The sequence below is a fragment of the Enterobacter sp. MG-EB028 genome (assembly GCF_056673305.1).
Map to the genome: position 1 here is coordinate 2,504,067 of NZ_CP195079.1, position 922,746 is coordinate 3,426,812.

The 922,746-nt window shown below is 55.3% G+C and carries 833 protein-coding genes, 11 tRNA genes, 11 pseudogenes, 1 riboswitch and 2 other annotated features (2 of these 858 running past the window's edge); of the genes and pseudogenes, 338 read left to right on the forward strand and 517 right to left on the reverse strand.

What is annotated here, in order from left to right; all coding sequences use genetic code 11:
• From ACR42C_RS11920 to ACR42C_RS11970, 11 genes are all read left to right on the forward strand, one after another.
• Positions 1-726, forward strand: partial view of an NAD-dependent malic enzyme gene (locus tag ACR42C_RS11920; RefSeq protein WP_028013235.1) — the 3' end only. It extends 972 nt beyond the left edge of the window; only the last 726 of its 1,698 coding nucleotides appear in the window; its start codon lies beyond the left edge, outside the window; its stop codon occupies positions 724-726.
• Positions 727-974: 248 nt separating this feature from the next.
• Entirely contained in the window at positions 975-1,460 is a 486-nt protein-coding gene (locus tag ACR42C_RS11925; protein WP_182945432.1) for an Hcp family type VI secretion system effector, read from the forward strand.
• Positions 1,457-1,939 (forward strand): DUF2778 domain-containing protein, encoded by a 483-nt coding sequence (locus ACR42C_RS11930; RefSeq protein ID WP_479984130.1) that lies wholly within the window; start codon positions 1,457-1,459, stop codon positions 1,937-1,939. The genes ACR42C_RS11925 and ACR42C_RS11930 overlap by 4 nt, the downstream gene beginning before the upstream one ends.
• A gap of 523 nt (positions 1,940-2,462) precedes the next feature.
• Complete coding sequence (locus tag ACR42C_RS11935; protein WP_479984131.1) at positions 2,463-4,178, forward strand: ABC-F family ATP-binding cassette domain-containing protein; 1,716 nt, start codon at positions 2,463-2,465, stop codon at positions 4,176-4,178.
• A gap of 197 nt (positions 4,179-4,375) precedes the next feature.
• A complete protein-coding gene (gene adhP / locus ACR42C_RS11940; RefSeq protein ID WP_266153367.1) occupies positions 4,376-5,386 on the forward strand; it encodes an alcohol dehydrogenase AdhP in 1,011 nt (336 codons plus the stop codon).
• A 149-nt stretch (positions 5,387-5,535) separates the two neighbouring features.
• Positions 5,536-7,155, forward strand: coding sequence for a TIGR04028 family ABC transporter substrate-binding protein (locus ACR42C_RS11945; protein WP_316379194.1), 1,620 nt, complete (start codon positions 5,536-5,538; stop codon positions 7,153-7,155).
• A gap of 10 nt (positions 7,156-7,165) precedes the next feature.
• Complete coding sequence (locus tag ACR42C_RS11950; protein WP_116339748.1) at positions 7,166-8,110, forward strand: ABC transporter permease; 945 nt, start codon at positions 7,166-7,168, stop codon at positions 8,108-8,110.
• Positions 8,107-8,955 carry an ABC transporter permease gene (locus tag ACR42C_RS11955; RefSeq protein ID WP_163329503.1) on the forward strand — a complete coding sequence of 283 codons (849 nt, stop codon included), beginning with the start codon at positions 8,107-8,109 and terminating at the stop codon, positions 8,953-8,955. Before ACR42C_RS11950 ends, ACR42C_RS11955 begins: the two co-directional genes overlap by 4 nt.
• Positions 8,955-10,562, forward strand: a complete 1,608-nt coding sequence (locus ACR42C_RS11960) for an ABC transporter ATP-binding protein (protein WP_320720539.1) — start codon at positions 8,955-8,957, stop codon at positions 10,560-10,562. Before ACR42C_RS11955 ends, ACR42C_RS11960 begins: the two co-directional genes overlap by 1 nt.
• Entirely contained in the window at positions 10,559-11,548 is a 990-nt protein-coding gene (locus ACR42C_RS11965; RefSeq protein ID WP_479984132.1) for a putative FMN-dependent luciferase-like monooxygenase, read from the forward strand. Before ACR42C_RS11960 ends, ACR42C_RS11965 begins: the two co-directional genes overlap by 4 nt.
• A 10-nt stretch (positions 11,549-11,558) precedes the next feature.
• Positions 11,559-12,650, forward strand: a complete 1,092-nt coding sequence (locus tag ACR42C_RS11970) for an alkylhydroperoxidase domain protein (protein WP_320720541.1) — start codon at positions 11,559-11,561, stop codon at positions 12,648-12,650.
• Between the two features lie 6 nt (positions 12,651-12,656).
• Here ACR42C_RS11970 and araJ read toward each other — a convergent pair whose 3' ends face one another.
• Positions 12,657-13,832, reverse strand: coding sequence for an MFS transporter AraJ (araJ, locus tag ACR42C_RS11975; protein ID WP_116339739.1), 1,176 nt, complete (start codon positions 13,830-13,832; stop codon positions 12,657-12,659).
• A gap of 165 nt (positions 13,833-13,997) precedes the next feature.
• Here araJ and ppk2 point away from each other — a divergent pair, with 165 nt between their 5' ends.
• The gene (gene ppk2 / locus ACR42C_RS11980) at positions 13,998-14,816 is read left to right on the forward strand and encodes a polyphosphate kinase 2 (protein WP_080329185.1); all 819 of its coding nucleotides are present in this window, start codon (positions 13,998-14,000) and stop codon (positions 14,814-14,816) included.
• Positions 14,817-14,876: 60 nt separating this feature from the next.
• Here ppk2 and fdnI read toward each other — a convergent pair whose 3' ends face one another.
• The 3 genes from fdnI to fdnG are packed head-to-tail and all read right to left on the reverse strand — an operon-like array spanning position 14,877 to position 19,469.
• The gene (gene fdnI / locus ACR42C_RS11985) at positions 14,877-15,533 is read right to left on the reverse strand and encodes a formate dehydrogenase-N subunit gamma (protein WP_111963627.1); all 657 of its coding nucleotides are present in this window, start codon (positions 15,531-15,533) and stop codon (positions 14,877-14,879) included.
• Positions 15,526-16,410, reverse strand: coding sequence for a formate dehydrogenase subunit beta (gene fdxH, locus ACR42C_RS11990; RefSeq protein WP_479984133.1), 885 nt, complete (start codon positions 16,408-16,410; stop codon positions 15,526-15,528). Before fdxH ends, fdnI begins: the two co-directional genes overlap by 8 nt.
• Positions 16,411-16,421: 11 nt before the next feature.
• Positions 16,422-19,469, reverse strand: a complete 3,048-nt coding sequence (gene fdnG, locus ACR42C_RS11995; protein ID WP_166711267.1) for a formate dehydrogenase-N subunit alpha — start codon at positions 19,467-19,469, stop codon at positions 16,422-16,424.
• 220 nt (positions 19,470-19,689) lie between these two features.
• On the opposite strand from fdnG, the gene yddG reads away from it, so the two are divergent.
• Both yddG and ACR42C_RS12005 read left to right on the forward strand, forming a co-directional pair.
• Complete coding sequence (yddG, locus tag ACR42C_RS12000) at positions 19,690-20,568, forward strand: aromatic amino acid DMT transporter YddG (protein ID WP_479984134.1); 879 nt, start codon at positions 19,690-19,692, stop codon at positions 20,566-20,568.
• A gap of 476 nt (positions 20,569-21,044) precedes the next feature.
• Positions 21,045-22,154: a porin OmpC gene (locus tag ACR42C_RS12005; RefSeq protein ID WP_061098128.1), complete on the forward strand. Its 1,110-nt coding sequence runs from the start codon at positions 21,045-21,047 to the stop codon at positions 22,152-22,154.
• A 49-nt stretch (positions 22,155-22,203) separates the two neighbouring features.
• On the opposite strand, the gene ACR42C_RS12010 is transcribed toward ACR42C_RS12005, so the two are convergent.
• Complete coding sequence (locus ACR42C_RS12010) at positions 22,204-23,148, reverse strand: LysR substrate-binding domain-containing protein (protein ID WP_116339731.1); 945 nt, start codon at positions 23,146-23,148, stop codon at positions 22,204-22,206.
• Between the two features lie 170 nt (positions 23,149-23,318).
• Here ACR42C_RS12010 and ACR42C_RS12015 point away from each other — a divergent pair, with 170 nt between their 5' ends.
• From ACR42C_RS12015 to ACR42C_RS12045, 7 genes are read left to right on the forward strand one after another with little or no spacing between them, the layout of a single operon-like run.
• Positions 23,319-24,269: a branched-chain amino acid ABC transporter permease gene (locus tag ACR42C_RS12015; protein ID WP_192982180.1), complete on the forward strand. Its 951-nt coding sequence runs from the start codon at positions 23,319-23,321 to the stop codon at positions 24,267-24,269.
• Positions 24,270-24,277: 8 nt separating this feature from the next.
• Positions 24,278-25,384: a branched-chain amino acid ABC transporter permease gene (locus tag ACR42C_RS12020; protein WP_320720545.1), complete on the forward strand. Its 1,107-nt coding sequence runs from the start codon at positions 24,278-24,280 to the stop codon at positions 25,382-25,384.
• Positions 25,381-26,148, forward strand: a complete 768-nt coding sequence (locus tag ACR42C_RS12025; RefSeq protein ID WP_320720546.1) for an ABC transporter ATP-binding protein — start codon at positions 25,381-25,383, stop codon at positions 26,146-26,148. Before ACR42C_RS12020 ends, ACR42C_RS12025 begins: the two co-directional genes overlap by 4 nt.
• A complete protein-coding gene (locus ACR42C_RS12030) occupies positions 26,141-26,860 on the forward strand; it encodes an ABC transporter ATP-binding protein (protein WP_320720547.1) in 720 nt (239 codons plus the stop codon). Before ACR42C_RS12025 ends, ACR42C_RS12030 begins: the two co-directional genes overlap by 8 nt.
• A gap of 28 nt (positions 26,861-26,888) precedes the next feature.
• A complete protein-coding gene (locus tag ACR42C_RS12035; RefSeq protein WP_479984135.1) occupies positions 26,889-28,046 on the forward strand; it encodes a branched-chain amino acid ABC transporter substrate-binding protein in 1,158 nt (385 codons plus the stop codon).
• Positions 28,047-28,064: 18 nt separating this feature from the next.
• Positions 28,065-28,547 (forward strand): L-2-amino-thiazoline-4-carboxylic acid hydrolase, encoded by a 483-nt coding sequence (locus tag ACR42C_RS12040; protein ID WP_116339718.1) that lies wholly within the window; start codon positions 28,065-28,067, stop codon positions 28,545-28,547.
• A complete protein-coding gene (locus ACR42C_RS12045; protein WP_479984136.1) occupies positions 28,544-29,770 on the forward strand; it encodes a Zn-dependent hydrolase in 1,227 nt (408 codons plus the stop codon). Before ACR42C_RS12040 ends, ACR42C_RS12045 begins: the two co-directional genes overlap by 4 nt.
• A 61-nt stretch (positions 29,771-29,831) precedes the next feature.
• Here the strand turns inward: ACR42C_RS12045 and ACR42C_RS12050 are convergent, their stop codons facing one another.
• Positions 29,832-31,319: a SmvA family efflux MFS transporter gene (locus tag ACR42C_RS12050; RefSeq protein ID WP_479984137.1), complete on the reverse strand. Its 1,488-nt coding sequence runs from the start codon at positions 31,317-31,319 to the stop codon at positions 29,832-29,834.
• Between the two features lie 115 nt (positions 31,320-31,434).
• Between ACR42C_RS12050 and ACR42C_RS12055 the strand changes: the two genes are divergently transcribed.
• The 8 genes from ACR42C_RS12055 (at position 31,435) to ACR42C_RS12090 (ending at position 42,291) form a co-directional block, all read left to right on the forward strand.
• Positions 31,435-32,010 carry a TetR family transcriptional regulator gene (locus ACR42C_RS12055; RefSeq protein ID WP_479984138.1) on the forward strand — a complete coding sequence of 192 codons (576 nt, stop codon included), beginning with the start codon at positions 31,435-31,437 and terminating at the stop codon, positions 32,008-32,010.
• Between the two features lie 209 nt (positions 32,011-32,219).
• On the forward strand, positions 32,220-33,605 hold the full coding sequence (locus ACR42C_RS12060; RefSeq protein WP_479984139.1) for a NarK family nitrate/nitrite MFS transporter: 1,386 nt from the start codon (positions 32,220-32,222) through the stop codon (positions 33,603-33,605).
• Positions 33,606-33,672: 67 nt separating this feature from the next.
• Entirely contained in the window at positions 33,673-37,413 is a 3,741-nt protein-coding gene (locus tag ACR42C_RS12065) for a nitrate reductase subunit alpha (protein WP_479984140.1), read from the forward strand.
• The gene (narH, locus tag ACR42C_RS12070; protein WP_008501747.1) at positions 37,410-38,954 is read left to right on the forward strand and encodes a nitrate reductase subunit beta; all 1,545 of its coding nucleotides are present in this window, start codon (positions 37,410-37,412) and stop codon (positions 38,952-38,954) included. The genes ACR42C_RS12065 and narH (ACR42C_RS12070) overlap by 4 nt, the downstream gene beginning before the upstream one ends.
• Positions 38,954-39,649: a nitrate reductase molybdenum cofactor assembly chaperone gene (gene narW, locus ACR42C_RS12075; RefSeq protein ID WP_479984141.1), complete on the forward strand. Its 696-nt coding sequence runs from the start codon at positions 38,954-38,956 to the stop codon at positions 39,647-39,649. The genes narH (ACR42C_RS12070) and narW overlap by 1 nt, the downstream gene beginning before the upstream one ends.
• Positions 39,646-40,326 (forward strand): respiratory nitrate reductase subunit gamma, encoded by a 681-nt coding sequence (gene narI, locus ACR42C_RS12080; protein ID WP_061098122.1) that lies wholly within the window; start codon positions 39,646-39,648, stop codon positions 40,324-40,326. Before narW ends, narI (ACR42C_RS12080) begins: the two co-directional genes overlap by 4 nt.
• A 236-nt stretch (positions 40,327-40,562) precedes the next feature.
• On the forward strand, positions 40,563-41,276 hold the full coding sequence (locus tag ACR42C_RS12085) for an isochorismatase family protein (RefSeq protein WP_320720553.1): 714 nt from the start codon (positions 40,563-40,565) through the stop codon (positions 41,274-41,276).
• A 61-nt stretch (positions 41,277-41,337) separates the two neighbouring features.
• A complete protein-coding gene (locus ACR42C_RS12090) occupies positions 41,338-42,291 on the forward strand; it encodes a GlxA family transcriptional regulator (RefSeq protein WP_320720554.1) in 954 nt (317 codons plus the stop codon).
• Positions 42,292-42,299: 8 nt separating this feature from the next.
• On the opposite strand, the gene nhoA is transcribed toward ACR42C_RS12090, so the two are convergent.
• Positions 42,300-43,136, reverse strand: a complete 837-nt coding sequence (gene nhoA, locus ACR42C_RS12095) for an N-hydroxyarylamine O-acetyltransferase (RefSeq protein ID WP_320720555.1) — start codon at positions 43,134-43,136, stop codon at positions 42,300-42,302.
• 108 nt (positions 43,137-43,244) lie between these two features.
• Between nhoA and ACR42C_RS12100 the strand changes: the two genes are divergently transcribed.
• From ACR42C_RS12100 to ACR42C_RS12110, 3 genes are all read left to right on the forward strand, one after another.
• Positions 43,245-43,817 carry a flavin reductase family protein gene (locus tag ACR42C_RS12100; RefSeq protein ID WP_316379215.1) on the forward strand — a complete coding sequence of 191 codons (573 nt, stop codon included), beginning with the start codon at positions 43,245-43,247 and terminating at the stop codon, positions 43,815-43,817.
• Positions 43,818-43,943: 126 nt separating this feature from the next.
• Complete coding sequence (locus ACR42C_RS12105; RefSeq protein ID WP_316379216.1) at positions 43,944-44,306, forward strand: CHAP domain-containing protein; 363 nt, start codon at positions 43,944-43,946, stop codon at positions 44,304-44,306.
• Positions 44,306-44,731 carry a DUF3828 domain-containing protein gene (locus tag ACR42C_RS12110; RefSeq protein ID WP_316379217.1) on the forward strand — a complete coding sequence of 142 codons (426 nt, stop codon included), beginning with the start codon at positions 44,306-44,308 and terminating at the stop codon, positions 44,729-44,731. The genes ACR42C_RS12105 and ACR42C_RS12110 overlap by 1 nt, the downstream gene beginning before the upstream one ends.
• A 72-nt stretch (positions 44,732-44,803) precedes the next feature.
• Here ACR42C_RS12110 and fusA read toward each other — a convergent pair whose 3' ends face one another.
• Positions 44,804-46,906, reverse strand: a complete 2,103-nt coding sequence (fusA, locus tag ACR42C_RS12115; RefSeq protein ID WP_320720556.1) for an elongation factor G — start codon at positions 46,904-46,906, stop codon at positions 44,804-44,806.
• Between the two features lie 160 nt (positions 46,907-47,066).
• Here fusA and ACR42C_RS12120 point away from each other — a divergent pair, with 160 nt between their 5' ends.
• A complete protein-coding gene (locus ACR42C_RS12120) occupies positions 47,067-47,366 on the forward strand; it encodes an ArsR/SmtB family transcription factor (protein WP_479984142.1) in 300 nt (99 codons plus the stop codon).
• Between the two features lie 40 nt (positions 47,367-47,406).
• On the opposite strand, the gene ACR42C_RS12125 is transcribed toward ACR42C_RS12120, so the two are convergent.
• Positions 47,407-47,643 (reverse strand): tautomerase family protein, encoded by a 237-nt coding sequence (locus ACR42C_RS12125; protein ID WP_316379220.1) that lies wholly within the window; start codon positions 47,641-47,643, stop codon positions 47,407-47,409.
• A 60-nt stretch (positions 47,644-47,703) separates the two neighbouring features.
• Between ACR42C_RS12125 and ACR42C_RS12130 the strand changes: the two genes are divergently transcribed.
• Positions 47,704-48,165 carry a winged helix-turn-helix transcriptional regulator gene (locus ACR42C_RS12130; protein WP_320720557.1) on the forward strand — a complete coding sequence of 154 codons (462 nt, stop codon included), beginning with the start codon at positions 47,704-47,706 and terminating at the stop codon, positions 48,163-48,165.
• 86 nt (positions 48,166-48,251) lie between these two features.
• On the opposite strand, the gene ACR42C_RS12135 is transcribed toward ACR42C_RS12130, so the two are convergent.
• The 11 genes and pseudogenes from ACR42C_RS12135 to ACR42C_RS12185 all read right to left on the reverse strand — a co-directional run bounded on the left by ACR42C_RS12135 (position 48,252) and on the right by ACR42C_RS12185 (position 58,655).
• A complete protein-coding gene (locus ACR42C_RS12135) occupies positions 48,252-49,253 on the reverse strand; it encodes a Kdo(2)-lipid IV(A) acyltransferase (protein ID WP_320720558.1) in 1,002 nt (333 codons plus the stop codon).
• A 191-nt stretch (positions 49,254-49,444) separates the two neighbouring features.
• Positions 49,445-49,675, reverse strand: a complete 231-nt coding sequence (pptA, locus tag ACR42C_RS12140) for a tautomerase PptA (RefSeq protein WP_316379223.1) — start codon at positions 49,673-49,675, stop codon at positions 49,445-49,447.
• A gap of 37 nt (positions 49,676-49,712) precedes the next feature.
• Positions 49,713-50,330 (reverse strand): glutathione S-transferase family protein, encoded by a 618-nt coding sequence (locus ACR42C_RS12145; RefSeq protein ID WP_320720559.1) that lies wholly within the window; start codon positions 50,328-50,330, stop codon positions 49,713-49,715.
• Positions 50,331-50,496: 166 nt separating this feature from the next.
• Positions 50,497-51,384 carry an ABC transporter substrate-binding protein gene (locus ACR42C_RS12150; RefSeq protein WP_479984143.1) on the reverse strand — a complete coding sequence of 296 codons (888 nt, stop codon included), beginning with the start codon at positions 51,382-51,384 and terminating at the stop codon, positions 50,497-50,499.
• Positions 51,385-51,393: 9 nt separating this feature from the next.
• Positions 51,394-52,167: an amino acid ABC transporter ATP-binding protein gene (locus ACR42C_RS12155; RefSeq protein WP_163329568.1), complete on the reverse strand. Its 774-nt coding sequence runs from the start codon at positions 52,165-52,167 to the stop codon at positions 51,394-51,396.
• On the reverse strand, positions 52,151-53,077 hold the full coding sequence (locus tag ACR42C_RS12160; RefSeq protein WP_479984144.1) for an amino acid ABC transporter permease: 927 nt from the start codon (positions 53,075-53,077) through the stop codon (positions 52,151-52,153). The genes ACR42C_RS12155 and ACR42C_RS12160 overlap by 17 nt, the downstream gene beginning before the upstream one ends.
• Positions 53,078-53,086: 9 nt before the next feature.
• Entirely contained in the window at positions 53,087-53,596 is a 510-nt protein-coding gene (locus ACR42C_RS12165) for a GNAT family N-acetyltransferase (RefSeq protein WP_439209807.1), read from the reverse strand.
• Between the two features lie 9 nt (positions 53,597-53,605).
• Positions 53,606-55,869, reverse strand: a pseudogene (locus ACR42C_RS12170) (NtaA/DmoA family FMN-dependent monooxygenase).
• A 16-nt stretch (positions 55,870-55,885) separates the two neighbouring features.
• The gene (locus tag ACR42C_RS12175) at positions 55,886-57,007 is read right to left on the reverse strand and encodes an amidohydrolase (protein ID WP_116339649.1); all 1,122 of its coding nucleotides are present in this window, start codon (positions 57,005-57,007) and stop codon (positions 55,886-55,888) included.
• Positions 57,004-58,005 (reverse strand): LLM class flavin-dependent oxidoreductase, encoded by a 1,002-nt coding sequence (locus ACR42C_RS12180; RefSeq protein WP_479984145.1) that lies wholly within the window; start codon positions 58,003-58,005, stop codon positions 57,004-57,006. The genes ACR42C_RS12175 and ACR42C_RS12180 overlap by 4 nt, the downstream gene beginning before the upstream one ends.
• Before the next feature lie 110 nt (positions 58,006-58,115).
• Positions 58,116-58,655, reverse strand: a complete 540-nt coding sequence (locus ACR42C_RS12185) for an AAA family ATPase (RefSeq protein WP_116339645.1) — start codon at positions 58,653-58,655, stop codon at positions 58,116-58,118.
• 417 nt (positions 58,656-59,072) lie between these two features.
• On the opposite strand from ACR42C_RS12185, the gene ansP reads away from it, so the two are divergent.
• A complete protein-coding gene (ansP, locus tag ACR42C_RS12190) occupies positions 59,073-60,569 on the forward strand; it encodes an L-asparagine permease (protein WP_479984146.1) in 1,497 nt (498 codons plus the stop codon).
• Positions 60,570-60,619: 50 nt separating this feature from the next.
• Here the strand turns inward: ansP and yncE are convergent, their stop codons facing one another.
• Complete coding sequence (yncE, locus tag ACR42C_RS12195) at positions 60,620-61,681, reverse strand: 7-bladed beta-propeller protein YncE (RefSeq protein WP_163329574.1); 1,062 nt, start codon at positions 61,679-61,681, stop codon at positions 60,620-60,622.
• A 242-nt stretch (positions 61,682-61,923) separates the two neighbouring features.
• On the opposite strand from yncE, the gene pqqU reads away from it, so the two are divergent.
• The gene (pqqU, locus tag ACR42C_RS12200) at positions 61,924-64,038 is read left to right on the forward strand and encodes a TonB-dependent receptor PqqU (protein ID WP_316379227.1); all 2,115 of its coding nucleotides are present in this window, start codon (positions 61,924-61,926) and stop codon (positions 64,036-64,038) included.
• A gap of 119 nt (positions 64,039-64,157) precedes the next feature.
• On the opposite strand, the gene ACR42C_RS12205 is transcribed toward pqqU, so the two are convergent.
• The 3 genes from ACR42C_RS12205 to ACR42C_RS12215 form a co-directional block, all read right to left on the reverse strand.
• Positions 64,158-64,826, reverse strand: coding sequence for a GntR family transcriptional regulator (locus ACR42C_RS12205; RefSeq protein ID WP_116339639.1), 669 nt, complete (start codon positions 64,824-64,826; stop codon positions 64,158-64,160).
• Between the two features lie 254 nt (positions 64,827-65,080).
• Positions 65,081-66,121 carry an NADP-dependent oxidoreductase gene (locus tag ACR42C_RS12210; protein ID WP_479984147.1) on the reverse strand — a complete coding sequence of 347 codons (1,041 nt, stop codon included), beginning with the start codon at positions 66,119-66,121 and terminating at the stop codon, positions 65,081-65,083.
• A gap of 65 nt (positions 66,122-66,186) precedes the next feature.
• Entirely contained in the window at positions 66,187-66,762 is a 576-nt protein-coding gene (locus ACR42C_RS12215; RefSeq protein ID WP_320720564.1) for a helix-turn-helix domain-containing protein, read from the reverse strand.
• Positions 66,763-66,910: 148 nt separating this feature from the next.
• Between ACR42C_RS12215 and ACR42C_RS12220 the strand changes: the two genes are divergently transcribed.
• A complete protein-coding gene (locus ACR42C_RS12220; RefSeq protein ID WP_163329577.1) occupies positions 66,911-67,429 on the forward strand; it encodes a GNAT family N-acetyltransferase in 519 nt (172 codons plus the stop codon).
• Complete coding sequence (locus tag ACR42C_RS12225; protein WP_166711329.1) at positions 67,426-67,875, forward strand: DMT family transporter; 450 nt, start codon at positions 67,426-67,428, stop codon at positions 67,873-67,875. Before ACR42C_RS12220 ends, ACR42C_RS12225 begins: the two co-directional genes overlap by 4 nt.
• Before the next feature lie 3 nt (positions 67,876-67,878).
• Here the strand turns inward: ACR42C_RS12225 and ACR42C_RS12230 are convergent, their stop codons facing one another.
• Both ACR42C_RS12230 and ACR42C_RS12235 read right to left on the reverse strand, forming a co-directional pair.
• Positions 67,879-68,112 (reverse strand): YdcY family protein, encoded by a 234-nt coding sequence (locus ACR42C_RS12230; RefSeq protein WP_116339629.1) that lies wholly within the window; start codon positions 68,110-68,112, stop codon positions 67,879-67,881.
• A 95-nt stretch (positions 68,113-68,207) separates the two neighbouring features.
• A complete protein-coding gene (locus ACR42C_RS12235; RefSeq protein WP_479984148.1) occupies positions 68,208-69,806 on the reverse strand; it encodes an ABC transporter substrate-binding protein in 1,599 nt (532 codons plus the stop codon).
• Between the two features lie 283 nt (positions 69,807-70,089).
• Between ACR42C_RS12235 and ACR42C_RS12240 the strand changes: the two genes are divergently transcribed.
• From ACR42C_RS12240 to ACR42C_RS12250, 3 genes are read left to right on the forward strand one after another with little or no spacing between them, the layout of a single operon-like run.
• On the forward strand, positions 70,090-71,430 hold the full coding sequence (locus tag ACR42C_RS12240; RefSeq protein ID WP_479984149.1) for an SrfA family protein: 1,341 nt from the start codon (positions 70,090-70,092) through the stop codon (positions 71,428-71,430).
• Positions 71,431-71,434: 4 nt separating this feature from the next.
• Complete coding sequence (locus tag ACR42C_RS12245) at positions 71,435-74,416, forward strand: virulence factor SrfB (protein ID WP_479984150.1); 2,982 nt, start codon at positions 71,435-71,437, stop codon at positions 74,414-74,416.
• Entirely contained in the window at positions 74,413-76,587 is a 2,175-nt protein-coding gene (locus ACR42C_RS12250; RefSeq protein ID WP_479984151.1) for a virulence factor SrfC family protein, read from the forward strand. The genes ACR42C_RS12245 and ACR42C_RS12250 overlap by 4 nt, the downstream gene beginning before the upstream one ends.
• Positions 76,588-76,658: 71 nt before the next feature.
• Here the strand turns inward: ACR42C_RS12250 and ACR42C_RS12255 are convergent, their stop codons facing one another.
• The 10 genes from ACR42C_RS12255 to ymcF all read right to left on the reverse strand — a co-directional run bounded on the left by ACR42C_RS12255 (position 76,659) and on the right by ymcF (position 89,063).
• Entirely contained in the window at positions 76,659-77,414 is a 756-nt protein-coding gene (locus ACR42C_RS12255) for an alpha/beta fold hydrolase (RefSeq protein WP_474482410.1), read from the reverse strand.
• Positions 77,415-77,500: 86 nt separating this feature from the next.
• Positions 77,501-77,674, reverse strand: a complete 174-nt coding sequence (locus tag ACR42C_RS12260; protein ID WP_013096478.1) for a GhoT/OrtT family toxin — start codon at positions 77,672-77,674, stop codon at positions 77,501-77,503.
• 197 nt (positions 77,675-77,871) lie between these two features.
• Positions 77,872-81,558, reverse strand: a complete 3,687-nt coding sequence (locus tag ACR42C_RS12265; RefSeq protein WP_479984152.1) for an autotransporter domain-containing protein — start codon at positions 81,556-81,558, stop codon at positions 77,872-77,874.
• Between the two features lie 185 nt (positions 81,559-81,743).
• Positions 81,744-83,168, reverse strand: a complete 1,425-nt coding sequence (gene patD, locus ACR42C_RS12270) for an aminobutyraldehyde dehydrogenase (RefSeq protein ID WP_192982077.1) — start codon at positions 83,166-83,168, stop codon at positions 81,744-81,746.
• A 24-nt stretch (positions 83,169-83,192) separates the two neighbouring features.
• Positions 83,193-83,999, reverse strand: a complete 807-nt coding sequence (locus ACR42C_RS12275) for an ABC transporter permease (protein ID WP_166711343.1) — start codon at positions 83,997-83,999, stop codon at positions 83,193-83,195.
• The gene (locus tag ACR42C_RS12280) at positions 83,989-84,927 is read right to left on the reverse strand and encodes an ABC transporter permease (protein WP_438532429.1); all 939 of its coding nucleotides are present in this window, start codon (positions 84,925-84,927) and stop codon (positions 83,989-83,991) included. The genes ACR42C_RS12275 and ACR42C_RS12280 overlap by 11 nt, the downstream gene beginning before the upstream one ends.
• A 7-nt stretch (positions 84,928-84,934) precedes the next feature.
• Entirely contained in the window at positions 84,935-85,948 is a 1,014-nt protein-coding gene (locus ACR42C_RS12285) for an ABC transporter ATP-binding protein (protein WP_302218218.1), read from the reverse strand.
• A 17-nt stretch (positions 85,949-85,965) separates the two neighbouring features.
• Positions 85,966-87,111 (reverse strand): putative ABC transporter substrate-binding protein YdcS, encoded by a 1,146-nt coding sequence (gene ydcS / locus ACR42C_RS12290; RefSeq protein ID WP_479984153.1) that lies wholly within the window; start codon positions 87,109-87,111, stop codon positions 85,966-85,968.
• A gap of 271 nt (positions 87,112-87,382) precedes the next feature.
• Entirely contained in the window at positions 87,383-88,792 is a 1,410-nt protein-coding gene (locus ACR42C_RS12295) for an aminotransferase-like domain-containing protein (RefSeq protein ID WP_316379240.1), read from the reverse strand.
• Positions 88,793-88,874: 82 nt separating this feature from the next.
• On the reverse strand, positions 88,875-89,063 hold the full coding sequence (gene ymcF / locus ACR42C_RS12300) for a cold shock small protein YmcF (protein WP_058654517.1): 189 nt from the start codon (positions 89,061-89,063) through the stop codon (positions 88,875-88,877).
• A gap of 430 nt (positions 89,064-89,493) precedes the next feature.
• Between ymcF and ACR42C_RS12305 the strand changes: the two genes are divergently transcribed.
• From ACR42C_RS12305 to hslJ, 7 genes are all read left to right on the forward strand, one after another.
• The gene (locus ACR42C_RS12305) at positions 89,494-89,976 is read left to right on the forward strand and encodes an Hcp family type VI secretion system effector (RefSeq protein WP_316379241.1); all 483 of its coding nucleotides are present in this window, start codon (positions 89,494-89,496) and stop codon (positions 89,974-89,976) included.
• Positions 89,973-90,452 carry a DUF2778 domain-containing protein gene (locus ACR42C_RS12310; RefSeq protein WP_479984154.1) on the forward strand — a complete coding sequence of 160 codons (480 nt, stop codon included), beginning with the start codon at positions 89,973-89,975 and terminating at the stop codon, positions 90,450-90,452. The genes ACR42C_RS12305 and ACR42C_RS12310 overlap by 4 nt, the downstream gene beginning before the upstream one ends.
• Positions 90,452-90,682 (forward strand): hypothetical protein, encoded by a 231-nt coding sequence (locus tag ACR42C_RS12315; protein WP_316379243.1) that lies wholly within the window; start codon positions 90,452-90,454, stop codon positions 90,680-90,682. Before ACR42C_RS12310 ends, ACR42C_RS12315 begins: the two co-directional genes overlap by 1 nt.
• 151 nt (positions 90,683-90,833) lie before the next feature.
• Complete coding sequence (locus ACR42C_RS12320; protein WP_116339604.1) at positions 90,834-92,234, forward strand: cytochrome ubiquinol oxidase subunit I; 1,401 nt, start codon at positions 90,834-90,836, stop codon at positions 92,232-92,234.
• Positions 92,234-93,244, forward strand: a complete 1,011-nt coding sequence (cydB, locus tag ACR42C_RS12325) for a cytochrome d ubiquinol oxidase subunit II (protein ID WP_479984155.1) — start codon at positions 92,234-92,236, stop codon at positions 93,242-93,244. Before ACR42C_RS12320 ends, cydB begins: the two co-directional genes overlap by 1 nt.
• Positions 93,244-93,372 (forward strand): DUF2474 domain-containing protein, encoded by a 129-nt coding sequence (locus ACR42C_RS12330; protein WP_008501283.1) that lies wholly within the window; start codon positions 93,244-93,246, stop codon positions 93,370-93,372. Before cydB ends, ACR42C_RS12330 begins: the two co-directional genes overlap by 1 nt.
• A gap of 126 nt (positions 93,373-93,498) precedes the next feature.
• Positions 93,499-93,936, forward strand: a complete 438-nt coding sequence (hslJ, locus tag ACR42C_RS12335) for a heat shock protein HslJ (RefSeq protein ID WP_116339600.1) — start codon at positions 93,499-93,501, stop codon at positions 93,934-93,936.
• Here hslJ and ACR42C_RS12340 read toward each other — a convergent pair whose 3' ends face one another.
• Positions 93,937-94,203, reverse strand: a complete 267-nt coding sequence (locus ACR42C_RS12340) for a putative hemolysin (protein ID WP_028013313.1) — start codon at positions 94,201-94,203, stop codon at positions 93,937-93,939.
• Between the two features lie 271 nt (positions 94,204-94,474).
• Here ACR42C_RS12340 and nifJ point away from each other — a divergent pair, with 271 nt between their 5' ends.
• Complete coding sequence (nifJ, locus tag ACR42C_RS12345) at positions 94,475-97,999, forward strand: pyruvate:ferredoxin (flavodoxin) oxidoreductase (RefSeq protein ID WP_479984156.1); 3,525 nt, start codon at positions 94,475-94,477, stop codon at positions 97,997-97,999.
• A 388-nt stretch (positions 98,000-98,387) separates the two neighbouring features.
• The gene (gene ompC, locus ACR42C_RS12350) at positions 98,388-99,497 is read left to right on the forward strand and encodes a porin OmpC (protein ID WP_479984157.1); all 1,110 of its coding nucleotides are present in this window, start codon (positions 98,388-98,390) and stop codon (positions 99,495-99,497) included.
• A gap of 332 nt (positions 99,498-99,829) precedes the next feature.
• On the opposite strand, the gene ACR42C_RS12355 is transcribed toward ompC (ACR42C_RS12350), so the two are convergent.
• The 7 genes and pseudogenes from ACR42C_RS12355 to ACR42C_RS12385 all read right to left on the reverse strand — a co-directional run.
• Entirely contained in the window at positions 99,830-99,907 is a 78-nt protein-coding gene (locus tag ACR42C_RS12355) for a hypothetical protein (protein ID WP_223239581.1), read from the reverse strand.
• Positions 99,908-99,975: 68 nt separating this feature from the next.
• Positions 99,976-100,398, reverse strand: a complete 423-nt coding sequence (locus tag ACR42C_RS12360; RefSeq protein WP_163329593.1) for a GFA family protein — start codon at positions 100,396-100,398, stop codon at positions 99,976-99,978.
• Positions 100,399-100,401: 3 nt separating this feature from the next.
• Positions 100,402-100,599, reverse strand: a complete 198-nt coding sequence (locus ACR42C_RS12365) for a hypothetical protein (protein ID WP_116339592.1) — start codon at positions 100,597-100,599, stop codon at positions 100,402-100,404.
• 65 nt (positions 100,600-100,664) lie between these two features.
• Entirely contained in the window at positions 100,665-101,087 is a 423-nt protein-coding gene (locus ACR42C_RS12370) for a VOC family protein (protein ID WP_116339591.1), read from the reverse strand.
• A gap of 95 nt (positions 101,088-101,182) precedes the next feature.
• Entirely contained in the window at positions 101,183-101,527 is a 345-nt protein-coding gene (locus tag ACR42C_RS12375) for a DUF1294 domain-containing protein (protein ID WP_479985197.1), read from the reverse strand.
• A gap of 134 nt (positions 101,528-101,661) precedes the next feature.
• Positions 101,662-103,287, reverse strand: a complete 1,626-nt coding sequence (locus ACR42C_RS12380; protein WP_479984158.1) for a mechanosensitive ion channel domain-containing protein — start codon at positions 103,285-103,287, stop codon at positions 101,662-101,664.
• A gap of 466 nt (positions 103,288-103,753) precedes the next feature.
• Positions 103,754-104,548, reverse strand: a pseudogene (locus ACR42C_RS12385) (terminase small subunit); the annotation flags it as partial.
• Positions 104,549-104,563: 15 nt separating this feature from the next.
• Here ACR42C_RS12385 and ACR42C_RS12390 point away from each other — a divergent pair.
• Entirely contained in the window at positions 104,564-105,529 is a 966-nt protein-coding gene (locus ACR42C_RS12390; protein ID WP_479984159.1) for a S1 family peptidase, read from the forward strand.
• A gap of 223 nt (positions 105,530-105,752) precedes the next feature.
• On the opposite strand, the gene ACR42C_RS12395 is transcribed toward ACR42C_RS12390, so the two are convergent.
• From ACR42C_RS12395 to ACR42C_RS12415, 5 genes are all read right to left on the reverse strand, one after another.
• Positions 105,753-106,121: a hypothetical protein gene (locus tag ACR42C_RS12395; RefSeq protein ID WP_316379249.1), complete on the reverse strand. Its 369-nt coding sequence runs from the start codon at positions 106,119-106,121 to the stop codon at positions 105,753-105,755.
• An 81-nt stretch (positions 106,122-106,202) separates the two neighbouring features.
• Entirely contained in the window at positions 106,203-106,382 is a 180-nt protein-coding gene (gene lysC / locus ACR42C_RS12400) for an Rz1-like lysis system protein LysC (RefSeq protein WP_420291326.1), read from the reverse strand.
• A complete protein-coding gene (locus ACR42C_RS12405) occupies positions 106,366-106,743 on the reverse strand; it encodes a DUF2570 domain-containing protein (RefSeq protein ID WP_316379250.1) in 378 nt (125 codons plus the stop codon). Before ACR42C_RS12405 ends, lysC begins: the two co-directional genes overlap by 17 nt.
• Positions 106,740-107,234 (reverse strand): lysozyme, encoded by a 495-nt coding sequence (locus ACR42C_RS12410; RefSeq protein ID WP_479984160.1) that lies wholly within the window; start codon positions 107,232-107,234, stop codon positions 106,740-106,742. Before ACR42C_RS12410 ends, ACR42C_RS12405 begins: the two co-directional genes overlap by 4 nt.
• A complete protein-coding gene (locus tag ACR42C_RS12415; RefSeq protein ID WP_248229714.1) occupies positions 107,212-107,436 on the reverse strand; it encodes a class II holin family protein in 225 nt (74 codons plus the stop codon). The genes ACR42C_RS12410 and ACR42C_RS12415 overlap by 23 nt, the downstream gene beginning before the upstream one ends.
• A 115-nt stretch (positions 107,437-107,551) precedes the next feature.
• Here ACR42C_RS12415 and ACR42C_RS12420 point away from each other — a divergent pair, with 115 nt between their 5' ends.
• On the forward strand, positions 107,552-107,923 hold the full coding sequence (locus tag ACR42C_RS12420; protein WP_196352171.1) for a hypothetical protein: 372 nt from the start codon (positions 107,552-107,554) through the stop codon (positions 107,921-107,923).
• Between the two features lie 158 nt (positions 107,924-108,081).
• Here ACR42C_RS12420 and ACR42C_RS12425 read toward each other — a convergent pair.
• From ACR42C_RS12425 to ACR42C_RS12440, 4 genes and pseudogenes are all read right to left on the reverse strand, one after another.
• Positions 108,082-108,915: pseudogene (locus ACR42C_RS12425) on the reverse strand (antitermination protein).
• Positions 108,912-109,274: a crossover junction endodeoxyribonuclease RusA gene (rusA, locus tag ACR42C_RS12430; RefSeq protein WP_248039431.1), complete on the reverse strand. Its 363-nt coding sequence runs from the start codon at positions 109,272-109,274 to the stop codon at positions 108,912-108,914. The pseudogene ACR42C_RS12425 and the gene rusA overlap by 4 nt, the downstream one beginning before the upstream one ends.
• A 2-nt stretch (positions 109,275-109,276) precedes the next feature.
• Positions 109,277-109,477, reverse strand: a complete 201-nt coding sequence (locus ACR42C_RS12435) for a hypothetical protein (protein ID WP_316379254.1) — start codon at positions 109,475-109,477, stop codon at positions 109,277-109,279.
• A 5-nt stretch (positions 109,478-109,482) separates the two neighbouring features.
• On the reverse strand, positions 109,483-110,085 hold the full coding sequence (locus ACR42C_RS12440; protein WP_316379255.1) for a DUF1367 family protein: 603 nt from the start codon (positions 110,083-110,085) through the stop codon (positions 109,483-109,485).
• A 1,229-nt stretch (positions 110,086-111,314) separates the two neighbouring features.
• On the opposite strand from ACR42C_RS12440, the gene ACR42C_RS12445 reads away from it, so the two are divergent.
• From ACR42C_RS12445 to ACR42C_RS12460, 4 genes are all read left to right on the forward strand, one after another.
• Positions 111,315-113,447, forward strand: a complete 2,133-nt coding sequence (locus tag ACR42C_RS12445) for a YadA C-terminal domain-containing protein (protein WP_479984161.1) — start codon at positions 111,315-111,317, stop codon at positions 113,445-113,447.
• A 137-nt stretch (positions 113,448-113,584) separates the two neighbouring features.
• Positions 113,585-114,265 (forward strand): hypothetical protein, encoded by a 681-nt coding sequence (locus tag ACR42C_RS12450; protein WP_316379257.1) that lies wholly within the window; start codon positions 113,585-113,587, stop codon positions 114,263-114,265.
• A 253-nt stretch (positions 114,266-114,518) separates the two neighbouring features.
• Entirely contained in the window at positions 114,519-114,758 is a 240-nt protein-coding gene (locus ACR42C_RS12455) for a hypothetical protein (RefSeq protein ID WP_237766822.1), read from the forward strand.
• 3 nt (positions 114,759-114,761) lie between these two features.
• Positions 114,762-115,130, forward strand: a complete 369-nt coding sequence (locus ACR42C_RS12460; protein WP_316379258.1) for a hypothetical protein — start codon at positions 114,762-114,764, stop codon at positions 115,128-115,130.
• 239 nt (positions 115,131-115,369) lie between these two features.
• Here the strand turns inward: ACR42C_RS12460 and ACR42C_RS12465 are convergent, their stop codons facing one another.
• The 3 genes from ACR42C_RS12465 to ACR42C_RS12475 form a co-directional block, all read right to left on the reverse strand.
• Positions 115,370-115,678 (reverse strand): hypothetical protein, encoded by a 309-nt coding sequence (locus ACR42C_RS12465; RefSeq protein WP_074171915.1) that lies wholly within the window; start codon positions 115,676-115,678, stop codon positions 115,370-115,372.
• A 345-nt stretch (positions 115,679-116,023) separates the two neighbouring features.
• Positions 116,024-116,434 (reverse strand): ASCH domain-containing protein, encoded by a 411-nt coding sequence (locus ACR42C_RS12470; protein WP_479984162.1) that lies wholly within the window; start codon positions 116,432-116,434, stop codon positions 116,024-116,026.
• Positions 116,435-116,818: 384 nt separating this feature from the next.
• Positions 116,819-117,883, reverse strand: a complete 1,065-nt coding sequence (locus ACR42C_RS12475) for a GlxA family transcriptional regulator (RefSeq protein ID WP_316379311.1) — start codon at positions 117,881-117,883, stop codon at positions 116,819-116,821.
• Positions 117,884-117,955: 72 nt separating this feature from the next.
• Between ACR42C_RS12475 and ACR42C_RS12480 the strand changes: the two genes are divergently transcribed.
• From ACR42C_RS12480 to ACR42C_RS12490, 3 genes are read left to right on the forward strand one after another with little or no spacing between them, the layout of a single operon-like run.
• Entirely contained in the window at positions 117,956-118,735 is a 780-nt protein-coding gene (locus ACR42C_RS12480) for an alpha/beta hydrolase (protein WP_214597747.1), read from the forward strand.
• A gap of 25 nt (positions 118,736-118,760) precedes the next feature.
• Positions 118,761-119,396 (forward strand): FMN-dependent NADH-azoreductase, encoded by a 636-nt coding sequence (locus ACR42C_RS12485; protein WP_214597746.1) that lies wholly within the window; start codon positions 118,761-118,763, stop codon positions 119,394-119,396.
• 3 nt (positions 119,397-119,399) lie between these two features.
• On the forward strand, positions 119,400-119,708 hold the full coding sequence (locus ACR42C_RS12490; RefSeq protein ID WP_214597745.1) for a YciI family protein: 309 nt from the start codon (positions 119,400-119,402) through the stop codon (positions 119,706-119,708).
• 113 nt (positions 119,709-119,821) lie between these two features.
• Here the strand turns inward: ACR42C_RS12490 and ACR42C_RS12495 are convergent.
• Positions 119,822-120,367 (reverse strand): annotated as a pseudogene (locus ACR42C_RS12495) (replication protein P); the annotation flags it as partial.
• Positions 120,368-120,822: 455 nt separating this feature from the next.
• Between ACR42C_RS12495 and ACR42C_RS12500 the strand changes: the two are divergent.
• Both ACR42C_RS12500 and ttcA read left to right on the forward strand, forming a co-directional pair.
• Complete coding sequence (locus ACR42C_RS12500; protein WP_479985198.1) at positions 120,823-122,004, forward strand: tyrosine-type recombinase/integrase; 1,182 nt, start codon at positions 120,823-120,825, stop codon at positions 122,002-122,004.
• A 49-nt stretch (positions 122,005-122,053) separates the two neighbouring features.
• The gene (ttcA, locus tag ACR42C_RS12505) at positions 122,054-122,989 is read left to right on the forward strand and encodes a tRNA 2-thiocytidine(32) synthetase TtcA (RefSeq protein WP_045260636.1); all 936 of its coding nucleotides are present in this window, start codon (positions 122,054-122,056) and stop codon (positions 122,987-122,989) included.
• Positions 122,990-123,031: 42 nt separating this feature from the next.
• On the opposite strand, the gene dbpA is transcribed toward ttcA, so the two are convergent.
• From dbpA to ACR42C_RS12525, 4 genes are all read right to left on the reverse strand, one after another.
• On the reverse strand, positions 123,032-124,405 hold the full coding sequence (gene dbpA, locus ACR42C_RS12510) for an ATP-dependent RNA helicase DbpA (protein ID WP_479984163.1): 1,374 nt from the start codon (positions 124,403-124,405) through the stop codon (positions 123,032-123,034).
• 27 nt (positions 124,406-124,432) lie between these two features.
• On the reverse strand, positions 124,433-124,615 hold the full coding sequence (ynaL, locus tag ACR42C_RS12515) for a proline-rich small protein YnaL (RefSeq protein WP_071888254.1): 183 nt from the start codon (positions 124,613-124,615) through the stop codon (positions 124,433-124,435).
• A gap of 273 nt (positions 124,616-124,888) precedes the next feature.
• Positions 124,889-125,872 (reverse strand): zinc transporter ZntB, encoded by a 984-nt coding sequence (gene zntB, locus ACR42C_RS12520; protein WP_116339581.1) that lies wholly within the window; start codon positions 125,870-125,872, stop codon positions 124,889-124,891.
• 154 nt (positions 125,873-126,026) lie between these two features.
• A complete protein-coding gene (locus tag ACR42C_RS12525) occupies positions 126,027-127,169 on the reverse strand; it encodes a methyl-accepting chemotaxis protein (protein ID WP_320720654.1) in 1,143 nt (380 codons plus the stop codon).
• A gap of 454 nt (positions 127,170-127,623) precedes the next feature.
• Here ACR42C_RS12525 and ACR42C_RS12530 point away from each other — a divergent pair, with 454 nt between their 5' ends.
• From ACR42C_RS12530 to ACR42C_RS12540, 3 genes are all read left to right on the forward strand, one after another.
• On the forward strand, positions 127,624-129,753 hold the full coding sequence (locus ACR42C_RS12530; RefSeq protein ID WP_479984164.1) for a putative bifunctional diguanylate cyclase/phosphodiesterase: 2,130 nt from the start codon (positions 127,624-127,626) through the stop codon (positions 129,751-129,753).
• A 92-nt stretch (positions 129,754-129,845) separates the two neighbouring features.
• A complete protein-coding gene (locus tag ACR42C_RS12535; protein ID WP_479984165.1) occupies positions 129,846-131,078 on the forward strand; it encodes a diguanylate cyclase domain-containing protein in 1,233 nt (410 codons plus the stop codon).
• Between the two features lie 74 nt (positions 131,079-131,152).
• Positions 131,153-131,293, forward strand: coding sequence for an Ecr family regulatory small membrane protein (locus ACR42C_RS12540; RefSeq protein WP_162874963.1), 141 nt, complete (start codon positions 131,153-131,155; stop codon positions 131,291-131,293).
• Positions 131,294-131,483: 190 nt separating this feature from the next.
• On the opposite strand, the gene ACR42C_RS12545 is transcribed toward ACR42C_RS12540, so the two are convergent.
• Complete coding sequence (locus tag ACR42C_RS12545) at positions 131,484-132,383, reverse strand: LysR family transcriptional regulator (protein WP_479984166.1); 900 nt, start codon at positions 132,381-132,383, stop codon at positions 131,484-131,486.
• 142 nt (positions 132,384-132,525) lie between these two features.
• On the opposite strand from ACR42C_RS12545, the gene ACR42C_RS12550 reads away from it, so the two are divergent.
• Positions 132,526-133,455: an aromatic alcohol reductase gene (locus ACR42C_RS12550; RefSeq protein ID WP_479984167.1), complete on the forward strand. Its 930-nt coding sequence runs from the start codon at positions 132,526-132,528 to the stop codon at positions 133,453-133,455.
• On the opposite strand, the gene ACR42C_RS12555 is transcribed toward ACR42C_RS12550, so the two are convergent.
• A complete protein-coding gene (locus tag ACR42C_RS12555) occupies positions 133,448-134,317 on the reverse strand; it encodes an AraC family transcriptional regulator (protein ID WP_116339568.1) in 870 nt (289 codons plus the stop codon). The genes ACR42C_RS12550 and ACR42C_RS12555 overlap by 8 nt on opposite strands.
• Positions 134,318-134,474: 157 nt before the next feature.
• Between ACR42C_RS12555 and ACR42C_RS12560 the strand changes: the two genes are divergently transcribed.
• A complete protein-coding gene (locus tag ACR42C_RS12560) occupies positions 134,475-135,230 on the forward strand; it encodes an SDR family NAD(P)-dependent oxidoreductase (protein WP_479984168.1) in 756 nt (251 codons plus the stop codon).
• A gap of 96 nt (positions 135,231-135,326) precedes the next feature.
• Here the strand turns inward: ACR42C_RS12560 and ACR42C_RS12565 are convergent, their stop codons facing one another.
• Positions 135,327-136,943: a peptide ABC transporter substrate-binding protein gene (locus tag ACR42C_RS12565; protein WP_479984169.1), complete on the reverse strand. Its 1,617-nt coding sequence runs from the start codon at positions 136,941-136,943 to the stop codon at positions 135,327-135,329.
• Positions 136,944-137,128: 185 nt separating this feature from the next.
• On the opposite strand from ACR42C_RS12565, the gene mpaA reads away from it, so the two are divergent.
• The gene (mpaA, locus tag ACR42C_RS12570) at positions 137,129-137,842 is read left to right on the forward strand and encodes a murein tripeptide amidase MpaA (protein ID WP_116339562.1); all 714 of its coding nucleotides are present in this window, start codon (positions 137,129-137,131) and stop codon (positions 137,840-137,842) included.
• Here the strand turns inward: mpaA and ycjG are convergent.
• Positions 137,833-138,798: an L-Ala-D/L-Glu epimerase gene (gene ycjG, locus ACR42C_RS12575; protein WP_116339560.1), complete on the reverse strand. Its 966-nt coding sequence runs from the start codon at positions 138,796-138,798 to the stop codon at positions 137,833-137,835. The genes mpaA and ycjG overlap by 10 nt on opposite strands.
• 107 nt (positions 138,799-138,905) lie before the next feature.
• On the opposite strand from ycjG, the gene tpx reads away from it, so the two are divergent.
• Both tpx and ACR42C_RS12585 read left to right on the forward strand, forming a co-directional pair.
• Complete coding sequence (gene tpx, locus ACR42C_RS12580) at positions 138,906-139,412, forward strand: thiol peroxidase (protein ID WP_116339558.1); 507 nt, start codon at positions 138,906-138,908, stop codon at positions 139,410-139,412.
• A gap of 275 nt (positions 139,413-139,687) precedes the next feature.
• Positions 139,688-140,896, forward strand: a complete 1,209-nt coding sequence (locus ACR42C_RS12585) for an aldose 1-epimerase family protein (RefSeq protein ID WP_479984170.1) — start codon at positions 139,688-139,690, stop codon at positions 140,894-140,896.
• A 33-nt stretch (positions 140,897-140,929) separates the two neighbouring features.
• Here the strand turns inward: ACR42C_RS12585 and tyrR are convergent, their stop codons facing one another.
• The 3 genes from tyrR to ACR42C_RS12600 form a co-directional block, all read right to left on the reverse strand.
• On the reverse strand, positions 140,930-142,471 hold the full coding sequence (tyrR, locus tag ACR42C_RS12590; RefSeq protein WP_163330870.1) for a transcriptional regulator TyrR: 1,542 nt from the start codon (positions 142,469-142,471) through the stop codon (positions 140,930-140,932).
• Positions 142,472-142,583: 112 nt separating this feature from the next.
• Positions 142,584-143,636, reverse strand: a complete 1,053-nt coding sequence (locus tag ACR42C_RS12595; RefSeq protein WP_166711388.1) for a YcjF family protein — start codon at positions 143,634-143,636, stop codon at positions 142,584-142,586.
• Entirely contained in the window at positions 143,633-145,030 is a 1,398-nt protein-coding gene (locus ACR42C_RS12600; protein WP_116339550.1) for a YcjX family GTP-binding protein, read from the reverse strand. The genes ACR42C_RS12595 and ACR42C_RS12600 overlap by 4 nt, the downstream gene beginning before the upstream one ends.
• A 155-nt stretch (positions 145,031-145,185) precedes the next feature.
• On the opposite strand from ACR42C_RS12600, the gene ACR42C_RS12605 reads away from it, so the two are divergent.
• Positions 145,186-146,196: a LacI family DNA-binding transcriptional regulator gene (locus tag ACR42C_RS12605; protein WP_479984171.1), complete on the forward strand. Its 1,011-nt coding sequence runs from the start codon at positions 145,186-145,188 to the stop codon at positions 146,194-146,196.
• Between the two features lie 33 nt (positions 146,197-146,229).
• On the opposite strand, the gene ACR42C_RS12610 is transcribed toward ACR42C_RS12605, so the two are convergent.
• The 15 genes from ACR42C_RS12610 to pspA form a co-directional block, all read right to left on the reverse strand.
• Positions 146,230-147,144, reverse strand: coding sequence for an OmpG family monomeric porin (locus ACR42C_RS12610; protein WP_479984172.1), 915 nt, complete (start codon positions 147,142-147,144; stop codon positions 146,230-146,232).
• A 66-nt stretch (positions 147,145-147,210) separates the two neighbouring features.
• Entirely contained in the window at positions 147,211-148,293 is a 1,083-nt protein-coding gene (locus tag ACR42C_RS12615) for an ABC transporter ATP-binding protein (RefSeq protein WP_061098026.1), read from the reverse strand.
• A gap of 13 nt (positions 148,294-148,306) precedes the next feature.
• Positions 148,307-148,972, reverse strand: a complete 666-nt coding sequence (gene pgmB, locus ACR42C_RS12620; protein ID WP_479984173.1) for a beta-phosphoglucomutase — start codon at positions 148,970-148,972, stop codon at positions 148,307-148,309.
• Positions 148,962-151,241, reverse strand: a complete 2,280-nt coding sequence (locus tag ACR42C_RS12625) for a glycoside hydrolase family 65 protein (RefSeq protein ID WP_479984174.1) — start codon at positions 151,239-151,241, stop codon at positions 148,962-148,964. Before ACR42C_RS12625 ends, pgmB begins: the two co-directional genes overlap by 11 nt.
• Positions 151,235-152,293 carry a D-glucoside 3-dehydrogenase gene (ycjS, locus tag ACR42C_RS12630; RefSeq protein ID WP_316379276.1) on the reverse strand — a complete coding sequence of 353 codons (1,059 nt, stop codon included), beginning with the start codon at positions 152,291-152,293 and terminating at the stop codon, positions 151,235-151,237. The genes ACR42C_RS12625 and ycjS overlap by 7 nt, the downstream gene beginning before the upstream one ends.
• An 11-nt stretch (positions 152,294-152,304) precedes the next feature.
• Entirely contained in the window at positions 152,305-153,093 is a 789-nt protein-coding gene (ycjR, locus tag ACR42C_RS12635; protein ID WP_166711400.1) for a 3-dehydro-D-guloside 4-epimerase, read from the reverse strand.
• A gap of 17 nt (positions 153,094-153,110) precedes the next feature.
• On the reverse strand, positions 153,111-154,163 hold the full coding sequence (gene ycjQ / locus ACR42C_RS12640) for a D-guloside 3-dehydrogenase (RefSeq protein ID WP_116339535.1): 1,053 nt from the start codon (positions 154,161-154,163) through the stop codon (positions 153,111-153,113).
• 30 nt (positions 154,164-154,193) lie between these two features.
• Positions 154,194-155,036 (reverse strand): carbohydrate ABC transporter permease, encoded by an 843-nt coding sequence (locus tag ACR42C_RS12645; protein ID WP_151413656.1) that lies wholly within the window; start codon positions 155,034-155,036, stop codon positions 154,194-154,196.
• On the reverse strand, positions 155,023-155,904 hold the full coding sequence (locus tag ACR42C_RS12650; RefSeq protein WP_028013373.1) for a carbohydrate ABC transporter permease: 882 nt from the start codon (positions 155,902-155,904) through the stop codon (positions 155,023-155,025). The genes ACR42C_RS12645 and ACR42C_RS12650 overlap by 14 nt, the downstream gene beginning before the upstream one ends.
• Before the next feature lie 22 nt (positions 155,905-155,926).
• Positions 155,927-157,219: an ABC transporter substrate-binding protein gene (locus ACR42C_RS12655; protein ID WP_479984175.1), complete on the reverse strand. Its 1,293-nt coding sequence runs from the start codon at positions 157,217-157,219 to the stop codon at positions 155,927-155,929.
• Between the two features lie 13 nt (positions 157,220-157,232).
• Positions 157,233-158,930 (reverse strand): sugar phosphorylase, encoded by a 1,698-nt coding sequence (locus tag ACR42C_RS12660; RefSeq protein ID WP_226857656.1) that lies wholly within the window; start codon positions 158,928-158,930, stop codon positions 157,233-157,235.
• Between the two features lie 183 nt (positions 158,931-159,113).
• A complete protein-coding gene (gene pspD, locus ACR42C_RS12665; RefSeq protein WP_320720645.1) occupies positions 159,114-159,338 on the reverse strand; it encodes a phage shock protein PspD in 225 nt (74 codons plus the stop codon).
• A 12-nt stretch (positions 159,339-159,350) separates the two neighbouring features.
• A complete protein-coding gene (gene pspC / locus ACR42C_RS12670; protein ID WP_116339527.1) occupies positions 159,351-159,710 on the reverse strand; it encodes an envelope stress response membrane protein PspC in 360 nt (119 codons plus the stop codon).
• A complete protein-coding gene (gene pspB / locus ACR42C_RS12675) occupies positions 159,710-159,934 on the reverse strand; it encodes an envelope stress response membrane protein PspB (protein WP_116339525.1) in 225 nt (74 codons plus the stop codon). The genes pspC and pspB overlap by 1 nt, the downstream gene beginning before the upstream one ends.
• A gap of 53 nt (positions 159,935-159,987) precedes the next feature.
• A complete protein-coding gene (gene pspA, locus ACR42C_RS12680) occupies positions 159,988-160,656 on the reverse strand; it encodes a phage shock protein PspA (RefSeq protein ID WP_116339523.1) in 669 nt (222 codons plus the stop codon).
• A gap of 151 nt (positions 160,657-160,807) precedes the next feature.
• Here pspA and pspF point away from each other — a divergent pair, with 151 nt between their 5' ends.
• From pspF to ACR42C_RS12715, 7 genes are all read left to right on the forward strand, one after another.
• On the forward strand, positions 160,808-161,800 hold the full coding sequence (gene pspF / locus ACR42C_RS12685) for a phage shock protein operon transcriptional activator (protein WP_479984176.1): 993 nt from the start codon (positions 160,808-160,810) through the stop codon (positions 161,798-161,800).
• Between the two features lie 88 nt (positions 161,801-161,888).
• Positions 161,889-163,529 (forward strand): ABC transporter substrate-binding protein SapA, encoded by a 1,641-nt coding sequence (sapA, locus tag ACR42C_RS12690; RefSeq protein WP_116339519.1) that lies wholly within the window; start codon positions 161,889-161,891, stop codon positions 163,527-163,529.
• On the forward strand, positions 163,526-164,491 hold the full coding sequence (sapB, locus tag ACR42C_RS12695; protein ID WP_479984177.1) for a putrescine export ABC transporter permease SapB: 966 nt from the start codon (positions 163,526-163,528) through the stop codon (positions 164,489-164,491). The genes sapA and sapB overlap by 4 nt, the downstream gene beginning before the upstream one ends.
• Entirely contained in the window at positions 164,478-165,368 is an 891-nt protein-coding gene (gene sapC, locus ACR42C_RS12700; RefSeq protein WP_061098012.1) for a putrescine export ABC transporter permease SapC, read from the forward strand. Before sapB ends, sapC begins: the two co-directional genes overlap by 14 nt.
• Positions 165,368-166,360, forward strand: coding sequence for a putrescine export ABC transporter ATP-binding protein SapD (gene sapD / locus ACR42C_RS12705; RefSeq protein WP_047958816.1), 993 nt, complete (start codon positions 165,368-165,370; stop codon positions 166,358-166,360). The genes sapC and sapD overlap by 1 nt, the downstream gene beginning before the upstream one ends.
• 1 nt (position 166,361) lies before the next feature.
• A complete protein-coding gene (gene sapF / locus ACR42C_RS12710; RefSeq protein ID WP_028013385.1) occupies positions 166,362-167,168 on the forward strand; it encodes a putrescine export ABC transporter ATP-binding protein SapF in 807 nt (268 codons plus the stop codon).
• A 161-nt stretch (positions 167,169-167,329) separates the two neighbouring features.
• Entirely contained in the window at positions 167,330-168,244 is a 915-nt protein-coding gene (locus ACR42C_RS12715; RefSeq protein ID WP_316379280.1) for an ATP-grasp fold amidoligase family protein, read from the forward strand.
• Between the two features lie 14 nt (positions 168,245-168,258).
• Here ACR42C_RS12715 and ACR42C_RS12720 read toward each other — a convergent pair whose 3' ends face one another.
• Both ACR42C_RS12720 and ACR42C_RS12725 read right to left on the reverse strand, forming a co-directional pair.
• Positions 168,259-169,323, reverse strand: a complete 1,065-nt coding sequence (locus tag ACR42C_RS12720) for an ATP-binding protein (protein WP_479984178.1) — start codon at positions 169,321-169,323, stop codon at positions 168,259-168,261.
• Complete coding sequence (locus ACR42C_RS12725; RefSeq protein ID WP_116339513.1) at positions 169,320-170,024, reverse strand: response regulator; 705 nt, start codon at positions 170,022-170,024, stop codon at positions 169,320-169,322. The genes ACR42C_RS12720 and ACR42C_RS12725 overlap by 4 nt, the downstream gene beginning before the upstream one ends.
• A gap of 271 nt (positions 170,025-170,295) precedes the next feature.
• Between ACR42C_RS12725 and crrC the strand changes: the two genes are divergently transcribed.
• The 9 genes from crrC (at position 170,296) to osmB (ending at position 182,108) form a co-directional block, all read left to right on the forward strand.
• Positions 170,296-170,682 carry a colistin resistant protein CrrC gene (gene crrC, locus ACR42C_RS12730; protein ID WP_166711410.1) on the forward strand — a complete coding sequence of 129 codons (387 nt, stop codon included), beginning with the start codon at positions 170,296-170,298 and terminating at the stop codon, positions 170,680-170,682.
• Positions 170,683-170,910: 228 nt separating this feature from the next.
• Positions 170,911-174,006 (forward strand): multidrug efflux RND transporter permease subunit, encoded by a 3,096-nt coding sequence (locus tag ACR42C_RS12735; RefSeq protein ID WP_479984179.1) that lies wholly within the window; start codon positions 170,911-170,913, stop codon positions 174,004-174,006.
• A 253-nt stretch (positions 174,007-174,259) separates the two neighbouring features.
• The gene (gene fabI / locus ACR42C_RS12740; protein ID WP_003856831.1) at positions 174,260-175,048 is read left to right on the forward strand and encodes an enoyl-ACP reductase FabI; all 789 of its coding nucleotides are present in this window, start codon (positions 174,260-174,262) and stop codon (positions 175,046-175,048) included.
• A gap of 156 nt (positions 175,049-175,204) precedes the next feature.
• Complete coding sequence (locus tag ACR42C_RS12745; RefSeq protein ID WP_479984180.1) at positions 175,205-176,191, forward strand: CMD domain-containing protein; 987 nt, start codon at positions 175,205-175,207, stop codon at positions 176,189-176,191.
• Positions 176,192-176,279: 88 nt separating this feature from the next.
• Positions 176,280-178,214 (forward strand): exoribonuclease II, encoded by a 1,935-nt coding sequence (locus tag ACR42C_RS12750; protein WP_116339505.1) that lies wholly within the window; start codon positions 176,280-176,282, stop codon positions 178,212-178,214.
• Positions 178,215-178,538: 324 nt separating this feature from the next.
• A complete protein-coding gene (gene pdeR, locus ACR42C_RS12755) occupies positions 178,539-180,530 on the forward strand; it encodes a cyclic di-GMP phosphodiesterase (protein ID WP_479984181.1) in 1,992 nt (663 codons plus the stop codon).
• Positions 180,531-180,648: 118 nt separating this feature from the next.
• On the forward strand, positions 180,649-180,831 hold the full coding sequence (locus ACR42C_RS12760) for a YciZ family protein (protein WP_041909652.1): 183 nt from the start codon (positions 180,649-180,651) through the stop codon (positions 180,829-180,831).
• A 43-nt stretch (positions 180,832-180,874) separates the two neighbouring features.
• The gene (gene yciT, locus ACR42C_RS12765) at positions 180,875-181,627 is read left to right on the forward strand and encodes a DNA-binding transcriptional regulator YciT (RefSeq protein WP_316379285.1); all 753 of its coding nucleotides are present in this window, start codon (positions 180,875-180,877) and stop codon (positions 181,625-181,627) included.
• 262 nt (positions 181,628-181,889) lie between these two features.
• Positions 181,890-182,108, forward strand: a complete 219-nt coding sequence (gene osmB / locus ACR42C_RS12770) for an osmotically-inducible lipoprotein OsmB (protein ID WP_008501216.1) — start codon at positions 181,890-181,892, stop codon at positions 182,106-182,108.
• Between the two features lie 104 nt (positions 182,109-182,212).
• Here osmB and yciH read toward each other — a convergent pair whose 3' ends face one another.
• From yciH to pgpB, 5 genes are all read right to left on the reverse strand, one after another.
• On the reverse strand, positions 182,213-182,539 hold the full coding sequence (gene yciH, locus ACR42C_RS12775) for a stress response translation initiation inhibitor YciH (protein ID WP_045630534.1): 327 nt from the start codon (positions 182,537-182,539) through the stop codon (positions 182,213-182,215).
• Positions 182,539-183,276 (reverse strand): orotidine-5'-phosphate decarboxylase, encoded by a 738-nt coding sequence (gene pyrF, locus ACR42C_RS12780; protein ID WP_479985199.1) that lies wholly within the window; start codon positions 183,274-183,276, stop codon positions 182,539-182,541. The genes yciH and pyrF overlap by 1 nt, the downstream gene beginning before the upstream one ends.
• 184 nt (positions 183,277-183,460) lie before the next feature.
• Positions 183,461-184,630: a lipopolysaccharide assembly protein LapB gene (gene lapB, locus ACR42C_RS12785; protein WP_151413139.1), complete on the reverse strand. Its 1,170-nt coding sequence runs from the start codon at positions 184,628-184,630 to the stop codon at positions 183,461-183,463.
• 6 nt (positions 184,631-184,636) lie between these two features.
• Positions 184,637-184,945, reverse strand: a complete 309-nt coding sequence (locus ACR42C_RS12790) for a LapA family protein (RefSeq protein ID WP_014884085.1) — start codon at positions 184,943-184,945, stop codon at positions 184,637-184,639.
• A 148-nt stretch (positions 184,946-185,093) separates the two neighbouring features.
• Positions 185,094-185,861 (reverse strand): phosphatidylglycerophosphatase B, encoded by a 768-nt coding sequence (gene pgpB / locus ACR42C_RS12795; protein WP_116339495.1) that lies wholly within the window; start codon positions 185,859-185,861, stop codon positions 185,094-185,096.
• 197 nt (positions 185,862-186,058) lie between these two features.
• On the opposite strand from pgpB, the gene ribA reads away from it, so the two are divergent.
• The gene (ribA, locus tag ACR42C_RS12800; protein WP_028013401.1) at positions 186,059-186,649 is read left to right on the forward strand and encodes a GTP cyclohydrolase II; all 591 of its coding nucleotides are present in this window, start codon (positions 186,059-186,061) and stop codon (positions 186,647-186,649) included.
• 37 nt (positions 186,650-186,686) lie between these two features.
• Here ribA and acnA read toward each other — a convergent pair whose 3' ends face one another.
• From acnA to topA, 6 genes are all read right to left on the reverse strand, one after another.
• Positions 186,687-189,362: an aconitate hydratase AcnA gene (gene acnA, locus ACR42C_RS12805; RefSeq protein WP_479984182.1), complete on the reverse strand. Its 2,676-nt coding sequence runs from the start codon at positions 189,360-189,362 to the stop codon at positions 186,687-186,689.
• 163 nt (positions 189,363-189,525) lie between these two features.
• Positions 189,526-189,624, reverse strand: a complete 99-nt coding sequence (ymiC, locus tag ACR42C_RS12810; RefSeq protein ID WP_226857662.1) for a small membrane protein YmiC — start codon at positions 189,622-189,624, stop codon at positions 189,526-189,528.
• Positions 189,625-189,761: 137 nt separating this feature from the next.
• Positions 189,762-189,932 carry a hypothetical protein gene (locus tag ACR42C_RS12815; protein ID WP_032644881.1) on the reverse strand — a complete coding sequence of 57 codons (171 nt, stop codon included), beginning with the start codon at positions 189,930-189,932 and terminating at the stop codon, positions 189,762-189,764.
• A 2-nt stretch (positions 189,933-189,934) separates the two neighbouring features.
• Positions 189,935-190,075 (reverse strand): YmiA family putative membrane protein, encoded by a 141-nt coding sequence (locus ACR42C_RS12820; RefSeq protein WP_213743510.1) that lies wholly within the window; start codon positions 190,073-190,075, stop codon positions 189,935-189,937.
• A 338-nt stretch (positions 190,076-190,413) separates the two neighbouring features.
• Entirely contained in the window at positions 190,414-191,388 is a 975-nt protein-coding gene (gene cysB, locus ACR42C_RS12825) for an HTH-type transcriptional regulator CysB (protein WP_061097998.1), read from the reverse strand.
• 187 nt (positions 191,389-191,575) lie between these two features.
• The gene (gene topA, locus ACR42C_RS12830; protein WP_163330854.1) at positions 191,576-194,173 is read right to left on the reverse strand and encodes a type I DNA topoisomerase; all 2,598 of its coding nucleotides are present in this window, start codon (positions 194,171-194,173) and stop codon (positions 191,576-191,578) included.
• 399 nt (positions 194,174-194,572) lie between these two features.
• On the opposite strand from topA, the gene ACR42C_RS12835 reads away from it, so the two are divergent.
• On the forward strand, positions 194,573-194,824 hold the full coding sequence (locus tag ACR42C_RS12835; protein WP_003856804.1) for a YciN family protein: 252 nt from the start codon (positions 194,573-194,575) through the stop codon (positions 194,822-194,824).
• Positions 194,825-194,858: 34 nt separating this feature from the next.
• Here the strand turns inward: ACR42C_RS12835 and sohB are convergent, their stop codons facing one another.
• The gene (gene sohB, locus ACR42C_RS12840) at positions 194,859-195,905 is read right to left on the reverse strand and encodes a protease SohB (protein ID WP_116339489.1); all 1,047 of its coding nucleotides are present in this window, start codon (positions 195,903-195,905) and stop codon (positions 194,859-194,861) included.
• Between the two features lie 251 nt (positions 195,906-196,156).
• On the opposite strand from sohB, the gene ACR42C_RS12845 reads away from it, so the two are divergent.
• Together ACR42C_RS12845 and cobO are read left to right on the forward strand one after the other, a co-directional pair.
• Positions 196,157-196,918: a YciK family oxidoreductase gene (locus ACR42C_RS12845; protein WP_163330852.1), complete on the forward strand. Its 762-nt coding sequence runs from the start codon at positions 196,157-196,159 to the stop codon at positions 196,916-196,918.
• Positions 196,915-197,505 (forward strand): cob(I)yrinic acid a,c-diamide adenosyltransferase, encoded by a 591-nt coding sequence (gene cobO, locus ACR42C_RS12850; RefSeq protein WP_316379288.1) that lies wholly within the window; start codon positions 196,915-196,917, stop codon positions 197,503-197,505. Before ACR42C_RS12845 ends, cobO begins: the two co-directional genes overlap by 4 nt.
• A gap of 38 nt (positions 197,506-197,543) precedes the next feature.
• Here cobO and rluB read toward each other — a convergent pair whose 3' ends face one another.
• Positions 197,544-198,419, reverse strand: coding sequence for a 23S rRNA pseudouridine(2605) synthase RluB (rluB, locus tag ACR42C_RS12855; RefSeq protein ID WP_028013408.1), 876 nt, complete (start codon positions 198,417-198,419; stop codon positions 197,544-197,546).
• A gap of 253 nt (positions 198,420-198,672) precedes the next feature.
• On the opposite strand from rluB, the gene ACR42C_RS12860 reads away from it, so the two are divergent.
• Positions 198,673-200,205: a tyrosine-type recombinase/integrase gene (locus ACR42C_RS12860; protein WP_080345976.1), complete on the forward strand. Its 1,533-nt coding sequence runs from the start codon at positions 198,673-198,675 to the stop codon at positions 200,203-200,205.
• A 55-nt stretch (positions 200,206-200,260) separates the two neighbouring features.
• Here ACR42C_RS12860 and ACR42C_RS12865 read toward each other — a convergent pair whose 3' ends face one another.
• The 4 genes from ACR42C_RS12865 to ACR42C_RS12880 form a co-directional block, all read right to left on the reverse strand.
• Positions 200,261-200,389, reverse strand: coding sequence for a hypothetical protein (locus ACR42C_RS12865; RefSeq protein WP_023294885.1), 129 nt, complete (start codon positions 200,387-200,389; stop codon positions 200,261-200,263).
• 396 nt (positions 200,390-200,785) lie between these two features.
• Positions 200,786-202,246, reverse strand: coding sequence for a DEAD/DEAH box helicase family protein (locus tag ACR42C_RS12870; RefSeq protein ID WP_063865697.1), 1,461 nt, complete (start codon positions 202,244-202,246; stop codon positions 200,786-200,788).
• Between the two features lie 120 nt (positions 202,247-202,366).
• The gene (locus ACR42C_RS12875) at positions 202,367-202,603 is read right to left on the reverse strand and encodes a hypothetical protein (RefSeq protein WP_479984183.1); all 237 of its coding nucleotides are present in this window, start codon (positions 202,601-202,603) and stop codon (positions 202,367-202,369) included.
• A gap of 984 nt (positions 202,604-203,587) precedes the next feature.
• Positions 203,588-203,794 (reverse strand): hypothetical protein, encoded by a 207-nt coding sequence (locus ACR42C_RS12880; RefSeq protein WP_063149427.1) that lies wholly within the window; start codon positions 203,792-203,794, stop codon positions 203,588-203,590.
• A gap of 183 nt (positions 203,795-203,977) precedes the next feature.
• Here ACR42C_RS12880 and ACR42C_RS12885 point away from each other — a divergent pair, with 183 nt between their 5' ends.
• Positions 203,978-204,322 carry a hypothetical protein gene (locus tag ACR42C_RS12885; RefSeq protein WP_479984184.1) on the forward strand — a complete coding sequence of 115 codons (345 nt, stop codon included), beginning with the start codon at positions 203,978-203,980 and terminating at the stop codon, positions 204,320-204,322.
• Positions 204,323-204,608: 286 nt separating this feature from the next.
• Positions 204,609-205,166: a recombinase family protein gene (locus tag ACR42C_RS12890; RefSeq protein ID WP_063149426.1), complete on the forward strand. Its 558-nt coding sequence runs from the start codon at positions 204,609-204,611 to the stop codon at positions 205,164-205,166.
• 181 nt (positions 205,167-205,347) lie between these two features.
• On the opposite strand, the gene ACR42C_RS12895 is transcribed toward ACR42C_RS12890, so the two are convergent.
• The 7 genes from ACR42C_RS12895 to rnm form a co-directional block, all read right to left on the reverse strand.
• The gene (locus ACR42C_RS12895; RefSeq protein ID WP_479984185.1) at positions 205,348-205,698 is read right to left on the reverse strand and encodes a putative T6SS immunity periplasmic lipoprotein; all 351 of its coding nucleotides are present in this window, start codon (positions 205,696-205,698) and stop codon (positions 205,348-205,350) included.
• A 2-nt stretch (positions 205,699-205,700) separates the two neighbouring features.
• Complete coding sequence (locus tag ACR42C_RS12900; RefSeq protein WP_063149424.1) at positions 205,701-206,243, reverse strand: hypothetical protein; 543 nt, start codon at positions 206,241-206,243, stop codon at positions 205,701-205,703.
• A 388-nt stretch (positions 206,244-206,631) separates the two neighbouring features.
• Positions 206,632-207,012 (reverse strand): hypothetical protein, encoded by a 381-nt coding sequence (locus ACR42C_RS12905; RefSeq protein ID WP_046889832.1) that lies wholly within the window; start codon positions 207,010-207,012, stop codon positions 206,632-206,634.
• A gap of 314 nt (positions 207,013-207,326) precedes the next feature.
• Positions 207,327-207,824, reverse strand: coding sequence for a hypothetical protein (locus tag ACR42C_RS12910; RefSeq protein WP_479984186.1), 498 nt, complete (start codon positions 207,822-207,824; stop codon positions 207,327-207,329).
• Between the two features lie 23 nt (positions 207,825-207,847).
• Positions 207,848-208,414: a hypothetical protein gene (locus ACR42C_RS12915; RefSeq protein ID WP_080346013.1), complete on the reverse strand. Its 567-nt coding sequence runs from the start codon at positions 208,412-208,414 to the stop codon at positions 207,848-207,850.
• A gap of 327 nt (positions 208,415-208,741) precedes the next feature.
• The gene (locus ACR42C_RS12920) at positions 208,742-209,362 is read right to left on the reverse strand and encodes an L-threonylcarbamoyladenylate synthase (RefSeq protein ID WP_003856793.1); all 621 of its coding nucleotides are present in this window, start codon (positions 209,360-209,362) and stop codon (positions 208,742-208,744) included.
• Complete coding sequence (rnm, locus tag ACR42C_RS12925) at positions 209,359-210,240, reverse strand: RNase RNM (RefSeq protein ID WP_479984187.1); 882 nt, start codon at positions 210,238-210,240, stop codon at positions 209,359-209,361. The genes ACR42C_RS12920 and rnm overlap by 4 nt, the downstream gene beginning before the upstream one ends.
• Positions 210,241-210,379: 139 nt before the next feature.
• Between rnm and trpL the strand changes: the two genes are divergently transcribed.
• From trpL to yedF, 8 genes are all read left to right on the forward strand, one after another.
• Positions 210,380-210,424 (forward strand): trp operon leader peptide, encoded by a 45-nt coding sequence (gene trpL / locus ACR42C_RS12930; RefSeq protein WP_116341108.1) that lies wholly within the window; start codon positions 210,380-210,382, stop codon positions 210,422-210,424.
• Positions 210,401-210,494: a sequence feature (Trp leader region), on the forward strand. (Overlaps the previous gene by 24 nt.)
• A 25-nt stretch (positions 210,495-210,519) precedes the next feature.
• Entirely contained in the window at positions 210,520-212,082 is a 1,563-nt protein-coding gene (locus ACR42C_RS12935) for an anthranilate synthase component 1 (RefSeq protein ID WP_166711424.1), read from the forward strand.
• On the forward strand, positions 212,082-213,677 hold the full coding sequence (gene trpD, locus ACR42C_RS12940; RefSeq protein ID WP_028013411.1) for a bifunctional anthranilate synthase glutamate amidotransferase component TrpG/anthranilate phosphoribosyltransferase TrpD: 1,596 nt from the start codon (positions 212,082-212,084) through the stop codon (positions 213,675-213,677). The genes ACR42C_RS12935 and trpD overlap by 1 nt, the downstream gene beginning before the upstream one ends.
• A gap of 3 nt (positions 213,678-213,680) precedes the next feature.
• On the forward strand, positions 213,681-215,039 hold the full coding sequence (trpCF, locus tag ACR42C_RS12945) for a bifunctional indole-3-glycerol-phosphate synthase TrpC/phosphoribosylanthranilate isomerase TrpF (protein ID WP_479984188.1): 1,359 nt from the start codon (positions 213,681-213,683) through the stop codon (positions 215,037-215,039).
• A 10-nt stretch (positions 215,040-215,049) separates the two neighbouring features.
• The gene (gene trpB, locus ACR42C_RS12950) at positions 215,050-216,243 is read left to right on the forward strand and encodes a tryptophan synthase subunit beta (RefSeq protein ID WP_479984189.1); all 1,194 of its coding nucleotides are present in this window, start codon (positions 215,050-215,052) and stop codon (positions 216,241-216,243) included.
• Positions 216,243-217,052, forward strand: a complete 810-nt coding sequence (gene trpA, locus ACR42C_RS12955; RefSeq protein WP_116339476.1) for a tryptophan synthase subunit alpha — start codon at positions 216,243-216,245, stop codon at positions 217,050-217,052. The genes trpB and trpA overlap by 1 nt, the downstream gene beginning before the upstream one ends.
• 181 nt (positions 217,053-217,233) lie before the next feature.
• Entirely contained in the window at positions 217,234-218,445 is a 1,212-nt protein-coding gene (gene yedE / locus ACR42C_RS12960; protein WP_479984190.1) for a selenium metabolism membrane protein YedE/FdhT, read from the forward strand.
• The gene (gene yedF, locus ACR42C_RS12965; protein ID WP_003856774.1) at positions 218,442-218,675 is read left to right on the forward strand and encodes a sulfurtransferase-like selenium metabolism protein YedF; all 234 of its coding nucleotides are present in this window, start codon (positions 218,442-218,444) and stop codon (positions 218,673-218,675) included. The genes yedE and yedF overlap by 4 nt, the downstream gene beginning before the upstream one ends.
• A 43-nt stretch (positions 218,676-218,718) precedes the next feature.
• On the opposite strand, the gene ompW is transcribed toward yedF, so the two are convergent.
• On the reverse strand, positions 218,719-219,351 hold the full coding sequence (gene ompW / locus ACR42C_RS12970) for an outer membrane protein OmpW (RefSeq protein WP_116339472.1): 633 nt from the start codon (positions 219,349-219,351) through the stop codon (positions 218,719-218,721).
• A 282-nt stretch (positions 219,352-219,633) separates the two neighbouring features.
• On the opposite strand from ompW, the gene ACR42C_RS12975 reads away from it, so the two are divergent.
• The 4 genes from ACR42C_RS12975 (at position 219,634) to yciA (ending at position 221,903) form a co-directional block, all read left to right on the forward strand.
• Positions 219,634-220,038 (forward strand): YkgJ family cysteine cluster protein, encoded by a 405-nt coding sequence (locus ACR42C_RS12975; protein WP_316379293.1) that lies wholly within the window; start codon positions 219,634-219,636, stop codon positions 220,036-220,038.
• A 25-nt stretch (positions 220,039-220,063) separates the two neighbouring features.
• The gene (locus tag ACR42C_RS12980; RefSeq protein ID WP_023292236.1) at positions 220,064-220,807 is read left to right on the forward strand and encodes a YciC family protein; all 744 of its coding nucleotides are present in this window, start codon (positions 220,064-220,066) and stop codon (positions 220,805-220,807) included.
• A gap of 56 nt (positions 220,808-220,863) precedes the next feature.
• The gene (locus ACR42C_RS12985) at positions 220,864-221,403 is read left to right on the forward strand and encodes a septation protein A (RefSeq protein ID WP_061097985.1); all 540 of its coding nucleotides are present in this window, start codon (positions 220,864-220,866) and stop codon (positions 221,401-221,403) included.
• Between the two features lie 104 nt (positions 221,404-221,507).
• A complete protein-coding gene (yciA, locus tag ACR42C_RS12990) occupies positions 221,508-221,903 on the forward strand; it encodes an acyl-CoA thioester hydrolase YciA (RefSeq protein WP_028013420.1) in 396 nt (131 codons plus the stop codon).
• Positions 221,904-221,941: 38 nt separating this feature from the next.
• Here yciA and tonB read toward each other — a convergent pair whose 3' ends face one another.
• On the reverse strand, positions 221,942-222,664 hold the full coding sequence (gene tonB, locus ACR42C_RS12995) for a TonB system transport protein TonB (RefSeq protein ID WP_193532760.1): 723 nt from the start codon (positions 222,662-222,664) through the stop codon (positions 221,942-221,944).
• Positions 222,665-222,886: 222 nt separating this feature from the next.
• Here tonB and ACR42C_RS13000 point away from each other — a divergent pair, with 222 nt between their 5' ends.
• Complete coding sequence (locus ACR42C_RS13000) at positions 222,887-223,183, forward strand: YciI family protein (protein WP_049006872.1); 297 nt, start codon at positions 222,887-222,889, stop codon at positions 223,181-223,183.
• A 34-nt stretch (positions 223,184-223,217) separates the two neighbouring features.
• Here the strand turns inward: ACR42C_RS13000 and leuE are convergent, their stop codons facing one another.
• Both leuE and ACR42C_RS13010 read right to left on the reverse strand, forming a co-directional pair.
• Positions 223,218-223,853 carry a leucine efflux protein LeuE gene (gene leuE / locus ACR42C_RS13005; protein WP_028013423.1) on the reverse strand — a complete coding sequence of 212 codons (636 nt, stop codon included), beginning with the start codon at positions 223,851-223,853 and terminating at the stop codon, positions 223,218-223,220.
• A 106-nt stretch (positions 223,854-223,959) separates the two neighbouring features.
• Positions 223,960-224,133, reverse strand: a complete 174-nt coding sequence (locus ACR42C_RS13010) for a YciY family protein (protein WP_086379783.1) — start codon at positions 224,131-224,133, stop codon at positions 223,960-223,962.
• Positions 224,134-224,277: 144 nt separating this feature from the next.
• Between ACR42C_RS13010 and cls the strand changes: the two genes are divergently transcribed.
• Together cls and ACR42C_RS13020 are read left to right on the forward strand one after the other, a co-directional pair.
• Positions 224,278-225,738, forward strand: a complete 1,461-nt coding sequence (gene cls / locus ACR42C_RS13015; RefSeq protein ID WP_028013424.1) for a cardiolipin synthase — start codon at positions 224,278-224,280, stop codon at positions 225,736-225,738.
• Between the two features lie 33 nt (positions 225,739-225,771).
• Positions 225,772-226,101 carry an HI1450 family dsDNA-mimic protein gene (locus ACR42C_RS13020; protein ID WP_006810881.1) on the forward strand — a complete coding sequence of 110 codons (330 nt, stop codon included), beginning with the start codon at positions 225,772-225,774 and terminating at the stop codon, positions 226,099-226,101.
• 31 nt (positions 226,102-226,132) lie between these two features.
• On the opposite strand, the gene ACR42C_RS13025 is transcribed toward ACR42C_RS13020, so the two are convergent.
• The 7 genes from ACR42C_RS13025 to ACR42C_RS13055 form a co-directional block, all read right to left on the reverse strand.
• Positions 226,133-227,002 (reverse strand): ion transporter, encoded by an 870-nt coding sequence (locus tag ACR42C_RS13025; RefSeq protein ID WP_479984191.1) that lies wholly within the window; start codon positions 227,000-227,002, stop codon positions 226,133-226,135.
• A 14-nt stretch (positions 227,003-227,016) separates the two neighbouring features.
• A complete protein-coding gene (gene oppF / locus ACR42C_RS13030; RefSeq protein WP_116339415.1) occupies positions 227,017-228,021 on the reverse strand; it encodes a murein tripeptide/oligopeptide ABC transporter ATP-binding protein OppF in 1,005 nt (334 codons plus the stop codon).
• Positions 228,018-229,031 carry an oligopeptide ABC transporter ATP-binding protein OppD gene (gene oppD / locus ACR42C_RS13035; protein WP_479984192.1) on the reverse strand — a complete coding sequence of 338 codons (1,014 nt, stop codon included), beginning with the start codon at positions 229,029-229,031 and terminating at the stop codon, positions 228,018-228,020. The genes oppF and oppD overlap by 4 nt, the downstream gene beginning before the upstream one ends.
• Before the next feature lie 11 nt (positions 229,032-229,042).
• On the reverse strand, positions 229,043-229,951 hold the full coding sequence (gene oppC / locus ACR42C_RS13040) for an oligopeptide ABC transporter permease OppC (protein ID WP_116339411.1): 909 nt from the start codon (positions 229,949-229,951) through the stop codon (positions 229,043-229,045).
• 14 nt (positions 229,952-229,965) lie between these two features.
• A complete protein-coding gene (gene oppB, locus ACR42C_RS13045; RefSeq protein ID WP_028013429.1) occupies positions 229,966-230,886 on the reverse strand; it encodes an oligopeptide ABC transporter permease OppB in 921 nt (306 codons plus the stop codon).
• Between the two features lie 83 nt (positions 230,887-230,969).
• Entirely contained in the window at positions 230,970-232,601 is a 1,632-nt protein-coding gene (oppA, locus tag ACR42C_RS13050) for an oligopeptide ABC transporter substrate-binding protein OppA (RefSeq protein WP_028013430.1), read from the reverse strand.
• A 771-nt stretch (positions 232,602-233,372) separates the two neighbouring features.
• Positions 233,373-234,020 (reverse strand): YchE family NAAT transporter, encoded by a 648-nt coding sequence (locus ACR42C_RS13055; RefSeq protein ID WP_316379678.1) that lies wholly within the window; start codon positions 234,018-234,020, stop codon positions 233,373-233,375.
• 478 nt (positions 234,021-234,498) lie between these two features.
• On the opposite strand from ACR42C_RS13055, the gene adhE reads away from it, so the two are divergent.
• Positions 234,499-237,177 carry a bifunctional acetaldehyde-CoA/alcohol dehydrogenase gene (adhE, locus tag ACR42C_RS13060; RefSeq protein ID WP_028013432.1) on the forward strand — a complete coding sequence of 893 codons (2,679 nt, stop codon included), beginning with the start codon at positions 234,499-234,501 and terminating at the stop codon, positions 237,175-237,177.
• A gap of 65 nt (positions 237,178-237,242) precedes the next feature.
• Here the strand turns inward: adhE and tdk are convergent, their stop codons facing one another.
• Complete coding sequence (tdk, locus tag ACR42C_RS13065; protein ID WP_028013433.1) at positions 237,243-237,857, reverse strand: thymidine kinase; 615 nt, start codon at positions 237,855-237,857, stop codon at positions 237,243-237,245.
• A 548-nt stretch (positions 237,858-238,405) separates the two neighbouring features.
• Between tdk and hns the strand changes: the two genes are divergently transcribed.
• Positions 238,406-238,819: a histone-like nucleoid-structuring protein H-NS gene (hns, locus tag ACR42C_RS13070; protein WP_008502781.1), complete on the forward strand. Its 414-nt coding sequence runs from the start codon at positions 238,406-238,408 to the stop codon at positions 238,817-238,819.
• Positions 238,820-239,017: 198 nt separating this feature from the next.
• Here the strand turns inward: hns and galU are convergent, their stop codons facing one another.
• The 3 genes from galU to rssA form a co-directional block, all read right to left on the reverse strand.
• On the reverse strand, positions 239,018-239,926 hold the full coding sequence (gene galU / locus ACR42C_RS13075; RefSeq protein ID WP_479984193.1) for a UTP--glucose-1-phosphate uridylyltransferase GalU: 909 nt from the start codon (positions 239,924-239,926) through the stop codon (positions 239,018-239,020).
• Between the two features lie 200 nt (positions 239,927-240,126).
• On the reverse strand, positions 240,127-241,140 hold the full coding sequence (gene rssB, locus ACR42C_RS13080; protein ID WP_116339408.1) for a two-component system response regulator RssB: 1,014 nt from the start codon (positions 241,138-241,140) through the stop codon (positions 240,127-240,129).
• Positions 241,141-241,231: 91 nt separating this feature from the next.
• Positions 241,232-242,134, reverse strand: a complete 903-nt coding sequence (gene rssA / locus ACR42C_RS13085) for a patatin-like phospholipase RssA (RefSeq protein WP_479984194.1) — start codon at positions 242,132-242,134, stop codon at positions 241,232-241,234.
• Between the two features lie 112 nt (positions 242,135-242,246).
• On the opposite strand from rssA, the gene ACR42C_RS13090 reads away from it, so the two are divergent.
• The 4 genes from ACR42C_RS13090 (at position 242,247) to ACR42C_RS13105 (ending at position 243,956) form a co-directional block, all read left to right on the forward strand.
• On the forward strand, positions 242,247-242,705 hold the full coding sequence (locus ACR42C_RS13090) for a YchJ family protein (RefSeq protein ID WP_116339404.1): 459 nt from the start codon (positions 242,247-242,249) through the stop codon (positions 242,703-242,705).
• Positions 242,706-242,751: 46 nt separating this feature from the next.
• Positions 242,752-243,594: a formyltetrahydrofolate deformylase gene (purU, locus tag ACR42C_RS13095; RefSeq protein WP_003856715.1), complete on the forward strand. Its 843-nt coding sequence runs from the start codon at positions 242,752-242,754 to the stop codon at positions 243,592-243,594.
• A 157-nt stretch (positions 243,595-243,751) separates the two neighbouring features.
• A tRNA-Tyr gene (locus ACR42C_RS13100) sits at positions 243,752-243,836 on the forward strand.
• A gap of 35 nt (positions 243,837-243,871) precedes the next feature.
• Positions 243,872-243,956, forward strand: a tRNA-Tyr gene (locus tag ACR42C_RS13105).
• Positions 243,957-244,051: 95 nt separating this feature from the next.
• Here the strand turns inward: ACR42C_RS13105 and ACR42C_RS13110 are convergent.
• Entirely contained in the window at positions 244,052-244,495 is a 444-nt protein-coding gene (locus ACR42C_RS13110) for an Lrp/AsnC family transcriptional regulator (RefSeq protein WP_028013440.1), read from the reverse strand.
• Positions 244,496-244,603: 108 nt separating this feature from the next.
• On the opposite strand from ACR42C_RS13110, the gene ACR42C_RS13115 reads away from it, so the two are divergent.
• Positions 244,604-245,500, forward strand: a complete 897-nt coding sequence (locus tag ACR42C_RS13115) for a DMT family transporter (RefSeq protein ID WP_479985200.1) — start codon at positions 244,604-244,606, stop codon at positions 245,498-245,500.
• Here the strand turns inward: ACR42C_RS13115 and narI (ACR42C_RS13120) are convergent.
• The 5 genes from narI (ACR42C_RS13120) to ACR42C_RS13140 form a co-directional block, all read right to left on the reverse strand.
• Positions 245,497-246,174: a respiratory nitrate reductase subunit gamma gene (gene narI / locus ACR42C_RS13120; protein WP_021240339.1), complete on the reverse strand. Its 678-nt coding sequence runs from the start codon at positions 246,172-246,174 to the stop codon at positions 245,497-245,499. The genes ACR42C_RS13115 and narI (ACR42C_RS13120) overlap by 4 nt on opposite strands.
• Complete coding sequence (gene narJ / locus ACR42C_RS13125) at positions 246,174-246,884, reverse strand: nitrate reductase molybdenum cofactor assembly chaperone (protein ID WP_479984195.1); 711 nt, start codon at positions 246,882-246,884, stop codon at positions 246,174-246,176. The genes narI (ACR42C_RS13120) and narJ overlap by 1 nt, the downstream gene beginning before the upstream one ends.
• On the reverse strand, positions 246,881-248,416 hold the full coding sequence (gene narH, locus ACR42C_RS13130; RefSeq protein WP_119915826.1) for a nitrate reductase subunit beta: 1,536 nt from the start codon (positions 248,414-248,416) through the stop codon (positions 246,881-246,883). Before narH (ACR42C_RS13130) ends, narJ begins: the two co-directional genes overlap by 4 nt.
• On the reverse strand, positions 248,413-252,156 hold the full coding sequence (locus ACR42C_RS13135; protein WP_320721054.1) for a nitrate reductase subunit alpha: 3,744 nt from the start codon (positions 252,154-252,156) through the stop codon (positions 248,413-248,415). The genes narH (ACR42C_RS13130) and ACR42C_RS13135 overlap by 4 nt, the downstream gene beginning before the upstream one ends.
• Before the next feature lie 381 nt (positions 252,157-252,537).
• Entirely contained in the window at positions 252,538-253,935 is a 1,398-nt protein-coding gene (locus tag ACR42C_RS13140) for a NarK family nitrate/nitrite MFS transporter (RefSeq protein WP_479984196.1), read from the reverse strand.
• 309 nt (positions 253,936-254,244) lie between these two features.
• On the opposite strand from ACR42C_RS13140, the gene narX reads away from it, so the two are divergent.
• Entirely contained in the window at positions 254,245-256,041 is a 1,797-nt protein-coding gene (narX, locus tag ACR42C_RS13145; protein WP_320721056.1) for a nitrate/nitrite two-component system sensor histidine kinase NarX, read from the forward strand.
• Complete coding sequence (gene narL, locus ACR42C_RS13150; RefSeq protein WP_003856701.1) at positions 256,034-256,684, forward strand: two-component system response regulator NarL; 651 nt, start codon at positions 256,034-256,036, stop codon at positions 256,682-256,684. Before narX ends, narL begins: the two co-directional genes overlap by 8 nt.
• Before the next feature lie 3 nt (positions 256,685-256,687).
• On the opposite strand, the gene ACR42C_RS13155 is transcribed toward narL, so the two are convergent.
• The 7 genes from ACR42C_RS13155 to nasR all read right to left on the reverse strand — a co-directional run bounded on the left by ACR42C_RS13155 (position 256,688) and on the right by nasR (position 269,003).
• Entirely contained in the window at positions 256,688-258,094 is a 1,407-nt protein-coding gene (locus tag ACR42C_RS13155) for a YchO/YchP family invasin (protein ID WP_479984197.1), read from the reverse strand.
• A 75-nt stretch (positions 258,095-258,169) separates the two neighbouring features.
• The gene (locus ACR42C_RS13160; protein ID WP_479984198.1) at positions 258,170-260,668 is read right to left on the reverse strand and encodes a nitrate reductase; all 2,499 of its coding nucleotides are present in this window, start codon (positions 260,666-260,668) and stop codon (positions 258,170-258,172) included.
• A complete protein-coding gene (gene nirB / locus ACR42C_RS13165) occupies positions 260,665-264,651 on the reverse strand; it encodes a nitrite reductase large subunit NirB (RefSeq protein ID WP_479984199.1) in 3,987 nt (1,328 codons plus the stop codon). Before nirB ends, ACR42C_RS13160 begins: the two co-directional genes overlap by 4 nt.
• Positions 264,652-264,664: 13 nt before the next feature.
• Positions 264,665-265,453, reverse strand: coding sequence for an ABC transporter ATP-binding protein (locus ACR42C_RS13170; protein WP_015570359.1), 789 nt, complete (start codon positions 265,451-265,453; stop codon positions 264,665-264,667).
• 9 nt (positions 265,454-265,462) lie between these two features.
• Positions 265,463-266,341 carry a nitrate ABC transporter permease gene (gene ntrB / locus ACR42C_RS13175; protein ID WP_163329943.1) on the reverse strand — a complete coding sequence of 293 codons (879 nt, stop codon included), beginning with the start codon at positions 266,339-266,341 and terminating at the stop codon, positions 265,463-265,465.
• Positions 266,342-266,343: 2 nt separating this feature from the next.
• Positions 266,344-267,591 carry a CmpA/NrtA family ABC transporter substrate-binding protein gene (locus tag ACR42C_RS13180; RefSeq protein WP_320721062.1) on the reverse strand — a complete coding sequence of 416 codons (1,248 nt, stop codon included), beginning with the start codon at positions 267,589-267,591 and terminating at the stop codon, positions 266,344-266,346.
• Between the two features lie 227 nt (positions 267,592-267,818).
• Positions 267,819-269,003: a nitrate regulatory protein NasR gene (gene nasR, locus ACR42C_RS13185; protein ID WP_192985093.1), complete on the reverse strand. Its 1,185-nt coding sequence runs from the start codon at positions 269,001-269,003 to the stop codon at positions 267,819-267,821.
• Between the two features lie 72 nt (positions 269,004-269,075).
• Here nasR and ACR42C_RS13190 point away from each other — a divergent pair, with 72 nt between their 5' ends.
• The 3 genes from ACR42C_RS13190 (at position 269,076) to ACR42C_RS13200 (ending at position 271,755) form a co-directional block, all read left to right on the forward strand.
• The gene (locus ACR42C_RS13190; protein WP_116339382.1) at positions 269,076-269,429 is read left to right on the forward strand and encodes a DsrE/DsrF/TusD sulfur relay family protein; all 354 of its coding nucleotides are present in this window, start codon (positions 269,076-269,078) and stop codon (positions 269,427-269,429) included.
• 106 nt (positions 269,430-269,535) lie between these two features.
• Positions 269,536-271,320, forward strand: coding sequence for a methyl-accepting chemotaxis protein (locus ACR42C_RS13195; protein ID WP_479984200.1), 1,785 nt, complete (start codon positions 269,536-269,538; stop codon positions 271,318-271,320).
• A gap of 195 nt (positions 271,321-271,515) precedes the next feature.
• Positions 271,516-271,755 carry a DUF1883 domain-containing protein gene (locus tag ACR42C_RS13200; RefSeq protein WP_013096243.1) on the forward strand — a complete coding sequence of 80 codons (240 nt, stop codon included), beginning with the start codon at positions 271,516-271,518 and terminating at the stop codon, positions 271,753-271,755.
• 29 nt (positions 271,756-271,784) lie between these two features.
• Here ACR42C_RS13200 and ACR42C_RS13205 read toward each other — a convergent pair whose 3' ends face one another.
• The gene (locus tag ACR42C_RS13205) at positions 271,785-272,480 is read right to left on the reverse strand and encodes a gamma-glutamylcyclotransferase (RefSeq protein ID WP_227441613.1); all 696 of its coding nucleotides are present in this window, start codon (positions 272,478-272,480) and stop codon (positions 271,785-271,787) included.
• Positions 272,481-272,657: 177 nt separating this feature from the next.
• On the reverse strand, positions 272,658-272,888 hold the full coding sequence (gene chaB, locus ACR42C_RS13210; protein WP_014884191.1) for a putative cation transport regulator ChaB: 231 nt from the start codon (positions 272,886-272,888) through the stop codon (positions 272,658-272,660).
• A gap of 268 nt (positions 272,889-273,156) precedes the next feature.
• Here chaB and chaA point away from each other — a divergent pair, with 268 nt between their 5' ends.
• On the forward strand, positions 273,157-274,257 hold the full coding sequence (gene chaA / locus ACR42C_RS13215; protein ID WP_316379643.1) for a sodium-potassium/proton antiporter ChaA: 1,101 nt from the start codon (positions 273,157-273,159) through the stop codon (positions 274,255-274,257).
• Between the two features lie 115 nt (positions 274,258-274,372).
• Here the strand turns inward: chaA and kdsA are convergent, their stop codons facing one another.
• The 6 genes and pseudogenes from kdsA to hemA form a co-directional block, all read right to left on the reverse strand.
• Positions 274,373-275,227 carry a 3-deoxy-8-phosphooctulonate synthase gene (kdsA, locus tag ACR42C_RS13220; RefSeq protein WP_116339376.1) on the reverse strand — a complete coding sequence of 285 codons (855 nt, stop codon included), beginning with the start codon at positions 275,225-275,227 and terminating at the stop codon, positions 274,373-274,375.
• Between the two features lie 36 nt (positions 275,228-275,263).
• Positions 275,264-276,073 carry an invasion regulator SirB1 gene (gene sirB1 / locus ACR42C_RS13225; protein ID WP_479984201.1) on the reverse strand — a complete coding sequence of 270 codons (810 nt, stop codon included), beginning with the start codon at positions 276,071-276,073 and terminating at the stop codon, positions 275,264-275,266.
• Between the two features lie 41 nt (positions 276,074-276,114).
• Positions 276,115-276,198 (reverse strand): annotated as a pseudogene (locus ACR42C_RS13230) (siroheme synthase); the annotation flags it as partial.
• Between the two features lie 8 nt (positions 276,199-276,206).
• Positions 276,207-277,037, reverse strand: a complete 831-nt coding sequence (gene prmC / locus ACR42C_RS13235; protein WP_316379641.1) for a peptide chain release factor N(5)-glutamine methyltransferase — start codon at positions 277,035-277,037, stop codon at positions 276,207-276,209.
• A complete protein-coding gene (prfA, locus tag ACR42C_RS13240; protein ID WP_479984202.1) occupies positions 277,037-278,119 on the reverse strand; it encodes a peptide chain release factor 1 in 1,083 nt (360 codons plus the stop codon). The genes prmC and prfA overlap by 1 nt, the downstream gene beginning before the upstream one ends.
• A 41-nt stretch (positions 278,120-278,160) precedes the next feature.
• The gene (gene hemA / locus ACR42C_RS13245; RefSeq protein ID WP_021240361.1) at positions 278,161-279,417 is read right to left on the reverse strand and encodes a glutamyl-tRNA reductase; all 1,257 of its coding nucleotides are present in this window, start codon (positions 279,415-279,417) and stop codon (positions 278,161-278,163) included.
• Between the two features lie 201 nt (positions 279,418-279,618).
• On the opposite strand from hemA, the gene lolB reads away from it, so the two are divergent.
• The 4 genes from lolB to dauA all read left to right on the forward strand — a co-directional run bounded on the left by lolB (position 279,619) and on the right by dauA (position 283,973).
• A complete protein-coding gene (lolB, locus tag ACR42C_RS13250) occupies positions 279,619-280,230 on the forward strand; it encodes a lipoprotein insertase outer membrane protein LolB (RefSeq protein WP_028013462.1) in 612 nt (203 codons plus the stop codon).
• A complete protein-coding gene (ispE, locus tag ACR42C_RS13255; protein ID WP_479984203.1) occupies positions 280,227-281,096 on the forward strand; it encodes a 4-(cytidine 5'-diphospho)-2-C-methyl-D-erythritol kinase in 870 nt (289 codons plus the stop codon). Before lolB ends, ispE begins: the two co-directional genes overlap by 4 nt.
• A gap of 125 nt (positions 281,097-281,221) precedes the next feature.
• Positions 281,222-282,169, forward strand: a complete 948-nt coding sequence (gene prs, locus ACR42C_RS13260) for a ribose-phosphate diphosphokinase (protein WP_003856663.1) — start codon at positions 281,222-281,224, stop codon at positions 282,167-282,169.
• 124 nt (positions 282,170-282,293) lie between these two features.
• Positions 282,294-283,973: a C4-dicarboxylic acid transporter DauA gene (gene dauA / locus ACR42C_RS13265; RefSeq protein ID WP_116339368.1), complete on the forward strand. Its 1,680-nt coding sequence runs from the start codon at positions 282,294-282,296 to the stop codon at positions 283,971-283,973.
• Here the strand turns inward: dauA and ACR42C_RS13270 are convergent.
• Both ACR42C_RS13270 and ychH read right to left on the reverse strand, forming a co-directional pair.
• Complete coding sequence (locus ACR42C_RS13270) at positions 283,959-285,017, reverse strand: MerR family transcriptional regulator (RefSeq protein ID WP_479984204.1); 1,059 nt, start codon at positions 285,015-285,017, stop codon at positions 283,959-283,961. The genes dauA and ACR42C_RS13270 overlap by 15 nt on opposite strands.
• A gap of 121 nt (positions 285,018-285,138) precedes the next feature.
• On the reverse strand, positions 285,139-285,414 hold the full coding sequence (ychH, locus tag ACR42C_RS13275; protein ID WP_008499505.1) for a stress-induced protein YchH: 276 nt from the start codon (positions 285,412-285,414) through the stop codon (positions 285,139-285,141).
• A 274-nt stretch (positions 285,415-285,688) separates the two neighbouring features.
• Between ychH and pth the strand changes: the two genes are divergently transcribed.
• A complete protein-coding gene (pth, locus tag ACR42C_RS13280) occupies positions 285,689-286,273 on the forward strand; it encodes an aminoacyl-tRNA hydrolase (RefSeq protein WP_479984205.1) in 585 nt (194 codons plus the stop codon).
• A 126-nt stretch (positions 286,274-286,399) separates the two neighbouring features.
• Positions 286,400-287,494, forward strand: a complete 1,095-nt coding sequence (gene ychF / locus ACR42C_RS13285) for a redox-regulated ATPase YchF (protein ID WP_010432886.1) — start codon at positions 286,400-286,402, stop codon at positions 287,492-287,494.
• A 53-nt stretch (positions 287,495-287,547) separates the two neighbouring features.
• Here the strand turns inward: ychF and ACR42C_RS13290 are convergent.
• The 20 genes and pseudogenes from ACR42C_RS13290 to ACR42C_RS13385 all read right to left on the reverse strand — a co-directional run bounded on the left by ACR42C_RS13290 (position 287,548) and on the right by ACR42C_RS13385 (position 311,993).
• Positions 287,548-287,840 (reverse strand): annotated as a pseudogene (locus tag ACR42C_RS13290) (YciI family protein).
• Between the two features lie 392 nt (positions 287,841-288,232).
• On the reverse strand, positions 288,233-288,751 hold the full coding sequence (locus tag ACR42C_RS13295; protein WP_395312982.1) for a hypothetical protein: 519 nt from the start codon (positions 288,749-288,751) through the stop codon (positions 288,233-288,235).
• Between the two features lie 8 nt (positions 288,752-288,759).
• Entirely contained in the window at positions 288,760-293,151 is a 4,392-nt protein-coding gene (locus tag ACR42C_RS13300; RefSeq protein ID WP_479984206.1) for an RHS repeat-associated core domain-containing protein, read from the reverse strand.
• A gap of 3 nt (positions 293,152-293,154) precedes the next feature.
• Positions 293,155-293,595 (reverse strand): DcrB-related protein, encoded by a 441-nt coding sequence (locus ACR42C_RS13305; protein WP_116339361.1) that lies wholly within the window; start codon positions 293,593-293,595, stop codon positions 293,155-293,157.
• A gap of 76 nt (positions 293,596-293,671) precedes the next feature.
• Positions 293,672-294,748 carry a hypothetical protein gene (locus ACR42C_RS13310; protein WP_479984207.1) on the reverse strand — a complete coding sequence of 359 codons (1,077 nt, stop codon included), beginning with the start codon at positions 294,746-294,748 and terminating at the stop codon, positions 293,672-293,674.
• Between the two features lie 3 nt (positions 294,749-294,751).
• Complete coding sequence (locus ACR42C_RS13315; protein ID WP_479984208.1) at positions 294,752-295,306, reverse strand: hypothetical protein; 555 nt, start codon at positions 295,304-295,306, stop codon at positions 294,752-294,754.
• Between the two features lie 94 nt (positions 295,307-295,400).
• Complete coding sequence (locus ACR42C_RS13320; RefSeq protein WP_479984209.1) at positions 295,401-295,907, reverse strand: hypothetical protein; 507 nt, start codon at positions 295,905-295,907, stop codon at positions 295,401-295,403.
• 1 nt (position 295,908) lies between these two features.
• Entirely contained in the window at positions 295,909-298,494 is a 2,586-nt protein-coding gene (locus tag ACR42C_RS13325) for a type VI secretion system Vgr family protein (protein WP_479984210.1), read from the reverse strand.
• Positions 298,495-298,559: 65 nt separating this feature from the next.
• Complete coding sequence (locus ACR42C_RS13330) at positions 298,560-299,990, reverse strand: serine/threonine protein kinase (RefSeq protein ID WP_479984211.1); 1,431 nt, start codon at positions 299,988-299,990, stop codon at positions 298,560-298,562.
• A gap of 24 nt (positions 299,991-300,014) precedes the next feature.
• Entirely contained in the window at positions 300,015-302,630 is a 2,616-nt protein-coding gene (tssH, locus tag ACR42C_RS13335) for a type VI secretion system ATPase TssH (protein WP_320720270.1), read from the reverse strand.
• Positions 302,631-302,668: 38 nt separating this feature from the next.
• Positions 302,669-303,712, reverse strand: a complete 1,044-nt coding sequence (tssG, locus tag ACR42C_RS13340; protein WP_116339350.1) for a type VI secretion system baseplate subunit TssG — start codon at positions 303,710-303,712, stop codon at positions 302,669-302,671.
• Positions 303,709-305,580: a type VI secretion system baseplate subunit TssF gene (gene tssF / locus ACR42C_RS13345; protein WP_316379624.1), complete on the reverse strand. Its 1,872-nt coding sequence runs from the start codon at positions 305,578-305,580 to the stop codon at positions 303,709-303,711. Before tssF (ACR42C_RS13345) ends, tssG (ACR42C_RS13340) begins: the two co-directional genes overlap by 4 nt.
• A 2-nt stretch (positions 305,581-305,582) precedes the next feature.
• Positions 305,583-306,146 (reverse strand): type VI secretion system baseplate subunit TssE, encoded by a 564-nt coding sequence (gene tssE / locus ACR42C_RS13350; RefSeq protein WP_116339346.1) that lies wholly within the window; start codon positions 306,144-306,146, stop codon positions 305,583-305,585.
• Entirely contained in the window at positions 306,139-306,951 is an 813-nt protein-coding gene (locus ACR42C_RS13355; protein ID WP_316379623.1) for a type VI secretion system accessory protein TagJ, read from the reverse strand. Before ACR42C_RS13355 ends, tssE (ACR42C_RS13350) begins: the two co-directional genes overlap by 8 nt.
• Before the next feature lie 9 nt (positions 306,952-306,960).
• Positions 306,961-307,953 (reverse strand): hypothetical protein, encoded by a 993-nt coding sequence (locus ACR42C_RS13360; protein WP_302218064.1) that lies wholly within the window; start codon positions 307,951-307,953, stop codon positions 306,961-306,963.
• Positions 307,954-307,969: 16 nt separating this feature from the next.
• Complete coding sequence (locus ACR42C_RS13365; protein ID WP_023336024.1) at positions 307,970-308,767, reverse strand: PP2C family protein-serine/threonine phosphatase; 798 nt, start codon at positions 308,765-308,767, stop codon at positions 307,970-307,972.
• Positions 308,764-310,524 (reverse strand): type VI secretion system-associated FHA domain protein TagH, encoded by a 1,761-nt coding sequence (gene tagH, locus ACR42C_RS13370; RefSeq protein WP_320720274.1) that lies wholly within the window; start codon positions 310,522-310,524, stop codon positions 308,764-308,766. Before tagH ends, ACR42C_RS13365 begins: the two co-directional genes overlap by 4 nt.
• A gap of 86 nt (positions 310,525-310,610) precedes the next feature.
• Positions 310,611-310,964, reverse strand: coding sequence for a T6SS amidase immunity protein Tai4 family protein (locus ACR42C_RS13375; RefSeq protein ID WP_479984212.1), 354 nt, complete (start codon positions 310,962-310,964; stop codon positions 310,611-310,613).
• Entirely contained in the window at positions 310,961-311,452 is a 492-nt protein-coding gene (locus ACR42C_RS13380; RefSeq protein WP_121424099.1) for a type VI secretion system amidase effector protein Tae4, read from the reverse strand. The genes ACR42C_RS13375 and ACR42C_RS13380 overlap by 4 nt, the downstream gene beginning before the upstream one ends.
• 58 nt (positions 311,453-311,510) lie before the next feature.
• Positions 311,511-311,993 (reverse strand): Hcp family type VI secretion system effector, encoded by a 483-nt coding sequence (locus ACR42C_RS13385; protein ID WP_008502640.1) that lies wholly within the window; start codon positions 311,991-311,993, stop codon positions 311,511-311,513.
• A 273-nt stretch (positions 311,994-312,266) separates the two neighbouring features.
• Between ACR42C_RS13385 and ACR42C_RS13390 the strand changes: the two genes are divergently transcribed.
• Positions 312,267-312,482, forward strand: a complete 216-nt coding sequence (locus ACR42C_RS13390; protein WP_320720276.1) for a hypothetical protein — start codon at positions 312,267-312,269, stop codon at positions 312,480-312,482.
• Here ACR42C_RS13390 and ACR42C_RS13395 read toward each other — a convergent pair.
• The 11 genes from ACR42C_RS13395 to ACR42C_RS13445 all read right to left on the reverse strand — a co-directional run bounded on the left by ACR42C_RS13395 (position 312,471) and on the right by ACR42C_RS13445 (position 324,576).
• Positions 312,471-312,683 (reverse strand): hypothetical protein, encoded by a 213-nt coding sequence (locus tag ACR42C_RS13395; protein ID WP_320720277.1) that lies wholly within the window; start codon positions 312,681-312,683, stop codon positions 312,471-312,473. The two genes, ACR42C_RS13390 and ACR42C_RS13395, sit on opposite strands and share 12 nt — an antisense overlap.
• Positions 312,676-313,341 carry a hypothetical protein gene (locus ACR42C_RS13400; protein ID WP_320720278.1) on the reverse strand — a complete coding sequence of 222 codons (666 nt, stop codon included), beginning with the start codon at positions 313,339-313,341 and terminating at the stop codon, positions 312,676-312,678. The genes ACR42C_RS13395 and ACR42C_RS13400 overlap by 8 nt, the downstream gene beginning before the upstream one ends.
• 97 nt (positions 313,342-313,438) lie before the next feature.
• Positions 313,439-314,938 (reverse strand): type VI secretion system contractile sheath large subunit, encoded by a 1,500-nt coding sequence (gene tssC / locus ACR42C_RS13405; RefSeq protein ID WP_014884232.1) that lies wholly within the window; start codon positions 314,936-314,938, stop codon positions 313,439-313,441.
• A gap of 3 nt (positions 314,939-314,941) precedes the next feature.
• Positions 314,942-315,466, reverse strand: coding sequence for a type VI secretion system contractile sheath small subunit (gene tssB / locus ACR42C_RS13410; RefSeq protein WP_008502644.1), 525 nt, complete (start codon positions 315,464-315,466; stop codon positions 314,942-314,944).
• A gap of 75 nt (positions 315,467-315,541) precedes the next feature.
• Positions 315,542-316,558, reverse strand: a complete 1,017-nt coding sequence (gene tssA, locus ACR42C_RS13415; protein WP_479984213.1) for a type VI secretion system protein TssA — start codon at positions 316,556-316,558, stop codon at positions 315,542-315,544.
• An 11-nt stretch (positions 316,559-316,569) separates the two neighbouring features.
• A complete protein-coding gene (gene tagF, locus ACR42C_RS13420; protein WP_116339326.1) occupies positions 316,570-317,286 on the reverse strand; it encodes a type VI secretion system-associated protein TagF in 717 nt (238 codons plus the stop codon).
• A 16-nt stretch (positions 317,287-317,302) separates the two neighbouring features.
• A complete protein-coding gene (tssM, locus tag ACR42C_RS13425) occupies positions 317,303-320,923 on the reverse strand; it encodes a type VI secretion system membrane subunit TssM (protein WP_479984214.1) in 3,621 nt (1,206 codons plus the stop codon).
• Between the two features lie 3 nt (positions 320,924-320,926).
• Positions 320,927-322,165: a DotU family type VI secretion system protein gene (locus ACR42C_RS13430; RefSeq protein ID WP_166711502.1), complete on the reverse strand. Its 1,239-nt coding sequence runs from the start codon at positions 322,163-322,165 to the stop codon at positions 320,927-320,929.
• A 17-nt stretch (positions 322,166-322,182) separates the two neighbouring features.
• Complete coding sequence (gene tssK, locus ACR42C_RS13435; RefSeq protein WP_316379617.1) at positions 322,183-323,526, reverse strand: type VI secretion system baseplate subunit TssK; 1,344 nt, start codon at positions 323,524-323,526, stop codon at positions 322,183-322,185.
• Between the two features lie 28 nt (positions 323,527-323,554).
• Positions 323,555-324,058, reverse strand: a complete 504-nt coding sequence (tssJ, locus tag ACR42C_RS13440; protein ID WP_116339318.1) for a type VI secretion system lipoprotein TssJ — start codon at positions 324,056-324,058, stop codon at positions 323,555-323,557.
• A 23-nt stretch (positions 324,059-324,081) separates the two neighbouring features.
• Complete coding sequence (locus tag ACR42C_RS13445; RefSeq protein ID WP_163329910.1) at positions 324,082-324,576, reverse strand: SH3 domain-containing protein; 495 nt, start codon at positions 324,574-324,576, stop codon at positions 324,082-324,084.
• Between the two features lie 979 nt (positions 324,577-325,555).
• Here ACR42C_RS13445 and ACR42C_RS13450 point away from each other — a divergent pair.
• The gene (locus ACR42C_RS13450) at positions 325,556-327,844 is read left to right on the forward strand and encodes an FdhF/YdeP family oxidoreductase (protein WP_479984215.1); all 2,289 of its coding nucleotides are present in this window, start codon (positions 325,556-325,558) and stop codon (positions 327,842-327,844) included.
• Positions 327,845-327,867: 23 nt separating this feature from the next.
• Positions 327,868-328,764: a LysR family transcriptional regulator gene (locus ACR42C_RS13455; RefSeq protein WP_116339312.1), complete on the forward strand. Its 897-nt coding sequence runs from the start codon at positions 327,868-327,870 to the stop codon at positions 328,762-328,764.
• On the opposite strand, the gene ACR42C_RS13460 is transcribed toward ACR42C_RS13455, so the two are convergent.
• Together ACR42C_RS13460 and ACR42C_RS13465 are read right to left on the reverse strand one after the other, a co-directional pair.
• Positions 328,743-329,501, reverse strand: a complete 759-nt coding sequence (locus ACR42C_RS13460) for a phosphate/phosphite/phosphonate ABC transporter substrate-binding protein (protein WP_116339310.1) — start codon at positions 329,499-329,501, stop codon at positions 328,743-328,745. The genes ACR42C_RS13455 and ACR42C_RS13460 overlap by 22 nt on opposite strands.
• Positions 329,494-330,465: a fatty acid desaturase gene (locus ACR42C_RS13465; RefSeq protein WP_479984216.1), complete on the reverse strand. Its 972-nt coding sequence runs from the start codon at positions 330,463-330,465 to the stop codon at positions 329,494-329,496. Before ACR42C_RS13465 ends, ACR42C_RS13460 begins: the two co-directional genes overlap by 8 nt.
• Before the next feature lie 148 nt (positions 330,466-330,613).
• Between ACR42C_RS13465 and ACR42C_RS13470 the strand changes: the two genes are divergently transcribed.
• Both ACR42C_RS13470 and gap read left to right on the forward strand, forming a co-directional pair.
• A complete protein-coding gene (locus ACR42C_RS13470) occupies positions 330,614-331,594 on the forward strand; it encodes a GlxA family transcriptional regulator (RefSeq protein ID WP_163329905.1) in 981 nt (326 codons plus the stop codon).
• Between the two features lie 78 nt (positions 331,595-331,672).
• Positions 331,673-332,683, forward strand: a complete 1,011-nt coding sequence (gap, locus tag ACR42C_RS13475; RefSeq protein ID WP_116339304.1) for a type I glyceraldehyde-3-phosphate dehydrogenase — start codon at positions 331,673-331,675, stop codon at positions 332,681-332,683.
• Positions 332,684-332,724: 41 nt separating this feature from the next.
• On the opposite strand, the gene ACR42C_RS13480 is transcribed toward gap, so the two are convergent.
• A complete protein-coding gene (locus tag ACR42C_RS13480) occupies positions 332,725-333,912 on the reverse strand; it encodes an MFS transporter (RefSeq protein ID WP_116339302.1) in 1,188 nt (395 codons plus the stop codon).
• A 115-nt stretch (positions 333,913-334,027) separates the two neighbouring features.
• Here ACR42C_RS13480 and ACR42C_RS13485 point away from each other — a divergent pair, with 115 nt between their 5' ends.
• A complete protein-coding gene (locus ACR42C_RS13485) occupies positions 334,028-334,984 on the forward strand; it encodes an AraC family transcriptional regulator (protein ID WP_116339300.1) in 957 nt (318 codons plus the stop codon).
• A 14-nt stretch (positions 334,985-334,998) separates the two neighbouring features.
• On the opposite strand, the gene ACR42C_RS13490 is transcribed toward ACR42C_RS13485, so the two are convergent.
• Positions 334,999-336,339 (reverse strand): carbohydrate porin, encoded by a 1,341-nt coding sequence (locus ACR42C_RS13490; RefSeq protein WP_479984217.1) that lies wholly within the window; start codon positions 336,337-336,339, stop codon positions 334,999-335,001.
• A 414-nt stretch (positions 336,340-336,753) separates the two neighbouring features.
• Between ACR42C_RS13490 and ACR42C_RS13495 the strand changes: the two genes are divergently transcribed.
• On the forward strand, positions 336,754-338,439 hold the full coding sequence (locus tag ACR42C_RS13495; protein WP_192984512.1) for an alpha,alpha-trehalase: 1,686 nt from the start codon (positions 336,754-336,756) through the stop codon (positions 338,437-338,439).
• A 62-nt stretch (positions 338,440-338,501) separates the two neighbouring features.
• On the opposite strand, the gene ACR42C_RS13500 is transcribed toward ACR42C_RS13495, so the two are convergent.
• Both ACR42C_RS13500 and ACR42C_RS13505 read right to left on the reverse strand, forming a co-directional pair.
• Positions 338,502-340,604 carry a TonB-dependent siderophore receptor gene (locus ACR42C_RS13500; protein ID WP_320720293.1) on the reverse strand — a complete coding sequence of 701 codons (2,103 nt, stop codon included), beginning with the start codon at positions 340,602-340,604 and terminating at the stop codon, positions 338,502-338,504.
• Positions 340,605-340,716: 112 nt separating this feature from the next.
• Entirely contained in the window at positions 340,717-340,971 is a 255-nt protein-coding gene (locus ACR42C_RS13505) for a GlsB/YeaQ/YmgE family stress response membrane protein (RefSeq protein WP_008502662.1), read from the reverse strand.
• A 207-nt stretch (positions 340,972-341,178) separates the two neighbouring features.
• On the opposite strand from ACR42C_RS13505, the gene ycgR reads away from it, so the two are divergent.
• Positions 341,179-341,910 carry a flagellar brake protein YcgR gene (gene ycgR, locus ACR42C_RS13510; RefSeq protein WP_479984218.1) on the forward strand — a complete coding sequence of 244 codons (732 nt, stop codon included), beginning with the start codon at positions 341,179-341,181 and terminating at the stop codon, positions 341,908-341,910.
• A gap of 36 nt (positions 341,911-341,946) precedes the next feature.
• Here the strand turns inward: ycgR and emtA are convergent, their stop codons facing one another.
• A complete protein-coding gene (gene emtA, locus ACR42C_RS13515) occupies positions 341,947-342,558 on the reverse strand; it encodes a membrane-bound lytic murein transglycosylase EmtA (RefSeq protein ID WP_116339290.1) in 612 nt (203 codons plus the stop codon).
• Positions 342,559-342,664: 106 nt separating this feature from the next.
• On the opposite strand from emtA, the gene ldcA reads away from it, so the two are divergent.
• Positions 342,665-343,579, forward strand: coding sequence for a muramoyltetrapeptide carboxypeptidase (gene ldcA, locus ACR42C_RS13520; protein ID WP_163329897.1), 915 nt, complete (start codon positions 342,665-342,667; stop codon positions 343,577-343,579).
• 121 nt (positions 343,580-343,700) lie between these two features.
• Positions 343,701-345,335: pseudogene (locus ACR42C_RS13525) on the forward strand (potassium/proton antiporter); the annotation flags it as partial.
• Here the strand turns inward: ACR42C_RS13525 and ACR42C_RS13530 are convergent.
• From ACR42C_RS13530 to ACR42C_RS13540, 3 genes and pseudogenes are all read right to left on the reverse strand, one after another.
• A pseudogene (locus ACR42C_RS13530) lies at positions 345,336-345,440 on the reverse strand (hypothetical protein); the annotation flags it as partial.
• Positions 345,441-345,449: 9 nt separating this feature from the next.
• Complete coding sequence (dadX, locus tag ACR42C_RS13535; protein WP_479984219.1) at positions 345,450-346,520, reverse strand: catabolic alanine racemase DadX; 1,071 nt, start codon at positions 346,518-346,520, stop codon at positions 345,450-345,452.
• 9 nt (positions 346,521-346,529) lie between these two features.
• On the reverse strand, positions 346,530-347,828 hold the full coding sequence (locus ACR42C_RS13540) for a D-amino acid dehydrogenase (protein ID WP_479984220.1): 1,299 nt from the start codon (positions 347,826-347,828) through the stop codon (positions 346,530-346,532).
• 321 nt (positions 347,829-348,149) lie between these two features.
• Here ACR42C_RS13540 and ACR42C_RS13545 point away from each other — a divergent pair, with 321 nt between their 5' ends.
• A complete protein-coding gene (locus tag ACR42C_RS13545) occupies positions 348,150-349,682 on the forward strand; it encodes a SpoVR family protein (protein WP_100170101.1) in 1,533 nt (510 codons plus the stop codon).
• A 113-nt stretch (positions 349,683-349,795) separates the two neighbouring features.
• Here ACR42C_RS13545 and fadR read toward each other — a convergent pair whose 3' ends face one another.
• Positions 349,796-350,515, reverse strand: a complete 720-nt coding sequence (gene fadR / locus ACR42C_RS13550; RefSeq protein WP_023336056.1) for a fatty acid metabolism transcriptional regulator FadR — start codon at positions 350,513-350,515, stop codon at positions 349,796-349,798.
• Positions 350,516-350,714: 199 nt separating this feature from the next.
• Here fadR and nhaB point away from each other — a divergent pair, with 199 nt between their 5' ends.
• Together nhaB and dsbB are read left to right on the forward strand one after the other, a co-directional pair.
• Complete coding sequence (gene nhaB, locus ACR42C_RS13555; protein ID WP_320720298.1) at positions 350,715-352,253, forward strand: sodium/proton antiporter NhaB; 1,539 nt, start codon at positions 350,715-350,717, stop codon at positions 352,251-352,253.
• Between the two features lie 46 nt (positions 352,254-352,299).
• Positions 352,300-352,830 (forward strand): disulfide bond formation protein DsbB, encoded by a 531-nt coding sequence (gene dsbB / locus ACR42C_RS13560; protein ID WP_320720299.1) that lies wholly within the window; start codon positions 352,300-352,302, stop codon positions 352,828-352,830.
• A 33-nt stretch (positions 352,831-352,863) separates the two neighbouring features.
• Here the strand turns inward: dsbB and ACR42C_RS13565 are convergent, their stop codons facing one another.
• From ACR42C_RS13565 to ACR42C_RS13575, 3 genes are all read right to left on the reverse strand, one after another.
• Positions 352,864-353,304 carry a YcgN family cysteine cluster protein gene (locus tag ACR42C_RS13565; RefSeq protein ID WP_023336059.1) on the reverse strand — a complete coding sequence of 147 codons (441 nt, stop codon included), beginning with the start codon at positions 353,302-353,304 and terminating at the stop codon, positions 352,864-352,866.
• Positions 353,305-353,397: 93 nt separating this feature from the next.
• Positions 353,398-354,057, reverse strand: coding sequence for a fumarylacetoacetate hydrolase family protein (locus tag ACR42C_RS13570; RefSeq protein WP_116339277.1), 660 nt, complete (start codon positions 354,055-354,057; stop codon positions 353,398-353,400).
• A 47-nt stretch (positions 354,058-354,104) separates the two neighbouring features.
• A complete protein-coding gene (locus ACR42C_RS13575) occupies positions 354,105-354,380 on the reverse strand; it encodes a YcgL domain-containing protein (RefSeq protein ID WP_024909870.1) in 276 nt (91 codons plus the stop codon).
• A 123-nt stretch (positions 354,381-354,503) separates the two neighbouring features.
• Here ACR42C_RS13575 and minC point away from each other — a divergent pair, with 123 nt between their 5' ends.
• From minC to minE, 3 genes are read left to right on the forward strand one after another with little or no spacing between them, the layout of a single operon-like run.
• Positions 354,504-355,211 carry a septum site-determining protein MinC gene (gene minC / locus ACR42C_RS13580; protein WP_233003056.1) on the forward strand — a complete coding sequence of 236 codons (708 nt, stop codon included), beginning with the start codon at positions 354,504-354,506 and terminating at the stop codon, positions 355,209-355,211.
• 23 nt (positions 355,212-355,234) lie between these two features.
• Positions 355,235-356,047, forward strand: coding sequence for a septum site-determining protein MinD (gene minD, locus ACR42C_RS13585; protein ID WP_008500505.1), 813 nt, complete (start codon positions 355,235-355,237; stop codon positions 356,045-356,047).
• A gap of 3 nt (positions 356,048-356,050) precedes the next feature.
• Positions 356,051-356,317, forward strand: coding sequence for a cell division topological specificity factor MinE (minE, locus tag ACR42C_RS13590; RefSeq protein WP_024909868.1), 267 nt, complete (start codon positions 356,051-356,053; stop codon positions 356,315-356,317).
• A gap of 86 nt (positions 356,318-356,403) precedes the next feature.
• Here minE and rnd read toward each other — a convergent pair whose 3' ends face one another.
• The 5 genes from rnd to yoaA all read right to left on the reverse strand — a co-directional run bounded on the left by rnd (position 356,404) and on the right by yoaA (position 362,783).
• Positions 356,404-357,519 carry a ribonuclease D gene (rnd, locus tag ACR42C_RS13595; protein WP_163329956.1) on the reverse strand — a complete coding sequence of 372 codons (1,116 nt, stop codon included), beginning with the start codon at positions 357,517-357,519 and terminating at the stop codon, positions 356,404-356,406.
• Between the two features lie 83 nt (positions 357,520-357,602).
• Positions 357,603-359,288, reverse strand: a complete 1,686-nt coding sequence (fadD, locus tag ACR42C_RS13600) for a long-chain-fatty-acid--CoA ligase FadD (RefSeq protein ID WP_479984221.1) — start codon at positions 359,286-359,288, stop codon at positions 357,603-357,605.
• A gap of 203 nt (positions 359,289-359,491) precedes the next feature.
• Positions 359,492-360,073, reverse strand: a complete 582-nt coding sequence (locus tag ACR42C_RS13605; RefSeq protein ID WP_479984222.1) for a Slp family lipoprotein — start codon at positions 360,071-360,073, stop codon at positions 359,492-359,494.
• A gap of 37 nt (positions 360,074-360,110) precedes the next feature.
• Positions 360,111-360,806 (reverse strand): tRNA (adenosine(37)-N6)-threonylcarbamoyltransferase complex dimerization subunit type 1 TsaB, encoded by a 696-nt coding sequence (gene tsaB, locus ACR42C_RS13610; RefSeq protein WP_320720304.1) that lies wholly within the window; start codon positions 360,804-360,806, stop codon positions 360,111-360,113.
• Positions 360,807-360,872: 66 nt separating this feature from the next.
• Positions 360,873-362,783 (reverse strand): DNA repair helicase YoaA, encoded by a 1,911-nt coding sequence (gene yoaA, locus ACR42C_RS13615; RefSeq protein ID WP_479984223.1) that lies wholly within the window; start codon positions 362,781-362,783, stop codon positions 360,873-360,875.
• Between the two features lie 133 nt (positions 362,784-362,916).
• On the opposite strand from yoaA, the gene ACR42C_RS13620 reads away from it, so the two are divergent.
• Positions 362,917-363,261: a RidA family protein gene (locus ACR42C_RS13620; RefSeq protein WP_252030264.1), complete on the forward strand. Its 345-nt coding sequence runs from the start codon at positions 362,917-362,919 to the stop codon at positions 363,259-363,261.
• A 6-nt stretch (positions 363,262-363,267) separates the two neighbouring features.
• Here the strand turns inward: ACR42C_RS13620 and ACR42C_RS13625 are convergent, their stop codons facing one another.
• Positions 363,268-363,450: a YoaH family protein gene (locus ACR42C_RS13625; RefSeq protein WP_008500497.1), complete on the reverse strand. Its 183-nt coding sequence runs from the start codon at positions 363,448-363,450 to the stop codon at positions 363,268-363,270.
• 61 nt (positions 363,451-363,511) lie between these two features.
• Here ACR42C_RS13625 and pabB point away from each other — a divergent pair, with 61 nt between their 5' ends.
• From pabB to sdaA, 3 genes are all read left to right on the forward strand, one after another.
• Complete coding sequence (pabB, locus tag ACR42C_RS13630) at positions 363,512-364,840, forward strand: aminodeoxychorismate synthase component 1 (RefSeq protein WP_479984224.1); 1,329 nt, start codon at positions 363,512-363,514, stop codon at positions 364,838-364,840.
• Between the two features lie 2 nt (positions 364,841-364,842).
• Positions 364,843-365,421, forward strand: coding sequence for a CoA pyrophosphatase (locus ACR42C_RS13635; RefSeq protein WP_116339264.1), 579 nt, complete (start codon positions 364,843-364,845; stop codon positions 365,419-365,421).
• Positions 365,422-365,605: 184 nt separating this feature from the next.
• On the forward strand, positions 365,606-366,970 hold the full coding sequence (gene sdaA / locus ACR42C_RS13640; protein ID WP_028013531.1) for an L-serine ammonia-lyase: 1,365 nt from the start codon (positions 365,606-365,608) through the stop codon (positions 366,968-366,970).
• A gap of 250 nt (positions 366,971-367,220) precedes the next feature.
• On the opposite strand, the gene yoaE is transcribed toward sdaA, so the two are convergent.
• A complete protein-coding gene (gene yoaE, locus ACR42C_RS13645; protein ID WP_116339262.1) occupies positions 367,221-368,780 on the reverse strand; it encodes a CNNM family cation transport protein YoaE in 1,560 nt (519 codons plus the stop codon).
• Positions 368,781-369,241: 461 nt separating this feature from the next.
• Here yoaE and manX point away from each other — a divergent pair, with 461 nt between their 5' ends.
• The 5 genes from manX to mntP all read left to right on the forward strand — a co-directional run bounded on the left by manX (position 369,242) and on the right by mntP (position 373,401).
• Entirely contained in the window at positions 369,242-370,210 is a 969-nt protein-coding gene (gene manX, locus ACR42C_RS13650; protein ID WP_163329887.1) for a PTS mannose transporter subunit IIAB, read from the forward strand.
• Positions 370,211-370,257: 47 nt separating this feature from the next.
• Positions 370,258-371,058, forward strand: coding sequence for a PTS mannose transporter subunit IIC (gene manY, locus ACR42C_RS13655; protein ID WP_003859914.1), 801 nt, complete (start codon positions 370,258-370,260; stop codon positions 371,056-371,058).
• Between the two features lie 12 nt (positions 371,059-371,070).
• Positions 371,071-371,922, forward strand: coding sequence for a PTS mannose transporter subunit IID (locus tag ACR42C_RS13660; protein WP_006810994.1), 852 nt, complete (start codon positions 371,071-371,073; stop codon positions 371,920-371,922).
• Between the two features lie 54 nt (positions 371,923-371,976).
• Positions 371,977-372,435 carry a DUF986 family protein gene (locus ACR42C_RS13665; protein ID WP_479984225.1) on the forward strand — a complete coding sequence of 153 codons (459 nt, stop codon included), beginning with the start codon at positions 371,977-371,979 and terminating at the stop codon, positions 372,433-372,435.
• A 399-nt stretch (positions 372,436-372,834) separates the two neighbouring features.
• Complete coding sequence (gene mntP / locus ACR42C_RS13670; protein WP_061099650.1) at positions 372,835-373,401, forward strand: manganese efflux pump MntP; 567 nt, start codon at positions 372,835-372,837, stop codon at positions 373,399-373,401.
• On the opposite strand, the gene rlmA is transcribed toward mntP, so the two are convergent.
• The 7 genes and pseudogenes from rlmA to mgrB all read right to left on the reverse strand — a co-directional run bounded on the left by rlmA (position 373,398) and on the right by mgrB (position 378,630).
• Positions 373,398-374,213 carry a 23S rRNA (guanine(745)-N(1))-methyltransferase gene (rlmA, locus tag ACR42C_RS13675; RefSeq protein WP_116339256.1) on the reverse strand — a complete coding sequence of 272 codons (816 nt, stop codon included), beginning with the start codon at positions 374,211-374,213 and terminating at the stop codon, positions 373,398-373,400. The genes mntP and rlmA overlap by 4 nt on opposite strands.
• 67 nt (positions 374,214-374,280) lie before the next feature.
• Positions 374,281-375,999, reverse strand: a complete 1,719-nt coding sequence (gene ftsI, locus ACR42C_RS13680; protein WP_479984226.1) for a peptidoglycan glycosyltransferase FtsI — start codon at positions 375,997-375,999, stop codon at positions 374,281-374,283.
• A gap of 217 nt (positions 376,000-376,216) precedes the next feature.
• Positions 376,217-376,426: a transcription antiterminator/RNA stability regulator CspE gene (gene cspE / locus ACR42C_RS13685; protein WP_001062678.1), complete on the reverse strand. Its 210-nt coding sequence runs from the start codon at positions 376,424-376,426 to the stop codon at positions 376,217-376,219.
• A 13-nt stretch (positions 376,427-376,439) separates the two neighbouring features.
• Positions 376,440-376,584, reverse strand: a pseudogene (locus ACR42C_RS13690) (DUF2627 domain-containing protein).
• Positions 376,585-377,108: 524 nt separating this feature from the next.
• Complete coding sequence (locus ACR42C_RS13695; protein ID WP_320720311.1) at positions 377,109-378,098, reverse strand: MBL fold metallo-hydrolase; 990 nt, start codon at positions 378,096-378,098, stop codon at positions 377,109-377,111.
• Between the two features lie 23 nt (positions 378,099-378,121).
• On the reverse strand, positions 378,122-378,412 hold the full coding sequence (locus ACR42C_RS13700; protein ID WP_163329882.1) for a YebO family protein: 291 nt from the start codon (positions 378,410-378,412) through the stop codon (positions 378,122-378,124).
• A 74-nt stretch (positions 378,413-378,486) separates the two neighbouring features.
• The gene (mgrB, locus tag ACR42C_RS13705; RefSeq protein WP_006175995.1) at positions 378,487-378,630 is read right to left on the reverse strand and encodes a PhoP/PhoQ regulatory lipoprotein MgrB; all 144 of its coding nucleotides are present in this window, start codon (positions 378,628-378,630) and stop codon (positions 378,487-378,489) included.
• Between the two features lie 159 nt (positions 378,631-378,789).
• On the opposite strand from mgrB, the gene ACR42C_RS13710 reads away from it, so the two are divergent.
• Positions 378,790-379,029 (forward strand): YobH family protein, encoded by a 240-nt coding sequence (locus tag ACR42C_RS13710; protein ID WP_163329881.1) that lies wholly within the window; start codon positions 378,790-378,792, stop codon positions 379,027-379,029.
• A gap of 65 nt (positions 379,030-379,094) precedes the next feature.
• Here ACR42C_RS13710 and kdgR read toward each other — a convergent pair whose 3' ends face one another.
• Entirely contained in the window at positions 379,095-379,886 is a 792-nt protein-coding gene (kdgR, locus tag ACR42C_RS13715; RefSeq protein ID WP_116339246.1) for a DNA-binding transcriptional regulator KdgR, read from the reverse strand.
• Between the two features lie 178 nt (positions 379,887-380,064).
• Between kdgR and ACR42C_RS13720 the strand changes: the two genes are divergently transcribed.
• A complete protein-coding gene (locus ACR42C_RS13720) occupies positions 380,065-381,438 on the forward strand; it encodes an MFS transporter (protein WP_479984227.1) in 1,374 nt (457 codons plus the stop codon).
• Positions 381,439-381,488: 50 nt separating this feature from the next.
• On the opposite strand, the gene htpX is transcribed toward ACR42C_RS13720, so the two are convergent.
• From htpX to ACR42C_RS13740, 4 genes are all read right to left on the reverse strand, one after another.
• Positions 381,489-382,370 carry a protease HtpX gene (gene htpX / locus ACR42C_RS13725; protein ID WP_010432647.1) on the reverse strand — a complete coding sequence of 294 codons (882 nt, stop codon included), beginning with the start codon at positions 382,368-382,370 and terminating at the stop codon, positions 381,489-381,491.
• A gap of 193 nt (positions 382,371-382,563) precedes the next feature.
• Positions 382,564-384,612 carry a carboxy terminal-processing peptidase gene (gene prc / locus ACR42C_RS13730; RefSeq protein ID WP_479984228.1) on the reverse strand — a complete coding sequence of 683 codons (2,049 nt, stop codon included), beginning with the start codon at positions 384,610-384,612 and terminating at the stop codon, positions 382,564-382,566.
• Between the two features lie 19 nt (positions 384,613-384,631).
• Entirely contained in the window at positions 384,632-385,318 is a 687-nt protein-coding gene (gene proQ / locus ACR42C_RS13735; RefSeq protein ID WP_014884292.1) for an RNA chaperone ProQ, read from the reverse strand.
• Between the two features lie 96 nt (positions 385,319-385,414).
• Positions 385,415-385,912, reverse strand: coding sequence for a GAF domain-containing protein (locus ACR42C_RS13740; RefSeq protein ID WP_116339238.1), 498 nt, complete (start codon positions 385,910-385,912; stop codon positions 385,415-385,417).
• A gap of 132 nt (positions 385,913-386,044) precedes the next feature.
• On the opposite strand from ACR42C_RS13740, the gene yebS reads away from it, so the two are divergent.
• From yebS to ACR42C_RS13760, 4 genes are all read left to right on the forward strand, one after another.
• Positions 386,045-387,328: a membrane integrity lipid transport subunit YebS gene (gene yebS / locus ACR42C_RS13745; protein WP_116339236.1), complete on the forward strand. Its 1,284-nt coding sequence runs from the start codon at positions 386,045-386,047 to the stop codon at positions 387,326-387,328.
• Positions 387,297-389,930 carry a PqiB family protein gene (locus ACR42C_RS13750; RefSeq protein WP_163329877.1) on the forward strand — a complete coding sequence of 878 codons (2,634 nt, stop codon included), beginning with the start codon at positions 387,297-387,299 and terminating at the stop codon, positions 389,928-389,930. The genes yebS and ACR42C_RS13750 overlap by 32 nt, the downstream gene beginning before the upstream one ends.
• 71 nt (positions 389,931-390,001) lie before the next feature.
• Positions 390,002-391,450: a 16S rRNA (cytosine(1407)-C(5))-methyltransferase RsmF gene (rsmF, locus tag ACR42C_RS13755; RefSeq protein WP_479984229.1), complete on the forward strand. Its 1,449-nt coding sequence runs from the start codon at positions 390,002-390,004 to the stop codon at positions 391,448-391,450.
• Positions 391,451-391,555: 105 nt separating this feature from the next.
• The gene (locus ACR42C_RS13760; RefSeq protein ID WP_008500472.1) at positions 391,556-391,795 is read left to right on the forward strand and encodes a YebV family protein; all 240 of its coding nucleotides are present in this window, start codon (positions 391,556-391,558) and stop codon (positions 391,793-391,795) included.
• A gap of 33 nt (positions 391,796-391,828) precedes the next feature.
• On the opposite strand, the gene pphA is transcribed toward ACR42C_RS13760, so the two are convergent.
• Entirely contained in the window at positions 391,829-392,473 is a 645-nt protein-coding gene (gene pphA, locus ACR42C_RS13765; protein ID WP_116339230.1) for a protein-serine/threonine phosphatase, read from the reverse strand.
• A 167-nt stretch (positions 392,474-392,640) separates the two neighbouring features.
• Between pphA and ACR42C_RS13770 the strand changes: the two genes are divergently transcribed.
• The gene (locus ACR42C_RS13770; RefSeq protein ID WP_479984230.1) at positions 392,641-393,582 is read left to right on the forward strand and encodes a VirK/YbjX family protein; all 942 of its coding nucleotides are present in this window, start codon (positions 392,641-392,643) and stop codon (positions 393,580-393,582) included.
• A gap of 405 nt (positions 393,583-393,987) precedes the next feature.
• On the opposite strand, the gene ACR42C_RS13775 is transcribed toward ACR42C_RS13770, so the two are convergent.
• From ACR42C_RS13775 to yobA, 3 genes are read right to left on the reverse strand one after another with little or no spacing between them, the layout of a single operon-like run.
• A complete protein-coding gene (locus ACR42C_RS13775) occupies positions 393,988-394,326 on the reverse strand; it encodes a YebY family protein (RefSeq protein ID WP_320720320.1) in 339 nt (112 codons plus the stop codon).
• A 16-nt stretch (positions 394,327-394,342) separates the two neighbouring features.
• On the reverse strand, positions 394,343-395,212 hold the full coding sequence (gene copD / locus ACR42C_RS13780) for a copper homeostasis membrane protein CopD (RefSeq protein ID WP_479984231.1): 870 nt from the start codon (positions 395,210-395,212) through the stop codon (positions 394,343-394,345).
• Position 395,213: 1 nt separating this feature from the next.
• Positions 395,214-395,585 (reverse strand): CopC domain-containing protein YobA, encoded by a 372-nt coding sequence (gene yobA / locus ACR42C_RS13785; RefSeq protein ID WP_116339110.1) that lies wholly within the window; start codon positions 395,583-395,585, stop codon positions 395,214-395,216.
• 136 nt (positions 395,586-395,721) lie between these two features.
• Here yobA and ACR42C_RS13790 point away from each other — a divergent pair, with 136 nt between their 5' ends.
• The 3 genes from ACR42C_RS13790 (at position 395,722) to exoX (ending at position 397,400) form a co-directional block, all read left to right on the forward strand.
• On the forward strand, positions 395,722-395,952 hold the full coding sequence (locus ACR42C_RS13790) for a DNA polymerase III subunit theta (RefSeq protein WP_013096102.1): 231 nt from the start codon (positions 395,722-395,724) through the stop codon (positions 395,950-395,952).
• A gap of 110 nt (positions 395,953-396,062) precedes the next feature.
• Positions 396,063-396,713, forward strand: coding sequence for a nitrilase-related carbon-nitrogen hydrolase (locus tag ACR42C_RS13795; RefSeq protein WP_116339109.1), 651 nt, complete (start codon positions 396,063-396,065; stop codon positions 396,711-396,713).
• 24 nt (positions 396,714-396,737) lie between these two features.
• Entirely contained in the window at positions 396,738-397,400 is a 663-nt protein-coding gene (exoX, locus tag ACR42C_RS13800) for an exodeoxyribonuclease X (RefSeq protein WP_025756911.1), read from the forward strand.
• Here exoX and ptrB read toward each other — a convergent pair.
• Complete coding sequence (ptrB, locus tag ACR42C_RS13805; RefSeq protein WP_116339105.1) at positions 397,397-399,457, reverse strand: oligopeptidase B; 2,061 nt, start codon at positions 399,455-399,457, stop codon at positions 397,397-397,399. The genes exoX and ptrB overlap by 4 nt on opposite strands.
• A gap of 85 nt (positions 399,458-399,542) precedes the next feature.
• Entirely contained in the window at positions 399,543-400,193 is a 651-nt protein-coding gene (locus tag ACR42C_RS13810; RefSeq protein WP_116339104.1) for a tellurite resistance TerB family protein, read from the reverse strand.
• 170 nt (positions 400,194-400,363) lie between these two features.
• Here ACR42C_RS13810 and purT point away from each other — a divergent pair, with 170 nt between their 5' ends.
• Positions 400,364-401,542 (forward strand): formate-dependent phosphoribosylglycinamide formyltransferase, encoded by a 1,179-nt coding sequence (gene purT, locus ACR42C_RS13815; protein ID WP_479984232.1) that lies wholly within the window; start codon positions 400,364-400,366, stop codon positions 401,540-401,542.
• A gap of 42 nt (positions 401,543-401,584) precedes the next feature.
• Here purT and kdgA read toward each other — a convergent pair whose 3' ends face one another.
• The 3 genes from kdgA to zwf all read right to left on the reverse strand — a co-directional run bounded on the left by kdgA (position 401,585) and on the right by zwf (position 405,787).
• Complete coding sequence (gene kdgA, locus ACR42C_RS13820; RefSeq protein WP_014884307.1) at positions 401,585-402,226, reverse strand: bifunctional 4-hydroxy-2-oxoglutarate aldolase/2-dehydro-3-deoxy-phosphogluconate aldolase; 642 nt, start codon at positions 402,224-402,226, stop codon at positions 401,585-401,587.
• Positions 402,227-402,265: 39 nt separating this feature from the next.
• Positions 402,266-404,077 carry a phosphogluconate dehydratase gene (edd, locus tag ACR42C_RS13825; RefSeq protein WP_479984233.1) on the reverse strand — a complete coding sequence of 604 codons (1,812 nt, stop codon included), beginning with the start codon at positions 404,075-404,077 and terminating at the stop codon, positions 402,266-402,268.
• Positions 404,078-404,311: 234 nt separating this feature from the next.
• The gene (gene zwf / locus ACR42C_RS13830; protein WP_116339100.1) at positions 404,312-405,787 is read right to left on the reverse strand and encodes a glucose-6-phosphate dehydrogenase; all 1,476 of its coding nucleotides are present in this window, start codon (positions 405,785-405,787) and stop codon (positions 404,312-404,314) included.
• 358 nt (positions 405,788-406,145) lie between these two features.
• On the opposite strand from zwf, the gene ACR42C_RS13835 reads away from it, so the two are divergent.
• Positions 406,146-407,015, forward strand: a complete 870-nt coding sequence (locus tag ACR42C_RS13835) for a MurR/RpiR family transcriptional regulator (protein WP_028013615.1) — start codon at positions 406,146-406,148, stop codon at positions 407,013-407,015.
• 139 nt (positions 407,016-407,154) lie between these two features.
• Positions 407,155-408,597, forward strand: coding sequence for a pyruvate kinase (gene pyk / locus ACR42C_RS13840; protein WP_116339098.1), 1,443 nt, complete (start codon positions 407,155-407,157; stop codon positions 408,595-408,597).
• 43 nt (positions 408,598-408,640) lie between these two features.
• Here the strand turns inward: pyk and lpxM are convergent, their stop codons facing one another.
• From lpxM to znuA, 3 genes are all read right to left on the reverse strand, one after another.
• Entirely contained in the window at positions 408,641-409,612 is a 972-nt protein-coding gene (gene lpxM / locus ACR42C_RS13845; RefSeq protein ID WP_479984234.1) for a lauroyl-Kdo(2)-lipid IV(A) myristoyltransferase, read from the reverse strand.
• A 119-nt stretch (positions 409,613-409,731) separates the two neighbouring features.
• Positions 409,732-411,051: a murein DD-endopeptidase MepM gene (gene mepM, locus ACR42C_RS13850; RefSeq protein WP_316379510.1), complete on the reverse strand. Its 1,320-nt coding sequence runs from the start codon at positions 411,049-411,051 to the stop codon at positions 409,732-409,734.
• Positions 411,052-411,066: 15 nt separating this feature from the next.
• On the reverse strand, positions 411,067-412,011 hold the full coding sequence (gene znuA, locus ACR42C_RS13855; RefSeq protein WP_162874936.1) for a zinc ABC transporter substrate-binding protein ZnuA: 945 nt from the start codon (positions 412,009-412,011) through the stop codon (positions 411,067-411,069).
• A gap of 77 nt (positions 412,012-412,088) precedes the next feature.
• On the opposite strand from znuA, the gene znuC reads away from it, so the two are divergent.
• Together znuC and znuB are read left to right on the forward strand one after the other, a co-directional pair.
• Positions 412,089-412,844, forward strand: a complete 756-nt coding sequence (gene znuC, locus ACR42C_RS13860; protein ID WP_014884314.1) for a zinc ABC transporter ATP-binding protein ZnuC — start codon at positions 412,089-412,091, stop codon at positions 412,842-412,844.
• A complete protein-coding gene (gene znuB, locus ACR42C_RS13865; RefSeq protein ID WP_116339092.1) occupies positions 412,841-413,629 on the forward strand; it encodes a zinc ABC transporter permease subunit ZnuB in 789 nt (262 codons plus the stop codon). Before znuC ends, znuB begins: the two co-directional genes overlap by 4 nt.
• Before the next feature lie 141 nt (positions 413,630-413,770).
• Here znuB and ACR42C_RS13870 read toward each other — a convergent pair whose 3' ends face one another.
• The 7 genes from ACR42C_RS13870 to aspS form a co-directional block, all read right to left on the reverse strand.
• Positions 413,771-414,226, reverse strand: coding sequence for a hypothetical protein (locus tag ACR42C_RS13870; protein WP_316379509.1), 456 nt, complete (start codon positions 414,224-414,226; stop codon positions 413,771-413,773).
• A gap of 197 nt (positions 414,227-414,423) precedes the next feature.
• Entirely contained in the window at positions 414,424-415,434 is a 1,011-nt protein-coding gene (gene ruvB / locus ACR42C_RS13875; protein WP_025756924.1) for a Holliday junction branch migration DNA helicase RuvB, read from the reverse strand.
• An 8-nt stretch (positions 415,435-415,442) separates the two neighbouring features.
• Positions 415,443-416,057 carry a Holliday junction branch migration protein RuvA gene (gene ruvA, locus ACR42C_RS13880; RefSeq protein WP_163329867.1) on the reverse strand — a complete coding sequence of 205 codons (615 nt, stop codon included), beginning with the start codon at positions 416,055-416,057 and terminating at the stop codon, positions 415,443-415,445.
• Between the two features lie 80 nt (positions 416,058-416,137).
• Positions 416,138-416,659, reverse strand: a complete 522-nt coding sequence (gene ruvC, locus ACR42C_RS13885; RefSeq protein WP_003859749.1) for a crossover junction endodeoxyribonuclease RuvC — start codon at positions 416,657-416,659, stop codon at positions 416,138-416,140.
• A 34-nt stretch (positions 416,660-416,693) separates the two neighbouring features.
• A complete protein-coding gene (locus tag ACR42C_RS13890; protein WP_003859747.1) occupies positions 416,694-417,434 on the reverse strand; it encodes a YebC/PmpR family DNA-binding transcriptional regulator in 741 nt (246 codons plus the stop codon).
• Between the two features lie 27 nt (positions 417,435-417,461).
• Positions 417,462-417,905 (reverse strand): dihydroneopterin triphosphate diphosphatase, encoded by a 444-nt coding sequence (gene nudB, locus ACR42C_RS13895; protein WP_061097872.1) that lies wholly within the window; start codon positions 417,903-417,905, stop codon positions 417,462-417,464.
• 1 nt (position 417,906) lies between these two features.
• Positions 417,907-419,679: an aspartate--tRNA ligase gene (gene aspS, locus ACR42C_RS13900; protein WP_061097871.1), complete on the reverse strand. Its 1,773-nt coding sequence runs from the start codon at positions 419,677-419,679 to the stop codon at positions 417,907-417,909.
• 264 nt (positions 419,680-419,943) lie between these two features.
• Between aspS and ACR42C_RS13905 the strand changes: the two genes are divergently transcribed.
• From ACR42C_RS13905 to cmoB, 5 genes are read left to right on the forward strand one after another with little or no spacing between them, the layout of a single operon-like run.
• A complete protein-coding gene (locus ACR42C_RS13905) occupies positions 419,944-420,510 on the forward strand; it encodes a hydrolase (protein WP_166711571.1) in 567 nt (188 codons plus the stop codon).
• Positions 420,507-421,325, forward strand: a complete 819-nt coding sequence (locus tag ACR42C_RS13910) for a DUF72 domain-containing protein (RefSeq protein WP_192984913.1) — start codon at positions 420,507-420,509, stop codon at positions 421,323-421,325. The genes ACR42C_RS13905 and ACR42C_RS13910 overlap by 4 nt, the downstream gene beginning before the upstream one ends.
• A 51-nt stretch (positions 421,326-421,376) precedes the next feature.
• On the forward strand, positions 421,377-421,772 hold the full coding sequence (locus ACR42C_RS13915) for an MAPEG family protein (protein WP_116339083.1): 396 nt from the start codon (positions 421,377-421,379) through the stop codon (positions 421,770-421,772).
• A 40-nt stretch (positions 421,773-421,812) separates the two neighbouring features.
• Positions 421,813-422,556 carry a carboxy-S-adenosyl-L-methionine synthase CmoA gene (gene cmoA, locus ACR42C_RS13920; RefSeq protein WP_163329865.1) on the forward strand — a complete coding sequence of 248 codons (744 nt, stop codon included), beginning with the start codon at positions 421,813-421,815 and terminating at the stop codon, positions 422,554-422,556.
• Positions 422,553-423,524, forward strand: a complete 972-nt coding sequence (cmoB, locus tag ACR42C_RS13925) for a tRNA 5-methoxyuridine(34)/uridine 5-oxyacetic acid(34) synthase CmoB (protein ID WP_116339079.1) — start codon at positions 422,553-422,555, stop codon at positions 423,522-423,524. Before cmoA ends, cmoB begins: the two co-directional genes overlap by 4 nt.
• Before the next feature lie 189 nt (positions 423,525-423,713).
• Here the strand turns inward: cmoB and cutC are convergent, their stop codons facing one another.
• Positions 423,714-424,457 (reverse strand): copper homeostasis protein CutC, encoded by a 744-nt coding sequence (cutC, locus tag ACR42C_RS13930; RefSeq protein ID WP_233003071.1) that lies wholly within the window; start codon positions 424,455-424,457, stop codon positions 423,714-423,716.
• A gap of 77 nt (positions 424,458-424,534) precedes the next feature.
• Positions 424,535-425,095, reverse strand: coding sequence for a VOC family protein (locus tag ACR42C_RS13935; protein WP_316379504.1), 561 nt, complete (start codon positions 425,093-425,095; stop codon positions 424,535-424,537).
• A 239-nt stretch (positions 425,096-425,334) separates the two neighbouring features.
• Here ACR42C_RS13935 and argS point away from each other — a divergent pair, with 239 nt between their 5' ends.
• Positions 425,335-427,068, forward strand: coding sequence for an arginine--tRNA ligase (argS, locus tag ACR42C_RS13940; RefSeq protein ID WP_116339071.1), 1,734 nt, complete (start codon positions 425,335-425,337; stop codon positions 427,066-427,068).
• Between the two features lie 35 nt (positions 427,069-427,103).
• Here the strand turns inward: argS and bglB are convergent, their stop codons facing one another.
• The 5 genes from bglB to flhB all read right to left on the reverse strand — a co-directional run bounded on the left by bglB (position 427,104) and on the right by flhB (position 433,705).
• Positions 427,104-428,243 carry a beta-galactosidase BglB gene (gene bglB / locus ACR42C_RS13945; RefSeq protein ID WP_479984235.1) on the reverse strand — a complete coding sequence of 380 codons (1,140 nt, stop codon included), beginning with the start codon at positions 428,241-428,243 and terminating at the stop codon, positions 427,104-427,106.
• Between the two features lie 4 nt (positions 428,244-428,247).
• Positions 428,248-429,831: an MFS transporter gene (locus ACR42C_RS13950; protein ID WP_116339067.1), complete on the reverse strand. Its 1,584-nt coding sequence runs from the start codon at positions 429,829-429,831 to the stop codon at positions 428,248-428,250.
• A 262-nt stretch (positions 429,832-430,093) separates the two neighbouring features.
• Positions 430,094-430,486, reverse strand: coding sequence for a flagellar protein FlhE (flhE, locus tag ACR42C_RS13955; protein ID WP_316379502.1), 393 nt, complete (start codon positions 430,484-430,486; stop codon positions 430,094-430,096).
• Complete coding sequence (gene flhA, locus ACR42C_RS13960; protein ID WP_316379501.1) at positions 430,486-432,564, reverse strand: flagellar biosynthesis protein FlhA; 2,079 nt, start codon at positions 432,562-432,564, stop codon at positions 430,486-430,488. Before flhA ends, flhE begins: the two co-directional genes overlap by 1 nt.
• Positions 432,557-433,705 (reverse strand): flagellar biosynthesis protein FlhB, encoded by a 1,149-nt coding sequence (flhB, locus tag ACR42C_RS13965; RefSeq protein ID WP_041909432.1) that lies wholly within the window; start codon positions 433,703-433,705, stop codon positions 432,557-432,559. Before flhB ends, flhA begins: the two co-directional genes overlap by 8 nt.
• A 502-nt stretch (positions 433,706-434,207) precedes the next feature.
• Here flhB and ACR42C_RS13970 point away from each other — a divergent pair.
• From ACR42C_RS13970 to ACR42C_RS13985, 4 genes are all read left to right on the forward strand, one after another.
• A complete protein-coding gene (locus ACR42C_RS13970; RefSeq protein ID WP_233003076.1) occupies positions 434,208-434,783 on the forward strand; it encodes a fimbrial protein in 576 nt (191 codons plus the stop codon).
• A 127-nt stretch (positions 434,784-434,910) separates the two neighbouring features.
• On the forward strand, positions 434,911-435,603 hold the full coding sequence (locus ACR42C_RS13975; protein WP_233003077.1) for a fimbrial biogenesis chaperone: 693 nt from the start codon (positions 434,911-434,913) through the stop codon (positions 435,601-435,603).
• Positions 435,604-435,612: 9 nt separating this feature from the next.
• Entirely contained in the window at positions 435,613-438,168 is a 2,556-nt protein-coding gene (locus ACR42C_RS13980) for a fimbria/pilus outer membrane usher protein (RefSeq protein WP_479984236.1), read from the forward strand.
• Positions 438,158-439,321, forward strand: a complete 1,164-nt coding sequence (locus tag ACR42C_RS13985; RefSeq protein WP_316379496.1) for a fimbrial protein — start codon at positions 438,158-438,160, stop codon at positions 439,319-439,321. Before ACR42C_RS13980 ends, ACR42C_RS13985 begins: the two co-directional genes overlap by 11 nt.
• A 46-nt stretch (positions 439,322-439,367) precedes the next feature.
• Here ACR42C_RS13985 and cheZ read toward each other — a convergent pair whose 3' ends face one another.
• The 11 genes from cheZ to ACR42C_RS14040 all read right to left on the reverse strand — a co-directional run bounded on the left by cheZ (position 439,368) and on the right by ACR42C_RS14040 (position 450,984).
• The gene (gene cheZ / locus ACR42C_RS13990; protein WP_047345948.1) at positions 439,368-440,012 is read right to left on the reverse strand and encodes a protein phosphatase CheZ; all 645 of its coding nucleotides are present in this window, start codon (positions 440,010-440,012) and stop codon (positions 439,368-439,370) included.
• A gap of 10 nt (positions 440,013-440,022) precedes the next feature.
• Complete coding sequence (gene cheY, locus ACR42C_RS13995) at positions 440,023-440,412, reverse strand: chemotaxis response regulator CheY (RefSeq protein WP_008500431.1); 390 nt, start codon at positions 440,410-440,412, stop codon at positions 440,023-440,025.
• Positions 440,413-440,429: 17 nt separating this feature from the next.
• On the reverse strand, positions 440,430-441,479 hold the full coding sequence (locus ACR42C_RS14000) for a protein-glutamate methylesterase/protein-glutamine glutaminase (RefSeq protein ID WP_014884341.1): 1,050 nt from the start codon (positions 441,477-441,479) through the stop codon (positions 440,430-440,432).
• Positions 441,476-442,342, reverse strand: a complete 867-nt coding sequence (gene cheR / locus ACR42C_RS14005) for a protein-glutamate O-methyltransferase CheR (protein ID WP_166711581.1) — start codon at positions 442,340-442,342, stop codon at positions 441,476-441,478. The genes ACR42C_RS14000 and cheR overlap by 4 nt, the downstream gene beginning before the upstream one ends.
• Before the next feature lie 19 nt (positions 442,343-442,361).
• Complete coding sequence (gene tap, locus ACR42C_RS14010; protein ID WP_479984237.1) at positions 442,362-443,963, reverse strand: methyl-accepting chemotaxis protein IV; 1,602 nt, start codon at positions 443,961-443,963, stop codon at positions 442,362-442,364.
• 44 nt (positions 443,964-444,007) lie between these two features.
• A complete protein-coding gene (tar, locus tag ACR42C_RS14015; RefSeq protein ID WP_479984238.1) occupies positions 444,008-445,675 on the reverse strand; it encodes a methyl-accepting chemotaxis protein II in 1,668 nt (555 codons plus the stop codon).
• Positions 445,676-445,759: 84 nt separating this feature from the next.
• Positions 445,760-446,719: a Csu type fimbrial protein gene (locus ACR42C_RS14020; RefSeq protein ID WP_479984239.1), complete on the reverse strand. Its 960-nt coding sequence runs from the start codon at positions 446,717-446,719 to the stop codon at positions 445,760-445,762.
• The gene (locus ACR42C_RS14025; RefSeq protein WP_479984240.1) at positions 446,716-449,100 is read right to left on the reverse strand and encodes a fimbria/pilus outer membrane usher protein; all 2,385 of its coding nucleotides are present in this window, start codon (positions 449,098-449,100) and stop codon (positions 446,716-446,718) included. Before ACR42C_RS14025 ends, ACR42C_RS14020 begins: the two co-directional genes overlap by 4 nt.
• Positions 449,076-449,834, reverse strand: a complete 759-nt coding sequence (locus tag ACR42C_RS14030) for a fimbrial biogenesis chaperone (protein ID WP_166711587.1) — start codon at positions 449,832-449,834, stop codon at positions 449,076-449,078. Before ACR42C_RS14030 ends, ACR42C_RS14025 begins: the two co-directional genes overlap by 25 nt.
• Before the next feature lie 16 nt (positions 449,835-449,850).
• Positions 449,851-450,399 (reverse strand): Csu type fimbrial protein, encoded by a 549-nt coding sequence (locus tag ACR42C_RS14035; RefSeq protein ID WP_320720347.1) that lies wholly within the window; start codon positions 450,397-450,399, stop codon positions 449,851-449,853.
• Positions 450,400-450,411: 12 nt separating this feature from the next.
• Positions 450,412-450,984: a Csu type fimbrial protein gene (locus ACR42C_RS14040; protein ID WP_116339047.1), complete on the reverse strand. Its 573-nt coding sequence runs from the start codon at positions 450,982-450,984 to the stop codon at positions 450,412-450,414.
• Positions 450,985-451,413: 429 nt separating this feature from the next.
• Between ACR42C_RS14040 and ACR42C_RS14045 the strand changes: the two genes are divergently transcribed.
• Complete coding sequence (locus tag ACR42C_RS14045) at positions 451,414-452,673, forward strand: dicarboxylate/amino acid:cation symporter (protein ID WP_163329853.1); 1,260 nt, start codon at positions 451,414-451,416, stop codon at positions 452,671-452,673.
• Positions 452,674-452,777: 104 nt separating this feature from the next.
• Here the strand turns inward: ACR42C_RS14045 and cheW are convergent, their stop codons facing one another.
• From cheW to flhD, 6 genes are all read right to left on the reverse strand, one after another.
• Complete coding sequence (gene cheW, locus ACR42C_RS14050; protein WP_014884351.1) at positions 452,778-453,281, reverse strand: chemotaxis protein CheW; 504 nt, start codon at positions 453,279-453,281, stop codon at positions 452,778-452,780.
• A gap of 19 nt (positions 453,282-453,300) precedes the next feature.
• Entirely contained in the window at positions 453,301-455,337 is a 2,037-nt protein-coding gene (gene cheA / locus ACR42C_RS14055) for a chemotaxis protein CheA (protein WP_479984241.1), read from the reverse strand.
• Between the two features lie 4 nt (positions 455,338-455,341).
• Positions 455,342-456,271 carry a flagellar motor protein MotB gene (motB, locus tag ACR42C_RS14060; protein WP_061097847.1) on the reverse strand — a complete coding sequence of 310 codons (930 nt, stop codon included), beginning with the start codon at positions 456,269-456,271 and terminating at the stop codon, positions 455,342-455,344.
• Positions 456,268-457,155: a flagellar motor stator protein MotA gene (motA, locus tag ACR42C_RS14065; protein ID WP_008500417.1), complete on the reverse strand. Its 888-nt coding sequence runs from the start codon at positions 457,153-457,155 to the stop codon at positions 456,268-456,270. The genes motB and motA overlap by 4 nt, the downstream gene beginning before the upstream one ends.
• Before the next feature lie 123 nt (positions 457,156-457,278).
• A complete protein-coding gene (gene flhC, locus ACR42C_RS14070; protein WP_013096051.1) occupies positions 457,279-457,857 on the reverse strand; it encodes a flagellar transcriptional regulator FlhC in 579 nt (192 codons plus the stop codon).
• Between the two features lie 2 nt (positions 457,858-457,859).
• Positions 457,860-458,210: a flagellar transcriptional regulator FlhD gene (gene flhD, locus ACR42C_RS14075; RefSeq protein ID WP_028013654.1), complete on the reverse strand. Its 351-nt coding sequence runs from the start codon at positions 458,208-458,210 to the stop codon at positions 457,860-457,862.
• Positions 458,211-459,006: 796 nt separating this feature from the next.
• On the opposite strand from flhD, the gene uspC reads away from it, so the two are divergent.
• Entirely contained in the window at positions 459,007-459,435 is a 429-nt protein-coding gene (gene uspC / locus ACR42C_RS14080) for a universal stress protein UspC (protein WP_116339041.1), read from the forward strand.
• A 16-nt stretch (positions 459,436-459,451) separates the two neighbouring features.
• Here the strand turns inward: uspC and otsA are convergent, their stop codons facing one another.
• The 5 genes from otsA to araF all read right to left on the reverse strand — a co-directional run bounded on the left by otsA (position 459,452) and on the right by araF (position 465,401).
• Positions 459,452-460,876: an alpha,alpha-trehalose-phosphate synthase gene (otsA, locus tag ACR42C_RS14085; protein WP_116339039.1), complete on the reverse strand. Its 1,425-nt coding sequence runs from the start codon at positions 460,874-460,876 to the stop codon at positions 459,452-459,454.
• A complete protein-coding gene (gene otsB / locus ACR42C_RS14090) occupies positions 460,851-461,654 on the reverse strand; it encodes a trehalose-phosphatase (protein ID WP_116339037.1) in 804 nt (267 codons plus the stop codon). Before otsB ends, otsA begins: the two co-directional genes overlap by 26 nt.
• A 176-nt stretch (positions 461,655-461,830) precedes the next feature.
• Positions 461,831-462,811 carry an arabinose ABC transporter permease AraH gene (araH, locus tag ACR42C_RS14095; protein ID WP_032644894.1) on the reverse strand — a complete coding sequence of 327 codons (981 nt, stop codon included), beginning with the start codon at positions 462,809-462,811 and terminating at the stop codon, positions 461,831-461,833.
• Between the two features lie 14 nt (positions 462,812-462,825).
• Positions 462,826-464,340, reverse strand: coding sequence for an L-arabinose ABC transporter ATP-binding protein AraG (gene araG / locus ACR42C_RS14100; protein WP_316379488.1), 1,515 nt, complete (start codon positions 464,338-464,340; stop codon positions 462,826-462,828).
• A gap of 71 nt (positions 464,341-464,411) precedes the next feature.
• Positions 464,412-465,401 (reverse strand): arabinose ABC transporter substrate-binding protein AraF, encoded by a 990-nt coding sequence (gene araF / locus ACR42C_RS14105; RefSeq protein ID WP_008500409.1) that lies wholly within the window; start codon positions 465,399-465,401, stop codon positions 464,412-464,414.
• Positions 465,402-466,188: 787 nt separating this feature from the next.
• Between araF and ACR42C_RS14110 the strand changes: the two genes are divergently transcribed.
• Together ACR42C_RS14110 and ACR42C_RS14115 are read left to right on the forward strand one after the other, a co-directional pair.
• A complete protein-coding gene (locus tag ACR42C_RS14110; protein WP_233002679.1) occupies positions 466,189-466,692 on the forward strand; it encodes a non-heme ferritin-like protein in 504 nt (167 codons plus the stop codon).
• Between the two features lie 165 nt (positions 466,693-466,857).
• Entirely contained in the window at positions 466,858-468,201 is a 1,344-nt protein-coding gene (locus ACR42C_RS14115) for an anaerobic C4-dicarboxylate transporter (protein WP_316379487.1), read from the forward strand.
• A gap of 41 nt (positions 468,202-468,242) precedes the next feature.
• Here ACR42C_RS14115 and ACR42C_RS14120 read toward each other — a convergent pair whose 3' ends face one another.
• The 3 genes from ACR42C_RS14120 to ACR42C_RS14130 form a co-directional block, all read right to left on the reverse strand.
• Positions 468,243-468,494 carry a DUF2766 family protein gene (locus ACR42C_RS14120; RefSeq protein ID WP_008500405.1) on the reverse strand — a complete coding sequence of 84 codons (252 nt, stop codon included), beginning with the start codon at positions 468,492-468,494 and terminating at the stop codon, positions 468,243-468,245.
• Between the two features lie 108 nt (positions 468,495-468,602).
• Positions 468,603-468,686 carry a stress response protein AzuC gene (gene azuC, locus ACR42C_RS14125; protein WP_014884364.1) on the reverse strand — a complete coding sequence of 28 codons (84 nt, stop codon included), beginning with the start codon at positions 468,684-468,686 and terminating at the stop codon, positions 468,603-468,605.
• Positions 468,687-468,804: 118 nt separating this feature from the next.
• Positions 468,805-469,443 (reverse strand): RpiB/LacA/LacB family sugar-phosphate isomerase, encoded by a 639-nt coding sequence (locus ACR42C_RS14130; RefSeq protein WP_479984242.1) that lies wholly within the window; start codon positions 469,441-469,443, stop codon positions 468,805-468,807.
• 257 nt (positions 469,444-469,700) lie between these two features.
• On the opposite strand from ACR42C_RS14130, the gene yecR reads away from it, so the two are divergent.
• Positions 469,701-470,039: a YecR family lipoprotein gene (gene yecR, locus ACR42C_RS14135; protein WP_479984243.1), complete on the forward strand. Its 339-nt coding sequence runs from the start codon at positions 469,701-469,703 to the stop codon at positions 470,037-470,039.
• 203 nt (positions 470,040-470,242) lie between these two features.
• The gene (ftnA, locus tag ACR42C_RS14140; protein ID WP_028013664.1) at positions 470,243-470,740 is read left to right on the forward strand and encodes a non-heme ferritin; all 498 of its coding nucleotides are present in this window, start codon (positions 470,243-470,245) and stop codon (positions 470,738-470,740) included.
• Positions 470,741-470,776: 36 nt separating this feature from the next.
• On the opposite strand, the gene ACR42C_RS14145 is transcribed toward ftnA, so the two are convergent.
• Positions 470,777-471,118, reverse strand: coding sequence for a hypothetical protein (locus tag ACR42C_RS14145; RefSeq protein WP_163329848.1), 342 nt, complete (start codon positions 471,116-471,118; stop codon positions 470,777-470,779).
• A 230-nt stretch (positions 471,119-471,348) separates the two neighbouring features.
• Between ACR42C_RS14145 and tyrP the strand changes: the two genes are divergently transcribed.
• Positions 471,349-472,560, forward strand: a complete 1,212-nt coding sequence (gene tyrP / locus ACR42C_RS14150; RefSeq protein WP_116339021.1) for a tyrosine transporter TyrP — start codon at positions 471,349-471,351, stop codon at positions 472,558-472,560.
• 33 nt (positions 472,561-472,593) lie between these two features.
• Here the strand turns inward: tyrP and ACR42C_RS14155 are convergent, their stop codons facing one another.
• Complete coding sequence (locus tag ACR42C_RS14155; RefSeq protein ID WP_163329846.1) at positions 472,594-473,262, reverse strand: YecA/YgfB family protein; 669 nt, start codon at positions 473,260-473,262, stop codon at positions 472,594-472,596.
• A 414-nt stretch (positions 473,263-473,676) separates the two neighbouring features.
• On the opposite strand from ACR42C_RS14155, the gene ACR42C_RS14160 reads away from it, so the two are divergent.
• The 5 genes from ACR42C_RS14160 to ACR42C_RS14180 all read left to right on the forward strand — a co-directional run bounded on the left by ACR42C_RS14160 (position 473,677) and on the right by ACR42C_RS14180 (position 478,683).
• Positions 473,677-474,798, forward strand: coding sequence for a branched-chain amino acid ABC transporter substrate-binding protein (locus ACR42C_RS14160; protein ID WP_116339017.1), 1,122 nt, complete (start codon positions 473,677-473,679; stop codon positions 474,796-474,798).
• Positions 474,799-474,897: 99 nt separating this feature from the next.
• Positions 474,898-475,812: an ABC transporter permease subunit gene (locus ACR42C_RS14165; RefSeq protein ID WP_320721015.1), complete on the forward strand. Its 915-nt coding sequence runs from the start codon at positions 474,898-474,900 to the stop codon at positions 475,810-475,812.
• Positions 475,813-475,823: 11 nt separating this feature from the next.
• Entirely contained in the window at positions 475,824-477,098 is a 1,275-nt protein-coding gene (livM, locus tag ACR42C_RS14170; protein WP_320721028.1) for a high-affinity branched-chain amino acid ABC transporter permease LivM, read from the forward strand.
• A complete protein-coding gene (locus ACR42C_RS14175; RefSeq protein WP_316379482.1) occupies positions 477,095-477,970 on the forward strand; it encodes an ATP-binding cassette domain-containing protein in 876 nt (291 codons plus the stop codon). Before livM ends, ACR42C_RS14175 begins: the two co-directional genes overlap by 4 nt.
• Positions 477,967-478,683 (forward strand): ABC transporter ATP-binding protein, encoded by a 717-nt coding sequence (locus ACR42C_RS14180; protein ID WP_316379481.1) that lies wholly within the window; start codon positions 477,967-477,969, stop codon positions 478,681-478,683. Before ACR42C_RS14175 ends, ACR42C_RS14180 begins: the two co-directional genes overlap by 4 nt.
• 82 nt (positions 478,684-478,765) lie before the next feature.
• Here ACR42C_RS14180 and ACR42C_RS14185 read toward each other — a convergent pair.
• From ACR42C_RS14185 to uvrY, 6 genes are all read right to left on the reverse strand, one after another.
• Positions 478,766-478,852, reverse strand: a tRNA-Leu gene (locus ACR42C_RS14185).
• Between the two features lie 12 nt (positions 478,853-478,864).
• Positions 478,865-478,938, reverse strand: a tRNA-Cys gene (locus ACR42C_RS14190).
• A gap of 46 nt (positions 478,939-478,984) precedes the next feature.
• Positions 478,985-479,060: transfer RNA gene (locus ACR42C_RS14195), tRNA-Gly, on the reverse strand.
• Between the two features lie 152 nt (positions 479,061-479,212).
• Positions 479,213-479,761 carry a CDP-diacylglycerol--glycerol-3-phosphate 3-phosphatidyltransferase gene (gene pgsA / locus ACR42C_RS14200; RefSeq protein WP_116339001.1) on the reverse strand — a complete coding sequence of 183 codons (549 nt, stop codon included), beginning with the start codon at positions 479,759-479,761 and terminating at the stop codon, positions 479,213-479,215.
• A gap of 56 nt (positions 479,762-479,817) precedes the next feature.
• Positions 479,818-481,650 (reverse strand): excinuclease ABC subunit UvrC, encoded by a 1,833-nt coding sequence (gene uvrC / locus ACR42C_RS14205; protein WP_116338999.1) that lies wholly within the window; start codon positions 481,648-481,650, stop codon positions 479,818-479,820.
• Complete coding sequence (gene uvrY, locus ACR42C_RS14210; RefSeq protein WP_013096026.1) at positions 481,647-482,303, reverse strand: UvrY/SirA/GacA family response regulator transcription factor; 657 nt, start codon at positions 482,301-482,303, stop codon at positions 481,647-481,649. Before uvrY ends, uvrC begins: the two co-directional genes overlap by 4 nt.
• 464 nt (positions 482,304-482,767) lie before the next feature.
• On the opposite strand from uvrY, the gene ACR42C_RS14215 reads away from it, so the two are divergent.
• Complete coding sequence (locus ACR42C_RS14215; RefSeq protein ID WP_014832453.1) at positions 482,768-482,992, forward strand: DUF2594 family protein; 225 nt, start codon at positions 482,768-482,770, stop codon at positions 482,990-482,992.
• 66 nt (positions 482,993-483,058) lie between these two features.
• Here ACR42C_RS14215 and sdiA read toward each other — a convergent pair whose 3' ends face one another.
• The 9 genes from sdiA to ACR42C_RS14260 all read right to left on the reverse strand — a co-directional run bounded on the left by sdiA (position 483,059) and on the right by ACR42C_RS14260 (position 490,966).
• The gene (sdiA, locus tag ACR42C_RS14220; protein WP_116338997.1) at positions 483,059-483,781 is read right to left on the reverse strand and encodes a quorum-sensing transcriptional regulator SdiA; all 723 of its coding nucleotides are present in this window, start codon (positions 483,779-483,781) and stop codon (positions 483,059-483,061) included.
• A gap of 217 nt (positions 483,782-483,998) precedes the next feature.
• A complete protein-coding gene (gene tcyN, locus ACR42C_RS14225) occupies positions 483,999-484,751 on the reverse strand; it encodes an L-cystine ABC transporter ATP-binding protein TcyN (protein ID WP_041909387.1) in 753 nt (250 codons plus the stop codon).
• Complete coding sequence (tcyL, locus tag ACR42C_RS14230; protein ID WP_163329837.1) at positions 484,748-485,416, reverse strand: cystine ABC transporter permease; 669 nt, start codon at positions 485,414-485,416, stop codon at positions 484,748-484,750. The genes tcyN and tcyL overlap by 4 nt, the downstream gene beginning before the upstream one ends.
• Before the next feature lie 21 nt (positions 485,417-485,437).
• Positions 485,438-486,424, reverse strand: a complete 987-nt coding sequence (dcyD, locus tag ACR42C_RS14235) for a D-cysteine desulfhydrase (RefSeq protein ID WP_163329836.1) — start codon at positions 486,422-486,424, stop codon at positions 485,438-485,440.
• A 107-nt stretch (positions 486,425-486,531) separates the two neighbouring features.
• On the reverse strand, positions 486,532-487,332 hold the full coding sequence (tcyJ, locus tag ACR42C_RS14240) for a cystine ABC transporter substrate-binding protein (RefSeq protein WP_047652374.1): 801 nt from the start codon (positions 487,330-487,332) through the stop codon (positions 486,532-486,534).
• An 86-nt stretch (positions 487,333-487,418) separates the two neighbouring features.
• The gene (gene fliZ, locus ACR42C_RS14245; protein WP_061097767.1) at positions 487,419-487,970 is read right to left on the reverse strand and encodes a flagella biosynthesis regulatory protein FliZ; all 552 of its coding nucleotides are present in this window, start codon (positions 487,968-487,970) and stop codon (positions 487,419-487,421) included.
• A 54-nt stretch (positions 487,971-488,024) separates the two neighbouring features.
• Positions 488,025-488,744 (reverse strand): RNA polymerase sigma factor FliA, encoded by a 720-nt coding sequence (locus ACR42C_RS14250; RefSeq protein ID WP_014170714.1) that lies wholly within the window; start codon positions 488,742-488,744, stop codon positions 488,025-488,027.
• Between the two features lie 129 nt (positions 488,745-488,873).
• The gene (fliB, locus tag ACR42C_RS14255) at positions 488,874-490,079 is read right to left on the reverse strand and encodes a flagellin lysine-N-methylase (RefSeq protein ID WP_479984244.1); all 1,206 of its coding nucleotides are present in this window, start codon (positions 490,077-490,079) and stop codon (positions 488,874-488,876) included.
• A 62-nt stretch (positions 490,080-490,141) separates the two neighbouring features.
• The gene (locus tag ACR42C_RS14260; RefSeq protein ID WP_047362882.1) at positions 490,142-490,966 is read right to left on the reverse strand and encodes a flagellin N-terminal helical domain-containing protein; all 825 of its coding nucleotides are present in this window, start codon (positions 490,964-490,966) and stop codon (positions 490,142-490,144) included.
• Positions 490,967-491,366: 400 nt separating this feature from the next.
• Here ACR42C_RS14260 and fliD point away from each other — a divergent pair, with 400 nt between their 5' ends.
• Genes fliD through amyA form a run of 4 tightly spaced genes read left to right on the forward strand, consistent with a single transcriptional unit; the run spans position 491,367 to position 495,137 of the window.
• Positions 491,367-492,791 carry a flagellar filament capping protein FliD gene (gene fliD / locus ACR42C_RS14265; protein WP_479984245.1) on the forward strand — a complete coding sequence of 475 codons (1,425 nt, stop codon included), beginning with the start codon at positions 491,367-491,369 and terminating at the stop codon, positions 492,789-492,791.
• 21 nt (positions 492,792-492,812) lie between these two features.
• The gene (gene fliS / locus ACR42C_RS14270) at positions 492,813-493,217 is read left to right on the forward strand and encodes a flagellar export chaperone FliS (RefSeq protein ID WP_320721021.1); all 405 of its coding nucleotides are present in this window, start codon (positions 492,813-492,815) and stop codon (positions 493,215-493,217) included.
• A gap of 5 nt (positions 493,218-493,222) precedes the next feature.
• A complete protein-coding gene (gene fliT, locus ACR42C_RS14275) occupies positions 493,223-493,597 on the forward strand; it encodes a flagella biosynthesis regulatory protein FliT (protein ID WP_116338981.1) in 375 nt (124 codons plus the stop codon).
• A 52-nt stretch (positions 493,598-493,649) separates the two neighbouring features.
• Positions 493,650-495,137: an alpha-amylase gene (gene amyA / locus ACR42C_RS14280; RefSeq protein WP_163329833.1), complete on the forward strand. Its 1,488-nt coding sequence runs from the start codon at positions 493,650-493,652 to the stop codon at positions 495,135-495,137.
• A gap of 102 nt (positions 495,138-495,239) precedes the next feature.
• On the opposite strand, the gene yedD is transcribed toward amyA, so the two are convergent.
• On the reverse strand, positions 495,240-495,653 hold the full coding sequence (yedD, locus tag ACR42C_RS14285) for a lipoprotein YedD (RefSeq protein ID WP_479985201.1): 414 nt from the start codon (positions 495,651-495,653) through the stop codon (positions 495,240-495,242).
• A gap of 74 nt (positions 495,654-495,727) precedes the next feature.
• Positions 495,728-496,042, reverse strand: a complete 315-nt coding sequence (gene fliE, locus ACR42C_RS14290; protein ID WP_028013699.1) for a flagellar hook-basal body complex protein FliE — start codon at positions 496,040-496,042, stop codon at positions 495,728-495,730.
• Positions 496,043-496,270: 228 nt separating this feature from the next.
• Here fliE and fliF point away from each other — a divergent pair, with 228 nt between their 5' ends.
• The 14 genes and pseudogenes from fliF to rcsA all read left to right on the forward strand — a co-directional run bounded on the left by fliF (position 496,271) and on the right by rcsA (position 507,802).
• On the forward strand, positions 496,271-497,950 hold the full coding sequence (fliF, locus tag ACR42C_RS14295) for a flagellar basal-body MS-ring/collar protein FliF (protein ID WP_116338975.1): 1,680 nt from the start codon (positions 496,271-496,273) through the stop codon (positions 497,948-497,950).
• Entirely contained in the window at positions 497,943-498,941 is a 999-nt protein-coding gene (gene fliG, locus ACR42C_RS14300) for a flagellar motor switch protein FliG (protein WP_008500327.1), read from the forward strand. Before fliF ends, fliG begins: the two co-directional genes overlap by 8 nt.
• Positions 498,934-499,641 (forward strand): flagellar assembly protein FliH, encoded by a 708-nt coding sequence (fliH, locus tag ACR42C_RS14305; protein ID WP_163329831.1) that lies wholly within the window; start codon positions 498,934-498,936, stop codon positions 499,639-499,641. The genes fliG and fliH overlap by 8 nt, the downstream gene beginning before the upstream one ends.
• The gene (gene fliI, locus ACR42C_RS14310; protein ID WP_023330814.1) at positions 499,641-501,011 is read left to right on the forward strand and encodes a flagellar protein export ATPase FliI; all 1,371 of its coding nucleotides are present in this window, start codon (positions 499,641-499,643) and stop codon (positions 501,009-501,011) included. Before fliH ends, fliI begins: the two co-directional genes overlap by 1 nt.
• A gap of 21 nt (positions 501,012-501,032) precedes the next feature.
• Complete coding sequence (gene fliJ / locus ACR42C_RS14315; protein WP_006811155.1) at positions 501,033-501,476, forward strand: flagellar export protein FliJ; 444 nt, start codon at positions 501,033-501,035, stop codon at positions 501,474-501,476.
• Positions 501,473-502,702: a flagellar hook length control protein FliK gene (fliK, locus tag ACR42C_RS14320; protein ID WP_479984246.1), complete on the forward strand. Its 1,230-nt coding sequence runs from the start codon at positions 501,473-501,475 to the stop codon at positions 502,700-502,702. The genes fliJ and fliK overlap by 4 nt, the downstream gene beginning before the upstream one ends.
• Before the next feature lie 106 nt (positions 502,703-502,808).
• Positions 502,809-503,279, forward strand: a complete 471-nt coding sequence (gene fliL, locus ACR42C_RS14325) for a flagellar basal body-associated protein FliL (protein WP_021241388.1) — start codon at positions 502,809-502,811, stop codon at positions 503,277-503,279.
• 4 nt (positions 503,280-503,283) lie between these two features.
• Positions 503,284-504,288, forward strand: coding sequence for a flagellar motor switch protein FliM (fliM, locus tag ACR42C_RS14330; protein WP_028013703.1), 1,005 nt, complete (start codon positions 503,284-503,286; stop codon positions 504,286-504,288).
• The gene (gene fliN / locus ACR42C_RS14335) at positions 504,285-504,698 is read left to right on the forward strand and encodes a flagellar motor switch protein FliN (protein ID WP_003859592.1); all 414 of its coding nucleotides are present in this window, start codon (positions 504,285-504,287) and stop codon (positions 504,696-504,698) included. The genes fliM and fliN overlap by 4 nt, the downstream gene beginning before the upstream one ends.
• A 2-nt stretch (positions 504,699-504,700) precedes the next feature.
• Entirely contained in the window at positions 504,701-505,075 is a 375-nt protein-coding gene (gene fliO / locus ACR42C_RS14340) for a flagellar biosynthetic protein FliO (protein ID WP_316379473.1), read from the forward strand.
• A complete protein-coding gene (fliP, locus tag ACR42C_RS14345; protein ID WP_028013705.1) occupies positions 505,075-505,812 on the forward strand; it encodes a flagellar type III secretion system pore protein FliP in 738 nt (245 codons plus the stop codon). The genes fliO and fliP overlap by 1 nt, the downstream gene beginning before the upstream one ends.
• A gap of 9 nt (positions 505,813-505,821) precedes the next feature.
• On the forward strand, positions 505,822-506,091 hold the full coding sequence (fliQ, locus tag ACR42C_RS14350) for a flagellar biosynthesis protein FliQ (protein WP_008500315.1): 270 nt from the start codon (positions 505,822-505,824) through the stop codon (positions 506,089-506,091).
• Positions 506,092-506,098: 7 nt separating this feature from the next.
• Positions 506,099-506,891, forward strand: a pseudogene (gene fliR, locus ACR42C_RS14355) (flagellar biosynthetic protein FliR); the annotation flags it as partial.
• Positions 506,892-507,178: 287 nt separating this feature from the next.
• The gene (rcsA, locus tag ACR42C_RS14360; RefSeq protein ID WP_013097740.1) at positions 507,179-507,802 is read left to right on the forward strand and encodes a transcriptional regulator RcsA; all 624 of its coding nucleotides are present in this window, start codon (positions 507,179-507,181) and stop codon (positions 507,800-507,802) included.
• Positions 507,803-507,904: 102 nt separating this feature from the next.
• Here rcsA and dsrB read toward each other — a convergent pair whose 3' ends face one another.
• Positions 507,905-508,093 carry a protein DsrB gene (dsrB, locus tag ACR42C_RS14365; protein WP_013097741.1) on the reverse strand — a complete coding sequence of 63 codons (189 nt, stop codon included), beginning with the start codon at positions 508,091-508,093 and terminating at the stop codon, positions 507,905-507,907.
• 129 nt (positions 508,094-508,222) lie between these two features.
• On the opposite strand from dsrB, the gene yodD reads away from it, so the two are divergent.
• On the forward strand, positions 508,223-508,450 hold the full coding sequence (yodD, locus tag ACR42C_RS14370) for a YodD family peroxide/acid resistance protein (protein WP_048959254.1): 228 nt from the start codon (positions 508,223-508,225) through the stop codon (positions 508,448-508,450).
• A 301-nt stretch (positions 508,451-508,751) separates the two neighbouring features.
• Positions 508,752-509,552, forward strand: coding sequence for a mannosyl-3-phosphoglycerate phosphatase-related protein (locus ACR42C_RS14375; RefSeq protein WP_316379472.1), 801 nt, complete (start codon positions 508,752-508,754; stop codon positions 509,550-509,552).
• Here the strand turns inward: ACR42C_RS14375 and dgcQ are convergent.
• The 3 genes from dgcQ to ACR42C_RS14390 all read right to left on the reverse strand — a co-directional run bounded on the left by dgcQ (position 509,537) and on the right by ACR42C_RS14390 (position 512,485).
• Positions 509,537-511,237 (reverse strand): cellulose biosynthesis regulator diguanylate cyclase DgcQ, encoded by a 1,701-nt coding sequence (dgcQ, locus tag ACR42C_RS14380; RefSeq protein WP_479984247.1) that lies wholly within the window; start codon positions 511,235-511,237, stop codon positions 509,537-509,539. The genes ACR42C_RS14375 and dgcQ overlap by 16 nt on opposite strands.
• 72 nt (positions 511,238-511,309) lie before the next feature.
• Positions 511,310-511,492 carry a YodC family protein gene (locus tag ACR42C_RS14385; protein WP_116338958.1) on the reverse strand — a complete coding sequence of 61 codons (183 nt, stop codon included), beginning with the start codon at positions 511,490-511,492 and terminating at the stop codon, positions 511,310-511,312.
• A gap of 78 nt (positions 511,493-511,570) precedes the next feature.
• Positions 511,571-512,485 carry a DUF808 domain-containing protein gene (locus ACR42C_RS14390; RefSeq protein WP_192984988.1) on the reverse strand — a complete coding sequence of 305 codons (915 nt, stop codon included), beginning with the start codon at positions 512,483-512,485 and terminating at the stop codon, positions 511,571-511,573.
• Between the two features lie 175 nt (positions 512,486-512,660).
• Here ACR42C_RS14390 and yedA point away from each other — a divergent pair, with 175 nt between their 5' ends.
• Positions 512,661-513,575 (forward strand): drug/metabolite exporter YedA, encoded by a 915-nt coding sequence (gene yedA / locus ACR42C_RS14395; protein ID WP_028013712.1) that lies wholly within the window; start codon positions 512,661-512,663, stop codon positions 513,573-513,575.
• On the opposite strand, the gene ACR42C_RS14400 is transcribed toward yedA, so the two are convergent.
• The 3 genes from ACR42C_RS14400 to ACR42C_RS14410 all read right to left on the reverse strand — a co-directional run bounded on the left by ACR42C_RS14400 (position 513,547) and on the right by ACR42C_RS14410 (position 516,197).
• Entirely contained in the window at positions 513,547-514,038 is a 492-nt protein-coding gene (locus tag ACR42C_RS14400) for a very short patch repair endonuclease (protein ID WP_316379470.1), read from the reverse strand. The two genes, yedA and ACR42C_RS14400, sit on opposite strands and share 29 nt — an antisense overlap.
• Positions 514,019-515,434 carry a DNA cytosine methyltransferase gene (locus ACR42C_RS14405; RefSeq protein WP_479984248.1) on the reverse strand — a complete coding sequence of 472 codons (1,416 nt, stop codon included), beginning with the start codon at positions 515,432-515,434 and terminating at the stop codon, positions 514,019-514,021. Before ACR42C_RS14405 ends, ACR42C_RS14400 begins: the two co-directional genes overlap by 20 nt.
• Before the next feature lie 61 nt (positions 515,435-515,495).
• Entirely contained in the window at positions 515,496-516,197 is a 702-nt protein-coding gene (locus tag ACR42C_RS14410) for a phosphohydrolase (protein ID WP_316379668.1), read from the reverse strand.
• 285 nt (positions 516,198-516,482) lie between these two features.
• Here ACR42C_RS14410 and ompC (ACR42C_RS14415) point away from each other — a divergent pair, with 285 nt between their 5' ends.
• On the forward strand, positions 516,483-517,589 hold the full coding sequence (gene ompC / locus ACR42C_RS14415; protein WP_233002662.1) for a porin OmpC: 1,107 nt from the start codon (positions 516,483-516,485) through the stop codon (positions 517,587-517,589).
• A 59-nt stretch (positions 517,590-517,648) separates the two neighbouring features.
• On the opposite strand, the gene ACR42C_RS14420 is transcribed toward ompC (ACR42C_RS14415), so the two are convergent.
• Positions 517,649-518,512: an N-acetylmuramic acid 6-phosphate etherase gene (locus tag ACR42C_RS14420; RefSeq protein ID WP_166711619.1), complete on the reverse strand. Its 864-nt coding sequence runs from the start codon at positions 518,510-518,512 to the stop codon at positions 517,649-517,651.
• Positions 518,513-518,677: 165 nt separating this feature from the next.
• Here ACR42C_RS14420 and ACR42C_RS14425 point away from each other — a divergent pair, with 165 nt between their 5' ends.
• Both ACR42C_RS14425 and dcuR read left to right on the forward strand, forming a co-directional pair.
• Positions 518,678-520,294 (forward strand): sensor histidine kinase, encoded by a 1,617-nt coding sequence (locus ACR42C_RS14425; protein WP_163329824.1) that lies wholly within the window; start codon positions 518,678-518,680, stop codon positions 520,292-520,294.
• Positions 520,291-521,010, forward strand: coding sequence for a two-component system response regulator DcuR (gene dcuR / locus ACR42C_RS14430; RefSeq protein WP_116338943.1), 720 nt, complete (start codon positions 520,291-520,293; stop codon positions 521,008-521,010). Before ACR42C_RS14425 ends, dcuR begins: the two co-directional genes overlap by 4 nt.
• Here the strand turns inward: dcuR and ACR42C_RS14435 are convergent.
• The gene (locus tag ACR42C_RS14435; protein WP_479984249.1) at positions 520,991-521,953 is read right to left on the reverse strand and encodes an FAD:protein FMN transferase; all 963 of its coding nucleotides are present in this window, start codon (positions 521,951-521,953) and stop codon (positions 520,991-520,993) included. The genes dcuR and ACR42C_RS14435 overlap by 20 nt on opposite strands.
• 58 nt (positions 521,954-522,011) lie before the next feature.
• Positions 522,012-524,792, reverse strand: coding sequence for a flavocytochrome c (locus tag ACR42C_RS14440; RefSeq protein WP_163329823.1), 2,781 nt, complete (start codon positions 524,790-524,792; stop codon positions 522,012-522,014).
• A 610-nt stretch (positions 524,793-525,402) separates the two neighbouring features.
• Between ACR42C_RS14440 and ACR42C_RS14445 the strand changes: the two genes are divergently transcribed.
• Both ACR42C_RS14445 and fumA read left to right on the forward strand, forming a co-directional pair.
• Positions 525,403-526,911, forward strand: coding sequence for an anion permease (locus tag ACR42C_RS14445; protein ID WP_023325580.1), 1,509 nt, complete (start codon positions 525,403-525,405; stop codon positions 526,909-526,911).
• 53 nt (positions 526,912-526,964) lie between these two features.
• Positions 526,965-528,614: a class I fumarate hydratase FumA gene (gene fumA / locus ACR42C_RS14450; RefSeq protein WP_320720821.1), complete on the forward strand. Its 1,650-nt coding sequence runs from the start codon at positions 526,965-526,967 to the stop codon at positions 528,612-528,614.
• Here fumA and ACR42C_RS14455 read toward each other — a convergent pair.
• Positions 528,603-529,496, reverse strand: a complete 894-nt coding sequence (locus tag ACR42C_RS14455) for a LysR family transcriptional regulator (protein ID WP_320720819.1) — start codon at positions 529,494-529,496, stop codon at positions 528,603-528,605. The genes fumA and ACR42C_RS14455 overlap by 12 nt on opposite strands.
• 106 nt (positions 529,497-529,602) lie before the next feature.
• Here ACR42C_RS14455 and ACR42C_RS14460 point away from each other — a divergent pair, with 106 nt between their 5' ends.
• From ACR42C_RS14460 to ACR42C_RS14470, 3 genes are all read left to right on the forward strand, one after another.
• Positions 529,603-530,901, forward strand: coding sequence for a serine hydrolase domain-containing protein (locus tag ACR42C_RS14460; RefSeq protein WP_192984804.1), 1,299 nt, complete (start codon positions 529,603-529,605; stop codon positions 530,899-530,901).
• A gap of 282 nt (positions 530,902-531,183) precedes the next feature.
• The gene (tcuC, locus tag ACR42C_RS14465) at positions 531,184-532,497 is read left to right on the forward strand and encodes an MFS transporter (RefSeq protein WP_116338931.1); all 1,314 of its coding nucleotides are present in this window, start codon (positions 531,184-531,186) and stop codon (positions 532,495-532,497) included.
• Positions 532,494-533,282, forward strand: coding sequence for a substrate-binding domain-containing protein (locus ACR42C_RS14470; protein WP_479984250.1), 789 nt, complete (start codon positions 532,494-532,496; stop codon positions 533,280-533,282). Before tcuC ends, ACR42C_RS14470 begins: the two co-directional genes overlap by 4 nt.
• On the opposite strand, the gene psrA is transcribed toward ACR42C_RS14470, so the two are convergent.
• Complete coding sequence (gene psrA, locus ACR42C_RS14475) at positions 533,257-534,156, reverse strand: L-proline-binding transcription factor PsrA (protein ID WP_316379458.1); 900 nt, start codon at positions 534,154-534,156, stop codon at positions 533,257-533,259. The two genes, ACR42C_RS14470 and psrA, sit on opposite strands and share 26 nt — an antisense overlap.
• 419 nt (positions 534,157-534,575) lie before the next feature.
• Between psrA and mtfA the strand changes: the two genes are divergently transcribed.
• A complete protein-coding gene (gene mtfA, locus ACR42C_RS14480; protein WP_163329820.1) occupies positions 534,576-535,367 on the forward strand; it encodes a DgsA anti-repressor MtfA in 792 nt (263 codons plus the stop codon).
• On the opposite strand, the gene ACR42C_RS14485 is transcribed toward mtfA, so the two are convergent.
• The gene (locus tag ACR42C_RS14485; protein ID WP_479984251.1) at positions 535,364-536,575 is read right to left on the reverse strand and encodes an MFS transporter; all 1,212 of its coding nucleotides are present in this window, start codon (positions 536,573-536,575) and stop codon (positions 535,364-535,366) included. The genes mtfA and ACR42C_RS14485 overlap by 4 nt on opposite strands.
• A 138-nt stretch (positions 536,576-536,713) precedes the next feature.
• Here ACR42C_RS14485 and ACR42C_RS14490 point away from each other — a divergent pair, with 138 nt between their 5' ends.
• The 6 genes from ACR42C_RS14490 (at position 536,714) to ACR42C_RS14515 (ending at position 544,920) form a co-directional block, all read left to right on the forward strand.
• Positions 536,714-538,456, forward strand: coding sequence for an IucA/IucC family protein (locus tag ACR42C_RS14490; RefSeq protein ID WP_479984252.1), 1,743 nt, complete (start codon positions 536,714-536,716; stop codon positions 538,454-538,456).
• Positions 538,456-539,403 (forward strand): GNAT family N-acetyltransferase, encoded by a 948-nt coding sequence (locus tag ACR42C_RS14495; protein ID WP_479984253.1) that lies wholly within the window; start codon positions 538,456-538,458, stop codon positions 539,401-539,403. The genes ACR42C_RS14490 and ACR42C_RS14495 overlap by 1 nt, the downstream gene beginning before the upstream one ends.
• A complete protein-coding gene (iucC, locus tag ACR42C_RS14500) occupies positions 539,400-541,142 on the forward strand; it encodes an aerobactin synthase IucC (RefSeq protein ID WP_479984254.1) in 1,743 nt (580 codons plus the stop codon). The genes ACR42C_RS14495 and iucC overlap by 4 nt, the downstream gene beginning before the upstream one ends.
• Positions 541,139-542,464, forward strand: coding sequence for a lysine N(6)-hydroxylase/L-ornithine N(5)-oxygenase family protein (locus tag ACR42C_RS14505; protein ID WP_479984255.1), 1,326 nt, complete (start codon positions 541,139-541,141; stop codon positions 542,462-542,464). The genes iucC and ACR42C_RS14505 overlap by 4 nt, the downstream gene beginning before the upstream one ends.
• 26 nt (positions 542,465-542,490) lie before the next feature.
• Positions 542,491-544,680 carry a TonB-dependent siderophore receptor gene (locus ACR42C_RS14510; protein ID WP_320720809.1) on the forward strand — a complete coding sequence of 730 codons (2,190 nt, stop codon included), beginning with the start codon at positions 542,491-542,493 and terminating at the stop codon, positions 544,678-544,680.
• 164 nt (positions 544,681-544,844) lie between these two features.
• Positions 544,845-544,920: transfer RNA gene (locus ACR42C_RS14515), tRNA-Asn, on the forward strand.
• Positions 544,921-544,974: 54 nt separating this feature from the next.
• Here ACR42C_RS14515 and ACR42C_RS14520 read toward each other — a convergent pair.
• From ACR42C_RS14520 to ACR42C_RS14535, 4 genes are all read right to left on the reverse strand, one after another.
• Positions 544,975-545,307 (reverse strand): type II toxin-antitoxin system PemK/MazF family toxin, encoded by a 333-nt coding sequence (locus tag ACR42C_RS14520; RefSeq protein WP_213327933.1) that lies wholly within the window; start codon positions 545,305-545,307, stop codon positions 544,975-544,977.
• Entirely contained in the window at positions 545,308-545,565 is a 258-nt protein-coding gene (locus tag ACR42C_RS14525; protein ID WP_320720808.1) for an AbrB/MazE/SpoVT family DNA-binding domain-containing protein, read from the reverse strand. It abuts the gene before it with no gap.
• 274 nt (positions 545,566-545,839) lie between these two features.
• Positions 545,840-546,799, reverse strand: coding sequence for a quinone oxidoreductase family protein (locus ACR42C_RS14530; protein WP_320720807.1), 960 nt, complete (start codon positions 546,797-546,799; stop codon positions 545,840-545,842).
• 48 nt (positions 546,800-546,847) lie between these two features.
• Entirely contained in the window at positions 546,848-547,237 is a 390-nt protein-coding gene (locus ACR42C_RS14535) for a RidA family protein (RefSeq protein ID WP_479984256.1), read from the reverse strand.
• A 140-nt stretch (positions 547,238-547,377) separates the two neighbouring features.
• On the opposite strand from ACR42C_RS14535, the gene ACR42C_RS14540 reads away from it, so the two are divergent.
• Positions 547,378-548,298: a LysR family transcriptional regulator gene (locus ACR42C_RS14540; protein WP_479984257.1), complete on the forward strand. Its 921-nt coding sequence runs from the start codon at positions 547,378-547,380 to the stop codon at positions 548,296-548,298.
• 54 nt (positions 548,299-548,352) lie between these two features.
• Here ACR42C_RS14540 and cbl read toward each other — a convergent pair whose 3' ends face one another.
• Both cbl and nac read right to left on the reverse strand, forming a co-directional pair.
• The gene (cbl, locus tag ACR42C_RS14545) at positions 548,353-549,303 is read right to left on the reverse strand and encodes an HTH-type transcriptional regulator Cbl (RefSeq protein WP_023336219.1); all 951 of its coding nucleotides are present in this window, start codon (positions 549,301-549,303) and stop codon (positions 548,353-548,355) included.
• A 96-nt stretch (positions 549,304-549,399) separates the two neighbouring features.
• Complete coding sequence (gene nac, locus ACR42C_RS14550; RefSeq protein WP_316379448.1) at positions 549,400-550,317, reverse strand: nitrogen assimilation transcriptional regulator NAC; 918 nt, start codon at positions 550,315-550,317, stop codon at positions 549,400-549,402.
• A 320-nt stretch (positions 550,318-550,637) separates the two neighbouring features.
• On the opposite strand from nac, the gene ACR42C_RS14555 reads away from it, so the two are divergent.
• Positions 550,638-550,713, forward strand: a tRNA-Asn gene (locus ACR42C_RS14555).
• A 144-nt stretch (positions 550,714-550,857) separates the two neighbouring features.
• Here the strand turns inward: ACR42C_RS14555 and ldtA are convergent.
• Positions 550,858-551,754: a L,D-transpeptidase gene (gene ldtA, locus ACR42C_RS14560; RefSeq protein ID WP_320720803.1), complete on the reverse strand. Its 897-nt coding sequence runs from the start codon at positions 551,752-551,754 to the stop codon at positions 550,858-550,860.
• A gap of 164 nt (positions 551,755-551,918) precedes the next feature.
• On the opposite strand from ldtA, the gene ACR42C_RS14565 reads away from it, so the two are divergent.
• Positions 551,919-552,812 (forward strand): LysR family transcriptional regulator, encoded by an 894-nt coding sequence (locus ACR42C_RS14565; protein WP_316379447.1) that lies wholly within the window; start codon positions 551,919-551,921, stop codon positions 552,810-552,812.
• On the opposite strand, the gene ACR42C_RS14570 is transcribed toward ACR42C_RS14565, so the two are convergent.
• The 8 genes from ACR42C_RS14570 to ACR42C_RS14605 form a co-directional block, all read right to left on the reverse strand.
• The gene (locus tag ACR42C_RS14570) at positions 552,778-553,671 is read right to left on the reverse strand and encodes a DUF6282 family protein (protein WP_479984258.1); all 894 of its coding nucleotides are present in this window, start codon (positions 553,669-553,671) and stop codon (positions 552,778-552,780) included. The genes ACR42C_RS14565 and ACR42C_RS14570 overlap by 35 nt on opposite strands.
• Positions 553,668-554,336, reverse strand: a complete 669-nt coding sequence (locus ACR42C_RS14575) for an RraA family protein (protein ID WP_479984259.1) — start codon at positions 554,334-554,336, stop codon at positions 553,668-553,670. Before ACR42C_RS14575 ends, ACR42C_RS14570 begins: the two co-directional genes overlap by 4 nt.
• Before the next feature lie 7 nt (positions 554,337-554,343).
• Positions 554,344-556,506 (reverse strand): isocitrate/isopropylmalate family dehydrogenase, encoded by a 2,163-nt coding sequence (locus tag ACR42C_RS14580; RefSeq protein WP_479984260.1) that lies wholly within the window; start codon positions 556,504-556,506, stop codon positions 554,344-554,346.
• On the reverse strand, positions 556,503-557,219 hold the full coding sequence (locus tag ACR42C_RS14585; RefSeq protein ID WP_320720798.1) for an alpha/beta hydrolase: 717 nt from the start codon (positions 557,217-557,219) through the stop codon (positions 556,503-556,505). The genes ACR42C_RS14580 and ACR42C_RS14585 overlap by 4 nt, the downstream gene beginning before the upstream one ends.
• Positions 557,216-558,214 (reverse strand): beta/alpha barrel domain-containing protein, encoded by a 999-nt coding sequence (locus tag ACR42C_RS14590; protein WP_240326270.1) that lies wholly within the window; start codon positions 558,212-558,214, stop codon positions 557,216-557,218. Before ACR42C_RS14590 ends, ACR42C_RS14585 begins: the two co-directional genes overlap by 4 nt.
• Positions 558,150-559,367: a multidrug effflux MFS transporter gene (locus tag ACR42C_RS14595; RefSeq protein ID WP_163329808.1), complete on the reverse strand. Its 1,218-nt coding sequence runs from the start codon at positions 559,365-559,367 to the stop codon at positions 558,150-558,152. Before ACR42C_RS14595 ends, ACR42C_RS14590 begins: the two co-directional genes overlap by 65 nt.
• Positions 559,368-559,570: 203 nt before the next feature.
• Positions 559,571-562,258, reverse strand: a complete 2,688-nt coding sequence (locus tag ACR42C_RS14600; RefSeq protein ID WP_320720797.1) for a cation-transporting P-type ATPase — start codon at positions 562,256-562,258, stop codon at positions 559,571-559,573.
• 47 nt (positions 562,259-562,305) lie between these two features.
• Positions 562,306-562,737, reverse strand: coding sequence for a universal stress protein (locus ACR42C_RS14605; protein ID WP_116338886.1), 432 nt, complete (start codon positions 562,735-562,737; stop codon positions 562,306-562,308).
• A 398-nt stretch (positions 562,738-563,135) separates the two neighbouring features.
• Here ACR42C_RS14605 and ACR42C_RS14610 point away from each other — a divergent pair, with 398 nt between their 5' ends.
• From ACR42C_RS14610 to ACR42C_RS14620, 3 genes are read left to right on the forward strand one after another with little or no spacing between them, the layout of a single operon-like run.
• Positions 563,136-564,221 carry an efflux RND transporter periplasmic adaptor subunit gene (locus tag ACR42C_RS14610; RefSeq protein ID WP_316379443.1) on the forward strand — a complete coding sequence of 362 codons (1,086 nt, stop codon included), beginning with the start codon at positions 563,136-563,138 and terminating at the stop codon, positions 564,219-564,221.
• Positions 564,221-567,283, forward strand: a complete 3,063-nt coding sequence (locus ACR42C_RS14615; RefSeq protein ID WP_479984261.1) for an efflux RND transporter permease subunit — start codon at positions 564,221-564,223, stop codon at positions 567,281-567,283. Before ACR42C_RS14610 ends, ACR42C_RS14615 begins: the two co-directional genes overlap by 1 nt.
• Positions 567,280-568,245 carry an acyltransferase gene (locus ACR42C_RS14620; protein ID WP_116338881.1) on the forward strand — a complete coding sequence of 322 codons (966 nt, stop codon included), beginning with the start codon at positions 567,280-567,282 and terminating at the stop codon, positions 568,243-568,245. The genes ACR42C_RS14615 and ACR42C_RS14620 overlap by 4 nt, the downstream gene beginning before the upstream one ends.
• Here ACR42C_RS14620 and pagP read toward each other — a convergent pair.
• Positions 568,242-568,817, reverse strand: coding sequence for a lipid IV(A) palmitoyltransferase PagP (gene pagP / locus ACR42C_RS14625; RefSeq protein ID WP_479984262.1), 576 nt, complete (start codon positions 568,815-568,817; stop codon positions 568,242-568,244). The genes ACR42C_RS14620 and pagP overlap by 4 nt on opposite strands.
• Positions 568,818-569,073: 256 nt before the next feature.
• On the opposite strand from pagP, the gene shiA reads away from it, so the two are divergent.
• From shiA to ACR42C_RS14640, 3 genes are all read left to right on the forward strand, one after another.
• Positions 569,074-570,390 carry a shikimate transporter gene (shiA, locus tag ACR42C_RS14630; RefSeq protein WP_320720794.1) on the forward strand — a complete coding sequence of 439 codons (1,317 nt, stop codon included), beginning with the start codon at positions 569,074-569,076 and terminating at the stop codon, positions 570,388-570,390.
• 73 nt (positions 570,391-570,463) lie between these two features.
• Positions 570,464-571,918 carry an AMP nucleosidase gene (locus ACR42C_RS14635; protein ID WP_320720793.1) on the forward strand — a complete coding sequence of 485 codons (1,455 nt, stop codon included), beginning with the start codon at positions 570,464-570,466 and terminating at the stop codon, positions 571,916-571,918.
• 18 nt (positions 571,919-571,936) lie between these two features.
• Complete coding sequence (locus ACR42C_RS14640) at positions 571,937-573,703, forward strand: aminopeptidase P family protein (RefSeq protein ID WP_479984263.1); 1,767 nt, start codon at positions 571,937-571,939, stop codon at positions 573,701-573,703.
• Between the two features lie 142 nt (positions 573,704-573,845).
• On the opposite strand, the gene ACR42C_RS14645 is transcribed toward ACR42C_RS14640, so the two are convergent.
• A tRNA-Asn gene (locus ACR42C_RS14645) sits at positions 573,846-573,921 on the reverse strand.
• A 103-nt stretch (positions 573,922-574,024) separates the two neighbouring features.
• Positions 574,025-575,479: a multidrug efflux MATE transporter EmmdR gene (gene emmdR, locus ACR42C_RS14650; protein WP_162874933.1), complete on the reverse strand. Its 1,455-nt coding sequence runs from the start codon at positions 575,477-575,479 to the stop codon at positions 574,025-574,027.
• 162 nt (positions 575,480-575,641) lie between these two features.
• On the opposite strand from emmdR, the gene ACR42C_RS14655 reads away from it, so the two are divergent.
• Together ACR42C_RS14655 and ACR42C_RS14660 are read left to right on the forward strand one after the other, a co-directional pair.
• A tRNA-Asn gene (locus ACR42C_RS14655) sits at positions 575,642-575,717 on the forward strand.
• A gap of 53 nt (positions 575,718-575,770) precedes the next feature.
• On the forward strand, positions 575,771-576,106 hold the full coding sequence (locus tag ACR42C_RS14660; RefSeq protein WP_163329805.1) for a gamma-glutamylcyclotransferase family protein: 336 nt from the start codon (positions 575,771-575,773) through the stop codon (positions 576,104-576,106).
• Between the two features lie 47 nt (positions 576,107-576,153).
• Here ACR42C_RS14660 and ACR42C_RS14665 read toward each other — a convergent pair whose 3' ends face one another.
• The 4 genes from ACR42C_RS14665 to dacD form a co-directional block, all read right to left on the reverse strand.
• Positions 576,154-576,489 (reverse strand): DUF496 family protein, encoded by a 336-nt coding sequence (locus tag ACR42C_RS14665; RefSeq protein WP_010432067.1) that lies wholly within the window; start codon positions 576,487-576,489, stop codon positions 576,154-576,156.
• Between the two features lie 158 nt (positions 576,490-576,647).
• A complete protein-coding gene (locus ACR42C_RS14670) occupies positions 576,648-577,706 on the reverse strand; it encodes an FUSC family protein (protein WP_316379439.1) in 1,059 nt (352 codons plus the stop codon).
• Positions 577,707-577,798: 92 nt separating this feature from the next.
• Positions 577,799-578,272 carry a DNA gyrase inhibitor SbmC gene (sbmC, locus tag ACR42C_RS14675; RefSeq protein WP_116338867.1) on the reverse strand — a complete coding sequence of 158 codons (474 nt, stop codon included), beginning with the start codon at positions 578,270-578,272 and terminating at the stop codon, positions 577,799-577,801.
• A 119-nt stretch (positions 578,273-578,391) separates the two neighbouring features.
• Positions 578,392-579,558 (reverse strand): serine-type D-Ala-D-Ala carboxypeptidase DacD, encoded by a 1,167-nt coding sequence (gene dacD / locus ACR42C_RS14680; RefSeq protein WP_479984264.1) that lies wholly within the window; start codon positions 579,556-579,558, stop codon positions 578,392-578,394.
• Between the two features lie 198 nt (positions 579,559-579,756).
• On the opposite strand from dacD, the gene sbcB reads away from it, so the two are divergent.
• Positions 579,757-581,193 (forward strand): exodeoxyribonuclease I, encoded by a 1,437-nt coding sequence (gene sbcB, locus ACR42C_RS14685; RefSeq protein WP_407065514.1) that lies wholly within the window; start codon positions 579,757-579,759, stop codon positions 581,191-581,193.
• A gap of 64 nt (positions 581,194-581,257) precedes the next feature.
• Here sbcB and plaP read toward each other — a convergent pair whose 3' ends face one another.
• From plaP to ACR42C_RS14705, 4 genes are all read right to left on the reverse strand, one after another.
• Positions 581,258-582,616, reverse strand: a complete 1,359-nt coding sequence (plaP, locus tag ACR42C_RS14690) for a putrescine/proton symporter PlaP (RefSeq protein ID WP_008499462.1) — start codon at positions 582,614-582,616, stop codon at positions 581,258-581,260.
• Complete coding sequence (gene yoeI / locus ACR42C_RS14695; RefSeq protein ID WP_099458931.1) at positions 582,606-582,668, reverse strand: membrane protein YoeI; 63 nt, start codon at positions 582,666-582,668, stop codon at positions 582,606-582,608. Before yoeI ends, plaP begins: the two co-directional genes overlap by 11 nt.
• Positions 582,669-582,887: 219 nt before the next feature.
• A complete protein-coding gene (locus tag ACR42C_RS14700) occupies positions 582,888-583,817 on the reverse strand; it encodes a LysR substrate-binding domain-containing protein (protein ID WP_479984265.1) in 930 nt (309 codons plus the stop codon).
• Between the two features lie 41 nt (positions 583,818-583,858).
• Positions 583,859-584,683, reverse strand: coding sequence for an SDR family oxidoreductase (locus ACR42C_RS14705; RefSeq protein ID WP_028013761.1), 825 nt, complete (start codon positions 584,681-584,683; stop codon positions 583,859-583,861).
• 175 nt (positions 584,684-584,858) lie between these two features.
• Here ACR42C_RS14705 and hisL point away from each other — a divergent pair, with 175 nt between their 5' ends.
• The 9 genes from hisL (at position 584,859) to hisIE (ending at position 592,075) form a co-directional block, all read left to right on the forward strand.
• Positions 584,859-584,909, forward strand: coding sequence for a his operon leader peptide (gene hisL / locus ACR42C_RS14710; RefSeq protein ID WP_001364200.1), 51 nt, complete (start codon positions 584,859-584,861; stop codon positions 584,907-584,909).
• Positions 584,885-585,008: a sequence feature (His leader region), on the forward strand. Its footprint overlaps the gene before it by 25 nt.
• A 45-nt stretch (positions 585,009-585,053) precedes the next feature.
• Positions 585,054-585,953 carry an ATP phosphoribosyltransferase gene (gene hisG, locus ACR42C_RS14715; protein WP_000886595.1) on the forward strand — a complete coding sequence of 300 codons (900 nt, stop codon included), beginning with the start codon at positions 585,054-585,056 and terminating at the stop codon, positions 585,951-585,953.
• Positions 585,954-585,958: 5 nt separating this feature from the next.
• Positions 585,959-587,263: a histidinol dehydrogenase gene (hisD, locus tag ACR42C_RS14720; protein ID WP_194385647.1), complete on the forward strand. Its 1,305-nt coding sequence runs from the start codon at positions 585,959-585,961 to the stop codon at positions 587,261-587,263.
• Complete coding sequence (hisC, locus tag ACR42C_RS14725; protein ID WP_320720788.1) at positions 587,260-588,321, forward strand: histidinol-phosphate transaminase; 1,062 nt, start codon at positions 587,260-587,262, stop codon at positions 588,319-588,321. Before hisD ends, hisC begins: the two co-directional genes overlap by 4 nt.
• On the forward strand, positions 588,318-589,385 hold the full coding sequence (gene hisB / locus ACR42C_RS14730) for a bifunctional histidinol-phosphatase/imidazoleglycerol-phosphate dehydratase HisB (protein WP_047647361.1): 1,068 nt from the start codon (positions 588,318-588,320) through the stop codon (positions 589,383-589,385). The genes hisC and hisB overlap by 4 nt, the downstream gene beginning before the upstream one ends.
• Positions 589,385-589,975, forward strand: a complete 591-nt coding sequence (hisH, locus tag ACR42C_RS14735; RefSeq protein ID WP_479984266.1) for an imidazole glycerol phosphate synthase subunit HisH — start codon at positions 589,385-589,387, stop codon at positions 589,973-589,975. The genes hisB and hisH overlap by 1 nt, the downstream gene beginning before the upstream one ends.
• Positions 589,975-590,712 (forward strand): 1-(5-phosphoribosyl)-5-[(5-phosphoribosylamino)methylideneamino]imidazole-4-carboxamide isomerase, encoded by a 738-nt coding sequence (gene hisA, locus ACR42C_RS14740; RefSeq protein WP_320720786.1) that lies wholly within the window; start codon positions 589,975-589,977, stop codon positions 590,710-590,712. Before hisH ends, hisA begins: the two co-directional genes overlap by 1 nt.
• Positions 590,694-591,470: an imidazole glycerol phosphate synthase subunit HisF gene (hisF, locus tag ACR42C_RS14745; protein WP_116338849.1), complete on the forward strand. Its 777-nt coding sequence runs from the start codon at positions 590,694-590,696 to the stop codon at positions 591,468-591,470. Before hisA ends, hisF begins: the two co-directional genes overlap by 19 nt.
• Positions 591,464-592,075 carry a bifunctional phosphoribosyl-AMP cyclohydrolase/phosphoribosyl-ATP diphosphatase HisIE gene (gene hisIE / locus ACR42C_RS14750; RefSeq protein WP_163329797.1) on the forward strand — a complete coding sequence of 204 codons (612 nt, stop codon included), beginning with the start codon at positions 591,464-591,466 and terminating at the stop codon, positions 592,073-592,075. The genes hisF and hisIE overlap by 7 nt, the downstream gene beginning before the upstream one ends.
• A 44-nt stretch (positions 592,076-592,119) precedes the next feature.
• Here hisIE and wzzB read toward each other — a convergent pair whose 3' ends face one another.
• Positions 592,120-593,100, reverse strand: coding sequence for an LPS O-antigen chain length determinant protein WzzB (gene wzzB / locus ACR42C_RS14755; RefSeq protein WP_316379433.1), 981 nt, complete (start codon positions 593,098-593,100; stop codon positions 592,120-592,122).
• Positions 593,101-593,294: 194 nt separating this feature from the next.
• Between wzzB and ACR42C_RS14760 the strand changes: the two genes are divergently transcribed.
• The gene (locus ACR42C_RS14760) at positions 593,295-594,299 is read left to right on the forward strand and encodes an NAD-dependent epimerase (RefSeq protein ID WP_316379432.1); all 1,005 of its coding nucleotides are present in this window, start codon (positions 593,295-593,297) and stop codon (positions 594,297-594,299) included.
• A gap of 49 nt (positions 594,300-594,348) precedes the next feature.
• Here the strand turns inward: ACR42C_RS14760 and ugd are convergent, their stop codons facing one another.
• From ugd to ACR42C_RS14950, 38 genes are all read right to left on the reverse strand, one after another.
• Positions 594,349-595,515 (reverse strand): UDP-glucose 6-dehydrogenase, encoded by a 1,167-nt coding sequence (ugd, locus tag ACR42C_RS14765; RefSeq protein WP_063409310.1) that lies wholly within the window; start codon positions 595,513-595,515, stop codon positions 594,349-594,351.
• 226 nt (positions 595,516-595,741) lie between these two features.
• Positions 595,742-597,148: an NADP-dependent phosphogluconate dehydrogenase gene (gene gndA, locus ACR42C_RS14770; RefSeq protein ID WP_028013772.1), complete on the reverse strand. Its 1,407-nt coding sequence runs from the start codon at positions 597,146-597,148 to the stop codon at positions 595,742-595,744.
• A 151-nt stretch (positions 597,149-597,299) separates the two neighbouring features.
• Positions 597,300-598,730 carry an undecaprenyl-phosphate galactose phosphotransferase gene (locus ACR42C_RS14775; protein WP_479984267.1) on the reverse strand — a complete coding sequence of 477 codons (1,431 nt, stop codon included), beginning with the start codon at positions 598,728-598,730 and terminating at the stop codon, positions 597,300-597,302.
• A gap of 86 nt (positions 598,731-598,816) precedes the next feature.
• Positions 598,817-600,247: a phosphomannomutase gene (locus tag ACR42C_RS14780; RefSeq protein ID WP_320720782.1), complete on the reverse strand. Its 1,431-nt coding sequence runs from the start codon at positions 600,245-600,247 to the stop codon at positions 598,817-598,819.
• Between the two features lie 7 nt (positions 600,248-600,254).
• Positions 600,255-601,676: a mannose-1-phosphate guanylyltransferase/mannose-6-phosphate isomerase gene (locus ACR42C_RS14785; RefSeq protein ID WP_479984268.1), complete on the reverse strand. Its 1,422-nt coding sequence runs from the start codon at positions 601,674-601,676 to the stop codon at positions 600,255-600,257.
• A gap of 14 nt (positions 601,677-601,690) precedes the next feature.
• Positions 601,691-602,848 (reverse strand): glycosyltransferase family 4 protein, encoded by a 1,158-nt coding sequence (locus tag ACR42C_RS14790; protein ID WP_316379427.1) that lies wholly within the window; start codon positions 602,846-602,848, stop codon positions 601,691-601,693.
• On the reverse strand, positions 602,835-603,845 hold the full coding sequence (locus ACR42C_RS14795; RefSeq protein WP_233002621.1) for a glycosyltransferase family 4 protein: 1,011 nt from the start codon (positions 603,843-603,845) through the stop codon (positions 602,835-602,837). The genes ACR42C_RS14790 and ACR42C_RS14795 overlap by 14 nt, the downstream gene beginning before the upstream one ends.
• Entirely contained in the window at positions 603,838-605,115 is a 1,278-nt protein-coding gene (locus ACR42C_RS14800; protein WP_316379426.1) for an O-antigen ligase family protein, read from the reverse strand. The genes ACR42C_RS14795 and ACR42C_RS14800 overlap by 8 nt, the downstream gene beginning before the upstream one ends.
• A 26-nt stretch (positions 605,116-605,141) precedes the next feature.
• Positions 605,142-606,185 (reverse strand): glycosyltransferase family 2 protein, encoded by a 1,044-nt coding sequence (locus ACR42C_RS14805; protein ID WP_233002620.1) that lies wholly within the window; start codon positions 606,183-606,185, stop codon positions 605,142-605,144.
• Position 606,186: 1 nt separating this feature from the next.
• Positions 606,187-606,801 (reverse strand): acyltransferase, encoded by a 615-nt coding sequence (locus ACR42C_RS14810; protein ID WP_316379425.1) that lies wholly within the window; start codon positions 606,799-606,801, stop codon positions 606,187-606,189.
• A gap of 63 nt (positions 606,802-606,864) precedes the next feature.
• A complete protein-coding gene (locus ACR42C_RS14815; protein WP_233002618.1) occupies positions 606,865-608,127 on the reverse strand; it encodes a glycosyltransferase in 1,263 nt (420 codons plus the stop codon).
• Between the two features lie 16 nt (positions 608,128-608,143).
• Positions 608,144-609,667 carry a lipopolysaccharide biosynthesis protein gene (locus ACR42C_RS14820; protein ID WP_479984269.1) on the reverse strand — a complete coding sequence of 508 codons (1,524 nt, stop codon included), beginning with the start codon at positions 609,665-609,667 and terminating at the stop codon, positions 608,144-608,146.
• A 34-nt stretch (positions 609,668-609,701) separates the two neighbouring features.
• Positions 609,702-610,826 (reverse strand): dTDP-4-amino-4,6-dideoxygalactose transaminase, encoded by a 1,125-nt coding sequence (gene rffA, locus ACR42C_RS14825; protein ID WP_233002616.1) that lies wholly within the window; start codon positions 610,824-610,826, stop codon positions 609,702-609,704.
• A gap of 10 nt (positions 610,827-610,836) precedes the next feature.
• Positions 610,837-611,379 carry a dTDP-4-dehydrorhamnose 3,5-epimerase gene (gene rfbC / locus ACR42C_RS14830; RefSeq protein WP_233002615.1) on the reverse strand — a complete coding sequence of 181 codons (543 nt, stop codon included), beginning with the start codon at positions 611,377-611,379 and terminating at the stop codon, positions 610,837-610,839.
• A 2-nt stretch (positions 611,380-611,381) separates the two neighbouring features.
• Complete coding sequence (rfbA, locus tag ACR42C_RS14835; RefSeq protein WP_233002614.1) at positions 611,382-612,260, reverse strand: glucose-1-phosphate thymidylyltransferase RfbA; 879 nt, start codon at positions 612,258-612,260, stop codon at positions 611,382-611,384.
• A gap of 53 nt (positions 612,261-612,313) precedes the next feature.
• Complete coding sequence (gene rfbD, locus ACR42C_RS14840) at positions 612,314-613,213, reverse strand: dTDP-4-dehydrorhamnose reductase (protein ID WP_233002613.1); 900 nt, start codon at positions 613,211-613,213, stop codon at positions 612,314-612,316.
• Positions 613,213-614,298 (reverse strand): dTDP-glucose 4,6-dehydratase, encoded by a 1,086-nt coding sequence (rfbB, locus tag ACR42C_RS14845; RefSeq protein ID WP_479984270.1) that lies wholly within the window; start codon positions 614,296-614,298, stop codon positions 613,213-613,215. Before rfbB ends, rfbD begins: the two co-directional genes overlap by 1 nt.
• Positions 614,299-614,651: 353 nt before the next feature.
• Positions 614,652-615,548, reverse strand: a complete 897-nt coding sequence (gene galF / locus ACR42C_RS14850) for a GalU regulator GalF (protein WP_048957548.1) — start codon at positions 615,546-615,548, stop codon at positions 614,652-614,654.
• Positions 615,549-615,724: 176 nt separating this feature from the next.
• Positions 615,725-617,116, reverse strand: coding sequence for a colanic acid biosynthesis protein WcaM (gene wcaM / locus ACR42C_RS14855; protein ID WP_116338812.1), 1,392 nt, complete (start codon positions 617,114-617,116; stop codon positions 615,725-615,727).
• 12 nt (positions 617,117-617,128) lie between these two features.
• Complete coding sequence (gene wcaL / locus ACR42C_RS14860) at positions 617,129-618,349, reverse strand: colanic acid biosynthesis glycosyltransferase WcaL (RefSeq protein ID WP_316379417.1); 1,221 nt, start codon at positions 618,347-618,349, stop codon at positions 617,129-617,131.
• The gene (gene wcaK, locus ACR42C_RS14865) at positions 618,346-619,626 is read right to left on the reverse strand and encodes a colanic acid biosynthesis pyruvyl transferase WcaK (protein ID WP_479984271.1); all 1,281 of its coding nucleotides are present in this window, start codon (positions 619,624-619,626) and stop codon (positions 618,346-618,348) included. Before wcaK ends, wcaL begins: the two co-directional genes overlap by 4 nt.
• Positions 619,627-619,643: 17 nt before the next feature.
• The gene (wzxC, locus tag ACR42C_RS14870) at positions 619,644-621,122 is read right to left on the reverse strand and encodes a colanic acid undecaprenyl disphosphate flippase WzxC (protein ID WP_316379416.1); all 1,479 of its coding nucleotides are present in this window, start codon (positions 621,120-621,122) and stop codon (positions 619,644-619,646) included.
• A gap of 1 nt (position 621,123) precedes the next feature.
• Positions 621,124-622,518: an undecaprenyl-phosphate glucose phosphotransferase gene (gene wcaJ / locus ACR42C_RS14875; protein WP_061097677.1), complete on the reverse strand. Its 1,395-nt coding sequence runs from the start codon at positions 622,516-622,518 to the stop codon at positions 621,124-621,126.
• 88 nt (positions 622,519-622,606) lie between these two features.
• Entirely contained in the window at positions 622,607-623,977 is a 1,371-nt protein-coding gene (cpsG, locus tag ACR42C_RS14880) for a colanic acid biosynthesis phosphomannomutase CpsG (RefSeq protein WP_316379415.1), read from the reverse strand.
• A gap of 109 nt (positions 623,978-624,086) precedes the next feature.
• On the reverse strand, positions 624,087-625,523 hold the full coding sequence (gene cpsB / locus ACR42C_RS14885) for a mannose-1-phosphate guanyltransferase (RefSeq protein ID WP_316379414.1): 1,437 nt from the start codon (positions 625,521-625,523) through the stop codon (positions 624,087-624,089).
• 3 nt (positions 625,524-625,526) lie between these two features.
• Positions 625,527-626,750: a colanic acid biosynthesis fucosyltransferase WcaI gene (gene wcaI / locus ACR42C_RS14890; protein ID WP_316379413.1), complete on the reverse strand. Its 1,224-nt coding sequence runs from the start codon at positions 626,748-626,750 to the stop codon at positions 625,527-625,529.
• Positions 626,747-627,226, reverse strand: coding sequence for a GDP-mannose mannosyl hydrolase (locus ACR42C_RS14895; protein WP_233002609.1), 480 nt, complete (start codon positions 627,224-627,226; stop codon positions 626,747-626,749). Before ACR42C_RS14895 ends, wcaI begins: the two co-directional genes overlap by 4 nt.
• Before the next feature lie 2 nt (positions 627,227-627,228).
• Entirely contained in the window at positions 627,229-628,194 is a 966-nt protein-coding gene (gene fcl / locus ACR42C_RS14900; RefSeq protein WP_024908102.1) for a GDP-L-fucose synthase, read from the reverse strand.
• 2 nt (positions 628,195-628,196) lie between these two features.
• Positions 628,197-629,318: a GDP-mannose 4,6-dehydratase gene (gene gmd / locus ACR42C_RS14905; RefSeq protein WP_003863514.1), complete on the reverse strand. Its 1,122-nt coding sequence runs from the start codon at positions 629,316-629,318 to the stop codon at positions 628,197-628,199.
• Positions 629,319-629,473: 155 nt separating this feature from the next.
• Positions 629,474-630,034: a colanic acid biosynthesis acetyltransferase WcaF gene (wcaF, locus tag ACR42C_RS14910; RefSeq protein WP_192984960.1), complete on the reverse strand. Its 561-nt coding sequence runs from the start codon at positions 630,032-630,034 to the stop codon at positions 629,474-629,476.
• Between the two features lie 15 nt (positions 630,035-630,049).
• A complete protein-coding gene (gene wcaE / locus ACR42C_RS14915) occupies positions 630,050-630,796 on the reverse strand; it encodes a colanic acid biosynthesis glycosyltransferase WcaE (RefSeq protein WP_116338796.1) in 747 nt (248 codons plus the stop codon).
• Positions 630,797-630,812: 16 nt separating this feature from the next.
• Positions 630,813-632,033: a colanic acid polymerase WcaD gene (gene wcaD, locus ACR42C_RS14920; protein ID WP_029742034.1), complete on the reverse strand. Its 1,221-nt coding sequence runs from the start codon at positions 632,031-632,033 to the stop codon at positions 630,813-630,815.
• Entirely contained in the window at positions 632,008-633,225 is a 1,218-nt protein-coding gene (gene wcaC / locus ACR42C_RS14925) for a colanic acid biosynthesis glycosyltransferase WcaC (RefSeq protein WP_192984956.1), read from the reverse strand. Before wcaC ends, wcaD begins: the two co-directional genes overlap by 26 nt.
• Positions 633,222-633,713: a colanic acid biosynthesis acetyltransferase WcaB gene (gene wcaB / locus ACR42C_RS14930; RefSeq protein ID WP_116338792.1), complete on the reverse strand. Its 492-nt coding sequence runs from the start codon at positions 633,711-633,713 to the stop codon at positions 633,222-633,224. Before wcaB ends, wcaC begins: the two co-directional genes overlap by 4 nt.
• Positions 633,713-634,555, reverse strand: coding sequence for a colanic acid biosynthesis glycosyltransferase WcaA (gene wcaA, locus ACR42C_RS14935; protein ID WP_116338790.1), 843 nt, complete (start codon positions 634,553-634,555; stop codon positions 633,713-633,715). Before wcaA ends, wcaB begins: the two co-directional genes overlap by 1 nt.
• Before the next feature lie 152 nt (positions 634,556-634,707).
• Positions 634,708-636,870, reverse strand: a complete 2,163-nt coding sequence (wzc, locus tag ACR42C_RS14940) for a tyrosine-protein kinase Wzc (RefSeq protein ID WP_163330201.1) — start codon at positions 636,868-636,870, stop codon at positions 634,708-634,710.
• Positions 636,871-636,872: 2 nt separating this feature from the next.
• On the reverse strand, positions 636,873-637,316 hold the full coding sequence (gene wzb / locus ACR42C_RS14945; protein WP_116338786.1) for a low molecular weight protein-tyrosine-phosphatase Wzb: 444 nt from the start codon (positions 637,314-637,316) through the stop codon (positions 636,873-636,875).
• A gap of 6 nt (positions 637,317-637,322) precedes the next feature.
• A complete protein-coding gene (locus tag ACR42C_RS14950) occupies positions 637,323-638,462 on the reverse strand; it encodes a polysaccharide export protein (RefSeq protein ID WP_014170829.1) in 1,140 nt (379 codons plus the stop codon).
• A 692-nt stretch (positions 638,463-639,154) separates the two neighbouring features.
• Between ACR42C_RS14950 and ACR42C_RS14955 the strand changes: the two genes are divergently transcribed.
• On the forward strand, positions 639,155-640,738 hold the full coding sequence (locus ACR42C_RS14955; protein ID WP_116338784.1) for a TerC family protein: 1,584 nt from the start codon (positions 639,155-639,157) through the stop codon (positions 640,736-640,738).
• A gap of 130 nt (positions 640,739-640,868) precedes the next feature.
• Here the strand turns inward: ACR42C_RS14955 and asmA are convergent, their stop codons facing one another.
• The 3 genes from asmA to udk form a co-directional block, all read right to left on the reverse strand.
• The gene (gene asmA, locus ACR42C_RS14960; RefSeq protein WP_116338782.1) at positions 640,869-642,719 is read right to left on the reverse strand and encodes an outer membrane assembly protein AsmA; all 1,851 of its coding nucleotides are present in this window, start codon (positions 642,717-642,719) and stop codon (positions 640,869-640,871) included.
• Between the two features lie 22 nt (positions 642,720-642,741).
• Positions 642,742-643,323: a dCTP deaminase gene (dcd, locus tag ACR42C_RS14965; protein ID WP_479985202.1), complete on the reverse strand. Its 582-nt coding sequence runs from the start codon at positions 643,321-643,323 to the stop codon at positions 642,742-642,744.
• 91 nt (positions 643,324-643,414) lie between these two features.
• Positions 643,415-644,056: a uridine kinase gene (gene udk / locus ACR42C_RS14970; protein WP_008500855.1), complete on the reverse strand. Its 642-nt coding sequence runs from the start codon at positions 644,054-644,056 to the stop codon at positions 643,415-643,417.
• Between the two features lie 343 nt (positions 644,057-644,399).
• Between udk and ACR42C_RS14975 the strand changes: the two genes are divergently transcribed.
• Positions 644,400-647,729 (forward strand): diguanylate cyclase, encoded by a 3,330-nt coding sequence (locus ACR42C_RS14975; protein ID WP_233002606.1) that lies wholly within the window; start codon positions 644,400-644,402, stop codon positions 647,727-647,729.
• Here the strand turns inward: ACR42C_RS14975 and alkA are convergent.
• Positions 647,694-648,566: a DNA-3-methyladenine glycosylase 2 gene (gene alkA, locus ACR42C_RS14980; RefSeq protein WP_320721160.1), complete on the reverse strand. Its 873-nt coding sequence runs from the start codon at positions 648,564-648,566 to the stop codon at positions 647,694-647,696. The two genes, ACR42C_RS14975 and alkA, sit on opposite strands and share 36 nt — an antisense overlap.
• A 130-nt stretch (positions 648,567-648,696) precedes the next feature.
• On the opposite strand from alkA, the gene yegD reads away from it, so the two are divergent.
• From yegD to trhP, 8 genes are all read left to right on the forward strand, one after another.
• Complete coding sequence (gene yegD, locus ACR42C_RS14985; protein ID WP_116338777.1) at positions 648,697-650,049, forward strand: molecular chaperone; 1,353 nt, start codon at positions 648,697-648,699, stop codon at positions 650,047-650,049.
• Positions 650,050-650,316: 267 nt separating this feature from the next.
• The gene (locus ACR42C_RS14990) at positions 650,317-651,519 is read left to right on the forward strand and encodes an MdtA/MuxA family multidrug efflux RND transporter periplasmic adaptor subunit (protein WP_479984272.1); all 1,203 of its coding nucleotides are present in this window, start codon (positions 650,317-650,319) and stop codon (positions 651,517-651,519) included.
• Positions 651,519-654,641 (forward strand): MdtB/MuxB family multidrug efflux RND transporter permease subunit, encoded by a 3,123-nt coding sequence (locus ACR42C_RS14995; RefSeq protein WP_479984273.1) that lies wholly within the window; start codon positions 651,519-651,521, stop codon positions 654,639-654,641. Before ACR42C_RS14990 ends, ACR42C_RS14995 begins: the two co-directional genes overlap by 1 nt.
• Positions 654,642-657,719 carry a multidrug efflux RND transporter permease subunit MdtC gene (gene mdtC / locus ACR42C_RS15000; protein ID WP_233002603.1) on the forward strand — a complete coding sequence of 1,026 codons (3,078 nt, stop codon included), beginning with the start codon at positions 654,642-654,644 and terminating at the stop codon, positions 657,717-657,719.
• Positions 657,720-659,135 carry a multidrug transporter subunit MdtD gene (gene mdtD / locus ACR42C_RS15005; RefSeq protein ID WP_479984274.1) on the forward strand — a complete coding sequence of 472 codons (1,416 nt, stop codon included), beginning with the start codon at positions 657,720-657,722 and terminating at the stop codon, positions 659,133-659,135.
• The gene (gene baeS, locus ACR42C_RS15010) at positions 659,132-660,535 is read left to right on the forward strand and encodes an envelope stress sensor histidine kinase BaeS (protein ID WP_116338768.1); all 1,404 of its coding nucleotides are present in this window, start codon (positions 659,132-659,134) and stop codon (positions 660,533-660,535) included. Before mdtD ends, baeS begins: the two co-directional genes overlap by 4 nt.
• The gene (baeR, locus tag ACR42C_RS15015; RefSeq protein WP_163330208.1) at positions 660,532-661,254 is read left to right on the forward strand and encodes an envelope stress response regulator BaeR; all 723 of its coding nucleotides are present in this window, start codon (positions 660,532-660,534) and stop codon (positions 661,252-661,254) included. The genes baeS and baeR overlap by 4 nt, the downstream gene beginning before the upstream one ends.
• Positions 661,255-661,461: 207 nt before the next feature.
• Positions 661,462-662,823, forward strand: coding sequence for a prephenate-dependent tRNA uridine(34) hydroxylase TrhP (trhP, locus tag ACR42C_RS15020; protein ID WP_032652696.1), 1,362 nt, complete (start codon positions 661,462-661,464; stop codon positions 662,821-662,823).
• Between the two features lie 161 nt (positions 662,824-662,984).
• On the opposite strand, the gene ACR42C_RS15025 is transcribed toward trhP, so the two are convergent.
• Complete coding sequence (locus ACR42C_RS15025) at positions 662,985-663,485, reverse strand: 2-thiouracil desulfurase family protein (protein ID WP_163330209.1); 501 nt, start codon at positions 663,483-663,485, stop codon at positions 662,985-662,987.
• A gap of 141 nt (positions 663,486-663,626) precedes the next feature.
• Here ACR42C_RS15025 and yegS point away from each other — a divergent pair, with 141 nt between their 5' ends.
• Positions 663,627-664,526 (forward strand): lipid kinase YegS, encoded by a 900-nt coding sequence (yegS, locus tag ACR42C_RS15030; RefSeq protein ID WP_479984275.1) that lies wholly within the window; start codon positions 663,627-663,629, stop codon positions 664,524-664,526.
• A gap of 503 nt (positions 664,527-665,029) precedes the next feature.
• On the opposite strand, the gene fbaB is transcribed toward yegS, so the two are convergent.
• The gene (gene fbaB, locus ACR42C_RS15035; RefSeq protein WP_008500869.1) at positions 665,030-666,082 is read right to left on the reverse strand and encodes a class I fructose-bisphosphate aldolase; all 1,053 of its coding nucleotides are present in this window, start codon (positions 666,080-666,082) and stop codon (positions 665,030-665,032) included.
• Between the two features lie 250 nt (positions 666,083-666,332).
• Between fbaB and ACR42C_RS15040 the strand changes: the two genes are divergently transcribed.
• From ACR42C_RS15040 to ACR42C_RS15050, 3 genes are read left to right on the forward strand one after another with little or no spacing between them, the layout of a single operon-like run.
• Entirely contained in the window at positions 666,333-667,610 is a 1,278-nt protein-coding gene (locus ACR42C_RS15040) for a nucleoside permease (protein WP_163330212.1), read from the forward strand.
• On the forward strand, positions 667,607-668,611 hold the full coding sequence (locus tag ACR42C_RS15045; protein ID WP_479984276.1) for an ADP-ribosylglycohydrolase family protein: 1,005 nt from the start codon (positions 667,607-667,609) through the stop codon (positions 668,609-668,611). The genes ACR42C_RS15040 and ACR42C_RS15045 overlap by 4 nt, the downstream gene beginning before the upstream one ends.
• Positions 668,608-669,561: a PfkB family carbohydrate kinase gene (locus ACR42C_RS15050; RefSeq protein ID WP_233002598.1), complete on the forward strand. Its 954-nt coding sequence runs from the start codon at positions 668,608-668,610 to the stop codon at positions 669,559-669,561. The genes ACR42C_RS15045 and ACR42C_RS15050 overlap by 4 nt, the downstream gene beginning before the upstream one ends.
• Here ACR42C_RS15050 and ACR42C_RS15055 read toward each other — a convergent pair.
• The 10 genes from ACR42C_RS15055 to ACR42C_RS15100 all read right to left on the reverse strand — a co-directional run bounded on the left by ACR42C_RS15055 (position 669,535) and on the right by ACR42C_RS15100 (position 678,369).
• Positions 669,535-670,281, reverse strand: a complete 747-nt coding sequence (locus ACR42C_RS15055) for a GntR family transcriptional regulator (protein WP_302217788.1) — start codon at positions 670,279-670,281, stop codon at positions 669,535-669,537. The two genes, ACR42C_RS15050 and ACR42C_RS15055, sit on opposite strands and share 27 nt — an antisense overlap.
• Positions 670,282-670,323: 42 nt before the next feature.
• Positions 670,324-671,124: a bifunctional hydroxymethylpyrimidine kinase/phosphomethylpyrimidine kinase gene (gene thiD, locus ACR42C_RS15060; RefSeq protein ID WP_320720934.1), complete on the reverse strand. Its 801-nt coding sequence runs from the start codon at positions 671,122-671,124 to the stop codon at positions 670,324-670,326.
• Positions 671,121-671,891: a hydroxyethylthiazole kinase gene (thiM, locus tag ACR42C_RS15065; protein ID WP_479984277.1), complete on the reverse strand. Its 771-nt coding sequence runs from the start codon at positions 671,889-671,891 to the stop codon at positions 671,121-671,123. Before thiM ends, thiD begins: the two co-directional genes overlap by 4 nt.
• Positions 671,892-671,926: 35 nt before the next feature.
• A riboswitch (TPP riboswitch) is annotated at positions 671,927-672,023 on the reverse strand.
• A gap of 1,520 nt (positions 672,024-673,543) precedes the next feature.
• Entirely contained in the window at positions 673,544-675,655 is a 2,112-nt protein-coding gene (locus ACR42C_RS15070; protein ID WP_479984278.1) for a tape measure protein, read from the reverse strand.
• Positions 675,655-676,029 (reverse strand): hypothetical protein, encoded by a 375-nt coding sequence (locus tag ACR42C_RS15075; protein WP_479984279.1) that lies wholly within the window; start codon positions 676,027-676,029, stop codon positions 675,655-675,657. The genes ACR42C_RS15070 and ACR42C_RS15075 overlap by 1 nt, the downstream gene beginning before the upstream one ends.
• Before the next feature lie 171 nt (positions 676,030-676,200).
• On the reverse strand, positions 676,201-676,767 hold the full coding sequence (locus ACR42C_RS15080) for a hypothetical protein (protein ID WP_479984280.1): 567 nt from the start codon (positions 676,765-676,767) through the stop codon (positions 676,201-676,203).
• A gap of 76 nt (positions 676,768-676,843) precedes the next feature.
• On the reverse strand, positions 676,844-677,509 hold the full coding sequence (locus ACR42C_RS15085; protein WP_479984281.1) for a helix-turn-helix domain-containing protein: 666 nt from the start codon (positions 677,507-677,509) through the stop codon (positions 676,844-676,846).
• The gene (locus tag ACR42C_RS15090) at positions 677,484-677,663 is read right to left on the reverse strand and encodes a hypothetical protein (protein WP_262770828.1); all 180 of its coding nucleotides are present in this window, start codon (positions 677,661-677,663) and stop codon (positions 677,484-677,486) included. The genes ACR42C_RS15085 and ACR42C_RS15090 overlap by 26 nt, the downstream gene beginning before the upstream one ends.
• The gene (locus ACR42C_RS15095; RefSeq protein WP_262770826.1) at positions 677,663-677,914 is read right to left on the reverse strand and encodes a hypothetical protein; all 252 of its coding nucleotides are present in this window, start codon (positions 677,912-677,914) and stop codon (positions 677,663-677,665) included. Before ACR42C_RS15095 ends, ACR42C_RS15090 begins: the two co-directional genes overlap by 1 nt.
• A 29-nt stretch (positions 677,915-677,943) precedes the next feature.
• A complete protein-coding gene (locus ACR42C_RS15100; RefSeq protein ID WP_479984282.1) occupies positions 677,944-678,369 on the reverse strand; it encodes a hypothetical protein in 426 nt (141 codons plus the stop codon).
• A gap of 1,864 nt (positions 678,370-680,233) precedes the next feature.
• On the opposite strand from ACR42C_RS15100, the gene ACR42C_RS15105 reads away from it, so the two are divergent.
• The 4 genes from ACR42C_RS15105 to ACR42C_RS15120 all read left to right on the forward strand — a co-directional run bounded on the left by ACR42C_RS15105 (position 680,234) and on the right by ACR42C_RS15120 (position 683,059).
• Positions 680,234-680,605 (forward strand): hypothetical protein, encoded by a 372-nt coding sequence (locus ACR42C_RS15105; RefSeq protein WP_039274134.1) that lies wholly within the window; start codon positions 680,234-680,236, stop codon positions 680,603-680,605.
• A gap of 12 nt (positions 680,606-680,617) precedes the next feature.
• On the forward strand, positions 680,618-681,637 hold the full coding sequence (locus ACR42C_RS15110; protein WP_449508068.1) for a major capsid protein: 1,020 nt from the start codon (positions 680,618-680,620) through the stop codon (positions 681,635-681,637).
• 90 nt (positions 681,638-681,727) lie between these two features.
• A complete protein-coding gene (locus ACR42C_RS15115) occupies positions 681,728-681,916 on the forward strand; it encodes a hypothetical protein (RefSeq protein ID WP_063859108.1) in 189 nt (62 codons plus the stop codon).
• A gap of 354 nt (positions 681,917-682,270) precedes the next feature.
• Entirely contained in the window at positions 682,271-683,059 is a 789-nt protein-coding gene (locus ACR42C_RS15120; protein WP_458667119.1) for a hypothetical protein, read from the forward strand.
• A gap of 73 nt (positions 683,060-683,132) precedes the next feature.
• Here ACR42C_RS15120 and ACR42C_RS15125 read toward each other — a convergent pair whose 3' ends face one another.
• The 4 genes from ACR42C_RS15125 to ACR42C_RS15140 all read right to left on the reverse strand — a co-directional run bounded on the left by ACR42C_RS15125 (position 683,133) and on the right by ACR42C_RS15140 (position 686,694).
• Positions 683,133-683,867, reverse strand: a complete 735-nt coding sequence (locus ACR42C_RS15125; protein WP_449508070.1) for a hypothetical protein — start codon at positions 683,865-683,867, stop codon at positions 683,133-683,135.
• 125 nt (positions 683,868-683,992) lie between these two features.
• Positions 683,993-685,348: a site-specific integrase gene (locus ACR42C_RS15130; RefSeq protein ID WP_449508071.1), complete on the reverse strand. Its 1,356-nt coding sequence runs from the start codon at positions 685,346-685,348 to the stop codon at positions 683,993-683,995.
• Between the two features lie 440 nt (positions 685,349-685,788).
• Positions 685,789-686,229 (reverse strand): helix-turn-helix transcriptional regulator, encoded by a 441-nt coding sequence (locus tag ACR42C_RS15135; RefSeq protein ID WP_320720932.1) that lies wholly within the window; start codon positions 686,227-686,229, stop codon positions 685,789-685,791.
• Positions 686,230-686,694: a hypothetical protein gene (locus tag ACR42C_RS15140; RefSeq protein ID WP_320720931.1), complete on the reverse strand. Its 465-nt coding sequence runs from the start codon at positions 686,692-686,694 to the stop codon at positions 686,230-686,232.
• Positions 686,695-686,795: 101 nt separating this feature from the next.
• Between ACR42C_RS15140 and ACR42C_RS15145 the strand changes: the two are divergent.
• A pseudogene (locus tag ACR42C_RS15145) lies at positions 686,796-687,307 on the forward strand (transposase); the annotation flags it as partial.
• Positions 687,308-687,678: 371 nt separating this feature from the next.
• Positions 687,679-689,391, forward strand: a complete 1,713-nt coding sequence (locus ACR42C_RS15150) for an AIPR family protein (RefSeq protein ID WP_320720930.1) — start codon at positions 687,679-687,681, stop codon at positions 689,389-689,391.
• Between the two features lie 184 nt (positions 689,392-689,575).
• On the opposite strand, the gene ACR42C_RS15155 is transcribed toward ACR42C_RS15150, so the two are convergent.
• Together ACR42C_RS15155 and ACR42C_RS15160 are read right to left on the reverse strand one after the other, a co-directional pair.
• The gene (locus tag ACR42C_RS15155) at positions 689,576-689,995 is read right to left on the reverse strand and encodes a hypothetical protein (RefSeq protein WP_320720929.1); all 420 of its coding nucleotides are present in this window, start codon (positions 689,993-689,995) and stop codon (positions 689,576-689,578) included.
• 107 nt (positions 689,996-690,102) lie between these two features.
• The gene (locus tag ACR42C_RS15160; RefSeq protein ID WP_320720928.1) at positions 690,103-690,513 is read right to left on the reverse strand and encodes a hypothetical protein; all 411 of its coding nucleotides are present in this window, start codon (positions 690,511-690,513) and stop codon (positions 690,103-690,105) included.
• Positions 690,514-691,534: 1,021 nt separating this feature from the next.
• Between ACR42C_RS15160 and ACR42C_RS15165 the strand changes: the two genes are divergently transcribed.
• Both ACR42C_RS15165 and ACR42C_RS15170 read left to right on the forward strand, forming a co-directional pair.
• Positions 691,535-692,623: a YadA C-terminal domain-containing protein gene (locus tag ACR42C_RS15165; RefSeq protein WP_320720927.1), complete on the forward strand. Its 1,089-nt coding sequence runs from the start codon at positions 691,535-691,537 to the stop codon at positions 692,621-692,623.
• Between the two features lie 149 nt (positions 692,624-692,772).
• The gene (locus ACR42C_RS15170; RefSeq protein ID WP_166711769.1) at positions 692,773-693,243 is read left to right on the forward strand and encodes a hypothetical protein; all 471 of its coding nucleotides are present in this window, start codon (positions 692,773-692,775) and stop codon (positions 693,241-693,243) included.
• A 67-nt stretch (positions 693,244-693,310) separates the two neighbouring features.
• Here ACR42C_RS15170 and ACR42C_RS15175 read toward each other — a convergent pair whose 3' ends face one another.
• Together ACR42C_RS15175 and ACR42C_RS15180 are read right to left on the reverse strand one after the other, a co-directional pair.
• Positions 693,311-694,744 carry a glycoside hydrolase family 32 protein gene (locus tag ACR42C_RS15175; RefSeq protein WP_479984283.1) on the reverse strand — a complete coding sequence of 478 codons (1,434 nt, stop codon included), beginning with the start codon at positions 694,742-694,744 and terminating at the stop codon, positions 693,311-693,313.
• A gap of 16 nt (positions 694,745-694,760) precedes the next feature.
• Positions 694,761-696,002, reverse strand: a complete 1,242-nt coding sequence (locus ACR42C_RS15180) for an oligosaccharide MFS transporter (protein WP_479984284.1) — start codon at positions 696,000-696,002, stop codon at positions 694,761-694,763.
• 238 nt (positions 696,003-696,240) lie between these two features.
• Between ACR42C_RS15180 and ACR42C_RS15185 the strand changes: the two genes are divergently transcribed.
• The 3 genes from ACR42C_RS15185 (at position 696,241) to ACR42C_RS15195 (ending at position 700,454) form a co-directional block, all read left to right on the forward strand.
• Positions 696,241-697,248, forward strand: coding sequence for a LacI family DNA-binding transcriptional regulator (locus ACR42C_RS15185; RefSeq protein WP_116338745.1), 1,008 nt, complete (start codon positions 696,241-696,243; stop codon positions 697,246-697,248).
• 344 nt (positions 697,249-697,592) lie between these two features.
• Positions 697,593-698,969 carry a diaminobutyrate--2-oxoglutarate transaminase gene (locus ACR42C_RS15190; RefSeq protein WP_014884533.1) on the forward strand — a complete coding sequence of 459 codons (1,377 nt, stop codon included), beginning with the start codon at positions 697,593-697,595 and terminating at the stop codon, positions 698,967-698,969.
• Positions 698,970-698,987: 18 nt separating this feature from the next.
• Positions 698,988-700,454: a pyridoxal phosphate-dependent decarboxylase family protein gene (locus tag ACR42C_RS15195; RefSeq protein ID WP_479984285.1), complete on the forward strand. Its 1,467-nt coding sequence runs from the start codon at positions 698,988-698,990 to the stop codon at positions 700,452-700,454.
• A 36-nt stretch (positions 700,455-700,490) separates the two neighbouring features.
• Here the strand turns inward: ACR42C_RS15195 and ACR42C_RS15200 are convergent, their stop codons facing one another.
• From ACR42C_RS15200 to ACR42C_RS15215, 4 genes are all read right to left on the reverse strand, one after another.
• A complete protein-coding gene (locus ACR42C_RS15200) occupies positions 700,491-701,006 on the reverse strand; it encodes a protein disulfide oxidoreductase (protein ID WP_166711775.1) in 516 nt (171 codons plus the stop codon).
• Positions 701,007-701,082: 76 nt separating this feature from the next.
• The gene (locus tag ACR42C_RS15205) at positions 701,083-703,260 is read right to left on the reverse strand and encodes a polysaccharide biosynthesis tyrosine autokinase (protein ID WP_479984286.1); all 2,178 of its coding nucleotides are present in this window, start codon (positions 703,258-703,260) and stop codon (positions 701,083-701,085) included.
• The gene (locus ACR42C_RS15210; protein WP_479984287.1) at positions 703,260-703,709 is read right to left on the reverse strand and encodes an arsenate reductase/protein-tyrosine-phosphatase family protein; all 450 of its coding nucleotides are present in this window, start codon (positions 703,707-703,709) and stop codon (positions 703,260-703,262) included. Before ACR42C_RS15210 ends, ACR42C_RS15205 begins: the two co-directional genes overlap by 1 nt.
• On the reverse strand, positions 703,709-704,848 hold the full coding sequence (locus tag ACR42C_RS15215) for a polysaccharide export protein (protein ID WP_479984288.1): 1,140 nt from the start codon (positions 704,846-704,848) through the stop codon (positions 703,709-703,711). Before ACR42C_RS15215 ends, ACR42C_RS15210 begins: the two co-directional genes overlap by 1 nt.
• Before the next feature lie 476 nt (positions 704,849-705,324).
• Between ACR42C_RS15215 and ACR42C_RS15220 the strand changes: the two genes are divergently transcribed.
• Positions 705,325-705,657 carry an RcnB family protein gene (locus tag ACR42C_RS15220; RefSeq protein ID WP_008500887.1) on the forward strand — a complete coding sequence of 111 codons (333 nt, stop codon included), beginning with the start codon at positions 705,325-705,327 and terminating at the stop codon, positions 705,655-705,657.
• The gene (locus ACR42C_RS15225; RefSeq protein ID WP_479984289.1) at positions 705,608-706,087 is read left to right on the forward strand and encodes a GNAT family N-acetyltransferase; all 480 of its coding nucleotides are present in this window, start codon (positions 705,608-705,610) and stop codon (positions 706,085-706,087) included. Before ACR42C_RS15220 ends, ACR42C_RS15225 begins: the two co-directional genes overlap by 50 nt.
• Positions 706,088-706,176: 89 nt before the next feature.
• Here the strand turns inward: ACR42C_RS15225 and apbC are convergent, their stop codons facing one another.
• Complete coding sequence (gene apbC / locus ACR42C_RS15230; protein WP_316379387.1) at positions 706,177-707,286, reverse strand: iron-sulfur cluster carrier protein ApbC; 1,110 nt, start codon at positions 707,284-707,286, stop codon at positions 706,177-706,179.
• A gap of 137 nt (positions 707,287-707,423) precedes the next feature.
• Between apbC and metG the strand changes: the two genes are divergently transcribed.
• Positions 707,424-709,457 (forward strand): methionine--tRNA ligase, encoded by a 2,034-nt coding sequence (gene metG / locus ACR42C_RS15235; RefSeq protein ID WP_320720916.1) that lies wholly within the window; start codon positions 707,424-707,426, stop codon positions 709,455-709,457.
• Positions 709,458-709,488: 31 nt separating this feature from the next.
• On the opposite strand, the gene ACR42C_RS15240 is transcribed toward metG, so the two are convergent.
• From ACR42C_RS15240 to ACR42C_RS15250, 3 genes are read right to left on the reverse strand one after another with little or no spacing between them, the layout of a single operon-like run.
• On the reverse strand, positions 709,489-709,959 hold the full coding sequence (locus tag ACR42C_RS15240; RefSeq protein ID WP_045888720.1) for a YehS family protein: 471 nt from the start codon (positions 709,957-709,959) through the stop codon (positions 709,489-709,491).
• 46 nt (positions 709,960-710,005) lie between these two features.
• The gene (gene btsR / locus ACR42C_RS15245; protein WP_116338738.1) at positions 710,006-710,725 is read right to left on the reverse strand and encodes a two-component system response regulator BtsR; all 720 of its coding nucleotides are present in this window, start codon (positions 710,723-710,725) and stop codon (positions 710,006-710,008) included.
• Positions 710,719-712,404, reverse strand: a complete 1,686-nt coding sequence (locus tag ACR42C_RS15250) for a sensor histidine kinase (protein ID WP_192983104.1) — start codon at positions 712,402-712,404, stop codon at positions 710,719-710,721. The genes btsR and ACR42C_RS15250 overlap by 7 nt, the downstream gene beginning before the upstream one ends.
• 218 nt (positions 712,405-712,622) lie before the next feature.
• Between ACR42C_RS15250 and mlrA the strand changes: the two genes are divergently transcribed.
• Both mlrA and ACR42C_RS15260 read left to right on the forward strand, forming a co-directional pair.
• Entirely contained in the window at positions 712,623-713,363 is a 741-nt protein-coding gene (mlrA, locus tag ACR42C_RS15255) for an HTH-type transcriptional regulator MlrA (protein WP_116338734.1), read from the forward strand.
• A 69-nt stretch (positions 713,364-713,432) separates the two neighbouring features.
• The gene (locus tag ACR42C_RS15260) at positions 713,433-713,546 is read left to right on the forward strand and encodes a protein YohO (protein WP_008500895.1); all 114 of its coding nucleotides are present in this window, start codon (positions 713,433-713,435) and stop codon (positions 713,544-713,546) included.
• On the opposite strand, the gene ACR42C_RS15265 is transcribed toward ACR42C_RS15260, so the two are convergent.
• From ACR42C_RS15265 to bglX, 5 genes are all read right to left on the reverse strand, one after another.
• Positions 713,521-714,258 carry an ABC transporter permease gene (locus ACR42C_RS15265; protein ID WP_163330229.1) on the reverse strand — a complete coding sequence of 246 codons (738 nt, stop codon included), beginning with the start codon at positions 714,256-714,258 and terminating at the stop codon, positions 713,521-713,523. The genes ACR42C_RS15260 and ACR42C_RS15265 overlap by 26 nt on opposite strands.
• The gene (locus tag ACR42C_RS15270) at positions 714,242-715,192 is read right to left on the reverse strand and encodes an ABC transporter ATP-binding protein (RefSeq protein WP_479984290.1); all 951 of its coding nucleotides are present in this window, start codon (positions 715,190-715,192) and stop codon (positions 714,242-714,244) included. Before ACR42C_RS15270 ends, ACR42C_RS15265 begins: the two co-directional genes overlap by 17 nt.
• On the reverse strand, positions 715,185-716,342 hold the full coding sequence (locus ACR42C_RS15275) for an ABC transporter permease (RefSeq protein ID WP_479984291.1): 1,158 nt from the start codon (positions 716,340-716,342) through the stop codon (positions 715,185-715,187). The genes ACR42C_RS15270 and ACR42C_RS15275 overlap by 8 nt, the downstream gene beginning before the upstream one ends.
• A 12-nt stretch (positions 716,343-716,354) precedes the next feature.
• A complete protein-coding gene (osmF, locus tag ACR42C_RS15280; protein WP_479984292.1) occupies positions 716,355-717,272 on the reverse strand; it encodes a glycine betaine ABC transporter substrate-binding protein OsmF in 918 nt (305 codons plus the stop codon).
• Between the two features lie 147 nt (positions 717,273-717,419).
• A complete protein-coding gene (bglX, locus tag ACR42C_RS15285) occupies positions 717,420-719,717 on the reverse strand; it encodes a beta-glucosidase BglX (protein ID WP_320720914.1) in 2,298 nt (765 codons plus the stop codon).
• Positions 719,718-719,906: 189 nt separating this feature from the next.
• On the opposite strand from bglX, the gene dld reads away from it, so the two are divergent.
• On the forward strand, positions 719,907-721,655 hold the full coding sequence (gene dld / locus ACR42C_RS15290) for a D-lactate dehydrogenase (RefSeq protein WP_166711787.1): 1,749 nt from the start codon (positions 719,907-719,909) through the stop codon (positions 721,653-721,655).
• A 112-nt stretch (positions 721,656-721,767) separates the two neighbouring features.
• A complete protein-coding gene (locus tag ACR42C_RS15295; RefSeq protein ID WP_166711789.1) occupies positions 721,768-722,322 on the forward strand; it encodes a GNAT family N-acetyltransferase in 555 nt (184 codons plus the stop codon).
• 96 nt (positions 722,323-722,418) lie between these two features.
• On the opposite strand, the gene pbpG is transcribed toward ACR42C_RS15295, so the two are convergent.
• Positions 722,419-723,342, reverse strand: a complete 924-nt coding sequence (gene pbpG, locus ACR42C_RS15300) for a D-alanyl-D-alanine endopeptidase (RefSeq protein WP_116338718.1) — start codon at positions 723,340-723,342, stop codon at positions 722,419-722,421.
• A 167-nt stretch (positions 723,343-723,509) separates the two neighbouring features.
• Complete coding sequence (locus tag ACR42C_RS15305; protein WP_116338716.1) at positions 723,510-724,097, reverse strand: Yip1 family protein; 588 nt, start codon at positions 724,095-724,097, stop codon at positions 723,510-723,512.
• A gap of 157 nt (positions 724,098-724,254) precedes the next feature.
• Between ACR42C_RS15305 and ACR42C_RS15310 the strand changes: the two genes are divergently transcribed.
• Complete coding sequence (locus tag ACR42C_RS15310; protein ID WP_116338714.1) at positions 724,255-724,827, forward strand: DedA family protein; 573 nt, start codon at positions 724,255-724,257, stop codon at positions 724,825-724,827.
• Between the two features lie 104 nt (positions 724,828-724,931).
• Here the strand turns inward: ACR42C_RS15310 and ACR42C_RS15315 are convergent, their stop codons facing one another.
• The 4 genes from ACR42C_RS15315 to ACR42C_RS15330 form a co-directional block, all read right to left on the reverse strand.
• Complete coding sequence (locus tag ACR42C_RS15315; RefSeq protein ID WP_116338712.1) at positions 724,932-725,696, reverse strand: SDR family oxidoreductase; 765 nt, start codon at positions 725,694-725,696, stop codon at positions 724,932-724,934.
• A gap of 50 nt (positions 725,697-725,746) precedes the next feature.
• On the reverse strand, positions 725,747-727,165 hold the full coding sequence (mdtQ, locus tag ACR42C_RS15320; RefSeq protein WP_479984293.1) for a multidrug resistance outer membrane protein MdtQ: 1,419 nt from the start codon (positions 727,163-727,165) through the stop codon (positions 725,747-725,749).
• Between the two features lie 152 nt (positions 727,166-727,317).
• Complete coding sequence (gene dusC / locus ACR42C_RS15325; protein WP_116338708.1) at positions 727,318-728,250, reverse strand: tRNA dihydrouridine(16) synthase DusC; 933 nt, start codon at positions 728,248-728,250, stop codon at positions 727,318-727,320.
• Between the two features lie 41 nt (positions 728,251-728,291).
• Positions 728,292-729,089, reverse strand: a complete 798-nt coding sequence (locus ACR42C_RS15330) for an AraC family transcriptional regulator (RefSeq protein WP_316379377.1) — start codon at positions 729,087-729,089, stop codon at positions 728,292-728,294.
• A 59-nt stretch (positions 729,090-729,148) separates the two neighbouring features.
• Here ACR42C_RS15330 and ACR42C_RS15335 point away from each other — a divergent pair, with 59 nt between their 5' ends.
• The 6 genes from ACR42C_RS15335 (at position 729,149) to ACR42C_RS15360 (ending at position 734,501) form a co-directional block, all read left to right on the forward strand.
• A complete protein-coding gene (locus tag ACR42C_RS15335) occupies positions 729,149-729,859 on the forward strand; it encodes a type 1 glutamine amidotransferase (RefSeq protein WP_192983122.1) in 711 nt (236 codons plus the stop codon).
• Positions 729,860-730,043: 184 nt separating this feature from the next.
• The gene (locus ACR42C_RS15340; RefSeq protein ID WP_014884558.1) at positions 730,044-730,439 is read left to right on the forward strand and encodes a CidA/LrgA family protein; all 396 of its coding nucleotides are present in this window, start codon (positions 730,044-730,046) and stop codon (positions 730,437-730,439) included.
• On the forward strand, positions 730,436-731,131 hold the full coding sequence (locus tag ACR42C_RS15345; RefSeq protein ID WP_316379376.1) for a CidB/LrgB family autolysis modulator: 696 nt from the start codon (positions 730,436-730,438) through the stop codon (positions 731,129-731,131). The genes ACR42C_RS15340 and ACR42C_RS15345 overlap by 4 nt, the downstream gene beginning before the upstream one ends.
• A 129-nt stretch (positions 731,132-731,260) precedes the next feature.
• On the forward strand, positions 731,261-732,145 hold the full coding sequence (gene cdd, locus ACR42C_RS15350; protein ID WP_116338702.1) for a cytidine deaminase: 885 nt from the start codon (positions 731,261-731,263) through the stop codon (positions 732,143-732,145).
• Positions 732,146-732,271: 126 nt separating this feature from the next.
• Entirely contained in the window at positions 732,272-732,991 is a 720-nt protein-coding gene (gene sanA, locus ACR42C_RS15355; protein ID WP_028013857.1) for an outer membrane permeability protein SanA, read from the forward strand.
• Positions 732,992-733,112: 121 nt separating this feature from the next.
• Complete coding sequence (locus ACR42C_RS15360) at positions 733,113-734,501, forward strand: glutamine synthetase family protein (RefSeq protein ID WP_316379666.1); 1,389 nt, start codon at positions 733,113-733,115, stop codon at positions 734,499-734,501.
• A gap of 49 nt (positions 734,502-734,550) precedes the next feature.
• Here the strand turns inward: ACR42C_RS15360 and mglC are convergent, their stop codons facing one another.
• The 7 genes from mglC to ACR42C_RS15395 all read right to left on the reverse strand — a co-directional run bounded on the left by mglC (position 734,551) and on the right by ACR42C_RS15395 (position 742,744).
• Positions 734,551-735,561, reverse strand: coding sequence for a galactose/methyl galactoside ABC transporter permease MglC (gene mglC / locus ACR42C_RS15365; protein ID WP_013097952.1), 1,011 nt, complete (start codon positions 735,559-735,561; stop codon positions 734,551-734,553).
• A 15-nt stretch (positions 735,562-735,576) separates the two neighbouring features.
• On the reverse strand, positions 735,577-737,097 hold the full coding sequence (gene mglA, locus ACR42C_RS15370; protein WP_163330238.1) for a galactose/methyl galactoside ABC transporter ATP-binding protein MglA: 1,521 nt from the start codon (positions 737,095-737,097) through the stop codon (positions 735,577-735,579).
• 79 nt (positions 737,098-737,176) lie between these two features.
• Positions 737,177-738,175, reverse strand: a complete 999-nt coding sequence (gene mglB / locus ACR42C_RS15375; protein WP_116338698.1) for a galactose/glucose ABC transporter substrate-binding protein MglB — start codon at positions 738,173-738,175, stop codon at positions 737,177-737,179.
• Between the two features lie 295 nt (positions 738,176-738,470).
• Positions 738,471-739,493: an HTH-type transcriptional regulator GalS gene (gene galS, locus ACR42C_RS15380; RefSeq protein ID WP_061097619.1), complete on the reverse strand. Its 1,023-nt coding sequence runs from the start codon at positions 739,491-739,493 to the stop codon at positions 738,471-738,473.
• 155 nt (positions 739,494-739,648) lie between these two features.
• Entirely contained in the window at positions 739,649-740,806 is a 1,158-nt protein-coding gene (gene yeiB / locus ACR42C_RS15385) for a DUF418 domain-containing protein YeiB (RefSeq protein WP_479984294.1), read from the reverse strand.
• An 18-nt stretch (positions 740,807-740,824) separates the two neighbouring features.
• Positions 740,825-741,493 carry a GTP cyclohydrolase I FolE gene (gene folE, locus ACR42C_RS15390; RefSeq protein WP_116338692.1) on the reverse strand — a complete coding sequence of 223 codons (669 nt, stop codon included), beginning with the start codon at positions 741,491-741,493 and terminating at the stop codon, positions 740,825-740,827.
• Between the two features lie 102 nt (positions 741,494-741,595).
• Positions 741,596-742,744, reverse strand: coding sequence for a YbfB/YjiJ family MFS transporter (locus ACR42C_RS15395; protein WP_479984295.1), 1,149 nt, complete (start codon positions 742,742-742,744; stop codon positions 741,596-741,598).
• 138 nt (positions 742,745-742,882) lie between these two features.
• Here ACR42C_RS15395 and fghA point away from each other — a divergent pair, with 138 nt between their 5' ends.
• On the forward strand, positions 742,883-743,710 hold the full coding sequence (fghA, locus tag ACR42C_RS15400) for an S-formylglutathione hydrolase (RefSeq protein ID WP_479984296.1): 828 nt from the start codon (positions 742,883-742,885) through the stop codon (positions 743,708-743,710).
• A gap of 66 nt (positions 743,711-743,776) precedes the next feature.
• Here the strand turns inward: fghA and cirA are convergent, their stop codons facing one another.
• From cirA to yieE, 3 genes are all read right to left on the reverse strand, one after another.
• A complete protein-coding gene (gene cirA, locus ACR42C_RS15405) occupies positions 743,777-745,747 on the reverse strand; it encodes a catecholate siderophore receptor CirA (RefSeq protein ID WP_479984297.1) in 1,971 nt (656 codons plus the stop codon).
• Between the two features lie 223 nt (positions 745,748-745,970).
• Positions 745,971-747,440 carry an amino acid permease gene (locus ACR42C_RS15410; protein WP_061097614.1) on the reverse strand — a complete coding sequence of 490 codons (1,470 nt, stop codon included), beginning with the start codon at positions 747,438-747,440 and terminating at the stop codon, positions 745,971-745,973.
• Between the two features lie 158 nt (positions 747,441-747,598).
• A complete protein-coding gene (gene yieE / locus ACR42C_RS15415) occupies positions 747,599-748,465 on the reverse strand; it encodes a DNA-binding transcriptional regulator YeiE (RefSeq protein ID WP_116338684.1) in 867 nt (288 codons plus the stop codon).
• A gap of 97 nt (positions 748,466-748,562) precedes the next feature.
• Here yieE and ACR42C_RS15420 point away from each other — a divergent pair, with 97 nt between their 5' ends.
• Positions 748,563-749,609: a YeiH family protein gene (locus ACR42C_RS15420; protein ID WP_479984298.1), complete on the forward strand. Its 1,047-nt coding sequence runs from the start codon at positions 748,563-748,565 to the stop codon at positions 749,607-749,609.
• Positions 749,610-749,673: 64 nt separating this feature from the next.
• A complete protein-coding gene (gene nfo, locus ACR42C_RS15425; protein WP_479984299.1) occupies positions 749,674-750,531 on the forward strand; it encodes a deoxyribonuclease IV in 858 nt (285 codons plus the stop codon).
• Between the two features lie 46 nt (positions 750,532-750,577).
• Here nfo and fruA read toward each other — a convergent pair whose 3' ends face one another.
• Genes fruA through fruB form a run of 3 tightly spaced genes read right to left on the reverse strand, consistent with a single transcriptional unit; the run spans position 750,578 to position 754,348 of the window.
• Positions 750,578-752,263, reverse strand: coding sequence for a PTS fructose transporter subunit IIBC (gene fruA / locus ACR42C_RS15430; protein ID WP_316379369.1), 1,686 nt, complete (start codon positions 752,261-752,263; stop codon positions 750,578-750,580).
• Positions 752,264-752,279: 16 nt separating this feature from the next.
• Entirely contained in the window at positions 752,280-753,218 is a 939-nt protein-coding gene (gene fruK, locus ACR42C_RS15435; protein WP_116338677.1) for a 1-phosphofructokinase, read from the reverse strand.
• On the reverse strand, positions 753,218-754,348 hold the full coding sequence (gene fruB, locus ACR42C_RS15440; protein WP_116338675.1) for a fused PTS fructose transporter subunit IIA/HPr protein: 1,131 nt from the start codon (positions 754,346-754,348) through the stop codon (positions 753,218-753,220). Before fruB ends, fruK begins: the two co-directional genes overlap by 1 nt.
• 361 nt (positions 754,349-754,709) lie before the next feature.
• On the opposite strand from fruB, the gene setB reads away from it, so the two are divergent.
• Positions 754,710-755,891, forward strand: coding sequence for a sugar efflux transporter SetB (setB, locus tag ACR42C_RS15445; RefSeq protein WP_320720905.1), 1,182 nt, complete (start codon positions 754,710-754,712; stop codon positions 755,889-755,891).
• Here setB and ACR42C_RS15450 read toward each other — a convergent pair.
• Complete coding sequence (locus ACR42C_RS15450; RefSeq protein ID WP_163330244.1) at positions 755,888-756,142, reverse strand: YkgJ family cysteine cluster protein; 255 nt, start codon at positions 756,140-756,142, stop codon at positions 755,888-755,890. The genes setB and ACR42C_RS15450 overlap by 4 nt on opposite strands.
• Before the next feature lie 162 nt (positions 756,143-756,304).
• On the opposite strand from ACR42C_RS15450, the gene yeiP reads away from it, so the two are divergent.
• Complete coding sequence (gene yeiP / locus ACR42C_RS15455) at positions 756,305-756,877, forward strand: elongation factor P-like protein YeiP (protein WP_014884579.1); 573 nt, start codon at positions 756,305-756,307, stop codon at positions 756,875-756,877.
• A 45-nt stretch (positions 756,878-756,922) separates the two neighbouring features.
• Here yeiP and uxuA read toward each other — a convergent pair whose 3' ends face one another.
• Positions 756,923-758,113 carry a mannonate dehydratase gene (gene uxuA / locus ACR42C_RS15460; RefSeq protein WP_163330245.1) on the reverse strand — a complete coding sequence of 397 codons (1,191 nt, stop codon included), beginning with the start codon at positions 758,111-758,113 and terminating at the stop codon, positions 756,923-756,925.
• Positions 758,114-758,318: 205 nt separating this feature from the next.
• Here uxuA and ACR42C_RS15465 point away from each other — a divergent pair, with 205 nt between their 5' ends.
• The 9 genes from ACR42C_RS15465 to yejF all read left to right on the forward strand — a co-directional run bounded on the left by ACR42C_RS15465 (position 758,319) and on the right by yejF (position 769,912).
• On the forward strand, positions 758,319-759,785 hold the full coding sequence (locus ACR42C_RS15465; protein ID WP_479984300.1) for a mannitol dehydrogenase family protein: 1,467 nt from the start codon (positions 758,319-758,321) through the stop codon (positions 759,783-759,785).
• A 124-nt stretch (positions 759,786-759,909) separates the two neighbouring features.
• Entirely contained in the window at positions 759,910-760,896 is a 987-nt protein-coding gene (locus tag ACR42C_RS15470; protein WP_479984301.1) for a CobW family GTP-binding protein, read from the forward strand.
• A gap of 33 nt (positions 760,897-760,929) precedes the next feature.
• Positions 760,930-761,643 carry a phosphatase PAP2 family protein gene (locus ACR42C_RS15475; protein WP_479984302.1) on the forward strand — a complete coding sequence of 238 codons (714 nt, stop codon included), beginning with the start codon at positions 760,930-760,932 and terminating at the stop codon, positions 761,641-761,643.
• 415 nt (positions 761,644-762,058) lie between these two features.
• Complete coding sequence (gene mepS, locus ACR42C_RS15480) at positions 762,059-762,628, forward strand: bifunctional murein DD-endopeptidase/murein LD-carboxypeptidase (RefSeq protein WP_116338663.1); 570 nt, start codon at positions 762,059-762,061, stop codon at positions 762,626-762,628.
• A gap of 127 nt (positions 762,629-762,755) precedes the next feature.
• On the forward strand, positions 762,756-764,312 hold the full coding sequence (locus ACR42C_RS15485; protein WP_163330249.1) for a cyclic di-GMP phosphodiesterase: 1,557 nt from the start codon (positions 762,756-762,758) through the stop codon (positions 764,310-764,312).
• 74 nt (positions 764,313-764,386) lie between these two features.
• Positions 764,387-766,192, forward strand: coding sequence for an extracellular solute-binding protein (locus ACR42C_RS15490; RefSeq protein ID WP_116338659.1), 1,806 nt, complete (start codon positions 764,387-764,389; stop codon positions 766,190-766,192).
• A 9-nt stretch (positions 766,193-766,201) separates the two neighbouring features.
• Entirely contained in the window at positions 766,202-767,296 is a 1,095-nt protein-coding gene (locus tag ACR42C_RS15495; protein ID WP_116338657.1) for a microcin C ABC transporter permease YejB, read from the forward strand.
• Positions 767,296-768,321: an ABC transporter permease gene (locus tag ACR42C_RS15500; RefSeq protein ID WP_116338655.1), complete on the forward strand. Its 1,026-nt coding sequence runs from the start codon at positions 767,296-767,298 to the stop codon at positions 768,319-768,321. The genes ACR42C_RS15495 and ACR42C_RS15500 overlap by 1 nt, the downstream gene beginning before the upstream one ends.
• Before the next feature lies 1 nt (position 768,322).
• On the forward strand, positions 768,323-769,912 hold the full coding sequence (yejF, locus tag ACR42C_RS15505) for a microcin C ABC transporter ATP-binding protein YejF (protein WP_479984303.1): 1,590 nt from the start codon (positions 768,323-768,325) through the stop codon (positions 769,910-769,912).
• A gap of 3 nt (positions 769,913-769,915) precedes the next feature.
• On the opposite strand, the gene ACR42C_RS15510 is transcribed toward yejF, so the two are convergent.
• The 3 genes from ACR42C_RS15510 to rsuA all read right to left on the reverse strand — a co-directional run bounded on the left by ACR42C_RS15510 (position 769,916) and on the right by rsuA (position 772,458).
• Complete coding sequence (locus ACR42C_RS15510; protein WP_028013883.1) at positions 769,916-770,260, reverse strand: YejG family protein; 345 nt, start codon at positions 770,258-770,260, stop codon at positions 769,916-769,918.
• A gap of 278 nt (positions 770,261-770,538) precedes the next feature.
• On the reverse strand, positions 770,539-771,735 hold the full coding sequence (locus ACR42C_RS15515; RefSeq protein ID WP_163330252.1) for a Bcr/CflA family multidrug efflux MFS transporter: 1,197 nt from the start codon (positions 771,733-771,735) through the stop codon (positions 770,539-770,541).
• Between the two features lie 15 nt (positions 771,736-771,750).
• Positions 771,751-772,458 carry a 16S rRNA pseudouridine(516) synthase RsuA gene (gene rsuA / locus ACR42C_RS15520; RefSeq protein ID WP_116338649.1) on the reverse strand — a complete coding sequence of 236 codons (708 nt, stop codon included), beginning with the start codon at positions 772,456-772,458 and terminating at the stop codon, positions 771,751-771,753.
• Positions 772,459-772,609: 151 nt separating this feature from the next.
• Between rsuA and radD the strand changes: the two genes are divergently transcribed.
• Complete coding sequence (radD, locus tag ACR42C_RS15525; protein ID WP_316379361.1) at positions 772,610-774,370, forward strand: DNA repair helicase RadD; 1,761 nt, start codon at positions 772,610-772,612, stop codon at positions 774,368-774,370.
• A gap of 124 nt (positions 774,371-774,494) precedes the next feature.
• Entirely contained in the window at positions 774,495-774,779 is a 285-nt protein-coding gene (rplY, locus tag ACR42C_RS15530; protein WP_061097582.1) for a 50S ribosomal protein L25, read from the forward strand.
• 51 nt (positions 774,780-774,830) lie between these two features.
• On the opposite strand, the gene yejK is transcribed toward rplY, so the two are convergent.
• A complete protein-coding gene (yejK, locus tag ACR42C_RS15535; protein WP_116338645.1) occupies positions 774,831-775,838 on the reverse strand; it encodes a nucleoid-associated protein YejK in 1,008 nt (335 codons plus the stop codon).
• A gap of 134 nt (positions 775,839-775,972) precedes the next feature.
• Between yejK and ACR42C_RS15540 the strand changes: the two genes are divergently transcribed.
• The 3 genes from ACR42C_RS15540 to ACR42C_RS15550 all read left to right on the forward strand — a co-directional run bounded on the left by ACR42C_RS15540 (position 775,973) and on the right by ACR42C_RS15550 (position 778,128).
• Entirely contained in the window at positions 775,973-776,200 is a 228-nt protein-coding gene (locus ACR42C_RS15540) for a YejL family protein (RefSeq protein WP_163330254.1), read from the forward strand.
• A gap of 19 nt (positions 776,201-776,219) precedes the next feature.
• Positions 776,220-777,980 (forward strand): LPS biosynthesis-modulating metalloenzyme YejM, encoded by a 1,761-nt coding sequence (gene yejM / locus ACR42C_RS15545; RefSeq protein WP_316379360.1) that lies wholly within the window; start codon positions 776,220-776,222, stop codon positions 777,978-777,980.
• A gap of 71 nt (positions 777,981-778,051) precedes the next feature.
• Positions 778,052-778,128 (forward strand) — tRNA-Pro (locus ACR42C_RS15550).
• 37 nt (positions 778,129-778,165) lie between these two features.
• On the opposite strand, the gene ACR42C_RS15555 is transcribed toward ACR42C_RS15550, so the two are convergent.
• A complete protein-coding gene (locus ACR42C_RS15555; RefSeq protein WP_479984304.1) occupies positions 778,166-779,353 on the reverse strand; it encodes an MFS transporter in 1,188 nt (395 codons plus the stop codon).
• A gap of 124 nt (positions 779,354-779,477) precedes the next feature.
• Positions 779,478-779,738 carry a DUF2534 family protein gene (locus ACR42C_RS15560; protein WP_010433451.1) on the reverse strand — a complete coding sequence of 87 codons (261 nt, stop codon included), beginning with the start codon at positions 779,736-779,738 and terminating at the stop codon, positions 779,478-779,480.
• A 209-nt stretch (positions 779,739-779,947) separates the two neighbouring features.
• Between ACR42C_RS15560 and eco the strand changes: the two genes are divergently transcribed.
• Positions 779,948-780,451: a serine protease inhibitor ecotin gene (gene eco, locus ACR42C_RS15565; RefSeq protein ID WP_479984305.1), complete on the forward strand. Its 504-nt coding sequence runs from the start codon at positions 779,948-779,950 to the stop codon at positions 780,449-780,451.
• Positions 780,452-780,552: 101 nt separating this feature from the next.
• On the opposite strand, the gene mqo is transcribed toward eco, so the two are convergent.
• On the reverse strand, positions 780,553-782,202 hold the full coding sequence (mqo, locus tag ACR42C_RS15570) for a malate dehydrogenase (quinone) (protein ID WP_116338636.1): 1,650 nt from the start codon (positions 782,200-782,202) through the stop codon (positions 780,553-780,555).
• Positions 782,203-782,390: 188 nt separating this feature from the next.
• Here mqo and ACR42C_RS15575 point away from each other — a divergent pair, with 188 nt between their 5' ends.
• Positions 782,391-783,680 (forward strand): SulP family inorganic anion transporter, encoded by a 1,290-nt coding sequence (locus tag ACR42C_RS15575; RefSeq protein ID WP_316379664.1) that lies wholly within the window; start codon positions 782,391-782,393, stop codon positions 783,678-783,680.
• Here ACR42C_RS15575 and mgtE read toward each other — a convergent pair.
• The 6 genes from mgtE to ACR42C_RS15605 all read right to left on the reverse strand — a co-directional run bounded on the left by mgtE (position 783,643) and on the right by ACR42C_RS15605 (position 791,011).
• On the reverse strand, positions 783,643-785,079 hold the full coding sequence (gene mgtE / locus ACR42C_RS15580; protein ID WP_116338632.1) for a magnesium transporter: 1,437 nt from the start codon (positions 785,077-785,079) through the stop codon (positions 783,643-783,645). The genes ACR42C_RS15575 and mgtE overlap by 38 nt on opposite strands.
• Before the next feature lie 148 nt (positions 785,080-785,227).
• The gene (locus ACR42C_RS15585) at positions 785,228-786,871 is read right to left on the reverse strand and encodes a multidrug ABC transporter permease/ATP-binding protein (RefSeq protein ID WP_316379357.1); all 1,644 of its coding nucleotides are present in this window, start codon (positions 786,869-786,871) and stop codon (positions 785,228-785,230) included.
• A 69-nt stretch (positions 786,872-786,940) separates the two neighbouring features.
• A complete protein-coding gene (alkB, locus tag ACR42C_RS15590; RefSeq protein ID WP_302218999.1) occupies positions 786,941-787,597 on the reverse strand; it encodes a DNA oxidative demethylase AlkB in 657 nt (218 codons plus the stop codon).
• Positions 787,597-788,655 (reverse strand): bifunctional DNA-binding transcriptional regulator/O6-methylguanine-DNA methyltransferase Ada, encoded by a 1,059-nt coding sequence (gene ada, locus ACR42C_RS15595; RefSeq protein ID WP_479985203.1) that lies wholly within the window; start codon positions 788,653-788,655, stop codon positions 787,597-787,599. Before ada ends, alkB begins: the two co-directional genes overlap by 1 nt.
• Before the next feature lie 72 nt (positions 788,656-788,727).
• Positions 788,728-789,783: an FAD:protein FMN transferase ApbE gene (apbE, locus tag ACR42C_RS15600; protein ID WP_316379355.1), complete on the reverse strand. Its 1,056-nt coding sequence runs from the start codon at positions 789,781-789,783 to the stop codon at positions 788,728-788,730.
• Between the two features lie 115 nt (positions 789,784-789,898).
• On the reverse strand, positions 789,899-791,011 hold the full coding sequence (locus ACR42C_RS15605; RefSeq protein WP_080328581.1) for a porin OmpC: 1,113 nt from the start codon (positions 791,009-791,011) through the stop codon (positions 789,899-789,901).
• Positions 791,012-791,754: 743 nt separating this feature from the next.
• Between ACR42C_RS15605 and rcsD the strand changes: the two genes are divergently transcribed.
• Positions 791,755-794,427 carry a phosphotransferase RcsD gene (gene rcsD / locus ACR42C_RS15610; RefSeq protein ID WP_479984306.1) on the forward strand — a complete coding sequence of 891 codons (2,673 nt, stop codon included), beginning with the start codon at positions 791,755-791,757 and terminating at the stop codon, positions 794,425-794,427.
• A 16-nt stretch (positions 794,428-794,443) separates the two neighbouring features.
• Positions 794,444-795,094, forward strand: a complete 651-nt coding sequence (gene rcsB, locus ACR42C_RS15615; protein ID WP_006176468.1) for a response regulator transcription factor RcsB — start codon at positions 794,444-794,446, stop codon at positions 795,092-795,094.
• Positions 795,095-795,184: 90 nt separating this feature from the next.
• On the opposite strand, the gene rcsC is transcribed toward rcsB, so the two are convergent.
• Together rcsC and gyrA are read right to left on the reverse strand one after the other, a co-directional pair.
• Complete coding sequence (rcsC, locus tag ACR42C_RS15620) at positions 795,185-798,031, reverse strand: two-component system sensor histidine kinase RcsC (RefSeq protein WP_320720770.1); 2,847 nt, start codon at positions 798,029-798,031, stop codon at positions 795,185-795,187.
• Positions 798,032-798,165: 134 nt separating this feature from the next.
• A complete protein-coding gene (gene gyrA / locus ACR42C_RS15625; protein ID WP_116338618.1) occupies positions 798,166-800,802 on the reverse strand; it encodes a DNA topoisomerase (ATP-hydrolyzing) subunit A in 2,637 nt (878 codons plus the stop codon).
• A 146-nt stretch (positions 800,803-800,948) separates the two neighbouring features.
• Between gyrA and ubiG the strand changes: the two genes are divergently transcribed.
• From ubiG to yfaE, 4 genes are all read left to right on the forward strand, one after another.
• Positions 800,949-801,677 carry a bifunctional 2-polyprenyl-6-hydroxyphenol methylase/3-demethylubiquinol 3-O-methyltransferase UbiG gene (gene ubiG / locus ACR42C_RS15630; RefSeq protein WP_116338616.1) on the forward strand — a complete coding sequence of 243 codons (729 nt, stop codon included), beginning with the start codon at positions 800,949-800,951 and terminating at the stop codon, positions 801,675-801,677.
• Between the two features lie 347 nt (positions 801,678-802,024).
• Entirely contained in the window at positions 802,025-804,310 is a 2,286-nt protein-coding gene (nrdA, locus tag ACR42C_RS15635) for a class 1a ribonucleoside-diphosphate reductase subunit alpha (RefSeq protein WP_163330258.1), read from the forward strand.
• Between the two features lie 49 nt (positions 804,311-804,359).
• Positions 804,360-805,490, forward strand: coding sequence for a class Ia ribonucleoside-diphosphate reductase subunit beta (gene nrdB, locus ACR42C_RS15640; RefSeq protein WP_045327964.1), 1,131 nt, complete (start codon positions 804,360-804,362; stop codon positions 805,488-805,490).
• Positions 805,490-805,744, forward strand: coding sequence for a class I ribonucleotide reductase maintenance protein YfaE (gene yfaE, locus ACR42C_RS15645; protein ID WP_003859419.1), 255 nt, complete (start codon positions 805,490-805,492; stop codon positions 805,742-805,744). The genes nrdB and yfaE overlap by 1 nt, the downstream gene beginning before the upstream one ends.
• A 23-nt stretch (positions 805,745-805,767) precedes the next feature.
• Here the strand turns inward: yfaE and glpQ are convergent, their stop codons facing one another.
• Both glpQ and glpT read right to left on the reverse strand, forming a co-directional pair.
• Positions 805,768-806,820 carry a glycerophosphodiester phosphodiesterase gene (glpQ, locus tag ACR42C_RS15650; RefSeq protein WP_163330259.1) on the reverse strand — a complete coding sequence of 351 codons (1,053 nt, stop codon included), beginning with the start codon at positions 806,818-806,820 and terminating at the stop codon, positions 805,768-805,770.
• A gap of 11 nt (positions 806,821-806,831) precedes the next feature.
• Positions 806,832-808,184 (reverse strand): glycerol-3-phosphate transporter, encoded by a 1,353-nt coding sequence (glpT, locus tag ACR42C_RS15655; RefSeq protein ID WP_116338610.1) that lies wholly within the window; start codon positions 808,182-808,184, stop codon positions 806,832-806,834.
• 250 nt (positions 808,185-808,434) lie between these two features.
• Here glpT and glpA point away from each other — a divergent pair, with 250 nt between their 5' ends.
• Genes glpA through glpC form a run of 3 tightly spaced genes read left to right on the forward strand, consistent with a single transcriptional unit; the run spans position 808,435 to position 812,457 of the window.
• Positions 808,435-810,063, forward strand: a complete 1,629-nt coding sequence (gene glpA / locus ACR42C_RS15660; RefSeq protein WP_479984307.1) for an anaerobic glycerol-3-phosphate dehydrogenase subunit A — start codon at positions 808,435-808,437, stop codon at positions 810,061-810,063.
• Positions 810,053-811,270 (forward strand): glycerol-3-phosphate dehydrogenase subunit GlpB, encoded by a 1,218-nt coding sequence (gene glpB / locus ACR42C_RS15665; protein WP_316379349.1) that lies wholly within the window; start codon positions 810,053-810,055, stop codon positions 811,268-811,270. Before glpA ends, glpB begins: the two co-directional genes overlap by 11 nt.
• The gene (gene glpC / locus ACR42C_RS15670; protein WP_192983167.1) at positions 811,267-812,457 is read left to right on the forward strand and encodes an anaerobic glycerol-3-phosphate dehydrogenase subunit GlpC; all 1,191 of its coding nucleotides are present in this window, start codon (positions 811,267-811,269) and stop codon (positions 812,455-812,457) included. The genes glpB and glpC overlap by 4 nt, the downstream gene beginning before the upstream one ends.
• A gap of 33 nt (positions 812,458-812,490) precedes the next feature.
• Here glpC and ACR42C_RS15675 read toward each other — a convergent pair whose 3' ends face one another.
• From ACR42C_RS15675 to tctD, 4 genes are all read right to left on the reverse strand, one after another.
• Positions 812,491-813,690, reverse strand: coding sequence for a nicotinamide mononucleotide deamidase-related protein YfaY (locus ACR42C_RS15675; RefSeq protein ID WP_479984308.1), 1,200 nt, complete (start codon positions 813,688-813,690; stop codon positions 812,491-812,493).
• Positions 813,691-813,783: 93 nt separating this feature from the next.
• Positions 813,784-814,323: a YfaZ family outer membrane protein gene (locus ACR42C_RS15680; RefSeq protein WP_116338600.1), complete on the reverse strand. Its 540-nt coding sequence runs from the start codon at positions 814,321-814,323 to the stop codon at positions 813,784-813,786.
• Between the two features lie 130 nt (positions 814,324-814,453).
• Positions 814,454-815,863 carry a sensor histidine kinase gene (locus ACR42C_RS15685; RefSeq protein WP_479984309.1) on the reverse strand — a complete coding sequence of 470 codons (1,410 nt, stop codon included), beginning with the start codon at positions 815,861-815,863 and terminating at the stop codon, positions 814,454-814,456.
• The gene (tctD, locus tag ACR42C_RS15690; protein WP_028013915.1) at positions 815,850-816,524 is read right to left on the reverse strand and encodes a transcriptional regulator TctD; all 675 of its coding nucleotides are present in this window, start codon (positions 816,522-816,524) and stop codon (positions 815,850-815,852) included. Before tctD ends, ACR42C_RS15685 begins: the two co-directional genes overlap by 14 nt.
• Positions 816,525-816,665: 141 nt before the next feature.
• Between tctD and ACR42C_RS15695 the strand changes: the two genes are divergently transcribed.
• Genes ACR42C_RS15695 through ACR42C_RS15705 form a run of 3 tightly spaced genes read left to right on the forward strand, consistent with a single transcriptional unit; the run spans position 816,666 to position 819,615 of the window.
• Positions 816,666-817,646 (forward strand): Bug family tripartite tricarboxylate transporter substrate binding protein, encoded by a 981-nt coding sequence (locus ACR42C_RS15695; RefSeq protein ID WP_047363034.1) that lies wholly within the window; start codon positions 816,666-816,668, stop codon positions 817,644-817,646.
• A gap of 11 nt (positions 817,647-817,657) precedes the next feature.
• Positions 817,658-818,089 (forward strand): tripartite tricarboxylate transporter TctB family protein, encoded by a 432-nt coding sequence (locus ACR42C_RS15700; protein ID WP_014884622.1) that lies wholly within the window; start codon positions 817,658-817,660, stop codon positions 818,087-818,089.
• Between the two features lie 11 nt (positions 818,090-818,100).
• The gene (locus ACR42C_RS15705) at positions 818,101-819,615 is read left to right on the forward strand and encodes a tripartite tricarboxylate transporter permease (RefSeq protein ID WP_116338595.1); all 1,515 of its coding nucleotides are present in this window, start codon (positions 818,101-818,103) and stop codon (positions 819,613-819,615) included.
• Here ACR42C_RS15705 and menE read toward each other — a convergent pair whose 3' ends face one another.
• From menE to ACR42C_RS15745, 8 genes are all read right to left on the reverse strand, one after another.
• A complete protein-coding gene (menE, locus tag ACR42C_RS15710; protein ID WP_479984310.1) occupies positions 819,616-820,977 on the reverse strand; it encodes an o-succinylbenzoate--CoA ligase in 1,362 nt (453 codons plus the stop codon).
• The gene (gene menC / locus ACR42C_RS15715; protein WP_302219002.1) at positions 820,974-821,939 is read right to left on the reverse strand and encodes an o-succinylbenzoate synthase; all 966 of its coding nucleotides are present in this window, start codon (positions 821,937-821,939) and stop codon (positions 820,974-820,976) included. Before menC ends, menE begins: the two co-directional genes overlap by 4 nt.
• A complete protein-coding gene (menB, locus tag ACR42C_RS15720) occupies positions 821,939-822,796 on the reverse strand; it encodes a 1,4-dihydroxy-2-naphthoyl-CoA synthase (RefSeq protein ID WP_479984311.1) in 858 nt (285 codons plus the stop codon). The genes menC and menB overlap by 1 nt, the downstream gene beginning before the upstream one ends.
• Complete coding sequence (menH, locus tag ACR42C_RS15725; RefSeq protein WP_479984312.1) at positions 822,793-823,569, reverse strand: 2-succinyl-6-hydroxy-2,4-cyclohexadiene-1-carboxylate synthase; 777 nt, start codon at positions 823,567-823,569, stop codon at positions 822,793-822,795. Before menH ends, menB begins: the two co-directional genes overlap by 4 nt.
• The gene (menD, locus tag ACR42C_RS15730) at positions 823,566-825,236 is read right to left on the reverse strand and encodes a 2-succinyl-5-enolpyruvyl-6-hydroxy-3-cyclohexene-1-carboxylic-acid synthase (RefSeq protein WP_320720759.1); all 1,671 of its coding nucleotides are present in this window, start codon (positions 825,234-825,236) and stop codon (positions 823,566-823,568) included. Before menD ends, menH begins: the two co-directional genes overlap by 4 nt.
• 88 nt (positions 825,237-825,324) lie before the next feature.
• Positions 825,325-826,620, reverse strand: coding sequence for an isochorismate synthase MenF (gene menF / locus ACR42C_RS15735; RefSeq protein WP_192983192.1), 1,296 nt, complete (start codon positions 826,618-826,620; stop codon positions 825,325-825,327).
• An 85-nt stretch (positions 826,621-826,705) separates the two neighbouring features.
• The gene (gene elaB / locus ACR42C_RS15740; RefSeq protein WP_028013924.1) at positions 826,706-827,011 is read right to left on the reverse strand and encodes a stress response protein ElaB; all 306 of its coding nucleotides are present in this window, start codon (positions 827,009-827,011) and stop codon (positions 826,706-826,708) included.
• 53 nt (positions 827,012-827,064) lie between these two features.
• On the reverse strand, positions 827,065-827,526 hold the full coding sequence (locus ACR42C_RS15745; RefSeq protein ID WP_320720758.1) for a GNAT family N-acetyltransferase: 462 nt from the start codon (positions 827,524-827,526) through the stop codon (positions 827,065-827,067).
• Between the two features lie 71 nt (positions 827,527-827,597).
• Between ACR42C_RS15745 and rbn the strand changes: the two genes are divergently transcribed.
• A complete protein-coding gene (rbn, locus tag ACR42C_RS15750; protein ID WP_479984313.1) occupies positions 827,598-828,515 on the forward strand; it encodes a ribonuclease BN in 918 nt (305 codons plus the stop codon).
• Between the two features lie 64 nt (positions 828,516-828,579).
• Positions 828,580-829,584: a chemotaxis protein gene (locus tag ACR42C_RS15755; protein ID WP_116338576.1), complete on the forward strand. Its 1,005-nt coding sequence runs from the start codon at positions 828,580-828,582 to the stop codon at positions 829,582-829,584.
• A gap of 91 nt (positions 829,585-829,675) precedes the next feature.
• On the opposite strand, the gene nuoN is transcribed toward ACR42C_RS15755, so the two are convergent.
• From nuoN to lrhA, 14 genes are all read right to left on the reverse strand, one after another.
• Positions 829,676-831,133, reverse strand: a complete 1,458-nt coding sequence (gene nuoN, locus ACR42C_RS15760; protein WP_061097547.1) for an NADH-quinone oxidoreductase subunit NuoN — start codon at positions 831,131-831,133, stop codon at positions 829,676-829,678.
• Positions 831,134-831,139: 6 nt separating this feature from the next.
• Entirely contained in the window at positions 831,140-832,669 is a 1,530-nt protein-coding gene (gene nuoM / locus ACR42C_RS15765) for an NADH-quinone oxidoreductase subunit M (protein ID WP_023312532.1), read from the reverse strand.
• 76 nt (positions 832,670-832,745) lie between these two features.
• Positions 832,746-834,587: an NADH-quinone oxidoreductase subunit L gene (nuoL, locus tag ACR42C_RS15770; RefSeq protein ID WP_061097545.1), complete on the reverse strand. Its 1,842-nt coding sequence runs from the start codon at positions 834,585-834,587 to the stop codon at positions 832,746-832,748.
• A complete protein-coding gene (gene nuoK, locus ACR42C_RS15775) occupies positions 834,584-834,886 on the reverse strand; it encodes an NADH-quinone oxidoreductase subunit NuoK (protein ID WP_003861496.1) in 303 nt (100 codons plus the stop codon). The genes nuoL and nuoK overlap by 4 nt, the downstream gene beginning before the upstream one ends.
• Positions 834,883-835,437, reverse strand: a complete 555-nt coding sequence (nuoJ, locus tag ACR42C_RS15780; RefSeq protein WP_008500212.1) for an NADH-quinone oxidoreductase subunit J — start codon at positions 835,435-835,437, stop codon at positions 834,883-834,885. The genes nuoK and nuoJ overlap by 4 nt, the downstream gene beginning before the upstream one ends.
• A 10-nt stretch (positions 835,438-835,447) precedes the next feature.
• The gene (nuoI, locus tag ACR42C_RS15785; protein ID WP_003861491.1) at positions 835,448-835,990 is read right to left on the reverse strand and encodes an NADH-quinone oxidoreductase subunit NuoI; all 543 of its coding nucleotides are present in this window, start codon (positions 835,988-835,990) and stop codon (positions 835,448-835,450) included.
• A gap of 13 nt (positions 835,991-836,003) precedes the next feature.
• On the reverse strand, positions 836,004-836,981 hold the full coding sequence (gene nuoH, locus ACR42C_RS15790; RefSeq protein WP_008500211.1) for an NADH-quinone oxidoreductase subunit NuoH: 978 nt from the start codon (positions 836,979-836,981) through the stop codon (positions 836,004-836,006).
• On the reverse strand, positions 836,978-839,701 hold the full coding sequence (nuoG, locus tag ACR42C_RS15795; RefSeq protein WP_163330272.1) for an NADH-quinone oxidoreductase subunit NuoG: 2,724 nt from the start codon (positions 839,699-839,701) through the stop codon (positions 836,978-836,980). Before nuoG ends, nuoH begins: the two co-directional genes overlap by 4 nt.
• 54 nt (positions 839,702-839,755) lie before the next feature.
• Positions 839,756-841,093, reverse strand: a complete 1,338-nt coding sequence (nuoF, locus tag ACR42C_RS15800) for an NADH-quinone oxidoreductase subunit NuoF (RefSeq protein ID WP_479984314.1) — start codon at positions 841,091-841,093, stop codon at positions 839,756-839,758.
• Entirely contained in the window at positions 841,090-841,590 is a 501-nt protein-coding gene (gene nuoE, locus ACR42C_RS15805) for an NADH-quinone oxidoreductase subunit NuoE (protein WP_006176513.1), read from the reverse strand. The genes nuoF and nuoE overlap by 4 nt, the downstream gene beginning before the upstream one ends.
• 2 nt (positions 841,591-841,592) lie before the next feature.
• The gene (gene nuoC, locus ACR42C_RS15810) at positions 841,593-843,395 is read right to left on the reverse strand and encodes an NADH-quinone oxidoreductase subunit C/D (RefSeq protein ID WP_028013933.1); all 1,803 of its coding nucleotides are present in this window, start codon (positions 843,393-843,395) and stop codon (positions 841,593-841,595) included.
• Positions 843,396-843,484: 89 nt separating this feature from the next.
• Positions 843,485-844,159, reverse strand: coding sequence for an NADH-quinone oxidoreductase subunit NuoB (gene nuoB, locus ACR42C_RS15815; protein ID WP_003861482.1), 675 nt, complete (start codon positions 844,157-844,159; stop codon positions 843,485-843,487).
• A gap of 15 nt (positions 844,160-844,174) precedes the next feature.
• On the reverse strand, positions 844,175-844,615 hold the full coding sequence (nuoA, locus tag ACR42C_RS15820; protein WP_014171000.1) for an NADH-quinone oxidoreductase subunit NuoA: 441 nt from the start codon (positions 844,613-844,615) through the stop codon (positions 844,175-844,177).
• A gap of 630 nt (positions 844,616-845,245) precedes the next feature.
• On the reverse strand, positions 845,246-846,184 hold the full coding sequence (lrhA, locus tag ACR42C_RS15825) for a transcriptional regulator LrhA (protein ID WP_192983197.1): 939 nt from the start codon (positions 846,182-846,184) through the stop codon (positions 845,246-845,248).
• Positions 846,185-847,122: 938 nt separating this feature from the next.
• Between lrhA and alaA the strand changes: the two genes are divergently transcribed.
• Positions 847,123-848,337, forward strand: coding sequence for an alanine transaminase AlaA (gene alaA, locus ACR42C_RS15830; protein ID WP_111962578.1), 1,215 nt, complete (start codon positions 847,123-847,125; stop codon positions 848,335-848,337).
• Positions 848,338-848,431: 94 nt separating this feature from the next.
• On the forward strand, positions 848,432-849,031 hold the full coding sequence (gene yfbR / locus ACR42C_RS15835) for a 5'-deoxynucleotidase (protein ID WP_116338568.1): 600 nt from the start codon (positions 848,432-848,434) through the stop codon (positions 849,029-849,031).
• A gap of 82 nt (positions 849,032-849,113) precedes the next feature.
• Here the strand turns inward: yfbR and ACR42C_RS15840 are convergent, their stop codons facing one another.
• From ACR42C_RS15840 to yfbV, 4 genes are all read right to left on the reverse strand, one after another.
• Positions 849,114-850,946, reverse strand: a complete 1,833-nt coding sequence (locus ACR42C_RS15840) for an SLC13 family permease (protein ID WP_116338566.1) — start codon at positions 850,944-850,946, stop codon at positions 849,114-849,116.
• 75 nt (positions 850,947-851,021) lie between these two features.
• The gene (locus ACR42C_RS15845; RefSeq protein WP_116338564.1) at positions 851,022-851,681 is read right to left on the reverse strand and encodes a sugar phosphatase; all 660 of its coding nucleotides are present in this window, start codon (positions 851,679-851,681) and stop codon (positions 851,022-851,024) included.
• An 11-nt stretch (positions 851,682-851,692) separates the two neighbouring features.
• A complete protein-coding gene (locus tag ACR42C_RS15850) occupies positions 851,693-852,187 on the reverse strand; it encodes a YfbU family protein (protein ID WP_163330273.1) in 495 nt (164 codons plus the stop codon).
• Between the two features lie 92 nt (positions 852,188-852,279).
• On the reverse strand, positions 852,280-852,735 hold the full coding sequence (yfbV, locus tag ACR42C_RS15855) for a terminus macrodomain insulation protein YfbV (RefSeq protein ID WP_061097539.1): 456 nt from the start codon (positions 852,733-852,735) through the stop codon (positions 852,280-852,282).
• A gap of 337 nt (positions 852,736-853,072) precedes the next feature.
• Between yfbV and ackA the strand changes: the two genes are divergently transcribed.
• Entirely contained in the window at positions 853,073-854,275 is a 1,203-nt protein-coding gene (ackA, locus tag ACR42C_RS15860) for an acetate kinase (protein ID WP_116338560.1), read from the forward strand.
• 76 nt (positions 854,276-854,351) lie between these two features.
• Positions 854,352-856,493, forward strand: coding sequence for a phosphate acetyltransferase (pta, locus tag ACR42C_RS15865; RefSeq protein ID WP_116338558.1), 2,142 nt, complete (start codon positions 854,352-854,354; stop codon positions 856,491-856,493).
• Positions 856,494-856,603: 110 nt separating this feature from the next.
• Here pta and ACR42C_RS15870 read toward each other — a convergent pair whose 3' ends face one another.
• The 5 genes from ACR42C_RS15870 to ACR42C_RS15890 form a co-directional block, all read right to left on the reverse strand.
• Positions 856,604-857,557, reverse strand: coding sequence for a transketolase family protein (locus tag ACR42C_RS15870; protein ID WP_045259691.1), 954 nt, complete (start codon positions 857,555-857,557; stop codon positions 856,604-856,606).
• Positions 857,550-858,380: a transketolase gene (locus tag ACR42C_RS15875; RefSeq protein WP_116338554.1), complete on the reverse strand. Its 831-nt coding sequence runs from the start codon at positions 858,378-858,380 to the stop codon at positions 857,550-857,552. Before ACR42C_RS15875 ends, ACR42C_RS15870 begins: the two co-directional genes overlap by 8 nt.
• The gene (locus ACR42C_RS15880) at positions 858,377-859,768 is read right to left on the reverse strand and encodes a PTS ascorbate transporter subunit IIC (RefSeq protein ID WP_116338552.1); all 1,392 of its coding nucleotides are present in this window, start codon (positions 859,766-859,768) and stop codon (positions 858,377-858,379) included. Before ACR42C_RS15880 ends, ACR42C_RS15875 begins: the two co-directional genes overlap by 4 nt.
• A 21-nt stretch (positions 859,769-859,789) precedes the next feature.
• The gene (locus ACR42C_RS15885; protein ID WP_116338550.1) at positions 859,790-860,062 is read right to left on the reverse strand and encodes a PTS sugar transporter subunit IIB; all 273 of its coding nucleotides are present in this window, start codon (positions 860,060-860,062) and stop codon (positions 859,790-859,792) included.
• An 80-nt stretch (positions 860,063-860,142) separates the two neighbouring features.
• Positions 860,143-860,586, reverse strand: a complete 444-nt coding sequence (locus ACR42C_RS15890) for a PTS sugar transporter subunit IIA (RefSeq protein ID WP_316379329.1) — start codon at positions 860,584-860,586, stop codon at positions 860,143-860,145.
• Positions 860,587-860,818: 232 nt separating this feature from the next.
• Here ACR42C_RS15890 and ACR42C_RS15895 point away from each other — a divergent pair, with 232 nt between their 5' ends.
• Positions 860,819-861,838, forward strand: coding sequence for a LacI family DNA-binding transcriptional regulator (locus ACR42C_RS15895; protein WP_479984315.1), 1,020 nt, complete (start codon positions 860,819-860,821; stop codon positions 861,836-861,838).
• Between the two features lie 3 nt (positions 861,839-861,841).
• Here the strand turns inward: ACR42C_RS15895 and yfcD are convergent, their stop codons facing one another.
• From yfcD to yfcF, 3 genes are read right to left on the reverse strand one after another with little or no spacing between them, the layout of a single operon-like run.
• Positions 861,842-862,408, reverse strand: coding sequence for an NUDIX hydrolase YfcD (yfcD, locus tag ACR42C_RS15900; RefSeq protein WP_006811396.1), 567 nt, complete (start codon positions 862,406-862,408; stop codon positions 861,842-861,844).
• A 55-nt stretch (positions 862,409-862,463) separates the two neighbouring features.
• Positions 862,464-863,015, reverse strand: coding sequence for a phosphodiesterase (yfcE, locus tag ACR42C_RS15905; RefSeq protein ID WP_320720992.1), 552 nt, complete (start codon positions 863,013-863,015; stop codon positions 862,464-862,466).
• Positions 863,016-863,070: 55 nt separating this feature from the next.
• Positions 863,071-863,715 (reverse strand): glutathione transferase, encoded by a 645-nt coding sequence (gene yfcF, locus ACR42C_RS15910; RefSeq protein ID WP_116338544.1) that lies wholly within the window; start codon positions 863,713-863,715, stop codon positions 863,071-863,073.
• Between the two features lie 139 nt (positions 863,716-863,854).
• Between yfcF and yfcG the strand changes: the two genes are divergently transcribed.
• From yfcG to ACR42C_RS15930, 4 genes are all read left to right on the forward strand, one after another.
• On the forward strand, positions 863,855-864,484 hold the full coding sequence (gene yfcG, locus ACR42C_RS15915; RefSeq protein WP_116338542.1) for a GSH-dependent disulfide bond oxidoreductase: 630 nt from the start codon (positions 863,855-863,857) through the stop codon (positions 864,482-864,484).
• 74 nt (positions 864,485-864,558) lie between these two features.
• A complete protein-coding gene (gene folX, locus ACR42C_RS15920; RefSeq protein WP_116338540.1) occupies positions 864,559-864,927 on the forward strand; it encodes a dihydroneopterin triphosphate 2'-epimerase in 369 nt (122 codons plus the stop codon).
• Between the two features lie 13 nt (positions 864,928-864,940).
• The gene (locus ACR42C_RS15925; RefSeq protein WP_479984316.1) at positions 864,941-865,834 is read left to right on the forward strand and encodes a TIGR01777 family oxidoreductase; all 894 of its coding nucleotides are present in this window, start codon (positions 864,941-864,943) and stop codon (positions 865,832-865,834) included.
• 44 nt (positions 865,835-865,878) lie between these two features.
• Positions 865,879-866,388 carry a GNAT family N-acetyltransferase gene (locus tag ACR42C_RS15930; RefSeq protein WP_116338536.1) on the forward strand — a complete coding sequence of 170 codons (510 nt, stop codon included), beginning with the start codon at positions 865,879-865,881 and terminating at the stop codon, positions 866,386-866,388.
• Between the two features lie 531 nt (positions 866,389-866,919).
• Here ACR42C_RS15930 and hisP read toward each other — a convergent pair.
• The 15 genes from hisP to pdxB all read right to left on the reverse strand — a co-directional run bounded on the left by hisP (position 866,920) and on the right by pdxB (position 881,024).
• Entirely contained in the window at positions 866,920-867,693 is a 774-nt protein-coding gene (gene hisP / locus ACR42C_RS15935; protein ID WP_116338533.1) for a histidine ABC transporter ATP-binding protein HisP, read from the reverse strand.
• 8 nt (positions 867,694-867,701) lie between these two features.
• A complete protein-coding gene (locus ACR42C_RS15940; RefSeq protein ID WP_028013953.1) occupies positions 867,702-868,418 on the reverse strand; it encodes an ABC transporter permease in 717 nt (238 codons plus the stop codon).
• Positions 868,415-869,101, reverse strand: a complete 687-nt coding sequence (locus tag ACR42C_RS15945) for a histidine ABC transporter permease HisQ (protein ID WP_048961437.1) — start codon at positions 869,099-869,101, stop codon at positions 868,415-868,417. The genes ACR42C_RS15940 and ACR42C_RS15945 overlap by 4 nt, the downstream gene beginning before the upstream one ends.
• Before the next feature lie 87 nt (positions 869,102-869,188).
• On the reverse strand, positions 869,189-869,971 hold the full coding sequence (gene hisJ / locus ACR42C_RS15950; RefSeq protein WP_008502592.1) for a histidine ABC transporter substrate-binding protein HisJ: 783 nt from the start codon (positions 869,969-869,971) through the stop codon (positions 869,189-869,191).
• A 226-nt stretch (positions 869,972-870,197) separates the two neighbouring features.
• Entirely contained in the window at positions 870,198-870,980 is a 783-nt protein-coding gene (argT, locus tag ACR42C_RS15955) for a lysine/arginine/ornithine ABC transporter substrate-binding protein ArgT (RefSeq protein ID WP_116338531.1), read from the reverse strand.
• A 290-nt stretch (positions 870,981-871,270) separates the two neighbouring features.
• Entirely contained in the window at positions 871,271-871,840 is a 570-nt protein-coding gene (locus ACR42C_RS15960) for a UbiX family flavin prenyltransferase (protein WP_116338529.1), read from the reverse strand.
• 88 nt (positions 871,841-871,928) lie between these two features.
• A complete protein-coding gene (gene purF / locus ACR42C_RS15965) occupies positions 871,929-873,446 on the reverse strand; it encodes an amidophosphoribosyltransferase (protein WP_116338528.1) in 1,518 nt (505 codons plus the stop codon).
• A 33-nt stretch (positions 873,447-873,479) separates the two neighbouring features.
• A complete protein-coding gene (cvpA, locus tag ACR42C_RS15970; protein ID WP_000262116.1) occupies positions 873,480-873,968 on the reverse strand; it encodes a colicin V production protein in 489 nt (162 codons plus the stop codon).
• 251 nt (positions 873,969-874,219) lie between these two features.
• Positions 874,220-874,918 carry a cell division protein DedD gene (gene dedD / locus ACR42C_RS15975; RefSeq protein ID WP_163330278.1) on the reverse strand — a complete coding sequence of 233 codons (699 nt, stop codon included), beginning with the start codon at positions 874,916-874,918 and terminating at the stop codon, positions 874,220-874,222.
• Entirely contained in the window at positions 874,908-876,176 is a 1,269-nt protein-coding gene (gene folC, locus ACR42C_RS15980; RefSeq protein ID WP_116338524.1) for a bifunctional tetrahydrofolate synthase/dihydrofolate synthase, read from the reverse strand. The genes dedD and folC overlap by 11 nt, the downstream gene beginning before the upstream one ends.
• A gap of 70 nt (positions 876,177-876,246) precedes the next feature.
• Positions 876,247-877,152: an acetyl-CoA carboxylase, carboxyltransferase subunit beta gene (accD, locus tag ACR42C_RS15985; RefSeq protein WP_003861408.1), complete on the reverse strand. Its 906-nt coding sequence runs from the start codon at positions 877,150-877,152 to the stop codon at positions 876,247-876,249.
• Positions 877,153-877,306: 154 nt separating this feature from the next.
• Complete coding sequence (locus ACR42C_RS15990; RefSeq protein ID WP_116338522.1) at positions 877,307-877,966, reverse strand: DedA family protein; 660 nt, start codon at positions 877,964-877,966, stop codon at positions 877,307-877,309.
• Between the two features lie 28 nt (positions 877,967-877,994).
• Positions 877,995-878,807, reverse strand: a complete 813-nt coding sequence (gene truA, locus ACR42C_RS15995; protein ID WP_008502600.1) for a tRNA pseudouridine(38-40) synthase TruA — start codon at positions 878,805-878,807, stop codon at positions 877,995-877,997.
• Positions 878,807-879,820: an aspartate-semialdehyde dehydrogenase gene (locus tag ACR42C_RS16000; RefSeq protein ID WP_233002547.1), complete on the reverse strand. Its 1,014-nt coding sequence runs from the start codon at positions 879,818-879,820 to the stop codon at positions 878,807-878,809. The genes truA and ACR42C_RS16000 overlap by 1 nt, the downstream gene beginning before the upstream one ends.
• Positions 879,821-879,887: 67 nt before the next feature.
• The gene (gene pdxB / locus ACR42C_RS16005; protein WP_192983218.1) at positions 879,888-881,024 is read right to left on the reverse strand and encodes a 4-phosphoerythronate dehydrogenase PdxB; all 1,137 of its coding nucleotides are present in this window, start codon (positions 881,022-881,024) and stop codon (positions 879,888-879,890) included.
• Between the two features lie 113 nt (positions 881,025-881,137).
• Between pdxB and flk the strand changes: the two genes are divergently transcribed.
• Positions 881,138-882,142 (forward strand): flagella biosynthesis regulator Flk, encoded by a 1,005-nt coding sequence (gene flk / locus ACR42C_RS16010; RefSeq protein WP_116338516.1) that lies wholly within the window; start codon positions 881,138-881,140, stop codon positions 882,140-882,142.
• 89 nt (positions 882,143-882,231) lie between these two features.
• On the opposite strand, the gene ACR42C_RS16015 is transcribed toward flk, so the two are convergent.
• Together ACR42C_RS16015 and fabB are read right to left on the reverse strand one after the other, a co-directional pair.
• Positions 882,232-883,410, reverse strand: a complete 1,179-nt coding sequence (locus ACR42C_RS16015) for an MFS transporter (RefSeq protein WP_116338514.1) — start codon at positions 883,408-883,410, stop codon at positions 882,232-882,234.
• Positions 883,411-883,477: 67 nt separating this feature from the next.
• Positions 883,478-884,695 (reverse strand): beta-ketoacyl-ACP synthase I, encoded by a 1,218-nt coding sequence (gene fabB / locus ACR42C_RS16020; protein WP_014832795.1) that lies wholly within the window; start codon positions 884,693-884,695, stop codon positions 883,478-883,480.
• 158 nt (positions 884,696-884,853) lie between these two features.
• On the opposite strand from fabB, the gene mnmC reads away from it, so the two are divergent.
• Entirely contained in the window at positions 884,854-886,851 is a 1,998-nt protein-coding gene (gene mnmC / locus ACR42C_RS16025) for a bifunctional tRNA (5-methylaminomethyl-2-thiouridine)(34)-methyltransferase MnmC2/FAD-dependent 5-carboxymethylaminomethyl-2-thiouridine(34) oxidoreductase MnmC1 (RefSeq protein ID WP_479984317.1), read from the forward strand.
• Positions 886,852-886,915: 64 nt separating this feature from the next.
• On the opposite strand, the gene ACR42C_RS16030 is transcribed toward mnmC, so the two are convergent.
• Genes ACR42C_RS16030 through prmB form a run of 6 tightly spaced genes read right to left on the reverse strand, consistent with a single transcriptional unit; the run spans position 886,916 to position 891,464 of the window.
• Positions 886,916-887,191, reverse strand: coding sequence for a YfcL family protein (locus ACR42C_RS16030; protein WP_028013966.1), 276 nt, complete (start codon positions 887,189-887,191; stop codon positions 886,916-886,918).
• 13 nt (positions 887,192-887,204) lie between these two features.
• Positions 887,205-887,750, reverse strand: a complete 546-nt coding sequence (locus ACR42C_RS16035; protein ID WP_192983222.1) for an elongation factor P hydroxylase — start codon at positions 887,748-887,750, stop codon at positions 887,205-887,207.
• On the reverse strand, positions 887,750-888,559 hold the full coding sequence (locus ACR42C_RS16040; RefSeq protein ID WP_008502609.1) for a sulfite exporter TauE/SafE family protein: 810 nt from the start codon (positions 888,557-888,559) through the stop codon (positions 887,750-887,752). The genes ACR42C_RS16035 and ACR42C_RS16040 overlap by 1 nt, the downstream gene beginning before the upstream one ends.
• Positions 888,559-889,383 carry a penicillin-insensitive murein endopeptidase gene (gene mepA / locus ACR42C_RS16045; protein WP_166711890.1) on the reverse strand — a complete coding sequence of 275 codons (825 nt, stop codon included), beginning with the start codon at positions 889,381-889,383 and terminating at the stop codon, positions 888,559-888,561. Before mepA ends, ACR42C_RS16040 begins: the two co-directional genes overlap by 1 nt.
• Before the next feature lie 2 nt (positions 889,384-889,385).
• Positions 889,386-890,471: a chorismate synthase gene (gene aroC / locus ACR42C_RS16050; RefSeq protein ID WP_116338504.1), complete on the reverse strand. Its 1,086-nt coding sequence runs from the start codon at positions 890,469-890,471 to the stop codon at positions 889,386-889,388.
• A 60-nt stretch (positions 890,472-890,531) separates the two neighbouring features.
• Positions 890,532-891,464: a 50S ribosomal protein L3 N(5)-glutamine methyltransferase gene (gene prmB / locus ACR42C_RS16055; protein ID WP_039023972.1), complete on the reverse strand. Its 933-nt coding sequence runs from the start codon at positions 891,462-891,464 to the stop codon at positions 890,532-890,534.
• A 145-nt stretch (positions 891,465-891,609) separates the two neighbouring features.
• Between prmB and smrB the strand changes: the two genes are divergently transcribed.
• Positions 891,610-892,161, forward strand: a complete 552-nt coding sequence (smrB, locus tag ACR42C_RS16060; protein WP_479984318.1) for an endonuclease SmrB — start codon at positions 891,610-891,612, stop codon at positions 892,159-892,161.
• A gap of 46 nt (positions 892,162-892,207) precedes the next feature.
• On the opposite strand, the gene sixA is transcribed toward smrB, so the two are convergent.
• The 4 genes from sixA to ACR42C_RS16080 all read right to left on the reverse strand — a co-directional run bounded on the left by sixA (position 892,208) and on the right by ACR42C_RS16080 (position 896,870).
• Positions 892,208-892,693: a phosphohistidine phosphatase SixA gene (gene sixA, locus ACR42C_RS16065; RefSeq protein ID WP_003861375.1), complete on the reverse strand. Its 486-nt coding sequence runs from the start codon at positions 892,691-892,693 to the stop codon at positions 892,208-892,210.
• 209 nt (positions 892,694-892,902) lie between these two features.
• Positions 892,903-895,050: a fatty acid oxidation complex subunit alpha FadJ gene (gene fadJ, locus ACR42C_RS16070; protein WP_479984319.1), complete on the reverse strand. Its 2,148-nt coding sequence runs from the start codon at positions 895,048-895,050 to the stop codon at positions 892,903-892,905.
• Positions 895,050-896,360 (reverse strand): acetyl-CoA C-acyltransferase FadI, encoded by a 1,311-nt coding sequence (gene fadI, locus ACR42C_RS16075; protein WP_479984320.1) that lies wholly within the window; start codon positions 896,358-896,360, stop codon positions 895,050-895,052. Before fadI ends, fadJ begins: the two co-directional genes overlap by 1 nt.
• A 225-nt stretch (positions 896,361-896,585) precedes the next feature.
• Positions 896,586-896,870 carry a YfcZ/YiiS family protein gene (locus ACR42C_RS16080; RefSeq protein ID WP_023294142.1) on the reverse strand — a complete coding sequence of 95 codons (285 nt, stop codon included), beginning with the start codon at positions 896,868-896,870 and terminating at the stop codon, positions 896,586-896,588.
• Positions 896,871-897,242: 372 nt separating this feature from the next.
• On the opposite strand from ACR42C_RS16080, the gene fadL reads away from it, so the two are divergent.
• Together fadL and ACR42C_RS16090 are read left to right on the forward strand one after the other, a co-directional pair.
• Entirely contained in the window at positions 897,243-898,523 is a 1,281-nt protein-coding gene (fadL, locus tag ACR42C_RS16085; protein WP_116338498.1) for a long-chain fatty acid transporter FadL, read from the forward strand.
• 117 nt (positions 898,524-898,640) lie between these two features.
• Positions 898,641-899,969, forward strand: a complete 1,329-nt coding sequence (locus tag ACR42C_RS16090; RefSeq protein WP_479984321.1) for an IS4 family transposase — start codon at positions 898,641-898,643, stop codon at positions 899,967-899,969.
• Positions 899,970-900,004: 35 nt separating this feature from the next.
• On the opposite strand, the gene mlaA is transcribed toward ACR42C_RS16090, so the two are convergent.
• Positions 900,005-900,757, reverse strand: a complete 753-nt coding sequence (mlaA, locus tag ACR42C_RS16095) for a phospholipid-binding lipoprotein MlaA (protein WP_061097503.1) — start codon at positions 900,755-900,757, stop codon at positions 900,005-900,007.
• Positions 900,758-901,072: 315 nt separating this feature from the next.
• Between mlaA and ACR42C_RS16100 the strand changes: the two genes are divergently transcribed.
• Together ACR42C_RS16100 and ACR42C_RS16105 are read left to right on the forward strand one after the other, a co-directional pair.
• The gene (locus ACR42C_RS16100) at positions 901,073-902,002 is read left to right on the forward strand and encodes a formate/nitrite transporter family protein (protein ID WP_479984322.1); all 930 of its coding nucleotides are present in this window, start codon (positions 901,073-901,075) and stop codon (positions 902,000-902,002) included.
• Positions 902,003-902,077: 75 nt separating this feature from the next.
• A tRNA-Arg gene (locus ACR42C_RS16105) sits at positions 902,078-902,149 on the forward strand.
• A gap of 50 nt (positions 902,150-902,199) precedes the next feature.
• Here ACR42C_RS16105 and ACR42C_RS16110 read toward each other — a convergent pair.
• The 17 genes from ACR42C_RS16110 to tssH (ACR42C_RS16190) all read right to left on the reverse strand — a co-directional run.
• On the reverse strand, positions 902,200-903,531 hold the full coding sequence (locus ACR42C_RS16110) for a VasL domain-containing protein (RefSeq protein ID WP_479984323.1): 1,332 nt from the start codon (positions 903,529-903,531) through the stop codon (positions 902,200-902,202).
• A gap of 104 nt (positions 903,532-903,635) precedes the next feature.
• On the reverse strand, positions 903,636-904,106 hold the full coding sequence (locus tag ACR42C_RS16115; RefSeq protein WP_479984324.1) for a hypothetical protein: 471 nt from the start codon (positions 904,104-904,106) through the stop codon (positions 903,636-903,638).
• 14 nt (positions 904,107-904,120) lie between these two features.
• Complete coding sequence (tssE, locus tag ACR42C_RS16120; protein WP_479984325.1) at positions 904,121-904,576, reverse strand: type VI secretion system baseplate subunit TssE; 456 nt, start codon at positions 904,574-904,576, stop codon at positions 904,121-904,123.
• Positions 904,576-905,121, reverse strand: a complete 546-nt coding sequence (gene tssJ / locus ACR42C_RS16125; RefSeq protein ID WP_163330955.1) for a type VI secretion system lipoprotein TssJ — start codon at positions 905,119-905,121, stop codon at positions 904,576-904,578. Before tssJ (ACR42C_RS16125) ends, tssE (ACR42C_RS16120) begins: the two co-directional genes overlap by 1 nt.
• Positions 905,099-906,184 (reverse strand): type VI secretion system baseplate subunit TssG, encoded by a 1,086-nt coding sequence (gene tssG, locus ACR42C_RS16130; protein WP_479984326.1) that lies wholly within the window; start codon positions 906,182-906,184, stop codon positions 905,099-905,101. The genes tssJ (ACR42C_RS16125) and tssG (ACR42C_RS16130) overlap by 23 nt, the downstream gene beginning before the upstream one ends.
• Entirely contained in the window at positions 906,148-907,902 is a 1,755-nt protein-coding gene (gene tssF, locus ACR42C_RS16135) for a type VI secretion system baseplate subunit TssF (protein ID WP_479984327.1), read from the reverse strand. The genes tssG (ACR42C_RS16130) and tssF (ACR42C_RS16135) overlap by 37 nt, the downstream gene beginning before the upstream one ends.
• A gap of 41 nt (positions 907,903-907,943) precedes the next feature.
• A complete protein-coding gene (tssA, locus tag ACR42C_RS16140) occupies positions 907,944-909,545 on the reverse strand; it encodes a type VI secretion system protein TssA (protein ID WP_479984328.1) in 1,602 nt (533 codons plus the stop codon).
• Positions 909,545-912,997: an ImcF-related family protein gene (locus ACR42C_RS16145; protein WP_479984329.1), complete on the reverse strand. Its 3,453-nt coding sequence runs from the start codon at positions 912,995-912,997 to the stop codon at positions 909,545-909,547. The genes tssA (ACR42C_RS16140) and ACR42C_RS16145 overlap by 1 nt, the downstream gene beginning before the upstream one ends.
• Positions 912,981-914,120, reverse strand: coding sequence for a hypothetical protein (locus ACR42C_RS16150; protein WP_479984330.1), 1,140 nt, complete (start codon positions 914,118-914,120; stop codon positions 912,981-912,983). Before ACR42C_RS16150 ends, ACR42C_RS16145 begins: the two co-directional genes overlap by 17 nt.
• Positions 914,117-914,374, reverse strand: coding sequence for a PAAR domain-containing protein (locus tag ACR42C_RS16155; protein WP_109241453.1), 258 nt, complete (start codon positions 914,372-914,374; stop codon positions 914,117-914,119). Before ACR42C_RS16155 ends, ACR42C_RS16150 begins: the two co-directional genes overlap by 4 nt.
• A gap of 19 nt (positions 914,375-914,393) precedes the next feature.
• The gene (locus tag ACR42C_RS16160; RefSeq protein ID WP_479984331.1) at positions 914,394-916,835 is read right to left on the reverse strand and encodes a T6SS phospholipase effector Tle1-like catalytic domain-containing protein; all 2,442 of its coding nucleotides are present in this window, start codon (positions 916,833-916,835) and stop codon (positions 914,394-914,396) included.
• Positions 916,823-917,353, reverse strand: coding sequence for a T6SS immunity phospholipase A1-binding lipoprotein Tli1-KP (gene tli1 / locus ACR42C_RS16165; RefSeq protein WP_479984332.1), 531 nt, complete (start codon positions 917,351-917,353; stop codon positions 916,823-916,825). The genes ACR42C_RS16160 and tli1 (ACR42C_RS16165) overlap by 13 nt, the downstream gene beginning before the upstream one ends.
• Positions 917,354-917,421: 68 nt before the next feature.
• Complete coding sequence (gene tli1a / locus ACR42C_RS16170; RefSeq protein ID WP_479984333.1) at positions 917,422-917,952, reverse strand: Tli1a family immunity protein; 531 nt, start codon at positions 917,950-917,952, stop codon at positions 917,422-917,424.
• 68 nt (positions 917,953-918,020) lie between these two features.
• Positions 918,021-918,551: a T6SS immunity phospholipase A1-binding lipoprotein Tli1-KP gene (gene tli1 / locus ACR42C_RS16175; protein ID WP_479984334.1), complete on the reverse strand. Its 531-nt coding sequence runs from the start codon at positions 918,549-918,551 to the stop codon at positions 918,021-918,023.
• A 72-nt stretch (positions 918,552-918,623) separates the two neighbouring features.
• On the reverse strand, positions 918,624-919,388 hold the full coding sequence (gene tla1, locus ACR42C_RS16180; protein ID WP_479984335.1) for a toxin Tle1 chaperone Tla1: 765 nt from the start codon (positions 919,386-919,388) through the stop codon (positions 918,624-918,626).
• The gene (locus ACR42C_RS16185; RefSeq protein ID WP_479984336.1) at positions 919,389-921,767 is read right to left on the reverse strand and encodes a type VI secretion system Vgr family protein; all 2,379 of its coding nucleotides are present in this window, start codon (positions 921,765-921,767) and stop codon (positions 919,389-919,391) included.
• On the reverse strand, positions 921,764-922,746 hold the 3' portion of the coding sequence (gene tssH / locus ACR42C_RS16190) for a type VI secretion system ATPase TssH (protein WP_479984337.1). 1,672 nt of this gene lie beyond the right edge of the window; 983 of the gene's 2,655 nt are visible here — the last part of the coding sequence; the start codon falls outside the window, past its right edge — the gene reads right to left on this strand; its stop codon occupies positions 921,764-921,766. Before tssH (ACR42C_RS16190) ends, ACR42C_RS16185 begins: the two co-directional genes overlap by 4 nt.

Sequence of the window (922,746 nt, forward strand, 5' to 3'; positions counted from 1 at the left end):
GAAGAGCTGGCCCGCTCCCGCGTCTTTATGGTAGACCGATTCGGCCTGCTGACCGACGGCATGCCGAACCTGCTGCCGTTCCAGACCAAGCTGGTGCAGAAGCGCGAGAACCTGAAAAACTGGGATACCGACAACGAAGTCCTATCCCTGCTGGACGTGGTGCGCAACGTGAAGCCGGATATTCTGATCGGTGTTTCCGGGCAAACCGGTCTCTTCACCGAAGAGATTATTCGCGAGATGCACAAGCACTGCGAGCGCCCTATCGTGATGCCGCTTTCCAACCCAACCTCCCGCGTGGAGGCGACGCCACAGGACATCATCGCGTGGACTGAAGGTAACGCGCTGGTCGCCACCGGCAGCCCGTTCGATCCGGTGGTGTGGAAGGATAAAACCTATCCGATTGCCCAGTGCAACAACTCCTATATCTTCCCGGGCATTGGTCTGGGCGTGATCGCCTCCGGCGCGTCCCGCATTACCGATGAGATGCTGATGTCGGCGAGCGAAACCCTTGCGGGCTACTCGCCGCTGGTCAACAACGGTGAAGGGCTGGTGCTGCCGGAGCTGAAAGACATTCACAAGGTGTCGCGCGCTATCGCGTTTGCGGTCGGTAAAATGGCGCAGCAGCAGGGCGTGGCGGTGAAAACCTCTGCCGACGCGCTGCAGCAGGCTATTGACGATAACTTCTGGATGCCTGAATACCGCAGCTATCGCCGGACCTCGATTTAATCCGCTCCGACCGTTTCCTCTCCTCAAAAGGGAGAGGGAACGTGAATCCCCTCCTTCCTTTATTTTCTTTGCCTCTACTACAGCATTTCATTGAACATTATTTAAAAAATCAATATTTCAACAATAATGCATATCTCGTTGAAATATAAATATTTAGCATAACATTTTTTGCCTAATAAACAGTTTCTTTTAAAGGTTTAGTAACGTTCCGCATCACTAAATTCATTAATTGAAAAAGGAGTTTTGAAATGGCAATTCCGGCATACCTTTGGCTTAAAGATGACGGTGGCGCAGATATCAAAGGGGCTGTTGATGTACAAGATCGCGAGGGAAGTATCGAGATATTAGGGTTCGGTCATGGACTGCATCTGCCCACAGATAACATGACAGGAAAAATAACGGGTACGCGCGTTCATAGTGCCCTGGTATTTGAAAAGGAGTTTGACAGTTCTAGCCCTTACTTATACAAGGCTGTGGCAAAAGGCCAAACGCTGAAAAGTGCCGAGTTTAAGTGGTATAAGATCAATGATGCTGGTCAGGAGGTCGAGTACTTCAACATGTATCTGGAGAACGTTAAAGTTGTCTCAATATGCCCGGTAATGCATGACGTAAAAAATCCAGCGATGGAAAAACATAACCATCTTGAAAATATTTCCCTACGTTATGAGAAAATCACGTGGCGGCATTGTGACGGTAACATCATCTTTGCTGATTCATGGAATGATCGTTCATGAATCTCCTGCAGTGTTATTTCCACCTTAACGGCGGTAAGTATGCAACATTGTCTGTGCCCGGTGTAGGTTTTTTCCCTGCATTTTCTGGGAATGGTAATGCAACAAATCGTCCCGAAAGCGCGTCTCTACCCGATATAGGCCCTCTCCCTCCGGGCCGATATTACATACTATTACGTGGAATAGGTGGTTGGTATACTCAAACAAAGGACAGTTTAAATGCATTTTTCACGGGTTCGAATCGCAGCGAGTGGTTTGCTTTGTATCGCGATGATGGATTGATGAACGATGAGACTTTTGTGGATGGGGTAAGGCGAGGAGAGTTCAGACTGCACCATATCGGACCATCGGGATTAAGTAAGGGATGTATCACGCTTTACAGTCAGAGTGATTTTAAGGTCCTGGCATCCGCCTTACTTCGTACGGGAGGGCAGCAACTGGGAAACTATATGATAGCTCATGGCGTTGTGCAGGTTTATTAATGAAGATGGTACTCCTGGCACTGCTATGGTGTACGGTCGTGTTTCTGTCACTACTCACACTATATAAATTTGTTCCACCTGAAACGCAGTACTCTTTTGCGGAGCATTTTGAAATATATGGCGACGAATTGATCATGGATTTTGTTCTTTACCTTTTTTTAGGTATTGCCATATTGATTGCGTCAGTGTCCACGCTGGTTCTTTATTTGCTCTTACGGAAAAGATAATCCTGGGCAGCAATGCTGCCCTTCTTCTAGGTTTATCCTGAAAAAAGTTATATAGTGATAGCTACCTGCAAACTCAAAACATATAAGGAGGCCAATTATGCTGTATCGTGAAATTTTCAATGTTTCACATACATTTGGTGATCGCACCGGCTCAAGCGTTATCGGTATCGTGCTGCGATAACTTCTGCTTGAGCGAAGACACCAACCCCTGAAATCCCTTCTCTCGGGCTTACTGAGTTATCGTCAGCGATGTTTGACGAGGCATAAACATGCCTGTAACTCTTGGGTAAGCAACAATGAGCACTTTACTCACTGCACAATCTTTACGCGTTGATACGGCGTTTGGCACGCTCTTCGACTCTCTCTCCTTTACGCTGAAAAAAGGCGACCGCATTGGCCTGCTGGGCGACAACGGCTGCGGCAAAAGTACGTTGCTGAAGGTGCTGGACGGCACAGATTCCCCTGCCGCCGGAACGGTCGCGCTGGCCGGGCACTGCCTGATGGCACGCGTGGAGCAACATCTCCCGGACGTCATTTTCCCGCTGACCATGCTGGATGCGGTACTCGCACAGCTGCCTTTAGCTGAGCGCGATAGCCTGCGCTGGAAAGCCGAAACCCTGCTGACCAGCTTGGGCTTCACGCCGCAGGATATGATGCTGCAATCCGCCACGCTGAGCGGCGGGCAACACACCCGCCTGCTGCTGGCGCGGGCGCTGATTCACGAGCCGGATCTGCTCCTGCTTGATGAACCCAGCAACCACCTGGACCTGCCGACCATGCTCTGGCTGGAACACTTCCTACAGAACTGGTCAGGCAGCTTCGTGCTGGTTTCGCATGACAGACAGCTGCTGGATGCCGTCACCAACGGCAGCTGGATCCTGCGCGATAAAACGCTGCACTACTTCGCCCTTCCCTGCACGGCCGCGCGCAGGGCGCTTGCAGCAAAAGATGAAAGCGACGCGCAGCGCCACAAGGCGGAGCAAAAGGAGATCGACCGCGTAACCGCCAGCGCGAAGCGGCTGGCGACCTGGGGCAAGGTTTACGACAACGAAGACCTGGCCCGCAAAGCCAAACAGATGGAAAAACAGGTCGAACGGCTGAAGGAGAGCCAGACGGAAGTAACGGCAGGCAGCCAGTGGACGTTAACCCTGCGCGGTGACGCGCTGCGGGCAGACCGTCTGCTGGAGATGGAAAACCTCGACGTTCCGCCTGCTCCGGGGCTCCCGCCGCTGTTTAACATCGACGTTGCGCGGCTAAAAAGCGGCGACCGCGTGGCGATTGTCGGTCGTAACGGCTGCGGTAAATCGTCGCTGATGAGGCTTATCTGGCAACAATTTGCCGATATGCCCGCAGACAGCGGGTTGAAAATCCATCCGCGCGTGTCGCCAGGCTATTACGACCAGACGCTGAATCAGTTGCCGGATGACGCCACGCTGCTCGACGCGCTGGATCCTTTCGCGCCGGATCCGCAGAACCGCAAAATGGCACTGATAAGCGCGGGATTCCCATGGGCGCGTCACGGGCAAAAAGTCAGTACGCTCAGCGGTGGCGAGCGCTCTCGTCTGCTGTTTGTCGGCCTGACGCTTGCCCGCTATAGCCTGCTGATGCTGGATGAACCCACCAACCATCTCGACATGGAAGGCAAAGAGGCGCTGGCGGAAACGCTGCAACAGTTCGAAGGGGGCGTGCTGCTGGTCAGCCATGACCGACAGTTAATCAGCCAAAGCTGCAACCGCTTCTGGCTGATTGAAGAGGGAAAGCTGAGCGAGTGGCACGATGCAGAAGCGGTGTTTGAGCGCCTGCGTGAAAGCGCGGGGCTGGTGACATCCACCGCGCCCGTCATCGCCGCTGGTGAGGTTCAACCCTCCTCCCCGTACGACGATCTGCTTGAACGGCTGGTCGCGCTGGAAACGCTGCTGGAAGACGATCTGGCGCGTAAGCCGAAGCATCAAAAGCCGCAGCTGCAGGCGCAATGGCGTAAAGAGATTGAGGAGATAGAAGCACTGCTGTAAATCTGCGCCCGGCGAGTCTCTCTCGTCGGGCCAGTATTTTCCCCCTTAATTATTAGAGGAACGCCGTATTCTTAATCTGAAATCGGCTTAAATGATGACATTATGTTGCTGCAGCCTTGCATTACCAGGCTAATGTATTAATCCTTAAGAGGTATTACCCTGCTATGCAGATACTTATCATGAACAAGGAGATACACATGAAGGCTGCTGTTGTTACTCAGGATCATCAGGTTAACGTCACCGAAAAAACCTTACGCCCGCTAAAGCACGGGGAAGCCCTGCTGAAGATGGAGTGCTGTGGCGTATGCCATACCGACCTTCACGTGAAGAACGGTGATTTTGGCGATAAAACCGGGGTGATCCTGGGCCATGAAGGGATTGGCATCGTGAAGGAAATCGGCCCCGGCGTGAAATCACTGAAAGTTGGCGATCGTGCCAGCGTGGCGTGGTTTTTCGAAGGTTGCGGCCACTGCGAATACTGTAATACCGGCAACGAAACTCTGTGCCGCGACGTGAAAAACGCCGGTTACTCCGTTGACGGCGGGATGGCTGAAGAGTGCATCGTCACCGCGGATTATGCGGTAAAAGTGCCGGACGGCCTGGATTCGGCGGCGGCCAGCAGCATCACCTGCGCCGGCGTTACCACCTACAAAGCGGTGAAGGTCTCGGGTATCAAACCGGGCCAGTGGATCGCCATTTACGGTCTTGGCGGGCTGGGTAACCTCGCGCTGCAGTATGCTAAAAACGTCTTTAACGCCAAAGTCATCGCCCTTGACGTTAACGACGAACAGCTGAAGCTGGCGGCCAGCATGGGTGCGGATTTAACCATTAACTCCCGCAGCGAAGATGCCGCGAAAATTGTGCAGGAGAAAACCGGCGGTGCCCATGCCGCAGTCGTCACTGCCGTCGCCAAAGCGGCATTCAACTCCGCCGTTGATGCCGTGCGTGCCGGTGGCCGCGTGGTGGCGGTTGGCCTGCCGCCGGAAGCGATGAGCCTCGATATTCCGCGTCTGGTGCTGGACGGCATTCAGGTGGTGGGTTCGCTGGTCGGTACCCGTCAGGATCTGCAGGAAGCCTTCCAGTTTGCGGCCGAGGGCAAAGTGGTGCCGAAAGTGACGATGCGTCCGATCGAAGACATCAACGCCATCTTTAAAGAGATGGAACAGGGCCAGATCCGTGGCCGTATGGTGATTGACCTGCGTTCGTAATCACCCACCGTACATCACCGCTCCTTACCGGGGCGGTTTTTTTATAGCCATTTTCCGGCAATCCTTATCTTAATTCCTTTGTTCACTTGTTTTCCCGCGCGCCCGATGATGAATCCGACGCTAACAAGAAGATAACAAAGGAATTCACCATGCAAACCCCATTTCGTCTGCCGCTGCTGACGGCGCTGATTCTGACGACCACCGCAGCCTGGTCCGCGGATGCGCCTGTTAAAGGCGGCACGCTGATTTATCTGGAGCAACAGGCGCACACCAACCTCTATCCGCCTGCCGGCGGCTTCTACCCGAACGGCGGCATTCTGAACCAGATCACCGACAAACTGACGTGGCAGAACCCAAAGACGCTGCAGGTGGAACCCTGGGTGGCAGAAAGCTGGACCACCAACGCCGATAAAACCGAATACACCTTTAAACTGCGTCCCGGTATTACCTTCTCCGACGGCACGCCGCTGGATGCTAACGCCGTGGCGAAAAACTTTGATACCTACGGCTTAGGTAACAAGGCGCAGCGCCTGCCGGTGTCAGAAGTGATCAATAACTATGATCGTAGCGAAGTCATCGACCCGCTGACCGTGAAGTTCTACTTCAAAAAACCGTCGCCGGGGTTCCTGCAGGGCACCGCCACCATTGGCTCGGGTCTGGTCTCGCTCAGCACGCTGAAGCGCAACTTTGAAGAACTGGGTGACGCCCGCCACATCATTGGCTCCGGGCCGTTTGTGGTGAAGGACGAGAAGTTGGGGCGTGAAGTGACGCTCGAAGCCCGTAAAGACTACCAGTGGGGGCCCAAAAACCTGCCGCAGCAGGGGCCAGCCAATCTGGACGGCATCAAGTTTATCGTCACTCAGGAAGACAGCGTGCGCATCGGCGCCCTGCTGGCCGGCCAGGCCGACTTTATTCGCCAGGTGCAGGCGTATGACGAAAAGCAGGCGACCGACCAGGGCTATAAAATCTACGCTGCCCCAACGCGTGGGGTGAACGACAGCATCAGCTTCCGTCCGGATAACCCGCTGGTCTCCGATATTCGCGTACGCCAGGCGCTGCTGCATGCCACCAACGCAAAACAGGTGGTCGAGACCCTCTTCTCGGCCAACTATCCGCAGGCGAAGTCGGTGATTGCCGATTCCGCAGCAGGCTTTGTCGATCTCAGCGACAAATTGACCTTTGACCCGGTAAAAGCCAACAAGCTGCTGGACGACGCGGGCTGGAAAGCGGGCAGCGACGGGGTCCGCGCCAAAGACGGCCAACGACTGGCGCTAACGGTGTATGAATCCCTGCCGCAGCCGCAAAACAAAGAGGTGCTGCAGCTGGTTGCCCAGCAGTGGCGACAGGTGGGCGTGGCGCTGAGCGTCAAAGCCGGTGACGCAGGCAGCCGCACGCTGGATAACCTTGACCCGCAGAAAACCCCGTTAACCGTCTCCGAAGTAGGCCGCGCCGATCCTGACGTGGTGAAAAGCATGTTCTACCCGGCTAACCGCGACGCGCTGCTGCAAAAAGGCGGATCCAGCGACAAGGTCAAAAACTTCCGTGACGACAAGCTGAATGAGCTGCTGGTGAACATTTCGGCTGAGGTCGATCCGCAAAAACGCCTGCAGCTGACGGGCGACGCCCAGCGCTACCTGCTGGATAACGCCTACGTTATCCCGATTTTCGAGGAGCCGCAGGTCTTTGCCGGTGCGCCGTGGCTGAAAGGCGTCAATTTTGAAGCGGTAGGCCGCCCGTCGTTCTACGGCGCGTGGATTGAGAAACACTGAGGAGCTGACGATGCGCCACGCACTTCTTCAACGCTTTGGGCACGGGCTGCTGGTACTGTGGGCCGCCTTTACCCTCTCGTTCGTGTTGCTCCAGGTGCTGCCGGGCGACGCGGTGCTGATTAAATTTCAGAACCCGGACCTGGGCCTAAGCCCGGCGCAAATCGAGGAGATGCGCGTGGCCTACGGCGCAGACAGCCCGCTGTGGCAGCAATACGGCCACACGCTGCTGGCGATGCTGCGCGGGGATTTCGGCTATTCGTTACAGGCAGGGGTGCCGGTCAGCGAGCTGATTGCCAGCAATCTGCCGGATACCCTGAGTCTTGCCCTGCCCGCGTTTGTGCTCGCGGTCCTGCTGGCGTTTGCGCTGGCTTTTGCATCGCGTCTGCCGGGTCTGCGCTGGCTGAGCAATACCCTCCAGTCGCTGCCGGTCCTGTTTATCTCCTTACCCACTTTCTGGCTGGGGATTGCCCTCATCCAGCTCTTCTCATTTCAGCTGCGGCTGATCCCGGTGATTAACCCGACGCCACTGCAGGGGTTGATCCTGCCAATCGTTACCGTCGCGATCCCGATCTCCGCCCCGCTGGCGCAAATCCTGATGCGCAGCCTGGACCAGGTGGCAACGCAGCCGTTTGTCGCCGTTGCCCGGGCCAAAGGGCTGAGTGAAACCGCCGTTCTGTGGCGTCACGTCACCCGCAACGCCCTGCTACCGGTCCTGAACATTGCCGGGCTGCTGCTGGGCGAGCTGATTGCCGGGGCGCTGATCACCGAAACCGTTTTTGGCCGCAGCGGGCTCGGCCAGCTGACCCAGCAGGCGGTGAATAACCAGGATATCGCCGTGCTTCAGGCGGTAGTGATGATTTCCGCCCTCGGTTTTGTCCTGATTAATCTGCTGGTGGATCTGCTGATGCCGCTGCTGGATCCCCGTCTGCAAACCGTTACCGGAGGTGCTTCATGAGCCTGGTCGATTACGCCGCCGCCGCGCGAAAGCGCGTTCCAGCGTGGCAGGAAGTGGAATGGCAACCGGGACTGTGGCTGGCATGGGGGGTGATTATTCTCGCCGCTTTTGCCGCCGTGGCGCCTGGCCTGTTAACCCACTACAGCCCGATTGAGGGCATCGCCGGGGCACAACGCCTGGCGCCGCAGGCGGGACACTGGCTCGGCACCGATCAGCTTGGCCGCGATGTTTACACGCGCATCGTGTACGGTGCCTCACACTCCCTGAGCGCAGCGCTGGCCGCCGTGACGATGGGTCTGGTGGTGGGTACCGGCTTAGGGGTGGTTGCCGGGGCGTTCGCCGGACGCGTCGAGTCTTTCCTGATGCGTTTTGTCGACGTGCTGCTGTCCATCCCGTCTCTGCTGCTCTCACTGACGGTCATTATTCTGCTCGGGTTTGGCACCGTTAACGCCGCGATTGCCGTAGGCGTTGCCTCCATTGCCAGCTTCGCCCGCCTCGCGCGCGGTGAAGTGGTGCGCATCCGGCACACGGATTACGTCGAGGCGGCGTTTGGCAGCGGCGGGACGTTTTTCGCCGTGCTGTGGCGACACATCCTGCCCAACGCGTTAACCGCCGTCCTCGCCTTTGCCACACTGCAGTTTGGTCAGGCCATCCTGGCGCTCTCCACGCTGAGCTTTCTCGGCTACGGCACCCCGCCCCCCGTGCCGGAATGGGGCTTATTGATCGCCGAAGGCCGTAACTATCTCTCTACCGCCTGGTGGTTAACCACCTTCCCCGGCGTCGTCGTCATCGCCGTGGTGCTGGCCACCAACCGTATCAGCCAACAGTTCAGCGGAGGTCGCTAATGACCGTTCTCTCAGTGGAAAATTTGACGATCAGCTACCGTACCGCGCGTCAGTGGCGAGAGGTGGTGCATAACGTCAGCTTCACGCTCGGGCGAGGGGAAATGCTGGCGTTTGTCGGTGAATCCGGATCCGGCAAAACGACCACGGCACAGGCGATCATTGGTCTGCTGGCCGACAACGCCCGGCGCGATGCGGGAAAAATATCGCTCAACGGCGAGGAGATTAGCCTATGGTCCGCCAGGCGTCTCGATACTCTTCGCGGGGCGCGAATTAGCCTGGTTCCGCAGGATCCGGGTAATTCGCTCAACCCGGTGAAAACCATCGGCGCGCAGGTCGGAGAAATCATTCAGCTACACCAGAAAGTGACCCGCGCCCGGCGCGACGAACAGGTGCTCGACCTGCTGACAAAGGTCGGCCTGAGCCACCCCGAGCAGCGCATGACGCAGTATCCCCATCAGCTCTCCGGCGGGATGAAACAGCGCGTGCTGATTGCCATCGCCATTGCCCTGCGCCCGGACGTCATCATTGCCGATGAGTCCACCAGCGCGCTGGATGTGACGGTGCAAAAGCGTATTCTCGATCTGCTGGATATCCTGCGCCGGGAATCGGGTACCGCCGTTCTGTTTGTCACCCACGATCTTGCGCTGGCCGCGCAGCGCGCGGACAGGCTGCTGGTTTTTCGCGATGGCGAGGTTCAGGAGCAAGGCAACACCGCCGATATCGTACGCACGCCTCAGCACGCCTACACCCGCCAGCTGCTGAGCGATCTCCAGGGCCAGCGCCTGACCATCGCCCCGGTGGCCGGCCGCCCGCTCGCGTCTCCGGCCATTCGCGCCCGCGCCATCAGCAAACAATTCTCCCTGGGCAAAGGTCATCAGCTTCAGGCGCTGGATCGGGTGACGTTTGACGTCAGGCGCGGTAGCACGCACGCGCTGGTCGGGGAATCCGGCTCCGGGAAAACCACCCTCGCCCGTATTTTGCTGGGTTTTGAACAGGCCGACAGCGGGCAGGTCATCATTGACGATATTGATGCCACCGCGCTCAGCCGCGAGGCCCGCCGCCAGCTGCGCCAGAAGATCCAGTTTGTTTACCAGAACCCGTTTGCCTCTCTCGACCCGCGTCAGACGCTGTTTGACATCATCGAAGAGCCCCTGAAGAACTTTTTTCGCCTCGGTAAGGCGGAGCGCAAAGTCCGGGTCGAGACCGTGGCACAGCGGGTTGCCCTGCCGGTCGATATATTGAGCCGCACCGCCCGGGAGCTTTCAGGCGGACAGCGTCAGCGCGTTGCCATCGCCCGGGCACTGATCCTGGAGCCGACCATTCTGGTGCTGGACGAAGCCACCTCCGCGCTGGACGTCACCGTGCAGGCGCAGATTCTGGCTCTGCTTCAGCAGTTGCAGCAGCAGCTGGGACTGACCTACCTCTTCATCACGCATGATTTGTCCACCGTCCGCCGGATCGCCCATAGCGTCACGGTGCTGCGCAGCGGTCAGGTTGTCGAACAGGGCGATGTCGGAACCTTATTCGCGTCACCGCAGAACGACTATACCCGGGAGCTGATTGACGCCATTCCCCATTTTTCACCCGCTACGGAGGAGCTCGCATGACGCGAAAACGCCTGGGATTTTTCACCCGCCTGCTTGACGACGCCACGCCGAAGGAGCGCTATTGTCTAGCAACCGAACAGATCCGCCACGCCGAACGCCACGGCTTTGACAGCGCCTGGATCGCGCAGCACCACTTCCACGAAAGTGAAGGCGGCCTGCCGTCGCCGCTGCTGTTTCTGGCGCACGTGGCCGCCCATACCGAAACCATCCGGCTGGGCACGGCCATCATTACCCTGCCGATGGAAAACGCGCTGCGCGTGGCGGAAGATGCCGCCGTGCTCGATTTACTCGCCGATGGCCGTCTTGAAGTCGGTTTTGGATCGGGCGGCACACCGACCTCCTTTCTGCCGTTCGGCCTGACGTTTGAGGAGCGCAGCGCGGCCTTTGCGGACCATTTGCATGTGATTCAAAGCGCCTGGCGCGGGGATTCACTGACCCATCCGGATAACCACCTTTATCCGCCGGCGCCACAGCTTGCCGACCGTATCTGGATTGCCACCTTCTCCGTTGACGGTGCCGTTCGCGCCGCCCGGGCTGGACACGGTTTAATGCTCTCCCGCACGCAGCCTCGCCCGGCAGACCGCCCGGATTTAACGCTCGACGCGATCCAGAACCCGATTGTGGATGCCTACCTCGATGCGCTGCCTGCGGGCATCGCGCCGCGTATTCTGGCCTCCCGTACGGCGTTCGTCGCCGACAGCGATGACTATGCACTCAGGGTCGCAACGCCGGGCCTCACGAAACAGGCCCGGCAGCATCGCGCTGCCGGGTACGCAGTTAAAGGTGACGCCGTCACCGATTATATCCGCCAGTTTGACGCGCATATCGGTTCCCCCGATACGGTCCTGCATTCGCTGAATGCTGACTCCGTTCTCAGGCGCGCCACGGATATTTCATTCCAGGTCCATTCGGTCGAACCCACGCACCGCGACACGCTGCGCTCCGTTGAGCTGCTCGCAGAAAAGATTGCCCCCCACATCCTTTGAGGAGACACCTATGTCATTAAGTCAGGACATTCTCGCCGAGCTGGCGGAAATTAAACCCGGTTCCCCTCTGGCAGAGGCGCGCGCTACGCGAGATGCCGCCACACGCCACGCCCAGGGCAGCTACGAAATTCTGTTTAGCCAGCAGGATAATGATTTTGCACTCGACGAGCGCTTCGCCGTGGCGGCCAAAGTCGCCAGGTGGCACAGCGCGGAGGCGCTGGCCGCGCACTATGCGGGGTTTGGCCTGGCCGACCCCACCTCGGAACGCCTGACCCCGGCGCTGAACTTCGCGCGCCTGCTGACGTTTTCACCCGTCGAAGCCACGCCGGCCGCGTTAACGGCGCTGACCCAGGCCGGGTGGAGCAAGGAAGGCATCGTTACCCTGGCGCAGCTCGTCGCGTTTGTGAGCTTCCAGAGCCGACTCGTCGCCGGGCTGCGTCTGCTGAACGACAGGCCCGTCGCGGCAAGCGAAACGCCGGTGGCGGCAGGCGTCTGGCACACGACCGCAACCACGGTCACCGGGAAGGCGGCACCCGTCGCGTTCACCCAGCAGGAGCTGGGATGGGAACCGTGGATAGCGGCCAAACCGCTGGCGGACTTCCGTGACGATGAGGTTGCCATCCTGGCGAAATTTGGCCATACCGATTCCGACTACTTCCGCCTGCTGGGGCGCAACCTGCCGGTACTTGAACAGCGCACGCTAACGGATAAAGGAATTTTTTATACGCCGGGGGGATTGCCGCGCGCCGAGCGCGAGCTGGCCGCAACGGTCGCCAGTAAAATTAACGGCTGCATCTACTGCGCATCTGTCCATGCGCGTAAAGCCAGCCAGCTGTCAAAGGATGACGCTGCGGTAGAGGCCCTGCTGGCCGTGCGGCCGGGGCAGTCCCTCAGCGAGGGGCAGTCTGCACGCTGGCAGGCGGAAATTAACTTTGCGGGGGCGCTGTCTGTCACGCCGCCTGCCGCCACGCCGCTACACCTCGCCGCGCTGGAAAAAGAGGGGCTGGATACCCTGGCGCAGCTTGACCTGGTGCAGTCTGCCGCGTTCTTCGCCTGGGCCAACCGCCTGATGCTGACCCTGGGTGAACCCTGGCTTGCGTGAACCCCATCAGGCTAGCGCGCGAGCGTTAGCCTGAGCCCGTCTCGCCCGCAGGTAACCGTAAATCAGCAGCGCGCTCATGGCCGAGAAAGAGAGTATTGCCGCTGGCAGCGTGACGTAACGCCAGCTAAAGCCGAGGGTAATCATCATCCCGCCGAAGTACGCACCGATCGCACTGCCGAGATTAAACGCCATCTGCCCTCCTGCCGCCCCCAGCATCTCACCGCCCTTCGCATTTTGCAGCAGCAGGATCTGCAGCGGCGCGGAGAGTGCAAACAGCCCGGCACAGCAGATAAAGCCCATGACCAGCGAGGCCGCTTGCAGTTCGCCAAAGGCAAAAAGCAGCAGCAGTGAGGCGACAATCACCATGTCGGTAGCCGCCGCAATGCGCAGCGGGCTAAACCGGCCAGAGAGCTTACCGCTCAGCAGATTACCTAACACCATGCCAAGCCCCATCAGCATCATGATGACCGTCATCAGCCCTTCCGAAAAACCGGAAACATTGACCATAAAGGGCTTAACGAAGCTAAACCACGCGAACACCCCGGCATTACCAAACATCGTGGCGGCAAAAATCAGCCAGGGTTCAGGTTTCCTCAGAAATTTGAACTGCTCGGTCAATTTGATTTCTGACGTGTCGCGGATGTCCGGCACCCAGAGCAGAACTGAGAGGATCACCAGCGCGTCGAACACCGCAATCAGGAAAAAGGTATAGCGCCAGTTAAAGGCGTGCCCCAGCCAGGTCCCCAGCGGCACGCCCACCAGGTTGGCTACGGTCATACCGGCGATCATCCCGGCCACCGCGACCGTCACCTTACCCGGTGGTGCAATTTTGGAGAGGATTATCGCCCCGACGCCAAAAATGGCCCCATGCGGAAAACCGGAAATCAGCCGCCCCAGCGCCAGCCAGAAATACGACGTAGAAAACGTAAACAGGGCATTGCCAACAGCGCACATCGCCACCAGAAACAGCAGCGTGGTTTTTAAGGAGAACTTGCCTGAAAACAGCGCCACAATCGGGGCGCCAACCACCACACCGAAAGCATAAAACGAGATCATATTCCCGGCGGAGGGAATCGAAATGCCGGTGTCATGCGCCAGCTCGGTTAGCACGCCCATAATGCCAAATTCAGCCATTCCCAGGCCAAACGTGCCAAGCGCCAGCGAAAAAATTGTCTTTTTCATACCGCAACCACAGGTTAAAAACTCGCGACGGGCATTATTGAACAATCTTGTATGGTGAGCCAGTTCAAATCAGCTGGCTGACACATTAATCCATTAATTCAGGTGGATTACACTTTGTAGTGCGGCCTCGTTTTTCCCGTGCCGGACAACCAGAGGATGACAATTATGGGAAGTAAAAAGAAAGCCCCTGTCGCTGTTGAAGTCGTAAAGAGTGCTCCGCTAAAGACTAAAGAATATGAAAAAGAGCTGCGCCGCCTGCACGTTGAACTGGTCAAGCTCCAGCAGTGGGTTGTCGCCAAAGGACTGAAGGTGTGTATCGTTTTTGAGGGGCGCGACGGCGCCGGTAAAGGCGGCACCATCAAAGCGATTACCGAGCGCGTCAGCCCGCGCGTCTTTCGCGTCGTCGCGCTTCCCGCGCCTACCGATAAAGAAAAAAGCCAGCTCTACTTCCAGCGTTACGTGCCGCATCTGCCCTCAGCGGGCGAAATCGTCATCTTCGACCGCAGCTGGTATAACCGCGCGGGCGTCGAGCGCGTGATGGGATTCTGTACCGAAGAACAGGTGGAGAAATTTCTGGACGGCACGCCGGTCATGGAAAAAGCGATGGTCGATGCCGGCATTATCCTGCTGAAATACTGGCTGGAGGTGACGCCAAAAGAGCAGGAGCGCCGCCTGCGCGACCGCATCAACGATGGGCGCAAAATCTGGAAGCTGTCCCCCATGGACATTAAATCTTTTAACCTGTGGGACGAGTATACCCTCGCCCGCGACGCCATGTTTGAAGCCACCGATACAGCCTGGGCGCCGTGGTTTGTGGCCCGTTCAGAAGATAAAAAACGCGTGCGCCTGAATATTATTTCGCACCTGCTGACGCAAATCCCCTATAAAGAAATACACGTAGACAAGGTGGATTTACCGAAACGTAAAATTGGTAAAGTTAAACCCACAAAATATCCGTTCCGGTATGTGGAAGAGCGGTTCTGATATAGCAGGGGTAGGCCCGTGCAAGCGCAGCGCCGCCGGGCAAAGCCGACGGCGCAGGTCTTACTTGATCCCTTCCGTACTTTCCTGTTTCGCTTCCAGACGTTCCACATCACGATACCAGCGCGGATGGTGTTTCTGCGCCCAGCGGCGGCTCACCTTCCCTTCAATCATGCCTTTAATCGACCCTTTTACCCAGAACGCCATATACATATGGATCAGGATAGCGTGGATCAGAATAATGGCCGACGTCGCGTGGATAAGCAGCGCGTAGCGAATCACCTGGATCGGGAAATAGTGCGCAAAATACGGACGCCAGATAATCACCCCGGTCACCAGCAGCACAAAAATCATGCTCATGATGGTCCAGAACATCATCTTCTGCCCGGCGTTATATTTGCCCACCTTCGCGACTTTATGCTCGTTGCCCTTCAGGACTTCGACGATCCCTTTCACCCACGGGATATCCTGCTTGTCCGGGATGTTATGGTGGACAAAACGCACGAACATAAACATCAGCACCACAAAAATCAGCACGCCGAAGAACGGGTGCAGAATGCGCCCCATCTGCGGCGTACCGAAGGTTTCGGTCAGCCACTGTAGCGTTGGGAAGAAGAACGAAATTCCGGAGACCGCCACCAGGAAGAAGCAGATCACTACCGTCCAGTGACAGGCGCGATCGACAAACTTCGTGCGCACAATCATTTTCGACTTACTCATGATGCTCCTCCTCGTCGTCATCCATCTCTTTGTTTGGCCCGATACCGATGTAGTGATAAATCAGCCCCGCAAAGGTGGCGATAAAGCCCGCCGCGGAGAGCGGTTTAAGCGCCCCTTTCCACAGGTTGATGGAGGTATCGATCGCCGGATCTTTCGGCAGATTATGATACAGTTCCGGCTGATCGTTATGGTGGAGCACGTACATTACGTGCGTGCCGCCCACGCCCTGCGGGTTGTAAATGCCCGCCTTGTCGTAGCCGCGCGCTTTCAGCTTGTCCACCCGCTCTTGCGCCACGTCCAGCATCTCTTTTTTGGTGCCGAAGTGGATAGCACCAGTGGGACAAGTCTTGACGCAGGCAGGCTCCTGCCCGACGCTGACGCGGTCCACGCACAGGGTGCATTTATATACCCGGTTATCCTCTTTATTGAGGCGCGGGACATTAAACGGACAGCCCGCGATGCAGTACCCGCAGCCGATGCAGTTGTCCTGCTGGAAGTCGACGATCCCGTTGGCGTACTGAATAATCGCGCCGGCAGACGGGCACGCCTTCAGGCAGCCCGGATCTTCACAGTGCATGCAGCCGTCTTTGCGGATGAGCCACTCCAGCCTGCCGTTCTGGTCGGTTTCGCTAAAGCGCATCACCGTCCAGGATTTGGCGCTCAGATCCGCCGGATTATCGTAGACCCCGACGCAGTGCCCCACCTCGTCGCGGATATCGTTCCACTCCGAACAGGCCACCTGGCAGGCTTTACAGCCCACGCAGGAGGAGACATCGATAAGCTTGGCGACCTCTGCCTTATAGTCCCGCGCGCGGGGCGCGGGGGTGATCGGGTTGGTCGCGGAGCGTTTAATAATGTCTTGTGTTTCCATCGCCATTTAATCGCTCCTTACGCTTTCTCGATGTTGACCAGAAACGCTTTGTACTCCGGCGTTTGCGAGTTGGAATCGCCGACGTTTGGCGTCAGGGTGTTGGCGATGTAGCCTTTTTGCGCAACGCCCTCAAAGCCCCAGTGCAGCGGGATACCGACAGTTTCTACCTGCTGGCCGTGCACGTTCAGACTTTGCAAACGACGGGTGACCACCGCCACCGCGCGAATAAAGCCGCGCTTGCTGCTCACCTTCACGCGGTCGCCGTTGGCAATGCCTTTCGCTTTCGCCAGCGTTTCGCTTATCTCCACAAACTGTTCCGGCTGCGCGATGGCGTTAAGCCGCGCATGCTTGGTCCAGGTATGGAAATGCTCGGTCAGGCGATAGGTCGTTCCGACATACGGGAATTTGTCCTTTTTACCTAAGCGCAGCACGTCCTCTTCGTAGATCCGCACCACCGGGCTGGAGACCACGTTCGGGTGCAGCGGGTTAGTGCCGAGCGGCGTTTCCATCGGCTCGTAGTGTTCCGGGAACGGCCCTTCCGCCAGCTTGTTGAGGGCGAACAGGCGTCCCAGCCCTTCCGGCTGCATGATAAACGGCCCGGTGTTGCTGCCCGGCGCGGCGGTGTTGTAGTCCGGGATGTCGTTCCCCGTCCACTTCGTCCCGTTCCACTGGATCAGCATCCGTTTCGGATCCCACGGCTTGCCGTTCACGTCGGCGGACGCACGGTTGTACAGCACGCGACGGTTCAGCGGCCATGCCCAAGCCCAGCCCAGCGTGTTGCCCAGGCCTGACGGGTCAGCGTTGTCGCGGTTCGCCATCTGGTTACCCTGCTCCGTCCAGCTGCCGGTGTAGATCCAGCAGGATGATGCCGTGGTACCGTCGTCACGCAGCAGCGCGAAGCTGTTCAGCAACTGGCCTTTCTTCGCCACCAGGTTGCCGTTGGCGTCGTAGAGATCTGCCAGCGCCACGCCGTTGTTCTCTTTCGCGACTTCCTCAGACTCAGGACGATCCGGCTGCTTGTAGTGCCAGCTCATCTTCAGCAGCGGCTCAGCGCCTTTGCCGCCTTCAGTGCGGTACATTTCGCGCAGGCGATGGTAAATGCCGGCCAGGATTTCGCCGTCGTTACGTGCTTCGCCCGGCGCGTCCTGCCCTTTCCAGTGCCACTGCAGCCAGCGGCCGGAGTTGGCAATAGAGCCATCTTCTTCCGCAAAGCAGGTAGATGGCAGGCGGAACACTTCGGTCTGAATCGACGCCGGATCGACATCGTTTGACTCCCCGTGGTTCTGCCAGAAGGTGGAGGTCTCGGTCACCAGCGGATCGATAACCACCATGTACTTCAGCTTGCTCAGGCTGCGAACGACTTTGTTCTTGTCCGGGAAGGAGGCCACCGGGTTGAAGCCCTGGCAGATATAGCCCGTGACGTTGCCCTTATCCATCATGTTGAAATACTTGATGACGTCGTAAGCCTGGTCCCACTTCGGCAACCACTCAAAGCCCCAGTCGTTCTCCTTCTGCGCTGCGTCGCCGTAGAAGGATTTCATCAGGCTGACGTAGAACTTCGGATAGTTGCTCCAGTAGTTCACCTGATCCGGCAGCGTCGCTTTTGGCGTATTGGCCTCAAGATACGCTTGCAGATCGGCCTGCTTTTCAGACGGCAGCGTCAGGTAGCCCGGCAGGCTGGTGGAGAGCAGACCGAGATCGGTTAAGCCCTGAATGTTAGAGTGGCCGCGCAGCGCGTTCACGCCGCCGCCTGCCATCCCCATGTTGCCGAGCAGCAGTTGGATCATCGCCATGGTGCGGATGTTCTGCGCGCCCACGGTGTGCTGTGTCCAGCCCAGCGCATACAGGAACGTGGTGGTTCTGTCGGCGGCGCTGGTGGAGGCCAGCACTTCACACACCTTCAGGAAGTCCGCTTTCGGTGTGCCGCAGATGTTCTCCACGACGTCCGGCGTATAGCGGGAGACGTGCTGCTTCAGCAGGTTCCACACGCAGCGCGGATGCGTCAGGGTTTCATCCCGCATCGCATAGCCGTTTTCGTCGAACTGATAGTTCCACGAGGACTTGTCGTACTGGCGTTTTTCAGCGTCATAGCCGCTGAACAGCCCGTCATCGAAGGCAAAATCATCCCGCACCAGCAGGTTCGCGTTGGTGTAGTGCTTAACGTATTCCGCGTTGATTTTGTTGTTTTCGATCAGGTACAGCAGGACCCCGGACAGGAACGTAATGTCCGTACCGGAGCGAATCGGCGCATAGATATCGGCCACCGATGCTGTACGCGTAAAGCGCGGATCGACGACGATAAGCGTCGCATCGTTGTTGTTTTTCGCTTCCATCGCCCAGCGGAACCCCACCGGATGGGCTTCAGCGGCGTTACCGCCCATCACCACCACGACGTTAGCGTTTTTGATATCAACCCAGTGGTTGGTCATCGCACCGCGACCAAATGTTGGAGCAAGACTTGCTACCGTTGGTCCGTGTCAGACGCGCGCCTGGTTGTCTACCGCCAGCATGCCGAGAGAGCGCACAAATTTTTGTGTCAGCATGCCGGTTTCATTGCTTGCCGCAGATGCGCACAGCATCCCGGTAGAGAGCCAGCGGTTGACCGTTACGCCCTGCTCGTTCTTTTCAATAAAGTTGGCGTCACGGTCGGCTTTCATCAGTTTTGCAATACGGGAGAAAGCCTCATCCCAGGAGATACGCTGCCATTTGTCGGAGCCCGGCGCGCGGTATTCCGGGTAGCGCAGGCGGTTTTCGCTGTGGACATAGTCCAGCAGGCCCGCCCCTTTCGGGCAGAGTGCCCCGCGGCTCACCGGATGATCCGGATCCCCTTCAATATGGTAAATCGCTTCTCTGGCGTTCTTCGCGCCATCGCCCAGGCTATACATCAATAGCCCACAACCCACGGAGCAGTATGTGCAGGTGTTACGGATCTCTTTCGCACGCAGCAGCTTATAGTTGCGTGCCTGAGCCAGCGCCATTTTGGGAGCAAATCCCAGCATTGCGGCTGTGGTTCCGGCCATACCGCCCGCGCAGATTTTGAAAAATTGTCTGCGGCTGACGTCCATTGTTGTCCTCGTTATCTGATAAGACTTCGCGCCGCAAACTAACAGCAAAGTCCCTGTTTTTTTTGCGTCAAATCAAGGTCGCCTGACTTCGCCCCCTTAATAGTCACCGCTGCCGCGTTTGAATAATCCTTTAGGGTTAAACGCCTGAGAGAATAATTCGCGACAGGGTCAGGATTAATGCGATACATTTTTCCTTTGTTTTTTTAGCGATGAAGACGTAATGGACAGAAAGAGAGCAACGCTCACAGGACTGGCGGCAATACTGTTGTGGAGCACCATGGTGGGCCTGATTCGCAGCGTGAGTGAAGGGCTTGGGCCGGTCGGCGGCGCGGCGATGATATATACCCTCAGCGGATTGCTTTGCCTGGTGACGGTAGGATTTCCTGATATTAAACGTTTTTCTCCCGGGTATCTTATTGCAGGCAGCGTACTGTTTGTCAGTTACGAAATTTGCCTGGCGCTGTCGTTAGGCTATGCCGCCACGCGAGCGCAGGCCATTGAAGTCGGTATGGTAAATTATCTCTGGCCGAGCCTGACGATCGTCTTTGCTATTTTATTCAACGGACAGAAATCAACGCTGTGGGTCATTCCCGGGTTAGCTATCGCGCTGCTCGGCGTGTGTTGGGTATTAGGCGGTGAGCAAGGGCTACATATTGATGAAATAACCCGCAATATCGTCTCGAACCCGCTCAGCTATGCGCTGGCCTTTGCGGGGGCATTTATCTGGGCCGCTTACTGCACGGTAACCGCTAAATTTGCCAGAGGCCAAAACGGTATTACCCTCTTTGTTTTGTTAACTGCGCTCAGCCTTTGGGTGAAATATTCTCTGAACGATCAGCCGGAAATGGTGTTCAGTTTTCCGGTTATCGTGAAGCTCGTTATGTGCGGTATCGCGCTTGGGTTTGGCTATGCCGCATGGAATATTGGCATTCTGCACGGTAACGTTACGGTGCTGGCTGCCGTGTCCTATTTTACTCCCGTTCTCTCTGCCGCGCTTGCTGCCGTGCTGCTGAGTTCTCCCCTCTCTTTCTCGTTCTGGCAGGGTGCGCTGATGGTCTGCGCCGGGTCATTGCTCTGCTGGTACGCCACACGGAAATAGCGTCCGGATTTCTGCCGGGTGTGATTAAACCCGGCAGAAAATTAACATAAATTTAATATGTGATCGCACCAGAAAATATTAATCTGAACATTAGTGAGATCGTTTAGGTTCTGTTTATATTATCATCCTTTCGTAAATGCCACACACCTTAAATTGACATAACCTGACACCTGCGCGTAACTACTTCCCTGCGAATATTACCGTCCTTAATAGTAAGAAATGCAATGGTCCACGCCTCCGGAACCGTTTAAAAATAAATCCACGCCGATTAAATATTCGCCACCTCAAATTATCATGGCGTCATTAACCCGATCTCGATCACACTAAATGAAATTATTACTCATATTTTGAAACTTATTATTGAAAGGCAGCGACAAGATTTTTAAAAATAGCACGCCGTTGTCGAACAGCCTCGTATAGAAATTGCTCGCAATGGTTCAGGAAATACTGAAAAAAAATTATAAGGAATATTTAAGATGAAACTTAAATTAGTTGCAGTGGCAGTCACTTCCATGTTGGCAGCAGGCGTTGTAAACGCAGCTGAAATTTATAACAAAGACGGTAACAAGCTGGATCTGTACGGTAAAGTGACAGGTCTGCACTATTTCTCTGATGACGCTGGCGCAGACGGTGATAAAACCTACATGCGTATCGGCTTCAAGGGTGAAACCCAGGTTAACGACCAGCTGTCCGGTTACGGCCAGTGGGAATACCAGATTCAGGGTAACAAAGACGAAGGCGACAACCAGTCCTGGACCCGTGTGGCCTTCGCAGGTCTGAAGTTCGCTGAAGCCGGTTCATTCGATTACGGTCGTAACTACGGCGTGATTTACGACGTGACCTCCTGGACCGACGTTCTGCCAGAATTCGGCGGAGACACCTACGGCGCAGACAACTTCCTGCAGTCTCGTGCAAACGGCGTAGCAACTTACCGTAACCAGGACTTCTTCGGTCTGGTTGACGGCCTGAACTTTGCCCTGCAGTACCAGGGTAAAAACGGCAGCGTAAGCGGTGAAAACACCAACGGCCGCAGCCTGCTGAACCAGAACGGCGACGGCTACGGCGCATCCCTGACTTACGATCTGGGTGAAGGCTTCAGCGTTGGGGGGGCAATGTCCTCCTCCAAACGTACCGCTGACCAGAATGCGGCTGGCGTATACGGTGAAGGCGACCGCGCTGAAGTGTACAGCGGCGGCGTGAAGTACGACGCGAACAATATCTACCTTGCCGCGCAGTACTCTCAGACCTACAACGCGACCCGCTTCGGTACCTCTAACGGCAACCGCAGCGACATTTACGGTTTCGCAAACAAGGCGCAAAACTTCGAAGTTGTGGCTCAGTACCAGTTCGACTTTGGCCTGCGTCCATCCATTGCTTACCTGCAGTCTAAAGGTAAAGACATCGAGAACTTCGGCGACCAGGATCTGGTTAAATACATCGATGTTGGCACGACCTACTATTTTAACAAAAACATGTCCACCTACGTGGATTACAAAATCAACCTGCTGGACGATAACCAGTTCACTCGCCAGGCAGGTATCGGTACCGACAACATCGTTGCGCTGGGTCTGACCTACCAGTTCTAAACCTTGTTTGTACAAAAGCCAGCTGAATAAGCTGGCTTTTTTCTTCTCTTTACCCCGCAGACGACTCCCCGCCCGCAGCCCTGCGAAGCCAGTTTTGCAGCAGCTTACCGTCCTCGGTCATCTCTGAATCTGTACGTACGCAGAGGTGATAGTCGCGCCCGTCATCGATGGGTAGGTCAAATATCTTCACCAGCTCACCGCTCTCCAGGTAAGGTGCGATCAGCGGCTCGCGCATTAACGCGCAGCCCAGCCCGGCCTGCACACCTGCCAGCGTCAACAGCCCGTCTTCAAACAGAGGGCCGCTGCGCCGGAGAGGACGTTTTACCCCCTGCAACAGAAACCACTGCGCCCACGTGGTGCGCTCTTCATCATGCAGCAGCGGCATTTGCAGCAGCTGCTCAGGCGTGTCGATATGGCCATGAATACGCAAAAACGTGCGGCTGCACACCGGCACCATCTGTCCGGAAATTAGCTTTTCACTTTGATAGCCCGCCCACTGACCGTTACCAAAACGAATCGACATATCCGACGCATCGCTCAGATAGTTACGATGGTTGGCATACACTACGTTGATCTCGGTCTGCGGATTCGCGCGCATAAAAGCAGGCAGACGCGGGATAAACCACCCCATGCCAAAGAGCGGGATCAGGCTGATGGTGACCTGACGCGTTTGCGCCTGCTCAGCCAGATGTTCCGTTGCCTGGCGCAGCACGTTAAACGCCGCACGGATCGAGCGGTAGTATTCACGTCCGTGCTGGCTCAGCACCAGCCTTCGCCCCTGACGCTCCGTCAGTGGCATTTGCAGATAGCCTTCGAGCACCTTGAGCTGATGGCTGACAGCCGACGGTGAGATCTCAAGTTCCTGCGCGGCCAGCGTGACGCTGCCCAGCCGGGCAATGGCCTCAAAGGCACGTACGGCCCGAAGCGGTGGATCGTTTGCCAGGCGACTGTCTGCATAAGCAGACGCATCCGCTAATTGTTCTGTTTTATTCATATATTGATTTCTTTAGGCTTATCCGCCAAAAACAGGCTTACACTATCTTTATATAAATCATCAAGATAAAGCAATATCGGTTTATCATAAGAAATAATATATGTGTATTTTACAATTTAATTCATTTATCGGATGGTAGCCGCAGAAGAAGCTCTTTGCGGGTACAAACGTTGGATACACTCATACAACAACTGATCAACGGCGTGATGCTGGGAAGCATTTACGCGCTGATCGCGCTGGGCTATACCATGGTGTATGGCATCTTGCGCATTATTAACTTCGCTCACGGCGATATTCTGATGGTCGGGGCGCTCACCACGCTTTCCGCCATTAACGCCCTGAACGCCACCTTTCCGCACATGCCGCTGCTGTTGCAGCTTGGTGTTGCCCTTGTGATTGCGATGGCCGTCTGCGCCCTGCTGGCCATGGCCGTTGAGCGCTTTGCCTACCGCCGGCTGCGCAACGCCCCGCGCCTGGCGCCGCTGATCTCGGGTATCGGCGTCTCCGTCCTGCTGCAAACCCTGGCGATGATTATCTGGACGCGCAACCCGCTGATGTTCCCGCAGATCCTGCCGATGGACCCTATCGCCGTCACATCCGGCAGCGAAGCGCATCCTCCCGCCATCATCACCGTCACCGGTATCGTCACCGTTGTCCTGGCGCTGGCGGTAATGACTGGGCTGTGGCTGCTGGTGGAATACACCCGCCTGGGGCGCGGCATGCGCGCCGTTGCGGAAAACCCACGCGTGGCAATGCTGATGGGGGTTAACCCAAACGCCATTATTACCCTGACGTTTGCCATTGGTGGCGTATTTGCCGCGCTGGCAGGCGTGATGATGGCGAGCAACTACGGCAACGCCAGCTTCTCAATGGGCTTTTTGCCCGGGATTAAAGCCTTTACCGCCGCCGTACTGGGGGGCATTGGCAACATTCGTGGCGCAATGGTTGGCGGCATCCTGCTCGGCATTATCGAAGCGCTGGGCGCAGGTTACCTTGGTGAACTAACCGATGGCGTATTTGGCAGCAACTATCAGGACGTCTTTGCCTTTATGGTGCTGATCCTGGTGCTGGTCTTCCGTCCGGCTGGCCTGCTGGGCGAGCGCGTGGCGCACAGAGCGTAAGGAATACCATGACAACACTTCAACTCCAGACCCCGGCAACAACGCGCAAATTCTGGTCAGGCATGAGCCTGTTCTGCCTTGCGCTGCTGGTTGCCCCCATGGTAGCCACGCAGCTGGGCGGCAACTACTGGGTGCGCGTTATCGACTTCGCCCTGCTCTACATCATGCTGGCGCTGGGGCTCAATATTGTGGTGGGCTATACCGGCCTGCTGGATATGGGGTTTATCGCCTTTTACGCGGTCGGGGCTTACCTCGCTGCGCTAATGGCCTCGCCACATTTGCTGGAGGTATTTCCTCTCCTCGGCGTCTGGTTCCCGGACGGGCTGCACACATCATATCTGCTGATTATTCCGCTGGCTGCGCTTGTTGCCGCAGTCTGCGGCATTTTACTGGGTGCTCCCACGCTGAAGCTGCGTGGCGACTACCTGGCGATAGTGACCCTCGGATTTGGGGAAATTATCCGCATCCTGATGCGTAACCTCGACCGTCCGGTGAACATCACCAATGGTGCAAAGGGCATCACTGGGGTAGATACGCTGAATCTGTTCGGCCTGAAGTTCAGCGGCGTCTATCACTGGTTCGGCGTTAAAGTGCCTGCCCTGTGGCTGTGGTACTACCTGCTGATGCTGGTCATTGTGGCGATTATTGTTGTCTGCCTGCGCCTGCAGCATTCCCGTATTGGTCGTGCCTGGCACGCCATCCGTGAAGACGAGGATGTGGCCCGCGCGATGGGCATCAACGTGCGTAACTACAAGCTGCTGGCCTTTGCGATGGGCGCCTCTTTTGGTGGCGTGGCGGGCGCCCTGTTCGGCGCGTTTCAGGGCTTTGTCTCCCCGGAATCCTTCACTTTACAGGAATCCATTGCCGTGCTGGCGATGGTGGTGCTGGGCGGTATGGGGCACATTCCCGGCGTGATCCTCGGCGCGGTACTGCTTACCGCCCTGCCGGAACTGCTGCGCAGCCAGGCAGCCCCGATACAGCAGGCGCTGTTCGGCACGGTACTGATTGACCCGGAAGTGTTGCGTCAGCTTTTCTACGGCCTGGCGCTGGTACTGGTCATGCTGGTGCGCCCCTCTGGGATCTGGCCGGTACGCCACAAAGAGGTGAATACATGAGTCTGTTAACCGTGCGTAATATGTCAAAACGCTTCGGCGGCCTTACCGCCGTGGACGACGTTTCGCTCTGCGTAAATAAGGGTGAGATCTACGGACTCATCGGCCCTAACGGGGCGGGAAAAACCACCTGCTTTAACCTGATCACCGGGCTTTATCCGGCGGACAGCGGTGAGTTTTCTATTGCCGATAAGCCCTATTTCCCGAAGCACATTGAGAACGTTACCGCCGCCGGGATTGCGCGCACCTTTCAGAACGTGCGCCTCTTTAACGACATGTCGGTGCTGGAAAACGTGATGGTGGGCCGCCACGTGCGCACCCGTAACGGTCTGTGGGCCGCGCTGAGCCGCCACAGACGTGCACGCGAGGAAGAGAGGCAGACCCGGGAGCTGGCCTGGCACTGGCTGGAGTACACCGGTATTGCGAAGTTCGCCCACTACCGCGCCCGCGATCTGGCCTATGGTCACCAGCGCCGTCTCGAAATTGCCCGCGCGCTGGCAACGGAACCGCTGCTGCTGGCGCTGGACGAACCCGCCGCCGGGATGAACGCGGCGGAAAAAGTGGCGCTTGGCGAACTACTTACCCGTATCCGGGATGACGGTAAAACCCTGCTGATGATTGAGCATGACGTCAAGCTGGTGATGGGCATCTGCGACCGCCTGACGGTGCTCGATTACGGCAAAACGCTCGCCACCGGCACGCCGGAAAGCGTGCGTCGCGACCCGGCGGTGATCGCCGCCTGGCTTGGAGGCAACCCCCATGTCTGAATTACTGAAGGTAGAACGTCTGGACGTGCATTACGGCGGCATTCAGGCCGTACGCGATGTCTCCTTTACCCTTCACGAGGGCGAACAGGCTACGCTGATCGGCGCTAACGGCGCGGGGAAAAGCTCCACCGTGCGCGCCGTTACCGGGCTGGAAAGCTTTAGCGGCAGCATTGAATTCAGCGGTAAAGCGGTACGTAAACACAGCCCCGAAGCCCTGCTCCGCGACGGGCTGGTCATGGTCCCGGAGGGACGCGGGATCTTCTCCCGCATGACGGTACTGGAAAATCTGCAGATGGGCGCCTGGCTCAGGCGTGACACTGTCACCGTTAAGCGCGAGATGAACGATATTTTCGGGCGCTTCCCGCGTCTGGGCGAACGCCAGCATCAGCTTGCCGGCCTGCTGTCCGGCGGTGAGCAACAGCTGCTGGCCCTTAACCGTGCCCTGCTCAGTCACCCGCGGCTGTTGATCCTCGACGAACCCTCGATGGGCCTTGCGCCGAAGATGGTAGAAAACATTTTTTCCGTCATCGCCGACCTGCGCGAGCGCGGCGTTGCCCTGCTTCTCATCGAACAAAACGCCCGTCTCGCGCTGGAAGTCACCGACAGCGCGTGGGTCATGGACAGCGGCAGCATTGTTCATCATGGCGAATCGAAAGCGCTGCTCAATGACGACCAGATTGCACAGATTTATTTGGGCGAAATGCCTGTTTAACAACACCAGCCAACATCAGGGAAATACAATGAAAACAGTAAAAATCAGTGCGCTCAGCGCCGCTATTCTGCTCGGTAGTTTTGCCTCTACCGGTGCCTGGGCCGCCGAAGGGGAAACCGTAGTTATCGGTCTGGCAGGCCCGCTCACCGGCCCGTCTGCCCGTATCGGTAAAGATCTGGAAAACGGCGCGCAGCTGGCTATCGATGACATCAACAAGCAGCACCCGACCATCGGCGGCAAAGCGGTAACCTTCAAACTGCAGTCCGAAGACGATCAGTCAGACCCGCGCACTGCCGTAGCCGTCGCGCAGCGCCTTGTCGACAGCGGCGTGGCAGGTGTGGTCGGCCACTGGAACACCGGCACCAGCATTCCTGCGGCCCGCATTTACCACGATGCGGGCATCGCCCAGGTGGCACCGGTCGCAACCGGCCATGCCTATACCAAACAGGGTTTTGACACCAGCTTCCGCGTGATGGGCCACGACGATGACGGCGGCCAGCTCGCCGGCCAGTACGCGGTCAACGCGCTGAAAGCCAAACGCATTGCGGTGATCGACGACCGTACCGCCTTTGGTCAGGGTCTGGCGGACCAGTTTATTAAATCGCTTGAAGCGCAGGGCGTGAAGGTTGTCGATCGTCAGTATGTGGATGACAAAACGGTGGACTTCAGCGCCGTGCTGACCGCTATCCGGAGTAAAAACGCCGATCTGATCTTCTTCGGCGGCGTCGACAGCCAGGCCGCACCGCTGGCGCGTCGTATCAAACAGCTGGGCATGAACGCCACCCTGATGGGCGCAGGCGGATTTGTCAGCCAGACGTTCCTGCAGCTGGCGCAGAAAGAAGGCGAAGGCGTGGTCGCGCTGGAGCCGGGTCTGCCGGTAGACCAGATGCCGGGCGGTAAAGCGTTCGAACAGGCGTACCAGTCACGCTACCACACCCATATCGAACTGCACGCCCCGTTCGCCTATGACGCTACCCGCGTGCTGGTTGCGGCGATGGAAAAAGCAGACTCCGTTGAGCCGTCCGACTATCTGCCCGCCCTGCGCGCCATCAGCTACGCCGGCGTCACCGGACAGATCGCGTTTGATAAAGAAGGTAACCTGAAATCGCCGTCTTTCACCGTTTACAAAGTTGTCGATGGCAAATGGCAGCCGCAGACCGTGCTGGGTGGCGCAAAAGCGAAGTAACGCAGTGAGGGCAATGTGATGAGTGATAATAACGAGCTGGGCATTCTCGCCCGCCGCAAAATTGAAGCAGAAATTATTAAGCCAATTTATGAAATCCTGGTGCGCGAGATAGGAAAAGCTCGCGCACAGGCGGTCATTGGCGAGGCTATCGAGCAGGCCGCGATTGACGCAGGCAAAGCGTTTGCCAGCAAAGAACCCAACGGCGCGGACGTCAAGAGTTTCATCGCTCTGCAGTATCTGTGGGAAAAAGATAACGCGCTTGACGTGAAGGTGATCGACGCCGACGACCAGCAGTACAACTACAACGTGACCCGCTGCCGCTACGCGGAGATGTATCACGAAATGGGGCTGGGCGAGATTGGTCATCTGCTCTCCTGCGCGCGCGATGAAAAATTCATCGTTGGCTATGCGCCTGACGTAAAGCTGACCCGCACGACCACCATCATGCAGGGCGGTTCGTGCTGTGATTTCCGCTACCGCAGCAGTAAGGACAAGACATGATCCGCGTTAACGCCGAACGGCTGTGGTCAACCCTTGAGATGATGGCGCAGATCGGAGGCACGCCCGCCGGTGGCGTGACCCGTCTGGCACTGAGCGAGGAAGATCGCATTGCGCGTAACCTGCTGCGCGACTGGGCGCTGGACGCGGGTTTCACCTGCGACATCGACAGCATGGGCACTATGTTTATCCGCCGCGCCGGGAAAAACCCGCAGCTTGCTCCGGTCATGACAGGTTCACATGTGGATACCCAGCCGCTGGGCGGTAACTACGACGGGGTGTACGGCGTGCTGGCCGGGCTGGAGCTGCTGCGAACCCTTAACGATTATCACGTTGAGACTGAACGTGACGTTGTGCTGGTGAACTGGACTAACGAAGAAGGCGCGCGCTTTGCACCGGCCATGCTCGCTTCAGGGGTCTGGGCGGGACAGTTTAGCGAAGCGTACGCGCATTCCCGCGCGGATAACGAAGGCATCACCGTGGGGGAAGCGCTGGATAACATCTGCTACCGGGGGGAAGCCCCTGCCCGCGCGTTTCCGGTTCACGCCTGCTACGAACTGCACATCGAACAGGGCCCGATCCTGGAAGATGAAGCCGTCGATATCGGGTTAGTCCGTGCGGCTATGGGCCAGCGCTGGTTTACCCTCACGCTGGATGGATTCGCCGCCCATGCAGGCACCACGCCGATGCACAGCCGCCGCGATGCGTTAACCGCATTTGCCGATCTGGCGCTGAAGGTGGAAGAGATTGGCTATCGGCATGCACCGGACGGACGCGCGACGATCGGTATGGCGCAGGTTACGCCAAACTCGCGCAACGTGGTGCCGTCTCGCGTGGTGTGCAGCGTGGAGTTCAGACATCCTGCCCGGGAGGCGCTGGAAGCGATGGAGACAGCGCTGCATCTGGCGGCGCAAAGCCTGAGCGCGCGGGGCGTAACGGCTGATGTGGAACGGATTTTTGACTACGCGCCGATTGCGTTTGATGCCGTATGCCTGGCCCGCACGGAGAAAGCAGTAGCGGAACTAGGCTATTCGTCGAAATCCATGGTCTCTGGCGCGGGACACGACGCCTGCTACGTCAGCAAAGTCGCGCCTGCCAGCATTATCTTCATTCCCTGCGTGAAGGGTATCAGCCACAACGAAGCCGAGAAGATCCTGCCGGAGTGGGCAGAGAAAGGGGCAAACGTGCTGCTGCACAGCGTGCTTGCCGCCGCGCAGGACACATAAGCCGCCTTACCGGGCCTGCAAAAACGCTCCCGCAGGCCCGGTAAGCTCAACCTGGCACATTTTACGGCTTCGGCACCTTCGCCAGGCTAAACCAGATCCCGACGGCCAGCAGCAACAGCATTCCTCCTGCGCTGCCCAGCGCCACGCTGTGCGAGGTGATAAACGCGCTTTTCGCCGCCTCAATCACCGGCTCCGCCAGCGTTGGCGTCAGATCCTGCGCTACCTTCATTGCCTCACCTATGGATGACGAAGCCTGGTCGACGAGCGATGCATTGAGCCCCTGCGGCAGATTAATTGACGCGGAGAAGCTGCGGGTCAACAGCAGACCAAAGATGGCGATCCCCAGCCCGGCGCCCAGTTCATAGGACATGGTTTCAATGGCCCCTGCGGCGGCAGCTTTCTCTTTCGGCGCGGCCGCCATAATGGCCGAGGTCGAGGCCAGAAGCGCGCTGGCGGCGCTAAAGCCCAGCAGCACCATCAGGCCCCACGCCGGCCACTGCTGCGTGCTGAAATCAAGCATCGACAGACCGATAAAGCTGACCGCACTGAGGCCCATACCACCCGCAGCGACAATGCGCAGCCCCAGACGGCCCACCAGCACACCGGCGATCGGCCCGCTGAATCCGCTAGCCACCATCACCGGGAGCATGAACATGCCCGCCTCGAAGGGCGTAAAGCCGTGGACAAACTGCAGCTCTTGCGCCATCAGCAGTTCAAAGCCCACCAGCGCGATCATCGCCGTCATCGCCATCACCACGCCGCTTAAAATGATGCGGTGACAGAACAGGCGCATGTCGATCATCGGCACGCGGGCGCGCAGCTGGATACGCACGAAAATAAACAGCATCACGGCCCCCGTGAGCAAGGTACACGCCACAAGCCACGGCGACAGAACGCCTTTTAACGCAGTTTTGGCGCTGTAGACCAGCAGTAGAATGGCCACAATCAGCATGATCGCATGGCTGATATTTAACGGCTGCTCAGGGCGCCCTTCCTGCTGCGGGACAAAGCGCGCGGCAAGGGTAACGACGATAAGCACGATCGGCACGTTGATCAAAAATACCGAGCCCCAGTAGAAGTGCTCCAGCAGCATACCGCCAATCAGCGGACCAAACGCCGCCCCGCCTGAACCCACCGCCGCCCAGACGCCGAGCGCGATGTTGCGATCTTTCGCGTCGGTAAAGAGCGTGCGGATCCCCGCAAGCGTAGCCGGGATGATCATTGCCGCACCGATCGCCAGCGAGGCGCGCGCCGCTATCAGCCACCCTGCAGAGGGGGCAAACGCGGCCGCCAACGACGACAGGCCAAACAGCGTGCTGCCGATCATCAATAGCCGTTTAAAACCGATGCGGTCACCCAGGGCGCCCATCGGCAGCACCATTCCCGCCATTACCAGCGAGTAAATATCGATGATCCACAGCAATTCATTGCCGCTGGCGCCCAGCGTCATGCTCAATGTCGGCGCCGCCACGTGCAGCACCGTCGCGTCAATCGCCACCGGGATATACACCAGCACGATAATCACTAACGCTAACCACTGACGAAACATAAATTTCCTTTTTATTCAAACATGGACACATGTCCAGGATGCGATCCTACGTAAAGTTGAACGCATGTCCAGCTTTTTGTTACACTCGTTTCGGTCCTATTGAGGGTAGAAAAAAATGCGGTATTTGAACAAGGAAGAGAGACGGGAAGCAATCCTCCAGGCCGCGATGCGTGTGGCCCTGAGCGAGGGGCTGGCCGCTATGACGGTACGGCGCATTGCCGCAGAAGCGGGCGTCGCGACCGGACAGGTCCACCACCACTTTGCCTCCGGCGGCGAGTTAAAATCGCTGGCGTTTGTGCGCGTGATCCGCGAGCTGCTGGATGCCGACGTGGTGGGCGAAAACGCCAGCTGGCGGGAACGGCTGCACAGCATGCTCGGCAGTGACGACGGTGGCCTTGAACCTTACATTCGCCTCTGGCGGGAAGCCCAAATTCTCGCCAGCCGGGATCCCGAGATCAAAGCGGCTTATGTCCTGACCATGGAGATGTGGCATCAGGAGACCGTGGCGATTATCCGTGCCGGGGCGGCTGCCTGCGCGTTCACGCTTAGCGATCGGGCGGAAAATATCGCCTGGCGTTTAATAGGGCTGGTTTGTGGCCTGGATGGGATCGCCGTATTAAATATGCCTGAAATGGACGATACGGCGTTTAATAAGCATCTCGACAAACTTATCACGCTGGAATTGTTTTAATACTCCTTCAGGAGTATTAATTTACGCGACATTTACAATTAGTAACACATTAAGCGAACCCTTATTTCCATTCTAATCTCGGGGGTTCGCTTTTTTATCTATCCTTTCAGATGTATCCCAAAACATCCTAAAAACCCAATAATACATAACCACCCATCTTTTTGTTTTTACTTCATTTTTCTCTCCGTCAAGGTAAGCAAGAGGGCGATATGTCGCAACAAAGTGAAAAGAATAATCAGCATCTGTTGAGTAACTGGAAACCTGAAAACGCGCAATTTTGGGAGAATAAAGGAAAACATATCGCACGAAGAAACCTATGGATTTCTGTGGTTTGTCTGCTCCTTGCGTTTTGCGTGTGGATGCTATTTAGCGCCGTTGCGGTCAACCTCAATAAAGTCGGATTTAATTTCTCCACCGATGAGCTTTTTATGCTAACGGCATTACCTTCGCTCTCCGGCGCGATATTACGCGTGCCCTACTCGTTTATGGTGCCAATATTTGGCGGACGTTACTGGACGGTATTGAGTACCGTTATCCTGATTATTCCCTGCGTCTGGCTGGGGATTGCCGTTCAAAATACGGCCACCCCGTACTGGGTTTTTATCATCATCGCGCTGCTCTGCGGTTTTGCCGGAGCCAACTTCGCATCCAGCATGGGTAACATCAGCTTCTTCTTCCCGAAAGCCAGACAGGGCAGCGCGCTGGGCATCAACGGCGGGCTGGGCAACCTGGGCGTCAGCGTGATGCAGCTGGTGGCGCCATTGGTGATTTTCCTGCCGATGTTTACCTTCCTCGGCGTGCACGGCGTGCCGCAGGAGGACGGCTCGACGATGTGGCTGGCCAATGCGGCCTGGATCTGGGCGCCGCTGCTGCTGCTGGCAACCCTTGCGGCATTTTTCGGCATGAACGATATTGCCAGTTCAAAAGCCTCCATCGCCAGCCAGCTGCCGGTGCTGAAGCGCTTTCACCTCTGGCTGCTAAGCCTGCTCTATCTGGCGACCTTCGGCTCCTTTATCGGCTTCTCGGCGGGCTTTGCCATGCTGTCAAAAACCCAGTTCCCGGACGTGAACATCCTGCACCTCGCCTTCTTTGGCCCACTTATCGGCGCGCTGGCGCGTTCAGCGGGCGGGATGATCTCTGACAAGCTGGGCGGCGTGCGGGTCACGCTGATTAACTTCGTCTTTATGGCCCTCTTTAGCGCCCTGATCTTCCTGACCCTGCCCGGCTCTGGCTCCGGCAGCTTTGTCGCCTTCTATCTGGTGTTTATGGGCCTGTTCCTTACCGCCGGGCTGGGCAGCGGTTCGACCTTCCAGATGATCGCGATTATTTTCCGCCAAATCACCCTCGACCGCGTCAAAAAGCAGGGCGGCACGGACGAACAGGCGCAGCACGAAGCGGTGACGGAGACCGCCGCCGCGCTGGGCTTTATCTCCGCCATCGGCGCCGTTGGCGGGTTCTTTATTCCCAAAGCCTTTGGCACCTCGCTGGCGATGACCGGGTCGCCGGTCGGTGCCATGAAGGTCTTCCTCGCGTTTTACATCGTCTGCGTGCTTGTCACCTGGCTGGTGTACGGCCGCAAATCCTCACAAAAATAAAAATTACATCTTCGCCGGAGCGTGATGCAGCACTCTCCGGCCATGCTATCGAAGCAGGAGAAATGTCATGAGCAAACTGCTGGACCGCTTCCGTTACTTCAAAACAAAAGGTGACAGTTTCGCCGATGGGCACGGGCAGGTGTATCACACCAACCGCGACTGGGAGGACAGCTACCGTCAGCGCTGGCAGTTCGACAAGATTGTGCGTTCCACCCACGGCGTGAACTGCACCGGCTCCTGCAGCTGGAAGATTTACGTCAAAAACGGCCTGGTGACCTGGGAAACCCAGCAGACCGATTACCCCCGCACCCGCCCTGACCTGCCCAACCACGAGCCGCGCGGCTGCCCGCGTGGCGCAAGCTACTCGTGGTATCTCTACAGCGCCAACCGTCTCAAATACCCGCTGGTGCGCCGCCGGCTGATTGAACTCTGGCGCGAGGCGCTGGAGCAGCATACCGATCCGGTGCTCGCCTGGGATGCCATTCAAAACGATCCGCAAAAGGCGCAGAGCTACAGGAAGGCGCGCGGTAAAGGCGGGTTTATCCGCTCGAACTGGAAAGAGCTAAACCAGCTGATTGCCGCCGCCAACGTCTGGACCATCAAACACTACGGCCCGGATCGCGTGGCCGGTTTCTCGCCTATTCCGGCGATGTCGATGGTCTCCTACGCCGCCGGCACGCGCTATCTCTCCCTGCTGGGCGGCACCTGCCTGAGCTTCTACGACTGGTACTGTGACCTGCCGCCTGCATCGCCGATGACCTGGGGCGAGCAGACCGACGTGCCGGAGTCCGCCGACTGGTACAACTCCAGCTATATCATTGCCTGGGGCTCGAACGTGCCGCAAACGCGTACTCCGGACGCCCACTTCTTTACCGAGGTGCGCTACAAAGGCACCAAGACCGTCGCCATTACGCCGGACTTCTCGGAGGTCGCCAAGCTCAGCGACCAGTGGCTGGCCCCCAAACAGGGCACCGACAGCGCCCTCGCCATGGCGATGGGCCACGTGATCCTCAAAGAGTTCCACCTCGATAACCCGAGCGATTACTTCCTTAACTACTGCCGCCGCTATACCGACATGCCGATGCTGGTCCTGCTGGATGAGCAGTCAGACGGTCGCGTGGTGCCGGGCCGGATGCTGCGCGCCTCGGACCTTGTCGACGGGCTGGGGGAAACTAATAACCCAGAGTGGAAGACCGTCGCCTTCAATATTGCCGGGGATCTGGTGGTGCCAAACGGATCTATCGGTTTCCGCTGGGGAGAAAAAGGCAAATGGAACCTGGAATCGCTTGCCGCAGGCCAGGAAACCGAACTGACGCTTTCGCTGCTCATTACCCACGATAGCGTTGCGGACGTTGCCTTCCCCTACTTTGGCGGCAACGAAAACCCGCACTTCCGCAGCGTGAAGCAGGAGCCGGTGCTGACGCGCCGCGTGCCGAGCAAAACCCTGACGCTCGCCGACGGCAGCGAGAAACGCGTGGTCAGCGTTTACGATCTGGTGCTGGCTAACTACGGTCTCGATCGCGGCCTGGAAGACAGTAACGCCGCAGAAGGCTATGACCAGATCAAAGCTTATACCCCCGCCTGGGGCGAGCAGATCACCGGCGTGCCCGCCTGGCTGATTGAAAAAATCGCCCGCGAGTTTGCCGACACGGCGCACAAAACGCACGGTCGCTCAATGATCATCCTCGGTGCCGGGGTGAACCACTGGTACCACATGGACATGAACTACCGCGGGATGATCAACATGCTGGTCTTCTGCGGCTGCGTCGGGCAGAGCGGCGGCGGCTGGTCCCACTATGTGGGCCAGGAGAAGCTACGCCCGCAAACCGGCTGGCTGCCGCTGGCCTTCGCGCTGGACTGGAACCGCCCGCCGCGCCAGATGAACAGTACCTCCTTCTTCTACAACCACGCCAGCCAGTGGCGCTACGAGAAGCTGACTGCGCAGGAACTGCTCTCCCCGCTGGCAGATACGTCGAAATTCACCGGACACTTGATCGACTTCAACGTCCGCGCCGAGCGCATGGGCTGGCTGCCGTCGGCGCCGCAGCTCAGCCTGAATCCGCTGCACATAAAAGCCCGCGCGGATGCGGCAGGCATGACGCCGCAGGAGTACACCGTTCAGGCGTTAAAATCCGGCGATATCCGCTTCGCCTGCGAGCAGCCGGACAACGGTAAGAACCATCCACGCAACCTGTTCGTCTGGCGCTCTAACCTGCTCGGCTCGTCCGGGAAAGGCCACGAGTACATGCTGAAATACCTGCTCGGCACCGAGAGCGGCATTCAGGGCGAGGATTTAGGCTCAACGGACGACGTGAAGCCTGAGGAAGTGGAGTGGCAAACCGCCGCCATCGAGGGCAAGCTGGACCTGCTGGTAACGCTCGACTTCCGTATGTCCAGCACCTGCCTGTTCTCGGATATCGTTCTGCCGACCGCCACCTGGTATGAAAAAGACGATATGAATACCTCGGACATGCACCCGTTTATTCACCCGCTCTCGGCCGCCGTCGACCCGGCGTGGGAATCGCGCAGCGACTGGGAGATCTACAAAGGCATCGCCAAAGTTTTCTCCGAGGTCTGCGTCGGCCACCTGGGCACTGAAACTGACGTGGTGTTGCAGCCGTTACAGCACGACTCCCCGGCGGAACTGTCGCAGCCGTTTGATATTCAGGACTGGCGCAAAGGGGAATGCGATCTGATCCCCGGTAAAACGGCTCCGAACATCGCCGTGGTCGAACGTAACTACCCGGAAACCTGGGAGCGCTTCACCTCCCTCGGCCCGCTGATGGACACGCTCGGCAACGGCGGAAAAGGCATATCGTGGAACACCCAGAACGAGGTGGATTTCCTCGGCAAGCTCAACTACGTCAAGCTCGACGGCCCGGCGAAAGGCCGACCGCGTATTGAAACCGCCATTGATGCCTCCGAGGTGATCCTCGCCCTCGCGCCGGAAACCAACGGCCAGGTGGCGGTGAAGGCCTGGGAAGCGCTCGGGGAACTGACCGGGCGCGATCACACCCACCTGGCGCTGAATAAGGAAGACGAGAAGATCCGCTTCCGCGATATCCAGGCGCAGCCGCGTAAAATCATCTCCAGCCCGACCTGGTCCGGCCTGGAAAGCGAGCATGTCTCCTACAACGCGGGCTATACCAACGTCCACGAGCTGATCCCGTGGCGTACCCTCTCTGGTCGGCAGCAGCTGTATCAGGATCATCCCTGGATGCGCGCCTTCGGTGAGAGCCTGGTGGCCTATCGTCCACCGATTGACACCCGCAGCGTCACCCATATGCGCGAGATCCCACCGAACGGCTTCCCGGAAAAAGCGCTCAACTTCCTGACGCCGCACCAGAAATGGGGCATTCACTCCACCTACAGCGAAAACCTGCTGATGCAGACCCTGTCGCGCGGCGGCCCCATCGTCTGGATCAGCGAAACCGACGCGCGCGAGCTGGGCATTGAGGACAACGACTGGATCGAAGCCTTCAACGCCAACGGCGCCCTCACCGCCCGCGCGGTGGTCAGCCAGCGCGTGCCGCCGGGAATGACCATGATGTACCACGCCCAGGAGCGCATCCTGAACATTCCGGGGTCAGAAGTGACCGGACGGCGCGGCGGGATCCACAACTCGGTCACCCGCGTCTGCCCGAAACCGACGCACATGATCGGCGGCTATGCCCAGCTGGCGTACAGCTTTAACTATTACGGCACCGTCGGCTCCAACCGCGACGAGTTCATCATGATCCGCAAAATGAAAAACATTAACTGGCTGGACGGCGAAGGTCGGGATCAGGTACAGGAGGCGAAAAAATGAAGATACGCTCACAGGTTGGCATGGTTCTGAATCTCGATAAATGCATTGGCTGCCACACCTGCTCGGTCACCTGCAAGAACGTCTGGACCGGGCGCGAAGGGATGGAGTATGCGTGGTTTAACAACGTCGAAACCAAACCGGGCATCGGCTACCCGAAAAACTGGGAAGATCAGGAGGAGTGGCAAGGGGGCTGGATCCGCGGCATACACGGCAAGCTGACGCCGCGCCTCGGCGGCAAAATGGGCGTGCTGTCGAAAATTTTCGCCAACCCCGTCCTGCCGCAGATAGACGATTATTACGAGCCCTTCACCTTTGACTATCAGGATCTGCACCGCGCGCCGGAAGGGGATCACCTCCCTACCGCTCGCCCGCGCTCGCTGATTGACGGCAAGCGGATGGACAAAATCGTCTGGGGCCCCAACTGGGAGGAGCTGCTGGGCGGCGAGTTTGAAAAACGCGCCCGCGACCGCAACTTCCAGAAGATCCAGAAGGAGATGTACGGCCAGTTCGAAAACACCTTCATGATGTACCTGCCGCGCCTGTGCGAGCACTGTCTGAACCCGAGCTGCGTTGCCACCTGCCCGAGCGGCGCAATTTACAAGCGCGAAGAGGACGGCATCGTGCTGATCGACCAGGACAAATGCCGCGGCTGGCGCCTGTGCATCAGCGGCTGTCCGTACAAGAAAATCTACTTCAACTGGAAGAGCGGCAAGTCAGAAAAATGCATCTTCTGCTACCCGCGCATTGAGTCCGGCCAGCCGACCGTCTGCTCGGAAACCTGCGTCGGGCGCATCCGCTATCTCGGCGTGCTGCTGTACGACGCGGACCGCATTGAAGAGGCGGCAAGCACCGAGCATGAAACCGATCTGTACGAACGCCAGTGTGACGTATTCCTCAACCCGAACGATCCGGCGGTGATTGAGGAAGCGCTGAAACAGGGTATTCCGCAGAACGTGATTGACGCCGCCCAGCGTTCGCCGGTCTACAAAATGGCGATGGACTGGAAGCTCGCCCTGCCGCTGCATCCGGAATACCGCACCCTGCCGATGGTCTGGTACGTGCCGCCGCTGTCGCCGATTCAGTCCTACGCGGACGCCGGCGGCCTGCCGCAGAGTGACGGCGTCCTGCCTGCCGTGGAAAGCCTGCGTATTCCAGTGCAGTACCTGGCAAACATGCTCAGCGCGGGCGATACCGGCCCGGTGCTGCGTGCCCTGAAGCGCATGATGGCGATGCGTCACTACAAACGCTCCCAGACCGTGGAAGGCGTAACCGATACCCGCGCCATCGAAGAGGTCGGCCTGACCGAAGCGCAGGTTGAGGAGATGTACCGCTATCTGGCCATCGCCAACTACGAAGACCGCTTCGTGATCCCGACCAGCCACCGCGAAATGGCGCGCGACGCCTTCCCGGAGAAAAACGGCTGCGGCTTCACCTTTGGCGACGGCTGCCACGGCTCCGACACCAAATTCAACCTCTTCAACAGCAGCCGCATCGACGCGATCAACATCACCGAGGTGCGCGAACACGGGGAGGGAGAATAATGCAGATCCTTAAAATCATCGCGCTGCTGATTGAGTATCCCGATGAGCTGCTGTGGGAAAACCGCGATGAGGCGCTTTCCCTGGTTGAGCAGGACGCGCCCATGCTGCTGCCGTTTGCGCAGCAGCACCTGAGCGCCCCGCTGCTGGATAAGCAGGCCGAATGGTGCGAGGTGTTTGAACGCGGGCGCGCAACGTCCCTGCTGCTGTTCGAGCACGTTCACGCCGAGTCCCGCGATCGCGGTCAGGCGATGGTCGACCTGATGAGCCAGTACGAGAAAGCCGGGCTACAGCTGGACTGCCGCGAATTGCCGGACTATCTGCCGCTCTACCTGGAGTACCTCAGCATCGTTACTGATGAAGAGGCGCGCGAAGGATTGCAGAACGTCGCGCCGATCCTGGCGCTGATTGGCGGCCGCCTGAAGCAGCGCGGCGTGGCGCACTATCAGCTGTTTGATGCCCTGCTGACGCTGGCGGGCACGCGGCTCTCCAGCGACAGCGTGGCGAAACAGGTATCCGGTGAAAAACGGGATGATACCCACCAGGCGCTGGACGCCGTGTGGGAAGAGGAACAGGTGAAGTTTATCGAAGACAACGCCACATCGTGCGACAGCTCGCCGATGCAGCAATATCAACGACGCTTTAGCCAGGACGTCGCTCCGCAGTACGTGGACGTCAGCGCCGGAGGCCCAAAATGATCCATTACCTGAACGTGTTTTTCTATGACATTTATCCGTACATCTGCGCCACCGTGTTTTTCCTCGGCAGTTGGCTGCGCTACGACTACGGGCAGTACACCTGGCGCGCCTCGTCGAGCCAGATGCTCAGCAAGCGCGGTATGAACTGGGCCTCTAACCTGTTTCATATCGGGATTCTGGGGATCTTCTTCGGGCACCTGTTCGGCATGTTAACCCCGCACTGGATGTACGCCTGGTTTTTACCCGTCGCGGTTAAGCAGCAGCTAGCCATGATTGCGGGCGGGATTTGCGGCGTGCTGACGCTGATTGGCGGGTCAATGCTGCTTTACCGCCGCCTGTTCAACCAGCGGGTGCGCGCCACGTCCACTACGCCGGATATCATTATCATGAGTATCCTGCTGATCCAGTGCATCCTCGGGCTTTCAACCATTCCTTTCTCCGCCCAGTACCCTGACGGAAGCGAGATGATGAAGCTGGTCGGCTGGGCGCAGGGGATCGTGACGTTTAAGGGGGGCTCATCGGAGATGCTGAGCGGCGTTGCGCCGATCTTCCGCGTTCATCTGGTGCTGGGGATGACGATCTTCCTTATCTTCCCGTTCACCCGCCTGGTGCACGTGTGGAGCGCGCCGTTTGAGTACTTTACCCGGCGGTATCAGGTGGTGAGATCGCGCCGTTGATTTTGTCGGGTGGCGGCTTCGCCTTACCCGACCTGCGTTCAAGCTAGTGTAGGCCCGGGAAGGCGATGCCGACCGATAAAAACCACGTTCTGGTCAATCGTCCGCTGATTGAACCCGTTAGATATGCCGTCTCATAATGGCCCAAAAGTATCGTTATTGGTTCTCCAGGTGACTCATACCGTTAGCGACAGTGAGAAATAATGGCTCCCGAACACAACACAGAAGGAGTTCGCGTGATGAAACCATTTTTTCGTACAGCATTGCTAATCGGCATGATGAGCGCATTTTCCACTGAGGCTACCGCACAGGAGACAACCCGCATGAATACCAAAACCATTCGTGCAATGACGGGCGCAACGGCGACTTCGTCTTTATCCGCCTCACAAACTGCGTTAATCGTGGTGGATATCCAAAACGAATATTACGCAGGTAAAGATTTTCGTGGTCAGATGGTGATCCCTGATGGTGATAAGGTACTGAAGAATAGTCAAAAGCTGGTTAGCTATGCCCACCAAAAGGGGATGCCGGTCTACTTCGTTCGTCATATGGGGCCGAAAGACAGTCCACTGTTTGCCGAGGGATCTATCTATGCGCAGTTCCATAAAGATCTGCAGCCTTCTGCGCAAGACGCCATTATCACCAAAGCGACCCCGAGCTCTTTTGTTGGCACCGATCTGGATGCGCAATTAAAGAAAAAAGGGATTAAAAAGGTGATTGTGATTGGCCTGATGACGCATATGTGCATTTCGTCCACCGCGCGTGATGCTGTACCGCTGGGTTACAGCGTGATTATTCCTGACGATGCAACGGCAACACGCGATCTGGATGACGGTCAGGGTGGCGTGGTGGATCACAAAACGCTTCAGCGGGCGGCATTAGCCGGTGTGTCCGATGTATTTGCTGAGGTAATGACTACCAAAGACGTTATGGCATTGCCGGTCACAAAATAAGACCGGACTTGCTCCCTGTCACCAGCCAGGCTTCTATACTGGCTGGCACATGGAGGCTTTTATGACGCTTAAAATTGGTATTGTGGTATTTGATGGCATTATCCCTTTTCACCTTTCGGTGCCCTATGCCGTATTTGAGAAAGCGCTAACGCCACAAGGCGAGCCCCTTTGTCAGTTGGTCGTTTGCGCCACCATGCCCGGCGCGCTTAAAACCAATGCCGGATTCTCTATCGTTGTCGAGCGTGGGCTTGATGAGCTGGCCGGAATGGATATGGTGATCGTCCCAAGCTGGGACAGTCCCGAGCATGCCCCGGCCCCCGATCTCCTGCAAGCCCTGCAAAAAGCACATGCCGCGGGTTCGCGTATTGTGGGTTTGTGTATGGGCGCGTTTGTGGTTGCCGCCGCCGGGTTACTGGAACATCGCCCTGCGACGACGCACTGGCGATGGGCGGCTGATTTTCAGCGTCTCTATCCCTCTGTGCAAATGGATAAAGACGTTCTTTATATCGATAATGGTGACGTTGTCACTTCTGCGGGCACGGCGGCCAGTATCGACTGTTGCCTGCATCTGGTGCGTAAGGCCTGGGGTGCGGAAGTGGCAAATAGCGTAGCGCGGTTGCTGGTGGTGCCGCCCCATCGCCAGGGTGGACAACGTCAATACGTAGAACTGCCGGTTCAGAACACGCGTTGTGGAGATAACTTTACCGACGCGCTAGCCTGGGCGACGAAAAACCTCCAGCTTGCGCTCACGCTGGACTGCGTGGCGGAAAAGGCCTGCATGAGCCGTCGCAGCTTTACCCGGCGTTTTCAGCAAACCACCGGTGAGAGTTTTTCGCGCTGGCTGCTAAACCAGCGCATTATCGTCGCACAACGCTATCTCGAAAAAACCGACCAGCCTGTGGATGACATTGCCGAGCGTGTCGGTTTTCCCTCAACAACGTCCTTACGCCGTCACTTTCACAAGCTGCTTAACACCTCGCCATCTCGCTATCGGCGCGAGTTTCGCGGCCGATAGCGAGGAGGCTATTTCCCGTGAGTTTCGAACCCTGCCATCACCGCCGTTAACTCCGCCAGTGAAAAACCGTGCTTCGGATCGTCAACGCCCAGCCCGAAGCGCTCCTGCATCAGCTGATACAGCGCCCCGGCATCCGGTAAATGGATCTGCTCCTCCACGTGCCCGTTCTGCCAGTGGGTGAAGTTGAAGTTGGTCAGCGTCAGCTTGCCGCCGTCCGGCAGGTGGCGACACATCAACAGATGATGACGGAAATGGGACTGCGGCCAGTGCGCCGACCAGAAGTTTCCCATCACGTAATCGCTGAAATATTGCATCGTCAGGTCAAAATGGTACATCGACTGCCAGTGTTCGTGGTGGCGGAACTGCAGCACCCAGTCGTTGCCCTCGCTCAGCAGACGGTACAGCCCGTGCGGGGTCTCCTGCTCCTCGTTGGCAAGCAGACGAATCGGCGCCGTCAGCGTCTGTCCGCCAAACCCCACGTCGGCAATCCAGCGCTCGCCGTTCAGCTCGACCAGCAGCAGGCGATGCGTGCGCGGCGGCATTTGCGGCGGATTTGCCAGCACGACCCGCCCCAGCACGCTGCGCACGGTAAACCCGACTTCACGCAAGACGCGCTCAAAAAGACCGTTTTGCTCAAAGCAATATCCCCCGCGTCGCGCCGTCACCAGCTTGTCCACCAGACATTGATCTTCAAGGTGGATTTCGCGCGGCAGAACAACATCAATATTCTCAAAAGGGATTGCACAGTTGTGGTGTAAATGCAGCGCGCGCAGGGTATCGATATCCACCCGTGTCGGTTGCGCCCAGCCGATGCGGTCGAAATAGGCGGTTAGAAATGGGGACATACATCAGTTTCCTTTGATTGTGATGTTCTGTTTATAAACTAATTTTACACAGTCACTTTGATTTACGTGCTTTTTCGCCATACTCATCGGTGTAGATGAGGAGACCCTATGAGCCATTTTCGCCCTGTTGAATTACGCCATGCCAGCCGTCTGCTCAACCACGGCCCCACCGTGCTTATCACCAGTCGGGATGAAACCCTCGACAGACGCAACGTGATGGCCGCCGCATGGTCAATGCCCGTTGAGTTTGAACCGCCGCGCATCGCGATAGTCGTGGATAAAAGCACCTGGTCACGCGAGCTGATCGAGCGCAGCGGAAAGTTTGGCATCGTCATCCCCGGCGTGGCGGCGGCCAACTGGACATACGCGGTCGGTAGCGTCAGCGGGCGCGACGAGGACAAATTCAACTGCTACGGGATCCCGGTCGTGAACGGTCCTGAACTTGGCCTGCCGGTCATTGAAGAAAAATGTCTGGCGTGGATGGAGTGCCGGTTATTACCCGCCACTTCCGCGGCAGAGAAATACGATACGCTGTTTGGCGAAGTGGTTTCCGCGGCGGCCGATGACCGCGCGTTTGTCGCCGGGCGCTGGCAGTTTGACGGGGATAAGCTGAATACCCTGCACCATCTTGGGGCGGGGACGTTTGTGGCGAGCGGGAAAATGGTGAAGGCGCTGGATTGATTTCCTAAATTATATCCTACTGAATTATAGTAAATTTCTATGGCATTTTATGTTTACTATTGCGTTGTAAAACGGAGGATATTTCCAGAGTTGCTGCATTAGCACTCTCGCGTTAAGGAAATATCAATGACATGGAATAAAGATGGCGCAATCTTATATGCTAAATCACACGCCCAACCGAAGAGCACGGGGTATTGTGCTCACTACGTCACCGAAGCGATCAGAACGGGTGGAAGATTAAAAATCCCCAATACGCGTCTGGCAAAAGACATGGGGCGCACATTGGTCAATGCTGGCTTCCGCCTGATATACGATCAACCTCATGCAGGGGACGTGGCGGTTATTCAGAATATAGTGGGTCATGATAGCGGTCACGTTTGCATATACGATGGTCAGCAGTGGATTAGCGATTTTGTTCAACGCACCATGTACCCAGGGCAGGCTTACCGCAACATACAACCTCATTACGAACTGTTCAGGCATGACTAATGAAGCCACTCTTCTTTTTACTTTTCACCCTGTCTCCATTCGCGATAGCAGATAGCATCTCTTCACCGGGCCAGACGGCGCTTAAATTCAATCAATGGTATATCGCGCAGTTAGAGCAGAACAAACCGCCCGTACTCAATCCAGACATTATGAATGAATACGTTGCCTCAGGGACAATTGCAGCAATAAAAGAATTGTATTCAGGCGACAGTAACGAAAAAGATATGCCCGACGCGGATATGTTCATCAAATCGCAGGATTGGGATGAGGACTGGAATCAGATAACCGTCCTGCACTCTGATTTTGACGCCGTTTGTACAAACGTCTATGTCGCGTTTGGAAAGAAACACGATCACGTGGTAGCAGATTGTCTCGTTCAGGAAAAAGGGAAATGGAAAGTTCGCTCGGCGACGCTGATTAAGTAACAAGCTGATATTAAAAAACTTTATACAATGAAAAAAACACATGGTAGCCAAACGACTACCATGTGCAATTAATTAACTCTTCGCACGCCGCGAAATAATCTCATCCGCAACATTCCGCGGAGCTTCCGCAAAATGATGGAACTCCATCGTATACGTCGCGCGCCCCTGGGACATCGAGCGCAATGTCGTGGCATATCCAAACATCTCCGCCAGCGGTACGTCAGCGCGAATAATCTGGCTTCCGTACTGCTCGGCCATCCCCTGCACCATGCCACGGCGGGAAGAGAGATCGCCCATGATGTTACCGGCGTACTCTTCCGGTGTTTCCACCTCCACGTGCATGATCGGCTCAAGGATCACCGGATCCGCTCTGCGGGCGCCCTCTTTAAAGCCGAGGATTGCCGCCATGCGAAACGCCATCTCCGAGGAGTCGACGTCGTGGTACGAGCCAAACGTCAGCGTCGCTTTGACGTCGACAACCGGATAGCCCGCCAGCACGCCGCTGTTCATCGCCTCACGCAGTCCTTTCTCAACGGACGGGATATACTCGCGCGGCACCACACCGCCCTTGGTGGCATCTTCAAATTTAAAACCACTTCCGGGCTCCAGCGGCTCCAGGCTCAGGACCACATGGCCGTACTGCCCTTTACCACCGGACTGCCGGACAAATTTGCCTTCGATATCCTTCACCGCCTTGCGCAGGGTTTCGCGGTACGTCACCTGCGGACGACCAATATTCGCCTCGACGCCAAACTCACGCTTCATGCGGTCGACGATGATCTCAAGGTGTAACTCGCCCATCCCGGAGATAATCGTCTGACCGGACTCTTCGTCAGTGTGCAGGCGAAACGACGGATCTTCCGCCGCCAGACGCTGGAGCGCGATCCCCATTTTCTCCTGATCGCCCTTGGTTTTCGGCTCGATCGCCAGCGAGATAACCGGGTCCGGGAACTCCATGCGCTCAAGCGTGATGACGGCGTTCGGATCGGTGAGCGTATCTCCGGTGGTCACGTCCTTCAGCCCAACGCATGCTGCGATATCGCCCGCGCGCAGTTCGTCCACCTCATGGCGATCGTTGGCATGCATCAGCACGATACGACCGATGCGCTCTTTCTTCCCTTTCACCGGGTTATACACCGCGTCGCCTTTGCGTAGCACGCCAGAATACACGCGGATAAAGGTCAGTTGCCCGACGTACGGGTCGCTCATCAGCTTGAACGCCAGGGCCGAGAACGGCTCATCATCGCTCGGGTGACGCTCCGCGTGCTGCCCTTTTTCATCCACGCCGTCAATGGCAGGCACGTCCAGCGGCGACGGCATCAGCTCAATCACCGCATCGAGCATGCGCTGTACGCCTTTATTCTTGAATGCGCTGCCGCACAGCATCGGCTGGATTTCGCCCGAGATGGTGCGAATACGCAGTCCCCTGATGATTTCCGCTTCATCGAGATCGCCCGTCTCCAGGTATTTATCCATCAGATCGTCGCTGGCTTCCGCCGCAGCAGAGACCATTTTCTCCCGCCATTCTCTGGCGGTGCTGACTAAATCATCCGGCACGGGCGCATAGGTAAATACCATGCCCTGCGTCGCATCGTCCCACAGAATGGTGCGCATCTTGATGAGGTCCACCACGCCTGTGAAATGGTCTTCGGCACCCACCGGAATGACAATCGGCACCGGATTGGCCTTCAGGCGTTCCTGCATCATCTGCACGACGCGGAAGAAATCGGCGCCCGGACGGTCCATTTTGTTGACGAAGGCCAGTCGCGGAACGTGATATTTATTGGCCTGACGCCAGACGGTTTCCGACTGCGGCTGCACGCCGCCCACGGAGTCATACACCATCACGGCACCGTCGAGCACGCGCATAGAACGCTCCACTTCAATGGTGAAGTCCACGTGTCCCGGGGTGTCGATGATGTTGATCCGGTGCGGTTCAAACCCTCTGTCCATACCCGGCCAGAAGCAGCTGACCGCCGCGGAGGTAATCGTGATCCCGCGCTCCTGCTCCTGCGCCATCCAGTCAGTGGTTGCCGCGCCATCGTGTACTTCACCCAGCTTGTGGCTCATCCCGGTATAAAACAGAATGCGCTCAGTGGTGGTGGTTTTACCGGCATCGATATGCGCGGAGATACCGATGTTGCGATAACGTTCGAGAGGGATGGGTCGGGGCATGATATTTCCTTAAGTCTCATGACTTGTCTGTGACGACCGGGATGGTCGTGCATTCGTTCGTTTGCTATAATAGTCCTATTGTACGAGTATTATCGAACTATTTTTTAACGGTTGACCTATTGTTGATATAGCTCAATCTGACGCCAAACGCAGGAAAACGATGATCCCAAACCACCCTGAAACTGTACAAATACTGCTGGAAAATGTGCTGTTTGCCCTCGGCAACCCGCTCCGGCTGTCGATTATCCGCCGGCTGGCCGATGGCAGTGAACTCAGCTGTAACGCGCTGCGCCCGGACGACGTGGTGAAGTCCACGATGACCCATCACTGGCGCGTTCTACGCGACAGCGGGGTCATCTGGCAGCGTCCGCAGGGACGAGAAAATATGATTTCATTGCGAAGAGAGGATCTGGATGCCCGCTTTCCGGGGCTGATGGACATCCTTTTACGTGCTCATTAAACCTCTTATCGCCGGGAGGAATATGTGCCTCCCGAACGTATCAGGACGACTGCGTCGACGCGAATTTCTTCGCAATCATTTCAGCAGTAGGCTGTAATCCCCCCAGGCTCCATTGCTCCGGCTCGTGTTCATCAATACGGATCCAGACCGAATTCCGGAATGCCGGATCCCCTTTCCCCTCGATTTCCACCATTAAGTCCGTCATTCGGCGCAGCAATTCACTTTTTTGCTCGGCGTTCATGATCCCTTTAATCGTTTGTACATTCACAAATGGCATTGTATTCTCCCTATAATCAAGGTCTAAAAATCATACTCAGATTAGAAGGGAAAACACCCTGTGTCAAAAGATAAATCATTGCCTTACCTCTCACCCGAACTGTGCGGGCTCGCAGAAGGGGCAAAAATCATTGGCGATCAATGGATTTTGCTGATTTTGAGGGAGGCTTTTTACGGCATCACTCGCTTCGAGACCATGCGCAACCATACCGGCATCACTAAGCAGACGTTAGCAACGCGCTTAAAGTTGATGACGGAGCTGGGGTTGCTTTCCCGAAGACCTTACCGGGAAGAAGGAGCGCGGGAACGGTATGAATACCAGCTTACCGACAAAAGCCGCGCTCTTGCCCCGGTGCTGCTATCTCTGATGGAGTGGGGACACCTGCATGTTTTACACACCGCACCGCATATCACGCTGGTGGATAAAGCGAGTGGTGAACCGGTGCGCATTGGGTATGTGAATGCGCAGGGTCATGAGGTCATGCGAAGCCAGGTTCAGATTGTGCCGTCAACAGAGGGGTAAGCCGGGCGGTGTGCCCCCTGCTTCCCCTGTCAGGTTACCTAATCCAAACCTTCTGCAGCGTGGCGCTCTGCGCAAACGGCACGCTTTTAGTGCTGAACGCCCGAGTGGTCAGAAAAATCGCTGGCGGAGAGAAGATCACCACGTGTTGCCGTCTGTTTCCGGCGGGCATACCGGTCAGGTACGCCTTCAGGACGCGTTTTGAAGCGACGGTGCAGCCACATATATTGTTCAGGTGCCATCAGCACGGCGCGCTCAATCGCCCTGTTCATCTGCGTCGCCACGGCGACTTTGTCGCTGCCCTGTAACGCCTCGCTGATATCCTCCAGAATAATCAGCTCGTATCCTGTACCGTCCGCCCTGCGGCGCGGCACGAACGGAATCACGGCAGGTTTCGCGCTTTTGACCAGCATATAGCTTCCAGCGGTCGTGGCGGCATCCGGAACCGCAAAAAACGGCGCAAACACGCTGTTGGCTTTGCCATAGTCATGATCCGGGGCGTACCACAAAATCTCATTCTGTTTCAGCGAGCGGATCATGCCCTTTAAATCATGGCGATCGAGCATGGTTTTATTGGCGCGCAAACGCCCGCGCGTCTGTAGCCAGTCCAGGAGCGCATTATTGTTAGGGCGATACACCCCAATACCGGGGTTGAGCATGCCAAATATCCGCGCGCCCAGCTCAAGCGTCAGAAAATGCATCCCGACCAGCACCACGCCCTTTCCCTGCGCCCTGGCTTTTTCCATGTGCTCGTAACCCGTCACGGTAAAGCATTTCCGCACCCGCCATGCAGGCCAGAACCACGCCATGCCGGTTTCGATTACCCCCATCCCCACGGATTCAAAATTACGCTGCAGCAAAGATTCACGCTCTTCTGCTTTCATCTGCGGAAAGCAAAGCTCCAGGTTTCGGCGGGCAATCTCGACGCGGCGAGGAAGTAAGCGCATCGCCAGCCGACCAAGGCCATGACCGATTCTGAACAGTAGCGGATAAGGGAGCAGCATGATGAGCCACAGCGCGGCGATGCCTGTCCAGCTTAGCCAGTATCGAGGGTGGAAAAAGGCAGGTGAAAACCGGGGTAATTTTGTCATGAGAAAATTATCCTTTAACGTTGCTGTCCTTAATTGATTCTGTTGTCGATCTTTCCTAAGGATTTATTAAATGTCAGTCAGAAACGTTAAGTGTAACGGATCGGATAAAACTCACGTTTATCGTTTTTTGCGAAATGAGGGTGTGAGAGTCAGGAGAAGCCGGGTAAGACGACGCTACCCGGCCCCAAAAATTACATTGAATACCCAGGCTTCTTAATTAACTCGTCCAGCTTCGGCCCTATTTCGGTATCCCAGACCTGGGCTTTCCAGTCTTCCTGGTTCACCTGGTTCAACGCCACCGATACCGAACTGTCTTTGCTGTTGAAATGGCGAATAATCACCTCGGCGATATCTGCCGCCAGCGCGGTTTTTTGCTCGTCGTTAAAATCGCGGGGAAAACATTTGATATCTACGTGTGGCATATGCAGGCTTCCTGTTATGTGTGAGCCTTCCACGTTATCAGATTATGTTGTTGGCCTTTAACACCTTGTGCAGTTCCGGCAGTTGACACACCGTATCCGCAATCGCCGTAAACCTGGGTGTGTTTGCCGCAAACCAGTCATGCCGAGGCCCCCAGGTGCGCGCCACCGCAATATATACGTCCAGCAGCGTCAGCCGTTCCCCCAGCGCAAACGGGGTAGCCTTAAGCTGGCTTTCAAACCACAAGTAGAGGGATTTCCGGTATTCGATGCAGTTTTTCTGCAGCTGTTCCGGCGCATCCGGCACCCAGCGTTCGGGATAGTCTGCATACGTAAACGTGGGATAGACGTTGGCCACAAACCAGATGAGCAGACGCTGAAACTGCTGACGTTCGGCCTGCCCCACGGGTGGAGAAAGATCGGGACATCTGTCGAGCACCATCAGGGCAATTGCCGCAGTTTCGGTCATGATGGCGCCATTTTCCAGCGCCAGCGTTGGCACCTGACACAGCGGGTTGAGCTTTTGCAGCAGCTCGCGCTGCGGGCCGGGCTGGTCAAACCCGTCCACGTTCACAAACTGATAAGGGATATCAGCCAGGGTGAGCATCGCTTCACCGATCGCCGAGCCCCAGCCGGGTACGCCATAGAGTTTAATCATGTTGCCCCCTGCGGGATGAAAACCCTAAGTGTATACCCGTTATACTTCAAGTTGCAGGTGCGTTGGCTGCACTCACTCACCCCAGTCACGTACTTATGTACGCTCCCGGGGATTCGTTCCCTTGCCGCCTTCCTGCAACTCGAATTATTTTGGGTATAGAGCACCATTAGTAGGTTATCCCAGGCGGGTTGACCTCCGACTGCGTCACCGCTTCCCCCTGTTCGCCCCAGCGCGCCAGCACCTTCTGGTAATCTCCCCGCTTAATCGCGCCGTCAAGCGCGGCCTGCAGCGCGTACACCAGCTCATTACCTTTTTTGGTGGTGGTCGCAACATAGGCTTTTTTTGGCCCTAAACCGACCACGCGGGTTTTGCCCGTAAGCGCTGCTTTGTAAGCTGAAACCGACTGAGGGCCAAAGAACACATCCGCTCTGCCGGACTGGATATAGAGATTGCCCGAGGCATCGTCGTGGAGATAAACCGGCAGCGCGGGCGTCCGCCCCGCCTTTTTGTTCTCTTCGTTCCAGCCCAGCAGAATGCGCTCCTGATTCGTGCCGGAGCCGACAATCACCTTTTTCCCGGCCAGATCTTCCGCGCTTTTGATTGACTGGATCTCGCTGGTGGATTTCACCGAAAACGCCAGAGAATCGACGCGGTAGGTCGCAAAATCAAACTTCTCTTTACGCTGCTCGGTCACCGCAATGTTCACCAGCGCCACGTCGTAGCGCCCGGAGGCGATCCCCAGCGGCCAGTCTTCCCACGCCGTCGGCACCAGCTTCAGCTTTAGCCCCAGGCTACCCGCCAACAGGCGGGCCATATCCGGATCGCTGCCGATGCGCGTACGGTTATCGCTGGCCAGCAGCGCCAGCGGCGGAGAATTCAGCATCGAGATGGCGACCGTCAGCGTACCCGGCTCAACGAATTTGTAATTGGCGGGGATCTTCGCCACGGCCTGCGGATCCACCGTCACCGGCATCGGCTGCTCGTTGGCTTTCAGATCAATGCTGGCGTGGCTCGCCGTTGTGAAGATCAGCCCCGCCAGAAGCCCATATTTCATTGGCACTCCTTATAAGACTTTCGAGAGGAACTGGCGCGTTCGCGGGTGCGATGGGCGGTTCAACACCTCGTCGCTGCTCCCCTGCTCAACGATTTTCCCGTCAACCATAAACACCACCTGATCCGCCACTTCACGGGCAAAGCCGATCTCATGGGTGACCACCACCAGCGTGGTGCCGGAACGGGCGAGCTTTTTGATCACGTCCAGCACTTCGCCGACCAGTTCAGGGTCGAGCGCCGAGGTGGGCTCGTCAAACAGCATCACGCGGGGACGCAGCGCCAGCGCGCGGGCAATGGCGATACGCTGCTGCTGACCGCCGGAAAGATGGCGTGACCAGGCATCGGCTTTATCCCGCAGCCCAACCACGTCCAGCAGGCTGTACGCCCTTTCCACCGCCTCTTTTTTGCCGAGCTTTTTATGCGCGATGGGCGCCTCTATCAGGTTTTCCAGCACCGTAAGATGCGGGAAGAGATTGAAGTTCTGGAACACGTAGCCCACGTTAACGCGCTGCCTGAGGATCTCCTTCTCCTTCAGCTCATAAAGCTTATCACCCTGACGACGGTAGCCGATGTAATCCCCGTCTATCTGGATAAAACCTTCGTCGACGCGCTCCAGGTGGTTAATAGTACGCAGCAGCGTCGATTTGCCCGACCCGGACGGCCCGAGGATCACCGTTACTGACCCGGGAGGGATCTCAAGCGAAACGTTGTCGAGCGCCTTATGGCGGCCAAAAAACTTGCTGACGCCGGTGATCGAGATGTGTCCTTCAGGAGAGGCTTGCATGGACGGGCTCCTGTGCTGGCGTGGTGGTCACGGAACGGGCGCGGCGGGTGTCGCGGTTCTGATTCACGGCGGAGCGGCGTTCGCTGCGTGCCAGACCGCGCTCGACAACATACTGAATTGCGGACAAGACGGTGGTAATGACCAGGTACCAGGCAGCCCCGACCATCAGCAGCGGGATCACCTCCTGCGTGCGGTTGTAGATCATCTGGATGGTATAGAACAGCTCCGGCATCGCCAGGACGTACACCATCGCCGTGCCCTTGGCGAGGCTGATGATTTCATTGAATCCCGACGGCAGGATTGTGCGCAGCGCCTGAGGCAAAATGATCCGCACCGTGCGGCGCCAGGCCGGGAGACCCAGCGCGGCGGCGGCTTCATACTGGCCGTGATCGACCCCGAGGAATCCCCCGCGAATGATCTCGGCGGTATAGGCGCTCTGCACCAGCGTCAGCCCCACCACGGCGGTGGAGAACTGCCCCAGCACGTTAATGGTCTCAAACCTGCCCCAGGTGATGCCGGTGAACGGCACGCCGAGAGAGAGCGTGTCGTAGAGATAGGAAAAGTTGTACAGGATGATCAGCACCACGATCAGCGGCAGCGAGCGAAACAGCCAGATGTAGGCCCACGCCAGGCTGCTCAGCAGCCATGACGAGGACAGTCTCGCCAGAGCCAGCATGCCGCCAATCACCACGCTCAGCGCGGTGCCGATCAGCATCAGGAGCAGGGTCTGCCCTACGCCTTCGAGGATCACCGGGTCAAAGAACCAGCGGGCGAACACCGCCCACTCCCAGCGCGGGTTAAAGGCCACGGACTGAATCACGACGGCCAGGACAAACAGCGCCACCGCGGCGCCGACGGCCCGCAGCGGATAACGCGCCGGGACCACCTTAATGGTTTCAACGTTGCTCATCGTCGTTCCTCATGCGGTTTTACTGAACGCTTCGCGTACCAGCGTTTTAGTGAAGCGCAGCCGACCGTCAAAGGGCGGCTGGCTGTACTCTTCCGGATCCCGGTTCAGATCGAACTGCGGCTGATAGCCCTGGCTAAGATAAAGCCTGACCGCTTCCGGCTGGCGAAAACCGGTTGTCAGATAGATCTGGCTGTACCCTGCCAGCACCGCCCTGCGCTCCAGCTCCTGCACCACGCGCCCGGCAAGCCCCTGCTGGCGCAGGGTTTTGTCCGTCCAGATGCGTTTGATTTCCGCGGTGCGTTCGTCGAAGGGCTTGTACGCGCCGGTGGCGATAATCTTCCCGTCGCGCTCCAGGACGATAAACACCCCCTGCGGTGCTAAGTACCACTCGGTGAGTTCCACTTCCGCGTCTTTAGAGAAGTAGTCCCCGTAGCGGGCGGCATATTCACCGAACAGCCCCTCGATGATGGGCTGAAGCTCGGCATCTTCCGGCGACACGTCACGAAATCGTTCACTCATAGCGCCTCCTTAATCGCCCAGGCCAGCCGGGTTGACTTCTGACTGAGGAATGCGCTCAACGCCTTCCCCCCAGCGGTTGAGCACTTTGTCGTAATCGCCGTTTTTGATTACGCCGTTCAGCGCGGTTTGCACCGGCTCAACCAGCCCGCTGCCTTTTTTCAGCGTCACCGCGATGTGCGCCGCCTTCGGCCAGCCGCCGTCGACGCTACCTACCAGCCTGGTTTTCCCGTTCAGCGCCGCTTTCCAGGCACCAATCACGTTCGGGCCAAAGTAGGCATCCGCGCGCCCGGACTGCAACGCCAGCGTTTGTGCCGCGTCGTCTTTGGTGTAGATCGGGGTAAAGGGCTTCAGTCCCTTCTTCAGGTTTTCGGCATTCCACGCCAGCAGGATGGCCTCCTGGTTGGTGCCGGAACCGACGATAATCCGCAGCCCGGCAATGTCCTCCGCTTTCTGAAGCGATTTGATCGGGCTGGTCGATTTCACGTAGAAACCGAGGGAGTCCTTACGGTAGGTGGCAAAATCAAACTTCTCTTTGCGCGCTTTGGTGACGGTAATGTTGCTGATGGCCGCATCGTATTTCCCCGATGCCACCCCCAGCGGCCAATCTTCCCACGAGGTCGGCACCACGTTCAGCTCCAGCCCGAGGCTGTCGGCCACCAGACGGGCGACGTCAACCTCACTGCCGAGCAGCGTTTTGTTGTCGTCGGAAAATACCGTCAGCGGCGGTTGATTAAGGCCCGCCACCGCCACGGTAAATTTCCCCGGCACGGCAAAGCGATAATCTTTCGGGAGCTGCGCCACCGCCTCGCTGTTTTTGGCGGTGTTGATCGGCGTTTTGTTGGCCTCGATGCTCACGCCGGTGCCGTTAATATTCACATTCTCTGCCCAGACGGCAGGGGTAAAGGCCAGCGCGAGCGCCAGAATAAGCGATGTTTTCTGCATAGCGGTGTTCTCTTTTATTGTTGTGTGAACTGGTTTTTTGGTTGGTCTAAGCCGAGGCTCTCGCGCAGCGTGGTGCCCGGATAGTCGGTGCGGAACAAGCCACGGGCCTGTAAAACGGGCACCACCTGGTCAACAAAGCGCGGGAAGGTGTCCGGCGTACCGCCCTGAATAATGAAGCCGTCTGCGGCATAACCTTCAAACCAGGCCTGCAAACCATCAGCCACCTCCTCCGGCGTGCCGGAAAAGCGTGGGCGCGGCGAAGCGGCTTCAAGCGCCACCTGACGCAGGGTTAAGCTGCGCTCGCGGGCATTACGCTTAATTTCATCGGTAGTGCTGCGGAAGCTGTTTTTGCCTAAGTCGCCGATATCCGGGAACGGCTCGTCGAGCGGATACTGGCTGAAATCGTGATGTTCAAAATAACGGCCGAGGTAGTTGAGGGCATCGTTAATCGATACCAGCGCCGCCGTGGTTTGATACTGTTTTTCCACGTCATCGGCATCTTTCCCCACTATCACGCTGACGCCCTGGAAAATATGTAGATCTGACGCGCGGCGGCCGTTCGTTTCCAGCTGCTGCTTCACGTCGCGATAAAACGCTTTCGCTTCTTCTAAGGTTTCGTGATGGGTAAAAATGGCATCAGCATGTTTCGCCGCCAGTTTTTTACCGTCGTCCGACGCGCCCGCCTGAAAGACAATCGGTCGCCCTTGTGGCGTACGACCAATATTCAGCGGCCCGGCGACCTGGAAGAAATCCCCGTGGTGATCCAGGGTATGCAATTTTGCCGAATCAAAGAATTGACCGCTCTCTTTATTGCGCACAAAGGCGTCGCCCTCCCAGGAATCCCACAGCCCTTTCACCACGTCGAGATACTCATCGGCAATGCGGTAGCGCAGCGCATGCTCGGGGTGTTTTTCGCGGGAAAAGTTCTTTGCTGACCCTTCCAGCGGGGAAGTCACCACGTTCCAGCCCGCTCGGCCGTTGCTCAGGTGATCGAGGCTGGCGAACTGGCGCGCCGTGGTAAAGGGTTCGCTGTAGGATGTGGATAAGGTTCCCACCAGCCCCAGGCGTGAAGTGATGCTTGCCAGCGCGGAGAGTACCGTTAACGGTTCAAAGCGGTTTAAAAAGTGCGGAATAGATTTCTCATTTATATAGAGGCCGTCGGCAACGAACAAAAAATCGAGTTTGCCCTCCTCCGCTTTTAATGCCGTTTCTTTTACGAAATTAAAATTAATACTGGCATCGGCGACGGCCTCAGGGTGACGCCAGGCAGACATATTTCCGGACGCACCATGCAAAATGGTCCCGAGCCGCAGTTGACGATGTGCAGACATATTTACCTCTCCAGAATTAAACGTGTTGCAGCGCTTTTTCCGCAAGCTGTGCAAAATAGCGGGCAGCGGGCTCAATTAATGCTTCGTCCGGATTAAATGCCGGATGGTGTAAACCAAACGGGCTATTACTGCCGATGCTGACAAACGCCCCGGGAATAGACTGCAGATAAACCGCGAAATCTTCTCCGCCCATATGCAGTTCCGCGTGCCGGGTTTCGTACCCCGCCTCGCGGGCAACCGAGGTGGCAAAATCGGCCCAGCGCTCGTCGTTCACCAGCGCGGTGGGTCCGGCATACCAGGTAATATCAATCTGCGCGCTGAAGGCGCTGGCAAACCCTGCGGCGATTTCGCCCACGCGGGCCTTCACGTTCTGCTGCACCTCCGTGCGGTGGGTGCGCAGCGTGCCTTCAAGCTCGACGCTTTCCGGCAGCACGTTCCAGGTATTTCCGCCAGCAATGCGCGTCACGCTCAGCACCACTGAATCCAGCGTATTGACGTTGCGGCTGGCGACGCTCTGCAGCGCCGTCACCAGCTGGCTCGCCAGCACAATGGCGTCGTTGCCTTCGTGCGGGCGCGCGGCGTGCGCGCCTTTGCCGGTGATGCGAATCACGAAGCGGTCGACGTTGGCATAAAACGGTCCGCCGCGGGTGGCGAACTCACCGACCGGCAGGCCGGGCTCATTGTGCATGCCGAAAATCGCGCTGACGTCACGCAGGGCACCGGCCCGCACCATGCTCTTCGCCCCGCCAAAGTTCTCTTCGGCAGGCTGGAAGAGGATACGCACCCGGCCGTTGAGCGAGGCTTCACGCTCTTTTAGCTTTAACGCGGCGCCGAGGATCACGCTGGTATGGATATCGTGTCCGCAGGCGTGCATCACGCCTGCACGCTGCGAGCTAAACGGCACGCCGCTGCGCTCCTCAATCGGCAGAGCATCAATATCTGCCCGCAGCGCAATCAGTTTGTTGCCCGAGCCGATTTCCGCCACCAGCCCGGTCGACAGGTCGTAAGGTTGTGGGGTAATCCCGGCATTCGTCAGCCACTGGCGCAGGCGTGCCGTGGTTTCCACTTCCTGACCGGACAGCTCAGGGTTCTGGTGCAGCTCGCGGCGCCAGGCTATCAGCTGTTCGCTAAAGCTCATACGGTGACCTCCCTGTTAAGACGCGCCTCGGCAAGCAGACGCAGCGACGCGACGCGCGTTGCCCCCTCCGCGACAGGCGTGTCGATGATGAATTCGTCAATGCCCCACTGCTGGTGCAGCGCGTTGAGCTGCTCCAGCACCGACTCAGCCGTGCCCGCCAGCAGCGACTGGGCCCGACGGGCAATGCGAACCGGCTCGCTTCCCGCCTGACGCGCAAAGGCGTAGGCCTGCTCTTCGCTGGCCACGGTGACACGCTGGCCGTTTGCCAGCTCAACGCCCCACACTTCGACCTTTTGCGCCAGCGCGTCTGCCTCGGCCTGCGTCGGCGCGACAATCGCCTGTACCGCCACAATTACGTCCCGCGTGCTGCTCTTACGCCAGGTCGTTACCACGTCTCGCAGCAGTTCCGGGTCACCGTTGAGATGTGCGGCAAAGACGAAGTGCCAGTTGAGCGAGGCGGCAAGCAGCGCGCTTTCGATGCTGGCGCCCAGCAAAAAGCCCTGAGCAGGAACCGGCGGCAGCGGCGTGGCGCGAACGGCTTCATCCGCAGACTGACGTTCAGGACGGATCCAGCGATCGAGCTGGGCCAGCTGTTCGGCAAAGCTGCCTTTTTCCTGTTGATGCAGACCCTGCTGCAGCGCGCGGGTCGAGAGCGGTAGCCCGCCGGGGGCTTTTCCGACGCCGAGATCCACGCGACCGGGCGCCAGCGCGGCCAGCAGGTTGAAATTCTCGGCTACCTTATAGGGGCTGTAGTGCTGGAGCATCACGCCGCCGGAACCGACGCGGATGCGCGTGGTTTGCCCAAGGATCCAGGCAATCAGCAGTTCCGGCGAGGGGCTGGCAAGGTGTGGCGTGTTGTGATGCTCGGCAATCCAGAAGCGGTGATAGCCCAGACTTTCTGCCTGCTGCGCCAGCGTCAGGGTGCGCGCCAGTGCATCGGCTGCCGTTTCGTTTTCAGCGATGGGGCTTTTGTCAAGAATGCTGATTCGCCATGACATGTTGCGTTCTCGTTTGACTTAACATGTCGACATTATTAAAGGCGTATTTCACCACAGAGAAACAATTAATTTACATTTGGTTTGCCGGAAATCAGATATACATGACCCTGCTAAGGGTGTGATTTCAGCGATGAAATCAGCGCATCCGCCTCCTGACGACGGGTGATTCGGACAAACTTGATATGGCTGTACTGCGGGTTTTTCATGTCGGCTTCGTAGCGTTCGCGGTTGCTGCGCCAGGTTTTAATTGTCCAGATGATGATGGACTCCCGGCTGAAAAATGAGCGGCGAAAGCTTTCACGGTTTCCGGTGCCGGGCCAAAGCTCCTGCTGGTGCCATGCGCGTGTGAACGCGCGCGTGACCGCCTGCCAGAGCGTACGGGTAAACCCGATGTCCACCCACACGACCACATCTACATCACGCCACTTCACCGGGCGCGTGCGATTGTAGTTGCCGTCAAGCACCCAGCCGGGCGTGGCAGCGAGCGTATCCGCCAGCGTATTTAGCAGCACTTCATCCGGTGTGCCCTGCCAGTCAGGGCGCCAGTACAACCTGTCCATCTCAATATACGGGAGCGACAGCTCCGTCGCGATGCGTCTGGCAAGCGTACTTTTTCCACTTCCGCTGGTACCGATAATATTGATTTTCACCGTTTCGCCCGATCGTGCTGAAGAAAAGGGATCGCATCATATCGTTTTAGTTTTGTTAATGAAACGCCAGTGAAGCGCCGCCTCCTGGCGCTCTACCTCAACGTAATTATTAAGGGTTTCTGATGATTAAAGCAGCACTTCACTGTTTGTTTTGTCTAAAAACTCACCACGATTCAGCGCGTTGTAATCCTTGTCTGCTCTGACCACACGATTTCCTTCGACGCGCATCACTTTCGGCACGGTTATATTTTGCGTCGCTTATGAATTGCAGGTAGGATGCCTCGCCATGTTTCGCCTTATCCATACGCAGAATGACTGGGAAGGCGGCATGTGTTTGCGCAGAAGCAATCGTTTGTATTGCTTTCTGCCAGGCAGGACTATCACGATAATGGTTCAGACAGGCAAACAGGTAACTCAATGAAAACAAGCAATAAAAGCGCAGCCGATCATCATGCTGCGAAACGTCGCTGGTTAAACTCCCACGAAGAGGGCTACCACAAAGCGATGGGCAACCGTCAGGTTCAAATGATCGCCATCGGCGGCGCTATCGGTACGGGTCTGTTTTTAGGTGCTGGCGCACGTCTGCAGATGGCGGGCCCGGCTCTCGCACTGGTTTATCTGGTGTGCGGGATCTTCTCCTTCTTCATTCTTCGCGCGCTGGGTGAACTGGTATTGCATCGCCCCTCCAGCGGAAGCTTCGTCTCTTACGCCCGAGAATTCCTCGGTGAAAAAGCGGCCTACGTTGCCGGCTGGATGTACTTCGTCAACTGGGCGATGACCGGTATTGTTGATATCACCGCTGTTGCGCTGTATATGCACTACTGGGGCGCGTTCGGTGACGTGCCGCAGTGGGTCTTTGCCCTTGGCGCGCTGGCCATTGTCGGCACCATGAACATGATCGGCGTGAAGTGGTTCGCCGAGATGGAGTTCTGGTTTGCGCTGGTAAAAGTGCTCGCCATTGTGATTTTCCTGGTGGTCGGTACGGTCTTCCTCGGCAGCGGCAAGCCGCTGGATGGCAATGCCACCGGTTTCCACCTGATAACCGATAACGGCGGATTCTTCCCGCACGGCCTGCTGCCTGCGCTGGTTCTGGTTCAGGGCGTGGTGTTTGCCTTTGCGTCTATCGAGCTGGTCGGTACCGCAGCGGGTGAATGTAAAGACCCGCAAACCATGGTGCCAAAAGCCATTAACAGCGTGATCTGGCGTATCGGTCTGTTCTACGTCGGTTCCGTGGTGCTGCTAGTTCTGCTGCTGCCGTGGAACGCCTATCAGGCCGGTCAGAGCCCGTTTGTGACCTTCTTCTCTAAGCTCGGCGTGCCTTACGTGGGCAGCATCATGAACATCGTTGTGCTGACGGCGGCGCTCTCCAGCCTGAACTCCGGCCTTTACTCTACAGGACGTATCCTGCGCTCCATGTCCATGGGCGGTTCCGCGCCGAAGTTCATGTCGAAAATGAGCAAGCAGCACGTACCGTACGCCGGCATTCTGGCTACGCTGGTGGTGTACGTCTTCGGGGTGTTCCTGAACTACCTGGTGCCGTCTCAGGTCTTCGAGATCGTGCTGAACGTGGCCGCACTCGGGATTATCGCCTCCTGGGGCTTCATCGTGGTCTGCCAGATGCGTCTGCGTAAAGCCATTAAAGAAGGCAAAGCCGCTGACGTCAGCTTTAAGCTGCCGGGCGCCCCGGTGACCTCCTGGCTCGCCCTGCTCTTCCTGTTCAGCGTGCTGGTTCTGATGGCGTTCGACTACCCGAACGGTACCTACACCATCGCCACCATCCCGCTGCTGGCCGTGCTGCTGATCGCTGGCTGGTTTGGCGTGCGTAAGCGCGTTCACGAAATTCACAGCACCGCGCCGGTTCATCCAGATGATGAAAAACACGACGCGCCGCTGGTGGAAGAGACCTCGCGTTAAGCACCAATTAAGCATTAAAAAGGGAAGGCATCTGCCTTCCCTTTTTTATATCACAGCGCGATACGCACCACGTCGTCAGGCTGGGTCGCTTCCTGCTGACGGGTAGATTTCTGCTTCACCGTCACGTAGAGCGTTTTGCCATCCGCCGATAGCGCCAGGCTGTTCGGGTAGACCGGCGTATCGAACGTTTTCGTTACTTTGTAGGTTTTCGCGTCAATCACGCTCACCTTACCGGCCTCACGATGCGTCACGTAGGCTTCATTGCGAGCCGGGTTAAACAGGACCGCCAGGGACTCCGGCGCGGCGATTTTCTCGATCACACTGCCGTCTTTCAGGCTCACCACCAGCACTTCCGGTTGTTTTGAATCGGTCAGGAACGCGCGCTGGCCGGCGGTGTCGAGGCTCAGGTTCAGGTAGAAGTGCTCTTTACCGTCGTCCTGCACTTTTTTACGGCTCAGGATTTTATTGGTGGCGGTATCAATGGTGACGAGTTCGCCGTCAGCATTGGTGGTATACAGGCGTTTCGCTTTAGCATCCAGCGCCAGACCGGTGCTGTATGTGCCGGTATTGGCAATGGTCTCTTTCAGCTTCAGCGTTGCGCCATCCACGACCCAAATCACGCTCTCTTTGCCGACACCGGTGATGTAAATCGTGTTGCTCGCATCATCTGCCACCAACTGGCGCGGCTGCAGCGGCTTGACGGTTTCACTGCGCTGACGGCTATCAAGCACCAAACGCCCTTTCACGTCGCCCGTTTTCGCATCAATGGCCGTCACCGCGCCGTTGATCGTGTTACCCAGCCACAGGGTTTGCGTCGCGCCGTCGAGGGTGGCGCCAAACGGTTTGAGATCGCTGTGAATGGCCTGCGTCACCTCCAGCGTGGCAGGATCGAGGCGGTAGATAACGCCACCCTTGTCGAGTTTACGGCTTTGCGACGTCGCAACCCACAGGGCGTTCTCCTGCTGGCTGACCGCCATTTCATAGGCACCTTTACCCACCGCTTTACGCAGCATCTCTTCGGCGGCATGCGCCTGGAAGGTTCCGGCAAACAGTAAAGCGGCAGACAGCAGAGACGTACTCAGGCGTGGCGAGCACAGATGGCGTAAAGACATAACAATTCCTTTTTTGAAAAGAGGGGTTTCCGCTGACATCACTTCCGGCAGGCAACGTCATGGCATCGCCTTTTGATAATGAGAATAGTAATCATTAATGAGCTGAATGTGGAGTTTTTCTTTTCCGTATTGCCTTTCATTAACGCAATGTGCGGTTATAGTTTTCAAAACATTTACAAAACCTTTAACATGTATGGACATGTTCCATTTGGTTCGTTTATACATCACAACCGGTTTTACTCATGAAAATCATATCTGCCCGTAAGGCATCTCTCCCGCTGCTGCTGGTTCCCGTTGTTTTTGCACCTCTGAGTGCAATGAGCGCCGAGGAACAGACCATGATCGTCAGCGCCGCGCCGCAAACCGTATCAGAGCTTGATACCCCGGCGGCGGTCAGCGTCGTGAATGGCGATGATATGCGCCACGCCGCGCCACGCATTAATCTCTCCGAATCGCTTGGCAGCGTTCCGGGACTACAGATTCAGAACCGTCAGAACTATGCTCAGGATCTCCAGCTTTCGATGCGCGGGTTTGGCGCCCGCTCAACGTTTGGCGTGCGTGGCATCCGCATGTATGTCGACGGTATTCCTGCCACCATGCCGGACGGACAGGGCCAGACCTCCAACATCGATCTCTCCAGCATTGACAGCGTTGAGGTGCTGCGCGGCCCCTTCTCTGCCCTGTACGGCAACGCCTCTGGCGGCGTGATTAACATCAACACCCAGACCGGACAGCAGCCGCCAACCATTGAAGCCAGCAGCTATTACGGCAGTTACGGGACATGGCGCTACGGCATGAAAGCCACCGGCGCGATGGGTGACGGCACCCACGCGGGGGATGTGGATTACACCGTATCCACCACCCGCTTCACCACCAAAGGCTACCGCGACCACAGCGGCGCGCGGAAGAATCTCGCTAACGCCAAACTGGGCGTACGCATTGACGACGCCAGCAAGCTGACGCTGGTTTTCAACAGCGTGGATATGAAGGCCAACGATCCGGGCGGGCTGAGCTATCAGGAGTGGCAGGATAACCCGCGTCAGTCCCCGCGCGGCGATCAGTACAACACGCGCAAGACCATCAAGCAGACCCAGGCGGGGCTGCGCTATGACCGACAGCTTAGTGCTCAGGACGATCTCAGCGTGATGATGTACGCCGGCGAGCGTGAAATGACGCAGTACCAGTCGATTCCCTACCAGCCGCAGCTGAGGCCTTCTCACTCCGGCGGCGTGATCGATATGCAGCGTCACTATCAGGGGGTTGATACCCGCTGGACGCACCGCGGCGAGCTGCTGGTGCCGGTCACCTTCACCACCGGTCTGAACTATGAAAACATGAGTGAAGACCGCCGTGGGTACGAGAACTTCGTGATGAACAACGGGGTGCCGGACTACGGCGTGAAAGGTGATAAACGCCGGAACGAACGTAACCTGATGTGGAACGTTGACCCTTACCTGCAGACCCGCTGGCAGCTGACGCAGAAACTCTCCGTCGATGCGGGCGTGCGTTACAGCTCGGTCTGGTTTGATTCCAACGACCATTACGTTACACCGGGCAACGGCGACGACAGCGGTGATGCGAGCTATCACAAGTGGCTCCCGGCGGGCGCCGTGAAGTATGCGGTGACGGACGCATGGAACCTCTACGCTGCCGCAGGACGTGGATTCGAAACGCCAACCATCAACGAGCTCTCCTATCGCGCCGATAACCAGGGCGGCCTGAACATTGGCCTGAAGCCGTCCACCAACAACACGTATGAGGTGGGCAGCAAAACCCGCATCGGCAATGGCCTGCTGACGGCAGCGCTGTTCCGCACCGATACGGATGACGAGATCGTGGTGGATGCCAGCGCTGGCGGCCGGACAAGCTATAAAAATGCCGGGAAAACCCGTCGTCAGGGAGTCGAAGTGTCTCTCGATCAGCAGTTTGCTGAAAACTGGAAGCTGAAAATGGCGTGGACCTATCTGGACGCCACCTACCGCACCAACGTCTGCGGCGACGCAGACTGTAACGGCAACCGCATGCCGGGCATTGCCCGCAATATGGGCTACGCGTCATTTGGCTGGCAGCCTGAAGAAGGCTGGTACGCGGGCTCGGACGTGCGCTACATGAGCGATATCATGGCCGACGACGAGAACACGGCGAAAGCGCCGTCGTACACGGTGGTCGGGCTGAATACCGGGTACAAATTCAACTATGGTAACTGGGGGATGGACGTCTTTGGCCGCGTAGATAACCTGTTCGACAAAGAGTACGTCGGCTCAGTTATTGTAAATGAATCCAACGGGCGGTATTACGAGCCCGCGCCGGGCCGCAACTACGGCGTAGGGCTGTCTGTCTCTTATCGATTCGAGTAAGAAATAAGTAAAGTTTATTTTATAAAGAAAATAACGCTCCTGATGGCAATATGCCATCAGGAGTTATTCACCATATAAATAATTGGATAGCGTATATAGTCGCTCTGTTAAATAATCTCTCAGTTAAAATATTGTCGCTGTAAAAGCGTATTCGCTTCATCAATCAACTTTTCTATTGCCTTCTGGCTGGCGTCGACATCCCGGCGTTCCAGGGCTGAAAGCAACTCGTCATAGTGATACGTCGCTTCTTTAATGTCATTAAGCTCCTGGTGCAGATAGTTAATGCACGGCCCGATGCGCACCCAAAGCTGTTCAATTAAGGCATTAAGCGTGGGCATTTCCGCGTACTGGTAAAGCGTAAAGCGGAAAACGCGATTCGCATGCAGTGCCTGCTGTACGTTTCCGTTGCGCATGGCCTCATGAAACGCTTCCGACAATTTGCGCAACGTCTCCAGCTTTTGTTCAGACATATTCTGGCAGGCTGCGGCAACCGCCATGGGCTCAAGCTGCTTGCGAATAGCGTTGATTTCGTTATAACGGTCCAGCGTGACCTCCGGCACCAGAAATGCCTGTGCTGGCGTGGCATGTAATGCCCCTGCTGACACCAGACGCAGCAGCGCCTCGCGTACTGGGGTAATGCTGGTTCCTAATTTATCGGCGATCTCTTTCGTAATCAGTCGTGCACCAGGTTTAAGGGAGCCCGTAATTAACGCTCCTTTCAAACTGAGTTCAACTTGCATGGTAAGACTGATCCTTTGGGCTTTTTCTAAGTGATCCAAATCAAGCATGTTCAATTCCTGTAGCTAAAACTTAATGCTATTTATAAACGTCAGTTTTAATAAAACGACGCTGGTCCGATATATCCTGTATCGTCATGCCTGGTGGTGGGAAGTACGTAAAACAGCCAAAAATGCAAAATGTATTTTTTTATCGGTTTCGGGCTCATCCGGGATGATGGCGCGAAAAGCCATGTCCGTTAATTAAAGACAATATATCGTATCTTCACAAATAAATATGGCGGGAAACCCCGCCATAATGCTGTTTATTTATTGTCACCCGCGACGTGAATCACGACTTTGCCGAAGTTTTTTCCTTCCAGCAGGCCAATCAACGCCTCAGGCGCGTTCTCCAGCCCCTCCGTCACCTGTTCACGATAGTGAATTTTGCCCTCCTGCACCCAGCGCCCCATCTCTTCCTGAAACTCATGAATGCGGTGACCGTAGTCCTGGGCGATGATAAAGCCCTGCATCCGAATGCGTTTCTTCAGAATGGTGCCCATCAGAAGCGGCAAACGGTCCGGCCCATCAGGCAGGCCCGTTGCATTGTAACCGCTCACCAGGCCACACACCGGCACGCGCGCGGAGGTATTCAGCAGCGGCAGCACGGCGTCAAACACTTTCCCACCGACGTTTTCAAAATAGACATCAATGCCTTTCGGGCAGGCGCGTTTCAGCTGCTCAGCGAAATCCGCCGCGTGGTGATCCAGACACTCGTCAAACCCGAGAACCTCTACGGCGTGGCGGCACTTTTCTGCCCCACCGGCTACGCCAACCACCCGGCAGCCTTTAATTTTGCCAATCTGCCCAACGGTCGCGCCCACAGGGCCCGTCGCCGCGGCCACCACCAGCGTTTCGCCCGCTTTAGGCTGCCCGATATCCAGCAATCCCATATAGGCGGTAAAGCCCGGCATCCCAAGAATGCCCAGCGCCCAGGAAGGATGTGACGGATTTTCGCCCAGCTTCACCAGGCCGCTGCCGTCTGACAGTTCATACTCCTGCCAGCCGCTGTAGCCCAGCACCCACTCCCCGGCTTTGAAGTCGGGATGATTTGACTGCTCAACGCGGCTAACCGTTCCCCCCACCATCACCGCACCAATCTCCACCGGCGGAGAATAGGATGGCGCATCGCTCATGCGCCCCCGCATGTAAGGATCCAACGACAGCCAGACGGTGCGAAGCACCAGCTGCCCCGCCTGAGGTGCAGGAACAGGCTGCTCTTCCAGACGAAAATTCTCCACCACCGGCGCACCCTGTGGACGAGAGGCCAGCACCCAGCGGCGATTTTGCGAAACAGATTGATTCATCAGGAACTCCTTCTGGTACAAATGTCATTACAGCCTGGCTCACGATCGGCATTATCGCCTTAACATTACGAGGCAGACTGGTTAAGCCGGACCACAAGATAGATACAGGTTTCATTGGTTTCATTGATGAAACGGCAGTCGTTTGGCGGCCCCAGCTCCAGACAGTCTCCGGCCTTCATCTCGTGGCGGGTATCGCCCTCCTGAAATACCAGCTCGCCGGACTGCAGCCAGATCAACTGACGCGCCAGCGCGTAGGACGACGCCGGCATCGGGACGTCGCTCCCCGCTGGCAGTTCAATCTGGACGAGGTCGATAGGCAGATCGGTACGCGGGGAAACGTGGCGACGAAGATAGTGCGTTTGGGGATCGCGCCAGAGGGGCTGGTTTGCCAGTCGCAGGAGTTTTCCCTCCTGCATCTCGGCTCTGGCAATCAACGTTGACATGCTGATCCCAAACGCGCCGGACAGGCGTGCCAGAAGGGTTGCCGTCGGGCTACTGTCTCCACGCTCTATTTTGTGGATCATGGCGCGAGAAACGCCTGCCCGCTCAGCCAGCTCGCTCAGAGACCATCCGCGAGACTCGCGTTCAAGGCGAATTCTGGCGCTAATGCGTTGATTCATTGTGTCTGTTATTGTGCTCATGACGTCATACTATAGTGTATGGACGGCATTTCAATGGGGTTCTAATAACAAAAAAACAGGCTTTATGACGTAGCGCTCTTAGGAAACAGTTGTGTAATATCGTATCTATAACGTAATACTATAGTGAACAACACACAGAGGGTTAATCATGATCGTTCGTCATGCCTGCAAGGAAGATTGCGCCGCGATAGGAGAGATCTACAACCACGCGGTACTGCATACTGCCGCAATCTGGAACGATAAAACCGTCGATACCGATAACCGAATCGCGTGGTTTGAGGCCCGCACGCTCGCGGGTTACCCGGTTCTGGTCAGTGAAGAAGACGGTGTTATCACCGGCTACGCCTCTTTTGGCGACTGGCGCGCCTTCGACGGCTTCCGTCATACGGTTGAGCACTCGGTCTACGTCCACCCGGCCCATCAGGGCAAAGGGATTGGCCGCACGCTGATGAAGGCGCTGATTAACGAGGCTCGCATCATCGGCAAACACGTGATGGTGGCCGGCATTGAGGCGCAAAATAAGGCCTCAATTCACCTCCACGAAACGCTCGGTTTTGTCACCACGGGGCAGATGCCTCAGGTGGGCACCAAGTTTGGCCGCTGGCTGGACTTAACCTTTATGCAGCTTCAGCTGGACGAGCGCAGCGATCCGGACGCTATCCCATGAATCAGTCACTGACGCTGGCGTTTCTGGTGGCGGCGGGGATCGGTCTGGTGGTGCAAAACACCTTAATGGTGCGTATCACCCAGTCCTCCTCCACCATTCTTATCGCGATGCTGCTGAACTCCCTGGTCGGCATTGTGCTGTTTGTCAGTATTCTGCTACTGAAGCAGGGCGTCGCCGGATTCAGCGAGCTGGCCGCAACGGTGCGCTGGTGGACGCTGATCCCGGGGCTGTTGGGGTCGTTTTTTGTATTTGCCAGCATTAGCGGCTACCAGAACGTGGGCGCGGCGACGACCATCGCCGTGCTGGTGGCAAGCCAGCTCATAGGCGGGCTGGTTCTGGACGTACTGAGGAGCCACGGCGTTCCGCTGCGCGCCCTGGTAGGCCCGGCGTGCGGCGCGGTGATGCTGGTCGTGGGGGCCTGGCTGGTGGCGCGACGCCAGTTTTGACTATTACAGTATGGTACCGCCTTTGGTCAGCTGTTCTTCACGCGCGTCCATCTCCTCCTTATGCTGCTTGCCGTGGTGTGAAATCGCGGTACGCAGACGCTGCTGCTGGGTATAGCGATCTTCACGGCTGAGATCGGCATCATCGCTCAGTTCAATCAGCAGTTCATTCATGTGGGTAATCACGCTCTCTTCAATGGCGGCATCCACACGGGCGGTAACTTCATTTAAATGTGACATTGTCACTCCTTGTTAATTGCCGGGTGGCGGCTACGCCTTATCCGGCCTAAAGGGGAACCGTAGGCCCGGTAAGCGCAGCGCCACCGGGCAACAAACTAGTTCAGTTTCGCTTTGGAGAAGTCGCTGCCCATCAGGCTCACGCTGTATCCGGTCACGTTGCTGCGGGTCGCGTAAAACGTTTTGCCGTTTGCCAGTGCGATCCACGGCGCCTGCTGGTAGAAGATCTCCTGCGCCTGGCCGTACAGTTTCGCACGCTCGGCCGGATCGCTGGTCAGCTTCGCTTTTTGCACCAGAGCATCATAACCCTTATCGCACCAGCGCGCGGCGTTTGATCCGGTTTTAATGCTGTTGCAGCCCAGCAGCACGTCGGCGAAGTTATCCGGGTCGCCGTTATCGGACATCCAGCCAAACAGCGCGGAGTCATGTTCGCCTTTACGCATTCCGGAGAGATATTCCCCCCACTCGTAAGAGACGATTTTGGCCTTCACGCCGACTTTCGCCCAGTCGCTCTGGATCATCTCCGCGATACGACGCGAGTTAGGGTTATACGGACGCTGAACCGGCATTGACCACAGCGTGACTTCCGCCCCCTTCTCCAGACCCGCCTGCTTCAGCAGCGCTTTCGCTTTTTCAGGATCGTAGCCGTAGTCCTTCAGGTCTTTATTAAAGCCCAGCATATTTGGCGGGATCGGCGATTTTGCCACCGTGCCAGATCCCATAAAGACCGCATTAACGATGGCCTTCTTGTCGGTCGCGTAGTTCAGCGCCTGGCGCACCAGCACGTTATCGAACGGCTTTTTCTCGGTGTTAAACGCCAGATAGCCGACGTTCAGCGCATCGACCGAGTGCAGCGTCAGGTCTTTGTTCTTTTTAATCACGTCAAACTGGACCGGAGACGGCGCAGGAATAATCTGGCATTCGTTGGTCTGCAATTTCGCCAGGCGGGTTTCCACGTTTGGCGTGATGGAGAAGATAAGATGTTTGGTCGGCACCTCGCCATCCCAGTAGTTCGGATTAGCGACGTAGCGGATCAGCGAGTCTACCTTGTACTGCTGCAGCACATACGGCCCGGTACCAATTGGCCAGGTGTCCACATTCTCCGGCGTGCCTTTTTTCAGCATCGCATCGGCGTATTCGGCGGAAAGAATCGAGGCGAAATCCATCCCCCAGTCGGCCAGAAATGCGGCGTTTGGTTCACTCAGGGTGAACTGGACGTGGTAATCATCAACCTTTTTAACGTCCTGAATCAGCTTATCGAGCCCAACGTCGTTAAAGTATTCGTAGTTGCCCTGCGAGACATTGTGGTACGGATGCTTAGGGTCTTTCTGACGCATCACCGAGAAAATAACGTCATCGGCGTTAAAGTCGCGGGTTGGCTTGAAGTATTTGTTGCTGTTGAACTTCACCCCTTTGCGCAGGGTAAACGTATAGGTCTTGCCGTCCGGTGAAATTGTCCAGGATTCCGCCAGAGACGGGACCGGGGTATTTTTCACCGGGTCGAAATTGATCAGGCGGTTGTACAGCACCTGAGAGCTGGCGACAAAAGACGGGCCGGAGCTGGCGATTTGCGGGTTGAACGACTCGGGGGAGGCTTCCGAGCAGTAGATGAGGGTGTCATTGCTTGCCGCCCATGCGGCACCGGCTGGTAAAAGAGCGCTCAGCGCAAGGGCGAGCAGTGTTTTCCCTGTAGACATGGTTATAACCCTGACAGTTTTATTATATAGGTCAGTAATAACAGCACAGCCGTTATGACCTGGCAAATAACGAAACACTATCAGGTTATTCTAAAGCCGCGTTTTTTGCTGATTTAACCGTCAGCGCCCAAAACCGTGATTTGCCTTAAGGGCCATTATTCGTCAAGCACAACCGTCATTTTCTATGCCGCAAGAAATCGGCGCTTTTAGCGTCTCTTCCTCCGTTTGGTTGCTTCCTCATTTCGTTAAAGTAACGGTGTGAAGAAGTATATGGGATCAAATCGTGGCAAAAACTCTTTTACGCAGCGGTAACCTGGATGACTTTCAGGCCGTTGGCGGCGGCGGACAGGCCGTTTTTGAATCAGCGTTACAAATCCGGGAAGCGCTCCGGTTGCGCAAACAGCAGGCCATTGTGGACTGTCTGGCTATTCCTCAGGTCAACGACAGCGGTGACCGCGTGGACTGGTACTCTCCTGTTGAAGGGAGCGTAACCAGCTGGAAAGCGGCCGATGAAGATGACCGCTATCGCGCCCTGCGCTATCTGGAAAATACGCTCGCCAGCGTGGAGTCGTTAAGTAAGAAATGCCTACAGTCGCCTAAAACCGCGCAGCAGCTTTTTGGTTCTCTGCTGTCGAAGGCGTTTCAGTTCCCGGGTGAAAACTTCCTCTTCCTGGTAGACGGAAAGCCGGTCATCAGCTTCTGGGGGTTTGTAAACCTGAACGAAAATGCGCGCGACGATGTCCTCGACTGCCTGCGCGAATCGCTGATCCCCGAGCCCGCGCCCGTTGTGATTGAAGATCCCGAGCCGGAGCCCGAGCCGCAACCCGTTATTACCTTTGAAAAAGCAGACGAGCCGCTGGTAGCACCTGTCGCCGCCGTGCGTATTACGCCGGAAGAACTGTATGAGCCGGAGCCCGCGCCGGTTGTTGCGCAACCTGCTCAGGAACCTGCGCCTGTTGCCGTCACGAAAAAGCGCCGCGTCCCCTTGTGGACGCTGCCGGTTGCCGCCGTGATTGTGGCAGCCGTTGCCGCGCCGCTGCTGTGGCCAAAACAGGGCCCTTCGGCAGAGCCCGTCCCTGCACCGGCTCCAGAGCCCGTGGCTATTGCACCACAGCCGATTAAAGCGGTGGAGCCGCTGGCCATGAATTTACCGCTGCATCAGGCTGAGGTCGTAGCAAGTAAAGAAAAAGAACCCGCTCCTGCGCCTGAAGCCGCGCCGGTGGTGATTGTTCCAATCCCGAAAGATGCCATGGTGATGGAAGCCCGTCAGGTGAAAGCCGGGTCAACGCGCTTCCTGAACGGTACCTGGCGAGCGGTTCTCGACGTGAAAGATCCGGTCACCGGCAAGCCGCCGTCCATGCGCTATCAAATCCAGAACAATAAAGGTTTCGCCCGCGTCGTACACGGCGACAACGTTGTCTGCCGTGCGGAGATCTTCTCCGGGCTGCACAGCAATGGAGAGCTGATGATTAAGAGTCGCGGCACCGCCCGCTGCACCGACGGTTCCCGCTACCCGATGCCGGAAGTCGCCTGTAAAGCCGGGGCCAGCGATATCGCAGAATGTCGCGCGCGTTATGATGCCAACACCGTCGTTCCACTGACGTTCAAGAAAGCAGGTGCCTGACCCTATGCTGGTAAATCTTTGCGACTATAAACAAAGCGTCACGCTTATTGCCAACAGCGGCGTGCAGTTCCTGGATTTCGGTCTGACGCCACAGGACACCGCCAGCAACGGACGCTTCGTACGTAAAACCGCGAACGGCCCCCTTTTGCGACTCGATTTCGACCTGGTGAACGGGCGCTATACCCTGCCGGGGACGAACGGCGGGCAGCCTGAAGTGGTTAAACCGGAAACGACGATCCCGCTGCATCAGTCCCTTGCCGTGCTTGACGGCGTCTGGCTTCCCGTTCCCTTCCTGCGCTTTAACCCGCCGCGGACCTTTGTGGAAGGACCGGATAACTGGGCGCGCGTTCAGGTGCGCAAGCTCGATAAGCCCGACACGGCAGGCAACACGCACCGCGTCACCCTCGCGCTCGACAGCCAGATCGCGGAACATGCCACCTCCGCCCTCTCCCCGGTTGAAAACGATATTCTGAACGGAACCCGCTTTGCGCTGGCCTGGCGGGATAATGAGGTTGAAAGCTTCCTCGACCAGACCTGGATTGACGGCTGGCTGCGCGAGGCGTTTACCCAGTATGCCGACGGCGTTGAAAACCGCTCTGAACGAGACCTGCATCAGGCAATGCGCAGTTTTGAATATCAGGCCCACTGGCTCAACCTGCTGACCATGCTCGGTGAACAGCTCACCGTGCCAGAAGTGAAATTTGTCACCCATACGCTCAGCACGCCTGCCATTCCGGTCGACCTGATCCTCGACGTGGGCAACACCCATACCTGCGGCGTGATTATTGAAGACCACGGTGATGCAAACGATGGGCTTCGGCAGACCGCCGAGCTGCAGGTTCGTTCGTTAAGCGAGCCGCAGTTCCTCAACGAGCCCCTGTTCACCAGCCGTCTTGAGTTCTCCGAAGCGCGCTTTGGCAAACAGCACTTCTCGGTGGAAAGCGGTCGCGAAGATGCGTTTGTCTGGCCGTCGATTGTTCGCGTGGGTGATGAAGCCCGCAAGCTGGCGATGCAGCGTCTGGGAACCGAAGGTAACAGCGGCATCTCCAGCCCGCGTCGCTACCTGTGGGATGAAACACCGGTCGTGCAGGACTGGCGCTTTAGCCAGATGAACGGCAAAACCCAGCGTGAACCGCTCGCCACGGCGTTTCCGCTGATGAACCTGATGAACGATGACGGTGAACCGCTGTTTACGCTACCGCAGGACGAACGGCTGCCGGTCTTTTCGCCGCAGTACAGCCGCAGCACGCTGATGACGCACATGCTGTGCGAGCTGCTGGCGCAGGCGCTGGGTCAGATCAACAGCGTCGCCACGCGCCTGCGGCTGGGCTTCCCGGCCTCGCCGCGCCAGCTGCGCACGCTGATACTGACCCTGCCCTCGGCTATGCCGAAGCAGGAGCGCGAGATTTTCCGTCGCCGCATGTTTGAAGCCATTGCCATCGTCTGGAAAGCGATGGGCTGGCACCCGCAGGATGAAGATTTTGCCACCCGCAAGCAGCAGGAAAAAAGCGTGGTGCCGGTCCCTGAGATCCAGATGGAGTGGGATGAAGCCAGCTGCGGTCAGCTGGTCTGGCTGTATAACGAAGCGATCTCCCGTTTTGGCGGCCAGACGGAAGCCTTTTTCGCCTCCCTCGCCCGCACGGATCGTGAACCCGAGCCGGGGGTGCAGCCGGGCCGCGCATTACGCGTCGCCTCTATCGACATCGGCGGGGGCACCACGGATATGGCGATCACCCACTACCAGCTTGATGACGGCTCCGGTAATAACGTCAAAATTACCCCGCAGCTGCTGTTCCGCGAAGGGTTTAAAGTGGCGGGCGACGATACCCTGCTGGACGTGATTCAGCGCTATGTCCTGCCCGCCCTGCAAACGCAGCTGCAGAAATCCGGCATTGCGGACGCCTCGCTGCTGATGGCGTCGCTGTTCGGCGACTCCGGACGTATTGATACCCAGGCGGTATTGCGCCAGCAAACGGCGCTTCAGCTCTTTATGCCAATTGGCCACGCCATTCTTTCTGCGTGGGAAGCCAGCGACGTTGACGATCCGCTGGCGGGCCTGCATGCCACCTTCGGCGATCTGTTGCCGCAGAAGCCGACCCGCAACGTGATGAATTATCTCCAGCAGGCGATCGATCATGCCCTGCCGGCGGGCTCAGAAGCCTTCGACCTGTTCGCTGTGCCGCTGCACGTGAATTTCCGCGAAATGCAGGATGCAATGCTGGCCGGTCAGTTTACGCTGACCTCGCCGCTCCACGCTGTGTGTGAAGCGATTTCCCATTACAGCTGCGATATTCTGCTGATCACCGGGCGTCCAGGCTGCCTGCCGGGCGTTCAGGCGCTGATTCGTCACCTGCAGCCGGTGCCGGTTAATCGCATCGTCTGGCTGGATAAATACCAGGTGCACGAGTGGTATCCGTTCAGCCAGCAGGGGCGCATAGGCAACCCGAAATCGACCGCCGCGGTGGGGGCCATGCTCTGCAGTCTGGCGCTCGATTTGCGTCTGCCGCGCTTCAACTTCAAAGCCGCTGACATTGGCGCGTATTCCACCGTTCGTTATCTCGGCGTGCTGGATAATACCGTCAATACCCTGCGCGAGGAAAACGTCTGGTATCAGGATATCGACCTGGATAAGCCGGGCGCGAAGCTCGACGCGTGTCTGCACTTCCCGCTGCGCGGCAACGTCACCCTCGGCTTCCGCCAGCTGGCAAACGCGCGCTGGCCCGCTACGCCGCTTTATACGCTCAGCATCAACTCGGCTGAGCTGGCAAAAGCGATTGCCGGCGACGGCGTGTTGAACGTGCGGCTTAAGCTCTGCGGCGGCAGCAAGCAGGAGGGCCCGGAGGCCTTCGAGCTGAGCGATGCCTGGCTACAGGACGGCACGCCGGTAGCGCCTGACGCGTTAACCTTCAAACTGAATACTCTGGCCGATCGCCGACACAGCGGCAGCCACTATTGGATCGACAGCGGGAGCGTATACCTGAAATGACAGCGACGACGACCACCACTCAGGCCTTAATTGGGTGGATTAACGAGACGCGCCTGAACGCCCCTGTGCTGGATAACGATGCTGACGCCCTGCTTGCTCGCATCAACGCGGCGCAGGCGCGGGAGCAGGCCATTGAACGCGCCCTGACCCGCCGTAGCAGCATTGGGCTTTACGGTCATTCTCAGAGCGCCAAAGCACACCTGCTGCTGTCGCTGTGCGGCAGCGGTAACGGGCGCCTGAACGTGACGCCGGGCCAGCGCACCTTTGACTATTTTTCGCATATCAATCCGGGTCATGCCCTGACCAACATGGCCGTGCGCTTCACCCGCGACATCCCGGAGGTAGCGGATGAGGCGTTTCCGCTACGTCTGAGCCTCGTCACCGAGGCCGAACTGGTACAGCTGTTTATTGCCCGCACGACGCTGCACCCGCAGATGCGCGCGGTGGATAAAGCGGTCATTGAGACGCGTCTGGAGAAATGGCGCGGCCTGCGCCAGCCGCAGGGCGTGCCCGGCATCACCGCTCAGGAAGTGGGTGCGATTGCCCGCTTCTGGCAAAGCACCGTACCCGCCGCAAAACAGCAAATTGACGATGCCCTGTGGCATGAATTTGCCCAACTGGTGCCATCGCTCGATCTCAGCACCCGCGCCAGCGTCTGGTCGCTGCTGTGGGGCGAGCAACAGGAGTTAACCCAGCAGTGGCTGAAGCTTGCCCACGTGCTGCATCAGACCAGCCATGCCAGCGAGCTGGCTGCGCCGCTGAGCCTGCTGGTGGACAGCTTTGGTCTGCCCGGCGAAGGCTTCCTGACGCACGGCACCTTAACCCAGCAGGAGTCTCAGGAGACGCTGCTGCATCCGCTGAACAACGGTGAAATGCTCAACGCCATCAGCATCCCGGTCGACGTGCTTGCTTTCCTGACCCGCGAGCTGGCCTTGCCGGTTGAGAACGGTGCGCTGGATAATGTTGATATCATTGATATTCCGGTCTTTGAAGACCACAGTGCCGATCCTTTAGTACAGGCTAAATGCCAGTGGTTGCTTGAACATTACCGCCAGCAGCTCCAGCCGGATGTGTTGGTGATCTGCAATGCGACGGCGCAGCACGAGCAGACTGCCCAAAAAGCAAAAGTGTTAACTAACTGGGTAAAAGAGACCCAGCCTGCCGAGGAGTCTGCCCTGCCGGGTCTGGTGTGGGCGATCACCCCGCATGACGCTCGCTTCACCACCCGACAGAATCTCGATGAAGCCGTACAGCATCTGCTTGGCAAGCCTGGCCTGCGCTGGGGAACACTGCAGGCGCTGGACAGCCACAGCATGCAGCGCGTCATTGAGTGGTTGTCTCAGGCTACGCTACCCGCACAGCGGCAGAAGCGTCTCGGCACGCTGAAAAACCTGCTGCGGCAGGAGATCGCGTCGCTGATGCAAAGCTACCTGACGCCGCTGGTTGAGGAACCGGGTACGCGACGCGCTCAGGCCGAAAACATGGTGCGCACGCTGCAAAGCAGCGCTGCCCGTCACGGCGAGCTGCTTGAGGGCCTGCTCCCGCCGCTGAAAGCCTTTGAAACGCTGCTCGCCGTTCAGCAGCCGCGCGAAGAGCAGGTGAACGGACTGTTTACGGACACCATCGATCTGTTCGCCGATAACGCCCAGGAAAGCGCAGGACGGTTCCAGACAAAAGACAACGCACGTCTGGCGCACAAAGTATGGATAAATCATCTGCGCCAGTGGAGCCGCAATGAAGCTACGGCCGCCCGTCTTGGGCTGGAGCCTGCGGTACTGCAGCAAATCGCGGATGTGCTGGTGGTAACCAGCTATCGGCTTAATCTGCCGCAACAGCTTCAGCGAATTGTCGAAGCGGATAAAAGCAGCGCGGCGCAGCTGCACGCCGTGATGGGGAATTTCGTTGGCTGGCTGGGTTACGACCAGTCACCTGCAGCAGAGCGCCCCGCAAGCCGCATCCGCAAAGGTCAGGCAATCTTTGTTACGCCCGTCGTCAGCAGTGACGCACCGCGCCTGACGCGCCTGGGGGAACAGCCGGTCCATGCGGCCACCGCGTACGTTTACGACTGGCTGGTCGCACTCTATAGCCGGGCAATAGAGAATATTGATTATCAGCATCCGCATGATGTTCAGCCTGACGCACGTCGGGCACTACGGACTTTAATCATGTAGCCGCCTTTTTTGCCGGGTGGCGCTGCGCTTACCCGGCCAACATTCCGCAACGATAATAAACTGCACAATAATCACGCCGCCATACACTCGGCTAACGTCTGCGCCAGTGCGGACGGGTTTTCCCACGACATGGAATGCCCCGCCGCAGGGATAATTTTTACCTCAACGCCCTTCTGCTTCAGATTGTCTACATCATCATCCGGCAGTGAGAGCTCACCGAAAATCAACGTTACCGGGCAAGGCAGCGACAAAAATTGGGTTTCCCAGTCCGGCTCAACGCCCGCCACCAGGCTCGATGCGCCCCGCCAGACGGCATATGACGCGTTACTCTTCAGGCACCCTGCCCACGCGGTGGTTTCTGCGCCGAGCATGGTGTTATAGCCCTGCTCCAGAAACTGTTGTTCAGTTTGCGCTGCAATAGATCGGCTGAACATGCCCCCGCCCGCATGAAAATTGGGCTCTGACACCATCAATCCCTTTATGCGTGCTGCCAGCAGCCCCGCCGTTTCGATAGCAATACTGCCGCCCATGCTGTGGCCATATAGCCAAAAGGCATCCAGCTGAAGATGGTCAATCAGTTCCGCCACAACGCGTGCCTGGTCGGTGGTTTTATAGCTGTAATGGTCAGGTTTATCGCTGTAACCGCTGCCGGGCAAATCGATGAGAATCGCTCTGCGCGCGCCAAACAGCGGGTCACAAACGACGCGGGGATATTCATAGGAAGAGGCGCAGCCCAATCCGTGGATGAAGACTACGGGATCGCCAGAGCCGGGCAAATCATGCCAGCGCACGATGCAACCCGCATGCTGCGAGTAAAAACTGTTCATAAGCACTCCTTTTACGATGCACTGTTTATTTATACAGTCATCATAACTGGAATGCCATATTCATCGTTTAAAAATGGAAGGATGCTTCAGAAAAGCGAGACCAGCAGCGCAACGGGGAAACTCATCGGCCAGGTCGACCCTACCAGAAACGCGCTAAGCAGGCGAATGCGCTTGCGATCTTTAGAAAGGAACCAGGTAATTAATGCGCAGATGGAAGCCATGATTGCGTAAAAAACCAACATCTTTTGATACAACGTCATTCTGTATACCAGAGCCGAAAAAATAACCGCACGCAATATGCGTCATATGTTGACACAGATCAAGTTTTTTCGTTACAGAATAACCACTTAAATATTATGGCTAATAACAATTGAGTATATTTCGCTACAACTTATGAAAATGCCCATGAGGATCGTTCATGGGCATGCGTAAAATAATGAGAGCGGCAGCCGTCAGGTTACCAGGTCCCTCTCACGCCTATCGAGGCTCCCAGACTGTACTCTGTATTATCAAAGCGCGGCGTCCAGTTCGCAGAAGTATAGACAGCAAGCGTTTTGTTGAGATCGAGGCTGCCCCCGACCTTCACATCAGCAAAGCCGCCACGCGTCCGGGTGGTAATCGTTTCGGTTTTCTCCGTCATCACAAACTCCGTCTTCGATTTACCCATAAATTCTTGGCCGGCACCGGCATCCAGCCAGACAGAATATTTGAGATTGTTCACCAATCCGATATTGCTGACCCGAATCCCTGCGGAACCCTGCAGTGACTGGAAATTATTGAAACGGATCTCGGTCAGGCCATCATTGGCATCATTCAGGTTTTCATACTGATAGGTTACTCTCGCATGCGGCTCTACTTTTATGCTCCCTGTCTCGTACACCGGGAATCCACCTTCAAGAGATGTCGCAAGAGCGAACCCTTCTGTATCGTAACGGGTATTGTCTTCGGCCTGGTTACGTGCTTTTAACCATGAACCCTGGAATACCATATCCGTCCAGGCATCATTATGATGAACATGGGTAAAATAGGAGCCGAGGGTGTAAGCATCCAGGCGGCTTAGCCCCGCCTCGCTATCGTCATAATCCGTCACGTGACTTCTGCTGTTGCCGATCGTGGCATACAGACCGGCGTAATTGCGGTTACCCGTATCATCAACATTGCGCCAGATATCATTCCCGAACTGAATGGCGTTAATGTGTTGATCATACTTTGCCCCGGCATCGCCGTAGATACCCTTCCCATCACCTTTATGCGTAATGTTATCGTTGATATAACGTCCCCAGGCCCGTGATTCTCTGGCACACCACAGCGTAAGATCCTCCTCACAGGGCATAGATGCTGTCGGTGTTACATCACTGTTGTTCAGACCATAAAAACCGGTACGTTCATAAAAGTTACTCATCATCGCCATATTAGTCCCTGCGACAATCAGCGGCGTGGCTGCCGCCACCGAGACACCCGGACGCCATACCGGCGTACCGGGATTTGGCGAACCAGGGTTTTGCGAATCCGGGTTTGGCGAACCGGGTTGATCAGAGGTGAGATACCAGTTATCAGCCGCACTGCCATCACTGGCGCCACGCAGCAGGGAGTAGCGATATGCCCCGCCATAAACAGGGCTGCTCAGCCGGAAAGCATCGGCAGCAGTCGTTCCGTTATTGGTGGTCTCCACCAGCAGAATACCGTTCCCTTGCGTTGGTGCCCCCGTATTGCTGACATTATTAACCGCCAGGTTAGTACTCCCGGTTGCAGCGCCACCGTTTACAATAATGCGATCCGCTGTTCCGTTGCTGAGATCGGCATTCAGGCCGACCGTCCCGTTCTGCCCATTGAGATTTTTTACCGTGAGGGTGTTAGGCGTGAAAGTGCCACCTGTCGCGCCCGGGAAATTAATATTTCCGGCAAGCGTCAGCGTATCCAGAACGTTCTGTCCCGCGGTACCGGTGACATTCCAGGTCGAGCCGCTTTCAATATTCATATCCAGTGGATCAACCCAACCCGTGAGGGTGGCATTGTTCTTCAGGTTCAGTATCGAGCCACTCTGGCCTGTCACATTGGTCGTTGCCGTGTTGCCCGAAAATGTCAGCGTCCCGGCATCAATATAGGTTCCGCCCGTCAGGCTGTATAAGCCGGAAAGTATCAGCTCCCCGCTTCCCTGTTTTCTCAACGTTCCTGAACCGCCGATCGCGCCATCTAGCGTGAGAGCATCACTACGGTTCACCACCAGCGCACTGTTATTCGTCACATCACCTTTGATGCTCCCTTGCGTTCCACCATCACCCAGTTGCACTGTCCCATGGTTAATCAGGGTTCCCCCCGTCCAGGTGTTATCACCCGTCAGGATGGTAGTGCCTGCGCCTTCATTGCGGAATTGCCCCGTGCCAGTAATGACATTGTTTAGCTGCTGGACAGCGTTATTATTCAGCGTGAGCGTACCGTTATTGATGATATTACCGGCAATCGTTCCCGGGTTATCACCATTGCCAAGTTGCAACGTACCTTCGCTGATCGCTGTACCACCGGTATAGGAATGTGTACCCGTCAGGGTGAGTATTCCGCTGCCGGTCTTTGTTAAACCGCCATCGCCCGTCAGGACAGATGAAATAAGGATTGCATTGCCGCTGGTATCAATGGTGCCACCACCGCCACTCAGGGTTATGCCATCGGTCGCGGTAAGTGCCGCCGCGCCAGCATAGCGCAGGGTACCGTTATCCAGCGTCAGGTTGCTGAGCCTGGAATCCTCCGTGACGTTCCAGGAAGAGCCACTGCCGAGCGTCAGATTTGTCGTGCCGCCTTCTGCCGTCTGCACTCGCCCGGTTAACTGTGAATTATTGTCCGCCACCACGCGGGTTGTGCCCGTGCCAGCGGCGTTAATCACTGCCCCATTATCAGCGCTGAGACGGGTGTTTATCAGCGTAATGGTCGCATCCCCGGCGGTAACCAGCACACCATCTTTATTGCTGCTCAGGACTGAATCGACAAAGGAAAAGCGGTTTTCTCCAGCGGCAGCGCTGTTATCAGCGCGAATAACGGCGGCGGCATCTGTACCCTCCACCGCGAGCTGGCTTTGATTCAGTGACAGATTTCCAAGCCCCGCCCCCCAGACACCCCATGCAGTATCTGCCGTGAGTGTGCCGATTGAGGCCCCTGAAAGGGTAACCGTCCCGTTTCTGTCGGCCCTGACGAGATAGCCGGAAGCGGCCTGCGCATTCAGGTCTGCATTCCCGATGATGTTAATTGTCCCGGATTGGGTTGCCCAGAGACCGTTTGCCGCCCCACCGTCAGAGCGGATCTGTAAATTCATATCGTTTAATTGTACCCGGGCAGCATCCTCGCCCGACAGACTGGCACCGGCTACCACGCCAAAAAAGTTTCCGCTTCCGTCGTAATTTAAATTCGTCGTTCCGCTGCCCGTAATGCTGCTGCTGAATTGCGAGACAATACCGAAGGAGGTGCCCGATGCCGGGTTTTCACCCGTACCCGCATTCAGTTCAGCATTTTCCATCGTTATATGGGCGCCAGCGTTAGCCGATAACAGGGCACCACTGTTAGCCCCGGCATTAGTGACCCGGTAATCCCCCGTTAATTCCACATCGCTATGCCAGTTAGCACTAATACCCGGGCTATCTATTCCCCCAAGAACCATATCGCTTGTATTTATGGACAAATCTCTGGCCTTAAACTGCGGGCGAGGGTCATTCGCGTCTGTCGATCCATTTAGCAGGATCCCAAGAGCTTTACCGGAAGCGCTGATGGTGGTTCCGGTTCCAAGATTTACGTCCGAGCCACTGTTTATAATAATCACATTATTATTTAATCCATCAGCCGTACCGGTGCCAGTCACGGTAATGGCGACTCCACCATCCGGTACCGAAACGCCCCCTCCATTTTCGGCGCGAATCGCGGACGCATCGCTGTCCGTCACGGTGATGGTGTCTCCGCTCAGGAACACTCTTGGTATATCCGGATCGTCGCTGATAACGGTATCCGTATAGTCCTCTGCCCGAACGTGGCTTGTCAGAGAAGCGGAAATAAGTAATGCAAGCAAACTCACTTTTATATGTAAACGAGGATTATATGTATTAGGTGCAGCAGAATGCGGGAACGTCTGAACAGGCGTTGCAGGACATATTAATGTATCCATGGTTTCACCGATAAGAGATATGATTCAATCTAATTTTTACCGAAGATTTCTGGATTTCAAGGAGAGTAAAATTATATTTTTAAATATACCTATAAAGCCCAGGGAAATTAACCTCCGTATTATTGACTGGTTTTCAAACGTGGCCGGAATAAATATAACGATTAACCCAGCCACGCCGTTATAAATTAATGTTTGATCATGACATGCCGCACGACCGTATAATCCTCAAGCCCGTACACCGACATATCTTTGCCGTAGCCGGATAACTTCATGCCGCCGTGCGGCATTTCGCTCACCAGCATAAAGTGGGTATTCACCCAGGTGCAGCCGTACTGCAGGCGCGCGCTCAGGCGATGGGCGCGGCCCACGTCTTTGGTCCAGACCGATGACGCAAGGCCGTACTGCGAATCGTTCGCCCAGGCCAGCACCTGCGCCTCGTCGTCAAATTCAGTAACGCTCACTACCGGGCCAAACACCTCTCGCTGAACAATGGCGTCGTCCTGCTTTGCCCCCGCCAGCAGGGTTGGCTGGAAGTAGTAGCCCGCCCCCTCTTTTTTGCTCCCGCCCGTGACGACGCGAATATGGCCGAGCGCTTTCGCCTCATCGACGGCCTGACAGACGCGTGAAAGATGGGCAGCCGAGCTGAGCGGTCCCAGTTCGGTAGAGGCATCGTCCGGGACACCCATTTTAAGGCTGGCAACCGCTGCGCCCAGCTTTTCCACCAGTTGGGCATAGATGCCCTTCTGAGCATAAATACGACAGGCCGCCGTACAGTCCTGCCCGGCATTGTAGAAACCAAACGTCCGCACCCCTTCGACAACCGCATCCAGGTCGGCATCATCAAACACGATAACCGGCGCTTTACCACCCAGCTCCATATGGGTGCGTTTAATGGAGGACGCGGTATGGCCGATGATATGTTCCCCGGTAGCAATTGACCCGGTCAGTGAGACCATACGAACTTTCTCATGGCCGGTAAGCGGGTCGCCCACCGTTTTACCGCGACCAAACAGGACGTTCAGAACGCCTGCCGGGAAGATATCTTTTGCCATCTCTCCCAGCTTCAGCGCAGTCAGCGGTGTGATTTCTGAGGGCTTAATCACCACGCAGTTCCCTGCCGCCAGCGCGGGGGCCAGCTTCCAGGCCGCCATCATCAGCGGGTAGTTCCAGGGGGCAATAGAGGCAACCACGCCCACCGGATCGCGGCGGATCATAGACGTGTGCCCGTCAAGATACTCTCCGGCTGCCAGCCCGTTCAGACAGCGGGCGGCCCCGGCAAAGAAACGGAAAACGTCGACCACTGCCGGAATTTCATCGCCCAGCACGCAGTGCAGCGGCTTGCCGCAGTTGAGGGATTCGAGCCGTGCAAAGTCCTCCCCATGCGCTTCAATCGCATCCGCCAGCTTCAGCAGGCACTCGGCGCGGGTTTTCGGCGTGGTTTGCCCCCATGCCGCAAATGCACGGTCGGCCGCCTGAACCGCCGCGTCGACCTGCGCCGCAGACGCTTCAGCAATCTCCAGCAGCACCTCTCCGGTAGCCGGGTTATACACCGGCTGTTTTTCTCCCTCTCCGGTTACCAGCTTTCCCTCTATCAGCAGTTGTGTTTGCATAGCATTGTCCTGTTGAAATCACTGTTATTTCCCGCTGCCGGCGATGTTCTCGCCGTCGCGGGTTAGCCACCAGGCTCCCAGAATGGGGATAGTTGTCACCAGCATCACCAGCAGTGCTACGACGTTGGTGACTGGCACGTCGCGCGGACGCCCAAGCTGATTGAGCAACCACAGCGGTAACGTGCGCTCGTGTCCCGCCGTAAACGTTGTGACGATTATCTCGTCAAACGACAGGGCAAACGCCAGCATTCCCCCGGCCAGCAGCGCGGAACCCAGATTGGGCAGCACCACATAGCGGAAGGTTTGCCATCCGTCGGCCCCGAGATCCATCGACGCTTCCACCAGGCTCCAGGAGGTGCGTCTGAACCGGGCAATCACGTTGTTAAACACCACCACCACGCAGAAGGTGGCGTGCCCAACCACGATGGTAAAGAATCCCGGCTCCAGGTTGATTGTTTTGAAGGCCGTCAGCAGCGCCAGGCCGGTGATGATCCCCGGTAACGCAATCGGCAGCAGCAGCAACAGCGAGATCGCGTTCTTACCAAAAAACTCGCTTCGCCACAGCGCCGCTGCAGCAAGCGTGCCAAGCACGAGGGCTATCGCGGTGGATAGCGCTGCAATCTGAAGTGACAACGTCACGGATTCAATAATATCGCCGCGACCCGCCGCCGCGCTAAACCACTTCAGCGTCAGCCCCTGCGGCGGAAAGCTGAAGGCCGCGTCTTCGGTATTAAAGGCATAGGTCGCGATAATCAGCAGCGGGAAGTGCAGGAAGATAACCCCTCCCCAGGCGGCCACTTTCAGGAACAGCGGTGCGCGTTCAGAGTGCATCGAATGCTCCCAGACGCTTCACGAACGCCAGATAGAGTGAAATCAGCACGATGGGCACCAGCGTGAACGCGGCGGCCATGGGCATATTGCCAATGGCACCCTGCTGCGAGTAGACCATGTTACCGATGAAATAGCCCGGCGGGCCTACCAGCTGCGGAACGATGAAATCCCCCAGCGTCAGGGAAAAAGTGAATATTGAACCTGCCGCAATACCCGGGATCGCCAGCGGCAGAACGACGTAGCGAAAGGTCTGGCGCGGGCGCGCGCCGAGGTCGGCTGAGGCCTGCAGCAGCGAGGCAGGCAGACGTTCCAGCGCCGCCTGAACCGGCAGGATCATAAACGGCAGCCAGATATAGACGAAGACCAGAAACCGTCCCAGCCCGGAGGTGGACAAGGTGTTGCCGCCAATCGCGGGTAGCGTAAGGATCGAGGTCAGGATCGGCTCCAGCCCCATATGATTAAGAAACCACTGCGCCACCCCGTCCTTCGCCAGCAGCAGCGTCCAGGCGTAGGCTTTGACGATGTAGCTTGCCCACATCGGCAGCATCACGGCGATATAGAAGAATGCTTTCCACCTGCCGCGGGTGTATCGCGCCATGTACCAGGCCATCGGGAATGCCAGGATGGCGCTGGCAATCGTCACCGCAATCGCCATCGTCAACGTGCGCAGGATAATGTCGTAGTTTGCCGGGTTGAAGAGCGCCTGAATGTTCGCCAGGGTCAGATCCGGCGTGACGGCCATGGTGAAATCGTCAAAGGTGTAAAACCCCTGCCACAGCAGGGTAAGAAGCGATCCCAGATAGACGATGCCAAACCACATTAGCGGCGCGAGCAGGAGCAGGAACAGGCCGAGCGACGGTTTACGCCAGAACAGAGCCGTCACGCGGCTTACGCGGCTGCAGGAGGCGGGAGGATGCGCAACGCTCATAGCCATTTCACCTCTCCTCCTGCAGGCGAATCATCGCCTCGCGTGACCACGACGCCGTGACCGCCTGCCCCGGCGCAATGCCGCTCAGCGGCGAGGTTTCACTGAGGTTGGCCTGGCTTACCAGCAGTTTGGCACCGTCGGCGAGCTTCAGCTCCAGCCGCGTGGCGGCCCCCTGATACTGAACGGCCTGCACGACGCCCTGAACCTGAACGTCTCCGCCCTCATTAAGGCGAATATGTTCCGGACGCAGGGAATAGCTGCCTTCCATGCCGCATATTTTCTGCGCCAGACCCGCATCGAAGACGTTAGAGGTGCCGACAAAACCGGCGACAAACGGCGTGCGCGGACGCATGTAGAGATCGCGCGGGGTGTCCACCTGCTCGATGCGCCCGTTATTGAACACCGCGACCCTATCTGACATGGAAAGGGCCTCGCCCTGATCGTGGGTGACAAAAATAAAGGTGATACCGAGTTCCTGTTGAAGCTTCTTCAGCTCGAACTGCATCTGTTCCCGCAGCTTGAGATCGAGCGCGCCTAACGGCTCGTCGAGTAGCAGGACGCGCGGTTCATTCACCAGCGCCCGGGCAATGGCAACACGCTGGCGCTGGCCGCCGGAAAGCTGCGAAGGCTTGCGGGCGACGGCAAAGCTCAGGCCCACTTTTTCCAACGCATCACGGGCCTGCGCATGGCGTTTTTTCTTGTCGATGCCTTTGACCATCAGCCCGTAGGCGACGTTATCGAGGATCGACATATGTGGGAACAGCGCGTAGTCCTGAAAGACGGTGTTCACATCCCGCTCCCAGGGAGGCAGTTCGCTCGCCTCTTTACCGAAGATAGAAATCGTGCCGCCTGACAGCTGCTCAAAGCCGGCAATCAGACGCAGGCAGGTGGTTTTGCCGGAGCCAGAAGGCCCCAGCATGGAGAAAAATTCCCCGTCATGAATCGCAATGGTGACCCCATCCACCGCCCGCACGTCGCCGTACAGCCGGGAAACATTGTTAAACTCTACTGCGTACGTCATGTTCAGCTCCCGGACGATTAACGGCCGCCCATAATGGCGATGTAATCCTGCGTCCAGCGGCTGTAAGGTACATATTTACCGCCTTCAGCGATAGGGGTTTTCCAGAACATGATTTTGTCAAAATAGTTATAGCCATTGGTTTCGCAGCCCTTGTCGCCCAGCAGCGTGCTGGCCTTACATCCTTCAGCCACGACGGGCAGCGAGCCAAACCATGCCGCCAGATCGCCCTGCACTTTCGGCGTGAGCGACCAGTTCATCCATTTGTAGGCGCACATAGGGTGTTTTGCCTGCGCGTGCAGCATGGTGGTATCCGCCCAGCCGGTTACCCCCTCTTTCGGGAAGACGGTGGCAACGGGCTGGTTTTCAGCCTTTAGGGCATTCGCCTGATACGGCCAGGCGCTGGAGGCTACGACGCCTTCGTTTTTGAAGTCGCTCATCTGGACGGTGGTGTCATGCCAGTAGCGGTGGATCAGCGCATGCTGGTCGCGAAGCACCTTGAGCACGGCGGCATACTGTTGTTCAGTGAGCTGGTACGGGTCGTTAATACCCAGCTGCGGCTGCGTGGCTTTAACGAACAGCGCGGCATCGGCGATATAAATCGGGCCGTCGTACGCCTGCACGCGTCCCTGATTGGTTTTACCGTCCGGCAGATCCTGTTTGGTAAAGACTACGCTCCAGCTGTCCGGCGGCGTCGGGAAGGTTTTGGTGTTGTACATCAGCAGGTTTGGCCCCCACTGATACGGCGTGCCGTAGACCTTGCCGCCTACGTTAAACCACTCGCCCTTCACGATGCGCGGGTCGAGGGTTTTCCAGTTAGGGATAAGCTCGGGGTTAATCGGCTGAACGCGTTTGCCCATGATCAGGCGCAGGGAGGCGTCACCTGAGGCGGTGACCAGGTCATATCCGCCTTTTGCCATCAGGCTGACCATTTCATCGGACGTGGCCGCCGTTTTGACGTTGACCGCGCAGCCGGTCTCTTTTTCAAACTGGGTGACCCAGTCATAATTTTTATCCGTCTGTCCGCGTTCGATGTATCCCGGCCAGGCGATAATATCCAGTCGACCTTCCCCGTCTCCGATGGCCTTTGGGGGTTCTGCGGCTTGCGCGGTCATGATAGTCATGCCGAGCGCGCACAGGCTGCTGCGGGCAAATTTTTTGCTCATAAGGGTTACTCCTGTCGCAATGAAATTTAGCGGCAGCCGTGCCGTAAAAATATCTCCCTTATTAAACGTAGACCGCACGTATGCGCCGCACCGTTCGGCTTAAGGAAATTTCATCAAGGTGTGACCGAGGACGCATTCCCCGTTAACTGGATTATAGACAAGGAGTTAGACGCGAAGGCCGGTATGCAGATTTCATATGATATGGCACCGAAAAATATTCGCCTTGCCGTCATCAGGATAAGAAATGATTATTTAAATAACGAGGGAAGGATTATTCCAGCATCGTGCTAATTAATTTACCTAACTGAATGACCGCCTGCTCTTCCCGCTCGCCCCATGCCCAGGACGTATTAAAGCGGAAGAACGGCGTCCACGCGTCAGAGGTGGAAAACATCTTTCCAGGCGCAATGCTGATGTGGTGCGTTAAGGCCTTTTCGCTGAGCAGGCCCGCGTCCAGCTGCGCCGGAAGTTCCAGCCATAAAAAGTAGCCGCTGTCGTTGTGGTGAATTTTGACGCCGGCAGGCATATGGCGCAGAAGTGACTGCCAGGCCTGCTGTTTCCGCTCGGCGAGCGTGCGTCGCAGGCGGCGCAGATGGGCGTCGTAGCGCTTGGTCGCCAGGTAGTCCACCAGCGCCAGCTGCATGGGAGAACTGGTTGATAAGGTGCTCATCAGCTGCAGCTGCTGAATGCGTCGCGCGTGTTTTCCTGCCGCCACCCAGCCGATGCGAAAACCGGCCACCAGGCATTTTGAAAAGGACGAGCAGTGCAGCGTCATCTCCTCCCGGTCCCAGGCTTTCGCCGGAAGGGGTTTTTCCCGGCCAAAATAGAGCTCGCTGTAGACATCGTCCTCGATCAGGGTGACGTTGTTCTTCGTCAGGAGCGCGACCAGACGCGCTTTTTTCTCTGCGCTCAGCGTAAAGCCAAGCGGGTTTTGGCCGTTAGTCATGAGCCAGCAGGCTTTTACCGGGTAATCGTTCAGCGCCTGTTCCAGCGCATTCAGGTCGATACCCTCCCGCACGTCTGTGGCGACCGACAACGCTTTTAGCTTAAGGCGCTCCAGCGCCTGCAGCGCGCCGTAGAAACAGGGGTTTTCGACAATCACCCAGTCTCCTGGCTCTGTCACCGCCTGCAAACTCAGGTTCAGGGCTTCAAGGGCGCCTGCGGTAATGACAATTTCGTCCGGCGAGATGTTCATCCCCTGTTGCGCGTAGCGGCGCGCAATGGCGTGACGGAGTTCAGCGTTACCGGGCGGCAGGTTCTCAATCACGCTCATTGCGGTAGCGGTTTTACTGACGTTTGCCAGCGAGCGGTTGAGCTGCTGAAGCGGGAAAAGTCGGGGATCGGGAAAGGCGGAAGCGAAAGGAACAACGGACGGATCGCGGCTGGCCTGTAAGACCTCGAAAATATAGGTGTTGATATCTACCGCTTCATCACGCATTACCTGGGCAGGCGGCGCAGGCTGTTGTGCGGTCGGGCGCGAGGCAACGTAATAGCCCGACTGCGGCCTGGCGACAATGCGCCCCTGGCTTTCCAGCATCTGATACGCGTGGCCAACGGTCATAAAGCTCATGCCGCTGCTTGCCACCTGTTCTCGCAGGGAAGGCAGCTTATCGCCCGGCAGCCATACGCCAAGCTCAATCTGCGAGATAATTTGTTGCGCCAGACGCTGGTATTTTTTCATCAGATTCTCCTTATTGCCGACAGTGTATATCAGCAGGAGAAAAAGAGAAGATTTTGCTAACTGTTATAGTCTGGAAGATGAATTACTTACGGTATTCGGTCACGTGGCTCTGAGCGGAGCGTGCGGCGGCCAGGTGGTCGAGCGTAATCATCGGCGATTTGCAAAAAATGCATTTCGCGCCAAACGGGTTTTTCTCAGACACGTCAAAGGCTGAGGTACGGTACTGCGAACCATGGCAGCATGGGCAGCGAAAATGGATATAAGAAGTCATAGGATTCTCCTGAAACGTAAAAACGTAAAAACGTAAATTACTAATGGGCCGATTGGGCATAATGGTTTTAAACAAAACTAATCGGAATGTAGATAAAGACCCAAGAGAGGCTGCGGAGAGGCACAACGTGATGAGAACTGCTTTATAAAACTACGTCAGATATTTATTTGGACTCAAAACCAGAAGACCATTAACGCACGGCGCAGACGACAAGGCAAGCGGTTTTATGCGTAAAAATCATAAAAATACAGTTTTTATTCAGAAACACTAAGGCTGGCACTAACTATAGGTTCAGTCAATCGCAAGTAAAACACTTATAAATCAATGAAATATAAATATTTTACATGACACTTTTTGCCTAATAACCTTCACTCACAGGGAGTATTAACATTCGTTAAACATGAATTGTTAATGAAAAAAGAAGTTTGATATGGCCATTCCAGCATACCTTTGGCTGAAAGATGATGGCGGCGCAGATATCAAAGGCGCTGTTGATGTACAAGATCGGGAAGGAAGTATTGAGGTGTTGGGATTCGGTCATGGACTGCATCTACCGACAGATAACATGACGGGGAAAATTACTGGTACCCGTATTCATACAGCTCTCGTTTTTGAGAAGGAATTCGACAGTTCAAGTCCCTATCTCTACAAAGCCGTTGCAAAAGGTCAGACGCTGAAAGGGGCTGAATTTAAATGGTATAAGATCAACGATTCCGGGCAGGAAGTTGAATACTTCAATATGCAGCTAGAAAATGTCAAAGTCGTCTCTATATGTCCACTCATGCATGATATTAAAAACCCGGCAACGGAGAAGCATAACCATCTGGAAAGTATCGCCCTGCGTTACGAAAAAATAACATGGAAACACTGCGACGGTAATATTATTTTTTCTGACGAGTGGAAAGACAGATGATTCGGTGCACTTTTCATTTGAATGGCTATCAGCTTTCCACTTTGAGTTGCCCCGGCTTAGGCTTTTTCCCCGCGTATTCTGGAAATTCGGGGCATAACAGAAATAATCCTAATGCCGTTGCGACTCCTGAGGTGGGCCCCTTACCCCCAGGACTCTATTATATCGTGAAACGTCCACGAGGCGGTTTTGTTACTCACTGGCATGACGCAATTAAAGCGTTAGAAAGCGGATCAAACCGTGACTTTTGGTTTGCTCTTTACCGCCACGATACTCACATTGACGACAGAACTTTTATCAATAATGTTGAGCGTGGTTCTTTCCGGTTACACCCGGCGGGACAGTCTGGGATTAGCAATGGATGTATTACGTTGCCAAATCACTCCCATTACAGAATTCTGATGCATGGTCTACTGGCATCCGGCACGTTTAAAGTTACTGCTGGGTTAGATGCACTTGGAACAATACAGGTATATTGATGAATGCAAAAAAGCATACCCTGACCTGGGTTGTTGAAACATTGATGCTGTTTGTTATTTACTCACTTGTATGTTACTTCATGCCTGATGTATTACTTTATCATCTCTTCACCAGCCATTTTGGCTTTATGACTGAACTTGAATGGAGTGAAAGCTATACACTGTTGCTTTTCATCCTCTCATTTTTGCTCAATACCATGTTGATTTACCTCTGGGCATTACGAAAATGAACCTCCCTTGGGCGGAAATATTGCCGCCCGGCAATATAAAGCAAAGGCAGGCAAGAAAACTGTTATAGATAAATAACCCAGGTCTGTCTCTGCAACCCAGCGCTGGCGCGGCTTAGAATGGCATCGACATAATTACATCGCGGAGTTTTGCATGTTTGGTTTAGATGCTTTTCACCTTGCACGGATACAGTTTGCCTTCACCGTATCCTTTCACATTATTTTCCCGGCCATCACCATCGGCCTGGCAAGTTATCTTGCCGTGCTCGAAGGGCTGTGGCTGAAAACAAAAAATCCGGTCTGGCGCTCGCTGTACCATTTCTGGTCGAAGATTTTCGCCGTCAACTTTGGCATGGGCGTGGTCTCCGGGCTGGTGATGGCCTACCAGTTTGGCACCAACTGGAGCGGCTTTTCACAGTTTGCGGGCAGCATTACCGGCCCGCTGCTGACCTATGAAGTGCTTACTGCCTTCTTCCTCGAAGCCGGGTTCCTCGGCGTGATGCTGTTCGGCTGGAATAAAGTGGGGCCAGGTCTGCACTTCTTCTCCACCTGCATGGTGGCGCTGGGCACCATTATCTCCACCTTCTGGATCCTCTCCTCGAACAGCTGGATGCAGACCCCGCAGGGCTACGAGATCGTCAATGGTCAGGTCGTGCCGGTGGACTGGTTCGCTGTGGTATTTAACCCCTCCTTCCCCTACCGCCTGCTGCATATGTCGATTGCGGCATTCCTGAGTAGCGCCCTGTTTGTCGGTGCATCTGCGGCATGGCACCTGCTGCGCGGGAATAATACCCCCGCCATCCGGGCGATGTTTTCGATGGCGCTATGGATGACGCTGGTTGTCGCCCCCCTCCAGGCCCTGGTTGGCGATATGCACGGGTTGAACACCTTAAAGCACCAGCCCGCCAAGATTGCCGCCATTGAAGGCCATTGGGAAAACCCGCCGGGCGAGCCTACCCCCCTGCTGCTGTTTGGCTGGCCGGATATGGAGCAGGAGCGCACTCGCTTTGGACTGGCGATCCCGGCGCTGGGTAGTCTTATCCTGACGCACAGCCTGGATAAACAGGTCCCTGCGCTCAAAGAGTTTCCAAAGGAGGATCGTCCTAATTCCACCATCGTTTTCTGGTCGTTCCGCATTATGGCGGGCTTAGGGATGCTGATGCTGCTGCTTGGGGTAGCGGCGCTCTGGCTGCGTTATAAAAAGCGGGTTTATTCTTCACGTCCGTTCCTGTGGTTTGCGCTGCTGATGGGACCGTCCGGGCTGATTGCCATTCTGGCCGGATGGGTCACCACCGAAGTGGGCCGCCAGCCGTGGGTGGTTTATGGGCTTCAGCGAACGAAGGATGCGGTTTCTGCCCATGGCGATCTGCATATGAGCGTGAGCCTGCTGGCCTTCTTCGTCGTCTACACCTCGGTATTCGGCGTGGGCTACAGCTATATGGTGCGCCTCATCCGAAAAGGGCCACAGCCGTATGAATCATTCGCCACCGAGGCCGACGGACGCCCGACGCGCCCGCTTTCTGCCGTCACAACTGAACAGAAGGAGCAGCCATAATGGGTATCGATCTTTCCATTATCTGGTTTGTCATCATCGTCTTTGCCACGTTGATGTATATCGTCATGGACGGGTTTGATCTGGGGATCGGTATTCTGTTCCCGGCAACGCAAAACGCCGACGATCGCGACGTGATGGTCAACAGCGTCGCGCCGGTCTGGGACGGCAATGAGACTTGGCTGGTGCTAGGCGGTGCTGCCCTGTTCGGCGCGTTTCCGCTGGCCTATGCGGTGATCGTTGATGCCCTCACTATTCCGCTGACGTTAATGCTGATCGGACTTATTTTTCGCGGTGTGGCATTTGAGTTTCGCTTTAAAGCCACGCCGGCCCACCGTCCTTTCTGGGATAAGGCGTTTATTGGCGGTTCCGTTCTGGCGACCTTTACCCAGGGCGTGACGGTGGGTGCCGTCATTAACGGCTTTACCGTGACTGGCAGGGCCTATACCGGCGGCCCCTTTGACTGGTTTACCGCGTTCAGCCTGTTTTGCGGCGCGGGTCTGGTGGTGGCCTACGCGCTGTTAGGCTCGACCTGGCTGGTGATGAAAAGCGAAAACGCACTACAGCAGCGGATGCGTGAGGTGTCGAAAACGCTGTTAATCGTGCTGCTGGCGTTTATCGCGGCGATCAGCCTCTGGACGCCTCTGGCGCACCCGGTCATCGCGGCGCGCTGGTTTACGCTGCCGAATCTGTTTTATCTGCTGCCGGTCCCTGCCCTGGTCGTCATGTTTAGCCTCTACCAGTGGCGCTGCCTGAGTAATCCTGATAGCCATACTCGTCCGTTTATTCTGACGCTGGGGCTGATTTTCCTCGGCTTTAGCGGGCTTGGGATCAGCATCTGGCCGCATATTATACCGCCGTCAATCACCCTGTGGCAGGCCGCCGCCCCGACGCAAAGCCAGGGCTTTATGCTGGTGGGCGCTCTGTTGATCATTCCCGTCATTCTGGTCTACACCTTCTGGAGCTACTACGTCTTTCGCGGCAAAGTTCAGCCTGGGGAGGGTTATCACTGATGCAACAACCTGTCTGGAAAAGATTGCTGTGGCTGGCCATTATCTGGGGCGGCAGCGTACTGGCGCTGGCAGCGGTCAGTATGCTCTTCCGTATGCTGATGACGGCTGCCGGGTTTAAATCTCATTAAACTTCATTCCGGGCAGCCCTGCGTTGCCCGGCACCACCCCGCACTTTCAGATAAACCCCATTAACGCACCGCAGAGTATCGTTACACTGGTAAAAGATTCACAGAATTTATAATTTGAGAAGAAAAATGAAAAAGCTCATCGCGTTAAGTGTTATCAGCCTTGTCCTTAGCGGCTGCGTTAATCCTGGCAAAGCATCCGTTCAGCCGGATCAGCTGAAGAGCCACCGTTTTGTACTGGAAAACGTGGACGGCAAAGCCGTGAAGGGGATGACCGCGCAGCCTGAGATCGCTTTTAACGCGCTTCCCGATATTAGCCTCGTTGATAACATTAGCGTTTCCGGCCAGATGTGTAACCGCTTCAACGGGCAGGGAAAGCTGTCCGAAGGTGAGCTAAAAGTTAAAACGCTGGCGATGACTCGCAAACTTTGTACCGAACCGCAGCTTAACGAGCTGGATCAGGCCATCGGCGACATGCTGCGCAAAGGGGCGCAGGTCGACCTGACTGAAGACCAACTGACGCTGGCGACGGCCGATAAGACGCTGATGTTTAAGCGCGCGGAGTAATCAGTAGCTACCGCAGCTTCCAACGGCAAGCGACTGTTCACTGCAGCGTTTGCCGTTTGGCAAGGCGCACATCCCGATAGCCGAACCGTCAAGCTGGCGGGCAACGGACAGCGAGCCGCCAATCATGGCACAGTTGGCCTGGCCTGAACTGGACATTGCCGCTTTCATTCCCGGCGCCACGTGGGCCGCCGTGGCCTGCTGAACAGGTTCACTACTGCATGCCGACAACAATAACGCGGCACACCCTACCCAAAATGCTGAACGCATGCTCTTTTCCCCGTAAATAGTGCGAAACCTAAGCATAATAGGCATCACATCCCGTGTCGTCGAGAGCGGAAGTGCGTATTTATGCGCTACTGAAACAATTCCTCGCAATTTTTTCGCCCTAAGTTTGATCTAACCATTGATGGTGAGAATACCGAGGACACAAAAGCGAAAATCGTAAAACCCCCTGTTTGCTAGACTACAGAGATAATATTCAGGGCTGGTCGCCTTATGACAGCCTCTCTGTTTTTGCGCAATGTAAGGGTGTCGTCCTATGCAAACTATTGACGGTAATGGTGCAGTTGCCTCAGTCGCGTTTCGCACCAGTGAAGTTATCGCCATCTATCCGATCACGCCAAGCTCTACCATGGCCGAGCAGGCGGATGCCTGGGCGGGGAACGGGTTAAAAAACGTCTGGGGCGATGTCCCGAGAGTGGTTGAAATGCAGTCCGAAGCGGGAGCAATTGCCACGGTCCATGGTGCACTGCAAACCGGCGCGCTCTCCACGTCGTTTACCTCCTCTCAGGGATTGTTGTTAATGATCCCAACGCTGTACAAACTCGCCGGTCAACTGGCCCCCTTCGTCCTGCACGTCGCGGCGCGTACTGTGGCCACCCACGCACTCTCTATTTTTGGCGATCACTCCGACGTGATGGCCGTGCGTCAGACCGGCTGCGCGATGCTGTGCGCCAGCAGCGTTCAGGAAGCCCAGGACTTTGCTTTAATTTCGCATATCGCCACGCTTAAAAGCCGCGTTCCGTTTATTCACTTCTTTGATGGTTTCCGTACGTCTCACGAGATCAACAAAATCGTCCCGCTGGCGGACGAGACTATCCTGGATCTGCTGCCGCAAGCGGAAATCGACGCGCATCGCGCCCGCGCTCTGAATCCGGAGCACCCGGTTATCCGCGGGACTTCGGCAAATCCGGATACTTATTTTCAGTCCCGCGAGGCCACAAACCCGTGGTACAACGCGGTTTATGACCATGTCGAGCAGGCAATGAACGACTTTGCCGCGGCAACCGGACGCGAGTACAAACCGTTCGAATACTACGGCCACCCGCAGGCCGAGCGCGTGGTTGTGCTGATGGGTTCCGCTATCGGCACCTGTGAAGAGGTCATTGACGAGCTGCTGGCCCGCGGCGAAAAGGTCGGCGTGCTTAAAGTGCGTCTCTACCGTCCGTTCTCGGCTAAACATCTGCTCGCTGCGCTGCCGGAAAGCGCGCGTACTGTGGCGGTGCTCGATCGAACCAAAGAGCCGGGCGCACACGCGGAACCGCTCTATCTGGACGTGATGGCCGCCCTCGCTGAAGCCTTTAATAACGGCGAACGTGAAACGCTACCGCGCGTTATCGGCGGTCGTTATGGCCTGTCTTCCAAAGAGTTTGGGCCGGACTGCGTGCTGGCCGTGTTTAACGAGCTAAGGGAAGCAAAACCCAAGCCGCGCTTTACGGTGGGTATTTATGATGACGTAACGAATCTTTCCCTGCCCTTGCCGGAAAACACCCTGCCCTCGACCGCCAAACTTGAGGCGCTGTTCTACGGTCTGGGCAGCGACGGCAGCGTCTCGGCGACCAAAAACAACATCAAGATCATCGGCAATTCAACGCCGTGGTACGCGCAGGGTTACTTCGTCTACGACTCCAAGAAAGCCGGCGGTCTGACCGTTTCTCACCTGCGCGTCAGCGAGCAGCCTATCCGCTCTGCCTACCTTATTTCTCAGGCCGACTTTGTTGGCTGCCATCAGCTGCAGTTTATCGACAAGTACCAGATGGCTGAGCGCCTGAAGCCCGGCGGTATCTTCCTGCTCAACACGCCTTACAGCGCCGATGAGGTCTGGGCGCGCCTGCCGCAGGAAGTACAGACGGTGCTGAACCAGAAAAAAGCCCGTTTCTATGTAGTTAACGCGGCGAAAATTGCCCGCGAATGTGGCCTGGCCGCGCGTATCAATACCGTGATGCAGATGGCCTTCTTCCATCTGACCAATATCCTGCCGGGCGACAGCGCGCTAGTGGAACTGCAGGGGGCCATCGCCAAAAGCTACAGCAGCAAGGGCCAGGAGCTGGTAGAGCGTAACTGGCAGGCGCTGGCGCTGGCGCGCGAGTCACTGTTCGAGGTGCCGCTGCAGCCGGTAAATGACGCCAGCCCGAATCGCCCTCCGGTGGTCTCGGATGCGGCACCTGATTTCGTGAAAACCGTGACGGCCGCGATGCTGGCCGGGCTGGGTGACGCCCTGCCCGTCTCTGCGCTGCCGCCGGACGGAACCTGGCCGATGGGCACCACGCGCTGGGAAAAACGCAACATCGCCGAAGCGATCCCCATCTGGAAAGAAGAGCTCTGTACCCAGTGCAACCACTGCGTCGCGGCCTGCCCGCACTCGGCCATTCGGGCCAAAGTGGTGTCACCGGAAGCGATGGAAGATGCCCCGTCCAGCCTGCACTCGCTGGATGTAAAATCCCGCGACATGCGCGGCCAGAAATACGTTCTGCAGGTCGCACCGGAGGACTGCACCGGGTGTAACCTGTGCGTTGAGGTCTGCCCGGCGAAAGACAGGCAGAACCCGGACATCAAGGCCATCAATATGATGTCGCGTCTTGAGCACGTTGAAGAAGAAAAAGTGAACTATGACTTCTTCCTGAACCTGCCGGAAATCGACCGCAGCAAGCTGGAGCGCATTGATATTCGTACGTCGCAGCTGATTACGCCGCTGTTCGAGTACTCCGGTGCCTGCTCCGGCTGCGGTGAAACGCCGTATATTAAGCTGCTTACCCAGCTGTACGGCGACCGGATGTTGATTGCCAATGCAACCGGCTGCTCATCGATCTACGGCGGTAATTTACCGTCCACGCCTTACACCACCGATGCGAATGGGCGCGGTCCGGCATGGGCAAACTCTCTGTTCGAAGATAACGCCGAGTTTGGCCTGGGCTTCCGCCTGACGGTTGACCAGCACCGCGCGCGCGTGATGCGCCTGCTGGAGCAGTTTGCCGGGCAGATCCCTGCCGAACTCAATGCCGCACTACACGCTGACGCCACGCCCGAGGTGCGCCGCGAGCAGGTGGCCGAGCTGCGTCACGCCCTCCAGGGGGTTGCCGGGGCTGAACAGCTTCTGACCGACGCTGATGCCCTGGTCGAAAAATCGATCTGGCTGATTGGCGGCGACGGCTGGGCTTACGACATCGGCTTTGGCGGGCTGGATCACGTATTGAGCCTGACCGAAAACGTCAACATTCTGGTCCTGGATACGCAGTGTTATTCCAATACCGGTGGTCAGGCGTCGAAAGCCACGCCGCTGGGCGCCGTCACGAAATTCGGTGAGCACGGTAAACGCAAGGCGCGTAAGGATCTGGGCGTGAGCATGATGATGTACGGCCACGTTTACGTCGCGCAAATCTCGCTGGGCGCGCAGCTTAACCAGACGGTGAAAGCGATCCAGGAAGCGGAAGCGTATCCGGGTCCGTCGCTGATCATTGCCTACAGCCCGTGCGAAGAGCATGGCTACGACCTGGCCCTCAGCCACGATCAGATGCGTCAACTGACGGCCACCGGCTTCTGGCCGCTCTACCGGTTCGATCCGCGTCGTGCAGATGAGGGGAAATTACCGCTGGCGCTGGATTCACGTCCGCCGTCCGATGCCCTGGCAGAGACGCTAATGCAGGAGCAGCGCTTCCGCCGCCTGAATGCGCAGCAGCCTGAGGTGGCAGAGCAGCTCTGGCAAGACGCCGCCGCGGATCTGCAAAAACGGTATGACTTCCTGGCGCAGCTGGCAGGAAAAGCCGAAAAATCCACCAGCGACTAAACCCTATGCCCGGCTCGTCCGGGCATTTTTTTCCATAAAAAAAGCCCGATGTTTTCACATCGGGCTAATCCAGATAATTAATGAATCTCTCTTTAGTTTCCCAAAAGACATTCACGATAATTATGGATAAATAATCTTAAAGGCATATAACGGAGCAGAGATTACCTGATTTAACCGCTAATTAATAATTTTTATTTAATATGGTTTATTTTAACTCATTCATCAAGCAAATGACCATTTCCGCAGTTTTATCTGGTTTAGATTTTACTTAATTCGTAACAATTCTATTTTATTACTATTCCACAGGAGTGATTTAGCATGAGACAACTTTCTTATTCGGGAAGTTCAACAGGTAATCAAATAAAAACAACTGCAAAGGAATATCACTATGCAAAGAAAAGTACTGGCTCTGATGATTCCGGCTCTGTTAATGGCTGGCGCCGCGCATGCGGCAGAAATATATAATAAAGACGGCAACAAACTGGATCTGTACGGAAAAGTGGATGGTCTGCACTATTTCTCCGATGATGCCTCTAAAGACGGCGATCAAACCTACATGCGTCTGGGTTTCAAAGGTGAAACGCAGATTAACGACATGATGACCGGCTACGCGCAGTGGGAATATAACATTCAGGCAAATAATACCGAAGGGTCTGATAACCAGTCCTGGACGCGTCTGGCCTTCGCGGGGGTCAAAGTGGGTGACTACGGTTCCTTCGATTATGGCCGTAACTACGGCGTACTGTACGACGTGGAAGGCTGGACCGATATGCTGCCTGAATTCGGCGGCGACTCTTACACCTATGCCGATAACTTTATGACCGGCCGCGCTAACGGCGTGGCAACCTACCGTAACACTGATTTCTATGGTCTGGTGCAGGGCCTGAACTTCGCGCTGCAGTATCAGGGTAACAATGAAGATGCCAGCAACAATCAGGAAAGCACCAACAACGGCCGCGACACGCGTCATGAGAATGGCGACGGCTTCGGTATTTCTACAACCTATGATTTCGGTATGGGGATCAGCGCCGGTGCCGCCTACGCCTCATCTGACCGTACCAACGACCAGGTTACGCATACCACTGCGGGCGGTGACAAAGCAGATGCCTGGACAGCTGGCCTGAAATATGACGCCAATAATATCTATCTGGCCGCCATGTATTCTGAAACCCGTAACATGACGCCTTATGGTGATAACACCGACGCCGTGGCGAATAAAACTCAGAACGTCGAAGTGACCGCGCAATACCAGTTCGATTTCGGTATGCGTCCGGCAATTTCTTATCTGCAGTCAAAAGGTAAAGACCTGGGTAAAGGTCAGGGCGACCAGGACCTGGTGAAATATGCAGATGTAGGCGCAACCTACTATTTCAACAAAAACATGTCCACCTATGTTGATTATAAAATCAACCTGCTGGATGAAGATGACAGCTTCTACAAAAACAACGGCATCAGCACCGACGATGTCGTTGCATTAGGCCTGGTTTACCAGTTCTGATGGTCAGAGCCCGCAGCGTTACGCGGGCTCATTCTTTTTTGATTTTCGTCTCAAAAGAGCGCTTTATTTCGGTATTGTTGAGGATAAGTTGAAAGAAAACGGGTTAGACTGCGCGCATATCCCCTTCTTCACTAAGGATGATAGCGTTGTTTGGCCGCATATCCGTTACCATACTGACTCTTCTGGCGTGTTTATGGATGGCGTTGATCTTTGATTTTCGCGATATTGTCGGGCATCTCGGCACGCTGTTAAACCATCTGGATCGCCATTAACAGTTATTCCCAGAAAAAAGCCACCAGCTTTGCCGGTGGCGGTCATACGCATTTCGAGCGTTACTTTTTCACGGGTTGAGGTTTTTTATCCCCTGATTCGGGGGCCTCGCGCGGATCGTCTTTTTCAACACAGAGCATAATGTCTCCTGTTTCAGTTAACCACTTCCCACTATAGCCAGTGTGAACAGATCCTGGCCAGGCGGTAATCAACCTATATTGCTCTCTTTTTTGCGAAACGAGAGGTAACCAAAAACGCCGCTTTCACCATCGCTCGGATGGTTCACGCCGTCCATCACCGTCACTTCGGGGAAATCAAACGGCGACACATTTTCAAAACAGGCCACATTGACGCCGTATTCATTTGGGTTAGAGCGACGCTGATGGAACGTGTATATCCCACAGACCGAGCAAAAGAAATGCCGCGCAGTCCCCGTGTTGAACCGGTACTCCGTCAGCTTATCCTCACCTCTGGTTACGGTAATACCCGACAACGGTGCAGAGACCACAACTGCGCCCCGCATGCGGCAAAAAGAGCAACTGCAGCGCCGCGCAGTATTAAAACCGTCCGTGAGTTCGACGGTAAATGCCACCGCGCCACAATGGCACTGTGCATGACGAATATCTGTCATCGGTTAGACCCCTTTTCTCACCAACTCGGCGGCCTTAACGAAAACCTCATCTTCTACACCATCGCCTTTCTGCCTGCCGAGCCTGACCAGCTCTTCAACAATGCTGTCGCGATCGATCGGTCTCTGGGCGGAAACCAGCCCAATAACGGCGGCACCGATCGCCAGCCCCACTAATCCTGTTTGTTCGTCTTTGTTCTTCATACTCATGCTCCTGATACAACAAACAAGCGTAGCAGGATTTTTAAAAACTCAGCGTCAGGCAGTATTCACTGAATCGCTGTCAGCCCGACGCGCTGGCCGTACGAGAGCTCTAAGGTATTTCCATCGGGATCGGCAAAGAATACATAATACCCAACGGGATCGCCCAGATCTTCCGGTGCTTTCCGTAACGCTCCTTCTTCGATGGCCATCGCGGTTTTTCTGTCAATTTCTTCACGCGTGGCGCAGGCAATCCCAAGGTGGCCAAAATGCCCCAGCGGCGTATCGGTCACGTTGTCAGACTGCACCAGAACCAGCGCAAAAGGACGCGTATGGTCAGTCAGCCACGCCACTTTGCGGACATCGGGAAGATCGGGCTCACGCGAGTGAATGACCTCCATCCCGGCATATCGGCGGTAGAAAGCAACGCTCTTCTCCAGATCCCGGACCATAAACGCAACATGAGTGAATCCTACGTCAATGTCTTTCATTTTAAGATGTTACTCCTCTATTAACGTGTCGAAGCCATCTTAAAAGCTCAAGTTAACTTGAGGTCAACGGTGAATTTGTGCGGTCCTGCTGATGCTCAATTGGGGATGAAGGGATAAAAATAATACAGCCCCGCCGTAGCCGAGACGCTTACGATGACGCTCAGTAAAAACCAGGTTTTGAATGGCTGCTTCTGCGTTTTATTGCGAAAGAGCTGTTGGCCCACAATAGCGCCAGGCCACCCGCCTACAATACCAAATACCAGTAACGTCCTCTCCGGTACCCTGCGCATCCCTTTCCGCGCAGCGGTTTTATCGGCGCCGTAAATCGCTATCGTCAGAACGTTAATCAGCAAGAACCACATGGCGCAGGGATACGCGGTAAAAACGCTGCCAGCTGCAGCGATGAACAGGAGCAAAAAGCAAAAACGATTCAAAGTCATAGTGACAGCCACTGGACAGGTATGCGGATTTCGAAAGGCATTATACGCTTTCTTACGCATGTATCAGCCTGAGGCCATCTTTCGTCAAACATACCCATTCAGCAACTCTATTGTCCTGCGCCGTCCTCACGCCCTCACTTGTCAGCGTTATGCGTCCCGCTCGGTGCGACGGCAGGAGCGGAATACCAGTTTTCTTTGGCGACCATGACGCTTCCTTCAGGCTGCATGACAAAGTTGGGCGACATGATTTGCACGTTATATTCGTTAAAGACATCCTGAATGTTGCTGAACAGCGCATTGCGCGCGACGGCCAGAGGCTGCCCGGGTAGCAGCCTGACCTGAAGCTCATAGGCGATATACCAGTCCATTAGCGACAGCTGACGCACCAGCGGCGGCGTCGAAGGATCCACGCACGCTGTCCGCCTGGCGGCCAGCTCAAGCATGGCATGCACCTGCCGCCAGGGGGTGTCATACCCAATGGTGACGCTTACGGTTAAGTTGACGCTGCCGTCATTGTTTTGGGCGCTGAGGTTCGTTATCTTGCCGCTCACCACGACGGCGTTGGGCACGGTGACCACATAGTTTTCGCGGGTGATAATTTTGGTGGCGAGCATACCAATTTCGCTCACCTTCCCTTCGTTATCAGCGACCCGAATGACGTCGCCCTTGCGCAACGCGCGCGAATAAATCAGTACTAGACCGCTCATCGCATGATTCATCACCCCAGCAGAACCCAGCGTCAGCATCAGACCAAAGAAGACGCTTATGCCCTTAAAGGCCAGCGAATTGGCCCCGGGAAGAAACGGGTATGCGGCGGAGAGCGCGAACAACCACACCACAACTGAGAGAAGTTTTCTGGTCGCCCCGACGGTTTCAGGGTGCAGCCCTGGAAACTGTAAACGCCCCACTTCTACCTGGTTGAGTACCACCTTTAACACTTTGAGGATTACCGCAGTGATCGTGAAGATGATGAAAACAATTGCCAGTCCTGGCAGCGCAGAGGCAACGGCTAAGGCAATCTGCCGTATGACATGCAACGTCCAGTCACCCAACGATGTTGCCCAGACTCGCGTCCAGGGAAACAGGCTGAACGACCAGCTAAGCCAGCCGTAAAAAGCCAAAATCATCACAACCAACATCAACAGGCCGTACAGACGCGCTTCGATGAGGCCGATGAAACGGCGCCAGCGTTGGGGTACCCAGCTCCGCTTCTCCGCGACCTTTCGACGATAGTGCCCTCTTACCCATTTCCAGGAGCGCAACGCAACATAGCCAAGCAGGAACCAAATCAAAATACCGGTCGCAGTCTTAGCGGTGGAAAGCAGCAGCCATCGGGTATCATATTGATCGCGAAGTGAGTTACGCTGCGCTTCCAGACGTGCCAGCACGCGCTGAGCGGCCTGATCCAGGGTAAGATCGTCCCCTTCATCCAGATCTGATTCTGTCAGCAGCATGACCGGCTTACCATTCATCACGAACAGTCTTCCCTGCTGGTTATACCGGGTGACAGGGATAATTGTCAGAGGTTTGCTAACATCTTCCTGCGAGAAATTACGTAACGTATTTCGAATCCGTAATACACGCTCTTCTGGCGTGGTGAAACCGAACTTTGCCTGCAGCATGACGATCGGTTGATGGAAGATATATAGCGTGCGTGCCCGCTCACTTTCAGTCGGTTCCTGTCGGGGTTCGGCAGCCAAAACGGGATGAGCAGGGAAATAGATAATAAATAACAACAGAGCGAGCACTATCCTGTTCATATCTACCTGTATTTTATGAATTATGCATTTTCACCAGGCATTGTATTAACACCATGCCGACCGACAACCGTGGAAATCGTCCCTGCGAGAAATACCGTTCGCAGGGCAAAGCTCTTGGCTATCATGTTGAATTTCTTAAAACCTCTCAACGTTCTGCTACATCACATAGAGGTTTTTGTTATTAAGCGCTTAATGAAAGGAAGCATGAATAAATATAAGTGGTGATACACAATCAGCAAGTTACTTGCCGAAAATTAACGCGTTGTATTTGTAATGAAAGGCACTACTCTTAGCTGTAAATCGGCTATGACAATTCGAAGATTGCGCAAGGGGGTTACCTTGATTCCTCAGCGTCTCCCCTCACGCTCACGTTTACTCTTTTGGCTTCCATAGCGATTACCCTCGTTGATTTTGACGCTCAGCCCCCAGTCGAAGGCCACCTCTTCAATCGTCGGGTAGAAGATGTCACGGATCTGCGGGTACGTCGGCGCGAAATGATGGCTGTAATTTCGACGCCGTTCTTGCCGACCTTTACGCCTGAATAGGCGAGTCTGGAAGCAGCCGGGAGTTTCCTTGTGTCAGCGAAGTAAGGCTGGCCAATGCCATCGCGGTTGCAGCGCGGGCATTCAGGATTTGGCTCTTTGTTGTGGTCGTAACCGTAACCACCAGAATCCTCTGGTTCACGTCTGTCACGTTCAATAGCCTCGAGTCTTTTCTCTTCGAACTCCACGGCATCACGCCACTGGTAGTGGTGACCGAAACCCCAGCAGTAACGACACGCACCGCGGCGATACTGCGAAAGCTGATTTGCATCGAAGGTGGCGAGCTGCCACATCTGCGCGAGGACTTCATCGGCACTGCCAAGCGTGCGCATAATGGAGGCTTTCTGCTGCTGCGCAATGGCCTGCGCAACGTTAGGATTCGCTATGAGCTGACGACCGTAGTTTGGGTCACTATAGCCAGCACGCGCAGCGGCAGCGGTGGCGTTGTTGTCTTTCAGGTATTCCGCGACAAATAAGCGCTGCTGAGCAGTAAGTCCATCATCATCCACCAGCTCATTTGCGCTTTTATCTTTCTGCGCAGTGCGCATTTTTTTCTGCGCAGGTTTTTGCGCAGTTTGCGCAGACGGTTTTTTGATATATCGACGGGCGGTAGCGTAATTCAGTCCCTGCGCTTCACACCATTACTTTGGTGATACGCCGGTTGCGGCATGTTCGGACAGGAACCGTTGCTGAAGCTCGCCCCAGTCTGGTTTTGCCATTGTAAGAACCTATTGATGAACATGTTCCGCTTAGTGTTAGTCTTGCAACAATGTATACTGCTGAGCCGAAAAATATCTCAGCTAACAGATTATGAGGATGTTATGGGAATTTCGAAAATCTCCCTTTTCTCTTTGAATTTATGCTTATTTAAAAATGGAATAGTCATTGGATCAGGCACAGGTTTTTTCTATGAGCATGAGAAGGATTACTTCCTTATTACAAATTATCATGTATTTACAGGTAGAGAGCCCAAAAATCCAGAGTGCTTGCTAGAGGGTTATCCAGACTCACCTGATCGCATTTCTTTTGACATCCCTTACTTTGATGGGCAAGAGCATGGGGTTGCAGCCAACATTCATATAAGCATCGATGAAGATTCTGTTTTCATTGAACACAAGGATAGAAATAAAGGCATTGACTTAGTTGCCCTAAAAATAGATATTCGCGAGAGTCAGCGGTGTGCCATCACAACTCAAAAAGATATTGAATTAGTGGATGACATTGCAGTAGATGTCACATCAAACTTATTCATTGTCGGATACCCGTGGGGGCAAAGTGTCTCACCAAATCTGCCAATATGGAAAAAGGGTACTATTGCAAGCGAGCCTCAGCTTATTTCTGAAGGAATTCAAAAAATTTACATCGATACATTCACCAACCCAGGCATGTCTGGCTCTCCTGTATTCGCAAGCGAAGATCGTGATGGTTATATTTACAATCCAAAATATGAGTCTTTATATAAAAAAAGTCTAACTGGTGACAAGGAAGCGATAACAAAAATTTCAGGCATTGAACCTGATTATATTAAACAGATAAGAAAATTTAAATATTTCAGATTGATGGGGATATACTCCGGTAGAATAACTTTTGCTTCAAAAGACCCTCAAATTGGTATTGTATGGCCATTACCTTTGTTAGAAGATTTATTAAGAAATGGGATTAAAACCCATCATCCTTACCCTCCAATTAAAACCACTTAATTGCGTGGATTTTATTATAACAAACTAAAACATCCTAACTGCTCGTGGTAGAAGGCTCATTCCTTTTGAATGGTTAGGGTAATTTAGTAGAAACTGTGTATCATTACCTTTTTTATGATTTTTTTGGAAGTTTACGTAGTCATTTACTAATAGTATTATCGCCATGCCTAGCATGGCTATTCATTGTGATGGCAATAAAAAACCGCCCGTAGGCGGTAATAGTTTACTTCTTTGCAATGAAACGATGAATTTTGTCGTTCATGAATAGGGCAAGCTGAGACTCGTCGAGTTTATATCCCTTGGATGATAATTTATGTGCAAGCATGATTATTTTCTCATCCCTCAAATCTTCTGTTCCTTCAAGTAAGTTTTCTTCTCCTGAGGGCATATATTTTTTGGTTGTTTTATATACAACCCTTTCCTTTTCGGTATCTGAGTACGATATCTCAAGGAAATATTCACTCTTTTGCATACCAGTGCACCCATTTGTGAGTGCGCCATAAATCACTTTTATTGATTCGTAAAGAGATAGTGACTTACTAGCAACCTCTTCTTTTACGACTTTATCCAAAACGATTACTAAGGATGACATGTCTAGCCCTCTTTTGCGGTCATCCTACTTGTATCGGATCAAAATTAGAAAAATTTAGGTTACACAGTCTATTGAAACAAATTATTTAGTTACTCTTTCAGTGCGTAGCAACTCAAAACGTCTTATCGCCGCCTTATCCAGATTGCACTGCCCCAGCGCCGTATAGAGCTGAGCGTTTAACTCCAGACTTGCCTGCCAAGTGAATGGCACGGCCATTCCTGGGATCGGAGTATCTGCAGTCAGGTCAGCGCTTATCGGCACTACCGGAGCCGGGACGTAGACTGTCTGCGTATTCCCGCAGGCTGTCAGCAGCGGCAGAAGGAACAAGTTGGTTAGCGCACGGATCGCCTTCAAGCGCCTGCCTGATGTAGACAATGCGAGTCTCGCCCTTTTGAGCCAGTTCGTTCTTTGCATTCTGGGTAGCCTGTGAGATGTCACGAATGAGGTTCATCGTGGTGATCACGTTGCTGGTGATCGCCTCCGATGTTTCTGCACGGACCGTCGCCTTATCGCGCTGGTCTTTGTAGATGATGGCGTTGCCACGGTAGTGGTTAATTGACCAAGCCATGGAACCCAGCAGACAAATTACGACAGCGCAAATGATTGGGGTTAATCGGCTCATTTCTGGCCCCACTCGCAAACTTCACGCTCAATCTCTCGGCGGGTTACCAGTCCCTTCCACTGCTTTCCACCGGCATACGTCCAGCGCTTCAGTTCTTTGCATGCACCCGGAACGTCGCCGGAATTTAATTTTTTCAGCAGCGTCGATCTGCTAAATGCTCCCGTTCCCACGTTATAGGTGAAGGAGTAAAGCGCGGCCCGAGTGGTTTCGGGAATATGGACTTTAATCAGCGGGTCGATAGCTGCAGCTACCTTGCGCAGGTCGGATTGAAGCAAAGCGTCACATTCTTTATCGGTGTATCTGTGACCGCGGCGAATGTCAGCGCCGGTGTGCCCATCGCAAACAGTCCAGACACCGACGACATCCTGATAAGCGTAATAACGACGCCCTTCAAGACCATCTGCATTACCCAGCATGACTGCTGCAATAGTTATTGCGCTGGATCCACCAACAATGACGCCCACCAGCTTATTTCTGAGTGTCGGGTTCATCTCGGCTCCTGCTGCGGCGGTTGTCTTCGCGGATTTTGAAATAGAGGTTTGTCAGGTACGTCATCACTGCAATGATGATACCCACCAGCACGCCGATAGCGTTCCACTGCTCGGGGCTATAGGCATTCAGCATACCGTTTAGGATGCTACCGGCTGAAGCGCCATATGCAGCACCTGTGGTTATTTTGTCCATGCGATACATGCTCTCACCTCGCGATGCTGCGGGTGTTGAATGTTTGAAGATGATTAGCCGTAATGACTAAAGCTGAGAGTGTGTTCTACCGATAATGATATGAACATTTAATCTGGGAAATTTTATGCAGACAGTATCTACTTACAAAGATCTTGCAAAAGCAATAGCCTGTGATTCAAACAAAATTGAAGTCACTGGTGATATCACCAAGGGAACGGTAAAAATCGTGGCCAGTGGCGCGGTTTCCTGGGCAATTGCTATCGGCGCAATCAGCATCGCATACGCTGCATTTGTTATGACGCCTGCGACGGGGGGAACTAGCTCAACTTTATCATTAATGTTTGCACCGGCAGCTGTTGCCAGCATTGGATTACCAGCAACTACCGCAGCAATTGCAATTGTAACTGGCGCAGGATCCTTAACGGCGATTAAAAACTTAAGGAAATATAAGGTTGAATCTCTTGAAGATGGTAAAGCTATTTTAGTTAAAAAATAGTTTCATGAGTTCCTAGCTGGTGTACAGAGTTGTTTTGAAGGTATAAAAAAAGCCCCACGGGGTTAACCGCAGGGCTTTAAACGAAGGCAATAACCCATCGTTAGAGCAAAATTACCACACATTCGGGAAAAGTAAATAGCTCACGATAAATTCACACCCTATTTTGTTATCTGCTTCAGCTGCGCATCAGCCCACGCCTCTTCGATATCAAACTTGGTGATGAGCTGGTCGTAGAATGGCTTAACAGACTTCTTCCAGGTATCGAGGGTGATTGCATCCGTTATCTGGCACATCGCGGCGTAAGCCTCAGTTGATGGAATTCGCTCAAACCCCCGCCCACTGCAGCGCTTGCAATCAGCCAGAACCGGCACACCCTGCTGTTCAGTAAGAACCTGATTAACGGTTTTCCCGCGTCCATGGCAATCTTTACAGGCACAACTTACAACCTTCTTACCCTTGCACTGAGGGCAGAGAACGCGCGCTACCTCCATGACCTACCTACGCACCTCATACTCAGAAGGTCGAATATCCTCCGCGCCCATGTGCAAAGACATCTTCACGAACTTCTTCTCTTTTGCCGGAGTGTGAGACTTCATGCTGAAAACCTCAGCGTCAATAAACCCTTCCCCATTGCAGCCATCGCACTGCTTCACGCTGGCGGCGCTGCGGGAATAGTCCTCGAACGCGAAGGTGGCCAGTTGATGCATCACCAGTGGCTTAACCCCGGCATCCAGTTTGCGCAGTGCAGCCACCCGATCGCACCTGGTCAGCGCATACTGGGCCAGCAATTCGATCGCCCTCTCCCGGTCATTCTTGCTGATACCCATCTTCCCGAGAAAAGCGCTGTAACCCAAGGCTGCCCGTTCCTGCGTCATCCCCATGGCAGCCATGATATCCGTCCCGGTTAATGAGTCTGACGCAGTAGCACGCGGAGAGTCGCTAATCATTGTCGATTTGGCGAAGTGATATTTGAGAGTGCTTTCAAGATTCATGCGGTCTCCAGCTCGGTAATAGTGAGTTCTAATTTCCCGCCCTTAATGACAGGCATTTTCATAACGCGATAGTCGACAACCTGGCAGTCATCCAGCCAGAATCCCGCCTTTGTTAAAGCGTCAAATGCAGCTTTCTGCAGATTATCCAGATCGCGGCGACGGCGGTCGGGCATGTGACATTCAATTCGGATTTTGAGTGGTGCGGCCGTGCGAATATTAAGCCGGGCGCTTCGAATGACACTGGCGACCGCATAGCGATACGCTACGCCATCAGCGCTAATGTGAGTGCGCCCGCGGTTGTGCCGGTAATACCGGTTATTGCTCGGCGGCCAGGGCAAAGTGATTTGATATGTCTTCACGTTCACCCCCACATCCGGTTTCGCCAGCGGCTGTCAGGGCGCGCTGGTGTATTTGAGGTCGGAAGGAATGCACTGACAGTCCATGTCACGTAATCCGGGTTAAGGCTACGCTCAACACGGACGCCGCGCGCTTTGTAACGCTTAACCAGATCGTCGGCCTGTTCGGTGCTGCAATCGGTGTGGTGGAACCAGGTCTTCTTCATTCCCGTCACCCCGCAAAGCTCATGAGTTGCGCAGCGGCATTCTCCGCCTCGCGCTGGTCCCTGAATGCTTTGGATAATATCCAGCGCCAGAGGACATCAAGCGCGGCCTTGTACAGCTGCTGGAACTCAATTTCGTCCATGTTGGCGAATGAAATACTGCGTGGGTGCTTCTGAAGTGTGCCATCCGGAAGTTTGATAGCGTCGTAATGCCCGGCCTGAATAATCACCCAGGCGCGGTAAGCATCGAAGGATTTGCACAGGCTAATGCCATTCGTGACGCGCCGGTAAGCAACCTGCTCAAGATACTGCTCAGCAGCATCGATCAGCGCACCCTCATTCCCGCCATATGAAGCAAGGAACTTGGCGTAGCCGGTGATCAGCTTCCGCTCGTTGCTAGATATAGCCCCGCCGGTTAGTTCCCAGTATTCAAAACCGAGATTGAGAAGCGCGAAAAAGCGCCGGTGAAATGCCGGGTTTCGTACCCGCCTGAACTCTGCAACAAGAACATCGCCGAGCCGGTTTTTTGATTGCAGGATATCGCTGGTCTCGGGCGTAGCCGGGATCAGTATTCCTGAGTGGTGTTTGATAAGTTGTAATTCTAGCGCCATGGTTCTCTCCGTGGCGCATCAGGTCAACGGGTGTTCAGTCCGTCGGATTTATGATATCAGAGGGCTCCGTGATTCGGTAGCCAAGGCGGCGAAGAAAGCGGGTTCCGGAGGATATATTGAAAATCCCTTCATCCTCCAACAACGGTCGGCAAGAAACAATTCCATTTCGAGTATAAAGAAGACAACGACTTTGGAGTGGAACTGAGCCAATAAGCATGCCATCCGATCTTCTTACTATATCGTACCAGTCGCCCTGTTCTTGAAGTTTGTTCACAACCTCCTCCCTTCTTTGTTCACTGTGAAACCAACCTTCCGGCAGTGTTAAACCCTCATATAGCGTCAAGATATTGATGCCAAAAAATGCAAATGAGAATGCCGAAAAGAAGCTACGTCTATGTTGTAGAGTCTAAACATACAACAAAATACTGTATATATAAACAGCGCCTTGCAAGATGGAAGGGCTTGGTTAAGAGATTACATCATTCAAACTAGTTGGTTTTTTATTCATCTGATGGTAGTGAGTCATCAATAAGGAGCTTAAGTTTGGAAGGAGGATATGGGTGACAGTTTCGAAGAGTAACTATTTAAATCTGTAAAAAGACTTAAGGCGAAGACATGCCTTACGTATTAAGCATACTGGCACTTGTCAAATATTACTGACTTTTATGTCACTTACGAGTGAAAGAATTGCCTTGCAATAGACAACAAGAGTCATGAAATTAATTAATTTAACTCCTAATAATAACACCCATTATTTTATCTATTTATAGCTCATCAGTAATAAGTATGTTTAATCATTAAATATTCAAACAAATTAAATTAAACTATCAACTCATAAAATTCACATTTTATATCAAAAATTAACATAAAATCGCAATAAACTCCCTTATATCAAGAATATATTTATGTTAATCAAATCCTGAGGATGAGAGAGAGAACGGAAGTTAATTTGCAATGAAAAAAAATAAATAGAAATACTCGGCAATTGGATTTAATATCCAAGCCGACATTGTAATGGAATACTTGCTTGAGTCTTTTAGATCTCCCTGCAAGGAGAGAAGTAAAGCGGAAGTCTCAGCCAAGTCTATCAACTTTAAGTGTCTTTATCGAGGCTGCAACCCCGATAAAGACTATGTAAAGCATGCTTTTAGTAAGGCTGCAACCTTCTAAAGGCTTGATCAAACTCATTTAACTAACTGTTTACAGCGTTTGGAATTCTACCAATCATCATGAAAAAATCAATTCTTTCATTCGTAATTGCAAGCGTGATCGCACCGATTGCAACTAGTACTAATGCGGACACGGGCTCTTACATCACTACACCCGTTAATGTAAGCAATGCCCAGAGCAATTCACACAAAGCCATCGCAGAAATGAATCACTGGCGGAATGTCTATAATTCTGCGCCGGAAAGCGAACGTTCATATGCGGCATCTAAGCTTGATGCTGCCACCAGAGCAGCACAAACGGCAGTGATGGCTGAGAAGATTGCAATTAAAGATTGGCTGCATCCTCAGGCAGGATCGGAATCCGCATCTATTCATGATGATTCTTGGAAATACGCAGGGGAAATTCCAGCTAAATTTCAGAATGAAAATCCTGAACATAAAGCACCTTCAAATACCGTTGTAGCCTCTGTTCCTAAAGTACAAATTAATATAACTAGCCAGACGCCTGAGCAGAAATCACCTACTTCAATTACTCCAGAGATTTCTCCATCGGCTTCCCCTTCCCCGATGCCCAGCGCAGTACCAACACAACGTGCACCACATGCTAAGCCCGTTGCAGTGCCAGCACCTGTTGTAAAAATTGATACAGGCGCACCCTCAAATTACGCACCTTACGCAATTCCACAAGCCATCCCCACAGCAGGAGCTTACCAGGTTTCTCCGACTGAAATCACCGCTGTAGCTAAACCTGCAGCTATACCGTCGAAAGTCGAAGAAGAACAGATTCCATCTCAGATTAAGCCATTAGCGACTCCTGCAGCGGTACCTTCTAAACCTGCAGAACAGGCGGTGCCGGTTGCCGCACCTCAGGCCATCCCGGCTGCAGTTCCAAACGCGCCAGTTGTGACCGCTACTGTCACACCAAACCGCGCGCCGATCGCGACTCCTGCAGCGGTACCTTCTAAACCTGCAGAACAGGCGGTGCCGGTAGATTCAGTTAATGCGCATACGGATAACTGGAAATATAACAATGAAACGCCAGCAAAGTTTCATAATGAAGTAGCGGCAAAATATCAGAATGAAGTTGCTGCAACTAACCGCATGGCTAACACTTCAGGCCGCGCTAAATATGCAGTCCCGGTAATCGTTGATGCTAGCGTGACAGGCAATAACGGCACCTTCATTGTTGAAGGACAAAATGGGGTAACTTACGATCTCGACGGACTCAAAGTGCAGTCAGAACATGCTTATACAAACACTTTGACGTTGAGTAACCAACTTACTCAAGAAAAACAAGATCGCACCGACGCTGAATCTCAAATCACTTCTGATTTGCAAGATGAAGGAAAAACTCGCGCTGATGCAGATGTCCAACTTCAGAAAGAAATTGATGTTAAGGCTGACGCAGCACAAGTTAATCAACTTGCAATCACATCTCATGCTTACGACTTGGCAGTTGAAGGCAAAGCAGATGCAAACACAAAAGACATTGCAGTGAACAGAGCAGCGATAGCTCAGAAAGCAGATACTTCCACCGTATCTGCCATAGAGACAAAAGTAGCTACTAACGCCAAGGACCTCTCTACCGAATCTCAGCGTGCAACAAAGGCTGAAACGGCTAACGAAGCAAACATATCTTTAAACGCTGGAGCTATAAGTAATAACACCGCAAAAATTGATAATGTTTCAAACGACGTAAATCGTAACGCTCTGTTAGAAGATACGCACTTCAAGACACTGCAAACAGCTGTCAGCCAGAAAGTCGATACAGGTACATACCAGCAACGGGCTGCAGATGTAGATCAACGCATCGCGGAACGGAAAGCAGCACAGGAAAAAACCGATAAAGTAGTTGCCAGCCATACCGCTGAACTCTCTGACCACGAAGCGCGAATTAGCGATCTCGAGTCGAAGAATCAAACTAACTTCGGTAAGTTGAAAAACCAAGTCGAGAGCAACCGTAAACGCGCCTCCGCAGGCATTGCTGGCGTTGCAGCAATAGCAACTATCCCGCAGGTCTTAGAGTCACAGAGTTTCAACCTTGGCGCTGGTGTTGGTAACACAGACAATGAAAGTGCACTGGCAGTTGGTTTTTCTGCTCGAGTTTCGCGATCAACCGTTATTAAGGCAGCCGTTTCAAACGATACTCAGCATAACTTTGTAATAGGTGCTGGTGTAGCTTATGGTTGGTAACCGAGACAAACTTATATTATCTAATGGTATCCATAAGTCGTGAATATCTCCCCCCTTTCTAAAGGGGGGTACTTATGTACATCAGTCAGGTTCTTCTTGTTCAGAATTATCATTGACTTACAGTTAAAGGGTATATTATGAATGATGCTCAGCCTTTTCCTGGTGTCCCATGTATTACCTATGGCATGCAAAATATGCTGCATACAGATGCAATGTTCGACAACAATAATGTGTTGATACCTCGCCCAGCTTCATTTTGGCTTGAATATTCAAATGCCGAAAAGATGCTCTTCGGACAAACCCACAACATATACTTATTTCCTACTAATGAGTTGATAACGGAACTTGAACAAATCATCGATGGACGATCAGCTATAGAGATTTGCGCTGGTAACGGAGGAATTTCAGGAGCACTTGGAATACCTGGAACTGATAGTAAAAACCTAAACGATACCAATGAAAATTGCTCAAGTTTCGCTTTTGGCTCGCATGTTGAAAAATGTGAGGCTTCATTAGCCGTGGCAAAATATAAACCTAAGGTTGTAATTGGTGCGTGGGTAGACCATCTATATGACCCTAAGCGTCATGATTTAGGAGGTAATACTGTGGGTGTAGACGAACATCATATAATCTCAGAAGTCGATGAATATATATTAATAGGGAACACGTCAGTTCACCGCAAATCACCTCTTCTGGAGGATCTGCATAGCTGTCAAATTAAAACGCACCGAATCATGACCTACTTTGTAGGAACCGAAATGCTTCAGAGTCGTTCCCGCTGCGGTCTTAACTTTATGTTGCGATTGACCCGAAAATGAATCATAAACTTGAAAATTATCTCAAGGTGGCAGTATGTGTAGTAACTACATTAATGTTTATGGCTCTTTTAGCATCACTGGCGTGTGTATATGCGACCCCATAAACACAATTTTAAAAATCACAGTCCTAATATCTATAGAAGTCACAACTAGCATTCAGCGACGCATTAAAAAATTCTTTAGCTATTACATAGTGATTTAAGCTCTTAAAATTGAAATGCCTACTTAGTTTATTAAATTTAAGGAATTATAAGTGAAATCGGCAACCAAAATTGCACTAGCAACATTTGCTCTTACAGTCGTTGGATGTAAATCCACCACAGAAAGAATTTACGAATGTGAAGCTCAGGGCATAAGCCGTGACGCTTGCTACACCGCAGAACAAAATCGTCAAGCTACCTTGAATGCTGCGGCACAGAAACAGGCTTACGAAAATGCAAGTGCCGCTGTAAACACCGATACAACACATAAACATCATCAAAGAGGTTATTAATAAATGAAGAAGATTTTAATTGTTACTTTTCTCTTAACGACAACCATCACGCAAGCACATGCTATATCTGAAGCCTACCGACGACAGTTGCAAAAAGAACATAAAACACAACTGAGTGATATTGCTGCACCTCAGAATGTTGAGGCGTATAAGCCTGGCAAATTAAAACCAATACATGTAAATAAAAATGGAATTGACTTCAAACGTTCAGCTGATGGTTTTGCATATCTCGATGGTGTTTTAATGGCTAAGGATGAAGATAACTCTGACGCTACTGCCTATAGCTCTGGTCTTTACACTGTGATTGTATATAAAAAGAGTGGGAAAATTAACGCTATTGAGGATGGAAAAAATATAATAAAATTAAAATAGCGTAATTCTATCAAAAATAACATTAACACTCTTAAACTCTTTAAATCAACATTCACCAGTATTACTTTACAATCATTGCAAGATTTAGCGCCAGTCAGTTTGTATATAACTTACTGGCTGGCGCTAAGGCCATATGGGTCTTCAATGATTGAATGAAAAAACTCATTAAAATGTACTGAGTAAAAAAAAAGAATATAACTTAAAAGCACACTATTTTAAAACAACACTTCTTCTAAGATTTAAAAAGTAGTACAGCTCATTCCACCATTTATTGTAGGTGTACAGTTAGTGGTAACCGGGCGATTTGCTGCGTCTATGGCAGCTTGCTGAGCTTGTTGTTGTTGTATTGTTTGGTTTGCTTGATTCAATCCAACCTGCATAGCCCCCATGTCGCGAGCTGCATAACATGCGTCATAGTCCCCATCATCACACATTGCAGCTACTTGACCGACTGTTTTGAAAGCATAACGACTATGCCACATCGAGCGGGTATCACTAGTACAACCAGCCAGAAAAGTGACAGCTACCACCATCATTAAGATTTTCACTTTATGTTTGCCTCATTGAAATTAAACACTTAAGAATACGTTTTAAAATATAATTGATTTTGACGTTATGTTTTATGATGCAAAACATGATTAATAAAGTTTCGCATTAGGATATGTACCAATTTTATGAGTACCACTCATCCTCCTCTGAATAGTTAAAATCTTATGCATTGACAAAGCACGCTGCAATTTCTTGCTCTATAAAAACCCTAGAGTGGGTAGTGTTATGATTGCTCGAGGTAGTGCCTACCAAAGCTATGGTACTGGTGTCGATCAAGCTAGCAACATAATCTCTCATTTAATCAGCCTCAACATTTACGCTAACTTCAGCCCGTTTACTTTGACCTATAGGATCTCAACCACTTCAAACTCTTCTGCGATCAACTCCATCTCTTGAGAAAAATGACCTTCGCGGGTGAAAAATCTCTGATGCTCTTTCTGCCGGTATTCAAGGCTTAAATCCCCTTCACCTTCTTTGCGGGCGAACGCCTCAGTCACATCACAAAAACGCACCAGTCGCAATGAAACCAGTCTGATCACGCAGACCGGAACATTCTGGCCATCAAGAATAATGTTATAACTCCCAATCCTCAGGGGAGAATCCTCTTCCTGGAAAGAGGCAAAAGATCCGGAAGAGGCCGTTTTGATCCCTTTTTTGACCAGGTCCGCAAGCTCGCTAGCGAGTTCCGGGCTGTCACCCATTTGCCAGGCATCTGCAACTGGATACTTCATTTTTAATTCCTCAACCTCAACCATTGAAATCCCTTCTTTATCGTCGATGAAAAACAAAATTTATACATTTTTTTAGCATGACTGTATCGACATTTTCAGTGATGCCTTCCTTTAGATAGTGTGATCCGCTTATCGCTCAAAGCGGACCATTTCATCCCTGTGCCCTTCCACCAGCCTTCATGCGCTCATATCTTGCTTTCAAAAGCTCCACTAGTGTCGGCCCCTTTGGCGATACTGGCGCCCCCCAGCGCCCGACAAGCAAGCGTGTTTGAACGCTCAGTGCCAGTAGAGGACAGTCGCAAAGTAAAGGTATGTTGCTCTGAATACTAGCCAGAAATGAAACCCGTTAAGATTGGCAAATGAGCAGACGACCATCCTGAAGTTAACAGAGGTGAAAGTTCAGCGCGTTCATTCGCAACTCGAATGTGAAGGGCGTTTTATCGAAAGACGCTTTCTGAAACTTCCAGGGGACATCCCCATTATGGTGCTAAAGGCGCGCCTGAACGCTGTTTCATCGCCGTACCCGCATGCACTTGCGATCTGAGAAATAGTTTTCCCCGGGCTTTCCAGTAGCACGGATGCCGTTTCAATACGAACCCGGGTAATGAAGTCTTTCGGGCTTTCCTGGACGAGCATTTTCATTTTACGGTTCAGTGTCCGGGTCGTCATATTCAGAGCTGCAGCAAGTTGCTCAACCGTCATGGCAGGATTCTGATAACGAAGCAGGTTTTCTGCTTTAGTCAAAAGAGGATGTCTTGAATTGAGAAAACCTGCGGGCGCATAAATTTGCTGTGACAGAGGCTGGCTGTCAGCAACGGCCATGTCAGCTGTTAACTTTGCCAGCTCATTACCTGCATGTTTGCGAACGAGGTATATGACCAGATCGACCCATGAGAGTGGTCCGCCTGCAGTGACCACATTGTCCTGTTCGGCCAGGTTTTTTCCCCATACAGGTTTTGCCAGTGGATAGCGTTCAGCGAAAGTGGGATATAACCACCACGTTGTGGTACAGACCCGTCCGTTGAGTAAACCCGCTTCTCCCAGTACAAAACCGCCTGCACAGGCTGAGGCAATACAGCTTCCCTCTGAATACTTCACTTTCAGCCACTCGGCCGCATTTGATACAGCGGCTCTTTCAGCGGGAAATCTATGCTCATCCAGCTGCATACCGCTGGCAATAATCACCTCAAAGGTATCAGGTTCACTAAATGCGCCATCACTTTCAATACTGCGTCCCTGAACATCCCTGACCGGCTGACCATCAGCGGTAATCGTCCTGACGTCGAATAAAGGAACATCTCTGGATATCTCAGGATTTACCATAGGGTTCATCCTGACCACCTGATTCGCCAGCCAGAACATATCAGCCAGCCCCGCAAGCGCCGAACGCATGCTGCCCGGAAGAGCAAGTAACGCAACGCGCATGTTTAACCCCGTCATGAAGAATGTCTGATTTCGCATGTTACCTGTCATTAATGACACTTCATACCCTTTGTCTGGGTGATTACACTGCCTGAAATTGAACACCGCAGGAACAATACAGGCATGTGGATGAGAAATGTTATGTCACGCGCGCTGATAAAAGGAGCATTTGCCTTGTGTCTTTTATTCATGAATAGCCCGTTGCTTATGGCACAGGAAGGGGGGATAAAAAATATCGTGCTGGTTCACGGTGCCTTTGCTGACGGCTCGTGCTGGTCAGCCGTCATCTCCCTGTTGCAGGAGAGGGGATTCCACGTTACGGCTGTTCAGAATCCTCTGACGTCATTACGAGACGATGTAACTGCAACTGAGCGTGTGCTTGAGCGTCAGAAGGGTAACGTTCTGCTCGTGGGGCATTCATGGGCAGGAGCCGTGATCACTCAGGCTGGCAATGCGAGCAACGTCAGGGGGCTGGTCTATTTATCCGCTCTGGTTCCTGACAGCAATCAATCCGTATCTGACGCACTGGCGCGATTTCATGCCCCCATGACAGGGATGGAAGCCGATAAGAACGGCCTTATCTGGCTTGATGAGCCAGAGTTGTTTCACCAGGTTATGGCCAATGAGATAAGCATCAAAAAGAGCCTGCGACTCGCTGCTGTGCAGCAGCCTATCGCCGCTACCGCCTTTCAGGAAAAAGTGAAGGAAGCCGCCTGGCGAAAGAAACCTTCCTGGTATCTCCTCACAGGAAACGACAACGCGCTGAATCCGTCAGTACAGGCCGGTTTTGCCCATGAGGCCGGGGCGCACATCACGCGGATTCACTCAGACCATATGTCCATGATTTCTCATCCCGAAGAGGTTGCCGCATTGATTGTAAAGGCGGCGCAGAGCATCCACTGATCCGTACATACCAGGAAAATAGGCAATGAAAATTCTCCATCTTGATTCCAGCATCAACCATGAGTTTTCAGTAACCCGCCAGTTGTCGGCTGAAATAGTGAGGCAACTGGTAGCAACCGGTCAGGAGCATCAACTGACTTATCGGGATCTTGTGAAAGACGAAATCAGTCATCTGACCGGGGAGATTGCTTCAGGATTCAGGTCTGTTTCGGGACGGCCGATTGCTACAGCCCTTCTGGCGTCTGAGCAGCAAGTATCAGACGCTCTGGTCTCGGAGTTTCTGGAAAGCGAGATGATTGTTCTCGGCGCGCCAATGTACAACTTTTCTGTGTCCAGCCAGTTGAAGGCCTGGATGGACAGAATTGCTCAGCCAGGGAAAACCTTCAGCTATACCCCAACGGGGCCCGTGGGCCTTGCGGGGGGCAAAAAAGTCATCATCGCCTCAGCGCGGGGCGGTTTTTATGCCGGTACGGGGCTGGAAGATATGGACTTTCAGGAGAAGTTCTTGCGCAAGTTTCTGGGCTTCCTAGGCATCTCGTGTGTTGAATTTGTCCGTGCTGAAGGCGTGTCGAAAGGTGAGGACGTAAAGCTGAGAGAAATTTCCCGTGCTTTGTCCTTAATTCCACAAGTCATTAATGCGATTTCTGCCGCTAAGGAATGAACCATGCTTTACGCCGTAACGCTGACTTACCTGACACAACCCGATGCAATTTCTGCTCATCTTGACGCACATAAGCAATGGCTGGTCAGGGGTTTTGAAGAAGGCAAAATCCTTTTTGCAGGCCCCCTCAGCAATCATGCCGGCGGCTACATACTTTTTAAAGGAGACAATACAAGTGAAATTCAACACTGTCTTCAGGATGACCCCTTCATCATACATAACATTGCCGATGCAGAAATAATGGGCATTGAACCAGTGCTATGTGCGCAGGGATTCCCTGAGAAATGGGCTGAGAAAGCCCGTTTCATTTGACTATAAATCGCTGTAAAGCGCCCTGCATCCTGTGAAATGACTCCATTACAGTTATTTAGTGGGCGCTTTCACTTATTATTTTAATGTCTGCTTCTCGCTCAAAGCGGACCATTTCATCCCTCTGCCCTTCCACCAGCCTTCATGCGCTCATATTTTGCTTTCAAAAGCTCCACTGGTGTCGGCCCCTTTGGCGATACAGGCGCCCCCAACGCCCGTCGAACGGGCGGAATCGGCTTCCCGGCCAGGACCCGCTTCTCCCACATATCGAGAATGTCACTGGCCTCACGCTCAAGCTCTTTATGGCTCAGTTGGCCATCAGTTCCGCGGCGGCGCAGCTCAATGCAGATGTGGTAAAAAACCGGTTTTGGCCACGGATACTGCTCACTACTCGGATACCGGAACACCAGTTTGCGCCACTTCCAGTATTCAGCCATCACGTTAGCGGTGGTGATCCCCAGTACGCTGCGCCCTTCCCTGCACCACTTGATGAACTGGCCTGGCGAAGACAGGAACGGGCGATCCTGGCGACGCACCATGCGCATGCCGGCTTCAACCTGCTCCAAGGTGGTGATCCCGTTTTCTTTGAAGGCCAGCACCCACTGGCGGCGGATCTCATTCACCTCTTCCTGGCTGCGATTAACCAGGCTTGCCGGGAACGACCGTTAAAGTCGAAACTACCGTTGACAATGTCCCGCTTGAAAACCGCACTCCAGCGGTCCGTTTTGCCGTCCACCTGACCAGCGACAAATACCAATCACATATCACTAAAGAGCAGCAGCTGGCTGCAAGCGAAATGTCACTGGATGAAGGCAACACCTATCTCCAAAACCAGCTGCTGGCGAAGAACGACATCCCTGAAGTTGCCGAACTAAGCCTGAACGCTGAGTGGAAACTGGTTCAGGCTATTAAGCAGGTCTGCGCGCCAGATGAAACGCACGAAGCTGAAGTGATCGCTGCATTCATGGCTGACTGGGCGAGAGCAGATGCCGGCGACCGCAATCAGGTAGTCGAGGACTGGAGAGGAGGAAAACTAACTCTTCTCAAATCAGAAAGCACCAGCGACGCCGACGTTACAACCAATCAGGCGCTAGAACCTGATAACGGTATCTGGTTTATGTACCGGGGAAAGCGTTGCCGAGAAATTCTAAAAGGTTGGATCAACACCCCGGCGAACATCAAAAAAGCCGGAAATCTTCGGGCTGTGATCGTTAGCGAGATCAACCTTGGAGAGTTTGATTACAACCAGCGCTTTCCTTCATCATCAAGAGCAAAAAAAACCGTAACCACTGTTTCAGTTCAAACCTTTTCAGAGCTGTGTGAACTGTGGACGAGCATTAAAGAAACCGAAATTAGCGCGAATACGATGCGTAAGACGCGCTCACAACTCGGTACGTTAATGCACATCATTAACGGAGATACGCCTGTTTCAACTATACGCCACAGCGACATTCTTAAATACAGGAAGGAGTTGTTGAACGGTGAGACACTTTACCTGACAAATCCCAGAAGCAACAAACAGGGACGCACTGTGCGTACCGTGAACAACTATATATCGCTTCTGTGCTCCCTGCTTCGGTTTGCACACAAATCTGGCTTTATCAGTGGCAAGCCCTTTGAAGGGATCAAGAAACTACACAAAGGGAAGGTAAAACCGGATCCTTTAACGAAGCAGGAGTTTAGTTTGCTTGCGGAATCCGAGCGTGGCCAAAGCCTCAATATGTGGACGTTCGCAGTTTATACTGGTGTCCGTCATGGGGAGCTTGCAGCTCTTGCCTGGGAAGATATCGACTGGGAAAAAGGTACGGCTCATATACAGCGCAACCTTAATGCGCTAGGAATGTTCGTCCCACCAAAAAACGATGCAGGTGATCGAGTTATCACGCTATTAGAGCCAGCACTAGAGGCCTTGAAGGCACAGCGTACGCTATCTTCGTTACAGCCCAAAACCGAGATTGTTTTTCATCACCGTGAGTATGGTTCGATGGAATATCAAAACCTGCGATTCGTTTTCATACCCCGGATGCGCAAGGGAGAACAGAAAGCCTACTACTCTTTATCGAGCATAGGTGCGAGATTCAACGCAGCTGTAAAACGTGCTGGTATTCGCCGCCGGAATCCGTACCATACGCGGCATACTTTTGCCTGCTGGCTTTTATCTGCCGGCGCTAACCCGTCTTTCATAGCCAGCCAGATGGGGCATGAAAACGCGCAAATGGTCTATGAAGTCTACGGTGCGTGGATTGAAGAAATGAATGGCGAACAGGTGCTGATGCTTAACGATAAGCTCGCACGCTGAAAAACTTTTGCCCCTATTATGCCCCTATTGGCTCCGAAGGTAGTAATAAATGCAAGAAAATCAATCAAATACAAAGAAAGAGCAATACAACCTGAACAAACTGCAAAAGCGCCTGCGCCGTAACGTGGGCGAAGCCATTGCAGACTTCAACATGATTGAAGAAGGCGACCGCATCATGGTTTGCCTGTCAGGGGGTAAAGACAGCTACACCATGCTGGAGATCCTGCGTAATCTTCAGCAAAGCGCGCCGGTGAATTTTTCTCTGGTAGCGGTCAACCTTGACCAGAAACAGCCGGGCTTCCCGGAGCACATTCTGCCGGAGTACCTGGAACAGCTGGGCGTTGAGTACAAAATCGTCGAAGAAAATACCTACGGCATCGTGAAAGAGAAGATCCCGGAAGGGAAAACCACCTGCTCGCTTTGCTCCCGTCTGCGCCGCGGCATTCTCTATCGTACCGCGACGGAGCTGGGCGCGACCAAAATCGCGCTGGGCCATCACCGCGACGATATCCTGCAAACGCTGTTCCTGAACATGTTCTACGGCGGCAAGATGAAAGGCATGCCGCCTAAGCTGATGAGCGATGACGGCAAGCACATTGTGATCCGCCCTCTGGCCTACTGCCGTGAAAAAGACATTGAGCGTTTTTCTCAGGCGAAAGGGTTCCCGATCATTCCATGCAACCTGTGCGGCTCTCAGCCGAACCTGCAGCGTCAGGTGATTGGCGACATGCTGCGCGACTGGGATAAGCGTTATCCGGGGCGCATCGAAACCATGTTCAGCGCGATGCAGAACGTGGTTCCTTCCCACCTCGCGGATGTAGAGCTGTTCGACTTCAAAGGTATCAACCACGGATCGGAGGTGGTGAATGGCGGCGATCTGGCGTTTGACCGGGAAGAGATCCCCATGCAGCCTGCGGGCTGGCAGCCGGAAGACGATGACAATCAGTTCGAAGAGTTACGTCTGAACGTGCTAGAAGTGAAATAAGCGACTAGCGTCTCAGAAAGGTCTTCTGAGACGCTTTATGCCTTATTTCAGCAGACGCACGCGGCAGGTTTTACCTTTAATCTTGCCGTTTTGCAGTTGCTTCCACGCCTTATGGGCCACCGCCTGGCGAACAGCCACATAAACATGTGCCGGATGCACGGCAATCTTCCCGATGTCCGCCCCGTCCAGACCCACATCGCCGGTCAGCGCACCTAACACATCTCCCGGACGCATCTTGGCCTTTTTGCCGCCATCAATGCACAGCGTCGCCATTTCGGCCTCCAGCGGCACGAGCCTGACGCTGCCCGGCGCGTTCACCCAGTTCAGCTTGATCTGGAGCATTTCAGCAAGAATATTGGCGCGCTGCGCCTCTTCCGGAGCGCAGAAGCTGATGGCCAGGCCGCTGTTCCCGGCGCGTGCCGTACGGCCAATACGGTGGACGTGCACTTCGGGATCCCACGCCAGCTCATAGTTCACCACCATCTCAAGGGATTTGATATCCAGGCCGCGCGCAGCCACGTCGGTCGCCACCAGAACACGGGCGCTACCGTTGGCGAAACGCACCAGCGTCTGATCGCGATCGCGCTGTTCCAGATCGCCGTGCAGCGACAGCGCACTCTGCCCCGCCGCATTCAGGGCGTCACAGACGGCCTGACAGTCTTTTTTGGTATTACAGAACACCACGCATGACGCAGGCTGGTGCTGGCTCAGCAGTTTTTGCAGGAGCGGGATTTTCCCCTGCTGCGACGTTTCAAAGAACTGCTGTTCGATGGCTGGCAGGGCATCGACGCTGTCGATCTCGATGGTGAGCGGGTTTTTCTGCACGCGACCGCTAATCGCGGCGATGGCATCCGGCCAGGTCGCAGAGAACAGCAGCGTCTGACGATCGGCTGGTGCGAAGCGGATCACCTCATCAATGGCATCGCTGAAGCCCATATCCAGCATTCTATCCGCCTCGTCCATCACCAGTGTGCTTAAGGCATCCAGCGAGACGGTGCCTTTTTGCAGGTGATCCAGCAGGCGGCCTGGCGTCGCGACAATAATGTGCGGCGCGTGCTGGAGCGAATCGCGCTGCGCGCCGAACGGCTGCCCACCGCAGAGGGTTAATATCTTGGTATTGGGCATAAAGCGTGCCAGGCGGCGCAGTTCACCCGCGACCTGGTCTGCCAGCTCTCGCGTCGGGCACAGGATCAGTGACTGGGTCTGAAACAGCGACGCGTCAATATGCTGCAGCAGGCCAAGACCGAAAGCGGCCGTTTTCCCACTGCCCGTTTTCGCCTGCACGCGCACGTCACGGCCTTCGAGGATAGCGGGCAGCGCGGCCGCCTGAACAGGCGTCATCGTGAGGTATCCCAACTCGTTGAGGTTGTCGAGCTGGGCGGCAGGCAGAACATTCAGGGTAGAAAAAGCGGTCACAATAGTCTCTCGTGGTCATCTTTACGGTCAGATGGCGCGTATCCTCGCAGATCTCGGGGTTCGATGCGACAATTTAATCGGTTCTTCGTCCGGCGGCGGATCTGGCATCGGCTGCGGACGTGGAATGGGATCGGGCATCGGCACGGGATCGGTGGGGACAGGATCGGACTGACGCGAGTGTTGCAGTAGCAGAGCGAGTAAAATGCTCATCTTTCCCTCCAGGATTTGCTGTCGTCCCTTTTAGGGTAGACGCTGAGAAACAGGAGGCAAAAAAAAGCCGACTATAAAGTCGGCGTCGTACGAATCAATTGTGCTATGCAGTAATTCAAAAAAGGAAGTAAGACAATATGGAGCGCAACGCCCATCGCTTGACGTTGCATTCACCTGCGGGAGTAATATTGCACCTTACGGGGTAAATGTTTATTGACTTCGCTCAATTAAAAGAGCGTTTTAATCCCCGTAAAAGGTGAAAAAAACGTAAATTTACAGCCATTTACTACGATGCAACCACCATGCAACACCTCCAATCAAAACAACTAACATGACGCAAAACGCGGTGAAGCCGTACCGATATTCCCCGCCGGGTATACCGCCCAAATTGACGCCAAAAAGCCCTGTCAGAAATGTGCTCGGTAAAAAGACCATCGCCATCAGGGACATCGTATAGGTCCTTCTCGCCAGCGACTCCTGCATCACCTGGGCGATTTCATCCGCCATCACCGCCGTTCGGGCGATGCAGGAATCGATCTCATCCAGCCCGCGTCCCAGCCTGTCAGCAATGTCCTGCATTCGGCGGCGCTGATCGTCATTCATCCAGCCAAGTCTTTCACTGGCCAGACGAGCATATACATCCCGTTGTGGCGTCATATATCGACGCATCACGATCAGCTGCTTGCGCAATAGCGCCAGAAAGCCGCGCGGGGGGATCTGCTGATCGAGCAGGTTATCTTCCAGGTCGATGATTTTATCGTGCAGCTCTTCAATAAATTCGCTCGCATGATCGGTCAGAGCGTCACAAACATCCACCAGCCAGCTGCCGCAGTCGACCGGTCCGGTCCCCTCTTTGAGGTCGTTCACAATGTCGTCCAGCGCCAGAACTTTACGCTGGCGGGTGGAAACAATCAGCCCGTCGTCCATATAGACGCGCATCGCAACCAGCTGATCGGGACGTTCATCCGTGCTGCCGTTTATACAGCGCAGGGTGATAAGCGTCCCGTCCCCCATCCTGCTCACGCGGGGCCGCAGGCTTTCACCCGCCAGCGCATCACGTACGTTGTTAGGCAGTAGCGGAGTCGAGGCCAGCCAGTCAGCGCTGTCCGGGTGGGTATAGTTCAGATGTAGCCAGCAGGGATGCTCTTTATCAATGACATCATCATCTTCCAGCGGTCGCGCACCGCCGCGACCGTCCAGCACCCACGCAAAAACTGCGTCAGGAACGTTAAGTTCAGATCCTTTAATGCTCTCCACAGTGCCTCCCCTGTTTGGCTCTTTCGATGTCAGTCTAGCTTCCATCAGGGGTTAAGCAACAACTATGTCTCGCATCGCGCTGAAATCGCTCAGGAATTGTACATGCTGTATTTCGAGAATAGAAAAGCCCGGCATGCCAGGCTTCGGAAAGCTGTCAGAGTGAGTGCCCGGGGCGCTGAAGGAACGAGACAGAATCGGTCACGGGTGACGAGGAGTGCCCCTGGTCCAGCCTGAAATTTCGTGTCCGCGTCTGCAGTTCGATCACCTGATTACGCAGCACATCAGAGGAACCGTTGAGCTCCTCCGCCATCGCAACGTTGCTCTGCGTGACCCGCTCCAGTTCGGACAGCGCCAGCGTGATCTGGGAAATGCCCTTCTCCTGCTCTGCGGTCGAGGTAGAAATCTCATCCATTAACCGGCTGACGTTGCTGGATCCGGTCACGATGTCATGCATATTCTTCTCCGCTTCCGACACAACGCTGGCACCCTGGGTGACATTACTGCTGGTAACGTCAATCAGCGTTTTGATATTTTTCGCCGCCTCCGCACTGCGGTGCGCCAGATTTCGTACTTCCTCTGCAACAACGGAGAACCCTTTACCGTGATCGCCTGCCCGCGCAGCCTCGACGGCCGCGTTAAGCGCCAGAATATTCGTCTGGAATGCAATGCCGTCGATCAGCGAGATAATTTCCGTCATCTGCTGCGCGCATTCGGTAATGGATTGCATATTGCTGGCAACCTGTTCCATCAGCTCTCCTCCCTTGCGCGCCTGCACCGTCGCGGCATTCGCCTGCTCGCTCGCCAGCCTGGTGTTATCGGCATTATTTCGGGTACTTGCTGCCATCTGCTCCATACTTGCCGCAGTTTGCACCAGAGATGCAGACTGCTGCTCTGTTTTCACCGAGAGCTGAGCACTGCGGGAAGAGAGCTGATCCGACAAGGTCATGGCGTTTTGTGATGAAGCCCTGATCTCACGCACCAGCGTAGCAATGTTGCTGGAAAGACTATTAATCCCGGGAATTAACCGCCCCGCGCAGTTATTGCCAAACTCGGGGATAGAGACGCCTAAGTTGCCTGCGGTCACTTCTTCAATACTTTTTTTCACAGTATTGATCGGCGTCACAAGAAACTTCGTCATATAACTCCAGAGCAAAAATAACGCAACGAAATTGACCACATTAATCGAAACGAAAAGAGAAAGATTGCTGGAAAATAGAACAACGATACCTGCATTCACAAAAAAAAGGCACAGCAGGAACCAGGCAATGAAGGTCCTGACACTAATATTTCTTAGCATGATTTTACCCACAACTTATATTTTGGTCGGCATTAAGACTTATAGCATTCACTTTTGCGTTTGTCCTCACAAAATACGCTGACTTCTCGTTTCGCCGTTACCCACCCAGTATTTAACTTAAGTCAGACAAAAAAGGCGTTTTAGCAGAAATGTTCTGTTCCGCATGCTGTATTGCTGGTCCAGAGCACCCTGAGGCGATACCATCACCTGCGGTAAAACCGGCCATTTGCACACATATTTAAGACGCTTTGCTACAATTGTTCGACTATGTTTAGCAGTGCTTAATGCTCAATAAAAAAGAATATATTTTATATTACGAGTAAGTTTGGCATTTTATATGACTGGTCATTTTTCACGATAAATAACTAATATGGTTTGAATGCGCATGTTCGTTGCCAGATAAAGACGTGCCGGCAGACGAAATCGGTAACCCTCTCAGGCGTGGGATTGCATAATGCTCAATATATCGTGGGACCCTGTGTTGATCGCTGTCTCCTGTCTGGTGGCGTTTATCGCCTCCTTTGTGGCCCTGGATAGCGCCGGGAAAATTCCCCTTTCCAGCCGAAAAACGGCTTTGTTCTGGCGGATTGCCGGCGGAGTCACGCTGGGTATCGGGATTTGGTCAATGCACTTCATCGGCATGCTGTCCATGCAAATGCCGATGATGATGAGCTATGACCTATGGCTAACCCTTGCGTCTCTCGGCGTGGCGGTTGTTGCGTCCACAATAGCAATTAACATTGCCGTTACGGGCAAACACCTCTCGCTCTTTCGGCTGTTCTTCGCTACGGTCATCCTCAGCGCTGGCGTGGTCTCCATGCACTATATCGGTATGGCCGCCCTGATGCTGGAAGGAAGCATCCTCTGGGATCGGCGCACTGTGGGTTTGTCCGTGGTCATTGCCATTGTCGCCTCCGGCGTGGCGTTGTGGCTGGCTTTCCGCCTTAGGGATAAGCACAAAGGGGGCTTTGTTACTCGCATTCTTGCCGCGTTAGTCATGGGTGCCGCCATTTGTGCAATGCACTATACAGGCATGAGCGCCGCGCATTTCCATGAGATGGCGCGTACGCTCCCCGGCGGGGTCAGCGAACTGGGATTATCCATCTGGGTTTCCGTCACCACGCTCTCCCTGCTCGGCATGATGTTAATTATTTCGCTTATTGATTCGCACTGGCGGACCAGTCGGCTGACGGACAATTTGCGCCAGCTCAACCGTCAGCTTGAGCTACAGGTCCGCTTTGACGCTCTCACCGGCCTCGCAAACCGCCACCAGATGGATATCCGAATGCAGGATTGTCTGCACAGCGCCTTGTTGAGTAACAAACAATTTGCCGTGATCTTCCTGAATGTCGATCGCTTCAGACGCGTGAATGATACCTGGGGCCACAGCGTCGGCGATGAGTTATTAATCACCATTGCCCAACGCATCACGTCCCGGCTTACCCGCGAGATGACGCTGGCCAGGCTGGGGGGGGATGCCTTTATCCTGCTGGTTCCCGAATGTGACGAAGAAAAGCTCACTACCCTGCTCACGACGCTGCTCGCGGATATGCGCCGTCCGTTTTCGCTTTGCGGACATACGCTGAGTACGACACTGAGCGCGGGTGTTAGCCTCTATCCTCAGGACGGAGAAACGCTGCATGAACTGAAGTTTAAGGCGGATGCCGCCTTACAACACGTTAAGCAAGACGGTCGTAACGGCTGGGCGATTTACTGCCCTGAGATGTCAACGGCAGTTCCGGCGCAGCCGGGTTTTCTGCAGGAACTTTCTCAGGCGCTGGAACGCGATCGGTTTGAACTCTGGTATCAGCCAACCTGGCATGCTGAAGATAAGACGATCCACGGTTTTGAGGCCCTTCTGCGCTGGCGGCATCCGGAGCAAGGCGTTTTGCTGCCAGGTCTTTTTTTGCCCACGCTGGAACAAACGGGTTTGATTATTCCGGTTGGCAACTGGGCCATTGAGGCCGCGTGTCGGCAGCTTCATTTCTGGACTGAACAAGGCTTCAGCCAGTGGACATTGTCGCTCAACTTATCCCCCGTTCAGTTCGAACAGCCGGATATCTTTCACATCGTGTCCTCAATGCTGGAAAAATATAATCTGTCGCCTTCAAGGCTGATCCTGGAGGTAACGGAGAGTACCGCGCTAAAAAATCTCGATCGCAGCATCGAGTTGCTCAATGCCTTTAACCATGCGGGGATCACCGTCTCTATTGACGATTTTGGTACGGGCTATTCCAACCTGCTGATGCTGAGCGTTCTTCCGGCAAAAGAGCTAAAAATCGACAAGAGCTTTGTGGCCTCTATGCTGGAAAATGAAAAAAGCCGCAAGCTGGTGGAAACCATTATTAATATTGCCCGCACCATGGAGATGCGTGTCGTTGCCGAGGGAATTGAAACGGACGAGCAGCAGGCAATACTGACCAGCCTCGGCTGTGATTATCTCCAGGGCTACCTTTTCTCCCGCCCTCTGCCCGCTGAACAGGTTCCATGGCTACTGCTACAGAAAAACTCAGATAAACAAATTATACCCATGAATAAAATTCAAACGGACAACGCATTTATTTCACAAAAAAATCATGCCTGACGGGATTGAGTAGAGTATGTTTCAAGGGAGTACATGCGAGTCAATTCCGCCATGATTGTCAGGCATATCGTGCCGATGAACAGGAAAATACTATGTCGCAAAATAGTTTTGATGCGCTTAATGCAATTAAAACGCCCGTGTGGCTCATTTCTCCTGTTTCGGAACAGATTGTTTTTGCAAATGTGGCCGCAATACAGCTGACGGGTAATAAAACGCTGACCGACCTGCGCAAAGGTTCCTGTTCTGCCAGTGCGCAAACCGTACTGTCGTTGTACGTTCCCGAACTGAAAAATCATCACGATATTGTCGAGATCTGGACAATTAGCCGGGGCGGGCAGGACGCCCCCTTAAGCTGTCGCCTCTCACTCACCCACGCCACGCCGTATGGTGATGTTATCGTTTTCGAAGGGATCTCTTCCCACGCCCCCTCAGGCCTGAAAGCCAGCCGTTCCGCAACCTATCAGCGCAAAAAACAGGGATTCTACGCACGCTTTTTCCTGACCAACAGCGCGCCGATGCTGCTCATCGATCCTGCCCGTGACGGGCAAGTTGTCGATGCAAACCTGGCCGCGCTCAGCTTTTACGGTTATTCGCATGATGAGATGTGCTGCAAGCATACCTGGGAAATTAACACGCTTGGCAGAGGCGTCATGCCCATCATGACGGAGATCGCCGCACTGCCCGGCGGACATAAGCCGCTCAATTTTATTCACCGCCTTGCCGATGGCACCACCCGCCATGTCCAGACCTATGCGGGACCCATCGAGATCTACGGTGACAAACTGATGCTGTGCATAATCCATGATATTACGGAGCAAAAGAGGCTTGAGCAGGAGCTGGAAAATGCTGCATTACGTGACTCGATGACGGGGTTACTCAACCGACGTCAGTTTTACAATGTTATCGACCAAACCAGCCTGAGCCACCTTTCTGCACAGCAGCAGTTTAGCCTGCTGCTGGTGGATACCGATCATTTTAAAAACATCAATGATCTTTTCGGTCACCTGAAAGGTGATGAAGTGCTTATCGCCCTATCCCGAACGCTGGAAGCCTGCTGCAGACAAGATGACCTGGTGTTTCGCTGGGGCGGTGAAGAGTTTGTCATCCTGTTGCCGCGCACGTCTCTTGAAACGGCTCTGAAGATTGCCGAATCCGTCCGTGCGGCGGTCGCCCATATCACCCTTCCTGGCTTACCACGGTTTACCGTCAGCATTGGCGTGGCGCGGCATGACCCGGAAGAGAGTATCGACGCGCTGTTTAAACGTGTCGACGATGCGCTCTATCGCGCCAAAAACGATGGGCGTAATAAAGTCCTTGCGGCATGAAACTGGAGTATCGGGAAAAGCCCCGCTACAATGCCCAGCTTAAGTAAATTAACGACGGGTGGGTTGTGGCGACAATGGGAAAGACAGAATTAATACTCACCTTAATTATTTTCTTGCTTATTATATTTGGCTTATGGTTTATTTTCAGCGGCGAGATTTGGTATTTCGTTGAATATCTGGAAAACAGTCTCTACCCCACTTTTGACGCACTGTAGTGCACTTTTAATTTATTGTTTCACCTACCGAATTTGTCAGGTATCTGCATTGCCCTTAGCCACGTAAGATACGTGGCGTTATCCTCCAACAATGTTGATAACGAATCACTAAATCATTTGCTTATTTCGCCCGTTCTCTGACGGGCTTTTTTTATTTCCGGCTATTAAGCAAAACAACGATTCTTGTCCATCAGTCGCCATGTTTGTGCAGCACCGTTCTGCTCCAGTCATAAAAGGCACGCACCGAAGGCGGAAGATAGCGGTTTTGTGGATAGACAAGTGAAAGCGGTAAATCGTAAGAGAGGTTCTCCATACAGCGAACCAACGCCCCGCTCTTCAGATGCGGCTCAGCCAGATAGCTGGCCACGCGAATTAATCCGAGCCCTTGAATTCCAGCCTGGATATAGGCGTCGGTATCATCGACGATCAGCGACTCTTTCATGTGGATTACACAGTCGCCGTCATCACGCGTAAAAAACCAGTCGATGGTGCGCCCGGTACGGTGGTTCAGGTAGCCGACGGCGCAATGCTTTTCCAGTTGGCCGAGATTTTCGGGCTTACCACAGGCGTCTATATAGCCCGGAGAAGCCAGAACAACCCATCTGAAGTTCGCCAGAGGGCGCGCGACCAGCGTCGTTGAATCTTCGATCCTCCCGGTGCGGATCACGCAGTCATACCCTTCCTGAATGATGTCCTCCACGCTATCGCTCGAACAGAGTACCAACTCCAGCCCGGGATACTGGCGCAGAAATTCCGGGAGACAGGGAAGAATGCAGTGTCGGGCAAGAGACTGCGGCATCCCGACTTTTAAACGGCCTCTGGGTTGTGCGGATCTGGCGGGAAAGGAAGACTCCACTGTCGCAATATCCGCCAGCAGCCGTTTGCTCTCGTCATAGTAACGCCGGCCCTCTGCGGTCACGCTGAGCTTCCGGGTGGTGCGTTGTAAAAGTTGAATACCCAGGTATGTCTCCAGTTCCTTAACGACCCGCGATACGGTTGAACGCGGTAGCCCCAGCGCTTCTGCCGCCCTGGCGAAGCTATGGGTGTCGACCACGCAAACATATACCCGCATTGATTCCAGTTTATCCATGTTCCCACCGCGCCTGAAAAGATCGATTATCCCATTATTACGAACAGTCTAACTTATGCCTGTCGTCTTATCGAATGCAGCTATCTGACATAACCTTGCTCAAGTTGCAGTAGAAAGGCGATTTAACAAAGAGAGGCTCAGCATGAAAGAACGTGATATCAAGACAGGTGAAAAAGTATTAGTGCTTGGTGCAGGACAATTGGGTGCTGCCGTACTGGAGCATCTGGTTCCGGCAGTCACGCAGCGCGATGGCGCTGTTACCGTTATCGTATCGCCCGGTTCCTGGGACAGCCGGGGTAAACTTCAGTCCGAAATTCATCAAAAACTGGCTGATGCAGGGGCAGAATTCATCGCGGTCGATGTCGCCGTCAGCTCCACTGAAACGTTAAAAACCCGTTTTGTGGGTTTTGACACCGTGATCAACTGCATGGGGTTTGTCGCCGGAGCGGGTACACAGCTCAAAATTACCCGCGCGGTACTGGAAGCCGGCGTAAACCGCTATTTCCCCTGGCAGTTCGGCGTGAATTACGATGTGGTCGGCAAAGGGAGCGGCCAGCCCGTCTGGGACGAGCAGTATGATGTCAGGACGCTCTTGCGGGAACAGAACGCGACGGAATGGGTGATTGTTTCAACCGGTATGTTTACCAGCTTTCTCTTCGAACCGGCATTTAATGTGGTGAATTTATCCGAAAAAACCATTAATGCGCTCGGAGGATGGGACACGCAGGTCACGGTCACGTCTCCCGCGGATATTGGTCGGCTGACCACCGAAATTTATTTGCATCATCCGCGGATCGTAAATGAAGTGATATTTGTCGCAGGTGAAACCACTTCTTATGGAAAACTGGCCGAAACGGTTGAACGCACGACAAGACAAGCCTTTGCCAAAAACGTATTAACGCTCCCGGATCTGCTGGATGCACTGCATTTAAATCCGGATGACCAGATGCTCGGCTATCGCGCGGCCTTCGCCCGAGGAGACGGCATGTGGTGGCCGATGAGTAACACCTGGAATGTACAGAATAATATACCGACTCAAGATATTGAATCATGGCTTAAAACCGTTATGTAGCCATGCGTTTATCCCGCCCCGGTGGCGCGCCAAACATACGGGCATATTCACGGGTAAACTGCGAAACACTGGCATAACCGACCGTATACGCCGCCTGTGCGATCCCTGCGCCATCGACAAGCATCAGGCGGCGGGCATGGATAAGGCGTAGCTGTTTCTGAAATTGCAGGGGCGAAATCGTGGTTATCGCGCGAAAATGCTGATGGAATACGGACACGCTCATGCCCGCCACGTCAGCAAGTTCCTCAACGCTTATCGTACGTGTAAACTCCTTACGCAACATTGCGACCACACGGCTAATTCGTCCGGAGTGGCTATCCGCCGCGCCCAGGGCGCGAATAGCAGGACCATGGACACTGCGAAGCAACCAGTAATGCAGCTCTCGCCGTAGCCCATCCCCAAGAACCGCCATCGCCTCCGGTTGTTCAAATAACCTGGCCAGCCGGTAAGCCGCATCCGTCACGTCAGCATTCATTGGCTCAACCCCAACGCAAGGCGCGTCCCTCTGCTCTGCTTGCACAGCATCCTGCAACTCACGCAGGATGGCGATATCCAGTTCCAGCACCAGGGAATAGTAGGGATGGCGAAGGCTGGCCTGGGTAATCTGACTGAGGGTCGGCACATCGGCGGCAATCACCATCGCCTCGCCGGGGCCATATTCAAAACTTTCCGTCCCCGTAGCGACGCGTTTGCGACCCTGCAACAGCATCGCCATCAGCGGTCTGTTGATCGCCGCCTGCAGGTCGCCCGGATGCAAAGCCCGGATAATCGTCAACCCTGGAACCGGCGTTACGGCAACCCCGCTACGGTCGACGTGAGCATCGGCATACCGGCGGCAGAGATCGAACAGGAGATCGCGCATAGACACTCTTTCAGGCAAGTTTTTAAGCCATAGTATGCGGTCATTCTCAACGGAACAAACAATGAAAAGAGAAACAGGCAAAAGATAACCAGAATCAGGCAAAGTGGATGAGTGGCCTTCTCCTACTGTAAAAGCTCCACCAAACAGAGGATACACCATGAGTAAAATTGCACTTATCACCGGCGCCAATCGTGGTCTTGGCCGTAACACCGCCCTCTCTATCGCGCGTCAGGGGGGCGATATTATCGTCGCTTACAGAGGAAATACCCCTCAGGCTGAAGCGGTTGTCGCGGAAATCCGCACCCTTGGTCGTAAGGCGATTGCGATTCAACTGGATGTGGCGCAGACGACGAGTTTCCCGGCATTTGCCGAAACTCTGCGTCAACAACTCGCCGAGGTCTGGCAGCGCGACACCTTCGACCACCTGATAAATAACGCAGGTCATGGCGAGTTTGCCGGGGTGGGCGAGACCACCGAAGCGCAGTTCGACGGGCTGTTCAGTGTCCATGTCAAAGGGGTATTTTTCCTGATCCAGACCCTTTTACCCCTGATGGCGGACAGCGGGCGCATCATCAACTTCTCGTCAGGCCTGACCCGGGTATCGTACCCTGGGTTCTCCGCTTACGCGGCGGCAAAAGCGGCGGTGGAAATGCTCAGCGTTTATCTGGCACGCGAGCTGGGCCCGCGCGGCATCACCGTCAATACCATCGCGCCAGGCGCCATTGAAACCGATTTTGGCGGCGGCCTGGTTCGCGACAACGCAGATGTCAACGCGCAGTTTGCCGCCATGACCGCGCTCGGGCGGGTCGGCGTTCCCGACGATATCGGGCCGATGGTCGCCAGCCTGCTGCGTGATGATAACCGTTGGGTAACCGCACAGCGCATTGAAGTGTCGGGCGGGCAAACCATCTGAATAGGCCAAAAATACCGTCAGAGAAGTGATGCTTTCAGCTGTGACGGGTGATGGCCAGAAGGAGGAACTGGCGCCGCAAGCCGCGCCAGTACTTGATTAGTGCTTTTCAATATACATCGTCCGGCTATACGCCACGTCTTCCGGGTTGTTGATGGGGTAACCCTTCACCCAGGGCTTAATCAGGCGGCCGTTGGTATACTGGTAAATTGGCGCGATGGGCGCCTTCTCCATAAGAATTTTCTCCGCCATGTTGTAGTCGGCATTACGCGCTTTAGCCGTGGTTTCCAGCGTCGCCTGGTGGATAATCTTATCGTAGGCCGGGTCACTGAAACGGGAGATATTGCCGCTGTGGGTTGAGGTCAGCAGCGACAAAAAGGTTGATGGCTCGTTGTAATCGCCTACCCATGAGGCGCGGATCACGTCAAAGTTGCCGGTATTACGGCTATCAATGTAGGTTTTCCACTCCTGGTTTTGCAGTTTGACATCCACTCCGAGATTTTTCTTCCACATGGAGGCCACCGCAATGGCGATTTTCTGGTGGTTTTCGGATGTGTTGTACAGCAGGTTCAGCTTCAGGGGGCGCTGAGGACCGTAGCCTGCGGCCTGCAGCAAGGTTTTGGCCTGGGCGTTCAGCTCCTGCTGCGACATCTGCTCAAACGGCGAGGCGTCCGGGGTAAACCCTGCCGTCACGTCAGGCGTAAAGTGCCAGGCGGGTTTCTCTCCCGTGCCTAATACCTTTTCCGCCATAATGCGACGGTCGATAGTCATGCTCAGCGCAAGACGGACGCGGGCATCTGCCGTTGGGCCCTTTTGCGTGTTAAACGCATAGTAATACGTGCCCAACTGAGGCGGCGTATACACCTGCCCCGGAATATCCTTCAGCAGCTTCTGATACATGTTTTTCGGGAACGATTCGGTAATATCAATATCCCCTGCCAGGTAGCGTTTGGTGGCCGACGATTCCTGATTAATCGGCACGAAGGTGACTTTTTGCAGTACCGTTTTGGCATTGTCCCAGTAGTGCGTATTGGGCACCACAACCAGCTTTTCATTCACCACGCGGTCCTTCAGAACGTAAGCGCCGTTCCCCACTAGCGCGCCCGGCCGCGTCCACTCTTTACCGCTTTCTACGTTAGCTTTTTGTACTGGATAGAAGGCAAAGTTCGCCGTCAGGTTGCTGAACCACGGCAGCGGTTTGTCCAGCTGGACGCGTAACGTCCTGGCATCCACCGCCGTCACCCCCAGCGTATCGGGCGCGGCTTTACCGTCAATAATGGCCTGCGCGTTATTGATTCCCGCCAGCGCGGCAAACCAGGCAAACGGAGAGGTGGTTTTCGGGTCAACCAGACGCTGCCAGCTGTAGACGAAATCCTGGGCGGTGACAGGGGAACCGTCGGACCATTTCGCGTCATCGCGTAAGGTAAACGTCCAGATACGGTTATCATTACTCTGCCAGCGCGTCGCCACGCCCGGCACCAGCTCCCCTTTCTCATTCTGATTAACCAGACCTTCGAAGAGATCGCGAATCACCTGAATCTCTGGCAACCCCACGGCTTTCGCCGGGTCCAGCGAAGCCGGTTCGTCTTTAATATGCCTGACCAGCTCCTGCTTTTGCGCCAGCGCAGTGCCCTGCGGCACATCAGCAGCAAAAGTAAGTGAAGAGAGTCCGCACAGGCACAGTGCGGCAAAAACACGCGAAACAGGATGCTTCATAAGATCCCCTTTAATAAATTCAGGTAATAAGCAGATGCGTAATTATTTGTTTCGACAAAGAGAAATGCAAATAACTTACTCCTGAATAGTGATTTAAGGCAATTCTCAGCCGTTACGGAAACTATTTGATTAACAGCGTGTTTTGCACAACACTGCCAGTAGTGCTTTCTTTATCAGGATTTCGTATGGCAACCACCCGACCGAGAGCGGAACGCGGCGCCTTTCCGCCGGGCGCTGAGCAATATGGCCGCTCGTTTTTAGGCGCATCGCTGATTTGGTTCCCCGCCCCTGACGCAGACCGCGACAGCGGCTTGATTCTTGCCGGCACACACGGGGACGAGAACTCCTCCATCGTGACGCTTTCCTGCGCGCTGCGGACGCTGACGCCTTCATTGCGACGTCATCATGTGATTCTGGCGGTAAATCCGGACGGCTGTCAGTTGGGGCTTCGCGCCAATGCGCGAGGCGTTGACTTAAACCGTAATTTTCCGGCAGCAAACTGGCGCGCCGGGGAAACGGTGTATCGCTGGAACAGCTCCGCCGAGGAGCGTGATGTGGTTCTGCTGACGGGTGATAAGCCGGGCTCAGAGCCGGAAACCCAGGCGCTGTGCCAGCTAATCCACAAGATCCACCCCGCGTGGGTGGTCTCGTTCCACGATCCGCTGGCCTGCATTGAAGATCCGCGCCACTCTGAGCTCGGCGCGTGGCTGGCAGACGCGTTCGCCCTGCCGCTCGTGACCAGCGTGGGCTATGAAACGCCAGGCTCGTTCGGTAGCTGGTGCGCCGATTTGAGCCTGCCCTGTATTACCGCTGAATTCCCGGCAATCTCGTCCGACGAAGCCAGCGAAAAATACTTAAAAGCCATGGTGGAGCTTTTGCGCTGGCAGCCTCAGAGATGAAGCACGCCGCTGGTAAAATGGAGCGCGGGTGATACGTCAACCGCCAGCCACGTCGGGCCGTCCAGATCGGCGAAACGGACCTGATTGACCAGCGGTAGCGCCGCGCCGATCGCCCGGGACGTACAGAGCATACAGCCCAGCATCAGCGAAAAACCCTGCGCCCGGGCTTCTTCCGCCAGGGCCAGTGCCTCTGTCAGCCCGCCGGTCTTGTCGAGCTTAATATTGACCATCTCGTAGCGGCCCTGCAGCTCGCTTAAACTCGCGCGGGTGTGGCAGCTTTCATCCGCACAAACGGGCAACGGATGGATAAAATTCTTCAGCGCCGCATCCTCTTTTGCTGGCAGAGGCTGCTCCAGCATGGCCACCCCCAGGTCGGCCAGCAGCTGACAGCGGGCAGCCAGCCCTTCCGGGTGCCATGATTCATTAGCATCAACAATCAGCGTGGCTGCGGGTACCGCCGCGCGAATGGCGACCATTCGCTCGCTAATCAGACGATCGTCGAGCTTCACCTTCAGAAGCCGGGCCCCTGCGTCATAAAGCGCTTTTGCGCTGGCGGCCATCTGTTCCGGCTCGCCAATCACTACCGTTTGTGCGGTAGCCACCGATTCCGGCAGCGCCACGCCCAGCAATGCTGTCAGCGGTTGCTGCTGCTTCGCCGCCTCCAGGCTCCAGAGCGCGCTATCAATAGCGTTGCGTGCGGCACCGGCGGGCAAACGCTGCTGTAATGCCTCGCGCGTGAGCCCGGTTTGCAGGTCCGGCACCAGCGTCATGATATGCGCCATCACCGACGCGAGGCTTTCTCCATAGCGTGGGTAAGGCGTGCACTCCCCTACGCCTTTAAAACCGTCCTCTTCGATTTCAACGACCACCACGCTGGCTTCGCTACGGCTGCCGCGAGAGATCACAAACGGGGTATGCAATGGCCAGGCTTCTTCATAGACCTTAACGCTTCTCATCACTGACTCCTTGCGGCCCGAAAAGGCGAAAAATTTGGTTTGCCGTGTTATCCGCGGATGGCATACACTAGCCCCGACGTTAACTATATGTAAACAGGAAGATATCTATGTCACAACTCGTTCATTTCCAGGGCAACCCGGTTGCTGTTGCAGGTTCCATTCCGCAGGCTGGCAGCAAAGCGCAGGCTTTTACTCTGGTGGCTAAAGATCTGTCTGACGTCACACTGGCTCAGTTTGCGGGTAAACGCAAAGTGCTGAACATTTTCCCGAGCATTGATACCGGGGTTTGCGCCGCCTCCGTGCGTAAGTTCAACCAGCTGGCAACTGAAATGGACAACACCGTTGTGCTGTGCATTTCTGCTGACCTGCCGTTCGCCCAGTCTCGCTTCTGCGGCGCTGAAGGCCTGAGCAACGTTATCACTCTCTCCACCCTGCGCAGCCCGGATTTCCTCGAAAATTACGGCGTCAGCATCGCCGAAGGCCCTCTGAAAGGTCTGGCAGCACGCGCGGTACTGGTTCTTGATGAAAACGACACTGTCGTCTTCAGCGAACTGGTTAATGAAATCACTACCGAGCCGGATTACACCGCCGCGCTGGACAAGCTGAAAGCATAATCATTACTTAGCATTTTATACCGCTTTTTCAAAACCTCGCTATGGCGGGGTTTTTTATTAATCGCCCGCTGAATCGTTAAAGCAACAATCAATTTGGATCACAATATTTATGCAAAATAGCGTTGAAAATTCAGCGATAAAGCGATCACACCCGCAAATCAATCGTTAAATATCCCTGTATTTACTCTCAGTGAGGCACATCACATTTCCCTCATCGCCAAAACATTAGATTTGCTTACGATGTTAAATAATCGTTTCAGCAAAAAGGGATAAATATGAAAATAAAACTGGCTTTAACGCTCCTTTCGGTACTGCTTTCGGGCCATGCCGCAGCTAAAACCTGGGTGCTGACAAGCTCTGAAAGCAGCGTGGAAAAAGGAAACTGGAAGATTTCCAGCGATGAGCTGAAAATTAACGATCGAACGTTCAGCATTGAGCAAAAAGTGTTGCACGGCGGCAGGCAGGAAGGCAGTAAAGTTATCGTCATCAGCAGTAAAAATGGCCTGACCATCACCTTAAGCCCGACGCGCGGGATGAACCTTCTGCATGTGGAAGGATTTGGCACCAGACTGGGCTGGAACTCGCCCGTTAAGGAGGTCGTTAACCCGGCGTATATTAATCTGGAAAGCCGAAACGGGCTTGGCTGGCTGGAAGGTTTCAACGAAATGATGGTCCGCTGTGGCTACGAATGGACTGGACACCCGGTCACCGCTGACGGCCAGATTTACACCCTGCACGGTAAGGCAGGCAACACCCCGGCCTCTCAGGTGGAGGTAGAAATTGCGGATGCTGCCCCGCATGAAATTCGTATTCGCGGTCTCATCAAAGAAAGCACGTTTAAAAAAGCGGATCTGCAAACTATGACCGAACTGCGTTACGTTCCGGGAACCAACCAGTTCAGCCTGCATGACGTTCTGACAAACCATGCCGATTACCCTCATGATTACCAAATCATCTATCACAGCAACTTCGGGGCGCCAGTCCTCGAAGAAGGCGCGCGCTTCCTTGCCCCCGCGGCAAGCGTAAGCCCGTTCAATGATTACGCGAAAGCGGGCGTTAACGACTGGCAAACCTACGCCGGGCCGACAAAAGGTTTTGATGAGATGGTCTTTAACATCAAACCGCTCGCCGACAGCAACCACGAAACCCTCGCTGCGGTGGTGAATAAAGCCGGTGACAAAGGCGCGTCGATTCAGTTTGATACCCGCCAGCTCCCGGTGCTTACCCTGTGGAAAAATACCGATACGCCAAAACAGGGCTATGTCACGGGGATTGAGCCGGGCACCAGCTACGCCTACCCCGTCACCATTGAACGCGAGCAGAAGCGGGTTAAGCAGCTGTCGCCAGGGGCCAGCGCTCAGTTTGATCTGACCTATACCCTGCTACACAGCTCGCAGCAGGTGAAGGATGTCGAAAGCAGGATTGCGTCGATTCAGGGAGAGACAAAAACAGAAATCGTAACCACCCCGCTGGCAAAGGAATAATCATCAAAAAAGCCTCTTTACAGAGGCTTTTTGTTATTCGTCACCTTTCTTATGATTCAACCCATACTCACGTAGCTTATTTGCAATCGCGGTATGCGAGACGCCAAGACGTTTTGCCAGCTTTCGGGTGCTGGGATAGCTGCGGTACAGCTGCGTAAGCACGGAGCGCTCAAAGCGGCTGGTGATATCATCCAGCGAGCCTTCCATCGCCTCTTCGCCTACCGACACCGTCCCGGCGTCGTAATCCGGCAACAGGATATCCTGGGGGCGCAGTTCATAGCCTTCCAGCTGGGTCAGCGCACGATAAACGGCGTTTTTAAGCTGACGGATGTTGCCCGGCCAGCCGTAGCGCATGAGCACCGTGCCGAGATCGGCAGACAGCTTCGGACGCGGTACCCCCTGCTCGTCGGCAAAGCGGGCCACAAACAGCTCCGTTAGCGGCATGATGTCCTGCGGACAGTCACGCAACGGCGGAATGTTCAGCGTCAGGACGTTAAGGCGGTAATAGAGATCCTCACGGAAGATCCCCTTTTGCACCAGCTCCACCAGGTTTTTCTGGGTGGCGCAGATAACGCGCACGTCCACATGAACTTCGTGATCCTCTCCGACGCGGCGGAAGGTCCCGTCGTTCAGGAAGCGCAGCAGTTTGGCCTGCATACGCGGCGACATTTCGCCGATTTCATCCAGCAGCACGGAGCCGCCGTTGGCCTGCTCGAAGAACCCTTTCTTGCCTTCCGGCGCGTGACCAAACAGCTCGCTTTCAACAGCATCTTCCGGAATCGAGGCACAGTTAAGTGCCAGATACGGTTTTGCCGCACGCGGGCTTGCCAGGTGCACGGCGTGCGCCAGCAAATCTTTCCCGGTACCGGTATCGCCGGTAATCAGCAGCGGCGCGGTCAGGCTGGCAAGCTTGCGCGCCTGGTCAACCACATGGCGCATTTTCGGGCTGACGGCAATAATCTGGCTGAACGCGCCGACATCCTGGCTGGAGAGGTTTTGCAGCTGGCGACCCATGCGCAGCGTCGAGCGCAGCATGATCACCGAACCGGTCAATACGCGGGTGTCTCCTTCCCCTTTCAGATAGACCGGGGTGATCTCCATCAGGAAATTCTGCCCGTTTATCACCACGTGCTCGCTATGCGTATTCTGCGGATTGCTGTCCAGCCAGCGCTGGAAGTTAAAACCGGGGATCAGCTGCGCGGCGTGGTGGTTGCTGAGCTTCTCCTGGCTCTGCGCGAAAAGCTGGCAGCTCGCGTGGTTAACGCGCTCGACTTTACTTTTCAGATCCAGAGAGAGGAACGGCTCAGGCATCGCTTCAAGCAGCGCGCTCAGGGCGAGGTGCTCACGTTCGGAGGGCATCCAGGGGATGGTGCGTACATCCGTAACGCCAGCGATACGGCGGATTTCCGCCATCAGGCTGCTGAAGGTGTTAAATTCAATTTCGGCAAAATTGAGGTAAATTCGCCCGACAGGATCGATCTCAATGCCACGTAAATCAATGCTACGTAAAACAAGAAGATCGAGTAACTCGCGGGTCAGACCGAGACGGTCTTCACAGAAGACTTCAAGACGCATGGGAAATTCACCGTTTTAAGCCAATAACCTTAAAATGATATGTCAGAACACGGTGAACCGGAAGATGGCTGTCAACAAATATTGACAGCCAGCACGATTAATGAACAACGCCTCACGGAGCCGGCTTTTTATTGAGCGTATCTTTCAGCTGACCGATCAGCTCTCGCCTGAAATCCCCCAGCCGCGGCTTATCGCCATCAATCCACGGCAGCGGTCGGCACACCTCCATCGCTTTGATACCCAAACGCGCCGTCAGTAAGCCCGCGCCAATGCCCTGAGCGGCACGGGCGGAGAGACGCGCCGCCAGATCCTGCGACATCCAGTCCATTCCCACTTCGCGCACCAGCTCGCTCGCGCCCGCAAAGGCGATATTGAGCAGGACCAGTTTGAACAGCCTGAGCCGGCTGTAGTAACCCAGCTCTATGCCGTAAAGGTTCGCGATACGGTTGATGAGGCGCAGGTTACGCCAGGCGATAAAGGCCATATCCACCAGCGCCAGCGGGCTGACGGCAATCATCAGCGTAGACTCCGCCGCCGAGCGGCTAATCTCGCGTCGCGCCTGCGCATCCAGTACCGGCTGAACCATATGGGAATAGAGCGTGACCACCTCCCGGTCATTCTGGGTTTCATGGATGGCGGCATACCAGCGCTGAAGCGCCGGATGTGACTGATCGATACCGGCCTGGCTGGCCAGTTTTTCGCAGAAGGCGCGGCCTTTGCCGGTGCCGTGGCTGTGGAGAAGATCCCGCGCTTCATCACGCTCGTGCGCGCGCTGTCGCAAACGCCAGAGGCGGCGCCACTCGGTGGCAACCGACCCGATACCCGCCCCCACGATGAGCGCACCCGCGGCACAACCGCCCAGCGCGACCCAATCCTGGGTTTGCCAGGCGTTCATCGCCCACTGCACGCCCTGCCCGACCACGCTGACGCCAAACAGCGCAAGACCGGCGGTGACCATCTTGCGCCACAGGCTGCGTTTCGGGCGCAGAGCGGCTTCCACGACCGCCTCCGCCGGACCTTCCTCAACGGCGGTATCGTCCGGCAGCGCCGGGGCAAAGTTCTCCGCCTGCGCGCCGCTGAACGTCTGCGCCGTTTTAAAGGCGTCCTGACGATCAGGTTCAAGCGTTCCGGTAAAGTCTATGCGCGGTTTTAACGGTTCCGTCATCGCAATTTATCTCCAATCAAAAACTCCAGCGCCGCATCCAGACGGATGTGCGGTAACGGCCGATCGACGCTCATGGTCTGAGGGCGGAAGGCTTCAAACTGGAAGCCCTGGCTCTGCCAGAAGGCCTGGCCCGGCAGCCGCGCGGGGACTTCGCCGGGATAGACCGTAAGCGGCTCGCCGTCACTGAGCCGATTCCCGCGTAATGCCGGTATTTTCTCGCCGTTAAGGTCAATCAGGCCGCTTTGCGTCGCCTGCACCGATGCGAGCCCGAGGCAATCCATACTGATGCCTTCAAACGCGGCGTTTTGCCAGGCGTCCTGCACCAGTTGCTGCAGCAGAGAAACCATGTTGGCGTGCTGATCGACCGTAACGTGATCGGCTTTTGTGGCTGCAAACAGCAGCTTGTCGATCACCGGTGAGAACAGACGACGGAACAGCGTCCGCTGCCCGTAGTGGAAACTCTGCATCAGCTGCGTCAGCGCGAGGCGCATATCGTTAAATGCCTGCGGCCCGCTGTTGAGCGGCTGCAGGCAATCCACCAGCACAATCTGGCGGTCGAAACGTAAAAAGTGGTTTTTATAAAAACCTTTGACCACCTTTTCACAGTAGTAATTGTAACGCTCGCGTAGCATTCCGGCGTTCGTGTGTTTGTCTGCCTGCGCCAGCTTCGACTCGCCTGCGCCGTCCACGTCCGGCCACGGGAAGAACTGCAGCGCGGGCGCGCCTGCTAAATCACCCGGCAAGACAAAACGGCCCGGCTGGATAAAGTGCAGCCCTTCCTGTTTGCACTGATGCAGATAGGCCGTCCAGGCTTCAGCAATGGTCGCCAGACGGTTTTCATCCGCAGGCGCCAGCGGATCCAGGCCTTCGCACAGCTGTCGCCACTTCGTCGACCACTCTGCGCGTTGCCCCTGCAACAAGCCTGTCATCTGACGAGACCAGCTGAGGTAGTCCTGCCCCAGCATCGGCAGGTCGAGCAGCCATTCGCCAGGATAATCGACAATTTCCAGATACAGGGTGGAGGTATCCTTAAAGTGACGTATCAGCGATTCATTAGAGCGAAAGCGCAGCGCAAGGCGAATTTCACTGACGCCTCGCGTCGGCGTCGGCCACGCGGGCGGATCGCCGTAAAGCTGCGCCAGCCCTTCGTCATAGGTAAAACGCGGTATGCCAAAATCACGCTGAGGGACGCGCTTAACGCCCAGCAGACGCTCTTCCCGCACGGCGCTGAGCAACGGCAGGCGCGCGCCGGCGTGCAGGTTCAGCAACTGGTTTACCATCGCGGTGATGAACGCCGTCTTACCGCTGCGGCTCAGGCCGGTGACGGCCAGACGCAAATGTCGATCAACGCCGCGGTTCACCAGTGAGTTGAATTCGTTCTTAAATCGCTTCATCGCCATCCTTCATTGCCCGGAAGCCTGGAATGTATGGCTTCAGAATACAATAAATGGGGGCAGATCGTTGATTATCAATTCTTATTTATTGCTATTGCCGTTTTCTCTCCAGTAAGATGAACCACATTGCTGTCAGTCCGGAGTGAGTAAGGTGTATGTCACCCACCATCTATGATATCGCACGGGTTGCGGGCGTATCGAAATCAACCGTTTCCCGAGTTCTGAATAAACAAACGAATATTTCCCCTGAAGCGCGAGACAAAGTGCTGAAGGCGATAGACGAATTAAATTATCAGCCCAACAAACTGGCCCGCGCCCTGACCTCTTCTGGCTTCGATGCCATTATGGTTATTTCGACCCGCTCGACCAAAACCACAGCCGGTAACCCTTTTTTCTCCGACGTTCTTCATGCCATTACGGCAAAAGCGGAAGAAGAAGGATTCGACGTTATTTTACAAACCTCGAAAAGCAGCGAGGACGATCTGCAGAAGTGCGTGGGAAAAATAAAGCAGAAGATGATCAAAGGGATCATCATGCTGAGTTCACCGGCAAACGAATCTTTTTTCACCACGCTGGACGAATACGGTGTGCCCGTAGTGGTTATTGGGAAAGTAGAAGGTAAGTTCCAGAATATTTATTCTGTTGATACGGACAATTTCCACGACAGCGCTATTTTGGTCGATTCGTTTATTAAACATGGACGAACAAAAATTGCCTGTCTGCATGCCCCGCTCGATTATCACGTTTCTATCGATCGCCTTGCTGGCTATAAATCCAGCCTTGAGAAGCAGGGTATCACCATTAACCCGGATTGGATCATTGATGGGGGATATACCCATGAAAGCGCGCTTCAGGCAGCCTGCAAATTACTCTCGTCCGATAACCCGCCCAATGCCGTTTTTGCCACAGACAGCATGAAATTGCTGGGTCTTTATCGGGCAGCGGATGAGTTAAATCTGATGGTTCCCGAGCAGGTTGCCATGGCAGGATACAGCGACCCGATGCTGTCTCTCGTATTAACTCCTGCTCCCGGTGGGTTTGATATCCCGACGAGAAAGCTCGGCGAAGAGAGCTGCAACGTGTTATTTAAGCGTATTGCAGGTAAACCTGCGCCGCATAAGGTATTGGTTGAAACGCATTTTTCGGATGCAGCGTCCTTGCGCTAAAAACCAGGGGCAATCGCCCCTGGTAAAACGTTATCAGAACGCGTAGTTCACGCCGACACCCGCATAGTGGAAGCGATCGCTCTCACCTTCATCGTGGTTTTCCCATTCGTAGGCATATTCCAGCGTCATGGATAAACCGTTGTTAAAATCATAGGCGTACAGCATACCCAGACGGTTGAAATCATGCCCTTCACGCGTTGGATCGTCCTGCCAGTCCCAGTTTGACCAGCGATCGAGACCCAGTCGGGTATAAGGCGTTAACGTCGTCTGGCCTAATGAGATCGGCAGATAGGCACGAATTTCCTGGGTCGAAAACTCGCCGTTATTGCGCGAGCTGTCCATATTGAAGCCGCGCTCTAAATAGTAATTCACCTTGGCGGAGAAGGTTTCATTGATAGTCCAGGTAAAGCCCGTTTCGGTCTCGACGCGGCTGTCAGAATAACCGGTTTTTTCCAGATCGTTGGCAAACTGGTACATGGCAAACCAGCCGCCAAAGCGCCAGTCGTCGGTTAATTTAATATCCCAGTCAGGCTGAACTTTGTAGCGCTGCATATTAGCGCTGCCGTCTTTGGCACCGTGCTCATCTTTAAAGTGATAACCATAATTGCGGAAGCCACCGGTCAGACCGAAAGTAAAATCATCGGTGCCGATAAAGCGATAGCGTAATTCAAATTCCGGGCGATCGAAATAGGTACCACGCGTCATGCTGCTATAATCAACCGGTCCTTCCTGATACATTGCCAGAGAGATCGTCCAGGCATCCCATGTTGCATTAAACCACACGGAAGGTTCATATAATCCATCTTTATCGTCGCCCTGACCTTCGACGTTTTCAATTTCATACATGGCACCGATATTAAACGCCCACTGCTTTGCGGATTCTGTTGCTTGCGCGCAGCTAACCCCTGCGCACAGAACGAGCGCAGCACTTCTTAGTAGAGTACTCATTAAATATTCCCTTTATAATTAACAAACAAAAAAACCGGAAATTTGCATTTCCGGCAAACACCTTTCTTATCTAATAGCCGCTTCGGTATCGGCGTCGAAGAAATGGCACTTATTCATATCGAATTGAATGCCGATAGTATCTCCGGCTACGTAGTCATTGGCCGCGCCCGCACGGACAACCAGTTCATGGCCGCCCACGGTGGCATAAAGCATAAATTCGGCTCCGGTAAGCTCGGCGACGCTGACTTTCGCCGTGATATCTTCTCCGCTGCTCTGCAGGGTGAGAATATCTTCCGGACGGATCCCGAAGACGACGGCTTTACGCTGGTAACCTTGCGCATTCAGCTCGGCCAGCTTGTCCTCAGGGATCTCCAGACGCAGCGTTTCCGTTACGAAATAGCGATCGTCGATAGCGCCACGAATGAAGTTCATCGCCGGAGAGCCAATGAACCCTGCGACAAACATATTTGCCGGCTCGTTGTATACCTGCTTAGGCGCACCCACCTGCTGAATGATGCCGTCTTTTAGGATCACGATGCGGGTCGCCATCGTCATGGCTTCCGTCTGGTCGTGCGTTACATAGATCATGGTGGTGTTAAGCTTCTGGTGCAGCTTGCTGATTTCGGCACGCATCTGCACACGAAGCTTGGCATCGAGGTTTGATAACGGCTCATCCATCAGGAAGACGCCCGCTTCACGCACGATCGCCCTGCCCAGCGCCACGCGCTGGCGCTGACCGCCCGATAAAGCACCGGGTTTACGCTTCAGATATTCACGTAACCCCAAAATCTGCGCCGCCCAGTTAACGCGCTCTTCAATCACCGCGGGCGCTATTTTTTGCATTTTCAGGCCAAACGCCATGTTGTCGTAGACCGTCATATGCGGATAAAGCGCGTAGTTCTGGAATACCATCGCAATATCGCGCGACTTGGCGGGCACGTCATTCATGCAAACGCCGTCGATAATCAGTTCACCCGCGCTGATCTCCTCAAGACCGGCAATCATTCGCAGCGTGGTGGATTTACCGCATCCCGACGGACCGACGAAAACAATAAACTCTTTGTCTTCAATTTCGAGGTTGAAATCCTTAACCACGTGGACCTGGTTATCATAGATTTTCTGAATATGTTTCAGAGACAGTTGAGCCATAATTTATTCCTTATCAATACGCCCGGGACGCCCAGAAATCTGTCAGGCATTTCCAGGTCAGTTCCCGCGTTGAATGAAGTTGTAATCCCGCATGGTTAAGGCCAGGCCCAATCCCGACCGACAGCATTCCTGCGGCGTTGATTGCTTCAACACCCGCAGCGGCATCTTCAATGCCGATGGCCTCTTCAGGACGCACATTCAGCCCCGCACAGGCTGCAAGAAAGATCTCCGGGTCCGGCTTTGAGCGGCGAATGCGGGAAGCATCAGCGCAAAAATCGAAGGCCCCATCGATGCCCAGCGCGTGCAAAATCCCTGGGGCATTGAGCGATACGGATGCCAGCCCAATTTTGACCTTCGCGGCACGGATCTCCGCCAGCACGTCGCGGATCCCCGGCAGCAGAGAATCCTGCGTTAGTGATGCCAGCGACTGGACGTAAAGCGCGTTTTTTTTCGTCGCAAGCGCCAGGCACTGCTCCTCGCTAAACATCCCCGTTTTATCGCCATGCTTGAGAATGCGCTGGAGGGAATCCATGCGGCTTATCCCCTTCAGCTGTTCGTTAAAGACTTCATCAAAGGTGATGCCAATGTCTTCCGCCACGGCGCGCCACGCCAGAAAGTGGAGATGTGCGGTATCGGTGATCACACCGTCCAGATCGAATACGACAGCCTTAAGCGTCATGGTGCCCCTCCGTGGTAGCGGTCCCAACAGCGGATGCAGAAAAGTCCTTACAGACGCAAACTTTTCGCTCCGATACGTGCAGCGTTTTGCCCCACAGCGTCAGCGTGGCAGGTGCCGTGGTTTCAATGGTTAACACCTCGTTTTCATAGGTGAAGTGCATGGTTGCGTTCCGCCACCGCAGAGGGAAGGCAAGTTTCTGCCAGTGAGCAGGCAGTTTCGGCGCGAGATGCAGTTCCCCTTCAATGATTTGCAGGCCAGCAAACCCCTGAATTGCGCCAGACCAGATCGCACCGGTGGCCGCGGCATGAATGCCCTCATCGCTGCTGTGCGGATCGTCGCCCAAATCAATGGCGATGCCGTCGCGCCAGAAGGCATAGGCCCCCTGAGTGTCACCGCAGCGCGCGAGGACAATCCCGTGAATGGCCTTGCTCAGGGATGAGTCATGGATCGTGCGTGGCTCATAAAACGCCAGATTGGTGGCGCATTGCTGTGGCGTAAACCGCTCCGGCAACAGGTAGTTAAGCATCACCACATCGGCCTGCTTAAGGATCTGCATCTCGTTCACTTCCGCGCGGGAATAATCGAGCAGAATCGTCTGTTTACCCGCTTTGGCTTTGTAGCGGCTCAGATCGATGGCAGGTTTAGACATGAAGGTATCATCCTGCGGGATCACACCGTCTGCATCAGCCTCTGGCAGCCATAAGCGCGCCAGGAACTGCGTGGCATTCTCCGTAAAACGCGTATCCTCACGCTCAAACATCGCCATAAACTGGCGCGCGCAGGCCACGTTGTGCCAGGCCAGATAGTTGGTGTAGGCGTTGTTGTTCACGTGTTCGGTGTATTCGTCCGGTCCGATCACGTCATGGATTTCCAGACGACCATTGATTTCAGTGGCGCGTCCCATCCAGAACAAGGCCGTTTCCATCAGCAGCGTCAGGCCTTCATTACGCATAAAGGCATCATCGTGCGTTGCCTGCCAGTAAGCGACGACGGCCCAGGCGATATCTGCCACGATGTGATGTTCAGCAAGTGCGGACGCCACCTTCTGGCGTACCCCGGTGCGGATGTTAATCGCCGCGAACTCTGGCGTCTCTTCCTCTCCGCTTGCGGCGCTTTCCCATGGGAACAGCGCGCCAGGCCAGCCGTTACGACGGGCTTTTTCCCGGGCACCTGAGAGATTAAGCCAGCGATAGCGCAGAAGGCTACGGGCAATCTGCGGGCGGGTAAACAGATGGAAAGGCAGCAGGAAAATTTCGGTATCCCAGAAAACGTGGCCTTTATAACCCTCTCCCGTCAGCCCTTTTGCAGCAATACTGCTTCGCTCGTCATGGGCAGGCGTCATCGTGGTCAGATGCCAGACAGCATAATCCAGCGCCATCTGATCCTGATGTTCAGCGGAAGCCACCTCCACCCGAGCGTCACGCCAGACGTCTTTCCAGGCATACGCTGAGCTTTCAAGCAACGCGTCGTAACCTCTTGCCGCAGAGACTTTGAGATCGGCCAGTGCGTTGCGCGCGAAAGACTCCTGCGACAGCGCTTTATCACTGCGATGCGTCAGCCAGACGATTTTCTCAAGCGTGACAGTGTCACCCTGAGCAATCGTCAGCGAATGGTGAACGCTGAGACGTCGATTTTTGGCGGTGAAGCAGCTGTCGCTCTTCGCTGAGAGCTGACAAAACGCCGAAACAACAACCTCTGACGCCCGATCCTGCGTTTCATACACGCCCTGCATGTAGTGCTGGTCAAAAACCCTGACCGAGACTTCATCCAGATGCTGTCTGCCGCTGTTCGTTTGCGTTGCGTCGATGCCGGTTTTCAGCACCGCCTGCGTGGCGCCATCAAGAGGCGTGATCGAGAGCTGCATAGCCACTAAAGGCAACTGGTCCAGCGACACAAAACGACGGCTCTCCAGCCTATAGCGCTTCCCGTTGGGTGAACGCCAGACCACGTTACGATGCAGCTCGCCGTTCGCAAAGGTCAGCTCGCGCTGCCACTCAAGGATTTCCCCTGAAAGGAGGGTGAAATTGATGCCATCCAGCTCAACATCAATCCCGGTGATATCCGGCAGATTGACCAGCTCAGTGGTCTCATTGCGCCCCGCACGGTGATACAGCCCCGCGAGATACATGCCTCTGGTCTGCTGGGTGTAATCTTCTTCGTGCACAGCGCGAATGCCCATGTAGCCATTGCCGGTGGCCATGACAGAGGCATATTTATTCAGGCTGTGAGGACAAAAGCCCGGATCGGTTAATACAGACACGTTCAGCATAATGTCACGCTTTCCCCTGTTTCTGCTGATTCATACAGCGCGGCGACAAGCTGCTGAATAACCAGTCCCTGTTCTGCATCGGCAATCATGACGGGCTCTCCCTGCACATGGCGCACAAAGGCATCCATGCTGCGCAGATGGCGCTGATCGTCCGCCTCTTCGCGCTGGGTAACGGTTTCTAAAACACCGGCTTCGTCGTTGTAGATGTGCGCCGGGAACAGCGTTGCACCCGCCTTTTCTCCGCAGAAAGAGACGTTCATGATGGACTGATCGCGAATGTTAAGCGCAAAGGAGGTATCCAGACGCAGAATGCCGCCGTTGCAGAATTCAATCGTGCCAAACAGGGCATCTTCCACGGTAAATTGCGCAGGATCCCACTCGCCAAACTGACCGGCGCTTTTACGGTTTCCCAGCCTCTGGAAGCTGTGCGCAGTCACCCGTTTTACCGCCGGGAAACCCAGAACATACATTGCGGCGTCAAGCATATGAATACCGATATCAATCAGCGGTCCGCCACCCTGTAACGATTTGTTGGTAAAAACGCCCCATCCCGGTACGCCGCAGCGGCGCAGCGCCTGCGCCGAGGTAAAGTAAACTTCACCGAGCGTCCCGTTCATTACCGCATCACGCAGCAGTTGGGTATCCAGGGCAAAGCGATGGTGGAAATCGTACGCCAGGACTTTTCCTGCCTTGCGCGCCGCGATGCGCATCTGGTCGGCCTGTTCCGGCGTCATCGCCGGGGGCTTTTCACACATAACGTGGCAACCTGCTGCAAGGGCCGCCATCACGTGTTCAAAATGGAACCGGTTGGGCGAACAGACGCTCACCACATCCGGTTTTACTGCCTGCAACATCTCGTGAGCGTCCTGCCATGCCGATGGAATAGCATAACGTTCCGCGAACGCCTGTGCCTGCTCAAGGCGGCTGTCCATGACAGCCACCATTTGAACATCACTGCGCGTGGCGTAATACGAGGCATGCACTTTGTCCGCGACCTGCCCGGCGCCAATAATGGCGACGCGCAGAGGCGAAGGTGTAGAAGCACTCATCACGCTCGTCATCCTTAGCATTCACGCAAATAAGTGAGAGAGTCCTGATAAGCCTTAGCCGGATCCTCGGCGCGAACACGGCATTCATATACCACGTATCCCTGATAGTTATCGGCACGCAGCTGGTCGAACAGGCTGGCAAAATCAAGGCTGCCGCTGCCCGGCTGATAGCGATGATTATCTGCAATGTGCACATGACCCAGCAGATCGCGGTTCTGATGCAGCGCGTCCGTCAGCGAGTCTTCTTCAATGTTCATATGATAGAAGTCGCCGATGATCTGCACGTGCTTCAGGCCGTTCTCTTCGATATAACGACGCGCGTCTGCCAGGGTGTTGATCATATGATCCTGATAGCGGTTCAGCGGTTCCAGGTAGACGGTAGTACCGGTGCGCGCCGCCACTTCATCCAGCCAGCGCAGCGAGGCGCTAACCGCTTTGCGGTCACCGTCGAGGCTGCGTGGGGAGGTCATTGGCGGCAGACGGAAGGTAAACATCCCCCAGGCAGCAGGCACGATAATGCCCTTTCCGCCGACTTCCGCCAGCGCTTCCAGAATGCGTTCGATCTGCTGTAACCCGTTCAGACGGCGTTCTTCGATGAAATCACCGATCCAGCCATCGTATCCGCCACATGCTGTCGTCACCGGCAGGCCAGTGGCTTTGATAGCGGCTTTCACTTCGTCGAGGTTTTCAACCAGCAGGCGGCCGTCAATTTCGTAGCCATCAAAACCCATTGCTTTGATGTACTCGAATTTTTCCATAATGCTGGACGGGAAAAATGCCTGGTTTTGTGTTGCGATCTTCATGATTTGCTGTCCTTAGCTTAAAAAGTGACGCCCATTTTGATACTGAGTTCCGGGTGCTGATCGACATACTTCATATAGCTTTCCGGGCTGGTGGCGAAGGTCACGACCGGGTCGATCAGATCTTCACAATTCAGATAACCGTTCATCAGCAATTCCCAGCAGGTCTCTTCGATACGCTTGCGGCTCCAGCGCGGATAGTCCGGGTTGGGTTCACTGCAGGCGCGGGAGAAGACAATCTTCGCGTTGTTGAAATGCGCTTCGCGGCCGAGGTTGAAACCCGCGGCAAACGGCTTGGCGAACGCCACGTAGGAGATGGTTCCGCCATAGGCGAGTCCGCGCAGCGCCGACTGCAGTGCATCCGCAAACCCGCTGGTTTCGATGATCACGTCTGCGCCCTGCTTGCCGGTCAGCTTTTTGATTTCCAGACCCACATCGGTACCGATTGGATTCAGGCAGTGGTCCGCACCGTGACGACGAGCGATCTCACAGCGGTGTTCAATCGGATCAACGCCGATAACCACTGACGCACCGGCTTTTTTCGCCAGCTGAATCGCAATCTGCCCGATGGCTCCCAGACCGACCACGACAACAAAGTCGCCCACGCGGACGTTGGCATCACGTACGCCGCTCATGGCGAACTGCGCCGGATCGTAGCAAACGGCATTCTTCCAGGACGCGCCCTGCGGCATTTTACGCAGCTTATAGTTGTTCACCGCGTTAACGATGACCGTCTCCTGCAGCGGGCCGTAGCAGCAGACGCTGTCGCCGACCTGGTATTCCGTCACGTCTGCACCGCATTCAATAATGTCGCCAACGATCATGTTGCCCAGCTGGAACTTACCGAATTCGATACCGCGCGCAGCGCCCTCTTCACGCGGCGTGAACATCTGCCACTCTGCGTTGAACTCTTCATCAATAAACGGGCTTGCCGCGCGGAAATCCACGACTTCCGTTCCGTGCTTCGGGGCGCCAAAGCGGGCGCGAATTTTCACTTCATGTGCTTCCACAGCACGGTCTTCATATTCCACCAGCGCCGCCACGCGTGGCGCTGTCGCAACTAACTTCTTCATAACTTGCTCCTGATAAAAAAATTGGCCGCCTTAGCCCTTGACGCCACCGGCGGTCAAACCACTTTTAATAAAACGTTCAGAGAGTGCGTACATGATGACCACCGGAAGCGCCGTCACCAGCGATGCCGCCATCATGCGACCCCAGATATAATCTGGCGTACTAAAGAGCGTGTTCAGCCCGACCGGCAGGGTAAAGTTGCTGGCACTGGACAGGAAAATGGAGGCAAACAGGTAGTCGTTCCATGCCACCATGAAGCAGTAAACAAACACCGACACGAGACCGGAAATGGCCAGCGGCACGGTAATGCGGAAGATGATTTGCAGTCGGTTCAGACCATCCATCATCGCGGCCTCTTCTATTTCGTCCGGAATGGTGTCGAAATAGCTGCGCAGCATGAATACCGCCGTAGGCAATGTCTGGGTCACCATGGTGATGATCAGCGCCAGTTCAGTGTCATAAATGCCGAGCGCGGTAATGATTTTGAACAGCGGCACCACCAGCAATATCCCGGAGAACATATAGACGGTGTAGAAGCTCGCATTGATCGTCGTGCGTCCTTTAAAACGCAGTTTGGACAAGGCGTAAGCGCCCAGTGTGCCGAGAAACACCGCAATTACCGACGACGTCAGCGACACCACCATGCTGTTGCGGAAGTAATCCACAAACGGGAAGATCAGCGGGTTAAAGATGTCGACATAATGCTGAAGCGTCCACGCCTGCGGCAGAATAGTCGGATTCAGCGATATGGCCTCTTTCGCGCTTTTGAATGACGTCATCAGCATCACGAAGAACGGGAACAGCGTGATAATCAGAAATACCGCCAGCCCCAGATAGAAACCAATACGGCCCAGTATGCGTTTATTTGTTGCCATTGAGGTTTACCCTTTTTCTGGTCAGCAGAATGACGGCGAAGATGATCACAAACAGCACAACGGAAATGGCGGCTGCTTTACCCAGATCGTTGAATGCAAAGGCGGTTTTATAGAGATACACGCCCAGAATATCGACCTTCGTGGTCAGCAGATAAACATCCGCAAACATGTAGAACATCCAGATAGTTCGCAGCGTGACCACCGTTGCCAGCACAGGCATGATGGCGGGCAACGTGACGATACGGAAACGCTGCCAGGCGTTTGCTCCATCCATCTCTGCCGCTTCGTACAACGATTTATCAATGGTCTGCAAAATTGCCAGGAATGAGATAAAGGCATACGGGAAGTAACGCCAGATGGCGAACAGCACCACCAGCACAAAGCTGCTGCCAGGGTTGTCGAACCAGAGCGGCGCCTGGTCATACAGATGCAGCAGATCGACGCCCAAATAGTTCACAATGCCGTAGCCGTTGTTGAACATGTATTTCCAGGCAAACACCAGGGAAATAGACGGCGTCACGTAGGATAAAATCACCAGCGAACGCGCCGTCTTACGCAGACGAAACTCACGGTTAAAGAAGATGGCGACGGCAAGCCCCAGCCCGGTGCTGCCGAGCACGACCAGCGCCGTATACCAGAACGTCATCCACAGTGAATGCCAGAACGCAGCATCCCCCAGAATGCGGATGTAGTTATCCAGGCCGACGAACACCGCATCAATACGCGGGTTAAGCGGCAGACGTAAAAAACTGATTTCAATATTGGAAATCATTGGCCAGGCCACCAGGCCCCCCAGCAAAATCAGGCTGGGGGCCAACAGCAGCATGGCGAAAGGCATATCTGAACGACCAGAAAACAACGTCTTCATAATTTCCTTCCGCAGAGCGCTCCTATCGTTGTGAAATCAGGTCAGTCAGTCGCTTTTGGCTCTTGCTAAGCGTTGCGCTGAGATCTTGTTTACCCACAGTGACGTTATGCACCATGGAGCTGATAATGCCGGAGCCTGTCACATCGCCCATGCGCGTGAAGTTTTTGTCGCCGACAGCGCCAAATACCTGCACGTTCGGGAACTGGGCGATCAGCTCATAAGGCAGTTGCCCAAACGCTTTAATCACGTCGTTGTTTTTCCAGGTGTCCGTGCCAACCACCAGCGTGTTCACCGGCAGCGCCGCGCCCGGCGACATCATGACCCAGTCGGTTGCGTTTTGAGCCTGCTCCATCCACGTCACAAACTTTTCAGCCGCTTGCGTTTCTTCTTCGGTTTGGCCGGTGGTGATCGTCAGCGACGTGACCATGCCGTAAACGGCAGAGGACTTTTCTGTAGGCACGACGAAGCCAAGGTTGGCAGGGTTACCATCCTGGAATACTGCCGGCAGGATGTAGGTGGAATAGACGGCCATCGGTGCAGAACCGTTCATGAAGGCATCTTTGATCTCCATGACGTCGTTCGAGCCCGGCATGGTGGTCGCGGCCAGCGCTTTATAGAACGCCAGTGCTTTCGCCATTTCAGGGGTATCAATTTCAACGTTTCCGTTGGCATCAAAAACGTTCGCGCCGCCGGACAGCGCAAACTGAGAGAACGCCTGCTCGGTCATGACGCTTTCCGCTGTGGGCAGCGCAATGCCGTAATGTTTCCTGGCCGGGTCGTTAAGTTTCTGGCTGGCGTTCAGCAGCTGTTCCCAGTTATGCGGCTCCTGGATACCCGCGGCAGCAAGCACATCTTTGTGATACCAGACGCCGGACAGCCAGGCACTCATCGGCACGCCCGTCCAGGCTGTACCGTCTTCGGTACGTACAACGCGCAGGATCCCGTCATAGAAGGTCTTTTCGCCTACCGCTTTAATGACGTCGCCGACAGCCTTGCGATCCAGCAGCTGTTCCTTATCCATGACTTTCGCGTAATCATGGCTGACTTCAATCACTTCAGGCAGCGCGCCCGTTCTGGCGAGCGTAATCACCTTGGTGTTGTAGGCGTCTTCTTCCACCGGTACCTGCTTCACCGTAATGCCAGGGTTTTCTTTCTCGAATTTTTTGATCAGTTTCGTAATAACCGCCTGACGCTCCTGCTCTACTGACGAGTGCATGAACTCAATGGTCACAGCAGACGCTTTATCATCCTTACAGCCTGATAACAGGGCGCACGAAACCAGCGCTGATAACAGCACAATTTTGGGCATTTTCATTTTAGGGTCCTTTTTAGTTTTCTTTAATCCACATAACCTGCCATGGATTGAGGGTCAGTTCTTTACCGCTAACAGCTTGTCCTGATAGTAATTCCATACCAGTAAGCGTGTCCCCATAAACGGTATGAACGTTATTACTAAAATTAAACAGCGCTGTAATTCTCTCACCATTTTCAGCCACGCGAACAATTTTAAGAATTTGTTCATCCAGTGATTCAAAAATTGCCTGTGCATCAGGGTGAAACGCACTTTCCCCACGTCGGATCGCAATATATTCGCTTAAACGGGAATAAATCTTATGCCGAATGCTATTTTTATTATTAAGTTCAAGATCAACCTGACCCGCGGTATATTTCTTGCGGTTTATCGCGCGGTTATAGCCGAGGCGCTCGACCCCTTCATAATCGTTACGGGAGCCAAGAATGCTTTGAATATACACGGCAGGTACGCCTGGGAAACTTAACAGCACCGCATGCGCCAGAATAAAGCGCGCAATGCGTTCATCATCGGAACTGTTTTGCGCACTTAACGCGTCAAGATAGGTCACATTGATTTCGTAAGGACTGCGCGTTCCGTCAGGATTATTTTTCCAGTTGACCAGTGCCCCTTCCTGCTGAAGTTTTTCAACCAGTGCGAGGATTTCTGATTCCGGCAAAATGCCGCGCAGCGGGTTCAGACCGATACCGTCATGAGACGCCAGGAAGTTGAACCAGGTTGTTTTTGTTGAAGGCAGCGCCAGCGATCCCGCCCACTGACAGAGGGCTTTAACATCCTGACGGTGCACTGCATGCAGCACCAGCGGTGGCAAGGAGAACTGATAGACCATCTGGGCTTCATTTTCACCGTCGCCGAAGTAAGAGATATTGTCCTTATGAGGAACGTTAGTCTCAGTAATGATCACCGTTCCTGGCGCCACGGCCTCGGTAATGGCACGGAAAAGCTGGATAAGACAGTGGGTCTGTTCCAGGTGGATGCAGCTTGTTCCAGGGATTTTCCACATAAACCCGACGGCATCCAGACGGATATAACGCGCCCCTTCCGCCAGGTAATGGAGCAGCACGTCAACCATCGCAATCAGCACCTGAGGCGAGGCGAAGTTGAGATCGATCTGGTCATCACTGAAGGTGGTCCAAAGATGACGCACGCTGCCATCATGCAGCGTAAATGGCGTCAGCAACGGTAATGCGCGAGGACGCGTTACCGCAGATAAATCGGTTTCAGGATCGACAGCAATAAAGAAATCTTCGTAGCCAGGTTTCTGCGCAAGATAATTAGCAAACCATTCACTTTTTGCTGACATATGGTTGCACACGAAATCAAACATTAAACTGGCGGACTGTTTTAAATCAGCAACGTCTTGCCAGGTTCCGGTTTCAGGCGCAACGTTGTGGTAATCAATAACGGAAAACCCGTCATCAGAGGACCACGGATAAAAAGGTAAAAGGTGGACATGGGAAAACGTGCGAGCAAGCCACTCATTATAAAAGCGGGTAAATACCGGCAACGCTTTCTCCCCTTTCGCGGAGAACTGATCGGCGTAGGTAATCAGAACAACGTCTTTTTCATCCCAGCCTGATTTACGCTTTTCTGTAATATCAACAGCAGCTTGTTCAAGCTTTGTTAATAACATTTTAAAATGTGCTTCAGAAAATGATTCACCGTAAATATGATTGATAAGATTTTTAATTTTTGCGTTCACATTATTTTCCATGGTAGCGGTCCCACGAAGGGCAATCTACTCCCCTGAAAAATATCTGTCAACGAACCGGGAGGCTGAAAAACGCAATTACAAAGCAGCTCTGTGCAGTAATGTGAGCTGCCGCAAAGAAAGTGAGGGGAAAGGATGAAATGTCGTTGCCCTTCCAGGGAGAGAAAGGGCTAACGCGAGCGTAAATTATCGGGATAAGTAGCGGCGTGACAGGCGCTTTGCCGCTTTTTGCAACAGGGGTTCAAGGGCTAAGGCCAGCAACATTCTGACCGGCTTGCGGGCAACAGATTTGATCGCCCAGCCCGCCACACCTGCCGGGCCGTAACGTAACGCCGTCATCAGAACCAGTTTACCTGCGATTTTCAGGCCGGGTTTTACCTTCTGACCGGCCTGTTGCCAGTTTTTCTTCATGTATGTTCTCTCTTAAAGCTGACGAAAACGACTTCTCAGCGTAAAGGTATCGGATGTGACATAACGCTCCATCTCACGCAACCGCTTCTCACCGGCTGCCAATTGATCGTCAACCGCATTGAGAAGATCGTTACTGGTAGGCGCGCCTTCGGCAGCCAGCTCTCCTTCCGGCATCGGGTCAAGTACAAACGACAGAACGATGTATGCCACGAAAGTGATAAACGCCAGGCCAAAAAATATCGACAGCACCGTGACCACGCGAACCAGTTTGACCGGAACGTCAAGATAATGGGCCAGCCCGGCGCAAACGCCGCGCACCATGCCCTGCTGTGGAATTCGCCACAATTTTTTATTCAGATTCAGTCCTGACATTAACGGTCCCTCCAGTTAGGATGTTCTGCATCCAGGATAGCTTCCAGCGCCTGAATGCGATCGCGCATCTTATTCGCCTGCTCGGTAAGCTGCGCCAGACGTTGTTGTTCACTCTGGGATAAATCGTCCCGCGATGACCGGTTGCTGTAGTGCAGCCATAACCAAATCGGCAAAACAAACAGCACGAAAATCGTCAGGGGAATGGCCAGGAAAAGCGCGCTCATGTGTACTCCTTGTCGTAGGATGCTTAGCGGCACGCTCAGGTGCCGCAACATTATTATTGGTTATCTTGCTTCATTTTGGCTTTCAATGCCGCCAGCTGCTCGCTGATTTCATCGTCTGCTTTCAGGTCGGCAAACTGTTGATCCAGCGACTTTTGCTTACCCATGCTGTGGCTCTCTGCTTCCGCTTCCATCTGGTCGATACGACGCTCAAATGACTCAAAACGCGCCATGGCCTCATCCAGCTTGCCGCTGTCCAGCTGACGACGCACGTCGCGGGACGAACTAGCCGCCTGATGACGCAGGGTCAGCGCCTGCTGACGCGCCCGGGTTTCGCTCAGTTTATTTTCCAGCTCACCAATCTCTTTCTTCATGCGGGTGAGCGTGTCGTCCACCAGCGTTACTTCATGCTCAAGCGTAGCGATCATCTCCGCCAGCTTCTGCTTTTCAATTAACGCCGCGCGTGCCAGATCTTCTTTATCTTTGCGCAGGGCGAGTTCCGCTTTTTCCTGCCATTCATTGAGCTGAGCGGTGGCCTGCTCAATACGGCGCGTTAACTGTTTTTTCTCAGCCAACGCACGGGCAGAGGTAGAACGCACTTCAACCAGCGTGTCTTCCATCTCCTGAATCATCAGGCGCACCAGCTTCTGCGGATCTTCCGCTTTCTCCAGCAGCGAGTTGATGTTGGCGTTCACGATGTCGGCAAAACGAGAAAAAATACCCATAATCAAATCCTCATAGTTCTGTTATCGGGCTATGCCCTGCTGTACTGATAATACAATTCCCGTGCCAATTTTTTATCTTATTGATTTATCAGAGAGTGATTGATTTTTATTCATTGCAGAACTATGCTGACCTGGTGAATATCGCTAAGGAGTGGTTAATTTCATCATGGCTCAATATAAAGATAACTTACTCGGCGAAGCCAACAGTTTTCTTGAGGTGCTGGAACAGGTTTCTCGCCTTGCGCCGCTCAACAAACCGGTACTGATTATCGGCGAGCGCGGCACGGGTAAGGAACTGATTGCCAACCGTCTGCACTACTTATCCGGACGCTGGGACGGCCCCTTCATTTCTCTTAACTGTGCGGCGCTGAATGAAAACCTGCTCGACACCGAGCTGTTCGGCCACGAGGCGGGGGCATTTACCGGCGCTCAGAAGCGTCATCCGGGGCGTTTTGAGCGCGCCGACGGCGGCACCCTGTTCCTTGATGAACTCGCCACCGCGCCGATGCTGGTGCAGGAAAAACTGCTGCGCGTCATTGAGTATGGCGAACTGGAGCGCGTCGGCGGCAGCCAACCGCTGCACGTTAACGTGCGCCTGGTCTGCGCCACCAACGCCAATCTGCCGGAGATGGTTGCGGAGGAGAAATTCCGTGCCGATCTGCTTGACCGTCTGGCCTTTGACGTCGTTCAGCTTCCGCCCCTGCGCGATCGGAGAAGCGACATCATGCTGCTGGCTGAACAATTTGCGATCCAGATGTGCCGCGAGCTCGGCCTCCCCCTGTTCCCCGGCTTCAGCGATTATGCGCGGGAGACGCTACTGGCCTACCGCTGGCCGGGAAATATCCGCGAGCTGAAGAACGTTGTGGAGCGTTCTGTATACCGCCACGGCAGCAGCGAGACGGAGCTGGACAATATCATTATCGATCCTTTTCAGCGCAATGCGCCATCTCTACCCATGCCATCGTCTTCAGGCGACGCCCCAACTCTCCCGCTGGATTTACGCCAGTTCCAGCACGACCAGGAGCAACAGCTACTGGAGCAAAGCCTGAAGGCGGCGAAATATAACCAGAAACGGGCGGCTGAACTTCTGGGCCTGACCTACCATCAGTTACGGGCATTGCTCAAAAAGCATCAAATGCGCTGACAATATCGGCACTTGCCCGCAGACATTTTTACGAATCAGGCGTAAGTGCGATACACTTTGCAGATCGAACCTAAAAACCTTAAAAATTATGCGTCTGGTTTTATCGTCCTTTTTTGCACTCGGTCTGTTCAGCGGCCTGGCGTTTGCTGCGCCCGGGCAAACTACGCAGCCTGACATCCGTGACAGCGGCTTCGTTTATTGCGTGAGCGGCCAGGTAGATACCTTTAACCCGCAAAAAGCGGGCAGCGGCCTGATTGTGGATACGCTCGCCGCGCAGCTGTATGACCGCCTGCTTGATGTCGACCCGTACACCTACCGCCTGGTGCCTGAACTTGCGGAAAGCTGGGAAGTCCTGGACAACGGTGCAACCTACCGTTTTCGCCTGCGCGACGATGTCGCGTTTCAGCGCACGCCGTGGTTTACCCCCACGCGCAAGCTGAACGCGGATGACGTTGTCTTCACCTTCCAGCGCATCTTTAATCGTAACCACCCGTGGCATAACGTTAACGGGGATAATTTCCCCTATTTCGACAGTCTGCAGTTTGCAGACACCGTTAAAAGCGTGCGCAAGCTGGACAGCCGGACGGTTGAATTTACGCTGGCGCGCCCGGATGCCTCCTTCCTCTGGCACCTGGCGACCCACTATGCATCCGTCATGTCCGCCGAATACGCGGCGAAGCTGACGAAAAAAGATCGCCAGGAGCTGCTCGACCGCCAGCCGGTCGGTACCGGGCCGTTCCAGCTGGCCGAATACCGCGCGGGGCAATATATTCGCCTGCAGCGTCACGAACATTTCTGGCGCGGCACGCCGCTGATGCCGCAGGTGGTGGTCGATCTCGGTTCTGGCGGAACGGGACGGCTCTCGAAACTACTCACCGGGGAGTGTGACGTGCTCGCCTGGCCTGCCGCCAGCCAGCTCACGATTTTACGCGACGATCCGCGTCTGCGTCTTACGTTACGCCCGGGTATGAACATCGCTTATCTGGCCTTTAACACAGATAAGCCGCCGTTGAACAACCCTGCCGTTCGCCACGCGCTGGCGCTGGCAATTAACAATCAGCGCCTGATGCAGTCGATCTACTACGGCACGGCAGAAACCGCAGCATCAATTTTACCGCGCGCCTCGTGGGCCTACGACGGTGAGGCTAAAATTACGGAATACAATCCGGCAAAAGCGCGTGAACAGCTGAAGGCGCTGGGCGCAGAAAACCTGACGCTCCAGCTTTGGGTGCCAACCAGTTCCCAGGCGTGGAACCCGAGCCCGCTGAAAACCGCCGAGCTGCTGCAGGCGGATATGGCGCAGGTGGGCGTCAAAGTGATCATTGTACCGGTTGAGGGCCGTTTTCAGGAGGCGCGCCTGATGGACATGAATCACGATCTCACCCTGACAGGCTGGGCCACCGACAGTAACGACCCGGACAGCTTCTTCCGGCCGCTGCTGAGCTGTGCGGCGATAAATTCGCAGACCAACTACGCTCACTGGTGTAACCGGGAGTTTGACGCCGTGCTGCAAAAAGCGCTCTCTTCCCAGCAACTGGCCTCGCGCATTGACGCCTATGATGAAGCGCAGAAGATCCTCGCTCAGGAACTGCCCGTGCTACCGCTGGCCTCTTCCCTGCGTCTTCAGGCCTATCGCTACGATATTAAAGGTCTGGTGCTGAGTCCGTTCGGCAACGCCTCGTTCGCCGGCGTATCGCGCGAAAAAGAACAAGAGGTGAAAAAACCATGATTATTTTTACCTTACGTCGACTCCTGCTGCTGCTGGTGACGCTCTTTCTGCTGACCTTTGTCGGCTTCAGCCTGAGCTATTTTACGCCGCACGCCCCGCTTCAGGGCTCATCGCTGTGGGATGCCTGGCTGTTCTGGTTTAACGGTCTGCTGCACTGGGATTTCGGCGTGTCGAGCATAAATGGGCAGCTTATCTCCGAGCAGTTGAAAGAGGTGTTCCCGGCCACGATGGAGCTGTGCATTCTGGCCTTCGGCTTTGCCCTGATGGTGGGTATCCCCGTGGGCATGCTGGCCGGGATCTACCGCAACAAATGGCAGGATAAGTTTATCAGCGCCATCGCCCTGCTCGGCTTCTCTATCCCGGTATTCTGGCTGGCGCTGCTGCTGACGCTATTCTTCTCGCTGACGATGGGCTGGCTGCCGGTCTCTGGCCGTTTTGACCTGCTCTATACGGTTAAAACGGTGACGGGTTTTGCCATCATTGACGCGTGGCTTTCCGATTCGGTGTGGCGCCATGAGATGATCGTCAGCGCCCTGCGCCATATGGTATTGCCGGTGCTGACGCTGGCGGTTGCGCCGACGACCGAGGTGATCCGCCTGATGCGCCTGAGCACCATCGAGGTGTTTGAGCAGAACTATGTCAAAGCTGCTGCCACGCGCGGATTATCGCGCCTGACCATACTGCGCCGCAACGTCCTGCACAACGCTTTGCCGCCGGTGATTCCGCGTCTTGGGCTGCAGTTCTCCACCATGCTTACGCTGGCCATGATCACCGAGATGGTCTTTAGCTGGCCAGGGCTGGGACGCTGGCTGATTAACGCCATCCGCCAGCAGGATTACGCCGCTATCTCAGCGGGTGTGATGGTGATTGGTTCGCTGGTCATTATTGTTAACGTGTTGTCCGATATTTTGGGTGCGATGGCTAACCCATTGAAGCATAAGGAATGGTATGCCTTACGATAACGTATACAGTGAAAAGCGCACGCCCGGTGCGCTGCGTACCGTGTGGCGTAAGTTCTATGGTGACACCACGGCAATGATTGGTCTTTATGGCTGTGCCGGTCTGGTATTGCTTTGCCTCTTTGGCTCGTGGTTTGCGCCTTATGGCATCGATCAGCAGTTCCTTGGCTATCAGCTGCTGCCGCCTTCCTGGTCTCGCTACGGCGAAGTCTCTTTCTTCCTCGGCACTGACGACCTCGGACGCGACGTGTTAAGCCGTCTGTTAAGCGGGGCCGCCCCGACGGTGGGCGGCGCGTTTGTCGTGACGCTCGCGGCGACGATCTGTGGACTGGCGCTCGGTATTTTCGCGGGCTCCACGCATGGCCTTCGCTCGGCGGTGCTGAACCACATTCTGGACACGCTGCTGTCGATTCCTTCTCTGCTGCTGGCAATCATCGTGGTTGCCTTTGCCGGCCCGCATCTGTCACATGCCATGTTCGCCGTCTGGCTGGCTATCCTGCCCCGCATCGTGCGCTCGGTTTACAGCATGGTGCATGACGAGCTGGAAAAAGAGTATGTCGTTGCGGCCCGTCTGGACGGTGCGACGACCTTCAACATTCTGTGGTTTGCCGTTCTGCCAAACATCGCTGCCGGGCTGGTCACCGAAATCACCCGGGCGCTGTCGATGGCGATCCTGGACATCGCTGCGCTCGGCTTCCTCGACCTCGGCGCGCAGCTGCCGTCCCCTGAATGGGGGGCGATGCTCGGTGACGCGCTGGAATTGATCTACGTGGCACCGTGGACGGTTATGCTGCCGGGGGCGGCGATTATGGTAAGCGTGTTGCTGATCAACCTGCTGGGCGACGGTATTCGCCGTGCAATTAACGCGGGGGTGCAATAATGCCGCTTCTTGATATTCGCAACCTCACCATTGAATTCAAAACCGGTGAAGGCTGGGTAAAAGCCGTCGATCGCATCAGCATCACCCTCGCCGAGGGCGAGATTCGCGGGCTGGTGGGGGAATCCGGCTCGGGCAAAAGCCTGATCGCCAAAGCTATCTGCGGCGTGGCGAAAGATAACTGGCGCGTGACCGCCGACCGTATGCGGTTTGACGATATCGACCTGCTGCGCCTCTCCCCGCGCGAGCGGCGTAAGCTGGTCGGCCATAACGTCTCGATGATTTTCCAGGAGCCACAGTCCTGCCTCGATCCGTCCGAGCGCGTAGGCAAACAGCTGATGCAGAACATTCCCGGCTGGACCTATAAAGGCCGCTGGTGGCAGCGTTTCGGCTGGCGCAAACGCCGCGCCATTGAGCTGTTGCACCGCGTCGGGATCAAAGATCATAAAGACGCGATGCGCAGCTTCCCGTACGAGCTTACCGACGGCGAGTGCCAGAAAGTGATGATTGCCATCGCGCTGGCTAATCAGCCACGTTTGCTGATTGCGGATGAGCCGACGAACGCAATGGAGCCAACCACGCAGGCGCAAATTTTCCGCCTGCTGTCGCGCCTGAACCAGAACAACAACACCACCATATTGCTGATCAGCCATGACCTGCAAATGCTCAGCAAGTGGGCGGATAAAATTGACGTGATGTACTGCGGACAAACGGTCGAAACTGCCCCCAGTGAAGACCTGATCACCGCGCCGCACCATCCGTACACGCAGGCGCTTATCCGCGCCATTCCGGATTTTGGCAGCGCCATGCCGCACAAGAGCCGTCTGAATACCCTGCCCGGGGCGATTCCGCTGCTGGAATCATTGCCAATAGGCTGTCGTCTGGGGCCGCGTTGTCCGTATGCTCAGCGTAAATGTATCGAAACACCGCGCCTGACCGGCGCCAAAAATCATCTTTACGCCTGTCATTTCCCGCTGAACATGGAGAGAGAGTGAAATGGTCGAAACCTTGCTGGAAGTCCGCAATCTGAGTAAGACCTTTCGCTACCGCACGGGGCTGTTTCATCGTCAGACTGTCGAAGCAGTGAAGCCGCTGAGTTTTACCCTGCGTGAAAAACAGACGCTGGCGATCATTGGCGAAAACGGCTCCGGCAAATCCACGCTGGCGAAGATGCTTGCCGGCATGGTCGAGCCCACCGCTGGCGAAGTATTGATTGACGATCATCCTCTGCAGTTTGGCGATTACTCTTTCCGCAGCCAGCGCATCCGCATGATCTTCCAGGATCCGTCAACCTCGCTTAATCCACGCCAGCGCATTTCGCAGATCCTTGATTTCCCTCTGCGTCTGAATACCGAACTGGAGCCAGAGGCGCGCCGCAAGCGTATCTTCGAAACCCTGCGTATGGTTGGGCTGTTACCGGATCATGAAAGCTACTACCCGCATATGCTGGCCCCGGGTCAGAAACAGCGTCTGGGCCTGGCGCGCGCGTTGATTCTGCGCCCGAAAGTGATCGTTGCTGACGAAGCGCTTGCCTCGCTGGATATGTCGATGCGTTCGCAGCTGATTAACCTGATGCTGGAATTGCAGGAAAAACAGGGGATCTCGTATATCTACGTCACCCAGCATCTGGGAATGATGAAGCACATCAGCGACCAGGTGATGGTTATGCACCAGGGGGAAGTCGTCGAGCGCGGCAGCACGGCGGATGTGATGGCCTCCCCGCTTCATGAGCTGACGAAAAGGCTGATTGCCGGTCATTTCGGTGAAGCATTGACCGCCGATGCGTGGAGAAAGGACCGTTAAGTGCCGCGGTAAACACAGATTGCTCCGCTTAAATAAGGATTAAATAGTCTGCACGCGCTATTTAATCCTTTAATTTTTTGTCTCCATCCCTGCTCCATAGTTTAAGCACTATCCATCAACAGTTCTTCTCCAGAATATCCGGATATTACGGAGGAGAAGAAATGAACACCGCCACTTATGTTCTGAAATACGCAGAGTATCTCATCAGAAAATGCCGTTCATATTTAATGACGGACCTTAATTTTCATACTGCAAGGCTCGAAAAGACATCAGGGAAAACCCCTGACATTAAATCACCCACTACGTTGAGTGAAAAAATATGCCATCGACTGGTCTATGACCATAATAATCTCTACACAATGCTTGCCGATAAACTCGCCGTCCGCGAATACGTTGCGTCCAGAACAACGCGAGTAAAAGCGGTGCCTCTGATTGGAGTATACCGCAGGTTTTCGCATATTGATTTTTCAACACTGCCCGATCAATTCGTCCTTAAGTGTAATCATGATAGTGGTAGCACAATAATCTGTACAAACAAAGACCAGTTCAATTACCGGCAGGCCCGAAAAAAGCTCAATCTTGCATTAAAGAAGAATTTGTATTACACCACGCGCGAGTGGCAGTACAAAAATATTATACCCGTTATACTATGTGAGCCTTATGTCGATCTTTTCAATAATGCGGACAGGAACAGCACGCCGGAAATGCTGCGAATTCACTGTTTTCACGGCATCGCACACTATGTTGAGGCCGATTTTACGGATGACCGCGGCAGAGAGTTTATCAACGTTTACGACCGATACTGGAATTTACAGCCTTTCCGGATGGAATACCCGAATACGCCGGTAGCGCCCGGCGAGCCGGGGTTGTTCCGTGAGGCTTTGCTGGCCGCTCAGGAGCTGGCGAATGGCCTTGACTACTGCCGCGTTGACCTCATGCTAAAAAGCAATGAAATTTACTTCAGTGAAATAACCTTAAGCCCAAAACGGGGCAAACTGCGTATTACCCCGCTGGAGTGGGATACAAAATTAGGCGCTATATGGCAGTTGCCGCTATCGGCGGACAGGCCAGGCTGACCTCCCGCCAGGGCTCAGGCATCGGGCCAGGTCAGCTTGAACAGGGAGTGGTTTTGCTTCGATAAGGTATACGTTACGTCGCCACCATGAGCCAGCATGATGGCTTTTACCACCGATAAGCCTAAACCACATCCTTCAGGATTCAACTCTCTGGCACCATTATCCCGCTGGAAGGGTTGAAATAAGAAATCATGAAATTCTCTGGGGATGCCCGGCCCGCCATCCTGAATAAGAATAAAATTGCCTTTATCAGAGACGCCATTTTTTACGATGAGTTTCCGCGAAGTTGAATAATGTAATGCGTTGTCAAACAGAACGGCCAGACACTGATTGATGCGCAAGGGGTCGAACACGCATCGCTGTTCTCTCAGCTCAGTCTTAAGCGTAAATTGGTTGCGTTTGAACTCGGGCATGAAAGTATCAAGCGCATCCTGGATTGTGCCTTTGAGGTCTGTTCTGAATTTATACAATGTATAACCCGCCCCGCCGTCCGAGCTGATCACCCGGAGATCTTCAATCAAACGGGTCAACCCCTCAGTCTGCCTGAGAAGGTTATTAAAGAGTTGCGGATCTGGCTCAAAGACGCCGTCAACCAGCCCCTGAAGCCGACCGCGTAAAATCGTAACCGGGGTTCTCAGCTCATGGGCAATGGCGGCATTCCAGGATTTCCTCTGAATATCCAGCGTCTGGAGTTTTTCCGCCATTTCATTGAAATCCGTGACCAGATGATTGACCTCTCCGAGCCGGGAGCTGGCACAATAAGCCCGGGCGTCCAGTTGACCGTGAGAAATTTTTCTCAGGCTGGACGCTACCGCGTTTAACGGGGTGAGTATTCGCGAAGAAAGTTTGATCGTTAAAAATATCGCGATTATCAGACTGATTGTTGTGGCGGTCCCGATCCACACCCAGTCCCACATCGTCATCTGCTCATCATCACCCGCAACGGCGCCGCCGGGGAGGTGATCGAGAATAAAAGAGTAAAAAAACCAGGAGCCCAGTACCGCAATGGCAATTATCGTAAACGTCAGCAGCAGCATATACGTTAAGATCTGCCGACTCAGGACAGAATCTCTGCTCATTTTTTCTCCCCAAGCCGATAGCCCATCCCCCTGATACTTTCAGGAATGCCATAAAGGCCCGCAAGCTCCAGCTTTTTACGCAGCTTGCTCATATGGCTGTCTACCGTTCTGTCGAGCGTATCGCCCTCCGGCAGACATGCGTTGAGTAACTCTTCCCTGGAACAGACCTTACGCGGGTATCTCACCAGATAAGTAAGAAGTTTAAATTCCGTCGTCGTTAATACCGGCGAGACCACCTCTTCGCCAGCGGTGACCTCAACGTAGAAATCGTCCGGATAGACCGTAATAAAAGGCGTCCTGAGAGGCACGGCCCCCGCCTGCTGGAGAGCCGGTTTGGTTCTGCGCAGCACCGCTTCAACCCGCGCGACCACTTCGGATGGGTTGAAAGGTTTGATGACGTAATCATCCGCGCCAAGCCGCAGCCCCATAAGCTTATCCACGTCCTGATCGAGAGCGGACACCATAATAACAGGCACGGTACTTTCCTGGCGGAGCGTCGTGAGTACGCTCCAGCCATCGCACAGGGGCAAATGGATGTCCAGCAAGATAAGATCCGGTTTATGGAGTCGATTGAGCGCTATCGCCTGTTCGCCCTGCCGGGCTCTCAGCGTTTTCATCCCTGAACGCTCTAAGTAACTCATCAGTATATCGGCAATTTCGTCTTCATCTTCAACAACAAGGATTAGAGTATTTTTGTTCATTTTATCTCCGCGGGTGAAATCCCTTTGAGCACGCTATCAGATATCTTTAGCACAATAAGACACAGGCTCCGGGAAAAAGTGCCGTGGCCGCGAAAATTTCCTGGGTTAATTTAAGTGTCCGGCAATTTCTCCATACAGCCTACACATTCAGTCAATAAAGGCTCGACAATAACAGTCCAGAATAGTTATTCGGAGTTAAACCGTCTTCCGTTTAACGTAGTAAATACCCCTGTCGCTTAAAGGCTTTCTGAATTTGGTTGAGATAATGAACATGGAACTTTCGAAATACCTCTCTCCTAAAAAAATCGGCATATTTTCCCTGTTCCTGCTGCTAACGTGGGGATTACTTTATACGTGGCTGATACTGATGCATAAAATGGATGAAAAAGTCGCCGCAACGCTGCCCTCTTCCCCCATTATCTATGGCTGCATTGCCTTGTCGGTTGTCTCTCTGATAATACAAAACAAAGCAGGTGCGTTCACAGAATTACTTCTCATCGCCTTCTGGCTGATGGTGATTTTTGTTTATCTCATTATTACGTTCACTGTTCTGCTGAACGCTACGCCAGATTTTAACGATCTGGTGTTTTACTACGAGTGTTATTTAATTCTGTTTTTTGGCGGTGCACCGCTTTACCTCATCATGAGAATGATTTAAACAACCGCGCTGTTTCGCTCCACACTCTCTCCATAAACCGCCCATGTCCGCTAAACAGGCGAGCTGTAGAGTTTCCATCACACCATTTGAACAAAAATAACTCACTGAAATAGCCATATACCTGTTACCCATAATGATAAACCTCACTAATAACCGTCGTTCTCCTCAGGGATACCGGCTAGCGCGTGTCAACCGACGACGAAATTCACGTATCTGGAAGTTAAATTAATGCCTCATTTTTTTATTGAACGTCCAATTTTCGCCTGGGTAGTGGCGCTTTTTATCGTCCTGGCAGGTGTTTTGTCTATCCCCCGGCTGCCGGTTGCGCAGTATCCGGCGGTGGCACCGCCTGGGATCATTATTTCTGTCACCTACCCGGGTGCCAGCCCCGATATTATGAATACTTCAGTGGTGTCGTTAATTGAGCGCGAAATATCTGGCGTCGATAATTTGCTCTACTTCGAATCATCCAGTGACACAACCGGTTCTGCGTCTATTACCGTGACGTTTAAGCCCGGCACGGACATCAAGCTGGCGCAGATGGACCTTCAGAACCAGATCAAAATTGTGGAGCCGCGTTTGCCACAGGCGGTCAGGCAAAATGGTATCAACGTCGAGGCGGCCAATTCCGGATTTTTAATGATGGTGGGATTGAAATCTCCAACCGGTAAATTTGAGGAGGCCGATTTAAGCGATTATTTCGCCCGGCATGTCAGCGACGAACTTCGCCGCGTACCTGGAGTAGGGAAAATTCAGCTTTTTGGTGGCGAAAAAGCGCTACGCATCTGGCTGGACCCAATGAAGCTTCATAGCTACGGACTTTCTGTGAGCGATGTGCTTGCCGCTGTTGGCCAGCAAAATGCCCTGGTTTCACCCGGCAAGACGGGAGATGAACCGGCATCTGAAGGGCAAGGCGTAACGTATCCGATCGCCGTCAAGGGGCAGCTCGCTTCCGTAGAGGCTTTCAGGAATATTACACTGAAATCAGAGGCGTCCGGCGCAAGGCTGAAGCTGTCCGACGTCGCACGCATTGAGTCCGGCCTGCAAAGCTACGCTTTCGGCATCCGCGAAAATGGGGTACCCGCAACGGCTGCGGCAGTCCAGTTATCGCCCGGCGCCAATGCGATGAGTACGGCTGCAGGCGTACGCGCGCGCATCGACGAACTTTCTCAGGTGTTGCCGGAAGGAATGATGTTTACGGTTCCCTTCGATACCGCGCCTTTTGTGAAGCTTTCCATCATGAAGGTGGTGCAGACATTTGTAGAAGCGATGGTCCTGGTCTTCCTCGTGATGCTGCTGTTTCTGCACAAGATACGCTGTACGCTTATCCCGGCGATTGTTGCCCCCGTCGCACTTCTTGGCACCTTCACGGTGATGCTACTGAGTGGATACTCCATCAATATTCTGACCATGTTCGGCATGGTTCTGGCGATAGGGATTATCGTAGATGACGCTATTGTGGTCGTGGAGAACGTTGAGCGTCTGATGGAAGAAAAAAAACGCTCTCCGCGCGACGCGACCCGGGAGGCCATGAATGAAATCACGCCGGCAATTATCGGGATCACGCTGGTGCTTACCGCCGTCTTTATTCCCATGGGTTTCGCCGAAGGATCCGTCGGTATTATTTATCGACAATTTTGTATCTCCATGGCGGTATCGATACTGTTGTCGGCATTTCTTGCCCTCACGTTGACTCCCGCGCTTTGCGCGACGCTACTTAAGCCTCACAGCGCAGAGAAGCACGGTGGTGGCAGGTTCGCGGCAGGGTTTAACGCCCGCTTTCGTACGCTCACGAGGTGGTACGAATCCGGGCTGGGCGCGGTGCTGAGACGAACCGGGCGTATGCTGCTGCTGTACGTTGCGCTTTGCGCTGCGCTGTTTTTGGGGCTTTCTTCGCTGCCCTCGTCCTTTCTGCCGGATGAAGATCAGGGCTATTTTATGTCCTCAATTCAGCTGCCTTCCGATGCCACCATGCAGCGCACCCTGAACGTGGTTAAAAAATTTGAAGAGGAAATTGCGGCCCGGCCGGATATTGAAAGCAACATTATGATCCTGGGGTTTGGTTTTTCAGGATCGGGCCCGAATTCGGCCATGGGCTTCACCACGCTGAAAGACTGGAAAGATCGGCAGGGTTCGACGGCACAAAATGAAGCTGACCATATACAGGCCAGCATGGCGAGCGTCTCTGATGCCGTCACGATGAGCCTGCTCCCGCCGGCCATTTCGGATATGGGCACCTCCTCGGGCTTCACCTGGTACGTGCAGGACAGGGCGGGACTGGGCTACGAGGCGTTAAAGAGTGCGGCCGATGCGCTGGTTGTGAAGGCTAATCAGCGTCCTGAACTGAGTGACGTGTATATAGACGGTCTGCCGGAAGGAACAAGCCTGGCCCTTCACATTGACCGGGAAAAAGCGGAAGCACTGGGCGTTTCATTTGATGAAATCAACCAGACGCTCTCGGTCACCATGGGGTCGAACTACGTTAATGACTACCCGAACAATGGCCGCGTTCAGCAGGTCATTATTCAGGCCGATGCCCCTTACCGCATGCAGCCTGAGCAGATCCTGAAATTATCGGTAAAAAACCGTATGGGGCAGATGGTGCCAGTATCTACGTTTGCGACGCTTTCCTGGAACGTTGCGCCGCAGCAGTTGACGCGTTATCAGGGATATTCTGCTATCCGCATTACCGGCAGTGCGGCCCCGGGTACATCCAGCGGTACCGCAATGAAGGCCATGGAGACGTTGTCACGAGATTTACCGCAGGGGATGGCCGGCGAGTGGGCCGGGAGTTCATTGCAGGAGAGAAAATCCGAATCTCAACTCCCGGGTCTGATCGTTCTGTCGATACTGGTCGTGTTCATGGTGCTCGCCGCCCTGTATGAGAGCTGGTCAATTCCCTTTGCGGTGATGCTGGTCGTTCCCCTGGGGCTTATCGGTGCGGTGGCTGCCGTTTCCGTTGCGGGCATGACGAATGATGTTTTCTTTAAGGTCGGTCTTATTACCCTGATAGGCCTCTCCGCCAAGAACGCCATTCTGATTGTCGAGTTTGCAAGGCAGCTCCACCGGGAAGGACAATCCCTGCTGGCGGCAACGATACAGGCCGCAAGCCAGCGTCTGCGCCCTATTCTGATGACATCGTTAGCCTTTACGTTAGGGGTGGTGCCACTGATGCTGGCGCGTGGCGCGAGTGACAGCACGCAGCACGCTATCGGCACCGGGGTGTTTGGCGGCATGATTAGCGGCACGCTTCTCGCGATCTTCTTCGTCCCGGTATTCTTTATTGTCGTTGCGCGTTTCGTTGAAGACGCCAGGGACGGATAGCGGATCCTTGCTGGTTGGATGAGGCGAAGCTGCTGCCGGGTGATATACTGGACGAATGCTGAAATTTTGAGCCCCCGCCAGCCCGCGCCTCACCTTTTAGGGCATTCGTCTTCAGAGATCGGCGAGAAATATCGTGACACAAGGGGCCGTGAGTGGGCTATAATTTCGAGCTAATTTCGAATGATTTTGAAATACTGCCTGTAACGCTATGAATTACAAGGCAAAATAAGCAATGAATATAAGGATTAAAGCTATGGGTTTTCTTTCCGGTAAGCGCATTCTGGTGACTGGCGTTGCCAGCAAACTGTCCATCGCATACGGCATCGCACAGGCAATGCATCGCGAAGGCGCTGAGCTGGCGTTCACCTACCAGAACGACAAGCTGAAAGGCCGTGTTGAAGAGTTTGCCGCGCAGCTGGGTTCCAGCATTGTTCTGGAATGTGACGTTGCACAAGACGAAAGCATCGACGGCATGTTTGCTGAACTGGCAAAAGCATGGCCGAAATTCGACGGTTTCGTTCACTCCATTGGCTTCGCTCCTGGCGACCAACTGGACGGCGACTACGTGAACGCGGTTACCCGTGATGGCTTCAAAATCGCTCACGACATCAGCTCCTACAGCTTCGTAGCGATGGCAAAATCCTGCCGCGCGATGCTGAACCCGGGCGCAGCCCTGCTGACCCTGTCCTACCTGGGCGCTGAACGTGCTATCCCTAACTACAACGTTATGGGTCTGGCGAAAGCGTCTCTGGAAGCCAACGTACGCTACATGGCAAACGCAATGGGTCCAGAAGGCGTGCGTGTTAACGCCATCTCTGCGGGTCCTATCCGTACCCTGGCGGCGTCCGGCATCAAAGATTTCCGTAAAATGCTGGCACACTGCGAAGCGGTTACCCCGATTCGTCGTACCGTTACCATTGAAGATGTGGGTAACTCTGCTGCATTCCTGTGCTCTGATCTTTCCGCAGGTATCTCCGGCGAAGTGGTTCACGTTGACGGCGGCTTCAACATCGCTGCAATGAACGAGCTGGAAATTAAATAAGCTGTGGCTCTCTTCCCGCACGGGAAGAGAGCTTTCCCCCTCCGCACTCCCCCCTTCGTTATTCCGTTCTGCTATTTGTTATCACCTAACAATATTTTTCCCTTTATCTGCCTTACGCCAGGATATTGATCGCCATTTTGAGATCAAGGAACGCACATGGAACAACGCCGTTTTTCCGGCAAAGGCCACTGGTATCACGAAACCCAGTCAAACCACGCGCAGCCGGATGTGCTGCCTCTGGTGCCCGAAGCCGCTAACGTCGACGATCGTTTTTTGCTCGATTTAGCCCTGCCAGATGAGATTGCCGCCGCCTGTACCGGCTGGCTTGCTCCAGCCAGATCCTTATGCCACCAGCTGTTCCCACTCTCACTTCCCGTAAACCGCCTGCGAACGCTCAGCGCCTACGATCGGTTAAGTACCGCGTTGACGGTGGCGCAGGCCTGCGGCGTTCAGCGGCTGTGCAACCACTACGCCGCCCTCCTCGCCCCGCTGCCGGGTCCCGACTCCTCCCGCGAAAGTAACCGACGGCTGGCGCAAATCACCCAGTACGCCCGCCAGCTCGCCAGCTCGCCTGACGTCATTGATGATAAGGCGCGAAACGAGCTTGATGAGGTAGGTCTGTCTATCTATGACATAGTGGTGATTAACCAGATAATCGGCTTTATCGGTTTTCAGGCGCGCGTGGTCGCCGTCTTTCAGGCGCTGCTTGGCCATCCCGTTCGCTGGTTGCCGGGCCATCATATTCAGCCACACAGCCTGCCGGCGTGCTCCGACGCGTGGATAGTGCTTCTGCCCGTGGTCGAGCTTCGCTATGCCAGTGCGCATCAACTTGAGTCCCTCTCCCGCTGGCAGGCAGAGCCCGCGCTTGAGGCGCTGACGCCGGTACTGTGTCATGAACCGACCTTGCTCGACCTGACGGGTGAGATCCTGATAAACAGCCGGGAAACGATTTCGCATCCTCCTCCGGCGCTTACGGCAGCAGCCGAATTGCTGACACGCTCACCGGACCGCTTCAGTGCCGCACAATTTACCCCGCTAACGGAAGAAGGACTTACTGCCGTTCAGACGATCAACCTGCTGAGCCAATGCGCGCTGGAGGGCTGGCTCAATCGGCTAAAAGTCGCTTCCGGCAAAGCGGAATAACCACACTCTTTCCCCAAAGAGCGCTTGCTGTAGCAGTGAGAATCGCGTAAAACTGTCAGCCGCTCAATGGCTACGAAAATAGAACATTATGTTTCAGGACAACCCGCTGCTAGCGCAGCTTAAACAGCAACTGCATTCCCAGACGCCGCGTGCAGAAGGGGTCGTGAAAGCCACGGAAAAGGGCTTTGGCTTCCTTGAGGTTGACGCGCAGAAAAGCTACTTCATTCCGCCACCGCAGATGAAGAAAGTGATGCATGGCGATCGCGTCATGGCCGTCATCCATACCGAGAAAGAACGTGAATCCGCCGAGCCGGAAGAACTGATCGAGCCGTTCCTGACCCGCTTTGTGGGCAAAGTGCAGAGAAAGGACGATCGTCTTTCTGTCGTGCCGGATCACCCCCTGCTGAAAGATGCCATTCCGTGCCGCGCCGCCCGCGGCGTTGAGCATGATTTTAAAGAAGGTGACTGGGCCGTAGCAGAAATGCGCCGTCATCCTCTGAAAGGCGACCGCGGTTTCTATGCTGAACTGACCCAGTTCATCACCTTTGGCGACGACCATTTCGTCCCGTGGTGGGTCACGCTGGCGCGCCATAATCTTGAAAAAGAAGCGCCGAACGGCGTGGCAACCGAGATGCAGGATGAAGGTCTGACGCGCCGCGATCTCACCGCGCTGGAGTTTGTCACCATCGACAGCGCCAGCACCGAAGATATGGACGATGCGCTCTACGCTGAAGAGAGCGCCGATGGCAAACTGCATTTGACCGTCGCCATTGCCGATCCCACCGCCTGGATCGTAGAAGGCAGCAAGCTGGACGAAACGGCGAAAATCCGCGCGTTCACGAACTACCTGCCGGGCTTTAACATCCCGATGCTGCCGCGCGAACTGTCTGACGACCTCTGCTCGCTGCGCCCAAATGAGGTGCGTCCGGTTCTTGCCTGCCGCATGACCATTGCCGCCGATGGCGCGATTGAAGACGATATCGAGTTCTTTGCTGCCACCATCGAATCCAAAGCCAAGCTGGCCTACGATAACGTCTCCGACTGGCTGGAAAATACCGGTAGCTGGAAACCAGAATCAGACGCCATAGCCGCGCAGCTCCGTCTGCTGCACCGCATCTGTCTGAACCGCGGCGAGTGGCGTAAAACCCACGCGCTGGTGTTCAAAGACCGACCGGATTATCGCTTTGTTCTGGGCGAGAAAGGTGAAGTGCTGGACATCGTGGCCGAACCGCGACGCATTGCAAACCGCATCGTTGAAGAGGCAATGATTTCCGCCAACATCTGTGCCGCACGCGTGCTGCGCGACAGGCTGGGCTTTGGTATTTACAACGTTCACACCGGATTCGATCCGGCCAATACCGAAGCGCTGGCGGCTCTGCTGAAGAATCACGATGTGCATGTTGATCCGGAAGAAGTGCTGACGCTGCCAGGCTTCTGCAAGCTTCGCCGCGAGCTGGACGCTCAGCCGTCCGGTTTCCTGGATAGCCGTATTCGCCGCTTCCAGTCCTTCGCGGAAATCAGCACCGAGCCAGGCCCGCACTTCGGCCTCGGTCTGGAGGCCTACGCCACCTGGACATCCCCAATCCGCAAGTATGGCGATATGGTTAACCACCGCCTGCTGAAAGCGATTATCAAGGGTGAAACCATTGCCCGTCCTCAGGACGACACGACCCTACAGATGGCCGAGCGTCGCCGTCTGAACCGCATGGCGGAACGTGACGTAGGAGACTGGCTTTATGCGCGCTTCCTGCAGGATAAAGCCGGTACCGATACCCGCTTCGCGGCGGAGATCGTTGATATCAGCCGTGGCGGAATGCGCGTACGCCTGGTGGATAACGGTGCGGTAGCCTTTATCCCTGCTCCGTTCCTGCACGCCGTTCGTGACGAACTGATCTGCAGTCAGGAAAGCGGCACCGTGCAAATTAAAGGCGAGACGGTTTACAAAGTCACTGACGTGATTGACGTGACTATCGCTGAAGTTCGCATGGAAACCCGCAGTATTATTGCGCGCCCTGTCGCCTGATAACCTCTGCTAAATTGTCGGTCATTTCCGTTCGGAAAGGCCGACAATTTTTTCTCCCGTCTTTCCCCCCGCAAAAGCATCATTTTTCTTACTTTTTTCAGTCCCGGCTCGCCCAAAATGGCCATAATTATCTACAGTAAAAGAGTGCTGTCCTGTTCGGGCACGTGGATTTTATACGCTCAGCATTTTTATATGCCTGATGCGTTTTATTATAAAAAAGCTCAGAAAAACAATACTTTCACTGCGGCTTTGCCGCAATTTTCAACGGAAAAGTCGACGGCAAATGAATAATTTGTGCGCTAATACGTCGCGGCGGGAGAAATCATGATCGACGAACTTGTGCAGAATTTGCTGTTTCGTTACACGGGTACTCACAGCCCGTGGTGGCGATTGTCGGCTGATAGCAACGCTCTGCACCTTGCTGCCAGCGAAAATGCAGACGTCACTCAGGTGGTCACGCTGGCCGACGATCAGGCCGCACTGATCCGCCAGCTAACGGTGATTACCTCCAGCCTTTCTATGAACCTTTCTCTTTATGGCGAAGAAGTTCCCGTCCATCTTGTCGGACGAAAAATAACCCGCAACGAGTGGGCCGGCACGGCCTCCGCCTGGAACGATACACCCTCCGTGGCACGCGATCTGGCTCAGGGGCTCTCCTTTGCAGAACAGGTTGTTTCTGAAGCGAATTCCGTCATTGTTATTCTCGATCAAAACGGCAATATCCAGCGTTTTAACCGCCTGAGTGAAGAGTACACCGGTCTGAAAGAACACGAAGTCATTGGCCAGAACGTGTTTGAACTGTTCATGAGCCGCAGTGAAGCGGCAGCTTCGAAGCGCAACATTGCGGGTATCTTTCGCAACAGCAGCTCCTACGAAGTCGAACGCTGGATCAAAACGCGGAAAGGGCAACGCTTGTTTCTGTTCAGAAATAAATTCGTTCACAGCGGCAGCGGTAAAAATGAAATTTTTCTTATCTGTTCAGGGACCGACATTACCGAAGAACGGCGGGCGCAGGAGCGCCTGCGCGTGTTGGCCAATACTGATACCATCACCGGCTTGCCAAACCGCAACGCGATCCACGAGCTGATTTCAGGCGCCATAGCCAACCGCGGCGATACGCAGGTTGGCGTGGTGTACCTCGACCTGGATAACTTCAAAAAGGTCAACGATGCCTACGGACATATGTTCGGCGATCAGCTGCTGCAGGCGGTTGCACTTGCCCTTCTGAGTTGCCTGGATGATGGGCAAGTTTTAGCGCGGCTCGGTGGCGATGAGTTTATCGTAATGGCCACCCATACCTCTCAGGGCTCTCTGGAAGCGATGGCGTCGCGCATTTTGACCCGCCTGCGTCAGCCGTTCAGAATCGGTCTGATTGAGGTTTACACCGGTTGCTCCCTGGGAATCGCCCTCGCGCCGCAACACGGGAACGATCGGGAAAGCGTGATTCGCAATGCCGACACCGCTATGTACACCGCCAAGGAAAACGGCCGTGGCAAGTTCTGCGTCTTCTCCCCCGAGATGAACCAGCGCGTGTTTGAGTATCTGTGGCTGGACACCAACCTGCGTAAAGCACTGGATAACGATCAGCTCCTGATCCACTACCAGCCAAAAATCACCTGGCGCGGCGAGGTCAGAAGCCTTGAAGCGCTGGTCCGCTGGCAGTCGCCCGAGCGCGGGCTGATCCCTCCTCTGGAATTTATCTCTTATGCCGAGGAGTCCGGTTTGATTGTCCCGCTGGGTCGCTGGGTGATGCTTGATGTGGTACGGCAGGTGGCAAAATGGCGAGACAAGGGAATTAACCTGCGCGTGGCGGTGAACGTCTCAGCACGTCAGCTCGCCGACCAGACAATTTTCAGTGAGTTAAAGCAGGCGCTTAAGGATCTGCATTTTGAGTACTGCCCTATCGATGTCGAGTTGACCGAAAGCTGTCTTATCGAAAACGAAGAGCTGGCGCTCTCTGTGATCCAGCAATTCAGCCGGCTCGGGGCACAAATTCATCTGGACGATTTCGGTACCGGCTACTCTTCTCTCTCCCAACTGGCGCGTTTTCCTATTGACGCTATTAAGCTCGATCAGGCTTTTGTCAGAGATATTCATAAGCAGTCTGTCTCCCAGTCTCTGGTGCGCGCCATTGTCGCAGTGGCGCAGGCGCTAAACCTGCAGGTGATTGCCGAAGGGGTGGAGAACGCAAAAGAGGACGCCTTTCTGACCAAGAACGGCGTCAACGAACGGCAGGGCTTTCTTTTCGCTAAGCCGATGCCCGCTGCCGCATTCGAGCGCTGGCTAAAACGATATCAAGCGCGACAACAGCGTTAAGGCCATAAAGAGGTTCACTTTCGTTTATGTAATTTCGTTATGGCGTTTTTTCCCTTCTCTTTTGACCCTATTTTCTGCATCATTGAAATTATTAACTTTTCGTTCCTGGGGAGAGATTATGTCTACTATTGATCCACAAGCTGTAGCACAACGTATTGATACCGTGCTGGATATCCTGGTGGCGGGTGATTATCACTCTGCGATCCGTAATCTCGAGATCCTGAAGTCTGAACTCCTCGCTCAGGATGGCGCTGACAATGCCCCCGAAAACCGACAGCCTAAAGCGCCGTGGGAAGTCTAATCCCACTGTCCCAGACCTCGTTTCGCTTTATTAATTGGATGCTATGAATTCCCGACAACAACTCATTTTGCAGATGGTCATCGATCAGGGGCGCGTAAGCGTAGTCGAACTCGCGAAAACCACCGGCGTTTCCGAAGTCACCATCCGTCAGGATCTTAATCTGCTGGAAAAACAGAGCTACCTGCGCCGTGCGCATGGCTATGCCGTGCCGCTGGACAGCGACGACGTTGAGACGCGCATGATGAATAACTACGCGCTTAAACGAGAACTGGCAGAATTTGCCGCATCGCTGGTAAACCCAGGCGAGACGGTGTTTATTGAAAACGGCAGCAGCAACGCCCTGCTGGCACGTACGCTCGCCGAACAAAAAGACGTTACCATCATCACCGTCAGCAGCTATATCGCCCATTTGCTCAAAGAGACGCGCTGCGAGGTGATTTTACTGGGCGGCATTTACCAGAAAAAGAGTGAAAGCATGGTAGGCCCGCTGACCCGGCAGTATGTCCAGCAGGTTCATTTCAGTAAGGCGTTTATCGGGATTGACGGCTGGCAGCCGGAGACAGGCTTCACCGGCCGGGATATGATGCGATCTGACGTGGTTAATGCCGTCCTGGAAAAAGAATGTGAAGCCATTGTGTTGACCGACAGTTCCAAATTTGGTGTCGTTCATCCTTACACCATGGGTCCAGCCGCGCGCTTCAGCCGCGTAATTACCGACGAAAGGTTAAGCGACGAACATCGTATTAAACTGGAAGAAGACGGTCTCATTGTCGATATTATTAAAACCTCCGCCTGACTCCTTTTTGCGCCCGTATGCCGGGCGCATATGTCCCCTTCGTCTGAGAGGATTCCTAACCTTCCTTTAAGAGTTTTTACCTGTTTAACCTGCCGTAAAGTCGTAAAATTAATGTTAGCGATATAACAGGAAGTGACTATCACTTGCGTGATTACGTAACGCCTGCGCGACCAGCTTTCACGGGAAAAAGAATTAAGTATTCATTTTGACTATACTTAACGTGTACATCTTTCCGTGAATCGATAATTCAGGAGAAAGTATTATGACCTTAACCAGCAAAAAATTAGCCGCCGCTGTTCTGGCAATCACTGTAGCAATGTCCCTGAGCGCGTGCTCTAACTGGTCTAAACGTGACCGTAACACCGCTATTGGCGCCGGCGCTGGTGCGCTCGGTGGTGCAGTATTAACGGATGGTAGTACGCTGGGTACATTAGGCGGCGCTGCTGTCGGTGGTATTATCGGTCACCAGGTCGGCAAATAATTATTCTATAAGCCTTCCCGTTATGGCGATTTAGCATCGCATTTCAGGTCTGACTAACGCACGTATATAACACGAGCCACGGCATTTGCCGTGGCTTATTTATTTTAACCACCTGCCAGTTTAACTTTCATGCCTTTGGCTTCAAGCAGCGATTTAATTAAATCGCGTTTATCGCCCTGGATTTCGATAATGCCGTCCTTAACGGCACCGCCGCAGCCACATTTCTTTTTCAGTTCGGCTGCCAGCTTGTTCAGTTCCGCATCATCCAGATCAATCCCGGAGATCAGGCAGACCCCCTTTCCTTTTCGTCCGCTGGTCTGACGCTGGATACGGACAATACCGTCACCTTTCGGACGCTCCGCTTTCGTTTTCGGTTCGTCTATGCGCCCGCTCTCCGTTGAGTAGACCAGACGACTGTTGGAATCGGTCATTACGCCCCCTTTTTCAGTGATGCGTTGATAGCCTTAAGCGTCTCTGCCGGGTGGGCAGACTGCGTCACCGGACGCCCGATAACCATGTAATCAACGCCTGTGGCCAACGCCTGCTCAGGCGTCATAATTCGGCGCTGATCGCCCACGTCGCTGCCTGCCGGACGAATACCCGGCGTAACCAGCTTAAATGCGTTGCCCAGCTCTGACTTGAAGCGCACCACTTCCTGAGCGGAGCAGACGACGCCATCAAGGCCGCAGTTCTGCGTCAGACGCGCCAGGCGTTCAGCGTGCTCGGCTGGTGACAACGTCACGCCAAGGTCACGCAAATCGCTTTCGTCCATGCTGGTCAGCACGGTGACCGCAATCAGTAATGGCGCATCGTTGCCGAACGGCAGGAGCGCTTCGCGAGCGGCTGTCATCATTCTCGCCCCGCCCGACGCGTGCACGTTGACCATCCACACACCCAGTTCCGCAGCGGCGGCAACGGCGTGCGCCGTGGTGTTCGGGATATCATGGAATTTAAGATCGAGGAAGACATCGAAACCGCGCTGCTGCAGATCGCGGACGATTTGCGGTCCAAACAGCGTGAACATCTCTTTACCAACTTTCAGACGACAATCGCGGGGATCGATACCGTCGACAAAGGCCAGTGCAGCATCGCGCTTATTGTAATCAAGCGCGACAACAACAGGAGAATCCGTAATAACGCGGGAAGTGGAAGAAGTAACAGACGTCATGACCAGCCCTTTTCGTCTATGGGCGCGCAGCGGCGCGGAACAGATAAACGGCCAGCATTCTACCTGCCGCCGCCCTAAATTGACAGAATCCATTTACGTGCCTGCCGGACCGGTAAACCGCACGGTGCTGAGAAAGCGGTAAACCCTTTAGTATGTTGTAACTAAAATGAGGGGTTTTAAAAAATTACTGCCCGTCAAGGCCACGAATAGGCTTGATGGTAGACCAGGCACGGCAGGAAGGACAGTGCCAGTAGAGCGTATACGCGGTAAAACCACACTTCTGACAACGGTAACGCGGTTTGCTGCGCACCTGCTCGCCAACCATGTCGCGCAGCACCATCAGGCTCTCTTTGGCGCGCCCTTCTTCCGCATCGTTAAGATGGTAATCCATCAGCTTATGGAATACGCGCATCGTGGGATGACGCTGCAGCTGACGGGTAATATAAACCTGTGCGGTGTCGCTCCCCTCATATTGCTCAACCACGTCTGAGAGCATCAGCTCAGCGGTCGCGCCGGTATTCTCTTCCACGCAACGGCGCAGAAATGCCACCCACTCTTCCTGCTTGTCCAACTGCTGATAGCAGGTTTGCAGCATTTCAAGCGTTTCGCTGACCAGCTCTTTGTCCTGGTCAATAACCCGCAGCAGGCTTTCAACGGCTTTAGCGTAGTCGCCGCTGGCCATAAAAACACGCCCCATCATGATAGAGATACGCGCGCTATTGCGGTCCGCGGCGGCGCCTTTCTTCAGTAACGCCATGGCTTTATCCATGTCGTCGTTGCCCATCTGCTGTAGGGCAAGCTCGCAGTAGAAATGCGCAATTTCAACGCGCTGCTTGTCTTTACCCAGCTTCACCAGACGCTCGGCCGTATCAATGGCTTTCTGCCAGTCGCTGGTGGCCTGGTAAATCTGCAGCAACTGCTGCAGCGCGCCAATGCGGAAATCCGTTTCATCTACCAGCTGGGTGAACATATCTTCAGCGCGATCGTACAGCCCCGCGGCCATATAGTCTCGGCCCAGCTGTTGTACCGCCAGGAGACGCTGTTCGTAAGTCAGGGACGCGCTTTCCATCAGGGTCTGGTGGATACGGATGGCGCGGTCAACCTCGCCGCGAGAGCGGAACAGGTTACCGAGAGTGAGATGGGCTTCTACGGTCCCCGTATCCTCTTTCAGCATATCGAGGAACAGGTCTACCGCTTTGTCCTGCTGATTGCTCAGGAGGAAGTTCACCCCCGCAACGTAGTCGCGGGAGAGTCGGTTAGCCTCATCCTGTTTTGTTTGTTGCGCACTTCTGCGGCCCATATACCAGCCATAGGCTGCGGCTACAGGCAAAAGCAGAAACAACAACTCCAGCATAGTCGATTATTCCTTCACGACCGGCACACCTGAGCTTTCCGGAATGTCGGACGCAGGCGCAATATTATGCTCAAGTCGTTTAATTTTACGTTCAGCGCGCGCAAGAGAAACACGAACCTTCAACCAAAACAGGCCGCAAACCAGCCAGCCTATGGCAAAGCCTGCAGCAAACAGGACCGCCAGCAGACTTGATACGCGATACTCGCCCTGCGCAAGCAGATAGTTAAACGTCACCTGCTGATCGTTTTGTGCACCCAATGTGACTGAAATGACAAAAATCGCCAATACCAGTAAGAAAATGAGTAAATATTTCACATTACTTCCCGTTATGTGGTTCAAGCGAATAAAGTGTGTTCAACCCACCGCAATCAGCCTTATAAACTACCATTTTAGCGACGGGCGCGAAACGGAAAAAGTAACGCGCACGTCATGGATTTATGGGCGAAATGCACAATATCAACCGTCAGGCGTCGCTTTGTTCCCTTTCGGCGATCTCTTCTTTCTCTTCAGGCGGTGGCGTGAGCGGGCCGCAGAACCGTTCTGCAAGCCAGGTTGCCAGCGTTACCAGCATCCAGGAGATCAGCGTAGCAACCACCAGATCCCGCGGCCAGTGCATCCCCAGCAGCAAGCGGCTGCCCATAACCCCTGTCGCCCAAACCAGTAAAATCGCGATTGTCATCGTGCGACGTCGAGGCCAAAGCAGCCCAACGCCCAGCAACGCCCAGCTGGCCGCAAACATCGTATGGCCGGAAGGAAACGCGAAACCCGTCTCTTTTTGCCAGTGCTTACGCAGGAATTTGGGAATATCTTCCTGTTCCGCAAGCTGTTCTTTCACCAGCGCACCGCGATCTTTACGCTTTAAATTGTAGAACTCATCCACCGGAACATGGTGTGCTTTTTCCAGCCAGACGACAAAAGGTCTTGGCTCCTGAACATGATCCTTTACCCAGGACTTCACACCCTGTCCAATAACGATCGCGCCGCCGAGGATAGCAAAGAGCATTAGCGCCGCGCGCAATCGAAAGCGCAAGCACCACAAGAACCAGCCGCAAAGGATGACGTGGGTAATAATTCCCCACGGTTGCGTGACCGTTTCCGTTACCCAGTATAACGTTTTCAGCCACGTGGCATTCTGCCCCGGCTGCCACATCCAGCCGGAGACCCACACGGCCAAAGGCATAATCAGTAAAATGGCCGCGCCTGCTGCCGTACGTCTGGCGATTGAAAGCATGTCTTCTCCTTTTTCGCTAAGCCTCACAATCATAACTGAAATTCATTCGATGGGTGGATATGTCGGATCGTGCGTTTAACGTTCATATAGCATGGTGCCCATTAGGCGAACGTGCTGAGCTTGTGGCAAAATGAACAAATACAGAAAGCAAAACGGGCGTAAGGCACGAAACGTGTCAGCCTACTCTGGAGAATCACATGCAGCTTAAACGTGTGGCAGAAGCCAAACTGCCAACCCCATGGGGCGATTTCCTGATGGTGGGGTTTGAAGAACTGGCAACCGGACAGGATCATGTCGCGCTGGTCTACGGCGACATTTCAGGGCAGACGCCGGTACTGTCCCGCGTCCATTCGGAGTGTCTGACCGGCGACGCGTTGTTCAGCCTGCGCTGTGATTGCGGTTTCCAGCTCGAAGCAGCCCTTACCCATATCGCCGAAGAAGGCCGCGGCGTGCTGCTCTATCACCGTCAGGAAGGGCGTAACATTGGTCTGCTGAATAAAATCCGCGCTTACGCACTGCAGGACCAGGGCTACGATACGGTGGAAGCCAACCACCAGCTCGGTTTTGCCGCCGATGAACGCGACTTTACGCTGTGCGCCGATATGTTCAAGCTGCTGGGCGTGGACGAGGTTCGCCTGCTAACCAATAATCCGAAAAAAGTTGAGATCCTCACCGAAGCGGGGATCAACATCGTCGAGCGCGTGCCGCTGATTGTCGGCCGCAACCCGAAAAACGCCCACTATCTCGATACCAAAGCGGCCAAAATGGGCCATCTGCTGAAAGAGTGAGAGTAAAAAGCCCGGCACAAATGCCGGGCTTTTTTTATCAATCCAGCATCTTACGGATCACATAATGTAAAATACCGTCGTTCTGGTAGTAGGTCAGTTCGGTTGCGGTATCAATACGACAGCGGCATTCCAGTACCTCGGTTTTCCCGTCTGCCCGCGTTAATTTCACCGGCACCGTTTTGCCCGGCTGCAGGTTTTGCAGGCCGCTAATTTCAATCTGCTCTTCCCCGGTCAGGCCCAGCGTTTTGCGCGTGACGCCCTGCGGGAACTCAAGCGGCAGGATCCCCATGCCAATTAGATTCGAGCGGTGAATACGTTCAAATGACTCGGCAATGACCACGCGAACGCCAAGCAGACGTGGACCTTTCGCCGCCCAGTCACGGCTGGAGCCGGAACCATACTCTTTCCCGGCGATAACCGCCAGCGGCGTACCTTCCTGCTGATATTTGACGGCTGCGTCATAAATCGACACGACTTCAGTCCCCGGCAGATGGCGCGTCATCCCCCCTTCCACACCCGGAACCATTTCGTTACGAATGCGGATGTTGGCAAAGGTTCCGCGCATCATCACTTCATGGTTACCGCGGCGCGAGCCGTAAGAGTTAAAATCGCGGCGCTCCACTCCCCGGCTTTGCAGATAACGGCCTGCCGGGCTGTCGGCTTTGATACTCCCCGCCGGAGAGATGTGGTCAGTGGTGACGGAGTCCCCCAGCATCGCCAGTATGCGCGCGCCATGGATATCCTTAAGCGGTGCAGGCTCGGCCAGCATCTCATCAAAGAACGGCGACAGACGAATATAGGTAGAGTCGTCCTGCCAGTCATAGGTGTCCGAGCCCACAACGTTGATGGCTTTCCATTCCGGCGTACCTTCAAACACTTCCGCATACTCTTTGCGGAACATCTCGGTAGAAACCTTTTCAACGGCCATCGCAATTTCACGCGAGGACGGCCAGATATCTTTCAGGTAGACAGGCTCATTCTTACGGTCGTGACCAATGGGATCGGTCGCCAGGTTAATATTCATGTTCCCGGCCAGCGCGTAGGCCACCACCAGCGGCGGCGAAGCGAGCCAGTTGGTTTTCACCAGCGGGTGAATACGCCCTTCAAAGTTACGGTTGCCGGAAAGGACTGCGCCAACCGTCAGATCGCCCTGCCTGATTGCCGTTTCAATAGGTTCAGGAAGCGGGCCGGAGTTACCTATACAGGTGGTACAGCCGTAGCCCACGAGGTTAAAGCCCAGCTCGTCAAGATACGGCGTTAACCTGGCCTGTGCCAGGTAATCCGAAACCACTTTCGAGCCCGGTGCCAGCGAGGCCTTGACCCACGGCTGGGGTTTCAGCCCCAGCTCAACCGCTTTTTTAGCCAGCAGACCGGCCGCCATCAACACGCTGGGGTTCGAGGTGTTGGTGCAGGAGGTAATAGCGGCAATGACAACCGCGCCGTCCGGGAGCTGATACTGATGTCCGTTCAGAACATAGTCGATTGGGCGATGGTCCTTTTTCGCCACGTTGACTTGCAGCTCATTGCTGGCGGCAAACGCTTTTGGCACGTCGCTTAACGCCACGCGATCCTGCGGACGCTTCGGACCGGCGAGGCTCGCCTCAACGCTTCCCATGTCGAGCGCGAGCGTGCTGGTAAATACCGGCTCATCGCCCGGATTACGCCACATGCCCTGCGCTTTGGTATACGCCTCCACCAGCGCCACCTGCTCTTCGCTGCGACCGCTCAGGCGCATGTACTCCAGCGTGACGTCATCAATGGGGAAAAAGCCGCAGGTTGCGCCATATTCTGGCGCCATGTTGGCGATGGTCGCACGGTCAGCCAGCGGCAGCGAATCCAGCCCGTCACCGTAAAATTCAACAAATTTGCCCACTACGCCATGCTTACGCAGCATCTGGGTAACGGTGAGCACCAGATCGGTGGCGGTAATGCCCTCAGACAGCTTCCCGGTGAGCTTAAAGCCCACAACATCAGGGATAAGCATGGAGACCGGCTGACCAAGCATGGCGGCTTCCGCTTCGATACCGCCGACACCCCAGCCCAGCACACCGAGGCCGTTAATCATAGTGGTATGGGAATCTGTGCCCACCAGCGTGTCCGGATAAGCCACCCACTCTTTGTCCTGCAATTCACTCCAGACGGCTTTACCGAGATATTCAAGGTTAACCTGGTGACAGATACCGGTGCCGGGTGGAACTACGCTAAAGCGGCTGAACGCCTGCTGGCCCCACTTCAGGAAGACATAACGCTCGTGGTTACGCTCCATCTCAAGACGCACATTCTCGCCAAAGGCATCGTCATCACCGAAGTGGTCAACGGTTACGGAGTGGTCAATCACGAGGTCGACGGGGGAAAGCGGGTTCACTTTAGCCGTGTCGCCACCGAGGCGTTTAACCGCCTCACGCATGGCGGCGAGATCCACCACGGCAGGCACGCCGGTGAAGTCCTGCATCAGGACCCTTGCCGGGCGGTAGGCAATTTCTCTGTCGGCATGGGCATTCTTAAGCCACCCCGCCAGCGCCTGAATATCGTCGAGAGTGACGGAATCACCGTCCTGCCAGCGCAATAGGTTTTCCAGCAAAACTTTCAATGACTTGGGTAAACGCGAAATGTCCCCAAGCGTTCTGGCAGCCAGCGGCAGGCTATAGTAGTGCCAGGTTTTATTTTCTGCCTGTAATGTGTCCTTACTGGCTTCGCGTAGGGTTAACGACATAAGCTCCTCCTTAATTACAGAGATGTCCTGACAATCATCAGGGCCGTAATTAAAGATAACACAAAGATGTCGTAACGTTTTGATAACAACCCGAATTGATAAATTTAGGAATGGTCCAGAGGAGGGCAAAACAAAAAACCCCGCCGCAGCGAGGTTTTATCATTTAGTGGATGGCCAGCCAGATGAGCTGACTCCAGAACAGAATCGACAGGGTAAAAACGCCGATCCATGACCAGTATTTTTGAGACATCATGTTATTCATCATAGGGACACCAGGCATTATTTATTAAACATTCCGAGGCAGGTCCTCGTGCTATATTGCTGATGTGTATTTATTAAAGAGTACAAAGGTGCACAATCATTATTCAGACTAGCTGCATCATTACGCAATAAACTAAATTATTGTTTTTTGGGTTCGTCTTCCGCGAACACATCAATAAAAGCCTGCTGCTGCGGCGTCAGTTTCCAGGACGCTGGCACAGCTGTCGCAGGGGCTTTGCGTCCTTTGTGAACAGTGTCATGATGCTGACACATCCGTTTTGCCGTTTCTGTACGTACCGTCACTGCCATATTCAACCCCAATATTTCCAGGCCAGGAGAGCAACCATCACCCAGAACAGGGCGGAAACGAGAAAGACCGCCAGCCAGGCTTTACGCTTGAGCGCAGGATCCCTTTGCGGTTCTTCACTTCCTGAAGGCATTGCTAACCTCATACAATCGATATCGCTTATCATTTAGGACCAAACAATTGGTACAATTAATCATCTGTTGAGATAAATCCTAAAGAAACTTTAGCCGAAAAGCCAGTGAATTTACGCATCAGGAGGCATGAAATATTCAATCTTTTGACCAGAAATAAATATTTGAAAAGAAAAATTTGCGTAGCCGTTAATTAGTTTCTATTTTTGTCGCCAATTCACGACATTAAAACCACACAAATTAAAAGGATAATGGCAATATATGGCAGGGAAAGTGCAGATGATGATAATTCTAATTTAGCTTTAAGCCGATATTTCGGTATCTTTCCCTCAGGGAAAGATACCGGGTGTGATTATTTTTCGGGGAGTTTGATATCTTTAAACATCTCTTCAATATCTTCATTTGAGCGTAATGCCACGGCGGTATCCACCACGTCACGCGTTAAATGCGGGGCAAAGCGCTGAATAAAATCATACATATAGCTTCGCAGGAAGGTACTACGACGGAAGCCAATTTTTGTCGTGCTATGGCTGAAAATATCATGCGCATCAAGACGCACCAGGTCGGGGTCTGATACCGGGTCGACCGCCATGCTGGCGATTACCCCTACCCCCAGGCCAAGCCGTACATAAGTCTTAATGACGTCGGCATCGGTTGCGGTAAAGACAATCCGCGGCGTTAACCCGGCCCGGTTGAAGGCGGTATCAAGCTCAGAACGTCCGGTGAAGCCAAACGTGTAGGTGACTAAAGGATATTGCGCCAGCTCTTCGATTGTCACCGACCCTTTGCCCGCCAGCGGGTGATCGGGAGTCACCACAATGGAGCGGTTCCAGTGATAGCACGGAAGCATGACCAGATCGTCATACAAATGAAGTGCTTCCGTCGCGATGGCAAAATCTGCATTGCCCTTCGACACCGCCTCAGCAATTTGCGTCGGCGAACCCTGGTGCATATGCAGAGAGACGCGCGGATAGCGCTCGATAAAGCCCTTAATAACACCCGGTAACGCATAGCGCGCCTGGGTGTGCGTCGTGGCAATATACAGCGAGCCTTTATCCGGCCAGGTGTGTTCCCCCGCCACAGACTTAATCGCATCGACTTTGGAGAGGACTTCCCGCGCAATACGGATGATTTCCTGCCCTGCTGGCGTCACCTGGGTAAGGTGCTTACCGCTGCGGGCGAAAATCTGAATACCTAATTCGTCCTCCAGCATGCGAACCTGCTTGCTGATGCCCGGTTGCGAGGTATAGAGCCCCTCGGCGGTAGAAGAGACATTAAGGTTGTGATTCACCACCTCAACGATATAACGAAGCTGCTGTAATTTCATGCCAGACCATCCGATTTAGCGCACGCGGTCAATCGCTTAAGACGATTTGATAATAAGAAAAGGGTTAACTATAACCACTATATCATTTATAGCCCGACTGTATAGTACGGAACAAAAAATAATAATAAGGTAATAAAAAAGGGCCGGATGTCCGGCCCTTTTACAGGTAAGTTACGGTTAAGGAAGATTATTTCTTGCCTTCAACCCATTTACCATCGACATAGAAGGCGGACCATCCGGTCGCTTTGCCCTCTTTCTCTGCCGCCACGTACTGCTGCTTCGTTTTACGGCTAAAACGGACCACCGTCTTATTGCCTTCAGGATCCTGCTGTGGCGCATCGGCCAGATAACGCAGTTTTTCAGGCAGGCGATCGCGGAAGCGATACAGCTCTTCCACCAACGGCGCACGCGTTTCACGCGATTTCGGGAAGGTGTTCGCGGCCAGGAAGACTCCTGCAGCGCCATCACGCAGCACGAAGTACGCGTCGGATTTCTCACACGGCAGTTCTGGCAGCGGAACCGGATCTTCCTTCGGCGGAGCCACTTCACCGTTACGCAGAATTTTGCGCGTGTTTTTACATTCGTCGTTGGTGCAGGCCATGTACTTACCGAAACGCCCCATTTTCAGGTGCATTTCAGAGCCACACTTCTCGCACTCCACGATCGGGCCGTCATAGCCTTTAATGCGGAACTCGCCCTCTTCGATCTCATACCCATCACAGGTTGGGTTATTACCGCAAACGTGCAGTTTGCGTTTAGGATCGATCAGGTAGCTGTCCATCGCCGTGCCGCATTTTTTGCAGCGGCGCTTGGCGCGCAGGGCGTTAGTCTCCGCATCATCACCCTCCAGCACGTTGAGAACTTCGTTCTCCGGCACCAGGTTGATGGTGGTTTTGCAGCGCTCTTTTGGCGGCAGCGCGTAGCCTGAACAGCCCAGGAAGACGCCTGTTGTCGCGGTACGAATACCCATCTTACGGCCACAGGTCGGGCAGTCGATGCTGGTAAGAACCATCTGGTTAGGCAGCATGCCGCCCTCTTCAGGATCTTTCTCCGCTTTCTCAAGCTGGTTGGTAAAGTCGCTGAAGAAACTGTCGAGAACCTTCTTCCACTCAGCCTTGTGGCTGGCCACCTCGTCGAGGCTGTCTTCCATCTGCGCGGTGAAGTCATAGTTCATCAACTCGCGGAAGTTAGCTTCCAGACGGTCAGTGACAATCTCCCCCATTTTTTCGGCATAGAAACGGCGGTTTTCTACGCGAACGTAACCGCGGTCCTGGATGGTTGAGATGATTGACGCGTAGGTTGACGGACGGCCAATTCCGCGTTTTTCCAGCTCTTTAACCAACGACGCTTCACTAAAGCGCGCAGGCGGCTTGGTGAAGTGCTGGGCCGGAACCAGATCGACAAGCGACAACTCGTCGCCTTTGTTTACCGCAGGCAGCGTACGGTCTTCATCACCTTTACGCAGCGCAGGCATCACTTTCGTCCAGCCGTCGAAGCGCAGGATACGGCCGCGCGCTTTCAGACGGAAATCGCCCGCGCCAACGGTCAGCGTAGTGGAGTCGTACTTCGCCGGCGTCATCTGACACGCGACGAACTGACGCCAGATCAGCTGATACAGCTTCTGGGCGTCGGCTTCCATATCTTTCAGCGACTCGGCAAGCACAGAGACATCAGAAGGACGAATCGCTTCGTGCGCTTCCTGAGAATTCTCTTTGCTGGCGAACTGGTTGGCGCTCTCCGGCAGGTATTTTTTACCAAAGTTGTCGCTGATATAGCCGCGCACCATGTTCACCGCGTCCTGGCTCAGGTTCGTTGAGTCAGTACGCATGTAGGTAATGTAACCCGCTTCATACAAACGCTGGGCCATCATCATGGTTTTCTTCACGCCGTAACCCAGACGGGTGCTCGCCGCCTGTTGCAGTGTTGACGTGATAAACGGCGCGCCAGGCTTGCTGCTGGTCGGCTTATCTTCGCGTTCCAGCACCTGATATCGCGCTTTTTCCAGCAGCGCCACGGCGGCCATGGTCTGGTCGCGGTTTTCAGGGCGGAAAGGCTTATCGTTGTGATGGCTGACCTGCAGCGGCAGCGCGTCACCGCCCGGGGTGGTGACGTTGGCGTCAACTTCCCAGAACTCTTCCGGCACGAAAGCTTTAATTTCGCGTTCACGCTCAACGACAAGACGCACGGCTACCGACTGCACGCGTCCCGCAGACAGGCCGCGGGCAATCTTTTTCCACAACAGTGGAGAAACCATGTAACCCACAACGCGGTCCATAAAGCGACGCGCCTGCTGGGCGTTTACACGGTCGATATTCAGCTCGCCCGGCTTCTCAAACGCCTGACGAATCGCATTCTTTGTAATTTCGTTAAACACTACACGGCTGTAGCGTTTGTCATCTCCCCCGATCACTTCCCGCAGGTGCCACGCAATGGCTTCCCCTTCGCGGTCAAGGTCGGTTGCGAGATAGATGTGGTCTGCTTTTTCAGCAAGCTGCTTCAGCTCGTTAACGACTTTTTCTTTCCCGGGCAGCACTTCATATTGTGCATCCCAGTTGTGCCATGGGTTAACACCCATGCGGTTGACAAGCGCGCTACGTTCATCCTTTTTAGGCTTTTTAGCCCCTTTGGTGGAGGTAGAGTCTGCGCTCTTTTTGCTGGCTGAGCCACTGGTCGGCAAATCGCGGATGTGACCAACGCTGGACTTAACCACGTAGTCATTACCCAGATACTTATTGATCGTTTTGGCTTTTGCCGGGGACTCAACGATGACGAGAGCTTTACCCATATTCACCTTTACCTAATTTAATTCTTCCAGGAATACGCCGCACGTTGATTTCCCTTCCGCTGACGACGAGCCAATGATATTGCGACTGCGTCAGGGGATATCAACCCCTATGTCTTACCGAACGTCAGAATGGCGACATCCAGGTCATTGAGTTATCGGGTATTTTTCTCACATCTCGTATAATTCGTGACGAATTCCCGGTCGAATGTCAAGCAATTCTGTTGCCAGAATGACGAAAGCGCACACTCTACCTGATAAAATTCGTTACGCAACTTTATTAGCATGCAAAAGCAAATCCCGCCAACCTGCCCTCTGCACCTTATCCCCTCACATTACAGGGAAAATTTGCCCCCAAAGCGCCCCCGGCGTAGACTATTGTCACTGTTTAAGGAGTGGATTATGCAGAATACGACCCAACCTATTGACCGAGCCTCTCTGCTTATCGAAGCAAACAAGCTTATTCGTGACCATGAAGATACGCTCGCAGGCATTGAAGCCACCGGCGTTGAGCAGCGTAATGGCGTGCTGGTTTTCAGCGGCGAATACTTCCTTGACGAGCAGGGGTTACCGACCCCGAAAAGCACCGCCGTGTTTAATATGTTCAAATACCTGGCGCATACGCTTTCAGAGAAATATCACCTGGTCGATTAATGCAAAACGCGAGGCAGATGCCTCGCGTTTTTGTTTACAGCAGCGGTTTTTGTCCGCGCTGTAGCCAGCGAAGCAGCAGGCGGTCCGCGCTTTCCGCCGCACTGTTGGTAAAGCGGTCCATCAGTCGTTTGCGCTGGGTAAAGCGCACGCCTACCAGTTCACGGCCTTCCATCAGGTTGAGCAGCAGGTCATCGCTGGTACCCACTTCATCCACCAGCCCTTTTTCCTGCGCCTGAATGCCGTACCAGTGCTCACCGGTCGCCACCTGTTCAATATCCAGCGTTGGGCGCATGCGGTGTACGAAGTCTTTGAACAGATGGTGGGTTTCATTCAGATCTTCACGGAATTTTTGACGCCCCTCTTCCGTGTTTTCACCCAGCAGCGTCAGGGTGCGTTTGTACTGACCCGCCGTGTGGAGTTCGATATCAATCTCTTTATTTTTCAGGAAGCGGTTAAAGTTAGGGATCTGTGCGACCACGCCAATTGAACCAATGATGGAAAACGGCGCCGCAACAATTTTGTCCGCCACGCAGGCCATCATATAGCCACCGCTCGCCGCGACTTTATCCACCGCCACGGTAAGCGGGATCTGCTTCTCTCGCAGGCGCTGCAGCTGTGAGGCGGCCAGCCCGTAACCGTGAACCACCCCGCCCGGGCTCTCAAGACGCACCACGACCTGATCCTGAGGCGTTGCCACAGCCAGCACAGCAGTCACCTCTTCGCGCAGCGAGGCGACTTCATGCGCATCCATGCTGCCTTTAAAATCGAGCACATAGACGCGAGGTTTTGCGTCAGACTGTGGCGTCGCGAGCTTCGCTTTCGCCTTCGCGGCTTTGGCTTCCTGCTTATGTTTTTTCTTCTGGGCTTTAAGCCACAGCTTTTGTTGATGACTATCAAGCAGCGAGAGGGACATCTCTTCCTGCATCTCTTTATACTGTTCGCTCAGGCGGGTAATGCGTAACTCCCCACGCTGACGCTTGCGCTGCGTCAGGTTAACAATCAGAACGGCAACCACCGCAATGGCAATTACCACCGTCGCGATTTTGGCCAAAAACAACCCATATTGAGAAAGTAATTCCACGCGTTCCACCTTGATTTAACCACGAATCTTTCACGGCAGTGTACAACAGCCCTGCCTCTGCGTCTCGCCCGTGACATTACCTATGCGAGCCGTCTTCAGGAACCCCCGCGCTGCGGTTTAAATATTTGCAAATTGTTAATTTTACAGTAATACGTCCTGTAGACTGATTGAATTCTCACGCTAATTCGGGCATAAAGCCGAAAAGTCATTATGAAGGCGTGATTGAGATACCGTGCGCCTGAGGAGTCACCGTGCATTATCAACCGCAAAAAAACCTGCTGCAGAACCGGATCATTCTTGTCACCGGCGCCAGCGATGGTATTGGTCGCGAAGCGGCCCTGACGTATGCTGAGTATGGCGCGAGCATCATTCTGATTGGGCGCAACGAAGAAAAGCTCAAAGGGGTCGCAAAGGAAATTGAAGCCGCAGGCGGCACGCCGGCCCCCTGGTACACGCTCGATTTGCTGACATGCACGCCAGCGGAGTGCCAGGAACTTGCCCGCCGAATCAGTACCCACTACCCACGTCTGGACGGCGTGCTGCATAATGCCGGTTTGTTAGGCGAAGTGCGTCCGATGGATGAACAGGATCCGGATATCTGGCAGCAGGTCATGCAGGTTAACGTCAACGGCACCTTTTTCCTCACGCAGGCCTTGCTCCCTTTATTACTCAAATCCGAGTCCGGGTCTCTGGTCTTCACCTCTTCCAGCGTAGGCAGAGAGGGACGCGCAAACTGGGGGGCTTATGCTGTCTCAAAATTCGCGACCGAGGGCATGATGCAGGTGCTGGCGGAGGAGTATCAGAACCGCCATCTGCGCGTAAACTGCATTAACCCGGGCGGTACGCGCACCAGCATGCGTGCCAGCGCGTTCCCGACAGAAGATCCGCTGAAGCTGAAAACCCCGGCAGACATAATGCCGCTCTATCTCTGGCTGATGGGTGACGACAGCCGCCGCAAAACCGGAATGACCTTTGATGCACAGCCGGGCCGCAAACCGGGGATTTCGCAATGAGCGAAGAGCGTCATCAGCAGCGCCAGCAGCGCCTGAAGGAACAGGTTGACGCCCGCGTCGCGGCAGCCCAGGACGAGCGTGGGATCGTCATCGTTTTTACCGGGAACGGCAAAGGCAAAACCACTGCCGCGTTTGGCACCGCTACCCGCGCCGTCGGCCACGGGCAAAAAGTGGGGGTCATCCAGTTTATCAAAGGGGAATGGCCCAACGGTGAGCGTAATTTGCTTGAACCTCACGGCGTTGAGTTTCAGGTGATGGCGACCGGGTTTACGTGGGATACGCAGAACCGGGAAACCGATACCGCAGCCTGCCTTGCCGTCTGGGAGCACGCCAAAAGAATGCTGGCTGACCCGGCGTTAAATATGGTGCTGCTGGATGAGATCACCTATATGATCGCCTACGACTACCTGCCGCTGGAGGACGTATTGGATGCACTGAAGAACCGACCTGCGCATCAGACGGTTATCGTGACAGGTCGCGGGTGTCATCGGGAGATTCTGGAGCTAGCAGATACCGTGAGCGAACTGCGTCCGGTCAAGCATGCGTTTGATGCAGGCATCAAAGCACAAATTGGCATTGATTACTAAAGAAAAAAGCCCGGTACGTTCACCGGGCTTTTTTTAAATTATCCGTTGTTATTCCGGCTGCCAGAGCGACGATTGCTGTTCACCTGGCTGTGTCGTTTCACCGCACGACGGATCTGATTCGCCTTCATGCGACGACGATCTTTCTCCACCGCCACTTTAGAAGTGGTTTCCGGAGTCAGGCCAACCAGCTCGCGCAGGTAGTTAGTCTGAGTAAGATCCAGCTCGGTATACCCCCCGCGCGGCAGGCCTTTCGGCAGCAGAATGTCGCCGTAGCGAACGCGGATCAGGCGGCTCACCTGCACGCCAACCGCTTCCCACAGACGACGCACCTCGCGGTTACGTCCCTCGGTCAGGGTGACGTTGTACCACTGGTTAATCCCTTCACCACCGGTAAATTTGATGGTTTTGAACGCCGCAGGGCCATCTTCCAGCTGCACGCCGCGCGACAGATCGCGCAGTTTATTCTCATCGACCTGGCCAAACACGCGCACCGCGTATTCACGTTCCACTTCGCGGCTTGGGTGCATCAAACGGTTTGCCAGTTCACCATCGGTGGTAAACAGCAGCAGACCGCAAGTGTTCACGTCCAGACGACCTACGGCAATCCAGCGAGCGCCGCGCAGTTTTGGCAGACGGTCAAACACCGTCGGACGACCTTCCGGATCGTTGCGGGTACACAGCTCGCCTTCCGGCTTGTAGTACGCCAGCACGCGGCAGATTTGTTCTGCGGACTCTTTTACGGAGATAAGATGGCCGTCGATGCGGATCTTCAGCCCCGGTACGATTTCAACGCGGTCACCCAGCGTGGCGATTTTACCGTCCACACTCACGCGGCCCGCTTCAATAATGGCTTCGATTTCACGGCGTGAACCGTGGCCGGCGCGCGCCAGCACTTTCTGTAACTTCTCGCTCATTGAGCTTCCTCAGGTGTCGCCTTCACAGGCGTCTGGTATACTTTCTAAAACAACGAGTTAGCTAATAAATCGACTTAACTCACTGATCTGTAACTATTTCATGGTACACAGCATGGCAAACAACGTGTCACACAAGCTGTCACACACAATGATTCGTGGGCGCACATACTACACTAACTTTAGACTAAATGATTCAACAAGTTTTGTGCGTCTGAGTCTCGGTACTGATAGCCGAAAGCAAGCAGAAGTGATCATGAATCAGATCCGCCCTTTCATTCCCCTTGTTCAGAATGGAACGATGAGCCTCGACGAGTTCAAACGCAAAATGCAAGGCTACCGAGCCGCCACTAAACAGGACTTTGACAACTATCTTCTACATGCACTCGAAAGAGATATTGCAGAGGTGGAGCGTCTGCCGGAGTTAGGACAGTGGCACAGAAACATAAATCCTGATTCTCCATTATCTGCTTCTGATACGGTTGAAGCCGCACAAGGCTATTCGGAAGCTCACTTCCAACGCATGGTTAATGGTAGCGATCAGACAGCAAACGAAGTGCTTGCAAGTTTTCACATGAAGAAACTTGAACTTTCCAAGGGTGATTTGCCCCTTGCGAATCAAGTAGGTGCTGCACTTGATATGAGCCGCGCGACCGTCGCGCAAGCCTATGAAGCATTCTATTCGAAAGATTTGCTGCGATATCGCCAACTCATTGCAACACTGCAAAATCAGTTAGAAAAGCAGAAACTGAAATCTTCACCCCAAAGTAGTGTTGAAACAAACCAGGCTTTTTCAACGGAAGTTAAAGATACCGCAAGCCAGGCAATCAAACTTTCCGAAGCATGGACGCAGTATGTTGAAGAAAAAGGTCAAAAATGGCGTGCAAGCATCGCTAACGAGAACCAGCGTTTCTTTGATGTGCTGATTTACGTTATTGGTGATAAACCGATTGATCGGGTTACTAAGCAAGATATTCGTGAAGCGCTGAAAGTGACCGAAAACTTACCGACTCGGACTAAGCTGCCATACAAGCGCCTATCTTTGCCTGAATGCATTGATTATGACGTACCAGAGGAAGATCTGATCAGTAGTCAGCATGTTGAAAAACATCTCAAAATCTGGCGCTCGCTTTTTAAAACTTACCTCGTTGACACCAAAGACCAGTTAGAGAAATCCCCTACCGATGGAATCACATATGAGGTGAAGCCCAATCGGAGAGGTCATTTCAGCAACGCTGAGTTGAGTAAGCTTAAAACCAAGCTGTTCTCACTGGAAGATAACGATTGGCGCAAATGGTACTTCCTCACCCTCATTTATACTGGTGCTCGACGTGGCGAGATTGCCTCTATTAGAAAGCGGGACATCCGTTTAGATGAAGAAACTTCACGCTGGTACATTTATATAGAAGACGGGAAAACCGAACATGCCCAACGCCAGATACCACTCAATAAGGTTTTAGAGTCAGGTTTACTCAGTCTTGCCGATGCTCTTAACGATGGTGATCTGATTTTCAGTGACTTACCTAACTACACCACAGCAACAGCCGAATGGGCTAAATTGATGAATGAAACAGGTGTCCCTGATTATGATGAGTTTGGGCTAAAAAGGCGCATACATAGTCTTCGTCACACCTTCGTAAGTCATTGCCTTGCATCTGGTGGCGTCTCTTTACCTTTGATGCAGTTTGTAGTCGGACACTCTCGAACTCAAAGTTTAGGTGTAACGTCCATTTACACGCACCGCCCACCGCTTAAAGACCTGTTATGTGTCGTTGACTTTCAGAAATGAGAAAAGGGGCGTAAGCCCCTTTCTTCCAATATCGCTGTAATGTTTCGAGATGTTTTTACTTTTTCCCTTTTTTAGGGGGGATTTTTACAGTTTCCGTAACAGTTGTCCCTGGACGTTTCTTAGCCTCTTCCGGCTTAACAAACTGACCAGTACCCGCATCACGAACTACCTTTTGTTTAGGCATGAAAACACCTCATCTTAAATGAAGGATAGAACTACTTAACCTTTTTAAGAGTAGGTAATAAGCGAAGCGGAGTCAAAGAAAAAGCACAATATATGCACGCTGGTCACGAAATACTATACAACCTATAGCGGAATAGTAATCTCTTACATCACCCTGCAGATGACTATATACTACTCACTTGAAGCATTAACTCTGCGCAAAGCTTGTCTGACTTGCATGGTGTTAACTCAATCTACAAAGACTAAACGAGCAAAGGGGCATTAGCCCCTTTGCTGTGTCAATCACCACCTCAGACATCCCGAGATTCGGTTTTGCGTTCTGATTTTCTACGTCGTTCAAAGGTGCGGATTACATCCCAGATAAACAGGAACAGCAGATACCAGTAAAGTGCGGTGATCATACGCAAACCTCTTGGTTCCAATAGCTTCGAACTGTTCTCAGAGACACACCCATCGCTTCAACCGTTTCCTTCGGTGTTAGCCCTTGCGCCTTGTATTCCAGAACCTTCAAACGCGTTTCATGCTGCTTTCCAGCTTTCTTGATTCCAAGGCATTCGATGGTTGAGCCAGGGAAGTAATGGGTTTTGAGGTATTCCGCTGCCGCCATGTCGGGAACGACAAACACGAGAGAGTGATCGGTATCAGTGTTGCGAATGGATGTTCGGCTAAGAAACTGGTAGCACCGTTCAAAATACATTGCCTGGCGCTTCTTCTCCATCACAGTTTCAAAATCCCAACCGATACGTTCGCAATAGTCAGCCCATCGCTTACGGTCTTTATCGCCCAGATTTGCACATCCGAGGAACACGGCACAATGAATGCTCTGATAGCTGTTCATCCCGTAGCTGGACATTGAAACGTCAACACCACCCATGCGATCACCAAGCTCAGTGAGTCCGATGGTCTGGAAGTCGCAGATGGTTTTGTCCTTGTTAGTGGCGAAGATAAAATCCTTCCCAACTATCTGCTTTATCTCGTTCAGATGATTGTTAAAGACATTAGCAAGCTCTGACTGTCCCGCTCTTTTGATATCTTCTGAGAGGACAACCACCATCTTGATAGGCACGTTCTTATGCTTGCGTCTCTCGGGTTCTGGCTGAAGGTGTTCCCCGGCTTCCAGTACTGCGATTTGAGCAACGTTCTCAGCCATCCATACAAACCCACTGCGATCTACACCAGCGCCAAGCACAGTGAAGTTCTTCGCCCACGTTGCGGCCTTCAGTATCGGATTAAAAGTGTACCCAAAGAAGCTGAATGAAGAATCACACTCGGTATGCATCACGCCACCGCCGTCGAGGGCCACGTATAGCACTTTCTTAAGATTGTCACTGTTAGCGTGCTTCTCATGGTAATACTTGTACAGATTGTCGTAGTGCTCTTCGCGCAGGTACAGCAGCCCGTTTCGCTCTTCCAGCCATTCCAGGAATGGGAAGTTTTCTGCCGTCCTGTCAGCATGGCGGATCGTCGCTTCTGCTCCAAACCAACCATCAGGTATCTCATCTACCACCACATTGTGTTCTGCCAGTAGAGAGCGCATCTCAGGATTGAACGTAGCGAGGTGGCAGTAGTTGGTGAAACATTCGTGGGTGGTTATCACCACATTTGTCTGGAAGTTATCAGCCAGGGTGCTTTTCAGGTTGAGAGTCGCCCCTTCAACGAAAATGTGATGGTTTGGGATTCTCAAGAGATTCAGATCTTGCTTGAACTGCTCGGCTAAAGCGTGGGTTGGTACTACGATTAAGAACTTTTCTGGGACAGCTTCGAGATTGAAGCTGAGAATGTACTCTTTCAGACGGTGGCTCTTTCCTGAGCCGCAAATCGCATTAACAAAGTTTACTACTGGTTTCTTTTGGGTCATTCGGTTCCTCTCGGTTTAGGACTGCTGTTATTAACTCACTCACCAGCGCGGCGGCTGATTTGTCTTCACGGTTGGCACGTTCAATCAGCGCCTTGTGGATGTCATCAGTGAATCGGATATTCATTTTGTTTTTTCCTTTCGGTATTCATCAAATCGAGCGAGTGCATCAGCAAACAGTTTTTCACGTTCCGCGTATTTGCGTTTTCTGGCTACGTTCATAGATGCATAGATCACTTCACGAGTGACTTCGCCATTGACCAGTTCATTAAAAACCTGGTCACTACTAAAATATTTCAAAGCAATGTTCCTCCTGCTTAGCAACTCATCGAGAATGAATATTGTGTATATTCCAGACATGACAAAACCCCCACACCGTTTACCCGGAGGAGGCATGAAGATAAAGTCATCAGAGTGGGCATTTGTTAGAGAAGTGAAGATATCCCTCACTTAATACCACCTTACCATGAAACGAACGTTTTGTCAAGTTATTTATTAACTTTCAACAAGATACTATCAAGGAGTCTATGGAAAAGTTGCTCTCCCCACATACATCATGGTTGTCCGGTAGCTTCACTGACTCGGCTACCATCTTATCTATATTATTAACAATGAAATTTCCGGCTTAATATGCAAGTAAGCCGATCTTATGGCTACGCCATTTGCACAAGTAACCTGACACAGAGGATGCAGAAAAGTCTAAAGGTACTTTAGAGTTATTTGCATCTTCGGTAAAAGTGGAGGCTTACAATGGAACACTGAAAGTGTGTAATGGTGCATAAACTCATTTTCACAAGAGTAACTTGCACAATGGATTCATGGACGAGGTGTACGAGTACATAACACAGTAAATAATCAATATTTACTATTTAAATAGTAGTTAATGGTTTTTTAGGTATTAATGTTCGTTATGTGAGTACTGCGAGCATAGCAGATTTTCTTTACAGGAAAATAGCTTCTGAGTAATAACATCAGGTACAAAGGTTACTTTCCTGTAATCGATATCTTCCATGCTCCGCATTACATGCTACTCATGCAGCATACTTTTCATGGTCGCAGTGCTCTGCATGAAACAACACTCCAGAAAGCCGGAAAACTCCTCATGACTAACAGGATGTAAATAACCTATAAACAACCACATTTGATAGATATAACCTATCATAATTCCTCCCTTATTATTCATCTTCTAACGCCTTTACGAAACTTTTATCCTTCCATCAACTTTCAACAAAGCCTTATTCTATGCGGCTTACAGCTAAATCAATGACGAATCATTAAGTGCTAATACTAAGCAACCGTTCTTTCTTGCGTTGTTAAAATAAGCAGCGCTTTTTATTCCCACTTTTACTCTGAACTACTGGTGTTGAAAGTCTTTACATACGGGCACTGCTCTTTAGTGACGTAGGTGAAAACATACTGGCTGTTCTCATAGGTGCAAAGCGTCTTGCCATTCTCCGTTTTTTCCTGCTGCGGATCTGTCATTGTGATTTGTCCTGCCATCACCAACTGTGAAATCAGCAGTCCCGATATCACCAATATTGATTTCTTCATAAACCCACTCCAGGTGACTGTTATCGCGAATGTTACAGTGCTCAGTATTTGTACAATAGCATTGTATCACCCAAATCGATCGATTTTACTGATCTATAAGATCGATTTAATTAATTAAAGTGGTAAGATAAGGTAATGCGCTAACAGCGCCTTGCCACCAAATCAAACAAGAAAAGGAAGACCATGAAAAGATTGATTCTCGCGTCACTGATCGTTCTCCCCTTCGCCTCAAGTGCAACCACATTCACCTGTAAGGCGATCCAGGAAGGGCAGATCGATTCTGGTAGCCAAAAATCTTCAGTCGAAACTCGCCTTGATGTGCAGGACAAAAGTATGAAGGTGAGCATGGGTGGTAAAACCTGGCGGCTCGGTTTCTTGGGTGAGAAAAGTATTGCGAAGATGTACGCTACGCCAGACGGAGGGATTGCCGTCACATACATCGACAATGGGAGTGAGCCTATTTTCGTTATGCGCCCCACAAACAATGATGGACAGACTGCTGTCTACACGCTCAGCCTGTGCTCTTAGATGTAAACAAAGGCGTGAGTAATCACGCCCTATATATTTGCTCGACCCCAACAATCAAACTGCAACGAGCATTTGAGCCAATCACCAGCCTCGTGATTATCATTTCCACATACATTTGCTCTCTGTCGCGAGTCCTAAACCTCTATTATCCAGTCTCAAAACGATCTCCTTTTAAGACCACACCGACGCAATAACAGAATGCGGCTTCGCCTTGTCTCAAAAGGTTGATCTTTTATTTTGAGACAGCTATCATTTTGATACTATCTTTTGAGACTTCGGGAACATCATGACAACTGTGATCGGATATGTGCGAGTTTCCACCAGCGACCAGAACGTTGAAAACCAGAAGCAGCGGATAACCGAAGCTGGATATAGTGTTAACCGCTGGTTCAGTGATGAAGCTGTGAGTGGTGCAGTAAAGGCATCAGATCGTCCAGGGTTCGGTGAGTTACTCAGCTATGTACGAGAAGGCGATACGCTGATTGTGATTGCTATAGACCGCCTGGGACGTAACACCATTGATGTACTTTCCACAGTTGAAATGTTGCAAACGAAGGGCGTGAAGATTGTCAGCTTGCGAGAAGGATTTGACCTATCAACACCAGTTGGCAAAGCAATGCTTACCATGATGGCAGGACTTGCCAGCCTGGAAAAAGACCTGATAGCAGAGCGCAGAACGGCAGGTATCAAGCGTGCTCAGTCTGAAGGAAAACATTGCGGCAGACCGATTAAAGCAACCGCTGAACAGGTGAGAGAGTTATTAGTTCAAGGGTGCTCTCCTGCAATGGTTCAAGATAGGCTGGCTATCAGCAAAGCCACCTTCTACCGACTAAAGACCTTCTGACCCATCTTACTGATATTTGAGGATTCTGCCAGTTACAAGCGGGAGCCTTCGATCAGGTTGTTAAGCGGCTTCAGCAAGCGTGATAGACTATATGCATTAAGAGATATATACGCGCATTAACGCTTACTTGATCACGTACGTGCGTTGAAATGAATATAAAGGGGCAGCTTGCCCCCTATTCTTAAGGGTAAGAAAGTTCAGCGGTGACTAAATGTGATTCTAACTTATCAGATTGGACGTCATACGCGAAGTTATACCGCTCCCCAGACGTAAACTTAAATCCAAATACAGGAAGACACTCCCCCTTCGGTACATAAACAGGCTTGTCATCGAAAATCTTGTGAAGAGAGTCGCTATTATCGCTTTTGATTTGAATAGCAGTGATCCGTTCCTGCGGCTCCAGTGGTGACAACACACAAACTTGATTATCTTTGATCAATGCCGTTGTAGATTCACGATCTACCATTCGATCACCTGGCCCAGGGCATCCCGTTAAGAGGAATACAACACCCAGCAACATTTTGTTTTTCATGTTTAACGCCCCTTCCCTGTTACGATTTTCTGGTAAAGCGAAGGGACATCCTGCAACAAATCTACGCCTCTGTACATCCCTATGCGCCCTGGTCTCTGATAGTATGACCACTTACTGATCCCATAAACCAGCAGTAACCAGTAATCAGCTAAAATAGAGGCTTGCTGTTCAAGAGAGTAATCAGTGAGCTTTTCTTTATCCAGCCTGTAGGTATATTCAGCAGCCCAGCTAAAAGCTCCCCGCATTCTCACCCATTGCCCGTGTTGGTGTTGCCAGACATGCCCCAGCTCATGGATGAAAACATATTTATCTTCGATGAAAACCGAGTTTGCGGAAAAATCTTCCCTGTACATCGACTTTCTGTACCATAACTCCCCGTTTGGAGTCATCGCGTAGTTCTGTTTTTGTAGTCCGAATGGTAAATAGCTGTCGCAATGAATCCAGACACGGCTATACACTATCGAATCACCGAACACTCTACGAGCCATTGCTATCTCGCCTAAAGTCATCCGGCGTAATGTTCCTTCTTCTGCCTGTGCGCTCATAAACCGTCCTCCTTGTATGATTTATCTAAATCGTAAAATCATAAGTCGAAATAGTCTATACACGAACATTAGCCATTCATCAAATACAGTGACGGTGCAAGCGTTACTCCCCATTGGTACTATCCCCGTCCTCTTGTAGCATGGACTCAATAAACTCTCGTTGCTCATGCGTCAGTGCAAGTTCTTCCAGCAAGCGCTCTAACTCTTCCTCAGGTGATTCATCTTGAATCTGTCTGTTCCCGATAACCATACTCACCCTTGAGTTATTAGGATTAATCGCAGAGTATTCAGGGTGTAGAAAATGCGCAACTAACAGATTTTGGACAATAAAGCCTTATTGCCCATTGATGATATGACAATGGGTGGTGCAACAGCATCAGCGTTTTGCCTACTGGCAATGCTTGTCAAACCACTGGCGGACTTTATCAGTGCTGATGCTTTCATCATGTCTGGCCACAGCCCAAGAAGCAAAGTTACTCTGGTACTTATCGTAAAAACCGCCGACAGGGTATTCGATCCTTTTATTCAAGAAAGCCGTTACAAATTTTTGCTCAGCTACTTCCTTCTGACGGTTTGAAAAATCCACAGAGTAGCGAGGCGCGTTAGCAATAAAATGGCAATAAACCGCGCTAAGTATGTCAGTATCATTTAGCATTGGGGGAGTCTGACAAGCCCAAACTTCTTGAATAGTGGATGTGTTGCCAGCAGTCGTCTTATAGAGAGTCGCCTCCTTCCCTTTGCTCCTGCAAAAGTCTCCAACCAGTGACATAACGATTTCTGCATTTTCTGAATCCCGGTAACGAGCAGTCACTAACCACCCAAGGGCTTGATCGTAGCTCTCCGAGTAGGTAGGCACATCTAAGTGCACTTGCCGCTGCGAGTATCCACTACAACCAACGCAAACGGCACAGAAGAACAGAGATAATCCCTTAATACACATGATCCACCGACAATAGTTTGTTTTTCAAGCTATCTTAGCGGTCAGATTGTTCCTGGACAAGGGTAGTTAACTATCGGCGCTCTCGTATTGGCTGGGCTGGTTATATGGAAACAATCTCACATCCGCTAAAAAAGAATCTTTGGCTAAAGGTTTGAAGTATCGCTTGCCACCCTACTGTTTGGAATGTACCGAACGATTGTCTGTGCCATAACCCCAGAAATGACCATCTGACTTAACTCAACCGTTGTGTCAGGAAGTTTCCAGGTTACTTTACTTGGATCAGAAAACTCAGGCTTTCCATACTTCTGAGTTAGTAATTGATTTAATGTGCCAAATTGATGTGCAGAGATGCCTTCATTTTTCTTTTCATTGCTGGCTACGTTCGTTTGAACAAGCCGATCAGCGCCGTCGAACAAAAATGTCACTGTATACAGACCGCTACCAATCGATACATTATCAATCCGCACTTTTCCAAAGTTATCCTTATACTTTTCTGGTGAGATGAGATGTGCACCATTGCCCTGAGCAGCAACAACTTCTGACGGATTCATGCCCCATGTAGTATTTCCATACCCTATGCCCTTGGCGAATGAGAGCAGAGGTAAAGTTAGAATCACGAAAGCCATTAGTAATTTTTTCATTACATCCCCACGAATTGAGTTTATTAATTGTGAACCAGTTTACAATGATCCCATTGCTCAGTGCTTCTTGCGATGCGGTCACTAATTGCAAAGTTTCCCAGCGACGGATCATAGGCGTACACTTTGCTTTTATCATCTGCCATCATCAACTTACCGTTAGTTTTCAGCTTTGGCGAGAGCAGGTATGTACCGTTTAAACGGTTAGCTTTGAAGCTATCGACATACAATGTTACCTCGGCACTACCCAACACACGTAAAGCACCGATTCTTCCATTCTGTATCGCTGCAATAGCATACTCACAGAGATACGTTTTAGCAGTTGAAGACGTATTTTTTCCGTCAACCTTAGCTGATGAGGAAGGGGGAGAGGATTTAGGGATTGAACTATGAAGAGAAGATGACGGGTAAGAGTATGAATAATTTTTATACGTAGATGATGTGCCTGATCCAATCCGGCACGTTTTTCCAACCGCAATGCACGAATTACCGCATGGAATACCTTTCTTGCAGTTCTTAGCGTGTGCAGAGAATGACAACCCAGCCAATAGAAATGCACCAATGGTTATCCTAACCAACGAAGACCAGCCCATAAACTACCCTTCTTTTAAGATTTTCTCTACATGATACCATACCTAAATTAAGGGAATAGTAGCCAATAAGCCCGTTGGTGGTAATACCGAATATGGGACTACACCAAGGAAGACATTAACAGCAGGGAAAGGTGTACATACATGATGAGAGTCGCGATGTGGCTAATGGCTGTCACACAAGTTAGTAACAACCATTAACCGAAAAACGTTAAATCATTGATTATAAATGATTTAATATTTATCTTGTGCGCCTTCACAGGCGTCGAATCAGGTCAAAACAGGGCCGAGCCCTGCTTTGATGGCCGCGTAGTATATCTGCTTACACCTCTACAAGAAAGGCTTAACATCACCCACGCCTTCACGAATCACTTCCGGCGCATCTTCAGTGAGATCCACAACGGTGGTCGGCTGCTGGCCGAGATAACCGCCGTGAATAATCAGCTCCACCACTTTCTCCAGGCGATCTTTGATCTCTTCCGGATCGGACTCGGTAAACTCGCTTCCCGGAAGCATCAGCGAGGTAGAGAGCATCGGTTCGCCGAGGGTCTCCAGCAGCGCCTGGGCAATCGGGTTCGACGGCACGCGCATCCCGATGGTTTTACGCTTCTCCTGCAACAGACGGCGCGGCACCTCTTTCGTCCCTTTCAGGATGAAGGTGTAGTTCCCCGGCGTGTTGTTCTTAATCAGGCGAAACGCCACGTTATCCACATAAGCATAGGTCGACAGCTCAGAGAGATCGCGGCACATCAGAGTAAAGTTATGGCCGTCCGGTAGCTGACGGATGCGACAGATACGCTCCATCGCCCCTTTATCTTCAATTTTGCAGCCCAGCGCGTAGCCAGAATCGGTTGGGTAGACTATCACGCCCCCTTTGCGGACGATCTCCACGGCCTGGTTAATCAGACGTGGCTGCGGGTTATCCGGATGGATATAGAAAAACTGACTCATACTTCCCTCTCTTCAATTTGCTGCGGCTGCTCCCAGAGCTGCCAGACCGGCTCAACGCCAGCGGGTAGCCAGAGCTTGCGCCCGAGTTCGATCCACGCGCAGGGCTGATGGAAATCAGAGCCCTGTGACCCAAGCAGGCCAAACTGGCGGGCGTAAGTCGCGAGCTGCGCGCGCTCGTTGGGCGCCTGCTGACACTGGGCGACTTCCATCGCCTCGCCACCGCATTCGGCAAAGTGCGCCAGCAGTCTTTTCAGCCATTTAGCAGAAAGATTATACCGTCCCGGATGGGCCAGCACGGCCTTACCGCCAGAGTGATGAATCACATCAATAGCTTGTTTTATTGTACACCACTGTGGCGGAACGTATCCGGTTTTCCCGCGCGCCAGATATTTTTTAAAGACATCCGCCATGGTCGTCGCTTTACCCACTTCAACCAGAAAACGGGCGAAATGTCCGCGGGTGACCGCCCCGCCGTTCGCCAGCTTTCGCGCTCCTTCCAGCGCCCCCGGAATATGCGCCTTTTCCAGGCGCTCGCCGATCATCTCCGCGCGCTGGTTGCGACGCGTTTTTTGTTCTTGCAAAAAGGCAAGAAGTGCCGGATGTTCTATATCAATGTTCAGGCCAACGATATGAATCTCATGGTTTTCCCAGACGGTCGATATCTCGACGCCGGGCACCAGATTCAGCGCCAGCCCGCTGCGGGCAATCTCGGCGCGCGCTGCCGGAATGGCGTCGGTGGTGTCGTGATCGGTTATCGCCAGCGTGCCGACACGCATTTCAACCGCGCGATGAACCAGGGCTTCGGGTGTCAGCAGGCCATCAGAAGCCTGAGTATGGCTGTGTAAATCATAAATAATCGCGTAGGTGGTATCGCTCAAAGCACTTCCCATATCAGGTTGGAGACATCCGAAACCGCCATGATACCGACTTAACGTGAAATTCTGAAATCAAGGGTTGACAACACGCCACCGAACTAGTTAACTAGTACGCAAGTTCACACGATAAAGGTATCTGAAAATGACGGCACATTTCACTCTGCACGGTTGGTGGCGCACTACCTGATCTTCGGGCAGTGTCACGCGTCTGCGAAATGCAAACAGATACCCGCCCGCTAACCAGCGGGCTTTTTTTTGAACAGAATAAATGAGAACAACAACATGCAAACAGCCAAACCCCATCTTGAACTGTTGACCTGCGAGGCGGCCTATCGTCACAACCCGACCGCGCTGTTTCATCAGGTGTGCGGCGCGCGTCCGGCGACGCTGCTGCTGGAGTCTGCGGATATCGACAGCAAGGACGATCTGAAAAGCCTGCTGCTGGTCGACAGCGCGCTGCGCATTACCGCATTAGGTGACACCGTCACCATTAAGGCGCTTTCTGACAATGGCGCATCGCTGCTGCCGCTGTTAGATGAGGCTCTGCCTGCGGGCATCGACAATGAACGTCACCCTGACCTGCGAATTTTGCATTTCCCGCCGGTAAGCCAGCTGCTGGACGAAGACGCGCGCCTCTGCTCGCTGTCCGTATTCGATGCCTTCCGACTGCTGCAAAATCTGGTGACCGTGCCGGAAGATGAGCGTGAAGCCATGTTCTTCGGCGGGCTGTTTGCTTACGACCTGGTTGCCGGTTTTGAAGATTTGCCAGAAACCGAGCAGGGCAACCGCTGCCCGGACTACTGTTTCTATCTGGCCGAAACCCTGCTGGTGATCGACCATCAGAAACAATACACCCGCATTCAGGCCAGCCTGTTCACGCCTTCTGGCGCTGAGAAAAATCGTCTGGAGCACCGCATTGCCCAACTGCAGCAGCAAATGACGGAAGCGCCGCCTGCGCTACCGGTGCAGCGCGTCGAGAAGATGACCTGTGAGGTTAACCAGACCGACGATCAATACGGTGCCGTGGTTCGCCAGATGCAAAAGGCGATTCGCGCCGGGGAGATATTCCAGGTGGTGCCTTCCCGCCGTTTCTCTCTGCCCTGCCCGTCGCCGCTTGCAGCTTACGACGTGCTGAAGAAGAGCAACCCGAGCCCGTACATGTTCTTTATGCAGGACAACGATTTCACACTGTTCGGCGCCTCGCCGGAAAGCTCGCTGAAATATGACGCCACCAGCCGCCAGATTGAGATCTACCCGATTGCAGGTACCCGTCCGCGCGGCCGTCGTGCCGATGGCTCGCTGGACCGCGATCTGGACAGTCGCATCGAACTGGAAATGCGTACCGACCATAAGGAGCTCTCCGAGCACCTGATGCTGGTTGACCTGGCGCGTAACGACCTGGCGCGTATTTGCACGCCGGGCAGCCGCTACGTGGCGGACCTGACCAAAGTCGACCGCTACTCCTTCGTGATGCACCTGGTCTCCCGCGTGGTGGGTGAGCTGCGAAGCGACCTCGACGTGCTGCACGCCTACCGCGCATGTATGAACATGGGCACCCTGAGCGGCGCGCCGAAGGTGCGTGCCATGCAGCTTATCGCCGAAGCGGAAGGACGTCGGCGCGGGAGCTACGGCGGCGCGGTGGGTTACTTCACCGCCCACGGCGACCTCGATACCTGCATCGTGATCCGTTCCGCCTACGTAGAGGACGGTATTGCTACCGTTCAGGCCGGCGCCGGGATTGTTCTCGACTCTGTTCCGCAGTCTGAAGCTGACGAAACCCGCAGTAAAGCGCGCGCGGTATTGCGCGCCATCGCTACCGCACACCACGCACAGGAGATTTTCTGATGGCTGACATTCTGCTGCTCGATAATATCGACTCCTTTACCTATAACCTGGCAGATCAGCTGCGTGCAAATGGCCACAACGTCGTTATCTACCGTAACCACGTTCCGGCTCAGACCCTGATTGACCGTCTGGCGACCATGCAAAACCCGGTGCTGATGCTCTCCCCGGGGCCGGGCGCGCCGAGCGAAGCGGGCTGTATGCCCGAGCTGCTGACCCGCATGCGCGGCAAGCTGCCAATTATCGGTATCTGCCTGGGTCACCAGGCGATCGTGGAAGCCTACGGCGGCTACGTCGGCCAGGCGGGAGAGATCCTGCACGGTAAAGCCTCCAGCATTGAACATGACGGCCAGGCAATGTTTGCCGGGCTGCCGAATCCGCTCCCGGTCGCGCGCTACCATTCGCTGGTCGGCAGCAACATTCCGGCCGGGCTGACCATCAACGCCTCGTTCGAAGGGATGGTGATGGCGGTACGCCACGATGCGGATCGCGTCTGCGGGATGCAGTTCCACCCGGAATCTATTTTGACCTCCAATGGCGCACGCCTGCTGGAGCAGACCCTTGACTGGGCATTACAGAAGCTGGAGCAGACCAACACCCTTCAGCCGATTCTGGAAAAACTATATCAGGCGCAGACCCTGAGCCAGCAAGAGAGCCACCAGCTCTTCTCCGCCGTGGTGCGCGGTGAGCTGAAGCCTGAACAACTGGCGGCAGCGCTGGTCAGCATGAAGGTGCGCGGCGAAAGCCCGCAGGAGATCGCCGGCGCGGCCACTGCCCTGCTGGAAAATGCCGCCCCGTTCCCGCGCCCTGACTATCAGTTTGCCGATATCGTCGGAACCGGTGGTGACGGCAGCAACAGTATTAACATCTCCACCGCCAGCGCGTTCGTGGCGGCGGCGTGTGGTTTGAAGGTAGCGAAACACGGTAACCGCAGCGTCTCCAGTCGTTCAGGCTCGTCCGATCTGCTGGCCGCTTTTGGCATCAACCTGGAGATGAATGCCGAGCGTTCACGCGAAGCGCTGGACGATCTGGGCGTTTGCTTCCTGTTTGCGCCGAAATATCACACCGGTTTCCGCCACGCCATGCCGGTTCGCCAGCAGCTTAAAACCCGCACGCTGTTTAACGTGCTCGGCCCGCTGATCAACCCGGCCCATCCGCCACTGGCATTAATTGGCGTTTACAGCCCTGAGCTGGTCCTGCCGATTGCCGAAACGCTGCGCGTGCTGGGTTACAAACGCGCCGCCGTGGTGCACAGCGGCGGAATGGATGAAGTTTCGCTGCATGCACCGACGCTGGTGGCCGAGCTTAACGATGGCGAAGTGCTCAGCTATCAGCTTGAAGCGTCTGATTTCGGCTTAACGCCGTACCATCAGGAAGCGCTGGCAGGCGGTACGCCGGAAGAAAACCGTGACATTCTGACGCGCTTACTACAAGGTAAAGGTGAGGCCGCTCATGAGGCCGCCGTGGCTGCCAACGTCGCCATGCTGATGCGTTTGCACGGTGAGGAAGACCTGAAGGCCAATGCTCAAAAAGTTCTGGATGTACTGCGCTCCGGTGCAGCTTACGATCGCGTTACCGCACTTGCGGCAAGAGGGTAAAGAATGCAGACCGTTTTAGCGAAAATCGTTGCCGATAAGGCCATCTGGGTGGAAGCACGCAAAGCAGAGCAGCCGCTTGCCAGTTTCCAGAATGACGTCGTCCCAAGCAGCCGTCGTTTCTATGACGCCCTGCAGGGTGCACGCACCGCCTTTATTCTGGAGTGCAAAAAGGCGTCTCCCTCAAAAGGCGTTATTCGTGACGATTTTGACCCGGCGCGTATCGCCGGTATTTATAAGCATCATGCGTCGGCTATCTCCGTGCTGACGGATGAGAAATATTTCCAGGGCAGCTTCGATTTTCTGCCGATCGTCAGCGGTATCGCGCCGCAGCCGATCCTGTGCAAAGACTTTATTATCGACCCATATCAGATCTGGCTGGCGCGTTTCTACCAGGCCGATGCCTGCCTTCTGATGCTCTCGGTACTGGACGACGAGCAGTATCGCCAGCTTGCTGCCGTGGCGCACAGCCTGAAAATGGGCGTGCTGACCGAAGTAAGCAATGAAGAAGAGCTCGAGCGCGCCATTGCGCTGGAAGCCAAAGTGGTCGGCATCAACAACCGCGATCTTCGCGACCTGTCGATTGACCTGAACCGCACGCGCCAGCTGGCTCCGCGTCTGGGTTCTGGCGTCACGGTGATCAGCGAATCCGGCATTAACAGCTACGCCCAGGTGCGCGAGCTGAGCCACTTCGCCAACGGTTTCCTGATTGGCTCCGCCATGATGGAGCATGACGATCTCAACGCGGCGGTGCGTCGCGTGCTGCTGGGTGAAAACAAAGTCTGCGGCTTAACCCGTGAACAGGATGCACTGGCCGCGTATGAGGCTGGGGCGATCTATGGCGGTTTGATCTTCGTTGACGCTTCTCCTCGCACAGTCAATGAGGAACAGGCCCGCAAGGTAATCGCAGCGGCCCCGCTGAGCTATGTTGGCGTATTCCGCAATGCGGATATCGCGGACGTTGTGGCAAAAGCCGCGACGTTATCCCTGAGTGCCGTTCAGCTCCATGGCGAAGAAGATCAGGCGTATATCAATGCCCTGCGCGATGCGCTGGCACCGCAGGTTCAGATCTGGAAAGCGCAAAGCGTGGGCAGCACCCTGCCCGCACGTAATCTTAACCACGTTGACAAATTCGTGCTCGATAACGGCCAGGGCGGCACCGGACAGCGTTTTGACTGGTCGCTGCTGAACGGCGAAAAGCTGGACAACGTCCTGCTGGCGGGCGGACTAAGTCCGGATAACTGTGTGGAAGCCGCGAAAACCGGCTGTGCAGGCCTCGATTTCAATTCAGGCGTAGAGTCCCAACCGGGTATAAAAGATGCCAGCAAGCTGGCCTCAGTGTTTAAAACTCTGCGTGCATATTAAGGAAGAGAAGATGACGACATTACTTAACCCGTATTTTGGTGAGTTCGGCGGGATGTACGTTCCGCAAATCCTGATGCCCGCGCTGCGCCAGCTGGAAGAAGCGTTCGTGAGCGCGCAGAAAGATCCGGCGTTTCAGGCGGAGTTTACCGATCTGCTGAAAAACTATGCCGGCCGTCCAACCGCGCTGACCAAATGCCGCAACCTGACCGAAGGCACCAAAACCACGCTTTATCTTAAGCGTGAAGACCTGCTGCACGGCGGCGCGCATAAAACTAACCAGGTGCTGGGCCAGGCGCTGCTCGCAAAGCGTATGGGTAAAACCGAAATCATCGCCGAAACCGGCGCGGGACAGCACGGCGTGGCTTCTGCGCTCGCCAGCGCCCTGCTCGGCCTGAAGTGCCGCATCTACATGGGTGCGAAAGACGTTGAGCGTCAGTCGCCGAACGTGTTCCGTATGCGCCTGATGGGTGCGGAAGTGATCCCGGTGCACAGCGGCTCCGCGACGCTGAAAGATGCCTGTAACGAAGCGCTGCGCGACTGGTCGGGCAGCTACGAAACCTCGCACTATATGCTCGGTACCGCGGCGGGCCCGCACCCGTTCCCGACCATCGTGCGCGAATTCCAGCGCATGATCGGTGAAGAAACCAAAGCGCAAATCCTTGAAAAAGAGGGTCGTCTGCCGGATGCGGTAATTGCCTGCGTCGGCGGCGGATCTAACGCCATCGGCATGTTTGCCGATTTTATCGACGAAACCCGCGTAGGGCTGATTGGCGTCGAGCCTGCCGGTCACGGGATTGAAACCGGCGAGCACGGCGCGCCGCTGAAGCATGGCCGCGTGGGGATTTACTTCGGCATGAAAGCCCCGATGATGCAGACCGATGAAGGGCAGATTGAAGAGTCTTACTCGATTTCTGCCGGACTGGATTTCCCGTCCGTTGGGCCACAGCACGCGTTTCTGAACAGCACGGGGCGCGCGGATTATGTCTCCATTACCGATGATGAAGCGCTGGAAGCCTTCAAAACGCTGTGCCGCAGCGAAGGTATCATCCCGGCACTTGAGTCTTCACACGCGCTGGCGCACGCGCTGAAAATGATGAAAGAGAACCCGGAAAAAGAGCAGCTGCTGGTCGTTAACCTTTCCGGTCGCGGTGACAAAGATATCTTCACCGTTCACGATATTCTGAAAGCACGAGGGGAAATCTGATGGAACGCTACGATAATGCATTTGCTGAACTGAAATCCCGCCAGGAAGGCGCGTTCGTTCCCTTCGTTACCCTGGGCGACCCTGGCCCGGAGCAGTCTCTGAAGATTATCGACGCCCTGATCGAAGCCGGTGCCGACGCGCTGGAGCTGGGCATTCCATTCTCCGATCCGCTGGCGGATGGCCCGACCATCCAGAACGCCACCCTGCGCGCGTTTGCCGCAGGCGTAACCCCAACCCAGTGCTTTGAGATGCTGGCGGCGATCCGCCAGAAGCACCCGACCATTCCGATTGGCCTGCTGATGTACGCCAACCTGGTGTTTAACCGTGGTGTTGACGAGTTCTACGCCGAGTGCGCGCGCGTGGGTGTTGACTCGGTGCTGGTAGCAGACGTGCCCGTTGAAGAGTCTGCGCCGTTCCGCCAGGCGGCAATGCGCCATAATGTCGCCCCGATTTTCATCTGCCCACCAAACGCTGATGACGAACTGCTGCGCCAGATTGCCTCTTACGGACGCGGATATACCTATCTGCTCTCCCGCGCAGGCGTGACCGGTGCCGAGAATAAAGCCGCACTGCCGCTGCATCATCTGGTGGAGAAGCTGGCCGAATACCATGCCGCGCCTCCGCTGCAGGGCTTCGGGATTTCCTCTCCGGATCAGGTCACTGCGGCAATTGAAGCGAAGGCGGCTGGCGCCATCTCCGGCTCCGCGATAGTGAAGATCATCGAGAAGAACGTGGACAAGCCCGAGCAGATGCTGAACGAATTGAAAGCGTTCGTGACCGCAATGAAAGCAGCGACGCGGAAAGCATAATCCCTCCACCGTCTGGCATCTCTGCCAGACGGTTACGCCTCCTTCTCCATCCACTACAAAGGATCACGTCAAAATTGATCCCTTCGATATTTTCGGTGTGAATAGCTTCCCATTCTTGCCTGCAGGCGTATGATCTGGACTCTTTTTTATCTTTAATCCTTCTGAGTTCAGAGGCTTATTCATGTCATGGCAATACTTCAAGCAGACTTACCTGGTTAAGTTCTGGTCACCTGTTCCGGCCGTCATCGCGGCAGGCATTCTCTCTACTTATTATTTCGGCATTACCGGCACCTTCTGGGCCGTCACCGGCGAGTTCACCCGCTGGGGTGGTCAGTTGCTGCAACTTGCAGGCGTGCATACCGAAGAGTGGGGCTACTTCAAACTGATTCACCTGGAAGGCACACCGCTTACCCGCATCGACGGGATGATGATTGTCGGCATGTTTGGCGGCTGCTTCGCCGCGGCGCTGTGGGCAAACAACGTTAAGCTGCGCATGCCCAAAAGCCGTATTCGCATTCTGCAGGCGGTAGTCGGGGGTATGATTGCCGGGTTTGGTGCCCGCCTGGCGATGGGCTGCAACCTGGCCGCTTTCTTTACGGGGATTCCGCAGTTCTCGCTTCATGCCTGGTTTTTTGCTGTCGCCACGGCCATCGGCTCTTACTTTGGGGCAAAATTCACCCTGCTGCCGCTGTTCCGCATCCCGGTGAAAATAACAAAAGTCAGCGCGGCGTCCCCGCTAACCCAGAAGCCGGACCAGGCAAAGCGTCGTTTCCGCCTGGGTATGCTGGTCTTTTTTGCCATGATCGCGTGGGCCATTTGCACGGCGATGAATCAGCCGAAGCTTGGCCTGGCGATGTTGTTCGGCGTCGGCTTTGGTCTGCTGATCGAACGCGCGCAGATCTGCTTTACCTCCGCGTTTCGCGATATGTGGATCACCGGACGGACGATGATGGCGAAGGCAATCATTGCCGGTATGGCGGTGAGCGCTATCGGCATCTTCAGCTACGTTCAGTTAGGCGTGGAACCGAAAATCATGTGGGCTGGCCCAAACGCGGTGATTGGCGGCCTGTTGTTTGGCTTCGGGATTGTGCTGGCGGGCGGGTGTGAAACCGGCTGGATGTATCGCGCGGTAGAGGGACAGGTGCACTACTGGTGGGTCGGGCTGGGTAACGTCATCGGCTCAACCATTCTGGCGTACTACTGGGACGACGTCTCTCCGGTACTTGCAACGAACTGGGACAAGGTCAACCTGCTGAGCACCTTCGGCCCCCTTGGCGGTCTGCTGGTTACCTATGCCCTGCTGCTGGTCGCTTTTTTATTGGTTGTTGCGCAGGAGAAACGTTTCTTCAGACGCGCCACCGTTAAAACTGAAACGCAGGAGAACGCTGCATGAAAGAGATCGTCCCCGATTATCGACTGGATATGGTCGGTGAACCCTGCCCGTATCCGGCGGTTGCCACGCTTGAGGCGCTACCGCAGCTCAAAAAAGGTGAAATTCTGGAGGTGGTCAGTGATTGTCCGCAGTCCATCAACAACATTCCGCTGGATGCGAAAAACCACGGTTATACGGTGCTGGATATCCAGCAGGACGGGCCAACCATTCGCTATTTGATTCAGAAGTAATATACGAAATGCGCCCCTTCAGGGGCGCATCGAACAGCCTGAATTAGAAACGATAACCCGCAGAGAACATAAACACCCACGGATCCAGACGCGTATTGATGCTTTGCTGCTCACCGCCCGCCTTGAAGCGCACGTCCGTATCAATGTCCATGTACCAGACCGAGGCGTTGATCAGCCAGTCGCGGTTAATCAGATAGTCCAGACCAACCTGCCCCGCCATGCCCCACGAGTCTTTCAGGCTGAGATCGGAGAGACCTGCCTCTTTCCCGGTATCGTTGAATTTCTCATCGAAGAAGGTGGTGTAGTTGACACCTGCGCCAATATACGGACGCACCTTGCTGCTTGCATCGCCAAAGTACCATTGCGCCATCAGCGTTGGCGGCAAATGGTGAACCGTTGCGATATCACCGGTTGCCCCAAGACCGACCCGGTGACGGAACGGCGTTGCCGCCAGAAGCTCAACGCCAACATTATCCGTCGCCATATAGGTGAACGTTAACCCCAACTGGGTGTTGTTACTGACGTTAAAACCGCCCATCCCCAGCACGTTATCCGAACCTTCAGTTGGGCGAACCGTGGCCGAACCGGCACGAATAAAGAACTCGCCTGCTTCATGCGCGTACGCGCCGCCAGAGAGACTGCTTAATACAAGGGCTGCCACCGCTAATTTTTTCATATCCGCTCCATCGTTGTGGTTTTAATCGCGGATGAGAATATACTCACAAAAGAGTAATAAGTGATCTGCCACAGATCACATTAAAACCAGTAAGTTAACATTCATTGATCTGGGTTAATTTTTTGTGGCGCCCTGAAAAGCAATAAGTTGTTTCTATGTCAATTTTTAGCATTTCACAGTTACAAAATTTTCTCTTTTCTCCCTCTTGCTCTTCCTCTGGCGGCTGGATAATTTATCGTTCTCACAAGTTGATTTGATGCGTTCTTCTTTTGCAGGTGTGCCATGAGTGAAGTTAACCCGTGCATGACGTGCGGAGCCTGTTGTGCGTATTTTCGAGTCTCTTTCTACTGGGCCGAAGCCAGCGATGGCGGCGGTACCGTTCCGGTTCATCTCACTGAGCCTGTCACTCCTTTTCTGCGGTGTATGCGCGGCACAAACCAAAAGCAGAGCCGCTGCGCGGCCTTACAGGGGGAGCCGGGTATCTCTACCCGGTGCGCTATCTATGAAGATCGCCCCAGCCCGTGCCGGGAATTTGCCATGTCCGGCGAAGATGGGCAGGTTAATGAAGCCTGTAATCGTGCCCGGGCACGCTTTGGATTACCGCCGCTTTACAAAGATATGCTTTTCCATACAAGCCTTGATGCTGCCACAGCAGGTACATCCGGTGTACAATTGCCGGCTAATTAACACCTGCAATACTCAAGGAGAGTGCATGTCTATCACGGCGAAGTCTGTCTACCGTGACACGGGAAATTTTTTCCGCAATCAGTTCATTACCTTTTTACTGATCGCGTTGCTTTGCGCCTTTATCACTGTGGTGCTGGGTCATGCGTTCTCACCGAGTGAAGAACAGATTGCCAGCCTGAGCCAGGGCGACCATCTGGCAGGAAGCGTGGGGCTGTTTGAACTGGTGCAAAACATGACGCCGGAGCAGCAACAGATTCTGCTGCGGGCTTCTGCCGCATCGACTTTCTCCGGGCTCATTGGTAATGCGATTCTGGCAGGTGGCGTTCTGCTGATGATTCAGCTGGTGTCGGCGGGCCACCGGGTCAGCGCCTTACGGGCGATTGGAGCCAGCGCGCCGGTCTTACCTAAGCTGTTTATCCTGATCTTTTTAACCACCATGCTGGTGCAGATGGGGATTATGCTGGTCGTGGTGCCGGGTGTGTTACTGGCTATCGTGCTTGCTTTTGCTCCCGTGATGGTCGTGCAGGATAAAATGGGGATTTTTACCGCGATGCGCAGCAGCATCAGGCTGGCATGGGCGAACATGCGTCTGGTAGCGCCCGCCGTGATCGGCTGGCTGCTGGCAAAAACGCTCCTGCTCCTGTTTGCACCCAATTTTGCGGTATTAACCCCGAATGTTGGCGCGGTGGTCGCGAATACGCTGAGCAACCTGATTTCAGCGGTACTGCTGGTCTATCTGTTCCGCCTGTATATGTTAATTCGTCAGTAATCCTGATGCCGGGAGGATGATCTTTCCCGGCTCAACAGAGAAGATGGAATCACAGAATGAAGCAGTTTCTTGATTTTTTACCGCTGGTTGTCTTTTTCGCATTTTATAAGCTGTATGACATTTATGCTGCGACCACGGCGCTGATTATTGCGACTGCGGTTGTGCTGATCTACAGCTGGGTGCGCTACCGTAAAGTTGAAAAAATGGCGCTGGTGACGTTCGTCCTGGTCGCCGTATTCGGTGGACTAACCCTTTTCTTCCACAATGATGAATTCATTAAGTGGAAAGTTACGGTGATCTATGCGCTGTTTGCGGGTGCCTTACTGATCAGCCAGTGGGTGATGAAAAAACCTCTGATTCAGCGCATGCTCGGCAAAGAGCTGACGCTGCCTCAGGAGGTCTGGTCTCGCCTGAATATCGCCTGGGCGGTGTTCTTTATCCTTTGCGGTCTTGCCAATATCTATATTGCCTTCTGGCTGCCGCAAAACATTTGGGTCAACTTTAAGGTCTTCGGCCTGACGGCCCTGACGCTGATTTTCACCCTGCTAAGCGGCGTTTATATTTATCGCCACATGCCGCAGGACGATAAGCACTGATTGCTGACTGACCAGAACGTGTTCGACAGGCGTTCTGGTCTATTCTCTCCGCTGTGAAATCATAGTAGCATCCCGCCTGAAGTCTTCCGTTATGAGTTAAAACAATGACAACAAATAACGCCCCTCAGGGCGAACTGGTTTTACGCACACTGGCAATGCCCGCTGACACTAATGCCAATGGCGATATTTTTGGCGGCTGGCTGATGTCGCAGATGGATATGGGCGGCGCAATTCTGGCAAAAGAGATTGCTCATGGGCGCGTGGTGACCGTGCGGGTGGATGGAATGACCTTCCTGCGCCCGGTTGCGGTAGGTGATGTGGTTTGCTGTTACGCCCGCTGCGTAAAACGCGGCAATACCTCCATCTCCATCAACATTGAAGTCTGGGTGAAGAAAGTTTCTTCTGAACCGATTGGGCAGCGCTATAAAGCAACTGAAGCGCTGTTTATTTATGTAGCTGTCGATAGCGAGGGTAAACCTCGTCAGCTTCCGCCAGCCTGAACGACAGGCAAAAAAAAGCCTCCTTCCGGAGGCTTTTCTTATTCCATCTGCGCCCCGCCATTAAGGCGGAAAACAATGTTCACGATCAGTCCACTACCCGGTTTACCGGGTTCGTAGCGCCATCTGCGCATTGCCGATTTCACTTCGCGCTCAAACATATTTGAAGGTTGAGCAGACAGGATTTCCACGTTATCAACGCGGCCATCCGCAGTGACGTCAAATTTCACCCGTACGCGGCCTTCAATGCGTAAGGCCTGAGCTCGCGCCGGGTACTGAGGCTGATTACGGCTCAACGCACGTGGGCCTGCCGGTGCGGCAACCGTCGGCTTCGCGGCCGGCGCGCTGTTATTCATAACCGGACGCGAAGGCGCCGTATTCTCGACCGGCTGGGTCGCGCGCGGTTCAATCGGGCGTTCTTCACGTTTTGGACGCTCTTCAACCTTCTTAACCGGCTTTGGCTTCGGCTTAGGTTTTGGCTTTGGTTCAGGTTTATGGATCACCACCGGTGCTTCCTTCGGTGGTTCCGGGACAGGCTCGGGTTCCGGCTCAGGCTCAGCAACAGGCTGTGGCGGGGGCGGCGCAACCTGCGGCGGTTCGAGATCCGCTGGCGAGACCATGGTCACCGAGATCGGCTGGGCGGGTGCGGGCATTTCAATAACCTGATGAACCGAAGTGTAGAGCAAACCCGCGACGACGGCACCGTGAATCACTACGGACAGCAGCGTCGGCCAGGGAAAGCGGCGAGGTAAATCAAGGGTCATCGAAATCATAATCATCAACGTTAAAAAACCGAACTTCGATTTTAAATGCAAATAGCAATCATATTCAATAAGACACTTTGTTCTGGCGCAATTTAAGCGCTGGAGTGGTCAAAAAAGGGGCACTCAGATCGGGGGATTAACGTTGCTTTTATCTTTACATTGCAGTTAATTGCCCTTTCACATAACGTAACTGACACTTTATTACGCTTAAGGAGCTTCACCGTGCTTTACGTGATCTACTCTGAAGATGTCGCTGATTCCCTCGAAAAACGTCTCTCGGTTCGCCCTGCCCATCTGGCTCGCCTGCAGTTGCTCCAGGACGAAGGCCGTTTGTTGACCGCAGGTCCAATGCCTGCTGTTGACAGCAATGACCCTGGCGCCGCCGGTTTCTCTGGCTCCACGGTCATTGCGGAGTTTGAGTCTCAGGAAGCGGCGCAGGCCTGGGCTGACGCAGACCCATACGTTGCGGCGGGTGTGTATGCGAAAGTGACGGTGCGGCCATATAAGAAAGTGTTCTGATGTAAAAAGGCTCCAGCAGGAGCCTCTTTTCACATCAATGCAGCGACGCTAACCGCGCCGCAAATCCAACAAACAGCAGCCCTATCAGCCCGTTCCCCAACTTTGCCAGCTTCTTTTTGGTTTTCAGATAACGCGTGACAAACGCCCCGGAGAAGATCAGGAAGCTCATGTACATAAAGCTAATCAGCTCAAGCGTGGTGGCGAGGATCAGGAAAGAGGTCCCGGTATTTTGCGCATTCACGTCGATAAACTGCACAAAGAACGAAACGTAGAACAGAATCGCTTTTGGATTGGTCAGGCTCAGGACGAGGGAGCGTTTCATGATCGTGCTGGCCGGCTCGGTTCCGCTCTCTTGAGCGTTATTCTGACGGGTAATTACCGACCAGAGCATTTTGCCCCCCAGCCACAGCAGATAGAAGGCCCCAAGATAGCGCACGATATTAAAGAGTACGGGGGTCGTCTGGATCAATGCCGCAACACCCGCCCAGGCCAGAAACATCAATACCGCATCACCGATAAACACACCGGTCGCGGCAAGATACCCTTTTTTCACTCCGTGACCAATCCCGGTTTTCAGCACAAACAGGGTGTTTGGCCCGGGAACCAGCACGATAAAAAATGCGCCAACAACATACGTCCAGAAATTCAGTACACCAAACTCCGCAAACACCTCTCTCTCCTTTTGCTAAAAATAACCGGAATATCGCCGCAATAACGATATTCGCAAAATCAGACACTATAAAATCAGCGGGCACCTTGCGGTGCCCTCATGGGTTTCAGATATCCTGGACTGCGAACAGCAACGCATTGCGGTGCCGGGTCAATCCACATTTTCTGATGGCGTGGATACGCATATTGCGGCGGGATTGTGCCTCCAGCCAACGAGCCTTACGACGACTCACCTGTCGCAACATGCGCCAGCGCCCTACTTCTGTTCTACTGCGCTTCATGTCTACAACTCTTTCTCAAACAGAGTCGCCATTATAAACCCAACCCGGCAGCAAACCAGCGCTTTTACCTGGCGTTTTTATTTGCCAGATGAATCCTGATGCGTACACTCATAACAATACGCTTTCAAAAGGATTTTTTTAACTATGACAACCTTCTACACCGTGGTGAGTTGGCTGGTCATTCTGGGATACTGGCTGTTAATCGCGGGTGTGACGTTACGCATCCTGATGAAGCGCAGAGCCGTACCCTCTGCCATGGCCTGGCTTCTGATCATTTATATCCTCCCACTGGTGGGAATTATTGCCTATCTCTCTTTCGGTGAGCTTCATTTGGGTAAACGCCGGGCCGAGCGGGCGCGTGCCATGTGGCCTTCCACTGCGAAGTGGCTTAACGATCTCAAAGCCTGCAAGCATATCTTTGCCGAGGAGAACAGCAGCGTCGCCTCCTCGCTGTTTAAGCTCTGCGAGCGCCGCCAGGGGATTGGCGGCGTGAAGGGCAATCAGCTCCAGCTACTGACGTCGTCCGATGATGTCATGCAGGCATTGATTCGCGATATTCAGCTGGCTCGCCATAATATTGAGATGGTGTTTTATATCTGGCAGCCCGGCGGCATGGCTGACCAGGTCGCTGAATCCCTGATGGCGGCCGCGCGCCGGGGGATCCACTGCCGTCTGATGCTGGACTCCGCGGGCAGCGTGGCATTTTTCCGTAGCCCCTGGGCGGGCATGATGCGTAACGCCGGTATCGAGGTGGTTGAGGCGCTGAAGGTTAATCTCCTGCGCGTGTTTCTGCGCCGGATGGACCTTCGCCAGCACCGTAAAATGGTCATGATAGATAACTATATTGCCTACACAGGCAGTATGAACATGGTTGACCCGCGCTTCTTTAAACAGGATTCCGGCGTCGGGCAATGGGTGGATCTGATGGCGCGAATGGAGGGGCCGATTGCCACCTCGATGGGCATCGTGTACTCCTGCGACTGGGAGATAGAGACCGGCAAGCGTATCCTGCCGCCGCCGCCGGATGGCAATATCATGCCGTTTGAAGAGGCCAGCGGCCATACAATTCATACCATCGCCTCCGGACCAGGCTTCCCGGAGGACTTGATTCATCAGGCGCTGCTGACGGCAACCTACTCCGCGCGTGAATATCTGATCATGACGACGCCCTACTTTGTCCCCAGCGATGACCTGCTGCACGCGATTTGTACCGCAGCGCAGCGCGGTGTCGATGTGAGTATCATTCTGCCGCGCAAAAATGACTCCCTTCTGGTGGGCTGGGCCAGCCGTGCCTTCTTTAGCGAACTGTTGGCTGCCGGGGTGAAAATTTATCAGTTTGAAGGCGGGCTATTGCACACCAAGAGCGTGCTGGTTGACGGCGAGTTAAGCCTGGTGGGCACGGTTAACCTTGATATGCGCAGCCTGTGGCTAAACTTTGAAATCACCCTGGTGATTGATGACGCCGGCTTTGGCGGTGACCTGGCGGCGGTTCAGGATGACTATATCTCCCGCTCGCGGCTGCTGGATGCCAGGCTCTGGGTAAAACGTCCGCTATGGCAGCGAATAGCTGAACGACTGTTTTACTTCTTTAGTCCGTTGCTGTAAAACGTGCCCAACGATGTTAAACAGGTAGTCATCATGGAAATGGATCTGAACAATCGCCTGACCGAAGACGAAACGCTCGAGCAGGCCTATGACATTTTTCTCGAACTGGCGGTTGATAACCTCGATCCCGCAGACGTGATCCTCTTTAATCTGCAGTTCGAAGAGCGCGGCGGTGCCGAATTATTCGACCCTTCAGAGGACTGGGCCGAACATGTGGATTTCGACCTGAATCCTGACTTCTTTGCCGAAGTGGTAATTGGGCTGGCTGATGAAGACGGAGGGGAAATTAACGACATCTTCGCCCGCGTCCTGCTGTGTCGCGAGAAAGACCACAAGCTGTGCCATATACTCTGGCGCGAATAATAAAAAAGGCTGCGATGGCAGCCTTTTTTATTTAATCCGGTAACGCACTTCCGCAGCGGTTGCAAAACCGCGCGCTATGTTCATGATCGGCCTGGTGGCAGTTCGGACATTTGCGCCGCTGTTTATGGTTCTGAAACGCACTGCTCATGTGCGTGGTGATAAGCCCCGTCGGGATGGCAATAACCGAGTACCCAATCAGAATCAGCACGGATGCCACTATCCGCCCCAGCGGCGTATGGGGCGTGATATCGCCATACCCCACGGTCGTAACGGTCACTATCGCCCAGTAGACGGACGCATTGAGCGTCGCGAAGCCATATTTCGGCCCTTCTATCAAATACATCAGCGCGCCGAAAACAATCATGACGATGGCAATAAACGAATAGAAAAGAATAAGCTGGTGTCGTGCGCTGACGATCGCGCTCCAGAATACCCGCAGCGACGGCATAAAGCGCAGCAATTTCAGGATACGTAATACCCGAATAACACGCATCGCTCGCCAGGCGAAAACATAGTTGAGGCTGATCTCCGGCCACAACCACATCACATAGAGCGGCAGGATAGTGGCTAAATCAATAAAGCCCCAGAAGCTGAAGACGTATTTCGCCGGATTGGACCAGCAAATTACCCGCAAAATATACTCAGCGGTAAAAACCAGGGTGATGATCAGCTCCAGCCAGACAAAGGCATGCCATTCCTCAAATGTCAGGTGATACTGCGTACCAACACCCGATTCAATAAATATGACCACTACGCTGAGTAGCGCAAAGAGCGCGCAGAGACCTTCAAAACGGCGTCCCGATACCGTTTCAGGATCGAATAAAAGATGATAGAGCCGACGACGGGCTGAGGTGAATAAACGCGACACGATAACCTCGCAAAAAATAAGGGCTGACATCATGTCAGCCCTTACGATTATAACGGGTCTACTTTCAGGCAGGAAACCGCATGTCGGAAACTGCCTTCCAGAACCGGTCGCGTTTTCGCACATTCCGGCCCCGCCATCGGGCATCGCGTGCGGAACACGCAGCCCGACGGCGGGTTAATTGGCGACGGCAATTCCCCTTCCAGAAGCTGAATCGTTTTATTCTTTTCCAGATCGGGGTCGGGGATCGGCACCGCCGACATCAGCGCTCTGGTGTAAGGGTGCAGCGGGTTGTGGTACACCTCATCGTAGGTACCTAACTCCACGGCATGGCCGAGATACATCACCAGCACGCGGTCTGAGATGTGTTTTACCACCGCCAGGTCGTGCGCGATAAAGATCAGCGACAGCCCCATTTCGCGTTGCAGCTTCTGAAGCAGGTTCACCACCTGCGCCTGAATAGACACATCCAGCGCGGAAACCGGCTCATCACAGATTATCAGCTTAGGTTCGAGGATCAGCGCACGGGCAATACCAATACGCTGGCACTGGCCGCCGGAGAATTCGTGCGGATAACGGTTGATGAGGTTAGGCAACAGGCCGACTTTCAGCATCATCGCCTTCACGCGGTCGCGCACTTCCTGACGCGACATCTTAGGATGATAGGTGCGCAGCGGCTCGGCGATAATCTCACCGATGGTCATGCGCGGGTTTAATGACGCCAGCGGATCCTGGAAAATCATCTGGATATCGCTGCGCACGTCGCGCCACTCGTCGGGCTTCATGCCCAGCAGATCTTTACCCAGCCAGGCTACTTTGCCGCCGGTGGCTTTCACCAGTCCGATAATCGCACGCGCAAAGGTGGATTTACCGCAGCCAGACTCTCCCACCACACCCAGGGTCTCCCCTTCGTACAGGCGCAGCGTGACGCCATCCACCGCTTTCAGGGTCTTCGGAGGCTGCCAGAACCACTGCTTGCCGTCTTTGATGTCGAAATGCACCTTAAGGTCAGCGATTTCGAGAAGCACGTTGCGTTTTTCATCTACTGCGTTCATACCAGCTCCTCCTGCGGCTTAAAGCAGGCGCGCAGACGGCCTGGGGCAAATTCTTCCAGCGGCGGCGCGCTGTTGCAGATTTCCATTGCGTGCGGGCAGCGCGGCTGGAATGGACAGCCTTTCGGCAGACGCAGCAGGTTTGGCGGGTTGCCAGGAATGGTGAGCAGGGATTCCCCTTCCGCATCAAGACGCGGCACCGCGTTCAGCAGGCCAATGGAGTAAGGATGGGCAGGCTGATAGAACACGTCACGCGCTTTGCCGTATTCCATGGTGCGCCCGGCATACATCACCAGCACTTTGTCACAGATACCTGCCACGACACCGAGATCGTGGGTGATCATGATAATCGCCGTGTTGAACTCACGCTTAAGCTCGTTCAACAGGGTCATGATTTGCGCCTGAACGGTCACGTCCAGCGCGGTAGTCGGTTCATCGGCAATCAGCAGCTTCGGCCGACACAGCAACGCCATCGCAATCATCACGCGCTGACGCATACCGCCGGAAAACTCGTGCGGGAACATGCGCATGCGCTTGCGCGCTTCCGGCATTTTCACCGCATCCAGCATTTTCACGGATTCCTCAAAGGCTTCCGCTTTGCCCAGGCCTTTGTGCAGCATCAGAACTTCCATAAGCTGCTCGCCGACGCGCATATACGGGTTCAGCGAAGTCATCGGATCCTGGAAAATCATTGAGATCTGCTCGGCGCGAAGCTTGTTCAGCTCGTGCTCCGGTAAGTTGAGGATTTCACGGCCGTTGAATTTTGCCGAACCGCCAATCACGCCGTTCGCGGCCAGCAGGCCCATCAGCGCAAAGGCGGTCTGGGATTTTCCGGAACCGGATTCCCCCACGATCCCCAGCGTTTCACCTTTGCTCAGGTTAAAGTTGAGATCGTTGACTGCGGTCACATCCCCGTCCGGCGTTTTAAAGGTCACGCGGAGGTCTTTCACATCCAGCAGAAGGTTGCTCTGCTGTTGCGCCTGAGGCACGGTGGCCGTTTCAATTATTGTCATGACGGCGCTCCTTAACGGTCTTTCGGGTCGAGGGCATCACGCAGGCCATCGCCGATAAAGTTAAAACAAAACAGGGTGACGACCAGGAAACCCGCCGGATAAAGCAACAGCCACGGTGAAACTTCCATCGAGTTTGCGCCGTCGCTCAGCAGCGCGCCCCAGCTGCTCAGTGGCTCCTGCGTACCCAGCCCCAGGAAGCTGAGGAAGGATTCAAACAGGATCATGCTTGGCACCAGCAGTGATGCATAGACCACCACCACGCCCAGCACGTTAGGCACGATATGACGAACCACGATATTACTGGTTGATACGCCCCCTACCTGCGCCGCTTCGATAAACTCTTTGCGTTTGAGGCTCAGCGTCTGGCCGCGCACGATACGCGCCATATCCAGCCAGGAAACCATCCCGATAGCCACGAAAATCAACAGGATGTTCTGGCCAAAGAAGGTCACCAGCAAAATCACGAAGAACATAAACGGGAAGGAGTTCAGGATTTCCAGCAAACGCATCATCACTGAGTCTACTTTGCCGCCAAGGTAGCCGGAGAGCGCACCGTAAAGCGTCCCCACAATCACCGCCACCAGCGCAGCGGCGATACCGACCATCAGGGAAATACGACCACCAATCGCCACGCGCACCAGCAAATCACGGCCGGATGAATCGGTACCAAAATAGTGGCCAGACTCCATATCCGGCGCGCTGGACATCATGCCCCAGTCCGTATCGAAATAGGTAAATTGCGACAGCATAGGTGCCAGGGTCACAAAAAGCGCGATGATCACCAGAACCACCAGGCTGGCGACCGCGGCACGGTTGTGCATAAAGCGACGGCGCGCGTCCTGCCAGAGGCTACGACCTTCTACTTCCAGTTTTTCACTGAAGTTTTCCAGCACCTCGCTGTTTTTCTTACTCAACATCATGGCGTGCTCCAGCGTTAGTAACGGATTTTCGGGTCGATAACGGCATACAGCACATCGACAACGGCGTTAAAGAGAATGGTCAGCGCGCCCACGAGGATCGTGAGGCTCAGAACGAGCGAGTAGTCACGGTTAAGCGCCCCGTTAACGAACAGCTGACCAATGCCCGGCAGGCCATAGATCGTTTCGATAACCATTGAACCCGTAATGATGCCGACGAATGCCGGTCCCATATAGGAAAGCACTGGCAGCAGCGCCGGCTTGAGCGCGTGGCGGAAGATGATCCGGCGCATCGGCAGCCCTTTCGCGCGTGCGGTACGGATGAAGTTTGAGTGCAGCACTTCGATCATAGAACCACGGGTGATACGCGCAATACTGGCGATGTATGCCAGCGATAATGCCACCATCGGTAAAATCATGAACTTCAATGCCCCGCCGTTCCAGCCGCCCCCGGGCAGCCATTTCAGCGTGATGGCAAATATCATCACCAGCAATGGCGCGACAACGAAACTGGGTATCACTACCCCGGTCATTGCCACCCCCATTACGGCATAATCCCATTTGGTATTTTGTCTGAGCGCGGCGATAACGCCTGCGGTGACCCCGAGAACGACGGCCAGAATGAATGCTGCAGCACCCAGTTTTGCCGACACCGGGAAGCTGGAGGCCACCAGGTCGTTAACGGAATAGTCTTTATATTTAAATGACGGTCCAAAATCACCGTGCGCCAGCTGCTTCAGATAGTTGAAGTATTGGGTGGTGATGGGATCGTTTAAGTGATACTTCGCCTCGATGTTCGCCATAACTTCCGGCGGCAGCGTGCGTTCACCGGTAAATGGACTCCCCGGCGCGAGACGCATCATAAAGAAGGAAATCGTAATTAGAATAAATAACGTTGGTATCGCTTCTAAACAGCGACGCAGGATAAATTTCAACATTGCCCGTACCTTCTGGCGTGTGCCTGATGAATGTTACAAAGTAGACACAGTGGGGCAAGCCAGGCTCGCCCCACGTATTGCCATTAATGCTTGATAATATAGAGATTCTTAACGGAAATATTATCCAACGGGTCTTTACCGGTATAACCCCCTACCCACGGTTTCACCAGACGGGCGTTAACGTAGTAGTAAACCGGTACAATTGCAGAGTCTTTATCGAGCTGCTCTTCTGATTTCGCGTACAGCTCTGCGCGCTGCGCATCGTCAGACACTTTCAGCGTTTCGGCGATGATCTTGTCGAACGCCGGGCTCTTATAGTGCGCCGTGTTGTTGGAACTGTCGCTGAGCATGGTGTTCAGGAATGAGGTCGGTTCGTTATAGTCCGCACACCAGCCCGCACGCGCCACGTCGAAGGTCCCCTGATGACGCGTATCGAGGAAGGTTTTCCACTCCTGGTTTTCCAGCTTAACGTTCACGCCCAGGTTTTTCTTCCAGATAGACGCGACCGCAATCGCCAGTTTCTTATGCAGATCTGATGTGTTGTACAGCAGGTTAAACGTCAGCGGTTTATCTGCGGTGTATCCTGCTTCAGCCAGCAGTTTTTTCGCCTCTTCGTTTCGTTTTTCCTGTGACCACTTGAACCACTCAGGCTCAACCAGCTTCATCCCATCGGTATACGGAGGCGTGTAGCTGTACGCTGGCAGATCGCCCTGGTTTTTCACTTTGTTCACGATAATATCGCGATCCAGTGCCAGCTTCAGCGCAGTACGAACGCGCACGTCGGTGAACGGTGCTTTCTGGTTGTTGATTTCGTAGTAATAGGTGCACAGATACGGATCGACGTGAACTTCTTTCGGGATCTCTTTCTTCAGCTTCTGGAACAGTTCAATCGGCATGTTGTTATAGGTCATGTCGATTTCGCCGCTGCGGTAGCGGTTAACGTCGGTCACTTCGGAAGAGATTGGCAGGTAGGTGACCTGATTAATCACGGTCTTCGCGTTGTCCCAGTATTGCGGGTTACGCTCCAGTACCATACGTTCGTTGACCACCCAGTCTTTGAGCTTATAGGCACCGTTGGTCACGATATTGGCAGGCTGTGTCCATTTTTCACCAAATTTTTCGACAGCGGATTTTGGTACAGGCGATACGGACGGGTGAACCAGCAGCTTATAGAAGTACGGAACAGGTTCACTCAACGTCACTTCAAAGGTATTAGCATCGATCGCCTTCACGCCCAGGTCGGTGACCGGCTTTTTACCAGCGATGATGTCATCGATATTGGCGATGTGGCCATACTGCAGATAGCTCGCATACGGAGAAGCGGTGTTTGGATTCGCCAGACGCTGCCAGCTATACACGAAATCTTCGGCGGTAACCGGTGTACCGTCGGACCATTTGGCATCTTTACGCAGATGGAAGGTCCAGACTTTGAAATCTTTGTTTTCCCACTTTTCTGCCACACCCGGTGCCGGGTGGCCGTCTACGTCAGTCACCAGCAGGCCTTCGAACAGGTCGCGGTTAACGTTCGACTCAGGAACGCCTTCAATTTTGTGCGGGTCGAGAGATTGCACTTCCGCACCATTGTTACGAACCAGCGTCTGTTTCTCCGCCAGTTGAACACCTGCCGGAACGTCCGCAGCCATTGCAGCGTTGCCCGCGATTAGCGCAGTTAAAATCCCCGCCGCTACCAGATTTTTTTTTGTGATGATGGACATTGTGTTGGTACTCCACTCATTATAATTACTGGCTTTCGCCAGCTGTTTAATCCCCTGTTGGGGCCTGTACAGCGCAGGAGTTTTTTTTGCTGCTGTCAGGTTCTTTTTTTACTTCTTGCTATCACCGACTTTTTTATTACTGACCGCTCGTATGGCCGTCTTGCGTCGATTCTTGCCAGGCCTCCCCTGTTTGAGACCTGTGCCGGATATCTGAGAAGAGGACTATATGAAAATAATTCTCATCTGGTTGTTTTATGCTGCAAAATATTAGGCCGGAAAGTATCAAATGGCGTAAACACGCGCCAATACATTTTGCAAATTTGTTAAGCAATTCTCTTTTACGGTGAGTGCCGTATCTTTGGTGGCGGCCCTGCCAGACGTTGAACATTAAGAAAAACCAATAACATTCAAAATGATAGAGAAAGCTTTCTCTACAAGCGCGTCGCTGCGCTATCGTCGCGTGATTTTGTACAAAAATTTAACAACTGGTTATTATTTAGCACATTCATCTACATGAATGTTGAAATTACTAATATCATTTCGGTTATCACTCAGCAAGCCCCAGACTATCGTGTGAGTAAAATAACAGAGCGTTCGAAGATTTTCTGCGCAGGCGGACTGGAGGGGAATTCATAACTCTATGAAATACAAGCAATGAACATTATTAGTAGAATTTATTATGATATGTGAGCATTTCAACTTTATTTATATGATTTGCTGATAATTACATAAAAAAATCGGCGCCGCAGCGCCGTTCTTTCATATGAAATATCAATGCAACAAGCCGGGGAAAATGCTTTTAATACCCGTTACAATGAACTCGATCCCGAGTGCCATCAACAGCAGCCCCATGATACGCGTAATAACGTTAATGCCCGTCTGCCCCAGCAAGCGCACCAGCCACGGCGCCATGCGGAATACACCCCAGCAACAGAGCGCGAAAACGGCAATTGCGACAGAAAAGCCAATCAGGTGCATGAGGCTATGGTAACGCGTACCCCAGACAATCGTCGAACTGATGGCACCCGGCCCGGCCATCAGGGGTAACGCCAGCGGAACCACGCCGATACTTTCGCGAATGGCGGTTTCTGACTTTTCCTGCTTGTTCTGCTTATCCTCACCCAGCTTACCGCTGATCATGGACATGGCAATGGTCACCACCAGGATCCCGCCCGCAATGCGGAAGGAGTCAATCGAGATGCCAAAGATCTGGAGAATGGCATCTCCCAGGAAAAGCGAGGTGAGCAAAATGATCGCCACAGACAGGTTAGCGGTGAGATTGGTTTTGTTCCGGGCCGCCGCCGTCTGGTAACTGGTCATACTAATGAAGACAGGAATGATCCCCACCGGGTTGACCAGGGCAAACAAACCAATAAAAAATTTGAAATACGTAGGAAAATCAAAGAGCGATTGGATCACGTTTTGCTCCGCTTTTGCGCATGCCCGGGACTGGTACGTTGTCATGAAAAATCGCGCTGAAGATACGCTTTTTATTAGCATACTTCACCAGAAATCTGTGCCAAAACGTTAGCATTTCAGAATGTTAAACATATGTTGAGACAATGATAGCGCCACTTCAAATAGTTACTTAATTAATTAACAGTGGAAATATATCCATTAAATAACCCTGCTGAAAGGTATCAGCTTAGTGGAAAATTGACGCAGATCATGATTTCCGTACTCAGAAGTGAGTAATCTTGATTACGCCCCTAGGGAGGTCACCTGGCAAAAAGGGATGATGCTAAGGTAAGGCTCTTTTAGTAAATTAGTGTACTGGAGCATAAAGTAACCCTTTGTTTTACTTTATGTAACGCAAGTCGTATTGGCACTGTCTATACTGTCTGACGTATCGAGCGCTGGTTTACTAAAAGAGTTTAAACATTATCAGGAGAGCATTATGGCTGTTACTAATATCGCTGAACTGAACGCCCTCGTCGAGCGCGTTAAAAAAGCCCAGCGTGAATATGCCAATTTCACCCAAGAACAGGTTGATAAAATCTTCCGCGCGGCCGCTCTGGCTGCTGCAGATGCTCGAATCCCTCTCGCTAAAATGGCCGTTGCCGAATCTGGCATGGGTATCGTTGAAGATAAAGTGATCAAAAACCACTTTGCTTCTGAGTATATCTACAACGCCTATAAAGATGAGAAAACCTGTGGCGTTCTGTCTGAAGACGACACCTTCGGGACGATCACCATCGCCGAACCTATCGGTATCATTTGCGGTATTGTTCCAACCACTAACCCAACTTCAACGGCTATCTTCAAATCACTGATCAGCCTGAAGACCCGTAACGCAATCATCTTCTCTCCGCATCCACGTGCAAAAGACGCGACAAATAAAGCAGCAGACATCGTTCTGCAGGCTGCAATTGCCGCTGGCGCGCCAAAAGATCTGATTGGCTGGATCGACCAACCTTCTGTTGAGCTGTCCAACGCGCTGATGCATCACCCGGACATTAACCTGATTCTGGCGACCGGTGGTCCTGGCATGGTTAAAGCGGCATATAGCTCCGGTAAACCAGCTATCGGTGTGGGTGCAGGTAACACCCCAGTTGTTATCGATGAAACCGCTGACATCAAACGTGCTGTGGCATCTGTTCTGATGTCTAAAACCTTCGATAACGGCGTTATCTGTGCATCTGAACAGTCTGTTGTTGTTGTCGATTCCGTGTACGACGCAGTACGTGAGCGTTTCGCCAGCCACGGCGGCTACCTGCTGCAGGGTAAAGAGCTGAAAGCAGTTCAGGACATTATCCTGAAAAATGGCGCGCTCAACGCCGCTATCGTGGGTCAGCCAGCCTATAAGATCGCTGAACTCGCAGGCTTTACCGTTCCGGCAACCACCAAAATCCTGATCGGTGAAGTTAAAGTTGTCGACGAAAGCGAGCCGTTTGCTCACGAAAAACTGTCTCCAACGCTTGCTATGTACCGTGCGAAAGATTTCGAAGACGCGGTAGAGAAAGCCGAGAAGCTGGTTGCCATGGGCGGTATCGGTCATACCTCATGTCTGTACACTGACCAGGATAACCAGCCAGAGCGTGTTGCCCACTTCGGTCAGATGATGAAAACAGCCCGTATCCTGATTAACACCCCTGCTTCTCAGGGTGGTATTGGCGACCTGTATAACTTTAAACTCGCACCTTCCCTGACTCTGGGTTGTGGTTCCTGGGGTGGTAACTCCATCTCTGAAAACGTTGGTCCAAAACACCTGATCAACAAGAAAACCGTTGCTAAGCGAGCTGAAAACATGTTGTGGCACAAACTTCCGAAATCTATCTACTTCCGCCGTGGCTCTCTGCCAATCGCGCTGGATGAAGTGATTACTGATGGCCACAAACGTGCGCTCATCGTGACTGACCGTTTCCTGTTCAACAACGGCTACGCTGACCAGATCACCTCTGTACTGAAAGCGGCTGGCGTCGAAACTGAAGTGTTCTTCGAAGTTGAAGCTGACCCGACCCTGAGCGTTGTCCGCAAAGGTGCTGAGCTGGCGAATTCATTCAAACCAGATGTGATTATCGCACTGGGTGGTGGTTCCCCAATGGACGCCGCGAAAATCATGTGGGTTATGTACGAGCATCCGGAAACCCACTTCGAAGAACTGGCGCTGCGCTTTATGGACATCCGTAAACGTATCTACAAGTTCCCGAAAATGGGCGTGAAAGCGAAAATGATCGCCGTCACTACCACTTCCGGTACCGGTTCAGAAGTGACACCATTTGCGGTGGTAACGGATGACGCAACAGGTCAGAAATATCCACTGGCTGACTACGCGCTGACCCCAGATATGGCTATCGTTGATGCCAACCTGGTTATGGAGATGCCGAAATCTCTGTGTGCATTCGGTGGTCTGGATGCGGTCACTCACGCCCTGGAAGCCTACGTTTCTGTACTGGCGTCTGAGTTCTCTGACGGTCAGGCTCTGCAGGCTCTGAAACTGCTGAAAGAAAACCTGCCAGCATCCTACAACGAAGGTTCTAAAAACCCTGTAGCACGTGAACGTGTCCACAGTGCAGCAACCATCGCTGGTATCGCGTTTGCGAACGCCTTCCTGGGTGTTTGCCACTCTATGGCGCACAAGCTGGGTTCACAGTTCCACATTCCTCACGGTCTGGCGAACGCCCTGTTGATCAGCAACGTTATCCGTTATAACGCTAACGACAACCCAACCAAGCAGACTGCTTTCAGCCAGTACGACCGTCCGCAAGCGCGTCGTCGTTATGCTGAAATCGCTGACCACCTTGGTCTGAGCGCACCGGGCGACCGTACTGCTGCGAAGATTGAGAAACTGCTGGCATGGCTGGAAAGCCTGAAAGCTGAACTGGGTATTCCTAAATCTATCCGTGAAGCAGGCGTTCAGGAAGCTGACTTCCTCGCTCACGTAGACAAGCTGTCTGAAGATGCCTTCGATGACCAGTGTACTGGTGCTAACCCGCGCTACCCACTGATCTCCGAGCTGAAACAGATCCTGCTGGATACCTACTATGGTCGTGAGTTCAAGGAAGGTGACGTTGCTGCTGTGAAAACAGAAGCTCCGGTCATTAAAGCTGACAAGAAAGCGAAGAAAAGTGCTTAACTGACAGCCTGATGAAAAAACCCGCCTTCGTGGCGGGTTTTTTTATGTCTGAACAACAGCAGATATTATTTTCTGTTGTCGTGCTGGATCGCCGTGAGCGAGCCTACGGACAATGCTTCCTTATAATGCTTACGACAGACCGACACATAGCGTTCATTGCCGCCAATCACCACCTGCTCACCGTCCGCATAAGGTTTTCCGGCCTGGTCGAGACGAAGCACCATGCTGGCCTTGCGTCCGCAGAAGCAGATAGTTTTCAGTTCAACCAGCTTATCTGACCAGGCAAGCAGATACTGGCTTCCGGCAAACAGTTCCCCGCGGAAGTCCGTACGCAATCCGTAGCACAGGACGGGAATATCGAGCTCATCAACCACTTCAGAGAGCGCGTGCACCTGTTCACGCGTCAGGAACTGGCTCTCATCAACCAGAACGCAGTGAATGGGCTCTGACGCATGCGCAGCGCGGATATCCTCCAGCAGGTCAGTTTGCGGGTTAAAAAGCCTGGCTGGCGAAGAGAGGCCTATTCTGGAACTCACCTTCCCTGCACCGAAGCGATCGTCGATTTCAGCAGTATAAACAACGGTACGCATTCCTCGTTCCTGGTAATTGTATGAGGATTGCAGCAGCGCGGTGGATTTACCGGCATTCATTGCCGAATAGTAGAAATAAAGTTGTGCCATTGGCCGTCAAACCCTAATCAATGTGTAATATTCCCGATGATTCATTGTACCATATTTTGTCTGGTCATCAGCGACACGCCGCACAAACGATGCCGTGCTGAAAGGTGTAAAACACCTTCTTTTCGCAAAAATAATCCGTTAAAACAGAGAGTAATGGAGGTCATGCTGATGAATAGGTTATATGGTTAGCCAAACATAACACTTCTTTTTATAGTGGAATCCGCGTTCATTAAAATTCACTATTTATTAACTATTCCTGCCTTAGCGCCGTAGCCTGGAACTAATACAAAAGGCTGATATTTATCCGCCGAAACTATAATTCCTGCGGTAAATGTCACAAAAAAAAGATGCAAGCGACGGGGTTAAGCAGGTTATCGTGATAACAAGCGAGACTGTCGAAGAGGAAATTTAAGTTAGCGTAATTAATAATAGCGGCTTTATTTAGTATTTTTTGAATTCCTTACATTCCTGGCTATTGCACATCTGAATTTATGGCTCTATTATTAGGTCAACAAACCACCCCCCATTATAAGTTTGAGATTACTACAATGAGCGAAGCACTTAAAATTCTGAACAACATCCGTACTCTTCGTGCGCAGGCAAGAGAATGTACCCTTGAAACGCTCGAAGAAATGCTGGAAAAATTAGAAGTTGTAGTTAATGAACGTCGCGAAGAAGAAAGCGCTGCTGCTGCTGAAATCGAAGAGCGTACGCGTAAACTGCAGCAATATCGTGAAATGCTGATTGCTGATGGTATCGATCCAAATGAATTGCTGAACAGCATGGCTGCTGCAAAAACCGGTACCAAAGCAAAACGCGCTGCCCGTCCTGCTAAATATAGCTATGTTGATGAGAACGGCGAAACTAAAACCTGGACCGGCCAGGGCCGTACTCCTGCTGTAATCAAGAAAGCCATGGATGAGCAAGGTAAACAGCTGGATGACTTCCTGATCAAGGATTAATCACGCCGAATTCAGAAAAATCCCGCCTCTGGCGGGATTTTTTTTGCCCGCAATTTATCACAAACATCCTCTTACACTCCGTCATAAAGCGTTATTCGGCTATTTAGTTTTGCTTACAAACAGGCTCGTGATGGCGTTTTATGGGCATAAAAAAACCGGTGGGCAGCGCCACACCGGTTTCAGAGATTTACGCCCGGGTTATTTCTTAATACCCATACTCTCTTTGAGCCAGCCTTTAAATTCTTCACCCAGCGTATTATGGCGAATGCCATATTCAACGAACGCCTGCATATAACCGAGCTTATTACCGCAGTCATGGCTCTTACCTTTCATGTGGTAAGCCTCAACGGTCTCTTTCTCGATCAGCATATCAATGGCATCCGTCAGCTGGATTTCATCCCCTGCTCCTGGAGGCGTTTTCGCCAGCAGAGGCCAGATTTCAGCGCTCAGGACATAGCGACCCACCACCGCCAGATTAGACGGCGCTACGTCGGCTTTAGGCTTCTCTACGACACCAACCATTGGCACGCTTTCGCCAGGCTCAAGGCTCACACCCTTGCAGTCAACAACACCGTAAGCGGTCACATCTTCAACAGGCTCAACCATGATCTGGCTGCAGCCCGTTTCGTCGAAGCGGTGGATCATCTCAGCCAGGTTATCCTGGGAAAGATCGGATTCGTATTCATCCAGAATAACGTCAGGCAGAATAACCGCGACAGGCTCATCACCCACAACCGGGTGTGCGCACATAACCGCGTGGCCCAGACCTTTAGCCAGCCCCTGACGGACCTGCATGATGGTAACGTGCGGAGGGCAAATAGACTGAACTTCTTCTAACAGCTGACGCTTAACGCGTTTTTCCAGCATGGCTTCGAGTTCAAAACTTGTATCGAAGTGGTTTTCGATAGAGTTTTTAGATGAATGCGTAACCAGCACAATTTCAGTGATGCCGGCCGCGATACACTCATTAACGACATACTGGATTAATGGCTTATCAACCAGAGGCAGCATCTCTTTAGGAATCGCCTTAGTTGCTGGTAACATCCTGGTCCCCAATCCCGCTACCGGGATGACGGCCTTTCTGACTTTCGAATTTAGGGCAGCCATTCAAATTCTCCTGAGCTGTTCAAGTTTTGAACTTTTATGCAATAAATAACGCGTTGAGTATATCAGCCTCGCCCCGCAGTCCGGGTCTGAAAAGAACGCGTTGCCGATCAATTAGGACAAATACGCATGAATCTGGGCAGCGATAGTAGCACTCCCGAGAAAACACAGGTAAAGCAATCTTAAAATTAAGATCCAATTGCTTATTCCGTGGACAACATTAAGCGTAGCCTTCCCCCGGCACCCCAAATTTGGCACTGCCAGGAAGAACAGCGATGGCTAATTTGATTGAGATACGCCGTTCCCAGTGTTCCAAGCGGCACACCGTTACTCACCTGAATATGGTGCTCCCCGGTATTCAATGACGCGTTGAGACCTGCTGAAACGAGGATAAGATTCTTTAAACCGCTATGGTAATAACCAACCAGCAGCGGGAACTGTCCGGGTAAATTAGCCTGACGAAAAAGCTGGTTTACCTGTTTGAGTAAACTGCCTAACTCAGGGAGCCGTTGTCCCTGATGTGATAACTGTTCCTGCAATAATCCATTAAAGAGCGCACGAAGTAACAACGCAGCTAATACGCCATTATCCCCTGCCCGGGTTACGTCCAGAGAATAAAATGCGAGGTCAGAATCAGACAGAGGTGCAATATCCAGCACCAGCCCAGGCTGATCGGCCGCCACCAGCTGGCGATAATTTACGCGGCAGTGGGAAATAGTTTGCTGAACGGGAGGCTGAAGCTCTTGCAGCAATTTCGCCGCCGCTGGCGGATTACTCACCAGCGCGTCCCAGTCCTGAAAAAGGCGTTCCTCTTCCTCAACACGGGAATTAAACATATTCGGATAAAGGCACGCTAATACCGTTTCACGTAGCCGGCTCAGATCTTTGACGGGTTTAAGCAGAATATCCTGAACGCCAAGACGTAATGCTTTGGCAATATCCGCCATATTCTCAGTCGCGGAGATCACCAGAATGGGCATCTGGTCACCCTCGTTGCGCAGATGTTCAACCAGTTTCAGCCCATTCATTCGCGGCATCGCGATGTCGCAAATCATCAGATCGGGCGTCATACCGGTCATTTTTTCCAGCGCGTCGACACCATCTTCGGCCAGTAAAGTGTTTGCTCCCAGCGAGGATAACCACGAATCCAGTAGAGATCGGAAAACGGGCTCGTCTTCAACAATCAAAATGTGTTTTCCGGCCAATGGCTGCGTCATGGTTCCTCCCCTGGCTGACAGTTACTAAATAGTGGCATGCTATCGGCACTATCGCCTGTCAGATTTTGCTGAAGTAGTCAAAAAAAGGTGCTTAACGTGCTGTTCGCACAAACGGCAGCAACTCGTCTATTTTCTTTTCGACGGCTAGCGAGCCCGCTGCGATGGCGGCCTCAGCCCGATGGAAATCAAGGGTAGAGATTTGCGGACAGTAAGGCTGAATAAGAATATCCGGTGGATCGCCGGCCATACGGTTACGTTTGAGGCGATTTTCAAGAACCTGAATTGAGGTGGTCATGATTTCCATGGCCGTCGGCGCGGCAACCGATCGCCGTGCGGTCATACGCCCGATTCTTCCGCGCAGGCGCTCATGCCAGGCAAGCTTTTCGACTTCGGCACTTTCGCCCTGGAGATTGACCGGCATAAGGTCTTGCTGCATCAGATGAGCATCGTGCTGCAAATCCACGGCGATGACGATGTCGGCCCCCATGGCACGCGTCAGAGAGATGGGAACCGGGTTCACGACGCCACCATCGACAAGCCAGTAGCCGTTATGGGGCACAGGCGCCATAAGCCCTGGAATACTGCATGAAGCACGCACCGCAAGGTGAATATCCCCTTCGGTCAGCCAGAGTTCACGGCCTGTGCTGAGATTCGTCGCGACGGCGCCAAAAGGCATCCGGCAGTCAGTAAAATCTTCGAGAGGCATCACCCGGCGGAACTGGTTAAAGACGCGTTCACCGCGCAACAGCCCACCGCGCTGCCAGGAGAGATCCATCAGACGTAGCACGTCCCAGTAACTAAAGGAGCGTACCCAGGTTTCGAGTTCAGGGAGTTTGCCGCACGCGTAAGCGGAGCCGACCAGCGATCCTATTGAACATCCTGCAACGATATCAACGTCAACACCCATTTTGTTTAAGGCATTAATCACGCCGATATGAGACCATCCGCGGGCTGCACCTGAGCCCAGCGCCAGTCCAATTTTAACCTTTCTCATTAGCCCTGTTTTACTTCCCCTGGATTCCTGACATAGCGTCAACGCAACTGCTCAGTTAACATAGTGCTACCCGAAGCGTTTTACGCCCTTATTTTTTTCCAGGAAGAGAATCGTGTCTCAACTCTGCCCTTGTGGTAGCGCTCTGGAGTATAGCCTATGTTGCCAGCGATATCTTTCTGGCAATCAGGTTGCACCGGACCCGTCACACCTCATGCGTTCACGGTATACTGCTTTTGTGATCAAAGACGCAGACTACCTGATAAAAACCTGGCACCCGTCCTGCCACGCCGCCGATTTCAGACAGGAGATCGAAACCGGGTTCGCCAACACCCACTGGCTTGGGCTTACCGTGTTTGAATCGTCACCAGGCAGCCACGACGACGAAGGCTTTGTCAGCTTTGTTGCCCGTTTTACCGAGAACGCCAGGCCTGGCGCCATTATCGAGCGTTCCCGGTTCTTAAAGGAAAGCGGGCAATGGTATTATATTGACGGTACGCGCCCACAGTTTGGTCGTAACGATCCCTGCCCTTGTGGTTCAGGAAAAAAATTCAAAAAGTGTTGCGGGCAGTAACGCCTGACAACCCAGACTTCGCAAATACAAACAGGATTTCCCGGCGATGCAATCATTACAACGTAAAGTTCTGCGCACTATCTGTCCCGATCAAAAAGGGCTGATCGCACGAATTACCAACATTTGCTACAAGCATGAACTGAATATCGTGCAGAACAACGAGTTCGTTGACCACCGTACCGGTCGCTTCTTCATGCGCACCGAGCTGGAAGGCATTTTCAACGACACCACCCTGCTGGCCGATCTGGACAGCGCGCTGCCGGAAGGTTCCGTGCGTGAGCTGAATCCAGCGGGCCGTCGTCGCATTGTGATTCTGGTGACAAAAGAGGCTCACTGCCTGGGCGATCTATTGATGAAGGCCAATTACGGCGGTCTGGACGTGGAAATCGCCGCTGTTATCGGTAACCACGAAACCCTGCGCACGCTGGTTGAGCGTTTTGATATTCCGTTTGAGCTGGTGAGCCATGAAGGCCATACACGTGAAGAACACGACAACCTGATGGCTGCTGCCATTGAAGCGCATAACCCGGACTACGTGGTGCTGGCGAAATATATGCGCGTGCTGACGCCTTCCTTCGTGGCGCGTTTCCCGAACAAGATTATCAACATCCACCACTCGTTCCTGCCGGCCTTCATTGGCGCCCGCCCATACCATCAGGCGTACGAGCGAGGCGTGAAGATCATTGGCGCTACCGCACACTACGTGAATGATAATCTGGACGAAGGCCCAATCATCATGCAGGACGTGATTCACGTGGATCACACTTATACCGCGGAAGATATGATGCGCGCCGGACGTGACGTTGAAAAGAACGTACTAAGTCGTGCCCTGTATCAGGTGCTGGCGCAGCGTGTCTTTGTCTACGGTAACAGAACCATCATTCTTTAATCTTTCGGAAAATGAATTGATTAGCTTTGCGCCTTTACGGATAAAAAGCAGGCAAACAACTTCATTTCCCTAAAGGAATGCTTTACAGGGGCGTCTCATTTGATATGATGCGCCCCGCTTCCAGCAGGAAGCAGGCCAGTTAAAAGCATTACCCCGTGGTGGGGTTCCCGAGCGGCCAAAGGGAGCAGACTGTAAATCTGCCGTCATCGACTTCGAAGGTTCGAATCCTTCCCCCACCACCATTTCTCAGCACGACCTCAAAATTTGAATTACCCCTGGTGGGGTTCCCGAGCGGCCAAAGGGAGCAGACTGTAAATCTGCCGTCATCGACTTCGAAGGTTCGAATCCTTCCCCCACCACCATCATTTCCCGAATAACCTTAAAAATCATTTTAAAACTAAACCGCGTCCGCCTTCGCAGGCCGGGTAAGGCGCAGCCGCCACCCGGCAACAGAAATCTACATCGGCGGCAACCGGCGCTTCACCGGCGAACTCTTCACAATCGACGTATTACACTGGGCATGCTCCGCCAGCCCGTCCAGCAGCGCATCCAGTTGCTCTATCGATCGCACCACCAGCCTAATCACAAAGCAGTCTTCCCCGGTCACCTTGTCGCTCTCAATACACTCCGGCATCGCCTGAATGTATTTATCCACCTTATGCAACAGCCCCGGCAGAGGCCGCACGCGCACCAGCGCCTGCAGCGTATACCCCAGCGCGGCCAGGTTCACCCGCGCACCATATCCCTGAATCACGCCCCGCTCTTCCAGCCGCTTCAGACGTTCTGCCGTGCTGGGGGAGGTCAGGCCGATGCGGCCACTGAGCACCTTCAAAGACATGCGCGCATCTTCTACCAGGCAGGATAAAATTTGCCGGTCGATATCATCAATAAGGTATTCCACTCGTTTCACCTAATTTTAAAAAGCAGTTAACACTTTCAACCTTATATCACCCCTGTAAAACCCGACAGCATTTTTCGACAATAGCGTCATTCAATCAGGAGGTGGATGATGCGCGATTTCCATAAAGGCGTCTGGCAAATGAGCCTGGCGATGTTAATTTCCGGCTCTATCGGGGCGTTTGTTTTGCTCAGCGGTCTGCCGGTAACGGAAGTGGTGTTCTGGCGCTGCCTTATTGGGGCAATGGCGCTTTTTATTTTTATCCGGGTAAGTCAAAAGCCCTTTAGTCCCCTTACCCGCACCACGCTGCTGCTGGCGATTCTCGGCGGTGTGGCTTTAGTAGTGAACTGGCTGCTGCTCTTCGCAGCCTATGAACGCATCTCTATTGGCCTCTCTACCGTGGTCTATAACACACAGCCGTTTATGCTGGTCCTGATGGGGATGTTTTTAGGCGAGCGCGTCAGCCTGGCGAAATGGGGCTGGTTGTTCCTCGCCTTTGGCGGTGTGGTAATACTGCTCTCCAGCGAACTGACCGGTGCCCACGGCACTGAATGGCTCACCGGTATCGGTCTGGCCATGGCCGCGGCCTTCTTCTACGCGCTGACGGCAATCATTGCGCGCAAACTGAAAACCATCGCACCGCAGCATATTGCCTTTATTCAGGTGCTGACGGGCGTCGTGATGCTTCTGCCGTTTGCCAGCCTGCCGACTTTTTCCGGTGATTTCCCCTGGCCGATCCTGCTTACGCTCGGCATCGTCCATACCGGCATAATGTACCAGCTGCTGTATAGCGCGATTCAGAAGCTGCCTACCCCCATAACCGGTTCCCTGTCGTTTATCTATCCGGTGGTGGCGATTGTTGTCGATAACCTGGTGTTCGGACACTCGCTGAACCTGACGCAGCTGGCGGGCGGCGCGTTGATCCTGTTTGCTGCGGCGGGCAATAACCTGGGCTGGGGCGAAAAAAAACCCCGCGAATGCGGGGTGAGTATCAAAACGCTGAATTAGCGGCGGGCACGCACAATCTGGTATTTGCGCGTCAGGTACTCCACCGGCGCGCTCCAGATGTGCACCAGGCGGGAGAACGGGAACAGCACAAACAGCGTCATCCCCAGCACCAGGTGAACGCGGAAGATAAACGCCACGCCGTCCAGGTGCTCAGACGCTCCGCCGTGGAAGGTCACCACGGACTGCGCCCAGCCCACCAGCTTCATCATCTCACTGCCGTCCATATGCTGCGCCGAGAACGGAATGGTCAGCAGGCCCAGCGCGCACTGCACCATCAGCAGGGAGAGGATCAGGATGTCCGCTGCGGTAGTGGTCGCACGCACGCGCGGGCTGAACAGACGACGCTTCAGCAGCAGCAGGCCACCTACAAGGGTCATCACGCCGCAGGCACCGCCGGCGATCATCGCCATCTTCTGCTTCACCTCAATCGGCAGCCACGCTTCGTACATCCAGTGCGGCGTAAGCATCCCCAGAAAGTGACCAGCAAAAATCCCCAGGATCCCGATGTGGAACAGGTTAGACGCGACGTGCATCCCCTTACGATCCAGCATCTGGCTGGAGGCAGCACGCCAGGTGTACTGGCCGTAGTCATAACGCAGCCAGCTTCCCACCAGGAACACGGTGCCCGCGATATACGGGTAAATGTCAAAGAAGAACATATTCAGGAAGTGCATTAGTGCCGTCCTCCGTTAGAGATATTCAAATATTGCGGGGCAACCGCGCCGGCAAAACGACGCTGGTGAGCCGAGATTTCAGACTCCCCGCAGTTCTGGTCAGCAAAGAATTTCACCTGCTCTTCTTCCCAGACCGCATCCAGCGCCTGCGGGGTATCGTCGCGGGCTTCATCCGCGATTTTCTCCGCCACTTTTTCACTGTCTACAGAGGCGTTAGCCAGCTTCACCAGCAGGTCGAACAGTACCGCATAGCGGCTCTCGCGCTGCTGAAGACGCGCGCCGAGCAGCGCCAGAATCGGTGCGATGTCCTGCAGACCGCCGAGCGCCTCTTCTTTCGGCAGCTGTGCCAGATACTCAAGGTACAGCGGCAAGTGATCCGGCAGCTCGCGGCTGTCGAGCTGCAGGCCGTGCTGCTCGTACTGGGCCATCAGGTCCACCATCGCCTGACCGCGGTCGCGGGATTCCCCGTGAACGTGTTCAAACAGCAGCAGCGATGTCGCGCGCCCGCGGTCAAACAGCTGGCTATAGTCCGCCTGGGCATCCAGAAGGTCGCGCGCCAGCATATCGCGGAGGAAAACGCCAAGCCGCTGGGCGTCCTCTTTGTCCAGGTTTTCAGATGACGCGAGTGCATCAAAGAGTTCCTGCTGATGCTGCGCAAGCGCAGCATCCGGGTACTCGAGCAGACGCGAAACAATGACGAGTTCAATCATTGGTGCGGCTCCGTTTTGCTGGTCACATCCATAGCGTCGATGCGGCGGCTGTTGAACAGGTTGAATTTGCTGTCAGACCCGTGGCAACCGTCACCGAAGGTAAAGCCGCAGCCATTTTTCTCCGGGAAGGCCTCGCGGGCCAGCTCGCGGTGGCTGCTCGGCACCACGAAACGGTCTTCGTAGTTGGCAATCGCGAGGTAGCGGTACATCTCCTGCGCCTGCGCTTCGGTCAGGCCCACCTCTTCCAGCGCGCGGGTATCGTTAACGCCGTCAACGGTTTCCGCACGTTTGAAGTGACGCATCGCCAGCATACGTTTCAGCGCCAGCAGTACCGGCTGGGTATCCCCCGCGGTCAGCAGGTTAGCCAGGTACTGAACCGGGATACGCAGGCTTTCCACGTCCGGCAGAATGCCGTTGCTGCCCAGTTCGCCCGCGTCAGCGGCAGACTGAATCGGTGACAGCGGCGGCACGTACCAGACCATCGGCAGGGTGCGGTATTCCGGGTGCAGCGGCAGGGCCAGCTTCCAGTCCATCGCCATTTTGTACACCGGAGACTGCTGCGCCGCGTCGATGACGCTCTGCGGAATGCCGTCTTTCAGCGCCTGCTCAATCACCTTCGGATCGTTCGGATCGAGGAACACGTCCAGCTGACGCTGGTACAGATCTTTCTCGTTCTCGGTGCTCGCGGCATTTTCAATCGCGTCCGCGTCGTACAGCAGCACGCCGAGGTAGCGAATACGGCCCACGCAGCTCTCAGAGCAAACGGTCGGCATACCGGCTTCGATACGCGGGTAGCAGAAGATGCACTTCTCTGATTTACCGCTCTTCCAGTTGAAGTAGATTTTTTTGTACGGGCAGCCGGTGATGCACATGCGCCAGCCGCGGCACTTGTCCTGGTCGATCAGCACGATGCCGTCTTCTTCACGCTTGTAGATGGCGCCGCTTGGGCAGGTCGCCACGCACGCCGGGTTGAGGCAGTGCTCGCACAGGCGCGGCAGATACATCATGAAGGTATTTTCGAACTGGCCGTACATCGCCTTCTGCATGTTCTCGAAGTTCTGGTCTTTGGCGCGTTTCTCGAACTCGCCGCCCAGAATCTCTTCCCAGTTTGGACCGCTGGTAATCTTATCCATGCGCTGACCGGTGATAAGCGAGCGAGGACGGGCGATCGGCTGGTGTTTGCTTTCCGGCGCGTTGTGCAGGTTCTGGTAGTCGTAATCAAACGGCTCGTAGTAATCCTCGATGCCCGGCAGGTGCGGGTTAGCGAAGATTTTACCCAGCAGCATCGCGCGGTTGCCCATGCGCGGCTGCAGCTTGCCGTTAATTTTACGGATCCAGCCGCCCTTCCACTTCTCCTGGTTTTCCCAGTCGGTCGGGAAGCCGGTGCCCGGCTTGCTCTCCACGTTGTTGAACCAGGCGTACTCCATACCTTCACGGCTGGTCCAGACGTTTTTACAGGTGACCGAGCAGGTGTGGCAGCCGATGCATTTATCCAGATTCAGCACCATGCCGACTTGTGAACGAATTTTCATTTTACGCTCTCCTGTACCTGGTCATTACCTTCGCCGTCTAACCAGTTAATGTTCTTCATCTTACGTACCACCACGAACTCATCGCGGTTCGATCCTACGGTGCCGTAGTAGTTAAAGCCGTAGGCCAGCTGCGCATAGCCACCGATCATGTGGGTCGGCTTCGGCGTAATACGCGTCACGGAGTTGTGAATACCGCCGCGCTGCTCAGTAATTTCTGACCCCGGCAGGTTAACGATACGCTCCTGCGCGTGGTACATCATGGTCATCCCGGCCGGTACACGCTGGCTCACCACCGCACGCGCCGTCAGGGCGCCGTTGCTGTTGAACACTTCGATCCAGTCGTTATCTTCAATACCCAGATCTTTGGCGTCCGTTTCGCTCATCCAGACAATCGGACCGCCGCGAGACAGGGTCAGCATCAGCAGGTTGTCGCTGTAGGTGGAGTGGATACCCCACTTCTGGTGCGGCGTCAGGAAGTTCAGCGCCTTCTCCGGGTTACCGTTGGATTTCGCGCCCATCACCGCTTTCACGGAGCGGGTGTCGATTGGCGGACGATACACCAGCAGGCTTTCGCCGAAGTCGCGCATCCACTGGTGATCCTGATACAGCGACTGACGGCCGGACAGGGTGCGCCACGGGATAAGCTCGTGAACGTTGGTGTAGCCCGCGTTATAGGACACATGCTCATCTTCCAGACCTGACCAGGTCGGGCTGGAGATGATCTTGCGCGGCTGCGCCTGAATATCGCGGAAGCGGATTTTCTCTTCCTCTTTATTCGTCGCCAGGTGCGTATGGTCGCGGCCGGTGAACTCGCTCAGTGCCGCCCAGGCTTTCACCGCCACGTGGCCGTTGGTTTCCGGGGCCAGGGTCAGGATCATCTCTGCCGCATCAATCGCCGTGTTTAGCATTGGCTGGCCTTTCGCCGGGCCGTCCGCTTTGGTGTAATTGAGCTTGCGCAGCAGGTCCATTTCGCTCTGGGTGTTCCAGGCGATCCCTTTCCCGCCGTTACCGATTTTCTCCATCAGCGGGCCGATAGAGGTAAAGCGCTCGTAGGTCGCCGGGTAGTCGCGTTCAACCGGAATGATGTGCGGCGCGGTTACGCCCGGGATCAGGTCGCATTCGCCTTTTTTCCAGTCCTTCACGTCCAGCGGCTGCGCCAGCTCGGCGGCGGAGTCGTGCTGGATTGGCAGCGTCACCACGTCGGTCTCTTTGCCCAGGTGCCCCACACAGACTTCGGAGAATTTCTTCGCGATGTCTTTGTAGATATCCCAGTCGCTTTTCGATTCCCACGCCGGGTCAACGGCGGCAGACAGCGGATGAATAAACGGATGCATATCCGAGGTATTCATATCGTCTTTTTCGTACCAGGTCGCAGTTGGCAGCACAATGTCGGAGTACAGGCAGGTGCTGGACAGACGGAAGTCGAGGGTCACCACCAGATCCAGCTTGCCGTCGAGACCGTTATCTTTCCACTCCACCTCTTCCGGCTTCACGCCGCCCTGCTTGCCGAGATCTTTCCCCTGAATACCGTTTTCGGTACCGAGCAGGTATTTCAGCATGTACTCGTGACCTTTACCGGACGAGCCCAGCAGGTTGGAGCGCCAGATGAACAGGTTACGCGGATGGTTTTTACCGTTTTCAGGCTGTTCTGCCGCGAAGCGGATTGAGCCATCCTTCAGTGATTTCACGGTGTAATCCACCGGGGACATCCCTGCCTGCTTCGCCTCTTGTGCAATGCGCAGCGGGTTAGTGCCCAGCTGCGGCGCAGAAGGCAGCCAGCCCATACGCTCAGCGCGCACGTTGAAGTCAATCAGGTGGCCGCTGTAGCGGGATTTATCCGCCATCGGCGACAGCAGCTCCTGCGCGGTGACCGTTTCGTAGCGCCACTGGCTGGAGTGGTTATAGAAGTAGGAGGTGCTGTTCATGTGGCGTGCCGGACGCTGCCAGTCGAGGGCAAACGCCAGCGGCTGCCAGCCGGTCTGCGGGCGCAGTTTTTCCTGGCCCACGTAGTGCGCCCAGCCGCCGCCGCTCTGACCAACGCAGCCGCAGAAGATCAGCATGTTGATCAGACCGCGATAGTTCATATCGAGGTGATACCAGTGGTTCAGACCAGCGCCGACGATGATCATGGAGCGACCGTGGGTCTTGTCGGCGTTTTCCGCAAACTCGCGGGCAATACGAACGATCTGCGCGCGCGGTACGCCGGTGATCTGCTCGGCCCAGGCCGGGGTGTACGCCTTCACGTCGTCATAGCCGGTTGCGCAGTTTTCATCGTTCAGACCGCGCTCCAGGCCGTAGTTCGCCATGGTCAGGTCATAAACGGTGGTGACGAGTGCAGTTGAGCCGTCGGCCAGCTGCAGGCGCTTAACCGGCAGCTTGTGCATCAGAACGTTTTTCAGTTCGACCTTGTTAAAGTGCTCGGAACCTTCACCGCCAAAGTACGGGAAGCCGACCTCGGCAATCTCGTCCTGGCTGCCCAGCATGCTCAGACGCAGCTCCGTCTCTTCGCCGGTGGTGCCGTTGCGTTGCTCAAGATTCCACTTGCCCTTCTCGCCCCAGCGGAAGCCGATAGAGCCGTTTGGCGCTACCAGCTCGCCGTTGCTGTTGTACGCAACGGTTTTCCACTCAGGGTTATTTTCCTGGCCCAGCGAATCCACCAGATCGGCAGCGCGCAGCGTGCGGCCCGCGGCATAGTAGCCCTCACGCTCTTCCAGCATCACCAGCATCGGCATGTCGGTGTAGCGACGCACGTAGTCGGTAAAGTACTGGCTTGGCTTGTCGAGATGGAATTCACGCAGCATGACGTGGCCCATCGCCATCGCCATCGCGGCGTCGGTACCCTGTTTCGGCGCCAGCCACAGGTCGCAAAGCTTGGCGATTTCGGCGTAGTCCGGGGTGACCGCAACGGTTTTGGTCCCTTTGTAACGAACTTCGGTAAAGAAGTGCGCGTCCGGGGTACGGGTCTGCGGTACGTTAGAGCCCCAGGCGATGATGTAGCTTGAGTTGTACCAGTCCGCGGATTCCGGCACATCGGTCTGCTCGCCCCAGGTCTGCGGAGACGCAGGCGGCAGGTCACAGTACCAGTCGTAGAAGCTCAGGCAGGTACCGCCGATAAGTGACAGATAGCGAGCCCCGGAGGCGTAAGAGACCATCGACATCGCCGGGATTGGCGAGAAGCCCGCCACGCGGTCAGGACCGTAGGTTTTGACGGTGTAGACGTTGGAGGCGGCAATCAGCTCGTTCACCTCTTTCCAGGAAGAGCGAACGAAGCCACCGCGACCGCGAGCCTGCTTGAAGCTTTTCGCTTTGTCGGCGTCCTCAATGATGGACGCCCAGGCATCCACCGGATCGCTGTGCTGCACTTTCGCTTCACGCCACATTTTCATCAGGCGCTTACGCATCAGCGGGTATTTCAGACGGTTAGCGCTGTAGAGATACCAGGAGTAGCTGGCGCCACGCGGGCAGCCGCGCGGTTCGTGGTTTGGCATATCCGGGCGGGTACGCGGATAGTCGGTCTGCTGCATTTCCCAGGTCACCAGACCGTTTTTAACGAAAATCTTCCAGCTACATGAGCCAGTGCAGTTTACGCCGTGGGTAGAACGGACGACTTTGTCATGCTGCCAGCGCTGGCGGTAACCGTCTTCCCAGTCCCGGTTGGTATCCAGAACCTGGCCGTGCCCATCGGCAAACGTTTCACCCTTCTGTTTGAAGTAGCGAAACCGGTCCAAAAATTTGCTCATCGGGTATCTCCTGTATGGAGCCTGTGGCTCTCTAAATCGACATTGCTGATTTGCAGCGAAGGTAACGCCCTGAAAGAGGAGGAGAATTGATAACGATCAAGACGAAGAGGGACTTTAAAAGGAGGGGTTAGACTAAATACCACCAAAGCGGTATATTTTTAAAATGAATAAATAAATGATTTATAAAGACATTTTCCATTCATCGTACAATAACCCGGGCAAAATTTAACATCTCAGGTATTAAGGGGTAGACCTGCCTGCAACGCGATGGCGATCACAATGTTACCCGCAGACGACTGCTGTAAAAGCTTTCAGTATGTTGTAACTATTATTCGATCAAAAAAAACGCGGCCCGAAGGCCGCGCAAACGGATAATCACACTTACTTATTTTTCTTGGTATTACGGCCATATACCAGCCACGTAATCACAACGCAGGCGATATAGAAGACGAGGAAGACTTTCATGGCGCCTGCCGGAGAGCCGGTCAGGTCCAGCGAGATACCGAACGCTTTCGGGATAAAGAAGCCGCCAATGGCGCCAATCGCAGAGATAAAGCCCAGCGCCGCAGCCGTATCTGTCGCCGCTTCACGCATGGCCTGCTCTTCGCTTCCACCCTGCGCTTTCACGCGATCCATCGTCAGCTTGCGGAAGATCACGGAGATCATCTGGAAGGTGGAAGCACTCCCCAGTCCGGCGGTCAGGAACAGCACCATAAACACGGCGAAGAAGGCGATGAAGCTACCGCCCAGCCCGTCAGCAGGCAGCGTCAGGAACAGCAGCGCGCAGAAGACCGCCATCACAATAAAGTTCACCAGCGTCACGCGGGTACCGCCCAGACGGTCAGAGATCATACCGCCCAGCGAGCGCGCCAGTGCGCCAATGAACGGGCCGAAGAAGGCGAACTGCAGGATCTGCACGTCCGGGAACTGGGTTTTCGACAGCATCGCAAAGCCTGCTGAGAAGCCGATAAACGAACCGAAGGTAGCCAGATACAGCAGCGCCATCACCCAGAGGTGTCCACGCTTCAGCACCGGCAGCTGCTCGCTCAAAGAGGCCTTCGACGCGCTCAGATCGTTCATAAAGAACCAGGCTGCCAGGGTGAAGACCACCAGGAACGGAACCCAAATCCAGGCCGCGTTCTGCAGGTAGAGGGAAGAACCATCCGCCTGCTCGACGCCACCGCCGCCGAAGGCGGCAAAAATAGAAACAGAGATCGCCAGCGGCGCAATCAGCTGCATCACGCTCACGCCCATGTTGCCCAGACCGCCGTTAATGCCCAGCGCGCCGCCCTGCTTCGCTTTCGGGAAGAAGAAGCTGATGTTCGCCATGCTGGAGGCAAAGTTAGCCCCCGCAAAACCGCACAGCAGGGAGATAATCACGAACACGCTGAACGGGGTGGAGGTATCCTGCACCGCGAAGCCAAGCCACACGCAAGGGACGATCATGATGCCCGTACTGAACGCCGTCCAGCGGCGGCCGCCGAAAACCGGCACCATAAACGCGTATGGAACACGCAGCAGCGCGCCAGACAGCGACGGCAATGCGGTCAACATAAACAGCTGATCGGTCGTAAACGTAAACCCAACTTTCGGCAGGTTTACCGCGACCGCGCTAAACAACATCCATACGCAAAACGCTAACAGCAGACACGGAACGGAAATCCACAGATTCCGGCTTGCTACACGATGGCCGCGCTGTTGCCAGAACGCCGGATCCTCTGGACGCCAGTCTGTAATAACGGCACCATTTTCCCTTTCGGGAGCGGATGAGTGACTCATAGACACCTCTGATTCTCGAATGATGCTGCAAACATTAGGGTTTTAGGGCGGCGGTAAGTTGATATAAATCAAAGGAAAAGTTCGGGGATTTGCGGCGCAAAAAAAGGGCTTATCCTTAGTGAGTAGAATAATTCGGTAAAAAAGACGTGGTTTTTCACTGTACTGACGGTTCCTTGCTACCACCGCTTCTTCGCCTATACTCCGTTGGCAATTTAGGGGTAATCCTTTATTGGTATGGGTATACTCCAGGGTATGCACCAGAATAACGCCATTCCTGCAAGCAGGCCACGTCAGGAGCCCGGCAACTCTATGTTAAAAAGATGTTTATCACCGCTGACTCTCGTGAATCAGTTAGCCCTGATTGTTTTGCTGTCTACCGCCCTTGGCGTGACTGGCATGGCGATTTCCGGCTGGCTGGTACAGGGAGTACAGGGTAATGCACATGCCATCAACGAGGCAGGCTCGCTACGCATGCAGAGTTATCGTCTGCTGGCGTCGGTCCCCCTGACGCAGGACGATCGGCCCTTGATTGATGAAATGGAGCGCACGGCCTTCAGCCCTGAACTGGAAAACGCCGCCATCCGCGCCGGCCAGCAATCTCAGCTTAAAGCCCTGCAGGGCTACTGGCACACCCAGCTGGAACCCGGCCTGAAACAGGCGCGCAGCGCCGAAACCGTTGCGCAGGACGTAGCGGGTTTCGTATCCCGCATTGACGCGCTGGTCTCCTCTTTCGACCAAACCACCGAATTACGCATCGACCGGGTGGTGATGGTACACCGTGCCATGGCGCTGTTTATGGGCCTGCTGCTGATCTTCACCATTATCTGGCTCCGGGCGCGGCTGCTGAATCCGTGGAAACAGCTGCTGGCGATGGCGCGCGCCGTGACGAACAGAGATTTTACCCAGCGTACGCACATCAGCGGTCGCAACGAGATGGCCATGCTCGGCCAGGCACTGAACACCATGTCGGCGGAGCTCTCTGAAAGCTATGCGGTGCTGGAGCAGCGCGTGCAGGAAAAAACGGCCGGGCTGGAGCAGAAAAACGAAATCCTCTCCTTCCTGTGGCAGGCCAACCGTCGGCTGCACATGCAGGTGCCGTTATGTGAACGCCTTTCGCCGGTGCTGAACGGCCTGCAAAATCTGACCCTGCTGCATGATCTGGAGCTGCGGGTTTACGATGTGGAAGATGAAGATAATCATCAGGAGTTTACCTGTCAGTCCGACATGTCCTGCGATGATAAAGGCTGTCACCTGTGCCCGCGCGGCCTGCCGCTGCAGACGTCTGGCGGAACTACCCTGAAGTGGCGGCTGACGGACAGCCATACCCAGTACGGTATTCTGCTGGCAACGCTGCCAGCCGGGCGCCATCTGAGCCATGACCAGCAGCAGCTGGTTGATACGTTGGTTGAACAGCTAACGGCCACGCTGGCGCTTGACCGACATCAGGAAAAGCAGCAGCAGCTGATCGTCATGGAAGAGCGTGCGACCATTGCCCGCGAGCTCCACGATTCTATCGCCCAGTCGCTCTCCTGTATGAAAATGCAGGTGAGCTGCCTGCAGATGCAGGACGCGGAGATGCCGGAAAGCAATAAACAGCTGCTGAGCCAGATCCGCAACGAGCTGAACACCTCCTGGGTACAGCTGCGCGAGCTGCTGACCACCTTCCGCCTGCAGCTGACCGAGCCGGGCCTGCGCCCGGCGCTGGAATCCAGCTGCCAGGAATTTAGCGCCCGGCTGGGCTTCCCGGTGAAGCTGGATTACCAGCTCCCCCCGCGGTTTGTCCCTTCCCATCAGGCGATTCATCTGCTGCAGATCGCCCGCGAAGCACTGAGCAACGTGCTTAAACACGCTGAAGCGACTGCGGTTACGGTTACCGTCAGCCAGCACGCTAACCAGGTCAGGTTGACGGTTTACGACAACGGCCGCGGCGTGCCGGAAAACGCCGAACGCACTAACCACTACGGTTTAATCATTATGCGAGACCGCGCCCAAAGCCTGCGCGGTGATTGCCAGGTTCGCCGGAGAGAGACGGGGGGCACGGAAGTCGTGGTCACCTTCATTCCCGAAAAACCGCTTACAACTGCTCAAGGAGAAACCCATGACTAATCAGGAACCGGCATCCATCCTGTTGATCGACGACCATCCGATGCTGCGTACTGGCGTAAAACAGCTGGTCAGCATGGCACCCGATATTACCGTGGTTGGCGAAGCCAGTAACGGTGAACAGGGCATTGAGCTTGCCGAATCCCTCGATCCCGATCTGATCCTGCTCGATCTCAACATGCCCGGCATGAACGGTCTGGAAACGCTCGACAAGCTGCGCGAGAAATCCCTTTCCGGTCGCGTGGTGGTCTTTAGCGTCTCCAATCACGAAGAGGATGTGGTCACGGCGCTGAAGCGCGGCGCGGATGGCTATCTGCTGAAGGATATGGAGCCGGAAGACCTGCTGAAGGCGCTGCAGCAGGCGGCCGCAGGCGAGATGGTGCTGAGCGAGGCCCTGACGCCGGTGCTGGCCGCCAGCCTGCGGGCGAACCGCGCCACGTCTGACCGTGACGTCAGCCAGTTAACGCCGCGCGAACGCGATATTCTTAAACTGATCGCTCAGGGCCTGCCGAACAAAATGATCGCCCGCCGTCTGGATATCACCGAAAGCACGGTCAAAGTGCACGTGAAGCATATGCTGAAGAAAATGAAGCTAAAATCCCGCGTTGAAGCCGCGGTGTGGGTCCATCAGGAACGCATTTTTTAAGCATTACTCATCCGGCAGCAGCTTCCAGCGCGGGTCGTCGTCAGGTAATGCGGCCAGCGGCTGCACCACAGCAAGCGTGATCTCATTGGACGAGACGCGCTGGCCCTTCTCATCTTCCACCACCGCCGAAAGATGCCAACGGTTTGTCGACCCCTCGCCGTCATTCCAGGCCGGCATAATCACGCTCCAGCCGTCGGTGCTGTTACTTTTCCCCGGTGACGTCAGGCTTAAGGCCTGGGTATCACCCTGCCAGTGGATCTGGCGGATGCCGTGGGTGCTGCGCACCTGTAGCTTCAGCATAACGGTTTCGCCCCCCTTCAGGTCCCACGGCGGGGTTGCCAGCCAGACGGAGAGCGTTTTTCGCTGGCGAAATTCCATCACCGGCAGGCTGTTGCGCTCGGGGGAGTCATAGCGGCTACCGCGCAGGGAACGCGTGGCGGCGACTTCCCCGGCGGAGAGCTGCTTCACCAGCGGCACGCCGAAGCGGTAGTTAAGCTTCAGCCCGAGGTTATTCTGGCTCTCACCACTTTCGCCCTGCTTATGCCCGGCGGTCAGCGTCACCAGCGGCACGGGGGTATAGTTAAGCCCGAGATTGACCGCTACCGGGTTGTGATAGCCAGTTCCGCTGTTGAAGAGGTCGACGTTTTCGCCAAAATACTGCTCGACGCTGACGCTGGTGTTCAGGTGATGAAACCACGGCAGCCAGGCTTTGGCGGTAACGTCATATCCCCGCGCCATGCGCTGCTCCTGGACGTCAGAGCTGTCGCGCCAGCTGGCAAAAGGCTGATAGTAGTTAGCCGACAGCCGCAGATTTTCTCCCCACACCTCCGCACCCAGCCCGGCACGCTGCAGGTTCTCATCCAGCAGGTTGTCGTAAAAGGTGTTGTAGCCCAGCAGCCATTTCCCGGCCACCCAGCGCTGGCCGATTCCGGCGTTACTGACCAGGCCATCCGTCTGCTGCGTCAGGCCTAGCTGGCTCCAGCTCAGATAACGGTTGTTATCGTTCCAGGAGATAAACCAGCTCCCGCTGCTGCCGTTGAATTTGCCCTCGTTATCCACGAGCAAATTGACGCTGGCATTCCCCCACGGTGACAGCCAGGATTCAATCTGCTGGTTCACCTCGCCGCTCACCGCGTCGCGCACCTGACCAAAGGCAAACTGCCGCGCCTGCTCGCCCGTTGTCAGGCCGTTGTCGGTCATACTGGCTTCACCAAAGGCTTTCGCCATTTCGGCCAGATGCTTTTCCCCTTCCCCGGTTGGGGCGGCCATGCCGAGATCGGGCAGACTGTCCCCGTTATTATCAAAGGGATTTTGTGCCTGCTGGATAAAGGAATTCGGAGCACCATGAACGGCTCCGACAGTAACAAGGGAGAGTAAAACAAGCGTTCGGAAAGGGGGAGAAACAGTCATCAATGTCGTAAGAATTACCCGGTGCTTACGTAAGAACACCAGTTACCTTAACGCGATTTCTCCCCATTTGCAGCTTTAAGGGGAATTTTCCGGAATTTCCTGAAACATTGTTTTGAGCTCAGGCACGCACGAACCGCAGTTCGTTCCGCAGCGTAACCGCGCCCCCAGCATGGTTACGGAATCACACCCTCCGGCAATCGCTTCCCGTATCGCGTTTTCTCCCACGCTGAAACAGCTGCAGATGATGCGCCCCGGATCGGCACTCTTCCCCGCGCCCTGCCCGTTCAGCAGCGCATGCCGCGCTGCGGGCGTCGAGGGTGGCGACTGAAATGCGGCGTCAATCACCGGGTGCGCCAGCTCGGGCAACGCGGTGCCTTCCCAGAAGCCGAGCATCAGATGGCCTTCGTGCCAGGCCAGCACGCTGCTGCGTTCCCCGGTTTGCGCAACCTGCAGCTGCCAGCCGCGCCCGCTGGCATAATCCATGACCCACGGGAGCAGCGGCTTATCACCTGCTATCGTCATTCGCGAGGGTTTACGCCACCAGTGAACCGAAGAGGGTATTTCCGGCCATTCCCGGGCATAGAGCTCCCCCTGCCAGCCGGGCTGCCAGGGCATGATTCTGACGGCGGTTTGTTTACTCTCCGGCTGGCCCGAAGCCGGATCGCAGCGCCCTTCCACCAGCGCGTTCACCTTACCCTGGCGGGCAAACTCAGCGTTCCAGTGCATCGGGGCAAATGCTTCGCCTTCCCGTATTCCATCGTTGATTCGCACTCTGGCAACCATGACGCCGCGCGGGGAATTGATGCGCGCCAGCTGGCCGTCACACAGGGCAAATCGGATCGCGTCTGCGGCGCAGACCTCAACAAACGGCTCCGCGATATGCTGCATCAGCCGGGGTACGTATCCTGTCCGGGTCATGGTGTGCCACTGGTCGCGGATGCGCCCGGAGTTAAGGATCAGCGGGTAGAGCGCGGTGGTCGTTGCGCCGTGCGGCAGCGGCTCGACCGGCACCAGGTTTCGGCGCGGGAAATCCCCCGTTCGCCATTGATAAGGTTCAAGTCGCTCCCACGCTTCACGGGTTAGCCCGGCCAGCTCATGCAGGTTCAATGCCCGCGCGCCGTCGTTTTCAAAGGCCGTCAGCGCCGCATGCTCGCAAAAAATCTCGTGCGGATGCTCCCAGGCAAAAGCCTCGCCGTAGCCCAGCCGTTTTGCAATCTGAGCCACGATCCACCAGTCAGGCTTCGCTTCGCCCGGCGCGGGCAGAAACGCGCGCTGGCGCGAAATGCGCCGCTCGGAATTGGTCACCGTGCCGTCCTTCTCCCCCCAGCCCAGCGCCGGAAAACGGATATGGGCAAACCGGCTGGTGTCGGTATCTTTCATCACTTCAGAAACCATCACCAGCGGGCACATTGCCAGCGCCTGACACACCGCGTGGCTGTCCGGCAGCGACACGGCAGGGTTGGTGCCCATGATCCACACAGCCTTCACCTCGCCGCGGGCGATGGCGTCAAACAGCTCCACCGCCATCAGGCCCGGCGTCTGCGCCAGCCGTTCCGTTCCCCAGAAACGCGCCACCCGAGAGAGATCGTCCGGCTCGAAGTTCATATGCGCCGCCAGCTGGTTCGCCAGCCCGCCCACTTCCCGGCCGCCCATGGCGTTTGGCTGTCCGGTCAGCGAAAACGGGCCGCAGCCCGGACGATTAAATTTCCCGCTGGCAAGATGAACGTTAATGATGGCGCTGCACTTGTCGCTGCCGCTGATGGACTGGTTGATCCCCATGGTGTAGAGCGTTATCGCCCGCGGTGCGGTGACAAACCAGTCATAAAAAGTCCCCACCTTCTCTGAAGGAAGGTCGCAAAACGCCGCCACGCGGGCAACCGGCCACTCATCGGTGCCCTGAATCAGATTGAGCAACCCCACAAACAGCCCGGCGTCGCTGCCGGGTTTAAGCGCCAGATGCAGGTCGGCAATATCGCAGGTAGCGGTTTTACGCGGGTCAATCACCACCACCTTCATCTGCGGGTTGTTATGCTTTGCCTGCACCAGGCGCTGATAGAGCACCGGATGCGTCCAAGCCGCGTTCGAGCCAGCCAGCACCACCAGATCGCTGTTTTCCACATCCTCATAGCTGCATGGCACCACGTCTTCGCCGAAGGCACGCTTGTAGCCCACCACCGCCGAGGACATGCAGAGCCGGGAGTTGGTATCAATGTTCGCCGCGCCGATAAACCCTTTCATCAGCTTGTTGGCGGCATAGTAATCCTCGGTTAACAGTTGGCCGGAGGCGTAAAACGCCACCGCCTGCGGCCCCCATGTGTCGACGATCTCCCGCAGCCGCTCACCCGCCGCGTTCAGCGCCTGCGCCCAGTCAACCTCAATTCCGTCGACAACGGGGCGCAAAAGCCGCCCCTGCAAACCCATCGTCTCCCCCAGGGCTGATCCTTTCACGCACAGGCGGCCAAAGTTCGCAGGATGGGTTTCATCCCCACGAACGCTGACCGCGCCATCCTCCACGCTGGCGACCACGCCGCAGCCTACCCCGCAGTAGGGGCACGTTGTCCGGGTATCCGTCATGAGGCCTCCGCACGCATTACCAGCTCTTCGTTTCCGACCCACACCTGGCCGTTTTCAATTTTTACCGGCCAGGCGCGCACCGCGGGTTCACCGTTCTCCACCTGACAACCGTCGCGCAGACGAATGCGCTGCTTGTAGAGCGGGGAAATTACCACCGGCTCGCCCGCCGCATCGCCAAGGATGCCGCGCGAAAGCACGTTCGCGCTGCTGCCCGGCTCCAGATCGTCCAGGGCATAAACGGACGTTCCAAAGCGGAACAGCGCAATCGGTTTTCGGCCAAGCCGCGCGCCGATGCCCGCCTGCTCCGGGATATCGTCAATGCCGCAGATCTCCTGCCAGCGCTTGCTTTCGTCCGACGGTGCGTGGTTCACCGCGGTGCGGAACAGCGCCAGGCGATCAGGATCGTTGAGCGTGGTTTGCCACTCGCACTGGTACGTCTCTACTACCCGGGCCATCTCCTGCTCCAGCTCGTGGGCGATGCCGAGACTGTCGTTGAGGATCACCTCACGAAGATAGTCGAGGCCGCCCTCCAGGTTGTCCATCCAGGTGCTGGTGCGCTGCAGGCGATCCGCCGTGCGAATATAAAACATCAGGAAACGGTCGACGGTGCGGATCAGCGTTTCGTCGTCCAGATCGCTGGCGAAGAGATCCGCATGGCGGGGCTTCATGCCGCCGTTGCCGCACAGATAAAGGTTCCAGCCTTTGTCCGTGGCAATCACCCCCACGTCTTTGCTCTGCGCCTCCGCGCACTCGCGGGTGCAGCCGGAAACCGCCATTTTGATTTTGTGCGGCGCACGCAGCCCCTTGTAGCGGTGTTCCAGCCGGACCGCGAGGCCGGTGGAGTCCTGCACGCCGTAGCGGCACCAGGTCGACCCAACGCAGGATTTCACCGTGCGCAGGGATTTCCCGTAGGCGTGCCCGGTTTCAAACCCGGCCTCCACCAGCGCCTGCCAGATTTCCGGCAGCTGTTCCAGAGTGGCGCCAAACAGGTCGATACGCTGCCCGCCGGTGATTTTGCTGTACAGGCCGTAGCGTTTGGCAATCTGACCGATAGCGATCAGCCCGTCTGCCGTCACTTCCCCTGCGGGCATGCGCGGCACGATGGAATACGTTCCGTCTTTCTGGATGTTGGCGAAGTAGCGGTCGTTAGTGTCCTGCAGCGGCAGATGCGCCGGCTTGAGCAGGTACTCGTTCCAGCAGGAGGCCAGCACCGACCCCACCAGCGGCTTACAGATTTCGCACCCGTGGCCCTGACCGTAGCGGCTGATGAGCTGGTCGAAGGTGTGGATATGGTTGACGCGCACGAGGTGGTAAATCTCCTGACGCGAGTATGGGAAGTGTTCGCAGATATCCTTTTTCACCTCCACGCCCTGCTCGGCAAGCTGGAACTCCATCACCTGCTTCACCAGCGCGCTGCATCCGCCACAGCCGGTCGCCGCTTTGGTGCACTGCTTAACGGCGCCGATATCCGCTGCGCCCGCGCTCACCGCCCGGCAGATATCGCCTTTACTGACGTTATGACACGAACAGATCTGCGCGCTTTCCGGCAGCGCCGCCACGCCCAGCGCTTTCGGCGCGCTGCCTGACAACGCGGGTAAAATCAGTGATTCCGGCTCTTTCGGCAGGCTGATGCCGTTAAGCATCATCTGCACCAGCGTGGCGTATTCGCTGGCATCACCCACCAGCACGCCGCCCAGCAGCGTTTTGCCGTCGTGGCTGACCACAATTTTCTTGTAAATTTGCTGCGGGCCGTGCGTCCACTGGTAGCTTAGCGCTCCCGGCGTGCGCCCGTGGGCATCGCCAAAGGACGCCACGTCCACGCCGAGCAGCTTGAGCTTAGTGCTCATATCTGCCCCGGTGAAGGTTTTATCTTCGCCCGCGAGCGCGGCGGCGGCCACGCGCGCCATCTGGTAGCCCGGCGCCACCAGGCCGAAGATTTTCCCTTCCCACAGCGCGCACTCGCCGATGGCCAGCACGTCCGGATCGGAGGTCCGGCAGCCGTCATCAATGCAGATCCCACCGCGCTCGCCGACAGCCAGCCCGCCGCTGCGCGCCAGTGCGTCCTGCGGACGAATGCCGGCAGAAAAGACCACCATGTCCGTTTCCAGCTGTTCACCATCGGCAAAGCGCAGCGTCAGCCCGTCGACCGTCGAGACAATTTCCGTGGTGGCTTTACTGGTGTGAACGCCGACGCCCAGCGCCTCGATTTTCCTGCGCAGCATCGCCGCGCCGTCATTATCAAGCTGCACCGCCATCAGGTTGGGCGCAAACTCCACCACATGGGTTTCCAGCCCGAGCTGCCTGAGGGCATTCGCCGCCTCCAGCCCGAGCAGGCCGCCGCCAATCACCACGCCGCGGCGCGAGCCCGCGGCGTGGGCCGCAATGTTGTCCAGGTCGTCAAGGGTGCGGTAGACAAAGCAGCCCGGCAGATCATTGCCCGGCACGGGCGGGACGAACGGGTATGAGCCGGTCGCCAGCACCAGTTTATCCCAGTGCGTTTCATGCCCGCTGGCGGTACGTACCACGCGCGCGTCGCGGTCGATAGCGACGATCTGCTGCGACAGGCGCAGCTCAATGCCGTTGTTGGCAAAGAAATCCCCTTCCACCAGCGAGAGCGACGCCGCGCTGCGTCCGCCAAAATATTCCGAGAGATGCACGCGATCGTAGGCGGCATAGCGCTCCTCGCCAAAGACAACGATCTGATACTGCTGATGCAGATTGCGGTTAACGCAGTCTTCGAGGAAATGATGGCCGACCATACCGTGTCCAACCACCACCAGAGTAGGTTTTGTCATAGCGTTCTGTCCTGCAACCTGCGGTTGCGTAGTGAAACGATCGAACAGCCAGTCCGCGTGGGCGGGCGCAGCCGTTGCCAGTAAATCGGTAAATGTTGCCGCGCTGCGGCAGTCGCCCATCAGCAGCACGCCAGCCAGCGCCCCCTGATGGATCAGTAAACGCCGATAGTGACGGGTCAGCGGATCCCATGAACTCCAGACCACATCGCTCTCCAGCGCTTCCGCACGCCCGAGGCTGAACAGCTCCACGCCGGTCACCTTGAGGCGCATGCCGTTGTCGGTCAGGGCAAACGGCGCGGTAACGTCCCCGCCCAGCCGCGCGGCGAGAATATCCGCCTGCGCCAGGCAGGGGGCGACCAGGCCAAACGTCTGGCCGTCAATCTCACAGCACTCGCCAATGGCGTAGACGTTCGGCCTGGAAGTCCGCATCTGGTGATCCACCACGATGCCGCGCGCGCAGCGAATGCCGCTGGCCTGCGCCAGCGCGACGTTGGGCTGCACACCGGTCGCCAGCACCACGCGCGCGGCGGTGACGAGGCGTCCGTTCAGCAGCGTCACGCTATTCCCGTCAATCGCCGCGATACCGGAGGCGAGTTCACAACTAACGCCCCGCGCCGCCAGCGCCTCTTCCAGCAGCATTCCCGCCTGCTGGTCCAGCTGCTGCTCCATCAGCCACGGACCGCGATGAACGAGCGTGACGTTGTCACCTGAACGCGCCAACGCTGCCGCTGTCTCTACGCCGAGCACGCCGCCCCCCAGCACCACCGCCGGACCGGCGATCGCCTGAATGGCCCGGATATCCTCCAGGGTACGGAACGTGAAGACATGCGGTGCATCACCGCCAGGGATCGGCGGCACAAAGGGCGTTGACCCGGTGGCAAATACCAGCGCATCCCAGCCCAGCGTGCGGGCGGTGGTTTGCACTTCCCGCGTGTCCATGTCCACAGCGAGCGCCTTTTCACCCCGCAGCACCGTTACGCCCCGCTCCTGGTACCAGCGATCATCCTGAAGGCAGATGCCCGCAGCCGTTTTTTCACCGCCCAGCACCGGCGAAAGCTGGATGCGGTTATAGGCATGCTCCGACTCATCACCGATGACGGTGATAGCGAACCGACCGGAAGCACGCCCGGTGAGCGAAGCAATCAGCCGGGTTGCCGCCATGCCATTCCCGATAATGACCAGTCGCATCAAAGCCCCCTCGCTACGCCGCTTTCGGCTGTTTTTCGTAGAGGAAATGAAGGATCTGCTGACGCATGTGGTGATAGCGGCTATCGTCCGCCAGCTGAACCCGGTTGCGCGGACGCGGCAGGTCTACGCGGAGGATCTCCCCGACGGTTGCCGCCGGGCCATTGGTCATCATCAGCACGCGATCGGAGAGCAACACCGCCTCGTCCACATCGTGGGTAATGAGCACGATGGTGGTGTTCAGCGCCTGCTGGATCTGCATCACCGAGTCCTGCAGGTGGGCGCGCGTCAGCGCATCCAGCGCGCCGAACGGCTCATCCATCAGCAACACTTTCGGCTTCATCGCCAGCGCGCGGGCAATGCCGACGCGCTGCTTCATGCCGCCGGAGATCTCCCCCGGACGCTTATGCAACGCGTGGCCCATCTGCACGCGGTCAAGGTTGTGCTCTATCCACGCTTTGCGCTCGGCCTTGCTCATGGTGTGGCGGAACACCTGATCCACCGCCAGCGCCACGTTGTCGAAACAGGTCAGCCACGGCAGCAGCGAATGGTTCTGGAACACCACCGCGCGCTCGGGCCCCGGCCCGGCGATTTCGCGGTTGTCGCAAATCAGCCCGCCTTCCGTCGGCAGCGTAATGCCGGCGATGAGATTCAGCAGCGTCGATTTGCCGCAGCCGGAGTGGCCGATCAGGCTGACGGTTTCGCCCTCGTGGATATCAAAAGAGACGTTTTGCAGCGCCAGAAACTCGCCGCTGGCGGTGGAAAAACGCTGGCTCACGGCCTGGACCTGAATTAATGGTTTCATGTTCGCTCCTTATTTTTCCTGCCAGCTAAAGCGACGGGCGATCAGCATCAGCCCCTGCTCCAGCAGCAGCCCGACCACGCCAATGATGACGATGGCGATGAGAATGTTTTCGACGTTGAGGTTGTTCCACTCGTTCCAGATCCAGAAGCCGATGCCTAGGCCTCCGGTGAGCATCTCGGCGGCGACAATAACCAGCCAGGCGATGCCGATGGAGAGGCGCACCCCGGTCAGTACAGCGGGCAGCACCGCCGGAAAAAGAATGCGGCGCATGATGGTCCACTCGGAAAGCTGCAATACGCGGGCGACGTTGAGGTAATCCTGCGGAATGCGGCGCACGCCTTCGGCGGTGTTGATGACCATCGGCCAGATGGAGCAGATAAAAATGGTCCAGCTCGACGCGGGCTCCGCCTTCTGGAACAGCAGCAGGCCGATGGGCAGCCAGGCCAGCGGGCTGACCGGGCGCAGAAGCGCAATCAGCGGGTTAAACATGCGCGCGAAAAAGGTGAAGCGGCCAATCAAAAAACCCAGCGGTATGCCCGCCAGCGCCGCCAGGCCAAAGCCGATGGCGACGCGCTGCAGTGAAGCAAGCACGTTCCAGCCAATGCCCATATCGTTAGGACCGTCACGATAAAACGGATCGGCGAAAAGGGTAATAGCGGAATCAAGCGTGCTGAGCGGCGTCGGGAAACCTTTGCTGTTTATCGCTGCCAGCTGCCAGAGCACCACCAGCAGCCCGAGACCGAGCAGCGCCGGAATCACGCGCTGTAAAAAATCGTTCATCCGGCGCGCAAATGCGGGCGTGCGGCGGCGAACCTGTACCGGAGGCAGGACAATCACTTCCCCGCTCTCTGACGTCTGTTGTGGTTTCGTATTTTGCAGATGCGGCATAATCAGGCCCCTTTACGGTGAATGGCGAAACGGCTGGCGTACCCTTCCGGATCGGTGCCGTTCCAGACGGTGCCGTCCATCAGCGTGCTGCTGCGGTACGGTGATGACGGTGCGGACATGCCGCCGACCGCGGCGGCGGCATCCTGCCATACCGCAGTCTGGTTAATGCGCTGCGCGATGCCCGCATAGTCCGGCGCGGCTTTGAGCAAGCCCCAGCGGCGGAACTGGGTTAAGAACCACATACCGTCGGAGTGGTACGGGTAGCTGACGGCCCCCTCGTTGAAAAAGCGGATCGGGTGCGCGTCCTGCCAGCGCTGGCCCAGGCCGTTGTCGTATTCGCCGAGCATGCGCCCGGTAAGATACTGTTCTTTGCAGTTGAGCCACGCCCGGCGGGAGAGGATCTGCGCGGTTTCGCGTTTGTTTTCCGGGGATGCCTCGATCCAGCGCGCGGCCTCCAGCACCGCGCTCACCAGCGCCCGCGCGGTGTGCGGATTTTTCTCCACCCAGTCACGGCGCGTACCGAGGATTTTTTCCGGATGATCGGCCCAGATAGACTGCGACGTGGCGGCGGTAAACCCGATGCGGTCGTTAATCGCCCGCGCGTTCCACGGCTCGCCGACGCAGAAGCCCACCATGTTGCCAATGCGCATGTTCATCACCATCTGCGGCGGCGGCACTACTACCGTGCGCACGTCGTCAAAGGGGTTAATGCCCGCGCTGGCCAGCCAGTAGTAGAGCCACATGGCGTGCGTCCCGGTCGGGAAGGTGTGCGCGAAGGTATAGGTTCCCGGCGCTTGCTGCCCGATCAGCGTTTTCAGCCCATCGAGGTCGCGAACGCCCTTCTCTGCCAGATCGCTGGAGAGCGTAATGGCCTGACCGTTCTGGTTGAGGGTCATCAGGTTCGCCATCTGCTGTGGCTTGCCGGCGATGCCCAGTTCCAGGCCGTACAGCAGGCCGTAAAGAATGTGTGCGGCATCAAGTTCCCCCGCCACTAGCTTGTCGCGCACCGCCGCCCAGCTCGCCTCTTTGGTGGGAACAAGGGTGATACCGTATTTTTTATCAAAGCCTTTCAGGGCTGCGATAACCACCGGCGCGCAGTCGGTCAGCGGGATAAACCCGACGCGCACCGTCTCCTGTTCCGGTTTATCCGAGCCTGCCGCCCAGGCGGCCTGCATTACACCCGGTAACAGCACTGCGCCACTCGCCAGCATGCTGGCCTGCAAAAATCGCCGTCTCGACAAATCCGCCATAACCGCTCCCGAAAAAAAGCCAAAAAAAAGCGCCCGCCGTGCCGAAGCACCGCTGGACGCCTTTATCCCGAAGACTGATGCACCGCCGTTGGCGCACCGTCAAAAATGGTTAATTGAATAATGCAAAGCTAATGCCAGGTCTGAAGACTCTGTTTCAGGGCCTGAAGCCGGGTTTTGCCCGCGTTCACGCACCTCAATCAGGCATAAAATGCCCGCTGATTGTGCAGCTACTCCTTAGGTGTTACCTGCCACACGCTCTTCACCGTAAGCAGCGCGCGGGCGATATCCACCATGCGCTGGTTCTTGTCCATCGCCATTTTGCGCAGCGTCGTCCAGGCCTGCTCTTCACTCATATGCTGATGGGTCATAAGCACGCTTTTGGCTTTATCAATGGTTTTGCGCTCCTCAAGCGTATCGCGCAGCGACGCGAGCTGGCGGGACAGCTGCTCTATTTCACGCGCCTGCTGGCGAACCAGGGTCAGCAGCGGTTTATCCGGGTAGTGAGCAAGCGGATCGTCCTCTTCATCCCCAGGAAGCGGGTACGCCTCGTCGCGCTGAATACGCTCATCCACCGCGACCATCAGATCGGCGATGATCGTCTCTTCCAGCGCGCGCAGATGCTCCAGCCGCGCCGTTTGCAGCGCAAACCAGGCGAGCGCGGTATGGCCATTGTCTGCGGCAGGCTGGCGGGTACAGGCCACGCGCCGGAGTTGCTCCGTCTCACGATCGGGCTGGCAGTTGAGTGAGAATATAGTCTGCACGTCAGCCTGGCTGTGGGAGAGAAAGATCTCAAAGCAGGCCTGCTGCCCGTCAATGCGGTCAACCAGCCGCTGGCGCGTCACATCGTCGAAAAAGCCCTGCGTAAAGCCAATCGCCCCCAGGGCCCGCTCCTGTCCTGCCAGCTCTTTCCCCTGCATCAGGCTATAAAGCGCGACGAAACGGCCCGCGATTTGCGGGTCGTCAATGCTGTCATTAAGCTGAGGCACGATACTGAGCAGGTGGCGCAGCATACGGGAGTAGTGCTCCATTGCCTGCGGAGCCGTCAGCGTTTGCCGACTTACACCGTCGCGCAGCGCGGGAAGCGTCTCCAGCGTGAGCAGCGCATTGCCGATACGTTCGCAAACGGCGCTTCCCGGGAAGGCGGAGTGTTTTCCAAGAATGTCATTCAGTGCAGCAAGGTTTTCGTCCACCAGCGCCCGGCTGGCTTTGCATTCAGGCGCGTAGAGCTTACCCTGTGAGCAGAGCCAGACGTTGGACGCCCCGCGCTCGCACTGGAGCATATGCACCAGTTGGCTAATGCCGTGCACCAGCACGTTCAGCTGCGCCAGCCTGCTGAGCTGCTCCCGGCGCATACGCCTTGCGCGCTGGAGCCATTCGGTTGCACCTGGCGAAATGCCGGCCATTAATGTCATGCTTACTCTCCCGGACAGCGAAACTCCGGGTAATTAAGCAATATTCGTGCCTTTTAAAGAACAGGAGTCAACATGCAGAAGATTGTGATCGTCGCCAACGGTGCGGCCTACGGCAGCGAATCCCTTTTCAACAGCCTGCGCCTGGCGATCGCGCTACGCGAAAAAGAGAGCGACCTGGCGTTACGGCTTTTTTTAATGTCGGACGCCGTCACTGCCGGGCTGAAGGGGCAGAAACCAGCAGAGGGCTATAACATTCAGCAGATGCTGGAGATCCTGACCGCGCAAAATGTACCGGTGAAACTGTGCAAGACCTGCACCGACGGGCGAGGCATTACCGGGCTGCCGCTGATCGATGGCGTGGAAATCGGTACGCTGGTGGAACTGGCCGAATGGACGCTGACCGCGGATAAAGTATTAACTTTTTAATAATAAACCCGTAAAAATATTATTTTCTTATGGACGCGGTTTCAGCATCAAGTTTACCTGCGGGGTTGCCGATAGGCATGGAAACAACACAGCAGGTATTTCACTTATGTTCAGATCCATTCGCGCACGCATTATCGCCGCGACGACAGGCTGCCTTGTCGTCGCCCTTCTTCTCAATACCGTTATTAACTTCCAGGTGACGCGCCAGGATAACCAGCAGTCCCAGCGCGATATTCTGACCAGCACCAGCGCCAGCCACAACATGGCGATTGCCGACTGGGTCAAAAGCAAAATGACGGTGATTGCCTCCGCGCAGAGCATCGCACTGGCTGACGATCCCGTTCCGGTATTTAAGCAGCTTGCCCAGGCTGGCGGCTTCACCAACGTCTACGTGGGCTACGCCAGCAAGACGGCGAAATTCTCCGACCCGGCGGGCGTCCCGGCGGATTATGACCCGACCATACGCCCCTGGTACCAGCAGGTGGTGAGCACGGACGGCCCGGTTGTGACGGCGCCCTACGTTGATGCCGGGACCGGGAAGCTGGTGGTGACATTTGCCGTGCCGGTGAAGGAGAATGGCACTCTGAAAGCGGTGGTGGCGGGCGATGTCGCCATGGATAGCGTGGTGGCGAACGTGCGCGGTATCCACCCCACGCCTGCCAGCAGCGGGTTACTCCTGAACACCGACGGCACGGTGATTGCCGCCAACGAGCCGGCCCTGACGCTGAAGCCGTTTGCCGAGACGATCAAAGGCATCGACCTTGCAGCGCTGAAAAGTGGTAACCCGGTCGACGGAACGCTGAATAACGAGGAAAAAACCTTTATCGCCTCAGCCGTGCCGGGCACGAACTGGCTGCTGGTGGTCGCCCTCGATAGCAGCGACGCCACCTCCGGCATGCGTTCCCTGCTGAAAGCGTCGGCGATTTCGCTGGTGATCCTGGCACTCCTGAGCGGCGCTATTGTTCACGTCCTGATTGCACGCCTGCTTAAGCGCCTGTCCGACATTCGCGACGCGATGCACAGCATTGCCAACGGCACCAACGATCTTTCCCAGCGCCTGCCGGACAGCGGCGATGACGAAGTGGCGCAAATTGCGCAGGCGTTTAACGCCTTCAGCGATAAGCTCTCGGTGGTGATGGTCCAGCTTCGCGACGCCAGCGCCTCGGTGAAAAACGCCGCGCAGGAGATTGCGGCAGGCAACCAGGATCTCTCCGGACGTACCGAGCAGGCCGCGTCCAGCCTTCGCGAAACCGCCAGCGCCGTGGAAGAGATAACCGCCTCCGTCACCCAGTCGAATGAATCGGCAGCAGAAGCCAACGACCAGGCAAGCCGGGCCTCTGCGGCCGCAGCGCGCGGCGGTGAAGTGGTCTCGCAGGCCATCAGCACCATGCAGTCCATCGAAGTGGCTTCTGCAAAAATTGGCGATATCACCAGTGTGATCGACGGCATCGCCTTCCAGACCAACATTCTGGCGCTGAACGCCTCCGTCGAGGCGGCGCGTGCCGGTGAGCAGGGGCGCGGGTTCGCTGTGGTGGCCGGCGAAGTGCGGAACCTCGCCAGCCGCAGCGCCCAGGCGGCGAAAGAGATCAAATCGCTTATCGACTCTACCACCGACAGCGTGGCCACCGGCTCGCGCTACGTGCATCTGGCCGGGGAAAGCATGGATGAGATCCGATCCAGCATCGGCAGCGTCTCCGGCATCATGCGCGAAATATCTATTGCGACCAGCGAACAGATGAAAGGCATTCACGAGATCAACCACGCGGTAACCCATCTCGACCGGATGGTGCAGCAGAACGCCGAGCTGGTGGTGCAGTCCGCCGCGGCCGCCAGCGCATTGCAAAGCCAGGCGGGCGACCTTGCTGAAACTGCCGGCCATTTCCGCATTTAATTTTATTTCCGCGCGGGTTTACCGGGTAAAACCCGCGCCAGCTGAATGCTTTCAGGCATTTTGTCATTTTTGTTTAAACGTTATGCCATTTTTTGATCAAAATCAGCATCCCTCGCCTCCCTCTTTGGTGTTATGCAATGAGTATTTTGTGAACAATATCACGCTCGGGATGGGCAAAATCGACGGGGTAAATAAATGGCACTGGTGAAAACAAGTTTGAAACTCTTTGGCGGGGATACGGTGGTGGTGCGTTGCTCAGAGCGCTGTCGTATTCATCTGATGAGTGCGAAAGCACAGAAGCAGTCCCAGGCGGATATTCTGACCGTTCAGGATGATAAGGCCTGGCTAACCGTGCCGTATACCGGCACGTGGGATGTTCTGATCGACAGCCACAGCCAGTCGCTGGAACATTCGGTCAGTTACGTGGCAGCGTAATTTAAACGCCCGGCGAGCCGGGCGTATTCTCAGGCAAAACCCGGTCGCAGCGTGCTGCTGAGCGGGTTCCCTTCCAGCAACGCCTTCACCTTTACCACCAGCTCATTCAGACAATCGTCCTGCATGCCGAGGCGGGTCAGCTCCTGATCGAGGGAGAAGAGATACTGCGCGTTGGTGCCGAGCGGCCCGCTGGCGGCGGCAATTAACGGGGCAATCACCTGCGTGCGGGTGTCCGCTTCATACAGCGGATGGCGCGGATCCATAATAAACACCAGCGCGTTTACGGTGCGTCCGTCGTCAAGCTCCAGCTTGCACCAGCTCGGCATATAGCAGCCGGTGATCATCTCGCGCTTCCAGAGCAGCGTCAGCTCCTCTTCGAGCGTGGCATCCGGCAGGCGATACGCCACGCCCGTGGTGCGCCCGCCCTCTTTCAGTGCAAGCATGCGCCCTGGCTGACAGGCGCTGCCGCGTCCGGCCGTCAGGCGCAGGCAAAATGCGCGGTGCCAGCCGGGCAACGTACCCGTTGCCGATTCAACAAATTCGAGAGCCGGGTTCCACATCAGTGAACCGTAGCCAAAAATCCATACCGGGCCATCATCCGGGCGGCAGGCAAGCGTGGCAGCGAGCGACGCCGCACGTTGTTCAGCTGACCAGAGAAGCGATTCCTCAATAGCACCAAATGCCGTCTTACAATCTGCCTTCATTAAGAAATCACGCGTTAACACTTTACACCTCCGCCACTGCATGCTTCCTTGCGACATCTGTAATTCGCCTTCCCGACATTCTGTGCTGGTCATTTTGCCAGCAGTCAAATAACGATAAGCAATTAGCGGACCAGTTGCAATACAACGGAAGTTCAACCGCCTGAAAAGTCAAAATGAAGGCAGCGAATAATTTCACGGCTATTTCTTTTTATGCCATTTATCATCGTCTCCTTTCTCATAGTCATGTTTTACTGCGGCCCAGGCGACTTTGTGCGCCGTCTCTTCCCGGCTGGCATCATCCCGCCGATCGTCCTTATCTTTGTACTGATCCCATGCGCTGTTAAACGCTTCTTTATAGATATCCTGTGCGTGTTCGGGCAGGACGTTTTTCACGTTATCGGGTAATTCCCGTTTCGTTTTATATGGCATCACTAACCTCTCTTTTGGCTAAAGAGTAATTGTGGACGACGATACGCCATGGTGCCACCCGGCAATAGATACTGATTAAACTAAATTCATAATCCATTGTTATTTAATTACTATTTAAATTAAATATCTTATTACAGGCATCAAGCATGAAAACTATGGCAAAGGGTAAAATTAAGTAAAAAATAAAGGGTGTTTAACAGATTTCTGTTAGTTTAATGCCCTCAAAATCTATCTATAATTACAAGCACCTGCATTGATGGAGAAGCACATGACAGCAACACACGAGGCGGTAAAGACCCGCCACAAGGAGACGTCACTCATTTTCCCGGTTCTGGCACTGGCTGTGCTGCTCTTCTGGGGAAGCAGTCAGTCACTGCCAGTGGTGGTTGGTATCAATATTCTTGCTCTGGTCGGCATCTTAACCAGCGCATTTAGCGTCGTTCGCCATGCGGACGTCCTGGCCCACCGTCTGGGTGAGCCGTACGGCTCGTTAATTCTCAGCCTTTCTGTCGTTATTCTCGAAGTCAGCCTGATTTCCGCGCTCATGGCGACCGGCGATGCCGCCCCAACGCTGATGCGCGACACGCTCTACTCCATCATTATGATTGTGACGGGCGGCCTGGTGGGCTTTTCCCTTCTGCTGGGCGGAGGCAAATTTGCGACCCAGTATATGAACCTGTTCGGTATTAAACAGTATCTGATTGCCCTCTTCCCGCTGGCCATTATCGTGCTGGTCTTTCCGATGGCGCTGCCGGGCGCGAATTTTTCTACCGGTCAGGCACTGCTGGTCGCGCTGATTTCCGCCGCCATGTACGGCGTGTTTCTGTTGATTCAAACCAAAACGCACCAGAGCCTGTTTGTGTACGAGCATGAAGATGACGGCGACGATGATGACCCGCACCACGGTAAGCCGTCGGCCCACAGCAGCGCGTGGCATACGGTTTGGCTGATCGTGCATCTGATCGCGGTTATCGCGGTCACCAAGATGAACGCCAACCCGCTGGAGACGCTGTTAACCGAGCTGAACGCCCCGGTGGCCTTTACCGGTTTCCTGGTGGCGCTGCTGATCCTGTCTCCTGAGGGGCTGGGCGCACTCAAGGCGGTGCTGAACAATCAGGTGCAGCGCGCAATGAACCTGTTCTTCGGCTCCGTGCTGGCCACCATTTCCCTCACCGTACCGGTGGTGACGCTGATTGCCTTTATGACGGGTAACGATCTGCAGTTTGCGCTGGGCGCGCCGGAGATGATTGTGATGGTGGCCTCGCTGCTGCTGTGCCAGATTTCATTCTCCACTGGCCGCACCAATGTGCTGAACGGCGCTGCGCATATGGCGCTGTTTGTAGCGTATTTGATGACGATTTTTGCGTAGCCTTTTTGCCCAGCGGCGCTTCGCTTGCAGGGCCTACGGGTTTTGTAGGCCGGGTAAGCGCAGCGCCACCCGGCAATATGCCCCATAAAAAAACCCGCCGAAGCGGGTTTTTTTATTAGTTGCTGGTATCCAGCTCGTCGAAGCTCTTCACCAGATCGTCAATCGCCTTGATCTGCTTCAGGAATGGCTCCAGCTTATCCAACGGCAGCGCGGAAGGACCATCGCATTTCGCGTTAGCCGGATCCGGGTGCGCTTCAATGAACAGACCCGCCAGGCCGGTCGCCATACCGGCACGCGCCAGCTCGGTCACCTGGGCACGACGACCGCCGGACGCGGCGCCAAACGGGTCGCGGCACTGCAGCGCGTGGGTCACGTCGAAGATCACCGGGGACTGGTTAGAGACGTTTTTCATCACGCTGAAGCCCAGCATGTCCACAACCAGGTTGTCGTAACCGAAGTTAGCGCCACGATCGCACAGAATAATTTTGTCGTTACCGCCTTCGATAAACTTATCAACGATATTGCCCATCTGGCCTGGGCTCACAAACTGCGGTTTTTTCACGTTGATCACGGCACCGGTTTTCGCCATTGCGGCAACCAGATCGGTCTGGCGAGCCAGGAACGCCGGAAGCTGAATCACGTCTACCACGTCTGCCACAGGCTGCGCCTGCCAGGACTCATGCACGTCGGTGATCACTTTCACGCCAAACGTCTGCTTCAGCTCCTGGAAAATTTTCATCCCCTCTTCCAGGCCCGGGCCGCGGTAAGAGTTGATGGAGGAGCGGTTGGCTTTGTCAAAAGAGGCTTTAAACACGTACGGAATGCCCAGCTTCTGGGTCACGGTCACGTAGTGCTCGCAGATACGCATGGCGAGATCGCGGGATTCCAGCACGTTCATACCGCCAAACAGCACGAACGGCAGGTCGTTTGCCACGTTGATATCACCAATGCTAACCACTTTTTGTTTCATAGGATCGCCTTATTCAGGTGTGAATCGGAATTAAGATTAATGCAGTGTAATTTGTTTGTGCGAGATCACGTTGATCTGCGCGCGAATCATTTCGCTAATCGGATCTTCCGGGCACTGCTCGACGAAATAGCTCAGATCGTTCAGCGCCACGTGCTCGCAGTCGAGCTGGGCATAGATAAGCCCGCGGTCGCGTATCTCGTACGGATCTTCCGGATTAAACTGCAGCAGCACTTCGCTGGCACGCAAGGCCAGCTCCATCTGACGCTCTTCCATCAACGCTGACTTCAGCGTATCCAGCAGCTTGCGGATGACTTCGGCGTTGTCGGCTTCGTCGAGATCTTCGTTAAAGAGCTCGGCCACCGGGCTGATGTTGCCCTTCAGCCAGACGTCCAGCGTATGCTCATCCAGCGTGTCGCCATTAAACGGATTAATGAGCCACATCTCACCGTCCAGCCACTCCGCACGCAGGATCATCTGCGTCGGAAAAATGACCGGCACCAGCGGAATATCCAGCCGGTGCGCAACCCACAGCAAAATAGAGCCCAGCGCAACAGCGCTGCCCTGACGATTTTTTAAGACCTGGTCCAGCCATAATGCGTCAGACAGGCGATACACGCCACGCGTGTCGCAGAAACCCCATTCGCCGTAGAAAAGTTCCAGAAGCTTCTCTAATTGCCAGTCCTGCGGGCGCGCCTGATTGATCTCTTCACGCGCCAGGCTGACCAGATTCTCCAGCTCATCGTAGACGTACTGCGACGTAAAATCGTCGCGTATCATCTCCGAAATCAGGATCATGCCATCGCAAAGCGGCACTTTATTAAATTCGAAATCGGCTAAGGACTTCATGACTTACCCCAGTTACGACTGAGCGAACAAGGACGCTCAGGCGCGATAAAACTCAAAACGATGTAGATGATAACGCCAAACTGCCTTTCAGTCAGCCTTACGCCTTTATCAGTAAATGGCAGATACCCGGCATTCAAGCCCACTGCCCCAGCGTCAGGCGTTCGTTGCCGCCGTAGTCGCGGCAGGTTTCGACTGCGGCGTAGCCTGCTTGCGTAAACAGTGACCGCACGGCTTCTCCCTGCGTCCAGCCATGCTCCACGAGCAGCCAGCCGCCAGGAAGTAAATGTTTCCGTGACATTGTCACAATGTGATCAAGATCGGCTAATCCCGCGTTGGCGGCAACGAGCGCCGTCAGCGGTTCGAAGCGAACATCTCCCTGCGCAAGGTGTGGGTCATGTTCGTCGATGTAAGGAGGATTGCTGACAATCATCGCAAATGAGCGATTCTCCAGCGCGGCAAACCAGCTGCTTTGCAGCACCGTCACGTTGCGGAGACCGAGACGTTCCACGTTACGCTGCGCCAGTGCCACCGCGTCGGGCATCACATCCACCGCCGTCACATCGCAATCGGGGCGCTCGCTGGCGAGCGCCAGCGCGATAGCACCTGTTCCCGTCCCGAGATCGAGAATGCTGCAGGGAGCTGTTGGTAAACGCGCCAGCGCCTGCTCCACCAGACATTCAGTGTCCGGACGCGGGATCAGCGTTGCCGCCGAGACGTAAAGCGGTAGCGACCAGAACTCGCGCTCACCGACCAGGTGCGCCACCGGCTCGCCCGTTTTACGGCGGGCAAGCAGCGCGGCGAGCCGTACTTCCTGCTCAGCGGTCAGCAGCGTCTCACCGAATGCCAGCAGGTACGGGCGGGCTTTACCCGTCACATGCTCAAGCAAAATTTCGGCATCACGCTTCGGGCTTTCGCTTTCTGAAAGCTCACCGGCCGCCTCGCGTAACCAGCGCTGAAAATCCATTATTCCTGCTCGGACAGCGCCGCCAGCTGGTCGGCCTGGTATTCCTGCACGATAGGCTCAATCAGCATATCCAGCTTCCCTTCCATCACCTCGTCCAGACGGTACAGGGTCAGGTTGATGCGGTGGTCGGTCACGCGGCCCTGCGGGAAGTTGTAGGTGCGGTTACGGTCGCTGCGATCGCCGCTGCCCAGCAGGTTACGACGCGTAGAGGCTTCCGCCTGCTGACGCTTCGCCATTTCAGCCGCGTGGATGCGCGCACCCAGCACGGACAACGCTTTGGCTTTGTTTTTGTGCTGCGAACGTTCGTCCTGGCACTCCACCACGATGCCGGTCGGCAGGTGGGTAATACGGATGGCGGAATCGGTGGTGTTAACGTGTTGTCCACCCGCGCCGGAGGAACGGAAGGTGTCGATGCGCAGATCCGCCGGGTTGATGTCCGGCAGTTCCGCTTCCGGCAGCTCCGGCATCACCGCCACCGTACAGGCGGAGGTGTGAATGCGGCCCTGAGATTCCGTGGCCGGCACGCGCTGCACGCGGTGACCGCCGGATTCAAACTTCAGACGGCCGTACACGCCGTCGCCGCTGATCTTAGCGATAACCTCTTTGTAGCCACCGTGTTCGCCTTCGTTGGCGCTCATGATCTCGACGCGCCAGCGGCGCGATTCGGCGTAGCGGCTGTACATGCGGAACAGATCCCCGGCAAACAGCGCCGCTTCGTCACCGCCGGTACCGGCGCGCACTTCCACAAACGCGTTACGCTCGTCGTCCGGATCTTTCGGCAGCAGCAGCACCTGAAGCTGCTGCTCCATCTCTTCGGAACGCGCTTTTGCATCCTGCAGCTCTTCCTGCGCCATCTCGCGCATCTCAGGATCGTCGAGCATCATCTGCGCGGTTTCAATATCTTCCTGAACCTGTCGCCAGTCGGTAAAGCATCTAGACACATCACTCAACTGCGCATATTCACGCGAAAGCGCGCGAAAACGTTCCTGGTCCGCGATGGTCCCGGCATCGCCGAGCAGCGCCTGTACTTCTTCATGGCGCTCGTGCAGAGCTTCCAGTTTAGCGACGATAGAAGGCTTCATAGGCGTAAGTGCACCTTGTCTTAGAAAATGGGTATAGGGCGCTATTCCAGCCCGAGGCTGTTGCGCAGAATAGTCAGGCGTTCATCATCCCCGTCACGGGCAGCCTGTTGAAGAGATTTGGTTGGGGCATGGATCAGGCGGTTGGTCAGCTTCCACGCCAGATCCTGCATAATCGCCTGCGCGTCGCCGCCCTGTTCCAGGGCCGCTAACGCTTTGGCAGTCAGGTCATCACGCACCTGCTCCGCCTGCCCGCGGTACTCGCGGATGGTCTCGCTGACGCTTTGCGCGCGCAGCCAGGCCATAAACTCGCTGGTTTCCTGCTCAACGATAGTTTCCGCCTGCACCGCCGCCGCTTTACGCTGGGCGAGGTTGTGCGAAATGATGCTTTGCAGGTCATCCACGCTGTAGAGGTAGGCGTTCGCCAGCTTGCCGACTTCTGGCTCAACATCGCGCGGAACGGCGATATCCACCAGCAGCATAGGCTGATTACGACGCGACTTCAGCGCGCGCTCTACCATCCCTTTACCGATGATCGGCAGCGGGCTGGCGGTAGAGCTGATAATAATGTCCGCCTCCTTCAGGCGTTCATCGATGTCGCTCAGCGCAACCACCTCTGCACCCACTTCATCCGCCAGCACCTGCGCACGTTCGCGGGTTCGGTTCGCGATAATCATCTTTTTCACCTTATGCTCGCGCAGATGGCGCGCCACAAGCTCGATGGTTTCGCCCGCGCCTACCAGCATCACGGTGACGGTGGAAAGGGATTCGAAGATTTGGCGTGCAAGGGTACAGGCCGCGAAAGCAACAGAAACCGCACTGGCACCAATGTCGGTTTCTGTTCGCACACGCTTCGCCACGGAGAAGGACTTCTGGAACATGCGCTCCAGCTCGCTGGCCTTCAGATGCCCTTTTTGCGAATCCGCAAACGCTTTTTTCACCTGCCCCAGAATCTGCGGCTCACCGAGCACCAGCGAATCCAGCCCGCTGGCGACGCGCATCAGATGGCTGACCGCATCATTATCCTGATGCCAGTACAGGCTGTTACGCAGTTCGTCTTCGTTAAGATTGTGGTAGTCGCATAGCCAGCGGATCAGCGCGTCGTGCAGGTTATCCTGCTCTTCCACGCTTAAATACAGCTCGGTACGGTTGCACGTCGAGAGCACCACGCCACCCTGCACCATCGGCTGTGCAAGCAGGCTGTCCAGCGCCAGGTCAAGCGTATCCGGCGAAAACGTAACGCGTTCTCGCAGCGAAACCGGGGCCGTTTTGTGGTTGATGCCGAGTGCTAATAGGGTCATGTTGAGCGGGAGTAGTACCAGCGTTAATAAGGTTAGCAGGACGCATCATACAGGATGCGCGAGATCAATAAAAGAGACCGCCTCCTTTCGGAGTAATAGGTTACTCAACGCTTTGAGATAATTTGAACGTAGACGGTAGCACTGCGGGGCGCTAGCATTAACAGTTATAACTGCAACGTATCTCAAGGATTTGTCCTCATTATGACCCGACTGATTCGCCTGCTGCCGCTGGCGGCACTGGTTCTGACCGCCTGTACTGTCACCCAACCAAAAGGCCCGGGCAAAAGCCCTGATTCACCGCAGTGGCGTCAGCACCAGCAGGACGTCCTTAATTTGAAGCAGTACCAGACGCGGGGCGCCTTCGCCTATCTCTCTGACGAACAAAAGGTTTATGCCCGCTTCTTCTGGCAGCAAACGGGGCAGGACAACTATCGCCTGCTGCTGCTGAACCCACTGGGCAGCACCGAGCTGGAGCTTATCGCCAAACCGGGCGAAGCGCAGATCACCGATAACAAAGGCCAGCACTACACCGCGACCGATGCCGAAGAGATGATTGGCAAGCTGACCGGGATGCCTATTCCGCTGAACAGCCTGCGCCAGTGGATCCTCGGCCTGCCGGGAGAAGCAACCGACTATACGCTCGACGATCAGTATCGTCTGAGCCAGGTCAACTACACCCAGAACGGCAAAACCTGGAAAGTGGTGTACAGCGCCTATGACAGCAAGAGTAAACCGTCGCTGCCATCGAACATGGAACTGACCCAGGGCAGCCAGCGCATCAAGCTGAAGATGGACAACTGGATCGTTAAATGATGACCCACTGGCCTTCTCCGGCGAAGCTGAACCTGTTTTTATACATCACCGGCCAGCGTGCTGACGGGTATCACACCCTGCAGACGCTGTTTCAGTTTATTGACTATGGCGACACGATCTCCATTGAACTGCGCCAGGACGGGCAGATTTGCCTGCTAACGCCGGTCGACGGCGTGGCGCATGAAGACAACCTGATCGTGCGCGCCGCGCGTTTGCTGATGAACGCCGCCGCGGAATCGGGGCGTCTGCCGGCGGGAAGCGGTGCGGATATCCGCATCGATAAGCGTCTGCCAATGGGTGGCGGTCTCGGCGGGGGCTCATCCAACGCCGCCACCGTGCTTGTTGCGCTGAACCACCTCTGGGGCTGCGGGCTGTCGACGGATGAACTGGCTGCTTTGGGCCTAACGCTGGGCGCAGATGTCCCGGTGTTTGTTCGCGGTCACGCGGCCTTTGCCGAGGGCGTGGGCGAGATCCTCTCCCCGGTTAACCCGCCGGAAAAATGGTATCTCGTTGCCCACCCCGGCGTGAGCATTCCGACCCCGGTCATCTTTAAAGATCCTGACCTGAAAAGAAATACCCCGGTACGGTCAATAGAAACGTTATTAAATTGTGAATTCAGCAACGATTGCGAGGATATCGCAAGAAAACGTTTTCGCGAGGTTGATGCGGTGCTTTCCTGGCTGTTAGAATACGCGCCGTCGCGCCTGACTGGTACAGGGGCCTGTGTCTTTGCTGAATTTGACACCGAATCCGCCGCTCGTCAGGTGCTTGAGCAAGCGCCGGATTGGCTGCATGGTTTCGTAGCGCGCGGGATGAACACTTCCCCGCTACAGCAGGCAATTCTGGCGCAGACTGAGTTTCGGTGACAACGTCACCCTGTTCCAGACGTTGCATCGCGCTCTTTAATACACCGCCTGGATAGCCTTTGCCTGGCCCGCACAGTTTACGGCGAACGCTATCCACCACTGGACGCATGCCTGAGGTTCTTCTCGTGCCTGATATGAAGCTTTTTGCTGGTAACGCCACCCCGGAACTAGCACAACGTATTGCCAACCGCCTGTACACTTCCCTCGGCGACGCCGCTGTAGGTCGCTTTAGCGACGGCGAAGTCAGCGTACAAATTAACGAAAATGTACGCGGTGGTGATATTTTCATCATCCAGTCCACCTGTGCTCCAACGAACGACAACCTGATGGAACTGGTTGTTATGGTCGACGCCCTGCGTCGCGCTTCCGCAGGCCGTATCACTGCTGTAATCCCTTACTTCGGCTATGCTCGTCAGGACCGTCGCGTCCGTTCCGCGCGTGTGCCAATTACCGCTAAAGTTGTCGCTGACTTCCTGTCCAGCGTCGGCGTTGACCGCGTACTGACCGTTGACCTGCACGCAGAGCAGATCCAGGGCTTCTTCGACGTCCCGGTTGATAACGTATTCGGCAGCCCAATCCTGCTGGAAGACATGCTGCAGCTGAACCTGGACAACCCAATCGTGGTTTCTCCGGACATCGGCGGTGTGGTACGTGCCCGTGCTATCGCTAAGCTGCTGAACGATACCGACATGGCGATCATCGACAAACGCCGTCCGCGCGCTAACGTTTCTCAGGTGATGCACATCATCGGTGACGTTGCTGGCCGCGACTGCGTGCTGGTTGACGACATGATCGATACCGGCGGCACGCTCTGTAAAGCCGCCGAAGCGCTGAAAGAGCGTGGTGCCAAGCGCGTATTTGCTTACGCGACTCACCCGATCTTCTCCGGTAACGCGGTGAACAACCTGCGCAACTCCGTCATTGACGAAGTTGTGGTATGCGATACCATCCCACTGAGCGACGAGATCAAGGCACTGCCAAACGTGCGTACCCTGACCCTGTCCGGGATGCTGGCCGAAGCGATTCGTCGTATCAGCAACGAAGAATCCATCTCTGCAATGTTCGAACACTAATCGAACACGGCCCAAAAACCCGCTGCGGCGGGTTTTTTTGTCTCTGGGTTTTATTTGTATGATTAATGCCTCCTTCACCTGCCATTCACATGACAGATGATGCGCATACGGATGATAGATAATTGTGAAAAACGTAGCCTCCTCACATGTTCTGCCCTTTCGCGCCCTCATCGACGCCTGCTGGAAAGAAAAGTACACCTCGTCACGTTTTGTCCGTGACCTGATTGCCGGGATCACCGTCGGCATTATTGCCATCCCGCTGGCGATGGCGCTGGCGATTGGCAGCGGCGTTGCGCCGCAGTACGGTCTGTACACCTCGGCCGTTGCCGGGATCGTTATTGCTCTGACGGGCGGCTCGCGCTTCAGCGTCTCCGGCCCGACCGCCGCCTTCGTGGTGATCCTCTACCCGGTTTCGCAACAGTTTGGTCTGGCGGGCCTGCTGGTTGCCACCCTGATGTCCGGCCTTTTTTTAATTCTGTTTGGCCTGGCCCGCTTTGGTCGGTTGATTGAGTACATCCCCCTTTCCGTCACGCTCGGGTTCACCTCGGGGATTGGGATCACCATCGGAACCATGCAGATCAAAGATTTCCTCGGCCTGCAGATGCCCCACGTACCGGAGCACTACCTGCAAAAAGTGGGGGCGCTGTTTATGGCGCTGCCGACCGCCAACCTGGGCGACGCCGCCATCGGGATTGTGACGCTCGGAACGCTGATCGTCTGGCCTCGCCTCGGTATTCGCCTGCCGGGCCATCTGCCCGCGCTGCTGCTGGGCTGCGCGGTGATGGCCATCGTCAATATGTTCGGTGGCCATGTCGCGACTATCGGCTCGCAGTTCCACTATGTTCTGGCCGACGGCTCGCAGGGTAGCGGTATTCCGCAACTGTTACCTCAGCTGGTGTTGCCGTGGGACATGCCGGGCTCCACTTTCACACTGAGCTGGGATTCTCTGCGCGCATTGCTGCCCGCCGCGTTCTCGATGGCGATGCTGGGGGCGATTGAATCTCTGCTCTGCGCCGTCGTGCTCGACGGTATGACCGGTACCAAACACAAAGCCAACAGCGAACTGGTCGGTCAGGGGTTAGGCAACCTCATCGCACCGTTCTTTGGCGGTATTACCGCAACGGCAGCCATCGCCCGTTCTGCGGCAAACGTGCGCGCGGGGGCGACCTCCCCCGTTTCGGCGGTTATCCACTCCGTGCTGGTGATCCTCGCCCTGCTGATCCTCGCCCCGCTGCTCTCCTGGCTGCCGCTTTCCGCCATGGCCGCCCTTCTGCTGATGGTGGCCTGGAATATGAGTGAGGCGCACAAGGTGGTTAACCTGCTGCGTCGCGCGCCGAAAGACGACATCATCGTGATGCTGATCTGCATGTCGCTGACCGTGCTGTTTGATATGGTTATCGCCATCAGCGTCGGGATCGTACTCGCTTCCCTGCTGTTTATGCGCCGCATCGCGCAGATGACGCGCCTTTCCCCGGTTAACGTAGAGGTGCCTGACGATGTGCTGGTGCTGCGCGTGATTGGCCCGCTGTTCTTCGCCGCGGCGGAAGGTCTGTTCAGCGATCTGGAGTCCCGCATCATGGGCAAACGGGTTGTGGTGCTAAAATGGGATGCCGTACCGGTGCTGGATGCTGGCGGCCTGGATGCCTTCCAGCGCTTTGTGAAACGTCTGCCGGAAGGCTGCGAGCTGCGGGTGAGTAACCTCGAATTCCAGCCCCTGCGCACCATGGCGCGCGCGGGCGTGCAGCCAATCCCTGGCCGCTTATCCTTCTACCCTAACCGGGAAGCCGCGTTAGCGGATCTGTGAGTTACCCGATGCAGAGAAACGTCTCTGCATCATCACCCCGATCGCCTGCTGGAGCCATGCAAGCACGGCAGGCGTCATCCACGTCCCTTTCATCAGATGCGGTTCCTGCTGCATGGCAGCGCGAAACTTTTGCTGGGTCTCCGGGTTCGTCCCTGCGTACGACTGGAATAACGTCAGCCAGTTTTCCGCCAGCTCTTGCGCCTCCTCCGCAGCAGGATCGAGATTTTCCCGCTGTGCCTGATGCAGCTTCGCCACCAGTGGTGGCCACTCCATCATGCGGTCAAAGTAGTGCGCCCGGGTAAAGGCCATCTCTTCGGTAGTGAGGTATTTCTCCCATATGCTGAGCTTAGATTCCGCAAACGCGCGCGTGATGTAATCGGTCATCTCCGGCGTGATGCCGGTCTGCTCGCGCATTTGAGGCTCCACGCTGTGCATCTCGTTCAGGCGGGTGAGAAACTCCGGCCTGCCCGCCGTGTCCTGCTCCAGGCGTTCCATCCAGCGGGTCGCCAGATCCATCGCCCGCGTGTCAGCAACGGGTATATCCTGTTCCAGCAGCGCGTTGGCCTCTGCCACCAGCCCTGACCAGATAGCCGACAGCGCGTCCTTCTGCACCGCAAACGGCAGCTGCTGTAACTCTTCTTTGCTAAACCAGCGATCGTACATATTCATCAACTCCAGAGTCTGTAGCCAGGATTCCAGATCCGGCGTCGCATCATCGGTAAGCCCGGTACGCAGCTCCACCAGCCGGTCTCGCAGCGTGTGTATGCTGCGCAGCTGTTTATCCAGCAGCGTGATTTGCGCATCGAGTAGCTCGGTTAACGACAGCGACTCCTTTTCCAGAAAGTCCCTGATTTCAGCAAGTTCCAGCCCCGCTTTTGCCAGCGCCTGGATCATGTGCAGTCGCTGCACATCCGCCAGGTTGTAAAGCCGGTAACCTGCCGCGCTTCTGGCAGAAGGCAGCAGCAGCCCTGTTTGCTCGTAGTGATGCAATGTCCGCACGGTGATACCGGCTCGTTTCGCCAGTTCACCCACCTGAATCAACATAACTGCTCCTTTTTTCGTTGCCAGTGCCGCCACTCTGGAGCCTTACGTTACGTGAGGGTCAATATGCTATGCAAAAAAAAACGACTCCAGATGGAGTCGTTTCGGTATTCTGTATCGGGCACTAGCTGTGCTTATGCTGGTCACGGCGGCAGCGTTTATCGTAATGGCGCACCCACCAGTATTTATCGCAGACTTCCTCATGTCCGCTCACACGCGCCCCGGCAAGCCACAACACCGCACCGAGGAAGATGCTCAGTACCGCGCCATGCGCGAAGTATTGCGGGAGATCAAGCTGCGGCAGCTGGTTTAAAATGGAATAACCCACGCCGACTACCATCACGAAGAGCCCCAACCCCATCAGCACGTTACCGAGTAACGAAGCGTTTTTGCGTTTCATGTGTCACCTCCGGAACTTTGGGTTGTCAGGGGAAAAGCCCCTAATCCTTGTGTGTAAAGTATAGACAACGCCCCTTTTATGAGTTGCGTGAATGATCACAATTACAGATAACTCCCAGACAAAAATTTACAAATAACATGTTGAACAGCTTGAAATTCTAATTGTTCAGATAAGTAATTATTTGTATTTCGCTGTTACGATCGCAGAATTTTGTCAAGCGGCGCGCCAGACAGTAAACTACGCGCCAGATCTGGAACCCATTAGGAATTGAATCGTGACGATTAAACTGATTGTCGGCCTCGCCAACCCGGGCGCAGAATATGCGGCCACCCGCCACAATGCCGGGGCATGGTACGTCGATCTGCTGGCCGAACGGTTACGTGCTCCCCTGCGTGAAGAACCAAAATTCTTCGGCTATACCTCACGTGTCAACCTTGCTGGCGCGGATGTTCGCCTGCTGGTGCCCACCACCTTTATGAACCTGAGCGGCAAAGCCGTGGCGGCGATGGCAACGTTTTATCGCATCAATCCGGATGAAATTCTGGTGGCTCACGATGAGCTGGATCTCCCGCCCGGCGTGGCAAAATTCAAACTGGGCGGCGGGCACGGCGGCCATAACGGTCTTAAAGATATCATCAGCAAGCTGGGTAATAACCCGAATTTCCACCGTTTGCGCGTGGGAATCGGTCATCCGGGCGATAAAAACAAAGTTGTCGGTTTCGTACTCGGTAAGCCCCCGGTTTCTGAGCAGAAACTGATTGACGAAGCGGTAGACGAAGCGACGCGCTGCACCGAAATCTGGCTGAAAGACGGGTTAACGAAAGCGACAAACCGCTTACACGCTTTCAAAGCGCAATAATCCGCCCGATACGGCTTTTTTACCGCGCGTCATGCGGGTTACGTGTATAATAGGCGTAGTTATTTACTTTTCATCAATCGGTTATCGTTAACGGATTGATTATCAAGATATTAAGGTGATTTAGAAATGGGATTCAAATGCGGTATCGTCGGTCTGCCAAACGTGGGCAAATCCACCCTGTTTAACGCGCTTACTAAAGCGGGTATCGAAGCGGCGAACTTCCCGTTCTGTACCATCGAACCGAACACCGGCGTGGTGCCAATGCCGGACCCGCGTCTGGACCAGCTTGCGGAAATCGTGAAGCCGCAGCGCATTCTGCCAACCACCATGGAGTTCGTGGACATCGCGGGCCTGGTAAAAGGTGCCTCCAAAGGCGAAGGTCTGGGTAACCAGTTCCTGACCAACATTCGTGAAACCGAAGCGATCGGCCACGTTGTGCGCTGCTTCGAGAACGACAACATCATCCACGTAAACAACAAAGTGGATCCGGCTGACGACATCGACGTCATCAACACCGAGCTGGCGCTCTCTGACCTCGACACCTGCGAACGCGCGATTCACCGCGTGCAGAAGAAAGCCAAAGGCGGCGACAAAGACGCGAAAGCGGAACTGGCTGCGCTGGAAAAATGTCTGCCACAGCTGGAAAACGCGGGCATGCTGCGCGCGCTGAAAAACCTGACTGAAGAAGACAAGGCGGCGATCAAATACCTGAGCTTCCTGACCCTGAAGCCAACCATGTACATTGCCAACGTTAACGAAGACGGTTTCGAGAACAACCCGTACCTGGACAAAGTGCGTGAAATCGCAGCGGCGGAAGGTTCTGTGGTTGTGGCGGTTTGCGCTGCCGTTGAATCCGACATCGCCGAGCTGGACGACGCCGACCGTGAAGAGTTCATGGCCGAGCTGGGTCTCGAAGAGCCGGGCCTGAACCGCGTGATCCGCGCGGGCTACGAGCTGCTGAACCTGCAGACCTACTTCACCGCTGGCGTGAAAGAAGTGCGTGCGTGGACGATTCCTGTGGGTGCGACTGCACCTCAGGCGGCTGGTAAGATCCACACCGACTTTGAGAAAGGCTTTATTCGCGCGCAGACTATCGCGTTTGAAGACTTTATCACCTACAAGGGTGAGCAAGGTGCGAAAGAGGCAGGCAAGATGCGTGCGGAAGGGAAAGATTACATCGTTAAAGATGGCGATGTGATGAACTTCTTGTTTAACGTTTGATTTGTTTTGAATGAAAAAAATCCACGCTTTGGCGTGGATTTTTTATTGCGGGGTTAAAACACATTTTCCAATAGTTCTGTTTTCATGCTGGGTTCAAAAGAAATGATCTCAACAGTCGCAAGCTTTAACCTCTGAAAAGGATCCTCGCGTAAGCGCTCCTCAAGAGAGGCAAGACTCTCACACTTAGCGAGAATGACACCGCCGTTTCTTGGGATCCGTCTACCGGACGCCAGGAAAATCCCATCTGCATACACTTTTTTAGCCACTCAACATGAGCAGGTATCGCTGCATCGATTTCTTCGAATGGTTTTATATAGGTCATAATGACAATGTAAACCGTGCTCATCTTTTGCCTATCAGTTTTTTTTAGTCGTTTGTTGGAACCGCTTATGCAGCTCCTCTTTTGCCCCCCGGTATTGTTATAACGTTTATGTGTATTTTAATCTTAATACGCGGGTCAGGATTGGGACAACACGTTATGCATCGTAGGAAAAAACCAATCATGCCAGCCGTTTTTTACCGCATAGCTACAAACAATGACGACTTCCCTTGGAAGAGTGAGTTTTAAGCAATAAAAAAAGTCCCTTGGGGAGGTGCAGACAAATATACTTTTTCACAGAGTTCATTGAAGTTTGTCAAAACGGCTGGTAACGGCTTTTGTTCATTTAATACAAGGACTAATTAACGTGTTGAATCTAACATTACATAGTCTAAAATTGACATGCCGAAAGTATATTTTTACCCTTTGGCGATCACGACGCTCCTATAATCTGTTTCATTTTTTATCCAGAACATTTCATCTTGAGGTAACGATCCATCACTGCAGAAATCAACAAGTTCGCCGAACCAACCATCAGGAACATATTTGTGATAATGCATACTCTCAACATATTCAGAATATAGTCGCTTACTTTCAAAGTCTATAAATAAATCCGGCATTAGATCATATATATCCCACCAGGTTGTTTTTTCTGAAAGCCTATTGTAAAACGCCTCAGCTATATCATCCTTATCGTGTAAATAACCATCTTTAATTAAGTTATCAATGAATGTCTGCGCGTTTTTTTCATTTACTACTGGTATGTCATATCTTTCCTTATGGATATCCTGTAGGTTTATTTCTACCCCGTTTTTCACAAAATCGTCTACCCATTTAACTCTGTCCAAAACCCACATTTCTTTAAAGGCAACGAACCAATAAAATCTTCCTTCGTTCTTTACTATTACAAGGAGTTCATCATCTTTATTAACATTCATATAGTAACCTATTTTACATTCCCCGAGCCTGGAATCGCTACTTCTTCAAGCCATTCTGCCCATATTGATGGTAATTCATACGATCTACCTGGCGTTGTCGGATCGACACGCTTAGGAGCTAACCCACCTTGATTTAACGGATTAGTACGATAACCGGCCTGAGGTATTGCACTTTCTTCTATGAAATCCGCCATCCACTTAGGAACTTTAAAGGAGACAATTTCTGCATTACCACCTCTAATATCAAGGAAATGCTGAGCATGCGAGCTATCTCCAATACTGATATTTAAGGTTCCACGCTGAATTTTTGGGTTATTAGCAGAATCTAATTTGATTCTGACCCGACTTGCATTTGGTGGCGTTCCCCCTTGAACCCTAAATATAGACTCAGTTGCATTGGGATCCCCTCTCTTACATAGACCCAGCGGATCTATCCAACCTAATGGGTTAGGAGCATAGCTGTAAAGATTTAACCCACCATATAGCCCTATCGGGTCCTGCTGCGTAAACCTTCCGCAGTCCGGGTCATAATACCGGAACAGATTGTAGTGCAGCCCTGTCTCACGGTCCAGGTATTGCCCCTGCATACGCAGGTTCTGAGAATATCCTGATACCTGCGTCTCGCTTTCCCGCAGCAGCTTGCCCCAGGCGCTGTTCACCCCTTCCCAGCGCACCTGCCCTTCGATATCCGTCATCCGCTCCGGCGTGCCGTTCGGCTGGCAGTGGAACCAGAAAATCTCCGGGGCATCAACGCCGTCAATACGCGCCAGCGGGTCATAGCTGTCCTGATCGCTGTAGACGTAGGTGAGCGGCACATCTCCGTGCACCTCCTGCAGCAGGCGAAATCCTTCCCAGACAAACCGGGTGGTGACCGGCTTGCCGGCTGGCTGTCCGCCCAGCATCTGGCGTCGCGTTTTGCTGATGCGTCGCCCGAGCGGGTCGTAGCGGAAGCTGACCTGCGTCTGCGGCCTGTTGCGGTCCCGCGGCTGGCTGATGACCTCCGTCAGGCGATGCTCGCCGTCATAGCGGTAGTGCCAGCGGGTCTGGCCGTTATCCTTCTCCACGGTACGGCCGTGGATGTCATAGCGCCAGCGAATGCCGTTCAGCTGCGTCAGGCGGTTGTGCGTGACCTTCTCAGCAGAGCCTTCAAGCGGGTTACCGGCAGCATCCCAGCGCCATTGTTCCTGGCCTGGCAGCGTACCGTCCTGAACCAGCAGACGCCCGGCGCTGTCGTACTGCCAGCGGTACCAGCTGAACGGGTTATCGTCCCGCTCTTCCCGCACCAGGTTATTGCGGTAGTCATAATCCCAGCGGCGGGACCAGCGGCGCGGCGACGGGCGCTGGGCATTGCCGGTAAAAACGTCCCGGCGATGCAGGCGTCCAAGACGGTCGTATTCGCTGCGGGTGGTCAGCAGACCCTGGGTGCGGCTGGTCTCGCGGTGAAGTTCGTCGCGGGTAAAATCGGAAACCGAGAGCTTATCCAGAGCAATGCTGAGCAGATGCCCGCTGCCGTAGTAGAACTGCTTCAGCTCGCGACCATCGGGCAGCGTGACGGAGGTGCGGTTGCCCAGCGCATCATACTCCCACGCCAGCTCGCCGTGCTCGCCCGCTTCGCGGGTGACGCGACCGAGTGCGTCATACTCAAAGGCAAGCTCCTGCTCTGCCTCGGTGGTCCACGCGTCGGCTGAAAGCGCAGGATGCAGCCCAATCCGGCTTAACAGCCCGGACGGAGTGTAGTGATAGCGGGTCTGCCCTTCCGGCGTGGTGCGGGCGACCAGCTGGCCGCTCGCGCTCCAGGCGAAGGCGTGGGTGATGGCCTCCGGATGACCGGCGGCAAACGTGCGTGCTATTGTGCGCCCGCAGGCGTCATAGCGATACTGCGAGGCTACGCCATCCAGCCCCACCTCTTCCAGCAGCAGCGAGTCCGCGCCCCAGTGGAACTGATACGCTTCGCCGTTTTCGTTTTCAAGGGCAATCAGACGCCCGCGGCTGTCCCAGCGGCGACGGACCTCTTCACCCTGGGTATTACGGGTGGCGGTTAAGCGCCCGGCCTCATCGTATCTGAACTCACTTTCTTTCCCGTCGGCGGCAGCATGCTTCACCGGCAGGCCACGTTCGTTCCATTTGAGCGACTCCGTCCAGCCTTCCGGTCGGTCGAGCTGCACCGGACGCCCTGCGGCGTCGTAGCGGTAACGCGTCTCTTCACCATCGGCGCTAATCTCAGCTACCAGCCAGCCCAGCGGGTGATAGCGATAGCGGGTAATACGCCCGGAACAGTCCGTCGAACGTACGATCTGCCCGGCCTCGTTGTACTCCTGATAGCGGCTGTTGCCTGCGGCATCGACCTCTTCTACAACCAGGCCAAACTCATCCCGTCGCAGCAGCGTCGTCTGCCCCATCGGATCCACCACGCGCTTCAGCCCGTGGTGTTCGTCGTACCAGAACCGGGTGGCGCTGCCGTCGGCTTCAATAATGGCCGCAGGAAGCGCGCGGTGTTCCAGCCAGGTGGTGGTGCGGGTGTTGCCGTCGGCGTCGCTCTCCTGAACCCGGTTGCCCATTTCGTCGTAGACGAAGGTGACGGCGTTTCCGAGCGGATCGATGCGACGCGTCAGAAGTTCATTCTCATCCCACTCGTAGCACCAGTTTTCACCGCGCTCGTCAACGTAGCGGACAATCAGATTTTGCGCGTTCCAGTAGTGGCGGCGCGTCTGACCGTCGTAGTGTTCGACGGTCGTCAGCCCGGCTGCTAAATCATAGCTAAAGCGGCAGCCGTCACCGGTGCTGGTGCGGTTTTCCACCACGCGCCAGTGATCGAATTTTTTCCAGCGGTATTCGCTCTCCAGACCGCCCGGCATCCGGTGCCAGACCATCAGGCCGTGGTCGTTATAGCGGTATTCACGCGTCACCACGCCGGATGCGTCCGTCGCGCTCGCCAGCTGGCCGCGCGCGTCGTAGCCCCACTGCATCAGTGGCCAGGTTTGGTTGCCGTCGAAATGGCTGGCTGCGGTAACCCGCTGCGGGAAACGTTCATCCTCATAGCGCAGGGTGACGTCGATAGCCCGCGGCTCGTCGTGAAGACCGATCAGCCTGCCGTGCTCGTCCCACGCCGTCAGCAGCGCGTTGCCGTATTCATCGCTGAGGGAGGCCAGACGCAGGATGGAGGGGTTCGCCCGGGTTGGTTTATACAGACGCCACACCGCGCCGTCATCGTCGGCAATCGCCACGTCGCCGCTCTCATTACGGCGGATAATGATGCCTTCGCTGATGCTGTAAAAAGCCTGGTCGACAGGCGGCAGTTCAAAGCTCAGCTCGCGCCCGGTTTCATCGAACCAGGTCGCATTGTTATCTTCCAGCGTCAGATAGCTGTCAAAGGTTGTAGCCCAGCCCAGACCGAATAGCCCTTCGCGGGTGGTCAGGCTGTTATAGCTGCGCTGCCAGCGCAGCGGGAAGCGCCCCGGCAGCGAGAAATCGAGCTCGTCGTCGTCATTCAGCACCTTCACGCCGGTGGCGGCGTGAACCGGGTGCGAGGATCCGAACACGGCATTCACCGCCATATCGGCCAGCATCCCACCGCCAGCCGCTGCCAGCGCGCAGGGCATGTTTTTGAGGATCTTGCCCGGGCGCCCGCGCAGCAGGGAGAGCGCAATCATCCCCAGCGCCAGGCCCGGCGTTTTACCGCTTTTAATATCGCGGACCGTGAGCGTGTCCCCGCCGATGATCACGTTCGGGGAGACATCGTCAGAAACGGTGCCTTCGCAGGTGGTGCGATCTTTTGCACGCACCGCGGGCTGCCCGTTGATAAAGACGCTTTTAGAGCCTTCCGCCAGGTACTGCGGCCCGGAGTGTTTTTCACACGCCACCTTATCTTCTTCCAGCGGCGAGGTTCCCGCGGCGGCAGAGGCCACGCTCGGCTGCCACATTTCGCTACCAAACTGTCCGGCGGCGGAAAGCAGCATGCCCGCGTAATCGGCAAAGCTGCCCGGCGACTGCGGCTCAGGGGAAGGGGTATCGGCGGGCGTGAGCGTTCCTGCCGCGCGTGCGGCGGGGATAGCATTGGTGAGAACGTTATTTGAACCGGTGGTGATTTTACCCGCAGGTGACGGCGGGAAAAGCGCATTGCCTAATCCTTCCGCGGCGTTGCTGATATCGTCGGTAATACCCGCCACGTTCGCCAGCACGCCACCGATAATCCCGCTTAACAAACAGCTGGATCCAATTGCCGCCACGCCTGCGGCGGCAGCACCCGCACCGAGTAGAGGCGCGGCAGCCGTTGCCGCCAGCCCTACCGCCGCGCCAATCACCGCATAGGCGGCACCTTCCGCCACAATGCTGGTGATGTCAGCAAAAATGCTGGAGTGAATAATCTCGTCGCCCTTACGAGCCGCGTTGTTATCGCTCATGCCTTACACATTCCGGTTGTCGTTTAGCGTCAGACTCTGCTTAAGCGCGCTCCAGCGCACCTCGTCCTCTTCGGTGAATGTTCTTAATGCCGAGAGGGTAAAAATCATCAATACCGGTTTGCCCGGCGTCTGAACGGCAAGCTGTTTTTGCCACAGGCGCTGTCCGTTACGGTCAAAGGTGGTCTCGACTTCCAGTCCGCTAATTTTTCCATCAGGACCGGCTTTTACGTTCCGGAATTCGCTCTGGGCTATCTCACCCATCTGAGGACGCAGCACGTCCCACTGGCGATGAAACTCTTGTTCGTAGTCGCTGCCGTCCGGGATAACGCCGCGGCTGACCACCACGGACAGCCCGCTTTCGTCATCGCGAATAATGTTCATGCTGTTATCCTGCCAGGCAGCAGGAAAAAGGGAAAACGAACCTTCCTGAAGGGTGTATTTCATAAGTGAACTCGGGATGATTAATATGATGAGAAACAAAAGAGGCCAATCCATGCTGGCCCTTTGGCTGGCTGTATAGTTATTTAAGCCACTGGCCTGACTGTTCAACTAAAACATGGTTGCCTTTGCTGACAACCAATTTCACGGGTGCGTACGTCACGATGTAAGCGACTTCGCCATTTTTGTATGTTGAACCAATTATTTTACCTGCTGGATCGTGCAGCGTTTTTCCCTTTAATGAGATGGTACTGTTATCGCTTTTGCGCACGCCGAGATAAACCATCTCGTCACATTCGCTATCAAAATGACCGCACGTGTTTATAAGAGAAATAGCGAATTTTTCGGTGTCCAGTTTTCTGGTTTCAGCGCTATAAACCGATGCGGCTTTACGTAACGTATAACGCAGCGGTGCATAATAATTTCCTTTTTGAGGAGGAGTGACTAAACGCCATTCCATTTCACTCCCTTTTATTTCCAGAACAGCTCGTCCGCCCACGCCGCCAAACGATGAGTTGAACTCAACGCTGGCACGATTGCCAGCGATCGTACCGCTAAGATTTTGCTCATCATCTTCCGGGCAATCTATGCGGTTTCCTCTCTGGGAAATATAGCAATAGGAGCCTGTGATACGGTTACCTGATTCAGCTAAACGCAGGGTTAACGTTGAGTCGTTCTCGAATTCGCCGGCCCAAGCTCCGTCAAACGCGAGGTCTGATTGGCTGTTCGTTGCAAAATGCTTCGCATTGAATCTGGCGGCCCACTGCAGAATATCGGCATGAATAACCGGGCTATTATCAGAAGACTGGTAATGAATAACGTCCGACTCCGGAATCACCCAGGCCGCAAAGATTTTGCCGTCAGGATTGATGACCAGCGCGGACGCGTTCTCCTGATAGAGATCCTTTAGCCAACCTTCAACAAACAATCCGCCACCTGGGGTGGTATGCGGTTCCCCGAAGACATCAAAGTTATCAATAAAGGTCTGGTAATGATTTCCCAGCGTCTTCCTGAGATTGTCTGTCACTTCGCTATCATTAACGATGCGACTAACCGTATTGAGCTTATTGTATTGCGATAATTCAAGCGCCGATGACGTTTCAACGCCCCCTGTCAATAAAGCGGTGAACAAGACGACTGCCAAATATTTCTTGGTCATAAATTACTCTGAAGAGCCATTGTTGTAATTCATGCTTATTTTCAAAACGTTGCCGTCTTTCATCTCAAACGAGAGCGCTTTTTTACCCAACTCGTAGGTAATCCACTGTTCCCCCGAATCATTGTCGACCTGACCGGTACCGTATGCGCTGTTCAGTTCCTCTCTCGTTGAACCCACATGGATACCACGCGGCGTTGCGAAGCCTTGGTCAGTCAGCGTAATTTGAGACACGATATAATCATCAACGCTTCTTTCCGCTTTATCCCACCAGAGATTGGAACTGAATATTTCTAACCCAGCCCTTTGATGCTGGAAGAATTTATAGTTCATTCCGTCAAAAGGAACCTCACCGGTAAAACTGCCTTCCACTGGCATTTCAATTTTACAGGCAATATCAGGAGTCCATCTGTCGCCCAGGGCGATGGACTGGTCTTTGACCTTCACGGAAAAATCCTGTTTTGTCAGAACAGGCGGCATAGCCTCTGCCAAAACCACATTGCCACTCAGACAACTTAACATCAGGGAAAAACAAAGAAATATGGGCGTGTGTTTTTTCACGTTAAACGTCACTGACTTGATGTAAATTACGCTTTTCACGGATGCAGCAAACCGGTAACGAAATACCCGTGCCGGCATGAAAACACAACACTTATTAACGATCGTAACGCGACATAACGACTCTATTTAGGCATTCCTGGTTCATCACCGGAAAACTAAATGCCCATGCAAGTCCTCTCTCATCAGTAACGGTTCGGTATCCAACAGATTGTCCTGCGGTATTCCCACGAGGAATGTTAGAAATTTTCACATCAGGGAAATGCGTTTTGACTTGTTCGAGCGTAATGCAAGGCTGTTCGATTACAAACGAGACAAGTGAAACGCTATTATCTCCGTTTCCCCATAAACGAACATCTAAATCACTGATACGCGTTCCATCAGATAATGTGAATGGAACTGACGTATAACGGTCTTTCACTTCTGGATTTTTTTGGACCAGTGGTTGATGGAAAAGTTTACTGACATCCTCGGTCTGTTTTCCCCAGACTGTTTTGAGTTCTTTAACAATATGCCATAAAGAATCTTGGTTCATGTTTGTTTGTCCTGCGTAAGAAAAAGTTGAAAATAGTGGGAGCAAAAAGAGGATGGTAATTTTTGTCATTCTACTTACCATAGAAACCCCCGTAATAATCGCTGTAATTGAGATCAGTACCCGAAGCTATTTCGCCTTTACCGTAGACTTTACCTATAGCTTTTGCAGCGTCAACCCGCGACAGCTCTCCACTTACCATTTTATCATAGGCTGCATTGTAAGCTTTGAGATTTTCCGGGCTTCCTGCTATATCAATATCAATACCGCCATTCCCCAGAATTTCACGCTGTATTTTGATATTATTCAAGGTTGCACCACCTTCATCCATTAGCTGGCTGTTAATGAAGTTTTCTTTACTCGAATAATCTGCAGCAACAGGATATGTGGCATGTCCTGCTTCATGAGCTAAAGTTTGTACCGTCGTGGCCGTGTCTTCCATGTGTTCAGGATCCATAACGATCAATTTATTATCCGCCTCAGCATAACTTCCCCCACCAGCCGCTCCTGGTTGAATCGCCCATCCCTTGTCTTTCAAATCTTTTAGCTGAGTTTGAAGGGTCGGTGACTTGTTGATTTGTTTAACAACATCATCATTGAAAGGCATAACGTCTGAGCTATTCGGATTATTTTTATAAACATAATTCCCTTTCAAAGGCGGGGCTGTTGTTGACGCCGAAGCTGGAGCAGGTTTCGATTGGCCTGCTGCTGGAGCCGCAGCAGGGGCAGGACGACTGGCGCTCTCTTGCGGTGAAAACTTCGCCTGCACCGCCGCATCAATATCCCCTTTATGCCCCGATCCCGGTGCCGTTGTGCCCGGCTTGGTTCCCGAGGTATTCAGATGCAGCTTACCGCCCGTGGTGATATAACCATCCCCTTCCACGAAGAAGTTAAACTCTTTGCCGATCAGGTTAATCTTGCCGTTAGCGTTCAGCTCAATAGCGCTCTCACCCGAGACCAGTCGCAGCTTCGTCCCGGAAGCAATAACATACTGCTCGACCGCCGCATCCAGCTTGCCTTTCCCCGTCAGGATCTCGGTTCCGCCTTTCACCGCCTGAGTTTGGTTCGCTTCCACACGATGCAGCTCATTTTTCTTCACATAATGGCTGCGCGCCCCGCCGACGCTGTGCGTTTCATCATTTTTAACGCTTGTGTCCATGTTGCGCTCGGCCTGGATCCACACCTGCTCTGCGCCCGCTTTATCCTCAAAGCGCAGGGCGTTGGCGTTGTCCACGGAGCCACCCTTAGAGCGGCTCATAAAACCCATCTGCGTCGCCGCAGCCGGCAGCGCCCACGGTGGCATGCTCGCGTCGTTATACACGCGGCCGGTAATAATCGGACGGTCCGGGTCGCCGTTGATAAAGTCCACCACCACCTCGTCGCCGACGCGCGGGATCTGCACCCCGCCGTAGCCCTGGCCTGCCCACGCGCTCGACACGCGCACCCAGCAGGAGCTGGTGTCATCGCCTTTCGCCAGACGGTCCCAGTGGAACTTCACCTTCACGCGACCGTATTTGTCCGTCCAGATACTCTCGCCCTTCGGCCCGACCACTTTCGCCGTCTGCGGGCCGTAGGTGCGCGGCCACGCCGTGGACTGCGCCGGGCGGTACACCACCGCCGACGGAATGACTGTGAAATCGGTGCGGTGAATGGTCTCCCCCTCGCCGCTGGCATAGCGGTTCTCTTCAAAGTGGTAGCCCGCCGCCGTCACCAGATACTCCCCGTTGTCGCTGAAGAACGGCGCGTTGGTTAACGTGAAGGTGTGCCCCGGCGCTATCCCCGCCGCCGTGGCGGTGGCCTGAATCTGCTGGTGCTCAACCTGCCAGCGCTCCTGACGAATACGGGCATAGAACTCCCCGTGCCCTTTGTCGACAAAGCGACCCGGCCAGTCGTACACGTCGATGCTGCCCGGCTTCGGCGACGCCGGGTTCTGCTGGGCCTGGAACAGCCACGCGTTCGGCTTGCGGAAGTCATAGTCGTCGAGGCTGTAAATCCCCGGCGTCACGCTGTCCTCCAGCGCCCACTGGCTGATGCCCTCTTCGTCCGTACTGCCGCCGGACGGCGTCTGGTGGTAAGGAATAACCTCATAGCCGCTGAACGGCTGATGCTGCGTGGCGGCGTCGGTAAGCACCAGCGTGTGCTTGTCCGCCTCATGGCGGAAGTGATACGCAATCCCCTCCAGCTCCATCAGGCGGCTGATGAAGTCCAGGCTCGACTCCTGATACTGCACGCAGTAGTCCCACACCCGGTAGCTGCCGGTGAGTTTATCCTCAACGTTAACCTGATGCTCGCCCAGCAGGGTTTTCACAATCTGCGGCACCGTCTGGCCCTGGAAAATACGCAGATTGCGGTCGCGCTTCATCGGCCACAGGTCCGGCTCCACCGTCAGCTGGTACACCGCATAGCGCGTGCCCGTCAGCTCAACGGCGCTGACCGCCACGCGGGTAATCTTGCCGTTAATATAGCGGGAGGTCAGCAGGTTCTGCGTCGGGATGGTCACCGTGACCGGCTGGCCCAGCAGCTTGCTGCGGTCGATGCGCGCGTCCGTGCCGAGCACGGTCAGCGTCAGCGCGAACGACTCGGACATCGCCTCGCGGCCCGTCAGTTTCCAGAACAGAAGCCCCTCCACCGGGAGCTGAACGGTAATTCGGTTGAGCATAATCTTTATTCCATATAGCTTATGCGATTCAGAAAAGAGGTTCGCATCTTTGACTGAGCGTAATACTACGGATTCACCAGCCAGGTGCCCGGCTTACCGATATCCAGCGTCTGGCTGCGCGTTCTCCCGTTGCCCTGCAGTTCAATCTTCGCCTCACCGGCTGGCAGCTTGAGCGAGGCATAGCCGTTCGCCGCCGGACGCAGCGCTTTTGGCTCGCCGTTCACTTTCAGGGTTTCGCCGTCGAGAATGCGGATATAGACCAGCGCAACAGGGCTCGCGACAGGCGGTGGCGTTTGTTGCGCTGTCTCCGGCGCAGTCGTCTGCTCGCCAGCCTTCGCGGCTTCTGGCTTCACGTCAGGCGTGTTCGCGGCGGTCTCAGTCGGACGCGTCTCTGCCGGTGCCTGTGCAGCCTGCTCAGGTGCATCATTACCGCCGCTGAACAGCATCGCTCCGGCGACAACGCCCACCAGCACGCCCGCGGCAACCATGCCCGGGATCTTGTAGCGACGCCAGTCGAGCAGCGACGCCGGCTGTTCCTCCTCCACCGGTACCAGCATCGTGCCGGGCTTTTTCGCCGTCAGCACGTCGTTAATTCCGGCGACCGGCATCTCAATCAGCGCGGCAAATTCGTCGATAGACTGCGGACGATCCTCCATGTGCAGCGCCAGCGCGCGGTCGATGGCCTGCAGCATCGGGATGGAGTAGCCCTGCGGCATGATTTCCACCAGCGGTTTGCAGGTGTCCTGGATGGAGCGCACCACGCTGACCGGCGGCGGAGAACCCACAATCAGGGTACGCAGCACCGCGCCGAGGGCGTAAATATCCGTCCACGGCCCCTGCTCGCTCTCGTTGTCGTCGGTGTACTGCTCAATCGGCGCAAAGCCGGGGCGCAGCATGGTTTCCGTTTCGTCGGAAAGGTTACCGATGGTGCGGCGCGCGGAGCCGAAATCGAGCAGCACCGGCAGGCCGTTATCCTGGATCTGAATATTATCCAGCGAGATGTCACGGTGCAGATAGCCTTCGTCGTGGATGGTCTTGATCGCGCCGAACAGCATCGGCAGCGTGCGGCGGATCCAGGCCTCGTTGATCAGCTCCGGTTTTTCTTCGCGCAGGCGTGAAAGCGTGGTGCCGCTATAAAACAGCGTCCCCATGTAAGCCGTGTCGTTTTGCACCCAGAAACGCAGGACGTGCAGCAGGTTCGGGTGGTTAAAACGCGCCAGCAGACGCGCTTCCTGAATAAAGCTGTTCAGGCCCGCGGAAAACGCTTTGCCAAAGCGTTCGCTGCGCAGCACCAGGGTCATGTCGTCGCCGCGCACGGCGAGCGAGGCAGGCATAAATTCTTTGATAGCGATAGTGCGTTCGAGCTGGTGATCCCACGCGCGATAGACAATGCCAAAACCGCCGCCGCCGATCACCTCTTTGATTTCAAACTCGTTGAAGCGGTACCCGACCGGGAGCGCGTTTGGGACAGTCCGATTGTTATCATTATCCGTCATCTTTTACAGTTCTCTTGATGATTATTACGCGGCAAACTGACAGTGAAACTCGCCCTGCTCGCAGGTGACGTGCAGACGTCGGTACTGCTCGTCGCTGCGGCTGGCGGTAAGTAAGATCTGGCTCATCTGAGGCAGCAAGGTGTTAGTCAGGATAGCATCCACCATGCGGCCGCCGGACTCCACCTCGGTGCAGCGCTGAACAATCTGTTCCACCACGCTGTCGTCAAACTCAGAAATGATGCTGTGATTCTCCTCCAGACGACGCTGAATACGCTTAAGCTGCAGGCGAACAATCTGCCCCAGCATCTCGTCGCTGAGCGGGTAGTACGGCACCACCAGCAGGCGGCCCAGCAGCGCCGGCGGAAATACCTCCAGCAGCGGCTGGCGCAGCGCGCCGCTCAAGGCGTCCGGCTCAGGCATCAGCTCCGGATCGGCGCACATGGCGCTAATCAGCTCGGTGCCCACGTTGGACGTCAGAATAATGATGGTGTTGCGGAAATCAATGTGGCGCCCCTCGCCGTCTTCCATCCAGCCTTTGTCGAAGACCTGGAAGAAAATCTCATGGACGTCCGGGTGCGCTTTTTCAATTTCGTCCAGCAGCACCACGCTGTAAGGGCGGCGGCGCACGGCCTCGGTTAACACGCCGCCTTCACCATACCCTACGTACCCCGGAGGCGCACCTTTTAAGGTGGAAACGGTGTGCGCTTCCTGGAACTCGCTCATGTTGATGGTGATAACGTTCTGCTCGCCGCCGTACAGGGATTCCGCCAGCGCCAGCGCGGTTTCGGTTTTCCCGACGCCGGACGGGCCGCACAGCATAAATACGCCCACCGGTTTGTTCGGATCGTCGAGCTTCGCCCGGGAGGTTTTCACGCGGCGGGCAATCAGGTCCAGACCGTGACGCTGGCCGATAACGCGCTGGTTTAGCGTGTCGGCAAGGTTGAGTACCGCGTCGATCTCGTTTTTCACCATCCGGCCCAGCGGGATCCCGGTCCAGTCAGAGACGACCGCGGCGACCACGTTTTCATCCACTGCGGCAAACAGCAGCGGCTCGTCACCCTGTAAGGCGTTCAGCGCCTGATGCTGTTCCGCCAGCTGGCCGCGCAGCTCGGCGGTATCTTCTTCGCCCGCCACGAACAGCGCGGCGCGCAGGCGGATAATCTCCTGCACCAGGCTGCGCTCTTCTTCCCAGCGCCGGGCCAGGGCTTCGCGTTTTGTTTCGAACGCGTCGCGTTCGGCGCGTAATGCCGTGACGCGCTCGGCATCACCGGCCCCCATGCGCGCTTCGCGTTCTGCGATCTCAATTTCCACGTCAAGCGCAGCAAGGTGGCGCAAGCAGTCTTCCAGCTGCGCAGGCGGCGCGCTCTGGCTCACCGCGACGCGGGCGCAGGCGGTGTCGAGCAGGGCCACGGCTTTATCCGGCAGCTGACGCGCCGGGATGTAGCGGTGGGACAGCTTCACCGCCGCGCTGACCGCTTCGTCGAGCAGCAACACCTGGTGGTGCGTCTCCAGCGGCGACACGGTGCTGCGCAGCATCAGAATGGCTTTCGCTTCGTCCGGCTCGTGAACCTGCACCGTCTGGAAACGACGGGTCAGCGCCGGATCTTTCTCAATGTACTTTTTGTATTCTGCCCAGGTGGTGGCGCCGATGGTGCGCAGCTGGCCGCGCGCCAGCGCGGGCTTCAGCAGGTTCGCTGCATCGCCGGTCCCCTGCTGGCCGCCTGCGCCAATCAGGGTGTGGATCTCATCGATAAACAGAATGATCGGCGTGGCGCTGGACTGGACTTCGTTAATGAGCGCCTGCAGACGGGCTTCAAACTCACCTTTCATGCCCGCGCCGGCCTGCAACATGCCGATATCCAGCAGCCACAGCTGAATATTTTGCAGCGGCTCCGGGACGTCGCCGTCAGCGATACGCAACGCCAGCCCTTCCACCACCGCCGTTTTCCCAACCCCGGCTTCCCCGGTCAGCAGCGGGTTGTTCTGGCGGCGACGCATCAGGATATCGACCATCTGGCGGATCTCCTCGTCGCGCCCGACAACCGGGTCAATCTTCCCGTCGCGTGCGCGGGCGGTCAGGTCCTGGCCGTACTGGGCCAGCGTACCCTGAGCCGCCGGGACCGCACCCGCGGGCGCGTCGACGGCGGCAGCGGCCTGCTGCGTCTCTTTGCTGTTGGCGCAGATGGCGTCGAACTGCTCAATCAGCACCTCAACGTTAAGGCGGGTGAACTGCGCCGAGATGCTTTTCAGCACGTTGGCCAGATTCCAGGTTTTGAGGATACCGATCAGCAAATGGCCGCCGCGAATGCGGCTGACGCCAAACTTCAGCGAGCCGAAGACCCAGGCGCGCTCCACGGCGCTGTCAATATGTTCAGAGAGATCGGAAACGGAACTTGCGCCGCGCGGCAGAGCGTCCAGCGCCGCCACGATATCGCGCGCCAGCTGCTGTTCATCAAGGGCAAAATGGCGGATGACCTGCTGCAGATCGCCATCCTGCTGCTGCATCAGCTGATGCAGCCAGTGCACCAGCTCAACGTAGGGGTTGCCGCGCAGCTTGCAGAAGGCAGTCGCGCTTTCCAGAGAGGTAAATAACAGCGTATCCAGTTTGCCGAAAAGCACGGCACGGCTAATTTCTGACATGTTAGTTTCCATTAACAATGATTCGGTATACGGAAGGATTACCGCTCTGCGCGATACACCAGATCGCCACGCGGGACAGGCTGCGGCTGCAGGCCCAGCCAGGTGTTATAGCCTAATCGCCCATTGCTGCCGAGCGTGGTGCCCTGCACCGCGTCTTCACGCAGGATCACCCGCGTTTCCCATTCAAATTCAATCCCGGCGTACTGGCGCACCCAGTCGCGCAGCTCGGTGACCCACGCTTCACCCGGCAGAAAGCGGTTGTACTCCTCCGCGCTCAGCGGGCCAATCTCAATGCGAAACTTATGCTGCACGTCGCGGACGGCCACGCCAAGAAAGGCGGATTCACCCATACGCGGCATGCGGCGACCTTCCCCCAGCTGCGCCTGCTCGCGCGTGGAAAGCGGCATCCACTGCGGCACGTTGCTGACCAGTTTGACCGGCGCTTTAAAGTAGCTGCGCAGGATCTTCTCCAGCCCCTCCGGATCCCGCCCGTGACGGGTCAGGTGTCCGGCGTGGGTAAAGCGGGCATGAGAGCTCAGGCTGCCTTTGTTCATCTGCCCCGGCTGCCCCATGCCAATCAGCGACGCCAGGTAGCCCTCAAAGCGCCTGTTATCGGCGCGATCCAGAGAGACAGCCGGTTGCGCATCCGCCCACGCGCGGTAAAACAGCAGCGCCAGACGATGATGAAACAGATCGGCAAACGCGCTGAGGCTGGTGTCCTGATGATGATGAATACGCTCGCGGGCGTATTCGGTCATATGGACCGGCAGCGGACCGTTCGGGCCAAACAGGCCGAAGCTTAAAATTGATACTTCATGAATCCCGCTTTCCTCACGCAGGCCGACCTGAGCCAGCGTCGACGGCGCAAAGCTCATCGACGGTTGCTGGCCAATGCGCAGCGGCTCAAACTTCGGCAGCGGCGCGCGTCCCAGCGGGTAGCGCTCGCCGCCCTGGGCATCAATGCGCCTTAACAGCTGAAACAGATCGTAGCGCCAGGGCGCCTCACGGACCCCGTGCCAGAACGCATCCGGCAGCTTCGTCAGGCGATGTACGCGCAGCGGTGCAGTAGCGGCGTCACTCATACCAGCGCCCTTTTACCCATGCGAGGCGCCCAGTAGCCAATCTCGCCGCGCTGCTGGCTCTTCAGGGTGAACTCGGTGAAGCTGTTGATAGAGACCAGACGGGCAAAGAGGCGCTCCATCACGCTGCCGAAAAGCCACGGGCTGGCGCCGGAAAACGCCCGCTCGTCTACGGTCAGGCTGATGCCAATTCCACGGGCGAAAACGACCGGGCCGGGTTCAGGCACGCGGCGGTGAACCGGCTCCAGCACGCAGTGGCGAACGCCCTCTACCTGACGCGCCACCGGCGTCTCGGCCAGGTTGGCGTACAGCCCTAACAGCTGGCGCAGCGCGGCTGCCCCCTCTTCATTCTCGCTGTCCATCAGGCTGAGGTAGTTCATCTGCAGCTGGCTGATGAGCCGCCAGGTGCTGAACCCTTCAGCCAGCGCCGGACGCGGTGGCGTCGGCCCTTTACGCAGGGTGAGTGATTTCACCGGCATAGAGTCGGCCATAATGAACTGCCCGAGCTCCTGCTGCAGCATCAGCGGCAGGTCGCGGCTGGTGCAGAGCACCTCGGCAGAGATATAGCGCAGGTTTTCCTGCCACGGCGCATGCTGCTCGTCCACCAGCGAAACAAACACCTCTGAACCGATATAGCCGGTACGGGTGCCGTAGCGCAGGGCATGCTCAGAGAGCACGCGCTGTTCCCGGCGCAGGGAAAAATAGGCCCCGTAGTTGCCCGCGTCGCCGCTCCAGGTGCTCCAGAATGGACGAAACGTCTGGTCGTCGCGCTGACCATCGGCGCTGCCAAAAATTTTATTTACCGCGTAAATTTCATAGTCCAGCGGCCGGATGTTATCGACCACCAGATGGTATTCATGCTGCCCTTCATTCAGCTTCTGCCGGGCCGCCACTTTCGGGAACAGGTTGATGACCGGCGTACAGTGCAGCGCCAGATGGCTGGCGTCTACCACGCGCTCCAGCTGCTCATCCGACTTATCCAGCAGAATAAAAATGTCGAAGGCTTTTTCACCCTCACAGCGCTGGATCAGCGTGCTCAGACCGCTCAGGCTGATGAAGCGGAAGCGGGCCGGAAACGCAAAATACTCCTGCAGCAGACGGTAGCCGTCAAAGTTGCGCAGATCGTCCGGAAGGAGCGCCTGGTCAGACTCAAAGCCCTCCTGGCGAAGCGCGTCCGACGCCAGCAGCTGTCGCTGCGGCTGCGGGCTGACCGTCTGGCAGACGATCCCGGCGTGATGCTCCATGACCAGCTCCAGCAGCTTCAGCGCCTCAATGTCCGGGCCGCTCAGGAAAAACTCCAGCCGGTCGAAATCCAGGTGCCCGAGGTTTTGCGGGCCATCGCAGGCGATGCGGATCCGCAGGGCGCTGTTGATCCCCCGCTGGCTCAACCCCAGCTGCGCGAGCGGCAGATCGGCGGGCACGCCGCCCAGCTCGACCTTGTCGATTTTCAGCGGCAGCAGGTTGACCTCGTGCGCCGTGGTATAGCTGCAGGTCACGCCGGTTTTTTTCAGCGCCAGGCTGTCCATCATGGTGCCGCGCGGCACAATGAAGCCCTTGCTCAGGTCGCCCCGGCTGCTGTCGGGCTCAATCTCCGCGATCGCCATCGACGGCGTGGGTGCGAGGTAGTTCGGCGCGATCATCTCCAGCAGACGCTGGGAGAAGCGCGGAAACTCCGCGTCCATTTTCATCTGCACGCGGGAGGTCAGGAAGGCGAAGCCCTCCATCAGACGCTCGGTATACGGATCCGCCACGTCGATGCCGCGCATGCCCAGCCGTCCGGCGACTTTTGGGTAACGTTCGGCAAACTCGGCCCCCATTTCGCGCAGGTAGGCCAGCTCGCGGTTGTAATATTCGAGCAGTTTACTTTCCATGATTACCCCGCATCTTTCAGTTCAAAATGGCCGTTTTCCAGATCGACATCGGTGCGAAACAGAAACTCCAGCGGGTACGGCACGCACCATAAACGCCCTTTGATCTCGATGGAGAGCACGTTGTGCAGATCCAGCGAGGAGGTATCCGACACGCAGCGGACCTGCAGCCCCTGCGGCAAAATGCGCGGTTCAAAATTGATGATGGCCTCGGTAAGCTTGCGCTGAATATCGTGCCATTCGATATCCGACATTCTTTTCCCGGCGAGCGGCGCGACGCCAAAGTTAATCACCGAGCGGCTCACGTGCGGCAAGGCGCTCAAATCGCCGGAGGCATCGTGGTTGATGGTGTTAAACAACCACTGCAGATCCCGCAGCACGTTGCGGCGCAGGGCGGCGTGGGTGATCAGATTGCTGTTAGCCGGCTCGCGCTTTTTTTCCGGGTCGTTATCGGTGAGACGATCCAGCAGCGAGGGCTGCATTTTGTCGCGCGCCCCCACCTTCTCCTGCCTGCTGCGAGCTTGCCAGCCGCTGCGCAGCAGATCGCCTTCGCCAGCGGGATTACTCATCGGCTCCATCCGTCGCAAACGTCACGAGGCTTAACGACAGCAGCGGGCTTTCGCTTTGCTCGCTGAGCCAGGCTTTCTGGCCCATCCCTTCGTAGAGGGTGCCGTCCTCGTCGAGCGGCCGCCATTCGGTGGTGCGGCCCAGTTTGATCGCATCCGAAGCCTCGGCAGCAAACGGGTAACGCGCCGGGATCTGACACACCTGCTCCGTACCGTCGGTCAGGCGCACCAGCGCATGACGCCAGACCAGGTCGGTCACGCTGGCGGGGGCCTGGAAACGGATCTCCGCGATAGCGTTAAACGGCAGCCAGAAATAACGGCCGTTCACGAGGGTTTCGCACACCGGGCCAAGCCGGGCATCGCCGTCCATCAGCCACTCGAACGCCTGCGTCTCCTCATTTTCGAGGGTGATGAGACCGGCAGTGGCCTGCGCCTGTTCGAGGGCCTCCAGCCGCAGCGCATGCGCACGCTCGCCGTCCTCGCTAAGCGCCATAGCCAGGGTGGTCAGCCAAGGCCACTGGGTTTCAGGCATGGCCGGACGCGCCTGCCCCGCCATCACCTGCGCGCGCTGCAGCTCGCCCTGAATAGACTGCTCCAGCAGCGTGACGGTCGGCTTCGCCTGCGGCTTCAGCGCCAGCCAGCTTTTCAGCTGGGCCAGCGCACGCGTCCAGTTGCCGCTGAGGGTTAAAAACTGCACGAACGCGGCGCGGAGGTCGGCATCTGCCGGACGGGCTTTGATCTGTGCTTCGAGGCGCGCCAGCGCGTCGTTGAGCGTTTCACCCGCCAGTTGTTGATAGAGCGTATTCATAGCCATTCCTTAATTCGCCGCGCGCCAGGCGCCCACTGCCGGATCGCGCAGCTGAGGGCGCAGGGTATCAATCAGAACGATATTCAGCGGCGTGCCCGGTGCGACCCAGGCGCTCCAGGTTTTCTTCACCGCCGCAATACGCGCCTGCAGCTTTGCATCGTCGCTGGCAATCTCACGGGAAATCTCCACCGCCACCGTGCCGTTGCTCTTCCAGCTGTTCAGGGCGCTATCGTAAGGCAGGATCATCCAGCTCTGGTCGCTGTTCGGGGTGCTGAATACCATGCGCTCTTTGTTAACGGAGGTGATCAGTGCGTTTTCCGGATCGGCGCTCTGATTCAGCCCCATCACCGGGAAGCCGTGAATGTACGTCACCGCCATCTCTTTCTGTCCGCCGTTGCGGGACTGAGAGACAACGGTGTGACCGCTCAGCCAGCTGCCGTTACCGCAGCGGGTGGTGTCAGAATCCGGGATAAAGAGCGCCGGTGCGGATGCGCCCCCTTCCCAGAAGGTGCGCAGGTGGCAGCCGTCCTGCAGGGTAAATTCCTGCCACGGCGTGCGGTCCGCGGCGACTGTATGGGCGGCAACGTTCTGATCCGGTGGCAGTAACGCGCCGCTGGACGTGGCCGTGGTGACGGCAGGCGCAGCCTGCTGCTGTTTCACCACCAGCGCCCACTCCTGCGCTTTGGCGGCCGTACCCTGCGCCAGCGTCGTCCCCTCCGGATCGTTGAGCGTCCAGCTCAGCTTATTCACTTTGCTGCACTGGTGCTCCAGCAGCGAGCCAAGGCGCGGCACAAAGTTTTCCAGCACCGAGACGTCTTTCTTGCCGTTCGCCACGATACGCAGCGCCACCTCAGGCTTACACCAGCTCTGCGGCGTGTTGTCTTTGATGTTGTCGATCCAGATATCCAGCTTCTGCGCAGGAGACTGCACGATGCGGAAATTCTCAGCCTGCGCGGTGGAGGTCACCGCCAGAAGTGCCAAACCCGATAGCCAAAGTTTCATATCGTTCCTTGTGTGTCTAATCAGTTCCGCAGGGAAGAAATTGTGCTGCGTCAGAGAGGGTGTGCAGCAAAGTAGTGTCCTGAGGATTGCCCATCCATACCGCCAGGGCAGTATAGTTATCCTGAGCATTCCCTTCCTGTTCGCCATTCTTTTGAATGATTTGGTTCATTAAGGTCAGCCACTCCTGCGGCGTATTGACCATGTGAAGTGACTGCTTCATTTGCTCTTCACTGACGCCGTGCCAGAACCCGTCGGTGCAGAGTAAAAAGGCATCGCCGTCTTCCACCTGCACCACGTCGCTGTAGCTCGCCTCCGGCCCGCCGTTTTCAATCCCCAGCGCCAGATAAAGCAGGTTGCTGTTGAGATCGTCCGTCTGATGCCCGGCATCTTTCATCTGCTGCACCAGGCTGTGGTCGGTGGTCACGTGCCACAGCCATCCCCGGCGAAACAGGTACAGGCGGCTATCGCCGGCATGCGCCCAGTACGCCAGCCCGTAGTCCCGGTCAATGAACAGACTGACCAGCGTTGTGCCCATCCGGCGATAGTCCTGAACGGCCTGCTGTTCGCTCAGAATGGTGCGGTTCGCCGTCTGTACATAATCTCGGATATGCTGCGCGTTCAGGTGCTTGTCGCCATCGAAGCGGGAGATAATGCTGTTGCGGGCCAGTTCCGCGGCGACCTCACCGCCCGGCAGCCCCGCGATGCCGTCACAGACGACAAAGCAGGCCGAGCGTTCCCCTATGGTTTCTCCCGTCTGATCCTGGTTGCTGGCGCGCGTCCCCTGGCGGGAGAGAGAAGCGGTTGCGATATTCATTTGTCTTCCGATCCGCTCTGTGAGTCTTTGTACTGATTCACCTCCATGTCGTACGCATGAAGGAAGGCTTCGCCGAACAGGGTGTGGAAGTCATCCTCGATCTCGCCCGCCGTCTCGCCATAGCTGCGAACAAAATAGTCCCACAGGGCGGCTTTGCGGCTGCCCGGCAGCGCCAGACGAGAGGTCATGCCGTTCTGCTTCGCCTGCTCCTCCAGCTGTTCCGGGTTAAAGGACTGCAGCATCGCGGCGATGATGGCGCGAATACCGGAGATCATCCCCAGCTGGTGCGCCTGAAGGTCGATCAGCGCGTCGCGCACGGATTTGGTCGGCGGCATAAAGCCCGGCATCGGCGTGCCAAACATCTGGATCAGTACGGTTTTGCCGGTCGGCAACAGCTTGAACGGGTTGTTGGCATCGTCCAGCACCATGGTCATATCGGCTTTCACGCCGCGCTTGAGGATAGAGCGCGACGAGAGCAGCGCCACGGTGCCTTGCGAGAACATGCCCAGAATCTGCCCCAGCTGACGCATATTTTCACGGTCAAACTGCGGAACGGGCTGCATTTCGCTCAGGCCCATGCCTTCGAGCAGCGCCTGCAGCAGTTCGCCCTGCAGCACTTCGCCCTTCTCGCCGTTATTCGCGGTTGCGGTTGGGGTTGCCGCGTTGTTGACCGGGTCGATGCGCAGACGCCCCTTCGGTGCCTGAGCACTGCTACGCGCAACGGCCTGCGGCGTTGGCATGGTGAAGCCCGCGTAATCCGGTCGCGCCTGCTCTTCTTCACGCGCCGTTTCCTGCGGCTCAGGAGCGAACAGCGGAGAATCGGCCAGCACATCCTCTTCCTGCTCTGATTCAGGCGCTGGTGCTGGCTTGTCGTCAGCAATGTCATCCGGATGGGTTAAAGGTGCCCCGCCCATCAGCCCGAGCGGATCATCATTGCGCGCGGCTGGCGCGCTGGCCTTTCCACCAAACAGCGCCAGCGGGTCGAGCTCGTCCGACGCTTCTTCTTTAGCGGTGGGTTGCCCCTCAACCGGCGGCACCAGCGTGGAAGGCGTCACGTCGTCAAAAATGCTCTCTTTTTTGAACAGCGCTTCGTCGCTGAACAGCGTGTCCGGGTCGACGTTCTTACGCTCAAGCGATGGATCGCTGTCGTTGAACATCGCGAGCGGATCTTCGGCATTACGCTCCGGGGCCGCAGGCTGGGAGAACGGATCGTGCGATGTCGCAGGCTGAGGTTTTGCGCGGTTGCTGGAGATGCTGTCGGAGATGGAGAACTCCTGCATCAGGCTGTCCCAGATTTCCGACGGCACGGCGGTCGGTTCCGATTTACCGCGTGGCGCAGGGTTAGCAGGCTTCGCCTGCGCTGCGGGTGCAGTTGGCGCGGCTGTCGGACGTGGCGGCTGCTGCATGCTGGCCGCCATACGGCTTACCGGCTGCGTATCGTGGATAAGCTCAGTAACTTCAATGCGGTAGTCATCAATACCGAGAATGTCGCCATCCTGGAGTTCAACCTGACGCCCCCGCTCCAGCGGAATGTCATTTAATACCACGCGGGTGACGCTGCCACGGTTGGTGACGCGGCATTCGCCCTGGGCATCAACGTGGACAATGGCCTGCAGACGCGAGATGGTGCGGTCATTGTCCGGCAATACCAGATTGTTATCCGTACCGCGCCCAATGGTGCCGCCCGGGGCGTAAAAATCACAGCTGCTCTGCGGCGGCTGATGACCGGGTTTCGTAGAAATAATCGTGAATCGCATGGCGTATTCCTGCTGGTATGATTAGCGCTCAAACGCTGCCGCTCTCGGGGCGAGAACGGCGGCGTTTGGGGCCGCTTCCACTGCTTCTATTTTGCGGTTTTGAGCGGACGAATCTCGTCGCTGTTGGCGATTAAGCTGCACTTTAAAACCTGATATTGACCCGACTGAGTACCGCCCACGTTCTCTTTCAGTAAAGTTGCAATCACCTTGTTAGCTTTTTCAAAATTTTCAGCAGGCAGATCGCTTGCTTCCAGCCAGGCGGCCGCGCTGGCCTCTGCATCATCTTTCAGACTTTTACTGTCTGCGATCTTGCTGATGCACCGATTTTGCACCCAATTTTCAAAGATTTGTTGCTGAGAAAAAGCGCTGACGGCAGGCAGATTTTGGGCATAAACAGCAGAGGCATTGATAGCCAATACCAGCAGTAATAAACGTTTCATTTCAGGCTCCAGAAGGTGGCGTTGGTCGGAATAAACGAACCATTACCCGGTGAGCCGAGGAAATGGCAATCATCAGAGCAAATATTTCCATTCCAGAGTGTTACATGACCGGTTGCGTCGCTCCAGCCGTGCCCGGTAAAAATGATGATGCCTTGCTTGCCTGCAAATTGCGCAGGCGTTGGGGAAGAAACCGACATATCTGCATTGCCCAGTACCGTGGGTAGAAATGCAATCATATCTTTAACGCGGAACATATAGCGCTTTTTGTCGTTCCCGGTCACTGTCGCATATTTACTGTTAGAAGGAATCGGAATGCCACAGTAATTTAAAACGTAACTCATACGAATTGGGCAGGCATTTTTAAAAATACCGGCGTCGATATTATGCTGAACTTTTCCACCCAATAATTTGCCAACCTGTTCTACGTTTACGTTAACTTCTCTGAATCTGTTCCAGGCGGCACCAAAAGCAGGACGCATTTGAGACATCTAATTTCTCCTTGATAAGAAGCTCAGGGTAAAGTGAGCCCTTTCGGGCCCACTATTATTATGCTTCTTTGTTTTCTTTGATATTCCAGCCAGCGCTGCTTTCAGCACCTTTACCACCAGACGTGGTCTGCTCCCAGTACTGCTGTTTCACTTTCGCAGCCTGGAATGCGTAGGTCACACCAACGGTATCGCCGTTGTCTGCACCAGTGTACTGAACGGAAGTCACCAGCACATCTTCCAGCGTAATGCGGGAATATTCCACCTGCTGGCCACCCGCTTTACATACGGACAGCTCAACTTTGGTCAGGTGTTTACCGCTGGCGCAGTGTTTCAGGATAGCGGTGGTGGATTTGTCGATCAGCGCGTTAACGTGCAGGTCGTTAAAGTTGACTTTACCGGCACCGCCGCCACCGCCAACGCTCATATTACCAGGCTGGGAAGCGCCCCAGGAGAAGGAGGTAATATCAGTCCAGCCGGTGTGGTTAGAATCTTTAGATTCGCCCGTAACACCCTCGACCTTCAGAAACATATCAATAGCCATAATATCTACTCTTCGTGGATGAACAATATTGCTTTCGAAAAAGCACTTATATGGCAAACAGGAAAGCATGGGGCTGAATAAAACCGTCCATATTTTACCTCTGCCTCTAGCCTGACGAATTCGTACTTCGTACAGACTCTTCAGAGTGCCTGCAATTGCAACCACCCTAAATGATGGTTAGTCACACTTCATGGTAACTAAGCGCTAGACAATCATTCACTGCATCATCTAGAATATTTTCAACCGTGTATCATTCATATAAGGCAACATAAAATGAAGAAAATAATGTTATTAATACTGACAGTCGTATTTTTAGTTATCGCAATTTTCACAACTGTAGATCTTTTCCAATCAGCCTGGTATGTATTTTCATTAGAAAAAATCACTACAACTTCTGCAGGCTTACTTTTTGGGAAATTAGTTTTCCTGCTGGTTATTCTTTTGGCACTTTACTTCTCGCTAAAGTTTTTACGCAAATCAAAGGCTTGACTTTAGTTTTTCCGCAAAATAGTAAATAGCGATAGATGCAACTACAAGAATGATTAATAGAGCTGCATTTATCGTTATTTCTAAGGTTGTTACCGACCAATCAAAAACAAAAATATAATAGCCAAGAGTTGAGAAGAAAAGCATAAATGAAACAATAAGCATGAGATAGACTATAGCGTACTTTGATGCTCTTTCAAACACGATTAGCTCCTGCTAAAAATCGGCTAAAAATCTCTTTATCTATAGCACCATGACTCTGTTGGAAATTTATAGCCTCAATAAATGGCTTAACATTATCTTCAACGAGAAAATATAATAAATCTAAATCACCCGCACCACGCAGCTCATAGTAAACATTTTTATTTAATTTTAACAGATCGTATGAGGTATAAACGGAGCGAGAAATTGAAGCCCCTACACTTAACACACCAGTAAGTCCTGCAGAGACAAGAAATCGCGGAACAATTTTTGAAACGAATAGCGTAATTAATTCATTTACGAAAACCATTTTAAAGGCTATACCACCTACTTGCGACCCACCTACTTTTAGGAGGAGTTCCTTAGATTGCTCTTCAGATAAACCAGACAGATAACGTTTGACCACTGTATTGATTAAGCGACGCACATCTTCTGATGTAAGCCCTTTTTTGATTAGCGTTAACAACCTAATTTTATCTGTTTCATTTCGCCACCGATGGTCTGTATCCAGAAAATCTTTGGTTAACATCCATAAGTCTTCTGGGATTGACATAAAACCATCGACCGCGCTGCGAGCGAAAATTTCTGGACCACTCTGTTTACGCGTATCAAAAATCTTCAACATGCCATCTGCAATTTCTTTTGGTGAACTCGTTCCCAATGTTGATTCCTCCTGAAGTTAATGAATGTCGATGGTTTTCTATATGAATTATGCCAATGTGGTTAACTTTGCCGGCCCTCCAGGGCCGACACCATCATCACGCGTCTTTCGTCTTCAGCGACGGCAGCTTAGATACCAGACGCAGAGAAACGGTCAGACCTTCCAGCTGGTAGTGCGGACGCAGGAAGAACTTCGCGGCGTAGTAGCCCGGGTTGTCTTCAATCTCCTGCACCTGCACTTCCGCAGCCGCCAGCGGTTTGCGGGACTTGGTTTCCTGGGAGGAATTAGCCGGGTCACCGTCCACGTAGTTCATCACCCAGTCGTTCAGCCAGCGCTCCATCTCTTCGCGCTCGCGGAAGGAGCCGATTTTGTCGCGCACGATGCACTTCAGGTAGTGGGCAAAGCGGCAGCAGGCGAACAGGTACGGCAGACGAGACGCCAGGCGCGCGTTGGCGGTGGCATCCGGGTCGTGGTACTCGGCCGGTTTCTGCAGAGACTGCGCGCCGATGAAGGCGGCAAAGTCGGAGTTTTTACGGTGAACCAGCGGCATAAAGCCGTTTTTCGCCAGCTCGGCTTCACGACGGTCGCTGATGGCAATCTCGGTCGGGCACTTCATGTCCACGCCGCCGTCATCACTCGGGAAGGTGTGGCACGGCAGGTTTTCCACCGCCCCGCCGGACTCCACGCCACGAATCGAGGTGCACCAGCCGTACTCTTTGAAGGAGCGGTTGATGTTAGCCGCCATCGCATAGGCGGCGTTCGCCCAGGAGTAGCTGTTGTGGTTCGCGCCGTCGGTTTGCTCTTCAAAGTCAAAGCTGTCGACCGGGTTGGTGCGAATGCCGTACGGCAGGCGCGACAGGAAGCGCGGCATCACCAGGCCCAGATAGCGGGCATCTTCGGATTCACGCAGTGAACGCCAGGCCGCGTATTCGGTGTTCTGGAAGATCTTGGTCAGGTCGCGCGGGTTAGCCAGCTCCTGCCAGGACTCCATCTGCATCACACCCGGTGCAGTACCGGTGATAAACGGACAGTGCGCCGCAGAGCCGATGCGCGCCATTTCGCCCAGCAGCTCCACGTCCTGCGGGCTGTGGTCGAAGTAGTAGTCGCCCACGATGCAGCCAAACGGCTCGCCGCCGAACTGACCGTACTCCTGCTCGTAGATTTTCTTGAAGATCGGGCTCTGGTCCCAGCCCACGCCCTTGAAGCGCTTCAGGGTGCGGCCCAGCTCCTGCTTGGAGATGCTCATAAAGCGGATCTTCAGCATCTCGTCAGTTTCAGTGTTGTTCACCAGATAGCTCAGGCCGCGCCAGGCGCTCTCCAGCTTCTGAAACTCTTCGTGGTGAATGATCTGGTTCACCTGCTGCGACAGCTGCTCGTCGATACCGGCAATCAGGTTCTGAATGGTGCGATAGGTGTCGTTCGAGAAGGTAACGGTATTTTCCAGCGCCTGCTGCGCCAGGGTTTTGACCGCGCTTTCTACGGCGGAACGGGCCTGATCGGTTTTCGGGCGGAACTCTTTGTTCAGCAGCGCGCTGAACTCATCCTGGCTGAACGCCTGCCCCGCCTGCTGCTCGTGTTGTTGAGTCTGGTTGCTCATCGATTATTCCTCGCTACCTTTCGCGCTTTCGTCATTTTTCGGCAACTGGCTCAGGGATTTGAGCAGCGTCGGATCCTGCAGAATTTTAGCGATCAGCTCTTCCGCACCGTTTTTGCCGTCCATGTAGGTCAGCAGGTTAGAGAGCTGGGTACGCGCTTCCAGCAGCTTGTTCAGCGGCTCTACCTTGCGGGCCACCGCATCCGGCAGGAAGTCGTCCATGCTGTCGAAGGTCAGATCCACGTTGAGCTTACCTTCGCCAGTCAGGGTGTTATCCACCTGGAACGCCACGCGCGGCTTCAGCGCCTTCATGCGTTCGTCAAAGTTGTCGATGTCGATTTCGAGGAATTTACGCTCGTCGACGGCCGGCAGATTTTCAACCGGTTTGCCGACCAGATCGGCCATGACGCCCATCACAAACGGCAGCTGAATCTTACGTTCTGCACCGTAGATCTCTACGTCGTACTCGATCTGCACGCGGGGGGCACGGTTACGTGCGATGAATTTCTGCCCACTGTTACTCATTGCCATGATGTTCTCCATCAAAGATGCGCGGTGAAGGTGAAACGGCAGGCTCCATGCCTGTCGTCATAATGCCTGGACGCGTTATTCGCGGCGTCCAAAGATGTTTTCCAGTTGGTTAACGCCGTCTGGCGCCAGGTCGCGAATAATGTCCATGAAGTTAAGTTCTGACAGCCGCTGCACCCGTTCAATCATCAGCGGTGCGGGGTGGCTCGGTTCGTACTGCGCAAAATACTGCTTCGCTTTTTCCAGCATCAGCTGCGCGTCGGCGCGGCTGGTGACCTGCACGCTGCGCCAGTCGGTCACCTGCTGAATCGGCTGCGTTGCCGCCGATTGCTGTTCAGCCTGTGGCTCTGCCTGCGCTTCACGGTTCGGCAGCAGCTTGCTGATGTCGGTCACCTGACACGCGCTGGCGACCAGCCCCACGGTTTTCAGCAGCTGTTCCATCTCCGGCACGCCGCTTTCACCGAGATGCCCGGTGAGCAGCTCACGGATGGCCAGCAGCCGTTCGTTAATGACGATAACCGCTGCGGTTCCCGGCTGGTCGCCGCGGGCCAGCTCGTCAATCAGCCGCGGACGGCCGCCGGGATAGTCCGGACATTCCGTCTTGCTGCCGTCCAGCAGCGCCTGGGCGTCACGCAGCGAAATTTCATCGCCGTTAGAACGCAGCAGCGAGGCGTTGCGTACCGCGACGGTGAGGTCGGATTTATCGCTCAGCCCGGCCAGGGCGTTAATGCGGTAGAACGGGTCGTTTTCGCCATACTCTTCCAGCAGCGGGTAGAGCGGCTCCCAGTAGCGCGCGATCGCCTCCTGCACCAGCAATAATCCGTCCGCGTAGCCCGCAAGCCCGCGGCGGCGGGTCCAGGCATGGGTTAACGCCAGCATCACGCGAAGATCTTTGGTGCGGGTCAGCAGGCTGGTGGCGAATTTTTCAACCGTGTTCCAGTCAGCAGGCTCTGCCGGGATAATGGTGTCGCCAAACTGCTGTTCCGCTTTCCCAAGACTTGCCTGATTCATGATCTGGAAGTCGGCGTCGTACTCCAGGTTTTCGCCGCAGGGCTTTTCGGGGCTTATTGGCGCGAGAAATTCTTCGATATTCATGAGATCCCTGCTTATTCAAACATGGGCGGATAGAGACCGTGACGCCCCGGACGGGCGCCCCCTGCCGGGTCGAACAGCAGGGTGAAAAGCTGCCCGGTGAAATTGCCGCTGTGAACGTGGGTGTACAGCGGGTAACCGTCGCAGCGGTTGGTCCACCAGTAGCTGGTCTGACGCAGCGGGTCAAAACACTCTGCCGCCTGCGGCCAGCCCAGCGTGCTCTGGCCGTCCTCGTCATAGCCAATGACGTCAAGGATGTCGGAACGCTTTTGCGGCTCGACGGGCTGCGGCGCCGGAATGGACATCAGCATCTCATCCAGCTGCGAGGCGGAAAAGCTGTTGCGCACCGCGTGCAGCCCCAGACGACCAATCTGCTGATACCAGCTCTCCGCCTGGCTGAGCAGGCTGGTCGACCACTCTGACGGGGCAAAGCTCAGCTGAATGCAAACCGGGTACTGTCGGCCAACGCTGTCGCGGCCGGGCAGCAGGCAGCCCATCTGGATCATCTGGCTGCCCAGCATCGGCGGGACGACGAAATTCCAGACCGGTGCTTTGGTGAACTGGCGTTCGCCACCGCGCTGCTCTTCCTGCTGCCAGGCGAGCAGGCCAACCTGAAACCAGTGCGACCACTGGCGCTGTAAGGTGTCAGGAAAGCGACGCTGCAGAAAATCTCCGGCGCTGGGTAATTTGCCATACCAGCTGTAGCGGTTCATCGCAGGGGTATTCGTCATACGGCTGTCCTTGCGGTTATGGGCATGAAAAACGGGGAAGCTGGAACGGGTTGCGAATGCTGTTTGGCGCAAACTCCAGCGTGACCTGATGTCTGTCGACGTTGAAGGTAGCCTGACGGCTCAGGCTACCCGCGCCAGGGCTGGTGCTCGCTTTGTCGAAAAAGCGGTTGAGCGCCCAGGAACCGTTGGTTACCAGCGTCGCCGTGCTGCCGTTAACGAGCCCCAGCTGCATGCGTACCTGATTGGTGCCGCCCGGCCCCGGCCAGTTCATGATCTGCACGGCCTGCGGGCCGTGGCTGTAGCGCAGGAGCTGGCCGTCGACGTCCAGCGTCAGGTTCAGAATGGTGTTATCCATTCTCACAGTGCGTACCGTTACCTTGAAAGACGGCGTGGTGGCGCCGTTAGCAAAGAAAGCGTCGCGAATCGACTGGGCCTGCTGGAACGGTCTCAACAGCCCTTCGCTGCCCGGCAGGGTTTTACCGTCGATGCCCGGCATAAAGCGCCAGTTTGCCTGCGTGGTATCGACTTTGCTGGTCAGGTTGTCGCGAAAGAAGGTATCCATCAGCCCGGTACCGGGGGCAAACATGCGGGCAAGATCGTCCGGGGTGACCTCGGTGCTGGCGCTACGCACCAGCGGGTAGCGGCCGGCGATTGCCTGACGGCAGAACCCGCCGACTTCAACGTTAATCCGCTTACGCACGTTTTCCAGGTCGCGGCGCTGGGTATCGCTGCTGGCCCCCACCGCCATGTTGCTGAACATGGTTTGCAGTCCGCCCGGCAAACGACCAGCGCTGGCCTGCAGACGGCTGATCGCCTCACCGCCGGGTGCTGGCATACCGCTGTTGGCCGCATCCTGAACCGCGGTCAGGTAACGATAAAGCTCATCCACCTGCCTGAGAAAATCATCAAATACAATCGTCTTCCCGCCCTTCTCCAGCGGCTGCGCCAGCTCAATCATCGGCGCATAATGGTCGGTCACCAGTTGCTCCGGCGCCTGAGTAATTGCGGCGGCCTGCGTCGGGGCATTGTCATTATTGCTGAACAGCGCTTCCAGCGTGCGGGTGGCGCGGTTGCTCTGCGCCTGCGCTTTACCGGCATCTTCCGGCGCCGGGGTATCGCGGGAGAGCGTCAGCACCTGGCTCAGGTTCTGGACCAGACGACGCAGGGGCGAGTTTGCGCCAGAGAGCAGGCGCGCGGTGTTGATGCGCTGGGAGAGATCGGCGCTGTTATTAAGCTGAATGTCGGCGAGAAAGCGATCCCAGTTCGCGATAAAGTCGCGCATGTAGAGCTGGCGCACGGCGTTATCGATCTGCTGTTTATCTTCCTGCGCGGTTGCGGCACCCAGCACCCAGGCGTCGTCCTCATGCAGGGCGGTGGTTACGCTGTCAATCTGGCTGTTAAAGCTTTTCCAGTAACCGTCCGGCGTATAGAGCCCCGGCACGCCTTCGCTTACCGGCTTGCCGCTTTTGCGGGAAAACACCAGCTCGCTCTGCGGGCCGCCCAGATCGGAAAGGGAGACCGGCTTGAGGTTTTCGTCATGTTCCAGCAGGCGCTTCAGGCGACCGTAGACGCGGGTTGAAAGTGGCTGCTGGTTGATCAAAGCCCTTTCGCGCGCCACCAGGGATTCGTCCTGAGCGTACGGCGAGGCCTGAATTTTCGGCTCCAGCAGTTGGGTGAGATGCCATTCGAGCTGCTGCAGCTGCGCCTTCGTGACGTTTTGCGGCAGGTTACGCTGCAGGTTGAGCATCACCCACGAATGCAGGAATTTGCCGTCGTAGTGTTTCGGCTGATACAGCATCTGATAGGCTTTCAGCGCCTCGTAGCTGTACTCCACGTCGCTGCCGTTGTCATTGCGCAGCCAGGTGGTGATGTGCATAGCAACGGCGGGCAACAGCAGCTGATCCAGCGCCTTCTGGTACAGGGACTGAGAGGCATCGCTGACGTCATCCCCACGATAAAGCCCCATGCGGCGGGAGACTGGCGGATCGTTCACATCAAAGGCGTCGCTTTTCGGCAGGTCCACCAGGCCATTCAGCAGCGGAAGCAGATCGAACAGGTCACGCTGCGGCTGGTTCTGCAACGCTTTGCTCTGCTGGTCCAGCAGCGGCACCTTCGCATCCACCTCTTCCAGATAGGCCTTGTTTTTTGCATAGCTGGTCAGCCACAGCCCGCCGAGGATCGCCAGCAGGGCCAGCAGCGCCGCGTAGCCGGACCAGATCACTGCCCGGTTGCGCAGTTCCCACCAGCGGTTTTCGCCGGCAATCCCGGCTTCCTGGAAGATGACGTTTTGCAGCAGGTTCTTGATGAAGAAGCTCTGGCCCTTCGCGCCGGGGATAGGCGCTTCTTTGCTTACCGAATCCCAGTTATCGTTCTCTCCCCCTTCCGGCAGGGAGAGCGCGCGGTTCAGCTCGCCCATTACGCGGTCGAACGGCATGCCTTCCTGGGTACCGCTGGCGAAGTAGATCCCGCGCGGCGAGAACTCGGTTTCGAAGTTGGAGCGGGCGAAGACCGTGCTGAGGTAATCCGCCAGCAGCGGACGCAGCGCGGCGAACTCCTGCGGGAAGAGATACGCTTCGGCACGGGTTTTCGCATCATGCTCTTTGAGCATGGTTTCCGGCAGCCCCGCATCAAGGCGCTGCTGTAACAAAGAAAACTCCTGCTGGAAGTTACCCATCAGGTCGTAATCGGCGTGTTTGGTTTGCTCCCACGGCAGCGTGAAGCCCCAGATCTGGTCTCGCTGCGCTTTGTCGTAGTCGGCAAACCACGCGCGGAAGCCTTTGAGCAGGTCGGCCTTGGTCACCATCACGTACACCGGGAAACGGATACCCAGCTGCTCATGCAGTTCAGAAAGGCGCTGGCGCAGGTTCACCGCCTGCTGGCGGGACGCCTCGGCGGACTGGGTCAGCAGGTCCGAAATACTGATCGTGACGATGACGCCGTTGATCGGCTGGCGGCGACGGTACTTGCGCAGTAGCCCCATGAACTGCAGCCATTCACCGGCGTCCTGCACCTGTTCGCTTTCCTGAGTGGTATAGCGACCCGCGGTATCCAGCAGCACGGCCTCGTTGGTGAACCACCAGTCGCAGTTGCGCGTGCCGCCGATGCCCCGCAGCGCGGTTTTACCGAAGCGGTCGGCCAGCGGGAACTGCAGCCCGGAATTAACCAGCGCCGTGGTTTTACCGGAACCCGGCGCGCCGATAATGACGTACCACGGCAGCTGGTAGAGATATTGCGTGCTGAAGCGCTGCGTCCACTGGGCACCCTGTCCCGCTTTGCTGAAGTGCGCTTTTTTCAGCATCTGCGCGGCTTCATCAAAACGGCTGGCGAGGATCTGCTCCTCGCTGTTCAGGCGCTGCTGCGGATCCGCCGCCTCCGGGCTGGTGGTGTTCTCGTTGAGCTTGTCCATCAGCTTGCGGTTCAGCCAGGCGTTATAAAGACGCGGCAGAATATGGCCCTGAGCCCACAGCAGGTAGACCACGGCAATACTGATGATGCGGTTCTGCTCGGATTCGAGCGGTCGGGTGTCCACGATGGACAACAGCGGACCTATCATCCAGATCACCGCCGCCAGCGCCGTGACGCCGAGGAAGCTCCACAGAATGCGGTTAGTCAGTATGGAAAGAAGAGTCGTCAGCATTCCTTAGTTTCCTTGCGGCAATCCGTTCAGCTCGGCCTGAGTGTTTTCAGGCGACACCAGCAGAGTAATTTCCACACGGCGGTTACGGGCGCGGTTTTCCGGGGTCGTGTTCGGCGCCACCGGGTTAATCTCGCCCCGCCCTTCCGCCTTCACGCGGCCAGGCTGAGAGAGGCTTCCCTGCAGCATTTTCTGTACGGAGCGCGCGCGTTCCAGTGAGAGCTCGTAGTTAGAGGCAAAGCGTGCGCTGCGGATCGGCACGTTATCGCTGTAGCCCACCACCAGAATTTTGCCGCTGACGTTATTCATCGCCTGCGCAATGCGGTTGATGACCGGTTCATAGCGGTCGCGCACGACGGTAGAGGCGGAGGCAAACAGCCCGTCGCCCTTCAGGATCACGACGCTGCGATCCGCTTCGTCTTTCACCGCCACCAGGCCCGCCTCAATTTCAGGCTTCAGGAAGCCGCGCAGGTTCAGCACAGCGGGCAGCTGACGCGCCGGCTGCTGGATGGTGGTTTCCGGCAGCTGGGACTGGTAAATCTTCGCCAGCACCGGGTTGGTGCTGTCGCCAAGACGCCAGTTAAGCACGATATAAAACAGGCAGGCGATAAACCCGGCCAGCGCCACGCAGGCCCACAGGGGAACCATCGGCCGCCACAGCTTGCGCAGCACCGGACGATCTTCCGGATGAGGAGAAAGCGGCGGCGGATAGCTGCCGCGTACGCCTCGGATCATTTGCCACAGCCGCTGCTTGATGGTTTCAAGCTGGGTGCGACCATTGTCCAGTACCCGGTAGCGCCCCTCGAAGCCCAGCAGCAGACAGTAGTTGATCATCTCCAGCAGCAGAATATGCTCGCGCGGGTTCTGCGACAGGCGCGCCAGCAGCTGGAAGAACTTCTCCCCGCCCCAGGTTTCGTTATGGAACGTCACCAGCAGGCCATTGCTGGACCAGACGCCGCTGCTGCCCCAGGGGGTAAGCGCGGCGGCCTCGTCCAGCGCCGTACACAGGCAGTAGCGCGCCCCGACGATCACTTCGTAGGGCAGCCCCGCCTGCTGGCAGCGGACTTCAAAACGGCGAATCTCATCGATCAGGCGCTGGCGTAACGCCACCTGATCGTCATGTGATACCGAATGACGGATCTGCGGAATCGCGTTGAGCAGCGGATTGGCGGCCGCCACCAGCTGATTGTTGCTACTGGCTCCGGTAAACGCGGCATCACTGCCGCTATCCTGTCGTTCCTGCATATTAAGCGCTCGCTTTATTATTCTGTCGGGCTACGGATGGCCCAAAACTCCATATCCAGCCCCGGGAACTCCCCTGCAAGGTGCAGGGCGAATGCGCCGGACTTATCCATCTCGTGCCACAGCTCGCTGCCCTTCTCCAGCTCAAAGTAGCTGTAGCCGGCATGCCACGGGATCTGCGGTGGCGCGACCGGCATGGCGCGCAGCATAATGCCCGGCAGCTGTAGCTGAACCAGATCGCGAATTTTCGAGACCGGTGCGACCTTCATCTGCGCCGGGAAATGGGTCTGCAGGTGTTCGCCCGGCACGTTGGCTTTTACCGCCAGCACGAAGCCAAACTCACGCACCATGCTGGTTTCAGGCACCGTGGCAATGTTCAGGCCATGGGAGCGCTCGTTAAGCGGCAGCTGAATCGCGTGGTCTTCCATTACCAGCGACAGCCCCTGACGCAGCATCAGCATCAGCTTGCTGAAGCAGTTCGCCAGATCGTCGTGATCGTAAATCGGCAGCACGCTCTCGGTTGTACGCTGCGACGTCCAGGTGGCGAGCTCGGTGGCAAACGGCAGCCAGCTGCGCCAGAGCGTTTCCGGGTGCAGCAGCGGCAGCGTTTTCAAATGTGAAATCTCGCCCAGATGACGGTTCACCAGCGACAGCAGCGTAAATTCAATCAGTTCAGAGGTGTTAAAGCGGCCAGGCTGGCGCAGGCGGCCGCCAATCTGCTGGCTGCGCTGCACCAGCAAGCCGTGCAGATCGTTAATCATGCTGTAGATCTGCGGGCTGTTGTTGGCGTTCAGCATCGGCGGGATGTAGCTGTTATCGAGCCGCACGTGGTTGTCGTTGCGTTTTTCAGTCACAAACGCCACGCCGATGGCGGTCCATTCTGCCGTGAGGTCTTTTTCCAGCATCAGGGTCAGACGCAGGCGGCCAAACTGTACGGTAGCATCCCCTACCGACATGGCGTTATCGTCTTCCACCTCCTGCTCGAACGCGACGAAGCGCGCCAGCGAGGCCGGCTCTTCGCTGAAGATCACCTCTTCCCGCTCGCCACGACGAACCGGCAGCGCAAGCACCACCTTTTCGTTGGTGAGGTTGTCAGGAATTTTTAGCGGCGCGGGACCGTTGCGTCCGTTGCGCACCTGGAAAAAGGTGCCGTCCGGCAGTAACCCGCTGCAGTAGCTCAGGGCAATGCAGCCCTGGCGAAGCATTGCTTCGTCCAGCTCTACGTCGAGAAAGCCCCAGAGATAAGAACGCTGCAGCGCACCCCACTCACGAACATGGTTGAGCAGATAACTTTCAGTCCGCTGAAAATGGTGTGGACGCAGGAACATGCCTTCGGTCCAGACGACCTTTTCTGCTTTGGTCATGATGATGTGTTTCCTGTTGTGAAGCGCGTTACTGGCTGATGACCCGAATGCCGTTTACGTCGAGAAAAACGTTGGCCTGGAGTTCATCCGCGGACCATTTCCAGAACTGGTAGATATGATTTTCGCCTGGCACAGGCAGCGGGAGTGAAACGCGCCATTTTTTCCCGTCCAGCTTCTGATATTCCGCCATCACGCCGATATAGCGCGCCTCGGGATCGCTCTGACCGCTGAGGGTTTTGGACAGCTGTCCCGGCATCAGGAAGAAAACATCGCTGTTCAGCAGATTCGCGCCAAGCGTTGCTGACGCGTTGTTCTGCAGGGAATAGAAGTCGCTGGACATGAAATCCGCATCGGATTTCAACAACAGCACCCGGACTTTAAGTGGCGCAGAATCATTGATTTGTGGATGAGCCTGAAACTGCAGATTGTAGCGGGAAGGGTCGCTGTGTGAAGACGACGTACAACCACTGACAAGGGCGAAAAACGCCGCGTAAAAGACTAACCACAGCCGATGAAACTTTTTATTATTCATAAAAATACGCCCACGAAAGCCGTTTAATTCAGGATCCAGGTACCGTTAGCGCTGTCTTTGCAGGCTTTGCTGTTGCCATCCACATCGACGCAGGTCGCCTTTTTACGCGCCTTAGGACGAATGGCCTGTTTACGAACGGTCGCTTCGTACTGGTCGGCTTTGATAACGGCACGCATCGGGACGTAGCCAATCAGCTGGTCGTTCCCCTCATCGGCGAGCGCCATCCAGTAGTGTTCAACCTGCCCCAGCACCACATAAGTTTTGCCGGTATCCAGCGTACGGATAACCTTTCCGCCAAAATCAGGACGGCTCATCAGGGAGGCCGGGTACATGGCGCGATAAGGCTCGTTAAGCGGGGTGAATTCCGTTGGCGGCACCACGGCGTGACGGTGAGTCAGGGTGACGCCGTTGACCTGGCTGGTCACAATCGTGTCGTCGGTGATTGCCGGTTTCTGTGGCGCTTTACAGCCCGCCACCGCCATTACAAACAGAAGTGAAAACAGTACGCGCATTTTCATATGCTTTTCCGTAGCGATATTTTGATGATGGAGATAAGGGGATGAAATTTGACTTAGGTGCTATTGTTAAAATAGTCAGGATAATTTCGGGGTGTTACTAATTTTAAGGCATAGCTACCGCACGAGCCCTTCAGAATAAGGCCCAGCGTCTTCCTGACATATTTTGACAAACGGTAAACAAGTTTACATGAGCTTGCCTGCAATTCAATATTTCCTGCCTGACAAGTGGTGCTTAAAGAAGCACATGAATGATTATAGGATTAATCTGAGAAAAAAATATGATTTAAGCGCGACCCTCTATTTCACCCGCCAGACAACCAGTTATCCAATTGATATTTAAAGATTAACCCCAAAAAAGAATTACTTTCATTACCGCAGTCACTCTATTATTACTACTACCATAACTAGTAGATTTTGGCTTTTTGTGAGGTGAAGAAAATATATCCAGTATGAATTATTTGTTGCATTAGCCATGTAACATTAATTACTGGAAGGGGTAAGATGAATATATGAAGCTTATTCAGCAGGGTTGAAAAAAGTTAATTTTGCACTTCAAAATAAGTTTCTCTTTTAGCCATTACTTTTTCCCCGTTATTATCACCTGGATATTATAACAATTAAGCGTTGCTACACCATTTATGACGTTTCCCTCGATGAAATTGTGAAGCATTCCCTTTTCTGTTCGGATTCGCTTTGCTGCAAACCACGCAACCTTCATTTGAAATTTCACCCTGACTACATTATCGCCCCGCTACCGCCATCGCTCAGACTGAACACATGATAGATATAATTTATTATTAAAATGATAAAATTTCGTTATAATTTCTTTAAATAGTTACACATACACCGATTTAACCCATTGTTATAAATATGATTACAGGCAAGAGCTATAACTCGATCGCATGGGTTCCCCTTTATGCCAGTCATTGCTTTTGCTTATTACCCAGCCGTTGCGCGATCAAACACGTCAGGAGTATGTATGAACACGAAAAGACGATCAGTTCCCGGTATCAGACACTATGATGGTCCTGCCGGCGGCTGGGGCGCGTTAAAAGCGACGGCCATTGCGGTACGTACTCAAATGGATACCTTTGAAGCCCCCGCTACGCTGCTGCGCACCAACCAGCCTGACGGTTTTGACTGCCCGGGCTGCGCGTGGCCCGATAAAGAACACAAATCAACGTTCCAGTTCTGTGAAAACGGCGCCAAGGCGGTGACATGGGAAGCGACCAGCAAGCGCGTGACGCCCGCGTTTCTGGCGGAAAACAGCGTCTCCTCGCTGCTGGTAAAATCGGACTTTGAGCTGGAAGGTTACGGGCGTCTGACGCATCCCCTGCGCTATGACCGGACTAGCGATACCTTCCGGCCCGTCGACTGGGACGAGGCGTTTCAACGCATTGGGGAAATCTTGCGCGGGCTCGAACCGGACCAGGTCGAGTTCTATACCTCCGGACGTGCCTCCAACGAAGCGGCGTATCTGTTCCAGCTGTTCGCCCGGGAGTACGGCACCAATAACTTCCCGGACTGCTCGAATATGTGTCACGAGGCCACAAGCGTCGGCTTGCCTCGCTCCATCGGGATTGGGAAAGGTACCGTCTCGCTGGACGACTTCGACAAGACCGAGCTGGTGATCTCCATCGGTCATAACCCCGGCACGAACCATCCGCGAATGATGGGGACCCTTCATGAGCTGGCTCGTCGCAACGTGCCGATTATCGTCTTCAACCCGCTTCGCGAGCGCGCCCTCGAACGTTTTGCGGATCCGCAAAGCGTGATTGAAATGGCAACCTATAGCTCTACGGATATCGCCTCAACCTACTTCCAGGTGAAGGCCGGGGGCGATGCTGCCGCGCTGAAAGGTATTGCTAAACATCTTCTTGAAATGGAGGCCGAACGCGGTAACGTGCTCGATCGTACCTTTATAGCAGAACACACCCAGGGCCTTGACGACTTTGCTGCCGATATCACGCAGACCCGCTGGGATGACATCGAGCGCGAATCCGGGCTCAGCCAGGCAGCACTCAAAAAGGTGGCCGAGGCCTATGCAAAATCAAACGCCACCATCATTACTTATGGAATGGGGATTACCCAGCACAATAAAGGCACGGCCAACGTCCGCCTGATTGCTGACGTGCTGCTCCTGCGCGGGAATATCGGCAAGCCCGGCGCGGGGATCTGCCCCCTGCGCGGCCACTCAAACGTTCAGGGGAACCGCACCGTCGGGATTAGCGAGAAGCCCACCCCCGCCTTCCTGACGCGTTTGAAAGAGGTGTTTGGCTTTGAGCCCCCTTCCCGTCACGGGCATGATGCGGTGCAGGCGACGCAGGCCATGATCGACGGTCGCGCAAAAGCGCTCATTTGCCTCGGCGGGAACTTTGCCGTTGCGATGCCCGATCACGAACGGGGTTTTCCGGCGATGGGTAACCTGGATTTGAGCGTGCACGTTGGCACCAAGCTCAACCGTACCCATCTGCTGGTGGGCAAAGAGACCTTTATTTTCCCGTGCCTCGGCCGCACCGAGCTGGATATGCAGGCCACCGGCCGTCAGTCCATTACCGTTGAAGACTCCATGTCGATGGTGCACGCCTCCTCCGGCAAGCTAAAACCCGCCTCGCCGTTACTCCGCTCGGAGCCCGCCATCGTGGCAGGCCTTGCGAAAGCCACGCTGTCGGATACCCGTGTAGACTGGACGACGCTGGTCGAGGATTACGACCGCATCCGCGATCTGATTGAGCAGACCATCCCGGGCTTCGAGAACTACAATGCGCGGATCCGCGTTCCCGGCGGCTTCCGCATGCCGCTGCCGCCGACGCAGCGTATCTGGCCGACCGCGACGGGCAAAGCGATGTTTTCGGTATTCGACGGCGTACACGAGAACGCCAGCGGCGAAGGCGAGCATGTTCTGCGCCTGATTACGCTGCGCAGCCACGATCAGTACAACACCACCATTTACGCCCTGGACGACCGCTACCGCGGCGTGTTTGGGCGCCGCGACGTGCTGTTTATGAACGAAGAGGATATGGCGCAGTCGGGGCTGGAACACGGCGATCGCGTGGATATTGAAACCGCCCTGCCCGGCAGCGCTCAGCGTCTGGAGGATATTACCGTGGTGGCGTACAACATCGCCCAGGGCTCCGTCGGGGCCTATTACCCGGAGGCCAACGTGCTGGTGCCGCTCGATTATCTCGATAAGGACAGCGGTACGCCGTCGTATAAATCGGTTCCGGTTCGCATTACCCTGCGCTCGAAAGAGATCCGCATGCTGTAAGGCTTCACGCGCAGAGAAGAGTGATGGACATAAAACAGTTAAAATATTTACTCGCGCTCGACGAAACCCGCCATTTTGGTAAAGCGGCCTCGCGGTGCAATATCACCCAGCCGACCCTCTCCATGCGCATCCGCAGCCTGGAAGAGGAGCTCGGGCTGGTGCTGATTGTGCGCGGACAGCGCTTTGAAGGGTTTACACCGGAGGGTGAACGTATTCTGGCGTGGGCGCGCGCACTGCTCGCCGCGCACGACGGATTGCAGGCGGAAGCCGCGCTGTGCAAAGGTCAGGTGGTGGGGGAATTACGTCTGGGGATGGTGCCGTTGGCGAGCGTGGATCCGATGATCTTTATCCGCCAGCTGACGCAAAAGTACCCGGAGCTGACCTACAGCCTCTATTCTATGTCTTCGGCGCAGATTGCGGACGGCGTCAGCCGCAACCAGCTGGAACTGGGGATTTGCTATCTCAACAGCATCGACACCAGCCTGTTTGATATTATCCAGCTTCCTAAAACGAAGATGGGCCTGCTGCACGATACCCGTCATTTCCAGTTGGACCAGACACCGCTCACCTGGCGCGATCTGACGGATTTTCCGCTGGGGTTCCTGACCAAAGGGATGCACTACCGGGCGCATATGGAGGCCAGCTTTAAATCAGCCGGCATCGAACCCAGGTCCGTTTTCGAGAGCGACTCCACATACCAGATCATTCAGGCGGTTCAGAGCGGCGTGTGCTGCGCCGTGATGCCGCTGAACAACGGGCTTGAGGAACTGAACAACAATTTCAGGATCGTCCCCATCGCCGATGCGAACGTTGAGGCCCCCGTCGGCCTGATTATGCGCAGGCAGAAGCCCGTCTCCTCGCTGGCGCTGCGCTGTTTTACCGACGCACAGGCGATTTTTCACACGGTCAATGCGGCGTAAGCCTGGCGCGTCACCACGCTAAAACCGCCGATCAGAACCGCGACACAAACCTCCCGGTATTCCGGCGCGCTCACCAGCTCGCGTAGCGCATCGCGAATGGCACTGAGTGTTTCGGGGGACGTGCGTTGCGACGTGATTAATGGCAGCCCAGGCGTAAGCGGGGTACGATCGATCGCCGCCAGCCCCGCAAGCCGTTCCGGCTCATGACGTTCCAGCAGCGCCCAGGTCACGCAGTCGATGGCGGCGATATCGCTTTTCCCGCGCTGGACGTCAATCAGGGACTGACGGTGACTGCCGCTGAATGACGTTTGTGAGAAAAATGGCCCGTCAACAATCAGGGGAGCCACCTTTTTTCGCAGTGCGTTATAGCCGGACTGCGAGTCTACCGAATTACAGACCGCCCGACGTCCGCGAAAATCCGCCAGCGTCAGGTGCCGATCCTCCTCGCGCGCCACCAGAAAGCTGCGGTACTGGAACCCTTCGCAGCCCTCCGCGGTGTAGTGAAAACAGCCCACCACCTGCACGTCCGGGAGCTGCGTGACCAGCGGGTAGCCGCACGTCTGGCTGAGGATAAGCTCAGGCTGCCGCCAGTGGGTCAGCAGGTCAGACTCCGGCCAGCCGGGAACAGGATCGACGGGCACATCCCGTGCGGCCAGCAGACGCTGCACCGCCAGCCAGAGCGCGCGGGTGTCGGCGCGATCCACGGCGTACATGGGAAGCGCCAGCAGGTTACTCATACCTCTCCTCCTGTTGTTTTCCGGGATGAACGGTGACCTCCACAGGCCGGGTCCAGAACTGGCGTAGCCAGTCACCGTAGCCCCTGACCACAAAGCCGTGGTTACGCTGCCGGTACGCCTCCCGATTTTGCCGGTAGATCGTCGGTAACCCGTACCAGGGAACGCCCGGTAAATCGTGGTGAATGGAATGGTAGTTGAGATTCAAAAACAGCACCCGCCAGAACAGCCCGGCCTCGTTAATGACCGATCGCGCGAGCGGATCGTCCGCCGCCCGATGTTCGTAAAACGACCGGACCTTGGTCAGCGCCAGCGCCGGATAGCTTACCGCCAGCACAAACCAGACGGGTGAAAAGCCGTGATGCGCCATCCACGCGAAAAGCGCCGCCAGCAGCAGAGCGTGAACCAGCCACATCGCCATTGCCCGCGGCTGACGATGACGAAACGCCGTCACGGCGCTGCCCAGCGACTGAAGGATATCCAGTAGCGGCGCCAGTGCCAGCCGCCCGAAAAAGGTATTCCGGGCGCGGATCGCGCGTTTCTGCCACGGCGAAAAACGTGCCCAGCTCTCGTCGGTAAAATAGTACGACTCCGGGTCATCCACCGGATCGGTCAGGCTATGGTGCCGATGATGCGCAAGATGGGAATCCCGGTACAGGCCGTACGGATACCAGACCGCCAGCGGGAGCGTGCCCAGCAGCTGGTTAAGCCAGGCGAAACGGGTGGGATGTCCGTGGATCAGCTCATGCTGCAGCGACATGTACCAGGCGGTAAACCCGATGAGCAGCAGCGTGGCGGGCAGCAGGCCCAGCGTTTGCCAGAACGCCAGCGTGGCAAACCAGCCGGCATAAATAGTGACGATCAACAGCCACGTGGGCAGTTCGCTTCGCCATATAAAACCCGATGCGAGATGGCGGATTTGTTCGCGCTGTTGCGGATGTAAATAGAGGGAGTTTCGTTGACTCATTCCTTCAGACGCCGTTTCGCCAGAGACAGTGCCCTGACGATCCGGGATAACGCCTGAAATAACAAAGAACTTAAATCGCTTTGCTTTGCCAGAAATGTGGGGGCACGCGCCGCTTGACTTATTTTGTGGTAAAGGTACTTTTCAGGACATGAAGAAAATTTTAATTATCGTTCCCGACGGTGGCATGCTGTTTGAAGCCGCCGGTATCGCCGACATTCTGATGCAGGCCAACCGGCTGCATCCGGAAGGGCTTTCCCGGCCCCGCTACCGTATTATCATCGCCACCACGCAGCCTCACCAGGTGATCCACGGCCAGTCCGGTCTGAACCTGCTGGCGGACTATCGTCTGCCGGAGCTGGATCCGCGCGAACCGCTGGACACCATTATCATCACCGGACGCGGGATGAACGAGCAGGAAAGCACGGCGGTGGTGGACTGGCTGCACCTCGCTGCGCCGCATGCCCGGCGGGTAGCCTCTATCTGCGGCGGCGCGATGCTGCTGGCCCAGACCGGCCTTCTGGACGGTCGTCGCGCCACCACCCACTGGCGGCTGCTGGAGACAATGCAAGCCCGGTATCCGTCTATCCATGTCGAAGCGGGCCCGCTGTACATTCAGGATGGCCCCATCTGGACCTCCGGCGGCGTCAGTTCCGGGTTCGACCTGACCCTCGCGCTGGTGGAGGACGACTACGGATTTACCCTCGCCCGCGACGTGGCGCAGGATATGGTGATGTACCTGCGACGTCCCGGCGGACAGCTGCAGTTTAGCCGCTATAGCCTGCAGCAGCCTGGCACATCGGGGCCCATAAGCGAGCTGCAAACCTGGATCCTGCAGAACCTCACCGCCGACCTGTGCGTGGAAAATCTGGCCGAAAAGGTGGCGATGAGCCCGCGCAATTTTACCCGGGTATTTACCCGCGACGCGGGCGTCTCGCCTGCCCGCTACGTGACCGAAGCGCGCCTGGCCGCCGCCCGGCAGCTGCTTGAGCAGACCCATGATCCCCTTGATCGCGTTGCCGAGCAAAGCGGGTTTGGCACCAGCATTAATTTGCGCCGCATCTTTGAGAAGCAGCTTCACCTCACGCCCGGCGAGTACCGCCAGCGATTCCACTGCCGCAAGATGGCGTAATCTGATCCTTTTTTGTCATTTACGCCAACCAGCCCGACGCCTACAGTGACTCCAGACAACAGAGATAAGGAGTGCACCATGGTTAAGGTCGGTATTAACGGTTTCGGCCGTATCGGACGTAATTTCCTGCGCGCGGCGCTGGGTAACCCGGCTCTTCAGATTGTGGCCATTAACGATCTGACGGACAGTAAAACCCTCGCCCATCTGCTGAAACATGATTCCCTTCTGGGCAAACTGCCCGCGCCCGTTGAAGCGGCTGACGGCGCGCTGCAGGTGGACGGTCAGCGGATCACGGTGTTTAGCGAGCGCGATCCGGCAAATATCCCGTGGCGCGATGTCGGCGTTGACGTGGTGATAGAGGCCACCGGCTTCTTTACCGAGCGGGAAAAAGCAGCGGTGCACGTCACGCACGGTGGTGCAAAGCGCGTCATCATCTCCGCGCCCGGCAAGAATGACGATCTGACGGTTGTGATGGGGGTGAACCACGATCGCTACGACCCGGCTCAGCATTTGGTCGTCAGTAACGGGAGCTGCACCACGAACGGCCTGGCGCCGGCGGCTCAGGTGCTGCATCAACAGTTCGGGATTGAGCATGGTCTGATGAACACGACGCACGCCTACACCAACAGCCAGGCGCTGCACGACCAGCCGGAGAAAGATCTGCGCGGCGCGCGCGCGGCGGCGCTGTCGATTGTGCCTTACTCCAGCGGCGCGGCGAAAGCGCTGGGCAAAGTCATTCCCTCACTGGACGGCAAACTCACCGGGTACTCTCTGCGCGTGCCGGTTCCGGTGGTGTCGATTGTGGATCTAACGGTAACGCTCAGCCGGAACGTAACCGCCGAAGAGGTGAATGACGCGTTCCGTAACGCGGCAGCCAGCGGGCCGCTGAAAGACATTCTGGGCTATAGCGATGAACCGCTGGTCTCCAGCGACTATCAGGGCGACCCGCGTTCCTCCATTATCGACGGGCTTTCCACGCTGGTGATTGGCGGGAACATGGTGAAGATCCTGGCGTGGTATGACAACGAGTGGGGCTTCTCTAACCGCCTGGTGGATCTGGCGGTGTGGATGGATAAGAAAGGGCTGTAAGCCTGGGGCCGGGTGGCGCAAGCGCTCACCCGGCAAATAAATTACTCCGCTTTGACCTTCACGCCCATCAACACAACCACCATCGCCGTCACCAGCAGCAACCCGCTTCCGGCGAATACTCCGCTGGCACCGTTAAGGTCAAATACCGCTCCGCCCACGGCCGCACCGGCACTGATTGCCAGCTGAATTGAGGCCACCAGCAGCCCTCCTGCACTTTCGGCTTCATCCGGAACGGTGGTAGCAAGCCAGGTTGACCAGCCTACCGGAACCAGACCAAACGCAAAGCCCCACAGCGCCACCAGGAACCCGTCCAGCATCGCCAGATGGCCAAACGCCACCATCGCCAGCGCCAGTATGCCCATGGCGAACGGCACCAGCGCCAGCGTCAGGCGCAGATTACGTGCCAGCAGGTGCCCGGCAACGGAAGTACCGACAAAGTTCGCCAGCCCAAAGCCCAGCAGGATCAGTGAAATGGTCTCAACGTTCGCCTGCCCCACCGTTTCCAGGAATGGGCGCAGGTAGGTAAAGAAGGCGAAATGGCCGCTGAAGATCAGAATAGTGGCCAGCATGCCGCCGATCATCCCCGGACGACGCAGCACGCGGAACAACGTGCTCAGGCTACCGCTGCTCTCCGGCTTCATGGACGGCAGTACCCAGATCTGCCACAGCAGCGCCAGCATGCTCGGCAGAATGCAGAGCACAAAGACGTTGCGCCAGCCAATCAGGCTGCCCAGATAGCTCCCCAGCGGGGCCGCAACCACGGTGGCAATCGACACGCTGGAGAAGATCACCGCCAGCGCTTTCGGCACCTTATCCGCCGGAACCAGACGCATCGTCGTGGCCGTCGACATCGCCCAGAACCCACCGATGGCGACCCCTAACAGCAGGCGCCCCATCAGAAGGACGTGCAGCGTGGGCGCAAAGGCCACCAGCAGGCTGGAGATGATTTGCAGCACAGAGAAAAACATCAATACCCAGCGACGGTCGATATTTTTGGTCGCCGGGGCGATCAACAGGCCGGTCACCAGCGCCACCAGCGCGGTGGCGGTGACGGCCTGCCCGGCCATGCCCTCACTGACGCCCAGGCTCGCGGCCATCGGCGTCAGCAAACTGGCCGGCAGGAACTCTGCCGTTATCAAACCAAACACGCCCAGCCCCAGTGAATAGACGGCCCGCCAGGCGGGTCTGGCAGGCGCAACGGCCTCTCTCGCCGCGACACATGAATTCATCTGTTATTCTCCCGTTATAAAAATGTGACAACTGTCGCAAAAGCATAGAGGGTTCACCGTGGACGATCTATGACATATAATCTCCACTTATTGATTATTCGTCCGGAGTTGCGCCATGACCGTACAGTCCCCCGATTTGATCAGCGAACTTTTACGCGGCATGCGCCTGTCGGGCGTGAAATACCGGCGGATTGAAGCCAGCGCGCCGTTTGGCGTGGCGTTCCACCAGGCACCCGGTAAGGCGCAGTTCCATTTTGTGAGCCACGGAAGCGCCCTGCTCCGAATGGACAGCGGCGCAACGTTTGAACTGAGCAGCGGCGACGCGCTGTTTATTCCTGGCGGTAATTCTCATGCCCTGCTCTCTGACGCGCAGGCAGCCATTACCCCGGTGAATGCCTTTCCCAGCGAGCCTATCTGCGGCTCGGTCTGTGCGATTACCTGCGAGCCCTGTCCGGAGAACGAGAACACCATCATCTTTAGCGGGTGTATGGATTTTGAGCTCGGCGGGATGCAGCCGCTGATTAAAGCGATGCCGGAAGTGATGATGGTCAGCCGACTGATGTCCACCTGGCCGGAAATCCATCCGCTGCTGGCGGCCATGGAGCGCGAGTCAATGACGCGACAGGTCGGGTTTGCCGGGATCCTCGCCCGGCTGGCTGACGTGGTGGCGGCGCTGATCGTCCGCGGCTGGGTTGAGGCTGGCTGCGGGAAAGCCACCGGCTGGGTGCAGGTCTTACGCGACCCGCGGCTGAGCAGGGCCATTTATGCCATGCACCAGCAGCCTGGCCTGAACTGGAGCGTGGCGGAACTGGCAAAAGAAGCGGGCACCTCCCGCTCCGTGTTTGCCGAACGGTTTCTGGCCGCGACGGGAACCACCCCGGCAAAGTATCTCAGCGAACTGAGAATGCGGCTGGCGATTCAGTACATTCGTCACGAAAACCAGCCGATTGAAACGGTTGCACTCAGGCTGGGTTACGGATCGCTGGCAGCGTTTAGCCGGGCCTTTAAGCGCATCATTGGCCATGCGCCGGGCACGCTGCGGGAAGCCAGCCAGACCCCGGAAGAGATCTGACCGGCAGGCTGGCATCAGAAATAGTATTTAAAGCGCACGCGGCCACCGTAGCGGTCGTCGTTTTTATTATCACCCTCTTTCGGAGAAGCGTTGACCCAGGACGCATACGCGCCCAGATAGACGTTGAAGTTTTTCATCTTCATGACGTTCGGGATCAGGTACGACGTATGGATGGTATGAATGTCATACTCGCCCGGGTCAGAGATCCAGCAGTCGTTCTCACACTCTGCGTCAAATGTCGAGGTATTGAATTCGTCGATTTCGTTATGGGCGTAGATATAACCCAGCTCAAAATTATGCCAGAGGGCATTGATGCCTGAGGTAAAGTCGGTTTCGCCCGTCGCGTCCAGGTAAGCCGTGTTGAGGTTTATAACCACCCCGTCCTGCGGATCGGTTTTGAGCCCGTCCCAGGTCATAGTAAACCCGTAGCCGGTACGGTCGGATTGATCGACCCAGCGCCCTGCGTCGTCGCGATAGCCGTATGCGTTGTTCACCAGGTTGGTCTCCATGGCGACCGCGGTGGAAAACGGCCCGTCCTGCCACGAGATGACCGGGCGCACGTAGGCCACATTTTTATCGTTCTCAAGTTCTGCGCCGTGATAACGCTGGTCGACGTACAAATCGCTGCCGTCTTTAAACAGGGTATTAAGCTCAAAATACCAGTTATCCAGCGTCTTGCTCATCAGGAAGTTGCCCCCGCTGTCGGTTCGCCCGCGGCCCTCTTTCAGCATATAGATATAACCGTAGCCATCGCTGTAGAGATCGTCTGCGGTATTTCCTGAGTATTCCACAAAGGTATCCTGATTGAGCGGGAACATATCGTACGCTTCGAAGCGTCCGACTTTAATTTCCCAGTCGTTCTCAGAACCAAAGAAGAATACCGCATCATCGAGGTACATTTTTCCGACGAGATCGCCGAGGGGCTGTACGGAAAATCCGGCAAAATTGCCGTTATCCATTTTACGATAACCATCAAAGCCTAATAAAATACGTCCGTTAATATCCCAGCGTTCTTTATCTCCTGGTGCCCAGTCGCTATTAGCGCTTTGCCTAACAGAAGTCAGACTGCCGGTCTTACTCGCGGCATCCATATTAAACTCGACGTCGCCATAAAATTTAATATCACCATACCCTGAAAGCGTCAGCTTTGGAGGTTCGGCTTTGCTCACCGGCTCTTCCGACCGCACAACAACGGCGGATGCTGCCTGCGCGGCGGCCGCCTGCTGCTGTTTAAGCTCCTGAATTTGCGCTTCCAGTTGCGCCAGCTTTTCTTCCACGTTCGTCGAGGGTTGTGCCGCGAAAAGCGCGCCGGAATAGAATGCACTTATCAGTATTACCGTTTTTTTTAATTTCATAGAATCCATCCTGATTATAAAAGTGAATACGCAAATATTGAGCATCGCCATTTCGACCAAATACTCATTGGGGTGCTATTATGTTTTTTGATAAGTGAATTATGAATTTTAACTTGTGTGATCGGCGCAGAGAAAACATCTCACGATGAACAAAAGAAATACTATTTACTTCACACTCTTATTCCATTAATCACATCAATATTTTAATGCGTAATGTATATAATTATTTAAAGGCATAATTGTTCTAACACCATTTACACAACAAATCCTTCCGGACAGGGCGTGCGAAGCGGTAAATTGTCTGGTTCTGCGCAAAATGGGATATTCAACACGCGAAGCGGGCGATATTCGTCTAAGGTTTTCAGGTGATTGATAACAGCGGTCACGCTGCTCAGGAATACAGGAGACGAACCGATGATAAGACCTCGTACTTTACGCCCTGCCCTTTTGCACCTCGCGCTAGGAGGCGCGCTACTCGGTGTGGCAACGATGGGCTATGCCGACGAAAAGCCAGCCTATCAGAAAAATTCACCCGATATTTTGCTTGGCCCTCTGTTTAATGACGTGCAGAGTGCCAAACTGTTTCCCGATCAGAAAACCTTCGCTGATGCCGTTCCCAAAAGCGACCCGCTGATGATTCTGGCGGATTATCGGATGCAGCACACCCAGACAAGTTTTGACCTGCGCCACTTTGTGGAGATGAACTTCACGCTGCCTGAGGAAGGTGAAAAATATGTGCCGCCTGCGGGACAAAGTTTACGTGAACACATTGACGACCTCTGGCCTGTACTGACGCGCACCACGGATAAAGCCAGCAACAAATGGGATTCCCTGCTGCCGTTACCGAAGCCTTACGTGGTGCCCGGCGGGCGCTTTCGCGAGGTCTACTACTGGGACAGCTATTTCACCATGCTGGGCCTGGCGGAGAGCGGCCACTGGGACAAAATCAGCGATATGGTGGATAACTTCGCCTGGGAAATTGATACCTTTGGCCATATCCCCAACGGCAACCGCAGCTACTACCTGAGCCGCTCCCAGCCGCCGTTCTTCTCATTGATGGTTGAACTGCTGGCGACCCACGACGACGATGCACTGAAGAAATACCGTCCGCAGATGGAGAAAGAGTACGCCTACTGGATGGAGGGCGTAGAGAGCCTTCAGCCTGGGCAAGCTAACCAGCGCGTGGTGAAGCTGGATGACGGTTCGGTCCTCAACCGCTACTGGGACGATCGCGATACCCCGCGCCCGGAGTCCTGGCTTGACGATATCACCACGGCGAAGAGTAATCCTAACCGCCCCGCCACGGAGATCTACCGCGATTTGCGCTCCGCAGCCGCCTCTGGCTGGGACTTTAGCTCCCGCTGGATGGACGATCCGCAAAAGCTCGGCACCATCCGCACCACCAGCATTGTGCCCGTCGATCTCAACGCCCTGATGTTTAAAATGGAAAAATTGCTTGCGCGAGCGAGCCAGGAGGCAGGGGACAGCGCGGCGGCGAGTAAATATGAAGCACTGGCAACCGCACGTCAGAAAGCCATTGAGCGCCATCTGTGGAATGATAAAGAGGGCTGGTACGCCGATTACGATCTCAAGAGCAAGAAGGTGCGCAACCAGCTCACGGCAGCTGCCCTCTTCCCACTTTACGTGAAGGCGGCGGCGCAGGATCGTGCCGATAAAGTCGCCGCGGCCACCTCCGCGCGCCTGTTGAAACCGGGCGGTATTACCACCACTACCATCAACAGCGGCCAGCAGTGGGATGCGCCAAACGGCTGGGCGCCGCTGCAGTGGGTGGCAACGGAAGGGTTGCAGAACTATGGGCAGAACAAGGTGGCGATGGACGTAACCTGGCGCTTCCTGAAGAACGTTCAGCATACTTACGACCGCGAGAAGAAGCTGGTGGAAAAGTATGATGTCTCTTCTACCGGTACCGGCGGTGGCGGCGGAGAGTACCCGCTGCAGGATGGGTTCGGCTGGAGCAACGGCGTGACGCTGAAAATGCTGGATCTGGTTTGTCCTAAAGAGAAACCGTGCGACAGCGTGCCGGAAAATCAGCCTGCGGCGAACGATGAGGCTGCGCCGGTGAAAGCTGCGGCGCAGTAAGGGTATTGCCGGGTGGAGGCTTCGCCTTACCCGGCCTACATTTTGAACTCACAGGGAGTTACTTAGAAACTGTAACTCGCCCCTAGCTGATACGTCCTGTCACGCCCAATCCAGCAGTTGGTCGCGTCATAGCAGGTCAACGTCTCTTTATTGGTGATGTTCTGCGCGCTGGCTTTAAGCGTTAGCCCTGCCAGCGAAGGCAGAATTTCGCCCATCCGGTACGAGGCCGCCAGATCGTACTGCGTAGTGCCCCCGAGTTTACCCGCATCGTTTGCCGGAGAGATTTCCATCGGCCCGGTGTAGCGTGCGCCCGCTCCCAGCATCAGTCCTTTCAGCGGCGTGTTCTCAAAGGTGTAATCACCCCAGAGGTTGAAGGCATTCTCCGGGACCTGCGTTGGACGTTTACCTTTGTACTTGTCATCCTCCCGGTTGATCGCGTGGGTGTACGCATAGTTGGCAATCAGCGTCAGGTTATCCGTCGGACGGCTGATGGCGGAGAGCTCCGCGCCTTTGGATTCCACTTCACCGGTCTGACGGTAGTTCAGGAAGCCCGGATCGGAGGTGACAACGTTTTTCTGCCGGATGTTAAACACCGAGGCGGTAAACGTCGTGGCGTACTCGGCCAGCAGATATTTTACCCCGCCTTCCACCTGCTTGCTGGTGGTTGGCTTGACGTCTTTCGCCACGAGCGTTCCCTGCGGCGACACCGGTGCAAAACCTTCTGAATAGCTGATAAACGGCGAAATACCGTTATCGAATGCGTAAAGCGCACCCAGGCGTTTGGTGACGCGATCCTGCGATACCCAGGCCTTATCGCCGTTTTGCAGGTAATCGGTGGTGACGGAGCGGTAATCGTCGTAGCGCAGGCTGCCCAGCAGATTTAAGCCGCCAAATTCCACCTGATCCTGCAGGTAGTACCCGTTCTGCTGATAGCTGAGGCGGTTTTTCTGGGCGGTGTAGAGTCCCAGCGCGCTTTCATGGATTTGCGAATAGTCAGGATTACGCATATCCATGCCCGGCGTGGCGGACGCGTAACGGTAGTGGAAATGGGAATTCAGCCTTTGATAGTCAAACCCGGCCAGCAGATGGTGTTTCCAGTCGCCCAGCGCAACGGTTTTGGTCACCTGGTTATCAATGTTGAAGCTCTTAAGATCTTCATCGGTGGTATAGGCAAAGCGGTTAAGCTGATAGACCTCACTCCCCGTTCCCGTCGCGTAGACGCTGTTCTGGTGGGTATCGACGTCGAAATAGCGCGCTTTCTGGCTAAAGCCCCAGCCGCTGTCGAACTCGTGTTCGAAGCTGTAGCCCAGCATCCACTGGCGCTGCTTAAACCCGCTCCACTCATCGCCGGCGTAATCCCGGCGATCGGCATATTTCGAGCGCAAATAAGCGAACGGCAGCGGGTTCGACGGCGTCAGGCTCGGGGAATTTTGCGCCAGCGCATCCAGCGTGAGGCGGGTTTTGCTGTCGGGTTGCCAGGTGACGGACGGGGCGACCAGGTAATTTTCATAGCGGCTGGTGTGCGGCTGATCGTCATTCTCCGTCGCCTTACCCAGCAGACGGTAATTCCAGTCGCTGTCGGCTATTTGTCCGGTCGAATCGAGGTAGCCTTCTTTCAGATTACGGTTCCCGGTATTAAAACCGACCTCGGTTCGGGCTTCCCGCTGCGGCTTTTTACTTTGAATATTTACCAGCCCGCCCGGCGAAGCGCCGCCGTAAAGCACCGATGAAGGCCCTTTCAGGATATCGACGCTGTCTATTAACAGCGGATCGATGCGCGCCTTGGTGTTGCCGGTGACGTTATAGGGCAACTGCAGCCCGTTGTAGAACTCCTGGTCAACGGTAAAGCCACGAATTTTGTATTCGCTCATATAGGAGGTGTTACCCCGCACCTCGGTCGAGACGCCCGGAGCATAGCGCAGAATTTCATTCACGGAGTTCGCGTGACGCTTTTCAATTTCAGGCGCCGAGAGCGTGTTGATGACCTGCGGCGTTTTACTTTCGGCAACGGCCGACTTTGTGGCGCTGTTCGTCCAGGCCGGCAGTGCGCTGCCCTGCTCTGAGCCCGTGACGACAATGGTGGATTCTTCGGCGAAAGCCTGGACCTGCAGTGCCAGCGTGACGGCACCCGCCAGGGCGCATAACGTAAAACGTGAGGAGTTCATAATGTCGTCTTGTTGTTAGATGCAATACGGAACGACAATTATTATCATTTAGATTAACAAATCAATACTCAGGCAAAAAAACGGCCCTCCGCAGAGAGCCATTTACGTCAGTTTATGCTCGTCGCAGTAACCTGAATATGCCCAGCACCACAATGGCACCCACGACAGCGACCAGAAAACTGTGCAGGTCGAAACCACTTATGTTGCCTCCAAAACCAAACATCGTCGCCAGCCAGCCGCCTACAACCGCACCAACGACCCCGAGTACGCAGGTCAAAATAAAGCCGCCGCCATCGTTTCCCGGCATGATCAGTTTAGCGATAGCGCCAGCAATAAGGCCAAAGATAATCCAGGCGATGATACCCATAGCAATGCCCTCTTGCAGATTAAACGCATGTGCAGAAAACCTTCTGCACAGCTAGCTTAAGTATAGGTCATCGCCGAAAAACCATTTTCAGCTCACCGACTTATCTTTGCTTAAACAGGCAAAAAAACTCACCGGTTTGTATTAAGTTTGAGGGTGGATTGCCGATAACGCTAAGACAGTCCGTCATCAATCAAGGAGCCACCCGGCGTGAGTCATTACAGTGAGCAGTTCCTCAAGCAAAATCCGCTGGCTGTGTTAGGGGTATTACGCGACCTGCAAAAAGGCGAAGTGCCGCTGCGCATCAGCTGGTCGAATAATCAGTTTATCAGCAAGATCCTTGACGTCTCGCAGGAGCGGCTGGTTATTGACCTGGGCAGCCAGGAGTATGAAAACCGCGCGGCGCTGAAAGCAGAGAATATCGTCGTCATGGCCGAAACCCATGGGGCCAAAGTGGAGTTTGTCCTCCTGCGACTTGAAATGAGTGAATACCAGGGGCTCCCGGCTTTTGTTACCCCCCTTCCTGGCAACCTCTGGTTTGTCCAGCGTCGTGAATATTTCCGCATCAGCGCCCCGCTTCATCCTGCCTATTTTTGTAAGGCTAAAATGCCGGACAAAAAAGAGATCCGCTTCCGTCTCTTTGACCTGTCGCTGGGCGGAATGGGCGCGCTGATGGATACCCCTAAACCGGAGGGCCTGGTAGAAGGCATGCGGTTTACGCAAATTGAACTGGATATGGCGGGCTGGGGCCGTTTTTATTTCGATGCACAGCTGATTGCCATCAGCGAGCGCACGGTGGTGGACAGCAAAAATGAAACGATTACCTCGCCGCGGCTGAGCTTCCGTTTTCTGAACGTCGGTCCGGGCGCCGAGCGCGAGCTGCAGCGCATTATCTATTCGCTGGAGCGGGAAGTACGGGAACGTGCGAATAAGGTACTTTGAGAGAAGTCGGGCAGCGAGCGCCGCCCGTTTGCGGCATTACATGGCATCCATCGCTTTCTGTACTTTCCAGATATAGCGAGGCGCCTGCGGTGCCGGATGATTTTTCGCCACATGCTCGACGAATTCATCTTTGTCCATGTCGTTGATCTCCTCGATCGCCTCTTTACGGTCAGAGGAGAAGGTTCTGAGCAGCGCCCCTGCGCCGTTCACGTACGAGACCACCAGCGCGTATTGCATCACTTCCGGATCCTCGATGCCCTTCAGCACGCCATGTTCCAGAATGCTCAGGTAAGCGGTCCCCATGGAGATGTTACGTTCCGGGTTCTTCAGCTCGCTGGTCGACGGCTGGCCGCTCCAGCCCATATAGCGGTAAACCTCTCTCCCCGCCGTTGAGGCTTTCAGCTGCATCAGACCCACCGCGTTGGATTTGCTGACAAGCGTGGGATTGCCGCCGGACTCCACCGCAATAATGGCGGTGATCAGACGCGGGCTGACGCCCCAGGCCTTTCCGGCTTGTTCACTGATCGGCATCCACTGCATGGCCCGTTTCACCGGCACTTCCGGGTTCCAGGGCGGGTTTTGATAATCACGTTTTGAACTACAGCCAGCCAGCAAAACAATCAAAAAAGCAAACCATCTCAATTTCACGTCATCTATCCTTATAGCCGGTCATCGCGGTGCGCCGCCCTTGAAGCAGGCAGCGTATACGCGGCATGATATAGACAATTAGTTTCTCATTCAGCAAGGAATTGCCATGTCTCAGTTTCATCTCATCGCGCCGTCGGGCTACTGCATTAACCAGGACGCGGCGCAGCGGGGCGTTCAGCGCTTACTGGAATCCGGCCACCAGGTAGAAAATCAGACAATTATCCCGCGCCGCCAGCAGCGTTTTGCCGGAACAGAAGCGCAGAGGCTGAATGATATCAATAGTCTGGTGAACCTGAAGGGTGAAAACCGAATAGTCCTTGCGGTGCGCGGCGGCTACGGTGCGAGCAGGCTGCTGGAGAGCATCGACTGGCAGGGCCTGGCGCAGCGCCAGCAGCAGGATCCGCTGCTGATATGCGGCCACAGCGATTTCACCGCCATCCAGCTTGGTCTGCTGGCGCAGCATAACGTCATTACGTTTAGCGGCCCGATGCTGGCCGGTAACTTCGGCGCGCCGGAACTGGACGCGTTCACCGTGGAGCATTTCTGGCGCGCGCTGCGCAATCCCACCTACAGCGTCGAGTGGCAGGGGAATGGGCCGCACTGGGAATGTGAGGGCCAGCTGTGGGGCGGTAACCTGGCGATGCTGGTCTCGCTCATCGGCACGCCGTGGATGCCTCAAATCGAGGACGGCATTCTGGTGCTGGAAGATATCAACGAACATCCGTTCCGCGTCGAGCGCATGTTATTGCAGCTTTATCATGCCGGTATTCTCGATCGCCAGTCCGCGATTGTGCTGGGCAGCTTCAGCGGCTCGGCCCCGAATGACTATGACGCGGGCTACTCCCTGGAAACGATGGTCGACTTCATCCGCTCGCGGCTGGATATTCCGGTTATCACCGGTCTGGATTTCGGCCATGAGCAGAAGACCGTTACCCTTGCGCTGGGCGCGCAGGCCACGCTTACACATGATGTTTCGGGCAGTCGGTTAACGATCGGCGGTCATCCGGTCATAAAAGCATAAAAAACCCCCTTAATAAAACGCTGTTACCGTTGTTAATATGTTAGGGTTTTAGTAACAGCGTTAACATTGAGGTGGGAGTAAGAGAACATTGGATGCCGCAGCGATAATCAGCCTTTTCATTTTGGGTTCTGTACTTGTAACCAGCAGTATTTTATTAAGTTCATTTTCATCGCGTCTCGGCATACCCATTCTTGTTATTTTCCTTGCCATCGGCATGCTGGCCGGCGTTGACGGCATCGGCGGTATCCCCTTCGATAACTATCCCTTCGCCTACATGGTGAGTAACCTCGCACTGGCGGTGATCCTGCTCGACGGCGGGATGCGCACTCAGGCAAGCTCCTTCCGCGTGGCCCTGGGGCCTGCGCTGTCGCTGGCGACCGTCGGCGTGTTGATCACCTCCGGCCTCACCGGGATGATGGCCGCATGGCTTTTCCATCTCAATCTGATGGAAGGCTTGCTGATTGGCGCAATCGTTGGCTCTACCGATGCGGCGGCGGTCTTTTCCCTGCTTGGCGGTAAAGGGCTTAACGAACGCGTTGGCTCAACGCTTGAGATTGAATCCGGCAGTAACGATCCGATGGCGGTGTTCCTGACCATCACGCTGATAGAGATGATTCAGCAGCACGAGACGGGCCTGAGCTGGATGTTTGCCTTACATATCCTGCAGCAGTTCGGGCTGGGGATTGTCATCGGCCTGGCGGGGGGATACCTGTTACAGCAGACCATTAACCGCATCTCGCTGCCCTCGGGACTTTACCCTCTGCTGGCGCTGAGCGGTGGGATCCTGATTTTTGCCGTCACCACCGCGCTGGACGGCAGCGGTATTCTTGCGGTTTACCTCTGCGGGTTCCTGATGGGCAACCGCCCTATTCGTAACCGTCACGCCATTTTGCAGAACTTCGACGGGCTGGCCTGGCTGGCGCAAATCGGCATGTTCCTGGTGCTGGGCCTGCTGGTGACGCCATCTGACCTGCTGCCGATTGCCGTTCCGGCGCTTCTGCTGTCGGCGTGGATGATCTTCTTCGCCCGTCCGCTGTCCGTGTTTGCGGGTCTGCTGCCGTTTCGCGGCTTTAACCTGCGCGAGCGCGTCTTTATCAGCTGGGTTGGCCTGCGCGGCGCGGTGCCGATTATTCTTGCGGTCTTCCCGATGATGGCCGGTCTGGATAACGCGCGGCTGTTTTTCAACGTGGCGTTCTTCGTGGTACTGATTTCCCTGCTGTTCCAGGGAACCTCGCTCGGGTGGGCGGCAAAAAAAGCCAAAGTGGTGGTGCCCCCCGTGGGCTGGCCGGTTTCGCGCGTGGGGCTGGATATTCACCCGGAAAACCCGTGGGAACAGTTCGTCTACCAGCTGAGCGCTGATAAATGGTGCGTGGGGGCCTCGCTGCGCGATCTGCATATGCCGGCCGAAACGCGCATTGCCGCCCTGTTCCGCGATAATGTCCTGCTGCACCCTACCGGCAGCACCCGCCTGCGCGAAGGGGATATTCTCTGCGTGATTGGCCGCGAGCGCGACCTGCCCGCGCTGGGCAAGCTGTTCAGCCAGTCGCCTCCCGTGGCGCTGGATCAGCGCTTCTTCGGCGACTTTATTCTGGAAGCCAGCGCAAAATTTGCAGATGTGGCGCTGATTTATGGCCTGGATGAAGGAGCTGAAGAGGGTGATAACCCGCAAACGCTGGGCGAAATCATCCAGCAGCGGCTTGGCGCTGCCCCGGTCGTGGGCGATCAGGTTGAGTTTGCCGGGATGATCTGGACGGTTGCCGAAAAAGAAGATAACGCGGTGCGGAAGGTCGGTTTGAGGCCGATGGAAGAGGACGCGGAGTAGCGTTTTTTTACCGGGTGGCGGCTTCGCGTCACCCGGCACACGTACAAGTTACACCGTCACAACCGGCACTCTCGGTGCCAGCGCACACAACAGTTCATAGCCAACCGTTCCCGCCGCGGCCGCCACGTCATCAATTTTGATTTCGTTGCCCCACAGCTCGACCGGAGAACCGATCCCTGCCTGCGGGCATGGCGTGAGGTCAACCGCCAGCATATCCATTGAGACCGTCCCTACCGTGCCCGTGCGAACGCCATCCACCCAGACCGGCGTACCGGTCGGCGCGATGCGCGGGTAGCCGTCGGCATAACCGCCCGCGACGATGCCGATACGCTGCTCGCCCTTCGCCCGGTAGCGGCTGCCGTAGCCTACCGTGTCGCCCGTCTTCAGCGTCTGCACGCCGATGATCTCGCTGCGCAGGGTCATAACCGGCTTCAGGCCGCTGTTGGCGATATCCTGCCACTGCCCTGAAGGAGACGCACCGTACAGAACGATCCCCGGACGTACCCAGTTATAGTGAGCTTCAGGATGCCACAGCGTGGCCGCCGAGTTTGACAGCGAGCGCGGGCAATCGAGCCCTTCTGCCGCCTGCTCAATGCGGACCATGGCATCCGCAATGCCGTCCGGTTTTTCCGCATCGGCAAAGTGCGCCATCAGCGTCATTTCGCCGACGTTTTTCAGAGCGCGCAGCTGCTGCCAGACCGTATGAACCCGCTCGGGCTGGAAGCCCAGGCGGTTCATGCCGCTGTTTACCTTGAGATAAATATCCAGCGGAGCGTGGAGCTTCGCATCCTGAATGGCTTTAATCTGCCAGTTGCTGTGCACGCTGGTGGTCAATCGGTACTTATCCAGCAGCGGCAGATCGTCCGCGTGGAAGAACCCCTCCAGCAGCAGAACAGGCCCTTTCCAGCCGCGCTCGCGCAGCAGGATGGCCTCTTCGATATTGAGTAACGCAAAGCCGTCGGTCGCGCCGAGCGCGCTCCAGATACGATCGATACCGTGGCCGTAGGCGTTCGCCTTGACGACCGACCAGACGCGCGAACCAGGTGCTGCCCGGCGAACAATTTGCAGGTTTTCCTTCAGGGCCTGCAGATCCAGCTGAGCCAGAACAGGACGGGACATGACAACTCCTTAGTTATGCGCGCCGTGCAGGTGCTGAGGACGCGCTGGCGTGAATCCTGATTGATAGCGCGCAGCACTTAAATCGTCAAACGGAATTGCCGGCGTGCGCCCGGAAATCAGGTCGCTCAGCAGCTGGCCCGATCCGCAGGCCATCGTCCAGCCGAGCGTACCGTGTCCGGTATTGGTCCACAGATTTTTGAACGGCGTGCGCCCGACAATCGGGGTGCCGTCCGGAGTCATCGGACGCAGGCCGGTCCAGAACGTCGCTTGCTCAACAAAACCGCCGCGCGGGAAGAGATCGCCCACCACCATCTCCAGCGTTTCACGACGCGGCTGCAGCAGTTCGGTGTTAAAGCCGACAATCTCCGCCATGCCACCGACGCGAATACGGTTATCAAAGCGGGTAATGGCGATTTTGTAGGTTTCATCCAGGATGGTCGACACGGGCGCCCCGCTCTCCTCTTTCACCGGGATGGTCAGCGAGTAGCCCTTCAGGGGGTAGACCGGAATATCAAGAATGCCTTTCAGCATGGCGGTAGAGTAGGAACCAAACGCCATCACATAGGCGTCCGCCTTGATCACCTCGTCCCCACACTTCACGCCGTAAATTTTTTCGCCCTCGGACAGCAGCTTGTCGACAGAGGTGTTAAAGCGGAATTTCACCCCTGCCTGCTCGCACATCTGCGCCAGACGCTGGGTAAAGAGCTGACAGTCGCCGGTTTCGTCGTTCGGCAGACGCAGACCGCCGGTCAGCTTGTGGGCCACTTCGGCCAGCGCGGGTTCAACCTGACCCAGCTGGCTGGCCTCCAGCAGTTGGTAAGGAACACCGGCATCTTCCAGCACGGCGATATCGCGGGTGGCGTTTTCATACTGTTGTTCGGTGCGGAACAGCTGCAGCGTGCCGCCCTGACGGCCTTCGTACTCGATACCCGTCGAGGCGCGCAGGGCTTTGAGGCAGTCGCGGCTGTATTCCGCCAGACGCACCATGCGCCCTTTGTTTTCCATGTAGTGGCGGGTGTCGCAGTTGCGCAGCATCTGCCACATCCACTTCAGCTGGAACTGCGTGCCGTCAAGGCTGATGGCCAGCGGCGCGTGGCGCTGGAACATCCATTTGATCGCCTTCAGCGGCACGCCCGGTGCCGCCCACGGGGCCGCATAGCCGGGAGAGATTTGACCGGCGTTTGCCGCACTGGTTTCAAGCGCCGGGCCGGATTCACGATCGATAACGGTAACCTCATGTCCCGCCTGACTTAAATACCAGGCGCTGGTTACGCCAACGACACCACTTCCCAGTATGACAACACGCATAGCCACTCCATTATGAGCAAAAGAACAATCATCTAATTACAGATTGATAACCTAGTTGAAAATATTATTCAACATATGACTTTTTTATGGTGACTTACCTCACACATCCCCCAGCATCAGGGGACAGGGATAATTTGGGATCTCCTGCTGAGCTTTATTTTTAACCAGCATAAAATGCTGATGCGCACCCTTTTTTTGCCGTATCAAAAACGAGAAATCGCAAAGAAAAAATTTCTGCGCCAGCACGCTTTTTAACACGTTGATCTATGCTTGAAAGGAGGCTCTCCAGACAGAGAGAGCACCCACAACGAGGGCGCGCTAATGGCTACTATTGATTCCCTGAACAAGGACAACACACGTCTGAGCGATGGACCCGACTGGACCTTCGAGCTGCTGGATGTCTACCTCGCCGAAATCGACCGGGTGGCAAAGCTGTATCGCCTGGATACCTATCCCCATCAGATTGAGGTGATTACCTCCGAACAGATGATGGACGCTTACTCCAGCGTCGGGATGCCGATCAACTATCCGCACTGGTCGTTTGGTAAAAAATTCATTGAAACGGAGCGGCTGTATAAGCACGGCCAGCAGGGGCTGGCGTATGAGATCGTCATTAACTCCAATCCGTGTATCGCCTATCTGATGGAAGAGAACACCATTACCATGCAGGCGCTGGTGATGGCGCACGCCTGCTACGGGCATAATTCCTTCTTTAAAAATAACTACCTGTTCCGCAGCTGGACGGACGCCAGCTCCATCGTTGATTACCTGATCTTCGCGCGTAAATACATTACCGACTGCGAAGAGCGCTACGGCGTGGACGAGGTGGAGAAGCTGCTCGACTCCTGCCACGCGCTAATGAACTACGGCGTGGACCGCTATAAGCGCCCGCAGAAAATCTCTCTGCAGGAGGAGAAAGCCCGGCAGAAAAGCCGCGAGGAGTATCTGCAGAGCCAGGTGAACATGCTATGGCGTACCCTGCCGAAGCGTGAGGAGGAAAAAACGATCGCCGAAGCGCGTCGTTATCCGTCCGAGCCGCAGGAAAACCTGCTCTATTTTATGGAGAAGAACGCCCCACTGCTGGAGCCATGGCAGCGTGAGATATTGCGCATCGTGCGCAAGGTGAGCCAGTATTTCTATCCGCAGAAACAGACCCAGGTGATGAATGAAGGCTGGGCGACATTCTGGCACTACACCATTCTCAACCACCTGTATGACGAAGGGAAAGTCACCGAGCGTTTCATGATGGAATTTCTCCACAGCCATACTAACGTGGTGTTCCAGCCGCCCTACAACAGCCCGTGGTACAGCGGGATTAACCCGTATGCGCTGGGCTTTGCGATGTTCCAGGATATTAAACGCATCTGCCAGTCGCCGACGGAAGAGGACAAGTACTGGTTCCCGGATATCGCCGGCTCTGACTGGCTGGAAACGCTGCATTTTGCGATGCGCGACTTTAAGGATGAGAGCTTTATCAGCCAGTTTATGTCACCGAAGATCATGCGTGATTTCCGCTTCTTCACCGTGCTGGACGATGACCGTAACAACTATCTGGAGATCTCGGCGATCCACAACGAGGAAGGCTACCGTGAGATCCGCTCTCGCCTCTCTTCCCAGTACAACCTGAGCAACCTTGAACCCAATATTCAGGTGTGGAACGTGGACCTGCGCGGCGACCGTTCCCTGACGCTGCGCTATATCCCGCACAACCGTGCGCCGCTCGATAAAGGACGTAAAGAGGTGCTGAAGCACGTGCACCGCCTGTGGGGCTTTGACGTGCAGCTGGAGCAGCAGAATGAGGACGGCAGCGTGGAGCTGCTGGATCGCTGCCCGGCGCGGTTGAATACCCTGTAGTGCAGCTTTTTTGCCCGGTGGCGCTGCGCTTACCGGGCCTGCAAACCCCGTAGGTCGGGTAAGGCGTAGCCGCCACCCGACGAAAAAAACCTCTCGTATGAGAGGTTTTTCTTTTAGCGGGTCTGAATCGCTAAATCGCCCGGCAGCGTTTTCTGCATACGGTGCCAGATTTCGCCGGAGTCGTGGCCGTAGCGGCGCACGGTTTCATAAACCTGATCGTGCAGGCCTTCGGTGCAGAGTTTGCTCAGCTTATGGTAGAAGCCCAGCGCCAGGCTGCGGGCTTCAGGATTGGCAAAATAGTGGCGACCAATGCGGGTATAGAGCCCTTTCATGCCGTTGAGGATCAGGCCGTAAACCGGGTTGCCGGAGGCAAACGCCAGGCCGCGGAACACGTTGTAATCGAGGGTGGCAAAGGCATCGGCGTGATCTTCAACTTCATTCGCGCTGGCCAGCACCGCAAGCGCATCCTCCGGATGCTGACGGAAAGCGGTACGAATAAAGATAGTCGCGATGTTGGTGCGCACGGAGAGCAGATTATCAATCAGCTGCGGCACGCTTTCGTGGTCGAGGCGCGCCAGCGTTTCAAGAATGTTCAGCCCCGAGGTTTCCCAGAAGTTATTTACCTTTGTTGGCTTGCCGTGCTGGATCGTCAACCATCCATCACGCGCCAGTCGCTGAAGCACTTCACGCAGCGTGGTGCGAGTGACGCCAATCAGTTCAGAGAGTTCGCGTTCAGCCGGAAGAATGGACCCCGCAGGGAAACGATTATTCCAGATGCTTTCAATGATGTACTCTTCCGCGAAACCCGCCGGGCTCTGCGCCTTAATGACCATAGTGAGATTTCCATTACACAGCTTTTGCAAATTGGACTCATCATACCAGAGGCGCGCAGCGGCAGGTAGCGCGGCAAAGTGAGAAAAGGGGATCGCCGTTTCATTTTTGTGAAATTTACAATGCGGGCTTATCCGCCTCCGGGCCGCGATTTTTGCGTATACTGATGTTTTGTATTACTTGACGGGAAGGACGTCTGTTGTGGAAATTTCTTTTGGGCGCGCGCTGTGGCGCAATTTTTTAGGTCATTCTCCTGACTGGTACAAACTGATACTGCTGGTTTTCCTGGTCGTTAATCCCCTCATTTTTAGTGTGGATCCGTTTATCGCCGGATGGCTGCTTGTGGCGGAGTTTATCTTCACCCTGGCCATGGCGCTGAAGTGCTATCCCCTGCTGCCAGGCGGTTTGCTGGCGTTTGAGGCCGTGGTCATCGGCATGACGTCAGCAGAGCATGTCAAAGCAGAGCTGGCCTCCAATCTTGAAGTGCTCCTGCTGCTCATTTTTATGGTGGCCGGTATCTACTTTATGAAACAGCTGCTGCTGTTTATCTTCACCCGCCTGCTGCTGAGCATTCCGTCAAAAACCATCCTCTCGCTGGCGTTTTGTCTTGCCGCCGCCTTTCTGTCGGCCTTCCTGGATGCGCTCACCGTCGTCGCGGTGGTGATCAGCGTCGCCGTTGGATTTTACGGCATTTATCACCGCGTGGCCTCCTCTCGCCCGAGTGATGATTTGCAGGACGATAGCCACGTCGAGGCGCATAACCGCGACGTGCTGGAACAGTTCCGCGCATTTCTGCGCAGCCTGATGATGCACGCGGGGGTCGGTACGGCGCTGGGCGGCGTGATGACCATGGTGGGCGAGCCGCAAAACCTGATCATCGCGAAAGCGGCAGAATGGCATTTTGGCGAATTTTTCCTGCGCATGGCCCCCGTCAGCGTGCCTGTGCTGGTCTGCGGGTTAGCAACCTGCATTCTGGTCGAAAAATTCAGACTGTTCGGCTACGGCGCACAGCTGCCTGAGCCGGTCCGCAATGAACTGCATAAATTTGACGAGCAGAGCCGCAAACAGCGCACGCGCCAGGAGATGCTGCGTCTGATTGCCCAAGGGATCATCGGCATCTGGCTTATCGCCGCGCTGGCGTTGCATCTTGCCGAAGTCGGGTTGATTGGCCTCTCCGTCATTATTCTTGCGACCACCTTTAGCGGGGTAACGGACGAACATGCTATCGGCAAAGCCTTTACCGAAGCCCTGCCTTTTACCGCGCTGCTGGCAGTCTTCTTTGCGGTCGTGGCGGTGATTATTGACCAACACCTGTTCGCACCGATTATCGCATTTGTGCTCCAGGCCTCGCCGGACTCGCAGCTTACGCTGTTCTATTTATTTAACGGTCTGCTATCCTCTATTTCCGATAACGTCTTTGTCGGGACGGTGTACATCAATGAGGCCAAAGCGGCGATGGAGCAAGGGATTGTCAGCACCGGGCAATTTGAACTGCTGGCGGTGGCCATCAACACCGGAACAAACCTGCCCTCAGTTGCGACACCGAACGGCCAGGCGGCATTTCTCTTCCTGCTGACCTCGGCGCTGGCGCCGCTCATACGACTTTCTTATGGGAGAATGGTCTGGATGGCGCTGCCGTACACGCTGGTGCTTACCGCTGTTGGTTTGCTGTGCATCAAAATTACTCTCGTTCCCTGTACGCAATGGCTGTTACAAGCGGGTATACTTGCGGCGCATTAAAATTCGTTTACACTGCGCTTTCTAAGCATGTTCCAGGGAAATGATTATGTTGAGATTTTTAAACCAGTGCTCCCGCGGTCGCGGAGCGTGGTTGTTGATGGCCCTGACCGCCTTTGCGCTGGAAATGGTTGCGCTGTGGTTCCAGCACGTAATGGGACTCAAGCCCTGCGTGCTTTGCATCTACGAGCGCTGCGCACTGTTCGGCATTATGGGTGCTGGCCTGGTGGGTGCGATTGCCCCGAAAACGCCGCTGCGCTATGTGGGTATTGCAATCTGGCTGTACAGCGCCTGGAAAGGGATTGAGCTTTCCTGGCAGCACACCATGATGCAGCTGCATCCATCACCGTTTATGACCTGTGATTTCGCCGCCCGCTTCCCGAGCTGGCTGCCGCTGGATAAGTGGCTGCCGCAGGTGTTTGTCGCATCCGGTGACTGTTCTGTACGTCAGTGGGAATTCCTGACGCTGGAGATGCCGCAGTGGCTGGTGGGGATTTTTGTGGCCTACTTCGTGGTGGCGCTGCTGGTGCTGATTGCTCAGCTGTTCAAACCGAAGAAACGCGATTTGTTTGGAAGGTAAAAGCAAAAACCCGCCTCGGCGGGTTTTTTATTCTCACCGATTCGGGTGATTCATAATGTGGTCTTCCCAGTCCCGCACCTCAGACTCTTTCACCGCAATGTGGCGCACAGAGATACGCTCGCCGTGCATCGCCGCTTTTGAACCGGTCAGTAGCGGATGCCATTTCGGCAGATCTTTTCCTTCCGCCAGCAGACGATACGCGCAGGTATGCGGTAACCACTCAAAAGTCGGCAGATTTTCACGGGTTAACTTGATGCAGTCCGGCTCGTACTCGAAGCGGCGTTCGTAATTGCGGCACTGGCAGGTTTTAATGTTCAACTGCTTGCAGGCAACGTTGGTGAAATAGATCTCGTCGGAGTCCTCATCCATCAGCTTATGCAGGCAGCACTGACCGCAGCCGTCGCACAGGGATTCCCATTCCGCGTCGGTCATGTCGTCAAGAGTTTTGCTTTGCCAGAAAGGGATGTCGTTCATCAGGATGTCCACACGTCAAAAGAAAGCGCACCTTATAACGAGTCTGGCACGTTGTTGCAAGTTTTGCCGCCCTCTTCAGGCGGCAAGCTTCGGTTACAGCACGCGGGTTTTTAGCGACAGGCCGTTAAAACCGACCTCAAGCTCATCCCCGCTGGCGAGCGGGCCCACGCCTTCCGGCGTGCCGGTGAGGATCACATCGCCCGGCTTCAGGGTAAAGAAACGGCTCATGTAGGCGATCAGCGGCACAATCTTGTGGATCATGTCCGCCGTAGTGCCCTGCTGGCGAACCTCGCCATTCACCTTCAGGCTGAGCGGGGTATCCTGCGGATCGTTAGTAAATTCACTCACCGGAACGAATCCTGAAATCGGACATGCGTTATCAAAGCCTTTGGCTTTTTCCCACGGCTGCCCCGCTTTCTTCATTTTGCCCTGCACGTCACGCAGGGTCAGATCCAGCGCCACGCCGTAACCGGCAATCGCTTTCTCGACATGCTCTTCGGAAGCCTGGCGCAGCGTCGCGCCGATCAGCACCGCGAGCTCCACTTCGTGATGCACCGACCCCAGCCCCTGCGGCAGCGCCAGCGGCTGGCGGATGTCGCACAGTGCCGTCTCGGGCTTAATAAACAGGACCGGCTCTTCTGGCGTTGCGCTGCCCATCTCCTGAATATGCTTAGCATAGTTGCTGCCCACGCAGACCACTTTGCTGACGGGATAATCCAGTAATGCACCTTGCCAGTTATGATGTTGATACATGCTCGACCCCTAATCGGTTGATGTGTTATGCCCGAAAACAGCTGAGGCTATTTTTTCCCGTTCGCCTCGAGGTGCTGTTTTAATAAATTCTCAGGCGGCGGTGGAAGCTGTAAATAATAGCCCTGCTCGGCTAATGCCGTTTTCACTTTTTCCAGATCGGCATTCACCAGTTTCTTACGGCCGTCCAGCGGCAGCAGCATCGCCAGCTGTGGTCGGCCAAAGTTCTTCATTAATTCTTCCGGCACGCGTGAAAAATCGTCTTTCTTTTCGACATAAAGATAGGTCTGGTCACGGCTTGTACTTCTGTAGATCACACAAAACATGTTTTTACTCTGAATTAATGGGTGGTTGCTTGCCTCAATATACTCCTGACTATAACATGCCTGATACTCTTCGGAATATCGCAGCGAATGGCTGCGGTTAATAGCAAATTGAGTAAGGCCAGGATGTCAAACACGCCCATCGAGCTTAAAGGCAGTAGCTTCACCTTATCAGTGGTACATTTGCATGATGCAAAACCCGAGGTTATTCGTCAGGCGTTAGAAGACAAAATCGCCCAGGCTCCCGCCTTTCTGAAGCACGCCCCTGTTGTTATCAACGTCAGCGGTCTTGAGGCGCCGGTGAACTGGAAACTTCTCCAGCAGGCGGTCTCCTCAACCGGGCTGCGTATTGTCGGCATCAGCGGCTGCAAAGATACCGAGCTGAAAGCAGAAATTGAGCGCGCGGGGCTACCTCTTCTGAATGAGGGCAAAGAAAAAGCCCCACGTGTAGCGCCAGCTGCCGTGCAAACGCCCCCTCCTGCGGCGCAAAACGTTACCGCTCTCACAAAAACGCGAATGATTGATGTGCCGGTTCGTTCCGGTCAGCGCATTTATGCACCAAACTGTGATCTGATTGTTACAAGCCACGTCAGCGCTGGCGCAGAGCTGATTGCAGATGGCAATATTCACGTATACGGTATGATGCGTGGACGTGCGCTCGCAGGCGCAAGTGGCGATCGGGACGCGCAAATATTTTGTACTCACCTGACGGCGGAACTGGTGTCCATCGCAGGTGAATATTGGCTGAGCGACAAGATCCCAGCCGAATTTTATGGCAAAGCGGCTCGCCTGCTTCTGGCAGACGACGCGTTGACCGTTCAACCGTTGAATTGATCCCTTTTTAACAAGGAATTTCTATGGCACGCATTATTGTTGTTACTTCGGGTAAAGGAGGCGTTGGCAAGACCACCTCCAGCGCGGCCATCGCTACTGGTTTGGCCCAGAAGGGAAAGAAAACCGTCGTTATCGACTTCGATATCGGTCTGCGTAACCTCGACCTCATCATGGGATGCGAGCGTCGCGTCGTGTATGACTTCGTGAACGTCATTCAGGGCGATGCCACGCTGAACCAGGCGCTGATTAAAGACAAGCGCACCGAGAACCTCTATATCCTCCCGGCCTCTCAGACGCGTGACAAAGACGCCCTGACCCGTGAAGGGGTGGAAAAGGTGCTCGACGAGCTGAAAAAAATGGAGTTCGACTTCATTGTCTGCGACTCCCCTGCTGGCATCGAGACCGGTGCCCTGATGGCGCTCTACTTCGCTGATGAAGCGATTATCACCACCAACCCTGAAGTCTCCTCCGTGCGTGACTCAGACCGTATTCTCGGCATCCTCGCCTCCAAATCCCGTCGTGCGGAAAATGGCGAAGATCCGATTAAAGAGCACCTGCTGCTGACCCGCTATAACCCGGGTCGCGTAAACAAAGGTGACATGCTGAGCATGGAAGACGTGCTGGAGATCCTGCGCATTAAACTGGTTGGCGTCATCCCGGAAGATCAGTCCGTGCTGCGCGCGTCTAACCAGGGCGAGCCCGTGATCCTTGATACAATGGCAGATGCAGGTAAAGCGTATGCGGATACCGTTGACCGTCTGCTGGGAGAAGAACGTCCTTTCCGCTTCATTGAAGAAGAGAAGAAAGGTTTCCTCAAACGCCTGTTCGGAGGATAAGTTATGGCATTACTGGACTTTTTTCTCTCGCGGAAAAAGAACACCGCCAACATCGCAAAAGAACGTCTGCAAATTATCGTTGCGGAGCGTCGTCGTAGCGACGCCGAGCCTCACTACCTGCCGCAGCTGCGCAAGGACATCCTGGAAGTGATCTGTAAGTATGTACAGATTGACCCGGAGATGGTGACGGTGCAGCTGGAGCAAAAAGACGGGGATATTTCGATACTGGAGCTGAACGTGACGCTACCGGAAGCGGAAGAGTCTCGTTAAACCGTTTGTGGTTTTGTAGGCCGGGCAAGCGTAGCGCCGCCCGGCAATCTCCCCGGTGGCGCTACGCTTACCGGGGCTACAATTCTTTAGCGTGGGTATGCTTCCAGCAGCGTATTCAGGCGATCGGCCATCAATTCCCCGCGCCAGCCCGCCATCAGTTCCGGCACGCCATTCTGCGGTTTTAGCTTCCAGTGCCAGTTCAGCAGCTGGTTAATCTGCCTGCGTGACGCCAGCAGTTCTGCACTCAGTTTGCTTTCCGTTGCGGCATCCTGCACCAGCGCTTTGATATCCTTAAACGCTTTGCGGTAGCCCGGCATATCCATCAGATTCAGCAACGGCTCAGGCAGCGCCTCTTCCGGAAGCTCCTGCGCTTTGGCGACGAGGGCCAGCAGGGTTTTACCGTGGAAGCGGATCTCGCTCCCCGAAAGCCCGATGCTGTCCAGTTCTCCCAGGCTGCCCGGCATATAGCGTGCGACCGCCCAGAGATGCTCTTCGCGAACCACGAAGTTAACAGCCAAATCGCGTTCGCGCGCTTTGCGTAAGCGCCAGTCGGCTAACAGTTGGAGGCACGCCAGCTGACGCGTACGCAGCTGCCAGGCGTTGCTGATGTCGCGCCAGGCTTCTTTCGGATCAACCACTTCCTGACGACGCTGCTGTGTCATACGGCACTCGTCCAGCGCGGCTGACAGCCAGCCGGAGGCTTCCGCCTCTTTCATCAGCTGTCCGGCAATCGGCAGCAGGTAAAACACGTCTGCCGCCGCATATTCCAGCTGGCGCTCGGTAAGCGGACGCGCCAGCCAGTCGGTACGGGATTCACTTTTATCCAGCGTCAGGCCCGTGTACTCCTCCACCATGGCGGCAAATCCCCACGACAGCGGACGACCGCTGAACGCCGCAAGGATCTGCGTATCAATCAGCGGCTGAGGCATGATGCCAAAGGTATTCAGAAAGACTTCCAGATCTTCACTGCCCGCATGCAGGTATTTCGTTACCGCAGTATCCAGCAGCAGGTCACGCATCGGCGCCCAGTCGGTAATGCCGAGAGGGTCGATCAGCGAGACGTGCTTACCGTCGTACATCTGAATCAAACCCAGCTGTGGATAATAGGTGCGAGTACGGACAAACTCGGTATCCAGAGCGATGGCAGGAAAGTCGCGCGTTACTTCGCAGAGCGAAGCCAGCTCGTCGTTGGTCGTGATCATCTGGTAATTCAAATCGGATTCTCTTTTGTTTGCGCCCATAAAAAACGCCGGCTTAACCGGCGTCTGGGCGATTAACGTGAAGCTCAGGCCTTATTGTCTACTTTGGCACGGGCTTCGTCACGTAATTCTCGTCGTAATATCTTCCCGACGTTGGATTTCGGCAGCTCATCGCGGAATTCCACCAGCTTCGGTACTTTATAGCCCGTCAGCTGACGACGACAAAACGTTATCAGCGCTTCCTCGGTAAGAGAAGGATCTTTCTTGACCACAAAAATCTTCACCGCTTCACCGCTGCTGCCGGAAGGGACGCCGACTGCCGCCACTTCCAGCACGCCGCTGTGCTGCATCACCACGTCTTCGATTTCGTTCGGGTAGACGTTGAAGCCGGAGACCAGGATCATATCTTTTTTGCGATCGACGATGCGCAGGAAGCCTTCGTCATCCATCACCGCAATATCGCCGGTGTGCAGCCAGCCGTCTTTGAGGATCTCGTCGGTCGCATCAGGACGCTGCCAGTAACCCAGCATCACCTGAGGCCCTCTGACGCACAGCTCGCCTGGCTCACCGTGCGGCACTTCGTTACCCTCATCATCCACCAGCTTTGCTTCCGTGGACGGCACCGGCAGGCCGATGCTGCCGCTGTGGTAGTCGATATCGTGCGGGTTGACGCTCACCAGCGGCGCGCACTCCGTCAGGCCGTAGCCTTCCAGCAGATATTGCCCGGTTAACTTCACCCAGCGCTCGGCCACCGCCTGCTGAACCGGCATGCCGCCGCCCGCAGAGAGATGCAGCGTGGAGAAATCGAGCTGCTGGAACTCTTTGTTGTTGAGCAGCGCGTTGAACAGGGTGTTCACTCCGGTCATGGCGGTGAACGGATATTTCGCCAGCTCCTTCACCAGTCCCGGGATATCGCGCGGGTTGGTGATAAGTACGTTTTGCCCACCCAGTTCGATAAACAGCAGGCAGTTCATGGTCAGCGCGAAAATGTGATACAGCGGCAGCGCGGTGATCACCAGCTCTTTGCCCGGATGGAGCAGCGGCCCGTAGGTGGCATTGACCTGCTCAAGGTTCGCCAGCATGTTGCGGTGTGTAAGCATCGCCCCTTTGGCCACGCCGGTTGTGCCGCCCGTGTATTGCAGGAAGGCCAGGTCTTCTGAGACCACTTCCGGCTTGACGTACTGCATGCGATAGCCCGCATGCAGCGCGCGGCGGAAGGAGATGGCATCTGGCAGATGGTATTTCGGTACCAGACGTTTAATGTATTTGACGACAAAGTTAACAAGCGTCCCTTTGGCGGTGGAAAGCTGATCGCCCATGCGCGTCAGGATGACGTGCTTCACCTGGGTTTTGTCGACCACTTTTTCCAGGGTATGGGCAAAGTTAGAAACAATCACAATCGCCACCGCCCCGCTGTCGTTCAGCTGGTGTTCCAGCTCGCGCGGCGTATAAAGCGGGTTGACGTTGACGACAATCATCCCGGCACGCAGGATGCCGAACAGCGCCACCGGGTATTGCAGCAGGTTCGGCATCATCAGCGCGACGCGATCCCCTTTTTGCAGCCCAAGCCCTTCCTGCAGATAAGCCGCAAACGCCCGGCTACGCTCCTCAAGCTTACGGAACGTCATCACCTCGCCCATATTCACAAACGCGGGCTGGTCTGCGTAACGTCTTACCGAGTGCTCAAATAATTCAACCAGGGATTGATAACGGTCAGGATTGATCTCCGCAGGCACATCTGCGGGATAACGGTTAAGCCAAACCTTTTTCAATGCATCACCTCTGAAATGAGTGTTCGTCGTCATCACAGCCCCGATAATAAACAGTTTGTTAACATTATATTAACTCAGCGTACCAGTTTATTAATTGTTCAGATTGCAGGTTGCGAAGCGCGTCACTCTTTTTTTTCGTTTTATCCGTAAAAAAACAGAGACAGCGGCTGAGCCGCTGTCTCTTTCCTAATAATAACAGTAAGTTACTCAGTTACGATCGTTTGCACCTGTGCAGGGCCCGGGTTATACCATCCCCATCCCGGATAACCGTAACGATAAGGATGTGGACCCCACATCCACGGATCGATTGGCTGAGGCGGCATCACCACCTGCTGTGCGAGCCGCCAGCGCTTATAGCCGTTCACCTGCAGGGTCATAAATTTGTACGGCGTGTTGCCGATTTTGCCCTGCACCGAACCGGTAATCGGTCCGACGACGGTCACCAGCTGTCCGCGAAAATCGACCGGATCGAGGAAGCCATTCACGTCAGCATAGATACGCCCGCGAGAGGCTTCACCGAGGACGGGCCGCGCGCCGCTATCGAGCGGTACGGTGGCGATTTCCAGACGGGTTTTCCCCTGCTGGTTCTGCACGTCGATCACTTTCCCGCCAAAGCGGGCTTCCTGGCCGACGTAAAGCTCGGGCGCATTCATCACCCGAACCAGATCCTGCTGTGGCGTCGGGCTGCTGCCCTTGATCGCATCAGGTACGGTTACGCAACCGCTCAGTGCTATGGCAACCGCGCCTGCCATAAAAAGGCGTACTACTTTAGTCTGAACCGCCATGATGCGACTCCTTTTTCTCAGTTCCTGTTACTGAGATTCACTCGCGGCCCGGAAGTTTCTTCCACGCGACGGTGTTTCGCAAATAAACCGGTTCCGCATGTTCAACGGCAACGGTTTTTCCTTCCGCAAGCATCTGACGGGCAATCGGGAGCATATCTTCTGCCGCCGGCAGGAGCATGTTGCCGTCCACCAGCGTCACGCCTGTGCCGCTCGCCATCTCCGGCCACGCCGGCCAGCCCGTGCCGACCGTCGCCCACTCGCCGGACAGCTGCTTCAGGCGTTCAGTCACGGCTTCAGGCTTAAGCACCGCTTCCGTCTCTTCGCCGTGCCAGACGCCGTTTTCATCGCGGGTATATTCCGCCCAGTAAACTTCGCCCATGCGGGCATCAATAGCGGCGAGCACGCGGGTCGCGCCCGTCATGCGCCAGGCCCCCTGCGCCATCGTGGCGAGCGTAGAGACGCCGATCATCGGCAGATCAGCGCCGAGCGCGAGCCCCTGCGCAATACCAATGCCAATACGTACGCCCGTAAAGCTGCCGGGACCGCGGCCAAAGGCCAGGGCATCGAGGTCGGTTAAGGCGGTATTGCCCTGGGTTAAAATGGCTTTTACCAGGGGCAGAATACGCTGGGTGTGTTCCCGGGGACACTCTTCGAAATGGGCAGAAACAGCACCGTCGTTCAACAGAGCAACAGAGCAAGCCTCTGTCGCGGTATCAATAGCCAGAATTCGCATCAGTCGTCGCGCTCTCGCAAGGGTCAGTCACAAAATGGCGCGCATCTTAGCACACTCCGGGGCGAATTACTCCGCCGTTGGGTTTGCCAGAAAGCGCACCGCGCGTTTAATGTCCCGCGTACGCGGGGCGGGCGGCAGGCTGGCGAGGAAGGTCGCACCGTAAGGACGCATAACCAGCCGGTTATCACAAATGACCAGCACGCCGCGATCGGTGACGTCGCGGATCAGACGCCCTACCCCTTGCTTCAGGGTAATGACCGCATCCGGTAGCTGAACCTCGTCAAACGGATCGCCCCCGCGCAGGCGGCAGTCCTCCATCCGCGCTTTAAGCAGCGGATCGTCCGGCGACGTGAACGGCAGCTTATCGATGATCACCAGCGAGAGCGTGTCGCCGCGCACGTCCACCCCTTCCCAGAAGCTGCTGGTCGCCACCAGCAGGGCGTTACCGGCGCTGACAAACTGCTGGAGCAGCTGCCCTTTGCTGGTTTCCCCCTGCAGCAGCACCGGCAGGGTCATGGTGGCGCGAAACTGCTCGGCGAGGTCGCGCATCATGGCGTGTGAGGTGCAGAGCATAAAGCAGCGCCCGTTGTTGGCCTCAATCATCGGCTTGAGCATCGCCGCGAGAAGCCGCGCCGCACCCGGCTGGTTCGGCAGCGGCAGATTGCGCGGCACGCACAGCAGCGCCTGCTTTTCGTAATCAAACGGGCTGGGCAGCAGCAGTGATTCCGCCTGCTCAATGCCGAGGCGCTCGGTGAAGTGGTGCAGATCGTCATTGACCGACAGGGTGGCGGAGGTGAAGATCCAGCTTCCCGGCTTCTGCGCCATCACCTCTTTGAATTTATCGGCCACCGCCAGCGGCGTGAGCGCCAGGGTAAAGTGGCGCGAGGTACATTCGTACCAGTAGCTGTACCCAGGCTGATTGATCTCTTTCAGCCGTTTCAACCGACCGCGATACAGCGTGGCGCGCTCGAAGGCGGCGTCAAGCAGCGCCGAGCGTCCGAGGGACAGCTTCGCCACGTCGTAGCATAGTTCCAGGGCATCATCGAGCAGCAGCAGCGCACGCTGGATATTTTTGTCCGCCAGCAGCTCGCGCAGGTTGCCGCGATAGCCCGGCTCGCCTAGCTGTAAGCGGAAATCCTGAGCGCTTTGCGCCAGGCGGTCGGCGCACTTCTGCAGCTGCTGGGTATCTTTGAGTTCGGTCCGGTAGGCAATGGTGAAATCTTTTGCCAGATCCTGAAGCTGGCGGCTGGAAAGCGACTGGCCGAAATACTGGCTGGCGATATCCGGAAGCTGATGGGCTTCATCGAAGATCATCACATCCGCCTCCGGGATCAGCTCGCCAAAACCGCTGTCCTTAACCACCATGTCCGCGAGGAACAGGTGGTGGTTCACCACCACAACGTCTGCATCCATCGCGGTTTTACGCGCTTTCACCACAAAGCAGTCTTTATACAGCGGGCAGTCGCTGCCGAGGCAGTTGTCGTTGGTGCTGGTTACCAGCGGCCAGGCCGGGGAATCTTCCGGCACGCTCGCGCAGGTGCTGATATCGCCCTCTTCGGTCTGGTTCGCCCAGGCGCGCAGAATAATGACGTCGCTCAGGGTTTGTACCGGCAGATCGCCACCCGCCAGCGCCTGCTGTTCAAGTCGCTCCAGGCAAAGGTAGTTTGAGCGCCCTTTCAGCAGCGCCAGGCGTCCTTTGTATTTCAGCTCTTTTGCTACGGTAGGCAGATCGCGGCTGTAGAGCTGATCCTGCAGCGCTTTCGATCCGGTGGAAATAATCACCTTCTTTTTCGCGCGCAGCGCAGGCGCAAGGTAAGCATAGGTTTTACCCGTGCCGGTTCCGGCCTCGACCACCAGCGGCTGAGCCTTATCGATGGCGCGTGCAACGGCGTGCGCCATCTGACGCTGAGGCTCACGGGGCTTGAAGCCGGGGATCGCCTGCGCTAATTGACCTTCAGGGGAAAAATCGTCTGCCACGTTGCTCTCTCACTGTATTTTTGCACAGGGATTATGTCAGCCCATTCTCTCCTGTGCCACCCCAAATAGTGACGACAGTGGAACAATATGGCAGTCTTGCCGCCTGACGACGAAAAATAACGAGGAAACGTTTATGACAATTGTGCGCATTGATGCCGAAGCCCGCTGGTCTGATGTGGTGATCCATAACCAGACGCTCTACTACACCGGAGTACCCGCTAACCTGGACGCGGACGCGTTCGAACAAACGGCTAATACCCTGGCGCAGATTGATGCCGTGCTGGAAAAACAGGGCAGCCACAAATCCCGGATTCTGGATGCGACCATTTTCCTGGCCAATAAAGATGATTTCGCGGCGATGAACAAAGCCTGGGATGCATGGGTAGTGGCGGGGCACGCCCCCGTACGCTGCACCGTACAGGCCACATTGATGAAACCGGAATATAAGGTTGAGATTAAGATTATCGCGGCAGTTTAAGCCCGATTACTCTTCATCTTCATCCTCGAAACGCGCCACGATCCGCTCGCCGGTATGCGTGGCGCGCAGTTCTTCCGCCACCTGGGAAATCGCCTGTCCGCTGCTCATCCCCTGGGACATCAGTTCCTGGATTCGCTCAACCGCTTTCTGCTGCTGTTCATGGCTCAGAGAAGGTAAACCTGCAAACATCGTCAACTCCTGCTAAATTATTCGCGCTAATTATTTCACGCTGCCCGGTAGTATGCCACACATGAACATGCGCTTCCCCACTGTTATTACCTTGCCCTGGCGTGCAGACGCCGCTGAATTCTGGTTTGCCCGCCTGAGCCATCGTCCGTTTGCGATGCTGCTGCATTCCGGTCATGCGGACCACCCCTATAGCCGCTTCGATATTCTGGTGGCCGATCCGGTGAAGACGCTGACAACCGATGACCTGTCGTTAACGGACGATCCGCTGGTGCAGCTTCAGCAAGCCATTAACGCACTGGGCTTATCTGCCACACCGAATCCGGACCTCCCCTTTCAGGGGGGCGCGCTGGGCCTGTTTGGTTACGATCTGGGTCGCCGTTTCGAAACGCTGCCGGAGCATGCGCAGGCTGATATTTCCCTGCCGGACATGGCCGTGGGGCTGTATGACTGGGCGTTAATTGTCGATCACCAGAAACGAACGGTTTCCCTTCTGAGCCATCAAGACGTGCAGGCGCGTCTGGCCTGGCTTGAGGCGCAGCAGCCTGCCCCGGCGCGGACGTTTACGCTCACCTCCGGCTGGCGCTCGAACATGACCTCAGCGGAATACGCCGAAAAATTCGCGCGCGTTCAGTCGTATCTGCAAAGCGGCGACTGCTATCAGGTTAACCTCGCCCAGCGTTTTCAGGCGACGTATCAGGGGGACGAGTGGCAGGCCTTTATCCGTCTCAATGCCAGCAACAGGGCACCGTTCAGCGCGTTCGTACGCCTGGAACAGGGGGCGGTCCTTAGCCTGTCGCCGGAGCGCTTTATTCATCTCGCGGAGGGCATGATTCAAACCCGCCCGATTAAAGGCACGCTACCGCGTCTTGCGGACCCTGATGCCGATCGCCGGCAGGCGGAAAAACTCGCCGCATCACCGAAAGATCGTGCCGAAAACCTGATGATTGTCGACCTGATGCGTAACGATATTGGCCGGGTCGCCGCACCAGGCAGCGTGCGCGTGCCGGAACTGTTCGTCGTCGAGCCTTTCCCGGCGGTGCATCATCTGGTCAGTACCATTACCGCGCGTCTGCCCGCCTCTCGCACCGCCTGCGATCTGCTCCGCGCCGCGTTTCCGGGCGGCTCCATCACCGGCGCGCCAAAAATTCGCGCCATGGAAATCATCGACGAGCTGGAACCGCACCGCCGCAACGCCTGGTGCGGCAGCATCGGCTATATCAGCCTGTGCGGCACCATGGATACCAGCATTACCATTCGCACGCTGACGGCCTGCGGCGGCAATCTATACTGCTCTGCGGGCGGCGGCATTGTGGCGGACAGCCAGGTCGAGGCGGAATATCAGGAAACCTTTGATAAGGTGAACCGTATCCTGAAACAACTGGAGAACTAACGGTGGAGAAAGAGAACCTGACGCTGGATGATTTTCTGTCGCGCTTTCAGCTATTGCGGCCGCAGGTCAACCGCGAGGCGCTGAATCAGCGCCAGGCGGCGGTGCTGATCCCGGTGGTGCGTCGGGAACAGCCGGGCCTGCTGCTTACGCAGCGCTCGCCGCATATGCGCAAACACGCCGGTCAGGTGGCCTTCCCGGGAGGCGCGGTGGACAGCACCGATGCGTCGCTGATTGCCGCCGCGCTGCGGGAAGCGCAGGAAGAGGTGGCTATTCCTCCTGAAAAGGTCGAGGTCATCGGCGTGCTGCCGCCGGTCGACAGCGTCACCGGCTTTCAGGTCACACCCGTGGTCGGCATTATCCCGCCTGGCCTGCAGTATCACGCCAGCGTCGACGAAGTCTCTGCGGTGTTTGAAATGCCGCTTGAAGAGGCGCTCCGGCTAAGTCGCTATCATCCGCTGGATATCCATCGCCGGGGGCATGACCATCGGGTCTGGTTGTCCTGGTATCAGCATTATTTTGTCTGGGGCATGACGGCGGGCATTATTCGTGAACTGGCGCTGCAAATCGGCCTGAAGCCTTGACTATACTTTACATTCCATGCTTTTTTGCAGGTTTGCGATCCGCGTCGCGCTATTAGCAAAACCCATCGTCAACCATTAGTTTAATTCATGTGAATAGTTAAGCCGAGGTCGGTGTTCCCTCTTACACTATGCGCAGTTATAACATCGTTACTGGAACCCCGGTAACCCTGTCAGGAGTGTGAAAGTGATTAGTATATTCGACATGTTCAAAGTGGGGATTGGTCCTTCTTCTTCCCACACTGTAGGGCCGATGAAGGCCGGTAAACAGTTCGTCGATGATCTGGTCGAAAAAGGATTACTGGAAAGCGTTACCCGTGTCGCCGTAGACGTTTACGGTTCACTGTCATTAACGGGTAAAGGCCACCACACCGATATCGCCATTATTATGGGTCTGGCGGGCAATATGCCGGACACTGTTGATATTGATGCCATCCCGGCATTCATCCGCGACGTGGAAGCGCGCGGCCGCCTGCTGCTGGCTAACGGTCAGCACGAAGTGGATTTCCCACAGGATGACGGCATGCGTTTTCGCAGCGACAACCTGCCGCTGCATGAAAACGGCATGACTATCCACGCCTGGAGCGGCGAAAAAGAGATCTACAGCAAAACCTACTACTCCATCGGCGGTGGCTTCATCGTTGACGAAGAGCATTTTGGTAAAGAGAGCGCGGGCGACGTGAACGTGCCCTATCCGTTCAAATCGGCCACCGAAATGCTGGGCTACTGCAAAGAAACCGGTCTGTCGCTGTCCGGCATGGTGATGCAGAACGAACTGGCGCTGCACAGCAAAAAAGAGATCGAGGACTATTTTGCCAACGTGTGGCAAACCATGCGCGCCTGTATTGACCGCGGGATGAACACCGAAGGCGTCCTGCCTGGGCCACTGCGCGTGCCGCGTCGTGCCTCTGCCCTGCGCCGTATGCTGGTGACCACCGACAAGTTCTCTAACGACCCGATGAACGTGGTCGACTGGGTTAACATGTTTGCCCTCGCGGTAAACGAAGAGAATGCTGCGGGTGGTCGCGTCGTGACTGCGCCAACCAACGGTGCGTGCGGGATCGTCCCGGCTGTGCTGGCCTACTACGATCACTTTATTGAGCCCGTGACGCCGGATATCTATATCCGTTATTTCCTCGCGGCAGGCGCTATTGGCGCGCTGTACAAGATGAATGCGTCCATTTCAGGCGCTGAAGTGGGCTGTCAGGGTGAAGTGGGCGTAGCCTGCTCCATGGCGGCGGCCGGTCTGGCCGAGCTGCTGGGTGCAAGCCCTGAACAGGTTTGCGTGGCGGCGGAAATTGGCATGGAGCATAACCTCGGTCTGACCTGTGACCCGGTCGCGGGCCAGGTGCAGGTGCCGTGCATTGAGCGTAACGCGATTGCTTCCGTCAAAGCGATTAACGCCTCGCGCATGGCGATGCGCCGTACCAGCGAACCACGCGTGTCGCTGGATAAGGTAATCGAAACCATGTACGAAACCGGCAAAGACATGAACGCGAAGTACCGTGAGACGTCGCGCGGCGGTCTGGCCATTAAGGTGCAGTGCGACTAATCCTCTCTTTCGCCCATCCGCAACGGATGGGCGAATTTCTCCCTTCATTCTCGTCTCTTCCTTCTTTCCCCACTACACTTTTACGGTCGCGGCTGCTCGCGCACTGCCTGATATCAGGCAGCGGCTAAGTATTGGACTCGTTGCGAAAGGGGTTGAGAGAAGCGGAGGCGGTATTAACGCCACAATGGCAGGCGGGAAACTCCTCCCCGCCAGCACATCATAACGGGCACATCGTACCCGTTAAGCAGACTTATTCATCTTCGTCGTGTGCAGACTGTTCTTTAACAATGCGGACCAGATCGACGCGGTAGTCGTTGGCTTCCACGATAGTGATGTGCAACGGAGGAAGCTCGATTACATCTCCGACGCGCGGGATCTGACCGTTTACGGCGATAACCAGACCCGCCACGGTTGCGATGTCTTCTTCGTCGTTAACCACGTTTTCCAGCCCCAGCGTGTGCGAAAGCGCGTGCAGGTCGGTCGCACCTTTGACCAGCCAGCCTTCGCCGTCGGCCACAATCTCAGGCGTTTCGTCTTCATCCGGGAATTCACCGGCAATCGCTTCGAGCACGTCCAGCGGCGTCACCAGCCCCTGTACCACACCAAACTCGTTGGTGACGATAACAAAGCTACCGCGCGCGCGACGCAATACGCCCAGCAGGTTGATCGGATCCAGCGTTTCCGGCACGACAATCGCCGGCGACGAAGCTGCAATCGCCTCTACGTTGACGCCCTCTTCCAGCGCCACCAGCATCTCTTTTGCCCGCACGACGCCGATGATCTCATCCAGCTCACCGCGGCATACCGGGAACAGGCTGTGCGGTGAAGAGAGCAATTGCTGACGAATTTCATCTACGCTCAGGTTCGCATCCACCCAGCTAATTTCCCCGCGCGGCGTCATGATGCCGCGCAGCGAGCGGGAGGCAAGGGAGAGCACGCCGTTAATCATGTAGCGCTCCTCTTCCACAAACGCCCCTTCCGGGACCGGCACCGGGTTACGGTTTTCGGAATCAGACTGGACGTTCACCTGGCGACGCCCTCCCATCAGGCGCAGAATGGCGTCCGCCGTACGGGCGCGCAGCGGCTGATTTGACTGCTGCTTAATAAAGTTACGGCGCGCAATCTGGTTGAACAGTTCGATCAGAATCGAGAAGCCAATCGCGGCGTACAGGTAGCCTTTCGGAATATGGAAGCCAAAACCTTCCGCCACCAGGCTCAGACCAATCATCAGCAGGAAGCTCAGACAGAGCACGACCACCGTCGGATGCTGGTTGACGAAGCGCGTCAACGGTTTCGAGGCCAGCAGCATTACCGCCATAGCAATGACCACAGCCGCCATCATCACCGGCAGATGGTTCACCATACCGACTGCAGTAATAACCGCATCCAGCGAGAAGACCGCATCCAGCACCACAATTTGCAGTACCACGACCCAGAAGCTGGCATAGCCTTTACCGTGCCCATCATCGTGCTGACGGTTTTCCAGCCGTTCATGTAGCTCCGTCGTCGCTTTGAACAGCAGGAATATCCCCCCGATCAGCATGATCAAATCACGCCCGGAGAAGGTGTAATCCATGACGGAGAACAGCGGTTTGGTCAACGTGACCATCCAGGAGATGACGGAGAGCAGCCCCAGTCGCATGACCAGCGCCAGCGACAGACCAATCAGACGCGCTTTATCACGCTGTTTTGGCGGCAGTTTGTCCGCAAGGATGGCGATAAACACCAGGTTATCAATACCGAGAACGATCTCCAGTACGACCAGCGTGAGCAGTCCCACCCAGATTGACGGGTCCATTAAGAATTCCATGACAAGCTCCTGCTAAAGGAATGACAAAACGGTGCCCCACTCAACGTGGGCAAATATAAGGCAGACAGAGTCGATACGTGGCGTGGTTCGCCGGTGAAAAAGGCGCGGAATGGCCTGGTAGATGACTGACGTCGGTGACGGTCCATATAGTGGGCTGTGGCCCTATACTCCTGAACAATTAAACGGAGGCTAAACATATCAGACACAATGCATTTTTAGCAAAGATTTACGTTCCTTTGCAAAGATCTGTAACACAGTGGCTGTACCCTTAAGATAAATCTGTCGTGTGTAGCTAAATTACGGATCTTCATCACATAAATTATTTTTTCACTATCTAAAATAATTCGCGGAAGTCTTAGTTTTTGAACTCTAACCCTTATCTGAATCGATTCGGTTCGCCAATACGATTCTCAGTACGTCTGCCCGGCAGGCGTATTAATGATAATAAAAGGAGGTAGCAAGTGACCATTGCTATTGTCATAGGCACACATGGTTGGGCTGCTGAGCAGCTACTCAAAACGGCAGAGATGCTGTTGGGCGAGCAGGAAAACGTCGGCTGGATCGATTTCGTTCCCGGTGAAAATGCCGAGACGCTTATTGAGAAGTACAACGCTCAACTCGCGAAGCTGGATACCAGCAAAGGCGTGCTGTTTCTCGTCGATACATGGGGCGGCAGTCCGTTTAACGCTGCCAGCCGCATTGTCGTCGATAAAGAGCATTATGAAGTCGTCGCCGGGGTTAACATTCCCATGCTGGTGGAAACCTTTATGGCGCGCGACGACAACCCGAGCTTCGATGAGCTGGTCGCGCTGGCCGTTGAAACCGGTCGTGAAGGCGTGAAAGCCCTGAAGGCTCAGCCGGTTGAAAAACCTGCCCCTGCCCCGGCTGCGGCGGCACCGAAAGCGGCGGCACCGGCAAAACCGATGGGACCGAACGATTACATGGTTATCGGCCTTGCGCGTATTGATGACCGCTTAATCCACGGGCAGGTGGCGACACGCTGGACCAAAGAGACCAACGTTCGCCGCATCATCGTCGTCAGCGACGAAGTGGCCGCTGATACCGTCCGTAAAACCCTTCTGACTCAGGTTGCACCACCGGGCGTTACCGCGCACGTGGTGGATGTCGCCAAGATGATCCGCGTTTACAACAACCCGAAATATGCGGGCGAGCGCGTGATGCTCCTGTTTACTAACCCGACAGACGTCGAGCGCATTGTTGAAGGCGGCGTGAAAATTACCTCCGTGAACATCGGCGGTATGGCTTTCCGTCAGGGCAAAACGCAGGTCAACAACGCGATTTCAGTCGATGCGAAAGATATCGAGGCGTTCAACAAGCTGAATGCCCGCGGTATTGAGCTGGAAGCCCGTAAAGTTTCCACTGACCCGAAACTGAAAATGATGGATTTGATCGGTAAAGTTGGGAAATAAGCCCGCGCCGGTTTTTCACATAAAGCTTATGTCATAGGAGAAGTACAATGGAGATTACCACTCTTCAGATTGTGCTGGTGTTCATCGTCGCGTGTATTGCGGGTATGGAATCCGTACTTGATGAATTTCAGTTCCACCGCCCTCTGGTGGCCTGTACGTTGATTGGTGCCGTTTTGGGTGATATGAAAACCGGTATCATCATCGGCGGTACGCTGGAAATGATCGCCCTCGGCTGGATGAACATCGGTGCTGCCGTTGCGCCCGATGCCGCGCTGGCCTCTATCATCTCGACCGTTCTGGTTATTGCCGGTCATCAGAGTATCGGTGCAGGTATCGCCCTGGCCATTCCTCTTGCCGCAGCGGGCCAGGTGCTGACTATTATCGTGCGTACCATCACCGTTGCGTTCCAGCATGCGGCGGATAAGGCGGCCGAAAATGGCAACCTCACGGCACTCTCCTGGATCCACGTTTCGTCTCTGTTCCTGCAGGCGATGCGTATCGCGATCCCGGCGGTTATCGTTGCGATTTCTGTCGGCACCAGCGAAGTTCAGGGCATGCTGAATGCGATCCCTGAAGTGGTCACCAGCGGTCTGAACATCGCGGGTGGTATGATCGTCGTGGTGGGTTACGCAATGGTCATCAACATGATGCGCGCAGGCTACCTGATGCCGTTCTTCTACCTCGGCTTCGTCACCGCCGCCTTCACCAACTTCAACCTGGTTGCACTGGGTGTGATTGGTGCCGTGATGGCGATTCTCTACATCCAGCTCAGCCCGAAATATAACCGCGTTGCGGGTGCCCCAGCGCAGGCTGCTGGTAACAACGATCTCGATAACGAACTGGACTAACAGGTGAGCGAAATGGTTGATATGACAAAAACTACCACCGAGAAAAAACTCACTCCGGGTGATATTCGTGGCGTGTTCATCCGTTCTAACCTGTTTCAGGGTTCATGGAACTTCGAACGTATGCAGGCGCTGGGCTTCTGCTTCTCCATGGTACCGGCGATCAAACGCCTGTATCCGGAAAACAACGAAGCGCGTCGTCAGGCGATTAAGCGTCACCTGGAATTCTTCAACACCCATCCTTACGTCGCGGCTCCTGTTCTGGGCGTGACGCTGGCAATGGAAGAGCAGCGTGCGAACGGCGCGGAGATTGACGATGGTGCCATCAACGGTATCAAAGTCGGTCTGATGGGTCCGCTGGCCGGCGTGGGCGACCCTATCTTCTGGGGTACCGTTCGCCCGGTCTTCGCGGCGCTGGGTGCCGGGATCGCGATGAGCGGCAGCCTGCTCGGTCCTCTGCTGTTCTTCATCCTGTTCAACGCGGTGCGTCTGCTGACCCGTTACTACGGCGTGGCGTACGGCTACCGTAAGGGCGTGGACATCGTTAAGGATATGGGCGGCGGCTTCCTGCAGAAACTGACCGAGGGGGCGTCAATTCTCGGCCTGTTTGTGATGGGGGCGCTGGTTAACAAATGGACGCATGTGAACATCCCGCTGGTGGTTTCGACCATCACCGGTCAGGATGGTCAGACCCGCGTCACCACCGTGCAGACGATTCTGGACCAGCTGATGCCTGGCCTGGTGCCGCTGCTGTTGACCTTCGCCTGTATGTGGCTGCTGCGTAAGAAAGTGAACCCGCTGTGGATCATCGTTGGCTTCTTCGTCATCGGTATCGCGGGCTACGCTGTCGGCCTGCTGGGCCTGTAAGACATTGCGTTATCGACCGGGGGCTTGCCCCCGGTCTTTTTATCTGGAGGATGAATGACTGTTACGGACATCGTACTGGTTTTATTTATTGTTGCCCTTCTGGCTTACGCGATCTATGACGAGTTCATAATGCCTCGCCGCCACGGCGAGACGCTGCTGGCCCTTCCCCTCTTGCGCCGAGGACGCATTGATGCGTTTATCTTCGCGGGCCTGGTGGTCATTCTGATATACAATAACGTGACCAGCCACGGTGCAATATTAACCACATGGTTATTATGTGCGCTGGCATTAATGGCGATTTACCTTTTCTGGATCCGCTCGCCAAAACTCATTTTTAAAAAACACGGATTCTTCTTCGCCAACATATGGATAGAATATAACCGTATTAAAGAGATGAATTTATCCGAAGACGGCGTGTTAGTGATGCAATTAGAACAACGCCGCCTGCTCATCCGGGTCAAAAATATTGATGACCTTGAAAAAATCTACAACTTACTCGTTAAAACTCAATGAGTTATTATTATAACCTCGGCTATATATTGTGATATTCTTTCGCAAAGAATATAGCCGTTGCTATATCTTCCCTCCTCATTGACTTATATTTATTAACGATATTTTCACGCATAAATCTAAATGAAAATCGTTATCAAAAAGGCGAATAAATTAAGCCTTTATCATTGTTGTTTTATATTCTCAAAATATGTTAAGGTTGCGCCCGTCGTTGGGGAGTAGCCGATTTCCTGCACGCAGGAAATGTACGTGTCAACATACTCGTTGAAAAACGTGGCGCGTACGGATCGCTTTCAGCACACTTACCGTGCAAAAGGGATCAGGCGAGACCATAGATACATCAACTGCTGTTTACTGGGGGCAGTGATGTGTCATATGGATATCCCCGGTCTGGACGCTCTTATGAACATCTCCGCTACGATCCTTCTCGCTTTTGGCATGTCCATGGACGCATTTGCGGCTTCCATCGGCAAAGGCGCCACGCTTCACAAACCTAAATTCTCAGAAGCTCTGCGCACCGGTCTGATCTTTGGTGCCATCGAAACGCTGACGCCGCTCATTGGCTGGGGTTTGGGCATGCTCGCCAGCCAGTTCGTGCTGGAGTGGAACCACTGGATTGCGTTCGTCCTGCTGGTATTTCTCGGTGGCCGAATGGTGATTGAAGGTTTTCGCGGGAATGATGATGAAGATGAAGCACCGCTGCACCGCCACGGTTTCTGGCTGCTGGTCACTACGGCAATTGCCACCAGCCTGGACGCCATGGCCGTCGGGGTGGGTCTGGCGTTCCTGCAGGTCAATATTATCGCCACCGCGCTGGCCATCGGCTGTGCAACGTTGATTATGTCCACGCTGGGCATGATGGTTGGACGGTTTATCGGCCCGCTGCTGGGTAAACGCGCCGAGATCTTAGGCGGTATTGTGCTGATCGGCATTGGTGCCCAGATCCTCTGGGCACACTTCGCGCCTTAAGCGTCGCGCTGCCAGACGTGGATACTGAAATCCGTCTGGCAGCCAAACGTCGTTCGAGCCGCTAACGCATCCCATACTTCCGGTTTTGCCCGCCACGCGAACGGCGTCATTTGCAGCAGGGCTACCGCCTCTTCACCGTTTAAATTCATTTCATACGCCACTGACTGCTCCTGCTTCAGCGTAAAGCCTGTCAGCTGTTCAGAGTGCGGGGCATGCAGACGCACCTCGTCGTAAATGAGCCCTTTCAGCTCCATCAGGTGACGCGGGCCCGGCGTGACGGTTATCACCCACCCTCCGGGCTTCACCACGCGCGCCAGCTCTTCTGCTTTACACGGCGCGTAAATGCGGATAACGGCGTCCATACTGACATCCTCAAACGGCAGCCGGTGGCTGGATGCCACGCAGAACGTCACGCCAGCGTAACGTTTAGCCGCCGCGCGGATCGCCACTTTCGACACGTCGAGACCGAATGTCACGGCCCCCTTTTCACGCACCACATCCGCAAACCGTGCGGTGTAGTACCCTTCCCCGCAGCCGATATCAAGCATGGCGGACGCCGAATCAGGCAACATGTCATTCAGCATCTGCGCTACCGTTTCCCGCAGCGGCAGATAGTGTCCGGCATCGAGAAACGCCCTGCGCGCCTGCATCATCTCTGCGCTATCGCCCGGATCGCGGGAGCGCTTGTGCTGCACCGGAAGAAGATTCACATACCCTTCTTTCGCCATATCAAACTGGTGTCCCTGCGGACAGGCATAACTTTTATCTGAGCGCGTCAGGGACGCGTGGCAAAGGGGACAGCTGAAGGACATGACAACTCCGGGAGATAAACCAAAGGGCGAAGTGTACCGCTATTCGCCCCGCTATAAAACGGCTGGATTACCGCATCACGATAAGGTGGTCAGAACCGGCAGGCAGCCCGTCAGGCTTCACGTTCTCCAGGCGCAGAACGTTGCCCATAATTTCGCTGAAGACCGGTGCGGAAACTGCCCCGCCATAGTAGGCCCCGTTTTGAGGATCGTTAATCACCACCACCAGGGCAAAACGCGGGTCGCTGGCAGGCGCAACCCCCGCGGTATAGGCGACGTATTTATCGACATATTTGCCGCTATCATCAATTTTCTTCGCCGTCCCGGTTTTCACCGCCACGCGATAGTCGCGAACGGCGGCCTTAACGCCCCCGCCGCCGGGCAGCGCAACGCTCTCCATCATGTGCTCCACCTCGTGCGCGATCTCTTCCGGCATGACGCGGTGTCCGATAACGGGGGGATCGATGCGGGTGATGGAGAGTGGACGCTCAAGACCGAAGCCGCCAATCGTCGCGTAGACGTGGGCCAGCTGGAGCGGCGTGACCATAAGGCCGTAGCCAAAGGCAAAGGTCGCGCGGTCGAGCTGGCTCCAGTATTTACGCTGTGGCAGCAGCCCCGCGCTCTCACCCGTTAGGCCAAGCCCCGTGTTGGTACCAAAACCAAAGTTTCGATAGGTATCAATCAGATGCTGTACAGGCATCGCCAGCGAGAGTCGGGATACGCCGGTGTCGCTCGATTTTTGCAGGATCCCGGTCATGGTCAGCTCGGGATAATAACCCACGTCGCGGATACGATGCCCGTCAAGGGTATACGGGTGGGTATCAATAACGCTGTCCGGCTGGACCAGCCCCTGCTGCAGGGCCGTCATCAGCACCAGCGGCTTGACGGTCGAACCGGGCTCGAACGTATCGCTGATTGCGCGGTTGCGAAAATCGTTTATCGTCGCGCCTTCCCGGTTATTGGGGTTGAAATCAGGATAGCTCGCCATGGCGAGTATTTCCCCGGTGGGGATGTTGATTAACACGGAGGCCCCTGACTCGGCCTTATTCCAGGCGACGGCATTATCCAGCGCGTCTTCGGTAATGGTTTGCAGCCGCTCGTCAATGCTCAACTGGATGTTATGCGCCGGCGTGGGCGCCACTTCCGTCAGGTTTTCAACCACGCGCCCGTAGCGATCCTCCCTTACCTGTCGGATACCCACTTTACCCGTTAGCTGCGTATTGAAGCTTTTTTCCACCCCTTCAATGCCCTGTCCGTCAATATTGGTGAAGCCAATCAGATTTGCCGCCACGTGGCCTGCCGGGTAAAAACGGCGGGATTCATCGCGTAAATTAATGCCGGGCAAATTAAGTTTATCAATCCACTTTGCCTGTGCTGGATCGACCTGACGCGCCAGGTAGATGAAGCGGCCCTGGGGATTAGCGTTAATTCGCGAAGCAAGCGTGTTCAGTGAAAGATGCAGCGCATTTGCCAGCGCCTGCCAGCGTTCATCAAAACCGACGCCCCCTTTCGCCCGCACGGTTTTAGGATCGGCCCAAACGGCCCGGACAGGCACGCTGACCGCCAGCGGGCGGCCTTCGCGATCCATAATCATCCCACGCGGCGCATCAATCGCCAGCTGACGGAGGGATCGCATATCTTCCTGCTTCACCAGATTGTCGGGTTTAATGATTTGTAGCCAGGCAACGCGGCCAAGTAAGAAGGCCAGACTGCAGAAAATAGCGAAACAGAGCAGCGCAAAACGCGCCGGCGTGAAATTGCCAGCGGTTATTATCAATTTCTTCTTCACCTGAACCCCGGGACTGTTAAACAACGCCATGATTTAACGAGAAAAGATGCGCTTTGGGAGGCGAAACTGTGCAACTAACCTCGCAGCTTTGCAACAAGTTGCTAACAAGGCCGGAGATTGCAATATTCTGAAAGAAAGGGAATAAAAAAGCCCCGCATGATGCGAGGCTTTATGTCTGAGATTGAAGCGCTATGCGCCCCAGTCAGCAGCGGTTCGATCAGATAGCAGTTACGTTAACTGCAGCTGGGCCTTTCTGGCCGTCCTGAATTTCGAACTCAACGTTCTGGCCTTCAGCCAGAGTTTTGAAGCCGTTACCCTGGATTGCAGAGAAGTGTACGAACACGTCTTTGCTGCCGTCAGCAGGAGTAATGAAACCAAAACCTTTAGACTCGTTGAACCACTTAACTTGACCTTTAATCTTTGCCATTTTGCAAAATTCCTTAGAGTGTTTTCTTAGCCCGCAGGCATTAACTGAGATAAAACTGAGACATTACTGCATGAGGCACTAATATAAGGTTCGGCAGAGAAGCGGTATTCAACGACAACGTGTTTACTCAGGACTTCTTTACTGAAAATGCCACACATAAACAGAACTGTACCTCGTTTGACCCAAAACGTGTTATCACACACTATGTTTAATATGGCAAGCCATTTTTAAACATGTCTCGATCCGCCGCACAAATTCGAACACTGTCTGTAAGGATTTGCACAATTATGCGCTTCACAAACAGACGGCTTTACTCCCTTACACAGACTCAACGCTGCTTGCGCAACCGCTGTAATCTAAGACTTTTTTAACATAGCTCAATCATTACAATGCGTCCAGCAGACGGGAAAAGAAATCTTCGGCGTTGATTGAGTTAGAACAAATTGTGAAAACTTATGCTTAAATCATTGTAACGTGACCGTATTGTTTCAGGCAAAAACGATGTTAATAAACCACGACCCGCTGTATTAAAATGCACCAGATAATAAACAGGATTATGCACCAAAATAATGAAATTTTTATGACTCTGCATCAAAACAAGGCAAGCAAAACGTTTCGATAAAAATAAAACATTCCTGACAACGAATACATACACAATATATGCAACAATGCATCGCTTCGTTTATAAGGGTAAATATTCGCCAATTTTCAGTATCCTGAAAGGATTATTAACTGACGCTACATTATCCAGCGCGTCAGTTAATTCTTTTATCGGGTCATCCAGCGCTTCATCTGCCAGTTCAAACACGCCCCAGTGAACAGGGAACGCCAGAGGGCAACCTAGCTGCTGCCACAGCGCAACGGCAGACTGGGGATCCATATGGTGTACGGCCATAAACCATCGCGGGGCATAGGCACCAACGGGCAATGCTGCCACATCAATCTGCCCCAGACGTTCCGGTATCAACAGCAGCTCAGGCGAATAGCCGGTATCGCCGCTAAACCAGAACCGGTGATGTCGCCCTTCAAAGACCCAGCCGCACCATAATGAGCGATTGCGGTTCCAGAGCGTGCGCATACTCCAGTGCTGCGCCGGTACGGCTGACAATGTCATCCCCTGCCAGGTAAAACTCTGCCACCAGTCGAGCTCAACCACCTGTTTTGCACCCCGGCGACGAAACCAGCCGCCCAGACCTAAAGGAACAAATATACTAACGTCGGGAAAGCGTTTGAGAATGTGGCGAATGGTGAGTTCATCAAGATGATCGTAATGATTATGCGAGATGACGACTGCGTCAAGTTGGTGCAGTTGATCGACAGACAGTGCCGGAGGCGTTTTACGCTGCGGCCCTAAGAAAGGGAGCGGAGAAGCGCGCCGTGAAAAAACGGGATCGGTAAGAAGGATATTGCCGTCCAGCTGCAGCAGTATGCTCGCATGTCCGAGCCACCACGCCCCATCCCCCTGTGGTTGCTGAAGATTGGCCGGTTGCCACCACTGCCGGATAAAGTCATCGTAACCGAGGGCGGGCGGCTTCGGCAGGCCGGCTTCTTTACGTTCTTTGCGCCAGCGGTCAAGGTCGCCGGGCTGGTGTCCTGCAGAAGTCGTATTACGAAAACCGTTTGGGGTGTGATGTTTCAGGGAGGGGTCATACCAGGGATTTTTCCAGACCACAGCCACCTCCCGGAATGATACGATTAGCGCTCAGCAACCAGGCGGATAAAATCGTCTTGGTCGTTGTTCTCTTCAGCGACCGCCTCTTTTGGCACGTCTTTCTCTTCCGGCTCGTTAGCCTCGCACAGACGACGCAACAGCGCATTCTGTCGCTTTTGCTGCTCAAGCAGCGCTTCCAGCAGTTCGATCTGCTCATTAGTACGTGAACTGGCACGGTTTACGAAAAACCAAATGACCAGCCCCACCAGCAGAACAACCAAAGAGATCGTCAGGGATGCCATATTTAGCAGCCCTGAATTCAGTAACTCACCCATTTCACCACCTCAATAAAAGCGTCTATTTTACCACTGGCGCGAAGGAAGGAAATCACCTGAAGAAAAAATGCGTGCTACCACGGAATAAACTTATTGATTGCGCAAACGCCGCTAAAAAACTGTACATCCTGATCGCACATCACGTTGATAGTCTGCGTCCATAACACCACGCACGCTATCAGCACGATAATCAGAATCACCCAGCGTATTTTTTTCACTCCACACTCCGTTTAAAGACCTGATGCAACCAGGTTATCACGGTTATCTTAAACAAGGACTAACTGTAGCGCCATCAGGCTCTTTTCAGAATCCTGCACTTGTTTCATTACGTAAACCGTTTAGTCTGGCATTATGATAACAATGAAAAAGAGGTAATAATGCGCTTAATTATTCGAACAATTGTTGCACTGGCGATACTCTGGATAGGCCTTCTGTTAACGGGTTATGGCGTGCTGGTGGGAAGCACCGAAAATGCAGCAGGGCTGGGCATACAATGTAAATATTTAACAGCACAGGGAGTCAGCACCGCGCAGTATCTCCATTCGGACAGCGGGATCGTTGGTTTAACCAACTGCCCGGTACTGCGTAAGACTTCCGTCGTGATTGATAATGGCTGATCCACAGCGTGAATGCCGAATAAAAAAACGCCGCAAAGATGCGGCGTTTTTTATGCTAACCAGGCTTAAAACGGATAGTCGTGGTAACCCATCTGTTCTGAAATCTTGCGCGCGGCGGTATGCAGAATAGCCACATACTCGTGCAGGCGCTCTTCCGAGAAGCGCAGCGTTGGGAAAGAGATGCTCAACCCCGCAATCACGACGCCAAAGCGGTCAAACACCGGAACGCCAATACAGCGCAGCCCTTCTTCCTGCTCTTCGTTATCCTCGCCATACCCTTGTTCACGCACCTTGTCGAGCACCGTTAATAACTCTTCGGTGCTGGTTATGGTGCGTTCAGTACTGCGTTTGTACTCCACGCCATCGAGGATCTGTTTTACCTCTTCACGATCGCGCCACGCCAGCAGAACCTTACCAATTGCTGTGCTATAAAGCGGGTTGCGACGACCAATGCGCGAATACATACGCAGGTTATACATGGAGTCGATTTTATGGATGTAAACAATACTGTCTTCATCCAGCGCACCCAGGTGGATAGTCTCTTTGGTCAGGCGGGAAATCTCACGCATCTGAATATCCGCGCTACGGATCAGATCCACGTTTTGTAATGCCCTGGCACCCAGTTCAAACAGTTTCAGCGTCAGAGAGTATTTTTCAGACTCCCCTTCCTGTGCAACGTAACCCAGTGATTTCATGGTTTGCAAAAAGCGATAAACGGTGCTTTTCGACATCATCACGCGCTGTGACAACTCTGTGATACCAATTTCACGCTCTTCCCCGAGCGCCTGTAAGATGCCAAACACCTTCAGCACGGAAGAAACAGAATCTGGCTGTTTATCCAAATCCGCAATTGCCATTTACCACCTCATAGAGAGTGTTTTATAAAAATCAGAACCGGTTTTTATTATAAATTCCCGTCATGTTACCTGCAATCAATCCGCGTTTACTTCGTTACAAATCTGCGACATAAAACGGTGTTGACGATGCTAAAATAGTTACCCTGAGAATAATTTCACTCTGAGCTATTTACCCCCGATGGAAAAGAACCTTTCCGATGGCCTGCCTTTGCCCCAGCGGTATGGCGCTATCGCTACGATAATTATTGGTATCTCAATGGCCGTCCTTGACGGCGCGATTGCGAACGTTGCCCTTCCCACCATTGCCACCGATCTGCATGCTTCCCCGGCCAGTTCGATATGGATTGTTAACGCCTATCAGATTGCGATTGTGGTTTCCCTGCTCTCCTTCTCTTTTCTGGGCGATATGTTCGGCTACCGTCGGGTATATCAGTGCGGGCTGGTGGTGTTTACTTTCACATCACTGCTGTGCGCCCTTTCGGACTCTCTGCATACGCTGACGCTGGCGCGCATCGCGCAAGGTTTTGGCGGCGCGGCGCTGATGAGCGTCAATACGGCGCTAATCCGCCTAATCTATCCGCAGCGTCATCTGGGGCGCGGCATGGGGATAAACTCGTTTATTGTCGCGGTCTCATCTGCCGCCGGGCCAACCATTGCGGCCGCCATACTTTCTGTCGCCTCCTGGCAATGGCTGTTCGCCATAAACGTGCCGCTGGGTATCGTGGCCATCTTCTTTGCCCTGCGTTATCTCCCCGCTAACGGCCCGAAAAGCACCATGCCGCGCTTTGACGTGGCAAGTGCAGTGATGAATGCGCTCACCTTTGGTCTGCTGATTACCGCCCTGAGCGGCTTTGCGCAGGGTCAATCTCTTCTGCTTACCGCCGCGGAGCTTGTTGCCCTGCTGGTGACGGGCTTCTTCTTTGTTCGCCGCCAGCTTGCCCTGCCGGTACCTTTACTGCCGGTCGATCTGCTGCGTATCCCCCTCTTTTCGCTCTCCATCTGCACCTCCGTCTGCTCGTTCTGCGCCCAGATGCTGGCTCTGGTTTCTCTGCCCTTCTTCCTGCAAAGCGTGATAGGACGTTCCGAAGTGGAGACCGGGCTGCTGTTAACCCCCTGGCCGCTGGCAACGATGGTGATGGCACCGCTTGCCGGTTATTTAATAGAACGTGTACATGCCGGTTTGTTGGGTGCGGTGGGGCTGGCAGTGATGGCCACCGGTCTTTTTGCGCTGGCGCTGCTTCCGTCATCGCCAGGTGATCTGGACATTATCTGGCGCATGGTTCTGTGCGGTGCCGGGTTTGGCCTGTTCCAGTCCCCCAACAACCACACCATTATTACCGCGGCGCCGCGACATCGCAGCGGAGGTGCCAGCGGCATGCTGGGGACCGCGCGTCTGCTGGGACAAAGCACCGGTGCGGCACTGGTTGCCCTGATGTTTAACCTTGCCGGGCAAAACGGTAATCACGTTGCGCTTCTCACCGCAGGCGCCCTTGCCACCCTGGCAGCCATCGTCAGCGGTCTGCGCGTGACCCAACCCGGCATTCAGGCATAAAAAAAGCCGGGCGGAGTCTTCTCCTGCCCGGCTTATTTACGCTCTTAGCGTTACTTCAGGTATTCCCCACTGCGCAGCGCTTCAATACGTTTATCCAGCGGCGGGTGAGACATAAACAGCTCGCTCAGCGACTTTGATTTGCCGTTGATGCAGAAGGCCATCATGCTGTTCGCTTCCTGCGGCTCGTAGCTGGTTTTCAGACGCTGCAGGGCTGCAATCATCTTCTCACGCCCCACCAGCTTCGCAGAGCCAGCATCCGCATGGAACTCACGGTGACGAGAGAACCACATGGTGATAATGCTCGCCAGGATACCGAACACCAGTTCCAGCACCATGGATACGGCGAAGTAGATCAGCGGGTTACCGTTGCTCTCCTCACCTTCATCGCGGTTGCCGCCCATGAAGCCAGCCGCAATCTGCGCCAGGATACGGGAGATAAAGATAACGAAGGTGTTCACCACGCCCTGAATCAGCGTCATGGTTACCATGTCACCGTTGGCAATATGGCTGATTTCATGCGCGATAACCGCTTCGGCTTCGTCACGGCTCATGTTCTGCAACAATCCGGTGCTCACGGCAACCAGTGACGCATCACGACGGGCACCCGTGGCAAACGCGTTAATATCCGGGGCATGGTAAATAGCAACCTGCGGCATCGCAATGCCTGCCTGCTTAGACTGCTGTGCCACCGTATTCATCAGCCACTGTTCCATATCGTTACGCGGCTGTTCAATCACCTCACCGCCTACGGATTTCAGCGCCATCCATTTTGACATCAGCAGGGAAATGAAAGAGCCACCAAAACCAAACAGCAGCGCCATAATCAACAGACCCTGAACGCTGCTCGACTGAATTCCTGTCAGGCTTAGCACGAGCCCGAAAACCACCATCACCGCCAGGTTGGTGAGCAGGAAGAGCGCGATTCGCATCATAATTTTCTTTTAACCTCAGTTTAACAAAACGCACTATGCGATTACCCACATCGTATGGGTATTACGGCTATTTTCAAGCATCCGGTAGGCGTAAGTCACCAGAAAGACACAACTTTACACAATTGGAAATCAGCCTGACGGAAGGATGCAGAACAAAAAGAAACAGGCACAATTTCTTGTGCCTGTTGGGAGATTATTTTGCCGGAGCGGGCTGTACGGCAGGCTTCTCTTTTTCCAGATTCGCCAGGTCGAGCGCGATATGCACCGTCTCGTCCAGGTACGGATCCGGCTCCTGGTAATCTTTTGGCAGATCGTCCAGTTTTTTGAGCAGAGGTTTACCTTCTCGCTTGAAGCGATCGTTGATACGCGCCAGACGCGTTGCATCGTCCTCGTTGTTCTCTTTTTCACGCTGAGCGTAGTTCAGAGAAACAATATTCCGCTTATCTTTCAGGGCATTGAAACGCGCAATGTCCTTCATGATGTACTGGAATTCCGGATCTTTCGCGATGCGGTCATTATGCGCTTTCAGCAGCTCAGGACCAAACTGCGTCATATCACCGGCTTTAACGAACGTCGCAGCGTTGATGCTGTCCCACGGCAACGCGTTATCTTCAAACTTCTCGCCGGTTTCGGTCTCTTCCGTGCCGGTCGGCATCATGATATCCGGCGTTACGCCTTTACGCTGCGTACTGCCGCCGTTAACGCGGTAGAACTTCTGAATGGTGTACTGAACGGAGCCCAGCGCAGGCCATTCCGGACGCAGCATCTGATCGTAAATACGGTTCAGCGAGCGATACTGCTGAACGGTACCTTTACCGAAGGTGGGTTCACCCACGATCAGCGCGCGGCCATAGTCCTGCATTGCAGCGGCAAAGATTTCAGATGCGGACGCGCTGAAGCGGTCAACCAGGACCACCAGCGGGCCTTTGTAATAGACCACACCGTCGTTATCGGCATCTTCACGAACTTTACCGTTGTTATCACGCACCTGTACCACCGGGCCAGACGGGATAAACAGGCCAGAGAGCGACACCGCTTCAGTCAGCGCACCGCCACCGTTCGTACGCAGGTCGATGATAACGCTGCTCACGTTCTGCTTCTCAAGTTTCTGCAGCTGAACTTTTACATCGTCGGTCAGCCCCACGTAGAAGCCAGGAATATCCAGGACCCCCACCTTCTCTTTACCCACGGTTTTCACCGACATTTTCACCGCGCGGTCTTCCAGACGGATCCGCTCACGGGTCAGGGTCACGATACGAGTTTTGGTGCCTTTACCGACCGGCAGAATTTCGAGGCGAACTTTGCTCCCTTTCGGACCTTTGATCAGCGCAACCACATCGTCCAGACGCCAGCCAATAACGTCAACCATGCTCTGACCGGTTTGTCCTACGCCCACAATGCGATCGCCTACGCTAATCGCTTTGCTTTTGGATGCCGGGCCGCCTGCAACCATGGAGTTGATCACCGTGTAGTCATCGTCCATCTGCAGCACCGCGCCAATACCTTCCAGAGACAGGCTCATCTCGGTATTGAACTGTTCGGTGTTGCGTGGAGAAAGATAGTTGGTGTGCGGATCGATTTCGTGCGCAAAGGCGGTCATCGCCAGTGAGAAAACATCCTCACTGTTGGTCTGCGCCAGACGACGAATGGCAAATTTGTAACGACGCGTCAGCGTGTCGCGGATCTCTTTCTCATCTTTACCGGTCAGCTTGAGGCTCAGTTCGTCGTATTTGACCTTGCCATCCCACAGCGCGTTCAGCTCGGCTTCGTCTTTCGGCCAGGGCGCTTTGCTGCGATCGAGATTAAAGGTGTCGTTGCCGGTGAAGTCCATCGGACGTTCCAGCACTTTCAGCGCGTACTGATAGCGCTCAAAGCGGCGCTTTTGCGACAGGTTGTAGAGATCGTAGAACAGATCCAGCTTGCCTGACCGCAACTCATCACCCACCTCGGATTTGCGCTTAGCGAACTGCTCGACATCGCTGGCGAGCAAAACGTTATGGCTGTAATCCAGCAAGTTCAGATAGCGGTCAAAGATTTTGGCCGAAAAGGCCTGATCGAGATCGAACTGACGATAGTGCGAGCGGGTAAAGCGAGAGGTTACACGCTCGCTTACCGTCGCGTGCTGCGTCTCTTCCTTGAGTACCGGAATTTGATCAACACGTGTGATATCGTCCACTGCGAAAGCATGGCCTGTTATGGCAAACAGGCCCGCCAGCGCGGTGAGCTTAAAAAAAGTGTTCATGCCAGGCTTGGCCTCCGTTTCAGAACAACAAGTGTTCTGCGCGTACAATCATTGACATACCAGAAGTCAGCTGTACACGAACGCCATCTTTGGTGATTTCCAGTACGGTGGCGTCCATAGCGTTGTTGCCCGCTTTTACCTTCAGAGCCTGACCCACGCTCAGGGCGTTAATGTCAGAAACCGGAGTATGACGCGGCTCTTCACGAGGCGCGCGAGGGGCTTTCGCTGCTGGTTTGTCTGCACGCGGTTTGCGATCGTTATTGTCGTGACGACGCGGCGCTGGGCGTGGTTTACGCTCACGACGAGGCGCTTCTTCCTGGCCGTTTGCCGCTGCGGCTTCGCGTTTTTTCGCTTGCTGTTCTGCACGTTGTGCCTGAACGCGTGCTTTGGCTTCTTCCAGCTGCTTGCGCGCGTGCTCAACATGCTGCTCGTCCAGCTCACCGCAAGGGTTGCCGTCGAGATCCACGCGGGTTGCGCCCGGTTTGATACCGTACAGGTAACGCCAGCTCGAAGTATAAAGACGTAAGGCAGAACGCAGCTGAGTTTTGCTGAGGTTCATTTCCCCTTCAACACGCGCCACCAGATCCTGAAAAATACCGACTTTCAGGGGACGAGCTTCACCTTCCGCGCTGAAGCACTGCGGGAAACGCTCGGCCAGAAATGCGATAACTTCTTTACTGCTATTCAACTTAGGTTGATTTTCCATGAAATTTCCTGATTACAACGGACGTTGCCAACAAGCGCAGGCATGAACAGGCGTCATTATAATGACGCTATCAGTAAATGCTACGTTATCCGTTGATTATCCTGCGACGCTCGCAAAGAATTTTTGATAATCGGTTGCAGCGAGGACGTTTTCCAGATTCGCTGCCAACTCGCGCAGCCCCTGTTCGTCCTCGCTTGTAAAGCGACTGAAGACCGTACTGTCGATATCCAGAACGCCAATAATCTGATTTTTTACCACCAGCGGCAGAACGATTTCTGAATTGCTGGCAGCATCACAGGCAATATGCCCGTCAAACGCATGCACGTCTTCCACGCGCTGAACCTGATTCTCGGCCACCGCGGTACCGCATACGCCGCGCCCTACCGGAATGCGCACGCAGGCCAGTTTGCCCTGAAACGGGCCCAGCACCAGCGTTTCACCTTCCAGGAGATAAAAGCCAGCCCAGTTCACATCGGATAGCCGTTCGAACAGCAATGCGCTAGTATTTGCCAGAGTGGCTAAGAAGCTGGTTTCACCTGCCATCAATGCCTTAAAATCGCGGTTCAGATCCGCGTAGAATTCTGTTTTGTTCATTATTCAATCACTTAGTTGTCTTACAAAATTACCGCATAGCCTATTAAAATAAGCAATAAATGCGCTCATGCTCAAGATGAATCCGTTCATGAGTTAATATAACGTTCAACAATACTTATTTGCGCGCAGCTGATGGCCTTAAAAACAACCAAAATTACGCCGACAAAAAAGATAACTGTCCATACGGTAAGCGAAGCTTTGCCTCGTGCACATTATCAGCGTTGCCCCCAGTGCGATACGCTTTTTATGTTGCCGAAGATGAAATCGCACCAAAGCGCCTTTTGTCCCCGCTGCGACGCTAAAATTCGTGACGGCCGCGACTGGTCGTTAACGCGCCTCGCCGCCATGGCCGTCACCATGCTGCTGCTGATGCCCTTCGCGTGGAGCGAACCGCTGCTGAAACTCTACCTGCTTGGTGTGCGCATTGACGCCAACGTGCTGCAGGGTATCTGGCAGATGACGAGCCAGGGCGATCCTCTCACCGCTGCCATGGTGCTGTTCTGCGTTGTCGGCGCGCCGCTGGTGCTGGTTGCCGCCATTGCTTACCTGTGGTTTGGCAACATTCTGGGGATGAACCTGCGTCCGGTATTGCTGATGCTGGAAAAGCTCAAAGAGTGGGTCATGCTGGATATCTATCTGGTGGGCGTGGGCGTGGCATCCATCAAGGTGCAGGACTATGCCTTTCTGCAGCCGGGCGTCGGGCTTTTTGCTTTTATCTGCCTGGTATTGCTCAGTATCCTGACGCTGATCCATCTGAACGTTGAGCAGCTTTGGGAGCGTTTTTACCCTCAGCGCCCTGCCACCCGCCCGGATGAGAACCTTCGCGTCTGTCTGGGATGCCATTACACCGGGCTGCCCGACAAGCGTGGACGCTGCCCGCGCTGCCATATACCGTTGAGGCTACGGCGCAACAACAGCCTGCAAAAATGCTGGGCGGCGCTGATTGCCTCACTGGTGTTTCTGATCCCGGCCAATATGCTGCCGATTTCCATTATCTACGTGAACGGTGGCCGTCAGGAAGATACTATCCTCTCCGGTATTATCTCCCTTGCGCACAGCAACGTTGGGGTGGCGGCCATCGTGTTTATTGCCAGTATCCTGGTTCCCTTTACCAAAGTGGTGGTGATGTTTACCCTGCTGGTCAGCATTCACTTTAAGTGTGAACAAGGTTTACGTACCCGTATTCTGCTTCTGCGATTCGTCACCTGGATTGGCCGCTGGTCAATGCTGGATCTGTTTGTGATTTCGCTGATGATGTCGCTGATCAATCGCGACCAGCTTCTTGCTTTTACTATGGGACCCGCGGCTTTTTATTTCGGCTCTGCGGTGATATTGACTATTCTTGCTGTGGAATGGCTGGATAGCCGCTTACTTTGGGATGCACATGAGTCAGGAAACCCCCGCTTCGCCGACTGAAGCGAGAATTAAAACTAAACGCCGCATTTCGCCATTCTGGTTGCTGCCCGTCATCGCGCTGATGATTGCAGGCTGGCTTATCTGGACGAGCTATGAAGATCGCGGCAGTACCGTCACCATTGATTTTCAGACCGCCGACGGCATCGTCGCCGGGCGAACCCCCGTTCGTTTTCAGGGGGTAGAAGTCGGTACGGTTCAGGACATCTCCCTTGGCAAAGGGCTTAACAAGATTCAGGTGCGGGTCAGTATCAAATCTGACATGCAGGATGCTCTTCGCAGCGAAACGCAGTTCTGGCTGGTGACGCCGAAAGCCTCTCTGGCCGGCGTCTCCGGGCTGGATGCGCTGGTTGGCGGTAACTACATTGGTATGATGCCGGGTAAAGGTGAACCGCAGGATCACTTTGTCGCGCTGGATACGCAGCCGAAATACCGCCTCAATAACGGCGATCTGATGATCCATCTTCAGGCACCGGATTTGGGCTCGCTGAACAGCGGCTCGCTGGTTTACTTCCGCAAGATTCCGGTTGGCCGCGTGTATGATTACACCATCAACCCGAACAAACAGGGCGTAACCATTGATGTGCTGATCGAACGTCGGTTCACCAATCTGGTGAAAAAAGGCAGCCGCTTCTGGAATGTCTCCGGCGTGGACGCCGACCTCAGCCTGAGCGGTGCAAAAGTGAAGCTTGAGAGCCTGGCCGCGCTGGTGAATGGTGCCATTGCCTTTGACTCCCCGGAAAATTCAAGCCCTGCCACGGCCGATGACACGTTCGGTTTATACCCGGACCTGGCGCACAGCCAGCGTGGCGTGATCGTTAAGCTTGTTCTGCCTGATGCTAAAGGACTGAAAGCGGGTTCCACGCCGCTGATGTACCAGGGACTGCAGGTCGGCCAGCTCACCAAAATGACGCTTAATCCGGGCGGTTCGGTGACCGGCGAAATGACGGTCGACCCGAGCGTGGTCGATCTCCTGCGCGAGAAAACGCGCATCGAAATGCGCAGTCCGAAGCTCTCCCTGAACGATGCCAGCCTCAGCGCACTGCTTACCGGAAATACCTTTGAACTGATCCCTGGTGAAGGTGAGCCAAGCAACAGCTTCGTCATTGCCCCGGCGGATAAAGCGCTGCTGCAAAAACCGGGCGTCGTGACGGTTACGCTGAATGCGCCTGAAAGTTACGGTATCGAGGCCGGTCAGCCGCTGATTCTGCACGGCGTACAGGTGGGTCAGGTGCTGGAGCGAACGCTCTCCGAAAATGGCGTGAGCTTCTCGGTTGCTATCGATCCGCAATACAGCAACCTCGTCCATGGCGACAGTAAATTCGTGGTGAACAGCCGCGTCGATGTGAAGGTGGGCCTGGACGGCGTGGAGTTCCTCGGTGCGAGCGCCAGCGAATGGGTTAACGGCGGCATTCGCATTTTGCCGGGCAATAAAGGCCCCGTTCGCGACAGCTACCCGCTCTACGCCAACCTGGACAAAGCGATTGAAAACAGCCTGAGCGATTTGCCAACTACTACCCTGACCTTAAGCGCCGAGACGCTGCCGGACGTTCAGGCGGGCTCCGTGGTGCTCTACCGCAAGTTTGAGGTCGGGGAGGTGATCGCCGTTCGCCCTCGTGCGGACGCGTTTGATATCGAACTGCATATCAAACCCGAATACCGTAAGCTGCTGACGCCAAACAGCGTCTTCTGGGCCGAGGGCGGCGCGAAGGTGCAGCTTAACGGTAACGGGCTGACCGTGCAGGCCTCCCCGCTCTCTCGCGCGCTGCGCGGGGCAATCAGCTTCGATAACCTCAGCGGCGCAGGCGCGAACCTGCGCAAAGGCGATAAGCGAATTCTCTTCCCGTCCGAAACCGCCGCACGTGCCGTGGGTGGACAGATTACCCTGCATGCGTTCGATGCCGGCAAGCTGGCAGAAGGCATGCCAATTCGCTACCTGGGCATTGATATCGGGCAGATCCAGAAGCTGACGCTGATCACCTCGCGCAACGAGGTGCAGGCCACCGCAGTGCTTTATCCGGAATATGTGCAGACCTTCGCCCGAACGGGTTCACGCTTCTCGGTGGTAACCCCGCAGATTTCAGCCGCAGGCGTTGAGCATCTCGACACCATTCTGCAGCCATACATCAACGTCGAGCCCGGCCAAGGTAAAGCCCGTCGTGATTTCGAGCTGCAGGAAGCCACCATCACCGACTCACGCTACCTTGGCGGCCTGAGCATTGTGGTCGAAGTACCGGAAGCAGGCTCGCTTGGCATCGGTACGCCGGTACTGTTCCGCGGCATTGAGGTGGGTACGGTAACGGGTCTCACGCTCGGCACGCTCTCCGACCGCGTGATGGTGGCGTTACGCATCAGCGAGCGTTACCAGCACCTGGTCCGTAATAACTCGGTGTTCTGGCTGGCGTCTGGCTATTCGCTCGACTTCGGCCTGACGGGTGGCGTGGTGAAAACCGGTACCTTCAACCAGTTCATCCGCGGCGGTATTGCGTTTGCCACCCCGCCGGGAACGCCGCTGGCGCCGAAAGCGCAGCCGGGTAAACACTTCCTGCTGCTGGAAAGCGAACCGAAAGAGTGGCGCGAATGGGGCACTGCCCTGCCGCGTTAATCTGACAGGCTCCGGTGTCAACGCGCCGGAGCCTTTATGTTACACTGCGCACCTGAACTTTTCCCTGTGGTGTGCTCGTGGCTCAAAACTCCGTATTTCTTCCTGAACAATTCCTGGCGCAGATGCGCGAGGCGCTTCCCTCTCATCTGTCGCTGGACGATTTTATCGCCGCCTGCCAACGTCCGTTACGTCGGAGCATTCGCGTTAACACGCTGAAAATCAGCGTCGAGGATTTTTTGGCGCTGGTTTCTCCGTACAACTGGCAGCTTACGCCTGTTCCGTGGTGTGACGAGGGATTCTGGATCGATCGCGATGACGAAGACGCCGTGCCGCTGGGAAGTACTGCAGAACATCTGAGCGGTCTTTTTTATATTCAGGAAGCGAGCTCAATGCTGCCGGTTGCCGCCCTGTTCGCCGATGGCAACGCGCCTGAACGCGTGATGGATGTCGCCGCCGCGCCCGGCTCGAAAACTACGCAGATTGCCGCACGCATGGGTAACCGCGGGGCGATCCTCGCCAATGAGTTTTCCGCCAGCCGCGTGAAGGTGTTGCATGCCAATATCAGCCGCTGCGGTATTCACAATGTCGCTTTGACGCATTTCGACGGACGCGTCTTTGGCGCTGCCCTGCCGGAAATGTTTGATGCCATCCTGCTGGACGCCCCCTGCTCAGGAGAAGGGGTGGTGCGTAAAGATCCCGATGCGTTAAAGAACTGGTCGGTGGAGAGCAATCTTGAGATCGCCGCCACGCAGCGCGAGCTGATCGACAGCGCGTTCCACGCCCTGCGCCCCGGCGGCACGCTGGTGTATTCAACGTGTACTTTAAACCGGGATGAAAACGAAGACGTCTGCCTGTGGCTGAAAGCGCAATACCCGGATGCCGTTGAGTTCATGCCGCTTAACGATCTGTTCGCCTCGGCACAGAAGGCGGTCACGCCGGAAGGTTTCCTGCACGTATTCCCGCAGATTTACGACTGCGAAGGGTTCTTCGTGGCCCGCCTGCGTAAAACTCAGGCGGTAGCTCCCCTCCCCGCCCCTAAATTCAAGGTCGGCAATTTCCCGTTTGCACCGCTCAAAGGCCGCGATGCCGCGCAGCTTGAAGCCGCTGCCCGCAAGGTTGGGCTGGACTGGGATGAGAGTCAGCGCCTCTGGACGCGAGACAAAGAGATATGGCTGTTCCCGGCGAATATCGAGCCGCTGATTGGCAAAGTGCGTTTTTCCCGTATCGGGATTCGCCTGGCGGAAGTGCACAATAAGGGCTATCGCTGGCAGCACGAGGCGGTCATCGCGCTTGCCGGGCATGCAAATACTTTCGCCCTGACGCACCAGGAAGCTGAAGAGTGGTACCGTGGACGCGACGTTTATCCTGACGGCACGCCTTCCGCTGATGAAGTGGTGGTGACCTATCAGGGATACCCGCTGGGGCTGGCAAAAAAGGTTGGCTCAAGGCTTAAAAATAGCTATCCACGCGAGCTGGTCCGCGATGGCCGTCTGTTTACCGGTAACGATCGCACTGCCTGAAAAAAGCGCATTTTTTTACTGGCGATTTTGCTCTCCTTGTCTACGATCAAAAATGGATGCCCATACTGGTCATACCAGATTTTGACAACCGACCCGGAGAGCACTATGACGAAAACCAGCGTGCGTATTGGCGCTTTTGAGATCGACGACGCAGAGCTGCGCGGCGAAGCACAAGGCGATCGAACGTTAAGTATTCCCTGCAAATCCGACCCGGATTTGTGCATGCAGCTCGATGCATGGGATGCAGACACCAGCGTCCCGGCAATACTTGATGGCGAACACTCTGTTCTTTACCGTGAGCATTACGATAGTAAAACCGATGCCTGGGTCATGCGTCTTGCCTGACCTAAGAGAACCCGCCCGAAGGCGGGTTATTTATTACTGTAGCTGCGCCAGCGTAAAGTAACCGTCGAATACCGCACCGGTATCAATATAGTGCAGGTTAGAAAAATCATACCGTCTGTCGACGGGCGTATGGCCGAACCAGAAATGATCCGCGCCGCTAATCCCCTGCCCTTTGCCCACCATAAATCCCATCAGGCGGTCGCGATCCCATAACACGCGCTGGGCGCTTACCGGTTTTTCCCAGCGGTATTCCTCCGCCGGATAATCCGCGTGAGCGATAACATTAAGGCCATTTGCGCAGGTTATCTCAATAATATGCGGCAGCTCCCGACAGGCGTTAAGTAACGTTCTCGCCAGCGCCTGCTGCTCATGCTCAAGGCGCGTAAACCACATTCCGCCATTCATCGTCCAGACCGAAAAATCATTATTATCCAGGCTATCTATTGCCATTTGCTCATGGTTACCCCGCACGGCTCGAAACCATTTCTCGTTAATGAGCTGTAATGATTTCACGCTGTCCGGACCGCGATCGATCAGATCGCCAACGGAAATAAGTAAATCCTCATAAGGATTAAAATGACGGCGTTTCAGTTCCTCCATGAGCCTCTGGTAACAACCGTGTATGTCACTGACAACCCAGACGTGACGCCACTCTCCACTTTCGATTCGCTGATACATAAGGCCTCCCTTAAACAGTATAGCCGCGTCAGTAAATGAAAAAGACGGGAGCGGTCCTCACCAAGTCAAACAAACGGTAAACCAAAGAGAAATAAAGATCCTCACGCTATTAATCCCTTTTTATAGGCTCCGTAGAATAAGGGTAGAAAAAAACGAGAGGTCTTCACGTGTCTAATACACAGCTACATAACGATGTGTTCTATCCGCATCGCACGAATATTATTTCCGAGCTGGTGAACGGCAAACGCGTTCCGGGGCCAATCTGGCGGAAGCGCGATTACCGACTGAAGTTCCTTTTACGTTCGCTGCTGTTCTGGTCTTCCACCCACCGTATGCTGGAAGCCCTCTCTGGTCGTGACGATTTCGACAAATTGCTGACAGCGCAAATTACGTTGCCCAGCAAGACCCATCGGCAGTACCTGATGCGCGGTCTGACGGCAAACGATCGCGCTGACGCTATCGTTAACCACTATTACTGGATTGACAGCCTGAAAGAGAGCAGTCTCGCCCAGGCGCTGACCGGCCCGCAGGAACAACCCATTGCGCACTTCCATGCAAAAGACGGCGTGACCTACACGGTTAATGCGTCCTCAGCCGGCAAAGCCGAGCGTGAAGGTGAGAGCACACTCTGGCTGCGCGACAACGAGGATACGCTGCTGGCCAGCCTGACCTTTAGCGTCGCCCGCAGCAATGCTCAGCCCGTTATGGTCATTGGCGGACTTCAGGGACCCCGTCGCTGCGTATCACGGGATGCCATTAAACTGGCAACTCGCGCCTGCCATGGCCTGTTCCCCAAGCGCGTGCTGATGGAAGTTCTTTTCCATCTGGCAGCACAGTCATCTGTCCGGGCCATTTTTGCCGTCAGCGATGAGGGGCACGTTTTCCGGGCGCTGCGCTATCGCCTCAGCAAAGGTCGTCATTTCCACGCCAGCTATGACGAATTCTGGGATTCTCTGGGCGGAAAAAAAATCTCCTCCTTCTGCTGGCAGCTTCCGCTGCAGGTGGAGCGCAAATCCCTCGACGAGATAGCGAGTAAAAAACGCGCTGAATACCGTCGTCGCTTTGAACTGCTTGATGAAATTGAAGCGTCCGTTAAGTCCCGCTTTTAAGCACAGCGCTGACTTTCGCTGACTACTCACAAAAATTTAACAAAACAGGCAAAAAGGGCTGGACTTCCGCATGCTGTGTTGTGTTATGTTTTACGAAGTCGCACAGGACGCATGCGCTGTATAAAGAAGATAACGGAGTTAACTTATTCACTTTTATACAGATAAAAAGAGACCGAATACGATTCCTGTATTCGGTCCAGGGAAATGGCTCTTGGGAGAGAGCCGTGCGCTAAAAGTTGGCATTAATGCAGGCTAAGTCGCCTTGCCTTTTAAGAATAGATGACGACGCCAGGTTTTCCAGTCCACAGCAAAAGTGGACTGAAAAAAAGCGTTAGAGCATCATTAAAAGTGAAAAACCGCAGTGCTTTCGCGAGCATCTGCGGTTTTTTATTGGAAACCTGAACGTCAGCAGAGCTTGTCAGCGCGCTCGATAAACGGTGCCAGGCTCATCTTCTGCCCCGGGTGGGCCGGGTCATCAATCTGAATCACGCTGATTGGCTGGCCGCTGCTCTTGCCGCTGGCAACCTGCTGCTCTGCGGTATCATTTAACGGATATTGCACCAGCGTACTCGGGTTGATTGCGTATAACGCATGCCCCGGACGGCAGGTCAGCATCACCTCTTCGCGATTGAAGGCCCATTTGTCTTTGCCCACCTCAAAACGGCTGACGGTGATAACCTGCGGTGCCGCCAGAGCGCTTCCCGCGCAGGTCAGCAATATGAGTGAAAGTACTGTCTTTTTCATTTAATAGTTAACCTTGTCAGAAGGGTTCCCAGGTAGCAAACAGACTGACCGTTGCCAGAACCAGCGCACCCAGCACCACCTCTGCCTGTGTCATCCTGATAAAAAGCCGTTGTGCACGCCCGGAATCCGGACGGAACCGTGGCACCAGAAAATACCGATTTGCCAGCGCAATTGCCACCATCAACGCCACGAGAGCACATTTGAACAACAAAAACTGCACGTAGCCAGACTGCCAGGGAATATGGATGCCCAGAATCAACAGCGCGTTCACCGCGCCGGTGAGCAGCACGCCCGCGACGGCATAATGCCCCACGCGCGAGAAACGCATCATGGTATAGATGGCCGCGTTCTGCCAGCGCCCTTTAGCCAGACGCATGCAGAACAGCAGCGGCAACAATCCACCCACCCAGGTTGCGGCACACAGCAGGTGAACCGCATGATTGAGACGCTGTATCGCCCCCACCGGACCGTCGTTCATCGCCGCGTGCCCTACCCCTGCCAGAAGGATAAGCTGGCCCATAGCGAGCAGCAGCAGCCGCGAGCCTTTCAGCGGCGCGAGCCACGCGGCGGCAACGGTGATGGCGCCGAGGACGATTTGCCACAGCCAGACGCCGCCAAACCGAGTCCCCAGCACGCTGTGCCATATTTGCGGGTTAAGTACATCGCCCCAGCCGTTGCCCATTAAGCCACCCTGAAGCATGAACATCAGGATCGCAGCGGCCAGGCTGACAATGGACGCCACCCTCTGCTGGAGCTGGAAACGCCGGGCCATCAGGCGGTGCAGCCCGGAAGGCGCAAACCAGACGCTGTAAAGCGCGTTGCCAAAAACGAGCATCAGCGCCGCAAAATGGATAAAGCGCAACCCCACGTATAACAGTGCCAGCATGCTATTTCACGCTGAAGTGATAGCTGCCTGTGGTTTTATGTCCGTCGACGGAGACCACATGCCAGTCCACCCGGTAAGCCCCCGGCGCCAGCGTCTGTTCCAGCGGAACGGTCAGCTGTGCCTTGTTCTTTTCGTCTCGCGTTGCGGTACCGGTTTTGATCACCTGCTTGTGTGCATCCGTCACCACGACGCCGCTAAATCCGGGCTCAATGCCTTCGGAGAAATTCAGCGTAAGCACCTGCGGTGCCGCCACCTGGCTGTCTGCTGCCGGGCTTTGCTGCTTAAGATGCGCATGCGCCAGTACAGAGGGCGAAAGTATCGTTGAGGCCAGAAAAACCAGCGTACATACCGCGCGGGAAGAGGAAAAACCCATCACAATCATTCCTTTTTGTTATGCCTGTATGCTAAAGAATAACGCTGTATAATAAACGAGTCGAGGATCATCCCGCTCTGCTTGTCATCGTCACGCAATCGCGGTAACGTTGCCGCCGCAAAATAAGGAGAAGGTAATGAAGATCAATCTGGCCGCCCTTCCTCAGGACGAGATGGATAAAGTGAATGTCGATCTCGCTGCCGCTGGCGTCGCCTTTAAAGAGCGTTACAACATGCCCATCGTGGCTGAAGTGGTCGAACGGGAACAACCCGCCCACCTGCGTGACTGGTTTCGCGAAAGGTTAATCGCCCACCGTCTCGCCTCGGTCAACCTCTCCCGCTTACCATACGAGCCGAAAGTTAAATAAGCTTAACGACTCGTTACACTTCCTTACGCGGAATCTGGCAGGATAAGAAAACCCTGGTTAAATTAGGATTATTCTTTAATCCCTGCGACTCAGTGTATAAGGAAGTCACGATGTCACATTGGAATATAGCGGCAGCACAGTATGGCGGGCAGCACCATAGCGTAGATGACCACGTTGCGCACCATCTCCACTTCATTGCCGAAGCGGCACAACATCGGTGCGATTTGCTGGTCTTCCCGGAACTCTCGTTAACGGGCCCGGGCACCACGGCACTACCGCCCCCGCCCGGAGACGCTCAGCTACTGCCATTGCTAAACGCCGCCCATTTTTACCGCATTACCCTCATTGCAGGGCTTCCCGTTGAACGAAACGGTCGGCGCCAGAAAGGCCTCGCGCTGTTTGCCCCCTCTCGCGATTGCATTCTGCGTTACCCTCAGGGGAGCGGCGCCAGCCTGGTGCCGGGGGATAAACAGCTCACTATCATGGACGAGCAAGGCGATTCCCCGAATCTTGATCCGCAGGCAACGCTCTTCACCAGCTGCCAGTCGGTGAGGGATTACCGCTGGCGACAGTCTATCAACACCCTGCAGCGCTTTGCGCACAGGTATGCCATCGCGGTATTAATGGCGAATGCCAGCGCGGGCAGCGCGTTATGGGATGAAAAAGGCCAGCTGATCGTTCGGGCGGATAAAGGTGAGCTTCTGTTGACCGGCACGCGCAACGGACAGGGTTGGCAAGGCGATATCATTCCTTTAGGCTAAGCGTTTTAAGCTCAGGAGATTTTCATGCTGCGCGTCATTGATACCGAAACTTGCGATCTTCAGGGCGGAATTGTGGAAGTGGCCTCGGTCGACGTGGTTGATGGAAAAATAGTCAACCCGATGAGCCATCTGGTGCGTCCCGATCGCCCTATTAGCCCACAGGCCATGGCTATCCATCGCATTACAGAATCAATGGTGGCGGATAAACCCTGGATAGAGGACGTTATCCCGCACTACTACGGCAGCCCGTGGTACGTTGCCCACAACGCCAGCTTTGACCGCCGGGTACTCCCCGAAATGCCCGGGGAGTGGATTTGCACCATGAAGCTGGCGCGTCGCCTCTGGCCGGGGATCAAATACAGCAATATGGCGCTGTATAAATCCCGCAAGCTCAGCGTCAGAACCCCTGAAGGGCTGCATCATCACCGCGCCCTGTATGACTGCTATATCACCGCCGCGCTGCTCATCGACATTATGAATACCTCCGGCTGGACGCCGGATGATATGGCAACCATCACCGGCCGCCCTGCGCTGCTGACGACGTTTACCTTCGGCAAATACCGTGGGAGAGCGGTATCGGATATTGCGGATAAAGATCCGGGCTATCTGCGCTGGCTGTACAACAACCTCGACAAAATGAGCCCGGAACTGCGCTTAACCCTGAAACATTATCTGGGCGAAGCTTAACGCTGCGCGCGGCCTGGCAGCGTATCCTGCGCCAGGCCAATCAAAAAGGCATACTCCAGGGCCACCCCTTCGTAAGATTTGAATCGCCCCGATTTCCCCCCGTGCCCGGAGTCCATATCGGTACAGAGCAACAGCAGGTTGTCATCGGTTTTCAGTTCCCTCAGCTTTGCCACCCATTTTGCCGGTTCCCAGTATTGCACCTGTGAATCGTGCAAACCGGTCGTCACCAGCATGTGCGGGTACGCTTTCGCTTCCACGTTATCGTACGGGCTGTACTCTTTCATATAGCGATAATAGGCTTCATCCTGCGGGTTACCCCACTCCTCAAACTCCCCGGTCGTCAGCGGAATGGACTCATCGAGCATGGTTGTCACCACATCAACAAACGGAACCTGCGCAACAATGCCCTTAAAGCGATCGGGGCGCTGATTGATGACGGCACCCATCAACATTCCGCCCGCGCTGCCGCCCATGCCGAAGCAGAGCTGCGGATCGCCATAACCTTGTTCAATTAACGCATCGCAGACGTCGAGATAGTCGTTGAAGGTGTTTTTCTTTTTCAGGAATTTCCCGTCTTCATACCAGTGCTGCCCCAGCTCGCCGCCGCCGCGAATGTGGGCAATAGCGAAAACAAAGCCGCGATCGAGCAGGCTTAATCTGCTGCTGCTAAAGTCGGCATCCATGCTGGAGCCATAGGAGCCGTAGCCGTAGACCAGGATCGGATTTTTACCTTTCTGAAAATGCGCCTTGTGATAAACGAGCGAAACCGGGACCTCAACGCCGTCGCGCGCGGTGACCCACAGGTGTTCGCTGCGATAATTGTCGGAATCAAAGCCCTTCACTTCGGTTTGCTTAAGCACCTGGCGCTGTCCGGTATCCATATCCAGCTCGAAGAGCGTATCCGGAGTGGTCATGGATGAGTAGCCGTAGCGCAGCCGCGACGATTCGGGTTCAGGGTTGAAGCCGATCCACGTGACGTAGGCCGGATCGTCGAACGCAATCCCAATCACCTCACGCGTTTTACGGTTGATCTGCCGGATGCTGGTCAGCCCCCGCTGACGCTCTTCCACCACCAGCCAGTCGGTAAACAGCGTGAACCCTTCCAGCATCACCTGATCCCGCGCGGGGATAAGCACCTCCCACTTGCGCTCGTCGCGCACCTTGGTTTTGTACAGACCAAAGTTTTTGCCCTCGCGATTCGAACGCAGATAAAAGCTGTGCTGGAAGTGATCCAGGCTGTACTCGTGATCCTTGCGGCGCGGCAGGAAGCAGAGCGGCTGGGCATCAGGCAGTTCGGCATCCAGGAGCAGTACTTCCGAGGTGGTGGCGCTGGCCAGGAAGATAATCACATAGTGGCGCGAGGAGGTTTTATGCAGGCTGACATAAAACGTTTCGTCTTTCTCTTCATAGACCAGCTCGTCATCGGCTGAGTCCGTGCCTACGGTATGGCGCCACACCTGATAAGGCAGCAGCGTGGAAGCATGCTTTTTGACGTAGTAGACCGTCTCGGAATCGTTCGCCCAGACAAAATCCGGGGAGACATTTTCCAGCATTTCCGGATACCAGTTGCCGGTTTCCAGATTGCGAAAACGCAGGCCGTACTGGCGACGGGAGAGATAATCCTCCGCCAGCGCCATTATGGTGTTGTCCGGGGAGATGGACATGCCGCCCAGGGTATAAAACTCGCTGTGGGCGGCTCGCTGGTTCGCATCCAGCAGAATGTCCCATTCATCCCACTCGGCGCTTAATACCGACTGTCGCTGATAGATGGGATACTCGTTGCCGGGCTCGTAAATATGGCGATAGCGATAGCCGTTTTTGGTCCACGGCGCGGAGATATCGCGCTGGGGAATGCGCTGCACCATTTCGTTCAGCAGCTGGTCCTGAAGCGCCTGCTGGCTGGACATGACCTTGCGACCATAGTCGTTTTCTTCGTGCAGGTAGTCGAGCACCTCTGGCCGGGAACGCGAATCATCCCGGAGCCAGTAGTAATTATCTATACGCGTATCGCCATGCGTGACGATCGCATAAGGAGTACGTCGGGCTTTCGGTGGCATGTCATCATTCTTTTGAGTTTTACACCCTATAAGGTTGGCAAAACCCGCGCATGATGCAAGCGAAACATGACCACCGGGGCGAGAGTTAGCCCTGTAGCGTCTGTTTTTGCTCCCGGATATCTTTTTCTATCCCTTCGCGTACGTCCTGAGGGATTTTCAGCGCATCGCCGAGGGCGTTGAGATAGCTGCGTTCCATAAAGTGATCGATATCGATGGCGGCACAGCTGAGGAAATAAAGTTCCAGCGCTTCTTCCTCATTTTTCACGTTCAGCGCCAGACGCTGCGGATCGAGCGGCTGCTCAATGGCCTGAGCCACCAGCGTTCTGCCCTGCTCTTCAACCCCGGCTTCGCGCAACTGCTGTTCGATAGCCGCTCTCTCTTTATCATCAATGTGCCCGTCGCTTTTGGCGGCAAACACCAGCGCGAGAATAAGCCGCTCCGTGCGCAAATCCAGCGGAGAAGTATGCTCGCCATAGTGAGGTTCATCGCGGTGCGCCGCCCGCACTTTATCCTTGTATTTGTTCCACAGCACGGTGCCAGCGATGGCACCACCACCGGCCAGCAGCGCGCCGGTACCGTACTTCGCCAGCAGCTTACGTGAGGATTTATTGGCAACCAGCAGTCCTGCCAGCCCGCCGAGTGCCCCCGGTACCAGCAGCTTGCTCAGCCCCTGCTCGCCGGAACCTGACGTTTTCTGTCCTAACATGGATTGCAGTTGATTTAACCAGCCTGACATGGATTCCCTCGCTTAACGGTTAACATTTTCCACAGCGTATGCGAGCAGGCGTCAGGAAATGTCCGCTAAGGCTAAAGAAGCGCAAATTTCTCATCTGCCTTTTTGCCCTGCGCAAGACAGACGCAAACGTTTTCGTTTATACTGCGCGCATCTTTTTCAGGGGGAATATTATGACTCGTTTAGGAACCGCGCTGCGGCCTGCGGCGACGCGCGTGATGCTGTTGGGATCGGGTGAACTGGGTAAAGAAGTCGCCATTGAGTGTCAGCGCTTAGGGGTGGAAGTGATTGCCGTAGACCGCTACGCTGACGCGCCCGCCATGCACGTCGCCCATCGTTCTTATGTGATTAACATGCTGGACGGCGATGCCCTGCGTACGCTCATCATGCAGGAGAAACCGGATTACGTCGTGCCGGAAATTGAAGCTATCGCAACCGATACGCTGATCGCGCTTGAGCAGGATGGCCAGCGCGTGGTGCCCTGCGCCAGAGCGGCAAAACTGACCATGAACCGTGAAGGCATTCGCCGCCTGGCGGCGGAGGAGCTGGGGCTGCCGACCTCACGCTACCGTTTTGCGGGCGACAAAACCGCATTCCTGCAGGCCGTCGAGGAGATTGGCTACCCGTGCATCATTAAGCCGGTGATGAGCTCTTCCGGTAAAGGTCAGAGCTTTATTCGCGACAGCAGCGCGCTGGATAGTGCGTGGGATTATGCGCAACAGGGTGGCCGTGCCGGTGCCGGTCGCGTCATTGTCGAAGGCGTGGTGAAGTTTGATTTCGAAATCACTCTGCTCACCGTCAGCGCCGTGGACGGCGTCCATTTCTGCGACCCGATAGGTCACCGTCAGGAAGATGGCGATTACCGCGAATCCTGGCAACCGCAGCAGATGAGCCCCCTGGCGCTGGAGCGTGCCCGGGAGATTGCCCGTAAAACCGTTCTGGCCCTGGGCGGCTACGGCCTGTTCGGCGTGGAACTGTTCGTTTGCGGTGACGAGGTGATTTTCAGCGAAGTCTCCCCTCGCCCGCATGACACCGGGATGGTCACGCTCATTTCGCAGGATCTCTCAGAGTTCGCCCTGCACGTGCGCGCCTTCCTCGACCTGCCGGTTGGCGGCATCCGTCAGTACGGCCCGGCGGCCTCGGCGGTGATCCTGCCACAGTTGACCAGCCAGAATGTGACGTTTGATAACGTCGAAGGTGCGGTTGGCGCAGGCCTGCAGGTCCGTCTGTTCGGCAAGCCGGAGATCGACGGCACGCGTCGTCTGGGCGTGGCGTTAGCCACCGGGGATAAGGTTGACGAGGCCGTAGCAAGAGCAAAAGCGGCGGCAGCGAACGTTAAGATAGCAGGATAGAAAAAACGGGCCGAAAGGCCCGTTTTTCATGCTGCGAATAAGTTACTGCTTCGCGCCTTCAACCGCTTCGCGAGCCAGTTTCGTGATGCGATCCCAGTCGCCCGCTTCCAGCGCATCCGCCGGTACCAGCCATGAGCCACCGATGCACAGCACGCTTTTCAGCGCCAGGTAGTCGCGGTAGTTCGCCGGAGAGATACCCCCAGTCGGGCAGAAACGTACCTGAGAGAAGGGACCCGCAATCGCCTGCAGCGCTTTAGTACCGCCATTAGCTTCTGCCGGGAAGAATTTGAACTCTTTCAGACCGTAGTCCATGCCCAGCATCAGTTCTGAAACGGTGCTGATGCCCGGGATCAAAGGAATCGTGCCTTCTGTCGCGGCCTTCAGCAGCGGCTCGGTCAGGCCCGGGCTGATGGCAAACTGTGCGCCAGCTTCGGTTACTTCCGCCAACTGCTGCGCGTTGAGAACGGTACCCGCACCGATGATGGCATCCGGCACTTCTTTAGCAATGGCGCGAATGGCATCCATCGCGCAGGCGGTACGCAGGGTCACTTCCAGAACGCGAACGCCGCCCGCAACCAGCGCTTTCGCCATCGGTACAGCGTGCTCCAGCTTGTTTACCACGATAACCGGCACGACAGGGCCAGTGGTCAGGATTGCTTCTGCACTTGTTTTCCAGTTTTTCATCAGAGTTCTCTCTCGCCAGATCGTTAAAATCAAGTCGTCTTAAAACGTAATACAGGTTGCGCCCTGCTCTGCACCGGAGAGTTTCTCACGCAGCGCGCTGAACATTTCGCGTCCGGTCCCCACGCGCGATGCGCTCAGGTCAGGAATATGGGGCTGACGTGCCGCCAGCTCGGCGTCATCCACCAGCAGGGTTAACTCGCCTGTCTGGCCGTTCACGCGGATCATGTCGCCGTCGCGCACTTTCGCCAGCAAGCCGCCGTCGTAGGCTTCAGGCGTGACGTGGATGGCGGAAGGCACTTTGCCGGATGCGCCTGAGAGGCGGCCATCGGTCACTAACGCAATTTTGAAACGGCGGTCCAATAATACACCAAGTGGTGGCATAAGTTTATGTAATTCTGGCATGCCGTTCGCTTTAGGCCCCTGGTGACGCACCACCACCACGCAGTCTTTATCAAGCAGACCGGCGTCAAAGGCAGGCAACACGTCGTGCTGGCTTTCAAACACCACCGCCGGGGCCTCGATAATCTGGTTCTCTTCCGGCACGGCAGACGTTTTCATCACCGCACGACCGAGGTTACCGCTCAGTACCTTGGTACCGCCGTGGTGGGAGAAAGGTTTGTCGATAGTGGCAATTACCTGCGGATCCAGAGACGCAGTTGCCCCGTCGCGCCAGTCCAGCTCGCCGTTGTTCAGCCACGGCTCCTGGGTGTAGCGCTGCAGGCCAAATCCGGCTACGGTGTTCACGTCTTCATGCAGCAGACCGCCTTTCAGTAGCTCGCGCATCAGCAGCGGGACGCCGCCAGCGGCCTGGAAGTGGTTGATGTCCGCCGGGCCGTTCGGGTACAGGCGAGCCATCAGCGGCACCACGGAGGAAATGTCGGAGAAGTCATCCCAGTTAATCAGAATGCCCGCCGCGCGCGCCATGGCCACGAGGTGCATGGTGTGGTTGGTCGAACCGCCGGTAGCCAGCAGGGCGACGATACCGTTGACGATGACTTTTTCGTCGACCATTTTTCCCATCGGCATCCATTCATTGCCGTTTCCGGTCAGACGCGTCACCTGACGGGCCGCGGCCTCGGTCAGCGCCTGACGCAGCGGCGCATCCGGCTGGATGAAGGACGAACCCGGAAGCTGCATCCCCATAAACTCCACCACCATCTGGTTGGTATTGGCTGTGCCGTAGAACGTACAGGTTCCCGGCGCATGGTAGGAGGCCGCTTCGGCCTCCAGCAGCGCCTGACGATCCGCTTTCCCTTCCGCATACAGCTGGCGGATGCGCACTTTTTCTTTGTTCGGCAGACCGCTCGCCATCGGGCCGGACGGCACAAAGATGGCGGGCAGGTGACCAAATGACAGCGCCGCCATCACCAGGCCCGGGACGATTTTGTCGCAGACGCCGAGATAGAGCGCGCCATCAAACATGTTGTGTGACAGACCCACCGCCGCGGACATTGCAATCACTTCGCGGCTCAGCAGTGACAGCTCCATACCGTCCTGCCCCTGCGTCACACCGTCGCACATCGCCGGCACGCCGCCCGCGACCTGACCCACCGCGTTTACGCTGTGCAGCGCCTTGCGAATGATGTTGGGATAGACCTCATAGGGCTGGTGTGCGGAGAGCATATCGTTATAGGAAGTAATAATAGCGATATTGTTACGCAACATGCTTTTCAGGGAGGCTTTGTCATCGGGCTGGCAGGCGGCAAAGCCGTGCGCCAGGTTACCGCAGGCCAGCTGGGAGCGGTGAACGGTGTTGCTCTTCGCCTGTTCAATCCGGGCGAGGTAGGCCGAACGGGTCTCTTTCGAGCGCTCTATAATGCGTTGTGTTACGCGTAACAATACAGGATTCATAAAATCTCCTTTAATTTATCTGTCCGGGCCCGGGAGTTTACAAAGTCGCTGGCAGTTGTTAACAACGCTGAAACGCTTGCTGTCCGGAGCTCAGGGGCAAAATCACTTCCGGCAGTGTAATAAAAAAAGCTCCGCGGGTGAATCCACGCGGAGCTTAAAAGTATAAAAATTGTGCCACGAGCTGTGTTAGATCATGTTACCGGTAAAATAACACTTTTGGGCTAGTGAATAATCCTACTCAAACTCGTTCCAGGAGCGACCATCGCGGGTGATCATCGCCACCGACGCGACCGGCCCCCAGGTACCCGCCTGATACGGTTTTGGTGCATCCTGATCGGCAGCCCAGGCTTCGGTGATGGAGTCGACCCATTTCCACGCCTCTTCCACTTCGTCGCGACGTACGAACAGCGCCTGGATACCGCGCATGGTTTCCAGCAGCAGACGCTCGTAAGCATCCGCCAGGTGCGTCTGGTTGAACGTTTCGGAGTAGCTAAGATCCAGCTTGGTGGTCTGCAGGTTGTGCTTATGATCCAGGCCCGGCACTTTGTTGAGGATCTGGATATCCACCCCTTCGTCCGGCTGCAGGCGAATGGTCAGCTTATTCTGGGGCAGCTCCTGCCAGGATTCTTTGAACAGGTTCAGCTCAGGGTTTTTGAAGTAGACGACAACTTCGGAACATTTTGTCGGCAGACGTTTACCGGTACGCAGGTAGAACGGAACGCCCGCCCAGCGCCAGTCGTCGATATCCACGCGGATCGCCACAAAGGTCTCAGTGTTGCTGGTCTTGTTCGCGCCCTCTTCTTCCAGATAGCCCGGCACTTTTTTGCCTTGCGCAAACCCGGCGGTGTACTGGCCGCGCACGGTCTTCTCGCGCACGTTGGAACGATCGATGCGGCGCAGCGACTTCAGCACTTTAACTTTGGCGTCGCGGATGCTGTCAGCCGTCAGGTCAGACGGTGGAGACATGGCAATCATGCACAGAATTTGCAGCAGGTGGTTCTGGATCATGTCGCGCATCTGGCCGGCCTGGTCAAAGTAACCCCAGCGACCTTCAATCCCCACCTCTTCCGCCACGGTAATCTCCACGTGGTCGATGGTGCGGTTGTCCCAGTTGTTCACAAAGAGGGAGTTAGCGAAGCGCAGCGCCAGCAGGTTCAGTACCGTCTCTTTACCAAGATAGTGGTCGATACGGTAGACCTGGCACTCTTCAAAGAACTCGCCTACCTGGTCGTTGATTTCACGCGAGGTCGCCAGCGACGTACCCAGCGGCTTCTCCATCACCACGCGCGCCGGCTTGGCGTTCAGCTTCGCTTCACCCAAACCTTTGCAGATGGCGCCAAAGGTGCTTGGCGGCATGGCGAAATAGTTAATGGTGACACGGTTTTTCTGATCCAGCATGGCACCCAGACGGGAAAACGCGCTAACGTCATTGACGTCCAGGTTGCAGAAATCGAGACGACCGCTCAGGGTATCCCACAAACTTTCATCAATTTTTTCCTTCATGAAAGTTTCGAGCGCCTCGCGGACGACTTTGGTATAAGCGTCCTTGTCCCAGTCGGCGCGCCCTACACCCAGGATACGCGTATCCGGATGAATTTGGCCCGCTTTCTCCAGTTGATACAGGGAAGGCAGCAATTTTCGGCGTGCAAGATCGCCTTTCGCGCCGAAAATGACCAGGTCACATGCCTGGGCTGTTTGCGTTACCGCCATGTCATTCTCCTCAGTTGGATCACCTGGTGCTTCTGCCAGGTATCGTTGTAATTTTATTACAATGCACTGTACTGCTTTTACGTCATTCCCGAAACCATTAGCGCTTATCGTCTCGTGCGATACGGCGATTTTTCGCCATTCAGCCAATTACGGCGACGTAATGACGCAACAGCCGTCGATAATTTGCGCAACAGGGTCATAGCAAAACCCGACATCGATCAAGTAATGAAAAAAAACAACAACATTATCTTGTCGACTGTTACCCTTTATGGAAGCCACAGGGGTAATATCGGCTAATCGAATCAAGATTTCATCAATGCGTGAAATCGTTTCCACCCCCACGAGCGCCTTGTTAACAATGAACATGCTTGAAAAAATCCAGTATCAACTGGAACACCTTAGCAAATCCGAGCGAAAAGTGGCTGAAGTCATTCTGGCCGCGCCCGCTCAGGCAATTCATTCAAGCATCGCCGCTCTGGCTCAGGAAGCTGGCGTCAGTGAACCGACGGTCAACCGCTTCTGCCGTAGTCTGGAAACGCGCGGCTTTCCTGATTTTAAACTGCATCTGGCACAAAGTCTGGCGAACGGCACACCCTATGTTAATCGTAATGTGGATGAAGACGACAGCGTAGATGCCTACACGGCGAAAATATTTGAGTCGGCCATGGCCACGCTCGATCACGTTCGCCAAAGTCTGGATATGAGTTCAGTGAACCGCGCGGTGGATTTACTCACCCAGGCCAAGCGAATTGCGTTCTTCGGACTTGGCTCGTCAGCCGCCGTGGCGCACGACGCCATGAATAAATTCTTCCGCTTTAACGTACCGGTTATTTATTCCGATGACATTGTGCTGCAACGCATGAGCTGTATGAATTGCAGTGAGGATGACGTCGTGGTACTGATTTCGCACACTGGCCGCACCAAAAGCCAGGTTGAGCTAGCGCAGCTGGCCCGTGAAAACGATGCCATGGTGATCGCCCTCACCACCGCCGGCACGCCGCTGGCGCGCGAGGCGACGCTCGCCATTACGCTGGATGTCCCTGAGGATACCGACATGTATATGCCGATGGTGTCCCGTCTGGCGCAGCTCACGGTAATCGACGTGCTGGCGACCGGTTTTACCTTACGCCGGGGCGCAAAATTCCGGGATAACTTGAAGCGAGTCAAGGAAGCGCTGAAGGAATCGCGTTTTGATAAAGAATTGCTTATAAAGAGCGATGTTCCCTGAAGTAGATAACGAAGACGTAACCAATAATTACGATGTAATGATTTTCGGCATTCGGTCCCCTCTTTGCTGCCTTGCGGCAGATGAAGGCCGATTCTATGTTCACGCAACACCAAAGTTGTTTCAGTCAACGGAGTATTACATGTCCAGAAGGCTTCGCAGAACCAAGATCGTAACCACCTTAGGCCCGGCCACCGATCGCGATAATAATCTCGAAAAAATTATCGCCGCTGGCGCCAACGTGGTGCGTATGAACTTTTCTCACGGTACACCAGAAGACCATAAATTGCGTGCCGATAAAGTGCGTGAGATCGCCGCTAAGCTGGGCCGCCACGTCGCAATCCTCGGCGACCTGCAGGGTCCAAAAATTCGCGTATCAACCTTTAAAGAAGGTAAAGTTTTCCTCAATATCGGCGACAAATTCCTGCTGGATGCCAACCTCGGCAAAGGCGAAGGCGATAAAGAGAGAGTCGGGATCGACTATAAAGGCCTGCCGGCTGACGTGGTGCCTGGCGATATCCTGCTGCTCGACGACGGTCGCGTCCAGCTGAAGGTTCTGGAAGTTCAGGGGATGAAGGTGTTCACCGAAGTCACCGTCGGCGGCCCGCTCTCCAACAATAAAGGCATCAACAAACTGGGCGGCGGCCTCTCAGCGGAAGCCCTGACCGAGAAAGACAAAGCGGACATCGTAACCGCGGCCCAGATCGGCGTTGACTACCTGGCGGTCTCTTTCCCACGCTGTGGTGAAGATCTGAACTATGCGCGCCGCCTGGCCCGCGACGCGGGCTGTGATGCCAAAATCGTCGCTAAGGTTGAACGCGCGGAAGCCGTGTGCGATCAGGATGCCATGGACGATGTGATCCTTGCCTCTGACGTGGTGATGGTTGCCCGTGGCGATCTGGGCGTGGAAATCGGCGACCCTGAGCTGGTCGGTATCCAGAAAGCGCTGATTCGTCGCGCACGTCAGCTGAACCGCGCGGTGATCACCGCCACCCAGATGATGGAATCCATGATCACCAACCCAATGCCAACCCGTGCGGAAGTCATGGACGTGGCTAACGCCGTGCTGGACGGTACCGATGCGGTCATGCTCTCAGCGGAAACCGCGGCGGGCCAGTATCCGGCAGAAACCGTGGCCGCAATGGCGCGCGTCTGCCTGGGCGCGGAGAAGATCCCAAGCATTAACGTCTCCAAGCACCGTCTGGATATCCAGTTCGACAATGTGGAAGAAGCGATTGCAATGTCCGCCATGTACGCGGCCAACCATCTTAAAGGCGTTACGGCGATCATCACCATGACCGAATCTGGCCGCACCGCGCTGATGACCTCTCGCATCAGCTCCGGCCTGCCGATCTTCGCCATGTCACGCCACGAGCGTACGCTGAACCTGACAGCGCTCTACCGCGGTGTGACGCCGGTACACTTCGACAGCACCAATGACGGCGTAGCTGCCGCGCACGATGCCGTGAACCTGCTGCGCGATAAAGGTTACCTGGTGTCCGGTGATATCGTCATCGTGACCCAGGGTGACGTGATGAGCACCATCGGCTCAACCAACACCACTCGCGTACTGACCGTAGAGTAAGATCCGATCCCCTCTCCCCTATGGGGAGAGGGGTGACGGTATTTTATTTCCTCGGGTACAGCTCTTTACGCTTATAGGGTTCCGTCTCTCCCGGCTTACGCGTTTTCAGCAGCTTCAGTATCCACGTGTACTGTTCGGTATGCGGCCCCACCAGCAGTTCCACCTCTTCATTCATACGACGTGCGATGGTGCGATCGTCCGCAGTCAGCAAATCGTCCATCGGCGGACGGACTTCAATGCTCAGACGATGCGTTTTACCGTCGTAAACCGGGAAGAGCGGGATCACGCGAGCGCGACAGACCTTCATCAGGCGGCCAATCGCGGGGAGCGTTGCTTTGTAGGTAGCGAAGAAGTCGACAAACTCGCTATGCTCGGGTCCGTGGTCCTGATCCGGCAGATAGTAGCCCCAGTACCCCTGACGTACGGACTGAATAAACGGCTTAATACCATCGTTTCGCGCATGCAAACGTCCGCCAAAACGACGGCGTACGGTATTCCAGACAAAATCGTAGATTTTATTGCCCTGGTTATGGAACATGGCCGCCATCTTTTGGCCCTGAGAGGCCATCAGCATCGCCGGAATGTCGACGCCCCAACCGTGAGGAACGAGGAAAATCACCTTTTCGTCATTGCGACGCATTTCGTCGATGATTTCCAGCCCTTTCCAGTCAACGCGCTCGATGATTTTTTCCGGACCTTTCAGAGCCAGCTCCGCCATCATCGCCATGGCCTGCGGTGCGGTGGTGTACATCGCATCGATGATGGCCTCGCGCTCGGCATCGCTTTTTTCAGGAAAACAGTAATAGAGGTTGATCTGCGCACGACGACGCGCGCTTTTACCCATACGTCCGGCCAGACGGCCAATTTTCCCCAGAACAGGATCGCGCAGTGCGGCAGGCAGCATAGCGATGCCCGCAAAGGTGTAAACCCCCAGCCAGGCGCCCCAGTTGCGCGGGTGGCGAAAGGATTTTTCAAACTCAGGAATGTATTCAATATTATTTTTTTTTGTTTCCATGCTGGTTCCAGGGTCTGGTGACGCAAAAAATTATTCAGATAGTGTAGCGAGGCAGTCGCCCACGCACAAAACAAAAAGCCGGTGCATACTGACACCGGCTTTTTTCACACAACAAAGGCTTAGTTTAAGCTCAGCTGCGGTATCACCTCTTTCGCCTGCGCCAGGTAATCGGAGCGATCTTTACCTGTCAGGCCTTCGGTGCGCGGCAGTTTCGCCGTCAGCGGGTTCACGGCTTGCTGGTTGATCCACACTTCATAGTGCAGGTGTGGGCCGGTAGAGCGTCCGGTGTTGCCGGAAAGCGCGATACGGTCGCCGCGTTTCACTTTCTGGCCCGGTTTGACCAGAAGCTTACGCAGGTGCATATAGCGGGTGGTATAGGTACGACCGTGACGGATAGCCACGTAGTAACCCGCTGCACCGCTGCGTTTTGCCATTACCACTTCGCCATCTCCCACCGACAGCACGGGCGTACCCTGCGGCATCGCGAAGTCTACCCCGCGGTGTGGCGCAACGCGCCCGGTAACCGGGTTCAGACGACGCGGGTTGAAGTTAGAGGAGACACGGAACTGTTTCGCCGTCGGGAAACGCAGGAAGCCCTTCGCAAGGCCCGTACCGCTGCGGTCATAGAACTTGCCGTCGTCAGCGCGAATAGCGTAGTAATCTTTGCCTTCAGAGCGCAAACGCACGCCCAGCAGCTGGCTTTGCTCGCGCTTGCCGTCCAGCATTTCGCGGGACATCAGGACGGAGAACTCATCGCCTTTCTTCAGCTTGCGGAAGTCCATCTGCCACTGCATGGCTTTGATCACCGCGCTGATTTCAGCGCTGGTCAGGCCGGCATCACGGGCGCTGGAAACAAAGCTTCCGCCCACAGTGCCTTTCATCACGCTGTTCACCCAGTCGCCCTTCTGCAGTTCACTGGTCATTTTGAAACCGTTTGCAGTGCGATCGTAGGTGCGGGTTTCGCGGCGGGACATTTCCCAGGTCAAACGCTGGAGATCGCCATCCGCCGTTAAGGTCCAGGAGAGCTGTTGCCCGATTTTCAGGTTACGCAGGTCTTTATCCGCAGCCGCCAGCTGGCTGATATTGCCCATGTCGATACCGTACTGGTTGAGCACGCTGCTCAGCGTGTCACCGGTAGAGACAACGTATTCGTGGATCCCCGCTTCGTTCTCGGTTTTATCGTCCAGCTCATCCTGCGGGATGGCTTCATCTTCCTGAGCGGCCTGGTCGATAGGCTCGCTGGCTTCAGGCAGCAAAGAACGAATTTCGCTCTTTTCTAGCTCGATGGTTTTAATGATAGGGGCAGAACTCGGGTGGTAAACATAGGGCCGCCAGACGGCGACCGCTAAAGTGAGAACTGTAAGCGACCCCAGCATAACGCGGTGGGGTCGAGGCAGATTGTTAAATGCCAGGGCGACAGAGCGGGCTATCTGTTGCACGTATTCACTTCCTCGTTAATCTCCTTTCAGGCAGCTCGCATACTGGTTCGCCAGTTGGCTGAGGAACTGCGAATAGCTCGCTTTGCTCAACTGGATGTTCGTACCTAGCGGGTCAAGGGTTCCCATGCGCACGGATGTTCCCCTGGCCACGGCTTCTACGACCGCTGGCCTGAACTGTGGCTCAGCAAAAACGCACGTTGCTTTTTGCTCAACCAGCTGTGTTCTGATTTCATGTAAACGCTGCGCACCAGGTTGAATTTCAGGGTTGACGGTAAAGTGCCCAAGCGGGGTCAAACCATAGTGTTTTTCGTAGTAGCCGTAGGCGTCATGAAAAACGAAATACCCTTTTCCTTTCAACGGTGCGAGCTCATTACCCACCTGCTTATCGGTTGCGGCTAATTGTGCCTCAAAATCCTTCAGGTTGGCGTCTAGTTTGGCTCGACTTTGCGGCATAAGTTCCACTAATTTGTCATGGATTGCAACCGCTGAAAGCCGCGCTATCTCTGGGGAAAGCCAGAGATGCATGTTGTACTCGCCGTGATGGTGATCGCCATCACCTTTTTCACCCTCTGCAGCGTGATGATCGTGTTCGTCACCGTCGTCATCCGCCCCTTTCATGAGCAGCGGTTTCACGCCGGAAAGCCCGGCAATCGCGACCTGTTTTTCGCCTGGAATCTGTTTGGCCGATTTCTGCATAAACGCTTCCATCTCCGGACCAATCCAGACAACTAAGTCCGCGTTTTGCAAGCGTTTTACATCTGACGGGCGTAAGGAATAGTCATGCTCGGATGCACCATCCGGGAGCAGAACCTGGGTTTCCGTTACGCCATCGGCAATGGCCGATGCGATGAATCCAAGCGGTTTAAGCGAAGCGACAACGGCAGCGTTAACATCTTGTGCGGTTGTTCCCCAAAGGGCAGCGGATAATGCTGCGAAAAGAAGCGTATTTTTATGTAACATAATGCGACTAGTCATCGTAGTGAATGCGTGGAATGTGATATTATAACATCCGTTGACTTCTTCAAGCTTAAATTGACATGACGACATTGGTTTCTCTCGATAATATTTCGGTCTCATTCGGCCAGCGCCGCGTCCTCTCTGACGTATCGCTGGATCTCAAGCCCGGCAAAATTTTAACGCTGCTCGGCCCTAATGGCGCTGGTAAATCCACTCTGGTGCGTGTGGTGCTGGGTCTGGTAACACCGGACGAAGGTGTGATTACGCGCGAGGAAAAATTGCGGATCGGCTACGTGCCGCAAAAATTACACCTGGACGCCACCCTGCCGCTGACGGTAAGTCGCTTTCTGCGCCTGCGCCCCGGCACGCGTAAAGCCGATATTCTCCCGGCGCTGAAACGCGTGCAGGCGGGCCATCTTATCGACGCACCGCTGCAAAAGCTGTCCGGCGGTGAGACGCAGCGCGTTTTGCTGGCCCGTGCGCTGCTGAGCAGCCCGCAGCTGCTGGTGCTTGATGAGCCAACCCAGGGTGTGGACGTTAATGGTCAGGTCGCGCTTTATGATTTGATCGACCAGCTGCGCCGCGAACTGAACTGCGCCGTGCTGATGGTCTCCCACGATCTCCATCTTGTGATGGCGAAAACGGACGAAGTGCTGTGCCTTAACCATCATATTTGCTGCTCCGGCACGCCTGAAGTGGTCTCGATGCACCCGGAATTTATCTCCATGTTTGGCCCTCGCGGCGCTGAACAGCTGGGTATTTACCGTCATCATCATAATCACCGCCATGATTTACAGGGACGAATTGTCCTGCGCCGGGGAAATGGACACTCATGATTGAACTATTACTGCCCGGCTGGCTGGCCGGGATTATGCTTGCCTGCGCCGCGGGTCCACTCGGCTCGTTTGTGGTATGGCGCAGAATGTCCTATTTCGGGGATACCCTCGCGCACGCCTCCCTGCTGGGCGTGGCTTTTGGTTTACTGCTGGACGTTAATCCCTTCTACGCGGTGATTGTTGTCACCCTGCTGCTGGCAGCCGGGCTGGTCTGGCTGGAGAAACGTCCGCACCTCGCCATTGATACGCTGCTTGGCATCATGGCCCACAGCGCGCTCTCGCTGGGTCTGGTGGTGGTAAGCCTGATGTCGAATATCCGCGTCGACCTGATGGCCTATCTGTTTGGCGATCTGCTTGCCGTGACGCCGGAAGATTTAATTTCCATCGCCATCGGGGTGGTGGTGGTACTCGGTATTCTGCTCTGGCAGTGGCGTAACCTGCTGGCGATGACCGTCAGCCCGGATCTGGCCTTCGTCGACGGCGTGAAGCTGCAGCGGGTTAAGCTGCTGCTGATGCTGGTGACGGCATTAACCATCGGCGTGGCGATGAAGTTCGTCGGGGCGCTGATTATTACGTCGCTGCTGATTATCCCTGCCGCCACGGCACGTCGTTTTGCCCGCACGCCGGAGCAGATGGCCGGTGTGGCCGTGATTATCGGGATGATTGCGGTAACGGGCGGATTAACCTTTTCAGCATTCTATGACACGCCTGCGGGGCCGTCGGTGGTGTTGTGTGCGGCGGTGTTGTTTATTTTTAGTATGATGAAAAAACAACCGAATGCCTGAATAAGCGATTACCACCACCACAGAGGCTGGCGTTTCGCTTCATGTCCTGTGATCAACTCATGGCGAGACTTCCACCCGCAGGAGTGCGCCCATGTCGGGCGCACACGTAAATAAGCACCGATGAAATTATCGGTGCTTATTTTATTTATTAGTACAAGTTGCTAAATACAATTTGGCGCCTGGGACATTTATACCGCCTTCAATATCAAGACATTTCTCATGACCTTCATAATCACTTGTTATCATCTGTCCGTTAACATGGTTCCAATGAGGCGCGGAAGTGTCATTTTGGACTAAATAGATTTTATTATCTATTGGTCCGAACACATAATATGGATGTTCATCCAGTATCAGAGTCCCACCAAGAGCGAAATTGGGCTCACGTATATTCTGCATAGCTGGATTAGAACCACACTCTTCCATCGTCGCCTGCTCCAGGCCAGCGCCAGTCATACACAGTTTTTGTCCGTTACTGGTATTTTCAAGTCTCTGATCTACCATTTTCCATGTTTGGGTTCCTGAAATAGCGGCATTCGCTACGCCAGATATAGCCGCCATAGTCAAAGCGGCAATAGATATTGCCTTCATTAATTTCATTTTGTTATTCCTGATAGGGTAAATAAAATTCATTTATAGCTTGGGTATCGCTATAAATTCATAGTAGATAAAATGAGTGAATTATCTCAAATGATATGGATGATAAATTTATCCAAAATAATATTGATGGGAAAATCGGATGAGGTGAATAATCGGTCAGCGTCGCAGGCGGAATTTAACATCCCGCCTGCTCATCGTTACGGCATTGCCGGTGGGGTGATACCAAAATGATTCCACGCCCGCACCGTCGCCATTCGGCCACGCGGCGTGCGCTGTAAGAAGCCCTGCTGGATCAGATACGGCTCCAGCACATCTTCAATCGTCTCACGCTCTTCACCGATCGCCGCCGCCAGGTTATCCAGGCCAACCGGGCCACCAAAGAACTTATCCAGCACCGCCAGCAGCAGCTTGCGGTCCATATAGTCAAAGCCTTCGGCATCGACGTTAAGCATATCCAGCGCCTGGGCGGCAATCTCTGCCGAAATGGTGCCATCATGCTTCACTTCGGCAAAGTCACGCACGCGACGCAGCAGGCGGTTGGCAATACGCGGCGTCCCGCGCGAACGCTTCGCCACTTCAAAAGCGCCCTCTTCACTCATATCCAGCCCCATATAGCGCGCGCTACGGCCAACGATATGCTGCAGGTCCGGCACCTGATAAAACTCCAGACGCTGAACGATACCGAAGCGGTCGCGCAGCGGAGAGGTCAACGATCCGGCACGGGTCGTGGCGCCAATCAGGGTAAACGGAGGGAGATCGATTTTGATAGAGCGCGCGGCCGGGCCTTCGCCAATCATGATATCCAGCTGGTAATCTTCCATCGCAGGATAGAGCACCTCTTCCACCACCGGAGACAGGCGGTGGATTTCGTCGATAAACAGCACGTCATGCGGTTCAAGGTTGGTCAGCATCGCCGCCAGATCGCCCGCTTTCTCCAGCACCGGGCCGGAGGTGGTGCGCAGATTAACGCCCATTTCGTTGGCGACGATATTCGCCAGGGTGGTTTTCCCTAACCCCGGCGGGCCAAAAATCAGCAGGTGATCGAGTGCATCGCCGCGCAGCTTTGCCGCCTGGATGAAAATCTCCATCTGGGAACGTACCTGCGGCTGGCCGATATACTCATCAAGCAGCTTAGGGCGGATCGCGCGATCCACCACGTCTTCTGCCTGAAGGGTGCCTGCCGATACCAGGCGATCTGCTTCAATCATCCTTTACCTCACAATGCAGCGCGCAGCGCTTCACGAATCAGGGTTTCACTGCTGGCATCCGGTTTGGCAATTTTGCTCACCATGCGGCTGGCCTCCTGAGGTTTATAGCCCAGCGCCACCAGCGCGGCAACCGCTTCCTGCTCGGCGTCATCATCAGAGGCAGGCGCGCCCGGGGAGGTCAGAACCAAATCGGCCGCCGGGGTGAACAGATCGCCGTGCAGACCTTTAAAGCGGTCTTTCATTTCGACTATCAAACGCTCTGCGGTTTTCTTACCGATGCCCGGAAGCTTAATCAGCGCCGCAGGATCTTCGCGCTCAACGGCATTCACAAACTGCTGGGCTGACATACCGGACAAAATCGCCAGCGCCAGCTTCGGCCCGACGCCGTTGGTTTTAATCAGCTCGCGGAACAGGGTGCGTTCCTGCTTGTTGTTGAAGCCGTAGAGCAGCTGAGCATCTTCACGCACCACAAACTGAGTAAAGACAACCGCCTCTTTGCCCGCGTCCGGCAGCTCGTAGAAGCAGGTCATCGGCATATGGACTTCATAGCCCACGCCACCCACTTCCAGCAGCACTAACGGGGGTTGTTTTTCAATAATGATGCCTCTGAGTCTGCCTATCACGTGACGCTCCTGCGTTCTGGAAGAAATTAACTGCCGACATAATAAAAAAAGGCTGGATAAACATCCAGCCTGATTTCTGATTATCGTAACCTGCCTCGCGCCAGGTTGAGCCGCGACTCGCTCATCTGCATCGCGTTCTGGCTGACGTGGCAGTGGGTAATCGCAATCGCCAGCGCATCGGCTGCGTCGGCCTGCGGGTTCGCGGGAAGCTTCAGCAGGGTACGCACCATGTGCTGCACCTGGCTTTTCTCCGCGCTACCGATGCCCACCACCGTCTGCTTGACCTGTCTTGCCGCATATTCGAATACCGGCAAATCCTGGTTCACGGCAGCGACGATGGCAACGCCGCGCGCCTGACCCAGCTTTAGCGCTGAATCGGCGTTTTTCGCCATAAAGACCTGCTCGATGGCGAAATAGTCCGGCTGAAACTGGGTGATGATCTCCGACACCCCCGCGTAGATGAGCTTCAGGCGCGACGGCAGATCGTCCACTTTAGTACGAATACAGCCACTGCCGAGGTAGGTTAGCTGGCGTCCCACCTGACGGATAACGCCATAGCCGGTGACGCGCGAGCCGGGGTCAATCCCGAGGATAATCGACATCACGCGTCTCCCGTAAACGGTTTACAGGCTCTCATCAGAGAGTCGCTGCAACCTCATCAGAGATTTCACCGTTGTGGTACACTTCCTGCACGTCGTCGCAGTCTTCGAGCATGTCGATCAGACGCAGCAGTTTCGGTGCGGTTTCCGCATCCATGTCCGCTTTGGTAGACGGGATCATTGAGACTTCAGCGTTGTCCGCTTTCAGGCCAGCGGCTTCCAGCGCATCGCGCACGGCGCCCATCTCTTCCCAGGCGGTGTAAACGTCAATGGCGCCATCATCGTAGGTCACCACGTCTTCCGCACCCGCTTCCAGCGCCGCTTCCATGATCGCATCTTCGTCGCCTTTCTCGAAGGAGATGACGCCTTTTTTGCTGAACAGGTAAGCTACAGAACCGTCAGTGCCCAGGTTGCCACCGGTTTTGGTGAACGCATGGCGCACTTCCGCAACGGTACGGTTACGGTTATCGGACAGACACTCAACCATCACCGCAGTACCGCCAGGGCCGTAACCTTCATAAATGATGGTTTCCATGTTCGCGTCTTCATCACCGCCGACGCCACGTGCGATAGCACGGTTCAGGGTGTCACGCGTCATGTTGTTAGACAGCGCTTTATCCACCGCCGCGCGCAGACGCGGGTTAGAAGCTGGATCGCCGCCGCCCAGACGCGCCGCTGTCACCAGCTCGCGAATAATTTTGGTAAAGATCTTACCGCGCTTGGCATCCTGTGCCGCTTTGCGGTGCTTGGTGTTGGCCCACTTACTATGACCTGCCATAAAAAGTTCTCCAAAAATCGCGCCTTCTCAGGCCGCGTTAATTACAAATTCTTCAATCGCCTGCCGGTTGCTCCACGACTTGGTAAGCGCGGCGGCATCCGCCGCATCTACCCAGCGGTAGTTCAGGTGTTCGGTAAACACGATCTCCCGCTCATGGGGAAGCGCGAGACAGAACCACGACTCCGTATTGCGCTCAATGCCCGGCGCATAGCGATGACGTAAATGGCTAAAAATTTCAAACTCCACCGTGCGCTGACAGTCCTTCAGGGTCAGTTGCTCATGAGCAACATCAATGGTGACCTCTTCCTTTACTTCACGCGCGGCGGCCTGCGGCGCGGTCTCCCCCTCTTCCAGGCTGCCGGTAACCGACTGCCAGAAATCAGGATCGTCGCGCCGCTGCAACATCAGCACCCGCTTCGTGTCTTCTGCATAAATGACCACCAGGACAGAAACGGGAAGCTTATATGCCATATCAGTTTTTCTCTTCCTTCTTCACCACTTCAATGCCCAGCTCGGCCAGCGCAGCCGGGTTGGCAAAGCTTGGCGCTTCGGTCATCAGACACGCTGCGGCAGTGGTTTTCGGGAAGGCAATAACATCACGAATGTTATCGGTGCCGGTCAGCAGCATGGTCAGACGGTCGAGACCGAAGGCCAGGCCCGCGTGCGGCGGCGTGCCGTATTTCAGGGCGTCCAGCAGGAAGCCGAACTTCTCGCGCTGTTCCTGCTCGTTAATGCCCAGAATGCCGAACACGGTCTGCTGCATGTCACCGCTGTGAATACGCACGGAACCACCGCCCACTTCGTAGCCGTTGATAACCATGTCGTAGGCATTCGCAACCGCGTCTTCCGGTGCCGCTTTCAGCTCTGCCGCCGTCATGTCTTTCGGCGAGGTGAACGGGTGGTGCATCGCGGTCAGGCCGCCTTCACCGTCGTCTTCAAACATTGGGAAGTCGATAACCCACAGCGGCGCCCATTTAGTTTCGTCGGTCAGGTTCAGGTCTTTGCCGAGCTTCAGACGCAGCGCGCCCATCGCATCCGCAACGACTTTCTTGTTGTCTGCGCCGAAGAAGATCATGTCGCCATCCTGCGCGCCGGTGCGCTCAAGGATCGCTTCGACGATGTCCGCGTTCAGGAACTTCGCCACCGGGCTGGTGATCCCTTCCAGACCTTTCGCACGCTCGGTCACTTTAATATAGGCCAGACCTTTCGCGCCGTAGATCTTAATAAAGTTGCCGTAGTCATCAATCTGCTTACGGCTCAGCGCCGCACCGCCCGGTACGCGCAGGGCCGCCACGCGGCCTTTCGGATCGTTAGCCGGGCCCGCGAATACCGCGAACTCAACGGCTTTCACCAGATCAGCCACGTCCACCAACTCCATCGGGTTACGCAGGTCTGGTTTGTCGGAGCCGTAGCGACGTTCCGCTTCGGCGAAGGTCATAATCGGGAAATCGCCCAGCTCAACGCCTTTCACGTCGTTCCACAGGCTACGCACCAGCGCTTCCATCACCTCACGCACCTGTTCGGCGGTCATGAAGGAGGTTTCCACGTCGATCTGGGTAAATTCGGGCTGACGGTCAGCGCGCAGGTCTTCGTCGCGGAAGCACTTAACGATTTGATAGTAGCGATCGAAGCCGGACATCATCAGCAGCTGTTTGAACAGCTGCGGTGACTGCGGCAGCGCGTAGAATTTGCCTTTATGAACGCGGGATGGCACCAGGTAATCGCGCGCGCCTTCCGGCGTGGCTTTGGTCAGCATCGGGGTTTCGATATCGAGGAAACCGTGGTCATCCATAAAGCGACGCACCAGGCTGGTAATTTTCGCACGGGTTTTCAGGCGCTGGGCCATTTCCGGACGACGCAGATCCAGGTAGCGGTATTTCAGACGCGCTTCTTCAGTGTTGACGTGGTTGGAATCCAGCGGCAGCGCTTCGGCACGGTTGATGATAACCAGATCGGACGCCAGCACTTCGATGGCCCCCGTCGCCATGTCTGCGTTAACGTTTTTCTCGTCACGCGCACGCACGGTGCCGGTGACCTGAATGCAGAACTCATTACGCAGCTCGGAGGCCAGCTTCAGCGCTTCGGCGCGATCCGGGTCGAAGAACACCTGAACGATACCTTCACGGTCGCGCATATCGATGAAGATAAGGCTACCAAGATCACGACGACGGTTGACCCAACCACACAGGGTAACCTGCTGTCCGACGTGGGACTGGCGCAGCTGCCCGCAATATTCTGTACGCATGAGATATCCCTTAATTAGCCGCAGGCTAAATGTCGCCTGGTATGCAGGCTACTATGTCGCAGCTTTCTGTATGTCACAACTGGATGAAAAAAGGCGGCTATTATACTGGAAATTCCGCCGGACGATAAGAGCGAACCACCGCCAGACGGTCGTTTGCTGCACTCTTATTGCGCATTCTCACAAAAATTAACAAAATTATCCGACCGATAACAGGTCATCACGTCGTAAGGTGTTACGAAAGTGATTAATTTACCTGGAGTGACGATGTTAACACTTGATGCCCGCAAAACCGCGCTTGTGGTGATTGATTTACAGGAAGGGATCCTCCCCTTTGCCGGTGGCCCGCACGCTGCGGATGATGTGGTCAGCCGCGCCGCTCGCCTGGCCGAGAAATGCCGCGCCAGCGGTGCCCCTGTAGTCATGGTGCGCGTCGGCTGGTCCGCTGATTTCGCCGAGGCGTTAAAACAGCCCGTTGATGCCCAGGCGCCCGCGCATGCCCTGCCGGATAACTGGTGGACGTACCCGGTGTCGCTGGGCAAACGCGACAGCGATATCGAAGTGACCAAACGTCAGTGGGGCGCCTTCTACGGGACCGATCTGGAGCTGCAACTCCGCCGCCGCGGTATCGACACCATTATTCTGTGCGGCATTTCCACCAACATCGGCGTGGAATCGACCGCCCGTAACGCCTGGGAGCTGGGCTTTAACCTGGTGATTGCCGAAGATGCCTGCAGCGCGGCCTCCGCAGAACAGCATCGGGGCAGCATGACCCACATCTTCCCGCGCATCGGACGCGTGCGCAGTACGGATGAGATTTTAAGCGCGCTATGATGTACGTGGGCCTTCCCCAGTGGTCGCACCCGAAATGGGTGCGCCTGGGCATCACCAGCCTTGAAGAGTATGCCCGACACTTCAACTGCGTCGAGGGTAATACCACCCTGTATGCGCTTCCCAAAGCCGAGATTGTCGAACGCTGGCGAGAGCAAACGACCGACGATTTCCGTTTCTGTTTTAAGTTTCCGGCGACCATTTCCCACCAGGCCGCGCTGCGAAACTGCGGGGACTTAACGGAAGAGTTTTTCACGCGCATGTCGCCGCTGGCGAACCGCATTGGGCAATACTGGCTCCAGCTTCCCGCCACGTTTGCCCCGCGCGACCTGCCTGCGCTCTGGCAGTTCCTGGATGCCCTGCCCGGTGAATTCACCTACGGCGTGGAAGTCCGACACCAGGACTTCTTTGCGAAGGGCGAAGCAGAAAGAGCGCTCAACCGCGGCCTGCTTGAACGTTCCGTAAACCGGGTGATCCTCGATAGCCGCCCGGTGCACAGCGCGGTACCGCATAACGAGGCGATCGTTGAAGCTCAGCGTAAAAAACCGAAAGTACCGGTCCACGCCATCGTGACCGCGCAGAATCCGATGGTTCGGTTCATCGGCAGCGATAACATGGAGCAAAATCAGGCGATGTTCGCCGTCTGGCTGCAAAAACTCGCAAACTGGGAACACACCACCACGCCGTACCTCTTTTTACACACGCCGGATATCGCTCAGGCACCCGAACTGGTCGATGCTCTGTGGCAGGCCTTGCAGGCTGCGGTGCCGTCCGTGGGCAGCGCGCCGTCCATCCCACAACAATCTTCTCTTTTCTGATATCACCCCCTATCATAGTGAAGTGCCATCTGCCAAAAACAGGGAGTTAGTATGGTCAGCGCGCTGTATGCGGTGTTAGGTGCATTACTGCTGATTAAATTTTCATTTGATGTTGTGCGCCTGAGAATGCAGTACCGCGTCTCTTATGGCGACGGCGGTTTCTCCGAACTGCAAAGCGCTATCCGCATTCACGGTAATGCGGTTGAATATATTCCCGTGGCCCTCATCCTGCTGCTGTTTATGGAGATGAATGGCGCGGAAACCTGGATGGTGCATATTTGCGGTCTGCTGCTGATAGCTGGCCGGCTAATGCACTATTATGGCTTCCACCACCGCTTATTCCGCTGGCGTCGTTCCGGCATGAGCGCGACATGGTGTTCGCTTTTGCTGATGGTGCTGGCTAACCTGTGGTATATGCCGTGGGAGTTGGTTTTCTCCCTCCGTTAGCGCACAATACGCCACTTTATTTTTCCCGGATTTTTACGTTATGTCAGATCGCGACACGCTTTTTTCCGCGCCTATCGCCAGCCTGGGCGACTGGACCTTCGATGAACGGGTAGCCGAAGTCTTCCCGGATATGATCCAGCGCTCTGTTCCCGGTTATTCCAATATTATCTCTATGATCGGCATGCTGGCTGAGCGCTTCGTTCAACCCGGCACGCAGGTCTACGACCTGGGCTGCTCGCTCGGCGCGGCAACGCTGTCGGTACGTCGTAACGTTCATCACGAAGGCTGCCGCATCATTGCCGTGGATAACTCCCCGGCCATGGTGGAGCGCTGCCGTCGCCATATTGACGCGTATAAAGCCCCCGTACCGGTGGACGTGGTGGAAGGCGATATCCGTGAGATCGAGATTAACAACGCCTCGATGGTGGTACTGAATTTTACCCTGCAGTTCCTGGTGCCTGAAGACCGTCAGCTGCTGCTGGACAAAATTTATCAGGGGCTGAATCCCGGCGGCGCGCTGGTGCTTTCTGAGAAATTCAGCTTTGAGGATGCCAAAGTAGGCGAGCTGCTGTTCAACATGCACCACGATTTCAAACGGGCGAACGGCTACAGCGAGCTGGAGATCAGCCAGAAGCGCAGCATGCTGGAAAACGTGATGCTGACGGACTCCGTGGAAACCCACAAAGCACGCCTGCAGAAAGCCGGGTTTGAGCACAGCGAACTGTGGTTCCAGTGCTTTAACTTTGGTTCGCTGGTGGCGCTGAAAGCGGGAGATGCGGCATGATTGAATTCAGCAACTTCTATCAGCTGATTGCTAAAAACCATCTTTCCCACTGGCTGGAGACACTGCCGGCGCAGATTGCCGCCTGGCAGCGCGATCAGCAGCACGGCCTGTTAAAGCAGTGGTCAAATGCCGTGGAGTATCTGCCGGAACTGACGCCGCATCGTCTGGATCTTCTGCACAGCGTAACCGCCGAGAGCGAAGAGCCGCTCCCGGCCGGGCAGATCAACCGCATCGAAACGCTGATGCGTAATTTAATGCCGTGGCGCAAAGGGCCATTCTCGCTGTACGGCGTGAACATCAATACCGAGTGGCGCTCAGACTGGAAGTGGGATCGCGTACTGCCACACCTTTCCGACCTGACCGGGCGCACCATTCTGGACGTAGGCTGCGGCAGCGGTTACCACATGTGGCGTATGATTGGCGCAGGGGCCCATCTGGCGGTCGGTATTGACCCGATGCAGCTGTTCCTGTGCCAGTTTGAGGCGGTGCGTAAACTGCTTGGTAACGACCAGCGCGCGCACCTGCTGCCGCTGGGTATAGAACAGCTGCCGGCCCTGAAAGCCTTTGATACCGTGTTTTCCATGGGCGTGCTGTATCACCGTCGTTCCCCGCTTGAACACCTGTGGCAGCTCAAAGATCAGCTGGTTAGCGGCGGCGAGCTGGTGCTGGAAACGCTGGTGATCGAAGGCGATGAACATGCCGTTCTGGTGCCGGGCGATCGCTACGCGCAGATGCGCAACGTTTACTTCATCCCGTCCGCGCTGGCGCTGAAAAACTGGCTGGAGAAGTGCGGATTTGTGGATGTGCGCATTGCCGATGTTTGCGTAACGTCTATCGAAGAGCAGCGCCGCACCGACTGGATGATCACCGAATCGCTGGAGCAGTTCCTCGATCCGACCGACCACAGCAAAACCATCGAAGGCTATCCGGCCCCGATGCGTGCGGTGTTGATTGCGACCAAGCCGTAGTTTTCCCCTCACCCCGGCCCTCTCCCCATAGGGGCGAGGGAGAAAAACCGCACCGAGCCGTCCCCTCTCCCCTATGGGGAGAGGGTTAGTGTGAGGGGATAAAAAAAGGCCCCTGTGTAATTGGCAGGGGCCTGGTACAAGCAAGCATCATATTGGGCGACATGATGCGCGGTAAAAATCGGTACGTTGCTACACGTGATGACGCTCAATCAGCGACTTCATTTCCGCAACCGACTCTCCCTCTACGCCATAGCGTGAATACTCATCCGCTTCAGCATCCGTCGACATTGACAGCCCTGTATTGCGATAACGCATGGGTGAAGGTATCCATTTCCCCGCAGAGCTGTGAAGCTCTTCCACCCCGGCGTTTAAAAACCGTTCCAGATTGCTGGCACGGACTCCCGCACCCGCCATTATTATTGGAACACCGGAATGTGCTTTTAGTTCCGTAATTAATTGCAGTCCTTTTTCAGCCGAAGACTGCTGTCCCGATGTCAGAACGCGCGCCACGCCAAGTTCTCCAAGCGTTTCAAAGGCCTGAAGCGGATCTTTACACATATCAAACGCGCGATGAAAAGTGACGGCCATCCCTTTAGCGGCATCCATCACCTGGCGCATCCGCGGCAGATCGACGTGACCGTCTTCATCAAGCAGGCCGGTCACCAGACCGGGGAACCCCAGGTCACGAACAAGGGCGATATCTTCAAGCATGGCACTGAACTCGCCCGGCGTGTAACAAAAATCGCCGCCGCGAGGACGAATAATCGGGTGGACCGGAATGGTGACGGCCTGGCGGGCAGACTTCAACACGCCGTATGAAGGCGTTAACCCCCCTTCTTTCGGGGCCGCGCACAGTTCGATACGGTCAGCTCCCATCTGTTGCGCCGTAAGGGCACACTCCACGCTGTAACAACAAATCTCCAGCAGCGCCATCTACTCCTCCTTAAATCAGCTTAACACGCCATCATGGCACGCCTCTCGTTTCGGGTCTCAGCGGCGAATCACAACTCTCAGGCTTCGCTGGCAACGATCTGCTCAATGGTCCATGGATGAAATTTCACGGTCACCTGCCCGTCCGTCACGGCCAGCGTCGGGTTAGGAAGACGCTCGTGCTCGCCTTTCGGTGAGCTCGTCTTCACAAAAATCCCCGGCTTGCTTAACCCGTCGTCTGACAGCAGGGCAAGGGCGCGCGCGTTCAACGTTTCCGGCTCACCCGGCAGGACGATTTCGATATGCTCCCAGCCTTCGTGCGGATAGCGTTTTTCACCCGGCCACGGCAGTTCAACCACGGTGAACTGCCAGTGCGCCACGTTCACCGGTTCATGCAGTTTAAACAGACAAATTGGGCGTCCATTGATGATGTTCTCAGAGAGCAACTCGCCGCACTGTTCAAACCCGCGGCGCCAGCGTTCAGCCGTCGCATTCTGGTGACAGCGCAAAGAGATGTGATCTGCCTCAAGCGGCGCGATATCCAGACCAAGACGGGTGGCAAGTTCTGTGAACGCCTTTGTGAAGCGCGGTAAATCTGCGGAAATATCATGCAGTTCGTCAATGGATTGCCAGTTTGCCATAAGTCAGTCTCTTTTCATGTCGCAAAGCCGCTAATTTACTCTGTTGCCCTGTTTTGACCAACCGCAGAATCCGGCTTTTTGCGACTGCATGATTATGCACACCTTCACCGCCTGGATTCTGAGCAATCTTCAGGCCCCGCAATGCTGACGCCAGAAGGCATTTGCAGTATACTCCCGCCCTAAATTCTTTAACTGGCGCGGGCGGTTGTAAGCCCGCATCAAAAACGTAAGGTATCCAGGTGAATATTCAGGCTCTTCTCTCCGAAAAAGTCAGTCAGGCACTGATTGCCGCAGGCGCGCCTGCGGATTGCGAACCGCAGGTTCGTCAGTCAGCAAAAGTACAGTTTGGCGACTATCAGGCTAATGGCGTGATGGCAGTGGCTAAAAAACTGGGCATGCCGCCGCGACAGCTCGCTGAGCAGGTACTGACGCATCTGGATCTCTCCGGCATTGCCAGCAAAACCGAAATTGCCGGTCCGGGGTTTATCAATATTTTCCTTGAGCCTGCATTCCTGGCGAGCCACGTTGACGCGGCGCTGAAGTCTGACCGTCTGGGCGTTTCCCAGCCGGAAGCGCAGACCGTGGTTGTCGACTATTCTGCCCCGAACGTGGCGAAAGAGATGCACGTAGGTCACCTGCGCTCCACCATCATCGGTGACGCCGCGGTGCGCACGCTCGAGTTCCTCGGTCACAAGGTGATCCGCGCGAACCACGTGGGCGACTGGGGCACCCAGTTCGGCATGCTGATTGCTTACCTGGAAAAACAGCAGCAGGAAAACGCGGGTGAAATGGCGCTGGCGGACCTGGAAGGATTCTATCGCGAAGCCAAAAAGCACTACGACGAAGACGAAGCCTTCGCCGAGCGCGCGCGCAGCTACGTGGTGAAGCTGCAGGGCGGCGATCGATACTTCCTTGAAATGTGGCGCAAGCTGGTTGACATCACCATGTCCCAGAACCAGCTGACCTACAACCGTCTGAACGTGACGCTGACCCGCGACGACGTGATGGGTGAAAGCCTCTACAACCCGATGCTGCCCGGCATCGTGGCGGATCTGAAAGCCAAAAACCTCGCGGTGGAGAGCGAAGGCGCAACGGTTGTGTTCCTTGATGAGTACAAAAACAAGGAAGGTGAACCGATGGGCGTGATCATCCAGAAAAAGGATGGCGGCTATCTCTACACCACCACCGATATCGCCTGCGCGAAATACCGCTACGAAACCCTTCACGCTGACCGCGTGCTGTACTACATCGACTCCCGCCAGCACCAGCACCTGATGCAGGCGTGGACTATCGTGCGTAAAGCCGGTTACGTACCTGACTGCGTTCCGCTGGAACACCACATGTTCGGCATGATGCTGGGTAAAGACGGCAAGCCGTTCAAAACCCGCGCGGGCGGTACTGTGAAGCTTTCCGATCTGCTGGACGAAGCGCTGGAGCGCGCACGTCGCCTGGTGGCCGAGAAGAACCCGGACATGCCTGCTGATGAACTGGAAAAACTGGCTAACGCCGTGGGTATCGGCGCGGTGAAATACGCGGATCTTTCCAAGAACCGCACCACCGACTATATCTTCGACTGGGACAACATGCTGGCGTTTGAAGGCAACACGGCGCCGTACATGCAGTATGCCTATACCCGCGTGCTCTCCGTGTTCCGTAAGGCGAACATTGATGAAAGCGTGCTGGCGAATACGACAGTAACCATTACAGAAGATCGTGAAGCGCAGCTGGCGGCGCGTCTGCTGCAATTCGAAGAGACGCTGACGGTTGTCGCGCGTGACGGCACGCCGCACGTAATGTGTGCATACCTGTACGATCTGGCGGGTCTGTTCTCCGGCTTCTACGAGCACTGCCCTATTCTGTCTGCGGAAAATGAATCGGTACGCAACAGCCGCCTGAAGCTGGCGCAGCTGACGGCGAAGACCCTGAAGCTGGGTCTGGATACCCTGGGTATCGAAACCGTAGAACGTATGTAATACGAAAAACCCGGCAGGCGCCGGGTTTTTTATTATCAGAAATACTTCCGCAGAAACTCCGTCAAACAGAGTATCGCCATCGCCTGTCCGTACGGCATCGACGTCAGCGGGATCTGGCGATAAAACTCAAGATCGCTCCCCATCCCCGTACCGAACGAGGTTTGCAGCAGCTCGCCTTCCGGCGAAATATTTTTGACGATACCGCCAATCGCTTTTTCTGCCACTTCGGCATACTCCGCGCCAACGTAGCGCTTGCGCACGGCTTTCAGAATGCCGTAGGCAAACCCTGCCGTGGCGGACGCCTCAAGATAAGAATGTGGATCGTCGAGCAGCGTATGCCACAGCCCGCTGTCGTCCTGACACTTTGCCAGCGCGGCAATCTGCGCATTCAATACCTGCACCAGGTAGCGGCGCACGGCGCTGTTTTCCGGCAGATCCACCAGCTCGAGGAAGTCCGGGATCACGATGGTGAGCCAGCTGTTGCCGCGCGCCCAGCGGGCACGGGCAAAGTTATGCTTACCGTCGTAGCTCCAGCCGTGGAACCACAGCCCGGTCTCCCGGTCCATCAGGTTCTGCACGTGCAGCAGGAACTGATACACCGCCTCTTCAACGTACTCCGGTTTGTTGAGCAGCTTGCCGATTTTTGCCAGCGGCAGCACCGTCATCATCAGCGTGTCATCCCACATCTGCTGGTGGTTCTCTTCTGCCAGGGTGATGTGCTGCATCCCACCGTAATCGGTGCGCGGCATCTCGGCCATCGCCCACTCCGCCCAGCTTTCCAGCCACGGCAGCCAGGCCGGGTTTTTGGTCTCTTCGTAGCGATAGGCCAGCGTCAGGAACGGCGACATGGTATTGACGTTTTTGGTGGTGGCGCCTTCCGCAAAGCGGTCTATAAACCAGCTGTCGATAATATTGCGCATCTCTTCGTCGCCGGTCTGGCAGTAGTACTGCCAGATGCCATACAAACCGACGCCGTGCGTCCACTCCCATCCGGCCCAGCCTTTGGTGTCGATGACGCGTCCGTCGTCCAGCCGCAGCAAAAACTCACCCGTTTTGTCGTGGATATTGACCAGGTTATACGTCACCTTTTGAATCAGCGATTTCAGCTCATCCCTGGCTATAAAACGTTCAGGCTGACGCAATAACGGGCTATGTTTGACAGGCCAAACTTTCATTATCTTAACCTCCGTTGTATGTCGAATTGAGTACCGCGCGATCCTTCAGCGAAGGTGCCGCTGGCTTGTTGCGATTCAGATAACCGATGTTGTTATTGCCCCAGAGTGACTCATAAGGCATACCGGCCAGCATCTCGACGGTAGCGCGGGCGTGTGGCGTCGCTGACTCCGGCATTGCATGACCACACTCGCGCATTTTCGCGGTCTCCTCGCGCAGCGTGCTGTGGGTCTGCAAGTTAAGCTTGAAGCGCAGGGAGACAAGAAAACCGCAGAACAGCACCAGGACGGTGCCCACGCTCAGGATCGTCAAAATGGTGTGGCTCACTTCCGCAGGCTGGACTTTTTGACCGCTGACAAAGCCGGACATCTGCATCACAATGCCTACCAGCATCACCGCACCGGCCTGAGACGCCTTGCGGGTCAGGGTCATGATGCCGGCGAAAATCCCTTCGCGGCGCTGGCCGGTGATTACTTCATCCACGTCAGCAATGTAGGTGTAGGTATTCCATGGCACGTAGTTGATACCGCCGCGGCCCAGCCCAGCCACCGCAGAGATCAGCAACAGCAGAGCGTAGACGTCGCTCAGGCCCGCATAATAGAGCATGGCGTAAGAGAGAGACGCCAGGCCAAACAGCACCACGACCATGCGGTAGGACGGAGCAGGTCCGAAGCGAATACACAGCGGGATCATCCCGATCACGGCGAGGAACTGGAAGATAGCCATCGTGCCCAGCAGATTGGACGCCATTGAGGCTTCCTGCATCAGCACAAACACCACGTAGTAAGTGAATACCGCATTAAACACGTCCTGCGCGATATAGCCGCCGAGGTACATGCCCAGATGCTGACGGAAAATCTTGATGCGCAGCGTGGAGCTTAACTCAACGATCAGGCGATTGAGACTCTGCCCCAGCGTCAGCTTCTTCTTCTCTTCTTCAGCACGCAGCGCCGCTTCAGACCACTCCTCACGCGGGCGCTCCCAGGTAAAGAACCAGACAAAGGTCAGCATCAGCGCGCACAGCACGGAGAAGACCAGGCTTGCGTAGAAGAAGGAAACGGCGTTGTCTTTCCCGAATTGCGTGAGCAGGATCCCCGGCAGGAAGGAGGCCAGAATGGCGGACATCTGCGCCATAGAGATACGCGCCCCGGAGAACTTGGTTTTCTGTTTGAAGTCATCGGTCATTTCCGGCACCAGCGTTTCGTAAGGCACCAGAATCATGGTGTAGACAATATCAAACACCAGATAGGTCAGCAGGTAGTACCAGAAATTCATGTCCCCCACCCACATCAACGAGTAGCTGAACACGCATGGAATACCCAGCAGGATAAAGAACTTACGGCGACCAAAGCGCTTCCCAAGCCAGGTCGTACCGAAGTTATCCGTCAAAAAGCCCATTAACGGGCTGACAACAGCATCCAGCACCCTCGCAGCGGCAAAGATGAAGGTTGCCTCAATCGGTGTGAGTCCACAGAAGGTGGTATAAAAATACAAAAGCCAGGCCGCCGTCAGGGCGGTAGTACCTGCCCCAAGAAAATCGCCTGCTCCGTAGGCAAGATAATTTGCGAGTCCAATTTTACGTGTTTTCATTGCCGTCAACCCTAATCAAATTTGGGAGACTCCCTGCAGGTAAGGCTCATCGGGGAGTTTTTACACGGCTACAGTAAATGCAACGACGTCCTGATACCTTTCTGTTTCTGCCATCACGAGCAGGGTGAATGGCAAAAATGCAAAGGGTCGCGTCACGCGTGTCACTAATTTATAAAACAGCGTTTCTATTGCATCAAAAGAGGAGGTCAATTTTGCGAGACAGCCATCAGAATTGACTGATGGCTGGTGAAAAGGCAGGCAGCTAGCGGTAGTTGACGATGACAGAATTACTCTGCACCTTCAGCGCCGGGATCAAACGTCCCCCGCCCGGCACTTCCCAGATAAAACGCAAGGGTTCAATGGCCGGCACGCCGTTGAATGCCTGGGTTGTGCCATTCTCTCCGTCGATCTCCGTACAGCGAGTCTGAGAACAGAGACGCACCCGAAGCCCGGCAGGGGTTGGGCCAATCAGCCGGTAGTTCCAGACCACCATCCCCATCTGACCAGAAACCGTTTCAGAAGGCGACAGCGGGTTAGAGGACATGGCGACCCCCCGGTTGCTGAGGGTCACGCCCATGCTGCTTGCCTGCCAGGAGCCTTCCCCGGCAGCCTGAACCGCCAGCGGGAAGAACAAAACCCATAACCATTTACCCATTATTTTCCTCCAATCGTCGCCGTCATGCGGATATGGCGGTTGTCCGACAGCTCCATATTCGACAGCACAACCAGCTGGTTCAGGCTGCGACGCAGGAAGCGCGACAGTAGCGGGCGCAGCGCGTGGTTGACCAGCAGCACCGGCGGTGCCCCCAGCATCTCCTGACGCGCCAGCGCTTCCTGGGTCTGCTCCAGCAGGCGATCCGCCAGCCCAGGCTCCAGGCCGCCTCCGCCCTGCAGGGCCTGCAGCAGAAGGCGCTCAAGCGGCGTATCGAGGCCAATAACCTGGACTTCGCCGGTTCCCGGGAACCACTGTTGGGTGATCGCGCGCCCCAGCGCCACGCGCACCACCGCCGTCAGCTCGTGCGGATCGCTTTGCAGCGGCGCATGCTCAGCAAGGGTTTCCAGAATGGTACGCATATCGCGGATCGGCACTTTTTCCTCAAGCAGGTTCTGCAGCACCTTGTGCAGCGTGGTTAACGTCAGCACGCCCGGCACCAGGTCTTCCGTCAGCTTCGGCATCTCCTGCGTCACGCGGTCGAGAAGCTGCTGCGCTTCCTGACGGCCAAACAGTTCAGCCGAGAATTGGCCAATCAAATGATTAAGGTGGGTTGCCACCACGGTACTGGCTTCGACAACCGTATATCCCTGAATTTGCGCCTGCTCTTTCAGCGCGCTTTCAATCCAGATTGCCGCCAGGCCAAAGGCCGGATCGACGGTTTGCTCGCCCGGGAGCGTGCCTGCTGCGGTGCCGGGGTTAATGGCCAGCCAGCGGCCCGGGTAGGCATCACCGCTGCCAATTTCGACCCCTTTCATCAGAATGCGGTAGCGCGCGGGCGGCAGGTCCATGTTGTCCTTGATGTGAACCACCGGCGGCAGAAAGCCCATGTCCTGGGCGAATTTTTTACGGATACTCCGGATGCGGCCAAGCAGCTCGCCATCCTGCTGGAAATCCACCATCGGGATCAGACGATACCCCACTTCCATTCCCAGGGAATCTTCCAGTTGAACGTCGTTCCAGGTCGCCTCTACAGCCTGGGTGTTCTCCGGCATTTTCACCGGTACCGGTTCCGCAGCCGGCCTGGCCTCGCGGCCACGCATCCACCAGGCCAGGCCCAGCAGCCCCGCCGTAAACAGCAGGAATACGAGGTTTGGCATCCCCGGCACCAGGCCGAGCAGTCCCAGCACCGCAGCCGCCAGCAGCATCACGCGCGGGTTACTGAAGAGCTGGCCAACCATCTGCTCGCCAACGTCCTGGTCGGTACTGACGCGCGTCACGATAACACCCGCCGCAGTGGAGATGACCAGCGCCGGGATCTGTGCAACAAGACCGTCACCAATGGTCAGCAGCGTATAGCTTTCCGCCGCGTGGCCCATGTCCATCCCGTGCTGCAATACCCCCACCAGCAGGCCGCCGACCACGTTAATCACCATGATCAGGATGCCCGCGATGGCATCACCGCGAACAAACTTACTCGCACCGTCCATGGAGCCGTAGAAGTCCGCTTCTTGCGTCACTTCCGCGCGGCGCTTTTTCGCTTCATCTTCGGCAATAAGCCCGGCGTTCAGGTCGGCGTCGATCGCCATCTGCTTGCCCGGCATCCCGTCCAGCACAAAACGCGCGCCTACTTCCGCGATACGCCCCGCGCCTTTGGTGATAACCATAAAGTTAATGATAACGAGGATAACGAACACCACGATACCGATAGCGAAGTTCCCGCCCACCAGGAAGTGGCCGAAGGCTTCGACCACCTTCCCTGCCGCTGCCGCGCCGGTGTGGCCTTCCATAAGGATGATACGCGTGGAGGCCACGTTCAGCGCTAGCCGCAGCAAGGTGGTAAACAGCAGAATGGTCGGGAACGCGGCGAACTCCAGGGTGCGCTGGGTGAACATCGCCACCAGCAGCACCATAATGGACAGCGCAATATTGAAGGTAAAAAGCAGATCGAGGATGAATGCCGGGAGCGGCAGTACCATCATCGACAGAATCAACAGGATGAGGATCGGCCCGGCAAGGATCTGCCATTGAGTCGATTTCAGGTTGCCGGGCAGGCGCAACATTGCCACCAGATTAGCCATCAGTGTCCTTCTCGTTCATAAAATCCAGCGCGGCAGGCACCGGAAGGTTCTCAGGTTTGACAGGCCGTTGACCGCCGGCCAGACGCCAGCGCTTCAACTGCCATACCCAGGCCAACACTTCCGCCACCGCGGCGTAGAGCTGTCCAGGGATCTGTTGTCCGATATCCGCGTGGCGGTAGAGGGCTCGCGCCAGCGGAGGCGCTTCCAGGATCGGCACGCGGTTTTCGGTGCCAATTTCCCGGATGCGCAACGCAATCAGCCCCGCCCCTTTCGCCACCACTTTCGGCGCGCTCATTTTGTTTTCGTCATAGCGCAGCGCCACGGAATAGTGTGTCGGGTTGGTAACGATGACGTCCGCCTTCGGCACATCTTCCATCATGCGGCGACGGGCGGCGGCACGCTGCATCTGGCGGATGCGCCCCTTCACGTGCGGGTCACCTTCCATCTGCTTATATTCGTCGCGGATGTCCTGACGTGACATCCGCAGTTTCTTGAAGTGGGAATAAAGCTGGAAGATCACGTCAAAACCCACCATCGGAATAATGCTGAGCACCACCAGCAGCGCGCAAAGCCCGACCAGATTCAGCGCGTTGCTCATCGCTGTGAGGGGCGACTCGCTGATAAGGCGCATCATTTCGGGCCAGTGGTACCAGAGAAAAAATCCCGCGGAACTGCCCATCAGCACCGATTTGAGAATAGCCTTGAGCAGCTCGGCCCCGGTCTGCGCCGAGAACATTTTCGCAATGCCCGGCAGCGGGTTGAGTTTCGAAAATTTGGGTTGCAGCGATTTTCCGCTAAAGACCAGGCCGCCCAGCATCACCGGCGAGACCAGCGCCACCAGCACTACGCCGGTAATCAGAGGCAGCAGCGCAACCATGGCCCCTTTTATCAGCTGAATAATCTGGCTGAGGATCAGATTCGGGTCGTTGACCATGCTGTGGTCAAAACGTAAGCCGGTGGAGAGCATCCCCGCCAGCTTGCGGGCGAGCGACTCCCCACCCCACCAGATAATGCACACCCCGACGATAAGGATCAGCAGGGAGGTCAATTCTCGGGATCGGGGTATCTGCCCTTCCTCACGCGCCTTTTCTAGTCGGTGGGGTGTGGGAGCTTCCGTTTTGTCGTCGTTCTCTTCTGCCACAGTACATGCTCAGCCCATTACGTCACGGGTATCATGCCACGGTGGCGCATCGTCAATGGGCTGATAAAACCCTATAAGCGGGCCTTTTTACACACTTTAAGAAGAGCCTGTACAGGAGAAGGCTGGAAAAATGGTTTAAATAATGCTCAGGTGGGTTTTGACAGCCAATCATCATCGATGAATAATTATTAAAAATGCATTTAGTAAAATTTAAGTACATACTCACCTGCTGAGCATTTGGTAAATACATCATCAAAATACGCTTATTTTTTCGCTCACTTGATTTCTTAAATGATAAAAATATGTAAATTAGATAACCGCAGCGTATCAAACATTAAATTCAATCAATTCAAATGTCATTTTTAATAGTTTACAATATACAATATTATTCTTGCCCATCGCTTACCTAATGAAAATTACCCGCTATACTTTTGCTCGGCGTTAATCGAGAAATATATCAAGTTGCATGCCAATTTGTTTTCAACTTCAGGAGTTTTTGTAGATGGATTTCAAAAGAAACATTTTTGCGGGCGTGACGCTTGCTGTCATTTCAATGGGCAGTTTCGCTGCCGAAATGAATGCAGGGACGATCCACTTCACGGGTGAAATTATTGAACCTAGCTGCACGATTCAAGGGGACAGCGGCACAGACAGTACGATTCCACTTGGCACCTATCCGGTCTCACTTTTTACAGAAGTCGGAAAGGAAACCACGCTCACTCCGTTCTCTATTATTTTGGCCAACTGTCCATTAAAAAGCGACGGATTGCCAGCGGTTCAACTGACCTTTAACGGTCCAACAACCTTGACGAAGACGAATACTCTGCTTGATGTAAGCAAAATTACCTCAACAGGTGACACCGCCGCGACAGGTATTGGCGTTGCCGTCAGTCCTGTAGGGAGCGATGCTCAGTTGATCACCATGGATGGTTCTGAAGAACAGGTCTACATTGAACTGCCCACGAAATCTTCTGATACCATCAAGGCAGACTTTAACGCCCGCTATAAATCATTCGCGGCAACGGTAACCGCCGGTCCAGCCGATGCTGATATGACGGTGAATATTTTATATCGCTAATAAACCATCGCCTAATATTCAGCTAATAAATATATTTACGCCATGACATTAAAGGAGTCATGCTCAGATAATAGTCCGCATTCGGACTATTATCGTTCTTTCAACCTGCTTTATTGAGGGGTTTTCCATGCGCACATCAATAAAACTCTTATTATGCATTCCCGTTATTGCAAGCACTTTTTGTCACGCCACGGGGGTACAAATCGGCCGTACTCGCATAATTTACGATGCCGCAAAAAAGGAAGTAGCCCTGCCCTTACTAAATAGTGAAAAAGAACTCCCCTGGTTAATTCAATCCTGGACGGATACTGGGGATGGAAAAACACGGGGCCCCTTTATCGTGACGCCACCTCTCTTTCGTCTCGATCCGCAAAAAGAGCAAAGTCTGCGAATAACCTGGAGCGGTCGCCCGCTGCCTGTCGATAAAGAGACATTGTTCTACCTTAATGTGCGAACCGTACCCGCCACGCCTGGAGATGAAGAGGGTAAGAATGTTCTGCGCCTGATTTATAAAACGCGCCTGAAACTCTTCTGGCGCCCTGTTGGACTTAGCGGCTCGCCATCAGAGTCATGCAAAAACCTGCGCTTCGTTCGCCATGACCAGCAGCTTACCGTCATCAACGATGGGGCATTTTACAGTATTTTTGATTCTCTCTCGCTGGGTGCAAAGAAGATAGAAAAAGCCGATATGGTAGGACCTAAATCCAGCGTCGCCATCCCGATACCTGCCAATATACAAGGAGCGAATGTCAGTTGGCGCTGCATCACCGATTACGGCAATGCTTCCGAAAAATACACCTCCAACCTGGCGCAGGATTAAACAAGCACAATGATTACAGGACGTAATTTTTTGTCCGGTCAGCGGATCTTTCAGCTAAACCCACTCCTCCGCTACCTTGGCGGCATTCTGATTATCACGAGCTGCTCAACGGATGCCCGGGAGTATCACTTTTCCGCCTCTTCGCTGGAAGGGGATATGTTGACGCAACAGGATATCGATCTCTCACTCTTTTCGAAATCGAATGCCCAGTTGCCCGGTACCTATCCCTCAAGAGTGATGATGAACGAACGTAGGCTTACCGACGCGGATATCGCTTACGTCAGCTCACCTGAAGGCGCGCTGGTGCCACAGCTGACGCCGAATATGCTCCGCGGTTGGGGGATTAATATCGATCGCTATCCAGAGTTGATTAAGCTCCCGGCCGACGGGACACTGCCAAACTCTCTGGGCAACTATATCCCGCTGGCATCAGCACAACTTGATTTCTCGACAATGACGCTAAAGCTGAGCATTCCGCAGGCGGCGATAAAAGGAAATGGTCGTGATTATGTCGATCCTTCACGTTGGGACGACGGTGTGCCGGTTTTGTTCAGCGATTACTCTTTTTCAGGATCACAAAATAAAGACAGCAGCGATAACAGCAGCACAAACCAGTATCTGAATTTAAGAACCGGGGCGAATCTTGGCGGATGGCGCGTGCGCAACTACTCAACGTGGAGCAAATCAGATGACGATCGCCACTGGGATACCATTAACACGTTCCTTCAGCACGACATTGATATACTAAAAGCGCAATTCACAGCGGGCGAGAGCAGTACCCGCGGTGAAGTGTTCGATAGCCTCCAGTACCGGGGGGTAAACCTGGCCACGGACGAAGAGATGCTCCCCTATAGCCAGCGCGGCTATGCCCCGGTGATTCGCGGTATCGCCAGCTCAAATGCCGAGGTCTCCGTACGTCAGAACGGCTACCTCATTTATCAACAGAACGTTGCACCCGGCGCGTTTGAGATTAACGACCTCTACTCCACCACCAACAGCGGCGATCTGGAGGTGACGATAAAAGAGGCTGATGGAACCGAGCATCACTTTACCCAGCCCTACTCCAGCATCGCAGTCATGCAACGCCCGGAACACCTGAAGTATGAATTTACGGCAGGACGTTACCGTTCAGACAGTGGAACCAATCAAAAGGAACCCGACTTTCTTCAGGGAAGTATGGTATACGGCATAAACAATCTGCTTACCTGGTTCGGCGGGCTGACGCTTTCGAAAGACTATAACGCTGCCAACACGGGTGTAGGCGTGGCGCTCGGGCCCTTGGGTGCGCTGTCTGCAGATGTCACCGTGGCGGATGCGCAACTTGACGACGGTAGCGAGCATACCGGTCAGTCATGGCGTGTGCTCTATTCCGGTAAAATTGACTCTACCGATACCAACTTCACCCTCGGCAGCTATCGCTACTCCAGCCGTGGATATTACAGTTTTGCCGATGCTAATCAGAAGCTTGACGGTCACGAAGACGACTTGATGTTTAACTACAACAAGCGCAACCGTATTCAGGCCAGCATCAGCCAGAACATTTCCGCCTTAAGCGTGTACCTGAACGGTTATCAACAGGATTATTGGGGAACCTCCAAAAAAGAACGCAGCGTATCGCTAGGCGTCAACACCGTTCTCTCTGGAGTGAGCTATCACATGGCTTACACCTACAGTAAAACGAACGGCGAGGACTCCGACCGTATGGTCTCCTTCGGCTTTAGCATACCGCTCTCTCGGTGGCTGCCCCGCGCCTGGAGCAGCTATAACATCAGCAATACTAAAAACGGCTATACACGGCAAAATATTGGCGTCAACGGGACGTTGCTGGATGACGAGAGGCTGAACTATTCACTGCAGCAAAGCCATTCAAATCACGATGGAGAAGACACAAGCAGTGTATATGGCACCTACCGTTCACGATACGCCAACCTGAACGCTGGATATTACGCCTCCTCCGACAGTTCTGAGCAGCTCAACTACGGCATCAGCGGGGGTATTGTTGCGCACCCGAACGGCGTGACGCTGGCGCAACCACTGGGTAGCCAGTTTGCCATTGTTAATGCCAACGACGCCGCCGGTGTTCGTTTCCAGAACCAGCGAGGTATCCAGACAGACTGGCTGGGGAATGCCGTTATTCCGTCCTTGACTCCCTATCAGGAAAACTACATTCGTATCGACACAGCCAGCCTGCCTGAAAACGTGGACAGTAGCGACACGGCTGCCACCGTGATCCCTTCACGTAACGCGGCTGTCGCAGCAAACTTCGATGCGCACGTAGGCTACAGGATGCTGGTAACACTGACGCGTCCAAATGGCCAGCGCGTACCTTTTGGTGCCATTGTCACCAGCACGCTCCCCCCAATGAGCGGCATCGCTGACGATACCGGTACCGTATACCTTACTGGTATCGGCGAGACAACGCAGCTTACGGTGAAATGGGGCAACGGTCAGGAGCAACAGTGCGTCTCCAGCATTTCGCCACAGACCGATCGACGCACTGAAACGCCTAACGGAATTCGCTCGCTTAGCGTGCTATGTCAGCAGGAATCATCACATGCTAAATAATATAAAGAAACTAGCCACTACGGCTTCACTGGCAACTGCAATGAGCCTGACATTTACGGATTCATGTCTGGCCGTTACGGTACTCAAAAATTGTTTCGGCGCACCACAAACCTACACGATCTCATACGATCATGAATTCACATCGACAGAGAACGTTGCAAATCATGATTACGATGTCCCCGGCCATCTGGTTGGGGCGGGTTCCGAGATGGATGCAAACTGTACGTGTCCAGGTAATGTGTTTTCGTCGAGTGTCATCTACGAAAAAAGCTACGCTGGCAGCCCACTCAGTCCGGGTACGAATGGATATGGCCATCTGACCGATAAAATTGATGCGGATATCACCGGCTATGCTGACGCGATCAATTCCCCGGACGGTAACTCTTTAACTGCAATCCCCATCAATGAGTACCCTACCTCGAGGGGGAATATGTTCTACGTTCTGGAATCGAGTCTATCGAAAACAGAAGGCGAGAGCACAGTCTGCAGCAGTGAGACTCAACCTTCAGGCGCTGCAACAGTAAAGCGTAAATTCCGTTGGAATGTTGTTGCAGTCATGCTGCGCGTCAAAAAGCCGATTCTTGGCGAGGAAATTATCCCGCAGACGCTTATCGCGCAGAACTACGCCTGCCTCTATATTGGCACCGGCGGAAGCTGCGACGCGGCTGAGGCAGAGCAGGTGTCAGATATCTGGTTCGGCGGCACCCTCTCCGCACCGTTAAGCTGTACAATCAACGCGGGCAGCACAATTGAGGTAGAGTTTGGCAGCATTGTCAGCAAGCAATTCACCAGCAAAGGGCAACCCCCGCAGGGATATACCCTTAAAGATGTAGATATTTCCTATCACTGCGACGATAACGCGGTTGGCAACAACGATCGGATAAAGCTCACGCTGTCTGCCGATCAGGGTGTGGCGGATAGCAGCACGCCATACATTGCTAAGTTACTGGAAAGAAACGATCTGGGTATTCGAGTGTATGATGAAAATAGCCAGAATGTCGCGCTGGATGGAACCTACGAATTTCCTGTCACCATGGACGAGCAGGGAAATGGGGTTGTCAAAATTAAGGCCGTGCCGGTAAGCACAACAGACACCACCCCCTCACCGGGTAGCTTTGAAGGTAACGTGACGGTGAAAATGGATCTACGTTAAAAATATCCCTCAGGTTGAGCAAACAACCTGAGGGTAAAGGCCGCAATCAGAAGCCGAGGCTGTCCAGCAGGTCGTCCACCTGGTCCTGGCTTGCCACCACGCCCGCCTTGCTGGCGTCGAGCTGTGGACCATTGAGCAGGCTTTCGTTCTCGCGTTTTGGACGGGCTGCCGGTTCCGGGATGTTCTCCAGCAGAACCATCAGCAGCTGACGCTCAATCTCCTGGATCACATCCATCATGCGCTTGATCACCTGACCGGTCAGGTCCTGGAAATCCTGCGCCATCATGATGTCCAGTAGCTGAGCGTTGGTAAAGCTGGTGTGGCCCGGCACATCACCCAGGTACTGACGGGTATCCGTCACCAGCTCGCGGGCATCCGCCAGCTCGATAGGGTTCTCAAACCACTCGTCCCAGCGTTTGCTCAGCGCTTTTGCGCCCTTTTCCATCGCATCCTGATGAGGCTGCGACGCTTCAACGCTGTTCAGCGCACGTTCAGCCGCCTGAGCGGTCATCTGCACAACGTAGTCCAGACGATCGCGGGCGTCCGGAATCGCTTCCGCCGCTTCGGCAATGGCCTGATCCAGCCCCAGTTCACGCAGGCTGTCACGCAGCATGCGCGTCAGGCTGCCGATGCGCACGATGATGTCGCTCGGCGAGTGTTCTTCAACGGGTTTCATTGCAGGTTGCATCATCACCAACACCTCACATGCCGAGTTTCTCGAAGATCTTACCGAGCTTCTCTTCCAGGGTCGCCGCGGTGAATGGCTTCACCACGTAGCCGCTTGCGCCCGCCTGTGCTGCAGCAATGATGTTCTCTTTTTTCGCTTCTGCAGTGACCATCAGCACCGGCATAGACGCCATTCCCGCGTCTGCACGAATCGTTTTCAGCAACTCCAGACCGTCCATGTTTGGCATGTTCCAGTCGGAGATGACAAAACCAAACCCGCCGGCCTGCAGTTTGTTCAGCGCATCAACGCCGTCCTCCGCCTCTTCAACGTTGTTGAAGCCCAGCTCTTTCAGCAGGTTGCGCACGATGCGACGCATGGTGGAAAAGTCATCCACAACCAAAAACTTAAGCTCTTTATCCGCCATAAAATAATACTCCTGAGTCAAATACGTATTGCCTGTCCGGCACTGATTTTCGCCAGCATCTGCTGGCTTACCTGGCTAAGATCGACCACTTCGCTCACGCCACCCATATTGATGGCCTCGCGCGGCATGCCGAACACCACACAACTTGCTTCATTCTGCGCAATCGTCCAGGCGCCAGCCTGGTGCATTGCAAGCATTCCGGCGGCACCGTCGTTGCCCATCCCCGTCAGGATCACCCCGACGGCGTTGCGCCCCGCATGTTTCGCCACCGAATGAAACAGCACATCCACTGACGGACGGTGCCGGTTGACCGGCGGTCCGTCATGAATTTTGATTTGATAGTTAGCGCCGCTGCGCGCCAGCTCCATATGCTTGTCGCCCGGGGCGATATACGCATGTCCCGGCAGCACGCGCTCGCCGTCTTCCGCCTCTTTCACGCTGATCTGGCACAGCTTGTTCAGGCGTTCGGCGAACGAGCGGGTAAAGCCTGGCGGCATATGCTGAGTAATCAGAATACCCGGACTTGAAAGCGGCAATGGCTGGAGTACATGGCGAATTGCCTCTGTTCCTCCGGTTGACGCTCCAATAACCAGCAGTTTTTCCGAGCTGAGTAACGGACCGGCCTTGAGGGTTGCCGGCGCGGCCATCGGCTTGTGGGCCGCGAGCTTCGCACGCGATGCGGTGCGAATTTTCTCCGCAATCATCTCGCTGTACGCCAGCATACCCTCGCGAATGCCGAGCTGCGGTTTGGTGACAAAATCCACCGCCCCTAGCTCCAGCGCGCGCAATGTGATCTCCGATCCTTTCCCGGTCAGGGAGGAGACCATCACCACCGGCATGGGCCGCAGCCGCATCAATTTTTCCAGGAAATCTATGCCATCCATGCGCGGCATCTCGACATCCAGCGTTAGCACGTCGGGGTTATATTTTTTAATTAAATCCCGCGCTACCAGCGGATCTGGCGCTGTGGCCACCATCTCCATGTCGCTGTGGCTATTGATTATTTCAGTCATGATCTGGCGCATCAGCGCTGAATCATCGACGGACAATACCCTGATTTTACTCATGCTTTTTCCTTACTCAGCGCATATACCGTTTGCCCACGCAGGCTAAACTCACGCGCGAGGTTGCTGAAGTTTTCCGAGTGCCCGGCAAACAGTAAACCGTCAGGCTTGAGCAACGGAACAAACCGACGCAGAATGTCCTGTTGCGTCGTTTTATCAAAATAGATCATGACGTTACGGCAAAAAATGGCGTCGAAAGGCCCCGGCACGTTGTACTGCTTATCGAGCAGGTTAACGGGCGCGAATTCGACGAGGTTCGCCAGCTCCTGGCGTACGCGAACCAGGCCTTCATGCGGCCCCGTACCGCGCATGAAGTAACGCTGCAGCTGCTGCGGTGACAGCGTTTTCAGCTCGTCCTGGCGATAAACGCCGTTGCGCGCCTTCTCCAGCACCTCGGTGTCGATATCGCTGGCGTAGACCTTCCAGCGCCCGGCCGCCATCCCCAGGGTATCGGCCAGGGTAATCGCCAGCGAATACGGCTCTTCACCCGTCGAGGCGGCCGCACTCCAGACGCGATACTCCCCGGTGCGACGGCGCGCGTGCTCGGCCAGGACCGGGAAGTGGTGAGCTTCGCGGAAAAAAGCCGTCAGGTTGGTGGTTAATGAGTTAATAAAAGCCTGCCACTCTGCGCTGTTTTGGTTGGCCTCAAGCATGCTCAGATAGCGGCCAAAATCATCCAGCCCCAGCGTACGCAAGCGCCGCACCAGTCGGTTGTAGACCATGTCCCGCTTATGATCCGCAAGCACAATCCCCGCACGCTGGTAGATTAACTGACATATCCGACGAAAATGCGCGTCGGACAGCGCGAGGCGCTGTGTCATCTGCAACAATAATGACGTTTGCCCAGGGGGCATTGGTGATGTCATAGCGCCTTCTTAATTACATTCAGGATACAACTGGCACGGCCTGCGACCGCCCGACTTCTGTTACTGCTTCAACGTGCTCTTTCACATTAAATACCGCGACCAGACCGGTCAGACGATCCGCCTGGCTGGCCAGCTGATCGGTTGCCGCTGCCGCTTCCTCAACTAACGAGGCGTTCTGTTGCGTTACCCGATCCATCTGGCTGACGGCCTGGGCAACCTGCTCAATCCCGCGACGCTGTTCATCCGACGCGGAGGCAATTTCGCCCATGATGTCGTTCACCCGCGTCACGGAGGTGACGATCTCGTGCATGGTTTGCGCCGCCGTATCCACAAGGGTTGAGCCCTGCTGAACACGCGAGACCGACTCTTCGATCAGCACCTTAATCTCTTTCGCCGCGTTGGCGCTGCGGCTCGCCAGGTTACGCACTTCCCCGGCTACCACCGCAAACCCACGTCCCTGCTCGCCGGCGCGCGCCGCTTCCACGGCAGCGTTCAGCGCCAGAATGTTGGTCTGGAACGCGATACCGTCAATCACGCTGATGATGTCGCCAATCTTCTGCGAGCTGGTGGCAATCTCCTGCATAGTGCTGGCGACATGGGACGCCTGGTCGCCGCCTTTCTTCGCCGTCATCGCCGCCTGTTTTGACAGCTCAGACGCCTGACGCGCGTTATCGGCGTTCTGGCTAACCGTCGCGGTCAGCTGCTCCATGCTGGCCGCCGTCTGCGCCAGCGAGGCCGCCTGCTGCTCGGTGCGGGACGAGAGATCGTTATTGCCTGCCGCAATCTCTGAGATCCCGGTGTGCATGGCATAACTGCCCTGACGCACGTCGGATACCGTTTCCCGCAGAGCGCCCTGCATCGCCTTCAGGCTGGCAAAGATCGCCGATATTTCGTTTTTGCCGAACACTGCCACCGGACGCGCCAGGTCCCCCTTCGCAATACTGTCGAAGTGGCTGCTGACGATCGCCAGCGGCTGCACAATCATTCTGCGCCCCCAGAGCAGCGCCCCGCCGGTCAGCAGCCCCGCCAGGATCACGACGACGGCAAAGATGACGCCGGACATGTGATAGCTGATACGGCTCGCTTCACCTGCACGCTGAACAGACCGGTTAATATCCTGCTGCCACGCGTTAAAGCTGCCGTCAAACGCGGCCTGAGACGCCTGAACCGGTGCGGTCATAAAGTCCGAAAGCTGGTTGTTCTCAAGCCAGGTCGCCTGGTGGTCCAGATCGCTGAACCACTGCTCAAAGTTCTTTTTCATGGCTGCCTTCAGCGCTTTCTCTTTCTCGCTGTCGGCTGCCTGCGCCGTGAAGGCCTTAAACTGTGCGTCTGCCTGCTTCAGGCTGTCGCGCGCCGTTGCCATCAGCGCTTTAATGTCATCCGGCGGATAGCTGAGCGCGGTTAAGGTTCCTGCCTTGTTCAGCGCAGTGCTTGCCTGCAACAGCACGGCACGCGTTTGTGCCAGTGCGGAGCGCTGCTGATTACTCGCCTCAACGTCCTGCAAATTCTGATAGCCATCGCGAAACGCCCAAAAAGACAACCCGTTACTGCCAACCTGCAACACACCGCAAAGGATCAGAATCAAAAACAGTGTGGTCGAGATACGAATACGATTTAACATCCACGCTCCCATCAAGCGGCAAGCAGCCGCGGTCTAATTGTCAGTCAAAATGTTTCCCAGTTTTCATCTTGTCCGGCCGTTGCAGCACGCATGCGGGTGAGCGCCGGGTCGGCGGCTGGCGCGCGGTACGTCGACTGCGAAGTGACCGTATTTCCAGCGAGTGAAGCGAGACGAAACGCCGAGACGGCCATCTTCAGACGGCTCGCCTGGTCTTCCAGGGCAGCGGCCGCCGCAGCGGACTCCTGCACCAGGGCGGCGTTTTGCTGTGTCACGCGATCCATTTCCGATACCGCCAGGGCAACCTGGTCGATACCACGACTCTGCTCATCGGACGCAGAGGCGATTTCACCCATGATGTCCGTTACGCGGGTAACGGCATTCACGATGTCATTCATGGTCTCCCCGGCGCTTTCCACCAGCACCGAGCCGGTATCCACGCGGGAGACGGAGTCTTCAATAAGGGCTTTGATCTCTTTCGCCGCGTTGGCGCTGCGGCTGGCCAGGTTGCGCACTTCCCCGGCCACCACGGCAAACCCGCGGCCCTGCTCGCCCGCGCGCGCCGCTTCCACGGCGGCGTTGAGCGCGAGGATGTTGGTCTGGAAGGCAATGCCGTCGATGACGCTGATAATGTCAGCGATTTTCTTCGAGCTGTCGGCGATTTCGTGCATGGTTTTCACCACGCCATCCACCACGCGACCGCCGCGCTGCGCCGTCTCGGAGGCGCTTTCCGCCAGCTGAGACGCCTGGCGAGCGTTATCGGCGTTCTGCTTCACAGTTGCCGTGAGCTGCTCCATGCTGGCGGCCGTCTCTTCCAGAGCGGAAGCCTGCTGCTCGGTACGGGATGAAAGGTCGTTATTGCCCATCGCGATTTCGCTGGTGCCGGTATAGATAGCCTCTGACCCGTTACGCACGTTGGCGACGGTCTCGATCAATGAACGCTGCATATGGTCGACGCTGTTGGCCAACTCGGTGATCTCATTGCGCCCGGACACGGTCAGCGTTTTAGTCAGGTCACCGCTGGCAATATTGCGGATATGGGCAATCACGCGACCGAGCGGGTTCAGCAGGATGTGGCGAATGCCGTACCAGACCGCGATCAGCACAATGACCAGCGCCAGCGCCAGCACCGCCATCTGCCATTTCGCAAAGCGGTAGTCATTCTGGCTTTCAGTAAAGGCCGAATGATACAAATCGCCGCTGGCCTTCGCGTATTCCCCCAGCGCCGCGCCGAGTGCGTTTTGCATCCCCTGCGTCGGCTGTGCGAAGTAGGCGTCCATGTTGCCGCTCTCCAGGAACTGAATCAGCTCCGTCAGCCCGGCATAGTAGGCGTTATATTTTTCATCAATATTCTGGCTCACCTGCGCCATAGCGGGCTGCGGGGCGATCTGTTTGAAGGTGGCGTAGTGTTTTGCCGCGTCGGCCAGCGTGGCCCGGGCATTTTTTAGCAGATCGGTTTTCGCGCTGCTCTGCTGATTGTTGGGATCCATCATCATGCGCGCGGACGAGCGGCTCAGGTTGATGCGCGTTTGCAGCATCAGATCCCACGTTGACGTAAGCTCGCTCTGCTGAAGGCGGAGATCGTTCGAGGCGGCGAAGCTGTCCTGGTTCTGTTTTAACGACGAGAAAAAAAGCCCGCCGGAGATAAGCTGAAGTAGTGCGAAAATGACCAGCACCATCATGAGCATTGTGACAACGCGGATACGGTTCAACATACAACACCTTCTCATAGATTTATTAACGGTGTTATCGGCACAGGCCACAGGAACTTTACATTTGCGAAAGGGAAAAGCGCGGGGTTAAAACGCGACGTCAACAATCAGCGTATCGGTGTAGGTGCCGGCGGGTGGCGTGGCCTGATTGGTCAGGACCTTAGCGGTATAGTTGTAGGTTCGCAGCAACCCGTCGCTACTGACCTGGGACGACGTCGCGCTGGACCAGCGTTCGGCACCGCTGCCGCCCCAGCGGTTACCACTGGCTTCTTTATAGATGTCGTAGCTCAGGGCGTTACTGCCGCTCACCATACGCCGCACGTTGTTCAGCGCGTTGGCACCATTATTAATGCCAATGGTGTAGGTGCTGCCTTTGGTACAGGTCACGGCAATAGCCTGCGAAACGGTGGGAAAACTTTGCACCAGCGGTGCGCTGTTAAAGTTCACGTCCGGCGTGGTCATGGCGCTGCAGTCGTTGGTGACGGTCATGTTAAGCAGAATGCTGGTCGTTGCGGTTCCCGACTGGGGAGATGTACACAGGCTTCCAAGACCGACGGCGCAGACGTTGTAGTTGATGCTGAAGGTCAGCAGCACCTGATAAGGCCCGGCAGTCACGTTTTGTCCGGGGACGGTGCGAAAATAGAGCGGTATGTTGTACCGTTTTGACCCGAGTAGCCCCAGCAGTGTGTTCCCGCTCCAGGTATAGGCTTTGCTTATCTGCACCTCGCTGCTGCTCGCGCACTGTGATAATCCGCACAGCCGGGTGGGGATCACGTCCGTGATGGCCGCGTTATCCGTGCGTTTCATGGTGGCGCGGCTGTTGCCCGATACCGACGCTGCGGTGTAGTTCAGGGTCACCGAATCGTTGGTCAGCACATTGAGCACGGCGTCACACGCCACCACCAGCGTGCCGGTGGTTTCCACTTCCCCGTTTCCGCTCAACGCAAACGACGTGACGCTGCCAAACGACGCATTAACCGTACTGACGGTGCACGCCGCCCAGCCGCCGCCGGAGAAAAGCAACAGCAACAGCAGCAGGCGCGTCATGGCCCCTCCCGACAAACCAGCGGACCGTAGGTTTGCAGCTTGTGCTCCGGATTGGCCCCCACGGTCAGGGTCGCCGTGCAGCGTTTTCCGGCAGGGGTGATCACCTCAAGCGGGTTCACATCGCTGAGGTTCTCCAGCCACGCGATGCCGTCATACCCCACCACCGCATTGCTGCGCGAGGCACGTCGGACCTGGCTTCCCACCGGGATCGCCTGCCCCTGCGCATCGTGCAGAATGACGCTTGCCACCCGCTCCTGCTCCATCGGGAAGTCCACCAGATAACCGCTGTGACGGCGAATGGCGATCCGCCGCTCAGTCTCCTTCAGCCGGGTATCCGCCGGCAGATTCAGCGTATCGATCCGGTAACTTGCCGGATAGTACGCCGACACTCCGCTGACCAGCAGGTAGCCGTTGTTATTCGTTTTGCCGACGGGCTGGTTCTCATAGCTGACGGGCACGTCCGGATGGCCGTCGGTGCTGATCACCACAAACGCATCGTTGATTTTGTTCGCCGCGAACAGCTCCCCGTCCATCAGGACAATGGCGCCCATCGCCTCACCCCACCAGGTCATCGTGTCCCTTTCGCCATAGCCGCCGCCCTGAAGTTCGATATTGTTATTGCGCCAGCCCAGCGTACCCTGCTGATAATCACTGGATTTTGACTGGTTGGCCCAGGCCATGTTCCAGCTAAACCCGCCGTCAGAAGGCATAGAGTGGTTGTAGTTAATGCGCTGCGAGCTGCCTGCATCCGGGGTGTTTTCGAAGGTGACGGCAGCGCTGTCGCGTTCCCCCAGCGGCACCTGCAGCGACAGCGCGACCGTCCAGTCCCCACGCTGCTGGTCCCGGCTGCCGGCCAGGTAAATGCTGCTCGCCCCCCAGAGATTGCGGCTCCAGGAGAGATTCAGCAGTTCCGTTTTCTGGCTGTCAAAGCTTTCCACGCCGATCCAGGCCGCGCCGATATTGCCGTACTGCCCCAGATTGAAGGTCAGAGAATACTGGTCCGTATTGCGGCTAAAGCTGGCGATGGGTCTGTCATTTTCGTCATATACCGTCGGTTGGTCATAGAGAGCGAGATTGCCAAAGCCGCGATCGCGACGGGTGTGCTGGGTCGCGACGCTAAACTCGCTGGTGCTGTACTGATAACCCCAGCTGATTTGCCCGCCGTCGTCCCCGCGCATGCGGCTTTGTGAGTAAGAGGAATTCACCACGCCAAACTGGCCGAGCTTAATCACCGTCCCCGCCCCGCCCAGCGCCAGCTCTTCTGCCCCTTCCGCGTGGCCCTCCAGCGTCAGCCAGTCCGTCAACCCGTAGCGATACGAGCCGCTGCCTGCCGCAGGGCCGTAGTCAAAATTCCTGATGCCATAATTCCGGCGCAGGCTGCCGAGCGTCACGGCCCCGTCGCTCAGCCCTGTTTTAAGCAAATCGCTGGTGACATAAAACGGGAGCGTGGTGCTCACCTGGCGTCCCAGCGCATCGGTGGTGACCAGCACCGCATCCCCCGCCCCGTTGATATAGGGCAGATTGGTCAGAGTGAAGGGGCCCGGCTGAAGCTGAGTTGAGCCGGACCGATAGCCGTTGATAAAGAGATCCACCGAGGTGGGGACCGCGGCCTCCCCCGAAAATTCGGGCAGCGGCCATGTCACCAGGTCCGGGCGCAGGGAGAAATCGCGTCCGTAGCTGATACCGCCCATCCGCACGCTGGAGGTCCAGCTCAGGGCATCGCTGATAACGTCTCCGGCGCTCCAGGTGGTCGCGTCATCCTCATTCGTTATCAGCAGCGTGGTGTCATAGCGAACATACCCTTCCTGCTGACCGTCGTTTCCGGTGAAATTTTTCCGGGCGTACCCGGTGGTGGAAAACGAGCCGTTCTCGTCGAAGTAGCGGAGTTCATGCCAGAGCGACGCCTGGCCGCCAGTATGCTCCGTGTGGTTGGTGTAGAGATCGTAATTCAACAGCGCGCCACGCCCGTAGTGCGGTTTGGACTGCGCCGTTTGCGCGCTAAAGGGTGTCACCCGGGCGGCGATCCAGTCCCGGGGAAGGGTCAGCAGCAGGCGCTGCGCTGCGCTGTCGTACTCCACACGAACCTGGCTCAGTGAGGAGAGATTCACCTCTCCGGCGGGCACATGTTCCGGGGGCAGCCCGGCGCGCAGCAAATCGGCGCTGGAAATAAAGAAAGCGCCGTTGCGCTGCGTCACGGGGACCACCAGACCGGTGTCATAGTGGTTGAGCACGAGGGCAAGCTGAAAGACCGCTTCATCATTTACCGCCTGTGCCTGGGGAGGCGGCGGCAAACTGTCGTCGCCGGGTTCGCCCCAGGCTGTGGTACTGACGCAAAGCAGCATCATCATTGCCGGCTTCAGTTGACGGGCGTCGACTGCCATTGTGCGTCCCTGGCATTAATCTGCGCGCTCATCCGGTCTGGCTGACGAACGCCAGCGGGTATCGGCCAGCTACGGGTGCTGCCCGGCAGGACGTATCCCAGTAATCCCTCCGCTACGGTGCGTTTTTGCCCCCCCTGCACCAGCGACACCTGGCTAAGCCTGACGTGCACATCCCCCTGATTACGCACCTGTAATGCAGGTTGTCCTCCCTCCTGCGTCACCCGCCAGCTCAGGTTTCGGGTTTCCACCAGCGCGTGGTGCGCCCCCTCTTTTAGGGTCGGGATCCCCTGTCCGTAAACAAACAGCGGAATGGAGTAACGCATCTGTAATTTGAGACCGATGGCGGGTGCAGCTTTGGCGTCAGGCTGCGGGATTTCATCCACGATAATGCGGTACGCCTGTTCAACGCCCGCAGGAACCGCGCCCTGTTTAATAAGACGAATCAGCTGCTTATTGCCTTTCTGGATGGTGACAATGGGCGGGCTGGCGACCACGTCCTGCTGCGCGCTGTAGCGTTCGTATCCGCCCTCCTGCTTCCAGCGCACAATCCGCACCTGCATGGTCGTTGCGCTGTTCCCCTGGTTCTGGATCCATAACTCCGTGGCGTTAGCATCGGCGGCAAGCCAGGGATCGATGGGCCAGAGCAGAATGGTGGCCGCCGCCTGCGCCTGTCCGGCCGCCGCGACGCATGACAACACACCCGCCAGACACATATGCCTGATAATTGGCTTCATTGCCTCTCTCCCTTTATTACCATGACAAGGTCACGGTGAGCTGATCGGAATAGGTTCCTGCCGGGCTAAACCCGGTCAATAGCGCCACGCCAAAAAGGGGCAGCGCGATGTTATTACTGTTGGTATAGGTCACCGGTATCGCCTGGTTAACGCCGATTTCGCTGTTTGCGGCCAGCGAACTGCTGCTGTACAGCCGGTACGGGACCATTTCTGTCCCGTTCGTACGTTTCATTCGGCGAACGGATGAATAATTCTGACCGCCATTAATACTCATAGTCAGCGCCACGCCCGGGGTGCAGGCGATGGACAAGGCCCCGTTTGGTACAAAGCTGGTGCTCACCGGCGCACTTTCCACGCCGTTATGGGTGCCAAAATCCAGCGTACCGAGAAGCCCCCCGCTGCCGGTAGCCACTGCGCACCCCGGTACAATGGTCGCGCTGACCTTAAAGGATTGTGATGTCACCGCCCCCGCCGTGGGGAGCAGCAACAACCCGACGATCAGCGCGAAAAAAGGCTGCACGTGTCCCTCTGCGCTTTTGCGCAGACCTATAAAAGGTGCCTTCATGGCAATGCAGATCTAATAGGTCACGCTGACGTTAATCGTGTCGGTATAGGTGCCCGGTACCACCGTAACGCTGTTACCGCCGCCGGTAATGCGTCCGTAGAGGGTGTAACTGTCAACACCCCCCGCCGTGGACGCGATCGGCAACGCGGCGTTATTAGCTACCACCGTGTTGAATCCGCTGTCGCTGTACAGGCTGTAAGCCACCCCCTGCGCCGTATTGGTCGTGTTTACCAGATAGCGCGCGGGCGTTCCCGGCGAGCCGACAACGGTGCCAGGTGCCGTGGAGTTGGTGTTGCCGGTGATCGCCACCGAATAGCTGGCGGTCGTGCATTGAATGGTGAAGGTATTTCCGCCGCTGGCGCCGGTTAGCTGCGTGGTCAGAGTGGAAAACGTTGCGGGATGGGTGCCGAAATCAAGTATCCCGAAGTTAATGCCGCTTTGGGCGGGCGATCCGTTAATCAGACAACCGTTTGTTAGTGTCAGCGTGGCGCCAATGGTGCCGTTGCTGGTGACGGCCAGGGCCTGATGGGCCGTTGTCGCAGTCAGCAACGTGCCTGCGCAGATCAAAAGGAGTTTTCTTTTCATTTACCACCCTCCAGAAGACGTCTCTGTTCCCTTGCGACATTTTATTTTTAACGTTCAAGATGTTAGCCCCGCTAAACCTTCCTCTGAGGGGGTTATTGAGAATTTAGTTTACGGATATCGCTTCGACCACCCGACGTGGGGCAGGTAAAACCCATGCCCTGACAGGATCATTTGTAGATATAAAACAATGAGTTAAATAACAATAAAGGAATATTCCTGCACTTTGACTGAGGATATATCCATAAAAATGTGATTAGCGTCACAATATATCGTTCAGGCATTAACAACAAAATTAATAAAAATTAAAAAGGAGTTGTATCCCCCTACGCTTTGCGTCAATTTATGTGCCGAATAATTTCCCGCGCCGCAATAAAAAATTTATATGTATCGGCGCGGGCTACAACTGAAGCGCATAGAGGGTCTTTTTTCGTGGCAAGTGCAAACAAACTCACACTCTTCATCGTGATATTCATGCTGGCGGGTATTCTTTCAGGGGCGGCAATTCACGAGTACGCATCTGCGGATGCCATCAAAGCCTGGTCGGATAATATTACCCTTCTGACCGATATTTTCCTCCGTCTGATCAAAATGGTTATTGCGCCGCTGGTCTTCAGCACGCTTACCGTGGGCATTATGAAGCTGGGAGAAACCTCCACCATTGGCCGCGTGGGCGGCAAAGCGATGGTGTGGTTTATCAGCTCATCCGTGCTCTCCATTCTGGTCGGACTGTTTATCGTCACGCTGGAGCGTCCGGGAAGCGGTCTGAACCTGACGGTCCCAACCGAGGCGGTAGATACAGGCCTGGCCGTGGGCGGGATGACGCTGAAAGCGTTCCTGTCTCACACCATTCCAACCAGTATCGCAGGGGCGATGTCGAACAATGAGATCCTGCAGATTGTGGTGTTCTCGATGTTCTTCGGCATTGGCGGCGCGTCGCTGGGGCAGAAATTCAACGCGCCGCTGGTGGCCGCGCTGGATGTGGTTTCCCATATCATGCTGAAGGTAACGGGTTACGTGATGTACGTTGCGCCGCTGGCCATCTTTGCGGCGATCTCCTCCGTCATTGCCACGCAGGGTCTTGGCATCCTGTTAAACTACGCCTCCTTTATTGGCGGCTACTACGTTGCCATTCTTCTCACCTGCATGGTGCTGCTGGCCGTGGGTTACATGGTGCTTAAAAAAGAGGTATTTCGCCTGGTCAGCATGCTGAAAGATCCGGTACTGGTCGCATTCACTACCAGCAGTTCTGAAGCGGCCTACCCTAAAACGCTGGAGCAGCTGGAGCGCTTTGGCTGCTCGCGCAACATCGCCTCTTTCGTTCTGCCGATTGGCTACTCCTTCAACCTGGTGGGGTCGATGGTGTACTGCTCTTTCGCCTCGATGTTCATCGCTCAGGCGTACAACATTCACCTGAGTTTCTCTGAGGTGACGGTGCTGATGCTGACCCTGATGCTGGCGTCGAAAGGGATTGCGGGCGTACCGCGTTCTTCGCTGGTGGTGCTGGCAGCGACCATTCCGAGCTTTAATATTCCTGTGGCGGGGATCCTGCTGCTGATGGGAATCGACCACTTCCTGGATATGGGGCGTTCCGCGATTAACGTGCTGGGGAATGGTATTGCGACCGCGATGCTGTCGCAGAATGAAGGTGCGCGGGAAGCGGAAGCTGAGCTGGTAAAGCAGGAAGCGTAATGGCATGAAAAAGGGTGAGGCCTGATGCCCTCACCCCGGCCCTCTCCCACAAGGAGAGGGAGCAAACACAAAAAACGGCAACCCGGTTGCCGTTTTGCATTTACCTACGCTACATGATTCGCCGCGATATCCAGCAGCGCCATCTCTTCGCTGTTCAGCAGCTTCTCAATGTTCACCAGAATCAGCATACGCTCGCCGAGCGCGCCCAGACCGGTCAGGTATTCGGTCGACAGCGTGACCGCAAATTCCGGCGCAGGGCGGATTTGGTCAGACGTCAGGGAGAGGACGTCAGATACGCCATCCACCACGATACCCACCACACGCTGCCCCAGGTTGAGAACGATCACCACGGTGTTGTCATTGTAGTCAACGTCGCCCTGGCTGAACTTCACGCGCAGATCGACGATTGGCACAATCACGCCGCGCAGGTTGGTGACGCCTTTAATAAACGCAGGCGTGTTCGCGATGCGGGTAACCTGGTCGTAACCGCGAATTTCCTGCACTTTCAGGATATCGATGCCGTACTCCTCATCGCCCAAAGTGAAGACCAGGAATTCCTGCCCTGATGGCTCGCCCGCCAGTTTCGTTACATTACTCATACCGGTCATGTTATTACCTTCTACTTAATCAGGCGGCTGTGTACGCCACACGTTGTTCACGATTTAATCCCTGAAGCGCCGACACGTCGACGATCAGCGCCACGCTACCATCCCCCAGGATGGTGGCAGCAGAAATACCCGGCACCTTGCGGTAGTTGCTTTCGAGGTTCTTCACCACCACCTGGTGCTGACCAATCAGCTGATCGACCAGCAGCGCGTAGCGGCGGCCCGCGCTTTGCAGGATCACCACGATACCCTGCGTGGCCTCGGTCTTCGCCCCGTCCACTTCGAACACTTTCCATAGCTCGACCAGCGGCAGGTACTCACCGCGCACCTCAAGCACGCGCTCGCCGCCCGCCAGCGGATGCAGATCTTCCTCACGCGGCTGCAGGGATTCCATCACCGCATTCAGCGGCAGAATGAAAACTTCGTCCGCCACTTTCACCGACATACCGTCGAGGATCGCCAGCGTCAGCGGCAACAGAATACGGATGGTGGTGCCGGAACCCTGTTTAGATTGGATCTCAACGTGGCCGCCCATCTCCTGGATGTTACGCTTCACCACGTCCATGCCGACACCGCGCCCGGAAACGTCCGTCACCTGCTCGGCGGTCGAGAAGCCCGGCGCGAAGATGAGCATGCCCACCTCTTCGTCGGTCATGTTTTCATTCACCGCCATCCCCTGCGAAATGGCCTTCGCCAGGATGCGCTCGCGGTTAAGACCGGCGCCGTCGTCGGTCACTTCGATGCAGATGTTCCCGCCCTGATGTTCCGCAGAAAGGATCAGGTTCCCGACCGGAGATTTCCCGGCGGCAATGCGGTTTTCCGGCAGTTCGATACCGTGGTCCAGGCTGTTACGCACCAGGTGCGTTAACGGGTCGATGATGCGCTCGATCAGGCTCTTATCCAGCTCCGTTGAGCTGCCCATCAGGGTCAGTTCAATCTGCTTATTCAGCTTGCTGGCGAGGTCGCGCACCAGGCGCGGGAAGCGGCTGAAGACATATTCCATCGGCATCATGCGGATGGACATGACCGATTCCTGCAGATCGCGGGCGTTACGCTGCAGCTGGCCCATGCTGGTGATCAGATCGCCATGCGTGACCGGGTCCAGCTCATTGGAGCGCTGCGCCAGCATGGACTGGGTGATTACCAGTTCGCCAACCAGGTTAATCAGCTGATCGACCTTCTCAACGGCAACGCGAATGCTGGTGGACTCGCTGGAGCGCGCGGCCGGTTTTTCAGCGCGGCCAGGTGCTGCGGACTCTTTTGGCACCGCCTTCAGCGCCGGTGCCGCAGACGCAACAGCCGGTGCCGCAGCCTGGGCAACGACGGCAACCTCTTCTGCTGCAGCCGGCGCTTCTGCCGCGGGGGTTTCCGTTTCGAAAGCAATCTGGTCGGCTTCAATCACAAAGCACAGCACCGCCACGATATCGTCCTGACTGATACCGTCATCGAGGGTCGCCGCGAGGCTGTCTTTGCCTTTCACCACATTGCTTAACTTCGCCAGGTTGCCCAGCTCTTCTTCCAGCAGGTTAACTTCGCTCTCTTTCAGGCGTGACAGCACAACGCGCAGTTTGCCCGCTTGCGCAGCGGCTGGCGCGGCCTCTTCAGCAGCAACCGCATCAACAACGCTCAGTTTTGCCGCAGGGACAACGGCTGCAGCGACCTCACCTTTTGCTTCCAGGGCGAGCTGGCGCAGCGCATTGCAGATGTATTCAAAGCTGGCGGCATCAGGCTCTGCCGAACTTTTATAGGCGTCGAGCTGTTCCTGCATAATATCTTTGGTTTCCAAAAACAGGTTGATAATGTCGGTATTGAGCTGCATCTCACCGCGTCGTGCTTCATCGAGCAGGTTTTCCATTAAATGGGTCGTTTCCTGCAGGATGGTAAATCCAAACGTTCCGGCTCCGCCTTTAATGGAATGCGCCGCGCGGAAGATGGCATTAAGCTGCTCGGAGTCCGGTGCTTCGGGCACCAGATCGAGCAAATGTTGCTCCATATCCGCCAACAATTCGTCGGCTTCATCAAAGAATGTCTGATAAAAATCGCTAATATCCATGCTCACGCTATCACCTCGGATTGGCTGGTGGCGATGTTGGAACGGCAGCCGCAGGGACGGCCCCAGGCTGTTTTAAATCGTCCAGTGACTCATTCTGACTTTCGGCGTTTTCATGCAGGATGGCCTGCTCCGCCTGCTGGTTCAGCACTAAAAGACTGATACGACGGTTGATGGCGTCATCCGGCCCGCGGTCGGAGACGCGCATGGTTGCTGCCATGCCGACCACGCGCAGTACCTTGCCATCATCAAGCCCACCTGCCACCAGCTCGCGACGCGAGGCGTTGGCACGATCGGCAGAAAGCTCCCAGTTGCTGTATCCCTTCTCCCCACTGGCGTACGGGAAATCATCCGTGTGGCCCGACAGGCTGATTCGGTTAGGAATACCGTTCAGCACCGGGGCAATAGCGCGCAGAATATCGCGCATGTAAGGTTCAACTTCCGCACTCCCGGTTTTAAACATCGGGCGGTTCTGGCTGTCGATAATCTGAATGCGTAGCCCTTCCTGGACCAGATCGATTTTCAGGTGCGGACGCAGCGCGCGCAGTTTGGGATCCGCTTCAATCAGCTGATCGAGATCGCCACGTAGCTTTTTCAGGCGCGCCTGCTCCATCTTTCGTTTCAGCTCGTCGATGTTCGGCTCTTTTTTCACCTCACCCTTCTGCTGGGTGTAATCATCGCCGCCGCCAGGAATGGGGCTTTCGCTGTTAGAGATACGCTGCCCACCGGTCACTGCCGTCGCCAGCGGGGTACGGAAATATTCAGCAATCTGGATAAGCTCTTTCGGGCTGGAGATGGAGATCAGCCACATCACCAGAAAGAACGCCATCATTGCGGTCATAAAGTCGGCGTACGCGATTTTCCAGGAGCCGTGGGAACCGTGTCCGCCGCCCTTGTGCTTACGTTTTTTTACGATGACGATCGGATGGGACTGGTTTTTCATGCGTCCTCAGTTGTCGTCTGTTGGTTTGGGTTTTTCACCGCGCGCACGTGTTCTTCAAGCTCGATAAACGACGGACGCTCGCTGGAGTAAAGCGTTTTACGGCCAAATTCAACCGCGATCGGTGGCGCGTAACCGTTGAGGTTAGAGAGCAGCGTGATCTTCACGCACTGCATCATTTTGGTGGTTTCCGCGCTCTTCTGGCGCAGCACGCTTGCCAGCGGAGAGATAAAACCGTAAGCCAGCAAAATACCGAGGAAGGTACCCACCATCGCATGGGCAATCAGAGCGCCCAGTTCGGCCGCCGGGCGATCCGCTGAGGCCAGGGCGTGTACTACCCCCATGACCGCCGCCACGATACCAAACGCCGGAAGGGAGTCGCCCACCAGCGCCAGGCTGTTGGCCGGCACTTCTGATTCGCTTTCGTGGGTTTCGATCTCTTCGTCCATCAGCGCTTCGATTTCGAAGGTGTTCATATTGCCGCTGATGATGAGTCGCAGATAGTCGACGATGAAATCCAGCATCATGGCGTCCGCCAGAATGCGCGGATAGCTGGCAAAAATCTCGCTCTCTTTCGGGTTTTCAATATCCCGTTCGAGCGAGAACATTCCCTGCTGTCGCGACTTCGCCATCAGGCGATAAAGCAGCGCCAGCAGATCCATATACATGCTTTTGGTGTATTTCGAGCGACGGAACAGCAATGGAATTGCTTTCAACGTGCCCTTGATCGATTTACCGTTGTTACCAACGATAAAAGCCCCTACCCCTGCGCCGCCGATGATAATAAGTTCAGCCGGTTGATAGAGTGCTCCAAGGTGCCCGCCGGTCATCATGTAACCGCCGAAAACTGTACCGAGAACTACCAGGTAACCTAATAAGATAAGCACGACATCATCCTTCCGCTAGTGACTATGGCAAGGACGTCCAGTTCGCAGCGTTTACCGTTTGCGGGGTAAAAAAAAGCAGCGGTAATTGCTTACCGCTGCTGGAATCTTGCCCACACGTTCGGGTTAAACAGCTTGTTCGATCTGTTCATCCAGCAGTTGTGGAATAATATCGGCAGCATCCCGGGAAAGTTTACGTCTTTTTACTGCGCGGGATGGCGGCTGACATAAACTACAGGCGAAGCTGCCTGCAGGCTGATGAGCATGGGTAATAAAATTGCCATCGCAGCAATTGCAGCGCGACAGTTCAAGCATTCCGCTCTCAACAAAACGCACCAGCGTCCATGCGCGGGTCAGCGCCAGCAGAGGGCCTTCTTCCTGCTGTGGGCATTGTTCAAGGTAAAGTTTGTACGCTTTGATCACGGCGTCTACGCCGCTACACAAACCGGTTTTGAGAAGATACTGCCAGGCATTACAGAACATGGAGGCGTGGATATTCTGCTCCCAGGTCATAAACCAGTCCGTAGAAAACGGCAGCATGCCTTTCGGCGGGGGACTACCACGTAACTCTTTATACAGTTTGATGAGGCGACCACGGCTCAGCTGAGTCTCGCTTTCCAGCATTTGTAAACGAGCACCCAGCGTAATCAGCTCCATGGCCAGCTGTATGTCACGCGCTTCCTGAACAATGCTTTTTTCGCTCATTGCTAGGCCCTTTTCTTACGGGCTGCGTCATCAGGCTGGCTGATGTCGCTAAGCAAGCGAGTAGAGAGCAGAATACCGGTATGGATCTGTTGGAGATCGTCAACGCGGGATTCCTGCGTCAGACGCGTTATCGTCTGCGGATTATCAAAACGGAACTGGCACACCAGTTGATTCGTTTCCGCCAGTTTTACCATCTGTGGGAGGGTTAACCCACCCAGCATGGTTGCCATTTCTTCGTTAATACCCAGACGAAACATCGCGGACGCTTTGTCCTGACTAATTAAACGCTGCGCGAGCAGTAAATATGACAAATTGATGTCATAGATATGTTTTAGCAACTCGGATGTATGCATTGTTCCCATCCCGAATAACCAACTATTATTTTTATGCGGAAAGACCGCACCCCGTGATGTCGCCGGGAAATCACCCGGTATAAAAAAGAAAAGGCTAAATGCATAGTTGAATCTAGGTTTGTATTCATCGAAACGCGCAAGGGATGCAACAGGGTTACATCTCTGACACGGTTTATCATTTCTTACAAATAACTAAGATTTTTCCTAATTCGACGCAAACTCTACTCGTCAGATTTGCCACATACAATGCAGGCACCCTCAAATTTAAAAAAAATGTGATCCACGTCACATAATTTAAGCGAATACACCCCATAAATCCATCAGTATGACTTCTAATTTGCTCATTTTTTACTCAATCAGCACTGTTTTGTATTCTTAATCGACGAATACTCATGCATAAGCGTGAGCAAAAGTGGCATGCAACGTGCTTTTACCATTACGTGCAGCATCAGCAATCGTTTACATCCCATATGTTTCAGGGACACATTTTGATTACCTCGATAAAACATATAGTTATGCATAGCGGCCAAAAAAAATGTTTCTACGCGTAATCATTTGAAATGCGTTTATAACTTGTTAAAACCATTTGATAGCGAAAGCGCAGATTTGTGTGACTTACGTTAAGTTGTTAATTTTTTTCATTTAGGCTCGTTTTTTAGTTATTCTTCTTATAAGAATAATTAATGAATAATTATGATTAGCTTCACACTAATGTCGTATTCAACTCTTGCGGAACCAGGAAATTCGCGGTAATGGTGATGTAACGCTGCCTGTCAGACATCTTAAGGAGTGCGCCATGAGTTACTCCCATCTTCTTGTTTCTGTTGCTGTTTCCCCCGAAAGCCACCAGCTTGTCGCCCGGGCCGTTTCGATCGCCAGACCCCATAATGCGCGCATCAGCCTCATCACCCTTGAGGCCGAACCCGAGATGTACAATCAGCTGGCGGCCCCCATGCTGGAAGATATTCGTGAGGTATTGCAGGAAGAAACGCAGCAGTTTCTGCGAGAGCTTGTCGAAAAAGCAGATTACCCTGTACATGAAACCGTTATTGCGACGGGGGAATTGAATGCCCATATTCTTGATATGTGCCGCAAGCAGAATATTGATTTAGTGATTTGTGGGAACCATAACCACAGCTTTATATCGCGGGCTACCTGTGCGGCAAAATCTATTATCGCCTCAAGCGAGGTAGACGTGTTGTTAGTACCGCTTGGGGGGGCTTAACCCCCCCAGAGGAAAATCAGGCGAGTTTAGGGAAAGTCGCGATCTTTTTTTGCAGATCGCCTTCATGACTTTGCGGGGTTATTTCGCGTAGATCCTCAATAAAACGCGCCTGCCAGTGATTAATATCGTTTTTACGGATCGTCTCCATCATTTCGGCATGGCGGGAAATTCGCTCCGTCAGCGGCATTGTCAGGGCGCGGTTGAGGGCGTTAGCCACATCATCCCGATCGTAAGGGTTTACGAGCAGCGCAGAGGTCAGTTCGTTCGCAGCCCCGGCAAACTGGGAAAGCACCAGCACGCCCGGATCCGCAGGGTCCTGAGCCGCCACATACTCTTTTGCCACCAGGTTCATCCCGTCACGCAGCGGCGTGACCAGCCCCACGTCCGCGTAGCGGAAGACCTTCATCAGGATCTTACGGTCAAAATGCTGATTCAGATAAAAGAGCGGCGTCCAGCCCAACTGGCCATAGCGCCCGTTGATGCGCCCCGCTTCTGTCTCCAGTTGATGACGGATATCCTGGTAGGCCTGGACTTCCCCGCGCGACGTTGGCGCGATCTGGGTATAGCGGATTTTACCGTGGTGTTGGGGGTATTTATCCAGCAGCGTTTCATAGGCCAGGAAGCGTTCCGGCAGCCCTTTGGAATAATCCAGACGCTCTACCGAGAAGATATTCTTCACATGCTTGAGTTCATTCTTAAGCTGCGCCAGCTTCGGCGGCAGCGGGCCGGAAGCCTGTTCCGCAATTTCGTCGGGTTCAATCCCTATTGGATACACTTCGGTATGGAAGGTTTTCCCCCACGCCGTATGGCTTTTACCGCCCCTGGTAACCAGACGCGCTTTGCCTGACACGGAGTCCAGGAACGCGAGACGGTCATTTTCGGTCTGGAAGCCCAGCAGGTCATAATCACACAGCGCCTCCAGCAGCTCTTCATGCGGCGGCAGCGCGGTGAAAATCTCCGGCGTCGGGAAAGGAATATGCAGGAAAAAGCCAATCCGGTTATTGACTCCCCTTTTACGCAGCTCCCGGGCGAAGGGCAGCAGGTGATAATCGTGGATCCATAAAATATCGTCTTCTTCTATTAAAGGCAGCAGTTTATCCGCCAGCAGTGCATTTACGCGCGAATAGCCCTCGAAGGACTCACGCTGGAATTTCACCAGGTCAAGACGATAGTGAAACGCAGGCCACAGGACGGCGTTGGAGAACTGCGAGTAATACTCGTCATAGTCTTTCTCCTTTAACGCAAATGATGCCCACGTAATGTTCCCGCGCGTCACCTTTTTAAGCGGTTTCTCTTGTTCATTGATTTCACCACTCCAGCCAAACCACAGCCCGCCAGCGGCTTTTAAGGCACCTAATACCCCTACCGCCAGGCCACCTGCACTGGCTTTTTTATCATCAGGCGGTGCAATTCGGTTAGAGACGACGACTAAGCGACCCATAATGGTTTCCCCCTTTGTTTTGCGCTATTTGTTGTTGTTGCTGGTTAGCGATATCAGAAATCCACTGCCAGACACCGGCGACATTCGCCAGACGCCATTCAGCGACAGTGTCACCAGGCCCCACCTTGACGGCGATCCCTCCGGCCTGTTTCACCACGCGAAACCCGGCCTCATCGGTCAGGTCATCGCCAAAAAATACCGGTGTACGTCCCTTAAATGGCGGTTCCGCCATAAACGCCGCAATAGCAGCGCCCTTATTAATGCCCTCAGGTTTTATCTCAACGACGCATTTGCCCGGCTGCAGCGCAAGCTGCGGGTGTGCATCGGCCACGCTGCGGGCAATCGCAAAGATCGCCGCTTCGTGATGCGGAGCCTGCCGATAGTGCAAGGCGAACGCCATGCCTTTCGCTTCCAGTTCCGTGCCCGGGAGCGATGCCAGCGCCAGGGAGAGTTCAGTCTGTAACGCCTGAATTAAGGTATCGGGGAGTGATACAACATGCAGTTGATCATGGATATCGCGGCGCTCCGCTCCGTGTACACCGGCTAGCGGAAAGTGGTAAGGACTGGCGAGCACGTCCAGCTCGGCCATTGAGCGCCCTGAAATCAATGCCAATGCGCCCTCGTTCAGTCGAGAGAGCTGCTGCAAATTCTCTAACACCGTATCCGGTACGACCACGTCGTCAGGATGCGGCTGGATCCCGGCGAGCGTCCCGTCGAGGTCAAAAAAGAAAGCATATTTTCCGGGCAGTACAGGCGGTGCGGTTAACAAGTCAGCCACCCTAATCCTCCTTACGGTTTACGAGAGGTAAACGCCTTTACCTCTTTCATAGCCATGTAAGTATAGACAGTGTGATGGGCCTCGCCATTTGACAACCGCCCCGCCAGCAAAACTGGCGAGGCGGTTCAGGGGTCAACTATGGTTATTAGTTGAGCAATAAAAAGTCAGCGCTGGAGTTACACGGTACGCTTCGCTTTTTGCTTGTAACGGTCGAAAATCACGGCTGCCAGCAGGATCAGACCCCGCACGACGTACTGAGAGAACGGCGAAATATTCAGCAGGTTCATGGCGTTCTCCACCGTGCCCAAAATCAGGATACCGGCCACCACATATGAGATTTTTCCGATGCCGCCCTTGAGGGAAACGCCCCCTAAAACGCACGCTGAAATGACGATCAGCTCATAACCGATAGAGGTCATAGGCTGTCCGCTGGTCATACGCGAGGCCAGAATAATCCCGGCAGCGGCGGAGACCAGCCCCGAGAGCACAAAGATAATAATCTTGGTTCGTACGACCGGCACCCCTGCCAGACGCGCCGCTTCTTCATTACCGCCGATCGCCAGCGTGTTACGGCCAAAGGTGGTGCGGTTCAGCAGGAAGCCGAACAGGATCAGGCAGGCCACGGTGAGCCAGATAGGCGCCGGCAGGCCCAGCCAGTTAGCATAGCCCAGCGTAAAGAAGCGCTCGTCTTCAATCCCCACCGCTTTGCCGTCGGAGATGATATAGGCCAGACCGCGCACTATCTGCATCGTCGCAAGCGTGGTGATCAGGGCGTTAATCTTCAGGCGTGCGATAACAAAACCGTTCACCAGACCGCTGATGACGCCGAGCAACAGACCGGCAAAAACGCCAATCCACAGGCTTTCCGTCATGTTGATCACCACCGCCGTGGTGACGCCCGCACAGGCGATAACCGAGGCTACCGACAGGTCGAAATCACCGGAGGCCAGACAGAAGAGCATGCCGCAGGCCACCATGCCGGACATGGAAATAGCCAGCCCCAGCCCTTTCATATTAATGAAGGTGGCAAAATTAGGCACGAAGATCGCACAGGCGATGAAGAGTGCGGCAAAGACCACCAGCATGCCGTACTGATCCCAGATACGGCCAAAACTGAATGCCGACTTCGGCGCTCCGGATGTAGTAACAGAGGACATCATTAACTCCTTACTCAGGCGACTGCCTGGCTGACTTTAGGCATGGCGAGGTTCAACGCCTGTTGTTCATTCGCCTGTTCATGAAGTAATTCACCGGCGATTTCACCTTCCCGCATCACCACAATGCGGTCGGCAACGCCAAGCACCTCAGGCAGATCGCTGGAGGCGAACAGCACCGCCACGCCGCGTTTTGCCAGTTCATAGATCACGTTGTAAATCTCGTGTTTTGCGCCCACATCAATACCGCGCGTCGGCTCGTCCAGCAAAATGACCTTCATATCTTCCGACAGCCAGCGGCCCAAAATGGCCTTCTGCTGGTTCCCTCCTGAGAGATTCATAATCAGCTGTTCCGGGCCGGGGGTTTTGATGTTCAGCGAGCGAATATGGTGGTCGGCGTTGCTCGACTCCCAGCCGTCGTTTATCAGGCAGCCCGCGCGGATAAACTTACGGCGGGCAGAAATGTTGATGTTGTCGCGCACCGAATGCACCGGAATGATCCCCTCCGCCTTGCGGTCTTCAGGGCAGAGCATCATTCCGGCCCTGATTGCATGGGCAGGTTTCTGAATATCCACCGGCTCGCCGTCAATGGAGACCTGGCCTGCGGTAATGCGGGTACCGCCGAACAGTCCTTTCATCAGCTCGCTGCGCCCGGCCCCCACCAGACCAAACAGCCCGACGATCTCACCGCTGCGAACGGATAACGAAACCGGCGTTCGCACGCCTGGCGCTTTGACGTTGTCCAGGCGCAGGCGCTCGGGGCCGTACTCGCGCGGTTTCCAGTGATAAATATCGCCCAGATCGCGCCCGACCATCGCCTGAACGAGCTGATCATGGTTAACCTGCTGCATATCGGTAAAGGTGCGCACATAACGCCCATCTTTAAATACGGTGATGGCATCGCTCAGGGCAAAAATCTCCTCCATGCGGTGCGAGACATACAAAATGGTGCGGCCTTCCTGACGCAGCTCGCGGATCACGCGGAACAGGTTTTCGATTTCACGCGCGGAGAGCGAACTGGTGGGTTCATCAAAGGCAATAATTCTGGCGTTACGCGCCAGCGCCTTGGCAATTTCAACCATCTGCCACTGGCCGATGGAGAGGTATTTCAGCGGCGTCTGGGGATCGACGTCCAGACCCAGGTGTTTAAGCTGCAGCCCCGCTTCATAATTAAGTAGCGAACGATTCACCACGCCGCTTTTGTGCGGAAGCTGCCCTAAATAGATGTTTTCAGCCACGGTCATCTCAGGGATGAGGTGCAATTCCTGATAGATAATGGCGACACCAGTGTTGAGCGCCGCCGTGGTATCGGCGAAGGCCACCTCTTCACCGCGAATGGCCAGCGTGCCGGTTGTTGGCGCGTAGTTGCCGCTGAGGATTTTTAGCAGCGTGGATTTCCCCGCTCCGTTTTCCCCCATCAGGGCATGAACCTGGCCGGCATAGCAGTCGAAGCTGATATCGGTCAGCGCGTTAACACCGGGAAACGTTTTCCCGATGCCGCGAAAAGAGAGATACGGATTAGACTGTTGCATAACGACTCCGTGATTCCTGTAGTGTGTACGTCTGGCCCCTTACGGCGAGTAAGGGGCACAATCACAGCGTATTACTTACCGCCCAGTCCTTTTTTCGCCAGTTCCTCTTTGAAGTTGTCGCGGGTAATCAGCACCACGTCGGTCACTTCTGTAAATTTCGGCGGTTCTGCCCCTTTGGTTACCCAGTTGTAGAGCATTTCGCTGGATTTGTAGCCATGGACGTCCGGGCTTGGCAGCAGAGAGCCGTAGAAGCCAGTGGCCTGCGCTTTGGACAGCTCGCTCACCGCATCCACGCCGTTGATGCCGATCCCAATGACGTCTGGCGCTTTGAAGCCCTGGCCTTCCGTCGCGCGCACGCCGCCCAAGACGGTGTTGTCGTTCATGCCGACCACCAGCCAGTGTTTCACTTCCGGGTGCTGGACCAGCATGGAGTTCGCGGCATCAAAGGCACCCGGGATGTCGTTAGATTTGGTAGGCACTTTGTAGATCTGTTTTTCCGGGAAGCCGGCCGCTTTCAACGCGTCCATTGAACCGGTCGTACGGCGACGCGCCGTGTCCAGCTCGTCCGCGGTGATAGCCATGACGGCGGTCTCTTTCACATCCCAGCCGCGTTTCTGCATCTCCTTATAAAGTTCCTGCCCCTGACGTTCACCGATTTTGGTCGCCGCCATCATGACCAGTGGAACGCTGTCCATGGGTTTGCCTTTGGCGTTAACGAACTGATCGTCAACCGCAATAACCTTCATGTCGTAACCGCGGGCTTTTGCCGCAATTGCTGACCCCAGTTTGGGATCCGGGGTGCAGATAACAAAGCCTTTCGCGCCGCTGGCCGCCAGGCTGTCGATGGCGTTCAGTGTTTTCTCACCGTCCGGCACGGCGATTTTAATCACCTCAAAACCTAAATCTTTTCCGGCTTTATCAGCGAATTTCCACTCGGTCTGGAACCAGGGTTCTTCCGGCTGTTTTACCAAAAAACCGAGTTTTAAATTCTCAGCGATAGCGGATTGTGACATAACGGCAGCCAGACCGATGGCCGCCAGCGCTTTAGTAAATTTGTGCATGGTAAACTCCAGCTTTAGCATTCTTTTCTGTAGGGAAGATTTGCGTGCTTCTTATTTAATCGGACTTAAAACAAGGCATTAGCGCTTACCTCGTCATAAGCGTTATTGCTGGTGATAGTTTTAGCGGGAAATTAATCATCCATAAGAGAGCCCCATCACACCGCAGAATTACAGTAATTGCGTACATAAATTCAGCGAAAAATGACATAAAAATGGCAGGAATTGTCAGACAAATGAAAGGGAGGTGAGCAGAATAATCCATAAGATTAGCTAAGAAATCCCTGATGCCTTACGGGGGTGACGCTGCGGCTATCGCCTGACGAGGGAACCATGCTTTTTATCAAAAAAGCGAAAGAGGCATAAAAAGGCGTTATTCCTTAAAAATTGATTTAGCGCAAATTTAGTAACGCATCATATATTTGAAATGAATAATCTGTATTTATTTTTTTTACAGAGCATTATTCCGGTTAAATATTCACGAACATAAATCAGCACAGCCAAAAAGGCATTTACCTTTTAATATCAATGATTTAATTAATTTTCATTTGGTGGCTATATATTTGTATTTTTGTACTATATTAAACTTTGTAATGTATGGTAAACACAGCCTAATTAAGAGTTTTCTTAATCATAAGACAAAGGTATGCTTATTTATATCGAACACAGGAAGTGAATTTTCGATCGACTTCAGTTACTGCAGAAATTGCATTTCTGTTTTTCTTCGCATTTGCCTGGCTGTCAGGTTAAGCAGCGGACATCACGTCCCACAGTCTATAAGGATATGAGTATGGCTACCCAAACGATGATGCAAAAACTTAACGCGCAGATGAACCTTGAGTTCTACGCCTCGAATCTGCACCTTCACTTAAGCGCATGGTGTTCTGAGAAAAGCCTCACGGGCTCTGCCACGTTCTTTCGCTCACAGGCACAAAGCAACGTCACCCATATGATGCGCGTCTTTAACTTCCTGAAGGCCGCAGGGGCTAACCCGGTAGTTAAAGCCCTCGATGGGATCAACGAAAATTACTCTTCTCTGGAAGAACTGTTTCAGAAAACGCTGGAAGAGCATGAGCAACGCTGCACGACGCTCAACAGACTGGCCGATGAAGCCAGAGCACAGCATGACATCACCACCCTTAAATTTTTACGCGATATGGACAAAGAACAGCAGCAGGACGGCATGCTGCTGAAAACGCTGGTGGATGAGATCCATAATGCCCGACAGGCAGGTTTATGCCCGGAGCAGGCCGACCGCCACCTGCTTGACCTGGTGACGGTGCAGCATCACTAAGCGTTTTAACCTGCCCTTTCCCTGATTCTGGGGGGCAGGTTCCCCTCCCTTTTCACCAACCCTCTGCTTTTGCTGAATTTTAACAAATCAGATCTCGCTCCCAATGATTAGCCTTACAAAATGTAATGATTTATTTAATTACATAATCATTGACGAGGGAGCAGCATGATCACCATTGAGTTTGTTGTCATTCTCCTCTGCCTGCTGACGGGTACACGTTTCGGCGGCATGGGGCTTGGGTTAATCAGCGGGATTGGCCTTTTTATTTTGTGTTTTGTCTTTGGACTCAAGCCCGGCAAGCCGCCGGTTGACGTCATGTTAACCATTCTTGCGGTGATTGGCTGCGCCGCCACCCTGCAGACGGCGGGTGGCCTCAACGTCATGATGCAGTTTGCTGAACGCCTGCTGCGCAAACACCCACAGCACATCACGCTACTTGCCCCTTTTACCACCTGGATGTTGACCTTTCTGTGTGGCACAGGGCACGTGGTCTATACCATGTTTCCCATCATTGCGGATATCGCGCTTAAAAAAGGGATCCGACCGGAACGCCCAATGGCGGTGGCATCGGTGGCATCCCAGATGGCGATCACCGCGTCTCCGGTTTCTGTCGCCGTCGTGTCGCTGGTCTCCATCCTGGCCGCGCAGCATGGGATAGGTCACGCGTGGGGGATCCTGGAAATTCTCGCCGTGTCGGTTCCCGCTTCACTTTTCGGGGTGGCGATTGCGGCCCTGTGGAGTTTACGCCGCGGGAAAGATTTGGCTGACGACATTGAGTTTCAGGAAAAACTAAAAGACCCCAGGCAGCGCGAGTTTATCTATGGCGGCACGGAGACGTTGATGAACCAGCGTTTTCCGAAGCAGGCCTACTGGTCGACATGGATTTTCTTTGCCGGTATTGCGGTGGTGGTCCTGCTCGGAGCCTTCCCTGAACTGCGCCCCGCCTTCGAGCTGAAAGGCAAAATGACGGCGCTGTCGATGAACCTTGTCATTCAGATGATGATGCTCATTGCCGGGGCCGTGATGCTGATGGTCTGCAAGGTCAATGCCTCAGCTATCTCAAACGGCGCGGTATTCAAGGCCGGCATGGTGGCGATCTTCTCGGTGTTCGGGGTGGCGTGGATGAGTGATACCTTTTTCCAGGCGCATCTCGACGAGTTAAAGCTGGCGCTGGAAGGCGTTGTGAAAAGCCATCCGTGGACGTATGCCATCGTGCTTTTCCTGGTGTCGAAGCTGGTGAACAGCCAGGCCGCGGCCCTGACGGCCGTGGCGCCGATGGGGTTGATGCTGGGCATCGATCCGAAAATGCTGATCGCCTTCTTTCCGGCGTCATACGGCTATTTTGTCCTGCCGACCTACCCCAGCGATTTAGCCTGCATCGGCTTTGACCGCTCGGGGACGACCCGCATCGGCAAGTTCATTATTAACCATAGCTTTATTCTGCCAGGGTTAATTGGTGTAAGCTGCGCCTGCGCGGCGAGCTACCTGCTGGTGCAAACCTTCTTTTAACCGCATCAACGGGCGACACGCGCGGTCGCCCGTGCGCAGGTTTAATGAGACTCGCCCTGCGGCGTGAAGCGCAGCTCTATGAGCGCGATGGCTTTCTGGATCGCGCGAAGCGTAACCGGATCGGCAGCGGCAGGATGGCTGGCAAAATCGATATTTTTTAGCTGCGTGGACATCTTCTCGCGCACTTCAACCGGCGCAATAACGTCCAGAACATCAAGAATTTGCTTGATAACCAGCTGACAGGCGACAACGTCAGATACCAGTTCCTGATCGGCGCTCAGGTTTTGTGACATGGGGCTTTCTCCTTATTCAAAGGCCGCCATAGTATCAAAACGTGGCCCCTGACATCTTCCCTTCATCGCCGCAAGACATAAAAAAACCCGCCGAAGCAGGTTTTTCTGTCAGAACATGGCACCCGGCGGCACGTCTTTAAAGGTGCGGCAGTAGTTGGCCCACATACTTTTCAGGATTTTGCGCAGTTTCATTGTGATGCTCCATTAACGTGTTATACAACGCTGTCGTCAATGTGCCTATAATATGACCACGGTCACAAAAATCAACATTTTTGTGATGCACATCACAATTCAACTCTCAAAAAGATCGTTAACCCACGATACCGCGAACAAAATCTTCGATCGCCTTATCCTGGCAATTTTCGAAGAAGCACTGCTGGAAACGCGGGCCGGAAACAGCGGTCTTTACCAGCTCAGGATCGATGGCGCGCAGCGAGTCCAGATAGTTATCTTTCACTACGGCCGCTTTCACCTGGTTCAGAATACTGGCGTTACGCACCTGCGGCTCTTTACGCTCTGGCGGATAACCCTCCCCTTTGCGGCCGGTGAATGCTTTTTCAAAGATAAAGCGAACGTTCAGCTCCGCCCCCCAGCCAAAACCTTTGGCAAACGGCAGCGAAAGCGCATTGCCGTTGTTGATTTGCGCAAAGAGGAAAGCGTCTGCGGGATCGATGCAGTAGCCGCAAATCACGCCAGGGTGGATGTTTAACGACATCAGCGCCCCCTGCCCGGTGCCGCATCCGGTGACCACGAAATCTACCGCTTTCGCATTCAGCAAAATACTCGCCATAATGCCCAGGTGGATGTAGGTCAGGTGATGATCGTTTTCATCGCTCATACCGACGTTATATACCGGAAACCCTTTTTCATCAGCTACCGTTTTCAGCTCTTTCAGTATCACCGCGTTTTTGGCCGCCTGGCTGTTTTCCATCATAAGTGCAATTTTCATTATCTCTCTCTCCGGGATGCGCTGCGGGCGAACCCGCTATGGATACCTTTTCATAATTTACCCTACTATCAAACAAACGCACTTTCAAAGTAAATGAAATGTGGTTTTAAAAAAATAAATGCGCGCTCACAGATCTGTGACAAATGCGCCACACGTCGTCCGTTGCAAAGAGAGAAGAGAGATTGTCCGGCTATTCGGGGGATTGCGGCGGGCATCTGCGGGTACGATAACGTATTTCCATCCACTCAGAGCGAACCATGAAAAGAGTCATCGTAGCCGGCGCTATCCTGCTGCTCGCAGGGTGCAGCGTTAACCGTCAGGCGGAAATCAGCAGCCTCGATGCCCCGAACGGCATTGTCCGCCTCGACTACGGCCAGGCAGTGCTGCAAAACGCCTGGTCAGACGAATATGTTAATAACGGTATCGCGGTAAAAGCCTGCCAGAACATGGGGTATGCCACCGCCTCTGCCTACGGGCAGCCCGTCAAAACCTGTACCCTGACAAGCGGCTCTTTGTGCCTGAACGAGAGCGTGACCATTCAGTATAAATGCATGGGGTATGCCGTTAACCCCAAGTCAAATAACCCCTGGTATTAATCAAAGCTGCCAGCTCGTGCTGGCGCTTTATTTAACTAAGAACAAAAATAATTCGCATTAATAAATATAAATATCGCCAATGCGTTTTATTCCCATTCGTATTTTGAAATAATAAATATTTAATTTTACTTTTTGCAAATAATTAAATAACAAATTATAGTGTCGCTCATTATGAACCCGTAATAATAATCCGGAGCGCCACCATGCTGAAAACTGAAATGATCGACAAGCTCAATGCGCAAATGAACCTTGAGCTCTATTCATCCCTTCTCTACCAGCAGATGAGCGCCTGGTGCAGCTATCACAGCTTCGAAGGTGCGGCAGCGTTTCTACGTCGTCACGCTCAGGAAGAGATGACCCACATGCAGCGCCTGTTCGATTATCTGACCGATACGGGTAGCCTGCCGCGCATCGAGAACGTGGCATCGCCTTTTGCCGAGTACAATTCTCTCGACGAACTGTTCCGCGCCACCTATGAGCACGAACAGCTGATCACTCAGAAAATTAACGAACTGGTTCATGCGGCAATGATCGGCCAGGATTATCCAACCTTTAATTTCCTGCAGTGGTACGTCGCTGAACAGCACGAAGAAGAGAAGCTGTTTAAATCGGTGCTGGATAAATTATCGCTGGTGGGTAAATCTGGCGAAGGACTTTACTTTATTGATAAAGAACTTTCGACTCTCGATACGCAGAATTAATATCAGCGCGGTGCCGGTTTCCGGCGCCGCGTTAATTTACATACACCCCGCGCAGCTGGTGCAGCGCCAGTCGTGGGGATTCACGGCCTGGTAAAAATTGCGGTAATTCGCCGTCTCCAGCGGAATACCCGCCTCGAAAAACAGGTCGGTTAGCCAGTCGACGTTCTCAATAATCCACTCATCTTCCTGTAGTCCCTGGGCGAACGCCTCATCCTCGGGATCGATAATCGAATAAATTGCCCACGTGCCCATGTCTTTTTCGCGTCGGGACTCCGGCAGCGTCAGGGGCTGATTCTGCCAGCTGATAATCCAGTGACCGTGGCATAACAGATTGCCTCCCCGGCTCCATGCCGCGGTAAATAGATTCTCCCCCGCCATAAAAACCCTCACTTTATTTTATTATTTGTACAAGGTGTTTACGTTACGCCTGAATTTCGCGCCGTAATATTGCCCTTATGAAGTAGGCATCACCCCATAAAGGATCGGAGGGTTAGCCGGGTGTAAAATAATCATTACACGACTTGTAACGGTGATTTGACGAATTACCGCTTTTCCCTTACTCTGCGCCGCAGAATTTGTCGCGATTCACCATCGTTGTAGAGGAAAGCGTGAAAAACAGAACCCTGGGAAGTATTTTTATCGTCGCCGGAACGACGATTGGCGCAGGAATGCTGGCAATGCCCCTGGCCGCAGCAGGCGTGGGATTTGGAATGACCCTGCTGCTGCTTGGCACGCTCTGGGCATTAATGTGCTACACCGCACTGCTGCTGCTTGAGGTATACCAGCATGTCCCCGCCGATACCGGACTGGGTTCGCTTGCGGCGCGCTACCTGGGACGCTACGGCCAGTGGATCACCGGCTTTAGCATGATGTTCCTGATGTATGCCCTGACCGCCGCCTATATTAGCGGTGCCGGGGAGCTCATCGCCTCCAGCGTCAATGACTGGTTTGGCTCAGACATTACCCCTGCCACGGGAGCCATCTTCTTTGCGCTCATCGGCGGCGGCGTGGTCTGCGTGGGAACCTCGCTGGTCGATCTGTTTAACCGCTTTCTCTTTAGCGCTAAAATTCTGTTTCTGGTTGTCATGCTGGTGCTGCTGGCGCCGCACGTGCACAAGGTGAACCTCCTGACGCTGCCGCTGGAAAAAGGTCTGGCGCTTTCCGCTATCCCGGTTATTTTCACCTCGTTTGGCTTCCACGGCAGCGTGCCAAGCATCGTCAGCTATATGAATGGTGATATTCGCAAACTGCGCCGCGTCTTTGTCATCGGCAGCGCCATTCCGCTGATCGCCTACATTTTCTGGCAGCTGGTGACGCTGGGCAGCATTGACTCTTCAACCTTCGTCGGGCTGATGGCGCAGCACGCTGGCCTGAACGGTTTTCTGCTGTCCCTGCGCGAGGTGGTCACCTCGCCGCACGTGGAGCTGGCGGTGCACCTGTTTGCCGACCTGGCGCTGGCGACCTCATTCCTGGGCGTGGCGCTCGGCCTGTTTGATTACCTTGCCGACCTGTTCCAGCGCCGCAATACCGCCGTCGGGCGGTTGCAGACCGGCGCCATTACCTTCCTGCCGCCGCTGGCCTTTGCGCTGTTTTACCCGCGCGGGTTTGTGATGGCGCTGGGCTACGCGGGAGTGGCGCTCTCTGTCCTGGCCCTGCTGCTCCCTTCCCTGCTGGCGTGGAAAAGCCGTCAGCAGCATCCTCAACAAGGATACCGCGTGGCAGGCGGGAAACCGCTGTTGTGCGTTGTGTTTAGCTGCGGGGTGATGATTATTCTGGTGCAGGTGTTGATTGCAGCGGGGATGCTGCCGGAAGTGGGTTAACTAAAAAAGGGGCTAACATCAGCCCCTTTTTTATCAGTGCAGGCAGCAGCTCTTAAACTTCTTCCCGCTGCCGCAAGGACACGGATCGTTACGCCCCACCTTCGTGCCATTCACGACAGGCTTCTTCGCTTCCGGCTGCTGCGGATTCTCCACCCAGTAGTTGTATAAGCGCAGGGCCGCAGGCTGGATGCGCTCGATGCTGGCGATATACTCCTCTTCGGACAGTTCATCCAGCTTCTCGCTGTTCTCTTCCGTTCCGTGCAGGGCAATCACCTCGAGGTCGGCCTTCAGGGATTCCGGCAAGGCTGACCAGTCCGTCAGCGCCACGCCGCGCATGTAGCCATAGCACCACTCTTCGACCACGGTGTAACTCTCCCCGTCAACGTCGTTATAGCCGAACATCGGCTCAAACTGATCCGGGTACTCGCTCAGGCGCTCGGCAATGTCGTTCATATGCTTAAAGCAGAGATCGATAAAACGGTTCATCTCACGATCGTTTTTCCAGCGCGGAATGTATTTCTCCCCGCCCCACACCGCCACCAGCCAGGCATCTGGCTCAACGACAACAGGGCCGGAAAGCACTGCGGTAAACATGCCGTCCAGTTCGGATACGTCAATCACGGACGCATCGTCATGACCGTAAGACATTAACGTCTCTTCCAGCCACGCCATTTCGCTTTCATTTAATGGACCTTCCGTCATCGCGGACACTCCTGATAAAAAGGAAAGGATCCTACCACAGATCGCACGCCTGCCCTGGCTGAAGTTTAGGTCTTTATTGCTGCAAAAGCGTGCAAATCGTGACCGTTGCACAACTTATGGGCTTTATTGTTAACGATGTGTGATCTCCGCTGTAATTTCTTCTGCTGCCCCAGGGCGGGATAACGCGGCACTCTATACTCAAAGATGTCATATCCCCGTCAAGGGGTTAACCATTCTGGCAACGTTTTTGCTTGCTGTTCTTCGCGCGACGCTGCGCATGGAAACCTCGCCGTATCACGCAGGATGCCGTTCGTTTAGTGCATTTTGTTCTTGCTCGTGTTTTTGGATTGGCTGCGCCCTGGGCGTTCAGGCTTACGCCGTGGTGCAAAAACCTCTTTGCTAAGGAACATAATAATGTCGCTGAAATTTATCAGAACTCCCCTTTCTCTTGTGTTGGCCGGTTGCCTGGTGACGGCGTTTTCCGCCCGGGCAGATATCGTGATTGGCGTGGCCGGGCCGTTCACCGGACCGAATGCCACCTATGGCGATCAGTACTGGCACGGCGCTACGCAGGCCGCAGAAGACATTAATGCTGCAGGCGGGATTAACGGTGAGAAGATCAAACTGGTTCAGGGGGATGATGCCTGCGAGCCTAAGCAGGCCGTGGCCGTCGCCAACCGCTTAGTCGACCAGGATAAGGTCAATGCCGTGGTCGGCCATTTCTGCTCCTCCTCCACCATGCCCGCTTCCGAGGTGTATAGCGACGCCGGCATCATCGCGATTACCCCCGGCTCGACCAATCCGCTGATCACCGAGCGCGGCATGAGCGACATGTTCCGCATGTGCGGCCGCGACGACCAGCAGGGCCAGGTGGCCAGCGACTTCATCATCGACAAGCTGAAAGCCAAACGCGTGGTCATCATTCACGATAAAGACACCTATGGACAGGGGCTGGCAGACGCTACCAAAGCGGCGCTGGCGAAACGCGGGGTCAAGGATGTGATGTATGAGGGGTTATCCCGCGGTGAAAAAGATTTTAACGCGCTGGTGACGAAGATCGGTGCCCAAAAACCGGACGTGGTGTTCTTCGGCGGCTGTCACCCGGAAGCCGGCCCGCTGGTTCGCCAGATGCGTGAACAGGGCGTGCAGGCGAAATTCTTCTCCGGCGACTGCATTGTCAACGAAGAGATGGTGACTGCGGCGGGCGGCCCGCAATACACCAACGGCATTTATATGACCTTCGGTAAAGATCCGCGCCTGATCCCGGACGGTAAAGCAGTTATCGAGAAATTCCGCGCCGGTAAATTCGAGCCGGAAGGTTACACCCTCTACTCCTATGCTTCCGTGCAGGCCATTGCCGCGGCCTTCAAGGCCACCGGCGGCAAGGACTCTGCCAAAGCCAGCGAGTGGCTAAAGGCCAATTCCGTCGACACGGTGATGGGCAAAAAAGCCTGGGACAACAAAGGCGATCTGAAAGTGTCTGACTACGTGGTTTACCAGTGGGACGACAAGGGAAAATATAAGGAAGTCGAGTAACGGGACGGAGTCACGCTCAACGTCGGCGGGCCTGCCCGTCGGCGCGTAATAAACATCAGGCTGTGCGTCTCGCGCAGCCTATAAAACGAGCGCGCTAAAATGAGTACATTCTTCCTGCAACAGTTAATCAATGGCTTAACGCTGGGCTCCGTCTACGGCCTGATCGCCATCGGCTACACCATGGTGTACGGCATTATCGGCATGATCAATTTCGCCCACGGCGAAGTGTATATGATTTCCGCCTATCTCTGCGCCATTGGCCTGGCGCTGCTCTCTTTCTTCGGGCTTGAGTCATTCCCCCTGCTTATTCTGGGTACGATGGTGTTCACCATCGCGGTAACCGGCGTGTACGGCTGGACTATCGAGCGTATCGCCTACAAGCCGCTGCGCAACTCCACGCGACTGGCGCCGCTTATCTCCGCCATCGGGATGTCGCTTATCCTGCAAAACTATGCCCAACTGAGCCAGGGCCCGCGCCAGCAAGGGGTGCCGACCATGCTCGACGGCGTGATTCGCCTGCATTTTGGCGACGGGTTCGTGCAGATAACCTACACCAAAGTGTTTATTCTGGTCGCCTCGTTTGCCGGCATGCTGATCCTTACCTGGATAATCAACCACACCCGGCTGGGGCGGATGTGCCGCGCGGTACAGCAGGATCGGAAGATGGCCTCCATTCTGGGCATTAACACCGACCGGATTATTTCGCTGGTTTTTGTTATCGGCGCGGCGATGGCAGGCCTGGCGGGCGTGCTCATCACCATGAATTACGGCACCTTTGATTTCTACGTCGGGTTTGTGATTGGCATTAAGGCCTTTACTGCGGCAGTGCTCGGCGGCATCGGATCCCTCCCCGGCGCCATGCTGGGTGGCCTTATCCTCGGCGTCGCGGAAGCCCAGTTCTCCGGCATGGTGAACTCGGACTATAAAGATGTCTTCTCGTTTGGCCTGCTGGTCATGATCCTGATTTTCCGTCCCCAGGGACTGCTTGGGCGCCCGATTGTGGCCAAAGTGTGAGGGAGAGAATGATGACATCGCACGGTTTTTCTCTTAAACGCTGCATTCTCGACGCGATTTTTTCCGGGCTGATTGCGCTGATTATCTTCGGCCCCATTGCGGGCGTGGTGCTGGACGGGTACAGCTTTAACTTCGCCGGACAGCGGCTGGCCTGGATAGTTGGCATTGTGATGCTGGGGCGTTTTCTGTTGAGCGCCTTTTTAGGTACCGCCGCGGGAGCCCGCTTTCAGGCTCGCTTTGAGGCCGATAGCGCGGGCGTGTATGTCCGGCCTCCGGAATACAAAAGCCGCATGCGCTGGATTATTCCTCTGGTGATTGCTTTTGCGGTTTGCTTTCCGTTTGTCGCCACTAAATATGTGCTGACCGTCGCTATTCTCGGGCTGATCTACGTGCTTCTTGGCCTGGGGCTGAACATCGTCGTGGGGCTGGCCGGCCTGCTGGACCTGGGGTACGTTGCGTTCTACGCGATCGGGGCGTACGGTCTGGCGCTGGGATACCAGTATCTCGGCTTAGGCTTCTGGAGCATGCTGCCGCTGGCGGCGATCATGGCCGCCGCCGCAGGCGCCCTGCTCGGTTTCCCTGTGCTGCGCATGCACGGTGACTATCTGGCCATCGTCACCCTCGGATTCGGGGAGATCATTCGCCTGGTACTTAACAACTGGCTGACCTTCACCGGCGGCCCCAATGGCGTCTCGGCCCCTCCTCCCACCTTTTTCGGTCTGGAGTTTGGACGACGCGCGAAAGAAGGTGGCGTGCCCTTCCACGAATTTTTCCACCTGACCTACAACCCGAACATGAAGTTCATCTTTATCTATACGGTGCTGTTTCTGGTGGTAATGCTGGTGCTCTACATCAAGCACCGCCTGACACGAATGCCGATTGGCCGCGCGTGGGAAGCCCTGCGGGAAGACGAAATTGCCTGTCGCTCAATGGGGTTAAATCATGTGCTGGTTAAGCTCTCAGCCTTTACGCTGGGCGCGTCGACCGCGGGGATTGCCGGGGTATTCTTCGCGACCTACCAGGGGTTCGTGAACCCGACCTCATTCACGTTCTTTGAATCGGCCCTGATCCTCGCCATCGTCGTGCTGGGGGGTATGGGCTCGACGCTGGGCGTGGTGCTGGCTGCCTTTGTGCTTACGGTCACGCCGGAGCTGCTGCGCAGTTTTGCCGAGTACCGCGTCCTGCTGTTTGGCATGCTGATGGTGGTGATGATGATCTGGCGTCCGCGCGGTTTGATCCGCATTAACCGCAGCGGGTTTGCCGTGCGTAAGGGCGTGGCGCCATGAACGAAACGATATTGCGCGTTGAACATCTGATGATGCACTTCGGCGGGATTAAGGCGCTAAACGACGTCAACCTGGACGTGCAGCGCGGCTCCATTACCGCCCTCATCGGGCCAAACGGGGCGGGAAAAACAACCGTGTTTAACTGCCTGACGGGCTTCTATAAGGCCTCCGGCGGCAGCATTTTATTTAATACCCGCACAAACACGACCAACGTTATTCAGGTCCTCGGACAAAAATTCCAGCCGGGCGACTGGATTAACCCGGCGCAACTCGGGCAGCGCCTGTTCTACAAAATGTTTGGCGGAACGCACCTGGTGAACCGCGCCGGGCTGGCGCGCACCTTCCAGAACATTCGTCTTTTTCGCGAGATGTCGGTCGTAGAAAACCTGCTGGTCGCGCAGCATATGCGCGTCAACCGTAATCTTCTCGCCGGGATTTTAAACACGCCGGCATACCGGCAGGCGGAGAGCGACGCCCTGGACAGGGCCTTCTACTGGCTGGAAGTGGTGGACCTGGTGGAGTTCGCCAATCGCCTGGCGGGAGAGATGTCGTACGGCCAGCAGCGGCGTCTGGAGATCGCGCGGGCAATGTGTACCGGGCCCGAGATGATCTGCCTGGATGAACCCGCCGCCGGGCTTAACCCGGTCGAAACGCATAAGCTCAGCAGCATTATTCGCTTTCTGCGGGATCGGCATGACATCACGGTATTACTGATTGAGCATGATATGGGGATGGTGATGGAGATTTCGGACGACATTATCGTGCTCGACCACGGCGATGTGATTGCCAGAGGAAAACCCGAGCAGATCCAGCATGATGAAAAGGTCATTGCCGCCTACCTGGGCACGGATGAAAGCGAGGTGAAGCTATGAGCGAACCGCTGCTGGCATTTCGCGAGGTGGACGTGTTCTACGGCGTGATTCAGGCGTTGAAACAAGTTTCGCTGGAGGTCCATAAAGGTGAAACCGTGGCGCTGATTGGCGCAAACGGCGCGGGGAAATCGACATTGCTGATGTCCATCTTTGGCCAGCCCCGTATCCGCAACGGGCAGATCCTTTTCAGTGGTGAAGATATCAGCCATAAATCCACCCACTACGTCGCCTCCGGCGGCATTGCGCAGGCGCCTGAAGGCCGGCACGTTTTCCCGGATATGACCGTTGAAGAGAATCTGCTGATGGGGACCATCCCCATCGGTAACCGGTATGCGGCTGAAGATATGCAAACCATGTTCGAGCTGTTCCCTCGCCTCAAGGAGCGGCGCAAGCAACGTGCGATGACCATGTCCGGCGGGGAACAGCAGATGCTGGCTATCGCCCGGGCGCTGATGAGCCGTCCGAAGCTGCTGCTGCTGGATGAACCGAGCCTGGGCTTAGCGCCGATCGTGGTGAAGCAGATCTTCCAGACGCTGCGCGAGCTGGCCCGCAACGGCATGACCATCTTTCTGGTGGAGCAGAATGCGCATCACGCGTTGAAGCTTTCCGATCGCGGGTATGTGATGGTTAACGGGCAGATCCGGCTGAGCGGCAGCGGCGAGGAGCTGCTGGGCAATCAGGAGGTGAGGAAGGCTTATCTGGGCGGGGTGTAACTGGCGGATTCCAGGCACAAAAAAACCACCTTTCGGTGGTTTCACGACACTGCTTATTGCTTTGATTATTCTTTGTTTCCCATGGTACCCGGAGTGGGACTTGAACCCACACAGCGCGAACGCCGAGGGATTTTAAATCCCTTGTGTCTACCGATTCCACCATCCGGGCTCGGGAAGAAAGTGGAGGCGCGTTCCGGAGTCGAACCGGACTAGACGGATTTGCAATCCGCTACATAACCGCTTTGCTAACGCGCCGTAAAACTTTTCAAACTGACACCCGCTGCTGCGTATGTCTTTAATCTGGAGCGGGAAACGAGACTCGAACTCGCGACCCCGACCTTGGCAAGGTCGTGCTCTACCAACTGAGCTATTCCCGCATGTCATCAAGCTTACTGCTAACCGCTTGATTTCACTATCGTCCGGCTTGCTGTGCCGCCGTTCGATGCGTTGCATTCTACTGATATGACGTTATGAGTCAACGTTATTTTTTGCTTCCCCGGATCGTTTGCTGAAAATTACGGCGAAACGATCACTGTTCAAGCAAATCCCCGCGCGCAGCGTTCAAATATTGCAGCATTGACCACAGCGTCAGCACCGCCGCTACCCACAGAAGACCGATCCCCGCCCACTCTACCCAGGCGTTCGGGCGCCAGAGCATCCAGACCAGCGAGGCCATCTGCGCGGTTGTTTTCACTTTACCAATCCAGGACACCGCCACGCTGCTGCGTTTCCCCAGCTCAGCCATCCACTCGCGCAGCGCAGAGATGATGATCTCACGGCCGATCATGGTTGCGGCGGGCAGCGTCACCCACCAGGTATGATAGTGCTCAGCAACCAGCACCATCGCGATAGCGACCATGACTTTATCGGCTACCGGATCGAGAAACGCGCCGAAACGGGTGCTTTGGTTCCAGCGGCGCGCCAGATAGCCATCAAACCAGTCAGTTACCGCTGCGATAAGGAAAATCAATGCGCAGGCAAACGGTGCCCAGACAACCGGCAGATAAAATGCCAGCACAAAGAACGGAATGAGTACAACACGAAAGAGAGTGAGCAACGTAGGGATATTATATTGCATAGTGACGGTAACTATTTGTTGTCAGTAAAATTTAGCTCTATGTTGCTACAGAGCCCTCAATGTTTCAACGAGTAGTAGATCTTTTCTGCCAGCCCTTGCGAAATACCCGGCACTTTTGCAATTTCCTCCATGCTGGCGTTGAGTAATCCTTGCAATCCGCCCATATATTTCAGCAGCATCTGGCGGCGTTTTGGCCCCACGCCCTCAATGGTCTCAAGCGTGCTCGTGTTTTTGACCTTCGCCCGTTTTTTGCGGTGCCCGCTGATGGCATGGTCGTGCGACTCATCGCGAATATGCTGGATAACGTGCAGCGCCGGGGAGTCCGGTGGCAGGCTGAAGCCCTCGCCTTCCGGTTCGAAGAACAACGTCTCCAGACCGGCCTTACGATCGGCCCCTTTTGCCACGCCTAACAAAAGCGGATGGTTTTTGTCCCACTCAACGTCAAGCGACTCGAATACCGCTTTCGCCTGACCAAGCTGCCCTTTCCCGCCGTCGATAAGAATGACGTCAGGGATCTTGCTTTCTTCAATGGCCTTACCGTAGCGACGGCGGAGCACCTGATTCATAGCCGCATAGTCGTCACCCGGCGTGATGCCGGTGATGTTATATCGGCGATACTCGGCGCGCAGCGGGCCGTTGGCGTCAAACACCACACAGGACGCCACCGTCTGCTCACCCATCGTATGGCTGATATCGAAACATTCCATTCGCTTCACTTCCGGCAACTTCAGGAGCGTCGCCAGCGCGGTTAAACGCTGGCTGATCGTGGATTGCTGGGACAGTTTCGTGGTGAGCGCCGTCGCCGCGTTGGTTCGCGCCAGCTTAAGATAGCGCGCACGATCGCCGCGCGGTTTGGTTTGAACATTGACCCGACGGCCCGCCAGTTCGGAAAGCGAATCGGCCAGCAGGGTTTTATCGTCAAGATTAAAATCAAGCAAGATCTCGGAGGGCAACGTGCGCATCTGGCTGCCCTGCAGATAGAACTGGCCGACAAACGTTTCCACCACTTCTCCCAGCTCAGTGCCGCCAGGCACTTTCGGGAAATAGCTGCGGCTGCCGAGCACTTTTCCCTGGCGAATGAACAGCACATGCACGCAGGCCATGCCGGCGTCGAAGGCCACGCCGATAACGTCGAGATCGTCACCGGTATTTGAGACAAACTGTTTCTCAGTGACTCTGCGCACCGCCTGGATTTGGTCGCGGATCCGTGCAGCCTCTTCAAACTCAAGCGCGGCGCTGGCTTTTTCCATTCGGGCGATCAGCTGGGTTAAAACCTGATCGTCTTTGCCGGCTAAGAACAGGCGTACATATTCTACCTGCTGCGCATACTCGTCTTCACTGACCAGCCCGGCAACGCAGGGGCCAAGGCAGCGACCAATCTGGTACTGCAGACACGGGCGCGAGCGGTTGCGGTAGACGCTGTTTTCACACTGGCGGATCGGGAAGATTTTTTGCAGCAGCGCCAGCGTCTCCCGCACGGCATAGCCATTCGGGAAGGGGCCGAAATATTCACCCTTCGCATGTTTTGCGCCGCGGTGCATCGCGAGCCGCGGATGCGTATCGCCACTCAGAAAGATAAACGGATAAGACTTGTCGTCCCGCAGCAGCACGTTATAGCGCGGCTGGTAGAGCTTAATATAGTTGTGCTCAAGCAGCAGCGCTTCCGTCTCGGTATGCGTCACGGTGACATCAATATTCTGAATAAGTGAGACCAGCGCTTCGGTCTTACGAGAGGCAAGGTTGCTGCGGAAATAGCTGGAAAGACGTTTTTTAAGATCTTTGGCCTTCCCCACATAGATAACCGTACCGCCAGCGTCATACATCCGATAGACGCCTGGCTGGCTGGTTACGGTTTTCAGAAATGCTTTTGAATCGAATACATCACTCACTGACTTAACAACGTCTCCGCGTTACATAAACCGTGCCGGATGGCCAGATGAGTCAGTTCAACATCACCATGGATGTTCAGTTTACTGAACATTCGATAACGATAGCTGTTGACCGTTTTCGGGCTGAGATTCAGCTGTTCTGAGATCTCATTCACTTTCTGACCCTTGGTGATCATCAGCATAATCTGCAATTCACGCTCAGACAAACTGGCAAACGGCGATTCCGTTTTCTCGGGTTCAATCTGGCTCAGCGCCATCTGCTGCGCAATGTCAGAGGCAATGTAACGCTGCCCGGCAAAAACAGAACGGATAGCATTGACGACTTCCTGCGGAGCGGCACCTTTGCTCAGGTAACCAGCTGCACCCGCCTGCATCACCTTCGCGGGCAGTGGGTTTTCAGTATGCACGGTCAGCATGATGACTTTCGTATCAACAAAGGTACGCGCGATTTTGCGTGTTGCCTCAAGACCACCGATACCGGGCATGTTCATATCCATCAGCACCACATCGGCCGAGTTTGTGCGGCACCATTTTACGGCATCTTCCCCACAGCACGCCTCACCGGCAACTTTAATACCTTTAATATCTTCAAGAATGCGTCGTATCCCTGCGCGCACCAGTTCGTGGTCATCAACAAGAAGGACGTTGATCAAAGGAAATGTCTCCAGAATAGGGATAACGCTACTGAGTGATAATTTGGCTTATATTAACGGTTTTCATCACAAGATTAAAACGTTAAAAAATCGGCCATTCGATTCTGGTCTCGTTTTTGGAAATTAGCCTGTACAGTCCATGGAAAGAGAGCCCTGCCATCAGAGCTTTTCCGGCTTTTTTTAAGCATCTGTATTCAAAAAGTTACAAAAAGCTTGCATGTTTTTCTCGCGGAAAAACTGTCCTCAAATTTTTGTAACAATAATTAACGGCAAGTAAACCAGGCGCAAACAATTAATAGCCGTACCAGAGCATCAGTTTACCGTCTGGCTGCGTTTACGCAAATAAACACCGACGTAAAAGTACGAAAAACAACCGCTGCATTTTTTGCTGCAGCCTGTGGTATACTCCGCCGCCTTGACTTTCGTCGTCGCGCTTTAGCGCCGTTTAATAATGAGGAAAATAAATGAGCACACCTGAATTTGCCACTGCGGAGAATAACCAGGAACTGGCACAGGAAGTAAACTGCCTGAAAGCGCTGCTAACGCTGATGCTGCAGGCTATGGGCCAGGCTGACGCTGGTCGTGTGATCATTAAAATGGAAAAACAAATCGCGCAGATGGAAGACCAGGCGGAATCGGCCGTATTTGCTAACACCGTTAAGCAAATCAAACAAGCGTACCGCCAGTAACAAAAAACGGCTGGATGCAGTGCATTCAGCCGTCCACTCGTCTGTCACGCAGAACGTACTCTCTAATCAGATCAATCCCGTAGCCGCCGCGTAACAGGCTATCTGCGTCTTGTTTGGCGCATTAAATTTTTTCTGCATATTCTTCTGATGGAAGTTAACCGTATTCTCTGAAATAGAGAGAATGATCGCTATTTCCGCAGACGTCTTCCCTTCCGCAGTCCATTTCAGAATTTCTCGTTCGCGTTTGCTGAATTTCATCTCAGGCGGCATAACCATCTCATCTTCAAAACGCAACAGCGCGGTTAATGCCATTTGCACCAGCATCTGAAGCCGCAGCTCTATTTCCTCGCCGGCAAATGGTCCTTCCTGCACGCTAGTACGAGAAACAGAGAGGAAGCCGAGCGCATGATTAGGCAGCATCAGACACTGCGTTATTCCCGAACGTAAGCCGAAGTCCTGCGCACTGCTCCATAATTCCTGAGCATCCGCGAATAATGCGTCCGTCCAGGGTAAATGCCCCTGAATGAAATTCTCCGGCTTAAGCACCGGATCGATGGTGAAATAGTTCGCTGATTGATATTGCGCCAGCCACTGCTGCGGATAAGTGGCATACACAGAAATTTTAGGTCGCGTAAACGGCACGGGATGGCGCACACAGAGTGCGTAATAATCGAATTCCAGCGCCTGAGTTTGTCGCTGAAGTTCCTGATATACCTCGGCGGCACAGGTCAATTCCTGAAACCGGAGGGAGCAATCCCGTCGCCAGGTGAAAAAGTCTGAATCCTTCATACTTACTAAAAGAAGCCTCTGAAAAGATAATCATTATTATGGTGAATATAAACTAACACATAAAACTTATTTCTAACTACAAAATATCGGCAATAGTGCAACTGCGCTATAGATAAGGGCTATTCTGGCCGGGCGGAATAAAAGAACATCGTTTAAGGAGTAGAGCGAGAATAATTTGCTCCAGAGAAAGTTTCTGGAGCAAATCAGTGCAGAAATGCTACTGCATGAGGAATTTTTCCAGGAACTGACGGGTTCGCGGCTGCTGAGGATTAGCAAATAAGCTTTTCGCCGGTCCCTGCTCCACAATTCGCCCCTGGTCCATAAAGATGGCCCTGTCCGCCACATCGCGCGCAAAGCTCATCTCATGCGTCACGATGACCATGGTGCGTTTTTCCTGCGCCAGCTGGCGGATGGTGTTCAGCACCTCACCCACCAGCTCGGGATCGAGCGCGGAGGTCGGTTCATCAAAGAGGATCACATCAGGCCGCATCGCCAGCGCCCGCGCTATCGCCACGCGCTGCTGTTGCCCCCCCGACAGGCGGCGCGGATAGCTGGTTTCTTTACCTGCCAGCCCGACTTTGGCGAGCAATTCGCGCGCGCGAGCCGTCGCTTCTTCTTTTGGCTCACCTTTTACTATGACCGGTCCTTCAATAATATTCTCCAGCACCGTGCGGTGCGGGAAAAGGTTGAAGCTCTGGAACACAAAGCCAACATGCTGACGCAGGCGGCGAATCAACCCTTTCTGCTGGCTGATGGATTTACCGGTATCAATCGTTATCTCTCCAACCCGAATGGTGCCCCCTTCCGGCTGTTCAAGCAGGTTGATACTGCGCAGCAGCGTAGTTTTACCCGATCCGCTCGGGCCAATAATCGCCACTACTTCGCCCTGCTCAACTTCCAGGTCGATCCCGTGGAGCACCGTTTGCCCGTGGAATTTTTTCACCAGGTTTTTAACGTCGATAGCACTCATTTTGGATCACGCTCCTGGCGGTTAAGCTGGTTTTCAAAATAGTTTTGCAGCGCGGACAACACCGTCGCCATCACCCAGTAGATCAGCGAGGCGGCCAGATACATGGTGAAAACTTCAAGGGTGCGTGAGGTAATGAGCTGCGCCTGACGGAACAGCTCCGGCACCTGAATGGTTGCTGCGAGTGAGGTGTCTTTCACCAGGCTGATGAAGCTGTTGCTCAGCGGCGGAAGCGCTACCCGTGCAGCCTGCGGCAGAATCGCGCGACGCAGCGTCTGCCACGGCGTCATCCCAATACTGGCCGCCGCTTCCCACTGGCCTTTATCAATTGACGAGATCGCCGCGCGGAGGGTTTCGGAGGTATAGGCCGCCGTATTGAGCGACAGCCCAATCATTGCCGCCGGGATCGGATCCAGCTCGATCCCGAACTGCGGTAAACCGTAGTAGATCATAAAGAGCTGGGCGATGAGCGGCGTACCGCGAAACACGGAGATATAAAAGCGCGCCAGCCAGCGTACCGGCAGGATGGGCGACATGCGCATTAAGGCCAGAATAAAACCCAGCACCAGCCCGAAGAACATCCCGCCGATACTGAGCTGTAACGTAAATACCGCACCTTTCAGCAGGAACGGCAGCGAATCAATAACCAGTTGAATACTTTCTTGCATTATTATTTTTCGACCTGATTTTTAGACATGAGGATGATAAGCAAACAGCGCGGGCGCCCCGCCGGTGTGCACAAATAAAATCGGCCCTTCATCCTTAAAGCGTTTCTGCGCAATGCCATCGATAAGCCCGGCCATCGCTTTGCCCGTGTAGACCGGATCGAGCAGTATACCCTCAAGGCGCGCCAGCAGCTTAACTGCTTCCATCCCCTCTTCGTTAGGCGTCCCGTAACCCGGTGCAAAATAGTCATCCCAAAGCCGGATCTCGGCCCTGGCCTTCAGCTCCAGCTGCTCTGCCACCGCCTGTTGCAGAGTCACTACTTTTGGCTTCTGGTCCGCGACGCTGCGGGACACCGTCACGCCAATCAGCTCGACCTCCGGCAGCAGCTGTTCCAGCCCCACCGCCAGCCCGGCATGCGTGCCCGCGCTTCCGGACGCGACGACCACCGACGAGAGGCTAACGGCGCCCTCGCACTGCTGTGCAATTTCCAGCGCGCTTTCCACATACCCCAGCGCGCCCAGCGCATTCGAACCACCGACGGGAATAACGTAGGGACGGAAACCCTGCGCTTCCAGACGCGTGGCAAGTTCGTCAAGCTGCGAGGTCGGGTCGGTCAACGCATCCACCATCTCCACCTGCACGTTAAACAGATCCAGCAGCAGACGGTTACCGTTGGTCAGATAGTTTTCCGCCCGCGTACCTATCGGGTTTTCCAGCAGGGCCACGCAGTGAAGCCCGAGCTTTGCCGCCACGGCCGCCGTCTGACGAACGTGGTTAGACTGAATGGCCCCGGCGGTGATCAGCGTGTCCGCCCCTTCGCGCAGCGCGTCAGCCGCCAGAAACTCCAGCTTGCGCAGCTTATTGCCGCCCATCGCCATCGGCGTCACGTCATCGCGCTTAATAAAAATATCGCGTCCCAGATAATCAGAAAGTCGCGGCAGGTACTCCAGCGGCGTCGGCGCACCGATAAACTCCAGACGGGGAAAGCGCGTTAAATTCTGTAGTGACATGGAATCTCCGGTAACTCAGACAAAATGTGATATTTTTCATTATGCACGCAGACGCGTAAGAAATAAAAAAGGCGCTTTTAAAAGCGCCTTTTTTTCACGTCACCGACTTATTTGGTGACGTCTGCCCCGAACCACTTCTCAGACAGCGCCTTCAGGCTGCCGTCTTTCTGCATGTCAGCAATCGCGGAATCAATGGCTTTCACCAGATCCTCATTGCCTTTACGAACGGCCACGCCGGATTCCTGACGAGAGAACGCATCACCCGCTACCGCGAGGGTATTGTTGGTTTTCTTCACCAAATCCAAAGCGGCCAGACGGTCAACCAGAATGGCGTCGATACGGCCTACGCGCAGGTCCTGATATTTCGTCGGGTCATCATCATAAGTGCGGATATCCACACCCTGAACGTTCTGGCGCAGCCACTCTTCGTAGTTGGTTCCCAGACCGACGCCAACTTTTTTGCCTTTCAGATCGGCAGCCGTTTTGATGGAGCCTTCGTTACCTTTCTTCACCAGCGCCTGAATACCGGACACGGTGTACGGCGTGGAGAAGTCATACTTCTTCTTACGCTCGTCAGAAATGGTCACCTGGTTAATCACCACGTCAATGCGTTTGGAGTCCAGCGAAGCCAGCATACCGTCCCATTTGGTCGGTTTCAGCGAGGCCTTAACGCCGAGGTGTTTCGCCAGTTCTTCTGCAAATTCCACTTCAAAACCGGTGAGTTTGCCGTCATCACCCTGGAAACTGAACGGAGGATAGGTTCCTTCCAGCCCAACCAGCAGCGTGCCGCGCTCTTTTACTTTATTCAGCAGGTTTTCTGCGGCGAACGTTTTTACGCTCATGCCCGCAACCAGCGCGACGGCCATAACTCCCATCAGCGCCTGACGACCCAGAAGTGCAAATTTCATAAATACCCCGATATAGTGGAATTTTTACGTAGTGTAGAGAAATCGCCTGCAACGTCAAAGGCGACTGCGCTACATCTTATTCTTTTTTAATATATATCAGAAGTTGTTCCGGCGAGCGCTTTCTGCTTCACGGAACCCGGCATTTGCACCTTATATTGCGCATACTTGCGCAGCGCAATACGGTAGTTGTTGGTGCTGGTTGCAGGCAGCCACGGCTCCAGATTTTCATCCAGATAACCGGTCTTGAGCAGATCGCGAGAGATATTGTTAACGGTCAGATGCTGACCAAGGCGGCGCAGGCGAACCACATATTCGCGCACGGTGCCGTGGCTCATCTCCGTTTGTTCGAACAGAAACTGCTTGAAGCCGATGATGTCGAAGAAGTCGCTTTGCTCTTTGCAGTGAAGATCGCCACAGAAACGGCAAAGCGCCACCCACTCTTTTTGCTCTTCGAGCCACGCGGCTTCATCCATTAACGTGTCGAGGCGAGAGATTGCGATTTTATTCACGATCTCGCCGCGGCGAACCAGCGTGATACGATCGAGTAATTTGTTACAGTGGGCGCAATGCGTCTGGCTGTGTTTAAAGTCTTTCAGGTAGCGGCTTAAAGGCCGTCTTTTAGATTGCTGCACCGTCATGATAACTCCTGGTTGTCAATACGTTGTGCGGCATTTTTCGGGTGATTGAATCACCTATAACTTACCCAGCTTGGTTCGTAAGCGTTTAATGGCCTGGCTGTGCAGCTGGCTAACCCGCGACTCCCCCACCTCCAGAACCGCGCCAATCTCTTTGAGATTAAGCTCTTCCTGGTAATAAAGGGTCAACACCAGCTGTTCGCGCTCAGGCAGAGCCTCAATCGCTTCCATTACGCGCTGGCGTAAATTCCCTTCCATTAAATGGTGTAACGGGTTTTCCTGCTGGTGCTCGTCCGTCACCAGCTCGATGCTATCGCCATGCTCTTCGCGCCACTCGTCATAGGAGAAGAGTTGGCTATTATTGGTATCGAGCAACATCTGACGATACTCTTCAACAGCAATGCCAAGACGTTCCGCCACTTCGGTTTCCGTTGCGTTGCGTCCCAGTTCCTGTTCCAGCTGCCCCATCGCATGCGCCACTTCGCGCGCGTTGCGGCGAACGCTGCGCGGCACCCAGTCGCGGCTGCGCAGCTCGTCCAGCATCGCACCACGAATACGCTGAACTGCGTAAGTCGTAAATGCCGTTCCTTGCAGAGCGTCGTATCGGTCAACTGCATTCAATAACCCGATACCGCCCGCCTGTAGCAGATCGTCAAGTTCCACGCTCGCCGGCAAGCGCACCTGGAGGCGCAATGCTTCGTGACGCACCAGCGGGACATAACGTTGCCACAGCGAGTGTTTATCCATTACACCTTCAGCGGTATAGAGTGAATTCACGATAAACAGCCCTGCGTTAGTTGAGTTATCGGCATGATTATCCGATTCTGCAGGGCGTTCAATTGGATGAAAAAGGGGGATAAAGTGAGGTTATTCTGAGGTTGCCCGCATCAGGGGCAACTTTTCTGGCTAAATTAACAGTTGCAGCAATGAGATATCGTCGCCCAATTTGACGCTATCTATATGTTGATGAAAGAGCTTTCCTGCTTCCTGATTATGCTGGCTCAGGGAGTGGAAGCTGTAAATAACGTCAATAATATTGTCTTGTTCAATTTTCCCCGCCGCGATGGCCTGACCGGCAAGCAGCGATTTGAGGAAATAGAACTCCGCGACGATTAAATAGAGATTATTCAACATGCTGCGGCCGTTGCTCTGCGGAAAGCCCTGCTCCCAGAGCTTGTATTTAAAAAAGTTCTTAAACAGGTGATCGTTTTCCGTCAGGTAACCGCCCGCCACATCGCGCCAGACGGACTCGATGTTTTCCATGACCTTTTCTGCCGAAACGGTGTCATCGACAGATTCAAACTGTTGATAAAGCTGGTCAAAATAACGGTTTAATACGGCGCCACCGCGGGCCGTCGCTTTCTTCGTAAAGTAACTTTGGATGAGCGAGATTAACGCGAATTTCAGGCTGTAGTTCTGATTAAACCCGCCTAACTCCGTCTCGATTTTACCGCTCACCAGCTCGTTCACCAGCGAAAAATAAACCGTTTCGAGCGTGCCGATATTCTCTTCCAGGTTTTCGAGCTTTTCAGCCACCATGAGGAATTTCACCACGGCATAAACTTGTTCTTCAACGCTCACCGCCTCAACGCTAAATAGGTTCTGGCAGAAAAGATTGATGACCTTAATCTTCAAATCCATCGCTGGCGCATTATTAACGTCCTGCTGAACGCTGATGGACTCCATCATCGACATCGACGCCCGATCGTTCAACAGCAGTCGGGTGACTTCCGGACACGAGAGATTGAGCGATTTTTCAATTTCGGTTTTATAAACGCGGTTTGTCCGCGGGAATGTCGAACAGGTTGGGCTTAAAGCCTGGGCCCCCATGGCGCTATGAATAGAACAGAGCTTTTCCGTATCCATAAACGGGCAATTTTTACTTTCCGTATGGAAAATCACTTCGCCCCAGTTGCCATACTGTTTTTTTGTGACTTTTATCGCCGTTTTCGCCGTGTGACGAATGGCGGAATTTTTACTGTTCAGATAACGGTTAACGGAGGATTTATCAAACGCGATGGTCCAGCCCTGACAACAATGTTCACGACATTCCCCACCGACACAGGAAAAATCTGCGACCAGTTTAGGCTGGGTAACAACGATCTGTTTCACGGGCGGATCCTCAAAATTCAGAGACAAAAAAACCCCGCCGAAGCGGGGTTTGATGCGTAATATTAACGCAGCAGAGACAGAACGGTCTGTGGAACCTGGTTTGCCTGAGACAGAACAGAAGTACCAGCCTGCTGCAGGATCTGCGCGCGGGACATGTTGGAAACTTCAGTTGCGTAGTCAGCGTCCTGGATACGGGACTGAGCAGCAGACAGGTTGTTAGAGGTGTTGTTCAGGTTGTTGATTGCAGAAGTGAAGCGGTTCTGCACAGCACCCAGACCGGAACGAGCGGTATCAACTTTAGCGATTGCTTTGTCAATGGTGTCCAGATCGGTAGCAGTCATTGCTTTCAGGTCGATTGCGTTCACACCCAGAGTGGTGGTGTCAGCTTTAGCACCGCTCAGGTCCAGATCGATGGTGTCGCCGTCGTTTACGCCAACCTGAATTTTAACCACACCAGCAGTACCAGCAGAACCATCCAGCAGTTTGATGCCGTTGAAGTCGGTTTTGCTGGCAACACGGTTGATTTCAGCCAGACGAGCGGTAACTTCATCCTGCAGAGATGCCAGGTCAGAGGTGCTGTTGGTGCCGTTGCTTGCCTGAACAGCCAGTTCACGAACGCGCTGCAGGTTGTTGTTGATTTCGTTCAGGGAACCTTCAGCGGTCTGCGCCATGGAGATACCGTCGTTGGCGTTACGTGCAGCCTGAGTCATACCTTTGATCTGAGCGGTCATGCGGTTTGCAATCGCTTGGCCAGCGGCATCGTCTTTCGCGCTGTTGATACGCAGACCTGAAGACAGACGCTCAATAGCAGTGCCCAGAGAAGACTGAGATTTGTTCAGGTTGTTCTGAGTAGTCAGGGACAACAGGTTAGTATTGATAACTGCCATAATTTTCTTTCCTTCAAAAATTGGGTTTTAGGTCCGGTGCCTAACACTCACAGCGTCTCTCACCGTCAACAAGGTTATCGACGGGTCCCGAAAAGACTTTAGAATCAATTTCGAAAAAATTATAACCAAATGATTATTAACGATTTTATTTTTAAAAAATCAATTAAGATTTATCATAAGGTTATTATTTAGGTCTTTTTATTACGTGGAATATGCCAAAAAAGGCACACACTTATCCGTGTTATTGACGCGCTAAAAAATCGTCCCAAAGTGCAATCGTTTCATTTACCGCGCCAGGACATGCCTATTCTTTGGATTATTTTTTTCTCGCCATCGTAAACTTTTACTATTCGAGGCCGATAAGAGTCCTGAACTACTTTCGTATTTAAGGAAAATATACATGGCTACTATCAGTAACCTCGGGATAGGTTCTGCAGGACTCGGGGATTTATATAATCAGTTGGACGCAGCAGAAAGAACCAAGCTGACGACGATTACTACCCAGCAATCGACGTATAACGCACAGTTAAGCGCGTACGGTAAGCTGCAGAGTGCCATGACCTCGCTGCAGACTGCAACCGCTGCGCTGGGTAAAGCGACCACATGGAACTCAACCGCCGTAAGCAGCACCAACACGGCCTTTACGGCAACCACTACCGCTGACGCATCCGTCGGCTCTTATGTGGTTAACGTCAACCAGGTGGCAAAAGCACAGGCGCTCACGACGGGCTCCTATACCACCAACACGGAGCTGCTGGGCGATACGACCGGCACGACGCGTAAAATTACGATTACCCAGCCGGGTACAAAAACGCCTTTAGAGGTGAACCTGGCCGATGGCGATACGTCGCTGGCCGGGATCGCGAGCGCGATCAATAAAGCGAACGGCAACGTCACCGCCAGCGTAATCAAGGCGAAAGACGGCGATTACCGCCTGATGCTTTCATCGAAAACCACCGGTATGGATGGCGAGATGACCATCAGCGTAACCGGGGACGACAAGCTGCAAAGCGCCATCGGCTACGACTCAACCGCCAAAACCGGCGCGCTGACGGTAAATACCGCGGCACAGAACGCGATTGTCGTCGTGAACGACATCAAGATTGAGCGTCAATCGAATACCATCTCCGATGCGCTGCCCGGCATGACCTTCACCGTGAAGGCAGAAAGTAAAGCGGATGAAATGCTGGAAGTGACGCGCGCCACGGATGCGAACCAGAAAGCCGTAACGGACTGGGTAACCGCGTATAACTCGCTGCAGTCCACCATTAATAGCCTGACCAAATATGTGCCGGTCGACGCTGGCGCTGGCGGCCAGTCAGCCAGCAACGGCGCGCTTGTCGGTGATGCAAACGTGCGCGGGATCCAGTCTCAGCTGCGCGGTCTGCTGACCGAAGTGCAGGCCGGCTCCGTTCAGATCATGGCTCAACTTGGGATTACCCAGGATCCGGTGAAAGGCGCAGACGGTACGGTCGGTAACCTGAAGGTGGATACCGATAAGCTGAAAAAAGCGCTGACCGACAACCCGACCGCCGTACAGCAGTACTTTATCGGTGACGGAAAGAAAACCGGTCTGGCGACCCAGATGAACAACACGCTGACCACCATGCTCAGCACCAGCACCGGCAGCGCGGGTGTGATCCAGAACGCGAAAGACGGTATTAACAAAACGCTGAAAACCCTGGGCGAACGTTACGATTCTATGGAAGCCTCTATTGATGCGACCATGGCGCGTTACAAAGCGCAGTTCACCAGCCTGGACGTATTAGTCACCAAAATGACCAGTACGGCCAACTACCTGACCCAACAGTTCTCACAAAAATAGTCGTAGCCTTCAGGAGTGGATATGTATAAGACCTCTGGTGTTCAATCCTATCAGCAGATAGGAGTAGAAAGCGCTGTTATGAATGCCAGTCCACACCAGCTGATTGTCATGTTGTTCGACGGGGCGCATAGCGCCCTCGTCCGTGCGCGTTTGTTCATGGAAGCCGGACAAATTCGTGAAAAAGGCGAAGCGTTATCGAAAGCCATTAATATCATCGACAACGGTTTAAAAGCAGGACTGAACATGGAGGTTGAGAGCGATCTGTCCAGTAATCTTGCCTCCTTGTACGAATATATGGTTCGACGTTTATTACTGGCGAACGTCAGTAACGACGTAGACGCAATTGTTGAAGTCGAGGGTTTATTAAACAACATTGCGGATGCGTGGAAGCAAATCGGCCCCAATGCGTCCTCTATTTCAGGATAATTTTGATGAATAATCCCAGCGCAGCGCTTAGCCACTGGCAGGCGTTACATGCTCAGAGCATTGCTATGCTAAATCTCGCACATTCTGGTCAATGGGATGCGCTTATTGAGCAGGAAATGCATTACGTTCAACTGGTGGAAAAGATTTCGCAAACGCCCATCATGTCATGCCCCCCGGCTCAGGTTGAGCAAGCGCGTGCGCTGCTGGAGATGATCCTCGACAATGAGAATACGTTAAAGGCCCTGCTGAAAGTACGGATGGACGAACTGCGTAATCTCATCGATCAGACCGGTAAACAGCAATCCATCACCTCTACCTATGGAAAGCTGTCAGGGAATATTCTTTATCCAGAAAGTGTTACCCGCGACACACAATTATGATTTCTTCATCCATACTCCAGAAGTCTGCCAAATGGCTTCTGGAGCACGGACGATGAAAAACCCCACCCTGTTACAATGCTTTCACTGGTATTACCCCGCTGGCGGTGAATTGTGGCGAGAAGTCACGGCGTTAGCCCCCAATCTTAATGAAATCGGCATCAACATGATCTGGCTGCCGCCCGCCTATAAAGGGGCTTCCGGCGGGTATTCGGTTGGCTATGACTGTTACGATCTGTTCGACCTCGGCGAGTTTGATCAGAAAGGCAGTATCGCCACAAAGTACGGTGACAAAGCGCAGCTGCTGGAGGCCATCGACGCCCTTAAAAGCAACGACATTGCCGTACTGCTGGACGTGGTGGTGAACCACAAAATGGGGGCAGATGAGAAAGAGCCTGTCCGTGTTCAGCGCGTGAACGAGCAGGATCGCACGCAAATCGATGATGAGATCGTCGAGTGCGAAGCGTGGACACGCTACACCTTCCCTGCCCGCGCCGGGCAATATTCGCAGTTTATCTGGGATTACAAATGCTTCAGCGGCGTCGACCATATTGAGAATCCCGATGAAGACGGCATCTTTAAAATCGTCAACGACTACACCGGCGAAGGCTGGAACGACCAGGTCGACGATGAGATGGGTAACTTCGATTACCTGATGGGCGAAAATATCGACTTTCGCAATCACGCCGTCACCGAGGAAATAAAATACTGGGCCCGCTGGGTCATGGAACAGACGCGCTGCGACGGTTTTCGTCTGGACGCCGTCAAGCATATTCCCGCCTGGTTTTACAAAGAGTGGATTGAGCACGTACAGGAAGTCGCCGAACAGCCGTTATTTATCGTGGCGGAATACTGGTCCCACGAAGTGGACAAACTGCAGGCCTATATTGACCAGGTCGACGGTAAAACCATGCTGTTTGATGCCCCCCTGCAGATGAAATTCCACGAGGCATCGCGCCAGGGTCGGGATTACGACATGAGCCAGATCTTCACCGGCACGCTGGTGGAGGCCGATCCGTTCCATGCGGTCACCCTCGTCGCTAACCATGACACGCAGCCTCTGCAGGCGCTGGAAGCGCCGGTGGAAGCCTGGTTTAAACCGCTGGCGTATGCGCTGATCCTGCTGCGGGAAAACGGTGTGCCGAGCGTTTTCTATCCGGATCTGTTCGGCGCCAGCTATGACGATACGGGAGGTGACGGCGAAACCTATCACATCGACATGCCGGTTATTGAGCAGCTCCACGAGCTGATCCTTGCCCGCCAGCGCTTTGCCCACGGCGTGCAGACGCTGTTTTTTGACCATCCAAACTGCATCGCTTTCAGCCGCAGCGGCACCGAGGACGATCCCGGCTGCGTGGTGGTCATGTCGAACGGTGACGACGGCGAGAAGGTGATTTGCCTGGGGGAAAACTACGGCAACAAAACGTGGCGGGATTTTCTCGGCAATCGTGAAGAAACGGTCACCACCGCGGCGGATGGCGAAGGCACCTTTACCTGCAAAGGGGGAAGCGTTAGCGTGTGGGTGATTGAGGATGCGTTGTAGAACGGGAAACGTGCGGCCTGATGCCCTCACCCCGTCCCTCTCCCACAGGGAGAGGGCGCAAACAACAAAAACGGCAACGAGGTTGCCGTTTTGCTTTTACCCTTAGGGCAGTTTACTTTCCAGCGGATTCTTGCTCAGATAATCAGCACATTCCACCGTTGGGCGGTCAACCTTTTGCAACTCCATCCCGTCATACTCCAGCGTTGAGCCGTCGCGATCCAGCGGATAGATATCCAGCTTGCGGGTAACGTTGTAATAGCTGTCTGAACGCAGCATGATCTTACCCGGCACGGCAATCACGCGCTGCCACTGGCGACAGTCCAGAGTATCGCCCTCTTCCGTGACCACCAGCGTGGCAATCGCTTCAGGGCTGACCAGGCTGCTCTGCGGCCCTTTCGACTGCCAGTATCCCGCCAGGTTCGCCGGGACGGGATGCTTGATCACATCATTATAGTTATCGACCTGAACGCACCCGGTCAGTGCCAGCAGCGCGCTGGCAATTGCTATTTTTTTCATCATCTTTCCTGCATTCGAAGAAAAAAATATTGTGGCATTAAAGCGCAGAGGCCGCCAGCGAAGATCGACGGGGCTTAAACCTGCATCCCCATCACTTCCTGATACGCCGACACCAGCTTGTTACGCACCTGGATCCCCATCTGGATAGAAACCGAGGCTTTTTGCAAATCGGTCATCACATCGTTCAGCGCCACGCCCGGCTCGCCGAGGGTAAACTTCTCCGCCTGCGTACGCGCAGCGGTCTGGGTATCGCTGATACGGTCAAGAGCGGCGTGCAGTTGCCCCGCAAAGCTGATGGTCGGCTGTTGTTCTGCCACATTCTGATTACGGGCCGTCATCGCCGTTGCCTGCAACTGACTGATTACCCCTTCAATGCCCTGTATAGCCATGACTCTCCCCTGGATGGTTTTTTACGCGGTCAAGACTAACAGCTTGTCAATAAGATAATGGCGGTAAATAGCGTGAAAAAACCAGGTTATTTGACGCATAGAAAATCCGGAATCGTCAAATAATGGCAGGGCCATCAATATGGAACTTTTGTCGTGTTTGCCGACCCGGGAGTCAGTTTTGTTTCTCTACACGAATAACGTAAACCACCAGGATTTAAGAGGTGCGCAATGAGTGCAGCAGCATCGACAGCGCCACAAAATAAATCACTCGAGTGGATGAACCGCCTTCGCGCGAATCCTAAAATCCCGTTGATCGTGGCAGGCGCTGCCGCAATTGCGATCCTTGTAGCGATGGTTTTATGGGCGAAAAGCCCTGATTACCGCACGCTCTACAGCAACCTTTCCGATCAGGATGGCGGCGCCATCGTTACCCAGCTTACCCAGATGAATATCCCTTATCGCTTTGCCGATAATGGCGGTGCGCTTGAGGTGCCGGCAGATAAGGTGCACGAGCTTCGTCTGCGTCTGGCACAGCAGGGCCTGCCAAAGGGCGGCGCGGTCGGTTTTGAGCTGCTGGATCAGGAAAAGTTTGGTATCAGCCAGTTCAGCGAGCAGGTGAACTACCAGCGTGCGCTGGAAGGCGAGCTGGCCCGCACCATTGAAACGTTAGGCCCGGTGAAGAGTGCCCGCGTGCACCTGGCGATGCCTAAACCTTCTTTATTCGTTCGTGAACAGAAATCCCCTTCGGCTTCCGTTACCGTGAACCTTGAGCCTGGCCGCGCGCTGGACGAAGGGCAAATCAGCGCGGTGACGCATCTCGTCTCCAGCGCCGTCGCCGGCCTGCCGCCGGGTAACGTAACGCTGGTGGACCAAAGCGGACATCTGCTGACCCAATCCAATACCGCCGGGCGTGACCTGAACGACGCGCAGCTGAAATACGCCGCCGACGTTGAAAGCCGTCTCCAGCGCCGCATCGAAGCGATCCTCGGCCCGGTAGTGGGCAACAGTAACGTGCATGCCCAGGTGACCGCGCAGATTGACTTCTCTAATAAAGAACAAACCGAAGAGCAATACAGCCCGAACGGCGATGCGGCTCAGGCGGTGATGCGTTCACGTCAGATCAACTCCAGCGAACAGGTGGGTGGGGCTTACCCTGGCGGCGTGCCGGGCGCGCTCTCTAACCAGCCTGCTCCGGCTAACGCGGCGCCGATTTCCACGCCACCGGCCAATCAGCAGAACGGTCAGCAAAATAATCAGCAGACCACCTCAACGACCAGTAACGCAGGCCCGCGCTCCAGCAGCCGCAACGAAACCACGAACTACGAAGTGGATCGGACGATCCGCCACACTAAACTGAACGTGGGCGATATTCAGCGTCTTTCCGTTGCGGTAGTGGTGAACTACAAAACGCTGGCGGATGGCAAACCGCTGCCGCTGACCGCCGAGCAGATGAAGCAGATTGAAAACCTGACCCGTGAAGCGATGGGTTACTCCGAGAAGCGCGGCGATACTCTCAACGTGGTCAACTCACCGTTCAACTCGGTTGAAGAGACCGGCGGCGAGCTGCCGTTCTGGCAACAGCAGGCGTTTATCGACCAGCTGATGTCCGCAGGACGCTGGCTGCTGGTGCTGATTGTCGCGTGGCTGCTGTGGCGTAAGGGCGTACGCCCTCAGCTTCAGCGCCGCGCAGAAGCCGAAAAAGTGGCTCGCGAACAGATGTCTGCGCGTCAGGAAACGGAAGAAGCGGTTGAAGTTCGCCTCAGCAAAGATGAACAGATGCAGCAGCGTCGTGCTAACCAGCGCATGGGCGCCGAGGTCATGAGCCAGCGCATTCGCGAAATGTCAGATAACGATCCGCGCGTCGTGGCGCTGGTCATCCGCCAGTGGATGGGTAACGAACATGAGTAATACGCTTACGGGCACCGATAAAAGCGTCATCCTGCTGATGACCATTGGCGAAGACCGCGCGGCAGAGGTGTTTAAGCACCTCTCCCAGCGAGAAGTGCAAATTCTCAGTGCGGCGATGGCCAACGTGCGTCAAATCTCCAATAAACAGCTGACCGAAGTGCTGTCGGAATTTGAGCAGGAAGCCGAACAGTTTGCGGCGCTCAACGTCAACGCCAACGACTACCTGCGCTCCGTGCTGGTCAAGGCGCTGGGCGAAGAGCGCGCGGCCAGCCTGCTGGAAGATATTCTGGAAACGCGCGATACCGCCAGCGGTATCGAAACGCTTAACTTTATGGAGCCGCAGAGTGCCGCCGACCTTATTCGCGACGAGCACCCGCAGATTATCGCCACCATCCTGGTTCACCTCAAACGTGGCCAGGCTGCCGATATTCTGGCCCTGTTCGAGGAGCGTCTGCGTCACGACGTGATGCTGCGTATCGCGACCTTCGGCGGCGTCCAGCCAGCCGCGCTGGCGGAGCTGACCGAAGTGCTGAACAACCTGCTCGACGGTCAGAACCTCAAGCGCAGCAAAATGGGCGGCGTGAGGACGGCGGCGGAAATCATCAACCTGATGAAAACGCAGCAGGAAGAGGCGGTCATTACGGCGGTTCGCGAATTCGACGGCGAGCTGGCGCAAAAAATCATCGACGAGATGTTCCTGTTCGAAAACCTGGTCGAAGTGGACGATCGCAGCATCCAGCGCCTGCTCCAGGAAGTGGACTCCGAGTCGCTGCTTATTGCCCTGAAAGGTGCCGAGCAGCCGCTTCGCGAGAAGTTCCTGCGCAACATGTCTCAGCGTGCGGCCGATATCCTGCGCGACGACCTTGCCAACCGCGGCCCGGTGCGTCTGTCTCAGGTGGAAAACGAGCAGAAAGCGATCCTGCTTATCGTTCGTCGTCTGGCGGAAACCGGCGAGATGGTGATTGGCAGCGGAGACGACACCTATGTCTAATGAGCTGTCGTGGAAGCGCTGGACCCCGGACGATCTGGCCCCTCCCCTTGCCGAATTCTCGCCCGCGGTGGTTTCGCCCGCAGAGCCCGACGCGGACGTCGAACAGCCTGAGCTGAGCGAAGAAGAGCAGCAAGCGCAGATGCTGGCGCAGCTGCAAATGCAGGCGCACGAGCAGGGCTACAATGCTGGCCTGAACGAGGGCCGCCAGAAGGGTCACGATCTGGGGTATCAGGAAGGTCTGGCGAAAGGGCTGGAGCACGGCATCGATCAGGCGCGCCAGCAGCAGGCGCCGATCCATGCCCGCATGCAGCAGCTGGTCAGCGAGTTCCAGCACACGCTGGACGCGCTGGACAGCGTGATTGCCTCGCGTCTGATGCAGATGGCGCTGGAAGCGGCGCGTCAGGTTATCGGCCAGACGCCCGTGGTGGATAACACCGCGCTGATCAAACAAATTCAGGGTCTGCTTCAGCAGGAGCCGCTGTTCAGCGGCAAACCGCAGCTGCGCGTCCACCCGGACGATCTGCAGCGCGTTGAAGAGAGCCTGGGCGCAACGCTTAGCCTGCACGGCTGGCGTCTGCGCGGCGACCCGTCATTACACCACGGCGGATGCAAAGTCTCTGCCGATGAAGGCGACCTGGATGCCAGCGTCGCCACCCGCTGGCAGGAACTGTGCCGCCTGGCGGCACCGGGAGTCGTCTGATGACCGCGCGCCTCACCCGCTGGCTCACCACGCTCGACAACTTTGAGACGAAGATGGCACAACTGCCATCCGTTCGTCGTTATGGGCGACTGACGCGCGCCACCGGTCTGGTACTTGAGGCCACCGGCCTGCAGCTTCCGCTGGGGGCAACCTGCGTCATTGAGCGTCAGGATGGTCAGGAGACGCGTGAAGTCGAAAGCGAAGTGGTCGGATTTAACGGCCAGCGCCTGTTCCTGATGCCGCTTGAAGAGGTGGAAGGCATTCTGCCCGGCGCGCGCGTCTATGCGAAGAATATCAGCGGCGACGGGCTGCAAAGCGGGAAACAGCTGCCGCTTGGCCCTGCCCTGCTGGGCCGCGTGCTGGACGGCAGCGGGAAGCCGCTTGATGGCCTGCCCGCGCCGGACACCACCGAAACCGGCGCGCTAATCACTCAGCCGTTCAATCCCCTGCAGCGTACCCCTATTGAGCACGTGCTGGATACCGGCGTGCGTCCGATTAACGCCCTGCTCACCGTAGGTCGCGGGCAGCGCATGGGCCTGTTTGCCGGATCAGGTGTCGGGAAATCCGTCCTGCTCGGCATGATGGCGCGCTATACCCAGGCCGACGTGATCGTCGTGGGGCTGATCGGCGAGCGTGGTCGCGAAGTAAAAGATTTCATCGAAAACATTCTGGGTGCGGAAGGCCGCGCCCGCTCGGTGGTTATTGCCGCACCGGCGGACGTGTCGCCGCTGCTGCGTATGCAGGGTGCCGCCTACGCCACCCGTATCGCCGAAGATTTTCGTGACCGCGGCAAGCACGTTCTGCTGATCATGGACTCCCTCACCCGCTACGCGATGGCGCAACGTGAAATCGCGCTGGCTATCGGCGAGCCGCCGGCGACCAAAGGCTATCCGCCTTCGGTCTTCGCCAAACTTCCGGCGCTGGTCGAGCGTGCGGGGAACGGCATCAGCGGCGGCGGCTCTATCACCGCGTTCTATACGGTACTGACCGAGGGCGACGATCAGCAGGACCCGATTGCCGACTCCGCGCGCGCGATCCTGGATGGCCATATCGTGCTGTCACGCCGCCTGGCCGAAGCCGGGCACTACCCGGCGATTGATATTGAAGCGTCCATCAGCCGTGCGATGACGGCGTTGATTACCGAGAAGCACTACGCCCGCGTGCGTAACTTTAAACAACTGCTTTCCAGCTTCCAGCGCAACCGCGATCTGGTCAGCGTGGGGGCGTATGCCAAAGGCAGCGACCCGATGCTCGACAAGGCGATTAGCCTGTGGCCGCAGCTGGAGGCATTTTTACAACAGGGCATTTTTGAACGTGCCGACTGGGAAGATTCAATCCAGGCGCTGGAGCTGATTTTCCCGCAGGTGTAACACAGGTGGAGGGCGAAGGTCATGGCGCAAAACAGCGCGTTATCAACGCTGAAAGATCTGGCTGAAAAAGAAGTTGATGATGCCGCATTGCAGCTTGGCGCAATGCGACGCGGGTGCCAGCAGGCTGAAGAACAGTTGAAGATGTTAATCGACTATCAGCATGAATATCGCACCAACCTCAATACCGATATGACGCAGGGTATTGGCAGCCAGCGCTGGATTAACTATCAGCAGTTTATCCAGACGCTGGAGAAGGCGATAGAGCAGCATCGCCAGCAGCTAAACCAGTGGACCCAAAAAGTCGATACCGCGCTGAATTTCTGGCGCGAGAAAAAACAGAGGCTGCAGGCCTGGCAAACCTTACAGGACCGGCAGATTGCAGCCTCGACCCTGGCGGAAAACCGCCTGGATCAGAAGAAAATGGATGAGTTTGCCCAGCGCGCATCAATGAGGAAACCGGAATGATCACACTGCAACAACTGCTGATGAGCGACAGCGACCTGTCAGGCGGGATGCAAACAGGGAAAGGCACCGAGGGTGCGCAAGACTTTCTCTCCCTGCTGGCGAGCGCCCTGACGGACGCAACGGGCAAAGGTAACGATGCGCCGCTCACCCTGGCGGACCTGAAAGCCGCCGGCGGCAAGCTGTCGAAAGTTGCGCTGGAAGCCAAAGGCGATACCGCTCTGCAGGCCAAAATTGCCGATCTGCTCGCGCGTCAGCCTGCGCTGAATGGCGTTGAAACGACCGAGTCCGCGCCGCTTGAAACCCTGGTTTCCGGGCTGGTGCCGCTGTCAAAGGGCGACGCGCTGAAGACGCTCACTGCGGCCAACGGCAAAGATGACGGTCAAAGCGAACTGAGCGAAGAAGAGCTGGCCGGGTTAAGCGCGCTGATGGCGATGCTGCCGCACCAGCAGACTACCGCCTCTCGTGCGGCTGGCAGCGACGGCGTTTCCGCTCCCTCAGCGCTGAATTCAGCAACGCTTTCGCCAAACGGTGCGGGCCAGCCGTCCCTGAACGCGCCAGCGGGAAGCCATGATAAAGCGCAGCTTTCTGCGTCCTATCAGAGCCAGGCGAAAAACAACGGTCCCGATCTCTCAGGCAACGTGCCTGCCACGCCAGTCGTGGCCACGGCCGCAGAGAAGCAGGAGTTCGCCAGTTCTTCCTCGTCATCTTCGCCAACCGCGACCCTGGCACCGATTATGTCCAGCCATGCTATCAGCCAGCCAGCCGCCACCGTTGCCACCGCGCCGGTACTAAGCCAGCCTCTGGGCACCCACGAATGGCAACAGTCCCTGAGCCAGCACATCACCCTGTTCACTAAGCAGGGCCAGCAGACGGCGGAGCTGCGCCTGCATCCGGAAGATCTGGGCCAGGTGCAAATCTCGCTTAAGCTGGACGACAACCAGGCACAGCTGCAGATGGTCTCTGCGCACAGCCATGTGCGCGCAGCGCTGGAGGCCGCGCTGCCGGTCCTGCGGACCTCGCTGGCGGAGAATGGCATTCAGCTTTCTCAGAGCAGCGTCAGCAGCGAGAGTTTCGCCGGTCAGCAGCAGTCTTCATCCCAGCAGCATCAGGCCTCGCGTTCCGGCCAGCACGGCGGTTTTAATGAAGAGAGCGATGAGCTCCTGCCGGTTCCTGCCGCCCTGCAATCCGCGGCGCGCGGTAACGGTGCCGTAGACATCTTCGCCTAAACGCCAGAGGTAGCGTGATTATCCCCGTCTTTTCCACGCTTTGACGACGGCAGGACACGGGATAATCACCTTATTAAGCTGTACCGAAACAGGAAGCTCGTATCAGATGACAGACTCCGCTATCACCAAAAAAAGCAAGCGTTCCATCTGGATCCCGCTGCTGGTGTTGATCACGCTCGCCGCCTGCGCTACCGCGGGCTATAGTTACTGGCGTATGCAGCAGGAACCTTCTACCGCTGCGGCCAAAGCCGAACCTGCTCCACCGCCGGCGCCGGTCTTTTTCCCTCTGGACACCTTCACCGTTAACCTCGGTGATGCGGATCGTGTGCTGTATGTCGGTATTACGCTGCGCCTGAAGGACGAAGCGACCCGCGCGCGCCTGAACGATTATCTGCCGGAAGTGCGTAGCCGCCTTCTCCTGCTGTTTTCTCGTCAGGACGCCTCCGCGCTGGCTACCGACGTGGGTAAGCAAAAGCTGGTCGACGCCATCAAGCAGACGCTGGCCACCCCGCTGGTAAACGGTCAACCTAAGCAGGAAGTCACTGACGTTCTGTACACAGCCTTTATTCTGCGGTAACGACATGGGCGACAGTATTCTTTCTCAGGCAGAAATCGACGCGCTGCTTAACGGCGACAGCGATAAGAGTGATGATCCGCAACCGGGTCTCACCGGCGACGATAATATTCGTCCTTACGATCCCAATACCCAGCGTCGCGTAGTCCGTGAACGTCTGCAGGCGCTGGAGATCATTAACGAACGTTTTGCACGTCAGTTCCGTATGGGGCTGTTTAACCTGCTGCGTCGTAGCCCGGATATCACGGTCGGTGCGATCCGCATTCAGCCGTATCATGAGTTTGCCCGCAACCTGCCGGTGCCAACCAACCTTAACCTGATTCATCTGAAGCCGCTTCGCGGCACCGGTCTGGTGGTGTTCTCGCCAAGCCTGGTGTTCATTGCGGTGGATAACCTGTTCGGCGGCGACGGGCGTTTCCCGACCAAAGTGGAAGGCCGTGAATTTACCCACACCGAACAGCGCGTCATTAACCGCATGCTGAAGCTGGCGCTGGAGTCCTACAGCGACGCGTGGAAAGCGATTAACCCGCTGGAAGTGGAGTACGTCCGTTCTGAGATGCAGGTGAAATTTACCAATATCACCACCTCCCCGAACGATATCGTCGTCAATACGCCGTTCCACGTGGAGATCGGTAACCTGACCGGCGAATTCAACATCTGCCTGCCGTTCAGCATGATTGAACCGCTGCGCGAGCTGCTGGTTAACCCGCCGCTGGAGAACTCGCGCAACGAAGATCAGAACTGGCGTGAAAACCTGGTGCGCCAGGTGCAGCACTCCCAGCTGGAGCTGGTGGCAAACTTTGCCGACATCTCGATGCGGTTATCCCAGATCCTGAAATTACAACCCGGCGACGTTTTGCCGATAGACAAACCCGACCGCATTATTGCCCACGTGGATGGTGTCCCCGTACTCACAAGCCAGTACGGCACGATTAACGGTCAGTATGCGTTACGCGTTGAGCACTTGATCAACCCGATTTTGAATTCGCTGAATGAGGAACAGCCCAAATGAGTGACATGAACAATCCGTCCGATGAAAACAGCGGAGCACTGGACGATCTGTGGGCTGACGCGTTAAACGAGCAAAAAACGACTCCGACAAAAAGCGCGGCGGACGCGGTCTTCCAGCAGTTAGGCGGCGGTGACGTCAGCGGCACGCTGCAGGATATCGACCTGATTATGGACATCCCGGTCAAGCTGACCGTTGAGCTGGGGCGCACCCGGATGACCATTAAAGAGCTGCTGCGTCTGACGCAGGGTTCGGTCGTGGCCCTTGACGGTCTGGCCGGCGAGCCGCTGGATATTCTGATCAACGGCTATCTGATTGCCCAGGGTGAAGTGGTGGTGGTTGCCGACAAATACGGCGTGCGCATCACCGACATCATTACCCCGTCTGAACGCATGCGTCGTCTGAGCCGTTAAGTATGAAAACCCAGGCAACAATATCACCACCGTCCGCCGTTCCCGGCTCCCCGCTGCTCCAGGTGAGCGGGGCGTTGTTCGGTATTATTGCCTTTATTCTTATTGCCGCCTGGCTGGCGAAGCGTTTTGGTCTGGCGGGTAAAACTGCCAGCACCCGCGGCCTGAAGGTCAGCGCCAGCACTCCCCTTGGGCCGCGCGAACGCGTGGTCATTATCGATGTGGAAGATGCGCGTCTGGTACTGGGCGTAACCGGCTCAAACATCAACGTATTACATAAACTGCCGCCCGCCCCGGTCACGGTGGACGAGCGCGCACAAGCCCCTGCGGATTTTCAGTCCGTCATGAAGAGTTTGCTTAAGCGTTCCGGGAGATCCTGATGCGCCGTTTGTTATCCCTTACGCTTGCGGGCGTTGGCCTGTTTGCTCCTGCGGTTTATGCACAGCTGCCCGGTCTGGTCTCAACGCCGATTGCGGGTGGCGGCCAGAGCTGGTCGCTCCCGGTTCAGACGCTGGTCTTCATCACCTCGCTGACCTTTATTCCGGCCATCCTGCTGATGATGACCAGCTTCACCCGCATCATCATCGTCTTTGGTCTGCTGCGAAACGCGCTGGGCACCCCTTCGGCGCCGCCAAACCAGGTGCTTCTGGGCTTAGCTCTGTTTTTGACCTTTTTCATCATGTCGCCGGTGATCGACAAAATTTATACCGACGCCTACCAACCGTTCAGCGAAGACAAAATCTCGATGCAGGAAGCGCTGGAAAAAGGCGCGCAGCCGCTGCGGGAATTTATGCTGCGTCAGACGCGCGAAGCGGACCTGGCTCTTTTCGCTCGACTGTCCAACACCGGCGAGCTTCAGGGGCCGGAAGCGGTGCCGATGCGGATTCTGCTGCCGGCCTATGTCACCAGCGAGCTGAAAACCGCGTTCCAGATTGGCTTTACCATCTTTATTCCGTTCCTGATTATCGACCTGGTGATCGCCAGCGTCCTGATGGCGCTCGGGATGATGATGGTGCCGCCGGCCACCATTGCCCTGCCCTTTAAGATCATGCTCTTTGTGCTGGTCGATGGCTGGCAGCTGCTGGTCAGTTCGCTGGCGCAGAGTTTTTACAGTTAAGGAACGGCAATGACACCCGAATCGGTCATGATGATGGGCACGGAAGCGATGAAAATCGCCATTGCCGTTGCCGCGCCGCTGCTGCTTGTCGCGCTGGTTACCGGCCTGATTATCAGTATTCTTCAGGCTGCCACGCAGATTAACGAAATGACGCTGTCGTTTATCCCGAAAATCATCGCCGTCTTCGTGGCGATTATCGTGGCCGGGCCGTGGATGCTGAACCTGCTGCTGGACTATATGCGCAACCTGTTTACCAATCTGCCGTACATCATCGGCTGACCTGACGATGCTGCACTTCACCAGCGACCAGTGGGTTCAGTGGCTCGGCGTCTATTTCTGGCCGATGCTGCGCATTCTGGCGCTGATCTCCACCGCCCCCATACTCAGCGAGAAATCGATCCCCAAGCGCGTCAAGGTGGGGCTGGGCATTATCATCACCATTATCGTTGCCCCTTCCCTGCCACCCGTGAATATTCCCATCTTCTCGGCTAACGCGATATGGGTCGCTTTGCAGCAGGTGATGATTGGCGTCGCCGTGGGCTTTACCATGCAGCTCGCCTTTGCCGCCGTGCGCACGGCTGGTGAGTTGATTGGCCTGCAGATGGGGCTATCGTTCGCCACGTTTGTCGATCCCGGCAGCCATCTCAACATGCCGGTGCTGGCGCGCATCATCGATCTGCTCGCCATGCTGCTGTTCCTGTCGCTCAACGGCCATCTGTGGCTCATCTCCATGCTGGTGGATACCTTCCATACGCTGCCGATTGGTGATAACCCGGTCAACAGCAACGCCTTCCTCGCGCTTACCCGCGCGGCGGGGCTGATTTTCCTCAACGGTCTGATGCTGGCTCTGCCGATCATCACGCTGCTGCTCACCGTCAACCTGGCATTAGGTTTACTGAACAGAATGGCACCGCAGCTCTCGGTGTTTGTGATTGGTTTTCCGCTGACCCTGACGGTCGGAATTTTATTAATGTCATTACTGATGCCCCTTATCGCCCCCTTCTGTGAACATTTATTCGGCGAGATATTCAATCTGTTAGCGGATATTGTCAGCGAATTGCCACGTAAATAATAGTCCTCACGTTCGCTATTGTCTTTCTGAGGATATTCCTAAAATAAAATGCGAAAAACATCTTCCAGGATATATCTGACGCGGTTTAAATGTTTCTAACCATCTCACAATACTTAATATTTACTTTACTTTAAGAAGATTCCTGGCAAATTATACGTAACTTTACGGGATAGTGAGTCCGCCTGAAAGTCTTTGTCATGCTCACAGGTTTATTATTTTTTTCCATCCCGTATGGCTGTTTTGAGCTCTCAGGCAGATGGTGAATTATCGTTACGCATTGAGTGAGGGTATGCCATGTCAACGATCATTATGGATTTATGCAGCTACACCCGGCTAGGGTTAACCGGGTACCTGGCAAGCAGAGGGGTAAGAAAGAGAGACATCAACGATGCACACACCGTTGAAGAACTCGCAGCCGCTTGTGACGAACTCAAACCAGGCGTGGTGTTTATTAATGAGGACTGTTTCATTCACGATCCAGCCAACAGTCAGCACATTAAGCAAATCATTAATCAGCATCCAAAAACCCTGTTTATTGTTTTTATGGCGATCGCGAATATCCATTTCGATGAGTATTTGTTGGTCCGTAAAAATTTATTGATTAGTTCTAAGTCGATTAAACCCGAGTCGCTGGATGACATTCTGGGTGATTATTTGAATAAAGAAGTTAAAAATGTAGGAGCGGTTAACTTACCCACCCTTTCATTAAGCAGGACTGAATCAAGCATGCTGCGAATGTGGATGGCGGGACAAGGAACTATTCAGATCTCTGACCAGATGAATATTAAAGCGAAAACCGTTTCGTCACACAAAGGAAATATTAAAAGGAAAATTAAAACGCATAATAAGCAAGTGATCTATCACGTGGTACGTCTGACCGATAATGTGACGAACGGGATTTTCGTCAACATGCGTTAGTGGCTTAAACCCCTTTGCACCCTACCTTTGATCTCTGGCCTGGCCAGAGATTTTTGCTTTTGCGGACGTAGTCGGGCACGCGCAATGCCACCCGACGCCGTACTACTCCGCTTTCTCAACAAAAATGCCGTCCGGATGCCCCAGCTCGTTAAAAAACCAGATGCCGAGCGGGTAATCTTCCAGTGAGACCAGGTACATTGTGCCTTCACTAAACTCTTCAATTGCCAGCACCACCCCCGGGCGGCGCGGCCCACCGTCCGTTTTAACGGTTACCCGATCGTTGACCTTCATACATTCCTCCTCTGGTTTTGAGCCAGTGTAGAACAAAACGCAAAAACACACATCGCCGCACGGCGTGAATGGCGTTTTTATACACAGTCTATACTTAGCGTTGGACACGGTTGAATGAGGAACCCCGTAATGAAGACCGATAAAGAGTACAGCGACACCATCAAGCGCGAAGTTGAGGTGGATGTCGATGCCCTGCTGGCCGCCATCAATGAGATCAGTGAGTCAGAAGTCCGCCGCACGGACGATGGTTCGGACCACGTCATTGTTAACGGGAGGGATTATCACACCTATCGCGAGCTGGCGGAGGCCTTCGAGCTAGATATTCATGACTTTAGCGTGTCTGAAGCAAATCGTTAGCACGAAAAAAATCCCGGTCATGGGGATGGCCGGGATCAAAACTTGCTTATGCAAGAAGCACTTGAAAATTCGTTACACCAGGAAATCTGATGTACAAACAACACTATCCCCAACGATTTTGCATGACAAGCATATATTCTTACAGTGAATATAATATTTTTAACATAATCGTTTTGGTTATGAGCAACAACATACGCCGAATGCGGGTTTGGCTGGATCGGTTCTCCTGAATCCGGTTTAAGCGCAGATAATTTTTTAGGAATATTCTTAGATTAAGACTCATTCGTTTTCGGGAGTTACTATGCTTTCACTCCAGGGTTCCCTGCTGATTTTTTCCGATCTGGATGGATCGCTGTTGGATATTCATACCTATGAGTGGCAGCCCGCGATGCCGTGGCTCGATAAACTGCAGGATAACCAGGTGCCGGTAATTCTTTGCAGCAGCAAAAGCGCGGCAGAGATGCTGGATATCCAGCAGGATTTAGGTCTCGAAGGCTTACCTTTTATCGCTGAGAACGGCGCGGTGGTTCAGCCTGACGTACGCTGGGAGATGGGTCAGCGCCACATCAACGGCATGACGCACCGGGAGATTCATCCGCTTATTGAGCAAATCCGCCAGCAGGCAGGCTTCAAATTCACCACCTTTGACGATGTGGACGAACGCGTCATCAGCGAATGGACGGGGCTGACCCGCTACCGGGCGGCGCTTGCCCGCAGGCACGACGCCTCCGTCACGCTCATCTGGCGTGATTCCGACGAAGCCATGGCCCGGTTTGAAGCGGCGCTGGCGCAGCGAGGACTGAAATGCCTGCAGGGAGCACGTTTCTGGCACATTCTTGATGCCGGCTGCGGTAAGGACGTTGCGGCTAACTGGCTTATCGCGCAGTACCGTGAACGGGAAAATATTGAACCCATCACCCTGGGGCTCGGCGATGGGCCAAACGACGCGCCGTTGCTGGACAGCGTGGACTTCGCGGTGGTGATTAAGGGCATAAACCGCCAGGGTATTAGATTACGGGACGATAGCCCCAGCCGGGTTTATCACACCCGGCAGGCGGGACCGCTCGGCTGGCAGGAGGGGCTGGATCACTTTTTGTCATGATCGTGCCAGACAACCCGGTTACGTCCGCCCTGTTTAGCGTTGTACAACCGGGCATCCGCCACGGACCGCAGCTGTTCGAAATCGTAGTTTTCGTTTTCCTGCGCGCTGCTGACGCCGAGTGACGCGCTGATGCGCAGGGTCGTACTCTTCTTCACCAGAATCTCCTTGCTGTTGATTCGGCAACGAATACGCTCCGCGACGCCTCTCGCCTCCTCAAGACCAAGCCCCGGCAGAACGATACAAAACTCTTCCCCGCCCACGCGTCCTGCCACATCGTTCTTGCGTAACGTACTGGCAATCAACCCTGCCGTGTGGGAGAGCACCTTATCCCCGGCCTGGTGGCCAAAACGGTCGTTGATGCTTTTAAAATTGTCGAGATCGATCTGAATAACCGAGAACGGCAGCGACTGCTGGCGACAGGTTTCCGACAGCAATTTTGCGCGGTCGAACAGCGCGCCGCGATTATTCAGGCGGGTGAGCGGGTCATGCCAGGCCTGCCACTGGAGCGAGTGCTGGAGCGTATACATGTTGCTGACCATCCGACGGATAACCAGCCACGAGATCAATAGCATGGCGGTAAAGAGTGCCCACATCAGCGCCAGCACAATACTGATACTGCCGAAGTCATCTTGTACCCCTTCATGCAGGGTGTGGATCCGCAAGACGACGCCATCGAAGTGGTTGAGCCGCTCCCAGCTGATAAAACGGCTTCCAAGGCGGATCCCACCGCCGGTATCGTTCTCAATCGCCTGCGCTATTTGCGCCGTTTCGCGTTCATCAAAATGGTTAACCGGTTTTCCTGAACGGTCAGAGGTGGCAATCATATTAAGGCGAGTGTCGTACAGCTGATACTCCCCTTCCGTCCGGTCTTCCGTCGCGTCAGCCAGCAGGCGCTGCATCGTACTCAACGCAAAATCCATCGCTACAACGCCGTACCAGTAATGGTCGAAATAGATGGGCACGCTGGCGGCGATCGTGCGTTCCTCCCCGGTCCATGAGGAAGGCGTAGAGATGAACCAGCGCACCGCGCGGGCGCGGTTGTTGCGCTCTGACTGCTGGGTAAACCAGGGCTGCGTGACCAGATGGTAATAGCGGGAGGTGATGTCGCCCGCCAGGTCCGGCGTATCCGTGGAAAGGAAAAATCCGGCGCGGGAGACGTAGGTCGCGCGTGATTCCGTTTGCGCTCGCGTGGACGCCAGCCTGAGCAGATACCCTACTTCAAGCGCGGCAGAAATTTCATGACTGATGCGGTCAGGGTCACGATTCAGAAGCGTGGTTTTTTCGACGAACGCATCCGAAACGCCGTTAATGGGCAGGGTCCGCTTTTTATCAACGGCGATTTGCCAGGTAGGCTGCTTGCGGACGGTGTTGAAGCGTGACACGGCATTCTGCAGGACATCAAACGCCAGCGGCATCTGGATCGCATCGCGTATGCCCTGGCGGAACAGCAGCATCCTGTCCACGCTGTTCTGTAACTGCCTGTCCAGCGAGCTGGCCACGGTTTCCAGATGGTTCCGCTGGCTGGAAATGTAGGCCTCTTCAAGCACCACCACCTCACGCCAGGTCAGGAGAGTGGAAAACACCAGAACGATCAGAAAACAGAGATTAACAATCAACCCCGGATTGCTACGCTTATGCAGCCATTGCAGAAAAGATTGTCTTACAACAAAGGTATCGCGCTGCACACACACTCCCTGACAACTGCCTACACCCGGTACTGGAGATAAAAACGCCCGGCAAAGCCGGGCGTTATGTGATTAAGCCTTGTCCCGCTTGTGCTGCCCGTCACCCGGCTGAAGCTCATCTTCACGAAATGCTTCCCGCTGGACGCTAAAGCCATCGTGCCACCGACACTCCACCATTCCGCTGGAATACCCGGTGACAATCATACGTGGGCCGCCCTTCTTAGGCTTAACTTCATCACTGACCAAAAAGACCATACCTGCCTCCTGTATCAGGGTGAAACTGTTTCAATTTAGACGAGGAATGGTCTTTTTGCATCCTGCGACGGGTAACAATTAGTGCGCTGTACCGCGCATTTTTTCAACCAGTTTCACCGCTGCCACCACGATAGCGCCAACGATAAAGCCCAGCACAAGATTAAGCAGCGTCGGCAGAATAGCGGCCACCACGCTCCCCTGCGCCGAGGAGAAATGTTCGATAGCATGATGCAGCGGAGCAATGCCGTGAACCACAATACCGCCGCCCACGAGGAACATCGCCAGGGTGCCCACCACGGACAAGCTCTTCATCAGCCACGGCGCCAGCGTCAGTAAGCTCTTGCCGATGCCTTTTGCCACCGCGCTTGATTTCTCCTCCAGCCAGTAGCCGATATCATCGAGCTTCACGATCAGACCGACCAGGCCGTAGACGCCTACCGTAACCAGAATGGCGATCCCGGAAAGGATCAGCACCTGATTCAGCAGCGGTGCGTCGGAGACAATGCCCAGCGTAATGGCAACGATCTCTGCTGAAAGAATAAAGTCGGTGCGAATGGCGCCTTTGATTTTATCGCGCTCGAAGACTTTCGGATCCTGCGCGGCCAGCGCTTCAAGGCGCTGCTGACGAGCCTCCGGGGTATCCTTCTGCTTGCGAGAGCTCAAAGAGTGCAGGACCTTCTCCACGCCTTCGAAGCATAAAAATGCCCCGCCAATCATCAGCAGCGGCGTGATGGCCCAAGGAATGAATGCGCTGATCAGCAGCGCCAGCGGCACCAGGATCACTTTATTCAGAAACGAGCCTTTTGCCACGCCCCACACCACCGGCAGCTCACGGTTAGCCCGTACCCCGCTCACCTGCTGAGCGTTAAGCGAGAGATCGTCCCCCAGCACCCCTGCGGTTTTCTTCGCCGCCAGTTTCCCCATCACGGAAATATCATCCAGTAATGTGGCAATATCATCCAGCAATGTTAATAAGCTACTTCCTGCCAAAATGGTGATCCTTCTTTTTTTGGTAATTAAGTGAATAGTATGGAGCAAAAGCGCAATCGCGGAAACAGGCACCTTGCGTCAACAAAAATTTCACATCACCTACACAATTAAAGGGCTCGCCAGCGCGATAGTTTTCGCGTTTACTATCAGCGACCTTTTTATTTCGTCGTGAGGGATTATGCGTTTCCGGCAACTGCTTCCACTTATTGGGGCACTTTTTTCGCTGTATATCATCTGGGGTTCCACCTACTTTGTCATTCGCATCGGCGTAGAAAGCTGGCCGCCGCTGATGATGGCGGGCATTCGCTTCCTCTCGGCGGGCGTGCTGCTGCTGGCCTTCCTGCTGCTGCGCGGGCATAAGCTTCCTCCGCTTCGCCCAATGCTGAACGCCGCCCTGATAGGCCTGCTGCTGCTGGCGGTCGGTAATGGCTTTGTGACCATTGCCGAGCACCAGAACGTACCGTCTGGGATCGCCGCCGTGGTCGTTGCCACCGTACCGCTGTTTACCCTCTGCTTCAGCCGCCTTTTCGGCATCCGCACCCGCAAGCTGGAGTGGCTGGGGATTGGCATCGGCCTTGCCGGCATTATTCTGCTCAACAGCGGCGGTAACCTGAGCGGGAATCCGTGGGGCGCAGTGATTATCCTTATTGGCTCGATGAGCTGGGCGTTCGGTTCCGTATACGGTTCTCGTATCGAGCTGCCGACCGGCATGATGGCGGGGGCAATTGAGATGCTTGCGGCTGGGATTGTGCTGCTGCTGGCCTCAGCCCTGACGGGCGAGGAGCTGACTACCCTGCCGCCGTTGTCGGGCTTCCTGGCGGTAGGTTACCTGGCGCTGTTCGGCTCCATCATCGCCATCAACGCCTATATGTTCCTGATCCGTAACGTCTCTCCGGCGGTCGCCACCAGCTATGCCTACGTCAACCCGGTCGTGGCCGTGCTGCTTGGCACCGGGCTTGGCGGTGAAACGCTCTCTCCGGTTGAGTGGTTAGCTTTAGGGGTGATTGTTTTTGCCGTCGTGCTGGTGACCTTAGGCAAATATTTGCTGCCGGCAAAGCCCGTGGTTACGCCTTGCGAGGTGGAGAAACCGTAAGCGCGTGGATCCCCTGCGTGTCGATCTGCGCGGCCTCGCCGCCGCCGCAGATCCACTCTTCCAGCCGTTCGCTCAGATCGGCATCGTTCAGCTTCAGCCGCCCTTTCAGCGCACATTCCCAGACGATCAGCACCCTCCAGCCCTGCGCGACAAGCGTGGCAAGATCCCGCGCGTCTCGTTCAACGTTCTTGCCAATCTTCTCCAGCCAGAAATCGGTGCGCGTCGCAGGAACTTTAAACAGGTAGCAGTCGTGATGATGCCAGAAACAGCCGTGGGTAAAGATGATGCACCGATACGCGTCAATGACGAAATCCGGGCGACCCGCAAGTGCGGGATCCTGCACGCGAAAGTCGAAGCCCGCCTGTGTCAGCAGACCGGCCAGACGCTTTTCTATCGCGGTGTCACGCGTGCCGATGGCACGCATGTTTTTGCTCCGCGTGGCCTTATCGTGAACGTCCGTCATTGACGGCCTCACCCTGGCGGAGCGCCACCGCCTGTCTGATGCGCGGGGCCAGCAGTTTTGCCACCGCCGCGAACGCGGGCACCACCACCGAGTTACCAAACTGACGGTAAGCCTGAGTGTCCGAAACCGGAATGCGGAAACGGTAGCCCTGTGGCGTTTCAAAGCCCATCAGCCGGGCGCACTCCCGCGGCGTGAGGCGCCGCGGACGGTGACGCTGGTTTTGCGGATCGTCGAAATCTTTCTCGCCCAGCGCTTTATCCCAGCCTCTGTCGATCAGTATTTCCGCGCCGTCTTTGTAGTAGCGAGCGGACAGCGTGCGGGTCACGCTGTGCGGATCGTTTGGGTTCACCATGCCAAACCCAAATCCGTTGCCTTTGGCCTGATGCTTTTTGGCATAGCGGTAGAGGTATTTCCACAGGATCGGGGTAAGGATAAATTTCGCGTCGACCACCGGCTCCAGCAGGTCAGCAATGGTTGGACGACGCTCGGGGTATAAGGAGGGAATATCCCGCAGGGTGAAATCCCCCTTCAGATTGAGATCGCGGCGGAAACCGACGAGCACAATGCGTTCGCGATGCTGGGGCAGGAAGTGTTTCCCGTCGATAATTTTCGGGTCATCCGCGCCCATGTCCTCGGAATCGGCCACGTCATAGCCCAGCTCATCCAGCGTTTGCATGATAATGCGGAAGGTCTTTCCACCGTCGTGGCTCTTTAAGTTTTTGACGTTTTCCAGCACGAATATGGCCGGGCGACAGGCGTCAATGATTCGGGCCACATCAAAAAACAGCGTCCCCTGGGTATCGCAGGCGAAGCCGTGGGCACGTCCGAGGGCATTCTTTTTGGATACGCCGGCCAGCGAGAAAGGCTGGCACGGGAAGCCCGCCAGCAGCACGTCATGCGCCGGAATCGTCTGACGAATATGCTCGGCGGCTTGTTCATCCGTAACGCCGCTTTTATGGCTCAGGGTGACATCGCGGATATCGGCGTTGAACTGATGTTCCTGCGGATCGCAGTACCAGTTCGCTTTATAGGTGCGTACCGCATGTTTGTTCCACTCGCTGGTAAACACGCACTGACCGCCGATAGCTTCAAAGCCGTGCCGGATACCGCCGATGCCGGCAAACAGATCGATAAAGCGGAAGGCATAGTTCGGGTGCGCGGCAGGTGGCCGCGGAAGCAGATTTTGCAGATAACGAAATTCGCCTTCGCTCAGGCGGCGCCCTGCCCGATCGCTGGTCACTAGCCGCTTAAGGATGGCCGGGCTCCAGTGGCTCTCGCCGTGCGCCACAAGCTGGTTTGCCAGCGTTTTAGCGTCATAAATATCCAGCAGCTGGCGCAGTAATGCCTGCACCGTTGCCGTTGACTTCTCTGCCTGCTCAGACGCGGGCTCTGTCACTGATCGATTTTCCTGCATTCTTTTAACCGGGCAATAAAGACTGGGAACAGATTACCACAGTTCACTTGCGCAAACTGCGACGGAAGCGGTGTTGAATCTGGCTATCCAGCCCGATGCAGTCGCCCTGTAATTCGGCACTGAGTTTCGCCATAAACTGAATCAGAAAATCGGCGTTGTGCTGCGCGAGCTCGCGCCCGACCTCGGTTTGCATTGTATCAGGCAAGCGCAGCAGCTTGGTCTGAAAATGATCGAGCGCAAACGCCCGGTCATCAAGCGGGCGCGCGTCGGCAAACGGATCGTCCGCGTTAAAAAGCGGTACGCCCAGCGCGCCTGACACGGCAAACACGCGCGCCAGACCGATCGCTCCCAGCGCCTCCAGACGATCTGCATCCTGGACAATTTTGGCTTCAATCGTGTGCGGCGTCAGTCCGGCACTGAAACTGTGCGCCTCGATGGCGTGCTCCACGGCGGCGTAGCGATCCGACGGGAAGTCAGGGAAATCGCGGTGCAGAATCTCTCGCGCCCTGCGCGCCGCCAGACGCGACGACTGGCTGCGTTCAGGATGGTTTTTCGGCAGGCTGACGATGTCATGAAAATAACAGGCGGTCAGGATCGTCAGCGGGTCGACGTGATGATGCACCATGATTTTCTGCGCCGTCATCCAGACGCGACGGAAGTGTGAAATATCGTGCGCGGTGTCGTCGGTCGCGTGATGTTCATTAAGCCAGGATTCAAAGCGCTGCTGCCACTGTATAAGTTCCATCATCCTTTCCTGTTACGAAAATGGGCGCTTAATTATAACATAGCCAAATGAAATAAATTAAAAAATAGAAATGCGGAATACTTAATAATAATTACACACAATATATACAACCGATCAATTCATTAAAAAAATAAAGAGCCCAACTGAAATATTATGAAATATTTTTACCCATTTAATTACATTTAATTTTGAACCAAATTAACAACCCATAGAATAGTATCAGAAACGTAATTACGGAGAGTAATTACATATATTCATATAAATTATTGTTAAAGGGAATATATAATGAAAAGAAAAGTTCTGGCAATTCTGGTACCCGCAGTGTTAATGGCTGGCGCAGCACATGCCGCCGAAGTCTATAACAACAACGGCAATAAATTAGACTTATACGGTAAAGTCGATGGCCTTCACTACTTCTCTGACAACACCAATTCCGACGGCGATATGAGCTATGTTCGTCTGGGTTTTAAAGGTGAAACGCAGATCAATACTCAACTGACCGGCTATGGCCAATGGGAATATAATATCCAGGCGAACAATACTGAGAGCAGTGGCAACCAGGCGTGGACCCGTCTTGGTTTCGCGGGCCTGAAATTTGGTGACTACGGTTCGTTCGATTACGGTCGTAACTATGGCGTTCTCTACGACGTTGAAGGTTGGACCGATATGCTGCCTGAATTCGGTGGGGATTCCTACACCTACACCGATAACTTCATGACCGGTCGTACGAATGGCGTTGCAACGTACCGTAACAACGGTTTCTTCGGCCTGGCTGACGGACTGAATTTCGCTATTCAGTACCAGGGCAATAACGAAAGTGCCTCTAACGATCAGGAAGGTACAGGCAATGGTCGCGACATTCGTAAAGAGAATGGCGACGGTTGGGGTCTTTCCACTTCCTATGATTTCGGTATGGGCTTCTCCGCGGGTGCAGCTTATGCCTCCTCTGACCGTACCAACGATCAGGTAACCAAAACAAATGCAGGCGGCGACAAAGCCGACGCCTGGACCCTGGGTATGAAGTACGACGCCAATAATATTTACCTGGCGACCATGTATTCAGAAACCCGAAATATGACCCCATACGGTGATTATTTCGTCGCAAACAAGACTCAGAACTATGAAGTCACCGCACAGTATCAATTCGATTTCGGTCTGCGCCCTGCAGTTTCTTTCCTGATGTCTAAAGGGAAAGACCTGAACTCTTATTACGGCAGCGATAAAGATTTGGTTAAATATGCTGACGTTGGCGCAACCTATTATTTTAACAAGAATATGTCTACCTATGTTGATTACAAAATCAACCTGCTGGATGAAGACGATAACTTCTATCAAGCGAACGGCATCAGTACTGATGACATCGTAGCGGTTGGTCTGGTATACCAGTTCTAATCCTTCCCTGAAAATAATAAAGCCCGCAGCGCGGGCTTTATTATTTCAGAGGCAAAGTTTCACGGCGCTTCCTGCAACGCCACGCGGATAAACCCGTTATTCTGCGCCAGCAGCTCATGGGCTTTCCACGCATCCAGACCGGTCAGCACCATCAGCACCGCCGTTTTACAGTGATGGTTACAGCTCTCCAGCGCGGCCTTTGCCTGCGCCCGGCTGCATCCCCCCGCCTCCATCACAATGGCGATTTGCCGTTCAGCCCATTTGGTACTGCTAGCCTCAAGATCCACGCGCAGGTTGCTGTAAACGCGCCCGGTGCGAACGGCCAGCCCGGTGGTAATCATCGAGAGGATCATTTTTTGCGCGATCCCCGCCCTGGTATTGAGATACCCGGCAACCACATCAGCCCCCAGTTCAGGGGCAATTACCATGCTTGCCAGCTGCGCCGCTTCACTTTGAGCATCACCGGTGATGACCGCAACAGGCGCTCCCAGCGACCAGGCATGCCGCATCGCTCCCCAGACCCACGGCGTTTTTCCGCTGACGGTCACCGCCAGCATCATATCGTGTTCACCAAATTTGATGGCCTGCAGGTCAGCGACCCCGCGCTCGTAGCGCCCTTCTCCCTCTTCTGCCGTCACGGCAATTACAGGGGTTTTCCCCGGCGCATAATCATCCGCAGCCTGCCGTGCGGCGCAGCCCGACTGTCCTGCCCCGACGATGACCAGACGGCCACCGTGGTTGAGCGCCGCGGCGGCGTTATCCACCACGCGGGCGATTGTCGTTAAGCAGGGGGTTATAGCAGCAGAAATGCGTGCATCTTCCTCGTGGATAACCTTCAGCATGTCCAGCGTGGACAATCTATCTATATTCATCGTGCTGGCGTGCCGTCTTTCCTTGACCGAACCGGTAAGCGTAATGCTCATAAACAGCCTCCTTATTATGAGTACCCACACACTATAAAGTGTTTTATATAGATGACCTGCGAGTGGGGTCACGAAAAGAAGAGCAAATCGACGCTTTTACATGGCTTTAAGAAAAGCCCATCATCAGCGATAATCACCCCCTTTCTTAATCATCGCGGAGTGTTGATGAGCGATCTGCAGCCTTTCCCTCTGACGCGCAAGCGCCCCATGAAACTGTACACGCTGGTCACGTTGATGGTGTCCGCGATTATCGCCTCAGTGCTGCTGGTGGTTTTTGCGCTCTATTCCGTGCAAATCACCCGGGCGACCCGCGATGATGTAAAAGATACCGCGTTGGGTATCGCCCGCACGCTGGCCGACAGCCCGGAGATCCAGCGCGGCCTTATGCAGTCCCCGCAGGCCGACATTATTCAGCCCATCGCCAAAGCCGTTACCCAACGCAACGATTTGCTGCTTACCGTGGTGACCGACATGCGGGGGATTCGCTACTCGCACCCGAACGAGGCGCTCATCGGCCTGCATTTTATTGGCAACGATCTCGAACCCGCGCTGGAAGGCAAAGAGAATGTCTCGGTAAACCGCGGCGCCCTCGCCGAAGCGCTTCGCGTTTTCACGCCGGTCTATGACAGCCAGCACGATCAGATCGGGGTCGTGGTGGTCGGTATTTCCCTCAAAAAGGTGGAAGATCAGATAGCCCGCGGGCGGCTTAACGCGCTCTGGACGATTTTGTTCAGCATCTTTATGAGTTCAATGGCGATTTGGGGTCTGGTGCGAGTGCTGAAGCGCATTCTGTTCGGGCTCGAACCCTATGAGATCTCCGCCCTGTTCGAACAGCGCCAGGCGATGCTGCAGTCGCTTCGCGAAGGGGTACTGGCCGTCGACATTCACGGCCGCGTGACGATGATTAACCACACCGCCAGAGAGATTTTACTCCTGCCCTCCGGCAAGCAGTCGGAAAACGCCAGCGCTCCCCTGCTGGCCAGCCTGCGGGAGATTTCAAAGACGGGCGTCGCGCGTCAGGATCAGGAGATCAGCTGTAACGGCCGGCTGCTGCTGTGCAATATGGTGCCCGTCAAAAGCCAGGAGCGGGTCATCGGTGCGATAGCCACCTTCCGCGATAAAACGGAAATCAGCCAGCTGATGCAGCGTATTGACGGCATGGTCAACTACGTCGATGCCCTTCGCAGCCACACGCACGAGTTTATGAACAAACTGCATGTGATCCTGGGCCTGCTGCACATGAAGCGCTACGACAAGCTGGAGGAGTACATCATCCAGACGGCGCACAATTACCAGACGGATATCGGTACGATCCAGAGCAAGGTAAAATCCCCGGTCGTTGCCGGGTTCCTGCTGGGTAAAATCAACCGGGCGAAGGAAGCGGGCGTCACCCTGACGCTGGCGGATGAATGCCTGATACCGGATACCGCCAGCGAAGAGCAGGTCGCGGTGCTGATCACCGCGCTGGGTAACTTAATCGAAAACGCGCTCGACGCGATGGCAGGACAGCAGGAAGGCGAGATTGGCCTGCTGCTACATTATCAGAATGGCTGGCTCAGTTGCGAAGTCAGCGACGATGGCCCCGGCATTGATCCCACCCAGCTGGAGGCTATTTTTACTAAGGGGTTCTCAACAAAAGGTGAAAACCGCGGCGTTGGGCTGTTCCTTGCTCGCCAGCAGATCCAGAACCTGGGCGGCGATATTACCGTCGAGTCTGAGCCTGGCGTATTTACCCAATTTTTTGTTCACATCCCCTGGGATAGCGAGAGGAATATCGCGTGATAAATGTATTAATTGTCGATGATGACGCCATGGTGGCCGACCTCAACCGTCTGTACGTCAACCGTGTTGAAGGCTTTAGCTGCTGCGGCGTCGCCTCCACGCTCAACCAGGCCAGAGCCATTATCAATAACCCCAGCCAGCCTGTCGACCTGGTGCTGCTGGACGTCTATATGCAGCAGGATAACGGGCTGGATCTGCTGCCCGATATTCGCGCGTCAGGCCGTCCGATTGATGTGATTATGATCTCGTCCGCTGCCGATGCCGCCACGATCCAGACCTCCATCCACTACGGCGTGGTGGATTATCTGATCAAGCCGTTCCAGTTCCCGCGCTTTGAAGAGGCGCTGAACGGCTGGAAGGCAAAGCACAGCCTGATGGGATCGCACCAGTATTACGAGCAGGCGGACGTCGACCGGCTGATCCACGGCGGGGCGCCGGAGCTGGCGGACAGTAAGAAATTGCCGAAAGGGTTAACGCCGCAAACGCTGCGCACCATTTGCCAGTGGATTGACGGCCACCCGGAGACGGAATTTTCCACCGACGATCTGGCTAACGCGGTAAATATTTCACGCGTCTCCTGCCGCAAGTACCTGATCTGGCTGGCACAAATCAACATCCTTTTCACCAGCATTCACTATGGTGCCACCGGCCGCCCGGTGTATCGCTACCGCTTACAGCCGGAGCAGATCGGGCTGCTCAAACAGTACTGCCAGTAACGCGGTAGCTCTCGTCCAGAAGGGTAAAACGGAAGTGGTGCATCGAGGAGATCACCACTTCTTTTGTCCTGGTCACAAAGATAGCTTCTATATCCGGACGCGCGCGCAGGGCGGCGCAGCCTTTCTCTACCCCCATGCCGTATATCAGCGTGGTCCAGATATCGCCATCAATAGAGTCTCTGGAAATGATGGTGACGCTGTCCAGCTCGTTGTCGAGCGGGTATCCGGTACGCGGGTCGAGAATATGGTGATAGCGCTTGCCGTTCTGCTCAAAGTAGCGCTCGTACGTTCCCGACGTCACCACAGAGAGGTTCTCCACCGTCATCGCGCCGATCAGCGCATCACCGGCGAACGGCTTTTTCAGCCCCACGCTCCAGCCGCCTTCCGGCGAGCCTAACGTCTGGATGTTTCCGCCAAGGTTGATCAGCCCCAGCTCAGCCCCCTCTTTGCGCAGGTAGTCCCGAACCCGGTCGGCAATATAGCCTTTGGCGATGGCCCCCAAATCGATCTCCATCCCCGCTCTGGTCAGAAACACGCTGGTCTGCGCCTCATCAAGGATGACATCCTCTGGCCGGGTAATCGCCAGCAGCGAGGCAATTTCATCGGCAGGCGGAACGCTGTCGCCCTGAAAGCCAATCTTCCAGCGCTTCACCAGCGGACCGATCGCCAGGTTAAAGGCGCTGTTTTTAAGCAGGCTTGCCGCTTTCGCACAGCGGATCAGCTCAAACACCGGACGGCTGACGGTAACCGGATGCTGACCCGCCGCCTGGTTGATGTCCATTACCTGCGAATGCGCGCGGTTAACGGTGAGGAGATCTTCGTACTGTTTGATCAGGCGGAAAACGCGGGACGCGAGGGCTTCGTCATGGGAGAAGAGTTTCAGGAGAATGGGCGAGCCCATCAGAACGGCGGAGTAGCTGTAAACGCGATGGCTATCAGGCATAGCATGAATCCTCAGATGTAGCCCCGGCAGGCACTGCGCCGCCGGGGAAACAGGTGCCTTACGTTCTTTTTGAGCGCATCGCCGCCTGATGTCCTGCAAGGGTACCAAAAATAATGATATCCGCCACCGCGTTACCGCCGATACGGTTAGCGCCGTGGATCCCGCCAACCACTTCACCCGCAGCGAATGCCCCCGGCAGCACGTTGTGGTTGCTGTCCAGCACGCAGGTTTCGGTGTTGATGGTCACGCCGCCCATGGTGTGGTGCACGCCCGGTGCAATCTGAATGGCGTAGAACGGCCCTTCGTTGATGGGCGCACGCAGCGCGGTGGTGCGGCCAAAATCATCGTCGTGCTGTTTTTCAACGAAACCGTTGTAACGTTCCAGGGTCGCCAGGAAAGCGTGGTGATCCATACCCAGCGCTTCAGCCAGGGCTTTTGGCGAGCTGGCGCTGGTCACGAAACCTTTCGCGATATACTCATCTGCGGCTTTGTTTTTGGCACGTACGTGCTCATCAAAGACGATGTATGCGTATTTCTCCGGCAGCGCGATGATTGACGCCGAGACTTTATCGCGGGTCGACATTTCGTTGTAGAAGCGCTCACCTTTCTGATTGACCAGAATCGCCCCGCCGCCGCGGATGGATTCAGAAATCAGGTACGAGGTTTTCTGCTCCACGGTTGGGTGGATCTGAATTTCGCCCATATCAACCGTGCCTGCACCGATACGCTCCAGCAGCGCGATACCGCCGCCGGTCGCCCCTTTGTGGTTAGTGGTGACGAACCCTTCCAGATCCGGGCGGTATTTCACCACCATCTGGCTGTTGGCGCTGAAACCACCGGTCGCCACGATCACGCTTTTGGCTGCCACGGTGACGGTTTCGTTCTCTTCGGTGGTCAGACGTACGCCGGTCACTTCGCCGTTCTCGAAGATGATGTCGCTGACGGAGGTATCCAGCATCACCTCGATGTTGCGTTTATTGACGTTACGCACCAGGCCGCTGATCAGGTAGCCGCCCACCGCAGAACCGTCTTTTGGACGGTGAGTACGGTCGATGCTCATCCCGCCGGTGGTGGTGATGTCGTTCAGCATGATGCCGCGCGTTGCCAGCCACTCAATTGCTTCCGGCGCGTTCTCCACAAAGCGACGCAGCAGTTCCGGGTTGTTCTTGTTTCCGCCGCCTTTCAGGCTTTCCTGGTAGAACAGCTCTTTGCTGTCCTGAATACCCTTCACGCGCTGGAAGCGGGTTTCTGCGGCGTTCATACCGGCAGAGGCTTTAATGGTGTTCCCGCCGATGGTCGGCATTTTCTCGACGATCAGCACGCTTGCGCCTTCGTCATGAGCCTGAATGGCCGCCGCCAGACCGGCGCCGCCGCTGCCGACAACCACCACGTCCACGCTGCGGGTTTCGTTCGGGTCAACGCCCTCTTCCGCCGCCAGCGCCTTGCTGGATTTCAGCATCGCTTTAGAGACCGCTTTTTTCACCGCCTCGCTCTGGCTGGTTGCGCCGGTAATGGCATCCACGTGCGGAGTATTGGCATCCAGAATGCGGGTGCGTATCTCTTCAAAGCTGGTGACAAACTCAACGTCTTCACTCGGGCCGGAGGCAAGTTCGATGTCCGCAATGCGGTCGGTTTCCAGGCTGACGTTAATCACCAGTTCGTTAGCGTCGTCCTGCACTTTCTCAACAAAGGTGCCAGGTTTGAATTTGGACTCGCCCATGCTCATGTCGCGGATCATCGCTTCCACCAGCGAGAAGCGCCACAGCGGCTCAGGGATGCTTAGTTCCTCGCGTCTGGTGCTGTCCATAAACAGCTCAAGGCTTTCACCCGCCGCGATGCGGTCGGTCCAGTCCGGGTAAGCGATAGTGGCGCGGCCTACGGCAATCAGATCGTAGCCGTGGTCCAGCGCTTCATTCACGTCTGACGCATTCACCACGCCGCCAACGCCCATCACCGGAACCTGCGCCAGCGTGTCAGAACGCATTGCGCAGTATTTTTCGATAAGCGGCGTCGGGTCCTGGGTGTCGACGATAGAAGGACGCAGGGTGGCGCCTACGGAGAAGTGGAGATAGTCCACGCCGCGCGCGGCCAGTTTCTCCAGCAGGTACATGGTGTCCTCAAAGCGGATGCCGGGAACCTCCAGTTCTTCAGGGGAGAAGCGGTAGCCAATGATGAAGGCATCATCGGCGTACTGGCGCACCATTTTGTGGGTGATGTCCAGCACCGCCAGCGGGAACTTCGCGCGGTTATCGCGGCTGCCGCCCCACTCGTCGTCACGCTGGTTTGAATTTGGGGAGTAGAACTGCTGAATCAGGTAGGTGTTCGCCCCGTGGATTTCCACGCCGTCGAAACCGGCCTGGATGGCGCGGCGCACGGCTTCACCAAACTTGCCGATCATGCCTTCCACTTCTTCTGCGGTCAGGGCGACAGGTGTCGCGGCGCCGTCACGCGGCGCGGCCACGGCGCTTGGGCCCACCGGGGTACGGCCACCGATCAGTTTCGGGTCGACCATGCGGCCACCGTGGTAGATCTGCAGCAGCGCCTTAGAGCCTTTGGATTTTATTGCCTCGGCGATTTTAGCCAGCCCGGCGATTTTCTCGTCGTTATCAATCCCAATCGCCCCCGGGAAGGCGAGACCGAGATCGTCGACAAAGCAGCACTCCACAATGATGGTACCAATGCTGCCGGAACGGGCCCGGTAGTACTCCACCAACTCGCTGGTAACGGTGCCGTCATAGTAGCCGGTACAGGTTGTCATCGGGGCCATTAACAAACGGTTTTTCAGTTCAGTGCCATTCGGTAATGTGAAGGGGCTAAGAATGCGTTCGTTAGTGCTCATAATAGAAACTCCAAACTTTTAAAAATTGAGAATTCGTTATCGGATTGATTTTTTGTTTCGTCGTTATTTGCCGATGTCATGATATTAATATAATGATTTTTTTAGTTTCTAAAGTTATTACGTTAGTTAAAAAACTATTTAATCCCTGCAATAACACTAATAATACATTGGTGTTAGCGATTGTAATTCAGCCATTCACAATAATTTAAAACTCGTTAAATAAAAAATGGTAAAACCACTTCACCAAAAACTAAATATTTCCATGTAAATCAACAAGTTATATCGAATTAAAAATTCATATTGTTACAAAAATGATAAAACAAATCCGAAAAACAGATAATAACCCCATACGCCAGAGTGGTTATTAATAAAAGCATAAAAATAACGCTGCAATTCTGTTTTTTTGATCGCGATCAATAGTTATGGCATTCAAAAGCGCAATATAAAAACATCATCAATTTTTAATTTAGCGCACATAAAAAAGCGTTAAATCGCTATTACTGAAAATACAAAACCGCACCTTTAATAAATAAAAAAAGCAAAGAAACTTAAGAAAGCGATTCTGTTTTTTCAGTGCAACCGAATTTTTGACAACTTAAGACGTGAAACTATGAATACAAAAACTGCTGTAACGCCCCCAGTGGCGAACCAGGCATCAAATGGAAACGCAAAACGATTGCTGATGATGGCATTGCCCGTCATCGTCGCCGTACTGCTGCTGTTTGTGCCCGTACCAGAAGGCTTGCCGCCTTACGCATGGCACTACTTCGCTATCTTTGTCGGCGTAATCGTCGGCTTAATCTTCGAACCGCTGCCGGGCGCGGTGATTGGCCTGACCGGCGTGGTTGCCATTGCCCTGTGCAGCCAGTGGGTGCTGTTCAGCCCTGAACAGCTGGCCGACCCGAAATTCAAGCTGGCGGGCGCCTCCTTTAAGTGGGCGGTGAGCGGGTTTGGTAACTCAACCGTATGGCTGATCTTCGGTGCCTTTATGTTCGCCGCAGGCTATGACAAAACCCGCTTCGGCCGCCGTCTGGCGCTGATTCTGGTGAAGTACCTGGGCCGTCGCAGCCTGACGCTCGGTTACGCCATTACGTTTGCAGACCTGCTGCTGGCACCGTTCACCCCCTCCAACACCGCGCGCAGCGGTGGGACTATCTACCCGATCATCGCTAACCTGCCGCCGCTGTACGGTTCAAAACCCAACGACCCAAGCGCGCGTAAGATTGGTTCGTACCTGATGTGGGTGGCGATCACCGCGGCCTGTATCACCAGCTCAATGTTCCTCTCCGCCCTTGCGCCGAACCTGCTGGCGCTGGCGCTGGTGAAAAGCACCGTTGGGATTGATATCTCCTGGGGCACCTGGTTCCTCGCCTTCCTGCCGCTGGGTATCCTGCTGATTCTGACCATGCCGCTGCTGGCCTACTGGTTCTACCCACCAGAAGTTAAAGTGAACAATGAAGTGCCGCTGTGGGCGACCCGTGAGCTGGAAAAACTCGGCAAACTGTCCCGCAATGAAATTCTGCTGCTGGTGTTCGTGTGCTGCGCTCTGCTGATGTGGATCTTCGCCGCCGCGTGGATTGAGCCTGCGATGGCGGCCCTGCTCATCGTCGGGCTGATGCTGTGGACCGGCGTGCTGGAGTGGAACGATATCACCGGTAACAAGGCCGCGTGGAATACCTTCGTCTGGTTCGCCACCCTGGTAGCGCTGGCGGATGGCCTCTCTTCTACCGGCTTTATCAGTTGGCTGGGTAAAGAAGGTGGCCTGCTGATGAGCGGTATCTCTCCAGGCGTGGCGACCATCGTCCTGCTGCTGGCGTTCTACCTGCTGCACTACCTGTTTGCCAGCACCACCGCGCACACTACCGCGCTGCTGCCAGCGATGCTGACCATCGCCTCCACCATTCCGGGCATGAATATGGAAGTGTTCGTCCTGCTGATGGTGACCTCTCTGGGCGTGATGGGGATCATCACCCCGTACGGTACTGGCCCAAGCCCGATCTACTACGGCAGCGGCTACCTGCCAACCAAAGACTACTGGCGCCTCGGCACCATCTTTGGTGCCATCTTCCTGGCGGCCCTGCTGCTGATTGGCTATCCGTGGATGTCCATGATGTTCTGATTCCTGACCGCCGGACTTCTCCTCCGGCGGTTTTATTTTTGTGGAGCAATACTATGTCGAATAAACCGTTTTTTTATCAGAACCCCTTCCCTCTTTCCCATGACGACACCGAATACTACCTGCTGACCAAAGAACACGTCTCCGTAGCCGAGTTCGACGGCCAGGAAGTCCTGAAGGTGGAGCCGGAAGCCCTGACCCTGCTGGCGCAGCAGGCCTTCCACGATGCTGCATTTATGCTGCGTCCTTCCCATCAGAAGCAGGTTGCCGCCATTCTCAACGACCCGGAAGCCAGCCAGAACGACAAATACGTTGCCCTGCAGTTCCTGCGTAACTCTGAAATTGCCGCAAAAGGCGTGCTGCCGACCTGTCAGGACACCGGCACCGCGATCATCATGGGTAAAAAAGGCCAGCGCGTCTGGACCGGCGGCGGTGACGAAGCGGCCCTGAGCCAGGGCGTGTATAACACCTACATCGAAGATAACCTGCGCTACTCGCAGAATGCGGCGCTGGACATGTATAAAGAGGTGAATACTGGCACCAACCTGCCCGCGCAGATTGATCTCTACAGCGTGGACGGCGATGAGTACAAATTCCTGTGCATGGCAAAAGGCGGCGGTTCCGCCAACAAAACCTACCTCTATCAGGAAACCAAAGCGCTAATCACCCCGGCGAAGCTGAAAAACTATCTGGTTGAGAAAATGCGCACCCTGGGTACTGCGGCCTGTCCGCCGTACCATATCGCGTTTGTGATTGGCGGAACCTCAGCGGAAGCCACGCTGAAAACCGTTAAACTGGCCTCGACCCGCTACTACGACGCGCTGCCAACCGAAGGTAACGAGCACGGCCAGGCGTTCCGCGACGTTCAGCTGGAACAGGAACTGCTCCAGGAAGCGCAGAACCTCGGCCTCGGCGCGCAGTTCGGCGGGAAATACTTCGCCCACGACATCCGCGTGATCCGCCTGCCGCGCCACGGCGCCTCCTGCCCGATCGGCATGGGCGTCTCCTGCTCCGCTGACCGCAACATCAAAGCGAAGATCAACCGCGACGGGATCTGGATTGAGAAGCTGGAGCACAACCCGGGCAAGTATATTCCAGAATCACTGCGCCAGCAGGGCGAAGGCGACGTGGTCAGCATCAACCTGAACAAGCCGATGAACGAGATCCTGGCGCAGCTCTCTGCGCACCCGGTCTCTACCCGCCTGTCGCTGAACGGCACCATCATCGTGGCGCGGGATATCGCCCACGCGAAGCTGAAAGAGCTGCTCGACAACGGTGAAGAACTGCCGCAGTACGTTAAAGATCATCCGATTTACTACGCGGGGCCAGCCAAGACCCCGGAAGGCTACGCCTCTGGCTCACTCGGCCCGACCACTGCGGGACGCATGGACTCGTATGTCGACCTGCTGCAATCCCACGGAGCAAGCATGATCATGCTGGCGAAAGGCAACCGCAGCCAGCAGGTGACGGATGCCTGCCATAAGCACGGCGGCTTCTACCTGGGCAGCATCGGCGGCCCGGCGGCGGTGCTGGCGCAAAACAGCATTAAGAGCCTTGAGTGTGTGGCCTATCCTGAGCTGGGAATGGAAGCCATCTGGAAAATTGAAGTCGAAAACTTCCCGGCGTTTATCCTGGTGGATGACAAAGGCAACGATTTCTTCCAGCAGATCCAGAACCAGCAGTGTAAAGGCTGTTCACAGCGCTGAGTGCTTCCATAGCTCCGGCAAAAGCGACAGCGTGTCAGCAATGATGGCGCGCTTGTCGCTTCCTGGCTTCCAGATGGTGACCATCGTCTGACTAATCCCCTGGCTGCCCACTTCGGTGAGCAGCCTTTTTACGTTTTGCCACCGCACGGCATGAAAATGGGTTGGTAAGAACCCCCAGCCGCATCCTCGCTCCAGCAGACCGCGCAGCATCTCCGGCTCGTTCGTAAAAAGGGTATGCCCTGAAATCTGCAGGCGACGCGCAACCGGCTCGTCCGAGTCTGGGTGCATAACGACCTGCGGAACCAGGGAGAGGTCAAGCAGTGAAAGGGGGGATGACGTCCCCGTAAACAGGGTACAGGAGGCGTAAAAATCCATATCGATTGCGCCCAGGGCCCGCCACTCCATGTTATCGCCCACGCTGCGGTTGCGCGCCTGGCAGATGGCCAGGTCCGCGCGCGCGTTCGCCAGCAGCCGTTCAGATTCATCACGCGAGGCGCAGATGAGGCTCAGGCGGATTTTTCGCGCCGCCATTTCAGCGATGACCCTGCGCAGAAAAACTCTGGGCGTGAAAGGATCGTAGACCAGGGTCAGGTCCTGCGTAGCGCCGTGGGGGACCTCCCTGGCGAAGGCCTCAAAGGCTTTGACCTGCCGCATCAGCAGATGAGCCTGACGCTGGAGCTGCTCGCCTTCCGGCGTAAGCCGCAGGGTACGCCCGTCGCGAATAAACAGCGCGTAGCCTAACCCATCCTCAAGAAAATCAACCAGATCGCGAAGCGTCGTTCGGTCTTTCTTCAGCACCACTGCCGCTTTACTCAGGCTCCCGTTTTCAGCCACGGCGGTGAATGCCTCAAGCTGTGCAAAGGAATAGATCAGTCCAGCCACGCTACGCTCCCTCTGTTTTTTTGGGGGATTTTCCCCCACTACGCGTTTTTTATTATAGCCCCCGCTTTTTTAAACTGAACCCGTTCTTAACCTATACGAGACGGATATGAAAAACAGAACAGTAAATCATGCCCTGCTGGCGGGACTTGTCTTCAGCAGCCTGCTGTCCCCTGCGGCAATGGCCGCCTGCGAAGGCACCGAACTCAGCGTGTGCCCTGCCCCCTTCGACGCCGCGTTGCCGGATACCCATAAAATGCTGACCTGGAGTCAGGCCGATCGCGTGGTGGGATTTCGTAATGATTATCGCAACTACGCCGGGGATATTTTCCGCCACGGAAACGCCGTACCGCTGCAGGTATCGGAAAAGCCGCTAACGGACGTCCATTATCAGGTTAACGGCAGACGATACGGCCTTAAGGAATATCTCAAGCGCCAGAACGTCAGCGGCATGCTGGTGCTGAAAGACGGCAAAATCGCCTGGAAATATCTCGCCCAGGGCAATACTGACACCACGCTATGGACCTCGCGCTCGGTAGGCAAATCGGTGGTATCGGCGCTGGTGGGCGTAGCCCTTAAAGAGGGAAAAATTCACTCACTCGACGACAGGATCACGAAATATGAACCCGATCTGAAAGGCACCGCGTGGGACGGCGTGACGCTGAAACAGCTTATTACCCACACCTCCGGGGTGGCGTGGAACGAGGATTATACCAACCCGAACTCCGACTTCGCGCAGCTCACCGAGTGCGAGGCGAAGCCGGGTACCTACGACTGCGTGCGCAAGCTGGTGAAAGGATTACGCAGGGTTCACCCGGCCGGAGAAAACTGGTCTTACTCCTCCGGCGGAGCCTGGCTGCTGGGTGACGTGCTGGAGCGAGCAACCGGCATGACGATCGCGGCGTATCTCGAGAAAAGCATCTGGCAGCCGTACGGCATGGCGAGCGACGGCGTATGGCATGCCTACAGTAAAGGTCAACATGACGTCGGCGCGCACGGCTTTAACGCCACGCTGGAGGACTGGGGTCGCTTCGGGGAATTTATCCTGAACAACGGTATGCTCCCCTCGGGCAAACAAATCCTGCCTGACGGCTGGGTGAAGGAGTCGTCAGACTGGACTCAGGCGAAAGGCTCGGTATCAGACGCGCATCCAGAAGGCCTGTACGGCTATCAGTGGTGGAACAACGCCGTGCCCGTCAACGCCAAGGGCGTTGAGCCGGCAGCGAAGGATTCGCTCAAAGGTTCGCTCTGGGCGCTGGGCATTTTTGGTCAGATGATCGTGGTGAACCAGAAAGAAAACCTGGTCATCGTTCAGTGGTCTACCTGGCCACAGGCGGAGCCGTCCTTTAGCGCCCAGCCGCTGGAGGCCTCTCTGATGTTTAGCGCGATTGCCAGGGCGCTGCGCTAAATTGCACCCGCCGGGTAACGAAGCGCTTGCCCGGCCCTTTCTCAGGAGCCTCTCTCTGCGCCACATCACAAAATCGCAATATCAGAGGCTTAGATGACATTGGTGAATAAAAAGCCAATATTTTGTTAAGTTATTGTTGCTTATAGTGCTCATCATTATCGTCTCACTATTGATGCGTAACGCGCATCAATCAATGCGTTAATTGCGCTTATCTATTTCGCCATCCTGATCCAGTTTTCAGAAACAGACGCGTAAAACGTCAACAATAAACTGGAGATAACCATGTTTTCCTCAACCTCACCTGCAACCGTACGCTCTAAGGCGGGCGCGATACTTCGCGTGACGTCGGGCAACTTTCTTGAGCAATTTGATTTCTTTCTTTTCGGCTTCTACGCCACCTACATCGCCCACACCTTCTTCCCGGCGAGCAGTGAATTTGCATCGCTGATGATGACCTTCGCGGTCTTCGGCGCGGGCTTTTTGATGCGTCCAATCGGAGCCATCGTGCTGGGGGCCTATATTGACAAGGTTGGCCGCCGCAAAGGGCTGATCGTGACGCTTTCCATTATGGCGGCAGGCACCTTCCTGATCGTGCTGATCCCGTCCTATCAAAGCATCGGGCTTTGGGCACCGCTGCTTGTCCTGACGGGCCGCCTGCTGCAGGGCTTTTCCGCCGGGGCGGAGCTTGGAGGTGTTTCGGTCTATCTCGCGGAAATCGCCACGCCGGGCCGCAAAGGTTTTTACACCAGCTGGCAGTCCGGTAGCCAGCAGGTTGCCATTATGGTCGCCGCGGCGATGGGCTTTGCCCTGAATGCCCTGATGGAGGAGAGCGCCATTCGTGAATGGGGCTGGCGCATCCCGTTCCTGTTCGGCTGTTTAATCGTGCCGTTTATCTTTTTCCTGCGCCGCAAGCTGGAGGAGACGGAAGAGTTCAGCGCGCGCCGCCATCATCTGGAGATGCGTCAGGTCTTTAAAACGCTGCTTGGCAACTGGCAGGTGGTGGTCGCGGGTATGCTGATGGTGGCGATGACCACCACCGCGTTCTACCTGATCACCGTCTACGCGCCAACCTTCGGCAAAAAAGTGCTGATGCTGAGCGCCTCTGACAGCCTGCTGGTCACGCTGCTGGTGGCGATCTCTAACTTTATCTGGCTGCCGGTGGGCGGCGCGCTGTCGGACCGCTTCGGGCGTAAGCCGGTGCTGATTGCCATGACCCTGCTGGCGCTGGCCACCAGCTATCCGGCCCTGACGCTGCTGGCTGACGCGCCCAGCTTCTCGATGATGCTGAGCGTGCTGCTGTGGCTTTCCTTCCTTTACGGGCTGTATAACGGGGCGATGATCCCGGCGCTGACGGAAATTATGCCTGCTGAAGTCCGCGTGGCAGGGTTCTCTCTGGCTTACAGCCTGGCAACGGCGGTCTTTGGCGGCTTTACCCCGGTGATGTCAACCGCGCTGATTGAATACACCGGTGACAAAGCCTCGCCGGGCTACTGGATGAGCTTCGCCGCGGTGTGTGCCCTGCTGGCCACCCTCTACCTCTACCGTCGTCGCGCGGTTTCAGTGCAAAACACCGTTAAGTCGCAGGGGGCCGCATGACACGCACTTCTCGCTATACCGCCAGCGCGCTGGTGCTGACGTTCCTGAGCGTGAATGCCTGCGCTCAGGAGGTGAAAGTGATGATTTCAGGCGGTTTCAAAGCCGCCCTGGAAAAGCTGGCGCCGGAGTACGAACGCCAGACCGGGGATAAAATTGTGGTCATCCCTGGCCCCTCAATGGGCAATACGCCGCAGGCGATCCCAAACCGGCTCGCGCGCGGCGAGAAGGCCGACGTGGTGATTATGGTGGGCGATGCGCTGGCGAAGCTCGAAAAAGCCGGCCAGACCAGGCCAGGTTCGCGAACTGAACTCGCGGACTCTCCCGTTGGCATGGTGGTGAAAAAAGGTGCGGATATTCCTGATATCAGCAGCGAGGCGACGCTGCGTAAAACTCTGCTGCAGGCCAGTTCCATCGCTTACTCAGACAGCGCCAGCGGCAGGTATGTCAGCCAGACGCTGTTCAGGAAACTGGGGATTGAAAAGGAGGCGGCGGCTAAAGCAACAATGGTCGAACGTATTCCGGTCGCCTCAGAAGTGGCGAATGGAAAATACGCCGTGGGTTTCCAGCAGGTGAGCGAGCTGCTGCCGGTTGAGGGCGTCACCTTTATCGGTAAAATCCCGGATAATCTGCAGTACATCACGCGCTTCGCCGGCGCGGTCACCCGTCACGCTGAACATCCCGTGGAGGGGAAAGCGCTACTGAGCTATCTCGCCTCACCGCCCTCAGGGGCGGCCATCCGTGAGACGGGGATGATCCCCGTTACGTCCGGCGATACCGCTCGGTGATCTCTTTTTCCAGTTCAGCCGCAATATAAGACTGAATGCGCCCACGGCGCCGGATAAGCCCCACGGCGCGTTTCACCTCTGGCGCCACCAGCGGCAGATGCGTCAGCGGCGTGTGCTCCGACGTCGGCATCGACATGGCGGGAACGGCGGCAATGCCGATGCCCGCCTCTACCATGCCGAGCATCGTGGTGACGTGGCGCGTTTCGCAGACGCTGGGGCGCTCGGGAATGATATCCCCCAGCATCCGATCGAGCAGGTTGCGGTTACCCGACGTTTTATCGAGGGAGATATAGTCCTGCTGGAAAAACGCCTCCCACGTCAGGTGGCTCTTCTGCGCCAGCGGGTGATCCTTTCTGCATGCCGCAACGTAGACATCCTCCACCAGCGGGAAAAATTCAATTTCAGACGGTAAGTTTCCCGCAAAGCAGATGCCAAAATCCGCCTGGCTTCGGGCCACGGCGTCAATAACATTCCCCGCGCTGCTGTCGATGAGCTTAATGCGAACGCGTGGAAAGCGAGACTGAAAGCGACGGATCACATCAGGCATAAAGTAACAGGCGGCGGAAGGTACCGCGGCGACCGTAATCAGCCCCGTCCGCTCTTCACTGGCCTTATCGACATCCGCCAGCATTGACTCCACGTTGTCAAGCAGCTGCGCTGAGCGTTCAGCAAAGTTTTGCCCATATAGCGTCAGGGCGACGCGACGGGTGGTTCGGTCAAACAGCTTTGTTCCCAGCGCGGCTTCCAGCTTTTCGATCCTGCGGCTCAGCGCCGACTGGGATAAGCAGATAGATTCAGCGGCGACACGGAAGTTACCGTATTCCACTAACGCCCTGAAGGCATAAAGATCGTTAAGGTCAAAATTCACGGGCATAGCGTCTGGATGTCCTGTCAGGGAAGAGGCAACAAAGTCAAAAATAATAGCGTCTTATTGACCTGCCGCAACCGGCGCGGTGTTGTAATAGGTCAGAGATCGTTGAGATTGAGTTGAATGCGCCCGGCCTGGTCAGCAATCGCCTGCCGTTCATCTTCCTTTGTATTGGACAGCGCCTGCTTGTTACCTTTGAAACCGCTCATCTTTTCAATACCGCACGGGTTAATCCACTTAGCCTGCGAATTAAGGCTACGACAGAGGTCACAAAATGAAGGTGATGCCTGCAAAGCGCTACCCACCGCTACGTACGAAATGATAGTTTATTCAGGCTGGAAGTGTAGCTGTGCGCAATTTTCTGGCATCTTAACTGAACCTGACTTTCCCATTTTTGTTCAAGTAACGAGTTTGCGAGCAAAGCGATGATTAAGTGGCCCTGGAAAACGAATGAGGCTGGCCGGGATATGGCGCTGCCGTGGGATGACGCGCTGGCGATCCCTGTTCTGGCAAATCTTAAGCCGGACGAACAGTCGAAGCTGGTTCAGATGGCGGATCGTTTTTTGCAGCAAAAACGCCTTGTGCCGCTGCAGGGGTTCGAACTGGATCCGCTGAAAAACGCCCGCATCGCCCTGCTTTTCTGCCTGCCGGTGCTGGAGCTCGGTATTGAGTGGCTGGATGGTTTCCACGAAGTACTGATCTACCCCGCGCCGTTCGTTGTCGACGACGAGTGGGAAGATGATATCGGGCTGGTGCACAACCAGCGGGTGGTGCAGTCCGGGCAAAGCTGGCAGCAAGGGCCAATTATCCTGAACTGGCTCGACATTCAGGACTCGTTCGACGCCTCCGGCTTTAATCTGATTATTCACGAGGTGGCGCATAAGCTCGATACCCGCAACGGCGATCGCGCCAGCGGGGTGCCTTTTATTCCGCTTCGTGAAGTCGCGGGGTGGGAGCACGACCTGCACGCGGCGATGGATAACATCCAGGATGAGATAGACCTGGTAGGCGAAAGCGCGGCCAGCATTGATGCCTACGCGGCAACCGACCCTGCCGAGTGCTTTGCGGTGCTGTCAGAGTACTTCTTCAGCGCACCCGAGCTTTTCGCCCCCCGCTTCCCGGCGCTGTGGCAGCGTTTCTGCCAGTTTTATCAGCAGGATCCGCTCCAGCGCCTGCGGCAAAATGAGGGCACAGATGGCCCCCGCCACGTGCATTAATGCTTTTCGACTGGGGTACGTTCAATAAACCGTACCCCGATGCTCAGCGCTAAAAACAGCAACGCCATTCCCCAGGCGGCCATCGTTAAATACTGTTCGCCAAAAAAGCGCGTCACAACGGGCACCAGCAGCGCGCTGACGCCGTAGCCTAACGTGTGGCTGGTCGCGATAGCGCCCGCCCCTTTCCCCGTCGTCAGGCGATCGTTCAGCAGCAGCTGGTACCCAGGCGTGGCCATCGCTGCGCCGAGCGAAGTGATAGCAATCCCCACGTAGAACAGCGCCAGCCCGGCGATGCACATTAGCGCAAGCCCTGCCACCATCAGCACCGCCGCCATGCAAAGCAGGGTCAGCGGGCTGAAATGCTGCGGGCGGACCACCAGAAACTGCGCCGCGAGCGTTGCCAGCGCGGCCAGGCTCAGCAGGAGCGCGACATGATGGCTGATATCCCGCGCGTTGCCGTCCAGCAAGGGGCTGAGGTGCGGAGACAGGCCGAGCTGCATCAGGCTCACCAGCGCCGCCAGCAGCATCGCCAGCAGCAGGAACGGCAGCATGGAAATCTGCAGACGGGCCGCCTGGTGAGCCACCGGCGGCAGCGGCGGATCAGCCACCTCGCGCAGCACCAGCAGCAGGGCGATTAACGGCGCGATCGCCATCAGCCAGAGCGGTGCCACCGGGTTAACGCTGAGCATCAGCGCCGCCAGCGGGGGTCCCAGCAGGCGACCGCAGCTGAGGCCGGAGCTGATGGTGGCCAGCGCCGCCATGCGTTTCTCCAGGCCCGAACGCTGAATGGCCCACGTCTGTGCGGCAGGCACCATGCCCGACACCGTTAAACCGTAAAGCAGACGCGAGAGGATCAGTCCCGCCAGCCCCCAGGGGCTTTCCAGCAACCCGGCGGCCATCGCCCAGACCACCAGCGCCATGACGCCAAAGCTGGCGAGATAGCCGCTGAGGGAGGCCACCATCACGACCTTACAACCGCGGCGCTCGCTCTGGCGTCCCCACCAGGGGGAAGCGGGTAAAAAAAGCATAGAGCCGAACATTAACAGCCCGGCCCAGACAGAGAGTGAAAGTCCGGTCAGGGTCACCAGCTGCGGAAGCATGACCAGCAAACCGTTTTGCCCGATGCCCAGCAAGCCCGCGCATAGCGCCAGGGGCCAGTTTGCTTTGGAGGTGATGTTTTCGGTCAACGTTTCAGAATCAGCGCGCATGAGAATGTGAACATAGTGTCAATAAATGTGTGGAAATTATGAAGTTTATGAAAACAAATATTGCAAAAATAGTTGCCACTGTAAACAGAATGAATATCATAACGAGAATTATTATCAGTCATGGAATGAGGTACATCTATGCGTGCTCTGCCCCGCTCTGCCGGTACAGACGTTGCAGCCCAGTGTTTTTTAAACGCCCTGGTGCGCGAGACGAAGGACTGGCGCTATCTCCCCGCTTCCGCAGCGGATGAACTGGCGCACATTCATATTCCGCTTTCTCCCACCCAGGCCCTTCGGGTTCCGGTGCGCTATTTCTCCCCAACCCAGCATCATCAGTACCGTTTTCCGGCCATACTTATCCAGAGCGATAGCGACAGCGGTGACGCCGTCACTTTCGCTCAACTGGTTGATTTAATTCTTGAAAAGTCCTATGTAAAAGGCTCGCTGGATGCCGATACGCTGGCGCGTTTTAAACAGCGCGCGCTCGAAAGCCACGCGCACACCTGGCAGGCGATCGATCTGCGCCACGGCTGGGGAACGCTCCGCGACAGGCCGCTGACGTTTGCCGAAGCGGAACAGGCGCTGCTGGTGGGCCACGCGTTTCATCCTGCGCCAAAATCCCACGAACCGTTCAACGAAACCGAGGCGCGCCGGTATCTGCCTGATTTCGGCTCCCGCTTCCCGCTGCGCTGGTTTGCCGTTGAGAGCACGCTCGTTGCCGGCGACAGCCTGAACGTCTCCCTGCGCGAGCGTCTGCTGCGCTTCGCCGCCCAGAGCGCGCCCGAGCTGCTCGGCCACTTCACCGATACCCGCTGGCTGCTGCCGATGCATCCGTGGCAGGCCGACTATCTGCTGGAGCAGGACTGGTGCCAGCGTCTGGCGACAAACGGTTCCTTGCAGGACCTGGGTGAAGCGGGCGCGCAGTGGCTGCCCACCAGCTCGTCGCGCTCGCTGTACAGCGAAACCAACAGCGACATGATTAAGTTCTCCCTCAGCGTGCGCCTGACCAACTCCGTGCGCACGCTGTCGGTAAAAGAGGTTAAGCGCGGCATGCGCCTGGCACGGCTGGCGAAAACGCAACGCTGGCAAGATTTACAGGCGCGCTACCCGACCATGCGCGTGATGCAGGAAGACGGCTGGGCGGGGCTGCGCGATGAAAGCGGCACTATTCAGGAAGAGAGCCTGATGGCCCTGCGCGTTAACCTGCTGTTTGACACGCCTGAAACCCAGACCAACGTGCTGGTGAGCCTGACCCAGGCCGCGCCGGACGGCGGCGACAGCCTGCTGGCCGCGGCGGTGCGCCGTCTGAGCCAGCGTCTGGATTTACCCCTCGCTCAGGCCGCCCGCTGCTGGCTGGACGCCTACTGCGACCGCGTGTTGCTTCCGCTGTTCAGCGCCGAGGCGGACTACGGTCTGGTGCTGCTGGCGCACCAGCAAAATATCCTCGTGGAGATGCAGCAGGATTTCCCTGTCGGACTTATTTACCGTGACTGTCAGGGCAGCGCCTGGACCGAAGGGGCCGACGCGTGGCTGAAAGAGGCGGGCGAAACAGACGTGGAAAACCGCTTCGGTGAGAGCCAGCTGCTGCGCTATTTCCCGTACTACCTGCTGCTGAACTCCACCCTTGCCGTCACCGCCGCTCTCGCCGCCGCCGGTTTCGGCAGCGAAGAGCACCTGATGTCCCGCGTGCGTGACGCGCTGGCCGAACTGCGCGCGACGGCGAAGCAGACCCGCTGCCTCGACTACGTGCTCGACAGCCCAACCTGGAACTGCAAAGGCAACTTCTTCTGCTACCTGCACGATCGCAACGAAAACACCATCGTCGACCCGGCGGTGATCTACTTCGACTTTAGCAACCCGTTTTACAAGGAGAAGGCGTGATGGCGAACGCGAATATCGTCCATTCCGGCTACGGCTTTCGCTGCACGGCCACGGAACAAAACCTGCCGCTGACGATGGGTCTCGACGGCAGCGCGGTCCTTGAGCGCCTGACCGGGATCCCGGACGGCTGGCTGGTGGACGCCCTCGATCAGCTATTTATTGCCGCGCCCGCCCTGACCGGCATTACCCTGCCGTGGGCGGCCTGGCAGGATGAGCCCCAGGCGCAGGCACTGTTTCGCCAGGCCCACGGGGATTATCTGGCGCGTGAAACCTTCTGGCAGCTGCCGCTGTGGCTGAAAGGCGAGCGTCCGCAGGCAAGCGGCGGTATGCAGTTTGATGAGAGCCGTCAGCTGTACTTCCCGCTGCGCCCTCACCGCCCGCAGGGTGAGGTCTATCGCCGTTACGATCCGCAGATTAAGCGCACCCTCAGCTTCCGCGTTGCCGACGTGGCGCTGGACGGCGAACGATTCACGCAATGGATGAATAACCCGCGCGTGAACGCCTTCTGGGAGATGGCGGGCCCGCAGGCCGAGCAGGAAAACTACCTGCGCCGTCAGCTTGACTCGACCTACTGCTACCCGGTTATCGGCTGCTTCGACGACCAGCCGTTCGGCTATTTTGAACTCTACTGGGCGGCGGAAGACCGGATTGGCCGCCACTACCGCTGGCAGCCGTTTGACCGTGGGCTGCACATGCTGGTGGGCGAAGAGAACTGGCGCGGCGCGCAGTATATCCGCAGCTGGCTGCGCGGCCTGAGCCACTATCTGTATCTCGATGAGCCGCGCACCACGCGCATCGTGGCCGAGCCGCGTTTCGACAACCAGCGCCTGTTCCGCCATCTGGCCTCCGCCGGTTTTGAGACGATGAAAGAGTTCGACTTCCCGCACAAGCGCTCGCGCCTCATCATGAGCCAGCGTCACCGCTTCTTCAGCGAGGTGGAACTGTGAACGCGCTCTGGCAGAAAGTGAACCGCGAGATGGTGGCGAAGATCCTCGCCGAGCTGGAATACGAACGCACCCTGCGCGCTGAGCCGGTGTCGGCGGACGGCTGGCGCATCGCCATGGGCAACGAGTCCTGGCAGTTTCGCGCCACGCGCGGGATCTGGGGCTGGCTGCATATCGACCCGGACACGCTGACCACCGCCAGCGGCGCCGCCGTGGAAGCGGAACGCGCGCTGCTGCAGCTGGCGACGGTGCTGGAGATGAGCGACGCGCAAACGGCAGAGCACATGGAAGATCTCTACGCCACCCTGCGCGGGGACATGCAGCTGCTGCAGGCGCGTGAAGCGCTGGATGCGGACGCCCTGATCCACCTCGACCCGGACGAATTACAGTGTCTGATGAGCGGCCACCCGAAGTTTATTTTCAACAAAGGACGCCGCGGCTGGGGTCTGGACGCGCTGCGTCAGTATGCGCCGGAATACCGCGGGCGCTTCCGCCTGCACTGGGTCGCCGTCCAGCGCGAGCATCTGGTCTGGAGCAGTGACGCCGATTGCGACATCCACACTCTGCTGGCCAGCACCATGGACGATGCCGAGCGCGCCCGGTTTGACGCCCGCTGGCAGGCGCTGGATCTGAACGACAGCTGGCTGCCCGTGCCGTTGCACCCGTGGCAGTGGCAGCAAAAAATTGCCATTCATTTCCTGGCGCAGCTGGCGCGCGGTGAGATGGTTGAGCTGGGCGAATTTGGCGATGAGTATCTGGCGCAGCAGTCCCTGCGCACGCTCACCAACGCCAGCCGTCGCGCGCCGTATGACATCAAGCTGCCGCTGACTATCTACAACACCTCCTGCTATCGCGGCATTCCGGGCAAGTACATTGCCGCCGGGCCGCTGGCCTCGCGCTGGCTGCAGCAGCAGTTCGCCGCCGACGCCACGCTTGCCCGCTCTGGCGCGCAGGTGCTTGGCGAACCCGCCGCCGGATATCTGTCGCATCCTGGCTATGCGGCCCTGCCGAAAGCACCCTACCGCTATCAGGAGATGCTGGGGGTAATCTGGCGGGAGAACCCGTCCTGTTATCTTCAGGAGGGCGAACAGGCGGTGCTGATGGCGGCGCTGATGGAAACCGATAACGCAGGGCGTCCGCTAATCGACGCGTGGATCAAGCGCTCGGGGTTAACCGCTGAAGCGTGGCTGGAAAAACTGTTCGAAGCGACGGTGATCCCGTTCTACCACCTGCTTTGCCGTTACGGCGTGGCGCTGATCGCCCACGGCCAGAACGTGACGCTGGTGATGAAGGACTACGTTGTGCAGCGCATCCTGCTGAAGGATTTCCAGGGCGATATGCGCCTGGTGGACGAGGATTTCCCGCAGGCACAGAGCCTGCCGGAGCAGGTAAAAGCGGTGACGGCGCGCCTGAGCGCGGATTACATCATCCACGACCTGCAGACCGGCAACTTTGTGACGGTGCTGCGCTTTATTTCACGCCTCACCCTGCAATGCGGCGTAAGCGAAAACCGTTTCTATCAGATCCTCGCCGGGGTGCTGCACCGCTATATGGCCGCGCACCCGGAGCTTGCGGAGCGCTTCACGAAATTCGACCTGTTTAAGCCGCAGATTATTCGCGTGATCCTCAACCCGGTCAAACTGACCTTCTCCGAACACGACGGCGGCAGCCGCATGCTGCCGAACTACGTCACCGATCTTGATAACCCTCTTTTTCTGGCCTCCCGGGAGTCCGCGCAATGAAAACCTATGATTTCATCGGCATTGGTATTGGCCCGTTTAACCTCAGCGTCGCCGCCCTCGCAGAAGGGCTGGATGGCTTTAGCTCGCTGTTTCTTGAGCGCAAACCGCACTTCTCGTGGCACCCGGGCATGATGGTCCCGGACTGCCACATGCAGACCAGCTTCCTGAAGGATCTGGTCAGCGCCGTGGAGCCGACCAACCGTCACAGCTTCCTGAACTACCTGGTGCAGCGCAAAAAGTTCTACCGCTTCCTGACCACCGAGCAGCGCACGGTTTCCCGCGAAGAGTTTGCGGACTACCTGTGCTGGGCGGCGGATAACCTCACCAACCTCGCCTTCAGCCAGCAGGTTCAGCAGGTGAGCTTTGATGAGCAACGCGGTCTGTTTGAGGTCGTGACCCAGCGCGACCGCTTCCTCGCGCGCCACGTCTGCGTGGGGATTGGCAAACAGATTAACCTGCCTGACTGCGTCACGGTGCAGGACGATACCTGCTTCCACGCCAGCGAGATGATGCTGCGCACGCCGGAGCTCGCGGGTAAGCGCGTTACCGTCGTCGGCGGCGGCCAGAGCGGGGCCGACCTGTTCCTGAATATCTTCCGTGGAGAGTGGGGCCAGCCGCTGAGCCTGAACTGGGTATCGCGCCGCAATAACTACAACGCGCTGGATGAAGCCGCCTTTGCCAACGAGTATTTCACGCCGGAGTATGTGGACAGCTTCTCCACGCTCGGCGAAGAGGCCCGTCGTCAGATGCTGCACGAGCAGAAGATGACCTCCGACGGCATCACCACCGAGTCACTGCTGGCGATTTACCGCGCCATGTACCACCGCTTTGAAGTTCTGCGCGAAAAACCCTGGGCGCACCTGATGCCGTCCCGCTCGGTGACGGCCCTGACGCGCCAGGAAACCGGACATCGCCTGAGCATTCAGCATCACCTCGACGGCGGTCACGAGCAGTTGGAGAGCGACGTGGTGATTTTCGCCACCGGCTACCGCGCCGTGCAGCCCGCGTTCCTCGCGCCGTTGTCTCACCGGCTGCATCTGGATGCGGACGAAGCTTTCTGCATTAACAATGATTTCACCCTCGAATGGGACGGTCCGCAGAGCAATCGCCTGTTTGCCGTGAATGCCGGGATGCATCGTCTCGGCATTGCCGAACCCCAGCTCAGCCTGATGGCCTGGCGCGCGGCGCGAATTCTTAATCGCGCGCACGCCGACGAGCCGTTTGAGCTGGCCACCACCCCCGGCGTTATCCACTGGCGGAGCACCACCAGCCCGGAGAGCAGCCAGGTTTTTAAATCGTTAGCAAAAACCACTGAGTACTGACACACACATTCAGGATCAACATAACAATGAAACGTTCTCATCTTTGGGTTTTAAATCCTTGCTTGCTTGCAATGCTTTCTACCTCTGCGTGGGCGGAAGAACAAAAGGAAGAAAATATCGTGGTCTCTGCCAGCCGCGCGCACCGCAGCGTTGCCGAGATGGCGCAGACCACCTGGGTCATTGAGCGGTCTGAGATCGAGCAGCAGGTTCAGGGCGGAAAAGAGATTAAAGAGGTGTTGGCGCAGCTGATCCCGGGCATGGACGTCAGCAGCCAGGGGCGTACCAACTACGGCATGAACCTGCGCGGCCGCTCCATGATGGTGATGGTGGATGGCGTGCGCCTGAACTCGTCCCGCAGCGACAGCCGCCAGCTGGACTCTATCGACCCGTTCAACATTGACCGCATCGAAGTCATCTCAGGCGCCACGTCACTGTACGGCGGCGGCAGCACCGGCGGCCTGGTGAACATCGTCACCAAAAAGGGCCAGCCGGAGACCGAAGTTGAGTTCCAGACCGGGGCAAAAACCGGCTTTAACAGCCGCAACGACCACGATGAGAACGTATCGGCAGCCGTAAGCGGCGGCAATGACAACGCGTCCGGCCGTCTGTCGGTCTCTTATCAGCGCTACGGCGGCTGGTATGACGGCAACGGCGACGAGGTGATTATCGATAACACCCAGACCGGCCTCCAGTATTCCGACCGTATTGATGTGATGGGCACGGGCACCATCAACATTGACGATCACCAGCAGTTGCAGCTGACGACGCAGTACTACAAGAGCGAGTCCGACGGCAAGCACGGGCTGTACCTCGGGAAGAACTTCTCGGCGGTAACGGGCGATGCCACCGCGTACAACAAGGATAATCTCGACTCTGACCGCGTGCCGGGAACCGAGCGCCATCTGATTAACCTGCAGTACTCCAATACCGACTTCTGGGGCCAGGACCTGGTCGCGCAGATTTACTATCGTGACGAGAGCCTGACCTATTACCCGTTCCCGACCCTGACCAAAGGCGTGGTAACCAGCATCGGCGCGTCGCAGCAGAAAACCGATTTTTACGGCGGCAAGCTGACGCTGAACAGCAAGCCGGTGGACGATCTGACGCTGACCTGGGGTGTGGATGCCGACCACGAAACCTTCGATGCCAACCAGCAGTTCTTTAACCTGAGCAAAGCCGCAGCGAGTGGCGGCATGGAGCTGGACAACGCCTACAACGTGGGCCGCTACCCGGGCTACAGCATCACCAACCTCGCCCCGTTCCTGCAGGCGAGCTACGACATTGACGCCATCACCCTGAGCGGCGGCGTGCGTTATCAGTACACCGAAAACAAGGTGGATGACTTTGTTGGCTACACCCAGCAGCAGGCCATCGCCACCGGAAAAGCCACCTCCGCCGACGCGGTACCGGGCGGGAAAACCGATTACAACAACTTCCTGTTCAACGCCGGGATCCTTGGTCGTCTGACCGAACAGCAGCAGCTGTGGTTTAACTTCTCTCAGGGCTTTGAAATCCCTGACCTGGCGAAGTACTACGGCTCCGGCACTTACCAGCTCAGCAACGGCCACTATCGCCTGCTGAACAGCGTAAACGTCAACGACTCAACGCTGGACGGCATTAAGGTCAACGCCTACGAGCTGGGCTGGCGCTACACCGGCGACAACCTGCGCACGCAGGTCGCGGCGTATTACTCGCTCTCGGATAAAACCATTACCATCAACAAGACGGATATGACCATCAACCTCGAAGACGACAAGCGTCGTATCTACGGGGTTGAAGGCCAGGTGGACTATTTCTTCACCGACAGCGACTGGAGCACCGGCGCGAACTTTAACGCCATCAAGTCTGAAACCCGCGAAAACGGGAAATGGGAGAAGCTGACGGTCGACAGCGCCAGCCCGTCGAAAGCCAGCGCATGGGTGAACTGGGCGCCGGGCGACTGGACCCTGCGCGTGCAGAGCACGCAGACCTTTGACGTGTCTGACGCCGACGGCAAGAAGATTGATGGCTATAACACGGTCGACTTCCTGGGCAGCTACGCCCTGCCGGTGGGTAAGGTCAGCTTCAGCGTGGAAAACCTGCTGGACAAAGACTACACCACCGCCTGGGGCCAGCGCGCGCCGGGGCTGTATAGCCCAACCTACGGTGCACCGGGCCTGTATACCTATAAAGGCCGCGGTCGTACGTTTGGCCTGAACTACTCCGTACTGTTCTGATCCTGCGCGCCGCCTGCGGGCGGCGCTTTTTATTGTGCAATTTGAACGCAAATTTGCCATAAAATCAGCGATTTGCTGAAATTGTCGGCAAACGAACGAAAAGTTTAATTTCCCCCTTTGACAAGGTGAACGCAGGTCGATAATATTCGCCCCGTTCACACGATTCCTCTGTAGTTCAGTCGGTAGAACGGCGGACTGTTAATCCGTATGTCACTGGTTCGAGTCCAGTCAGAGGAGCCAAATTTGAAAAGCCTGCTTTTGAAGCAGGCTTTTTGCTTTTCTGCGTCTCTGAAGTTAACTCAGAATCGCATCCAGCCTGGCAAGCACTTCATTTACAACGGCGTCAGGTATGCGTTCCAGCCGCATGCCGTTCCGGGCAGCCATATCAATGGTTCTGGGCTGGTCACAGCGAATAACGCCCATTGTTTTTGTCCCCGCCCCTTCCAGTGAAACGGTGAAACCTGCTGTACGTGCAAAGTTTCCGCCGCTGGTGACGGGAACCACTACCGGTAGCCGGGTCAGCTTGTTAAACGATGCCTTCGATACGATGAGTACCGGACGTTTTCCACTTTGCTCGTGGCCAGCAATTGGATCCAGTGAAACAAGCCAAATTTCCCCTCTCTCCATTTACAGGATCTCCTTGCCCACCGCAGGCGCATCCATCCATTCCCGATCCTCTTCGCTCATTTCAGCGTGCGGATCGCACTGCGCCAGCAGCTCCTCAAGTGAATAATGAGGCCGTTTCTGAGGTTCGATAATCAGGCAGCCATTATTAATGGTCATGCCGACTTCGCTGTCTGTCGACAGCCCCAGCGTTTTCAGCACGGCGGGAGGAACCGTCAGCATGATGGATCCGCCGACCTTTTTAAGACGAGTTGTATACATAGAGCACCTCCGAATATTATATTTTAATATAACATTCATGGAGGGATATGCACAATTATTCATCAGATTCATGGTGATTTCCTTTTCGTAATGAAGTGGGCAGAAAGTCGTTATCCATCGAAGAACAGTGCAGGTGGGAACGAAGTGCGTAACCAGGAAGGGTGATATTAGAAAACCGTTTTTGCGGTTCAAAGGATTATGGCGGATCGGATAAACGAAATGCGAGGCGGCTTCCGCATCGGGAGAATTATGAGGTCAGTTTGGGGTTCCCCCCTCACGGCTTCATAACGATGCGGCCAAGCGGTTTCGCTGTCTCGGCGTATTCATGGGCCGCGGCGGCGTCAGCCAGGGAGAAAATGCGATCAATAACAACCCGGATGCGCCCTGCTGCTATAGCCTGCAACATCTCGTCCACGCTTGCCCGGACCTCAGGCCTTTCAAAAAGTGGCCCCATGAATACCCCCATGAGCGTCTGGTTAGACTGCATCGCCGGCCACAGGTCGGCTGTCAGGCTGCCACCGCCCGCATTACCGACGAAGACGAGGCGTCCATCCGGCGCGAGTGCAGAGAGCGAGGCAGGCAACGTCGTCCCCACCGGGTCGATGACGAGGTCAACACCGGTGCCGTGGGTGACCTGCCGGACACTGTCCACGACGTCACTCTTTGCCCGATCCACGACGTGAGCGGCACCCAGTTCAAGCAACCGGCTGCTTCGCTGCGTTCCGCTTGCCACGGCGATGACCGTCGCGCCAGCATGTGAGGCAAGCTGAACGGCCGCGAGCCCCACGCCACCCGCTGCTGCCTGAATCAGAACGGTTTCTCCGTTCCGAAGCATGCCTCGTGTGAAAAGGCAATGATGCGCGGTTCCAAAGGAGATCGGTACCGCCGCCGCTTCTGCTGCATCCACCCCGTCCGGTATAAGCCAGGTGCGTTCTGAGGGCACAGCCCAACGTTCCGCATGCGATCCCTGCATGCTAAAAGCCGTCACTCTGTCCCCAACCCTGCGGTTACGGACTTTCGATCCGACGGCAACAACTGTCCCCGCGGCCGCGTACCCGACGATCCATGAAGGAAGAGGCGGCGGAGTTGAGCGGCGATTGATCAGATCGCCCCCTTCAATCGAGATAGCCTCGACAGAAATCAGGACGTCGTCAGGCCCGGCGACCGGATCCGGGACGTCGACATACTGCAGGACGCCGGGAGCGCCTTCTACGTCATAAACCGCTGCCTTCATAAATTTTCCTCTGTCTTGTCTTTTGACCGTCGGAAAGATCCGTAACGCTCAGGGTAGCCTGGCAATCACCTTAATCTCAAACTGGAATCCGTACAGCCACGTCACGCCGATCCCGGTCAAGGTAGGGTAAGGCGCTTCCCCCCAATATTCTGGCAGGATACTCCAGATTGCGTCGAGGTTTGACTCGGGATCGACAACAAAAAGGGTAACGTCAACCACCTCATCGAACGTGCAGCCCGCAGCCGTGAGAACAGCATTAAGGTTATCGAATGCCAGCCGGATCTGCGCTTTTAGATCCTCTTCAGGCGAACCATCCTCCCGGCTACCCACCTGTCCCGAAACAAACAGGAAGCCGTTAGATTTGATGGCGGGTGAATACCGATTGCGCTCATAGAGCGCCTGGCGTCCAAAGGGAAAAACGGCTTCGCGTGTTGTCATGTTAGTACCTTTGTAATGGGGCGAAATCTGCCCGGTGAACATAGAGACACTCTAAGGTGCTAAAGCGGAGGGATAAACAGGCGACTTTGTCCATCATTGTTTGTAATATCCAAACAATCGGTGAAGTGAGAGGATGATGGATGGACCGTTTTGATGCGATGCGCGCCTTTGCTCGCGTGGTGGAGGCAGGCAGCTTCACAAAGGCTGCCCAAACGCTCCATATGAGCAAAACCACGGTGACTCAGCTGATTCAGCAACTGGAAGCGCGCCTGCGCGTCAAGCTGCTCCATCGCACCACCCGCAGGCTCGGCGTCACGCCTGATGGCGCGGTCTACTACGAGCGCGTCATCCGCCTGCTGGCGGACATGGAGGATGCTGAAAACAGCCTCTCCAGTTCGGCGATGACGCCCCGGGGACGGCTACGGGTGGATGTGCCCACGCCTCTCGCCCGCTTCGTGTTGGTGCCCGCGCTACCGGCTTTTCACGCGCGCTATCCTGATATCCAGTTCGATATGGGCGTGAGCGACCGAGTGGTGGATCTGATCGGCGACAACGTGGATTGCGTCCTGCGGGGCGGTGAAATCAGCGACCAGTCCCTGATCGCGCGCCATGTCGGCGATTTGCCAATCGGTGTTTACGTCGCACCGGGTTATGTGGAACGCCTCGGTGCCCCTGCGCATCCGCGAGAGCTGGAAAACACGGACCATCGCATCGTGGGATTCTTGTCCTCACGCACCGGTAAGATTGACCCTCTGGTACTGCACCGCGAGAGTGAACGTATTGAAATCAAGGCCAGCTATGTGCTGGCAGTAGATGATGGCAATGCCTACCTCGAAGCTGGGCTAGCGGGATTAGGCGTGATTGCGCTGCCAGTCTATATGGCGGCAGCACATCAGGCTCGTGGTGACTTGATTCCGCTATTTGAACAATGGCGTATTGCTCCAATGCCCCTGTATCTGGCATTTCCGCCGAACCGCCATGTCAACGCGAGGCTGCGCGTTTTTATTGAATGGATCGTTGAATTGATGCAGCAACATGTCCCCACCACTTACAATAAGTGACGACATCCCTGCCCCCTGATTCGGTCAGCGCAGCGCTACCGGGCAAGCCAGCAGCTAAATCTGATAATCAATCGCCACTTCTTCCGGCTCCATCACCTGGCGTTTGATCTCATCCACCGACAGCCCGGCGTTGCAGAGCTCAATAAAACGCCACACATAGTTGCGCTGCAGCTGCCCGCGCTTCAGACCTAGCCATACGGTATTGGCATCAAACAGGTGACGCGTATCCAAACGCACCAGGTTCCCGTCTTCGCGTTCGCCGCTGGACTGTTCCGCCACCAGGCCAATGCCCAAACCCAGCTCGACGTAGGTTTTGATGACATCAGAATCCTGCGCACTCAGCACCACGTCCGGCGTTAGTCCTTTACGGTTGAAAGCCTCGTCTATGCGCGAACGTCCGGTGATCCCCTGGCGGTATGTGATCAGCGGCCATTTCGCAACGTCTTCCAGCGTCAGGGGAGAGACCTGATTCAGCGGATGATCGACCGGAAGCAATAAGCTGTGGTACCAGCGGAACCAGGGGAAGGCCACCAGCAGCGGGTCGTTGCTCAGGCGTTCGCTGGCAATGCCGATATCCGCCCCGCCGTTTTGCAGCAGCACTTCAATTTCCTGCGGCGTGCCCTGGATGAGCTCCAGACGGACGTCGGGGAAAAGTTCGCGGAAGGCTTTAATCACCGGCGGCAGGCTGTAGCGCGCCTGGGTGTGGGTGGTGGCGATGGTGAGTACGCCCGAGGCGTCATTGGTGAAGAGATCCGCCAGACGACGCACGTTGCTGGCCTCGTTAAGGATACGCTCAGCAATGGTCAATAACGCTTTGCCCGGCTCAGTCATGCCGAGCAGCCGCTTGCCGCGGCGGATAAAGATCTCTATGCCCAGTTCCTCCTCCAGCTCACGGATATGGCGGCTGACGCCGGACTGGGAGGTATAAAGCATATTGGCGACCTCGGTCAGGTTGTAGTCCCGCCTGGCCGCCTCACGGATAATTTTAAGCTGCTGGAAATTCACGATTCACTCCGGCACATCTGACATAGCTCTATTGTTAGAGTCAGCTGCGCTGCAGAACAAATAATAAAAACCAGCATCTTATGCTTTTATGGAATATCAGCTCACGAGCTGGAGTTCACGGTTTTCAAGCGACGGCTTGCTGACCAGCGACATCAAAATCTCTTTTACCGCCTGCGCCTGCGGCGACAGAGAACCGCGCGCGGACATGTTCAGCGACAGCGGGAGGCTCATTGACGGCGTGGTGATGCGCGCCATCCAGCCGTTCGCCGCGCTGCACAGCGAACGCGCGGCGGATTCGGGCAGTACGGTGACGCCCATTCCGCTGGCAATGGCCGCGGTCAGCGTGGAGATCGAGTCAATTTCACCGATGATTTTGGCCGTCAGGCGGCGCAGGGAAAACGCTTCGTCCACGCGCACGCGCACGGCGCTGTAGTCGCGCGGCAGATAGAGGTTCATCTCTGCCACGGCGGTGAGGTCTACGCTCTGGCCCGGACATTCGCGGGTGCCCACAAGGTAGAGATCTTCCTTCAGCAACGGCTGGCTGGTGATCCCGGCGACCGGAGAGCGATCGTAAAGCACCGCCATGTCCAGCTGGCCGTTCAGCAGCTTGTCATTCAGGACGGAACCGCTGTTTTCGTGCAGGTACACCAGCACCTCAGGCAGCTCAGCGCGGACGGCCTGCAGCAGCGGCATGGTAATAGAGGACGCGGCCGTTCCCGGCGCCAGGCCAATAGACACGTGTCCGCTCAGGGTCTGGCCCACGTTATTCACTGCCAGCTGCGCCTGTTCACACTGGCGAAGGATGGTGCGCGCATGGGTATAAAGGATCTTGCCTGCTTCCGTTGGCGTGACGCCGCGTTTGGTTCGGATCAGCAACTGCTGATCCATCTCGCCTTCCAGAGTAGCCACCTGCTGGCTCAGCGCGGGCTGCGCGATGTGCAGCACTTCTGCCGCTTGAGTCAGGCTGCCGATATCGACGATTTTAACGAAGTATTTCAGTCGTCTTAAGTTCATTTTGCCCCCTGTTCGAAATGCTTTGCCGGAACCGGCTGTCGTTGTTGAACAGGTTTTGCAATATGAATGCCACTTTTACCATACAGTCTGAATTGGTCGCTAAGCGCCTGAAAATAAGGAAACCTAATCATGGGGTGTGGTTTTATTACTGAAACAGCAGTTTATGATCTGCCCCATTAGGGGTATTTCCGCACCAAAGCGGTGCATTCCGCTGTCAAAAACATCACTTTGCCGATTTTGTCAGCAAACGATCAAAAGGCGTTAATCCACCCTTTGACAAGCCGAACGCAGGTCGATAATATGCGCCCCGTTCACACGATTCCTCTGTAGTTCAGTCGGTAGAACGGCGGACTGTTAATCCGTATGTCACTGGTTCGAGTCCAGTCAGAGGAGCCAAATTTGAAAAGCCTGCTTACGAGCGGGCTTTTTGCTTTTCTGTGCAAGGTAAATGCAAAACGGCAACCGGGTTGCCGTTTTTAGTGTGTGAACCCTCTCCCGTGGGAGAGGGATGGGGTGAGGGCACCAGCCCGCACAATTGCTTCACATACCAATCTTAACCGGCATCCCCGACCGCCGTTCCAGTTCGGCGCCCGCGCCCTCGTTTATCAGCTGCGTTCGCTGCGCGGCTGAAATGGGCAGAGGCACTTTCCGGGTTGACTCAAATTCCGCGCGGTTACGTGATAATGGCTCGTGAACCTCTACCCACCGGCTGCCGTCCGGCTCCGTGGTCATCTTTACGGGCCGATCGATAAGCTGCACGCGGGTGCCTACGGGAACGTTATCGAAAAGGTATTTAATGTCGTTGTTACGCAGACGAATACAGCCCTGGCTCACCCGCAGCCCGATGCCGAAATTCGAGTTTGTGCCGTGAATGGCGTACAGCCTGCCGATATAAATCGCATACAGCCCCATCGGGTTATCCGGCCCGGCGGGCACGAAGGCCGGGAGCGTTTTACCCTCTGCCGCATAGGCACGGCGCGTGTTCGGCGTCGGAGACCAGGTTGGTCCCTCCTGCTTGCGCTCAACCGCCGTCACCCAGTTACGCGGAGTCTCGCGCCCGGCCTGACCGATGCCGATGGGCAACACTTCCACCGTATTGCTGCCCGGCGGGTAATAGTAGAGACGCATTTCCGCCACGTTCACGACAATCCCCTCGCGGACGGTATCGGGTAAAATCAGCTGCTGGGGAATAGTTAAAGTCGTTCCGGCTTTTGGTAAAAAAGGATCCACGCCCGGGTTCGCTTCCAGCATGTTGCTCAGCCCCAGGCCGTGCTGCGCGGCAAAGTACTCCAGAGGCAGGGTATTTCCCTCGGGGACCACAACCGTAACGGGGTTGCCGACAAGACGACTGCCTTCAGGCGGCAGCGGGTACGTAACAGCCAGCGCACCGGGCGTTACGGCAGCAAGCATCAGCGCGAGCGAGAATAAGCGAATCATAGTTTCCCTGCGATAAAACGAATGGTCACAGGCTAACTATAACTGCCCGCTGCGAAATTTGTCAGAATAGTCACGTGGCGATAACGCTTTGCGAGAAAAACCAGCACAACATACTGATGAAATAATGCGAGAATAGCGATACCAGACCGGGTCAGGAGGACACAATGCTGGAAAATATGAAAGCCTTCAGAATGGTCGTAGAGTGTCAGGGGTTCCGCGCCGCCGCGATGGCCATGAAACTCTCCCCGGCCATGATCAGCCGCAGAATTGAAAAGCTGGAAAGCGAGGTGAATGCGCAGCTGATTAAACGCAATTCACGTCGCATTTCTCTGACGACGGCCGGTGAGCAATTTTACCAGCGCTGCCTGCTCATTATTGATGAATATGAATCCTGCCTCAGGGATGTCAAAAGCCTCAGTAACGAAATCGGCGGAAATCTCAAAGTGGGTATCCCCCATTCCATCAGCAATCAGCACGTTATTCCGCACCTTGGCGCCTTCCTGGAACGCTATCCCAATCTGAAGCTGGATATCGTGACCGGCAATCACTGTATGGAGCTTTTCAGCCACGGCTTCGATCTGGCGCTGCAGTGTGGCCCACTGCCCGACAGCAACCTTTATTACACGCTGATTGGCTACTGGCGAAAATACACCTGTCTTTCACGCTCCTACGCGCAGCAGCACGGCATTCCCCAGCATCCTGACGATCTGCGCCAGCATACCTGTCTCCTGCATTTTGATAACCACCGCCGCAGCTGGAAGTTTGTGATTGACGATGAGCTGGTTGAAATCCGCCCTCATTACGTCTCCAGAGTGAGTAACAGCCTCGACCTGTGCAATATGGTGCATCACGGGTTAGGGATCTGTTACCTGCCGGAATTCACCGTGAGAGCGGGAATGGAATCAGGAGAAATCATCACCGCCCTTGACGCGTTTATGCCTGCCCCTCTTCCCCTGTATGTGGTGCATATCAATCCTCACCCCTCCCCCAAGGAACAGGCATTCATTGATTTCCTCCGCACGCTTAACCTGGCAACGGCCCCGGCGCCAGCATCCTGAGCGGGTTCAGCAGCGCGATCTCCTCAATGCGCGCCGCATCCAGTCCGGCCTCTCTGAACCAGCGGTGGCTGTCCTCCAGCCACTCGCCGATGTCGGGCTGGCCCGGCTGGCCCAGATCCGAGCTGTAAACCAGGTTATGCACTCCCGTCAGCACCTCACAGAGATCGTCGAGGGGCTGATAGCCTAAATAGACCGTCAGGGCGCACTGCTCCACAAAGAGCCACTCATGTTCGCCGAGCGCGCGCAGTTCCCGGGCGGTAAATCCCGTCATCGGATTCGCCGGCTGGTTCAGCATCAGCCTGCAGCCGCCCACTCGCTCAACGGCCTCAATCAGACGCAGCGTTTGGTCTTTCGTCGCATGTCCTGAGGAGATCACAATGTCATGGTGCCGGGCAAAGTGAATGAGCGTTTTTACGCCTGAACGCAGTTCACCCGCCTCATCAGCAATCGAGAGCGGCTGCCCGGCGAAATGCCGGGCGTACTCGTTGCTGAACGTTCGGGATAACCCGCTTTTATGCGTCGTTGGAACCACGGTCGGCAAGTGCACCAGCAGCCTGGGCGCACCCTCAAACTGATACTGGCTCAGCGCCTGGCGGACGACGTTAAGGTTTATCCCCCCGGCGGCGGCATTCAGCACGACCGAGCCAAAGACGGGCAGACCTTGCTCCTGCATTGCCGATGCCAGCGCGCTGACGCTTCCCAGATGGTTCTTAAGCACCACGCCCCCCTGATACTGCGCGTAGCGTTCTCCGGCCTCCATGGCGGAGTAACGCCGCTGGTAGCTGTCCGGGCGCGCGTGATAGTGCACGTCCAGAAAGCGCAAACGGGACGCCCAGTAGTCAAAAAACGGCCGCGTCATGCTTTTGCTTCCCAGGGCACATGGTAGCCAAGCGTTTGTCGGGCTACGTCGAGCGAGGTGCCTTCACGAACAGCGTTGATGATTTCACGCTCCGTTTTTTCTACGTTTTCTGCCCGACGGATCACCTCCTCCAGCTGCTCAGCGGGGATCGCCAGAACGCCGTTCTCATCGCCGAAAATCCAGTCGCCAGGGCAGACCGTTACCCCTTCAATCTGCAGCGCACACTGCACCGCAGTGACCCGCGCACGGTTCTTGCCGGAAACCATATAGATATTGCTGGCGAACAGCGGGTAATTCATCTGACGAATGTCTGCAATGTCCCTGGCTGAGCCGTAGATGACGGACCCGGCGATGCCTTTAAGCACGGCTTTGGTGGTCAGAATATTGCCCCAACTGGTGCAGTCCGTACGGCCGCCATTGTCCACAACGATGACCGCGCCAGCCGGAACCCGATCGATATAGTTCCCGGCATTCATAAAATGATTTTTCTCCGCCACGCAGGCTTCATATTTTACGGTCCAGGCAGGTCCCGCCAGCTTACTGCCCCCGGCCTGCAGCTTAATGCCCGCAAGGCCTCCCGCAATGTATAAACTGTCCAGCGCGTCCGAAACGGCCGCCGTGTCCAGCGCCAGCAGGCGCGACTGAAGCGTTGATTGAATCGTCATTGTCGAATTATCCATGCTGTGTTGTCAGGGTTTTTAAGGCGCACCAGGCGGCATATTCCGGCAGGGTTTGCGCGAGCAGTGTTCTGTTCACTGGAAACGTTATCTGATGCGCCTGACCATCTTGATGACGAACCGACAGGGTCATTTTCCCCAGCCGTGCGTCGCTGTTCAGAAGCTCCGAGAACGACGGGCTGACCGTTACATCCATCTGCACCGTCGGCTCTCCCTGGCGAGGCAGGCCCCCGGCAGGCAAATACGCTGAGAGCGCTGCATCTGGCGTATGCCAGCGGATACTGCACGCATCCCGCAGTATTTCGCCCGCCGTTTTATTACGTTTGCTCACCAGATAGGGACGCAGCGCGCTGTCCAGACTTTGCCTCACCGGAAGCGGTAAAGGCCGGTGTGCAGGGGTTTCGATCTGCACAATGACGTAAGGGCTTTTCCATAAAAAATGACTGTCCCAGTCGGTGGAGGTGGCCAGCGCATTGACGATAGAACCGACCTCGCTCTCGCTGATCCCGATCAGGGTCCAGCAGTGCTTCTGCCTTTCAGGCCCGGTATCTTTGTTATTTGCTAATGCCTCTTCCAGCATCGGCAGCGCCTGGGAAGGCGGCCCGGGCAGAACCACCAGTTGGCTGCCCGCCACGCATGCGCTGAAACCTGGAGCGGTGCCGCAAGCGTTATCCAGAATGGAAGCGCCCTCGGGGAAACGCGCCTGAAGACGGTTTGAAGGATCGTTTTTCACCCCGAACGTCACGAGACGACTCTCAATGGTTTTCCACGTCTCTTCGTCGTGCACAAGCGGCTTGCTCAGAACCTGAGCAATGGCCTCGCGGGTTTTATCGTCAGAGGTTGGGCCAAGGCCGCCGCACACCACAATGAGATCGTCCTGCCCGATACGCCCTGTTACTACCGAGCTTATCTGCGGGATGTTGTCTGCGCAGGTCGCCTGAAATTTGACACGGTAGTGCGCCTCTTCAAGGCATTGACTGATAGCCTGCTGGTTCGTGTTAAGGCATTGCCCGGACAGGAGCTCATCACCAATCGCAATCACGCTGGCCGTTTTAGCGATGGCTGGCTGAACCAGGGCGTCGATTATCGCCTTTGCCATCTCCTCCGTTGTCGCCGGGCCGCCTAAATCGTAGGTCGCCACCTTCCCCTCACGAACAACACGATCGACAGCCTGCTGCAGTTTTTCCGCCTGCGCCTCAAAGCCGAGGTACGCCAGCATTAGCGCAATTGTGTAGAACATCGCACACGGATTGGCTTTTCCCTGCCCCGCCATCCCCGGCGCGCTGCCGTGTACCGGTTCAAAATAGGCCACTTCGCTGCCAATGTTGGCGCTGGGCGCCAGGCCAAGCCCGCCCATCACGCCGGCGGCCAGATCCGACAAGATATCGCCAAACATATTTTCCGCGACAATCACGCCAAACTCGTGAGGCTTACGCACCAGCCAGAGGGCAATCGCATCCACGTTGTGAATATCTGCCCGAATGTCAGGGAAGCGCGCGGCCACTTCCTGAAAGATTGTTGCCGCAAAATGACCGCTTTCGCGCATGACGTTGGGTTTATCGGCAAACGTGACACGTGAAAAGCGGTGTTGGCGGGCATAGTCAAAGGCCGTCTGAAACAGGCGCTCCAGGCCGTAGCGCGTTTGCAGACGCACTGACCATGCCGCCTCTTTCGGGCCATATTTTTCGAGATTCGGGTGTTTAAGCCAGCTGGCCACGTTCTCACCGACACCCTTAAAATCCATACCGGCGTACAGCCCCTCAGTATTTTCCCGAATCACACAGCAGCGGAAAGGACGGCGATCTCCCGTCACGTATTTCACCGGGCGGATGTTGGCATAGAGCCCAAGACGCTGACGGAGCTGAATCACCGGTGAAACATACTCAATGCCTTTCTGCTGGAGCGCGACGGGCAGCGCTTGCTGAGCCTGCACTTTCCCCTTGCTGGTGATGGCGCCCAGCAGCACCGCGTCCGCCTCAGCAATCTGTTCCCAGGTACGTGCCGGCACAGGATTGCCCTCGCGTTCCCAGCAGGACCAGCCTATTTCACCAAAGGTCAGGTTGATGGGGAGATCCAGCGCACCGATAACGGGCAGCGCAGCGTCGCAAACCTCCTGACCAATACCGTCTCCCGGCAAAACCAGAACATTTTTTTTCATAAGGTATCGATCCATTCGTTGAGCAGCGCATTCACCGCAGCGGGATTGTCATTCCACGGACGCATCCCCGCGCCGGGAATACGTTTGTAATAGTGCTGGGTTCGGGGGCTGTGGGTCTGGTTTTCCCATGAGGCCAGCTGGGATTTTTCACCCACAATCGCAAGATAGTTACCGTCATAGGCGGCAATATCTGCGCGGGCATCCATCTTTAACAGCAGTGAGAAGCCGGTGAGCATGCGCTTAATCGCCGCCATTTTCTCTGCATCTGGCAGGGAAAATTTTTCCTGCGGCGCAGGCTGACCTTCGGGCAGGACGTAGTGATGCAGAATATCCATGGCCGAACCGAGTTCACCTTTTTCAAGCAGTGCGATGAGACGCACCAGCCGATGCGTTAATTTCTCGTCGGCAAAACCGGGGGCGCTCACGCTCATGACGCCCGCTACGCCGCGCAAACGGTGTGCCAGCAACTGCACCAGCGTGCCCGCCATCGCAAACCCCACCAGCAGCCAGGGACGTTTGACATGGGCATTTAGCTTCTGGCAAAGCGCGTCAATCGCGCTCTGCGGATCGTCGTGCGTAATCAGGCTCAACGTATCGACGATGGTGACGGAAAAACCTTTTTCTTCGAGCAAGGTAACCAGCGGAGCGCAAAATGCCCCGCCGTCCCAGGCAGGCATGACCGGTGCCAGTATCACCGCATCCTGTAACTTCATGCTGCGGTCCCTGTGATCACGTTTTCAATAGCGCTGAAGACACGCTGACTCTCGGTCGTCAATGACTCTTCAACCATTTTCCGGTTCTCCACGCTGAGATTTTTCACCCCAAGGATCATATCCACTACGCTGCGGTAAGAGGCGTTGTAAAATTCCTTCGAAACCAGCTGATGCACCTGATTAAATATCCACTCCGTGTGATAACGTTCTTTGCCTTCGTTGAAATTACACAGCGACAGCCAGATTTCCATCGCCAGATTTCCCGCCCCTTTTCCCATGCCGGTCAGGGAGCTATCAATAAAGGTCGCGCCGGCCTTTACGGCTTCAATGGAGTTTGCCATTGCCAGCCCCAGGTTATCGTGGGCATGGAATCCCACCTCAAGCGGCGTTGCGCATTTAAGCAGATTAACCAGGCGGGCGGTCTGTTCAGGCCGCAGGCTGCCGTTAGAATCCGCAATGCAAATAATATCGGCCCCGGCGTTCTCACACTGCACTGCCACGTCAACAAGCGTCTTCGCGTTAATTTGGCTGGCGCGCGTAAAGTTCATGCTCACGCGCAGGCCATTTTCTTTCGCCACCTCACACAGTTCCAGCGCGGGTTGGGGATTGTCGGTTTTAATACAGAGCCGAAGCAGCGCAACGCCACATTCCCGCAGGCGAATAATATCCTGCCGGGTAATATTATGGGGGTGGGCAATGACAACTAATTTCGCTTCGGGCACGGCATCATGAATTGCCTGAATATAATTATCAGGCGACATTCCGGTTAAACCAATATCCGCGATGGGTTTAAATGAACCGTTTCGGTAACCTATTTCAATCCATTCAACGCCACTGCCCACCAGTGCGCGCACATGCTTAATGGCGTAGTCTACGGGAAAGCTGAAATTGTTTTGATACCCGCCATCCCTTAATGTGACATCTATATTATTAATCATTGATATTACTCTCTTTACTGGAGACAAATTCCATAAACCCATATTGACCAAAAACATATACAAGGAAACCAACAACGCAGACGCAGGCAATAATCAGCGCGGTCATGACGGGAGCATGGGCTGAAAGTTTGCCAATCAGGAAGGTTGCGAGCGCTGCGCTTCCGAGCTGTAAGGCTCCCATTACACCCGAAGCGGTACCCGACGCCTTCGGGTGCGCCGCGATGGCAGACGCCGTGCCCAACGGCAGCAAAAATCCATTGCCAAAGGTCAGAATGCCGATGGAGAGAATGCTGGTAAACAAAGGCACAGGGCTTAAGTACATCTGAAGTGCAAAAATAATGCCGCCGAGGACAAATATGCGATACCCAAGGCGAATGGTCTCTTCAATACCCGCCTGACGAGATCTCTTCTTAGCGATCAGATTCCCCGCCACGTAGCTTACGGATAGCAGAATATAGGTGTAACCGATATAAAGCGGCGAAAGCCCGAGTTTGCCCAGCAAAAAGGGGGACTCTACGATATAGGAAAAATAGGCTGCATAAGCAAAACAGGGAATCGCGGCATAAAACAAAAACTGCCGGTTTCTTAACACCACAAGCGTATTGACCATGGCCGCCACCGCGCTCAGCTTTTGCCTTTTCTCAGGCGGTAAGGTTTCGCGCAGTGCGGTGAGGCACAGTCCCAGCGTCATGACGATAAACAAGGTCAAAAAGATAAAACAGGATTTCCAGCCGAAGTGTTGGGTTAACACGCCGCCGATCATGGGTGCAATGGCCGGCGACATACCCACAAAGGGAAATATGACAAGATAAAGCTGAGCCGAAGACTTCTTATCCAGCATGTCATTAATAATCGCCCGGCTGACGGTGATACCAGCGCAGGAGCCGATGCCCTGTAATAAGCGTAAAATAAGCAGCTCATTAATATGAGTAGAGTAAATAACACCTACCGTCGAAACCAACCAGATTAACAGCCCCGCAATAAGCGTTTTCTTTCTCCCCAGGCTGTCGCTTAACGGCCCGTACACCAGCTGTGAAAACGCAACGCCAAATAAAAACAGGGCGATAGCATCCTGTATTTGCGCCTCCGTGACCTTATAAAATAATTGCATTTCGCTCAGTGCAGGCAAAAAGATATCGGTAGATATTAATCCGCCCACGGACAGGCATGCAATTAATACCACCAGGGGCATAGATAGCTTTTTATTCATATTCGTATAAACCAGGAATTGGGGTAATACGAATTTATCGGAAGCGCTTCACAATGAGAACAATAATAAACTAAACGGTCTGTTGCACATTAGTAAACGAACGTTTTCTGTCGATAAGATAACGGTAGCGGCGCAACCATCAACCGCATGCGGCGGAAAAGAGAAAGCCTGGGCTCAGGCTTTCTCAGTTTACGCTATCACGCCTAGGTTTTGCGCCACCGGCGCGTCAGCACTTTCTCCGCCTCGACAATAAGGAACATCACAAAACCAATCAGGAAGGTGATGACCCAGTAGCGGAACGGCAGCGCTTCGGTGCCAAACAGCATCTGCATGAAGGGTGCGTATATGATAAGAAGCTGTAGCGCCAGCAGTACGCCGCTCACGATCCAAATCCCTTTATTCGCCAGCAGGCCTTTGCTCAGCGAGAAGCCGTCATTAACGCGGCAGTTGAGCATGTAGAACCATTGCGCAGTGACCAGGGTTTGCAGCAGCACGGTGCGGATAAATTCCGCCGAGTAGCCGCGCGGCTGTAGCCAGGCTTCGAGCACGAAGGCGCTGATGGCAATCATCAGACCGACAAACACCACGCGCCAGATGGCATAGCCGTCCATCACGTGGAGATTCGCCTTGCGCGGTGGCCGGTTCATGATGTCCTTCTCACCCGCTTCAAACGCCAGGCCAAACGACAGCGTTGCCGACGTCGCCATGTTCATCCACAGGATCAGGACCGGCGTCAGGGGGATCAGATTCCCCGCCAGCAGCGCGATGATGATCAGCAGAGCCTGCGCGATGTTGCTGGGGATAACGAACAGAATGGTCTTTTTCAGGTTATCGTAAACCCGACGCCCCTCGTGCACCGCACGGGCAATGGTGGCAAAGTTGTCATCCGTTAACACCATGTCGGCGGCTTCCTTGGTGACTTCCGTCCCCTTAATCCCCATGGCGATACCCACATCCGCCCGCTTGAGCGCTGGGGCATCATTTACGCCATCCCCGGTCATGCCCACGACTTCCTGTTTACTTTGCAGGGCCTGCACCAGGCGGAATTTATCCTCCGGGCTGGTTCGGGCGAAAATATCGTACTGCTGCGCGGCGTCGCTCAGCTGACGATCGTCCATCGCCTCCAGCTCACGTCCTGTAATCGCGCTTGCGGCGTTACCAATCCCCAACATTTGCCCAATGCTCATTGCCGTTTGCGGGTGGTCGCCGGTGATCATTTTCACGCGGATCCCGGCCTGCAGACAGTCGGCAATGGCGGTAATGGCCTCCGGACGCGGCGGGTCCATCATCCCTGCAATACCCAGCAGGATCACGCCATCATGCAGGTCCGGATGATCCAGCTCGCGTTGCCCCTCGCGGGCAGGTTTCCAGGCCGCAGCCACCATGCGCAACCCTTCCCGGGCATACTCTTCAATTTTACCTTCCCAGTAAGGCTGATCGAACGGCTGCAGTCCGTCATTCGTCTGCTGGTACTGGCAGAGGCGGAACAGGACGTCCGGCGCGCCGGTGATTAAAATCGCCTCTTCATCACCCAGCCGGTACAGCGTGGACATGTATTTATACTGCGAATCAAACGGGATTTTACTGCGCATTTCCGTCTCAAGCGGCGGGAGCGGAATTTTCGCTGCCAGCACCTTCAGCGCGCCCTCGGTTGGTCCCCCGGTGATTTTCCACAGCCCCTGCTCGTCTTTAATCAGCTGGCTGTCATTGCAGAGGTCAATGGTGCGCAGGTAGCGTTCCAGCAGGGAACCCTGCGTCACGCTGACGGGCGTCGGGTCATCTATGGGGTGAATATTCCCCACCGGTTCGTAGCTGTCGCCCTCCACGCGATAGGTCGTGTCAGCGGTAATCACCGCTTTGACCGTCATTTCATTCATCGTCAGGGTGCCGGTTTTATCCGAGCAGATGACCGTCATTGCGCCCAGCGTTTCCACCGTAGGCAGCTTGCGAATGATGGCCTTGCGACGCGCCATGGCCTGTACGCCAAGCGAAAGGATGATGGAAATGATGGCCGGCAGGCCTTCCGGCACGGCGGCAACGGCGAGGCTGATAAGCGACAGCACCAGTTCAGAAACCGGCATATCCCGGAACAGGAGGCTAAAGACAAACAGTGCCACCATCATCACCAGGATAGTGATGAAGATGGTCTTCCCGAGCTTATCCATCTGCACCATCAGCGGCGTGCGGTGCTTTTCAATGTCGGACATCATCTGATTGATGTGGCCAAGCTCGGTCTCGCCCCCGGTTGCCACCACCACGCCTTTACCGCCGCCGGAGCTGACGGTGGTACCTGAGTAGAGCAGATTATACCGGTCACCTAAAGGCAGTTCCCCGCTTAACGCATCGCTGTTTTTCTCAACAACGGTGGATTCGCCGGTCAGGATGGCCTCCTCCACACGCAGGTTATGCGCTTCAATTACTCGCAGGTCCGCAGGGATACGATCCCCGGCGCGGATCACCACGATATCGCCAGGCACCAGCGCCGTTGTAGGGATCGTTTCATGATTCCCCTGCCGTACCACCACGGCTTCGCTCGAGAGCATATTGCGAATACTCTGCAACGATTTTTCAGCATTGCTCTCCTGAATATGGCCAATCAGCGCGTTGATGATGGCAACCCCAAGGATGACAAACATGTCTACCCAGTGCCCCATAAAGAGCTTAAGCAACGCGGCCACCAGCAGAACGTAAATCAATACATCGTTAAAATGCGCCAGGAAGCGCAGCCAGCCGGGTTTGCCCTTTTTTTGCGGTAACGCATTCTCACCATGCTGCTGAAGGCGGGCGGATGCCTCAGTGCCGCTAAGTCCTTCCGGGGTGGAGTGGATATTAGACAAGGTTTCGTCAACGGTTTGTTGATAGTACGGACGTTCAGGTTTTCCTGTTTTCATCGTTCCTTCCTCAGGTTCTATTCAGAAATCACCTTGCTTTCATGTAATTAACGAATAACGAAAACAGGAACGTGGGCGTAACGCACAATACTTGCCGCCTCTGACCCTAACAAATGGGTTTGAATATTTGGATTTCGAGAACCGACAATAATCGCGCCAGCAGCAAGTTCGTCCGCCAGCTTAATAACCTCATCACGAACATTCCCGCTACGAACATGGAGATGAACACGTTCTTCCGGCAGATTCAATTTTTTGACCAGATCGGCCAGCTTTTCTTTCGCATTATTAATCATATATTCATCCATCTTACGCGCATCTGAAATAAACCCACGCGTCAGTTCGGCTGAAAATTTGGGCATGACGTGAAGCAAATGAACGTCACCCGATGCGCTTTGTGCCAGAAACTGTGCATGCTGCAACGCTTTATCCGCCAGGCTTGTCTCGTAGACATCCACCGGAACGAGAATGTTTTTATACATATCGAGCATCCTTTTTTATAACCAACACGAGAGTGAGTGAAGCTAAAAAACGCATTAAATGCAGGAGGTTGCCATTAATGCCAGCTACGGTAAAAAGAGATGATTGATATTAAACGTAGCACAGGAATATCAGGTTTAGCGCGCCCCCACTGATAATGGTTATTTAACATTTCGCTTTTCGCCGACTATGCTCATAGTCAGCCACCGCTTCCGGCTCATGGAGGAATTTATGTATGGTTTAAGCCTGCTCCGCCTGGGTATGTTCATTGCGCTCGCCATTATCGCCAGCACGGCGATTGGTTTATTTACCTATATGGTCGTCACTGTTCTGGCCGAATAGTGTCACCCCCTGCCCTTGCTACGGAATAAATAAAACAGTTATTTATTAGGGGAATACATTGAACCGCTACTTCTCTCTTCTACCATTCGTTTTATTAACGCTCACGGCGTGCGACCCGAAACCGGAGCAAGCCTCCCCCCTGCCGCGAATGGTAAAAGTGGCGGAGGTGGCTGTCCCCGGACACGCCCAGCAGCGCGTCTTTCCCGCCCGCATTGAATCGGGCGATGCCACAGACCTTTCCTTCAAGCGTGCAGGTCAAATTGAAGCGCTCGATATACGCCAGGGCGCAGCCATCAAGCAGGGACAACAGCTTGCCAGATTAAACGCCCGTGAGGCCCAGCAGCGGGTTAACGACAGACAAACGGCAGCGACGCTGGCCCAGCGACAATTCGATCGCTTCCAGACGCTGGCGGGCCGCCAGGCGATTTCGAAAGCAGAAATGGATGTGCAGCGTGCAAACCGCGATTCGGCGAATGCGGCGCTTCAGATTGCCAGAGAGGAACTGAATCAGATGACGCTCGTCGCCCCCTTCAGCGGGACGGCAGCCAGCGTACATGTACGAAACCATCAGGTGGTGTCTGCCGGTCAGCCCATTGCGACCCTAACCCGGACCGATCTGCTGGACGTGGTGTTTAGTATTCCCGAGAACCTGTTCAAAACCCTTGATATCCGCAACGCGCAGTATCGCCCCGTGGTGAGAATTAACGCCATTCCGGATCGCGAATTTACCGCCGTCTACAAAGAACATTCGGGCAGCAGCGACAGCAATACCCTGACCTGGCAGGTGATACTTACCATGCCGCGGCCAGATGATTTTCCCGCCGTCGGCGGCGTAAGCGGTACGGTGACCATCAATTTAAGCAACCTCCCGGCGGGCGCGGATGCTCAGGCGCTGGTCGTACCGGTTGAGGCAGTCTTTAACCCGGACAACAGCCCGCGCAATGAGCCGCACGTCTGGGTCGTAACGGGCGAAGGCGACACGCTGCATCTTGAAGACCGCAAGGTCAGCGTGGGGCAAGTGAGTACCGAAGGCGTGGTGATTACCAGCGGGCTTAAGGCGGGCGAGCGCGTGGTGGCCGCAGGCGTTGGGGAGCTCCATGCTAACCAGCCGGTGCGTATCTGGACGCGTGAACGGGGACTGTAATGGATATCTCTCGTCAATTTATTAATAACCCTGTTCGCGTCTGGCTAACGATCCTGCTCCTGGGCATCGGGGGTATTTTCGCCTTGTTGAATATCGGCAGGCTGGAAGATCCCGCCTTTACCATCAAAACCGCAGTGGTGGTCACCAACTACCCCGGCGCATCCGCTCAGCAGGTGGAAGAGGAGGTAACGCTTCCGCTGGAGAATGCCCTTCAGCAGTTGCCTTATCTGGACAACGTGAGCTCTATCTCTTCAAACGGTCTGTCGCAAATCACCGTTAACATCGCTTCTCGCTATCACTCGAACGAGCTGCCGCAGATTTGGGATGAACTGCGCCGCCGCGTGGGCGATGCCTCGCGTCAGTTTCCGCCCGGCGTCGTCACGCCCTTTGTGAATGACGATTTCGGCGACGTGTTCGGCTTCTTCTTCGCCATTTCCGGAGATGAATTCAGTAATCCTGAACTGGTGAGATATGCGGAGCAGCTGCGCCGGGAGTTGATTCTGATCCCCGGCGTCGCGAAGGTCGCCATCGGCGGGGCCATTAGCCAACAGGTCAACATCGATATCTCCCTGACCAAAATGGCCGCGCGGGGCATTACGCTGAACCAGCTTTCCGCCTTGCTCAGCAGGCTTAACGTCGTTTCCAGTGCCGGAGAAATTACCTCCGGCACCGAATCCATTCGCCTGCACCCGACCGGTGAGTTCGAGAATCTTGATGAACTGGCGGATCTCATCATCACGCCTTCCGGCACCGGGGCGGCGACGCGTCTGCGGGATATCGCCACGCTGTCGCGCGGGCTGAACGAATCGCCGGCCAGTATCTACCATGCCAACGGCAAAAAAGCCGTCACCATGGGCGTCTCGTTTATTCCCGGCGTGAACGTTATCGACGTGGGCCACGCGCTGGAGGCGAAGTTAAACCAGATGTCGGTGGAAAAACCGGCGGGCATACAGATAGACCTGTTTTACGATCAGGCCGCCGAAGTAGGCCATTCCGTTAACGGTTTTATTATTAACTTCCTGATGGCGCTGGCGATTGTCATCGGCGTGCTGCTGATCTTTATGGGCGTACGCAGCGGGATCATCATTGCGTTTTCTCTCGCGCTTAACGTGCTGGGCACGCTGCTGATTATGTATCTGTGGGGCATTGAGCTGCAGCGCATATCGCTCGGGGCGCTGATTATCGCCCTCAGCATGCTGGTGGATAACGCCATCGTGATTGTCGAAGGGGTGTTGATTGCCCGACAGCAGGGCTCCCCGCTGTTAACCGCCGTGAACAACATCATCCGCCGCTCCGCCCTGCCGCTGCTGGGGGCGACGGTGATTGCCATCCTGGCGTTTGCCCCTATCGGGCTGTCGCAGGATTCCACAGGGGAATATTGTAAATCCCTGTTCCAGGTGCTGCTGATTTCCCTGATGCTGAGCTGGTTCTCGGCGCTCACCCTCACCCCGGTGCTGATTAAGTGGTGGTTGTTTAAAAACGACAGCGCGCCCGATAAAACCGACGAGTCAGATCCTTACGATAAACGACTCTACCGCGCCTACCAGCGCCTGCTTAACACGCTGCTGCACCATAAGGCACCGACGCTCATTGTCATGGCTGCGCTGCTGGCAGCGTCTGTCTGGGGCTTCGGCGCCGTGCGGCAAAATTTTTTCCCGTCGTCTAATACGCCGATTTTCTTTGTCGACCTCTGGTTACCCTACGGTACCGATATTAAATGGACCGAGAAAATGACCGGCGATATTGAAAAGACGATCAATGGCCAGCCGGGCGTGGAGACCACCGTCTCAACCATCGGTCAGGGAAGTATGCGGTTTATTCTGACCTACAGCGGGCAGCGGCAGTACGGCAACTATGCGCAGATCATGGTGCGCATGGACGACCAGCGCAACATCTCTGCCCTGACGCGCCACGTGGACGAGTACATCGCGCGAAACTATCCGCAGGTCAACGCCAGCACCAAACGGGTGATGTTTGGCCCCTCCGGCGACAGCGCCATTGAAGTGCGTATTAAAGGCCCGGATCCTGACAGGCTGCGCCTGATTGCCAGCCAGGTGGACGATATTCTGGCGCGCGACCCGGCCACGGGCAGCGTCCGGAACGACTGGCAGAACCGCAGCAAAGTGATCCGCCCGCAGTACGTCGCCGCGCTGGGACGCGAGCTTGGCGTGGATAAACAGGACGTCGACAACGCGCTGGAGATGAATTTCTCCGGCAGCCGCGCGGGGCTATATCGGGAAGGGAGTGACCTGCTTCCCGTGGTGGTGAGGCCCCCGGAAAGCGAAAGGCTGGATGCCAGTCATCTGAACAACGTGCTGGTGTGGAGCCAGACGCGGCAGCAGTATATTCCGCTGAGTAACGTCGTCAGCCGCTTCTCGCTGGAGTGGGAAGATCCGCTAATCCTTCGACGCGACCGCTCGCGGGTACTGACGGTTCAGACGGACCCGGACCCGCTGAGCCAGCAAACCTCCGGCGATATTCTCGCCCGCGTGAAGCCGCAAGTGGATGCCCTTCCCCTGCCGCACGGCTACAGTATCGAGTGGGGAGGCGACGCGGAAAACTCCAGCGAAGCGCAGCAAGGGCTATTCACTACGCTGCCTCTCGGGTATCTGGTGATGTTTGTGATTACGGTTCTGATGTTCAGCTCGGTAAAAAATGCCGTCGCTATCTGGCTGACCGTACCGCTGGCGCTGATTGGCGTCACGCCGGGATTTTTAATTACCGGTATTCCCTTTGGCTTTATGGCGCTGATAGGTCTGCTGAGCCTGAGCGGCATGCTGATCCGCAACGGCATCGTGCTGGTGGAAGAGATCGAACAGCAGAAAACGCAAAAGGATCAGCACAGCGCGATCGTTTATGCTGCCACCTCGCGCCTGCGCCCTATCCTGCTCACCGCGTTTACGACCGTACTTGGCCTGGCTCCGCTGCTGCTGGACGTTTTCTTCCAGAGCATGGCCGTTGTGATTATGTTTGGACTGGGGTTTGCTACAATCCTGACGCTGCTGGTACTCCCCGTTATCTATGCGTGTTTCCATCGTAAGGACGAAGCCAAACAACAATGAATGCGACAGGGCTGAACATTATCAAGACGCTGGGCTGCATGACGGCGGTGACCTTCTTTACCATCTACAATACCTGGGATCATTATGATTATGACTATCACTGGATCCTGGGGTTTTTAACCTTTATCTCGACCATCGCCACGCCGCTGTTTTTTGTGGTGTCGGGCTATCTCGACGGACAATCGCGGCACGGCACCCGCTGGCAGCTGAGTAAAATTAAAAGCCTGGTGATTGTTTTTCTGTTCTGGATAACGATCTACTACCTGTGGGAGCCTTATCAGCGTGGGTATCTGATTCAGCCCTGGTTTGTGTTCGCCTTTATGGTGATTTATACCTTTCACCCGGCAGTTGAGTGGCTTAGCCAGCGGAGAGCGCTGTTCTGCGGCGCGATTGCTGCCCTGCTGCTCTTTTCCTACGGATACGATCTGCTATCGGCGCTTTATCCTGAAACGCACGTCCTTTCTCTGTCACCGCAGTATCGGCTGTGGACATGGCTGCTGTTTTATCTGACGGGGCAACTCTTTTGCGACCCGAAAATTGCCGAGTGGATTAGCCGCAAAAATGTGGTCAGGGCGGCGATTGTCGCCATCCCCTTTATCTATCTCTTCACCTGGTTTTACGAGCGCCACTTCTTCTTCGCGCTGTTCAAGGCGGACAGAAACGCCTTTATTCTCACCGGCTCTCAAATTTACATTTTGATCATCGCGCTGGTAATTGCGGCGAACGGCGTGCGCTTTCGCCGCAACGCTGAATTTAAGGAGTCCATTCTGGCCGCCATCAGCAAAACGATGACAGGCGTGTACATTGTGCACTACTCGGTGTTTCATCTGCTGACGGCGCTGATACCGGTGACCTCTCTCGGTATGAAGCTGGCACTGATTGTGCTCACTTTCATTACCTCTGTTCTCTTCTCCATGCTGGTATTGTCTAACGCCGTGGCAAAAAAGGTGATCACCCTTTAAAAGCCTAAGCGCAGCCAGGCAAAGAGCACGTTACCGTTGTTATACGTCCCGGGAATATAGGTGAACTGGACGGTAACGCGCTTATACCCGGCCGAAAACAGCGGGAAGATGAACGGTAGCGGGACATAGTTTGCAAAATCATCTCGCGCCGTGATGCCCGCCGCGGCACCGAGTCCAAGCCGGAAATCTTTGGCATTATCCAGATACCAGCCCTTCTCCCAGCCATAGCCCATCGCGGGCTGCCATTCGTTGTGCGAGTCCTTGAACATCATCGCAAACAGCGCGCTCCAGTTGCCCTCTTCGTTATAGCGGGAAACGCCTAGTCCGCCGCCCCACGGCATTTCATTGTAATTGTCGGTTTTTTCTTTGTCGTACATGAAGCGGGCATGCCAGCTCAGAAACGGCAGGTACAGATCGTAACGTTGTGGCTGAGTCCAGGTTTGCGAAACATCGTCCGTTAGCGCATTCCACCAGCCGCTGATGCGCTGTTCGCCGTAGACGCTGGGCTCAGCATGAAGTGGTGCGACGAATAAAAACAGAACCATTAAGAGTGCCGAAAAGGTGCGTTGCATCGTGATTCCCTCAGCTTAAGTCACGCAGCGGTCACTATTACTGTAAACCATTCAGCAGGTAACGGAGCCAGGCAGACATAATTATATCGCTGTAGGTGCAGATGAAATTTATTTATTCAGCGCCTTCCGGAAAGATAAAAACGTTTTCTCAGGCGTTCTGTCGCGGTAGTCTCATAGGTTCCGTTTATATGACGGACGCAAAGTGAGTGACCTTTTCTTATACCAATAATTAAAAATCAGTACGGACAGGACAACTATGGACTCCACCCTCATCTCCGATCGTCCCAACGAGGAGACACCTTCGCTCAATCGCGCCCGCCGCGCCGCCCTCGGCAGCTTCGCGGGTGCCGTCGTCGACTGGTATGATTTTCTGCTTTATGGCATTACCGCCGCGCTGGTATTTAACCGCGAATTCTTCCCACAGGTCAGCCCCGCGATGGGCACCCTCGCCGCCTTTGCCACCTTCGGCGTCGGGTTCCTGTTTCGCCCGCTCGGCGGGGTGATCTTCGGCCACTTTGGTGACCGCCTCGGCCGCAAGCGCATGCTGATGCTCACCGTCTGGATGATGGGGATCGCCACCGCGCTGATTGGCATTCTTCCTTCGTTTTCCGCCATTGGCTGGTGGGCGCCGGTGCTGCTGGTCACTCTGCGCGCCATTCAGGGCTTCGCGGTGGGCGGTGAATGGGGCGGCGCGGCGCTGTTATCTGTTGAAAGCGCGCCGAAAAACAGGAAAGCGTTTTACAGCAGCGGCGTGCAGGTGGGGTACGGCGTGGGCCTTCTCCTCTCCACAGGGCTGGTATCGTTAATCAGCCAGCTCACCACCGACGAGCAGTTCCTGAGCTGGGGCTGGCGCATTCCGTTCATCTTTAGCATCGTGCTGGTCATCGCCGCGCTGTGGATCCGCAACGGGATGGAAGAGTCCACGGAATTCGAACAGCAGCAGCGGGAAAAGCCGGTTGCGAAAAAACGGCTGCCGGTAATGGAAGCGCTGGTTCAGCATCCTGGCGCTTTTCTGAAAATTATCGCCCTGCGCCTCTGTGAACTGCTGACGATGTATATCGTCACCGCGTTTGCCCTGAACTACTCGACGCAGAACCTCGGTCTGCCGCGCGAGCTGTTCCTGAATATTGGCCTGCTGGTCGGCGGGATTAGCTGCCTGACGATTCCCTGCTTCGCCTGGCTGGCTGACCGGTTTGGCCGCCGTCGCGTCTATATCACCGGGGCGCTGATTGGCACCCTCAGCGCCTGGCCGTTCTTTATGGCGCTCGAAGCACAGTCGGTCTTCTGGATCGTCTTCTTCGCCATCATGCTCGCCAACATCGCCCACGATATGGTGGTCTGCGTGCAGCAGCCGATGTTTACCGAGCTGTTTGGCGCAAGCTATCGCTACAGCGGTGCGGGCGTGGGCTACCAGGTGGCAAGCGTGGTCGGCGGTGGATTTACGCCGTTTATTGCCGCCGCGCTGGTCACCTTCTCCGGCGGAGACTGGCACAGCGTGGCGATCTATCTGCTGGCCGGCTGCCTGCTGTCGGCGGCGACGGCGCTGCTGATGAAAGAGACGAGCCACGCCTGATCTCCCTTTTGTTTCACGGGCGTGTGACATACTATCGGGTAGAGTCGCACACCTGTGGAACAAGGAGACAGAGATGAATAATAAGGGCTCCAGCCTGACCCCGGCTCAGGCGCTGGAAAAACTCGACGCGCTGTATGAACAGTCCGTCAATGCGCTGCGCAGCGCCATTAGCGAATACATCGAAACAGGGAAACTCCCCAATCAAAAGGCCAGAAACGAGGGCCTTTTTGTTTATCCATCGCTCTCTGTGACCTGGGACGGCAGCGCCAGCACAACGCCGAAAACCCGCGCCTACGCCCGTTTTACCCACTCCGGCTGCTACAGCACCACCGTCACCCGCCCTGCACTGTTCCGCCCTTATCTTGAAGAACAGCTCACGCTGCTGTACCAGGACTACGGTGCGCATATTGCCGTTGAGCCCTCACAACATGAAATCCCGTATCCCTACGTGATTGACGGCTCGGCGTTAACGCTTGACCGCTCCATGAGCGCGGGATTGACCCGCCACTTCCCAACGACGGAACTTTCGCAGATTGGCGATGAGACGGCAGACGGGATTTATCACCCGGCAGAATTTTCTCCCCTGTCGCATTTTGACGCACGCCGCGTGGACTTCTCGCTGGCGCGCCTGCGCCACTACACCGGTACGCCAGCCGAGCATTTCCAGCCGTTTGTGCTCTTTACCAACTACACCCGCTACGTTGACGAGTTCGTCCGCTGGGGCTGCAGCCAGATCCTCGACCCGGAAAGCCCGTACATCGCGCTGTCCTGCGCGGGCGGGATCTGGATCACCGCCGAGACCGAAGCGCCCGAGCAGGCCATCTCCGATCTGGCGTGGAAAAAGCACCAGATGCCGGCCTGGCACCTTATCACCGCCGACGGTCAGGGCATCACCTTGATCAACATCGGCGTGGGTCCGTCAAATGCCAAGACCATCTGCGACCATCTGGCGGTCCTGCGCCCTGACGTGTGGCTGATGATTGGCCACTGCGGCGGCCTGCGCGAAAGCCAGCTGATTGGCGACTACGTGCTGGCCCACGCCTATCTGCGTGATGACCACGTGCTGGATGCGGTGCTGCCGCCGGATATTCCTATCCCGAGCATCGCCGAAGTGCAGCGCGCGCTGTATGACGCCACTAAAGAGGTCAGCGGCATGCCGGGTGAAGAGGTTAAACAGCGCCTGCGCACCGGTACGGTCGTCACAACGGATGACCGCAACTGGGAGCTGCGTTACTCCGCCTCCGCGCTGCGGTTCAACCTGAGCCGGGCGGTGGCGATTGATATGGAGAGCGCCACCATTGCCGCCCAGGGGTATCGCTTCCGCGTTCCTTACGGCACGCTGTTGTGCGTCTCCGATAAGCCGCTGCACGGTGAAATTAAGCTGCCGGGTCAGGCCAACCGTTTCTATGAAGGGGCAATATCCGAACATCTGCAGATTGGCATTCGGGCCATCGACCTGCTGCGAGCGGAAGGTGACAGACTGCATTCGCGCAAGCTGCGTACCTTCAACGAGCCGCCGTTCCGCTAAAAGCAATAAGGAAAAAACATGCACACCCCTACACCGCTCTCTGCCCTGCGCCACTGGCTTGAGGCAAGTCATCTCGACGGGATGATCGTCCCGCGTGCGGATGCCTGGCAGAGCGAATACTGCGCGCCCTACGACGAAAAGCTGGCCTGGCTGACGGGCTTTGACGGCTCTGCCGGCGTCGCGCTGGTGCTGAAAAACAAAGCGCTGCTGTTCGTCGACGGGCGCTATCAGGTGCAGGCCCGCGTTCAGGTGAATATGGATGAGGTTGAGATCCACCATCTGCACAACGAGCCGCTGGCAGACTGGCTGACGGCAAACGTCGCGGCGGGCACGCGCATTGGTTTTGACCCAATGCTGATGACGAATACCGAGTTTACGCAGCTGTCTGCCACACCGTGCACGCTCGTGCCGCTGAACGCGTCACCGTTTGACGCCTTATGGACCGATCGCCCTGCCGCACCGGCGGGGCTTATACGTGAAATGCCGGTAGAGACAAGCGGTGAAAGCAGCGAGGACAAACGTCAGCGCGTTGCCGCCGTGCTGGCCGCGAACAATGCTGACTATCTGGCCGTTACGCTGCCGGATAACATTGCGTGGCTGCTCAACGTGCGCGGCTCGGATATCCCCACCAGTCCGGTACCGCTCTCCTTTGCCCTGCTGAGTCGTGACGGTCACGTTGAGTGGTTTGTTAACGACAATAAGCTCAGCGCCCTGCCTGACGAAGTGCGCAATGCGTTCACCATTGCGCCGCAGGACACCTTTATTGAACGCTGTCAGCAGCCTGCTGAAGGGAAGCGGGTGATGGTTGATGCCGATTCCGCCCCCGTCGCCCTGCGCTTCGCCATTGAACCACGGGGAGAAATTGTCTGGCGAACCGATCCCATCACCCTGATGAAAGCTACCAAAAATCCGGTCGAGCTGGCGGGTTATCGCGCGTGTCATCACCAGGACGGGGCCGCGTGGGTCAATTTCCTCGCCTGGTTGAGCCGCGAAGTGCCGCGTCGTGTAGCGGCCGGACAACCGCTCACCGAGCTGGAAGTGCAGGCTCAGCAGCTGGCATTCCGCAAACAGCAGCCCGGTTTTATCGAGCAGAGTTTTGCGACTATCTCTGCCTCCTCCAGCAATGCGGCGATGTGTCACTACCATTCGAGCGAGGCCAGCAATAAGCCCATCGGCCATGACCATTTTTACCTGAACGATTCCGGCGGTCAGTATGCTAACGGCACCACCGACGCCACGCGCACGCTGGCGTGGGGTAAGGTCGACCCGCAGCAGCGCCTGCACTACACCGCCGTGCTGAGAGGCTTCCTGTCGCTCATTACCCTGCAGTTCCCTTCCGGGACTCAGGGGCATCAGCTGGATGCGTTTGCGCGTCGCCCGCTGTGGGAGATGGGGCTGGATTATGATCACGGCACAGGACACGGCGTGGGGCACCAGCTTCTTATCCATGAGAACCCGCATCGCATCGCCAAAAAGGTCAACCCGTGGCCGTTGGTGGCAGGCAATATCATGACGATTGAACCGGGATACTATCTGGGCGATAGCCACGGTATCCGTATTGAAAACCAGGTGGAGATAGTGGAGAGCCGACCGGGGTTCTGCAAATTTGCTTCTCTGACGCTGATCCCGATTGATTTAAGCCAGGTCGAGCTGGATCTGTTGAGCGAGCAGGAAAAGCAGTGGCTGGATGAGTATCATCAGCAGGTACGTGAGGCGCTGTCACCGCTGGTGAATAGCGAGGCGCGTACGTGGCTGGTTGAGGCGACGGCACCGATTGGCGTGTAATTTCGCGCGGTCTGGTGCCCTCCCCCCATCCCTCTCCCACGGGAGAGGGAGCAAACACTAAAAACGGCAACCAGGTTGCCGTTTTGCCTTTACCTTGCGCAGAAAAGCAAAAAGCCTGCTTTAAAAGCAGGCTTTTTAAATTTGGCTCCTCTGACTGGACTCGAACCAGTGACATACGGATTAACAGTCCGCCGTTCTACCGACTGAACTACAGAGGAATCGTGTGAACGGGGCGCATATTATCGATGCTCCCCTGGGATGTCAAAGGCAGAATGCAGATTTCGGATCGTTTGCCGATTTATTCTCCACTTCGCGCAATTGTCAGGCATTCTGTCGCGGATATTTCCACAGCCAGCGCCCGCTGACCATACGCCAGTAGAACAGCGCCCCACGCACGGCCCAGTCAAGGAACATCCCCAGCCAGACGCCAACCACGCCCCAGCCGAGCACCACGCCCAGCGTATAGCCCGCCACAACGCGACACCCCCACATGCCGAGCATGGACACCCACATAGCAAAACGGGCATCGCGCGCCCCTTTCAGCCCGGCGGGCAGCACCCAGGATGCCGCCCAGATGGGCATAAAGGCGGCGTTGAGCCAGATGAGGATCTTCACCACCTCTTTCACATCCTCTTCGTGGGTATAGAACGCGGCCATCAGCCCGGCAAACGGCGCGGTTCCCCAGGCGATCAGCGTCAGCCCTATGGTCGACAGCCAGAAGACGTGCCGCAGCTGCCGCTCCGCCTGACCTATCTGCCCTTTCCCGAGCCGTTTGCCCGTGATGATGGTTGATGCCGAACCCAGCGCGTTACCCGGCAGGTTAATCAGCGAGGCGATGGAAAAGGCAATAAAGTTACCGGCGATAACGTCGGTCCCCATCCCGGCAACAAACATCTGCGTCAGCAGCTTCCCGCCGTTAAACAACACGGATTCAATGCTCGCGGGAATGCCGATTCCCATCACTTCCCAGATAATGGCGAAGTTAAAGGGCCGGAAGTAGCTCTTGAGCGTAAGACGCAGCGAGGGCGTAATTCCCGTCATCAGCACCCCGATGATGGCCGCCGCACCGATATAGCGTGAAATGGTTAACCCCAGCCCCGCTCCTACGAACCCCAGCCCATCCCACGAGAACACGCCGTAGATCAGCACGCTGCTGATAATGATATTCAGGATATTCATCCCGCCGTTGATCAGCAGCGGAATTTTGGTGTTGCCCGCCCCACGCAGCGCGCCGCTGCCAATCAGCGCAATGGCCGCCGCCGGATAGCTTAAAACGGTCATCTCCAGGTAGGTCAGCGCCAGGTCTTTAACCTCGTTCGTGGCTTCCCCTGCGACAAAGTCGATAATCTCTTTACCGAAATAGTGGATCACCGCCGCCAGAACAATCGAAAAAATGGTCATGATCATCAGCGACTGGCGGGCCGCCTCGCGCGCACGTTTGGGATCAAGCTTGCCGAGGCTAAAAGCCACCACCACCGTCGTACCGAGGTCTATGGCAGCAAAAAATGACATCACCACCATGTTAAAGCTGTCCGCCAGCCCGACCCCCGCCATCGCCTCTTTCCCCAGCCAGCTCACCAGGAAGGTGCTCAGGACCCCCATCAGCAAAACGCAGGTATTTTCCAGGAAGATAGGCACAGCGAGAGGGGTGATTTCACGCCAGAACAGGACACGATAGCTTTTACGTTTTGCATACCACGGCGTGCGCTCTATCGCCTGGCGTAAGGAGGCAGTGACGTTCAAAATGGACCTTAACGAGAAAAGTTGAAACTCCATTTCAAATGATGGGGGAGAAAAGCTAATCCTGCAAAGTATTTTCCTGAAAAAAGATGTGTGGAATTACAACAAACTGACGACAGAATCAGCAATCAGTCGATTTTCCCTAAGATCAGGTTTGACAAAAGTTTTTTCGCCGCTAAGATAAGCCTCCACAACGATTCCTCTGTAGTTCAGTCGGTAGAACGGCGGACTGTTAATCCGTATGTCACTGGTTCGAGTCCAGTCAGAGGAGCCAAATTTAAAAAGCCTGCTTTTAAAGCAGGCTTTTTGCTTTGCGGATAAAGGAAAATGAACGCTCTGTTTGTCTACGGCACACTGCGCCCGGGCCACGCTAATGCGCATATTCTTGAAAACATCGGCGGGGAATGGCTGGCCGGTTCCGTATCCGGTACGTTTTACGAACGCGGCTGGGGTGCGGCGGCGGACTTCCCGGGGATTATCCTCCACCCCGATGGACCGCGTGTCGAAGGCTATCTGTTTATCTCTGATAACCTTCCCGCACACTGGCAGATGCTGGATGAATTTGAAGACGGCTATGACCGGGTTGAGGTCACAGTGACCACCCTTAAAGGTGGGCAGGTTAAGGCCTGGATTTATCAGCTACAGCCGCGCTCTGAATCATAAAAAAAGGCTCTCTGTCACCAGAGAGCCTTTTTCACTATTCGCTGCGATTACTCGCTTTTTGCTTCGGCGTTTTTAATTTCGCCCATCACTTTCAGCTTCTTGGAGATGTCGCGACGCTCTTTGGACAGCTCAGCGTTTTTGATGATGTAGTCATCAACGCGGTCTTCATAGTCGCTCTTCATGCTGGCGATGATGCCCTGAATAGCTTCAACGCTCATGCCTGGCTTGATGTAGTCGCTCAGGTTATCGAGCAGCAGAACACGTTTCTGGTTGTCACGGATCTTCTTCTCAACGTCCTGGATTTCACGCTGCAGCTTGTTTTTGCGGCGGAACAGGCGGACGAATTCCAGAACATCCTGGAACGAAGGCTTGGTAGTTTCCATTTTTACACCCCTGATAATGTGAGATTCGGATTCGTTAAAGCAACCGTTGTAACAATAACCTTACTGACAGCGGCTGCGAATGACAATGAGTATATCGTTTAAAGCTATCATAACCCCAATTGCTGCTGAATCGAAGCAGCAGCCGTCACATACGCCTTTTATTTGCGCAGCGCGCGGCAAATAAGGTGCGATAACAGCTCAAGCTGCCGCGCCAGTTCCAGGCTCAGCCAGACGTAGCCATGAATAGGCGTTTCCGCCACGTTATCGCCCTGACGTTCATTGATTAGCTGCTTCAGCTCCGCGACGATCTCATTCAGCCGCTCGCTGTTGACCAGTATCGGCTGCGGGTTCCCTTCATAGAGCGCATGAGCGATGGTCAACAGCGTTTGCTGCGTCATCTGCTGGGTCTCTTTGAGGGTCTGCGCGTTAAGCATCAGCAGATGGCTTGGACGCGAGGCCCAGTGGGCATTGATTTGCAGTTCAAGCATGCAGACCAGATTGCGGCTTACCGTCTGGATGGCTTCGAAAATCGCTTTCTGAATATGGGTTTCTTTGCTGGCGGGCGCGATGAGGCCGCGCATTTTAACCACGTCGTTGAGGATCGTTTGCAGATGTTTTTCCAGCCGGGGACGCTCAACCAGATTCGGGGAAAAACCGGCCTGATAGACGCGGTTAAAGGCGGTGACGTAGTTAGCCATCTGAATACGCCAGTGCAGAAAAGCACGCTGCGGCCAGATACCAGTGAAGAGCATGGCCAGCAGTGACCCCAGGATGACATCCCCGCTTCGCCACAGCGCCGTAGTCATATCCCCGGCGGGCGCACCGACAACCACCGCGAGAGTAATACCAATCAGCAGCGCCTGATAAGGCCGCTTACCCAATGCCAGCCAGCCGCAGAGGAACATGGCAGCACCGCACCACGCCAGCATCACGGGAAATGAGATGAGTTCCAGCTTCAGGGCAATAAGCCCCAGGGCAGATCCAAGAACGGTACCGCCTATCCGCTCGAAGGCGCGAGGAACAACGTTCCCCCAGAATGAGATAGGCCCCATTACCACCACCAGCGTGATCAGCGGCCACGTTCCCTCCGGTACATCCAGCAACCGGACCAGTACAAAGGTCAACACGAAAGCCAGCGCGATGCGACTCCCGTGCACCACGCGGTAATGTTTGTACAAGCGAATTTCAAATGGGGTTAATGATTTGTCGGGACGCACACCCGCTCTCCAGCAACACGGCAAATCACAATTGTACTGTGTTTTCAGCCGGGCGGATCGCACCCGGCTGAAAAACCCTTCATATTGCAGGATTAAACCGTTTTGTGCTCTACCGCGATATACATTTCAATGTCCCAATAGCCGTCCGCATTGCCGTCGTTAAGATAGCGTTCGAAGCAGGGTTTGAGCGCCATCTGGTATTTACTGTCCTGCAATAAAGAATTGAAGAACTGATACCACGGCGTCGCAAAGTCGTAGTTTTCCACGCGCGCCGTCGCCACGGCGTAATCCCCGCCAGCGATTTCCGTCATCATGACGCCTTCGCTGTTTTCCGGGATAACGAAATCATCCGGTACCGTAACGGCCGTATCGCAGCGCAGTTTTTCTGCCGGGACCTCATCGGGGTTATCGTAGTAGACCGCAACCCACTCCAGCGGCTCAATGTGACGCCCGTCCACCCACATAACCAGCTGTTCAAAGCCCTGCTTAACCGTTTTTTCCCACGGCCCAACAAGATGAAAACCCGCAATCTTACGTTTCTGTTGCTGCTTGATGCTGTAGTCCATGCTGCCTCCGTTTATTACTGTATATTTATACACTATAAAGCTGGATTACTATTATCGGCAAACGAGAAGTGTTTATTATGTGAGCAGACTCGCAACCCTGCCTGTCTGCCCATCAGCGGTTAAAGCGTGTGGTGCAGATAATCGCTCAGGCGTGAGAATACGCCTCCCTTATCAACGGCTTCCAGAGTGACCAACGGCCAGTGCGCCACGACCTTGTCGCGATCGTAGAGCTGGATCTCCCCAACCCGCTGATGCGCGGCAATCGGCGCTTCCAGCTCTTTTTTATCCAGAACGTATTTAGCCTTGATGTTCTGCACTTCCGCTTTCGGTAACGCCAGCCAGAAGTCCTGATCCGTCCCCAGATTTATCTGTTCTTTATCGCCGTACCAGATACGCTCTGTCCCCACTTTTTTACCGTTATGCAGGATCTGCACCGTATCGAAGTTCTGCTGTCCCCAGTGCAGAAGCTTACGCGCCTGGTCTTCGCGCCCTTTGGGGCTGTCGGCCCCCATCACCACCGCGATTAAACGACGCTGTCCGTCAACGGCAGACGCAATCAGGTTAAAGCCCGCACCCGAGGTGTGCCCCGTTTTCAGGCCGTCCACGTTCATGGTTTTATCCCACAGCAGGCCGTTACGGTTCTGCTGAGTGATCCCGTTCCAGGTGAGGCTCTTTTCGCTGTACATATGGTAAAAATCAGGCTCACCGTGAATGATAGCCCGGGAGAGCACGGCCAGATCGTAAGCGGAGCTGTGCTGCCCTGGCGCATCCAGCCCGTGGACGGTTTCAAAGTGCGTATCGCGCAGGTTCAACTTCTGCACGTAGTCGTTCATCATCTTCACAAACTGCGGCTGCCCGCCCGCCACGTGGTCGGCCAGCGCCACGCAGGCATCGTTGCCGGAATCGACAATCAGACCGCGGCTTAAGTCACGCACGGAGACGCGATCGCCCTCTTTCAGGAACATCAGCGACGAGCCGTCAAAAACCGGGTTGCCTTTGGCCCACGCGTCACGCCCTACGGTAACAATGTCATCCGGCGTAATACGGTGCCTGTCAATGGCCCGATCGACTACATAGCCCGTCATTAGCTTAGTGAGGCTCGCCGGATTACGTTGTTGATGTTCGTTGCCCGCCGTTAAAATTTGACCAGTCGTGTAGTCCATCAGCACCCAGGATCCCGCCTGAATGGCTGGAGGCTGCGGCGAAAAATCCAGTGGCTCAGCCGCAAAAGCAGATGAGACACTCGAAGCGAGTAAAGAAACAGCAATAAACAGACGGCGTTTCAACGGTATATCCTCAGGTCATTAAAAATCGATGACCTTTTTACGGGAGTTCTGATGTCGTTACCTGGCTTAATTGCAAAAAAATGTGACAGAACGCAGGTTTTCCGCTGAAGTTCCCTCGCAAATTTACGCCATGCCGGCGCTTTTTATTCGGTCTGACCCGCGCGATCGTTTACCATAGTGGCGTCATTTTTTAACAGGATGGTATTACTGGTGTCTGACTCTGCCGCACGCCCGACTTTTTTATTCCACGACTACGAAACCTTTGGCACGCATCCGGCGCTGGACAGACCGGCGCAGTTTGCCGCCATCCGTACCGACGACGAATTCAACATCATTGGCGAGCCCGAGGTCTTTTACTGCAAACCGGCTGATGACTACCTGCCGCAGCCCGGCGCGGTGATGGTCACCGGGATCACACCGCAGGAAGCCCGGGAAAAAGGCGTTAACGAAGCAGAGTTCGCCCGCCGCATCCACGATCTGTTTACCGTTCCCAATACCTGCGTGGTTGGCTACAACAACATCCGTTTTGACGATGAAGTGACGCGCAACATCTTCTATCGAAACTTCTACGATCCGTACGCCTGGAGCTGGCAGAACCGCAATTCACGCTGGGATCTGCTCGACATTATGCGCGCCTGTTATGCCCTGCGTCCTGAAGGCATTAACTGGCCGGAAAATGAGGAAGGGCTGACGAGCTTCCGGCTGGAGCACCTGACGCGCGCCAACGGCATCGAGCACAGTAATGCCCATGATGCGATGGCGGATGTCTATGCCACCATTGCCATGGCGAAGCTGGTGAAAACCGCGCAGCCCCGGCTGTTTGAATATCTGCTGAGCCACCGCGGCAAGCAGAAGCTCATGACCCTTATCGACGTACCGCAGATGAAGCCCCTGGTGCATATCTCCGGCATGTTTGGCGCCTGGCGCGGCAATACCAGCTGGGTTGCCCCGCTGGCCTGGCACCCGGATAACCGAAATGCGGTCATCATGGTGGATTTGGCGGGGGATATTTCGCCGCTGCTGGAGCTTGACAGCGATACCCTGCGCGAACGGCTTTACACCCCGAAAAATGAACTCGGGGACCTGCCTGCGGTGCCGGTCAAACTGGTGCATATCAATAAATGTCCGGTGCTGGCGCAGGCGAATACGCTGCGTCCGGAAGATGCCGACAGGCTGGGCATCAACCGTCAGCACTGTCTGGATAACCTGAAAGTGCTGCGCGATAACCCACAGGTGCGCGAGAAAGTGGTCGCTATTTTTGCCGAGGCGGAGCCGTTCGTGCCGTCCGAAAACGTGGACACCCAGCTCTACAACGGCTTCTTCAGCGATGCCGACCGTGCAGCCATGAATATCGTTCTGCAAACCGAGCCGCGTAACTTACCGGCGCTGGACATCACCTTCGCCGATAAGCGCATCGAAAAGCTGATGTTTAATTACCGGGCGCGCAACTATCCCGGCACGCTGGACGAAGCAGAACAGGCGCGCTGGCTGCAGCATCGTCGTAACGTGTTTACGCCAGAATATCTGCACAGCTACGCGCAGGAGCTGGAGATGCTTTACGGCCAGTACGAAGGGAATACAGAGAAGCAGACGCTGCTGAAAGCGTTGTTCCAGTACGCGCAAGAGATAGTGTGAAATTCAGATATAAAAAAACCGGAGCCTTTGAACTCCGGTTTTTTTTCGCCCGTTGGCGCTGCGCTTACGCGACGTCTTCGTACTGAGGAACCGGGTTACGGAAGCTCTTCGTGACACAAGCCAGATAAACCAGACCGATACCAGCCCAAATCAGGCCAAGCACCATTGAACTCTCTTCCAGGTTAACCCACAGCGCGCCCACGGTCAGGGCACCGCACATCGGCAGGAACAGATACTGGAAGTGATCTTTCAGCGTCTTGTTACGCTTTTCACGGATCCAGAACTGAGAGATAACCGACAGGTTAACAAAGGTGAACGCCACCAGCGCACCGAAGTTAATCAGCGCCGTTGCCATCACCAGGTCAAAGTTAATCGCCAGCAGCGCAATAGCACCGACCAGGATGATGTTCATCGCCGGGGTACGCCATGTTGGATGAACATAACCGAAGAAGCTTTTCGGGAATACGCCATCGCGGCCCATTACGTACATCAGACGCGCAACGCCTGCATGCGCGGCCATACCGGACGCCAGTACGGTGATGGTGGAGAAGATCAGCGCGCCGACCTGGAACGCTTTACCCGCCACATAGAGCATGATTTCCGGCTGAGATGCATCCGGATCCTTGAAGCGAGAGATATCCGGGAAGTACAGCTGCAGGAAATAGGTAGAGAAAATAAAGATCAGACCGCCAATCAGCGCCGTCAGGAAAATAGCACGCGGAATCACGCGCTCTGCATCTTTGGTTTCTTCAGACAGGTTGCTGATCCCGTCAAAACCGGTAAAGGAGAAGCACAGAATGGTTGCCCCGGTAATCATTGGGATCACATGGGCATCACCAGACCAGAACGGCTTGCTGCTCGCCAGTGTGCCCGCGCCTTCGCCATGGAACACGCCGTAAATGACCATGCCAAGAATAACGGCAATCAGGACAACCTGAAGCACGACAATTACGGAGTTAAAGTTGGCAACGGACTTGATGCTGCGCAGGTTAAAGGCAGTCATAAAGGCTACCAGCGCCACGACGAACATCCAGGAGGGAATCGACGGCACCAGCGCTTCAAAATAAATTTTTGCCAGCAGAATGTTGATCATCGGCGCGAACAGATAGTCGAGCAGCGACGACCAGCCCACCATAAAGCCAACCGTCGGGCTGATGGATTTCTGGGCATAGGTGTAGGCGGAACCGGCAGACGGATAGCGACGCACCAGTTTACCGTAGCTCAGCGCGGTGAACAGGATCGCAATCAGCGCGAAGCCGTATGCCGTCGGCACATGACCGTCTGTGAGGCCTGATACGATACCGAATGTATCGAACAGCGTCATCGGTTGCATATAGGCCAGGCCCATCATAACAACCGGAATCAACGTAAGCGTTTTACGTAATTCCACGCGAGAGGTGTTTGGAGTTGCGTTATGCGACATAGTTATTCTCCTTTACGGTGATAACCGCCACGTAAGCGAAAAATTGCCCCATTTCTTTCTTCCTCAGCGACAACAACTGTCGGATTTTAGTAAATATCTATCCGGTACGAAGCCCGGCCTCTTGGTTTTTAGTTTCGTTTCGTACATGCAAAAAAAAATAACCGACGCCTTTTATATCGTCGATTATTCATTTGGTTGCAGCGGCGGCATTTTGCCCCACATCGGATACAAAAGGCAATACTTTGCAACGCACCGGGTAATTTTCTTTTTGCTAACTGGCTGATTTCTCGACGCTACCCTGAGAGTAAACGTCGGCGATAGCACTATTTGCTAAAATTTCGTCCCGCCACCAGGCGCTGGCCAGCCCGGCGGTTTGTTCGTTCCAGCCCACCCATACCGACTCGTTACTGCTTTGAGCAAGTACCTGTTTTTCAACAAGCGCACCGCTATCAATAAAGCGCTGCGCCAGGTAGCGCGGCAAATAGCCGCAGCCCAGGCCGCTAATTTGCAGCTCCAGCTTGGTTTTAAAGTCAAAAACGGTAATGGCCTCCTGCTCATCCAGCAGCTGCGAGGAAACCGCACATTCGGGGCGTGAACTGTCCCCGACTACTATTGCGCGGTACCCCTTAATAACGCGGCGGTTAAGAGGCTCAGGCTCCTGAGCCAGCGGATGATGGGGCGCCACGGCAAATACCTGCTCCAGCACGCCCAGGCGGGCAAAACCAAAGTCACTCAACTGGGGAGGCTCGTGCAGGGCACCGACAAAGATGTCCGCCCTGCCCTGGGTTAAGGCATCCCAGGAGCCGCCCAGCACCCCGTTGATGAAGATCAGCCGGGTGACGCTGTGATGCTGGTAAAACGCTTCAATGAGCGGCGTCAGTAGAGAAAACGGAAAGGTATCATCCACGCCAATCACCAGCTCATTCTCCCATCCCTGATGGAGCTTGACGGCCTGCTTTTCCAGCTCGCGAACGGTATGAAGAACGTCACGGCCTTTTTCCAGCAGCATCTGCCCGGTGCGGGTAAACCGCGCGCGGTGCCCGGAGCGATCGAGGATCTGAATATTGAGGTCGCTTTCCAGTTTTTGAACGGTATAGCTCAGGGCCGAAGGGGTTTTGTAAAGCTTTGCCGAGGCAGCCGCAAAGCTCCCCTCTTTTTCCAGTGCATCCAGAATAATAAGAACATCCAGCAGCGGTTTCATGCTCGCCCCCTTCTGGTGTGCGATTGTCTCCGCTGCGGGGTTTATTCCATGGGCATCACCAGCGGATCGGGATACTGATACTCGAACCCCAGCTCATGGCAAATGCGATTGCCATCAACAATTTTGCCTTTACTTTCGTTCTTTGCCTCACCAAAAACCGGCGGAGCCAACCCAAGCTGGCGTGCCATGAGCGGGTAAAACGTGCTGCGCGCCGGATGAGACGGTGCACATATATTATAGATGTGTCCGCCTTTTGGAGCCTGTAAGAGTAGCTCAATCGCGCCAATAACATCTTCAAGATGCACAAGATTCACGCCATGTTGACCGTCTGGTGCCGTCTTACCGGCAAAGAAGCGCCCCGGATGACGCCCCGGGCCAACCAGCCCCGCCAGACGAACGATATCGACCTGCGTGCCGGGAAGGTTATGCAGCCAGTCTTCCAGCTCTTTCAGGACCTGACCGCTCGCGGTTACGGGACGGCGCTCGGAACTCTCTTTCACCACGCCCTCAGCATCGCCATAAACCGACGTCGAGCTGGTAAAAATTATGCGCGGGACGTGATGCGCCAGCGCGCTGTCGACAATCTCCTGCATCGCCTGCAGGTAGAATGATTCGCCCGGGCCACTGCGCCGTGCGGGTAGCGTAATCACCAGCGCATCTACGTTCATCAGCGTGTCCAGATCGTCCGCATCACACACCAGCTCCGGCTCCAGACGCAGTTCAACGCCATCAATACCGCACATTCGTGCCGCTTCGACCCCATCCCGGGTGGTCTTGCTCCCGGTCACCTGCCAGCCTTTCGCGGCTAATGACATCGCCAGCGGCATTCCCAGCCATCCTAAACCGACAATCGCGACCTTTTTCATGCGAATTCTCCTGACTCTCACTCGTCTTTCATAAGGCTACGCCAGCCCGGCAGAACACACAATTCATAGCATCAATATGAAATGAATTAATGATCAAAAAAAGCCCTTGCAATATGTCGTACAACTGGTTTAGGTTAAAAGACATCAAATGAATAAGCATTCATCGAGAATTTATATGACACGCGTTCAATTTAAACACCACCATCATCACCATCATCCTGACTAGTCTTTCAGGCGATGTGTGCTGGAAGACGTTTGGATCTTCCAGTGGTGCATGAACGCATGAAAAAGCCCCCGGAAGATCTTCTTCCGGGGGCTTTTTTTTGGACCAAATTCAGACAGGTTAAAACAGGTTAACGAGGAATAAAGAATGTTAGATAACTCACGCTTACGCATAGCTATTCAAAAATCAGGCCGTTTGAGTGACGACTCACGCGAACTACTGGCCCGCTGCGGGATCAAAATCAACCTGCACACCCAGCGCCTGATTGCTCTGGCTGAAAACATGCCGATCGACATTCTGCGCGTGCGTGATGACGATATTCCCGGCCTTGTGATGGACGGCGTCGTTGACCTCGGCATCATCGGTGAAAACGTGCTGGAAGAAGAGCTGCTGACCCGCCGCGCGCAGGGTGAAGACCCGCGTTACTTCACCCTGCGTCGTCTGGACTTCGGCGGCTGCCGCCTGTCGCTGGCCACGCCGGTTGATGAAGCGTGGGACGGCCCAGCCGCGCTGAACGGCAAACGTATCGCCACCTCTTACCCTCACCTGTTGAAGCGCTATCTCGACCAGAAAGGCGTGCAGTTTAAATCCTGCCTGCTAAACGGCTCCGTTGAAGTGGCGCCGCGTGCGGGTCTGGCGGACGCCATCTGTGACCTCGTCTCCACTGGTGCCACCCTGGAAGCGAACGGGCTACGCGAAGTGGAAGTCATCTACCGCTCTAAAGCGTGCCTGATTCAGCGCGACGGCGAGATGGCCGACGCCAAACAGCAGCTGATCGACAAGCTGCTGACCCGTATTCAGGGCGTGATTCAGGCGCGTGAGTCCAAATACATCATGATGCACGCCCCAACCGAGCGTCTGGATGAAGTGATTGCCCTGCTGCCGGGCGCTGAGCGCCCAACCATCCTGCCGCTGGCGGGCGATCAGCAGCGCGTGGCGATGCACATGGTGAGCAGCGAAACCCTGTTCTGGGAAACCATGGAAAAACTGAAGGCACTGGGCGCAAGCTCCATCCTGGTGCTGCCAATTGAGAAGATGATGGAGTAATGGCTATGAGCTTTAACACAATCATCGACTGGAATAATTGTAGCGACGAGCAACAGCGCGAGCTGCTGATGCGCCCGGCAATTTCCGCCTCTGAAAGCATCTCCCGCACCGTGGCGGAGATCCTGGATAACGTCAAAGCCCGTGGCGATGACGCCCTGCGTGAATACAGCGTGAAGTTTGATAAGACGGAAGTCGGCGCATTGCAGGTTACCGAGCAGGAAATCATTGATGCCAGTAATCGTCTCGGTGACGATATCAAGCAGGCGATGGCCGTCGCGGTGAAAAATATTGATACCTTCCACACCGCGCAGAAGCTGCAGACCGTGGATGTGGAAACCCTGCCCGGCGTGCGTTGCCAGCAGGTGACGCGCCCGGTTGCGTCAGTGGGACTTTATATCCCCGGCGGTTCAGCGCCGCTGTTTTCGACCGTATTAATGCTCGCCACGCCGGCGCGTATCGCCGGATGCCAGAAAGTAGTGCTGTGCTCTCCGCCACCGATCGCCGATGAGATCCTCTACGCGGCAAAACTTTGCGGCGTGCAGGCGGTGTATAAAGTGGGCGGCGCGCAGGCGATTTCCGCCCTGGCGTTCGGGACGGAGTCCATTCCTAAGGTCGACAAAATTTTTGGCCCGGGCAATGCGTATGTGACCGAAGCCAAGCGTCAGGTCAGCCAGCGTCTCGACGGCGCTGCCATCGATATGCCTGCCGGTCCGTCTGAAGTGCTGGTCATTGCCGACAGCGGCGCAACGCCGGACTTCGTGGCCTCCGACCTGCTTTCACAGGCAGAACACGGCCCGGACTCGCAGGTCATCCTGCTGACGCCGGATGCCGATATGGCGAAACGCGTGGGCGAAGCCGTTGAACGCCAGCTTGCCGACCTGCCCCGCGCCGACACGGCACGTCAGGCGTTAGCGGCCAGCCGCCTGATTGTGGCGCGCGATCTCGAGCAGTGCATCGCCATCTCCAACCAGTACGGCCCGGAGCACCTGATTATTCAGACCCGCAACGCGCGCGATCTGGTTGACAGCATCACCAGCGCGGGCTCGGTGTTCCTCGGCGACTGGTCACCGGAGTCCGCGGGGGATTACGCCTCCGGCACCAACCACGTCCTGCCGACGTATGGCTACACCTCTACCTGTTCCAGCCTCGGCCTGGCGGATTTCCAGAAACGCATGACCGTGCAGGAGCTGTCCCGCGAGGGGTTTGCTTCACTGGCTTCTACTATTGAAACCCTGGCCGCCGCCGAGCGTCTGACCGCCCACAAAAACGCCGTGACGCTGCGCGTTGCAGCCCTGAAGGAGCAAGCATGAACATTGAAGAATTAGCCCGCGAAAATGTCCGCCGCCTGACGCCTTACCAGTCTGCGCGTCGTCTGGGCGGAAACGGGGACGTCTGGCTGAACGCCAACGAATTCCCGACTGCGGTGCAGTTTGAGCTGTCGCAGCAAACGCTGAACCGCTATCCGGAGTGTCAGCCGAAGGCGGTTATCGAAAACTACGCGCAGTACGCGGGAGTGAAGCCGGAGCAGGTGCTGGTCAGCCGCGGCGCGGATGAGGGCATTGAGCTGCTGATCCGCGCGTTCTGCGAGCCGGGCAAAGACGCGGTGATGTACTGCCAGCCTACCTACGGCATGTACAGCGTCAGCGCCGAAACCTTCGGCGTGGCGTGCCGCAACGTGCAGGCGCTGGAGAACTGGCAGCTCGATTTGCAGGGTATTGCAGACAATCTCGATGGCGTGAAGGTTGTCTTCGTCTGCAGCCCAAATAACCCAACCGGGCAGATTATCAACCCGCAGGATATTCGCACCCTGCTGGAGATGACGCGCGGTAAAGCCCTGGTGGTCGCGGATGAAGCCTATATTGAGTTCTGTCCGCAGGCAACGCTGGCAGGCTGGCTGAAAGAGTATCCGCACCTGGTTGTGCTGCGCACGCTGTCGAAAGCCTTTGCTCTTGCAGGTCTGCGCTGCGGATTCACGCTGGCGAATAAAGAGGTTATCGACCTGCTGCTGAAAGTGATCGCCCCGTACCCGCTCTCAACGCCGGTTGCCGATATTGCGGCACAGGCGCTGACGCCGCAGGGCATAAATGCAATGCGCGAGCGCGTGGCGCAAATTCTGGCGGAGCGTCAATATCTGGTGACAGCCCTGAAGGATATTCCCTGCGTGGAGCAGGTGTTCGACTCGGAAACCAACTATATCCTGGCGCGCTTCACCGCCTCCAGTGCCGTATTTAAATCTTTGTGGGATCAGGGCATTATCTTACGAGACCAGAATAAACAACCTTCCCTGAGCGGATGCTTGCGCATTACCGTAGGCACCCGCGCAGAGAGCCAGCGCGTGATTGACGCCCTGAAAGCGGAGAAAGTATGACCCAGAAGATCCTTTTCATCGATCGTGACGGCACCCTTATTTCGGAGCCACCAGCCGATTTTCAGGTCGATCGATTCGACAAACTGGCTTTTGAACCGGACGTGATCCCGGTGCTGCTTAAGCTGCAGAAAGCCGGATTTAAGCTGGTGATGATCACCAATCAGGACGGTCTGGGTACTGACAGCTTCCCGCAGGCGGACTTTGACGGCCCGCATAATCTGATGATGCAGGTGCTGACCTCTCAGGGCGTGGTATTTGATGAAGTGCTGATTTGCCCGCACATGCCGGCCGACGAGTGCGACTGCCGTAAGCCAAAGGTGAAGCTGGTAGAGCGTTACCTGGCTGAAGATGCGCTGGATAAAACCAACAGCTATGTCATCGGCGATCGCATCACCGATATCACGCTGGCGGAAAACATGGGCATCGCGGGGCTGCGCTACGACCGCAACAACCTTAACTGGGCGAAAATTGGCGAGCAGCTGACAAAGCGCGACCGCTATTCCCACGTTGAGCGCAACACCAAAGAGACGCAGATTGATGTGAAGGTCTGGCTGGACCGTGAAGGCGGCAGCAAGATCCACACCGGCGTCGGTTTCTTCGACCATATGCTGGATCAGATTGCCACCCACGGCGGCTTCCGCATGGAGATCGCGGTAAAAGGCGACCTTTACATTGACGATCACCACACAGTGGAAGATACCGGCCTGGCGCTGGGTGAAGCCCTGAAGCTGGCGCTCGGCGACAAGCGCGGCATCAACCGTTTCGGCTTCGTCCTGCCGATGGACGAGTGCCTAGCGCGCTGCGCCATGGACATTTCAGGTCGTCCGCACCTGGAATATAAAGCTGATTTCACCTACCAGCGTGTGGGCGATCTCAGCACCGAAATGGTGGAGCACTTCTTCCGTTCATTGTCCTACACCATGGGCCTGACGCTGCATCTGAAGACCAAGGGCAAAAACGATCACCACCGCGTGGAGAGCCTGTTTAAAGCCTTTGGCCGTACGCTGCGCCAGGCGATCCGCGTGGAAGGCGATGCCCTTCCCTCATCAAAAGGAGTGCTGTAATGAACGTGGTGATTCTGGATACCGGATGCGCCAACCTCAACTCCGTAAAATCGGCCATTGCGCGCCACGGCTATGAGCCGGTGGTAAGCCGCGATCCGGACGTTGTCTTGCGCGCCGATAAGTTATTCCTGCCGGGCGTTGGCACCGCGCAGGCCGCGATGGATCAGATTCGCGAACGCGAGCTGGTCGATCTGATCAAAGCCTGTACCCAGCCGGTGCTGGGCATTTGCCTGGGCATGCAGCTCCTGGGCCGTCGCAGCGAAGAGAGTAACGGCGTTGACCTGCTGGGCATTATCGACGAAGACGTCCCAAAAATGACCGACCACGGTCTGCCTCTGCCGCATATGGGCTGGAACCGCGTTTACGCCAAAGCGGGCGACCGGTTGTTTCGCGGCATCGAAGACGGCGCGTACTTTTACTTCGTGCACAGCTACGCCATGCCCGTAAACACCAATACCATCGCCCAGTGCAATTATGGCGAGGCGTTTACTGCGGCGGTACAGAAAGACAATTTCTTCGGCGTGCAGTTTCACCCGGAGCGCTCTGGTGCCGCGGGTGCGCAGCTGCTGAAAAACTTCCTGGAGATGTGATGATTATTCCCGCTTTAGATTTAATTGACGGCACGGTTGTCCGTCTCCACCAGGGCGATTACGGCCAGCAGCGAGACTACGGAAACGACCCGCTGCCGCGTCTGCAGGATTATGCCGCTCAGGGGGCCCAGGTGCTGCATCTGGTGGATTTGACGGGCGCGAAAGATCCGGCGAAGCGCCAGATCCCGCTGCTTAAACAGCTTGTTGCTGGTGTTGACGTGCCCGTACAGGTCGGCGGCGGCGTTCGTACGGAAGAGGACGTTGCGGCGCTGCTGGACGCTGGCGTGGCGCGCGTGGTGGTAGGGTCAACTGCCGTGAAAGATCCTGACACGGTGAAAGGCTGGTTCCGCCGCTTTGGCGCCGACGCCCTTGTACTGGCGCTGGACGTGCGCATTGACGAGCAGGGTAAAAAGCAGGTTGCCGTCAGCGGCTGGCAGGAAAACTCCGGCGTGACGCTGGAAGAGCTGGTCGATATCTATCTTCCCGTTGGCCTGAAGCACGTGTTGTGTACCGATATTTCCCGCGACGGAACGCTGGCGGGCTCTAACGTCTCGCTGTATGAAGAGGTCTGCGCGCGTTATCCGCAGGTTGCGTTCCAGTCTTCTGGCGGTATCGGTGATATAGACGACGTGGCCGCGCTGCGCGGCACCGGTGTGCAGGGCGTGATCGTGGGCCGGGCCCTGCTGGAAGGTAAATTTACTGTGACGGAGGCGATTCAATGCTGGCAAAACGGATAATCCCTTGCCTGGACGTACGCGACGGTCAGGTCGTGAAAGGCGTGCAGTTCCGCAACCACGAAATCATTGGCGACATCGTTCCGTTGGCAAAACGCTATGCCGATGAAGGCGCAGACGAGCTGGTCTTTTATGATATCACCGCTTCCAGCGATGGCCGCGTGGTCGACAAAAGCTGGGTGGCGCGCGTGGCGGAAGTGATCGACATTCCGTTCTGCGTAGCGGGCGGGATTAAGTCCGCTGACGACGCTGCCAAAATTCTCTCTTTTGGGGCCGACAAGATTTCCATCAACTCCCCTGCTCTGGCCGAGCCGGAGTTGATTACACGCCTGGCCGATCGCTTTGGCGTGCAGTGTATTGTGGTTGGAATCGACACCTGGTATGACGCCGCAACGGGCAAGTACCACGTCAACCAGTACACCGGCGATGAAAGTCGTACCCGCGTCACCCAGTGGGAAACGCTCGATTGGGTGCAGGAAGTGCAAAAGCGTGGCGCAGGCGAGATTGTTCTCAATATGATGAACCAGGATGGCGTGCGTAACGGTTATGACCTCGAGCAGCTGAAGAAAGTGCGCGCGGTCTGCCACGTTCCGCTGATTGCCTCCGGCGGCGCAGGCACCATGGAGCATTTCCTGGAAGCCTTCCGCGATGCGAACGTGGACGGTGCCCTTGCCGCCTCCGTGTTCCACAAGCAGATTATCAATATTGGTGAGTTAAAAACGTACCTGGCCGACCAGGGCGTGGAGATCAGGGTATGTTAACAGAGCAACAACAGGCGCAGCTGGACTGGGAAAAAACTGACGGATTACTGCCGGTGGTTGTACAGCATGCCGTCTCGGGCGAAGTGCTGATGCTGGGTTATATGAACCAGGACGCGCTGGCAAAAACGATCGACAGCGGCAAAGTGACGTTTTTCTCGCGTACGAAGCAGCGCCTGTGGACCAAAGGGGAAACCTCGGGGCACTTCCTGAACGTGGTCAGCATGACGCCAGACTGCGATAACGACACCCTGCTGGTGCTGGTAAACCCAATCGGCCCAACCTGCCATAAGGGCACCAGCAGCTGCTTTGGCGAGACGAGTCATCAGTGGCTGTTTCTGTATCAGCTGGAGCAGCTGCTGGCGGAGCGTAAATCGGCGGATCCTGAGAGCTCCTATACCGCGAAGCTGTATGCCAGCGGGACTAAGCGCATTGCGCAGAAGGTGGGAGAAGAAGGCGTTGAGACGGCGCTGGCCGCGACCGTACATGACCGGGAAGAGTTGACGAATGAAGCATCGGATTTGATGTATCACCTGCTGGTGCTGCTGCAGGATCAGGAGCTGGATTTGACGGCGGTGATTGAGAATCTTCGCAAACGACACAAATAAAAAAACCGGGGATTAATTATCCCCGGTTTTTTTAAATCTGCAAATCAGGCTTTTGGTTTGTAGTTGCGCAATGCATTACGCCCCAGAACCACACCAGAGCCAATCATACCGCCCAGCAGCACGGCTAGAACAAGAATAACCGCTTTCTTAGGACTATCGCGACGAACGGGCAGATCCGGCTTCATAACGTAACGATAAACGTGGATAGTGTCAGGATTCACGTTCAGGTTCTGGATGTCCAGCAGGTTTCGTTTAGTCTGATAATATGCGGTAGAGAAGATCAGCGGGCGCGACGCTTCATTGTCTATCATCGATTTCAGCCCTTCACTTCCCAGCAGGAACATCGTTTCCTGAGTGACATCCTGGGTTTGCTGAATCTGTGGCGAGGAGATTTTCGCCGCTTCAGCATTCTTCAATGCTTCTGCAATCTGTTTAATACGCAGATCTTTCTGCTCCTGAGCGACCTTCTCCTGGCTAACCAGAGAATCGTTCAGCGTTTTAATCTGCTCCTTGATATTGTCCTTGAGGTCAAGGGCAAGTTCTTTTGCCGTCTGTTCATCAATCTGCTGGATGTACTGCGCCAGCTGCTTTTGCGCCGCTTCAGCTGATGTACTGGCATAGGAGACGCTTAACGGCAGCGGCTGCCCTTTAACAGCAGGCTCAATAGTCAGTTTTTCAGGCACATCCTGGTTGTCCAGCGCCTGGGATAACGCAGAGAAAGAGGCGTTAAAACGGTCAATCGCGCGCGTTTGAATGTCCAGCATTGAAGGAGCTGCGCTGCCGTAGAGGATGTTCAATGCGTTTGAGTAGGTCGCTATCTGCGCTGCATCAGGTTGGGCAATGATCGCGCTTGAGGTCCACTTTTCCTTAGCAATTGAAAGATATCCCACGGCCAGGGCAATAAAAACAACAACAAACGTTGCTATCATCCACTTTCCACGCCACAGCTGTAACACTAAATCAAGTAAATCAATTTGCTCAGGGTCGTTGCTTCGGCTGACCTGGCTATTGTTGTTTTGCGTCATACAATCCCTAACTGATGAAAAAGGGGAAACATAATTATGTTTGCATAGTTTATCTATTACTGCGGATTTTTCTATAAGAATCCGATGAGTTATATCGGAAAGATGCGTTATGTAACTCGCTCCCCTTCGCGCTATCATAGACACCATGTGATGCGTTATCGCATCTGTAAGAATAAGGGTTTAAGAGGGAAAATATGAAATTTCTGGTCACCGGTGCAGCAGGTTTTATCGGTTCGAATGTCAGTAAACGCCTCATTGAGGCCGGACATCAGGTTGTCGGTATTGATAACCTGAATGACTACTACGATGTCAACCTGAAACTGGCGCGTCTGGAACGGATACAATCAGAGCGTTTCACCTTTCACAAGCTTGAGTTAGCAGACCGTGAAGGCATGGCTGCGCTTTTCGCCAGTGAAAAGTTTGATCGCGTCATTCATCTGGCTGCACAGGCAGGCGTTCGTTACTCCCTGGAAAACCCGCACGCCTATGCGGATGCCAATCTTATTGGCCATCTCAACGTGCTGGAAGGGTGTCGCCATAACCACGTTCAGCATCTGCTTTATGCCTCGTCCAGCTCCGTATATGGCCTCAACCGTAAAATGCCGTTCTCTACTGATGATTCCGTGGATCACCCCGTTTCACTCTATGCTGCGACCAAAAAAGCCAATGAACTGATGTCGCACACCTATTCGCACCTGTACAACTTGCCGACCACCGGACTGCGCTTCTTTACCGTATACGGTCCGTGGGGACGCCCGGATATGGCGCTGTTTAAATTTACTAAGGCAATGATTGAAGGCAAAAGCATCGATGTCTATAACTACGGGAAGATGAAGCGCGACTTTACCTACATCGATGATATTGCTGAAGCGATTATTCGTCTGCAGGATGTTATTCCCCATCCTGACGCAAACTGGACCGTTGAGACCGGCTCACCGGCAACCAGTTCAGCACCTTACCGCGTTTACAACATCGGTAACAGCTCCCCAGTAGAGCTGATGGACTACATCACAGCACTGGAAGACGCGCTGGGTAAAAAAGCCGAGAAAAATATGTTGCCGCTCCAGCCGGGCGACGTACTGGAAACCAGTGCCGACACGAAAGCGCTGTATGACGTGATCGGTTTCAAACCACAAACCTCGGTTAAAGACGGAGTGAAGAACTTCGTTGAATGGTACCGCGAGTTTTACAAGGTCTGAAAATAAAAAACCCGGCAAATCAGCCGGGTTTTTTCATCATGAAAGAGATTTAGTCGCTACCGAAGAGATCGCGGGTATAGACTTTGTCAGCGACGTCAGCCAGCTCTTCCGCCATGCGGTTCGAGATAATGACATCCGCTTCTTTTTTGAAGGCATCCAGATCGCGGATCACACGGGAATTGAAGAACTGATCTTCCTGCATGGCAGGCTCATAGATAATGACCTCCACGCCTTTCGCCTTGATGCGCTTCATAATCCCCTGAATGGAAGAGGCGCGGAAATTATCGGAACCGCTCTTCATGATCAGACGGTACACTCCCACCACTTTCGGCTGGCGCGCAAGAATGGAATCGGAGATGAAATCTTTACGCGTACGGTTAGCGTCAACAATCGCCGATATCAGGTTATTCGGCACGGCCTGGTAGTTCGCCAGCAGCTGCTTGGTATCTTTTGGCAGGCAATAGCCACCGTAGCCAAATGACGGGTTGTTATAGTGGTTGCCAATACGCGGGTCGAGGCAAACCCCTTCAATAATCTGGCGGGTGTTCAGCCCAAGACTTTCTGCATAGCTGTCGAGCTCATTGAAGTACGCAACTCGCATTGCCAGATAGGTGTTTGCGAAAAGCTTAATCGCCTCCGCTTCGGTGGAGTCCGTGAACAGCACCGGAATATCTTTCTTCACTGCGCCTTCCTGCAGCAGTGCGGCAAAGCGTTCAGCACGCTCAGAGCGTTCGCCAATAACGATACGCGAAGGATGCAGGTTATCGTAAAGCGCTCTCCCCTCACGCAGGAACTCTGGCGAGAAGAAGATATTATCAATACCAAACTTTTCTTTGATGGATTTGGTAAAGCCGACAGGAATGGTCGATTTAATAACCATCACCGCATCAGGATTAATCGCAATAACATCTTTGATAACCGCTTCTACGGTTGAGGTGTTGAAATAGTTGGTTTTTGGATCGTAGTCAGTAGGCGTCGCAATGATGACGTAATCCGCATCGCGGTATGCATCTTCTTTATCTGTCGTGGCGCGGAAATTCAGCGGTTTATTGCTGAGATAGTCCTGGATTTCTTTGTCGACAATCGGCGATTTCTTCTGATTGAGCATATCCACTTTGGCCTGCACGATATCCAGCGCAACCACTTCATGGTTCTGAGCAATCAGAATGCCGTTAGAAAGACCGACATACCCTGTTCCGGAAATTGTTATTTTCATTCGCTAATGACTTCTTTTAGTTAACTGTATTGATGGCCGGCAGACCATCGCGATAAACATAACTGTTGGGCTTTGTACCTCCTGACAAACAGAACTGTCAAGGCAAACCAGGAGTAATCACAACGAGCGGGATGAGATTCAGACTACTTCGAATAATGGCCGGCATTTTTTGCATAAAAAAACCCGGAGACAAGCTCCGGGTTGGTATTATTGCGAAGGTTTTAACTCACTCCATCCATTCGGTATGGAACACACCTTCTTTATCCGTGCGCTTGTAAGTATGCGCACCAAAATAGTCACGCTGTGCCTGGATCAGGTTGGCAGGCAGAACAGCAGCACGATAGCTGTCATAATAAGCTACTGCCGCAGAGAAGGTTGGAACCGGGATTCCGTTCTGTACGGCGTAGGCAACCACGTCACGCAATGCCTGCTGGTATTCATCCGCAATCTTTTTGAAGTACGGGGCCAGCAGAAGGTTGGCGATACCCGCGTTTTCAGCATAGGCATCGGTGATTTTCTGCAGGAACTGCGCACGAATGATGCAACCCGCGCGGAAGATCTTCGCAATCTCACCGTAGTTCAGATCCCAGTTGTTCTCGTCTGACGCCGCACGCAGCTGAGAGAAGCCCTGCGCGTAAGAGACGATTTTACCCAGGTACAGGGCGCGACGAACTTTCTCGACGAACTCAGCTTTGTCACCGGCTGGTTTAGCCTGAGGGCCAGACAGCACTTTAGAAGCCGCAACGCGCTGCTCTTTCAGAGAAGAGATATAACGCGCAAAGACGGATTCGGTGATCAGAGACAGCGGCTCGCCCAGATCCAGAGAGCTCTGGCTGGTCCATTTACCGGTACCTTTGTTCGCTGCTTCATCCAGAATCACATCAACCAGGTATTTACCCTCTTCATCTTTCTTCGTGAAGATATCTTTGGTGATGTCGATCAGATAGCTGTTCAGCTCGCCTTTATTCCACTCGGTAAAGGTTTCAGCCAGCTCTTCGTTAGAGAGATTCAGGCCGCCTTTCAGCAGGGAGTATGCTTCTGCGATCAGCTGCATATCGCCGTATTCGATGCCGTTGTGCACCATTTTGACATAGTGACCAGCACCGTCCGGACCGATATAAGTCACACACGGCTCACCATCTTCCGCAACAGCAGCGATTTTAGTCAGGATTGGCGCAACCAGTTCGTACGCTTCTTTCTGGCCACCAGGCATGATTGATGGACCTTTCAGCGCGCCCTCTTCACCACCGGAAACACCGGTACCGATGAAGTTGAAGCCTTCAGCGGACAACTCACGGTTACGACGAATGGTGTCCTGGAAGAAGGTGTTACCGCCATCAATGATGATGTCACCTTTTTCAAGGTAAGGCTTCAGGGAGTCGATAGCAGCATCGGTACCCGCGCCCGCTTTCACCATTAACAGGATACGACGAGGCGTTTCCAGGGACTCAACGAACTCTTTCACCGTATAGAAAGGAACCAGTTTCTTGCCTGGATTCTCGGCAATCACTTCTTCGGTCTTATCACGGGAGCGGTTGAAAACGGAGACGGTATAACCACGGCTTTCGATGTTGAGCGCCAGGTTGCGCCCCATCACTGCCATACCGACAACGCCGATCTGTTGCTTGGACATTACATACTCCTGTCAGGTGTGGATACCCCGCCGGAATGCGAACGACGGGTAAAGTAAAAAACATGTTAACTCAAGGGTGAGGTAAGAGGGTAGCAAATGATGCACTGATCACATAACTGCATATTTTCTAGTGAATTATCGGCTGAGAATCTCAGTATGCACCATCACGATGTAACACAACCTTCACCGTCTTAAACAAAATGGCAATATCATTCCAAAGAGTCCAGTTTTTGACGTACCATGCATCAAAATAGACGCGTGTATCGTAATCAACGTCGTTACGACCACTCACTTGCCATAATCCTGTCATACCCGGCTTCGCCATCAGATAATAATCAACATCATCACAGTAACGCTCCAGTTCGTCAGAAATGATAGGTCGCGGACCAACCAGGCTCATTTCACCTTTAAGCACGTTGAATAATTGCGGTAATTCATCAAGGCTGGTTTTACGAATAAAACGCCCCACAGCGGTAATACGTGGATCATTCTTTAATTTAAAATCTTTTTCCCACTCAGCCCGCGCCTCCGGATCGCTATCCAGAAGCTCTTTTAACACTTCCTGAGAATTCATCACCATTGAGCGGAATTTGTAGCACGGGAATAACTTACCGTTTCGCCCTACACGCTGATGACCATAAATGGCTGGCCCACCATCACGTGTCACTTTGTACCACAGGTAAATCATGAGCGGTGATGCGACTAACAATATTAATGAAGAGCAAACAATATCGAAAGTACGCTTAAGAAAACGAGAGGTCCTTTTGGCAAGATTGTTTTGTATCCTCAATAACATCACTTCATGGCTAAAAATGAAGGACATATCGGTATTATATAAGGGCAATCCGCGGAAAGAAGGCACAACTGTAACTGAACGACAACGGTGTTTAGATAACTCACGAAGCCATAATTGTGTTTTATCAAGCTCGGTATATTCATAGGCAAGTATATAATGAATATCTCCGGTACGATTTAAACTCCAAATTTTTTCTACATCTTGTATTACAGGTAGTGAACAAATCTCAGATGATGCAGCATCAGTATCAAAGAAAGCCACAACATTAAAACCCATCATCTCTTCGCTCTGCAGAGCATTGTATGCACCGATTGCATTTTCACCACACCCAAGAATGACGGTTGTTTTTTTCCAGATCCCTAATTTATTTAGCAAGTGCTTTGTTAGTACACGGAACAAGGGCACCAAAATCAGCGCAAACGACCAGCAAAACACCCAAACATAACGAGAAAATTGCCATTTTGTAAACGCAATCAGCGCCAAATCAAACACGGCAAAAATCACAATTGTCCGAATAATTTCTTTTAATTCATACCAAAATGGTTTGCGATAAGTGTAATGACGCAAACGTATCCAAAACCATCCTACACAGACGATTGAAAGTATGAAATGCGAAATGAAGCGCAAGTCTAATTGTTCTTGCGGAATAAAACGCTGAACCTCATTAAAAATTAAATATACGCACCCTAAAGATAGCCACAACGCTACATTGAAAAAAAATAAATCCGAAATAGCCAATAATATCTTACATAACTGTGGATTATACTTGTTATCAATACTATCCATTAAACTCACGCCCTCTAAATGGGTACCAAATAGCCAAGTTAAGCGTTCCCGAGATAAACGCTTAAGGTCTACTATATTTAAAGATTTTACCCAACCTGCATTTCGATATTAGCAAGGACAGTTTCAACAAGTTTGTATGCTGCGTCTTGAGAGTCAGCCTCTGCATAACAACGTAACTCAGGAGCATTGCCTGAAGGGCGCAAATGTACAATACTATTATTGTCCAATGTAATTCGCAACCCATCAGTAATATCCGAGTTCAATATCTGACAATCATTTAATCCGATATACTCCATAAACTTAACGTGGTCTGATAGTCCTAAATTAATTAATGACACGCTTGTTAGAGAATCTACATTTTGTAATCTATTGGAATGGGTATAACGTGCTGGCAGTTGTGAAACAAGTTCACCAATACCATTATCTTTTGCTCTATAAAGTAGCATAATAGCAGGGAGGACTGCATCACGAGTTGGTAACGCTCTAAGCAAATGCTGGTTAATAAAGACATCACTGCCCAATAAAAAACCACCATTAGCTTCAAAACCTACAACACAATTATAATTTGCAGCTAGCTCCGCAAATGCAGCAATAACATAAGGAGAACCAATTTTGGTTCGCATCACATGCTTAAAGTAATTATGTGAAGAAATGATACTATTACAACTTACAGGAACCGCTACAGCATCCGCGGTTAATTCCAGTGAACATAATAAGCCTAAAACATCACCTCGCAACCAATTTCCATTTTCATCTGCGATAAGAGGTCTGTCACCATCTCCATCAGTAGAAAATATTGCATCTAGCTGTAATTCCTTTGCCCATTTTATTGCCTTACGACTATCATCTTCACTTACTGCTTCAGTATCAATAGGGACAAATTCATCACTTCTGGCTAAACTGATAACAGTAGCACCTAAAGCATTAAACAAAGGCTTATAAAGATCCCGGCCTGCACTTGAATGCTCATAAATGCCAATACGTTTATTTTTCAGAAATGGTGTTGAAAATAACGAGGTATATCGTGCAATATAATTTTCAGCGGCAAGCGAGGAAGTCAACAACTCTTCTGTCTTAATGTATCCGAATGAAGCTTCAGCTTGAACAATAGCATTTTCATCCTCTTTAGTAATTTCACCGTCAGGTCTATAAAACTTTAGGCCATTGCGATCAAACGGGATATGACTACCCGTGATCATGATCGCAGGCACATAATCTGACATAGATTGATAAGCCAAGGCTGGAGTAGGTACAACCCCATAGAATACAGTATCAATTCCTTTGTCCTTTAGCGCCGCGGCACAAGCCTGAGCCATTTGGTAGCTGCTTGGTCTATTATCAATTGCAAGTGCTATTGTATCGAACGAAAATTGTTGCTGCATTACGGTCAGGAATGAAACAGTAAAAGCAGCACAAACTTCAGGTGTAAAATCGCTAACAAGACCACGGGCACCGCTAGTTCCAAAAGCAATGCCTGAATTTTTGATAATATCTCGACTATTATAAACCAGGTTCATTTATCTCTCACTCTGAATATCCAAAACGCGTTTCCATGCGAATAATATCATCCTCGCCAAGGTAATTTCCTGACTGGATTTCGATAAGCTCTAACGGGATTACGCCAGCGTTTTCAAGTGCATGGACAGTATTAACGGGTATAAATGTTGATTCATTTTCTGAAACTAAAAAAGTCTTTTCGTCTTTTGTAACACGAGCGGTACCCGACACGACTATCCAGTGTTCTGCTCTATGCTTATGCAGTTGTGCGACAAATTTTTCACCCGGTTTAACATTTATACGTCTGACCAGGTAATTAACACCATTGTCAATTACAGTATATTTCCCCCACGGGCGAAACACTTCTAAATGATGTACATGCTCTTTTCTGTTATTATTTTTTAGATAATCAACAATTTTTTTAACATCTTGTACTGAATCTTTATTGGCGACCAATAAAGCATCAGAGGTCTGAACAATAACTAAATTATTTACACCAATTGTGCTAATAAAGGCGTTTTCGGAATATATGTAGTTACCTTCACTGCAGTGTGCAAACACATCTCCGTGCAAGACATTCTTTTGCTGATCTTTTTTTGATATATCCCATAATGAAGACCACGATCCTACATCTGACCAGCCGGCATCCATAGGTACAACCGCTGCATGCTGTGTATGTTCCATGACTGCATAGTCTATTGAATCACTTGGGCATGCAGTAAACGCCTCTTTATCGATACGAATAAAATCCAGATCCGGGTTGATATGTCCTACAGCTTTCTGGCAAGCATCATATATATCGGGTGATAGATGTTTTAATTCATTCAGATAACATTTTGCACTGAATAAAAACATTCCACTATTCCAGTAATATTGCCCTGATTCGATATAATCACGTGCGGTATCATAATCTGGTTTTTCAACAAATTCCGCTACAGCAAATGCATCGCCCCCAATTGCATCACCTCTACGAATATAGCCATAACCCGTTTCAGCATGTGTTGGGACTATACCGAACGTGACCAACTTACCGAGAGCAGCCAGAGATTCAGCATGGTTAATAGCTTCGATAAAGGCTTCCTCATCCTGGATGACGTGATCCGCAGCCAGAATCAGCAAGAGTGGATTTTCCACATCTGAATTTTGGAGAGCACAAAAGGCGGCAAGGGCAATAGCAGGCGCTGTATTACGCCCAACAGGCTCAAGAATAATATTATTAGCTAGTTTATCAAGTGCACGAAGTTGTTCAGCAACGAGGAAGCGATGTTTGTCGTTACAGATGACAACTGGATCACTAGCTAAAAGTGGAGACAGCCGTCTGATGGTATTTTGTAACATCGAATATTCCCCCTCTACAGTTAAAAACTGTTTCGGATGATGTTCACGCGAAAGTGGCCACAAGCGACTACCCGTCCCCCCAGCCATAATTACTGGTACTAATTTAGACATTTAATAAACCATTATTAACGTTTAATAATTTTCTCTGTAGTGAAAAGACTCCACTTTTCTTCTACAAAGTTTCTGAATTCCTGATCAAATCTTGCACGCGAAAATCTTTCAGCATTTTCTCTACATGCATTAGGTGTGAATAGTGATTGTGTCTTCTCAAACTCATCGATTGCATCATGCAATGAAGTAACTGTCTGTTGCTTAAAGAAGATACCTGTTGGATTTTCGATACCGACCGGTCGAACAGTTTCCAAAGCACCACCTTTGCCAAATGCAATGACAGGTGTCCCACAGGCCTGAGCTTCAACAGGAATTATTCCAAAATCTTCTTCTGCTGCAAACACAAACGCTTTCGCATTCTGCATATGTTCTTTTAAAACAGAAAATGGCTGGTATCCAAGCAAAGTTATATTATCTTTTACCTTGCTTTGTATTTTCTTCATTTCAGGTCCATCACCAATAACTATCAATTTCTTATCTGGCATTTGGCTGAAAGTTTCGACAATGAGATCAATACGCTTATACGGAACCATACGAGAGGCAGTAAAGTAATAATCCTGCTTTTCGTTATTTACTTCAAAATTTTCAACATCTACAGGTGGATATATTACAGAAGCTTCTCGTCCGTATACTTTTTTTATTCTACGTGCGATGTATTGTGAATTAGCAATAAAGTGATCAACTCCATGAGCTGTACGATAGTCCCAAATCCGTATTTTGTGAAGAAACCATTTAGCTAACCACCCTTTAACGCCAGTATTCAAACCAGACTCTCGCAGATATTGATGCTGTAAATCCCATGCATATCTAATTGGAGAGTGAACATAGCTAATATGTAGTTGATCTGGCCCAGTAATGACTCCTTTCGCAACAGAATGAGCACTACTAATGATAATATCTGCTTCAGAAACATCCAACTGTTCAATAGCTAAAGGCATCAATGGAAGGTATTTTTGATAGTATTTTTTAGCTTTTGGTAACTTTTGAATAAATGATGTCGTTGCATGTTTTCCCAGAAAATTCTTTCTTTGTTCTTCTGTTAAGAAATCAACAACTGAAAAAAGTTCAGCTTCAGGAAAAGCATGTAATATCGCTGATGAGACCTGTTCAGAACCCGCGTAACTTAATAACCATTCATGAACAAGAGATATTTTCGCCTCATTTAGTTTCATTGCATGCCTCTTTAAATGCCATTTCGATCTTATTTACAACGTTTTGCCAAGTAAACTTCTGGGCACGAATAAGGCCTTCAGAGATTAATTGCTCGCGTAGTATCGAATCATTAACTAATTTTGTAATGCCATCTGCAATAGCCTCTACCGAAGTAGGTTCTACCAGTATAGCAGCGTTTCCTGCGACCTCTGGCAAGGATGAAGTAGTTGAAGTTAATACGGGGATACCGCAAGCCATAGCCTCAACTACTGGTAATCCAAATCCTTCATATAATGAAGGGAAAACTAACCCTTTCGAGCCTTTATATAATGATGGTAAGTCTTGGTCGGAAATAAACCCCAAAAAATTAACACGCTCACCTAACCCACACTCCATTATTAATTTTTCTAAATTATCGCTTGGATTCCCTGAAAAAACGAGCTTAATAGAAGGGTTAATTTCAGCTTTAGCAAAAGCAGAAATTATACGGTGCTCATTCTTATGAGTTTTTCTATTTCCAATGCATAATAGATATTCATATCCAAGTTCCATTGGTCGGACATCAATATTAAACTCCTCAGAAACGCCATTAAATACAGTTATAATTTTATTCGGCTCAACACCTGACCACTTTGCTATTCTTTCTTTAGAAAATTCAGAAACCGTGAAAATTTTATAGGCTTTATGACATCCACGCTTAATAAAATAATTATAAAATAATTTTTTAAAAAAAGAAGAGTTATCATCTATATCGAGATGATTTAAATCATGAATTGTCACAATATACCTTTTTGAGGAGAATAAAGGAGGTATATAGCCAGGAAGAAAAACCAGATCGGCTTTTTTAAGTAAGGCAATATTAATTGCCAAACCCAAGGGAGCTATAGGAGAAGCACATTTTTTATATATTTTTTTGAGTGATATATCTGGGAGTCTTCTAGCGATCTCATCAGTAAAACGCCCAATTCCTCCCATGTTAGACCAACTAACATCCATAAATATTTTTTTATTATTCATTAGTATTCAACCTGTTGTTGGTTAGGTTAAGAAAAGGTATTAATGCAAGAACCGACCAATAAAAAATTGAAAAAGTTGATGATGAAGGTGCAGAACTTAACGCTGCACTTATAAAGAAAGCGACTCCAAGCAAAAAATAGATTCTTAGATGAGTATAGTTTCGATGTGAACAATATTTTTTATCCAAAAAAACCGAAGAATAAAATTGGCTTGCCATATAGAGCATATTTATAAATAAACCAACAATTCCAGTTTCGAGTGCCATCCAGAAAAAATAGTTATCAGTATTCAGTCTATTATCTTTTTCTGAAAGCATATTCCCAGAACCTTGTGTGCCTAAGCCTATACCTGATGGATGCTCTGAAAGATAACTCAATGAATTTATCGCCATATCTATTCGTCCCTGTGTCGATCCGCGAGAACTCTGCGAGGAGTCTGTAAACCTACCCACTAAGGTATCAATATAATTGTCAAAGATATTTGTGGATACGACCAGAATAGGTATAAAGATGACAAATAACGTAATACCGCTTAGTAGCATCTTTCGATTTGAAATAATGTAAAAAGCATAGATGATAACCGCAACGAGGATAGCCCCTCTAGTTAGGGTCATACAGATTGCAGTAAAAATAACCAAGCTAACAATTAGCATCCATACCCTTTTATATCCTTGGGAAAAACACTCCATACATAACAAGATACCTAGCGCCAACATATATCCGAAATTCAGTGCATCGCTAAAGCCACCTGTGGCCCGAATCATTCCATCATAGCTGTTAATAAGATTTAATTGATCACCAGCATAATGCTCATCATAACCCAGCAATTTAACTAACTCACCTTTCATTAACACATCGATAATCGATATGACGGCAACAGCAGACATTAAAAGGATAATATAGACAACAATTTTTTTAACATTTAACGATTCTGGGTACGATACATTCAATATTGCTAAAGAGATGAAGACTGCAGGAAATAAAATATAACTTCTCGCCCCCATTATTGCTTGTACTTTGTCAGATGAAAAAATAGTCAATGCTGCAACCCATGAAATTAATGCTATCCATACAAAGATGGTAAAAATCAGTGATACAGGGGATTTTTTTCTATCAATGACAAAACGCATAAGTACTGATAATACAAACAGTGCGTTCAACACATCTCTAAGGATGGCACCTGGAGGAAATGGCAAGATTCCGACCATCCATGAACTGATGTATGGAGAAAATAAATTAATACATAAGATCGCAGCAAAGAATATATTCATATAACTACTATTTTAATTTTGTAAGGTTAAATACCGAGACGCGGTGTGCCGCCATTTTTACTACGAATGTATTTAATTAATGCATCATAGCCTCTCCGTTTCAAGATATACCCCAAAAAGGCATGTATATAGAAAAACTTTTCATTTGAGAATCCGATTTTACGGAAGCTATTTATCATTTTTAAATAGACTAAGAATGGTAGATTAAGCTGATCGCGAATATAAGGATAGAAATAGTTGGCCAAGTCCTTTTTAATCCCTTCATAAACCCCATCTATTTTTGTTGCATCTTCGATATGTTTTGCAATGAGGAGAAGTCCCTCAACCATATGTATTCGCCCCTCAGGTTTATAACCCCCCGGGGTGAAAATGCCTTTTTCTGTTCCTGCATTCCCAAAATCTGGAGCCTCTGTATCTCGGGATAAAGTAATAACATCGCTGAAATAATAACCCTGTCCTTCAGCCATGAGCATTCCAGCAAGGTACATTTGATAATACAAACGGCCATCAAATTTATCACAAGATAATTTATTTGCTTTTTCAGCGTTAACAATAAAACCGGAAATTACACCAACTCTTCGGAAGAAAAATTTAATGGCCTCAGCACCAGGTTGGAATAATGTATCTTGTGTTAAATGACGGACGGTATCACATAATTCATTCGGGTTTTCCTTAAACCAGCCATAAGCGCGAGTAGCCAATACGATTTCAGGATTAGCTTTCAAGACACTAACGATTTTTGATAATGCTCCTTCAGCCAGAAGATCGTCATTCCCCATAATCATACAATATTTACCAGTAGCAGAACTTATGCAATTTTTTAAGTTTTTATCATAACCCAGATTATCTTTATTTAAATTAAGATATAAGTTTGTTCTATTGTTTTTTATTTTATATTCTTCAACAATATGAGCTATTTGATCTCTTTGTGGAGACTTATCTTCACAAAGAATCACCTCAAAGTCTGTGTTATTAATAGCATAATCTTGGTTATATATGCTATCCAATAAAGGCTCTAAAAACTCTGCACGATTATATGACGGTATACAGATACTGATAAAAACATTCATGTTAAAATACCTTAAGAACTTTAGCGGGGATCCCACCAATTAAACTTGGTTTACTAACTTTCAATCCTTTAACGACTGAATTAGCAGCAATCACACTGCCATCCGATATTTCACTTCCTGCCAAAATAACGGCATTATCACCAATCCAACAACAATTCCCGATTTTTACAGCTGCTGCATCTCCTAAAATCTTTGTGGCAGGAGGAGCATATTCATAATAATCTTTTTTATAACTTCCATGGCTGTGATCTCCAATATATACTTTACTCCCAATAAGTATATCATCGCCAAGAGTTATTTCATCAGCGCATGAAATATGAACATTATCACTTAGGCATAATCGTTTGCCAATATTCATTCGTGGATTTAGACATTGCTCACCGTAATAATAAACAGACTCTATCCAACAATTGTCGCCGATTCGCCCATCTATCCATCTGGTGTCACCATCTTTATTCTTATTATAAGGCTTAATATTGAGTTTAAAGTTTTTCCCAACCGTTTTAAATTTATGCCCAGTGATCATATTAAAACAAAGCGCATTTAATTTTCTTTTACACTTCGATGCAAGAAAAATAAGGCTAATCAATTTTAGACGTAATTTATAACCAATCATATACTAACCTTATTTGATTAACTTTTTTCTCTTTAAAATTCATTGCACTTAAATGGATCGTTTTTAATTTAATGTGCCTGTTAGCAATGACTCAATTGCTTTTACTTGTGATAATGATGAGCATTTATTTTGAGCTACCTTTCTGCTGGAATTTTTCATTACTGCTAATTCAGTAACAGATATTTTTAAAAAATTAACTATAGCATCCGCCAGTGCATTAGCACTAATGTTGTCAGCAAGAAAACCATTTTCCCCGTTAATTATAAGATCTTCGGCCACACCAATCTTAAATGAAATAACAGGTGTGCCGGACATTAAAGCTTCGTTTATCATCATCGGTCCTGCATCCTCAACGGAGGAACAAATGAACCCATCAGCAATGTTATATAGATATGGATATTTAGTCTTATCATGGATAAAATCAATATTGACTAATGATATATCTTCTATAATCATATTTTTAGACTGGGCACCAACAGTTAAAATAGTTACATTTTGCAAAAGTTCTGGATAAGTTTTTTTAATATATTCTAGCGATTGCAGAACATACTTAACGCCTTTTCTTGGATCATTTAATGACTGAGCTCCTAAAAAAATAACCCGATTTTTTTCCGGAATGCTAATGCCAAGATTCTTACTTGCTATGTTTGCCGGCCGTGGAGTAAAAATAGTTTCATCAATGCCAATTAGCGCTTTTTTCATTCCATGCCTGGCTTTTATTGCACTCATCGAACAGCGCTCATCTAGCCATTTACTTGCAGATAAGTAAAAACAGTCCATTTCTGAATAATATTTTTTTCTGTTTTTGAGCACACGCTGTGGCATTTTTACAAGTTTAGGATACAGCATTGCAGGACAATTTTTACATTCACTTTTAAAGCCTTCACATTGCCACGGATAATGGCAACCACCAGTGATCATCCCTGCATCCATAAGGTAGAAAGCGATTGGACATTGATAATATCTTTGTATCTCGTGCAAGTCCTTATCAGAGAGAAAATCAGCGACATAGTATACAATTATCAAATCAGGCTTTTGTGTGTATTTCTTAAATATGTCATTAACGCTGAATGTTGTATTATATATTAGATAGGTTTTATCTTCATTTATATCACGATTAACAACCAAGCGGCGAAGTAATTTATTTATGAAACTAAATACCTTTCTTTTAGTTTGTGATAGTTCGATAACATCAGGGTCATTTGATGTTTTATCTAATACACACATTATAGAGTCATGATTATATTTTTTAAGGTTTGTATGTGTGCGATAAGCGCCATAGAATGCGCCTTTGCTATCACCTGTCGACAAATGTAAGATTTTCATTTTCCATCTCACTGATTTAAATATTAATATTTTTTAAACTAACTTTTGCTATCGCTTGAAAAATAAAATTACGCAGAACCAATACCCCAACGGACAAAACAACAAAGTTAATTAGCGGAGACCCAAATATGTAAGCATATTTAAAATCAGAAAATAAAGAGAAACGCTTTATACTCTCAAAAATAAGCGTTGACAATAATAATATAAAGAAAGTTAGAAGGGTCAATGTTATCACAAAAGAGCCCATTTCTTTGTGAAGACAATAACCACCCCATATAAGAAGAAATAGAACGGTATGAATTAGATAGAAAATACTAGACCAGTGTGGACCAAAATACTTAGCGATAATTATTGTCAATGGGATTGTTAATGCAGAATAACTAGCATATGCATAAAAATGATATTTTAATTTTCCTATAGAGTATAAGAGAATGAATATAAAATTCATTATGCCGGCAAAAAAAGTAGCTGACACGAGCCATTTAGCATAAAGATTTACGGTAATGCCTAACTCATCATTTTTAAGCCACAAGGCAATCAGTTCATTACCAAACACATTCATATACGGAACTAATGGTGCAAGAAGAAGAACATATGCGATAGAACTATAGCTGAACAACGATATGAATTGTTTTTCGTTTTTTTCTTTTATTAACGCACTCAATCGTGGCAATAAAATTTGTGACAAGGGGATAACCAGAGTTAAGATTACCGCACTAAGCTGGCCACCGATTTGGTATTGTGTGTAATTTGTTAATGTTGTATATGTCGATAAAGCTATCTTATCAACTTGACTTGCTATAACCCATATCATTGATAAGCCAGAAAGTTGTAGAGAAAACTTTATTACTTTTCCAAATGAAAGATCATCGTCTTCACACAGGCTATTATCATTGTCTTTTTCTTCCAGTTGCTTATTATGTTTGCGCATAACATAGTAAACACAATAAGCCGTAACGATGACGTCTACAACAGATAAAGCCAGCAATACTTTAAAGAAAGCAGCTAATGAATTGGAGTAATAGGCAAGAACAATATAACCGCCACCATAAAAACAAGTTGTATAGACCATTCCCCATAGGGCTATGAGATCTTGCCTTTCCATTCCATTTATGAAACTTTGTAAATAAGATCGCAAATATAATAGAGCTAAAATTATACCTATCAATTTTATGCAAAGTAGTGTTTCGTTGTCAGATAAAGTTGTTTTCAACCAATCATTTACTATAAATAGTGAGAAATAGTTAAAAATAAATGCAACTATGCAAGCAATAAACACAAAGCCACAAAAGACTCTCAAAAATAAACTAATTACTTTAGCGAAACTTACGAGTTGATACTTATTTGTCGCTATTAATTTCACAAATGTTCCACTGATACCTGCATCTAAAAGCCCCATAAGTGTTATAAGCATAGTAAAGAATGAAACTATTCCATATCGCTCCGTGCCTAACAAACCTATAATCATAGGTACTAACAATAACGGAAATGCAGCGCGATATAATTGAGATGCATATAGTATAGATATTTTTTTGAACATACCAACTCACAAAGTATCAACTCGTCTTTTCTTTCTATCGGAAGAAATCAGTTATATTGGAGCATATATAATCAACTTGTTCTAAAGTTAATTCATAAAATAAGGGAAGGCGCAGCAAGTTGTCAGTGAACGAATCGCTATTTTTTAAGTTTACATCTTCGTTAGAAGATAAATAAAAATCACTTTTATTTAATGATAAATAATGGAAAACAGCATGTATACCATTATCCTTTAAATGTTTAATCAAATCAGTACGAACGTTGATATTGCTGCATACGATATAAAACATATGAGCATTGTTAGTGGCATACTCAGGAACCACAGGTAGGTTTATAAGTCCTAGCTGTGCAAGTGGTGTTAATCTTTCTTGATAACGTTGCCAAAGCTCTTTACGTTTGTTCTGAATATCATCCATATTTTCGAGTTGTGCATATAAATAAGCAGCGTTGATATCAGAAGGGAGAAATGAAGAACCAATATCAACCCAGCCATATTTATTAACTTCACCTCTGAAAAACGAAGATCTGTTAGTCCCCTTTTCACGAATTATCTCGGCTCGTTTAACATATTTGTCATCATTAATAACAAGCATGCCGCCTTCACCAGAAATTATATTTTTTGTTTCATGAAACGAAAATGTTCCAAATGCTCCTATGCTTCCCAGTGGGCGTTCCTTATAATATGAGTCAATCGCCTGAGCAGCATCTTCGACAATAGGAATGTTATATTGCTTAGATATAGCCAATATTTCATCCATATCACATGCAATTCCAGCATAATGAACTACTACTATCGCTTTTGTTTGTGGTGTAATTAAAGCACGTATTGAGGCTGGATCAACATTTGGATTGTTATTATAGCTATCAGCAAATACAACTTTTGCTCCTCTTAATGCGAAAGCGTTAACCGTCGATACAAACGTATAGGAAGGTGCAATTACTTCATCTCCTGGTTTAATGTCTAGCAATATTGCTGCCATTTCAAGTGCGTCAGTACAAGAAGTAGTAAGTAATACTTTTTTAAAATTGTATTTTTTTTCAAAGAACTCGTGGCATTTCTTAGTAAATTTTCCGTCCCCTGAAATCTTTCCTTCTTTTGCAGCTTGTGCAATATAAACTAATTCATCCCCATGTAAATAGGGCTTATTGAATGGGATCATTTTTTTTCCTTTATTTTAAATCTGCAAAACTGCCAGCTTTCATATCTTTGACAGAAAGTATTATTTCATTTTCGTCTAAAGGCCACTCGATATTTAACGTAGGATCGTTCCACGCAATACTTCTTTCTGCTGTGGGTTCATAATAGTCAGTAGTTTTATATAAAAACTCTGCATTATCGCTTAATACGGCAAAACCGTGTGCGAAACCTTCAGGAATCCATAACTGTCGTTTGTTTTCTGCAGATAATATAGCGCCAACCCACTTACCATAAGTTTCGGAATCCGGCCGGATATCTACTGCAACATCAAAAACTTCACCTATAATGCAACGTACCAATTTTCCCTGCTCATGAGGCCCATTCTGATAATGTAATCCACGCAATACTCCTCGTTTTGATCTGGAATGATTATCCTGAACAAACGTAAGGGTGCGACCGACACAGGCCTCAAGTTTCGTATGATTGTAGCTTTCATAAAAAAAGCCTCTGTCATCACTAAACACTTTTGGCTCAATCAACAATACGTCAGGAATATTTGTTTTGATAACATTCATTGCTAGTAGCCTTTAATCATTTTGTACAAATATTGCCCATAAGCATTCTTTGATAGCGGAACAGCTAATTTTTTAACTTGCTCAGCATTTATAAATCCTTTGCGGTACGCAATTTCTTCTGGGCAAGAAACTTTAAGGCCTTGACGCTCCTCAATAGTGGCAATGAAGTTACTGGCTTCAATCAAACTCTGATGCGTCCCCGTGTCCAGCCAGGCATAACCGCGTCCCATCATAGCAACAGACAAACGCCCCTGCTCCATATAAATTCGATTGATATCAGTAATTTCAAGCTCGCCACGAGCGGAAGGCTTCAGGTTTTTAGCCAGCTCTACGACATCGTTATCATAGAAATATAAGCCGGTGACCGCATAATTACTTTTCGGTTCTAGCGGTTTTTCTTCAAGGCTGATGGCAGTTCCATTCTTGTCAAATTCAACGACACCGTAACGTTCAGGATCGTTAACATGGTATGCGAATACGGTCGCACCACTCTCTCGATTGACCGCCGTTTCCATTAATTTAGGCAGATCATGTCCGTAAAAAATATTATCGCCGAGTACCAACGCGCAATCATCATTTCCGATAAAGTCTTCACCGATGATAAATGCCTGGGCTAAACCATCCGGCGAAGGCTGAACCTTATAACGTAGATTTAAACCCCATTGGCTGCCATCACCCAGTAATTGCTCAAAACGAGGTGTATCCTGCGGAGTGCTAATGATCAAAATATCACGAATACCCGCTAACATTAGCGTTGAGAGCGGGTAATAGATCATTGGTTTGTCATATATGGGCAATAATTGCTTGCTAACAGCCATGGTCACTGGATATAAACGGGTACCAGAACCACCAGCTAAAATAATGCCTTTCCGGGTTTTCATTTCATTATCTCTTTATACGCAAAAGTACCCACTGACGGGCACTAACATTATATTCAGATTGCTGTCGCAGCAAACAATTCATTCAGCATACGTTTAACTCCGTTCTCCCAATTGGGAAGAACAAGCCCAAAGGTACGCTGGAATTTTTCATTATTAAGACGAGAGTTATTTGGTCGGCATGCCGGGGTTGGATAAGCGCTGGTTGGTACTTTATTTAACTGCTTGATTGCAAGTGCAACATCAGCTTTTCTGGCTTCGGAAAATACTAATGCAGCATAATCATGCCATGTAGTGACACCACTCGCAACGAGGTGATAAAGGCCAGCAACTTCCTGATTTTTCTGTGCAATCCGAATAGCATGTGCGGTACAATCCGCCAATAATTCTGCACCCGTAGGCGCACCAAACTGATCGTTAATGACGGAAAGTTCAGTTTTCTCTTTAGCCAAACGTAACATGGTTTTTGCAAAGTTATTGCCTTTGCCAGCATAAACCCAACTGGTACGAAAAATAAGGTGCTTTGGACAATACTCTTGTAATGCCCTTTCGCCGGCCAGTTTCGTTTTGCCATAAACATTTAATGGTTCAGTGGCATCATCTTCAAGCCAGGGTGCATCACCGGTACCCGGAAAAACGTAATCAGTCGAGTAATGCACAACCCACGCGCCTGTTTCAGCAGCAGCTCTGGCAATAGCCTCTACGCTTGCGGCATTAAGCAGTTGTGCAAAGTCCACTTCAGATTCAGCTTTATCCACGGCAGTATGTGCGGCAGCATTCACAATCACATCTGGACGTATTTTTCGTACGGTTTCAGCAACACCTTCAGGATTACTAAAATCGCCGCAATAATCAGTAGAATGCACATCAAGGGCGATAATATTTCCCAGCGGGGCGAGTGCCCGTTGCAACTCCCAGCCTACCTGACCATTTTTCCCGAACAACAGAATATTCATTATTTTCGTTCTCCATAATTCTGCTCAATCCAGGTTTTATAAGCCCCGCTTTTTACGTTTTCCACCCAATCGGTATTGCTCAGATACCACTCCACCGTTTTACGAATGCCACTTTCAAAGGTCTCCTGAGGCTTCCACCCTAACTCAGCAGCAATTTTATGCGCATCAATCGCATAGCGGCGGTCATGGCCCGGACGATCAGCAACATAGGTAATCTGATCGCGATACGACCCCTCTTTAGGCACAATCTCATCCAGCAGGTCGCAAATCGTATGCACCACATCCAGGTTCTGTTTCTCGTTATGTCCACCAATGTTGTACGTCTCTCCCGGTTTCCCTTGAGTGACTACGGTGTAGAGTGCACGCGCATGGTCTTCAACATAGAGCCAGTCGCGGATTTGATCGCCCTTGCCGTAAATAGGCAGCGCTTTGCCGTCCAATGCATTCAGAATAACCAGCGGAATCAGTTTTTCCGGGAAATGGTAAGGGCCATAGTTATTTGAACAGTTGGTGACGATGGTCGGGAAACCGTAGGTACGCAGCCAGGCACGAACGAGATGATCGCTGGAGGCTTTTGACGCTGAATACGGACTGCTGGGCGCATAAGCGGTAGTTTCAGTGAAGAGTGGCAGCTCAGTTGATGCAGGATGCTCATCAGGATGCGGCAAATCTCCATACACTTCGTCGGTAGAGATGTGATGGAAACGGAACGCTTTCTTCGCCTGCTCATCCAGCATGGACCAGTACGCACGGGCGGCTTCCAGCAGCACATAAGTGCCGACGATGTTGGTTTCGATAAACGCTGCCGGGCCGGTAATGGAACGATCGACGTGACTTTCAGCGGCCAGGTGCATTACCGCATCAGGCTTATGCTTTGCAAAGATGCGATCCATGGAGTCTTTGTCGCAAATATCGGCATGCTCAAAGGCATATCGGTCGCTAGCACTAACTTCTGTTAGCGACTCCAGATTTCCGGCATAGGTGAGCTTATCTACATTGACGACATCGTCCTGGGTATTTTTAATAATATGTCGCACAACCGCTGAGCCGATAAAACCAGCCCCGCCCGTCACAAGAATTTTCACGTTATCTGTTCCGTCTAGTGTATATGTCTGGATACTGGGGTTCTGAAACCTGAGCGTTTATTAACGGTTTCAGAAATTGAGCACGCTACCGCCCCTGGCTTAACAGCTACCAGTGCACTGAGCGATGTTTGATTGAATGATTTTACTTGTCTGGTTACAGACAAAACTGGCGTTAATTGTCGTCCTAAACGGCCTCAGAAACAAGCACAAATCGCTACAAAGCTGCTGAGATTTGAATCAGATAACCCTATGTAATCATTCAAATTAATAACAAAAAACGGCAGTCATCATTTTGGTTATGTTTCAAAACACCAAAATGATGACTGCCGTTTGTTCTGGTCGTAGAAGGAATATCAGTCGTTAGCCAACAGCTTCTCAATCCGGTTTCTGAACTTCGCCCCTTCCTTCAGGTTACGCAGCCCATAGTTTACAAACGCCTGCATATACCCCAGCTTCTTGCCGCAGTCGTAGCTGTCACCGGTCATCAGCATCGCGTCAACGGACTGTTTTTTCGCCAGTGCTGCAATTGCATCGGTCAACTGGATACGGTCCCAGGCGCCTGGCTCGGTTTTTTCCAGCTCGGCCCAGATATCGGCGTTCAGAACATAACGGCCAACCGCCATCAGGTCAGAATCCAGCGTCTGCGGCTGATCCGGTTTTTCGATGAACTCAACGATGCGGCTCACCTGCCCTTCCGTCTCCAGCGCTTCTTTCGTCTGGATCACGGAGTATTCGGAGAGATCGCCCTTCATGCGTTTCGCCAGCACCTGACTACGGCCGGTTTCATTGAAACGTGCCACCATTGCCGCAAGGTTGTAACGCAGCGGATCGGCTGAAGCGGTATCGATGATGATGTCCGGAAGAACAACGATGAATGGGTTATCACCCACTACCGGACGGGCACACAGAATAGAGTGACCCAAACCCAGCGGCTGTGCCTGACGCACGTTCATAATGGTTACGCCTGGCGGGCAGATTGACTGCACTTCCGCCAGCAGCTGGCGCTTAACGCGCTGCTCAAGCAACGCTTCGAGTTCGTAAGAGGTGTCGAAGTGGTTTTCTACGGCATTCTTAGAAGAATGCGTAACCAGGACGATTTCTTTGATCCCTGCAGCAACAATCTCGTCGACGATGTATTGAATCATCGGTTTGTCGACGATCGGCAGCATCTCTTTAGGAATGGCTTTAGTGGCTGGCAGCATATGCATGCCCAGGCCTGCTACCGGAATGACTGCTTTCAAATTAATCATTATTTCTTCCACCTTAAAATGGTTGACGAATTATAGCTCTTAAACCTGTTTTCGCCAGCATGATTTGCCGTAATCCTCAGGCAATGTTACGCCTTAGCCCCACAAATTTCTGTAGTTGTAATCTGAATAGATCACACTTCTTTGCCAGGAATAGTCTCAAAAAATGAAATTGCCGATTATCTGTGCGGAAGCGCAAAATTCAGCCTTTCCACATTCACTACCTGCTGATCCACCCGGTCAATATCCACCGAGCTCTGCCCTTTCTCATTTACCGCTTTGATGTTAGCCAGCGACAGCAAGGTCTCATCTTTGGCCATAAATTTGCCCCGCACATCTTTACGCAGGTCGAAGTTGATCTTCAGCGCAGGGCCAATGGCAGCTTCCTGCATCACATTGATATTGCGTAAAAAAAGATGCTGCGGTTTATTATGCAGCTCAAGCGTCGCCCGCTTCATCTCAACGTTGGTGATCGCTACAAAGGAGGTCGCGTTACCGGATGAAATTTGTATTCCGCGCAACTTATACGCAAGCTGACGATTATCGAGGTGAATATTGTTGAGCTTGAAGTTCTGGGGTATGGACAAATAATCACCTTTAATTACCCCATAGCCGATTAACATTCCGGCACTATTGACCATGTCGACATTATCAATAATGAAATTATCACAGCCATAAATGGCGACCGTCGCATTGTCTATACCCGCCTTTTTACTGAAATCGGGGGTAATATTTTTTGCCTTAATATTGCGGATAACAAAGTGTTTGCCGTTCTCAACGTGCACCAGCTGGCGACAGTTGCTGCCGGTGATATTTGCCACCACGAAGTTCTTAACGGTTTGCTTTTCCGGGTAGTCGTTATCGTAGGTACTGCCGGCAAGGCCGATGCCGATGCCCCAGTTGATCTTGCCGTTAGTACAGTTGATGTTATCGATCACATGATCGGAGATCAGTATATTGCGGTCATTGATGGCCACATTCCACTCGATCGCATCGCCCTGAAGATGGCTGAATTTGCTGTTGGTGATCCGGGCGCCGTCAACCTGATTGTGAAAGCCCTGGCGCAGGATGGCGTAGTTGGCCTGGCTCACGCTGATGTTATCAATCAGCAGATTGCGCATCACTCTTGGTTTCTTGCCGCCAATGTAGATCTGGGTCACCGGACCAAACCCGCTCATCGCCAGCCCTTTGATCGCACAGTCCGAGCCGCGAACGTCGAGCGTAATGTTCTCCGTGCGCCCGCCACCTTCACCAATCACTTTGCAGCCTTCCTGCAGCACAAAGCGGCCGCGTCCGTTGCCGGTTAACGCTCCGCGGATCAGCAGCGTTTTACCGTCGGGAATGAAAATGCCCGTATTAATGTTTTCACAGGTGAGTCCGGCCGGAACAACGACAGTGTCACCATCCTTAAACGCCTGCTTAAAAGCGGCGATCCAGTCGTTGTTATTGTACTGATTAATGGAGACCGTCTTTCCGCTTGCCGCCCGCGCGATGCGGGAAGACAGCAGCGGCGTGGCCGCCAGAACGGAAAGAGAAGAGACAAAAGTGCGTCGGGTAATCTTTTTCAGCATACAACCTCGGCGTTACAGCGTTTGCAGCAGGCTCGCTAACTGGCGGTTAATCACCTGCTGGTTAAAATCGGTTTCAACTTTTTGTCGGGCATTGTGGAGCACGGGCTCCAGCGCCTGCTGGTCGATGTCGCTGAAGGCAGCTAATCGATCCGCGAGGGCCATCGCGTTATTCTCCGGCACCAGCCAGCCGGAATGGTCAGATTTGATCAGCTCAGGGATCCCGCTGTGCAGGGTGGATACCACCGGAATACCCACGGCCATCGCCTCCATCAGCGCCACCGGAATGCCTTCCATATCGCCATCCGCGCCCGTGACTGAAGGCAGCAGAAATACATCTGCCTCATCAAGCATGGCCTTGACCTCATGGCTCGGCTTGAAGCCCGGCATCTCCACGACATCGTCCAGTTGATACTGTTCGATAAGCGTGCGCAGACGGCGCTCCCACGGCCCGATGCCGAGAATTCGATAGTGGAACGCTACCCCGCGCGCTTTCAGCTGGCGGCAGGCCTCAATCGCCACGTGCAAACCTTTCTTCTCGGTCAGACGGGCCACGGAGATGATCTGCAGCGGTGTTCCCGGCACCTTAACCGGACGGCGGGTAAAGCGCGTTAAATCCACACCCATACGCGACACGGCAATCTTCTCTCCCGGGCAGCCCATGCTTTTCAGCCGTCCTGCCCACAGGTCGCTGATGGGAAGCATCATGTCACCGCGGCGGAAAAGCTGCTGATACTCCGGCGTGTAGTGGTTCAGCACCTCGCGGCTGGAAATGTCGATACCGTGGAAAATGGTCGCAATTTTGCCGTCAATCACGCCCAGCTCACGCAGCTTCGCGGCGGTAACGCCCGCCGGGCCAAAGTGGGCGATAAACACGTCGGCACGATACGGCTGCGCCGTTTGCCCGCAGATGGCCGACAGGATCAGATTGCGAGATTCCGATCCATAGCGGGAAACGTTCAGCGCCCGCCACGTCGACGCGCGATGGAGCCCGCGCAACGTCTGGCTGGCCCGGTAGCGCAGCTTACTCAGCTTCCCGGCCGGTTCGTCCTGCAGCCAGCGGGTCTTCGCCTCCAGCCCATACTGGGTATACGCCGCATGGGTATTTTTGGTGTCGCCCTTCTGCAGGGCGACGATCTCCACGTCATATCCCATATCGATAAACGCGGTGATTTGGTTCAGTACAAAGGTCTCAGACGACAGCGGAAATTTCAGTAAGAAGAAACCAACCTTCATTTCCCCTCCCGCACGCGGTCAAGTACCGATTTCACCATGCCAATGCCCTTCTCTCGCTCGGCTTTCACCGCTACTGCCAGACGCTCGTTAATCGCAGGCAACTGGCCGAGGGTGTCGCCCACCATCGCACCGAGCGATCCGTCCAGCAGATGACGAATATCCACGGCCATCTCCGGCATGCCAAGCTGCTGCATAATCCCGGCAGACTTGTGCTCATAGTTAATGGCGATGGCTGGGGTACCGAAGTTCATGGAGATAATCGCCGAGTGCAAACGGGTGCCGACGGTCAGGTCGCAGGCTGCGAGCAGCTTGCCCATCTCCAGGTCATTCAGCTCGTCCATCACCACGTGGTAGCGGGACGGGTCGTTCACCAGGTTGCGCAGGTTCAGCGCTACCATGCGGTCGTCTTTGTTGTAGCTGTCGATCCCGGTACAGGTTGAGAGCGCCAGCACCTGGTAACCGCTGTCCAGCACGCGGTTCACCACGTCGGCAAAGGCTTTCTCGTACGCCGTCTGGGTCGTGCCGAGGCGTTTATCAAACGGGGCCAGCTCGCGCAGGGTGATCGCGACGGTTTTCTGTTTCGCGGCTACGTCGAGCCAGTGCTGCACCGCGTAACTCGGCTGGAAGCCATCGTCCTGGTGATCCACAAGCCAGGCGGTGTCCACGCCATGCTCAACTTTTGAGGTGTCGATTTCACTGCGCTTCATCATGTCGAGGCTGACCGACTCGCGCAAGATCAGCGCGTCGCAGTGGCCAAACACATAATTTGCCAGCTGATTAAACTGCGGATCCTGGAATGGCCCCACGCTGTGGCCGATCATAAACAGCGGCTTTTTCGCCATGAACGTGCACAGCGCATGCTCAAACTGCGGCACGCCGTAGAGATCGACGAAGAACGAACCGCCGACCTGGATAATGGCATCATAGCCGGACAGCAGACGCACGAAATCCGTAAAGCCCTGCGCGATAGCGATGTTGCGCAGCTTGCCGGTGTCGGTCACGCGGGAAAGCAGCACCTGATGCTGGTAGCGACGGCGCAGCACTTTCTTCACGCGCCCCATCACGCCCGCGGCGTTGTTATGCTGTTTCATCTGGCTATAGAGCGGGTCGCCCATCACCGGGCGGTTCAGTAACCAGGATGAGCTGACCGGATAACGGCTCATCACGTCCACTTCAGTCTCAGGCTTAAGGGTGTTAATTGCATCCAGTAAACCGCGCAGGATGGCGCTGTCGCCACGGTTGCCGCAGGTATGGTTGCCAAGAATTAATAATTTCATAATGGCCTCTTAAATAACTAGCCTGCGCGAAGCAGCGTTTTCATTTTTTCGTTACGGCAAAACTGGCGCTTCATCTCCACCACCAGCGCGTTGCGCGACAGCACAATCATCACGACGAATGCCAGCGCGCCCGCGGCAACCTGTACCGCCAGCAGCGCACCCAGCGGCAGATGACCGCTGAGGATGATGCCCAGGCCGTAGCTCACCACCAGGGTCGGCAATGAGAGATAGAACGGCAGCCACAGGCTCAGGATGTACTGACGGTAGCTGGAGCCCAGCACCGGCTTGATCATGATGAAGTAGCTCAGAACGGTGTTGACTACCTGCACCAGCAGGAAGCCCAGCGTGACGCCGATGGCGCCCGCCATATGCCCGCCAACGATAATCGCTGGTATAAACAGGAAGGTTTTGAACACGTTGAACTTAAAGCTGATATCCACGCGCGCCTTCGCCATCAGAAGCGAGCCGATCGGATTTCCCACGGAGCGCAGCAGCCCCACCACGCACAGCAGCTGCAGGATCGGGATGATGCCGTTCCACTTCTCGCCAAACACCAGCGGCACGAAGTTGCTGGAAACCACCATCAGCCCCAGCAGCACCGGGAAGTTGATAATCCCCACCACGGAAAGCAGCTTGTAGAAATTAACGCGCAGCTTCTCGGTGTCGTCCTGAATTTTGGCGAACGCCGGGAACAGGACGCGGGTGATTATCGGGTTCAGCTTCATCGGCGGCACCACCGCGACGTTGTAGGCCAGGTTGTAGCCCCCCGCCACGCTGGCGCCGAGAATACGTGCCAACACCAGCGTCGAGAGGTTGGTGTTCACGTAGTTAATAATGCTGTCCGCCGTCAGCCACGCACCAAAACGCAGGTTGGACGAGACGGACGCGAGAGAGAAGTGCAGTCCCGGACGGTAAATCTTACGGCCAAAGTAGCCGAACAGCAGCGTACGCACGGCAGAGTTAACCAGGTAACCGAGGATGGCGGTCATCGCCAGCGGCCAGAAATGGGCGCTCACCACGGTAAAGGTAAAGCCCGCCAGCACCGCGCTGGTCTCGATCATGCCAATCTTGTTGAACTCCAGCTCTTTCTGCATCAGCGCGCGGAACTGCTGCCCGTGAGGGATCACCACAAAGGCAAACGACAGCGTGCGCATCAGCGGAGCGAGATCCGGGTTGTGCAGCACGCTGGCGATGGTGTCGCTTAGCAGGAAGACCAGCACAAATACGAAAATGCCCAGCCCGACGTTCAGCCAGTAGAGCGTGGTCAGCTCGAGATGGCTGATCTCTTTACGCTGAATAATGGAGTTGGCGATACCAAAGTCAGACAGCGTGTCGGCCAGTGCGATGATCACCAGCGAGACGGTCAGCAGGCCGAACTGGTGATTATCAATAATGCGCGCCAGCACCGTCATCTGCACCAGGCCGAGGCCAATGATGACGATGGTCGCCATCGCTGACCACTTGGCGCCGCTGATGGTTTTTTCACGTAAGCTCATCTTAGTACGCCGCTTTGTTCACGAAACCTTTGAAGATGGTCAGAAAAACAATCTTGATATCGAACCAGAGGCTCCACTCGCGGATGTACTCCAGATCGAACTCGATGCGTTTTTCCATTTTTTCCAGCGTGTCGGTCTCGCCGCGCCAGCCGTTGATTTGTGCCCAGCCGGTGATGCCCGGCTTCACCTTATGGCGCAGCATGTAGCCTTCAATCAGCGAGCGGTACTGCTCGTTATGCGCCACCGCGTGCGGACGCGGGCCAACAATCGACATGCCGCCGGTAAAGACGTTGATGAACTGCGGCAGCTCGTCCAGCGAGGTGCGGCGCAGGAAGTTCCCCACGCGGGTGACGCGCGGATCGTTCTGCGTCGCCTGGGTCACCACCTTGTCGTTCTCCATCACCTTCATGGAGCGGAATTTCCACACCATAATCGGCTTACCGTCCATGCCGTAGCGGGTCTGACGGAAGATAACCGGGCCGGGAGAGCTCAGCTTCACCGCCAGGGCAATGCAGCACAGAACAGGGGAAATAAGCAGTAAAATCAGCGAAGAGAGCACGATATCTTCCACGCGCTTGAGCACGCGGTTAATGCCCGACAGCGGCGTGTCGTACAGCGGTACCACCGGCACGCCGTTCACCTCTTCAATACGGGAGTGCAGGATGTTGAAGGTAAAGACGTCCGGGATGAGGATCACCGAGCAGGTGGTGTCCGCCAGCTCGCGCATCAGCTGCTTGATGCGGGATTCGTCCTTCATCTGCATGGCGATGTAGACGTTATGAATTTTGCCGGCCTTCGCGTCTTCAATAAGCTGCGCGTAATTCCCCGCCCAGTCCGCAGGCACGCCGCCCGGCTTCGCGTCGTGGTAAATCCCCACCACTTCGAACCCTAACCACGGCTCTTTGCGGAAGCTGTCGAGCAGCACCCGCCCGACCGGTAAATCTCCCGCCACGGCGACAAAACGACGGTTATAGCCACGGTTACGCAGCCAGCCCGCGCCAAAGCGGATCAGGGAACGGCACACGACCATGCCGACGCTGGTTAACAGGTACCAGCAGAGATAGGTCACGAAGCGGTTGTCAAAATCATGGCTGAACGCCACCAGACCCGCACTGAAGATCAGGCTCAGGGTCCAGTTCTGCAGCAACAGCATCAGTTCGGTGGTCATTTTCACGCCGCGCCACGAGCGGTAGAAATCGGTCATCCCGCCGATCATCTGAAACACGACCAGGGCAATCAGGGCCATCAGCAGATGCATATATAAGAACGGCAGCCCGCTGATCCGACACACCGCCCACAATCCACCGACCATGATGGTGATATCAGAAAAACGCTGCACCATAGAGATTAACGATGCATTCGTTCTCGCTCGTTCGCGTTTTTTTAGATTCGTCATCGTTGTTCCTTTATTCAACCAACCCCCCCCCTCACCCCGGCCCTCTCCCCAAAGGGGAGAGGGTTAGGGTGAGGGGTAAGGTTTCGTATTACTGATTCAACAGCGCCAGAATGTCCTTTGTTCGGGCTTCCATCAGCGCCGTGTCAGCCCGGGACTCCACGTTCAGGCGCACCACCGGCTCGGTGTTGGACGAGCGCAGGTTGAAGCGCCACTGTGGAAACGCCATGCTGATGCCGTCGGTACGGTCAATTTCCAGCGCATGAAGGGCAAAGTGCTGCTCCACGCGGGCAATGGCCTCGGCTGGCTGCGCCAGCTTGCTGTTGATCTCTCCGCTCGCCGGGAACGCCGCCATGCGGTCGCGCACCAGCTCGCCCAGGGTTTTCCCCTTCAGGCACAGCAGCTCGGTGACCAGCAGCCACGGGATCATCCCGCTGTCGCAGTAGGCAAAATCGCGGAAGTAGTGGTGGGCGCTCATCTCGCCGCCGTAGATGGCGTCTTCTTCGCGCATGCGCTCTTTGATGAAGGCGTGACCGGTTTTGGACATCACCGGCGTGCCGCCCGCCGCGGACACCACGTCGACGGTGTTCCAGGAAAGGCGCGGGTCATGGATGATTTTCGCGCCCGGTTTTTTCTCGAGGAACGCTTCCGCCAGCAGGCCGACAATGTAGTAGCCCTCGATGAACTGCCCTTTCTCGTCGAACAGGAAGCAGCGGTCGAAATCGCCGTCAAAAGCGATGCCCATATCCGCGCCGTGCTCAATCACCGCGTTGCGGGTGTCGTCGCGGCACTCCGGCAGCAGCGGGTTAGGAATACCGTTCGGGAAATTGCCGTCCGGCGTGTTGTGTACCTTGACGAAGGTCACCGGCACGTTCAGCGCCTTAAAGCGCGCTTCCAGCGCATCCACCACCGGGCCGGCCGCGCCGTTACCGGAGTTGATCACCAGCTTCAGCGGCTTGAGGTTCGCCACGTTGATATAGCCCAGCAGGTGGTCGATGTACTCTTTCTGCAGGTTGATTTTTTTGTAGCTGCCGCGCTTCGCCTCGTTCACCGGCGGGAAATCGTTGGCTTCCGCCAGACGCTGCACGTCGCGCAGACCGGTGTCGCCGCTGATGGGACGGGCGCCCTTGCGCACCAGCTTCATGCCGTTGTAGTCCATCGGGTTGTGGCTGGCCGTCACTTCGATACCGCCGTCCACGCCCAGGTGGAAGGTGGCAAAGTAAATCTCTTCGGTTCCGGACAGGCCGATATCCAGCACGTCCACGCCCGCGTCCTGCAGCCCTTTCGCCAGCGCCAGCTTCAGGGATTCACTGGTCAGACGCACGTCGCCGCCCAGCACGATGGTCTTTGGTTTTAAATATTCGCCGTACGCGCGGCCAATGCGCCACGCGATGTCTTCATTCAGCTCTTCGCCCAGCTTGCCGCGAATATCGTAGGCTTTAAAACAGGTTAATTTTTCCATGATGACCTCTTTTTCAGGCAACAGTTGGCCCTGACCACTTAATGGCCAAATTTATTTTTGTCATTCGTAGGCCCGGCTGGCGCAGCGCCGCCGGGCATGATGCGGAGTGCTACACGCGCCCGTAACGATCCTGGAAGCGCACGATATCGTCCTCTTCCAGATACGAGCCGGAGCGCACCTCAATTAAGTCGAGAGGAATTTTCCCCGGGTTTTCCAGACAGTGCGTGGCGCCCAGCGGAATATAAATGGACTCGTTCTCACCCAGCAGCTTCACTTCGCCGTCGATGGTCACTTTGGCCGTACCCGCCACCACGACCCAGTGCTCGGCGCGGTGATGGTGCATCTGCACCGACAGCCCCTCGCCCGGCTTCACGGTGATACGCTTCACCTGATAGCGGTCACCCGCGTCGATGGAGTCATACTTACCCCACGGACGGTACACTTCACGGTGAATGTGGTGCTCGTGACGGCCATCGGCCTTAATCTTCTCCACCACTTTTTTAACGTCCTGCACGGCGTTACGGTCGGCAATCAGCACGGCGTCTTTGGTCTGGACAACCACCAGATCCTTCACTCCGACCGTGGTCACCAGGCCGGACTCGGCGTAAACGTAGCTGTTTTCGGTTTTGTGGCTAATCACATCGCCGTGATGGACGTTCCCCTCCGGGGTATGGGCGCTGATCTCCCACAGGGAGGACCAGGAGCCTACGTCGCTCCAGCCCGCATCCATCGGTACAACCACGGCGTCAGCCGTACGTTCCATCACCGCGTAGTCAATGGACTCTTCCGGGCAGGCGAGGAAAGCCTCTTCATCCACGCGGATGAAGTCGAGATCCGGGTCCACCACCGCCATCGCTTTCTCGCAGGCGCTCAGAATATCCGGGCGGTATTTACGCAGCTCTTCCAGGTAGCGTCCGGCACGGAACAGGAACATCCCGCTGTTCCAGTAATACTCACCGCTGGCGACATACGCCTGCGCGGTTTCGAGATTCGGTTTTTCAACAAACTGCGCCACGTCAAAGGCCACGCTGTCGCCTTCACCCGGCGTTACGTTGCCGCGACGGATGTAGCCGTAGCCGGTTTCCGGCAGGTCCGGCACGATGCCAAAGGTCACCAGCTTGCCGCTCTCGGCGTAAGGAATCGCCGCACGCACCGCGTCGCGGAACGCCTCTTCCTGCTGGATAACGTGGTCTGCCGCCAGGACCAGCATCAGCGGGTCGCAGTCAGGACTGCTGCGTTTTGCCGCCAGCGCCGCCAGGGCGATCGCGGGCGCGGTATTGCGACCGGCGGGCTCCAGGATGATGTTTTCCGTGAGCTTATTCAGCTGACGCAGCTGCTCGGCAACAATAAAGCGGTGCTGTTCGTTACAAATCACCACCGGGCTTTCACACTCCACGCCGTGCAGACGGTTTACCGTGGTCTGCAGCATGGTGAGCTCCCCTTTCAGACAGAGGAACTGCTTTGGATAGAGCACGCGGGACAGCGGCCACAACCGGCTACCAGAGCCACCAGCCATCACAACCGGATACAAAGTGGTTTGACTCATGATTTATCCCCGTATATCTGCAATAAATTGGCTCAGCACGTTCTCTTTCTCGAGCGTGCGTTCGGCATATTCACGTGCCACCGTGTTCACTTTTGGCATGGCGAGTGCCTGCTCAATGCCGGTGACCAGCGCCGGAACCGATTCCGGCTCCACGCACACGGCAATTCCCGGATAGCTGTCACACAGCTGGCCTAATTCTGTTTCGGCTTCAGCCGTAATTACCGCGTTACCGCCCACTGCCAGAATGTTGGTCAGCTTGGACGGCAGCACCGCGTCCGCGGCGCCGCGTTTTTGCACAACCAGATGGCAGTCGCCCATCTTCAGCAGCGCAGGTAATGCCTCGTAAGACTGAAGCGGGAAAAATTTCACGTTGGTCAGGCCGCGTTCCCCGGCCATTTTTTCCAGCCGTGCCTTTCCACCGCCCTGCCCGACAATCACAAACGTCCACGGCTGTTCACTCAGCAATTGGGCCGCTTCAATCACGCTCTCCAGCCCCTGCTTTTCGCCGATGTTGCCTGAGTAAAGAATGATTTTTTGATCTTCAGGCAAACCGAGCTGCGCGCGCAGCGCCTGAGCGTCTTGCTCTGTCACATCGCGAAAACGCGCCACTTCTGACCAGTTCGGGAAGAAGATCACCTTCTGGGCCGGAACGCCCTTCTCCTGCGCCTTGTTCATCATCGAGCGCGAGATGGTCGAGACGTAATCCACGTTATGCAGGCCGCTGCGCTCAAAGGCGCTGGCGAGCTTCGCCACCTTGCCGCCCTTGCCTTTGCCTGCCATCCCCAGGCCCAGCATGGCGTCAACTTCATAATCCTGAATGTGCAGCAGGGTGCGCGCACCGGAGAGTTTGCCCAGCAGGCGCATGCCCGGCGTGCAGAACAGCGTCGGCACCACGCCGATGATACGATCCGGCTTCCAGCGACGCTGCGCCATCAGCGGGAAGAAGCTGCTCAGGGCAAAGCTGCCCAGATGAAGTAACCGTTTCAGCGTCGAAGGCTGCTTCGGCACGTAGAGCGGGCAGCGCCAGACGGTCGCTGCTCCCTCTTCACGGCGATAGCGCCAGCTTGAGTAGCGCTCCCCGACTTTCCACTCCGGGTAGTACGGCGGCGCGGTAATGACCCGCACGTCATGTCCCTGGCTCGCCATCCACTCGACCATCTCGCCGGTGTATTTCCCGATGCCGGTTAATTCCGGCGAGTAGTTGATTCCGTACACTAAAATTTTCATATGCCCGGCACCCCGGCCTGACGTTCTGGGAGGAAATAGGCACGGCTGTTGTCATGCACATTGTCGCTCGCCAGCAGCGCCGCGGGCGTCTGCCAGCGGTAGTCGTCATGCTGAGAATCAGGCAGACGCAGGTCTGCCTCACTCACCTTCAGGCGGAACCCCAGCACGATGTAGTGCGTGGAAAACCCGGTGCCTGAAAAGTTATCGTCATAGAAGTGCTGCCAGACCCCGTAAAACTGGCCCGCTGCCATCGGCAGCTGCAGGCCCAGCTCCGCCAGAGTGAGACGCTCAAACGCATCGCTGAGCGTCTCATCCTTTTGCACGCGCCCGCCGGGCACGAACCAGAAGCCCTGTGCAGGACGGTTGGTTCGTTTTCCCAGCAAGAACTCGCCGCGTTCGTTCTCCACGATCAAATCAATCGAGATGAGCGGAGTGGAACGCACCACCGTGGCAAAATCTTCCTGACTTAAAAACATCGTTACCCCCGGAAGCGGTGCTGGTTTTCCAGGAACCACTGGTAGGTGCTGGCCAGCCCCTGCTCCAGTGACACCTCGTGATACCAGCCCAGCTGATGCAGACGGGTCACGTCCAGCAGCTTGCGCGGCGTGCCGTCCGGTTTAGTCGCGTCAAACACCACGCGGCCCTTGTAGCCCACCACCTGCGCGATGGTTTGCGCCAGCTCGCGAATGGTGCAGTCCACGCCGGTACCCACGTTGATGTGCGACAGCATCGGCTCGGTGTTCTCCTGCCACACCTCGCGATCCAGCTCCATCACGTGAATGCTGGCCGCAGCCATGTCGTCCACGTGCAGGAACTCGCGCATCGGCGTCCCGCTGCCCCACACCACCACGTCCGGCGCGTTCTCAGCGGTCGCCTCGTGGAAGCGGCGCAGCAGCGCCGGGATCACGTGCGAGTTGCTCGGGTGGAAGTTGTCGTGCGGCCCGTACAGGTTGGTCGGCATCACCGAGCGATAGTCGCGGTTGTACTGACGGTTGTAGGACTCGCACAGCTTGATCCCGGCAATTTTGGCAATCGCGTACGGCTCGTTGGTTGCTTCAAGCGTGCCCTGCAGCAGCTCGCTCTCGGCGATCGGCTGCTTCGCCATTTTCGGGTAAATACAGGACGACCCGAGGAACAGCAGCTTATTCACGTTGTGCAGGTGCGCCGCGTGAATGATGTTGCTCTCGATCATCATGTTCTCGTAGATGAAATCCGCCGGGTAGGTGTTGTTAGCGACAATGCCGCCCACCTTCGCCGCCGCCAGATACACCTGATCAATGCGTTCGTTTGCAAAGAAGTCCTGTACCGCACGGCTGTCGAGCAGGTTCAGCTCGTCACGCGTGCGGACAATCACCTCTACGTCACCGCGCTGTTCCAGCTGGCGAACAATCGCGGAACCCACCATTCCGCGATGACCGGCGACAAAAATACGTTGTTTTGTCATTCTCAGGACTCCAGCGCGATGGCAACCTCGTAGCCATGAGACTTGAGCAGGGAGTGTTTTTTCGCTGCTTCAAGATCTTTGGCCACCATCTCGGAAACCATCTCCTGCAGAGTGGTCTCTGGTTTCCAGCCCAGCTTCTCGTGCGCTTTGGTTGGGTCACCCAGCAGGGTTTCTACTTCAGCAGGACGGAAGTAGCGCGGGTCAACCTGCACAATTACGTCGCCTGGCTTCACGCCCGGCGCGTCGTGGCCGGTCACGGAAACAACGATACCCTTCTCTTCCACGCCGGTGCCTTCGAAGCGCAGCTTGATGCCCAGCTGTGCCGCGGCCATTTCAACGAACTGACGCACGGAGTACTGCACGCCGGTTGCGATAACGAAGTCTTCTGGCTGTTCCTGCTGCAACATCATCCACTGCATTTTCACGTAGTCTTTCGCATGGCCCCAGTCACGCAGGGAGTCCATGTTGCCGAGGTGCAGGCAAGACTCCAGACCCTGCGCGATGTTGGCGATAGCGCGGGTGATTTTGCGGGTCACGAAGGTTTCGCCGCGGCGCGGAGATTCGTGGTTGAACAGGATGCCGTTACAGGCGTACATACCGTAGGATTCACGGTAGTTCACGGTGATCCAGTAGGCGTACAGTTTTGCTACCGCATACGGAGAGCGCGGGTAGAACGGCGTGGTCTCTTTCTGTGGGATTTCCTGCACCAGGCCGTACAGCTCGGAGGTGGATGCCTGGTAGAAGCGGGTTTTCTTCTCAAGACCGAGGAAGCGGATAGCTTCCAGCAGACGCAGAGTACCCATGGCGTCAACGTCAGCGGTGTATTCCGGAGATTCGAAGGAAACCGCTACGTGGCTCATCGCGCCCAGGTTGTACACTTCATCCGGCTGCACTTCCTGCAGGATACGGGTCAGGTTGGAGGTATCGGTCAGGTCGCCGTAGTGCAGGTGGAATTTCGGGTTCGCCGCGTGCGGATCCTGATAGATGTGATCGACACGCTCGGTGTTGAATGAAGACGCACGACGTTTAATACCGTGCACTTCATACCCTTTTTCCAGCAGCAGTTCTGCCAGGTAAGAACCATCCTGCCCGGTAACGCCGGTGATGAGAGCGACTTTAGACATGTTTTATTCCTCTACTTATGAATTTAATCAGAGCCGTTAAGTAGGCTATCTTTTTTGTCATTTTGAACGTGGGCTGTGCTCGAAATCCTCACGTACCTAAGTACGTTCCGGTTTCTCCGCGCAGTCCGCGTTCAAACTGCCTGCAACGATTACGCCTACTTAACAAGGCTCTTCGTTTCAACGCGTTCGCGTATCACCACTGCGGGGTTGCCACGGCAAACTTTATTTGCCGGTAGCGATTTAAAAACGCTGCTGCGGGCACCCACTACCGTGCCATCGCCAACAGAAACACCCGGTGCAACAAAAACATCCGTTGCCAGCCAGCATTTTTCGCCGATCGCAATAGGCGAAGCGGTAATATCAAAATGCGGGCTCATAAAGTCGTGGCTGCCGGTGCACAAATAACATTTCTGTGAAACCACCGAATTTGCGCCAATCGTAATTTCGCCCAGGGTATATAGCACCGCATCATCCCCAACCCATGCATAATCCCCAAGTGTTAATTTCCACGGATAGGTAATTTTCACAGAAGGTCGGATGACTACGTTTTTTCCTATTTTTGCGCCAAACAGGCGCAATAAAAAGGCTCGCCAGCGGTACAGTATTTGCGGCGACCAGGCAAATAAGGTTGCCTGAACCGCCCACCACAGCTGTACCTTAATACCGTTCCCGCCCCGAAAACCTTTCGGTACGGAGAAACCTTTTAAATCCTGCATTGCGTTTCCTTATATTCAGGCTTTGTTATATAAGGTTTTCGTTTTGCCCGTGGTACGCAGGCGTAATAAATAAGACAATTCCGCCCAAAATCCCGGCACGCGTAATATTTGACGCTGCACGTTTTTTGCGTCCTGGCATAATTCCAGATTATTTGACGTTGACACGCCGCCCATCGAGAATTCAGACACCAGCCCTTTAATTCGACGAAACGGGTAACCTGATTTATACAGGCTGGCGGCCAGCGCATAATCAGATGACACCTTGTACTGCAAATCATAAGGCTGTTTTTTCAGACCTTTTACCGGGAAGAAAATGGCCTGATGGCTGGCGGGCAAACTGTGGTAGATATACCAGCCTGGCTTCGCGCTGCGGCACACTTTATGTCCGTCACCAAAATCGAGCAGCGCATCGCCAATATACATGGCGTCCTCTTTCTGGCGAGCCAGCTGACGGGCAAACAGCGCCACGTCGTCGTGGAAAATATCGCCGGAATTGAGGAAGATGGCATAACGGCCCTGGGCCATATTAATGCCTTTATTCATCGCATCGTAGATGCCTTTATCTTTCTCGCTGATGTAGCGTAAGTTGAACTCACCGTTGAGTTTTTCCAGAAACTCCGCCGTGCCATCGTTCGAGCCGCCGTCGACCACAATCCACTCAAAGGTGAGGCTCGGATCGCGCGCCAGGTTGCGCAGCGAGCGCCAGGTTTTTACTACCCCTTCGTAATTACGAAAAGCGACAGTAATGACGCTAAGAAACATAAATCACCTCATTTCGTCATACGTTCGTAATATTAAGCGCCTTGCGCAAAATAAACGGACAGACAATCAAGAAAGCATATTCCGGGCTAAATATTGACCCGGTAAAAAACAGCGACACCGGCGTAAAAAGATAAAGCTGCACGCGAAAGTTCTGGTTATCACCAAACGCGTTGATCATCATTTTGAAAACTTTAAACAGATACCACAGCGTCAACAGTACGGCGAACCATGAAAAATAAATAATTAACAGATACAGACCATTGTCTATGGTTTTACCGACATCCGCACCGTTAAAGATTCCGAATGATGCAACATATTCATAAAGTGAGCCGAATCTTACTACACCATCAATATGGGTTAAGGAATAACCCACCATCACCAGCGGACCAATGATGCGATAATAGGACGATGACCCTTCCGTTCCCAAATCTCCCAGACGTTCTGAGATGTACGGGAAGGCAAATATCACGCCGACCATAAATACCGTCAGGGAGATAATCGCCAACGGCAGTTTTTTCTTAATCGCATCTTTGTTCAGGTACTGGAACGCCCACTCCAGCAGGTAAAACAGGATAAACGTCATTACCCCTGAGAACGATCCAGACAGAACGATTCCTGCAAGAATCATAGCATCGGTCTTAGGCGTTTTGATACCAAACTGTTTGATGCTGAGCCAAATTGAGATTAACGCCAGAGCGAAAAACGCTGGTTCAAAATAGAGTGCCGTCGTACGCTTCCCGCCAAACTTAATGAAGTTCAGCACATAGCTGTTACTGTAAATGAGATATTTCGAAATTATCTCCATCAGGCTGCTGCCACCGGTCAAAATAATTTGCGCCATTTCCAGTGCGGCAAGCATAACAATTAACGCAACGGCAATATAAAAGAACCTGAGGATTTTCCTATAATTGTGCGGTGAAATAGTTTTGAAGCGAATACTCCAGACCATGCCAATAATAATGACGATATAAACAAACAGCATGGTCGACGTGACGTATTTACTGGCATCCAGCGACTGGCCAAAGATGTAGTTAAACAGCGTCAGGCCCGTGCCCAGCCCCAGGGCAATCATCAGCTTCTTCAGGTTGATTTTATCGACATACAGAAGAAGCAAAACGGGCAGGAAGGTCACGATGGTTATCGGGAAGCTTTCGCCGAGCTGGGCAATTTTGACGTTGACCAGCAGGTAGATCAGCGGCAGCAGCAGATAACTACAGATTCTGATAGAACGAGACATACTCCTCCAGCATCTGTTGTCCACTGTAGGCCTTGCGGCTGTGGTTGCGGAACGATTCCAGGTCAGTGCCAAAAACGGCCTCGGCGATCTGCGCCTTCGGCAGCTGCACCAGGGGCAGGACCTCCTGCTCGGCGAAGGTTTTCCCGCCGGATTTTTCCAGCACTTCACGCGCCGCATCGCTGTGGGTGGCAATCACCGGCACGCCGATGGAGAGCGCTTCGCAGAGGATCAGCGGGTAGTTATCCACGCGGGAGCTGAACACCAGCGCGTCCATACCGTTGAGGGCGCTCATCAGCTTGCGCTTGTCGGTCTCAAACCCGTGGTTCACCACGTTGGCCCCTTCGAACGGGGAAAACTTGCCGAAAGTATGAAGCTCGATCCTGTCACCCAGCGCCATCATGTCGCGCACCAGTTGCTGGTTGGTTTTACCGTCATAACGCAGGTCATGCGCAACGATGGCGATTTTCGGTTTACCCGCGGTGTCCGCCACCGGGGTCAGCTCGGCCAGGATGGCTTCCGTCGCCACGTCGATGCCGTTATTGATAATCTGACAGCGCCCTGCCCCATACAGGCTGTTGAAGGCATCGGCTACGTGCTGGCTCGGGGAGATAAACGTGCAGCCGAGCGAGAGCATGTCGCGGAACAGCTGGCGCTTTCCGTCTACCAGCTGATGCGCGCGATCCACCTTCACCGGCGGGTAATTGCTTAATGTCGGGCATTTCTGGCAGTTATCTTTCCAGCCTTCGCAGCCGTCGGTAAACGCGCAGCGTCCGGTCACGCTCCAGTGATCGTGCAGCGTCCAGACGAAGCGAGTGTCAGGCTTGTGGGCCTGCACCTTCTGACAAAACGCCACCACCTCTTCCAGATTCAGCCAGTAGCTGTGCAGCACGTGGAAATGCAGCACAACCGGGCCCGATGTGCGGGTCACGGTGCGATAAAGACTGTTGAGGTTGCCAAACAGATCGCGGTTAAACAGGCGGAACAGCGCAATGTTCGCAACAGAGGTCAGACGCGGCGTGTGCTTGTGCACCTGCGGATAGTTATCGTGGCTGACGCTTTTTTTGCCGCCTTTGCCATAGCCGTAAATAAAACGAGACTGGAGTCCTTTTTGCAGCGCGCGCTGGTGCAGATCCAGCGCCACGCCTGCCGCCCCGCCTTCTGCGAGGCGCACGTTAAATTGCAGAATGTTCATTTAATCACCTTCACGCGGGCTTTCTCTCCCACCACCAGCGCGTTATCGGGGATGCTGTCCAGCACCACGCTGCCCGCCCCGATCGTCACGTTGTTACCTATCGTAATGTCGCCAATAACCACCACGTTCGCGCCCAGCTCGACATTGTTGCCGATGACCGGGCAGGCCAGGCTGTCAGGCCCACGGTTGCCAATGGTGACCCCATGACGAATGGTGAAATCATCTCCGGCGACCACGAACTTGTTGATCACCACCGCATAGCCGTGATGGATGGTAAAGCGGCGGCCAATGGTGGCCGCAGCCTGAATCTCATACCCAAAAAAGCATTCGGTGATGATGCGGTACAGCACCAGCACGGGGGCCGCCCAGATGTTGTTCAGTACATTTTTCTTGCGCCACACCGAGCAAAAGTGCGCGATGCGGTACGCCAGAACCATGCAGCACGGGCGCAGGCTCCAGCTGTTTGCGCGGCAATCTTCCAGAAACATTATTTCCCCCGAAGCCCGTCGGCCAGACGCTTGCCGTTACGCACGGAGAGCAGCGTCAGCAACGTGCGCCAGTTCATGCGCTTGTTGCGGATCTGATACAGGGTAAAGAGCTGATATTTACGGCTGGCACGGTCAAACTTGTCCTTGTGCTTGCGGTAAAAATGGAAATAGCCGGAGAACTTCTTCGGCGAGGAGGTGATCTGCATCTCCCCGTGGTTGATGTGCAGGATCTGCGTGGCCTCTTCCACTTTCCACGGCTCACCGTATTCCACCACCATGCGCAGGAAGATATCGTAATCCTGCGCGGCCTTCAGTTCGGTATCGAACAGGCACTCTTTAAAGCGCCACGCCCAGGTAAAGACCTGATTGCCGATAATGTTGCGCTTGTAGAACAGGCGGCGAGAGTACGGTGATTTCGGATACAGCGGCAGGCTGGCAGGCTGCGAATACACCTCGCCCTGACACACGTAGTCGTTGGCATACAGAAACGCGTGCGTAACCAGTTGCTCTTTATGCGACAGGAAGACGGACAGGCGGTTCGGCGTCCATTCGTCATCGTCGTCGATGCCGGTCAGATACTGCCCTTTGGCCTGCATAATTGCCTGATTTCGCACCGCACAGGCCCCGGAGTTGATGGCGTTGTGCGTGTACATCACGCGCGGGTCGTTGAGATCGGTAACAAATTTTTGCAGCTGTTCATACGAGGAGGAACAGTCATCCACGACGATCAGTTCCCAGTTATCGTAATCCTGACGTAAGACCGACTTGATTGCGCGGATCGCCAGCTGCTGACGGTTCCATGTCGGCATATAGATAGAAATCAAAGGGCGTTGTGTGGTCATATTTTTCCCCTCACCCCGGCCCTCTCCCCGGAGGGGAGAGGGTGAAAGGCAGTCAGTGGTCGTCATTATGTTCGTACCCAAACTCCCGCACCGAACGGTCCCCTCTCCCCTCAGGGGAGAGGGTTAGGGTGAGGGGTGTGGGGTGTGTTTTGTTATTTACTGTCAGACTTGTATTCGTACTCGTAATAGCCGTAATCCTGGTACCCGGTCGCGCGGCGGAAGATGGAGTTCAGGATCACCCCTTTCACTTCAATCCCGTTCTGCTCGAAGCGGCTCAGGCTGGTTTCCACTTCTTTCAGGGTATTCACCGCATAGCGTGCCACCATCAGCGTGGTGCCCGCATGGCGCCCCACCACGGCCGCATCGGTCACGGCCAGAATCGGCGGCGTATCGATCAGCACCAGGTCATAGTGTTTGCTCGCCCACTCAATCAGTTGGGTGAAGCGTTCGCTCATCAGCAGTTCAGACGGGTTCGGCGGCACCTGACCACGTGGGATCAGGTCGAATCTCGGAATCGAGGTCGGCTTGGCGCTCTGGCTAATCTCCCCCTGACCCAGCAGGATTTCCGACAGACCGTTCACGTTGTTGGTGCCCAGCAGCTCGTGGGTGTAGCCCTTACGCATATCGCAGTCGATCAGCAGCACGCGCTTGTTGGTCTGGCTGACCACGGCCGCCAGGTTGGCGCACACAAAGGTCTTACCGATAGACGGGCTGACGCCGGTTAACATCAGTACGTTGTTTTTAGCCTGCATCATGGCGAAGTGCAGGCTGGTACGCAGGCTGCGTATCGCTTCAATCGCCAGGTCGGTTGGGTTACCCACGGCCAGCAGCTGGCTCTGTTTGTAACGCTTAACGCCCTTGATGGTCTTGACGCTGTCACGGGATTTTTGCCACTCGGAGAGCGGGATGCTGGCGTAAACGTTGATCCCGTTCTCTTCCAGCACCTGCGGGCTTTCGATGCCGCGGTTGAACAGCGAGCGCAGCAGCACGCCGACGATAGAGAGCATCAGGCCAAGAATAATGCTGCCGAGAATAATCAGCGCTTTCTTCGGTTTCAGCACGCCAGGCTGGGTAATGGCCGGGTCAACGATGCGCACATCACCCACGGTGCTGGCCTCGGTGATTTTCAGCTCCTGCTGTTTGTTCAGCAGCTGCATGTAAACCTGCTGTCCGGACTCCACGTCGCGAGTCAGGCGCACGATCTCCTGCTGCGTTTTCGGCATCGCGGTCACGCGGTCGTTCAGCTTCGCCTTCTCCTCTTCAAGGGTACGGCGTTTTTCCAGCAGCGTGCGGTAAGCCGGGTGGCGTTTGGTGTAAAGCTTGGAAATCTCCGCCTCTTTGAAGGTCAGCTCGTTGAGCTGCGCATCAATATTCACCATGGAGTCGAGAACCGATTTGGCCTCCAGCGGCAGGTCGACGGAGTCTTTATCCTGACGGAAGGCGTTCAGCTTGTTCTCGGCATCGTCCAGACGGGCACGCACTTCCGGGAGCTGTTTAGAGAGGAACGCCAGGCTTTTCGCCGCTTCCGCCGACTTGCGCTCGACGTTCTGCTCAAGGTAGTTGCGGGTAATGCTGTTCAGGATGTCGCGGATTTGATCCTTATCTTCACCGGTAAAGGTCATGCTCAGCACGCCGGTGTCCTTACCGTTTTCAGTGACGGTCAGGTTATTTTGCAGATTGTTGATCATGCCCAGCGTGGAGAATTTGGTGACGGTAAATTCCCCCCCCTCCTGAGCGTTGATGGCGGTGACCATCATGCTAACGCCATCTTTGGTCAGCATCTGCCCCACTTCGCCGCGCGCGCTAAAGCCCGCATCGCTGGTCAGCTGATACTGTTTCGGGCCAAGCACCGTCAGGGTAAAGGTTTGATCCCCTGCCCCTTTCGGCAGCACAAAGTCAGTCACCTTCACGGTGTCATTGCTGCGCCCCATCAGACGATCCCAGCCGGCACCAAAGATCGGGAACGTATTTTTGGTGACGGAGATGTCAAGGCCGAGGTCGTGAACCGTTTTGCCCAGTACCAGACGCGACTGGATCAGCTGAATTTCAGCGTCGGACGCCGGCGGCTTGTTCGCCAGCGCGGAGCCGATATCCTGCACCAGCGAGTTGCCGGTGTTCTGTTCAATCTGCACCAGCGCGTCGGCGCTGTAGATAGGCGTCGCAAAGAGCGTATAGATAACGGCCGCCGCGGCAAAGACGGCGGTAATGCCAAGCACCCACCACTTTGCCTCGATAACCGTGCCGACCAGGCGACCAATATCAATTTCATCACTGCCCGAAGTCGGGGCGGCAGAAGGTTTTGTTTTTTCTGTCATTGTTATCCCTGCTGAGCTTTCAGTGCCTGCGCCCACTGTTGGGCAGACTGGTCAAGTAAGGTGTAAACCGCCTCGAAGGCCTCATGGCTTTTGCGATACGGATCGGGAATTTCGCGTTCATTGTCCCAGTGACCAAACAGCATCACCTTGCCGCGCATCTCCGGAGCGATATCGCATAGCGCATGAATATGGCGTTTTTCCATTGCCAGAATCAGGTCATACTCCCGGCACATGCGGCCGGTGACCTGGCGGGCGATATGCCCGTCAAGAGAGAGGTTATGATCGCGGGCCACGCTCGTTGCGCGCTCGTCGGCACCTTTGCCCACCAGCGCGCCCAGCCCTGCGGAATCGACCGTTAACTCAGGCTGGTACTGTTTCAACAGCCGTTCAGCCGTAGGGGAACGGCAAATGTTCCCCACGCATACCACCAGAATTTTGTTAAACATCGCGGATTACCAGGTATGAATGTCGCGCGCCGTATCCGTCATGTAGCGAACGCCACTGATGGTTGGCAGCAACTGGTTGATCAGACGGTTCCAGCGGGCAACCGGCGCGGTGGTGACGTACACCACATCGTAAGGCTGGAGACGGAACTCCGTCGCCATCACCAGAGACGTCGCATCGGACATATCCAGCTGGTAGATGTTGGCAATTTTGCCCTTCGCACTGCCTTCACCTTTCAGCGGACGGATGACGAAGATACCGGTCGCATTGGACGTGGTCAGATCGATACCTTCTGCATTACCCAGGGCTTCGGTCAGGGTCATGCCGCTGAAGTCCATTTTGAGGGTGCTTTGTTTCTTCACTTCACCCATCACGAAGACTTTCAGATCGTCGTTGCGCGGTACGTAGAGAATATCGCCCGGATAGAGCAGGCGGTTCTGGGTCAGGTCGCCGTTTTGCATCAGCGCCTGCAGCGAAATGCGCTGCTCTTTGCCGTTGTGGGTCAGCACCACGTTGCGCCAGTCGGCGCCGTCGGTTAGGCCGCCCGCGGCGTTAATGGCGTCCAGAACGGTGAGCGGAACGTTGGTGATGGCCTGCTGGCCGGATTTGTTCACCTGACCGGAGATATAGGCTTTTTGCGAGCGGAATGCGGCGATATTAACGTCCACCTGCGGGTCGGCAATGTACTGCGCTAAGCGGCCGGTAATATCACTACGGATTTCGGCGAGCGTTTTCCCGGCGACATGCACTTTACCAATGTACGGATAGAACATGGTGCCATCTGACTGTACCCAGTTCCCGGTGTCGCTTGAGCTGCGGTACTGGCCCGCTGGCGTGGTCAGTTCAGGGTGATCCCAGACTGTCACGTTGATCACGTCGCCCGGCCCCACGCGATACTGATAGGAGGCAATTTCCTGGTCCAGAGACATATTCGGCTGGGCAACATTCGGACGTGGACGTAATTGTTCGACCAGACGTGGCGTAAGTGGATAAACATTCACCATTTTGTCGAGATCAAAATCGGCATCCTGTTGCTTGATCACATCCTTACCCATTGTTGACATATTGCTGCCGGGAAAGACCGTGCAACCACTCATCAAGGTCACAGACACCAATAATGGCATCAATTTCATTTTGGATTTCATCATTGATTATTTATCACTTTGGCAGAGTAATTATCCTGTGCAATTTAAATAAGCTTGAGACGTATTGGGTTTCAGCATGCAGTTAATCAAATAGAAATATAACTGGCATCAGTCCTAAAAAAAGCTTATTCATCCATTGGCTATTGACAGAATAATCGAGGCTGATTCACACGCTTTCAGGCACGCTACCGCCCTTGGCTTTCAGTTACCAATCCACTGACTAAACAATGTGTTATGGATAGACACCCTCTTGAGTAAGGTCTTCTGGCAATATTTCAGCCGCTTGAAATACACAGCGGATAATGAATGGCCATTCCGAAGACCAAAACAATAATAGCAACAACAAGATTTAACATTTGATGCTGGGAGAATTGTTGCAGCTAACCTAATAGCAGGCAAGGAGACAACTGTCCTAATATCTGTTTTTAAGATTAATATTAAGAGCAAAGTTTTGACCTTTTAGGATTTTCTTTATATTGACAAAAAGAGAGCAAATATCATTACCTGCGATATATCCTAAAATGTTTTCATAATAATAAAATATGCGTATTTCGCTTATTTACACCCACCTGAGATTGCTCTCTTTTTTACGCTTCGTATTAAGAGAAATCTCAGCCCGACATTGCATTTTCCCCCAGCTTTATCCATGATCGAAGTGTGACATTCGTCATATAACAGAAGGTATTGCTATTACTATGGAATGGATTGCCGATCCATCAATCTGGGCCGGGCTGGTGACGCTGGTCGTCATCGAATTAGTGCTCGGGATTGATAATCTGGTCTTTATCGCCATCCTCGCTGAAAAACTGCCCCCTTCCCAGCGCGACCGCGCGCGCGTGACGGGTCTGCTGCTGGCGATGGTGATGCGTTTACTGCTGCTGGCCTCTATCTCCTGGATGGTCACGCTCACTCAGCCTCTGTTCTCCGTTCGCGGTCTGAGCTTTAGCGCCCGCGACCTGATCATGCTCTTCGGCGGGCTGTTCCTGCTGTTCAAAGCCACGGTGGAGCTTAACGAGCGGCTCGAAGGCAAAGACAGCGAGAACCCGACCCAGCGACGTGGGGCAAGATTCTGGCCGGTGGTGGCGCAAATTGTGGTGCTCGATGCCGTCTTCTCTCTGGATTCGGTGATTACCGCCGTCGGGATGGTGGACCATCTGGCCGTCATGATGGCTGCGGTGATCATCGCCATCACGCTGATGGTGATGGCGAGCAAAGCGCTGACCCGCTTTGTGAACAGCCACCCGACCATCGTGATCCTCTGTCTCAGCTTCCTGTTGATGATCGGCTTCAGCCTGGTCGCCGACGGCTTCGGGTTCCATATTCCGAAAGGTTACCTGTACGCCGCCATTGGCTTCTCCGTCATGATTGAAGCGCTCAACCAGCTGGCGATATTTAACCGCCGCCGGTTTCTCTCCGCGAATCAGACCCTGCGCCAGCGCACGGCCGAAACCGTCATGCGCCTGCTGAGCGGCAGGAAAGAGGATGCCGAGCTGGACGCCGAATCCTCCGCCCTGCTTGCCGATCACAGCGACGGGCAGATCTTTAACCCACAGGAGCGGCTGATGATCGAGCGGGTGCTCAACCTCAATCAGCGCACGGTGAGCAGCATCATGACTTCCCGGCATGACATTGAGCATATTGACCTCACGGCACCGGAAGATCGGGTCCGCGCCCTGCTGGATAAGAATCAGCATACCCGCGTGGTAGTGACCGGCGGTGAAGAGGAAGAGGAGCTGCTGGGCGTGGTGCACGTTATTGACCTGCTCCAGCAGCAGCTTCGCGGCGAGCCGCTCAACCTGCGCGCGCTGGTGCGCCAGCCGCTGGTCTTCCCGGAAGGGCTACCGCTGCTCTCTGCCCTTGAGCAATTTCGCAACGCGCGCACGCACTTTGCCTTCGTGGTGGATGAGTTTGGTTCGGTGGAAGGGCTGGTCACGCTCAGCGACGTGATGGAAACTATCGCCGGTAATCTGCCAAACGAGGTGGATGAGATTGATGCCCGCCACGACATCCAGAAAAACGCGGACGGCTCGTGGACGGCCAACGGCCACATGCCGCTGGAAGACCTGGTGCAGTACGTGCCGCTGCCGCTGGACGAAAAACGGGAATACCACACCATTGCCGGCCTGCTGATGGAGTATTTACAGCGCATCCCGCAGACAGGGGAAGAGGTTCAGGTGGGCGACTATCTGCTTAAAACCCTGCAGATTGAAAACCATCGCGTGCAGAAAGTGCAGCTTATTCCACTGCGGGATGAGGAAGAGCTGGATTTTGAGGTATAGATAAAACAAAACGGCAACCAGGTTGCCGTTTTAGGGTTTGCTCCCTCTCCCGTGGGAGAGGGCTGGGGTGAGCGCATCAGGCCGCACTGGCAGCCGGGTAAGGCGTAGCCGCCACCCGGCACCACGAACCTCAAAGCTTATCCAGCAGCTTCTTCACATCCTTGCCATTCTGGGAATCTTTATTACGATCCGCCCAGCTGTTAAGCCGACGCTTCGCTTCATCCTGCAGATGCTTACGCAGGATCTGATCCACCTGAAGGCTGTAGTTCAGCGCCTGCCATTTGCCGTATACGCTAAGCGGAACCGGTGTCTCTTTAAGGAAATCAATCAGCTTGCTTTCGCCCTGCCAGCCGGAAAGTACCCGGACGTTAAAGCGCGTGTCCGCCGTCTCTTTGACCAGATCCAGCGAGCCTTCTCCGGTTAACGACAACATGGACGAGGTTCCCTGCATCCCGGCAAGGGTCAGTATCCCGTTATCCAGCGTCAGATCCGTGGTGAAGCTGTCGAGGCGCGTTGCGCTGTCGTAGTTTTCCTGCGCTTTAACATCGCTGCTGCGCTCCACCGCCTGCTGGACAAGCTGCTGGAAGTTGAGCCCCTCCATACGGGAATCTTTCAGGTCAACGTGCGCTTCACCCTGCCACTCCCGGCGGAAGGCGTTGGCATCAATTTTGGTGCCTGAGAAATCCCCCGCCAGCGTTAACTGCCCCGTCAGGGATATCGGATAGTTAAAGGCTTTGAGGATGCTGCCAATCTCAACGTTGTCGAGGCGCGGCTGGAATTCAGCGCTGGCAACGTCCTTACGCACGTCCAGCGTTCCTGGCAGCGAAAGATGCCCTGCCCCCATTTTGCCGCTCAGTTCGGAGATCGCCAGCAACCCGTTGTGGTTGAACATCTTGCCGCTCACGTCGGTAAAATCAATGCCGCGCCAGCGCACGCTGTTGGCTTTCAGCGCAATATCGGCGGTGAAGCCGCGCAAAACGTTATAGTCAGGCTGTTCAAGGTTAGACGAGATAACCGGACGCGACACCGGTGACTGGCTTTGCCCCGTCTGGGTCGCATCGCTGTCCGTTGCGCTTGCCGGCAGCGGTGGCAGGATGTTCTCCAGGTTGAGCTTGTCAAACTGCAGGTTCAGCACCCACTTCGGCTTTTCGTCAAGCGTGACGCTCGCCTGCCCCTTCAGGCTGCTGTCGTTGGCCTGCAGATTGAGGTTATCCAGCGCCAGCTGTTTTTGTTCTTCGCGCCATACGGCCTGCAGCGTCCCCTGTCCGGCGATCCCCTGGGTAGGGAGATCCGCCCCCGTCAGCTGCCAGTTAAGCTGCTGGATGTCAGCCGTGAGCTGATGCGGGTAGTCCGACGCATTCACATTTGCATTCAACGAGAGGGTCAGATCCCGCTGGTCGCGATTCACCCGTCCGCTAAATTCCAGCGACGCAAGATGGTGTTCATCCTGCTCCATCTGCAGGTTGATGTTGCGAACGGTGACCTGCTCCTGATCCTCATGCTGGAACACCAGCACGCTATCGGCAACTTTCAGTTTGCCTATATCAAACGACCAGCCCGTATCGGACGGTTCATCCGGTAAGGTATTCTCGCGCGGCGCGACCGGCGCATTCGCGTCGCGCACGGCTTCGGTTTGCGGGGTAAGCTGAATGACCGCGCCCTTCAGCATCACCTGGTTAACCTGCAGCTGATGGGAAATAAGCGGGATCAGCGCCACGTCAAGACGCATGTTGTCCGCAGAGACCAGCGGCTGTGCGGCGCCCGGTGCGGTTAACGACATGCGGCCAGAGAGAATGCTGAGCTGTGGCCAGACGTGCCAGCGCAGCGGCCCGTCAAGCTTCAGTTGGTAACCACTGCGTGCCTCGACCTGCCGCACCATATAAGCGCGGAAATCATTCGGGTTAACCAGCAGAACCAACGCCGAAAGGCCAGCAACCAGCACCACCAGCAAAATCATCAGCGTTGTCAGAACTCTTCTCATGGCATCCTCAGTGGACTAACGATCAGTCTTTATCAATACGGCTGGCAACCGCACCCTGCTGGTCGCGGTATTTTGCGTCCTGGCGGCGGTTGTAAGGCCTGTCTGCCGGGCCGGTCAGCGGTTCAAAGCTTAACGCACCAATCATCATTCCGGGGCGCAGCGCCAGCGGCAGTTTGCCGGCGTTGAAGAACTCCAGCACGATACGGCCGGACCAGCCTGGGTCGATACGGTGCGCGGTGACGTGAACCATTAGCCCCAGGCGGGCCAGAGAAGAACGGCCATCAAGCCAGCCGACGAGATCCGCAGGCAGGGTCACGGATTCATACGTCACCGCCAGCGCCAGTTCGCCTGGATGCAGAAAAAAAGCTTCGCCTTCGTCAATGACGATTTCATCACTCATAACGCGATCGAGCGCGGCGCTGACTTCATCCTTCGGCCCGCTGAGGTCGATGAACGGCGCAGTGTGGCCACTAAATGTGCGGAATTTATTCCCCAACCGTACATCAACGGTCACCCCATTGATACGCTCCACCGGGGGACGCGGGGTAATAGACAAACGGCCTTCATCCAGCCAGGCTTCAATATCGCGATCGCAAAGACGCATGGCACTTTCTCCTTTCATGCATCGTACCCTGAGGCCTTAAACACTCAGGGTAAAACCAGGTTATCTCTGAACGGTACACAATTAGCGCGGCTTATTCAAAAAACTGACTGATTTTCGCTTTTAAGATATCAATCGCAATGCGGTTTTTGCCCCCGCGAGGGACGATGATATCGGCGTATTGTTTGGATGGTTCAATAAACTGCAGGAACATCGGACGGACCGTTTTCTGGTATTGCGCCATGACGGAGTCCATCGAACGGCCGCGCTCGTTAACGTCACGCTTGATGCGGCGCATCAGGCAGATGTCCAACGGGGTATCGACGAAGATGGAGAAGTTCATGGATTCGCGCAGGCGGGCGTCGGTCAGGAGCAGGATGCCTTCAAGGATAATAACCTTCTTTGGCTCGATGCGGATCGTTTCCTGGGTGCGGGTGTGTTCTACGTAACTGTAAACGGGCAGTTCAATAGCCTGGCCGCTCTTGAGGGCTTCTAAATGCTGGAACAGTAAACTGTGATCCATCGCATTCGGGTGGTCGTAGTTGGTTTTTACGCGCTCTTCCATCGACAGATGGGATTGATCTTTGTAATAGCTGTCTTCGGGAATGACGCCGATGTGCTCATCACCTACTTGTTCACGCAGTTCGCGATAAAGCGTACTGGCAATTAGACTTTTACCTGAAGCCGATGCGCCGGCGATGCCTATAATGACGCACTGATGAGACTTATCAGTCATAAATTTAGCGACCTGAATAACCTGGATGTTAAGGAAGGACGACGCCGGAGCGTCAAACGCGGCAATTATAGGGATTTCGCGGGCGTGATACCAGTCGAATGCGCAGGTTCTGCGAGACAGGCTGAAAAGTGGCGCATTGCTCCCTGAGAGAAATTTAAGTGGCCGTTTTTTCAGCGTTTAACAGGAATTTTTTAGCGAGTAACTATTTAATAACTCTATGATGTCAAATTATGAGCAGCCGCCATATGAATTGTAAATTGTTTGTACTAGCATAAACCAAATTATCAAATTCACTCGTGCGCACTTCTCTCCTGACGGCATGGCGTCTCTGGATAAAGCGGTAATGAATAAACAATACCAGCGGGTTTTGGTTACCACCCCACATCCTTTATTGCGACTTGTCTGTCTGGGCCTGGTCACCTTTATCTTTACCTTATTTTCGCTGGAGCTTACCCGCTTCGGTACCCTGCTGGCGCCGCTCTGGTTTCCCACCGCCATTATGATGGTGGCGTTTTACCGCCATGCAGGAAAAATGTGGCCCGGGATCGCCCTGGCCTGTTCGTTTGGCAATATTCTGGCCTCGTGGATGTTGTTCTCCTGGGCATCGATAAACCTCACCTACACCGCAATAAACGTTATCGAGGCCGTCATCGGCGCCGTATTACTGCGCAAGCTGCTTCCGTGGTATAACCCGCTGCAAAATTTAAACGACTGGATCCGCCTGGCCATTGGCAGCGCGCTGGTGCCGCCGCTGGTGGGCGGTATTCTGGTGACGTTTCTGGTCCCCGGCCCTGAGCCGCTGCGTAATTTCATCGTTTGGGTGTTGTCCGAATCCATCGGTGCGCTGGCGCTGGTGCCTCTTGGACTGCTGTTTAAATCCCATTACCTGCTCCGTCACCGTGACCCGCGATTACTGCTCGAAACGCTGGTTACCATGGCCGTGACGCTGGCCCTCAGTTGGGCTGCCATCACCTGGCTGCCGTGGCCCTTTACCTGCGTGATCGTATTGCTTATGTGGAGCGCCGTGCGCTTGCCGCGGATGGAAGCGTTCATGGTGTTTCTGGTTACCGTGATGGTCGTTTCACTGATGATTGCCCATAACCCTTCGGCGCTGACCACCCAACATGCCGGGCCGATGATGAACGCGCCGTGGCTGCCGTTCCTGATGCTGCTCCTTCCCGCTAACGTGATGACCATGGTGATGTATGCCTTCCGTGCCGAGCGCAAACACATCACCGAAAGCGAAGAGCGCTTTCGCAATGCGATGGAGTATTCCGCCATCGGTATGGCGTTAGTCAGCATAGAGGGCCAGTGGCTTCAGGCTAACAAGGCACTGTGCAACTTCCTCGGTTACAGTCAGACCGAGCTACAGTCGCTCACCTTCCAGCAGTTGACCTGGCCGGAAGATTTGCATACCGACCTGGAACAGCTGGAGCAACTGGTCAACGGCGAGATCAACACCTACACCCTCGAAAAGCGCTATTACACGCGCAACGGGGAAGTCGTCTGGGCGCTTCTGGCCGTCTCCGTCGTGCGCCATGCCGACGGCTCACCGCTCTATTTTATTGCCCAGATTGAAGACATTAACGACCTGAAGCAGACCGAGTGGGTCAACAAGCGTCTGATGGAGCGCATTACGCTGGCCAACGAAGCGGGCGGCATCGGCATCTGGGAGTGGGATCTGCAGCCTGACATCATCAGCTGGGATAAGCGGATGTTTGAGCTGTATGAAATTCCGCCGCACATCAAGCCCACCTGGCAACTCTGGCACGACAGAATGTTGCCAGAGGATCGCGCCCATGCGGAGCAGGTGCTGCGGGATTCTCTGGTCTCTCGTCTGCCGTTTAAGCTTGAATTCCGTATCCGCGTGAAGGAAGGCGTACGCCATATTCGCTCCCTGGCAAATCGGGTGCTGAATAAAGAGGGTGAAGTGGAACGTTTACTCGGCATCAACATGGACATGACCGAGGTGAAGGAGCTTAACGAAGCGCTGTTCCAGGAAAAAGAACGTCTGCACATCACGCTCGACTCCATCGGCGAAGCGGTGCTCTGCACCGATATCGACATGAACGTCACCTTTATGAACCCTGTCGCCGAGAAGATGAGTGGCTGGCTGCAGACCGAGGCCATCGGCCAGCCGATCCTGAAGGTGTTACACATCACCTTCGGAGAACGGGGACAGTTGATGGAGAACATTCACAGCGGCGATATTTCACGCTCCGATATCGACCAGGACGTGGTGCTGAACTGCCGCACAGGCGGATCGTTTGATATCCACTACAGCATTACGCCACTCAGCACCCTTGATGGGCACAGTATTGGCTCGGTTATCGTTATTCAGGACGTGACCGAGTCGCGCAAAATGCTGCGTCAGCTGAGCTACAGCGCGTCGCACGATGCCCTCACCCACCTGGCAAACCGGGTCAGCTTCGAAAACCATCTCAAACGACTTCTGCAAACCGTTCGTGAGACGCGTCAGCGTCATGCGCTGGTCTTCATCGATCTGGACCGCTTCAAAGCCGTCAATGATACCGCAGGCCATGCGGCGGGAGATGCCCTGCTGCGGGAACTTTCCTCCATGATGCTAACCCTGCTTCGCTCCAGCGACGTGCTGGCGCGCCTGGGCGGCGACGAGTTTGGGCTGCTGCTGCCGGACTGCAATATTGAGAGCGCGCGCTATATCACCGGTCGCCTGATCCATACCATCAATGACTATCACTTTATGTGGGAAGGCCGCCTGCACCGGATTGGGGCCAGCGCGGGTATTACGCTGATTGATGAACATAACCACCTGGCGTCAGAGGTGATGTCGCAGGCGGATATTGCCTGTTATGCCTCGAAGAACAGCGGTCGCGGCATCGTGACGGTATACGAACCGCAGCAGGAGCGGGATCTGAGCGCGCGCAGCATGATGTCGCTGGACGAACAGTGGCACATGATTAAAGACAATCACCTGATGATGATCGCCCGCAGCGTCGCCTCCCCGCGCATACCGGAAAGCTGTAATTTCTGGCTGATTTCGCTACGCTTGTGGACCAGCCAGGGTGAAGTCCAGGAGGAGCACGCCTTCCGTTCTGGCCTCGCGGAGCCTGAGCTGCTGCACGCCCTCGACAGACGAATCTTTGGTGAGTTTTTCCGCACCTCTGCTGCACAGGTTGCCCGTAAAGGGATGGGGATAGCTCTGCCGCTTTCTGCGGCCGGTTTAGCCAGCGTGACACTTGTCGATGAACTTCTCGACCTGCTCGAAAACAGCCCTATGCCGGGCCGTCTGCTGCATCTGGTCATCGCAGCCGACGCGGTGTGTAACCCGGATGAGAATCTGCAGCGAGGGTTACAAAAGCTTCGCCAGGCGGGCTGCCGGGTGATCTTCAGCCAGATAGGGCGCGACATGAACGTCTTCTCCCACCTGAGCCCGAACATGGCCGATTATCTGATGCTGGACGCCGAGGTGGTGAGCAACGTGTATGGCAATCTGATGGATGAGATGATGGTGACCATCGTTCAGGGCCACGCACAGCGTCTGGGGATGAAAACCATTGCTGGCCCCTGTAACCAGCCCATCATGATGGATACGCTTTCCGGCATCGGCATTGATTTTATCTATGGCGACACCATCGCCGAGCCGCAGCCGCTGGATCTACTGCTCAACACCAGCTATTTCGCCATCAACTGACGGCTTCCAGCCGTCGGTATACCAGATGTGCAGCAGCGCGTAGGAGCGCCACGGCTGCCAGCGCTCGGCGTAACGCCGAATCTGCGCGGGCGTCATCCCGGCGAAGCGTTGCTTAATCAGATAATCATCCGGAAGAAACACATCTTTCGCCTGCCAGCCACGCAGGGCCAGGTAATTTGCCGTCCAGCGCCCGATGCCCGGCCGCTGCTGTAGCGCCTTCATACTTGCCTCAACGTCCTCAGGCGGCGTCAGCGGAAACGCCCCGTCGACGACCGACTGCGCCAGATGAATCAGCGACTCCGCGCGTTTTACCGGCATCCCGAGCGCTTTGAGCGCTAAAGGATCGGCTGAGGCCAGCGCTTCCGGGGAGGGAAAGCAGACATAACCCGGTGCATCCTTCACCGGCTCCCCGCACAGGGCGACCACGCGGGAAGCCAGTTTCGCCGCCATCGCCACGCTCACCAGTTGCCCGAGGATCGCCCGGACGCCCTGCTCATACGCATCCATCGCCCCCGGCAAACGCAAGCCGGGCCGGGCAGCGCCGAGATCCCCCAGCGTATCCGCGACCTGCTGCGGGTTGCAGGCAAGGTCGAACAGGCGTGCGATGCGTTCAAGACACGTCTGCGCAACCGGAACTAACCCCGGGCTGAGCGTCACGGTCAGCGTATGGGTGGCGATCTCCGGCGTCACGCGAAATATCCCCTGATGGCCGTCGCAGGCAAAACTGCGCTCATAGTAGTCGTGCGTGACGGTTTCAATGCCCGTCACCGCACGCGCGCCGAGAAAGCCAAACATCCACTGCCAGTCGTAAGGGGGTTGCCAGGTCAGGGTATACATCGCTGCTCCTTTTTTATTGTTATCAGCATAAACGGAAAGCCCCTGTTTTGCCTTGCTTTCATATTCCTGTTGTCGGCGGACAGGCATTCCGCTAAAGTCTCGCCCCTTCTCACCGGCATGGGGATTAATCGTGTTTATTGGATTTGACTACGGTACGGCAAACTGCTCGGTTGCGATCATGCAAAACGGACAGCCGCAGCTCCTGAAAATGGAAAAAGAGAGCACGCTGCTGCCGTCAATGCTCTGCGCGCCGACGCGTGAGGCGGTAAGCGAATGGCTGTTCCGCCACCATCAGGTACCTGCTACGGCAGCGGAAACCCAGGCGCTGCTGCGCCGTGCGGTCAGCTTTAACCGCGAGGAGGACATCGACGTTACGCCCTCCAGCGTGCAGTTCGGCCTCTCCTCGCTCGGTCACTATGTTGAAGACCCGGAAGAGGTCTACTTTGTTAAGTCACCGAAGTCCTTCCTCGGCGCCAGCGGCCTGAAGCCGCAGCAGGTGGCGATGTTTGAAGACCTGGTGTGCGCGATGATGCTGCATATTCGCAATCAGGCGCAGACGCAGGTCTCCGATGCGATTACCCAGGCGGTGATTGGCCGACCGATCAACTTCCAGGGGCTGGGCGGCGACGATGCCAACCAGCAGGCGCAAGGGATCCTTGAACGCGCGGCGCACCGGGCAGGCTTCCGCGACGTGGTGTTCCAGTATGAACCGGTTGCCGCGGGGCTGGACTTTGAAGCCACGCTGGCTGAAGAGAAGCGCGTGCTGGTAGTGGACATCGGCGGGGGAACCACCGACTGCTCGCTGCTGCTGATGGGGCCGCAGTGGCATACCCGTCGCGATCGTGAAAACAGCCTGCTCGGGCACAGCGGCTGCCGCGTAGGCGGCAACGATCTGGATATCGCCCTGGCATTCAAGAGCCTGATGCCGCTGCTCGGCATGGGCGGTCAAACGGAAAAAGGGATTGCCCTGCCAATACTGCCGTGGTGGAACGCGATTGCCATCAACGACGTCCCGGCGCAGAGTGATTTTTACAGTACCGCGAACGGTCGCTTCCTCAACGATCTGGTGCGCGACGCGCAGGATGCCGAAAAAGTCGCCCTGCTCTATAAAGTGTGGCGTCAGCGCCTGAGCTACCGCGTGGTGCGTACTGCGGAAGAGAGCAAAATCGCCCTTTCGGATCGTGCTGAACATGCGGTGTCCTTGCCGTTTATCAGCGAGGAGCTGGCCACCTCGATTTCGCAGGAGGGGCTGGAAACGGCGCTTGCCCAGCCGCTGCAGCGCATTCTGGAGCAGGTGCAACTGGCGCTGGAGAACGGCAAAGAGAAGCCGGACGTCATTTACCTGACCGGGGGGAGCGCCCGTTCGCCGCTGATCAAGAAAGCGCTGGCGGAACAGTTGCCGGGCATTCCGATTGCCGGTGGGGATGACTTTGGCTCCGTTACCGCAGGGCTGGCGCGCTGGGCGCAGGTGATGTTTAGCTAGTGCGGTTGCGGTGCGGTCTGGTGCCCTCACACCGGCCCTCTCCCTCAAGGGAGAGGGGGTCGTCCATGCAAACATTATTTTGTGGGGATCCCTCAGCCTACAGGGAGAGGGAGAAACACCAAAAACGGCAACGAATGTTGCCGTTGTGCGTTTACCTCCATTCAGACCATTCCTGACAGTCTTCCATATTTCCTCCATTTTTCCGCTGTGTTAGCTGACTAAACTAGTATCATTCCCCGAAGTGTTTCAGGATGAGAACGTATAACGATGAAAGGCAGTAACAAATCCCGCTGGGCAATCGCCGCTGGCATCATTGTGGTGGCCCTTGCCGCCGCCTGGTACTGGCACAGCCAATCCGCAAATTCCGCAGCCCCCGCCGGTGCCAGCAGTCAGGCGCAGCGCCCGGCTGGCGGCGGCCGTCACGGCATGCGCGGCGGTGCGCTGGCGCCGGTTCAGGCGGCGACGGCGGTGAGCAAAGCCGTTCCGCGTTATCTGACGGGGCTCGGAACCATTACCGCCGCGAATACCGCCACGGTGCGCAGCCGCGTGGACGGTCAGCTCATCGCGATCCACTTCCAGGAAGGTCAGCAGGTCAAAGCCGGCGATCTGCTGGCGGAAATCGACCCCAGCCAGTTTAAGGTCGCCCTCGCCCAGGCGCAGGGACAGCTCGCGAAAGACAAGGCTACTCTCGCCAACGCCCGGCGCGATTTAGCGCGCTACCAGCAGCTGGTGAAAACCAATCTGGTATCGCGTCAGGAGCTGGACACCCAGCAGTCGCTGGTCAGCGAAACGCAGGGCACCATCAAAGCCGACGAGGCTGCCGTCGCCAGCGCGCAGCTGCAGCTGGACTGGAGCCGCATCACCGCGCCGATTGACGGTCGCGTGGGCCTGAAGCAGGTCGATATCGGCAACCAGATCTCCAGCGGCGACACCACGGGCATCGTGGTGATCACCCAAACCCACCCGATTGATTTAGTCTTTACCCTGCCGGAAAGCGATATCGCGACCGTCATTCAGGCGCAAAAAGCCGGTAAAGGCCTGGTAGTGGAAGCCTGGGACCGCGCCAACAAGCAGAAGCTGAGCGAGGGTTCACTGCTTAGCCTGGATAACCAGATCGACACCACCACCGGCACCATCAAGCTGAAGGCGCGCTTTAACAACCAGGACGACGCCCTCTTCCCGAACCAGTTCGTCAACGCGCGAATGCTGGTCGCGACCGAAGAGAACGCGGTGGTGATCCCCACCGCAGCGCTGCAGATGGGTAACGAAGGTAGCTTCGTCTGGGTGCTGAACAGCGACAACAAAGTCAGCAAGCATCTGGTGAAAACCGGGATTCAGGACAGCCAGACGGTGGTCATCAGCGCCGGGCTCTCCGCCGGCGACCGCGTGGTCACCGACGGCATCGACCGCCTGACCGAAGGCGCGAAAGTAGAAGTGGTTGAACCTGCGAAACAGGGAGCGACCTCCTGATGCAGGTTATGCCCCCGAGCTCTACAGGTGGGCCATCACGCCTGTTCATCCTCCGCCCTGTCGCCACCACGCTGTTAATGGTGGCGATCCTGCTGGCCGGGATCATTGGCTACCGCTTCCTGCCCGTGTCGGCGCTGCCGGAAGTGGATTATCCCACCATCCAGGTGGTGACGCTGTATCCTGGCGCCAGCCCGGACGTCGTGACGTCCGCCATTACCGCCCCGCTGGAGCGCCAGTTTGGTCAGATGTCAGGGCTAAAACAGATGTCCTCCCAGAGTTCCGGCGGGGCATCCGTCGTGACGCTGCAGTTCCAGCTGACGCTGTCGCTGGACGTCGCCGAACAGGAGGTGCAGGCCGCGATTAACGCCGCCACCAACCTGCTGCCGTCCGACCTGCCTAACCCGCCGGTCTACAGCAAGGTCAACCCGGCGGATCCGCCGATCATGACGCTTGCCGTTACCTCCTCCGCCATGCCGATGACCCAGGTCGAAGACATGGTCGAAACGCGCGTGGCGCAGAAAATTTCGCAGGTCTCCGGCGTCGGCCTCGTCACGCTGGCGGGCGGTCAGCGCCCCGCCGTGCGCGTGAAGCTTAACGCGCAGGCGATTGCCGCGCTGGGGCTGACCAGCGAAACCATCCGCAGCGCCATCAGCAGCGCCAACGTCAACTCGGCAAAAGGCTCGCTGGACGGCCCGACCCGTGCGGTCACCCTCTCGGCGAACGACCAGATGCAGTCCGCCGACGAATACCGTCAGCTGATTGTGGCCTACCAGAACGGCGCGCCGATCCGCCTGGGCGACATCGCCACCGTGGAACAAGGGGCAGAAAACAGCTGGCTCGGCGCGTGGGCGAACAAGCAGCAGGCGATCGTGATGAACGTGCAGCGCCAGCCGGGCGCCAACATCATCGAAACCGCCGACAGCATTCGCAGCATGCTGCCGCAGCTGATTGAAAGCCTGCCGAAATCGGTCAGCGTGAAGGTCCTGTCCGACCGCACCACCAACATTCGTGCCTCGGTCACCGACACCCAGTTCGAGCTGATGCTGGCGATTGCGCTGGTCGTCATGATCATCTACCTGTTCCTGCGCAACGTCCCGGCAACCATTATTCCCGCCGTCGCCGTGCCGCTCTCGCTGGTCGGGACCTTTGCGGTGATGGTGTTCCTCGACTTTTCGATTAACAACCTGACGCTGATGGCGCTGACGATTGCCACCGGGTTCGTAGTGGACGATGCTATCGTCGTTATCGAGAACATCTCGCGCTATATCGAGAAAGGCGAAAAGCCGCTGGCCGCCGCGCTGAAAGGCGCAGGGGAAATCGGCTTTACCATTATCTCGCTGACCTTCTCGCTGATTGCGGTGCTGATCCCACTGCTGTTTATGGGCGATATCGTCGGGCGGCTGTTCCGCGAGTTTGCCGTGACGCTGGCGGTCGCCATTTTGATCTCCGCCGTGGTGTCGCTGACCCTGACGCCGATGATGTGCGCCCGCATGCTGAGTCATGAATCCCTGCGCAAGCAAAACCGCTTCTCGCGCGCCTCCGAGCGGATGTTCGAGGGGATTATTGCCGCCTACGGTCGCGTGCTGGCGAAAGTCCTCAACCATCCGTGGGCGACGCTCGGCGTAGCGCTGGGCACGCTGGCACTCAGCGTGATTCTGTGGATTTTCATTCCGAAAGGTTTCTTCCCGATCCAGGACAACGGCATTATTCAGGGCACGCTTCAGGCCCCGCAGTCGGTCTCCTTCGCGAACATGGCGCAGCGCCAGCAGCAGGTGTCTGAAATCATCATGAAGGATCCGGCTGTAGAGAGCCTGACGGCCTACGTCGGCGTGGACGGCACCAACCCGTCGCTCAACAGCGCGCGTCTGCAGATCAACCTCAAGCCGCTGGATGAGCGCGACGACCGCGTGAACGCAGTCATTGAGCGGCTGCAAAACGCCGTGGCCCGCGTGCCGGGCGTTGAGCTTTATCTGCAGCCTGTTCAGGATTTGACCATTGATACCCAGGTCAGCCGCACGCAGTACCAGTTCACGCTGCAGGCCACCACGCTGGATGCCCTCAGCACCTGGGTACCGCAGCTGGTGGAAAAACTGAACACCCTGCCGCAGCTCGCCGACGTCAGCAGCGACTGGCAGGACAAGGGGCTGGCGGCGTACGTGAACGTCAACCGCGACACCGCCAGCCGTCTGGGCATCACCATGTCTGATGTGGACAATGCCCTGTACAACGCCTTCGGTCAGCGCCTGATCTCCACCATCTACACCCAGGCGAATCAGTACCGCGTGGTGCTGGAGCACAACACGGAGAACACGCCCGGCCTGGCCGCGTTGGACTCGGTGCGCCTGACCAGCAAAGACGGCGGCATTGTGCCCCTTAGCGCCATCGCCACGGTGGAGGAGCGCTATACCCCGCTGTCGATTAATCATCTGGATCAGTTCCCGTCCACCACCATTTCCTTCAACGTGTCGGACAGTTATTCTCTCGGCGAAGCGGTGGAGGCCATCCAGGCTGCTGAAAAAGCGCTCAGCTTCCCGTCCGACATTCAGACCCAGTTCCAGGGCAGCACGCTGGCGTTCCAGGCCGCGCTGGGCAACACCATCTGGCTGATCGTGGCTGCGGTCGTGGCGATGTACATCGTGCTCGGCGTGCTGTACGAGAGCTTTATCCACCCGATCACCATCCTCTCTACCCTGCCGACGGCGGGCGTGGGCGCACTGCTGGCATTAATGCTGGCGGGCAGCGAGCTGGACGTCATTGCCATCATCGGCATCATCCTGCTGATCGGCATCGTGAAGAAAAACGCCATCATGATGATCGACTTCGCCCTGGCCGCCGAGCGCGAGCAGGGCATGTCGCCGCGCGATGCCATCTTCCAGGCCTGCCTGCTGCGTTTTCGTCCGATCCTGATGACCACACTGGCCGCCCTGCTGGGCGCGTTGCCGCTGATGCTCAGCACCGGCGTCGGCGCGGAGCTGCGCCGCCCGCTGGGTATCGGCATTGTCGGCGGTCTGCTGGTGAGCCAGGTGCTAACGCTCTTTACCACGCCGGTGATCTACCTGCTGTTTGACCGCCTGGCGCTGTGGACCAAAAGCCGCTTCCCGAAGCGTGAAGAGGAGGCATAAGTGAAGCTTTTCGCCCTCTTCATTTATCGCCCGGTGGCGACGATTTTAATCGCGCTCGCCATTACTCTCTGCGGCGTGCTGGGCTTCCGCCTGCTGCCTGTTGCCCCGCTGCCGCAGGTGGATTTCCCGGTGATCATGGTCAGCGCCTCGCTGCCGGGTGCGTCACCGGAAACCATGGCGTCATCGGTCGCCACCCCGCTGGAGCGTTCGCTCGGGCGGATTGCAGGGGTCAACGAGATGACCTCCAGCAGCTCGCTCGGCAGCACACGCATCATTCTGGAGTTCAGCTTCGACCGGGATATTAACGGTGCGGCGCGCGACGTGCAGGCGGCCATCAACGCCGCACAAAGCCTGCTGCCGAGCGGGATGCCGAGCCGTCCGACCTACCGCAAGGCCAACCCGTCCGATGCGCCAATCATGATCCTGACTCTGACCTCGGATACGTACTCGCAGGGTCAGCTTTACGACTTTGCGTCTACCCAGCTGGCGCAGACAATCTCACAAATTAATGGCGTCGGTGACGTAAGCGTCGGCGGCAGTTCTTTGCCCGCCGTGCGCGTGGGCTTAAACCCGCAGGCGCTGTTCAACCAGGGCGTGTCGCTGGACGATGTGCGTTCCGCCATCAGCAACGCCAACGTGCGCAGGCCTCAGGGGGCAATTGAGGACGGCAGCCACCGCTGGCAGCTCCAGACCAACGACGAGCTGAAAACCGCAGCCGAGTACCAGCCGCTGATCATTCACTACAACAACGGCGCGGCGGTGCGCCTGAGCGACGTCGCCAGCGTCACCGACTCGGTGCAGGATGTGCGCAACGCCGGGATGACCAACGCGAAACCGGCGATCCTGCTGATGATCCGCAAGCTGCCGGAAGCGAACATTATCGAGACGGTGAACAGCATCCGCGCCCGTCTGCCGGAACTGCAGGAGACGATCCCGGCGGCAATCGATCTGCAGATTGCCCAGGATCGCTCCCCGACCATTCGCGCCTCGCTTGAGGAGGTGGAGCAAACGCTGATTATCTCCGTCGCGCTGGTGATCCTGGTGGTCTTCCTGTTCCTGCGCTCCGGCCGCGCGACGCTGATCCCGGCAGTGGCGGTGCCGGTTTCGCTGATCGGCACCTTTGCCGCCATGTACCTGTGCGGGTTTAGCCTTAACAACCTGTCGCTGATGGCCCTGACGATTGCCACGGGCTTCGTGGTGGATGACGCCATCGTGGTGCTGGAAAACATTTCCCGCCACCTGGAAGCGGGCGTGAAGCCGCTGCAGGCTGCGCTGCAGGGCACGCGCGAGGTGGGCTTTACGGTGCTCTCCATGAGCCTGTCGCTGGTGGCGGTGTTCCTGCCGCTGCTGCTGATGGGCGGGCTGCCGGGCCGGCTGCTGAGGGAATTTGCCGTCACCCTTTCCGTCGCCATCGGGATTTCACTGGTGATTTCCCTGACGCTCACGCCGATGATGTGCGGCTGGATGCTCAAGCGCAGCAAGCCCCATTCGCAGCCGCGCCGCAAAGGCTTTGGTCGTTTTCTGATGGCGATGCAGGAAGGCTACGGCAAATCGCTGAAGTGGGTGCTGAACCATACGCGGCTGGTCGGCCTGGTACTGATCGCCACCATTGGGCTTAACGTCTGGATGTATATCACCATCCCGAAAACCTTCTTCCCGGAGCAGGACACTGGCGTGCTGATGGGCGGCATTCAGGCGGACCAGAGCATTTCATTCCAGGCGATGCGCGGCAAGCTGCAGGACTTTATGAAGATCATTCGTGAAGATCCGGCGGTGGATAACGTCACCGGCTTTACCGGCGGCTCGCGCGTCAACAGCGGGATGATGTTTATTACCCTGAAACCCCGCGGCGAGCGCAGCGAAACCGCCCAGCAGGTGATTGACCGTCTTAGGGTTAAACTCGCCAAAGAGCCGGGGGCAAACCTGTTTTTGATGGCCGTTCAGGATATCCGCGTCGGTGGGCGCCAGGCTAACGCCAGCTATCAGTACACGTTGCTCTCGGACGATTTAGCCGCCCTGCGCGAGTGGGAGCCGAAGATCCGCAAGGCGCTGGCCGCCCTGCCCCAACTGGCGGACGTGAACTCCGATCAGCAGGACAACGGCGCGGAGATGGCGCTCACCTACGACCGCGAAACCATGTCACGGCTGGGCATTAACGTTGAAGCCGCCAACAGCCTGCTGAACAACGCCTTCGGCCAGCGCGAGATCTCTACCATCTACCAGCCGATGAACCAGTACAAGGTGGTGATGGAAGTTGATCCGCGCTACACCCAGGACATCAGCGCCCTGGACAAAATGTTTGTGATTAACAGCGACGGCAAGGCGATACCGCTCTCCTACTTTGCCAGCTGGCGGCCGGCCAACGCGCCGCTGTCTGTGAACCACCAGGGGCTGTCAGCGGCGTCGACCATCTCCTTTAACCTCCCCGCCGGTTCGTCGCTTTCTGAGGCCAGCGACGCAATCAACCGCGCGATGACGCAGCTTGGCGTGCCGTCCACCGTGCGCGGCAGCTTTGCCGGGACCGCGCAGGTGTTCCAGGAGACGATGAACTCGCAGGTGATTTTGATTCTGGCGGCCATCGCCACGGTCTATATTGTGCTGGGCGTGCTGTACGAAAGCTACGTTCACCCGCTGACCATCCTCTCGACGCTGCCGTCAGCGGGCGTGGGGGCGCTGCTGGCGCTGGAGCTGTTCGGCGCGCCGTTCAGCCTCATCGCGCTCATCGGGATCATGCTGTTGATCGGCATCGTGAAGAAAAACGCCATCATGATGGTGGACTTCGCGCTGGACGCCCAGCGCAACGGCAGCCTGTCGCCGGAGGAGGCGATCTTCCAGGCCTGCCTGCTGCGTTTTCGCCCGATTATGATGACCACGCTGGCGGCGCTGTTTGGCGCGCTGCCGCTGGTGATCTCCGGTGGTGATGGCTCCGAGCTGCGCCAGCCGCTGGGGATCACCATTGTCGGCGGCCTGGTGATGAGCCAGCTGCTGACGCTGTACACCACGCCGGTGGTCTATCTGTTCTTCGACCGCCTGCGGCTGCGCTTCTCGCGTAAAAACAGAACCACGGTGACCGAGTAAATGACCGATCTCCCCGCTAACGTTCGCTGGCAGTTATGGATAGTCGCCTTCGGCTTCTTTATGCAGTCGCTGGATACGACCATCGTCAACACCGCCCTCCCCTCCATGGCGAAAAGCCTGGGGGAGAGCCCGCTGCATATGCATATGGTAATCGTCTCCTACGTGCTGACGGTCGCCGTGCTGCTGCCTGCCAGCGGCTGGCTGGCCGATAAAGTGGGGGTGCGGAATATCTTCTTTACCGCCATCGTGCTGTTTACCACCGGCTCGCTGTTTTGCGCCCAAGCCAACACCCTCGACCAGCTGGTGATGGCGCGGGTGCTGCAGGGCGTTGGCGGGGCGATGATGGTGCCCGTAGGGCGCTTAACGGTGATGAAGATTGTGCCGCGCGAGCAGTACATGGCGGCGATGACCTTTGTGACCCTGCCCGGTCAGGTGGGGCCGCTGCTGGGCCCGGCGCTCGGCGGCATTCTGGTGGAGTACGCCTCCTGGCACTGGATCTTCTTAATCAATCTTCCTGTTGGCATCATCGGCGCCATCGCCACCCTGACGCTGATGCCGAACTACAAAATGCAGACCCGCCGCTTCGACTTCTTTGGCTTTATCCTGCTGGCGGCGGGCATGGCAACGCTTACTCTGGCGCTCGACGGACAAAAAGGATTGGGTATTTCGCCCCTGACGCTCGGGCTGCTGATCGCGCTCGGCGTTACCGCCATACTGTGGTATCTGTGGCACGCCAGCGGTAACGATAAGGCGCTCTTCAGCCTGAACTTGTTTAAAAACCCTACCTACCGCCTTGGTCTGTTCGGCAGCTTCGCCGGACGTATCGGCAGCGGCATGCTGCCGTTTATGACGCCCGTGTTTCTGCAAATTGGTATGGGCTTTTCGCCGTTCCACGCGGGCCTGATGATGATCCCGATGGTGCTCGGCAGCATGGGGATGAAGCGCATCGTGGTGCAGGTGGTGAACCGCTTTGGCTACCGCCACGTGCTGGTGACCGCCACGCTGGGGCTGGCGCTGGTGAGCCTGCTGTTTATGGCCACGGCGCTGATGGGCTGGTATTACGTTCTGCCGCTGGTGCTGTTCTGTCAGGGGATCGTCAACTCCATGCGTTTCTCGTCAATGAATACCCTGACGCTGAAGGACCTGCCGGACGAACTGGCGAGCAGCGGCAACAGCCTGCTGTCGATGATTATGCAGCTCTCCATGAGCGTCGGGGTGACCATCGCGGGGCTGCTGCTCGGCATGTACGGCCAGCACCATCTCAGCATCGACACGCCCGTGGCGCATCAGGTCTTTTTATACACCTGGCTCAGCATGGCGGTCATCATCGCCCTGCCCGCTTTCATCTTCGCCAGAGTGCCGGATGATACCAGCAAGAACGTCGTGATTAGGCGCGGCAAAAGGAGTGGATCATGAAATTCTGGCGTCCGGGCATTACCGGCAAGCTCTTTTTGGCAATTTTTGCTACCTGTATCGTCCTGCTGATCACCATGCACTGGGCGGTACGGGTCAGCTTCGAGCGCGGCTTTATTGATTACATCAAGCATGGTAACGAGCAGCGTTTACAGGGCTTAAGCGATGCGCTGAGCGAACAGTACGCCCAGCACGGTAACTGGCGCTTTCTGCGCAATAACGACCGCTTTATTTTCCAGATCCTGCGTTCGCTGGAGCACGATACCGGCGACGATCGCCCGGGGCCAGGCATGCCGCCGCACGGCTGGCGCACCCAGTTCTGGGTGATTGACCAGGACATGCGCACGCTGGTTGGCCCGCGTTCGCCCATCCCGCCGGACGGCACTCGCCGGGCGATCAAAGTCAATAACGCCACCGTCGGCTGGGTTATCGCCTCCCCGGTGGAGCGCCTGACGCGCAACACCGACATCAACTTTGACCGACAGCAGCGCCGGACCAGCTGGCTGATTGTCGCCCTCTCCACCCTGCTCGCCGCGCTCGCCACCTTCCCGCTGGCGCGCGGTCTGCTCGCCCCGGTGAAACGGCTGGTGGAGGGCACGCACAAGCTGGCCGCCGGGGATTTCACCACCCGCGTCGATACCCGCAGCCAGGACGAACTGGGCAAGCTGGCGCAGGACTTTAACCAGCTCGCCAGCACGCTGGAGAAGAACCAGCAGATGCGCCGCGACTTTATGGCCGATATTTCCCACGAGCTGCGCACCCCGCTGGCGGTGCTGCGCGGCGAGCTGGAGGCCATTCAGGACGGCGTACGCCAGTTTACGCCAGAATCGGTGGCCTCTTTGCAGGCGGAGGTGGGCACGCTCACCAAGCTGGTGGACGATCTCCACCAGCTCTCCATGTCCGACGAAGGGGCGCTGGCCTACCAGAAGGCCCCCGTCGATGTGATTAACGTGCTCGAAGTTGCCAGCGGCGCCTTCCGGGAACGGTTTGCCAGCCGCAACCTGAAAATCGACCTCTCCCTGCCGGACAGCGCAGTGGTATTTGGCGACAAAGACCGGCTGATGCAACTGTTCAACAACCTGCTGGAAAATAGCCTGCGCTACACCGACAGCGGCGGCGGGCTGCATATCTCTGGCAGGCAGGAAAATGGACGCTTTGCCCTTACCTTCGCGGATTCCGCCCCCGGCGTGCAGGACGCGCAACTGGAAAAACTGTTCGAGCGTTTTTACCGCACCGAAGGCTCACGCAACCGCGCCAGCGGCGGTTCCGGCCTGGGGCTGGCGATTTGCGTTAACATCGTCGAGGCGCATAATGGCACCATTCGCGCCGCCCATTCGCCTTTTGGCGGGGTTAGCATTACAGTAGAGTTACCTCTGGAACGGGATTTATCGAGGGAAGCATGACCGAGTTACCGATTGACGAAAACACGCCGCGCATTTTGATTGTCGAAGACGAGCCCAAGCTGGGGCAGTTACTGATCGACTATTTACGCGCGGCCAGCTACGCCCCGTCACTGATCAGCCACGGCGACCAGGTGCTGCCGTACGTGCGTCAGACGCCGCCGGACCTGATCCTGTTGGATCTGATGCTCCCCGGTACCGATGGCCTAACCCTGTGCCGTGAAATTCGCCGCTTCTCCGAGGTGCCCATCGTCATGGTCACCGCCAAAATTGAAGAGATTGACCGCCTGCTGGGGCTCGAAATTGGCGCAGACGATTACATCTGCAAACCCTACAGCCCGCGTGAAGTGGTCGCCCGCGTTAAAACCATTCTGCGCCGCTGCAGGCCGCAGCGCGAGCTTCAGGTGCTGGACGCCGAAAGCCCGCTGATTGTCGACGAAAGCCGTTTCCAGGCGAGCTGGCGAAGCAAGCTGCTGGACCTGACGCCTGCGGAGTTCCGCCTGCTGAAAACCCTCTCCCACGAACCGGGAAAAGTGTTCTCCCGCGAACAGCTGCTGAACCACCTGTACGACGATTACCGCGTGGTGACCGACCGCACCATCGACAGCCACATTAAAAACCTGCGCCGGAAGCTGGAGGCGCTGGACGCCGAGCAGTCGTTTATCCGCGCGGTGTATGGCGTGGGGTATCGCTGGGAAGCGGATGCGTGCAGGATTGCGTAAATAAACACCCCCTCACCCTGCCCTCTCCCCAAAGGGGAGAGGGTGTTTGAGTCCCCTCGCCCCTTTGGGGAGAGGGTTAGGGTGAGGGGCAAAGCTTTACCTCCCTCCCCCGCAGCGCTACAATGCCCGCCCTTAAAGTGGGGGATCTCCCCTTACCGCTGCACCTGGTGCACGCGGATCTGACCTGTCATCAGAACGAGAACAAACATGTTTAAACCGGAACTCCTTTCCCCGGCGGGAACGCTGCAAAATATGCGTTACGCTTTCGCCTATGGTGCCGACGCCGTTTACGCGGGCCAGCCGCGCTACTCGCTGCGCGTGCGTAACAACGAATTCAACCACGAGAACCTGCAGCTCGGCATCAACGAAGCGCACGCTCTGGGCAAAAAATTCTACGTGGTCGTGAACATCGCGCCGCACAACGCCAAGCTGAAAACGTTCATCCGTGACCTGAAACCGGTGGTGGACATGGGGCCGGACGCGCTGATCATGTCGGACCCGGGTTTAATCATGCTGGTTCGGGAGAACTTCCCGGAGATGGATATTCACCTCTCCGTACAGGCTAACGCCGTCAACTGGGCGACGGTCAAGTTCTGGAAGCAGATGGGGCTGACCCGCGTCATTCTGTCCCGCGAACTTTCGCTGGAAGAGATCGAAGAGATCCGCACCCAGGTGCCGGATATGGAAATCGAGATATTCGTTCACGGCGCGCTGTGCATGGCCTACTCCGGCCGCTGCCTGCTCTCCGGCTATATCAACAAGCGCGACCCGAACCAGGGCACCTGCACCAACGCCTGCCGCTGGGAATATAACGTCCAGGAAGGCAAAGAGGACGACATCGGCAACATCGTCCACAAGCACGAGCCTATTCCGGTGACTAACGTTGAGCCGACGCTGGGCATCGGCGCGCCAACCGACAGCGTGTTTATGATTGAAGAAGCCAAACGTCCGGGCGAGTACATGACCGCCTTTGAAGACGAGCACGGCACCTACATCATGAACTCGAAAGATCTGCGCGCCATCGCCCACGTTGAGCGTCTGACCCAGATGGGCGTGCACTCCCTGAAGATCGAAGGCCGTACCAAATCCTATTACTACTGCGCGCGTACCGCGCAGGTGTACCGCAAAGCCATCGACGATGCGGCAGCCGGTAAACCGTTCGATACCAGCCTGCTGGAAACCCTGGAAGGCCTGGCACACCGCGGCTATACCGAAGGCTTCCTGCGCCGTCATACCCATGACGACTACCAGAACTACGAGCACGGTTACTCGGTTTCCGAGCGCCAGCAGTTTGTCGGCGACTTCACCGGCGAGCGCAAAGGCGCGCTGGCGGCCGTCGCGGTGAAAAACAAGTTCACCAAAGGCGACAGCCTGGAGCTGATGACCCCACAGGGCAACATGAACTTCACGCTGGAGCATCTGGAAAACGGTAAAGGCGAAGCGATTGACGTGGCGCCGGGCGACGGTCATACCGTCTGGCTGCCGGTGCCTGAAGAGGTGGAGCTGAAGTTCGCGCTGCTGATGCGTAACTTCAACGGTGAAAGCACCCGAAACCCACACGGCAAATAGTTAATCAGGGAAATTTTTTCGCGCTGGGATAATTCTTAGAATCGGATCACATACCGCTTCGTTCAATACGGGTATTATCCCCCCGCTGAAAAACATAACCCATAAATGCTAGCTGTACCAGGAACCACCTCCTTAGCCTGCGTAATCTCCCTTACGCGGGCTTATTTTTTGCCTTCTCTTTCCTCAACCCAGGCAATAAGTTCGTCGATTTGCTTCTCTGAGAACACGGCGATCCCATGCTCTGCAAGCAACGATGCCGCAACCCCCCTCCCCGCTTTCTGTATACCGCGAAAAGATCCGTCATAAATAAACTCACTGCCGCACGTTGGGCTGCCATCGGTTAACAATGCAGCGCTACAACCCGACGCCTGAGCAGCGCGTAGCGCGAGCCAGGCTGCAAGCTGATAATGTTCAGTCACATCCTGCCCTGTATTTTCAATAATTCTGGCTTGTCCGTGCATCACGTCTTTGCCATCAGCGGACATAATCTCTGCCGGAGGACGAGGTACAGGCAGCCCGGCCGCAAGTTCAGGGCAGTGGATAACCAGACGTTGTTCCTGGTGCCAGCGAGCGAGTTGCTCATTCATTCGCGCTTTTTCACTTCCGTTATAACGGACCCTGAAGCCCATCAGGCAAGCGCTTACCAAAATTTTATTCATCATCACTTTCCTGTGATTACATTAATCTCATCGCTGAAGTGTAACGCGCTTTCGTGCCTGTTTTGTTCCTTTCATCCTGTTCTTACCCGCTTTTTTCCTCTCTGCTATACACTCTTACTAACGCTAAAAAAGGGAGCAGCGCGGATGGCAACCTATCCAGACAGTTTATTGATTCTCAATGGCAAAAGTGCGGGCAACGATCTGTTGCGTCAGGCGATTATTGGCCTGCGTGACGAAGGCGCGCGTATCCACGTCAGAGTGACGTGGGAAAAAGGCGACGCGGCACGCTACATCGACGAAGGCTTAGCGTTAGGCGTCAGCACCATTATTTCCGGCGGCGGCGACGGCACCATCAATGAGATCGCCTCTGCGCTTATTGGTCTGCCCCCGGCAGACCGCCCGGTGATGGGCGTTTTACCCCTTGGTACTGCCAATGATTTTGCCACCAGCGCCGGGATCCCGGAGGATTTAGAAAAGGCGCTCCAGCTGGCGATCCTCGGCAAAGCTATCGCCGTGGATATCGCCCAGGTGAATGATAAAACCTGCTTTATCAATATGGCAACCGGCGGGTTCGGCACGCGCATCACCAGCGAAACGCCGGAAAAACTGAAGGCGGCGCTGGGCGGCGTATCATACCTGATCCACGGCCTGATGCGCATGGACACCCTTAAGCCGGACCGCTGCGAAATTCGCGGCGAGGATTTTCAGTGGCAGGGTGACGCGCTGGTGATTGGGATTGGCAATGGCCGCCAGGCAGGCGGCGGGCAGCAGCTCTGTCCGGAGGCGCTAATCAATGACGGTCAACTACAGCTGCGTATTTTCACCGGCGACGGCCTGCTGCCCGCGCTGTTTACCACGCTGACGCAGCCGGAAGAGAGCCCGAATATCATCGCCGGGAAATCGGCGTGGTTTGAGGTGAATGCTCCGCACGGGATGACCTTTAACCTCGACGGAGAGCCGCTGAGCGGGACGCAGTTCCGCATTGAGGTGCTGCCCGGCGCGCTGCAGTGTCGGCTGCCGCCGGACTGTGTGCTTTTGCGCTGATGTTTTACACGGTGCGCGATGATGCCCTCACCCCAACCCTCTCCCACAGGGCTGAGGGATCCCCAGTAATTTTTAAGCAGAAGCAATAATGTTGTTTCAGAACGATTAAAGGCTTTCAGCGACGCCCTGGTCCGGCTGTAAATCGCCGAAGCGTTTCCGTAAGGCCGGGGCGAGGCGCACGGATGCGCCGAGAGGGCGTGGCCTGCAGGGATGCAGGCTCATGCCCGACCCGATAGCCTGAAGGAATAAGCTGAGGGCACCGCGAAGCGGCGATTTACCGCCGGGAGCCCGGGTCGCCAGGGCGGTGGCGACTGAGCCGCCCTGGCACGTTCACCGGCCATGTCCTTACAGAGTAGCAAGGAACATAAAGTGAACGGAATGACCACCGGAGCCGTATGTTCCCCCTCACCCTAACCCTCTCCCCAAAGGGGCGAGGGGATTGTTCACTGCTCGCATTAATTTGTGTGGATCACTCAGCCCACAGGGAGAGGGAGATGGAGGCGTCAGGCAATCGTGACTTTGCTATCCAGATAGACGTCCTGAACCGCATTGATCAGCTTCACGCCGTCGGCCATCGATTTCTTAAACGCCTTACGGCCAAGGATCAGCCCCATGCCGCCCGCGCGTTTGTTGATCACCGCCGTACGCACCGCGTCTGACAGGTCGGTATCACCGCCCGCCGCGCCGCCGGAGTTAATCAGCCCCGCACGGCCCATGTAGCAGTTCGCCAGCTGGTAGCGGACCAGGTCGATCGGGTTATCGCTGGTCAGCTTGCTGTAAACGCGATCGTCGGTGTAGCCAAAGTTCACCGCCTTATAGCCGCCGTTGTTCTCGGCCATTTTCTGCTTCACGATATCTGCGCCGATGGTCGCCGCCAGGTGGTTCGCCTGCCCGGTCAGGTCAGCCGACACGTGGTAATCCACCCCGTCTTTTTTAAACGCCGAGTTACGCAGATATGCCCACAGCACGGTGACCATGCCCAGCTCGTGCGCGCGCTCAAACGCTGCGGAGATCTCTTCAATCTGGCGGCGGGACTGTTCAGAGCCGAAGTAAATCGTCGCCCCAACGGCCACCGCCCCCATGTTGAACGCCTGCTCGACGCTGGCGTAGAGGGTCTGATCATATTCGGTGGGGTAGCTGAGGGTTTCGTTATGGTTCAGCTTCACGAGGAACGGAATACGGTGGGCATAGCGACGCGACACTGAAGCCAGCACGCCGTAGGTGGACGCCACGCAGTTACAGCCCGCTTCAATCGCCAGCTCAACAATGTTCTTTGGATCGAAGTAGAGCGGGTTCGCCGCAAAGGAGGCCCCTGCCGAATGCTCAACGCCCTGGTCCACCGGCAGAATAGAGAGATACCCGGTGCCGCCGAGCCGCCCGGTGTTATAGAGCGTCTGCATGTTTCTCAGAACCGCAGGCGGACGGTTGTTATCAACCATCACGCGATCAACGTAGTCGTGACCAGGCAGGTAAAGCTGGTCGGCTGGAATGGTCATACAACGATGCTGTAAAAGGCTGTCGGCGTCTTTGCCAAGCAACTGCGCAATATCAGTCATGTGATACTCCCGTAAGTCCGACATCGTGTCGGTGTGTGTTTATCCAGTCCCATTTTTTATGGGCAGACTAAGCCTGGTACCGACTTAACAGATTTTCCACCATTTGCATTTTTTTTCAGCACAATCTGCTGGCTCGATTCGTGTACAACAAAACTGTTACATTGATCAAACAATCGCCACAAAGGTATTTAAAAGGTATTATTGAGTGGTATGTTAAAGGCATACCCTCTCTGACATGCAGGATTAAAAAATGAAAACGAAAGTCCAACTGTCATTCATGATGTTTGTTGAATGGTTTATCTGGGGCGCGTGGTTTGTGCCATTGTGGCTGTGGCTGAGCAAAAGCGGGTTTACCGCCGGGGAAATCGGCTGGTCTTACGCCTGTACCGCGATTGCCGCGATACTCTCCCCGATCCTGGTCGGCTCGCTGACGGACCGCTTCTTCGCCGCGCAGAAGGTGCTGTCGGTGCTGATGTTTGCCGGCGCGATCCTGATGTACTTCGCCGCGCAGCAAACCCAGTTCAGCACCTTCTTCCCGCTGCTGCTGGTTTACTCCCTGACCTATATGCCGACCATCGCGCTGACCAACAGTATCGCCTTCGCGAACGTGGATGACGTTGAGGCCGACTTCCCGCGCATCCGCGTGATGGGCACCATCGGCTGGATCGCCTCGGGGCTGGCGTGCGGGTTTCTGCCGCAAATGCTGGGCTACAACGATATTTCCGACACCAATATCCCGCTGCTGATGACGGCGGCCAGCTCCGCCCTGCTCGGCGTCTTTGCCCTGTTCCTGCCGAACACACCGCCGAAAAGTACCGGCAAGCTGGATTTCAAAGTCATGCTGGGGCTGGATGCGCTGATCCTGCTGCGCGACAAAAACTTCCTGGTGTTCTTCTTCTGCTCGTTCCTGTTCGCCATGCCGCTGGCTTTCTACTACATCTTCGCCAACGGCTATCTCACCGAAGTGGGCATGAAAAACGCCACCGGTTGGATGACGCTCGGCCAGTTCTCCGAAATCTTCTTTATGCTTGCCCTGCCGTTCTTTACCAAACGCTTTGGTATTAAGAAGGTCTTACTGCTGGGCCTGATTACCGCCGCCATCCGCTACGGGTTCTTCGTCTACGGCGGTGCGGAGCAGTACTTCACCTACGCCCTGCTGTTCCTCGGTATTCTGCTGCACGGCGTGAGCTACGACTTCTATTACGTCACCGCGTATATCTACGTGGACAAAAAGGCGCCGGCGCATATGCGAACCGCCGCGCAGGGCCTGATTACGCTGTGCTGCCAGGGCTTTGGTAGCCTGCTGGGATACCGCCTGGGCGGCGTAATGATGGAAAAAATGTTCGCCTACAAAGAGCCGGTGAATGGGCTGACCTTCAACTGGGCCGGAATGTGGACATTTGGTGCAATCATGATTGCCGTGATTGCCGTGCTGTTTATGCTGTTTTTCCGCGAATCGGATAAAGAGATCACCGCAATTGAGGTGGTTGATGGCGATACCGCGCTGACACAAGGGGAAGTTAAATGAAACAAGAACGTGTTCTCGGTGCCCTTTACGGGCAGGCATTAGGGGATGCGATGGGCATGCCGTCGGAGCTGTGGCCGAGAAAGCGCGTCAAAGCGCACTTCGGCTGGATCGACCGCTTTTTACCCGGCCCGGCAGAGAATAACGCGGCCTGCTATTTCAGGCAGGCAGAGTTCACCGACGATACCTCGATGGCGCTGTGCCTGGCGGATGCGATCATCGAGTGCGACGGCGAGATTAACGCGGACGTTATCGGCAAGCATATCCTGAACTGGGCGCTCGACTTCGACGCGTTTAATAAGAACGTGCTTGGCCCGACCTCGAAAATCGCGCTTAACGCGATCCGGGACGGTAAGCCGGTCAGCGAGCTGGACAACAACGGCGTGACTAACGGGGCGGCGATGCGCGCCTCCCCGCTGGGCTGCCTTCTCCCGGCGACGCGGCTGGAACACTTTGTGGGGCAGGTGGCGCTGGCCTCCAGCCCAACGCATAAATCGGATCTTGCCATCGCCGGTGCGGTGGTGATTGCCTGGGCGGTTTCCCGCGCCATCGACGGAGAGCGCTGGCAGAACATCGTCGATGCGCTGCCGGGGATCGCTCGCTATGCGCAGGAGGTAAAAACCACCACCTTCAGCGCGTCGCTGGCGGCGCGCATTGAGCTGGCGCTTAAGACCGTACGGGAAGCCAATGGGATCGACTCCGCCAGCGAGCAGATTTATCAGCTCACTGGCGCAGGAACCAGCACCATAGAGTCCGTTCCGGCGGCCATTGCGATGGTGGAACTGGCGGGAACCGACCCGAACCGCTGCGCGATTTTATGCGCCAATCTGGGCGGAGATACCGACACCATCGGCGCGATGGCGACAGCCATCTGCGGCGCGCTCCACGGCGTTCAGGCGATTGACCCGGCGCTGAAGGCCGAGCTCGACGCCGTTAACCAGCTCGATTTTGGTCACTACAGCGAGAAGCTGCTGCACTTCAGGGAGCAAAGGGAGGGCGTATGAATTCATTTGCCCAACGTCTCGACACCCTGCACGCCACCCGCCCGGTGACGGTGCTGGGCGCGGCGGTAATTGACGTCATCGCCGACGCCTACGCCCTGCCCTGGCGCGGGTGTGATATCGAGCTTAAACAGCAGGGGGTAAATATTGGCGGCTGCGCGCTGAATATCGCCATCGCCCTGAAACGGCTCGGCATTGCGGCGCAAAACGCCCTTCCCGTCGGCCACGGCGTGTGGGCGGATATTATCCGCAACGCGATGGCGAAGCAGGATCTGCGCAGCGCCGTGGAGGCTGAAACCGGCGACAACGGCTGGTGTCTGGCGTTGGTTGAGCCTGACGGCGAGCGCACCTTTATGTCCTTTAGCGGCGTCGAGAACCAGTGGCAGCAGCGCTGGCTTGACGAGCTATACGTTCCGCAAAACAGTCTGGTTTATCTCTCCGGCTACCAGTTGGCCTCGCCGTGCGGCGAGCTGCTGACGGGCTGGCTCGAAGGGCTGCAGGACGTGACGGCACTTATCGATTTTGGCCCGCGCATCGCGGATATTCCCGACGCGCTGATGACGCGGATTATGGCCTGTAAACCGATCGTGTCGCTTAATCGTCAGGAAGCGGAGCTCGCTGCTGAAAGGCTGGGTGTGGAGGCTGAACACCTGGGTGAGGTGTGGCAGCAGCGCTTCGGCGCCGCGCTGATTGTGCGCCACGATAAAGATGGTGCTACATGGTATGACGGTGCCGTCTCGGGCGTTGTTCCGGCGTTTCCCGCCACGGTGGTGGACACCATTGGTGCAGGCGACAGCCACGCGGGCGGCACGCTTGCCGGGCTGGCGGCGGGATGGTCACTGGCAGACGCCGTTCTGCTGGGGAATGCCGTGGCGTCCTGGGTGGTCAGCCACCGCGGCGGGGATTGCGCGCCCACGCGTGAGGAATTACTCCTCGCACACAAAGACGTATAGATCGCTGCGACAGTAGCTGATGCTGTACTCAATCGGCCGGTGCTGCTGGTCAAGCGCAACCTGCTTGATCACCAGCACCGGTATTTTTTCGTCCATCTTAATGTGCGCCTGAAACTCGCTGTCCGGCATGCGGGCGCTGACCCGAGAACGGGTGCGCTGCGGGAAGATATTCTGACTGCGGAAGTAGTCGTACAGCGAAATTCCTATCGCATCCGGATCGGGAATGAGCCCGACCGGTACCCAGGACTCTTCAATCGACACCGCATCGTCATCCACATAGCGAATACGCTTCAGCAAAAAGACGTCGCTGTTCGGCTCCAGCGACAGGTGGCCCGCCACCTCTTCCGGGCATTTCACCACGCGTTTATTGACCCACAGCGTGTTTGGCGTTTTACCGCGCAGCACCACCTGCTGAGAGAAACCGCGCGCTTCCTTGAGCGAGTATTCGAAGATGTTGTTAATTTGCGTGCCGTAACCCCGGGCACGCGTCACAACCCCCTCGGCTTCCAGCGCCTGCATCGCTTTGCGCACGGTGATCCGCGACACGCCGGTTAACTGGCTCAGATCGCGCTCGCCGGGCAAAATGTTCCCGTGCTCCAGCACCCCGCTGCGCACCGCGTTTTTTACCGTTTCGGCAAATTTCAGGTACAGCGGCGTGTTGTCAGGCGCGGCGATCCGTTCAGTCAGTTGAGCGATTAACCGGGTATGCGCTTGTTCCATCTCTGTTTTCTCAGGCGTGGTGTTTCCTGCCAGTATACTGGGTTACCACCACGCATGAAAATGATGAACCGGCCCAATACCGTGACCGACTTCCAGAGTATCGGCTTTTGCCAGCGCCGCCGAAAGCCAGGTTTTCGCTTCGCGTACCGTATCGGCCCAGCCGTCATGCCGCGGGCGCAGCGCCGCCAGCGCGGCTGAGAGGGTGCACCCTGTGCCGTGGGTGTTTTTGGTCTGCACGCGCGGGGCGGTAAACCGCATTTCGCCGTCACGGGTAAAAAGCCAGTCCGGGCTTTCAGCATCATCCAGATGCCCGCCCTTCATCAGCACCGCCCCGCAGCCCATCGCCAGCAGCGCATTGCCCTGCTCTTTCATTTCCCGTTCAGTTTGCGCGTGCGGCGCGCCCAGCAGCGCGGCAGCTTCCGGAAGATTGGGCGTGATGAGCGCTACCTGCGGCAGCAGCTTATTGCGCAACGTCTCGACGGCGGAGGCGGAGAGCAGCGGATCGCCGCTTTTTGCCAGCATGACGGTATCCAGCACCACGTTTTGCACCTGATAGCGCTTAAGCCGTTCGGCCACCGCTTCCACAATGTCCGTTTCGGCCAGCATGCCGATCTTGGTGGTATCAATACGCACATCGCTGAATACCGAATCCAGCTGCGCGGCAACAAAATCCGGCTCGATGCGGTAGACCGACTGTACGCCGCGCGTGTTTTGTGCCACCAGCGCGGTAATCACTGAGCAACCGTACGCGCCAAGGGCCGAGAAGGTTTTCAGATCGGCCTGGATGCCCGCGCCGCCGCTGGGATCGGTGCCGGCTATGGTCAGGGCGTTAATCCGCTTCATGCCTGCTCCTCCAGCGTGTAGAGTTCATCCAGGAACGCGGCGGCAAAACTGCCTGGCCCGCGCGAGCGCGTAACGGCTGCCGTTCCGGCTCGCTTCATCCATCCGCAAGCGGCGGCAACGTTATCCAGCCTGTCCCCCGGCAGCGAACAGCTGGCCGCTACGACGGCAGAAAGCGCGCATCCGGTTCCCACCACGCGGGTCATCAGCGGATCACCTCCCGTAACCGTGCGGGTGCGTTGCCCATCAGTGATGTAATCCACCTCACCGGTGACCACTACGATGGCATTGGTTTGCCGGGCCAGCGCCTGAGCGGCAGGTAGCGCGCTGGCCGCGGTGTCGGTTGTATCGACGCCGCGCCCGCCCGCGCTCATTCCCGCCAGAGCCAGGATTTCTGAAGCGTTGCCGCGAATGGCGGCCGGTTGCAGGGCAAGGATTTGATGGCAAAAACGGGTGCGGAACGTCAGTGCGCCCACGGCAACCGGATCCAGCGTCCAGGGCTTGCCTGCCGCTACGGCGCTTTCTATTGCCCGACGCATCGCCTGCGCGCGCGGCGCAGTCAGCGTCCCGACGTTAACCAGCAGCGCGTCAGCGACGGCGGCGAACTGTTCAGCCTCTTCGGCCTCAACCACCATTACAGGGGATGCGCCAAGTGCCAGCAAAACGTTGGCCGTAAAGGTCTGTACGACATCGTTGGTCATACAATGGGTAAGCGGACAACGGGTGCGGAAGTGGTTTAAAACGTGTAAATCGAGCAGGTCAGGCTGCATGGGTTCGCTCCTGCCTTGCGTGAAGAAGCGATGACCGGGAAGGCATCTGACTTCCCTACGCTGGCATTATCCAGATCAGGTAATACGGGTATTTCTCAGCCTTCACAAAGAAGGGCACCCCGAGTCAAATAAATAAAAATCAAAGACTTGCGATTAACGTCCCGTTAATCCCTGTTCTGGATAATGCCAGCGGAAAGCCAAAGACTCAACCCTAAAAAATCCTCTGTGTCCCAGTTTGTGTCTCACGTTGTGTCCCACACATAAATGGCGGGCACAAAAAAAACCGCCCATAAGGCGGCTTAAGAAAATAATTTCAATCGTGATGATTTAAATGGAATCTATTTTCTGCATACGCTTTCTTCATGCAGTCGAAGTGCTTTTGCCAATTCCAATTGGAATGCAAAGGAAAGACGGGAACGGCTGATCTTTATACCATCAATAATGGTGTGTGTAGGGTAAACAGTGACCATGCGGCCCAAGTATTGGAAGTGTTTAGGGTGGTTTGACTTATCGTTATTCATTGTGTGCCATCCGTCTGGGTGGGGGTATTCCCGCCAACGGATGATTGATCTAAAATCGATCAAAATCAATAACTTAACAGATCACCAAATCCAGGGGGTGTACACTGGCGAGCCTCCCTCAGCCTGACCTATACACGACCATAAAATAGGGGCGGATTCCTTCCAGTTAGGTGGGAAAATATCTGGGAGTTTGGATACAGTAGCCAGGCAGGGTAACCAGATCCATAGATGAGAATGTTTATTATTCCCAAATATCCAGGCGAGGGGCCTGGTGTGGCTCTCTTTACGCGCCGCTGTGGCGTCTTCTCTCCTCTTTCTATACTATCCCATAGCTAACCCATTGCGAGGCTTACAGAGCGTTACAGAGCGCCCGTGTGAATATTGCATAAATGGAAGTGGTGAAAGGTCCAACTTGGTCAACTTTTAGACAACCATTTAACATAATGACCGTTACATGCACCTTTTTAACATACACGCAACAGATTAGACCTGTACCCTTCCAGGGTGTCCGCCTCCCCGACGCTGTAAACGCCCTATAACTGTGGCTCTTCCCTGCCCATCCGGGAGCAATTCCACATAGTAAACTGTAAAACTGATCTGCCTGTGCGTAACGCGCTTTTCCTGTGGATAACTTCCACGCCCTAACCCCATAACCTCCCCTTTCGAGGCGTCCGCCTCTTCAGGCTCTTACTTGTGGCGAAAACACAAAAAGGGTTTAGGGCGGTGGCTACCGCCCGGCATTGATGTGAATAAATCACATTCGAATGATGGATTGAGAATAATTATCAAGTAAGGTTCAGCCTCATCTAACTTCGGGTTTTTCCCAGAAAAATAATTTTCTAGGGTTAAGCATGTAAAATGCTACACACACTCACTTTGTAATGATAATTAATTACCACAAAATCAATGAATTAAAGACACCGGGGGAGTCCAACCAGTCACACAATTGATTACTTTACGAACTAAAACAGATTCTTTTATCGGAGATAATTAGTATTTGTTCGCCCTTTGCCACATATTTAAACGCATTTAAAGCCATTTATTTATGGGGTTAGTAAGGGGTTGGTTTCATGGTTACACACAATAAAAAAGCCCCGAAGGGCCTTGTATAGTTGGGGGCGGCAAACGTGGTTAGTTCGGCCCGCCCTGCATCAACATGTTAAAGTTCCGGTTGTCGTTCGCTTCCACTTCAGAGCGTACCAGATCCTTAACTTGTCCATCCTGCACTTTCACATTGACGTTCACGTTAAGCGGCTGGTTTAGCCATGCAGGCGGGGCCATCAGTGCGTTACCGTAGCCACCTGTAACCGTAGCGACGGTTGGAGGGGTGAAGGTTGGAACAGCAACACGAACAGTCTGATCGAGTGCTGCGGTCTGTGCTGCCTGCTGGTTTGCGTTCTGCTGCTTTTCGTACCAACTGCCGGAGAATGCTTCCATAATGTCAGTCCACAGCGTGGGCCGATCCTTATTCTCCTGTACCTTGCGCTTAAACGCTTCCGGGTCTGCCTGAATCTGATCAAGGCGGTCATTCAGAGATACAGCGGCGATAATAGCCGGGAGGCCAAAGTTAACGCCACGGCTCGCGCCGATCGGCTTGGTGTTCTTTGATGGGGTTCCCGGCTTGCCTTCTTTACCTGGCTTACCGTCACCCAGAGCTTCAGAAGCGGCTTCAATGCCACCAATAGCGGCGATCCCCTTCATTACTCCCAACAGTTTGGTAAGAGGGTTCAGCATGGTGAGAACCCACTTGAAAGCCCCGCCCAACTTGTAAACAGAGCCAGCGAACAGAGCCACTCCGGCGGCGTATGCTGTCATTTCCCCCCAGGCTTTGAGCTGCTCACCACTGATCCCCATCTTCGCGGCGTAATACTCAATTACACGGAAGGTTAGGATCACAATATCCGCCAACTCTGTAAACGCATCTGTGGCACCTTCAACAATCTTCCCGGCGATATGCCCGAACATCTCAAAGGCTCCACCAGACCCGTCAATAGCGGCGCTGATTGAGTCGAAAGCGTTGGTTAATTCATTGCCGAAGCCAGAACTGAAAAACACATTCATAGCGTTCTGCATACTGGTATTGAGGCGCTGCCATGATGCCCGGTTGGACTTCATCGCCTTATCAAGTGCGCCACCCTGCCGGGCCGCTTCCTTCATCTGTTTAGCCACATGTGGGAGGATGTCCTTAGAGAAAAGCTTCCCGTCTTCCATCAGCTTAAACAGATCTTTCTCTGTCAGGTTTGTAACGCCTTTCATGTCGTTAAGAGCCTTAACGAACAGACCCACAGAACCGGGGAGAGCTTCGGACAACTGGCCTTTGAGTTCTTCACTCATTACCGTTCCCTTAGACATCATTTGATTGAGCGATTTCAAAGCACGTGATTGCTCATCTGCGGAGGCACCAGTTACAAGGCCCCATTCACTGGCACCCTCAAAGATGGATCGCATCTGGTCTTTAGGGAGCTTGTCACCAACAGCGGCGGCAAACTGAGTGTAATCACGGGAAGTCTCCAGGAGGTTCAGCCCCAAACGGTTGGACTGTTCTTTGAGATACTCAAACTCTTTAGCGGCTTTCTCTGTGGAACCGGTGATCGCTGTAAGACCAGACATAGCGGATTCAAAATCCTGTCCGGTGGTCATGATCTTACCGGAGAGTGCCACAGTGGCGGCAATTGTGATCGCCCCGCCTGCACCCTCGATCATGGAGGTGTCCAGTTTGTTAACTTTGGCGGTTACGGGAATTGTGGCTCCCCTCATGCCTACCCGGCCTTGTTGGCGCATGGTTTGCTGAAGGCGTGACACACGGGCGTTGTACTCGGAAAGGGCAATGCTACCCCGATGAAACTCTTTAGTAAGCTGTCCAAACTCCTGGAGGTGTCCAGCACGTTGGGCCGGGGTCACGTTGGCGTTAGCCGCTGCGGTATTAAAGCGGATGGCTTTAGCTCGGATTGTCTGGAGTTTGCGCTCCGCTGCGATCTGTGCTTTGGCTACTTTGGCCTCCGCTGCCGCTTTGGCTTTGGCTTCTGCCAGTGCTGCTTTTGCGGCGGCGTCCTGCTGTTTCCGGCGGATCTTGGTGTAGGCGTTTTCCTCAAATTTCATCCGTAGAGGCTTCATTTTAGAGGAGACTTTATCCCACTCTTTCCCCACCTGTTTGATACGGTCAACCGTCTTTCTGTAACTTGCTGAATCTATAGTAAAAACCGTTCTATTTACGGTTTTCGTCAGAATCACGTTACCGCTCATTATTCAGCCCCTTCCAGTTTGGTGGCCTTCAGGGTGCGCCCTGCTGCCTTGTTGATGATTACCCGGCGTTTACCTGCTGGCAGGTCTGCGGATTTGGTCAGGAGAGAGACCGGGCGACCGTTGGCGCTGTAGCCCTGGTCTTTGTGACACAGAGCAATTCCCCGGCTCTTAATGGCGCGGCCCTTCTGGGCGCTGTCTGCGGCCTCTGTGGAGGCTTCCAACTGTGTACCGTACAGAGCAATAGCCTCGTCCAGGGAGAGATCGGCCTGTGCCTTGCGGAGTTCACGGGCGGTGGCTTCCTCTTGGGCCTGCTCTACCTGGCGGGATTTCGCCATTTCGTCAAGCTGGCGTTTCAGTAGTTCAAAGGGGTGCATTTGAGAGAGTCCTTATAATGAAAGTGATTACCACTACCCACAGGAGGAGGGAAGCGGGCTTAAAGGGGATATAGAGAAGGGAGGCGAGAAAGTTAGAGAGTCTTGTCTGACGCTTAACCAGTTTGGAACCTAAGTAATCCTTTAGGTCCCATTCCGTTGGGTTGGACATAATTACCGGGATTTAATGATTACCTGGCGGGCCTGCTGACGAGCTTCAGAAATGATCAGTCGCACACGGCGCATACTCGTCCCTTTTTTGTATACAGGGCTTTCCACGTAACGGGCGCTGTGGAGGTTCTGTAAAACTTGGTCATACGGGAGCATTTGCTCCACCAGGTAACGGGGTGAAGGTTGGGTAAGAAGTAGGGAAACCATCTTACTGTTGATCCCCAGAAGTTCCGCCATTTTATCCACGCTCAAATTATCGGCGTCCATCTGCTGGGCCAACACTGCCTTTTCTGGCAAGGTGAGCGGGGTCTTCTGGTACTTCATAGGGTTATGGGAGCGCTTTACTCTCAGGACGTAAGCCAGCGACACGTTAAAGGCCGCTTGGATGGCTTTAGCACTATGGCCCTGAATACAGGCCCGCTTGATCTTCAGGATTTGATCTGGGGTTAAATGGCTCTCATCCATAATCCGACGGGGCTTGTTTGCTGCTAATTTCTCCGCCAGTGCATTTACTGCGGCTTCCTCTTCAGAGGTTAAGGCGTTGAATTTAGTAGTGATAAAGTTATTCATGCGAGACTCTCCAAAGGGTTGTAAACGGCGGGATTTTGGTGTAAAGTGCTATTAGTGGGAAATCAATTGCACATTTTTAGAAGGCATCACCAAACTTATCAATGGCGCTTTCTTCTGGCTCCAGATATTCAACAGGCACGCCGTTGACCATCATCACATTAGAGCCAGCCACATAATTAATAACAGGGTTACGTAAATCATCGTTTGCGGCCCCCTGCTCTACTGGCACAGGGACAGGAGCGGGACGAACAGCGCCCCCGCTGTGGTCCACAGGAGCAACTCCAGACGACGCCGGGCGGCTTCTATGTACGCTTTCAGATCCACATTTAACAATTCCAGGCTGGTTACTTCCTGCATTCTCTACGGTCTCCACGGGTTGGGGTGCTGCGGTTGGTTTGGTTACTTCAGGTTTGGCGGCTTCATGGGTTACCACCATTTCCGGGGTGATCGGGTTAACTGTGTAATGGCAGGTCTTGCCACCCACGCGCCCGGTACTGTTGATCAATCCCATTTCCACCATCTCCGCCAGGAGGCGGATCACGCTGCGGATGGATGCCCCTAGGCGACGGGCCAAAAGCTCCTGTGAGAAATACGCCGTTTGCCCATTGTCCTGGAAGGATTTGATCAGGCTGTAGGTGTAAACCATGTTCATGGTAAACGCCTTACCGCTGATCTGTTCAATGTCCGCAAGGTCATGCGGGATTGCGGTAAACGGCTTACTTGCTGCGGGTGCTGCGGTCATGGGTTAAATCCTCTTCAACAGGGTTAATAGCTTCAACTGAATCCAAATACTGCTTAACTGCTTTTCTTACGATTGCGTAGGCGGAGCCGTGCTTCTTTGTGCGGGCCAACCCAAAAAGCTGATCCGCCACTTCGGGGGAAAATTCAATCTGCATTAGAGATCAATCTCCTGTAATTCTGCGATATCTTCAGCGGTGAGGTTGAGGCCGAACCAATCACCCCACCATGACGCCGGGGCGGTGATCGCCGGGTTGCCAATCGTCACCATTCTGGACGGCGGGAGCTGCGTCAACATTTCGTAAATGTCGCTAGACAAGGTCGGGTCCAACTGGTTGATCGTCTGCTGTGCATACGCCGACAACACAGGGGAATCACTCAAATCAACATACGGCTGATATTTGCTCATTGTTTCCTCTCCAAAAAGTAAATGAATAATTAGTGAACGATAACGGGCAACTCTCCGGTGATACGCTCAAACTGATCCGCCGCTTGCAGCATGATAAAGGCCATCACTTCGTCGTATTCCATCGGGACGCCTTTAGCCTCAAAGAGGGATTGGAACGCCAGCACAATGGAGGCTTGCATGTCTGTAGACTTGGAAGCGAACAGCGAAACGGCTGCTTTAACTTCAAGTGCTTTCTCTGCGTCCATCTCGGTGACCTTTGCAGCGATACGTTGCGACTGACGCATAACGCCGGATGCTTTTGATTTGGTCAGTTCAAGGGCCTGCGTAATCGCTTCAACTTCTCCCATACGTCCGGCGGCTTTCATTCGGCTACGGGTTTCTGTCAGGGTCTTACGGGTCAGGTCACGCTGATCGACACGTTCAACCATTTTTTCAACATCGAGGTAAATACTCATTGCAATCTCCTTTCAAATGGGTTATAGTATGATGGGGTTATATATATCGATTAAATCCCTAATCACAGTATCTATTTTACACTATTTGACAATGATTCGCAACAACCTTCTTGATTTATCTTGCGCTCAGTTGTTTATTGTGCTAGAGACATAGAAAGCCGCTGTAAAGCTCTCAGAGCGCCGGAGGGCGTTTATAGGGTGTTTCCTTGTCTACGGATGGGAGAGCGCCACAGCGGCGCGTTTAGGTGGGTTCCTGCTGCTTGTGGTTCTGTACGCTGTACCGGGCCGGGGGACCCCCACCCCGCCGCCCAGAGGTCACCTTACATCGTGCGGTGTTCCAAAGGGGTCTTGCTCGCTGGTGCGAGCGCTGCCAAAGAGGCGCGTCTGTAGGACGCTTAAAGAGATCAGTCTCTTCCCAATCAATCTACGATTTCCCAACACTCCCTAAAGATCTTGACCTGGCCTTTGGTGTTTGTCTTTTAAGGGTGTTTTATTAGTTATCTTATTATGTGACATTTTGTCATAACACGTTGTGCCAATCTGTCATAACACGTTGTGACATTTTGTCACTACACCCTGTAAAGAATCATACACCCCTCGGGGTCAATATGACCCCCCCTCCCCTGGAGTGAGCCACACGGGCGAGACTCCACACTGTGGGAAAACAGGCCAAAGGCCTAAAACCTGGTAAGCCCGGAAGGGCGAGAAGGTTTTAAGAATACATTATAACGAATGAAATAATTAATTGTGAAAACAATTAGTTATTGAATGAAGTTATAATATAAGATCAATAAAACCGTAGCCCGGAGGGCGAGCGTAGCGAGGTTTTATGTAGTTATATACTCTTGTGTGCCTTTTAGGCTACATGGTCATGTTGTAAAAAGTGCCAGCACGACACCCTCGCCTATCAATAAATATTGTACAGGTCCGCCCCTAGCACGGCGACCAACTAGCACACCAAACAACACAATGCAATTAATTTTTATTGCAAATGATAATCATTCGTGTTAAAATAATATACATGGTGTGGGATGTGGTGAGCATATCGAAATTACCGTTTTGCAACTTGCCGCCTCACACCTTACAGATAAAGGGTTTTAGCCAACCTTCAGGATCTGTAAAAGAGAGCCGGGCGGACTTCTCCCCCGCTCCGGCCCTCACCCAAAGCGTTCTTTCAACTCCACTTGCCAGAATGCTTTGTGTGCGGTCCTCTCCTCAAGTTCCGCCAGTTGTTGACACTCCTACGATTCAAAACGCCTCTAATCATAAGCCTTGCGCCAACAGGGCTTATTCTTAAGCATCGCTAACTGCGGCTCTTCAGAATACAAGCGGATCTCCTTCGATTGTATGGCCCTCCACGGGGTCCACACTTGGGCCGGGCTGGTTACCTGGTCTCAACGATAAACTATTGATTTGCGTCGATGGTTTCCGGGCGCGTTCAGGGTGCCCGTTTTCCTCTGTGGCTTCTTTGCTGAACCATAAAAGCAAATCATGTAAGGCTCTGAGGCTACACAGGAAAACAAGTGATCATACAGTAAGTTACATTGCCTTCATCCCGGTTCCTCCAGCCGGGTTCTTTTTTGTGGGTATTTGCCAAAAGGTTGGCGCTATTGGCGTGACGCCACCAGGGGCGGCAAGTATCCACACAAAAGGATAAATATCCTTCCCCACCCTGCGAGGGTGAGGGTGAGAGAGAGCCAGATGAGAAAGGGCGGCGCGGATGCCGCCCTCTTCTATTCACACCACGGCCTCCCATCTTCCAACAATTCGGATTGTCCTCTGTGGCGGTCCTTATATCCGGTGCAACGCCGGATCACCCTGTGGACTCTCTCCACGTCTAAAACCCTCCATAAGGAAAACCTTTATGAAAACTTCCGAGCGCTACCCGGTAACGCAAGGTGACGTAATCGTGAATTACGCCTCCAGCCTGTTTGACCGCACCGAAGTAACCGCCCCAAGCCTCCCGGCTGACGTCTACTGTGGCGATATTCTGGACAGCAAAACTTTTGCCCTGTTCGACTCCGCCGCCGCTGACGCTGGCAAGCCGATCATTAACCTTTCCAATATGTCCGCCGATGGCAAGCCCAAAACGCTGGTTATCGTGGATCGCCATGTTGTGATTACCGATTTTGCCCTACGTGCTAAAGACGCCGCGAGCAAAAAAGCCGCACTGGAAGCGCTGACAGCCTCCGGTGATATTCGCCTGGCAGTTAACGCCGATTACTTCAAAGCATAAGGAAATCACACAATGGCTATTGATTTTAAACAGTTTGAAAAGCTGGACACTGTAGCGGCGATCAAAGATCAGCCCGCAGGTAATTACCTGATCTCTGATCTGGGTATCTTCTCCGATGTTAACTCAACCACTCCAAACGCCCAGATTGTGGATATTGTGGAAACTCAGGTTAGTGAACTGGAGCAGGTTGCCCGCTATGGCACCGAAGTTAACGCGATCAAGATGGATAAAACCATCCTGCGTAACCAGGAGATCCCACACTATGCCACTGAGGCGGATGTAAAAACCGCTGACTGGCAAGGCCTGGTAAGCCCGGCTAACCCGGATCAGGCTCAGGCGATCACATCTGTTATTGCTGATAAAGCTATTCGTATGCGTAACTATCATCTGGAAACAGTTGAAAGCACACTGGCCCGCGCCCTGTTCAAGCAGGAAGCGAAAGCGGCTAAAACGGATGACGGCGACGTAGATTTTAACGCTGTGTTTGGTACTGCTCCGCTGAGTTTCGACCTCGACGGATCAGCAGGCGCTAACGTCTATGCACAGCTTGCGAAGATTCGCCGCATGTTGGTTAAAGAGTACGGCGCGAGCCGCTCCTATCTGGACCGCTTCTATTGCTTCTGCTCCCCGGATCTGTATGACGTACTAGCGAGCCACCCAGAAGTAACCAGCCTGATCACTAATAAAGTGGCTGAAGCTGCAAAAGGCACTCTGATTCCGGTTAACACTGCGGGTTATGACTCCTTCAGCATTGGCAACATTACTTTCATTCTGGCGGACGATGACCGCTACGAAATCGAAGAAGGTTCCGGCCTGTTCGTTCCAAAGTTCAATACAGCAGATCGTAACCCGTTCAAACTGGTACACGGCCCGGCGTCCCGTAATCAGGATATTGCCGCTAAAGGTGTGATCAGCCCTTACTACCAGAAAGTAATGACTGACCGTTACGGCATGGTGACCGTTCACCAAGAGGCGAGCTTCATTCCTCTGAACCTGCGCCCGAACTACATGCTGAACGTCAAGCTGAAGTAATAGAGAATGCCCCCAGTCGCGCCCTTTGGGTATCGGCTGGGGTTATCTCTTCCGGTTATATTCATTTTTACTTTTACACTGAGGTAACACATGAAAGTTTCAATCAATATCCCCGGCGCTGGCCAAGTCTATGTTTCTGGTACGGCGGAAGTAATTAACCGTAAGGCGCTGTGTAAGAAGTTGGGGATCTGTAATATCACCCTTTGTCGTTTAGAGGCGCAACACGGCTTTGAATATGCTTTGAATGTGCTACTGGGGAAAAAGCATAAACTTCGCTAAATCACTGAATTTTAAAAGGCTGACCTTATCGGGTTGGCCTTTTTTATTGTTCAAAGATTGATGAGAATGAAATATCTCTCTTCACAATGCTGCGCTAATCAACCTTTGTTGTGCTTCACCTCACCGAAGGAAGGCAAAATCATAACGAACAAGAGTTACATGGGGGAAGCGCCTCTGTACTTACAAAAATACCACGTATTCATTTACTTTAGTTACTCGCTCGCAGTAGAACCCACATCCAGATACCTTTGACAGTGTAAAAAACGAAAGGTCTTTAATTGTTCAAGGTCTCTATTTTTAAAGAAAAAAAATAATGTATAATTTCAGAACATTTAACCTAATGAGCACATAGATATGCTTAAACACACCTTGGTAAAAAACACACTTTTTTTCATGGCGTTAGCATTAATTCTTTTTGGTATTTATGCAACTTTCACTTTAAGTGCTACGAGAGGAACCGTCATAATTGGAGCAGGTCTAGGAATAATGGTTATTACTCAATTCGATTGGAGCGAGATAAAAATACTTGGGCTTGAAGCAAAGTTAAGGGATACAATAAGCGATGCAGAAAATGTGTTAGATAGTTTGAGAAAAATTTCCATACCTATTTCTGAAGTTGCAATTTCATTGGCATCGAGAACAGGAAGAATGGATACCGCCACTTCAAACAAAGACCTGTTTAATCTTGTAACGTCTATATCAAATGAATTAAGAAGAATTAATGTAAGTGACAAAGAATTAGATGAAATAAAGAAGGACTGGTATTACTTCACAACTTTTGATATGTGCTCTATATTATTAGAAGAAGCAAAAATAATTTTAAAAACACATCATGATAAACTAGAAGAACAATATCGACTTTGGGTTGATAACAAACCTATTTCAGATCATGTGACTAATCAAAAAATGATTGAGCAGGTTGAACATGCGAAAAAAGAATTGCATTATTTACGTAATCTCTTATGGAAAAAACCTTACTACGACATGCCATTTATCCTCAGGGAAGCTATAGATGAAAGCTCAGTCATTACTGCCAAAGAAAAAGAGTCTTTCTGGAAAAGCAATGATGAATTATGGAAAGATATTATATTTTATATAGAACACAAGAATTTTAGACGTCCACAATTATGGTTGTCAAAATAAAAAAAGGGGTGCAAGCCCCTTTTAAATTTCTTAGAAAAGCAAAAAAAATAGCGCACTGTAATCTTAGTGTTTACTATTTATAACTTTCCAAATTCCTTACTAATTCATCCCTTTCCTTTAACAAATCATCATGCATATTTCTCGACATTGGATCAGTAAGGTCAAATGCGCCTTTCCCCAAATTTAAATTTTTAACACCATCAATGAGCGCTGTTCTAACAAGATTTCTATCGTTCACATCATTTACGTTATCCATTAAATCAAGGATATTTTTGTGTAACTCCAAGAGTGAATTATATATAGACATTACTGAATTTTTTTTGTTTACTCTTGTTTTGTAACTAATTTCATTTATCTTTTTATTTATATTGTCAAGTGAGCCAACAATTCCTTTTCTAGCCTCAACCCTGATAATTTCACTCTTACTTCTAGATTTTGTCTGGAACAAAACTTCAGAGTTGACAACATCGCTTAATCTTGCCACATCAGAAACAATCGTTTTTATCCCGTTTCTGTATGAATCATAGTTTGCAACAAAGTTTCCGACTGGATTAAGAGCCGTTAATAATACGCATATTTTACCATAAGCTGTAATACGAGCCTTTATAGAACCATCTTCGAAAGTTACTTCAATATCGACATCATCATAGAGGAAAAATCTCATTCGCTCTTCGGCATGGGCTTTAATGATATTCCTAATTCTTTCGATGGCTTCTTGTTTTTTCTCTCCATTAACAGTTAAAAGCCATTCAGGCTCAACATGTACATATGACTGGCTAAGAATGTTACTATTAATATAATCAGCCATGATAGTCCTTTATAATTTTTACTTTTCTGTTTATGAATAATACAAGGTTTGCCCGTCAAATTGCTGCAAAAAAAAATCTTTAATGCATATTATAATGACAGCAAGCATACCTTGCGACCTTTGGCTCAGAGCCAGTCTAACTCATCAATAACATAACAAACTGTGAAGAGGGGGAAGGTATGCATATATCTTTTTGTGATCCCTGTCCCAGTTTTCTCATGTCCGACTACCTGTTGTAAATGCGCTAAGTTGCCAACCCATCCAGCTAAACAGGTTGAAATCATGGTATGCCGGAAGCTATGTACCAGTCGCCGCTGTCCATAGTCATCAAGGTAAGGAATACCAAGCTCATCACGGACATCAGCCAAGACCTTGCCGATTTTAGGCATGTTCTTACCCGATACAGGCGAGAAAATCTTCTCTTTCCATTGACGGTTAACGAAATCAAGGAAACCCCACTCGATTAGTTTTGGATGGATCACTACCTGTCTAGTCGCGTTCTCAGTTTTCCCCTGCCCTCCTTCCGCGATCAGGAGATAGTGCCGCTGGCTATCTTCATCAAATTTGATCTGTGATTTCTCCAGCTTGGCGATCTCCCCTCTTCTTGCTCCTGTATACGCCAACAACAGGGTGATCCACTTCTGCCAACCATCAGGCTGCTTAAGTGCCCACCCCACAAACTTTCTCATTTCTGCTGCACTGTATGCTCCAAACCTCGCTTTTGACGGTGCGGCTACTATTCCATCAGTCGGAGACTTCTCCAGAATATCTTTATTATCAGTCAGGAAGGTTTTAAACAGCGATTTGTAAATCTTCAAATGCTTGTGGATAGACTCAGCGCCAACCAAATCCTCAGGCGGTACATCATCGCACTCGATGAGTTGCTGAACCGTCATTGACCGATAAGGCTGCACAACACGCTTTGGCAAATTTTCAACTACTTCCATCACCTGCTTGATATCTTTTTTTGTGATCGTGGTTACGTCTGTAGATGTGCCTATGACAATCAGCAGGACTTCCATAAAGCGCTCATTGGCCTGTGAAATTGCCTTCGTCCAGTTTTGGGCCTTCTCCTTTTTGTACATATTCCAAGCACCAGCAAGTGTTAACACATCCTTTGCCTGTGCTTCTGTTTGTTCTTCCTCATCTTCAGAATATGTAAAAACCTCGCGGTATTTCTGAACAACTTTCGGCTGAAGATTGCGACGTTCCTCACTAAGAAATTGTTGCGCCAGCCATTGTTCGTTCTGCTGCTTCAGGCTATCGCCATACTCGGAAAGACGCTTACCGAAGTGATCCGGTTGGATGGTTCCACGTTGAACCAGAGGGATTACAGGAGAAGCAAAAGACATGAGCAACTGCGCCTGGGTGTGGCTGTCAGTCTCTAACGACTTACGGAAAAACTTGTTATCAGGCAGACGGAAGCGAACGTAATAGATTCCGTTACGTTTAATGGTGTGGCGTATGGTTTTGTGTCCCATTTGGAGAGCCTCAATGTGTTACGGCTGAACAATACGGGACGAAAAGGAGTAATAATCTTTTGATTTATTTGAGGAAAATCGCCAGGACTACGCTGGCATTATCCAGATCAGGTAATACGGGTATTTCTCAGCCTTCACAAAGAAGGGCACCCCGAGTCATTTGGTAAGAATTGACTTACTTTTTGCCAGATTAGGGGAAGTTACTTGCTGTTGCAAGCCCGCCCTTCCGGTTATCGCTTCTTCACGCTGTACCCCAGCTTGTACCTCAGTTTGTACCCCACCAAAGAAACGAAAAAAGGGGCCGTTAAGCTCCTTTGTGATATAACCTAAACCTCATGGATTCCGAGATTCAGTTTTGCGTTCTGTTTTTCTACGTCGTTCAAAGGTGCGGATTACATCCCAGATAAACAGGAATAGCAGATACCAATAAAGTGCGGTGATCATAAGCAAACCTCTTGGTTCCAGTAGCTTCGAACTGTTCTCAGAGACACACCCATCGCTTCAGCCGTTTCCTTCGGTGTTAGCCCTTGAGCCTTATGTTCCAGCATCTTCAAACGCGTTTCCTGCTGCTTTCCAGCTTTCTTGATTCCAAGGCATACGATGGTTGAGCCAGGGAAGTAATAGGTTTTGAGGTATTCCGCTGCCGCCATGTCGGGAACGACAAACACCAGAGGGTGATCGGTATCAGTGTTGCGAATGGATGTTCGGCTAAGAAATTGGTAGCACCGTTCAAAATACATTGCCTGGCGCTTCTTCTCCATCACCGTTTCAAAATCCCAACCGATACGTTCGCAATAGTCTGCCCATCGCTTACGGTCTTTATCGCCCAGATTTGCACATCCGAGGAACACGGCACAATGAACACCTTGGTAGTTGTTCATTCAGTAGCTCGACATCGAGACTGCTTCCCCTCCCATGCGATCACCAAGCTCAGTGAGTCCGATGGTCTGGAAGTCGCAGATGGTTTTATCCCTGTTAGTGGCGAAGATAAATTCCTTGCCAACAGTCTGCCGAATCTCGTTCAGATGATTATTAAAGACATTTGCGAGTTCTGACTGCCCCGCTCTATTGATATCTTCCGAGAGAACAACCACGATCTTGATAGGCACTTTTTTATGCTTACGTCTCTCGGGATCAGGCTGAAGGTGTTCACCCGCTTCCTGAACCGCCTTCTGAGCGACGTTCTCTGCCATCCAGACAAACCCGCTGCGATTTACATCAGCGCCAAGCACAGTGAAACTTTTTGCCCACGTTGCGGCCTTCAGTATCTGATTAAAAGTGTACGCAAAGAAGCTGTATGAAGAATCACACTCGGTATGCATTACGCCACCGCCGTCGAGAGCCACGTATAGCACTTTCTTAAGATTGTCACTGTTTGACCTGCTCCCCGTTGATTAATACACCCCGATGTTAGTAATGTCTTCATAAGCTACATGAGGACATCCCCATGAAGAAGCGTTTTTCCGACGAACAGATCATCAGTATTCTTCGCGAAGCGGAAGCCAGAGTTTCTACCCGTGAGCTCTGCCGTAAGCACGCCATTTCCGACGCCACTTTCTACACCTGGCACAAGAAGTTTGGTGGCATGGAAGTTCCTGAGGTGAAGCGGCTTAAATCTCTTGAAGAGGAGAACGCCCGCCTCAAGAAGCTACTTGCCGAAGCCATGCTGGATAAGGAGGCACTTCAGGTAGCTCTGGGGCGAAAGTACTGACGACAGGCCAGAAGCAGGAAGCCGTTGAGTTTATGTGTGATGCGACCGGTCTGTCGCAACGTCGTGCCTGCCGGCTTACAGGTTTGCCCCTGTCGACCTGCCGCTATGAGGCTCAGCGTCCGGCAGCTGATGCGCATTTATCAGGGCGCATCACTGAGCTGGCACGAGAGCGCAGGCGTTTTGGCTACCGCCGCATCTGGCAGCTGTTGCGTCGGGAGGGCCTTCACGTCAATCACAAGCGGGTATACCCAAGTGAGACTGAATAGTAAAACTTATATATCAAGAATCATTCTCATTAATGGCCACGCAAATCCTTAACTGCGCAGTGATAATGTTGTGATATTTGGGCGAGATAAAATCCCAGGACATGTGGCATCAAATGAGGTTGCTCGATGGTTTAAGCAATGGGGCGGTTAGAGCAGATCGTCAAGTGGCTGCCAATGGAGGCCATATCCCTCTTTTCCTCTTTTAAAGTGGCTCATCGCGTTAGTTAACAATCACTAACAGAGGAAACTAATTGTTCAGAATGCTCGTTATAGAGCATGGATCACAAGCATAAGACATCTTCATGAGGCATAATAGGTACAGCATACTCGCCTAAGGAATTTGCAAATGTCTCATGTCAGTATTAACGATTTCAAACTTCTTAATATCAAATGCCAAAAATATTTTGATCTGTTCAGTAAAACGAATGAATTTAATCAGTCTATCCATGATAGTTAAATTGCAACAAAGATTTGGCTTTTATCTTTTCATGCTTGAATCGCTTTGTAATGAAAAAGATATTGATAAAATTAGCGATTACATTACGGATACAGAATTCAATTCTTACTTAATCGGCAGTCGTTACGATGACCATGGTATTGATGCTATTTTCATGGATGAGGAGAATAAGGAGATAAAACTATTCAATTTCAAATTCCGTGAAAGTTTCAAAGCTGAGCAAAAACAAAGTTTTAACGAGGCGTTTGTTTCTACTAAACTTGTAAACTGTATTATGAATGATAGTTTAGATGGTTTGGAAGGAAAATTGAAAAATTATGTTCACACCATAAATGAATTACTCAATGGTAATGATGTATGGAAACTTTCATTATATATGATTAGTAATGAAGCGTTTCCGATTGAACATGATGAAAGTGCAATACAGCAGTTGAAAAATTTTTATGACATGGAAGTTGTGTCGGTGTGTCTTCCGCACATAACCAGTATGATGTCCATACGACCTGCTCCTATCAATGCAGAATTGATAATCGATAATGATGCTTTGATGTCTTATTCAGAAAGTTCTATATCAACATCAAAATCCTATGTTGTTAGACTGAACGCTGCGGATGTTATAAGAATGACGTGCCGCAACGCCGACTTGCGTCTTGATCATAACTGTGAAAATATCGACGAATTGGCTGAGCAGAAAATAGATTTTGGAGTTCTTTTTGATAACGTTAGAGGGTTGGTGCAACGCTCTCGCTATAATGCTGCAATCGCTAAAACCTTACGCGAAGACCCAGGAAAATTTTTCATGTATAACAATGGATTAACTGTTATTGCTGACGATATAAAAGCCCACCCAGTGAATGGAAATAGGAAAGTAAGAATAAGCCTTACAGGTATTCAGGTGTTAAACGGTGGTCAAACCCTTCGAACTCTCCATGATTTTAATGCTACTGAAAAGTCACATATCACTGATTATCTTTCAAAAAGTGAAATCCTCGTAAGGATATTTAATGCTGCAAGTGGTGATACTGCCAATAAAATCGCAGAATACACAAATAGTCAAAATTCAATATCTAACGTCGATTTAAAATCTCTTAGCACGCTACAAATACAGCTTGAGCAGTTATTGGATGAACATGACATCATCTATTCTCGAAAGAATGGTGATACGGGGATGGATGACAAAAAGAACTATCGTTACAAAATTAGTATGGAGCAGTTTGGTCAGATCTTATTTGCTATTCAAGGGTTCCCTGAAAAGTCGTCAAACCAAAAGCAACATATTTTTGGAAAATACTACGATGATATTTTTGATGAGAAAAATTTTGACTTGTCACATGCTCCTGAAATAATCGAACGTTATTTCGAAATAAAGAAAGCATATTCGTTCTCTGATGAAAGCATCCAAAAAATTGAGCAAAAGATATTTTACATACTTTATATGAATCAAGCCAAGAGTGAATGGACTTATGAGCAGTGTATAAATATTCTTGAAGAGGTGTTAGAAACATTTGATCCTGCCGGGGTTAATCTGACCGATGCTCGTAAGATGATTCAGGTTCGTTTTAAAGATTATTTAAATTCTATTCTTAACGATCCAGAGTATGAACCTTAATATTCAATGAAATTTCACAGAGAGATATTCTATATTTGGCTTAGGATGTACATCCTAAGCTAATCTCGACATGAAAGCCTGGTGAGACCATCGCAGCAATGCCGCTACACCATTACATTCGAAAAAGAGTAATGATTGAAAATGGAGAAAGCTGATCACCAGTTCTTGCGCAAGCGTACTATTTTTACTTGCAGCTTTTACTGTCATAGAGCGTAACAAACATAGGCTCCCCTTCCTTGTTCTCAACGGATACAAGAACAACAGCATTCTTACTCATAATCAGTGGTCTTATTGATGGGTTATTACAAATCAGTATCCCTTTTATGCCGTGCTCGTCTTTAGCTACATCACTAATGAATTTTTCATCAGTGGAATCCACTCTCACCGTGTAATTCAGCGTATCAATACGCTGTGCCGGAAGTTTCTTATTCAATCCCAACTCAGGAACATAACCATCAAGAGTTGAAATTTTCACACTTGTTATGATGATGAATTCCTTCAAGAAGTCAGGTGGGATCACAATCTTCGTTTTTTGAGTACCTCCTGTCTCATCAGCAAATGCCAAAGAACTTATAAAACAAATAAGTAAAGCTAATATTTTCATCACATTTTCTCTTGTATTGCCAGCTCTTAAAAAAAGCCAACTATATTTGCTTATGATGTTGTTAAAGGCTTTGAGAGGGTAATTCGAAGGGGCACAACGCCCCTTTCTTATTCAGTGCAAAGTTCAGGAAAGACCTTGCGAAACAATGGCCTCGAAAACATCTCAATGAAGGTTAGCTCACGCATCCCAATTTCAGTAGCCTCCAATCTTTGCAAGAAGTTAAGGCAAAGTATTTTCAATAAACCTAAACAATCCTCACCGTTAACGATAATCTGCCCCTGTCTTCTGTATGTGTTAACAAACGTCAAAATCGCCTGTACCGCTACAACATTCGGATTTAGTCGCTTCCCGTCAGTCTTAGAAAATGGAAATGAATCTGTTCGGTATTGATGCATAACAACAGCGTGGGCCACACCATCACTTCGGGCAGTAATCAAGACAGGTAGGTTATTGATTTCTGTTTGAATAACGGTTTCAACTTTGCTAATAAACCAAGACTCTGTAAGGCCATCAAACATACAGCCACCTTCTCGTTATTTGCTGTGTTGCATTCAAAGAATTGTTACGCTCGGCTCTTGTTCAAGGCGGGATGGCCTATGCGTTAGCGACTGCGTAGAGCACCTCAACAAGTTTCACAGCATCCACATCATTCCATGTCCAATAAGATGGTAACTGATGGTGATTATCACTATCGGGCTTCCCTAAAACGCCTTGTACTATGGCTTGATGATCTTGGGATGCAGTAACGCGTACACTATTTGCCATTTGCATAAAGCAAGTTAGCCCCTTGAGATCATCACGCCGGATATTTTTCTTATGCGTGTCCACGTTCTGTGATGTAACTGTGATATGCATTGCTTCTGCTCTCTGATAGTTAAGATTCGGTGTAAGCACTGTATTTCAGATTATCCAGTGTACTGAAAATGTGCAACTCACAGAGTTTAGACAATTGAAGCCAATAAGTGCCGTTAGTGGTAAGAGGACAAGCGGAGCGACAGCATACGCGGTAATTACAGGGCTATCATGCCACTCCTTTGAATCAACACCATTTTCTATAACATTTTCATTACATCCAAAAAACACCCCTCTTTTTTAGCGGTTAAGAAAGAGCTTTACCAGGATAAATTTTTTTCGCTTTCAGTCAGTCTATTTTATGTTTCATTAATCATTAATACTTATTTCGAATGAAATAAAAAGTGAGTTCCAAACCGTTTAACCCCGCTAAACATTTAGCCTCTCAATCAAGGGCTTAACGTGAAACGCGCATTTGACTGAACGCCTTATAAGTTAATGTAAACATTGAGATATTTTGCGTCACTCCTTACAAATCCACTTTAGCTATTCATGCCATTTATGATTTAGATCAATATCCAAAAGCTCGCATTAATTGATAGTTACTGCACATTACGAATTAAGTGATTTATTCAAAATTCTACGTAATCCCGTTATTTCTAATCAGGCGTAACCAGACGTTACATCAACACGCCAGGATAGCTAGCCTTACCCATTTTGACTTTTTAAATGATGAGTGCTTTTCAAATGAAAGTTGTTAAAAATGCCGTTGCTGCTTTTGTATTTGGTGTTATTTTTACTGGCTCTATGAATGTAACTCAAGCAGCTGATGTAAACGTTAACCTTTACGATAACGTATTCAATTCAGGTACTTTTATCCAGATTCACGGAACTAATAATACCGCTTATAATCTGGATAACATGAAAGCTGAAAATGTAACGCAAGACGGGCAAATCTATAACTTACAAGGCGATCGCGATCGCATGCAAGACGAGATCAACGTAAGTAAAAATAATATCAACACTAACGCCAATGATATTTCCTCTCTTCAGACTTCTGTTTCTGGTGTCGATCAGGAAGCTAAATTAGCAGGCGCTCTTGCTGACACCGCTAATAAAAAAGGTGATGCGGCGTTACAGGGCGTGCTGACTAACGGAGCAGCAATTACTAATATTGAAACTATTAACACCTTGCAAGATAGCCGCCTTGCAACTGTTGAAGCTACTAACGGTATACAAGATGGCCGCCTGTTAGCTCTTGAGAATGCGCCAAAACCAACTAACGGCGTTGATGGAAAAGACGGCGCTAAGGGTGATAAAGGCGATACCGGCGCGACAGGTGCACAGGGCGTTGCCGGAATTAACGGACGTGACGGAGCGAATGGTAAAGACGGTCAGGACGGCAAAGATGGAAAAAATGGCGTGATGACCACCGTGACACGCACGCAGGTAGACACGGCAACACAGGCTAAAGTCGCTACTAATAGCCAGGCGGTTACGGCCGAGGCTCAGGAGCTGCAGGCGACCAAACAGACATTACAGGCACTGAATAACAACACTAACCAGCAATTTAAATCGCTGCGTGAGGAAGTCGATAATAATAAGAAGGAAGCAAACGCAGGTATCAGCGGCGCGATGGCGATGGCCGGTTTACCACAGGTGCAAACGAATCAGCGCGTAATGTTCTCGGCTGGCGGTGCGACTTACAACGGTGAAAGCGCTTTAGCGGTTGGGGCGTCTGTTAACTTTAACGAACATATGATTGGTAAAGTGAGCTTCTCTGATGATACCGCAAATAACATGGGTGCTTCAGTCGGCGTAGGGATCGGTTTTTAATAAATAAGCAGCATGACAAAATACATTGCTATCTCTGTAATATTGTACCTGATGCTTATTATCGTTGGCGCATGGTTAGGTATTATGTATCAGACTTATTATATTTGCGGTTATTAAACATCCTTCTATCGTATTAAGGTATTTTTGAAATGAAAAAGTCACTCCTGGCGGTATTAATAGCTGGTGCTGCCATCCTGCTTTCTGCGTGTACTTCATCTGCTCAGCGCATGGCCGATTGCGAGCGCCAGGGGATCAGCAAAGATACCTGCTACCTGGCTGAGCAAAACCGCCAGAATGCCTACAATGAATCCGCACAAAATGCAGCATGGGCGAACGCGCGTGATGCCGCTGCGGGTACGGGTCTCTGGGCTAAGAAAGACGCGAAACAACATGCTCAGGCAGCTAAAGCGACTCACGCCTTTAAATGGGAAGGGATGAAGATCACCATTAAAGGAGAGATATTGGATGTTGACGGCGTATTGGGCGCGCTGGATGAAAACGAGCCTCAGGCAAAGGTCTATTCGCAAGGGTTATACACCTTTATTTACTATCCTGCTAAGGGCAAATTAGCGGTGAGTAAAGATGGACAGTTCCAGGGCTACGCCAGAAAGATTAAATAAAACTAAAGGCGACATCAGTCGCCTTTATTATTTGCTGACATTACTGAATTTTTCTGACGTAACCCTTTTACTCCAGTTGCCACGCCCCGGCCTCAATGAGCGATGCCGTCCCCGTCCAGGCAAACAACGCCAGCTCGCGCGCCCCTTCGCCAGGGTAAATGCGGCTGCTCAGGCACGCCTCCCCCTCGTTAACAAACACCTCCACCGACGAGCAGTCAAAGAACAGGCGCAGGTTTAGCGCTTCGTTCAGGTTAAGCGCGACGCTTCGGGTACCGCACAAGCCATACTCCGGATAATGGCGCTCAAGCACCAGGCGCTGCACCTGCGCATCGACGTAAACGCGTAATCCGTCGCCAAGGCGAATTCCGTACTGCTCCGCGCTGCTGTTGGCGCAATCCCACTGCAGAATGACCTCCATCGCGTCGCACCTTTCCACCTGAGCGATCTGCTGATTATTAAGCGTACTCACGGGCCAGGGGAACCATGCCCCGCGCAGGCTTTCCACTTCTCTGGCCGGCCGCATTTGCAGACGATTATCTGCACTGAGCGTCATTTCACGCGGTAAAGAGAGCATGCCCGCCCAACCATCCTGCTGTTCCGGCAGGGGCGATTCCCACATGTCCAGCCAGGCGATAACAATACGACGACCGTCGGGCGTCAGGAAACTTTGTGGTGCATAGAAATCATGCCCGTGGTCCATCTCCTCAAATTCTCCTTCACGCACGAAAGGTTGACCGGGCTGCCACTCGCCAAGCAGGTAGCCGCTCTGGAAGAGGTTACGATTTTTGAATCCGTCTGACGCCAGCCCCTGAGGTGAAAACATCAGCACCCGTTTACCATTGAGGGTGAAAAAGTCCGGGCATTCCCACATATACCCCATCTCTTTTTCGGCTACCGCAATCACCCCCATATCCAGCCACTCGCGCAGGTCGGCAGAACGGTATACGCGCACCTGGCCCGTATCACCCTCCCGTGCGCCAACCACCATGTACCAGCACTCCCCTTCGCGCCACACTTTCGGATCGCGGAAGTGATGCAGGCCAGGCGGCGTATCAACGATCGTTCCCTGCCGGGCAAAATAGACGCCATCACGGCTGGTGGCCAGGCACTGCACCTGGTAGAGATTAGCCTCATCATCAGGATCGCCGTGGAATTTATGTCCGGTGTAAATCAGCGCCAGCGTATCGCCATCCACCACCGCCGACCCGGAAAAACAGCCGTCTTTGTCTTCTGGCCCTTCCGGTGCCAGTGCCACCGGAAGGTGTTCCCAGTGAACTAAATCCTTGCTGCGCGCATGGCCCCAGTGCATCGGCCCCCACTGGGTTGAGTACGGATGATGCTGGTAAAAGGCGTGATACCAGCCGTCAAACCACACCAGACCATTCGGATCGTTCATCCAGCCGGCACGCGCGGCGAGGTGGTAACGCGGATACCAGCGCAGGTTAAGACTGCCTTGTCTGGCCTGCAATTCCTGTTCAGCTTTGGCGATGGAATACGTCATTTGTTTACTCTTTTAGTCAGATAGTAGAGGGTTGCGGCATGAGCGGGTCAGAGGAGGACTTACCCGAGCGCAACAGGAAAATAGAGATGAGCGTGGTGCTGAAAACCAACAGGCCCATAATGAGATAGGACTGGGCAAAACCGTATTTCTCATAGCTGTAACCTGCCAGCGGCGACAGGACAGAAGCAATCACCGAGCTTGTGCAGGCAAAGCCCACCAGATAGAGGGTGGAGGAGAGCCGCTTATCAAAATGCAGGCTGTTGTATTTAAATACCGAAACCAGCAATACGGGCAGTTCAACCGCATGCAGCAGCTTGGTAATGGAGATGAGCACCGGCCCCTCAACCATACCCGATGCCACCATACGCATTGCCATCACCATTCCCGCGAAAATCAGGCCGTTTTTCGCGCCGAGGCGGTTCACCAGCCACGGGGCGCAAAACATGCCCGCCGCCTCAAGGAAAACCTGGAAGGAGTTGAGATAGCCGTACATGGCATTCCCTTCCTGCAACGTCGGGAACTGGGAGGAGAAATAGACCGGGAACTGCTGGTCATAAACGCCATAAATACAGGTGCCGATAACGAAAAATACCAGCGCCCAGAAACGAGGCTGCGTCAGCAGGCGCAATGCATCTTCCAGCGTCACCTTGCCCCCGGACACCGCTTCCTGCATGGCGTGCGGTGCAGAAGAGACCCTGAGACGTGCCAGCAAAACAAAAAACACCAGCCCGGCGCAGCTCGCGACAGCGAAATTCAGCTTCGGATTGATGTTAAACAGGAGTCCCGCAAAAAAGGTTGCCACCGCCCAGCCAAGCGATCCCCACATTCTCGCCTTGCCGAATTCAAACTGGCTCTGGCGGGCCACGCGTTCAGTATAGGATTCCAGCACACCTATCCCGCCGTTAAACGTCAGGCCAATGAAAATCCCGCCGAAAATGCTGCCGAGTAACACGTTAATCTGCAGCAGGTAACCAAACAGCAAAAAGGCCGGGCCGGAAAGAATGAGCAGGCTGGTCAGAAACCAGAGCAGATTTTTGCGCAAACCGAGCTTGTCCTGAATAAATCCATAACAAATTTGCGCACACAGCGCGGAGACGGAAAGCACAGCATAGATAACGCCGGTGTCCCCCGCTTTTAAGCCCACTTCCTGATGAAGCCAGATCGAGAGCAACGAGCCGGAAGATGACCATGTGACAAAAAAGAAAAACAGTAATGCGCTTAGTAAAGGGTAGCTGTGAGAGTGATGCGTTTTCATCATGACATTCTCATGTTGGAGGAATGCCTGAATGGTAACGTTAACATTGATTCTTTCTCATGCTGTTTAGTTAAGATTTCAGATGTTAATCACGAAAGTTAACGTTAACATTAAGGGAATGAGATCGCGATCAAATATTCATCACTGAGGTAAGCATGACCTGAGCCGGGCATCAGCCTTCCTTTTACATCAGCGACTTAGTTGTATACCCTCTAACACAGAGCATTAACGGAGTAAGAAAATGGCTTCCCTGAAGGATGTCGCAAAGCTGGCTAACGTATCGCTGATGACGGTTTCCCGCGCGCTTAACAGCCCGGAACGCCTTAAACCGGAAACGCTGGCGCGCGTTCAGTTGGCTATCGAGCAGACCAGCTACGTTCCCGATCTGTCCGCCAAGAAAATACGCGGTGCGCATGCATCGCCTAAAACCATCGGCGTGCTGGCGCTTGATACGGTGACGACACCTTTCTCGGTGGAGATAACGCTGTCCATTGAAGAGACGGCCCGAATGCACGGCTGGAACAGCTTCGTGATGAATATGTTTACCGATGACAACCCGGATACCATTGTCGACCTTCTCCTCTCCCACCGGCCAGACGGGATTATCTACACCACGATGGGGTTACGTCAGGTTCCGCTTCCCGCCAAGCTGCTTACCCTTCCCTGCGTGCTGGCCAACTGCGAAAGCGTCGATGAAAAGGTCGCCAGCTATATCCCGGATGATGAGCAGGGGCAGTACTCCGCCGTCAGGAAGTTACTGGCGGAGGGTTACAGACGGCCTCTTTGCCTGCATTTACCCGCGGGCCATCTGGCCACAACCCGACGCCGCCAGGGGCTGGAACGCGCCTGCCGTGAAGCCGGGATCGACCCGGACAGTCTGGAACATGAGTATATGGCGCTCGGGGATGAGCATTATCGTGATATTCCGTCCGCATTGCTGGCGCGCATCCAGAATGGCATCCCCCGGTTTGACTCCGTTATCTGCGGTAACGATCGTATCGCGTTTATGGTGTACCAGACGCTGCTGGCGCAAGGGCTTCGCATCCCTGAAGATGTCGCGGTTCTCGGCTATGACAATATGGTGGGCATTGGCGAGCTATTTTTGCCTCCTCTTTCAACGGTTCAGTTGCCCCACTACGAAATAGGTCGCCTGAGCGCTCTGCACATTATTAACGGTGAACAACATCGGGAAACGACGCGCGTTGAAAGTCCTTTTTTAAAGCGTGATTCCATTATGCATGCCGTGTGATCGCCGCTTTTCGCTGACGACGCAGAAATAAGGGGGTAAAAAGGCAGCTATCCTCTTTTTTATCTCCGCCGATGGCACGATTTGTCACACTCTTTTCCATGCCTTTACACTCCAGATAAATACGACGTAACACAATGTTTTTATTGGTTATAAAGTACAATCCTCCTTTTAAAAAAGGGGATATTTCCTCGCCTGTGCCTTCTGTCACAAAACAGTAAACAAATTAACCATTGAGCCCCGTGGCAAAAGGCTCTATATTGGCGGCGTTTTTTTCAGGCCCCCATCTGTTTTTTAACTTTTTATTCAATCGTTGCTCATAGCGAAGCGGCGGTTGTAGGAGTGATATGATGACGGATAAAGTCCGTATTGACACCGTAGATGCCCACAAAAGCAACGAAACCTATCTGGCCCGTCAGGCCGAGTTTGAATCTAACGTCAGGAGTTATCCGCGCAAACTGCCTTTAGCCATCACTAAAGCAGAAGGCGTGTGGATCACCGATGCAGATAATAAAGAATACCTTGACTGTTTAGCAGGCGCAGGGACCCTTGCGCTTGGCCATAACCATCCTGATGTGCTGAAAAGCATCCAAAATGTCATTACCAGCGGCTTGCCGTTACACACTCTGGATCTGACTACGCCTCTGAAAGACGCGTTTTCTGAATACCTGCTTTCTCTGCTGCCGGGTCAGGGCAAAGAGTACTGCCTGCAGTTCACCGGTCCATCCGGTGCCGACGCCGTTGAAGCGGCGCTGAAGCTGGCGAAAAAAGTAACCGGTCGTAGCGGCATCATCAGCTTCTCTGGTGGTTACCACGGTATGACCCACGGCGCACTGTCCGTGACCGGCAACCTGTCACCGAAAGAAGCGGTTGACGGTATGATGCCAGAAGTGCAGTTCATGCCTTACCCGCACGAGTACCGTTGCCCGCTGGGTATCGGTGGTGAAGCGGGCGTGAAAGCGCTGACTTACTACTTCGACAACCTGATTAACGACGTCGAAAGCGGCGTGCGTAAACCTGCTGCGGTGATTCTGGAAGCCGTACAGGGTGAAGGCGGCGTGAACCCGGCTCCGGCTGAGTGGCTGCAGCGCATCCGTAAAGTGACTCAGGAACACGGCATTCTGCTGATCCTCGATGAAGTTCAGGCAGGCTTTGCCCGTACCGGTAAATTCTTCGCCTTCGAACACGCGGGCATCGAGCCAGACATCATCGTGATGTCTAAAGCAGTGGGTGGCGGTCTGCCGCTGGCCGTGCTCGGTATCAAAAAGCAGTTCGACGCATGGGCGCCAGGTCACCACACCGGTACCTTCCGCGGCAACCAGCTGGCGATGGCAACCGGTCTGACGACGCTGAAAATCCTGAAAGACCAGAACATCGCAGGCAAAGTGGCTGCACAGGGCGAATGGCTGAAAGGCCAGCTGAAAGAGATGGCGAAACGTTATCCGGTCATCGGTCACGTGCGCGGTCTGGGCATGATGATCGGTATCGAGATCGTTAAGCCACACGAAGCCGCTGACCACATGGGCTGCTTCCCTGGCGACGGCGAGCTGTCTGCGCTGATCCAGAAGAAGTGCTTCGAAGCCGGTCTGATTCTGGAGCGTGGCGGCCGTAACGGTATCGTTCTGCGTCTGCTGCCTTCTCTGCTGATCAGCGACGAAGAGCTGAAAATCTTCCTGGATAAATTCGAGCAGGCACTGCTTGCTGCGGGCGTTCGCCCGGCGTAACCGGAGTAGTTGATTACGATGTCTGATTCAAACCCAATTTTGTTCTCCTCTGCGCAGAGCATTGAAGCTTACCAGCAGGCGATTGAACAAAGCACTCAGGCTGTGATGCAGTGGCTGAAACAGCCTGAGATGTACCAGGGCAAAACGGTCGCGGAGCTGCGCGACCGTATTAAGCTGGATTTCAACCCGAAAGGGCTGGGCAACGAAGCGGCGATTGAACGCGCCGTTGAGTTCTTCCTGAAAGACAGCTTGTCCGTCCATCACCCGCAGTGTGTGGCGCACCTGCACTGCCCAAGCCTGGTGGTAAGCCAGGCGGCGGAAGTGCTGATCAACGCCACTAACCAGAGTATGGACTCCTGGGATCAAAGCCCGTCCGCAACCATTATTGAGATCAAACTGATCGAATGGCTGCGTACCCGCGTGGGTTATCAGGCTGGCGACGCGGGTGTTTTCACCAGCGGCGGTACCCAGAGCAACCTGATGGGTCTGATGCTGGCCCGTGATGCGTTCTTCGCGCGTCAGGGTCACTCCGTTCAGCAGGACGGCCTGGTGGGCGATCTGCGCAAGATCCGCGTACTGTGCTCCGAAAACGCGCACTTCTCCGTACAGAAAAACATGGCGCTGATGGGTCTGGGCTACCAGTCCGTGGTGCAGGTGAAAACGGATGAATTCTCCCGCATGGATCTGACCGATCTGGCGGCGAAAATCGAGCAGTGCAACGCGAACGGCGAACAGATTCTGGCGATTGTCGCAACGGCGGGTACCACCGATGCCGGTGCGATCGACCCACTGCGCGCGATCGCTGAACTGGCGGCGAAGCAAAACATCTGGGTACACGTTGATGCGGCCTGGGGCGGCGCGCTGCTGATGTCTGAGCAGTATCGTCACTATCTGGACGGCATCGAGCTGGTGGATTCCGTAACGCTGGACTTCCACAAGCAGTTCTTCCAGACCATCAGCTGCGGCGCGTTCCTGCTGAAAGAAGCGCGTCACTATGAGCTGATGCGCTATCAGGCGGCATACCTGAACTCCGAGTTCGACGAAGAAGCGGGCGTGCCTAACCTGGTGTCCAAATCCCTGCAGACCACTCGTCGTTTCGACGCGCTGAAGCTGTGGATGGGTCTGGAAGCGCTGGGCCAGGAGCAATACGCGGCAATCATCGATCACGGCGTGACGCTGGCGCAGCAGGTTGCGGCCTACGTGAAAGAGCAGCCTGCTCTGGAACTGGTTATGCAGCCGCAGCTGGCAAGCGTGCTGTTCCGCTTCCGCGGACAGGTGCAGACGGACGACGCGGGCATCGCCCTCCTGAACCAGAAAATTGGTGATGCGCTGCTGGAATCCGGCCGTGCAAACGTTGGTGTGACCGAGCATAACGGCATCACCTGCCTGAAGCTGACCCTGCTGAACCCAACCGTGACGCTGGAGGATATCAAAATCCTGCTGTCGCTGGTTGAGCGCACCGCGCAGGAAGTTCTGGCTAAGTAATACAAAACCCCTCTTCCGTCGGGAGAGGGGTTATCTTTATACGCCTGCCCACCACATTCTGATTTTCAATCCCCAGTAGCTCGTCCAGCCCGTTGTGGCGCTGACAACGTTCCCCTTTGACACTATCACCAGCGTTGGCGTTACGCTCACCTGCCACTGCTGCGACAAGGCGCCGCTTGCATCGTTAATCACCGGCATACTCAGGTTTTTCTTTTCAGCCCAGCGGGCAAGCTTTGCATTATCACCGGAGCGCATGGCAACGCTCACGACGTTACCGCCCTCTTTTGCCAGCTTATCGACCGCAGGAGTTGTATAGCGACAGATGCTGCACCAGGTTGCCCAGATGTAAATCAGCAACGGGCGCTCCTGGCTGAGCGCCGCGATATCGTGAATGTTACCGTCGATGCTCTGCATTGGCGTTGCGCTAAAGCTGGCGGGTAATGACGGCTTTCGGTATTGATCCACACCCCACATGACCGCCAGCGTAAGCAGAATGAGTATGATCCCTTCCCGCGCCCAGCGGCGCAGGCGACTCAATTTACGGTTATCCATTATGACCTCTCGATTTAACGGAGGTCATCTTAACGGGCTATTCGGCGTCATGCTGTAAAGAAGTGTCGCGTCGCTTTTATTCCGGGGTGTAGCCGCCGTAGTCGTAATGGCTGTACCCCGAGTGGTAATAGAACGCCGCGGATTTCACAATATCATTGAGAATCGCACCTTCAACCTGCACGCCCATCTGTAGCAGGCGCTTCCGGCAGTTCTCGATCTCTTTAACGCTGGTTTTACCGAAACGGGCCACCAGCAACGTGGTTGCCGCGACTCTGGCGACGAGTAGCGCATCCGTTACGGCCAGCACCGGTGGCGTGTCGACAATCACGATGTCGTACTCTTTGTCTATTCGCGTCATTACCGTCTGGAAACGCTCCTTCATAAGCAGCTCCACAGGATGCGAAGGTTGTGGTCCACAGGTCAACACGTCAAAGCCCCCTTTCTCGAAGCGTTGAATTGCATCCTGCCACTCTACGCTTCCCCCCAGCACGCTGGACAATCCATGGTGGTTGTTCAGTTTGAAAATATTGTGGACATATCCTTTGCGCATATCCGCATCAATGAACAGCACGCGCTGTCCGGCCTGAGCCGCAATCGATGCCAGTGAGGTACTCACCAGGGTCTTTCCGCAGTCCTGAGACGGACCTGAAATCACAACGACCCGATTTGCGGCATCCATCATGGTAAAATGCAGACTGGTGCGTAACCCCCGCACCGCCTCGACAAACATATCAGCCGGTCGGTCAACGGGCAGGAAGGGTATGTTTGACGTCCTGTGCTTCCAGTGGGAAGCAAACAGCGTTCTCCTGCGCAAATGCGTTTTTTTCCATAGCCACACCGAACGCGGGAGCGTAGCCAGAAGAAGCATTCCCTGCGCTTCCAGCGGTTCAGACGAGGTGATGCCCCGTTTAAACGCAGAGCGAACCAACACCGTTCCTGCTGAGAGCATCAATCCCACCAGCATACCGAGCATAATGATAATCACTTTGCGCGGTTTGACTGGGACCGGCTGCGTTACTGCAGGGTCAATGATCCGCACGTTTCCAATGGCACTGGAGCGTGAGATATTCAGCTCCTGCTGGCGCGTCAACAGCTGCAGGTAGATGGTGCGCCCGGATTCAACGTCACGGCTTAAACGTAAAATTTCCTGCTGCGTAGAAGGCATGGCTGAGACGCGGTTATTCAGGCGCGTACGTTCCTGCTCCAGGGTCTGTTTTTTTTCCCGTAAGGCGCGGTAGGTAGGATGATCCTTTTTGAAAAGCTGAGAAACTTCTGCTTCGCGGAACGTCAGCTCGTTAAGCTGATTTTCCACGTTAACAACCTGATCAAGAACCGTCTTCGCCTCAAGGGATAAATCGACAGAATCGCGTTGCTCTCTGTAGCCGTTCAGCCGTGCTTCGGCTTGATCCAGTTCGCGGCTGATTTTAGGCAGTTGATCCTGTAAAAATGTCAGGCTACGGGTATCTTTAGCTTCCTGGCGCGCAATATTCTGGCTGAGATAATTTTCAGCAATGGTGTTAAGCACTGCGGCGATCTTGTCAGGCTCCTCTCCCGTCAGCGTTAAGGCAATCATTCCGCTCTGCTTCGCCGACTCCGAAACAATGAGCCGACGCTGAAGGGCGTTAATTGCCTCGAGCTTTGTGACGGTTTTGAGGGAAAACTGGGTCCCTGGTGCCGCGCTGAGGGAGGTGACAAGAAGCGTTACCCCGTCTTTAACCAGCATGTTCCCGACAACGCCATCAGCCTCCAGCGTTTTTCCTTCGAGGTGATACCGGCCCTGCTCCTTAACGGTCAGTAAAAGTTCCTGCGGCTTATCTTCCAGAGGAGGAATGGTTAGCGCGCCAATTGTCAATTCACCGGCTTTATGCCCTCGTTCCAGTAGCGGCCCAATGACGGGCAGTACGCGCCGTTTAACGCTGTACGTTAGCCCCAGCTTGTCAACGGTCTCTCCCAGAATCATCCGCGATTTGAGCAGCAAGAGTTCGGGTGCAACATCAGGTGAAAGATCGGTACCAAACTGGCTTAAGCTTTTGAGCAACGAGTTGTCCTGCTTCGCTTCTATCTGTACAAGGGCATCGGCCTGATAGATCGGTGTGATGCTATAGGCATAGATCCCGGCGCATACGGTGAACAGGAGCGTGATGCACGCTATCATTACCCGATGATCAAACATCTCAGCCAACAGCTGAATGAGATCAATTTCATTATCATGCGGTGTTGCCGCACCATATTTGTCTGATTTATGAGACGACATTACTGCTTCATTCCTTGTTGACGCAAACGACGAGCCCATTCCTGGCTGGCTTTTCCTAACTGCTCGAAAACATATTCGAAGGCTTCCCGGCTTTTGCGATACGGGTCGGGAATGTCCTTTGTTTCCAGCCACTGACCAAACAACAGCGATTTCCCCCGATTCTCCGGTGCCACAGAGGCAATAAAACGGAGATGCTCTGGCTCCATCACCAGAATCAAATCGGATTTTTGTAACAGATAACGCGTGACCTTACGCGCCACATGACCTTCCAGAGAAACCCCATGTCGTAAGGCGACTTCCTTTGCAGCCGCATCCGCCGGGCGTCCTGAGAGTCCGAAAATACCTGCCGAGGATACCTGCGTGTCGGGTAGCTGCTGGCGCAACAGCCGCTCACCAATCGGTGAACGGCAAATATTGCCGGTGCAAACCACGAGAATTGAATTGAACATTATTGCGGCCACGACCTGATGTAACGGACGGTTTCGGTCAGGTCATGTACGCCACTGATGGTGGGTACCAGCTGGGTGATCACACGATTCCAGCGTGAAAGCGGTGCCGTAGTGACATAGACAATGTCGTACGGTTCCAGCTGGAATTCAGTACTCAGCACCATGGCTGAGGCATCTTCCGCATTGAGTTGATAGATGTTAGCGATTTTGTCTTTCTCGCCTTTTCGTGAAACCGGGCGAATAACAAAAATCCCGGTTGCATCGGCCATATTCTGGTTCAGCCCGCCGGCATTCCCCAGGGCTTCGGCCAGCGTCATGCCGCTACGATCCATCTTAAGCGTGCTCTGCTTAACAACCTCACCCATCACAAACACTTTCAGCGCGTCGTTCCGGGGAACAAACAGGATATCGCCCGGATAAAGCAGCTTATTCTGGGTCAAATCGCCGTGTTGCATCAGGGCATAAAGTGAAAGCCGCGAATCCTGGCCATCATGCGTAAGCACGACGTTACGCCAGTCGGCATCCGCAGAGAGACCGCCCGCGGCGTTCACCGCATCCATTACCGTCAAAGGAATATTGGTTATTGGCTGCTGGCCCGATTTCTCAACCTCTCCGGTGATATAGGCTTTTTGAGAACGGAAGGAGGCGACGCTGACGTCTACCTGCGGGCTCTCAATGAACTTATCCAGCCGCGCGGTGATCTCCTCACGTACCTGCGAAACCGTTTTGCCCGCCACTTTCAGCCTGCCGACGTAAGGATAGAAGAGCGTGCCATCAGCGTTAACCCAGTTACCCGCGTCGCTCGCGCTACGGTATTGCCCTGCGGGCGTCGTGAGTTCAGGGTGATCCCAGACGGTGACCGTCAGAATGTCCCCTGATCCAATGCGGTATTCCCAGTTTCTGAGTTGTTCATCCAGATTAGGATTTGCCTGAGATTTAGAAATGGGTGGACGCAGTTTTTCAATTAACCCAGGGCTTAAAGGAAAAATCTCCACGCGTTTTTCCAGCGGATCGTTAATTTCTTCATCGGGCGTGATTTTTTTCCCGGAAAGACTTAAGTTCTGGCCTGGTGAAAATACACATCCTGTTAGCTGGCTGAGCGTCAGAAAGGATAGTAAAAAAGCAGTTGTATTTTTCATTTATTTAAAATGTTGATTTATCGTTGCGCCGGGTATTTAACTCGTAAAAAAAAATGCAAGCAACACCTTGAAATATAATTATTTATTATCAGCCCACAACACTAAAAAGCACAAATCCGCTGTTCTTTAAAAAGTTAAAGACAGCGCACAATTGCGCAAGAAAACGAAGACCAATAACACTTTATGCGGCGCGATATTAAATGTTATCACTCGCGAAAGCATTCGCTTAACAGCGCAATTTGGACGCAAAAAGTTATTTTCAGAAAAGATTAATAAAACAATAAAAAAAATAAATATGCCACGCGATCAACATTCACCAAAATGATGGCCATCACCGTAATCGACTACACAAAACCCTCCACTTTTGTTACATTTTTTATCAAACACATCATGCTTTGATACTTAAAATGGACTGTCTGCCTTGTGCTGTGTACCCGCAGACAAAAAGTATCTGTAACGATATCACTGGAGAAAAAATGGCTAAGCGTAAATTGCTGCTTCTGGGTGTACTACTGTCTCTGGCGGGATCCGCATTCTCTGCCCCGCAAACCGCCGCTGCGCCATCTGGCATCAAGGCCTATGAAGAACAAGAGTTCATCGCGGATTTCACGAAGTTCAAAATCGGCGATACGGCACCGGCGCAGTATCAAACGCCGGAGTACACCATTAAACAGTACCAGTTGCGTAACCTGCCGGCGCCGGATGCCGGAACCCATTGGACCTATATGGGTGAGAACTATGTGCTGATCGGCGATGCTGATGGCAAGATCTACAAAGCCTACAATGGAGATATTTTCTATCACCGCTAACGCAATTCTGATTCGTCCCTGGCAGGAAAGTGACCGACCTTTCCTGCGCACGCTCTACCTCCACGCCCGGCGTGAAGCCTGGCCATGGCTGGACAGTGCAGACTGGCAGCTTGAAGACTTTGACGCGGCAACCCGTGACGAAGTGATTTGGGTTGCTGTTCAGAACGGGCATCGCCTGGGTTTTGCCTCCGTCTGGACGAACGATAATTTCCTGCACAACCTGTTTGTCGATCCGCAGTATCAGAGCCTGGGCGTCGGACATGTGTTGCTTGAGCACGTACAGAAGACGTTTACCAGTACGGGTTCGCTTAAGTGTCTGGTGAAGAATGCGCGGGCGGTTGCATTTTACCAGCGCCACGGCTGGCACATCGAGGCGACGGGGAATTCTCCGGACGGCGAATATTATTTGATGCACTATCGGCTGAGTTAACGTCAGGTGGCGCTACGCTTACCTGACCTACACGATCGTAGTTGGCCGGGTAAGGCGAAGCCGCCACCCGGCACTAAGGCGCAGAGGCGTTACACCGCGCGGAAGGCGATTTCACCCGGGATCACTTCACCCTGCCAGTAGAGCTGCGCCGCAACGCGCCCCGCCAGCTGGCGATACATCTCCGCGAATTCGCTGTCCGGACGGCTGACAACCGTCGGTTTCCCGCTGTCCAGATCTTCACGCAAGGAAATATGCAGCGGCATCTGCCCCAGCAGTTGGGTGTGATACTGTGCCGCCAGTTTTTCCGCCCCACCCGTACCGAAGATAGGTTCGTGGTGTCCGCAGTTACTGCAGATGTGCATGCTCATGTTCTCGACGATGCCGAGCACCGGCACTTCCACTTTCTCAAACATCACGATGCCTTTTTTGGCGTCGATCAGTGCGATATCCTGCGGCGTGGTGACCACGACGGCGCCCGTTACCGGAATGTTCTGCGCCAGCGTCAGCTGTATGTCACCGGTGCCCGGCGGCATGTCCAGCACCAGATAATCCAGATCCGGCCACATCGTTTCCTGCAGCATCTGCAGCAGCGCTTTGCTGGCCATTGGGCCGCGCCAGACCATAGCGTTGTCGTCGGTCACCAGGTAACCGATGGAGTTAGTCGCCAGACCGTGCGCCACGATCGGTGCCATATGCGTGCCGTCAGGTGAGGTTGGACGCTGATTTTCCGCACCCAGCATATTTGGAATAGAAGGACCGTAGATATCGGCATCCAGAATACCGACCTTTGCTCCTTCCGCCGCCAGCGCGAGCGCAAGGTTTACGGCGGTAGATGATTTACCCACCCCACCCTTACCTGAACTCACGGCGATGATGTTTTTCACCCCGTTGACGCCCGGCTGATTTTTCACACGCTTCAGCGTGGCGATGCTGTGGCTCAGCTTCCAGTCAATCGCTTTTGCACCGGTAATGCGCAGCAGCTCAGCGCTGGTCTGCTCTTTCAGCGCGTCAAAAGCGCTGGTCCAGACGAACGGCATCTGCAGCTCAATGTGCAATGTATCGTCCAGCCATGCGACGTGGTGTAACGCTTTCAGCGCAGTGAGGTTATGTTTCAGGGTTGGATGCTGAAAGTTAGCCAGCGTCCCGGCGACCATTGCTCGTAAGGCTTCCGGTGATTTGGCCTGGGATTGAGAACTCATCCCGACTCCTTTGTTCTTGTGAATAAGACCTTAGGCAAACAAGTTTACCTGAAAGGCCGCGGTTTGTGCTTACTTAATAATGCCCCTTTTGGTAATATCGAAAACCCTTTTCACAGTTAAAAGAAGTAATGCCTACTATGACTCAAGTCGCGAAAAAAATTCTGGTAACGTGCGCCCTGCCGTACGCCAACGGCTCAATCCACCTCGGCCACATGCTGGAGCATATCCAGGCTGATGTCTGGGTCCGTTACCAGCGAATGCGCGGCCACGAGGTTAACTTCATCTGCGCTGACGACGCCCACGGCACGCCTATCATGCTGAAAGCGCAGCAGCTGGGGATTTCCCCGGAGCAGATGATTGCCGAAATGAGTCAGGAGCATCAGACCGATTTTGCTGGCTTTGACATCAGCTATGACAACTATCACTCCACGCACAGCGACGAAAACCGCGAGCTGTCGGAGCTGATATACACCCGTCTGAAAGAGAACGGTTTTATCAAAAACCGCACTATCTCTCAGCTGTACGATCCGGAAAAAGGCATGTTCCTGCCGGACCGTTTCGTCAAAGGCACCTGTCCGAAATGTAAATCCCCGGACCAGTACGGCGATAACTGCGAAGTCTGCGGCGCGACCTACAGCCCGACCGAGCTTATCGAGCCGAAATCCGTGGTTTCCGGCGCCACGCCTGTGATGCGTGATTCCGAGCACTTCTTCTTCGACCTGCCGTCCTTCAGCGAAATGCTGCAGGCGTGGACCCGCAGCGGCGCGCTGCAGGAGCAGGTGGCGAACAAGATGCAGGAGTGGTTCGAATCCGGCCTGCAGCAGTGGGATATTTCCCGCGATGCGCCGTACTTCGGCTTCGAAATCCCGAACGCGCCGGGCAAATACTTCTACGTCTGGCTGGATGCGCCAATCGGCTACATGGGCTCGTTCAAGAACCTGTGCGACAAGCGGGGCGACACCGTCAGCTTCGACGAATACTGGAAGAAGGATTCCGACGCCGAACTGTACCACTTCATCGGTAAAGACATCGTCTACTTCCATAGCCTGTTCTGGCCGGCAATGCTGGAAGGCAGTAACTTCCGCAAGCCAACCAACCTGTTCGTACACGGCTACGTAACGGTGAACGGCGCGAAGATGTCCAAGTCTCGCGGGACGTTCATTAAGGCCAGCACCTGGCTGAACCATTTCGACGCGGACAGCCTGCGCTACTACTACACCGCGAAGCTCTCTTCCCGTATCGATGATATTGACCTGAACCTGGAAGATTTCGTGCAGCGCGTGAACGCGGATATCGTGAACAAGGTGGTGAACCTGGCGTCCCGTAACGCAGGGTTTATCGCCAAACGCTTTGACGGTGTGCTTTCTGCCGAACTGGCCGATCCTGAGTTGTATAAAACCTTCACCGATGCTGCCGCTGCGGTTGGCGAAGCCTGGGAAAGCCGTGAGTTCGGTAAAGCGATTCGTGAAATCATGGCGCTGGCCGATGTTGCCAACCGCTATGTGGACGAGCAGGCCCCGTGGGTTGTCGCGAAACAGGAAGGCCGTGACGCCGACCTTCAGGCAATCTGCACCATGGGTCTGAACATGTTCCGCGTGCTGATGACCTGGCTGAAGCCGGTTCTGCCGCAGCTGGCAGCCCGCGCTGAAGCGTTCCTGAATACTGAACTGACCTGGGACGCTATCCAGCAGCCGCTGCTCGGCCACAAGGTGAACACCTTTAAAGCGCTCTATAACCGCATCGAAATGAAGCAGGTTGAAGCCCTGGTCGAAGCCTCTAAAGAAGAAGTGAAAGCGGCGGCGGCACCGGTAACCGGCCCGCTGGCTGACGATCCGATTCAGGAAACCATCACCTTCGACGATTTCGCGAAAGTCGACCTGCGCGTGGCGCTGATTGAAAACGCGGAGTTCGTGGAAGGTTCTGACAAGCTGCTGCGCCTGACGCTGGATCTGGGCGGCGAGAAGCGTAACGTCTTCTCCGGCATCCGTTCAGCCTACCCGGACCCGCAGGTGCTGATCGGTCGTCAGACCGTAATGGTGGCGAACCTGGCGCCGCGCAAAATGCGCTTCGGCATCTCTGAGGGGATGGTGATGGCCGCAGGCCCTGGCGGGAAAGATATCTTCCTGTTAAGCCCTGACGAAGGCGCGAAGCCGGGCCAGCAGGTGAAATAACAAAAAAGCCGGAGATTCTCTCCGGCTTTTTTTATGGTTTCGGGTGATGTACCCGGTGGGTCAGCCCGCGCAGGAAATTGCGCAGAAACTGGTCGCCGCACTCGCGGTAGTTTTTATGATCCGGCGCGCGCATCATGGCGGTCACTTCCGGTACGGATACGCGGTACTTTTGCTCCGTCATGATCGCCACAATATCGTCCGTTTTCAGCGAGAACGCGATACGCAGCTTTTTCAGCACCGTGTTGTTGTTCACGCGGCGCTCCAGCGCCAGCTCCGGCGCGGCCGGATCTTTGCCACGCTTATCGTAAATGAGGCCGTTCAGGAAACCCGACAGAATGATGTCCGGGCAGCGAACGAAGCCCTCTTCGTCTTCTTTGGTCATCCAGGTATCGAAACCTGCAGACGTGGATTCCATATCGGACAGCGCAAGAATGCGCACCATGTCGTTATTGTTTGCTTTCAGGGTGTAGCGCAGGCTACGAAGAATGTCGTTACTTAGCATAGAGCCTTCGAATGTCGATGATGCAATGGCGCGCAGTGTACCAGTTTTACAGGCCAATCGCCTCTTTCAAACTCTTCAGATAGCGACGGCTGACGGGGACGGTCTGCCCGGCACGCAGCACCAGCTCGGCCTGGCCGTTATCTTCCAGGCGGATCTCCTTCAGGTGCGCCATGTTCACCAGATACTGGCGGTGGCAGCGGAGCAGCGGCGTGCGGCTCTCCAGCGTGCGCAGAGTCAGTTCGGTGAACCCTTCGTTCCCTTCCGCACTGGTGACAAACACCCCGCTCAGGCGGCTACTGACAAACGCCACATCATCCATCTGCAGAAGATAAATCCGGCTGTGCCCGGTGCAGGGGATAAATTTCAGCGGCTGCTGGTTCTCCGGCAACAGCGTAACGTCCTGAACGGTTCGCTCCTGGCGTAAACGGCTGAGCGTTTTTTCCAGGCGCTTCTCTTCAATCGGCTTGAGTAAATAATCAAACGCGTGTTCCTCAAAAGCCTTAACGGCATACTCGTCGAACGCCGTCAGAAACACGATGTAGGGACGATGCTCCGGGTCGAGCATGCCGACCATCTCCAGCCCGCTGATGCGCGGCATCTGAATGTCCAGGAACAGCACGTCAGGGCGCAGTTTGTGCACCGCGCCGATGGCCTCAATGGCGTTGGCGCACTCTCCCACAATCTCAATATCTGGCTGCTCCTGCAGCAGAACGCGCAGGTTTTCCCGTGCCAGCGGCTCATCATCCACAATCAGCACTCTTAACATGCGTTTTCCTCCAGCGGCAGTCGAACGGTAATACGGGTAAATCGGTCGGGCTCACAGGCAACTGTAATGCCACAGTCATCGCCAAAGTGGGCGCGCAGACGTTTATCCACCAGGCTCATCCCTAAACCGCCGGAGGCGGAAGGCTGGTAAAGCCCGGCGTTATCTTCAATATCCAGCACCAGATGATGGTTAAAACGGCTGGCGGCGATGGTGACCTCCCCTGTCCCCAGAAGCTGCGAGGTACCGTGCTTGATGGCATTCTCCACAATAGGCTGCAGGGTAAAGGCCGGAAGATGCTGATGCGCAAGCTCATCCGGAACGGAGAGCGACACCTGCAGACGGGATTGAAACCGCGCCTGCTCAATCTGCAGATAGGCATTCACGTGCTCAATCTCGTCGGCGAGGGTCACGATCTCAGAGGGCCGCTTCAGGTTCTTGCGGAAAAAGGTCGACAGAAACTGCACCAGCTGCGCGGCCTGATCGCTGTCGCGGCGGATCACCGCTTTGAGCGTGTTGAGGGCATTGAACAGGAAATGCGGATTGACCTGGGCATGTAGCAGCTTAATTTCAGACTGCGTCAGCAGGGCTTTCTGCCGCTCATACTGCCCGGCGAGGATTTGCGCGGAAAGAAGCTGGGCTATCCCCTCCCCCAGCGTGCGGTTGATGGAGCTGAACAGACGGTTTTTCGCCTCATACAGCTTGATGGTGCCCATCACCCGCTGATTTTCCCCGCGCAGCGGAATGACCAGCGTGGAGCCCAGCTTGCACTGCGGGTGCAGCGAGCAGCGGTAAGGCACTTCGTTACCGTCGGCATACACCACCTCACCAGTTTCAATAGCGCGCAGCGTGTAGGTCGAAGAGATCGGTTTGCCAGGAAGATGATGATCGTCCCCGGTGCCGGTAAACGCCAGCAGCTTTTCGCGATCGGTAATGGCAACGGCGCCGATATCAAGCTCCTTGTAGAGCACCTGCGCGACCTTCATGCTGTTCTCTTCGTTAAACCCCTGACGCAGGATCCCTTCGGTCGAGGCGGCAACCTTCAGCGCCGTGGCGGAAAAGGCCGAGGTGTATTTTTCGAACATAGCGCGCTTGTCGAGCAGAATACGCATAAACAGCGCCGCGCCGACGGTGTTGGTCACCATCATCGGGGCGGCAATATTGCTGACCAGGTGCAGCGCATCCTCGAACGGACGCGCAATCAGCAGAATGATCGCCATCTGCGCCATTTCGGCCACAAAGGTAATGGCCCCGGCGGTAAGCGGGCTAAAGACTTTATCCGGGCGACCGCGCTTAATCATATAGCTGTGCACCAGGCCGCCGAGCAGCCCCTCGACGATCGTGGAGATCATGCAGCTGAGCGCCGTCATCCCACCCATGGAATAGCGATGAAGTCCGCCCGTCAGACCCACAAGGCCACCGACGACCGGGCCGCCCAGCAGCCCGCCCATCACCGCGCCGATGGCGCGCGTATTGGCAATAGAGTCTTCGATATGGAGACCAAAATAGGTTCCCATGATGCAAAAAATAGAGAAGGTGACATAGCAGAGCAGCTTGTGCGGCAGGCGTACGGTAACCTGCATCAGCGGGATGAAAAGACGCGTTTTGCTCATCAGCCAGGCAATGACCAGAAACACGCACATCTGCTGAAGCAACAGCAGCACCAGGTTAAACTCGTACATACTCAAAACCGCACACGCTAAAAAACGCGTAACATACACGGATGCGGATGAACTTTCTTTGAAGCATCCCAAAAAAGCGTAAAATCGTGTCCGTTATCACACCTTTTTCTGCATATCGCGCATGCTTCGCATTATTTGTCTAAAAATTAACCACACCTTCCTGGTTCGGCAAAGTGGGTCTACAGTTAAGCTGGGGACGCGTAAGCCAGGGGGCAAATATGGCGCTTTACACAATCGGTGAAGTGGCACTCCTTTGTGATATCAATCCCGTTACCCTACGGGCGTGGCAGCGACGGTATGGATTGCTCAAACCGCAGAGAACGGACGGTGGTCATCGTCTTTTCAACGATGCCGATATCGACCGGATCCGCGAAATCAAAAGTTGGATCGACAACGGGGTGCAGGTCGGCAAAGTGAAGTCTCTGCTGAGCCACGACGACCCGGACACGCAACACCTCTGGCGTGAACAACAGGAAACCCTGCTGCGGCTCCTGCAGGCCGGTAACCTGCAGCGCCTGCGCGCCTGGATCAAAGAGCAGGGGCGCGATTATCCGGCGAAAACGCTTATCACCCATCTTTTCATTCCGCTCCGTCGACGCCTGCAGTGCCAGCAGTCAACCCTGCAGGCGCTGCTCAGTATGCTTGACGGGGTGCTGATTAACTATATTGCCGTCTGTCTTGCCTCGGCGAAGAACAAGGCCGGAAAAGATGCGCTGGTGGTCGGCTGGAACGTGCACGATACAACCCGTCTGTGGCTGGAAGCGTGGATCGCCACCCAAAAGGGCTGGCGCGTGGATGTCCTTGCGCACTCGCTGGGGCAGCTCAAACCCGAGTTTTTCGACGGCCAGACCCTGCTGGTCTGGTGCGGCGAAGTGCCGTCCGCCTCGCAGCAACAGCTGCTGACGGAATGGCGTGAGCACGGTTATCCGGTTTATTCCCTGGGTCCGGATGAACCATAACGGCATTTAATGGTTCATTAACAGCTGCGCTTCACCGTATAATTGTTCCGTTAACAACAGGAGCACATGATGAAGGCAACCAAACTCGCCATTATTACCCTTTTTGTCCTGATGGCCGTAAGCGGTATCGGCGGCGTGATGCTGGCCGGGTACTCGTTTATCGTTCGTGGCGGTGTCGGCTGAGGTACAGCGCCAGCCGCTCAAAAAGGCGATCGACGACGATGGCCGCCAGCGCGACCAGCACCGCCCCCTGCACAATATAAGCCGTATTAAACCCGCTTAAGCCGATGATGATCGGCGTTCCCAGCGTATTGGCACCGACCGTAGACGCAATGGTCGCCGTCCCGATGTTAATAATCACCGACGTGCGGATCCCGGCAATAATAACCGGTGCCGCAAGCGGTAGTTCTACCTTGCGAAGCCGCTGCCAACGGCTCATCCCCATTCCTTCCGCCACGCTTAATACAGACGCAGGGACCGCCGCAACGCCCGCCAGCGTGCCCTGGAGAACGGGCAACACGCCGTATAAAATCAGCGCAATAATCGCGGGCTGCTGACCAAAACCCATCACCGGCACCGCTATCGCCAGCACCGCCACCGGCGGAAACGTCTGCCCAATGGCCGCAACCGTTTCCACCAGCGGACGAAACTCCCGGCCCGCAGGTCGCGTAACCGCAATGCCCGCCCCTACTCCCAGCACCACCGCGATGACGCTTGAGAGCGCCACCAGCCAGAGATGCGCCAGGGCGAGGTTGATAAAGCTCTCCTGCTGATAGACCGGCCGCGGCAGCCCGGGAAAAAGGGCGTTAAACAGCGCCGCGCTGTGGGGCATCAGAAACAGTAAGGCGACAAAGAGCGCTGCCAGCCAGAGGAGCGGATCACGCAGTGCCTTCACGCGTCACCTCCCCGGCCAGCAGATCGCGAAAATGCAGGCTTCCGCACGGCGCGCCCCGGGCATCCGCCACGGGCAGGACTTCACACCGGCGCGCGACAAACGCGGAGAGGGCGTCCCGCAGGCTCATCTGCTCCTGTAGCGGTTCGCCGCTCACCACTGTCTCCTCGGGACGCATATAGTCACCAACCGTCCGCAGTGAGAGCAGCCTCACGCCCAGCTCGCTGCGGCCAAAAAACTCGCGCACAAAGTCGTTCTTCGGCCAGGTTAATAGCTCAAGCGGCGCGCCCTGCTGCACCACCTCGCCGTGGTCCATCAGCACCAGATGGTCGGCCAGGCGCAGGGCTTCATCAATATCGTGCGTCACGAGGACGATGGTTCGACCGAGAATGCGGTGAATGCGGGTCATCTCCGCCTGCAGCGCCCCGCGCGTAACCGGATCCAGCGCGCCGAAGGGTTCATCCATCAGCAGCACCTGCGGGTTGGCCGCCAGCGCGCGCGCCACGCCCACGCGCTGCTGCTGCCCACCGGAGAGCTGGTGCGGATAGCGATCGCGCAGCGCGGGCTCCAGCCCCAGCAGAGACATGAGTTCATCAACGCGGTCAGCGATTTTAGCCCGCGACCATTTCTCCAGCTGCAGCACGGTGGCGATGTTCTGCGCCACCGTCCAGTGCGGAAACAGGCCGATAGACTGAATGGCATAGCCCATCCGGCGGCGCAGCTCCAGCACCGGCAGGCTGCGGATCTCTTCTCCGGCAAAGCGGATCAGGCCGCTGTCGTGCTCAACCAGCCGGTTGATCATCTTCAGTGTGGTGGATTTTCCCGAACCCGATGTGCCAATCAGCACGGAAAACGCGCCCTCGGCAAAGTTCAGGTTCAGGTGGCTCGCCGCCGGGCGACCGGCAAAGGTTTTACTGACATCATGAAATTCAATCATTGGCTCTTCTCCTGAGCAGCGCGAGCCATAAGGCAAACAGCGCGTCGACGACAACCGCCAGCGCAATGGTGGGAACCACGCCCAATAACACCAGATCGAGGGCGCTGCTCAGCAGCCCCTGGAATACCAGCGCGCCAAAGCCGCCCGCACCAATCAGCGCGGCAATCACTGCCATGCCGACGGTCTGGACCGCCACCACCCGCAGGCTGCGCAGCAGCAGGGGCAGCGCCAGCGGAAGCTGAATCCTCCAGAAACACTGTCGCGCGCTCATGCCCATCGCATGGGCGCTTTCCAGCACATCCGGCGCGACCTGGCTTAATCCCGCGACCACGCCGCGCACCAGCGGCAGCAGCGCATACAGCACCAGCGCGATGAGCGCGGGCGTTAACCCCGTTCCGGCTATGCCGAGCGTTCCCAGCGCCGGGAATGACTTCACCAGTCCGGCCAGCGGGGCAATCAGCAGGCCAAACAGCGCAACGGAGGGAATAGTCTGGATGACATTGAGCACGGCAAAGACCCCACCCTGGCGTGAAGGATGACGATAACACCACATGCCGAGCGGTATCCCAAGCAGCAGAGCCGGGATCAGCGTGCCAAAAAGAATTGTCAGATGTTGCGCCAGGGCATCATCAAACACCTCCTGACGGTTGGCGTACTCTTTTAACAGCGAGAGATTATTTAGTTCCCCGCTGAACAGCAGGAACAATGGAATGCACCATATCTGCGCGTTGAGCACCCAGCGCCAGACGGCGCTGGAGATGAGTCGACGAATGGCATCGCTACTGGCCAGCAGACACAGCGCCAGCCACAGCCAGAGGCCGCTACCCACCGTGGTTCTCGCCAGCGGACTTTCCGCCGACGCCATATGCGTCGCCGCCTGCCCGGCGCCCCAGAACAGCGTGATAAACAGCCCTTCAGCGAGGAGCAGCGTCAGCCACTGCGCCGTGCGCCCTTGCCAGAGCGACAGTGCAACCCACGCGCCCAGCGCCGCCGCCAGCCACCACGGCGTGAACGCCCACACTTCCCAGATATAGCGCCCTTCCCCCGACATCAGGCGGTTAGGCGCGACGTTCACAAACGGTAACGCGACCGCCGCGATGGCCACGCAGGCCAACAGCAGCAGTACGCGGTTATGACATTTTATTGGCACAGCCCTTTCCCGTTACTTCACAAGCCCTTGTTGTTTCAGGAAGTCGGCGGCCACTTTTTTGGCATCCAGTCCCTTGACGGCAATGCTGGCATTCAGCTGCTGCAGCGTTTTTTCATCCAGCTTTTCGAAGACCGGTTTGAGCCAGTCGGCAATCTCCGGATAGGCTTTCAGCACCGCCTCACGCACTACCGGAGTCGGGGCGTAAATTGGCTGTACGCCTTTAGGATCGGTCAGGGTTTGCAGGCCGAGCGCCGCTACCGGGCCGTCGGTGCCGTAGGCCATCGCCGCGTTAACGCCAGAGGTTTGCTGCGCCGCCGCTTTGATGGTTACCGCGGTATCCCCGCCCGCGAGCGAAAGCAGTTGCGCCTGGTCGAGCTTGAAGTCGTACGCTTTTTCGAACGCGGGTAGCGCGTCAGGACGCTCGATAAACTCCGCGGAGGCCGCAAGCTTAAAATCGCCCTTCTCTTTCAGATAGCGGCTGAGATCCGCAAGCGTAGTCAACTTACCTTTCTCCGCCACGTCCTTACGCACGGCGATAGTCCAGGTATTGTTGGCCGGGGCCGGGGTTAACCAGACCAGCTTGTTCTGCTCTGCGTCGAGTTTTTTGACTTTTTCATACCCAGCTTTGGCATTTTTCCATGCCGGATCGTTTTCGTCTTTGAAGAAGAACGCGCCGTTGCCGGTGTATTCAGGGTAGATATCCAGCTCGCCGGAGGTAATCGCGCCGCGCACAACGGGCGTGGTGCCCAGCTGAACTTTATTGACGGTTTTCACGCCGTGGCTTTCCAGCACCTGGAGAATAATATTCCCGAGCAGCGCGCCCTCGGTATCGATCTTTGAGCCCACTTTTACCGGCTCCGCCGCCTGTAGCGGCAGGCTTAGCGCTGCGAGTAGCACCGCAGAAGCTACCATCCCCGTTTTAATCGTCATTCCGCTGTCCTCATTTTTTTATCGCCTTTTTCAGAGGCTTGAGAGAAAAGCGTAGCTTAAAACGGCGGATTTACCCGGCAAAATGCCTTTTTAGCATAAGGTAAGACGCATCCCCCGGAAGTCGGGGGATGCAAAGGGAAGGAAAGGTTACAGCAGCTCGAACTCGCCTTTATTCACGCGGGCGGAATCCACCCCGATAAAGACGTTAAACTTGCCCGGTTCCGCATCATATTTCATCTGCTGGTTCCAGAACTTCAGCGCGTCCACGTCAATCGGGAAGCTGATGGTTTTGGTTTCGCCAGGTTTAAGATCAACCTTTTCGAAACCGCGCAGCTGCTTCACAGGACGGCTCATCGACGCAGTCACATCCTGCACGTACATCTGAATCACCGTTGCCCCTTCGCGCTTGCCGGTGTTGGTCACCTCAACGCTGGCGGTAACTTTGCCGTCACGCTTCAGGGTCGGCGCCGACATTTTCACGTCAGAGACCTTAAAGGTGGTGTAGCTCAGGCCGTAACCAAACGGATAGAGCGGGCCGTTAGCTTCGTCGAAGTAACGAGACGTGTACTTGTTCGGCTTGTCGGCGTTGTACGGGCGACCGGTGTTCAGGTGGCTGTAGTAGACCGGGATCTGCCCGACGGAGCGCGGGAAGGACATAGGCAGCTTGCCAGACGGGTTGTAATCACCAAACAGCACGTCGGCGATGGCGTTACCGCCTTCGGTGCCGGCGAACCAGGTTTCCAGAATGGCGTCAGCCTGCTGGTCCTCTTTCACCAGCGCCAGCGGACGGCCGTTCATCAGCACCAGCACCAGCGGTTTGCCGGTGGCCTTAAGGGCGGCGATCAGATCGCGCTGGCTCTGCGGGATGGTGATGTCGGTGCGGCTGGAGGCTTCATGCGCCATACCCTGCGCTTCCCCCACGACCGCGACAACCACATCGGACTGCTTCGCGGCGTTGACCGCTTCCTCAATCATCTCCTTCGGCGTACGCGGGTCGACCTTAACCGCTTCCTCGTACTGGTTGAGGAACGTGACGATGTCTTTATCGTCGGTGACGTTCGCCCCTTTGGCGTACACCACTTTGGCGTTTTCACCGACGGCGCTCTTGATGCCGGTCAGGACGGTGACGGACTGATCGGCCACGCCCGCAGCAGACCAGCTGCCCATCACGTCGCGCTTGCTGTCAGCCAGCGGGCCGACCACAGCAATAGTGCCAGATTTTTTCAGCGGCAGTGTATCGAGGCGGTTCTTCAGCAGCACCAGACTTTCGCGCGCCACTTCACGCGCTTCTTTGCGGTGCAGGCGGCTTTCGGCGTTGGTATCAGCCGGGTCAGAATCTTTCGGGCCCAGATGGCTGTACGGATCGTTAAACAGCCCCATGTCGTATTTCACGTTCAGCACGTGGCGCGCGGCATCGTCCAGCTCCGCCATCGTTACCTTGCCGCTCTTCACCAGCCCCGGCAGGTATTTGCTGTAGTACTCATCGCTCATGCTCATGTTAATGCCGGACTTGAGCGCCACGCGCACCGCGTCTTCCGGGTCGGACGCCGTACCGTGTTTGATCAGCTCTTTAATCGCGCCGTGGTCGGAAACGGTGATGCCCTTAAAGCCCCACTGGTCGCGCAGGACGTCTTTCAGCAGCCAGGAATCGGAGGTCGCTGGCGTGCCGTTTAGCGAGTTCAGCGCCACCATCACCGCGCCGCTGCCCGCGTCCAGACCTGCCTTGTACGGCGGCATGTAGTCGTTAAACAGGCGCTGCGGGCTCATGTCGACAGTGTTGTACTCTTTACCGCCCTCGACGGCGCCGTAGGCCGCGAAGTGTTTGACGCTGGTCATCACCGAGTAGCGGTCCGCCGGGCTTTTGCCCTGCATCGCTTCCACCATGGTTTTGCCCATCGTGGCCGTTAAAAAGGTATCTTCACCGAAGCCTTCCGAGGCGCGGCCCCAGCGCGGATCGCGCGAGACGTCCACCATCGGTGCCCAGGTCATGTTCAGGCCGTCGTCCGCCGCTTCATAGGCAGATACGCGCCCGACGGTTTTCACCGCATCGAGGTTAAAGGAGGAGGCCAGGCCGAGGCTGATGGGGAAGACGGTACGCTGGCCGTGCACCACGTCATAGGCGAAGAACAGAGGGATTTTCAGGCGGCTGAGTTCCATCACCTGATCCTGCATTTTACGGATATCCTGACGGGTGACGGTGTTAAAAATCGCGCCCACCTGATTCTCTTTGATCATCTCGCGGATGGCCTCTTTCGGGTTATCCGGGCCGACGCTGATCAGACGCAGCTGGCCGATTTTTTCATCGACCGTCATCTTCTTAAGCAACTCCGTGACAAACGCGTCGCGGGCTTCAGGCGTGAGCGGGTGATTACCAAACAAATCCTCTGCCAGCGCAGGTTGCAGCGCCAGGCTGACGGCGACACCTACAGAACATAGCCATTTCATGTTGTTATTCTCTCTCATCAATAACCGTGGGAAGCACCCGGCCAGACCGTGCGAAAAGCGCAGTGTGCCACAAACCCTCTGAACGTTGCAGGGTTATTCTCTGATTTTTCTCGTGAATACTCGACCGTTGAACAGTTAATCGCGCTATGCTTTACAGCGAGAAATTTGCCCCACCACAAGGAGTGGAAGATGACTTCTGTTCGAACTGACGATAACAAGACTTTTATTAACGAACTGTCGCGCCTGGTTGGCTCCTCTCACCTGCTTACTGACCCGGCCAAAACCGCCCGCTACCGTAAGGGTTTCCGCTCCGGTCAGGGCGAGGCGCTGGCGGTGGTCTTCCCCGGCACGCTGCTGGAGCTGTGGCGCGTACTGAGCGCCTGCGTTGCCGCGGATAAGATTATTTTAATGCAGGCGGCCAACACCGGCCTGACCGAAGGCTCTACGCCGAACGGCAACGATTACGATCGCGATATCGTGATTATCAGTACCCTGCGCCTCGACAAGCTGCACCTGCTGGACAAAGGCGAGCAGGTGCTCGCGTTCCCCGGCACCACGCTCTACTCCCTCGAAAAAGCGCTTAAGCCGCTGGGACGCGAACCGCACTCGGTGATCGGCTCCTCCTGCATTGGCGCCTCGGTGGTGGGCGGGATCTGCAATAACTCCGGCGGTTCGCTGGTACAGCGCGGTCCGGCCTACACCGAAATGTCGCTGTTTGCCCGTATCGACGAAAACGGCAAGCTGACGCTGGTGAACCACCTGGGCATCGATCTGGGCGTAACGCCGGAACAGATCCTCAGCAAGCTCGACGACGACCGCGTGAGGGACGAAGACGTACAGCACGACGGTCGCCACGCGCACGATCACGATTACGTCACCCGCGTGCGCGATATCGAAGCCGACACCCCGGCGCGCTATAACGCCGACCCGGACCGCCTGTTTGAATCCTCCGGCTGCGCGGGCAAGCTGGCCGTTTTTGCCGTACGCCTTGATACCTTCCCGGCGGAGAAAAAGCAGCAGGTGTTTTACATCGGCACCAATCAGCCTGAGGTTCTGACGGAGATACGCCGTCATATTCTCGGTGAATTCACCCACCTTCCCGTGGCGGGCGAGTATATGCACCGTGACATTTACGACATCGCGGAGCGCTACGGGAAAGACACCTTCCTGATGATCGACAAGCTCGGCACTGACAAAATGCCGTTCTTCTTCACCATGAAGGGCCGCACCGACGCGATGCTGGAGAAGGTGTCGCTGTTCAAGCCCCACTTTACCGACCGCTTTATGCAGAAGCTGGGGAACGTTTTCCCTGCGCATCTGCCGGAGCGAATGAAAACCTGGCGTGATAAGTACGAACATCATCTGCTGCTAAAAATGGCCGGTGACGGGATTGCCGAAGCGCAGAGCTGGCTCACCGAGTTCTTCAAAACCGCCGAGGGGGATTTCTTCGCCTGTACGCCGGAAGAAGGCAGCAAAGCCTTCCTGCACCGCTTCGCCGCCGCGGGTGCCGCCATCCGTTACCAGGCGGTACATTCCGAAGAGGTGGAAGATATTCTGGCGCTGGATATCGCCCTGCGACGAAACGACACCGAATGGTTTGAGCACCTGCCGCCGGAAATTGACAGCAAGCTGGTGCACAAGCTCTATTACGGCCACTTTATGTGCTACGTTTTCCATCAGGATTACATCGTCAAAAAAGGGGTCGACGCACACGAACTGAAGGAGCAGATGCTCGCCCTGCTGCGCGAGCGCGGCGCACAATATCCTGCGGAACACAACGTTGGGCATCTTTATAAAGCCCCTGACGCACTTAAGCAGTTTTATCGCGAGAATGACCCTACAAACAGTATGAACCCCGGCATAGGGAAAACAACGCGGAAGAAATACTGGCAAGAAAGTGCAGATGCGGAGCAGCACATAACGCAAGCGTCTGATTAAACCCTACAGCCAAATTTGAGAGATTGTTTCGCGCGCCGTAATCGTAATAGAGTAGCGTTCAGTCGCCGGAGAAACGTTTCTCCGGCATTCGATAACGAGGAGCGGGCACGTCATGTCGGCTGTTGATGTTTTATCCGAAACCGAACTGGAAGTGCGCGACGCCCTTCCCGATGATGTGCATGCCATCGCCGCCATTTACGCCTGGCATGTGCTTCACGGACGCGCGTCGTTCGAAGAAGTTCCCCCCACCATCGACGAAATGCGTCAGCGCATGAAAAGCGTGGCCGAGAACGGTTTACCGTGGCTTGTCGGGCTGTACCGCGGGATCGTGGTGGGCTACTGCTACGCCGCCCCTTATCGACCGCGACACGCCTATCGCTATACCCTGGAAGAGTCGATTTACGTGGACGCCAGCATGACCGGACGCGGTTTTGGCACCGCCTTAATGAGCGCGCTAATTGCACGCTGCGAGCAAGGCCCGTGGCGGCAGATGATTGCCGTTGTGGGAGATGGCAATAATAATGCCGGATCGCTGCGGCTGCATAAAAAGCACGGCTTCGAGATTGTCGGTCAGCTGCGCAGCGTGGGGTATAAGAAAGGCGACTGGCGGGATACGGTGATAATGCAGCGCCCGCTCAACGATGGGGACTGGACGCTGCCGGAATAAAAGCAGTGCGGTCTGGTGCCCTCACCCCGGCCCTCTCCCACAGGGAGAGGGAGAAAACATAAAAAACGGTAACATGCGTTACCGTTTTGCTTTTACCTAATCGTTCTGCGCCGTCGCCATCTGCTCCGCTTTCTGCTTTTTATACGTCAATGCCGCAGCCGGAACGGGCTGCACTTTCCCGGTCTCAATCCAGGTACGCAGGCGGCTCGCATCCGCAAAGTGGGTATATTTCCCGAAGGCATCCATCACCACCAGCGCCACCGGCTTACCGTTAAACACCGTGCGCATCACCAGACAGTGCCCTGCCGCATTGGTAAAGCCCGTTTTCGTTAGCTGAATGTTCCAGTTATCCCGGTACACCAGATGGTTAGTATTGCGGAACGGCAGCGTGTAGGACGGGTTCGCAAAGGTCGCCATCTCTTCACGGGTGGTACTGAGCTGACCAATCAGCGGGTACTGCTTGCTGGCAATCAGCAGTTTCGTCAGATCGCGGGCCGTGGAGACGTTGTTAATCGACAGCCCCGTCGGTTCAACAAAATGGGTATTGCTCATCCCCAGCGCTTTGGCTTTGGCGTTCATCGCGCGGATAAACGCGTCGTAACCGCCAGGATAGTGGTGCGCCAGGCTCGCCGCCGCGCGGTTTTCGGATGACATCAGCGCCAGCAGCAGCATATTTTTACGGCTGATTTCGCTGTTCAGGCGCACGCGGGAGTAGATCCCTTTCATCTCCGGCGTGTGGCTGATATCCACTTTCAGCTTTTCGTCCAGCGGCAGATGTGCATCAAGCACCACCATCGCGGTCATTAATTTGGTTATTGAGGCAATAGGCCGCACCAGGTCCGGATGGCTGGCGTAAATCACCTTATTGGTGTTGAGATCGACAATCATCGCGCTACCGGACGCAATTTGCGGCTGGGCAGCAGCGGCGGTCACCGCGGGCGTTTTGGCGACGGCTGGCACAGCAGCTGACGCGCCCAGCAGCAGCGCCAGGCTAAGTAAAGAGACTCGAAATTTCAGCATGGTGAGACTTCTGATAATTATTCACGCACGTAATGACGTACACCGCCTGTGTCGACGGATAAACACAGGCTGGCTTCGGCATCATAGCGGTCACCGTGCTTTGTCGCCAGCGGATAATCGTGAACAGATGCTGCATTGCTGGCATTTACGCCAGCAATGCAGTGAGCTTAGAAGAGACGGTATCCATACCCCCAAAGAATAACCGTCAGCGCCAGTAACGCCTCCAGCACCAGCACCCCGATGGCAAGCGTCGAGCCGGAGAAGCTCAGGCCCTCTTCTTTGTTGATATTGAGGAAGGTAGGAACGCCCACATACAGCAGATACCCGGTATAAAAGAGGGCAATGGTACCGATCAGCGCGCACAGCCAGACCAGTGGATAGAGCGCAACAATACCGCTTAAGAACAGCGGGGTCGCGACGTATCCGGCGAAGATCATACAGTGTGCCAGCGATGGGCGTTGCGGATAGTTACGCGCCATCCAGTGAATGACGCGTCCCATAACCGCCACCCCGGCCAGCATCAGGCCATAAAAGAGAATGGCAAGATAGAGCCCGGTAAACCAGGAAAGCTGCACCACGGTGCCGTCACCGAAGTTCCAGCCAATTTGTGTTGTGCCAATAAACGCGCATATTACCGGCACCGCTGCCATGAGCAGCACATGGTGCGTGTAATGATGCGAGACCGTTTCGTTCTCACTTTTGATGACATGCATCTCACGATCGGGATGGGAGAAAAGTCCCCAGACATGGTTCATAGCGCCCCCTTTTTGTCGGCCCGTCAGCGATACCTTAAGTATAATGCAGGCTTTAGATTATTTTATGTACAGTGGGAAATTTCCGTTGATTGCCGCGCGGTTGATTCATGGGGTATATGATTAAACGAGGTACGCAGAGGGAGATAACACTTACGTAATGGATATTAACGCGCTCATTGAACAATATGGATATGCCGCGCTGGTCATCGGCAGCGTGGCGGAAGGTGAAACCATCACGCTGCTAGGGGGCGTCGCCGCGCATCAGGGCTTACTGAAGTTCCCGCTGGTCGTCGCCGCGGTCGCGCTGGGCGGCATGATTGGCGATCAGCTGCTCTACTTCCTGGGGCTGCGCTTTGGCCCGACGCTGCTCAAGCGTTTCGCTAAACACAAAAAGAAAATCAACCGCGCGCAGCGCCTGATCCAGCGCCATCCTTACCTGTTCGTGATTGGCACTCGCTTTATGTATGGCTTTAGGGTTATCGGGCCGATACTGATTGGCGCCAGCCGCCTGCCGCCAAAAATTTTCCTGCCGCTGAATATTCTTGGCGCGATAGCCTGGGCGCTGATCTTCACAACGCTCGGTTATGCAGGCGGCGAGGTGATTGGCCCGTGGCTGCATAATCTTGACCAGCACCTGAAGCACTGGGCGTGGTTGATTCTGGTGGTTGTGGCGGTGATTGGGGTCAGGCTGTGGCTGAAGCATCGGGAAAAGGTGCGGGATGAGGAGTAGCCTGGTGCGGCCTGATGCCCTCACCCTAACCCTCTCCCACAGGGAGAGGGAACTATATACACCCTCTCCCCTTTGGGGAGAGGGCCGGGGTGAGGGGAAACCAACTACCTCTCCGGCTTAAACTGCGGGTTCGCCAGCATAAAGCCCCCGTCGACGATAAACGATTGACCCGTTGTGTAGCTGGCATCGCTGTCGCACAGCCACGCCACCAGGCTGGCAATCTCTTTGGTATGGCCCGGCCTTGCCAGCGGGATTTCCGGCATTGACCCTTCCTTCACTTCGCTGTCGTCCATATCGTTCATCGGCGTGGCAATGGCACCCGGCGCGACGGCGTTCACCAGAATCTTATGCTTAACCAGCTCCATCGCCATGGATTTGGTTAAGCCGCCGAGCGCATGTTTCGCGGCCGTATAGGCGCAGGCCTCCGGCAGCGGGGTGTGCTCGTGCACCGAGGTGATGTTTACAATCCGCCCCCCTTCCCCCTGCTTCACCATTTGCCGTGCCGCAATCTGTGAGCAGAGAAACGCGCCATCCACGTCGACGGTAAAAATATTCCGCCAGTCGTCAAACGCCATCTCAAGGAATGGCGCTTTGGTCATCGCTCCGGCATTGTTAACCAGAACGTCCAGCCGCCCGAAACGCGCAATCAGCGTTTCAATGGCTTCCGCGCCGTCCGGGAGCGTGCTTAAATCAAGATGGATAGCCTCTGCGCGCTGCCCACGCGCTTCAACTTCACGGCAGGTTTCCAGCGCCCCTTTTTCATCGGAATGCCAGGTGACGCCAATATCAAACCCGCGCTCTGCGAGCATCAGCGCCGTGGTTTTACCGATCCCGGAATCCGATGCGGTTACAATCGCTACTCTGGTCATACTCACCTCCTGAAAAACTGCAAAGAGGTAAGTATAGATAATGGCCTTTTTTAGCCCTGGTGATACCCACCGCCCAGCGCTGAAGTCAGCTGCAGCGTGGCGTCGAGATACTGGCCTTTCAGCATGACGCCTTCGAGACGTTCTTTCAGCGCCGGAATTCTGGCTTCGCTGACCCGCGAGCCCGCAATGATACCAGCGCTAAAACGCGCCTGCGCCAGCGCCACCACGCGCGCCGCGTCTTTTTCGACCTGCTGCTGGTGACGATTCTTTGCCGTCAGAGTTTCAACTTCACTGGCCGTACGCGCCACCTGATTGACGGCTTCGACCACAGCTTTGTTGTAGTTCGCGACAGAAAGGTTATTCTGCGCCTGGGCGATATCCAGCCTGGCGTTCAGCCTGCCGCTGTCAAAAATCGGCAGCGTCAATCCGGCGGTCACGCCCATCTGCTGCGCTGAAGAGCGAAACAGATCGCTCAGATGGAGGGCATCCTGCTGTAAGAACGCCATCAGGTTCACGTCAGGATAGAAAGCCGCTCTGGCGGCATCCACCTCGCTCATAGAGGCTTCGATATACCAGTGCGCCTCCTGAAGATCCGGACGCCGAGCCAGCAGTTCATAACCGAGCGTCGACGGTAACGAGGCTTCTGCGGCAGGCAACGGGTGGCGCGTAAGCGTTACGGAGGAAGAATTGGTCAGCGCGACCAGACGCGCCTCGACGGCTTTCATCTTCCCGTTGACTTCTGCCAGCTGCTCTTCGGTTTTATTGGCGTTGATATCCGTTTCAACACCCTCCACGGAAGAGGTGATCCCGTGCAGATACAGCTCGCGGTCGGCACCAATAATATTGTCCTGTTCATGTTTGATCTGCGCGAGAACCTCCCTTGCGGTGGCCTGAGTTTGCCACTCCCAGTAGAGCCGCGCCACGCTGCCGGCCAGCAGTTGGCGGGTCTGCTCCAGCTCCGCTTTTTGCGCATTCACTTTGCCAATACGCGCTGCGATCCGGTCGCGGTTTTTACCCCACAGATCGAGATCCCAGCCCGCCGTCAGGCCAAAGGTGCCGTTGGTATACCATGGGCCAGTTGTACCCGCCGCCGGGTCGGTCAGGGCAAACGGCCCCATCAGCCCCTCTGCCGACATTTTTTGCCGTTCAACATCCGCAGAAAAATCCATCTGTGGGCCATCGGCAGCAATAGCGGCCTTCGCCTGGGCTTCGGCAAGCGTAATGCGCTGACGGGCAATCTGCATATCGGGGGCATCCGCTATTGCCTTCGTAATCAGCGAATTTAACTGCGGGTCGTTATACGCTTTCCACCACTCATTTTTCGGCCAGTCCGCATGACGAAGTTGGGTATTAACGGAAGCGGCTGTCGCTTGCGTTTTGATTGGCGACACCGTGGAATGTTCCGGTGCGCACGCAGCCAGCATAAAAATAAGGGGAGCACTCAGAGATAAAATAAGAAAACGTTTCATTACGCCATGCACTCAAAAAAATAAAGGCGCAACTTACGCTTGATGACGTTCCATTTTTTAGTAACGCGTGGCAATCCGCAAATTGTCATACACTTACATAATCGGCAAAATATTCACTGTGTGAATTATTTATATTTAAATATAAGTACCGGTTATTTTGACTGTATAACCCGCGCAATATCAGCCGACGTTTGCAGCGTGCGGATCTCCTGAAATAATCCCAGCGCTTCGCTGTACTCTTTACGTAAATAACTCAGCCACTGTTTAATTCGAGCGACGTGATACAAACCGGTGTCGCCCTGCTTTTCCAGACGGCTGTATTTTTGCAGCAGCGTGACGACGTCTGCCCACGGCATCCGCGGCTCGTTATATTTCACTACACGGCTGAGGTTCGGCACGTTCAGCGCACCGCGGCCAATCATCACCGCATCACAGCCGGTAGCGTTCAGGCATGCCTGCGCACTCTCGTAATCCCAGATTTCACCATTGGCGATCACCGGAATGGTGAGGCGCTTGCGGATCTCGCCGATCGCCTGCCAGTTAATGCGCTCGGCTTTGTAGCCATCGTCTTTGGTGCGGCCATGCACCACCAGCTCGGTGGCCCCGGCCTGCTGCACCGCATCGGCGATTTCAAACTGCCGCGCGTCGCTGTCCCACCCCAGACGCACCTTAACCGTCACCGGCAAATGCGAAGGCACAGCCTCACGCATGGCTTTCGCGCCGCGGTAAATCAGCTCAGGATCTTTCAGCAAGGTCGCCCCGCCGCCGCTGCCATTGACCAGCTTCGACGGACAGCCACAGTTGAGATCCACCCCGTAAGAGCCCAGCTCAACCGCGCGGGCAGCGTTTTCCGCCAGCCATTCAGGATACTGGCCGAGCAGCTGAATACGCACCAGCGTGCCGGAAGAGGTCCGGCTCTGGTTGTGCAGCTCGGGGCACAGGCGGTAGAAGGATTTTACCGGCAACAGCATATCGACCACGCGCAGAAACTCCGTCACGCAGAGATCGTAATCGTTCACCTCGGTCAGAAGCTCGCGCACGAGGGAGTCGAGCACGCCTTCCATTGGAGCCAGTAAAACACGCATAGCAGTACCTGTGAAAAAAGACGCGCTATAGTAGCCGCTCTCTATATCGCTGGGAAGCGCTTCTGTTCAGGTAGAAAGTCAGCCGGCGTTGCCCCGACAACGGCGCGAAACGCCGCCGCAAATGCCGCCTGCCCTGAAAACCCCAGCATCCAGGCCACCTGCTTAACCGGGTATCCGTTGGCGAGCAGGTCCAGCGAGGCACAAATCCTTGCGCGCTGTCGCCAGGCCCGGAAGCTAAAGCCTGTATCTTTGATAAACGCGCGTGAAAATGTGCGTTCAGACATCGCGGCCTGTTCCGCCAGACTTTCCATAGAAACATCCCAGAGATTGTTGGCAATGATGTCACAGGCAACGCGATGTAACCGCCCATCAACGGGCATCGGTAATTCGGCCGAAATCTGCTGCGCCTCGCTGAGGATGTCGAGCAGCAAAACGGCCATGCTGCGCTGACTGGCTGGCCGGTATTGCGCACTGAACAGCCCGGCAATCAGCTCTTTGAACAACGCTGTCGCCATAATCACGTGAACCTCTTCTTTCCGTGTAAAAGGCTCGCATTGCGATATCAGCGCGGGGCTAAACCAGACTGCGCGGAGCTCCGTGGTGGATAACACGCTGTAGGTGTGTTCCTGAAAGGGAGGGATCCACAACGCGCGCTGAGGCGGTATGACCCAACGCTTATTGCCAGTTTCGACCAGCATCACCCCTTTGATGGCAAACAAAAGTTGCCCCTGTGAATGCCGGTGAGGGGGATCCACTTCGCCACGCGTATAACTAATTGCCCCTCTGGACCATCCGATGGCATCGTCGTGAATTGGCGTTTTATCGATAACGGTTGGCATTTCACATTCCTCCCTTCCTCTTATGATGCTGCTTGTACACGTAACCGGAGAGAGACGCAATGCACATTCATTTTATCATTCATGAACATTTCGAAGCGCCAGGCGCCTATGAAATCTGGGGGAAAAATCGCGGCTGTAGCCTGAGCTACTCCAGAGTTTATCAGGGCGATCCGTTACCCGAAGACCTGGAGAGCACGGACTTGCTTATCATCATGGGAGGCCCGCAGTCACCCGCCACCACGCTTGAGGAGTGCCCCTGGTTTGATGCGCAGGCGGAAATGCGACTCATCGGCCGCGCAATAGGGGCGGGTAAAACGGTGATTGGCGTTTGTCTGGGCTCGCAGCTTATCGGTGAAGCGCTGGGCGCAGGGTTTTGCCAAAGCCCGGAAAAAGAGATCGGTAAATTTCCCGTCAGGCTCACAGATGCAGGCAAGGCGAACCCGCTGTTTGAGAATTTTGGCCACGAGCTGAGCGTCGGTCACTGGCATAACGACATGCCAGGGTTGACGCCACAGGCTAAGGTGCTCGCTTACAGCGAGGGCTGTCCCCGTCAGATCGTGCAATATGGCGAACGGGTTTACGGTTTTCAGTGCCATATGGAACTGACGGCGGAGGTCGTTGAGTTGCTGATTGAACATTCGCAGAACGATCTCCGCCGTGCGGATGAATTTCGTTTTGTCGAAACGGCGGAAAAACTACGCTCGCATGATTATCGCGAAATGAATCAGGTGCTGTTTTCTTTTCTCGATAAACTGACCGCCCTGCGCTGATGCATTCTCTGGCTCGTCACTTCGCCACCGCACTCCCTTTCCTCTAAACTGTAGCCTGCCCCTGTGCGGTGATACCGGACGTTCCATTCCGGAATGTCTGGTATGCTCAAATTTCATGATGTGATCCGTGGCACATTTTTAGGTTTAATTGTATGATGAATGCGTTTCAGCAAGGACTATCACCATGAGCAAATCATTGAACATTATCTGGCAATATCTGCGCGCATTCGTCCTGATTTACGCCTGCCTGTATGCCGGGATTTTCATCGCGTCGCTGCTGCCCATCACCATTCCCGGCAGCATTATCGGCATGCTAATCCTCTTTGTTTTGCTGGCGCTGCAAATCCTGCCCGCAAAATGGGTCAACCCCGGCTGCTTCGTCCTCATTCGCTATATGGCGCTGCTTTTCGTGCCAATCGGCGTCGGGGTTATGCAGTATTTTGATTTGCTCAAAGCCCAGTTCGGCCCGATTGTGGTCTCATGCGCGGTCAGTACGCTGGTGGTTTTCCTGGTGGTGAGCTGGAGTTCGCATCTGGTGCATGGCGAACGCAACGTGATCGGGGAGAAAACAAAAAAATGATGGCTAATATCTGGTGGTCGCTGCCGCTAACCCTGGCGGTGTTCTTCGCCGCGCGCAAGCTTGCCGCACGTTTCAAAATGCCGTTGCTGAACCCGCTGCTGGTGGCGATGGTGGTCATTATTCCGTTCCTGCTGCTCACCGACATTCCTTATGAACGCTACTTTGCCGGCAGCAAAATTTTAAACGACCTGCTGCAGCCTGCCGTTGTGGCGCTCGCCTTTCCTTTATATGAGCAGCTCCACCAGATCCGCGCCCGCTGGAAATCCATCATTACCATCTGTTTTGTGGGCAGCCTGGTGGCGATGATCACCGGCACGTCGGTAGCGCTGTTGATGGGGGCCTCGCCGCAGATTGCCGCCTCTATTCTGCCAAAATCGGTGACCACACCTATCGCGATGGCTGTCGGTGGCAGCCTCGGCGGGATCCCGGCCATCAGCGCGATGTGCGTCATTTTCGTCGGTATTCTCGGTGCGGTGTTTGGTCACACCCTGCTGAACGGGATGCGTATTCATACTAAAGCGGCACGGGGACTGTCGATGGGGACCGCCTCCCACGCCCTGGGCACTGCCCGCTGCGCGGAGCTGGATTATCAGGAAGGGGCGTTTAGCTCGCTGGCTTTGGTGATCTGCGGAATTATCACCTCCCTGCTGGCCCCGTTCATTTTCCCGCTGATTCTGGCGGTGATGGGCTAAAATTTGCGATGCGTCGCGCAAATTTCATTTTGATTTCATAAGTTGCATACATAATGAGAAGTGGATCACATATAAAGCCCTAACGGCTCCGTAAACTACCGATCCATTAACCTTTATGAGGCAAACGCCATGCACCCACGTTTTCAAGCTGCCTTCGCCCAGCTTGCAGAGAATTTGCAGTCAGCCCTTGCTCCCGTTCTGGCAGATGCACACTTCCCCGCCCTGCTGACCGCGGAGCAGGTCACGGTGCTGAAACAGGCAACGGGACTGGACGAAGACGCGCTGGCTTTCGCACTGCTTCCCCTGGCTGCCGCCTGCGCGCGGGCCGATCTCTCCCACTTTAACGTCGGGGCCATTGCGCGCGGCATCAGCGGTACCTGGTACTTCGGCGGCAATATGGAGTTCCTGGGCGCGACCATGCAGCAGACCGTTCACGCCGAGCAGAGCGCCATCAGCCACGCCTGGCTGCGCGGTGAGAAAGCCCTGAGCGCCATTACCGTTAACTACACCCCCTGCGGCCACTGCCGTCAGTTTATGAACGAGCTGAACAGCGGGCTGCAGCTGCGCATCAACCTGCCGGGACGCGCACCGCACACGCTGGGCGATTACCTGCCTGACGCCTTTGGCCCGAAAGATCTGGAGATCAAAACGTTGCTGATGGACGAGCAGGATCACGGTTTCGCCCTGTCCGGCGATGACCTGAACCAGGCGGCCATTCGCGCGGCGAACAAAAGCCACACGCCTTACAGCAAATCCCCGAGCGGCGTGGCGCTGCAGTGCCGCGACGGCCGTATCTTCACCGGCAGCTATGCGGAAAACGCCGCGTTTAACCCAACGCTGCCGCCACTACAGGGCGCGCTCAACCTGCTGAGCCTGAACGGCTACGATTATCCGGACATTCAGCGCGCCATTCTGGCCGAAAAAGCCGATGCGCCACTGATCCAGTGGGATGCCACCGCCGCGACGCTCAAGGCGTTAGGCTGCACGACGATCGACCGCGTCCTGCTGGCATAAACCTTCCGGCGGACAGAAATGTCCGCCACGTTGCTGAAAAACCCCTCAGTTGAGTCGCTGTTTCTTGCGCTAACCAGGCGGGTAAAGTAGCCTGAGTTAAATTTCATCCACGAACGAGCCATCTCCATGTTAAAGCGCGTTTTTTACAGCCTGTCTGTCCTGGTCGGCATACTGCTGTTTATCGTGCTGGGTCTCGACCGCTGGATGAGCTGGAAAACCGCCCCCTACATCTTTGACGATCTGCAGGACCTGCCCTATCGTCAGGTTGGCGTGGTGCTCGGCACCGCCAAGTATTACCGCACCGGGGTGATCAACCAGTACTACCGCTACCGCATTCAGGGCGCGCTGAACGCCTACAATAGCGGCAAGGTGAACTACCTGCTGCTAAGCGGCGATAACGCCCTGCAAAGCTATAATGAGCCGGTGACGATGCGGAAGGATTTGATTGCCGCTGGCGTCGATCCTGCAGATATCGTGCTCGACTACGCCGGATTCCGCACCCTGGACTCCATCGTGCGTACGCGCAAAGTCTTCGACACCAACGACTTCATCATCATCACTCAGCGCTTCCACTGCGAGCGCGCGCTGTTTATCGCGCTGCATATGGGCATTCAGGCGCAGTGTTACGCCGTGCCGTCGCCAAAAGATATGCTGAGCGTGCGCGTCCGCGAGTTCGGCGCGCGTTTTGGCGCTCTGGCAGACCTCTACATTTTCAAACGCGAACCGCGCTTCCTCGGCCCGCTGGTGCCGATCCCGGCGATGCATGAAGTACCGGAAGACGCGCAGGGTTACCCGGCCGTCACCCCGGAGCAACTGCTTGATATGCAGAAAAAAGAGAAAAAATAGCCTCGCCTTTATACTTTCTTTACGCCGGGCCTGACGCTTTTTATCCCCCCTTTACGCCGCCCCCTTTATGCTGAGTTCACTGCCGCTACGGCTTCATTGAAGAATGACTATGAACTCGATAATGAATGCGTTTTTCCTGAAAAGTCTCCGTCCCTATTTTAACTTTCCCGGTTTATCGCTTCCTGGCGCACTCAATTCCGGCCTTTGGCTTGATGAAAAAATTGACGCGCTGCAGCACAACGTTTCGGTCGAAGTCGCGGATTATCTCGAACGTTACCCGCAGACGAAACATATTGACGTTTACCTGAACGATATCAACGGCATTATGCGCGGCAAGCGGCTCCCGGTAGAGAGCATGCTGGCGCTGGAAAAAGGCTGTTACTTTCCCCTCTCCGTCTACTCTATGGATCAGAAAGGAAAAATCGCCGCCCCGCTTCATGATGAACCGGACCGACTCTGCCTCCCCGTCGCCGGTTCCCTGCGCCCCTGCCCGCAGGATCCGCAGCACAACGCGCAGATCCTGCTGACGATGCAAGACAGCGACGATAAACCCTGCCCGCTGGAGCCACGAGTCATCCTGCAGAACGTCCTGTCCCGCTTCCACCAGCACGGGCTCTATCCGGTGATTGCTCCGGAAATCGAATTCTATCTGACGGGTCAACGCGATCGGGATCCGCAAAATCAGGGGTGTTTTCATATGGATACCTCAACAACCCATGCGGCACTGTTTGACGAGCTGGAACAGCTGGCACACCTTCAGCGCATCCCGCTGTCCGGGATCGTGGCGGAAGCCGAATCCGGTCAGTACGAATTAAACCTGAAGCACAGCCATCGCGTCATTGAGGTCTGCGATAACGTGCTTGCCCTGCGCCGAATGACCCGTTACGTAGCCGAAAAGCACGGCCTGCAGGCCAACTTTATGGCTAAGCCTTTCAGCCAGCTGGCCGGCAGCGGTTTACACTTCCATTTCAGCCTGAATAACAGTCGCGGCGAAAACGTTTTTGCTTCTCCGGTGAACGCGCTTAACAGCATGATGCGTTTGTGCATCGCCGGGCAGCTGGCGCTGATGCCCGCCTCTATCGCCATCCTTGCGCCTGGAGTTAACGCGTTTCGTCGCCTGCGTAAAAACCTGACGGAACCCGTCTTTAACTCCTGGGGCTATAACACCCGCTCCGCCGCATTGCGTATTCCCTGTTCGGAGGACAGCAACCGCCGCATTGAGTACCGGCTGGCCGGGGCGGACGCCAATCCCTATCTGGTCGCCGCCACGATCCTGACCGGCATGCTGTACGGGCTGGAAAATATCGACGAGGACGATTTGCCTGAACCGCAGCATGATGAACCCACCCTGCCGCTGTTTCAGCAGGAAGCAATCGAGACATTTTCCCGCTGTCAGTACCTTACCGACAGCCTGGGTGACGCCTTTTGCGAACAGTGGGTGGCCTGTAAGCTTTCAGAGCTCGACTGGTTTGAGAGCGTTGTGACCCGCGAAGAGTCACATCTGGCGTAGGGCATAAAAAAGCCCGCTCGGTGAGCGGGCCGCGTAACGCGAGGAGCGATTACTTCTTGCGTGCGTACTTCAGTGAATCCAGCGCCACAGCGAAGATAATGATGGCGCCCTTGATGATGTACTGCCAGTACGGGTTCACGCCGATGTAGGTCAGGCCATAGTTGATGACGGTGAAAATGATCACACCGGTCACCACGCCAAGCACGGTACCCACGCCGCCGCTGAAGGAGACGCCGCCGACGACGCAGGCAGCAATTGCATCCAGCTCGTACATGAAGCCAAGGTTGTTGGTTGCGGAGCCGATGCGGCCCGCTTCCAGCATTCCACCGAAGGCGTAGAACACACCGGACAGCGCGTAAATCATCAGCAGGTTCAGGGCAACGTTTACGCCGGAGACTTTCGCCGCTTCCGGGTTACCGCCGATTGCGAAGATGTTTTTACCAAAACGCGTTTTGTTCCACAGGATCCAGACGAACGCCACCGCAATCAGCGCATAGAAGGTGATATACGACAGGCGGAAGCTGCCCAGCGCGATAAACCCTTGCGTAAAGGTCGAGAAGCCGCTGTCAAAGCCCGAAATCGGTGACGCACCCACAAAGTCGTAGTAGAGGGAGTTGATGCCGTAAACGATGATCATCGTACCCAGGGTGGTGATAAATGGTGTCACGTTCAGGTAAGCGATGATGATACCGTTGATCAGGCCAATCACCGCCCCGATGGCGCAGACGATCAGAATCACCACGAAAATCGGCATGGTCGCCATTTCCGGGAACACCTTGTTGGCGTTTTCCATCGACTGCAGCAGGGTTGCCGCAATAACCGCCGCCAGGCCGACCTGACGACCGGCAGACAGGTCCGTCCCCTGGGTGACGATAAGGCCCGCCACGCCCAGCGCGATGATGATACGCACGGAGGACTGGGTCAGAATGTTACTCAGGTTCAGCAGGCTTAAGAACGTAGGGTCCTGGAAAATAATAATGGCGAGCAGAACTAAAAGAACAACGTAAATACCGCCTTCTTTCAGGTAAGTGAGAAAACTTTTTTTATTTAACGCACTCATGAGGAGCCCCTGATCTTAAAGGTGCAAAGACGCAAGACGCAAAATTTCGTTTTGCGTTGTCGTTTTGGTGTCAACAATACCGGCAACGAGACCATTGCTCATAACCAGAATACGGTCCGTGATCCCTAACAGTTCCGGCATTTCGGAAGAAATAATAATGATCCCTTTATTCTTTTTCGCCAGCTCGGCAATCAGCTGATAAATTTCAAACTTCGCGCCGACGTCAATACCGCGGGTCGGTTCATCCAGCATCAGAATTTCAGGCTGGGTTAATAGCCAACGGCCGATAATGACTTTCTGCTGGTTACCGCCAGAAAGCGAACCAATTTGGGTACGGTGGCCCGGTGTTTTCACGCGCATGGAGTCAATTACCCATTGGGTATCGCTCTTCATGCGGGAGTTATCCAGCAGCCCGACTTTGTTTTTGTAATTACGGATATTAGAGATTAACGAGTTAAAGTTAATATCCAGATAAGCATAAATACCGGTCGAACGACGCTCTTCCGTCACCAGCGCAAAACCGTTATTAATGGCTTCGTTGGCATTGTGGTTGTTAATTTTCTTTCCGTGCAGCGTGATGGTGCCTTCGGCTTTCTCGCGGATGCCAAACAGGGTTTCCACAATGTCGGTACGCTTTGCCCCCACCAGGCCGGCAATGCCCAGAATTTCCCCTTTGTGCAGGTCGAAAGAAACATCACGAATGGACGGCTGACGCAGCGAGGTCAGATTGCGCACTTCCAGGATCACTTCGCCCGGCCTGTTCTCTTTGTCCGGGAAGCGCTGGTTCAGAGAGCGGCCGACCATCATAGCGATGATCTTGTCCATGTCCAGCCCTTCCAGCGGCTGCGTTGCAATCCACTGGCCGTCGCGCAGGATGGTAATTTCATCGCACAGCTGGAAGATCTCTTCCATTTTATGCGAGATGTACACAATGCCGCAGCCGCGATCTTTCAGCTTACGAATAATGGTAAAAAGGTGGTTAACCTCTTTTTCCGTTAAAGACGAGGTGGGTTCGTCCATGATGACGATTTTCGCGTCATAGGAGAACGCTTTGGCAATTTCGATCATCTGCATTTGAGAGACGGATAATGTCCCCACGCGGGCGCGCGGATCGATATCAATATCCAGCTCATCAAAAATTGCTTTGGTGTCGCGATACATTTTGTCCTGATCGACAAAGACACCTTTGGTTGGGTAACGACCCAACCACATGTTATCCATCACCGAGCGTTGCAGTACCAGGTTTAATTCCTGGTGAACCATTGAGATACCGTTTTCCAGTGCTTCTTTTGCTGAATGGAAATCGATCTCTTTCCCCTGAAAAAGAATGCTGCCAGAATCTTTTTGATAGATCCCAAAAAGACATTTTAATAATGTTGATTTACCCGCACCGTTCTCCCCCATTAATGCATGAATAGAGTGAGGCCGGACTTTTAAATTAACATTATCGAGTGCCTTAACACCGGGAAATGACTTGTTAATACCGTTCATTTCCAACAAGTATTCACCGGTTGACTGAGTAGTTGTGCTGACCATAATTATACCTTGTTGGCCTCGCATATCGCGTTATAAAAGGGCGCAACAGGTTGCGCCCAGTGAAGACAATGTAGATTGCTTATTTACCGATAAACTCAGCCAGGTTGGACTGGTCTACGCCCACGTAAGGCACGCGAACGATTTTGTTGTCAATTTTCCAGCTGGTGCCATCCGCCGCGCCTTTACCATCGGCGAGGTTTTTCGCCAGATCGAAGGTCGCTTTCGCCTGGTTGTTGGCATCGTTCAGAACGGTACCGGCCATCGCGCCAGATTTAACCAGCGCCAGCGCTTCTGGCAGAGCATCCACGCCAAATACCGGGATGGAAGATTTATTGTGGGCTTTGAGCGCTTCAATTGCACCCATTGCCATCGCATCGTTGTTGGCAATGACGACTTCGATTTTGTTAGCGTTCGGGCCGGACAGCCACGCGTCCATCTTATCTTTCGCCTGAGCGGTATCCCACATCGCGGTATCTAACGCCAGCTGCTGGGTTTTCAGGCCCTTGTCGTTCAGCTCTTTGATAACGTAAGTGGTACGGGCTTCAGCATCCGGGTGGCCAGGCTCACCTTTCAGCAGCACGAACTGAATCTGACCGTCTTTGTTCAGGTCCCAGTTCGGGTTCGCCGCCCAGTGTTTCGCGATCAGATCGCCCTGAATAATGCCGGACTCTTTGGAGTCAGTACCGACGTAATACGCTTTGTCATAGCTGTCCAGCGCCTTACGGGAAGGTTCTTTGTTAAAGAAGACGATTGGCACATTCTGGCCGCGCGCTTTCTCGATAACCGTGCCTGCTGCCGCCGGGTCAACCAGGTTGATCGCCAGAGCCTTAACGCCTTTTGCCAGCAGAACGTCGATCTGATCGTTCTGTTTGGACTGGTCGTTCTGGGAGTCATTCATCAGCAGCTGTACGTCTGGCGCTGCTTTCGCATCTTTCTCAATCGCTTTACGCACAACAGACATGAAGTTGTCGTCGTATTTATAGATGGTCACACCAATACGGGTATCCGCAGCGTGCGCTGCTGCACCAAAAAGCATGCTTGCCATTACAGCAGACAGGGTCAACACCTTCTTATTCATGGTATCTCCGGTTTTTTTTATGCAGGGTAGTTCTTGTGAATAACGATCGGCAGGCAGGTGTTAATAAAACGTTACTGACAGCCGACGTTCACTTATAAAATTTCTATCTTCCGTGGTCGGTAACGCTCCAGAAATGCGTTTTATTCGTTGTTTGCGGCACATTGGCTATAGTGAAAGTGAATAATCACCGTTACATAGCGTTTCAGCCCCTAAAACGCTGACATCATAGTCAGCGCCTTGTTAAGATACTGTGAATTTACTCACAGATTGAAAACGGTTACATCACCTGATGTAATCAGTTAGTGATCGGAACCACAATTTGCCGGGCCGCGACGGAATGACGACGCACCAGCGTCGGCATGAAGCAGTGCGTTGCCCCTGGATCCAGCAGCCCTGCCGCTCCCTGTAGCGCCAGCTCGGTCGCCAGTTTCGCCATAGAAGCAATGGGATAGCGCACCGTGGTGAGCTGCGGGTCGGTGTAACGGGCAATCGGAATATCATCGAAACCAATCAATGACAAATGCTGTGGCACCGCAATGCCGTTATCCTTCAGCGCAGTCAGCGCGCCCGCGGCCATGCTGTCGTTATAGGCAAACACCGCGGAAAGCTGCAGATTTCGGCCCAGCAATTCCACCATTGCCGCTTCACCGCCCTGCATGTCCGGCGTTCCGGTGCCGATCCAGCTTTCTGATGGCGTAATGCCGTGCTCTTTCAGGGCGTTTTGCCACCCCTCACGCCGCAATGCGTCATCTTCAATTTGATGGCTGGACGCCAGATAGCCGATCCGCTGATGGCCGTTATTGATCAGCATTTTGGTGGCCATCATGGCGCCGCTGACGTTATCCAGCCCGACACAGCGATGGGCATAGCCCGGGACGATGCGGTTGATCAGTACCATACCCGGGATCTGCTCCATAAACCCGGCCAGCTCTTCATCGCTTAAGGCTTTTGAGTGAACAATCAGAGCGTTGCAGCGCTGGCGGATCAGCACTTCAATCGCATAACGCTCCTTTTCCGCCTCGTGATAGCTGTTGCCAATCAGCACATATTTCTGATGCTGCTGGGCGACCACATCGACCGCTTTTACCAGCGCACCGAAAAAGGCGTCCGAGACATCCATCACCACCACGCCGATGGTATCGCTGACCTGCGTTGCAAGCGCCTGGGCATTGGCATTTGGTCGGTATCCGAGCTGGGTCACGGCTTTCATTACGGTTTCACGGGTTTCAGGGCTGACCAGCGCGCTGTTGTTCAGCACGCGGGAGACGGTAGCCACAGAAACGCCCGCCAGACGGGCGACGTCACGAATGGTGATCATATTCACCATCCTTCAAAGGATTGCAGCAACTCACAGACACCCCCTGTGTTTAGCAAGGTGGCTATTTTGGCAGCGAGCGAAAGGGGACTACGTGAAGAAGGTCACACTCATGAAAACGCTTACATCCGTTTTGTTAATGATTGTGATCCAGATCGTTATCTGGATGTATTATTCAATGATACCCCTGAAGCATGTGCGGTTAACTGACGCCACACCCACTCCAGCGGCCCCTGGCGGAAATAACGCAGCCAGATAACAGAAAACGCCAGGTTAACCACCCAGACCGGAATAACAAACGCCAGCAGCCCGAGGCGGTCGAATTTCATAAACAGGCCAAAGCGATAGAAAAGCGTGGTGCAGAGAAGCGTTTGCAGGAGGTAATTGCTTAACGCCATACGGCCTACGCAGGCCACGGCGCTGACGATCCACAGACGAGAGAGCTGCGGCCAGAAACCATAGATCAGCGCCGCATAGCCGATGGTCTGGAACGGCGCGCTGAGCTCACGCGGCACCTGGAGCAGAAACGCGCACCAGCGGTAATCCCAGTGAAGGTGCCACTGCGCAATCACCGCCGGAAGATTAATCAGCACGCCGATCAGAACTAGCCCCGCCCCGGTGCGGCGGTAGTGACGCAGGCTAAACTCCCCTTTCAGCCAGCCGGTGCGCATCAGTGACGCCCCCATCAGCATCATGCCCGCCAGCTGCCAGCCGTATTGCGCCCCCAGGGCAAGCAGATTGTCGCCCAGCATACCCGCGCGGTTGCTTATCGCTTCCGTACCGCCTTTCAGCTTCCAGTACTGTTCGTACTGCAGGTTAGCGGCATCCGGGATCCAGGAACGGTTTGTCGCATCACCGGAGATCAGCCCCAGCAAAAACAGAACGCAGAGCCCCATGAGATAGAGCATCACGCCGGTGTTAAACAGGCTTTTCACGCTGTGCGCGTCGCGAATGAGCCGCCAGCAGATCAGCCCGACTAACCCATAAGCGAGAAGAATATCACCATCCCAGAAGAACAGGCCGTGGATAAACCCGAGGATGACCAGCAGCGTTAAGCGCGACTGGATCCAGCGTGTGCCGCGTTTGAGCAGAAGCTGCAGGCCCGCGCCGAACAGCAGCGCAAAAAGCGTGAGGAATTTAACCTGGGCAAACAGATCGAGGAGCGCCCACGTCCAGGCATCGCTTCGGGTGATGTCGCCGTACCAGGCGGGATTGAGGTAAGCGGCCTTCGGCAGACCGAAGGCGCTGATGTTCAGCAGCAGGATACCCAGTATGGCGACGCCGCGGACAAAATCGAGCGTGACGTTTCGCTCCATGGTCCCTGCCCTGTTTGATTAGTTGTGGTGACGCACGGCGCGCAGGAACTCCTGGCGGGTGTTCTGGCTCGATTTAAACAGGCCGCCCAGCGAGGTGGTGGTGGTCGCACTGGTCGCATCACGCACGCCGCGGGCTTTCACGCAGTAATGAACCGCGTCAATGGAGACCGCCACGTTATTGGTACCCAGCAGCGTTTGCAGCGCGATCAGGATCTGCTGCGTCAGACGCTCCTGAACCTGCGGGCGCTGCGCGAAGAACTGCACAATACGGTTGATCTTCGACAGACCAATCACCGTATCTTTCGGGATATACGCCACGGTCGCTTTGCCGTCGATGGTCACGAAATGATGCTCGCAGGTGCTGGTCAGGGTGATATCCCGTACCGTGACCATCTCGTCCACCTTCATCTTGTTTTCGATGACGGTAATTTTCGGGAAGTTGGCGTAATCCAGTCCGGAGAAAATTTCGTCAACGTACATTTTCGCGATACGCTTAGGCGTTTCCATCAGGCTGTCATCGCTCAGATCGAGATTCAGCAGTTGCATGATCTCGGTCATATGCCCGGAAATCAGTTTCTTACGGGTTTCATTGTCCATATCCTGAACCGGCGGACGCAGTGGCGTTTCAAGACCGCGCGCGAGCAGGGCTTCGTGGACCAGGGCAGCTTCTTTACTGAGTGATGACATTTTGTTCTCCTGCAGGTGTGGCGTCTTTTGCCCTCGTTGTGGCAAAAGTATGCGCTCATTGTGCGTGAGGCGACGCACATAATCCAGTATTCACGACGATAATTATTGCAATTGCTGTTGCCTTTCAGCGTGGCGATTCCAGACCAGGGCACCGGCGACAAACAGCGCAACGCCCGCCAGCCCCAGCGCAGGCTCCAGCCGATGGGTTAGCCAGGTTGATACCGCCGAGGTCACCGGACCAATCAATTGCCCAATGGCATACCCGGTGGTGAGCAGCCCCGCCATATAGCGCGTGTGGTGCGGTGCCAGCTCGCGGCCGTATAAAAGTGAGAGCTGCACCGCGCAGAGGAACCCGCCTCCCACCAGCAGCCCGCCCGCCAGCAAGCCGCCAATGCCCGGCAGCAGCCAGGCCGCCAGCACGCCAGCTCCCTGTAACCACAGCACGATGGCCAGCCTGCGGTTAGCCGTTGAGGTGTGGCGCAAAAGAATGCTGAGCGCAATTCCCACCACGGCGGCGGCACCAAAAATCGGCCAGACAAACTGGGCAAACAGGCTGCCGGGAAAGCGCACTGCCGCCATTTGCGAAAGGAAGGTCGCCGGGAGGATATAGCCAAATCCCGCCAGGCTGTAGCTCCAGACCAGGCGCCTTAAATCCGTCGTCAGCACCAGCGGCTCTGGCGCGGTGCCGGGTCGATGAAGCTGCCCGGAACGCGGCAGATAGCGCGCCACCAGCGCAACCAGTACCAGCGCCAGCACGCCGTAGATTTGCCATGCCGCACCGGCCGAAAGGGATTTCGCCTGAATATAAACCGCGAGCAGACCGCTCAGGGCGATACCTGCCCCGGGCCCGGCAAAGACAGCCGCACTGAGCCCCGGTTTACCCAGCTGTCCCAGCCGCTCGTTGGTCCAGGCAGCAATCAGCACCATTGACCAGCCGCTCATGCAGCCAATCACAAAGCGCAGCAGGCCGTGCACGACGGCGTTATCCGCCGCGGCGGAGAGCAGGGTCAACGCAACCGCGCCGGTGATGCCAAGCCAGAGTCGCGTTTCAACAAAGCGGTGCGCGCGCATGGCATCCCATGCGCCCACCAGATAGCCCAGATAATTCATCGCCGCCACCAGGCCCGCGCTGGTCAGCGTGAGTTGCCCGGCGGCAATCATCAGCGGCACCTGAGGGGTAAAGGCAAAGCGCCCTATCCCCATCGCCACCACCAGAACGACAAACCCACTAAGCGCAATACGCAGCGCCATGACCGCTCCAATTGTTAAAAAAAAGTAAATTTATGATGCAGCATCTCGCCGTTCCGCGAAAGTGAAAGTTGCTCACAGGTAAATGAAAACGCTGTATTATGGCTCTAATGAATAGCTATTCTCATTAAGGAGCCCTGCATGGAACTGCTCGAAGAGCACCGTTGTTTTGAAGGTCGACAGCAGCGCTGGAGGCACGACTCCACCACGCTGAACTGCACCATGACGTTCAGCATTTTCCTGCCGCCGACGGAAAATCCGCCGGTTCTGTTCTGGCTGTCAGGCCTGACCTGCAACGACGAAAACTTCACCACCAAAGCGGGCGCACAGCGTATTGCCGCCGAGCTGGGCATTGCGCTGGTGATGGCTGATACCAGCCCGCGCGGCGATGATGTGGCGGACGATGCCGGGTACGATTTAGGTAAAGGCGCAGGATTTTATCTCAACGCCACCGAACAGCCGTGGGCGAGCCATTACCGCATGTACGACTATATTCGCGACGAGCTGCCTGCGCTGATCAAGGCTGAATTTGCGGTAAGCGACCGCTGCGCCATCAGCGGACACTCCATGGGCGGACACGGGGCGCTCATCATGGCGCTGAAAAACCCGGGGAAATACGTCAGCGTCTCTGCGTTCGCGCCGATTGTGAACCCAACGCAGGTGCCGTGGGGACAAAAAGCTTTCACACACTATCTGGGTGAGGATGCCGAGAAATGGCAGGAATGGGACAGCTGCGCGCTGATGCTGGCAAGCGATTCGGCGAGCGCGATCCCGATGCTTATCGATCAGGGCGATGCGGATCAGTTCCTCGCCGGACAGCTACAGCCTGCGGTGTTGGCTGAGGCGGCACGCCAGAAGGAATGGCCGCTGACGCTGCGCATTCAGCCGGGATACGATCACAGCTATTACTTTATGGCGTCCTTTATCGAGGATCATCTCCGCTTCCATGCGGAGCATTTGTTTGGGTAAGTGCGCGTCATTGCCGGGTGGCGGCTTCGCCTTACCCGGCCTACGTTCGCTTTTACCCTCGTTGCATCAGAACTTATAATCCACGCCCACAAAGTAGCGACGGCCATCTTCCGTGTAGCTGTAATCGTCACGGCTCAGGTCTTTATCCAGCAGGTTCTGCACGCCCGCGCGCAGCTTCACGCTTTTCGTCGCCTGCCACGCCGCGCCGGTGTTCCAGATGACATAGCCACCCGGCGTTGGTGCACTGCTGGTCAGCGCGCGCTTCTCGCCGGTGTAATTGCCCTGAACATAGAACGACCAGTCCTGCGTCGCCTTCCAGTCAACGGTCCCGTTAGCCGTATGGAACGGCAGCTCGGACAGTGGTTTGTTGCCGCCGTTGCTGATATCGCGACCGTCGTTATAGGTGTAGTTCAGCGTCACTTTCCAGTCTTCCGCCAGCGGGAACTTCACTTCGGTCTCCACCCCACGGATGCGCGCCTTGTTGACGTTGTAATAGCGGAAAATCGGTTCGCCGTCTGCGTTCAGACCAACGTAGTTAGGGTAGCTCTGCGCCTGTTTTGCATTCGCCGTACGGCTGATGCTGATGCGGTCGTCCACGTTATTCTGGAAGGTGGTGACGCTGGCCTGCACGCCCTCTAACCAGCCCTCTTCCCCGCTGTAGTACAGACCGAACTCGAAGCTCTCGCTGGTTTCCGGCTTCAGATCCGGGTTACCGACAATCTCACAGGCGCCGCGGCACGAGCCGGTGACCCAGTCCGGGCTCAGCTGCAGCAGCGACGGCGCTTTAAACGCGGTTGCCCAGCCCCCTTTCACCGTCACGGTATCCGTCGCGTTATAGACCAGATAGGCTCGCGGACTCCAGTGATCGCCGTAGGTATCATGGTCATCCATACGGATGCCGGTGGTCAGCGCCAGCGGCTCAAAGATACGCCATTCGTCTTCGAGGAACAGCGCATACTGGCTTGTTGACGTACTGCTGCTGGAGCCCCCCGTCAGGTTGACCGGATCTTTCAGCTTATCGTGACGCCATTCGCCGCCAAAGGTCAGCAGCTGATTAATGTTGCCCAGCGGCAGCACGTATTTCCCGTCTACCGCGTTGCTCTCGGAGGTGATGGGATTGCTGTTGCCCGGGTTTTTGTTATCCACCTTCTCACCGTAAACCTTCAGCTCGCTGTTGCCGACGCCCCAGCGGCCGTTATGGCTGAGAGAGTAGTTCTGACGCTCAAGGCGGTTTTTGTCTAGGGAGTCTGAATCGCGATCCTGGCGGTCAAAGCCGTAGCCCGCAGTGAAGTCGTGGTTTTCTGTTGGCGTCCAGGCGAATTCCACGTTGGCATCACGGCTGGTGAAGCCCTCAATGCGCGGCGTTTCACCGCTCGCCGTGGTGGAGGATTTCTGCTGCCCGTCTTTCTCACGCTTCGCGAGGCTACCGTAGGCTTTCAGGCCCAGCAGGCCGTCCACCAGCGGACCGCTGGTATAAAACTGACCGTTATACGTGTCGCCACGATCGCGATGTTCCTGAAGGGTAGAATCCGCGCTCAGGGTGCCCGTCCACTTCTGGCCGATTTTTTTGGTGATAATGTTCACCACGCCGCCGAGAGCATCAGAGCCGTAGAGAGAAGACATCGGTCCGCGGACCACTTCGATGCGTTCGATGGCGTCAACCGGCACCCAGTTAAGGTCGAAATCGTTATGGCGGAAGACCGCGTTGCGTGAGTTTACGCGCTTGCCGTCGATCAGGATGAGCGTGTAGCTGCTGTCCAGACCGCGAATACTTACCCCTTTACGGTTGTCCCCTTCGCTCGTGAGCTGTACGCCCGGCACATCCCGTAACACATCTTTCAGGTTCTGAACGGGTTTGCGCTGCAAATCTTCCTGGGTAATCACGCTGATACTTGCCGGTGCGTCTTTCAGGTTTTGCTCGGTCGCGGAAGCCGTTACAACCATTGTGTCGCCAGATTCCGCTGCGATGACAGGCAGTGCCAGGGACATTGCGGACGCGCATAGTCCTCCCCTGACGACGGGATTCAACCTAAACATTCCATATCTCCATGAGGTAAATACAACTCAATCAAAAATCATCGCTCACAGTGCCTTGTTGTCCGCCCACATCTGCGGTGGGTCGGTAGCACGCTTATTTTTGATAACGATAAAGCAAACGATAATTATTATCAATTAAATTGTTAAAAATTATATCTGCCGTTCATACTGTGGAGATAAAAAAGCCCGCTCAAGTGAGCGGGCTGAAAGAGAGGAAGCGCGGTTATTGTTTAAATCGTTCCGGGAAATCCATTTCACTGTAGCGAACGAAGCGGGTTCCTTTCGTCAGTTTGTAGCCGAACCAGATGACCAGGAACAGCGGAATACCAATATAGGTGGCCGTGACGGCACCCCAGTCAATGGTGTCCGCAAGGAAAGCTTCATAGTTCTGTCCCAGGGTAATAATCAGACACAGAATGAAGGCAAAAATCGGCCCCAGCGGGAAGAAGCCAGAACGGTACGGGAGGTTATTCAGGTCGTGACCCTGCATAACGTAGCCGCGGCGGAAACGGTAGTGGCTGATGGCAATGCCCAGCCAGGCGATAAAGCCCGTCATGCCGGAGGTATTAAGCAGCCACAGGTACACGGTCTGGTTGCCGAACATAGAGGTCAGGAAGCAGAGGCCCGCAATGACCGTGGTGGCATACAGCGCGTTACGCGGCACGCCACCGCGGGACAGTTTCGAGAAAATACGCGGCGCTTTACCGTCGCAGGCCAGGGTGTAAAGCATACGGGTGGACGCGTACATACCGGAATTACCCGCCGACAGCACCGCCGTCAGGATCACCGCGTTCATTACCGCCGCCGCAGAAAGCAGGCCTGCGTGCTGGAAGACCAGGGTGAAAGGGCTGACGCTGATGTCTTTGACGTCATTACGCAGCAGGCTTGGATCGGTATACGGAATGATCAGGCTGATAATCAAAATAGCGAACACGTAGAACAGCAGAATACGCCAGAACACCTGACGCACCGCGCGCGGAATGTTCTTCTCCGGGTTCTCGGATTCACCGGCCGCGATACCAATCAGCTCCGTTCCCTGGAAGGAGAAGCCGACAATCATCGCCACGCCAATCATCGCCGAGAAGCCCCCGGCAAACGGCGCATCGCCTATCGTCCAGTTGCTCCAGCCCGCAGGTTCAGCCCCTTTGAAAATCCCCACGATCATCGCCACACCGACGACGATAAAGATGATGACGGTTGCCACTTTGATCAAAGAGAACCAGTATTCCGCTTCGCCGAAACCGCGCACGGAGATGTAGTTCAGCAGGAAGATAACGGCCAGGAACAGGGCGCTCCAGATCCAGCCCGGCGTGTCCGGGAACCACCAGGTCATCACCAGCTGTGCGGCAACGAGGTCAACGGCGATAGTGACGGCCCAGTTGTACCAGTAGTTCCAGCCCAGCGCGAAGCCGAAGCCTTCCTCAACGTATTTTTGTCCGTAGGTCGAAAACGAACCTGACACCGGCATGTATGCCGCCAGTTCGCCCAGGCTGGTCATCAGGAAGTAAACCATCAGGCCAATCAGGATATAAGAGAATAATGCCCCACCCGGGCCGGCTGCCGAAATCGTTGCGCCAGAGGCAACGAAAAGACCTGTACCGATGGAGCCGCCAATGGCGATCATCGTCAGGTGACGCGCCTTGAGTTCACGACGTAGCGTGGGCGCTTCTGTGGTTTTAGTTTCTGAAACCATGTGAAAATGCTGTCCATTTAATAAATGAGGCGCGATTGTAGCAGACGATCTCCGTTCCTTCCGGCAGAAATACCCTGTTATAAGAGAGCTTCATGACGCGTCCAGGATTATAAGTAACGCATTATTTTTCCCTCTCCCATTTGGGGTGAGGGGCGCTTTTACATCTCGCAGTAGCGCAGAAAACGCTGCAGCGAGCTGGAAAGGTGTTTCTGACGATGGTGGATGCACCATAGCGTGCGCACCAGTTTCGGGAGCGGAATGGGAATTTCCACCAGCGACCCCGTCTCAAGCTGTTCGGCAATGACGCGCCGGGAAAGACAACTGATGCCCAGGCCATGACGCACCGCGTGCTTGATGGCCTCAGAGTTTCCCAGCTCCATTCCCAGCTGGAAATGCGGCAGATGCGACAGCAGCAGGTAGTCGACAATCTCACGCGTACCGGAGCCCTGCTCGCGGAGGATCCACTGCGCCTGCGCCAGCCGCTCCAGCGTCACCTCGCCCTGCAATAACGACGAGGCCGGAGACGCAAAGACCACCAGCTCGTCTTCCAGCCAGGGCTCGGCAATGATATCGACGTTATGGCAAGGGCCTTCGATAAGACCGATATCCACGCGGAAATCGATCACCGCGTTGATCACGTCCTGGCTGTTGCCCACGCTCATCTCCAGCGGCAGAGTCGGGAAATCCCGACGGTAGCGCGCTATCACTTCCGGCAGGATATAGTTTCCGATGGTGCTGCTGGCAAACACGCGGATCGCGCCGTTGTCTTCGCGGAACAGCTGTTCGATTTCGATAGCCTGCTCCAGCAGCGCCAGCGCGCGCGGGTAAAGCAGGCGGCCATGTTCGTTGACCACCAGACGCTTCCCTACCCTGTCGAACAGCTGAACGCCCAGCTGCCCTTCAAGATCGGTCAACGCCGCGCTGACCGCAGACTGCGAGAGCGCCAGCATTTGTGACGCCTGGGTCGTCGAGCCGCTTTTTAGCACCTCGGCAAACACTTCCAGCTGACGCAATGTAATGTGCATGGTTGCTTACCACTTATATAGATTGATTATAAGTATATAATCAATTTTATTTTTAAGCCAGAGCGCCGTAACCTTTAGCCAGACAAAGGAGAAGGTTATGTCAGAAATCACCTTACAACATCATCGTACAGTGTGGCACTTCGTGCCGGGTCTCGCGCTCAGCGCAGCAGTGACCGCCGTAGCATTATGGGGCGGCAGCATCCCGGCTATCGCAGGCGCAGGTTTTAGCGCGTTGACGCTGGCCATTTTGCTGGGCATGGTCGTGGGTAATACCGTTTACCCGCATATCTGGAAATCCTGCGACGGCGGCGTGATCTTTGCCAAACAGCACCTGCTGCGCCTCGGGATCATTCTTTACGGCTTCCGCCTCACCTTTTCGCAAATTGCGGACGTGGGTGTGAGCGGAATTGCCATTGACGCCCTGACCCTGACCAGCACCTTTTTACTGGCGTGCTTTATCGGTCAGAAGATCTTTGGCCTGGACAAGCAAACCAGCTGGCTGATCGGCGCAGGCAGCAGCATCTGCGGTGCGGCGGCAGTGCTGGCGACGGAGCCGGTCGTAAAAGCCGAAGCCAGTAAAGTAACGGTCGCCGTCGCGACGGTGGTTATCTTCGGTACGCTGGCGATCTTCCTTTATCCCGCGATGTATCCGCTGTTGGCACACTGGTTTAGCCCGGAAACCTACGGCATCTATATCGGTTCGACCATGCACGAAGTGGCGCAGGTGGTGGCGGCAGGTCATGCCATCAATCCGGAAGCGGAAAATGCGGCGGTGATTGCCAAAATGCTGCGCGTGATGATGCTGGCGCCGTTCCTGATTTTCCTGGCCGCGCGAGTTAAACAGCTGGCCCCGGCTGGCGGCAGCGAGAAAAGCAAAATCACAATTCCGTGGTTTGCGATCCTGTTCATCGTGGTTGCCATCTTTAACTCCTTCCATCTGCTGCCGAAAGCGGTGGTGGAGATGCTGGTGACGCTGGACACGGTGCTGCTGGCGATGGCGATGGCGGCGCTGGGGGTGACCACCCACGTCAGCGCGCTCAAAAAAGCCGGGGCGAAGCCGCTGCTGATGGCGCTGGTGCTCTTCATCTGGCTGATTGTGGGCGGCGGCGCGATTAACCTCGCCGTACACAGCCTGATGGCATAAACCATCTCGTCCTTCTCCTGTTAACCCGCTATCATAAGCGTTTCGGGTTAGCAGGAGTCTTTTTATGAAATATGTTGGAGCGCACGTCAGCGCTGCCGGTGGCCTTGCGAATGCCGCCATTCGCGCCGCCGAAATCGAGGCGACCGCTTTCGCCCTGTTCACCAAAAACCAGCGCCAGTGGCGCGCCGCGCCGCTCACCGCCGACGTGATTGACGACTTCAAAGCCGCCTGTGAGAAATACTGCTACGGGCCGGGCCAGATCCTTCCCCACGACAGCTATTTGATTAACCTCGGGCATCCGGTTCAGGAAGCGCTGGAAAAATCCCGAGAGGCGTTTCTCGATGAAGTGCAGCGCTGCGAACAGCTCGGGCTGACGCTGCTGAACTTCCATCCGGGTAGTCATCTGATGCAAATAGATGAAGACGCCTGTCTGGCGCGCATTGCCGAATCCATCAACATGACGCTGGATAAAACCAAAGGCGTGACGGCAGTGATTGAAAACACCGCCGGTCAGGGCAGCAACCTCGGCTTCAGGTTTGAGCATCTCGCGGCGATTATTGACGGCGTGGAAGATAAATCCCGCGTGGGCGTGTGCATTGATACCTGCCACGCGTTTGCAGCAGGCTACGACCTGCGCACCACCGAGGCGACGAAAAACACGTTTGATGAGCTTGAGCGAATAGTCGGCTTTAAGTACCTGCGCGGGATGCACCTGAACGATGCGAAAAGCGCGTTCGGCAGCCGCGTTGACCGTCACCACAGCCTGGGTGAAGGCAATATCGGCCACGATGCGTTTCGCTTTATCATGCAGGACGCTCGCTTCGACGGTATTCCGATGGTGCTGGAAACCATCAATCCGGATATCTGGGCGGAAGAGATTGCCTGGCTGAAGGCGCAGCAAACCGCTGAACAGGCGGCATAAAAAAAGCCGGGTTGCGTTAGCACCCGGCTTTTTTATTGCTTACCGCTTAAGCTGCTTTTGCCACAACTTCCGCTTCCGGACGTTTCAGCACTGCGTAAGACAGACCCGCCACCAGCGTACCGGCAATAATCGCCAGCAGATAACCCAGGACCGGGGTGATGGCGCCAGGGATCAGCAGGACGAACAGACCGCCGTGCGGAGCCATCAGCTTCGCGCCAATCGCCATGGAGATGGCACCCGTTACCGCGCCGCCGACGATACAGCACGGCAGAACACGCATCGGGTCACGCGCCGCGAACGGAATCGCGCCTTCGGTAATGAAGCACAGGCCCAGCACCAGCGCCGCTTTGCCACCTTCCTGCTGCGCTTTGTCGAACTTACGACGGGCAATCATCGTCGCCAGGCCGAGCGCCAGCGGTGGCACCATACCAGCCGCCATGATCGCCGCCATCGGCGCGTAGGTCTGGGTACTCAGCAGGCCAACGCCAAACGCGTACGCCGCTTTGTTCACCGGACCACCCATGTCGGTACACATCATGCCGCCGAGGATCGCGCCCAGCAGAACCGCGTTCGCCGTACCCATGGTTTGCAGCCAGTGGGTCAGACCCGCAAGGATGCCCGCAACCGGCTTACCAATCAGGTAAATCATCGCCAGACCGACCACAAGGCTGGAGATCAGCGGAATGATCAGAATTGGCTTCAGCGCTTCCATACTCTGCGGCAGCTTCAGCTTCGAGCTAATCAGCTTCGCAACGTAACCGGCGAGGAAACCGGCGATGATACCGCCGATAAAGCCGGAACCGGTGCTCACCGCCAGCATACCGCCGATAAGACCCGGGGTCAGACCCGGACGGTCAGCAATTGAGAACGCGATAAAGCCTGCCAGCACCGGCACCATCAGCGCGAACGCGGAGCCGCCGCCAATCTGCATTAACGCCGCCGCCAGCGTGCCCTGCTCTTTAAACGCTTCAATACCGAAGGCGAAGGAGAGCGCAATACACAGGCCGCCAGCCACCACCATCGGCAGCATGTAGGAGACGCCGGTCAGCAGGTGACGGTATGCGCCCGCAGACTCTTTTTTCCCTTCGGTCGGGGTTTTGGCTGCGCCAGTGGCCTGATACGGTTTGGCTTCTGCCAGTGCCTTATCAAATTCCTGCGCGGTCTTTTTCAGCGCCAGGCCGGTAGAGGTGCGGTACATCGGCTTGCCGGCAAACTTCGCCAGATCCACTTCAATATCTGCCGCCACAATCACCAGATCGGCCTCAGCGACCTCTTCCGGCGTAATGGCATTGCCCGCACCCACGGAGCCACGAGTTTCAACCTTCACCCACCAGCCGCGTTTTTTCGCTTCGGTTTCAATGGCTTCAGCCGCCATAAAGGTGTGCGCCACGCCCGTCGGGCAGGCCGTGACCGCAACAACGCGTTTCGGCCCCGAGGCCGCAGCCGGAGCCGCCGCGACCGGCGCGCTGTAGACGGTCGCGTGACCTTTCGCTTCGCTCAGGAACAGTTCCGGGTGTGCCACCGCGCGATTAATATCGCCCAGCCACACTTTTTTGCCGTTCAGGGCGCTGTCAGCGGGGATTTTATCGCCCAGGACAATCGCCAGCTCGGCATCGCCTGGGTTATCAATGATGTCCAGGTGTGCTTTTTGTGCCGCCGCGCCCAGCAGGGTCTTCGCCATGTAGGCGCGAGCCTGTCCGAGACCGGAGTCAATGATCAGCAGCGTTTTCATTATTCCTCTCCTGCTGTTAGTTAAAAGGTTTTAAGTCAACGCGCGCCATCATCGCGGCTAACTGGGTACGATCGGTAATACCGACATTGCTCTGGCTCACGGCCAGGGCTGCAACGGCGGTGGCAAGACGTAACGTATGTTCACTGGATTCACGCATCAGCAGGCCGTAAATCAGGCCGCCAACCATGGAATCCCCTGCGCCAACGGTGCTCACAACTTCCATTGACGGCGGTTTGGCAATCCATTCACCTGAAGCGTTAACCCACAACGCCCCTTCTGCACCCAGCGAGATCACCACGTGAGCAATACCCTGCTCGCGCAGCGCATGGGCAGCCTCAATCACATCTTTTAATTCCGGCAGCTTACGGCCTGCCCAGATCTCCAGTTCGCGGCGATTTGGCTTCACCAGCCACGGAGAGGCTTTCAGACCCGCAACCAGCGCGTCGCGGCTGCTGTCGAAGATAATGCACGGGCACTGGCTGCGCAGGCGCGTCATCCAGTCGGTAAACGCTTCCGGGCTGACGCCGGACGGCAGGCTTCCGCTGACGCACACCATGTCGAACTGACCAAGCCAGGTCAGGGAGTCGTTAACAAAGCGCTCCCAGTCAGCTGGCGTCACTTCGAAGCCAGAGAAGTTCAGATCGGTCACTTCACCGTCTTTCTCCGTCAGCTTAACGTTGATGCGGGTACGGCCCTGCACAACCTGGAAACGGTTGGCAATGCCCAGCTCGCTGAACAGCTGCTGGAAACCATCCTGGTTATCTTTACCGAGGAATCCGCCCACGGTGACGTCGATACCGAGGTCCTTGAGCACTTTCGCGACGTTAATCCCTTTGCCCGCAGCATGCAGGCCAGTGGTACGCACGAGGTTTACTTCGCCGCGCTCAATTTCCGGGCAAAACCCCACCAGGTCATAAGCCGGGTTCAGCGTAATAGTCGCAACACGTCTGCTCATTATGCGCCCTCCCCCAGACCCGCCGCGATGGCGTCGCCAATCGCTTTCAGCGCCTGTTCAGCATCTGCACCCTGCGCGGTGAAGCGCAGACGATGGCCTTTCTTCACGCCCAGCGCGACGACTTTCATCAGGCTACGGCCGTTGGCCGGTTTGCCCGAACCATCCAGGTTGGTCACGGTAATCTCGCTTTCAAATTGTTTAATGGTGTTAACCAGCATGGTGCCCGGACGGGCATGCAGGCCATGTTCGTTACGCACCACGAACTCGGCGTTCAGCACATCATCGGTGAGTGCGTCGTCACTGGTCAGCAGGGCCAGCACGGTCGCGGCATCGGCGTTCAGCAGTTTTTCAGCTTTATTGTTGAGCAGCAGATCGCCCAGACGCTTCAGCACCGAAACCGGCTGCTCATCGTTCATCGCCACGGTCACCAGCATGGCTGCTGTCTCACCCTCAACGTCGAACGCGGTGGCCGCGCGGCTCACTGCAATCGCGCTGCGCAGATTGCCTTCAGCGCTGTCGTTCAGCCAGATGCCCTGGCCAAGATTCAGCGGTTTATCGTTAATCACGCGCGTCACAAAGGCGGCATCAGCGGCACCCGCTTCTTTCAGGCGACCCGCGTTCAGCGCCTGCAGCGTGACCAGGTCGGAGGCCACAACATCCAGCGTCAGCGTGTCGTTATCGAGTTTCAGCGCTTCGCTCTGCTTTTCGCCCATCAGCAACGCACGCAGCTCTTCAGCAGTCGTTGCAGACTTCAGCTGTTCCGCCACGGAGTCATCGCTCAGGACATGCGTCAGCTGACGCAGCAGGCCTAAGTGTTCGTCGCTACTGGCCGCGATACCGATAGCCACATAAGCCACCTGGCCGTCGCCCCAGAGCACGCCCTGCGGGAACTGATAAACCTTCACGCCGGTTTTCAGCACCTGGTCGCGGGTGTCGGTTGTGCCATGCGGAATGGCAATGCCATTGCCGAGGAAAGTGGAGGTCTGCTGCTCGCGCGCCAGCATACCGTTTACGTAGCCGTCCGCGACGTTACCCGCCTGCACAAGGGCAGCGGCAACCTGACGAATGGCCTCTTCTTTATCCCCGGCCTGAGCGCCCGGGTGAATATCCTGAACAGATAACTGGAACATGGTTCTCCTCTCCTGCTGAAAGTGAATCGTTTCAGCTAACATGAGAAAAAATACGCTAGCCTGCTCCGTTTGTTAAAACAAGATAGCGCTGAAACGTTTCAAAAAGTCTTGCGCTTTCTGCAATGGCTTGCAAGAAAAGTCGTCTTTGCGATATCAGAATTTAGAGATACTGCACATTTCTTCTGCGCTCAGCTGAATTTTGCTGAAGTTCAGCAAACCAGTTTCAGCTAAGTTCAGCCAGGTGGGGCGTAAGTTGAAATGCCATTTTGATTTTTCGTGGCGTAATTGACTTCACCCACTGTTTATTTTTTAGCTGACGGCGTAAACTCCGCCCCTCTCTGCTACTCGCTAATTATAAAACATGGATAACACCCCTGCGGCCACCGCGCCGAAGCCCTTTGATTTGACATCAACGGCGTTCCTGATTGTTGCCTTCTTCACGGGCATCGCCGGTGCGTTGCAAACCCCGACGCTGAGCTTATTCCTGACTAACGAAGTTCACGCCCGTCCGGCGATGGTTGGCTTCTTTTTTACCGGAAGCGCCATCATTGGCATTCTCGTCAGCCAGTTTCTGGCCGGTCGTTCCGACCGCAAGGGCGATCGTAAAAGCCTGATCGTTTTCTGCTGTCTGCTGGGGGTGTTGGCCTGCGTCCTGTTTGCCTGGAACCGTAACTATTTTGTTCTGCTGTTCATCGGGGTTTTTCTGAGCAGCTTTGGCTCAACCGCCAACCCGCAGCTATTTGCCCTCGCCCGCGAGCATGCCGACCATACCGGGCGGGAAGCGGTAATGTTCAGCTCGATATTGCGCGCTCAGGTGTCGCTGGCATGGGTGATTGGCCCGCCGCTGGCCTACGCGCTGGCGATGGGGTTTGGCTTTACGGTGATGTACCTGAGCGCAGCGGTCGCGTTTGTGGCGTGCGGCGCGCTGGTGTGGTTCTTTCTGCCGTCAATGCGCAAAGAGCCCAAAGTGGCAACGGGCGTGCTGGAAGCACCGCGTCGTAACCGCCGCGATGCCCTGCTCCTGTTTGTTATCTGCACGCTGATGTGGGGCACCAACAGCCTTTATATCATCAACATGCCGCTGTTTATTATTGATGAGCTGCACCTCCCGGAGAAGCTGGCCGGCATTATGATGGGCACCGCCGCGGGCCTTGAGATCCCGACCATGCTGATTGCAGGCTATTATGCGAAGCGTTTCGGAAAGCGTTTTTTAATGCGCGTCGCGGCCGTCGCCGGGCTGCTGTTCTACGTTGGTATGCTGACGGTGCATACGCCGGGACTCCTGCTGGCCTTACAGCTGCTGAACGCCATTTATATCGGCATCCTGGCGGGGATTGGCATGCTCTACTTCCAGGATCTGATGCCGGGCCAGGCAGGTGCCGCCACCACCCTTTATACTAATACCACCCGCGTGGGCTGGATTATCGCGGGCTCAATGGCCGGAATCGTTGCCGAGATCTGGAACTATCACACGGTATTCTGGATTGCGCTGCTGATGTGTACGCTGACGATTGGCTGTCTGGTGAGGATCAAAGACGTTTAAGGCGCAGTGAGCGCCTCCAGTTCAAGCAGCCAGGTCATCGCCTGCGCGCGCGTGCTGCCGCACATTTCGGCCGATGGCTGAAGCCCGGAACAGACTTTCGGGCGCAAGGGCGAACCAAAGATCATACACAGGTTGGATTCAGAGAGCTGAACGCAGCGGGTATTGGCAGGCTTGCCCTCCGGCATTCCTGGAATGGGGCTTGAAATGGACGGAGCGGTACAGCACGCGCCGCAATCTGGACGACAATCCATACATGCTCTCTCGGTGACGAACGCCCGTACAGTCGGGCATCGGGCGCACAGTAACACCTTTTGCGTATTGATAGCAAAAGCCACGAATTCCGCTTGCCTGAAAGGCCGCGCGCGAGTAATTTGGCGCGATATTTTTTACCTCCCGTAGACAGGATTACTGCAATGCCAAGAGCGAACGAAATTAAGAAAGGTATGGTACTGAATTACAACGGCAAACTGCTGATTGTGAAAGACATCGACATTCAGGCACCGAGCGCCCGTGGTGCAGCGACGCTGTACAAAATGCGTTTCGCCGATGTGCGTACCGGCCTGAAGGTGGAAGAACGTTTTAAAGGTGACGATATTGTCGATACCGTGACCCTGACCCGTCGCTACGTTGATTTCTCCTACGTCGACGGTAACGAGTACGTGTTCATGGATAAAGAAGATTACACACCGTATATCTTCACCAAAGATCAGATTGAAGAGGAGCTGCTGTTTATCCCTGAAGGCGGGATGCCAGACATGCAGGTGCTGACCTGGGACGGCGTGCTGCTGGCGCTGGAACTGCCGCAGACCGTCGATCTGGAAATCGTTGAAACCGCACCGGGCATTAAAGGCGCGTCAGCCAGTGCCCGCAACAAACCAGCGACCCTGACCACCGGCCTGGTTGTGCAGGTACCGGAATACCTCTCCGCTGGCGAGAAGATCCGCATCCATATCGAAGAAAAACGCTATATGGGTCGTGCTGACTGATTATGGCATTTGTCGGGTGGCGAAGCCGCCACCCGACAATTCCGGTTACAGAAGCTCCGGATACTTCGTCATCTTCAGCGCCAGCTCAACCCCGCGCACTTCCGCCATCCCCTTCAGGCGGCCAATCGCCGAATAGCCCGGGTTGGTTTTCTTACGCAGATCGTCCAGCATTTGATGCCCGTGATCCGGGCGGAACGGAATAGGACGTACGTCGCCCGCCTGCTTGCGACGTGCCTCTTCCGCCAGGATAGCGTCGACCACCGCCACCATATTCACGTCGCCGCCCAGGTGCGCCGCCTCGTGGAAGGTCTTTGGATTCTCCTCACGGCAGGTCGCACGCAGGTGCGTGAAGTGGATACGATCCCCGAAGGTTTCAATCATCCGCACCAGGTCGTTATCCGCGCGCACCCCGTAGGAGCCGGTACACATGGTAAAGCCGTTATAGATGCTGTTTACCGTCTCTTTCAGCCACTGCATATCTTCAATGGTAGAAACAATGCGCGGCAGGCCGAGGATAGGACGCGGCGGATCGTCCGGGTGCACCGCCAGACGCACGCCGGCCTCTTCCGCTACCGGCACGATAGCGCGCAGGAAATACGCCATGTTTTCACGCAGCTGCTGCTTATCAATATCGCCGTATTCCGCCAGACGCGCGCGGAACTGATCCAGCGTGTAGCCCTCTTCAGCCCCCGGCAGGCCCGCAATAATATTACGGGTCAGCTTTTCGATGTCTGCGTCACTGGCAGCGTTAAACCACGCGAGCGCCTGCTGCTGCTCTTCAGCGGTGTAATCCGCGTCGGCACCGGGACGTTTCAGAATATGCAGCTCGAATGCCGCAAAGGCAATCTGGTCGAAACGCAGCGCTTTCGAGCCGTCCGGCATCTGATATTCAAGGTCGGTACGCGTCCAGTCCAGAATAGGCATGAAGTTATAGCAAACCGTATCAATGCCGCAGGCCGCCAGGTTGCGAATGCTCTGCTGATAGTTCGCAATCCAGGTCTGGTATTCACCGGAATGGGTTTTGATATCTTCGTGAACCGGAATGCTCTCTACCACAGACCAGGTTAATCCTTTCTCCGCCAGCAGCGCCTGACGCTGCTGAATTTCCTCAACCGGCCAGACCTGGCCGTTAGGAATGTGATGCAGCGCCGTAACGACACCCGTTGCGCCAGCCTGACGCACATCATCAAGAGAAACCGGATCGTTCGGCCCGTACCAACGCCAGGTTTGTTCCATTGCCTCTTCCTCTCAAGTTGTTATACCAATATAGGGTACTGCAATGACGACTACCATACATGTTTACCGTAAAGGGTCAACATACCGCCACACATTGATTGATCAAACTCACAGAACGGGGATATTTACGGCTCACCAATTTTATTTGCTGTCATATAACTTTACACTGGCATTGTTAATTAATGGTTAATCAGGTGTGTATCTCATGAAGACAATTGCCTCCACCGCCCTTCCCGCCCAGGTTCAGCAACCGCGCTACGATCGTCAGCAACTGCGCTCCCGCATCGTCCATTTTGGCTTCGGTGCGTTTCACCGCGCGCACCAGGCATTGTTAACAAACCGGGTACTGAATGAAAAAGGCGGCGACTGGGGGATTTGTGAGATTAGCCTGTTCAGCGGCGATGTGCTGATGAGCCAGCTGCGCGCCCAGGATCACCTGTTTACCGTGCTGGAGAAAGGCGCGGAAGGAAATCAGCCGATTGTTGTCGGGGCCGTACATGAATGTCTGAACGCAAAGCTGGACTCTCTTCCCGCTATTATTGAGAAATTCTGTGAGCCGCAGGTGGCGATTGTGTCACTCACCATTACGGAGAAAGGCTACTGCATCGATCCCGCGACCGGTAAGCTGGATCTGCAAAACGCCCGGATCCTTCACGACCTCGAAAACCCCGCTGAACCGCATTCCGCGCCGGGGATCCTGGTCGAAGCCCTCAATCGCCGCCGCGAGCGCGGCTTGCCTGCGTTTACCGTGCTTTCCTGTGACAATATCCCGGACAACGGCCACGTAGTGAAAAACGCGGTGCTCGGCATGGCGCAAAAGCGTTCTTCCGCGCTGGCGGAGTGGATCGAAGGCCACGTGAGTTTTCCGGGAACGATGGTCGACAGAATTGTTCCCGCCGCGACGGAGGCCTCGCTCAGGGAAATCGCCGACGCGCTCGGGGTTGACGATCCGTGCGCCATCAGCTGCGAACCGTTCATTCAGTGGGTAGTGGAAGATAATTTCGTCGCCGGACGTCCTGAGTGGGAAGCCGCAGGCGTTCAGATGGTGCAGGACGTTCTGCCATGGGAGCAGATGAAATTACGCATGCTCAACGGCAGCCACTCTTTCCTGGCGTATCTTGGGTATCTTGCCGGGTACGCGCATATTAATGAATGTATGGAAGACACCACCTTCCGCGAAGCCGCCCGGCGGTTAATGCTGGATGAGCAGGCACCCACGCTGCGCATAAAGGATGTCGACCTGAAGGCTTACGCCGACAGTCTGATTGAGCGTTTTGCTAACCCGGCGCTACAGCACCGTACATGGCAAATCGCGATGGACGGCAGCCAGAAGCTGCCGCAGCGGATGCTGGATGGGATCCGCGTCCACCTTGAGCGTAAAACAGCATGGCCGCTACTGGCGCTGGGCGTCGCCGGCTGGATGCGCTACGTCAGCGGGTTCGACGAACGCGGCAACGCGATTGACGTTCGCGATCCCCTCAGCGATAAAATTCGCGCGATTGTCGACGCCAGCAGCGATACCGATCGCGTCCACGCGCTGCTGGGGCTAAGTGAGGTATTTGGTCACGATCTCGCGCAGAATAGCCTCTTTGTAGAGGCTGTCAGCCAGGCCTACCAGCGCATCGCCCGCCGTGGCGCACGTCAGGCTGTTATAGAAACGTTAAATCTTTAGCGATTATTGCGCTTAATGCGAACGGATATCGCCTCCGTTCGCCCTCCCCCCTTCTCATTGCGCCCGTTTTTCGCCAGGATAAGATCATAGTGTTATAGCATCACAATTCTCTTGCGGAGCGCACGTGACCAAAACCAACCTCATCACCGGTTTTCTCGGCAGCGGTAAAACCACCTCAATCCTTCATCTGCTGGCAAATAAAGATCCCGCAGAGAAATGGGCCGTGCTGGTCAATGAATTCGGCGAGGTGGGCATTGATGGCGCGTTGCTTTCATCCAGCGGCGCGATGATTAAAGAGATCCCCGGCGGATGCATGTGCTGCGTAAACGGCCTGCCGATGCAGGTGGGTCTCAATACGCTGCTGCGTCAGGGTAAACCGGACCGCCTGCTGATTGAACCCACCGGTCTGGGCCACCCGAAGCAGATCCTCGATTTACTGACCGCCCCGGTTTACGAGCCGTGGATCGATCTGCGCGCCACGCTGTGCCTGCTCGATCCGCGTCAGCTTCTGGATGAAAAAGCGGTGGCCAATGAAAATTTCCGCGATCAGCTTGCCTCAGCAGACGTTATCGTCGCCAACAAAGAAGATCGCGCCACGCCGGAAAGCCAGGCCGCGCTGGAAGCGTGGTGGCAACATTTCGGCGGCAATCGAACGCGGGTGCAGACCACCCAGGGGAACATTGACAGCGCCCTGCTGGATCTTCCTCGCCTGAACCTGACGGAACTTCCGGCCAGCGCGGAGCATGCGCATCACCATCCTGCAAAGCAGGGCCTGGCCGCGCTTAGCCTGCCGGAACATCAGCGCTGGCGTCGAAATCTGAACAGCGGTCAGGGGTATCAGGCCTGCGGATGGATTTTCGATGCCGATACCGTTTTCGATACCATTGGCATCCTTGAGTGGGCCAGGCTTGCGCCGGTCGACCGCGTGAAAGGGATTATGCGCACGCCAGACGGACTGGTAAGGATCAACCGCCAGGGCGACGATTTCTTTATCGAAACGCAAAACGTCGCGCCTCCTGACAGCCGAATAGAGTTAATTAGTGCGGTTAACGCCGACTGGAATGCCCTGCAGTCCAGCCTGTTGAAGCTTCGTTTAAGTTCGGGCGGCTAACGTTGCCCCAGTTTTCACTCTATGCAGAACGTTATGACGACTCGAATTCCCCTGATATTACTGCTTAATGTCGCCGGTCTGGCGCTTTTCTTCTCCTGGTATATCCCGGTGAATCACGGTTTCTGGTTCCCGCTGGATTCATCCCTGTTTCATTTCTTCAACCAGGGGCTGGTGAAGAGCGACGCCTTCCTGTGGCTGGTGGCGATCACCAACAACCGCGCCTTTGACGGCTTTTCCCTGCTGGCCATGGGCTGCCTGATGCTCTCTTTCTGGCTTAAAGAGGATTATTCAGGGCGTCGCCGTATCCTTATTATCGGACTGGTGATGCTTCTGACCGCGGTGATCGTTAATCAGCTGGCGCAACATCTGATGCCGGTAAAACGTGCAAGTCCTTCGCTCTCTTTCCCGAATATTTATCGCGTGAGTGAATTGCTGCATATTCCAACAAAAGATGCGTCGAAAGACAGTTTCCCGGGCGATCACGGCATGATGCTGCTTATTTTCTCTGGGTTCATGCTGCGATATTTCGGCAAGAAAGCGTTCGCTATTGCCCTGCTTATTGTGGTGATATTTGCCTTTCCGCGCGTAATGATCGGCGCTCACTGGCTAACTGATATTGTTGTGGGTTCCCTTTCCGCGGTGCTGATTGGTCTGCCGTGGGTTTTGATGACGCCGTTGAGCGATCGCCTGATTGCTGTTTTCGATCGCCACCTCCCGCGCAGAAAGCAACAAATATTAAACAAATAATCAACATCTTTTAACGTTAACGCTCGGGGATCATAGCGATCCCTGATAGAGCGCTTCCCACGATCCTTCCTCGCTGTCATATTCTCGTCATCGTATTCATGATAAAAATGAAGCAATTGCGCGATTACGCTATGGATCTGCCGCTATTTTGAGCATTTACGGATTTTTACTTTCTGTATCACAATTTCTTATAAAAAAAAGGCTTTTTTTACTCGCAATACCCCAGGCAATCGGTTAATCTCGAACTCGTTTTGCCCCATAGGGATAATTATTTCCATGGTGAATAATTTTGTGCGCTGCGCCACAAATGTCGCCAGAAACAATTGTCTCATTGTGAACAGATAATTAGTCTCGTCACGTTTGGCATTTTTATAACGATATTTGTCGTTAAGGACTTCAAGGGAAAATAAACAAAATGGTCAAATCTCAACCGTTTCTGAGATATATCTTACGGGGGATCCCGGCGATAGCAGTCGCGGTACTGTTATCTGCATGTAGTACATCGAACACCGCAAAGAATATGCATCCTGAGACGCGTGTTGTGGGAATGGAAGACGCCTCATCACTGCAAGCCTCTCAGGATGAATTTGAAAATATGGTACGTAATCTGGACGTGAAGTCCCGCATTATGGACCAGTATGCTGACTGGAAAGGCGTGCGTTACCGTCTTGGCGGCAGTACCAAAAAAGGCATTGATTGTTCCAGTTTTGTACAGCGTACGTTCCGTGAACAATTTGGGTTAGACCTTCCGCGTTCGACCTACGAACAGCAGGAGATGGGCAAGTCGATTTCACGTTCCAAACTGCGCACCGGCGATTTAGTTCTGTTCCGTGCGGGTTCGACAGGTCGACACGTGGGTATCTACATTGGTAACGACCAGTTTGTACATGCCTCCACCAGCAGCGGTGTGACTATTTCCAGCATGAATGAACCGTACTGGAAGAAGCGCTACAACGAAGCGCGACGCGTACTGACCCGCAGTTAATATGATGATTGTATCGTTGGTTATCCCTTGGCTGGCGATACAATAAAAAAAAGCACTGCTTCGGCGGTGTTTTTTTTTGCCCGTTACAATGAATACTATCAGCGGCAATTCAGGAACCACGACGTTTATGCTCACCCGCTACTTTTCCAGTCATCGAAAGATACTGATCCTCAGTATCATTACCGGCCTGATTGCCGCCCTGCTCCTGGGTTCGTTGCAATTTCTCTGGAGCTACCACAAGCGGGAAATTCGATTCGATACGCTGATCAAGGATGTGAGCATCTACATGGATAGCTATTTTGACGAGCTAAAAGCCTCGATCGACGTGCTTCAGCCGCTCACGCTCAATAATTGCCATGACGTTAACGCGGAGCTAACCTCGCGCGCAGCCTTCAGCCTCAACGTGCGTGCCTTCCTGCTGGTCAGAGACAAAATGGCGTTCTGCTCGTCAGCCACAGGGCCAATGAATGCCCCGATGGAGGAGCTGATACCCGAGCTGCACATCAACAAGCAGGTTGATGTCGCGCTGCTCCCCGGCACCCCCATGCTGCCCAATAAACCCGCGATTGCCATCTGGTATCGTAACCCGCTCGTGAAAGACGGCGGCGTATTCACCTCAGTGAATCTTAACCTGACGCCATACCTGCTTTATACCGCGCGTCAGGACGAGTTTGCAGGTATCGCGATTATCATCGGCGACAATGCGTTATCCACCAGATCGAGCACCCTCGTCAGGGCGCAGGATTTGCACGAGACTCCCGCGCGCACCGCGACGCTCAAAGACGTTCCTCTGACCATCAACCTGTACGCCGAGGAGTGGACAAGCGATGAGATCCTCTATGCCCTGTTCTTCGGGCTGGTGTGCGGGATTGCGGCAGGGTCGCTGAACTTCTACATCCTCACGACGCGTCTCAATCCGGGCAAAGAAATTCTGAGCGCCATCAAGCGCGGCCAGTTCTATGTGGTTTATCAGCCCGTTGTCGATGCCAAATCGCTCAGGATGACCGGGCTTGAAGTCCTGATGCGCTGGAAGCACCCGACCATGGGTGAGATCCCGCCGGACGCTTTTATCAATTTTGCCGAAGCGCAGAAGCTGATTGTCCCGCTGACGCTGCATCTTTTTGACCTGATTATTCACGATGCGCCAGTGTTACAGACCGTGCTGCCGCCGGGTGCGAAAGTGGGCATTAATATCGCGCCGGGGCATCTGCATGCGGAAAGCTTCAAAGACGATATGCGCACCTTCAAAGCCCTGCTGCCGCCTGATTACTTCCAGATCGTACTGGAAATTACCGAGCGCGACATGCTTAACCATCGGGAAGCTAACAGCCTCTTCGAATGGCTGCATAACGAAGGGTTTGAAATTGCCATCGACGATTTCGGCACCGGCCACAGCGCGTTGATTTATCTTGAACATTTCACCATGGACTACCTGAAAATCGACCGTGGTTTCGTCAACGCCATTGGCACAGAAACCGTGACCTCCCCGGTGCTGGATGCCGTACTGACGCTGGCAAGACGACTGAATATGTCGACCGTTGCGGAAGGGGTGGAAACGCCGGAACAGGCGGCCTGGCTGCGCGAGCATGGGGTTAATTACCTGCAGGGGTACTGGATTAGCCGCCCGATGCCGCTGGAGCAGTTCCGCACGTGGCAAAATACGCTGTCGCCTGACGGTGAATAATTTCACATTGCCGGTGGCGTCACTTATTATTCAGCTTTACTGAGCCGGTCTGTAAAAAAGGGAGCCGCCGCGAGATGTTTATGCGCTTTATGTTGCTTTGGTTGGCAGTAGTGAGCCTGTCCAGCCAGGCGCAAACCATCAAAGAGAACATCGCGTTCGCCGTGATTGGCGAGCCCAAATACGCGGTCAATTTTACGCACTTCGATTACGTCAATCCTGCCGCCCCTAAGGGTGGAAAGGTCACGCTCTCGGCGACGGGAACGTTCGACAACTTTAACCGCTTCGCCCTGCGCGGGGTGGCCGCGGCGCGAACAGAATCGCTCTACGACACGCTTTTTGTGACGTCTGATGATGAGCCCGGCAGCTACTACCCGCTGATTGCCGATAACGTGCGCTACGCGGATAACTTCGCCTGGGCCGAAATTACCCTAAACCCCCGGGCCCGCTTTCACGACGGCACGCCGGTCAGGGCCAGCGACGTGGCCTTTACGTTTCATAAATTTATGACCGAAGGCGTTCCCCAGTTCCGCATTGTGTATAAAGGCACAACGGTGCGCGCCATTGCGCCGCTCACCGTACGCATCGAGCTGAGCGAACCGAACAAAGAGAATATGCTCAGCCTGTTCTCGCTGCCGGTTATGCCTGAATCGTTCTGGAAAAGCCATAAGTTAAGCGACCCGCTCTCCACGCCACCGCTGGCCGGCGGCCCTTACCGCATTACCGACTGGCGCATGGGGCAGTACGTGGTCTATTCCCGCGTGAAAGACTACTGGGCGGCTAACCTGCCGGTAAACCGCGGGCGCTGGAATTTCGACACCCTTCGCTATGACTACTACCTCGACGATAACGTGGCGTTTGAAGCCTTCAAGGCCGGCGCATTCGATTTACGCGTGGAGAGCAGCGCCAAAAACTGGGCGACCCGCTATATCGGCAAAAACTTCACGAAAGGCTACATCGTGAAAGACGAGCATAAAAACGAATCCGCCCAGGACACGCGCTGGCTGGCATTTAATATTCAGCGCCCGGTATTTACAGACCGCCGCGTTCGGGAAGCGATTTCCCTGGCCTTTGATTTTGAATGGATGAACAAAGCGCTTTTTTACGGGGCGTACAGCCGTGCGAACAGCTATTTCCAGAACACCGAATATGCCGCGCGGGATTACCCGAAAGCCGACGAACTGGTCCTGCTGGCGCCGCTGAAAGCGGACGTGCCGCCGGAGGTATTTACCACGGTGTTTCAGCCGCCCGCTTCAAAAGGGGACGGGTACGACCGCGACAATCTGCTGAAGGCCAGCAAGCTGCTGGATGAGGCAGGCTGGCAGCTGAAGAATCAGAAGCGCGTCGATGCGAAAACCGGCAAGCCTTTAAGCTTTGAACTGCTGCTCTCCTCCGGCGGCAACGATCAGTGGGTGCTGCCGTTTAAACACAACCTTGCGCGGCTGGGGATCACCATGAATATTCGTCAGGTTGATAACGCGCAGATCACCAACCGCATGCGCAGCCGTGATTACGACATGATGCAGCGCCTGTGGCCCGCGCAGCCGTGGCCCAGCTCGGACCTGCAAATCTCCTGGGCCTCCAGCTACATCGACTCGTCCTACAATGCGCCCGGGGTAAAAAGCCCGGCGATTGATGCCCTGATTGCGAAAATTGTGGCGGCGCAGGGCGATAAAGAAAAACTTCTGCCGCTCGGTCGCGCCCTCGACAGGGTCTTAACCTGGAACTACTACATGCTACCGATGTGGTATATGGGCGAAGACCGGCTTGCACGCTGGGACAAGTTCTCCGTGCCTGCCGTGCGCCCTGTCTATTCGCTGGGCTTTGACACCTGGTGGTATGACGTAAATAAAGCCGCCAGACTGCCCGCCGAGCGGCGATAAGGAATTATCATGGGTGCCTATTTAATACGCCGTCTTCTGCTGGTCATTCCCACGCTGTGGGCCATTATCACCATTAACTTTTTTATCGTGCAAATTGCTCCCGGCGGCCCGGTCGATCAGGCTATTGCCGCCATTGAGTTTGGTAACAGCGGCGGCATGCCTGGTGGCGGCGGAGAAGGCATGGGCGCGAGCCATGCTCGCACCGGCGTGGGGAATATCAGTGAAAGCCACTACCGCGGCGGGCGCGGGCTGGATCCTGAGGTGATCGCCGAGATCACCCATCGCTACGGCTTTGATAAGCCAATTCACGAGCGCTATTTCAAGATGCTCTGGGATTATATCCGCTTTGATTTTGGCGATAGCCTGTTCCGCAGTGCGTCCGTGTTAACGTTGATCAAGCAAAGCCTGCCGGTTTCGGTCACGCTGGGGCTGTGGGGGACGCTGATTATCTATCTGGTCTCTATACCGCTTGGGATCCGTAAAGCGGTGCATAACGGCAGCCGCTTCGATATCTGGAGCAGCACCTTTATCATCATCGGCTATGCTATTCCGGCGTTTCTGTTTGCCGTCCTGCTGATCGTCTTTTTTGCCGGGGGCAGCTACTTCGACATCTTCCCGCTGCGGGGGCTGGTCTCCGCCGATTTCAGCACGCTGCCGTGGTACCAGAAAATCACCGACTATCTCTGGCATATCACGCTGCCGGTTCTGGCAACGGTGATCGGCGGGTTTGCCGCCCTGACCATGTTGACCAAAAACGCGTTTCTCGATGAAATTCGCAAGCAGTATGTCGTGACCGCCCGCGCCAAAGGGGTCAGCGAGAAGCAAATTATGTGGAAACACGTCTTCCGCAACGCCATGCTGCTGGTGATTGCCGGGTTTCCGGCCACGTTCATCAGCATGTTTTTTACCGGCTCGCTGCTGATTGAGGTGATGTTCTCGCTTAACGGTCTCGGCCTGCTGGGCTACGAAGCCACCGTGTCGCGCGATTATCCGGTAATGTTTGGCACGCTCTATATTTTCACCCTGATTGGCCTGCTGCTGAATATCGTCAGTGATATCAGCTATACGCTGGTCGATCCCCGAATTGATTTTGAGGGCCGCTGATGCCGCGTTTAAGCCCCGTTAACCAGGCCCGCTGGGCCCGTTTTCGCCATAACCGCCGCGGCTACTGGTCGCTGTGGATTTTTGCTGTCCTGTTTGTCCTGAGCATGTGTTCAGAGCTGATCGCCAACGACAAACCGTTGCTGGTGCACTTTAACGACCGCTGGTATGTGCCGGTACTGGCCAACTACAGTGAAAGCGACTTCGGCGGCCCGTTTGCGACGCCGGCGGAGTATCAGGATCCGTGGCTGCGCCAGCAGATCGAACAGCACGGCTGGGCCCTTTGGGCGCCGGTGCGCTTTGGTGCCAACAGCATTAACTTCGCGACCACGACCCCCTTCCCTTCTCCGCCCTCTGCGCAAAACTGGCTGGGGACGGACGCTAACGGCGGCGACGTGCTGGCGCGCATTCTCTACGGTACGCGGATTTCTATTCTCTTTGGGCTGATGCTGACGATCTTCTCCAGCGTAATGGGCGTGGTGGCCGGTGCCGTTCAGGGCTACTACGGCGGGAAAATTGATCTGTGGGGTCAGCGTATCATCGAAGTCTGGTCTGGTATGCCAACGCTGTTTCTGATTATCCTGCTTTCCAGCGTGGTGCAGCCGAGCTTCTGGTGGCTGCTGGGCATCACCGTTCTGTTTGGCTGGATGGCGCTGGTAGGCGTGGTGCGGGCAGAGTTTCTGCGCACCCGTAATTTCGACTATATCCGCGCCGCGCAGGCGCTTGGAGTGAGCGACCGGGGAATCATCTTCCGCCATATGCTGCCTAACGCCGTGGTAGCAACGCTCACCTTCCTGCCGTTTATTCTGTGCAGCTCCATCACCACCCTCACCTCGCTGGACTTTCTGGGCTTCGGCCTGCCGCTGGGGTCGCCGTCGCTCGGCGAACTGCTGTTGCAGGGCAAGAACAACCTGCAGGCTCCGTGGCTGGGCATCACCGCCTTTCTTTCCGTGGCCGTGCTGCTTTCGCTGCTGATTTTTATCGGCGAAGCCGTACGCGATGCCTTCGATCCCAACAAGGCGGTATAAGATGACGCAGCCTCTTCTCAGTATTGATAACCTGTCGATTGCCTTCTCGAAGCAGGGCGAGACGCGGACCGTAGTCACTGACCTGTCGCTGCAGATCCAGCGCGGTGAAACTCTGGCGCTGGTGGGTGAATCCGGCTCAGGCAAGAGCGTTTCGGCGCTCTCCATCCTGCGTCTGCTGCCTTCTCCGCCGGTGAGCTACCCGCAAGGGGATATTCTGTTTCACGGCACTTCGCTGCTGCACGCGGATGAGCAAACCCTGCGCGGGATCCGCGGCAATAAAATCGCCATGATCTTCCAGGAGCCGATGGTCTCTCTCAACCCGCTGCATACCCTGGAAAAACAGCTCTATGAAGTGCTCTCTCTGCACCGGGGCATGCGCAAAGAGGCCGCGCGGGGCGAAATTCTGGATTGTCTGGAACGGACAGGCATACGCAACGCGGCCAAACGGCTGAATGATTTTCCGCACCAGCTCTCCGGCGGCGAACGCCAGCGGGTGATGATCGCCATGGCCCTGCTCACCCGGCCAGAGCTGCTGATTGCCGACGAGCCGACGACGGCGCTGGACGTAACAGTGCAGGCGCAAATTCTGACGCTGCTGCGGGAGCTGCGTGACGAGCTGAACATGAGCCTGCTGTTTATCACGCACAACCTGAGCATCGTGAAAAAGCTGGCCGACAGCGTTGCGGTAATGCAAAACGGACGCTGCGTTGAACAGAATATCGCATCCACGCTGCTGAACGCCCCGCAGCACCCCTATACGCAGCGCCTGCTCGACAGCGAGCCTTCCGGCGACCCGGTGCCACTCACGGCAGACAGCACACCGCTGCTGCGCGTTGATGATTTATCCGTCTCGTTCCCGATCCGCAAAGGCATTCTGCGGCGCATCGTCGACCAGAATCCGGTCCTGAAAAATATCCGCTTCTCGCTGCGTCCGGGTGAATCCCTGGGGCTGGTAGGCGAATCCGGTTCGGGTAAAAGCACTACCGGTCTGGCGCTGCTGCGCTTAATTGCCTCAGAGGGCGAGATCCTGTTTGACGATATGCCGCTGCACCGCTGGAACCGCCGCCAGATGCTGCCCGTGCGGCCCCGCATGCAGGTGGTGTTTCAGGATCCCAACTCCTCGCTTAACCCGCGCCTCAGCGTATTGCAGATTATCGAAGAGGGCCTGCGCGTTCATCAGCCTGAGCTGAGCGCGCAGCAGCGGGAACAGGAGGTGATGCGGGTCATGGCTGAAGTGGGCTTAGATCCCGAGACCCGCCACCGCTACCCTGCGGAATTTTCCGGCGGACAGCGCCAGCGCATCGCCATTGCCCGCGCGCTGATCCTGAAACCGGAGCTGATTATTCTGGATGAACCAACCTCGTCCCTGGACAGAACCGTACAGGCGCAGATCCTGGCGCTGCTGAAAGGGCTACAGGAAAAGCACCGGCTGGCCTATATCTTTATCAGCCACGATCTACAGGTGGTTCGGGCGCTGTGCCATCAGGTGATTGTGCTACGACAGGGTGAGGTGGTCGAACAGGGGGATTGCCAGCGCGTATTTACTGCGCCAACGCAGAGCTACACGCGCCAGCTGCTCGCGGCAGACTAGCGCTTAAAACGGATACTGGCCGGAGAAAGGCTCAGCAATTGCAACGCCAAAGTTTTTCAGACGGCAGGTCGCGGCGAATTCGTCCTGGCTTTTCACAAACAGGCACGGCTCCCCTTCGCACTCCAGTACGGAGCTGTCCACTTCGATATCCGTCAAAGCCTGGCTGAGACGCTCCATCACCCGCCACGCATTTTCATCGCTCGGGCTCAGCAGCTTGAGCGCAACCAGGCAATTCTCACAGCCCGCGACGCTTTGCGGAATCGGTTCAACTTTCGAACCTGCAAAACCCGCCGACCAGCGGTAGCTCTGGGGCAAGCGATGGACAATGGAGAGTTGTAATGTATTCACGTTCGTTCCCCGGAAGCAAAATTTACTTCACAATTTATTTACATTTATAGTAACACATCATCGCCAACCTGCACTATTCAGCGCTTTTTTATCGGTATCGAGGCTCGCGTCGGCGCTATATGTACCCGTTTCTGCGATCTAACTCAACCTTTTTGAATACAATGATGTGACTTTTTACATAAATAGATTTTACATAAAATAAACAAACACGGGATAAACGAACGCGGGTTTGGTTGATGTGTATCAACAAAAAAGGCCCTTCCGGGCCTTCTCTGTGGTTAGCGAGCCGCTTTTCGCGGCCGACTGGCGTAAAGACAGAAGAGAACGGAGCTGGTTGCGCAAAATGCCATCGCCCACAGCATGGGCCAGGCCGTGCTGAAGGTTGCCATAGACAGTAACGCCCCGACGATGGCACCAATCCCGAAGCGGAAGGTTCCCGCCAATGACGATGCGGTCCCCGCCATGTGCGGGAACTCATCGAGGATCACCGCCATCGCATTGGACGAGATCATCGACACGCAGCCGACAAACGCCGCCACGCCGATCACCAGCGCCCAGAACCCCACGCCCAGGAACGCGCTCACCACCAGCCAGACCGCCATCACAAACTGGATCCACAGCCCGGCGCGGAACATGTTCAGCGCGCCCACCCGCCGGACAAAGCGGCTGTTAATGATGGTCAGGACAAACAGGAAGACGATATTGAGCGCAAAATAATAGCCAAAGTGCTGTGGCGAAACGTGGTTCAGTTCGATATAGACAAACGGCCCGGCGCTCAGGAAGGAGAACATTCCGGCAAAGCTGAACCCGCTCGCCAGCATGTAGCTCAGCACCCGCTTGTGGCGAAACAGCGAGGCAAAGTTACCTATCGTGGTTCGAATATGAAATTTCTGGCGGCGCTCGACGGGCAGCGTTTCATCAATAAAGAAGAAAATCATCGCCGAAGCCAGCAGTGCGGCCAGGGCCAGGATCCAGAAAATCGCATGCCAGCTAAACCACACCAGCACCGCACCACCGGCCATCGGGGCCACCAGCGGCGCAATCGTCGTCACCAGCATGACAAACGACATCATGCGGGAGAACTCTTCTTTCGGGTAGATATCGCGCATCAGGGCGTTGATCACCACGCTCGCAGCGGCAGCGGCCAGCCCGTGCAGGAAGCGCATGGCGATCAGCTGATCGATACTCTGCGCCAGCGCACAGGCGACCGCAGCGGCCGCAAAGACCAGCGTCCCGCCCAGAATCACCGGTTTGCGCCCAAGGCTGTCGGCCATTGGGCCGTATAAAAGCTGTCCGAGAGCGAAACCGAGAATATAGGTGCTGAGCGTCATCTGAGCGCTGCCTGCCGGTACGCCAAACTGCGCGGAAATCACCGGCAGCGCAGGCAGATACATGTCGATAGACAGCGGCATCAGCATCGCCAGCAGGCCAAGAATGAAGACAATTTTGAACGACGAGTGTGGCCTGGTGGTCACAGAGTTCTCCTGAAATTAATGCGAAGGCAGACCGACGCTGGCAATCTCTTCTTCCGTTAACGGACGGTATTCGCCTGGCGCAAGGTCGGGATCGAGCGCGATCGCACCGATGCGTTCACGGTGCAGGCCCACAACGTGGTTCCCCACCGCGGCAAACATACGTTTAACCTGATGGTAACGCCCTTCGCTGATGGTCAGACGGACCTCCGTCGGGGTGATGACTTCAAGCACCGCCGGTTTAGTCAGATCTTTTTCATTATGCAGCTGCACGCCTTTCGCGAAGTGCTCTGCCGTGTCATCAGCAACCGGCGACTCCAGCGTGACCAGATAGGTTTTCTCACAGTGGTGACGCGGGGAAGTAATGCGATGCGACCACTGCCCGTCGTCGGTCATCAGCACCAGACCGGTGGTGTCGATATCGAGGCGACCCGCAGCGTGCAGCTTGTGCGCCACCGGTTCGTCGAGGAAATAGAGCACCGTCGGATGATCCGGATCGTCCGTTGAGCAGACGTAGCCTTCCGGCTTGTTGAGCATGAAATAGCGCGGACCGTGCTGCTGGGTCAGCGGATTGCCGTCGTACTCCACCTGATGGTCAGGTTGCAGTTTGAACGCGCTGTCTCTCACAATGTCGCCATCCACGGTAACGCGGCTGGCGCGTATCTCGCGCCCGGCAATAGCGCGGCTTACGCCAAGTTGCTGAGCGATAAACTTATCAAGTCGCATGAAATCTTTTTAGCCTTAATGGTGCTGGAAGTCGGACCGTGCGTCCGAAAAAGAAGCAGTCTGGAACGGTTCAGTATAATGGTCTGGTTGCGCCACTCAAGGGAAAAAGTTTCGTGGCATACTATATGCGGATTAACGAAACCGAGACCCCATGACTTTTACACTTCGTCCCTATCAGCAGGAAGCCGTTGACGCGACCCTCGCCTGGTTCCGTAAACACCGGGAGCCGGCGGCCATTGTCCTCCCGACCGGTGCAGGCAAGAGCCTGGTTATTGCCGAGCTGGCCCGCCTGGCGCGCGGTCGCGTGCTGGTGCTGGCGCACGTCAAAGAGCTGGTAGCGCAAAACCATGCTAAGTATTGTGCGCTGGGGCTGGAAGCCGATATTTTCGCGGCCGGTCTAAAGCGCAAAGAGAGCCACGGCAAAGTGGTTTTTGGCAGCGTACAGTCCGTGGCCCGCAACCTGGATCTGTTCCGCAGCGAGTTTTCGCTGCTGATTGTCGACGAGTGTCACCGCATCAGCGATGACGACGACAGCCAGTATCAGCAAATCCTCACTCACCTGAAAGAGGTGAACCCTCACTTACGCCTGCTCGGCCTGACGGCAACCCCGTTTCGCCTGGGCAAAGGCTGGATCTATCGCTTTCATTATCACGGCATGGTGCGCGGCGACGAGAAAGCGCTGTTCAGCGACTGTATCTATGAACTTCCGCTGCGCTACATGATTAAGCACGGCTACCTGACGCCGCCCGAGCGGCTGGATATGCCGGTGGTGCAGTATGATTTCAGCCGGTTACAGGCGCAGAGCAACGGCTTGTTCAGCGAAGCTGACCTCAATCAGGAGCTGAAAAAGCAGAAGCGCATAACTCCGCATATCATTAGCCAGATCGAAGAATTTGCGCAGACGCGCAAAGGGGTAATGATTTTCGCCGCCACCGTTGAGCACGCTCGCGAAATTACCGGATTGCTGCCCGCAAACGACGCGGCGCTGATCACCGGCGAAACGCCCGGTCCGGAGCGCGACAGGCTGATTGAAGCCTTCAAAGCGCAGCAGTTCCGTTATCTGGTCAACGTTTCTGTCTTGACTACCGGTTTCGATGCACCGCACGTCGATCTAATCGCCATTCTGCGCCCAACCGAATCCGTCAGCCTGTATCAGCAGATTGTCGGCCGTGGCCTGCGCCTGGCGCCGGGCAAAACCGACTGTCTGATCCTCGATTACGCGGGTAACCCGCACGATCTCTACTCCCCCGAAGTGGGCACGCCGAAAGGCAAAAGCGACAACGTGCCGGTGCAGGTGTTTTGCCCGGCCTGCGGCTTTGCCAACACATTCTGGGGAAAAACCACCGCCGACGGCACGTTGATTGAACACTTTGGCCGCCGCTGTCAGGGCTGGTTTGAAGATGATGAGGGACATCGCGAGCAGTGCGATTTCCGCTTCCGCTTCAAAAACTGCCCGCAGTGCAACGCCGAAAATGACATCGCCGCCCGCCGCTGCCGCGAGTGCGACACGGTGCTGGTCGACCCGGACGACATGCTGAAAGCGGCACTGAAGCTGAAAGATGCGCTGGTGCTGCGCTGCTCCGGCATGGCGCTGCAGCCCGGCGCGGATGAAAAAGGCGAATGGCTGAAAATCACCTATTACGACGAGGATGGCGCTGACGTCAGCGAACGGTTCAGGGTTCAGACGCCTGCCCAGCGCACGGCATTTGAGCAGCTGTTTATCCGCCCGCATACCCGTACGCCTGGCGTGCCGCTGCGCTGGATAACCGTAGCGGATATCGTTCATCAGCAGGTGCTGCTGCGCCACCCCGACTTCGTAGTCGCCCGCAAGAAAGGCCAGTTCTGGCAGGTTCGCGAGAAGATCTTTGACTATGAAGGCCGCTATCGTCGGGCAAATGAATTGCGCGGTTAGCGGACTTTTCATTGATGTGAGCGGCATTTGAGTATAAAATGCCGCCCGCTTCACATCCGTGAGGCAGAACACTCACCTGCTGCTGGGTCGCCTGTAGTAGGGTTTTAAATACAGAGAGAAATCAATGTTCACTATCGAAGCAGAAGTACGTAACGTGCAGGGTAAGGGTGCGAGCCGCCGCCTGCGTACCGCTAACAAGTTCCCGGCTATCGTTTACGGTGGCGAAGCTGCTCCAGTTGCTATCGAACTGGATCACGACAAAGTATGGAACATGCAGAACAAAGCTGAGTTCTACAGCGAAGTTCTGACCATCGTTGTTGGCGGTAAAGAAGAAAAAGTGAAAGTTCAGGCTGTTCAGCGTCACGCGTTCAAGCCAAAACTGACTCACATCGACTTCGTTCGCGCGTAATCGCAAACCAGTCGAAAAAAACCCCGCAGCTGCGGGGTTTTTTTATGCCTGTTATTTACCGCCAGAGGTGCGGCGCTGAAGCTGATCGCGCAGGTTCGGCGGCGTGCCTTTGATGGTCAGGGTGTCGGTGGCCGGATCCCAGAAAATGCGTTCACCTAACAGCATGGCGTCAAAGTTGAGGGTTAACCCACCGCCGCTGCCGGCAAATTTGGTTAACTGGCGCAGCGTGCTGCGATCCGCCGGGAAGCTCTCCTCAAGCTCATAGCCTTTCTCAGCGGTGAATTCCTGGAAGCTCACTTCGCTGACGCCAGCCAGCTCTTTTGACAGGGACTCCAGCTCAATCTCTTCCCCCGCCTGCAGCTGCTCGTTGCAGTAGCTGTAAACCTGCTGACGTACGGTCTGGCGTTCAGATTTATCGAGCTGCGCTTCAGCCGTGAAGTCATCAACAGCCTGCAGCAGCCCTTTGTTCTGCGCTTTGGCGTTCAGGCCTTCACTGGCACCGAGGAAGTCCATAAAGAAATCCGCTACTTTACGGCCCACGCGCCCCTTCAGGAAGGTCAGGTAGCGGGTCGACTCCGGGTTGGTTTCCCACTCGGTCAAATCAATACGCGCCACAATATCCGCATGGTTGATATCCAGATAGTGCGTTGAGCTGATGTCCAGTTGCTCGTTCACGCGCATGCTGCTTAAGTTATTCAGCACGCTGACCAGCAGGTATTCGACCGCCAGATAACGATAGTGGCAGAACAGGACGATGCCGCCGTCGGCAAACGGATATTTCGCCAGCTCGTCGCGCAGACGCCCGGTTGCGGCGCGGCTAAACGCCAGGAAATCCTCTTCGCCCTGACGCTGCAGACGCAGGCTATCGGCCAGCTCACTCTCTTCGCTGAACAGACCATAGGCTTTATTTTTGGCGCTGTAAACGCGATGCAGCTCTGCCATCATTTCCACAACGGTTGCCGTGGGTTCCAGTAACGAATCGCGTAGCACCACTTCAAGGGTTTGCTCATCACGCTTGATAAGCTGGTGCAAGGCAATCTGGTTGATTTCCAGACTCATGATAAACTCTCCTTTTAGACCGGGCGGTATTCAACCACCACCAGGACATGTGTGCAACAACAGATAAAAAAGGGGAAAAAAAGCTGTTGCTACGGTAATATGTTGCCCTTTCATCAACAAACTGATTTTGATTTATGCCACAACATTCCCGCTACAGTGATGAACACGTTGAACAACTGCTCAGTGAGCTGGTCAACGTACTGGAAAAACATAAAACGCCGACCGATCTCTCCCTGATGGTTTTGGGAAATATGGTCACCAACCTTATCAACACCAGCGTTGCTCCGGCTCAGCGTCAGGCGATCGCCAACTCTTTCGCCCAGGCATTACAGTCATCCGTCAGCAACGACCAGGCCCATTAAGGGAAACGAACAACAGTTTATGGTGACGAATCGTCAGCGCTACCGTGAAAAAGTCTCCCAGATGGTCAGCTGGGGACACTGGTTTGCCCTGTTCAACATTCTGCTAGCGACGGTAATTGGCTGTCGTTATCTGTTTGTCGCAGACTGGCCTACAACGCTAACCGGGCGTGTCTACTCCTGGATAAGCGTTGTCGGCCACTTTAGCTTTTTGGTATTCGCCACCTATCTGCTGATCCTGTTTCCTCTGACGTTTATCGTCATGTCGCAGCGCCTGATGCGGTTCTTGTCCGCCATCCTTGCGACGGTGGGGATGACGCTGCTGCTTATCGACAGTGAAGTGTTCACCCGCTTCCACCTGCATCTCAACCCTATTGTCTGGGAACTGGTGATAAACCCGGACCAGAACGAAACGGCCCGTGACTGGCAGCTGATGTTCATCAGCGTCCCGGTGATCCTGTTGATTGAGATGCTGTTTGCCACCTGGAGCTGGCAAAAGCTCCGCAGCCTGACCCGACGCCGCCATTACGCGAAGCCTGTGGCCGCGCTCTTTTTCGTCTCATTTATCAGTTCGCACATTATGTATATCTGGGCGGATGCGAACTTCTATCGCCCTATTACCATGCAGCGCGCTAACCTGCCGCTCTCTTATCCAATGACGGCCCGTCGTTTCCTTGAGAAGCACGGCCTGCTCGATGCCCAGGAGTATCAGCGCCGTCTGGTCGAACAGGGTAATCCGGAAGCGGTTAGCGTGCAGTATCCACTGAGCGATCTGCGCTATCGCGATATGGGACGCGGGCAAAACGTCCTGCTGATCACCGTTGATGGCCTGAACTATTCCCGTTACGAGAAGCAGATGCCTGCGCTGGCCGATTTCGCGAGTCAAAACGTGTCGTTTACCCAGCATATGAGCTCCGGTAACTCAACCGATGCGGGTATCTTTGGCCTGTTCTATGGCATTTCTGCCGGATATATGGACGGCGTGCTGTCTGCGCGCATTCCTGCGGCGCTGATCACCGGGCTTAATCAGCAGGGCTATCAGTTAGGGCTGTTCTCATCGGACGGCTTCAACAGTTCACTGTACCGCCAGGCGCTGCTCTCTGATTTCTCCCTGCCTGCCGCGCAGAGCCAGTCTGATGCCCAGACCGCAAACCAGTGGATAAACTGGCTGCAGCGCTACGCGCAGGAAGATAACCGCTGGTTCTCGTGGGTGGCCTTTAACGGCACAACGCTTAACGACAGCAACCAGGCAGGCTTTGCGCGCCGCTACGGCCGTGCGGCCGGCGATGTTGACGCACAGATTGGCCGCGTGCTTGACGCGCTACGTGAATCAGGAAAGCTTGATAACACCGTCGTGATTGTGACCGCGGGGCATGGGGTACCGTTAGGCGACGAGACGAAGAGCATGAGCTGGTCACGTCCGAACCTGCACGTTCCGCTGGTGATCCACTGGCCGGGAACGCCGGCGCAGCGCATCAATATGCTCACAGAACATAAAGACGTCATGACGACCCTGATGCAGCGCCTGCTGCACGTCAGCACGCCAGCAAACGAGTATTCTCAGGGGCAGGATCTCTTCAGCGCGGTACGACGTCATAACTGGGTGACGGCAGCAGACCGTAACACGCTGGTGGTGACCACGCCGAAGCTGACGCTGGTGCTGAACAGCAACGGGAACTATCAGACCTATAATCTGCAGGGTGAACGGCTGAAGGACCAGAAGCCGCAGCTGAGTCTGCTGCTGCAGGTTCTGACGGATGAGAAGCGTTTTATCGCTAACTGATTAATTATAAACCAGTTAGCGACAGATTCCCTTGCATTCGAAACGGAATCGAGTAGTATCTTTTTATGCGTCGGCACGTAGCGCAGCCTGGTAGCGCACCGTCATGGGGTGTCGGGGGTCGGAGGTTCAAATCCTCTCGTGCCGACCAAAAACATATTGAAAACCAGCCACTTATGGCTGGTTTTTTATTTCGCCTCGTCCGGTGTTTTACCCAGATAGATCAGAGTCGCCAGACAAATCACCGCTCCGGCGCAAAACGTATACGATGCTCCAAAGGTTTCCCAGATTGCCCCGGCTCCCAGGCTGGCGATTAACAATCCCGCGCCGCTGACCAGGCTAAATATACCGAACGCCGTACCGCGCAGATCCGCAGGAGCCGTTTTCGCAACCATTGCCGCCAGTAGCCCCTGCGTCATCCCCATATGAACACCCCACAGCGCGACGCCTAACACAATGCCCGTCCAGTGGGTGCTAAGCGCCAGCACAATGTCTGCCCCAATCAGAACCACCAGCCCCCACTGCAGCAGCCGGGTGTGGCTCATCGTGTCGGACAACTTGCCAAACGGATATGCCGAGAGAAAATAAAGCAGATTCATGGCCACCATCACCAGCGGGATCAGCGCCAGCGGCACCCCCGTCTGCTGTGCGCGAAGCACGAGAAATGCTTCACTGAAACGCGCGAGCGTGAAGATGGCACCCAGGCCAATAACCCACCAGCAGCCTTTCCCGAGGCGCCTGAGGTTCTCTTTTTTGATGGGATTTGTTCGCTTATGTTCGACAGGGGTTTTCGGCTCATGCAGACCGAAAAAAAGCAGTGCAACGGCGAGGACGCCGGGGAACACCGCCACCCAAAAAATAGTGCGAAAATCACCATTCCACAGCAGCATTAAGCCGACGGCCAGCAGCGGCCCGAGAAATGCGCCGATAGTGTCCATCGACTGACGCAGACCAAAGGCCGCGCCGCGAAGTTCCGGCGGCGTAACGTCAGCGACCAGCGCATCACGCGGCGCCCCCCGGATCCCCTTCCCTACCCGGTCAATCAAGCGTGCCCCAAGAATCATGCCGGAGGAAGAGGCTATAGCGAACAACGGCTTACTCACCGCGCCAAGACCGTATCCCAGTACCGCCAGCCCTTTACGCTTGCCCAGGTAGTCACTGATTGCCCCGGAAAAAACTTTGATAAACAGCGCGGTGGCTTCAGCCAGGCCTTCAATCAAACCAATAAAAAGCACGCTGGCACCCAGCGTTGTGACCATAAACAACGGGAGCAGACTGTGAATGATCTCAGAGGAGATATCCATCAACATACTGACCCCACCCACAACCCAGACGCCTTTCGGGATCCGGCTGAGCGTTGCAAACCGGGATAACATTGAGCCTCTCCTGCTTTATGGCGAACAAGCTTATGCGGAACAGAATATCCTGGAAAAGAGAATAAAAATTATCAGGCATAAAAAAAGCCAGCCCGCAGGCTGGCTTCTTATAGCAGATAAATGCTTAGTGCTTATCACGTCCGCCCAGGAAGAAAATGCCCAGCGGGATGGCCAGCAGAACGGTGAAGACAAGGCTGTAAACGAAGATCATCGCCGACTGCAGCACATACATGCTGGTAGTCCAGGCGGAGAGAGGAATGTTGTACTGTTCGATGACGCCAACAATGGTGGCCCGCCCGACGCACGCGGCAGCAATCATAAACACGACCAGCAGCGCCAGGAGGAACTTGCGGCCTTCAGGTGTTTTCAGTTTTGCACGAACCATCTCTCTTCCCTTTCACAGATGAATAACATAATAGAGGGTCTAAAATAACACGAACGCCCGCCACACTCCACATCAGTACAAACTCCTGCCAAAATGGATAACACCAGGTTTATTACGCTGCACATAATGAAAATGTAAGTAAATCACACTAATCATTCATACGCGTTATGTTAGTCTGTGCAGGACCGTTTTGACATAAAGGAATGACAATGAAAAACGCACCTAAATTTGCCATCGCGCTTCTCGCTGCCGCGAGCGTCAGCACCAGCGCTTTCGCCAGCGACGCCCAAAAAGCGCAGCCGCTGGAAAAAGTTGCCCCCTATCCGCAAGCGGAAAAAGGCATGAAGCGTCAGGTGATTCAGCTGCCGGTTCAGCAGGACGAAGCGAATTACAAAGTGGAACTGTTAATTGGCAAGACGCTGGAAGTAGACTGCAATCAGCACCGTCTTGGCGGTCAGCTGGAAAGCAAAACCCTGGAAGGCTGGGGTTACGACTATTACGTCTTTGATAAAGTCACCTCTCCGGTTTCCACCATGATGGCCTGCCCTGACGGCAAGAAAGAGAAGAAATTTGTGACGGCCTATCTGGGCGACAACAGCCTGCTGCGCTACAACAGCAAGTTGCCGATCGTGGTGTATACGCCTGAAAACGTGGAAGTGAAATATCGCGTCTGGAAGGCAGATGAGACTGTCGGTCAAGCCGTAGTACGTTGAATATAAGTCGGGTGGCGGCTTCGCCTTACCCGACCCCTCTCCCACCGGGAGAGGGAGAAAACACTAAAAACGGTAACGAATGTTACCGTTTTGCTTTTACCTTACAGCGCGATATCCGCAACCGGTTTGTTTTCCGGCTGAGGCTTCAGCTCCGCTTTTGGCGCAGCATCCGCAGCCTGCGGCTTCACGTACTGCAACTGCAATACGCGGCTGGTGTATTCCAGCTCCTGCTCCGTCGCATCCACGTTACCGTTCAGCTTCGTGCCGTACGATGGAATAATGGTTTTCAGCTTCGCCTGCCATTCCGGGCTGGCAACTTTGTCTTTAAACACTTTTTCCATCAGGTGCAGCATGATTGGCGCAGCGGTAGACGCACCCGGTGACGCGCCCAGCAGCGCGGCAATCGTGCCATCCTTATCGCTCACCACTTCGGTACCCAGACGCAGTACGCCGCCCTCTTTCGGATCGCGCTTGATGATCTGCACACGCTGACCCGCCTGCCACAGACGCCAGTCTTCTTTCTTCGCCTGCGGATAGTACTCTTTCAGCGCCTCGAAGCGTTCGTCGTCAGAGAGCATCACCTGGCTGATCAGGTATTTTACCAGGTCGAAGTTATCCAGACCCACGTCCATCATCGGCTTGACGTTAGAGGTGGTGGTTGCGCTCAGCAGATCCCACAGGGAGCCGTTTTTCAGGAACTTTGTGGAGAAGGTCGCGAACGGTCCGAACAGCACCACGCGTTTACCGTCCAGCATACGGGTGTCAATGTGCGGTACGGACATCGGTGGCGCCCCTACGGAAGCCTGACCGTACACTTTTGCCAGATGACGATTCACTACTTCCGGGTTCTCGGATACCAGGAACTGGCCGCCGACCGGGAAGCCCGCGTAGTCGTCAGCTTCAGGAATACCGGACTCCTGCAGCAGCTTCAGCGCCGCGCCGCCCGCACCGATGAAGACAAATTTGGCCTTAATGACGTGCTCGGCTTCATTGTTTTTCAGATCGGCAACCGTCACGCTCCAGCTGTTGTCCGCATTGCGCTTAAAGCCGCGCACTTCGGTGCTGAGCTGCAGGTTGAAGTTCTCTTTTTTCTTCAGGGACGCCACCAGCTGACGGGTAATTTCACCGTAGTTCACGTCGGTCCCGATTTCGGTACGGGTCGCCGCCACTTTTTGGTTTGGATCGCGACCTTCCATGACCAGCGGGGCCCACTCTTTGATCTGCGCGTGGTCTTCGGAGTATTTCATCCCGCGGAACAGGGTGCTCTGCTGCAGCGCAGCGTAACGCGCGCGCAGGAAATTCACGTTCTGCTCGCCCCACACAAAGCTCATGTGCGGTACGGTGTTGATGAAGGAGTGCGGGTCGTGCATCACGCCGCTGTTGACCTGGTGAGACCAGAACTGGCGCGAGATCTGGAATGCTTCGTTGATCTCTACCGCCTTCTCGATACTAATGGAACCGTCCTTTTTCTGCGGCGTATAGTTCAGTTCCATGAGTGCCGAATGCCCGGTACCGGCGTTATTCCAGCCGTTCGAACTCTCCTGCGCCACGCCATCGAGGCGCTCGACCATGGTCATAGACCAGTCCGGCTGCAGTTCCTGCAGATAGGTTCCCAGCGTGGCGCTCATGATACCGCCACCAATTAAAAGGACGTCCGTTTCCTGCTCTTTTGGTGCGTCTGCTTTCGCTGCCATCGAGACGGCGCTGAGCCCAACGGCCAGAGAAAAGAGCATGGCAGTCATTTTTTTCATAATTTATGCCTTAGTGTAAAAGTGCTTGATGCGTGGAAAGTGCAGGTGAAAAAAGCTGCGTGGGCACGGTAACAACTTTTAAATATTGTTTAAAGGTTACGAAATTATTGTAATTGTGAAATTTAATGATGGATTGTTTGTAGGGGATTGCGGGGCGCAGCTGGCAATAGGGGGAATTTATGGCTACTATGCTGCACTTTGTGATCGCGCGCACGGAAGCCTGCCCTAACCAGCGAACTGTTATGTCCTTACCCCATTCTGCTGTATCCCCCGAAGACCGCGTAGCCAACGTACTGCGTTCCCCTAAGCAGCTGACGCGTGAAACGCTGGCGGGCGTTATTACCGCCCTGGCCCTGATCCCGGAAGTGATCTCTTTTTCCGTAGTCGCAGGCGTTGACCCAAAAGTCAGCCTGATCGCCTCCGTAGTGCTGTGCCTTGTTCTCTCCGTGTTGGGAGGTCGTCCGGCGATGGTCACGGCAGCCGCCGGTTCCGTAGCGCTGGTCATTGGCCCAATGGTGCATCAGCACGGCGTACAGTACATTCTTCCCGCCGTGCTGATGGCTGGTGTGATACAAATTCTGTTCGGCGTGCTGGGCATGGCAAGACTCATGCGCTTTATTCCCCAGTCGGTCATGACGGGGTTTGTTAACGCCCTGGGGATTCTGATCTTCTTCGCTCAGGTGCCGCATTTCTGGAGCCGAAGCCCGCTGATTGTGGGCCTTTTCGTGCTGACGCTGCTGATCGTGCTGTGGGTGCCGCGCTATATCAAAAGCATCCCTTCCCCGCTGATTGCGATCGTGCTGTTAACCTTGTTCACCGTTTCAACCGGCCAGGTCCTGCCGACCGTGGGCGATGAAGGCTCCATGAGCGGTGGTTTGCCGGGGTTTACCGAGCTGCTGGTACCGCTTAACGTACAGACGCTGAGCATCATCTGGCCGTGCGCCTTGAGTATTGCCTTCGTCGGTCTGCTGGAATCCCTGCTGACGGCAAAGCTGGTGGATGAACTGACCGTAACGCCATCGAGCAAACGCCGTGAGAGCATCGGGCTGGGCGTCGGCAATATTCTGGCCGGTTTTTACGGCGGCATTGCGGGCTGCGCGATGATCGGACAAACCATCGTTAACGTGGAGATGGGGAAAGGGCGAAGCCGTATTTCAACCCTTGCGGCGGGCATCGTGCTGCTGATCCTGGTGACGGCACTCAGTGAAGTCATGGCGAAAATCCCGATGGCGGTGCTGGCGGGGATTATGGCGATCGTCGCCGTCAAAACCTTCAGCTGGCACAGCCTTCAGCCCGCCACGATAAAAAATGCCCCGATTGCCGAAACGGTGGTGATGCTGGTGACCGTTGCCGCAACGGTTTTAACTGGCAACCTGGCGATTGGCGTACTGGGCGGGATTATCGTCATGGCACTGATCCCCGCCCGGATTAAGCGTCGGGTTAAAGCAGAAAAACCGTTGCCAGCCCAAGAAAAATAAAGAAACCGCCGGTATCGGTGATGGCGGTGATCATCACGCTCGACCCCACCGCGGGGTCGCGCCCCAGTTTGGTCATCGTCAGCGGGATAATAACGCCCATCATCGATGCCACCAGTAAATTCAGCACCATCGCCAGCATCATCACCCCGCCTAAGGCCATATCGTCATACAGCCACCAGGTGATGCCGCCCATAATGCCGCCCCACACCAGGCCGTTGATCAGCGCCACGCCCATCTCCCTGAAGATCAGAAAGGCAAAATTACCGGGCTGAATATTTTCCAGCGCCAGCGCGCGGACGATCATGGTGATGGTCTGGTTTCCGGTGTTGCCGCCAATCCCGGCCACAATCGGCATCAGCGAGGCCAGCGCCACCAGCTGCGAAATGGTGTGTTCAAAGCCGTCAATTACGCGGGAGGCGATAAAGGCGGTACACAGGTTAATAGCCAGCCACGCCCAGCGGGTTTTTACCGCCTTGCCGACGGAGGCATGGACGTCATCTTCGGCGCTGATCCCCCCGAGCGCGCGCAGGTCGTTGTCGGTTTCTTCGTAGACCACATCAACGATCTCATCAATGGTCAGACGCCCCATCAGCTTGCCGACGGAGTCTACGACCGCCGCACTCACAAGGTCATCACGTTCAAAGGTACGCGCCGCTTTTTCCGCGTCGTCTTCCGGGGAGAAGACCATCGGCTCGTTTTCCATCACCTCGCTCACCTTCCGCTGGGTGCTGTTGAGCAGGATGGTTTTCAGCTCCAGCTCGCCGAGCAGGGTTTTGTCCCGCGAGGTAACAAACAGTTTATCGGTGTTATCCGGCATCCTGCCCAGGCGGCGCAGGTAGCGCTGCACGGTACCCAGCGTGACGTCCGGACGTACCGTGATAACGCCAAACTCCATAATCGCGCCAACGCTGTTTTTCTCGTAGTGCATCACCTGGCGCACGCGCGCGCGTTCATCGGCGGGCAGAGACGCCAGCAGGCGACCGGTCAGGTTACGCGGCAGGTGCTGTACAAGGTAAATCTGCTCGTCGATATCCAGGGTTTGCAGGGCGTCGAGGATGTCCCGGTCGCTCATCTCGTCGATCAGGTCGTCCCAGACGTTTTCCGAGGCTTCAAGCAGGACCTGGCCGCGCTCGTGATCCTGCACCAGGCGCCAGAGGGCGTGACGCTCTTCCGAAGGAAGCGCTTCCAGGGTATCCGCCAGATCCGGCGGCGGTAAATGAGCAACCAGCGCACCTACCTCAGCAATATCGTCGGCCAGTGTGCCGACATCATATTGCTCAGCCAGGGTCAGTTTGCCTAATAGCGTAGAAGTGACCGCTTTATCGGTCGTGAGAAGCCAGATGAGTCGCGCACGCTCCTGGTCACGCTGCCTGGCGCTGTTTTTCTTTAATACCGACATCAATCATAAATCCATTAAATGAGTTGGGGTTAAGCATAGCGCGGGGATATGTAAATAAGAATAAACAACGGGGCGAGGTGGAGAAAAAAGCTTCATTAGAGCCACGATCTATCCCCTCTCCCTGTGGGAGAGGGTTAGGGTGAGGGCATCAGGCCGTACGCGCCACCGCGTCACGCGAGGCCGCATCGCGCTCTTCACCAGTCAGCTCGCTCAGCTTGCCGTCACGCATCTCCAGAAGACGGTCGGCATGAATGAAGTAGTGATCGTCGTGGCTGATGGCGAAAATGGTCTTGCCCATCTCCTGCATCAGCGGCAGCAGCACCTGATAAAACTCGCGGCGGAAGTGCGGATCCTGATCCGCCGCCCACTCATCCAGCAGGATGATGTCACGCTCTTCCGCCAGCGCCAGCAGCAGCGCCACGCGCTTCTTCTGCCCCTTGGAGAGCTTGAGGTTGAGGATTTTTCCGTCCTGAAGCTCCAGCTTGTGCGCCATCTGCAGCTGCGTCAGCCATTTTTCAACCAGCGCCGGATTGGCCTGCTGTCCTTCCGGCCCCAGCAACTGGTCAAACAGCCAGACATCGGTGAACACCGCCGAGAAAAGCTTGCGGTAATCCTCGGGCTTCTCTGCACTCAGCGCCTTACCGTCCAGCAGGATTTCGCCCGACTGCGGCTGGTAAAGTCCGGTGAGCAACATCGCCAGCGTGGATTTTCCGCTGCCGTTGCCGCCGATGAGGAACAGCAGTTCACCGCGGTGAATCGTCAGGTTGACTGGCCCCACGGAGAAGGCGTTGTCCTGATAGCGGAACATCACGTCGCGTAGCTCCAGGGTCTGCCAGTTCGGGAAGGCCTGCGGGCGCGGGAATTCGGCTTTGAACGGCGCGAGATCGAATTTTTTGAGCTTATTAAACGCCACCTGTGCGCTGAGTAACGTAGGCAGTGCGCCAACGGCCGAGAGCAGCGGCGTACGTAAAAACAGCAGCGTCAGCGAGTAGGTCGCCGCCACGTTGGTATCCGCCCAGCCCAGGCTGTTCGCCATCCAGAATACCAGGCCAATGGCGCCCAGCATCATAATGTTGGACCAGTTCACCGCGCTCAGGTGGAAGGTATCGGCGCGAATGATGTGGTGCCGGTATTCGCGCGCGTCCGGAATATAAAGATGATTGAAAATATGCTCGGCGCGCTCGCGGTTGAGAGTCAGCTCTTTGCGCCCTTCCAGCACCGTCTGATAATCGTTATAGAGCTTATCTTCCGTTTCGCGCAGGACCGCCATGTGCTTATAGACGCGCGACACCAGCATAAAGCCGCCCCAGATGGTGATGGCAATCCACAGGGCGGTCACCGCCAGCATTTTAGTGGAGAGCCAGGCGAGATAGGCGGCAGAGCCAAAGGTCAGGATGATCCCCTGCACCAGCTCCGGCAGGCGGACAAACGCGATGGTAATGGCGCGCACGTCGCTGGTCAGCCCCGCCAGCAGGGAAGCGCTGCCGAGCTGTTCCACACGCTCTACCTGGGTATCCAGGATCCGCTTGATGAACTCGCTGCGCAGGCGGAAAACGAAATGGTGCCCAAGCGCGGTCAGCGCCAGCTGAGAACCAAGCGTAACCGCCATCAACAGCAGCAGCAGGCCGAGAAACTCCGGCAGTACCGAGAGTGAGGTATCAACCATTTCGATCAGCCGCACGTTTATAAACGCGATCAGGCCAATACCCAGCGCGGCGCTGGCAAGGCTTAAGGCCATTACGGCAATGAAGGGCCAGCGGTACTGACGCCAGACAAGGAGAAGTAGTTGCATGCAGGCAATCCGGACAATAAAAATCAGCCAGCAGTGTAAACTGCCCTGCGCGGACATCAAGAATAATTCTTATTTTTGTTTGCTAAACCCCGCCTGACGGAAAGTCAGATTATAGCGGTACTCGCCAGTAAGGGGATGAACCCCGGGCTTCAGGGGCTGAATGCCGTGATAGTACAGCCGCGACTCCCTGCCCCACACCACCACGTCACCATGTTCCAGCATGATGCGCTTGAGCGGATCGTTGCGGCGTAGACCGCCAAACTGGAAGACGGCGGGCAGGCCCAGCGATACCGAGACGATAGGCGCACGCAGATCGGGTTCATCTTTGTCCTGATGCAGGGAGAGCTTCGCGCCGATGGCGTAGCGGTTAATCAGGCAGGCATCCGGCCGAAAGTCAGGATAATCCGCTGCAACGGCAGCTTCGTGGCAGAGAGTCTGAAAAACTGCAGGCATCGGCGGCCACGGCTGGCCGGTGGCGGGATCGTTGGGGGCATAGAGATAGCCCCGCGCGTTCGTGGCCCACCCCAGTTCCCCGCAGTTGGCCATGGCCACCGACATGGTGTAGCCGCCCGGCGTTACCATATGGCGAAACGGTGAAACGGCCGTCACCTCTTCTATGCCGGCAAGCAATGCCTGTGCGCGGGAGAGTGCGAAGCGGCGCAGGATCGTCGCTCCCGGCGCAAGCGGCTCCAGCCAGGGTTCAGCATCCGCAAAAAGATCGAGCATTATCCCTCCCGGCGTTTTGCCTCACGTTTCAGTAATAGCGCTTTTCGCGCCGCACCCCAGCGATAGCCCGACAGCGCGCCGTCGTTACGAACCACGCGATGACAGGGGATCACAATCGCCAGCCTGTTTGCCGCGCAGGCACCGGCGACGGCACGCACCGCATTGGGCTGGCCAATCGCCTGCGCCACCTGCTGATAGCTGGCCGTTTCCCCGCTGGGGATGTCCCGCAGAGCCTGCCATACCCGCTGCTGGAACGCGGTTCCGCGTATATCCAGCGGCAGGGTCAGCGGCACCGCGCGGTTATCAATACTGGCAATGACCTGACGGAGACGCTGAGCGAAGGCATCTTCACGTGGAGCAGGCTCAGCGTTTGGAAACAGCGTCGCCAACTCTTGGGCTAATTCGGTATCGCTGTCGCCCAGCAGTATCGCGCAAATCCCCCGCTCGCTTTCAGCGACCAGACAGCGTCCTAATGAACAGTCGTCGATGGCGTACTGCACCGGTACCTCACCTTTGCGGTACTGTTTCGCCGTCATTCCCAGCGCGTCGTTGGCTTTGCGGTAATAGCTGCTGCTGTCGGGAAAACCTGCCGCCAGCACGGCATCGGTAATTTTGTTTCCCTGCGCAAGCGCCGTGCGCAGACGCTGCCCCCGCGCCGCCTGCTGCCAGGCTTTTGGCGTCATCCCGGTAATGGATTTAAACAGCCGGTGGAAATGGAAAGGACTCATGGCGACCTGCTGCGCCAGACCTTCAAGCGTCAGCGCGGGATCCTGCTCCAAAAGGCGACAGGCATGCTCCACTTTCGCCAGCTTCTGCTGCTGCGGATCGCGTTTGTCCGGCATACAGCGCTTGCACGGACGAAACCCTGCCTGAATGGCATGCTGGACATCAGGATAAAAGCAGACATTTTTACGCAGCGCGTGACGGGCACGGCAGGACGGGCGGCAGAAAATCCCCGTCGTCTGCACGGCAAAAACAAACCGATCGTCAGCGCGCGGATCGCGAGCCAGAACGGCCTGCCAGCGATCCTCATCGTTCATGTAGGTTGGATTTTTCATCATCAGCTCCTCTTACAAGCATACCTTTAGCGTGCCCGAGTGCCAGTGATAAAAAACCCGCAACCTTGCTTTTTAATTTTTGTCGCTCACCAGGAAGCTGTTGAACTGCGGCGAGCTCCAGGTTTTGAATCCGTCGCCTTCTTTAGTGATCATGTAAACTGCAAGCCCTTCCTGACGAACCACCTCTTTAGCTTTTTCCGGGCCGAGAACCATCAGGCCGGTATCCCAGGCATCGGCTTCCAGCGCAGTCGGTGCAATCACGGTCACCGAGACCAGGTTATGCGTGATGGGACGTCCGGTCTGAGGGTCAATCACGTGCGAAATACGCTTCCCGTCGAGTTCGTAATAGTTACGGTAGCTCCCGGAAGTGCTGATGCCGTGTCCGTTGATATCCACAATGGCCTGTACGGCGTTTTGCCGATCGGTCGGTTTTTGAATCGCCACGCGCCACGGTTTACCGCTGGCGTTCATGCCCCGGCTAACTAACGCGCCGCCCACGGAGACCAGGTAGCGCGAAATCCCTTCCTGCATCATCAGCGCGGCAAGGTGATCCGCCGCGTAGCCTTCCCCTACCGTCGACAGATCGACAAACAGATCGGGAATATCCTTTTGCAGATACTGCTGACCGTACTGGTTGATGACCGTCAGATGCTGTAGCCCTGTCCGGGCGCGGGCATCATCAATAGCCGCACTGTCCGGCGTGGTCACCGGCTGTTTGTTGGGACCAAATCCCCAGAGATTCACCAGGGGACCGACGGTGACGTCCATCGCGCCGTTGGTTTTATATCCCACGCGCATCGATTCAGTGACGATATCGGCCATCGCTTCGCTCACCGGCCACAGGGAGGTACTGGTGGAGAGATTGAAGCGCATCAGCGCCGAGTCATTTTTATAGGTTGAGAGCAGCTGATCGTCGGCATCCAGCTGAGACTGGATTTTGCCGCGAAGTTCATCAGCGCGCGTTTTGTCCAGGCCCATCACGCTGACGCGCCAGAAGGTGCCCATCGTTTTGCCTTCAAGCACCGTCGCGGCGGGTGCATCGGTTTTCGCCACGGGCGCGGGTTCATCACACGCGGTCAGGAAAAAAAGCATAGCCAGAAAGCTGGCGCGTAAAAAAGTCATGTCCATTCATTATTATCCTCATGCCAGGGCGGCAAGAGTACACCAAAACGGTTGCATTGTGAGGCCCAAAAAAAGCACAAAAAAGGGGCCATCAGGCCCCTTAAGTTATACGATGACGCGATTAGAACTGGTAAACCAGACCCAGCGCGACGATATCATCAGTACCGATGCCGGCCTGACGGGTGAACTCATTTTCATCAACCAGGTTGATTTTGTAATCCACGTAGGTGGACATGTTTTTGTTGAAGTAGTAAGTCGCACCTACATCAACATATTTCAGCAGATCCTGATCGCCGTAACCTTCGATGTCTTTACCTTTGGACTGCAGGTAAGCCACGGATGGACGCAGACCAAAGTCGAACTGGTACTGAGCAACCACTTCGAAGTTCTGCGCTTTGTTAGCAAAGCCGTAAGCGGTAGTCGGGCTGTCGCCGTTAGAGGTACCGAAGCGGGTTGCATTGTAGGTCTGTGAGTACTGCGCTGCCAGGTAGATGTTGTTGGCATCGTATTTCAGGCCGCCAGAATAGACTTCTGCGTGATCGCCGTTACCGTAAACGCCCGGTGCGTTCTGGTCAGCGGTACGTTTGGAGGAGGACATCGCACCACCCACGCTGAAGCCTTCGCCCAGGTTATAGGTTACGGAAGCACCGTAGCCGTCGCCGTTCTGTTTCAGCAGGCTGCGTCCACCGACGTTTTCACCGCTTACGCTGCCGTTTTTACCCTGGTATTGCAGCGCAAAGTTCAGGCCGTCAACCAGACCGAAGAAGTCCTGGTTACGATAGGTCGCCACGCCGTTTGCACGAGACTGCAGGAAGTTGTCTGAGCCGTAGGTATCGCCGCCAAATTCTGGCAGAACGTCAGTCCAGGAAGTTACGTCGTAGATCACGCCGTAGTTACGACCGTAATCGAAAGAACCCGCTTCAGCGAATTTCAGACCGGCAAACGCCACACGCGTCCAGGACTGGTTGTCACTTTCCGTCGTGTTACCCTGGATCTGGTATTCCCACTGGCCGTAACCGGTCAGCTGATCGTTAACCTGAGTTTCGCCTTTGAAGCCAAGACGCATGTAGGTCTGGTCGCCGTCAGCACTCTTGTCGTCAGAGAAATAGTGCAGACCATCAACTTTGCCGTACAGATCTAATTTGTTGCCATCTTTGTTATAAATTTCGGCCGCATTTGCTGCGCCTGCTACCAGCAGTGCTGGTACCAGGAGGGACAGTACTTTAACTTTCATTTTATTAACCCTCTGTTATATGCCTTATAATTGCCACTGCTTACTGGTTAACCCTCATTAACCAGTCGGCAATTTCATTCTCCGCAAAACTACAGAATAATCCAATGCGAATATGATACGAAAACTTTGAAGATGTTTCATTCATCTATCAACATGTTTCAAGATGTAAATGAAAAGGAACTTTTACAAAGCACAAAAAGCTTAGAAATTTAGCACTTATAATCAAAAAGAAAAATCAACCTAACTAAATCAATAAGTTAAAATAAAAAACGTTACCGCACTGAATGACAAAACAAGATCGACTCCAATCTCTAAAATAACTCTCGCTATCATCATTAACTTTATTTATTACCGTCATTCAGCTTTGAATGTCTGTTTATCCCTAATTCAACCGGATGCTTCGCATTCGGTTTTTTTTTACCCTTCTTTACGTAACTTTTCTTTTTTTGTGCTACCGCAGCGAAATTGTAACGACTATTAACTAAATTCTCGCCCACCTCCGCGCAGAATGCGAAAATTTGAACAAAACTTAATTTCTTGTTAATTCGTGCTATTTAATGCGCGAAAGCATTTTTTATTTGTACACGCATCATCGGCTTGTACACATTTAACACACACTTCATCTCCCGTACGGGCCATCGAAAAAGTCGCCTGTTCCAGGACAGTGGCGCTGGAAATTCAGTTATTACCCTTTATACTGCCCTATCGCCACAGAGCACGACCATCACGGGTTAAAGATATCAATGAGTCAGACTGAAACTACCGCCCCGAGCAAATTCTCCCTCCTTCCCGGGAGCATCACCCGTTTCTTTCTTCTTTTGATCGTTGTGCTGTTAGTCACAATGGGCGTGATGGTGCAGAGCGCGGTTAACGCCTGGCTGAAGGATAAGAGCTATCAGGTGGTTGATATTACTCATGCCGTTCACAAGCGCATTGATACCTGGCGCTACGCCACCTGGCAGATTTACGACAACATTGCCGCGGCGCCTGCCAGTTCGTCCGGGGATGGACTTCAGGAGACGCGGCTGAAGCAGGACGTCTACTACCTCGAAAAACCGCAGCGTAAGACTGAAGCGCTTATCTTTGGCTCTCACGACAGCGCGACCCTTGAGATGACGCAGCGTATTTCGACCTACCTGGATACCCTCTGGGGCGCCGAAACGGTACCGTGGTCGATGTACTATCTGAACGGTCAGGATAACAGCATGATCCTGATCTCGACGCTGCCGTTGAAAGATCTCTCTTCCGGATTTAAAGAGACGACGGTCGGCAGCATTGTCGACTCCCGCCGGGCAGAAATGCTGCAGCAGGCCAACGCCCTTGATGAACGTGAGAGCTTCTCATCGCTGCGCCGGCTGGCATGGCAGAATGGTCACTATTTTACCCTGCGTACCACCTTTAACCAGCCGGGACATCTGGCGACAGTCGTGGCCTTTGATTTACCCATTAATGATTTGATCCCGCCGGATATGCCGCTCGACAGCTTCCGTCTGGAGCCCGACAGCAGCACCCAGAACATGCGTGCGGCGTCTGACAAAGAGGCCGCAGAGAGCGTCACAATTTCCTTTAACGGCTCGAAAATTGAAATTGCCTCGTCGCTGAACTCAACAGGCATGCGTCTGGTGTGGCAGGTACCGTTTGGCACGCTGCTGCTCGACACCCTGCAAAATATTCTGCTACCTCTGCTGCTGAATATCGGCCTGCTGGCGCTGGCGCTGTTCGGCTACAGCACCTTCCGCTTCCAGCCTGGACGCCAGAGCGACGCGTCTGCGGTCTCCGCGGGCAATACCAATGAGCTGCGCGTGTTGCGCGCGCTCAATGAAGAGATTGTTTCCGTGCTGCCGCTTGGGGTGTTAGTTCACGATCAGGAAGCGAATCGCACGGTAATGAGCAATAAAATTGCCGACCATCTGCTGCCGCACCTTAACCTGCAGAACATCACCACCATGGCGGATCAGCACCAGGGAGTCATTCAGGCCACCATTAACAATGAACTGTACGAGATCCGTCAGTTCCGCAGCCAGGTAGCCCCGCGCACGCAAATCTTCATCATCCGCGACCAGGATCGCGAAGTGCTGGTGAATAAAAAGCTCAAGCAGGCGCAAAGGCTGTATGAGAAGAACCAGCAGGGGCGCGCGGCATTTATGCAGAACATTGGCGATGCCTTCAAGCAGCCGTTAAAAACGCTGGCGACCCAGGCGGCGGCGTTGAACACGCCTGAAAGCCATCAGCTCGCCTGCCAGGCCGACTCGCTGGTCCGCATGGTGGATGAGATCCAGCTGGCGAACATGCTGGAGAATGATTTCTGGAAAGGCACCCCTTCTCTCTTCTCCATTCAGGATTTGATCGATGAAGTGGTTCCGGAAGTCCTGCCCGTCATTAAGCGCAAAGGGCTTCAGCTGCTGATCAACAACCATTTACCCGCCAATGACGAACGTCACGGCGACCGCGAGGCGCTGCGTCGTATTCTGCTGATGATTATTCAGTACGCCGTGACCACCACGCAGATCGGCAAGATAACCCTTGAAGTGAGCACCGACGAGTCGGCGGAAGATCGCCTGACGTTCCGTATCCTGGACACCGGGGAAGGCGTCACGGCGAGTGAAATTGATAATCTGCACTTCCCGTTCCTGAATGACACGCAAAGCGATCATTACGGCAAGGCTAACGCCCTGACCTTCTGGCTGTGCGATCAGCTGGCGCGTAAGCTCGGCGGCCATCTGAATATCAAGGCCCGTGAATCACTGGGTACGCGTTACTCTCTGCACGTGAAAATGGCCGCCAATCCGCAGGAAGAAGATGAAGAACGCCTGCTGGATGATGTCGTGGTGATGGTGGATGTGACCTCAAACGAGATCCGCAATATTGTGGTTCGTCAGCTCGAAAACTGGGGCGCGGCCTGCATCACGCCGGATGAAAGGCTGGCAAGTCAAGAATTTGATCTGTTTTTAACTGATAATCCGTCTAATCTTACTGCCTCGGGCTTGCTTTTAAGCGATGATGAGTCAGGCGTGCGGAAAATCGGCCCTGGCCAGCTGCGCGTCAACTTTAATATAAGCAATGCGATGCAGGAAGCTGTACTACAACTAATAGAAGAGCAGCTGGCGCAGGAAGAGATAACGGAATCCCCGTTAGGCGGCAATGAAAATGCCGAGCTTCACGCCAGCGGATACTATTCCCTCTTTGTTGATACAGTACCAGATGATGTGAAGCGGTTGTATACTGAGTCCGCTGCGAATGATTTTGCAGCGCTGGCACAGACAGCACACCGGCTTAAAGGGGTGTTTGCCATGCTTAATCTGGTTCCCGGCAAGCAGTTATGTGAAACGCTGGAACATCTAATTCGTGAGAAAGATGCCTCTGGCATTGAAAAATACATCAGCGACATTGACGCCTACGTCAAAAGCTTGCTGTAGCAAGGTAGCCTTATACATGAACAATATGAACGTAATTATTGCCGATGACCATCCGATTGTACTGTTCGGTATTCGCAAATCACTTGAACAGATCGAGTGGGTGAATGTAGTCGGTGAATTTGAAGACTCTACAGCACTGATCAATAACCTCCCAAAGCTTGATGCACACGTGCTCATTACCGATCTCTCCATGCCTGGGGACAAATACGGAGATGGGATCACGCTCATCAAATATATTAAACGTCACTTCCCGGACATCTCGATCATTGTTCTGACCATGAACAACAACCCGGCGATCCTGAGCGCCGTGCTGGATCTGGACATCGAAGGAATTGTGCTGAAACAAGGCGCTCCGACCGATCTGCCAAAAGCGCTCGCTGCGCTGCAGAAAGGCAAGAAGTTCACGCCTGAGAGCGTCTCTCGTCTGCTGGAAAAAATCAGCGCGGGTGGCTACGGTGACAAACGCCTGTCGCCGAAAGAGAGTGAGGTTCTGCGCCTGTTCGCTGAAGGTTTCTTGGTGACCGAGATTGCCAAGAAGCTGAACCGCAGCATTAAAACCATTAGTAGCCAGAAGAAATCCGCAATGATGAAGCTGGGCGTGGACAACGATATTGCCCTGCTGAACTATCTCTCCTCCGTTACGCTGAGCGCATCGGATAAGGATTGATCCCTGACGGGTGTGCGGCCTGATGCCCTCACCCCAGCCCTCTCCCACAGGGAGAGGGTGAAAAACGTAAAAGGCCCTTGCGGGCCTTTTTTATATTCTGGTTTTTCTCACGCGATCCGCGTAAATCGACAACGTCTGCTTAAGCACGTCCAGCGTGACCGGTTTCGACAGGCAGCTGTCCATGCCGGACTCCAGACAGCGCTGCTTCTCTTCCGCCAGCGCGTTCGCCGTTACGCCCACCACCGGCAGCGTCAGGCCAAGCTGTCGGATGCGCTGCGTCAGCCGGTAGCCGTCCATGTTAGGCATGTTGACGTCGCTCAGCACGATATCAATATGATTTTTACTCAGCACATTCAGCGCATCCACGCCGTCATTGGCGGTTTTGCACTGGTAGCCCAGCGATCCAAGCTGGTCAGCCAGCAGGCGACGGTTAATCGGATGGTCATCCACCACCAGAATCATCATATCGTCATTCACTGACGCCAGACCTTCCGGTGACGGCAGCGCGCCTGCACCGTCGTTCTCTTCCAGCTCGACTTTGTAGATACGGGCCAGCAGGCTCAACAGCTCATGCGGCGTTGCGACGCTGTGAACCCATTCCCCCGGCGCCCGTTCAACCGGTATGCCAATGTGGCGGCGGCAGAAGAGCACCGTTCCTCTCCCCTGCCACGGCTGTTCAGGCACCTCGTCGGTGATGAGCACATCATCCACGTCCGGCATCTGGCCTTCATAGCGGCAGACCCTCACGCCGCTATGGGTGAGCAGCGCCGTCAGATAGTCATTCAGCGAGGCATTATTGACCGCCAGCCAGCAGCGCTTGTCGCTCAGCCCGTCAACTGCGGCTTTTGCCGGATACTGCGCCGAATAGAGCGGAATGCGGATGGTGAACTGACTGCCCATGCCGGGCTCAGTATCCACAGAAATGTCACCGTCCATCATGCTGACGAGCTTCTCGCAAATCGCCAGCCCCAGACCGGTGCCCTGGAAGTTACGCTGCACGCCGGTGCCGACCTGGAAGAACGGGTCGAACAGACGTACCACCTCCTTGGCCGGAATACCCACCCCCGTGTCGCGCACGCGGATGCTCAGGTAATCCCCTGCCCTGCAAACGTGTAGCACTATGCAGCCGATATCGGTGAATTTGATGGCGTTGCTGAGCAGGTTAGAGATGACCTGCTGCAGACGCATCGGATCGCCGTGCAGCGTCAGCGGCACATCCGGTTCGATAAAGCAGTAGAGCCCCAGCTGTTTACGCACCACCAGTGGCAGATAGTTGGCGCTGATGTGGTTCATAACCTCACGCGGCGAAAACTCGCGCGGCTCGATTTTCAGCTGCTCAGACTCAATTTTAGAGAAGTCGAGAATATCGCTGATGATCTTCAGCAGCAGGCTGGAGGAGTTGTTCATCGCCGTTACCAGCCGATCGACGCCTTTCGGCAACTCTTTCGTCTGCAGCAGATCGAGGTTACCGATAATCCCGTACAGCGGCGTACGCAGCTCGTGGCTTACGGTAGCCAGGAACATGGATTTCGACTGGCTGGCCTGCTCCGCGGCCTGCGCCATCTCCTGCAGCGACTCTTCCATCTTCACGCGCGCGGAGACATCCACCAGCACGCAAATCGCTACGTTTTCATTGCGATAGCGGGAATGGACAAAGCTTATCTGCAGGTTGGTGTGGGTGCTGGTGAGCACGTCGACAAAGTTCACCTGCTGCCCGCAGATGATCTGCGTCAGCCTTTGCCGGTCCTCGTGCGTCAGCATATTCAGGTAGTTGTGCGCCAGCTCGTTACTCAGGATGTTGGTCCCGTCCTGGGTACGCAGAATGCAGATCCCCACCGGCGCGGAAGCGACAATTTTGCGGTTGAACTGCTCGTGCTCCTCCAGACGCTGTGCGTCACTTTCGGCGGGAATAAAGATTCTACGCTCATACATGCGCGCCAGCGTGAACAGCGCGCCCCCCACCAGCAGGTTCAGCAGAATCGCATTCATAATAAGAATACGTATCCGCTCGAGCACCATATCCACCGGCAGCGAGTAGACAATGCTCAGCGACGATGGCGGCAGGCTTTTTTTCAGCACCAGCTCGCGGAAGCCGGAGGTGTAGCCAAACCATGAGCGTTCCTGCATCCAGTGCGGATCGACGTTCAAACTCTTATCCGGCCCGGCGAGTGAGATCAGCTGATGCCCATTTTCATCCAGAATAGTCACGCCCATCGGCAGGCTGCCCGGCGTGAAGAAGTTTTCCATGCGAATGGTCTGCTCAATCCCCAGCAGCGCCTGCAGGCGATTGCCCAGATAAACCGGCGTCAGCGCGTAGAAATAGCCCACGCCCATACGCGGCCCCTGGCTAATCCAGAAGATGTTATTCCCGCGCTCGTCCTGCGGGGCATTGCGATATTTGACAATACGCTCGTGCAGGCTTTTCAGCGCATCATCGCGCTCGACGGGCACATCGCGCAGGCCAAAGTCAGCCATGCAGAGATTTTCGCTGCCAATCAGGAATACGCGGTTGAGATCGTAGGCGGCGGAAAAGTTATCGCGCCAGTAGCGCATAAACCAGGCGAGGGATTCCAGCGACCCGCGCCAGGTATTGCTCATGGTGGAGCAATCGGAGTCCGGGAACAGCGGCTGGAAGTCCGGCACTTCGGTTTTGTCATTGCGCCCGCGAAGGGCAAGGATACCGTTTTCCGCCGTCAGCCGATTTTCGGCAATATACTTCAGCTCCTTCATCACGTCCGATGTTCGCTGAATGTAGCGCTGGGCCTGATCGGAGCTTAAATTAAACTCCTGGCGAATCTCCGCTTCTTTCTGGTGCAGCGCATTGACGATGTAAAACACCGACAGCAAGACCACCAGCAGCCAAAGCAGGAGCGCCAGCGCCCGGAACAGATAGCGAGAAACTTTCAGCGTGGTACGAAAGGAGACGAGGTATTTCAAAGGGGCGAGGCTCCGCCGTCGGGGTCAAAAGAATGTGGTTAAGGTAGCGGTAAACGCGGCTTGTCGCAACGTTCACGTATCTGCAACTGCAAAAGAAAAGGGCCGGAATCCGGCCCTTTATGCGTCATGAGACGTTACTCGTCAGCGTCATCCGCTGCGTCATCGTCGGTCTCCGCTTCCGGTGCGATTTCGTCATCACCTTCCGCGACGCTGCCGTCGATAGAGTCGAGCTCTTCGTCGTCCACCGGCTCAGCAACGCGCTGCAGACCCACCACGTTTTCATCTTCCGCCGTACGGATGAGGATAACGCCCTGGGTGTTACGGCCCACCACGCTGATCTCGGACACGCGGGTACGCACCAGCGTACCGGCATCGGTGATCATCATGATCTGGTCGGCATCGTCCACCTGCACCGCGCCTACAACGGACCCGTTGCGTTCGGTGACCTTGATGGAAATAACGCCCTGCGTGCCGCGTGACTTGGTCGGATATTCGCTTTCCGCCGTACGTTTACCGTAACCGTTCTGGGTGACGGTCAGGATTGCGCCTTCGCCACGTGGAACGATCAGGGAAACAACGGAATCTTCACCCGCCAGTTTGATACCGCGTACACCAGTCGCCGTACGACCCATTGCACGCACGGCATTCTCTTTGAAGCGCACCACTTTACCGGCCGCAGAGAACAGCATCACTTCATCAGAACCGGAGGTCAGATCCACACCGATCAGCTCGTCGCCTTCGTTCAGGTTCACCGCAATAATACCGGCAGAACGTGGACGGCTGAATTCGGTCAGCGCGGTTTTCTTCACGGTACCGCTGGCGGTCGCCATAAAGACGTTCACGCCCTCTTCGTACTCGCGTACCGGCAGAATAGCGGTGATACGTTCGTTCGCTTCCAGCGGCAGCAGGTTGACGATTGGACGGCCACGCGCACCACGGCTCGCTTCCGGCAGCTGATAGACCTTCATCCAGTACAGACGGCCGCGGCTGGAGAAACAGAGGATCGTGTCGTGGGTGTTGGCCACCAGCAGGCGGTCAATAAAGTCTTCTTCTTTAATACGTGCCGCAGATTTGCCCTTACCGCCACGACGCTGTGCTTCGTAGTCGGTCAGCGGCTGGTACTTCACATAGCCCTGGTGAGACAGGGTGACCACCACGTCTTCGCGGTTGATCAGATCTTCAATGTTGATATCAGAGCTGTTCGCGGTGATTTCGGTGCGGCGCTCGTCGCCGAACTGATCGCGGACCAGCTCCAGCTCTTCGCGGATCACTTCCATCAGGCGCTCGGCGCTACCCAGGATGTGCAGCAGCTCAGCAATTTGCTCCAGCAGCTCTTTGTACTCGTCGAGCAGTTTTTCGTGCTCAAGGCCGGTCAGCTTCTGCAGGCGCAGATCCAGAATCGCCTGGGCCTGCTGTTCAGTCAGGTAGTACTGACCGTCACGCACGCCGAATTCAGGCTCCAGCCACTCAGGACGCGCGGCGTCATCGCCCGCACGTTCCAGCATCGCCGCCACGTTACCCAAATCCCACGGACGCGCAACCAGCGACGCTTTCGCTTCAGCCGGGGTTGGCGCACGACGGATCAGTTCGATGATCGGGTCGATGTTGGCCAGCGCAACCGCCAGCGCTTCAAGGATGTGTGCACGGTCGCGCGCTTTGCGCAGCTCGAAGATGGTACGACGGGTCACCACTTCACGGCGGTGACGCACGAACGCGCTCAGGATCTCTTTCAGGTTCATGATCTTCGGCTGACCATGGTGCAGCGCAACCATGTTGATACCGAAGGAGACCTGAAGCTGAGTCTGGGAGTAGAGGTTATTCAGCACAACCTCACCCACCGCGTCGCGCTTGATTTCAATCACGATGCGCATACCGTCTTTGTCAGACTCGTCACGCAGCGCGCTGATGCCTTCAACGCGTTTCTCTTTTACCAGCTCGGCGATTTTTTCAATCAGACGCGCTTTGTTCACCTGATACGGGATCTCGTGAACAATGATGGTTTCACGGCCGGTTTTCGCGTCCGCTTCCACTTCAGCGCGGGCACGGATGTAAATCTTGCCGCGGCCGGTGCGGTACGCTTCTTCAATGCCGCGACGACCGTTAATGATCGCCGCCGTCGGGAAGTCCGGGCCCGGGATGTGTTCCATCAGCCCTTCAATGCTGATGTCTTCATCGTCGATATAGGCCAGGCAGCCGTTGATCACTTCCGTGATGTTGTGTGGTGGAATGTTGGTTGCCATACCGACGGCGATACCGGACGAGCCGTTCACCAGCAGGTTAGGGATCTTCGTTGGCATAACGTCAGGAATTTTTTCCGTGCCGTCGTAGTTATCAACGAAATCAACCGTCTCTTTTTCCAGGTCGGCCATCAGCTCATGGGCAATCTTCGCCAGACGGATTTCCGTATAACGCATTGCCGCGGCGGAGTCGCCGTCGATAGAACCAAAGTTACCCTGACCATCTACCAGCATGTAACGCAGCGAGAATGGCTGCGCCATACGGACGATAGTGTCGTACACCGCGGAATCACCATGAGGATGGTATTTACCGATTACGTCACCAACGACACGGGCAGATTTTTTGTAGGCTTTATTCCAGTCATTGCCCAATACGTTCATGGCGTATAGTACGCGACGGTGTACCGGCTTCAGGCCATCGCGGACGTCCGGCAGCGCACGGCCAACAATGACCGACATCGCATAGTCCAGATAGGAGCTCTTCAGCTCTTCCTCGATGTTAACCGGTGTAATTTCTCTCGCAAGGTCGCTCATCTAACCGCTATCCCTCTACTGTATCCCGGATTCAAAGGTCGCAAATTATAACACAGCCGCGGTGATACAGGTAAACCTATACGCTTTATTCACAGGGATTGCCTGATATACTCCCTTGTCTTGCTAAATAAGGAGTAAAAGCGCCCATGAATGCCGAAAAATCCCCGGTGGCACAAAACGTTGACCACGAAGAGATTGCCAAATTTGAAGCGGTGGCGTCCCGCTGGTGGGATCTCGAAGGTGAGTTCAAACCGCTGCATCGCATTAACCCGCTGCGTCTGGGCTATATCGCGGAGCGTTCCGGCGGTCTGTTCGGTAAGAAAGTGCTCGACGTCGGCTGCGGCGGCGGCATCCTGGCGGAGAGCATGGCGCGCGAAGGGGCCACCGTCACCGGCCTGGACATGGGCTTTGAGCCGCTGCAGGTTGCCCGTCTTCATGCGCTGGAGTCCGGTATACAGGTGGAATATGTGCAGGAAACTGTGGAAGCGCACGCGGCAAAGCACGCCCACCAGTACGATGTGGTGACCTGCATGGAGATGCTGGAGCACGTTCCGGATCCGCAGTCCGTGGTAAACGCCTGTGCAAAACTGGTGAAACCGGGCGGCCAGGTCTTTTTCTCGACCATCAACCGCAACGGCAAAGCCTGGCTGATGGCCGTTGTCGGCGCGGAGTATGTGCTGCGCATGGTGCCGAAAGGCACGCACGACGTGAAGAAATTCATCAAGCCGGCCGAGCTGTTAAGCTGGGTTGACCAGACGTGGCTCAAAGAGCAGCACATCACCGGCCTGCACTACAATCCGCTGACCGATAAATTCAAGCTCGCACCGGGCGTGGATGTTAACTATATGTTGCACACAACCGCCAAAAACGACTAACGTCATTCGTTATTCTTATAAAGATTGCGCGACATCATGTTGCGCAATTCTGACCTCCCGTTGAAGAAATCAGCACTCGATCAAATTTTGAATTTTTTTTCTTAATTATTGACATGTCTTCCAGGCCTTACGGTACGAGGACTTACGCTTTTTTACCCTTTCACAACCTCAATTTAACGTCAAAATCAACCCTTGTGCTGAAAAGATTCGATACTAGAATACTCACCATATAGCGTTTTTCTTATCGCAAACCCCCTATATGTAGTATTTATCCACAGAGTTAGTCACAAGACGGATCTGTGGATAAGCGGGGGATATTTTTTATTTCACGGACAGGTAAAACCCACATGAATCAGAGTCTGCTGGTGACAAAGCGCGACGGTACTACCGAGCGTATCAATCTGGACAAAATCCATCGAGTTCTCGACTGGGCAGCAGAAGGACTGAACAACGTATCTATATCCCAGGTTGAACTGCGTTCCCACATTCAGTTCTACGACGGCATTAAAACGTCTGATATCCACGAAACGATCATTAAAGCAGCGGCAGACCTCATCTCCCGCGAAGCGCCGGATTATCAGTACCTCGCTGCACGTCTGGCGATTTTCCACCTGCGTAAAAAAGCTTACGGCCAGTTCGAGCCGCCGAAGCTTTACGATCACGTGGTGAAAATGGTCGAGCTGGGCAAATACGACACGCATCTGCTGGAAGACTATACGGAAGAAGAGTTCGAGCAGATGAACGGGTTTATCGATCACTGGCGCGACATGAACTTCTCCTACGCGGCGGTGAAGCAGCTCGAAGGCAAGTACCTGGTTCAGAACCGTGTGACCGGTGAGATCTACGAAAGCGCCCAGTTCCTCTATATTCTGGTAGCCGCCTGTCTGTTCTCAAACTACCCGCGTGAGACCCGTCTGGACTACGTGAAGCGTTTCTACGATGCGGTATCCACGTTCAAGATTTCTCTGCCAACGCCAATCATGTCTGGCGTGCGCACCCCTACCCGTCAGTTCAGCTCCTGCGTGCTGATCGAGTGTGGTGACAGCCTGGATTCCATCAACGCCACCTCCAGCGCCATCGTGAAATACGTCTCCCAGCGTGCCGGTATCGGCATCAACGCCGGTCGCATCCGCGCGCTGGGCAGCCCGATTCGCGGCGGTGAAGCGTTCCACACCGGCTGTATCCCGTTCTACAAGCACTTCCAGACGGCAGTAAAATCCTGCTCTCAGGGCGGCGTGCGCGGCGGAGCAGCAACCCTGTTCTACCCAATGTGGCATCTGGAAGTGGAAAGCCTGCTGGTACTGAAAAACAACCGCGGCGTGGAAGGCAACCGCGTGCGTCACATGGACTACGGCGTGCAGATCAACAAGCTGATGTACACCCGCCTGCTGAAAGGCGAAGACATCACCCTGTTCAGCCCGTCCGACGTCCCGGGCCTGTACGATGCGTTCTTCGCCGATCAGGACGAGTTCGAGCGTCTGTACACCAAATATGAAAAAGACGACAGCATCCGCAAACAGCGCCTGAAGGCGGTAGACCTGTTCTCCCTGATGATGCAGGAACGTGCCTCTACCGGCCGTATCTACATCCAGAACGTTGACCACTGCAACACTCACAGCCCGTTTGATCCGGTGGTAGCGCCAGTGCGCCAGTCTAACCTGTGCCTGGAGATCGCCCTGCCGACCAAACCGCTGGAAGACGTGAACGACGAAAATGGCGAAATCGCCCTGTGTACGCTGTCCGCGTTCAACCTGGGCGCGATTAACAGCCTGGACGAGCTGGAAGAGCTGGCCGTGCTGGCGGTTCGCGCGCTGGATGCCCTGCTGGACTACCAGGATTACCCAATCCCGGCCGCTAAACGCGGTGCGATGGGTCGTCGTACCCTGGGTATCGGCGTGATCAACTTCGCCTACTGGCTGGCGAAAAACGGCAAGCGTTACTCCGACGGCAGCGCCAACAACCTGACGCACCAGACGTTCGAAGCGATTCAGTACTACCTGATGAAAGCCTCTAACGAGCTGGCGAAAGAGCAAGGCGCGTGCCCGTGGTTCAACGAAACCACCTACGCAAAAGGCATTCTGCCGATCGACACCTACAAGAAAGACCTGGATGCGATTGTCAGCGAGCCGCTGCACCTCGACTGGGAAGGCCTGCGCGAATCCATCAAAACGCACGGCCTGCGTAACTCCACGCTCTCTGCCCTGATGCCGTCCGAGACCTCTTCGCAGATCTCCAACGCCACCAACGGTATTGAGCCGCCGCGCGGCCACGTCAGCATTAAAGCGTCGAAAGACGGCGTGCTGCGTCAGGTGGTGCCGGATTACGAAACGCTGGGCAACAACTACGAGCTGCTGTGGGAGATGCCAAACAACGACGGCTACCTGCAGCTGGTGGGTATCATGCAGAAGTTTATCGACCAGTCGATCTCTGCCAACACCAACTATGACCCGACGCGCTTCCCGTCCGGTAAGGTGCCGATGCAGCAGCTGTTGAAAGACCTGTTGACCGCCTATAAATTCGGCGTGAAAACCCTGTACTATCACAACACCCGTGACGGTGCAGAAGACGCCCAGGATGACCTGGTACCGTCAATTCAGGACGATGGCTGCGAAAGCGGCGCATGTAAGATCTAATGAAGGGCGGGGATATCCCCGCCTTTATTTCGTAAGACAGGACACACTCATGGCATATACCACCTTTTCACAGACGAAAAACGACCAGCTCAAAGAGCCGATGTTCTTCGGCCAGCCGGTCAACGTGGCACGCTACGATCAGCAAAAATATGACATCTTCGAAAAGCTGATTGAAAAGCAACTCTCCTTCTTCTGGCGCCCGGAAGAAGTGGACGTTTCCCGCGACCGTATTGATTACCAGTCGCTGCCGGATCACGAAAAGCATATCTTCATCAGCAACCTGAAGTACCAGACGCTGCTGGACTCCATTCAGGGTCGTAGCCCGAACGTGGCGTTGCTGCCGCTGATCTCCATTCCCGAGCTGGAAACCTGGGTGGAAACCTGGGCGTTTTCCGAGACGATCCACTCCCGCTCTTACACCCACATCATCCGCAACATCGTGAACGATCCGGCGGTGGTGTTTGACGATATCGTCACCAACGAGCAGATCCAGAAGCGCGCGGAAGGCATTGCCCACTACTACGACGAACTGATCGAGATGACCAGCTACTGGCATCTGCTGGGTGAAGGCACCCACAGCGTGAACGGTAAAACCATTACCGTGAACCTGCGCGCGCTGAAAAAGCAGCTGTACCTGTGCCTGATGAGCGTCAACGCGCTGGAAGCGATCCGCTTCTACGTGAGCTTCGCCTGCTCCTTCGCCTTTGCCGAGCGCAAGCTGATGGAAGGCAACGCCAAAATCATCCGTCTCATTGCCCGTGATGAAGCCCTGCACCTGACCGGCACCCAGCACATGCTGAACCTGCTGCGCAGCGGTACGGACGACCCGGAGATGGCGGAAATCGCCGAAGAGTGCAAGCAGGAGTGCTATGACCTGTTCGTGCTGGCGGCCCAGCAGGAGAAAGAGTGGGCAGACTACCTGTTCCGCGACGGCTCCATGATTGGCCTGAACAAAGACATCCTGTGCCAGTACGTTGAGTACATCACCAACATCCGCATGCAGGCGGTCGGTCTCGACCTGCCGTTCCAGACGCGCTCTAACCCTATCCCGTGGATCAACACCTGGCTGGTGTCCGATAACGTGCAGGTCGCGCCGCAGGAAGTGGAAGTGAGCTCTTATCTGGTCGGTCAGATTGATTCTGAAGTCAACACCGACGACCTGAGTGATTTCCAGCTCTGATGAGCCGCGTAACGCTGAGCCTTTCTGGCACCGAAGTGCTGTGCCAGGAAGAGCATCCTTCCCTGCTGGTGGCGCTTGAAGCGCATCAGGTGGAGGTAGAGTACCAGTGTCGTGAAGGCTATTGCGGTTCCTGCCGCTGCCGTCTGGTCGCAGGCCAGGTGGACTGGCTGACCGAGCCGCTGGCCTTTATCAGTGAAGGAGAAATTTTGCCCTGCTGCTGCCGGGCAAAAGGCGATATTGAGATCGAGATGTAAAAAAGGGCCTTACGGCCCTTTTTCTATTTTAAGAACGTCACCGCTTTATCCGGGAAATCCGTAAACAGTCCGTCCACGTCCGCCTGCTTATACAACACATCATAGAGCTGATTCACATCCGTGGCGTACGGCGGCAGCTGGTCTGCACGCACCGTGTACGGATGCACCTGCATCTTGCTGGCGTGCGCCTCTTTCACCATCGCCGTCAGCTTCACGTGGCCCGGCGTTGAGCCTTCCGCCACCAGCATATGGTAATCCGGCCCGATGCCGTCGGCGTACTGGGCAATCTGCTTCATCGCGCCCGGCTTAAACATCCAGTCGTAGCTGTAGTTCACCCACTTCCCGTCCGGCTGCTTCTCCTGGGTTTCGTTCCAGTCGGTATAGGCAATCAGCTGTACCAGATTGAGATCCATCCCCATCTTCGGCTCCAGCTCGGTTTTGATGCGCTTCAGCTCGGCGGCGTCAAAACATTGCAGGTAAACTTTGTCCTTCTTGCTGGTGTAGCCGTACTGTTTCAGCACCTCCAGCGTCTTCGCGGCAATGTCTTTTCCTTCCTGATGATGGAACCACGGCGCTTTGATTTCCGGGTAGATGCCGATATTTTTACCGGTGGAGTGGTTCAGCCCCTGAACAAATTCAATCTCTTCCTGGAAGGTATGGATTCGGAAGTCGGATTTGCCCATCGGGAAACGTCCCGGGTAGACCTGCACCTTCTTGCCGTTTTCAATCTCGAAGCCTTCGGTAAACTTCAGGGAGCGGATCTCTGCCAGGGTGAAATCGATGGCGTAGAAACGGCCATCCTTGCGGGCGCGGTCCGGGAAACGCTCCGCCACGTCCGTCACGCGGTCAAGATAGTGGTCATGCAGGACGACCAGCTGGTCGTCCTTGGTCATCACCAGATCCTGCTCCAGGTAATCCGCGCCCTGCGCATAGGCCATCGCTTTCGCCGGCAGCGTATGCTCCGGCAGATAGCCGCTGGCACCGCGGTGAGCAATAACGATTTTATCCGCCGCCAGCGCGGAGCCTGTCATCAGGCCTGCCAGCAGCAGACCGGTTGCTAGTTGAGTTAATTTCATCGCAATGCTCCTTATTGACGACGCGCCAGCACTTCCGCGTGGTGACGTTTCTCGCCGATCATCACAATAACCAGCAGCAGAACCGCCAGCACGCTACCGCCGATCATCACCATAAAGCCGCCGTCCCAGCCGAAGAAGTCAACGGTATAGCCCACAATGGCGCTCGCCGCGACCGAGCCACCCAGATAACCAAACAGACCGGTAAAACCTGCCGCCGTGCCCGCCGCTTTTTTCGGCGCCAGCTCCAGCGCGTGCAGGCCGATCAGCATCACCGGGCCGTAAATCAGGAAGCCGATAACGATCATACAGGCCATATCCACGCCCGGATTACCCGGTGGGTTAAGCCAGTACACCACGGTGGCGATGGTCACGAGGGTCATAAAGAACACGCCCGTCGCGCCGCGGTTGCCTTTAAACACTTTGTCCGACATCCAGCCGCAAATCAGCGTGCCCGGGATCCCGGCATATTCATACAGGAAGTAGGCCCAGGAGGATTTATCCAGCGCGAAGTGCTTCACCTCTTTCAGGTAGGTCGGAGACCAGTCCAGAATGCCGTAGCGCAGCAGGTAAACAAACACGTTCGCTACCGCGATGTACCACAGCAGCTTGTTCGGCAGCACGTACTTCATGAAGATCTGTTTTGCGGTCAGCTCTTCTTCGTGCTTCTCGCTGTAATCGTCCGGATAGTCGTTTTTGTACTCTTCAATCGGCGGCAGCCCGCAGGACTGCGGCGTATCGCGCATCAGGGCGAAGGCAATAATCGCCACCAGAATGGCGCCAAAGGCAGGCATATAAAGCGCGGCGTGCCAGTCGTTAAACCAGGCCATCCCCAGCAGGAACAGCAGAGGTGGAAGCCCGCCCCCGACGTTATGCGCGCAGTTCCACACCGATACAATACCGCCACGCTCTTTCTGCGACCACCAGTGGACCATGGTACGCCCGCACGGCGGCCACCCCATCCCCTGGAACCAGCCGCAGATGAACAGCAGGACAAACATAATGGCAATGCTGGACGTCGCCCACGGCACAAAGCCCATGAACAGCATGACCGCTGCCGCCAGGATCAGACCGGCGGGCAGGAACACGCGCGGATTCGAGCGATCCGACACGGAACCCATGATGAATTTAGAAAAACCGTAGGCGATAGAGATCCCCGACAGCGCGAATCCCAGATCGCCGCGTGAAAAGCCCTGCTCCACCAGATACGGCATGGCGAGCGCAAAGTTTTTACGTACAAGGTAGTACGCCGCGTACCCGAAGAAGATCCCCAGGAAAATTTGCCAACGCAGACGACGGTATAGCGGATCAATTTCTGCCTCTGGCAGACGCGCCCGGTGTGGCGCAGGTTTGAAGATACTGAGCATAACAGCCTCCGTGGCCTTTCAAAAAATGACCAGGCATCTCGTGCCCGGTTACAGAGGCGGGGATGTTAAAAAAACATGCGGTTTGTTACTGTGAATCAACGCACAGATTGTTACAGAAATATGACAGAATGCGCAAAAAAGCGCATGAAATCACGTTTCAGTTTCGAATTTCGCGCGTTTATGTTCGAAATCAAACAAACCACACGATCTATGTGGCTAAATGCTAAAAAACGAACATAGAGGAAAGGCAATGACAATTCACGATCCACGCTACAGCGATGTGATTATCATTGGCGGTGGCGCAACCGGCGCCGGCATCGCACGCGATTGCGCCCTTCGCGGCTTAAGCGTCACGCTACTGGAGCGCCACGATATTGCCACGGGCGCAACCGGACGAAACCACGGCCTGCTCCACAGCGGCGCGCGGTATGCGGTTACCGACGGTGAATCCGCGCGCGAATGTATCGCTGAAAACCAGATCCTCAAGCGCATCGCCCGCCACTGCATTGAGCCGACCGACGGCCTCTTTATTACGCTTCCCGAAGATGACCTCGCCTTTCAGTCAACCTTTATAACCGCCTGCACTGCAGCGGGTATTCAGGCCGAGGCCGTCGACCCGGCGCTGGCGCGGCGGCTGGAGCCGTCGGTGAACCCGGCGCTTATCGGCGCGGTGAAAGTGCCTGACGGCACCGTCGATCCGTTCCGCCTGACCGCCGCCAACATGCTGGATGCCCGCGAGCATGGCGCGCACATTCTGACCGGACATAAAGTGACCGGGCTTATTCGCGAGGGACATCGCATCTGCGGCGTGCGGGTGTTTGATACGCAGTACAACGAGCACAGCGAGCTGTATGCCGCCGTGGTGGTCAACGCGGCGGGGATCTGGGGCCAGCGCATTGCGGAGTATGCCGACCTGTCGGTGCGCATGTTCCCGGCGAAAGGCTCGCTGCTGATCCTCGACCACCGCATCAATAACCACGTGATCAACCGCTGCCGCAAGCCGTCCGACGCCGATATCCTCGTCCCGGGCGACACCATTTCGTTAATCGGTACCACCTCAACCCACGTCGACTACAGCGAAATTGACTACAACCGCGTGACCGCCGAAGAGGTCGACATCCTGCTGCGGGAAGGGGAAAAATTGGCCCCGGTAATGGCGCTGACGCGTATTCTCCGCGCCTACGCGGGCGTGCGTCCGCTGGTCGCCAGCGACAACGACCCGAGCGGACGCAACGTCAGCCGGGGGATCGTGCTGCTCGATCACGCCGAGCGCGACGGCATGGACGGATTTATCACCATCACCGGCGGCAAGCTCATGACCTACCGCCTGATGGCGGAGTGGGCAACCAATGCCGTCTGCCGCAAGCTCGGCAATACCGAGCCGTGCGTCACGGCAGAACAGCCTCTACCGGGATCGCGCCAGTCTACCGAAAAAACGCTGCAAAAAATCATCTCCCTGCCGGCGCCGCTGCGCGGTTCGGCCATCTACCGCCACGGCGACAGAACGCCACAGTGGCTCGGTGAAGGAAGATTGAGCCGCAGCCTGGTGTGCGAGTGCGAAGCCGTTACCGCAGGCGAAGTGCAGTACGCGGTAGAGAACCTGACGGTCAACAGCCTGCTCGATCTCCGCCGCCGCACCCGCGTCGGAATGGGCACCTGCCAGGGCGAGCTGTGCGCCTGCCGTGCGGCCGGGCTGCTGCAGCGTTTTCATACCACCACCGCCACCCAGTCGCTCGATCAGCTCAGCGCGTTTTTGAACGAACGCTGGAAAGGCATTCAGCCCGTCGCCTGGGGGGATGCCCTACGCGAAAGCGAATTTACCCGCTGGGTCTATCAGGGGCTTTGCGCCCTGGAGAAGGAGCAACACGATGAAATTTGATACCGTGATTGTCGGCGGCGGGCTCGCAGGCTTGCTTTGCGGCATCAAACTCACGAAGCAGGGGCTGCGCTGCGCCATTATCACCCGCGGCCAGAGCGCCCTGCACTTCTCGTCGGGCTCGCTGGATCTGCTGGACGAAGCGTACCGCGATAAGCTGCCGCCGGAGCACCCCTATCACCTGATTGGCGCGCAGCATATTGACCGCCTGGCGCTGGAAGCCGAAGCGCTGCTGGCGGACAGCGGCGCGCGTCTGAAGGGGAGCGCCAGGCAAAACCATCTGCGCGTTACGCCGCTCGGCACCCTGCGCTCCGCGTGGCTCAGCCCGGAGGAGGTTCCCGTTGCCCCCGTCAGCGCGGGACGAGTGCGGGTGGTGGGTATTAGCGGCTTTCTGGATTTTCAGCCCCATCTCGCGGCGGCATCGCTCTGTCGCCAGGGCGTTAATGCCGACACGGCAGAAATAGAGCTGCCCGAGCTTGATGTCCTGCGCGACAACCCGAGCGAGTTTCGCGCGGTGAATATCGCCCGTTTTCTGGATAACGAGGACAAATGGCCGCTGCTGTATGACGCGCTCAAACCGCTCGGCGAAACCTGCGATGCCCTGTTAATGCCCGCCTGCTTTGGTTTAAACGACAACCGCCTGTGGCGCTGGCTTTCCGATCGTCTGCCCTGCACGCTCGGCCTGCTGCCCACGCTGCCCCCTTCCGTACCCGGCATTCGCCTGCACACCCAGCTTCAGCGCCAGTTTGTGGCGCAGGGCGGCGTGTGGATGGCGGGTGACGAGGTGAAAAAAATCACCCTGACCGACGGTGCGGTGAGCGAAATCTGGACGCGCAACCACGATGATATCCCCCTTCGTGCCCGCTATACGGTGCTGGCGAGCGGCAGCTTCTTCAGCAACGGGCTGCTGAGCAGCCGGGAGGGCATCCGGGAAGCCATCATGGGGCTGGATGTCCGGCAGAGCGCCTCCCGCGCGGACTGGTATCAGAGTGATTTCTTCACGCCACAGCCCTGGCAGCAGTTTGGCGTGATTGTCGATAACCGGCTGCACCCGCAGCTTTCCGGTAAGCCCGTCAGCAATCTCTTTGCCATCGGCTCGCTGCTGGGCGGGTACGATCCCATCGCTCAGGGATGCGGTGGCGGGGTCTGCGCCGTCACGGCGCTGTATGTGGCCGGGCAGATTCGCCAGCGCGTGGAGGCTGAACAATGAACGACACCCGTTTTGAAAGCTGCATTAAATGCACGGTGTGTACCACCGTCTGCCCGGTCAGCGGCGTGAATCCGCGCTACCCTGGACCAAAGCAGGCCGGGCCGGACGGTGAACGCCTGCGCCTGAAGGACGGCAAGCTGTACGACGAGGCACTGAAATACTGCATCAACTGTAAACGCTGCGAAGTGGCCTGCCCGTCGGACGTGAAAATCGGCGATATCATCCAGCGCGCCCGGGCGCGCTACAGCACGCAAAAGCCGTCGCTTCGCGATGCCATTCTGAGCCATACCGATCTGATGGGCAGCGTCTCAACGCCTTTTGCCCCGCTGGTGAATGCCGCAACATCGCTCAAACCGGTGCGCCAGTTGCTGGATGCCACGCTCAGGATTGACCATCACCGAAGCCTGCCGAAATATTCTCACGGCACCTTCCGCCGCTGGTACAAATCCGTTGCGGCGGAACAGGCGCAGTACGCCGACCAGGTGGCTTTTTTCCACGGCTGCTATGTGAATTACAACCACCCGCAGCTGGGTAAAGACCTGCTGAAGGTGCTTAACGCCATGGGAACCGGCGTACAGCTCCTCAGCAAGGAGAAGTGCTGCGGCGTCCCGCTGATTGCCAACGGGTTCACCGATAAAGCGCGCAAGCAGGCCAAAAGCAATGTCACCTCCCTGCGTGAAGCCATCGTCGACAAAGGCATGCCGGTGTTGGCGACCTCGTCCACCTGTACCTTCACCCTGCGCGATGAGTATCCGCACCTGCTGGACGTGGATAACGCCGGACTCCGCGAGCACATCGAGCTGGCGACGCGCTTCCTGTGGCGCAAGCTGGACGGCGGGCAGACGTTGCCGCTGGGGACATTGCCACTGAAAGTGGTCTATCACACGCCGTGTCATATGGAGAAAATGGGCTGGTCGCTCTATACGCTTGAGCTGCTGCGGCTTATTCCGGGCCTGGAGCTGACGGTGCTGGATTCGCGCTGCTGCGGCATCGCGGGAACCTACGGCTTTAAGCGTGAAAACTACGAAACCTCGCAGGCGATTGGCGCCCCGCTGTTCCGCCAGATTGAAGAGAGCGGCGCGGATATCGTGGTGACGGACTGCGAAACCTGTAAATGGCAAATTGAGATGTCCACCAGCAAGCGCTGCGAACATCCGATTAGCCTGCTGGCGAAAGCGCTGGGCTGAACGTAGCCGGGGCGAAAGGCCCCGGCACAGGCGTTACTCAACGAACAAAGACTCGACAACGTTAATCCAGCCGTGCTCGCTGGCAACCTCTTTGCCGTTGAGCCAGCGGCGCAGCATGTTCAGCGCCATCATGGCGCACACCTCCTGACGCACCGCTAGGCTGTGGCGGGTGATGCTCATTTTCACCCGCAGCGCCCAGGTGCCTTCCGGCGTCGCCAGCGCGAAGTTGAGGTATTCCTCATCCAGCCCGCCGACAAACAGCGCCAGACCGGCAAAATGCTTCACCCTTCTCTCGGAAGCCCAGCGGGCGGTTTGCGCCAGGGTCTCCTGCTGGAACGGCACCACTTCGCTGGCGAGCAGCGGCGCGTTGACGCGCGACAGCTGCAGCGCCAGCAGGCCACCGGTGAACTGCTCGCTTAGGGTCACGCTGAGCTGGCGAGTCTGGAGATGTTTTGCAATCTGAACGGGTAACCCTTCCGTCCCTTCAAAAATCAGGCTTTCGCCCGCCACGCGCTGCACCTCGGGCCACAGGGCCAGCATCGCCTCTTTCTGCGCAGCGGGTCCTGTTAATTTGAGTTCAATGATCGGCATAGAGGAGCGATAGCCCATGGACACGCCCGGCGGCAACGGGAGGAGATCGAGGCTCTGGGCCAGATCGCTTTCCGAGCGGCCAAAGGTCGTCAGGCGCAGGCACAGAGGAGGTTCTGGCAGGGTAAAACGAGCGCGAAGGCGCGGCAGGATCTGCTGTTCGACCATCACCTTAAATTCGGAAGGTACGCCCGGCGTGAAGAACATCAGGCAGCGGTTCAGCTGCATGGCGAACCCGCATGCGGTACCGACCGGGTTATCAACCAGCTCGGCGCTGGCGGGAATTTCAGCCTGTTTGCGGTTGCTGGGGGCCATGACGCGGCCACGTTCGGAGAAGAAGCGCTCCATCTGCGAAAGCCACGCCTCTTGCAGCACCAGCCCTTCGCCTTTTGCGGTCGCGGCGGCCAGCGCGCTGAGATCGTCACCGGTGGGGCCAAGCCCGCCGTTCACGATCAGCACGTCGCACTGTTCGCTGCGCTCGCGCAGAATAGCGACCAGCGACTCAAGATTGTCGCCCACGGTATTGCGGCGCGTTAACGGTAATCCTTGCTCAAAGAAAAGATCGGCAAGCCAGGCAGCATTGGTATCGATAATCTGTCCATGCAGCACTTCGTCGCCGGTGGATAACATCTCCACGTTAATCATTGTGTTCTCCCGCTTATTTGGTCAAAACACTATAGCGCAAACGTGGGAGGGAGATGAGAGAAACTGGCGCGACGGAACGCCGCGCCGGAACGATTAGAAGCCTGCGCTCACGCCCACATACGGGCCATCAGCCAGCGCGTTATCGCGGTTACCGTCTTTACCGGCCAGGTTCAGATAACGATAACCCGCTTCGAGGGTAATCGGACGCATGATGGTCCAGCGCGCGCCGGCGTTGGCTTCTTCATAGCTGTCGATGCCGCTGGAGAGAGAGTCCGGAGAGTAGTAGTACTCACCAAACAGGCCAAAGCTGTCGCCAATTTTCCACTGCAGGCCGCCGCCCACAGCCGCCGCATACCCTTCATCACCGTCGTTCGGGTTGGTATAGATACCTTTACCACCCACGGTGGCCAGGAATGGGCCAAGAGGAATGTTCAGACCGAGGCCGAGGCTGGCCGCATCGCCGTCGTCGTCGTTGTGGGTCCAGCCGCCGGTCATCGCCAGACCGGAGGTCTCCGTGCCCATGCCAAAACCGAGGTGGGTATAGTCCTGACCCGCCGAACCATTAACGCTAATGGCGTTAGCCGCCGCAGATACAACCATCAGGCCGAGGCCCAGTAATGCCACTTTTTTCATTGTCGCGATCCCGCATAATTATTATAGAGAAGTCCCAAAACCGCGAGATTTTAACCTGAGTCTCCCGGGGATCAAGCACTCTGCGTGCGGCGGACAGGAAGATTGTAACGATTTGAAACCTGCGGCTTTTTTACGTAAGCAGCAGAAAGCGCATTTTGACGCACAGGCCGCCCAGCGTTCCGCTTCGGGTCAGCTGCAAATGGCTGCGGTGAAGTCGGGCGATGTCCCCCGCCAGCGCCAGTCCAATCCCGGAACCGGAGGCATCCCCGACGTTGTCCAGCCGGTGGAACGGCAGCATCGCCTGGTAGATCTGATCCTCTTCAATGCCGGGTCCGCTGTCCTCAACGCTCAGCTCAACGGCACCGCCGTCCACGCGCAGGAAAACGGTCACGGTCCCGCCTGCAGGCGTATATTTAATCGCGTTCTCCAGCAGGTTGGCGCACAGCTCACCCAGCAGAACGTCATCGCCTTCGATCATCACCGGCTGCTGTACGCCGTCATACCCTAAATCGATCGCCTTGCTCCGCGCCTGCGCCAGCCGGGAGAAGCAGCAGTTCTGCATCACCTGAACCAGATCCACGGGCGTAAACTGACGCTCCCCCTGCTCTTTGCCCTTCACCGCTGAAAGCTGCAACAGCCGCTCGGTGAGCACGATAGTGTCGTCCAGGGTGGCATTCATTGCCCGCAGGCTCTCCTGCCACAGAGCGGGATCCTGGCGAGTGAGGGCGACGGAGACCTGCGTTTTAAGCACCGCCAGCGGGGTTTTGAGCTGGTGCGACGCATCCGCGTTAAAGCGTTCCTGCCGCGAAAGCACGCCGCGCAACCTGTCGATATAGCGGTTAAAGGCAACAATCAGCAGCCGGGTCTCCGACCAGGGCAGCAGCTCCGGCAGAGGCGCGAGCAGGCCCGGCTCGCGCCGCACCATCAGAGACGAAAGCTGGCGCATTGGGCGCAGCACGCGGCGCAGCAGCCACGCGGTCAGCACCAGCGTCAGCAGCACCAGCAGCCCCTGCGAGACCCAGGATGAAAAGAGCAGCTGGCTGGCGAGATAGCGGCGGGACTGGAGCGTCTCCGCGACGTAAATCTCCGCCATGCCAAAAATATTATCTTCATTTACGGGCTGCAGCAGACGCGCCACCCGAATCGCCTGGCCGCGATATTCAGTGTGGTAAAACCAGGCCAGCGCCGGGTAGAGGGTGGTGCGCGACGTCGCAGGCGGCATCTTCGGCAGATCGTCATAGCCGGAGATCACCCGGCCGTCGGGGTCGACCACCTTATAGTAGAGCCGGTCGTTCATGTTGAGCTCAAAGCTGTCGAGCACCACCCAGGGCACGTCCACCGCCAGCCTGCCGTTGTGCACCTCCAGCCGCTCTGAGATGGTGCGGGCAGAAGATAACAGCGTGCGGTCGTAGGCCTGCGTGGCCGCCTGCAGCGCGCTGACGTAGCTGTTAAAGGCCGACAGTCCCCACAGCAGCAGCAGCGGCAGGCCCAGGAAAAGCAGCAGTTGGAGGTAGAGCGACTGCGGCTTAACCCACCTCATCGCCGCACTCCAGCACGTAACCAAGCCCCCGCAGGGTGGTGATCCGCACGCCGCTGCCGGTCAGCTTCTTACGCAGCCGGTGAATATAAAGATCGATGCTTTCAGGGCTGACGTCGTCGTTCAGGCTGAACACCTGGTCGAAAAGCTGCTGCCGTGAAACCGGACGGGTCCGGCGGTGCATCAGCACCTTCAGCAGGGAGAGCTCCCGCGGCGTCAGGGAAAGCGGTTCATCGCGCAGCAGGAAAAAGCCCTCGTCGTCATACTCCAGCTCCCCAAGGCGCTGGCGCTCCTGCGTCCGCCCCTCGCTTCGGCGCAACAGGGCGCGCAGACGTGCGTCAAGCTCCTCCAGCTCAAACGGTTTTGGCAGATAGTCGTCTGCGCCAGCGTTCAGTCCCTTCACCCGATCCGCCACGTTGCTGCGGGCGGTAAGAAACAGCACCGGCAGCGTCTGCCCCCGTTTTCTGAGGCGATGGACCACTTCGAGACCGTCAAAACCGGGCATGCCGATGTCCAGAATAGCAACCGCGTAATTTTCACCCTGCAGCAGATGGTCGGCGGCGCGCCCGTCGGAGACGCAGTCCACGGCAAAGCCTTCCTGCACCAGCGCTTTCTCCAGCCAGTGAGCCAGCTCACGATTATCTTCTGCCAGTAAGAGACGCATGTCACATCCTGTAAAGTTGGTGCCCCATTGAAAGGGAAATGAAAGGTTATTGTTTTAACAATCACGCAACGGAACCGCTACAAGGTGGTTCACATAATCAGAAAAAAGACCCATACCCGTACCCCGGCGTGAGGATAAACGATGAAAAAACAATTACTTTCTACCCTTGCTGCAAGCGTATTGCTGTTGAGTACCTCTGTCGTTCAGGCCCAGGACGCTCCGTCCCGTACCGAATGTATCGCCCCGGCCAAGCCGGGCGGCGGCTTCGATCTCACCTGCAAACTGATTCAGGTCAGCCTGCTGGAGACGAAGGCCATCGAGAAACCGATGCGCGTCACCTACATGCCCGGCGGCGTGGGCGCGGTGGCCTATAACGCCATCGTCGCACAACGACCCGCAGAAGCGGGAACGGTGGTGGCCTTCTCCGGCGGCTCGCTGCTGAACCTGTCGCAGGGCAAGTTTGGCCGCTACGGCGTGGACGACGTGCGCTGGCTGGCGACCGTCGGCACCGACTACGGGATGATTGCCGTACGTGCCGATTCCCCGTGGAAATCCCTGAAAGATCTGCTGACCGCTATGGAAAAAGATCCGAACAGCGTGGTGATTGGCGCAGGGGCGTCTATCGGGAGCCAGGACTGGATGAAAGCGGCCCTTCTCGCCCAGCAGGCAAAGGTTGACCCGCACAAGATGCGCTACGTGGCCTTTGAAGGCGGCGGCGAACCGGTCACGGCGCTGATGGGCAACCACGTTCAGGCCGTTTCCGGCGATCTCAGCGAGATGGTGCCGTACCTGAGCGGGGATAAAATCCGCGTGCTGGCGGTCTTCTCAGAAAACCGACTGCCGGGGCAGCTGGCGAACGTCCCGACCGCCAAAGAGCAGGGTTATAACCTGGTCTGGCCAATCATCCGCGGGTTCTTCGTCGGGCCAAAAGTGACCGATGCCGAGTACCAGTGGTGGGTCGACGCGTTCAACAAACTTCAGCAGACCGAAGAGTTTAAGAAACAGCGTGATCTGCGCGGGCTGTTTGAGTTTAACCTGACCGGTAAGCCGCTTGATGAGTACGTGAAAAAACAGGTGAATGACTACCGCGAGCAGGCGAAAGCCTTTGGCCTGGCGAAATAAGCGGAGGCGCTATGAGCGATCGTATTTTTGCCGGGATATGGCTGCTGCTCTGCGTTGGCGGGATGTTTGTCGCCTGGCAGATCCACAGCGAGTACAGCTATGAACCCGTGGGGCCTCGCCCCTTCCCGATGGGCATCGTCGGCCTGATGCTGCTCTGCTCGGTGGCGCTGCTACTTCGCCACCCGGATACCGTCGAGTGGCCGCCGCGTCGCATTCTGCAGCGTCTGCTGGTGATGGTGATCGTGCTGCTGATGTATGCCTGGGGCTTTGAATGGCTCGGCTTCCCGGTGGCAACCGCTATCCTGACGATGGTCATCGGCATGCTGTTTAACGCCACCCTCCCCGCTGCGGGGATCTCTGGCGTGGTGATGGGGATTTTACTGTGGTACGCCTTTGACCGCCTGCTGGACGTGACCTTACCGCTCGGCGCCTGGCTTAATTAACGGAGCACGCTATGGATACCTGGATTTACCTCTCGCAGGGGTTCGCCGTGGCGATGACCCCGGAAAACCTGGTGATCGCCCTGATAGGCTGTTTCGTGGGGACGATTGTCGGCCTGCTGCCGGGCCTTGGGCCGATCAACGGCGTGGCGATTTTACTCCCGCTGGCGTTTGCCCTGCATCTGCCTGCGGAGTCGGCGCTGATCCTGCTGGCAACGGTCTATATCGGCTGTGAATATGGCGGACGCATTTCGTCAATCCTGCTTAACGTGCCGGGGGATGCGGCGGCGATCATGACCGCGCTGGACGGCTACCCGATGGCGCGACAGGGACGCGGCGGCGTGGCGCTCTCCATCTCTGCAGTTAGTTCATTCTTTGGCTCAATGATTGCCATTGGCGGCATCATTCTGTTTGCGCCTGCGCTGGCCCAGTGGTCGCTGGCATTTGGTCCGGCAGAATATTTTGCCCTCATGGTGTTCGCCATTGCCTGCCTCGGCAGCATGATGGCGCAAAATCCGCTGAAGTCGTTTTTGTCCGCGCTGATTGGCTTAGGGTTAGCCACCGTCGGCGTGGATGCTAACACCGGGGTTTATCGCTTTACCTTCGACAGCGTTCACCTGTCCGACGGCGTGCAGTTCATCGTGGTCGTGATCGGCCTGTTCTCTGTGTCTGAGATCTTACTGATGCTGGAGCATACCAGCAGCGGGCAGACGCTGGTGCGCAAAACCGGCCGGATGCTCTTTAGCGCTAAAGAGGGCGCGCAGTGCATCGGCGCCACGCTGCGCTCGTCGGTGATTGGCTTCTTCGTCGGCATCCTGCCGGGCGCCGGGGCCACTATCGCCAGTGCCATCACCTACATGACCGAGAAGAAGCTCAGCGGCAACAGCGACAGCTTTGGTAAAGGGGATATTCGCGGCGTCGCCGCGCCTGAGGCGGCTAATAACGCCTCGGCCTGCGGCTCGTTTATCCCGATGCTGACCCTGGGCGTGCCGGGTTCCGGCACCACGGCGGTGATGATGGGCGCGCTGACGCTCTACAACATCACGCCCGGCCCGGCGATGTTTACCGAGCAGCCCGATATTGTCTGGGGGCTGATTGCCGCGCTGCTGATCGCTAACGTGATGCTGCTGGTAATGAATATCCCGCTGATTGGGCTGTTCACCCGCATGCTAACCATTCCCCTGTGGTTCCTTGTGCCCGCCATTGCCGCCGTCTCTGCGGTGGGGGTGTACGCGGTACACAGCACCACGTTTGACCTGGTGCTGATGGTGGTCCTGGGCGTGTTCGGCTACATCTTGCGAAAAATGCACTTCCCGATGTCACCGCTGATTTTGGGCTTTGTGCTGGGTGAGATGCTGGAGCAGAACCTGCGCCGCGCCCTGTCCATCAGCAATGGCAATGTGTCGATACTGTGGGACAGCAGCGTCGCGAAGGTTCTGTTAGCGCTGGCAGTAATGGTGATTGTGGTGCCGCCGGTGTTGCGCCTGCTGCGTCGTCGCCAGCGCAAACCGGAGCCGGATATCGGCTAACTACACGGACAGCTGGGCATTCACCCACTGTTTTAACGCCTGGCGGGAGATCTTAATCCCGCCATTTTTTAGCTCAGCCGGCAGCACCAGCCAGTGAACAGGCTGCTCAAAGCGTGCCAGCCTGCCCTGTACCCAGGTCGGGAGACGGGTGATATCCGTTCCCGGCTCGCACTCCACCACCGCTACCGGGCGCTGTCCAAACTCGGCGTCATCCAGCGGGACGATAAACACCTGGTTAATCTGCGGGTGCGCGGCGATAACGCGCTCCAGCGATTCCGGCTGGATCCCCTCTCCTCCGCTGAAAAAGAGGTTGTCCATTCGGCCTAAAATCGTCAGACGGTCGCCATGCCATTCCCCGCGATCGCGGGTGGCGAACCAGCCCTGCGCGTTGGTCAGCGGAATTAGCGCGCCGTCCCGCCAGTAGCCGGAAGCCATGCTTTGCGCTTTGATCCAGACTTCACCGTTAACGACCTGCACCTCTCTGCCCGGCAGCACACAGCCCACATCCGGATCGCCGTCAGCCTCTTTTGCGCAAACGGTAGAGGCAAACTCGGTCAGGCCGTAGCCGCAGTACGTCCGAATCCCCTGCTCCCGGGCCTTTTTCGTCAGCGTCACGGGAATGGCCGCCCCGCCAAGCAAAACCGCTTTCAATTCGATGTGGCTTTCGCTATTCAGCAGACGCCAGAGCTGGGTCGGCACCAGCGAGGCGTGGGTGCAGCCGCGCAGCGCCTGCTCCAGCGGCAGCTTCTCGCGCACGGTTAAGCGCGCACCGGCCAGCAGCCAGCGCCATAAAATCCCCTGGCCGGAAACGTGAAACAGCGGCAGCGAAAGCAGCCAGTCGTCGTTATCTCCGTAAGGCATCAGCGACAGCACGCCGCGAGCGCTGGTAAGATGGGCGTCGCAGGTATGCACCGCCGCCTTCGGCAGCCCGGTGGATCCGGAAGTCAGCGTCATGGAGGCCAGCCGCGTCGGTTGCCACGCAGCGCAGTACGTATCCGCTGGCTCGCGCATGCTCAGGGCATAAAGACCGTCGTAGCGGCCGTCCAGCACCAGCGCAAAGCGCAGCGTCATCTGCGGGATCAGCACGTCAAGCAGCGGACGCGGCAGCTGCGGATTAACGGGAAGAATACGCGCCCCGCACTGCAGCAGCGCCAGCCATGCCAGCAGCGTTTGCGGGTGGTTATAGGCCAACAGCAGTACGCCGTCGCCCTCTTCAACACCCTGCTGATGAAAACCTGCCGCAAGGTGGTCGACGCGCGCGCACAGCTGGCGCCAGGTGAGCACTTCGTCATTCAGCCTCAGGGCCGGTTTATCGGCAAAACGCGCGCACCAGTGCCGCCAGGGCCAGTCGGTAAAGCTCATAGCAACGGCTCCAGCGCCTCTGCGTCGAGGCACGGCAGCGCGCTGTCCGGCCACATGCGGATAAGCTGCGCCTGCATCAGATTAAGCGTGTCGAGGCCAGGAACCGTGTCCGGCGTTAGCCAGGCGGCAATGCGCGCCAGCTGACTCAGCCCAAGGCTGGACTCAATCGACGAGCTGATCACCGCCGTCAGCCCCAGCGCGTGCGCCGCCGCGACCTGCTCGCGCACCTTCGCCAGGCTGCCGGTCAACGTTGGCTTAATCACCACCGCGCTGACGCCGGGCTCGGCGACAAATTCAAAATCGTCCTCGCGCAGGCTTTCATCCCAGGCGATAGCAATCCCCGTGTCGCGGGCAAATGCGCGCGAATCATCGCGGGTTTTGCACGGTTCTTCGAGGAAGGCAATGCGGCTGCGGTACGCCGGGTTGACGTACTTCGCGAACTGCTGCGCCTTAAGCGGCGTCCAGGCGCGGTTGGCATCCAGACGCAGGTGCAGATCGGGGATTGCTTCCAGCAGCAGGTTAGCGACCATTCCGTCGCGCACCGCTTCGTAGAGACCGACTTTAATTTTCGCCACTTTCTCGCCCGGCATGGCGGAGAGCTGCGCGAACAGCTCGTCCGGGTCTCCCGTGCAGAGCGGTGCCGAGCGGTAATTAGCCTCTTTCGGCAGGCTGCCGTCCAGCTCCGCCAGCGCGCAGCTGATACCAAACGCCGCAGAAGGCGCGTCCGGCAACGCCAGGTTTGTGCCCTCACGCCACGCCTTTGCCCATGCCAGCAGCGCAGCCTGCGCGTCATCCAGCGACTCCAGGCTAAAGCCCGGCAGAGGTGAAATCTCGCCCCAGCCTTCCCGCTCGTCCTGCTGCAGATGGACGAAGAAGCCGTCACGGGTTTTTAACCGCCTTTCACGCAGCACCACGCCCGCGTCCATCGGTATCTGCCAGCGATAAACCTGCGCGCGACGCATTACGGGTTCCGTTTGTATTTGCTGAAGTCCGGCTGGCGTTTTTCGTTAAACGCGTTGCGTCCTTCCTGACCCTCTTCAGTCATGTAGAACAGCATGGTGGCGTTGCCCGCCAGCTCCTGCAGGCCCGCCTGACCGTCACAGTCGGCGTTGAGCGCGGCCTTCAGGCAGCGCAGCGCCATCGGGCTGTTTTGCAGCATTTCGCGGCACCAGCGCACGGTCTCTTTTTCGAGATCGGCAATCGGCACCACGGTATTGACCAGGCCCATATCCAGCGCTTCCTGAGCGTTGTACTGACGGCACAGGAACCAGATTTCGCGGGCTTTTTTCTGCCCGACGATGCGTGCCATGTAGGACGCGCCCCAGCCGCCGTCGAAAGAGCCTACTTTCGGGCCGGTCTGGCCGAAGATGGCGTTTTCCGCGGCGATAGTCAGGTCGCACATCATGTGCAGCACGTGGCCGCCGCCTATGGAGTAACCCGCCACCATCGCCACCACCGGTTTCGGACAGGTGCGGATCTGGCGCTGGAAATCGAGCACGTTCAGGTGGTGCGTACCCGCATCGTCCTGATATCCGCCGTAGTCGCCACGCACTTTCTGATCGCCACCGGAGCAGAAGGCTTTCTCACCTTCGCCGGTCAGCACAATCACGCCGATGCTGTCGTCGTAGCGCGCATCCGCCAGGGCCTGAATCATCTCTTTGACGGTCAGCGGACGGAAGGCGTTACGCACCTGCGGACGGTTGATGGTGATTTTGGCAATGCCGTCGGTGGATTTGTGGTAACGAATGTCGGTGTAGCCTTCGGAGCAGTCCTGCCATTCAACCGGGGCGTAAAGCATGTTTTTATCAGGATAGATCATAGAGTGTCCTTTATTCGAAGACGCAGTATCTGAGCCAGACTCGCGGCAACCGCGTCGGGGTTTTCCCGGTGGGCGTTGTGTCCGGCGTTGGGAATCACATGACGAACGGCGTCCAGCTCAGCGGCCAGGGCCGCGAACTTCTCATCCCGTTCACCATAGAGATAGTCAAAAGGGAAATTGCATACGCTAATCGCGGCACGCAAATCGGGCTGCACGGCCAGCGATGTTATGTCGAGCATCTTCGCCAGCGTCGCGCCGTTGTTCTGGGTGCGCAGGGTAACAAGCGCCTTGCGCTGGTCGTCTGTGAGGGTGGCAAACACGGGCTGTTGATACCAGTCGGTAAAAACCGTTTCCAGCGGTTCGGTGCGAAAACGCGTTGCCCAGCGATGGTCGGATAACCGCCGCGCAGTGCGCTCGTTCTCATCCTGCAGGCCCGGATGCCCACCTTCAACAATCACCCCAAGCAGCCCCTTCGGCTGCTGGCAGGCATGAAACATCGCAATGCGGCCGCCGAGGGAGTACCCCACCAGCCAGAAGTTTAGTATGTTGTAACTAAGAAGGGTTCGGGTGAGCAAATGACTCATCTCGTCGAACCCCGTCACGGTTATCTCCCCTGACTCACCGTGGCCCGGCAGGTCAAGATAGAGCCGGGGATACTCGCTGAGCGTCTTCCCGACATCCTGCCACTCGCGGCAGTCGCCGGAAAAACCGTGCAAAAAGACCAGCCAGGGATAGCCTGGCTTTCCGGCCTGCTGCACGCCCGAGAGGATCACAGCTGGCTCACCTGCGCCAGCAGGCTTTGCAGGGTCTGCGCGCCGTCGGCCTCGTTCACCACCAGCTCAATCAGCGTCGCGCCCGGCTGCTTCCAGGCGGTGCTTAACGCCGCATCCAGCTGTTCCCAGCTTTCCGGACGATGGTATTTCAGGCTAAACATCGCCGCGGCGTGTTCAAACTGCACGTTCTGCGGCATCAGATAGAAGCGCTCGCGCTCGCTCTGGGGCGTCGGTAACAGGGAGAAGATCTGCCCGCCGTTATTATTGACTACAATCAGCACAAACGGTGCAGATGCCTGACGCAGCAGCGCCAGCGCGTTGAGATCGTAGAGCGCGGAAAGATCGCCCACGATCGCCAGCGTCGATTTCGCGCTGGCGCGCTGCACGCCTGCCGCCGTCGAGATCAGCCCGTCGATGCCGCTGGCGCCACGGTTGCTGTAAACCGGATAGCCCGCCGGCAGCTTCGAAAAGGCGTCAATCAGCCGCACGACGAGGCTGTTGCCGACAAACAACTGGCCCTGTTCAGGCAGGTACTGGCGAATACGGTGCGCCAGCCCGGCTTCGCTGAATGCCTCACAGCGCGCTTTGGTGATTTCCCACGCCTGACGCGACAGCTCCGGGATCGCCACCGCCCAGGGCTGACGTTTTTCCGCCGGGTGCAGTTCCAGCCAGCTGTCAATTTCGCTCACCAGACGACGGCCGCGATGGTGCGCCGGGTCGAGCCGCCCTTCCAGCGCGTCCACCACCCAGTACTCTTCAGGCGTGCAGGTCGCCTGCCACTGCAGCAGACGTTTGCCGGTAAGGCTTGCGCCGATCTGGACCACAATCTGCGCCTGTGAAAGCTCAGTAACCGCTTTCGCGTTACCCAGCCAGAGATCGGCGCACGGCAGCGGCTGACCGGTCTGGGAAAGCACGTCGCCAATCAGCGGCCAGCCAAGGGTTTGCGCCCATTCGGCGACCCGCCTGCCTTCGGCGGCGCTCATGCGCCCGGCGATAACCACGCCGCGCTTCTGCCGCCAGAAGAACCAGTCGCGCTGCTTCGCGCTCTCAAGATGCGTCTGCTCGCGCAGCCACGGCTTTTCACTCTGCCACCAGTCGCCGAGTGACTGCAGCCAGTCAATACCGGTATCGTCCAGCTCCCCGTAAAGCGGTTCGGCAAACGGGCAATTGATATGCAGCGCCCCGCTGCGCAATGTTGCCATGGCGTGATCGACGGTGGAGACCAGCCAGCTTGCCGGAATATCCTGGGTAGGACGCGGTAACGAAACCGTCTGTGAGGGATGCGAAGAAAACAGTCCCGGCTGGCGTATGGCCTGATTGGCGCCACAGTCGATTAGCTCAGGCGGGCGGTCGGCCGTCAGCAGGATCAGCTTTTCACCGGTTAACCCGGCTTCAATCAGTGCCGGATAGAGGTTCGCCACGGCGGTACCGGAGGTGACGATCACCGCCACGGGTTCTTTGCTAACCTTCGCCAGCCCGAGCGCGAGATGGCCAAGGCCGCGTTCGTCAAAATGGGTGTGGTGAATCAACGCCCGGTTTTCAGCGGCTGCCAGCGTCAGCGGCGTTGAACGAGAACCCGGTGCAATACACACGTGCCTGACGCCATGGCGCGTCAGGGCTTCAAGGATCACCGCCGCCCAGCGTCGGTTAAAAGAACTTACTGACATGAGATTGTCCGGTATCAAGAATGCGACACAGTATAAATAATAGAAAAAATTGGAATTTTGATATGAATCGGGATTGCGCGAATCTGTATTAATCCCTTAGGAGCAGAGAGCGCAATCCGGCAGCTTTGTTTTCAATCTCCTGCCACTCCTGCTCCGGGTCAGACCCGCTGACAATGCCCGCCCCGGCGTAGAGCCGCAGGGCGTCTTCCCGGACGCGCGCAGAGCGCAGCGCCACGCAGAACTCGCTTTGCTCGGGGGATAAATACCCGGCTGAGCCGGCGTACCACTCGCGGTTGAAGGGTTCTACGTGCTGTATAAACTCACGCGCAGGCTGTCGCGGTAGCCCGGCTACCGCCGCCGTCGGCTGGAGCACGTGCAGGCACAGCTCATCGTCGGCCTGCTTAAGCTCGGTCCAGATACAGCGGCGTAAATGCTGCACTTTACGCAGGCGGACGACCTGAGCCGGCAACACCTCCAGCGTCTGCGTATGGTGCTGAAGACGCTGGCATATATCCTCCACCACCAGCATATTTTCGCGCTGGTTTTTATCGTCATTCAGCAGCCACTCGCCGAGACGCTGCGCCTGCTTATCGTCAGTATGGCTGGCAACGGTGCCCGCCAGCGCTTCGGTGCGCAGCAGCTTGCCGCGCCGCCGCCAGAGACGCTCTGGCGTGGAGCCGAGAAACGCATTGCTGGCGTCGAATATCATGCAAAAATGATAGCAGTTTAAATTCAGGGCGCGGCTGGCGGCCATCAGCGCGACGGGGTTAACGCGCTGTTTACACTGCAAATCGGTTGCGCGGGCGAGAACCACCTTTTCGAAATCACCGCGTGCAATCGTCTCTGTCGCTTTGCCGATAAGGCTAAGCCATTGCGGTTTTTCCGGATGATGGGTTTCGCGCTCAACCTGCACGGAGAGCGGACGGATGGGTTTTGCGGGAAGGAGTTGCTGTAAGAGCGCACGCGCGGTGTCGGCATCGTCCTCAAGCGAGCTGTCGCTCCACAGCTGCAGGCGCAACGTGGCGTGGCCAGCGGTACGACGCCACAGCAGACGCGGTAAAAAGAGGCTGCCCTGCTCCGGGTTAAACGCGTTCAGGCCGCAGATACGGGTATCTTCAGGCGCGTGTTGCGCGCGCAAAAACTGCGAGGCTAACGCCAGAGAGGAGAATTGGGTAACCGCTCCCAGCGCGGCCAGCTCTTCATCGCCGTTACGCTGTTGCCAGTAAAACTGCGGATAGCACTGCTGCTCGCCCAGCCAGGCGAGGGGATCGAAGGCATCGTTTAACGGGAAAGAGACGTCGAATTGACGCAGACCGGATGTTGCAGGTAACGCTTGCGCAAGCTGGGTACGCAGGTGCTCCAGCGCGAGGAAAATCGAATTCACGCGAACCTCTCCCTGTTAAAACCTCATATTATACGGGGTACCATAAGAAATATCAGTACCCACGTATAGGGAGTGGTTAAGCGCCTTAACGACGGGCCAGCAGCAGCCCCAGCACCAGCCCTACGGCTGCCCCCACCCCAATGCCCTGCCACGGTTTTTCATGGACGTAGTCATCGGCACGATAAACCGCTTTTTTGGCGCGGTAGTAATACGTATCAGACGCATGGCTGACGCGGTTTTTAACGTCGTGGAGCGCCTGCTCTGCACGGGCTTTCAGCTCGATATATTTCTGATCGGCAGGGTCGCCTGAGGAACGTAACACCTCTTCCAGCGTTTCGCTCAGTAAGGTCAGGTCGTCGTCGATACGGGTATCCCAGGATTGAAATGACATATTTTTCTCCATGTTAGTACACCAGTCCGCTAACTATAGACAACGACGCGCCATTACGCCTGTTTCGCTTCGCGCGCCATGCCGATGTGCGGAATACCGTCTTCGTCGTAGATGTCGGTGACCGGCATAAAACCGAAATGACCGTAGAAGGATTGCAGGTGTGCCTGCGCGCCCAGGTATAACGCCTTGTCCGGCCACTGTTTTTGGCACGCCTCCAGCGTTTTTTCCATCAGCCGATAGCCCAGCTTTTCACCGCGCGCGTTACCGCTGACGATAACCCGACCTATCGCGACGGGCTCGACATCGTCCTCGCTTTTCAGAATCCTCGCATACGCCACCAGTTCGTCATCCTTCCAGCCAAGGATATGGCGGTTTTCGCCAACGAGGTCATCGCCGTCGATGTCCTGATACGGGCAGGTCTGTTCAACCACAAACACTTCGCAGCGCAGTTTAAGCAGCGCGTAGAGCGAATGAACGGTGAGCTCACTATGATGTAAATCTTGCCACTGGATCATCTCTTTCTCCTTCCTGGGGTTCATCACGTTATACTAAACCCCTCCCCGTTCAGCAAAGGGCTGATTGCGTTATGGAACTGATTTTTCTGGGTACGTCCGCTGGCGTGCCAACCCGCTCACGAAACGTGACGGCAATTCTGCTGGATCTTAAGCATCCCACCCGCGGCGGGCTGTGGCTGTTTGACTGCGGTGAGGGGACGCAGCATCAGCTGTTACATACCTCGTATCACCCCGGCAAGCTGGACAAAATTTTTATTACTCATCTTCATGGCGACCATCTGTTTGGCCTTCCCGGCCTGCTGTGCAGCCGCTCTATGGCCGGTAACGCCAACCCGCTGACGATTTACGGACCTGCGGGTATTCGTGAATTTGTTGAAACCACGCTGCGCCTGAGCGGGTCGTGGACCGATTATCCGCTGGAGGTGGTTGAGATTACCGAAGGCCAGGTATTCGATGACGGAGATTATCGGGTTAGTGCTCAACCGCTCAATCATCCTGTGGAATGCTATGGCTACCGTGTTGAAGCGCATGACAAACCCGGCGCGCTGGATGCCGCCGCGCTGATGGCCGACGGCGTAAAACCCGGTCCGCTGTTCCAGCGACTCAAACAGGGCGAGACCGTCACGCTGGAGGACGGACGCGTCATCAACGGCCAGGATTATCTCGCCGCACCGCAGCCAGGCAGAAAACTGGCGATTTTTGGCGATACGGCCCCCTGCCCGACGGCGCTCACGCTTGCCGAGGGCGTGGACGTGATGGTGCACGAAGCCACGCTGGAGACGGCGATGGAAGAGAAAGCCAACGGCCGCGGCCACAGCTCAACGCGTCAGGCGGCGCAGCTTGCCCGTGATGCGGGTGTAGGGAGACTGATCGTCACTCATGTTAGCTCCCGCTACGACGCGCGGGGGTGCGCAAGCCTGCTGGCAGAGTGCCTGGCGGTGTTCCCGGCGTGCGAGCTGGCCGAAGATTTCGCTAAGGTCAGCGTTTAGCCCTTCATTTTTCTCTCAGAATGCCGATAACGATTAAAAGGTCAGCATTTCTCTCGAGGGTAGAATGGATAATTTCCAGAAAGATATTGATGACAGGGCGAATCTCACCCTGTCGAACCGTTTTGAACTGTTGCTGTTCCGTCTTGGCACCTCTCTGAACGAAAATAAATCCGAGCTGTTTGGCATTAACGTTTTTAAGCTGCGTGAAATTGTGCCGATGCCGGAATTCACAAAACCCGCCGGGATGAAATCACCGCTGATGGGGATGGTGAATATACGCGATCAGGTGATCCCGGTGATCGACCTGGCCGCCGTGGCGGGCTGTAAGCCCACCACCGGGCTGAACATCCTGCTGATCACCGAATACGCTCGCAGCGTGCAGGCCTTTGCCGTGGAATCAGTTGAGAACATCATGCGTCTGGACTGGAAGCAGGTGCACGCGGCGGAAACCGCCGTCAGCGGCCGCTATATCACCAGCATTGCCTGCCTCGATGAGAAAACGGATACCAACGATCTGGCGATGGTGCTTGACGTTGAGCAGATCCTGTATGACATCACCCCGGCCAATCACGATCTGCACGCGACCAATCTCAAGACTACCAAATTCAACATCAAACCGGGTTCGGTCGCCATTGTGGCGGAAGATTCCAAAGTAGCGCGTTCGATGCTGGAGAAAGGTCTGCAGGCGATGGAGATCCCGGCGCAGTTGCACATCACCGGTAAAGACGCGTGGGAGAAAATTGGTGTGCTGGCCGCTCAGGCGCAGGCTGAGGGTGTGCCGATCACAGACAAGATCGCCCTGGTGCTGACCGACCTCGAAATGCCGGAGATGGACGGATTTACGCTGACGCGCAAAATCAAAACCGACCCGGTCCTGAAGGATATTCCGGTGGTGATCCACTCGTCCCTTTCCGGCAACGCTAACGAAGATCATATTCGCAAGGTGAAGGCGGACGGGTATGTGGCGAAGTTTGAGCTGAACGAGCTGTCGTCGGTGATTGAAGAGGTGCTGGACCGCTCGATGAAGAAGATTGACGGGCCGTTGATTAGCAGGAAACAGCTGGCTTAAGTCCTGTGCGGGCTGGTGCCCTCACCCCATCCCTCTCCCACAGGGAGAGGGCGCAAACCATAAAAAACCCGCCGAGGCGGGTTTTTTGTTTTTACATTAATGGCATCGCTCGCTGCACAATATCAATCAGCGGCTGCGGATAGATACCGAAGATCAGCACCAGCAGCGCGGAGATGAGTACCACGATACCCCCGGCGCTGTACTGCCAGTTGGATGGCGCATCACGGTTGAGCTGCTGAGGCGCACTCAGATACAGGCTCACCGCCACGCGCAGGTAGTAGTAGAGGCCAATCGCGGAGCCAATCACCACGCCCGCAGTCAGCCACCACAGGTGTGCCTGCACACCAACGGCCAGCACGTAGAACTTACCGATAAAGCCCAGCGTCATTGGGATACCCGCCAGAGAGAGCATCATCACTGTCATCACCGCGGACAGGATCGGACGGTGCCAGAACAGACCACGGTAGGAGAACAGTGAATCGGCATCCGGGCCACGGTACGGGCTGGACATCAGGCTCACCACGCCGAAGGCGCCGAGGCTGCTGAACAGGTAACCTGCCAGATACACGCCCACGGCTTCCATTGACATCTCACCGCTCTGCAGCGCAATCAGCGCCACCAGCAGGTAGCCCAGATGAGAGATGGACGAGTAGCCCAGCAGACGCTTGATGTTGGTCTGGCTCAGCGCCATCAGGTTACCGAAGATGATGGAGACGAACGCGATAATGCCCAGCACCACGCGAACCGCTTCGCTGTCACCGACCGGCGCGTACAGGAACAGACGCATGACCACACCGAAGATAGCGATTTTGCTCGCCGTCGCCAGGAAGGTCGACACCGGCGCCGGAGCGCCCTGGTAGACGTCTGGCGTCCACAGGTGGAACGGAACCAGAGAGAGCTTGAAGCCGAGGCCAACGATCATCATACCCAGACCCGCCAGCAGCAGCGGCTCATGCAGCATGCCATCACCGAGGCTCTTGCCGAGCGCCATGAAGGAGAGGTTACCGGACTGTGCGTACAGCAGCGCGATACCAAACAGCAGGAACGAGGACGCAGCAGCAGACAGAATGGTGTACTTGATGCTCGCTTCCAGAGAACGCTTCTGGCGGAAGGCGTAACCAATCAGGCCGAACAGCGGCAGAGAGATCAGCTCAATACCGAGGAACAGCGCGGCCAGGTGGTTGGCATTCGCCAGCAGAATGCCGCCCAGCGCGGCAATCAGAACCAGCAGGTAAAACTCTTCTTTGTTGTCGTTGTAGCCTTCAAGCCACGGGTACGCAAAGGTACAGGTCGCCAGGCTCGCCAGCAGCACCAGACCGGTGTAAAGCATGGCATAGCCGTCAACGCGCATCAGCGGGGTTACGTCCATCGCCCCACCCTGGCCAACAAACCAGAGAGAGACTAACGCGGCGTTCAGTCCGATGACCGACAGCGTGGCATTCAGGAAGTGATTGCGTCGCCACGCAATGGAGAGCATCACAACCACCACCGTCAATCCGACGATCAGCAGCGGTAGCAGCGCGATCAGTTGTTGTGGAGTTATTGTCATGGCGAATTACGGCCTTGTAGTAGAAGCAGAATTAACAAACCACTGCTGGATGTTACCCATCGCGCTGTGCGAGGTATCCAGAATCGGCTGCGGGAAGAAGCCCAGCAGCACCAGCAGTACGACCAGCAGCAGGATGATGAACAGCTCGCGCAGCGACATCCCCGGCAGTTCTTGAGCAGCAATTTCGCTCTTCGCTTTACCGAAGTAAGCGCGGTGCAGCATCGCCAGCGAGTACACGGAAGCGAACACCAGACCAAAGGTGGAGATCACGGTAATCACCGGTACCACTTTGAAGCTGCCGAACAGAATCATAAATTCGCCGACGAAGTTACCGGTACCCGGCATCCCCAGGGTAGCCACCGCGAAGAACATGGACAGCGCTGGCAGCCACTTAATTTTGCTCCACAGACCGCCCATCATGCGCATGTCGCGGGTATGCAGACGTTCGTACAACTGGCCGCACAGGATGAAGAGGCCGGCTGCGGACAGACCGTGCGCAATCATCTGGATCACCGCGCCCTGGTACGCTAGTTGGCTGCCGGTGTAGATAGCAATCAGCACGAAGCCCATGTGGGAAACGGAGGTGTAGGCAATCAGACGCTTGATGTCGTACTGCGTGAAGGCCATCCACGCGCCGTAGAAGATTCCGATTACGCCCAGCCACATGGCGATTGGCGCGAACTCTGCGGAAGCATTCGGGAACAGCGGCAGTGCGAAGCGCAGCAGACCGTAGGCCGCCGTTTTCAGCAAGATGCCCGCCAGGTCAACAGAACCCGCCGTTGGTGCCTGAGAGTGCGCGTCTGGCAGCCAGCCGTGCAGCGGAACCACCGGCATTTTCACCGCGAAGGCGATGAAGAAGCCCAGCATCAGCAGGTATTCAACGCCGTGGGACATTGGCGTCTTCAGCAGATCTTCGTAGTTGAAGGTCCAGGTGCCGGTCGCGTTGTGGTGAACAAACACCAGCGCCAGAATCGCAATCAGCATCACCAGACCACTCGCCTGGGTATAGATGAAGAATTTGGTTGCCGCCGTGATACGCGTTTTACCGTCGGACGCCTTGTGGCCCCACAGCGCGATCAGGAAGTACATCGGCACCAGCATCATCTCCCAGAAGAAGAAGAACAGGAACATGTCGATGGCAAGGAACACGCCGATCACGCCGCCCAGGATCCACATCAGGTTCAGGTGGAAGAAGCCCTGGTATTTTTCGATTTCTCGCCAGGAGCAGAGTACCGCCAGAACGCCGAGCAGACCAGTCAGCACTACCATCAGCAGCGACAGACCGTCAATCGCCAGGTGGATGGTGATACCGAAACGCGGGATCCACGGCAGGATAAACTCAGACTGCCACTGCGGAATGCCCGCAGACTGGGTCAGTGAGTAACCGCCCTGCAACCACAGTTGCAGGCCAAGCGCGAGCGTCAATCCCATGGTGATCAGCGCGATCCAGCGCGGCATCTTCACGCCAAAGCGTTCAGTCTGCCAGCACAGGAAGCCGCCGATGAAGGGAATTAATATTAGCCAGGGTAGTAACATGGCGATTTACATTCCTTTTTAAGGCCCCCAGCAGGGGCCTGATTTTCAACGAATTCGAATAAAATTCACTTAACGATCAACGCAACACCATCAGCAGCGCCAGCACGACAACCGCACCGATGCTCATGGACGCCACATACCAGCGCAGGTAACCGTTCTCGCTGTACAGCAGGCCTTTACCTGCAAAGCGCGAGAGGATCGCCGGGATATTCATCAGGCTGTTCAGCGGGTCGCGCTTCAGCAGCCACGCAATGCCCAGGAACGGCTTAACGAAGATCATGTCGTACAGCCAGTCGAAGCCCCACGCGTTGTACCACCAGGTACCCAGCAGACGGCCCGGCGCGCTGTTGGCAACGGCAGTGACCAGCGTGCGTTTACCCAGCCACAGCCATGCAGCGATCAGGATGCCCGCGATAGCGACCACACCGGAGGTGATTTCAAGCGTCAGAACGCGACCGTGCTCAAGCTCGGTAGTGTCTGGCAGTACGCCCTGCAGCGGAGGCACAATCATCGCGCCAACGAAGGTGGAGAGTACCAGCAGCACAATCAGCGGCAGGTGGTGAGTGATCCCCTTACCTGCGTGAGCGTGAATTTGTTCTTTACCGTGGAATACGATGAAAATCATACGGAAGGTATACAGGGAGGTCATAAACGCACCGACCAGACCCGCAACCATCAGATTGATATGACCATTCGCCATGGCGCCCGCAAGGATTTCGTCCTTACTGAAGAAGCCCGCGGTGATCAGCGGCAGTGCCGCCAGCGCCGCGCCGCCCACCAGGAAGCAAACATACACCAGCGGGATGGACTTACGCAGTCCGCCCATCTTGAAGATGTTCTGTTCGTGATGGCAGGCCAGGATGACGGAACCGGACGAGAGGAACAGCAGCGCTTTAAAGAACGCGTGCGTCATCAGGTGGAAAATGGCCGCGTCCCACGCCTGAACGCCCAGCGCCAGGAACATGTAACCAATCTGGCTCATGGTGGAGTATGCGAGAACACGCTTGATGTCGGTCTGCACCAGCGCAGCAAAGCCCGCCAGCACCAGCGTAACTGCACCGACAATACCCACCAGATGCAGAATTTCCGGGGTCATCAGGAACAGGCCATGGGTACGCGCAATCAGATAAACACCGGCAGTTACCATGGTCGCGGCGTGGATCAGCGCGGAGACAGGGGTTGGACCCGCCATCGCGTCGGCCAGCCAGGTCTGCAACGGCAGCTGTGCGGATTTACCCACGGCACCACCCAGCAGCATCAGCGTTGCCCACCACAGCATGTTGTTGCCTGCTTCGAAGTGCGCCGGCGCCAGTTCCACCATTTCGCGGAAGTTCAGCGTGCCCAGTTCGTTGTAGAGAATGAACAACGCGAACGCGAGGAAGACGTCACCCACGCGGGTCACGACGAACGCTTTCATGGCCGCTGCGCCATTCTTCGGATCGGTATAGTAGAAACCGATCAGCAGGTAAGAACACAGACCCACGCCTTCCCAGCCCAGATACATCAGCAGCAGGTTATCGGCCAACACCAGAACGACCATGCTGGCGATAAACAGGTTGGTGTAGGCGAAGAAGCGGGAGTATCCCTCTTCACCGCGCATGTACCAGGAGGCAAACATGTGGATCAGGAAGCCAACGCCGGTGACCACGGAGAGCATGGTCAGCGAGAGGCCGTCCAACACCAGGTTGAAACCGATGTTGAAATCACCGACCGACATCCACGTCCACAGCGGCACGCTGAAAGGCTGACGCCCGTTGTTAAAGAAGTCGATACCCGCATACGCTGTGACCAGCGCGGCCAGGCCAACAGAGCCCATGCCGACGGTTGCAGACAGATTCTCGGACCAGCGGCCGCGAGAAAACGCCAGCAGCACGAAGCCAATCAGCGGAAAAATAATGGTTAAGGCAAGCATGTTCATCCACGCAACTCACTTACTGAATCGATGTTCAGATTCTGGCGGCGACGATGGAGCTGCAGCAACAGCGCCAGGCCAATACTCGCTTCGGCAGCCGCGAGGCTGATAGCGAGAATGTACATCACCTGACCATCGGTCTGGCCCCAGTAGCTTCCGGCGACCACGAAGGCCAGCGCGGAGGCGTTAATCATGATTTCCAGACCGATCAGCATAAACAGCAGATTGCGGCGGATAACCAGACCGGTCAGACCCAGAACGAATAAAATCGCAGCGAGGATCAGTCCATGTGTTAAGGGGATCATGCGCGCTCCTCCGTTTTTCTTTTCGCGCGGTCGTCAGTGCGGTTGCTCAGCACCTCGCCAGCACGCTCTTCGCGGCCAACGTGGAAAGCTACAACCAGGCCTGCCAGCAACAGCATTGAGGCCAGTTCCACCGCCAGAACGTATGGGCCAAAGAGCGTGATACCCACCTCTTTCGCACCAATCGGCGTGCCGTCGATGCCCTGATCGTTAACACCCAGAATGGCGTAAACGATCACCACCAGCATGATGGCCGACAAAATTGCCGGGCCAATCCACACCTGCGGTTTTAACCACTGACGTTCCTGCTCAATTTCAGAGCCGCCCAGGTTCAGCATCATCACCACGAATACGAACAGCACCATGATGGCCCCGGCGTAGACGATGATTTCCAGCGCACCGGCAAAGTGCGCGCCCAGCGCGAAGAACACCCCGGAAATGGCCAGCAGCGAGATGATTAAGTACAGCAGCGCATGCACCGGATTGGTGTGCGTAATCACTCGCAGCGTGGCCAGGATGGCGATAAGGCCACAGATATAAAAAGCGAATTCCATTGCCCTCTCCTTACGGTAACAGGCTCTTGACGTCGATAGGCTTAGCTTCGTTCTCTGCTTCGCCCTTATCTTTGCCGTCGATTGCCATACCCGCCATCCGGTAGAAGTTATATTCCGGGTATTTGCCCGGACCGGAAATCAGCAGATCCTCTTTCTCGTACACCAGGTCCTGACGCTTGTACTCACCCAGCTCAAAGTCCGGAGTCAGCTGAATCGCCGTGGTTGGGCACGCTTCTTCACACAGACCGCAGAAGATGCAGCGTGAGAAGTTGATGCGGAAGAACTCAGGATACCAGCGGCCGTCTACCGTCTCTGCTTTCTGCAGAGAGATACAGCCGACCGGACACGCTACCGCACACAGGTTACAGGCAACGCAGCGCTCGGAACCGTCCGGGTCGCGCGTCAGCACGATACGGCCACGGTAGCGCGGCGGCAGATATACCGGCTCTTCCGGGTACATCCGGGTTTCGCGTTTGGCAAACGCGTGCAGGCCGATCATCCAGATACTGCGTACCTGGGTACCGAAGCCTACCAGTAATTCTTTTAAGGTCATGGTCTATAGCCCCTTATGGCTGCTGCCAGAGAATGACAGCTGCCGTTACCAACAAGTTGACGAGCGTCAGCGGCAGGCACACTTTCCAGCCGAAGGACATTACCTGGTCATAACGCGGACGCGGTAACGCTGCGCGAATCAAAATGAACATCATCATGAAGAACGCGGTTTTCAGCGCGAACCAGATGAACGGCGGTAAGAACGGGCCATGCCAGCCACCAAAGAACAGCGTTACCATCAACGCGGAAATGGTGACGATACCGATGTACTCGCCCACGAAGAACAGACCGAACTTCATACCGGAATATTCGATGTGGTAACCGTCGGCCAGTTCCTGTTCGGCTTCTGGCTGGTCAAACGGGTGACGGTGACACACGGCCACGCCCGCGATAGCAAAGGTAATAAACCCAAAGAACTGCGGGATAACGTTCCAGATGTCGGCCTGGTTATTGACGATGTCGGTCATGTTGAATGAACCGGCCTGCGCCACCACGCCCATCAGGGAGAGCCCCAGGAACACTTCGTAGCTCAGCGTCTGCGCGGAAGCACGCATCGCACCCAGCAGCGAGTATTTGTTGTTACTGGACCAGCCTGCGAACAGCACCGCGTAAACCGCGAGGCCTGCCATCATCAGGAAGAACAGAATGCCGATGTTCAGGTCAGCAACCACCCAGGTCGGACTGACCGGAACGATAGCAAACGCCAGCAGCAGCGAGGTGAAGGCGATCATCGGAGCCAGAGTAAAGATCACGCGGTCCGAGAAGCGTGGGATCCAGTCCTCTTTAAAGAACATCTTGATCATGTCCGCGACCAGCTGGAGTGAACCACCCCAACCCACGCGGTTCGGTCCGTAACGGTTCTGGAACAGACCGAGCAGACGACGTTCACCAAAGCTCATGAACGCACCGCAGGTGACCACCACCAGCAGGATAACAATCGCTTTCAGAATGCTCAGCAGGATGTCGATAAGATCCGGCGTTAACCAACTCATGCTTTTGCCTCCTGCAGATTATCAAGACGCGCGCCCGCCAGAACCGGCGCGATGCCAGGCATACCCATCGGCAGACCCACCTGCCCTGCTGTCAGACCTTCGGAGATAATCAGCGGCAGGCTGATTGTCTGGCCGTCATAGCTAAAGGCGATGTTCGCGCCCGCGTTAACGCCAAGCTTCGCGGCATCCGCCGGGTTGAGCTTGATGTAAGGCTGCGGCATACGGGTCTGGAAGACCGGTGAACGCTGGGACAGCTCGTCGCTACCGAACAGATGGTAGTACGGCGCAATACGCCACTGACCATCCTGAGCCTGGAAGCTCGCCGGTACGGTCGTGAAGAAATCCAGACCGGTTTCGGAGGCTTCAATCAGACGCACGCCCGGATCGCCGTGGCGCAGGGAGCCACCCACTTCAGCCTGGAACTTGTTCCATGCCTGCGGGGAGTTCCAGCCCGGAGCCCATGCGAACGGGATTTGCGAACGCGGCGCAGACGGCTGGTTGTTCCCTTCCATGGAGAAGGCGAACATGGTGTCTTTATCCTGCGGCTGGCGCGGTTCGTGCACGCTGATGTTGGCGCGCATCGCGGTACGGCCGCTGTAGCGGTGCGGTTCACGCGCCAGTTTCTGGCCACGAATGCGGAAGCTTGCTTCAGGCGCGGCATCTTTAATGCCTGCCAGCTGAGGCAGTTTTTCGACTACCGCGTCGATAACGTGGTCGAGCTGCGTCCAGTCCACTTCACGGCTCTGCACGGTGCTGTGCAGGGAGTGCAGCCAGCGCCAGCTTTCCAGCATCACAGTGTTGCTGTCGTAGTACGCCGGGTCATAAACCTGGAAGAAACGCTGGGCGCGGCCTTCGTTGTTGATAACCGTACCGTCGCTTTCTGCGAAGCTTGCCGCAGAGAGCACCAGGTGTGCTTTGTCCATGATCGCGGTGCGCTGATGGTCAATCACCATTACCAGCGGCGCTTTGGAGAGCGCGGCGTCAACGCGAGCGGCAGACGCATGACGATGCAGGTCGTTTTCCAGCACCACAACGGCGTCAGCGGAACCGGACTCCAGTTCGCTTAATGCTTCTTCCAGCGAACCACCGCCAATCATACCCAGACCGATGCTGTTCACCGCACGGGCAATCATGGTCACGCCAACGTCCGCACCGCGGCCTTTCAGGGCTTTGGCAACGTTTGCTGCCGCCTGAACGATCTCCGCGCTGCCGGCGTTGGTACCGGAAATAATCAGCGGTTTCTTCGCACCCGCCAGGGCCTGAACAATCACGTCGACCTTGTTTTGCAGGTCGCGATCCAGCTCAACGGCTGGGGAGTTGCTGTCCAGCGCGTGGGCAATGGCAAAGCCAAGACGCGCCTGATCTTCAACCGGCGCGCAGTAGGTCCACGCGGCGATATCGTCCAGACGGGTGCTGTCGACGTTGGTCACAAACAGAGGATGCTTCGCGCGCTGGCCAATGTTGAGGATTGCCGCAATCTGCCAGTCGGCCACTTTCTGCGCCGCTGCCATTTCACGCGCTTTGCCCTTCACCGCCTGACGAACCGCCAGAGCCGCGCGTGCGCCGGTCTGCGTCAGGTCTTCACCCAGCACCAGAACCGCATCATAAGATTCGATTTCGCGCAGCGCAGGGGTATGGATACCACCTTCACGCAGCACTTTCAGTACCAGCTGCAGACGTTCCTGCTCGCCCTGGGCGATGCCGGTATAGAAGTTTTCTGCCCCAACCAGCTCACGCAGCGCGAAGTTGCTTTCGATGCTGGCGCGCGGAGAGCCGATACCGATCACTTTCTTCGACTGGCGCAGAATATCTGCCGCGCCCTGCATCGCCTGCTCGGCGTTCAGAGTGATGAAATCGTCGCCACGGCGCTGAACCGGCTGACGCGGACGGTCTTTTAGATTCACATAGCCATAGCCGAAACGACCGCGGTCGCACAGGAAATAGTGGTTAACGGTACCGTTGTAGCGGTTTTCGATACGACGCAGCTCGCCGTAACGCTCACCCGGGCTGGTGTTACAGCCGAGGGAACACTGCTGGCAGATGCTTGGCGCAAACTGCATGTCCCATTTACGGTTGTAACGCTCGGAGTGGGTTTTATCCGTGAATACGCCGGTCGGGCAGATTTCTACCAGGTTACCAGAGAATTCGCTCTCCAGCGTACCGTCTTCAGGACGACCGAAGTAGACGTTGTCATGTGCGCCATACACGCCCAGATCCTGACCGTCTGCATAGTCTTTGTAGTAACGCACGCAGCGGTAGCAGGCGATGCAGCGGTTCATTTCGTGAGAGATGAACGGCCCAAGGTCCTGGTTACGGTGGGTACGCTTGGTAAAGCGATAGCGACGGAAGCTGTGACCGGTCATCACGGTCATATCCTGAAGGTGGCAGTTACCGCCCTCTTCACAAACCGGACAGTCGTGCGGGTGGTTGGTCATCAACCACTCCACCACGCTTTCGCGGAACTGTTTGGCTTCTTCGTCATCAATCGAAATAAAGGTGCCTTCGGTGGCTGGCGTCATACAGGACATCACCAGGCGACCACGCGTGTCTTCCGCGTTTTGATATTGCTTCACCGCACACTGGCGGCAAGCACCGACGCTGCCCAGCGCCGGATGCCAGCAAAAGTACGGAATATCGAGGCCAAGAGACAGACAAGCTTCCAGCAGGTTGTCCGCCCCGTTGACTTCGTATTCTTTGCCGTCTACATGAATCGTAGCCATTAGCATGCTTCCAGTTGGCTCGGCCGAAACCGAGCGTTAATCAAAATTCTGTTTTTACCAGCGCGCTTTCAGCAGGTTCGGCTGAATACCATTAATTGAATGGGTATTGCTGAACGGCTGCTTAATGCCTGCTTCGAATTCGTCGCGGAAATATTTAATCGCGCTCTGCAGCGGCTCGACGGCACCCGGTGCGTGGGCGCAGAAGGTTTTACCTGGCCCTAAGAATCGACACAGTTGCTCAAGCGTCTCGATATCGCCCGGCTGGCCTTCGCCACGCTCAATGGCGCGCAGGATCTTCACGCTCCACGGCAGACCGTCACGGCACGGTGTACACCAGCCGCAGGACTCGCGGGCAAAGAACTCTTCCAGGTTACGCACCAGCGAGACCATGCCGATCTCGTGGTCGACGGCCATCGCCAGCGCCGTACCCAGACGGCTGCCCGCTTTACCAATGCTTTCGAATTCCATCGGCAGGTCAAGGTGGGCTTCGGTCAGGAAGTCTGTCCCTGCCCCACCCGGCTGCCAGGCTTTAAATTTCAGGCCATCGCGCATGCCGCCGGCGTAGTCTTCAAGAATTTCGCGTGCGGTGGTACCGAACGGCAGTTCCCAGACGCCAGGATTCTTCACGCGACCGGAGAAACCCATCAGCTTGGTACCGGCATCCTTGCTTGAGGAGATGCCCTGATACCACTCCACGCCGTTCGCGAGGATCGCCGGAACGTTACACAGGGTTTCGACGTTGTTGACGCAGGTCGGTTTACCCCACACGCCGGAGCTTGCCGGGAACGGTGGCTTGGAACGCGGATTCGCGCGGCGGCCTTCGAGGGAGTTAATCAGCGCGGTTTCTTCACCGCAGATATAACGCCCGGCACCGGTGTGCACGAACAGTTCGAAGTCAAAGCCGGTACCCAGGATGTTTTTACCCAGAAGACCCGCTTCTGTCGCTTCGGCAATCGCGCGACGCAGGTTTTCTGCCGCTTCGATGTACTCACCGCGCAGGAAGATGTAGCCACGGTACGCTTTCAGCGCGAACGCGGAGATCAGCATGCCTTCCACCAGCAGGTGCGGCAGCTGCTCCATCAGCAGGCGGTCTTTATAGGTGCCCGGCTCCATTTCATCGGCGTTACACAGCAGGTAACGGATGTTCATGGATTCGTCTTTTGGCATCAGGCTCCACTTCAGGCCGGTGGAGAAACCCGCGCCGCCGCGGCCTTTCAGGCCGGAATCTTTTACCGCGTTAACGATGTCCTCCGGCGCCATGCCGCCAAGGGCTTTACGCGCGCCGGCATAGCCGTTTTTGCTCTGGTATTCGTCGAGCCATACCGGCTGTTTGTCATCGCGCAGACGCCAGGTCAGCGGATGCGTCTCAGCAGTACGAATTACAGTTTTCATTTGTACTGCTCCAGCAGGTCAGGAATCGCTTCCGGCGTCAGATGGCTGTGAGTGTCCTCATCAATCATCATGGTCGGCCCCTTGTCGCAGTTACCCAGGCAGCAGGTTGGCAGCAGAGTAAAGCGTCCATCGAACGTGGTCTGGCCCGGCTTGATATTGAGCTTCTTCTCAATCGCAGCCTGAATGCCCTGATAGCCGGTGATGTGGCAGACAACGCTGTCACAGTAGCGGATCACATGGCGGCCTACCGGCTGACGGAAGATCTGGCTGTAGAACGTGGCTACGCCTTCTACGTCACTGGCCGGAATACCCAGCACTTTCGCGATTTCATAGATCGCCCCATCCGGCACCCAACCACGCTGTTTCTGTACGATTTTCAGCGCTTCAATGGACGCCGCACGCGGGTCTTCGTAGTGGTGCATCTCGTGCTCAATGGCGGCACGCTCTGCTTCACTCAGCTCAAAAGCCTCGGTTTGTGGTTGTTGATTCTCGTGCATAATTAGCGGTCCACATCTGACATAACAAAATCGATACTACCCAGATACACAATCAGGTCGGAGACCAGACTGCCGCGGATGGCGGACGGGATCTGCTGCAGGTGCGCAAAGCTCGGCGTACGCACGCGGGTACGGTAGCTCATGGTGCTGCCGTCACTGGTCAGGTAGTAACTGTTAATACCCTTGGTCGCTTCAATCATCTGGAAGGATTCTTGCGCCGGCATGACCGGACCCCAGGAAACCTGCAGGAAGTGGGTGATCAGGGTTTCGATATGCTGCAGCGTGCGCTCTTTCGGTGGCGGCGTCGTCAGCGGGTGATCCGCCTTGAACGGGCCTTCCGGCATGTTGTTGAGGCACTGCTCAAGGATGCGCAGACTCTGGCGCAGCTCTTCCACTTTCAGCATCACGCGGGTGTAGCAGTCGGAAACGCCGCCGCCAACCGGGACTTCAAAGTCGAAGTTTTCGTAACCAGAGTAAGGACGGGCTTTACGCACGTCGAAATCAATACCGGTCGCGCGCAGGCCAGCACCTGTGGTACCCCACTCCAGCGCTTCTTTCGCGCCGTAAGCAGCAACGCCCTGGGAACGGCCTTTCAGGATGGTGTTGCGCAGCGCGGCTTTCTCGTAGGAGGCCAGACGTTTTGGCATCCAGTCGAGGAATTCACGCAGCAGGCGGTCCCAGCCGCGCGGCAGATCGTGTGCCACGCCGCCGATACGGAACCAGGCCGGGTGCATACGGAAACCGGTAATCGCTTCCACCAGATCGTAGATTTTCTGACGATCGGTAAAGGCAAAGAAGACCGGAGTCATCGCGCCGACGTCCTGAATGAAGGTGGAGATGTACAGCAGGTGGCTGTTGATGCGGAACAGTTCTGACAACATCACGCGAATCACGTTAACGCGATCCGGTACGGTGATGCCTGCCAGTTTCTCAACGGCCAGCACGTATGGCATCTCGTTTACGCAGCCGCCGAGGTACTCGATACGGTCGGTATACGGAATGTAGCTGTGCCAGGACTGACGCTCGCCCATCTTCTCAGCACCGCGGTGGTGATAGCCGATGTCAGGCACGCAGTCGACAATCTCTTCGCCATCAAGCTGAAGAATAATACGGAACGCACCGTGCGCAGACGGGTGGTTTGGACCGAGGTTGAGGAACATGAAGTCCTCGTTTTCGGTACCGCGCTTCATGCCCCAGTCTTCCGGCTTGAAGGTCAGTGCTTCCATCTCCAGATCCTGCTTGGCTTTGGTCAGCTCAAACGGATCGAATTCGGTTGCACGTGCCGGGTAGTCTTTACGCAGCGGGTGGCCGGTCCAGGTCTGCGGCATCATGATGCGCGTCAGATGCGGGTGGCCGTCGAAGGTCATGCCGAACATTTCCCAGGTTTCACGCTCGTACCAGTTGGCGTTCGGGAAAAGTTTGGTGATCGTCGGCAGATGCATGTCGTTTTCAGACAATGCCACCTTGAGCATGATATCCGTGTTGCGGTCTATTGAGATCAGGTGGTAGAAAACGGAAAAATCCGCAGCAGGGAGACCCTGGCGGTGGGTACGCAGACGTTCATCCATGCCGTGTAAGTCAAACAGCATGACGTAAGGTTTTGGCAATTTCTTGAGGAAATCGACAACTTCCAGCAATTGCTCACGCTTCACCCAAACAACGGGTACCCCGGTGCGGGTCGCCTGAACGGTAAAGGCATCCGGCCCAAAACGGTTGCGCAGTTCGCCAATGACGGGGTCATCAAGATGATCCCGGGTCTGCCAGGCGGCTTCTTGCGCGGTTAAGTCGGTCATATTGTTCACCATTGCAAATGGTCCGTGGTGACTGTTAAGCCTGGCTTCGCGCTATTTGAGTAGTGATATGCGAAGGTTTTCTCCAGGCCTACAGGCGCAAATTAAATTTCGTCAGGCGTACGCAGGTTGGTGACGGCAATACGTTCACCACGTTTACGCTCGCGCTCAGACTGCATATTCGCGCGATAGACACCCTGATCGCCAACAACCCATGAAAGCGGGCGACGTTCTTTACCGATAGACTCCTGCAGCAGCATCAGCGCCTGCATATAGGCTTCTGGACGCGGCGGACAGCCCGGAATGTAAACATCCACCGGAATGAACTTATCAACGCCCTGCACGACGGAATAAATGTCGTACATACCCCCAGAGTTTGCACATGCGCCCATGGAAATAACCCATTTTGGCTCCAGCATCTGGTCATAAAGACGCTGAATAACAGGTGCCATCTTGGTAAAGCAGGTACCGGCTACCACCATCAGGTCAGCCTGACGCGGGGAAGCACGCAGTACCTCGGCCCCAAAACGCGCAACGTCATGCACCGCAGTGAATGACGTCACCATTTCAACGTAGCAGCAAGAAAGACCAAAGTTGTATGGCCAGATAGAGTTCTTACGACCCCAGTTGACCATATCGTGCATGGCATGTTCGAGTTTGCCCATGTACACGCTTTTATTGACTTCTTGCTCCAGGGGGTCGGTTACGATCTCCTGTTTTTGCAGGGGGTAACGGTCATTCTCACCGTTAGGATCTATGCGGGTGAGCGTATAATCCATCTTATTGCCTCGCTGTTACTGCTGACGATTAGAGATACTGTTTTCCGGGTTGATGTGTTCACGACGTGAACGCGCAGGCGTCCAGTCAAGCGCGCCAATACGCACCAGATAAACCAGACCGGCCAGTAACACTAAAATGAAAATTGCGGCCTCGACAAAGCCCACCCAACCACTTTCGCGAATGGAGGTCGACCATGCGAACAGGTAGAGCGCTTCCACGTCGAAGATGACGAAGAACATCGCTACCAGATAGAACTTGGCAGACAGGCGTAAGCGAGCGGAACCTACTGAATCAATACCTGATTCGAAAGGTGTGTTTTTGTGCCTTGCACGGGCGCGACCGCCCAGGAACCAGCCGCCGACTAACATCAGGCAGCACAGGCCAATGGCTACAATAAGAAAGATTGCGAATGCCCAGTGATGAGCGATGACTTCTGTGGATGTTGACATACTCATTGCTTACTCATCAAAAGTGATACCAACGACACTGCTCTTGCTGGCAGATGGGCATCACATCGATTCATGGGGAGGAACAAATAACCTTACACTAACTGTCTGAAATGAGACGTAGACAGCAAAATGATGGGGTTTTTTACTCCTTTCTATAACCTATTGTCAACTTTAACAAAGGTTTCTTCACATTAAATTACATCGAGCGATTCTCATTAACATTTGGTGCCCTTTAACCCTGGTGGTTACCGGACTTTTCGTCAAATGTGTGTTGTTGAATCGTGTCCGTTTTGGAAGTAAAAAAAATAACCCTCCTATTTTGACAGGATTTGCCAACGATTCCTCCCCCCAAATAGGAGTATTTTCTTGATCTGAGACACGCTTTTGTTAATTCAACCAAAAAACCGGCAACATATTTGCTGCTTTTTTAACATTGAGGGACTATGGACGAAGTTAGAACGCAAAACGAACAATATTTAAGCGGAAGCATTTACCTCTTTGATATGTATGATCTCTTTATGAAAACCTGGTGACGAATGGGGATAATATTGTCAAAAAAAAGCCACTGCGTGCGAAAACGACACGAGTGGCTTTTTTTTACACTTACAATTTGTTACCAGAATTTTGAGCTTTTGATCACTCAAAGTCACCTTCTACGATCAGGGAATCATCCCCCCCTTCGGAGGTAACATGCTCAAACTGCCACGGGTTGTGGTAGTTTTGCATCGCCTCAAACACCACCTTTGCCAACTCGTTGTGACTGGCCGCGTTATGGCAAAGCAGGTACTCGGTATCCGGCAGCGCAGGGAGCCCGTCTGCTTTACCAAGAACGCGCAGATCGGGGCTCATCATCTCCACCGGACGGGCCGTGACGCCAAGACCGGCTTTCACCGCGGCACGCACCGCGGGCAATGTAGATGCCACATAGGCCAGACGCCACGGAATGTTGGCTTCATTTAACGCCGTTAGCACCATATCGCGGAAGGGACTCGGATCGTCCAGTAAAACCAGCGGTACCGGCTCCCCTTTTTGCAGCACATATTCAGCCGCGCAATACCAGTGCGTTGGCGATGTGCGCAACGTCAGACAATCAAACTGCCCGGGACGATGCGTCGTGACCACCAGGTCGACCTTATTCTCATTTAACATCTCAACCATAAAGGCATTGCGTTTTACGCTAACATCCAGCGCAAGCTTCGGATAAACCGAGCTAATTCGATTGAGAAGAAACGGCAAAATAGTATCCGCTGACTCATCAGATGCCCCTAAAGTTAACACCCCCTGAAGGTTGCTAAACATTAATGACATACATGCTTCATCATTAAAGCGAAGAATTTTCCTGGCATAACCCAGTAGCTGAATACCGTGTTCCGTTAAGAGCTTATTACGCCCGTGACGGGCAAAAAGCTCTTTCCCAACCAGTTGCTCCAGCCGCTGCATTTGCTGGCTAACGGCGGACTGAGTTCGGCAGACGGCGGCAGCAGCTGCTGCAAAAGTGTTGAGATCGGCGACCGCAACAAACGTTCTCAGCAGATCGAGGTCGAGATTCATTATCGGACGATTTGCATTTATCATATCTATTCACTTTCAGGTTGCTCGTGCGGAGCTGCCCGGGTTGAAGCTGTGTGTAACAGTTAAGCAATTCCTTCTGAAGGTTTTCCCTCGCATCCCGGCCCGGCAGACTGCCTGACAGATAGTTATTGTGCTGCTTTATATCAACAGTCAGAAAGCACGTTTCATGACGTTATTTTTATTCTCTTAAACGTTCTGGATATTTAGATGTTCGCAGGTTTATGTAAATTACATTAAAGGCGTAACACTTTTTCTGCCATCTTTATCGCAGCGCTGTCAACGTAGCAGGAGATGTTTGACACATTCCAGCCAGAGATAACTCCAACAATAACAATCAATTAAATCAGAAAGCCAGTTTGAGATATACAAAGCTTGTGCATCTTTCTTCTGCTTTCCTTAAAGACATCTTAACCCAAATCCACTTTATTTATAAGTCTTATTGCAATATTCAGGATTAAGGAGGTTTGTTAAGCTTCTCAACTAATTTTATTAAAATTAACTAAAGTTGCATTTTGTTCGCTAATAATAAATAAATTTTAATTTTGATTAAAGCCATTCATTAATAACACTTAACATTAATTTCACATGATTAACTTTTAGCCGCTTCGGACTATTACTGCAAGATTTTTCCAACACTCAGGTTTTACGAAAAGTCACTTAGCGTGACTTCTGTCTCCTTCCTGCGCGCCATTTATTTTACATCAGAACAATATACATAATTAATAGAATTATACAGCATAATTAACCTTAACCAGCGACCAGATCAATACGTTAAGTCCGCAAAATCGTCAACGACCAGCCAAATAGATTCATCAGAAATTCGCATCGTGCACAAAATCTTCTCCTGTACACCCTTCAAAACGGAGCGAGGGGGGAGTACATTATTCCGTGCTGACTTCCACGGCAGGGAGTGGCAATAATAGCGAAAAGGTTAAAGGTTCATGTCCCCTATCGAAAAATCCAGCAAGCTAGATAACGTCTGTTATGACATCCGTGGCCCGGTTCTGAAAGAGGCAAAACGCCTTGAAGAAGAAGGCAATAAGGTTCTGAAGCTCAACATTGGTAACCCCGCGCCATTTGGTTTTGACGCGCCGGATGAGATTCTGGTTGATGTGATCCGCAACCTGCCTACGGCACAAGGCTATTGCGATTCAAAGGGACTTTACTCGGCACGTAAAGCCATTATGCAGCACTACCAGGCGCGCGGTATGCGTGACGTTACCGTCGAAGATATTTACATTGGCAACGGCGTCTCCGAACTGATCGTTCAGGCCATGCAGGCGCTGCTGAACAGCGGCGACGAAATGCTGGTTCCCGCGCCGGACTACCCGCTATGGACGGCTGCCGTATCACTCTCCAGCGGTAAAGCGGTACATTATCTTTGCGACGAATCTTCTGACTGGTTCCCGGATCTGGATGACATTCGCGCGAAAATCACGCCTCGCACGCGTGGGATTGTGATCATCAACCCGAACAACCCAACGGGTGCGGTCTATTCAAAAGAGCTGCTGATGGAGATCGTGGAGATCGCCCGCCAGCACAACCTGATCATCTTCGCTGACGAAATCTACGACAAGATCCTCTATGACGCGGCACAACACCACTCTATCGCCGCGCTGGCCCCGGACCTGCTGACCGTCACCTTCAACGGCCTGTCTAAAACCTACCGCGTGGCCGGTTTCCGTCAGGGCTGGATGGTGCTGAACGGCCCGAAAAAACACGCTAAAGGCTATATTGAAGGGCTTGAGATGCTGGCGTCGATGCGTCTTTGCGCTAACGTGCCTGCGCAGCACGCGATCCAGACGGCGCTGGGCGGATACCAGAGCATCAGCGAGTTTATTGTCCCTGGCGGTCGCCTGTACGAACAGCGTAACCGCGCATGGGAACTGATCAACGATATTCCGGGCGTCTCCTGCGTGAAGCCGAACGGGGCGCTGTATATGTTCCCTAAAATCGACGCGAAGCGCTTCAATATTCATGACGATCAGAAAATGGTGCTCGATTTCCTGCTGCAGGAAAAAGTGCTGCTGGTTCAGGGGACGGCGTTTAACTGGCCGTGGCCGGACCACGTGCGTATCGTAACCTTGCCGCGCGAAGACGATCTCGAAATGGCCATCAGCCGCTTCGGGCGATTCCTCTCTGGGTACCATCAGTAATCTTAAAATCAGGCTACTTCGGTAGCCTGATTTGCATCTTCCCTCCCCTCCCCGCACAATGAAGTCCTGTCGCAGTGAAGACAAAAGGTAACCTATGAGCCAGAGCCATTTCTTTGCCCACCTCTCCCGCCTGAAACTGATCAACCGCTGGCCGCTAATGCGCAACGTACGTACAGAGAACGTGTCTGAGCACAGCCTGCAGGTTGCTATGGTCGCTCATGCGCTGGCTGCTATTAAGAACCGCAAATTTAACGGGCAGGTGAATGCCGAGCGCATCGCTCTGCTGGCGATGTACCACGACGCATCAGAGGTGCTGACCGGCGACCTGCCTACGCCAGTGAAATATTTCAACTCGCAGATTGCACAGGAATATAAGGCTATCGAGAAGATTGCCCAGCACAAACTTATCGAGATGGTGCCCGAAGAGCTGCGCGATATCTTTGAACCGCTCATCGACGAGCATCAGTATACGGAAGAGGAAAAGTCGCTGGTCAAGCAGGCCGACGCGCTGTGCGCCTATCTGAAGTGTCTGGAAGAGCTGTCTGCGGGCAATAATGAGTTTTTACTGGCTAAAACGCGTCTGGAAAAAACGCTGGAATCCCGCCGCAGCGAAGAGATGGACTATTTCATGCAGGTATTTGTACCGAGCTTCCATCTGTCGCTGGACGAGATTAGCCAGGATTCACCGCTTTAACTATTTGCCCAGCGGCGCTGTGCTTGCAGGGCCTACGCGTCATGTAGGCCAGGTAAGGCGCAGCCGCCACCCGGCGATGTTCTCAGAACGGGAATAAAACCGGAATTAACACCACGCACACCACCATCACCAGTACGGTGAACGGCACGCCCAGCTTCACGAAATCGCTGAACTTATAATTCCCCGGCCCCAGCACCAGCGTGTTAACCGGCGAAGAAACCGGCGTCATAAACGCCGCGGACGCCGCCATCGCGACCATCATCGCAAACGGATACGGCGACACGCCCATGGATTTCGCCATCGCCAGCGCAATAGGCGCCATCAGCACCGCCGTCGCGGTGTTGGAGATAAACAACCCGATCGTGGCGCACATGACAAACAGACAGACCATCATCATGTACGGACCATACCCACCGCCCACGTCCATCAAGCCTTTTACGATCAGATCCACCCCGCCGGTTTTTTGCAGTGCGAGGGCAAAAGGCATCATCCCGACGATAAGAATAATGCTCGGCCAGTGAATGGCTTTATACGCGCTTTCGGCGTCAATACAGCGGAATTTCCCCATCAGCAGGCAGGCGATAATGGCCGCGACCGGATTAGGGATTTCATCGGTCAGCATCAGCGCCACCATCAGCACCAGACAGAAAATCGCATGCGGTGCCTGGCTGTGCGCCGGTGACGCATCGCTCTCTTCGACCGGCATGTTGAGCACTACAAAATCACGTCCTTTTTGTCCGAGCTGGCTTATCAGCTTCCAGTTGCCGACGACGAGAAAGATATCGCCCAGCAGGATCGGCTCATCGACGACGGCCCCCTCCATCGCCACGCCATCGCGCTTCAGCCCCACGACGTTCAGGCCATAGCGGGTACGGAACCCCATTTCACGCACGGTTTTACCCAACAGTTCCGATTCCGGTATCAGCGACACTTCGGCCATGCCCACATCCAGCGCCTGATCGGAAAAATACTCGCCGCGCAGCACCATCGGCTCCAGCAGCTGTTCGCTGCAAAACTCACGCAGATCCACCTCCGCGGTAGACATATCGATCAGCAGGACGTCTCGCGCCCGAAATTCCGATACCCCGTTAACGTTGACGATCACCCGGCGAAAACGGCGCCAGCGCTCTACGCCAATTACGTTCGCGCCATAACGCTCGCGCAGCTTAAGGTCGTCGAGCCGCTGGCCAACCATCGGCGAGCCGGGGCGAATGGCCAGACGGCGCGCCCGCCCGGAGAGACGGTACTCCCTGATCAGATCGCGGAAGGTACGTCGCTTCCACCCCTCTTTGTTCTTATCCTGTTTGTCGCCTTTCAGGGCAAAACGGGTCAGCAGCATATAGATCACGCCCATCGCCAGAATCACCAGCCCAAGCGGGGTGACGCTGAAAAAGCTGAAGCCCTGAAATCCTTCCCGAAGCAGCTCGCTGTTGACGACCAGGTTCGGCGGCGTCGCCACCAGCGTCATCATACCGCTGATCAAACCGGCAAAGCTCAGGGGCATCATCAGGCGCGACGGCGAGCTCTGCATCCGCATGGAGACGCTCAGCACCACCGGGATAAAAATGGCGACCACGCCCGTTGAGCTCATAAATGCCCCCAGACCGGCGACCGTCAGCATCAGATAGATCAGCATTTTGGTTTCACTGCTGCCGGCCACCTTGACCAGCCACGCGCCCATGATGGTTGCCACGCCGGTGCGCACAAGGCCGTCGCCGATGATAAACAGGGCGGCAATCAGGATAACGTTGGGGTCGCTGAACCCGGAGAAGGCTTCCGGTAGCGTGAGCGTGCCGCTCAGCACAAACGCGACAATGACAAACAGGGCAACGGCATCCATGCGCACCTTGCCTGTGGCGAAGAGAATAATGGCGATTAAAAGCAGGCTCAGAACCCAGATCAGTTCACCGTTCACAACCTATCCTTGTCAGTGGAAGATGAGAAATTCTGCCATAAAAAAGCCCCAGCAGCGTGGGGCTATATCATGGGATTACATTTTTAGCGAGACGGTTACAACTCCATCGGGTGCTTTTGCCACCGCCAGCGCCGTCAGGGAATTAATCACAAAGTCCGCCTCGTCCAGGCGTGGGGACCCCGCCGGAACGTTTACGGCAATGACGTGGCTACCGGCGTTCAGCCCGGCCAGCACGCCAGCGGCCGCATCTTCCACCACCACGCACTCTGCAGGCGCGAAGCCCAGCATTTCTGCACCAAGCAGAAACGCATCCGGCTCCGGCTTGCCGCGTTTGACGCGCTCTGCCGTAATGAACACCTCTGGCTTCGGTAAGCCGGCCGCCTTATGGCGGGCATGAGCGACCGGAACAGAGCCGGAGGTAACAATCGCCCACGGGATCTGCGCTTCATTCAGATGCTCAAGCAGTTCGCGCGCCCCGGGCAACGCGGTAATGCCCTCGGTATCGGTGGCCTCAATCTGCTCCAGGTATTTGAACTCCGCCTGGATCTCCTCCTCAGAACGCCCCGCTAAGAAGTGCCGCAATGAGGTAATGGCCTGTTTGCCATGGATAAAATTCAGCACGTCCTGATGATCGATGCCGTGCCGGTCGGCCCAGTGGCACCACGAGCGCTCCACAACCGGCAGCGAATCCACCAGCGTACCGTCCAAATCAAACAGAAAACCTTTACACTGCACACGCACCTCCGTCAGGCATTAATAATTTGTTGAATTTCGTTGCTGCTTAAATGGTACTGGCGCGGGCAGGCGTGCCACGCGCTCAGCATACGCTGGTATTTATCCCACATAGGGGTCTGGGCGTTGAAACCGTGCGTACCCGCATCAAAGTGGGTGTAACGCCCTTCGGTGTTCACCATAAAGCGCACGTAGCTCAGATAGCGCGCTTCCGTCGCTGCATCAAAGCCTAAGAAGGTGACGCGGCGTTCGTCAATGGACTGCTGGTCTTTGAGATTCGTCCAGGACACATGCAGGGCGTGGTACATCTCCATAATGTCGATCACGACGCGGCAGGTTTCTTCTTTCAGCTCGCCAAATTCGCGGTCCAGTTCACGCATTTGCAAACCGAACCCTCGTTCGACGATGGTCTGCAGGCGGCTGTAGCGCGCAGCGTTATCGGGATCAAGCATAGTCATCATCTTGTACTGGTTAGACAAAATCAGACGTTGAGCATGGGTCATTTCCATCTTTCGACTCCTGTAGCGCATTGCACTGTAAAAAAAAGACACGGTAACGGTTTGTTACTGTGCCTTCTTTTGTTAGTCGTTTCGATGATCAATCACAAGTCATCGAGGAATGTTTTATCCAACTGCTTAAAAGCACGCTTTAACGTGTCCGCCAGCGCCTGGTAATCCGGCTTGCCTTCAACCGGGGCCAGCGCCTGCCCGGCCTCCTCCAGTTTTCCACGCACTTCATAAAACCAGTGTAAAATAGAAGGCGGAAGCGGCGTGATGGAGCGTTTACCTAACCACCACAGCCCCTGCATCGGCAGGCTTAACGCGAAGAGCGCCGTCGCGACGGCAGGGCCAAGCTGTCCACCGAGGGCGATTTGCCAGCACAGGGTAAAGATGGCAACCGGAGGCATAAAGCGAATCGCATAGCGCGTAGCGCGGATGGTGCGATTCTCAATAAACATTGGCGCAAGGCGCTTTTCCATTGGCCACGTCTTTGCGTAATGCTGTCCCCGACGAAACAGACTGAAAAAGTTCACGGACGGGATTTCGGGTGTCGACATGGCTGTACCTCAACTTCACATATAAAAATTAAAATTTTTGTGCAAAACCACAACAGGCTATGACAACGTTCAAAATATTTTGTCATCGCTACCCCGTATCGGGTATCCTGTGCCAGCCTGATAGGGCCATAGACGAGAAGCATTAACTCGTCAAATTATCGCATATTATGCCATTGGCTGAAAATTGTGCAAAATGGCATAAAATCATAGTTATTTCTTTCATCATGCCAGAATGTTCGTTTGCCATGATGTTAATCATAAATGTCTGAGTCATCATGCGTTACGCTGTTAGACTCACTGACGTTTTTTTAGCCACGTATCAATAATAGGTACTTCCATGTCGAGTAAGTTAGTACTGGTTCTGAACTGCGGTAGCTCCTCACTGAAATTCGCCATCATCGATGCGCTCAACGGTGACGAGTACCTCTCTGGTTTGGCCGAATGTTTCCATCTGCCTGAAGCACGTATCAAGTGGAAGATGGACGGCAGCAAACAAGAAGCGGCTTTAGGTGCAGGCGCCGCTCACAGTGAAGCGCTGAACTTTATCGTTAACACTATTCTGGCACAAAAACCAGAACTGTCTGCTCAGCTGACTGCGATTGGTCACCGTATCGTCCACGGCGGCGAAAAATACACCAGCTCCGTCGTGATCGACGACTCTGTTATCCAGGGCATCAAAGACTCTGCCTCTTTTGCTCCGCTGCACAACCCGGCGCACCTGATTGGTATCGCTGAAGCACTGAAGTCCTTCCCGAATCTGAAAGACAAAAACGTGGCCGTGTTCGACACCGCGTTCCATCAGACCATGCCGGAAGAGTCTTACCTCTATGCCCTGCCGTACAGCCTGTACAAAGAGCACGGCGTACGTCGCTACGGCGCGCACGGCACCAGCCACTTCTATGTGACTCAGGAAGCCGCAAAAATCCTGAACAAACCTGTTGAAGAAGTGAACATCATCACCTGCCACCTGGGCAACGGTGGTTCTGTTTCTGCTATCCGCAACGGTAAATGTGTTGATACCTCCATGGGTCTGACCCCGCTGGAAGGTCTGGTGATGGGTACCCGTTCCGGTGACATCGACCCGGCGATCATCTTCCACCTGCACGACACCCTGGGCATGAGCGTTGACGACATCAACAAAATGCTGACCAAAGAGTCTGGCCTGCTGGGTCTGACCGAAGTCACCAGCGACTGCCGCTATGTTGAAGACAACTACGCTGAGAAAGCTGACGCTAAACGTGCAATGGACGTTTACTGCCACCGTCTGGCGAAGTACATCGGCTCTTACACTGCACTGATGGACGGTCGTCTGGACGCGGTGATCTTCACCGGCGGTATCGGTGAGAACGCGGCAATGGTTCGTGAACTGTCCCTGGGCAAACTGGGCGTTCTGGGCTTCGACGTTGATCACGAGCGTAACCTGGCTGCTCGCTTCGGCAAGTCTGGTTTCATCAACAAAGAAGGCACCCGTCCGGCAATCGTTATTCCAACTAACGAAGAGCTGGTCATCGCGCAAGACGCGCATCGCCTGACTGCCTGATTCCACACCGCCAGCAATGCTGGCGGTGCTGTTTTGTAACCCGCCCAATATCGGCGGTAACGAAAGAGGATAAACCGTGTCCCGTACTATTATGCTGATCCCTACCGGAACCAGCGTCGGCCTGACCAGCGTCAGCCTTGGCGTGATCCGTGCTATGGAACGCAAAGGCGTTCGTCTGAGCGTCTTTAAGCCAATCGCCCAGCCGCGTGCCGGTGGCGATGCGCCAGACCAGACGACCACCATCGTTCGCAAAAACTCCAATCTGCCAGCGGCTGAACCGCTGAAGATGAGCCACGTCGAGTCTCTGCTCTCCAGCAACCAGAAAGACGTGCTGATGGAAGAGATCATCGCTAACTACCACGCTAACGCGCAAGACGCAGAAGTGGTGCTGGTAGAAGGTCTGGTTCCTACCCGCAAACACCAGTTTGCCCAGTCTCTGAACTTTGAAATCGCGAAAACCCTGAACGCAGAGATCGTTTTCGTAATGTCTCAGGGCACTGACACCCCGGAACAGCTGAACGAGCGTATCGAACTGACGCGCAGCAGCTTCGGCGGTGCGAAAAACACCAACATCACCGGCGTGATCGTCAACAAACTGAACGCGCCAGTGGATGAGCAGGGCCGTACTCGCCCTGACCTGTCTGAAATCTTCGACGACTCTTCCAAAGCGAAAGTCATCAAAGTTGACCCGGCTAAGCTGCAGGAATCCAGCCCGCTTCCGGTTCTGGGCGCGGTGCCATGGAGCTTCGATCTGATTGCCACCCGTGCAATCGATATGGCGCGTCACCTGAACGCTACCATCGTTAACGAAGGCGATATCAACACACGCCGCGTGAAGTCCGTGACCTTCTGTGCGCGCAGCATTCCGCACATGCTGGAACACTTCCGCGCAGGCTCCCTGCTGGTGACCTCCGCTGACCGTCCTGACGTGCTGGTTGCAGCGTGTCTGGCGGCGATGAACGGCGTGGAAATTGGCGCCATCCTGCTGACCGGTGCCTACGAGATGGACCCACGCGTGAGCAAGCTTTGCGAACGCGCTTTCGCCACTGGCCTGCCGGTCTTCATGGTGAACACCAACACCTGGCAGACCTCCCTGAGCCTGCAGAGCTTCAACCTTGAAGTGCCGGTTGATGACCACGAGCGTATCGAGAAAGTTCAGGAATACGTTGCTGGCTACATCAACGCAGACTGGATCGAATCCCTGACTGCCACCTCTGAGCGCAGCCGTCGCCTGTCTCCACCGGCCTTCCGTTACCAGCTGACCGAGCTGGCGCGTAAAGCGGGCAAACGCGTTGTGCTGCCAGAAGGCGACGAACCACGTACCGTTAAAGCGGCTGCCATCTGTGCAGAGCGCGGCATCGCGACCTGCGTGCTGCTGGGCAACCCGGATGAGATCAACCGCGTAGCGGCGTCTCAGGGCGTTGAGCTGGGCACTGGCATCGAAATCGTTGACCCTGAAGTGGTTCGCGAAAGCTACGTTGCCCGTCTGGTTGAGCTGCGTAAGAGCAAAGGCATGACCGAAGCCGTTGCGCGCGAGCAGCTGGAAGACAACGTGGTGCTGGGCACGCTGATGCTGGAGCAGGACGAAGTTGACGGTCTGGTTTCCGGTGCGGTTCACACCACCGCGAATACTATCCGCCCACCGCTGCAGCTGATCAAAACGGCACCGGGCAGCTCTCTGGTCTCCTCCGTGTTCTTCATGCTGCTGCCTGAACAGGTTTACGTTTACGGCGACTGCGCAATCAACCCGGATCCTACCGCAGAACAGCTGGCTGAGATCGCTATCCAGTCCGCAGACTCCGCGACCGCTTTCGGTATCGAGCCGCGCGTAGCGATGCTCTCCTACTCCACCGGCACCTCTGGTGCAGGTAGCGACGTAGAGAAAGTGCGTGAAGCGACCCGCATTGCGCAGGAAAAACGTCCTGATCTGATGATCGACGGCCCACTGCAGTACGACGCCGCGGTAATGGCTGACGTTGCGAAATCCAAAGCGCCGAACTCGCCGGTTGCAGGTCGCGCGACCGTGTTCATCTTCCCGGATCTGAACACCGGTAACACCACCTACAAAGCGGTACAGCGTTCAGCAGACCTGATCTCCATCGGGCCTATGCTGCAGGGTATGCGCAAGCCTGTGAACGACCTGTCCCGCGGTGCGCTGGTTGACGATATCGTCTACACCATCGCGCTGACGGCGATCCAGTCTTCGCAGCAGCAGTAGTTAAAAAGCCCGGTGGCGCTAGCGCTTACCGGGCCTATGGTTTTGTAGGCCGGATAAGCGAAGCGCCATCCGGCAAAAAAGGCGACCACTTAACCGGTCGCCTTTTTTATTTACAGCAGCTCTCTCGCCGCCGACACAATGTCATGCGCAGTAAGACCATATTCCTTCTGCAGGAAATCCTGCGTCCCAACCTGACCGTAGCGCTCCTTAACGCCCACCCGACGCATCGGCACCGGGCAGGTTTCCACCAGCACTTCCGCCACCGCCGACCCCAGGCCGTTGTGAATGCTGTGGTTTTCGCAGGTGACGATGCGCCCGGTTTTCTCGGCGTAGTTTTTCACCAACATTCGGTCGATAGGCTTCAGGGTAAACATGTCGATGACTGCCGCGCTGACCCCCTCCTGCTCTAGCTGGCGCGCCGCCTCCAGCGCCTCCGCCACCATGATGCCGTTGGCAATCAGCGTGATATCGCTGCCTTCGCGCAGCACGTTGCCTTTGCCAATGGTAAAGGTCGAGCCCGGCGCATAGACGCTCGGCGCCTGCTTGCGGATGGTGCGCACCCAGTAAAAGCCTTCGAGGTCGATAAGCTGACGCAGCACGTCCTCGAACATCACCGCGTCTGTGACCTCCAGCACCACCGAATGCGCCAGACCGCGCACGATGCCCATATCTTCGAACGACATGTGCGTCCCGCCGTTGTGGCAGGCCGTCACGCCCGCGTCTGAAGCAATCACCTTCACGTTGTTACGCTGGTAGTCCAGGGACATAAACAGCTGGTCGAAGCAGCGGCGGCTGGCAAACGCGGTGAAGGTATGAACGAACGGCTTACGCCCGGTGAGCGACAGCCCCGCCGCGGTGCCAATAACGTTGGCCTCCATAATGCCGCAGTTAATCACGTGCTGCGGATAATCGCGCGCTACGCCGTCCATCGCCATCGAGCTCATCAGATCCGCTTCCAGGGCGATAATCTCGCTGCCGGCCTCAATCTGCTTTGCTACGAAGCCCGCGTAGACCTTACGCATCTCAACGGCGTCTTTCTGTCCTGCCGGTGCAACCTTAATCATGTGAAGCCTCCAGTTGGCAAATCGTCTCGTTGAGGGCCGCTTTGCTCTCCGCGGTCAACCGCAGGTGGTGCGAGTTGCTGAGCTGTTCCAGGTACGGCACCCCCTGCCCTTTGATGCTGTCGAGGATCACCACCCGCGGACGCGCATCGGCCTCCGGTACCCTTGAAGTCACCTCCAGCAGCGCCGGAACGTCATCCCCCTTCACCGTTACTACGTCAAAGCCAAAGGCGCGGAACTTCCCTTCCAGGTCGAACGCGCTGATGATCTCGTCCAGCTCGCCGTCGAGCTGCTGTTTGTTCCAGTCGACGAACACCGTCAGGTTGTTGAGGCGATGGTGGGCGATAAACTGGAAGGCTTCCCAGCACTGACCCTCGTTCAGCTCGCCGTCACCGACGATGCAGAAGACCCGATTCGGCCGCCCCGCGAGCTTGTGCGACAGCGCCATGCCGCCAGCGATGGAGATCCCCTGCCCGAGCGAGCCGGTGGTGGCGTCCACGCCGCGCGTTTTCAGGCGGTCCGGATGGCTTGGCAGACGCGTGCCGTTCTGGTTCAGGGTGCTCAGCTCCTCCATCGGGAAGTAGCCCTTAATCGCCAGGGTGCTGTAGAGCGCCGGGCCCGCATGGCCCTTCGACAGCACAAAATAGTCGCGCTCCGGCCAGTCCGGATCCGCCGGGTCGATCTTCATCACCGCGCCGTACAGCACGGCCAGTGTTTCGACCACCGACATGCTGCCGCCGTAGTGCCCAAAGCCCAGCTGCGTTAGCGATTTCAGCGTCTCAAGGCGGATCTGGCGCGCCAGTTCAGTTATCTCGTTCTCATTCATGATTTGGCTCCGGTGTTTTCCTGCGCGTTACCGCCAGCAGGTTTGTTTTTCGCGAAGACGTTGTACGCCACCAGCAGTGCGAACAGCGCCACAACCAGCCCGGTGATGGCGAGCGGCGACAGGAAGCGCGCCAGGTTACCCAGCACAATACCGACCGCGCCGAAATCGGCATCCGAGAAGGTGGTATTAGCAAAGCCAATCGCGCCCAGTACCGGCAGCAGCAGAACCGGCAGGAAGGTGATCAGCAGGCCGTTGGCGAAGGCGCCTATCATTGCCCCGCGGCGTCCGCCGGTGGCGTTACCGAACACGCCCGCCGTCGCGCCGGTGAAGAAGTGCGGCACCACGCCCGGCAGGATCAGCACCCAGTTGAACTGGCCGCAGATGATTAACCCCACAATCCCCCCCAGGAAGCTGAACAGGAAGCCAATCAGCACCGCGTTTGGCGCATAGGGATAGACCACCGGGCAGTCCAGCGCGGGACGCGCGTTCGGGACCAGTTTTTCCGAAAAGCCGGTAAAGGCCGGGACGATTTCTGCCAGAATCAGGCGCACGCCCTGCAGGATGATGAACACCCCCGCCGCGAAGGTGATCGCCATGATGATGGCGTATACCAGGTAGTTCTGACCGCCGCTGAAGGTCGACTCGACATACTCGCGTCCGGCGCTCACCGCCATGATCAGGTAGATAATCATCATGGTCAGGGAGATGGAGATCGAAGAGTCGCGCAGGAAGCTCAGGTTCTTCGGCAGGTTCATCTCTTCGGTGGAGCGGGAGCCTTTGCCGACTTTGCTGCCAATCCAGCCGGACAGCACGTAGCCCAGCGTACCGAAATGGCCAAATGCAATCTCATCGTTGCCGGTAATACGCTTCATATAGCGCTGCGCAATGGCCGGGAAGAACGCCATAATCAGGCCGAGGATCAGCGAGCCGGTAAACACCAGCCCCACGCCCTCAAAGCCCGCCACGGTGAGGATCACGCCAATCATGCACGCCATATAAAACGTGTGGTGCCCGGTCAGAAATATGTACTTCAGACGGGTAAAGCGCGCGACGACAATATTCGCCACCATGCCGAAGGCCATGATCAGCGCGGTCGAGGCACCGTATTTTTCCAGGGCTATCGACACTATCGCTTCATTGTTAGGAATAATGCCCTGGATATTAAAGGCGTGCTCAAACATGCCGCCTAAGGGATTTAGCGACCCCACCAGCACCGTGGCGCCGCCGCCCAGCACAATAAAGCCGAGAATCGTTTTAATTGTGCCTTTTACGACATCTGAAAAAGATTTTTTCTGCGCAACAAGACCAATTAACGCAATTAACCCCACCAGCACCGAAGGGACTTTTAAAATATCGACAACGAAATTCAGCGTTTCAAGGATAAACATATCCACCTCGCCTTATCAGGGTTATTGTCTGTCGAACCAGGCGCGCAGCTGCGCTTCGAGTTCGTTGATATCAATGATGTTGTTGATCACTACCAGCTGGCTTTCCGGCACGCTGGCGCTTGCCGCAATGTCTTTCGCCATAACGAACAGGTCCGCCGCGCCCGGCGTGGCGGAGGAGAGATCGGAGTGTTCAACCTCGGCGTCAATGTCCAGCTTTTTGAGCACCTTTTTAATGTTCATTTCGACCATAAAACTGCTGCCCAGGCCAGAACCGCAAATAGCCATGATTTTCATTGTTGTCCCCTTATTTTGAGTAGAGCACGCCCCATCACGCTGGCGCGTAATGTTGGGAAGAATCGGATTAAAGAATTAAATCAGAAGCGGTCAATAATGGTTTTAATATCCTCCAGGGTATTCGCCTGATGTAATTTCTCCATATCCTCGTCGCTGGAAAATAGTTCTGCGAGTGCGGATATCATTTCAATATGGCTATGTTTATCCGGTGCCGCGAGCATAATAATCAGATCGACAGGGTCAAACTCTCCGGCACCAAAAGAGACGCCCTGTTTTAGTTTTAGTAATGACAAGCCCAGTCCTTTGGCGCCCTCCTCCGGCCGCGCATGCGGCATGGCCAGCCCTGGTGCCAGCACATAATAGGGTCCTAACGTATGGTGCTGCTGAATGATTGCCGTCACGTATTCCGGTGCAATCACCTGCAGATCCAGCAGCGGTTTCGCGCACATCTCCAGCGCCTGCGGCCAGCTTTCAACGCTATCCTGCAGCGTAATGGTTGTATCATATATCCACTTTTTGAGCATTTTTCCCTCCCGCTAAACGCTAAAGATGGGCAAACTTTATTCAACCCATCAATCATTGACTGCGATCGCGATCACAAAGATAGCGCTACCAATAACTAACATGCAGAAGTGTGATAGCGCTATCAAATTGTCATCATCGTGTGAAATCACAGCAAAAAAAGGGATTTAAGGCGTATACTGCCTGTCACCTGAAATGAAGGAAAAAGAACGCGTCTGGTCAGCAGGAAGGTGTATGTCTTTAACCCGAAAACGGCGCAGTACCGGAAAAGTCACGCTCGCTGATGTCGCACAGCTTGCCGGAGTCGGCACGATGACCGTCTCCCGTGCACTCCGCACGCCTGAACAGGTTTCCGATAAACTGCGTGAAAAAATTGAAGCTGCGGTGCAGGAACTGGGCTATATGCCCAATCTCGCCGCCAGCGCACTGGCATCGGCGTCGTCATGGACGATTGCGATGGTTGTTCCCAACCTTTCCGAAGCCGGTTGTTCAGAGATGTTTGCCGGGCTACAGCAGGTGCTGCAGCCGGCCGGATACCAGATCATGCTGGCTGAGTCCCAGCATCGTCTTGAACAGGAAGAGAAACTGCTCGAAACGCTGCTGGCGTCGAATATCGCCGCCGCGATTTTGCTCAGCGTCGAGCACACCGACACCGTTCGCCACTGGCTGAAAAATTCGTCGATTCCGGTGATGGAGATGGGTGCTATGCGCGCCGATCCGATCGATATGAATATCGGGATCGATAACGTGGCGGCCATGTTTGAGCTGACGGAAATGGTGATCAGGCGCGGCTACCAAAGTATTGGCCTGCTGTGCGCCAACCAGGAGCAGTGGATTTTCCAGCAGCATTTGCAGGGCTGGTACAAGGCGATGCTGCGCCATCATCTGTCGCCGAACCGGGTGATTAACGCGGCGATGCCGCCGAGCTTCTCGACCGGCGCGGCACAGCTGCCAGAGTTCCTGCTGGCGTGGCCGGAACTGGATGCGCTGGTGTGCGTATCAGACGAGCTGGCCTGTGGCGCGCTGTATGAATGTCAGCGTCGACGCATTAAAGTGCCGGACGATCTGGCAGTCGTGGGCTTTGGTGATAGCGACGTGAGCCGCGTTTGCCAGCCGCCGCTGACGACGATGGCGGTACCGCATCGTAAGATTGGGATTGAGGCAGGAAAAGCGCTACTGGAACGTCTGAATGACGGAGACTGGCGCGACCAAAAACCCATCGCGTCCAGCCTGTGCCTGCGGGAAAGCTGTTAAGGCTTACTCAGCCTCTTCCTCTTTTTCCGCTTTGTTTTCCGGCTTAGCGGATTCGTTTTTGGCGTTGCGGGTCATCCACAGCGCCAGCGCCTTTAATGAATCTGGCGTGAACTCGTCGCAGCGGGCAGTAATCTCTTCCGGCGTCATCCAGCAGACTTCGCTTACTTCCTCTTCCTGCAGGGCGAAAGGCCCGTGGGACACACAGCTAAACAGTCCGCCCCAGACGCGGCAATGCTCGTCTTCGAAATAGAACTGACCGTGCTCGGCAAACGGCACCCCGGCGATGCCTAACTCTTCTTCCGCTTCACGACGCGCGGAATCCAGCAGCACTTCATCGGCCTGCACGACGCCACCCGCGGTGGCATCCAGCATACCCGGAAGAAAATCTTTAGTGTCCGTGCGGCGCTGGACCAGAATTTTGCCCATGCCGTCATGCACAACGATGTACGTTGCACGGTGACGCAGGCGCTCTGCACGCATTTGTTCGCGGCTCGCCTGCGCGATCACTTCATTTTCTTCGCTGACAATGTCAACCCATTCAGTACTTGCCAAATGATTCTGCTCCACCATCGGGAAACCTTCTCGTCTAAGCGCTCTTTCGGCGCGTTTGCAGTTGTGGTGTAACTTACGGATTAATCGCTACCTGCGCAATAACTTGCTGATCATTAAGTGCGATAACGCTCAGGGTATTTCCATCCAGCATGCCATAGCTCGCAGGATATCTGCCTTTCGGGATGCTGACCGACCCCGGGTTAAAGTGATAGATCTCACCGCGTTTTTCAGCAACCGGAATATGAGTATGACCGTAAACCAGGACATCGCCAGCCGCGAGCGCAGGGAGATTGTCCGGGCTAAAAAGATGCCCATGCGTCAGGAACAGCCGGCAGTTTTCCAGCAGCACCTGTTGCCACGGCGCGGTAAGAGGAAAATGGAGCAGCATCTGGTCCACTTCGCTGTCGCAGTTGCCGCGCACGGCGATAATGCGCGAGGCAAAGGAGTTGAGCTTCTCCGCCACCTGCGCAGGGGCATAGCCTTCCGGCAGCGCATTGCGTGGCCCATGATTTAACACATCCCCCAGAATCACCAGCCATTGCGCCCCGCTTTGCGAAAACAGAGAAAGCACTCGCTCGGTCGCGGGCAGCGATCCATGGATATCCGACGCAAACATCAGTTTCATCCGTCACTCCCAGGTAAAAAAACTGCCCTTATCATACCTGAAGCGTCAGGGCTTATCAGCCCGCGCGCTTAGCGGAGAGTGCCACATAGCGCTGTACGGAGGCCCGCTGCCACTGGAACGCCGCATAATCCACCAGCAGTTGAGGCACCTCATCGCCGTTGAGAATCAAACGGTTCAGCATCAGCGCCAGATCGGTATCGGCAATGCACCATTCACCGAACAGGTTCGGATTACCGTGAGCGAGCAGCGAGGTGGCGGTTTCAATCAGCTTTTGCGCGCTGTCGACGCCTTCTGCGCTGAGTGCTGGCTTTTTCACACCGGCAAACACGACATCCGTGGAGCGCTCGACGCGAATCGGCACCAGGTCGCTACGCAGCCACGCCTGGATCTGCCGCGCGCGGGCGCGCTTTTGCAGATCGTGAGGATAGATGCGCTCCCACTCAGGCGGCGCAAAACGATCTTCCAGATATTCATCGATCGCCGACGATTCGCTCAGCGCAAAGCCATCGATCTCCAGCACCGGCACGCGTCGGGTCAGGTCGTAACCCTGCCACTGGGGTTTGAGATGTTCACCACCGTCGAGATCGACGGTCTTCAGCGTAAAGGAGAGTCCCTTTTCGGCCAGCGAAACGTATACGCTCATGACGTAGGGAGAAAAGAAATTTGCATCGGACCACAACGTAATTACGGGCTGGTTCATAACATCCTCATCGGCTGATCGGTTTTTACTCAACATATAATCTCTTTGCGTCTCTGTCACTTGATGAAAACTCACGATTTACAACCACCACCTATACTCATTTGTCATGGCACCACTATTCGACTGACAGGAGTTGAGAATGATTGACCTTTATTACGCCCCTACTCCAAACGGCCATAAGATCACCCTCTTTCTCGAAGAAGCCGAACTGGATTACAGAATCATTCGCGTGGATATCAGCAAAGGCGAACAGTTCAACCCTGTGTTTTTGGCTATCTCGCCGAACAATAAAATTCCGGCCATTATTGATAGCCAGCCAGCGGACGGAGGCAGGCCGCTGAGCCTGTTTGAATCCGGCGAAATTTTGCTTTATCTGGCGGAGAAAACCGGCAAGCTGCTGAGCGGTGAATTGCGCGAGCGTCACCACACTTTGCAGTGGCTTTTCTGGCAGTCAAGCGGCTTTGGGCCGATGCTGGGGCAGAACCACCACTTCACCGCCTTCGCGCCGCAGACCATTCCTTACGCCATCGAGCGATATCAGGTTGAAACCCAGCGTCTTTACGGCGTTCTGAACCAGCGGCTGGAGAAAACGCCGTGGCTCGGGGGCGACCATTACAGCATTGCCGATATTGCCTGCTGGCCGTGGGTAAATACGCATGATAAACACCGAATTGACTTAGCGTCTTACCCGGCGGTGAATAACTGGTTTGAGCGTATCCGGACCCGCCCGGCCACCGAACGCGCGATGCAAAAAATCCAGCAAATTTAACCTTGTAGGAAGCTGGGTGCCTGCGAGGCTCTCATGTATTATGGGCGGAAATACTGACACGGAGATGACCTGCAATGTCACAGCCAGACGCTATTATTCGGATAAAAAATTTACGCTTGCGCACGTTCATTGGTATCAAAGAGGAAGAGATTGCCAACCGTCAGGATATTGTTATTAATGTGGTTATCCACTACCCGGCAGACAAAGCGCGGGCCAGCGAAGACATCAACGACGCGCTGAACTATCGCACGATAACCAAAAACATCATTCAGTACGTGGAAAACAACCGCTTCTCGCTGCTGGAGAAATTAACTCAGGATGTGCTCGATATCGCACGCGACCATGACTGGGTCACTTATGCTGAAGTAGAGATCGATAAACTTCACGCCCTGCGCTATGCCGACTCCGTCTCCATGACGTTAAGCTGGCGACGCCAGGGGTAAACCTGGAGGTTGTATGAAGATTTTGCTGACTGGCGGTACAGGCCTGATTGGTCGCCATCTCATTGCCCGCCTGCAGGCGCTGCATCATGATGTCACCGTGGTGACGCGCAGCCCGGAAAAAGCGCGTCAGGTGCTGGGAGCAGGGGTCGATATCTGGAAAGGGCTGGCCGAACGGCAGAATCTGGACGGTTTTGACGCCGTCATCAACCTTGCAGGCGAACCCATCGCTGATAAGCGCTGGACCGAAGAGCAGAAACAGCGGTTGTGCAGTAGCCGCTGGAATATTACCGAAAAGCTGGTTGAGCTGATTCGCAACAGCCACACGCCGCCGTCGGTGCTGATTTCAGGTTCTGCGACGGGCTATTACGGCGATCTTGGCGAAGTGGTGGTAACCGAAGAGGAGCCGCCCCACAACGAGTTTACCCATAAACTCTGCGCCCAGTGGGAGCGCATCGCCTGCGCGGCGCAGAGCGATAAGACCCGCGTCTGCCTGCTGCGTACCGGCGTGGTGCTTGCGCCGAAAGGGGGCATTCTGGGTAAAATGCTTCCGCCCTTTAGGCTGGGGCTCGGCGGGCCGATCGGCAACGGCCGTCAGTACCTGGCCTGGATCCATATCGACGATATGGTGAACGGCATTATCTGGCTGCTGGATAACGATCTGCGCGGGCCGTTTAATATGGTTGCGCCGTATCCGGTACGCAATGAACAGTTTGCCCATGCGCTGGGGCATGCCCTGCACCGCCCAGCGATTTTACGCGTACCTGCGACGGCGATTCGCCTGATGATGGGCGAAGCGTCCGTGCTGGTGTTGGGCGGCCAGCGAGCGCTGCCGAAAAGGCTGGAGGCGGCCGGGTTTGCGTTTCGCTGGTATGATTTAGAAGAGGCGCTGGGGGATGTGGTGCGGTGAATATGTTACAGTGATACGCCATGTTCCGATGAAATGGCGTAACAATGGCAACCATCACCACTCCCCGGCTTCACCTCACCCCTTTCGAACCCTCAGACTGGGCGTTCTTCCGCTCGCTGCGCGAAAACCGCGACATCATGCGCTATATGGCCGCGATTGCTCCCGAAAAAGAGACCCGACGCGTGTTTGCCGCACGCCTGATGGCGGAGCATGTCTTCGTGATCCGCTTTCTGAATGAAGATACGCCGCTGGGGGATATCGGCCTGCAAATCAGTCAGGAGAATCGTGCAGAGGCGGACATCGGCTACACGGTTGTGCCTGCGGCGCAGGGAAAAGGTATCGCCAGTGAGGCGCTGCGCGCGGTGTGTGACTATGCGTTTAACCAGACCGGCGTGAGAGCGATTAACGCGTACGTGCTGGCGGACAACGGCGGGTCCGTGCGGGTGCTGGAGAAAGCCGGTTTTGTGCGCACGCAGGTGCTGGAAAAGGCGTATGAGATTGACGGCGTGCGTTATGACGACTGGGTGTATCGGCTGGAGTGTGGTGCGGCCTGAGGCCCTCACCCACGGGGTTGAGGAATCCCCACAAATTAATGCCAGCACGAACGCCCCCCTCTCCCTTGAGGGAGAGGGCTGGGGTGAGGGGGAACATACGGCTCTGGTGGTCATTCCGTTCACTTTATGTTCCTTGCTACTCTGTAAGGACATGACCAGTGAACGTGCCAGGGCGGCTCAGTCGCCACCGCCCTGGCGACCCGGGCTCCCGGCGGTAAATCGCCGCTTCGCGGTGCCCTCAGCTTATTCCTTCAGGCTATCGGGTCGGGCATGAGCCTGCATCCCTGCAGGCCACGCCCTCTCGGCGCATCCGTGCGCCTCGCCCCGGCCTTACGGAAACGCTTCGGCGATTTACAGCCGGACCAGGGCGTCGCTGAAAGCTTTAACTCATTCTGAAACAACCTTATTGCTTCTGCTTATAAATTACTGGGGATTCCTCAGCCCACGGGGAGAGGGAGAACACCTGGCCCGTGGGCCCGGTAAGCGAAGCGCCACCGGGCGGTTGGGCTGCACTGCGGGCTGATGCCTTCTTTACTTCAGAGATCCTTTGAGGAACTGCTGCAACCGCGGGCTCTGCGGGTTCGCCAGCACCTCATCCGGGTGGCCCTGCTCTTCAATTTTCCCCTGATGCAGGAAAATCACGTGGTTCGAGACGTTACGGGCGAAGCCCATCTCGTGCGTCACCACTACCATCGTTTTGCCCTCTTCGGCCAGCTTCTGCATGATGCGCAGCACTTCGCCGACGAGTTCCGGGTCCAGCGCGGAGGTCGGTTCGTCGAACAGCAGCACCTCCGGTTCCATCGCCAGCGCGCGGGCGATAGAGACACGCTGCTGCTGGCCGCCGGAGAGGTGCACCGGGTACTTCATCTGCTGGCGCTCGTCGATACCCACTTTCGCCAGGTATTTCACCGCGCGCTCGCGGGCTTCCTGCTTGCTCAGGCCCAGGACCTGAACCGGTGCTTCCATCACATTCTCCAGCACCGTCATGTGGCTCCAGAGGTTGAAATGCTGGAACACCATCGTCAGGCGCGTGCGCAGCAGGCGCAGCTGATTCTTATCCGCCACCTTCAGCTGGCCGTCTTTGTCACGGACCAGGTTAATAGTCTGCCCGCTCACCACAATCGAACCTTCGCTCGGCTTTTCGAGGAAGTTAATGCAGCGCAGGAAGGTACTTTTACCCGAGCCGGATGAGCCGATGATACTGATCACATCGCCCGCATTCGCCTGCAGCGACACCCCTTTCAGCACTTCATGTTCGCCGTAGCGTTTGTGCAAATCAATAACGTTTAATTTGTTCTCAGCCATCATCTTTCTCAGTGCGTCGAAGAAGGTTTTATATGCTGCAACCAGCGTTTTTCAGCCTTACGGAACAGGCTAATCAGAACATAAGAGATAATTAAATAGAGCACCGCCGCAATGCCAAACGCGGTAAACGGCTGATAGGTCGCGGAGTTGATATCGCGCGCGATTTTGAGCAGATCCGGCACCGTCGCGGTAAAGGCGAGCGCGGTGGAGTGCAGCATCAAAATCACTTCGTTGCTGTACGCCGGAAGCGCGATACGCAGCGCCGAAGGCAGAATAATACAGCGGTAAAGCTTCACGGAGGAGAAGCCGTACGCGCGCGCCGCCTCGATCTCTCCGTGCGGCACGGAACGAATGGCCCCGGCGAAAATCTCGGTGGTATAGGCGCAGGTGTTGAGCGTTAGCGCCAGCACCGTACAGTTCAGGCCACTGCGGAAGAACGCGTTCAGCATTTCCGTGCCTTTTACGATCTCAAGCGTATACATCCCCGAATAGAACACCAGCAGCTGCACGTACAGCGGCGTGCCGCGAAACACATAGGTAAACAGCCAGATCGGGAACTGGATAAACTTGTTGTTCGACACGCGGCCGATGGCGAGAAACACCGCCAGAATGCCGCCCATCACCACGGAAGAAATCAGCAGCCAGAGCGTAATCGCCACGCCGGTAAAGCGGTAGCCATCCGTCCACAGCAGGGATTTCCAGTATTCCTGAATAATCTCAATCACAGGTCAGCCCTCTTCACACCCACGGAGTAGCGACGTTCGAGCAGAAGCAGCACACCATTGGAGACGGTCGTAAAGACCAGATAGATCACGCCGCAGACTACCGCAAAGTAGAACGGCTCCCAGGTGCTCTTGCCCGCCAGCTGAGTCGCTTTAACAACGTCTTCCAGACCGAGCAGCGAGACCAGCGCCGTCGCTTTGAGAATAACCTGCCAGTTGTTGCCGATGCCCGGCAGCGCATAGCGCATCATGGCCGGGAACATGATTCGGCGAAACGTTTGTGAAGAGGTAAAACCAAATGCGGTTGCCGCTTCAATGTGTCCTCTTGGGACCGCCATGTAAGCGCCACGGAAGGTTTCCGTGAAGTAGGCACCGTAGATAAAACCGAGGGTAATAATACCGGCCACCATCGGGTCGATATCAATTTGTCCCATCCCCATCGCATCCGTCACGCTGTTCAGCGCAATCTGCAGACCGTAAAAGATAAGCAGCATCAGCACCAGATCGGGTACGCCGCGAATGAGCGTGGTATAACCTTCGAAAATGAGCGCCAGCGGTTTGTTAGCCGAAAGCTTCGCCCCTGCGCCCGCCAGACCTATCAGCACCGCCAGCACCACGGAGCTGATAGCCAGCTCAAGGGTGACAAGCGCGCCCTGTAAAATAACGCCAGAAAATCCGTACAGCATACCGCGAGCCCTGTCGTATCGTGAGTGGTAAACCGTGTCTTATCCCCTCCCGCAGCGGGAGGGGCCGCACGTTATTTGACGGAGCGATTAGCCGCCGTACACATTGAAATCGAAGTACTTTTTCGCCAGCTTGTCATAGGTACCGTCAGCGCGCATTTCCGCAAACGCTTTGTTCAGCGCTTCACGCAGCTCGTTGTCTTCTTTGCGCAGGCCCATTCCGGTGCCTACACCAAACAACTTCACATCCTTAATGGACGGGCCGCCGAACTTGTAATCTTTACCCACCGGCGTTTTCAGGAAGCCTTCGCTTGCCGCGACTTCATCCTGGAATGCCGCATCAATACGGCCTGCCGTCAGGTCTGCGTAAATATTTTCCTGGCCCTGATAGGAGACGATTTCAATCCCCTTCGGCGCCCAGTGTTCGTTACCGTAGGTTTCCTGCGTGGTGCCCTGCAGCACGCCCACGCGTTTCCCCTTCAGCGACTCGAGGGTCGGTTGAATGTCTGAAGACTTTGCCACCACCAGACGTGAATCGGCCGCATAGAGCTTGTCGGTGAAGGCAATCTCCTGCTGGCGTTTCTCGGTAATGGAAAGCGAGGACATAATCACGTCGATTTTTTTGGCTTTCAGGGAAGGGATCAGCGCATCCAGCGGGTTTTCTACATAAGTACACTGCGCTTTGATGCGTTTGCACAGCTCATTGGCCAAATCGATGTCAAAACCCACCAGTTCACCCTTTGAATTCTTCGATTCAAACGGCGCATAGGTTGGATCAGTACCAATACGGATTTTCTGCGGAATGGCTGCGAATGCCGCGGTGGCGCTGGAAAAGGCCAGCACGAGGGATAGTGACAACACGAGTTTTTTCATATTTGTCCTCAACAAACTGTCTACATACGGTTTTTTTACGACGACGGGGTGGGGTTAATGTGCCATTAATCCCCGCTGTCAGGCAAAGAATAATGCCTTTCTGGCGGGATTTTTTGCATTATTAATGCTTAAGTATGCACACAGCGACCCAATATGGTGCACAGACCGCACCATATTGAATCATCCTCACCCACGATGCACCACATCAGTGCATCACCGTGATGCGTTAGTCACCGTAGACGTTGAAGTCGAAGTATTTCTTCGCCAGTTTGTCGTAGGTACCGTCTTTGCGCAGCTCGGCAAACGCTTTGTCAAAGGCGGCTTTAAGCTCTTTATCGTCCTTGCGCAGGCCAATGCCGGTGCCGTCACCAAAGTATTTTTTGTCTTTCACGGACGGGCCCGCAAAGGCGTAGTCTTTACCTGCCGACTGCTTCAGGAACCCTTCGCTCGCGGCGACTTCATCCTGGAACGCGGCATCCAGACGGCCCGCCGCCAGGTCAGAGTAGATCAGATCCTGGTTCTGGTAAGCCACCACGTCGACGCCCTTCTCGCGCCAGTTGGCATTGGCGTAACCTTCCTGGGTCGATCCCTGGAGTACGCCAACGTGCTTGCCTTTCAGCGAGTCGATGGTCGGTTGAATCGGGGAACCTTTCGCGGCAATCAGACGCGAATCCGCAGCGTAGAGCTTGTCAGAGAACGCGATCTCCTGCTGACGCTTTTCGGTGATGGAGAGAGAAGAGATAATGGCGTCGATTTTCTTTGCCTTCAGCGACGGGATTAACGCGTCGAAGTCGCTGCCCACCCATGTGCATTTCACTTCCATACGTTTGCACATTTCATTTCCCAGATCGATGTCAAACCCCACGAAATCGCCCTTCGCATCCTTGGAAGAGAATGGCGCGTAGGTTGCGTCTGTACCGATACGAACCGTCTGTGGAAGCGCTGCGTAGCTACCTGCTGCTGCACTTAACCCCACCAGCAAAGACAGAGCCAGAACCGTCTTCTTCATACATTTACCCTCAAGTACCGTGATTTTATTATGTATTGTGTTGTGTGTTGTGTTGCAGGCTTCTCTTGCAGGTCTTATGCCACATTGCCGTCTGGTCAAAACTTCGACGTTAAATATGTTAATAAAACGTTGCGATATTGCCTTAATGGTGAAAGATAGCAGGTCTGCCGAACGAACCGGAAAGAGAAATAGGGAAAAAGCGAATTAAATGTCGAGGATATGATCGCCGTTGCATAATTGCCCTGAAACAGGGCAACGGCTCTTTTCATGCACAGCATTTGTGCACAGAATCAGGCTCCCTGCCAGCGGGTGAAGAGATCTTCGGGCAGGTCGATGTCAAACTGATCCAGCACGCGATTGATGGTCTGATTAATCACATCGTCCAGCGACTGTGGTCGGTGATAGAACGCCGGTACCGGCGGCATGATCACCGCGCCCAACTCGGCGGCCTGGGTCATTAAGCGCAGATGGCCCAGATGCAGCGGCGTTTCCCGCACGCAGAGCACCAGCGGGCGACGCTCCTTCAGCACCACGTCCGCCGCGCGCGTCACCAGGGTGTCGGTATAGCTGTTCACAATCCCGGAGAGCGTTTTAATTGAGCAGGGCAGGATAACCATGCCGGCGGTTTTAAACGAGCCTGAGGAGATGCTGGCGGCGATATCGCGGGCATCGTGAACCACGTCTGCCAGTGCCTGGACATCGCGCAGGGAAAGATCCGTTTCAAGGGAGAGGGTTTGTCGCGCCGCCTGGCTCATCACCAGATGCGTTTCCACTTCTGCCACGTTACGCAAAACCTGTAGCAGGCGTACGCCGTAAATCGCGCCGCTGGCACCGCTGATGCCAATAATGAGTCGTTTCATGATTTCGCCCTTGCTGATTTCTGGGCTGACTGTGCAGGATTTTGCGGGGAGTTGCAAGTGAGGGCACGCGCCCTCACCTGCGAAGAGATCAACCTTCGTTGTGCATCTCTAAGCTTTCGAGATCGTTTTGCAGCTGAACGGCTTTCGCATCGTCATTGCGCAGCGAATCAAGATAGTCAAGGTACTGCTGGTCAACGTCTTTCGTCACGTAGACGCCGTTAAACACGGAGCATTCGAACTGCTGAATTTCCGGGTTCTCGGCGCGCACCGCGTCGATGAGATCGTTCAGATCCTGGAAAATCAGGCCGTCGGCACCGATGATCTGGCGAATTTCGTCCACTTCGCGACCGTGAGCAATCAGCTCGTTGGCGGTTGGCATATCGATGCCGTACACGTTCGGAAAGCGAATTTCCGGCGCGGCAGATGCCAGGTAGACTTTCTTCGCACCCGCTTCGCGCGCCATCTCGATAATCTGCTCAGAGGTGGTGCCGCGAACGATGGAGTCATCCACCAGCAGAACGTTCTTGTCGCGGAATTCCGCGCGGTTGGCGTTCAGCTTACGGCGCACGGACTTACGGCGCAGATGCTGGCCCGGCATGATAAAGGTGCGGCCAACGTAGCGGTTTTTCACGAAGCCCTGACGGTATGGCTTTTCCAGAATGCGGGCAATTTCCAGGGCGATATCGCAGGAGGTTTCCGGGATAGGAATAACCACGTCGATGTCGAGATCGTCCCACTCGCGGGCAATCTTCTCGCCGAGCTTCGTGCCCATGTTCACGCGCGCGCTGTATACGGAGATTTTGTCGATGAACGAATCCGGACGGGCGAAGTAGACGTATTCAAACAGGCACGGGTTGCTGACCGGGTTGTCAGCACACTGGCGGGTAAACAGCTGGCCCTTCTCAGTGATATAGACCGCTTCGCCCGGCGCAACGTCGCGCAGGAATTCGAAGCCCAGGGTATCCAGCGCCACGCTCTCAGAGGCAACCATATATTCGGTACGGCCATCGCCAAGGTCGCGCTTACCCAGCACCAGCGGACGAATGCCGTTTGGATCGCGGAAGGCAACCATACCGTGACCGATGATCATCGCCACGCAGGCGTACGCACCGCGGATCTGGCGGTTGGTCGCAGCAATGGCAGCGAAGATATTGTCTGCTTCCAGCGGGTAATGACGGAAGTTATCCAGCTCGCTGGCGAACACATTGAGCAGGATTTCTGAATCAGAGGTGGTGTTAATGTGGCGACGTTTCTCTTCGAACAGCTTCTTACGCAGCTCATGGGCGTTGGTCAGGTTGCCGTTATGGGCAAGCGTGATGCCATACGGCGAGTTGACGTAGAAAGGCTGTGCCTCAGAGGCGCTGGAACTGCCAGCAGTAGGATAACGAACGTGACCGATCCCCATATTACCTTGCAGACGCTGCATATGGCGGGCTTCAAACACATCGTTTACCAGGCCATTCGCCTTACGTAAACGGAAGCAGTTGTTTGCATCAATGGTGATGATACCCGCAGCATCCTGCCCACGGTGCTGAAGCACCGTTAACGCGTCATAAATCGACTGGTTTACCGGCATGAAACCGGCGATACCGACAATACCGCACATTCGTCTTTTCCTCGTTAAGCCACATCTCAGGGTTTATGCCCTGGGCAAAAAACTCGACGAGCTTTGCAGATAGTCAAAGAACCATCTGATGATGAAGCTGAATTCTGGAATGAGCTGCGATTTCTGCCAGTCTTCACTTTTGGAGAACCCGGTGAAGGTATCCAGGAAGAACAGGATCGCGGCCACAATCAGCACGCCTCGCAACGCCCCGAAACAGATGCCGAGTACCCTGTCCGTTCCTGACAGACCGGTTTTCTCGACCAGCTGACCTATCACATAATTCACGATAGCGCCGACAATCAGCGTCGCGATAAACAGCACCGCGATGGCGATTCCATTTCGGACCAGTTCATCTTCAAAGCCCGTGAACCAGACAGACAGGTAAGTGTAGTAATGACTGGCAACAAAGAAAGCACAACCCCAGGTTACCAGCGATAACGCTTCACGAACAAAGCCACGGATCAGGCTAACCAGACAGGAAAAACCAATCACCGCAATGATGGCGTAATCAATCCAGACCATATGTGTCCCACGATTAAACGCCCTGTCATCCAGTTCGGGGCGAATTCTAACAGAAAAAGAAAACGTTTGCGTAGGGATTTCCTTCCCGCGCGTAAATAAAAAAGGCGCTGAAAAAATGTTCAACGCCCCTCACCCTAACCCTCTCCCCAAGGGGAGAGGGGACGGTACGATGCAGTATGATACAAACGCGCTCGATGCGACTTTCACCCTCTCCCCTTTGGGGAGAGGGCCGGGGTGAGGGATAGATCTTATCAGTTCGCGCTGTAGCTCATCACCACACCGCTCAGCCCGGAGATCTGCTTCAGCTCGCCGAGCGACCCCTTCAGCTTGTCTTTCGACGCTTCCGGCCCCACGAGAATACGGGTAATTTTACCCTGCACCGGCGTGGAAGGTGAAGTGTAAACGCGATATCCCGCGCTGCGCAGTTTACCGACAACCTCGTTGACTTTATCGGCGTTTTTCAGCGCCCCCAGCTGCACAACGTAGGCTTTGCCGGTCGGGGCCGCGTCTTGCTTCGCCGGAGGTGGAGTTTCAGACGCTGCAGCCAGCTGCTCTGCCGCTTTATCCCGCTGTGGCTGTTGCTGTGGCTTCGGCTGCGGTTTCTCTACCGGCTTCGGTTTTTCAACAGGCTTAGGCTTCTCTACCGGTACCGGATCGATCTCGATGTTGTTATTCGCCGCCAGACGCGACGGATCGAGTGACGGTGCAGCGGCATCGCCCGCGCGGACTTCTTCCGCCGCCCCTTCAGGCGGCTGAGCAGGCAGCGCCTGCGTCGCCGCAGGCAGCATATCCGGTTCATCACGATCGCCCGGCTTCGGCACCAGCGGAATGGCTGCAAACTCGTCCTGATAATGTTTTTTCTGCCCGTCGAGCAGCCCGGGAAGAATAATTACCCCGAGCGCGACCAGCACAATGGTTCCTGTTAAACGGTTCTGAAACTTACTCGCCACCGGTTCTCCCCGCGTCCATCACTTCCATGACATGTGCCACCGTGTGGAAAGAGCCACACACCAGCACGGTATCTTCTGGTTTAGCCTCCGCCATCGCGGCATGCCAGGCCTGCGCCACGCTACTGTAGATTGCGCCTTTGCCGAGATGTTCCATCAGCTGCTCAGCGGTCGCGCCGCGCGGCCCCTCCAGAGGAGCACAATACCAGCTATCGACCACACTCTCCATGCAGGCCAGCGTCCCGCCGATATCTTTATCATGAAGCATACCGATAACCGCCAGCACGCGCCCGGTTTTTGGTAACGATTTGAGACGTCCTGCGAGATACGCCGCCGCATGCGGGTTGTGCGCCACGTCCAGGATCAGACGCGGTGACTCGCTGACGATCTGGAAACGCCCCGGCAGAATTGCGCTCTGAATACCGTCGCGGATAGCCTGCTCGCTGACCGCTAATCCGCTGGCGCGCAGTGCCGCCAGCGCGGTGGCCGCGTTCGGCTGTGGTACCTGCGGCAGCGGCAGGTTGTCCAGCGCACCCTGTGCATCGCTGAAGCGCCAGCCGTTGTCCTGTACCTCATACTGCCAGTCAACGCCGCGGCGCAGGAGCCGTGCGCCCTTCTCGTTTGCTACATCAGCGATGGTGTGCGGCATGTCCGGCTCGCCGACCACGGCGGGCTTATTTGCGCGGAATATACCGGCCTTTTCGCGGCCAATACTTTCACGGTCCGGGCCCAGCCAGTCAGTGTGATCCAGCGCGATGCTGGTGACCACCGCCACGTCCGCATCCACCATATTGGTTGCATCCAGACGCCCGCCCAGGCCAACTTCCAGAATTACCACGTCCAGCTGCGCCTGTTTAAACAGCCACAGCGCCGACAGGGTACCGTATTCGAAATAAGTTAATGAGGTTTCCCCGCGCGCCGCTTCGATAGCCGCGAACGACGCCGTATGGGCAGATTCCGCCAGCTCGCTGTTTTGCACGCGAACGCGCTCGGTGTAACGCACCAGATGCGGGGAGCTGTAGACGCCAACTTTGTAACCCGCCGCCATCAGAACAGATTCCAGCGTGCGGCAGGTGGTGCCTTTACCGTTAGTGCCGGCTACGGTAAACACGAAAGGCGCCGGTTTCAGCACGTCGAGACGCGCGGCAACCTGACTTACGCGATCAAGCCCCATATCGATTGTTTTACTGTGCAGGTTTTCCAGATAAGAAAGCCACGCGGCCAGGGGCGACGTGGCTTGGGGAATGCTTTTATTTTCCATAATGCCCGGTTGTCATTAACAGGTTATAAAGCAAAAGGGCAGCGCCATCTGGCCCTGCCCTTTTCAGTTATCAGGCCTCGGGTTCCTGATCCGGTACCACCACGCCTTCGCGCGGCTCATCCGGGTTCGGCGCTGGCAGATTCATCAGCTTCGCCAGAATGCTGGCCAGTTTCAGGCGCATTTCAGGGCGGCGGACGATCATGTCGATAGCGCCTTTCTCAATGAGGAACTCACTGCGCTGGAAGCCAGGCGGCAGCTTTTCACGAACGGTCTGCTCGATGACGCGAGGACCGGCAAAGCCGATCAGCGCTTTTGGCTCAGCGATGTTCAGGTCGCCCAGCATCGCGAAGCTTGCAGAGACGCCACCCATGGTTGGGTCAGTCAGCACGGAGATGTACGGCAGACCGCGCTCCTGCATTTTCGCCAGCGCTGCAGAGGTTTTCGCCATCTGCATCAAGGACATCAGCGCTTCCTGCATACGTGCACCGCCAGAGGCAGAGAAGCAGATCAGCGGGCAGTTGTCTTCCAGCGCCTGCTCAACGGCACGCACAAAGCGCGCGCCCACCACGGAGCCCATAGAGCCGCCCATAAAGGAGAACTCAAACGCAGCGGCAACAACCGGCATCTCATGCAGGGTGCCTTTCATGACGATCAGCGCGTCTTTCTCGCCGGTCTCTTTCTGTGCAGAGGCCAGACGATCTTTGTATTTTTTGGAATCGCGGAACTTGAGCACATCTTTTGGCTCCAGTTCACTGCCCAGTTCTACCAGAGAACCTTCGTCCAGCAGGCTATGCAGGCGGTTGCGCGCCGACATACGCATATGGTGGTCGCACTTCGGACACACCTCAAGATTGCGCTCCAGTTCTGCACGATACAGAACCTGGCCGCAGCTATCACACTTCGTCCATACCCCTTCAGGAATGCTCGCTTTGCGCGTCGGGGTAATGTTGCTTTTAATTCGTTCAATCCAGCTCATTGATAACCTTTCTGCCTGAACCTGGTCGTATGCCAGTTTTGCTATAAGAGGCGAATAATGCCATTTTTGCCTCCAACAGACCATGAATGTTGCACATTAAAACATAACAGCCCGAAACTTTGGATAAAAAAGTGGTCGAACCGCCAGTGTGCATTTACTTCGCTTGTTTTGCCGCCGCACGTTTGTGACGAATGATTTCGATAACGCCCGGCAGAACGGAAAGCACAATAATCGCTACAATCAGTAACTTAAGGTTTTCCTGAACCACCGGCAAATCGCCAAACAGGTACCCTGCATAGGTAAACAGTAGCACCCACAGCAGCGCGCCTGCGACGTTATACATTGCAAAATGACGATAGGACATATGCCCCATTCCCGCCACAAACGGTGCAAATGTGCGCACAATAGGCACAAAACGCGCAAGGATAATGGTTTTTCCACCATGACGTTCGTAGAAGGCATGAGTCTTGTCTAAATAGCTGCGGCGGAAAATTTTTGAATCAGGATTGCTGAACAAGCGCTCACCGAACACTCTGCCAATCGTATAGTTGACAGCATCCCCGACAATCGCGGCGATCACCATCAATACCACCATCAGATGCACGTTCAAATCATTGGTGGGCAACGCCGATAACGCGCCGGCTACAAACAGCAGCGAGTCGCCAGGCAGGAACGGCGTAACGACCAGCCCGGTTTCACAGAACAGAATGAGGAACAGAATGGCGTAAACCCAGACGCCGTACTGCGCCACCAGCTCCGCCAGGTGAACATCAATATGCAGAATGAAATCAATCAGAAAACGTATTACGTCCATATTGTCTAAGCCTTAATTGCACCTTTGTTTAGTCCGCTAAAAACAGCGGGCCCATTGGCGGTTTTGGCAGGTCAAACCGATCCGGATAGTCTACAGAGACCAGATACAGTCCTTCCGCTTTCGCCGTGGCTGCCGCAAGCGTTCTGTCCTTCGCTGCCAGCAGGTCTGCAATCCAGCTCTCCGGCTGGTGTCCGGCACCCACTTCCATCAGGCTGCCTACAATATTCCGCACCATATGATGTACAAAGGCATTGGCTTTGATATCCACCACCACATACGCGCCAAAACGACTGACGTTAATGTGCATGACGTTACGCCACGGCGTGCGGGACTGACACTGCACCGCACGAAACGACGTAAAGTCATTTTCACCAATCAGACACTGCGCCGCGCGATGCATGCGTTCTGCATCGAGCGGTTCATAAAAATGCGTCACGCCCTGGCTTAACACCGCCGGGCGCAGACGCTGGTTGTAAATGACATAACGATAGCGACGCGCCGTCGCGCTGAAGCGCGCGTGAAAATCATCCGGCACAGCTTTCACCCAACGCACCGCGATGTCACCAGGCAAATTCGCATTTACACCCAGCGTCCAGGCAGCATCCTTACGCACGGCGGTGGTTTCAAAGTGCACCACCTGCCCCGTGCCGTGAACACCCGCGTCCGTACGTCCCGCGCACAGGACGTTTATCGGCTCGTTTGCCACCTGAGAGAGCGCTTTCTCCAGCTTTTCCTGGACGCTGCGTACCTCATTCTGACGCTGCCAGCCATAATATTTACTGCCGTCGTACTCAATACCGAGGGCAATTTTATGAACCGGCTTCTGTTCCACGTCTGACATCAGTACAGATACTCCTGCACCAGCTTCTCGGCGATCTTGACCGCCATCAGCGCGCCGCCAAAGCGAACGTTATCCGCAACGGACCAGAACTGAACCTGCTCCGGCATACCGTAGTCGTTACGCACGCAGCCAACGGAGAGATGCGCGCTGCCGGTAGCGTCGCCCACCTGCGTCGGGAACTCGCTCTCTTCGGAAAGGACAATGTCTTCACCGCGGCCAAACGCATCGCGCGCTTCTTCTGCCGCGAGCGGGCGCAGCGCTTCAAAACCGACCATCTGCGCGTGGCCGTAGAAGACCGGCGACTGCACGACGCTGGCGGAAATCATCAGCCCCTCGTCCTGCAGAATTTTGCGCGCTTCGTCGACGAGACGGCGCTCTTCGCGCACGGAACCTTCACGATCCGGCAGCAGCGGCAGCATGTTGAACGCCAGCTGGCGACCGAAGAAATCGTCTTCGTCAATCGGGATGCCGTTCAGCAGCTTCGCGCTTTGCCCTGCCAGCGCGTCGACGGCCTTTTTGCCATTTGCCGAGGCGGACAGCAGGCTGGTCACGGTGATACGCGACAGGCCGCCGTCGTCAATCAGCGGCTTCAGCGCGGTCAGCAGCTGGCTGGTCAGACTGTTCGGGACCGCGATGATATTGCGGTTACGGTAGTCAGCCAGCACAAACGGGTTGACGTCCGGGACCACCAGCGGCACGTCCGGCTCCAGGGAGAAGAGACCGCTCAGGTCGATCGCCAGACAGCCCGAATTGGTCGCATCTTCGATGTAAGACGCCGTCGCCTCAGCCCCCGCGGCAAAAAACGCCAGCTGCGCCTGAGTCCAGTCAAACTCTGCCGCGTCCTGAACCATGACGGATTTACCGCCAAAACGCAGATGCTCGCCCGCGCTGTCGGTGCGCGCCAGAGCATAAATTTCTCCCACCGGGAACTGACGCTCAGCAAGGGTTTCGAGCAGGGCTTCACCCACGGCACCCGTGGCACCTAAAATGGCAATGTTCCAGCCTTCAGACATGGTGGTTTACTCCAGAAATAAAAAAGCGTCCCTGTCGGCGTATCCGACAGGGAGCATTAAGAAGACATTAATGCGCCGGGTGATGAACGGCATTAAAACCCAGTTTCTTGAGCAGCGCCGCAGCCGTTGCGTCGTCGCACATCACATACAGGGAAGACCACTCGCGGCGCTCAACGTAGTTCTTGCGCAGCTTGTCAAATTCACCCGGGATCCCCGCCACCTTACGCAGCAGCGCGTCATCGCGGCGCACATCATACACTAAATGCACCAGCCTTTTCAGCGTTGCCTGATCGAGGGGACCGTGCAGCGTAATGCGGCCAAATTCAGGCGCGGGGAGTAAGGTATCCAGCGCTACCTGCTGCGGATGACCAATAAAGGCGCTATAGGCTTCAAACACCTGCGTCGTGCCGCGCGCTTTGCCTTCAAGCGTATATCCCGCGATATGCGCAGTGGCTACGTCAACCTTATTCAGCAGTTCAACGTTGAGATCCGGCTCCGGCTCCCAGACATCCAGCACCACGCTGAGGTCTTGCCCTTCATCCAGACATTTCAGCAGCGCGGCATTATCCACCACCGGGCCACGGCAGGCATTTATCAGAATTGTGCCAGCCTTCAGGCGACGAATCAGCGCCTCATCAGCCAGGTGCAGGGACTTATACGGCCCCTCTTTAAACAGCGGCGTGTGGAACGTCAGCACATCGCACTGCTCTACCAGCTCATCCAGCGCGCGGAAATCCTCGTCGTCGCCGTTGTCTTTACGCGGCGGATCGCACAGCAGCGTGCGGATCCCTAACGCTTCAAGGCGCTTTTGCAGGCGCCCGCCGACGTTACCCACGCCGACAATCCCCACGGTGCGGTCTTTCAACGCAAAACCGTCGCGCTCGGCGAGCATCAGCAGCGAGGAGAAAACGTATTCCACGACGGCAATGGCGTTACAGCCCGGCGCGGCGGAAAAACCGATTCCCGCCTGCTTCAACCATCGATCGTCCACATGATCGGTCCCTGCCGTTGCGGTTCCGACAAACTTGATCGCTTTACCGGCAAGCAACGCCTCATTTACTTTAGTCACCGAGCGCACCATCAGCGCGTCTGCGTCATCCAGTTCGTTGACCGGGATTGGGCGACCGGGGACAGCCTTAACGTCGCCGAGACGGCTAAACAGCTCGCGGGCGTAAGGCATATTTTCATCAACGAGGATTTTCACGTCTGAGTACCTGTTTGAGAGGAAGAAAACCTGCCAAGTGTGCCATAATCTGGCCGCCAGGCATATACGTATACCTGGTTTACGCTGAGTTTTGACTTTAAGGATTTTTGACGATGCAGCCCATTTCAGGTACGCCGCCACGCCCTCCGGGTGAAGGCCCTGTCACGCCAAACGTTGCCGGTGAACAGCCGCTATCCACGCAACAGCGCACCGTGCTGGAGCGACTGATCACGCGCCTGATTGCGCTGACTTCACAACAAAATGCGGAAGTCTGGGCCGGGGTAAAGCATGACTTAGGCGTGAGGAACGACGCACCGCTGCAGTCGCGTCATTTCCCTGCCGCTGAGCAAAATCTCAACCAGCGTATTACGACTGCGCAGCAAAACCACACCACGCGTCAGATTGTCACACAGCTGACCGAACTGCTGGGCCAGGGAAATAATCGTCAGGCTGTCAGTGACTTTATCCGTCAGCAGTATGGCCAGACCGCCCTGAGCCAGCTTACGCCAGACCAGCTTAAAACCGTGCTGACGTTGTTGCAGAACAATCAGTTGTCTATTCCGCAGCCTCAGGTGCGCCCGTCAACCGAGCGCCCGCTGCAGCCTGCCGAGCACAATACGCTGAACCAGATGGTAACCAAACTGGCTGCCGCTACCGGCGAGTCGACGAAGCTTATCTGGCAATCCATGCTTGAACTGTCCGGCGTGAAGGCGGGTGAGCTGATACCGGCCAGGCAGTTTACCCATCTGGTGACCTGGCTTCAGGCGCGCCAGACGCTCAGCACCCAGAGTGCCCCTACCCTGCATACCGTTCAGGCGGCGCTTAAACAGCCGCTGGAGCCGCACGAGTTCGAGGTGATTCGGGATTACGCCCAGCAGAACTGGCAGGCCACGCCGCAAACGGTGCTGACCACCGCGCAGGTGCAGGATCTGCTCAATCAAATCTTCGTTCGCCGCGCCGAGCGGGAAGGCGGCGTGCCGGAGGTAAGAAACGTTCAGCCGATCTACAGCCCGCTGTTTGCCCCCGTTGTGGAGACGTTCAGAACGCTCTCTGCCCGTCCGGGATTAATGTTTATTGCGTTATTGATTGCGCTGGCGATTTTCTGGCTGGTTGCCTGAGGATTTGCCCGGTGGCGCTACGCTTACCGGGCCTACAACGGCTCGAACCGTAGGCCGGGTAAGGCGCAGCCGCCACCCGGCGACAACAGTTAATTTCTGCGAAACGCCATCAGCGTCACCACGATCCCCACCACCGCAGAAACCGCGCCGGCCAGGAAGACGGACGGGTAGCCAAACGAGGTGGCTAACAGCCCGGCCAGCGGCCCGGTTACGCCGTATGAGATATCCTGAAACGCCGCGTAGCCGCCCAGCGCCGTACCGCGTACCTGCGGCGCCACGCGCTTCACCACCTCAACGCCCAGCGCCGGGAAGATCAGCGAACAGCCGCAGCCGGTGAGCGCGGCACCAAGCAGCGCAACGGAGGCGACCGGCGCCTGCCAGAGCAGCACCAGCCCAATGGTTTCAATCACCAGCGACGCCACCGCCACCTTCACGCCGCCAAAGCGATCCGGCATCCAGCCGAACAGGACGCGCATCAGGACAAACGCGCCGCCAAAGGCAGTCAGCGTAAAGCCCGCCATCGCCCAGCCGCGGCTCATGAAATAGAGGGAAACGAAGGTACCAATCACCGCGAAGCCTACTCCCTGAAGCGCCAGCCCGAGCCCTGGCTGCCAGATTTGCCCCACCACACTCCACAGCGAAGGACGTTCGCCTTTATGGGCGGGCACCTTGCGTACCGAACCGTTAAAAACCCACGCCAGCAGCGGTAATACCATGGTGGTTGCTGCCAGTACCGCAAAACCAAACTGGCTGTGGATCAGCAAACCCAGCGGCGCGCCTGCAGCCAGTGCGCCATAAATCGCCATCCCGTTCCAGGACATCACTTTGCCGGAGCGCGCAGGCCCCACCAGCCCCATGCCCCAGGTCAGTGTGCCGGTCAGCAGTTGGCTTTCACCGAAGCCAAGGATTAAGCGCCCCGCCACCAGCAGCGCAAATTTATACGCGGCATCGACCGGCAGGAGAGCGGCCAGCAGCCACGCGCCGCCCGCCAGCCCGCAAGCGAACATCCCCTGCAACGCCGAGCGTTTTGCACCGTGCTGATCGGCCAGCCGTCCTGCGTAGCCGCGGGTTAATACCGTGGCTAAAAACTGAATGCCCACGGCAATGCCGACCATGGTGTTGCCATAGCCGAGTTCCTGATGAACGAACAGCGGGATCACCGGCAGCGGCAGGCCAACGGTCATATAGGTCAGAAATACCGCAAAGGCGATACGGAAAAGAGAAAGGTTCCCGGAAGGAGTGCCCTTCTCGGGGGTAACAGCCTTCATGCATAACTCCGTGTTCAGGCATAAAAAAAGGAGCCTTCCGGCTCCCTTCTATTATACATTCAAACGCTTATGCTTTCAGCTTGCGCATAACCAGCGTGGCGTTGGTGCCGCCGAAACCGAAGCTGTTGGACATGACGGTGGTCAGCGTCGCTTCCGTTGGTTTGGTCACGATGTTCAGGCCAGCCGCCTGCTCGTCCATCTCTTCGATGTTGATGCTTGGAGCGATAAAGCCGTTTTCCAGCATCAGCAGAGAGTAGATCGCTTCCTGCACGCCTGCCGCACCCAGAGAGTGACCGGTCATAGCTTTGGTTGCAGAGATAGCCGGGCTGTTGTCGCCGAACACTTCACGGATTGCGCCCAGCTCTTTCACGTCGCCTACCGGAGTAGAGGTACCGTGGGAGTTCAGGTAGTCGATTGGGGTATCAACGCCGTGCATCGCCATCTTCATGCAGCGCACCGCGCCTTCGCCGGATGGCGCAACCATGTCGGCGCCGTCAGACGTTGCACCGTAGCCCACGATTTCAGCGTAGATGTGCGCGCCGCGCGCCAGGGCATGCTCCAGCTCTTCAACCACAACCATACCGCCGCCGCCCGCGATGACGAAACCGTCACGGTGCGCGTCATAGGTACGGGAGGCTTTGTCTGGGGTTTCATTGTACTTGGTGGACAGTGCGCCCATCGCGTCGAACTCACAGGCCATTTCCCAGCCCAGCTCTTCGCCGCCGCCGGCAAATACAATGTCCTGTTTACCCAGTTGGATCTGCTCAACAGCATTACCGATACAGTGCGCGGAAGTCGCACACGCGGAACTGATGGAGTAGTTCACACCGTGGATTTTGAACGGGGTCGCCAGGCACGCGGAAACCGCAGAACCCATGGCTTTAGTCACCACATACGGACCTACCGCTTTCAGACCACGCGGGCTGCGCATAGCATCAGCACCGAATACCTGCGCTTTTGATGAGCCGCCGGAACCAGCAATCAGGCCCACGCGCGGGTTGTTCTGATAAACCTCTTCACTCAGGCCAGAATCTTTGATCGCTTCCTGCATGGAGAGATAAGCATAAATAGAGGCATCGTTCATGAAACGAACCACTTTACGGTCAATCAAACCGGTGGTGTCCAGTTTGACGTTACCCCATACGTGGCTACGCATACCTGAATCTTTAAACTCTTCAGAGAAAGTGATCCCGGAGCGTCCTTCACGCAGAGATGCCAGGACTTCCTGCTGGTTATTACCGATGCTGGAAACAATGCCCAGGCCAGTAATCACTGCACGTTTCATTCAATACCTCTGTAAGTCGCACTATAAAAAGTTTCGAGTCGCACAATAGCGTACACTTGTACGCCGAACAAGTCCGATCAGACATTTTCTGCGGAAATTTGCACCGATGGACTCACATCGTTAAGATCGTGCCACTGCCTGTCAGACGAGTAACTTACGTGAAACAAAACGCTATACAACCCGCCAACCTCGAATTTAACGCTGAGGGTACACCTGTTTCCCGAGATTTTGATGACGTCTATTTTTCTAATGATAACGGACTCGAAGAAACGCGCTATGTTTTCCTCGACGGAAACCAGCTCAGCACCCGCTTCCCGGTGCACCCGCGGAGCCTGTTTGTGGTCGCGGAAAGCGGATTCGGCACCGGGCTGAATTTTTTAACCCTCTGGCAGGCGTTTGATCAGTTTCACGCTGCACACCCTGAGGCTACGCTACAAAGATTACATTTCGTCAGTTTTGAAAAATTCCCGCTCACTTTGCATGATTTGCAGCTCGCACATCAGCACTGGCCGGAGCTGGCAACCTGGGCAGAACAGCTTCAGGCGCAATGGCCACCGGCCGTGGGTGGGTGCCATCGTCTGATTCTGGACGGTGGACGCGTCACCCTAGATTTATGGCTGGGCGACATTAACGAGCTTACCGATAAGCTCGACGATTCGATGAATCAGAAAGTGGACGCCTGGTTCCTGGACGGTTTTGCCCCTGCCAAAAACCCGGACATGTGGAGCCAGCATCTGTTTACCGCGATGGCGCGTCTGGCCCGCCCGGGCGCTACGCTCGCCACCTTTACCTCGGCAGGTTTTGTCCGCCGCGGATTGCAGGAGGCGGGCTTTACCATGCAGAAGACCAAAGGCTTTGGCCGCAAGCGCGACATGCTGGTCGGCAGGATGGACCAGACGCTGGACATTCCCGCTCAGGCGCCCTGGTTTGCGCGCAGCGCCAGCGCATCGCGCGAAGTGGCGATCGTTGGCGGAGGGATCGCCAGCGCCCTGCTCTCTCTCGCACTGCTGCACCGGGGCTGGCAGGTGACGCTCTACTGTGCTGACGAAGCGCCCGCCAGCGGCGCGTCCGGTAACCGCCAGGGGGCACTCTACCCGCTTTTAAGCGCGCACGACCCGGCCCTGTTCCAGTTTTTCCCCGCGGCCTTTACCTTCGCCCGTCGCCTGTACGACGCGCTGCCGGTAGCATTTGACCATGACTGGTGCGGCGTGACGCAGCTCGGCTGGGATGAGAAGAGCCAGCAAAAAATCGCGCAGATGCTGTCGCTGGGTCTGCCGGAGGAGATTGCCCGCGCGGTCAGTGCGCAAGAGGTGGGAGACGCCGCTGGCGTGGTCACCGGCTGTGGCGGCATTCAATATCCGCTCGGCGGCTGGCTGTGCCCGGCTGAACTGACCGCGGCGGCAATGACCCTTGCGCAGTCACGCGGGATGACGGTGCATTATGCTCATAAGGTTGAATCGCTTAGCCGAAGAGAACACTGGAATCTGCGTTTTGCTGATGGCAAAGAGGCACAGCATGCCAGCGTGGTGCTGGCAAACGGGCACCACATTAGCCTGTTTATCCAGACGGAGACGTTGCCGGTCTATCCGGTCGGCGGCCAGGTGAGCCATATCCCGACCGCGCCCGAACTGAGCAAGCTTCGTCAGGTACTGTGCTATGACGGCTATCTGACGCCGCAAAATCCGTCTAATGGTCATCACTGCATCGGCGCCAGCTATCATCGTGGCGAAACGGATATGCACTACAGCGACGAGGATCAGCAGCAAAACCGTCAGCGCCTGATTGACTGCTTCCCGGATGCAGCGTGGGCGAAGGAGGTTGACGTCAGCGAGGGTGAAGCGCGCTGCGGCGTGCGCTGTGCCACACGCGATCATCTGCCGATGGCGGGAAACGTGCCGGACTACGACGCTACGCTTGAGGCCTATCAGGATCTTGCTGATAACCGGGATAAAGCGGTAAGCGCGCCGGTTTATCCGGAGCTGTATATGCTGGGTGGATTAGGGTCTCGCGGGCTATGTTCCGCACCGCTGCTGGCTGAAGTGTTAGCCGCGCAAATGAGCGATGAGCCGGTTCCGCTGGACAGAATCACGCTTGCGGGACTCAACCCAAATCGACTGTGGGTACGGAAACTGCTGAAGGGGAAGAAGGTTAAGTAGGGTGCGGTCGAATCCCCTCACCCTGACCCTCTCCCCAAGGGGAGAGGGAAGAGCAGGCGGCGGCTTAGCGTTTAGCCTGCTGGAACAAATTGTCCCACATGCCCAGCACCAGAGACTGGTCGCGCGGAGAGAGCTCCCCGGCGAGAATGGCTTTTTCCAGGCTGCGAGTGACTTCAGCGTGAACGGCGTCGGCAGAGTGATCGTCACCCGCTTCCAGCTCAGCTACCGCCAGCGTCAGGTGACCACGCAGATAACCGCTGGCGAACAGCTCATCGTCACTGGCGTGTTCCACCATGTCATCAATTAACGCCAGAATGCGTGATTCAAATTCTGCGATCATCTTCTTTCCTCTGTTAAAGATCTTCCGGCCAAGGGAAGCATTCCGCCGTGATAACCGGCGTGTGGTAATAATTCTGTAAGGCCTCGATGAGGCGTGCCGGACGCTCCGGGATGCCTTTCTCAAGATACTCCATCACCTGCGCGTGAACGCGGCGCTGGAAGACGATACGGTCTGGCTCGAAGTCGCCTTCGAGATTGTCACAGCTCACGTTGAACGGGAAGCCTGCCGCCACGCAGAACAGCCATTCCAGCGCCTGCGGCTTCACTTCCACGTCTTCAAACTGGCCCTGTGTCGCAGCATCGCGCCCGTCCGGGCAGTACCAGTAACCGAAGTCCACCAGCTCGCGACGCGCTTTCCCCGCGATGCACCAGTGCGAAATCTCGTGCAAGCCGCTGGCGTAAAAGCCGTGGGCAAAGACGATGCGGTTATACGGAACCTCTGCATCAGCAGGAAGATAGATCGGTTCGTCGTCGCCTTTAATCAGACGGGTATTAAAATCATCAGCAAAACAGCCGTTAAAGATCTCAATCAGCTGTTCGTATTTATGCGTACTGTTCATTAGTGCATCCCCAACCAGGTGAGGATCTCCTGTCCATGGCTGTCATAAAGAAGTTTGGCGCTCATCACTGCCGAAACGATAACAATCATCGGGCGGATCAGCTTTTGCCCTTTGCTTAATACCAGGCGCGAGCCCGCGCGCGCGCCCAAAAACTGCCCTGCCATCATCACAAAGCCGGTTGCCCAGATAACCTTGCCGCCGATGATAAACAGCAGCAGACCGCCGACGTTTGAGGTCGCGTTAAGCACCTTGGCGTGAGCGGTAGATTTGGCGAGGTTAAACCCGGCCAGCGTCACGAAAGCCAGCGCGTAAAATGAACCGGCACCCGGGCCAAAGAAACCGTCGTAAAAACCGACGCAGCCACCGGCAATCAGCGCAAACGGCAGGCCGTGCAGACGACGCTGCCTGTCTTCTTCACCGAGCTTCGGCATCAGTAAGAAATACAGGCCAATGCAGATAACCAGAACCGGCAGGATCTGGCGCAAAATATCGGACTGCACGTGCTGCACCAGCAGCGCGCCCGACGTGGAGCCGATAAAGGTCATCAGGATATTGAGCTTCTGATCGGCCAGGCTCACTACCTTACGGCGGATAAAATAGAGCGACGCGGAGAGCGAGCCGCCGCAGGCCTGAAGCTTGTTGGTGGCAAGCGCCTGTGCCGGGCTCATGCCTGCCGCCAGCAGCGCGGGCACGGTTAACAGCCCGCCGCCGCCCGCGAGCGCATCGATAAAACCGGCCAGCATGGCCACGAAGAACAGCACCACCAGCAGCAGCGGTGACACCATAAACAGATCGACGAAATTATCCATTAAAGTACATGCTCATCCAGTAGCGCCTGGCAGGAAGGCGGCAACGGAGGCGGTGTCTTCTTCTCAGGCTTAGAGGTTCCAGGTTTTGCTGGCTCAAACCAGCTTTGCAGTTCCGCACCACAGCCATCGCCTGGCGGAGGTAAGGGCTGATCTTCACATTCCAGGCTGTTCGCCGGGCAGCGCAGACGAACGTGCATATGCGCACGATGCTGGAACCACGGGCGCACTTTGCGCAGCCAGTCGCGATCGGTTCCGGCATCCAGACAGAGCTGCTGCTTGATGGCAGGGTTGACGAAAATCCGTGTAACGTCGTTATCTTCTGCCGCCAGCTTGATCATGCTGGAAATCTCCGGTGACCATCGGGAAGCAACGACCCGTTTGCCGTCGCCCGACACCAGATCCAGCGCCTGCGGTTTCAGCAGTTGCGCAGACGTCCAGCGCGTTTTCGGCAGCTGCAGGAAGATATCGACATCCAGTCCGGTCTGGTGGCTGGCGTGCCCACCGTTAAAACGGCCACCGGCAGGCATCCCCATGTCGCCAATCAGCATCGTCCCCAGCCCCAGGTTATGCACCTGGTTCCCCAGTCGCTGAATGAACAGCACCAGGTCAGGGTGGCCGAAGTAACGACGCTGATCGGTACGCATCACCTGATACGTATCCGATTGCAGCGGCAGCTCCTGCGCGCCCACGATACAGCCGTTAGAGAAGGCGCCGATGGACTGCGCGCTTCCCGCCACCGGATGGGTGATTTTTTGCCACGGCGTGGCGGCCAGACTGGCTCCACTGGCGAGCAGCGCCAGCAGAGCAATTGCGGTTTTTTTCATGTTTACCAGCGTGGAATGGTGGTCGTCACGTCCGCATTTTGCGCGCGCTGGCGCAGGAAGTGATCCATCAGCACGATCGCCAGCATCGCTTCCGCGATCGGCACCGCGCGGATCCCCACGCACGGATCGTGACGTCCTTTGGTGATCATCTCAACTTCTTCGCCTGAGCGGTTAATCGTGTGGCCCGGCACGGTGATGCTGGAGGTCGGCTTCAGCGCGATGTTGGCAATAATCTGCTGCCCGCTGCTGATCCCGCCGAGAATGCCGCCCGCATGGTTGCTCTGGAAGCCCGCCTTCGTGATTTCGTCGCGGTTCTGGCTGCCGCGAAGCGCCACCACGTCGAAGCCGTCGCCAATCTCAACGCCCTTCACCGCGTTGATGCTCATCAGCGCGTGGGCGATGTCAGCGTCGAGACGGTCAAATACCGGCTCGCCCCAGCCCGCCGGAACGCCGTCAGCCACCACGGTGACTTTCGCACCGATGGAGTCCCCCTCTTTTTTAAGGCCGCGCATCAGTTCGTCCAGCGCTTCAAGCTTGTCTGCATCGGCGCAGAAGAACGGATTCTGCTCGACCTGATCCCAGTCTTTGATCGCCAGTGGAATGTCGCCCATCTGGGTCAGACAGCCGCGGATAACGATGCCAAATTTCTGCTGCAGGTATTTTTTGGCAATCGCCCCTGCCGCCACGCGCATCGCGGTTTCACGCGCGGAAGAGCGTCCGCCACCGCGATAGTCGCGGAAGCCGTACTTTTGTTCGTAGGTGTAGTCGGCGTGGCCCGGACGGAAGACGTCTTTAATCGCGCCGTAGTCCTGAGAACGCTGATCGGTGTTTTCAATCAGCAGACCGATGCTGGTCCCGGTGGTGCGGCCTTCAAAGACGCCAGAGAGAATTTTGACCTGGTCCGGCTCGCGACGCTGCGTGGTGTAGCGAGAGGTGCCCGGACGACGGCGGTCAAGGTCGTGCTGTAAATCGGCTTCGGTCAGTTCGATGCCTGGCGGTACGCCATCAACGATACAGCCCAGCGCCAGCCCGTGCGACTCGCCAAAGGTGGTCACGCGGAATAACTGTCCAATACTGTTTCCTGCCATCACGGCTCCGATGTTGTTGTTTGTGTTTGAGCGTTGTGAAACGGGCCGAAGCCCGCGGGATTAATCTTTATAAATGCTGAAGTGTTCGCGCGCGTCGAGCAGCTGCGCTTTGGTCAGCATAAAGACGCCGTCACCGCCGTTGTCGAACTCAAGCCAGGTGAACGGCACATCCGGGTACTGCTCTATCAGATGTACCATGCTGTTGCCCACTTCACAAATCAGAACGCCGTCATCGGTCAGGTAATCCGGCGCGCAGGCCAGAATACGGCGGGTCAGCTTCAGGCCGTCAGAGCCTGACGCCAGACCCAGCTCCGGCTCGTGACGATATTCGTTCGGCAGATCGGACATGTCTTCCGCATCGACGTAAGGCGGGTTAGTGACGATCAGATCGTACTGCAGGGTCGGCAGGTCGCGGAACAGGTCAGAGCGGATTGGCGTGACGTGATGGATCAGGCCGTGCTCTTCGATGTTGTGTTCGGTCACGGCCAGCGCGTCGGTGGAGATATCGACGGCATCCACTTCAGCTTCCGGGAAGGCGTAGGCGCAGGCAATCGCGATACAGCCGCTGCCGGTGCACATATCGAGAATGTGCTGAGGCTGATGGCCGATCAGGCCGTCAAAGTGGTTGTTGATCAGCTCACCAATCGGCGAACGCGGTACCAGCACGCGTTCATCGACGTAAAACTCGTGGCCGCAGAACCAGGCTTTGTTGGTCAGGTAGGCGACCGGAATGCGCTCGTTTACGCGGCGGATCACGCGCTCAACGATGCGGTGTTTTTCGCTGGAGGTCAGGCGCGCGGTGCGCATGTCTTCCGGAATGTCCAGCGGCAGGTAAAGAGACGGCAGCACCAGCTGAACGGCCTCGTCCCACGGGTTGTCGGTACCGTGACCGTACCAGATATTAGCGGCGCTGAAGCGGCTAACCGACCAGCGCAACATGTCCTGTATGGTATGCAGCTCGTTTACTGCTTCATCGACAAATATTTTATCCACTCTTTCCTCCAGGGCATGCTCGCATAATTTTCGGCGGCTAGTTTGCCATGAAGACGGCGATAAATCAGCAATGACGCGTACCGCTTGAGGTTAAAAAATGCGTTTAGTCGGGTACACTATCGGAAATACGAGATGAGAATGACGAATGAAAAAGAAAACATCGCTCAGCGAGGAGGATCAGGCTCTCTTCCGCCAGCTGATGACCGGGACGCGTAAAATCGCGCAGGACACGATTGTCCACCGCCCGCAGCGTAAAAAAATCAGCGAAGTACCGGTCAAACGGCTGCTGCAGGAGCAGGCGGATAACAGCCACTTTTTTTCAGATGAATTTCAGCCGCTGCTCAATACGCAAGGGGCTGTGAAGTACGTGCGCGAAGACGTCAGCCATTTTGAGCTGAAAAAGTTACGCCGGGGAGATTATTCGCCGGAGCTGTTTCTCGATCTGCACGGTTTAACGCAGATGCAGGCGAAACAGGAGTTGGGCGCGTTGATTGCCGCCTGTCGCCGCGAACACGTTTTTTGCGCTTGCGTGATGCACGGCCACGGTAAACATATTCTGAAGCAACAGACGCCGCTGTGGCTGGCTCAGCACCCACACGTGATGGCGTTTCATCAGGCACCGAAAGAGTACGGCGGAAATGCCGCATTGCTGGTCTTGATTGAAGTTGAGGAGTGGCAGCCGCCAGAGTTACCCTGACAGAAGGGCGGGAAACACGTAGTACCCCGCCCTGTCACACGTCACGTCAGATCGCTTTTGCCATCTTCAGGTTGCACGGACTCATTTGCCAGTTGAAGACCCCTTTGCCGGTTTCGTCGAGGGTGACGTTGGCAATGGCGGAAGTGGTGAACATTGGCGGCGTTTCGCCCGGGCACAGCTCAGATACCAGATAGCCGACCAGCGGCAGGTGGGAAATGACCAGTGCGGAAGCGACACCTTCGTTGCACAGCGCCTGAAGATAAGCGCTGACAAGGCCGACATCACCGCATGGCGTCAGTTCGGGTAAAACATCCACACTGGATGGCAGGTTCATACACTCCCCCACCACGTCCAGCGTCTGTTCTGCCCGCAGGAACGGACTCACCAGAACGCGTTCAATGTCCACTTTTTGACCTTTAAGCCATGTAGCCATCTGACGGGATTCGTCGCAGCCACAGACGGTTAAAGGACGTACTGAGTCACTGGCGGCATCGAGTGCCGCGTCGCCGTGACGCATGATAAAAACTTGCATATTGCACCGCTTTTGTTAACCAGAATCACCGGCGTTAACTACCCGCGATTAATGCTCTGAGGTAGAAAACCCGATGGCCGGGCATTGTGCCTGATCCATTCGGTGAATGAAACGCTGTTTTTTACCTCAATGGCGTAAGTATAGTCAATCTCTGTTTACAAAATCGCCAGAACAGGTTCATTCACCTCAGGATTTACCCTTCTTTGACTTCAGTTTACGAAATCAGTTTCCCTTGCAGGCCAGAATGTCTGGCCGCGCTCCGCCATCTGCAATAATTCGTCACACGGTGTAAACCGCGGACCGTATTGCGAGGCCAGACGTTGCAGAATGGCAACCACTTCACCCGCGCCGAGAGTATCCATGTAACGGAACGGGCCGCCAAGGAACGGCGGGAAACCAATACCAAATACCGCGCCGATGTCGCCATCGCGCGCGCTCTTGATCACCTGTTCACCAAAGCAGCGCGCCGCTTCATTGAGCATCATCATGACGCAACGTTCAGCGCACTGAACGGCAGACAGTTTTCCCTGACCGGCGGCCGAAATAAGCCCATAAACCGAAGGGTCGACCTGTTTCTTGCTTTTACGCCCTTTCGCGCCGTAAAGATAGAAACCGCGTTCATTTTTTCTGCCTTTGCGATCGTCCTTCAAAATTGCAGAAACAATGTTTGCAGGCGGGGTAAAACGATCGCCGTATGCGGCTTCCAGCACAGGTATAATTTTAGTGCCGGTGTCTATTCCCACCTCATCCAAAAGTTGGATTGGGCCAACAGGGAAACCAAACTTTACCAGCGCCTCGTCGACGTGCTCGATTTTCTCCCCTTCCGTCAGCAGCCGCATCGCTTCGTTAATATACGGTGCCAGAATACGGTTGACGTAGAAGCCGGCCTTGTCCGCGACCACAATCGGGGTTTTGCCCTGCTTTTTCGCCAGCTTCACCACGGTGGCGATGGTTCGCGGGCTGGTCGTGGCGTGCGGGATCACCTCCACCAGAGGCATTTTTTCTACAGGACTGAAAAAGTGCAGCCCAATCACCTGTTCCGGCCGAGCAGCTTTCGCCGCGATATCGCCAATCGGTAAAGACGAGGTGTTTGAGGCGAAAATGGTGTGCGGCGCGCAGTGTTGCTCAACGTCAGCCACCATCTGCTGCTTAAGTGCCAGGTCTTCAAATACGGCTTCAATTACCAGGTCCCGGTGCGCAAAACCGCTGTAATCTGTCGTGCCGGAGATCGTCGCCAGGGTTTTATCACGCTCGCTTGCCTTGATATGGCGGCGTTTGACCTTCTGATCAAGGTTCTGCCAGCTGTACTGCAGCGCATGGTTGATGCCCTTCGCATTGATGTCTTTGATGCGCACGGGCAATTTGCCTTTGCTGGCGGTAACAAACGCGATGCCGCCGCCCATCAGCCCACCGCCCAGCACGCCAATAGCACGGAGCGGAGCAGGCTCTGCCTCGCTGCCGGGATCTTTTTTCACCTCGGTGCTGGCGAAGAAGATACTGCGCAATGCCTGTGACTGTGGCGTCATCGCCAGCTCGCCAAAGGCTTTGGCTTCAGCGGCATAGCCGCTGCTGCTTCCCTGCGACAGCCCGGTTTCGATCACTTCCAGGATCCGCTTTGCCGCCGGATAGTTGCCTTTGGTTTTTTGTTCAGTCTTTTTGCCCACCATGTTGAACAGGAGCGCACGCCCCAGTGGCCCTGCCAGCACGCGCTCGCGTACGGAGAGAGGACGCTTTGCCTGCCGCCCTTTCAGCGCAAGCTCAACGGCGGCCTCCAGTAAAATGGAGTGCGGCACCACGTCATCGACCAGACCGGATTTCAGCGCCTGACGTGCGCGCAGCTGCTTGCCGGTTAAAATCATCTCCAGGGCGGTGCTGACCCCCACCAGGCGAGGCAAACGCTGCGTGCCGCCGGAGCCCGGTAAGAGGCCTAACTGCACTTCTGGCAACCCTAAAACGGTTTTCGGATCGTCAGTACAAATGCGGCTGTGGCAGGCCAATGCCAGCTCCAGCCCACCGCCCAGACAGGCGCCGTGGATCGCGGCAATAACCGGGATCGGCAGCGCGTGGATCTCGGCCATCACCTGCTGGCCCTGACGCGCCAGGTCTTCTGCTTCCTGGGCGCTTTTCGCTCGGGCGATCATGTTGATATCGGCGCCGGCAATAAAGTTATCCGGCTTGGCAGAGATAAAGACCAGGCCACGGACGGCTTTGCTGTCGCGGATCTGCTTTAACATCCCGCGCACCTGAACACCAAATTCGGCCTTCAGGGTATTCATCTTTTCATCAGGCACATCAATAGTGATAACAGCCACGTTATCGAGGCGAACCGTCAGGTTAAATGCAGATGTCATATCCATTATTCAGCCTCCAGAACCATTGCTGCGCCAAGTCCGCCCGCCGCGCAGGCGGTAACGAGGCCAAACCCGCCGCCGCGGCGTCGTAGCTCGTGTAATGTTTGGGTGATCATACGTGCGCCCGTGGCTGCGAACGGATGGCCGTAGGCAATCGAGCCCCCCAATACGTTGAATTTGCTCTGATCCACTTCGCCAGTGGCATGGGCGCGGCCCAGCACGTCGCGCGCGAAACGCTCGCTTGCCAGCAGCTGGACGTTTGCCAGAGTTTGCGCGGCAAAGGCTTCGTGCATATCAATCAGGGTTAAATCTGTCAGCGTCAGCCCCGCGCGATCCAGCGCCAGCGGCGTGGACCAGGCCGGACCCAGCAGCATGTCCTGCCAGACATCAATGGCGGTGAAGGCATAGCTGCGCAAATAGCCCAGGGGGGTAATGCCAAGCTCCTTCGCGCGGGATTCCGTCATCAGGATAACGGCGGCAGCCCCATCGGTGAGCGGCGTACTGTTGGCCGCCGTCACGGTGCCGTGCTTGCGGTCAAATGCCGGGCGCAGTTTGGCGTAATCCGCCAGCGTCGAGGTGCCGCGAATATTGTTATCTTCCGCGAGCGGTTCACGGTAGGGCGGAATATAGGCGGTCATCACCTCATCGGTGAGCTTGCCCTCCAACCAGGCTTTCGCTGCCAGCTGATGCGAGCGATGCGCCAGGGCATCCTGCTGCTCGCGGGTGATACCGTAGGTTTTGGCCATCTGCTCGGCGGTATCGCCCATTCGCAGGCCGGTGGAGTACTCCGCTACGGCAGGTGGCACGGGCATAAGGTCGCGCAGGCGTAAACGCGAGAAGAGTTTGAGCTTCGCACCGGTGGTGCGGGCTTTATTGGCATCCACCAGAATGCGGGCCAGTTTTTTACTGACGCCAATCGGCAGTACGGAGGAAGAATCGGCGCCACCTGCGATCCCGGCGCGAATAGTGCCCGCCATCAGGCTTTCCGCCACGTTTGCTACCGCCTGGAAGCTGGTCGCGCACGCGCGGCTGACGCTGTAGGCGTCGGTGTGAACATTCATGCCGGTACCGAGAACAATTTCCCGCGCAATGTTGGGGGCTTCAGGCATCTGTACGACCTGGCCGAAGACCAGCTGTTCGATGACCTCAGGCGGGATTTCGCTGCGAGCCAGCATCTCCCCCACTACCATTTTCCCCAGATCGACAGCAGGAATACCGTGAAACGCCGTCGCCTGACGCGCAAAGGGCGTACGCAGTCCGCTGACAATGGCAATGCGGTCACCCTGTCGGGTGATTAGCGGTAATGCCTGACTCATAACCTTCCCCTGTGAAAAATTTTACATGAACATAAAGTGGTCTGACCTGATAACAGTCTTAACCATTTTTTTACATTCAGCCAATCAGGGAAGCATAAAAATGCGAGCTAAAACACAGAGAAGAAAAAGAAAATGCCCCAGGGAAAAAGCAAAACGGTAACCCACAGGTTACCGTTTTTAGTGTTTGCTCCCTCTCCCGTGGGAGAGTGCACCAAACCGCAGGAATTAACGCAGGCCTAACTGGAAAATCAGCGTTTCAGCTTCGCAGGCAAACACAAAGTCGATATCCAGCTTCACGCCGCCTTCCACTTCAGTGAAGGTAGATTTGATTTCACACGGATCGGACTCCACATCACGCGCGCGCTTGCTTAGCGCGGCCAGCGTTTCTTCGGCTTCGGCGCGGTTGGTGAACACACGGCTGTAAGACGCGGTGCAATCGGAGTTGTCCATGATGGTGCCAACATCCATACAGCAGCAAACCGGGGTTTCATCAGCACTGCATTTACTCATAGCTCAATTTCCTCTGTATTCGCGCAGCGCGCGAGATAAACACGATGCTGATATTTTACGCCCCAGCGCTGGCTCTCTCCAGCCGTTAATGGCGCAAAATCGGATAAGTGACCGATATCACACTAAAAAATGATCTAAAACAAAAACCACCCTTTTGGGTGAGCCGCGATGGTCACAATTTTGCCAACCAGATCTCGTTTCAAGAAACATGTTTGAAAATATTAATAAACAAACTTGCAACATTCCGGCTGGTCGGACCTATACTCTGGCCACTGGTCTGATTTGTCTGTCATACCTCAGACCCTACACTTCGCGCTCCTGTTACGGTATGTAACAATTATTGAATAAAAATAACTCAATGAGGTTATGGTCATGAGCCAGAAAACCCTGTTCAACAAGACTGCGCTGGCAGTCGCAGTGGCAATCGTCTCTACTTCCGCCTGGTCAGCGGGCTTTCAGCTAAACGAATTTTCTTCCTCTGGCCTTGGCCGTGCGTATTCAGGGGAAGGTGCAATCGCTGATGATGCTGGTAACGCAAGCCGTAACCCTGCATTAATCATGATGTTCGATCGCCCGACCTTCTCTGCTGGTGCGGTGTATATCGATCCTGATGTCAACATTTCCGGCACGTCACCTTCTGGTGCGAGCCTGAAAGCAGATAACATTGCGCCAACGGCGTGGGTCCCTAACCTGCACTTCGTTGCACCAATCAATGAACAATTTGGCTGGGGCGCATCCGTCACGTCTAACTATGGCCTTGCTACCGAGTTCAACAACAACTACCCGGCAGGCGAATACGGCGGTAAAACAGACCTGACAACGCTGAACCTGAACCTGAGCGGTGCTTATCGTCTGAACGACAGCTGGAGCTTCGGTCTGGGCTTTGATGCCGTCTACGCCGATGCAAAAATTGAGCGTTACTCCGGAGAACAGACGGCTCGCCTGCCGAAAAACAGCAACAAAATTGCCAGCCTGAAAGGCGATGAGTGGGGCTATGGCTGGAACGCCGGTATTCTGTACGAGCTGGACAAAAACAACCGTTGGGGCCTGACCTATCGTTCCGAAGTGAAAATTGACTTCGACGGCGATTACAAGAGCGGCATCCTGGCGCCAGTCAACAGCCTGGTTCCTGGCGCGGGTACCACCATCCCGTGGGGGACTTCCGGTCAAACTGTCCCTGGTTCACTGTCACTGCATCTGCCAGAAATGTGGGAAGTCTCCGGTTACAACCGCGTTGCGCCGCAGTGGGCTATTCACTATAGCCTGGCCTATACCAGCTGGAGCCAGTTCCAGGAGCTGAAAGCGACCGGCACCAACGGTCAAACGCTGTTCTATAAGGACGAGAGTTTCCACGACGCCTATCGTATTGCGTTGGGTACAACCTATTATATGGATGACAACTGGACGTTCCGTACCGGTATCGCATTCGATGATAGCCCGGTACCGGCTGATAAGCGCTCCATCTCCATTCCGGATCAGGACCGCTTCTGGGTGAGTGCTGGCGCAACCTACGCGTTCAACGAAAATGCTTCTGTCGATGCGGGCGTGTCTTATATGCATGGTCAGAAAGTGACCTTCAAGGAAGGTCCGTACGAATTTACCTCTGAAGGTAAAGCCTGGCTGTTCGGTACTAACTTCAACTACGCGTTCTAATCGCGCAGGGATCAAAAAAGGTGAGCGTTGCTCTAATGCCGATCAGTTAAGGATCGGTTGACCGATCCAGTGGCTGTGTAAGAATCCGGAAATGTTTACCCGTTTCCGGATTTTTTTATGCACATTGGACAGGCTCTTGATCTGGTATCCCGTTACGATTCTTTGCGTAACCCTCTGACTTCTCTGGGCGACTGTCTTGACCCGGAACTGATTTCCCGCTGCCTTGAAGAATCCGGCACCGTCACGTTACGCAAACGGCGCCTTCCTCTGGAAATGATGGTCTGGTGCATTGTCGGTATGGCCCTTGAGCGCAAGGAGCCGCTTCATCAGATAGTTAACCGGCTGGATATCATGTTACCCGGCAATCGTCCGTTCGTTGCCCCCAGCGCCGTGATCCAGGCCCGTCAGCGGCTGGGAAGCGAAGCCGTCCGCCGCGTGTTCACGCAAACAGCGCAGCTCTGGCATAACGCCACGCCGCATCCGCACTGGTGCGGCCTGACCCTGCTGGCCATCGATGGTGTGTTCTGGCGAACACCGGACACGCCGGAAAACGACAGCGCCTTTCCCCGCCAGACGCATGGCGGAAACCCGGCACTCTATCCGCAGGTAAAAATGGTCTGCCAGATGGAGCTGACCAGCCATCTGCTGACGGCAGCGGCCTTCGGCACGATGAAAAACAGTGAAAATGAGCTCGCGGAGCAACTGATAGCGCAGACCGGCGATAACACCCTGACGTTAATGGATAAAGGCTATTACTCGCTGGGGTTGCTGAATGCGTGGAGCCAGGCGGGAGAACACCGTCACTGGATGCTCCCTCTCAGAAAGGGAGCACAGTATGAAGAGGTCAGAAAGCTGGGTAAAGGCGACTATCTGGTGAAGCTGAAAACCAGCCCACAGGCACGAAAAAAATGGCCGGGTCTGGGAGATGAGATGACAGCCCGCCTGCTGACCGTAACACGCAAAGGAAAAGTCAGCCATCTGCTGACGTCGATGACGGACGCCATGCGCTATCCCGGAGGAGAAATGGCAGACCTGTACAGCCATCGCTGGGAAATAGAGCTGGGGTACAGGGAGATAAAACAAACGATGCAACTGAGCAGGCTGACGCTGAGAAGTAAAAAGCCGGAGCTTGTGGAGCAGGAGTTATGGGGCGTGTTACTGGCGTATAATCTGGTGCGATATCAGATGATTAAAATGGCGGGCCATCTGAAAGGATACTGGCCGAATCAGCTGAGCTTCTCAGAATCATGCGGCATGGTCATGAGAATGCTGATGACGCTGCAGGGCGCTTCACCAGGGCGTATCCCGGAGCTGATGCGTGATCTTGAAAGCATGGCGCAACTGGTAAAGTTGCCGACAAGAAGGGAAAGGGCCTTCCCGAGGGTGGTAAAGGAAAGGCCCTGGAGATACCCCACAGCCCCGAAAAAAAGCCAGTCAGTTGCTTAACTGACTGGCATTAGAGCGTTGCTCACCTTTTTTATTTATTCCGAATCAATATCTTTGAGTTCGTTTTCAATAGCCTTCGCGTTTGGATTATCTTCCGGCTTCAGCTTGCCGCCGTTGGCGATAAAGTCATGATTCTGGAAGTACGCTTCACGCACCATAATGTACGGATCGGAAGACTGGCGCAGCAGGCCGTCTGAATCGAGCAGTTGCGCGCGGGTTTCAATCCCCTCCACCGTCCATTTACCAATCGACAGCGGCCAGGTCAGCCACGACAGGACCGGATACAGCGTATCGACCATATCGCCGCCATCATCACGCACGGTGAAGCTGCCATAGAACGGCAGATGAACGTAAGGGCCGTAACCGACGCCATAATGCCCCAGCGTACTGCCGAAACGGTGCGGCTGTTCACGCTGCAGTTTCGGGTTTGCCATACCTGCGACATCGATAAAACCGCCCATCCCCAGCAGGGAGTTCAGGAAGAAGCGCGTAAAGTGCACCATCCCCTGATACGGATCGCCCTGCAGGAAATAGTTGACCATCACCGCAGGCTCTTCCAGGTTACTGGTAAAATTGCTTAACCCGTTACGCGCGGGCTGTGGAACGTAATCGCGCCATGCTACTGCCACCGGGCGAACCACATACGGGTCCAGCACGTTGTAGTTGAAGCTATACATAGAACGGTTAAATCCTTCGAGAGGATCGGAGCGTCCCGTTTGCTCCCCGGAGCTGGCGCAGCCCACGAGCATCGTCGCGCCCAGCGCAAGCGCCGACAGCCGAAGTTTCATAAATATCTCCCTGTTCAGTATGGCTATCGTTGATTGCCATCCGTAACGGAGCATCTGGCGCTCCGTCTGAAAACGTGCAAGTGATTGTAACAGCACGTTTACCGATGTCTATGAGTTCAATTACGGGCAGTAATCACCGTGACTCTGATCTCAGCATAGCCTGACTTTTGGAATTCGTTTCGCTGGCAATTTTATAATGTCTTTGAACGAGATGTATCACCTTTGTTGTCATTCCCGCCAATTTAAGAGCATCCCCACAGGCATCCCGACAAAAGCCGCTACGCTTAAAAGAAAGATCAACCTCCGGGAGCAGATATGAAAGACGTGGGCGAAGAAAAAATTGGCGAGAGTAATGAGGAACATGAAATTGAAAGCGAGGAGAAAGCGCGCGGTGAGAAGATAGAAATTGATGAAGATCGCCTCCCTTCCCGCGCGATGGCCATCCACGAGCATATCCGCCAGGATGGCGAAAAGGAGATGGAGCGTGACGCGATGGCCCTGTTCTGGTCAGCCATCGCTGCAGGACTGTCAATGGGCGCCTCGCTGCTCGCGAAAGGGATATTTCATGTGCAGCTGGAGGGCGTACCCGGCGGATTTTTACTGGAGAACCTCGGCTATACCTTCGGCTTTATTATCGTCATCATGGCCCGCCAGCAATTATTTACTGAGAACACCGTAACCGCCGTTCTGCCGGTGATGCAAAACCCTACCCTCGGTAATTTTGGTTTACTGATGCGGCTCTGGAGCGTGGTTCTGCTGGGAAATATCATCGGTACGGGTATTGCGGCCTGGGCGTTCGAATATATGCCGATTTTTGATGAACCCACCCGGGACGCGTTTGTGAAGATCGGTATGGATGTCATGAAAAACACGCCGGTCGAAATGTTCTCTAATGCCATCATCTCCGGGTGGATTATCGCCACGATGGTATGGATGTTTCCTTCAGCCGGCAGCGCTAAAATTGTGGTGATCATACTGATGACCTGGCTGATTGCGCTGGCGGATACCACGCATATCGTGGTCGGTACCGTTGAAATACTCTACCTGGTCTTTAACGGCACGCTTCACTGGAGCGATTTTTTCTGGCCGTTCGCCATTCCGACGCTGGCAGGCAATATCTGCGGCGGAACGTTTATCTTTGCGCTGCTAAGCCATGCCCAAATCCGTAACGATATGTCGAATAAACGCAAAGCCGAGCTTAAGGCGCAGGCAAATAAGGATAAAGCGGCAAAAAAATCAACCTGAATGGTGACTCTTTGAGCAGTCAGGCGGCGATGCGCTTAACGCAAAGTGTAAATAACGCTATACTCGTGCCGCCTCGTCCCCTTAGTTAAATGGATATAACGAGCCCCTCCTAAGGGCTAGTTGCAGGTTCGATTCCTGCAGGGGACACTTCTATCTTCCTCTGTTTTCACCCAAATTAGCCCGTTCGCTGCAAAAGCTCATTGAGCAGAAGCATCCTGCTTTATTTGAGCATAACGCGCAGCCAGTTGCTTTAGATGCAGCTCAAGCTGGGTCTTTTCAGCTTCAGGGAGCGCATTTCCCGCAGGATACTGCGACAGGCGCCTGAGCTGCTCTTCAGCGGGTATCGCATGGTTAAATGACTGCATAGTCGAAAAAACCACGGATTTAAGCTCACTTACGGTTATATATTTTCCCTTTTGCTCATCCAGACTACTCAGCCGATGACTCAGTTGCTGAAGCGTCATCATCCCCTGATGCCAGCTGTTCAGTGCGTCCACAGGCAACGCCGTCGCGTTAAACTTTTTTTGCCACTGTATTATCAGCGCCTTAGCCTCTTCAGGCCGCAATGCCTGGAGCTGCTCTAACAGTTGAAGGCTATAGGAAATACTCCAGTCAGGAGGCAGTTTATCCAGTCTTGCAAGCTGCTGCTGCGTATCTGAGATAAACGTGGACGGTAAAGTGCCTCGCTGCGTTAATGCCTCTTGCTGAACAGGCGTTAGCGCTTCAGGTAATGGTGCGAGAGAAGCGACGACCTGAGCCGTTAATGGATCGGGTCTCGACAGAAAGCCCCCACCCCACGCCACGGCGAGGCTAACCACCAACATAGAACACATCCCGGCGACAAAGGGTTTCCATGCTCTGACAGACCCGTGCGCTGTCGGACGCTCCTCTTTATCCGGCTGATTTTCCTGCTGCACAACGTAGACCCATTTCACTTCGTCAATCGGTTCTGCCCTCTCCTGAGGGAATTCGCGACCGGGCATTATCATCGCATTCAAATCTGATGCGTCATTACTGCTTTCCAGCCGTTCAGCACTTGAACGTATCAACGTTCGTAACGTATCGAACTGGCTAAGGTGTTTGAGCTCAAGGCGCTGGAGCACTGCGCTCAGGCTGATAAGCAACGCTTCAGCACTATAAAGCTCACTAAGATGGCTGTTGTTGAATGGAAGCATACGCATGCGCTGCTGCAGGCGCTGGCTCAGACCATTAAGGATTTCCAGACGCGCGTGTAGTGCTTTCGGCCAGAAAAAGTCCCACTGGTGGCTAATCAGGGCCTCCAGAATTGCCAGCCCTTCGTTCAGGCCAGCTAATCCAGACAGGTGAGTACGGGCAAGGGTGTACCAGGCCGCAGTCTGCAACTCCACGCCGTTCTGTTCAAACAAAGAGAGGCAGAGTTTTTCGACATATTGCCAGTTCACATCCGGGCGAGCAGGATGCGTCAGCTTGCTGATTTCATCGCGGAGGGCGGCGTAATCTGGCAGCGTACGCGGGTCGCCGCCGGTTTTTAACGTTATATGTGTGGTCATCCTGGAGAGCCTGCATATCCGTATTGGTTAATTTCGTCAGTTGAGGTGTAAGGCTATTTTGCGATTAAAAATGCAATGACGAATAAAAGGAATGAATGTTATCGCTATGACAACAGCGCTAAAATCAGGCCAAAAAAAACACCTTCATCGAATAATTGTCCTGACCGGGATGGCGTATCAGGGAAAGTAAAGGTCCAGTCACTCACACTCCCCACCCGCATGAACAGGCGACCTTGAGAAATAACCTTTTCCCCGGAACAGAATGTTATTTCGACACAGCCAGCCACGCCCTGTCCATACAGAAAAATCGGCATAAACTTTACCGCCCGACTGTCATAACGCAGAACGATACCGGTAATCTCGAAAGCCCCTCCCTCCACCAGCAGGTCAGGAACGGATGCCGTCAGCGGCTCCACGTTCAGTCCGGTACCTGTCAGCCACTCATCCATCTGCGTCTGAAGTTGCTCCATTCGCAGGCGAAACTCTGCAATATCAATCTGACTCTTACTGCCAGGAGAAACCGGAGCGGGTTGCCGGGAGTGCAGCTCCTTCAGGAACCGTGATTTTAATGACATGGTGTTTTCTGACCTTATATACGGGTTGACGTGTCGAGATACTGCTGTTGCCTGAGATGCCGCAACAGAACCCGCCCTTCGGGCATAAACTCGGTGCCGTAGCGCACCAGCCCAATCCCTTTGAGTTCAGCGTCAATGGCATAGCGCAGTTCGCCGGGTACGTTCTGCTCCAGCAGAACAACGTCTATTTTTTTCAGTCGGGGTTCATATTTAAGCAGGACAGCCGAGAGGGTGCTCATGAGTTCATGAGCCGTTCCCGGCATACCCTGCAGGATTTTCGTCATATCAGGCAACCCGTAGTCGGGCAGATGCGCCAGCGTGCCGGCGCGACAGTTAAGAACGCGCTGCATGTTATCCAGCACCGAGAGGATGACCTGATTTTCTTCAGTGACCTGATGCAGATCGAGGCCGCCGGTAAAATTTCCGGTCAGCATCTCATACAGCGAAGGCGTGTTATGTCCCTGGGGCATCAGTCATCCTTAAGCGGTTGCAGCGTCAGATGGTTCTCGCCGGCTTCCAGAATGCGCGGTTTATCCGGATCCAGATCGCTGCGCTTGATAACCAGCTTCCAGGTGTCGTTGGTCATGTCCGGATGGCGGAACAGCCCCACTACCGCGACAAACTGCGCCTCTTCTTCCATCGGCATATCAAGGCTTGCATCACCGCCCGGTTTCACCACGACATTACGACTGGCCAGCATGTCGTCTTTCAGAATGCTGGCATCGACCTCCAGCAGCTGCTGGTAAACCGTCTTATCAAAGATTTTGCGGTCTTTGAGCTGGTAAACCCGGACCACGACAGGCTCAGAAAGCGAGTTATTTTCGCGAGAGTCGGTGTTCAGCGCCTCACGCGCAGTGAAATCCAGGTGCAGGATTTTAATTTTTTTATAGAACACAGAATTAAACGCTGATTTAGTACCGTCGGTGACGCTCTGCGTCACGCCGCAACCTGTCAGAGCGAGCGCCATCAGAGGCATCAACCAGCGCGTGGTCTTAGTTAAACTTGTACGTAACACGTCGGTTTCCTTGTTGTGGTTTCGCGGGCTCCAGCCCGCTGTAATAGCCCAGCTCTGTCGTAAAGGTTTCAGGAATATCATCAGGATGGCTATTATCTTCGGCGCCCAGCACGCCGTTCATTCCCAGCCAGAAAGGGTTTTCACCCAGAGGTGGTACGGCCAGCAGTCGGACTGAAGTGGTCAGGGTGATTCTGGCCTTGAACCGCCAGCCCAGATACACCCGCAGCATAACCAGAAAATCCTGATACAACTGGCCATCCGGCTTCCAGCCCTGCGCTTCCCGTTCATTATCCGTTGCGAGAGCAACCCGCAGTTGGCTACCGGCATCCATCGCTTCGTCACCCAGCGGCGTATTACCATCCAGCAGAAAATCTTCGTCACCGTAAAAACCCAGCGGCCTGTCGATCTCTACAGATCGGAGACAATACGGACTCACCTGCACGGATGTATCGGGAGCCAGCAGACTCACCAGTGCCTGCATCCCTTCCTGGGTTTTGCCCGGCTGCTGCAGCACTCCCAGCAGTGCCAGAAAACGCGACACTGGCGTGGCAATATGATTTGCCGTACCCGGTATTCCCAGCCCCACGAGACCCAATAACGACTGTGAAATGCTGTCGGTTCCGCCGGGCTCAAACGTGGCCGGGTAGGAGTATTTACGCCAGATGCGGTAAAACTGCGTCAGGATGCGATGGCTGAAAATATCCAGAAAGCCCTGCAGCGCCTCATGCCCTTCCCGGCGCTGGGTGATGTCATCGAGATAGGCCGTCGGTAAGGGTGAGTCGACGCCGTACATGCCCATAAAGGTTGTGCGGATAACCGGAGGCTTACCGCCATTGTCTTCGTCATATTCAACGGACTTCAGTTCGCTGACCGGAAACCCCATCCCCGGATGCGGCGCAAAACGTACAGGGTCATCGGCGGGATGACTGGTTGAGCCCATCAGCGGCCTTCCCGGATTACGCTTCTCCAGCAACTGACATAAACGGTAAAAGTTAATGCAGTGAAGATCGGCCTCCAGCCGTGGCGTCAGCCGGGAATGCGGCGGTTGTGTTTCTCTTGCCATTCCAGGCGCTCTCCGGTCGGTTGCAGGATGATAATCAGGCGGTTAAACAGGTAGATGTCGGTGTAGAGCGCGAAGAAGCGGCTCAGCATCTCGCCGAAAAGGCAGATGTCGCCGCGTCCGGCAAAACCGTGGCTGTCCAGCGTCACTTCAATCTGGACGCCGCGGACCAGGTAGCCCTGCTCAAATCGTTCGGTTTCACCGTGTTTCACGTCGATGATGGCTTCCAGGCGACGGCGATTCATCTCACTGTCCGTCCACTCGTACAACGCCAGGGTACCTCGCAGCACGTCGGCATTATCCATCATCGACAGAAACCCGCTGCCGAGATGGCTCAGCACGCGCCAGTGGAAACGATCCTGTGCCGGTGGATAACAGGGCAGCGTTGGCGCGCACAGGTTGCGCACGACGATGCTGGCCGAGGTGGTTTTCATCACCGTATCGAGCACGGTACTTTGCAGCGCCCGTCGCGGTAGCTGGCCGTTGGTGCCGGTGAGCGTCAGGGACAGACTTTCATCTTCCGGGACGGTGTGGTTGTCAAAGGCTTCGCCACCCAGGATAAGCCAGGTATTGTGTAGCCCGGACGGACCGCGCCGAACGCGGGTGTGATAATAATATTCCGGCGCTTCATGGCGCATCATTCCACCTTTATGGCGGAAGCTCGAGAACGGCACGTAGGTATGCTGGCTGGATGACATCACCGAATCGACCGCGTAAATCTCGGTATGACCATCCTGCACGCGCATCGGCCGCAGCAGGTATTCAGTCTGCAATGAATTTAGCGTCAGCGGATCGGATTCGAGTGGGAACAGATTGATCACGGGCACGCAGTTCAGCCGAAGATGCTTTTCGGTGAAGCTGAAATCATTCTCCCAGCGTTCCGCCAGCACCACGTCAATTTCAAACCAGGGAAGCTCAGCCGGGAAGACGACGCTCTCCAGACCACGCAGGCCGGTGAACATGAATTTCTCGCGGAAGGTAAAGTACTCCAGCAGCAGTTGATAGCCGCTAAAGCTGCTGCTGCCCTTCGGCCAAAGGTCGTCGTCATCGCCAAACCCCAGCGCGCTGAAATACCCATCGAGCGGTCTTCTGTCCACCTCCCCGGGTATCCGCAGCCAGAGGCAGGCAGTGTTCATGGTAAAGGCTTCGTGCATGGCGCAGGCCAGCGGTGCATCAGCGTTGAAGTAGAGCGGGATCTGGCTGAGATCGACACGACTCCAGTCGGCAAGATGGCTGCAGTTAAACCGCAGGCTGATGACCGAACGCCCGTTCGGGTCAGTCGACAGGCGGGCGTGCTCCAGCGATAGAGGCAGAAGGGTGATCTCTTTAGTTGTGGTGTACCGGCAGCGCGTGCCCTTCTCACCGATCGGCCGCGAGTTCACTTCGAAACCTTTGACGATGCGCATCTGCTCTTTCATCTCACGCCAGTCGGGTGTGAACTCCACCACCGACATCGACGGGATGGTGCGCAGGTAATGCGGCCACAGCAGGCTGACCAGCCCTTCTGTCAGTTCAGGCAGGTCGTCATCGAGCTTTTCGCGAAGCCGCCCCATCATGAAGGCAAAGCCTTCAAAAAGGCGTTCCACGTACGGGTCACGCGCGCCGGCTTTATCAAGGTTGAGCATTGCCGCCTGCTCGGGGTGAGCGCGGGCAAATTCTTCGCCGGCTTCAAGCAGGTAGCGCATTTCAGCGTCAAAATAACGCAGGGTTAAATCGTCCATAAAAACCTGAATATATGAATTTTAAAGGTAGGCCAGGTGTTTTACCCGCAAAGCACCGCACTGCTTGCCGGATCGAGCGCAATCAGGCCAGCCAGAAGCTGTTCCATCTCAGGCTGAAGCCGTGACTTATCGGTTTCGCTGCGGGTGGCTTTCATGCGCAGCAGTCGGAGACGGCGCGATTTGACTTCAAACAGCAGCGCTGGGGTCCACTGCGTGAGGGTGATGGACTGTGCAGCGCCATCGAGTTCCCCGAGCAGATGCAGGGCCAGTTCATTTTTGCCCTTCTGCTCTGCCACGCGAGCCATCAGCAGGCGCAGCAGCCATTTGTCTTTTGTAGTGTCAGTGCCCGGGCGGGTCTGCAGCCAGTGAAGTGCGGTATCCAGTCCATCCGTGTCCGCTTTCTCAAGCGCTTCCGGCTCAAGGGCCAGAATATCGTTGTCCGTCCCACTGGCAGTACTGACTCTCTCATCACGCCAGCCGGACACATCGTCCAGCACGCTCTGATTTATCCAGTTCAGCGTGACCTCATCGGCAAACGGCGTTCCGTCATTAAAGGCCAGCGTTTCAAGCCCGGTGAGACGACGCAGCAGTCCTTTCAGGTCGGCGATGATGATATCGGCCAGCACTTCCTGGCCCAACTTCATCAGGGCCTGATGGATATACCACTGCAAATCCAGCCAGAGGTGGTTGGCGCCGCGCGAGAAGGTACTGTCCGCGTGCTCCAGTATCTCCAGCCAACTCTGCTGCAGGTACAGGCGTTTAAGCATGGCCCGCTGGTCAGCCCGCGGCGGCTCGATGCGCGTTTTCCCTTCGGCATCCGGCGCCGGAATAGCACTCAGCGTGTCATGTCGCAGGCTTTTCATCAGCCGGTGTGCGGGAAGCCATCCATCCGGTTGTTCACGCAAATACCCTGCCAGGGTACGGGCCTGAGTCAATAAATCCTGACCGGACGAAATGCGGCTCAGGACAGGCACATCATGTTCTGTCGCGTGGGATGAGGCCTGGGGCTGAGACGTGTTACTGGCATTCTGAGGAACCAAAGCATCCACGCCACCGGCCTTCATCAGGCGGGATTCCAGCGCGCTGTACAGCGCATTCAGTTCCGGCCGCGACGTTTCCGGCTCTGTCTCCAGACTGTCGCAGATGAGCAGCAGCGCCCCCGCAGTGCGCTGAGCATCGCTGCACGCCACTTCCGGCCAGAGGGAGAGGCTATCGAGCAGACGAGAGCCTGCCAGCCACTCAAGCGCAGGTTTACGGCTTCGCTCGCGCTGCGGATGAAGCTTCGTTCCATAGCGCTGCAGCAACCCCACAAGCAGTTCAAGCCCTTCGGCAAAGCCGGTTTCTCCATCCTGGTGCAATCGCGCCCAGCAATAATAGGTGGCAACACGGATATCTTTGGCGGTGGTAGTCAGCAGCTTTTCGGCAAGCGTACAAATCAGCCCGGTATCAATTCCTGAGAGTTTATTCACCTCCTCTCTGATACGCTGGAAATCATCGTCATATCCCGGATCTTCTCCAGCAGGACTGGTATCGCTGACCGGGGCAAGCCAGGGCTGCCAGCATTCCGCGCGGGCCTGCGCCTGCTTTCGCAATTGTGTTTCGTCCGCCTGACAGGCGGCAACCAGATTCTGCAGACTGCTCATTATTCAATTCCGTCCATGTCACTGTTTTCCGTGTTGACCATCAGCGCCTGAGCCGTGGCCGCGCTGTCGACACTGAAGATCTGATCCGGCAGCGTGAAGCCGTGCAGTGCCAGTAATGCCAGCGGCCCGCTGCCCAGCTGTGAGCGCATTACCCACTGCAGGGTGCGGCCATCGGAGGCGGTGAAACTCACCATCCACTGACTACGGTCAAGCTGCTGCCGCTTGCCCTGATCCAGCCAGCGAATAAAGCCCCACGTCCCGCTGTAATCCCCAAACAGACGCGCACCAGCGTTGACCGTGGTCCAAGTCAGCATTGTCCCTGGTTTGTAAGTGTCTCCCGGCCAGCGGAAGGACTGCCAGTCGGCCATCTGGTTAAAGTAGTGCAGCTTTTGCCCATCAATGGACAACTGAGTTTCCACTACCTGCGGTGCCGGGCGTGCCTGCAGCTCGAAACTAATACCCTGACTGCCATCGGTAAACAGAATGTCTGACAGCTCGCTCAGTTGATTAATCGCCCGCAGGAACGTTGGGTTAAAGTTCAGCCCCTGGCTGTTAACCTTATCCGGTACCCACTGACTGCCCTCTTTGTGCAACACACCGCTGAGTTCAGTCGTCAGGAAGCGTTCAATACGCCCGCTGTCCTTACGTATAAATTCGGCCAGCATTGGCAAGGAGGCATCGCTCTTGCTCGCGGCGAACGGGAAGCGCCCGTCAAATGCCGTGTGCCAGTTAGCCACAACTGAGCGACTCCATTTGTCATTCAGACTTGCTGCCGACGGCTGAAGTACGGTCTCCCAGGCCTGGGTCAAAGGCTGCACAAACATCGTGCTGCCAAATCCGCTCCACTCCTCGCCAAGGCTTGCCGAAATGAGGCTGCCGTACTGCTGGGTGTCGGTCAGGTCCACGCTTTTGCCCTGGAAAACGGTTTGCGCCAGGGTCTGCATCATCTCCTGCGGGTCTGAGGCGCTGGCCACCTGCTGCAGGCGCAGACGCACGCGGGTGATACGAGTCAGATAGGTCTGCAGGCTCAGAGAGTTGTCAGCCGACATGACGTTACTGCCGTTGTTTTTACCCAGAAGCTGAAGCAGCGGGCCGAAGGTTTCATCCAGTGGTCCCTGTGGGCCTGACGCTGACTGGTCAATCGCGGGTTTGTCTTTTCCGCCTACGAGGTCTTTAGCCGATTTGATGATTGAGTCTGAAAGGCCTTCGCTTTGCTGACCGGTCTGTCCCTGCCAGGCGAGGGTATTCATCAGGGCAATCAGCGGAGACTGGCGGACATCGCTCATCAGCGTCAGCTGGTCGGTAACGTCCGCAATATTGTTTGCCGGGTTCCAGCGCAGGCTGTTAAGGAAGCTCAGCCAGCTGCCGGCAAAGTCAGTGAAGTAACGCTCTGTCAGGCGCGCTTTGAGCGCCTCCGGCGAGAGGTCCGCTGATACGGCTTTGCGGGATTCACTCAGCACCCAGTCGATTTCATCCTTGCGCGACGTTGCCGCCTTCTCAATGGCCTGCTGAATCCCCCCTTCCCATGCCTGACGGGTGAACATGCCCGGCACCACTTCCTCGGTGGTGAACAGGCGACGGGCATCGGTACCGCTGGTCATGTCCTCCAGAGACACATCGGCAAAGTTACGGCGTACGGATTTGAGCATGTTTTCATACAGCGTGCTTTCTGCGTTGCGGCGGCCAATCTGCTGCAATAGCACCTGACGGCTCTGGCTGACCAGCTGCGCCTCAGGGGTGATTTTCCACTGCGGCTGCTTTGGCAGTTCAGAGATGTAGAAGGCCCATAAATCCGGCGACAGGCTTTGCCACAGACTGGTGGAGATCCCCATACGCGTCGGCTGTACGGTTTTCATCGCTTGCGCGTAAAATGCACCGTCGGCTTTATCCGGACGGGCCATCATCAGCCAGGCTTTCAGCTGGTCATAGCCCGGTTTCGCCAGCTGGGTCCGCTGGTCGCTGTTTGGCGCTGAATTGACCAGGGCTGTGAGCTTTTGCGCCAGGGCAGCATTTGCCGGGTCGCGTATTAGCCGGTTGTTCGCCACGCCGTACCAGGGCAGCATTGCAGTGAGCAGCTGCTGATTATGGTCGAGGCCGAAGCGCTGATACCAGGGCGTGCCCTCCTGAATATTGTGCAACATGCGGCCTGCGTCATTTCGCAGGTCATGAAGTGCCGTCAGCTGATAGTCGGATACGGAAGGATGTTCAACCAGATTGCGGGCTTTTCCTGCTACAGAGGTAATTTGTCCATAGTTCAGCATAAACGAGACCAACAGCCCCGCCCCCCAAAGACCGATGATGGCCGACAGCGTCCAGGCGAGCGTCCGTTCCCATGCCATGCCGACACGGCGGCCACGAACACGAGTGCAGTCGTCAACGATACCCTGCCATGTCTCCGGCAACGCCAGAGCATGGCGTTGTGACTCCGGAACATATTTCTGCGCGTCGGCAGATGCCGCACTGGCTGCCCTCTCTGTGGTATCGGCAGTTTTATTCTCCGGCAGGCTGAACATCAGGCCACGCAGCGGAACGCGTTGCTGAGCGTCGGAGAGCCATGGCATCAGTTGCTGAACCCAGCGGGCAATACCGCCGTCTTTAAGATGCTGGCCCAGACGCAGCAGAAAATCGTGGTTGTTATTCTCCAGCATCTGGTTCACGCCCTGCGCCCTCAGTTCGGGCAGCATCAGCTCAAGCTGGCGGGTAATGTCGTCGGCTTTGGCACGCAGCGGGAAACTGGCCCCGACCGGCTGTTCAATGCGCTTAGCCTGCGACCATTTACTGTCACGCAGTTGCCATAGCCAGACCGGCGCGGAATAACGCAGCAGTTCGCTGATTTTTTCCAGCCCGCGTAAATCGTTATCGCTGATTCGTGGAGTCAGAGTAAGCGACTGCGGCAATACGCGAACAATCCCGTCCAGCGGGCGCCCGCGGCGCAGTTTACGCAGCGCGGTGTATTTCTCTCGGTCAGGCTCAGAGGCCAGGCTTCCGCCGTAAATCAGTACGGTACGGTTGCCTTCAAGCCACTGCTGCTGTTGCAGGCCTGGAACAAGCTGTTCAATCGCGGCGTCATCACCGGTAATCAACAACAGGCGAACCTTGTAGCGCCAGAAGAGGTTATAGCGCGATCGGAGGTGTGTCTTCAGCAGTCGGTAAGCCGCTTCGTGCCCCGTAACCTTTGCAGGTCTACGCTTGCGGGATGACGACGGGCTAACCTTATCTTTAATCAATAACCGGAAGGCCATAAACCCCAGTACCAGCATGCTGAGCGCAATTCCCCAGACGATAAAGCCAGAGACAATAAGCGGACGCAATGTTTCCCATTCCGTTGACCGTTCGGTCGCCCACAGCCACCATGCCACTCCGCCCAGTAGTACCAGTAAAGTGGTCACAGCAATACAGACAGTTACCGTGGCTGCCATAGAAATGGCAGCAGGCTTATTGACGTTGTCCATCAGGTTTTACTATTCCAGTTGCGAGGATGTTCATCGGGTCGCGTGCAATCCAGCCGCACGGTTGTTGGTGGTGCGCGGCATAGATTGCCGCCAGGGATAAAACAATCAGAGTTTCCATATCGCCAATTTCCCCCCAGTTGGCGTCCTGCAGATGCTGGCTGACATCCCATCCATTATTCGCCAGCACCTCAAGGCCGGGTCGGGAAAACAGCGTACAGGCCTCCGGTGGCTCATCCAACTCGCTCTGTTCCAGTGCACGGGCGAACACGGTGAGCAATATGTCGCCTTGTTCTGGTGAAAACGTTTCACCACGCGTCAGTTGTACCGGGCCATTAAGTCCGGCCAGCCACAGTGCCGCAGATTCTCCGGCGGGACGTTCTGTGCCTGACTGCGCCGCAATGACCTGACACCCGCCGATCAGTATCGTGTCATCAGGTTTGGCTCCGGCAAGCTCGCCCGCAATTTCAGCCAGGCTGGCTTCCCCTTGCCAGGGCTCAGGCCGGGCTGGCAGTGCAATATCCGGGAAAGCGAGCGCCATCTGTGCGCGAAATGCCTGCCAGGTGATGTCGGCCCCCTGCCAGTAGCAACGCAGCGGTGGAGTAAGTATTTTTTCACCACGCTGCTTTTGCCACTCAATAACCAGCAGTTCCGCCAGCCGCTTTTCACGAACGGTGGGATCCATAACTGAAATTTGTGGCAGTCTCAGTGCACTGCCACCGCCTTCTTTTTTTTCCTCCGGAGGGCGTTGTTCACGGTTAAGCACTCGCAGCCAGTCAACTGAGCGCGTACCTGCAGGCCCCAGCAACAGCCCTTCTTTTAACCAGAGCGGCTGTCGGTGCGCCGCCCACCACTGCTGCTGTTCATATGCCACCAGCTGATAGTAGAAAGCGGCGTTATGCACGCTGACGCGGTAGTACAGAAGCCGCACAAGCCAGCCAGTGCCCGACAGCAGCAATGCCACCAGAATACCGGTAGCTACCAGCGAGCTTTTACCCTCGGCAGAGGGCAGCAGTCCGCCAGCACCGCCGCCGATCAACACCAGCAGAGCCGTGGCCGACAGCCACCTTGCGGTAGCAGGCGGATGCGCCGTTTTGTACGCCGGATAATCAGGAACGGACCTCACTGGTCAATACCGCAGTCTGGAAACGAACTGACCAGCGTACAGCCGCAGGCACAGTGGTGACCATGCAACGCGACGGGCTGCCCATCAACCGTTGTCAATGTGCTACCTTCCGCGATGGTCGTCATACCGTGTTTGTTACAACGAACCGGATCCCCCTTACAGGCAAATCCCTGACCAAAACACTGATAGTGTCCTCCTAATACCTTGCCGCCATATTCCCGCAGGCTGTCTCCTTTACGGATGACTTTACTCATCGGCTCTCCTTACTTAGTTTTATCCAGTCGCCGTCAGGACATCCTCAAGCCAGCTGGCCGGGATCGCTGCCTGCGCCCGCGCCAGCTGTTGTTCAGCCACCAGCGCTTTTCGCTGTGTAACCACCACACCCGGCTCCCGGGTAAATGCCCGCAGCTGTTCTCCGCCCGGCAGTTCCGGCACGGGTTCACGGGTGATCCTGTCCAGCACCTCAACCTGCAGCGATCGTACGGCGCCTGTCGCGGCCAGCCCCGCCAGCTTTCCGGTCAGAGTCTTTTGTCTGAAGCTCAGCACAACACCCGTGGTCAGGGTGGCAAACCCGATAAGGTCCCCGGCGATCACCAGCGGCGACAGGGACTTATTACATTTGTCGCTGAAATAAATCATCCGGTAGCGGAAGTAGCCGCCCCACATCTCGCGCGTACCCAGCGCAGCGTGCATAAACCAGGCACGCGAGTCGTGCACCTGGTCGTCGAATAACGCCCTGACCAGCCCTGCAGGCTGTTCCGCATTACTGGCCTCACCGGCGGCAGGGAAAAGGATGGCCACCCGCGCGTCTCCGTCAGCCTTTATTCGCCGGTATTCCTGGGGTTCATCATCGGTATTGAGAACGAAAATCATCGGCTGCAGCACGGTATCCAGCACCGCCTGCGCCAGGTTCTCCGGGATACGGTAGCCGTCGTGGTAATCCTTACCGAACTCCTTCGCCGCTTCAAACAGCTGGGTCTGCGCCATATCCGGGTCAAAATCCTTGATGCCCGGCCAGAGCACAAGCTCATCCATCTTGTCGGCTGACTGTTTTGCTATCTGGTCCTGACGAGTTTTAAGCACCTCTTGCTGTTTCTCATCCCGTGCTTCTTCTGCCGCCTTGCGCGCGGCAGGCAGCGCTTCGGTATTCGTGGCGCGCTGGTAGAATGGCGTTTTCAGCATCGAACCTCTGGCATAGCGTTCGATACGCCAGGCGGTGATCCACGCAATCTGGTTTTCAACGACGGTTTCCAGACTGCCGCTGGCACGCGGTGGTTCGTATTGGGAGGCCTCTTCGGGCATGATTTTTTCTGGCGTGGTCAGATTCAGGGTAAGTTCGCGCCAGGCGTTGAACCTTGATATCAATTCTGGTGCGACGACAAAATCTCTAACTTGCTCAGCATCAAGAGCACGCCAACTGTCCTTTGCTAAACTTTCCGGTAAACTAGATTTATTGACTTTAAGTGGTGCGCCAGAAGAAAAAGCGCTTGAATACAGGTCATGCAACACTATTTGCGACAGCAAATAGCCATCATGTTCAGCATTCGCCTTCCCCTGATCCCCCGGCGGATAACCGCCTCCCAGATCCGAGTGCATCCCCGGGTAAACCACCTCAGTGGCATAGGACGGGTATTTACCGTCCCCCCGGCGCACCGAGTCCAGCGGAAAGCAGAGACGCTGCTCATGCCCGGACACCAGATGCACGCATTTTTTTATCAGACCGCCATAGGTTTTATCGTCCGGCAGCTCCATCGTACCGTCAGCCCAGGACATATGCCCCTCAGCAATCGGCACCACGTGCGCTATCCCAACGGAGGCCACGGTATCCAGCAGCCCGAGAAATTCCACGCTGATAGGCAACTGCATCTCGCCAATCTGCAGGCACTGCGGGGGTTTTTCGCCCTCAGCCTCTGGTGGGGGAAGCAGCTCGCTCAGCCAGCGTACAAACGTACGCGCAGCGGCAGCACCGCGGGAAAACCCGTAAACATACAGTTTGATGCCTAACACCTTAGGCTTACCCGGTTCTGGCTGCGTGAGCAGTGGTTTCAGCTGCGGGGCTAAATCATTCAGTAAACGACTGAACTCTTCATAACGGTTGTGGCTGCCGCCAAACCACAGCCGGTTCCAGCTGGTGCCCATTTTGCTAATGGACTGTCGGCTCTCTGCGGTGGTTAACCATTTTTCAGTAGCGGAAAATTTCAGTACATCAATAATGCGCAGCAGCGCCCAGTTAATACGCTCTTCACCCTTAGTTGCGCCCACCAGTCCCATGGTTGAATAGTCCGGGTCGTTCACTTCAGGGAACGGGGTGCCCACACCGGGCATGTAGAACTTAAAATATTTCCCATCACCGTCTTCAGCACCATCTAACAGTGTTGCCTGCCCGTCAGTCGGTACCCCGCCAGCCGTACCGGTTCCAATAGTGGCACGAAACAACCGCGCGATATTGGTCGGATGCTTCGGGTCAGACAGCAGCAGGTCATTGTTCAGGTTATTCCCCGTACCGTCGAAAAACAGGCTGATATGCAGCGTCTTGCAGCACGGCGGCTCCACGCGTCGTCCGGCCGCCAGACACAATTCCTGGCGGTAGAGCCGCTCGGCGCTGTTCTGCTGATGGCAGCTCTGCCCGACCTGCAGCGCCTGGGTTGGCAGGCGTCCCTGGGCCGGGAACGGCGGCGGCACCCAGGCTAAATCGGTTTCCTTTATCTCGGACATACTTTGGGCTCCTTCATCCTGAGGGGCACTTTTATCGGGTAATTGGCATTTCTCGGTGACCAGCAACTGGTCGTGACCTTCACGTCATCACAGGGCAAAAAGTGCACGGTGATACCGCAGACATCCTGGCCGTTATAGTCGGGAACCGGGACGGTTTTGCTGTGCTGACGATGACTGGCTTTGATTTTTTTTTCCCACTCCAGATACTTGTCCCATTTTTCGTATCCTGGGAAACCTTCTGTTGATGCTTCCCCACTTTCCCAGTCAATACGCACCGTCATACCCGGCGTCCACCGGGCGGGCACGCTGTAGCAGCACCCCCCACCGCCGCCCTGGAACGGGCCAATAATGTCGATACCCGACTGGTTATCGACACTGAAGTGGTTAATTGCCCATTTGGTGTGGTTGATGGCTTTAATGGTTCCGCCACCACCGCCTCCGGCCTGAGCGGCAGGCTGCGAGCAACCGGTTAACAGCAGCAGGCCCGCCAGCAGCGGGCTTAACAGTGAATGTTTCATCTGGCTTTCCTTACAGAGGCGGGACTAAAGAGAAAACGGCGGCGGTACCCAGGCTAAATCGGTTTCCGTTATTTTGGACATACTTTTGGCTCCTTCATCCTGATGGGCTCTTTTATCGGGTAGGACGGACTGCCGTAGGTGTAGCAACTGGTCGTCACCTTCACGTCATCACAGGGCAGAAAGTGCACGGTGATGCCGCAGACATCCTGGCCGTTATAGTCGGGAACCGGGACGGTTTTGCTGTGCAGCCGGTTCTGAGCTTTAATATTCCTTGCCCACTCTAAAAATTTCTTCTCATCTTCATATCCCGGGAAACCAGCGGAGGAACCCTGCCCGGTTTCCCAGTCAATACGCACCGTCATACCCGGCTTCCACCGGGCGGGCACACTGTAGCAGCAGCCGCCACCGCCGCCCTGGAACGGGCCAATAATGTCGATACCCGACTGGTTATCCACGCTGAAGTGGTTTATCGCCCATTTGGTGTGGTTGATGGCGTCAATGGTGCCACCACCACCGCCTCCAGCCTGGGCGGCAGGCTGAGAGCACCCAGTTAACAGCAGCAGGCCCGCCAGCAGCGAGCTTAATAATGAATGTTTCATCTGACTTTCCTTACAGAGGCGGGACTAAAGAGAAAACGGCGGCGGCACCCAGGCTAAATCGGTTTCCTTTATTTCGGACATACTTTGGGCTCCTTCATCCTGATGGGCTCTTTTATCGGGTAGGACGGACTGCCGTAGGTGTAGCAACTGGTCGTCACCTTCACGTCATCACAGGGCAGAAAGTGCACCGTGATGCCGTAGACATCCTGGCCGTTATAGTCGGGAACCGGGACGGTTTTGCTGTGCTGACGATTCTGAGCTCTCATTTTCTTAGCCCATGCTAGATATTTTGCTCGGTCCTGATAACCGGGAAATCCATCCATATCCCCCACCCCTGTTTCCCAGTCAATACGCACCGTCATACCCGGCGTCCAGCGGGCGGGCACGCTGTAGCAGCAGCCGCCACCGCCCCCCTGAAACGGGCCAATAATGTCGATACCCGACTGGTTATCCACGCTGAAGTGGTTTATCGCCCATTTGGTGTGGTTGATGGCGTCAATGGTGCCACCACCACCGCCTCCGGCCTGAGCAGCAGGCTGCGAGCAACCGGTTAACAGCAGCAGGCCCGCCAGCAGCGGGCTTAAGAATGGATGTTTCATCTGGCTTTCCTTGTTTGAAAAACATCTACAAAGGGAGGATGTGACGGCGGATAAAACGATTTCTTTTCACCATCAGTCCCTTACTTGTAAGGGAAGCCACTTTTTCATGACCCAGGCCTCGCGTGCTTCATCCAGAATAATGCCTTGGTTGGTTGCCTCCACCATGCCCTGGTAACAATCAGAAAAAAGTACCTGTTGTGATGCATACCTGCCCGCTGGCGGCGCACGGTGCGACAGAAGGGTCACGACATCACATACACACATCAGATGCTCAAGCTGGCGATCGCTGAGGTCGATTTTGTTAGGTTTTTCGTCGCGGATCTGGGGCGTACCGCTACCTTTTATACCTCTGGCATTACCATCCATATCCTGCCATACCCAGAACAGCACAGGGCGCAACAAAGACTTTTGCTGTTCCTCACTGAGAACGTGTGTAAAAAGCACAGGGAAAATCCGCGTATCGTAAAACCGTAAAATTCCGCTCCGTCCCTCCTGGAGAATATCCATGCACTGTATGAGCCAGCCAGTCAGCGCAGAAAAAGACCAATGTGAACACAACAGCAGCAACGGAGCCTGAACGGCAACCTGCTGACTCATGTCCTTCAGCCACTGCAATTGCTGGAGGTCATCAAGGCTAATGCGTGCAACCAGCGGAGCATCATCGACGATAAACGCTTCCGGAAGCCCGTGATAAAGAGACTGCCACTCCACCGACAGTGCATTCAGCGCCGGAATAACGCTGAAATCCAGCCCAGCCTGATCAACGATAATATCAAGATAATCAGTTCCGGAAGTCCGGCAGGTAACAGCGACTTCTTCAATCCATTGCACAGTCATTTATGCCTCCCTGGGTACAAAACCCTGCGCCAGTTGCTGAGCTTTTTTAAGGCACTCTTTGCATACTGATGCTGGCAGTTCTGGCAGAGGAAAATCCTCGCTGGCGGGCCCCTGTAAATCGTGCAGGCCTTTAAGACTGATTAATCCCGGCCCGTGAATATGCACCTCTCCCTGTGGCGTAAGACGAATATAAGCCCCGCCACAGCCCAGAGTAATACCATTTTTAGCCGTCAACTGCAGGTGTCCCTGTGTTGACTGAACGGTGACATCTTTCAGGGAAGTCAGCGATAGCGCATCACTATGTGACTCGATCTCCAGTGAACCTTTGGCGGATACCAGCCGCATTCCTTCCTGTTGGGCCAGCAGTGAGACCGCCTGGCTCGCGTTCACCGAATAACACTCTGCTGCGGTAATATTGACTTCCCCCAGGCTCTGCAGGTACAACCCTTTCCCGCTGTACATCAGGGCTGTTTCCGGCGTAACGGCGGCAATACCTTTCGGTGAAGACAGCAGCAGCGCAGGCTCTTTACACTCACTGGCACCTGAAACCAATACTTTTAATGGCTCAGGGTCAGGCGTAATATTGTGGTGAGTCTGCGTAATAGTTCCCCATCCAGTTACCTGATTCAGCGCCCCTTTAAGCAGACTAATGGCTGGCTGCATGCCCAGCATCGGCCCCTGCGCCTTTGTCTGCCCATCAGTACTGATAAATATCCCTTTCTGCGCCCGGATGGCGCCCCAGCTGTCCGTCCTGAGCTCAAACCCCTCACCACGCTGCTGTTTTTCGCTGTCGACCAGGTGACCCAGATTCAGCTGGCTCTTGCCGCCGTACTCCGTGCTGACCTTGATATGCTCTTTCCCGCGCTCGTCATCGAGGCGGATTTTGTTGTTCGCCGGCGTGCGCAGGACGTTGCGTTTGTAGTTGCGGATGGTGACGTGGTCGCCATGGGCCGAATCGTGCAGCACGCCTGAGATGTACGGCCGGTCCGGGTTGCCGTCCTCAAAGCCAATCGCCACCTCGGTGCCCGCCAGCAGCGGCAGGTGCAGGCCGTAGGTGTCCCCGGCATAGGGGCGTGACTGGCGGACCCACAGGCTCTCGAACCCCGTATCCCAGCTGTCCCGGTCGAACAGCATGCTGACGCGGTAGCGGCCGTCCTTATCAATATGGCCGTAGGTGTCATTCTCGGTGGTACTGGTGACGCGGGCCGGCAGCGTCCCGGCCATCACCGGGCGAGCCCCCGGCTCGGGGCGGAAGCTGAAATCCGGGCTGTCCGGTATGCCGTCAAAACGAAGGCTAAAATCTTCATCCCGCCGCGCGTGGGTCTGCATCGCCGTGATGACCACGCCATGCGCAAACACCTCCGCCACTTCATACCCGCCGGTGACTTTCAGCAGCATTCCCGGACAGAGCGCCGGGCTACTGGTGAAGGCCCGGGTCTGCGTCTGGCCGTTCAGGTAGCGCTCATGCCGGATGCGGGCATAAAACGCACCGGACTCGGGCGCCGGATGACGCTCATACGCGCTGCCCGGCGTCAGATAATTGTCGGCATAGTGGTACGCTTCCCCGTACGTGGTCGCATCCCCCCGGGTGACGTCAACCAGCGTATTCATATCCTCCGTGGCCTGACGGTAGTTGTAGTCCCGGGTGCTGACCTGCTTCTGCACCACGCTGTGATGACATTCCATCCCCCACACCGAGTCCACACCCTGCGAATGCTGGCCTGACGGCGGCACCGACGGCAGGGTCAGGCCTTTCTCGTACCCCTGCTGACCGTCGTAGAACTCCACCACGTCGATGTTCAGCCGCGTGTCGGTGGTGAAGCGGAACCAGATGCCGACCTCACCCAGCAGGCGGGTAATGAAGTGCAGGTCGTCCTCGCCGTACTGCATCACCTGCTCGCGGCGCGGGTACTCTTTCGTGAGCGAGAACAGAAAATCCTGGCCGCGCATGCCGTGACGCTCGCGGAGGATTTTTTCCACGATTTGCGGGACCGACATATCCTGGTAAATAGCATTCTGGTGCGAACGGTCGAGCAGCGCCAGGCGCGGCCGGAGCGTCAGGGCGTAATGCGTTTCATCTTTTGAGGTGCCAAGGCGTTCAAAACCGGTCACCATTCCCTGAATCACCCGCAGCGGCTGCTGGATTTTGATGCCGTAACCCTGGTCAACCGGGGCCTGCAGCGTCAGCGAGCCGGGCTTCATCAGCATCATCTCTTTGCTGATGCCGTGGTTGCGGCTGGTGAACTCAATACGGTAGCTGAACGGTCTGCTCAGGGCTTCGTCGCCTGAAAAGGCCAGCACGTCGGGTTCGGCGTCACACCCCTTCACCACGAGCTGGTGATGGTTGTGGCTGTATCTGAGCGGGGGGTTAGTACTCATGCGTTGCCTCCCTGATTCCAGTCAAACTCAAGGCCGATCCCTTCTTCATCTTCCCAGCCAAGGCGTAACGAGTGCGGCTTCTGTTTTGCGGCCATGCAGCTCAGCAGCTGCTGGCTCAGCACCGGCAGAATCTGTTGATTCAGCAGGCTATCAACGTTGCGTGCGCCGTTGTCCGGAAGCAGGCAGGCTGAGGTCAGGGCGTCATACAGGCTCTCATCAATCTGCGTGGCCAGGCCGTAGTGACGATGCAAGCGCTTGCTGACCTGTGACAGTTTCATTTCCACGATGGTACGCATGGCAGCTTCAGCCAGCGGACGGTAAATCACCGTCTGGAAGCGGGCGAGCAACGCAGGCTGAAAATGATCGCGCAGGATCGGACGCAGCAGTTCGTGCAGGTCTGCTTCGGTGGCTTCCGGTTTTTCATCCAGCAGCTGCATCAGATGGTCGCTGCCGAGGTTGGAGGTCATCAGGATGACGGTGTTGCGAAAGTCAATCTCACGCCCTTCGCCGTCGCGCATAAAGCCCCGGTCAAATACCTGATAAAACAGGTTCATCACGTCGCGGTGCGCTTTTTCCACCTCATCAAGCAGCACCACGCTGTACGGACGTTTGCGCACCGCTTCGGTGAGGATACCGCCCTGGCCGTAGCCCACGTAGCCCGGCGGCGAGCCCTTCAGTTGGGAAACCGTGTGCGGCTCCTGGTACTCGGAGAGGTTGATGGTAATAAGCGACTTCTCACCGCCATACATGACATCGGCCAGCGCCAGCGCGGTTTCGGTTTTACCCACCCCGCTCGGCCCCACCAGCAGGAATACGCCCTGCGGGCCGTTCTCGGACGTGAGGCCGGTTTTTGCCGCACGCAGACGCTGAGCAATGGCTTCGAGCGCCACATCCTGCCCAACCACACGCTTACCGATTTCATTTTCGAGGGCCAGCAGCTCGGTCTGTTCATCCTTCATCAGTGATGACAACGGCACGC

What these genes read in the sequence shown, in the direction of transcription:
- yobA (WP_116339110.1), bottom strand. Translation starts at nt 395,585, where the DNA reads ATGGGTTTTTCCTCTTCCCGCGCGGTATGTACGCTGGTTTTTCTGGCC.
- ACR42C_RS12605 (WP_479984171.1), top strand. Translation starts at nt 145,186, where the DNA reads ATGTCACCCACCATCTATGATATCGCACGGGTTGCGGGCGTATCGAAA.
- tssK (WP_316379617.1), bottom strand. Translation starts at nt 323,526, where the DNA reads ATGACCAAAGCAGAAAAGGTCGTCTGGACCGAAGGCATGTTCCTGCGT.
- pgmB (WP_479984173.1), bottom strand. Translation starts at nt 148,972, where the DNA reads ATGACGCTTAAGGCTGTCGTATTCGATCTGGACGGTGTGATCACCGAT.
- ACR42C_RS11945 (WP_316379194.1), top strand. Translation starts at nt 5,536, where the DNA reads ATGCAAACCCCATTTCGTCTGCCGCTGCTGACGGCGCTGATTCTGACG.
- ACR42C_RS12660 (WP_226857656.1), bottom strand. Translation starts at nt 158,930, where the DNA reads ATGGAAAATAATGTGAACGCAAAAATTAAAAATCTTATCAATCATATT.
- ACR42C_RS12625 (WP_479984174.1), bottom strand. Translation starts at nt 151,241, where the DNA reads ATGCTGAACGTGTCTGTATTAACCGATCCGGGCTTTTGTCCTCACAGC.
- ACR42C_RS13505 (WP_008502662.1), bottom strand. Translation starts at nt 340,971, where the DNA reads ATGGGTATCATCGCCTGGATTATCTTTGGCCTTATTGCTGGCGCTATC.
- ACR42C_RS12500 (WP_479985198.1), top strand. Translation starts at nt 120,823, where the DNA reads ATGTACCGGGGAAAGCGTTGCCGAGAAATTCTAAAAGGTTGGATCAAC.
- wzxC (WP_316379416.1), bottom strand. Translation starts at nt 621,122, where the DNA reads ATGAGCTTACGTGAAAAAACCATCAGCGGCGCCAAGTGGTCAGCGATG.
- ACR42C_RS15960 (WP_116338529.1), bottom strand. Translation starts at nt 871,840, where the DNA reads ATGAAACGACTCATTATTGGCATCAGCGGTGCCAGCGGCGCGATTTAC.
- sirB1 (WP_479984201.1), bottom strand. Translation starts at nt 276,073, where the DNA reads ATGAAGTCCTTAGCCGATTTCGAATTTAATAAAGTGCCGCTTTGCGAT.
- pbpG (WP_116338718.1), bottom strand. Translation starts at nt 723,342, where the DNA reads ATGCTGAAATTTCGAGTCTCTTTACTTAGCCTGGCGCTGCTGCTGGGC.
- purF (WP_116338528.1), bottom strand. Translation starts at nt 873,446, where the DNA reads ATGTGCGGTATTGTCGGTATCGCCGGTTTCATGCCGGTAAACCAGTCG.
- smrB (WP_479984318.1), top strand. Translation starts at nt 891,610, where the DNA reads ATGAAAAAGAAAACATCGCTCAGCGAGGAGGATCAGGCTCTCTTCCGC.
- amyA (WP_163329833.1), top strand. Translation starts at nt 493,650, where the DNA reads ATGAAAAACCCCACCCTGTTACAATGCTTTCACTGGTATTACCCCGCT.
- rssB (WP_116339408.1), bottom strand. Translation starts at nt 241,140, where the DNA reads ATGACGCAGCCATTGGCCGGAAAACACATTTTGATTGTTGAAGACGAG.
- ACR42C_RS15190 (WP_014884533.1), top strand. Translation starts at nt 697,593, where the DNA reads ATGATGACGGATAAAGTCCGTATTGACACCGTAGATGCCCACAAAAGC.
- hisF (WP_116338849.1), top strand. Translation starts at nt 590,694, where the DNA reads ATGCTGGCAAAACGGATAATCCCTTGCCTGGACGTACGCGACGGTCAG.
- ACR42C_RS11930 (WP_479984130.1), top strand. Translation starts at nt 1,457, where the DNA reads ATGAATCTCCTGCAGTGTTATTTCCACCTTAACGGCGGTAAGTATGCA.
- chaB (WP_014884191.1), bottom strand. Translation starts at nt 272,888, where the DNA reads ATGCCATATAAAACGAAACGGGAATTACCCGATAACGTGAAAAACGTC.
- alaA (WP_111962578.1), top strand. Translation starts at nt 847,123, where the DNA reads ATGTCCCCTATCGAAAAATCCAGCAAGCTAGATAACGTCTGTTATGAC.
- ACR42C_RS14385 (WP_116338958.1), bottom strand. Translation starts at nt 511,492, where the DNA reads ATGGTCTTTTTGGTCAGTGATGAAGTTAAGCCTAAGAAGGGCGGCCCA.
- ACR42C_RS12230 (WP_116339629.1), bottom strand. Translation starts at nt 68,112, where the DNA reads ATGTCACATTTAAATGAAGTTACCGCCCGTGTGGATGCCGCCATTGAA.
- ACR42C_RS14215 (WP_014832453.1), top strand. Translation starts at nt 482,768, where the DNA reads ATGAGCACACCTGAATTTGCCACTGCGGAGAATAACCAGGAACTGGCA.
- metG (WP_320720916.1), top strand. Translation starts at nt 707,424, where the DNA reads ATGACTCAAGTCGCGAAAAAAATTCTGGTAACGTGCGCCCTGCCGTAC.
- ACR42C_RS12820 (WP_213743510.1), bottom strand. Translation starts at nt 190,075, where the DNA reads ATGAGGTTAGCAATGCCTTCAGGAAGTGAAGAACCGCAAAGGGATCCT.
- setB (WP_320720905.1), top strand. Translation starts at nt 754,710, where the DNA reads ATGGATAACACCCCTGCGGCCACCGCGCCGAAGCCCTTTGATTTGACA.
- ACR42C_RS13430 (WP_166711502.1), bottom strand. Translation starts at nt 322,165, where the DNA reads ATGCAGGAACGACAGGATAGCGGCAGTGATGCCGCGTTTACCGGAGCC.
- narW (WP_479984141.1), top strand. Translation starts at nt 38,954, where the DNA reads ATGCAGATCCTTAAAATCATCGCGCTGCTGATTGAGTATCCCGATGAG.
- ompC (WP_233002662.1), top strand. Translation starts at nt 516,483, where the DNA reads ATGAAAAGAAAAGTTCTGGCAATTCTGGTACCCGCAGTGTTAATGGCT.
- glpA (WP_479984307.1), top strand. Translation starts at nt 808,435, where the DNA reads ATGACAATTCACGATCCACGCTACAGCGATGTGATTATCATTGGCGGT.
- ACR42C_RS15700 (WP_014884622.1), top strand. Translation starts at nt 817,658, where the DNA reads ATGAGCGATCGTATTTTTGCCGGGATATGGCTGCTGCTCTGCGTTGGC.
- ACR42C_RS15870 (WP_045259691.1), bottom strand. Translation starts at nt 857,557, where the DNA reads ATGATTAAGGTTGCACCGGCAGGACAGAAAGACGCCGTTGAGATGCGT.
- folX (WP_116338540.1), top strand. Translation starts at nt 864,559, where the DNA reads ATGTCACAGCCAGACGCTATTATTCGGATAAAAAATTTACGCTTGCGC.
- hisC (WP_320720788.1), top strand. Translation starts at nt 587,260, where the DNA reads ATGAACATTGAAGAATTAGCCCGCGAAAATGTCCGCCGCCTGACGCCT.
- minD (WP_008500505.1), top strand. Translation starts at nt 355,235, where the DNA reads ATGGCACGCATTATTGTTGTTACTTCGGGTAAAGGAGGCGTTGGCAAG.
- ACR42C_RS13660 (WP_006810994.1), top strand. Translation starts at nt 371,071, where the DNA reads ATGGTTGATATGACAAAAACTACCACCGAGAAAAAACTCACTCCGGGT.
- ACR42C_RS15885 (WP_116338550.1), bottom strand. Translation starts at nt 860,062, where the DNA reads ATGAAAATCATGGCTATTTGCGGTTCTGGCCTGGGCAGCAGTTTTATG.
- ACR42C_RS12415 (WP_248229714.1), bottom strand. Translation starts at nt 107,436, where the DNA reads ATGTATCGCATGGACAAAATAACCACAGGTGCTGCATATGGCGCTTCA.
- ACR42C_RS15045 (WP_479984276.1), top strand. Translation starts at nt 667,607, where the DNA reads ATGAAACAAGAACGTGTTCTCGGTGCCCTTTACGGGCAGGCATTAGGG.
- galU (WP_479984193.1), bottom strand. Translation starts at nt 239,926, where the DNA reads ATGGCTGCCCTAAATTCGAAAGTCAGAAAGGCCGTCATCCCGGTAGCG.
- ACR42C_RS13760 (WP_008500472.1), top strand. Translation starts at nt 391,556, where the DNA reads ATGACGAAAACCAGCGTGCGTATTGGCGCTTTTGAGATCGACGACGCA.
- ACR42C_RS14425 (WP_163329824.1), top strand. Translation starts at nt 518,678, where the DNA reads ATGAGCGATCTGCAGCCTTTCCCTCTGACGCGCAAGCGCCCCATGAAA.
- udk (WP_008500855.1), bottom strand. Translation starts at nt 644,056, where the DNA reads ATGACTGATAAGTCTCATCAGTGCGTCATTATAGGCATCGCCGGCGCA.
- ACR42C_RS13665 (WP_479984225.1), top strand. Translation starts at nt 371,977, where the DNA reads ATGACTGTTACGGACATCGTACTGGTTTTATTTATTGTTGCCCTTCTG.
- yfbR (WP_116338568.1), top strand. Translation starts at nt 848,432, where the DNA reads ATGAGCCAGAGCCATTTCTTTGCCCACCTCTCCCGCCTGAAACTGATC.
- bglX (WP_320720914.1), bottom strand. Translation starts at nt 719,717, where the DNA reads ATGAAATGGCTATGTTCTGTAGGTGTCGCCGTCAGCCTGGCGCTGCAA.
- ACR42C_RS14780 (WP_320720782.1), bottom strand. Translation starts at nt 600,247, where the DNA reads ATGAACCTGGTTTATAATAGTCGAGATATTATCAAAAATTCAGGCATT.
- ACR42C_RS13810 (WP_116339104.1), bottom strand. Translation starts at nt 400,193, where the DNA reads ATGTCAGGCTGGTTAAATCAACTGCAATCCATGTTAGGACAGAAAACG.
- wcaA (WP_116338790.1), bottom strand. Translation starts at nt 634,555, where the DNA reads ATGACCACACAACGCCCTTTGATTTCTATCTATATGCCGACATGGAAC.
- dsbB (WP_320720299.1), top strand. Translation starts at nt 352,300, where the DNA reads ATGTTGAGATTTTTAAACCAGTGCTCCCGCGGTCGCGGAGCGTGGTTG.
- lapB (WP_151413139.1), bottom strand. Translation starts at nt 184,630, where the DNA reads ATGCTGGAGTTGTTGTTTCTGCTTTTGCCTGTAGCCGCAGCCTATGGC.
- ACR42C_RS15055 (WP_302217788.1), bottom strand. Translation starts at nt 670,281, where the DNA reads ATGGAACAAGCGCATACCCGGTTAATCGCTCAACTGACTGAACGGATC.
- ACR42C_RS12980 (WP_023292236.1), top strand. Translation starts at nt 220,064, where the DNA reads ATGTCTATCACGGCGAAGTCTGTCTACCGTGACACGGGAAATTTTTTC.
- ACR42C_RS15890 (WP_316379329.1), bottom strand. Translation starts at nt 860,586, where the DNA reads ATGCTCAAAAAGTGGATATATGATACAACCATTACGCTGCAGGATAGC.
- pyk (WP_116339098.1), top strand. Translation starts at nt 407,155, where the DNA reads ATGTCCAGAAGGCTTCGCAGAACCAAGATCGTAACCACCTTAGGCCCG.
- ACR42C_RS12565 (WP_479984169.1), bottom strand. Translation starts at nt 136,943, where the DNA reads ATGAAGCATCCTGTTTCGCGTGTTTTTGCCGCACTGTGCCTGTGCGGA.
- fliZ (WP_061097767.1), bottom strand. Translation starts at nt 487,970, where the DNA reads ATGACGGTGCAGCAATCTAAAAGACGGCCTTTAAGCCGCTACCTGAAA.
- ACR42C_RS12470 (WP_479984162.1), bottom strand. Translation starts at nt 116,434, where the DNA reads ATGGTTGAGGTTGAGGAATTAAAAATGAAGTATCCAGTTGCAGATGCC.
- ACR42C_RS12475 (WP_316379311.1), bottom strand. Translation starts at nt 117,883, where the DNA reads ATGACAGGTAACATGCGAAATCAGACATTCTTCATGACGGGGTTAAAC.
- ACR42C_RS12545 (WP_479984166.1), bottom strand. Translation starts at nt 132,383, where the DNA reads ATGGATAAACTGGAATCAATGCGGGTATATGTTTGCGTGGTCGACACC.
- truA (WP_008502600.1), bottom strand. Translation starts at nt 878,807, where the DNA reads ATGTCAGACGTGGAACAGAAGCCGGTTCATAAAATTGCCCTCGGTATT.
- ACR42C_RS15500 (WP_116338655.1), top strand. Translation starts at nt 767,296, where the DNA reads ATGCCGCGTTTAAGCCCCGTTAACCAGGCCCGCTGGGCCCGTTTTCGC.
- ACR42C_RS12295 (WP_316379240.1), bottom strand. Translation starts at nt 88,792, where the DNA reads ATGAAAAAATACCAGCGTCTGGCGCAACAAATTATCTCGCAGATTGAG.
- ACR42C_RS12005 (WP_061098128.1), top strand. Translation starts at nt 21,045, where the DNA reads ATGAAACTTAAATTAGTTGCAGTGGCAGTCACTTCCATGTTGGCAGCA.
- apbC (WP_316379387.1), bottom strand. Translation starts at nt 707,286, where the DNA reads ATGAGTTCTCAATCCCAGGCCAAATCACCGGAAGCCTTACGAGCAATG.
- dcyD (WP_163329836.1), bottom strand. Translation starts at nt 486,424, where the DNA reads ATGTCACTACAGAATTTAACGCGCTTTCCCCGTCTGGAGTTTATCGGT.
- nhoA (WP_320720555.1), bottom strand. Translation starts at nt 43,136, where the DNA reads ATGTCCCCATTTCTAACCGCCTATTTCGACCGCATCGGCTGGGCGCAA.
- fliO (WP_316379473.1), top strand. Translation starts at nt 504,701, where the DNA reads ATGAAAACCCAGGCAACAATATCACCACCGTCCGCCGTTCCCGGCTCC.
- hisJ (WP_008502592.1), bottom strand. Translation starts at nt 869,971, where the DNA reads ATGAAAAAACTCGTGTTGTCACTATCCCTCGTGCTGGCCTTTTCCAGC.
- copD (WP_479984231.1), bottom strand. Translation starts at nt 395,212, where the DNA reads ATGCTGGCACTGTTATACGTGGGGTTGCGCTTTATCCATTTTGCGGCG.
- fabI (WP_003856831.1), top strand. Translation starts at nt 174,260, where the DNA reads ATGGGTTTTCTTTCCGGTAAGCGCATTCTGGTGACTGGCGTTGCCAGC.
- ACR42C_RS12045 (WP_479984136.1), top strand. Translation starts at nt 28,544, where the DNA reads ATGATCCGCGTTAACGCCGAACGGCTGTGGTCAACCCTTGAGATGATG.
- ACR42C_RS13905 (WP_166711571.1), top strand. Translation starts at nt 419,944, where the DNA reads ATGTTAACACTTGATGCCCGCAAAACCGCGCTTGTGGTGATTGATTTA.
- fliP (WP_028013705.1), top strand. Translation starts at nt 505,075, where the DNA reads ATGCGCCGTTTGTTATCCCTTACGCTTGCGGGCGTTGGCCTGTTTGCT.
- dcd (WP_479985202.1), bottom strand. Translation starts at nt 643,323, where the DNA reads ATGCGTCTTTGCGATCGCGATATTGAAGCCTGGCTGGATGAAGGCCGT.
- ansP (WP_479984146.1), top strand. Translation starts at nt 59,073, where the DNA reads ATGAAAACAAGCAATAAAAGCGCAGCCGATCATCATGCTGCGAAACGT.
- ynaL (WP_071888254.1), bottom strand. Translation starts at nt 124,615, where the DNA reads ATGAGCATTTTACTCGCTCTGCTACTGCAACACTCGCGTCAGTCCGAT.
- ACR42C_RS12655 (WP_479984175.1), bottom strand. Translation starts at nt 157,219, where the DNA reads ATGAAAATGCCCAAAATTGTGCTGTTATCAGCGCTGGTTTCGTGCGCC.
- ACR42C_RS14950 (WP_014170829.1), bottom strand. Translation starts at nt 638,462, where the DNA reads ATGATGAAATCCAAAATGAAATTGATGCCATTATTGGTGTCTGTGACC.
- ACR42C_RS13575 (WP_024909870.1), bottom strand. Translation starts at nt 354,380, where the DNA reads ATGTTTTGTGTGATCTACAGAAGTACAAGCCGTGACCAGACCTATCTT.
- eco (WP_479984305.1), top strand. Translation starts at nt 779,948, where the DNA reads ATGAAAAACGCACCTAAATTTGCCATCGCGCTTCTCGCTGCCGCGAGC.
- ACR42C_RS15115 (WP_063859108.1), top strand. Translation starts at nt 681,728, where the DNA reads ATGAAAGTTTCAATCAATATCCCCGGCGCTGGCCAAGTCTATGTTTCT.
- shiA (WP_320720794.1), top strand. Translation starts at nt 569,074, where the DNA reads ATGGACTCCACCCTCATCTCCGATCGTCCCAACGAGGAGACACCTTCG.
- hisIE (WP_163329797.1), top strand. Translation starts at nt 591,464, where the DNA reads ATGTTAACAGAGCAACAACAGGCGCAGCTGGACTGGGAAAAAACTGAC.
- ACR42C_RS15220 (WP_008500887.1), top strand. Translation starts at nt 705,325, where the DNA reads ATGGCTAAGCGTAAATTGCTGCTTCTGGGTGTACTACTGTCTCTGGCG.
- ACR42C_RS12040 (WP_116339718.1), top strand. Translation starts at nt 28,065, where the DNA reads ATGAGTGATAATAACGAGCTGGGCATTCTCGCCCGCCGCAAAATTGAA.
- ACR42C_RS15360 (WP_316379666.1), top strand. Translation starts at nt 733,113, where the DNA reads ATGAATGCGTTTTTCCTGAAAAGTCTCCGTCCCTATTTTAACTTTCCC.
- mntP (WP_061099650.1), top strand. Translation starts at nt 372,835, where the DNA reads ATGAACATCTCCGCTACGATCCTTCTCGCTTTTGGCATGTCCATGGAC.
- ACR42C_RS12440 (WP_316379255.1), bottom strand. Translation starts at nt 110,085, where the DNA reads ATGGCGCTAGAATTACAACTTATCAAACACCACTCAGGAATACTGATC.
- dsrB (WP_013097741.1), bottom strand. Translation starts at nt 508,093, where the DNA reads ATGAAGGTCAACGATCGGGTAACCGTTAAAACGGACGGTGGGCCGCGC.
- crrC (WP_166711410.1), top strand. Translation starts at nt 170,296, where the DNA reads ATGGAACTTTCGAAATACCTCTCTCCTAAAAAAATCGGCATATTTTCC.
- glpQ (WP_163330259.1), bottom strand. Translation starts at nt 806,820, where the DNA reads ATGAAATTAACTCAACTAGCAACCGGTCTGCTGCTGGCAGGCCTGATG.
- ACR42C_RS14505 (WP_479984255.1), top strand. Translation starts at nt 541,139, where the DNA reads ATGAAAACCTATGATTTCATCGGCATTGGTATTGGCCCGTTTAACCTC.
- nuoG (WP_163330272.1), bottom strand. Translation starts at nt 839,701, where the DNA reads ATGGCTACGATTCATGTAGACGGCAAAGAATACGAAGTCAACGGGGCG.
- tssB (WP_008502644.1), bottom strand. Translation starts at nt 315,466, where the DNA reads ATGGCAATGAGTAACAGTGGGCAGAAATTCATCGCACGTAACCGTGCC.
- wcaL (WP_316379417.1), bottom strand. Translation starts at nt 618,349, where the DNA reads ATGAAGGTTGGTTTCTTCTTACTGAAATTTCCGCTGTCGTCTGAGACC.
- ACR42C_RS15420 (WP_479984298.1), top strand. Translation starts at nt 748,563, where the DNA reads ATGTCAGAAATCACCTTACAACATCATCGTACAGTGTGGCACTTCGTG.
- ACR42C_RS12155 (WP_163329568.1), bottom strand. Translation starts at nt 52,167, where the DNA reads ATGCAAGCCTCTCCTGAAGGACACATCTCGATCACCGGCGTCAGCAAG.
- ACR42C_RS12215 (WP_320720564.1), bottom strand. Translation starts at nt 66,762, where the DNA reads ATGAGCACAATAACAGACACAATGAATCAACGCATTAGCGCCAGAATT.
- ACR42C_RS12615 (WP_061098026.1), bottom strand. Translation starts at nt 148,293, where the DNA reads ATGGCTCAACTGTCTCTGAAACATATTCAGAAAATCTATGATAACCAG.
- tar (WP_479984238.1), bottom strand. Translation starts at nt 445,675, where the DNA reads ATGTTGAACCGTATCCGCGTTGTCACAATGCTCATGATGGTGCTGGTC.
- ACR42C_RS12420 (WP_196352171.1), top strand. Translation starts at nt 107,552, where the DNA reads ATGCAGACAGTATCTACTTACAAAGATCTTGCAAAAGCAATAGCCTGT.
- ACR42C_RS15875 (WP_116338554.1), bottom strand. Translation starts at nt 858,380, where the DNA reads ATGAATGAGAACGAGATAACTGAACTGGCGCGCCAGATCCGCCTTGAG.
- tap (WP_479984237.1), bottom strand. Translation starts at nt 443,963, where the DNA reads ATGTTAAATCGTATTCGTATCTCGACCACACTGTTTTTGATTCTGATC.
- ACR42C_RS12540 (WP_162874963.1), top strand. Translation starts at nt 131,153, where the DNA reads ATGGGAAAGACAGAATTAATACTCACCTTAATTATTTTCTTGCTTATT.
- aroC (WP_116338504.1), bottom strand. Translation starts at nt 890,471, where the DNA reads ATGGCAGGAAACAGTATTGGACAGTTATTCCGCGTGACCACCTTTGGC.
- tyrR (WP_163330870.1), bottom strand. Translation starts at nt 142,471, where the DNA reads ATGCGTCTTGAAGTCTTCTGTGAAGACCGTCTCGGTCTGACCCGCGAG.
- ACR42C_RS12030 (WP_320720547.1), top strand. Translation starts at nt 26,141, where the DNA reads ATGTCTGAATTACTGAAGGTAGAACGTCTGGACGTGCATTACGGCGGC.
- ACR42C_RS12285 (WP_302218218.1), bottom strand. Translation starts at nt 85,948, where the DNA reads ATGACGTACGCAGTAGAGTTTAACAATGTTTCCCGGCTGTACGGCGAC.
- ACR42C_RS12550 (WP_479984167.1), top strand. Translation starts at nt 132,526, where the DNA reads ATGAAAGAACGTGATATCAAGACAGGTGAAAAAGTATTAGTGCTTGGT.
- hisB (WP_047647361.1), top strand. Translation starts at nt 588,318, where the DNA reads ATGACCCAGAAGATCCTTTTCATCGATCGTGACGGCACCCTTATTTCG.
- ACR42C_RS15160 (WP_320720928.1), bottom strand. Translation starts at nt 690,513, where the DNA reads ATGTTTGATGGCCTTACAGAGTCTTGGTTTATTAGCAAAGTTGAAACC.
- araJ (WP_116339739.1), bottom strand. Translation starts at nt 13,832, where the DNA reads ATGAAAAAGACAATTTTTTCGCTGGCGCTTGGCACGTTTGGCCTGGGA.
- lrhA (WP_192983197.1), bottom strand. Translation starts at nt 846,184, where the DNA reads ATGATAAATGCAAATCGTCCGATAATGAATCTCGACCTCGATCTGCTG.
- ACR42C_RS15410 (WP_061097614.1), bottom strand. Translation starts at nt 747,440, where the DNA reads ATGGTTTCAGAAACTAAAACCACAGAAGCGCCCACGCTACGTCGTGAA.
- cheZ (WP_047345948.1), bottom strand. Translation starts at nt 440,012, where the DNA reads ATGATGCAACCTGCAATGAAACCCGTTGAAGAACACTCGCCGAGCGAC.
- narI (WP_021240339.1), bottom strand. Translation starts at nt 246,174, where the DNA reads ATGCACTTCCTGAATATGTTCTTCTTTGACATTTACCCGTATATCGCG.
- lolB (WP_028013462.1), top strand. Translation starts at nt 279,619, where the DNA reads ATGACCCGACTGATTCGCCTGCTGCCGCTGGCGGCACTGGTTCTGACC.
- mglC (WP_013097952.1), bottom strand. Translation starts at nt 735,561, where the DNA reads ATGAGTGCGTTAAATAAAAAAAGTTTTCTCACTTACCTGAAAGAAGGC.
- ispE (WP_479984203.1), top strand. Translation starts at nt 280,227, where the DNA reads ATGATGACCCACTGGCCTTCTCCGGCGAAGCTGAACCTGTTTTTATAC.
- wzzB (WP_316379433.1), bottom strand. Translation starts at nt 593,100, where the DNA reads ATGACGCAAAACAACAATAGCCAGGTCAGCCGAAGCAACGACCCTGAG.
- tagH (WP_320720274.1), bottom strand. Translation starts at nt 310,524, where the DNA reads ATGCGATTCACGATTATTTCTACGAAACCCGGTCATCAGCCGCCGCAG.
- nuoC (WP_028013933.1), bottom strand. Translation starts at nt 843,395, where the DNA reads ATGGTGAACAATATGACCGACTTAACCGCGCAAGAAGCCGCCTGGCAG.
- ACR42C_RS15465 (WP_479984300.1), top strand. Translation starts at nt 758,319, where the DNA reads ATGAAGACAATTGCCTCCACCGCCCTTCCCGCCCAGGTTCAGCAACCG.
- ACR42C_RS12205 (WP_116339639.1), bottom strand. Translation starts at nt 64,826, where the DNA reads ATGCTTGATTTGGATCACTTAGAAAAAGCCCAAAGGATCAGTCTTACC.
- patD (WP_192982077.1), bottom strand. Translation starts at nt 83,168, where the DNA reads ATGCAAACACAACTGCTGATAGAGGGAAAGCTGGTAACCGGAGAGGGA.
- pspA (WP_116339523.1), bottom strand. Translation starts at nt 160,656, where the DNA reads ATGGGTATTTTTTCTCGTTTTGCCGACATCGTGAACGCCAACATCAAC.
- ACR42C_RS12135 (WP_320720558.1), bottom strand. Translation starts at nt 49,253, where the DNA reads ATGACAAAATTACCCCGGTTTTCACCTGCCTTTTTCCACCCTCGATAC.
- ACR42C_RS12090 (WP_320720554.1), top strand. Translation starts at nt 41,338, where the DNA reads ATGACGCTTAAAATTGGTATTGTGGTATTTGATGGCATTATCCCTTTT.
- pqqU (WP_316379227.1), top strand. Translation starts at nt 61,924, where the DNA reads ATGAAAATCATATCTGCCCGTAAGGCATCTCTCCCGCTGCTGCTGGTT.
- sapA (WP_116339519.1), top strand. Translation starts at nt 161,889, where the DNA reads ATGCGTCTGGTTTTATCGTCCTTTTTTGCACTCGGTCTGTTCAGCGGC.
- ACR42C_RS12020 (WP_320720545.1), top strand. Translation starts at nt 24,278, where the DNA reads ATGACAACACTTCAACTCCAGACCCCGGCAACAACGCGCAAATTCTGG.
- ACR42C_RS14160 (WP_116339017.1), top strand. Translation starts at nt 473,677, where the DNA reads ATGTCGCTGAAATTTATCAGAACTCCCCTTTCTCTTGTGTTGGCCGGT.
- ACR42C_RS13710 (WP_163329881.1), top strand. Translation starts at nt 378,790, where the DNA reads ATGCGCTTAATTATTCGAACAATTGTTGCACTGGCGATACTCTGGATA.
- sbmC (WP_116338867.1), bottom strand. Translation starts at nt 578,272, where the DNA reads ATGGACTACAGCATCAAGCAGCAACAGAAACGTAAGATTGCGGGTTTT.
- ACR42C_RS14975 (WP_233002606.1), top strand. Translation starts at nt 644,400, where the DNA reads ATGAATAAACAATACCAGCGGGTTTTGGTTACCACCCCACATCCTTTA.
- pptA (WP_316379223.1), bottom strand. Translation starts at nt 49,675, where the DNA reads ATGCCACACGTAGATATCAAATGTTTTCCCCGCGATTTTAACGACGAG.
- fliD (WP_479984245.1), top strand. Translation starts at nt 491,367, where the DNA reads ATGGCTACTATCAGTAACCTCGGGATAGGTTCTGCAGGACTCGGGGAT.
- nuoK (WP_003861496.1), bottom strand. Translation starts at nt 834,886, where the DNA reads ATGATCCCCTTAACACATGGACTGATCCTCGCTGCGATTTTATTCGTT.
- ACR42C_RS12100 (WP_316379215.1), top strand. Translation starts at nt 43,245, where the DNA reads ATGAGCCATTTTCGCCCTGTTGAATTACGCCATGCCAGCCGTCTGCTC.
- ruvB (WP_025756924.1), bottom strand. Translation starts at nt 415,434, where the DNA reads ATGATTGAAGCAGATCGCCTGGTATCGGCAGGCACCCTTCAGGCAGAA.
- ACR42C_RS15745 (WP_320720758.1), bottom strand. Translation starts at nt 827,526, where the DNA reads ATGATCCAGTGGCAAGATTTACATCATAGTGAGCTCACCGTTCATTCG.
- hisG (WP_000886595.1), top strand. Translation starts at nt 585,054, where the DNA reads ATGTTAGATAACTCACGCTTACGCATAGCTATTCAAAAATCAGGCCGT.
- ACR42C_RS16015 (WP_116338514.1), bottom strand. Translation starts at nt 883,410, where the DNA reads ATGAAGGCTGTTACCCCCGAGAAGGGCACTCCTTCCGGGAACCTTTCT.
- yedD (WP_479985201.1), bottom strand. Translation starts at nt 495,653, where the DNA reads ATGAAAAAAATAGCAATTGCCAGCGCGCTGCTGGCACTGACCGGGTGC.
- topA (WP_163330854.1), bottom strand. Translation starts at nt 194,173, where the DNA reads ATGGGTAAAGCTCTCGTCATCGTTGAGTCCCCGGCAAAAGCCAAAACG.
- ACR42C_RS12485 (WP_214597746.1), top strand. Translation starts at nt 118,761, where the DNA reads ATGAAAATTCTCCATCTTGATTCCAGCATCAACCATGAGTTTTCAGTA.
- ACR42C_RS12875 (WP_479984183.1), bottom strand. Translation starts at nt 202,603, where the DNA reads ATGTCTGGAATATACACAATATTCATTCTCGATGAGTTGCTAAGCAGG.
- ada (WP_479985203.1), bottom strand. Translation starts at nt 788,655, where the DNA reads ATGAAAAATCCAACCTACATGAACGATGAGGATCGCTGGCAGGCCGTT.
- cpsB (WP_316379414.1), bottom strand. Translation starts at nt 625,523, where the DNA reads ATGAGTCAAACCACTTTGTATCCGGTTGTGATGGCTGGTGGCTCTGGT.
- ACR42C_RS15075 (WP_479984279.1), bottom strand. Translation starts at nt 676,029, where the DNA reads ATGCACCCCTTTGAACTACTGAAACGCCAGCTTGACGAAATGGCGAAA.
- ACR42C_RS14810 (WP_316379425.1), bottom strand. Translation starts at nt 606,801, where the DNA reads ATGATTGGTTATAAATTACGTCTAAAATTGATTAGCCTTATTTTTCTT.
- ACR42C_RS15040 (WP_163330212.1), top strand. Translation starts at nt 666,333, where the DNA reads ATGAAAACGAAAGTCCAACTGTCATTCATGATGTTTGTTGAATGGTTT.
- ACR42C_RS13445 (WP_163329910.1), bottom strand. Translation starts at nt 324,576, where the DNA reads ATGAAAATGCGCGTACTGTTTTCACTTCTGTTTGTAATGGCGGTGGCG.
- ACR42C_RS12870 (WP_063865697.1), bottom strand. Translation starts at nt 202,246, where the DNA reads ATGACCCAAAAGAAACCAGTAGTAAACTTTGTTAATGCGATTTGCGGC.
- ACR42C_RS14705 (WP_028013761.1), bottom strand. Translation starts at nt 584,683, where the DNA reads ATGAAAAAGGTCGCGATTGTCGGTTTAGGATGGCTGGGAATGCCGCTG.
- ACR42C_RS14460 (WP_192984804.1), top strand. Translation starts at nt 529,603, where the DNA reads ATGAAAAACAGAACAGTAAATCATGCCCTGCTGGCGGGACTTGTCTTC.
- ACR42C_RS13970 (WP_233003076.1), top strand. Translation starts at nt 434,208, where the DNA reads ATGGATTTCAAAAGAAACATTTTTGCGGGCGTGACGCTTGCTGTCATT.
- ACR42C_RS12975 (WP_316379293.1), top strand. Translation starts at nt 219,634, where the DNA reads ATGAGTGAAGTTAACCCGTGCATGACGTGCGGAGCCTGTTGTGCGTAT.
- livM (WP_320721028.1), top strand. Translation starts at nt 475,824, where the DNA reads ATGACATCGCACGGTTTTTCTCTTAAACGCTGCATTCTCGACGCGATT.
- ACR42C_RS14120 (WP_008500405.1), bottom strand. Translation starts at nt 468,494, where the DNA reads ATGTCACAAAACCTGAGCGCCGATCAGGAACTGGTATCTGACGTTGTC.
- ACR42C_RS15215 (WP_479984288.1), bottom strand. Translation starts at nt 704,848, where the DNA reads ATGAAAAATACAACTGCTTTTTTACTATCCTTTCTGACGCTCAGCCAG.
- thiD (WP_320720934.1), bottom strand. Translation starts at nt 671,124, where the DNA reads ATGAAGCGGATTAACGCCCTGACCATAGCCGGCACCGATCCCAGCGGC.
- ACR42C_RS15930 (WP_116338536.1), top strand. Translation starts at nt 865,879, where the DNA reads ATGGCAACCATCACCACTCCCCGGCTTCACCTCACCCCTTTCGAACCC.
- narH (WP_008501747.1), top strand. Translation starts at nt 37,410, where the DNA reads ATGAAGATACGCTCACAGGTTGGCATGGTTCTGAATCTCGATAAATGC.
- ACR42C_RS13625 (WP_008500497.1), bottom strand. Translation starts at nt 363,450, where the DNA reads ATGTTTGCAGGTTTACCTTCTCTGAGCCATGAACAGCAGCAGAAAGCG.
- apbE (WP_316379355.1), bottom strand. Translation starts at nt 789,783, where the DNA reads ATGGACATGACTTTTTTACGCGCCAGCTTTCTGGCTATGCTTTTTTTC.
- fadL (WP_116338498.1), top strand. Translation starts at nt 897,243, where the DNA reads ATGAGCCAGAAAACCCTGTTCAACAAGACTGCGCTGGCAGTCGCAGTG.
- ACR42C_RS12560 (WP_479984168.1), top strand. Translation starts at nt 134,475, where the DNA reads ATGAGTAAAATTGCACTTATCACCGGCGCCAATCGTGGTCTTGGCCGT.
- ACR42C_RS14420 (WP_166711619.1), bottom strand. Translation starts at nt 518,512, where the DNA reads ATGAGCATTACGCTTACCGGTTCGGTCAAGGAAAGACGGCACGCCAGC.
- ACR42C_RS14000 (WP_014884341.1), bottom strand. Translation starts at nt 441,479, where the DNA reads ATGAGTAAAATCAGGGTATTGTCCGTCGATGATTCAGCGCTGATGCGC.
- ACR42C_RS13135 (WP_320721054.1), bottom strand. Translation starts at nt 252,156, where the DNA reads ATGAGCAAATTTTTGGACCGGTTTCGCTACTTCAAACAGAAGGGTGAA.
- ACR42C_RS13010 (WP_086379783.1), bottom strand. Translation starts at nt 224,133, where the DNA reads ATGAAGCGCAGTAGAACAGAAGTAGGGCGCTGGCGCATGTTGCGACAG.
- ACR42C_RS12460 (WP_316379258.1), top strand. Translation starts at nt 114,762, where the DNA reads ATGAAGAAGATTTTAATTGTTACTTTTCTCTTAACGACAACCATCACG.
- mdtD (WP_479984274.1), top strand. Translation starts at nt 657,720, where the DNA reads ATGACCGATCTCCCCGCTAACGTTCGCTGGCAGTTATGGATAGTCGCC.
- ACR42C_RS16090 (WP_479984321.1), top strand. Translation starts at nt 898,641, where the DNA reads ATGCACATTGGACAGGCTCTTGATCTGGTATCCCGTTACGATTCTTTG.
- ACR42C_RS15945 (WP_048961437.1), bottom strand. Translation starts at nt 869,101, where the DNA reads ATGCTGTACGGATTTTCTGGCGTTATTTTACAGGGCGCGCTTGTCACC.
- tcuC (WP_116338931.1), top strand. Translation starts at nt 531,184, where the DNA reads ATGTTTTCCTCAACCTCACCTGCAACCGTACGCTCTAAGGCGGGCGCG.
- ACR42C_RS12835 (WP_003856804.1), top strand. Translation starts at nt 194,573, where the DNA reads ATGCAGAATACGACCCAACCTATTGACCGAGCCTCTCTGCTTATCGAA.
- oppB (WP_028013429.1), bottom strand. Translation starts at nt 230,886, where the DNA reads ATGTTGAAATTTATCCTGCGTCGCTGTTTAGAAGCGATACCAACGTTA.
- ACR42C_RS12535 (WP_479984165.1), top strand. Translation starts at nt 129,846, where the DNA reads ATGTCGCAAAATAGTTTTGATGCGCTTAATGCAATTAAAACGCCCGTG.
- cutC (WP_233003071.1), bottom strand. Translation starts at nt 424,457, where the DNA reads ATGGCGCTGCTGGAGATTTGTTGTTACAGCGTGGAGTGTGCCCTTACG.
- flhD (WP_028013654.1), bottom strand. Translation starts at nt 458,210, where the DNA reads ATGCATACATCCGAGTTGCTAAAACATATCTATGACATCAATTTGTCA.
- ACR42C_RS16030 (WP_028013966.1), bottom strand. Translation starts at nt 887,191, where the DNA reads ATGATCGCAGAATTTGAATCACGCATTCTGGCGTTAATTGATGACATG.
- tcyL (WP_163329837.1), bottom strand. Translation starts at nt 485,416, where the DNA reads ATGCAAGAAAGTATTCAACTGGTTATTGATTCGCTGCCGTTCCTGCTG.
- fliT (WP_116338981.1), top strand. Translation starts at nt 493,223, where the DNA reads ATGAATAATCCCAGCGCAGCGCTTAGCCACTGGCAGGCGTTACATGCT.
- nuoJ (WP_008500212.1), bottom strand. Translation starts at nt 835,437, where the DNA reads ATGGAATTCGCTTTTTATATCTGTGGCCTTATCGCCATCCTGGCCACG.
- yfcF (WP_116338544.1), bottom strand. Translation starts at nt 863,715, where the DNA reads ATGAACCAGCCCGTAATTACGTTGTGGTCCGATGCAAATTTCTTTTCT.
- fdxH (WP_479984133.1), bottom strand. Translation starts at nt 16,410, where the DNA reads ATGGCGATGGAAACACAAGACATTATTAAACGCTCCGCGACCAACCCG.
- ACR42C_RS11925 (WP_182945432.1), top strand. Translation starts at nt 975, where the DNA reads ATGGCAATTCCGGCATACCTTTGGCTTAAAGATGACGGTGGCGCAGAT.
- fumA (WP_320720821.1), top strand. Translation starts at nt 526,965, where the DNA reads ATGTCGAATAAACCGTTTTTTTATCAGAACCCCTTCCCTCTTTCCCAT.
- ACR42C_RS16110 (WP_479984323.1), bottom strand. Translation starts at nt 903,531, where the DNA reads ATGACCACACATATAACGTTAAAAACCGGCGGCGACCCGCGTACGCTG.
- ACR42C_RS12555 (WP_116339568.1), bottom strand. Translation starts at nt 134,317, where the DNA reads ATGCGCGATCTCCTGTTCGATCTCTGCCGCCGGTATGCCGATGCTCAC.
- manY (WP_003859914.1), top strand. Translation starts at nt 370,258, where the DNA reads ATGGAGATTACCACTCTTCAGATTGTGCTGGTGTTCATCGTCGCGTGT.
- ACR42C_RS14440 (WP_163329823.1), bottom strand. Translation starts at nt 524,792, where the DNA reads ATGAGCACTAACGAACGCATTCTTAGCCCCTTCACATTACCGAATGGC.
- ACR42C_RS15025 (WP_163330209.1), bottom strand. Translation starts at nt 663,485, where the DNA reads ATGATGAATAAAATTTTGGTAAGCGCTTGCCTGATGGGCTTCAGGGTC.
- ACR42C_RS13300 (WP_479984206.1), bottom strand. Translation starts at nt 293,151, where the DNA reads ATGAGCGATAACAACGCGGCTCGTAAGGGCGACGAGATTATTCACTCC.
- nuoI (WP_003861491.1), bottom strand. Translation starts at nt 835,990, where the DNA reads ATGACCTTAAAAGAATTACTGGTAGGCTTCGGTACCCAGGTACGCAGT.
- pdeR (WP_479984181.1), top strand. Translation starts at nt 178,539, where the DNA reads ATGATCGACGAACTTGTGCAGAATTTGCTGTTTCGTTACACGGGTACT.
- ACR42C_RS14620 (WP_116338881.1), top strand. Translation starts at nt 567,280, where the DNA reads ATGAATGCGACAGGGCTGAACATTATCAAGACGCTGGGCTGCATGACG.
- ychH (WP_008499505.1), bottom strand. Translation starts at nt 285,414, where the DNA reads ATGAAACGCAAAAACGCTTCGTTACTCGGTAACGTGCTGATGGGGTTG.
- ACR42C_RS14785 (WP_479984268.1), bottom strand. Translation starts at nt 601,676, where the DNA reads ATGTCTAAATTAGTACCAGTAATTATGGCTGGGGGGACGGGTAGTCGC.
- fcl (WP_024908102.1), bottom strand. Translation starts at nt 628,194, where the DNA reads ATGACAAAACAACGTATTTTTGTCGCCGGTCATCGCGGAATGGTGGGT.
- minC (WP_233003056.1), top strand. Translation starts at nt 354,504, where the DNA reads ATGTCAAACACGCCCATCGAGCTTAAAGGCAGTAGCTTCACCTTATCA.
- ACR42C_RS15205 (WP_479984286.1), bottom strand. Translation starts at nt 703,260, where the DNA reads ATGTCGTCTCATAAATCAGACAAATATGGTGCGGCAACACCGCATGAT.
- ACR42C_RS13360 (WP_302218064.1), bottom strand. Translation starts at nt 307,953, where the DNA reads ATGAAACTTTGGCTATCGGGTTTGGCACTTCTGGCGGTGACCTCCACC.
- ttcA (WP_045260636.1), top strand. Translation starts at nt 122,054, where the DNA reads ATGCAAGAAAATCAATCAAATACAAAGAAAGAGCAATACAACCTGAAC.
- tli1a (WP_479984333.1), bottom strand. Translation starts at nt 917,952, where the DNA reads ATGAAACATTCATTATTAAGCTCGCTGCTGGCGGGCCTGCTGCTGTTA.
- ubiG (WP_116338616.1), top strand. Translation starts at nt 800,949, where the DNA reads ATGAATGCCGAAAAATCCCCGGTGGCACAAAACGTTGACCACGAAGAG.
- ACR42C_RS13160 (WP_479984198.1), bottom strand. Translation starts at nt 260,668, where the DNA reads ATGACGGATACCCGGACAACGTGCCCCTACTGCGGGGTAGGCTGCGGC.
- araH (WP_032644894.1), bottom strand. Translation starts at nt 462,811, where the DNA reads ATGTCCTCTGTTACTACATCCGGAGCGCCGAAGTCGGCATTCAGTTTT.
- yegS (WP_479984275.1), top strand. Translation starts at nt 663,627, where the DNA reads ATGGCAACCTATCCAGACAGTTTATTGATTCTCAATGGCAAAAGTGCG.
- mepS (WP_116338663.1), top strand. Translation starts at nt 762,059, where the DNA reads ATGGTCAAATCTCAACCGTTTCTGAGATATATCTTACGGGGGATCCCG.
- nudB (WP_061097872.1), bottom strand. Translation starts at nt 417,905, where the DNA reads ATGGCATATAAGCTTCCCGTTTCTGTCCTGGTGGTCATTTATGCAGAA.
- yedE (WP_479984190.1), top strand. Translation starts at nt 217,234, where the DNA reads ATGTCATGGCAATACTTCAAGCAGACTTACCTGGTTAAGTTCTGGTCA.
- yddG (WP_479984134.1), top strand. Translation starts at nt 19,690, where the DNA reads ATGGACAGAAAGAGAGCAACGCTCACAGGACTGGCGGCAATACTGTTG.
- ACR42C_RS15685 (WP_479984309.1), bottom strand. Translation starts at nt 815,863, where the DNA reads ATGAGGTGGGTTAAGCCGCAGTCGCTCTACCTCCAACTGCTGCTTTTC.
- fghA (WP_479984296.1), top strand. Translation starts at nt 742,883, where the DNA reads ATGGAACTGCTCGAAGAGCACCGTTGTTTTGAAGGTCGACAGCAGCGC.
- tctD (WP_028013915.1), bottom strand. Translation starts at nt 816,524, where the DNA reads ATGCGTCTCTTACTGGCAGAAGATAATCGTGAGCTGGCTCACTGGCTG.
- ACR42C_RS14605 (WP_116338886.1), bottom strand. Translation starts at nt 562,737, where the DNA reads ATGTATAAAAACATTCTCGTTCCGGTGGATGTCTACGAGACAAGCCTG.
- ACR42C_RS12265 (WP_479984152.1), bottom strand. Translation starts at nt 81,558, where the DNA reads ATGGATACATTAATATGTCCTGCAACGCCTGTTCAGACGTTCCCGCAT.
- ACR42C_RS16000 (WP_233002547.1), bottom strand. Translation starts at nt 879,820, where the DNA reads ATGTCTGAAGGCTGGAACATTGCCATTTTAGGTGCCACGGGTGCCGTG.
- ACR42C_RS12050 (WP_479984137.1), bottom strand. Translation starts at nt 31,319, where the DNA reads ATGTTTCGTCAGTGGTTAGCGTTAGTGATTATCGTGCTGGTGTATATC.
- tli1 (WP_479984332.1), bottom strand. Translation starts at nt 917,353, where the DNA reads ATGAAACATTCACTGTTAAGCCCGCTGCTGGCGGGCCTGCTGCTGTTA.
- ACR42C_RS12255 (WP_474482410.1), bottom strand. Translation starts at nt 77,414, where the DNA reads ATGAACAGTTTTTACTCGCAGCATGCGGGTTGCATCGTGCGCTGGCAT.
- kdgA (WP_014884307.1), bottom strand. Translation starts at nt 402,226, where the DNA reads ATGAAAAACTGGAAAACAAGTGCAGAAGCAATCCTGACCACTGGCCCT.
- alkA (WP_320721160.1), bottom strand. Translation starts at nt 648,566, where the DNA reads ATGTATACCCTGACCTGGCAACCCCCTTACGACTGGCAGTGGATGTTT.
- ACR42C_RS16040 (WP_008502609.1), bottom strand. Translation starts at nt 888,559, where the DNA reads ATGGATAATTTCGTCGATCTGTTTATGGTGTCACCGCTGCTGCTGGTG.
- ACR42C_RS13355 (WP_316379623.1), bottom strand. Translation starts at nt 306,951, where the DNA reads ATGAATACGCTCTATCAACAACTGGCGGGTGAAACGCTCAACGACGCG.
- acnA (WP_479984182.1), bottom strand. Translation starts at nt 189,362, where the DNA reads ATGTCGTTAACCCTACGCGAAGCCAGTAAGGACACATTACAGGCAGAA.
- ACR42C_RS12890 (WP_063149426.1), top strand. Translation starts at nt 204,609, where the DNA reads ATGACAACTGTGATCGGATATGTGCGAGTTTCCACCAGCGACCAGAAC.
- narX (WP_320721056.1), top strand. Translation starts at nt 254,245, where the DNA reads ATGTTAAAAAGATGTTTATCACCGCTGACTCTCGTGAATCAGTTAGCC.
- ackA (WP_116338560.1), top strand. Translation starts at nt 853,073, where the DNA reads ATGTCGAGTAAGTTAGTACTGGTTCTGAACTGCGGTAGCTCCTCACTG.
- nuoA (WP_014171000.1), bottom strand. Translation starts at nt 844,615, where the DNA reads ATGAGTATGTCAACATCCACAGAAGTCATCGCTCATCACTGGGCATTC.
- ACR42C_RS14445 (WP_023325580.1), top strand. Translation starts at nt 525,403, where the DNA reads ATGAATACAAAAACTGCTGTAACGCCCCCAGTGGCGAACCAGGCATCA.
- mgtE (WP_116338632.1), bottom strand. Translation starts at nt 785,079, where the DNA reads ATGTCGGTATTAAAGAAAAACAGCGCCAGGCAGCGTGACCAGGAGCGT.
- ACR42C_RS12110 (WP_316379217.1), top strand. Translation starts at nt 44,306, where the DNA reads ATGAAGCCACTCTTCTTTTTACTTTTCACCCTGTCTCCATTCGCGATA.
- fadI (WP_479984320.1), bottom strand. Translation starts at nt 896,360, where the DNA reads ATGAGTCAGGCATTACCGCTAATCACCCGACAGGGTGACCGCATTGCC.
- tpx (WP_116339558.1), top strand. Translation starts at nt 138,906, where the DNA reads ATGTCACAACTCGTTCATTTCCAGGGCAACCCGGTTGCTGTTGCAGGT.
- ACR42C_RS15305 (WP_116338716.1), bottom strand. Translation starts at nt 724,097, where the DNA reads ATGAACCATGTCTGGGGACTTTTCTCCCATCCCGATCGTGAGATGCAT.
- ACR42C_RS12910 (WP_479984186.1), bottom strand. Translation starts at nt 207,824, where the DNA reads ATGAAAAAATTACTAATGGCTTTCGTGATTCTAACTTTACCTCTGCTC.
- rcsB (WP_006176468.1), top strand. Translation starts at nt 794,444, where the DNA reads ATGAACAATATGAACGTAATTATTGCCGATGACCATCCGATTGTACTG.
- fliJ (WP_006811155.1), top strand. Translation starts at nt 501,033, where the DNA reads ATGGCGCAAAACAGCGCGTTATCAACGCTGAAAGATCTGGCTGAAAAA.
- ACR42C_RS12935 (WP_166711424.1), top strand. Translation starts at nt 210,520, where the DNA reads ATGCAAACAGCCAAACCCCATCTTGAACTGTTGACCTGCGAGGCGGCC.
- cpsG (WP_316379415.1), bottom strand. Translation starts at nt 623,977, where the DNA reads ATGGAAAAATTAACCTGTTTTAAAGCCTACGATATTCGCGGCAAGCTG.
- ACR42C_RS13190 (WP_116339382.1), top strand. Translation starts at nt 269,076, where the DNA reads ATGCAGAAGATTGTGATCGTCGCCAACGGTGCGGCCTACGGCAGCGAA.
- ACR42C_RS13565 (WP_023336059.1), bottom strand. Translation starts at nt 353,304, where the DNA reads ATGAACGACATCCCTTTCTGGCAAAGCAAAACTCTTGACGACATGACC.
- ACR42C_RS13455 (WP_116339312.1), top strand. Translation starts at nt 327,868, where the DNA reads ATGGACATAAAACAGTTAAAATATTTACTCGCGCTCGACGAAACCCGC.
- ACR42C_RS14790 (WP_316379427.1), bottom strand. Translation starts at nt 602,848, where the DNA reads ATGAAACTAAATGAGGCGAAAATATCTCTTGTTCATGAATGGTTATTA.
- ACR42C_RS13025 (WP_479984191.1), bottom strand. Translation starts at nt 227,002, where the DNA reads ATGATGTCAGCCCTTATTTTTTGCGAGGTTATCGTGTCGCGTTTATTC.
- ACR42C_RS15200 (WP_166711775.1), bottom strand. Translation starts at nt 701,006, where the DNA reads ATGGATAACCGTAAATTGAGTCGCCTGCGCCGCTGGGCGCGGGAAGGG.
- nfo (WP_479984299.1), top strand. Translation starts at nt 749,674, where the DNA reads ATGAAATATGTTGGAGCGCACGTCAGCGCTGCCGGTGGCCTTGCGAAT.
- ACR42C_RS14895 (WP_233002609.1), bottom strand. Translation starts at nt 627,226, where the DNA reads ATGTTTTTAAGTCAGGAAGATTTTGCCACGGTGGTGCGTTCCACTCCG.
- ACR42C_RS15295 (WP_166711789.1), top strand. Translation starts at nt 721,768, where the DNA reads ATGTCGGCTGTTGATGTTTTATCCGAAACCGAACTGGAAGTGCGCGAC.
- ACR42C_RS12180 (WP_479984145.1), bottom strand. Translation starts at nt 58,005, where the DNA reads ATGTCATGGCGAATCAGCATTCTTGACAAAAGCCCCATCGCTGAAAAC.
- tcyN (WP_041909387.1), bottom strand. Translation starts at nt 484,751, where the DNA reads ATGAGTGCTATCGACGTTAAAAACCTGGTGAAAAAATTCCACGGGCAA.
- exoX (WP_025756911.1), top strand. Translation starts at nt 396,738, where the DNA reads ATGCTGCGCGTCATTGATACCGAAACTTGCGATCTTCAGGGCGGAATT.
- sapC (WP_061098012.1), top strand. Translation starts at nt 164,478, where the DNA reads ATGCCTTACGATAACGTATACAGTGAAAAGCGCACGCCCGGTGCGCTG.
- mdtQ (WP_479984293.1), bottom strand. Translation starts at nt 727,165, where the DNA reads ATGAAACGTTTTCTTATTTTATCTCTGAGTGCTCCCCTTATTTTTATG.
- ACR42C_RS15175 (WP_479984283.1), bottom strand. Translation starts at nt 694,744, where the DNA reads ATGACGTATTCCATCGCCAAAGCTGAACAGGAATTGCAGGCCAGACAA.
- ACR42C_RS13950 (WP_116339067.1), bottom strand. Translation starts at nt 429,831, where the DNA reads ATGAAAACACGTAAAATTGGACTCGCAAATTATCTTGCCTACGGAGCA.
- narL (WP_003856701.1), top strand. Translation starts at nt 256,034, where the DNA reads ATGACTAATCAGGAACCGGCATCCATCCTGTTGATCGACGACCATCCG.
- ACR42C_RS12530 (WP_479984164.1), top strand. Translation starts at nt 127,624, where the DNA reads ATGCTCAATATATCGTGGGACCCTGTGTTGATCGCTGTCTCCTGTCTG.
- ACR42C_RS13795 (WP_116339109.1), top strand. Translation starts at nt 396,063, where the DNA reads ATGTCACATTGGAATATAGCGGCAGCACAGTATGGCGGGCAGCACCAT.
- yfcD (WP_006811396.1), bottom strand. Translation starts at nt 862,408, where the DNA reads ATGGTGGAGCAGAATCATTTGGCAAGTACTGAATGGGTTGACATTGTC.
- tli1 (WP_479984334.1), bottom strand. Translation starts at nt 918,551, where the DNA reads ATGAAACATCCATTCTTAAGCCCGCTGCTGGCGGGCCTGCTGCTGTTA.
- ACR42C_RS14260 (WP_047362882.1), bottom strand. Translation starts at nt 490,966, where the DNA reads ATGGCAGTTATCAATACTAACCTGTTGTCCCTGACTACTCAGAACAAC.
- ACR42C_RS15050 (WP_233002598.1), top strand. Translation starts at nt 668,608, where the DNA reads ATGAATTCATTTGCCCAACGTCTCGACACCCTGCACGCCACCCGCCCG.
- kdgR (WP_116339246.1), bottom strand. Translation starts at nt 379,886, where the DNA reads ATGGCAATTGCGGATTTGGATAAACAGCCAGATTCTGTTTCTTCCGTG.
- ACR42C_RS14815 (WP_233002618.1), bottom strand. Translation starts at nt 608,127, where the DNA reads ATGAAAATCTTACATTTGTCGACAGGTGATAGCAAAGGCGCATTCTAT.
- ACR42C_RS15880 (WP_116338552.1), bottom strand. Translation starts at nt 859,768, where the DNA reads ATGTTTATCCTTGAAACGCTGAATTTCGTTGTCGATATTTTAAAAGTC.
- ACR42C_RS12895 (WP_479984185.1), bottom strand. Translation starts at nt 205,698, where the DNA reads ATGAAAAACAAAATGTTGCTGGGTGTTGTATTCCTCTTAACGGGATGC.
- ACR42C_RS15705 (WP_116338595.1), top strand. Translation starts at nt 818,101, where the DNA reads ATGGATACCTGGATTTACCTCTCGCAGGGGTTCGCCGTGGCGATGACC.
- motB (WP_061097847.1), bottom strand. Translation starts at nt 456,271, where the DNA reads ATGAAAAACCAGTCCCATCCGATCGTCATCGTAAAAAAACGTAAGCAC.
- fbaB (WP_008500869.1), bottom strand. Translation starts at nt 666,082, where the DNA reads ATGACTGATATTGCGCAGTTGCTTGGCAAAGACGCCGACAGCCTTTTA.
- ACR42C_RS15395 (WP_479984295.1), bottom strand. Translation starts at nt 742,744, where the DNA reads ATGGCGCTGCGTATTGCGCTTAGTGGGTTTGTCGTTCTGGTGGTGGCG.
- ACR42C_RS15195 (WP_479984285.1), top strand. Translation starts at nt 698,988, where the DNA reads ATGTCTGATTCAAACCCAATTTTGTTCTCCTCTGCGCAGAGCATTGAA.
- trpA (WP_116339476.1), top strand. Translation starts at nt 216,243, where the DNA reads ATGGAACGCTACGATAATGCATTTGCTGAACTGAAATCCCGCCAGGAA.
- flhC (WP_013096051.1), bottom strand. Translation starts at nt 457,857, where the DNA reads ATGAGCGAAAAAAGCATTGTTCAGGAAGCGCGTGACATACAGCTGGCC.
- cdd (WP_116338702.1), top strand. Translation starts at nt 731,261, where the DNA reads ATGCACCCACGTTTTCAAGCTGCCTTCGCCCAGCTTGCAGAGAATTTG.
- fliN (WP_003859592.1), top strand. Translation starts at nt 504,285, where the DNA reads ATGAGTGACATGAACAATCCGTCCGATGAAAACAGCGGAGCACTGGAC.
- ACR42C_RS13935 (WP_316379504.1), bottom strand. Translation starts at nt 425,095, where the DNA reads ATGGCAAACTGGCAATCCATTGACGAACTGCATGATATTTCCGCAGAT.
- yejM (WP_316379360.1), top strand. Translation starts at nt 776,220, where the DNA reads ATGGTGACGAATCGTCAGCGCTACCGTGAAAAAGTCTCCCAGATGGTC.
- ycjR (WP_166711400.1), bottom strand. Translation starts at nt 153,093, where the DNA reads ATGAAGATCGCAACACAAAACCAGGCATTTTTCCCGTCCAGCATTATG.
- cmoB (WP_116339079.1), top strand. Translation starts at nt 422,553, where the DNA reads ATGATTGAATTCAGCAACTTCTATCAGCTGATTGCTAAAAACCATCTT.
- yeiB (WP_479984294.1), bottom strand. Translation starts at nt 740,806, where the DNA reads ATGGAGCGAAACGTCACGCTCGATTTTGTCCGCGGCGTCGCCATACTG.
- yncE (WP_163329574.1), bottom strand. Translation starts at nt 61,681, where the DNA reads ATGTCTTTACGCCATCTGTGCTCGCCACGCCTGAGTACGTCTCTGCTG.
- ACR42C_RS13915 (WP_116339083.1), top strand. Translation starts at nt 421,377, where the DNA reads ATGGTCAGCGCGCTGTATGCGGTGTTAGGTGCATTACTGCTGATTAAA.
- elaB (WP_028013924.1), bottom strand. Translation starts at nt 827,011, where the DNA reads ATGTCATTTCAATCCTGGGATACCCGTATCGACGACGACCTGACCTTA.
- ACR42C_RS15155 (WP_320720929.1), bottom strand. Translation starts at nt 689,995, where the DNA reads ATGAAAATATTAGCTTTACTTATTTGTTTTATAAGTTCTTTGGCATTT.
- ACR42C_RS14640 (WP_479984263.1), top strand. Translation starts at nt 571,937, where the DNA reads ATGCACACCCCTACACCGCTCTCTGCCCTGCGCCACTGGCTTGAGGCA.
- ACR42C_RS15250 (WP_192983104.1), bottom strand. Translation starts at nt 712,404, where the DNA reads ATGTACGAGTTTAACCTGGTGCTGCTGTTGCTTCAGCAGATGTGCGTG.
- argT (WP_116338531.1), bottom strand. Translation starts at nt 870,980, where the DNA reads ATGAAGAAGACGGTTCTGGCTCTGTCTTTGCTGGTGGGGTTAAGTGCA.
- ACR42C_RS13480 (WP_116339302.1), bottom strand. Translation starts at nt 333,912, where the DNA reads ATGAATTCATGTGTCGCGGCGAGAGAGGCCGTTGCGCCTGCCAGACCC.
- cysB (WP_061097998.1), bottom strand. Translation starts at nt 191,388, where the DNA reads ATGAAATTACAGCAGCTTCGTTATATCGTTGAGGTGGTGAATCACAAC.
- ptrB (WP_116339105.1), bottom strand. Translation starts at nt 399,457, where the DNA reads ATGCCACCGAAAGCCCGACGTACTCCTTATGCGATCGTCACGCATGGC.
- yoaE (WP_116339262.1), bottom strand. Translation starts at nt 368,780, where the DNA reads ATGGAATTCTTAATGGACCCGTCAATCTGGGTGGGACTGCTCACGCTG.
- gmd (WP_003863514.1), bottom strand. Translation starts at nt 629,318, where the DNA reads ATGTCTAAAGTCGCTCTCATCACCGGCGTTACCGGGCAGGATGGTTCT.
- yciH (WP_045630534.1), bottom strand. Translation starts at nt 182,539, where the DNA reads ATGACCGATTCCAACAGTCGTCTGGTCTACTCAACGGAGAGCGGGCGC.
- rfbC (WP_233002615.1), bottom strand. Translation starts at nt 611,379, where the DNA reads ATGAATGTTATCAAAACAAATATTCCTGACGTATTGTTGATTGAGCCA.
- oppA (WP_028013430.1), bottom strand. Translation starts at nt 232,601, where the DNA reads ATGTCCATCATCACAAAAAAAAATCTGGTAGCGGCGGGGATTTTAACT.
- wcaK (WP_479984271.1), bottom strand. Translation starts at nt 619,626, where the DNA reads ATGAAATTATTAATTCTTGGCAACCATACCTGCGGCAACCGTGGCGAC.
- yciA (WP_028013420.1), top strand. Translation starts at nt 221,508, where the DNA reads ATGACAACAAATAACGCCCCTCAGGGCGAACTGGTTTTACGCACACTG.
- fruA (WP_316379369.1), bottom strand. Translation starts at nt 752,263, where the DNA reads ATGAAAACGCTGCTGATCATTGACTCCGGTCTCGGACAGGCTCGCGCC.
- ACR42C_RS13975 (WP_233003077.1), top strand. Translation starts at nt 434,911, where the DNA reads ATGCGCACATCAATAAAACTCTTATTATGCATTCCCGTTATTGCAAGC.
- hns (WP_008502781.1), top strand. Translation starts at nt 238,406, where the DNA reads ATGAGCGAAGCACTTAAAATTCTGAACAACATCCGTACTCTTCGTGCG.
- kdsA (WP_116339376.1), bottom strand. Translation starts at nt 275,227, where the DNA reads ATGAAACAAAAAGTGGTTAGCATTGGTGATATCAACGTGGCAAACGAC.
- ACR42C_RS13465 (WP_479984216.1), bottom strand. Translation starts at nt 330,465, where the DNA reads ATGAGTCAACGAAACTCCCTCTATTTACATCCGCAACAGCGCGAACAA.
- folE (WP_116338692.1), bottom strand. Translation starts at nt 741,493, where the DNA reads ATGTCATCACTCAGTAAAGAAGCTGCCCTGGTCCACGAAGCCCTGCTC.
- ACR42C_RS14435 (WP_479984249.1), bottom strand. Translation starts at nt 521,953, where the DNA reads ATGCCTGATAGCCATCGCGTTTACAGCTACTCCGCCGTTCTGATGGGC.
- fusA (WP_320720556.1), bottom strand. Translation starts at nt 46,906, where the DNA reads ATGCCCCGACCCATCCCTCTCGAACGTTATCGCAACATCGGTATCTCC.
- pspC (WP_116339527.1), bottom strand. Translation starts at nt 159,710, where the DNA reads ATGTCAGGACTGAATCTGAATAAAAAATTGTGGCGAATTCCACAGCAG.
- ACR42C_RS13490 (WP_479984217.1), bottom strand. Translation starts at nt 336,339, where the DNA reads ATGAAATTAAAAAAAACGGTAATACTGATAAGTGCATTCTATTCCGGC.
- ACR42C_RS15560 (WP_010433451.1), bottom strand. Translation starts at nt 779,738, where the DNA reads ATGGTTCGTGCAAAACTGAAAACACCTGAAGGCCGCAAGTTCCTCCTG.
- ACR42C_RS12595 (WP_166711388.1), bottom strand. Translation starts at nt 143,636, where the DNA reads ATGACGGAACCGTTAAAACCGCGCATAGACTTTACCGGAACGCTTGAA.
- zwf (WP_116339100.1), bottom strand. Translation starts at nt 405,787, where the DNA reads ATGGCGGTAACGCAAACAGCCCAGGCATGTGACCTGGTCATTTTCGGC.
- ACR42C_RS14520 (WP_213327933.1), bottom strand. Translation starts at nt 545,307, where the DNA reads ATGGAGAGAGGGGAAATTTGGCTTGTTTCACTGGATCCAATTGCTGGC.
- ACR42C_RS15240 (WP_045888720.1), bottom strand. Translation starts at nt 709,959, where the DNA reads ATGCTAAGTAACGACATTCTTCGTAGCCTGCGCTACACCCTGAAAGCA.
- ACR42C_RS15130 (WP_449508071.1), bottom strand. Translation starts at nt 685,348, where the DNA reads ATGGGACACAAAACCATACGCCACACCATTAAACGTAACGGAATCTAT.
- ACR42C_RS12645 (WP_151413656.1), bottom strand. Translation starts at nt 155,036, where the DNA reads ATGGCAACAAATAAACGCATACTGGGCCGTATTGGTTTCTATCTGGGG.
- ACR42C_RS13295 (WP_395312982.1), bottom strand. Translation starts at nt 288,751, where the DNA reads ATGAATGTTAATAAAGATGATGAACTCCTTGTAATAGTAAAGAACGAA.
- ACR42C_RS12035 (WP_479984135.1), top strand. Translation starts at nt 26,889, where the DNA reads ATGAAAACAGTAAAAATCAGTGCGCTCAGCGCCGCTATTCTGCTCGGT.
- ACR42C_RS12150 (WP_479984143.1), bottom strand. Translation starts at nt 51,384, where the DNA reads ATGAAATATGGGCTTCTGGCGGGGCTGATCTTCACAACGGCGAGCCAC.
- ACR42C_RS14490 (WP_479984252.1), top strand. Translation starts at nt 536,714, where the DNA reads ATGCGTGCTCTGCCCCGCTCTGCCGGTACAGACGTTGCAGCCCAGTGT.
- ACR42C_RS12105 (WP_316379216.1), top strand. Translation starts at nt 43,944, where the DNA reads ATGACATGGAATAAAGATGGCGCAATCTTATATGCTAAATCACACGCC.
- ACR42C_RS15925 (WP_479984316.1), top strand. Translation starts at nt 864,941, where the DNA reads ATGAAGATTTTGCTGACTGGCGGTACAGGCCTGATTGGTCGCCATCTC.
- ACR42C_RS15675 (WP_479984308.1), bottom strand. Translation starts at nt 813,690, where the DNA reads ATGATTAACGTGGAGATGTTATCCACCGGCGACGAAGTGCTGCATGGA.
- fadJ (WP_479984319.1), bottom strand. Translation starts at nt 895,050, where the DNA reads ATGGATATGACATCTGCATTTAACCTGACGGTTCGCCTCGATAACGTG.
- ACR42C_RS16145 (WP_479984329.1), bottom strand. Translation starts at nt 912,997, where the DNA reads ATGGACAACGTCAATAAGCCTGCTGCCATTTCTATGGCAGCCACGGTA.
- ACR42C_RS16185 (WP_479984336.1), bottom strand. Translation starts at nt 921,767, where the DNA reads ATGAGTACTAACCCCCCGCTCAGATACAGCCACAACCATCACCAGCTC.
- ACR42C_RS12490 (WP_214597745.1), top strand. Translation starts at nt 119,400, where the DNA reads ATGCTTTACGCCGTAACGCTGACTTACCTGACACAACCCGATGCAATT.
- ACR42C_RS14040 (WP_116339047.1), bottom strand. Translation starts at nt 450,984, where the DNA reads ATGAAAAGAAAACTCCTTTTGATCTGCGCAGGCACGTTGCTGACTGCG.
- ACR42C_RS15475 (WP_479984302.1), top strand. Translation starts at nt 760,930, where the DNA reads ATGACGACTCGAATTCCCCTGATATTACTGCTTAATGTCGCCGGTCTG.
- yfcG (WP_116338542.1), top strand. Translation starts at nt 863,855, where the DNA reads ATGATTGACCTTTATTACGCCCCTACTCCAAACGGCCATAAGATCACC.
- tonB (WP_193532760.1), bottom strand. Translation starts at nt 222,664, where the DNA reads ATGACCCTTGATTTACCTCGCCGCTTTCCCTGGCCGACGCTGCTGTCC.
- ACR42C_RS12085 (WP_320720553.1), top strand. Translation starts at nt 40,563, where the DNA reads ATGAAACCATTTTTTCGTACAGCATTGCTAATCGGCATGATGAGCGCA.
- tla1 (WP_479984335.1), bottom strand. Translation starts at nt 919,388, where the DNA reads ATGACTGTGCAATGGATTGAAGAAGTCGCTGTTACCTGCCGGACTTCC.
- ACR42C_RS12435 (WP_316379254.1), bottom strand. Translation starts at nt 109,477, where the DNA reads ATGAAGAAGACCTGGTTCCACCACACCGATTGCAGCACCGAACAGGCC.
- ACR42C_RS15315 (WP_116338712.1), bottom strand. Translation starts at nt 725,696, where the DNA reads ATGACCAGAGTAGCGATTGTAACCGCATCGGATTCCGGGATCGGTAAA.
- ACR42C_RS14700 (WP_479984265.1), bottom strand. Translation starts at nt 583,817, where the DNA reads ATGAAACCGCTGCTGGATGTTCTTATTATTCTGGATGCACTGGAAAAA.
- lpxM (WP_479984234.1), bottom strand. Translation starts at nt 409,612, where the DNA reads ATGGAAACAAAAAAAAATAATATTGAATACATTCCTGAGTTTGAAAAA.
- ACR42C_RS13385 (WP_008502640.1), bottom strand. Translation starts at nt 311,993, where the DNA reads ATGGCTATTGATATGTTTCTGAAGGTCGAGGGTGTTACGGGCGAATCT.
- fadR (WP_023336056.1), bottom strand. Translation starts at nt 350,515, where the DNA reads ATGGTCATTAAGGCGCAGAGCCCGGCGGGTTTCGCGGAAGAGTACATC.
- oppD (WP_479984192.1), bottom strand. Translation starts at nt 229,031, where the DNA reads ATGACAATAATTGAAACGGCCACCGTGCCTCAGGCGCAACAGCAGAGC.
- ACR42C_RS14660 (WP_163329805.1), top strand. Translation starts at nt 575,771, where the DNA reads ATGAACGCTCTGTTTGTCTACGGCACACTGCGCCCGGGCCACGCTAAT.
- cls (WP_028013424.1), top strand. Translation starts at nt 224,278, where the DNA reads ATGACAACCTTCTACACCGTGGTGAGTTGGCTGGTCATTCTGGGATAC.
- rfbD (WP_233002613.1), bottom strand. Translation starts at nt 613,213, where the DNA reads ATGAATATTCTGTTGTTCGGGAAAAATGGTCAGGTAGGCTGGGAGTTG.
- ACR42C_RS15605 (WP_080328581.1), bottom strand. Translation starts at nt 791,011, where the DNA reads ATGAAAGTTAAAGTACTGTCCCTCCTGGTACCAGCACTGCTGGTAGCA.
- pspB (WP_116339525.1), bottom strand. Translation starts at nt 159,934, where the DNA reads ATGAGCGCGCTTTTCCTGGCCATTCCCCTGACGATTTTCGTGCTGTTT.
- nac (WP_316379448.1), bottom strand. Translation starts at nt 550,317, where the DNA reads ATGAACTTAAGACGACTGAAATACTTCGTTAAAATCGTCGATATCGGC.
- rcsD (WP_479984306.1), top strand. Translation starts at nt 791,755, where the DNA reads ATGAGTCAGACTGAAACTACCGCCCCGAGCAAATTCTCCCTCCTTCCC.
- ACR42C_RS12065 (WP_479984140.1), top strand. Translation starts at nt 33,673, where the DNA reads ATGAGCAAACTGCTGGACCGCTTCCGTTACTTCAAAACAAAAGGTGAC.
- adhP (WP_266153367.1), top strand. Translation starts at nt 4,376, where the DNA reads ATGAAGGCTGCTGTTGTTACTCAGGATCATCAGGTTAACGTCACCGAA.
- ACR42C_RS12320 (WP_116339604.1), top strand. Translation starts at nt 90,834, where the DNA reads ATGTTTGGTTTAGATGCTTTTCACCTTGCACGGATACAGTTTGCCTTC.
- ppk2 (WP_080329185.1), top strand. Translation starts at nt 13,998, where the DNA reads ATGGGAAGTAAAAAGAAAGCCCCTGTCGCTGTTGAAGTCGTAAAGAGT.
- cheR (WP_166711581.1), bottom strand. Translation starts at nt 442,342, where the DNA reads ATGACATCACCAATGCCCCCTGGGCAAACGTCATTATTGTTGCAGATG.
- tssE (WP_479984325.1), bottom strand. Translation starts at nt 904,576, where the DNA reads ATGCCCCAGGGACATAACACGCCTTCGCTGTATGAGATGCTGACCGGA.
- ACR42C_RS14410 (WP_316379668.1), bottom strand. Translation starts at nt 516,197, where the DNA reads ATGGAACTTATACAGTGGCAGCAGCGCTTTGAATCCTGGCTTAATGAA.
- ACR42C_RS12055 (WP_479984138.1), top strand. Translation starts at nt 31,435, where the DNA reads ATGCGGTATTTGAACAAGGAAGAGAGACGGGAAGCAATCCTCCAGGCC.
- rffA (WP_233002616.1), bottom strand. Translation starts at nt 610,826, where the DNA reads ATGATCCCATTCAATAAGCCCTATTTACATGGGGATGAATTAGTTTAT.
- hisH (WP_479984266.1), top strand. Translation starts at nt 589,385, where the DNA reads ATGAACGTGGTGATTCTGGATACCGGATGCGCCAACCTCAACTCCGTA.
- ACR42C_RS14530 (WP_320720807.1), bottom strand. Translation starts at nt 546,799, where the DNA reads ATGAAGGCAGCGGTTTATGACGTAGAAGGCGCTCCCGGCGTCCTGCAG.
- ACR42C_RS14990 (WP_479984272.1), top strand. Translation starts at nt 650,317, where the DNA reads ATGAAAGGCAGTAACAAATCCCGCTGGGCAATCGCCGCTGGCATCATT.
- ACR42C_RS14775 (WP_479984267.1), bottom strand. Translation starts at nt 598,730, where the DNA reads ATGGATAGTATTGATAACAAGTATAATCCACAGTTATGTAAGATATTA.
- fliG (WP_008500327.1), top strand. Translation starts at nt 497,943, where the DNA reads ATGAGTAATACGCTTACGGGCACCGATAAAAGCGTCATCCTGCTGATG.
- ydcS (WP_479984153.1), bottom strand. Translation starts at nt 87,111, where the DNA reads ATGAGCAAAAAATTTGCCCGCAGCAGCCTGTGCGCGCTCGGCATGACT.
- ACR42C_RS12390 (WP_479984159.1), top strand. Translation starts at nt 104,564, where the DNA reads ATGAACATGTTCCGCTTAGTGTTAGTCTTGCAACAATGTATACTGCTG.
- ymcF (WP_058654517.1), bottom strand. Translation starts at nt 89,063, where the DNA reads ATGACTTCTTATATCCATTTTCGCTGCCCATGCTGCCATGGTTCGCAG.
- ACR42C_RS14615 (WP_479984261.1), top strand. Translation starts at nt 564,221, where the DNA reads ATGGATATCTCTCGTCAATTTATTAATAACCCTGTTCGCGTCTGGCTA.
- wzb (WP_116338786.1), bottom strand. Translation starts at nt 637,316, where the DNA reads ATGTTTAACAAAATTCTGGTGGTATGCGTGGGGAACATTTGCCGTTCC.
- thiM (WP_479984277.1), bottom strand. Translation starts at nt 671,891, where the DNA reads ATGCAGCCTGACCTGCTCGATTTACACGTTTTAAACCACTTCCGCACC.
- rfbA (WP_233002614.1), bottom strand. Translation starts at nt 612,260, where the DNA reads ATGAAAACCCGGAAAGGCATTATTTTAGCTGGTGGTTCTGGTACCCGT.
- ACR42C_RS14955 (WP_116338784.1), top strand. Translation starts at nt 639,155, where the DNA reads ATGGAATGGATTGCCGATCCATCAATCTGGGCCGGGCTGGTGACGCTG.
- ACR42C_RS13890 (WP_003859747.1), bottom strand. Translation starts at nt 417,434, where the DNA reads ATGGCAGGTCATAGTAAGTGGGCCAACACCAAGCACCGCAAAGCGGCA.
- fabB (WP_014832795.1), bottom strand. Translation starts at nt 884,695, where the DNA reads ATGAAACGTGCAGTGATTACTGGCCTGGGCATTGTTTCCAGCATCGGT.
- plaP (WP_008499462.1), bottom strand. Translation starts at nt 582,616, where the DNA reads ATGTCGCATAACGCAACTCCAAACACCTCTCGCGTGGAATTACGTAAA.
- ACR42C_RS14180 (WP_316379481.1), top strand. Translation starts at nt 477,967, where the DNA reads ATGAGCGAACCGCTGCTGGCATTTCGCGAGGTGGACGTGTTCTACGGC.
- ACR42C_RS13740 (WP_116339238.1), bottom strand. Translation starts at nt 385,912, where the DNA reads ATGAACAAAACAGAATTCTACGCGGATCTGAACCGCGATTTTAAGGCA.
- ACR42C_RS13500 (WP_320720293.1), bottom strand. Translation starts at nt 340,604, where the DNA reads ATGAACTCCTCACGTTTTACGTTATGCGCCCTGGCGGGTGCCGTCACG.
- sapB (WP_479984177.1), top strand. Translation starts at nt 163,526, where the DNA reads ATGATTATTTTTACCTTACGTCGACTCCTGCTGCTGCTGGTGACGCTC.
- ACR42C_RS12905 (WP_046889832.1), bottom strand. Translation starts at nt 207,012, where the DNA reads ATGTCACTGGTTGGAGACTTTTGCAGGAGCAAAGGGAAGGAGGCGACT.
- ACR42C_RS15210 (WP_479984287.1), bottom strand. Translation starts at nt 703,709, where the DNA reads ATGTTCAATTCAATTCTCGTGGTTTGCACCGGCAATATTTGCCGTTCA.
- ACR42C_RS13305 (WP_116339361.1), bottom strand. Translation starts at nt 293,595, where the DNA reads ATGAAATACACCCTTCAGGAAGGTTCGTTTTCCCTTTTTCCTGCTGCC.
- ACR42C_RS12880 (WP_063149427.1), bottom strand. Translation starts at nt 203,794, where the DNA reads ATGAAGAAATCAATATTGGTGATATCGGGACTGCTGATTTCACAGTTG.
- ACR42C_RS15585 (WP_316379357.1), bottom strand. Translation starts at nt 786,871, where the DNA reads ATGCAACTACTTCTCCTTGTCTGGCGTCAGTACCGCTGGCCCTTCATT.
- znuB (WP_116339092.1), top strand. Translation starts at nt 412,841, where the DNA reads ATGATTGAACTATTACTGCCCGGCTGGCTGGCCGGGATTATGCTTGCC.
- rnd (WP_163329956.1), bottom strand. Translation starts at nt 357,519, where the DNA reads ATGATCACGACCAACGACGAGCTGGCTTCGCTCTGCGAAGTAACGCGC.
- cheY (WP_008500431.1), bottom strand. Translation starts at nt 440,412, where the DNA reads ATGGCGGATAAAGAGCTTAAGTTTTTGGTTGTGGATGACTTTTCCACC.
- fliM (WP_028013703.1), top strand. Translation starts at nt 503,284, where the DNA reads ATGGGCGACAGTATTCTTTCTCAGGCAGAAATCGACGCGCTGCTTAAC.
- ACR42C_RS12900 (WP_063149424.1), bottom strand. Translation starts at nt 206,243, where the DNA reads ATGAGCGCACAGGCAGAAGAAGGAACATTACGCCGGATGACTTTAGGC.
- ACR42C_RS14375 (WP_316379472.1), top strand. Translation starts at nt 508,752, where the DNA reads ATGCTTTCACTCCAGGGTTCCCTGCTGATTTTTTCCGATCTGGATGGA.
- yedF (WP_003856774.1), top strand. Translation starts at nt 218,442, where the DNA reads ATGAAAGAGATCGTCCCCGATTATCGACTGGATATGGTCGGTGAACCC.
- ACR42C_RS12365 (WP_116339592.1), bottom strand. Translation starts at nt 100,599, where the DNA reads ATGAAGAACAAAGACGAACAAACAGGATTAGTGGGGCTGGCGATCGGT.
- alkB (WP_302218999.1), bottom strand. Translation starts at nt 787,597, where the DNA reads ATGCTCGATCTTTTTGCGGATGCTGAACCCTGGCTGGAGCCGCTTGCG.
- ACR42C_RS15165 (WP_320720927.1), top strand. Translation starts at nt 691,535, where the DNA reads ATGAAAGTTGTTAAAAATGCCGTTGCTGCTTTTGTATTTGGTGTTATT.
- fdnI (WP_111963627.1), bottom strand. Translation starts at nt 15,533, where the DNA reads ATGAGTAAGTCGAAAATGATTGTGCGCACGAAGTTTGTCGATCGCGCC.
- ACR42C_RS13155 (WP_479984197.1), bottom strand. Translation starts at nt 258,094, where the DNA reads ATGACTGTTTCTCCCCCTTTCCGAACGCTTGTTTTACTCTCCCTTGTT.
- ACR42C_RS13545 (WP_100170101.1), top strand. Translation starts at nt 348,150, where the DNA reads ATGGCTACTATTGATTCCCTGAACAAGGACAACACACGTCTGAGCGAT.
- flhE (WP_316379502.1), bottom strand. Translation starts at nt 430,486, where the DNA reads ATGGGTAAATGGTTATGGGTTTTGTTCTTCCCGCTGGCGGTTCAGGCT.
- psrA (WP_316379458.1), bottom strand. Translation starts at nt 534,156, where the DNA reads ATGCCCGTGAATTTTGACCTTAACGATCTTTATGCCTTCAGGGCGTTA.
- fruB (WP_116338675.1), bottom strand. Translation starts at nt 754,348, where the DNA reads ATGTTCCAGTTATCTGTTCAGGATATTCACCCGGGCGCTCAGGCCGGG.
- ACR42C_RS15680 (WP_116338600.1), bottom strand. Translation starts at nt 814,323, where the DNA reads ATGAAAAAAGTGGCATTACTGGGCCTCGGCCTGATGGTTGTATCTGCG.
- ACR42C_RS12860 (WP_080345976.1), top strand. Translation starts at nt 198,673, where the DNA reads ATGAATCAGATCCGCCCTTTCATTCCCCTTGTTCAGAATGGAACGATG.
- ACR42C_RS11935 (WP_479984131.1), top strand. Translation starts at nt 2,463, where the DNA reads ATGAGCACTTTACTCACTGCACAATCTTTACGCGTTGATACGGCGTTT.
- ycjQ (WP_116339535.1), bottom strand. Translation starts at nt 154,163, where the DNA reads ATGAAGAAGTTAGTTGCGACAGCGCCACGCGTGGCGGCGCTGGTGGAA.
- mtfA (WP_163329820.1), top strand. Translation starts at nt 534,576, where the DNA reads ATGATTAAGTGGCCCTGGAAAACGAATGAGGCTGGCCGGGATATGGCG.
- ACR42C_RS12165 (WP_439209807.1), bottom strand. Translation starts at nt 53,596, where the DNA reads ATGAGTGAACGATTTCGTGACGTGTCGCCGGAAGATGCCGAGCTTCAG.
- nrdA (WP_163330258.1), top strand. Translation starts at nt 802,025, where the DNA reads ATGAATCAGAGTCTGCTGGTGACAAAGCGCGACGGTACTACCGAGCGT.
- ACR42C_RS12260 (WP_013096478.1), bottom strand. Translation starts at nt 77,674, where the DNA reads ATGACGTTGTATCAAAAGATGTTGGTTTTTTACGCAATCATGGCTTCC.
- znuA (WP_162874936.1), bottom strand. Translation starts at nt 412,011, where the DNA reads ATGTTACATAAAAATACGCTTCTTTTCGCAGCATTATCCGCTGCCCTT.
- ACR42C_RS12160 (WP_479984144.1), bottom strand. Translation starts at nt 53,077, where the DNA reads ATGAGCAACGTTGAAACCATTAAGGTGGTCCCGGCGCGTTATCCGCTG.
- ACR42C_RS14540 (WP_479984257.1), top strand. Translation starts at nt 547,378, where the DNA reads ATGGACCGTTTTGATGCGATGCGCGCCTTTGCTCGCGTGGTGGAGGCA.
- ACR42C_RS15070 (WP_479984278.1), bottom strand. Translation starts at nt 675,655, where the DNA reads ATGAGCGGTAACGTGATTCTGACGAAAACCGTAAATAGAACGGTTTTT.
- osmF (WP_479984292.1), bottom strand. Translation starts at nt 717,272, where the DNA reads ATGACGATTAAAACGGGGATGGTAGCTTCTGCGGTGCTACTCGCAGCG.
- dusC (WP_116338708.1), bottom strand. Translation starts at nt 728,250, where the DNA reads ATGCGTGTTTTACTGGCTCCAATGGAAGGCGTGCTCGACTCCCTCGTG.
- glpC (WP_192983167.1), top strand. Translation starts at nt 811,267, where the DNA reads ATGAACGACACCCGTTTTGAAAGCTGCATTAAATGCACGGTGTGTACC.
- ACR42C_RS13540 (WP_479984220.1), bottom strand. Translation starts at nt 347,828, where the DNA reads ATGCGTGTTGTCATACTGGGAAGTGGTGTCGTTGGCGTAACCAGCGCC.
- wcaF (WP_192984960.1), bottom strand. Translation starts at nt 630,034, where the DNA reads ATGCAGGATTTAAAAGGTTTCTCCGTACCGAAAGGTTTTCGGGGCGGG.
- ACR42C_RS15150 (WP_320720930.1), top strand. Translation starts at nt 687,679, where the DNA reads ATGTCAGTATTAACGATTTCAAACTTCTTAATATCAAATGCCAAAAAT.
- tssH (WP_320720270.1), bottom strand. Translation starts at nt 302,630, where the DNA reads ATGTCAGAAATTAGCCGTGCCGTGCTTTTCGGCAAACTGGATACGCTG.
- ACR42C_RS15310 (WP_116338714.1), top strand. Translation starts at nt 724,255, where the DNA reads ATGGATATTAACGCGCTCATTGAACAATATGGATATGCCGCGCTGGTC.
- menC (WP_302219002.1), bottom strand. Translation starts at nt 821,939, where the DNA reads ATGCGTCGCGCGCAGGTTTATCGCTGGCAGATACCGATGGACGCGGGC.
- ntrB (WP_163329943.1), bottom strand. Translation starts at nt 266,341, where the DNA reads ATGCCGCATCTGCAAAATACGAAACCACAACAGACGTCAGAGAGCGGG.
- nrdB (WP_045327964.1), top strand. Translation starts at nt 804,360, where the DNA reads ATGGCATATACCACCTTTTCACAGACGAAAAACGACCAGCTCAAAGAG.
- ychF (WP_010432886.1), top strand. Translation starts at nt 286,400, where the DNA reads ATGGGATTCAAATGCGGTATCGTCGGTCTGCCAAACGTGGGCAAATCC.
- ACR42C_RS12445 (WP_479984161.1), top strand. Translation starts at nt 111,315, where the DNA reads ATGAAAAAATCAATTCTTTCATTCGTAATTGCAAGCGTGATCGCACCG.
- mglB (WP_116338698.1), bottom strand. Translation starts at nt 738,175, where the DNA reads ATGAATAAGAAGGTGTTGACCCTGTCTGCTGTAATGGCAAGCATGCTT.
- ACR42C_RS12380 (WP_479984158.1), bottom strand. Translation starts at nt 103,287, where the DNA reads ATGAACAGGATAGTGCTCGCTCTGTTGTTATTTATTATCTATTTCCCT.
- rplY (WP_061097582.1), top strand. Translation starts at nt 774,495, where the DNA reads ATGTTCACTATCGAAGCAGAAGTACGTAACGTGCAGGGTAAGGGTGCG.
- ACR42C_RS12720 (WP_479984178.1), bottom strand. Translation starts at nt 169,323, where the DNA reads ATGAGCAGAGATTCTGTCCTGAGTCGGCAGATCTTAACGTATATGCTG.
- ACR42C_RS13325 (WP_479984210.1), bottom strand. Translation starts at nt 298,494, where the DNA reads ATGCTCAACCGAATTACCGTTCAGCTCCCGGTGGAGGGGCTTCTGTTC.
- ACR42C_RS14820 (WP_479984269.1), bottom strand. Translation starts at nt 609,667, where the DNA reads ATGTTCAAAAAAATATCTATACTATATGCATCTCAATTATATCGCGCT.
- pabB (WP_479984224.1), top strand. Translation starts at nt 363,512, where the DNA reads ATGAACATGCGCTTCCCCACTGTTATTACCTTGCCCTGGCGTGCAGAC.
- ACR42C_RS13980 (WP_479984236.1), top strand. Translation starts at nt 435,613, where the DNA reads ATGATTACAGGACGTAATTTTTTGTCCGGTCAGCGGATCTTTCAGCTA.
- ACR42C_RS15990 (WP_116338522.1), bottom strand. Translation starts at nt 877,966, where the DNA reads ATGGACGTAATACGTTTTCTGATTGATTTCATTCTGCATATTGATGTT.
- ACR42C_RS13330 (WP_479984211.1), bottom strand. Translation starts at nt 299,990, where the DNA reads ATGACGGATAATGATAACAATCGGACTGTCCCAAACGCGCTCCCGGTC.
- ACR42C_RS15540 (WP_163330254.1), top strand. Translation starts at nt 775,973, where the DNA reads ATGCCACAACATTCCCGCTACAGTGATGAACACGTTGAACAACTGCTC.
- ACR42C_RS14030 (WP_166711587.1), bottom strand. Translation starts at nt 449,834, where the DNA reads ATGAAGCCAATTATCAGGCATATGTGTCTGGCGGGTGTGTTGTCATGC.
- rcsA (WP_013097740.1), top strand. Translation starts at nt 507,179, where the DNA reads ATGTCAACGATCATTATGGATTTATGCAGCTACACCCGGCTAGGGTTA.
- ACR42C_RS13390 (WP_320720276.1), top strand. Translation starts at nt 312,267, where the DNA reads ATGAAGAAAATAATGTTATTAATACTGACAGTCGTATTTTTAGTTATC.
- mlaA (WP_061097503.1), bottom strand. Translation starts at nt 900,757, where the DNA reads ATGAAACTTCGGCTGTCGGCGCTTGCGCTGGGCGCGACGATGCTCGTG.
- wcaD (WP_029742034.1), bottom strand. Translation starts at nt 632,033, where the DNA reads ATGTCTCGTTCTATCAGAATCTGTAGTTATCTGCTGCTGCCGCTGATC.
- narH (WP_119915826.1), bottom strand. Translation starts at nt 248,416, where the DNA reads ATGAAAATTCGTTCACAAGTCGGCATGGTGCTGAATCTGGATAAATGC.
- ACR42C_RS13320 (WP_479984209.1), bottom strand. Translation starts at nt 295,907, where the DNA reads ATGACAAAAATTACCATCCTCTTTTTGCTCCCACTATTTTCAACTTTT.
- ACR42C_RS14110 (WP_233002679.1), top strand. Translation starts at nt 466,189, where the DNA reads ATGGCTACCCAAACGATGATGCAAAAACTTAACGCGCAGATGAACCTT.
- ACR42C_RS15100 (WP_479984282.1), bottom strand. Translation starts at nt 678,369, where the DNA reads ATGAGTATTTACCTCGATGTTGAAAAAATGGTTGAACGTGTCGATCAG.
- hslJ (WP_116339600.1), top strand. Translation starts at nt 93,499, where the DNA reads ATGAAAAAGCTCATCGCGTTAAGTGTTATCAGCCTTGTCCTTAGCGGC.
- baeS (WP_116338768.1), top strand. Translation starts at nt 659,132, where the DNA reads ATGAAATTCTGGCGTCCGGGCATTACCGGCAAGCTCTTTTTGGCAATT.
- ACR42C_RS14145 (WP_163329848.1), bottom strand. Translation starts at nt 471,118, where the DNA reads ATGGCGGGGGAGAATCTATTTACCGCGGCATGGAGCCGGGGAGGCAAT.
- ACR42C_RS13270 (WP_479984204.1), bottom strand. Translation starts at nt 285,017, where the DNA reads ATGTTGATTCAGGTGGGTGAACTGGCGAAACGAGCCGGTATCACCGTG.
- ACR42C_RS12395 (WP_316379249.1), bottom strand. Translation starts at nt 106,121, where the DNA reads ATGTCATCCTTAGTAATCGTTTTGGATAAAGTCGTAAAAGAAGAGGTT.
- ACR42C_RS13470 (WP_163329905.1), top strand. Translation starts at nt 330,614, where the DNA reads ATGAAGAAAATTTTAATTATCGTTCCCGACGGTGGCATGCTGTTTGAA.
- cmoA (WP_163329865.1), top strand. Translation starts at nt 421,813, where the DNA reads ATGTCAGATCGCGACACGCTTTTTTCCGCGCCTATCGCCAGCCTGGGC.
- ACR42C_RS12210 (WP_479984147.1), bottom strand. Translation starts at nt 66,121, where the DNA reads ATGAATCAATCTGTTTCGCAAAATCGCCGCTGGGTGCTGGCCTCTCGT.
- ACR42C_RS14470 (WP_479984250.1), top strand. Translation starts at nt 532,494, where the DNA reads ATGACACGCACTTCTCGCTATACCGCCAGCGCGCTGGTGCTGACGTTC.
- wcaM (WP_116338812.1), bottom strand. Translation starts at nt 617,116, where the DNA reads ATGCTGAAAAAGATTACCCGACGCACTTTTGTCTCTTCTCTTTCCGTT.
- yebS (WP_116339236.1), top strand. Translation starts at nt 386,045, where the DNA reads ATGGCCTTAAAAACAACCAAAATTACGCCGACAAAAAAGATAACTGTC.
- ACR42C_RS16155 (WP_109241453.1), bottom strand. Translation starts at nt 914,374, where the DNA reads ATGAGTAAAGTCATCCGTAAAGGAGACAGCCTGCGGGAATATGGCGGC.
- ACR42C_RS16160 (WP_479984331.1), bottom strand. Translation starts at nt 916,835, where the DNA reads ATGTCCGAGATAAAGGAAACCGATTTAGCCTGGGTGCCGCCGCCGTTC.
- ACR42C_RS12235 (WP_479984148.1), bottom strand. Translation starts at nt 69,806, where the DNA reads ATGTCTACAGGGAAAACACTGCTCGCCCTTGCGCTGAGCGCTCTTTTA.
- ACR42C_RS14025 (WP_479984240.1), bottom strand. Translation starts at nt 449,100, where the DNA reads ATGGCAGTCGACGCCCGTCAACTGAAGCCGGCAATGATGATGCTGCTT.
- ACR42C_RS13835 (WP_028013615.1), top strand. Translation starts at nt 406,146, where the DNA reads ATGAACATGCTTGAAAAAATCCAGTATCAACTGGAACACCTTAGCAAA.
- edd (WP_479984233.1), bottom strand. Translation starts at nt 404,077, where the DNA reads ATGAATCCTGTATTGTTACGCGTAACACAACGCATTATAGAGCGCTCG.
- ACR42C_RS13365 (WP_023336024.1), bottom strand. Translation starts at nt 308,767, where the DNA reads ATGAATATCGCAACCGCTTCTCTCTCCCGCCAGGGGACGCGCGCCAGC.
- yfcE (WP_320720992.1), bottom strand. Translation starts at nt 863,015, where the DNA reads ATGAAACTGATGTTTGCGTCGGATATCCATGGATCGCTGCCCGCGACC.
- ACR42C_RS14800 (WP_316379426.1), bottom strand. Translation starts at nt 605,115, where the DNA reads ATGAATATATTCTTTGCTGCGATCTTATGTATTAATTTATTTTCTCCA.
- ACR42C_RS12060 (WP_479984139.1), top strand. Translation starts at nt 32,220, where the DNA reads ATGTCGCAACAAAGTGAAAAGAATAATCAGCATCTGTTGAGTAACTGG.
- rluB (WP_028013408.1), bottom strand. Translation starts at nt 198,419, where the DNA reads ATGAGCGAGAAGTTACAGAAAGTGCTGGCGCGCGCCGGCCACGGTTCA.
- ACR42C_RS15575 (WP_316379664.1), top strand. Translation starts at nt 782,391, where the DNA reads ATGCTGCACTTTGTGATCGCGCGCACGGAAGCCTGCCCTAACCAGCGA.
- ACR42C_RS12915 (WP_080346013.1), bottom strand. Translation starts at nt 208,414, where the DNA reads ATGGGCTGGTCTTCGTTGGTTAGGATAACCATTGGTGCATTTCTATTG.
- ACR42C_RS13170 (WP_015570359.1), bottom strand. Translation starts at nt 265,453, where the DNA reads ATGAAACCATTAATTCAGGTCCAGGCCGTGAGCCAGCGTTTTTCCACC.
- emmdR (WP_162874933.1), bottom strand. Translation starts at nt 575,479, where the DNA reads ATGGAGTTTCAACTTTTCTCGTTAAGGTCCATTTTGAACGTCACTGCC.
- rssA (WP_479984194.1), bottom strand. Translation starts at nt 242,134, where the DNA reads ATGAGAAAGGTTAAAATTGGACTGGCGCTGGGCTCAGGTGCAGCCCGC.
- yejK (WP_116338645.1), bottom strand. Translation starts at nt 775,838, where the DNA reads ATGAGTCTGGAAATCAACCAGATTGCCTTGCACCAGCTTATCAAGCGT.
- purT (WP_479984232.1), top strand. Translation starts at nt 400,364, where the DNA reads ATGACTCGTTTAGGAACCGCGCTGCGGCCTGCGGCGACGCGCGTGATG.
- ACR42C_RS16100 (WP_479984322.1), top strand. Translation starts at nt 901,073, where the DNA reads ATGAAAGACGTGGGCGAAGAAAAAATTGGCGAGAGTAATGAGGAACAT.
- ACR42C_RS14130 (WP_479984242.1), bottom strand. Translation starts at nt 469,443, where the DNA reads ATGAAAATTGCACTTATGATGGAAAACAGCCAGGCGGCCAAAAACGCG.
- pgsA (WP_116339001.1), bottom strand. Translation starts at nt 479,761, where the DNA reads ATGCAATATAATATCCCTACGTTGCTCACTCTCTTTCGTGTTGTACTC.
- ACR42C_RS15105 (WP_039274134.1), top strand. Translation starts at nt 680,234, where the DNA reads ATGAAAACTTCCGAGCGCTACCCGGTAACGCAAGGTGACGTAATCGTG.
- araG (WP_316379488.1), bottom strand. Translation starts at nt 464,340, where the DNA reads ATGCAACAGTCTAATCCGTATCTCTCTTTTCGCGGCATCGGGAAAACG.
- trpB (WP_479984189.1), top strand. Translation starts at nt 215,050, where the DNA reads ATGACGACATTACTTAACCCGTATTTTGGTGAGTTCGGCGGGATGTAC.
- ACR42C_RS14020 (WP_479984239.1), bottom strand. Translation starts at nt 446,719, where the DNA reads ATGACGCGCCTGCTGCTGTTGCTGTTGCTTTTCTCCGGCGGCGGCTGG.
- pyrF (WP_479985199.1), bottom strand. Translation starts at nt 183,276, where the DNA reads ATGACGTCTGTTACTTCTTCCACTTCCCGCGTTATTACGGATTCTCCT.
- tssG (WP_116339350.1), bottom strand. Translation starts at nt 303,712, where the DNA reads ATGAGTGACGCCGCTACTGCACCGCTGCGCGTACATCGCCTGACGAAG.
- ACR42C_RS15270 (WP_479984290.1), bottom strand. Translation starts at nt 715,192, where the DNA reads ATGATTGAATTTCATGATGTCAGTAAAACCTTTGCCGGTCGCCCGGCG.
- ACR42C_RS16115 (WP_479984324.1), bottom strand. Translation starts at nt 904,106, where the DNA reads ATGTCATTAAAATCACGGTTCCTGAAGGAGCTGCACTCCCGGCAACCC.
- ACR42C_RS15260 (WP_008500895.1), top strand. Translation starts at nt 713,433, where the DNA reads ATGAAGGCAACCAAACTCGCCATTATTACCCTTTTTGTCCTGATGGCC.
- ACR42C_RS14400 (WP_316379470.1), bottom strand. Translation starts at nt 514,038, where the DNA reads ATGACGGACGTTCACGATAAGGCCACGCGGAGCAAAAACATGCGTGCC.
- ACR42C_RS12310 (WP_479984154.1), top strand. Translation starts at nt 89,973, where the DNA reads ATGATTCGGTGCACTTTTCATTTGAATGGCTATCAGCTTTCCACTTTG.
- ACR42C_RS12480 (WP_214597747.1), top strand. Translation starts at nt 117,956, where the DNA reads ATGTGGATGAGAAATGTTATGTCACGCGCGCTGATAAAAGGAGCATTT.
- ACR42C_RS13195 (WP_479984200.1), top strand. Translation starts at nt 269,536, where the DNA reads ATGTTCAGATCCATTCGCGCACGCATTATCGCCGCGACGACAGGCTGC.
- pagP (WP_479984262.1), bottom strand. Translation starts at nt 568,817, where the DNA reads ATGCAACGCACCTTTTCGGCACTCTTAATGGTTCTGTTTTTATTCGTC.
- ompW (WP_116339472.1), bottom strand. Translation starts at nt 219,351, where the DNA reads ATGAAAAAATTAGCGGTGGCAGCCCTTGTATTAAGCAGTCTCTCTGGC.
- fliK (WP_479984246.1), top strand. Translation starts at nt 501,473, where the DNA reads ATGATCACACTGCAACAACTGCTGATGAGCGACAGCGACCTGTCAGGC.
- ACR42C_RS13485 (WP_116339300.1), top strand. Translation starts at nt 334,028, where the DNA reads ATGACCGTACAGTCCCCCGATTTGATCAGCGAACTTTTACGCGGCATG.
- ACR42C_RS15335 (WP_192983122.1), top strand. Translation starts at nt 729,149, where the DNA reads ATGCACATTCATTTTATCATTCATGAACATTTCGAAGCGCCAGGCGCC.
- radD (WP_316379361.1), top strand. Translation starts at nt 772,610, where the DNA reads ATGACTTTTACACTTCGTCCCTATCAGCAGGAAGCCGTTGACGCGACC.
- ACR42C_RS14510 (WP_320720809.1), top strand. Translation starts at nt 542,491, where the DNA reads ATGAAACGTTCTCATCTTTGGGTTTTAAATCCTTGCTTGCTTGCAATG.
- ACR42C_RS13375 (WP_479984212.1), bottom strand. Translation starts at nt 310,964, where the DNA reads ATGAAACGTTTATTACTGCTGGTATTGGCTATCAATGCCTCTGCTGTT.
- hisA (WP_320720786.1), top strand. Translation starts at nt 589,975, where the DNA reads ATGATTATTCCCGCTTTAGATTTAATTGACGGCACGGTTGTCCGTCTC.
- ACR42C_RS14575 (WP_479984259.1), bottom strand. Translation starts at nt 554,336, where the DNA reads ATGACGATTCAATCAACGCTTCAGTCGCGCCTGCTGGCGCTGGACACG.
- ACR42C_RS14155 (WP_163329846.1), bottom strand. Translation starts at nt 473,262, where the DNA reads ATGACGGAAGGTCCATTAAATGAAAGCGAAATGGCGTGGCTGGAAGAG.
- ACR42C_RS13180 (WP_320721062.1), bottom strand. Translation starts at nt 267,591, where the DNA reads ATGGCGGATTTGTCGAGACGGCGATTTTTGCAGGCCAGCATGCTGGCG.
- azuC (WP_014884364.1), bottom strand. Translation starts at nt 468,686, where the DNA reads ATGAAACTGCGCAAAATCCTGAAAAGTATGTGGGCCAACTACTGCCGC.
- ACR42C_RS14485 (WP_479984251.1), bottom strand. Translation starts at nt 536,575, where the DNA reads ATGCGCGCTGATTCTGAAACGTTGACCGAAAACATCACCTCCAAAGCA.
- gap (WP_116339304.1), top strand. Translation starts at nt 331,673, where the DNA reads ATGGTTAAGGTCGGTATTAACGGTTTCGGCCGTATCGGACGTAATTTC.
- ACR42C_RS15170 (WP_166711769.1), top strand. Translation starts at nt 692,773, where the DNA reads ATGAAAAAGTCACTCCTGGCGGTATTAATAGCTGGTGCTGCCATCCTG.
- ACR42C_RS12410 (WP_479984160.1), bottom strand. Translation starts at nt 107,234, where the DNA reads ATGAACCCGACACTCAGAAATAAGCTGGTGGGCGTCATTGTTGGTGGA.
- ACR42C_RS13570 (WP_116339277.1), bottom strand. Translation starts at nt 354,057, where the DNA reads ATGTATCAACATCATAACTGGCAAGGTGCATTACTGGATTATCCCGTC.
- pspD (WP_320720645.1), bottom strand. Translation starts at nt 159,338, where the DNA reads ATGAAGAAAAACTGGCAACAGGCCGGTCAGAAGGTAAAACCCGGCCTG.
- narI (WP_061098122.1), top strand. Translation starts at nt 39,646, where the DNA reads ATGATCCATTACCTGAACGTGTTTTTCTATGACATTTATCCGTACATC.
- ACR42C_RS11970 (WP_320720541.1), top strand. Translation starts at nt 11,559, where the DNA reads ATGTCATTAAGTCAGGACATTCTCGCCGAGCTGGCGGAAATTAAACCC.
- ACR42C_RS14635 (WP_320720793.1), top strand. Translation starts at nt 570,464, where the DNA reads ATGAATAATAAGGGCTCCAGCCTGACCCCGGCTCAGGCGCTGGAAAAA.
- osmB (WP_008501216.1), top strand. Translation starts at nt 181,890, where the DNA reads ATGACCTTAACCAGCAAAAAATTAGCCGCCGCTGTTCTGGCAATCACT.
- gyrA (WP_116338618.1), bottom strand. Translation starts at nt 800,802, where the DNA reads ATGAGCGACCTTGCGAGAGAAATTACACCGGTTAACATCGAGGAAGAG.
- ACR42C_RS14665 (WP_010432067.1), bottom strand. Translation starts at nt 576,489, where the DNA reads ATGGAAACTACCAAGCCTTCGTTCCAGGATGTTCTGGAATTCGTCCGC.
- cheW (WP_014884351.1), bottom strand. Translation starts at nt 453,281, where the DNA reads ATGACCGGTATGAGTAATGTAACGAAACTGGCGGGCGAGCCATCAGGG.
- fliH (WP_163329831.1), top strand. Translation starts at nt 498,934, where the DNA reads ATGTCTAATGAGCTGTCGTGGAAGCGCTGGACCCCGGACGATCTGGCC.
- ACR42C_RS12025 (WP_320720546.1), top strand. Translation starts at nt 25,381, where the DNA reads ATGAGTCTGTTAACCGTGCGTAATATGTCAAAACGCTTCGGCGGCCTT.
- yodD (WP_048959254.1), top strand. Translation starts at nt 508,223, where the DNA reads ATGAAGACCGATAAAGAGTACAGCGACACCATCAAGCGCGAAGTTGAG.
- minE (WP_024909868.1), top strand. Translation starts at nt 356,051, where the DNA reads ATGGCATTACTGGACTTTTTTCTCTCGCGGAAAAAGAACACCGCCAAC.
- nuoH (WP_008500211.1), bottom strand. Translation starts at nt 836,981, where the DNA reads ATGAGTTGGTTAACGCCGGATCTTATCGACATCCTGCTGAGCATTCTG.
- prmC (WP_316379641.1), bottom strand. Translation starts at nt 277,037, where the DNA reads ATGGATTTTCAGCGCTGGTTACGCGAGGCGGCCGGTGAGCTTTCAGAA.
- baeR (WP_163330208.1), top strand. Translation starts at nt 660,532, where the DNA reads ATGACCGAGTTACCGATTGACGAAAACACGCCGCGCATTTTGATTGTC.
- otsA (WP_116339039.1), bottom strand. Translation starts at nt 460,876, where the DNA reads ATGGGTCGCTTAGTCGTCGTCTCTAACCGAATTGCACCGCCTGATGAT.
- ACR42C_RS13720 (WP_479984227.1), top strand. Translation starts at nt 380,065, where the DNA reads ATGGAAAAGAACCTTTCCGATGGCCTGCCTTTGCCCCAGCGGTATGGC.
- ACR42C_RS15120 (WP_458667119.1), top strand. Translation starts at nt 682,271, where the DNA reads ATGCTTAAACACACCTTGGTAAAAAACACACTTTTTTTCATGGCGTTA.
- cirA (WP_479984297.1), bottom strand. Translation starts at nt 745,747, where the DNA reads ATGTTTAGGTTGAATCCCGTCGTCAGGGGAGGACTATGCGCGTCCGCA.
- ACR42C_RS13380 (WP_121424099.1), bottom strand. Translation starts at nt 311,452, where the DNA reads ATGTCTCAAATGCGTCCTGCTTTTGGTGCCGCCTGGAACAGATTCAGA.
- araF (WP_008500409.1), bottom strand. Translation starts at nt 465,401, where the DNA reads ATGCACAAATTTACTAAAGCGCTGGCGGCCATCGGTCTGGCTGCCGTT.
- ACR42C_RS12330 (WP_008501283.1), top strand. Translation starts at nt 93,244, where the DNA reads ATGCAACAACCTGTCTGGAAAAGATTGCTGTGGCTGGCCATTATCTGG.
- galS (WP_061097619.1), bottom strand. Translation starts at nt 739,493, where the DNA reads ATGATCACCATTCGTGACGTCGCCCGTCTGGCGGGCGTTTCTGTGGCT.
- ACR42C_RS14175 (WP_316379482.1), top strand. Translation starts at nt 477,095, where the DNA reads ATGAACGAAACGATATTGCGCGTTGAACATCTGATGATGCACTTCGGC.
- ugd (WP_063409310.1), bottom strand. Translation starts at nt 595,515, where the DNA reads ATGAAAATAACAATTTCCGGAACAGGGTATGTCGGTCTTTCTAACGGC.
- ACR42C_RS15185 (WP_116338745.1), top strand. Translation starts at nt 696,241, where the DNA reads ATGGCTTCCCTGAAGGATGTCGCAAAGCTGGCTAACGTATCGCTGATG.
- fliL (WP_021241388.1), top strand. Translation starts at nt 502,809, where the DNA reads ATGACAGACTCCGCTATCACCAAAAAAAGCAAGCGTTCCATCTGGATC.
- ACR42C_RS12010 (WP_116339731.1), bottom strand. Translation starts at nt 23,148, where the DNA reads ATGAATAAAACAGAACAATTAGCGGATGCGTCTGCTTATGCAGACAGT.
- cydB (WP_479984155.1), top strand. Translation starts at nt 92,234, where the DNA reads ATGGGTATCGATCTTTCCATTATCTGGTTTGTCATCATCGTCTTTGCC.
- ACR42C_RS13115 (WP_479985200.1), top strand. Translation starts at nt 244,604, where the DNA reads ATGCGCGATTTCCATAAAGGCGTCTGGCAAATGAGCCTGGCGATGTTA.
- uxuA (WP_163330245.1), bottom strand. Translation starts at nt 758,113, where the DNA reads ATGGAACAAACCTGGCGTTGGTACGGGCCGAACGATCCGGTTTCTCTT.
- ACR42C_RS11960 (WP_320720539.1), top strand. Translation starts at nt 8,955, where the DNA reads ATGACCGTTCTCTCAGTGGAAAATTTGACGATCAGCTACCGTACCGCG.
- ompC (WP_479984157.1), top strand. Translation starts at nt 98,388, where the DNA reads ATGCAAAGAAAAGTACTGGCTCTGATGATTCCGGCTCTGTTAATGGCT.
- ACR42C_RS12225 (WP_166711329.1), top strand. Translation starts at nt 67,426, where the DNA reads ATGAATCAGTCACTGACGCTGGCGTTTCTGGTGGCGGCGGGGATCGGT.
- wcaJ (WP_061097677.1), bottom strand. Translation starts at nt 622,518, where the DNA reads ATGACGAATCTAAAAAAACGCGAACGAGCGAGAACGAATGCATCGTTA.
- ACR42C_RS16035 (WP_192983222.1), bottom strand. Translation starts at nt 887,750, where the DNA reads ATGAACAGTACGCATAAATACGAACAGCTGATTGAGATCTTTAACGGC.
- ACR42C_RS11955 (WP_163329503.1), top strand. Translation starts at nt 8,107, where the DNA reads ATGAGCCTGGTCGATTACGCCGCCGCCGCGCGAAAGCGCGTTCCAGCG.
- ACR42C_RS11950 (WP_116339748.1), top strand. Translation starts at nt 7,166, where the DNA reads ATGCGCCACGCACTTCTTCAACGCTTTGGGCACGGGCTGCTGGTACTG.
- ACR42C_RS12815 (WP_032644881.1), bottom strand. Translation starts at nt 189,932, where the DNA reads ATGGCAGTGACGGTACGTACAGAAACGGCAAAACGGATGTGTCAGCAT.
- ACR42C_RS12750 (WP_116339505.1), top strand. Translation starts at nt 176,280, where the DNA reads ATGTTTCAGGACAACCCGCTGCTAGCGCAGCTTAAACAGCAACTGCAT.
- fliI (WP_023330814.1), top strand. Translation starts at nt 499,641, where the DNA reads ATGACCGCGCGCCTCACCCGCTGGCTCACCACGCTCGACAACTTTGAG.
- ACR42C_RS15125 (WP_449508070.1), bottom strand. Translation starts at nt 683,867, where the DNA reads ATGGCTGATTATATTAATAGTAACATTCTTAGCCAGTCATATGTACAT.
- ACR42C_RS15080 (WP_479984280.1), bottom strand. Translation starts at nt 676,767, where the DNA reads ATGAATAACTTTATCACTACTAAATTCAACGCCTTAACCTCTGAAGAG.
- sdiA (WP_116338997.1), bottom strand. Translation starts at nt 483,781, where the DNA reads ATGAAGGATTCAGACTTTTTCACCTGGCGACGGGATTGCTCCCTCCGG.
- mepA (WP_166711890.1), bottom strand. Translation starts at nt 889,383, where the DNA reads ATGAAAAAAACCGCAATTGCTCTGCTGGCGCTGCTCGCCAGTGGAGCC.
- ftnA (WP_028013664.1), top strand. Translation starts at nt 470,243, where the DNA reads ATGCTGAAAACTGAAATGATCGACAAGCTCAATGCGCAAATGAACCTT.
- sapF (WP_028013385.1), top strand. Translation starts at nt 166,362, where the DNA reads ATGGTCGAAACCTTGCTGGAAGTCCGCAATCTGAGTAAGACCTTTCGC.
- ACR42C_RS14535 (WP_479984256.1), bottom strand. Translation starts at nt 547,237, where the DNA reads ATGACAACACGCGAAGCCGTTTTTCCCTTTGGACGCCAGGCGCTCTAT.
- tssE (WP_116339346.1), bottom strand. Translation starts at nt 306,146, where the DNA reads ATGAGTAATCCCGCTGGCGAAGGCGATCTGCTGCGCAGCGGCTGGCAA.
- sixA (WP_003861375.1), bottom strand. Translation starts at nt 892,693, where the DNA reads ATGCAAGTTTTTATCATGCGTCACGGCGACGCGGCACTCGATGCCGCC.
- ACR42C_RS12145 (WP_320720559.1), bottom strand. Translation starts at nt 50,330, where the DNA reads ATGATTAAACTCTATGGCGTACCCGGCTGGGGCTCGGCGATCGGTGAA.
- rbn (WP_479984313.1), top strand. Translation starts at nt 827,598, where the DNA reads ATGGAACTGATTTTTCTGGGTACGTCCGCTGGCGTGCCAACCCGCTCA.
- ACR42C_RS15085 (WP_479984281.1), bottom strand. Translation starts at nt 677,509, where the DNA reads ATGACCGCAGCACCCGCAGCAAGTAAGCCGTTTACCGCAATCCCGCAT.
- ACR42C_RS13790 (WP_013096102.1), top strand. Translation starts at nt 395,722, where the DNA reads ATGAAGATCAATCTGGCCGCCCTTCCTCAGGACGAGATGGATAAAGTG.
- ACR42C_RS14595 (WP_163329808.1), bottom strand. Translation starts at nt 559,367, where the DNA reads ATGAATAAAAAGCTATCTATGCCCCTGGTGGTATTAATTGCATGCCTG.
- flk (WP_116338516.1), top strand. Translation starts at nt 881,138, where the DNA reads ATGCAGCCCATTTCAGGTACGCCGCCACGCCCTCCGGGTGAAGGCCCT.
- ACR42C_RS14570 (WP_479984258.1), bottom strand. Translation starts at nt 553,671, where the DNA reads ATGACGCGGCCGTTTTTTGACTACTGGGCGTCCCGTTTGCGCTTTCTG.
- oppF (WP_116339415.1), bottom strand. Translation starts at nt 228,021, where the DNA reads ATGAACGCAGTAGATGAAAAACGCAACGTGCTTCTCGAAATCGCTGAC.
- cspE (WP_001062678.1), bottom strand. Translation starts at nt 376,426, where the DNA reads ATGGCAAAGATTAAAGGTCAAGTTAAGTGGTTCAACGAGTCTAAAGGT.
- nuoE (WP_006176513.1), bottom strand. Translation starts at nt 841,590, where the DNA reads ATGCACGAGAATCAACAACCACAAACCGAGGCTTTTGAGCTGAGTGAA.
- ACR42C_RS12450 (WP_316379257.1), top strand. Translation starts at nt 113,585, where the DNA reads ATGAATGATGCTCAGCCTTTTCCTGGTGTCCCATGTATTACCTATGGC.
- hisD (WP_194385647.1), top strand. Translation starts at nt 585,959, where the DNA reads ATGAGCTTTAACACAATCATCGACTGGAATAATTGTAGCGACGAGCAA.
- ACR42C_RS12735 (WP_479984179.1), top strand. Translation starts at nt 170,911, where the DNA reads ATGCCTCATTTTTTTATTGAACGTCCAATTTTCGCCTGGGTAGTGGCG.
- ACR42C_RS14805 (WP_233002620.1), bottom strand. Translation starts at nt 606,185, where the DNA reads ATGAATGTTTTTATCAGTATCTGTATACCGTCATATAATCGTGCAGAG.
- hisP (WP_116338533.1), bottom strand. Translation starts at nt 867,693, where the DNA reads ATGGCTGAGAACAAATTAAACGTTATTGATTTGCACAAACGCTACGGC.
- cobO (WP_316379288.1), top strand. Translation starts at nt 196,915, where the DNA reads ATGAGCGAAGAGCGTCATCAGCAGCGCCAGCAGCGCCTGAAGGAACAG.
- ACR42C_RS14495 (WP_479984253.1), top strand. Translation starts at nt 538,456, where the DNA reads ATGGCGAACGCGAATATCGTCCATTCCGGCTACGGCTTTCGCTGCACG.
- ymiC (WP_226857662.1), bottom strand. Translation starts at nt 189,624, where the DNA reads ATGAATAACATGATGTCTCAAAAATACTGGTCATGGATCGGCGTTTTT.
- purU (WP_003856715.1), top strand. Translation starts at nt 242,752, where the DNA reads ATGCAATCATTACAACGTAAAGTTCTGCGCACTATCTGTCCCGATCAA.
- ACR42C_RS14590 (WP_240326270.1), bottom strand. Translation starts at nt 558,214, where the DNA reads ATGTTTTTGGTCAATATGGGTTTATGGAATTTGTCTCCAGTAAAGAGA.
- hemA (WP_021240361.1), bottom strand. Translation starts at nt 279,417, where the DNA reads ATGACCCTATTAGCACTCGGCATCAACCACAAAACGGCCCCGGTTTCG.
- wcaE (WP_116338796.1), bottom strand. Translation starts at nt 630,796, where the DNA reads ATGTTTCTTAGCGTCATTACTGTCGCTTTTCGTAATTACGAAGGGGTA.
- nuoN (WP_061097547.1), bottom strand. Translation starts at nt 831,133, where the DNA reads ATGACAATAACTCCACAACAACTGATCGCGCTGCTACCGCTGCTGATC.
- ACR42C_RS14795 (WP_233002621.1), bottom strand. Translation starts at nt 603,845, where the DNA reads ATGAATAATAAAAAAATATTTATGGATGTTAGTTGGTCTAACATGGGA.
- ACR42C_RS13140 (WP_479984196.1), bottom strand. Translation starts at nt 253,935, where the DNA reads ATGAGTCACTCATCCGCTCCCGAAAGGGAAAATGGTGCCGTTATTACA.
- ACR42C_RS12610 (WP_479984172.1), bottom strand. Translation starts at nt 147,144, where the DNA reads ATGAGTACTCTACTAAGAAGTGCTGCGCTCGTTCTGTGCGCAGGGGTT.
- ldcA (WP_163329897.1), top strand. Translation starts at nt 342,665, where the DNA reads ATGTCTCAGTTTCATCTCATCGCGCCGTCGGGCTACTGCATTAACCAG.
- ACR42C_RS15485 (WP_163330249.1), top strand. Translation starts at nt 762,756, where the DNA reads ATGCTCACCCGCTACTTTTCCAGTCATCGAAAGATACTGATCCTCAGT.
- wcaC (WP_192984956.1), bottom strand. Translation starts at nt 633,225, where the DNA reads ATGAACATTCTGCAATTTAACGTGCGCCTCGCAGAAGGCGGGGCGGCA.
- nuoL (WP_061097545.1), bottom strand. Translation starts at nt 834,587, where the DNA reads ATGAACATGCTTGCCTTAACCATTATTTTTCCGCTGATTGGCTTCGTG.
- yedA (WP_028013712.1), top strand. Translation starts at nt 512,661, where the DNA reads ATGCGTTTCCGGCAACTGCTTCCACTTATTGGGGCACTTTTTTCGCTG.
- fliS (WP_320721021.1), top strand. Translation starts at nt 492,813, where the DNA reads ATGTATAAGACCTCTGGTGTTCAATCCTATCAGCAGATAGGAGTAGAA.
- glpB (WP_316379349.1), top strand. Translation starts at nt 810,053, where the DNA reads ATGAAATTTGATACCGTGATTGTCGGCGGCGGGCTCGCAGGCTTGCTT.
- ACR42C_RS13495 (WP_192984512.1), top strand. Translation starts at nt 336,754, where the DNA reads ATGATAAGACCTCGTACTTTACGCCCTGCCCTTTTGCACCTCGCGCTA.
- ACR42C_RS15135 (WP_320720932.1), bottom strand. Translation starts at nt 686,229, where the DNA reads ATGAACAACTACCAAGGTGTTCATTGTGCCGTGTTCCTCGGATGTGCA.
- yieE (WP_116338684.1), bottom strand. Translation starts at nt 748,465, where the DNA reads ATGCACATTACATTGCGTCAGCTGGAAGTGTTTGCCGAGGTGCTAAAA.
- ACR42C_RS12760 (WP_041909652.1), top strand. Translation starts at nt 180,649, where the DNA reads ATGTCTACTATTGATCCACAAGCTGTAGCACAACGTATTGATACCGTG.
- tssA (WP_479984328.1), bottom strand. Translation starts at nt 909,545, where the DNA reads ATGAGCAGTCTGCAGAATCTGGTTGCCGCCTGTCAGGCGGACGAAACA.
- ACR42C_RS14580 (WP_479984260.1), bottom strand. Translation starts at nt 556,506, where the DNA reads ATGAAAAAAAATGTTCTGGTTTTGCCGGGAGACGGTATTGGTCAGGAG.
- fliF (WP_116338975.1), top strand. Translation starts at nt 496,271, where the DNA reads ATGAGTGCAGCAGCATCGACAGCGCCACAAAATAAATCACTCGAGTGG.
- ACR42C_RS15495 (WP_116338657.1), top strand. Translation starts at nt 766,202, where the DNA reads ATGGGTGCCTATTTAATACGCCGTCTTCTGCTGGTCATTCCCACGCTG.
- chaA (WP_316379643.1), top strand. Translation starts at nt 273,157, where the DNA reads ATGACAGCAACACACGAGGCGGTAAAGACCCGCCACAAGGAGACGTCA.
- mglA (WP_163330238.1), bottom strand. Translation starts at nt 737,097, where the DNA reads ATGGTCAGCACAACTACTCAGTCAACCGGTGAATACTTGTTGGAAATG.
- ACR42C_RS12250 (WP_479984151.1), top strand. Translation starts at nt 74,413, where the DNA reads ATGACAGCGACGACGACCACCACTCAGGCCTTAATTGGGTGGATTAAC.
- mqo (WP_116338636.1), bottom strand. Translation starts at nt 782,202, where the DNA reads ATGAAAAAAATGACTGCCATGCTCTTTTCTCTGGCCGTTGGGCTCAGC.
- ACR42C_RS11965 (WP_479984132.1), top strand. Translation starts at nt 10,559, where the DNA reads ATGACGCGAAAACGCCTGGGATTTTTCACCCGCCTGCTTGACGACGCC.
- pphA (WP_116339230.1), bottom strand. Translation starts at nt 392,473, where the DNA reads ATGTATCAGCGAATCGAAAGTGGAGAGTGGCGTCACGTCTGGGTTGTC.
- menE (WP_479984310.1), bottom strand. Translation starts at nt 820,977, where the DNA reads ATGAGCTTTACCGACTGGCCCTGGCGGCACTGGTGCGCGCGTTTTGCC.
- nifJ (WP_479984156.1), top strand. Translation starts at nt 94,475, where the DNA reads ATGCAAACTATTGACGGTAATGGTGCAGTTGCCTCAGTCGCGTTTCGC.
- ycjG (WP_116339560.1), bottom strand. Translation starts at nt 138,798, where the DNA reads ATGAGAAGCGTTAAGGTCTATGAAGAAGCCTGGCCATTGCATACCCCG.
- gndA (WP_028013772.1), bottom strand. Translation starts at nt 597,148, where the DNA reads ATGTCCAAGCAACAGATCGGCGTTGTCGGTATGGCAGTGATGGGGCGC.
- mlrA (WP_116338734.1), top strand. Translation starts at nt 712,623, where the DNA reads ATGGCGCTTTACACAATCGGTGAAGTGGCACTCCTTTGTGATATCAAT.
- ACR42C_RS13310 (WP_479984207.1), bottom strand. Translation starts at nt 294,748, where the DNA reads ATGACCAAGAAATATTTGGCAGTCGTCTTGTTCACCGCTTTATTGACA.
- nuoF (WP_479984314.1), bottom strand. Translation starts at nt 841,093, where the DNA reads ATGAAAACTGTAATTCGTACTGCTGAGACGCATCCGCTGACCTGGCGT.
- ACR42C_RS15225 (WP_479984289.1), top strand. Translation starts at nt 705,608, where the DNA reads ATGGCAAGATCTACAAAGCCTACAATGGAGATATTTTCTATCACCGCT.
- ACR42C_RS12985 (WP_061097985.1), top strand. Translation starts at nt 220,864, where the DNA reads ATGAAGCAGTTTCTTGATTTTTTACCGCTGGTTGTCTTTTTCGCATTT.
- ACR42C_RS15330 (WP_316379377.1), bottom strand. Translation starts at nt 729,089, where the DNA reads ATGCCAACCGTTATCGATAAAACGCCAATTCACGACGATGCCATCGGA.
- dadX (WP_479984219.1), bottom strand. Translation starts at nt 346,520, where the DNA reads ATGTCCCGTCCTGTTCTGGCTCAGCTGGATCTGCAGGCCCTGAAGGAA.
- trpD (WP_028013411.1), top strand. Translation starts at nt 212,082, where the DNA reads ATGGCTGACATTCTGCTGCTCGATAATATCGACTCCTTTACCTATAAC.
- ACR42C_RS12405 (WP_316379250.1), bottom strand. Translation starts at nt 106,743, where the DNA reads ATGAGCCGATTAACCCCAATCATTTGCGCTGTCGTAATTTGTCTGCTG.
- menB (WP_479984311.1), bottom strand. Translation starts at nt 822,796, where the DNA reads ATGATCTATCCTGATAAAAACATGCTTTACGCCCCGGTTGAATGGCAG.
- prfA (WP_479984202.1), bottom strand. Translation starts at nt 278,119, where the DNA reads ATGAAGCCTTCTATCGTCGCTAAACTGGAAGCTCTGCACGAGCGCCAT.
- ACR42C_RS12885 (WP_479984184.1), top strand. Translation starts at nt 203,978, where the DNA reads ATGAAAAGATTGATTCTCGCGTCACTGATCGTTCTCCCCTTCGCCTCA.
- ACR42C_RS12120 (WP_479984142.1), top strand. Translation starts at nt 47,067, where the DNA reads ATGATCCCAAACCACCCTGAAACTGTACAAATACTGCTGGAAAATGTG.
- ACR42C_RS15490 (WP_116338659.1), top strand. Translation starts at nt 764,387, where the DNA reads ATGTTTATGCGCTTTATGTTGCTTTGGTTGGCAGTAGTGAGCCTGTCC.
- ACR42C_RS12920 (WP_003856793.1), bottom strand. Translation starts at nt 209,362, where the DNA reads ATGAGTCAGTTTTTCTATATCCATCCGGATAACCCGCAGCCACGTCTG.
- ACR42C_RS13775 (WP_320720320.1), bottom strand. Translation starts at nt 394,326, where the DNA reads ATGAAAAAGACAGTACTTTCACTCATATTGCTGACCTGCGCGGGAAGC.
- ACR42C_RS15755 (WP_116338576.1), top strand. Translation starts at nt 828,580, where the DNA reads ATGGATAATTTCCAGAAAGATATTGATGACAGGGCGAATCTCACCCTG.
- ACR42C_RS15095 (WP_262770826.1), bottom strand. Translation starts at nt 677,914, where the DNA reads ATGAGCAAATATCAGCCGTATGTTGATTTGAGTGATTCCCCTGTGTTG.
- nuoB (WP_003861482.1), bottom strand. Translation starts at nt 844,159, where the DNA reads ATGGATTATACGCTCACCCGCATAGATCCTAACGGTGAGAATGACCGT.
- mpaA (WP_116339562.1), top strand. Translation starts at nt 137,129, where the DNA reads ATGGCAACCACCCGACCGAGAGCGGAACGCGGCGCCTTTCCGCCGGGC.
- ACR42C_RS13020 (WP_006810881.1), top strand. Translation starts at nt 225,772, where the DNA reads ATGGAAATGGATCTGAACAATCGCCTGACCGAAGACGAAACGCTCGAG.
- uspC (WP_116339041.1), top strand. Translation starts at nt 459,007, where the DNA reads ATGAGTTACTCCCATCTTCTTGTTTCTGTTGCTGTTTCCCCCGAAAGC.
- ACR42C_RS12375 (WP_479985197.1), bottom strand. Translation starts at nt 101,527, where the DNA reads ATGACTTTGAATCGTTTTTGCTTTTTGCTCCTGTTCATCGCTGCAGCT.
- ACR42C_RS12275 (WP_166711343.1), bottom strand. Translation starts at nt 83,999, where the DNA reads ATGCACTCTGAACGCGCACCGCTGTTCCTGAAAGTGGCCGCCTGGGGA.
- tssF (WP_316379624.1), bottom strand. Translation starts at nt 305,580, where the DNA reads ATGGAAAGTAAACTGCTCGAATATTACAACCGCGAGCTGGCCTACCTG.
- aspS (WP_061097871.1), bottom strand. Translation starts at nt 419,679, where the DNA reads ATGCGTACAGAATATTGCGGGCAGCTGCGCCAGTCCCACGTCGGACAG.
- ACR42C_RS12220 (WP_163329577.1), top strand. Translation starts at nt 66,911, where the DNA reads ATGATCGTTCGTCATGCCTGCAAGGAAGATTGCGCCGCGATAGGAGAG.
- ACR42C_RS13985 (WP_316379496.1), top strand. Translation starts at nt 438,158, where the DNA reads ATGCTAAATAATATAAAGAAACTAGCCACTACGGCTTCACTGGCAACT.
- adhE (WP_028013432.1), top strand. Translation starts at nt 234,499, where the DNA reads ATGGCTGTTACTAATATCGCTGAACTGAACGCCCTCGTCGAGCGCGTT.
- ACR42C_RS15450 (WP_163330244.1), bottom strand. Translation starts at nt 756,142, where the DNA reads ATGGATTGTCGTCCAGATTGCGGCGCGTGCTGTACCGCTCCGTCCATT.
- ACR42C_RS14565 (WP_316379447.1), top strand. Translation starts at nt 551,919, where the DNA reads ATGCTGGAAAATATGAAAGCCTTCAGAATGGTCGTAGAGTGTCAGGGG.
- tdk (WP_028013433.1), bottom strand. Translation starts at nt 237,857, where the DNA reads ATGGCACAACTTTATTTCTACTATTCGGCAATGAATGCCGGTAAATCC.
- ACR42C_RS12305 (WP_316379241.1), top strand. Translation starts at nt 89,494, where the DNA reads ATGGCCATTCCAGCATACCTTTGGCTGAAAGATGATGGCGGCGCAGAT.
- flhA (WP_316379501.1), bottom strand. Translation starts at nt 432,564, where the DNA reads ATGGCTAATCTGGTGGCAATGTTGCGCCTGCCCGGCAACCTGAAATCG.
- folC (WP_116338524.1), bottom strand. Translation starts at nt 876,176, where the DNA reads ATGGAAAATAAAAGCATTCCCCAAGCCACGTCGCCCCTGGCCGCGTGG.
- tssJ (WP_116339318.1), bottom strand. Translation starts at nt 324,058, where the DNA reads ATGAATAATAAAAAGTTTCATCGGCTGTGGTTAGTCTTTTACGCGGCG.
- ACR42C_RS15345 (WP_316379376.1), top strand. Translation starts at nt 730,436, where the DNA reads ATGATGGCTAATATCTGGTGGTCGCTGCCGCTAACCCTGGCGGTGTTC.
- nuoM (WP_023312532.1), bottom strand. Translation starts at nt 832,669, where the DNA reads ATGTTACTACCCTGGCTAATATTAATTCCCTTCATCGGCGGCTTCCTG.
- rlmA (WP_116339256.1), bottom strand. Translation starts at nt 374,213, where the DNA reads ATGTCCTTCAGCTGTCCCCTTTGCCACGCGTCCCTGACGCGCTCAGAT.
- ACR42C_RS13605 (WP_479984222.1), bottom strand. Translation starts at nt 360,073, where the DNA reads ATGGCGGTTCAGACTAAAGTAGTACGCCTTTTTATGGCAGGCGCGGTT.
- wzc (WP_163330201.1), bottom strand. Translation starts at nt 636,870, where the DNA reads ATGACAGAAAAAACAAAACCTTCTGCCGCCCCGACTTCGGGCAGTGAT.
- ACR42C_RS15180 (WP_479984284.1), bottom strand. Translation starts at nt 696,002, where the DNA reads ATGATGAAAACGCATCACTCTCACAGCTACCCTTTACTAAGCGCATTA.
- menD (WP_320720759.1), bottom strand. Translation starts at nt 825,236, where the DNA reads ATGTCAGTAAGTTCTTTTAACCGACGCTGGGCGGCGGTGATCCTTGAA.
- pgpB (WP_116339495.1), bottom strand. Translation starts at nt 185,861, where the DNA reads ATGCTTTCAATCGCCAGACGTACGGCAGCAGGCGCGGCCATTTTACTG.
- ACR42C_RS15110 (WP_449508068.1), top strand. Translation starts at nt 680,618, where the DNA reads ATGGCTATTGATTTTAAACAGTTTGAAAAGCTGGACACTGTAGCGGCG.
- oppC (WP_116339411.1), bottom strand. Translation starts at nt 229,951, where the DNA reads ATGATGTTGAGTAAGAAAAACAGCGAGGTGCTGGAAAACTTCAGTGAA.
- rsuA (WP_116338649.1), bottom strand. Translation starts at nt 772,458, where the DNA reads ATGCGACTTGATAAGTTTATCGCTCAGCAACTTGGCGTAAGCCGCGCT.
- prc (WP_479984228.1), bottom strand. Translation starts at nt 384,612, where the DNA reads ATGAACACTTTTTTTAAGCTCACCGCGCTGGCGGGCCTGTTTGCCATA.
- tsaB (WP_320720304.1), bottom strand. Translation starts at nt 360,806, where the DNA reads ATGCGAATTCTGGCTATTGATACCGCGACAGAGGCTTGCTCTGTTGCT.
- yejF (WP_479984303.1), top strand. Translation starts at nt 768,323, where the DNA reads ATGACGCAGCCTCTTCTCAGTATTGATAACCTGTCGATTGCCTTCTCG.
- ACR42C_RS12175 (WP_116339649.1), bottom strand. Translation starts at nt 57,007, where the DNA reads ATGAGCTTTAGCGAACAGCTGATAGCCTGGCGCCGCGAGCTGCACCAG.
- ACR42C_RS14525 (WP_320720808.1), bottom strand. Translation starts at nt 545,565, where the DNA reads ATGTATACAACTCGTCTTAAAAAGGTCGGCGGATCCATCATGCTGACG.
- ACR42C_RS14035 (WP_320720347.1), bottom strand. Translation starts at nt 450,399, where the DNA reads ATGAAGGCACCTTTTATAGGTCTGCGCAAAAGCGCAGAGGGACACGTG.
- ldtA (WP_320720803.1), bottom strand. Translation starts at nt 551,754, where the DNA reads ATGATTCGCTTATTCTCGCTCGCGCTGATGCTTGCTGCCGTAACGCCC.
- bglB (WP_479984235.1), bottom strand. Translation starts at nt 428,243, where the DNA reads ATGAAAGTTTGGCCTGTCAAACATAGCCCGTTATTGCGTCAGCCTGAA.
- ACR42C_RS13700 (WP_163329882.1), bottom strand. Translation starts at nt 378,412, where the DNA reads ATGGGTGAGTTACTGAATTCAGGGCTGCTAAATATGGCATCCCTGACG.
- tssM (WP_479984214.1), bottom strand. Translation starts at nt 320,923, where the DNA reads ATGCTGACGACTCTTCTTTCCATACTGACTAACCGCATTCTGTGGAGC.
- ACR42C_RS13870 (WP_316379509.1), bottom strand. Translation starts at nt 414,226, where the DNA reads ATGAAATTAATGAAGGCAATATCTATTGCCGCTTTGACTATGGCGGCT.
- accD (WP_003861408.1), bottom strand. Translation starts at nt 877,152, where the DNA reads ATGAGCTGGATTGAACGAATTAAAAGCAACATTACCCCGACGCGCAAA.
- ACR42C_RS16080 (WP_023294142.1), bottom strand. Translation starts at nt 896,870, where the DNA reads ATGAGTAAATGCAGTGCTGATGAAACCCCGGTTTGCTGCTGTATGGAT.
- yeiP (WP_014884579.1), top strand. Translation starts at nt 756,305, where the DNA reads ATGCCAAGAGCGAACGAAATTAAGAAAGGTATGGTACTGAATTACAAC.
- ACR42C_RS14585 (WP_320720798.1), bottom strand. Translation starts at nt 557,219, where the DNA reads ATGAAGTTACAGGATGCGGTGATACTGGCACCGGTCATGCCTGCCTGG.
- ACR42C_RS12715 (WP_316379280.1), top strand. Translation starts at nt 167,330, where the DNA reads ATGAACACCGCCACTTATGTTCTGAAATACGCAGAGTATCTCATCAGA.
- ACR42C_RS12865 (WP_023294885.1), bottom strand. Translation starts at nt 200,389, where the DNA reads ATGCCTAAACAAAAGGTAGTTCGTGATGCGGGTACTGGTCAGTTTGTT.
- ACR42C_RS13750 (WP_163329877.1), top strand. Translation starts at nt 387,297, where the DNA reads ATGAGTCAGGAAACCCCCGCTTCGCCGACTGAAGCGAGAATTAAAACT.
- ACR42C_RS13910 (WP_192984913.1), top strand. Translation starts at nt 420,507, where the DNA reads ATGATGTACGTGGGCCTTCCCCAGTGGTCGCACCCGAAATGGGTGCGC.
- ACR42C_RS12315 (WP_316379243.1), top strand. Translation starts at nt 90,452, where the DNA reads ATGAATGCAAAAAAGCATACCCTGACCTGGGTTGTTGAAACATTGATG.
- ACR42C_RS12360 (WP_163329593.1), bottom strand. Translation starts at nt 100,398, where the DNA reads ATGACAGATATTCGTCATGCACAGTGCCATTGTGGCGCGGTGGCATTT.
- ACR42C_RS15090 (WP_262770828.1), bottom strand. Translation starts at nt 677,663, where the DNA reads ATGCAGATTGAATTTTCCCCCGAAGTGGCGGATCAGCTTTTTGGGTTG.
- sanA (WP_028013857.1), top strand. Translation starts at nt 732,272, where the DNA reads ATGTTAAAGCGCGTTTTTTACAGCCTGTCTGTCCTGGTCGGCATACTG.
- ACR42C_RS12585 (WP_479984170.1), top strand. Translation starts at nt 139,688, where the DNA reads ATGAAAATAAAACTGGCTTTAACGCTCCTTTCGGTACTGCTTTCGGGC.
- ACR42C_RS12525 (WP_320720654.1), bottom strand. Translation starts at nt 127,169, where the DNA reads ATGCTAAGAAATATTAGTGTCAGGACCTTCATTGCCTGGTTCCTGCTG.
- tcyJ (WP_047652374.1), bottom strand. Translation starts at nt 487,332, where the DNA reads ATGAAATTTGCACTTCTGGGTCGTCAGGCGCTGATGGGAGTTATGGCC.
- tssA (WP_479984213.1), bottom strand. Translation starts at nt 316,558, where the DNA reads ATGAATATCGAAGAATTTCTCGCGCCAATAAGCCCCGAAAAGCCCTGC.
- trhP (WP_032652696.1), top strand. Translation starts at nt 661,462, where the DNA reads ATGTTTAAACCGGAACTCCTTTCCCCGGCGGGAACGCTGCAAAATATG.
- ACR42C_RS12125 (WP_316379220.1), bottom strand. Translation starts at nt 47,643, where the DNA reads ATGCCATTTGTGAATGTACAAACGATTAAAGGGATCATGAACGCCGAG.
- yciT (WP_316379285.1), top strand. Translation starts at nt 180,875, where the DNA reads ATGAATTCCCGACAACAACTCATTTTGCAGATGGTCATCGATCAGGGG.
- ACR42C_RS14165 (WP_320721015.1), top strand. Translation starts at nt 474,898, where the DNA reads ATGAGTACATTCTTCCTGCAACAGTTAATCAATGGCTTAACGCTGGGC.
- tssC (WP_014884232.1), bottom strand. Translation starts at nt 314,938, where the DNA reads ATGAGCAACCAGACTCAACAACACGAGCAGCAGGCGGGGCAGGCGTTC.
- ACR42C_RS15895 (WP_479984315.1), top strand. Translation starts at nt 860,819, where the DNA reads ATGTCTTTAACCCGAAAACGGCGCAGTACCGGAAAAGTCACGCTCGCT.
- yfaE (WP_003859419.1), top strand. Translation starts at nt 805,490, where the DNA reads ATGAGCCGCGTAACGCTGAGCCTTTCTGGCACCGAAGTGCTGTGCCAG.
- sapD (WP_047958816.1), top strand. Translation starts at nt 165,368, where the DNA reads ATGCCGCTTCTTGATATTCGCAACCTCACCATTGAATTCAAAACCGGT.
- znuC (WP_014884314.1), top strand. Translation starts at nt 412,089, where the DNA reads ATGACGACATTGGTTTCTCTCGATAATATTTCGGTCTCATTCGGCCAG.
- ACR42C_RS12745 (WP_479984180.1), top strand. Translation starts at nt 175,205, where the DNA reads ATGGAACAACGCCGTTTTTCCGGCAAAGGCCACTGGTATCACGAAACC.
- nasR (WP_192985093.1), bottom strand. Translation starts at nt 269,003, where the DNA reads ATGACATTAATGGCCGGCATTTCGCCAGGTGCAACCGAATGGCTCCAG.
- narJ (WP_479984195.1), bottom strand. Translation starts at nt 246,884, where the DNA reads ATGATTGAACTCGTCATTGTTTCGCGTCTGCTCGAGTACCCGGATGCT.
- ACR42C_RS14995 (WP_479984273.1), top strand. Translation starts at nt 651,519, where the DNA reads ATGCAGGTTATGCCCCCGAGCTCTACAGGTGGGCCATCACGCCTGTTC.
- tssF (WP_479984327.1), bottom strand. Translation starts at nt 907,902, where the DNA reads ATGGACGATTTAACCCTGCGTTATTTTGACGCTGAAATGCGCTACCTG.
- wcaI (WP_316379413.1), bottom strand. Translation starts at nt 626,750, where the DNA reads ATGAAAATTTTAGTGTACGGAATCAACTACTCGCCGGAATTAACCGGC.
- glpT (WP_116338610.1), bottom strand. Translation starts at nt 808,184, where the DNA reads ATGCTCAGTATCTTCAAACCTGCGCCACACCGGGCGCGTCTGCCAGAG.
- fliE (WP_028013699.1), bottom strand. Translation starts at nt 496,042, where the DNA reads ATGGCTATACAGGGCATTGAAGGGGTAATCAGTCAGTTGCAGGCAACG.
- proQ (WP_014884292.1), bottom strand. Translation starts at nt 385,318, where the DNA reads ATGGAAAATCAACCTAAGTTGAATAGCAGTAAAGAAGTTATCGCATTT.
- ACR42C_RS12650 (WP_028013373.1), bottom strand. Translation starts at nt 155,904, where the DNA reads ATGAAGACGTTGTTTTCTGGTCGTTCAGATATGCCTTTCGCCATGCTG.
- ACR42C_RS13460 (WP_116339310.1), bottom strand. Translation starts at nt 329,501, where the DNA reads ATGAGTAACCTGCTGGCGCTTCCCATGTACGCCGTGGATCGCGCCGAC.
- ACR42C_RS12245 (WP_479984150.1), top strand. Translation starts at nt 71,435, where the DNA reads ATGCTGGTAAATCTTTGCGACTATAAACAAAGCGTCACGCTTATTGCC.
- ACR42C_RS15555 (WP_479984304.1), bottom strand. Translation starts at nt 779,353, where the DNA reads ATGTTATCCCGGTTTGCAACGCTCAGCCGGATCCCGAAAGGCGTCTGG.
- nirB (WP_479984199.1), bottom strand. Translation starts at nt 264,651, where the DNA reads ATGCGACTGGTCATTATCGGGAATGGCATGGCGGCAACCCGGCTGATT.
- ACR42C_RS13200 (WP_013096243.1), top strand. Translation starts at nt 271,516, where the DNA reads ATGGCACTGGTGAAAACAAGTTTGAAACTCTTTGGCGGGGATACGGTG.
- ACR42C_RS15850 (WP_163330273.1), bottom strand. Translation starts at nt 852,187, where the DNA reads ATGGAAATGACCCATGCTCAACGTCTGATTTTGTCTAACCAGTACAAG.
- trpCF (WP_479984188.1), top strand. Translation starts at nt 213,681, where the DNA reads ATGCAGACCGTTTTAGCGAAAATCGTTGCCGATAAGGCCATCTGGGTG.
- ACR42C_RS12355 (WP_223239581.1), bottom strand. Translation starts at nt 99,907, where the DNA reads ATGCTCTGTGTTGAAAAAGACGATCCGCGCGAGGCCCCCGAATCAGGG.
- ACR42C_RS14600 (WP_320720797.1), bottom strand. Translation starts at nt 562,258, where the DNA reads ATGAAAACAGGAAAACCTGAACGTCCGTACTATCAACAAACCGTTGAC.
- ACR42C_RS12340 (WP_028013313.1), bottom strand. Translation starts at nt 94,203, where the DNA reads ATGCGTTCAGCATTTTGGGTAGGGTGTGCCGCGTTATTGTTGTCGGCA.
- ACR42C_RS15340 (WP_014884558.1), top strand. Translation starts at nt 730,044, where the DNA reads ATGAGCAAATCATTGAACATTATCTGGCAATATCTGCGCGCATTCGTC.
- fliQ (WP_008500315.1), top strand. Translation starts at nt 505,822, where the DNA reads ATGACACCCGAATCGGTCATGATGATGGGCACGGAAGCGATGAAAATC.
- ACR42C_RS12725 (WP_116339513.1), bottom strand. Translation starts at nt 170,024, where the DNA reads ATGAACAAAAATACTCTAATCCTTGTTGTTGAAGATGAAGACGAAATT.
- wcaB (WP_116338792.1), bottom strand. Translation starts at nt 633,713, where the DNA reads ATGTTTCTGGAAGATTGCCGCGCAAACAGCTGGAGCCTGCGCCCGTGC.
- ACR42C_RS13620 (WP_252030264.1), top strand. Translation starts at nt 362,917, where the DNA reads ATGACAATTGTGCGCATTGATGCCGAAGCCCGCTGGTCTGATGTGGTG.
- ACR42C_RS15695 (WP_047363034.1), top strand. Translation starts at nt 816,666, where the DNA reads ATGAAAAAACAATTACTTTCTACCCTTGCTGCAAGCGTATTGCTGTTG.
- fruK (WP_116338677.1), bottom strand. Translation starts at nt 753,218, where the DNA reads ATGAGCAGACGTGTTGCGACTATTACGCTGAACCCGGCTTATGACCTG.
- dld (WP_166711787.1), top strand. Translation starts at nt 719,907, where the DNA reads ATGACTTCTGTTCGAACTGACGATAACAAGACTTTTATTAACGAACTG.
- ACR42C_RS12280 (WP_438532429.1), bottom strand. Translation starts at nt 84,927, where the DNA reads ATGAGCGTTGCGCATCCTCCCGCCTCCTGCAGCCGCGTAAGCCGCGTG.
- ACR42C_RS13450 (WP_479984215.1), top strand. Translation starts at nt 325,556, where the DNA reads ATGAACACGAAAAGACGATCAGTTCCCGGTATCAGACACTATGATGGT.
- ACR42C_RS14115 (WP_316379487.1), top strand. Translation starts at nt 466,858, where the DNA reads ATGATCACCATTGAGTTTGTTGTCATTCTCCTCTGCCTGCTGACGGGT.
- htpX (WP_010432647.1), bottom strand. Translation starts at nt 382,370, where the DNA reads ATGATGCGAATCGCGCTCTTCCTGCTCACCAACCTGGCGGTGATGGTG.
- btsR (WP_116338738.1), bottom strand. Translation starts at nt 710,725, where the DNA reads ATGTTAAGAGTGCTGATTGTGGATGATGAGCCGCTGGCACGGGAAAAC.
- sbcB (WP_407065514.1), top strand. Translation starts at nt 579,757, where the DNA reads ATGGTATTACTGGTGTCTGACTCTGCCGCACGCCCGACTTTTTTATTC.
- galF (WP_048957548.1), bottom strand. Translation starts at nt 615,548, where the DNA reads ATGATTAATTTGAAAGCAGTCATTCCGGTAGCAGGCCTGGGCATGCAT.
- asmA (WP_116338782.1), bottom strand. Translation starts at nt 642,719, where the DNA reads ATGAGAAGAGTTCTGACAACGCTGATGATTTTGCTGGTGGTGCTGGTT.
- ruvC (WP_003859749.1), bottom strand. Translation starts at nt 416,659, where the DNA reads ATGTCGATTATCCTCGGGATTGACCCCGGCTCGCGCGTCACCGGCTAT.
- tagF (WP_116339326.1), bottom strand. Translation starts at nt 317,286, where the DNA reads ATGACGAATACCCCTGCGATGAACCGCTACAGCTGGTATGGCAAATTA.
- yecR (WP_479984243.1), top strand. Translation starts at nt 469,701, where the DNA reads ATGAAAAGAGTCATCGTAGCCGGCGCTATCCTGCTGCTCGCAGGGTGC.
- ACR42C_RS14760 (WP_316379432.1), top strand. Translation starts at nt 593,295, where the DNA reads ATGAAATTTCTGGTCACCGGTGCAGCAGGTTTTATCGGTTCGAATGTC.
- ACR42C_RS12600 (WP_116339550.1), bottom strand. Translation starts at nt 145,030, where the DNA reads ATGAAGCGATTTAAGAACGAATTCAACTCACTGGTGAACCGCGGCGTT.
- cvpA (WP_000262116.1), bottom strand. Translation starts at nt 873,968, where the DNA reads ATGGTCTGGATTGATTACGCCATCATTGCGGTGATTGGTTTTTCCTGT.
- ribA (WP_028013401.1), top strand. Translation starts at nt 186,059, where the DNA reads ATGCAGCTTAAACGTGTGGCAGAAGCCAAACTGCCAACCCCATGGGGC.
- ACR42C_RS12370 (WP_116339591.1), bottom strand. Translation starts at nt 101,087, where the DNA reads ATGAAAGACATTGACGTAGGATTCACTCATGTTGCGTTTATGGTCCGG.
- tssG (WP_479984326.1), bottom strand. Translation starts at nt 906,184, where the DNA reads ATGGCAAGAGAAACACAACCGCCGCATTCCCGGCTGACGCCACGGCTG.
- yfbV (WP_061097539.1), bottom strand. Translation starts at nt 852,735, where the DNA reads ATGTCGACACCCGAAATCCCGTCCGTGAACTTTTTCAGTCTGTTTCGT.